This window comes from Bacillus sp. JNUCC-22, assembly GCF_018861275.1.
Taxonomy (GTDB): Bacteria; Bacillota; Bacilli; order Bacillales; family Bacillaceae; genus Bacillus; species Bacillus velezensis.
This window is the reverse complement of the sequence record NZ_CP076408.1, coordinates 2,548,298-3,471,043: the sequence shown is the minus strand read 5'-3', so window position 1 is coordinate 3,471,043 and position 922,746 is coordinate 2,548,298. Positions and strand designations below refer to the sequence as shown.

General features: G+C 47.1%; 906 protein-coding genes, 25 tRNA genes, 3 rRNA genes, 2 other RNA genes, 8 pseudogenes, 5 riboswitches and 9 other annotated features (2 of these 958 only partly in view). Of the genes and pseudogenes, 703 read left to right on the top strand and 241 right to left on the bottom strand.

Annotated elements, in window-relative coordinates:
• From spoIIID to JNUCC22_RS16955, 4 genes are all read left to right on the top strand, one after another.
• Positions 1-117 carry the end of a sporulation transcriptional regulator SpoIIID gene (gene spoIIID / locus JNUCC22_RS16970; RefSeq protein ID WP_003151236.1) on the top strand. 165 nt of this gene lie to the left of the window's left edge, so the window shows 117 of its 282 coding nt (coding positions 166-282); its start codon lies beyond the left edge, outside the window; its stop codon occupies positions 115-117.
• Between the two features lie 180 nt (positions 118-297).
• Positions 298-1,299: a cell shape-determining protein Mbl gene (gene mbl / locus JNUCC22_RS16965; protein ID WP_003151237.1), complete on the top strand. Its 1,002-nt coding sequence runs from the start codon at positions 298-300 to the stop codon at positions 1,297-1,299.
• A gap of 159 nt (positions 1,300-1,458) precedes the next feature.
• Complete coding sequence (locus tag JNUCC22_RS16960; RefSeq protein ID WP_007614310.1) at positions 1,459-2,256, top strand: flagellar hook-basal body complex protein FlhO; 798 nt, start codon at positions 1,459-1,461, stop codon at positions 2,254-2,256.
• A 24-nt stretch (positions 2,257-2,280) separates the two neighbouring features.
• Positions 2,281-3,102, top strand: coding sequence for a flagellar hook-basal body protein (locus JNUCC22_RS16955; protein WP_032869859.1), 822 nt, complete (start codon positions 2,281-2,283; stop codon positions 3,100-3,102).
• A 17-nt stretch (positions 3,103-3,119) separates the two neighbouring features.
• Here the strand turns inward: JNUCC22_RS16955 and JNUCC22_RS16950 are convergent, their stop codons facing one another.
• Positions 3,120-4,184 carry a tetratricopeptide repeat protein gene (locus JNUCC22_RS16950; RefSeq protein WP_007407559.1) on the bottom strand — a complete coding sequence of 355 codons (1,065 nt, stop codon included), beginning with the start codon at positions 4,182-4,184 and terminating at the stop codon, positions 3,120-3,122.
• A 194-nt stretch (positions 4,185-4,378) separates the two neighbouring features.
• On the opposite strand from JNUCC22_RS16950, the gene fabZ reads away from it, so the two are divergent.
• Both fabZ and mscL read left to right on the top strand, forming a co-directional pair.
• Positions 4,379-4,804: a 3-hydroxyacyl-ACP dehydratase FabZ gene (gene fabZ / locus JNUCC22_RS16945; protein ID WP_003151242.1), complete on the top strand. Its 426-nt coding sequence runs from the start codon at positions 4,379-4,381 to the stop codon at positions 4,802-4,804.
• A 56-nt stretch (positions 4,805-4,860) separates the two neighbouring features.
• The gene (mscL, locus tag JNUCC22_RS16940) at positions 4,861-5,256 is read left to right on the top strand and encodes a large conductance mechanosensitive channel protein MscL (RefSeq protein ID WP_003151243.1); all 396 of its coding nucleotides are present in this window, start codon (positions 4,861-4,863) and stop codon (positions 5,254-5,256) included.
• Positions 5,257-5,301: 45 nt separating this feature from the next.
• Here the strand turns inward: mscL and JNUCC22_RS16935 are convergent, their stop codons facing one another.
• Positions 5,302-5,712 carry a YwpF-like family protein gene (locus tag JNUCC22_RS16935; protein WP_007407558.1) on the bottom strand — a complete coding sequence of 137 codons (411 nt, stop codon included), beginning with the start codon at positions 5,710-5,712 and terminating at the stop codon, positions 5,302-5,304.
• A 170-nt stretch (positions 5,713-5,882) separates the two neighbouring features.
• On the opposite strand from JNUCC22_RS16935, the gene JNUCC22_RS16930 reads away from it, so the two are divergent.
• The 4 genes from JNUCC22_RS16930 to JNUCC22_RS16915 all read left to right on the top strand — a co-directional run bounded on the left by JNUCC22_RS16930 (position 5,883) and on the right by JNUCC22_RS16915 (position 8,522).
• The gene (locus JNUCC22_RS16930) at positions 5,883-6,236 is read left to right on the top strand and encodes a hypothetical protein (protein WP_003151247.1); all 354 of its coding nucleotides are present in this window, start codon (positions 5,883-5,885) and stop codon (positions 6,234-6,236) included.
• 97 nt (positions 6,237-6,333) lie between these two features.
• Positions 6,334-6,675, top strand: coding sequence for a single-stranded DNA-binding protein (ssb, locus tag JNUCC22_RS16925; protein ID WP_119001947.1), 342 nt, complete (start codon positions 6,334-6,336; stop codon positions 6,673-6,675).
• 210 nt (positions 6,676-6,885) lie between these two features.
• On the top strand, positions 6,886-7,668 hold the full coding sequence (locus tag JNUCC22_RS16920) for a transcriptional regulator GlcR (protein ID WP_020956457.1): 783 nt from the start codon (positions 6,886-6,888) through the stop codon (positions 7,666-7,668).
• Entirely contained in the window at positions 7,665-8,522 is an 858-nt protein-coding gene (locus JNUCC22_RS16915; protein WP_007407555.1) for a Cof-type HAD-IIB family hydrolase, read from the top strand. Before JNUCC22_RS16920 ends, JNUCC22_RS16915 begins: the two co-directional genes overlap by 4 nt.
• A gap of 112 nt (positions 8,523-8,634) precedes the next feature.
• Here JNUCC22_RS16915 and JNUCC22_RS16910 read toward each other — a convergent pair whose 3' ends face one another.
• Both JNUCC22_RS16910 and JNUCC22_RS16905 read right to left on the bottom strand, forming a co-directional pair.
• Positions 8,635-11,409: a DEAD/DEAH box helicase gene (locus JNUCC22_RS16910; RefSeq protein WP_106079911.1), complete on the bottom strand. Its 2,775-nt coding sequence runs from the start codon at positions 11,407-11,409 to the stop codon at positions 8,635-8,637.
• A complete protein-coding gene (locus JNUCC22_RS16905; protein ID WP_015240739.1) occupies positions 11,396-13,006 on the bottom strand; it encodes an SWIM zinc finger family protein in 1,611 nt (536 codons plus the stop codon). Before JNUCC22_RS16905 ends, JNUCC22_RS16910 begins: the two co-directional genes overlap by 14 nt.
• 203 nt (positions 13,007-13,209) lie before the next feature.
• On the opposite strand from JNUCC22_RS16905, the gene JNUCC22_RS16900 reads away from it, so the two are divergent.
• The 11 genes from JNUCC22_RS16900 to JNUCC22_RS16850 all read left to right on the top strand — a co-directional run bounded on the left by JNUCC22_RS16900 (position 13,210) and on the right by JNUCC22_RS16850 (position 21,849).
• Positions 13,210-13,353 (top strand): YwzD family small protein, encoded by a 144-nt coding sequence (locus JNUCC22_RS16900; RefSeq protein WP_003151259.1) that lies wholly within the window; start codon positions 13,210-13,212, stop codon positions 13,351-13,353.
• Between the two features lie 215 nt (positions 13,354-13,568).
• On the top strand, positions 13,569-14,315 hold the full coding sequence (locus tag JNUCC22_RS16895) for a protein-tyrosine kinase activator TkmA (RefSeq protein WP_007407552.1): 747 nt from the start codon (positions 13,569-13,571) through the stop codon (positions 14,313-14,315).
• A complete protein-coding gene (locus tag JNUCC22_RS16890; RefSeq protein ID WP_007614272.1) occupies positions 14,302-14,991 on the top strand; it encodes a CpsD/CapB family tyrosine-protein kinase in 690 nt (229 codons plus the stop codon). The genes JNUCC22_RS16895 and JNUCC22_RS16890 overlap by 14 nt, the downstream gene beginning before the upstream one ends.
• A gap of 45 nt (positions 14,992-15,036) precedes the next feature.
• Positions 15,037-15,801: a tyrosine-protein phosphatase gene (locus JNUCC22_RS16885; protein WP_015240737.1), complete on the top strand. Its 765-nt coding sequence runs from the start codon at positions 15,037-15,039 to the stop codon at positions 15,799-15,801.
• 199 nt (positions 15,802-16,000) lie between these two features.
• Positions 16,001-17,326: a UDP-glucose dehydrogenase family protein gene (locus JNUCC22_RS16880; RefSeq protein WP_012118631.1), complete on the top strand. Its 1,326-nt coding sequence runs from the start codon at positions 16,001-16,003 to the stop codon at positions 17,324-17,326.
• Positions 17,327-17,389: 63 nt separating this feature from the next.
• A complete protein-coding gene (locus JNUCC22_RS16875) occupies positions 17,390-18,178 on the top strand; it encodes a YwqG family protein (protein WP_069006832.1) in 789 nt (262 codons plus the stop codon).
• A 280-nt stretch (positions 18,179-18,458) separates the two neighbouring features.
• Positions 18,459-18,893 carry a coiled-coil domain-containing protein gene (locus JNUCC22_RS16870; RefSeq protein ID WP_072589651.1) on the top strand — a complete coding sequence of 145 codons (435 nt, stop codon included), beginning with the start codon at positions 18,459-18,461 and terminating at the stop codon, positions 18,891-18,893.
• Positions 18,893-19,153 carry a YwqI/YxiC family protein gene (locus JNUCC22_RS16865; protein ID WP_007407543.1) on the top strand — a complete coding sequence of 87 codons (261 nt, stop codon included), beginning with the start codon at positions 18,893-18,895 and terminating at the stop codon, positions 19,151-19,153. The genes JNUCC22_RS16870 and JNUCC22_RS16865 overlap by 1 nt, the downstream gene beginning before the upstream one ends.
• 19 nt (positions 19,154-19,172) lie before the next feature.
• Positions 19,173-20,909, top strand: a complete 1,737-nt coding sequence (locus JNUCC22_RS16860) for a ribonuclease YeeF family protein (RefSeq protein WP_216061941.1) — start codon at positions 19,173-19,175, stop codon at positions 20,907-20,909.
• 20 nt (positions 20,910-20,929) lie between these two features.
• On the top strand, positions 20,930-21,439 hold the full coding sequence (locus JNUCC22_RS16855; protein ID WP_043020921.1) for a hypothetical protein: 510 nt from the start codon (positions 20,930-20,932) through the stop codon (positions 21,437-21,439).
• 200 nt (positions 21,440-21,639) lie between these two features.
• Positions 21,640-21,849, top strand: coding sequence for a hypothetical protein (locus JNUCC22_RS16850; protein WP_216061940.1), 210 nt, complete (start codon positions 21,640-21,642; stop codon positions 21,847-21,849).
• Positions 21,850-22,117: 268 nt separating this feature from the next.
• Here JNUCC22_RS16850 and JNUCC22_RS16845 read toward each other — a convergent pair whose 3' ends face one another.
• Entirely contained in the window at positions 22,118-22,738 is a 621-nt protein-coding gene (locus tag JNUCC22_RS16845) for a flavin reductase family protein (protein ID WP_007407534.1), read from the bottom strand.
• A 156-nt stretch (positions 22,739-22,894) separates the two neighbouring features.
• Entirely contained in the window at positions 22,895-23,497 is a 603-nt protein-coding gene (locus JNUCC22_RS16840; protein WP_216061939.1) for a CotG/ExsB N-terminal domain-containing protein, read from the bottom strand.
• Between the two features lie 140 nt (positions 23,498-23,637).
• On the opposite strand from JNUCC22_RS16840, the gene JNUCC22_RS16835 reads away from it, so the two are divergent.
• The 3 genes from JNUCC22_RS16835 to JNUCC22_RS16825 all read left to right on the top strand — a co-directional run bounded on the left by JNUCC22_RS16835 (position 23,638) and on the right by JNUCC22_RS16825 (position 26,464).
• Entirely contained in the window at positions 23,638-24,732 is a 1,095-nt protein-coding gene (locus tag JNUCC22_RS16835; RefSeq protein WP_007407532.1) for a CotH kinase family protein, read from the top strand.
• Positions 24,733-24,854: 122 nt separating this feature from the next.
• The gene (locus JNUCC22_RS16830) at positions 24,855-25,748 is read left to right on the top strand and encodes a hypothetical protein (RefSeq protein ID WP_007407531.1); all 894 of its coding nucleotides are present in this window, start codon (positions 24,855-24,857) and stop codon (positions 25,746-25,748) included.
• 41 nt (positions 25,749-25,789) lie between these two features.
• Positions 25,790-26,464 carry a hypothetical protein gene (locus JNUCC22_RS16825; protein WP_007407530.1) on the top strand — a complete coding sequence of 225 codons (675 nt, stop codon included), beginning with the start codon at positions 25,790-25,792 and terminating at the stop codon, positions 26,462-26,464.
• Positions 26,465-26,513: 49 nt separating this feature from the next.
• On the opposite strand, the gene JNUCC22_RS16820 is transcribed toward JNUCC22_RS16825, so the two are convergent.
• The gene (locus tag JNUCC22_RS16820) at positions 26,514-27,845 is read right to left on the bottom strand and encodes an arsenic transporter (protein ID WP_012118610.1); all 1,332 of its coding nucleotides are present in this window, start codon (positions 27,843-27,845) and stop codon (positions 26,514-26,516) included.
• A 194-nt stretch (positions 27,846-28,039) separates the two neighbouring features.
• On the bottom strand, positions 28,040-28,948 hold the full coding sequence (gene alsR / locus JNUCC22_RS16815) for an acetoin biosynthesis transcriptional regulator AlsR (protein ID WP_003151316.1): 909 nt from the start codon (positions 28,946-28,948) through the stop codon (positions 28,040-28,042).
• A gap of 156 nt (positions 28,949-29,104) precedes the next feature.
• Between alsR and alsS the strand changes: the two genes are divergently transcribed.
• The 3 genes from alsS to JNUCC22_RS16800 all read left to right on the top strand — a co-directional run bounded on the left by alsS (position 29,105) and on the right by JNUCC22_RS16800 (position 32,272).
• Positions 29,105-30,817: an acetolactate synthase AlsS gene (gene alsS / locus JNUCC22_RS16810; RefSeq protein WP_032860108.1), complete on the top strand. Its 1,713-nt coding sequence runs from the start codon at positions 29,105-29,107 to the stop codon at positions 30,815-30,817.
• 60 nt (positions 30,818-30,877) lie between these two features.
• Positions 30,878-31,645: an acetolactate decarboxylase gene (gene budA, locus JNUCC22_RS16805; RefSeq protein ID WP_124935051.1), complete on the top strand. Its 768-nt coding sequence runs from the start codon at positions 30,878-30,880 to the stop codon at positions 31,643-31,645.
• Positions 31,646-31,747: 102 nt separating this feature from the next.
• A complete protein-coding gene (locus JNUCC22_RS16800) occupies positions 31,748-32,272 on the top strand; it encodes an NAD(P)H-dependent oxidoreductase (RefSeq protein WP_020956445.1) in 525 nt (174 codons plus the stop codon).
• A gap of 124 nt (positions 32,273-32,396) precedes the next feature.
• Here the strand turns inward: JNUCC22_RS16800 and JNUCC22_RS16795 are convergent, their stop codons facing one another.
• From JNUCC22_RS16795 to JNUCC22_RS16750, 10 genes are all read right to left on the bottom strand, one after another.
• On the bottom strand, positions 32,397-32,930 hold the full coding sequence (locus JNUCC22_RS16795; RefSeq protein WP_024085887.1) for an SH3 domain-containing protein: 534 nt from the start codon (positions 32,928-32,930) through the stop codon (positions 32,397-32,399).
• Positions 32,931-32,990: 60 nt separating this feature from the next.
• A complete protein-coding gene (gene rbsB, locus JNUCC22_RS16790) occupies positions 32,991-33,908 on the bottom strand; it encodes a ribose ABC transporter substrate-binding protein RbsB (protein ID WP_216061938.1) in 918 nt (305 codons plus the stop codon).
• Positions 33,909-33,921: 13 nt separating this feature from the next.
• Positions 33,922-34,893, bottom strand: a complete 972-nt coding sequence (rbsC, locus tag JNUCC22_RS16785; RefSeq protein WP_012118605.1) for a ribose ABC transporter permease RbsC — start codon at positions 34,891-34,893, stop codon at positions 33,922-33,924.
• Positions 34,883-36,376, bottom strand: a complete 1,494-nt coding sequence (locus tag JNUCC22_RS16780; RefSeq protein ID WP_216061937.1) for a sugar ABC transporter ATP-binding protein — start codon at positions 36,374-36,376, stop codon at positions 34,883-34,885. Before JNUCC22_RS16780 ends, rbsC begins: the two co-directional genes overlap by 11 nt.
• A 16-nt stretch (positions 36,377-36,392) precedes the next feature.
• Positions 36,393-36,788, bottom strand: a complete 396-nt coding sequence (gene rbsD / locus JNUCC22_RS16775) for a D-ribose pyranase (protein WP_216061936.1) — start codon at positions 36,786-36,788, stop codon at positions 36,393-36,395.
• The gene (rbsK, locus tag JNUCC22_RS16770) at positions 36,785-37,666 is read right to left on the bottom strand and encodes a ribokinase (RefSeq protein ID WP_007407520.1); all 882 of its coding nucleotides are present in this window, start codon (positions 37,664-37,666) and stop codon (positions 36,785-36,787) included. Before rbsK ends, rbsD begins: the two co-directional genes overlap by 4 nt.
• Positions 37,659-38,648 (bottom strand): LacI family DNA-binding transcriptional regulator, encoded by a 990-nt coding sequence (locus tag JNUCC22_RS16765; RefSeq protein WP_216061935.1) that lies wholly within the window; start codon positions 38,646-38,648, stop codon positions 37,659-37,661. The genes rbsK and JNUCC22_RS16765 overlap by 8 nt, the downstream gene beginning before the upstream one ends.
• Before the next feature lie 93 nt (positions 38,649-38,741).
• On the bottom strand, positions 38,742-39,875 hold the full coding sequence (locus JNUCC22_RS16760) for a Ger(x)C family spore germination protein (RefSeq protein WP_216061934.1): 1,134 nt from the start codon (positions 39,873-39,875) through the stop codon (positions 38,742-38,744).
• Positions 39,865-40,956 carry a GerAB/ArcD/ProY family transporter gene (locus tag JNUCC22_RS16755; protein ID WP_216061933.1) on the bottom strand — a complete coding sequence of 364 codons (1,092 nt, stop codon included), beginning with the start codon at positions 40,954-40,956 and terminating at the stop codon, positions 39,865-39,867. Before JNUCC22_RS16755 ends, JNUCC22_RS16760 begins: the two co-directional genes overlap by 11 nt.
• The gene (locus tag JNUCC22_RS16750; protein ID WP_150941472.1) at positions 40,946-42,415 is read right to left on the bottom strand and encodes a spore germination protein; all 1,470 of its coding nucleotides are present in this window, start codon (positions 42,413-42,415) and stop codon (positions 40,946-40,948) included. The genes JNUCC22_RS16755 and JNUCC22_RS16750 overlap by 11 nt, the downstream gene beginning before the upstream one ends.
• Positions 42,416-43,146: 731 nt before the next feature.
• Between JNUCC22_RS16750 and pgsB the strand changes: the two genes are divergently transcribed.
• The 5 genes from pgsB to JNUCC22_RS16725 all read left to right on the top strand — a co-directional run bounded on the left by pgsB (position 43,147) and on the right by JNUCC22_RS16725 (position 47,514).
• Positions 43,147-44,328 (top strand): poly-gamma-glutamate synthase PgsB, encoded by a 1,182-nt coding sequence (gene pgsB / locus JNUCC22_RS16745; protein WP_003151337.1) that lies wholly within the window; start codon positions 43,147-43,149, stop codon positions 44,326-44,328.
• Between the two features lie 14 nt (positions 44,329-44,342).
• A complete protein-coding gene (pgsC, locus tag JNUCC22_RS16740) occupies positions 44,343-44,792 on the top strand; it encodes a poly-gamma-glutamate biosynthesis protein PgsC (RefSeq protein ID WP_003151340.1) in 450 nt (149 codons plus the stop codon).
• Positions 44,793-44,810: 18 nt separating this feature from the next.
• Positions 44,811-45,959 (top strand): CapA family protein, encoded by a 1,149-nt coding sequence (locus JNUCC22_RS16735; RefSeq protein WP_007614174.1) that lies wholly within the window; start codon positions 44,811-44,813, stop codon positions 45,957-45,959.
• Positions 45,960-45,966: 7 nt separating this feature from the next.
• Positions 45,967-46,128: an extrachromosomal elements maintenance protein EdmS gene (locus JNUCC22_RS16730; protein WP_088461759.1), complete on the top strand. Its 162-nt coding sequence runs from the start codon at positions 45,967-45,969 to the stop codon at positions 46,126-46,128.
• A gap of 150 nt (positions 46,129-46,278) precedes the next feature.
• Positions 46,279-47,514 (top strand): C40 family peptidase, encoded by a 1,236-nt coding sequence (locus JNUCC22_RS16725; protein ID WP_059367682.1) that lies wholly within the window; start codon positions 46,279-46,281, stop codon positions 47,512-47,514.
• 38 nt (positions 47,515-47,552) lie between these two features.
• Here the strand turns inward: JNUCC22_RS16725 and JNUCC22_RS16720 are convergent, their stop codons facing one another.
• The 3 genes from JNUCC22_RS16720 to JNUCC22_RS16710 all read right to left on the bottom strand — a co-directional run bounded on the left by JNUCC22_RS16720 (position 47,553) and on the right by JNUCC22_RS16710 (position 50,382).
• The gene (locus tag JNUCC22_RS16720) at positions 47,553-48,278 is read right to left on the bottom strand and encodes a sunset domain-containing protein (protein ID WP_216061932.1); all 726 of its coding nucleotides are present in this window, start codon (positions 48,276-48,278) and stop codon (positions 47,553-47,555) included.
• Positions 48,279-48,383: 105 nt separating this feature from the next.
• Positions 48,384-49,241 (bottom strand): Cof-type HAD-IIB family hydrolase, encoded by an 858-nt coding sequence (locus JNUCC22_RS16715; protein WP_150941471.1) that lies wholly within the window; start codon positions 49,239-49,241, stop codon positions 48,384-48,386.
• Between the two features lie 154 nt (positions 49,242-49,395).
• Positions 49,396-50,382, bottom strand: coding sequence for an LCP family protein (locus tag JNUCC22_RS16710; RefSeq protein ID WP_007407510.1), 987 nt, complete (start codon positions 50,380-50,382; stop codon positions 49,396-49,398).
• 303 nt (positions 50,383-50,685) lie between these two features.
• On the opposite strand from JNUCC22_RS16710, the gene JNUCC22_RS16705 reads away from it, so the two are divergent.
• Positions 50,686-52,062, top strand: a complete 1,377-nt coding sequence (locus JNUCC22_RS16705) for a sugar porter family MFS transporter (protein WP_216061931.1) — start codon at positions 50,686-50,688, stop codon at positions 52,060-52,062.
• A gap of 92 nt (positions 52,063-52,154) precedes the next feature.
• Positions 52,155-53,567, top strand: coding sequence for a bifunctional glycosyltransferase family 2 protein/class I SAM-dependent methyltransferase (locus JNUCC22_RS16700; RefSeq protein ID WP_169509940.1), 1,413 nt, complete (start codon positions 52,155-52,157; stop codon positions 53,565-53,567).
• Positions 53,568-53,570: 3 nt separating this feature from the next.
• Here JNUCC22_RS16700 and JNUCC22_RS16695 read toward each other — a convergent pair whose 3' ends face one another.
• The 3 genes from JNUCC22_RS16695 to JNUCC22_RS16685 are packed head-to-tail and all read right to left on the bottom strand — an operon-like array spanning position 53,571 to position 57,261.
• A complete protein-coding gene (locus JNUCC22_RS16695; RefSeq protein ID WP_020956435.1) occupies positions 53,571-54,701 on the bottom strand; it encodes a Ger(x)C family spore germination protein in 1,131 nt (376 codons plus the stop codon).
• Positions 54,698-55,804: a GerAB/ArcD/ProY family transporter gene (locus JNUCC22_RS16690; RefSeq protein ID WP_025285369.1), complete on the bottom strand. Its 1,107-nt coding sequence runs from the start codon at positions 55,802-55,804 to the stop codon at positions 54,698-54,700. Before JNUCC22_RS16690 ends, JNUCC22_RS16695 begins: the two co-directional genes overlap by 4 nt.
• Positions 55,805-55,809: 5 nt before the next feature.
• Positions 55,810-57,261 carry a spore germination protein GerBA gene (locus tag JNUCC22_RS16685; RefSeq protein ID WP_216061930.1) on the bottom strand — a complete coding sequence of 484 codons (1,452 nt, stop codon included), beginning with the start codon at positions 57,259-57,261 and terminating at the stop codon, positions 55,810-55,812.
• 219 nt (positions 57,262-57,480) lie between these two features.
• On the opposite strand from JNUCC22_RS16685, the gene manA (JNUCC22_RS16680) reads away from it, so the two are divergent.
• Both manA (JNUCC22_RS16680) and JNUCC22_RS16675 read left to right on the top strand, forming a co-directional pair.
• Positions 57,481-58,431, top strand: coding sequence for a mannose-6-phosphate isomerase, class I (gene manA, locus JNUCC22_RS16680; protein WP_216061929.1), 951 nt, complete (start codon positions 57,481-57,483; stop codon positions 58,429-58,431).
• Between the two features lie 140 nt (positions 58,432-58,571).
• Positions 58,572-61,217 (top strand): N-acetylglucosaminidase, encoded by a 2,646-nt coding sequence (locus JNUCC22_RS16675; protein WP_216061928.1) that lies wholly within the window; start codon positions 58,572-58,574, stop codon positions 61,215-61,217.
• A 61-nt stretch (positions 61,218-61,278) separates the two neighbouring features.
• Here the strand turns inward: JNUCC22_RS16675 and JNUCC22_RS16670 are convergent, their stop codons facing one another.
• Both JNUCC22_RS16670 and JNUCC22_RS16665 read right to left on the bottom strand, forming a co-directional pair.
• Entirely contained in the window at positions 61,279-62,445 is a 1,167-nt protein-coding gene (locus JNUCC22_RS16670; RefSeq protein ID WP_216061927.1) for a CDP-glycerol glycerophosphotransferase family protein, read from the bottom strand.
• 32 nt (positions 62,446-62,477) lie between these two features.
• Positions 62,478-63,248 carry a WecB/TagA/CpsF family glycosyltransferase gene (locus tag JNUCC22_RS16665; RefSeq protein WP_029325800.1) on the bottom strand — a complete coding sequence of 257 codons (771 nt, stop codon included), beginning with the start codon at positions 63,246-63,248 and terminating at the stop codon, positions 62,478-62,480.
• Between the two features lie 355 nt (positions 63,249-63,603).
• On the opposite strand from JNUCC22_RS16665, the gene tagD reads away from it, so the two are divergent.
• From tagD to tagH, 5 genes are all read left to right on the top strand, one after another.
• Positions 63,604-63,993 (top strand): glycerol-3-phosphate cytidylyltransferase, encoded by a 390-nt coding sequence (gene tagD, locus JNUCC22_RS16660; protein WP_003151361.1) that lies wholly within the window; start codon positions 63,604-63,606, stop codon positions 63,991-63,993.
• Between the two features lie 137 nt (positions 63,994-64,130).
• Positions 64,131-65,669 (top strand): glycosyltransferase family 2 protein, encoded by a 1,539-nt coding sequence (locus JNUCC22_RS16655; protein ID WP_007407500.1) that lies wholly within the window; start codon positions 64,131-64,133, stop codon positions 65,667-65,669.
• A 49-nt stretch (positions 65,670-65,718) separates the two neighbouring features.
• Positions 65,719-67,893 (top strand): CDP-glycerol glycerophosphotransferase family protein, encoded by a 2,175-nt coding sequence (locus JNUCC22_RS16650; RefSeq protein ID WP_191974027.1) that lies wholly within the window; start codon positions 65,719-65,721, stop codon positions 67,891-67,893.
• Between the two features lie 185 nt (positions 67,894-68,078).
• Positions 68,079-68,906, top strand: coding sequence for an ABC transporter permease (locus JNUCC22_RS16645; protein ID WP_003151365.1), 828 nt, complete (start codon positions 68,079-68,081; stop codon positions 68,904-68,906).
• A gap of 20 nt (positions 68,907-68,926) precedes the next feature.
• On the top strand, positions 68,927-70,471 hold the full coding sequence (gene tagH / locus JNUCC22_RS16640; RefSeq protein ID WP_216061926.1) for a teichoic acids export ABC transporter ATP-binding subunit TagH: 1,545 nt from the start codon (positions 68,927-68,929) through the stop codon (positions 70,469-70,471).
• 39 nt (positions 70,472-70,510) lie between these two features.
• Here tagH and galU read toward each other — a convergent pair whose 3' ends face one another.
• Positions 70,511-71,395: a UTP--glucose-1-phosphate uridylyltransferase GalU gene (gene galU, locus JNUCC22_RS16635; protein WP_003151367.1), complete on the bottom strand. Its 885-nt coding sequence runs from the start codon at positions 71,393-71,395 to the stop codon at positions 70,511-70,513.
• Positions 71,396-71,623: 228 nt separating this feature from the next.
• Here galU and wecB point away from each other — a divergent pair, with 228 nt between their 5' ends.
• Positions 71,624-72,763, top strand: a complete 1,140-nt coding sequence (wecB, locus tag JNUCC22_RS16630; RefSeq protein ID WP_216061925.1) for a non-hydrolyzing UDP-N-acetylglucosamine 2-epimerase — start codon at positions 71,624-71,626, stop codon at positions 72,761-72,763.
• 31 nt (positions 72,764-72,794) lie between these two features.
• Here the strand turns inward: wecB and JNUCC22_RS16625 are convergent, their stop codons facing one another.
• Positions 72,795-73,712, bottom strand: coding sequence for a polyisoprenyl-teichoic acid--peptidoglycan teichoic acid transferase TagU (locus tag JNUCC22_RS16625; protein ID WP_003151369.1), 918 nt, complete (start codon positions 73,710-73,712; stop codon positions 72,795-72,797).
• Positions 73,713-73,891: 179 nt separating this feature from the next.
• Here JNUCC22_RS16625 and JNUCC22_RS16620 point away from each other — a divergent pair, with 179 nt between their 5' ends.
• The 12 genes from JNUCC22_RS16620 (at position 73,892) to JNUCC22_RS16565 (ending at position 88,212) form a co-directional block, all read left to right on the top strand.
• Entirely contained in the window at positions 73,892-74,209 is a 318-nt protein-coding gene (locus tag JNUCC22_RS16620; protein WP_007407496.1) for a hypothetical protein, read from the top strand.
• A gap of 32 nt (positions 74,210-74,241) precedes the next feature.
• Complete coding sequence (locus tag JNUCC22_RS16615; protein WP_216061924.1) at positions 74,242-76,362, top strand: SpoIID/LytB domain-containing protein; 2,121 nt, start codon at positions 74,242-74,244, stop codon at positions 76,360-76,362.
• Positions 76,363-76,383: 21 nt separating this feature from the next.
• Positions 76,384-77,874, top strand: coding sequence for an N-acetylmuramoyl-L-alanine amidase (locus JNUCC22_RS16610; RefSeq protein ID WP_216061923.1), 1,491 nt, complete (start codon positions 76,384-76,386; stop codon positions 77,872-77,874).
• Between the two features lie 217 nt (positions 77,875-78,091).
• A complete protein-coding gene (locus JNUCC22_RS16605) occupies positions 78,092-78,751 on the top strand; it encodes an exopolysaccharide biosynthesis polyprenyl glycosylphosphotransferase (protein WP_014471097.1) in 660 nt (219 codons plus the stop codon).
• Between the two features lie 36 nt (positions 78,752-78,787).
• Positions 78,788-80,236, top strand: a complete 1,449-nt coding sequence (locus JNUCC22_RS16600; protein WP_216061922.1) for a teichuronic acid biosynthesis protein TuaB — start codon at positions 78,788-78,790, stop codon at positions 80,234-80,236.
• Positions 80,233-81,429 (top strand): teichuronic acid biosynthesis protein TuaC, encoded by a 1,197-nt coding sequence (locus JNUCC22_RS16595; protein WP_216061921.1) that lies wholly within the window; start codon positions 80,233-80,235, stop codon positions 81,427-81,429. The genes JNUCC22_RS16600 and JNUCC22_RS16595 overlap by 4 nt, the downstream gene beginning before the upstream one ends.
• A gap of 4 nt (positions 81,430-81,433) precedes the next feature.
• Positions 81,434-82,774 (top strand): UDP-glucose 6-dehydrogenase TuaD, encoded by a 1,341-nt coding sequence (locus tag JNUCC22_RS16590; RefSeq protein WP_216061920.1) that lies wholly within the window; start codon positions 81,434-81,436, stop codon positions 82,772-82,774.
• Between the two features lie 66 nt (positions 82,775-82,840).
• The gene (locus JNUCC22_RS16585; RefSeq protein ID WP_032869544.1) at positions 82,841-84,328 is read left to right on the top strand and encodes a teichuronic acid biosynthesis protein TuaE; all 1,488 of its coding nucleotides are present in this window, start codon (positions 82,841-82,843) and stop codon (positions 84,326-84,328) included.
• A complete protein-coding gene (locus tag JNUCC22_RS16580; protein ID WP_025285357.1) occupies positions 84,325-85,005 on the top strand; it encodes a teichuronic acid biosynthesis protein TuaF in 681 nt (226 codons plus the stop codon). Before JNUCC22_RS16585 ends, JNUCC22_RS16580 begins: the two co-directional genes overlap by 4 nt.
• Positions 85,006-85,028: 23 nt before the next feature.
• Positions 85,029-85,787 (top strand): teichuronic acid biosynthesis protein TuaG, encoded by a 759-nt coding sequence (locus JNUCC22_RS16575; protein ID WP_012118576.1) that lies wholly within the window; start codon positions 85,029-85,031, stop codon positions 85,785-85,787.
• Between the two features lie 19 nt (positions 85,788-85,806).
• Positions 85,807-87,003 (top strand): teichuronic acid biosynthesis protein TuaH, encoded by a 1,197-nt coding sequence (locus tag JNUCC22_RS16570; RefSeq protein WP_072589628.1) that lies wholly within the window; start codon positions 85,807-85,809, stop codon positions 87,001-87,003.
• A 132-nt stretch (positions 87,004-87,135) separates the two neighbouring features.
• The gene (locus JNUCC22_RS16565; protein ID WP_003151382.1) at positions 87,136-88,212 is read left to right on the top strand and encodes a glycosyltransferase family 4 protein; all 1,077 of its coding nucleotides are present in this window, start codon (positions 87,136-87,138) and stop codon (positions 88,210-88,212) included.
• 98 nt (positions 88,213-88,310) lie between these two features.
• On the opposite strand, the gene JNUCC22_RS16560 is transcribed toward JNUCC22_RS16565, so the two are convergent.
• On the bottom strand, positions 88,311-89,531 hold the full coding sequence (locus tag JNUCC22_RS16560) for an LCP family protein (protein ID WP_061581227.1): 1,221 nt from the start codon (positions 89,529-89,531) through the stop codon (positions 88,311-88,313).
• Positions 89,532-89,535: 4 nt separating this feature from the next.
• The gene (locus JNUCC22_RS16555) at positions 89,536-90,183 is read right to left on the bottom strand and encodes a YigZ family protein (protein ID WP_007407485.1); all 648 of its coding nucleotides are present in this window, start codon (positions 90,181-90,183) and stop codon (positions 89,536-89,538) included.
• 222 nt (positions 90,184-90,405) lie between these two features.
• Between JNUCC22_RS16555 and degS the strand changes: the two genes are divergently transcribed.
• The 26 genes from degS to ftsX all read left to right on the top strand — a co-directional run bounded on the left by degS (position 90,406) and on the right by ftsX (position 112,675).
• Positions 90,406-91,569, top strand: a complete 1,164-nt coding sequence (gene degS / locus JNUCC22_RS16550; RefSeq protein ID WP_007407484.1) for a two-component sensor histidine kinase DegS — start codon at positions 90,406-90,408, stop codon at positions 91,567-91,569.
• Positions 91,570-91,645: 76 nt separating this feature from the next.
• Positions 91,646-92,335 (top strand): two-component system response regulator DegU, encoded by a 690-nt coding sequence (gene degU, locus JNUCC22_RS16545; protein WP_003219701.1) that lies wholly within the window; start codon positions 91,646-91,648, stop codon positions 92,333-92,335.
• 97 nt (positions 92,336-92,432) lie between these two features.
• Positions 92,433-93,281: a DegV family protein gene (locus tag JNUCC22_RS16540; RefSeq protein ID WP_003151387.1), complete on the top strand. Its 849-nt coding sequence runs from the start codon at positions 92,433-92,435 to the stop codon at positions 93,279-93,281.
• Between the two features lie 108 nt (positions 93,282-93,389).
• Positions 93,390-94,775 (top strand): ATP-dependent helicase ComFA, encoded by a 1,386-nt coding sequence (locus tag JNUCC22_RS16535; RefSeq protein WP_043020592.1) that lies wholly within the window; start codon positions 93,390-93,392, stop codon positions 94,773-94,775.
• A gap of 57 nt (positions 94,776-94,832) precedes the next feature.
• Positions 94,833-95,117: a late competence protein ComFB gene (locus JNUCC22_RS16530; protein ID WP_007407481.1), complete on the top strand. Its 285-nt coding sequence runs from the start codon at positions 94,833-94,835 to the stop codon at positions 95,115-95,117.
• Positions 95,118-95,122: 5 nt separating this feature from the next.
• A complete protein-coding gene (locus JNUCC22_RS16525; RefSeq protein WP_199022660.1) occupies positions 95,123-95,812 on the top strand; it encodes a phosphoribosyltransferase family protein in 690 nt (229 codons plus the stop codon).
• A gap of 73 nt (positions 95,813-95,885) precedes the next feature.
• Positions 95,886-96,305 carry a TIGR03826 family flagellar region protein gene (locus JNUCC22_RS16520; protein WP_012118571.1) on the top strand — a complete coding sequence of 140 codons (420 nt, stop codon included), beginning with the start codon at positions 95,886-95,888 and terminating at the stop codon, positions 96,303-96,305.
• A gap of 69 nt (positions 96,306-96,374) precedes the next feature.
• On the top strand, positions 96,375-96,641 hold the full coding sequence (gene flgM / locus JNUCC22_RS16515) for a flagellar biosynthesis anti-sigma factor FlgM (RefSeq protein WP_003151393.1): 267 nt from the start codon (positions 96,375-96,377) through the stop codon (positions 96,639-96,641).
• A 14-nt stretch (positions 96,642-96,655) separates the two neighbouring features.
• Complete coding sequence (locus tag JNUCC22_RS16510; RefSeq protein WP_167340892.1) at positions 96,656-97,138, top strand: flagellar protein FlgN; 483 nt, start codon at positions 96,656-96,658, stop codon at positions 97,136-97,138.
• A gap of 15 nt (positions 97,139-97,153) precedes the next feature.
• Positions 97,154-98,671, top strand: coding sequence for a flagellar hook-associated protein FlgK (gene flgK, locus JNUCC22_RS16505; protein ID WP_007407478.1), 1,518 nt, complete (start codon positions 97,154-97,156; stop codon positions 98,669-98,671).
• A gap of 11 nt (positions 98,672-98,682) precedes the next feature.
• Complete coding sequence (gene flgL / locus JNUCC22_RS16500) at positions 98,683-99,600, top strand: flagellar hook-associated protein FlgL (protein ID WP_007407477.1); 918 nt, start codon at positions 98,683-98,685, stop codon at positions 99,598-99,600.
• A 90-nt stretch (positions 99,601-99,690) separates the two neighbouring features.
• Positions 99,691-100,260 (top strand): DUF6470 family protein, encoded by a 570-nt coding sequence (locus JNUCC22_RS16495; RefSeq protein WP_072589626.1) that lies wholly within the window; start codon positions 99,691-99,693, stop codon positions 100,258-100,260.
• 29 nt (positions 100,261-100,289) lie between these two features.
• Positions 100,290-100,721 carry a flagellar assembly protein FliW gene (fliW, locus tag JNUCC22_RS16490; protein ID WP_007407475.1) on the top strand — a complete coding sequence of 144 codons (432 nt, stop codon included), beginning with the start codon at positions 100,290-100,292 and terminating at the stop codon, positions 100,719-100,721.
• Positions 100,715-100,939 (top strand): carbon storage regulator CsrA, encoded by a 225-nt coding sequence (csrA, locus tag JNUCC22_RS16485; protein ID WP_003151402.1) that lies wholly within the window; start codon positions 100,715-100,717, stop codon positions 100,937-100,939. Before fliW ends, csrA begins: the two co-directional genes overlap by 7 nt.
• Positions 100,940-101,082: 143 nt before the next feature.
• Positions 101,083-101,913, top strand: coding sequence for a flagellin Hag (hag, locus tag JNUCC22_RS16480; protein ID WP_007614094.1), 831 nt, complete (start codon positions 101,083-101,085; stop codon positions 101,911-101,913).
• Between the two features lie 250 nt (positions 101,914-102,163).
• Positions 102,164-103,711, top strand: a complete 1,548-nt coding sequence (locus JNUCC22_RS16475) for a flagellar hook-associated protein 2 (protein WP_025285350.1) — start codon at positions 102,164-102,166, stop codon at positions 103,709-103,711.
• A gap of 19 nt (positions 103,712-103,730) precedes the next feature.
• On the top strand, positions 103,731-104,132 hold the full coding sequence (fliS, locus tag JNUCC22_RS16470) for a flagellar export chaperone FliS (protein ID WP_003151407.1): 402 nt from the start codon (positions 103,731-103,733) through the stop codon (positions 104,130-104,132).
• Complete coding sequence (gene fliT / locus JNUCC22_RS16465; RefSeq protein WP_007614086.1) at positions 104,132-104,476, top strand: flagella biosynthesis regulatory protein FliT; 345 nt, start codon at positions 104,132-104,134, stop codon at positions 104,474-104,476. Before fliS ends, fliT begins: the two co-directional genes overlap by 1 nt.
• Before the next feature lie 9 nt (positions 104,477-104,485).
• On the top strand, positions 104,486-104,863 hold the full coding sequence (locus tag JNUCC22_RS16460; RefSeq protein WP_003151412.1) for a DUF8042 domain-containing protein: 378 nt from the start codon (positions 104,486-104,488) through the stop codon (positions 104,861-104,863).
• A 194-nt stretch (positions 104,864-105,057) separates the two neighbouring features.
• Complete coding sequence (gene raiA / locus JNUCC22_RS16455; RefSeq protein ID WP_003151413.1) at positions 105,058-105,624, top strand: ribosome hibernation-promoting factor, HPF/YfiA family; 567 nt, start codon at positions 105,058-105,060, stop codon at positions 105,622-105,624.
• Positions 105,625-105,790: 166 nt separating this feature from the next.
• The gene (secA, locus tag JNUCC22_RS16450) at positions 105,791-108,316 is read left to right on the top strand and encodes a preprotein translocase subunit SecA (RefSeq protein ID WP_216061919.1); all 2,526 of its coding nucleotides are present in this window, start codon (positions 105,791-105,793) and stop codon (positions 108,314-108,316) included.
• A gap of 74 nt (positions 108,317-108,390) precedes the next feature.
• Positions 108,391-109,492 (top strand): peptide chain release factor 2 gene (gene prfB, locus JNUCC22_RS16445; protein ID WP_096034905.1). Its coding sequence is split into 2 segments (ribosomal slippage): positions 108,391-108,462 and positions 108,464-109,492, totalling 1,101 coding nucleotides; the frame shifts between segments, so codons are not numbered across the junction.
• A gap of 169 nt (positions 109,493-109,661) precedes the next feature.
• Positions 109,662-110,510, top strand: a complete 849-nt coding sequence (locus JNUCC22_RS16440) for a YitT family protein (RefSeq protein ID WP_007614078.1) — start codon at positions 109,662-109,664, stop codon at positions 110,508-110,510.
• A gap of 35 nt (positions 110,511-110,545) precedes the next feature.
• Positions 110,546-110,887, top strand: coding sequence for a cytochrome c551 (gene cccB, locus JNUCC22_RS16435; RefSeq protein ID WP_007614074.1), 342 nt, complete (start codon positions 110,546-110,548; stop codon positions 110,885-110,887).
• A gap of 218 nt (positions 110,888-111,105) precedes the next feature.
• The gene (gene ftsE, locus JNUCC22_RS16430; protein WP_007407465.1) at positions 111,106-111,792 is read left to right on the top strand and encodes a cell division ATP-binding protein FtsE; all 687 of its coding nucleotides are present in this window, start codon (positions 111,106-111,108) and stop codon (positions 111,790-111,792) included.
• A complete protein-coding gene (gene ftsX, locus JNUCC22_RS16425) occupies positions 111,785-112,675 on the top strand; it encodes a permease-like cell division protein FtsX (RefSeq protein WP_007407464.1) in 891 nt (296 codons plus the stop codon). The genes ftsE and ftsX overlap by 8 nt, the downstream gene beginning before the upstream one ends.
• A 47-nt stretch (positions 112,676-112,722) precedes the next feature.
• On the opposite strand, the gene JNUCC22_RS16420 is transcribed toward ftsX, so the two are convergent.
• Entirely contained in the window at positions 112,723-114,129 is a 1,407-nt protein-coding gene (locus tag JNUCC22_RS16420; RefSeq protein WP_216061918.1) for a right-handed parallel beta-helix repeat-containing protein, read from the bottom strand.
• 167 nt (positions 114,130-114,296) lie between these two features.
• Here JNUCC22_RS16420 and JNUCC22_RS16415 point away from each other — a divergent pair, with 167 nt between their 5' ends.
• The 5 genes from JNUCC22_RS16415 to JNUCC22_RS16395 all read left to right on the top strand — a co-directional run bounded on the left by JNUCC22_RS16415 (position 114,297) and on the right by JNUCC22_RS16395 (position 119,237).
• Positions 114,297-115,697, top strand: a complete 1,401-nt coding sequence (locus JNUCC22_RS16415; RefSeq protein ID WP_072589624.1) for a carboxy-terminal processing protease CtpB — start codon at positions 114,297-114,299, stop codon at positions 115,695-115,697.
• A gap of 372 nt (positions 115,698-116,069) precedes the next feature.
• Positions 116,070-116,423, top strand: a complete 354-nt coding sequence (gene swrA / locus JNUCC22_RS16410; RefSeq protein WP_014305920.1) for a swarming motility protein SwrAA — start codon at positions 116,070-116,072, stop codon at positions 116,421-116,423.
• Between the two features lie 74 nt (positions 116,424-116,497).
• Positions 116,498-117,688: a cell division topological determinant MinJ gene (locus JNUCC22_RS16405; RefSeq protein WP_072589623.1), complete on the top strand. Its 1,191-nt coding sequence runs from the start codon at positions 116,498-116,500 to the stop codon at positions 117,686-117,688.
• A gap of 290 nt (positions 117,689-117,978) precedes the next feature.
• Positions 117,979-119,046 (top strand): DUF3810 domain-containing protein, encoded by a 1,068-nt coding sequence (locus JNUCC22_RS16400; protein ID WP_072589622.1) that lies wholly within the window; start codon positions 117,979-117,981, stop codon positions 119,044-119,046.
• Positions 119,047-119,096: 50 nt separating this feature from the next.
• Positions 119,097-119,237: a hypothetical protein gene (locus JNUCC22_RS16395; protein ID WP_190279046.1), complete on the top strand. Its 141-nt coding sequence runs from the start codon at positions 119,097-119,099 to the stop codon at positions 119,235-119,237.
• Between the two features lie 67 nt (positions 119,238-119,304).
• Here the strand turns inward: JNUCC22_RS16395 and JNUCC22_RS16390 are convergent, their stop codons facing one another.
• From JNUCC22_RS16390 to JNUCC22_RS16380, 3 genes are all read right to left on the bottom strand, one after another.
• The gene (locus JNUCC22_RS16390) at positions 119,305-120,642 is read right to left on the bottom strand and encodes an MFS transporter (RefSeq protein ID WP_072589621.1); all 1,338 of its coding nucleotides are present in this window, start codon (positions 120,640-120,642) and stop codon (positions 119,305-119,307) included.
• A complete protein-coding gene (locus JNUCC22_RS16385) occupies positions 120,615-121,238 on the bottom strand; it encodes a TetR/AcrR family transcriptional regulator (RefSeq protein ID WP_015240677.1) in 624 nt (207 codons plus the stop codon). The genes JNUCC22_RS16390 and JNUCC22_RS16385 overlap by 28 nt, the downstream gene beginning before the upstream one ends.
• 71 nt (positions 121,239-121,309) lie before the next feature.
• Positions 121,310-123,814 (bottom strand): PEP/pyruvate-binding domain-containing protein, encoded by a 2,505-nt coding sequence (locus JNUCC22_RS16380; RefSeq protein ID WP_216061917.1) that lies wholly within the window; start codon positions 123,812-123,814, stop codon positions 121,310-121,312.
• A 300-nt stretch (positions 123,815-124,114) separates the two neighbouring features.
• Here JNUCC22_RS16380 and JNUCC22_RS16375 point away from each other — a divergent pair, with 300 nt between their 5' ends.
• The 3 genes from JNUCC22_RS16375 to uvrA all read left to right on the top strand — a co-directional run bounded on the left by JNUCC22_RS16375 (position 124,115) and on the right by uvrA (position 129,393).
• A complete protein-coding gene (locus JNUCC22_RS16375; protein ID WP_003151438.1) occupies positions 124,115-124,351 on the top strand; it encodes a CsbA family protein in 237 nt (78 codons plus the stop codon).
• A gap of 175 nt (positions 124,352-124,526) precedes the next feature.
• Positions 124,527-126,512 carry an excinuclease ABC subunit UvrB gene (gene uvrB, locus JNUCC22_RS16370; RefSeq protein WP_216061916.1) on the top strand — a complete coding sequence of 662 codons (1,986 nt, stop codon included), beginning with the start codon at positions 124,527-124,529 and terminating at the stop codon, positions 126,510-126,512.
• A 7-nt stretch (positions 126,513-126,519) separates the two neighbouring features.
• Positions 126,520-129,393, top strand: coding sequence for an excinuclease ABC subunit UvrA (gene uvrA, locus JNUCC22_RS16365; RefSeq protein ID WP_020954334.1), 2,874 nt, complete (start codon positions 126,520-126,522; stop codon positions 129,391-129,393).
• 25 nt (positions 129,394-129,418) lie between these two features.
• Here the strand turns inward: uvrA and JNUCC22_RS16360 are convergent, their stop codons facing one another.
• A complete protein-coding gene (locus tag JNUCC22_RS16360; protein ID WP_012118557.1) occupies positions 129,419-129,679 on the bottom strand; it encodes a hypothetical protein in 261 nt (86 codons plus the stop codon).
• 197 nt (positions 129,680-129,876) lie between these two features.
• Between JNUCC22_RS16360 and JNUCC22_RS16355 the strand changes: the two genes are divergently transcribed.
• The 6 genes from JNUCC22_RS16355 (at position 129,877) to JNUCC22_RS16330 (ending at position 136,588) form a co-directional block, all read left to right on the top strand.
• Positions 129,877-130,203, top strand: a complete 327-nt coding sequence (locus JNUCC22_RS16355) for a hypothetical protein (protein WP_003151444.1) — start codon at positions 129,877-129,879, stop codon at positions 130,201-130,203.
• A gap of 24 nt (positions 130,204-130,227) precedes the next feature.
• Positions 130,228-131,325, top strand: a complete 1,098-nt coding sequence (locus JNUCC22_RS16350; protein ID WP_007614045.1) for a DUF4097 family beta strand repeat-containing protein — start codon at positions 130,228-130,230, stop codon at positions 131,323-131,325.
• Between the two features lie 4 nt (positions 131,326-131,329).
• A complete protein-coding gene (locus tag JNUCC22_RS16345) occupies positions 131,330-131,524 on the top strand; it encodes a PspC domain-containing protein (RefSeq protein ID WP_007407447.1) in 195 nt (64 codons plus the stop codon).
• Positions 131,525-131,884, top strand: coding sequence for a phage holin family protein (locus JNUCC22_RS16340; protein WP_007407446.1), 360 nt, complete (start codon positions 131,525-131,527; stop codon positions 131,882-131,884).
• 93 nt (positions 131,885-131,977) lie between these two features.
• Positions 131,978-135,847 carry a metallophosphoesterase gene (locus tag JNUCC22_RS16335; RefSeq protein WP_216061915.1) on the top strand — a complete coding sequence of 1,290 codons (3,870 nt, stop codon included), beginning with the start codon at positions 131,978-131,980 and terminating at the stop codon, positions 135,845-135,847.
• 165 nt (positions 135,848-136,012) lie between these two features.
• Positions 136,013-136,588, top strand: a complete 576-nt coding sequence (locus JNUCC22_RS16330) for a TetR/AcrR family transcriptional regulator (protein ID WP_216061914.1) — start codon at positions 136,013-136,015, stop codon at positions 136,586-136,588.
• A gap of 144 nt (positions 136,589-136,732) precedes the next feature.
• Here JNUCC22_RS16330 and JNUCC22_RS16325 read toward each other — a convergent pair whose 3' ends face one another.
• Genes JNUCC22_RS16325 through nagA form a run of 3 tightly spaced genes read right to left on the bottom strand, consistent with a single transcriptional unit; the run spans position 136,733 to position 139,390 of the window.
• Positions 136,733-137,464, bottom strand: coding sequence for a GntR family transcriptional regulator (locus tag JNUCC22_RS16325; protein WP_012118554.1), 732 nt, complete (start codon positions 137,462-137,464; stop codon positions 136,733-136,735).
• Positions 137,465-137,477: 13 nt separating this feature from the next.
• On the bottom strand, positions 137,478-138,203 hold the full coding sequence (gene nagB, locus JNUCC22_RS16320) for a glucosamine-6-phosphate deaminase (RefSeq protein WP_012118553.1): 726 nt from the start codon (positions 138,201-138,203) through the stop codon (positions 137,478-137,480).
• Entirely contained in the window at positions 138,200-139,390 is a 1,191-nt protein-coding gene (nagA, locus tag JNUCC22_RS16315) for an N-acetylglucosamine-6-phosphate deacetylase (protein WP_216061913.1), read from the bottom strand. The genes nagB and nagA overlap by 4 nt, the downstream gene beginning before the upstream one ends.
• Positions 139,391-139,559: 169 nt before the next feature.
• Here nagA and hprK point away from each other — a divergent pair, with 169 nt between their 5' ends.
• The 4 genes from hprK to JNUCC22_RS16295 are packed head-to-tail and all read left to right on the top strand — an operon-like array spanning position 139,560 to position 142,517.
• Positions 139,560-140,492 carry an HPr(Ser) kinase/phosphatase gene (gene hprK / locus JNUCC22_RS16310; protein ID WP_003151456.1) on the top strand — a complete coding sequence of 311 codons (933 nt, stop codon included), beginning with the start codon at positions 139,560-139,562 and terminating at the stop codon, positions 140,490-140,492.
• A 14-nt stretch (positions 140,493-140,506) separates the two neighbouring features.
• Positions 140,507-141,322 (top strand): prolipoprotein diacylglyceryl transferase, encoded by an 816-nt coding sequence (lgt, locus tag JNUCC22_RS16305; protein ID WP_138093035.1) that lies wholly within the window; start codon positions 140,507-140,509, stop codon positions 141,320-141,322.
• Between the two features lie 25 nt (positions 141,323-141,347).
• Positions 141,348-141,998, top strand: a complete 651-nt coding sequence (gene ppaX, locus JNUCC22_RS16300; RefSeq protein ID WP_012118550.1) for a pyrophosphatase PpaX — start codon at positions 141,348-141,350, stop codon at positions 141,996-141,998.
• A 3-nt stretch (positions 141,999-142,001) separates the two neighbouring features.
• A complete protein-coding gene (locus tag JNUCC22_RS16295; RefSeq protein ID WP_216061912.1) occupies positions 142,002-142,517 on the top strand; it encodes an acyltransferase in 516 nt (171 codons plus the stop codon).
• A gap of 20 nt (positions 142,518-142,537) precedes the next feature.
• Here JNUCC22_RS16295 and JNUCC22_RS16290 read toward each other — a convergent pair whose 3' ends face one another.
• Positions 142,538-143,263 carry a C39 family peptidase gene (locus tag JNUCC22_RS16290; RefSeq protein ID WP_012118548.1) on the bottom strand — a complete coding sequence of 242 codons (726 nt, stop codon included), beginning with the start codon at positions 143,261-143,263 and terminating at the stop codon, positions 142,538-142,540.
• A gap of 241 nt (positions 143,264-143,504) precedes the next feature.
• Here JNUCC22_RS16290 and JNUCC22_RS16285 point away from each other — a divergent pair, with 241 nt between their 5' ends.
• From JNUCC22_RS16285 to JNUCC22_RS16190, 20 genes are all read left to right on the top strand, one after another.
• Entirely contained in the window at positions 143,505-144,677 is a 1,173-nt protein-coding gene (locus JNUCC22_RS16285) for an ATP phosphoribosyltransferase regulatory subunit (RefSeq protein WP_043020611.1), read from the top strand.
• Entirely contained in the window at positions 144,670-145,311 is a 642-nt protein-coding gene (gene hisG, locus JNUCC22_RS16280; protein ID WP_029325809.1) for an ATP phosphoribosyltransferase, read from the top strand. The genes JNUCC22_RS16285 and hisG overlap by 8 nt, the downstream gene beginning before the upstream one ends.
• Positions 145,308-146,621 (top strand): histidinol dehydrogenase, encoded by a 1,314-nt coding sequence (gene hisD / locus JNUCC22_RS16275; RefSeq protein WP_216061911.1) that lies wholly within the window; start codon positions 145,308-145,310, stop codon positions 146,619-146,621. The genes hisG and hisD overlap by 4 nt, the downstream gene beginning before the upstream one ends.
• On the top strand, positions 146,587-147,171 hold the full coding sequence (hisB, locus tag JNUCC22_RS16270; RefSeq protein ID WP_216061910.1) for an imidazoleglycerol-phosphate dehydratase HisB: 585 nt from the start codon (positions 146,587-146,589) through the stop codon (positions 147,169-147,171). The genes hisD and hisB overlap by 35 nt, the downstream gene beginning before the upstream one ends.
• The gene (hisH, locus tag JNUCC22_RS16265) at positions 147,172-147,810 is read left to right on the top strand and encodes an imidazole glycerol phosphate synthase subunit HisH (protein ID WP_216061909.1); all 639 of its coding nucleotides are present in this window, start codon (positions 147,172-147,174) and stop codon (positions 147,808-147,810) included.
• Positions 147,807-148,544, top strand: a complete 738-nt coding sequence (gene hisA, locus JNUCC22_RS16260) for a 1-(5-phosphoribosyl)-5-[(5-phosphoribosylamino)methylideneamino]imidazole-4-carboxamide isomerase (protein WP_216061908.1) — start codon at positions 147,807-147,809, stop codon at positions 148,542-148,544. Before hisH ends, hisA begins: the two co-directional genes overlap by 4 nt.
• Positions 148,541-149,299, top strand: a complete 759-nt coding sequence (hisF, locus tag JNUCC22_RS16255; RefSeq protein WP_007614017.1) for an imidazole glycerol phosphate synthase subunit HisF — start codon at positions 148,541-148,543, stop codon at positions 149,297-149,299. The genes hisA and hisF overlap by 4 nt, the downstream gene beginning before the upstream one ends.
• The gene (gene hisIE, locus JNUCC22_RS16250) at positions 149,296-149,916 is read left to right on the top strand and encodes a bifunctional phosphoribosyl-AMP cyclohydrolase/phosphoribosyl-ATP diphosphatase HisIE (protein ID WP_021495256.1); all 621 of its coding nucleotides are present in this window, start codon (positions 149,296-149,298) and stop codon (positions 149,914-149,916) included. Before hisF ends, hisIE begins: the two co-directional genes overlap by 4 nt.
• A gap of 211 nt (positions 149,917-150,127) precedes the next feature.
• A complete protein-coding gene (locus JNUCC22_RS16245) occupies positions 150,128-151,897 on the top strand; it encodes an ABC transporter ATP-binding protein (RefSeq protein ID WP_174737094.1) in 1,770 nt (589 codons plus the stop codon).
• Between the two features lie 201 nt (positions 151,898-152,098).
• Positions 152,099-152,776: a response regulator transcription factor gene (locus tag JNUCC22_RS16240; RefSeq protein WP_216061907.1), complete on the top strand. Its 678-nt coding sequence runs from the start codon at positions 152,099-152,101 to the stop codon at positions 152,774-152,776.
• Positions 152,773-153,834, top strand: coding sequence for a sensor histidine kinase (locus JNUCC22_RS16235; RefSeq protein WP_046702214.1), 1,062 nt, complete (start codon positions 152,773-152,775; stop codon positions 153,832-153,834). Before JNUCC22_RS16240 ends, JNUCC22_RS16235 begins: the two co-directional genes overlap by 4 nt.
• Positions 153,835-153,949: 115 nt before the next feature.
• Positions 153,950-155,404 (top strand): tetratricopeptide repeat protein, encoded by a 1,455-nt coding sequence (locus JNUCC22_RS16230; protein WP_216061906.1) that lies wholly within the window; start codon positions 153,950-153,952, stop codon positions 155,402-155,404.
• Positions 155,405-155,800: 396 nt separating this feature from the next.
• Positions 155,801-157,213 carry a peptidoglycan DL-endopeptidase CwlO gene (locus JNUCC22_RS16225; protein ID WP_007407424.1) on the top strand — a complete coding sequence of 471 codons (1,413 nt, stop codon included), beginning with the start codon at positions 155,801-155,803 and terminating at the stop codon, positions 157,211-157,213.
• 206 nt (positions 157,214-157,419) lie between these two features.
• Positions 157,420-158,370, top strand: a complete 951-nt coding sequence (gene trxB, locus JNUCC22_RS16220; protein WP_216061905.1) for a thioredoxin-disulfide reductase — start codon at positions 157,420-157,422, stop codon at positions 158,368-158,370.
• A 273-nt stretch (positions 158,371-158,643) separates the two neighbouring features.
• The gene (locus tag JNUCC22_RS16215; RefSeq protein ID WP_029325815.1) at positions 158,644-159,111 is read left to right on the top strand and encodes an 8-oxo-dGTP diphosphatase; all 468 of its coding nucleotides are present in this window, start codon (positions 158,644-158,646) and stop codon (positions 159,109-159,111) included.
• A gap of 25 nt (positions 159,112-159,136) precedes the next feature.
• Complete coding sequence (gene rapZ, locus JNUCC22_RS16210) at positions 159,137-160,024, top strand: RNase adapter RapZ (RefSeq protein ID WP_007613998.1); 888 nt, start codon at positions 159,137-159,139, stop codon at positions 160,022-160,024.
• A complete protein-coding gene (locus JNUCC22_RS16205) occupies positions 160,021-160,974 on the top strand; it encodes a gluconeogenesis factor YvcK family protein (RefSeq protein ID WP_007407422.1) in 954 nt (317 codons plus the stop codon). The genes rapZ and JNUCC22_RS16205 overlap by 4 nt, the downstream gene beginning before the upstream one ends.
• 26 nt (positions 160,975-161,000) lie before the next feature.
• Positions 161,001-161,951, top strand: a complete 951-nt coding sequence (gene whiA / locus JNUCC22_RS16200; RefSeq protein ID WP_007407421.1) for a DNA-binding protein WhiA — start codon at positions 161,001-161,003, stop codon at positions 161,949-161,951.
• 23 nt (positions 161,952-161,974) lie between these two features.
• The gene (locus tag JNUCC22_RS16195) at positions 161,975-162,232 is read left to right on the top strand and encodes an HPr family phosphocarrier protein (RefSeq protein WP_012118534.1); all 258 of its coding nucleotides are present in this window, start codon (positions 161,975-161,977) and stop codon (positions 162,230-162,232) included.
• A 24-nt stretch (positions 162,233-162,256) separates the two neighbouring features.
• On the top strand, positions 162,257-163,003 hold the full coding sequence (locus tag JNUCC22_RS16190; protein ID WP_007613997.1) for an arylamine N-acetyltransferase family protein: 747 nt from the start codon (positions 162,257-162,259) through the stop codon (positions 163,001-163,003).
• Positions 163,004-163,063: 60 nt separating this feature from the next.
• Here JNUCC22_RS16190 and JNUCC22_RS16185 read toward each other — a convergent pair whose 3' ends face one another.
• Positions 163,064-163,453 carry a ribonuclease gene (locus tag JNUCC22_RS16185; RefSeq protein WP_223204413.1) on the bottom strand — a complete coding sequence of 130 codons (390 nt, stop codon included), beginning with the start codon at positions 163,451-163,453 and terminating at the stop codon, positions 163,064-163,066.
• A 197-nt stretch (positions 163,454-163,650) separates the two neighbouring features.
• Positions 163,651-164,616, bottom strand: a complete 966-nt coding sequence (locus JNUCC22_RS16180) for a 2-hydroxyacid dehydrogenase (RefSeq protein WP_216061904.1) — start codon at positions 164,614-164,616, stop codon at positions 163,651-163,653.
• A 388-nt stretch (positions 164,617-165,004) separates the two neighbouring features.
• On the opposite strand from JNUCC22_RS16180, the gene JNUCC22_RS16175 reads away from it, so the two are divergent.
• The gene (locus JNUCC22_RS16175; RefSeq protein WP_087920781.1) at positions 165,005-165,598 is read left to right on the top strand and encodes a beta-class carbonic anhydrase; all 594 of its coding nucleotides are present in this window, start codon (positions 165,005-165,007) and stop codon (positions 165,596-165,598) included.
• Positions 165,599-165,600: 2 nt separating this feature from the next.
• On the top strand, positions 165,601-167,190 hold the full coding sequence (locus tag JNUCC22_RS16170) for a SulP family inorganic anion transporter (RefSeq protein ID WP_007407416.1): 1,590 nt from the start codon (positions 165,601-165,603) through the stop codon (positions 167,188-167,190).
• Between the two features lie 44 nt (positions 167,191-167,234).
• On the opposite strand, the gene JNUCC22_RS16165 is transcribed toward JNUCC22_RS16170, so the two are convergent.
• Positions 167,235-167,555 (bottom strand): MazG nucleotide pyrophosphohydrolase domain-containing protein, encoded by a 321-nt coding sequence (locus JNUCC22_RS16165; RefSeq protein WP_020956393.1) that lies wholly within the window; start codon positions 167,553-167,555, stop codon positions 167,235-167,237.
• A gap of 115 nt (positions 167,556-167,670) precedes the next feature.
• Between JNUCC22_RS16165 and JNUCC22_RS16160 the strand changes: the two genes are divergently transcribed.
• Entirely contained in the window at positions 167,671-168,246 is a 576-nt protein-coding gene (locus JNUCC22_RS16160) for an LOG family protein (protein WP_015240657.1), read from the top strand.
• A gap of 243 nt (positions 168,247-168,489) precedes the next feature.
• On the opposite strand, the gene JNUCC22_RS16155 is transcribed toward JNUCC22_RS16160, so the two are convergent.
• Positions 168,490-169,866, bottom strand: a complete 1,377-nt coding sequence (locus tag JNUCC22_RS16155; protein ID WP_047936235.1) for an MFS transporter — start codon at positions 169,864-169,866, stop codon at positions 168,490-168,492.
• A 43-nt stretch (positions 169,867-169,909) separates the two neighbouring features.
• Positions 169,910-171,040 carry a 2-methylaconitate cis-trans isomerase PrpF family protein gene (locus JNUCC22_RS16150; RefSeq protein WP_216061903.1) on the bottom strand — a complete coding sequence of 377 codons (1,131 nt, stop codon included), beginning with the start codon at positions 171,038-171,040 and terminating at the stop codon, positions 169,910-169,912.
• A 173-nt stretch (positions 171,041-171,213) separates the two neighbouring features.
• Here JNUCC22_RS16150 and JNUCC22_RS16145 point away from each other — a divergent pair, with 173 nt between their 5' ends.
• Positions 171,214-172,074, top strand: coding sequence for a LysR family transcriptional regulator (locus tag JNUCC22_RS16145; protein ID WP_003151510.1), 861 nt, complete (start codon positions 171,214-171,216; stop codon positions 172,072-172,074).
• Between the two features lie 42 nt (positions 172,075-172,116).
• On the opposite strand, the gene clpP is transcribed toward JNUCC22_RS16145, so the two are convergent.
• A complete protein-coding gene (gene clpP / locus JNUCC22_RS16140; RefSeq protein WP_003151513.1) occupies positions 172,117-172,713 on the bottom strand; it encodes an ATP-dependent Clp endopeptidase proteolytic subunit ClpP in 597 nt (198 codons plus the stop codon).
• Between the two features lie 246 nt (positions 172,714-172,959).
• Complete coding sequence (locus JNUCC22_RS16135) at positions 172,960-173,934, bottom strand: LacI family DNA-binding transcriptional regulator (protein WP_029325818.1); 975 nt, start codon at positions 173,932-173,934, stop codon at positions 172,960-172,962.
• Between the two features lie 391 nt (positions 173,935-174,325).
• Here JNUCC22_RS16135 and JNUCC22_RS16130 point away from each other — a divergent pair, with 391 nt between their 5' ends.
• The 3 genes from JNUCC22_RS16130 (at position 174,326) to JNUCC22_RS16120 (ending at position 177,334) form a co-directional block, all read left to right on the top strand.
• On the top strand, positions 174,326-175,558 hold the full coding sequence (locus tag JNUCC22_RS16130) for an MFS transporter (RefSeq protein WP_025285330.1): 1,233 nt from the start codon (positions 174,326-174,328) through the stop codon (positions 175,556-175,558).
• A gap of 14 nt (positions 175,559-175,572) precedes the next feature.
• On the top strand, positions 175,573-177,042 hold the full coding sequence (locus JNUCC22_RS16125) for a glycoside hydrolase family 32 protein (RefSeq protein ID WP_216061902.1): 1,470 nt from the start codon (positions 175,573-175,575) through the stop codon (positions 177,040-177,042).
• A 216-nt stretch (positions 177,043-177,258) separates the two neighbouring features.
• A tRNA-Arg gene (locus JNUCC22_RS16120) sits at positions 177,259-177,334 on the top strand.
• Positions 177,335-177,393: 59 nt separating this feature from the next.
• On the opposite strand, the gene JNUCC22_RS16115 is transcribed toward JNUCC22_RS16120, so the two are convergent.
• Together JNUCC22_RS16115 and JNUCC22_RS16110 are read right to left on the bottom strand one after the other, a co-directional pair.
• A complete protein-coding gene (locus JNUCC22_RS16115; protein WP_216061901.1) occupies positions 177,394-177,705 on the bottom strand; it encodes a hypothetical protein in 312 nt (103 codons plus the stop codon).
• A gap of 16 nt (positions 177,706-177,721) precedes the next feature.
• Positions 177,722-179,149, bottom strand: coding sequence for a lipase (locus JNUCC22_RS16110; protein ID WP_216061900.1), 1,428 nt, complete (start codon positions 179,147-179,149; stop codon positions 177,722-177,724).
• Positions 179,150-179,200: 51 nt separating this feature from the next.
• On the opposite strand from JNUCC22_RS16110, the gene JNUCC22_RS16105 reads away from it, so the two are divergent.
• Positions 179,201-179,515, top strand: a complete 315-nt coding sequence (locus tag JNUCC22_RS16105; RefSeq protein ID WP_014305887.1) for a DUF1433 domain-containing protein — start codon at positions 179,201-179,203, stop codon at positions 179,513-179,515.
• A gap of 187 nt (positions 179,516-179,702) precedes the next feature.
• Here JNUCC22_RS16105 and JNUCC22_RS16100 read toward each other — a convergent pair.
• Positions 179,703-179,819, bottom strand: a pseudogene (locus JNUCC22_RS16100) (sporulation transcription factor Spo0A); the annotation flags it as partial.
• 60 nt (positions 179,820-179,879) lie between these two features.
• Here JNUCC22_RS16100 and JNUCC22_RS16095 point away from each other — a divergent pair.
• Entirely contained in the window at positions 179,880-180,224 is a 345-nt protein-coding gene (locus JNUCC22_RS16095; protein ID WP_039253733.1) for a DUF1433 domain-containing protein, read from the top strand.
• 95 nt (positions 180,225-180,319) lie between these two features.
• Here the strand turns inward: JNUCC22_RS16095 and JNUCC22_RS19565 are convergent, their stop codons facing one another.
• The gene (locus tag JNUCC22_RS19565; protein WP_015387666.1) at positions 180,320-180,445 is read right to left on the bottom strand and encodes a hypothetical protein; all 126 of its coding nucleotides are present in this window, start codon (positions 180,443-180,445) and stop codon (positions 180,320-180,322) included.
• A gap of 240 nt (positions 180,446-180,685) precedes the next feature.
• Between JNUCC22_RS19565 and JNUCC22_RS16085 the strand changes: the two genes are divergently transcribed.
• Positions 180,686-180,973: a DUF1433 domain-containing protein gene (locus JNUCC22_RS16085; protein ID WP_216061899.1), complete on the top strand. Its 288-nt coding sequence runs from the start codon at positions 180,686-180,688 to the stop codon at positions 180,971-180,973.
• 238 nt (positions 180,974-181,211) lie between these two features.
• Here the strand turns inward: JNUCC22_RS16085 and JNUCC22_RS16080 are convergent.
• A pseudogene (locus tag JNUCC22_RS16080) lies at positions 181,212-181,517 on the bottom strand (lipase); the annotation flags it as partial.
• A 107-nt stretch (positions 181,518-181,624) separates the two neighbouring features.
• Between JNUCC22_RS16080 and JNUCC22_RS16075 the strand changes: the two are divergent.
• The 4 genes and pseudogenes from JNUCC22_RS16075 (at position 181,625) to JNUCC22_RS16060 (ending at position 183,281) form a co-directional block, all read left to right on the top strand.
• Positions 181,625-181,939 carry a DUF1433 domain-containing protein gene (locus tag JNUCC22_RS16075; RefSeq protein WP_033575182.1) on the top strand — a complete coding sequence of 105 codons (315 nt, stop codon included), beginning with the start codon at positions 181,625-181,627 and terminating at the stop codon, positions 181,937-181,939.
• Positions 181,940-182,073: 134 nt separating this feature from the next.
• Complete coding sequence (locus JNUCC22_RS16070) at positions 182,074-182,358, top strand: DUF1433 domain-containing protein (protein ID WP_216061898.1); 285 nt, start codon at positions 182,074-182,076, stop codon at positions 182,356-182,358.
• 263 nt (positions 182,359-182,621) lie between these two features.
• Positions 182,622-182,771 (top strand): annotated as a pseudogene (locus JNUCC22_RS16065) (DUF3237 family protein); the annotation flags it as partial.
• Positions 182,772-182,792: 21 nt separating this feature from the next.
• Entirely contained in the window at positions 182,793-183,281 is a 489-nt protein-coding gene (locus JNUCC22_RS16060; RefSeq protein ID WP_014305882.1) for a phenolic acid decarboxylase, read from the top strand.
• A 41-nt stretch (positions 183,282-183,322) separates the two neighbouring features.
• Here the strand turns inward: JNUCC22_RS16060 and JNUCC22_RS16055 are convergent, their stop codons facing one another.
• Positions 183,323-183,841, bottom strand: coding sequence for a spermidine/spermine N(1)-acetyltransferase (locus tag JNUCC22_RS16055; protein ID WP_007407399.1), 519 nt, complete (start codon positions 183,839-183,841; stop codon positions 183,323-183,325).
• A gap of 134 nt (positions 183,842-183,975) precedes the next feature.
• On the opposite strand from JNUCC22_RS16055, the gene JNUCC22_RS16050 reads away from it, so the two are divergent.
• Complete coding sequence (locus JNUCC22_RS16050; RefSeq protein ID WP_072589600.1) at positions 183,976-184,605, top strand: YczE/YyaS/YitT family protein; 630 nt, start codon at positions 183,976-183,978, stop codon at positions 184,603-184,605.
• Between the two features lie 79 nt (positions 184,606-184,684).
• Positions 184,685-185,215, top strand: a complete 531-nt coding sequence (locus JNUCC22_RS16045) for a dihydrofolate reductase family protein (protein WP_015240641.1) — start codon at positions 184,685-184,687, stop codon at positions 185,213-185,215.
• Between the two features lie 31 nt (positions 185,216-185,246).
• Here JNUCC22_RS16045 and JNUCC22_RS16040 read toward each other — a convergent pair whose 3' ends face one another.
• The 3 genes from JNUCC22_RS16040 to slrR all read right to left on the bottom strand — a co-directional run bounded on the left by JNUCC22_RS16040 (position 185,247) and on the right by slrR (position 187,572).
• Positions 185,247-185,447 (bottom strand): hypothetical protein, encoded by a 201-nt coding sequence (locus tag JNUCC22_RS16040; protein WP_014418938.1) that lies wholly within the window; start codon positions 185,445-185,447, stop codon positions 185,247-185,249.
• A 140-nt stretch (positions 185,448-185,587) separates the two neighbouring features.
• A complete protein-coding gene (locus JNUCC22_RS16035; protein ID WP_216061897.1) occupies positions 185,588-187,036 on the bottom strand; it encodes a carboxylesterase/lipase family protein in 1,449 nt (482 codons plus the stop codon).
• A gap of 80 nt (positions 187,037-187,116) precedes the next feature.
• Positions 187,117-187,572: an HTH-type transcriptional regulator SlrR gene (slrR, locus tag JNUCC22_RS16030; protein WP_003151541.1), complete on the bottom strand. Its 456-nt coding sequence runs from the start codon at positions 187,570-187,572 to the stop codon at positions 187,117-187,119.
• 244 nt (positions 187,573-187,816) lie between these two features.
• Between slrR and JNUCC22_RS16025 the strand changes: the two genes are divergently transcribed.
• The 15 genes from JNUCC22_RS16025 to JNUCC22_RS15955 all read left to right on the top strand — a co-directional run bounded on the left by JNUCC22_RS16025 (position 187,817) and on the right by JNUCC22_RS15955 (position 203,531).
• The gene (locus tag JNUCC22_RS16025; RefSeq protein WP_012118514.1) at positions 187,817-188,524 is read left to right on the top strand and encodes a YveK family protein; all 708 of its coding nucleotides are present in this window, start codon (positions 187,817-187,819) and stop codon (positions 188,522-188,524) included.
• A gap of 5 nt (positions 188,525-188,529) precedes the next feature.
• Complete coding sequence (locus JNUCC22_RS16020) at positions 188,530-189,210, top strand: protein tyrosine kinase EpsB (RefSeq protein WP_007407393.1); 681 nt, start codon at positions 188,530-188,532, stop codon at positions 189,208-189,210.
• A 221-nt stretch (positions 189,211-189,431) separates the two neighbouring features.
• The gene (locus JNUCC22_RS16015) at positions 189,432-191,249 is read left to right on the top strand and encodes a polysaccharide biosynthesis protein (RefSeq protein WP_169509962.1); all 1,818 of its coding nucleotides are present in this window, start codon (positions 189,432-189,434) and stop codon (positions 191,247-191,249) included.
• Between the two features lie 15 nt (positions 191,250-191,264).
• Positions 191,265-192,404, top strand: coding sequence for a glycosyltransferase family 4 protein (locus JNUCC22_RS16010; protein WP_098081778.1), 1,140 nt, complete (start codon positions 191,265-191,267; stop codon positions 192,402-192,404).
• Positions 192,401-193,243 (top strand): glycosyltransferase EpsE, encoded by an 843-nt coding sequence (locus JNUCC22_RS16005; RefSeq protein ID WP_012118512.1) that lies wholly within the window; start codon positions 192,401-192,403, stop codon positions 193,241-193,243. The genes JNUCC22_RS16010 and JNUCC22_RS16005 overlap by 4 nt, the downstream gene beginning before the upstream one ends.
• The gene (locus JNUCC22_RS16000) at positions 193,236-194,372 is read left to right on the top strand and encodes a glycosyltransferase family 1 protein (RefSeq protein ID WP_150941444.1); all 1,137 of its coding nucleotides are present in this window, start codon (positions 193,236-193,238) and stop codon (positions 194,370-194,372) included. Before JNUCC22_RS16005 ends, JNUCC22_RS16000 begins: the two co-directional genes overlap by 8 nt.
• A gap of 3 nt (positions 194,373-194,375) precedes the next feature.
• Positions 194,376-195,479, top strand: a complete 1,104-nt coding sequence (locus JNUCC22_RS15995; protein ID WP_012118510.1) for a biofilm exopolysaccharide biosynthesis protein EpsG — start codon at positions 194,376-194,378, stop codon at positions 195,477-195,479.
• 18 nt (positions 195,480-195,497) lie between these two features.
• Positions 195,498-196,535, top strand: coding sequence for a glycosyltransferase family 2 protein (locus JNUCC22_RS15990; protein WP_031378303.1), 1,038 nt, complete (start codon positions 195,498-195,500; stop codon positions 196,533-196,535).
• Between the two features lie 4 nt (positions 196,536-196,539).
• Positions 196,540-197,616, top strand: coding sequence for a polysaccharide pyruvyl transferase family protein (locus JNUCC22_RS15985; protein WP_150941443.1), 1,077 nt, complete (start codon positions 196,540-196,542; stop codon positions 197,614-197,616).
• On the top strand, positions 197,613-198,647 hold the full coding sequence (locus JNUCC22_RS15980; protein ID WP_150941442.1) for a glycosyltransferase: 1,035 nt from the start codon (positions 197,613-197,615) through the stop codon (positions 198,645-198,647). Before JNUCC22_RS15985 ends, JNUCC22_RS15980 begins: the two co-directional genes overlap by 4 nt.
• Positions 198,644-200,161, top strand: coding sequence for an MATE family efflux transporter (locus JNUCC22_RS15975; RefSeq protein ID WP_007613919.1), 1,518 nt, complete (start codon positions 198,644-198,646; stop codon positions 200,159-200,161). Before JNUCC22_RS15980 ends, JNUCC22_RS15975 begins: the two co-directional genes overlap by 4 nt.
• Positions 200,158-200,766, top strand: coding sequence for a sugar transferase (locus JNUCC22_RS15970; protein ID WP_216061896.1), 609 nt, complete (start codon positions 200,158-200,160; stop codon positions 200,764-200,766). The genes JNUCC22_RS15975 and JNUCC22_RS15970 overlap by 4 nt, the downstream gene beginning before the upstream one ends.
• Entirely contained in the window at positions 200,763-201,410 is a 648-nt protein-coding gene (locus JNUCC22_RS15965) for an acetyltransferase (protein WP_216061895.1), read from the top strand. Before JNUCC22_RS15970 ends, JNUCC22_RS15965 begins: the two co-directional genes overlap by 4 nt.
• Before the next feature lie 4 nt (positions 201,411-201,414).
• A complete protein-coding gene (locus JNUCC22_RS15960; protein ID WP_017418873.1) occupies positions 201,415-202,587 on the top strand; it encodes a DegT/DnrJ/EryC1/StrS family aminotransferase in 1,173 nt (390 codons plus the stop codon).
• Positions 202,566-203,531: a polysaccharide pyruvyl transferase family protein gene (locus tag JNUCC22_RS15955; protein ID WP_216061894.1), complete on the top strand. Its 966-nt coding sequence runs from the start codon at positions 202,566-202,568 to the stop codon at positions 203,529-203,531. The genes JNUCC22_RS15960 and JNUCC22_RS15955 overlap by 22 nt, the downstream gene beginning before the upstream one ends.
• A 13-nt stretch (positions 203,532-203,544) precedes the next feature.
• Here JNUCC22_RS15955 and yvfG read toward each other — a convergent pair whose 3' ends face one another.
• Positions 203,545-203,763: a protein YvfG gene (gene yvfG, locus JNUCC22_RS15950; protein ID WP_003151570.1), complete on the bottom strand. Its 219-nt coding sequence runs from the start codon at positions 203,761-203,763 to the stop codon at positions 203,545-203,547.
• 77 nt (positions 203,764-203,840) lie between these two features.
• Between yvfG and rpoN the strand changes: the two genes are divergently transcribed.
• Positions 203,841-205,151, top strand: a complete 1,311-nt coding sequence (gene rpoN / locus JNUCC22_RS15945; RefSeq protein ID WP_252729706.1) for an RNA polymerase factor sigma-54 — start codon at positions 203,841-203,843, stop codon at positions 205,149-205,151.
• Positions 205,152-205,188: 37 nt separating this feature from the next.
• Here rpoN and lutP read toward each other — a convergent pair whose 3' ends face one another.
• Positions 205,189-206,865 carry an L-lactate permease LutP gene (gene lutP, locus JNUCC22_RS15940; RefSeq protein WP_216061892.1) on the bottom strand — a complete coding sequence of 559 codons (1,677 nt, stop codon included), beginning with the start codon at positions 206,863-206,865 and terminating at the stop codon, positions 205,189-205,191.
• Positions 206,866-207,070: 205 nt separating this feature from the next.
• Here lutP and JNUCC22_RS15935 point away from each other — a divergent pair, with 205 nt between their 5' ends.
• The 5 genes from JNUCC22_RS15935 to JNUCC22_RS15915 all read left to right on the top strand — a co-directional run bounded on the left by JNUCC22_RS15935 (position 207,071) and on the right by JNUCC22_RS15915 (position 212,090).
• On the top strand, positions 207,071-207,790 hold the full coding sequence (locus JNUCC22_RS15935; protein ID WP_007407377.1) for an L-lactate utilization/bacilysin biosynthesis transcriptional regulator LutR: 720 nt from the start codon (positions 207,071-207,073) through the stop codon (positions 207,788-207,790).
• A gap of 30 nt (positions 207,791-207,820) precedes the next feature.
• A complete protein-coding gene (locus JNUCC22_RS15930) occupies positions 207,821-209,011 on the top strand; it encodes an aminotransferase-like domain-containing protein (RefSeq protein WP_216061891.1) in 1,191 nt (396 codons plus the stop codon).
• Positions 209,012-209,193: 182 nt separating this feature from the next.
• Positions 209,194-209,910: a (Fe-S)-binding protein gene (locus JNUCC22_RS15925; RefSeq protein ID WP_216061890.1), complete on the top strand. Its 717-nt coding sequence runs from the start codon at positions 209,194-209,196 to the stop codon at positions 209,908-209,910.
• 27 nt (positions 209,911-209,937) lie between these two features.
• A complete protein-coding gene (locus JNUCC22_RS15920) occupies positions 209,938-211,368 on the top strand; it encodes a LutB/LldF family L-lactate oxidation iron-sulfur protein (RefSeq protein ID WP_216061889.1) in 1,431 nt (476 codons plus the stop codon).
• On the top strand, positions 211,368-212,090 hold the full coding sequence (locus tag JNUCC22_RS15915; protein WP_029325828.1) for a LutC/YkgG family protein: 723 nt from the start codon (positions 211,368-211,370) through the stop codon (positions 212,088-212,090). The genes JNUCC22_RS15920 and JNUCC22_RS15915 overlap by 1 nt, the downstream gene beginning before the upstream one ends.
• A gap of 36 nt (positions 212,091-212,126) precedes the next feature.
• Here the strand turns inward: JNUCC22_RS15915 and JNUCC22_RS15910 are convergent, their stop codons facing one another.
• The 3 genes from JNUCC22_RS15910 to JNUCC22_RS15900 form a co-directional block, all read right to left on the bottom strand.
• Positions 212,127-213,455, bottom strand: a complete 1,329-nt coding sequence (locus tag JNUCC22_RS15910) for a GntP family permease (RefSeq protein WP_216061888.1) — start codon at positions 213,453-213,455, stop codon at positions 212,127-212,129.
• Positions 213,456-213,481: 26 nt separating this feature from the next.
• A complete protein-coding gene (gene gntK, locus JNUCC22_RS15905; RefSeq protein ID WP_038459922.1) occupies positions 213,482-215,026 on the bottom strand; it encodes a gluconokinase in 1,545 nt (514 codons plus the stop codon).
• A 172-nt stretch (positions 215,027-215,198) separates the two neighbouring features.
• On the bottom strand, positions 215,199-216,056 hold the full coding sequence (locus tag JNUCC22_RS15900; RefSeq protein ID WP_216061887.1) for a MurR/RpiR family transcriptional regulator: 858 nt from the start codon (positions 216,054-216,056) through the stop codon (positions 215,199-215,201).
• 502 nt (positions 216,057-216,558) lie between these two features.
• On the opposite strand from JNUCC22_RS15900, the gene JNUCC22_RS15895 reads away from it, so the two are divergent.
• The 3 genes from JNUCC22_RS15895 (at position 216,559) to JNUCC22_RS15885 (ending at position 219,155) form a co-directional block, all read left to right on the top strand.
• Positions 216,559-217,446, top strand: coding sequence for a Cof-type HAD-IIB family hydrolase (locus JNUCC22_RS15895; RefSeq protein ID WP_032867017.1), 888 nt, complete (start codon positions 216,559-216,561; stop codon positions 217,444-217,446).
• Positions 217,443-218,111 carry a YczE/YyaS/YitT family protein gene (locus JNUCC22_RS15890; RefSeq protein WP_063094168.1) on the top strand — a complete coding sequence of 223 codons (669 nt, stop codon included), beginning with the start codon at positions 217,443-217,445 and terminating at the stop codon, positions 218,109-218,111. Before JNUCC22_RS15895 ends, JNUCC22_RS15890 begins: the two co-directional genes overlap by 4 nt.
• A gap of 69 nt (positions 218,112-218,180) precedes the next feature.
• Positions 218,181-219,155, top strand: a complete 975-nt coding sequence (locus JNUCC22_RS15885; protein ID WP_015240621.1) for a LacI family DNA-binding transcriptional regulator — start codon at positions 218,181-218,183, stop codon at positions 219,153-219,155.
• Positions 219,156-219,184: 29 nt separating this feature from the next.
• Here JNUCC22_RS15885 and JNUCC22_RS15880 read toward each other — a convergent pair whose 3' ends face one another.
• On the bottom strand, positions 219,185-220,492 hold the full coding sequence (locus tag JNUCC22_RS15880) for an amidohydrolase family protein (RefSeq protein ID WP_216061886.1): 1,308 nt from the start codon (positions 220,490-220,492) through the stop codon (positions 219,185-219,187).
• Positions 220,493-221,124: 632 nt separating this feature from the next.
• Positions 221,125-221,364: a binding site (T-box leader), on the top strand.
• Between the two features lie 61 nt (positions 221,365-221,425).
• Between JNUCC22_RS15880 and JNUCC22_RS15875 the strand changes: the two genes are divergently transcribed.
• Positions 221,426-222,766: an amino acid permease gene (locus JNUCC22_RS15875; protein WP_007613881.1), complete on the top strand. Its 1,341-nt coding sequence runs from the start codon at positions 221,426-221,428 to the stop codon at positions 222,764-222,766.
• Positions 222,767-222,828: 62 nt separating this feature from the next.
• On the opposite strand, the gene JNUCC22_RS15870 is transcribed toward JNUCC22_RS15875, so the two are convergent.
• Both JNUCC22_RS15870 and JNUCC22_RS15865 read right to left on the bottom strand, forming a co-directional pair.
• Positions 222,829-223,979, bottom strand: a protein-coding gene (locus JNUCC22_RS15870; RefSeq protein WP_216061885.1) for an IS3 family transposase whose coding sequence is annotated in 2 segments (ribosomal slippage) — positions 222,829-223,706 and positions 223,706-223,979 — 1,152 coding nt in all. Because the reading frame shifts where the segments join, the coding sequence is not laid out codon by codon here.
• A gap of 111 nt (positions 223,980-224,090) precedes the next feature.
• Positions 224,091-225,008, bottom strand: a complete 918-nt coding sequence (locus JNUCC22_RS15865) for a DMT family transporter (RefSeq protein ID WP_216061884.1) — start codon at positions 225,006-225,008, stop codon at positions 224,091-224,093.
• Between the two features lie 97 nt (positions 225,009-225,105).
• On the opposite strand from JNUCC22_RS15865, the gene JNUCC22_RS15860 reads away from it, so the two are divergent.
• Positions 225,106-225,984 (top strand): LysR family transcriptional regulator, encoded by an 879-nt coding sequence (locus JNUCC22_RS15860; RefSeq protein ID WP_040238863.1) that lies wholly within the window; start codon positions 225,106-225,108, stop codon positions 225,982-225,984.
• 33 nt (positions 225,985-226,017) lie between these two features.
• Here the strand turns inward: JNUCC22_RS15860 and JNUCC22_RS15855 are convergent, their stop codons facing one another.
• Entirely contained in the window at positions 226,018-226,425 is a 408-nt protein-coding gene (locus JNUCC22_RS15855; protein ID WP_003151600.1) for a hypothetical protein, read from the bottom strand.
• Positions 226,426-226,700: 275 nt separating this feature from the next.
• On the opposite strand from JNUCC22_RS15855, the gene JNUCC22_RS15850 reads away from it, so the two are divergent.
• The gene (locus tag JNUCC22_RS15850) at positions 226,701-227,708 is read left to right on the top strand and encodes an LLM class flavin-dependent oxidoreductase (RefSeq protein WP_007613877.1); all 1,008 of its coding nucleotides are present in this window, start codon (positions 226,701-226,703) and stop codon (positions 227,706-227,708) included.
• A gap of 35 nt (positions 227,709-227,743) precedes the next feature.
• On the opposite strand, the gene JNUCC22_RS15845 is transcribed toward JNUCC22_RS15850, so the two are convergent.
• The gene (locus JNUCC22_RS15845) at positions 227,744-228,832 is read right to left on the bottom strand and encodes an arabinose utilization transcriptional regulator AraR (RefSeq protein WP_020956364.1); all 1,089 of its coding nucleotides are present in this window, start codon (positions 228,830-228,832) and stop codon (positions 227,744-227,746) included.
• 256 nt (positions 228,833-229,088) lie between these two features.
• Here JNUCC22_RS15845 and JNUCC22_RS15840 point away from each other — a divergent pair, with 256 nt between their 5' ends.
• The 17 genes from JNUCC22_RS15840 (at position 229,089) to JNUCC22_RS15760 (ending at position 248,743) form a co-directional block, all read left to right on the top strand.
• Complete coding sequence (locus tag JNUCC22_RS15840; protein WP_003151605.1) at positions 229,089-230,483, top strand: arabinose-proton symporter AraE; 1,395 nt, start codon at positions 229,089-229,091, stop codon at positions 230,481-230,483.
• 264 nt (positions 230,484-230,747) lie between these two features.
• Positions 230,748-231,782 (top strand): gapA transcriptional regulator CggR, encoded by a 1,035-nt coding sequence (gene cggR, locus JNUCC22_RS15835; protein ID WP_003151607.1) that lies wholly within the window; start codon positions 230,748-230,750, stop codon positions 231,780-231,782.
• A 33-nt stretch (positions 231,783-231,815) separates the two neighbouring features.
• Positions 231,816-232,823 (top strand): type I glyceraldehyde-3-phosphate dehydrogenase, encoded by a 1,008-nt coding sequence (gene gap, locus JNUCC22_RS15830; RefSeq protein ID WP_003151611.1) that lies wholly within the window; start codon positions 231,816-231,818, stop codon positions 232,821-232,823.
• 321 nt (positions 232,824-233,144) lie between these two features.
• A complete protein-coding gene (locus JNUCC22_RS15825) occupies positions 233,145-234,329 on the top strand; it encodes a phosphoglycerate kinase (protein ID WP_016937889.1) in 1,185 nt (394 codons plus the stop codon).
• Between the two features lie 25 nt (positions 234,330-234,354).
• Positions 234,355-235,116, top strand: a complete 762-nt coding sequence (tpiA, locus tag JNUCC22_RS15820; protein WP_003151618.1) for a triose-phosphate isomerase — start codon at positions 234,355-234,357, stop codon at positions 235,114-235,116.
• A complete protein-coding gene (gene gpmI / locus JNUCC22_RS15815) occupies positions 235,109-236,644 on the top strand; it encodes a 2,3-bisphosphoglycerate-independent phosphoglycerate mutase (RefSeq protein WP_003151620.1) in 1,536 nt (511 codons plus the stop codon). Before tpiA ends, gpmI begins: the two co-directional genes overlap by 8 nt.
• 27 nt (positions 236,645-236,671) lie before the next feature.
• Positions 236,672-237,964 carry a phosphopyruvate hydratase gene (gene eno / locus JNUCC22_RS15810; RefSeq protein WP_007409956.1) on the top strand — a complete coding sequence of 431 codons (1,293 nt, stop codon included), beginning with the start codon at positions 236,672-236,674 and terminating at the stop codon, positions 237,962-237,964.
• 168 nt (positions 237,965-238,132) lie between these two features.
• Positions 238,133-239,413 carry a M28 family peptidase gene (locus JNUCC22_RS15805; protein WP_015240616.1) on the top strand — a complete coding sequence of 427 codons (1,281 nt, stop codon included), beginning with the start codon at positions 238,133-238,135 and terminating at the stop codon, positions 239,411-239,413.
• A 266-nt stretch (positions 239,414-239,679) separates the two neighbouring features.
• Positions 239,680-241,014 carry a nucleotide sugar dehydrogenase gene (locus JNUCC22_RS15800; protein WP_007613872.1) on the top strand — a complete coding sequence of 445 codons (1,335 nt, stop codon included), beginning with the start codon at positions 239,680-239,682 and terminating at the stop codon, positions 241,012-241,014.
• A gap of 48 nt (positions 241,015-241,062) precedes the next feature.
• Positions 241,063-242,193, top strand: a complete 1,131-nt coding sequence (locus JNUCC22_RS15795) for a DegT/DnrJ/EryC1/StrS family aminotransferase (RefSeq protein WP_012118481.1) — start codon at positions 241,063-241,065, stop codon at positions 242,191-242,193.
• Positions 242,190-243,119, top strand: coding sequence for an NAD-dependent epimerase/dehydratase family protein (locus tag JNUCC22_RS15790; protein ID WP_020956362.1), 930 nt, complete (start codon positions 242,190-242,192; stop codon positions 243,117-243,119). Before JNUCC22_RS15795 ends, JNUCC22_RS15790 begins: the two co-directional genes overlap by 4 nt.
• Positions 243,085-244,341: an aminotransferase class V-fold PLP-dependent enzyme gene (locus JNUCC22_RS15785; RefSeq protein WP_032867002.1), complete on the top strand. Its 1,257-nt coding sequence runs from the start codon at positions 243,085-243,087 to the stop codon at positions 244,339-244,341. Before JNUCC22_RS15790 ends, JNUCC22_RS15785 begins: the two co-directional genes overlap by 35 nt.
• A gap of 11 nt (positions 244,342-244,352) precedes the next feature.
• A complete protein-coding gene (locus JNUCC22_RS15780) occupies positions 244,353-245,234 on the top strand; it encodes a GNAT family N-acetyltransferase (protein WP_032869646.1) in 882 nt (293 codons plus the stop codon).
• Positions 245,207-245,965: a WbqC family protein gene (locus tag JNUCC22_RS15775; protein ID WP_039063663.1), complete on the top strand. Its 759-nt coding sequence runs from the start codon at positions 245,207-245,209 to the stop codon at positions 245,963-245,965. Before JNUCC22_RS15780 ends, JNUCC22_RS15775 begins: the two co-directional genes overlap by 28 nt.
• Entirely contained in the window at positions 245,928-246,605 is a 678-nt protein-coding gene (locus JNUCC22_RS15770) for a PIG-L deacetylase family protein (protein ID WP_124692722.1), read from the top strand. Before JNUCC22_RS15775 ends, JNUCC22_RS15770 begins: the two co-directional genes overlap by 38 nt.
• Before the next feature lie 7 nt (positions 246,606-246,612).
• The gene (locus JNUCC22_RS15765) at positions 246,613-247,533 is read left to right on the top strand and encodes a TIM barrel protein (protein ID WP_124692723.1); all 921 of its coding nucleotides are present in this window, start codon (positions 246,613-246,615) and stop codon (positions 247,531-247,533) included.
• Positions 247,508-248,743: an MFS transporter gene (locus tag JNUCC22_RS15760; protein ID WP_080130097.1), complete on the top strand. Its 1,236-nt coding sequence runs from the start codon at positions 247,508-247,510 to the stop codon at positions 248,741-248,743. The genes JNUCC22_RS15765 and JNUCC22_RS15760 overlap by 26 nt, the downstream gene beginning before the upstream one ends.
• A gap of 43 nt (positions 248,744-248,786) precedes the next feature.
• Here the strand turns inward: JNUCC22_RS15760 and JNUCC22_RS15755 are convergent, their stop codons facing one another.
• A complete protein-coding gene (locus JNUCC22_RS15755; protein ID WP_007613857.1) occupies positions 248,787-249,248 on the bottom strand; it encodes a GNAT family N-acetyltransferase in 462 nt (153 codons plus the stop codon).
• Between the two features lie 132 nt (positions 249,249-249,380).
• Here JNUCC22_RS15755 and JNUCC22_RS15750 point away from each other — a divergent pair, with 132 nt between their 5' ends.
• Positions 249,381-251,171, top strand: a complete 1,791-nt coding sequence (locus JNUCC22_RS15750) for a zinc ribbon domain-containing protein (protein ID WP_216061883.1) — start codon at positions 249,381-249,383, stop codon at positions 251,169-251,171.
• 40 nt (positions 251,172-251,211) lie between these two features.
• Here the strand turns inward: JNUCC22_RS15750 and JNUCC22_RS15745 are convergent, their stop codons facing one another.
• Positions 251,212-251,922: a zinc ribbon domain-containing protein gene (locus JNUCC22_RS15745; protein WP_216061882.1), complete on the bottom strand. Its 711-nt coding sequence runs from the start codon at positions 251,920-251,922 to the stop codon at positions 251,212-251,214.
• Between the two features lie 437 nt (positions 251,923-252,359).
• Between JNUCC22_RS15745 and JNUCC22_RS15740 the strand changes: the two genes are divergently transcribed.
• Complete coding sequence (locus JNUCC22_RS15740; RefSeq protein ID WP_216061881.1) at positions 252,360-252,992, top strand: NAAT family transporter; 633 nt, start codon at positions 252,360-252,362, stop codon at positions 252,990-252,992.
• Positions 252,993-253,012: 20 nt separating this feature from the next.
• Here JNUCC22_RS15740 and JNUCC22_RS15735 read toward each other — a convergent pair whose 3' ends face one another.
• The gene (locus tag JNUCC22_RS15735; protein WP_216061880.1) at positions 253,013-253,570 is read right to left on the bottom strand and encodes a GbsR/MarR family transcriptional regulator; all 558 of its coding nucleotides are present in this window, start codon (positions 253,568-253,570) and stop codon (positions 253,013-253,015) included.
• Positions 253,571-253,830: 260 nt separating this feature from the next.
• Here JNUCC22_RS15735 and opuCA point away from each other — a divergent pair, with 260 nt between their 5' ends.
• Genes opuCA through opuCD form a run of 4 tightly spaced genes read left to right on the top strand, consistent with a single transcriptional unit; the run spans position 253,831 to position 257,267 of the window.
• On the top strand, positions 253,831-254,970 hold the full coding sequence (gene opuCA / locus JNUCC22_RS15730; RefSeq protein WP_003151651.1) for an osmoprotectant ABC transporter ATP-binding protein OpuCA: 1,140 nt from the start codon (positions 253,831-253,833) through the stop codon (positions 254,968-254,970).
• Between the two features lie 20 nt (positions 254,971-254,990).
• Positions 254,991-255,644, top strand: a complete 654-nt coding sequence (locus JNUCC22_RS15725; protein WP_003151654.1) for an ABC transporter permease — start codon at positions 254,991-254,993, stop codon at positions 255,642-255,644.
• A gap of 37 nt (positions 255,645-255,681) precedes the next feature.
• A complete protein-coding gene (gene opuCC, locus JNUCC22_RS15720) occupies positions 255,682-256,575 on the top strand; it encodes an osmoprotectant ABC transporter substrate-binding lipoprotein OpuCC (RefSeq protein ID WP_216062335.1) in 894 nt (297 codons plus the stop codon).
• A gap of 17 nt (positions 256,576-256,592) precedes the next feature.
• The gene (opuCD, locus tag JNUCC22_RS15715) at positions 256,593-257,267 is read left to right on the top strand and encodes a glycine betaine/carnitine/choline/choline sulfate ABC transporter permease OpuCD (protein ID WP_216061879.1); all 675 of its coding nucleotides are present in this window, start codon (positions 256,593-256,595) and stop codon (positions 257,265-257,267) included.
• A 34-nt stretch (positions 257,268-257,301) separates the two neighbouring features.
• On the opposite strand, the gene JNUCC22_RS15710 is transcribed toward opuCD, so the two are convergent.
• Positions 257,302-257,835 carry a GbsR/MarR family transcriptional regulator gene (locus JNUCC22_RS15710; RefSeq protein WP_003151660.1) on the bottom strand — a complete coding sequence of 178 codons (534 nt, stop codon included), beginning with the start codon at positions 257,833-257,835 and terminating at the stop codon, positions 257,302-257,304.
• A 285-nt stretch (positions 257,836-258,120) separates the two neighbouring features.
• Here JNUCC22_RS15710 and JNUCC22_RS15705 point away from each other — a divergent pair, with 285 nt between their 5' ends.
• From JNUCC22_RS15705 to JNUCC22_RS15665, 9 genes are all read left to right on the top strand, one after another.
• Positions 258,121-259,266, top strand: coding sequence for a betaine/proline/choline family ABC transporter ATP-binding protein (locus JNUCC22_RS15705; RefSeq protein WP_038459874.1), 1,146 nt, complete (start codon positions 258,121-258,123; stop codon positions 259,264-259,266).
• Between the two features lie 16 nt (positions 259,267-259,282).
• A complete protein-coding gene (locus JNUCC22_RS15700) occupies positions 259,283-259,936 on the top strand; it encodes an ABC transporter permease (protein ID WP_014305838.1) in 654 nt (217 codons plus the stop codon).
• A gap of 47 nt (positions 259,937-259,983) precedes the next feature.
• The gene (locus JNUCC22_RS15695) at positions 259,984-260,868 is read left to right on the top strand and encodes an osmoprotectant ABC transporter substrate-binding protein (protein ID WP_234419708.1); all 885 of its coding nucleotides are present in this window, start codon (positions 259,984-259,986) and stop codon (positions 260,866-260,868) included.
• A gap of 18 nt (positions 260,869-260,886) precedes the next feature.
• Entirely contained in the window at positions 260,887-261,564 is a 678-nt protein-coding gene (locus tag JNUCC22_RS15690; RefSeq protein WP_040238875.1) for an ABC transporter permease, read from the top strand.
• Between the two features lie 112 nt (positions 261,565-261,676).
• Positions 261,677-262,390 carry a lantibiotic protection ABC transporter ATP-binding protein gene (locus JNUCC22_RS15685; protein ID WP_025285281.1) on the top strand — a complete coding sequence of 238 codons (714 nt, stop codon included), beginning with the start codon at positions 261,677-261,679 and terminating at the stop codon, positions 262,388-262,390.
• Complete coding sequence (locus tag JNUCC22_RS15680; protein ID WP_108654969.1) at positions 262,387-263,121, top strand: lantibiotic immunity ABC transporter MutE/EpiE family permease subunit; 735 nt, start codon at positions 262,387-262,389, stop codon at positions 263,119-263,121. Before JNUCC22_RS15685 ends, JNUCC22_RS15680 begins: the two co-directional genes overlap by 4 nt.
• Positions 263,118-263,888 (top strand): lantibiotic immunity ABC transporter MutG family permease subunit, encoded by a 771-nt coding sequence (locus JNUCC22_RS15675; protein ID WP_108654970.1) that lies wholly within the window; start codon positions 263,118-263,120, stop codon positions 263,886-263,888. The genes JNUCC22_RS15680 and JNUCC22_RS15675 overlap by 4 nt, the downstream gene beginning before the upstream one ends.
• Before the next feature lie 21 nt (positions 263,889-263,909).
• Positions 263,910-264,572 carry a response regulator transcription factor gene (locus JNUCC22_RS15670; RefSeq protein WP_007613820.1) on the top strand — a complete coding sequence of 221 codons (663 nt, stop codon included), beginning with the start codon at positions 263,910-263,912 and terminating at the stop codon, positions 264,570-264,572.
• Positions 264,563-265,966 carry a sensor histidine kinase gene (locus tag JNUCC22_RS15665; RefSeq protein ID WP_007409984.1) on the top strand — a complete coding sequence of 468 codons (1,404 nt, stop codon included), beginning with the start codon at positions 264,563-264,565 and terminating at the stop codon, positions 265,964-265,966. The genes JNUCC22_RS15670 and JNUCC22_RS15665 overlap by 10 nt, the downstream gene beginning before the upstream one ends.
• A gap of 84 nt (positions 265,967-266,050) precedes the next feature.
• On the opposite strand, the gene JNUCC22_RS15660 is transcribed toward JNUCC22_RS15665, so the two are convergent.
• The 3 genes from JNUCC22_RS15660 to JNUCC22_RS15650 all read right to left on the bottom strand — a co-directional run bounded on the left by JNUCC22_RS15660 (position 266,051) and on the right by JNUCC22_RS15650 (position 267,316).
• A complete protein-coding gene (locus tag JNUCC22_RS15660; protein ID WP_003151672.1) occupies positions 266,051-266,368 on the bottom strand; it encodes a catDE operon transcriptional regulator CatR in 318 nt (105 codons plus the stop codon).
• 81 nt (positions 266,369-266,449) lie between these two features.
• The gene (locus tag JNUCC22_RS15655; protein WP_003151674.1) at positions 266,450-266,881 is read right to left on the bottom strand and encodes a helix-turn-helix domain-containing protein; all 432 of its coding nucleotides are present in this window, start codon (positions 266,879-266,881) and stop codon (positions 266,450-266,452) included.
• A 24-nt stretch (positions 266,882-266,905) separates the two neighbouring features.
• Positions 266,906-267,316 carry a transcriptional repressor RghR gene (locus JNUCC22_RS15650; RefSeq protein ID WP_025285277.1) on the bottom strand — a complete coding sequence of 137 codons (411 nt, stop codon included), beginning with the start codon at positions 267,314-267,316 and terminating at the stop codon, positions 266,906-266,908.
• A 195-nt stretch (positions 267,317-267,511) separates the two neighbouring features.
• On the opposite strand from JNUCC22_RS15650, the gene JNUCC22_RS15645 reads away from it, so the two are divergent.
• The 8 genes from JNUCC22_RS15645 (at position 267,512) to JNUCC22_RS15610 (ending at position 273,692) form a co-directional block, all read left to right on the top strand.
• Complete coding sequence (locus JNUCC22_RS15645) at positions 267,512-267,697, top strand: helix-turn-helix domain-containing protein (protein WP_087920807.1); 186 nt, start codon at positions 267,512-267,514, stop codon at positions 267,695-267,697.
• 123 nt (positions 267,698-267,820) lie between these two features.
• Positions 267,821-268,051 (top strand): preprotein translocase subunit SecG, encoded by a 231-nt coding sequence (gene secG / locus JNUCC22_RS15640; RefSeq protein ID WP_003151681.1) that lies wholly within the window; start codon positions 267,821-267,823, stop codon positions 268,049-268,051.
• 118 nt (positions 268,052-268,169) lie between these two features.
• Entirely contained in the window at positions 268,170-268,910 is a 741-nt protein-coding gene (locus tag JNUCC22_RS15635; protein WP_014305833.1) for an alpha/beta hydrolase, read from the top strand.
• An 18-nt stretch (positions 268,911-268,928) separates the two neighbouring features.
• Positions 268,929-271,262 carry a ribonuclease R gene (gene rnr / locus JNUCC22_RS15630; RefSeq protein WP_043867430.1) on the top strand — a complete coding sequence of 778 codons (2,334 nt, stop codon included), beginning with the start codon at positions 268,929-268,931 and terminating at the stop codon, positions 271,260-271,262.
• A gap of 139 nt (positions 271,263-271,401) precedes the next feature.
• On the top strand, positions 271,402-271,872 hold the full coding sequence (gene smpB / locus JNUCC22_RS15625) for an SsrA-binding protein (RefSeq protein WP_003151688.1): 471 nt from the start codon (positions 271,402-271,404) through the stop codon (positions 271,870-271,872).
• A 167-nt stretch (positions 271,873-272,039) separates the two neighbouring features.
• Positions 272,040-272,402: a transfer-messenger RNA gene (gene ssrA / locus JNUCC22_RS15620) on the top strand.
• Positions 272,403-272,476: 74 nt separating this feature from the next.
• A complete protein-coding gene (locus tag JNUCC22_RS15615; RefSeq protein WP_216061878.1) occupies positions 272,477-272,782 on the top strand; it encodes a barstar family protein in 306 nt (101 codons plus the stop codon).
• A gap of 115 nt (positions 272,783-272,897) precedes the next feature.
• The gene (locus JNUCC22_RS15610; protein ID WP_216061877.1) at positions 272,898-273,692 is read left to right on the top strand and encodes an SDR family NAD(P)-dependent oxidoreductase; all 795 of its coding nucleotides are present in this window, start codon (positions 272,898-272,900) and stop codon (positions 273,690-273,692) included.
• A gap of 38 nt (positions 273,693-273,730) precedes the next feature.
• Here the strand turns inward: JNUCC22_RS15610 and JNUCC22_RS15605 are convergent, their stop codons facing one another.
• The gene (locus tag JNUCC22_RS15605; protein WP_216061876.1) at positions 273,731-274,621 is read right to left on the bottom strand and encodes a LysR family transcriptional regulator; all 891 of its coding nucleotides are present in this window, start codon (positions 274,619-274,621) and stop codon (positions 273,731-273,733) included.
• A gap of 151 nt (positions 274,622-274,772) precedes the next feature.
• Between JNUCC22_RS15605 and JNUCC22_RS15600 the strand changes: the two genes are divergently transcribed.
• From JNUCC22_RS15600 to JNUCC22_RS15560, 9 genes are read left to right on the top strand one after another with little or no spacing between them, the layout of a single operon-like run.
• Complete coding sequence (locus JNUCC22_RS15600; RefSeq protein ID WP_003151702.1) at positions 274,773-275,312, top strand: GNAT family N-acetyltransferase; 540 nt, start codon at positions 274,773-274,775, stop codon at positions 275,310-275,312.
• Positions 275,309-276,121, top strand: a complete 813-nt coding sequence (locus JNUCC22_RS15595) for an amino acid ABC transporter substrate-binding protein (RefSeq protein ID WP_216061875.1) — start codon at positions 275,309-275,311, stop codon at positions 276,119-276,121. Before JNUCC22_RS15600 ends, JNUCC22_RS15595 begins: the two co-directional genes overlap by 4 nt.
• A 25-nt stretch (positions 276,122-276,146) precedes the next feature.
• Complete coding sequence (locus JNUCC22_RS15590) at positions 276,147-276,959, top strand: amino acid ABC transporter substrate-binding protein (protein WP_216061874.1); 813 nt, start codon at positions 276,147-276,149, stop codon at positions 276,957-276,959.
• 22 nt (positions 276,960-276,981) lie between these two features.
• Positions 276,982-277,704, top strand: coding sequence for an amino acid ABC transporter permease (locus tag JNUCC22_RS15585; protein ID WP_032867946.1), 723 nt, complete (start codon positions 276,982-276,984; stop codon positions 277,702-277,704).
• 15 nt (positions 277,705-277,719) lie between these two features.
• Positions 277,720-278,427, top strand: a complete 708-nt coding sequence (locus JNUCC22_RS15580) for an amino acid ABC transporter permease (protein ID WP_052827850.1) — start codon at positions 277,720-277,722, stop codon at positions 278,425-278,427.
• The gene (locus JNUCC22_RS15575) at positions 278,424-279,203 is read left to right on the top strand and encodes an amino acid ABC transporter ATP-binding protein (RefSeq protein WP_032867948.1); all 780 of its coding nucleotides are present in this window, start codon (positions 278,424-278,426) and stop codon (positions 279,201-279,203) included. The genes JNUCC22_RS15580 and JNUCC22_RS15575 overlap by 4 nt, the downstream gene beginning before the upstream one ends.
• Entirely contained in the window at positions 279,200-280,207 is a 1,008-nt protein-coding gene (locus JNUCC22_RS15570) for an LLM class flavin-dependent oxidoreductase (protein WP_003151713.1), read from the top strand. Before JNUCC22_RS15575 ends, JNUCC22_RS15570 begins: the two co-directional genes overlap by 4 nt.
• An 11-nt stretch (positions 280,208-280,218) precedes the next feature.
• Entirely contained in the window at positions 280,219-280,506 is a 288-nt protein-coding gene (locus JNUCC22_RS15565; RefSeq protein ID WP_012118454.1) for a glutaredoxin family protein, read from the top strand.
• Positions 280,503-281,831 (top strand): LLM class flavin-dependent oxidoreductase, encoded by a 1,329-nt coding sequence (locus JNUCC22_RS15560; protein ID WP_216061873.1) that lies wholly within the window; start codon positions 280,503-280,505, stop codon positions 281,829-281,831. The genes JNUCC22_RS15565 and JNUCC22_RS15560 overlap by 4 nt, the downstream gene beginning before the upstream one ends.
• Positions 281,832-281,998: 167 nt before the next feature.
• Here JNUCC22_RS15560 and JNUCC22_RS15555 read toward each other — a convergent pair whose 3' ends face one another.
• The 3 genes from JNUCC22_RS15555 to JNUCC22_RS15545 are packed head-to-tail and all read right to left on the bottom strand — an operon-like array spanning position 281,999 to position 284,421.
• Positions 281,999-282,784, bottom strand: coding sequence for an amidohydrolase family protein (locus JNUCC22_RS15555; RefSeq protein ID WP_216061872.1), 786 nt, complete (start codon positions 282,782-282,784; stop codon positions 281,999-282,001).
• 3 nt (positions 282,785-282,787) lie between these two features.
• The gene (locus JNUCC22_RS15550; protein ID WP_012118452.1) at positions 282,788-283,204 is read right to left on the bottom strand and encodes a carboxymuconolactone decarboxylase family protein; all 417 of its coding nucleotides are present in this window, start codon (positions 283,202-283,204) and stop codon (positions 282,788-282,790) included.
• A complete protein-coding gene (locus JNUCC22_RS15545; protein ID WP_192452697.1) occupies positions 283,204-284,421 on the bottom strand; it encodes an MFS transporter in 1,218 nt (405 codons plus the stop codon). The genes JNUCC22_RS15550 and JNUCC22_RS15545 overlap by 1 nt, the downstream gene beginning before the upstream one ends.
• Positions 284,422-284,524: 103 nt before the next feature.
• Here JNUCC22_RS15545 and JNUCC22_RS15540 point away from each other — a divergent pair, with 103 nt between their 5' ends.
• Both JNUCC22_RS15540 and JNUCC22_RS15535 read left to right on the top strand, forming a co-directional pair.
• Complete coding sequence (locus tag JNUCC22_RS15540) at positions 284,525-285,376, top strand: helix-turn-helix transcriptional regulator (protein ID WP_007410007.1); 852 nt, start codon at positions 284,525-284,527, stop codon at positions 285,374-285,376.
• A gap of 354 nt (positions 285,377-285,730) precedes the next feature.
• Positions 285,731-286,366 (top strand): FMN-dependent NADH-azoreductase, encoded by a 636-nt coding sequence (locus JNUCC22_RS15535; RefSeq protein ID WP_007410009.1) that lies wholly within the window; start codon positions 285,731-285,733, stop codon positions 286,364-286,366.
• Positions 286,367-286,411: 45 nt separating this feature from the next.
• Here JNUCC22_RS15535 and JNUCC22_RS15530 read toward each other — a convergent pair whose 3' ends face one another.
• On the bottom strand, positions 286,412-287,452 hold the full coding sequence (locus tag JNUCC22_RS15530) for an oxidoreductase (RefSeq protein ID WP_216061871.1): 1,041 nt from the start codon (positions 287,450-287,452) through the stop codon (positions 286,412-286,414).
• A 139-nt stretch (positions 287,453-287,591) separates the two neighbouring features.
• Here JNUCC22_RS15530 and csoR point away from each other — a divergent pair, with 139 nt between their 5' ends.
• The 6 genes from csoR to JNUCC22_RS15500 all read left to right on the top strand — a co-directional run bounded on the left by csoR (position 287,592) and on the right by JNUCC22_RS15500 (position 294,149).
• Complete coding sequence (gene csoR, locus JNUCC22_RS15525; protein ID WP_003151723.1) at positions 287,592-287,897, top strand: copper-sensing transcriptional repressor CsoR; 306 nt, start codon at positions 287,592-287,594, stop codon at positions 287,895-287,897.
• Positions 287,898-287,972: 75 nt separating this feature from the next.
• Positions 287,973-288,179: a copper chaperone CopZ gene (copZ, locus tag JNUCC22_RS15520; protein ID WP_029325836.1), complete on the top strand. Its 207-nt coding sequence runs from the start codon at positions 287,973-287,975 to the stop codon at positions 288,177-288,179.
• A gap of 83 nt (positions 288,180-288,262) precedes the next feature.
• The gene (locus tag JNUCC22_RS15515) at positions 288,263-290,692 is read left to right on the top strand and encodes a heavy metal translocating P-type ATPase (protein ID WP_216061870.1); all 2,430 of its coding nucleotides are present in this window, start codon (positions 288,263-288,265) and stop codon (positions 290,690-290,692) included.
• A gap of 147 nt (positions 290,693-290,839) precedes the next feature.
• A complete protein-coding gene (locus JNUCC22_RS15510; protein ID WP_216061869.1) occupies positions 290,840-292,951 on the top strand; it encodes a heavy metal translocating P-type ATPase in 2,112 nt (703 codons plus the stop codon).
• Positions 292,952-293,068: 117 nt separating this feature from the next.
• Positions 293,069-293,740, top strand: coding sequence for a disulfide bond formation protein BdbD (locus JNUCC22_RS15505; protein WP_012118444.1), 672 nt, complete (start codon positions 293,069-293,071; stop codon positions 293,738-293,740).
• Entirely contained in the window at positions 293,730-294,149 is a 420-nt protein-coding gene (locus tag JNUCC22_RS15500) for a disulfide oxidoreductase (protein ID WP_012118443.1), read from the top strand. Before JNUCC22_RS15505 ends, JNUCC22_RS15500 begins: the two co-directional genes overlap by 11 nt.
• Positions 294,150-294,182: 33 nt before the next feature.
• Here the strand turns inward: JNUCC22_RS15500 and JNUCC22_RS15495 are convergent, their stop codons facing one another.
• The gene (locus JNUCC22_RS15495) at positions 294,183-294,983 is read right to left on the bottom strand and encodes a zinc-dependent metalloprotease (protein WP_007410016.1); all 801 of its coding nucleotides are present in this window, start codon (positions 294,981-294,983) and stop codon (positions 294,183-294,185) included.
• 222 nt (positions 294,984-295,205) lie between these two features.
• Between JNUCC22_RS15495 and JNUCC22_RS15490 the strand changes: the two genes are divergently transcribed.
• The 5 genes from JNUCC22_RS15490 (at position 295,206) to JNUCC22_RS15470 (ending at position 304,368) form a co-directional block, all read left to right on the top strand.
• Entirely contained in the window at positions 295,206-295,814 is a 609-nt protein-coding gene (locus tag JNUCC22_RS15490; RefSeq protein WP_007410017.1) for a trimeric intracellular cation channel family protein, read from the top strand.
• 171 nt (positions 295,815-295,985) lie between these two features.
• Positions 295,986-298,301, top strand: coding sequence for an RNA polymerase recycling motor HelD (gene helD, locus JNUCC22_RS15485; protein ID WP_072589560.1), 2,316 nt, complete (start codon positions 295,986-295,988; stop codon positions 298,299-298,301).
• 174 nt (positions 298,302-298,475) lie between these two features.
• Positions 298,476-300,284, top strand: coding sequence for an assimilatory sulfite reductase (NADPH) flavoprotein subunit (locus JNUCC22_RS15480; protein WP_216061868.1), 1,809 nt, complete (start codon positions 298,476-298,478; stop codon positions 300,282-300,284).
• 27 nt (positions 300,285-300,311) lie between these two features.
• Entirely contained in the window at positions 300,312-302,027 is a 1,716-nt protein-coding gene (cysI, locus tag JNUCC22_RS15475; protein ID WP_216061867.1) for an assimilatory sulfite reductase (NADPH) hemoprotein subunit, read from the top strand.
• 325 nt (positions 302,028-302,352) lie between these two features.
• Complete coding sequence (locus JNUCC22_RS15470) at positions 302,353-304,368, top strand: Na+/H+ antiporter (RefSeq protein WP_039253862.1); 2,016 nt, start codon at positions 302,353-302,355, stop codon at positions 304,366-304,368.
• 39 nt (positions 304,369-304,407) lie between these two features.
• On the opposite strand, the gene JNUCC22_RS15465 is transcribed toward JNUCC22_RS15470, so the two are convergent.
• Positions 304,408-304,893: a hypothetical protein gene (locus JNUCC22_RS15465; RefSeq protein WP_007613741.1), complete on the bottom strand. Its 486-nt coding sequence runs from the start codon at positions 304,891-304,893 to the stop codon at positions 304,408-304,410.
• Between the two features lie 221 nt (positions 304,894-305,114).
• Here JNUCC22_RS15465 and JNUCC22_RS15460 point away from each other — a divergent pair, with 221 nt between their 5' ends.
• Positions 305,115-305,945, top strand: coding sequence for an aldo/keto reductase (locus tag JNUCC22_RS15460; RefSeq protein ID WP_007410023.1), 831 nt, complete (start codon positions 305,115-305,117; stop codon positions 305,943-305,945).
• A 32-nt stretch (positions 305,946-305,977) separates the two neighbouring features.
• On the opposite strand, the gene JNUCC22_RS15455 is transcribed toward JNUCC22_RS15460, so the two are convergent.
• The 7 genes from JNUCC22_RS15455 to modA form a co-directional block, all read right to left on the bottom strand.
• Positions 305,978-307,123: an ABC transporter permease gene (locus JNUCC22_RS15455; RefSeq protein ID WP_216061866.1), complete on the bottom strand. Its 1,146-nt coding sequence runs from the start codon at positions 307,121-307,123 to the stop codon at positions 305,978-305,980.
• Position 307,124: 1 nt separating this feature from the next.
• Positions 307,125-308,219: an ABC transporter permease gene (locus tag JNUCC22_RS15450; protein WP_216061865.1), complete on the bottom strand. Its 1,095-nt coding sequence runs from the start codon at positions 308,217-308,219 to the stop codon at positions 307,125-307,127.
• 23 nt (positions 308,220-308,242) lie between these two features.
• The gene (locus tag JNUCC22_RS15445) at positions 308,243-309,178 is read right to left on the bottom strand and encodes an ABC transporter ATP-binding protein (protein WP_150941417.1); all 936 of its coding nucleotides are present in this window, start codon (positions 309,176-309,178) and stop codon (positions 308,243-308,245) included.
• 119 nt (positions 309,179-309,297) lie between these two features.
• Positions 309,298-310,401 (bottom strand): sensor histidine kinase, encoded by a 1,104-nt coding sequence (locus JNUCC22_RS15440; RefSeq protein ID WP_216061864.1) that lies wholly within the window; start codon positions 310,399-310,401, stop codon positions 309,298-309,300.
• 5 nt (positions 310,402-310,406) lie between these two features.
• Positions 310,407-311,054, bottom strand: a complete 648-nt coding sequence (locus JNUCC22_RS15435; RefSeq protein WP_007613734.1) for a response regulator transcription factor — start codon at positions 311,052-311,054, stop codon at positions 310,407-310,409.
• Between the two features lie 94 nt (positions 311,055-311,148).
• The gene (modB, locus tag JNUCC22_RS15430; RefSeq protein WP_014305804.1) at positions 311,149-311,832 is read right to left on the bottom strand and encodes a molybdate ABC transporter permease subunit; all 684 of its coding nucleotides are present in this window, start codon (positions 311,830-311,832) and stop codon (positions 311,149-311,151) included.
• The gene (gene modA, locus JNUCC22_RS15425; RefSeq protein ID WP_216061863.1) at positions 311,813-312,610 is read right to left on the bottom strand and encodes a molybdate ABC transporter substrate-binding protein; all 798 of its coding nucleotides are present in this window, start codon (positions 312,608-312,610) and stop codon (positions 311,813-311,815) included. Before modA ends, modB begins: the two co-directional genes overlap by 20 nt.
• Before the next feature lie 117 nt (positions 312,611-312,727).
• On the opposite strand from modA, the gene JNUCC22_RS15420 reads away from it, so the two are divergent.
• Positions 312,728-313,654, top strand: a complete 927-nt coding sequence (locus JNUCC22_RS15420; RefSeq protein WP_216061862.1) for a substrate-binding domain-containing protein — start codon at positions 312,728-312,730, stop codon at positions 313,652-313,654.
• Between the two features lie 30 nt (positions 313,655-313,684).
• On the opposite strand, the gene JNUCC22_RS15415 is transcribed toward JNUCC22_RS15420, so the two are convergent.
• Both JNUCC22_RS15415 and JNUCC22_RS15410 read right to left on the bottom strand, forming a co-directional pair.
• On the bottom strand, positions 313,685-315,541 hold the full coding sequence (locus tag JNUCC22_RS15415) for an LTA synthase family protein (protein ID WP_216061861.1): 1,857 nt from the start codon (positions 315,539-315,541) through the stop codon (positions 313,685-313,687).
• Between the two features lie 41 nt (positions 315,542-315,582).
• Entirely contained in the window at positions 315,583-316,065 is a 483-nt protein-coding gene (locus JNUCC22_RS15410; RefSeq protein WP_003151759.1) for a metal-dependent hydrolase, read from the bottom strand.
• A gap of 185 nt (positions 316,066-316,250) precedes the next feature.
• Here JNUCC22_RS15410 and sspJ point away from each other — a divergent pair, with 185 nt between their 5' ends.
• Both sspJ and JNUCC22_RS15400 read left to right on the top strand, forming a co-directional pair.
• A complete protein-coding gene (gene sspJ, locus JNUCC22_RS15405; RefSeq protein WP_007410034.1) occupies positions 316,251-316,391 on the top strand; it encodes a small acid-soluble spore protein SspJ in 141 nt (46 codons plus the stop codon).
• Between the two features lie 121 nt (positions 316,392-316,512).
• Positions 316,513-316,693, top strand: a riboswitch (Lysine riboswitch).
• A 110-nt stretch (positions 316,694-316,803) separates the two neighbouring features.
• On the top strand, positions 316,804-318,216 hold the full coding sequence (locus JNUCC22_RS15400; RefSeq protein ID WP_007410036.1) for an amino acid permease: 1,413 nt from the start codon (positions 316,804-316,806) through the stop codon (positions 318,214-318,216).
• Positions 318,217-318,390: 174 nt separating this feature from the next.
• Here JNUCC22_RS15400 and JNUCC22_RS15395 read toward each other — a convergent pair whose 3' ends face one another.
• On the bottom strand, positions 318,391-319,329 hold the full coding sequence (locus JNUCC22_RS15395; protein WP_216061860.1) for an iron-hydroxamate ABC transporter substrate-binding protein: 939 nt from the start codon (positions 319,327-319,329) through the stop codon (positions 318,391-318,393).
• Between the two features lie 247 nt (positions 319,330-319,576).
• Here JNUCC22_RS15395 and JNUCC22_RS15390 point away from each other — a divergent pair, with 247 nt between their 5' ends.
• Genes JNUCC22_RS15390 through JNUCC22_RS15380 form a run of 3 tightly spaced genes read left to right on the top strand, consistent with a single transcriptional unit; the run spans position 319,577 to position 322,446 of the window.
• A complete protein-coding gene (locus tag JNUCC22_RS15390) occupies positions 319,577-320,614 on the top strand; it encodes a FecCD family ABC transporter permease (protein WP_216062334.1) in 1,038 nt (345 codons plus the stop codon).
• Positions 320,614-321,624, top strand: a complete 1,011-nt coding sequence (locus JNUCC22_RS15385) for a FecCD family ABC transporter permease (protein ID WP_020956329.1) — start codon at positions 320,614-320,616, stop codon at positions 321,622-321,624. The genes JNUCC22_RS15390 and JNUCC22_RS15385 overlap by 1 nt, the downstream gene beginning before the upstream one ends.
• An 18-nt stretch (positions 321,625-321,642) precedes the next feature.
• On the top strand, positions 321,643-322,446 hold the full coding sequence (locus JNUCC22_RS15380) for an ABC transporter ATP-binding protein (protein WP_216061859.1): 804 nt from the start codon (positions 321,643-321,645) through the stop codon (positions 322,444-322,446).
• A 36-nt stretch (positions 322,447-322,482) separates the two neighbouring features.
• On the opposite strand, the gene JNUCC22_RS15375 is transcribed toward JNUCC22_RS15380, so the two are convergent.
• The 3 genes from JNUCC22_RS15375 to JNUCC22_RS15365 form a co-directional block, all read right to left on the bottom strand.
• Complete coding sequence (locus JNUCC22_RS15375; protein ID WP_216061858.1) at positions 322,483-322,905, bottom strand: YrvL family regulatory protein; 423 nt, start codon at positions 322,903-322,905, stop codon at positions 322,483-322,485.
• A 66-nt stretch (positions 322,906-322,971) separates the two neighbouring features.
• The gene (locus tag JNUCC22_RS15370; protein WP_216061857.1) at positions 322,972-324,132 is read right to left on the bottom strand and encodes an oxalate decarboxylase family bicupin; all 1,161 of its coding nucleotides are present in this window, start codon (positions 324,130-324,132) and stop codon (positions 322,972-322,974) included.
• Between the two features lie 117 nt (positions 324,133-324,249).
• Entirely contained in the window at positions 324,250-324,405 is a 156-nt protein-coding gene (locus JNUCC22_RS15365) for a YvrJ family protein (protein ID WP_012118419.1), read from the bottom strand.
• Positions 324,406-324,647: 242 nt separating this feature from the next.
• Between JNUCC22_RS15365 and JNUCC22_RS15360 the strand changes: the two genes are divergently transcribed.
• From JNUCC22_RS15360 to JNUCC22_RS15340, 5 genes are all read left to right on the top strand, one after another.
• Positions 324,648-325,184 carry a sigma-70 family RNA polymerase sigma factor gene (locus JNUCC22_RS15360; protein WP_087920805.1) on the top strand — a complete coding sequence of 179 codons (537 nt, stop codon included), beginning with the start codon at positions 324,648-324,650 and terminating at the stop codon, positions 325,182-325,184.
• Entirely contained in the window at positions 325,181-325,417 is a 237-nt protein-coding gene (rsoA, locus tag JNUCC22_RS15355) for a sigma-O factor regulator RsoA (protein WP_003151778.1), read from the top strand. The genes JNUCC22_RS15360 and rsoA overlap by 4 nt, the downstream gene beginning before the upstream one ends.
• A gap of 173 nt (positions 325,418-325,590) precedes the next feature.
• Positions 325,591-326,310: a response regulator transcription factor gene (locus JNUCC22_RS15350; protein ID WP_003151779.1), complete on the top strand. Its 720-nt coding sequence runs from the start codon at positions 325,591-325,593 to the stop codon at positions 326,308-326,310.
• Positions 326,307-328,049 carry a HAMP domain-containing sensor histidine kinase gene (locus tag JNUCC22_RS15345; RefSeq protein ID WP_015240563.1) on the top strand — a complete coding sequence of 581 codons (1,743 nt, stop codon included), beginning with the start codon at positions 326,307-326,309 and terminating at the stop codon, positions 328,047-328,049. The genes JNUCC22_RS15350 and JNUCC22_RS15345 overlap by 4 nt, the downstream gene beginning before the upstream one ends.
• A gap of 63 nt (positions 328,050-328,112) precedes the next feature.
• Positions 328,113-328,991 (top strand): SMP-30/gluconolactonase/LRE family protein, encoded by an 879-nt coding sequence (locus tag JNUCC22_RS15340; RefSeq protein ID WP_216061856.1) that lies wholly within the window; start codon positions 328,113-328,115, stop codon positions 328,989-328,991.
• Between the two features lie 51 nt (positions 328,992-329,042).
• Here JNUCC22_RS15340 and JNUCC22_RS15335 read toward each other — a convergent pair whose 3' ends face one another.
• Complete coding sequence (locus JNUCC22_RS15335; RefSeq protein ID WP_150941411.1) at positions 329,043-329,834, bottom strand: SDR family NAD(P)-dependent oxidoreductase; 792 nt, start codon at positions 329,832-329,834, stop codon at positions 329,043-329,045.
• A 187-nt stretch (positions 329,835-330,021) separates the two neighbouring features.
• Between JNUCC22_RS15335 and JNUCC22_RS15330 the strand changes: the two genes are divergently transcribed.
• From JNUCC22_RS15330 to JNUCC22_RS15280, 11 genes are all read left to right on the top strand, one after another.
• Positions 330,022-330,966 carry an ABC transporter substrate-binding protein gene (locus tag JNUCC22_RS15330; RefSeq protein ID WP_012118415.1) on the top strand — a complete coding sequence of 315 codons (945 nt, stop codon included), beginning with the start codon at positions 330,022-330,024 and terminating at the stop codon, positions 330,964-330,966.
• The gene (locus JNUCC22_RS15325; RefSeq protein WP_025285248.1) at positions 330,929-331,975 is read left to right on the top strand and encodes a FecCD family ABC transporter permease; all 1,047 of its coding nucleotides are present in this window, start codon (positions 330,929-330,931) and stop codon (positions 331,973-331,975) included. Before JNUCC22_RS15330 ends, JNUCC22_RS15325 begins: the two co-directional genes overlap by 38 nt.
• Complete coding sequence (locus JNUCC22_RS15320; RefSeq protein WP_199022144.1) at positions 331,972-333,198, top strand: ABC transporter ATP-binding protein; 1,227 nt, start codon at positions 331,972-331,974, stop codon at positions 333,196-333,198. The genes JNUCC22_RS15325 and JNUCC22_RS15320 overlap by 4 nt, the downstream gene beginning before the upstream one ends.
• Entirely contained in the window at positions 333,195-333,764 is a 570-nt protein-coding gene (locus tag JNUCC22_RS15315) for a cob(I)yrinic acid a,c-diamide adenosyltransferase (protein ID WP_007613687.1), read from the top strand. The genes JNUCC22_RS15320 and JNUCC22_RS15315 overlap by 4 nt, the downstream gene beginning before the upstream one ends.
• A 164-nt stretch (positions 333,765-333,928) precedes the next feature.
• The gene (locus JNUCC22_RS15310) at positions 333,929-335,197 is read left to right on the top strand and encodes an MFS transporter (RefSeq protein WP_012118411.1); all 1,269 of its coding nucleotides are present in this window, start codon (positions 333,929-333,931) and stop codon (positions 335,195-335,197) included.
• A 166-nt stretch (positions 335,198-335,363) separates the two neighbouring features.
• Positions 335,364-335,744, top strand: coding sequence for a hypothetical protein (locus tag JNUCC22_RS15305; RefSeq protein ID WP_015240557.1), 381 nt, complete (start codon positions 335,364-335,366; stop codon positions 335,742-335,744).
• Positions 335,745-335,757: 13 nt separating this feature from the next.
• Entirely contained in the window at positions 335,758-336,435 is a 678-nt protein-coding gene (gene liaH / locus JNUCC22_RS15300; protein ID WP_007410057.1) for a stress responsive protein LiaH, read from the top strand.
• Positions 336,436-336,540: 105 nt separating this feature from the next.
• The gene (locus tag JNUCC22_RS15295) at positions 336,541-337,410 is read left to right on the top strand and encodes a LiaG family protein (RefSeq protein WP_015240556.1); all 870 of its coding nucleotides are present in this window, start codon (positions 336,541-336,543) and stop codon (positions 337,408-337,410) included.
• Positions 337,411-337,436: 26 nt separating this feature from the next.
• Positions 337,437-338,162 carry a cell wall-active antibiotics response protein LiaF gene (gene liaF, locus JNUCC22_RS15290; protein WP_020956324.1) on the top strand — a complete coding sequence of 242 codons (726 nt, stop codon included), beginning with the start codon at positions 337,437-337,439 and terminating at the stop codon, positions 338,160-338,162.
• Positions 338,159-339,241: a two-component system sensor histidine kinase LiaS gene (gene liaS, locus JNUCC22_RS15285; protein WP_003151796.1), complete on the top strand. Its 1,083-nt coding sequence runs from the start codon at positions 338,159-338,161 to the stop codon at positions 339,239-339,241. Before liaF ends, liaS begins: the two co-directional genes overlap by 4 nt.
• Complete coding sequence (locus tag JNUCC22_RS15280) at positions 339,219-339,851, top strand: two-component system response regulator LiaR (RefSeq protein WP_007410060.1); 633 nt, start codon at positions 339,219-339,221, stop codon at positions 339,849-339,851. The genes liaS and JNUCC22_RS15280 overlap by 23 nt, the downstream gene beginning before the upstream one ends.
• A 42-nt stretch (positions 339,852-339,893) precedes the next feature.
• Here JNUCC22_RS15280 and JNUCC22_RS15275 read toward each other — a convergent pair whose 3' ends face one another.
• Genes JNUCC22_RS15275 through JNUCC22_RS15265 form a run of 3 tightly spaced genes read right to left on the bottom strand, consistent with a single transcriptional unit; the run spans position 339,894 to position 343,523 of the window.
• The gene (locus tag JNUCC22_RS15275) at positions 339,894-341,009 is read right to left on the bottom strand and encodes a Ger(x)C family spore germination protein (protein WP_007410061.1); all 1,116 of its coding nucleotides are present in this window, start codon (positions 341,007-341,009) and stop codon (positions 339,894-339,896) included.
• Complete coding sequence (locus tag JNUCC22_RS15270; RefSeq protein WP_007410062.1) at positions 341,006-342,106, bottom strand: spore germination protein; 1,101 nt, start codon at positions 342,104-342,106, stop codon at positions 341,006-341,008. Before JNUCC22_RS15270 ends, JNUCC22_RS15275 begins: the two co-directional genes overlap by 4 nt.
• Complete coding sequence (locus tag JNUCC22_RS15265) at positions 342,081-343,523, bottom strand: spore germination receptor protein GerAA (RefSeq protein WP_072589548.1); 1,443 nt, start codon at positions 343,521-343,523, stop codon at positions 342,081-342,083. The genes JNUCC22_RS15270 and JNUCC22_RS15265 overlap by 26 nt, the downstream gene beginning before the upstream one ends.
• A 116-nt stretch (positions 343,524-343,639) precedes the next feature.
• On the opposite strand from JNUCC22_RS15265, the gene JNUCC22_RS15260 reads away from it, so the two are divergent.
• A complete protein-coding gene (locus tag JNUCC22_RS15260; protein ID WP_003151806.1) occupies positions 343,640-343,825 on the top strand; it encodes a YvzF family protein in 186 nt (61 codons plus the stop codon).
• 67 nt (positions 343,826-343,892) lie between these two features.
• Positions 343,893-345,281: a class II fumarate hydratase gene (fumC, locus tag JNUCC22_RS15255; protein WP_046702219.1), complete on the top strand. Its 1,389-nt coding sequence runs from the start codon at positions 343,893-343,895 to the stop codon at positions 345,279-345,281.
• A 36-nt stretch (positions 345,282-345,317) separates the two neighbouring features.
• Here fumC and JNUCC22_RS15250 read toward each other — a convergent pair whose 3' ends face one another.
• Positions 345,318-346,193 carry a TetR/AcrR family transcriptional regulator gene (locus JNUCC22_RS15250; protein ID WP_007410065.1) on the bottom strand — a complete coding sequence of 292 codons (876 nt, stop codon included), beginning with the start codon at positions 346,191-346,193 and terminating at the stop codon, positions 345,318-345,320.
• 178 nt (positions 346,194-346,371) lie between these two features.
• Between JNUCC22_RS15250 and spxO the strand changes: the two genes are divergently transcribed.
• Positions 346,372-346,536, top strand: a complete 165-nt coding sequence (gene spxO, locus JNUCC22_RS15245; RefSeq protein ID WP_003151811.1) for an anti-adapter protein SpxO — start codon at positions 346,372-346,374, stop codon at positions 346,534-346,536.
• 28 nt (positions 346,537-346,564) lie between these two features.
• Here spxO and JNUCC22_RS15240 read toward each other — a convergent pair whose 3' ends face one another.
• Both JNUCC22_RS15240 and JNUCC22_RS15235 read right to left on the bottom strand, forming a co-directional pair.
• Positions 346,565-347,920, bottom strand: coding sequence for a two-component system sensor histidine kinase CssS (locus JNUCC22_RS15240; protein ID WP_047936124.1), 1,356 nt, complete (start codon positions 347,918-347,920; stop codon positions 346,565-346,567).
• Complete coding sequence (locus JNUCC22_RS15235; protein WP_007410069.1) at positions 347,917-348,594, bottom strand: two-component system response regulator CssR; 678 nt, start codon at positions 348,592-348,594, stop codon at positions 347,917-347,919. Before JNUCC22_RS15235 ends, JNUCC22_RS15240 begins: the two co-directional genes overlap by 4 nt.
• A gap of 276 nt (positions 348,595-348,870) precedes the next feature.
• Here JNUCC22_RS15235 and JNUCC22_RS15230 point away from each other — a divergent pair, with 276 nt between their 5' ends.
• The gene (locus JNUCC22_RS15230; RefSeq protein WP_007410070.1) at positions 348,871-350,232 is read left to right on the top strand and encodes a S1C family serine protease; all 1,362 of its coding nucleotides are present in this window, start codon (positions 348,871-348,873) and stop codon (positions 350,230-350,232) included.
• 46 nt (positions 350,233-350,278) lie between these two features.
• On the opposite strand, the gene JNUCC22_RS15225 is transcribed toward JNUCC22_RS15230, so the two are convergent.
• A complete protein-coding gene (locus JNUCC22_RS15225; protein ID WP_216061855.1) occupies positions 350,279-350,743 on the bottom strand; it encodes a Dps family protein in 465 nt (154 codons plus the stop codon).
• Between the two features lie 88 nt (positions 350,744-350,831).
• Complete coding sequence (locus JNUCC22_RS15220; protein WP_039063609.1) at positions 350,832-351,674, bottom strand: oxidoreductase; 843 nt, start codon at positions 351,672-351,674, stop codon at positions 350,832-350,834.
• Between the two features lie 132 nt (positions 351,675-351,806).
• Between JNUCC22_RS15220 and JNUCC22_RS15215 the strand changes: the two genes are divergently transcribed.
• The 4 genes and pseudogenes from JNUCC22_RS15215 to JNUCC22_RS15200 all read left to right on the top strand — a co-directional run bounded on the left by JNUCC22_RS15215 (position 351,807) and on the right by JNUCC22_RS15200 (position 355,394).
• A complete protein-coding gene (locus JNUCC22_RS15215; protein ID WP_039063608.1) occupies positions 351,807-353,588 on the top strand; it encodes a M3 family oligoendopeptidase in 1,782 nt (593 codons plus the stop codon).
• Between the two features lie 118 nt (positions 353,589-353,706).
• A complete protein-coding gene (locus JNUCC22_RS15210; protein WP_039063606.1) occupies positions 353,707-354,144 on the top strand; it encodes a YusW family protein in 438 nt (145 codons plus the stop codon).
• Positions 354,145-354,299: 155 nt separating this feature from the next.
• On the top strand, positions 354,300-355,124 hold the full coding sequence (locus JNUCC22_RS15205) for an ABC transporter ATP-binding protein (protein ID WP_012118397.1): 825 nt from the start codon (positions 354,300-354,302) through the stop codon (positions 355,122-355,124).
• Positions 355,125-355,126: 2 nt separating this feature from the next.
• Positions 355,127-355,394 (top strand): annotated as a pseudogene (locus JNUCC22_RS15200) (YusU family protein).
• 193 nt (positions 355,395-355,587) lie between these two features.
• Here the strand turns inward: JNUCC22_RS15200 and JNUCC22_RS15195 are convergent.
• Together JNUCC22_RS15195 and JNUCC22_RS15190 are read right to left on the bottom strand one after the other, a co-directional pair.
• Positions 355,588-356,625, bottom strand: coding sequence for a ketopantoate reductase family protein (locus tag JNUCC22_RS15195; RefSeq protein ID WP_216061854.1), 1,038 nt, complete (start codon positions 356,623-356,625; stop codon positions 355,588-355,590).
• Positions 356,626-356,638: 13 nt separating this feature from the next.
• Entirely contained in the window at positions 356,639-357,385 is a 747-nt protein-coding gene (locus JNUCC22_RS15190) for an acetoacetate decarboxylase (protein WP_064107673.1), read from the bottom strand.
• A gap of 123 nt (positions 357,386-357,508) precedes the next feature.
• On the opposite strand from JNUCC22_RS15190, the gene JNUCC22_RS15185 reads away from it, so the two are divergent.
• A complete protein-coding gene (locus JNUCC22_RS15185; protein WP_039063602.1) occupies positions 357,509-358,396 on the top strand; it encodes a LysR family transcriptional regulator in 888 nt (295 codons plus the stop codon).
• A gap of 114 nt (positions 358,397-358,510) precedes the next feature.
• Here the strand turns inward: JNUCC22_RS15185 and JNUCC22_RS15180 are convergent, their stop codons facing one another.
• From JNUCC22_RS15180 to JNUCC22_RS15165, 4 genes are all read right to left on the bottom strand, one after another.
• The gene (locus tag JNUCC22_RS15180) at positions 358,511-360,106 is read right to left on the bottom strand and encodes an MDR family MFS transporter (RefSeq protein WP_007410079.1); all 1,596 of its coding nucleotides are present in this window, start codon (positions 360,104-360,106) and stop codon (positions 358,511-358,513) included.
• A 20-nt stretch (positions 360,107-360,126) separates the two neighbouring features.
• The gene (locus tag JNUCC22_RS15175; protein ID WP_015418172.1) at positions 360,127-360,588 is read right to left on the bottom strand and encodes a MarR family winged helix-turn-helix transcriptional regulator; all 462 of its coding nucleotides are present in this window, start codon (positions 360,586-360,588) and stop codon (positions 360,127-360,129) included.
• 138 nt (positions 360,589-360,726) lie between these two features.
• Positions 360,727-361,059 carry a spore coat protein gene (locus tag JNUCC22_RS15170; protein ID WP_003151830.1) on the bottom strand — a complete coding sequence of 111 codons (333 nt, stop codon included), beginning with the start codon at positions 361,057-361,059 and terminating at the stop codon, positions 360,727-360,729.
• An 11-nt stretch (positions 361,060-361,070) separates the two neighbouring features.
• On the bottom strand, positions 361,071-361,328 hold the full coding sequence (locus JNUCC22_RS15165) for a hypothetical protein (RefSeq protein ID WP_015418171.1): 258 nt from the start codon (positions 361,326-361,328) through the stop codon (positions 361,071-361,073).
• A gap of 89 nt (positions 361,329-361,417) precedes the next feature.
• Between JNUCC22_RS15165 and JNUCC22_RS15160 the strand changes: the two genes are divergently transcribed.
• Complete coding sequence (locus tag JNUCC22_RS15160; protein WP_039063601.1) at positions 361,418-362,326, top strand: proline dehydrogenase family protein; 909 nt, start codon at positions 361,418-361,420, stop codon at positions 362,324-362,326.
• 29 nt (positions 362,327-362,355) lie between these two features.
• On the opposite strand, the gene JNUCC22_RS15155 is transcribed toward JNUCC22_RS15160, so the two are convergent.
• Entirely contained in the window at positions 362,356-362,496 is a 141-nt protein-coding gene (locus JNUCC22_RS15155; protein ID WP_003151836.1) for a YuzL family protein, read from the bottom strand.
• Positions 362,497-362,686: 190 nt separating this feature from the next.
• On the opposite strand from JNUCC22_RS15155, the gene JNUCC22_RS15150 reads away from it, so the two are divergent.
• The 19 genes from JNUCC22_RS15150 to sufB all read left to right on the top strand — a co-directional run bounded on the left by JNUCC22_RS15150 (position 362,687) and on the right by sufB (position 379,471).
• Positions 362,687-365,056, top strand: coding sequence for a 3-hydroxyacyl-CoA dehydrogenase/enoyl-CoA hydratase family protein (locus tag JNUCC22_RS15150; RefSeq protein WP_039063600.1), 2,370 nt, complete (start codon positions 362,687-362,689; stop codon positions 365,054-365,056).
• A gap of 10 nt (positions 365,057-365,066) precedes the next feature.
• Complete coding sequence (locus JNUCC22_RS15145) at positions 365,067-366,242, top strand: acetyl-CoA C-acetyltransferase (protein WP_003151841.1); 1,176 nt, start codon at positions 365,067-365,069, stop codon at positions 366,240-366,242.
• An 18-nt stretch (positions 366,243-366,260) separates the two neighbouring features.
• Positions 366,261-368,045, top strand: coding sequence for an acyl-CoA dehydrogenase family protein (locus tag JNUCC22_RS15140; protein ID WP_007613612.1), 1,785 nt, complete (start codon positions 366,261-366,263; stop codon positions 368,043-368,045).
• 113 nt (positions 368,046-368,158) lie between these two features.
• Complete coding sequence (locus tag JNUCC22_RS15135; RefSeq protein WP_003151843.1) at positions 368,159-368,515, top strand: arsenate reductase family protein; 357 nt, start codon at positions 368,159-368,161, stop codon at positions 368,513-368,515.
• Between the two features lie 59 nt (positions 368,516-368,574).
• On the top strand, positions 368,575-368,958 hold the full coding sequence (gene gcvH, locus JNUCC22_RS15130; protein ID WP_003151844.1) for a glycine cleavage system protein GcvH: 384 nt from the start codon (positions 368,575-368,577) through the stop codon (positions 368,956-368,958).
• A 54-nt stretch (positions 368,959-369,012) separates the two neighbouring features.
• Positions 369,013-369,249, top strand: a complete 237-nt coding sequence (locus tag JNUCC22_RS15125) for a YusG family protein (RefSeq protein WP_003151845.1) — start codon at positions 369,013-369,015, stop codon at positions 369,247-369,249.
• A gap of 69 nt (positions 369,250-369,318) precedes the next feature.
• Entirely contained in the window at positions 369,319-369,684 is a 366-nt protein-coding gene (locus JNUCC22_RS15120; RefSeq protein WP_032868013.1) for a toprim domain-containing protein, read from the top strand.
• A gap of 2 nt (positions 369,685-369,686) precedes the next feature.
• Positions 369,687-370,007, top strand: coding sequence for a thioredoxin family protein (locus tag JNUCC22_RS15115; RefSeq protein ID WP_003151847.1), 321 nt, complete (start codon positions 369,687-369,689; stop codon positions 370,005-370,007).
• A gap of 96 nt (positions 370,008-370,103) precedes the next feature.
• The gene (locus JNUCC22_RS15110) at positions 370,104-370,454 is read left to right on the top strand and encodes an SCP2 sterol-binding domain-containing protein (protein ID WP_007410085.1); all 351 of its coding nucleotides are present in this window, start codon (positions 370,104-370,106) and stop codon (positions 370,452-370,454) included.
• A 110-nt stretch (positions 370,455-370,564) separates the two neighbouring features.
• A riboswitch (SAM riboswitch) is annotated at positions 370,565-370,671 on the top strand.
• Positions 370,672-370,776: 105 nt separating this feature from the next.
• Positions 370,777-371,802, top strand: coding sequence for a methionine ABC transporter ATP-binding protein MetN (metN, locus tag JNUCC22_RS15105; protein WP_003151850.1), 1,026 nt, complete (start codon positions 370,777-370,779; stop codon positions 371,800-371,802).
• Positions 371,795-372,463 (top strand): methionine ABC transporter permease, encoded by a 669-nt coding sequence (locus tag JNUCC22_RS15100; RefSeq protein ID WP_007410086.1) that lies wholly within the window; start codon positions 371,795-371,797, stop codon positions 372,461-372,463. The genes metN and JNUCC22_RS15100 overlap by 8 nt, the downstream gene beginning before the upstream one ends.
• Positions 372,464-372,476: 13 nt before the next feature.
• Positions 372,477-373,292 (top strand): methionine ABC transporter substrate-binding lipoprotein MetQ, encoded by an 816-nt coding sequence (gene metQ / locus JNUCC22_RS15095; RefSeq protein WP_039063598.1) that lies wholly within the window; start codon positions 372,477-372,479, stop codon positions 373,290-373,292.
• 84 nt (positions 373,293-373,376) lie between these two features.
• Positions 373,377-373,763, top strand: a complete 387-nt coding sequence (locus JNUCC22_RS15090; protein WP_015387747.1) for a carboxymuconolactone decarboxylase family protein — start codon at positions 373,377-373,379, stop codon at positions 373,761-373,763.
• 192 nt (positions 373,764-373,955) lie between these two features.
• Positions 373,956-374,108, top strand: coding sequence for a YuzK family famiily protein (locus tag JNUCC22_RS15085; protein ID WP_003151857.1), 153 nt, complete (start codon positions 373,956-373,958; stop codon positions 374,106-374,108).
• A 176-nt stretch (positions 374,109-374,284) separates the two neighbouring features.
• Positions 374,285-375,070: a Fe-S cluster assembly ATPase SufC gene (gene sufC, locus JNUCC22_RS15080; RefSeq protein WP_003151872.1), complete on the top strand. Its 786-nt coding sequence runs from the start codon at positions 374,285-374,287 to the stop codon at positions 375,068-375,070.
• A gap of 17 nt (positions 375,071-375,087) precedes the next feature.
• Positions 375,088-376,401 (top strand): Fe-S cluster assembly protein SufD, encoded by a 1,314-nt coding sequence (gene sufD / locus JNUCC22_RS15075; protein WP_216061853.1) that lies wholly within the window; start codon positions 375,088-375,090, stop codon positions 376,399-376,401.
• On the top strand, positions 376,401-377,621 hold the full coding sequence (gene sufS, locus JNUCC22_RS15070) for a cysteine desulfurase SufS (protein ID WP_007410089.1): 1,221 nt from the start codon (positions 376,401-376,403) through the stop codon (positions 377,619-377,621). The genes sufD and sufS overlap by 1 nt, the downstream gene beginning before the upstream one ends.
• On the top strand, positions 377,611-378,054 hold the full coding sequence (gene sufU, locus JNUCC22_RS15065) for a Fe-S cluster assembly sulfur transfer protein SufU (RefSeq protein ID WP_003151877.1): 444 nt from the start codon (positions 377,611-377,613) through the stop codon (positions 378,052-378,054). Before sufS ends, sufU begins: the two co-directional genes overlap by 11 nt.
• A gap of 19 nt (positions 378,055-378,073) precedes the next feature.
• A complete protein-coding gene (gene sufB / locus JNUCC22_RS15060; protein WP_007410090.1) occupies positions 378,074-379,471 on the top strand; it encodes a Fe-S cluster assembly protein SufB in 1,398 nt (465 codons plus the stop codon).
• 34 nt (positions 379,472-379,505) lie between these two features.
• Here the strand turns inward: sufB and csn are convergent, their stop codons facing one another.
• Together csn and JNUCC22_RS15050 are read right to left on the bottom strand one after the other, a co-directional pair.
• On the bottom strand, positions 379,506-380,342 hold the full coding sequence (gene csn, locus JNUCC22_RS15055) for a chitosanase (protein ID WP_015240537.1): 837 nt from the start codon (positions 380,340-380,342) through the stop codon (positions 379,506-379,508).
• Between the two features lie 136 nt (positions 380,343-380,478).
• Entirely contained in the window at positions 380,479-380,940 is a 462-nt protein-coding gene (locus JNUCC22_RS15050; RefSeq protein ID WP_138092902.1) for a DUF2691 family protein, read from the bottom strand.
• A gap of 128 nt (positions 380,941-381,068) precedes the next feature.
• On the opposite strand from JNUCC22_RS15050, the gene JNUCC22_RS15045 reads away from it, so the two are divergent.
• The 4 genes from JNUCC22_RS15045 (at position 381,069) to JNUCC22_RS15030 (ending at position 384,328) form a co-directional block, all read left to right on the top strand.
• A complete protein-coding gene (locus tag JNUCC22_RS15045) occupies positions 381,069-381,569 on the top strand; it encodes a hypothetical protein (protein WP_015240535.1) in 501 nt (166 codons plus the stop codon).
• Positions 381,570-381,641: 72 nt separating this feature from the next.
• The gene (locus tag JNUCC22_RS15040; protein ID WP_015240534.1) at positions 381,642-382,376 is read left to right on the top strand and encodes a DUF6060 domain-containing protein; all 735 of its coding nucleotides are present in this window, start codon (positions 381,642-381,644) and stop codon (positions 382,374-382,376) included.
• Positions 382,377-382,772: 396 nt separating this feature from the next.
• A complete protein-coding gene (locus JNUCC22_RS15035) occupies positions 382,773-383,888 on the top strand; it encodes an NAD(P)/FAD-dependent oxidoreductase (protein ID WP_216061852.1) in 1,116 nt (371 codons plus the stop codon).
• A 65-nt stretch (positions 383,889-383,953) separates the two neighbouring features.
• On the top strand, positions 383,954-384,328 hold the full coding sequence (locus tag JNUCC22_RS15030; RefSeq protein ID WP_007410094.1) for a nucleotide excision repair endonuclease: 375 nt from the start codon (positions 383,954-383,956) through the stop codon (positions 384,326-384,328).
• Between the two features lie 38 nt (positions 384,329-384,366).
• On the opposite strand, the gene JNUCC22_RS15025 is transcribed toward JNUCC22_RS15030, so the two are convergent.
• Entirely contained in the window at positions 384,367-384,639 is a 273-nt protein-coding gene (locus JNUCC22_RS15025; RefSeq protein WP_015240532.1) for a DUF1648 domain-containing protein, read from the bottom strand.
• A gap of 124 nt (positions 384,640-384,763) precedes the next feature.
• Here JNUCC22_RS15025 and JNUCC22_RS15020 point away from each other — a divergent pair, with 124 nt between their 5' ends.
• Genes JNUCC22_RS15020 through JNUCC22_RS15010 form a run of 3 tightly spaced genes read left to right on the top strand, consistent with a single transcriptional unit; the run spans position 384,764 to position 386,484 of the window.
• Positions 384,764-385,078, top strand: a complete 315-nt coding sequence (locus JNUCC22_RS15020; protein WP_252729705.1) for a hypothetical protein — start codon at positions 384,764-384,766, stop codon at positions 385,076-385,078.
• Positions 384,993-385,901: a sporulation-delaying protein SdpB family protein gene (locus tag JNUCC22_RS15015; RefSeq protein ID WP_252729704.1), complete on the top strand. Its 909-nt coding sequence runs from the start codon at positions 384,993-384,995 to the stop codon at positions 385,899-385,901. The genes JNUCC22_RS15020 and JNUCC22_RS15015 overlap by 86 nt, the downstream gene beginning before the upstream one ends.
• Positions 385,894-386,484, top strand: a complete 591-nt coding sequence (locus JNUCC22_RS15010) for a sporulation delaying protein family toxin (protein WP_007410098.1) — start codon at positions 385,894-385,896, stop codon at positions 386,482-386,484. The genes JNUCC22_RS15015 and JNUCC22_RS15010 overlap by 8 nt, the downstream gene beginning before the upstream one ends.
• A gap of 33 nt (positions 386,485-386,517) precedes the next feature.
• On the opposite strand, the gene JNUCC22_RS15005 is transcribed toward JNUCC22_RS15010, so the two are convergent.
• The gene (locus tag JNUCC22_RS15005; RefSeq protein WP_007410099.1) at positions 386,518-387,444 is read right to left on the bottom strand and encodes a MerR family transcriptional regulator; all 927 of its coding nucleotides are present in this window, start codon (positions 387,442-387,444) and stop codon (positions 386,518-386,520) included.
• Between the two features lie 196 nt (positions 387,445-387,640).
• Between JNUCC22_RS15005 and JNUCC22_RS15000 the strand changes: the two genes are divergently transcribed.
• From JNUCC22_RS15000 to JNUCC22_RS14980, 5 genes are all read left to right on the top strand, one after another.
• The gene (locus JNUCC22_RS15000) at positions 387,641-388,627 is read left to right on the top strand and encodes an SIS domain-containing protein (protein ID WP_007410100.1); all 987 of its coding nucleotides are present in this window, start codon (positions 387,641-387,643) and stop codon (positions 388,625-388,627) included.
• 73 nt (positions 388,628-388,700) lie between these two features.
• The gene (locus JNUCC22_RS14995) at positions 388,701-389,966 is read left to right on the top strand and encodes an ABC transporter substrate-binding protein (RefSeq protein ID WP_032865287.1); all 1,266 of its coding nucleotides are present in this window, start codon (positions 388,701-388,703) and stop codon (positions 389,964-389,966) included.
• Between the two features lie 36 nt (positions 389,967-390,002).
• A complete protein-coding gene (locus JNUCC22_RS14990; protein ID WP_023357120.1) occupies positions 390,003-390,881 on the top strand; it encodes a carbohydrate ABC transporter permease in 879 nt (292 codons plus the stop codon).
• Between the two features lie 3 nt (positions 390,882-390,884).
• Complete coding sequence (locus tag JNUCC22_RS14985; protein ID WP_003151895.1) at positions 390,885-391,769, top strand: carbohydrate ABC transporter permease; 885 nt, start codon at positions 390,885-390,887, stop codon at positions 391,767-391,769.
• A 13-nt stretch (positions 391,770-391,782) separates the two neighbouring features.
• Entirely contained in the window at positions 391,783-392,637 is an 855-nt protein-coding gene (locus tag JNUCC22_RS14980) for a PfkB family carbohydrate kinase (protein ID WP_032867112.1), read from the top strand.
• 24 nt (positions 392,638-392,661) lie between these two features.
• On the opposite strand, the gene JNUCC22_RS14975 is transcribed toward JNUCC22_RS14980, so the two are convergent.
• Positions 392,662-393,390, bottom strand: coding sequence for a transcriptional regulator FrlR (locus JNUCC22_RS14975; RefSeq protein ID WP_039063591.1), 729 nt, complete (start codon positions 393,388-393,390; stop codon positions 392,662-392,664).
• A 156-nt stretch (positions 393,391-393,546) separates the two neighbouring features.
• Between JNUCC22_RS14975 and ugpC the strand changes: the two genes are divergently transcribed.
• Complete coding sequence (ugpC, locus tag JNUCC22_RS14970) at positions 393,547-394,653, top strand: ABC transporter ATP-binding protein (protein WP_039063589.1); 1,107 nt, start codon at positions 393,547-393,549, stop codon at positions 394,651-394,653.
• 49 nt (positions 394,654-394,702) lie between these two features.
• Here ugpC and JNUCC22_RS14965 read toward each other — a convergent pair whose 3' ends face one another.
• On the bottom strand, positions 394,703-395,572 hold the full coding sequence (locus JNUCC22_RS14965; RefSeq protein ID WP_032869753.1) for an endonuclease I family protein: 870 nt from the start codon (positions 395,570-395,572) through the stop codon (positions 394,703-394,705).
• 199 nt (positions 395,573-395,771) lie between these two features.
• On the opposite strand from JNUCC22_RS14965, the gene allC reads away from it, so the two are divergent.
• From allC to JNUCC22_RS19560, 5 genes are all read left to right on the top strand, one after another.
• A complete protein-coding gene (gene allC, locus JNUCC22_RS14960; RefSeq protein WP_061047100.1) occupies positions 395,772-397,013 on the top strand; it encodes an allantoate deiminase in 1,242 nt (413 codons plus the stop codon).
• A gap of 18 nt (positions 397,014-397,031) precedes the next feature.
• On the top strand, positions 397,032-398,285 hold the full coding sequence (locus JNUCC22_RS14955; protein WP_039063586.1) for a pyridoxal-phosphate-dependent aminotransferase family protein: 1,254 nt from the start codon (positions 397,032-397,034) through the stop codon (positions 398,283-398,285).
• A 121-nt stretch (positions 398,286-398,406) separates the two neighbouring features.
• Entirely contained in the window at positions 398,407-399,603 is a 1,197-nt protein-coding gene (locus JNUCC22_RS14950) for an MFS transporter (RefSeq protein ID WP_039063585.1), read from the top strand.
• 56 nt (positions 399,604-399,659) lie between these two features.
• Positions 399,660-400,793, top strand: a complete 1,134-nt coding sequence (locus JNUCC22_RS14945; protein WP_072589537.1) for a hypothetical protein — start codon at positions 399,660-399,662, stop codon at positions 400,791-400,793.
• Between the two features lie 125 nt (positions 400,794-400,918).
• Positions 400,919-401,098: a hypothetical protein gene (locus JNUCC22_RS19560; RefSeq protein ID WP_007410112.1), complete on the top strand. Its 180-nt coding sequence runs from the start codon at positions 400,919-400,921 to the stop codon at positions 401,096-401,098.
• Between the two features lie 39 nt (positions 401,099-401,137).
• Here JNUCC22_RS19560 and JNUCC22_RS14940 read toward each other — a convergent pair.
• Positions 401,138-402,288, bottom strand: a protein-coding gene (locus JNUCC22_RS14940; RefSeq protein ID WP_216061851.1) for an IS3 family transposase whose coding sequence is annotated in 2 segments (ribosomal slippage) — positions 401,138-402,015 and positions 402,015-402,288 — 1,152 coding nt in all. Because the reading frame shifts where the segments join, the coding sequence is not laid out codon by codon here.
• A 234-nt stretch (positions 402,289-402,522) separates the two neighbouring features.
• On the opposite strand from JNUCC22_RS14940, the gene JNUCC22_RS14935 reads away from it, so the two are divergent.
• Positions 402,523-403,650 carry a Rap family tetratricopeptide repeat protein gene (locus tag JNUCC22_RS14935; protein WP_174737200.1) on the top strand — a complete coding sequence of 376 codons (1,128 nt, stop codon included), beginning with the start codon at positions 402,523-402,525 and terminating at the stop codon, positions 403,648-403,650.
• A 307-nt stretch (positions 403,651-403,957) separates the two neighbouring features.
• Here JNUCC22_RS14935 and JNUCC22_RS14930 read toward each other — a convergent pair whose 3' ends face one another.
• Positions 403,958-405,553, bottom strand: a complete 1,596-nt coding sequence (locus JNUCC22_RS14930) for a PucR family transcriptional regulator (protein ID WP_072589536.1) — start codon at positions 405,551-405,553, stop codon at positions 403,958-403,960.
• Between the two features lie 180 nt (positions 405,554-405,733).
• Here JNUCC22_RS14930 and JNUCC22_RS14925 point away from each other — a divergent pair, with 180 nt between their 5' ends.
• From JNUCC22_RS14925 to yunB, 6 genes are all read left to right on the top strand, one after another.
• Entirely contained in the window at positions 405,734-407,098 is a 1,365-nt protein-coding gene (locus tag JNUCC22_RS14925) for an allantoinase (RefSeq protein WP_216061850.1), read from the top strand.
• Between the two features lie 72 nt (positions 407,099-407,170).
• On the top strand, positions 407,171-407,524 hold the full coding sequence (locus JNUCC22_RS14920; protein WP_007408736.1) for a YunG family protein: 354 nt from the start codon (positions 407,171-407,173) through the stop codon (positions 407,522-407,524).
• A 26-nt stretch (positions 407,525-407,550) separates the two neighbouring features.
• Entirely contained in the window at positions 407,551-408,402 is an 852-nt protein-coding gene (locus JNUCC22_RS14915) for a DUF72 domain-containing protein (RefSeq protein ID WP_216061849.1), read from the top strand.
• Positions 408,403-408,421: 19 nt separating this feature from the next.
• Complete coding sequence (locus tag JNUCC22_RS14910; protein WP_216061848.1) at positions 408,422-409,243, top strand: sulfite exporter TauE/SafE family protein; 822 nt, start codon at positions 408,422-408,424, stop codon at positions 409,241-409,243.
• A 17-nt stretch (positions 409,244-409,260) separates the two neighbouring features.
• Positions 409,261-410,655, top strand: coding sequence for a bifunctional metallophosphatase/5'-nucleotidase (locus JNUCC22_RS14905; protein ID WP_167340846.1), 1,395 nt, complete (start codon positions 409,261-409,263; stop codon positions 410,653-410,655).
• 126 nt (positions 410,656-410,781) lie between these two features.
• Complete coding sequence (gene yunB / locus JNUCC22_RS14900; RefSeq protein ID WP_020954305.1) at positions 410,782-411,540, top strand: sporulation protein YunB; 759 nt, start codon at positions 410,782-410,784, stop codon at positions 411,538-411,540.
• A 37-nt stretch (positions 411,541-411,577) separates the two neighbouring features.
• On the opposite strand, the gene lytH is transcribed toward yunB, so the two are convergent.
• Positions 411,578-412,555, bottom strand: coding sequence for an L-Ala--D-Glu endopeptidase (lytH, locus tag JNUCC22_RS14895; protein ID WP_032876720.1), 978 nt, complete (start codon positions 412,553-412,555; stop codon positions 411,578-411,580).
• A 202-nt stretch (positions 412,556-412,757) separates the two neighbouring features.
• On the opposite strand from lytH, the gene lipA reads away from it, so the two are divergent.
• The 4 genes from lipA (at position 412,758) to JNUCC22_RS14875 (ending at position 415,412) form a co-directional block, all read left to right on the top strand.
• Positions 412,758-413,654: a lipoyl synthase gene (lipA, locus tag JNUCC22_RS14890; protein WP_003151923.1), complete on the top strand. Its 897-nt coding sequence runs from the start codon at positions 412,758-412,760 to the stop codon at positions 413,652-413,654.
• Positions 413,655-413,872: 218 nt separating this feature from the next.
• On the top strand, positions 413,873-414,148 hold the full coding sequence (locus JNUCC22_RS14885) for a YutD family protein (RefSeq protein ID WP_003151928.1): 276 nt from the start codon (positions 413,873-413,875) through the stop codon (positions 414,146-414,148).
• A gap of 25 nt (positions 414,149-414,173) precedes the next feature.
• The gene (locus JNUCC22_RS14880) at positions 414,174-414,608 is read left to right on the top strand and encodes a DUF86 domain-containing protein (RefSeq protein ID WP_038459720.1); all 435 of its coding nucleotides are present in this window, start codon (positions 414,174-414,176) and stop codon (positions 414,606-414,608) included.
• A gap of 33 nt (positions 414,609-414,641) precedes the next feature.
• Positions 414,642-415,412 (top strand): TIGR01457 family HAD-type hydrolase, encoded by a 771-nt coding sequence (locus tag JNUCC22_RS14875; RefSeq protein WP_216061847.1) that lies wholly within the window; start codon positions 414,642-414,644, stop codon positions 415,410-415,412.
• A gap of 27 nt (positions 415,413-415,439) precedes the next feature.
• On the opposite strand, the gene JNUCC22_RS14870 is transcribed toward JNUCC22_RS14875, so the two are convergent.
• Positions 415,440-415,940 (bottom strand): phosphatidylglycerophosphatase A family protein, encoded by a 501-nt coding sequence (locus tag JNUCC22_RS14870; protein ID WP_216061846.1) that lies wholly within the window; start codon positions 415,938-415,940, stop codon positions 415,440-415,442.
• A 154-nt stretch (positions 415,941-416,094) separates the two neighbouring features.
• Here JNUCC22_RS14870 and yutH point away from each other — a divergent pair, with 154 nt between their 5' ends.
• From yutH to JNUCC22_RS14845, 5 genes are all read left to right on the top strand, one after another.
• On the top strand, positions 416,095-417,111 hold the full coding sequence (gene yutH, locus JNUCC22_RS14865; protein WP_007613555.1) for a spore coat-associated protein CotNH: 1,017 nt from the start codon (positions 416,095-416,097) through the stop codon (positions 417,109-417,111).
• Positions 417,112-417,312: 201 nt separating this feature from the next.
• A complete protein-coding gene (locus tag JNUCC22_RS14860; protein WP_007613551.1) occupies positions 417,313-418,614 on the top strand; it encodes a homoserine dehydrogenase in 1,302 nt (433 codons plus the stop codon).
• Positions 418,614-419,672: a threonine synthase gene (gene thrC, locus JNUCC22_RS14855; RefSeq protein WP_102422542.1), complete on the top strand. Its 1,059-nt coding sequence runs from the start codon at positions 418,614-418,616 to the stop codon at positions 419,670-419,672. Before JNUCC22_RS14860 ends, thrC begins: the two co-directional genes overlap by 1 nt.
• Positions 419,669-420,598: a homoserine kinase gene (thrB, locus tag JNUCC22_RS14850; protein ID WP_150941384.1), complete on the top strand. Its 930-nt coding sequence runs from the start codon at positions 419,669-419,671 to the stop codon at positions 420,596-420,598. The genes thrC and thrB overlap by 4 nt, the downstream gene beginning before the upstream one ends.
• 103 nt (positions 420,599-420,701) lie before the next feature.
• Positions 420,702-422,678 carry a S9 family peptidase gene (locus JNUCC22_RS14845; protein WP_150941383.1) on the top strand — a complete coding sequence of 659 codons (1,977 nt, stop codon included), beginning with the start codon at positions 420,702-420,704 and terminating at the stop codon, positions 422,676-422,678.
• A 40-nt stretch (positions 422,679-422,718) separates the two neighbouring features.
• On the opposite strand, the gene JNUCC22_RS14840 is transcribed toward JNUCC22_RS14845, so the two are convergent.
• Positions 422,719-423,054, bottom strand: a complete 336-nt coding sequence (locus JNUCC22_RS14840; RefSeq protein ID WP_169510385.1) for a NifU family protein — start codon at positions 423,052-423,054, stop codon at positions 422,719-422,721.
• A gap of 79 nt (positions 423,055-423,133) precedes the next feature.
• Between JNUCC22_RS14840 and JNUCC22_RS14835 the strand changes: the two genes are divergently transcribed.
• A complete protein-coding gene (locus JNUCC22_RS14835) occupies positions 423,134-423,460 on the top strand; it encodes a YuzD family protein (protein WP_150941382.1) in 327 nt (108 codons plus the stop codon).
• A 37-nt stretch (positions 423,461-423,497) separates the two neighbouring features.
• On the opposite strand, the gene JNUCC22_RS14830 is transcribed toward JNUCC22_RS14835, so the two are convergent.
• Positions 423,498-424,565, bottom strand: coding sequence for an NAD(P)/FAD-dependent oxidoreductase (locus JNUCC22_RS14830; protein ID WP_150941381.1), 1,068 nt, complete (start codon positions 424,563-424,565; stop codon positions 423,498-423,500).
• A 266-nt stretch (positions 424,566-424,831) separates the two neighbouring features.
• Between JNUCC22_RS14830 and JNUCC22_RS14825 the strand changes: the two genes are divergently transcribed.
• The 4 genes from JNUCC22_RS14825 (at position 424,832) to JNUCC22_RS14810 (ending at position 427,839) form a co-directional block, all read left to right on the top strand.
• A complete protein-coding gene (locus JNUCC22_RS14825) occupies positions 424,832-425,068 on the top strand; it encodes a YuzB family protein (protein ID WP_007408721.1) in 237 nt (78 codons plus the stop codon).
• Between the two features lie 134 nt (positions 425,069-425,202).
• Entirely contained in the window at positions 425,203-426,420 is a 1,218-nt protein-coding gene (locus JNUCC22_RS14820) for a NupC/NupG family nucleoside CNT transporter (protein ID WP_012118346.1), read from the top strand.
• 123 nt (positions 426,421-426,543) lie between these two features.
• The gene (dapF, locus tag JNUCC22_RS14815; protein WP_043020740.1) at positions 426,544-427,398 is read left to right on the top strand and encodes a diaminopimelate epimerase; all 855 of its coding nucleotides are present in this window, start codon (positions 426,544-426,546) and stop codon (positions 427,396-427,398) included.
• 78 nt (positions 427,399-427,476) lie between these two features.
• Positions 427,477-427,839 carry a HesB/IscA family protein gene (locus JNUCC22_RS14810; protein ID WP_003151967.1) on the top strand — a complete coding sequence of 121 codons (363 nt, stop codon included), beginning with the start codon at positions 427,477-427,479 and terminating at the stop codon, positions 427,837-427,839.
• A 141-nt stretch (positions 427,840-427,980) separates the two neighbouring features.
• Here JNUCC22_RS14810 and JNUCC22_RS14805 read toward each other — a convergent pair.
• Both JNUCC22_RS14805 and JNUCC22_RS19555 read right to left on the bottom strand, forming a co-directional pair.
• Positions 427,981-428,741: pseudogene (locus tag JNUCC22_RS14805) on the bottom strand (SDR family NAD(P)-dependent oxidoreductase).
• A gap of 191 nt (positions 428,742-428,932) precedes the next feature.
• Positions 428,933-429,151: a MerR family DNA-binding transcriptional regulator gene (locus tag JNUCC22_RS19555; RefSeq protein WP_225307334.1), complete on the bottom strand. Its 219-nt coding sequence runs from the start codon at positions 429,149-429,151 to the stop codon at positions 428,933-428,935.
• Positions 429,152-429,514: 363 nt separating this feature from the next.
• Here JNUCC22_RS19555 and JNUCC22_RS14795 point away from each other — a divergent pair, with 363 nt between their 5' ends.
• The 6 genes from JNUCC22_RS14795 to JNUCC22_RS14770 all read left to right on the top strand — a co-directional run bounded on the left by JNUCC22_RS14795 (position 429,515) and on the right by JNUCC22_RS14770 (position 433,687).
• Positions 429,515-430,087, top strand: a complete 573-nt coding sequence (locus tag JNUCC22_RS14795; protein WP_007613520.1) for a hypothetical protein — start codon at positions 429,515-429,517, stop codon at positions 430,085-430,087.
• 67 nt (positions 430,088-430,154) lie between these two features.
• Positions 430,155-430,490: an uberolysin/carnocyclin family circular bacteriocin gene (locus tag JNUCC22_RS14790; protein ID WP_003151973.1), complete on the top strand. Its 336-nt coding sequence runs from the start codon at positions 430,155-430,157 to the stop codon at positions 430,488-430,490.
• 82 nt (positions 430,491-430,572) lie between these two features.
• Complete coding sequence (locus JNUCC22_RS14785) at positions 430,573-432,228, top strand: hypothetical protein (protein ID WP_033574899.1); 1,656 nt, start codon at positions 430,573-430,575, stop codon at positions 432,226-432,228.
• Positions 432,221-432,925 (top strand): ABC transporter ATP-binding protein, encoded by a 705-nt coding sequence (locus JNUCC22_RS14780; RefSeq protein WP_015240505.1) that lies wholly within the window; start codon positions 432,221-432,223, stop codon positions 432,923-432,925. Before JNUCC22_RS14785 ends, JNUCC22_RS14780 begins: the two co-directional genes overlap by 8 nt.
• Complete coding sequence (locus tag JNUCC22_RS14775; protein WP_025285208.1) at positions 432,922-433,449, top strand: stage II sporulation protein M; 528 nt, start codon at positions 432,922-432,924, stop codon at positions 433,447-433,449. The genes JNUCC22_RS14780 and JNUCC22_RS14775 overlap by 4 nt, the downstream gene beginning before the upstream one ends.
• A gap of 16 nt (positions 433,450-433,465) precedes the next feature.
• Positions 433,466-433,687, top strand: a complete 222-nt coding sequence (locus JNUCC22_RS14770) for a DUF5970 family protein (protein ID WP_003151978.1) — start codon at positions 433,466-433,468, stop codon at positions 433,685-433,687.
• Between the two features lie 62 nt (positions 433,688-433,749).
• Here the strand turns inward: JNUCC22_RS14770 and guaC are convergent, their stop codons facing one another.
• Positions 433,750-434,730 carry a GMP reductase gene (guaC, locus tag JNUCC22_RS14765; protein WP_150941380.1) on the bottom strand — a complete coding sequence of 327 codons (981 nt, stop codon included), beginning with the start codon at positions 434,728-434,730 and terminating at the stop codon, positions 433,750-433,752.
• A 216-nt stretch (positions 434,731-434,946) separates the two neighbouring features.
• Between guaC and JNUCC22_RS14760 the strand changes: the two genes are divergently transcribed.
• Positions 434,947-435,090: a hypothetical protein gene (locus JNUCC22_RS14760; protein WP_003151982.1), complete on the top strand. Its 144-nt coding sequence runs from the start codon at positions 434,947-434,949 to the stop codon at positions 435,088-435,090.
• A gap of 40 nt (positions 435,091-435,130) precedes the next feature.
• Here JNUCC22_RS14760 and yumC read toward each other — a convergent pair whose 3' ends face one another.
• On the bottom strand, positions 435,131-436,126 hold the full coding sequence (gene yumC / locus JNUCC22_RS14755) for a ferredoxin--NADP reductase 2 (protein WP_003151984.1): 996 nt from the start codon (positions 436,124-436,126) through the stop codon (positions 435,131-435,133).
• 311 nt (positions 436,127-436,437) lie between these two features.
• Here yumC and JNUCC22_RS14750 point away from each other — a divergent pair, with 311 nt between their 5' ends.
• From JNUCC22_RS14750 to JNUCC22_RS14735, 4 genes are all read left to right on the top strand, one after another.
• On the top strand, positions 436,438-437,658 hold the full coding sequence (locus JNUCC22_RS14750) for an NAD(P)/FAD-dependent oxidoreductase (protein WP_105937368.1): 1,221 nt from the start codon (positions 436,438-436,440) through the stop codon (positions 437,656-437,658).
• A gap of 174 nt (positions 437,659-437,832) precedes the next feature.
• The gene (locus JNUCC22_RS14745; RefSeq protein ID WP_007408708.1) at positions 437,833-437,958 is read left to right on the top strand and encodes a YuiA family protein; all 126 of its coding nucleotides are present in this window, start codon (positions 437,833-437,835) and stop codon (positions 437,956-437,958) included.
• A 68-nt stretch (positions 437,959-438,026) separates the two neighbouring features.
• Positions 438,027-438,347, top strand: coding sequence for a YuiB family protein (locus JNUCC22_RS14740; protein WP_025285206.1), 321 nt, complete (start codon positions 438,027-438,029; stop codon positions 438,345-438,347).
• A gap of 100 nt (positions 438,348-438,447) precedes the next feature.
• Positions 438,448-439,089: a 3D domain-containing protein gene (locus JNUCC22_RS14735; RefSeq protein ID WP_289847806.1), complete on the top strand. Its 642-nt coding sequence runs from the start codon at positions 438,448-438,450 to the stop codon at positions 439,087-439,089.
• Between the two features lie 29 nt (positions 439,090-439,118).
• Here the strand turns inward: JNUCC22_RS14735 and JNUCC22_RS14730 are convergent, their stop codons facing one another.
• Positions 439,119-439,595 (bottom strand): divergent PAP2 family protein, encoded by a 477-nt coding sequence (locus tag JNUCC22_RS14730; protein WP_014418782.1) that lies wholly within the window; start codon positions 439,593-439,595, stop codon positions 439,119-439,121.
• A gap of 147 nt (positions 439,596-439,742) precedes the next feature.
• Here JNUCC22_RS14730 and JNUCC22_RS14725 point away from each other — a divergent pair, with 147 nt between their 5' ends.
• Entirely contained in the window at positions 439,743-441,233 is a 1,491-nt protein-coding gene (locus JNUCC22_RS14725) for a leucyl aminopeptidase (protein ID WP_216061845.1), read from the top strand.
• Between the two features lie 132 nt (positions 441,234-441,365).
• Positions 441,366-442,694 carry a Na+/H+ antiporter NhaC family protein gene (locus JNUCC22_RS14720; RefSeq protein WP_025285203.1) on the top strand — a complete coding sequence of 443 codons (1,329 nt, stop codon included), beginning with the start codon at positions 441,366-441,368 and terminating at the stop codon, positions 442,692-442,694.
• A 46-nt stretch (positions 442,695-442,740) separates the two neighbouring features.
• On the opposite strand, the gene JNUCC22_RS14715 is transcribed toward JNUCC22_RS14720, so the two are convergent.
• Positions 442,741-443,334 carry a biotin transporter BioY gene (locus JNUCC22_RS14715; RefSeq protein ID WP_007408702.1) on the bottom strand — a complete coding sequence of 198 codons (594 nt, stop codon included), beginning with the start codon at positions 443,332-443,334 and terminating at the stop codon, positions 442,741-442,743.
• Between the two features lie 99 nt (positions 443,335-443,433).
• Between JNUCC22_RS14715 and JNUCC22_RS14710 the strand changes: the two genes are divergently transcribed.
• From JNUCC22_RS14710 to JNUCC22_RS14675, 8 genes are all read left to right on the top strand, one after another.
• Complete coding sequence (locus JNUCC22_RS14710) at positions 443,434-444,030, top strand: sulfite oxidase-like oxidoreductase (RefSeq protein WP_020956283.1); 597 nt, start codon at positions 443,434-443,436, stop codon at positions 444,028-444,030.
• Between the two features lie 175 nt (positions 444,031-444,205).
• A complete protein-coding gene (locus tag JNUCC22_RS14705) occupies positions 444,206-445,075 on the top strand; it encodes an alpha/beta hydrolase (RefSeq protein ID WP_020956282.1) in 870 nt (289 codons plus the stop codon).
• 135 nt (positions 445,076-445,210) lie between these two features.
• Positions 445,211-445,996, top strand: coding sequence for a 2,3-dihydro-2,3-dihydroxybenzoate dehydrogenase (locus JNUCC22_RS14700; protein WP_072589525.1), 786 nt, complete (start codon positions 445,211-445,213; stop codon positions 445,994-445,996).
• Positions 445,997-446,019: 23 nt separating this feature from the next.
• Complete coding sequence (gene dhbC, locus JNUCC22_RS14695; RefSeq protein ID WP_007408698.1) at positions 446,020-447,216, top strand: isochorismate synthase DhbC; 1,197 nt, start codon at positions 446,020-446,022, stop codon at positions 447,214-447,216.
• A gap of 18 nt (positions 447,217-447,234) precedes the next feature.
• Positions 447,235-448,860, top strand: a complete 1,626-nt coding sequence (locus JNUCC22_RS14690) for a (2,3-dihydroxybenzoyl)adenylate synthase (protein ID WP_216061844.1) — start codon at positions 447,235-447,237, stop codon at positions 448,858-448,860.
• Positions 448,861-448,877: 17 nt separating this feature from the next.
• A complete protein-coding gene (locus tag JNUCC22_RS14685; protein ID WP_033574909.1) occupies positions 448,878-449,804 on the top strand; it encodes an isochorismatase in 927 nt (308 codons plus the stop codon).
• Positions 449,805-449,818: 14 nt separating this feature from the next.
• Positions 449,819-456,946: an amino acid adenylation domain-containing protein gene (locus JNUCC22_RS14680; RefSeq protein WP_150941373.1), complete on the top strand. Its 7,128-nt coding sequence runs from the start codon at positions 449,819-449,821 to the stop codon at positions 456,944-456,946.
• Positions 456,947-456,964: 18 nt separating this feature from the next.
• The gene (locus tag JNUCC22_RS14675) at positions 456,965-457,180 is read left to right on the top strand and encodes an MbtH family protein (protein ID WP_007408694.1); all 216 of its coding nucleotides are present in this window, start codon (positions 456,965-456,967) and stop codon (positions 457,178-457,180) included.
• Positions 457,181-457,224: 44 nt separating this feature from the next.
• On the opposite strand, the gene JNUCC22_RS14670 is transcribed toward JNUCC22_RS14675, so the two are convergent.
• From JNUCC22_RS14670 to JNUCC22_RS14660, 3 genes are all read right to left on the bottom strand, one after another.
• The gene (locus tag JNUCC22_RS14670; protein ID WP_150941372.1) at positions 457,225-457,902 is read right to left on the bottom strand and encodes a YukJ family protein; all 678 of its coding nucleotides are present in this window, start codon (positions 457,900-457,902) and stop codon (positions 457,225-457,227) included.
• 118 nt (positions 457,903-458,020) lie between these two features.
• On the bottom strand, positions 458,021-459,151 hold the full coding sequence (gene ald, locus JNUCC22_RS14665; protein ID WP_003152011.1) for an alanine dehydrogenase: 1,131 nt from the start codon (positions 459,149-459,151) through the stop codon (positions 458,021-458,023).
• 103 nt (positions 459,152-459,254) lie between these two features.
• The gene (locus tag JNUCC22_RS14660; RefSeq protein WP_007408691.1) at positions 459,255-460,484 is read right to left on the bottom strand and encodes a sporulation transcriptional activator AdeR; all 1,230 of its coding nucleotides are present in this window, start codon (positions 460,482-460,484) and stop codon (positions 459,255-459,257) included.
• Between the two features lie 315 nt (positions 460,485-460,799).
• Here JNUCC22_RS14660 and JNUCC22_RS14655 point away from each other — a divergent pair, with 315 nt between their 5' ends.
• From JNUCC22_RS14655 to JNUCC22_RS14580, 16 genes are all read left to right on the top strand, one after another.
• A complete protein-coding gene (locus JNUCC22_RS14655; RefSeq protein WP_003152013.1) occupies positions 460,800-461,093 on the top strand; it encodes a WXG100 family type VII secretion target in 294 nt (97 codons plus the stop codon).
• Positions 461,094-461,168: 75 nt separating this feature from the next.
• Entirely contained in the window at positions 461,169-461,408 is a 240-nt protein-coding gene (locus JNUCC22_RS14650) for an ESX secretion system protein YukD (protein ID WP_150941371.1), read from the top strand.
• Positions 461,409-461,422: 14 nt separating this feature from the next.
• Positions 461,423-462,709, top strand: a complete 1,287-nt coding sequence (essB, locus tag JNUCC22_RS14645) for a type VII secretion protein EssB (protein ID WP_039063744.1) — start codon at positions 461,423-461,425, stop codon at positions 462,707-462,709.
• A gap of 54 nt (positions 462,710-462,763) precedes the next feature.
• The gene (gene essC, locus JNUCC22_RS14640; protein ID WP_150941370.1) at positions 462,764-467,239 is read left to right on the top strand and encodes a type VII secretion protein EssC; all 4,476 of its coding nucleotides are present in this window, start codon (positions 462,764-462,766) and stop codon (positions 467,237-467,239) included.
• Positions 467,236-470,361 carry a type VII secretion protein EsaA gene (gene esaA, locus JNUCC22_RS14635; protein WP_216061843.1) on the top strand — a complete coding sequence of 1,042 codons (3,126 nt, stop codon included), beginning with the start codon at positions 467,236-467,238 and terminating at the stop codon, positions 470,359-470,361. The genes essC and esaA overlap by 4 nt, the downstream gene beginning before the upstream one ends.
• Before the next feature lie 7 nt (positions 470,362-470,368).
• Positions 470,369-470,842: a type VII secretion protein EssA gene (gene essA / locus JNUCC22_RS14630; RefSeq protein WP_007408686.1), complete on the top strand. Its 474-nt coding sequence runs from the start codon at positions 470,369-470,371 to the stop codon at positions 470,840-470,842.
• A gap of 60 nt (positions 470,843-470,902) precedes the next feature.
• Positions 470,903-471,634: a (S)-benzoin forming benzil reductase gene (locus JNUCC22_RS14625; RefSeq protein ID WP_007408685.1), complete on the top strand. Its 732-nt coding sequence runs from the start codon at positions 470,903-470,905 to the stop codon at positions 471,632-471,634.
• 163 nt (positions 471,635-471,797) lie between these two features.
• Positions 471,798-472,328 (top strand): HD domain-containing protein, encoded by a 531-nt coding sequence (locus JNUCC22_RS14620; RefSeq protein WP_007408684.1) that lies wholly within the window; start codon positions 471,798-471,800, stop codon positions 472,326-472,328.
• A gap of 137 nt (positions 472,329-472,465) precedes the next feature.
• Complete coding sequence (locus JNUCC22_RS14615; protein WP_003152023.1) at positions 472,466-472,702, top strand: DUF2642 domain-containing protein; 237 nt, start codon at positions 472,466-472,468, stop codon at positions 472,700-472,702.
• 136 nt (positions 472,703-472,838) lie between these two features.
• Positions 472,839-473,945, top strand: coding sequence for an AI-2E family transporter (locus JNUCC22_RS14610; protein ID WP_007408683.1), 1,107 nt, complete (start codon positions 472,839-472,841; stop codon positions 473,943-473,945).
• A 61-nt stretch (positions 473,946-474,006) separates the two neighbouring features.
• Positions 474,007-474,228, top strand: coding sequence for a spore germination protein (locus JNUCC22_RS14605; protein ID WP_020956273.1), 222 nt, complete (start codon positions 474,007-474,009; stop codon positions 474,226-474,228).
• Between the two features lie 72 nt (positions 474,229-474,300).
• Positions 474,301-474,549, top strand: coding sequence for a YueH family protein (locus JNUCC22_RS14600; RefSeq protein ID WP_003152028.1), 249 nt, complete (start codon positions 474,301-474,303; stop codon positions 474,547-474,549).
• 65 nt (positions 474,550-474,614) lie between these two features.
• Positions 474,615-475,013 carry a YueI family protein gene (locus JNUCC22_RS14595; RefSeq protein WP_003152031.1) on the top strand — a complete coding sequence of 133 codons (399 nt, stop codon included), beginning with the start codon at positions 474,615-474,617 and terminating at the stop codon, positions 475,011-475,013.
• Between the two features lie 96 nt (positions 475,014-475,109).
• On the top strand, positions 475,110-475,661 hold the full coding sequence (locus JNUCC22_RS14590) for a cysteine hydrolase family protein (protein WP_003152033.1): 552 nt from the start codon (positions 475,110-475,112) through the stop codon (positions 475,659-475,661).
• A 17-nt stretch (positions 475,662-475,678) separates the two neighbouring features.
• A complete protein-coding gene (locus JNUCC22_RS14585) occupies positions 475,679-477,145 on the top strand; it encodes a nicotinate phosphoribosyltransferase (RefSeq protein ID WP_020954301.1) in 1,467 nt (488 codons plus the stop codon).
• Between the two features lie 129 nt (positions 477,146-477,274).
• Positions 477,275-478,498 carry an EAL and HDOD domain-containing protein gene (locus tag JNUCC22_RS14580; RefSeq protein ID WP_007408678.1) on the top strand — a complete coding sequence of 408 codons (1,224 nt, stop codon included), beginning with the start codon at positions 477,275-477,277 and terminating at the stop codon, positions 478,496-478,498.
• Between the two features lie 6 nt (positions 478,499-478,504).
• Here the strand turns inward: JNUCC22_RS14580 and JNUCC22_RS14575 are convergent, their stop codons facing one another.
• Positions 478,505-478,846, bottom strand: a complete 342-nt coding sequence (locus JNUCC22_RS14575; RefSeq protein ID WP_216061842.1) for a YuzC family spore coat inner layer protein — start codon at positions 478,844-478,846, stop codon at positions 478,505-478,507.
• A gap of 465 nt (positions 478,847-479,311) precedes the next feature.
• Between JNUCC22_RS14575 and degQ the strand changes: the two genes are divergently transcribed.
• The 6 genes from degQ to JNUCC22_RS14545 all read left to right on the top strand — a co-directional run bounded on the left by degQ (position 479,312) and on the right by JNUCC22_RS14545 (position 484,106).
• Positions 479,312-479,452, top strand: a complete 141-nt coding sequence (degQ, locus tag JNUCC22_RS14570; RefSeq protein WP_003152043.1) for a degradation enzyme regulation protein DegQ — start codon at positions 479,312-479,314, stop codon at positions 479,450-479,452.
• Positions 479,453-479,659: 207 nt separating this feature from the next.
• Positions 479,660-480,520, top strand: coding sequence for a polyprenyl synthetase family protein (locus tag JNUCC22_RS14565; RefSeq protein WP_157774448.1), 861 nt, complete (start codon positions 479,660-479,662; stop codon positions 480,518-480,520).
• Positions 480,489-480,662, top strand: a complete 174-nt coding sequence (comX, locus tag JNUCC22_RS14560; protein ID WP_012118314.1) for a competence pheromone ComX — start codon at positions 480,489-480,491, stop codon at positions 480,660-480,662. Before JNUCC22_RS14565 ends, comX begins: the two co-directional genes overlap by 32 nt.
• 13 nt (positions 480,663-480,675) lie before the next feature.
• Positions 480,676-482,976 (top strand): histidine kinase, encoded by a 2,301-nt coding sequence (locus JNUCC22_RS14555; protein ID WP_032867184.1) that lies wholly within the window; start codon positions 480,676-480,678, stop codon positions 482,974-482,976.
• A gap of 80 nt (positions 482,977-483,056) precedes the next feature.
• A complete protein-coding gene (locus JNUCC22_RS14550; protein ID WP_216061841.1) occupies positions 483,057-483,701 on the top strand; it encodes a two-component system response regulator ComA in 645 nt (214 codons plus the stop codon).
• A 21-nt stretch (positions 483,702-483,722) separates the two neighbouring features.
• Entirely contained in the window at positions 483,723-484,106 is a 384-nt protein-coding gene (locus JNUCC22_RS14545; RefSeq protein ID WP_007408674.1) for a hotdog fold thioesterase, read from the top strand.
• A gap of 39 nt (positions 484,107-484,145) precedes the next feature.
• Here the strand turns inward: JNUCC22_RS14545 and mnhG are convergent, their stop codons facing one another.
• Genes mnhG through JNUCC22_RS14510 form a run of 7 tightly spaced genes read right to left on the bottom strand, consistent with a single transcriptional unit; the run spans position 484,146 to position 489,915 of the window.
• Entirely contained in the window at positions 484,146-484,520 is a 375-nt protein-coding gene (gene mnhG, locus JNUCC22_RS14540) for a monovalent cation/H(+) antiporter subunit G (protein WP_003152056.1), read from the bottom strand.
• Positions 484,504-484,788 carry a Na(+)/H(+) antiporter subunit F1 gene (locus JNUCC22_RS14535; protein ID WP_012118311.1) on the bottom strand — a complete coding sequence of 95 codons (285 nt, stop codon included), beginning with the start codon at positions 484,786-484,788 and terminating at the stop codon, positions 484,504-484,506. Before JNUCC22_RS14535 ends, mnhG begins: the two co-directional genes overlap by 17 nt.
• Positions 484,788-485,264, bottom strand: a complete 477-nt coding sequence (locus JNUCC22_RS14530; protein WP_007408672.1) for a Na+/H+ antiporter subunit E — start codon at positions 485,262-485,264, stop codon at positions 484,788-484,790. The genes JNUCC22_RS14535 and JNUCC22_RS14530 overlap by 1 nt, the downstream gene beginning before the upstream one ends.
• A gap of 5 nt (positions 485,265-485,269) precedes the next feature.
• Positions 485,270-486,751 (bottom strand): Na+/H+ antiporter subunit D, encoded by a 1,482-nt coding sequence (locus JNUCC22_RS14525; RefSeq protein WP_216061840.1) that lies wholly within the window; start codon positions 486,749-486,751, stop codon positions 485,270-485,272.
• Positions 486,744-487,085 (bottom strand): Na(+)/H(+) antiporter subunit C, encoded by a 342-nt coding sequence (locus tag JNUCC22_RS14520; protein ID WP_003152063.1) that lies wholly within the window; start codon positions 487,083-487,085, stop codon positions 486,744-486,746. The genes JNUCC22_RS14525 and JNUCC22_RS14520 overlap by 8 nt, the downstream gene beginning before the upstream one ends.
• Positions 487,085-487,516, bottom strand: coding sequence for a Na(+)/H(+) antiporter subunit B (locus JNUCC22_RS14515; protein ID WP_007408670.1), 432 nt, complete (start codon positions 487,514-487,516; stop codon positions 487,085-487,087). Before JNUCC22_RS14515 ends, JNUCC22_RS14520 begins: the two co-directional genes overlap by 1 nt.
• On the bottom strand, positions 487,513-489,915 hold the full coding sequence (locus JNUCC22_RS14510) for a Na+/H+ antiporter subunit A (RefSeq protein ID WP_061047115.1): 2,403 nt from the start codon (positions 489,913-489,915) through the stop codon (positions 487,513-487,515). The genes JNUCC22_RS14515 and JNUCC22_RS14510 overlap by 4 nt, the downstream gene beginning before the upstream one ends.
• Before the next feature lie 243 nt (positions 489,916-490,158).
• Between JNUCC22_RS14510 and JNUCC22_RS14505 the strand changes: the two genes are divergently transcribed.
• On the top strand, positions 490,159-490,377 hold the full coding sequence (locus JNUCC22_RS14505) for a hypothetical protein (protein ID WP_007613420.1): 219 nt from the start codon (positions 490,159-490,161) through the stop codon (positions 490,375-490,377).
• Positions 490,378-490,419: 42 nt separating this feature from the next.
• On the opposite strand, the gene nupQ is transcribed toward JNUCC22_RS14505, so the two are convergent.
• The 6 genes from nupQ to malK form a co-directional block, all read right to left on the bottom strand.
• On the bottom strand, positions 490,420-491,379 hold the full coding sequence (gene nupQ / locus JNUCC22_RS14500; protein WP_072589514.1) for a guanosine ABC transporter permease NupQ: 960 nt from the start codon (positions 491,377-491,379) through the stop codon (positions 490,420-490,422).
• A complete protein-coding gene (locus JNUCC22_RS14495; protein WP_216061839.1) occupies positions 491,380-492,426 on the bottom strand; it encodes an ABC transporter permease in 1,047 nt (348 codons plus the stop codon).
• Complete coding sequence (locus JNUCC22_RS14490; RefSeq protein WP_216061838.1) at positions 492,419-493,951, bottom strand: ABC transporter ATP-binding protein; 1,533 nt, start codon at positions 493,949-493,951, stop codon at positions 492,419-492,421. The genes JNUCC22_RS14495 and JNUCC22_RS14490 overlap by 8 nt, the downstream gene beginning before the upstream one ends.
• Positions 493,952-494,091: 140 nt before the next feature.
• Positions 494,092-495,165 carry a BMP family lipoprotein gene (locus tag JNUCC22_RS14485; RefSeq protein ID WP_216061837.1) on the bottom strand — a complete coding sequence of 358 codons (1,074 nt, stop codon included), beginning with the start codon at positions 495,163-495,165 and terminating at the stop codon, positions 494,092-494,094.
• Positions 495,166-495,566: 401 nt separating this feature from the next.
• Positions 495,567-496,274 (bottom strand): response regulator, encoded by a 708-nt coding sequence (locus tag JNUCC22_RS14480; RefSeq protein WP_029326021.1) that lies wholly within the window; start codon positions 496,272-496,274, stop codon positions 495,567-495,569.
• Positions 496,267-497,868 (bottom strand): malate sensor histidine kinase MalK, encoded by a 1,602-nt coding sequence (gene malK / locus JNUCC22_RS14475; protein WP_029326022.1) that lies wholly within the window; start codon positions 497,866-497,868, stop codon positions 496,267-496,269. Before malK ends, JNUCC22_RS14480 begins: the two co-directional genes overlap by 8 nt.
• A gap of 174 nt (positions 497,869-498,042) precedes the next feature.
• Here malK and JNUCC22_RS14470 point away from each other — a divergent pair, with 174 nt between their 5' ends.
• Positions 498,043-498,600 carry a YufK family protein gene (locus tag JNUCC22_RS14470; protein ID WP_007408662.1) on the top strand — a complete coding sequence of 186 codons (558 nt, stop codon included), beginning with the start codon at positions 498,043-498,045 and terminating at the stop codon, positions 498,598-498,600.
• A 14-nt stretch (positions 498,601-498,614) separates the two neighbouring features.
• Here JNUCC22_RS14470 and JNUCC22_RS14465 read toward each other — a convergent pair whose 3' ends face one another.
• The 3 genes from JNUCC22_RS14465 to JNUCC22_RS14455 form a co-directional block, all read right to left on the bottom strand.
• Positions 498,615-499,028 (bottom strand): thiol-disulfide oxidoreductase DCC family protein, encoded by a 414-nt coding sequence (locus tag JNUCC22_RS14465; RefSeq protein ID WP_007408661.1) that lies wholly within the window; start codon positions 499,026-499,028, stop codon positions 498,615-498,617.
• A 21-nt stretch (positions 499,029-499,049) separates the two neighbouring features.
• The gene (locus tag JNUCC22_RS14460; protein WP_012118304.1) at positions 499,050-500,924 is read right to left on the bottom strand and encodes a transglycosylase domain-containing protein; all 1,875 of its coding nucleotides are present in this window, start codon (positions 500,922-500,924) and stop codon (positions 499,050-499,052) included.
• A gap of 89 nt (positions 500,925-501,013) precedes the next feature.
• Positions 501,014-502,258: a multidrug efflux MFS transporter gene (locus tag JNUCC22_RS14455; protein ID WP_007408659.1), complete on the bottom strand. Its 1,245-nt coding sequence runs from the start codon at positions 502,256-502,258 to the stop codon at positions 501,014-501,016.
• A 151-nt stretch (positions 502,259-502,409) separates the two neighbouring features.
• On the opposite strand from JNUCC22_RS14455, the gene kapD reads away from it, so the two are divergent.
• Entirely contained in the window at positions 502,410-503,027 is a 618-nt protein-coding gene (gene kapD / locus JNUCC22_RS14450; RefSeq protein WP_003152084.1) for a 3'-5' exonuclease KapD, read from the top strand.
• A gap of 24 nt (positions 503,028-503,051) precedes the next feature.
• Here the strand turns inward: kapD and JNUCC22_RS14445 are convergent, their stop codons facing one another.
• The 3 genes from JNUCC22_RS14445 to JNUCC22_RS14435 all read right to left on the bottom strand — a co-directional run bounded on the left by JNUCC22_RS14445 (position 503,052) and on the right by JNUCC22_RS14435 (position 506,055).
• Positions 503,052-503,438 (bottom strand): kinase-associated lipoprotein KapB, encoded by a 387-nt coding sequence (locus JNUCC22_RS14445; protein ID WP_108654980.1) that lies wholly within the window; start codon positions 503,436-503,438, stop codon positions 503,052-503,054.
• Between the two features lie 47 nt (positions 503,439-503,485).
• Positions 503,486-504,769: a sensor histidine kinase gene (locus JNUCC22_RS14440; RefSeq protein WP_072589510.1), complete on the bottom strand. Its 1,284-nt coding sequence runs from the start codon at positions 504,767-504,769 to the stop codon at positions 503,486-503,488.
• 122 nt (positions 504,770-504,891) lie between these two features.
• Positions 504,892-506,055: a MalY/PatB family protein gene (locus JNUCC22_RS14435; RefSeq protein WP_007613397.1), complete on the bottom strand. Its 1,164-nt coding sequence runs from the start codon at positions 506,053-506,055 to the stop codon at positions 504,892-504,894.
• Positions 506,056-506,141: 86 nt separating this feature from the next.
• Here JNUCC22_RS14435 and JNUCC22_RS14430 point away from each other — a divergent pair, with 86 nt between their 5' ends.
• On the top strand, positions 506,142-506,402 hold the full coding sequence (locus JNUCC22_RS14430) for a DUF1871 family protein (RefSeq protein WP_003152094.1): 261 nt from the start codon (positions 506,142-506,144) through the stop codon (positions 506,400-506,402).
• A gap of 24 nt (positions 506,403-506,426) precedes the next feature.
• On the opposite strand, the gene JNUCC22_RS14425 is transcribed toward JNUCC22_RS14430, so the two are convergent.
• Complete coding sequence (locus JNUCC22_RS14425) at positions 506,427-507,248, bottom strand: alpha/beta fold hydrolase (RefSeq protein ID WP_007408654.1); 822 nt, start codon at positions 507,246-507,248, stop codon at positions 506,427-506,429.
• Between the two features lie 152 nt (positions 507,249-507,400).
• On the opposite strand from JNUCC22_RS14425, the gene JNUCC22_RS14420 reads away from it, so the two are divergent.
• From JNUCC22_RS14420 to yugI, 3 genes are all read left to right on the top strand, one after another.
• Positions 507,401-507,901, top strand: a complete 501-nt coding sequence (locus JNUCC22_RS14420; protein WP_108654981.1) for an Lrp/AsnC family transcriptional regulator — start codon at positions 507,401-507,403, stop codon at positions 507,899-507,901.
• Positions 507,902-509,071, top strand: a complete 1,170-nt coding sequence (locus JNUCC22_RS14415; RefSeq protein WP_108654982.1) for an aminotransferase — start codon at positions 507,902-507,904, stop codon at positions 509,069-509,071.
• Positions 509,072-509,268: 197 nt separating this feature from the next.
• Entirely contained in the window at positions 509,269-509,661 is a 393-nt protein-coding gene (gene yugI / locus JNUCC22_RS14410; protein WP_007408653.1) for a S1 domain-containing post-transcriptional regulator GSP13, read from the top strand.
• Positions 509,662-509,712: 51 nt separating this feature from the next.
• Here the strand turns inward: yugI and JNUCC22_RS14405 are convergent, their stop codons facing one another.
• Positions 509,713-509,949, bottom strand: coding sequence for a DUF378 domain-containing protein (locus tag JNUCC22_RS14405; protein WP_003152104.1), 237 nt, complete (start codon positions 509,947-509,949; stop codon positions 509,713-509,715).
• Between the two features lie 230 nt (positions 509,950-510,179).
• On the opposite strand from JNUCC22_RS14405, the gene JNUCC22_RS14400 reads away from it, so the two are divergent.
• Entirely contained in the window at positions 510,180-511,343 is a 1,164-nt protein-coding gene (locus JNUCC22_RS14400) for an iron-containing alcohol dehydrogenase (protein WP_108654983.1), read from the top strand.
• Positions 511,344-511,430: 87 nt separating this feature from the next.
• A complete protein-coding gene (locus JNUCC22_RS14395) occupies positions 511,431-512,603 on the top strand; it encodes an iron-containing alcohol dehydrogenase (protein WP_024085734.1) in 1,173 nt (390 codons plus the stop codon).
• A gap of 309 nt (positions 512,604-512,912) precedes the next feature.
• Here JNUCC22_RS14395 and ycaC read toward each other — a convergent pair whose 3' ends face one another.
• Positions 512,913-513,557: an isochorismate family cysteine hydrolase YcaC gene (gene ycaC / locus JNUCC22_RS14390; RefSeq protein ID WP_072589507.1), complete on the bottom strand. Its 645-nt coding sequence runs from the start codon at positions 513,555-513,557 to the stop codon at positions 512,913-512,915.
• A 124-nt stretch (positions 513,558-513,681) separates the two neighbouring features.
• Positions 513,682-514,248, bottom strand: a complete 567-nt coding sequence (locus tag JNUCC22_RS14385; RefSeq protein ID WP_072589506.1) for an NADPH-dependent FMN reductase — start codon at positions 514,246-514,248, stop codon at positions 513,682-513,684.
• A gap of 397 nt (positions 514,249-514,645) precedes the next feature.
• On the opposite strand from JNUCC22_RS14385, the gene JNUCC22_RS14380 reads away from it, so the two are divergent.
• Genes JNUCC22_RS14380 through JNUCC22_RS14370 form a run of 3 tightly spaced genes read left to right on the top strand, consistent with a single transcriptional unit; the run spans position 514,646 to position 516,845 of the window.
• Positions 514,646-515,998, top strand: a complete 1,353-nt coding sequence (locus JNUCC22_RS14380; protein ID WP_007408647.1) for a glucose-6-phosphate isomerase — start codon at positions 514,646-514,648, stop codon at positions 515,996-515,998.
• A 21-nt stretch (positions 515,999-516,019) separates the two neighbouring features.
• Entirely contained in the window at positions 516,020-516,418 is a 399-nt protein-coding gene (locus JNUCC22_RS14375; protein WP_007613377.1) for a hypothetical protein, read from the top strand.
• Between the two features lie 22 nt (positions 516,419-516,440).
• Complete coding sequence (locus JNUCC22_RS14370) at positions 516,441-516,845, top strand: YugN-like family protein (RefSeq protein WP_012118292.1); 405 nt, start codon at positions 516,441-516,443, stop codon at positions 516,843-516,845.
• Here JNUCC22_RS14370 and JNUCC22_RS14365 read toward each other — a convergent pair.
• Complete coding sequence (locus tag JNUCC22_RS14365; protein ID WP_060561868.1) at positions 516,842-517,828, bottom strand: potassium channel family protein; 987 nt, start codon at positions 517,826-517,828, stop codon at positions 516,842-516,844. The genes JNUCC22_RS14370 and JNUCC22_RS14365 overlap by 4 nt on opposite strands.
• Entirely contained in the window at positions 517,825-518,079 is a 255-nt protein-coding gene (locus JNUCC22_RS14360) for a protein mistic (RefSeq protein WP_060561867.1), read from the bottom strand. Before JNUCC22_RS14360 ends, JNUCC22_RS14365 begins: the two co-directional genes overlap by 4 nt.
• Positions 518,080-518,211: 132 nt before the next feature.
• Here JNUCC22_RS14360 and JNUCC22_RS14355 point away from each other — a divergent pair, with 132 nt between their 5' ends.
• The 7 genes from JNUCC22_RS14355 to JNUCC22_RS14325 all read left to right on the top strand — a co-directional run bounded on the left by JNUCC22_RS14355 (position 518,212) and on the right by JNUCC22_RS14325 (position 524,126).
• Positions 518,212-518,475 (top strand): YuzI family membrane protein, encoded by a 264-nt coding sequence (locus JNUCC22_RS14355; RefSeq protein ID WP_015418085.1) that lies wholly within the window; start codon positions 518,212-518,214, stop codon positions 518,473-518,475.
• A 46-nt stretch (positions 518,476-518,521) separates the two neighbouring features.
• The gene (locus tag JNUCC22_RS14350) at positions 518,522-519,199 is read left to right on the top strand and encodes a zinc metallopeptidase (protein ID WP_003152125.1); all 678 of its coding nucleotides are present in this window, start codon (positions 518,522-518,524) and stop codon (positions 519,197-519,199) included.
• A gap of 42 nt (positions 519,200-519,241) precedes the next feature.
• The gene (locus JNUCC22_RS14345) at positions 519,242-520,531 is read left to right on the top strand and encodes a hemolysin family protein (protein WP_007408640.1); all 1,290 of its coding nucleotides are present in this window, start codon (positions 519,242-519,244) and stop codon (positions 520,529-520,531) included.
• Positions 520,532-520,620: 89 nt separating this feature from the next.
• Positions 520,621-522,303, top strand: coding sequence for a glycoside hydrolase family 13 protein (locus JNUCC22_RS14340; protein WP_216061836.1), 1,683 nt, complete (start codon positions 520,621-520,623; stop codon positions 522,301-522,303).
• A 99-nt stretch (positions 522,304-522,402) separates the two neighbouring features.
• Positions 522,403-522,825 carry a secondary thiamine-phosphate synthase enzyme YjbQ gene (locus tag JNUCC22_RS14335; RefSeq protein WP_007613358.1) on the top strand — a complete coding sequence of 141 codons (423 nt, stop codon included), beginning with the start codon at positions 522,403-522,405 and terminating at the stop codon, positions 522,823-522,825.
• The gene (locus tag JNUCC22_RS14330) at positions 522,818-523,849 is read left to right on the top strand and encodes a nitronate monooxygenase (protein ID WP_007613355.1); all 1,032 of its coding nucleotides are present in this window, start codon (positions 522,818-522,820) and stop codon (positions 523,847-523,849) included. The genes JNUCC22_RS14335 and JNUCC22_RS14330 overlap by 8 nt, the downstream gene beginning before the upstream one ends.
• Positions 523,850-523,874: 25 nt before the next feature.
• The gene (locus JNUCC22_RS14325) at positions 523,875-524,126 is read left to right on the top strand and encodes a hypothetical protein (RefSeq protein ID WP_007408636.1); all 252 of its coding nucleotides are present in this window, start codon (positions 523,875-523,877) and stop codon (positions 524,124-524,126) included.
• Between the two features lie 17 nt (positions 524,127-524,143).
• Here JNUCC22_RS14325 and JNUCC22_RS14320 read toward each other — a convergent pair whose 3' ends face one another.
• The gene (locus tag JNUCC22_RS14320; RefSeq protein ID WP_216061835.1) at positions 524,144-524,881 is read right to left on the bottom strand and encodes a protein-glutamine gamma-glutamyltransferase; all 738 of its coding nucleotides are present in this window, start codon (positions 524,879-524,881) and stop codon (positions 524,144-524,146) included.
• Between the two features lie 143 nt (positions 524,882-525,024).
• On the opposite strand from JNUCC22_RS14320, the gene JNUCC22_RS14315 reads away from it, so the two are divergent.
• The 5 genes from JNUCC22_RS14315 (at position 525,025) to JNUCC22_RS14295 (ending at position 534,008) form a co-directional block, all read left to right on the top strand.
• On the top strand, positions 525,025-527,010 hold the full coding sequence (locus tag JNUCC22_RS14315; RefSeq protein ID WP_136396560.1) for a methyl-accepting chemotaxis protein: 1,986 nt from the start codon (positions 525,025-525,027) through the stop codon (positions 527,008-527,010).
• 184 nt (positions 527,011-527,194) lie between these two features.
• Positions 527,195-529,183, top strand: a complete 1,989-nt coding sequence (locus tag JNUCC22_RS14310; protein ID WP_108654986.1) for a methyl-accepting chemotaxis protein — start codon at positions 527,195-527,197, stop codon at positions 529,181-529,183.
• 127 nt (positions 529,184-529,310) lie between these two features.
• Positions 529,311-531,296 carry a methyl-accepting chemotaxis protein gene (locus tag JNUCC22_RS14305; protein ID WP_099567041.1) on the top strand — a complete coding sequence of 662 codons (1,986 nt, stop codon included), beginning with the start codon at positions 529,311-529,313 and terminating at the stop codon, positions 531,294-531,296.
• A 115-nt stretch (positions 531,297-531,411) separates the two neighbouring features.
• On the top strand, positions 531,412-533,418 hold the full coding sequence (locus tag JNUCC22_RS14300; RefSeq protein ID WP_216061834.1) for a methyl-accepting chemotaxis protein: 2,007 nt from the start codon (positions 531,412-531,414) through the stop codon (positions 533,416-533,418).
• Between the two features lie 65 nt (positions 533,419-533,483).
• Complete coding sequence (locus tag JNUCC22_RS14295; RefSeq protein WP_003152143.1) at positions 533,484-534,008, top strand: type 1 glutamine amidotransferase domain-containing protein; 525 nt, start codon at positions 533,484-533,486, stop codon at positions 534,006-534,008.
• Between the two features lie 31 nt (positions 534,009-534,039).
• Here JNUCC22_RS14295 and JNUCC22_RS14290 read toward each other — a convergent pair whose 3' ends face one another.
• Complete coding sequence (locus tag JNUCC22_RS14290; protein WP_040238957.1) at positions 534,040-535,026, bottom strand: Gfo/Idh/MocA family protein; 987 nt, start codon at positions 535,024-535,026, stop codon at positions 534,040-534,042.
• 179 nt (positions 535,027-535,205) lie between these two features.
• On the opposite strand from JNUCC22_RS14290, the gene JNUCC22_RS14285 reads away from it, so the two are divergent.
• From JNUCC22_RS14285 to JNUCC22_RS14270, 4 genes are all read left to right on the top strand, one after another.
• A complete protein-coding gene (locus JNUCC22_RS14285) occupies positions 535,206-536,366 on the top strand; it encodes an AI-2E family transporter (protein WP_072589496.1) in 1,161 nt (386 codons plus the stop codon).
• A gap of 91 nt (positions 536,367-536,457) precedes the next feature.
• Positions 536,458-537,288, top strand: coding sequence for an undecaprenyl-diphosphate phosphatase (locus tag JNUCC22_RS14280; RefSeq protein WP_046702390.1), 831 nt, complete (start codon positions 536,458-536,460; stop codon positions 537,286-537,288).
• Between the two features lie 128 nt (positions 537,289-537,416).
• Positions 537,417-537,489: transfer RNA gene (locus tag JNUCC22_RS14275), tRNA-Ala, on the top strand.
• Between the two features lie 112 nt (positions 537,490-537,601).
• Positions 537,602-537,922: a hypothetical protein gene (locus tag JNUCC22_RS14270; RefSeq protein ID WP_094031239.1), complete on the top strand. Its 321-nt coding sequence runs from the start codon at positions 537,602-537,604 to the stop codon at positions 537,920-537,922.
• A 186-nt stretch (positions 537,923-538,108) separates the two neighbouring features.
• Here the strand turns inward: JNUCC22_RS14270 and JNUCC22_RS14265 are convergent.
• Positions 538,109-538,624 (bottom strand): annotated as a pseudogene (locus JNUCC22_RS14265) (cupin domain-containing protein); the annotation flags it as partial.
• A gap of 218 nt (positions 538,625-538,842) precedes the next feature.
• Between JNUCC22_RS14265 and hmpA (JNUCC22_RS14260) the strand changes: the two are divergent.
• Entirely contained in the window at positions 538,843-540,018 is a 1,176-nt protein-coding gene (hmpA, locus tag JNUCC22_RS14260; RefSeq protein ID WP_032869841.1) for an NO-inducible flavohemoprotein, read from the top strand.
• Positions 540,019-540,159: 141 nt separating this feature from the next.
• The gene (locus JNUCC22_RS14255) at positions 540,160-541,005 is read left to right on the top strand and encodes a glucosaminidase domain-containing protein (protein WP_025285168.1); all 846 of its coding nucleotides are present in this window, start codon (positions 540,160-540,162) and stop codon (positions 541,003-541,005) included.
• 33 nt (positions 541,006-541,038) lie between these two features.
• Here the strand turns inward: JNUCC22_RS14255 and JNUCC22_RS14250 are convergent, their stop codons facing one another.
• The 3 genes from JNUCC22_RS14250 to JNUCC22_RS14240 all read right to left on the bottom strand — a co-directional run bounded on the left by JNUCC22_RS14250 (position 541,039) and on the right by JNUCC22_RS14240 (position 543,124).
• Positions 541,039-541,707, bottom strand: coding sequence for a potassium uptake protein KtrA (locus tag JNUCC22_RS14250; protein ID WP_014418723.1), 669 nt, complete (start codon positions 541,705-541,707; stop codon positions 541,039-541,041).
• A 163-nt stretch (positions 541,708-541,870) separates the two neighbouring features.
• Entirely contained in the window at positions 541,871-542,410 is a 540-nt protein-coding gene (bslA, locus tag JNUCC22_RS14245; RefSeq protein ID WP_015240450.1) for a biofilm surface layer hydrophobin BslA, read from the bottom strand.
• A gap of 159 nt (positions 542,411-542,569) precedes the next feature.
• On the bottom strand, positions 542,570-543,124 hold the full coding sequence (locus tag JNUCC22_RS14240; RefSeq protein ID WP_216061833.1) for a transcriptional regulator GbsR: 555 nt from the start codon (positions 543,122-543,124) through the stop codon (positions 542,570-542,572).
• 200 nt (positions 543,125-543,324) lie between these two features.
• Between JNUCC22_RS14240 and betB the strand changes: the two genes are divergently transcribed.
• From betB to JNUCC22_RS14225, 3 genes are all read left to right on the top strand, one after another.
• Positions 543,325-544,797: a betaine-aldehyde dehydrogenase gene (gene betB / locus JNUCC22_RS14235; protein ID WP_014418720.1), complete on the top strand. Its 1,473-nt coding sequence runs from the start codon at positions 543,325-543,327 to the stop codon at positions 544,795-544,797.
• A gap of 17 nt (positions 544,798-544,814) precedes the next feature.
• Positions 544,815-546,023 carry a choline dehydrogenase gene (gene gbsB / locus JNUCC22_RS14230; protein WP_007613327.1) on the top strand — a complete coding sequence of 403 codons (1,209 nt, stop codon included), beginning with the start codon at positions 544,815-544,817 and terminating at the stop codon, positions 546,021-546,023.
• 71 nt (positions 546,024-546,094) lie between these two features.
• The gene (locus JNUCC22_RS14225; protein WP_003152182.1) at positions 546,095-546,676 is read left to right on the top strand and encodes an MOSC domain-containing protein; all 582 of its coding nucleotides are present in this window, start codon (positions 546,095-546,097) and stop codon (positions 546,674-546,676) included.
• A 1-nt stretch (position 546,677) separates the two neighbouring features.
• On the opposite strand, the gene JNUCC22_RS14220 is transcribed toward JNUCC22_RS14225, so the two are convergent.
• Positions 546,678-547,166, bottom strand: a complete 489-nt coding sequence (locus JNUCC22_RS14220) for a DinB family protein (RefSeq protein WP_032876875.1) — start codon at positions 547,164-547,166, stop codon at positions 546,678-546,680.
• A 146-nt stretch (positions 547,167-547,312) separates the two neighbouring features.
• Here JNUCC22_RS14220 and JNUCC22_RS14215 point away from each other — a divergent pair, with 146 nt between their 5' ends.
• The gene (locus tag JNUCC22_RS14215) at positions 547,313-547,843 is read left to right on the top strand and encodes an NfeD family protein (RefSeq protein ID WP_216061832.1); all 531 of its coding nucleotides are present in this window, start codon (positions 547,313-547,315) and stop codon (positions 547,841-547,843) included.
• Positions 547,844-547,862: 19 nt separating this feature from the next.
• Entirely contained in the window at positions 547,863-549,392 is a 1,530-nt protein-coding gene (locus JNUCC22_RS14210) for a flotillin lipid rafts scaffold protein FloT (protein ID WP_216061831.1), read from the top strand.
• A gap of 30 nt (positions 549,393-549,422) precedes the next feature.
• Here JNUCC22_RS14210 and thiT read toward each other — a convergent pair whose 3' ends face one another.
• Positions 549,423-550,004, bottom strand: a complete 582-nt coding sequence (gene thiT / locus JNUCC22_RS14205) for an energy-coupled thiamine transporter ThiT (protein WP_007613316.1) — start codon at positions 550,002-550,004, stop codon at positions 549,423-549,425.
• A 100-nt stretch (positions 550,005-550,104) separates the two neighbouring features.
• Positions 550,105-550,205, bottom strand: a riboswitch (TPP riboswitch).
• Positions 550,206-550,571: 366 nt separating this feature from the next.
• Here thiT and JNUCC22_RS14200 point away from each other — a divergent pair.
• From JNUCC22_RS14200 to JNUCC22_RS14085, 24 genes are all read left to right on the top strand, one after another.
• Positions 550,572-552,121, top strand: a 16S ribosomal RNA gene (locus tag JNUCC22_RS14200).
• A gap of 233 nt (positions 552,122-552,354) precedes the next feature.
• A 23S ribosomal RNA gene (locus JNUCC22_RS14195) occupies positions 552,355-555,284 on the top strand.
• Positions 555,285-555,334: 50 nt separating this feature from the next.
• A 5S ribosomal RNA gene (gene rrf, locus JNUCC22_RS14190) occupies positions 555,335-555,450 on the top strand.
• The 16S, 23S and 5S rRNA genes sit together here with 21 tRNA genes alongside, the layout of an rRNA operon.
• A gap of 23 nt (positions 555,451-555,473) precedes the next feature.
• A tRNA-Val gene (locus JNUCC22_RS14185) sits at positions 555,474-555,549 on the top strand.
• 29 nt (positions 555,550-555,578) lie between these two features.
• Positions 555,579-555,654 (top strand) — tRNA-Thr (locus JNUCC22_RS14180).
• Between the two features lie 37 nt (positions 555,655-555,691).
• Positions 555,692-555,767, top strand: a tRNA-Lys gene (locus JNUCC22_RS14175).
• A gap of 10 nt (positions 555,768-555,777) precedes the next feature.
• Positions 555,778-555,861 (top strand) — tRNA-Leu (locus JNUCC22_RS14170).
• Between the two features lie 9 nt (positions 555,862-555,870).
• Positions 555,871-555,945 (top strand) — tRNA-Gly (locus JNUCC22_RS14165).
• Between the two features lie 19 nt (positions 555,946-555,964).
• Positions 555,965-556,050, top strand: a tRNA-Leu gene (locus JNUCC22_RS14160).
• Between the two features lie 9 nt (positions 556,051-556,059).
• Positions 556,060-556,136 (top strand) — tRNA-Arg (locus JNUCC22_RS14155).
• A gap of 16 nt (positions 556,137-556,152) precedes the next feature.
• Positions 556,153-556,229: transfer RNA gene (locus JNUCC22_RS14150), tRNA-Pro, on the top strand.
• Between the two features lie 4 nt (positions 556,230-556,233).
• Positions 556,234-556,306: transfer RNA gene (locus JNUCC22_RS14145), tRNA-Ala, on the top strand.
• Positions 556,307-556,326: 20 nt separating this feature from the next.
• Positions 556,327-556,403, top strand: a tRNA-Met gene (locus JNUCC22_RS14140).
• Between the two features lie 2 nt (positions 556,404-556,405).
• Positions 556,406-556,482: transfer RNA gene (locus JNUCC22_RS14135), tRNA-Ile, on the top strand.
• A 7-nt stretch (positions 556,483-556,489) separates the two neighbouring features.
• A tRNA-Ser gene (locus tag JNUCC22_RS14130) sits at positions 556,490-556,582 on the top strand.
• A 19-nt stretch (positions 556,583-556,601) separates the two neighbouring features.
• A tRNA-Met gene (locus JNUCC22_RS14125) sits at positions 556,602-556,678 on the top strand.
• A 7-nt stretch (positions 556,679-556,685) separates the two neighbouring features.
• Positions 556,686-556,762, top strand: a tRNA-Asp gene (locus JNUCC22_RS14120).
• A gap of 10 nt (positions 556,763-556,772) precedes the next feature.
• Positions 556,773-556,848 (top strand) — tRNA-Phe (locus JNUCC22_RS14115).
• Positions 556,849-556,868: 20 nt separating this feature from the next.
• Positions 556,869-556,944 (top strand) — tRNA-His (locus JNUCC22_RS14110).
• Between the two features lie 8 nt (positions 556,945-556,952).
• Positions 556,953-557,026 (top strand) — tRNA-Gly (locus JNUCC22_RS14105).
• A 15-nt stretch (positions 557,027-557,041) separates the two neighbouring features.
• Positions 557,042-557,118, top strand: a tRNA-Ile gene (locus JNUCC22_RS14100).
• Positions 557,119-557,128: 10 nt separating this feature from the next.
• Positions 557,129-557,203 (top strand) — tRNA-Asn (locus JNUCC22_RS14095).
• A 3-nt stretch (positions 557,204-557,206) separates the two neighbouring features.
• A tRNA-Ser gene (locus JNUCC22_RS14090) sits at positions 557,207-557,297 on the top strand.
• A 3-nt stretch (positions 557,298-557,300) separates the two neighbouring features.
• A tRNA-Glu gene (locus JNUCC22_RS14085) sits at positions 557,301-557,372 on the top strand.
• A gap of 35 nt (positions 557,373-557,407) precedes the next feature.
• Here JNUCC22_RS14085 and JNUCC22_RS14080 read toward each other — a convergent pair.
• Positions 557,408-557,878: a TspO/MBR family protein gene (locus JNUCC22_RS14080; RefSeq protein WP_082998879.1), complete on the bottom strand. Its 471-nt coding sequence runs from the start codon at positions 557,876-557,878 to the stop codon at positions 557,408-557,410.
• A 156-nt stretch (positions 557,879-558,034) separates the two neighbouring features.
• Positions 558,035-558,754: a TraR/DksA C4-type zinc finger protein gene (locus JNUCC22_RS14075; RefSeq protein WP_216061830.1), complete on the bottom strand. Its 720-nt coding sequence runs from the start codon at positions 558,752-558,754 to the stop codon at positions 558,035-558,037.
• 282 nt (positions 558,755-559,036) lie between these two features.
• On the opposite strand from JNUCC22_RS14075, the gene JNUCC22_RS14070 reads away from it, so the two are divergent.
• The 6 genes from JNUCC22_RS14070 (at position 559,037) to menC (ending at position 566,537) form a co-directional block, all read left to right on the top strand.
• Positions 559,037-560,452: an isochorismate synthase gene (locus JNUCC22_RS14070; RefSeq protein ID WP_216061829.1), complete on the top strand. Its 1,416-nt coding sequence runs from the start codon at positions 559,037-559,039 to the stop codon at positions 560,450-560,452.
• Positions 560,449-562,185 (top strand): 2-succinyl-5-enolpyruvyl-6-hydroxy-3-cyclohexene-1-carboxylic-acid synthase, encoded by a 1,737-nt coding sequence (gene menD, locus JNUCC22_RS14065; protein ID WP_216061828.1) that lies wholly within the window; start codon positions 560,449-560,451, stop codon positions 562,183-562,185. Before JNUCC22_RS14070 ends, menD begins: the two co-directional genes overlap by 4 nt.
• The gene (menH, locus tag JNUCC22_RS14060) at positions 562,173-562,997 is read left to right on the top strand and encodes a 2-succinyl-6-hydroxy-2,4-cyclohexadiene-1-carboxylate synthase (protein WP_151280763.1); all 825 of its coding nucleotides are present in this window, start codon (positions 562,173-562,175) and stop codon (positions 562,995-562,997) included. Before menD ends, menH begins: the two co-directional genes overlap by 13 nt.
• A 58-nt stretch (positions 562,998-563,055) precedes the next feature.
• Positions 563,056-563,874: a 1,4-dihydroxy-2-naphthoyl-CoA synthase gene (gene menB / locus JNUCC22_RS14055; RefSeq protein ID WP_007408846.1), complete on the top strand. Its 819-nt coding sequence runs from the start codon at positions 563,056-563,058 to the stop codon at positions 563,872-563,874.
• 87 nt (positions 563,875-563,961) lie between these two features.
• Positions 563,962-565,425 (top strand): o-succinylbenzoate--CoA ligase, encoded by a 1,464-nt coding sequence (locus tag JNUCC22_RS14050; RefSeq protein ID WP_216061827.1) that lies wholly within the window; start codon positions 563,962-563,964, stop codon positions 565,423-565,425.
• A complete protein-coding gene (menC, locus tag JNUCC22_RS14045) occupies positions 565,422-566,537 on the top strand; it encodes an o-succinylbenzoate synthase (RefSeq protein ID WP_072589489.1) in 1,116 nt (371 codons plus the stop codon). Before JNUCC22_RS14050 ends, menC begins: the two co-directional genes overlap by 4 nt.
• Positions 566,538-566,921: 384 nt before the next feature.
• Here menC and JNUCC22_RS14040 read toward each other — a convergent pair whose 3' ends face one another.
• Genes JNUCC22_RS14040 through JNUCC22_RS14030 form a run of 3 tightly spaced genes read right to left on the bottom strand, consistent with a single transcriptional unit; the run spans position 566,922 to position 569,532 of the window.
• Positions 566,922-567,080, bottom strand: coding sequence for a DUF1540 domain-containing protein (locus JNUCC22_RS14040; RefSeq protein ID WP_007408842.1), 159 nt, complete (start codon positions 567,078-567,080; stop codon positions 566,922-566,924).
• A gap of 57 nt (positions 567,081-567,137) precedes the next feature.
• On the bottom strand, positions 567,138-568,178 hold the full coding sequence (locus JNUCC22_RS14035) for a cytochrome d ubiquinol oxidase subunit II (protein ID WP_216061826.1): 1,041 nt from the start codon (positions 568,176-568,178) through the stop codon (positions 567,138-567,140).
• 22 nt (positions 568,179-568,200) lie between these two features.
• Positions 568,201-569,532: a cytochrome ubiquinol oxidase subunit I gene (locus tag JNUCC22_RS14030; RefSeq protein ID WP_216061825.1), complete on the bottom strand. Its 1,332-nt coding sequence runs from the start codon at positions 569,530-569,532 to the stop codon at positions 568,201-568,203.
• Positions 569,533-569,729: 197 nt separating this feature from the next.
• Between JNUCC22_RS14030 and JNUCC22_RS14025 the strand changes: the two genes are divergently transcribed.
• Positions 569,730-569,978 (top strand): type B 50S ribosomal protein L31, encoded by a 249-nt coding sequence (locus JNUCC22_RS14025; RefSeq protein WP_007613295.1) that lies wholly within the window; start codon positions 569,730-569,732, stop codon positions 569,976-569,978.
• Between the two features lie 117 nt (positions 569,979-570,095).
• On the top strand, positions 570,096-570,665 hold the full coding sequence (locus tag JNUCC22_RS14020; RefSeq protein ID WP_003152233.1) for a beta-class carbonic anhydrase: 570 nt from the start codon (positions 570,096-570,098) through the stop codon (positions 570,663-570,665).
• Here the strand turns inward: JNUCC22_RS14020 and yidD are convergent.
• Positions 570,662-570,889: a membrane protein insertion efficiency factor YidD gene (gene yidD / locus JNUCC22_RS14015; protein WP_007613292.1), complete on the bottom strand. Its 228-nt coding sequence runs from the start codon at positions 570,887-570,889 to the stop codon at positions 570,662-570,664. The two genes, JNUCC22_RS14020 and yidD, sit on opposite strands and share 4 nt — an antisense overlap.
• Positions 570,890-571,013: 124 nt before the next feature.
• Between yidD and JNUCC22_RS14010 the strand changes: the two genes are divergently transcribed.
• Positions 571,014-571,487, top strand: coding sequence for an S-ribosylhomocysteine lyase (locus tag JNUCC22_RS14010; RefSeq protein ID WP_003152237.1), 474 nt, complete (start codon positions 571,014-571,016; stop codon positions 571,485-571,487).
• 114 nt (positions 571,488-571,601) lie between these two features.
• Complete coding sequence (locus JNUCC22_RS14005) at positions 571,602-572,045, top strand: FixH family protein (protein WP_216061824.1); 444 nt, start codon at positions 571,602-571,604, stop codon at positions 572,043-572,045.
• Here JNUCC22_RS14005 and ytzI read toward each other — a convergent pair.
• Positions 572,042-572,191, bottom strand: a complete 150-nt coding sequence (gene ytzI / locus JNUCC22_RS14000; protein ID WP_007408836.1) for a YtzI protein — start codon at positions 572,189-572,191, stop codon at positions 572,042-572,044. The genes JNUCC22_RS14005 and ytzI overlap by 4 nt on opposite strands.
• 124 nt (positions 572,192-572,315) lie before the next feature.
• Here ytzI and JNUCC22_RS13995 point away from each other — a divergent pair, with 124 nt between their 5' ends.
• From JNUCC22_RS13995 to ytkD, 3 genes are all read left to right on the top strand, one after another.
• Positions 572,316-572,753: a Dps family protein gene (locus tag JNUCC22_RS13995; protein ID WP_007408835.1), complete on the top strand. Its 438-nt coding sequence runs from the start codon at positions 572,316-572,318 to the stop codon at positions 572,751-572,753.
• A 151-nt stretch (positions 572,754-572,904) separates the two neighbouring features.
• Positions 572,905-573,309, top strand: coding sequence for a phage holin family protein (locus JNUCC22_RS13990; RefSeq protein WP_007408834.1), 405 nt, complete (start codon positions 572,905-572,907; stop codon positions 573,307-573,309).
• Between the two features lie 132 nt (positions 573,310-573,441).
• Positions 573,442-573,921: an RNA deprotection pyrophosphohydrolase gene (ytkD, locus tag JNUCC22_RS13985; RefSeq protein WP_003152244.1), complete on the top strand. Its 480-nt coding sequence runs from the start codon at positions 573,442-573,444 to the stop codon at positions 573,919-573,921.
• A 35-nt stretch (positions 573,922-573,956) separates the two neighbouring features.
• Here the strand turns inward: ytkD and JNUCC22_RS13980 are convergent, their stop codons facing one another.
• From JNUCC22_RS13980 to JNUCC22_RS13970, 3 genes are read right to left on the bottom strand one after another with little or no spacing between them, the layout of a single operon-like run.
• The gene (locus JNUCC22_RS13980) at positions 573,957-574,769 is read right to left on the bottom strand and encodes an ABC transporter permease (protein ID WP_007613276.1); all 813 of its coding nucleotides are present in this window, start codon (positions 574,767-574,769) and stop codon (positions 573,957-573,959) included.
• Positions 574,744-575,526 carry an ABC transporter ATP-binding protein gene (locus tag JNUCC22_RS13975; RefSeq protein ID WP_007613274.1) on the bottom strand — a complete coding sequence of 261 codons (783 nt, stop codon included), beginning with the start codon at positions 575,524-575,526 and terminating at the stop codon, positions 574,744-574,746. Before JNUCC22_RS13975 ends, JNUCC22_RS13980 begins: the two co-directional genes overlap by 26 nt.
• A gap of 11 nt (positions 575,527-575,537) precedes the next feature.
• Complete coding sequence (locus JNUCC22_RS13970; RefSeq protein ID WP_216061823.1) at positions 575,538-576,542, bottom strand: ABC transporter substrate-binding protein; 1,005 nt, start codon at positions 576,540-576,542, stop codon at positions 575,538-575,540.
• Positions 576,543-576,681: 139 nt separating this feature from the next.
• Between JNUCC22_RS13970 and JNUCC22_RS13965 the strand changes: the two genes are divergently transcribed.
• Together JNUCC22_RS13965 and JNUCC22_RS13960 are read left to right on the top strand one after the other, a co-directional pair.
• Entirely contained in the window at positions 576,682-577,455 is a 774-nt protein-coding gene (locus tag JNUCC22_RS13965) for an alpha/beta hydrolase family protein (RefSeq protein ID WP_216061822.1), read from the top strand.
• Between the two features lie 57 nt (positions 577,456-577,512).
• On the top strand, positions 577,513-577,755 hold the full coding sequence (locus JNUCC22_RS13960) for a DUF2584 domain-containing protein (protein ID WP_003152249.1): 243 nt from the start codon (positions 577,513-577,515) through the stop codon (positions 577,753-577,755).
• Positions 577,756-577,797: 42 nt separating this feature from the next.
• Here the strand turns inward: JNUCC22_RS13960 and pckA are convergent, their stop codons facing one another.
• A complete protein-coding gene (gene pckA, locus JNUCC22_RS13955) occupies positions 577,798-579,381 on the bottom strand; it encodes a phosphoenolpyruvate carboxykinase (ATP) (protein ID WP_007613256.1) in 1,584 nt (527 codons plus the stop codon).
• Between the two features lie 197 nt (positions 579,382-579,578).
• Positions 579,579-579,718, top strand: a riboswitch (SAM riboswitch).
• Between the two features lie 169 nt (positions 579,719-579,887).
• Here pckA and metK point away from each other — a divergent pair.
• The 3 genes from metK to alaP all read left to right on the top strand — a co-directional run bounded on the left by metK (position 579,888) and on the right by alaP (position 584,738).
• Entirely contained in the window at positions 579,888-581,090 is a 1,203-nt protein-coding gene (metK, locus tag JNUCC22_RS13950) for a methionine adenosyltransferase (protein ID WP_003152253.1), read from the top strand.
• A gap of 143 nt (positions 581,091-581,233) precedes the next feature.
• On the top strand, positions 581,234-583,132 hold the full coding sequence (asnB, locus tag JNUCC22_RS13945; RefSeq protein ID WP_003152255.1) for an asparagine synthase (glutamine-hydrolyzing): 1,899 nt from the start codon (positions 581,234-581,236) through the stop codon (positions 583,130-583,132).
• Between the two features lie 202 nt (positions 583,133-583,334).
• Positions 583,335-584,738 (top strand): alanine permease AlaP, encoded by a 1,404-nt coding sequence (gene alaP, locus JNUCC22_RS13940; RefSeq protein WP_007408827.1) that lies wholly within the window; start codon positions 583,335-583,337, stop codon positions 584,736-584,738.
• A 175-nt stretch (positions 584,739-584,913) separates the two neighbouring features.
• Here alaP and JNUCC22_RS13935 read toward each other — a convergent pair whose 3' ends face one another.
• Complete coding sequence (locus JNUCC22_RS13935) at positions 584,914-585,429, bottom strand: gamma carbonic anhydrase (RefSeq protein WP_025285156.1); 516 nt, start codon at positions 585,427-585,429, stop codon at positions 584,914-584,916.
• Positions 585,430-585,475: 46 nt separating this feature from the next.
• On the opposite strand from JNUCC22_RS13935, the gene JNUCC22_RS13930 reads away from it, so the two are divergent.
• Positions 585,476-586,255 (top strand): alpha/beta hydrolase, encoded by a 780-nt coding sequence (locus JNUCC22_RS13930; protein WP_003152261.1) that lies wholly within the window; start codon positions 585,476-585,478, stop codon positions 586,253-586,255.
• Positions 586,256-586,275: 20 nt separating this feature from the next.
• The gene (locus tag JNUCC22_RS13925; RefSeq protein WP_031378716.1) at positions 586,276-587,355 is read left to right on the top strand and encodes a tetraprenyl-beta-curcumene synthase family protein; all 1,080 of its coding nucleotides are present in this window, start codon (positions 586,276-586,278) and stop codon (positions 587,353-587,355) included.
• A gap of 53 nt (positions 587,356-587,408) precedes the next feature.
• Here JNUCC22_RS13925 and JNUCC22_RS13920 read toward each other — a convergent pair whose 3' ends face one another.
• From JNUCC22_RS13920 to JNUCC22_RS13910, 3 genes are all read right to left on the bottom strand, one after another.
• Positions 587,409-587,603 carry a hypothetical protein gene (locus tag JNUCC22_RS13920; RefSeq protein ID WP_003152265.1) on the bottom strand — a complete coding sequence of 65 codons (195 nt, stop codon included), beginning with the start codon at positions 587,601-587,603 and terminating at the stop codon, positions 587,409-587,411.
• A gap of 122 nt (positions 587,604-587,725) precedes the next feature.
• The gene (locus JNUCC22_RS13915; protein ID WP_007408823.1) at positions 587,726-588,307 is read right to left on the bottom strand and encodes a tRNA 5-(aminomethyl)-2-thiouridylate-methyltransferase MnmM; all 582 of its coding nucleotides are present in this window, start codon (positions 588,305-588,307) and stop codon (positions 587,726-587,728) included.
• Complete coding sequence (locus JNUCC22_RS13910; protein ID WP_038459575.1) at positions 588,304-589,272, bottom strand: tRNA modification radical SAM protein MnmL/YtqA; 969 nt, start codon at positions 589,270-589,272, stop codon at positions 588,304-588,306. Before JNUCC22_RS13910 ends, JNUCC22_RS13915 begins: the two co-directional genes overlap by 4 nt.
• Positions 589,273-589,509: 237 nt before the next feature.
• Between JNUCC22_RS13910 and JNUCC22_RS13905 the strand changes: the two genes are divergently transcribed.
• The 15 genes from JNUCC22_RS13905 (at position 589,510) to JNUCC22_RS13840 (ending at position 603,161) form a co-directional block, all read left to right on the top strand.
• Positions 589,510-589,782 (top strand): YtzC family protein, encoded by a 273-nt coding sequence (locus JNUCC22_RS13905; protein WP_003152272.1) that lies wholly within the window; start codon positions 589,510-589,512, stop codon positions 589,780-589,782.
• A 192-nt stretch (positions 589,783-589,974) separates the two neighbouring features.
• Positions 589,975-590,091 carry a hypothetical protein gene (locus tag JNUCC22_RS19550; protein ID WP_003152273.1) on the top strand — a complete coding sequence of 39 codons (117 nt, stop codon included), beginning with the start codon at positions 589,975-589,977 and terminating at the stop codon, positions 590,089-590,091.
• 38 nt (positions 590,092-590,129) lie between these two features.
• Positions 590,130-590,522, top strand: a complete 393-nt coding sequence (gene ytrA / locus JNUCC22_RS13900) for a GntR family transcriptional regulator YtrA (RefSeq protein ID WP_003152275.1) — start codon at positions 590,130-590,132, stop codon at positions 590,520-590,522.
• Positions 590,515-591,393, top strand: coding sequence for an ABC transporter ATP-binding protein (locus tag JNUCC22_RS13895; RefSeq protein WP_020956239.1), 879 nt, complete (start codon positions 590,515-590,517; stop codon positions 591,391-591,393). Before ytrA ends, JNUCC22_RS13895 begins: the two co-directional genes overlap by 8 nt.
• Complete coding sequence (locus JNUCC22_RS13890) at positions 591,387-592,373, top strand: ABC transporter permease subunit (protein ID WP_020956238.1); 987 nt, start codon at positions 591,387-591,389, stop codon at positions 592,371-592,373. The genes JNUCC22_RS13895 and JNUCC22_RS13890 overlap by 7 nt, the downstream gene beginning before the upstream one ends.
• Before the next feature lie 15 nt (positions 592,374-592,388).
• Complete coding sequence (locus JNUCC22_RS13885; RefSeq protein ID WP_076851338.1) at positions 592,389-593,375, top strand: ABC transporter permease; 987 nt, start codon at positions 592,389-592,391, stop codon at positions 593,373-593,375.
• A gap of 36 nt (positions 593,376-593,411) precedes the next feature.
• Positions 593,412-594,392 (top strand): ABC transporter permease ytrC, encoded by a 981-nt coding sequence (locus JNUCC22_RS13880; RefSeq protein ID WP_039063489.1) that lies wholly within the window; start codon positions 593,412-593,414, stop codon positions 594,390-594,392.
• 15 nt (positions 594,393-594,407) lie between these two features.
• Positions 594,408-595,103 (top strand): ABC transporter ATP-binding protein, encoded by a 696-nt coding sequence (locus tag JNUCC22_RS13875; RefSeq protein WP_007408816.1) that lies wholly within the window; start codon positions 594,408-594,410, stop codon positions 595,101-595,103.
• The gene (locus JNUCC22_RS13870) at positions 595,093-596,403 is read left to right on the top strand and encodes an ABC transporter permease (protein WP_020956235.1); all 1,311 of its coding nucleotides are present in this window, start codon (positions 595,093-595,095) and stop codon (positions 596,401-596,403) included. Before JNUCC22_RS13875 ends, JNUCC22_RS13870 begins: the two co-directional genes overlap by 11 nt.
• A 63-nt stretch (positions 596,404-596,466) precedes the next feature.
• A complete protein-coding gene (locus JNUCC22_RS13865; protein ID WP_014305616.1) occupies positions 596,467-597,162 on the top strand; it encodes a response regulator transcription factor in 696 nt (231 codons plus the stop codon).
• Positions 597,155-598,159 (top strand): sensor histidine kinase, encoded by a 1,005-nt coding sequence (locus tag JNUCC22_RS13860; RefSeq protein WP_032868346.1) that lies wholly within the window; start codon positions 597,155-597,157, stop codon positions 598,157-598,159. The genes JNUCC22_RS13865 and JNUCC22_RS13860 overlap by 8 nt, the downstream gene beginning before the upstream one ends.
• A gap of 102 nt (positions 598,160-598,261) precedes the next feature.
• Positions 598,262-599,017 carry an ABC transporter ATP-binding protein gene (locus JNUCC22_RS13855; protein ID WP_007408812.1) on the top strand — a complete coding sequence of 252 codons (756 nt, stop codon included), beginning with the start codon at positions 598,262-598,264 and terminating at the stop codon, positions 599,015-599,017.
• On the top strand, positions 599,014-600,954 hold the full coding sequence (locus JNUCC22_RS13850; RefSeq protein ID WP_216061821.1) for an FtsX-like permease family protein: 1,941 nt from the start codon (positions 599,014-599,016) through the stop codon (positions 600,952-600,954). The genes JNUCC22_RS13855 and JNUCC22_RS13850 overlap by 4 nt, the downstream gene beginning before the upstream one ends.
• Before the next feature lie 107 nt (positions 600,955-601,061).
• Positions 601,062-601,781, top strand: a complete 720-nt coding sequence (locus tag JNUCC22_RS13845; RefSeq protein WP_007408810.1) for a YwaF family protein — start codon at positions 601,062-601,064, stop codon at positions 601,779-601,781.
• A gap of 195 nt (positions 601,782-601,976) precedes the next feature.
• On the top strand, positions 601,977-603,161 hold the full coding sequence (locus JNUCC22_RS13840) for an MDR family MFS transporter (RefSeq protein WP_216061820.1): 1,185 nt from the start codon (positions 601,977-601,979) through the stop codon (positions 603,159-603,161).
• Between the two features lie 41 nt (positions 603,162-603,202).
• On the opposite strand, the gene JNUCC22_RS13835 is transcribed toward JNUCC22_RS13840, so the two are convergent.
• Positions 603,203-603,988, bottom strand: a complete 786-nt coding sequence (locus JNUCC22_RS13835; protein ID WP_007408808.1) for a YtvA family blue-light photoreceptor — start codon at positions 603,986-603,988, stop codon at positions 603,203-603,205.
• A 387-nt stretch (positions 603,989-604,375) separates the two neighbouring features.
• Here JNUCC22_RS13835 and JNUCC22_RS13830 point away from each other — a divergent pair, with 387 nt between their 5' ends.
• The 4 genes from JNUCC22_RS13830 to JNUCC22_RS13815 all read left to right on the top strand — a co-directional run bounded on the left by JNUCC22_RS13830 (position 604,376) and on the right by JNUCC22_RS13815 (position 608,540).
• On the top strand, positions 604,376-604,711 hold the full coding sequence (locus JNUCC22_RS13830; RefSeq protein ID WP_015418038.1) for a DUF4257 domain-containing protein: 336 nt from the start codon (positions 604,376-604,378) through the stop codon (positions 604,709-604,711).
• A 102-nt stretch (positions 604,712-604,813) separates the two neighbouring features.
• Positions 604,814-605,027, top strand: a binding site (T-box leader).
• 109 nt (positions 605,028-605,136) lie between these two features.
• On the top strand, positions 605,137-607,551 hold the full coding sequence (gene leuS, locus JNUCC22_RS13825) for a leucine--tRNA ligase (protein WP_007613214.1): 2,415 nt from the start codon (positions 605,137-605,139) through the stop codon (positions 607,549-607,551).
• Between the two features lie 116 nt (positions 607,552-607,667).
• Entirely contained in the window at positions 607,668-607,979 is a 312-nt protein-coding gene (locus JNUCC22_RS13820; RefSeq protein ID WP_032873586.1) for a rhodanese-like domain-containing protein, read from the top strand.
• Between the two features lie 66 nt (positions 607,980-608,045).
• Positions 608,046-608,540 (top strand): GNAT family N-acetyltransferase, encoded by a 495-nt coding sequence (locus tag JNUCC22_RS13815; RefSeq protein ID WP_252729703.1) that lies wholly within the window; start codon positions 608,046-608,048, stop codon positions 608,538-608,540.
• 36 nt (positions 608,541-608,576) lie between these two features.
• Here the strand turns inward: JNUCC22_RS13815 and melA are convergent, their stop codons facing one another.
• The 5 genes from melA to JNUCC22_RS13790 are packed head-to-tail and all read right to left on the bottom strand — an operon-like array spanning position 608,577 to position 613,971.
• Positions 608,577-609,875 (bottom strand): alpha-galactosidase MelA, encoded by a 1,299-nt coding sequence (melA, locus tag JNUCC22_RS13810; protein ID WP_216061818.1) that lies wholly within the window; start codon positions 609,873-609,875, stop codon positions 608,577-608,579.
• A 22-nt stretch (positions 609,876-609,897) separates the two neighbouring features.
• Positions 609,898-610,719: a carbohydrate ABC transporter permease gene (locus tag JNUCC22_RS13805; RefSeq protein WP_149061769.1), complete on the bottom strand. Its 822-nt coding sequence runs from the start codon at positions 610,717-610,719 to the stop codon at positions 609,898-609,900.
• Positions 610,716-611,630: a carbohydrate ABC transporter permease gene (locus JNUCC22_RS13800; RefSeq protein ID WP_216061817.1), complete on the bottom strand. Its 915-nt coding sequence runs from the start codon at positions 611,628-611,630 to the stop codon at positions 610,716-610,718. Before JNUCC22_RS13800 ends, JNUCC22_RS13805 begins: the two co-directional genes overlap by 4 nt.
• A complete protein-coding gene (locus JNUCC22_RS13795; protein WP_216061816.1) occupies positions 611,627-612,904 on the bottom strand; it encodes an ABC transporter substrate-binding protein in 1,278 nt (425 codons plus the stop codon). Before JNUCC22_RS13795 ends, JNUCC22_RS13800 begins: the two co-directional genes overlap by 4 nt.
• A 41-nt stretch (positions 612,905-612,945) precedes the next feature.
• On the bottom strand, positions 612,946-613,971 hold the full coding sequence (locus tag JNUCC22_RS13790) for a LacI family DNA-binding transcriptional regulator (protein ID WP_169510282.1): 1,026 nt from the start codon (positions 613,969-613,971) through the stop codon (positions 612,946-612,948).
• A gap of 200 nt (positions 613,972-614,171) precedes the next feature.
• Between JNUCC22_RS13790 and JNUCC22_RS13785 the strand changes: the two genes are divergently transcribed.
• Complete coding sequence (locus JNUCC22_RS13785; protein ID WP_003152309.1) at positions 614,172-614,354, top strand: sporulation protein Cse60; 183 nt, start codon at positions 614,172-614,174, stop codon at positions 614,352-614,354.
• Positions 614,355-614,389: 35 nt separating this feature from the next.
• Here JNUCC22_RS13785 and JNUCC22_RS13780 read toward each other — a convergent pair whose 3' ends face one another.
• Positions 614,390-615,925, bottom strand: coding sequence for a glycine betaine transporter OpuD (locus JNUCC22_RS13780; RefSeq protein ID WP_216061815.1), 1,536 nt, complete (start codon positions 615,923-615,925; stop codon positions 614,390-614,392).
• A gap of 179 nt (positions 615,926-616,104) precedes the next feature.
• Positions 616,105-617,370 (bottom strand): BaiN/RdsA family NAD(P)/FAD-dependent oxidoreductase, encoded by a 1,266-nt coding sequence (locus JNUCC22_RS13775; RefSeq protein ID WP_007408798.1) that lies wholly within the window; start codon positions 617,368-617,370, stop codon positions 616,105-616,107.
• A 206-nt stretch (positions 617,371-617,576) separates the two neighbouring features.
• Between JNUCC22_RS13775 and JNUCC22_RS13770 the strand changes: the two genes are divergently transcribed.
• Positions 617,577-619,214, top strand: a complete 1,638-nt coding sequence (locus JNUCC22_RS13770; protein ID WP_003152313.1) for a putative polysaccharide biosynthesis protein — start codon at positions 617,577-617,579, stop codon at positions 619,212-619,214.
• A gap of 55 nt (positions 619,215-619,269) precedes the next feature.
• Positions 619,270-619,989 (top strand): pseudouridine synthase, encoded by a 720-nt coding sequence (locus JNUCC22_RS13765; RefSeq protein WP_007408795.1) that lies wholly within the window; start codon positions 619,270-619,272, stop codon positions 619,987-619,989.
• A 127-nt stretch (positions 619,990-620,116) separates the two neighbouring features.
• Here JNUCC22_RS13765 and JNUCC22_RS13760 read toward each other — a convergent pair whose 3' ends face one another.
• Positions 620,117-620,338, bottom strand: coding sequence for a DeoR family transcriptional regulator (locus JNUCC22_RS13760; RefSeq protein WP_003152337.1), 222 nt, complete (start codon positions 620,336-620,338; stop codon positions 620,117-620,119).
• Positions 620,339-620,618: 280 nt separating this feature from the next.
• On the opposite strand from JNUCC22_RS13760, the gene JNUCC22_RS13755 reads away from it, so the two are divergent.
• Together JNUCC22_RS13755 and JNUCC22_RS13750 are read left to right on the top strand one after the other, a co-directional pair.
• The gene (locus JNUCC22_RS13755) at positions 620,619-621,323 is read left to right on the top strand and encodes an ABC transporter ATP-binding protein (RefSeq protein ID WP_216061814.1); all 705 of its coding nucleotides are present in this window, start codon (positions 620,619-620,621) and stop codon (positions 621,321-621,323) included.
• Complete coding sequence (locus JNUCC22_RS13750) at positions 621,320-622,480, top strand: ABC transporter permease (RefSeq protein WP_216061813.1); 1,161 nt, start codon at positions 621,320-621,322, stop codon at positions 622,478-622,480. Before JNUCC22_RS13755 ends, JNUCC22_RS13750 begins: the two co-directional genes overlap by 4 nt.
• A 33-nt stretch (positions 622,481-622,513) precedes the next feature.
• Here JNUCC22_RS13750 and JNUCC22_RS13745 read toward each other — a convergent pair whose 3' ends face one another.
• Complete coding sequence (locus JNUCC22_RS13745; RefSeq protein ID WP_012118223.1) at positions 622,514-623,818, bottom strand: NCS2 family permease; 1,305 nt, start codon at positions 623,816-623,818, stop codon at positions 622,514-622,516.
• 95 nt (positions 623,819-623,913) lie between these two features.
• Here JNUCC22_RS13745 and pepV point away from each other — a divergent pair, with 95 nt between their 5' ends.
• Positions 623,914-625,305, top strand: coding sequence for a dipeptidase PepV (gene pepV / locus JNUCC22_RS13740; RefSeq protein WP_216061812.1), 1,392 nt, complete (start codon positions 623,914-623,916; stop codon positions 625,303-625,305).
• A gap of 37 nt (positions 625,306-625,342) precedes the next feature.
• On the opposite strand, the gene cysK is transcribed toward pepV, so the two are convergent.
• Positions 625,343-626,314, bottom strand: a complete 972-nt coding sequence (gene cysK, locus JNUCC22_RS13735; RefSeq protein WP_136803464.1) for a cysteine synthase A — start codon at positions 626,312-626,314, stop codon at positions 625,343-625,345.
• Positions 626,315-626,403: 89 nt separating this feature from the next.
• Between cysK and thpR the strand changes: the two genes are divergently transcribed.
• The 4 genes from thpR to JNUCC22_RS13715 all read left to right on the top strand — a co-directional run bounded on the left by thpR (position 626,404) and on the right by JNUCC22_RS13715 (position 629,964).
• A complete protein-coding gene (thpR, locus tag JNUCC22_RS13730) occupies positions 626,404-626,955 on the top strand; it encodes an RNA 2',3'-cyclic phosphodiesterase (RefSeq protein ID WP_108654996.1) in 552 nt (183 codons plus the stop codon).
• A gap of 26 nt (positions 626,956-626,981) precedes the next feature.
• Positions 626,982-627,914: a hypothetical protein gene (locus JNUCC22_RS13725; RefSeq protein WP_108654997.1), complete on the top strand. Its 933-nt coding sequence runs from the start codon at positions 626,982-626,984 to the stop codon at positions 627,912-627,914.
• Positions 627,915-627,966: 52 nt separating this feature from the next.
• Positions 627,967-628,896 (top strand): YegS/Rv2252/BmrU family lipid kinase, encoded by a 930-nt coding sequence (locus tag JNUCC22_RS13720; RefSeq protein ID WP_108654998.1) that lies wholly within the window; start codon positions 627,967-627,969, stop codon positions 628,894-628,896.
• A gap of 270 nt (positions 628,897-629,166) precedes the next feature.
• Positions 629,167-629,964 carry a phosphotransferase family protein gene (locus JNUCC22_RS13715; protein ID WP_003152355.1) on the top strand — a complete coding sequence of 266 codons (798 nt, stop codon included), beginning with the start codon at positions 629,167-629,169 and terminating at the stop codon, positions 629,962-629,964.
• Here JNUCC22_RS13715 and JNUCC22_RS13710 read toward each other — a convergent pair whose 3' ends face one another.
• Positions 629,965-630,243, bottom strand: coding sequence for a YtzH-like family protein (locus JNUCC22_RS13710; RefSeq protein ID WP_003152357.1), 279 nt, complete (start codon positions 630,241-630,243; stop codon positions 629,965-629,967).
• A gap of 185 nt (positions 630,244-630,428) precedes the next feature.
• Between JNUCC22_RS13710 and trmB the strand changes: the two genes are divergently transcribed.
• The 3 genes from trmB (at position 630,429) to JNUCC22_RS13695 (ending at position 633,762) form a co-directional block, all read left to right on the top strand.
• On the top strand, positions 630,429-631,082 hold the full coding sequence (trmB, locus tag JNUCC22_RS13705) for a tRNA (guanosine(46)-N7)-methyltransferase TrmB (RefSeq protein WP_003152359.1): 654 nt from the start codon (positions 630,429-630,431) through the stop codon (positions 631,080-631,082).
• Positions 631,083-631,140: 58 nt separating this feature from the next.
• Positions 631,141-631,986: a YtnP family quorum-quenching lactonase gene (locus JNUCC22_RS13700; protein WP_053103920.1), complete on the top strand. Its 846-nt coding sequence runs from the start codon at positions 631,141-631,143 to the stop codon at positions 631,984-631,986.
• Between the two features lie 78 nt (positions 631,987-632,064).
• Positions 632,065-633,762, top strand: coding sequence for an NAD-dependent malic enzyme (locus JNUCC22_RS13695; RefSeq protein ID WP_216061811.1), 1,698 nt, complete (start codon positions 632,065-632,067; stop codon positions 633,760-633,762).
• Positions 633,763-633,817: 55 nt separating this feature from the next.
• Here the strand turns inward: JNUCC22_RS13695 and JNUCC22_RS13690 are convergent, their stop codons facing one another.
• Positions 633,818-634,135 (bottom strand): PepSY domain-containing protein, encoded by a 318-nt coding sequence (locus JNUCC22_RS13690; RefSeq protein WP_003152366.1) that lies wholly within the window; start codon positions 634,133-634,135, stop codon positions 633,818-633,820.
• A 158-nt stretch (positions 634,136-634,293) separates the two neighbouring features.
• On the opposite strand from JNUCC22_RS13690, the gene JNUCC22_RS13685 reads away from it, so the two are divergent.
• On the top strand, positions 634,294-635,367 hold the full coding sequence (locus tag JNUCC22_RS13685; protein ID WP_007613172.1) for a M42 family metallopeptidase: 1,074 nt from the start codon (positions 634,294-634,296) through the stop codon (positions 635,365-635,367).
• A 33-nt stretch (positions 635,368-635,400) separates the two neighbouring features.
• Here the strand turns inward: JNUCC22_RS13685 and JNUCC22_RS13680 are convergent, their stop codons facing one another.
• Entirely contained in the window at positions 635,401-635,847 is a 447-nt protein-coding gene (locus JNUCC22_RS13680; protein WP_014418659.1) for a YtoQ family protein, read from the bottom strand.
• Positions 635,848-636,042: 195 nt separating this feature from the next.
• On the opposite strand from JNUCC22_RS13680, the gene JNUCC22_RS13675 reads away from it, so the two are divergent.
• The 12 genes from JNUCC22_RS13675 (at position 636,043) to motS (ending at position 647,653) form a co-directional block, all read left to right on the top strand.
• Entirely contained in the window at positions 636,043-636,366 is a 324-nt protein-coding gene (locus JNUCC22_RS13675; RefSeq protein ID WP_003152373.1) for a thioredoxin family protein, read from the top strand.
• A 15-nt stretch (positions 636,367-636,381) separates the two neighbouring features.
• A complete protein-coding gene (locus JNUCC22_RS13670; protein ID WP_012118213.1) occupies positions 636,382-637,191 on the top strand; it encodes a DUF1444 domain-containing protein in 810 nt (269 codons plus the stop codon).
• A gap of 14 nt (positions 637,192-637,205) precedes the next feature.
• Positions 637,206-637,811: a YtpR family tRNA-binding protein gene (gene ytpR, locus JNUCC22_RS13665; protein ID WP_003152375.1), complete on the top strand. Its 606-nt coding sequence runs from the start codon at positions 637,206-637,208 to the stop codon at positions 637,809-637,811.
• A 167-nt stretch (positions 637,812-637,978) separates the two neighbouring features.
• Positions 637,979-640,582: a DNA translocase FtsK gene (locus JNUCC22_RS13660; protein WP_216061810.1), complete on the top strand. Its 2,604-nt coding sequence runs from the start codon at positions 637,979-637,981 to the stop codon at positions 640,580-640,582.
• 240 nt (positions 640,583-640,822) lie between these two features.
• On the top strand, positions 640,823-642,121 hold the full coding sequence (murC, locus tag JNUCC22_RS13655; RefSeq protein WP_132105508.1) for a UDP-N-acetylmuramate--L-alanine ligase: 1,299 nt from the start codon (positions 640,823-640,825) through the stop codon (positions 642,119-642,121).
• A gap of 155 nt (positions 642,122-642,276) precedes the next feature.
• Positions 642,277-642,699, top strand: a complete 423-nt coding sequence (locus tag JNUCC22_RS13650) for a DUF948 domain-containing protein (protein ID WP_007408777.1) — start codon at positions 642,277-642,279, stop codon at positions 642,697-642,699.
• Positions 642,700-642,731: 32 nt separating this feature from the next.
• Complete coding sequence (locus JNUCC22_RS13645; protein WP_003152380.1) at positions 642,732-643,145, top strand: YtxH domain-containing protein; 414 nt, start codon at positions 642,732-642,734, stop codon at positions 643,143-643,145.
• Positions 643,146-643,170: 25 nt separating this feature from the next.
• A complete protein-coding gene (gene ytxJ / locus JNUCC22_RS13640; protein WP_033574218.1) occupies positions 643,171-643,497 on the top strand; it encodes a bacillithiol system redox-active protein YtxJ in 327 nt (108 codons plus the stop codon).
• A 236-nt stretch (positions 643,498-643,733) separates the two neighbouring features.
• A complete protein-coding gene (locus tag JNUCC22_RS13635; protein WP_216061809.1) occupies positions 643,734-644,810 on the top strand; it encodes a bifunctional 3-deoxy-7-phosphoheptulonate synthase/chorismate mutase in 1,077 nt (358 codons plus the stop codon).
• 278 nt (positions 644,811-645,088) lie between these two features.
• Complete coding sequence (gene ccpA / locus JNUCC22_RS13630; protein ID WP_003152385.1) at positions 645,089-646,093, top strand: catabolite control protein A; 1,005 nt, start codon at positions 645,089-645,091, stop codon at positions 646,091-646,093.
• Positions 646,094-646,161: 68 nt separating this feature from the next.
• Positions 646,162-646,977 (top strand): flagellar motor protein MotP, encoded by an 816-nt coding sequence (gene motP, locus JNUCC22_RS13625; RefSeq protein WP_216061808.1) that lies wholly within the window; start codon positions 646,162-646,164, stop codon positions 646,975-646,977.
• Entirely contained in the window at positions 646,967-647,653 is a 687-nt protein-coding gene (motS, locus tag JNUCC22_RS13620) for a flagellar motor protein MotS (protein WP_216061807.1), read from the top strand. The genes motP and motS overlap by 11 nt, the downstream gene beginning before the upstream one ends.
• A 9-nt stretch (positions 647,654-647,662) precedes the next feature.
• Here the strand turns inward: motS and JNUCC22_RS13615 are convergent, their stop codons facing one another.
• The 3 genes from JNUCC22_RS13615 to JNUCC22_RS13605 are packed head-to-tail and all read right to left on the bottom strand — an operon-like array spanning position 647,663 to position 650,127.
• On the bottom strand, positions 647,663-648,829 hold the full coding sequence (locus JNUCC22_RS13615) for an acetoin utilization protein AcuC (RefSeq protein WP_216062331.1): 1,167 nt from the start codon (positions 648,827-648,829) through the stop codon (positions 647,663-647,665).
• A complete protein-coding gene (locus tag JNUCC22_RS13610) occupies positions 648,826-649,470 on the bottom strand; it encodes an acetoin utilization AcuB family protein (RefSeq protein ID WP_216061806.1) in 645 nt (214 codons plus the stop codon). Before JNUCC22_RS13610 ends, JNUCC22_RS13615 begins: the two co-directional genes overlap by 4 nt.
• Positions 649,471-649,494: 24 nt before the next feature.
• Positions 649,495-650,127 (bottom strand): GNAT family N-acetyltransferase, encoded by a 633-nt coding sequence (locus tag JNUCC22_RS13605; RefSeq protein ID WP_216061805.1) that lies wholly within the window; start codon positions 650,125-650,127, stop codon positions 649,495-649,497.
• A gap of 158 nt (positions 650,128-650,285) precedes the next feature.
• On the opposite strand from JNUCC22_RS13605, the gene acsA reads away from it, so the two are divergent.
• The 3 genes from acsA (at position 650,286) to JNUCC22_RS19645 (ending at position 653,851) form a co-directional block, all read left to right on the top strand.
• Positions 650,286-652,004, top strand: a complete 1,719-nt coding sequence (acsA, locus tag JNUCC22_RS13600; RefSeq protein ID WP_216061804.1) for an acetate--CoA ligase — start codon at positions 650,286-650,288, stop codon at positions 652,002-652,004.
• Between the two features lie 53 nt (positions 652,005-652,057).
• Positions 652,058-652,290 (top strand) — a binding site (T-box leader).
• Positions 652,291-652,340: 50 nt separating this feature from the next.
• Positions 652,341-653,606, top strand: coding sequence for a tyrosine--tRNA ligase (tyrS, locus tag JNUCC22_RS13595; protein ID WP_007613147.1), 1,266 nt, complete (start codon positions 652,341-652,343; stop codon positions 653,604-653,606).
• 119 nt (positions 653,607-653,725) lie between these two features.
• Positions 653,726-653,851 (top strand): small protein SR7P, encoded by a 126-nt coding sequence (locus JNUCC22_RS19645; RefSeq protein ID WP_007408768.1) that lies wholly within the window; start codon positions 653,726-653,728, stop codon positions 653,849-653,851.
• Between the two features lie 40 nt (positions 653,852-653,891).
• On the opposite strand, the gene JNUCC22_RS13590 is transcribed toward JNUCC22_RS19645, so the two are convergent.
• From JNUCC22_RS13590 to JNUCC22_RS13580, 3 genes are all read right to left on the bottom strand, one after another.
• Complete coding sequence (locus JNUCC22_RS13590; RefSeq protein ID WP_216061803.1) at positions 653,892-654,215, bottom strand: AzlD domain-containing protein; 324 nt, start codon at positions 654,213-654,215, stop codon at positions 653,892-653,894.
• Positions 654,212-654,943 carry an AzlC family ABC transporter permease gene (locus JNUCC22_RS13585; protein ID WP_038464177.1) on the bottom strand — a complete coding sequence of 244 codons (732 nt, stop codon included), beginning with the start codon at positions 654,941-654,943 and terminating at the stop codon, positions 654,212-654,214. Before JNUCC22_RS13585 ends, JNUCC22_RS13590 begins: the two co-directional genes overlap by 4 nt.
• Before the next feature lie 72 nt (positions 654,944-655,015).
• Positions 655,016-655,822 (bottom strand): TrmB family transcriptional regulator, encoded by an 807-nt coding sequence (locus JNUCC22_RS13580; protein WP_007408765.1) that lies wholly within the window; start codon positions 655,820-655,822, stop codon positions 655,016-655,018.
• 222 nt (positions 655,823-656,044) lie between these two features.
• On the opposite strand from JNUCC22_RS13580, the gene JNUCC22_RS13575 reads away from it, so the two are divergent.
• The 3 genes from JNUCC22_RS13575 (at position 656,045) to JNUCC22_RS13565 (ending at position 658,312) form a co-directional block, all read left to right on the top strand.
• Positions 656,045-656,914: a cation diffusion facilitator family transporter gene (locus JNUCC22_RS13575; protein WP_007408764.1), complete on the top strand. Its 870-nt coding sequence runs from the start codon at positions 656,045-656,047 to the stop codon at positions 656,912-656,914.
• Between the two features lie 268 nt (positions 656,915-657,182).
• Positions 657,183-657,380, top strand: coding sequence for a hypothetical protein (locus JNUCC22_RS13570; RefSeq protein WP_216061802.1), 198 nt, complete (start codon positions 657,183-657,185; stop codon positions 657,378-657,380).
• Positions 657,381-657,559: 179 nt separating this feature from the next.
• On the top strand, positions 657,560-658,312 hold the full coding sequence (locus JNUCC22_RS13565; RefSeq protein WP_216061801.1) for an SGNH/GDSL hydrolase family protein: 753 nt from the start codon (positions 657,560-657,562) through the stop codon (positions 658,310-658,312).
• A gap of 15 nt (positions 658,313-658,327) precedes the next feature.
• On the opposite strand, the gene JNUCC22_RS19640 is transcribed toward JNUCC22_RS13565, so the two are convergent.
• The 4 genes from JNUCC22_RS19640 to JNUCC22_RS19710 all read right to left on the bottom strand — a co-directional run bounded on the left by JNUCC22_RS19640 (position 658,328) and on the right by JNUCC22_RS19710 (position 659,581).
• The gene (locus tag JNUCC22_RS19640; RefSeq protein WP_007613134.1) at positions 658,328-658,456 is read right to left on the bottom strand and encodes a hypothetical protein; all 129 of its coding nucleotides are present in this window, start codon (positions 658,454-658,456) and stop codon (positions 658,328-658,330) included.
• Positions 658,457-658,597: 141 nt separating this feature from the next.
• On the bottom strand, positions 658,598-659,107 hold the full coding sequence (locus JNUCC22_RS13560) for a type 1 glutamine amidotransferase domain-containing protein (RefSeq protein ID WP_007408760.1): 510 nt from the start codon (positions 659,105-659,107) through the stop codon (positions 658,598-658,600).
• A 169-nt stretch (positions 659,108-659,276) separates the two neighbouring features.
• Positions 659,277-659,504 (bottom strand): hypothetical protein, encoded by a 228-nt coding sequence (locus tag JNUCC22_RS13555; protein WP_007408759.1) that lies wholly within the window; start codon positions 659,502-659,504, stop codon positions 659,277-659,279.
• A 5-nt stretch (positions 659,505-659,509) separates the two neighbouring features.
• Complete coding sequence (locus JNUCC22_RS19710) at positions 659,510-659,581, bottom strand: SWIM zinc finger family protein (protein ID WP_141137932.1); 72 nt, start codon at positions 659,579-659,581, stop codon at positions 659,510-659,512.
• Between the two features lie 159 nt (positions 659,582-659,740).
• Here JNUCC22_RS19710 and hmpA (JNUCC22_RS13545) point away from each other — a divergent pair, with 159 nt between their 5' ends.
• The 6 genes and pseudogenes from hmpA (JNUCC22_RS13545) (at position 659,741) to JNUCC22_RS13525 (ending at position 666,200) form a co-directional block, all read left to right on the top strand.
• Positions 659,741-660,931: an NO-inducible flavohemoprotein gene (gene hmpA / locus JNUCC22_RS13545; RefSeq protein WP_007408758.1), complete on the top strand. Its 1,191-nt coding sequence runs from the start codon at positions 659,741-659,743 to the stop codon at positions 660,929-660,931.
• 1,176 nt (positions 660,932-662,107) lie between these two features.
• Positions 662,108-663,763: a collagen-like protein gene (locus tag JNUCC22_RS13540; RefSeq protein ID WP_252729702.1), complete on the top strand. Its 1,656-nt coding sequence runs from the start codon at positions 662,108-662,110 to the stop codon at positions 663,761-663,763.
• An 853-nt stretch (positions 663,764-664,616) separates the two neighbouring features.
• Positions 664,617-664,958, top strand: a complete 342-nt coding sequence (locus tag JNUCC22_RS13535) for a hypothetical protein (RefSeq protein ID WP_230245820.1) — start codon at positions 664,617-664,619, stop codon at positions 664,956-664,958.
• Between the two features lie 279 nt (positions 664,959-665,237).
• On the top strand, positions 665,238-665,342 hold the full coding sequence (locus JNUCC22_RS19705; RefSeq protein WP_324647714.1) for a hypothetical protein: 105 nt from the start codon (positions 665,238-665,240) through the stop codon (positions 665,340-665,342).
• An 18-nt stretch (positions 665,343-665,360) separates the two neighbouring features.
• Positions 665,361-665,917: pseudogene (locus JNUCC22_RS13530) on the top strand (SMI1/KNR4 family protein).
• 142 nt (positions 665,918-666,059) lie between these two features.
• A complete protein-coding gene (locus JNUCC22_RS13525; RefSeq protein ID WP_223254684.1) occupies positions 666,060-666,200 on the top strand; it encodes a hypothetical protein in 141 nt (46 codons plus the stop codon).
• A gap of 142 nt (positions 666,201-666,342) precedes the next feature.
• Here JNUCC22_RS13525 and rpsD read toward each other — a convergent pair whose 3' ends face one another.
• On the bottom strand, positions 666,343-666,945 hold the full coding sequence (gene rpsD, locus JNUCC22_RS13520; protein WP_003152406.1) for a 30S ribosomal protein S4: 603 nt from the start codon (positions 666,943-666,945) through the stop codon (positions 666,343-666,345).
• Between the two features lie 290 nt (positions 666,946-667,235).
• Between rpsD and JNUCC22_RS13515 the strand changes: the two genes are divergently transcribed.
• The gene (locus JNUCC22_RS13515) at positions 667,236-668,984 is read left to right on the top strand and encodes a sensor domain-containing diguanylate cyclase (RefSeq protein WP_216061800.1); all 1,749 of its coding nucleotides are present in this window, start codon (positions 667,236-667,238) and stop codon (positions 668,982-668,984) included.
• 34 nt (positions 668,985-669,018) lie between these two features.
• On the opposite strand, the gene JNUCC22_RS13510 is transcribed toward JNUCC22_RS13515, so the two are convergent.
• Entirely contained in the window at positions 669,019-669,501 is a 483-nt protein-coding gene (locus JNUCC22_RS13510; protein ID WP_007613120.1) for a GAF domain-containing protein, read from the bottom strand.
• 125 nt (positions 669,502-669,626) lie between these two features.
• On the opposite strand from JNUCC22_RS13510, the gene refZ reads away from it, so the two are divergent.
• Complete coding sequence (refZ, locus tag JNUCC22_RS13505; protein WP_007408038.1) at positions 669,627-670,250, top strand: forespore capture DNA-binding protein RefZ; 624 nt, start codon at positions 669,627-669,629, stop codon at positions 670,248-670,250.
• On the opposite strand, the gene hisJ is transcribed toward refZ, so the two are convergent.
• The gene (hisJ, locus tag JNUCC22_RS13500; protein WP_216061799.1) at positions 670,240-671,052 is read right to left on the bottom strand and encodes a histidinol-phosphatase HisJ; all 813 of its coding nucleotides are present in this window, start codon (positions 671,050-671,052) and stop codon (positions 670,240-670,242) included. The genes refZ and hisJ overlap by 11 nt on opposite strands.
• A gap of 195 nt (positions 671,053-671,247) precedes the next feature.
• On the opposite strand from hisJ, the gene ezrA reads away from it, so the two are divergent.
• On the top strand, positions 671,248-672,939 hold the full coding sequence (gene ezrA / locus JNUCC22_RS13495; protein WP_007613114.1) for a septation ring formation regulator EzrA: 1,692 nt from the start codon (positions 671,248-671,250) through the stop codon (positions 672,937-672,939).
• A gap of 113 nt (positions 672,940-673,052) precedes the next feature.
• Here ezrA and brnQ read toward each other — a convergent pair whose 3' ends face one another.
• Positions 673,053-674,393, bottom strand: a complete 1,341-nt coding sequence (gene brnQ / locus JNUCC22_RS13490; protein ID WP_216061798.1) for a branched-chain amino acid transport system II carrier protein — start codon at positions 674,391-674,393, stop codon at positions 673,053-673,055.
• Between the two features lie 193 nt (positions 674,394-674,586).
• Here brnQ and JNUCC22_RS13485 point away from each other — a divergent pair, with 193 nt between their 5' ends.
• The 5 genes from JNUCC22_RS13485 to JNUCC22_RS13465 all read left to right on the top strand — a co-directional run bounded on the left by JNUCC22_RS13485 (position 674,587) and on the right by JNUCC22_RS13465 (position 680,597).
• Positions 674,587-675,732 (top strand): cysteine desulfurase family protein, encoded by a 1,146-nt coding sequence (locus JNUCC22_RS13485; RefSeq protein ID WP_216061797.1) that lies wholly within the window; start codon positions 674,587-674,589, stop codon positions 675,730-675,732.
• A 3-nt stretch (positions 675,733-675,735) separates the two neighbouring features.
• The gene (gene thiI, locus JNUCC22_RS13480) at positions 675,736-676,941 is read left to right on the top strand and encodes a tRNA uracil 4-sulfurtransferase ThiI (RefSeq protein WP_015418002.1); all 1,206 of its coding nucleotides are present in this window, start codon (positions 675,736-675,738) and stop codon (positions 676,939-676,941) included.
• An 80-nt stretch (positions 676,942-677,021) separates the two neighbouring features.
• Positions 677,022-677,243: an alpha/beta-type small acid-soluble spore protein gene (locus JNUCC22_RS13475; protein ID WP_007408043.1), complete on the top strand. Its 222-nt coding sequence runs from the start codon at positions 677,022-677,024 to the stop codon at positions 677,241-677,243.
• A 148-nt stretch (positions 677,244-677,391) separates the two neighbouring features.
• Positions 677,392-678,978 (top strand): acyl-CoA synthetase MbcS, encoded by a 1,587-nt coding sequence (locus tag JNUCC22_RS13470; protein ID WP_047936026.1) that lies wholly within the window; start codon positions 677,392-677,394, stop codon positions 678,976-678,978.
• A gap of 23 nt (positions 678,979-679,001) precedes the next feature.
• Positions 679,002-680,597, top strand: coding sequence for an amidohydrolase (locus JNUCC22_RS13465; RefSeq protein ID WP_216061796.1), 1,596 nt, complete (start codon positions 679,002-679,004; stop codon positions 680,595-680,597).
• Between the two features lie 16 nt (positions 680,598-680,613).
• On the opposite strand, the gene JNUCC22_RS13460 is transcribed toward JNUCC22_RS13465, so the two are convergent.
• Entirely contained in the window at positions 680,614-681,420 is an 807-nt protein-coding gene (locus tag JNUCC22_RS13460) for an NAD kinase (protein ID WP_041482462.1), read from the bottom strand.
• A gap of 181 nt (positions 681,421-681,601) precedes the next feature.
• Here JNUCC22_RS13460 and sppA point away from each other — a divergent pair, with 181 nt between their 5' ends.
• From sppA to JNUCC22_RS13395, 14 genes are all read left to right on the top strand, one after another.
• Positions 681,602-682,609, top strand: a complete 1,008-nt coding sequence (gene sppA, locus JNUCC22_RS13455; RefSeq protein ID WP_003152419.1) for a signal peptide peptidase SppA — start codon at positions 681,602-681,604, stop codon at positions 682,607-682,609.
• 13 nt (positions 682,610-682,622) lie between these two features.
• Complete coding sequence (locus tag JNUCC22_RS13450) at positions 682,623-683,114, top strand: RDD family protein (RefSeq protein WP_007408048.1); 492 nt, start codon at positions 682,623-682,625, stop codon at positions 683,112-683,114.
• A 77-nt stretch (positions 683,115-683,191) separates the two neighbouring features.
• The gene (locus JNUCC22_RS13445) at positions 683,192-683,881 is read left to right on the top strand and encodes a DUF2953 domain-containing protein (protein WP_174737996.1); all 690 of its coding nucleotides are present in this window, start codon (positions 683,192-683,194) and stop codon (positions 683,879-683,881) included.
• A 12-nt stretch (positions 683,882-683,893) separates the two neighbouring features.
• Positions 683,894-684,334, top strand: coding sequence for a GerW family sporulation protein (ytfJ, locus tag JNUCC22_RS13440; protein ID WP_003152423.1), 441 nt, complete (start codon positions 683,894-683,896; stop codon positions 684,332-684,334).
• Positions 684,335-684,447: 113 nt separating this feature from the next.
• Positions 684,448-684,951: a thiol peroxidase gene (gene tpx, locus JNUCC22_RS13435; RefSeq protein ID WP_007613091.1), complete on the top strand. Its 504-nt coding sequence runs from the start codon at positions 684,448-684,450 to the stop codon at positions 684,949-684,951.
• Positions 684,952-685,012: 61 nt separating this feature from the next.
• Positions 685,013-685,999 carry a class I SAM-dependent methyltransferase gene (locus JNUCC22_RS13430; protein ID WP_007408051.1) on the top strand — a complete coding sequence of 329 codons (987 nt, stop codon included), beginning with the start codon at positions 685,013-685,015 and terminating at the stop codon, positions 685,997-685,999.
• A 310-nt stretch (positions 686,000-686,309) separates the two neighbouring features.
• Complete coding sequence (locus JNUCC22_RS13425; protein WP_007408053.1) at positions 686,310-687,497, top strand: acetate kinase; 1,188 nt, start codon at positions 686,310-686,312, stop codon at positions 687,495-687,497.
• 100 nt (positions 687,498-687,597) lie between these two features.
• On the top strand, positions 687,598-688,110 hold the full coding sequence (locus tag JNUCC22_RS13420) for a MogA/MoaB family molybdenum cofactor biosynthesis protein (protein ID WP_216061795.1): 513 nt from the start codon (positions 687,598-687,600) through the stop codon (positions 688,108-688,110).
• A 152-nt stretch (positions 688,111-688,262) separates the two neighbouring features.
• A complete protein-coding gene (locus JNUCC22_RS13415) occupies positions 688,263-689,474 on the top strand; it encodes an argininosuccinate synthase (protein WP_003152428.1) in 1,212 nt (403 codons plus the stop codon).
• A complete protein-coding gene (argH, locus tag JNUCC22_RS13410) occupies positions 689,471-690,847 on the top strand; it encodes an argininosuccinate lyase (protein ID WP_039254221.1) in 1,377 nt (458 codons plus the stop codon). Before JNUCC22_RS13415 ends, argH begins: the two co-directional genes overlap by 4 nt.
• 73 nt (positions 690,848-690,920) lie before the next feature.
• On the top strand, positions 690,921-691,049 hold the full coding sequence (locus JNUCC22_RS19635; protein WP_007408056.1) for a hypothetical protein: 129 nt from the start codon (positions 690,921-690,923) through the stop codon (positions 691,047-691,049).
• A gap of 137 nt (positions 691,050-691,186) precedes the next feature.
• The gene (locus JNUCC22_RS13405; RefSeq protein WP_216061794.1) at positions 691,187-691,954 is read left to right on the top strand and encodes an SDR family oxidoreductase; all 768 of its coding nucleotides are present in this window, start codon (positions 691,187-691,189) and stop codon (positions 691,952-691,954) included.
• A gap of 60 nt (positions 691,955-692,014) precedes the next feature.
• On the top strand, positions 692,015-692,701 hold the full coding sequence (locus JNUCC22_RS13400) for a metal-dependent hydrolase (RefSeq protein ID WP_007408057.1): 687 nt from the start codon (positions 692,015-692,017) through the stop codon (positions 692,699-692,701).
• 138 nt (positions 692,702-692,839) lie between these two features.
• Positions 692,840-694,156 carry a CBS domain-containing protein gene (locus JNUCC22_RS13395; protein ID WP_012118175.1) on the top strand — a complete coding sequence of 439 codons (1,317 nt, stop codon included), beginning with the start codon at positions 692,840-692,842 and terminating at the stop codon, positions 694,154-694,156.
• A 28-nt stretch (positions 694,157-694,184) separates the two neighbouring features.
• Here the strand turns inward: JNUCC22_RS13395 and JNUCC22_RS13390 are convergent, their stop codons facing one another.
• The gene (locus JNUCC22_RS13390) at positions 694,185-694,487 is read right to left on the bottom strand and encodes a YtpI family protein (protein ID WP_216061793.1); all 303 of its coding nucleotides are present in this window, start codon (positions 694,485-694,487) and stop codon (positions 694,185-694,187) included.
• A gap of 116 nt (positions 694,488-694,603) precedes the next feature.
• On the opposite strand from JNUCC22_RS13390, the gene JNUCC22_RS13385 reads away from it, so the two are divergent.
• Positions 694,604-695,545, top strand: coding sequence for a DHH family phosphoesterase (locus tag JNUCC22_RS13385; RefSeq protein WP_003152435.1), 942 nt, complete (start codon positions 694,604-694,606; stop codon positions 695,543-695,545).
• A 17-nt stretch (positions 695,546-695,562) separates the two neighbouring features.
• Here JNUCC22_RS13385 and JNUCC22_RS13380 read toward each other — a convergent pair whose 3' ends face one another.
• From JNUCC22_RS13380 to JNUCC22_RS13370, 3 genes are all read right to left on the bottom strand, one after another.
• On the bottom strand, positions 695,563-695,754 hold the full coding sequence (locus JNUCC22_RS13380) for a YtzJ family protein (protein ID WP_007408061.1): 192 nt from the start codon (positions 695,752-695,754) through the stop codon (positions 695,563-695,565).
• Between the two features lie 105 nt (positions 695,755-695,859).
• Entirely contained in the window at positions 695,860-696,363 is a 504-nt protein-coding gene (ytrI, locus tag JNUCC22_RS13375) for a sporulation membrane protein YtrI (protein WP_007408062.1), read from the bottom strand.
• A complete protein-coding gene (locus tag JNUCC22_RS13370) occupies positions 696,360-696,701 on the bottom strand; it encodes a sporulation membrane protein YtrH (protein WP_003152438.1) in 342 nt (113 codons plus the stop codon). The genes ytrI and JNUCC22_RS13370 overlap by 4 nt, the downstream gene beginning before the upstream one ends.
• 142 nt (positions 696,702-696,843) lie before the next feature.
• Here JNUCC22_RS13370 and dnaE point away from each other — a divergent pair, with 142 nt between their 5' ends.
• From dnaE to JNUCC22_RS13335, 7 genes are all read left to right on the top strand, one after another.
• Complete coding sequence (gene dnaE / locus JNUCC22_RS13365) at positions 696,844-700,182, top strand: DNA polymerase III subunit alpha (protein WP_038464148.1); 3,339 nt, start codon at positions 696,844-696,846, stop codon at positions 700,180-700,182.
• Between the two features lie 139 nt (positions 700,183-700,321).
• Positions 700,322-701,554 carry an NADP-dependent malic enzyme gene (locus tag JNUCC22_RS13360; protein WP_038464145.1) on the top strand — a complete coding sequence of 411 codons (1,233 nt, stop codon included), beginning with the start codon at positions 700,322-700,324 and terminating at the stop codon, positions 701,552-701,554.
• 328 nt (positions 701,555-701,882) lie between these two features.
• On the top strand, positions 701,883-702,755 hold the full coding sequence (gene accD / locus JNUCC22_RS13355; RefSeq protein ID WP_007613077.1) for an acetyl-CoA carboxylase, carboxyltransferase subunit beta: 873 nt from the start codon (positions 701,883-701,885) through the stop codon (positions 702,753-702,755).
• Positions 702,740-703,717 carry an acetyl-CoA carboxylase carboxyl transferase subunit alpha gene (gene accA, locus JNUCC22_RS13350; protein ID WP_007408067.1) on the top strand — a complete coding sequence of 326 codons (978 nt, stop codon included), beginning with the start codon at positions 702,740-702,742 and terminating at the stop codon, positions 703,715-703,717. The genes accD and accA overlap by 16 nt, the downstream gene beginning before the upstream one ends.
• 191 nt (positions 703,718-703,908) lie before the next feature.
• On the top strand, positions 703,909-704,868 hold the full coding sequence (gene pfkA, locus JNUCC22_RS13345; RefSeq protein WP_007408068.1) for a 6-phosphofructokinase: 960 nt from the start codon (positions 703,909-703,911) through the stop codon (positions 704,866-704,868).
• A gap of 39 nt (positions 704,869-704,907) precedes the next feature.
• Positions 704,908-706,665, top strand: a complete 1,758-nt coding sequence (gene pyk, locus JNUCC22_RS13340) for a pyruvate kinase (RefSeq protein ID WP_007613076.1) — start codon at positions 704,908-704,910, stop codon at positions 706,663-706,665.
• A gap of 110 nt (positions 706,666-706,775) precedes the next feature.
• On the top strand, positions 706,776-707,159 hold the full coding sequence (locus JNUCC22_RS13335) for an FxsA family protein (RefSeq protein ID WP_216061792.1): 384 nt from the start codon (positions 706,776-706,778) through the stop codon (positions 707,157-707,159).
• Between the two features lie 31 nt (positions 707,160-707,190).
• On the opposite strand, the gene ytvI is transcribed toward JNUCC22_RS13335, so the two are convergent.
• Complete coding sequence (ytvI, locus tag JNUCC22_RS13330; protein WP_216061791.1) at positions 707,191-708,306, bottom strand: sporulation integral membrane protein YtvI; 1,116 nt, start codon at positions 708,304-708,306, stop codon at positions 707,191-707,193.
• A gap of 97 nt (positions 708,307-708,403) precedes the next feature.
• Here ytvI and JNUCC22_RS13325 point away from each other — a divergent pair, with 97 nt between their 5' ends.
• The 13 genes and pseudogenes from JNUCC22_RS13325 (at position 708,404) to coaE (ending at position 722,922) form a co-directional block, all read left to right on the top strand.
• Positions 708,404-708,868, top strand: a complete 465-nt coding sequence (locus JNUCC22_RS13325; RefSeq protein WP_007408072.1) for a DUF441 domain-containing protein — start codon at positions 708,404-708,406, stop codon at positions 708,866-708,868.
• A gap of 421 nt (positions 708,869-709,289) precedes the next feature.
• Positions 709,290-709,700, top strand: coding sequence for a YjdF family protein (locus tag JNUCC22_RS13320; protein WP_216061790.1), 411 nt, complete (start codon positions 709,290-709,292; stop codon positions 709,698-709,700).
• A 193-nt stretch (positions 709,701-709,893) separates the two neighbouring features.
• Positions 709,894-710,021 (top strand): annotated as a pseudogene (locus tag JNUCC22_RS13315) (peptidoglycan-binding domain-containing protein); the annotation flags it as partial.
• A gap of 156 nt (positions 710,022-710,177) precedes the next feature.
• On the top strand, positions 710,178-710,615 hold the full coding sequence (locus tag JNUCC22_RS13310; RefSeq protein ID WP_130570714.1) for a terpene synthase: 438 nt from the start codon (positions 710,178-710,180) through the stop codon (positions 710,613-710,615).
• A 986-nt stretch (positions 710,616-711,601) separates the two neighbouring features.
• Positions 711,602-712,720: a citrate synthase gene (gene citZ, locus JNUCC22_RS13305; RefSeq protein ID WP_007613059.1), complete on the top strand. Its 1,119-nt coding sequence runs from the start codon at positions 711,602-711,604 to the stop codon at positions 712,718-712,720.
• A 160-nt stretch (positions 712,721-712,880) separates the two neighbouring features.
• Positions 712,881-714,152: an NADP-dependent isocitrate dehydrogenase gene (icd, locus tag JNUCC22_RS13300; protein ID WP_003152454.1), complete on the top strand. Its 1,272-nt coding sequence runs from the start codon at positions 712,881-712,883 to the stop codon at positions 714,150-714,152.
• A 45-nt stretch (positions 714,153-714,197) separates the two neighbouring features.
• Entirely contained in the window at positions 714,198-715,136 is a 939-nt protein-coding gene (mdh, locus tag JNUCC22_RS13295) for a malate dehydrogenase (protein WP_003152455.1), read from the top strand.
• Between the two features lie 215 nt (positions 715,137-715,351).
• On the top strand, positions 715,352-716,071 hold the full coding sequence (locus tag JNUCC22_RS13290; RefSeq protein ID WP_003152457.1) for a response regulator transcription factor: 720 nt from the start codon (positions 715,352-715,354) through the stop codon (positions 716,069-716,071).
• Positions 716,064-717,803 (top strand): two-component system histidine kinase PnpS, encoded by a 1,740-nt coding sequence (gene pnpS, locus JNUCC22_RS13285; protein ID WP_106080227.1) that lies wholly within the window; start codon positions 716,064-716,066, stop codon positions 717,801-717,803. Before JNUCC22_RS13290 ends, pnpS begins: the two co-directional genes overlap by 8 nt.
• Positions 717,804-718,049: 246 nt before the next feature.
• Entirely contained in the window at positions 718,050-720,689 is a 2,640-nt protein-coding gene (gene polA / locus JNUCC22_RS13280; RefSeq protein ID WP_216061789.1) for a DNA polymerase I, read from the top strand.
• Positions 720,690-720,713: 24 nt separating this feature from the next.
• Positions 720,714-721,544 (top strand): DNA-formamidopyrimidine glycosylase, encoded by an 831-nt coding sequence (gene mutM, locus JNUCC22_RS13275; protein ID WP_007408078.1) that lies wholly within the window; start codon positions 720,714-720,716, stop codon positions 721,542-721,544.
• A 136-nt stretch (positions 721,545-721,680) separates the two neighbouring features.
• A complete protein-coding gene (gene ytaF, locus JNUCC22_RS13270) occupies positions 721,681-722,313 on the top strand; it encodes a sporulation membrane protein YtaF (protein WP_007408079.1) in 633 nt (210 codons plus the stop codon).
• Positions 722,314-722,328: 15 nt separating this feature from the next.
• Positions 722,329-722,922, top strand: coding sequence for a dephospho-CoA kinase (gene coaE, locus JNUCC22_RS13265; protein ID WP_032866545.1), 594 nt, complete (start codon positions 722,329-722,331; stop codon positions 722,920-722,922).
• 38 nt (positions 722,923-722,960) lie between these two features.
• Here coaE and JNUCC22_RS13260 read toward each other — a convergent pair whose 3' ends face one another.
• The gene (locus tag JNUCC22_RS13260) at positions 722,961-723,803 is read right to left on the bottom strand and encodes an aldo/keto reductase (protein WP_216061788.1); all 843 of its coding nucleotides are present in this window, start codon (positions 723,801-723,803) and stop codon (positions 722,961-722,963) included.
• Positions 723,804-723,861: 58 nt separating this feature from the next.
• On the bottom strand, positions 723,862-725,061 hold the full coding sequence (locus JNUCC22_RS13255; RefSeq protein ID WP_216061787.1) for an MFS transporter: 1,200 nt from the start codon (positions 725,059-725,061) through the stop codon (positions 723,862-723,864).
• 183 nt (positions 725,062-725,244) lie between these two features.
• Here JNUCC22_RS13255 and JNUCC22_RS13250 point away from each other — a divergent pair, with 183 nt between their 5' ends.
• The 9 genes from JNUCC22_RS13250 to thrS all read left to right on the top strand — a co-directional run bounded on the left by JNUCC22_RS13250 (position 725,245) and on the right by thrS (position 734,578).
• On the top strand, positions 725,245-725,631 hold the full coding sequence (locus JNUCC22_RS13250) for a winged helix-turn-helix transcriptional regulator (protein WP_003152469.1): 387 nt from the start codon (positions 725,245-725,247) through the stop codon (positions 725,629-725,631).
• Positions 725,632-725,837: 206 nt separating this feature from the next.
• Entirely contained in the window at positions 725,838-726,860 is a 1,023-nt protein-coding gene (locus JNUCC22_RS13245; RefSeq protein WP_101670133.1) for a glyceraldehyde-3-phosphate dehydrogenase, read from the top strand.
• Between the two features lie 238 nt (positions 726,861-727,098).
• Positions 727,099-727,479: an adenosylmethionine decarboxylase gene (gene speD, locus JNUCC22_RS13240; protein WP_003152471.1), complete on the top strand. Its 381-nt coding sequence runs from the start codon at positions 727,099-727,101 to the stop codon at positions 727,477-727,479.
• Between the two features lie 248 nt (positions 727,480-727,727).
• Entirely contained in the window at positions 727,728-728,186 is a 459-nt protein-coding gene (gene nrdR, locus JNUCC22_RS13235; RefSeq protein ID WP_003152473.1) for a transcriptional regulator NrdR, read from the top strand.
• Between the two features lie 111 nt (positions 728,187-728,297).
• The gene (locus JNUCC22_RS13230; RefSeq protein WP_014418608.1) at positions 728,298-729,707 is read left to right on the top strand and encodes a replicative helicase loading/DNA remodeling protein DnaB; all 1,410 of its coding nucleotides are present in this window, start codon (positions 728,298-728,300) and stop codon (positions 729,705-729,707) included.
• 24 nt (positions 729,708-729,731) lie between these two features.
• Positions 729,732-730,667, top strand: coding sequence for a primosomal protein DnaI (gene dnaI / locus JNUCC22_RS13225; protein ID WP_012118157.1), 936 nt, complete (start codon positions 729,732-729,734; stop codon positions 730,665-730,667).
• Positions 730,668-730,699: 32 nt separating this feature from the next.
• A complete protein-coding gene (locus JNUCC22_RS13220; RefSeq protein ID WP_025285089.1) occupies positions 730,700-731,341 on the top strand; it encodes a TVP38/TMEM64 family protein in 642 nt (213 codons plus the stop codon).
• Between the two features lie 65 nt (positions 731,342-731,406).
• Positions 731,407-732,237, top strand: coding sequence for a putative sporulation protein YtxC (gene ytxC / locus JNUCC22_RS13215; RefSeq protein WP_033574195.1), 831 nt, complete (start codon positions 731,407-731,409; stop codon positions 732,235-732,237).
• Between the two features lie 409 nt (positions 732,238-732,646).
• Entirely contained in the window at positions 732,647-734,578 is a 1,932-nt protein-coding gene (thrS, locus tag JNUCC22_RS13210; RefSeq protein ID WP_099567285.1) for a threonine--tRNA ligase, read from the top strand.
• A 54-nt stretch (positions 734,579-734,632) separates the two neighbouring features.
• Here thrS and JNUCC22_RS13205 read toward each other — a convergent pair whose 3' ends face one another.
• A complete protein-coding gene (locus JNUCC22_RS13205; protein WP_015240354.1) occupies positions 734,633-735,427 on the bottom strand; it encodes an HAD family hydrolase in 795 nt (264 codons plus the stop codon).
• 186 nt (positions 735,428-735,613) lie between these two features.
• Between JNUCC22_RS13205 and JNUCC22_RS13200 the strand changes: the two genes are divergently transcribed.
• From JNUCC22_RS13200 to JNUCC22_RS13165, 8 genes are all read left to right on the top strand, one after another.
• A complete protein-coding gene (locus JNUCC22_RS13200; protein WP_007408090.1) occupies positions 735,614-737,395 on the top strand; it encodes a sensor histidine kinase in 1,782 nt (593 codons plus the stop codon).
• Positions 737,373-738,107, top strand: a complete 735-nt coding sequence (locus JNUCC22_RS13195; RefSeq protein WP_007408091.1) for a LytR/AlgR family response regulator transcription factor — start codon at positions 737,373-737,375, stop codon at positions 738,105-738,107. The genes JNUCC22_RS13200 and JNUCC22_RS13195 overlap by 23 nt, the downstream gene beginning before the upstream one ends.
• Before the next feature lie 129 nt (positions 738,108-738,236).
• The gene (gene lrgA / locus JNUCC22_RS13190; RefSeq protein ID WP_015417975.1) at positions 738,237-738,674 is read left to right on the top strand and encodes an antiholin-like murein hydrolase modulator LrgA; all 438 of its coding nucleotides are present in this window, start codon (positions 738,237-738,239) and stop codon (positions 738,672-738,674) included.
• A gap of 12 nt (positions 738,675-738,686) precedes the next feature.
• A complete protein-coding gene (gene lrgB / locus JNUCC22_RS13185) occupies positions 738,687-739,370 on the top strand; it encodes an antiholin-like protein LrgB (RefSeq protein WP_216061786.1) in 684 nt (227 codons plus the stop codon).
• Between the two features lie 182 nt (positions 739,371-739,552).
• Positions 739,553-739,683, top strand: a sequence feature (ribosomal protein L20 leader region).
• Between the two features lie 58 nt (positions 739,684-739,741).
• Positions 739,742-740,263 (top strand): translation initiation factor IF-3, encoded by a 522-nt coding sequence (gene infC, locus JNUCC22_RS13180; RefSeq protein WP_071543361.1) that lies wholly within the window; start codon positions 739,742-739,744, stop codon positions 740,261-740,263.
• A 12-nt stretch (positions 740,264-740,275) separates the two neighbouring features.
• Positions 740,276-740,476 carry a 50S ribosomal protein L35 gene (gene rpmI / locus JNUCC22_RS13175; protein WP_003152493.1) on the top strand — a complete coding sequence of 67 codons (201 nt, stop codon included), beginning with the start codon at positions 740,276-740,278 and terminating at the stop codon, positions 740,474-740,476.
• 31 nt (positions 740,477-740,507) lie between these two features.
• A complete protein-coding gene (gene rplT / locus JNUCC22_RS13170; RefSeq protein ID WP_003152495.1) occupies positions 740,508-740,867 on the top strand; it encodes a 50S ribosomal protein L20 in 360 nt (119 codons plus the stop codon).
• 57 nt (positions 740,868-740,924) lie between these two features.
• Positions 740,925-741,191, top strand: a complete 267-nt coding sequence (locus tag JNUCC22_RS13165; protein ID WP_015240352.1) for a DUF1294 domain-containing protein — start codon at positions 740,925-740,927, stop codon at positions 741,189-741,191.
• 13 nt (positions 741,192-741,204) lie between these two features.
• On the opposite strand, the gene JNUCC22_RS13160 is transcribed toward JNUCC22_RS13165, so the two are convergent.
• A complete protein-coding gene (locus tag JNUCC22_RS13160; protein ID WP_007408095.1) occupies positions 741,205-741,597 on the bottom strand; it encodes a hypothetical protein in 393 nt (130 codons plus the stop codon).
• 183 nt (positions 741,598-741,780) lie between these two features.
• On the opposite strand from JNUCC22_RS13160, the gene JNUCC22_RS13155 reads away from it, so the two are divergent.
• From JNUCC22_RS13155 to cstA, 12 genes are all read left to right on the top strand, one after another.
• Positions 741,781-742,866: a M42 family metallopeptidase gene (locus JNUCC22_RS13155; protein ID WP_007408096.1), complete on the top strand. Its 1,086-nt coding sequence runs from the start codon at positions 741,781-741,783 to the stop codon at positions 742,864-742,866.
• A 142-nt stretch (positions 742,867-743,008) separates the two neighbouring features.
• The gene (locus JNUCC22_RS13150) at positions 743,009-743,974 is read left to right on the top strand and encodes an arabinan endo-1,5-alpha-L-arabinosidase AbnA (protein WP_039063386.1); all 966 of its coding nucleotides are present in this window, start codon (positions 743,009-743,011) and stop codon (positions 743,972-743,974) included.
• Between the two features lie 182 nt (positions 743,975-744,156).
• Positions 744,157-745,650: an L-arabinose isomerase gene (gene araA, locus JNUCC22_RS13145; RefSeq protein ID WP_015240350.1), complete on the top strand. Its 1,494-nt coding sequence runs from the start codon at positions 744,157-744,159 to the stop codon at positions 745,648-745,650.
• Position 745,651: 1 nt separating this feature from the next.
• Positions 745,652-747,337, top strand: coding sequence for a ribulokinase (araB, locus tag JNUCC22_RS13140; protein WP_007408100.1), 1,686 nt, complete (start codon positions 745,652-745,654; stop codon positions 747,335-747,337).
• Positions 747,330-748,019, top strand: a complete 690-nt coding sequence (gene araD / locus JNUCC22_RS13135) for an L-ribulose-5-phosphate 4-epimerase (protein ID WP_020956179.1) — start codon at positions 747,330-747,332, stop codon at positions 748,017-748,019. The genes araB and araD overlap by 8 nt, the downstream gene beginning before the upstream one ends.
• Positions 748,006-748,803 carry a sugar-phosphatase AraL gene (locus tag JNUCC22_RS13130; protein ID WP_108724791.1) on the top strand — a complete coding sequence of 266 codons (798 nt, stop codon included), beginning with the start codon at positions 748,006-748,008 and terminating at the stop codon, positions 748,801-748,803. Before araD ends, JNUCC22_RS13130 begins: the two co-directional genes overlap by 14 nt.
• A complete protein-coding gene (locus tag JNUCC22_RS13125) occupies positions 748,800-749,984 on the top strand; it encodes a sn-glycerol-1-phosphate dehydrogenase (RefSeq protein ID WP_032866552.1) in 1,185 nt (394 codons plus the stop codon). The genes JNUCC22_RS13130 and JNUCC22_RS13125 overlap by 4 nt, the downstream gene beginning before the upstream one ends.
• A 31-nt stretch (positions 749,985-750,015) precedes the next feature.
• Entirely contained in the window at positions 750,016-751,311 is a 1,296-nt protein-coding gene (locus tag JNUCC22_RS13120; RefSeq protein WP_007408104.1) for an arabinooligosaccharides ABC transporter substrate-binding protein AraN, read from the top strand.
• 41 nt (positions 751,312-751,352) lie between these two features.
• The gene (locus JNUCC22_RS13115) at positions 751,353-752,294 is read left to right on the top strand and encodes an arabinooligosaccharides ABC transporter permease AraP (protein WP_007408105.1); all 942 of its coding nucleotides are present in this window, start codon (positions 751,353-751,355) and stop codon (positions 752,292-752,294) included.
• Between the two features lie 18 nt (positions 752,295-752,312).
• Complete coding sequence (locus JNUCC22_RS13110; protein ID WP_007612991.1) at positions 752,313-753,140, top strand: arabinooligosaccharides ABC transporter permease AraQ; 828 nt, start codon at positions 752,313-752,315, stop codon at positions 753,138-753,140.
• A gap of 18 nt (positions 753,141-753,158) precedes the next feature.
• Positions 753,159-754,658 carry an arabinosylfuranosidase ArfA gene (locus JNUCC22_RS13105; RefSeq protein ID WP_106080219.1) on the top strand — a complete coding sequence of 500 codons (1,500 nt, stop codon included), beginning with the start codon at positions 753,159-753,161 and terminating at the stop codon, positions 754,656-754,658.
• Between the two features lie 110 nt (positions 754,659-754,768).
• Complete coding sequence (gene cstA / locus JNUCC22_RS13100) at positions 754,769-756,565, top strand: carbon starvation protein CstA (protein WP_106080218.1); 1,797 nt, start codon at positions 754,769-754,771, stop codon at positions 756,563-756,565.
• A 69-nt stretch (positions 756,566-756,634) separates the two neighbouring features.
• On the opposite strand, the gene JNUCC22_RS13095 is transcribed toward cstA, so the two are convergent.
• From JNUCC22_RS13095 to sspI, 4 genes are all read right to left on the bottom strand, one after another.
• Positions 756,635-757,963 carry a (Fe-S)-binding protein gene (locus tag JNUCC22_RS13095; protein WP_025285083.1) on the bottom strand — a complete coding sequence of 443 codons (1,329 nt, stop codon included), beginning with the start codon at positions 757,961-757,963 and terminating at the stop codon, positions 756,635-756,637.
• Complete coding sequence (gene glcD, locus JNUCC22_RS13090) at positions 757,960-759,372, bottom strand: glycolate oxidase subunit GlcD (protein ID WP_007408109.1); 1,413 nt, start codon at positions 759,370-759,372, stop codon at positions 757,960-757,962. Before glcD ends, JNUCC22_RS13095 begins: the two co-directional genes overlap by 4 nt.
• A gap of 99 nt (positions 759,373-759,471) precedes the next feature.
• Entirely contained in the window at positions 759,472-760,557 is a 1,086-nt protein-coding gene (locus tag JNUCC22_RS13085; RefSeq protein ID WP_020956173.1) for a CdaR family transcriptional regulator, read from the bottom strand.
• A 61-nt stretch (positions 760,558-760,618) separates the two neighbouring features.
• Positions 760,619-760,834, bottom strand: a complete 216-nt coding sequence (gene sspI, locus JNUCC22_RS13080; RefSeq protein WP_003152527.1) for a small acid-soluble spore protein SspI — start codon at positions 760,832-760,834, stop codon at positions 760,619-760,621.
• 119 nt (positions 760,835-760,953) lie between these two features.
• Here sspI and JNUCC22_RS13075 point away from each other — a divergent pair, with 119 nt between their 5' ends.
• The 3 genes from JNUCC22_RS13075 to pheT all read left to right on the top strand — a co-directional run bounded on the left by JNUCC22_RS13075 (position 760,954) and on the right by pheT (position 765,524).
• Positions 760,954-761,700 carry a TrmH family RNA methyltransferase gene (locus tag JNUCC22_RS13075; RefSeq protein ID WP_007408111.1) on the top strand — a complete coding sequence of 249 codons (747 nt, stop codon included), beginning with the start codon at positions 760,954-760,956 and terminating at the stop codon, positions 761,698-761,700.
• Between the two features lie 361 nt (positions 761,701-762,061).
• Positions 762,062-763,096: a phenylalanine--tRNA ligase subunit alpha gene (gene pheS, locus JNUCC22_RS13070; protein WP_003152530.1), complete on the top strand. Its 1,035-nt coding sequence runs from the start codon at positions 762,062-762,064 to the stop codon at positions 763,094-763,096.
• Positions 763,097-763,109: 13 nt separating this feature from the next.
• Positions 763,110-765,524 carry a phenylalanine--tRNA ligase subunit beta gene (pheT, locus tag JNUCC22_RS13065; RefSeq protein WP_020956171.1) on the top strand — a complete coding sequence of 805 codons (2,415 nt, stop codon included), beginning with the start codon at positions 763,110-763,112 and terminating at the stop codon, positions 765,522-765,524.
• A 36-nt stretch (positions 765,525-765,560) separates the two neighbouring features.
• On the opposite strand, the gene rnhC is transcribed toward pheT, so the two are convergent.
• Positions 765,561-766,502 (bottom strand): ribonuclease HIII, encoded by a 942-nt coding sequence (gene rnhC / locus JNUCC22_RS13060; protein ID WP_216061785.1) that lies wholly within the window; start codon positions 766,500-766,502, stop codon positions 765,561-765,563.
• 133 nt (positions 766,503-766,635) lie between these two features.
• Between rnhC and zapA the strand changes: the two genes are divergently transcribed.
• From zapA to JNUCC22_RS13035, 5 genes are all read left to right on the top strand, one after another.
• On the top strand, positions 766,636-766,893 hold the full coding sequence (zapA, locus tag JNUCC22_RS13055; RefSeq protein WP_007408114.1) for a cell division protein ZapA: 258 nt from the start codon (positions 766,636-766,638) through the stop codon (positions 766,891-766,893).
• A 7-nt stretch (positions 766,894-766,900) separates the two neighbouring features.
• On the top strand, positions 766,901-767,434 hold the full coding sequence (locus JNUCC22_RS13050; protein ID WP_003152534.1) for a CvpA family protein: 534 nt from the start codon (positions 766,901-766,903) through the stop codon (positions 767,432-767,434).
• 105 nt (positions 767,435-767,539) lie between these two features.
• Positions 767,540-769,252, top strand: coding sequence for a DNA polymerase/3'-5' exonuclease PolX (gene polX / locus JNUCC22_RS13045; RefSeq protein WP_216061784.1), 1,713 nt, complete (start codon positions 767,540-767,542; stop codon positions 769,250-769,252).
• 20 nt (positions 769,253-769,272) lie between these two features.
• Positions 769,273-771,630, top strand: coding sequence for an endonuclease MutS2 (locus JNUCC22_RS13040; protein WP_042635404.1), 2,358 nt, complete (start codon positions 769,273-769,275; stop codon positions 771,628-771,630).
• Between the two features lie 16 nt (positions 771,631-771,646).
• Entirely contained in the window at positions 771,647-772,051 is a 405-nt protein-coding gene (locus JNUCC22_RS13035; protein ID WP_003152541.1) for a DUF350 domain-containing protein, read from the top strand.
• Between the two features lie 138 nt (positions 772,052-772,189).
• Here JNUCC22_RS13035 and JNUCC22_RS13030 read toward each other — a convergent pair whose 3' ends face one another.
• Complete coding sequence (locus JNUCC22_RS13030) at positions 772,190-772,867, bottom strand: DUF2711 family protein (protein WP_007408117.1); 678 nt, start codon at positions 772,865-772,867, stop codon at positions 772,190-772,192.
• A 105-nt stretch (positions 772,868-772,972) separates the two neighbouring features.
• On the opposite strand from JNUCC22_RS13030, the gene JNUCC22_RS13025 reads away from it, so the two are divergent.
• The 9 genes from JNUCC22_RS13025 to JNUCC22_RS12985 all read left to right on the top strand — a co-directional run bounded on the left by JNUCC22_RS13025 (position 772,973) and on the right by JNUCC22_RS12985 (position 783,604).
• A complete protein-coding gene (locus tag JNUCC22_RS13025; protein ID WP_047936002.1) occupies positions 772,973-774,661 on the top strand; it encodes an AMP-binding protein in 1,689 nt (562 codons plus the stop codon).
• Between the two features lie 88 nt (positions 774,662-774,749).
• Positions 774,750-775,334, top strand: a complete 585-nt coding sequence (locus tag JNUCC22_RS13020) for a fatty acid metabolism transcriptional regulator FadR (RefSeq protein ID WP_007408119.1) — start codon at positions 774,750-774,752, stop codon at positions 775,332-775,334.
• A 13-nt stretch (positions 775,335-775,347) separates the two neighbouring features.
• Positions 775,348-776,127, top strand: a complete 780-nt coding sequence (locus tag JNUCC22_RS13015; RefSeq protein ID WP_015417952.1) for an enoyl-CoA hydratase — start codon at positions 775,348-775,350, stop codon at positions 776,125-776,127.
• A 13-nt stretch (positions 776,128-776,140) separates the two neighbouring features.
• Positions 776,141-776,914 carry an electron transfer flavoprotein subunit beta/FixA family protein gene (locus JNUCC22_RS13010; protein ID WP_032866571.1) on the top strand — a complete coding sequence of 258 codons (774 nt, stop codon included), beginning with the start codon at positions 776,141-776,143 and terminating at the stop codon, positions 776,912-776,914.
• A 31-nt stretch (positions 776,915-776,945) separates the two neighbouring features.
• Complete coding sequence (locus JNUCC22_RS13005; protein ID WP_216061783.1) at positions 776,946-777,923, top strand: electron transfer flavoprotein subunit alpha/FixB family protein; 978 nt, start codon at positions 776,946-776,948, stop codon at positions 777,921-777,923.
• Positions 777,924-778,135: 212 nt separating this feature from the next.
• Positions 778,136-779,626, top strand: coding sequence for an alpha-N-arabinofuranosidase (locus JNUCC22_RS13000; RefSeq protein ID WP_216061782.1), 1,491 nt, complete (start codon positions 778,136-778,138; stop codon positions 779,624-779,626).
• Between the two features lie 152 nt (positions 779,627-779,778).
• Positions 779,779-780,093 carry a thioredoxin gene (trxA, locus tag JNUCC22_RS12995; RefSeq protein ID WP_003152560.1) on the top strand — a complete coding sequence of 105 codons (315 nt, stop codon included), beginning with the start codon at positions 779,779-779,781 and terminating at the stop codon, positions 780,091-780,093.
• Positions 780,094-780,235: 142 nt separating this feature from the next.
• Complete coding sequence (gene uvrC, locus JNUCC22_RS12990) at positions 780,236-782,008, top strand: excinuclease ABC subunit UvrC (protein ID WP_216061781.1); 1,773 nt, start codon at positions 780,236-780,238, stop codon at positions 782,006-782,008.
• A 61-nt stretch (positions 782,009-782,069) separates the two neighbouring features.
• Positions 782,070-782,249, top strand: a riboswitch (Lysine riboswitch).
• A 125-nt stretch (positions 782,250-782,374) separates the two neighbouring features.
• Complete coding sequence (locus JNUCC22_RS12985; protein ID WP_007408127.1) at positions 782,375-783,604, top strand: aspartate kinase; 1,230 nt, start codon at positions 782,375-782,377, stop codon at positions 783,602-783,604.
• Positions 783,605-783,650: 46 nt separating this feature from the next.
• Here JNUCC22_RS12985 and JNUCC22_RS12980 read toward each other — a convergent pair whose 3' ends face one another.
• Positions 783,651-784,097 (bottom strand): YslB family protein, encoded by a 447-nt coding sequence (locus tag JNUCC22_RS12980; RefSeq protein ID WP_007612940.1) that lies wholly within the window; start codon positions 784,095-784,097, stop codon positions 783,651-783,653.
• 296 nt (positions 784,098-784,393) lie between these two features.
• Here JNUCC22_RS12980 and sdhC point away from each other — a divergent pair, with 296 nt between their 5' ends.
• The 14 genes from sdhC (at position 784,394) to JNUCC22_RS12910 (ending at position 793,842) form a co-directional block, all read left to right on the top strand.
• Positions 784,394-785,002: a succinate dehydrogenase cytochrome B558 gene (gene sdhC, locus JNUCC22_RS12975; RefSeq protein ID WP_216061780.1), complete on the top strand. Its 609-nt coding sequence runs from the start codon at positions 784,394-784,396 to the stop codon at positions 785,000-785,002.
• A gap of 33 nt (positions 785,003-785,035) precedes the next feature.
• Complete coding sequence (gene sdhA / locus JNUCC22_RS12970; RefSeq protein WP_003152573.1) at positions 785,036-786,796, top strand: succinate dehydrogenase flavoprotein subunit; 1,761 nt, start codon at positions 785,036-785,038, stop codon at positions 786,794-786,796.
• Between the two features lie 2 nt (positions 786,797-786,798).
• The gene (gene sdhB / locus JNUCC22_RS12965) at positions 786,799-787,557 is read left to right on the top strand and encodes a succinate dehydrogenase iron-sulfur subunit (protein ID WP_003152575.1); all 759 of its coding nucleotides are present in this window, start codon (positions 786,799-786,801) and stop codon (positions 787,555-787,557) included.
• Between the two features lie 59 nt (positions 787,558-787,616).
• Positions 787,617-788,054, top strand: a complete 438-nt coding sequence (locus JNUCC22_RS12960) for an acyl-CoA thioesterase (RefSeq protein ID WP_007408130.1) — start codon at positions 787,617-787,619, stop codon at positions 788,052-788,054.
• 120 nt (positions 788,055-788,174) lie between these two features.
• Positions 788,175-788,399, top strand: a complete 225-nt coding sequence (gene gerE, locus JNUCC22_RS12955; protein ID WP_003152579.1) for a spore germination transcription factor GerE — start codon at positions 788,175-788,177, stop codon at positions 788,397-788,399.
• A gap of 186 nt (positions 788,400-788,585) precedes the next feature.
• Positions 788,586-789,026: a MarR family winged helix-turn-helix transcriptional regulator gene (locus JNUCC22_RS12950; protein ID WP_003152580.1), complete on the top strand. Its 441-nt coding sequence runs from the start codon at positions 788,586-788,588 to the stop codon at positions 789,024-789,026.
• Between the two features lie 7 nt (positions 789,027-789,033).
• Positions 789,034-789,852, top strand: coding sequence for a glutamate racemase (gene racE, locus JNUCC22_RS12945; RefSeq protein ID WP_108724798.1), 819 nt, complete (start codon positions 789,034-789,036; stop codon positions 789,850-789,852).
• A gap of 106 nt (positions 789,853-789,958) precedes the next feature.
• Positions 789,959-791,044, top strand: coding sequence for a GerMN domain-containing protein (locus tag JNUCC22_RS12940; RefSeq protein ID WP_012118124.1), 1,086 nt, complete (start codon positions 789,959-789,961; stop codon positions 791,042-791,044).
• Between the two features lie 109 nt (positions 791,045-791,153).
• Positions 791,154-791,891, top strand: a complete 738-nt coding sequence (gene rph, locus JNUCC22_RS12935) for a ribonuclease PH (RefSeq protein WP_007612934.1) — start codon at positions 791,154-791,156, stop codon at positions 791,889-791,891.
• 11 nt (positions 791,892-791,902) lie between these two features.
• Positions 791,903-792,499: an XTP/dITP diphosphatase gene (locus JNUCC22_RS12930; RefSeq protein ID WP_087920775.1), complete on the top strand. Its 597-nt coding sequence runs from the start codon at positions 791,903-791,905 to the stop codon at positions 792,497-792,499.
• A gap of 15 nt (positions 792,500-792,514) precedes the next feature.
• Positions 792,515-793,024, top strand: coding sequence for a YfcE family phosphodiesterase (locus JNUCC22_RS12925; protein WP_038459402.1), 510 nt, complete (start codon positions 792,515-792,517; stop codon positions 793,022-793,024).
• 113 nt (positions 793,025-793,137) lie between these two features.
• Positions 793,138-793,211 (top strand) — tRNA-Arg (locus tag JNUCC22_RS12920).
• Between the two features lie 121 nt (positions 793,212-793,332).
• Positions 793,333-793,406 (top strand) — tRNA-Arg (locus tag JNUCC22_RS12915).
• A 250-nt stretch (positions 793,407-793,656) separates the two neighbouring features.
• Positions 793,657-793,842: a hypothetical protein gene (locus JNUCC22_RS12910; protein ID WP_007408136.1), complete on the top strand. Its 186-nt coding sequence runs from the start codon at positions 793,657-793,659 to the stop codon at positions 793,840-793,842.
• Positions 793,843-793,881: 39 nt separating this feature from the next.
• Here JNUCC22_RS12910 and JNUCC22_RS12905 read toward each other — a convergent pair whose 3' ends face one another.
• Positions 793,882-794,232: a hypothetical protein gene (locus JNUCC22_RS12905; RefSeq protein ID WP_015417942.1), complete on the bottom strand. Its 351-nt coding sequence runs from the start codon at positions 794,230-794,232 to the stop codon at positions 793,882-793,884.
• A 422-nt stretch (positions 794,233-794,654) separates the two neighbouring features.
• Positions 794,655-794,906, top strand: a binding site (T-box leader).
• A gap of 119 nt (positions 794,907-795,025) precedes the next feature.
• On the opposite strand from JNUCC22_RS12905, the gene ilvB reads away from it, so the two are divergent.
• The 13 genes from ilvB to yihA all read left to right on the top strand — a co-directional run bounded on the left by ilvB (position 795,026) and on the right by yihA (position 812,123).
• Positions 795,026-796,750, top strand: a complete 1,725-nt coding sequence (gene ilvB / locus JNUCC22_RS12900) for an acetolactate synthase large subunit (RefSeq protein WP_007408140.1) — start codon at positions 795,026-795,028, stop codon at positions 796,748-796,750.
• The gene (gene ilvN / locus JNUCC22_RS12895) at positions 796,747-797,265 is read left to right on the top strand and encodes an acetolactate synthase small subunit (RefSeq protein WP_003152598.1); all 519 of its coding nucleotides are present in this window, start codon (positions 796,747-796,749) and stop codon (positions 797,263-797,265) included. Before ilvB ends, ilvN begins: the two co-directional genes overlap by 4 nt.
• A 22-nt stretch (positions 797,266-797,287) precedes the next feature.
• Positions 797,288-798,316: a ketol-acid reductoisomerase gene (gene ilvC, locus JNUCC22_RS12890; protein WP_007408142.1), complete on the top strand. Its 1,029-nt coding sequence runs from the start codon at positions 797,288-797,290 to the stop codon at positions 798,314-798,316.
• The gene (locus tag JNUCC22_RS12885; RefSeq protein ID WP_216061779.1) at positions 798,303-799,859 is read left to right on the top strand and encodes a 2-isopropylmalate synthase; all 1,557 of its coding nucleotides are present in this window, start codon (positions 798,303-798,305) and stop codon (positions 799,857-799,859) included. Before ilvC ends, JNUCC22_RS12885 begins: the two co-directional genes overlap by 14 nt.
• Positions 799,860-799,879: 20 nt before the next feature.
• Positions 799,880-800,977 carry a 3-isopropylmalate dehydrogenase gene (gene leuB / locus JNUCC22_RS12880; protein WP_042635397.1) on the top strand — a complete coding sequence of 366 codons (1,098 nt, stop codon included), beginning with the start codon at positions 799,880-799,882 and terminating at the stop codon, positions 800,975-800,977.
• Between the two features lie 49 nt (positions 800,978-801,026).
• Positions 801,027-802,445: a 3-isopropylmalate dehydratase large subunit gene (leuC, locus tag JNUCC22_RS12875; RefSeq protein ID WP_007408145.1), complete on the top strand. Its 1,419-nt coding sequence runs from the start codon at positions 801,027-801,029 to the stop codon at positions 802,443-802,445.
• A gap of 15 nt (positions 802,446-802,460) precedes the next feature.
• Positions 802,461-803,060, top strand: a complete 600-nt coding sequence (leuD, locus tag JNUCC22_RS12870) for a 3-isopropylmalate dehydratase small subunit (RefSeq protein WP_007408146.1) — start codon at positions 802,461-802,463, stop codon at positions 803,058-803,060.
• Between the two features lie 117 nt (positions 803,061-803,177).
• Positions 803,178-804,182 carry a DNA damage checkpoint antagonist DdcA gene (gene ddcA, locus JNUCC22_RS12865; protein ID WP_007408147.1) on the top strand — a complete coding sequence of 335 codons (1,005 nt, stop codon included), beginning with the start codon at positions 803,178-803,180 and terminating at the stop codon, positions 804,180-804,182.
• Between the two features lie 216 nt (positions 804,183-804,398).
• Positions 804,399-805,673, top strand: coding sequence for a trigger factor (gene tig, locus JNUCC22_RS12860; protein WP_042635396.1), 1,275 nt, complete (start codon positions 804,399-804,401; stop codon positions 805,671-805,673).
• Between the two features lie 271 nt (positions 805,674-805,944).
• Positions 805,945-807,207, top strand: a complete 1,263-nt coding sequence (gene clpX, locus JNUCC22_RS12855) for an ATP-dependent protease ATP-binding subunit ClpX (protein WP_007408149.1) — start codon at positions 805,945-805,947, stop codon at positions 807,205-807,207.
• 150 nt (positions 807,208-807,357) lie between these two features.
• Complete coding sequence (lonB, locus tag JNUCC22_RS12850; protein WP_012118116.1) at positions 807,358-809,016, top strand: ATP-dependent protease LonB; 1,659 nt, start codon at positions 807,358-807,360, stop codon at positions 809,014-809,016.
• Between the two features lie 198 nt (positions 809,017-809,214).
• A complete protein-coding gene (gene lon, locus JNUCC22_RS12845; protein WP_216061778.1) occupies positions 809,215-811,539 on the top strand; it encodes an endopeptidase La in 2,325 nt (774 codons plus the stop codon).
• Positions 811,536-812,123, top strand: a complete 588-nt coding sequence (gene yihA / locus JNUCC22_RS12840) for a ribosome biogenesis GTP-binding protein YihA/YsxC (protein WP_003152626.1) — start codon at positions 811,536-811,538, stop codon at positions 812,121-812,123. The genes lon and yihA overlap by 4 nt, the downstream gene beginning before the upstream one ends.
• Positions 812,124-812,155: 32 nt before the next feature.
• Here yihA and JNUCC22_RS12835 read toward each other — a convergent pair whose 3' ends face one another.
• Positions 812,156-812,647 carry a hypothetical protein gene (locus JNUCC22_RS12835; protein WP_020956158.1) on the bottom strand — a complete coding sequence of 164 codons (492 nt, stop codon included), beginning with the start codon at positions 812,645-812,647 and terminating at the stop codon, positions 812,156-812,158.
• A gap of 194 nt (positions 812,648-812,841) precedes the next feature.
• Between JNUCC22_RS12835 and hemA the strand changes: the two genes are divergently transcribed.
• From hemA to ysxE, 8 genes are all read left to right on the top strand, one after another.
• Complete coding sequence (hemA, locus tag JNUCC22_RS12830) at positions 812,842-814,209, top strand: glutamyl-tRNA reductase (protein ID WP_015240315.1); 1,368 nt, start codon at positions 812,842-812,844, stop codon at positions 814,207-814,209.
• A gap of 7 nt (positions 814,210-814,216) precedes the next feature.
• Complete coding sequence (locus tag JNUCC22_RS12825; protein WP_015417935.1) at positions 814,217-815,047, top strand: cytochrome c biogenesis protein; 831 nt, start codon at positions 814,217-814,219, stop codon at positions 815,045-815,047.
• A 34-nt stretch (positions 815,048-815,081) separates the two neighbouring features.
• Positions 815,082-816,023 (top strand): hydroxymethylbilane synthase, encoded by a 942-nt coding sequence (gene hemC / locus JNUCC22_RS12820; RefSeq protein WP_007408155.1) that lies wholly within the window; start codon positions 815,082-815,084, stop codon positions 816,021-816,023.
• Positions 816,013-816,792, top strand: a complete 780-nt coding sequence (locus JNUCC22_RS12815; protein WP_216061777.1) for a uroporphyrinogen-III synthase — start codon at positions 816,013-816,015, stop codon at positions 816,790-816,792. Before hemC ends, JNUCC22_RS12815 begins: the two co-directional genes overlap by 11 nt.
• 5 nt (positions 816,793-816,797) lie before the next feature.
• Positions 816,798-817,772 carry a porphobilinogen synthase gene (gene hemB / locus JNUCC22_RS12810; RefSeq protein ID WP_150941338.1) on the top strand — a complete coding sequence of 325 codons (975 nt, stop codon included), beginning with the start codon at positions 816,798-816,800 and terminating at the stop codon, positions 817,770-817,772.
• A gap of 28 nt (positions 817,773-817,800) precedes the next feature.
• Positions 817,801-819,090, top strand: a complete 1,290-nt coding sequence (gene hemL / locus JNUCC22_RS12805; protein WP_060562686.1) for a glutamate-1-semialdehyde 2,1-aminomutase — start codon at positions 817,801-817,803, stop codon at positions 819,088-819,090.
• Positions 819,091-819,222: 132 nt separating this feature from the next.
• The gene (locus tag JNUCC22_RS12800; protein WP_072589423.1) at positions 819,223-821,112 is read left to right on the top strand and encodes a LysM peptidoglycan-binding domain-containing protein; all 1,890 of its coding nucleotides are present in this window, start codon (positions 819,223-819,225) and stop codon (positions 821,110-821,112) included.
• A gap of 33 nt (positions 821,113-821,145) precedes the next feature.
• A complete protein-coding gene (ysxE, locus tag JNUCC22_RS12795; protein WP_072589828.1) occupies positions 821,146-822,168 on the top strand; it encodes a spore coat protein YsxE in 1,023 nt (340 codons plus the stop codon).
• Between the two features lie 14 nt (positions 822,169-822,182).
• Here ysxE and JNUCC22_RS12790 read toward each other — a convergent pair whose 3' ends face one another.
• Positions 822,183-822,374: a hypothetical protein gene (locus JNUCC22_RS12790; protein ID WP_003152639.1), complete on the bottom strand. Its 192-nt coding sequence runs from the start codon at positions 822,372-822,374 to the stop codon at positions 822,183-822,185.
• Between the two features lie 172 nt (positions 822,375-822,546).
• Positions 822,547-822,768: a binding site (T-box leader), on the top strand.
• A 58-nt stretch (positions 822,769-822,826) separates the two neighbouring features.
• Here JNUCC22_RS12790 and JNUCC22_RS12785 point away from each other — a divergent pair.
• The 20 genes from JNUCC22_RS12785 (at position 822,827) to pheA (ending at position 840,797) form a co-directional block, all read left to right on the top strand.
• Entirely contained in the window at positions 822,827-825,469 is a 2,643-nt protein-coding gene (locus tag JNUCC22_RS12785) for a valine--tRNA ligase (protein ID WP_072589422.1), read from the top strand.
• Between the two features lie 58 nt (positions 825,470-825,527).
• Entirely contained in the window at positions 825,528-826,820 is a 1,293-nt protein-coding gene (locus tag JNUCC22_RS12780) for a bifunctional folylpolyglutamate synthase/dihydrofolate synthase (RefSeq protein WP_072589421.1), read from the top strand.
• A gap of 139 nt (positions 826,821-826,959) precedes the next feature.
• Complete coding sequence (locus JNUCC22_RS12775) at positions 826,960-827,712, top strand: prepilin peptidase (RefSeq protein ID WP_012118107.1); 753 nt, start codon at positions 826,960-826,962, stop codon at positions 827,710-827,712.
• Between the two features lie 126 nt (positions 827,713-827,838).
• The gene (locus JNUCC22_RS12770; protein ID WP_072589420.1) at positions 827,839-828,840 is read left to right on the top strand and encodes an SPOR domain-containing protein; all 1,002 of its coding nucleotides are present in this window, start codon (positions 827,839-827,841) and stop codon (positions 828,838-828,840) included.
• 140 nt (positions 828,841-828,980) lie between these two features.
• Positions 828,981-829,550, top strand: coding sequence for a Maf family protein (locus JNUCC22_RS12765; RefSeq protein WP_007408164.1), 570 nt, complete (start codon positions 828,981-828,983; stop codon positions 829,548-829,550).
• Between the two features lie 31 nt (positions 829,551-829,581).
• Positions 829,582-830,277, top strand: a complete 696-nt coding sequence (gene radC / locus JNUCC22_RS12760; protein ID WP_007408165.1) for a RadC family protein — start codon at positions 829,582-829,584, stop codon at positions 830,275-830,277.
• A gap of 91 nt (positions 830,278-830,368) precedes the next feature.
• A complete protein-coding gene (gene mreB / locus JNUCC22_RS12755) occupies positions 830,369-831,382 on the top strand; it encodes a cell shape-determining protein MreB (protein WP_003152647.1) in 1,014 nt (337 codons plus the stop codon).
• Between the two features lie 30 nt (positions 831,383-831,412).
• A complete protein-coding gene (gene mreC / locus JNUCC22_RS12750; RefSeq protein WP_007408166.1) occupies positions 831,413-832,276 on the top strand; it encodes a rod shape-determining protein MreC in 864 nt (287 codons plus the stop codon).
• A complete protein-coding gene (mreD, locus tag JNUCC22_RS12745; protein WP_007408167.1) occupies positions 832,273-832,791 on the top strand; it encodes a rod shape-determining protein MreD in 519 nt (172 codons plus the stop codon). Before mreC ends, mreD begins: the two co-directional genes overlap by 4 nt.
• Before the next feature lie 53 nt (positions 832,792-832,844).
• Positions 832,845-833,525: a septum site-determining protein MinC gene (gene minC, locus JNUCC22_RS12740; RefSeq protein ID WP_003152653.1), complete on the top strand. Its 681-nt coding sequence runs from the start codon at positions 832,845-832,847 to the stop codon at positions 833,523-833,525.
• 2 nt (positions 833,526-833,527) lie between these two features.
• Complete coding sequence (gene minD / locus JNUCC22_RS12735; RefSeq protein ID WP_016938784.1) at positions 833,528-834,331, top strand: septum site-determining protein MinD; 804 nt, start codon at positions 833,528-833,530, stop codon at positions 834,329-834,331.
• 126 nt (positions 834,332-834,457) lie between these two features.
• A complete protein-coding gene (locus JNUCC22_RS12730; protein WP_072589419.1) occupies positions 834,458-835,261 on the top strand; it encodes a M23 family metallopeptidase in 804 nt (267 codons plus the stop codon).
• Positions 835,254-836,120 (top strand): M50 family metallopeptidase, encoded by an 867-nt coding sequence (locus tag JNUCC22_RS12725; RefSeq protein WP_007408169.1) that lies wholly within the window; start codon positions 835,254-835,256, stop codon positions 836,118-836,120. Before JNUCC22_RS12730 ends, JNUCC22_RS12725 begins: the two co-directional genes overlap by 8 nt.
• Before the next feature lie 58 nt (positions 836,121-836,178).
• Positions 836,179-836,252, top strand: a sequence feature (ribosomal protein L21 leader region).
• A 13-nt stretch (positions 836,253-836,265) separates the two neighbouring features.
• On the top strand, positions 836,266-836,574 hold the full coding sequence (gene rplU, locus JNUCC22_RS12720; protein WP_003152660.1) for a 50S ribosomal protein L21: 309 nt from the start codon (positions 836,266-836,268) through the stop codon (positions 836,572-836,574).
• Positions 836,575-836,576: 2 nt separating this feature from the next.
• Positions 836,577-836,918, top strand: coding sequence for a ribosomal-processing cysteine protease Prp (locus JNUCC22_RS12715; protein ID WP_012118103.1), 342 nt, complete (start codon positions 836,577-836,579; stop codon positions 836,916-836,918).
• A 12-nt stretch (positions 836,919-836,930) separates the two neighbouring features.
• The gene (gene rpmA, locus JNUCC22_RS12710; protein WP_003152662.1) at positions 836,931-837,215 is read left to right on the top strand and encodes a 50S ribosomal protein L27; all 285 of its coding nucleotides are present in this window, start codon (positions 836,931-836,933) and stop codon (positions 837,213-837,215) included.
• Between the two features lie 317 nt (positions 837,216-837,532).
• Positions 837,533-838,111, top strand: coding sequence for a sporulation initiation phosphotransferase B (locus JNUCC22_RS12705; RefSeq protein ID WP_003152664.1), 579 nt, complete (start codon positions 837,533-837,535; stop codon positions 838,109-838,111).
• Between the two features lie 31 nt (positions 838,112-838,142).
• The gene (gene obgE / locus JNUCC22_RS12700; protein ID WP_007408172.1) at positions 838,143-839,429 is read left to right on the top strand and encodes a GTPase ObgE; all 1,287 of its coding nucleotides are present in this window, start codon (positions 838,143-838,145) and stop codon (positions 839,427-839,429) included.
• 53 nt (positions 839,430-839,482) lie between these two features.
• Positions 839,483-839,926, top strand: a complete 444-nt coding sequence (thrR, locus tag JNUCC22_RS12695) for a transcriptional regulator ThrR (protein ID WP_007408173.1) — start codon at positions 839,483-839,485, stop codon at positions 839,924-839,926.
• 13 nt (positions 839,927-839,939) lie between these two features.
• On the top strand, positions 839,940-840,797 hold the full coding sequence (gene pheA / locus JNUCC22_RS12690; RefSeq protein WP_003152668.1) for a prephenate dehydratase: 858 nt from the start codon (positions 839,940-839,942) through the stop codon (positions 840,795-840,797).
• A gap of 25 nt (positions 840,798-840,822) precedes the next feature.
• On the opposite strand, the gene JNUCC22_RS12685 is transcribed toward pheA, so the two are convergent.
• Together JNUCC22_RS12685 and JNUCC22_RS12680 are read right to left on the bottom strand one after the other, a co-directional pair.
• Positions 840,823-841,365 (bottom strand): transcription repressor NadR, encoded by a 543-nt coding sequence (locus JNUCC22_RS12685; protein WP_012118101.1) that lies wholly within the window; start codon positions 841,363-841,365, stop codon positions 840,823-840,825.
• Positions 841,362-842,513 (bottom strand): IscS subfamily cysteine desulfurase, encoded by a 1,152-nt coding sequence (locus JNUCC22_RS12680; RefSeq protein ID WP_047935991.1) that lies wholly within the window; start codon positions 842,511-842,513, stop codon positions 841,362-841,364. The genes JNUCC22_RS12685 and JNUCC22_RS12680 overlap by 4 nt, the downstream gene beginning before the upstream one ends.
• A gap of 105 nt (positions 842,514-842,618) precedes the next feature.
• On the opposite strand from JNUCC22_RS12680, the gene nadB reads away from it, so the two are divergent.
• The 12 genes from nadB (at position 842,619) to yajC (ending at position 853,539) form a co-directional block, all read left to right on the top strand.
• On the top strand, positions 842,619-844,184 hold the full coding sequence (nadB, locus tag JNUCC22_RS12675; RefSeq protein WP_047935990.1) for an L-aspartate oxidase: 1,566 nt from the start codon (positions 842,619-842,621) through the stop codon (positions 844,182-844,184).
• Positions 844,166-845,014, top strand: a complete 849-nt coding sequence (gene nadC, locus JNUCC22_RS12670) for a carboxylating nicotinate-nucleotide diphosphorylase (RefSeq protein ID WP_020956145.1) — start codon at positions 844,166-844,168, stop codon at positions 845,012-845,014. Before nadB ends, nadC begins: the two co-directional genes overlap by 19 nt.
• Position 845,015: 1 nt before the next feature.
• Entirely contained in the window at positions 845,016-846,119 is a 1,104-nt protein-coding gene (gene nadA, locus JNUCC22_RS12665; RefSeq protein WP_129003639.1) for a quinolinate synthase NadA, read from the top strand.
• A 126-nt stretch (positions 846,120-846,245) separates the two neighbouring features.
• Positions 846,246-847,436, top strand: coding sequence for a SafA/ExsA family spore coat assembly protein (gene safA, locus JNUCC22_RS12660; protein ID WP_216061776.1), 1,191 nt, complete (start codon positions 846,246-846,248; stop codon positions 847,434-847,436).
• A 148-nt stretch (positions 847,437-847,584) separates the two neighbouring features.
• Entirely contained in the window at positions 847,585-848,178 is a 594-nt protein-coding gene (locus JNUCC22_RS12655) for a YhcN/YlaJ family sporulation lipoprotein (protein ID WP_020954253.1), read from the top strand.
• 385 nt (positions 848,179-848,563) lie between these two features.
• The gene (locus JNUCC22_RS12645; RefSeq protein ID WP_025285052.1) at positions 848,564-849,073 is read left to right on the top strand and encodes an intercompartmental signaling factor BofC; all 510 of its coding nucleotides are present in this window, start codon (positions 848,564-848,566) and stop codon (positions 849,071-849,073) included.
• Between the two features lie 134 nt (positions 849,074-849,207).
• The gene (gene ruvA, locus JNUCC22_RS12640) at positions 849,208-849,813 is read left to right on the top strand and encodes a Holliday junction branch migration protein RuvA (protein WP_003152683.1); all 606 of its coding nucleotides are present in this window, start codon (positions 849,208-849,210) and stop codon (positions 849,811-849,813) included.
• Between the two features lie 10 nt (positions 849,814-849,823).
• Positions 849,824-850,828, top strand: a complete 1,005-nt coding sequence (ruvB, locus tag JNUCC22_RS12635) for a Holliday junction branch migration DNA helicase RuvB (RefSeq protein ID WP_007408185.1) — start codon at positions 849,824-849,826, stop codon at positions 850,826-850,828.
• A complete protein-coding gene (locus JNUCC22_RS12630; protein ID WP_003152687.1) occupies positions 850,821-851,021 on the top strand; it encodes a DUF2905 domain-containing protein in 201 nt (66 codons plus the stop codon). The genes ruvB and JNUCC22_RS12630 overlap by 8 nt, the downstream gene beginning before the upstream one ends.
• A 25-nt stretch (positions 851,022-851,046) precedes the next feature.
• Entirely contained in the window at positions 851,047-852,075 is a 1,029-nt protein-coding gene (queA, locus tag JNUCC22_RS12625) for a tRNA preQ1(34) S-adenosylmethionine ribosyltransferase-isomerase QueA (protein WP_003152692.1), read from the top strand.
• 27 nt (positions 852,076-852,102) lie between these two features.
• Entirely contained in the window at positions 852,103-853,248 is a 1,146-nt protein-coding gene (gene tgt / locus JNUCC22_RS12620) for a tRNA guanosine(34) transglycosylase Tgt (protein WP_007408186.1), read from the top strand.
• 30 nt (positions 853,249-853,278) lie between these two features.
• On the top strand, positions 853,279-853,539 hold the full coding sequence (gene yajC / locus JNUCC22_RS12615; protein WP_003152695.1) for a preprotein translocase subunit YajC: 261 nt from the start codon (positions 853,279-853,281) through the stop codon (positions 853,537-853,539).
• A gap of 51 nt (positions 853,540-853,590) precedes the next feature.
• On the opposite strand, the gene JNUCC22_RS12610 is transcribed toward yajC, so the two are convergent.
• Positions 853,591-853,977, bottom strand: a complete 387-nt coding sequence (locus JNUCC22_RS12610) for a TIGR04086 family membrane protein (protein ID WP_015240296.1) — start codon at positions 853,975-853,977, stop codon at positions 853,591-853,593.
• Between the two features lie 166 nt (positions 853,978-854,143).
• Between JNUCC22_RS12610 and JNUCC22_RS12605 the strand changes: the two genes are divergently transcribed.
• The gene (locus JNUCC22_RS12605) at positions 854,144-854,800 is read left to right on the top strand and encodes a DUF421 domain-containing protein (protein WP_003152699.1); all 657 of its coding nucleotides are present in this window, start codon (positions 854,144-854,146) and stop codon (positions 854,798-854,800) included.
• Between the two features lie 7 nt (positions 854,801-854,807).
• On the opposite strand, the gene spoVB is transcribed toward JNUCC22_RS12605, so the two are convergent.
• Positions 854,808-856,364, bottom strand: coding sequence for a stage V sporulation protein B (gene spoVB / locus JNUCC22_RS12600; RefSeq protein WP_007612840.1), 1,557 nt, complete (start codon positions 856,362-856,364; stop codon positions 854,808-854,810).
• A gap of 115 nt (positions 856,365-856,479) precedes the next feature.
• Between spoVB and JNUCC22_RS12595 the strand changes: the two genes are divergently transcribed.
• The 8 genes from JNUCC22_RS12595 to dtd all read left to right on the top strand — a co-directional run bounded on the left by JNUCC22_RS12595 (position 856,480) and on the right by dtd (position 865,803).
• Positions 856,480-856,776 carry a post-transcriptional regulator gene (locus JNUCC22_RS12595; RefSeq protein WP_072589408.1) on the top strand — a complete coding sequence of 99 codons (297 nt, stop codon included), beginning with the start codon at positions 856,480-856,482 and terminating at the stop codon, positions 856,774-856,776.
• A 36-nt stretch (positions 856,777-856,812) separates the two neighbouring features.
• A complete protein-coding gene (gene secDF, locus JNUCC22_RS12590; protein WP_007612838.1) occupies positions 856,813-859,032 on the top strand; it encodes a protein translocase subunit SecDF in 2,220 nt (739 codons plus the stop codon).
• 131 nt (positions 859,033-859,163) lie between these two features.
• The gene (locus tag JNUCC22_RS12585) at positions 859,164-859,661 is read left to right on the top strand and encodes a cation:proton antiporter regulatory subunit (RefSeq protein ID WP_044801628.1); all 498 of its coding nucleotides are present in this window, start codon (positions 859,164-859,166) and stop codon (positions 859,659-859,661) included.
• Between the two features lie 63 nt (positions 859,662-859,724).
• On the top strand, positions 859,725-860,051 hold the full coding sequence (locus JNUCC22_RS12580; RefSeq protein WP_015417912.1) for a LapA family protein: 327 nt from the start codon (positions 859,725-859,727) through the stop codon (positions 860,049-860,051).
• 55 nt (positions 860,052-860,106) lie between these two features.
• The gene (gene recJ / locus JNUCC22_RS12575; RefSeq protein WP_216061775.1) at positions 860,107-862,467 is read left to right on the top strand and encodes a single-stranded-DNA-specific exonuclease RecJ; all 2,361 of its coding nucleotides are present in this window, start codon (positions 860,107-860,109) and stop codon (positions 862,465-862,467) included.
• A 5-nt stretch (positions 862,468-862,472) separates the two neighbouring features.
• A complete protein-coding gene (locus tag JNUCC22_RS12570) occupies positions 862,473-862,985 on the top strand; it encodes an adenine phosphoribosyltransferase (RefSeq protein ID WP_003152714.1) in 513 nt (170 codons plus the stop codon).
• Between the two features lie 157 nt (positions 862,986-863,142).
• Positions 863,143-865,347, top strand: a complete 2,205-nt coding sequence (gene relA / locus JNUCC22_RS12565) for a GTP diphosphokinase (RefSeq protein WP_003152716.1) — start codon at positions 863,143-863,145, stop codon at positions 865,345-865,347.
• 12 nt (positions 865,348-865,359) lie between these two features.
• Positions 865,360-865,803, top strand: coding sequence for a D-aminoacyl-tRNA deacylase (gene dtd, locus JNUCC22_RS12560; protein WP_007408194.1), 444 nt, complete (start codon positions 865,360-865,362; stop codon positions 865,801-865,803).
• Between the two features lie 27 nt (positions 865,804-865,830).
• Here the strand turns inward: dtd and JNUCC22_RS12555 are convergent, their stop codons facing one another.
• Positions 865,831-867,393, bottom strand: coding sequence for an N-acetylmuramoyl-L-alanine amidase family protein (locus tag JNUCC22_RS12555; protein ID WP_061046588.1), 1,563 nt, complete (start codon positions 867,391-867,393; stop codon positions 865,831-865,833).
• A gap of 130 nt (positions 867,394-867,523) precedes the next feature.
• Between JNUCC22_RS12555 and JNUCC22_RS12550 the strand changes: the two genes are divergently transcribed.
• The 5 genes from JNUCC22_RS12550 (at position 867,524) to JNUCC22_RS12530 (ending at position 872,208) form a co-directional block, all read left to right on the top strand.
• On the top strand, positions 867,524-867,694 hold the full coding sequence (locus JNUCC22_RS12550; protein WP_087920774.1) for a YrzK family protein: 171 nt from the start codon (positions 867,524-867,526) through the stop codon (positions 867,692-867,694).
• A gap of 60 nt (positions 867,695-867,754) precedes the next feature.
• Positions 867,755-867,987, top strand: a binding site (T-box leader).
• Positions 867,988-868,050: 63 nt separating this feature from the next.
• Positions 868,051-869,325, top strand: coding sequence for a histidine--tRNA ligase (gene hisS / locus JNUCC22_RS12545; RefSeq protein WP_007408198.1), 1,275 nt, complete (start codon positions 868,051-868,053; stop codon positions 869,323-869,325).
• Between the two features lie 14 nt (positions 869,326-869,339).
• The gene (gene aspS, locus JNUCC22_RS12540) at positions 869,340-871,118 is read left to right on the top strand and encodes an aspartate--tRNA ligase (protein ID WP_216061774.1); all 1,779 of its coding nucleotides are present in this window, start codon (positions 869,340-869,342) and stop codon (positions 871,116-871,118) included.
• A 62-nt stretch (positions 871,119-871,180) separates the two neighbouring features.
• A non-coding RNA gene (gene ssrS / locus JNUCC22_RS12535) (6S RNA) lies at positions 871,181-871,372 on the top strand.
• A gap of 71 nt (positions 871,373-871,443) precedes the next feature.
• A complete protein-coding gene (locus tag JNUCC22_RS12530) occupies positions 871,444-872,208 on the top strand; it encodes a tRNA threonylcarbamoyladenosine dehydratase (RefSeq protein WP_015240289.1) in 765 nt (254 codons plus the stop codon).
• Positions 872,209-872,323: 115 nt separating this feature from the next.
• Here the strand turns inward: JNUCC22_RS12530 and JNUCC22_RS12525 are convergent, their stop codons facing one another.
• The gene (locus tag JNUCC22_RS12525; RefSeq protein ID WP_029326053.1) at positions 872,324-873,592 is read right to left on the bottom strand and encodes a replication-associated recombination protein A; all 1,269 of its coding nucleotides are present in this window, start codon (positions 873,590-873,592) and stop codon (positions 872,324-872,326) included.
• A 194-nt stretch (positions 873,593-873,786) separates the two neighbouring features.
• Between JNUCC22_RS12525 and cymR the strand changes: the two genes are divergently transcribed.
• The 8 genes from cymR (at position 873,787) to JNUCC22_RS12485 (ending at position 880,552) form a co-directional block, all read left to right on the top strand.
• Positions 873,787-874,203 (top strand): cysteine metabolism transcriptional regulator CymR, encoded by a 417-nt coding sequence (gene cymR / locus JNUCC22_RS12520; RefSeq protein WP_003152730.1) that lies wholly within the window; start codon positions 873,787-873,789, stop codon positions 874,201-874,203.
• Between the two features lie 18 nt (positions 874,204-874,221).
• Positions 874,222-875,361 carry a cysteine desulfurase family protein gene (locus JNUCC22_RS12515; RefSeq protein ID WP_095284141.1) on the top strand — a complete coding sequence of 380 codons (1,140 nt, stop codon included), beginning with the start codon at positions 874,222-874,224 and terminating at the stop codon, positions 875,359-875,361.
• Between the two features lie 36 nt (positions 875,362-875,397).
• Positions 875,398-876,513, top strand: coding sequence for a tRNA 2-thiouridine(34) synthase MnmA (gene mnmA, locus JNUCC22_RS12510; protein WP_044801636.1), 1,116 nt, complete (start codon positions 875,398-875,400; stop codon positions 876,511-876,513).
• A 57-nt stretch (positions 876,514-876,570) separates the two neighbouring features.
• Complete coding sequence (locus tag JNUCC22_RS12505; protein ID WP_007408203.1) at positions 876,571-877,221, top strand: tetratricopeptide repeat protein; 651 nt, start codon at positions 876,571-876,573, stop codon at positions 877,219-877,221.
• Positions 877,222-877,239: 18 nt separating this feature from the next.
• Positions 877,240-879,618, top strand: a complete 2,379-nt coding sequence (locus tag JNUCC22_RS12500) for an SF1B family DNA helicase RecD2 (protein ID WP_007408204.1) — start codon at positions 877,240-877,242, stop codon at positions 879,616-879,618.
• A gap of 118 nt (positions 879,619-879,736) precedes the next feature.
• Positions 879,737-880,195, top strand: coding sequence for a PRC-barrel domain-containing protein (locus JNUCC22_RS12495; RefSeq protein WP_045208344.1), 459 nt, complete (start codon positions 879,737-879,739; stop codon positions 880,193-880,195).
• 12 nt (positions 880,196-880,207) lie between these two features.
• Positions 880,208-880,399, top strand: coding sequence for a hypothetical protein (locus tag JNUCC22_RS12490; protein WP_003152738.1), 192 nt, complete (start codon positions 880,208-880,210; stop codon positions 880,397-880,399).
• A 21-nt stretch (positions 880,400-880,420) separates the two neighbouring features.
• Positions 880,421-880,552, top strand: coding sequence for a YrzQ family protein (locus JNUCC22_RS12485; protein WP_003152741.1), 132 nt, complete (start codon positions 880,421-880,423; stop codon positions 880,550-880,552).
• A gap of 35 nt (positions 880,553-880,587) precedes the next feature.
• Here JNUCC22_RS12485 and JNUCC22_RS12480 read toward each other — a convergent pair whose 3' ends face one another.
• Genes JNUCC22_RS12480 through JNUCC22_RS12465 form a run of 4 tightly spaced genes read right to left on the bottom strand, consistent with a single transcriptional unit; the run spans position 880,588 to position 883,546 of the window.
• On the bottom strand, positions 880,588-881,244 hold the full coding sequence (locus JNUCC22_RS12480) for an amino acid ABC transporter permease (protein ID WP_216061773.1): 657 nt from the start codon (positions 881,242-881,244) through the stop codon (positions 880,588-880,590).
• An 18-nt stretch (positions 881,245-881,262) separates the two neighbouring features.
• Positions 881,263-881,913, bottom strand: coding sequence for an amino acid ABC transporter permease (locus JNUCC22_RS12475; protein ID WP_061860749.1), 651 nt, complete (start codon positions 881,911-881,913; stop codon positions 881,263-881,265).
• A gap of 56 nt (positions 881,914-881,969) precedes the next feature.
• Positions 881,970-882,797, bottom strand: a complete 828-nt coding sequence (locus JNUCC22_RS12470) for a transporter substrate-binding domain-containing protein (RefSeq protein ID WP_007408208.1) — start codon at positions 882,795-882,797, stop codon at positions 881,970-881,972.
• Between the two features lie 20 nt (positions 882,798-882,817).
• Positions 882,818-883,546, bottom strand: a complete 729-nt coding sequence (locus JNUCC22_RS12465) for an amino acid ABC transporter ATP-binding protein (protein WP_007408209.1) — start codon at positions 883,544-883,546, stop codon at positions 882,818-882,820.
• 218 nt (positions 883,547-883,764) lie between these two features.
• On the opposite strand from JNUCC22_RS12465, the gene JNUCC22_RS12460 reads away from it, so the two are divergent.
• The 13 genes from JNUCC22_RS12460 (at position 883,765) to JNUCC22_RS12400 (ending at position 897,051) form a co-directional block, all read left to right on the top strand.
• Complete coding sequence (locus JNUCC22_RS12460; protein WP_216061772.1) at positions 883,765-884,826, top strand: AI-2E family transporter; 1,062 nt, start codon at positions 883,765-883,767, stop codon at positions 884,824-884,826.
• Between the two features lie 43 nt (positions 884,827-884,869).
• Positions 884,870-885,077: a binding site (T-box leader), on the top strand.
• An 80-nt stretch (positions 885,078-885,157) separates the two neighbouring features.
• Positions 885,158-887,794 carry an alanine--tRNA ligase gene (alaS, locus tag JNUCC22_RS12455; protein ID WP_216061771.1) on the top strand — a complete coding sequence of 879 codons (2,637 nt, stop codon included), beginning with the start codon at positions 885,158-885,160 and terminating at the stop codon, positions 887,792-887,794.
• Positions 887,795-887,878: 84 nt separating this feature from the next.
• Positions 887,879-888,145, top strand: a complete 267-nt coding sequence (locus JNUCC22_RS12450; RefSeq protein ID WP_012118070.1) for an IreB family regulatory phosphoprotein — start codon at positions 887,879-887,881, stop codon at positions 888,143-888,145.
• 8 nt (positions 888,146-888,153) lie between these two features.
• Entirely contained in the window at positions 888,154-888,570 is a 417-nt protein-coding gene (gene ruvX / locus JNUCC22_RS12445; RefSeq protein WP_003152750.1) for a Holliday junction resolvase RuvX, read from the top strand.
• A gap of 13 nt (positions 888,571-888,583) precedes the next feature.
• Complete coding sequence (locus JNUCC22_RS12440; protein ID WP_003152751.1) at positions 888,584-888,865, top strand: DUF1292 domain-containing protein; 282 nt, start codon at positions 888,584-888,586, stop codon at positions 888,863-888,865.
• A 110-nt stretch (positions 888,866-888,975) separates the two neighbouring features.
• Complete coding sequence (mltG, locus tag JNUCC22_RS12435) at positions 888,976-890,067, top strand: endolytic transglycosylase MltG (protein WP_216061770.1); 1,092 nt, start codon at positions 888,976-888,978, stop codon at positions 890,065-890,067.
• A 151-nt stretch (positions 890,068-890,218) separates the two neighbouring features.
• Positions 890,219-890,872, top strand: a complete 654-nt coding sequence (locus JNUCC22_RS12430) for an O-methyltransferase (RefSeq protein ID WP_216061769.1) — start codon at positions 890,219-890,221, stop codon at positions 890,870-890,872.
• Between the two features lie 6 nt (positions 890,873-890,878).
• Entirely contained in the window at positions 890,879-891,808 is a 930-nt protein-coding gene (locus JNUCC22_RS12425; RefSeq protein WP_007408214.1) for a peptidase U32 family protein, read from the top strand.
• 17 nt (positions 891,809-891,825) lie between these two features.
• On the top strand, positions 891,826-893,094 hold the full coding sequence (locus JNUCC22_RS12420; protein WP_216061768.1) for a peptidase U32 family protein: 1,269 nt from the start codon (positions 891,826-891,828) through the stop codon (positions 893,092-893,094).
• Between the two features lie 6 nt (positions 893,095-893,100).
• The gene (udk, locus tag JNUCC22_RS12415; RefSeq protein ID WP_003152763.1) at positions 893,101-893,736 is read left to right on the top strand and encodes a uridine kinase; all 636 of its coding nucleotides are present in this window, start codon (positions 893,101-893,103) and stop codon (positions 893,734-893,736) included.
• A 253-nt stretch (positions 893,737-893,989) separates the two neighbouring features.
• Positions 893,990-894,463, top strand: coding sequence for a transcription elongation factor GreA (gene greA, locus JNUCC22_RS12410; protein WP_003152766.1), 474 nt, complete (start codon positions 893,990-893,992; stop codon positions 894,461-894,463).
• Between the two features lie 53 nt (positions 894,464-894,516).
• Positions 894,517-896,271 carry a peptidoglycan D,D-transpeptidase FtsI family protein gene (locus tag JNUCC22_RS12405; RefSeq protein WP_216061767.1) on the top strand — a complete coding sequence of 585 codons (1,755 nt, stop codon included), beginning with the start codon at positions 894,517-894,519 and terminating at the stop codon, positions 896,269-896,271.
• Between the two features lie 63 nt (positions 896,272-896,334).
• Positions 896,335-897,051, top strand: coding sequence for a YrrS family protein (locus tag JNUCC22_RS12400; RefSeq protein ID WP_025649670.1), 717 nt, complete (start codon positions 896,335-896,337; stop codon positions 897,049-897,051).
• A 39-nt stretch (positions 897,052-897,090) separates the two neighbouring features.
• On the opposite strand, the gene JNUCC22_RS12395 is transcribed toward JNUCC22_RS12400, so the two are convergent.
• A complete protein-coding gene (locus JNUCC22_RS12395) occupies positions 897,091-897,294 on the bottom strand; it encodes a YrzA family protein (protein ID WP_007612782.1) in 204 nt (67 codons plus the stop codon).
• Between the two features lie 183 nt (positions 897,295-897,477).
• Between JNUCC22_RS12395 and JNUCC22_RS12390 the strand changes: the two genes are divergently transcribed.
• The 5 genes from JNUCC22_RS12390 to JNUCC22_RS12370 all read left to right on the top strand — a co-directional run bounded on the left by JNUCC22_RS12390 (position 897,478) and on the right by JNUCC22_RS12370 (position 901,264).
• Positions 897,478-898,119, top strand: coding sequence for a class I SAM-dependent methyltransferase (locus tag JNUCC22_RS12390; RefSeq protein ID WP_007612780.1), 642 nt, complete (start codon positions 897,478-897,480; stop codon positions 898,117-898,119).
• A 20-nt stretch (positions 898,120-898,139) separates the two neighbouring features.
• Positions 898,140-898,835 (top strand): 5'-methylthioadenosine/S-adenosylhomocysteine nucleosidase, encoded by a 696-nt coding sequence (mtnN, locus tag JNUCC22_RS12385; protein ID WP_003152774.1) that lies wholly within the window; start codon positions 898,140-898,142, stop codon positions 898,833-898,835.
• A 47-nt stretch (positions 898,836-898,882) separates the two neighbouring features.
• Positions 898,883-899,806, top strand: coding sequence for an O-acetylserine dependent cystathionine beta-synthase (locus tag JNUCC22_RS12380; protein ID WP_032866645.1), 924 nt, complete (start codon positions 898,883-898,885; stop codon positions 899,804-899,806).
• A gap of 1 nt (position 899,807) precedes the next feature.
• Positions 899,808-900,950 carry a bifunctional cystathionine gamma-lyase/homocysteine desulfhydrase gene (locus JNUCC22_RS12375; RefSeq protein WP_216061766.1) on the top strand — a complete coding sequence of 381 codons (1,143 nt, stop codon included), beginning with the start codon at positions 899,808-899,810 and terminating at the stop codon, positions 900,948-900,950.
• 83 nt (positions 900,951-901,033) lie between these two features.
• Complete coding sequence (locus tag JNUCC22_RS12370) at positions 901,034-901,264, top strand: YrhC family protein (protein ID WP_007408222.1); 231 nt, start codon at positions 901,034-901,036, stop codon at positions 901,262-901,264.
• A 39-nt stretch (positions 901,265-901,303) separates the two neighbouring features.
• Here the strand turns inward: JNUCC22_RS12370 and JNUCC22_RS12365 are convergent, their stop codons facing one another.
• Positions 901,304-901,795, bottom strand: a complete 492-nt coding sequence (locus JNUCC22_RS12365; protein WP_053103962.1) for a helical membrane plugin domain-containing protein — start codon at positions 901,793-901,795, stop codon at positions 901,304-901,306.
• 17 nt (positions 901,796-901,812) lie between these two features.
• A complete protein-coding gene (gene fdhF / locus JNUCC22_RS12360) occupies positions 901,813-904,755 on the bottom strand; it encodes a formate dehydrogenase subunit alpha (RefSeq protein WP_152908600.1) in 2,943 nt (980 codons plus the stop codon).
• 305 nt (positions 904,756-905,060) lie between these two features.
• Here fdhF and JNUCC22_RS12355 point away from each other — a divergent pair, with 305 nt between their 5' ends.
• The 7 genes from JNUCC22_RS12355 (at position 905,061) to JNUCC22_RS12325 (ending at position 912,031) form a co-directional block, all read left to right on the top strand.
• Positions 905,061-905,429 carry a Na-translocating system protein MpsC family protein gene (locus JNUCC22_RS12355; protein ID WP_007408224.1) on the top strand — a complete coding sequence of 123 codons (369 nt, stop codon included), beginning with the start codon at positions 905,061-905,063 and terminating at the stop codon, positions 905,427-905,429.
• A gap of 266 nt (positions 905,430-905,695) precedes the next feature.
• A complete protein-coding gene (locus JNUCC22_RS12350) occupies positions 905,696-906,496 on the top strand; it encodes a formate/nitrite transporter family protein (protein WP_007408225.1) in 801 nt (266 codons plus the stop codon).
• A gap of 389 nt (positions 906,497-906,885) precedes the next feature.
• The gene (locus JNUCC22_RS12345; protein WP_003152787.1) at positions 906,886-907,026 is read left to right on the top strand and encodes a YrzI family small protein; all 141 of its coding nucleotides are present in this window, start codon (positions 906,886-906,888) and stop codon (positions 907,024-907,026) included.
• Positions 907,027-907,198: 172 nt separating this feature from the next.
• Positions 907,199-907,354, top strand: a complete 156-nt coding sequence (locus tag JNUCC22_RS12340; protein ID WP_007408227.1) for a hypothetical protein — start codon at positions 907,199-907,201, stop codon at positions 907,352-907,354.
• A 172-nt stretch (positions 907,355-907,526) separates the two neighbouring features.
• Complete coding sequence (locus JNUCC22_RS12335) at positions 907,527-908,066, top strand: class I SAM-dependent methyltransferase (protein ID WP_007408228.1); 540 nt, start codon at positions 907,527-907,529, stop codon at positions 908,064-908,066.
• Positions 908,067-908,275: 209 nt separating this feature from the next.
• On the top strand, positions 908,276-908,842 hold the full coding sequence (locus tag JNUCC22_RS12330; protein ID WP_003152789.1) for a TetR/AcrR family transcriptional regulator: 567 nt from the start codon (positions 908,276-908,278) through the stop codon (positions 908,840-908,842).
• 27 nt (positions 908,843-908,869) lie between these two features.
• On the top strand, positions 908,870-912,031 hold the full coding sequence (locus tag JNUCC22_RS12325) for a bifunctional cytochrome P450/NADPH--P450 reductase (protein WP_216061765.1): 3,162 nt from the start codon (positions 908,870-908,872) through the stop codon (positions 912,029-912,031).
• 149 nt (positions 912,032-912,180) lie between these two features.
• On the opposite strand, the gene JNUCC22_RS12320 is transcribed toward JNUCC22_RS12325, so the two are convergent.
• Complete coding sequence (locus JNUCC22_RS12320) at positions 912,181-913,389, bottom strand: MFS transporter (protein WP_216061764.1); 1,209 nt, start codon at positions 913,387-913,389, stop codon at positions 912,181-912,183.
• A 123-nt stretch (positions 913,390-913,512) separates the two neighbouring features.
• Here JNUCC22_RS12320 and JNUCC22_RS12315 point away from each other — a divergent pair, with 123 nt between their 5' ends.
• The 6 genes from JNUCC22_RS12315 (at position 913,513) to manA (JNUCC22_RS12290) (ending at position 921,166) form a co-directional block, all read left to right on the top strand.
• Positions 913,513-914,397 (top strand): LysR family transcriptional regulator, encoded by an 885-nt coding sequence (locus JNUCC22_RS12315; protein ID WP_015240269.1) that lies wholly within the window; start codon positions 913,513-913,515, stop codon positions 914,395-914,397.
• 67 nt (positions 914,398-914,464) lie between these two features.
• Positions 914,465-914,947 carry a Cys-tRNA(Pro) deacylase gene (ybaK, locus tag JNUCC22_RS12310; RefSeq protein WP_216061763.1) on the top strand — a complete coding sequence of 161 codons (483 nt, stop codon included), beginning with the start codon at positions 914,465-914,467 and terminating at the stop codon, positions 914,945-914,947.
• 46 nt (positions 914,948-914,993) lie between these two features.
• Positions 914,994-915,911 carry an MBL fold metallo-hydrolase gene (locus tag JNUCC22_RS12305; RefSeq protein WP_216061762.1) on the top strand — a complete coding sequence of 306 codons (918 nt, stop codon included), beginning with the start codon at positions 914,994-914,996 and terminating at the stop codon, positions 915,909-915,911.
• 229 nt (positions 915,912-916,140) lie between these two features.
• Positions 916,141-918,093 (top strand): mannose transport/utilization transcriptional regulator ManR, encoded by a 1,953-nt coding sequence (locus JNUCC22_RS12300; RefSeq protein WP_216061761.1) that lies wholly within the window; start codon positions 916,141-916,143, stop codon positions 918,091-918,093.
• 152 nt (positions 918,094-918,245) lie between these two features.
• Complete coding sequence (locus JNUCC22_RS12295; protein ID WP_216061760.1) at positions 918,246-920,204, top strand: fructose-specific PTS transporter subunit EIIC; 1,959 nt, start codon at positions 918,246-918,248, stop codon at positions 920,202-920,204.
• Between the two features lie 14 nt (positions 920,205-920,218).
• Complete coding sequence (manA, locus tag JNUCC22_RS12290) at positions 920,219-921,166, top strand: mannose-6-phosphate isomerase, class I (RefSeq protein WP_216061759.1); 948 nt, start codon at positions 920,219-920,221, stop codon at positions 921,164-921,166.
• Positions 921,167-921,261: 95 nt separating this feature from the next.
• On the opposite strand, the gene JNUCC22_RS12285 is transcribed toward manA (JNUCC22_RS12290), so the two are convergent.
• Positions 921,262-921,987 carry a MurR/RpiR family transcriptional regulator gene (locus JNUCC22_RS12285; protein WP_039063340.1) on the bottom strand — a complete coding sequence of 242 codons (726 nt, stop codon included), beginning with the start codon at positions 921,985-921,987 and terminating at the stop codon, positions 921,262-921,264.
• 236 nt (positions 921,988-922,223) lie between these two features.
• On the opposite strand from JNUCC22_RS12285, the gene JNUCC22_RS12280 reads away from it, so the two are divergent.
• On the top strand, positions 922,224-922,746 hold the 5' portion of the coding sequence (locus JNUCC22_RS12280; RefSeq protein ID WP_007408238.1) for a Cof-type HAD-IIB family hydrolase. It continues 290 nt past the right edge of the window; the window shows 523 of its 813 coding nt (coding positions 1-523); it begins with the start codon at positions 922,224-922,226; the stop codon falls past the right edge of the window.

The window sequence follows — 922,746 nt, the reverse complement described above, 5'->3', positions numbered from 1 at the left end:
GTAAAAGAAATACTCGATTATCATAAATCCATCAGACATTTAAGAGGGGGAGAGGCGACGAAATTAAAGTACAAGAAGGATGAAATTCTTGAAGGGGAGCCCGTTCAGCAGCCGTAGCGCCTGACGTCTGCCGGGCCCTTTTTTCTCCTCCCGGGCGGTTTCGCGAATATCCGCAAAATTTTGTCAAGAACTTATATCGTTCAGCAGCTTTTTTTTGATAAATTATGATAATATATATAATTAGGGCACAATGTGGATATTTTACTGTGAAACAGATATCAAGGAGGATATAAATAGATGTTTGCAAGGGATATTGGAATTGACCTCGGTACTGCAAATGTACTGATCCATGTAAAAGGAAAAGGAATTGTTCTGAATGAGCCTTCCGTTGTGGCACTTGATAAAAACAGCGGCAAAGTGCTGGCTGTCGGTGAAGAAGCCAGACGAATGGTTGGACGTACACCTGGGAATATTGTTGCGATCCGTCCGCTGAAAGACGGTGTAATCGCAGACTTCGAAGTAACAGAAGCCATGCTGAAACATTTCATTAATAAGCTGAATGTAAAAGGACTTTTCTCAAAACCGCGCATGCTGATCTGCTGCCCGACGAATATTACATCCGTTGAGCAAAAAGCGATTAAAGAAGCAGCTGAAAAAAGCGGCGGAAAGCATGTGTACCTTGAAGAAGAACCGAAAGTTGCCGCTATCGGCGCGGGTATGGAAATCTTCCAGCCGAGCGGTAACATGGTTGTTGACATCGGAGGCGGTACGACAGATATCGCAGTTATTTCTATGGGCGATATTGTCACCTCCTCTTCTATTAAGATGGCTGGGGACAAGTTTGACATGGAAATCTTAAATTATATCAAACGCGAGTATAAGCTGCTGATCGGTGAACGTACCGCTGAAGATATTAAGGTGAAGGTCGCAACGGTTTTCCCAGACGCACGTCATGAAGAAATCACCATCCGCGGCCGTGACATGGTTTCCGGTCTGCCGAGAACGATTACAGTAAACAGCAAAGAAGTAGAAGAAGCCCTTCGTGAATCAGTTGCCGTCATTGTGCAGGCCGCCAAGCAGGTTCTTGAAAGAACACCGCCTGAATTGTCCGCTGACATCATCGACCGCGGCGTTATCATTACCGGCGGGGGAGCGCTGTTAAACGGGCTTGACCAGCTTCTTGCCGAAGAGCTGAGGGTGCCTGTTCTTGTTGCTGAGAACCCGATGGATTGCGTTGCGGTCGGAACCGGCGTCATGCTGGATAACATGGACAAGCTTCCAAAACGCAAACTGAGCTGATGATAAAACCTCATTCTGAAAAAGAATGGGGTTTTTTTCTGTCAAACCCTTCACGAACGGGAATGTAAATCCGATAATAAGAAAAAATGCTGATTTTCATTATAGAACAAATGTTCCGGTGAGGCAACTGGAAATAATGCTATTTCAGAGGTGGAAGACTTGTTAAAAGGATTATATACCGCAACGTCCGCAATGATTACACAGCAGAGAAGAACGGAAATGCTGTCAAATAACATCGCAAACGCGAATACATCAGGGTACAAAGAGGATCAAGGTTCAATCCGCGCCTTTCCCGAGATGCTTCTGAGCCGAATAGAAGGCGATAAAAAAACGAAAATCGGTTCCGTCAACACAGGCGTATACATGCAGGAGCTGAAACCGTTGTTTACGCAGGGAAGCCTGAAAACGACCGATCAGCCGACGGATATCGCGCTTATGGAGAATCAGGTTCCCAAGAATGCCGAAACGAATGAAAACGCCGAGCTGTTTTATCCCGTCCAGACCGCGGGCGGCGTCCGCTATTCAAAAAGCAGCACTTTCTCATTAAATGAAAACAATCAGCTTACGATAAACGGAAACCTTGTGTTATCAACAAACGGACAGCCGATTACAGTCGACAATGAAAAATTCACCGTATCAGAAAACGGAACGGTCACGACAAACGGCCGGCCGGCGGGGCAGATTGATATCAGAATGGAAGAAGACGTGCGCAATCTGAAACGGGACGGCAATGACCTATACAGCACGGCCGACGGCTCTGAACTGCCGAGCGCGGCGGCGAATCCCCAAGTCTCGTATTCATTAAAGCAAGGCGTCTCGGAGCTTTCAAACGTGGACGTGACGAGCACGTATACAGAAATGACGGAAGCATACAGATCATTTGAAGCCAATCAGAAAGTCATTCAGGCTTACGATAAAAGCATGGATAAAGCCGCAAATGAAATCGGCAAAGTGTAACAAAATGGGGGACATTCAATTATGATGCTCAGATCAATGCTGACGGCTTCAACAGCCTTACATCAGCTTCAGCAGCAGATGGATACAGTCAGCAGCAACCTTTCAAACAGTGATACGACAGGCTATAAAGCGAGGGACTCCCGCTTTTCCGAGCTGATCAGACAGCAGTATGACCACATAGATGATAAAAAGGAAAATTCGCCGAACATGCGGAAAACGCCGCCCGGCCTGCGTCTCGGCGCCGGAACGGTGATGACTCCGCAGCTGGACTCAGGGCAGGGAAGCATCAAAAAAACCGACCGTGACCTTGATATCGCGTTCACATCACCTTATCAATATCTTCAGGCAGAAGCGGACGGACGGCGGGTGTATACAAGGGACGGCTCACTTTCCCTCAAGCCGGCCGGCGGAAATGACCGGCTGCTTCAGCTGATGACAGCGGGAGGCAATCCCATTCTCGATGAGAACGGTCAGCCCATACAAATTGACAGTTCGCTGACTCAGCTGAAAATCAGCAAAACCGGAACGCTGACTGCTTCGGACCAGGCGGGAACCCGTTCGCAGACGTTTAATCTCGGCATCGTCAATGTCAATAATCCTCAGGCGCTTCATGCGGAAGGGGATAATCTGTTTTCCGTAAACGGCGCGGGGGCTTCAGCGATTGAAGAGCTTACCGGCGCAAACCGGCAGGCAATCGGTATGGAGCAGGGCGCGCTTGAAAGTTCAAATGTCGATATGTCAAAAGAAATGACCGACTTAATCGTGTCTCAGCGTTCCTATCAGCTGAACAGCCGCACGATTACATTGGGAGACCAAATGCTGGGCTTAATCAACTCAGTGAGATAAAAGAAGGGGCGTTTTGATCAGCCGCGCATGATAAAAAATGCGGCTTTCTCAAAATCGCCCTTTTTTTTGTAGTAATCAGTAATATCCTGAAGCAGCACTTCCAAATCCACCCACGCTTCAATTTTCTGCAACTCCAGCACAAGCTTCTGCAATCGGTCGTACGGGTCCTCCTGAGCGGTGTACAGTATGTTGAGCGCGGTCAGCTTCAATTTCATAATCTTGTTCTGCACTTTTTCAGATATGTATAATCCTTTCTGCAGCACGGTTTGTCCTTCGGCGGCAGAGCCGGTTTTAAAAAGTGCTCTGACCGCTTCGTACACACAATGAAGGTAGGAAACGGGAGACTCTTTCTCGAAACGCTGATTGCCCAATACCTTTTTGTAAAAAGGGAGGGCCTCTTTATCTTTTTTCTGGGCGGTCTTTAAAAAACCAAAATTATAATAGGCGTGGCACAGCAGGTTATTGTCATTGATCCGGTCCGTTATCTTTATGGATTCATTGAAGAGCTGTTCTGCGTCGTCATAGCGTGCCTCGTCTATATAATTCACGGCGAGAAGCAGCCGGCAGCTGAGCGTTTTTTTGATGTAGCCGGCTTCATCTTGATAGATTTCCAGCGCTTTATTGACATATTGAATGGAGAGCGCAGGCGACTTCATCATGTAATATGCACCCGCTGTTTTATAATAAAATTCAGCGGCTTCGAAACGGTCCTGAATGGCCGGCAGGTACTGTTCAGCTTCTTTAAAGCGGCAGACAGCACGGTTCGGAGCGCCATTCACCATATGGAATAACCCTTTGAAAAAATAGAAATAATAAGTTAATTCATGATCCATCTCATCTTTGCGCCGCTTCAGCTCGCAGAACAGCTTATTCAGACCGTCTTTTTTCTCAAACAGCAGCTGAAACCGTGCGAAAAACAGCTGATATCTGAGTTTGAGCTTTGCATTCTTTTGTAATTTGGGGAGATGCTGATTGATTTGTTCGTGAAGGGAACGGGCTAGATCGAATTGGCGTTTTCCCATGGCGTCATACCACTCATTCAGCATCACCAGCGTACGTTTTTCAGTAAACTTAGCAATCATCTTCCAACCTCTTTGCATAGGGTAAAAGTCTTTATTTATCATAACACATTAATGGACGAGGCTCATTGCCAGCTGGTTACAGTTTACAGCGCGGTTGAAAAAGAAATTGATTCATAATATACTTCCAAATGTACAGATTGGTGCCACATATGCCTTCTATACATACTATTGTCGATGAAGGAGATGTCAAGAGAATGCTTGATACTCAGCAAATTAAAGAAATTATTCCCCATCGCTATCCGTTTCTTCTGGTAGACAGAATTACGGAAGTCGAAGAAGGAAAACGGGCGGCGGGATATAAAAATGTGACGGCGAATGAAGATTTTTTCAACGGCCATTTTCCTGAATACCCTGTTATGCCGGGCGTATTAATCGTAGAGGCTTTGGCGCAGGTCGGAGCGGTTGCGATGCTGATTAAAGAAGAAAACCGGGGCAGACTCGCATTTTTTGCGGGGATTGATAACTGCCGTTTCAAAAAGCAGGTAAAACCGGGTGACAAGCTGGAGCTTGAGGTTGATATTACCCGCGCGCGCGGTACGATCGGACGCGGCAAAGGCGTTGCCAAAGTTGACGGCGAGCTCGTGTGTGAAGCTGAATTAACTTTTGCGCTCGGAGAATAAAAGCAAACAAATGGGCTTATAAAAAAGCCCATTTTGTATAGAAAGGGGTGAATGTGATGTGGTCAGAATTTAAAAGCTTTGCGATGCGGGGCAATATCATGGATCTGGCTATCGGTGTCGTCATCGGCGGCGCTTTCGGCAAAATCGTGACGTCGCTCGTTGAAGACATCATCATGCCGCTTGTCGGACTGCTTCTTGGCGGTCTTGACTTTTCAGGGCTGGCCGTGACATTCGGCGATGCTCATATCAAGTACGGAAGCTTCATTCAAACGATTGTGAACTTCTTCATTATTTCATTTTCTATTTTTATCGTGATCCGCACAATAGGCAAGCTGAGACGTAAAAAAGAAGCAGAAGAAGAGGCTGAAGAAGCCGAGGAAACAGATCAGCAGACAGAACTGCTGACTGAAATCAGAGATCTGCTGAAACAGCGGGCTCCTCACAATGACTAGGGCACAAAAAAAGGCTGGATGATTAACGTCCGGCCTTTTTCATGATCATAATTTTTGTTTAAACGCTTCAATCAGCCGGCTGCCCGAGTAGCCTTCTTTCACGAGCGACTCCAGAATGCTTTCTGATCCGGGGTGGTTTCTTGACACCATTTGACCGTAAATTAAAACTTGTATACTTCTTTCCAGCTCGACGATATTTTTGATGCTTCCCGTCAGCTGGGCGGGGCGGTTGCTTTTTTTCGTAATCGTTACAAACACCTTCGCTTCTTTCTGGCTTTTCATCAGCATGTCAAAAAAAGAAAAGTGTTCGGCCGGGACCAGTGCTTCAATTAACCAGTGATTTTCTCCGTCCTCTTTGTTGATAATCAATCCGTCTAAAAGGGGAAACTGCTCAATCGGCTGATCGTCTTTATCTAAACGTTCCACATTCAGATCAACCAGTTTAAAGGTTTTCATCTCTTATTTTCACCCCTGTTGTCCATGTTTCGTTCATTTATTATAACACATATCATTTTTCCCGGGAAAATGCTGTAAGACATGCTTCATCATTTTTGTAGGCGGTCAACATTTAATCATTTCTATTTTTTCATTATAATGTAAAAGAATATGGTCATGGAGAGATGCTTATGAATCAATTGCGCCTGAAGGAAATCTATATAGAAGACGGTTCAAGGCGAAAAGACGATCATTCCTACTTGGTATGCAAAAAGGAAGATTGTGAGGTGCATCTTAACAGAAGGGGAAATGTCGTCTTTTTATATGAAACAAAAGACCGCATGGAACAGTATAAAATTCAGCTTTCACTGACTGATAAAAAGCTGAGTTTTTACTGGTTCGCATGGGACGGCGGAAAGTTTGTCCGCATGTTTGAGAAAGACTGGCTCAAAACGAAACTTTTCTCGCGGCTGCTCAAAAATACATATTACATAAGCGGCCAAAAACAAAAGTTTTTTTTATCAGAAAGAAAAACGAAAACATAAGAGCAACCTGAACGGATAACGGCTTTTTCCGCTTTTTGCTTTCACGAGCCCTTGTACTACAATGAAGCCAGCCTCGAAAAAGAGAGGAGGATACGGCTTGTTTAACCACGTTATGCTTGTCGGCCGGCTGACGAAAGACCCGGAGCTCCGTTTTACATCAGCGGGCATTCCCGTCGCGCATATTACGTTGGCGGTAAACCGCAATTTTAAAAACGCGTCGGGTGAAACCGGAACCGACTTCGTCAACTGCACCATCTGGAGAAAAAACGCTGAAAATACGGCATTGTACTGCCAAAAAGGGTCAATGGTCGGTGTAAGCGGCAGAATCCAGACGAGAAGCTATGAAAAGACAGACGGCGTAAAAGTTTATGTGACCGAGGTCATGGCTGATACCGTTCGGTTTATGGATCAAAAACGGAAAGAGCCGCTGGCTGAATAGCATGCTTTTTTCCTCGATTTCCCGCCTTTTTCAGCGGGCCCCGCAATACCTCCTTCCCACTCGCCAGTCGAAAGACTGGTTTTTTTGTGCGGGAGCTAAAAAATGGTTAAAAAGAAGTGATTTCGCTTATGAATACTTAAAAACATTGAATATATTGGGATAAAAACTTATAATTACTTACAGATAAGTGACGAAAAAGGGAATGAGGACGTGTATCAAGAAGAAAGACTGATTGCGATAATGGAATATTTGAAACAGCATCGGCGGATCACCGCTGAACAGATATGTTCGCTGCTTCATATTTCAAGAGATACCGCAAGAAGGGACCTTGTAAAGCTGAAAGAGCGCGGGGCCATTATCAGAACACGGGGCGGCGCGATTCTGCCGTCGGTGAATCAGGAAGTTCCGGGCTATTCGGGCCGGCTGAAAACCGTTTCTGAAGAGAAAAACAAAATCGGCAAGCTGGCCGCATCCCTGATCCATAAAGGAGACCGGATCATCCTGGACACATCGACAACCGTGCAGGCCTGCGCGGAGCATTTAAATGTCACCGGCTGCACTGTTATTACAAATTCGATCAATCAGGCCGATATCCTTTCCGCAAAAGAGGGAATTGATATTCACCTGCTCGGCGGAAAGCTCCAGAAGGAACACCGGTTTTTATACGGGGCTTCCGTTGTAGAAAAACTGGGGGATTATCACGCCGATAAGGTGCTGATCGGCGTTGTCGGCATCTCGGAAAACGGCCTGACGATTCCGCATGAAGAAGACGGCATGGTAAAGCGTAAAATGATCCGACAGGCGGAACAGGTGATTGCGCTGAGCGATCACTCCAAGCTTGGCCGTACGAGTTTTTATCAGTATGCAGCTCTGCATGAAATTGACCTGCTGATTACCGATCAGCTGCCTGATCAGGATTTTTGCGATCTGCTCGACCGGCACGGCGTAGAATTGCTTGTAACTGAATCTGAAGAAGAGGATGAGGACATGTGAAACTGATTGCCATAGATCTGGACGGCACACTGCTGAACAGCAGTCATCAAGTAAGCGATGAAAATGAGCGGGCTTTAAGGGAAGCCCGGCAAGCGGGAATTGAAATCGTGGTTTCCACGGGACGCGCGCATTTTGACGTGCACTCCATATTCGAACCGCTCGGCATAAAAACGTGGGTCATCAGCGCAAACGGAGCCGCCATTCATGCTCCTGACGGCAGCCTGTACCACTGTGATGCGATTGAAGAAACAAGAGCCCGCGGCATTTTGTCATGGCTTGAAGAGAATCAATATTACTATGAGGTGTTTACAAACAAAGCCATCTATACGCCTGAAACCGGCAGGCAGCTGCTCGAAATCGAAATGGACCGGGTGAAAAGCGCCAATCCGGAAACCGATCTTTCCGTTTTGGAACAGGCGGCTTCAGTGCAATACAGCCAGTCCGGCTTTGCTTACATTCATTCATACCGTGAGCTCTTTGAGAAAGAAGAGCATCTGGATTTTTATAATATTCTCGGATTTTCGTTTGATGAGCGGAAGCTGAAAGCGGGCTGGGACCGATTCAGCGGTCAGAAAGATCTCACCCTTGTCAGCTCTGCCGATCACAACTTCGAACTGGCGTCTCGAAACGCCTCTAAAGGGCAGGCGCTCAAACGGCTGGCGCAAAAGCTCGGCATTCCGATGGCTGAAACCGCCGCGGTCGGTGACAGCTTAAATGACTATTCAATGCTTCAGGCGGCCGGAAAAGGCATAGCGATGGGGAATGCGAGAGAAGATATTAAGGAGATCGCTGATGCCGTTACATTGACAAATGATCAAAACGGCGTTGCGCATATGATCAGGAATTTACTGTGAAAGGTATGGCGATACTGTTCATGACTGGCGTGACGCATTCATGGCAAATGCGGCGTAACAGTAAGGACGACATAAAAGACCGGCTCTTCTGAGAGAGCCGGCCTTTTTGCGTTTAATGTGATTGCGCCGATGCGCTGAGGGTGAATAATTCTTCAAGCTCAGCGGATGACAGCTCGGTAATCCAATTTTCACTTTGGATAATCTGATCGTTCAGCGTTTGTTTCGTTTCGAGCATGGCATCAATTTTTTCTTCAATCGTTCCCGTCGTAATGAGTTTGTGAACGTGGACGAACCGTTCCTGGCCGATTCGGTAGGCGCGGTCGGTCGCCTGGTTTTCCACCGCCGGATTCCACCATCTGTCATAGTGAATGACATGATTGGCAGCCGTCAGGTTCAGGCCGGTTCCGCCCGCTTTCAGTGACAAAATCAGCGTCGGGTATTCTTTCTTCTGGAACCGTTCGACGAGAGAATCGCGTTCCTGCTTGGATAGGCTTCCGTTTAAAAACTGAACCGGTTCTCCGAATGTTTTTTCCAGGAGGCGCTTCATCATATTGCCCATCTGAATGTATTGGGTGAAAATGAGGCAGCTTTCCCCCTGTCCGCGGATCACCGCCATTAAATCAAGCAGCTTTTCCAGTTTGACGGATCTCCCGTTTAACAGCTCTGTCTGTTCTTCCTTCAAATAGAGCGCAGGATGGTCGCATATTTGCTTCAAGCGGCCGAGCATGCTCAGAATCAGCGCTTTCCGCTGCATCCCGGTCAGAGAAGCCATATGTTCAAATGTATCTTTGACAAGCTGTTCATAAAGGGATGCCTGTTCGGCTGAGAGCGGGATAAACTCTTTTTGTTCCAGCTTGTCAGGAAGATTAAGCGCCACTTCTTCATCCCGTTTTGTCCGGCGCAGTAAAAACGGCCGGATTAACTGCTGAAGCTGGTTGATTCTTTTTTCGTCACGGTCTTTTTCAATCGGCAGCACATAGCGTTTATGAAAGCCGGTCAGACTGCCGAGATAGCCTTTGTTCATAAAATCAAAGATCGACCAAAGCTCTGTCAGGCGGTTTTCCATCGGTGTTCCGCTCAGCGCGATATGATGGACGCCTTTCAGCTTTCTGATCGCGCGGGACTGCTTCGTATGCGCGTTTTTAATATTTTGCGCTTCATCAAGGCAGATGGTGCTCCATGTCACGGAAGAAAGCTCTTCCTGATCGGCGTGCGACAGGCCGTAAGAAGTAAGAACGACGTCCGCGTCCTGATAGGCCGGGACAAATGCTTCCCCCTTCGGCCGGCGGGGACCGTAATGAAGCACGGCCTTCAGCTGCGGCGCGAAGGTCTGGAGCTCACGCTGCCAGTTGCCGAGCACCGATGTCGGCGCAATGATTAAGGCAGGCGCTTTTTGCCGGCCGCTTTCCTTCACATGGAGAAAATAAGCGATCATCTGAATCGTCTTTCCAAGTCCCATGTCATCTGCGAGACAGGCGCCGAAGCCGTTTTCCCGTAAAAACAGAAGCCAGTTCATGCCGTACATCTGATAAGGGCGGAGCTGGCCCTGAAACGCGGCGCTGACTTCATGTTCCGGCAGATCCCGGGCTTCCGTCAGTTTGCGGATCAGGCTTCTGAGCTGCTTTGATAATTCGATCTTGATCCCGGCAAATGCCGATGAGTCAATGATGTCTGTGTCCTCGGCTCCGTTTTCCCCGTGATCCATCAGTTCGCGCGCCAGCACGTCGGACATGTGGAGGCCCTCAGATTCCGCTTTTTCCATCAGTTTTTTCATCTGTTTAATAAATTGTGGATCAATTTTCACCCATTGGCCGCGGATGTTGACGAGACGTCTGTTGTTTGCGACAAGCTCATTGAATTCATCCTCTGTCAGCTCAATACCGTTTGTGGCGAATCTCCAGTTGAAATCAAGCAGAGCGTTCATGCCGACGAAGGACTCGCCCCGCGGCGAGGATGACACTTTCGCCTTGAGCATCATATTGCTGTCCCGGACAATCTGCCACCATGATGGGAGAAGAATCTCCACACCCATATCGACAATCGTCTCACTCGCTTCCGATAAGAAGATCCAAGCCTCTTCTTCAGATATCAGCGTCGTTCCTGAATCAAACGAAAGCCAGGGAACCGTTCTGCGGAAGCGGTCCTGTTCGCGCGCGATTTTTCCGCTGTATGCCTGCCACGCTTTTTTCAGTCCCTTCAGTCCGTCAAAAAAGGTGATGGAGCCGGTTTTTTTCTCACGTAAAAACATTTCGATTTTCCAGTCGTCACCGTCGAAATCAGGCTCGTTTAATCGGAGCCCGACGGTAAACGGCGTCAGATCGTCATGCCAGCCGATGCCCTCGAGAAAATCATCTTCATCCAAAAAGGAGCCTTTAAACGTATGAACGGCCGGCGAGCGGGTTTCGATCTGCCGCCATTTTTCCAGCAGGTCATCATTGTACTGAATGTAGTCCTGGACCGCGGCTGAGAACCAGTCTGCCGTAAAGCCTTCCAGCAAAAGCTCGCGGTCTTTGAAGCGCAGGACGCCATTTTGCCAAGCCTCATAATCCGGAAGAAAATCGCCGTCGGCAATAAATTCGTATATCGTCGAAGCCGCTTCGATTAACGGTTCCGTTTCCTTTGTCAGCTGCACGGTGCTGAATGAATTGAACGAGTTTTTTCCGAGCAGCTCGACGGTCATCCACGGGCTGAGCAGAACGGCCGGAGTGCCGATGAAGCTGACGTCTTCAAGAAACGTTCCGTAAAAGGTGGACTCATGCCATTGGAACAAATGAGTCTTCATCTGACTGAGAGTAAGCGGCTGCTCCTTCTCATCATGGCTTGACAGCGTAAATGTCCAATCTTCCATTTGTTCTACATGAATGAAAATTTCCTTAAGACTCGCCATCAATCAACTTTCCTTTCTGCAATTCTTCTTGAAGGGCGCGCAGCCTCTTGTAGCTTGCGCTCAGCCGGCTGATATACCGCTCCCATACCTGCTGTTTTTTTGCCTTTTTATAAAGCGTCCGCAGTTTTTTCAGATGGCGCGCAGCCTCTTTATAGGCGCTGCGGTTTTTTTGGTCGATAAAAAAGGCCGCCGCCCGGTGATAGGAGGGGATGAGCGCTTCCGGATCACTGGCGGCAATTTCCTTCAGGATGTCCTTTTCGATTTCCCAGACGGAAAAACCGACGAGGCTGTGAATCTCCACCCACTCCGCGTACCGTCGTTTTTCGTACAGGTACTGGCTGTATTCGGTAAAGGTATAGGGAAGGCAGCCGGAAGCAAACCGTTCAAACAGCTGATCATCCCGTGAGTGCCGCGCATAATCCGCTAATAGCGCAAACAGCTCTCCGATGATGTCGCGCATTTCTTTAAACGGCTTATCAAGCTTCGTATAGTTCACGGCAAGCGGTTCGATCCGGCCATACCATGCTTTCAGCCGTTTCCAGTCTTTTTTCGCGGTGAGTTCACCGAGCCATTGAAAGGTATACGGCAGCGCTTCAGGAGGGAAGCGGGACATATCTTCAAAGACAGATTCATCATCTTTTTGCAAAAAGGCCAGATGAAGCCGTCCGAACCGCACTTCCGGCGAAAAACGGCGCCCGCTTTCCTGTTCGAGAATCTCCTGTTCACGCGCGACCCATTTCGGCCGGTTCAAAAGCGCGCTCCACATTTCACCGAATACCCGGAGGCGTTCGTATTGAAAAAGCTCTTCTTTCACAAGCAGTCTGCGGAGCACCGGGGGCGTCCGGTCTAAAAAGGGATCGAGTGAAAAAGACAAAGCGTACGTTTTCAGTCTGTCAATGGAGGAATAAATCGTATCCATCAGCTGTTCCACGTATGGATTGATGCTGTAATAATCTTTTTCGGCATCCAATCTGCCTGACTCAATCAAAGTGAACATGTGAAGCCAGACGGCAAGCGCCGAATGAATCTGATATAAGCTTTTAAGCTCGGGTTTTTTCGGAGCGTGTTTTTTGAGCGCTGACAGATAGCCGTAATAAAGGCCCTGCATCGTCTGGCTTCCGGCCGGCGTCCGCGCCTCCCACAGCGAGAATTCCGAATCAAAAAAAGCGAGCCAGCTTGACAGCGACTCTTCATTCGGCAGCACTTTTTCCTGAAACTGCCGGCGGACAAGCTCCCTGCTTTCCTCAAGCTTTTCTCTTTCCAGCCAATGTTCGGTAAAGGTACCGACCCGCTCGAATTGGGCATATACATAAAGAAAAACGGCCAGCACGTGGCGGCAGATCGCCTCAGACGGGCATGCGCAGCCGCTTTTCACCATGAAAAATAAGTTCAGCGTGACCCTTACAGGCACAACATCCTGCACATATGCGGAAATCTCTGTCGGGGTTTGAACCTGTATACGATAGACGGAATCCTGCCGATATAAAATGAGTGCTTTCTTCATCAGCTGAACATTGTCTTCATTGTAAGGAAGAAGTTCTTTAAGCTGTTCAGCCGCTGCGAGCACATCTTCTTTAGCAATCATATCCTGAAGCATGATTATCGCTCCTAACGAGTCACAAAATAAAAAGATTCCAATTCCTCTATTATATCGCAACACATGGCCCGGAAAAAGTTTTTCCTAAAAAAGGACATAAAAACCCGAATGTGTCGAATGATGTATTAGAGATTGCAAAACAGCACCCGACAGCATATAATAATCTTGTTTTCAATTTAATGGAAGCCGAAAGGAAACGAATGATGAAGAAAACGAAGTTAGATCAAGAGGAGTTTCTGAAGATTTTAATGCATGCGCACGACATTGGTGAGCAGTCCTCTGAGATGACCACAAAAGAAATGCTTGAGAATTTGATTTCTTATATTAAAAATGGATATGCAACATAAAATCCCGCAGGCTCTTGGCCGCGGGATTTTTTAATCTTCCTGTGACACCAGTATTTAAAGCGCTTACAAAAATAAAACAGATTGAAGTGATTGTCTATTTTTGTCGAATTTTGTCATTTGAAAAGGTTAGAAATGACAGTTTAAAACTGTATAATCGTAATTGGAAAAGATCATTGGAGGGAATGGGAATACGCGGAAAGTGATATGGAGGTTATATGGGAGAATCTACAAGCATAAAGGAAATATTCGCAATACTGAGAAAGCGTCTGCTGTTTATACTTATTATTACCGCGGCGGCATCTGCCGCAGGCGGACTCATCAGTTTCTTCGCTCTTACGCCGGTCTATGAAAACTCAACTCAAATTTTGGTCAGCCAATCCAAAAACAATCAAAAAGAAGTCCAATTCAATGACGTTCAAACCAACCTCCAATTAATCAACACGTATAATGTCATCATCAAAAGCCCGGTCATCCTTGACGAAGTGATTAAACAGCTGCATCTGTCCATGACTTCGAAAGAGCTGGAATCGAAAATTACGGTATCCAGCGAGCAGGATTCACAAGTCGTGACGATTGCCGTGAGGGATACGGATGCTAAGCGGGCGGCCGTTATGGCAAATGCGGTTGCAGCCGTTTTTCAGGACAAGATCACTGCCATTATGAACGTGGATAATGTCAGCATCCTTTCAAAGGCCGAAGCGGCGGACAGCCAGTCACCGGCAGAGCCTAACCGTAAGCTGAACATCGCGATTGCGTTTGCCGCCGGACTTTTGGGCGGAATCGGTCTCGCCTTTTTGCTGGAACATCTGGATAATACGATCAAATCGGAAGAACAGCTGGAATCGCTGCTCGGCATCCCGATCCTGGGAACGGTTACTTCAATCAGTACTAAAGACAGCGTTGCCAAAAACTTGAGGATGGCGGAAACCAAACAAGCGGGGGGCGGACATGTTGACGCGTAAAAAAGACAAACCCGGAAAACGAAGCGTGATTGCGATGTCTGAGCCGAAATCCATCAACTCAGAACAATATCGCACGATCCGCACAAACATTGAATTTTCTTCCGTTGATACGGAGGTGAAGTCTCTTTTGATCACATCCGCCGGTCCGGAAGAAGGAAAATCGACAACCGCGGCCAACCTTGCCGTCGTATTTGCACAGCAGGGGAAAAAAGTGCTTTTAATTGATGCGGATCTGCGCAAACCGACGGTTCATTTCACTTTCAAATTGGACAACGGAACCGGATTAACGTCGCTGCTGTTAAAACAGATGCCGTTTCAGAAAGCCGTCCTGCCGGCTGATGAAGCAAACCTGGATATTTTAACGAGCGGGCCGATCCCGCCCAATCCGGCGGAGCTTTTATCGACGGGTGCTATGAAAGATCTTCTGTCAGAAGCCGCCGCAGTTTATGATAAGGTGATTTTGGATACACCTCCCGTTTTGGCCGTAGCAGATACGAAAATATTAGGCAGCTACACTGACGGGGCCATTATGGTGATCTCAAGCGGGAAAACGGACAAGGAAAAAGCGGCCAAGGCGAAAGAAGCGCTCGATTACTGCCCGTGCAAGCTCCTTGGGGCCGTGATGAACGGGAAGAAACAAACGAAACACTCGGACTACGCCTATTACGGACAATAATGTCATAATGGGCGCGGTCCATTCTTTTTAAGGAGGGATTGAAATATGATAGATATCCATTGTCACATCCTTCCTTCCATAGACGACGGCGCGGCGGATGATACAGAAAGCCTGAAGATGGCGAGAGAAGCGGTCAGACAGGGGATTGATACGATCATCGCGACGCCGCATCATGTGAAATACCGCTATGACACGGACCGGCATACGATCAACGAAGCGGTTAGCCTGTTAAACAAACGTTTGAACAAGGAAGGCATTCCGCTGACTGTTCTGCCCGGCCAGGAAATCAGAACAGACGGAGATCTGCTGACAGGTCTTCAAAGCGGCTCGCTTGTTCCGCTCCATAATACAAAGTATGTGCTGGCGGAATTTCCGGCGGATCATGTCCCGGCCTACGCTGAAAGGCTGTTTTATGAACTGCAGCTGAACGGATATGTCCCCGTCATCGCCCATCCGGAGCGGAACAGAGAAATTCGCGAAAACCCTTCCGTCCTATACAGTCTTGTGAAGAAAGGCGCGGCCGCCCAAGTGACGGCCGGCTGCATTGCCGGAGCATTCGGGCGGAAAGCGAAATCCTTTTCGCTGCAGCTGATGGAAGCGAATTTGATCCACTTTCTCGCATCTGACGCCCATAATCTCGGACCGAGAAATTTTTATTATCAGGAGGCGCTCGGCGTTCTGAAAAAAGAAGCAGGGGCTGAGCTGATTTACATGCTCGCGGAAAATGCGGCGCTTCTCGCTGAAAACAAAGCCGTTTATAAGGAACCTCCGCTGCCTGTGGCCCGCCGTAAGCGCTGGGGTCTTTTTTAATCGTCGTCTCCATCCCGTTTAAATGAAGCGTAAGCGGCTGTTTTGCAAGATGATTCTTTTATGCTTATGCTATTATCAGCGGCCGGCGCCGTTTTTTCCTATCATGACCTCAGGCTTCCGGCATTCAGCCGGTGCCGGGATCATATGATAATAACGGTAAGCTGCCCAGCAGCAATTTCTAAACGGTTGGGGGAACACGATGAAAATAACAGTGATCGGAACAGGCTACGTCGGTCTTGTGACAGGAGTGTCTCTTTCAGAAATCGGCCATGACGTAACATGCATAGATATTGATGAACGTAAGGTTGAGCAGATGAGAAAGGGATTGTCCCCTATCTTTGAACCGGGCCTTGAAGATATGATGAAACGAAATATCGGCCGGCATCGGCTGGCATTTGAAACGAGCTACGAAAAAGGGCTTGCGGAAGCGGACGTTATTTTTATAGCGGTCGGAACACCGCAAAAAGAAGACGGGCACGCAAACCTTACTTATATTGAAAATGTCGCCGAACGGATTGCCGAACATATTTGTAAAGATGCGATCGTCGTGACAAAAAGCACGGTTCCCGTGGGAACGAATGACAGGATCAGCGAAGTTATTCATTCACGGCTGAAAGCGGACGTGAACATTTCAATCGCCTCGAACCCGGAATTTCTCCGTGAAGGTTCGGCAATTCACGATACCTTTCACGGAGACCGCATCGTGATCGGGGCTGAAGACCGGCAGACGCGGGAAACGCTTGACCGGGTTTTCGCGCCGCTTGCGATTCCGGTATATCATACGGACATCAGAAGCGCTGAGATGATCAAATATGCGTCAAACGCATTTTTAGCGGCGAAAATCAGTTTTATTAATGAAATTTCTCATATATGTGAAAAAGTCGGTGCGGATGTGGAATCAGTCGCACACGGAATGGGATTGGATAAACGGATCGGCAATCAATTCTTAAGAGCCGGCATCGGTTACGGCGGTTCCTGTTTTCCGAAGGATACAAACGCCCTCGTGCAGATCGCGGGACATGTGGAGCATGATTTTGAATTGCTGAAGTCCGTCATTAAAGTCAACAATAACCAGCAGTCCATGCTGGTTGATAAAGTGCTGAACAGGCTCGGCGGTGTGACGGGGAAGACCATCGCGTTATTAGGGCTGTCTTTTAAGCCGAATACAGATGATATGCGGGATGCGCCGTCCATTGTCATTGCGGATCGTCTGGCGGCTCTTGACGCCCGGATGACAGCGTACGATCCGATCGCTTCATTCCGGGCTTCCGGGCTGCTTCCGGCTGAAGTTTCCTATCGGGAGTCCATAGAAGAAGCCGTCAGGGGAGCGGATGCCGTCCTGATTCTGACAGATTGGGAACAAATTAAACACTTCCCGCTTGAAGCGTACAAAGAGCTGATGGAAACCCCGGTTATTTTCGACGGGAGAAACTGCCACTCGCTTGAGGAAGCGGAACAGGCGGGCGTGGAATATATCTCAATCGGAAGAAGAGCCGTCGTGCCTCAGACTGATTCTGTCACTTGAAAGGCCGGCGGACCGCGCCGGCCTTTTATCATACAATCTTTAGAGACGAAGGAGATATTTATCGTGGAAAAAACATGGAAATTGCCGAAGCAAATGGAATCATCCCGCGGTCTGCTGGAAACGTCAGCACGGCCTTTTATCAAACTGCACGTCAAAAAAGCTGAAACGGGGCGGTATGACAGTAAAATTGCAGGAGACCCCTATTTTCCGAAACATGAACCATATCCTAAAGATGAAAGCGGCAGGCCGATGAAGCTTCTCGCTCAAATCAATTTTGCGGATATGCCCGGACTCCCTGATTTTCCGGACACCGGCATTCTTCAGTTTTACATATCGGTCAGTGATGACGTATACGGTCTGAATTTTGACGACGGGTGCGCGCAAACGGGTTTCTGCGTCAAATATTTTGAACATGTGACAGCAGAAGAAGCGGAGCTCATGGATGATTTTTCTTTCGTTCAGGTTGAAGAGGAGTACGATTTTCCGATTCAATCCGAAGCGCTGATCACCCCTGAGCTGTCTGCTGAATGGGTGCTCCCGTCTGATTTTCAATTCAGGCAGTATGCCGGGATGGATGCCTTTGACTATTTCGAGCAGTTTGACGATGAGGTGTATGACGAATATACGGCGAACGCATTCGGCCATAAAATCGGCGGCTATGCGTCCTTCACCCAGGAAGATCCGCGGTCTTATTCTCATCAAAACCATACGATTCTGCTTTTGCAAATTGATTCAGATGATGACATTGATTCGATGTGGGGAGATGTGGGAATCGCCAATTTCTTTATCAGACCGGAAGATTTGAAGAAAAAAGATTTCTCAAACGTTTTGTACAACTGGGACTGCAGTTAACGACAGTATGATGATCATGATACAAGGCAAAGGAGACGGTTAATCACTGTCTCCTTTTTTTTAGGGAATTTATCATGGATACATAGAGGAGATCGATGAATGGATATGCCGTTTATGTGAGTCTTTTGGCGTTAATGATGAGCATCTCGGCTGTTGAAAATAAGCCATTTAACCTATTTAAGCTGCTTTCTGTCTATTTTAAAATATAATATATGGAAATATAGTATGGAAAAGTCTGTGCTTTTTGTACGACTTTTTGCGTAAGACGAGGTGAAAACAGATGAGCCATTCAAGCACATTAAGCTATATTAACAGCACGATCAGCCATAAACTGGGCGAGGTTGAACACCAAATTGATAAATTAAAAGAAGCGAAAAGAGAGATAGAATCTCTGCAGGAAGAGGGCGTATCTGAAATCAGGGACATCCTCAGGCCGCACCTGGACCATCATTGGACCGGCACTTTTGCTGAAGAATTTGATGACCGGCGCGATCAGGCCCATACAGAAGCATACAGAATCGTCACAGACAAATACGACGGTTATATTTACCGAATCGGCTTAAAGATGACACAGCTTGAAATTGAAAAAGGAGGGCTCCTTGCCGCCAGAAGCATTGCGAGAGAGGCAGAGCACCTGCTGACGCTGGGAGAAGAAGCCCTTGACACGGTCGGAGAAAAAATACAATCAATCAAAAGAAGCTGGAGTTGGTTTTAATGGCAGAAATAAAACTCAAATACGGAACCGTCATGAAGCAGCTTGAATCCGTCAGCAGCGCTTTGGAGGCTGTTTCGATCGGGAACGCCGGTTCAAACGGAAAAAACAAGCTCGACTATACCTCCAAGTACCAATCCCGCGAGGCAAAGCTTGTATCGATGATCAGCGAATACAAGCAGGCCGTTCATAAGAATATCGCGGACGTTAAAGACAACGTAGATTCTTTGAAAGAACAGGACGAGGCGATCGCCGTAAAATAACGAAAGAAAGGACTTGCCGATGAGCAAAGTGTTTGAATCACAATCGTTAACGGACGAAGCAGATAAGAGAAAGAAACAATACGAAGCCCTTGAAGAGCAGCTGCGTGCGCTCAAACAAGCCTTTCAAGGCGTGGCCGATCTGGGTGATGCTTTGAAAGGGAAAGGCGCAGACAATATAAAAGATTTTTTTCAGGGACAAGCGGAAATCGCCGACAGCTGGCTGACGCTAGTCTCTGCTCAAATTGCGTTTTTAAATGGCATTTCAGGTGACATTAAAGATCAAGAACTCAGCGATACATATGTGGAGACTTCATTTTTGGAGCATGAGCTGCCCAACGCGGATTTGAAAGCTTCAGAGATTGTCTCCGCTCATAAAGCAGAAATCGATTCAATTTTGTCAGGCATCAGCGATATTATTCATCTCGACACATATACGCTGGATGATTACGCTGATAAAATGGGCGATGCCCAGAAAACCAGACGTGATACAATCACGGCAGTCGATACGCTTGATGAATCCCTGACTGCTGAATATCAAAACTTAGAATCTCTGGACAACGCAGTGCTCAGCAAATATTCTGTTCTCATGCAGGCCACCAGCAACGGGAAAAGCGCATCCCCTATGTACTATGACAAAAAAGCCTTCCACAGCAATGAAATCTACAAAAGCGTCACGGCGACAGAAAAACAGGGAACGGACTATATTGACGCAAAAGCCCAGCAGGCTGAAGCAAGACGGCTTCAGGAAAAGGCTGAAGAAGAAGCCAATAAACCATGGTACGAAAAAACATGGGACGGCATCTGCAACTTTACCGGCGAAGTCACCGGCTATTATGATTATAAAAGAGCAGCCGAAGGCGTTGATCCGGTGACCGGAGAAAAACTCTCCACCGCAGAACGCGTCACAGCAGGAGCGATGGCCGCCGCCGGATTCATACCGGTCGTCGGCTGGGCGGGCCGCGCTTTCAAAGGCGGAAAAGCCATTTACAAAACCGGAAAAACCGTCATTGCCGCAGAACATGCTTTAGATGCCTATAAAACCGGAAAATCCTTAGACATTCTCAAAATGACAGAAATGGGCGCATACGGCCTTGTCGCCTCAAACGGATTCTCCGAAGCCGTCACAGGCCGGGATATGTTCGGAAACAAAGTGTCCGAGGAGAAGCGGAAGCAAGGGGCACTGGAAGCTGCGCTGAGTTTGGTTGGAGCCGGTGCATTGGCGAAGCATGTAAACAAAGGCATACCGCTTGCAAAATCGCCACAAGCATCAAAAGTTGAAAAAGGAAAAAAGATTCTAGACCAAGTAAAAGAATTCAAAGTACCGACGAATGTAAAAATTCGTGTCCACAAGACTGTCACACCAGATGGCGCAACTTTCCCAATCATTCATGCTGATGTGAAAACGACTGCTGTGAAAGATCTTGGGATTGTGAAGATGGCTGGTGGTGGTGGCGGGAATAGTAAGAAACTTTTCGGTCAAAATGGAACTCAAATTGCAAGTAAGACAACATGGCAAAATGGGAAGACAGAAAGAATAGACATTGAAAACCCAAATCCAGGGCAAAGAGAAGGTCAAATTCACTATCACGAGCCAAATAATAAAAAATGGTATTTCGATGTAGAAACAAAAAAGTTTTATGACCAAAAAACAGGTGAAGATGCACCTAGCAAAATTCAAAAAGTACTTAAAGACAAGAGTGTTCAGAAAGCTATAAATAAGGGATTGAAATTTTTAGGTGAGGATCCTGTATTTTAGTATAGGAGTGAAGATTATATATGGAATATACAAATAAAAATATGAAAAGACTAAAAGAACGACTTGAAGATCGGAGTAATGCAAATAAAGTTGACCTATCTAAATTAAAGGATATTATTTCACCTAATATAGTTAAAGTAGACGATTGCTATATTCTAGATCTAGAGTATGAGTTAACTGATAATACAACGATAAATTGGAATAGAATTTTGAAAATGTACGGGGATAAAACGGGGTATGAAGCATCGTGTAATGAGCTCCGCATAAACGATTATTTAGACAACAGTGATTTGTCTGATGAAGAGATTTCACTTTATGCGTTTCAGGTAGTAGACGGTTGGGAACAACATTTAAAAGAAAAATTTCCTGAGCATAAATTTGTTGTGATTATAAGTATTGATGAAGGTTTTGCGACACTTAGATTTCATAAATATAGAGAAGAGGAAAGCGGTTGGCTAAAGGCCGACATTGAAGAGTACGGAAACGAAGCTATCCTTGTAAAAGAAATTAACTTTAGTAATAAAATTTAACTAAAAAAGCAGGTAGTTATACTATACCTGCTTTTTTAGTTTTTACCTTGTGAAAGCAAGAAACATTACAAATGATCAAGCTTTTACAGGATTAATGGTAAAACTAATTCAAAACTGTTGATTTATAGAGAAAAAAATTAAAGTTTGAGTTTTGTGAAAAGTGAAATAAAATGATTCAAAAATGTAAAGGAGAGAATGTAATGTCGCAAGAACAGAAGTTAATTATATTGAATGAAATGTTTAAAAAAGAAGGCGATGAAGAAGACGTTGAAGGGTTAACAATAATGATTGATGGGGTTATCAAGCAAGTTTTTAATACAATAAAAAATGAAAGAAATTATAAAAGTAATAATGAAGTTATGAGAGATATTATCTTTGAAGGAATTAATAGTATAGTTGGAAAATCTTGAAGGTTTTAATGCAAAATAGAAACGCCTTCAGATCTCTTTTATATTTCACCTGGATAGCTACGGAAACTCTGGTTAACCGATGAGAAAAAAAGTCGCTGTCCACTCTCTGCCTCCTAAAAATGTGTCACTCGTTTCATACGGGTGAGGGCCTTGTAAGTTTCGGCATTCTATAAGACATTAGGCTGAGTTACATGGTAAAAGACTCAAAAAAGACCCCTTACGAAAGGGGTCTTTTTGACTAGTTTCTTCTATTATAATGGTTCCTGCTTCAGGTCGGGCGTACAAGTGTATATGTCTTCCCGAGTCTGGCGTATTCGTTCCCCGCGAGCCTTGCCGCAGGCTTCAGCTCATCTGTCCGTATGTAGCCTTTATCGGCGTCATATACTTGGTCATTCAAATGAAAACAAACGACTCTGCCGATGATGAGGTCTGTCGTCGTTTCTCCGCTGTCATTTTGGAACGGAAGATGGCGTTCGAGTATACATTCAAACCTCACTTTTGCTTCTTTTATACCGGGAACGCTGATGCAAGCGCTGTCTGTCACAGAAAAGTCTGTCATGCCAAGTTCACTGACATCAGGATCAAGCCTTGCCGCCGTTTTGTTAATGTCTTCAATAATGGACTCATCACTGACGTGCACCACGAATTCCCGATGAGCGATTGCGTTTCTCGCGGTGTCTTTCTGCCGACCGTCCGCGCGGCTGACTGAGATGGCCAGAAGCGGCGGTTCTGCGGAGACAACGTTATAGAAACTGAAGGGCGCCGCGTTTACGGCGCCGTTGATGGATGACCGCGTAGTGACAAATGCGATCGGCCGGGGAACAACTGTGCCCGAAAGCAATTTGTAAGTGTCTTTTGCGTTCAGTTCGTCTGCTCGTAAGATATGCATGATTTCGGCCGCCTTTCTTTATCGTATGACCTGATTATACAGAAAGAAAATTCGGAAACACAACAAAAGAAAACCGGCTGCATATCTTATCACGTGGCATATATCTGATTGAGGAAAAAGGCTTCCGTTTAGCCGGCAGCCTATTTACGAATGGTGTTACTTGTAGTTTTTCTTTACAACCCAGATGTTCCCGTCTTTCCAGTACTCTGTTTTGCTGCAGTAATCGTCTTTTTTGCAAGGGTCTTTTTTCTGAGGACGATAAGGTTTTTTCTGCGTGCGTTTTTTCTTGCGGCGGCATGATTTCTTGTGGCTGCGAGATTTTTTGTGAGACCGGCATGATTTTTTATGGCTGCGAGATTTTTTGTGAGAACGGGATTTTTTATGACTGCGAGATTTTTTGTGAGAACGGGATTTTTTATGACTGCGAGATTTTTTGTGAGAACGGGATTTTTTATGACTGCGAGATTTTTTGTGAGAACGGGATTTTTTATGGCTGCGAGATTTTTTGTGAGAACGGGATTTTTTATGGCTGCGAGATTTTTTGTGAGAGCGGCACGATTTTTTATGGCTGCGAGATTTTTTGTGAGAGCGGCACGATTTTTTATGGCTGCGAGATTTTTTGTGAGAACGGGATTTTTTACGGCTGCGAGATTTTCTCTTCTTACTGCTTTTTGGTTCTTGGTACAAATAATCTTCCAATCCCTCGGTGCTTGCGGACTTTACTGCTTCTTCGATATCAGAATGGGAATAGTGGCCCATTTTGAAACCTCCTCATGATATATGTTTTAAGGATGCGATCCTTACTACCACATAGTACGCATGAATGAAAAAAGTGTATGTGTGATTCGCTGAGTTTTATATAAAAAGCACAGCCTAAATTAATACAGGGAGGTTTACTGATGAAAGACCAATCAACATTGCCTCTATACCAGCTGTTTATTCACCCGAAAGACTTAATGGAGCTGAAAAAAGACATTTGGGATGATGATCCGGTGCCCGCGGTGCTGAGAGTGAATCAAAAACGGCTTGACATTGATCTGGCGTACCGCGGCTCTCATATAAGAGATTTCAAGAAAAAATCGTATCATATCGCTTTTTATTCGCCGAAAACATTTCGCAGGGCGAAAGAGATACATTTAAACGCTGAATACAAAGATCCGTCGATGATGCGGAATAAGCTGTCTCTCGATTTCTTCGCGGAGCTTGGGACGCTGTCACCAAAGGCGAATTTCGTAACCCTGCAAATCAATGGCAGACATGAGGGGGTGTATCTTGAGCTGGAGTCAGTGGATGAATATTTTCTGGCGAAACGGAATTTGGCGGACGGCGCTGTTTTTTACGCGGTTGATGACGACGCCAATTTCTCCCTCGTCAGTGATCTGGAGCGGGATACGAAAACATCGCTCGAACTTGGTTATGAAAAGAAAACGGGAACGAAAGAAGACGATTTATACTTGCAGGATATGATCTATAAAATTAATACCGTGCCGAAGTCAGAGTTCAAGGGGGAGATCGTCAAACACTTGGACGTCGATAAGTATTTGCGGTGGCTTGCGGGCATCGTGTTTACCTCAAACTACGATGGATTTGTTCATAATTACGCTTTGTACCGGAATCATGAAACGGGACTTTTTGAAGTCATTCCGTGGGATTACGATGCGACGTGGGGAAGAGACATTCATGGTGATCGGATGGAGGCCGATTATGTCAGAATACAAGGGTTTAATACCTTGACTGCAAGGCTTCTGGATGAACCGTATTTCCGCAAAGCGTACAAACGGCTTTTGGAAGAGACGCTTCAGACCCGGTTTACCATTGAACATATGAAGCCGAAGGTCATGTCACTGTATGAGCAGATCAGGCCGCATGTCGCGAAGGATCCATATAAGAAAGAAGAGATTGATTGCTTTGACCGGGAGCCTGAAGTGATTTGCGAATACATTAAGGAGCGGTCAGCCTTCATCAGCAGTGAGTTAGAGCGGTGGAATATCTGATTTGGAAATGAAGAAAGATTTTTTACAAATAGGCTGGTGAATCAGTTCCCGAAAATAATCGTGATACGTATATATGCATTATGCTTTTTACATTATGAGAAAAATGACTAGGAGGACAATAGATGAAACGCAATACGAAGCGGCAGCGGTCTGATGACAACTTTTTGCATGCAATGGAAGGAAAAGTGATTACTGTCTACCGGGGAGGCCCGGAGTCCAAGACAGGGAGATTAGCAGACATTCAATCGGATTATATCGCTCTTCAGGTTGATAATAAAATCGTTTATTATCAATGGAAACACGTGAAAAGTGTGACGGAAAATACGAGTGAAACCGTATCGCCGGCCGAAGCGGCAGAATGTGAAAAAGCTGATGATTTTCAAGACCTGATCAGCCGGATGACCAATCGCACGGTGCAATTGAATCAGGGAGGTCCGGAATCGAAAAGAGGAAAGCTTCACGAAACAGGGGATGATTTTCTCGTGCTGGAAACGGAAGATGACGGAATTGTATATTTTAACGCCGACCATGTCAAAAGCATCAGCGCGGAACAAGAAGAGGACGGCCAAGAGGAGGAGCGCCCGGAATTTGAAATGGCTGATGATTTTCACGGCATATTTAAACGCCTGATCCACAAATGGGTATCCATCAACCGCGGAGGTCCTGAAGCCGTTGAAGGTATACTTGTGGATAATTCCGACGGCCACTACACTCTTGTGAAAGATAAAGAAGTGCTGCGGATCTATCCTTTTCATATCAAGAGCATCAGCGAAGGGGCAAAAGGAGCAGCTAAAAAAGAGGAGAATAAAGACGACGAGAATAAAGGTGAGAAAGAGAGCGCCGAAGAAGAAAAGCCGCATGAAGAAGAATCACGCGAAGAGCAGCGTACTTCCTCCAAAAAGTCGAAAAGATCATCAAGATCCGTTCGATCTTCAAAACGGGAGGAAGAGAACTCTTATAGCTACGCCACTGTATTAAGGACAATAGATTATCGGTGGAAACGCGGCCGTAAATGATTGGAAAGATTGTCCGTAAACGCGGGAGAGGGGGGAATGAAATGGCTGGATTAAGCAGATTTCTGGATAAACAAGTCGATATTGAGATATCGGGGAATACGACATTTTCAGGAACTCTTTTGGATATCGGTCAGGATATCATTGTGATTCATGACGGCCGGACGTTTCTTTATATTCCGCTGCTGCATCTTCAGAGGATGACATTGACGCTCCCGGACGAAGAGAATAAAGAACCGTACGCAAGAAAAAAAAGTCCGCATCCCGAAAAACAGGAACATTCCTTTTCTTACCGGAATACCCTCCAGCATATAAAAGGCAGATTCACAGAAATATTTGTTACGGGAGACCGTTCCATTCATGGGTATGTGACAAGTGTTTTAAATGATTATTTTGTTTTCTTCTCTCCGGTTTATAAGACTCTTTTCATCTCGATGCATCATTTGAAATGGCTGACACCCTATTCCGATGAGCAGACGCCGTATACATTAAACAGTTCAGAGCTGCCGGTTGTTCCCGCTAATGTGCCCCTTGTCCGGAATTTTGAGGAACAATTAAAAAGATATATCGGGAAGCTGATTATTCTGGATTTAGGAGATATACCGAATAAAGTGGGGCTGTTGCAGGATGTCTCAGATAATATTCTTGAATTGACCAATGCAGACGGCGATACTGTTTTTTGGAAATTGAATCATTTAAAAACCATGCACCTGCCATAAATGATAAAACTGCCTCTCTTATACAGCAGGCAGTTTTTTTTCATGGGAGCTAAAGGTAAATCCAACTGATCCAAACATATAAAACGGTAATGGTAAACACGACAGTGAGAGGGACAACGATAATGGTCGTTTTGATATATTCTGACCAAGAAACTTTTTCGCCGTGCTGTCTGATGATATGCATCCAGATCAGCGTGGCTAATGTCCCGATCGGCAGAAGCAATGATCCGATATCACTGCCGATAATATTAGCCAGATAAATGATTTTTACGGTTAATGGGTCGATGGACATTTCAGTTAAGGTCAAAGTGCTGATCATTAAGGCGGGATGGTTATTGAACAAATTAGAGAGGACGGATGTAGCAATGCCCATAATAGATGCAGCGTGGGCAATGCTTTGTGAGACATAAGGCTCAATAGACTGAACAAGCAGCGCCGTCAGTCCGATATTATGCAGTCCGTAGATGATAATGTACATCGTGAAGGCAAAAATAAAGATATGCCAAGGCGCTTTCCTTAATAAATCTGCCGGTCCGATTTTTAAATAAAACCATCTCCAGCCAAGCAGGATGACTGAACTGATGACAGCCACGAGCGAAACGGATATGCCGTTGTAAGAAGCTGCAAACAGACTGATCCGGACGAACAATACAAATGCCAAAACACAAAACATGATGTTCGTACGGCTGTTTTGGGTCGGGTCTGGCGGAGGCTGAAGCGGATGATATCGTTTGTGTTCCAGCGAGTCAAAATGAACCGGAATATCGGGGAGCTGTTTCGGCAAACGGCGGTAAAAAACGGCAAACAGCAGAAAGGCCATAAACACCAGTCCCAGCGTGCCGGGGATAAACATCATATTGGTGTACAAATAAAGGTCCATGCCTATCATTTTGAGAGAAATTAAATTGACGATATTACTGACGCCGATCGGGGTGCTTGCCGCCGTCGCAATTAATACGCCGCTTATTAAATACGGTGTTTTCTGATGTCTTTTAAGTCCGAGATATTGTAAGACCAATAGTAAAATAGGAGTGGTGATTAAGACGCTGCCGTCATTATTCAGAAAAAGCGTCATTGAAAAACAGAGCAGGTTGGTCAGCCAAAAAAGCCGGATGCCCGATCCCTTGGCGCGGTGAAGCAGTTTGGCCGCCGCCCAGTTAAAAAAACCGAAGCTTTCCAGCGCGATTGCCATAATCATTGTGGAGATAATGGTGATTGATGCTCCGGTGACTTTTGACCCTATATCCCCCAAATCATGAAAGGAAACGGTTCCGCATAACAAAACGAGAATGGCGCCCAGCGACGCCGGAACGGCTTCATTTAATCCCCCGGGTCTCCAAAATATAAAAATAATGGTCACAAAGAAAGAAATCAGGGTCAAAATGACGGTAATATGTGTAATGTGTTGTGCCTCCTTTTAGATGGGTCATTGCCGCCCCGTTATTTTTATCCCTCCTGATCAGTTGTACTGTATGTATACGGGTACAGGTCGTAAGGTGTACTGAGCGTTTCTACCAATTTAGTAAAAATCCATAAAAGCACAAAAAAAGAGGCTGCTTTCGGCGGCCCTCTTTTTTATGCATTTTCCTTATCCGCCTGCAATAAAGCCTGGCGCTTATTCATAATATCCAGAAAATGTTTCAGGATCGGATTTTGATTATCCTTGCGGTAGGCAATGACCCATTCGGCAGTGAGCTGCGCCTGATTAATGCCGCGGTAGGCGACTTCGAGATTAAACAGCTTTTTAGCAGAAGAAGGCACAAAGGTTACACCGATACCGGCACTAACCAATCCGATCACCATTTGATACTCCGTCGCTTCCTGAACGATTTTCGGTTTGAAGCCCGCCTGCTCGCAGTAGTTTACAAACTCCAGGTATAAAGTCGGCCATGTTTCTTTCGACAGTGTGATAATCGGTTCATTTTTTAAATCCTGAATGTCGATTGTCTGTTTAGCGGTAAGCGGGTGCTGCTTCGGCAAAGCCAGAATGCACGGGCTGCTCTGCACCTTTTCCATATGTAACGCGGAATGCTGTAAAGGCGGATGAAGGATGCCGATATCAATGTTCCCCTTCAGAAGTTCTTCCTGCTGTCTGAAAGAAGAAATTTCACGCAGATCAAGCTTGACGGAGGGGAATTTTTCGCGGAATTCCCGAATGATCGGCGGCAGAAATTCATATGTGGCCGAGCCGACAAAACCGACGACAAGGCGGCCGAGCTCTCCCCGCGCCGTTCTCTGCGCCATTTCAATCGCTTTGTCTATTTCTTCGATCGCGTTTCTGCTGTGTTTTAAAAAACTTTCTCCGGCAGCTGAAAGCTCTACAACCCGTTTCGTGCGCTTTAATAAGGTCACGCCGACTTCCTTCTCAAGCTGTTTGATCTGCTGGCTGAGAGGCGGCTGTGTCATATTTAACCGAAGCGCCGCTTTGCCGAAATGAAGTTCTTCGGCAACGGCAATAAAGTATTGAAGATGGCGAAGCTCCATCCTTATCCATTCCTTTCTCTTTGTTAATTATTCGTGAAACATATTAATCATACGGCGAATTGATATTGGAGGTCAATTTCCAAAGAGTGTATAGTGAATAATATCACAAATTACTTAAAATTTTATATTTAATATGCATAATAAGGAGTGAGGGTGTTGGCAAAAGCAACAAATGAACTAAAAACCTCTGAAAAAAATCGGGGGGCGGAGCTTGTTGTTGATTGCTTAGTGGAGCAAGGTGTCACACATGTTTTTGGCATTCCGGGTGCAAAAATTGATGCAGTATTTGATGCGTTAAAAGATAAAGGACCTGAACTGGTTTTATGCCGTCACGAACAGAACGCTGCATTTATGGCTGCGGCTGTCGGAAGACTGACTGGAAAACCAGGCGTTTGTCTCGTTACTTCAGGCCCGGGGGCATCCAACTTGGCGACCGGCTTGTTAACGGCTAATACAGAAGGTGATCCGGTAGTGGCGCTGGCGGGTAACGTAATTCGCGCAGACCGGTTAAAACGGACACACCAATCATTGGACAATGCGGCGCTATTTCAGCCGATTACAAAATACAGTGTAGAAGTACAGGAAACAGGGAATATACCAGAAGCGGTAACAAACGCCTTCAGGGCAGCGTCAGCAGGTCAGGCAGGCGCGGCTTTCGTGAGCTTTCCGCAGGATGTTGTGAATGAAATCACAAATGTGAAAAACGTACGCAGCGTGCCGGCGCCGAAACAAGGCCCTGCACCGGAAGAAGCGGTCAGCGCGGCTATCGCGAAAATCCAGACGGCAAAACTTCCCGTTCTGTTAGTCGGCATGAAAGGCGGAAGACCGGAGGCGGTAAAACAAATCCGCAAACTGCTTGCCAAAACAAAACTGCCTTTCGTAGAAACGTACCAAGGGGCCGGCACATTGTCCAGAGAGCTGGAAGACCAATATTTCGGCCGGATCGGACTGTTCCGCAACCAGCCGGGCGATCTTCTGCTTGAACAGGCGGATGTCGTATTAACGATCGGTTATGATCCGATTGAATACGATCCGAAGTTCTGGAACGTAAACGGTGACCGTGCTATTATCCATCTTGACGAAATCCAGGCCGATATCGATCATGCCTATCAGCCGGAATTAGAATTATTAGGCGATATCGCCGCTACGGTTAAACAAATTGAACACGACGCTGTGACATTTGATATGGGCAGCCGTGAACAAGAAGTGCTGAGCGAATTAAAACAGATGCTCACAGACAGCGAGAAGGCGCCAAGCGACCATAAATCCGACAGAGTGCATCCTCTGCAAATCGTCCAAGAACTGCGCAATGCAATTGATGACGACGTAACCGTCACTTGCGATATCGGTTCTCACGCGATCTGGATGTCCCGCTACTTCCGCGCTTATGAGCCTCTGAAACTGTTGATCAGCAACGGCATGCAGACATTGGGCGTAGCGCTTCCTTGGGCGATTGCCGCCACATTGGTGAATCCGGGTGAAAAAGTCGTATCCGTTTCAGGGGACGGAGGATTCCTGTTCTCTGCAATGGAATTGGAAACGGCAGTCCGCTTAAAAGCGCCGATCGTTCACCTTGTATGGAATGACAGCACATATGATATGGTCGCATTCCAGCAAATGAAAAAATATAACCGTACATCATGCGTAGATTTCGGAAACATTGACATCGTAAAATATGCAGAAAGCTTCGGCGCCACCGGCTTGCGCGTTGAGTCACCGGAACAGCTGGCAGACGTGCTGCAAAAAGGCTTGAACACAGAAGGCCCTGTCATCATTGACATTCCTGTCGATTACAGTGACAATGTCCATTTATCAAGCGACATGCTTCCGAAGCAATTCAAAGAAAAAATGAAAGCAAAAGCTCTCTAGCACTCTGCGCACCATGACCTGTTTTCTAAAACAGCCCAATTTAAAAGGAGTGAAGGGAATATGAAAAACGCAAGCGACATCCATATGATGAGCCGCGGAGAAAAAGGCTCACCTGAGGATCAGATCTATCAAGTCTCAACAATGACATCTCTGCTGGACGGAGTATATGACGGAGATTTTGATATGGCTGACATTCCGAAGTTCGGTGATTTCGGAATCGGCACGTTCAATAAACTGGACGGCGAATTAATCGGATTTGACGGAGAATTTTACCGTCTGCGCGGCGACGGAACGGCTACGCCTGTTAAAGGCGGAGACCTGTCACCATTCTGCTCATTCACATTTTTCACGCCTGATATGACGCATACGATCGACGGCGAAATGACCCGTGAAGAATTCGAGCAGGAAATCGCCAGCCTTCTGCCTAGTAAAAACTTATTTTATGCGATCCGTTTAGACGGCGTATTTAAAAAGGTGCAGACAAGAACGGTAGAACGCCAGGAGAAACCGTACGTTCCGATGATCGAAGCGGTGAAAACACAGCCTGTGTTCAACTTTGACGACATTCAGGGTACAATCGCCGGCTTCTGGACGCCGGGGTACGCAAACGGCATCGCTGTTTCCGGATATCACCTGCACTTCATTGATGAAGGACGCAATTCCGGCGGACACGTATTTGACTATGTCATTAAAGATTGTAAAGTGACCATTTCTCAAAAAATGAATATGAACCTCATGCTTCCGAATACGGCGGACTTTTTCAACGCAAATTTAGATAATCCGAATTTTGCGAAGGATATCGAAACAACCGAAGGAAGCCCGGAATAAATTAAAAAAGAAAGCCCCATTTTTCTCGGGGGCTTTCTTTTTATTTGGCTGAACCGGCAAAGATTAGGTAAAATACAGTCAAAAGGGAAAGGTGTGGTAGCTGTGAAAGTATTGGTATTAGCGGTTCATCCTGACATGAACAACTCAGCGGTCAATAAGGCGTGGACAGAAGAATTAAAAAATCATGATGAAATCACGGTCCGTGAGCTTTATAAAGAATATCCGGACGGGAAAATAGATGCGGAAAAGGAACGGCAGCTGTGTGAACAGTATGACCGGATCGTATTTCAATTCCCGCTGTATTGGTACAGTGCGCCTCCGCTTTTAAAAACATGGATGGATCATGTGCTGGCGTATGGCTGGGCTTACGGCTCCAAAGGAAAGGCGCTGCACGGCAAAGAATTGCTGCTGGCTGTTTCCGTAGGTGCCGGAGAGGATGCATATCAGGCAGGCGGGTCTAACCATTTTTCACTGAGCGAGCTCTTAAGGCCGTTTCAGGCAATGGCTAATTTTACGGGTATGACCTATTTGCCTGCTTTCGCGATGTACGGGGTTAGCAGCGCCGATGCTGCGGCTATCCGTGACAATGCCAAACGCCTGGCGGATTACATAAAGAAGCCATTTTAGAGTCGTATGCATTCATCTTCATCCGACAATATTTCCTGAGAAATATTTCGAACCTTAGACGTTTCTGACTGCTCAAGAAAGAAAAAACGGATTTCGCGCTGAATTTGCGAAATCCGTTTTGATATTATGTCAGTTTTTGCAGATCTTTTGTGCTGATATATCCCGTTGCGCCCCCGTAATCGACAAGCGCCCAGCCGAAGTCAATGCCGCCGCCGGCTGTCTTTTTCCATCCGAGGAAAGAAACGCTCGTGTTTTTAGCAAGGGAAGCTTTGACCGCTTGTTTGTCTGTATATACTTTTGTTTTTGCCGTTGTTTTTACGGTTGTTGCTTCTTTAACAATATAATGAGTAGATACAAATCCTGTTTTTCCGTTTTTATAATGTACTTTTGCCCAGTCAGCGTTCTGGAATGAAACGATCTTTAAGCTGTCGCCTAAATGAAGGGTATCAGCTCTCGGACTGGCTGCTGATGCTTTTGTTCTGACGTTCAATGCTTCCGCGGAAACGAGATAAGAGTCAAGCGGGTAGCTGTACAGATCGTCAATTTTGACCGCTTCTTGCGCGTGTGTCTCGGGAAGAGGCGTTATTCCGGCAGCTGAGGCCGCTGATATTCCCGCTGCAAGGGTCAGAATGGATGCCGCTTTGGCTGTTTTCTTCATCTGTATCTCTCCTTTTACTTCATCCTTTCACGTTTTACCGGAAGTCTAAACATCGGCCGATTATTTTTGTGTTTGAAGTTTCAATGGAGCGGAAATGGTTTTTTTGACTTTTTCTCCTTTGAGCACCTGCTCCGCCGCTTCGGCCGCCAGTTTTCCGATCAGCTCCGGCTGCTGGGCGACCGTGGCTGTCAGCTTTCCGTTTTTAATGGAAGAAATCGCATCTTTATTTCCGTCGAAACCGACGACCAAAATGTGTTTGCCTGAGCTGTTAATCGCTTCGAGCGCCCCAAGTGCCATTTCATCATTATGGGCGAACACGGCTTTGATATCCGGATGTCCCTGCAGAAGGTTTTCCATGACGGTCAATCCTTTTGTACGGTCAAAATCCGCCGCTTGCTTTGTTACGACATCCAGCTTTTTGTCGGCAATATGATGAAAGCCCGTTCCGCGTTCCCGTGTCGCGGATGCGCCCGGCACCCCTTGCAATTCAGCCACTTTGGCGCCTTTTCCGAGCTGATCGGCGAGGTAGTCAGCCGCCATTTCTCCTCCTTTGACATTGTCAGAGGCGACAAGCGTTTCGACTTTGCCGTTTTCGGCTGAACGATCAAGCGCAATGACGGGAATGCCGAGGGAATTTGCCGATTCGACGGCTGTTGAAATCGCTGATGAATCGGTCGGATTGATCAGCAGCGCATCGACTCCCTGCTGGATCAAATCTTCTACGTCATTTGACTGTTTAGATGAATCATTTTGAGCATCGACAATAATGACCTTCATGCCCCGTTTTTTGGCTTCCTTTACAACGCCTTCTTTTAATGAAACGAAGAACGGATTGTTCAATGTGGAGACGGAGAGCCCGATAGTGAATTCTTTTTTATGTTTTGTGTTTGACGGTTTTGCCCATTGTGGCGGTTCAAGTGAACAGGCGGACAGCAAAAACAGTGATAATGCCGCGATCGTGATGATGGCTTTCTTCATAATGGTCCTCCTACTATGCCGATTTTTTGCGGTCCAGCAGCACCGCGATTAAAATGACGATTCCTTTGACGACGAGCTGATAAAAAGATGATACGCCGAGAAGGTTCAAGCCGTTGTTCAGCGTACCGATAATCAAAACCCCGATCAGCGTACCGATGATGCGCCCTCGACCGCCGGACAGGCTCGTTCCGCCGAGAACGACCGCTGCGATGGCGTCCAGCTCGTATGATTCCCCGGCCGTCGGCTGTGCGGAATTTAAGCGTGATGTCAGAATCGCTCCCGCCAGCGCCGATAATAAACCTGTCAGAGAATAGATCATGATCTTGATGCGGGGCACTTTGATTCCCGATATCAGCGCCGCTTTCTCATTGCCGCCGATGGCGTATGTCCGGCGGCCGAACGGTGTTTTGTGCAGAAGAACCCACAGGGCCGCAAATGCAATCAGCATCGTAATGGCAGGTACGGGAATGCCGAGAAAATAACCGCGCCCGAACAATTGAAATGCGTAATTTGAACCGAGCCCCGTAATTGGATTTCCGTCCGTATAGACGAGGGTCAGTCCGCGAAAGACGGTCATTGTCGCCAAAGTGGCGATGAACGGCGCCATTTTTCCTTTTGTAATTAATAATCCGTTTATCATGCCGAGTACGGCGCCGATCACGCAGCCGATGATGACGGCTAAGATCGGGTCGATGCCTGAGACCATCATACCTGCGACCAATGCGCTCGATAAGGCGAGGATGGCTCCGACAGAGAGATCAATGCCTCCCGTTAAAATGACAAACGTCATTCCGAAAGCAATCAGAGCGTTAATCGCAACCTGCCGAAGAAGGTTGAGAATATTGAGGGGTTCAAGAAAACTCGGGTTTAAAACGGAAACGATCAGCACAAGAATCAGTAAGCCGAGAAACGGACCGAGTTTTTGCGTAAAGGTATGAATGGAAAATCGCTTTTGTTCAGTTGATGTCATTGGTTCAGTTTTCATACTGCTGCCCTCCCGTGGCAAGTGTCATGATGTGTTCTTGTGTTGCGCCGGCCGCATTGATTTCTCCGCTGATGCGCCCTTCGTGGACGACGATGATTCTGTCACTCATGCCGAGAATTTCCGGCAGCTCGGAAGACACCATGATGATGGCGACTCCGCGATCGGTCAGTTCATTCATTAATGAATAGATCTCCCTTTTCGCGCCTACGTCGACGCCTCTTGTCGGTTCATCAAGGATGAGAACTTTCGGGCCGATTCCGATCCATTTGGCGATGACGACCTTTTGCTGATTTCCTCCTGATAAATGCCGGGCGGCGGTTTCCGGAGATGCGGTCTTAATGGTCAGACGCTTGATGAGCAGCTCAACGAACTCCGCCTCGCGTTTTCGGTCAATGATGCCTTTCGGAGAGAAGCTGGTCAGGTTCGGCAATGAGATATTTTCACGAATGGACGTATCCAGCAGCAGCCCTTCATCTTTGCGGTTTTCCGTAATCAGGCCGAGTCCCTTGCGGATGGCATCGTACGGACGCCGAATGCCGGTTTTTCGGCCGGAAATCCAGATTTCTCCGGAATCGAGCCGGTCAATTCCGAACAGCGCCCTCATGATTTCTGTCCGTCCGGCACCCATTAAGCCGGAAACGCCGAGGATTTCTCCGGCGCTCACATGAAAACTGATTTGTGAAAAGCTTCCTTTTTTTGAGGCGTTTTTCACTTCGAGCACCTTATCGCCGAGTGACGGCGTGCGAGTCGGATACCGATCGGTCAGCTCCCGCCCGACCATTTTTTTGACCACTTCATCAAAATTAGTGTCTTTAATATGCGCCGTATCGACAGTGAGGCCGTCCCGCATAATGGTGATCCGGTCGCAAATCGAAAATATCTCTTCCATTCGGTGCGAAATATAGACGATGGATACGCCGTTCCGCTTTAACGCCGTCATCACGTCAAACAGTTTGCTGATTTCCCGTTCGGTCAGCGCCGCGGTCGGTTCGTCCATAATAATGACTTCGGCGTTTGTCATCAGCGCTTTGGCAATCTCAATCATCTGCTGCTGGCCGACGGAACATTGTCCGGCTTCCCGGTCAAGAGGAAGAGAGACTCCCAGTTTTTCAAGCTGTAATTTTGCTAGCGCTTTCATTTTCTTCGTTTCCAAAACGCCGAACGCCGTCGTCAGCTCTTTGCCGATAAAAAGGTTTTCAAGCACCGTCATGTCCGGCCATATATTCAGTTCCTGATGGATAAAGGCGATTCCGTGCTTTTCGGCTTCCTTTGGATTGGAGAAGCTCATATTTGTTCCGTTTATCGTAATGTTTCCCTTGTCGAGCCGGTAGAGCCCGGTGAGCAGATTCATTAACGTCGATTTGCCCGCTCCGTTTTCTCCCATTAAAGCGTGGATTTCTCCCGGCAGAAGCTCAAATGAGACGCCGGAGAGCACTTGGTTTTTGCCGAATGCTTTATGAATGTCTGTCATGCTGATGTGCATGCTGGATCCCTTCTTTCTAGAAAATCACACCCGCCTGCAGGATGCAGTTGGCGTATGGTGTCATTTCACCCGTTCGGATGACGGCTTTTGCTTTCTGTGTGAGCCGTTTGAATTCCTCGTGGGACATGTACTCGATCGCCTGCGCTGAGAAATGGCTTTCTATGAAACTTGCATTCTCAGGGTTTGCGTCTTTGATGTCAGAGGCGGCTATCACCTTTTCGACTGCCATCTCCCCGGCTACCAGGCTGGTCACGTCCCGAAAGGCGGGAACGCCCGCCGTTAAAGACAAATCAATTTTAGGGACACCGTCAGGGACGGGGAGACCCGCATCGCCGATTGCGATGAGGTCTGTATGCCCGAGATCGGCCAATACTTTGGCAATGTGGCTGTTTAACATTCCGTGTTTTTTCATGACAGCAGCTCCTCAACTTCTTTTCTGGCCGGCATCCCGCCTTGGGCGCCGAAGTGCTGCACGGACAGGGAGGCGGCGCGGTTGGCAAACAGGAGCGCTTGTTCAATGTCCCGTCCTTCCGCGAGTGCGACGGCAAGTGCCGCATTAAAGGTATCGCCGGCTCCCGTCGTGTCGACCGCTTCTGCAGGGAAGGCGGGAACAAGCCGTTCCGCGGTGCCGTCTGAGTAGCGTACGCCTTGTTTTCCTTCGGTAATGAACAGTTTGCCGGGATAGCCGGCGAGCGCTTCTTCTTTCGTCCGGTCAGGAAATAAAATGGATGCTTCATGTTCGTTCGGCGTAAGATATGCGGCATCCTCAATCGTCGATTGTTTCAGCGGCCGGGCCGGCGCGGGATTCAGGATAACTGGAATTTGCTGCGCGCGGCAGTAGCTGCACACTTCTTCAACGGTTTCTTCAGGAATCTCCTGCTGGATCAGCACGATATCAATGCCGGGAAGTTTTGCTAGCGCACTTTTGGCATAATCGGGGGAGATGTCATCGTTTGCGCCTTTTACGACGACGATGCTGTTGTCTCCTTCTGCGAGCACAATATGAGCTGTTCCGCTTTTTTTGTGTGTAACCGTTTCCATATAGTCCGTATTGACACCGTTTGCCTTCAGGTTTTCAATAATCGCTTTTCCGTAGCTGTCATTGCCTGCTTTTCCTACCATATATACGTTTGCGCCCAGGCGGGAAGCGGCTACGGCCTGATTTGCGCCTTTTCCTCCGGGCACGGTTTGAAAGTCTGTGCCCAGTACGGTTTCTCCGGCTTTCGGACGCCGTTCAGATGTAACGACTAAATCCATAGAACAGCTTCCGATAACACAAATTTCACTCATGGTGATCATCCTTTCTCGTCGTTTGTCTTCTTATGTAAGTCACGGGCAGTTGAATGGCCGTCTCTTTCGGCGGCTCTTTCTTTATCAATTGCAGCAGCAGGTTTGCCGCTTGTTTTCCCATCTCATATGCAGGCTGGCGGATGGTTGAAAGAGGCGGAAACAAAAGCCTGCTCTGCGGAATATCGTCGTATCCGATGATCTGAATCTCCTCCGGAACTTTTTTGCCGAGCCGCAGCGCCTCATGGAGAACAGCAGCCGCCGCAATGTCGTTGCTGGCAATGACTCCGTCGGTTTCCGGGTATGCTGCAAACAATTCTTCTGCTAAAATGGCGGCATCCTTGATGGAAAATGAAGCGGCGGAGATGACATTGAACTGCGCGCCCGCTTTTTGCAGCACGTTAAGTGCGCCGTTAAAACGTTCCTGAGCGGTCGGAAGGTGGGCTGGGCCTTTGACAAGCGTGATGCTTGTGCTTTTGCCGCGAAGCATTTCCTCAGCCGCCCGTTTTCCGCCTGCCCGCCCGTCACTGAATACGGATGGGGCGCCTTCTTTTGTCCGGTCCAGAAATACGACCGGGTAAAGGCTGCCGCTGTATTCGGGAAGGTCGGGGTAATGGGTGGCCGCCAAAATACCGGCAACTTGATTTTGTTTAAATGTTTGCAGGTAGTCGAGTTCTTTTTCCAATTCTTCATCGCTGTTGCCGATGATCAGCCGGTATCCTTCCCGCTGCAACTCGTCTTCAGCGCCGCGGGCAAGCTGAGGGAAAAAGGGATTCGTAATATCCGGAAGCAAAAGCCCGACCAGTCTGGATTCTCTTTTATAAAGAGAGCGGGCAACTTCATTCGGATAATAATTCAGCTTCTCCATGGCAAGCATGACCTTCGTTCGTGTATCTTCATGCACGTAGCCGTTGTCATTGAGGACACGCGAAACCGTGGCAACAGAGACGCCGGCAGCGCCTGCGACATCTTTAATCGTTGCCAACAAACACTCCTCCTTCAACTATGTAACCGTTTACATAAAAAGAGTAACACGAATCATTTCGGTTGGCAACAAAAAAAGAGACCGCGGTCTCTTTTAGTTCACGATGCCGATTTGTGAGATACTCACTTTGATATCAGGGATTATCTCGATGGAAGGATAGACCCCACGCCAATTGAGCCGCTTGCCCCGCTCATAATAATGGGTTTGATATTTCCGGCCGATGCCGAGGATATCCGAGTTGTGCTCCTGAATATGGCTGATCACCGATCTGGCCTGGCTGTTCAAATTTGCTGAGGCTTGTTTGTTTATTTGGTCGATTGCCGTATAAGAATTCAGCTTGTCCTTTGGATATTCCAAGACGCGTGCATTCAGCTTTAAACGGATTTTCACTTTTATATGCTGCGGATCTGTATCTATAAATACAATCTTTCGCGTGGCATCCGTGATGCCGAGAGAAAGATAATTTTCAATATCCATTTTGTATTTGTCCCACAGCTTCAGATTAATATTAGCCGATTTATTAAATTGCCCGCTTAAAAGGGTCAGGAGGGTCGAATCCTGACCGAGCACCTCAGTCACTTTCCGCTGGCCGCTGAACAGGGCAGAACCCTCTACCTTTATCGTCTGTCCGTTAATCGATAAATAAGGAAGGGCGAAATCCTTATCAGCCGTCAGCATGCTTGAACGGATGGATTGCAAATTTTCCATGCTGATATTTGATTCCGCATTAGCGCTTGTTAATAAATTCGTTAAATACTTGCTGACGATCAATTTCTGCCGGACGATCAGCTTCAGCACTTCAATCGCCTCGCCGTCTTTTACAACCGCCGGATGAGCGAGAAGCGGGCTTTTCGGATCTCTGTAAAAGACATCGAGATAAGGAAAAAGCGGTTTTTTCGCCATTTTCTCACCGATTAATAAGACTCTTTGCTTGGACGTGTCAATGCGCTGATCGACAAGCTTATCCAATTGAAACCGCGCTTCACGGATGGTGTGCCCGGAAGCGCTGAGCACCGTCGTAATGAATGAGCCGCCCGTTTCCTGTTCCGCCTGGGAGGACTGAACCTTCCGATAGGTGATGCCGATTTTATTTTTACCGTTATGATCAACATCAAGGCTTGCGGTCAGCACGAGAGAAATATCTTTCAGCAAATTTTGATCCCAGCAGCCCGCAAGTGTCAGGCTTGCGCACATGAGACTGATAAGAACCGCTTTTTTAATGCGCATGGCGGACACCCTTTTTACGTACAAGGACAATCAATACCATAAACAACGGAAACAAATACACAAACACAATATCGGAAATGCGGAAAAACTGATCCAGCTGCTGTATCGTTTTATCTGTGCTTGTGGCCCAAATAGACAGAAGGAAGACGAGCAGGGCCAGCGGATAAACAAACCGGCTGTGATCTTTTTGATTGAACAGCTTGGCGATGCCGGTGCTTGCCAAGTAAAACACGTTGGCCAGCGTTGAAAAGACGGTCACGAACCAAAACGTCAAAAAGAGCAGATCCGTCCGTTCGATAATTCTGAATGAAACGGTTTTTAACAGGTACAGAACAGGCTCCGGGATCATTTTTATTTCTTCGGGGCTGATTGTGACAAAGCAAGTAAGGGTGATATACAGGTAGTAAAGGATAATCAAGATGTTTGAAATCGTCAGTATTTTGTAGCGCTGGCTGACGGTGCAGTTGATAAGGGGCCCGATCACGAGCGCCGCCTGAAAGCCGGTAATGCTGACAAGCGTTTGCTGCACCCCGGTAAGCATGTCTTTTGCGGTTCCGTGAAAAATCGGCATAATGTATGTGATATCGGCTTTTCCCAGCGTGTATAAAATCGGCAGAGAGATCAGCAGCAAAAACGGCGTTAAGATAAAGCTGAACCTGGCGATCGCATTCAGCGGGGCTTGGGCGATATAGACGGAACCGAGGATCAGCATTAAGCTGACCACCCAATTCGGAGTCTGCGGGAGCACCCAGATATCCAATATCCGTGTAAATACAGAAAGAATGAGCGTGCAGAGAAACGCGAAATACAAAATATACAGCACCTGCACCCCTTTGCCGGCAAGTGTTCCGAACACCTCCTCCAGCATTTCGTACAGGTTCAGCTTCGGAAACCGGTGAAATAATATCATATACAGGCTGAATGTAAGCTGGACGAGCAATCCGGTAAGCAGAATGGAAATCCATCCGCTGCTTCCCGATTTCATCATCAGTAAATGGGGCAGCGCCAAAATGCCGATGCTGATCTGCGTCTGATTAATGAAAAACACGCCTTGAAGCCGGCTTATTTTTTTAGGCTTCATCTTTTCTCCACCCCCGAACATGTTTCATCTGCTTTGAGTCTTGCGGTCTCAAATAAAAAGGCCTTCTTTTAATAAACCAAGCCGGCAGCCGGATAAATGCATCCTTCAAGTCGCTGAAATGAAACGGCGTCAGAGATGATAAATAAGGAACGCCGAGTGATTCAAGCTTGCACAGGTTCATCAGAATAAGCCCGAAGCCGAGTGCGATGCCGATAAAACCGAACGAGGATGCCAGAAACATAAGCGGAAATCTGAGCGTTCGGATGGACGTGCTCATTTCATATGAAGGAAGCACAAAAGAAGATACGGCCGTAACGGCTACGACGATAATCATCATATTAGAAATGAGTCCCGCCTGAACGACTGCGTCACCGATCACGAGACCGCCGACAATGCCGATCGTCTGACTGATCGGTTTCGGCAGCCTGATACCGGCTTCGCGGATCAGTTCAATTGTAATCTCCATAATCATGGCTTCTATCAGCGGAGGGAAGGGAATATCAACAATCGAATTTTTCATGGTGATAATCAGATCGTTGGGAATGACTTCGAAATGAAACGCAATCAGCGCGATATAAAAAGCGGGCAGCGTAATCGCGATCATAAAGGCGAAAAATCTCAGCACTCTTAAAAAACTGGCGGAAATCCATCTCGTGCTGTAGTCATCCGGAGATTGAAAAAAAGAAAAGAATGTGATCGGCGCAATCAAAGCCGACGGGCTCCCGTCCATCATGATCAGCACACAGCCTTCCATCACGCATGCTTTTGCTTTATCCGGCCGTTCCGTATGAATGATCTGCGGAAAAATGGAAAACGAATTATCTTCTATTGATTCCTCGATAATCCCGGGCGCAAGCACGCTGTCTATACGCAGGTATGACAGGCGCCGCTTCACTTCCTCCACAATCTCCGGATTGGCGATATTCTCAACAAAGATAACCGCAACCTTTGATTTGGCTCTTTCTCCGATATCCATATAATGAACGGAGAGATGGCGGTCCTGTATGTGAAACCGCAGCTGATGAATGTTCGTTTCCAAACTTTCCACAAACCCGTCATGGGCGCCGCGGACGATACTTTCAGATTCGGGTTCCATAATGGAACGCAGCGGATTCTGCCCGACGGAAAACAGCTTCGCTTTCCTCGATGCATCGCTGAGAAAAACAACCTGGCCTGCCAAAATCCCGTCAATGAGTTTTCTGGTTTCATCCGTTTCCGCACTGCTGACGGCATTCATCGTTTCCTCAAGCGGGCCGTTCTGCATGGTGTCGCTTAACAGAAACTCATTCAGCTTCTGTTCTTCTATCATTTGTTCAATATAAAAGAAAGCGGTATGACGGTCCTGCAGTTTGATCCTTCGTATTTTAAAATCACCGCAAACACACATCAGCTCCTGCATTTCCCGTACAGCCGATTCAAAATCGCCGGGAATCCGTTTGTTTTGTTTATCCGCAGACATCAGACCGCCTCCTTTCCCGGTTATCTGTAGTTTTCAGCGGGTATTCCTTTTTTATGCATTTTATAAAATAGAGGAGCTCCTCGATGTTTTACCAAGAACTTCACATTTATGGATGAATATTTCTTGAACGAATATAAAGATTTATTAAAATTATTTCAAAAGAGGGATAAATGTCCTGTAAATGGTTTAAAAGGAGAAAGGCTTTCCGCATATAAAATGTGTATTTCTTGTAAACACTCCGGACCCGTCTTATTCTGTCATGTACCAGTCATTCCGCTAGTTATTTTGGAATGGGACTGAAAGCAGGATACGGGGGAAAAATGAATGACTTTAAGACCTTATCCTTAACAAAACAGGCAGTCTGCACACAGCGGACAGAGAGTCCCAAAACGTATGCGCAGTGCGAAAAACGCTGATACAAACGGGCTGGAAAAGATGGATTATCATTACATCTTTTTCTTCCGGAACGCGAATAGTTCCATTGGTCCAAATGAATTTCTGTGCGTAAATGTAAACGCATTCATTTTTCTTTTGAAAAATTGAAGTAAGGTTGAAGTCCTGCCTATTCCCAAAAAAAGCAATTCGATAATAGGAAGAATAGCGTCACTAATAGAGAAGTTTGGCTCAGTGAAAGCGGGAACATTATGTTACATAATGCCGATTGAGAATTCATAGTGAAGCTATATACTGATGAATGAATTTATCAATACAGAAGGAGATGTCAAAAATCAATGTGGTTACTCATTATAGCCTGTGCTGCCGTACTAATCATCGGAATCATTGAAAAAAGGCGGCATCAGAAGAATATCGATGCTCTGCCAGTACGCGTCAATATTAATGGTATCCGCGGAAAGTCAACCGTAACGAGGCTGACGACCGGAATACTGATGGAGGCGGGCTACAAAACAGTCGGAAAAACGACGGGAACAGATGCAAGGATGATTTATTGGGATACACCTGAGGAGAAACCGATCAAACGGAAACCGCAGGGCCCGAATATCGGCGAGCAAAAAGAAGTAATGAAGGAAACCGTAGAACGGGGCGCCAATGCCATTGTCAGTGAATGTATGGCGGTAAACCCGGATTATCAGATTATCTTTCAGGAAGAACTCCTTCAAGCCAACATCGGCGTCATCGTGAATGTGCTTGAAGACCATATGGACGTCATGGGGCCGACGCTTGATGAAATCGCTGAAGCATTTACCGCGACGATACCGTATAACGGTCACCTTGTCATTACAGACAGTGAATACACAGACTTCTTTAAAGAAAAAGCCGCAGAGCGAAATACCGAGGTCATTATTGCGGATAACTCTAAAATTACAGATGAATACCTTCGTAAATTTGAATATATGGTCTTTCCTGATAACGCTTCCCTTGCGCTCGGCGTTGCTCAGGCTCTTGGGATAGATGAAGAAACGGCGTTTAAAGGAATGCTGAATGCGCCGCCTGATCCTGGCGCTATGAGAATCCTGCCGCTGCTCAGCACGAAGGAGCCCGGTCATTTCGTAAACGGCTTTGCCGCAAATGATGCATCTTCTACTTTGAATATATGGAAACGTGTAAAGGAAATCGGCTACCCGACAGATGAACCGATCGTTATCATGAACTGCCGCGCCGACCGTGTGGACAGAACGATTCAGTTCGCAAACGACGTGCTTCCGTACATTAAAACGAAGGAACTCATACTCATCGGCGAGACGACAGAACCGATCGTCAGAGCTTATGAAGAAGGCAAGATTCCTGCCGATACACTGCACGATCTGGAATATAAATCAACAGACGAAATCATGGACGTGCTGAAAACAAGAATGCAAAACCGTGTCATATATGGCGTCGGCAATATCCACGGTTCAGCGGAACCATTAATTGAAAAAATTCAAGAGTATAAGGTGAAACAGCTCGTTAGCTAGGAGGAAAAGGATAAATGTTCGGATCAGATTTATACATCTCACTTATTTTAGGCGTGTTAATCAGTTTAATTTTCGCGGAAAAAACAGGTATCGTACCTGCCGGTTTAGTCGTGCCGGGTTATTTAGGGCTCGTTTTTAACCAGCCGGTATTTATTTTACTCGTATTGTTAGTAAGTCTTCTTACATACGTGATCGTCAAATACGGTTTATCCAGATTTATGATTTTGTACGGACGCAGAAAATTCGCAGCTATGCTGATAACGGGAATCTGCTTAAAAATCGCCCTTGATTTCCTTTACCCGATCGTACCGTTTGAGATATCAGAATTCCGAGGAATCGGTATCATCGTACCGGGTCTGATCGCCAATACCATTCAGAAACAGGGATTAACGATTACATTTGCCAGCACGCTGTTCTTAAGCGGCGCAACTTTTGCCATTATGTTTGCTTACTACTTAATCTAATGTAAGGTGTGTCAAACGATGAAAAAACAATTAAGCTTTCAAGAAAAACTGCTGAAGCTGACCAAACAGCAGAAAAAGAAGACCAATCTTCACGTTTTTATCGCGCTGCCGATCGTCTTTTGCCTGATGTTCGTCTGCATTCTGACAGGGAAGGCGGAAACGCCGAGTGTGAAAAGAAATGCCGATGACCTTGTATCAGCCTCATTCGTCGGAGATATTATGATGGGCCGGAATGTCGAGAAAGTGACAAAGCATAAAGGCACGGAGAGTGTCTTCCGTTACGCAAAGCCATTCTTCGAAGCATCCGACTATGTGTCGGGGAACTTTGAAAACCCGGTTACATATAAAAAGAACTACAAAGAAGCAGAAAAAAATATCCACCTTCAGTCAAACAAAGATGCCGTAAAAGTATTGAAGGACATGAATTTCACCGTTCTCACGGCAGCCAACAACCATGCGATGGATTACGGCCCTCAAGGAATGCGGGATACGGTTGAAGAGTTTTCAAAGCAAAATCTTGAACTTGTCGGCGCGGGCCTCACGCTGAAGGAAGCCGAGCAGAACATTTCTTATCAAGATGTAAACGGAATCAAAATCGCAACACTGGGTTTCACCGATGTTTCCGGAAAAGGCTTTGCAGCTAAACGAAATGCGCCGGGTGTGCTTCCGGCCGATCCAGAGCTGTTTATTCCGATGATTTCTAAAGCCAAAAAGAAAGCCGATCTTGTCATTGTTCAAACACACTGGGGACAGGAATACGATAATGATCCGAATGACAGACAGCGCCAATTGGCAAGAGCAATGTCAGATGCCGGAGCGGATATTATCGTCGGACACCATCCGCACGTGCTAGAACCGATCGAAATGTACCACGGCACCGTTATTTTCTACAGCCTGGGCAACTTCGTATTCGACCAGGGGTGGACAAGAACGAGAGACACGGCGCTTGTTCAATATCATCTGCAGAAAAACGGCACGGGACGCTTTGAAGTCACGCCGATGAATATTCATGAAGCAACACCTGCACCGGTTAAAAAAGGCAGCATCAATCATAAAACGATCGTACGTGAACTGACGAAAGAATCGAATTTCGATTGGAGCGTCAAGGATGGAAAATTAACGTTTGATGTGGACCACAGCGATATCTTAAAAAAGAAAGCGGAGTGAAAAACAAATGAAAATCATTAAAGCGGGATGGCCGTTTGCCGCGATCATTATGGTATTTATGTTTATGTCAGCGTTTAAATACAATGATCAGCTCACAGATCAGGAAAAACAAAAAATTGACACGGAAATGCAAAAGATTCAGCAAGAGGACACAGCGAGCGCAAAATAAGCGCATGATTCCGCTTGCCGGCATATTGTTTGTTCCGAATCCAGTAAAGAATGCCCATATCGGGCATTCTTTTTTTGTGTGCTCTCCTAAACATTTGTTAAAAGTTACCGATGTAAAAACTACTAAAAATGAGGAGAGTGAATAGAAAACATGCTCACAAGCTGGAGGAAGTACATCCTTGCCGGCCTTATGATTTGTCTTGTGGCACCCGCAGTAACGAGAACGGAAATTGCTGAAGCGGATTCTCAAGTTTCTGTCCTGATGGTTTCAGACGCGCAAAAACTTGTCGGAAATAAATATGTTTACGGAGGCGAAGAGCCTGAGGACGGTTTTGATCCGTCCGGATTGATCCATTATCTTTTCAGCAGGCAGAACATCCATCTGCCGAGAACGGTAAGTGATCAATGGAAAGTCGGAACCGCCGTCAAAGAAAATGACCTTTTACCGGGAGATCTTGTGTTTTTCAAAAAGTCGGATTCAACACAAAACGCGCCCGTCCATGACGGTCTTTATATCGGAAACGGAGAGATGATACACAGTTCTCCGTCAGAAGGCGTAACCGTCACACGGTTTCAAAAAAGCAGTTATTGGATGAATTTATATCTTGGCGCAAAGCGGATTACAAAAGATCCGGAACTGGCTGATGATCCGATCGTTCAGGAGGCAGCCCGTTACCTCGACATTCCGTATGTATTCGGCGGAAGCACGCCCGAGGAGGGATTCGACTGTTCGGGGCTGGTCCAATATGTTTTTGAAAACAAGCTTCACATTTACCTGCCGAGATCAGCGGAACAGCAGTGGCTGGTCGGTGAGAAAATCAAACTGAGCGGCATAAAGCCCGGGGACGTGATTTATTTCAGCGACACGTATAAAAAAGGAATTTCCCATGCGGGCATTTATGCGGGAGAGGGAAGGTTCATCCAAGCAAGCCGCTCCGAAAAAGTCACCATTTCTTACTTGTCGGAAGATTACTGGAAAAAACATTTTACAGGTGTGCGCCGATTCAGCAATTTAGCCATTTCTAAAGAAAATCCCGTTGTGTCCACAGCGGCCGATCATATCGGAATTTCTTATCTGAAAGGCGGCGTTTCACCGGAAACCGGCTTTGATACGGCGGGATTTGTTCAATACATCTATCAAAAAGCGAAAGGAATCAGCCTGCCGCGTTATGCGGACAAGCAGATGCAGGCGGGCGTTCCGGTCGATAAACAAGATCTGAAGCCCGGCGATCTGGTCTTCTTTAAAGCGGAAAGCCTGAATCCGGCCATTTATATCGGGAACGGACAAGTGATTCATGTCACCGTGTCCGCAGGCGTTACCATAACAAATATGAACACAAGCGCTTATTGGAAGGACAAGTATGCGGGCGGCATCCGGCTTCCGTAAAAAAAGACGTCAGAGAGTGTCTCTGACGTCTTTTTCTTTTACCGTTTCGGCGCTCTGTATCCGGCCGCTACCGCATCCTCTATGGAACAGAACATTTCCGCGGGATCTGTCGTCCGGTCGTAGTATGTACTTCCCGGCGTGTGATAAATGCCGTTCCGGCTGCCTTTAATGTCGCATCCCTGTGAGGTGCCGGCTGCTTTCGTTTCGGCATGTCCGCCGGAGGAAGGGGCGTTGTTTTGCGCCGTTTCCGCGTTTTCGGATGTTTTTGTTTCTGCTTTCTGCCGCTTTAAAGTTTTATTTTCTGACTGAAGCGTTTCAGCGGTCTTTTCGAGCTTCTTTTGTGAATTTTTTAATTTCTCATTGTCTTGTTTGAGTGATTTGTTTGTTTTTTTCAGCTCGCTTATCTCTTGGCTGAGTTTGCTGAGTTTTTCTTCATTGCCGGCTTCGGCTTCGGATTTCTCCTTTTCGGCCGCGGCACTGATGCTTTCATATTTTTTCTCAAGCGCCTGGTGTTCCTTCGTCAATTTTTGATAGGCGGTATCAAGGGTGCTGTATTTCTCCTCTGCCTTCTCGGCCGAGGCGTCCGGCTCTGCGAGGGAGGCGCCGGTCAGAAGCAGGATAAATCCGCCGATGAGAAGGGGCCAAAACAACTTTTTTGAAAAATGTTTTTCTTTTTTTGCCGCTTTGCATATGAGATGGAATATTCCGTATCCGACTGCGCAGAGAAAAGCTAAACATCCTATAATAGCGATTGCATTCGACATCATGAAACTCCTTTTTTCTTTATCTTACAATTTATTTTCATTTTTGGGAATTTCTTTTTTTGGAAACATGAAAAACCAGGCCGTGAAAGACCTGGCTTTTGCCTTTTATTGATCGTTGTCGAGAAGCCGGTTGATGAAATATGCGACGCCGTTTTCATCGTTGCTTTTTGTAATATACGTGCTTTTTTCCTTCAGTTCATCAATCGCATTGCCCATGGCGATGCGGTTTCCCGCCGCTTCAAACATGGAGAAATCATTCGGGCTGTCGCCAATGGCGTAAATATCCTGTTTTTCAATTCCGTACAGTGAGGCAAGCTCCGTCAGAGCACGTCCCTTTCCGGAACCGGCAGGGAGGATTTCGATAATGTGTTTCCCGGAAGATGTCTGGGATAATTTCGGATGATGTGTAATTTCTTCTTTGGCGTTTCTCAGTTTTTCCATATCAAAAGAGAAACAAAGAAGCTTGTAAACATGTTCGTCTCCGTTAAAAATCGCCTGTATATCCTGTACGGGTTTAATGCCGAATTGTTTGAACTGCGTCTTTGCGCCCTCCCATAATGTCTGGATATCTTCCTTGGGATTGGCGCTTTTCAGAATGTCCAGTTCTGCCTGCAGTTTGGACTCGCCGTCAAATGGGGACAGCAGATGATCATCTGTATAGACCTCAAAGTAAATGTCTTTGTCCGTTAAATAAGCGGCGATATTCTTCCCAGCCTGCTGATCCATTAAGAGCCGGCTGACGAGGCGGTATCCTTTGTCATGGACTGTCCCGCCGTTTGCCGCAATGATCGGAATATCCAAATCCTTTAAGAGCGCTTTTACATCAAACGTGGCTCTGCCCGTGCAGATGGCCACGAGAATGCCCGCTTCATCCGCTCTTTGTAAAGCCGCTCTGTTTTCCGGAGAAATCACACTGTCTGAGTTCAGTAATGTGCCGTCTAAGTCAATGGCTATCAATTTCATATGTATGGATGCCCTCCTTAAAAATAAAGCTGCTTCATGTAGTATGTTCAGCTTTGTGCGAAATCAGCAGAAAGCCGTCAGTTAAAAGGCTATACCTTCATGTCCTTTTTTTCAACAGAAAAACGGCGGGATTTGCTAATCCCGCCGTGACATCTTACGCGTTTAAATCATTTTTTAATTTCGTTTTCACTTCTTGAAGGTTTTCCTCATTCAGCTTGAAGTAATAAATATTTTTGCCGTACTGAGGAGTGTAAATATAGCTGTCTGAACCTGTCAGCTGCAAAGAATCCACCGATTTCAGCGATGTGATAAACGGGAACAGACCGATGGCGTCATTAAGAGATAAGTTCATTTTTAAGTTTTTCCCTAAGCTGTCGACGATATCGTCATAAGATGGGATCGAGCTTAACGATTTAGATTTTTTAATAATGGCGCTCAGCACTTCCATCTGTCTTTGTCCGCGCATCAGATCGGTGTCCGCTTTGCGTGTTCTTACATAAGCCAGTGCCTGCTCACCGTCAAGCGTCTGGACGCCCGGCTTCAGCACGACTTTTCCTTTTGTATCGACTTTAATACGATCGGCAATTTTCTGGCTTTTCACATTTACCGTAACGCCGTTCAACTCATTGACGACATCGCGGAATGCGTCGAAGTTGCTCTCAACCACATAATCTACCGGAATATCAAGCATGTTTTCTACTGTTTTATAAGTTAAATTATAACCGCCGTAAGCATGTGCGTGCGCGAATTTGTCATAGCCGTGTCCCGGGATGTTGACATAGGAATCCCGCGGAATGCTGAGCATCGTCGCTGTTTTCTTTTTCCGGTTGAAGGTGACGAGCACGTTGGCGTCACTTCTTGCGTCATCTACTGATTCGCCCTTATTGTCACGGGCGTCTATTCCTAAAAGCAATACGGTGAAAGAATCCTTCTTTGGGTCAAATTCTTTGATCCGTTTTACGGACTGGTCGCCGCGGTCAAGGCTGACGTGCGCTTCTTTGGTCGCATTATTCAATTTCACAAATGCGTAGGTGCCGACGGAACCGGCGATCACCAATAAGAAAGCGGCGAATACCAGTACAAATTTCACCCATTTTCTGAGGCGTCTTTTCTTTTTTCTGCGTTGAGATCGTTCTTCCATATCATTACCTCTCGTTTCTATTCTTTGTGAAGCGTACCATAATTGTTGACTTGGAGCAACTCTGCAAATGAGAAAATTCCAAATCTTTCTCTCTATTTCGACAACATCTACTGTTATTTTTGCATCAGGTTCACATTATATTGGACGGCAGGAAGCGGGAAATGTTTCGTCGCTTTGTAAAAAATAATTAGTAAAATAATGGATATTAACGGTGCGGAAGGTTTGAAACGGACGGAAACAGGTAAAAGAAGCAGTAGAACAATTCCGCGCGTTACAGCGTTGGATGAAGGGAGTCTACATAACATGAAAAGCATACACTCGAATAAATGGCTCTATTTTTTCGGCGCACTCGGCGGCGCGTTATACGGATATGATACCGGAGTCATTTCCGGAGCTATTTTATTTATGAAAAAAGAACTGGGACTGAACGCCTTTACAGAAGGCCTCGTCGTCAGTTCGTTATTGGCGGGGGCGATTCTCGGATCGGGGTTTGCCGGCAAACTGACCGACCGGTTCGGCAGGCGGAAGGCCATCATGGGAGCTTCGCTGCTGTTTTGTATAGGCGGTTTAGGAGTCGCTTTTGCCCCGAATACAGAGGTGATGGTTCTTTTCCGGATCATTCTCGGACTGGCTGTCGGAACATCTACAACGATCGTTCCGCTCTATTTATCGGAGCTGGCTCCGAAGCATAAACGAGGGGCGCTTTCTTCGCTGAATCAGCTGATGATTACGGTCGGAATCCTCGTTTCTTATATCGTGAACTATATATTTGCCGATGCAGGCGCTTGGCGCTGGATGCTTGGACTTGCGGTTGTGCCGTCAGTCATTCTGCTGATCGGAATCCTATTTATGCCGGAAAGCCCGCGCTGGCTGTTTACGATCGGCAAAGAAGAGAAAGCAAGAGAAATCCTTTCATCATTGCGGGGAACGAAGAATATTGATGATGAGATTGATCAGATGAAAGAAGCGGAAAAGGAAAACGAAGGCGGCTTGAAAGAATTGTTTGAGCCGTGGGTGAGACCCGCGCTGATTGCCGGCCTCGGACTTGCCTTTTTGCAGCAATTCATCGGGACAAATACAATTATTTATTACGCCCCGAAAACATTTACCAGTGTCGGGTTCGGCAATTCCGCGTCTATATTGGGAACGGTCGGAATCGGCGCCGTCAATGTCATCATGACGCTTGCGGCTATTAAAGTCATTGATAAGATCGGCCGGAAGCCGCTGCTGCTGGCCGGTAATGCGGGCATGGTCATCAGTCTGCTCGTATTGGCCGCGGTCAATCTTTTCTTTGAACATTCAGCAGCCGCATCATGGACAACGGTGATTTGTTTAGGCCTGTTTATCGTTGTATTTGCGGTCAGCTGGGGGCCTGCCGTGTGGGTCATGCTTCCTGAATTATTCCCGCTGCATGTCCGGGGTATCGGGACGGGTGTCTCCACTTTGATGCTGCATGCCGGAACATTGATTGTCTCATTAACCTATCCGATGTTAATGGAAGCAGTCGGCATCAGCTATTTATTTCTCATTTATGCCGCGATCGGGATACTGGCATTCCTGTTCGTCCGGTTTAAAGTGACCGAGACGAAGGGGAAAAGCCTTGAAGAAATTGAGCAGGATCTGAAAAGCCGTAACGGAGGCTCGGGATCAGAATCAAATCGGCGGACAGTTCATCCGTAATATTCAGTTTTAGGGGGCGGTTATTCACCGGCCCCTCAAAACGGATGCCGTGCGGGCGCCCGGTCACATAAATGACGGGGATATGTCATACGTTGTATAAAGTCACGATAAAGGCGGGGATGCCGGTGAAAACGAGTATTATTATCCTTACATATAATGAACTTGAGCTGACGAAAAAATGTCTGGCCAGCATTGAACGATACACCGACAAAGATAAGATTGAACTGATTATAGTTGACAACGGTTCCTCAGACGGAACGAGAGAATACATATCAAATCTGCCTGACGTCAAAGTCATCCTAAATGAAAAAAACCTCGGGTTCGCCAAGGGGTGCAACCAGGGAATCGAAGCGGCAGGGGGAGAAAATCTGCTGTTTCTGAACAACGATACGATGGTCACGAAAAATTGGCTCACCTCCATGCTGAGGGTGCTGTATCAATCTGAAAAAACCGGTATGGTCGGGCCTGTCAGCAACTATGTCAGCGGCGCGCAAATGATCCACGACGCATATCAATCGCTTGATGAGCTGGAGTCATTCGCGGAGGCATATTGCGCACGGGAAAAGCATCATACAAAGCGGGTGCTGCGCCTTGTCGGCTTCTGTCTTCTGGTGAAAAGAAGCGTCATTGAAGACATCGGCCCGTTCGATGAACAATTCGGATACGGTTCTTTTGAAGATGATGACTTATGTCTGCGGGCCCTGCAAAAAGGCTACAGCCTGCACATCGCCCTCGATGCTTTTGTGCATCACCACGGGCACGCGACGTTTACGGCTAATCAGGATATCAATATCAATCAGTTATATTCGGAGAACCGCCAGCGTTTTACGGAAAAATGGGGCACTGATTTTACGTACTTTACTCATCCGAGACCGGAAATTGCGGAGCTCGTTCCCCGGGAGGCGAAACGGATACTTGATGTCGGCTGCGGTGCGGGAGCTACGGGGCTGGAACTTCAAAACAGACAGCCTTGCGAACTGTACGGAATAGAGCTGCACCCGCTGGCGGCGCAAGCGGCAAAAGGGCATTATAAAGCGGTTCTGCAGGAAGATGTCGAAGAAGTGAACCTGCCTTATCCGGAGGGTTTTTTTGATTGCATCATTTTCGCCGACATCCTTGAGCACTTAAAAGACCCGTGGCGCGTCATTGAAACGTACTCATCCTATTTGTCGCCTGCCGGATCAATCGTTTGCAGCATTCCGAATATTTCCCACGCCGAAGCGCTGTTCCCGCTTCTGCTCGGTGACTGGACATACAGAGACGCCGGCATTCTCGACCGCACCCACTTGCGGTTTTTTACGCCGCAGACGGTGCGCACGCTCTTTCCGGAAGAGACATTTGCTGTGAAAAAGCAGTCCTATACGTATGTTCACGTGGATGAGCGGGTGCAGCTGTTTTTACAGGAAATCACACGAATGGCGCAATCGATGCAATTTCCGGTGACACAGCTGCCCGAACAAAGCCGGATTTATCAGATTCTCCTCCGTGTCGAAAAAACAGGCTGAAGGCTACCGTCCCATCGTTCCGAAGTTGGTAATCTGAATGGAAACATCATAGTCAAAAGCCGCTTCGGAGAAGGTCTCATCCCAATGATGCTTTACTTTCTTCCAATAGTCGGGATATTGAATGCGGACTCTGTCAGAAAAGAATACCGGGTCCGTTTCATATTGATTCTGCAGCTTATCGATGACTTCTTTCACATCGCTTTTCAGTTTTTTTTCGAAAATCTTTTCCAGCCCGTTTAAATAGTGCTGATCGAATGAATCTTCTCCGGCATATTGATCCTCTGACAAAAGTCCTTTTGTTTTTACCGCTACATGAAATGACAGCTTCCCGTTTTTCAGCCTGGGAGTGATGGCGGATGTTGATTTTTTGATCTCGAAGGTAATCGGGTGCCCCCCTTTATCCAAAGCGGGCAGCACGCCGCCCCGTATCGTCCCCATCAGCCAATTCAGGCTCTGTATTTCGTATGATGACAGAAAGCCCGCCAATCTGTTTTGTTTTGCGTTTTTGATAATGGCCGCTCCGTCATACACCGTTTTTCCTTTTTGATTGCTGACGGCCTGAATGAGAAAACTGAGTTTATTATGGCAGTAAATCGAAGCTCTCCCGATTCGGAGCGGTTTTAAAATCTTCCCGTTGTAGCCGCCGTTGTTCGTAAGGTCGATCAGCTTTTCCGCGGCCATGGGCTGCTGCTGATTCGGCGTCGGCTCCGTCAGAATATCGGACGCTTTTCCTCTTGCCGCGAAGAGATAGCTGCTCCGCCTTAATTCATCATCGCGGATAAAATGATTCATCATCTGCAGTATATTTTGGTCGGCCAGCAATTTGTCGCTGAATATCAGCACTTTTAAATGATCGCTGTAAACAGGCGGATCTTTTAAAGAGACTTCACTGACGGCTTCAAGAATGGTATCCCCCCGCGTCGTCACATTGACAAACACGGGCCGGCCGGAAGCCTGGCTGTTTTCGCTTTGGGGCAGCAGGTTTTGATAGGTTAATTTATATCGGCGGTCACTCGTCTCGTCTATCGCCAGCCCCCGGGCGAAAGACAGCTTTTCGACTTCCTTCGCGTCCCAGCATCCTGAAAGCGTCATCAGTATGAAAAGCGCCGCCGCCCATTTTATGAAAAGTGTCATGACGTCTGTTTCCTCCCGGCTATTTTTTTCATCCAGCTGACAAACCAGATGAGAAAAGGAATCATAATGACGGCAAAAAACGCATATCCGAGAATATTCGCGAATGCAAACACACTGTTGATATCATCGGGGTACATTGAAAGGCCGAATGTCACTGCCAATAAGCCTCCCAGCAGCCAGGCATTGTTTTTATTTTTCAGTTTGAAAATGGTGTTTAATCCGAGATGCGCCCCTTTAAAAGAACCGAGCATACAGGTGAACTGCTGGCATGTCCACGTAATTAAAAGAAAGATATCAAACCGCTCTATGAAAATGCCCCGGATTTCCAAGGCATGAATCAGGGAAATGGTCGGATACGTCACCGTTTTGGCTTCAGCGACCGACATACAGCCGATGACGACAAGCAGCGTAAAGCTGTAAAAAATGGTCGCGCCTGCGATGCCGAAGACAGCCGCCTTTTTCGCCTGCTTCGGGTTTTTCATAAACGGCACCAGATAAAGAATCACCTCAAGTCCCGAAAAATACAGAAGGGTCCGCGGAAACAGCTCAAAAAAGCTTTTGTAGCCTCCTTCCATGACCGGGCGGACGAAATCCAGCTTAAAAAGTCTCAAACTGAATATGAGCAGCGTAATCAGAATGACGATCGCAATCGGAAACAGATAGGCATAAAGCTTTGAAATGGGATAGACCCCGCCGGTCACATGGTAAATACCGACCGCCAGAAAGATGAATATGACGACACCCATCGGCGTATTTTTCAGTAAAAAGTAATTGATGACTTCACCGAGAAAACGGGCTTGAAAACAGACGGTGACGACAAAATAACAGCTGATGAATAAATTCAGAAGAGAACCGATAGCGCGGCCCATGATGCTTTGATTCAGCTCATAAATGGTTTCCCCGCTGTTTTTCTGCAAAAACGGCATAAAGAGCAGGACGATGCCGATAAACACGACACTCTGCACAAGAATAATGATCCATCCGCTCGGACTGTCCGCTGTTGCGGCGGAGCGCGGCAGTGTTAACACGCCCGCTCCGATCATTGTTCCGCTTACCATGAGAAGTGTCTGCATAAACGACAGCTTGTCTTCCGGTTTTTTCATGGGGATCACCTTTGCTTAATTTTATCTTTCGTCTCTTTTCTGGTCGGCCGTTTTTTCAAAAGAGGCGTCGGCAGTCTGACGATCGTATCCTTTAAGTCCTGGCCAGGCTGCGCCATGATCGGAATAAGATAGTCCTGACCGAAGCTTTTCAGCCGCATCAGATGGCCGATGACAAGCAGATAGCACATGATCAGTCCGTATAAACCTAATATCGCCGACAAAATCATCGAAAAAATACGGATGAGCCTCAGCGGAAAATTGAACGCATAGGAGGGCGCCGTAAAAGAAGCCAACGCCGTAACGGATACGACAATGACCATCATCGCGCTGACAATATTCGCCTGAACGGCGGCCTGTCCGATCACCACGCCCCCGATCAGGCCGATCGTCTGTCCGATCGGCTTCGGCAGCCTGAGTCCGGCTTCTCTGATCATCTCAATCGTAAAAATCATGATAAACGCTTCAACAAAAGGGGGGAACGGGACATTCAATCTGCTCCCGGCAATCGTAACCGCCATTCTCGTCGGCAAAAGCCCCGTGTGAAACGTAACGAGCGATATGTAAAGGCCGGGTAAATAAATCGTGATTAAAATGCATGTATACCGAAGCAGTCTGAGAAAGGTAACCGGAACCCACCGCTGATTATAATCGTCAGGTGAGTGGATAAATTCATCAACGGTAGCCGGCACCAAAAGGGTAAAAGGCGTTCCGTCTACAAGAATGGAAACCCTTCCTTCCAAAAGAGCGCCCATAACCCGGTCGGGCCGTTCGGTCGTCAAGACGGTCGGGAAAATAGAATACGTGTTATCTTCAATAAGCTGTTCGATCGCTCCTGATTCCGGAATGTCATCAATGGTGATCGAATTCAGTCTTTTCATCACTTCTTTTACAACATCATCAGGCGCGATATCCCGAATGTAGACAACGGCGATCCGCTTTTTTGTCCGTTCGCCGAGTGTGATCTCTTTGATCTGGAGGTTGGGATCACCGGACTGCTCGCGCAAAAGCGCCGTGTTCGTCCGAAGCTTTTCGACAAAACCTATCCTCGGCCCCCGTTCAAGCACTTCTGAAGACGGTTCTTCAATATCACGCATTTTAAATGTTTCCGTCTCAAACGAAAGAGCTTCCTCCCATCCCTCCGCCAGCAAAACCGATTTGCCGGAGAAAATGTCTGCCTCCGCGTCCTTAAGTGAAGAAAGCCGGGTATGACGATAGCCGAAAGAGATGGATGACGGCGGTATTTCAGCCGGTTCCTCTTGATGCCGGGCGGCCGCCTGCACGGGCGAAATAATATATTCCGCAAGCAATTGATTGTCGGTCAGTCCGTCTATATAGATAAGACAGGCGTCACATTTGCCGTTTCCGTACGTAAACGAATAAAACATCATGTCATCGCTTTGGCCGAACCGTTTTTTCAGCACTTCAAGGTTTTTGCCGAGCTCCGCATGTATCGTCACAATGTTCCCCCCTTTTTCCATCAGTTATTTTAATTTGCGACAAACAAGGCATTTTATTCTGGAATAGGAAATGACTGAGCATTCCGCCCCATCCGAATGGTATAATGAGCAGGTCAGCCATTTTATACATATTGTTTTTAACCGCGGCTCCCTCCGTGTTTTAAAAAAGACACAGGGGGAATGGGATATGAGCCGCTTTTTAAGGGGAGGGGAACGAACATGACGCAAGAGCCGATTTTTTTACAGCCTGTATGTAAAGAAAAACTATGGGGCGGCACGTTATTACGCGAACGATTCGGATATGACATACCTTCAGAAACAACCGGCGAATGCTGGGCGATATCAGCCCATCCGCACGGAATGAGCACGGTCAAAAGCGGTCCGTATCAAGGGAAAACCTTGATGGAACTGTGGGATCAGCATAGAGAATTATTCGGCGGAACGGAAGGGGACCGGTTTCCGCTGCTGACGAAAATACTGGACGTCAAACAACATCTGTCCGTTAAAGTCCATCCTGACGATTATGACGCTGAGGAGCATGGACAGGGTGAAACGGGGAAATCTGAGTGCTGGTACATTATTGACTGTAAAGAAAATGCGGAAATCATATACGGTCACACGGCCCGTTCGAAAGCGGAACTTGTCACCATGATTAACAGCGGTGACTGGGAAGGCCTGCTGCGCCGTGTGAAGATCAAACCCGGCGATTTTTATTATGTGCCGAGCGGAACCATCCATGCCATTTGCGCGGGGGCGCTCGTGCTTGAAACACAGCAGAATTCAGAGGCCGCCTACCGGATATATGATTACGGGCGTACAGATCAAACCGGCCAGGCACGTGAGCTGCATATCCGCGATGCCGTCAACGCCGCCACCGTTCCTCATGTGGACGGATTTTTAGATGAATCAACTGAAACGAGAAAAAGCGTCACCATCAAAACCTTTGTGCAGGGAGAATATTTTTCTGTATACAAATGGGATATCAGCGGGACGGCGGAAATGACCCAGGACGCTCCGTTTATGCTGTGCAGCGTCACAGAAGGAAGCGGCTCCATCCTCTGTGAAGGCAAGTCCGCCAAGCTTGAAAAAGGCGCGCATTTCATACTGCCGGATCAGATGCCTGACTTTACGATAAACGGAGATTGCACGATCATCGTTTCTCATATATAAAACCAAACTTAATCCCAGCTCTGGGATTAAGTTTTTTTTATTTGGAAAATTGGGTGATTTCTCTCTGTAAAAATGAAGAAGGCCGGCCGATAAATAAACTAGTTTGATAGAAACCAATTGAATCAGAAAGAGGAGAAGGAATGAAAAAGAGATTCGTTGCACCTATGTTATTGTCCGCCGTTTTCCTTGTCTTTTGTACCCTTACACAGCCCGCTGAGGCCGCATACAGCGACTACTCCGTTTACGAGCTGGAAACGAAGCAGCAATTTGCTTCTGAGAACGAGGCGCTTCAAGCGGCAGCGAAATTGAAAAAGGATACGGGGTGGCAGGCTGACGCAAAGAAAGCCGGAAATACGCCGCTCACTTATCAAATCTCAGCTTCAGGCTTACACGATGAAACGGATGCGAAAACCGTGCTGAAAGATTTTACGAAGCAGACGGGCGTGGCCGGCACTTACAGCGCAAGCGGAAGCAAACAGCCGTACGTGACCGTCACATCAGGCGTTCTATCAGACGAGCGGCAGACGAAAAATCTTCTTACCGAACTGACGAAAAAAACGAGCGTGACCGGCGCCGTCAAGCCGGCGGGGACAAAACAGCCGTACATGCAGGTCGTGACTGCTGAGATGGCGGCCGAAGCGGACGCAAAAGCGCTCTCGCAAGCGTTGACGAAGCAGACGGGTGTGAAAGCGTCATACCGTCAGATCAAACGGGAAACAGCCCGGTTTCAGATCCAATCAGGAACAATCTCCGGCGATCAAAAAGCCGCTCAAATCCAAACTGATTTTCAAAAGCAAACAGGATTGCAGTCGTCGCTGAAAGTCACGGCAAAGGCCAGTCCGAATATCACCATGACAGCCTCTGACATCTCAAATGCAAATGCTGCGGCAGGTTTAGCGAAACAGCTTCAGCAGAAAACGGGCGTCAAAGGGAATGTTCAAAAGTATGCCCAAAGCAAAACAGCAACCGTGTACAACGTGCAATCAGGATATTTTAACGGAGTAAGCGCCGTACAAAATGCTATCACCCAAATCAAGAAGAATACGGGTGTCAGCGGAAGCTATCAAAAAGCCGGCAAGAAAAATAATTATACGGTCGGGATGAGCGGACTGACGGCTAAGCAGCTGCAAAGTGTTCAAGCTTTCTTTAAAAAGAAAAAATGGCATTGCGACGCATCGCCTGTCAAAAAGACAGCATCAGTGTCCGTTTATCGGATCACGGCAGGGCAGCTTACCGCTGCACAGGCAGATCAAGCGGAGGCGTTTTTCCGCCAGCAGCATGTAAAGACGGCAAGAACAGCGGCGGGAAAAACAGCAGAAAACGAATATCAGCTGCTTTCTCAGCAGACGGCAGACCAGTCGAAGATAAAAAAAGGATTGAATCTGCTGGCGGGATATAAACTGACTGCCATTTCAAAAACGATATCCAAGCAGACCGACACAACGTACCAAGTCACAACCGAATCACTGCTTGATACGGCAAAGATCAATCGTTCGCTGGACTTTTTCAAAGGGAAAAAAGTATCTGCCTCCGCACAGAAAACAGGTGAAGCGGCGTATACACAATTCAGAATTGAAACGGCACCGCTGCTTAAAAAGGAAGACATTGACCGCGTGACTGCTTTTTTCAAGCAAAACAAAGCGGCCGGCACTGTGAAGGAGACGGGGAAAACCGGCTCTGCACAGTACGTCATCAAAACCGAAACATTCAGCAGTAAAACCGTTTTAAATAAAAGCATGAGCTTTTTCAGCGCCAAACAATTACAGGCCGGCTATACGAGTGAAAGCCATCCGGTTTATGAACTCCGCATTCGCAATCAATTCACGGGAGCGCAGTCAGCGGACGCCGCCTCCCAAAAGCTGAAAAAGCTGTACGGATGGACGATGGCTATTTTGAAAATAAAAAACGGACCGCAAATCATGAATACCAATTACAACATCTCGCTGGCAGATATGGTCAAAAAACAAATGACAGTCAGCCCGCAGACTGATGCCGCGGCTTATGCATCGCTTACGTACATCAATACGGCCTCCGGAACGGTCACAGCCGACGTCCTGAACGTCCGGTCAACCCCGGAAGTCAGCTCCGGCAATATTATCGGGCAGTTGAAAAAAGGCGATAAAGTCAGCATCACAGGCCAGACAAACGGCTGGGCCAAACTCAGCATGGGCTGGAGAAACGCCAGCAGTGACGAAGTCGGGCAGTATGTCAATCCGGCTCACTTCGCACAAGACAGCAAGTATTACTTTCAATTTCTGAAGCTCTCTCAGGCAGCCGGACTGAACGCATCGGAACTGAATCAAAAAGTGCTGGTCAATAAAGGAATACTGACAGGGAAAGGCCAGGCCTTTATTACAGCCGCCGGCAAATACAGCATCAATGAAGTGTATTTGATTTCGCATGCTTTGCTTGAAACGGGCAATGGCACGTCAGAGCTTGCGAACGGCATTATGTATAATGGTAAAAAGGTTTACAACATGTACGGCATCGGGGCTTATGACAGCAACCCGAATTACTACGGCGCACAATACGCTTATAATCAAGGCTGGTTTACTCCGGAAGCCGCGATTATCGGCGGAGCCCAATTTATCGGTGCGTCTTATATTCACAATCCCTCATACGAGCAGGATACGCTGTATAAAATGAGATGGTCTCCAGCCGCGGCCCATCAGTATGCGACAGACATCGGCTGGGCGTATAAGCAGGTAAACCGCATGTACAGCTTATACTCACTGCTGGATGACTATACGCTTTACTATGATGTTCCCGTGTATATGAAAGTATAAAAAAAGGGCTGAAGTGTATGCTTCAGCCCTTTCTTCATGCAAAAAACACCCGCCATCGGATTCAGGCAGGTGCTTCAGCACAATTTTTCATTTTTGTTTCCGCAAATTTCAATAACGCTTCACTCGAATTCCCATCTGAATACATATTCCATTTGTCCGAGAACCGCCGCATTTCTTCTGCACGAAATGGCTTTTTCGTCATTTCCTCCAGAAGAGCTTCGCTGTCATGACAAGCCTTTCCGGGAATGACGGAAGTATAATTGTCGATTAAACCGCGCTTTTGATCATATTCCTCCAGATCATATGTGAAAAAGAAAATCGGTTTATTTAAGAGCGCGAATTCAAAAGGCACGGAAGAGTAATCCGTAATTAAAATATCAGCCGCTTTCAAGAGATCATGAAGACGCATGTCAGACACGTTCTTGATCAGTTCGCTTTCAAACGAAGCCGAAATATGATGCAAAACGGCAGGATGAAGCTTTACAAGCAGCATATACTCTCCGTTTAACGCGTTTGTGAGCTGTTCTTCGGTGAATGGCAGCCGAAAGAATTGCATATCATAATCCCTGAATGTCGGTGCGTACAAGATGATTTTTTTCGGCCATTTGTGCTTCAGTTCGGGCTTGTGTTCTTCATAATAGACGTCAGTCAGGGGGACACCCGTTTTTAACAGCTGGCCGTCTCGTATGCCGAACGACTTTTTAAAAACGTCAGCCATCGCGTCTGAGCCGACGGTGACAAAGTCAAACGAACGGTACACTTTTTTAAAACGGCTGATGTCTGATGCCGGGCGGTTTTGATTCGTCACATCCTCAAGGCCGAACTTTTTCAAAGAGCCGTTCGCATGCCACAACTGAATGCATGTCGTTTGCGGCCGGCGGTTTAAGACGCTTGTCATGAGGAAATAGTTATCCGTTATCACCACTTTGCTCTTAAAAAGGATCAAAACAGCCTTCAAAAGATGCAGCGGATGTTTTTCGTTCAGATAAAAAGAGCCGATACCTTCCAGCTCTTTTTTCAGACTGACGGCATGTCTCGTATACAAAACCGTCATTTCATAAGAAAGCGATTCAGCGTGCGCTTTGTAAGAACGGATGAGAGCCTGCGCATTCTCTTCAAAAGATACCAGCAGGGTCAGATGGTTCTTGGGCTTTACAGGCTTGAACAAAACGCCGAGAACAGACAGATATATAGAATAAAAAGCGGCGAATAAAGATCGCAAGTTCATAGATTACCAATCTCTTTTGCTGTTTTATTTGTTTAAAGCTGTTTCGTTTGATCTTCTGCCTGCTTGGAATACAGGCTTTTATTTGATTTATTATTTCTCAAAACGGTAAAAGCATACTTCGGAATGTTCAGCATCCTTTTCCATCTCCACGGATTCGTCACCAGTCTGTACAGCCATTCCAGATTCGTTTTGATCATCCATTCAGGGGCGCGTTTTACCGTTCCGCTGAACACATCAAAGCTTCCGCCCAAACCGATCGATACAGCCTGAGGGAAAAGATGTTTGTATTCATAAATAAATTGTTCCTGATGGGGATATCCTAAGGCGACAAACACGAGATCGGGTTTCGCCCGGGAAATCTGTTTGGCGACGAAGCGTTTATCCGCTTCATAACCGTTGCTGGCTCCGACAACCTCAATATTCGGATACTCTTTGCTGATCCGGTTCAAAACGGCGTCAAGCACGTCTTGCTTAGCTCCGTATAAATATATTTTTTTAGACTGCCGGTTTGCGAGGCCGAGCAGCGCAAGAAACACATCGAATCCCGCAATTCTTGATTTCAGCGGGTGCTGCGTCAAACGTGACATTAACACGACGCCGATACCATCCGGCAGGACGAAATCCGCGGATGAAATGACTTGATGATAACCTTTGTCTTTCGCCGCAGCGTATCCGATCTCAGGATTGACCGTCGCAATGACGGCTCCTTGCTTTTGTGCGATATAATAAGTGTCTAAATATGAAATAAACTCCTGTAAATTTCCATTAACATAAGAAAGGTTGTGCACCATTTCAGTCTGCATCTGCCGTCCTCCTTTTTGTACGGGATTTTCTTTCACTTTTTCGTGACTTAGGCTAAGCTTTATTTTAACATAATACCTTCAGATAAACTTAACAATAGTTTTACAAAAATATAAATAAGATAACAATTTCTTTAATCATACGCGTAAAAACCCTGCTAAACTCCTATTGTAATAACATTTGTTAATAAGTGGATTTTAACTTCGTTTTACATTGGCTTAACCTTTTCAGGGCTATGTGATATAATGAGGTTCCATGAGTACGAAATTGGCACTTTAGTGATTAAGGATACAGCTGCGCAGCATTTCAGGGCAGTTGCTTGTTATACGTATGATGATAGAAAGGAGCTTTTGTTTCATGAAGAAGGTCATTACTTACGGTACGTTTGATTTACTGCATTGGGGTCATATTAAACTGCTTGAGCGCGCAAAGCAGCTTGGGGATTACCTTGTTGTTGCCATCTCAACAGACGAGTTCAACCTGCAAAAACAAAAAAAGGCCTACCACAGCTATGAACACAGAAAGCTGATTCTGGAAACGATCCGTTATGTCGACGAAGTCATTCCGGAAAACAGCTGGGATCAAAAAGTACGCGACGTAGCGGATCACAACATCGACGTGTTCGTAATGGGAGACGATTGGGAAGGCAAATTCGATTTCCTTAAAGATCAATGCGAAGTCATATACCTCCCTAGAACCGAAGGCATTTCCACCACACAGATTAAAAAAGAAATTGCCGGGGTGTAATTGAAACATTCGGATATACAGATGATAAAGAAGTACTCCCTCCGGATAGGGAGTACTTCTTGTAATATAAGGTTATTTTCGCTATATTTGTTATGCGCTTTTGAAAAAAAGCTAGACAATAAGAGGAGAATTTAAAGATGAATCTTAGTAACTTTTTTAAGTTGAATAAAAAAGAGTCCAAGCCGTCCGTAGAAGAACGCGAATATACCATTTTAAACAAAGAAGCATTGGCGGAAGAGAAGAAGGTAGCGGTAGTCGTTCCTGTTTATAATGCAGAAGAATATGTAAGGAAAACAGTTGATTCAGTGATCCTTCAAAACATCGGCTTTCAGCATATTTCTTTAATTCTGGTCGATGATTGCTCTACTGATGATTCCAGAAACATCCTGACTGAGTACGCCGAATTGTATGAAAATATTACAGTCGTCTTTTTGAAAGACAACACGGGAACCCCGGCTTATCCGAGAAACTTGGGAATTGAGCTGGCAAATGCGAAGTACATTACATTTTTGGATGCAGATGATTGGTTTGCGCCGAACGGAGTTAAAATCTTATTCGACATGCTTGAAAGAGATCAGGTAAATTATGCGGTCGGAAAAACGATCGAAATGCAGGTGAACGGTCAAAAAACGATCGGGAAACATGAGTCTTCGCTGAACAGAGCGAAGGTATCGCCTTTTTCAATCCGGCATATTTTCTATCATCTGGGCCCGCGGGCAAGAATGATGAACTTACAATTTCTAAAAGATAATGATATCAGATATCCGGAAATGAAATTTGCTGAAGATAAGCAATTTTTTATGGATGTTCTTTTGGCGTGCGGAGATATTTCAACGTCAACCGAACCGGTCTATTATCTGAACAGAATGGACAATAATGAGTCGCTGACAAAGCAGACTAATATAATGGAAAAAACCGACACGAACATAGCCGTAATGAAGTATATTCTGAACAAAAAATTAGATACTGAAAAAGAGAAGATGGCGATGAACCGCCTGATCGAATTCGATTCCATTACGCGTCTTTTCGATCGGATGCACTTCCTGAAAAGCGAAAACAAAGAAGCCTACTACAATAAATTCAATGAAATTCTGAATGTGTTAAAGAAGACGAAATACGATATTTCCGAGACATTTTTTCATCCGATTCATAAAACAGCCTACCGTCTGCTGACTCAAAAACGGTATGATGAGGTCGAAAAGCTGTTCCGCTGGTCCAAAAAAGAGCCCGATAAAAACATCGTGACGCAAGGCGGACTGGCTTATTTAGAAAGCCCGCTGACGGATGAAGAAAATAAACTGGTCGAACTTCGCATGCACGGAGAAACGGAAAGCGCGGTGTTCGCCGATCATAAATTCACCGTTACGTTCCGCTTGTTCGGACAGGACAGAAATAATGCCCAATATATTCAGTTTCAGCACAGAGATAATATGAAAGTATTCCACCAGTTTCCGGTTCAGTCACTGGGAGACGGGCGGTACGTCCTTGAAATCCCGTTACGTGACATTGAAAAAGTCGGACTTGGCGGTTATATTATGTATGTCATTTATAACGATTATGAACGTGTCATGTTAAACAGAGACGACGGTGAAAAGGTGACGGCAGAAGCGAACGGACTGCAATATCAATTCTACCGGACGGTGAAGGAGAACCTTTCGCTGAAAGTAACAAAATGATGATTGTGATTGGATATGTTTAATTGAAACAGAGGAGTAGACTTATTTTATGGGTATAGAAAATCCTGTCAGATACAAGTTAAAACATCTTAACATAAAGGAAGAGACATTCAGCATTACGATATCCTGTGAAAATGTCACTGCAGGGGAAGAGCCTTCTCTTCAGATTATAAATCGTAAGACAAAAGCGGAACTTTCCGTCCCTCTGAAACGGTTGGCCGGAGAAGGCGGGGAGTACCATGCTGTCATGAGCACGGATCTGCTTTCTGACCATACGGACGGCAAAGGATGTCTGGATTTCTATGTCTCCTTTATCAATGATGACAGTGATATCAGTAAAAAACGGTTAAAATCCAGCCTTGAACCTATTGAACTGTCTTCTTATAAAGATGAGGCTCATCATATGTTCTTTTTCCCTTACACGACGAAGAAAGGGAATTTCTCCTTAAAGCTGCTGCAGAAAAAGTTCGTCACGCGGATTGATGAAATGGAGCTCGAATCTGACGGCAGCTTACATCTGAAAGGTTTTGCATTCCGGCTGAACGCGGCAGAAACCTTAAAGATAAAAGAAAAAAACCTGATTCTGAAAATGAAAAAAGGAAAAGAAGAGGAGCCTCTCATTCTGAAGTATCCGCTTCACGACGTGCCGAGACACGACCTTGATGAATATGTTCAGGACACAACGATGCTTGACAAGATAGGCTTTGATACAAAAATTGATTTGAATGCCGTTTATAAAGAATTGAATCAGCAGCTAACCTTTCAATTCCATATTCAATTCATTTTTGAAGATGCCGGGACGGGTGAAGAGATTATCACCAACAGCAAACCGTTAAAGGTTCTGAAATCTGAACAAGTAAACCCTAACCAATTCACGATCCTGAAAACGGAGAAAGGGCCTGCCAGATTTCACGTTTTCACGAAAAAGAAAACGAAAAATCTCCACCTGAGAATGAACGATTACAGCTTCAGCACCCGCGTGGAGTATTTTGTGAAAGGAAAGCTGAAACGGGGCGCTTCCTTTGTACGCAAGAGAAAGAATAAGCTGAAAAAGTTCATTGAGAAAAGAATACAAAACACTTATAAAGCGGGATTCAGGGTTGCGGGGAAACTGCCTGTCAAACAGAAATTTGTCATGTTTGAAAGCTTTGCCGGAAAACAGTACAGCTGCAACCCGCGGGCGATTTATGAATACATGAGCAAAGAGATGCCGGAATACCGTCTCTGCTGGAGTGTAAACCCCGCTTACTCACAGACATTTAAAGATAAAGGAATTCCTTATATCGAACGCTTTACGTTCAAATGGCTGTTTGCCATGGCAAGAGCCGAGTACTGGGTTGTCAACAGCCGTATGCCGCTGTGGATTCCGAAACCTGAGCATACGACATATGTCCAGACATGGCATGGCACGCCTTTAAAGCGCCTTGCCGTAGATATGGATGAAGTGCATATGCCGGGAACAAACACTGAAAAATACAAGCGCAACTTTACGACAGAGGCTTCAAAGTGGGATTACCTGATTTCACCGAACGCATATTCAACCGAAATATTCGCCCGGGCGTTTCAGTTTAATAAAACCATGATTGAATCGGGATATCCGCGGAATGACTTCCTTCAAACGGATAACAGCCCTTCTGTCATCAAAGCGCTGAAAGAAAAAATGAATCTTCCGCAAGATAAAAAAGTGATTATCTACGCACCGACATGGCGGGATGACCAATTTTATAAGAAGGGAAAATACAAGTTTGACCTTGATTTAGACCTTCATCAATTGAGAGAAGCGATCGGCGATCGTTATGTCATTATTTTAAGAATGCATTATCTCGTGGCGGAAAACTTTGATCTCGGACCGTATGAAGGATTTGTGTATGATTTCTCCAGCTACGAAGATATCCGTGAGCTGTATATGGTCTCTGATTTACTCATAACGGACTATTCCTCTGTCTTTTTTGACTATGCAAATCTGAAAAGACCGATGCTGTTTTATGTGCCTGATATCGAAACGTACCGGGATAAACTGAGAGGGTTTTACTTTGACTTTGAAAAAGAAGCGCCCGGCCCGCTTGTCAAAGAAACAGGTGACGTTATCAAATGGGTCAATGAAACGGAATCAGATGATTATAGGCTTCCGGATTCATTCGGGCCTTTTTACGAGAAGTTCTGTTATTTAGAAACCGGGGAATCGTCTGAAAAAGCAGTAAAAGTGATTTTCGGGGACAAGTAAATAAGTGCAAAAAAGCATAATTTAACCACGTTAATTATGCTTTTTTGCTTAAGTGACGGCATGTTGCGCTCATGGGACTCAGGCTTGTTATGAAGTGAAAAATACATCGTAATCTGTTACAATTATGAGCGGTGCTTTTGTAAGTCAAAGCTATTACCTAAAACTTACGACTAAGGAAGATTAGAATGAATGCATTGGTAAAAATTCTGAAAGAGCAATTCAACTCATTTCCGCTGATTATGCGGCTTGCAGTGTACGAAACGAAATCAAAGTATCAAGTGAACTATTTGGGTATATTGTGGCAGTTTCTCAACCCTATGATTCAAATGCTGGCTTACTGGTTCGTATTTGGTCTCGGGATTCGCGGCGGACATGATATGGTGCTTGGAAATGGAGACAGCGTACCGTTCATCGTCTGGATGCTGGCCGGCTTAATTCCTTGGTTCTTTATCAGTCCGACGATACTGGATGCATCTAACAGCGTTTTTAAACGGATAAATTTAGTGTCGAAAATGAACTTTCCGATCAGTTCACTGCCTTCTGTAGTGATAGCATCGAATTTATTCAGTTACTTTGTGATGATGGCGATTTATATTATTGTGCTGCTGAGCAACGGACTGTTTCCGACGCTTCACTGGCTGCAATATATTTATTACTTGTTTTGCATGATCAGTTTTATGTTTGCTTTCGGCCTGTTTAATTCAACCATCAGCGTTTTAATCAGGGACTATCAGTTTTTGCTTCAGGCCGTCACAAGGCTGCTCTTTTTTCTTCTGCCGATTTTCTGGGACATTGCGGAGAAATTCGGAAACAGACCTGAAGTTTTGACCATCTTGAAGTTAAACCCTCTTTTCTATATTATCGAGGGCTTTAGAGACAGCTTTATGGAAGGGCAGTGGTTTTTCCACGATGTGAAATACACGCTGTATTTCTGGTTCGTCACACTGCTGTTATTAACAGTCGGTTCACTTCTTCATATGAAATTCAGAGATAAGTTTGTTGACTTTCTTTAATATAGTAAGGAGATTATACGATGAAACTAAAAGTTTCGTTCAGAAATGTTTCAAAACAGTATTTTCTATATAAAAAACAGTCTGACAAAATTAAAGGACTGTTTTTCCCAAACAGAAATCAAAAAGGTTTTTTCGCTGTCCGAAATGTTTCTTTTGACGTCTATGAAGGGGAAACGATCGGATTCGTAGGGATCAACGGCTCGGGAAAATCAACGATGTCCAATCTGCTTGCAAAGATCATTCCGCCGACAAGCGGGGAGATTGACATGAACGGGCAGCCGTCTTTAATCGCGATTTCTGCCGGATTAAACAATCAATTAAGCGGTAAAGACAACATTCGTTTAAAATGCTTAATGATGGGTCTCAACAATCGGCAGATAGACGAGCTTTATGAAAAAATCGTTGAATTCGCGGATATCGGCGACTTTATAGATCAGCCTGTTAAAAGCTATTCAAGCGGTATGAAATCCCGTCTCGGTTTTGCCATATCGGCGCATATGGACCCTGACATCCTTATTATTGATGAGGCGCTCTCAGTAGGGGACCAGACTTTCTATCAGAAATGTGTGGACCGCATTACGGAGTTTAAAGAACGCGGCAAAACGATCTTTTTCGTCAGTCATTCCATCGGACAGATTGAGAAAATGTGTGATCGGGTGGCTTGGATGCATTACGGCGAAATGCGCATGTTCGACGAAACGAAAGCCGTTGTGAAAGAATATAAAGCTTTTGTGGATTGGTTCAACAAGCTTTCAAAGAAAGAAAAGAAGAAATATCAAAACGAGCAGATTGAAGGCAGAACGCGGGCAGCCGAGGAACAGAAAATCAGTCAGGCGCAGCAAAAGAAAGCGAAGCCCAAATTCATTGCCAATACGATACAGATTACGCTGCTTGCATTGCTGGCTGTCGGCGCAGGCGCTTCGATGTTTTCAGACAAGCCTCTGCGTGCGATTACATCTTTCGGTGACGTCAAACAGAGCGATGCCGGCCTTTATGAGTCTGTGAATAAACCTGCTTTGGTAAAAGCTGAAAAGGCGGACCTTTATACTGAAAAAGATATAAAAGGAAAAGCCTCCGCAAGTGTAAATTTCGGCACGAAGGTGCAGGTAGAAGCCGAAAATAACCAGGCGGCCAAAGTGAAATTAAACGATAAAGAGTACTTTATGAAAAAGACTGATCTGTATAAAGTGAACGCTTTAAAAAAGACGGATGTTCAGCTTAATGATTTCAGCGGCAGTTTATCAAGCCAAACAGCAGAAGAGTTTCTCTCATATCTCAATAAAAGCCGGGACGATGTGGAGAGTAAATTGAAAAATCCAGCTGCCGGACAAACGGCTGACGGACGGAACGTATTAAAAACATCCGATGCAAAAACGGATGTAGTGATTGACAATGATACAGTCTCCGAAGTGGTTTTTCATTTATCGCGTCCTGCAGACATCTCAGCTTTAAGTGAAAAAGGCGGCAGCAAAATCAATCAGAATTTGCTCATGCTTAAAAACCAGGAATATACTTTTTCTGTGAACAATGCTGATAAAACACTGACGGTAACGTCTAAAAAGTAAAGATCACATAAAAAAAGCTGCCGGATTCGGCAGCTTTTTCTATTCGTCAGCTTCTTCTTTTTCAAGAAGATCCTTCATGAACGGAATTAATTTATGGCGGATGTCCTGATCCTGTAAGGCGAATTCAAGTGTCGTCTCGATAAATCCGAGTTTTTCACCGACATCGTAACGTTTTCCTTCGAAATCATAAGCGAAGACACGCTGAATGTCATTGAGCTTTTGGATGGCGTCCGTTAATTGAATTTCTCCCCCTGCACCGACTTCCTGCTGTTCCAGGTACATGAAAATTTCAGGAGTGAAAACGTATCTTCCTAAAATAGCCAAGTTGGAAGGAGCTGTGCCCGGTTCAGGCTTCTCTACAAAATTTTTGACCTGGTAACGGCGGCCTTCATTTGTTAACGGATCGATAATTCCGTAGCGGTGTGTGTCGCTTTCAGGAACTTGCTGAACACCGATGATTGAAGACAATGTTTTTTCGTATTCATCCATCAGCTGACGAAGTCCCGGTTTTTCAGCCTGGACAATATCATCGCCGAGAAGAACGGCGAAAGGTTCATCGCCGATGAAGTTGCGTGCGCACCAAACGGCATGACCGAGTCCTTTTGGCTCTTTTTGGCGAATATAGTGGATATCCGCAATATTTGACGATTTTTTCACTTTTTGAAGCAGTTCGATTTTTCCTTTTTCTTCTAAATTGCGTTCCAGTTCAGGGGCATTGTCGAAATGGTCTTCTATTGCTCTTTTTCCTTTTCCGGTTACGATAATAATATCTTCGATGCCGGATTCGACAGCTTCTTCGATAATATACTGAATTGTCGGCTTATCAACGATTGGAAGCATTTCTTTAGGCATTGCTTTTGTGGCCGGCAAAAAACGAGTGCCTAAACCTGCTGCCGGAATAATGGCTTTGCGTACTTTCTTCACTGAATAACACCATCCTTGTTTCTGCAAAATCTTTTTTTCAGAACTATAACCTAGTCTTTTTCCACTTTACCACAATTGATTAAAATTCACACCTTTTAATCCGCTTTCAAAGAGTCTTGTAACGGTTTTTGCTTTGTTTGCCATTAAGCTTTACAATATCTAAGAAACGGCATAAATATGTTAACATGAAGGGATATCCGACATATAAAACGAGGTGCAGACAAACCGTTGAAAAAACTAAAAGTAATGACCGTATTTGGTACAAGACCTGAAGCAATTAAAATGGCTCCGCTCGTATTAGAGCTTGAAAAATATCAGGAAATTGATTCGCTGGTGACAGTAACCGCACAGCACAGACAGATGCTGGATCAAGTGCTTGAAGCATTCAGCATTACGCCTGATTTTGATTTGAATATTATGAAAGAGCGTCAAACGCTTTCAGAAATTACATCTCATGCTTTGCTGAAACTGGACAAGCTGTTCCAAGAAGTAAAACCAGATATCGTTTTGGTCCACGGAGATACGACGACAACGTTCGCCGGAAGTCTTGCCGCCTTTTATCATCAAATCGCTGTCGGCCATGTGGAAGCCGGTCTGCGTACGCAAAATAAATACTCTCCTTTCCCCGAGGAAATCAACCGGCAGATGACGGGCGTGATCGCTGATGTGAATTTTGCGCCGACAAGCCAGGCTGAACAGAATCTGCTTGCTGAAAATAAAAAGCCGGATTCTATATTTGTCACGGGAAATACAGCGATAGACGCACTTCAAACGACAGTGCGGGAAGATTATTTTCATCCGATTTTTGACAAGCTGGACGGAAGCAGGATGATTCTTTTGACAGCGCACAGACGTGAAAATTTAGGCAGGCCGATGGAACAGATGTTTAAGGCCGTCAGAAGAATCGTTGAAGAGTTTGAGGACGTACAAGTCGTTTATCCCGTTCATTTGAATCCCGCAGTTCGTGAGGCCGCAGAAGCCCATTTCGCTGATTCGGACAGGGTGCATTTAATAGAACCTCTGGAGGTCGTGGATTTCCATAACTTCGCTGCGAAAGCAAATTTCATTCTGACCGACTCGGGCGGAGTGCAGGAGGAAGCGCCTTCTCTCGGAAAGCCGGTCTTGGTGCTTCGGGACACAACCGAGCGCCCCGAAGGAGTGAAAGCCGGGACATTAAAGCTGGCGGGTACAGATGAAGAAACGGTGTATCAGCTGACAAAACAGCTCTTAACCGATCAGGCTGAATATGAACGGATGTCAAAGGCGTCAAACCCTTATGGTGACGGATCGGCTTCAAAACGGATTGCGGAAGAACTGCTTTATCGGTACGGCTATAGAAAAACCCGTCCGCAGCCTTTTACAGAATAAAAAAACTCTGCATCATATGCAGAGTTTTTTATTATTTCAGGCTTTCTTTTAATTCTTTTTTGACTGAAGCGAGGCTTGCTTCATCTAATTTGTAATAATAGATATTGTTGATTCTCGTTCCCGTTCCCTTCAGTTCATGCTGAGTGACTTTGCTGCGGGCGTTTTTATAGTCAGTCATAACCGTCCACATATCATCGAATGACATGTTTGTTTTCATATTGTTTTCAATGACCTTAAACATATCTCCGAATTTTGTGACAGACGAGATGTTTGCCCCTTTAGAAATAATCCCTTCAATCACTTGGCGCTGGCGCTGCTGCCTGCCGAAATCCCCCCGGGGATCTTCTTTTCTCATACGCGTGTAGGCAAGTGCTTCTTCGCCGTTCAGGCTGATGTTCCCCGTTCCGAAAGAGTGCCCGTCGTAGTTGAAGGCAAACGTGCTGTTCACCGTAATCCCGCCGAGTGTATCCACGGTATCTTTGAAGCTCTCCATGTTTACTTTCACAAAATAATCTACCGGCACGTCAAGCAGGTCCTCGACGGTATCCGCGGCCATCTGCGTTCCGCCGAAAGCATAGGAGTGGTTGATTTTATCCATCGTACCTTTGCCGGAGATTTTCGTATACGTATCACGCGGAATGCTGACCATTTCTGTTGTATTCGTTTTAGGATTGACGGTCATATAAATCATCGTATCCGCGCGCCCCTTGTCATTTTTCCGCTCATCGACGCCCATGATTAAAACAGAAATCGGATCCTTCTTTCCGAGATCTATATCCGTGTCACGTTTGTCCGATTTTTTCAAGTCTTCCTGAATGCTTGCCACCGTTGAAGCCGCTTTGTGCCACAAGTAGTAGACGTAGCCTCCTGATGATAAAACTAACAGCCCGATGATTGTTACGATTGTCAGAAGAACTTTTTTCTTCTTTCTTTTTCGTTCAGCTCTCATTTGTCATCACCTTTTCAATTAACTTTCCTGATGCAATTTACTAATCTTTATAAACCCAGTCATATTTTTACTTATAACCATGTAATAGACGAAATTCTTAAAAAAAGGTTACAAAAAGACCTTAAAATTACCTTAAAAAAAATTAGTATAAGACGATACATAAAGATGAGGTGAAAAAAATGAAAAAAACTATTGCAGCTTCGTTCTTAATACTGCTTTTTTCTGTTGTATTGGCAGCGTGCGGAACGGCGGATCAATCAAAGAAGGGAAGCGGTTCTTCGGAGAACCAGGCTCAAAAAGAAACGGCATATTATGTCGGTATGGCGGATACGCACACAATTGAAGTAAAAGTGGATGATCAGCCAGTCAGCTTTGAGTTTTCTGATGACTTCTCTGATGTTCTGAATAAATTCAGCGAAAATGACAAAGTCAGCATCACTTATTTCACAAATGATAAAGGCCAAAAAGAGATCAAGGAAATCGAGAAAGCAAAATAATACACCATGATCAGCAAAAGGCGGGATAAAAATTGAAGAAAACAATATGGGCTGTCTGTTTTTCTGTGATATTCAGCCTGGCTTTATTACCGGAAAGCACTTTTGCGTCCAGTTCTGATATCTCAGTAAAACTGACGAATTATATTGGTAATAAATCGACTCTGAATATCGAACCTTCAGGAACTTATAAACTGACGGGAAGCGATGTCTCCTCCGTTGTCAGATTAGGAGGCGCATCCAAATATGATACGGCTAACACTGCGACATCTAAGTATTGGAAAAACCCGTCCAACGTAGTCGTCGTGAATACGGACGCTTATTTTGCGGACACGCTTTCCGTCATTCCTTTAGCGAATAAACTGAAAGCGCCTGTTCTGCTGACTGAAGCGAAAAAACTGAGCAGCAGCACAGAAGCGCAAATCAAGAAATTCAGTCCGGATAATATTCTAATCATCGGCGGGACGAACAGTATTTCGTCAGCCGCGGAAAAGACATTGAAGAAATACGGCCGCACGAAACGGATCAGCGGAAAAAACAGATATGATCTGTCCAAAAATATTGCGGCCGAAATGGGCAGCTATGACCAAGCGGTCGTAGTAACGGGGGATGTATATACGGATGCGCTGGCAATCGCGCCTTATGCCGCGCAGAACGGCTATCCGATTCTCCTGACGAAAAAAGACTCCCTCCCGAGCTACAATCTGCCTAAAAAAGTAATCATCATGGGAGGCACTTCAAGCGTCAGCAAAGATGTGGAGAATCAAATTAAAAAGAAGGCCTCGGTCACCAAAAGAATTACCGGATCAAACAGATATCAAATATCAGCAAACGCAGTCACTTCGCTTGGCATGGATGCAAGCAAAACGGTGGCTGCCAACGGGACAAAATTAGCGGACATCGTTGTGGGATCGAATATTGCCGCCGCAAACCATATGCCGCTTGTATACATCAAAAAAAGCGAAACACCGGCCGACGAAGCCAGCCTTTTTAAAACGAAAGGCACCTATTCTTATACATTAATAGGCAGCGCGAATTCAATTGCCGATTCAGTTAAGGCTGCTTACGCAAAAGAGTTTTATCTCGTAAACGGAAAGACGTACCGTATTGAAACGTCCGGCGGCAAATTAGGCGTTGCAGGCATTAACAGCGGAAAAACGTCTTTCAAGGCGGTTCCAGAAAAATATTCAACAGCAAACACAATCAGCATTGACGGGAAGCCATATCTGGGGAATATGAGTTTCACTGCGGAATCCGGCAAATATATAAGACCTGTTAATGAAAACATTCCTTTTGAGGATTATTTGAAAGGTGTCCTGCCGAATGAAATGCCGGGAAGCTGGCCGACAGAAGCGCTGAAAGCCCAGGCTGTTGCCGCCCGCACCTACTCTATCGGCAAGATGGGACAAACAGTCGCGGATACAACGGCCTTTCAGGTTTACGGGGGATACAGCTGGTATCCAAACGCCACCGCAGCCGTTAACGGAACAAAAGGGAAAGTGCTCACTTATTCCGGCAGATTGATAGATGCCACTTACTCATCAAGCAATGGCGGTTACATGGAAGCCGGCGATGAAGTGTGGGGATCGAAAGTGCCGTATTTAGTAGCCAAAAAGGACACAAAAGATCCGGAAATCAGCTGGTCTTTAACATTGCAGAAGCAGCAGCTGCCAGCGGGTCTGGATATGAAAAACCCCGCATCCTGGTGGTCTAAAACAAACGAAGCAAATGCTGCGCAGCTCAACGGAATAAAAAATTGGCTGATGAAAAATAAAGAAACCAATGCAAGTTCCATAAAAATTGCAAGTATCTCTGATCTCTCGCTCACCGGAAAAACAAAAGGCCAGCGCGCGGAAGACGCCGCGGTGAAAGTCACGTACCACGTGAATGACAAGTCGAAGGGCTATGTCATGAACAAGACTGCATCTGTTGAGGTGAAAGCGTCTGAACTCAGAACGATGATCGGAGCTTCATCTTTTAAAAGCACATACGCCAGTGCGTCCGGTAATTCTTCGCAAATCACGATATCAGGAAAGGGATACGGTCACGGCGTAGGAATGAGTCAATACGGAGCAAAAGAAAGAGCGGAGGCCGGAGAGCCGTATACTTCTATTCTTGCGTTCTATTATCCTAATACAGCACTTACAAACTACTAAACTTCTGTGGAGGAGATCGGATTGAAATTCATCATAAAATGTCTCCCCGTCTTTATTCTCGGGGTCATTCTATTTGTCCCTTCCGCTTTGGCTGACAACACGGTTAAAAGGATCGGCGGAAGCACCCGGTATGATACGGCTGTACTGGCGGCAAAACAATCATGGGGTGAAGCGAAAACGGTCATTATCACCGGCGGAACTTCATATGCCGATGCAATTGCCGCTGCGCCGCTTGCATATCAAAAAAATGCGCCGCTGCTGTTTACAAATAAAGATCAGCTGTCTGCCGGCACAAAAAAGGGATTAATTGATTTAAAAACGAAAAATGTGATTATCGTAGGCGGCACACCTGCCGTTTCGAAAAATACTGAAAATCAAATTGCTAAATTAGGCATCAGTGTCAAACGATTATCAGGGAGCACGAGATATGCCACAGCCGCAAAAGTGGCGGGTGAAATGACAAGATCTTCTACAGCCCTTGTGGTCAACGGGTTTGTTGATGCAGATGGAATGGCTGCGATTTCTTATGCGTCCGCTAAAAAATATCCGATTTTATTCACTAATGATTCGACATTAAATGGTTCTACGTCCAATGCGATCAAAAGCTTAGGGATTAAAAACACGATTGTCATCGGCGGGACAAGCAGCATCAGCAGCTCACTTTATAATAAGCTGCCGAACCCTTCAAGAATCAGCGGCAAAAACCGCTATAACCTGTCTGTGAATCTTGCAAAAAAGACAGGCCTAAGCACAGGCTATACGTTTGTTACCAATGGTTTTAAAGAGGCGGATACCATCGTCGGAGGCGTGCTGAGCGCCAAACAGGGAAGAGTTCACCTGCTGACGAATGGAGACAGTCTGTCAAAAGACGTCCGGACGTATATCGGAAGTAAAAACATCACCAGCTTCACCGTCATAGGAAGTGCTTCATCTTTAAGCAACAATGCCGCGTCGCAGCTTAAAAATCCGGTTGTCGGCAAAACGGTCTTTATTGATCCGGGGCATGGCTATCAGGATTCAGGTGCAACCGGAAACGGCTTGCTTGAGAAAAATGTAAACCTTGATATCGCTACGCGTCTTAACAATCAATTATACGGGGCGGGCGCGCTTACTGTAATGTCGAGGAAGGGCGACACCTTTGACTCGCTTGAGGAGAGAGTGAACAAAGGGGCGAAGGCGAACGCCGATATTTTCATCAGCGTCCATGCGAACGCAAATGATAACAGCAGTGCAAACGGTACGGAGACGTATTATGATAAAACGTACCAATCCGCAAACAGTCTGAGGCTTGCCCAAAATATTCAGCCGAGAATGGTTTCTGCTCTCGGCACGCGTGACCGCAGTGTGAAAACTGCCGGATTTTACGTCATTAAGTATTCTAAAATGCCGAGTGTCTTGTTAGAAACCGGTTTTGTCACAAGCCCGATTGATGCCAACATTTTAAAACAATCAACGAAAAAGGACAGACTCGCGGCGGGGATCACCCAAGGCGTTTCCTCCTATTTCAGATAATATTTTTCATGGAAACAGACCGGTTCATACCGGTCTGTTTTTTTATTTTTCATTATGCTTTGTCTCAAATATGGATATGAATAGATTTACAATAAAAAAACAATAATCGAAACATTCTAATAAACATTAACGCTTCCTTTACTTCCAATTAACATCCATCTGCTAAACTCACGGCATAGGTCATCAAACATCCCAACAAATCGTGAGGTGTGTGTCAGTGGGAGCAGAGAAAAGCATGAATGTAAATAATAACTATGCAGTGCGGCAGGGGACTTCCGCTGCCGTTACGGAAAGAACGGCCCGTTATTTGGCTTTTAAGCGATTCATGGACATTGTGTTTGCGCTTGCGGGGCTCTTGGCGGCACTCCCGGTGATGGGCCTGTTCTCCATACTGATTCGTTTGGAGTCGCCCGGCCCGGCTTTTTATAAGCAGGAGCGGGTAGGCAAAGACGGGAAGCCGTTTTATTTGTATAAGCTCCGCTCTATGAAAATAGATGCTGAAAAATCGGGGGCGGTCTGGGCGCTGAAAAAGGATCCCCGCGTGACAAAGGTCGGCGCTTTTATCAGAAGGACCCGTATTGATGAGCTGCCGCAGCTGTTAAATGTGCTTCGGGGAGAAATGAGCCTGATCGGCCCGCGTCCCGAGCGGCCCGTGTTTACGGAACAGTTTCAGGCTGAGATTCCGGGGTTTACGGAGCGGCTGGCCGTTAAGCCGGGATTAAGCGGCTGGGCGCAGGTCAACGGGGGATATGACATGACACCGAGGGAAAAACTGATGTTTGACTTATATTATATCCGCAACCTGACCTTTTCGTTGGAACTGAAGATTATGCTCAAAACGTGCAAAGTGATCTGGACCGGTGACGGGGCGCGATAAAAATTCTGGTCAGCAGACAAAAAAGTAGGGAAAACGATGCCTAGTATTACAAATCAAATCTTGAGCGGCGCCAAATGGACAAGTATTTCGACAGCGTGTATTACGGTCATTCAAATCGTCCAATTCGCCCTGCTCGGGCGGGTCATGTCACTGGCTGAATTCGGCCTTGTCGGCATGATCACAACGGTAGTGGTGTTTGCCCAAATTGCGCTTGATATGGGTTTTGGCGCCGCGCTCATTCAAAAAGATCATGTGACTGATAAACAGATGTCTTCCTTGTACTGGCTGAATATCATAACGGGGCTTGCGCTGTTTGCGCTGCTGTTTTTCAGCAGTCCGCTCATCGCCGATTTTTATCGGCGGGAGGAGCTTGTCTATTTAATCCGCGTGCTGGCCGTCATGTTTTTAATCGCGCCGATCGGTCAGCAATACCAGTATATGCTGCAAAAAGCGCTGGCATTTAACACGTTAAGCAAGATTGAAATCTTTTCAAATGTGCTGTCCTTCGTGTATTTGGCTGCCGCGGTTTTTTATACGGACCCGATTCTCGCCTATGTGATTTCCCAGGTGCTCCTGCAATCGTCAAAAGGCATTCTGTACTGGATGGCCTGCAGAAAAACATGGAGACCGGCGTTGGTTTTTGATCTGAAAGGAATGAAAGGCTTCTTTTCTTTCGGGGCCTTTCAGCTGTCTTCCCGGCTTGTGAACCGGCTCGGAGCGAATATTGATATGATTCTGATCGGCAGTTTTATCGGCGCTGAGGCGCTCGGCATTTACAATCTGGCCTACCAGATTGTCACGCTTCCGGTATTAAAAATTAATCCGATCATTACGAGAGTCGCGTTTCCCGTCTTTGCGAAAAACAAGCATGAAAACAGCGTTATCAGAGAAGGATTTCTCAATATGACCAAAATACTCGCGCTGATATCCTTTCCGCTTTTGCTCGGTTTGGTTTCAGTGTCGGATGCATTCGTGGCTTCGGTATTCGGAGAAAAATGGCTGGCGGCTGTCCCGGTTTTAAACGTTCTCGCCATCGTCGGGATATTAAGGGTTCTGATGAATCCGAACGGATCTGTGCTGCTCGCAAAAGGGCGGGCCGATCTGGCGTTTTATTGGGACGCCGGGGTGATGCTGCTGTATGGTGCATCTTTGTACGCCGCCGTGCTGTCCGGAAATCTCTTGACGGTAGCCTGGACGTACGCTTTCATCAGCATCCTGAATTTCCTGATCGGGCGATGGCTGTTGGCATATGTCATTAAGCTGCGGCTGTCGGCTTACTTCAAAGCCGTGGCCAAACCGTTTCTGCTTACGGCGGCAATGGGTGTCATCGCTTTTACAGCCAGCTTCGGAACGGAGCAGATCAGCCTTGATGTCAAGCTGCGGCTGGCGATCTCCGTAGCCTGCGGCGCGTTGTGTTATTTATTCCTGTTAGGAAAAGCTTATCCGCAGATGAAAAGTAAATTAAGAAAAGGACGTTTGCTATGAAGGTATTGTGGATGACAAGTGTCTATCCGAGCAGTGAGAAGCCGGGGGAAGGCGTTTTTCATGAAACACAGGCGCAAGAACTGAGAAAGCTTGGCGCGGAGATGACCGTCATTTGTCCGCGGCCGAAACTCGCCGCGCCATTCCGGGTGCTGAAAAAGACGTATCGGCAAAAGGATATCAGGCCGGCACATGAATGGCGGAAAGGCGTGTCCGTCCACCGGCCGTTTTATCAGGCGGTTCCCGGGCAGCTGAAATGGGCGCAGCCGCATAAAAGAATGGCGTCATCGATTCTTTCCGCGATTAAAAATCATGGCCTGAAGCCCGATCTGATTCACGCGCATTTCGCCATGCCGTCAGGCGGAGCGGCCGCCATTGTGTCAAAGGCTTTAGGCATCCCGTATGTGCTGACCTTGCATGGCAGTGATGTCAATGTCTATCCGCATTACAGCAAAAGCGCTCATCGCGCATTTACATTTGCGGTGCGGGAAGCTGCCGATATTTACGCTGTGAGCGGCAGTCTGCGGGAACAAATGAAAAAGCTCATCGAAGCGGAGTGCAGCGTGCTTCCGATCGGCATCACGCTTGACGCCTTCGGAAAAAGGAACGAGACGAAAGAAGCCGTCAGAAAACCGCTCGGCCTTCCTCCGGATAAAAAACTGATCGTGTTCATCGGCAGGCTTGTCAAAGAGAAAGGCGTTTTCGACTTATCAAAAGCCGTTCAGTCATTGGATGAAAATTATGAAGCTGTCTTTGTCGGTGACGGTCCCGCCGCATCTTCATTGCGTGAAGCCGCTCATATCGTCACGGGGCAAGTGCCGAACGACAAGGTACAGGACTATCTGCTGGCCTCGGATGTAATGGCGCTGCCGTCCTACAGCGAAGGCATGCCGACTGTGGTCATTGAGGCGCTCGCTCTGAAGGTGCCGGTGATCTGCACCGATGTCGGAGGATTGGCTTCTTTATTCGGGAAACACCGGGGGTTGCTGATCAAGCCGGGTTCACCTGAGACGCTGGCAGAATCGATTCTGCAATATGACGGAGGAGAGGCTTGGACGCCGCAAACAGCCGAGGAACTTTATCAAACCGTCCGCACGTATTTTGACGCAAGCCAAAACGCGAAAGCGCTGAAAGAGAAATACCGATCCGTAATGAACCGGGCCGGGCAAGAGGAGAACCTTTCGAAAGAGGGATGAAGCTGTGAAAAAAATCGCTGTATTAGGAACAGGGTATGTAGGTCTTGTATCTGGAACTTGTTTTGCGGAAATCGGCCATCATGTGACTTGCTGTGACATCAATGAAGCGAAAATCAGAAGCTTGCAAAACGGAGTCATCCCGATATATGAACCGGGGCTTGAGGAATTAGCCGAAAAAAATGTCAGTGCCGGGCGCTTATCCTTTACGGCCGGCATTGAGCCGGCTGTGAAAGCCGCTGATATCATCTATATCGCCGTCGGTACGCCGATGTCAAAGACGGGTGAAGCCGATCTGACCTACATTAAGGCAGCGGCGCAAACAATCGGAGAACAGCTGAACGGATACAAAATCATTGTCACCAAAAGCACTGTTCCGGTCGGGACGGGAAAGCTCGTTTACCAAATCGTCAGCAAAGCGTCAAAGGGAAAATATCCGTTTGATGTCGCGTCAAATCCTGAATTCCTCCGCGAAGGTTCGGCGGTGCGGGATACGATGCAGATGGAGCGGGCGGTCATCGGCGCCACAAGCGAACATGCCGCTTCGGTCATTGAAGAGCTTCATAAGCCGTTCCGTACGAAGATCGTAAAGACCAATCTTGAAAGCGCGGAAATGATTAAGTATGCCGCAAATGCTTTTTTAGCCGCCAAAATATCTTTTATTAACGATATCGCCAATATTTGCGAACGTGTCGGGGCGGACATTTCCCATGTGTCAGAAGGCGTCGGTCTTGACAGCCGGATCGGGAATAAATTTCTCCAGGCGGGCATCGGATTCGGCGGATCCTGCTTTCCGAAGGATACAACGGCTTTATTGCATATCGCAAACGCCGCCGGCTATCCGTTTCAAATGATGGAAGCCGTCATTGAAACCAATCAGAAGCAGCGGGTCCGTATTACGGAAAAATTGAACCGCACAATCGGTCCCTTAAAAGGGAAAACCGCGGCCGTACTGGGGCTGGCCTTTAAACCGCACACAAATGACGTCCGCTCCGCCCCGGCTCTTGATATCATCACAAGTCTTAAAGAGCAGGGCGCTCACGTGAAAGCGTATGATCCGATCGCGATTCCCGAAGCGTCAGCGATATTAGGAGACGGCGGCATTGAATATCACACAGAGCTGTACAGTGCCATCAAAAACGCGGACGCATGCCTGATTACAACAGATTGGCCGGAAGTCAAGGAGATGGATCTTCAGAGAGTGAAGCAGCTGCTCAAACAGCCGGTCATCATTGACGGCAGAAATATGTTTCCGTTGGAGTATATGAGGGTTTCAGGATTCACTTATCATTCCGTCGGACGTCCGGCGGTTCATGCCGATCGGCAAATAAAAGAACTGGCAAGATAGAAAAAGATTGTCTTCAGGCTCTCGGCAGCCCGGCTCGGCTGCCGGTTTTGGAAAGGGGTTTGCCATGTGAGTATCAAACGTTCAGCGGCACATGTTCTTGTGCTGCTTGCCGCTCTCATTACAGGAGGATTCATCATGCTGGAGGCGGTCAGGGCGGATGCCGGCTTCGGAAAAATCACCGTGCTGCTGTTTGCCGCCATGATCGGCTTTGCCGGACTTGCTTTGCTATCCGCCTTTACAACAAACGGTCAGATGTTTATGGGACTCATTTATATACTGATCGCGTGTACATTTTTAAACCAGGCCTTCTTTGCGGTCCATCTCGGATTTTTCAGCTTATTTATATACCGGCTGTTATTAATCGGAGCGGGCGCCCTTCACGTCGCCGGCATCCTGACAAACCGCCATCATATTGACAGATGGAATCGGGTGAATGTAAAAGGGGTTCTGATGTTTTTCGCCTTATGGTTTACATACGGTCTCCTATCGTTATTGTGGGCAAAATCCGTGACGTACGGGATTAAATATTTAGCTTTAATGGGAATGGGCATGTTTTTGATTTATCTTATTGTCATGTTCATTCAGCGCTTTGATCAGCTGATGGTTTTTTACGGCATATGGCTTGTGATGACCATTTTTGTGATGGCGATCGGCTTTTACAACCATTTTACACACCACCATCTGCCGAGCTCCACGCTTTATAACGGCCCGCAGTACAAACAGCATTATCCGACGTCCGTTTTCTTTAATCAAAATGATTTCGCGACGTTTTTGTGCATCAGTTTCTTTCTGTATGCGGCGGCGGTGAAAAATATGAAAAACGGCTATGTGAAGGCCGTCAGCCTGCTCTTTGCAATCTGCGCTTTGTATTTAATCATTTTGACCGGTTCGCGCGCGAGTCTGCTGGGCATATGCGCGGGGGCGGCTGTATACGTCTTCATCCTGCTGCCTTCCCTGTTGAAAAAACTCGCGCTGTACGCAGCGGGAGCGGGTGCGGCGCTGTTTGCGGTTTTATTTGCGGGCCGTATCACCAATGCCGTCTTGAATCTGTTTTCAGCTCCGCAGGCGATGCCGGGACAGCAACCGCTTCCTTCCAACCTTGCGAGGGCGAATCTTTTAAAAAACGCCTTTCACTATGTGATTGATTCCTGGGGGTTCGGAGTGGGTGCCGGAAACGTCTCTTACTATTTAAAAGCAGAGCCCGTTTATGATACGGGCGGCGTAGTTGAGGTGCACAACTGGCTCGTCGAGATTATGGCGAACTTCGGCGTGCTTACGATGCTCGGTTACCTGACAGTCTATTTGTTCCTTTTTTGGACACTTTATAAATGTCATGAAAGAAAATCGGAAAATCAGTCAAGACTGATCACAGAAGGACTTATCACGGCGATGGCCGGTTTTTTGGTAAGCAGCATCAGCCCAAGCTCCGTATCAAATTTATTTTTCCACTGGGTATTTCTCTCGCTCGTGATCGCGGCGGTCAATATATTGAGGCGTTTACAAAAGGAGCCTGCCGTCACGGCGTACTATGAAAAACAGGGAGATGCGAGATGAAGGATATGTTGACAAGAATAACCCGGCGTATCAAAAAGAATATCATTTGGATCATTGCGCTGCCCGTTGTGTTAGGGGCAGCGGGATATGTATTGCCGTCAAAAATCAGCGGGGGCAGCAGTTTTACATCAGAAGCCGCGATCGCCGCGGGAAATTATGATCATCCGCTTTATAACAATACAAAAGAAATCCCGCTCCTTTTGACGAGCGATGCCTTTTTAAAGCAGGCTTTGCCTGATAAAACAGACGAAGAAAGAGCGGCCGTGAAAAGTAAACTGACTGTCGAAACACAATCAGATTCATTGATCACGGTCAGCTACAGCGGCCAAAACAAACAGGAGACCGAATCGGTGTTTCAAGCCGTCATAAAAACTTTTCTGAGGAATGATCAGGACCTGTTTGAAAAACGGGCAAAAGTAGTGCGGCAGAGTATTGCTGCGCTTGAAGGAGAAACCGTCAGCGCGGACGCCAAAGTGGATAAGGAACGATTTTTATACGAATTGAAAAATACGCAGCTGAACCTGAAAGCGGCCGGCATCATCAATTCAGAGCCGATGAATGAAACGGCGGGACAAGGCATGCCGCCGAAAAAGAAAGCGGTTCTGGGCGTTTTAATCGGCATTGCAGTTGCATTTATGTTCATTGTCATTCCTGAGTTTTTTAGAGAGTCCTTGTAAAAATCTGCGATGGAGATGTGACCATGACAAACTGGAAACCTTTCGTATCTGTCATTACACCGTCTTATAATGCAAGTGAATATATCGAAGACACGATTCAGTCCGTTTTACATCAAAGCCACCCGCATTGGGAAATGATTATCGCGGATGATTGTTCAACGGACGGAACGAGAGATATTTTACGGCAATATGAACAAAAGGATGAGCGGATCCGCGTCGTTTATTTAGAGAAAAACGGGGGAGCCGCGGCTGCCAGAAATACAGCCCTTAAACATGCCAAGGGCCGTTATGTCGCATTTCTGGACAGCGATGACAGATGGAAAAAGGAAAAGCTTCAAAAACAGCTTGCGTTTATGGCAGAGCGGTCCTGCGCTTTTTCATTTACGGGCTACAGCGTCATGGAGCAGGACGGAACGCCGACGGACAAAACGATTCAAGCCCCTGAAAGCCTGTCATATGATGAAGCTTTAAAAAACACGATTATCGGATGTTTAACGGTCATGATTGACAGAGAGCAGACGGGGCAGATTCAAATGCCTGATATCAGAACGCGGCAGGATTTAGCGACATGGCTTTCCCTGCTGAAAAGGGGATTTACGGCTTACGGCCTGAATGAGTGCCTTTCAGAATACAGGCTTGTGCAGAATTCGATTTCAAGCAACAAGTGGAAAGCCGCAAAAAAAACGTGGTTTGTTTATAGAGAAATTGAGCGCCTGCATTTTATCAAGGCTTCGTGGTGTTTTATGCAATATGCAAAAAACGCAGTCTTGAAAAGGCTGTAGGCGTCAGAGGAGCTGGGTGATGAAGGTGGAACCGATTATTCACGTAATCGTCGGAGCGGCGGAATGGGGGCATGACCGGCTGAGATACAGACGGCACCGGCTGGCTGAATTTCTCGCCCGGCAAAAAGAAACGAAAAGCGTCATTTGGGTATGCCCGTCTCCGCGAGCCAATGATGGTCAGATGGCCGGGATCGCCGAGGGAATCCGGCAGTTCACTGTAAAGGATCTCATGCGGCAAAAAGCTTTCCGCTTCGGCAGGTATACAGACATGTGCTACAGGCATAAGCTTTCACCATTGGTGAACATGCTGAAGGAAGAAGGAGAAGGGGCCCGCTGCTGCTTATGGTACACCTTCCCCGGTTTTCCGCTGCTGGCAGATCTGTTTCCTTGGGATGAAGTGATTTACGATTGCAGTGATCTGTGGGCCGCTCCGATCAGCGGCCGATCCGGGGTGCTGTCAAATGTTAGAAGAAACATCATTAAACAGGCGGAAATGAGAATCATTCAGCGTGCCGATTCCATTACGTGTACATCTGACTGTCTGCACCAGGAGGTCGGAAAAAAGCTGGAGAACCCGCACCAGAAAGTGTTCACCATTGAAAACGGAGTGGAATATGACCTGTTTTCACGGGAAAATAAACAGCCGGATGAAGACATTTTACGGGGACGGAACGGAACGGTTCTCGGTTTTATCGGCGGAATCAAACCGAAGCTCGATTTTGCGCTTATGGCGGAAACGGCAGATGTGAGGCCTGACTGGACGATTTTATTGGTAGGCCCGAACACGGCTCAGGACGATCCGGATTTCAAGTCGCTTCTGGAGCGTCCGAATGTCATCTGGACGGGGCCTGCCGCGCCGAATGAAGTGCCGTCCTATATGCAGCTTGTCGACATCGGCATCATGCCGTATAAAAATTCACCTTATAATGACGCGGTATTTCCGCTTAAGCTTTTTGAATTTTTAGCCGCCGGGAAACCGGTTGTCGGCTGCAACCTTTCTTCTACGTCAAAAATCAAAAGGCCTTTCGTCTATGAATACGTTGAAGGCAGTGACCCCGCAGATTTCATTGCGGCCTGCGACGCGCTTCTGGCAGCGGAACGCAGCGGATCATACGAGGCTTTGCGCCGTGAATTGGCCCGGAGACGGGATTGGAATGTTTTATTCGGCCGAATGCTTGAATGCACGGGTATATTGAAAAATGCGCAATCCCATTAAAAGGGAAAGCGCATTTTTTCATTTGCGTGTTTCTTTTTGATGATGCTTGTTATAATAACTAGTAAGAATTATAATGGAAGGAACGGTTCAATATCAGAAAAGACTTCATATAATTCCAAAGGAGACTTCTTTATGCTTGACGAACGCATGTTTCGCATTGTTGTTGCGTTTTTTGTCTCTCTGCTAACGGTTTTAATCCTAACTCCTATCGTAAAAAAAATTGCGATCAAAATAGGTGCAGTTGACCAGCCCAGCAACCGAAAAGTACATGATAAAATAATGCCCCGTATGGGCGGCCTGGCCATCTTTATCGGCGTAGCGGCGGGTGTGCTCGCGGCCGGCATATATAATGAAACAAAAATGACCGCCATTACAGTGGGTGCGTTTATTATTGTTATTTTAGGAATCCTCGATGATAAATACCAATTAAGCGCAAAGGTAAAGTTTTTCGTCCAGCTGGCCGTGGCCATTATGATTGTGAGCACGGGACTAAAAATGGACTTTTTCTCCGTACCGTTTTTAACGGAACGTTTAGAATTGGGATGGGTCGCTTACCCGCTGACTGTGTTATGGATCGTCGGTATTACGAACGCGATGAACCTGATTGACGGTTTGGACGGACTCGCTGCCGGCCTGTCGGTCATCGGACTCTCCACTATCGCCGTTATGGCGTTGTCCGGAGGGAAAATCCTTATTCTGTCACTTTCACTTGTCGTGATAGGAAGCACACTCGGATTTTTATTTTATAATTTTCACCCGGCAAAGATATTTATGGGAGATACCGGATCGCTATTTCTCGGATACGTCATCTCAGTACTCTCATTATTAGGTCTTTATAAAAGTGTTACTTTATTCAGTATCATCATTCCGATCATCATTTTGGGCGTGCCGATTTTTGATACGACATTCGCCGTCATCAGGCGGATTTTAAACAAACAGCCGATCTCAGCGCCTGATAAGTCACATATACACCACCGGCTGATGGCCTTCGGGCTGTCACACCGCACGGCTGTCATTATCATTTATTTAATCGGCTTTATTTTCAGCGTCAGTGCCATCCTGCTGAAAAGCGCGACCATATGGCTTTCGCTGTTTATTATTTTTGTATTGATTGTATTTATGCAAATCATAGCAGAGGTCACAGGGTTAGTAAATGAACAATTTAAACCATTTACCAAGTTTTACAAGAGATTGGTAAAGAAAAATTAAAAAGAGCAGATCATGCGAATGGTCTGCTTTTTTGTGGATTCTGCTATTCTCTTATTATATAAAAAAACCCGATCCTGCTCAAAGGATCGGGTTTACTCTTAATAGCCTGTTGTGCCGCCGGACTGTGTGCTGTCCGTACCGTTTGCACCGGCAGTACCGTTGGTTGAATCAGTGGTACCGCTTGTTCCTGCGCTGCCGGAAGTCGAATCAGCCGTACCGCCTGTTCCTGTGCTGTCAGAAGTCGAATCAGTCGTACTGTCCGTTCCGGTGCTGTTAGAAGCAGGATCGGACGCCGTGCTGCTTCCGGACGGGTAATCCAGGTGTTTCTGCAATTCCTGCCGTACTTTTTCGAGATTGGTCGGATCGGGCTGGAAATAATACGTTCCGCCCGTAGACGCGGTTCCGCCGCCGCCTAAATATAAATCTGATCCTGTTATGGTCAGTGTATCAATCTTTTTGCTGGTAAAGCCGTTGTAAATCTGCTGAAGGGCGAGTCCTTCAGTGATTCGAATATTCGTTTGGACATTATTGCTTGCTGTTTCAGCGATTTTATCGATTTTAGCAATATTTCCAGCCTTAGACATTTGGTCGATCAGTGCATTTAGGATTTGCTTTTGGCGGTCATTACGGCCGAAGTCTCCGCGTTTATCCTGCTTTCTCATGCGTGCGTAAGCCAGAGCCTGCTCACCGTTCAAATGCATGTTTCCTTTCTTGAAGTAGATCCGTTTCTTTTTACTGACGTCACTCATCTCGTCGAAGTCAAAAGGTACTTTTACATTGACTCCGCCGACTTCATCAATAACATCCTTAAAGCCGTTAAAATCGACAGTGACATACTTATCAATCGGTATGCCTAATAAGTCTTCGACGGTTGAGACGGTTTCATCCGCCCCGCCTTTAGCAAAAGCCGCATTGATTTTTGATTTTTTACCGGTTGTATCGCCGGCAAGCGTCACCCGCGTATCACGCGGAATACTCAGCATTTTCATTGTTTTATTTCTCGGATCAAGGGTAACGACAATAAGAGAGTCTGATCGTCCGCCTTTTCCGCTTGTGGCATAATTTTCGATCCCCATAAACAAAATGGAGAACGGTTTTTTCTTCATATCGATGACTTTATCCCGAAGTTTTGATTTGTCTCCGCGGGAAAGGGCATCATATGCATTATCTGCCGCATTGATCGTTTTGTATACTTTGTATCCGCCAAACCCGGCAGCGACTAACAAAACGAGGGTAAGCAGCAGCAAAATCCGTTTGAATATGATCTTTCGTTTGCTTTTCTTTTTCTTTCGAACACGCACTCTTACACGTTCAGCCATTACATTAGTCTCCTTTAGGGCTGACGTCTGTTTCTAAATACGTCAGTTCTCCCTCTGTATTCTTACTCTTGCCGTTCGTCAGCTCTGTCATCCATTTGATAAACGCTTCTTTGTCTTTTTCTTCAACGTACGTTTCAAATTCGACATGATCCGCATAATGGATATCTTTCAGTAAAAAAACTGATTCTCTCAGTTCGTTCTCTATCTTGCCGAGCCACGTATAATCCGCTGATGTATGCATAATCCGCATCAGCTTCCGCTCCGTAACTCCTATATGATTTAAGCCTTCAGACACTGACTTCCCATATGCACGAATCAATCCGCCTGCACCGAGCTTTATTCCGCCGAAATACCGGGTAACCACCGCGCAGGTATCTTTCAGACCGCGTTTTTTCAGCACTTCCAGCATGGGGACGCCGGCTGTGCCGCTTGGTTCTCCGTCATCATTCGCCTTTTGTATATGGTCGGTTTCGCCGATCAGATAAGCTGAGCAGTTATGAGTCGCATTCCAGTGCTGTTTTTTTATCTTTTGTATAAATTCCTGCGCTTCCTCTTCAGAAGCAGCACGGCTCAGGTGACAGATAAAACGCGATTTTTCAATCACAATCTCATGTTCACCCGTTTCTTTAACTGTTAAATAGCTGTGCAGCATGATTGCTGGACCCTCCTGACAAGCATTAAAAGACTTGTTTCTACAAATTCGAACAGACTTTAGAATTTTTGCGCATATTTTGGTATCATGAAAGAGTAAGATACTATATAAAAATGTTTTTTTCTAGAATATACGCATTCTTTCATTATAATTCGACATAAATTGCAGTTCAATTACATTTATAATAAAAATACATAACAACACCGTTACGGAGGGAGACAGATGAATAAATCGAAGATGGACTCCAAAGTTTTGGATTCTATACTTATGAAAATGCTGAAAACCGTGGACGGGAGCAAGGACGAGGTTTTTCAAATCGGAGAGCAGTCGCGCCAGCAATATGAGCAGCTGGTTGAAGAACTCAAACAGATCAAACAGCAGGTCTACGAAGTCATTGAGCTGGGCGACAAACTTGAAGTTCATACGCGGCACGCACGAAACCGCTTGTCTGAAGTAAGCAGAAATTTCCATAAGTTCAGCGAAGAAGAAATTCGCAACGCCTATGAAAAGGCGCACAAACTTCAAGTGGAACTGACGATGATCCAACAGCGTGAAAAGCAGCTGCGGGAGCGCAGAGATGATTTAGAACGTCGGCTTTTGGGGCTTCAGGAAATCATTGAACGGTCAGAATCTTTGGTCAGCCAAATAACCGTCGTTCTGAATTACCTGAATCAAGACCTTCGCCAAGTAGGGCTTCTTCTTGCCGATGCGCAGGCTAAACAAGATTTCGGTTTAAGAATCATTGAAGCCCAAGAGGAAGAAAGAAAAAGAGTTTCCAGAGAAATTCATGACGGTCCCGCGCAAATGCTGGCAAATGTCATGATGAGATCGGAATTAATTGAACGGATCTTCCGCGACCGCGGCACGGAGGACGGATTTCAGGAAATCAGAAATCTGCGGCAGAATGTGCGGAATGCCCTTTACGAAGTCAGAAGGATTATATATGATTTAAGACCGATGGCATTGGACGATCTCGGGCTGATTCCGACACTGAGAAAATATCTTTATACAACTGAAGAATACAACGGAAAGGTGAAAATACATTTTCAGTGTATCGGAGACACAGAGAACCAAAGGCTTGCCCCGCAATTTGAAGTGGCGCTTTTCCGTCTCGCTCAGGAAGCCGTCACAAATGCACTCAAGCATTCAGAATCAGAGGAAATTACAGTAAAAGTGGAAGTAACCGCTGATTTTGTCGTTCTCATCATTAAGGACAACGGAAAAGGCTTTGATATTAAGGATGCTAAACAAAAGAAAAACAAATCATTCGGCTTGCTGGGAATGAAAGAAAGAGTAGATCTGCTTGAAGGAACGATAACGATAGACTCTAAAATAGGTCTTGGGACATTTATCATGATTAAGGTTCCGTTATCTCTCGGCCTATAATTTGTTAAATAGAGCCAAAAGACATATTGACCGAACAGCGGCGTATATAGAACAATAGGATAAGGAGGCGTAGCGTGTGACTAAAGTAAATATTGTTATTATCGACGACCATCAACTATTCCGTGAGGGTGTAAAAAGAATATTGGATTTTGAACCTACCTTTGAAGTGGTAGCAGAAGGTGACGATGGAGATGAGGCGGCTCGAATCGTCGAGCATTATCATCCCGATGTTGTCATAATGGACATCAATATGCCGAATGTAAATGGAGTAGAGGCTACTAAACAGCTTGTTGAGCTGTACCCTGAATCTAAGGTGATTATCCTCTCCATCCATGATGATGAAAACTATGTGACTCATGCTTTAAAAACAGGTGCAAGAGGCTATCTCCTGAAAGAGATGGACGCAGATACTTTAATCGAAGCAGTGAAAGTGGTAGCCGAGGGCGGTTCTTACCTTCACCCGAAAGTAACCCACAATCTTGTCAACGAATTCCGCCGTCTTGCGACAAGTGGAGTTTCTGCTCATCCTCAGCATGAGGTTTACCCGGAAATCCGGAGACCATTACATATATTAACGAGACGGGAATGTGAAGTGCTGCAAATGCTTGCAGACGGAAAAAGCAACCGCGGAATCGGTGAATCATTGTTTATCAGTGAGAAAACAGTGAAAAATCACGTGAGTAATATTTTGCAGAAAATGAACGTTAATGACCGGACACAAGCCGTTGTCGTGGCCATTAAAAACGGCTGGGTAGAGATGCGTTAGTCATGTGTGAGAAGACTTGCCTGTTATGGCAAGTCTTTTTTTACAGCTGCATATCTATTAAAATACTTATTAAGTACTTAATAAGGCAGGTAAAGTGATGAAGATTGCAGTTGTAACAGACAGTACAGCATATATTCCGAAAGAGATGAGAGAAGAACATCATATTCATATGATTCCTCTCCAAGTGGTTTTCGGTGAAAAAACATTCCGCGAAGAAACAGAACTCGACTGGAGAAGTTTTTATAAAGAAGTAAAAAATCATGATGAGCTGCCGACTACGTCTCAGCCTTCTTTCGGTGAATTAATCGCATTGTACGAAGAACTGGGCAAAACATATGATGCAGTCATAAGCATACATTTGTCCAGCGGAATCAGCGGAACATATAACAGCGCCGCCTCGGCAAACACTATGGTTGATCATATTAAAGTTTATCCCTTTGATTCAGAGATCAGCTGTTTGGCACAAGGTTTTTATGCATTAAAGGCAGCACAGCTCATTAAAGACGGTGTTGACTCACCGGAAGAGATTATAAAAGAGCTGGAAGAAATGAAAAAAACAGTCCGTGCGTATTTTATGGTGGACGATTTATCACACCTTCAGCGGGGCGGGCGTCTAAGCAGTGCTCAGGCTTTTATCGGCGGTCTGTTAAAGGTAAAGCCTATTCTTCATTTTGACAATAAGGTAATTGTTCCTTTTGAGAAGATTCGGACACGCAAAAAAGCGATTTCGAGAATTTTTGAGCTGTTTGGGGAGGATGCAAGTAAAGGAATCCCGATGCGGGCCGCTGTCATCCATGCAAACAGGGAAGAAGAAGCGGCGGATATTATACAGGAGTTAAGCGGTAAATATCCTCATGTCGAATTCTATAACAGCTATTTCGGTGCCGTGATCGGAACCCATTTGGGCGAAGGCGCCATCGGAATCGGCTGGTGCTTTAAAAACTAAGTGAAAATCTCCGTTTTCAAGGGCGGAGATTTTTTTATTTTTTAATTTTCGCAATTCGACAAGTGGGTTCCCGACAAGGCATACTTTGAGCAGAAAGGAGGCAGGGAGATGTCCGAAGGTGCTTCAGAATTTTCAGAGGTGCGGGATTTCTTTTACGGCCGGCATTTATTGAGATCTGAGATACCGTTTTCAGATCAGCGCATCAAGCGTTTTACAGAAAAAGAATATATAACGGACGAGCCGTCAATCATCCGCCGGAAAAACCGTTACGTCTGCCAACGATGCGGTCAGTCTGATCAAGCCAGCTTTGCGGCATTTTGGGCGCCCTCTGCCAAAAGGCAGATTACCTATTGCCGTGCCTGTGTCATGATGGGAAGGGCTGATGAACTGACATCATTATATTCTTGGAATCAAGCCCATGAAAACAGCTGGGAGCCTGTAAAGCTTTCTTGGGAAGGAACACTGACAGACGGACAGAAGCGGGCGGCCGCCGCGCTTACAGATGCGATAAAAGAGAGACAAGAGCTGTTAGTATGGGCGGTTTGCGGATCGGGGAAAACAGAGATGCTGTTTCCGGGTATCGAGTTTGCGCTGAATCACGGTTTGCGCGTCTGTGTCGCGACTCCGCGTACAGATGTCGTACTTGAACTGCTGCCGAGACTGAAAAAAGCATTTGAGAAAGTCGAAGTTTCTGCTTTGTACGGCGGCAGCGAGGACAAAGGCCGTCTGACTCCGTTAATGATTTCAACCGCTCACCAGCTGATGCGCTACCGAGACATTTTTGATGTCATGATAATAGATGAAGTAGATGCGTTTCCTTTTTCAGCCGATGAGACATTAAGATTCGCTGTTGATAAAGCGAGGAAGAAAAACAGCGCCCTTGTTTATGTAACGGCAACTCCTTCAGACACATTAAAAAAGAAGGCTGAAGCCGGTTTACTGAAAAGCGTCCGCATACCGGCCAGATATCATCGGAAACCCCTCCCGGAGCCGCGTTTTTTGTGGTGCGGCAATTGGAAGAAGAAGCTTCAGAAAGGAAAACTGCCGCGCTCTGTAACCGATTGGGTCCGCCAAAAACTTCAATCACAGCTGCCGGTTTTCTTATTCGTTCCGTCTGTACATGTATTGAAAAAGACAACGGATTATTTTCAGAAATTAAATGTAAGGGCAGAAGGCGTTCATGCGGAAGACACATTCAGAAAGGATAAAGTGAAACGGTTCAGAGACGGCCGGCTTGACCTGCTGGTAACGACTACGATTTTAGAAAGAGGGGTTACCGTGCCCAAAGTTCAGACATGTGTCCTCGGCGCAGAAGCACCTATCTTTACTGAGAGCGCGCTCGTACAGATCGCGGGCAGAACGGGAAGGCATTATAAACATTTCAGCGGTGATGTCGTCATGTTTCATTTCGGAATTACAAACGGAATGAAAAAAGCAAAAAAACATATAGAACATATGAACAAATTGGCACAAAAAAGTAAATTGTTGGACTAGTTAATTTCAGAAAACGTGATACAGTATACTCATACTTTCCTATGAGGAGCTGTCAGCATGCTTGTCAATTCAAAAGAAATCGTATTAAAGGAACTTCTCGACCGCCATATGTCTCAGCTTCATATGAAATGCACATGCCGGGTATGCAAAAATGATGTACTGGCACTTTCATTAAACCGGGCTGAGCCGGCATATGTTACAGATAAAAAGAAAGTTGCTTATGCAAAAGCAGAGATAGTTGATAAACAGAAAAATACGGCGCTGCTTGTCATTCTGGCTGAATCAGCGGCGATTGTTTCGGTTAATCCAAGCGAGTTCTGTGAAACTCGGGAAGGAGCGTAATATCTCTGAATTGTTTATTGTGTGACTCACCAATTTCAAGTTCATTGACTTGGAGATCTCTGTTTTCTCTGGCGCCCGAGCAAGAGGTATGCAGCATATGCAGCAGCCAATTCGAAAAAATTGAAGGCCCCGTATGCAGTATATGCGGGAGGCCTCAGGAGTCAAATGAAAAATGCGCTGATTGTGCGGCCCGGGAATCAAAAACGGAAAAGCGCTTTTTGCTGCGGCGAAACCGTTCGGTATATTTGTATAATGATGCGATGAAGGACTCATTGGCCCGTTTTAAATTCAGGGGTGATGCGAAAATCATTCAAGCATTTGAACGTGACTTTGCTGCCGGCTTTAAAGCGGCATATCCATCAAATACACATACTCTCATCCCTATTCCGCTGAGCGGCGAACGGCTGGCGGAACGCGGATTCAATCAATCCGAGCTGCTGGCCTCTCTGCTCGGAATGCCCGTCATTTCCCCCCTCATCCGACTGAACAACGAAAAACAATCCAAAAAGAGCAAAACAGACAGGCTGTCTGCAGAAAAAAAGTTTTCAGCAGCCGAAAACTCCGCCGAAGGTATGAACGTCATTTTAATAGATGATATTTATACGACGGGCGCCACACTTCACCAAGCCGCCGAAGTCCTGCTGACAGCGGGCAAAGCGTCATCGGTCTCCTCTTTTACTTTAATCAGGAGCTAAATCATTCTTTTTTTCTGCCGATATAATTGATAGAAATATAAGGCAGATTAAAGAAGGAATAGGAGTTAATACGATGGGTGAATTGGCGAATTGTCCAAAATGCAATGCTTTATTTTTTAAAACGAACCTGCAGACCGTGTGCCAGGCATGTATTAAAGAAGAAGAAAAAGCATTTGAAACCGTCTATAAATTTTTGAGAAAGCAGATCAACAGACAGTCGACGATGCAGCAGATCACTGAGGAAACAGGTGTGGATGAAGAGCTGATCCTCAAGTTTATCAAACAAAAAAGGATTCAGATCAGCCAGCTTCCGAATTTGGCATATCCTTGCGAAAGGTGCGGAAATCCAATCAGGACGGGGAAATTTTGCAAGTCCTGTCAGACAGATATTGAGTCGCAATTAGACCATATGAACCAAAAAACAGCCGCTGAATTCGAAGAGAAAAACAGTACAAAAGACACATACTATGCCTATAATACCAAAAACACCTGATTCCCTAAACTAACTGATAACGCAGTCGATAAAAGAATTAGACTGCGAACAGAAAGCGAGAGGAATCCTATGAAAATCAATCAGTACGGAACACAATCCGTTAATCCATACCAAAAAAATTACGAAAAGCAAGCCGTACAAAAAGAGGCTGCAAAGCCGAAGGACAAAGTGGAAATTTCTTCTCATGCAAAAGAGCTTCAAAATGCGTCAGATGCGGTCACTAAAACACGACAGGAAAAAATCGCTCAGCTTAAAGCGGATATAGAGAGCGGAACATATAAAATAGATTCAAACAGCATCGCTGAAAACATAGTAAATTTCTATAAAAAGCAATAAAAAGGAGAAAGCCAATGTCAGCAAAGCCAATTATTGATCAACTGAAGCGACTTTGCGCACTGCATGAACATCTGCTCACGCTGTCTGAGGAGAAAACGGAAGCGCTGAAAGCAGGTAAAACAAAAGAGCTCTCCAACATATTGACCAAAGAGCAAAAGTATATTCAGGCAATCGGGCAGACTGAGGAAGAACGAATCAGGTTAACTTCTCAGTTTCTCAGCCGCGGTGAGGACAATACAATTGCTGCATGCATCTCCAGAACTTCAGGCAGTGAAAAACAGGAGCTTGAAGGGTTATTTCACTCTTTGTCTGCGCTTCTTGGCCGTCTGAAAGAAGTGAATGAGATGAACAAACAGCTCACGATTCAGGCTTTACAATTCATCTCCGGAGCATTCGATATGATCATGCCGGGTGAAAAAGAGAATATGAATTATAAAGAGCCGCAAGCGGCGCGCAAGCCTGTCAGCCGTTTGACATTATTCGATTCAAAAGCTTAGAACGGAGGATTTTTAATGCCATCGACTTTTATGGGGCTCGAAACAGCAAGGCGTGCATTGAGTGCGCAGCAGACTGCATTGAGCACAGTTTCAAATAACGTTGCAAATGCAAATACAGAAGGATATACGAGGCAGCGCGTCACATTACAATCGACGAGCCCTTATCCCGCAGTATCAAAAAACAGTGATCTGACGGCCGGCCAAATCGGAACAGGGGTTAAGGCCGGTTCAGTTGAGCGCGTCAGAGACAGTTTTTTAGACTATCAGTACAGAACTGAAAATACAAAATTAGGGTACTATACAGCCCGTTCCAATTCACTGTCGCAAATGGAAGGCGTCATGAAAGAGCTTGACGATAATGGATTAAACGGATCGCTCAGTTCGTTTTGGAATGCCCTTCAGGATCTGGCGACGAATCCGGAAAATACGGGAGCGCGCTCAGTTTTGCAAGAGCAGGGGAAATCTCTTGCCGAAAGTTTTAACTATATATCTACCTCTTTGACTAACATTCAGGGTGATATTAAAAAGAACCTGGATAACACAGCGGATCAGGTCAATTCCATTCTCAATCAGCTGAATGACCTTAACAATCAAATAGCGGCAGTTGAGCCGAGCGGTATGCTCCCTAATGATTTGTATGACCAAAGAGACAGATTGATTGATCAATTATCTTCTATGGCAAATATTAAAGTTTCATATAATAAGTCGGGCGGACATGCCTTGGCGACTGCTGAGGGTACGGTTAACGTCGAATTGCTGAACGGAAACAACAATTCTCTCGGTACGCTGCTCGACGGTAACACAAAAACAGTTTCAGAAATGAAAATCAATTACGACAAGGACAGCGGCCTCGTGTCGAGTGTGTCAGTCGGCAGCAGTACGGTCAATGCGGATGCATTTACCGGAAAAGGCTCACTTTTAGGTCTTATTGAATCATACGGCTATATGTCAAACGGAGAAGAAAAAGGTCTTTATCCTGAAATGCTGACGGCTCTTGACAATATGGCGCTGTCCTTTGCTGACGCGTTTAATGCAGTTCATGAAAAAGGGAAGACCTATACAGGCGAACAGGGTGCAGCATTTTTTGATTTCAGCGGTGGTGAAGCGGTGCCGGCAAAAGGTGCGGCAGCGAAAATAAAAGTCAGTGACAAAATCCTTGCGTCTACTGATAATATCGCAGCGTCGTTAAACGGAGAAAAAAGTGACGGCACAAACGCGACAAATCTTGCAGCCGTACAGAACAGCAAGCTGACTATTAACGGTGAAACCACTACAATTAATGACTTTTATGAATCCCTTATCGGAAAGCTGGGCGTTAATTCACAAAAAGCGGCCAATCTTATGAACAACTCTGAAAGCAACACTCTTTCAGCCGATGAACGGAGACAATCAGTCAGTGCAGTGTCTTTAGATGAAGAAATGACAAATATGATTCAGTTTCAGCACGCTTATAATGCGGCTGCGCGGATTATAACGATGCAGGATGAAATATTCGATAAAATTATTAACGGTATGGGCACCGGAGGAAGATAGGAGATAAGTAAATGAGAGTAACTCAAGGGATGATCGCAAAAAATTCTCTTCGATTTATCGGCTCAAGTTATGACAAGCTCGATCGGCTTCAGCAGCAAGTGTCTACGGGGAAAAAAATCACGAAAGCTTCTGATGATCCGGTCGTTGCAATGAAGGGAATGCAGTACCGTACTCAGCTTGCGCAGGTAAACCAGTATCAGCGGAATGTTTCGCAAGGCTTTACATGGCTGGAAAACTCGGAATCAAGCGTAAACTCGGAAACGGATATTATGGGGAAAATCCGGGACTTGATGGTTCAGGCGAAAAGTGATTCGAACGGTGAAACAGAATTGAAAGCAATCGGTACAGAAATCGGCCAGCTGAAAAAGCAGCTCGTTTCTGTCGCGAATACTCAGGTAAACGGACGTTATCTGTTTAACGGAACAAATTCAGACGTCCCGCCGATCACTGAAAATGCCGACGGCACATATACGTACAACTATGAGAATTATACAGGTGCTTCGGATGTTAACATCAACATCTCGAACGGAGCAGTGTTGAAAGTGAATTCTGATCCAAACTCAGCTTTCGGAGGCGTCGCACAAAATGGAGATAATGTTTTTGAATTTCTTAACTCCTTAGAAGCCTCTTTAAGCAAAGGCACGCTGTCCGAAGCAGATTCAGATCAAATTCTGTCAGATATTGACGGTTTTACTGATAAAATGAATGCTGAAAAATCCAATATCGGCGCACGCACAAACCGGTTGGAACTCATTCAGACAAGATTGGAATCACAAGCGGCAACCGCTGAAAAAGTATTGTCCGATAATGAAGATGTAGAAATGGAAGATGTAATTGTTGATTATTTATCTCAACAGACGGTTCATAGAGCAGCGCTGTCAGTGAATGCGAATATCATTCAGCCGTCACTGATTGACTTTCTGAAATAATATAACTGACCGTCTTCAGTATATAAAAAAGCGACTCACACCAGGGAGATCGCTTTTTTTACTAAAATATTATAAATAGGAGGGGTCTCTGTGCAGATGCCGAGATTGATTATTGACAGTGTGCCTGCTAAAATCGGTATAACCTTTCAAAAGGAAGAAATCGAGATGGAACAGCTGCCCGCTGACCTGGAAATCGAGCAGCCGCCGGCAGAGCTGAACATTGAAAGCACGCCGGCCAAACTGACGATTGACCAGACGAGGGCGTGGGAGAACTTGAATCTCAAATCATTTGAAAAGCTGAACGCTGAAGCCGCCCAGAAAGGTGCGGAAGCCTGCAGCGAGTTTATCGCAAAAACAGTCAGGGAAGGGAAGGAAATGGCGGCTATCGAAAAGAAAACGGGCAATGTGATGGCCCGGCAGGCAGCAGATGTCAGACCGCCCGATCCATTCGGCGAATTCAGCGACTTTCTGCCTGCGCAGTTTCTCGTCGACATTGACTGCATTCCTTCAAAGCTTACGATTGATATTGAAGCCCGCAAACCTTCAATTGAAGCAGCCGTCAATAAACCTGTATGGAATTATACGCCGGGGAAAGTTCAGATTGATATGATGCAAGACCCTAAGGTGACGATTTCGGTTGACGATGGCAACGCAGAATAAAAGATGAAAGTGGTAAAGGATTGTGAAGCATGATAATTAAAACAAAATATCACGGAGAAATCAGAATAGACGAAGGGCAGATTATCTCATTTGAAAACGGCCTGCCGGGATTTAATGACGAGACTCAATTTGTTGTTCTTCCTTTGTCGGAAGATTCACCGTTTTTGGCGCTGCAGTCTGTCAAACAGGAGCACATCGCCTTTATTGTCGCCAGTCCGTTTATTTTCTTTAAAGGGTACGAATTTGACATTGACCATGCGACGCTTGAACTTTTGCATATTGAAGATATAGAGGACGTCGAAGTGATGGCGATTTTAACGCTGGAAGAGCCTTTTGAAAACACGACCGCCAATTTAAAAGCGCCGATTATCGTCAATAAAAAGGAAATGAAGGCGAAACAAATCATTTTACATGATGCTTCCTATGAAACAAAACATCTGATAGGAGGAGGATCATGCTAGTTCTCTCAAGAAAAGTGAATGAGTCCATTCAGATCGGGCCGGATATTGAAATAAAGGTGATCGCCATCGAAGGAGAACAAGTGAAGCTGGGAATTGAAGCGCCTCAGCACGTAGATATTCACAGGAAAGAAATCTACTTGTCGATCCTGGAAGAGAACAACAGAGCTGTATCTTTTAATACTGATTTATTACTTAACTTATCCTCACAAAAAAAGTGAGGATTTTTTTATTTTCAATATAAACAATAGAAACGGCCATCCGATATATATAGTGTAGCCAATGAGAGGAAAAATTTTCTTCAGAATGACGCTGCGCAAATGCACAAGGACGTGCGAAAAACAATTCAGGGAGGAAATACAAAATGAGAATCAACCACAATATCGCGGCTCTTAACACTAGCCGTCAGCTGAATGCAGGTTCAAACTCTGCTGCAAAAAACATGGAAAAATTATCTTCAGGTCTTCGCATCAACCGCGCTGGTGATGACGCTGCGGGTCTTGCGATCTCTGAAAAAATGCGTTCCCAAATCCGCGGTTTAGACATGGCTTCTAAAAACGCTCAAGACGGAATCTCTCTTATCCAAACGGCTGAGGGTGCATTAAACGAAACTCACAGCATTCTTCAGCGTATGAGCGAGCTTGCTACACAAGCGGCTAACGACACGAACACTACTTCTGACCGTGCTGAGTTACAAAAAGAAATGGATCAGCTTTCTTCTGAAGTAACTAGAATTTCTACAGACACAGAATTCAACACAAAGAAATTACTTGATGGTACAGCAACTGACCTGACTTTCCAAATCGGTGCCAATGAAGGTCAAACTATGAAACTTTCAATTAATAAAATGGATTCTGAAAGTCTTGCTGTTGGGACTGCTACTGCAGGAATTGATATCTCTACTTCCGCAGATGCAGCATCTACTGCTCTTACAACAATCAAAACAGCTATCGACACAGTTTCAAGCGAGCGCGCTAAACTTGGTGCGGTTCAAAACCGTTTAGAGCACACAATCAACAACCTTGGTACTTCTTCTGAGAACCTGACTTCTGCTGAATCACGTATCCGTGACGTAGACATGGCTTCTGAGATGATGGAGTACACGAAAAACAACATCCTTACTCAGGCTTCTCAAGCTATGCTTGCGCAAGCTAACCAACAGCCTCAGCAAGTTCTTCAATTGCTGAAAGGTTAATGACGGAAAGATCCTGGTTCTCCAGGGTCTTTTTTTTATTTCTTCAGCTATCTCCCCCTTCAGCAAGCCAAAGAACCCTATTGACAAAATGAAACATTATATTTTGCAGTTAAATTATTGAAAACCTTTTAATATGACCGATATAAGAATAAGATCATACATTTATGGAGCTGTGATATGATAAACAGTCGGAAACTCACTGTTGTCATAGAGCCGTCTACGACTAAACGCCGAAAAGGAGAGGGTACATATGGTCACAAGAATCACAGGCCTTAATTCCGGTCTTGATGTAGATTCTCTGGTGAAAAAAATGATGGATGCCGAAAAGCAGCCGCTTAATAAATTAAACCAGCAAAAGCAGACGCTTGAATGGAAGCGCGATGCTTATCGGGAAGTGAATACCCAGATTGCCGACATGTATTCTACGACATTTAATAATATGCTGATGTCCACAAACTGGAATAAAAAAACAGTAACAAGTTCGGATTCCAGTGTCAGCGCGGTGGCCGTCAGTGCTGAGCAGAATATTTCAACGAGTATGTCTGTACAGCAGCTGGCCACTTCGACGACATATAAATCATCAGGGGCCATCAATTTCACTTCAGGTCAGAGCCAAACATTGAAATTCAATGTCACAAATCCGGGTGAAACGAAGCCGACTGAGGTAAACGTCACGATCGCCGCAACCGATACGATTGACGATGTCATTTCCAAACTGAACAGCTCGGGTCTCGGAGTGACGGCTTTAAAAGAGAAAATTTCCAACGGCACGGATTATGTGGACACGATTGCGTTCACTTCCAATAAAACGGGGGAAGGATTTACCCTTGCCGCAGGTGATGACGCAACCAAAAGCTTTCTGAAAGATCAGCTCGGTTTTGCCGTTGATGATGCAACAAATGAACTGACGGCCAATGCCGAAGGGAAAAACGCGAAGTTTACGTTCAACGGGCTTGAAATGACAAAAACGTCAAATAACTTTACGATCAACGGCATCAAATACACGCTGAACAGCGTGACGGACAGCAATAAAACGGTTACGATTAACAGCACGACTGATACGGACGGCATTTTTGACAACATTAAAGATTTCGTTGATAAATACAATACGTTAATTAAAAGTGCAAACGAGAAGGTAACAGAATCAAAATACCGCGATTATAAGCCGCTAACCGATGAACAAAGAGAAGCGATGACCGATAAGCAGATTGAGCAGTGGGAGGCAAAGGCCAAAAGCGGGTTATTACGGAGCGACAGCACGCTGCAGAACGGTTTGGCTGAAATGCGGCTTGATCTGTACTCAACGGTTACGATTGACGGAAAAAAATATCAGCTTGCCGATTTCGGTATAGAGACGTCTAGTTATGAGGATCAAGGAAAGTTTGGAAAGCTTGTCATTAAAGACGAAGCGAAACTGAAACAGAAAATTACCGAGAACCCCTCTCTCGTGGCTAAGCTGTTTAATGCAGACAGTACAAGTACGATTACAGACAGCTCAACCGGTAAGACTATCAAAAACCCGGAGGAGCAGGGGATTGCCCGGAGATTAAAAGACACATTAAACAAAATGCAGACTCAAATTTCAAAACAGGCGGGTACAGAAAGCTCGGTATCATCCAGCTTTGCCATCGGAAAAAGTTTGAATGAAATAGAAACAAATATTTCCAATATGAAAACGAAGCTGGATGACATCGAATCGAGATATTATAAAAAGTTCAGCGCACTGGATACGGCATTGGAGAAATTGAACAGCCAATCTTCATATCTCACGTCAATGTTAGGATCTTCAACATCATAACCTTGGAGGGTTTATAAAAATGGCAATAAATAATCCTTTTGCTGCTTATCAGCAGACATCCGTCTTTACAGCCGCTCCGGAAGAGCTGACCCTTATGCTTTATAACGGCTGCCTGCGATTCATTAAGCTGGCCAGGCAGGCGATGAAGCAAAACAACCTTGAAGCCAAAAATGAAAATATCGTAAAGGCGCAAAACATCATTCAAGAGCTCAGCATCACGTTAAACCGGGAGATTGAGATTTCTGAACAGATGTCATCCATTTATGATTACATCCGCCGCCGGCTGATCGACGCGAACGTGCAGAATAACGGAGAATTTTTAGATGAAGCGGAAAAACTCGTTACTGAATTTCGCGACACGTGGAAGCAGGCCATGCAGAGTGAACGGAAAAACAGCCACGGCGCGGGCGGCCTTGCCTGATGAACAGCAATGTCTTTTCTTTGTATAACGAAACGAAGAACATGTACGCCGCACTGAAGGACGCCCCGGAAAGCGACGGTCTTATCAGCAGCGTTACGGCATTTACGGAGAAAAGGGAGGAGATGCTTGCGGGCATAAAGCCGCCTTTTTCCGAAGAAGAAAAAACGCTGCTTCAGCAGGTGGCCGCGATGGACCGTCTGATTACCGGCGAAGTGAAACGGATTCAGGATGGTATCCGAAATGAAATAAAAACGCTTAAGAAAAAACGAATCTACCATAATACGTATTTCAATCCGTATCATCAAACGACAAGTGACGGCCGTTTTTACGACAAACGCAAATAGGTGAGTGTTTTGAGAAGTTTGAACGATTACCATTTGGTGTCAGCCTACTACCAGCTTCTTTTTACGATTGATGAGGGGCTTTGCTACCTGTTGGACACGCAGGATGATTTTTTTAAGACGGAGGGCGAGCGGATTTACAACGATTTGATTCAGGCTTTTTTTCATCTCGATTCCTCTCATGCGCTTCTGCTGTCTATCATTGAGTGCCGATGCGTGGAGACGGCGATCCGCTCATTTGACGAGATCTTTCAGGATTTCAGCATGTTAAATGATTATGATTTCCCGTCCGCCCCTTTTCAGGAGTTTTTAAAAACCATCTTTCTGCCGCATTATAAGCTGTGGATGGAGCAGACGCACGACTGCATCAAACCGTATGTTCTTCACTAGACCTGCTGCAAGCGGCAGGTCTTTTGCCTGCGTCCTCCGCATATACTTATAATCCTGGCGGAAGCTGCCGGATAAAACCGACACCATTTGTCATCGTTCACCGAATTTACACATTATTTTAACGTTTCAGCAGGGATCAGAAGGGGTAAAAGAGAAATAGTTACATATCCTTAGATAAAGGGAGGCGTTCTTTGATGAACTACAATATCAGAGGAGAAAACATTGAGGTTACACCTGCGTTAAAGGATCATGTGGAGAGAAAAATCGGCAAGCTGGAGCGATATTTCGAGCAGAGCGTCAATGCCGATGTGAACGTCAACTTAAAATTCTATAATGATAAGGAATCCAAAGTTGAAGTCACCATTCCGATGACTGATCTGGCGCTTCGTTCTGAAGTGCATAACGAGGATATGTACAATGCAATTGATCTCGCAACAAACAAGCTGGAACGTCAAATCCGAAAGCACAAAACAAAAGTCAACCGAAAATTCCGCGAGCAGGGTCTTCCGAAACATTATTTCGAGAACGGCAGCGCTGCTGATACGGGCGTAGCGGTTCAGGACGAAATTGAAGATGACAGCCCGGAAATTGTCCGTCAAAAGCGTTTTAATTTAAAACCGATGGATAATGAAGAAGCGATTCTCCAAATGAATATGCTCGGACATAATTTCTTCGTATTCACCAACGCGGAGACGAATCTCACAAACGTCGTTTACCGCAGAAATGACGGCAAATACGGATTAATTGAACCGACTGAATAAACCCATCCAGCCTTCCGTGAACGCGCGGAAGGTTTTTCTCTATCTTTACCTGCAAATTCTTTGGAAATAGCAAAAGGTATGTTATGATAATGAGAGGTATACATGGACAGAAAATTATCATTTATTCCATGCAAAATCTGCATGTGAACATAGAGGAGCGTTATAGATGCTTGGGATTTTAAATAAAATGTTTGATCCGACCAAACGTGCGCTGAACAAATACGAAAAAATAGCAAATGACATTGATGCCGTAAGAGGAGATTATGAAAATCTCTCTGACGAGGCGCTTAAACATAAAACGGCAGAATTTAAAGAGCGGCTTGAAAAAGGAGAAACGACGGATGACCTTCTTGTCGAAGCGTTTGCCGTCGTTCGTGAAGCTTCCCGCCGCGTAACCGGCATGTTCCCGTTTAAAGTGCAGCTGATGGGGGGCATCGCCCTTCATGAGGGGAACATTTCCGAAATGAAAACAGGGGAAGGGAAAACGCTGACGTCCACGCTTCCCGTGTATTTAAATGCGTTGACGGGAAAAGGCGTTCACGTCGTAACGGTCAACGAATATCTGGCGAGCCGTGATGCCCAGCAAATGGGAGAGATTTTTGCGTTTCTCGGGCTTACAGTCGGCCTGAACCTGAATTCGATGTCAAAAGACGAAAAGCGCGAAGCTTACGCAGCCGATATCACGTATTCAACGAACAATGAACTCGGCTTTGATTATTTGCGTGACAACATGGTGCTCTATAAAGAACAAATGGTGCAGCGCCCGCTTCATTTTGCCGTTATTGATGAAGTCGATTCAATTTTAGTCGATGAAGCGAGAACGCCATTGATTATTTCCGGACAAGCTCAGAAGTCCACAAAACTGTACGTGCAGGCAAATGCGTTTGTCCGCACACTCAAGAAAGATCAGGATTATACGTATGACGTCAAAACGAAGGGCGTTCAGCTGACGGAAGAAGGAATGACGAAGGCTGAAAAAACGTTCGGCATCGACAACCTGTTTGATGTCAAAAACGTGGCCTTGAACCACCATATCAACCAGGCTTTAAAAGCCCATGCGGCGATGCAGAAAGACGTGGATTATGTTGTTGAGGACGGCCAGGTCGTCATCGTTGATTCCTTCACCGGCCGTCTGATGAAAGGACGCCGCTACAGCGAAGGTCTTCACCAGGCAATTGAGGCGAAAGAAGGCCTGGAGATTCAAAATGAAAGCATGACATTGGCGACGATTACGTTCCAAAACTATTTCCGTATGTACGAAAAGCTGGCCGGTATGACCGGTACCGCAAAAACGGAAGAGGAAGAATTCCGCAATATTTATAACATGCAGGTTGTATCCATCCCGACCAACCAGCCGGTCATCCGTGACGACCGTCCGGACTTGATCTACCGCTCAATGGAAGGGAAATTCAAGGCGGTGGCGGAGGATGTCGCCCAGCGCTACATGACCGGACAGCCGGTTCTTGTCGGTACGGTTGCCGTTGAAACGTCTGAATTGATTTCTAAACTTCTGAAAAACAAAGGGATTCCGCATCAGGTGCTGAATGCCAAAAACCATGAGCGTGAAGCTCAGATTATTGAAGAAGCGGGACGAAAAGGCGCTGTCACGATTGCGACCAACATGGCGGGACGCGGAACCGACATTAAACTCGGCGAAGGCGTAAAAGAGCTTGGCGGCCTTGCAGTCGTCGGTACGGAACGCCACGAATCCCGCCGGATTGACAATCAGCTCCGCGGACGTTCAGGACGTCAGGGAGACCCGGGCATCACACAATTTTATCTTTCAATGGAAGATGAATTGATGCGCCGTTTCGGAGCTGAACGGACGATGGCGATGCTTGACCGGTTCGGTATGGATGACTCCACGCCGATTCAGAGCAAAATGGTGTCACGCGCCGTGGAATCATCTCAAAAACGTGTCGAAGGAAACAACTTTGATTCACGTAAACAGCTTCTTCAATATGACGACGTGCTCCGTCAGCAGCGCGAAGTCATTTACAAGCAGCGTTTTGAAGTCATTGACTCTGAAAACCTGCGTGACATTGTGGAAGGCATGATCAAGTCTTCTCTGGAGCGTGCGATTGCGGCTTATACGCCGAAAGAGGAGCTTCCGGAAGAATGGAATCTTGACGGCCTCGTGGAGCTGGTGAATACAACGTATCTTGATGAAGGCGCGCTTGAAAAGAGCGATATCTTCGGAAAAGAACCGGACGAAATGCATGAGATGATCATGGACCGCATCATGACAAAATATAATGAAAAAGAAGAGAATTTCGGCACAGAGCAGATGCGTGAATTTGAAAAAGTCATCGTATTGCGTGCCGTTGATTCAAAATGGATGGATCATATTGATGCGATGGATCAGCTGCGTCAAGGGATTCACCTCCGCGCTTATGCGCAGACAAATCCGCTGCGTGAATATCAAATGGAAGGCTTCGCAATGTTTGAGCACATGATTGAGTCCATTGAGGACGAAGTTGCGAAATTCGTCATGAAGGCCGAGATTGAAAGCAATCTGGAACGCGAAGAAGTTGTTCAGGGCCAAACGACGGCTCATCAGCCGCAGGACGGCGATGAGGCCAAACAAGCGAAAAAAGCGCCGGTGCGAAAAGTTGTGGATATCGGACGCAACGCGCCTTGCCATTGCGGCAGTGGAAAAAAATATAAAAATTGCTGCGGCCGGACAGAATAGTCTCGACTGTATGAAGCGAACATGACCGGGTCTGCGTCTTATGGCGCCCCGGATCTTTTAATGAGGTGAATGGAATGGAATTATCAGAAATCAGGGCAGAGCTCGAAAATATGGCTTCTCGTTTAGCGGACTTCAGGGGGTCTCTTTGACCTCGAATCAAAGGAAGCCCGCATTGCAGAATTAGATGAAAAGATGGCGGAACCGGAATTCTGGAATGACCAGCAGAAGGCCCAAACCGTCATCAATGAAGCGAACGGTCTGAAAGAATACGTGAACTCCTATCATCAGCTGAGCGAGTCTCACGAAGAGCTGCAAATGACACATGATCTTTTAAAAGAAGAACCTGACCAGGACCTTCAGCAAGAGCTTGAAAAAGAGCTGAAGTCATTAACGAAGGAATTGAATGAATTTGAGCTTCAGCTGCTGCTCAGTGAACCATATGACAAAAATAACGCGATTTTAGAACTTCATCCGGGGGCCGGCGGTACGGAATCCCAGGACTGGGGTTCCATGCTGCTCAGAATGTATACCCGCTGGGCGGAAAGACGCGGTTTCAAAGTTGAAACGCTTGATTATCTCCCGGGAGATGAAGCAGGAATTAAGTCAGTCACACTGCTTATTAAAGGCCACAATGCATACGGCTATTTAAAAGCGGAAAAAGGCGTACACCGCCTCGTGCGGATTTCTCCATTTGATTCATCAGGCCGCCGTCACACGTCATTCGTGTCATGTGAAGTCATGCCTGAATTCAATGAAGAAATCGACATTGATATTCGTACCGAAGATATTAAAGTTGATACGTACCGGGCGAGCGGTGCCGGCGGACAGCACGTCAATACGACTGATTCAGCCGTTCGGATCACCCACCTCCCGACAAATGTAGTCGTCACGTGCCAGACGGAACGTTCACAAATCAAAAACCGCGACCGGGCGATGAAAATGCTCAAAGCGAAGCTGTATCAGCGCAGAATTGAAGAACAGCAGGCGGAGCTTGACGAAATCCGCGGCGAACAGAAAGAAATCGGCTGGGGCAGCCAAATCCGCTCGTACGTCTTCCATCCGTACTCCATGGTGAAAGATCACCGCACCAATACGGAAATGGGGAACGTGCAGGCGGTTATGGACGGAGATATCGATATCTTCATTGACGCCTATTTACGTTCTAAACTGTCGTAATCCGGGAACACACCTGCCTTTGGCAAGGTGTGTTTTTTTATCCGTTCTCTTTTTCCATTTTTCACAACAGCGCTTTAGCAAATTAATACGGTATTTGGCTGTTATTTACTTCTAAGCCGGGAAGACTTAAAATGCTATCGAGAGAAAATCGGAGAACGGAGGATTTTGCATGGATGTGAATCACAATAAGCCGCTCCGTCTGATCAAAGATTATATATATATCATGATCGGCGCGGCGATTACGGGGGTCGTGTTTAACGTATTTTTGCTGCCGAACCGTATAGCAGCGGGGGGAGTAAGCGGGATCAGCACCATTTTAGAAACGTTTGGTTTTGAACCGGCTTACGTGCAGTGGATTATTAACATCCCTTTGTTTATCGCCGGAGTGATCATTCTCGGCGGGAAGTTCGGAATGAAGACACTGGTCGGTTCCATCGTTCTGCCGCTCGCCGTCTATTTAACAAGAGATCTGCCTGCCGCGACGACCCATGAACTGCTGGCGGCGATTTTCGGAGGCGTCGGGATCGGAACGGGAATCGGCATCGTGTATCTCGGCAAAGGCTCCACGGGGGGAACGGCTCTGGCGGGCCAGATCATTCACAAATACACGGGGCTTTCGCTGGGAACGTGCCTCGCCATCATGGACGGATTAATTGTGCTGAGCGCGATGCTCGTTTTCGGAGTGGAGCAGGGACTGTATGCGATGCTCGGGGTATTTATTTCAAGCAAAACGATTGATGTCGTGCAGGTCGGGTTCAACCGCTCCAAAATGGCTTTAATCATTACGCAGCATGAAGAAGCCGTCAGATCGGCTGTGTTTAAAGAAATCGACAGGGGTGTGACGAAGATTTCCGCAGTCGGCGGGTATACGGAACATGACCGGCCGATCTTAATGTGTGTCGTCGGCCAGACCGAATTCACAAAACTGAAACAAATCGTCAAACAAATTGATGAGTCAGCCTTTGTCATTGTCGCAGACGCAAGCGAGGTGCTCGGCGAGGGTTTCAAACGCGCGTAAACGGGGTTATAATAGCGAAGGGGTGCATCTTACATATGAAATCAAAATGGGCGCTGCTGGCGCTGGTTCTGACCATGTCCGTCCTGCTGGCGGCATGCGGCGGATCCAATGAATCGAAAAAAGAAAGCTCTGACAGCTCAGGCGGATCAAAAGCTTCTGCGTCAGCAGGAGAAGAGCTTTATCAGCAAAGCTGTATCGGCTGTCACGGAAAAGACTTAGAAGGCGGCGGAGGCCCGAATTTACAGGAAGTCGGCGGGAAGTATGATGAAGCTAAAATTGAAAGCATCATTAAAAACGGACGCGGCAATATGCCGAGCCATCTTGTAAATGATAAGGAAGCCGCTGAGATCGCAAAATGGCTGTCACAGAAAAAATAACAGAAAAACCTTGCCTGTTATAGGGGCAAGGTTTTTTCACGGTCTGGGAATGAAAAGAAACTGTAATAGTAATATGTCTAAATTTGACGTATAATGAAGTGTACTGAGGAAAAGGAACTTTCAGATTTTTCATCTGTTTCCTGGTAAACCGGCCATAAACCGCAGTATTTTTACGAACTCTATGGCTGCAAGACATAATTAAAAGATTAGGTGATTTCATGATAGAGATGAAAGAAGTATATAAATCCTATCCGAACGGTGTAAAAGCGATTAACGGGCTGTCAGTCATGATTCATCCCGGAGAATTTGTATATGTCGTGGGACCGAGCGGAGCCGGTAAATCTACTTTTATTAAAATGATTTACAGAGAAGAAAAGCCGACAAAAGGACAAATATTGATTAATCATAAAGATCTCGCGTCTGTAAAAGAAAAAGAGATTCCTTTCGTGCGGCGTAAAATAGGTGTTGTTTTCCAAGACTTCAAACTTCTTCCGAAACTGACGGTATTTGAAAACGTCGCGTTCGCGCTTGAGGTGATCGGAGAGCAGCAGTCAGTCATTAAAAAACGCGTGCTCGAAGTGCTCGATCTTGTGCAGCTGAAGCATAAAGCGCGGCAGTTTCCCGACCAGCTTTCCGGAGGAGAACAGCAGCGTGTTTCCATCGCAAGATCTATCGTCAACAATCCTGACGTCGTGATAGCTGACGAACCGACGGGCAACCTTGATCCGGTAACATCATGGGAAGTGATGAAGACACTGGAAGAGATTAATAACCGCGGAACGACCGTCGTGATGGCGACACACAATAAAGAAATAGTAAACACCATGAAGAAACGGGTCATCGCGATCGAAGACGGAATTATTGTGCGTGATGAGTCAAGAGGGGAGTATGGTTCTTATGATTAAAATTCTCGGGCGCCATTTGCGTGAGAGTTTTAAATCTCTCGGAAGAAACACATGGATGACATTTGCATCCATCAGTGCCGTTACCGTTACATTGATTTTGGTCGGCGTGTTTTTAGTCATTATGCTGAATTTAAACAACATGGCTAAAAATGCTGAAAAAGAAGTGGAAATTAAAGTATTAATCGATCTGACGTCCAATAAGAAAACGCAGGATACGCTGCAGAATGAGATTAAAGACATCTCGGGAATCCAAAGCGTAGAGTTTTCATCTAAAGATAAAGAGCTTGATCAATTGGTCAAAAGCTTCGGCGACAGCGGAAAGGCCATGAAAATGCAAGATCAGGAAAACCCGCTGAACAACGCGTTTATCGTCAAAACGACAGATCCGCATGATACGCCGAAAGTCGCGAAAAAAATTGAGAAGCTTGATCATGTGTATAAAGTGACATACGGCAAAGAAGAAGTCAGCCGTCTGTTTAAGATCGTCGGGGTGTCACGCAACATCGGGATTGCGTTAATCATCGGCCTTCTGTTCACGGCGATGTTCTTAATTTCAAATACGATTAAAATCACGATTTTCGCCAGAAGAAAAGAGATTGAAATCATGAAGCTTGTCGGCGCGACAAACTGGTTTATCCGCTGGCCGTTCTTCCTGGAAGGGCTGCTGCTGGGGGTATTCGGTTCTATCATACCGATCGCTCTCGTGCTGAGTACTTACCAGTCGATGGTCGCTTGGGTGGCCCCGAAAGTTCAGGGATCATTTGTTTCACTTCTGCCGTACAGTCCGTTTGTGTTCCAAGTATCACTTGTGCTCATTCTGATCGGCGCGGTTATCGGAGTATGGGGAAGTCTGACTTCCATCCGGAAATTCCTTCGTGTATAAAATACAAAAGCCAGTCTGATATAGACTGGCTTTTTTTAATGGTTTCGTTACTGAATGACGGGCAGGGCCGGTGATCCGGGCTTTAATGTAAAGTCATAAGACGATTCGTCACGGTACATCGGGTCCGCATAAATGGAATCCGAATCGTTTGCAGTTCCTTTTTGGTACGCTGTGAATGAATCATATTCTCTGTTCTTCCAATTCCAAATGCCGTCTTTTCCGGCTTCTTTGTGGTAGACGTTATGATTAACGGTATTGCCTTCGTTTTTCGTATAATCATTTGCGATAAAAATCCGTGAACCGCTTGCCGTCATGATGTTTTTTTCGATCGTGTTCCCTTTTGTGCCGTACTGCAGCAGCAGCTGGCCGCCGTCAAGGTCCTTCGTGTCATTTCGATACATAATGTTATGAGCGATCACCGAATTGATGGTGCCGCCGCGTTTCGTGTCATAGCCTCCGATTGAAATACCGGTGTAAGCATTGCCGTACACCTTGTTATCCGTAATCCGGATATCTCGTGCGTATTTCCCTTTATGCTCAGAGGTGGCTTCAATCCCAAGGTCATTGTTGTAAACGGTGTTTTTCTTAATGTCCACATGTTCTGCGCCGTCAACGTAAATACCGCCCGCTGAGTATTCATCTCCGTAAGCGGGGTTTCCGTAAGAAGAGTTATGGCTCACCGTATTGTTTTCAATGACGCCGTTTCGCGCATAGTCGTTTTGCTTGGACGTTCCTTCGTATCCGATCACGTCAATCCCGATATTGTTATTGTCCCGGATGGTATTGCCGGCAATCTTAAATCCGTCAACATTCCCGTTCAGCACGACCGCTTCGCTTGCGCCGAGCGTCAGTTTTTCAACCGTATTATTTGTGATGCTGACATCCTTCATGGCACCTGTGCCGTAAAACGCGATGCCGTGTGCATTTCCCTCATCAGCCGTGGTTTTAATGTTTCGGATATGGTTGCCGTCAATGTTGATATGACTGCTTGATCCGGTGACGCAGATCCCCATGGCCGTCGCATCTTCTGATGATACGGAGAGATTCTCAAGCGTAACGCCGTGAATGGTAATGTACTGTTTATTGCGGATTTGAATTAACGGAGTTTCAGAATCGCTTTTTGGCGCAGATTTGCCGCTGATGGCGACATGCTCATTCTGATAGTTCCGAAATGTAATCGGCTTTTCGGCCGTGCCGCTGTGCTTTACTTCAAACGTTTCATCGTACGTCCCTTCCCGAATCAATACGGTTGTCCCGGCCTCTGCCTTTTCAGCCGCATGTTTTAATGTGCGGAACGGCTTTTCTTTCGTTCCTTCATTTTGGTCGCTGCCTGCGGGAGAAACATACAAGGCGTCCGTCTGCGTTTTTTCATTGGCCTCTGTTTTTTGCCAGACAAAGGCGGTAATGCCTGCGGCCAGAACCGCCGCGGATAAAATCGATAATTTTATTTTCATATCACATTCTCCTGTATATTTAATGAATTGCATACAAAATATTATACGTTACCCATATATATGTAACAATCTCGCGTTTTCATTTTTTTGTTGCCGTTACATGAATTCTTTGCAATTTACACATACTATCTCCAGGTTTTCGTAAAAGGACTAAGAGGAGGTAAACGATGAAGCAGAAAATGATCGCAGTGATAGCGGCCGTCAGCATCATGTGCGGCGGAGCTCATATTGCCGGGGCGGCACAGCCGAATTCAACAGACGCAGAAAGAAGCCGGGCAATGGAAAAAATCGAAAAAGCATATGAGCTGATCTCGAACGAATACGTGGAAAATGTAGATAAAGAAAAGCTTCTTGAAGGAGCGATTCAGGGGATGCTGTCTACATTAAACGACCCTTATTCCGTTTATATGGACAAACAGACCGCTAAGCAGTTTTCCGATTCTCTTGATTCTTCTTTCGAAGGGATCGGCGCTGAAGTCGGTATGGAGGACAATAAAATCATTATCGTATCACCGTTTAAGCAATCTCCGGCGGAAAAAGCGGGACTCAAGCCGAATGATGAAATCATCAGCATAAACGGTGAGTCAATGAACGGGAAAGGTTTAAACGAAGCCGTGCTGAAAATCAGAGGAAAAAAAGGATCGAAGGTTTCTATTAAAATACAGCGTCCGGGTACTGATAAACAGCTGTCATTCCGGATTAAAAGAGCGGAAATCCCGCTTGAAACCGTATTTGCTTCCCGCAAAGAATCAGGCGGTCATCATGTCGGCTACATCGGAATATCGACATTTTCCGAGCATACCGCCCAGGACTTCGCCGCGGCGCTGAAAAAGCTTGAAAAACAAGGGATTGACGGTCTCGTCCTTGATGTAAGAGGGAATCCCGGCGGCTATCTTCAAAGCGTCGAACAAATTTTAAAGCATTTCATCACAAAAGACATGCCGTATATCCAAATTGCGGAGCGTAACGGCGATAAAAAACAATATTTCTCAACCTTAAAACATAAGAAGCCGTATCCCGTCAATGTCATCACGGATAAAGGAAGCGCCTCCGCTTCAGAAATTCTTGCGGGTGCGTTAAAAGAAGCGGGACATTATGACGTTGTCGGTGACACTTCTTTCGGTAAAGGAACGGTTCAGCAGGCCGTGCCTATGGGAGACGGGAGCAACATTAAATTGACGCTTTATAAATGGCTGACACCGAAAGGCAATTGGATTCACAAAAAAGGTATTGCTCCGACAATCGCTGTGAGCCAGCCGGATTATTTTGCGGAGGGACCGCTTCAGCTGAAACAGCCGCTTCAGCCTGATATGAACAGCGCGGATGTCAAGCACGCCCAAATCCTGCTGAAAGGCCTAGGCTTCGACCCGGGCAGAGCAGACGGCTATTTCAGCAAAACAATGAAAAAAGCCGTTCTGGCGTTTCAAGACCGGTACAAGCTTGATAAAACAGCGGTCATTGATAAAAAGACAGCGGAAAAAATGAATCAGCTGATGAATGAACAGAAATCTGACGAAAAAAATGATTTACAGCTGCAAATGGCGTTAAAATCATTATTTGTAAAATAAATGAAAAGGAGGCGTTTTTTACGTCTCCTGTTTCTTTTGTCATACCCTAAAAATGAACTAAAAGACATATAATTATGTCGGTTTTGACAAGATATTAAAAAAATTTTCACATTTAAACATTTATAAAGGACAAACATTACCCGATATTTATAGAGAAGAGAGACTTTATGCCGAGTTAATATGTATTCAAAATGAAACTTTTGAAAGTTGCCTCAGTCAGTTTTAGTTCTTACAATAAAAGAAGGTTCTAATAGAGAACAGTTTTAGTTTGGCAGCTGCATTTCAGTATCGAAAGCAGAAGTGTTTGCGGCGCTTCAGCACGGCAGCTGTAATCACCCGTGCTTATCTGGATAAAAAAATGGGGGTTCACAATTGAAGAGGGCAAGTATTGTGCGTGAAAAGAAATATTATGAATTAGTGGAACAACTAAAAGACAGAACAAAAGACGTCACATTTTCATCAACAAAAGCACTAAGTCTTCTTATGCTGTTCAGCAGATACCTGGTCAATTACACAAATGTTGAATGCGTTCACGAAATTAATGAAGAGTGTGCGAAGCATTATTTCACTTACTTAATGAAAAACCATAAACGTTTAGGAATCAATCTGACGGATATTAAGCGGTCCATGCTCCTGATCAGCGGCGTGATCGAGGTGGAGGTTGACCACTATCTGAAAGATTTCTCTCTCTCAAATGTAACATTGTGGATGACGGAAGAGAGATAGACGTTTGAGATATTCAAGCCAATGATTATTTGGTAGAATAGAATTAAAATGTTTGGCTTGAGGCGGTGAAAGCAGTGTCTGTTCAATGGGGAATTGAACTTCTGAAAAGTATCGGTCTGTTTTTTTTGCACCCGATGTTCTGGTTTTTTATCATCATAAGTCTCGCATGCGGATATTTGCGGATCAAACGTGAACGCCATACGTTTCATACAAAAATCGCGGATATGTATGACGAGCTTATCTTTACATACATAAAAGGACTTATACCGGGTATTCTTCTCTCCATATTATTTTTTGGACTGGGAATTTCGATTCCATTCGGTCTTCTCGGCATAATCGCGGCTGTGACGGCTTTGGCTTCGCTGACGTTCCGTATGAATTGGCTGTCCTCAGCTTATATTGTCAGCGCCGGCATGTTCATTGCGTTTATCCTTCAGTATACCCACACAGTGCCGTTTGCGGATCGGTTTCCGCAGGCATTCGGCGTGAATTGGGCATCGGCGGCCGTGTTTATGGGCCTTTTGATTATCACGGAGGGAGCGGCTGCCTGCCGTTCAGCGCATCTGAAAACATCTCCGGCGCTTGTCGTCAGCAGCAGAGGCCTGCCCATCGGCCGACAATTGGCGAATCGCGCATGGCTGCTTCCGCTTTTCTTATTGGTGCCGGGCAGCGGGCTTGAGTCACACCTTTCTTGGTGGCCTGTCTTTACCGTGCCGGGCGGCTCTTTCCATTTGATCTGGATTCCTTATATCGCCGGCTTCGGACAGCGTGTGCAGGGGTCACTTCCGGAAGTCAGCATAATGATAACGGCGAAACGTGTCATGATTCTCGGGGTTATCGTGACCGCATTCGGGGCAGCGGCCCTTTGGTGGACTCCGCTTGCCGGAGCTGCCGCTTGTATTGCGGTGCTCGGACGCCTGTTTTTATCATTAAGACAGCGGCTGAACGATAACGCGGCTCCGTTTTATTTCTCTAAGCGGGATCAGGGCTTAATGGTGCTCGGCATCATTCCGAATACACCCGCGGACGATCTTGAGCTGAAGATCGGTGAGATTATTACGAAAGTAAACGGCATCCCCGTGAAGCATGTATCGGATTTTTATGAAGCACTTCAAAAAAACCGCGCATTTGTAAAAATGGAGATCATCGGCCTGAACGGTGAGATCCGGTTTGATCAGCGCGCGTCCTATGAAGGCGAACATCATGAATTAGGTATTTTATTCGTGCAGGATGAACACGAGCACGAAGAAATGACAGCATTATAATGTGATTTTTCATAATTATTCGGAATAGTTTCAAGAACTCCTAAACTAGATTTCAAAATCAGTTAGAAAGTAAAACAGCTAAGAAAATTATATTTTCTTAGCTGTTTTATTTTGAAATAATAAAAAAATAAATGAAGGAGAGGTATGGCTTATTGGAAAGGTTATTGCTAACTCCAAAACCTTTAGAAGATGAATCTTTAGCAGGATATATATTAAGAATAACTGATTATAATGGTTATGTTGGATAGGGGGAGTACATTATAAAAAAGCTTTTACTTAAGAGATTACCGTTGATCTCACTTGGAGTTATAGCTTATATACTGACAAAATACGCGCAGAACCATCAGGATTGGGCGGAGAAATACAGTAGGTCTGTATATCCGTTATTGTCAAAAACAGTAGGACTTGTACCTTCTTGGGTCACATTTTCTGTTAGTGAATGGCTCGTCGTGTTGGTTGTGTTACTATTTCTATTTTATATCGTTTATTATGTGCGCAAGGTCATCATGAGTAAAGGTGCACGTAGGATGGTAGTTTATCGTGGTGCTCTAGGAATCGTTACGATCTGTAGCGTGATATATTTTTGTTATACTATTTTGGGTGGAATAAACTATCACAGATATTCTTTTTTGTCTCATACCGAATATAAAGAAGAGAACTACAGCAAGGAAGAACTGGTTAAATTGAGTAAGTCACTTGCCGTTGAAATGGAATTGGCAAGGGAAAAGTTAGCGGATACTGATCTTTTGGCTCATGTACCAGAGGTTTTTGATTATTATGCACAACACGCAGTGTTCTCGATGCAAATGTTATCAAAGAAATATCCTGTTTTGGAGCATTCATATTCAACACCAAAACCAGTGGTGATGTCAAAACTAATGTCGCATGCAGGGATACATGGTATTTTTGTCCCTTTTACTTATGAATCCAATATCAATGTTAATGTGCCCGTTTTCTTGGTGCCTGCTACTATGGCACATGAATTGGCACATCAGAGTGGTTTCATGCATGAGGATGAGGCTAATTTTATAGCTTATCTGGCATGTAAGCAGCAGGATGATCCAATGATACTATACAGTGGTTTATTTCTGGCATTTGATTATTCTATATCTGAGCTAAAGAAAGTGGATCCAGATCAGGCGTCTGATATAATGTCCAGTCTGTCCAAGGCGGTGCAGCATGATATAGAACAAAATGAGCAGTACCGGGATAAGTATGAGGGTGTTATTTCAAGTATTTCAAGAAATGTAAATGATGTATATCTGAAGGCAAATAATCAGACAGACGGTTTGAATAGCTATAGTGATATGGTGAATTTGTTGCTGGCAGAGCAGCGAGAGATAGAGAAGTACAATTAAATGTATCTTGAATACTTATAGGTTTATATAGTAATGATAGTGGGCTCAAGTTGAACATAGGAGTGAGTGAAATAAATAAAATAAAAGACGGCGGCCGGGCTTTTTTTTACGGCCGGATTACGATGTCAGCGCCGAACTTGATCGGAACTCTCAGTCATTTACATTGCAACGGCATTGCGGTGACACTTTGAGAGAGAAAAATAAGAAGGAAAACTAGAAAAGGTTCCGGAAAGCGGGTGCTCACGGAACCTTTTTTGTTTACGCCGAATGGCTTTTTTTCGTATCAACGGTTTCGCCGGATTTAATTCCAAGCGATACGAACAAGCCGATCACAGAAACTCCGATCAATATGATAAACAGAATATGAAACCCGGAGATTAAACCGATCAGTGCTGAAGAAATAATGCTTCCGAAATAACGGAAGGTGGAGAAAATCCCAGATGCGATGCCGGACATGCCCGGTTCTACCGTCGCAAGAGAAGATACCTGCATGCTCGTCAGCCCCGCACCTGACGCGATGCCTCCGACAATAAGCGATGCCATAAGAAACGGAACGGAATGGGAATAAACCAAAAGCAAAAATAAGAGATTGGCTACGGCCATCAGCCCGAAGGACAGAAAAATCATTCTTCGCGCGCCCCATTTCTGATGCAGCTGAGCTCCGCCCCAGTTGCTGGCGGACATGAAAACAGAAAAGACTGACAGCGCCATGCCGCTGTGTGACGTGTTCATGCTGAAGTGGCCGGTCATAAAGAGCGGCATAATCAATAACACGGCGTACATCATTAAATTGCTTAACAGAACCGACAGATTGGCGCTCGTAAAGGTCGTGTTTTTAAACAGGTCAAAATCAATAATCGGATGTTTCGTGCGCAGCTCCCGCCTGAAAAATAGCGGAACAAATACGAGAATGAGCAGTGCGTACACCCAATAGCCCAAAGAGCTTTCATTTTTCGTCAGAAGAATAATAGATACAATGCTTCCGGCAAGCAAAACGGACCCGATGATATCAAGCGGAGCGTCAGACGTTTCTTCTTTATATTTAGGAAACATCACTAATGCCGTCACAAGTGCGATTGCAAGAAACGGAATGTTGACCCAAAAGATCGAATGCCAGCTGAAGCTCTCAATTAAAAGAGAGCCGATAAACGGACCGAGAGCCGCGCCCAGCCCGGCACCGAGGCCGAAAAAGCCGAATACTTTCGGAAGCCGTTTTTCAGACACGACATGGCGGATGATGGCGATGCTGTTTGGCGTAAGCAAAGCGCCGCCGGCAGCCTGAAGCGCCCGGAAGAAAATCAATAAGAAAAGACTTGGCGAGAGGGCGCACCCCAATGATGCGATGAGAAAAAGGCCGACGCCCCATAAATACATTTTTTTGTTTCCGTACATATCACCGAGTTTGCCGGCAATGGGCTGTGTCACGGCCATCACGATTAAATACACGGTCACTACCCATGTGATGCTGGCAATTGATTCGCTGAATGAGCGGGAAATGGATGAAAGGGCGACTGCGATCATCGTAGAATTGATAGGAACGAGTATGGCTCCCAGCAAAAGCGAAACAATCAGCGCCCATTCTTTCTTTGAACCCATCCTTCATCCTCCTTGGAGCCGGAAAATGACCGGCCGGTAATGCCTTTCATGAAAATCTCAGTGCTGTGTTTCAGCATCGTTTCCTCAGAGAGAGTAATGACTCTTTTCCCCAGCTGCAGCCGGTGTATAAAATAACCGAAAATCATCGTCATAAAGACGTCTGCATTAGCTTCTTCACTGCCGGGGCTTATCATATTTTTCTTTGTCAGCTCCTTAAAGTAAACGATTAAATGCTTTTTCACGGATTGCGGATATACGACAATATCCTGCAGGACGTCTTCGAATAGTTCCGGTTCGCGCAGGCAGATGCGGAATACTTCTTTTTTTTGTTCCAATTGCTGAAGAAGGGTCGCGGCGAAATGAAGAAGATCCTCATACAAATCGCCTTCCGCCTTGGTGATCATGCTTTCCGGAACCGGCGTCTGCTGTTCAATCATGGCTTTCATTAATCCTTGTTTGTTTTTAAAATTACGGAAAATCGTTGCTTCGCTTACTTTTGCTTTTTCTGCGATTTCTTTTGTTGTCGCTGCGCGGTATCCTTTTTGGATGATCAGATTCATCGCGGCGTCAATAATTCTCTTGTTCGTCGTTCTCAACATGTTTCACCTCGCGTAAATACTGGCAGGACAAGTATACACCCGCCCTGCCCGTCAATAAAGAGGGAAACCTAGCATGAAGCGCGTTTGACAATCGTAATCTTGCCGTTTGTCCCGTCCACCGTGACGATATCTCCGTCGTTGAGCCTGTCAGTCGCGGCACGTGTGCCGAGAACGGCCGGGAGCCCGTATTCCCTCGCGATGATCGCCGCATGTGACAGGATGCCGCCCGTGTCCGTAATGACGGCCTTTGCATCCTGGAACAGACTGGTCCACAGCGGTGTCGTCATTTTGCAGACAAGCACGTCTCCTGTTGAAAAACGGGAAAATTCACTTGCGTCACGAATGACTTTCACCGGGCCGCTTGCGATTCCGCTTGACGCCGCAAGTCCGTAAATTTGATGTTCAGTGTTTTTTTCATCTTCTGTGATGGAGCCGGTAATCTGTTCAGCCGTTTTCAGCTGTTCCGAAGTCGGAGTTCCGAGATAAGCGGGGGCTTCAAGCAATTGATATTGCTGGAAGAGCTGTTTTCGTTCAGCGGCTTTTTCCTGCATCGGAACCGGCGACACGAGCGCTTTCTCGACTTCATCGCTGTATAAGTACCACATATCCTCCCGATCATCGATTACGCCTTGTTTTTGAAGCAGCTCGCCGATTTTCAGAAGGCAAAGGCGCGCTTTGGCGTCCAGCATCGCATCAATATAAAAATGGTGATCATCTTTGATGACGGATGAAGACAATGTCCACTGATAATAGCGGTCAAACGTCTCCCGGAAGTCGTCATCTTCAATTCTATCCATAAAGTCGGCGTAGAGCTGTTTTCGTTTTTCTATCGTTTTATGAAACTCACTGTCAAAATCGTATCCGTTCCGGACATAGTTCTGAATGTTGGCCAAAGCGAAATAAGGGTTTTCCGCCCAAGTTTCTTCAATGAGATCATGACTTTTCACAGATCTCCAGCCGTATTCCTGTAAAAATTCACCGACTTGTTCGAGAAAGCGTTTTCCCTCATTTGATTGCAGAAGCGTCTGATGCAGCTCATCGGCATGAGAAACCGTAAAGACGCGCTGCAGCTCAGGGCTGTCTTTTACTTGTCCGGAAAGCAGCCAGAGCTGTCTGTCGGTCTCCAATGACTTATTCATGACGCCAGCCAGCATTTCGTACAGAAGGGAGGTGTTTTCTTTCTCAACCTGTCCGTACATAGATTCCAGCATCATGTTTAACGCAACCTGCGGAAAGATAATATTGAAATGTTCTGCGTATCCTTTTAAATAGAAGTCTTGCAGGTTTCGGAACGCATCAAGGGCAGTCTCCGGCGTATGATGGTCTGTATGCGCCAGTTCGTCCAGCTTTTGATAAAAAGGCAGAAAGGTTTCCTGAATAATATCGTACATACGGTCAGCCAAAACGGGGAAAAGCGCTTCTAACTGTTCTGCGGGCAGCTTGTCGTCCGTCTTATGCTGTCTGGAAAAAACACGGCCTTGATGAAGTTTGACACGCTCGATTTCGATGCCCATTACAGGGAATGCCTTCGTGCTCTCTTTGAGGCCGTATTCCAAAGCCGGCACAATGAGTGAGGCGAATAACGGGCTGACGGGGCCTTCTATATTGGCCTCCATATTGAGCCAAAACTCTTTCTGATCCCGGGGCGTCATGATAAATTCCCGTTCTTCGTCTGCCGCTTTCTGATCCTGCACGATCGTTGTAATCGGCCTGGCCTGAAGCAGATACAGCTTATTTTCGGCAAATCCGAATTCGAGATCCACGGGATAACCGTACAGTTCTTCCGTCTTTATCGTCAGCATGGCAAGCTCTTTGATGCTCTCGTCATCAAGGCAGAAGCGGCTTCTCATGTCAGCGGATGTCTCTTTTTCCGTCACGCCTTCGTCTTTAGAAACGATATACATTTCTTTTAAGCCGATTTCTTTTTCAATCTGAAATGTATCTTTATTGACGATAAATGTGTCGGGCGTCACGCTGCCGGAGACGATTGCTTCTCCGAGACCGTAGCTCGCGCTGATCATCAGCTCTCCGTCATCATGTGTGACCGGGTTGCGGCTGAAAATGACCCCTGAAACCTCGGAATTGATAAGCCCTTGCACGACAACGCCCATTAACGGTTCTGCGGTGTCATTGTTCATTTTCTCTTTATAACCGCTGACCCGCGCCGAGAAGAAGGAAGCCCAGCATTCTTTCACTTTTCCGAGAAACTCTTCTTCTGTTTTGATATTTAAATAGGTTTCGTACTGGCCCGCGAAAGAAGCCCCTTCAAGATCTTCGGACGCGGAGGAGGAGCGTACGGCGACCGAGGGGTATGATTCTCTCAATTCATAAAACGACGCGGTCAGTTCCTCCCGAAGCTCTTTTGAAAACGTGCCGTTCATAATGGCGCGCTCCATCTGTTCCTGATCTGCTTGAAGCCCGTTGTCTTCCATAAAACGTGTCAGGGCATTCGTCTGAATGATGAAACCGCCGGGAACGGGCAGCCCGTTTTTCGTCAGTTTAATCAGGTTCATTCCTTTTGCTCCTGCAGAGCGGCTCGATTCTTCCGCTTTTTGAAATCGCACTGAATACATGCGGTATGACCCCCTTTTTTTCTTCATCCAAGAAAATGATAGTAAACACTATCATTACATTGTATAGAGAGAGGAAGAAACTGTCAAAGATACAAAGACCTAAACCTTCTCATCCTTTCGGCTGAAGAAAGGTAATTCGATTCATCTGGTTAATGGTTCAATGGATTTATATTCACATTTTTTTTGACAGATGATTGAAGACTGCTGAAAAAGGGTATTGTGATAGCAGGGGAACGATTGTCCGATTCTTCATTTTTTACTATAATCAGATGAGATGAAGAATTCCCGAGGAGGGTTTTTGTGATTACAAAAGCCGTTTTTGCATTATGTTTCCCTTTTATGCTGGTCGTCCTTTTTACGCGCGTCACGTTTAACCACTATGTGGCGATCGCTCTCACAGCAGCACTGCTTTTCGCATCCTATTTAAAGGGTTACACCGAAACGTATTTTATCGTTGGATTGGATGTCGTATCGCTGGTGGCCGGAGGGCTGTACATGGCCAAAAAAGAAGCAGACAAAAAGAAAGACAATGCCTGACATGGTGAATATGAAATAGAATGCCTGCTTTTACGCCATAAAAGCAGGTTTTTTATACAAAAATTGACTTGGTAAAAACAAACCATCGAACTTTAGTTCGTATTTTTAGTGATTTTGCCCGTCATTGTGTTACTATATCAATAGGAAGATTTCGTAAAGAAACGGAGGCTTTTTTGTGAAAGATCGTTTTGAGTTAGTCTCGAAATATCAGCCCCAGGGAGATCAGCCGCAAGCGATTGAGAAGCTTGTCAAAGGCATACAGGAAGGCAGAAAACACCAGACTCTCCTGGGTGCGACAGGGACGGGCAAAACCTTTACCGTGTCCAATCTGATTAAAGAAGTGAATAAACCGACACTGGTCATTGCCCATAACAAAACCCTTGCCGGACAGCTGTACAGCGAGTTTAAGGAGTTTTTCCCGAACAACGCTGTCGAATATTTTGTCAGCTATTACGATTACTATCAGCCGGAGGCATACGTGCCTCAAACGGATACTTTTATAGAGAAAGACGCAAGCATTAATGATGAAATTGATAAACTGAGACACTCCGCGACATCCTCTCTGTTTGAACGGAGAGATGTCATTATTATCGCGAGTGTGTCATGCATATACGGTCTCGGTTCGCCTGAAGAATACCGGGAGATGGTTGTGTCGCTCAGACCGGAAATGGAAATTGAGCGGAACGAGCTGCTGAGAAAGCTTGTGGATATCCAGTATGCCCGCAATGATATCGACTTTCAGCGCGGGACGTTCCGCGTGCGCGGAGACGTTGTGGAAATCTTCCCGGCTTCCCGTGACGAACATTGTATCAGAGTGGAATTTTTCGGAGATGAAATTGAGCGGATCAGAGAGGTCGACGCTTTGACAGGAGAAATTCTCGGCGACCGTGACCATGTCGCGATTTTCCCGGCTTCCCACTTCGTCACCCGGGCGGAAAAGATGGAAAAAGCGATTCTGAATATTGAACAGGAGCTTGAGGAGCGCTTGAAAGTGATGCACGAAAACGGCAAGCTCCTTGAAGCGCAGCGGCTTGAGCAGCGGACGAGATACGATCTTGAAGTGATGCGGGAAATGGGTTTTTGCTCAGGGATCGAGAACTATTCAAGACATTTGACACTCCGTCCGCCGGGCTCTACGCCATATACGCTGCTTGATTATTTTCCGGACGATTTTATGATTGTCGTTGATGAATCACATGTGACGATTCCGCAGGTGCGCGGCATGTTCAACGGTGACCAGGCGAGAAAACAGGTGCTTGTCGATCACGGGTTCCGCCTGCCGTCAGCGCTTGACAACCGTCCGCTCCGTTTCGAGGAATTTGAGAAACACATGCACAATATCGTGTACGTGTCGGCGACTCCGGGACCGTATGAAATTGAGCATACGCCGGAAATGATCGAGCAGATCATCAGACCGACGGGACTCCTCGATCCCCTCATTGACGTCCGGCCGATCGAAGGACAGATTGATGATCTGATCGGTGAGATTCAGGCGAGGATAGAACGGAATGAACGCGTTCTCGTGACGACTTTAACGAAAAAAATGTCAGAGGATCTGACCGATTATCTCAAGGAAATCGGTATCAAGGTCAATTATCTGCATTCCGAGATTAAGACGCTTGAACGGATTGAAATCATCCGTGATCTCCGCCTCGGAAAACATGATGTGTTAATCGGCATCAACCTGCTGAGGGAAGGGCTTGATATTCCGGAAGTGTCACTTGTCGCCATTCTCGATGCGGATAAAGAAGGCTTCCTCCGTTCTGAACGTTCGCTGATTCAGACGATCGGACGGGCGGCACGAAACGCGGAAGGCCGCGTCATCATGTATGCCGATAAAATCACGAATTCGATGGAAATCGCGATTAATGAAACGAAGCGCCGCCGGGAACAGCAGGAGCGCTTTAACGAAATTCACGGCATTACGCCGCAAACGATCAATAAGGAAATCCGCGATGTGATCCGCGCGACGCAGGCCGCTGAGGATAAAGAAGAATATAAAACAAAAGCCGCGCCTAAACTGGCGAAGATGACGAAGAAAGAACGCCAGAAAGTCGTTGAGCAAATGGAGCACGAAATGAAAGAAGCGGCCAGAGCGCTTGATTTCGAGCGGGCGGCAGAGCTTCGTGATTTACTGTTAGAGCTTAAAGCGGAAGGATGATGAACGCATGGCAATTGACCGGATCGAGGTGAAAGGCGCAAGGGCGCACAATTTAAAAAACATTGATGTAACGATTCCGCGGGATCAGCTCGTCGTCGTGACGGGGCTGTCCGGATCGGGAAAATCATCCCTTGCCTTTGACACCATTTACGCGGAAGGACAGAGGCGGTATGTTGAATCGCTTTCTGCCTATGCGCGCCAATTTTTAGGGCAGATGGATAAGCCGGACGTTGATGCGATCGAAGGGCTTTCTCCGGCGATCAGCATTGACCAGAAAACGACAAGCCGCAATCCGCGGTCAACCGTCGGAACGGTAACGGAGATTTATGATTATCTCCGGCTGCTGTACGCGAGAGTCGGGAAACCGCACTGCCCGGAGCACGGCATTGAAATTACGTCGCAAACGATTGAACAGATGGTTGACCGGATTCTTGAATATCCGGAGCGGACGAAGCTTCAAGTGCTTGCGCCGATCATCTCAGGCAGAAAAGGCGCCCATGTCAAAGTGCTTGACCAAATCAGAAAGCAAGGTTACGTAAGGGTGCGGATTGACGGAGAAATGGCCGAGCTTTCCGACGATATTGAACTTGAAAAAAACAAAAAGCATTCCATTGAAGTAGTCATTGACCGGATCGTTGTCAAGGAAGGGGTTGCCGCCCGGCTTTCCGACTCGCTGGAAACCGCGCTCCGCTTAGGGGAAGGCCGTGTCATGATAGATGTCATCGGTCAGGAGGAGCTGATGTTCAGCGAGCATCACGCCTGTCCGCTGTGCGGTTTTTCTATCGGAGAGCTTGAACCCCGGCTGTTTTCGTTTAACAGCCCGTTCGGCGCCTGTCCGACTTGCGACGGTCTCGGTTTGAAGCTGGAAGTGGACCCTGAGCTCGTCATCCCCAATCCCGAGCTGTCATTAAAGGAACACGCCATCGCGCCGTGGACGCCGATCAGTTCACAATATTATCCGCAGCTGCTTCAGGCGGTCTGCCGCCATTACGGCATTGATATGGAGACTCCGGTCAAAGACCTGCCGAAGCATCAGCTTGATAAAGTGCTGTACGGCAGCGGCAATGAACGGATTTACTTTAAATACGAGAATGATTTCGGACAAGTGCGCGAAAATGAAATTGAATTTGAAGGTGTGCTGCGTAATATTGAGAGACGGTATAAAGAGACAAGCTCCGATTATATCCGTGAACAGATGGAGCAGTACATGTCACAGAAATCGTGCCCGACGTGCAAAGGCTACCGGCTGAAGAAAGAAGCGCTTGCCGTTTTGGTCAACGGGCGCCATATCGGAACCATTACGGAGCTTTCTGTCGGCGACGCGCTTGAATTTTTCAAAAACCTGACGCTGTCTGAGAAAGATATGCAGATTGCCGATTTAATTTTAAGAGAGATTGTAGAGCGGCTCAGCTTCTTAGATAAAGTGGGTCTTGATTATCTGACGCTGAGCCGGGCGGCGGGCACGCTGTCAGGCGGAGAAGCCCAGCGCATCAGGCTTGCGACGCAGATCGGCTCCCGTTTGTCAGGCGTCCTGTACATTCTTGATGAGCCGTCCATCGGCCTTCACCAGCGTGACAATGACCGTCTGATCAGCGCGCTGAAAAACATGAGGGATCTCGGCAACACACTGATTGTCGTGGAGCATGATGAGGATACGATGATGGCTGCCGATTATTTGATAGATATCGGTCCGGGCGCCGGCATTCACGGCGGCCGCGTCATATCGGCGGGGACGCCAGAAGAAGTGATGAATGATGCGGACTCTCTGACCGGACGCTATTTGTCAGGGGCTCAATTCATCCCGATGCCTCCGGAGAGAAGAAAGCCTGACGGCCGGTTCATTGAAATCAAAGGCGCTTCAGAAAACAACCTGAAAAAAGCGAACGCCAAATTCCCGCTCGGCACTTTTACGGCGGTGACAGGTGTGTCCGGTTCCGGAAAAAGCACGCTTGTGAATGAAATTCTGCATAAGGCGCTTGCGCAAAAGCTTCATAAAGCCAAAGCGAAACCGGGAAGCCATAAAGAAATCAAAGGCCTCGACCACCTTGATAAGGTGATCGACATCGACCAGGCGCCGATCGGCCGGACACCGAGATCAAACCCGGCAACTTATACGGGCGTGTTTGATGATATCCGCGATGTATTCGCGCAGACAAATGAAGCAAAGGTGCGCGGCTATAAAAAAGGCCGGTTCAGTTTTAATGTAAAAGGCGGGCGCTGTGAGGCCTGCCGCGGCGACGGCATCATCAAAATTGAGATGCATTTCCTTCCTGACGTGTACGTCCCGTGTGAAGTGTGCCACGGCAAACGTTACAACCGGGAGACGCTGGAGGTCACATACAAAGGAAAAAGCATTTCTGACGTTCTGGATATGACGGTGGAAGATGCTCTGTCTTTCTTTGAAAATATCCCGAAAATCAAACGCAAGCTTCAAACGCTTGCCGATGTCGGACTCGGGTATGTGACGCTCGGCCAGCCGGCGACGACGCTGTCAGGCGGAGAAGCGCAGCGCGTTAAGCTCGCTTCCGAACTGCATAAGCGATCCACCGGCCGGACGCTGTATATTCTGGACGAACCGACGACAGGCCTCCACGTTGATGATATCGCAAGGCTTTTGGTTGTGCTTCAAAGACTCGTCGATAACGGTGATACCGTTTTGGTCATTGAACACAATCTCGACATCATTAAAACGGCGGACTACATCGTAGACCTGGGACCTGAAGGCGGAGCGGGCGGCGGCACGATCGTAGCCTCCGGGACGCCTGAAGAAGTTGTCGAAGTGAAAGAATCATATACGGGCCGCTATCTGAAACCGGTAATGGAACGTGATAAAAAACGGATGAAAACATTGCTGGCTGAAAAAGAAACGGCAGCCACATAATAGATCAATAAAAACAGCCCAAAACTCACCGGTTTTGGGCTGTTGTGTTACAGGCTTTTTTCTGTTGGGGAAGCTGTTTGCTTAAATGCATTAAGTCCTGCAGAATATGGGTGCTGCTGCTGTCCAGCAGCACTTTTATATATTGGATATCATGGGAAATGGGAAGAGGGGCTGCTTTGATCTGTTCCAATTCAGCCAGCATTTCGCTGTTCATTCTTTTCTGTTCGCGAATTAAATTTCGCAGACTCTCTTCCGTTACTTGGGCGTTTTCGGGATCTTTCTCCATTTGTATGTCCTCCTTGCATACGGTCAGGCTTTGTTACATATTGTAATCGGTTCGGGGAAAAGATTCTATAGTGAAATCTCTGAAATCAAAAATTACGTATAACGAAGCATGTCCTTAGCATGAAAATGAAACCCGCCCATTCGTCATACGTATGTATAAGGAAGGGTTTTTACATCAAGGCACAGGGAGTGTTTTTATTGAACCGAAATCAAGCGATTATCGCATCAATCTGTTATTTCAGCGTGTTTCTCGCGCCGCTCATTCTTCCGATTGTGGCTTACTTTGTCGTCGATGAAAAAGAGACGAAGCGGCATGCCATGCGAGCTCTGATTTCCCATATCATTCCGTTTGCGGGATTGCTGATTGTGACCGCGGGTGTTGTCGGCGGATTGATTACGGCTCAGGGGGAGAGTATGGTGCCCGTTTTTGTTATGATAACAGGAGCAGCTGTTTATTTTCTGATCCTCATCGGAATGGTCATTTGGAATATCGTGCAGGGAATTAAGGTGTTACGCCAGGTGTAAGAAAAGTCGGGGGAGGCGTTTTGTATGAAACAGGAGAAAGAACGGATTTTAAAGCTTGTGGAAGACGGCATGCTGACGGCGCAGGAAGCACTGACGCTCATTGAAAAACTGGATCATGAATATAAAGAAAAAGAAGAGCAGATCACCGCATTATCTGCGGAGGTCCAGGAACCTGCGGAAGATTTCGAAAGCGGGGCAAAAGGAAGCCAAAAGCCGTCGCTCGGGGCGAAGCTGTTCGACTGGATTGATTCTGCCGTCAAAAAAGTGAAGGAAGCGGATCTTGATCTGAATTTCGGCCACGCACACGAAGTGCAGCATATTTTTCAATTTAAAGACAGTGAATTCTCGGCCATTGATATGCAGATTGCAAACGGCAGCGTCAATATCGTGCCGTGGGCGGATGAAGATATCAGAGCGGAGTGCCAGGCGAAAGTGTACCGGGCGGACAGTCAGGAGGCGGCGCGCACCGCATTTCTTCAGCACATTGAGTGTGAAGTGAAGGGCAATAAGTTTTTTGTCCGCACGGAAAAGAAAACGATGAAAACCAATGTCACGCTTTATGTTCCCCAGAAAGAGTACGATAAGATAAGAGTGAAGCTGTTTAACGGACCGATCAGAGGGGAACATTTACATGTAAAAGAATTCTCGGCGAAAACCACAAACGGCGTTCTGTCATTCTCTCATTTGACGGCTGATAAAGCGTCGGCGGAAACGGCTAACGGACAAATCAAGCTGGCCGGACATCAATGCGGCGCGATTGAAGCGGAAACGATCAACGGCTTGATTGATTTGCGCGGATCGAGTGAATCCATTGACGTTCAAAGCTTTAACGGCAATATCATGCTTACCGTGACAGCGCCGCACTGCCGCTCCATCTACACGAAAACGACGACGGGAAACGTGGATATCGCTCTGCCTGATGATTCGGCGGTGAAAGCGGAGCTGAAAAGCAATCTCGGCTCTCTCAGCCATGAGCTGATTGATGCGGAAATTTTAAAGGAAAAGAATGATACCATTCAAAAAGAACTGATGCTGGCATCAAATCAAGGCCATGATCAGCATCTCTCGATTTTCTCAGAATCGTTAACAGGAGCCATTAAGCTCAAGCATACTCAGAGGTGATTGGATGAAAAGACTTTACCGTTCAGAAAAAAACCGTAAAATCGCCGGCGTCGTCGGCGGTTTGGCGGAGTACGTCAATATGGATGCGTCGCTTTTGCGCATTATCACCGTTGTATTAGCGCTTGTCACGAGCGGAATCGTGCCGATTGTATATATTATCTGGTGTTTTGTTGTACCTTTAGAAGGAGATTTGAAATAAATGATCAAATGGGCAGTCAGCATTTTAGTAAATGCTTTATTATTAATCGTTATCGCGGGATATTTTGATTCCGTCCATATCAGCAGTATCGGAGCGGCTGTCATCGCCAGTGTGATTCTTTCTGTGCTAAATGTGCTGATCAAACCGATCATCGTCATATTGACATTGCCTGTCACGGTTGTGACCCTCGGCCTCTTTCTGTTTGTCATCAACGCCATAACGTTAATGATGACCGCAGCCTTGATGGGAGACAGCTTTCAGATTGATGGGTTCGGCACCGCCATTTGGGCATCCGTCGTGCTGTCCGTTTTCCACTTGCTGATCCAAAAAGGCATATTGGAGCCGCTTAGAAAAAGGTAAAAAACGAGCTGTCCCGAGAGGGCAGCTTTTTTATGTGTGATTTACATAAGCGGCAGCCTCCTGACGCAACATAATGTATAGGGAGGTAATGAGATGAAACTTGTGATGACGCTCTTTTTTCTGATTGGTTTGCTTTGTGTGAGTCCTTCTGCGGATGCGGCGCGCAAAGAATCGGCAATCCCCGTGAATCAGCAGGAATTCGGACAGCCGCCTCATTACATACCGCTTCTGGAGAATCCTCCCCAAATCGAAGTAAAGGCGGAAATGAAAAGAAACCTGTTCATACAGGCTCATGTACGGAATGCTGACTATCAAGCGTTTTCGGCGTTTCTTTTTTATAAACAAAGCAATGAGCTGGGGTTTAAAATGGTGCCGATGGAGCCCGCGCCAGGCGCAATCCGGCTGTTTACGGCCCAGATTTCAAAACGGGATATCTGGAATGGAGAATTGGAATATTACCTCGTTTTCACCAACGGCAGACAGCGGGCGGAATCGGAGAAAAAGCGGCTGAAGCTGGACGGCTATCAAGCCGATTTGAATCATATTCCCGAGCTGATGATTACGGAGCTTGCGGTTGATACGAAAAATGAAGACGGCGCTGATGCCTATGAATTTATCGAGGTGTATAACACGACGGACAGACCCATTCATTTTAAAGACTACCACATCCGCTACCGCTATCCGAAGGAAGGGCCGGAATCAGATATGATATGGAGGCCGAAAGAAGATACCGTCATTCCGTCAGGCGGGACTTACGTGTTTTGGCTGAGACGCGCCGCATCAGAACTGACGATAGATGATTTCAATCGCTATTACAGGACACGCCTGAAGGAGGGAGAACATCTCGCCGTCATCGAAGGGACGGACGGAATGTCCAACGGCCGCCCGCGTACGGTGGTGCTGTCGGCAAATACCGGAAAGGGTATCGCCTCAGCGCATTACCGGAAACACGCTTTCCGCCGGCTGACTTCTTTGCTGTACAAATATCCGCTGAACGGAACGGGAGAATTGCTGAAGATCTCCACGAGCGAGCATAAGCCGTCACCGGGCTCTGTTTTTCAGGCGCAGATCCCGCAGCAGAAAAGGGTGATAAAACCCGACAAGGAAAAACCGGTCATCGAAGACCTTACAGACAGAAAGCCCGTCCGGCCCGCTGAAAGCATTGAATTAAAGGCTGACATAAAAGACAAAAACCTTGTCAAAACAGCCGCGTTTTATTACCGGACCAATGAGAAAAAACCATTCAAACGAATTCTGGCCGAAAAAGACCGCAACGACAGCTTATACCATCACATTCTTTATTCCCCGGAGCTGCTCGGCCAGGATCAGCTTGAGTATTATATCGCAGCCAGTGATGGAGAAAATGAAGCAAAAACGCCCGTCAAAATGATTGACATTGAACAGACGAGCAAATCACACGGACTCAGAATGAATGTTGAACCCGAAGATACGATATCCGGCACCTATCTGCTCAAAGCGACTTCCGACGTCAGCGCCGATAAGATCAAGCTGTGGATTGACGGCAAGCGGCAGGAGACCCGGCCGGCGCTGGAAAAAGAGGTCTATTTCGCCTTCGATACCCGGAAAACGAATCTTTATTTTCAAAACACCGTCATAATGGAAAATGAGGTGCTGCACATTTTTGACGATCCGTCTCACCGTTACAGAACGCACTCGGTTCTCCTTCCGGAACGTCTGTTGCAAAAAGGGGGCAAAACACAGAAAGTATCCATCCGTTCGGGCTCAAAGGTTTCTCCGTATGATACGGGAGAGAATCGGGATGATTTTGTCGTGAAACATGCCCGTCTGGTGCTTTCGGACGGAACGGTGATCAAAGACGGGAAGACGGATCCGGCTGAGCAGCTGTTTATCGGTGACGGCAGGCGGGCGAATCAGCAGAAGACCTTCTCATTCAGCCTGCCGGATCATTTGTTTACGTCACGGCTGCTGCCGTGGAACACGGCGAAGCTTTCTGAAGGCTATCACCATATTTTTGTTAGCGACGGTGAGGAGCAGCTGAGCCAATCTGTGCGGGTGGACAATACGGGGCCGAAGATTGTCCCGGGTATCAAAGAAGGCGCGGCGCTGAAAGGTAATGTTGAGCTGAATGCGGACATCCGTGACAAATGGAGCAAAGTGGAAGAGGTCAAAGCGTTTTTGGACGGAGAAAGCATTACGCTCCCGCATCACACGTCATCAGCCGATCTCAAGCCCGGAAAACATACCCTTACCATCATTGCGGCAGACCTTGCCGGAAATGAAACAACGTCCGTCCGCACCTTCCATATCAAACGGGAGGAGCCGAACCAGCCGGAGCTTGCGGATCAAAAAATCGGCGCCCGCAAAGCAAAGCTGTCCGTCCGGGTAAAAGACCCGACGAAGGATGACATGAATGTATCATTTTATCGCGGCTTCCGTTATACCGCGCGGAATCCGGGCAGCGTGAAAGTGTATAAACACGCCTCATTAACGGAACCGCCGAGGGGCATAAAAGAAAATGAAATGCCGTTTACCCTGCCGGAAATGAACCGCATCTCGGCAAATGACGGAAAAACCGTATCGGCGGAAAGTATGGAGCGTTTTCCTTATCACCGATTCGAAGTCTCTGTTGACCCGTCTATCGACGAAACGGATCTGGCTGAGGCGGTCTGGAAAGGAAGCTCTCTGCCCGGCCGAAAGGTAACCATGTATATTTGGAATTACCGGACAAGCCGCTGGCAGGAGGCGGACAGCGTCCTTGCCAAAGATAAAAAGCCGTTTACACTAAAAGCCGCCGTTTCCGCAGCGGATGTGGTGAAGAACTCAAAAATGAATGTCATCGTGCAGGATCAAATACCGGCGAAAGGCAATTACACGTTTGTCTGGATGTCGGATACACAGTATTACGCACAAGGACACCCGCACATTTTTGACAAAATGACGGAGTGGATCAAAGAAAATAAGGAAAAGCACAATATTAAATATGTCTTTCATACCGGTGATATCGTCGATGATTCAATGGTGATGAAACAGTGGAAAAACGCCGATCACTCCATGCGGACGCTTGACAAGGCGGGGATTCCGTACGGAGTGCTTGCAGGCAATCACGACGTCGGCCATAAAGACGGCACATACCGAACATTCGGGGATTTCTTCGGGAGCCGCCGGTTTGAACAGAACATGCATTACGGCGGATCATACAAAAATAACCGCGGGCATTATGATCTGCTGTCGGCAAGCGGGAACGATTTTATTATGATTTATATGGGCTGGGGCATTGCGGAACAAGAGATTGACTGGATCAATCAAGTGCTAAAGAGGTATCCGGACCGAACCGCCATCTTATGCTTTCATGAGTACTTGCTTGTGAGCGGAAATCGAAGCCCGATCGGGGAAACGATCTATCGAAAAGTCGTCAAGCCGAATCGCAATGTGGCGATGGTATTAAGCGGCCATTACCATAACGCCATGAAAAAAACCGATGCGCTTGACGATGACGGGGACGGAAAACCGGACCGCCTCGTCCACCAAATTCTGACCGACTACCAGGACGGTCCGGAAGGGGGGCAGGGCTTTATGCGCATGATGCAATTCGATCAGGCCGCCAATCAGGTTCACATGTTCTCCTACTCGCCGTACACGGATGACATCAATTACTATGACACCGATCTGTTCGCTGATAAAGACGAATTCTCAGCAGAAATGGATTTACAGCCGAAGAGGAAAAGGGTAGCGACCGATTATTTTGAATGCAACGTCTATACGAACGAACTGCTCGGTCATAAAAAACACGTAAAAAGCGGAAAAACCGCAAATTGGGTCTGGGACGGCCTGCATCCTGATTCCGTTTATTACTGGTACACCGTCGTGAAGGACCCGTACAACGGCAAAACAATATCACCGCTGTGGATGTTCAAAACGGGAAATACGCCGTATCGCCCGGCTCCGGATCAGTTTGATTTCAGGCATGCCTCAAACCCATAACGAAAACATACAGCCTGCTGATCGTCAGAAGAAAATCTGACGGTCAGCAGGATTTTTTCTGTGCGTAAATGGCGGCGCCCTGCTGTGATAAGTGCTTTTGACTTTTTTATGTCCCTTTTCTATACTAAAATCGATTGGTTTTCGTAATATGCAGGAGGAAACATAATGAACAGTAAAACCGGGACAAAAGAAAGAATTATTCAAACCTCTGCATATCTTTTTCAGATTCAGGGATACCATGCGACTGGTTTGAATCAAATTATAAAAGAGAGCGGAGCACCCAGGGGGTCTGTGTATCATCACTTTCCAAACGGAAAAGCAGAACTCGCCATTGCGGCGATCAAACATACGGGAAGATGCGTTGAAAAGCAAATACAGAATAGTATGTCTCAATTCGCGGACCCTATAGAAGCGATTCAGCACTTTATTCATGTAACGGCTGAACAGTTTAATGACCCTCAGAATATTGAGGGCGTGCCGGTTGGATTGCTGGCAGGTGAGACCGCTCTGATCAATGAAACGTTAAGATGCACATGTGTTGAGGTGTTTAAGAAGTGGACGGATGTGTTTGCGGCAAAATTTCTTGAGCATGGGTTTGAACGAGAGGAAGCGGAGAAGCTCGGAGTGACAATCAACTCGATGATTGAAGGCGCAATCATGTTTTCGCTGGCTCATAAAAACAAAGAACCGCTGCTGCTGGTTTCAAAGCAGGTTCCGTATATTGTCCAAAACAGAGGGTAGCATTTTATTACTCTTTTCTTTATAAAAATAGATACCAGAACCACAGCCTCTTCGTTTTGACAGAGTCATAGAGAACATTCACCGGCTTGATTTGAAAATGGCAGATCAAAAAAACATCTCCAACCCGTAACGGTTGGAGATGTTTCATTTCACCCTGTCCATATAGTGCACGAATGTGTAGCGGTCGCCTCTGTAGGCGGATTTGACGTGCTCAAAGGCAGTGCCGTCCTGCAGATAAGTGGTCCGCTTGATATAGAGGACGGGGGCGCCGGGCTGGATACCGAGCAGCTCAGCTTCTTCCTCGGAAGCGGCTCCCGGTTCAAGCTCTTGTTTTGCCCGTGAGATCGGCATCTGATTGTACGCTTCAATATGCTCATACATGGATGATTGAAAATGGGAGGCGTCCAGTTTTCCCGCCTTGTCAAACGGGATGTACGAGGCCTCAATCGCCATCGGGATATCATTTGCCAGCCGGACGCGGATGATTTTATGAAGCGTTGCCGGATAGCCGCATCCCAGGATAGAAGATAATTCTTCCGTCGCCTGAATCAGCTGGTATTCGGCAAGTCTGCTCCCCGGCTTCATGCCCCGGCTTCTCATATCTTCCGTAAAGCTTGTCAGCCCTTGAAGCGGCTGTTCCATCTTCAGTTTGCTGACGAACGTTCCCCGGCCTTTCTGCCTGTATAAAAATCCTTCATTCACCAGATTGGAAAGCGCTTGGCGGACCGTCATTCGGCTGATGCCGAATTGTTCGGCGTATTCCCGCTCCGACGGAAGCAGCGCATCCGCTTTCAGCTCGCCGTTTTTGATTTGTGTTTTTAATTGTTCCATAATCTGAAAGTAAATCGGAATCGGAGATTGTTTATCAATCTGCATAGGTCAAATCCTTTCAATCGCCGCCCGCAGCCTTTTCATCAATCAAGACCGTCACATCCGGATGCGCGTGCAGGGCGGAGGCGGGGAATGCTTCGCTGATGCGCCCGTCCAGAAGCTGCTTCACCGCTTGGGCCTTGCTTTTTCCGGATGCCATGATCAAAATCCGTTTGCCGGACAAAATCGTCCCGATCCCCATTGTCAGGGCTTTTACAGGGACTTGATCAATTGACGGAAAGTACCGCGCATTCGCCTGTCTTGTCTCTTCATTCAGCTCAACGACATGGGTTCGGGATTCAAATGGCGTCCCGGGTTCATTAAAGCCGATATGGCCGTTGTGTCCGATGCCTAAAAGCTGTATATCCGCTCCGCCGAGTGTTTGAATCAATCGGTCATATCGTCCGCATTCGGCATCAAGATCGTCTGCCCGTCCGTCAGGGAGAAAGTGGCGGTCCTTTCGGCTGTCGATATGTGCAAAAAAATGTGTATTCATATAATAATGATAGCTGTTTTTGTCCTCGGGAGAAAGCCCGGCGTATTCATCAAGGTTGATCGTCGTGACATTCCGGAATGACAAGCCTTCTGAGCGGTGCATCCGCACAAGTTCTTTGTATACGCCTTCAGGAGTGCCTCCCGTCGCAAGGCCGAGAACGGCATCCGGCTTTTGTTTCACTGTTTCAGCGATAATCGATGCGGCTTTTTCACTTAATTCTTCATAATGTCTGCATGTGATAACGTTCATGTCCAATCAGCCTCCCTTGAGATATATGCGGTGTTTCCGCGGCAAATCGTTGCCAGCACGCCGCACTGTCCGTCCGTCAGAACAACGTCGGCGTCTTTTCCTTCGGCGATGCTTCCTTTACGGTCGAATATGCCGAGGCGGCGGGCCGCATTTGCCGATGTCATATTTGCTATATCCAGCCATGAGCAGTTTGTAAACCTGCGCATGAGCGCCGCGCCTTCATTCATTTTTAAAATGGAACCGGCCAGCGTCCCGTCAGAGAGAAGCGCCGTGTCCCCGCGAACGGTGACTTTTTGTCCGCCGAATTCGTATTCTCCGTCCTTAAGCCCTTTTGCCCGCATGGAGTCTGTAATCATGATCAGGTTTTTGCTTCCTTTCGCCAAATAGGCAAGCTTAACGGCCAAAGGATGGGAATGAATGCCGTCGGTGATCAGCTCCGCCGTGATGCGGCCGCAGGCGAGAGCCGTACCGATGCCCCCCGGCTCACGGTGATGAAAGGAGCTCATGGCATTGAAGAGGTGCGTCATATGCACTGCCCCGGCATCCGCCGCTTTTTGTAAAAGCTCGGCTCCTGCGTCTGTGTGTCCCATTGACGGGATGATGTTTTGGTCTTTTAAATAACGGATCAGGCTGAAATCAGGATCTTCTTCCGGCGCAAGCGTCACGATTTTGATCAGCCCTCCCGAGAGCCGCTCCCATTTCTGAAAGAGCCCGGCATCAGCAGGAGTAATCCATTGTTTTGGCTGTGCTCCCGCCTTTTTCGGAGAGACAAACGGTCCTTCTAAATGAATGCCGATCAACTCAGCGCCTTTTTGGACCTTCGGTGAGGAAGACGCCCATTTTTTGGCGTTGACGAGCGCTTTTTCAATGTTTTCGTGCTGCTGTGTGATCGTTGTCGCTAGAAAAGAGGTTGTTCCTTCTTCGGGCAGCCGGGCGGACATTGTATCAAGAGCTGCAACATCAGCATCCATCGTATCCGCGCCGTATCCGCCGTGAATATGGATATCAATCATTCCGGGAAGCGCATACGAGCCCGCGGGCGCCTTCCATTCCTTCTCATACATTTCTTGCGGTCTTGTTTTCCCCGCGTAAGAAATGATGCCGTCCTTTATACCGAGAAAACCGTTTCGGATGATTTCTTCTTCTGTTACGATGTCCGCACCGCTGATTAACAAGCTTTCAGCCACTTTAAAACACGCCTTTCTGGTTAGTTGTTAGTTTTATTTTACTCTTTTTCAGACTAGTTATCTAGACCAGTTATGCCGGAATTGTATAAATCTGTTTTGGTTCAGACGGTAAAGTGATAAAATATAACTGTTCAAAGCTCGGAACATCCCAGAACAGGAGGAACATATCTTGGCAAAGGTTCGGACCAAAGACGTAATGGAGCAGTTCCATTTAGAATTGATCAGCGGAGAAGAAGGGATTAACCGCCCGATTACGATGAGTGATTTATCACGGCCCGGTATTGAAATCGCCGGTTATTTTACATATTACCCGAGAGAACGGGTGCAGCTTTTAGGAAAAACGGAGCTGTCATTTTTCGATCAGCTTCCCGAGGAAGATAAGAAACAGCGGATGAAATCGCTGTGCACCGATGTGACGCCGGCTATCATACTTTCCAGAGATATGCCGATCCCGCCGGAGCTTGTAGAAGCTTCCGAGCAAAACGGCGTGCCTGTGCTCAGATCCCCTCTGAAAACAACCAGGCTGTCAAGCAGGCTGACGAATTTTCTTGAGAGCCGTCTCGCGCCGACAACCGCCATTCACGGCGTGCTTGTGGATATATACGGCGTCGGTGTGCTCATAACGGGAAAAAGCGGCGTCGGTAAAAGTGAAACGGCGCTGGAGCTTGTCAAACGAGGCCATCGTCTTGTCGCGGATGACTGCGTTGAAATCCGGCAGGAGGATCAGGATACCCTTGTCGGGAACGCGCCTGATCTGATTGAGCATCTGCTTGAAATCAGGGGTCTCGGCATTATAAATGTCATGACGCTGTTCGGAGCGGGCGCCGTCAGAAGCAATAAAAGAATTACAATCGTCATGGACCTTGAGCTTTGGGAGCAAGGGAAGCAATACGACCGTCTCGGACTTGAAGAAGAAAAAATGAAAATCATTGATACGGAAATTACAAAACTGACCATTCCCGTTCGCCCGGGGCGGAATCTCGCCGTTATTATCGAAGTTGCGGCGATGAACTTCAGATTGAAGCGGATGGGCTTAAATGCTGCCGAGCAATTCACGAATAAGCTGGCGGATGTCATTGAGGACGGCGAACAAGACGAATAGGAGTTGGCAATGATATGAATGAAGCAGGAACACCAATCAATCCGATTGCCTTTCAGCTCGGGCCGTTATCCGTGCACTGGTACGGCATCATTATCGGCGCGGGCGCGTTATTAGGGCTTTGGATGGCCATGAGGGAGAGTGAAAAGCGGGGGCTGAAAAAGGACATTTTTATTGATCTTGTTCTTTTCGCCATCCCGATCGCAATCATTTGCGCAAGGGCATATTATGTGCTTTTCGAGTGGAGCTATTACTCGGAACACCCCGGGGAAATCATTAAAATTTGGAAAGGCGGCATTGCGATTCACGGCGGATTAATCGGCGCGATCGCGACGGGAATCGTCTTTTCAAAAGTAAGAGGCATCTCATTCTGGAAGCTGGCGGATATTGCCGCGCCGAGTATTCTGCTCGGCCAGGCTATCGGGCGCTGGGGAAACTTTATCAACCAGGAGGCTCACGGTGAAGCGGTCAGCCGGTCATTTTTGGAAAGTCTGCATCTTCCGGATTTCATCATTAATCAGATGTACATAGACGGACAATATTATCACCCGACGTTTTTGTATGAATCGCTGTGGAGTTTTGCGGGCGTCGTGATTCTGCTTCTGCTCCGCCGCGTGAACCTGCGCAGGGGCAATCTATTTTTGACGTATGTGATCTGGTATTCGATCGGCAGATACTTTATTGAGGGAATGCGGACGGACAGCCTGATGCTTACGAGCCAGCTTCGGATCGCGCAGGTCATTTCCATTGTGCTGATTGTTCTCGCGATTATTTTAATGGTTTTCAGACGCGTTAAAGGGTATGCCGATAAGCGGTATGCAGATACGGACTGACGTCTGAAATCGGAAAGGACATAAGATGACTGATAAACGTGTAACCGCCATTTTATTTGATCTCGACGGCACGCTGATTGACACGAATGAACTGATTATCGCTTCTTACCTTCATACGCTTGATCATTATTGCCCGGGGCAGTTCAAAAGGGAAGATGTGCTTCCGTTTATCGGCCCGCCCCTGTATGAAACGTTTTCAGGCATTAATGCTGAAAAGTGCGATGAGATGATCAGCATGTACAGAGCATTCAACCATGAAAAGCACGATGAGCTCGTCACGGAGTACGAAACGGTTTATGAAACGCTGGATGAATTGAAAAAAGCGGGCTATCAGCTCGGGATTGTCACCACAAAGCTGAGGGATACAGTCAATATGGGATTGAAGCTGACAGGCATCGGGGCGTTTTTCGATACTGTCGTCACGCTTGATGATGTAAAGCATCCGAAGCCTGACCCCGAGCCTGTGCGGCTTGCGCTCAGCCGGCTTGGGTGCGATCCGTCGGAAGCCATAATGGTCGGTGACAATTATCACGATGTCATGGCGGGAAAAAACGCCGGCACGAAAACAGCCGGCGTCGCGTGGACGATTAAAGGCGCACAGACGCTTTCCGCCTATGAACCAGATTATATGCTCGAGAAAATGAGTGATTTATTGCACATCACCGGAGTGAAGTAATCCGTGAGAAAAACAGACCGCCATCCGATTTCAGGTGCAAATTCATTGTGGCATGTTTATCAGACGGTTCCCTTTCTGAAGGTGATGAAAAATTTCATCATCATTCAGATCGCAAGGTATACGCCGTTTTTAACCGTGAAAAACTGGCTGTACCGAACCTTTTTGAAAATGAATGTCGGAAAACAGACGTCATTCGCGCTGATGGTGATGCCGGATATCATGTTTCCCGAAAAAATCACTGTCGGAAAAAACAGTATCATCGGCTACAATACGACGATTTTGGCTCATGAATATTTAATACATGAGTACCGGACCGGTTTTGTCACAATCGGTGACGAGGTGATGATCGGGGCAAACACAACCATTCTGCCCGGCGTCACCATCGGGAGCGGAGCCGTTGTATCAGCCGGCACGCTGGTGCACAAAGATGTCCCGGCCGGGGCGTTTGTCGGAGGAAATCCGATGCAGGTGATCTATACGGCCGAAGAAATGAAAGAACGAATGGGAAAACCCCGCTGATTAACGTCAGCGGGGTTTTTTTATGACTTGATCACAATGGCCTGGCTGCCCATCTGCTTCCAGGCTTTTTCAAAGTCAGACCGATCTGTTTTTCTGTTTTTATAGCCGTAAGGATCATTGACGTATACATAATCGTGATCATAACCGGTGACGGCTACGCTATGCATGCTGAACGTAACGTCGATCTTTCCGTTCGGCGTATTCCAAGTCTGCATATTATCAACCGGCTTAAAGGATGTGGTGGTAATCACCCAGACCGGCCGCCCTTTTTCAAGCTGGCGGTACACTGAAGAAATGTCTTTTCCCGTCAGATCGTATACTTTGTTTCCCGCATATTCTTTGGCGAGTTTATCAATCGGCTCATGATAAACGCCTAAACCCGGGCCGTTTTCCATATCTCCGGCAAATCCTTCATTCGGATCTCCCTTCAGCCCGCTGCTGTATGTGAGCGGAACTTTATTGATTTTATCCGCCAATGTATTTTTTGATACATGATATCCGGCATTGTTCAAAATCATGGCAAGGCTTGTCACCTCACAGCCATTGTAAAGTCTGGGAGAATCCATCTGTCTGTACAGAACGACATTCAGCGGTGACGCGCTCCCTTTTAACGGTGTTTTCTCATCAGGCTCGTCGGACTGCTGATTGAAAAAATTCAAATGAATATCGTTTGTATAGATGTTATATCCCAGATAGACAAGGACGGCTGTCAGAATCAGCACACATAATGTTCCAAGCGTCTTCATTATCAATTCTTCTCCCTTGTTTCTGTTGAAGCTATTCTATGTATTATAGCACTTCTGCTCAATATGATTCGATCGTTCCGATATGTTTACAGGTTTGTTCATTCTTTAGCCATGTTTATGGAAAAGAATAGGCGGACATTGTGCGTTGCAATTCATTCTTTTATCTGCTAACATATTATCATATTAGCGAACTAAAGGATTCGGAATTTTCCTTCAGACAAAGCGGAGGTGTAAAAGGCAAATGTTTATGTTTGAGAAACCGCATGGCATGAGAGATACGCTGCCCGGTTTATACGAAGCCAAGAAAAAAGTCCGTTCCACACTGACGGATTTAATTGATAAATGGGGTTATCAGTTTATGGAGACGCCGACCCTTGAATTTTATGAAACAGTAGGCGTCCAGTCAGCCATTGAAGAACAGCAGCTGTTTAAGCTTCTCGATCAGGACGGAAAAACGCTTGTGCTTCGGCCTGATATGACCGGACCGATTGCCAGGGTGGCGGCGTCTAAGCTGCACAAACACAATCATCCGCTCAGAGCGGGGTACGCGGCAAGCGTCTATCGCGCTCAGGAGCGGGAAGGCGGACGTCCGGCCGAATTCGAACAGGTCGGCGCGGAGCTGATCGGCGACGGATCAACAAGCGCGGACGCCGAGGTGATTGCGCTGGCGGCCGGCGCTTTGAAAAGCGCGGGATTGCACCGGTTTAAAATCGCGATCGGCCATGCCGGACTCGCTGATGAGCTGTTTGTCGAGGTTCTGGGCAATGCTGAGCGGGCGGATGTTCTGCGGCGCTTTCTCTTTGAGAAGAATTACGTGGGATACAGGGAACATGTCAAATCGCTTCCGCTTTCGTCAATAGACAAAAGCCGGCTGCTGGCACTTCTGGAATTGCGAGGCGGGAAAGAGATCTGCGCCAAAGCGGAGGAGATCATCGGCATCTCCGGACAAAGCTTGATTCAGGAGCTGGAAGACCTGTGGGACATTCTTGAGGATTACGGATGTGCCGAGCATATTCGCCTTGATCTGAATATGGTAAGCCATATGAGTTATTACACGGGAATTTTATTCGAAGTGTATGCGGCAAATGTCGGTTTTGTCATCGGAAGCGGCGGACGCTATAACAATCTTCTCGGCCATTTCGGCAGTCCCGCTCCCGCCACGGGTTTCGGGCTCCGTATCGACAGGCTGATTGAAGCGCTCGGCATCCAGGAAGAAACTAGTGAAGCGGACGCTGTGATTTTCAGCAAGGAGCAGCGGGCGCAGGCCATTTTATTCGCGGAGGAAGAAAGGGCGAGAGGCAGAAAAGTCGTCCTGCAGGATCTCGCGGGCATTGAAAATATCGATCATATGACAAAATCATTCGCAAACGTCACATACTTTATCGGTGCCAGAAAGGAAGAGCAGAATGGGTAAGGTACTCACAATGGCAATGCCAAAAGGACGGATATTCGAAGAAGCGGCCGGGTTGCTGCGGCAGGCCGGGTATAGGCTGCCTGAGGAGTTTGAAGAATCGAGAAAGCTGATCATTGACGTTCCTGAAGAAAATCTCCGCTTTATTCTGGCAAAGCCGATGGATGTGACGACTTATGTCGAGCATGGCGTCGCTGATGCCGGTATTGCCGGAAAGGATGTCATGCTTGAGGAAGAGCGTGACGTGTATGAGGTGCTTGATCTGAAAATCAGCAAATGCCATCTCGCCGTTGCGGGGCTTCCCGGAGCGGATTGGAACGGAGTCGCCCCGAGGATTGCGACGAAATATCCGAATGTTGCGTCAAGTTATTTCAGAGAGCAGGGCGAGCAGGTGGAAATCATTAAGCTGAACGGTTCGATTGAATTGGCGCCTTTAATCGGCCTTGCTGACAGAATCGTAGATATCGTATCAACCGGGCGGACATTAAAGGAAAACGGTCTCGTTGAATCAGAACATATTTGTGACATCACATCGCGTTTTATCGTCAATCCGGTCAGCTACCGCATGAAGGATGATGTAATCGACGAAATGGCGGCCAGGCTGGCCAAGGTTGTGGAAGGAGAAACGGCACAATGAAAATAACCGCAGTAAATAGAAGTGAGCGGTTCTCACTGAAGCGTTCCATCGACAGCGGAACCGAAGAGCAGCGGAAAACTGTCAGGGGGATTATTGAAGACGTCAGACAAAACGGAGACAAAGCCGTTTTGGCCTATACAAAAACATTTGACGGCATTAGCCTGAACCAAATGGCCGTGAGCGCAGAGGAAATCACCGAGGCATACCGTCTGCTTGATGATCAGCTGCTGGAAGTGATCAGACAGGCGATTGCCAATATTAAAGAATATCACGAACGCCAGCTGCAATCCTCGTGGTTTTACCATCGCAAAGACGGCTCGATGCTCGGGCAGAAAATAACGGCGCTCGATTCCGCGGGCGTATATGTGCCGGGCGGGACAGCCGCTTATCCGTCTTCCGTTTTAATGAATGTCATCCCCGCTCTCGCTGCGGGAGTGGAACGGATCGTTCTCGTCAGTCCTCCGGGAAAGGATGGCCGCCTTTCACCGGGCGTTCTGGCGGCGGCGTCTGAGCTCGGCATAAAGGAAATTTACAAAGCGGGAGGCGCGCAGGCGATTGCCGCGCTCGCTTACGGAACCGAAACGATACAGCCTGTTGATAAGATCACGGGCCCCGGCAATATATTTGTAGCACTCGCAAAGCGTGAAGTCTTCGGTGTTGTGGACATTGACATGATTGCCGGGCCCAGTGAAATCGTGGTTCTGGCAGACGATACGGCGGTGCCCAAAGAAGTCGCCGCTGACCTGCTTTCACAGGCCGAACACGATACGCTCAGTTCAAGCGTGCTTGTCACCGATTCACGGAAGCTTGCCGAAGCCGTATCAGATGAGGTGAATAAACAGCTTCAGACGTTGCCGCGTAAAGAAATCGCCGAAGCGTCGATCAGGGATCACGGCCGCATTTATATCGCGGAATCGATGGAAGATGCGGTGGACACGGTAAACGCGCTGGCGCCCGAGCATTTAGAAATCATGACGCATTCGCCGGAGGCTTTGCTTGGAAGCATCAGACACGCGGGGGCGATTTTCTTAGGACGATACAGCGCTGAACCGGTCGGCGATTATTTTGCCGGACCGAATCACGTTTTGCCGACAAACGGAACGGCGCGGTTTTCAAGCCCGTTGAATGTAACAGATTTTCAAAAGAAATCGAGCATCATCTCATACAGCCGGAAGGCATTTGAAACACACGCGGACAGCATTTCCGCCTTCGCGAGACTGGAAGGGCTTGAAGCGCACGCAAGATCGATTGAAGCGAGAAACGGAGGAATGACCGATGAGAAAAGCGGAACGCGCCAGAACAACAAATGAGACGGATATTAAGCTGGCTTTCGAAATAGACGGAGAAGGAAAAGCCGGCATCAGCACGGATGTGCCGTTTATGACTCATATGCTTGATTTGTTCACAAAGCACGGGCAATTCAATTTAACTGTTGACGCAAAAGGCGATACGGAGATAGATGATCACCATACGACTGAAGATATCGGCATCTGTTTAGGGCAGGCTTTTTTGGAGGCGCTCGGTGATAAAAAAGGGATCAAACGATACGGATCAGCGCTAGTGCCGATGGACGAAGCGCTCGCCCAAGTTGCCGTAGATCTGAGCAACCGGCCGCACCTTGAGATGCGCGCTGCATTTCCGCAAGCGAAAGTCGGAACGTTTGATACCGAGCTGGTACATGAATTCCTATGGAAACTGGCGCTGGAAGCGAGAATGAATCTGCACGTCATCGTTCATTACGGCACGAATACTCATCATATGATAGAAGCCGTGTTTAAGGCGCTTGGCAGAGCGCTTGATGAAGCGTCATCCATTGATCCGCGCGTCAAGGGTGTGCCGTCTACGAAAGGAATGCTGTAAATGATCGGTGTAATTGATTACGGTATGGGCAATTTATTCAGCGTATCGAAGGCGCTGGAACGTGTCGGCGTCCCGTATGTCGTATCAGACCGGCCGGAAGAGCTTGAAAAAGCGGATGCTTTTATTCTTCCCGGTGTCGGATCATTCAGTGACGCCATGGACAATTTACGCAGCACGAAGCTTGATCAATTCATACACCGTATGGTTGAAGAGGGTAAGCTGCTCCTCGGCATCTGCCTCGGCATGCAGCTCATTTTCGAAGAAAGCACCGAAAACGGCTCTGCAAAAGGACTTGGTTTATTAGCCGGAAAAGCTGTGAGACTCAAAGACAGAGATGCCGAAGGAAACAAGCTGAAGGTGCCGCATATGGGCTGGAACCGGCTGACGTTTCACCAAACGTCTCCTCTGCTTTCGGAAGCGGCGGAAGGCTTCGTTTACTTTGTCCATTCCTATTATATAGACGGGATGGAAGACGGTGATCTTCTGGCAAGCGCTGAGTACGGCGTTCGTGTTCCGGCGGTCGTCGGGAAACGCAATGTCTTCGGTGCACAGTTTCACCCGGAAAAAAGCGGTACGGCCGGAATGGCGATCTTAACGCAATTTACAAAAATGGCAGCGGAACAGAAGGTGAAGAAATGAACGCTTTTACATTATATCCGGCAATCGATATGAGAAACGGCAAATGCGTCCGCCTCATCCAAGGCGATTACGGCAAGGAAACGATATACGGTGACTCTCCTTTAGGCATGGCGGCGCAATTTGCACAAGAAGGTGCCGAGTGGATTCATCTCGTGGACCTTGACGGCGCGAAAGCAGGCAGGAAAGTAAACGACAGGCATGTTCTTGACATTGCGCGGCAGCTTGATATCAAAGTCGAGATCGGCGGCGGGATCCGTTCTGAAGCAGATGTGTACGGTTATTTATCACAAGGCGTTGATCGCGTCATTCTCGGCAGCTCGGCCGTATCCGATCCGGCATTTGTGAAGAGCATGCTGAAACAATACGGCGGCAAAATCGCGATCGGCCTTGATGCAAGGAACGGATATGTCTCGACGGAAGGCTGGCTGGAAACATCCTCGGTAAGGGCGGACGATCTGGGCCGTGAATTGGCGGCCGAAGGAGCGGAAACCTTCATTTTCACGGATATTGCAACTGACGGCATGCTGTCAGGACCGAACATCGAAAGCACCGTTCAGCTCGCAAAAGCAACGGGAAAAAACGTCATCGCTTCAGGCGGAGTCAGCTCAGTCGCCGACCTCAAAGCACTGGCCCGCTTCAAAGACGCCGGCGTATCGGGAGCGATTATCGGAAAAGCGCTGTATACAAAACAATTTACATTGGCTGAGGCGCTCGGCGGGGTGAAGGACGCATGATCACGAAACGAATCATTCCGTGTCTCGATGTGAAAGAAGGACGCGTCGTCAAAGGCATTCAATTTCTCGGGCTGAAAGATGCGGGCGATCCTGTCGAGCTGGCCGAAGCTTACGACAGGGAGGGCGCTGACGAACTTGTTTTTCTCGACATCTCCGCCTCTCACGAAGGCCGCAAGACGATGACGGACGTCGTAGAACAGGTTGCGGCAAAACTGGCGATTCCGTTTACGGTCGGGGGCGGAATTAATCAATTAAGCGATATGAAACGAATGCTTCGCGCCGGCGCTGATAAAGTATCCGTTAATACAGCGGCCGTCCTCCGCCCCGAGCTGATTACGGAAGGAGCGGATTTTTTCGGCTCGCAATGCATCGTAGCGGCGATTGACGCAAAGTATGACGAAGATTCGGATTGCTATAAAGTGTACACACACGGCGGCAGAAAGAAAACCGAGTGGGAAGTCACGGCCTGGGCAAAAGAAGCCGTCAGCCGGGGAGCGGGTGAAATCCTGCTGACAAGCATGGACGCAGACGGTGAGAAAACAGGCTTTAATCATACGCTCACACAGATTGTCACACGTGCCGTCCCGGTGCCCGTCATTGCGTCAGGGGGAGCCGGCAGCGCGCACCATATGCTTGAAGCCTTCACGATCGGTGAAGCGGACGCCGCGCTTGCAGCTTCCATTTTCCATTACAAAGAGACATCTATAAAAGAAGTGAAAGATTATATGAAGAAACACGGGGTGAATGTGAGATGAAACGGGCAGATGAACTGCGGTTTGACGAGGCCGGACTGATTCCCGCCATCGTACAGGATGCGGCAAGCAAAGAAGTGCTGACACTGGCTTATATGAATCGTGAATCCTACGAAAAAACGATAGAAACGAAAGAAACCTGGTTTTACAGCCGTTCAAGGCAGGAGCTGTGGCATAAAGGAGCGACGTCGGGGAATACCCAAAAGGTGAAAGCCATCCGCTATGATTGCGATCAAGATGCTCTTGTCGTGCTTGCGGAGCCTTCAGGACCCGCATGCCATAAGGGAAGCTACAGCTGCTTTTCTCCGGAAAAAGCGGATGCGCAGGATCGTTTCGGCATCTTAAATGAACTGGAAAGCGTAATCGCCAAACGGCAGGCGGAGATGCCTGACGGAGCCTACACAACGTATCTGTTTCGGGAAGGCGTCGATAAAATCCTCAAAAAAGTCGGCGAAGAAGCCGCAGAGGTTATTATCGCCGCGAAAAACCGGGACCATGAAGAATTAAAATGGGAAGCGGCGGATTTGCTGTATCATTTGCTCGTTCTTCTGCGTGAGCAGTCGCTTCCTTTGGACGACGTGCTTGACGTCCTTGCGAAACGCCATTCAGCATCTGAGTAAAACAAACCTCACGGAGAGATCCGTGAGGTTTTTAATCTGTCAAACTTAAACATTCAATTAAATATTCCTTATTTCCGCAACCGGAGGCAGATGAATTTGATAATATTGACTAATAGAGTTTATTTTGGTTTTTATCAAAAATATACTTTTTGTTCATATTCCGTTCATGCACATCCGTTATAGTATAAACAGTGATATAGGAGGAAAACTTATGCCGAATAAACAACCAAAACCTAAAGGGAAATTCAGCTCATTCTTTTCATTAGTCAAAAAAACAAAACCATCATACGGTATGCTGGCCTTCGCGCTGTCTCTCAGTATTGTGACAACGCTCGTCAGCCTGCTGATTCCGCTGTTGACAAAGCAGCTCGTTGACGGCTTTTCCATGTCGTCGCTGTCAGGCGTGCAAATCGGAATCATCGCAGCCGTGTTTATCGTACAGGCCGCATTAAGCGCCTACGCCACCTACGCCCTGAACTACAGCGGCCAGAAAATCATCTCGGGCCTGCGTGATTTGTTGTGGCAGAAATTAATTAAACTGCCCGTCTCTTATTTTGACAAAAACGCCACGGGAGAAACGATCAGCCGTGTCACCAATGACACAATGGTGGTAAAAGAGCTGATCACAAACAATATCAGCGGATTTATTACCGGAATCATTTCCGTTATCGGGTCACTGACGATCTTATTTTTCATGAACTGGAAGCTCACATTGCTCGTGCTAATCGTCGTGCCGCTGGCTGCGGTGATTTTAGTGCCGATCGGCCGGAAAATGTTTAAAATTTCTCGGGAAACACAGGATGAAACGGCGAGATTCACCGGATTATTAAACCACATCCTCCCGGAAATCAGGCTTGTAAAAGCGTCAAACGCTGAAGAAGCGGAATACGGGCGCGGAAAAGCAGGCATTATGGCGCTCTTTAAACTCGGGCTGCGTGAAGCGAAGGTGCAGTCGCTCGTAGGCCCGCTTATTACACTTGTATTAATGGCGGCGTTGGTCGCTGTCATCGGGTACGGCGGGATGCAGGTGTCATCCGGTGAATTGACAGCCGGCGCGCTCGTTGCCTTTATTCTGTATTTGTTTCAGATCATTATGCCGATGGGCCAGATCACTTCATTTTTCACACAGCTTCAAAAATCCGTCGGCGCAACGGAACGGATGATTCATATTCTTGCAGAAAAAGAAGAAGATATCCAAACCGGAAAAGCCATTGAAAACGCGGATCAGCCGATTAAACTTGAACAAGTCTCATTCGGCTACAAAACAGATCAAACCATCTTAAAAGACATTACGGCTACGATTGAGGCCGGCAAAGTCACCGCGATCGTCGGACCGAGCGGCGGCGGAAAAACAACGTTATTTAAGCTGCTTGAACGATTCTACAATCCGACTGCGGGCAGCATCCTGCTCGGAAACGAACCGATTGATACGTATTCCCTTGAGTCATGGCGGGAGCACATCGGCTATGTGTCGCAAGAAAGCCCGTTAATGTCAGGCACCATCCGCGACAATATCTGCTACGGATTAAAACGCGAGGTGACCGATGAGGAACTGAGGCAAGCGGCTGACATGGCCTACGCTCTGCAATTTATTGAAGACTTACCGAAGAAATTTGAAACAGAGGTCGGTGAGCGGGGGATTATGCTGTCAGGCGGACAGCGCCAGCGCATCGCCATTGCCAGAGCGCTCCTTCGCAACCCGAGCATTCTGATGCTTGATGAAGCGACATCAAGTCTGGACAGCCAATCTGAAAAATGGGTGCAGCAGGCGCTGGAAGTTCTAATGAAAGGCCGCACCACCATCGTGATTGCCCACCGTTTATCCACGGTTGTGGATGCAGATCAGCTTCTCTTTGTCGAACAGGGTGAAATCACCGGACGGGGCACACACCATGAATTAATGGCATCCCATTCGCTGTACCGCGATTTTGCGGAGCAGCAGCTGAAGCTGAATGCCGACTTAGAAAACAAAGCTGTGTAAAGCAAGACTTTATGAATCAAAAGCAGCTGAAAAAGCTGCTTTTTATTTTGCAGCCGGAGTCCTGTTCTTACGGGTGTACGGTCGGTAACGATGAAGAGCCAAGCCATAAGCGTGTATGCCGGTACAGGAGACAATGAAAAAATTCGGTTTATAGACATCATGTCGATTCATGAAAAGAAAAAAGCAGAAGGAGGGATTTTCATGGCTGTCATATTGGTTGCGGATGATGACCGCCATATCCGTGAGCTTGTCCGCCTTATGATGGAGCAGAGCGGTTTTGACGTCGCAGAAGCGGAAGACGGGGAAGCGGCGGTGCGGCTGATCGAATCAGCACCTATAGATCTCATCATACTGGATGTGATGATGCCGAAAATGGACGGGTTTGAAGTCAGTGAAGCCGTCCGCAGCTTTACGGACATTCCGATTTTGATGCTGACGGCAAAAGGCGAAACGCTGGACAAAGTTCAAGGTTTTACTTCCGGAGCGGATGATTATCTCGTCAAACCGTTTGAGCCGCTTGAGCTGGAAGCAAGGGTCAAAGCATTGCTGAAACGGTACCGGATCACCGCTGAAAAACTGCTGACCATCGGAACGGTCACATTAGATAAGCAATCCCGCACTGTAACGCGCGGCGGCGGAGCGGGATTGACATTGCCCCGGCGGGAATTTGAGCTTTTATTTAAGCTCGCCGGTTATCCGAATAAGACGTTTTCAAGAGAACAATTAATAGAAGATATTTGGGGCTTTGATTATGAAGGTGACGAGCGTACCGTTGATGTGCATATTAAAAGGCTGAGAGAACGGTTTCCGGAAAAAGACTATCCGTTTGCCATCCATACGGTGCGGGGGCTCGGGTATCAGTTTGTGGTGACAGGATGAAACGGATCTTCAGAACGGCTGGAAAAATCATCATCCTTCTCACCGTCACCGCATTCTTATGGCTGGCGGCTCACCTGATCGTTCAGGGTTTCGGTCTCATATGGCCGATTTTGCTTGTTCCGTACGCCGAGCAGATTCTGACGCTTTGGCTTGTTTTCGGCCTGCTGTTTGTAACGATGTTTATTTTTTCAAAGTCAGCACGTGAAAGACATCATGCGATCTGGGATTCGCTGACCGCCACGATCAAGCAAATGTCGAGCGGCAACTTCTCAGCGGCCGCTTCCCGGAAAATGGAGAAGATTGAGCGGAACCACCCTGTGACGAAATTGGCTGATGAACTGTCGACACTCGCCGCGGAACTGAGTGAAATGGAAAAATTGAAACAAGAATTTATTTCGAACGTTTCCCATGAAATCCAAACCCCGCTCACTTCATTAAAGGGCTACGCGCATCTCCTGAAAAAACCGGATTTATCATATGAGGAGCGGGGGCGCTACTTACACATCATCGAGACAGAAACAGAACGATTATCAAAAATCAGTGAAAATCTGCTGAAGCTCACTGCGCTCGAACGCCAAACCGAACCGATACAAAAAAAACCGTTCCGCATTGACAAACAGCTGCGGCGCACCATATTGACCTGTGAGCCTGAGTGGTCAGCCAAACAGATTGAGTTTCTCATTGATTTACAGGAGTCGTATGTGTACGGAGATGAAGCGCTGCTCAGCCAAGTATGGATGAATCTGATTCACAATGCCGTAAAATTTACCGGTGAAGGCGGCCGCATTTCCGTTAAAATTGCAGATCTGCCGGGAGCGGCGGCTGTCGAAATCGCCGACGACGGAATCGGAATGGAGCCTGAACAGGCGGAGCGTGTATTTGAACGGTTTTATAAAGCGGATAAGGCGAGAAACGAAGGAGGAAGCGGGCTCGGCCTGTCCATCGCCCAAAAAATCGCAGAGCTGCACGGCGGTTCGATAGAGGTGGAGAGCAAGCGCGGCGAAGGAACCCTTTTCCGTGTCATTCTTCCAGCCGAGCCTCGTGAAAAAAACAGCTAAAATCTGGTCGAACCAGCCAGTAAAAAACGAAGCCGATCCTGTCTTTTGAACTATTGAGGTGAAACCGTTTTATGGTATACTACTGACGGTAATACGTATAAAACGGAGGATATTTGTGGGAAAACACACTTCTGAACAGAAAAAGCACGCGCAAATTGTCCAGCTGCTTCAGGATGGACAATATTTTTTTCATAAAGGCTTAAAAGCATATAAAGAGCGGAATTTAAAGCGGGCCAGCAAACTGATTCAGCGGGCCGTCCACCTCGAGCCGAATGATTCCGAAATGCTGTCCCGGCTGGCCGTCATTTATTCTGAAATGGGCCACTACCAGCAGTCAAATGAGCTGTTCGACTTTATTTTGGTGAACCTGAAAGAAGAAATGCCCGAGTGTCATTATTTTAAAGCGAATAATTTCGCGCATTTGGGGCTCTTTCAGGAAGCATACAAAGAAGCAGCGGCTTATTCAGATGCCGAACCGGACGGGGAATTCAGCGAAGAGATTGAAAATCTGATGGAGCTTTTGGATTTCGGTGAAGCTGGTGAAGACGAATCGCTCTATGACCAGGATGAGCTGCTGATCAGGCAGGACCGGGCAAAAACGCTTCTTGAGAGCGGCCAGCTTCATGAAGCGGTTGTCATGCTTGAAGAGATTACGGCCGATTACCCCGAGCTTTGGTCTGCATACAACAACCTGGCGCTCGCCTACTTTTACTCAGGCAATGTCACAAAAGCGAAACAAACGGTATTCGAAGTGCTTGAGAAAAATGAAGGTAATCTCCATGCCATGTGCAACCTCCTTGTATTCTGCTATTACGAGAGGGAAGATGAAAAAGTCGGAGAATTGAGCGGAAAACTCGCCAACGTGTATCCGATTTTATTCGAACAGCGCTATAAGCTGGGGGCGACGCTAGCGCTTGTCGGCCGACATGATCTCGGTTATAAATGGCTCCGTTCTCTTTACAAAAGCGGGTTCGAAGGCGACGACACGTTTTATTACTGGCTTGCCGCCTCAGCCTACGGGACAGGCCGCACAGAATTTGCGGAAACCATTTGGAAAAAGGCCGAAGCCGAATTTCCCGAATCAGACCGGCCCGCGCCTTGGGCGGAGCGGCAGGAACCGCTGCCTGCTTCACTTGAACAGCGGCTTGCCGCCTATTATATCAGCAGCGCTGAAGGAGAGCGGGACCAGCTTGAAAAAGTTCTGACGGCAAAACGCGCCGTTTCACCGTTTGAACAAGATTTCGTCAGACTGCTGCTTTCCGGTGAAAAAGGTGCTTCAGGCGTCTCCGGTGATGCGGTGTTCACGTATCGGACGGTCAAGCTTCTGGAGAAAGCGGAAGCCGACAGTTTAAAAACTGACGTCATGAGCTGCTGGGTTTTTCACGTCATTCAGCACATCCGCGCCGCCGCTGCCGTACAGAATGAGCGGGCATGGGCCGCAGCCATCGCATATGTATGGAAAGAAGCAAACGGCGAAAAAACGACGAAAAAAGAAACGGCCGCCGTTTACGGTATAACGCCGGCAACCCTTTCGAAATACATCAGACAAATAGACGATATATTAGAATAAAACCGATTCTTTCTATATAAAGAGTCGGTTCTTTTTTTATCAGAAAGGGGCAAAACAGAACTTTACCGCCGAAAAAAGAGGTATTCATACGTATTTTTTTGCTTTTCGAATCGAAATCAGGCCGTAATCACCGTTTATTTTGCAAAATATGAGATTTGCAATCACATTGAAATATAACTGTAATAAAAATTGTCGAAACATGATGGTATAATGAGTCTCGTACATAAGAGATTAGTTTATTTTACATGTGCTGTATAATCTATACCAATTTAAAAGATTTAAAGATTCATACATAAAAATCATCAGCCTCACGGATTTGTGAGGGAGCGTAACTTTGATGTTCATAATAGAATTCCAAATGAGAACAGGTTTAAAGTAAAAGGGAGGAAAGAAAAAGTGAAAAAGAGTTTATTAACACTTGGTTTGGCTTCCGTCATCGGGACAAGCAGTTTTTTGATCCCGTTTACAAAAACTGCATCGGCGGAAACATTAGACAGCAAAAAAGCAAAAATCGAAAGCAAGCAATCTGAGGTGGCTTCAAGCCTTGAAGCAAAAGAAAGAGAATTGTCTAAGCTTCAGGACAAGCAGGCTAAGATTGAAAAAGAACTGAAAGACATTAACGCTAAAGCGTTGGATACAAGCAATAAAATCGAAGATAAAAAAGCTGAAAACGAAAAAACGAAAAAGCAGATCGCTGATTTGAAAAAAGAAATCAAAGAAACAGAAGCGCGTATTGAAAAACGCAATGAAATCCTGAAAAAACGCGTTCGTTCTTTACAGGAAAACGGCGGTTCTCAGGGATACATAGATGTTCTTTTAGGGGCGACAAGCTTCGGAGACTTCATTTCCCGTGCGACTGCGGTATCTTCTATCGTTGATGCGGATAAAGAGCTGATCAAACAGCAGGAGCAGGATAAAGCGAAACTCGAAGACGCAGAAGCTGAACTTAACGTGAAGCTGAAAAAAGTTCAAGATGATCTTGCGAAACTCGAGTCTATGCAAAAAGACCTGAACAAACAGCTTGATCAGAAAGACAAGCTTTTCGACGAAGCGAAAAACGGTCAGAAAAAAGCGGCTTCCGCTATCTCTGATCTGAAAAAAGAAGCATCAAAGCTTGCAAACGAAAAAGCTGACACTGAAAAAGAACAGAAGCGGATTAAAGCTGAGCAGGCTGCAGCGGCTGCCCTGATCAAAAAACAGGAAGAAGCACAAAAAGCTTCTGAAGACCAAAACCAAAAAGATGACAGCCAGCCGGCACCGGCGGTAAAAACTGTGAAAAAAGCGGCAGTTTCAACATCATCTGATTCATCTGACAGCTCAAGTAAACCGAAGAGCACTTCAGGCGGATCATCTCATAACAGCGGCGGTTCAGATGATTCTGACGGCGGATCTGTTATTTCAAATTCAGGCGGTATTGAAGGCGCCATCAGCGTAGGATCAAGCCTTGTGGGTCAATCCCCTTACAAATTCGGCGGCGGACGCACTCAATCTGACATTAACAACCGTATTTTTGACTGCTCTTCATTCGTACGCTGGGCTTATGCTAACGCAGGCGTTAACCTCGGACCTGCAAGCGGCACAAACACAGATACATTAATCGGAAGAGGTAAAGCAGTAAGCGCGTCTGACATGAAACGCGGAGACTTAGTATTCTTCAATACGTATAAAACAAACGGCCACGTCGGCATCTACTTAGGTAACGGAACGTTCCTGAACGATAATACATCACACGGTGTATCCATTGATTCTATGAGCAACCCTTACTGGAAGAAAGCATTCAACGGCAATGTAAGACGTGTCGTGCAATAATGAATAAGACAAGGGCCTTCTATCCCGGAAGGCTCTTTCTTTATTTGTATACCCGATCAGGAGCTGCCTAATCACGGTTTTTCAGAAAAATGAGCAAAAAAATAGCGAATTGCCCTCAGATTTAATAGGATATGGGTAAGGAATACGATTGATGGGGATTCTTAGTCATATAGGGTGCGCCCCATTTCGAAAAGGAGTGAATCATGGTGTCAGAAGAAAAAATTTATGATGTGATCATTATCGGCGCGGGTCCGGCGGGGATGACCGCTGCTGTTTACACATCACGAGCGAACTTATCCACATTAATGATCGAAAGAGGAATTCCGGGCGGCCAGATGGCCAACACGGAGGATGTTGAAAACTATCCGGGTTTTGAAAGCATTCTCGGCCCTGAACTTTCTAATAAAATGTTTGAACATGCGAAAAAATTCGGTGCGGAATATGCGTACGGCGATATTAAAGAAATCGTTGACGGCAAAGAATATAAAACGGTCAAAGCCGGTTCAAAAGAATATAAAGCGCGCGCCATCGTCATTTCTGCCGGAGCGGAATACAAAAAGATCGGCGTTCCCGGCGAAAAAGAACTGGGCGGCCGCGGCGTATCGTACTGCGCGGTTTGTGACGGCGCGTTCTTTAAAAATAAAGAGCTTGTCGTTGTCGGCGGCGGAGACTCCGCCGTTGAAGAAGGCGTCTATCTGACACGCTTCGCTTCAAAAGTCACCATCGTTCACAGACGTGACAAATTGCGTGCGCAAAGCATTCTTCAGGCGCGTGCCTTTGACAATGAGAAAATTGACTTCAAATGGAACAAAACCGTAAAAGAAATCCATGAGGAAAACGGAAAAGTCGGCAGACTTACTCTTGTGGATACCGTGACGGGAGAAGAGGAAGAATTCAAAGCTGACGGCGTCTTTATTTATATCGGTATGCTTCCGCTTTCTAAACCGTTCGAAAACTTGGGCATCACAAATGAAGAAGGCTACATTGAAACAAACGCCCAAATGGAAACAAAAATTCCAGGCATTTTCGCCGCGGGAGACATCCGTGAAAAAACGCTCCGCCAGATCGTAACGGCGACAGGCGACGGAAGTATCGCGGCTCAAAGCGTTCAGCATTATGTGGAAGAGCTTGAGGAAACGCTCAAAACCGTTAAATAATCACTGTAATGTTCAGTTTTTGAATCGTTACTGTGTTTTAATTACGCTGTAACACGGGTGAAATACTGATGTTTTAAGATGAATGTAGTAATTGACCCCCTTTTTAATGAATACACTTTGGCACGGATTTCAGTATCCGTGCCCTTTTTTTGCGATTTTCTGTTTTCTGTCAAATAAAAGAAAAGGATGTCGGTGTCTCTGCATTGTGAGAGACATGCCGAAACGGTATAATGAAGAGACGATGATTTGTTGAGAAGGTTAGGTGACGTACTTGTGCAAAGAGTGACAAATTGTGTGCTGCAGACAGATGATCAGGTTCTCCTTCTCCAAAAGCCGAGACGGGGCTGGTGGGTCGCGCCCGGCGGGAAGATGGAAAGCGGCGAATCCGTCAGAGATTCCGTCATCAGAGAGTACAGAGAAGAGACGGGCATTTATATACTAAATCCGCAGTTAAAAGGCGTATTTACCTTTATTATTAAGGAACAGGAACAAATCGTGTCAGAGTGGATGATGTTTACTTTCGTCGCCGACTCCTACACGGGGCGGAATGTCGCTGAATCAGAGGAAGGCGTTCTGAAGTGGCATGACGTAAAAGATATCCACAGCCTTCCGATGGCCCCCGGAGACGGGCATATCCTTGATTTTATGATCAAGGGCCAAGGGCTTTTGCACGGCACCTTTACGTATACGCCGGACTTCGAGCTGCTCAGCTATCGTTTAGATCCGCAGTTTATTAAATAAAAGAAAGACCGCAGGGGGGAGAAAGATGAGTATGAATGAAAACCATGATATTCAGCTCGTCATCATTACGGGAATGTCTGGAGCGGGGAAAACCGTCGCCATTCAAAGCTTTGAGGATCTCGGCTATTTTTGCGTCGACAATCTGCCGCCTTCCTTGCTGCCGAAATTTTTGGAGCTGATGAAAGAATCAAGTTCAAAAATGAGCAAGGTCGCGCTTGTCATGGATCTGCGGGGACGTGAATTTTTTGACAGGCTGATTGAGGCGCTGGATGAAATGGCGGAAAATCCGTGGATTACACCGCGCATTCTCTTTTTAGACGCTAAGGATTCCATCCTTGTGACGAGATACAAAGAAACGAGGCGTTCTCACCCGCTGGCCGCTACCGGGCTTCCTCTCGAAGGAATCGCGCTGGAACGCCAGCTGCTTGAAGAATTGAAAGGGCGCTCTCAGCTGATCTATGACACATCGGATATGAAACCGCGTGATCTGCGTGAAAAAATCGTGGCGCATTTCGCCACGAACCAAGGTGAAACATTTACAGTGAACGTAATGTCATTCGGGTTCAAATACGGGCTTCCGATAGATGCCGACCTCGTGTTTGATGTAAGGTTTCTGCCGAATCCGTTCTACATTGAAAGCATGAGGCCGCTTACGGGGAAAGATGAGGAAGTGTCATCCTATGTGATGAAGTGGAACGAAACACAAAAGTTTATTGAAAAGCTTGTTGATCTGCTCGGCTTTATGCTTCCGTCTTATAAGCGGGAAGGTAAAAGCCAGCTTGTCATCGCGATCGGCTGTACGGGCGGTCAGCACCGCTCCGTCACGCTCGCTGAGTATTTGGCTGACTATTTTAAAAAAGATTACTATACTCATGTCACTCACCGGGACATTGAAAAGAGAAGCCGGAAATGAATAAGAAGCCGAAAATCGCAATCTTCGGCGGCGGAACGGGTCTGTCCGTGCTGCTTCGGGGGTTAAAGCATAAGCCCGTTGATATTACGGCGATTGTGACAGTTGCTGATGACGGCGGAAGTTCAGGCCGTCTGCGGGATGAACTTCAAATTCCGCCGCCGGGTGACATTCGTAACGTACTGGCCGCTTTGTCAGATGTTGAGCCGCTCGTTGAAAATCTGTTTCAGCACCGTTTCAACAAAGGAAGCGACTTAACCGGACATTCGCTCGGCAATTTGATTTTGGCAGCGATGACAAATATAACCGGTGATTTCTTTCACGCTGTCACCGAAATGAGCAAGGTGCTGAATGTCCGCGGCAGAGTGCTGCCGGCTGCCAACACCAGTGTCGTTCTTCACGCTGAAATGGAGGACGGGCAGGTCGTCTCCGGAGAATCGACAATCCCTTCTTACGGCCAGCGGATTAAACGGGTGTTTCTTACGCCTGAAAAAATTGATCCGCTCCCGGAAACGATTGACGTCATCCGTCAGGCCGATTTAATCATTATCGGTCCGGGAAGCCTGTACACAAGCATTCTTCCGAATCTGCTCGTACCGAAAATCGGAGAGGAAGTCGTCAAGGCTGCGGCCAAAAAAGTATATATATGCAACGTCATGACACAGCCCGGCGAGACGCTTCAATACAGTGCGGCCGACCATGTCAAGGCGCTGAACGATCATATGGAGCAGCCGTTTATCGACACGATCTTAATCAACAATGAGGAGATCCCTGACGAAATCAAAAGCAAATATGCGAAAGAGCTGGCCCGGCCCGTCGACTTCAATGTTGAAAAGCTGAAATCCATGGGGCTTGAGGTCATCAGGGATCAGATTATCACGTATAAAAATGGCGTAATCCGTCACGATACACATAAAGTGGCTTCTCTTCTTGTCGATTTATTAAGGGACTAGAGGCCTTTTGAAATGAGGTGGCTAATATGTCATTTGCATCGGAAACAAAAAAAGAACTGACGAATCTGGAAGTGAAGGACTGCTGCGCCAAGGCGGAGCTGTCCGCGCTGATTCGGATGAACGGTTCCCTGTCATTTTCAAACCGCCATCTCGTGCTTGACGTTCAAACCGAAAATGCGGCGATTGCCCGCCGCATTTATACATTGCTGAAGAAACAATATGATGTATCGGTCGAACTGTTAGTCAGAAAAAAAATGCGGCTGAAAAAAAACAATGTTTATATTGTGCGATTTTCTGAAAATGCAAAGCTGATTTTAGAGGAATTGAAAATCCTCGGAGAGAACTTTGTATTTGAACGGAATATTTCTGAGGAACTGGTGGCGAAACGCTGCTGCAAACGTTCTTATATGAGAGGGGCGTTTTTGGCGGGGGGATCTGTGAATAATCCCGAAACCTCGTCGTACCACTTGGAAATCTTCTCGCTTTATAAGGAACATAACGATTCATTATGCGCGCTGCTGAATGAATTTCATCTGAACAGCAAAACGCTTGAACGGAAAAAAGGCTATATTACGTATTTAAAAGAGGCGGAAAAAATTACTGAATTTCTGAATGTCATCGGCGCTCACAATTCACTGCTGCGTTTTGAAGATGTGCGGATTGTCAGAGATATGAGAAACTCAGTGAACCGCCTCGTCAATTGTGAAACAGCAAACTTAAACAAAACCATCGGGGCGTCGCTCAGACAGGTGGAAAATATTAAATACATTGATGAACGGATCGGTCTTGAAGCGCTGCCGGAAAAGCTTCGCGAAATTGCGCAGCTGCGGATTGATTATCAGGAGGTCACGCTGAAAGAACTGGGGGAAATGGTTGCAAGCGGGAAAATCAGCAAATCCGGCATCAATCACAGGCTGAGAAAGCTCGATGAAATCGCAGAACAGCTGCGTACAGGACAAAGCATCACTTTGAAATAACCGTACAGAAAAGGGGAGATCTTATGGTTCAGGAGAAAGTGGAAGTGCGTTTAAAGACGGGATTGCAGGCGCGCCCCGCTGCATTGTTTGTACAGGAGGCAAATCGTTTTGCATCAGATGTGTTTCTTGAGAAAAACGGCAAGAAAGTGAATGCCAAAAGCATTATGGGATTAATGAGTCTGGCGGTCAGCACGGGGACGGAAGTCACTCTGATCGCTGAAGGCGACGATGAAAAGGAAGCGCTGGAAAAGTTGTCCGCTTATGTGCAGGAAGAAGTGTAAACACTTTGTAAGGGGGACGGAACGATGAATGAGTTTCTGAAAGATTGTTATCAAACGATAGGCTGGGAAAAGGATTCCCTCGATTTCAGCAACCTGCCGGAGTTTTTAAAGGCGCTCGCGTATCGGTTTCCGTTTGAAAATCGCGCGGTTTTGTCCAAAAAAGAATATGACGTCACGAAAGAAGGACTGTGGCGGCACATGGTGAAGGAACCTCATGGCGGCCTTTGTTATGACTTGAATGGACTGCTTTATTTCATCCTGAAAGATGCCGGATTTGATGTCAAATTGATCCGCGGAACGGTCTGGAAAAACGGCTGGGCGCTGCCCGGCACACATGCGGCCGTACTTCTTTCCGCCGGGGAAAATGAGTACATCGCTGATGCAGGCTTCGGCCTCAATCTCGCCATGCAGCCTGTGCCGATGTCGGGAGACGAGACGGTATCAGCGGCCGGAGCGTTCCGCGTGAAGATAGAAGAGACGGAATTCGGAACATACCTGCTTGAAATGAACAAAGGGGACGGCTGGCAGACAGGTTACGCATTTTCGCTTGAAGAAATCGATGAAAAGGACCTCAAGTCTATGAAACAAACAATCTTTGAACATGAACGCTCTCCTTTCAACAAACGCCTGCTTGCTTCTAAGCGGACACCGGAAGGGCACATGGTTCTGTCTGAACGCAATATAACAATAAAAAAACACGATGGCACGGCGGAAAACAGCAGAATAGACCGGTCAGAGTTTGAAGAAAAATTTACTGCTCATTTTATATGAAGCTCGCAGGTTCTCTGCAAAAAAAACGGCCTCCGCAGGGAAGCCGTTTTTTGTATGTGTTTATCTCATTTTTGTAAAGGTTTTATAATGATCTGTCGTCTTATAAATCAGCCAGTCGCTTGAGTAAAGAATCCGGTCTGAATTTCTGAAGCCTGATGTATAGTTAATATCCGCTTCACGCCACGTCCGTCCGCTTTTGGCAGGGAGTTTGCCTTCCCTGTTTGAGAAGATATCTCCGCCGATGCTTTTCCCCGGAGCGACGTCTGCAAGATTCCCCTTTGATGCAACCCAGCCGAGGGCCTGCGCTTCTGACTTTGTAATGTAATTATCAGGAAGCTTATGATAGGTCTGAAGATAATCCGCAACCCCGTCAAACGTGTTGATAACCTGTGCTTCAGTGTGCGCCTTGTGAGAAGATGTATCCGTCTTGGCAGCCGTGGAAAACAGCATCCCCGCCGCGGAGAACAGCACCAGCAAACAAACGGAAATCCACGATAATCGTTTTTTCAAAGCAATACCTCCCATTTTTATCATGTGAAGCTGATTCCTTTTCATTGTATCAGCATCGAGAGAAAGGAATAGAAAGAATTTAAAAATAGTACTTTTGACCTAGCGAAAAATAAGCTGAACGGCCGGGGTTTTTCATCTCATTGAAATTCCTTCGTGAGGTTTTTCGGCGTTTTTCCGTATACGGTGTCAATCATGTTTTGTGCGGCTTGCTTGAACATATTCAAGCGGATTTTTGCCGTTGCTGACCCGATATGCGGAAGCAATGTGACGTTTTCCAGCTGCAGGAGCGGATTGTCTTCGGTGATCGGCTCTTTTTCAAACACATCTAAACCGGCGCCTTTTATCCAGCCCTCCTGCAAAGCGCGGATGAGCGCTTTCTCATCAACCGTCTTTCCCCGGGAAATATTGACGAAATATGCCGTATCTTTCATCAATTTAAATTCCCGCTCTCCCATCATATGATACGTTTCGTCAGTAAGCGGCGTAATTAAAAGCACAAAGTCTGATGTTTTCAGCAGTGTATCTAAGTCGGCATATGTAACCCCGAGTTCCTTCTCAGCATCCGGTTTTCTGCTGCGGTTATAATACAGCACGTCCATATCGAAGCCGAATTTTGCCCGTTTGGCAGCTTGTTCACCGATTCTGCCCATGCCGATAATTCCCAATGTCTGATGGTGGACATCCATACCGAAAAGAGATTCTTCCTCAACGGTTCCCCATTTGCCGGCGCGGACGAATCGATCCAATTCGGCAACCCGTCTGGCGGCAGACAGGATTAATGAAAAAGCCAGATCAGCGACAGTGTCATCTAAGGTGTATGGCGTATGCGTGCCGACAACCCCGCGTCTTTTCATTTCTTCAATATTAAAATTATCATAGCCGACTGAATTATTGCTGACGACTTTCAGCTTCGGCGCGTGATCCAGTAAATCACTGTCAATCGCCGTTCCGGATGTCAGCAGTCCTTCAGCATCTTTCATTTTTTCGTACAGTTCCTCTTTTGGAATGGTATCTTCTTTCCAGATGTCATAGCGGCAATGCTCGCCTATCATTTGTTCGACTTCCGGCGGTATCGGTTTCGCGATGAATACATAGGGTTTCAACGGGCTTCTCCTCCTTTGTCTTTCTTCTCTATTTTATTATATAAGAGAAGCGGTAACGTGAGAAATATTCAAACGCATTACGATAAATTTCTGGTTCTTTTGAACTTAAAATGAAAGAAAAAGAAATGTACATGCTTGATTTCTCCAAACAATAACAGAATCCGCCTATATTTCTGAAGGCAAAATGAGCGGAACCGCTGTTTTCAAAAGCTTTATAGGTTGGTGTAAAGATAAATTTTATTATTTTTGAAAGATATAAATGAACATAATCTGAATTTACAGTCAAATTATCGTGTCTTTTGTTGAAAGCGCTTTTGAGGCCTTTTTCTGTGCTATAATTCCTTACTGTAAGCTGGGTAAGAAGGCTTGCAATACAATCGGATGGGAGATGAATAGAAAAATGGTTTCTTTATCAAGCATTTTGGAGCACAACCAGCAGTTTGTCCAAGAAAGGAAATATGAACCTTACCAAACGACAAAATTCCCGAAAAAAAAGCTTGTCATCGTATCCTGTATGGATACAAGGCTGACGGAGCTTCTGCCGCAGGCGATGGGACTCAGAAACGGCGATGCCAAAATCATAAAAAACGCGGGAGCCATTGTTTCTCACCCATTTGGAAGTGTCATGCGGAGCATTTTGGTTGCCGTTTATGAACTGCAGGCAGAGGAAGTCTGCATCATAGGTCACCGCGAGTGCGGAATGTCGGGATTAAATGCGGCTTCCATATTAAATAAAGCGAAAGAGCGCGGCGTTGAGGACAAATGTCTCAGCCTTCTGCAGCATGCGGGAGTCGATTTGGAAACATGGCTGACCGGTTTTCACAGCGTCGAAGAAAGCGTGGCCCACAGCGTGAATATGGTCAGGCATCATCCGCTCTTGCCTGAAGAGGTGCCGGTGCACGGGCTGGTGATCGACCCGGGAACGGGGACGCTGGATGTTGTCGTTGACGGTTATGAAACAGTCAAAGGAGGATGCAGCTGACGATGCAATTTACCGGCAGATATCAGGGATACAATTTGCAGAAATTTCAGAAAGACCTAATCGCGGGAATTGTGGTCGGAATTGTAGCGATTCCACTGGGAATGGCCTTTGCCATCGCTTCGGGGGTCGGTCCGGAATACGGGCTTTACACCGTTATTGTGGCCGGAATTCTGATTTCGCTGTTGGGCGGCTCTAAATATCAGATCGGCGGGCCTACGGGGGCGTTTGTTCCCATTTTATTTGCCATTGTGATGCAGTATGGTTTTGAGAATTTACTTGTAGCCGGTTTTATGGCAGGCGTCATGCTCGTCCTGTTTGGCGTATTTAAGCTCGGAAAGATTATGAAATTCGTGCCGAAGCCGGTGATCGTCGGATTTACGGCCGGAATCGCGGTGCTGATTTTCTCGGAGCAGATTGCCCATTTTCTCGGTCTGCGCGATATTCAAAAGCATGAAAGCTTTATCCTCAACATTGCAGAAATCGGAAAGAAGCTCGGAACCTTTAATTTGTACAGCATCCTCATCGCGGGAATTGCTTTGGCCATTTTGCTGTTATCAGCCAGGCTGATGCCGAAGATTCCGGGCGCGCTTGTGGCGCTGCTTGTCTCTACAGCCGCGGCGGTCGTGTTTTTTCCTGACAAAATGGCGACAATCGGTTCTGCTTACGGGGAAATCCCGCGGCAGCTTCCGGCTTTCCAGCTTCCGGATTTCTCAATCGATAACATGATAATGATGTTTCCGTCGGCTCTGATCATTGCGCTTCTCGGCGGACTTGAGTCCATATTATCGGCGATGGTCGCGGACAATATGAAAGGATCACGGCATGACAGCAATAGGGAGCTTGTCGGGCAGGGCATCGCCAATATGGCAGCGCCGCTTTTCGGCGGCATACCGGCAACGGGAGCGATTGCGCGGACCGCAACAAATATTAAAAACGGCGCAGTTTCTCCGATTTCCGGTGTTGTCCACGGAGTCACCGTCCTCCTCGTCCTGCTCGTCTTCGCCCCGCTTGCCGTTCATGTACCGCTTGCAAGCATGGCGCCGGTATTGATGGTGGTGGCTTGGAACATGAGTGAGCGGAGGGAAGTCGCCAATATGATGCGGCTGAAAAACACTGATTCATTCGTACTGGCGGCAACCTTTTTGCTGACGGTTCTGTTTGATTTAATCATCGGCGTTTCTGCCGGTCTCGTGCTCGCTTTTGTTTTCTTTATCAGAAAAATGAGCGAATCAACACGTATCAAAACACCGCATGCCGCTGTCAAATCGGTTAAAAATGATTCGTCCGTCAGCACATATTCCATTGAAGGGCCGCTGTTTTTCGGTTCAATTGATTCACTGGAAACATCGCTGCTGGAGAGGCTTCAGGAAAAGCCGAAGACGCTTATTCTGCTGATGAATAATGTACATTACATGGATACCTCCGCAGAAGCGGTGCTGGGGAATGTGATGAACCGGATCAAACGGCATAACGGGAGATTGATGATCGTCGGATTGCAATCACAGCCGAGAGAGCTCATCCGGAAGACGGGGCTGTTTCATAAAATCGGGAAACAGCATTTCTTTGAGCATCAGGACGAGATAACGGGATAAATTCAGATACGGCCTGTCCATGAAAAAGCGGACAGGCCGTGTTTTTATTCGGTTTCAAAGCGCTTGATCAGTTTTTCCTGATGGGCTTTCATCGCATCTTCTAACGTGATTCCGTACTTATCAGCAAGGATGGCCAGATTTCCGAGGACGTCACCCATTTCTTCAATCAGCTCCTGCCTGCGTTCAGCCTGGGTCGCGTCTTTTTCATCCGGCCGGTCTCTGCCGATTTCATATGCTCTTACCGCCCGGGCGAGCTCACCCGCCTCTTCCATTAAAAAACCGATTCTGATAAATGGCCCGTACGCCGTCCATCCTCGTTTTTCATAAAAATCTTTCATCCATTGTTCTGCTTCAGCCATCTGCATGTGAAACACTCCTTATGTCCTGTATGATTCTTATTGATATTATCATATAGAGATGGGACAATATATAGTGTATTTTGATTTATTGATGTACATATATAGATACGGAGATGAAAAAATGAAAACCATTTGTGTATTTGCGGGGTCAAACCCGGGGGTAAATGAAGAGTACAAACGCAAAGCGGCCGAACTGGGTGAATATATGGCGGAGCAGGGAATCGGCCTTGTTTACGGCGGTTCACGGGTCGGTCTGATGGGAACCGTCGCCGACGCGTTAATGGCAGGCGGCGGAAAAGCTGTCGGCGTCATGCCGAGCGGGCTGTTCAGCGGAGAGGTTGTTCATCAGAATCTGACGGAGCTGATTGAAGTCAGCGGCATGCATGAGCGGAAAGCGAAAATGAGTGAACTTGCCGATGGGTACATTGCCATGCCCGGCGGCTTCGGAACATATGAAGAGTTATTTGAAGTGCTATGCTGGGCGCAAATCGGCATTCATCAAAAACCGATCGGACTGTACAATGTGAACGGGTATTTTGAGCCGATGATGAAGATGGTCAAGTACAGCATTCAGGAAGGATTTTCGAATGAGTCTCATTTGAAGCTGATACACAGTTCCTCCCGGCCGGATGAGCTGATTGAGCAGATGAATCGGTATACATACCCGATTTTAGATAAGAAATGGCGGGAATTGTAAGTCAGAGGTCTGAAATATGTTTCGGCGGTTGCATCTAATCTATTCTGACGGAAAATTCTCCGCCTATAGAATACCTTTTCTTTCTGGAAATCGTTTTCTCTTTCTCATGCGTATCACACCTTTCTTCAGGATAAGACATATGTATGAGAATAAGATGAGAAAGAGAATGCTGTTGGGGTTGAAAGAAGAACATCCATTTCCTCAGAGGAGATGGATGTTTTGCGGTTTGCAGACTGTATGCGTTTACAACTTTTGTTGCACGAATGTTTCCTCCGATATGAAATCATCCTGCTGCATCTTTTGTTTTTTTGAACTGATTCCAAATATACCGACTGTCAGTGCACAAAGAAACCAGCAGCCTGTAAAAAACAAGAAAACACTTAAAAATCCGTAGCCTGAATACAGGAAACTGACGACAAAGGGACCGGCTACATTCGCAAGACGTCCTACGCCGTAAGTGAGACCATTTCCAGATGCCCTGGCTTCAACCGGATATAATTCCGGCGTATAGGCATATGCGATTGAACTGAAAGTACGCTCAAACATATGCATGAGAAATCCGCATATGACAATGACCATCGGCAAAGGATTGATGCCGTAAAAGAATCCAAGCGCCATAATAATTAACGATAAAACAGAAATGGCCCACTTTCGATCCACACGGTCAGAGATTTGCGACGCAATGAGAGCGCCCAGCGGGGCACCGATCGTTCCCAGAGTGACGTATACGATAGACTCATCCATTGATACGCCTTCTTTTACCAAAAGGGTGGGAACCCACGTGCCAAAGCCTTGAATTGCAATCGTGGAAGCTGCCCACATCGTCATTAAAACAAAAGTTCTTCCTGCCAAAGGCTTTTGAAATAACGTCCGATATGGAACGGATTTTACAGCGGTTTGTCTGCTTCGCAGAGCCGGAGCTGGTTCAGGCAGTTCACCCTTTTCTTTTTCTGCTTTTGCCTCCAGTTCAAGCAGAATGCGGTGTGCTTGTTCGCTTTTTCCTTTCGTGTCCAGCCATTTCGGTGATTCTTCCAGTTTTCTGGCGATCAGCGGAAAAAAAATACCGACCGCGCCGAATAGAAAGATAAACCGCCAGCCGTAAGAGGCGGACGGCACGACCAATTTAGCCACCCAGCCGGCTGCAGGAATTCCGCATATGCCGATTGTAATACAGATTGCCTGGTATCTACCCTTAGTTGCGGATGGGAAAAATTCGCTGATATACGTACTTGCCACAATCGTTGTGGCGCCGATACCTAAACTCGTAAGAAATCTAAAAACACCGAGTATTTCTGGGTTCCAAGCCAGAGAAGAGAGGAGAGAGAAGAAAGAGAAAAAAGTGACAACCAGAATTAAACCTTTTTTCCTTCCGAAACGGTCTGAAAACCATCCTCCGGCAGAGGCGCCGATAAACATTCCGAAATAGGAGACAGACGTAATAAAAGCGATGGTATGAGTAGAAATGTTCCATTCCTTTAAAAGTGAAGGCGCCGCATATGAAAACGTATTTAAATCGATAAAATCAAAAAAGTAAGCGAATGAAAGGATAACGAGCACTGCTTGATGGGCCCTTGAAAAAGGCAGTCTGTTTAATCGATTAGACGCATTTACATTGATCATCTCGTATTCCTCCGTTTATCTTTGACTTGTCTGAAGACTGGTATTAACCAATGTGATTCAGCGTATTCAGGTTGTAACTTTGCTTTGTAAACACATAGCCTTCAGAGATTTTTCTTGCTGTGCGTACTACTTTAATCGTTGTTCCATCCGGATCAGCATCTGCCTCGGTTTCTAAAATGCCGCTTGGATGTCCCAATCGAATCGTTCTCCCGTAGAATGAAAATTCAGATAATATTGTATCCTGCAATAGCATGCCGGCAGTCGTACAAACCGCCCCTGTAATGGCTAAAGCTTGATGCGGTTTTTGCATGGACATCATACGAATGACAAGATCCATCTCTTCTGCGTGTCTCTTTATCCCTTTTGTATCGATATAATCCGCTGGAGATGAGATTAATGTCAGTTTTGGTACGGCCGGTGATTTTGCAGCAGCCTCATGTCTCGGAGCGAATCTGCATTTCTCGGCTGCAATCGATCGGATCATTTCGAGCTTTTCCAATATCTCCGGGGTATATTCATCCGGAAGTTCTAAGCCGGTAAGCCCCGTGTCCTCTGCTTTTACAAAGACAAGCGGATTGGCGTAATCAATAATCGAGACCGAGATATTTCCATACGGTGTATCGAGAACATCAATAGGCTGACCAGTGGGAAACAGCTTACCGGTCACCGCTCCTTCAGCCTGGTGAAATGAAAGATAAATAGGAGAAGCTGTACCTGGTACCCCGGGGATAGCGCAGTCCCCCTGGTAATGAAATGTTCCATTTCTGACTTCAACTTCTGCTACGATCACTTTTTGAGTGTTTGTATTTAACATTCTGACTTTTGTAACCGGCTCTTCAGCTTGAACGAGCCCTTTCTCAATAGCATAAGGGCCTACGGCAGAAGAGATATTTCCGCAATTGCCTTTGAAGTCGGTAAAATGGTCAGTCAAACTGACCTGAGCAAACGTATACTCAACATCTGCATCCTTTCTGGCGGATTTCTTAATAATGGCTGCCTTGCTTGTGAGAGAATGGCCGCCGCCGAGACCGTCAATTTGTCTCTCGTCAGGGCTCCCCATAATGTCTAAAAGAAAATCGCTCCATAGGTTTGTATCGTCTGGCATGTCTTTTTGATGAATAAAAACGCCTTTGCTGGTGCCGCCTCTCATGACGGTTACAGGAACTTTTTCCATGCTGTCTCATCCTTACATCATTTTGAGTGGATAAAAAGGTACCGGTCCCTTTGGAAAATATCGTATGATAAATAAGGATTATAAGTAAAACATATAATTTTTATAAAGTTGAATAAAAAAATTTTATAATAGGAGAGAATTTTATAGCAGAAAAATATTTTGGGGGATTTCATATGGATGAAAAGGATTGGATTGTGCTCATTACATTATTCGAAGAAAAAAATATGACGAAGGCGGCAGAGCGATTATATATGACACAGCCGGCGTTAAGTTATCGGCTCAAAAACCTGGAAGCACAATTCGGAGTGCGCCTTTTTTATAAAAGAAAAAAAGGGATGGAGTTCACTTCAGAAGGTGAACATCTGGTTGATTATTCGAAAGAAATGCTGCAGGAATTCAGAAGAGTGAAGGATGATATGCTCAATATGAGCCATGAAGTCAGCGGGGTTCTCAGATTAGGAGTCTCAAGCAATTTTGCTCAGTATAAGCTCCCGGCGATTCTAAAACGGTTTTCTGATCAGTATCCGTCTGTTCAATTCCACGTCAATACGGGATGGAGTGCGAAGGTGATGGATCTGCTTCATCATTCGGGGGTACACCTTGGGATTATGAGGGGAAATTATGATTGGCAAGGGGAAAAACAACTGTTAAATGAAGAGCGGCTGTACCTTATTTCAAAAACTGAAATCAACAGTGAGGACCTTCCCAAATTGCCGATGATTTATTATCAAACTGATGCTTCTTTGAAAAGTTTGATTCAAAAATGGTGGAATAACCAATTTACTGAACCGCCTTTCATTGCGATGGAGGTAGACAGGCAGGAAACCTGTAAAGAGATGGTGAAAAACGGTCTCGGTTATTCTGTTGTGCCGGAAATCTGTCTTCAGCCTTCTGATGAATTATACACATTGGCGCTATCTTATAAAAATAACGAGCCTGTGATACGCGATACTTGGCTTATGTATGATTCTTCAGCGTTAGAATTATCTGTCGTCAAAGCATTCATTACTTTTTTGAATGGGAATAAAGCATAAAAAACCTGCAAGAGACATCATCTCTTGCAGGTTTTTTGGGCATTACTTCTGGTCTTCTGTATTGCGTGTCAGCACTTTATCGATTAAGCCGTATTCTAAGGCTTCATCAGCTGATTTGAAGTTGTCGCGGTCTGTATCGCGCTCAATGACTTCAAGCGGCTGGCCGGTACGTTCAGCAAGCACTTTGTTTAATTTGTCGCGAAGCAAGAGAATGCGTTTTGCCGCGATTTCAATTTCTGTCGCCTGTCCTTGCGCTCCGCCAAGCGGCTGGTGAATCATAACTTCACTGTTAGGAAGCGCGTAACGTTTGCCTTTTTCTCCGGCTGCAAGTAAAAATGCTCCCATAGAAGCGGCCATACCGATGCAGATCGTGGATACTTTCGGTTTAATGAACTGCATTGTATCATAGATTGCCATGCCGGCAGTGATTGATCCGCCAGGGCTGTTAATGTAAATGGAAATATCTTTTTCAGGGTCTTCCGCTTCAAGGAATAAAAGCTGTGACACGATGGAGTTCGCAACGTTGTCATCAATCGCAGATCCAAGCATGATAATACGGTCCTTCAAAAGACGGGAGTAAATGTCATAAGCTCTTTCTCCGCGGTTCGTTTGTTCAATGACTGTAGGTATTAAATTCATAATGCTCCTCCTTCACCTTTTAGGTAAGTATGTATTTACATGATACATTTTTGGTCAATAAAGGTCAAACAAAACGCTGACCAAAATGCCAACCTTTTCTTCTAACACCATTTTTCCCATAAAACAAAAAGTTCAAACAGCAAAGTGGAAATGAGGATGATCAGCGCCGGCGCTTGAGAAAATGATATGGCCGGAGCGCTCAAAATAGACCGCAATCGCGTCGGTACGTACGGCTGAAGAGTCTGACTACGTTGTCCGCCCTTCCAAAAGCCGTACCGGCAAATACGTTTCCAGCGGCAAATCATCAAATTCGCCTTCAATTTCTTTTGCTAAAATCTCGATGGCTGTTTTGGAAATCAATTCAATCGGCTGCTGGATGGTTGCCAAGTCCGGCAGAACCGATTGAACGGTTTCAGTGCCGTCATAACCGATCACTTTTAATTGATTCGGGATGTCTATTCCCCGTTTTTTGGCCTCGGTCATCACTGCAGCCGCCATGATATCATCGCTTGCAAAAATTCCGTCGGTGTCAGGCTGTTCATCGAATAATGTTGAAATAATGTCATGGTAATGCTGATAAAAGGGTACTTCATATGTAATAGGCTTCCGTCCGTGTTCATGCATGACGTCTTCGTATGCTTTTCTTCTGAGGTTTGCCGGTGTCTCGAGTTCAAGCGGGCCGTTGATATGGACGATGTGCCGGCACCCTTTTTCAATCAGCAGTTCTGCCGCCTTTTTTCCGCCGTCATAGTTGTCTGAGCCGACGACGGGAATCGTGTCCGATAAGTAATGATCAATGGCGACAATCGGCAGATTTTGCTTGTGATAATTGAGAATTCCCCGGTTGTAAGTCACGGCGATCACGCCGTCCACTTGGTTTCTTATCAGCATCTCCAAATATTTTTCTTCCTTATCCTTTCGATGTAAACTGTTGCAAAGCAGCAGTTTGTAGCCCATGGACGTACAAATGCTTTCAATATGAAAGGCGAGTTCGCCGAAAAACGGATTGCTGGAGTTTGGGATGATAAGTCCTATTAAATTGGTTCGTTTTCGGAATAAAGAGCGGGCCAGATCGTTTGGAAAGTAATTGATTTCTTCCATCGCCTTGTACACTTTTTCTTTTGTTTTTTCGCTGATATAGCCGCGGTTATTTAATACCCGCGAAACGGTTGTAGATGAAACTCCCGCTATTTTCGCAACATCATGAATGTTAGGCTTCATTCCCGTGCCCTCCTGCTTACTGAAATGGCTTACAATTTCCGTCACGCACTTATTTTAGAGAATCAGGCTGACATGTGCAAGGACATTCCATGTTTCTGTTTTCATATAAAAAGGGTGCGTTTTTGTTTGATTGAAATAATCAGAAAATTACATGTCAACCGATTGACATATGAAACCGGTTGACATACAATTCTTTTTGAAAGCGCTTTATTTGCGAAGTGAAGGGAAGTGACGGGTATGGAGAGAAGGCTGGCGGCAATAAAGTGAAAGAATCAAGCAGCGATGGAAAGTAAGCGCTTACTCAGAGGTCGCATGTATGTGATGAAAATGAAGAAGGAAGTATGCGGCTCTAAAACGGCTATTAAAAGGTCCTCTTAAAGGAGCGGTGCAAATGAAAAGCTCAAAAAGTCTGTATTGGAAACTGAGTGCTTATTTCTTTTTTTTCTTTTTTACTTGGTCTTCCAGCTATTCTTTATTTGCGATTTGGTTAGGGCAGGAAATCAATTTAAACGGATCAGCGACAGGCATTATCTTTTCTGTAAACGCCGTATTTGCCCTGTGCATGCAGCCTCTTTACGGTTTTATCTCTGACAAATTGGGGCTGAAGAAAAAGATATTGTTTATGATCAGCTGTCTTCTCATATTCACGGGTCCGTTTTATATCTTCGTCTATGGGCCGCTTTTACAATACAACGTCTTTCTTGGTGCCGTTGTCGGAGGCTTATATTTGGGAGCCGCTTTTTTGGCAGGGATAGGCGCGATTGAAACGTACATTGAAAAGGTCAGCCGTAAGTATGATTTTGAGTATGGAAAATCAAGAATGTGGGGCTCGCTGGGCTGGGCGGCGGCTGCATTTTTTGCAGGGCAGCTTTTCAATATCAATCCCAATATCAACTTCTGGATCGCGTCTGTTTCAGCCGTCATATTAACGGCCATTATCATGTCCGTGAAAATTGAAATGACCGATCATGAGAAAAACAGAGCGGATTCGGTCCGGTTAAAAGATGTGGGGCGGCTCTTTTTACTAAGAGATTTCTGGTTTTTTATGATGTACATTATCGGGGTGACTTGCATTTACGGCGTATATGATCAGCAGTTCCCGATCTACTATGCGTCTTTGTTTCCTTCAGTGTCGATGGGTAACCAAGTATTCGGCTATCTTAATTCATTCCAGGTGTTTTTGGAGGCCGGCATGATGTTTCTTGCGCCTTTTATCGTCAATAAGTTCGGGGCGAAAAACAGTTTGATTTTAGCGGGGTTTTTAATGGCTTTCCGCATCGTCGGGTCCGGAATTGCAGTTGAGCCTGTAGGCATTTCATCAATGAAACTCATCCACGCACTGGAATTGCCGATTATGCTGATCGCCGTTTTTAAATATTTGGCTGCCAATTTTGATACGCGTCTGTCGTCCGTCCTTTATCTCGTCGGTTTTCAATTCGCATCTCAGGCAGGCGCGTCGATTCTGTCGCCGCTTGCGGGAGGATTATATGACAGTGCGGGGTTCCGTCAAACCTATCTCATCATGGGAATCGTCGTCTTCGGTTTTACCGTCATCTCCATATTTACTTTATTGGGCCCGAAACAAAACAGCAGGCGTGTCCAGCGTCTGCAAAAAATCGGATAGAGAGGATGTTACAAATGGATAGAATTCAGCAGGCGGAAGAAGCTTTGAAGGAAGCCGAGGATAAAGTGAAACAAAGATATCGATTGGGGTACCATATTATGCCCCGGGCGAATTGGATCAATGATCCGAACGGGCTTATTCAGTTTAAAGGAGAATACCACGTCTTTTTTCAGCATCATCCGTATGATGAGCATTGGGGGCCGATGCATTGGGGACATGTAAAAAGTAAAGATCTCATTCATTGGGAGCACCTGCCGGTTGCCTTAGCTCCGGGCGATGCATTCGACCAAAGCGGCTGTTTTTCGGGAAGCGCGGTCGATGATCATGGCAGATTAGCCCTCATCTATACAGGACATAATATAATTGATCAAGAGAAAGACCTATTCTATCAAACTCAAAATATCGCTGTCAGCCAAGATGGAATCGTGTTTGAAAAGCTTCAGGAAAACCCTGTTATTGCGGAACCGCCGGAAGACAGCGCCCGTCATTTCCGCGATCCGAAAGTATGGAAGCATCGCGATGTTTGGTATATGGTCATCGGCAACTCTTCAAAAGAAAACGTCGGACGGGTCGTTTTATACCGTTCACCTGATTTGCGTGATTGGGAATACGGCGGGGTTCTCGCCCAAAGTGACGGTAATCTCGGCTATATGTGGGAATGTCCTGATTTCTTTGAATTAGGCGGCAAGCATGTCCTGTTGATTTCGCCCCAGGGGATCGAGGCGGACGGTGATTCATATCAAAATTTACATCAAACCGGTTATTTAATCGGTGACTATCATGATGAAACAAACAAATTTACACACGGCGCTTTTAAAGAACTGGATCACGGCCATGACTTTTACGCCGTGCAAACATTATTAGATGATAAAGGACGCAGAATTGCTATCGGCTGGATGGATATGTGGGAATCTGAGATGCCGACAAAAGCGGACGGATGGTGCGGTGCACTGACTTTGCCGCGAGAACTGACTTTGCGTGATGATCATAAACTTTTGATGAATCCCGTGGAAGAAACCAAGCAGCTGCGGAAAATGGAATACCGGGAATGTGCCGGACGATCGCTTTCAGGGAGTTACTTGGCAAAGACATCCGAAGACCTGCTTGAAGCCCGAGTCGTGTTTGATGTAAACGATTCTGATGCCGAAACGGCAGGTTTTAAGATTCGCGGCCTTGACGAAGAAGAACTTGTGCTGACATACAATCTAACGGATAAAAAGCTGACACTTGATTGCACCAAGATGGGGAAAGCGAAAGACGGTGTAAGAAGGGTGCAGACGGATGCAAACGGCAAGCTGGCGCTGCGTATCTTTATTGACAGATCCTCGATTGAAGTATTCGCCAATCATGGAGAAACAACGATGACAAGCCGTATCTATCCGAATGAAGGCAGATTGGGGATTGAGCTGTTTTCTGAGAAAGGCGCCGTAAAAGTTGAGGAATTCACCTATTGGACGTTAAAAGATATTTGGAAAAAAAGCTGAAACGGGTGATTACCGCTTTTTCTGCAGTGATTGAAAATGAACCGAGCCGGGAGGCAGTACGCCTGAAATGGGCTTTTTGTGAAAATCAATGCCGTTAAACGATGCAGGATTATGCTGCATGAGGGCGCTGCATAATCCTGTTGTGCATTATCAAAAAAGAGTTGCTTTCTGCGCGTTTCTTTATTATAATATAAAGGTATCTGATTGAAAAAATGTGCGCTCGTAGCTCAGTTGGATAGAGCGGTGGTTTCCGGTACCACGTCTGTCGGGGGTTCGAATCCCTCCGAGCGCGTCTCAGTTAAGACGATAGAAAAAACCTCGCAGATGATAAATCTGCGGGGTTTTTTTATTTTATCTTGTTTTGAAACTGTTAACGAATGTGTCTCTGTTATGTTCGGTTCCGGCAATCAGCCGCGCACTTTCACTGATCCGCTGTGCGAGAGCTTTTTGCGCCTTACCTTCAAAGCTGTTCAATAGTGCTGAATACACTTCATATAATTCATCTTTCAACGTATCCATTTCGAATGTCGGTTTCAGCGTTCGGCGCACTGTCTCCAGTTTTGTCCCCGCTGCCTGTGTCATGGCGGTTTTCAGCATCTGCCGCTGCAGCCTTTTCTTCATCGGGTCGTCCTTGTGTTCTAAAAGTTCGTCTAATGTCGGCATTATGTATCCACCTCTATCATCTTAACCAGTTTGCGAGCATCTGGTCTTTTTCCTGAAATTCGTCTGCTATTTTATGTAAGAATCCGCCGATTTCTTCAAGGTCCGTAATCGCCGCCTGCAAGGAATCAATAAACGCCTGCTCAGCCTGAGTGTCATAAAAAATCGGGCCTTTATCGTAGGATTGCGCAATATCTTCAATGGTATTGGTCACGTCCTGTGCTTGAAGCTGATCAAACAAGCCGTGTCCGACTTGGCCGTAAAATTCTGTTTTCAGCTCGGCGACTTTTTCATCGTGCTCCTGATAGGCGTTTTGCGCTTCTTTTTTCATCGTCCGCAAATCCTCAGTCATAGCCTGCACCTTTTCAGCCAGCTTCTTTGCGTTTTTCGGCGTTACTTTTATTGTATCTGCGCTTCCGATCGCACCGGCCGGCAGAAGAGCGCCGAGGTTTTTATCGAAGACTAACTCATCTCCGTTCGGATTTGCAATAGTGCCGTTTCTGTCGAACACGAAATTTGCTTCGTTTAAGCCGTGTGTATCCGGATTTCTCAGAATGACGGTAGTAAAGAAATAAGCGAGATTTTTGCCGATCTGCTCGTTCAAGTTCCCATCAAGCCGCTGCTTCCGGCTGAACTGTGAGAGCGAGGGGTTTTTCGTATAAATCGTTGTCCCGTTGTGGCGGTCATATTCGTTCCAATAACCCGCCCCGACCATGTCGTCCGGATTGATAATTGACCGGATGTATGGATCGTATATGCCGCTGTTGATGTCTTTCTGTGTTTCTTCATCGTGCAGTTTTACGACGGAAGGGCTGTTAAACGCGACGGCGTACACATCATTATTCACCGCGCTGTATTCGGCCTCAGCGCCGCCGAGTGAATGGCCGGTTGTTGAAATAATCGTTGACGTTCCGGCATACTTTTTCTTTACGCTGCGTACCAGCTGATCGGCTTGATCGATTTGCGATGTTTTCGTTATCAGCTTATACTTTCCGGTTGTGAGCATGGCGTCTTGAGAGGGCGTTCCATTATATTTTCCGAGTGTTTTCGAGGTATCCTCCGCGCCTTTTTTTACAATATAATACACTTCTTTTTGCGGATCATTTCCGAAAACAATATTCCCGCCGTCCGCTTTTACGCCGTCATTGATCGGGTCTTTTCCGATATCGGTTCCCGCAAAAGCGACGACCACGTTTTCGGGGTTTTTTGATTTTATCCATTTTCCGTTTTTGGACTTGATGCCTTTTGAGAATACAAAGGCATCAAGACCCGTATCAGAATCCTGCTTCACTTTCTCAACGTACCAATATGACGTCTTACTTATTTTATAAGGAGTTTTATATTTCATATGCAGGGCTAACATTTTATAATTGTAAGCTGCTTGACTCAAACGGTAATATTCTTTATCTGTGACATCAGAGACGGTTATTTCTTTTCCTTTTGGCATATATACATCACCTTTCTTATATTGTAAAATAGTTCCGAAAGGATGATACGCATGAGAAAATACATTATTATCCTAATTGTTATAATTATAGCAGTGGGAGGTTTTTTCGTGAAGCATCAATATGATAAACATAAAAACGAAGAAAAACTTGTGATTGAGGCGCAAGATCATATGAGGAATTACTTAAAAAAAGACTATAAAAATGTACAGGAAGTTCACTTTTCAAAAGACTACAATATCGATCCGACAGGCGGAGTTGAAGTTTCAGGCTACATAAATAATAATAAAGAAAAAGAATTTTCCGGTATATATGATCCAACGAACAAGGAGATAGGTATTTCAGTGGTCAATGCCGAAGAAAGGTAAAATACCCACCTCAGGATGAGTGGGTATTTATTTTGTTTAATTATCTTACAAAATTCGTGATATGTTTCTCATACAGTTCAAACCTATTCCTGAGATCAATCGCCTCTACCGTCTCATTTGTCGAGGTATCCCCGATATTAACGGTAAACGCGTACAAATATCATGACAACTCAACGACAGGAAAACGTCAGATCAGCATTTTACTCGCTTTAAGTTCCAATCTTAACTTGTCAGCAACAATCGCGATGAATTCTGAATTGGTTAGCTTTGCTTTTGACATGCTGAAAGTATATTCATATCAAGTTTTCGCTCATTTCGTTTACTTAAGAACGACAGTTATTTATAGGAAGGGATTGATTTCCAAATGAAAAAGAAACAGTACATAATTATCCTTATTTTAATAATTATAGCAGTTGGGGGACTTTTTATGAAGCATCAGTATGATCAAAAGGAAAAAGAGATTGCGTTATTCGAAGAAGCCCAGAATCATATGGAAAAGTTTTTAACAACGAACTATAAAAATGTGGATAATATCCATTTTTCCGAGGATTACCATATTAATCCAATGGGTGGTATTAGTATTAAGGGTTATACGAATGGAAAAAAAGAGTTTGAAGGTCTATATGATCCAGGCAATAAAGAAATATTGTCGTATACGGTTGATGCCGAACCCAAAGAAGAATGTAAAGATAAGCTTTGTACAAGATAAATTAGCCAGCTCAATCGAGCTGGGCTAATTTTGTTTTATTGCTCTTACTCTATCTCCTCGACATAAAACAAATCTTCCATAGGTACATTTAATCCTCAGTTAATAATGAATAGTGTTGTGATATCATATCTTGTATTTGTTTTAAATCTGCTTATCGCAGCCTCAGTAGAACCAACTAAATCAGCCAATTCCTTCTGAATTTGAATTCCTTTCTCCTTCATCACTTCATTTAACCTAGATCTAACTATAAGCTTTTGTAGAAATTCGCACACTTTTAGGATAGTCTAACTAACGCTTATATAAAAGTATTCTCGATCACTGATACTTGATACATTGATATTTTTTAGACATGTACAACACTCTGAGGTTGATGTAAATTTAATCTAAGAAAGGATGAGTCTGTGAAGAAATACATGGTTGTCCTGATATTTGTAATAACTATAGCGTCAGGAAGTATCTACATGAAGTACCACCATGATAAAAAAGAAGCAGAGCAAGAACTTTTTAACCAAGCGAAAAATAAAATGGAAAGCTATATAAAAGCTAATTACAAAAATATAAAGCAAATTACATACATTAACGATTATAAAATAAATCCTATGGGTGGTATTTCCGTGAAGGGGTACTTGAATGGTAATAAGGAAAAAGAATTTTTTGGACTTTATGACAAAACGAATGATGAAATAGAAGTTTCGTCAGTCGATGCAGAAGAGAAACCCGAATGTCAGGAAAAAGAATGTGAATACTAAAAAAGACGCTGGATTTGCTGGCGAAAATACAGTTTAGTGATTTTTGAATAATGTAATTCCAAACGAATTTGCCGGTTTATATGATCCTCCAGATGACAAAATAGGGAGCTCCTCTGTGGATACGGAAGAAAAATCTTAAGACGCCTAACTGGCGTCATTTTAAATTATTGGCTGGCCCCAAAAACTCTAACGGATAAATCCCTTTCCTTAAAGAGTAGCCATTCTTGTTTTTGTCCTTGTAATACACTTCTGTTTTCGGATTATTTCCGAAAACAATATTCCCGCAGTCAAAGATCGGGTCTTTTGCGATATCGGTTCCCGCAAAGGTGACGACCACGTTTTCGGGATTTTTTGATTTTATCCATTTTCCGTTTTTCTTTTCAGCTTGTGACAGAACAACCGCATCAAGTCCGGTATCGTTGTCCGATTTTATTTGATCGACGTACCAGTAAGTAGGTTTTGAAATGGAAGAATTAATACGTATATAATCGTTCTTCTCCAATTTCCTTTTAAGATAGTCATAGTTATAAGCACCTTGACTCATCCTGTAATATGTTTCATCTGTCAGGTTTGAAGTCCTGATTTTCTTGCTCAAGATATATAGCGCCTTTCTTGTCATGTAAAATAGGGTAGGGAAAGGAATGATTTTTTTTGAAAAAATACTTTATTATTGTACTGGTGTTAATTATAACTGTTGTAGGGTTGATTATGAAGCATCAATATGATGTGAAAAAGGAAGAAAAGGCTCTTTTTGAAAAAGCCAAAAGTAAAATGACCGAATACTTGCGTAGCGAGTACAAGGGTATAGAGAAAATTTCTTATGATGATTATTTTATTGATCCAACCGGCGGAATTACAGTTGAGGGGTATCTAAACGGTGATAAAACTAAAGAATTTGACGGCTTATATGATCCTGTAGGTGACAAAATAGGGAGCTCCTCTTTGGATGCGGAAGAAAAATCTTAAGACGCCTAAATACACCTGTCACCGACCATTTTTTCCAGTCCGCGAGCTTCATCATCACTCATGGAACGGATGATTCTGTGAAAAAATACATTATTATCTTCATGGTTATCTTGATAGCAGCCGGAGGTTTTATAATGAAGAGTATGAATGATAAAAATGTTCAGGCTGAAGAGATAAAGATTGCTCAAGAACGAATGGAGAAATTTATCAAAGCGAATTATGAAGGCATACATAACGTTACATTTAAAGATAAATACGAAATAGATCCAATGGGCGGGATAGAGGTATTTGGCTATTACAACGGTGATACATCGAATAAATTCGATGGTATTTACGATAAGGCAAATGACAAGATCATGGGGCACTCAACAGGCGCTGTAAGAAAGAAAGAATGCAGAGATAAAGATTGCGATTACTAAGAAGACGCTCGTCTGGCGTTTTTTGATATATGAGCATACAGCAAATGAAAAAGACAAGGGTTTCGGCATGTGCCGCCCTTGTCTTTTTTTATTGAACACTGAAAAACATAACCGGAAACAGCTCATTATTTGACAGTCCATTTTAACAGCGTTACAATTAAACATGTAAATAGTTACATGTTTAAATAAACATAATACCTCGGGAGGTGATACGTCTTGAATGAACCTTCTTTAAAAAAGTCATTTATGAGTCAGTGAACCGCATCATTAATCCCGAGCACGTGTATTTCCGCACTGTGCCTGTGTTTGAAACAAGCAGCGAGGCATGTCAGCATCTGCAGGATCGGCTGTTTATCGGGGCTGCGGTCCGATTGCCGGATGACATTCGGTTAGATGTTTATGAAGTTCAATAATAATATGGAGAGTGAGTCAACATGGAAAACTTTATCGGAAGCCATATGATTTACACGTATGAAAACGGCTGGGAGTATGAAATCTATATTAAAAATGATCATACGATCGACTATCGGATTCATAGCGGAATGGTAGGCGGCCGCTGGGTGCGCGACCAGGAAGTGAATATCGTCAAGCTGACAGAAGGCGTATACAAAGTGTCATGGACTGAACCGACAGGCACAGATGTTTCCTTAAACTTTATGCCGAATGAAAAACGGATGCACGGAATTATTTTCTTCCCGAAATGGGTGCATGAGCATCCGGAAATCACGGTGTGCTACCAAAATGATTACATTGACGTGATGAAAGAGTCACGTGAGAAATATGAAACGTACCCGAAATATGTCGTTCCCGAGTTTGCGGATATTACGTATCTCAACAATGCGGGAATCAATAACGAAACATTGATTTCAGAAGCGCCGTACGAAGGAATGACCGATGATATCCGTGCGGGAAAATTAAAATAAGAGAAAAAACCCGGCAGCTTGGCCGGGTTTTTTGTATCCTTTTACGACAGGGTTTTGGTCATGATAAAGTCGACTTGTTTATCATCCCCCATATAAAAAGAGTGTTCTCCTGTTTGGACAAACCCCATTTTTTGATAAAAGGCGATTGCATTTTCGTTTTTTTCCCATACGCCCAGCCAGATTTTCTTTTTATTGTGTGCTGTTGCGATTTTCACAGCTTCATTCAGCAGATATTTGCCGAGTCCGTGTTTCTGATGGTTTTTTCTTATATAAATTCGCTCAATCTCAAGAGAATCTTCACCCATTTTTTCTGATTGTGCTTCGTTCATGTTGACTTTTACATACCCCGCAAGGTCATCATGATAATAAACAAAATAGAATTGAGAAGACAGATTGGATAATTCCTTTTTCAGCTGTTCAGAGCGGAATGCATTTTCCAAATAAGCTTTCATATTTTCTGGTGAATTTTGATCCTTAAATGTATCATTGAATGTTTCAATGCTTATCTCCCGGAGCTCTGTTATATCGTTAAGGCTGCACTTTTTTAATTGAATACTCATGGTCATACAGCTCCTTTCTTCATTTATCATATCAGCTGATTTTTTTATTGTATTTGCAATGAAAATACCGTATAGTAAACATACCGTATTTTTGTTGTATTTGCAACATAAAATAAGAAAATGAGGACGATAAAGTGAAATATGTTTTTTATGTTTTAGGAATCATGATCTTGACCTTTGGTATTTCTGTCACGATTCATTCAGATCTTGGAACGTCGCCTTTTGATGCGCTTATTGTGGGATTATCCGTCCATGCAGGGCTTACCGTGGGAAGCTGGGAAATCATCATCGCTTTCCTGTTAATTTGCTGTAATTCAATGTTAAAAAGGCAAAGGCCGGAATTTTCAGGGATGATTACGGCGTTTATAACGGGAATCGGGATTGATATGTGGCTTTTTTTTCTGCATCGAGTCATAACGCCTGAACTATGGTACGGAAAGGCGGGCTGTTTTGCAATCGGTTTAGTTGTGATAGGGATAGGAACCGCAACCTATCTGCACACAAATTTCGCACCGATCCCGGTTGATCGGTTAACGTTAATTGTCCGCGAATTAACCGGGAGAAGCATCTTTTTTTCAAGAACGGTCATTTACTTCATATTTTTCATACTGGCCGTGATGCTAAAAGGTCCGGTAGGCATCGGAACGTTATTAACCGTTTGTTTAGGAGGGGTCATTCTCCATTTCTTTATGCCGATTACCGGAAGATGGATAGACGGCATATTAACAGCATCTCCAAAGCAGGAAGAAACGAAAACCCGGTAACGGGGGTTTTTACCCGATTCTATCATTTTTCATTTCATCCGCATGTTCAAGGTATAATAAAAAAGGGGGAGGGATTTTTATGAGCGGTCAAAGAAAGCTCGTTTTTTACGGAGCTGTCAGCGCAGATGGCTACCTTGCGCGGGAAAATCACTCTTTAGATTGGTTAATCGGAACTGAAGGTGAAGACGGCACCGATTATGAAGCTTTCTATGAATCTGTCGATACGATCATCATGGGCAGAAAAACATACGAGGACATATTGGTTTTATTGCCTGAGGAATTTCCGTACAAAGGTAAAGAATGCTATGTGTTTTCGCGGACATTGACCGGGGGCACTGAACATGTGCGGTTTATTCATGAAGAGCCTGCCGATTTTATAAAAGCATTGAAACGCCGAGAAGGCAAGCGGATTTGGATTGTCGGCGGGAGTGATCTGCTGCACCCGGTTTTGGAGGAAAAACTTGTCGATGAGTTTATCATTCAGATCGCCCCCGTTCTGCTCGGCCGCGGAATTTCTTTGTTCAAACCCGGAGACCGGGAGACAGGGCTGAAGCTGACTGATGTCAGGCGCTATAAGCAATTTGCGGAGTTGCATTATGAAGTGAGATAAAATGAAGTGTATGAAAGAAACCCAGTAAAGGTTACCGTGTTTCTTTTTCATGTTTGTTTTTATGTTTTGAAATGGTGTGGGCCGGCCCGCATGAAAATCCTGCAACCATGATAACAACCCCTATCCACCTCACGGCATAGAAATCAGTGTCGCGCAGGAAGATAAATGAAACTAAGGTCATAAGCGCCCCGATTATAACGGCAGCTGTGCCGATAATACTTGATTTCTCCATATAAAAACTCCTTTATGAATGTTTGGTTAACTTATTGGGTTAGAATATAACATATCAGGGTAATGCGGAAATGGATTTTCTGCGATGTCTGAAGTAAGATGAAAACGAAACGCCAAGGGAGCCGGCTCCCCTGGCGTTTTTTATGCTTGAAACAAGATGCGGCGTTTTGCTGAATCGGGATCACTTTCGACAGCGGTATCCGTGTTGAAAAGCAAAGTTTCGCGTGAATCGGTATCATATTCAGGCCAATTGAAGTGAGAGGTGTTCGGGTTTCCGGTTTTTGCAAAAGCGAGCCATGCGGATTGGATTTGTTTGGAAAGCTGTTCTGCGTCATCACCGAGCGGTTCTTGCAGCGTCTTTCTCAAAGAATCAAAGTTTCCGAACACAAACGGCAATTCCAGAGCGTGAACGGCTTTATGAAACGGCGGTGTTTCGCCATGCCAATCAAAGCGGTACATCCAGACCGGTGCGTGCTGCGACTGTCCTTGTGCGAAAGCGACAGCCGGCCGCCAGAAAATCAGATCCGTCATCATATCGATTTGTCCCTTTAATGAATGCGGATATAAATCTGCTGCTTGCTCGGTGCAGTTCTCTCCGAGGTAATAATGCAAATAATCTTGCTGCTTTTTCTCGGAATGAATGTCTGTATCAGGGGTGAAAAACAAATATGCTTCATCACGATTGGTTCCGATGATCATAGGTATGCCTTCTGCGGCCCCGTCTGCTATGGCTTTCACCGGTTCCGCAGGCAATGTGGCCGGATCGATGGCGGGCTGAAACAAAAGCTGAAAAATGTTTTGATCTAGTGAGCGCCGCACTTTATCCGCAGTCTTAAGCAGGTCATTAACGGAAAGCTCCTGCAATTGATCAGTGCCGGCTTCATGAATAAATGCCGCCGCAATGTCTTTTGCCATGTCCGCCGGGATCGTATGAGAGGCGCCGCTTTCTAAAATGGCTTTATGAAACAGGCCTTTTGCGTCAGGCATTGCCATAAGGGCGGCGATGCTCATGCCGCCTGCCGATTCACCAAATATCGTGACGTTATCCGGGTCTCCTCCGAATTCGGAGATATTGTCCTTCACCCAGCGCAGCGCGGCAATCTGATCGAGCAGCCCGATATTGGCGGAATACGTGTCATGAATAGAAGATAAATGTAAAAAGCCGAATGGTCCGAGCCTGTAATTGAGTGTCACTACAATGACATCTCCGTCAGCGGCAAGGGCAGATCCGTCGTAAAGCGGTTCGCTTCCGGCACCTAAATAAAATGCTCCGCCGTGTATCCATACCATGACAGGCTTTTTTTCGCCCTCTGAATCGGGGGCGAAAACATTGAGGTAAAGGCAATCTTCAGATTGAGGCGGTACATCTCCGGAAAACGATATAGACAGCATATCATCCGGCTGCGGACAAACCGGTCCGAACGAATCGGCATGTTTTACGCCGTCCCAAGGTGCGGGCGGCTCCGGCGCTTTAAATCTGAGCTCTCCGACGGGCGGCTTCGCGTACGGTATGCCCTTCCATGTGCGGGCACCGCGGCCGGCAGTTCCTTTCAGTGCGCCGGAGCGGGTTTGAACGGTAAGTTTTGTCATGATTTCATCCCCTTTTTTCTTTTCATTATAAACAGAGATGAAGACATGAAGCGAATAAAAGCCTTTTCATCAGCATATCATCAGTAACGCTTCCGTTCTAAAAATGATCTGACTTCCTGAACGGACAAGCCGAGTTCTTTGGCTTCCTGCATCAGCGCTTTCCATTCCTCAATGTTGGATTCAGTCAGTTTTCTGTTGCGGTAGGGTGCGGGCTCCGGGCGTTTTTCAGTCAGTTTGTTCGTAAAGGTGAACAGTTCTTCTTTCGGCATGCCTGACTGCACGGCCTGCACAAGGTGGATGCGCCACTCATCTTCCGTGCCTCCCATGTGATGCAGCATCGTTTCGGCATCAAAAAGCTCCGTCAGATCGACCTGCAGGGTGGCAGATACCTTTTTCAGAAATTGGATGGATGGATTTGAGTGAACCCCCCGTTCTATCTTGCTTAAATAAGATTTAGAGACACCTGCTTCAACTGCTAGCTGATTAATAGAGTAGCCTTTTCTTCTGCGGTATAAACGAATTATTCTTCCAATCATTGTGCTGAATTCTCCCCTGTATACTGGCGTTTTTTTGTTCATTATAAGAAATTTTTTGTTCTTTATAAAATTTAAAATTATAAGGTAAGTGCAGTAAATAAGAGGAAAATCATGATAATGTTCTTTAAAAAGAACTAAATGGCTTAATTTGAAATTTTCAAATTTCGACCTTTTCTTTTATAATCCAATCATTAACAGAAGGGGGCGTTTAAGCCTGATGCAATAAGGATGAGGCTGTAATTACATGAATGAGAATATGAGTTTTAAAGAATTATTTGACATTATTAAACACAGATTTTTACTGATTTTTATCATGACAGCAGTTGTAACGCTGGTGACGGGATACATCCAATTCCGGGTGATTTCGCCCGTTTATCAGGCATCAACCCAAGTGCTCATTCATGAAACAAGCGGTGAAAAAAATTCGAATCTCAGCGACGTTCAGCTGAATCTTCATTACAACAATACGTTTCAAACGATAATGAAAAGCCCGGTAGTGCTTGAGAAAGTGAAGCAGACGCTGCATCTTTCTGAGACGGCATCCGCTTTAAAAGCAAAGATCACGACAAGCAGCGAAACCGATTCAGAGATCATAACCATAGCGGTGCAGGACGAAAATCCGAAACAGGCCGCCGCTATAGCGAACACGCTGATGAAGACATTTAAAAAAGAAGTCCGTGACAGGATGAATATAAAAGGCGTCATTGTTTTGTCTGAGGCAAAAGCATCGGAAAGCCCGATGGTCAAGCCTTCGCGCATCAGGAATATCATGATGGCGTTCGGTGCGGCTCTCATGGCGGGTGTGACGCTTGCGTTTTTTCTCCACTTTCTTGATGAAACCGTTAAAAGCGAGCGGCAGCTCAGCGAAAAAACAGACTTGCCTGTTTTAGGGGTTGTGTATGACATCAAAAATCAGCAGACACGGTCTGATGAAAAACATTTCGGGGAGTGAGGCGTTTGGGATTCAGAAAAAAGAAATCAAGAAGGGGACTGGCTCAAATATCCGTTTTACATCACAAATCATTGGTGGCTGAACAATACCGCACCATTCGGACAAATATTGAGTTCTCCTCTGTTCAGACCCATTTGCGCTCTATTCTCGTCACTTCTTCCGTTCCGGGAGAAGGAAAATCATTCAGCGCCGCCAACCTTGCCGCGGTATTTGCGCAGCAGGAAAAAAAGGTGCTGCTCGTCGATGCGGATTTACGAAAACCGACGATACACGAGACCTATCAGCTTGAAAATGTACAAGGCCTTACGAATGTGTTAGTCGGAAACGCTTCCCTCGGCGAAACGGTGCAAAAAACGCTGATTGATAACCTTTACGTCTTAACGAGCGGGCCGACGCCGCCGAATCCGGCTGAGCTTTTATCTTCAAAGGCGATGGGAGAGCTGATTCAGGAGATGTACAGCCGGTACAGTCTGGTTATTTTCGATTCACCTCCGCTTTTGGCTGTGGCGGACGGACAGATTTTAGCGAACCAGACAGATGGAAGCGTTCTCGTCGTCTTGAGCGGAAAAACGAAAATGGATACCGTCCAAAAGGCGAGAGACGCTCTCCAGCAGTCAAAGGCAAAGCTTTTGGGGGCGCTGCTGAATAAAAAGAAAATCAAAAAAACGGAGCACTACTCGTATTGAGCGGTGCAGGTGATGTCTCCTTACCTTTATCAACGGAGGCACTCGGCTCTGCTGTGGGCGGCGTTTTTCGCCGCCTTAGATGCTGGTCGTCGGTGGCGGGGTGTGAGGACGGGTTAAATGCCCAATTTTATCTTAAGATGATGCATTGTTATCGGCTTAGCTGTTATGTCTGTTTTTACGAAAACCGTATCAGCTAAACCGATAAATGAGGAGGGGAAAGATTGACTTACCGGAGAAGACTTTCAATGATTTTTGCATTGGATACGTATCTCGTTTTACTTTCCGTTGTTATAGGATATCAATTTTTTGAGGATTCTTATCACTTTTATGACTCCGGAGCGTTGCTGCTGACTGCCGTGAGCATGCTGATCAGCCATCATGTATGCGCTTTTATGTTTCACCAGTATAAGCAGGTATGGACGTACACGGGAATAGGCGAGCTGCTTGCCTTAATGAAGGGGATCACGCTGTCAGCAGCTGTGACAGCCGCCGTCCAATACGGGGTGTTCCACACGATTTTGTTCCGGCTGTTGGCCGTCAGCTGGATGGTTCAGTTATTGTTCATCGGAGGAAGCCGGATGATTTCACGGGTGCTGAAAGAAACGATCGGCAGGAAGCAAAATGACTCTTCCAGGGCGCTGATCGTCGGCGCAGGTGCGGGGGGGACGCTGCTCGTCCGTCAGCTTACCCAGAAAAACGATCTCGGAATCATGCCTGTGGCTTTTATTGATGATGATCAGACGAAGCATAAGCTCGAAATCATGGGCCTGCCCGTCATCGGCGGAAAAGAAAGCATTATGCCGGCGGTGCAGAGGCTGAGAATCCACCATATTATCATTGCCATTCCGTCTCTTTGCACCCATGAGCTTCAGACGTTATACAAAGAATGTGTGCAGACGGGCGCCCATATTAAAATCATGCCGCAATTTGATGAGATCCTGCTCGGAACGCAGGCTGCCGGACACATCAGAGATGTAAAAGCCGAAGATCTGCTCGGCAGAAAGCCGGTCACCCTTGATACGAGCAAAATTTCTGACAGCATCAAGGGAAAAACGATTCTGGTCACGGGCGCCGGCGGCTCAATCGGTTCTGAGATCTGCCGCCAGATCAGCGCGTTTCTTCCGCGGGAAATCGTCCTTCTCGGCCACGGGGAGAACAGCATTCATTCCGTACATACCGAGCTGTCCGCACGCTTCGGCAAAGAGGTGCTCTTTCACGCGGAGATCGCCGATATTCAGGACAGAGATAAAATCTTTACTTTGATGAAAAAATACGAGCCGCACGTCGTCTATCATGCGGCTGCCCATAAACATGTGCCGTTAATGGAACATAATCCGGAAGAAGCCGTTAAAAACAACATTATCGGCACGAAAAATGTCGCCGAAGCCGCCGACATGTGCGGAACGGAAACATTCGTGCTGATTTCTTCTGACAAAGCGGTCAATCCGGCCAATGTCATGGGCGCGACGAAACGGTTTGCGGAAATGGTCATCATGAACCTCGGAAAGGTCAGCCGCACCAAATTCGCCGCCGTCCGTTTCGGAAATGTGCTCGGAAGCCGCGGCAGCGTCATTCCGATTTTCAAAAAGCAGATTGAAAAAGGCGGACCCGTCACCGTCACGCACCCGGCGATGACAAGATATTTTATGACGATTCCCGAAGCGTCAAGACTCGTCATTCAGGCGGGGGCGCTTGCAAAAGGGCGGCAGATTTTCGTTCTGGATATGGGAGAACCCGTCAAAATCGTCGATCTGGCCAAAAACCTGATTCATTTATCAGGCTATACGACAGAACAGATTCCTATCGAATTCTCCGGCATCCGCCCGGGAGAAAAGATGTATGAAGAATTGCTGAATCATAATGAAGTACATACGGAGCAGATTTTTCCGAAAATCCATATCGGGAAAGCGGTGGACGGGAATTGGGCCGTGCTCATCCGTTTTATGGAGGAATTCAGCCGTCTGCCTGAAGAAGAGCTGAGAAAAAGGCTGTTTGAGGCGATCGAATCAGTACATGAAGAAGCGGCCGCAGGCGTGTGATGGGAGGACAGAAAGATGACGAAAAAAGTATTATTCTGCGCCACTGTCGATTATCATTTTAAAGCCTTTCATCTTCCGTATTTTCAATGGTTTCAGGATATGGGCTGGGAAGTGCACGTCGCGGCAGGCGGCAATATGAATCTTCCGTTCGTTGATGAAAAGTTTTCCATTCCGATCCGGCGCTCGCCGTTTCATCCCGAAAATCTTTCTGTTTACAGGCGGCTGAAACGGCTCATTCAGGACAACGGCTACGACATGATTCACTGTCATACGCCGGTCGGCGGCGTGCTCGCACGCCTTGCTGCGAGACAAGCGCGCCAAAAAGGGACAAAGGTGCTGTACACCGCGCACGGCTTTCACTTCTGCGACGGAGCGCCTCTGAAAAACTGGCTTCTTTATTACCCGATCGAAAAATTTCTTTCTTCTTATACGGATTGTCTGATTACGATTAATGAAGAGGATTACGAACGGGCCAAGCAAATGAAAAAAACAGCTTGCGGCGCGAAAAAAATACACGGCATCGGCGTGAATACAGACAGGTTTCGCCCTGTGAGCCGGGAAGAGAGTGAACGTCTGAGAGAAAAACACGGCTTCGGCGCCGGGGAATTTATTCTCGTATACCCCGCTGAATTAAACGGCAATAAAAACCAGGGACTTCTCATTGAGACTGCGGCACTGCTGAAGAACCGCATCCCGGAGCTGAAACTCGTATTTGCCGGAGAAGGCGCGATGGAAGAGCCGTACAGAAAAAAGGCTGAATCACTCGGTGTATCCGACATGGTGCGGTTTTACGGTTTTTGCCGCGATATTCATGAACTGATTCAGCTTGCCGATCTGTCTGTCGCCTCAAGCATCCGCGAAGGGCTCGGCATGAATCTGCTTGAAGGAATGGCTGCCGAAAAGCCGGCCGTTGCCGCGGACAACAGGGGGCACCGTGAGATCATCGAAGACGGTGTGAACGGTTTTCTCGTGCCGGCCGGGGACAGCGCGGCGTTTGCCGATCGGATTGAAAAGCTGTACCGCTCACCGTGTCTGCGAAAAGCAATGGGGCAAAAAGGGCGCAGCACGGCGGAATGTTTTTCAGAAACACGTACGGTAAAGGAAATGGCGCACATTTACGCCGGTTATATGGATAAAAAGGAGAAAAGCGTATGAATGCAGGAGCACAACCGAAAATTTCCGTCATCATGGGAATTTATAATTGCGAAGAGACTTTAGCGGAGAGTATTGAATCCATCCTGAGCCAATCTTATAAGAATTGGGAACTGATTATGTGTGATGACGCGTCAACTGACGGAACGTATCAGATTGCGCGCCGTTACGCGGATCATTACGGCGACCGGATTACGCTGATTCAAAATAAGACAAATCAACGGCTTGCCGCTTCGCTTAACCGCTGTCTGACATACGCAACGGGGGATTATATCGCCAGGCAGGACGGTGATGACATCTCCAACCCGAGGAGACTGGAAAAACAGGCCGCTTTCTTAAACAAGCACGCCCACTATCAAGTCGTAGGCACGGGCATGCTCGTATTTGACGAATTCGGCGTAAGGGGCGCCCGGCTTTTGCCGCCCGTGCCGAAACCGGGAATTATGGCGAAAGGCACACCATTCTGCCACGGCACCATTATGATGCGGGCTGAAGCGTACAAAGCGCTTGGCGGCTACCGGTCAGTCAGGCGGACGCGGCGGATGGAGGATATCGATTTGTGGCTGCGCTTTTTTGAAGCGGGTTTCCGGGGGTACAATCTCCAAGAAACGCTGTATAAAGTCAGAGAGGACAGTGATGCGTTTAAAAGAAGATCGTTTACGTATTCCATTGATAACGCGGTCCTCGTTTTTCAGGCATGCAGACGGCTGAAGCTGCCGCTTTCCCATTACGCGTATATCGCAAAACCGCTCATCCGCGCCATTACGCCGCCCGCGGTCATGAACCGTTATCATAAAAACAGGGACATCCGCCAAAAAGAAGGGCTTGCCGAACATGACTGACAAACCGATGCGGGTGCTGCACATCTTCAGCGGGATGAACAGGGGCGGCGCAGAAACGATGATGATGAATTTGTACCGGAAGATGGACAGAACGAAGGTGCAGTTTGATTTTTTAACCCATAGGAACGATCCGTGCGCTTATGATGAGGAAATTCTCGCTCTCGGCGGACGGCTTTTTTATGTGCCGAGCATCGGCAGCACAAACCCGATTACATTTGTGAAACAGGTCAAGCGGGTGATTCAGGAAAAAGGCCCGTTTGCCGCCGTGCACGCCCATACCGATTTTCAGTCGGGATTCATCGCGCTTGCCGCTCGTTTAGCCGGCGTCCCGGTGCGGATCTGCCATTCGCACAGTACGTCGTGGCGGGGGCGGGCGTCGCGGCTTGCCGGGATGCAGCTGTTTGTTTTCAGACGGCTGATCACGGCAAACGCCACGGCACTGTGCGCCTGCGGAGAAGACGCGGGCCGTTTCTTATTCGGGAAAGAAAAAGACGTGCATCTTTTGCCGAACGGCATTGATCTCGACTTATTTGCCGGCGGGTGCGCGGACACAGAAGCTGAAAAAAGGAAGCGGGGCATTGCAGGCGGCCGTTTGGTGATCGGCCATATCGGCCGCTTTACAGAAGAAAAAAACCACGAATTTCTGCTCCGGCTGGCCGCTGATATGAAAGAGCGGGGCATCGGTTTACAGCTGATTCTCGCCGGAGACGGTCCGCTTCGCACCGATATGGAAAATCTGGCGGCGAAGCTGGGGCTTGATGATGATGTGCGTTTTATCGGCATAGAAGACCGCGTTCATGCCCTGCTGAAAACGCTGGATGTATTTGTCATGCCGTCTCTTTATGAAGGGCTGCCCGTCACGCTCGTTGAAGCGCAGGCCTCCGGGGTGCCGTGCGTAATATCAGACCGCATAACGGAAGAAGCCGATGCCGGGCTCGGGCTGGTCAAAAGGCTCAGCCTCAAAGAACCGCCCGGACAATGGGCATCCGCGGTATTACGGGCAGCAGAGGCGGCAAAGCCTGACGGGGAGCGCATTAAAGAAACCCTCAGACGGCAGGGATATGACGCGGGAGAAAATGCGGGGGCTGTTATGAAGCTTTACAATATGAATTGGAAAAAGGAACAGTAACGAATGATTGTATATGTAGTCAATATGGGAATTGTTTATATTTGGTCATGGTTCGCGAAAATGTGCGGCGGGCGTGATCAATCGCTTTCGACCGGATACCGGCCGAATCAGCTCGTCATGATCGTTCCGCTGCTTTCGCTCGTATTGGTCTCCGGTTTGCGCTACAGAGTCGGGACGGATTTTCAGACGTACGCGCTGATGTACAAGCTGGCGGGAAATTACGGAAGTATTTGGGAGATCTTCGGGTTCGGAGCGAAAAAAGCAGCCGTTGATCCGGGGTTTACGGCTCTCATCTGGCTCATGAATTTTATCACGAAAGATCCGCAAATCATGTATTTCACCGTGGCGGTCGTGACGTGCAGCTTTATTTTAAAGGGGCTCGTTGAGTTCGGCCGTCCGTTTGAGCTGAGTGTGTTTTTGTTTTTGGGCACGTATCACTATTACGCTTCCTTTAACGGGATCAGGCAGTATATGGTGGCGGCCGTTTTGTTTTGGGCAGTCCGCTACGTGATCAGCGGAAGCTGGAAGCGTTATATGTCAATCGTGCTGCTGTGTTCGCTTTTTCATTCCTCAGCGCTGATTATGATTCCGGTTTATTTTCTCGTCAGAAAAAGAGCCTGGTCGCCCGCGATTTTCGGACTGTCGGCATTGTTTCTTCTTATGACGTTTCTGTATCAGAAGTTCATTTCGCTGTTTGTCGTCGTGCTGGAAAACAGCTCGTACGGCCATTATGAGAAATGGCTGATGACCAATACGAACGGGATGAACGTCGTAAAAATCGCGGTGCTGCTTCTGCCGCTGTTTTTGGCTTTCTGCTATCGGGAGCGGCTGCGGAAGCTCTGGCCTGACAGTGATGTCATCGTGAATTTCTGTCTGCTCGGCCTGCTCTTCGGTCTTTTGGCGACAAAGGATGTTATTTTCGCCCGGTTTAATATATATTTCGGCCTGTACCAAATGATCTTGATCCCTTATTTTGTGAGGATTTTTGATGAAAAATCAAATGCGCTGATTTATATCGCCATTATTGTCTGTTATTTTCTTTACAGTTACTTGCTTATGCCGGTCGATTCGTCTGTGCTTCCGTACAGAACGATTTTTTCCCGGTAATGGACATTGGAGGTTTATATGGAAACACCCGCGGTCAGTTTATTAATTGCTGTGTATAATACGGAAACTTATTTAGAAAGATGCTTAGATTCATTGCTCAATCAGTCGCTCGCCAATATCGAAATCGTGGCCGTTAATGACGGGTCAACGGATCAAAGCCCGGCGATTCTTGAAACCTATCAGAAGCGGGATGAGAGAATCCGGGTCATTCATCAGCAAAACCGTGGGCTCGGCGCGGTCCGCAACAGGGGGATCGAGGCGGCGCGCGGCGAATTTATCGCTTTTATTGATGCGGACGACTGGGTTGAACCTGATTATTGCCTGCGCATGTATGAAAAAGCGAAGGCTGATCAGGCTGATCTCGTGATTTGCGAATATGCGGCCGAGTTTGCGGATACGGGGAAAACCGCCGTTTCAACGATCGCTTCAGCGTACGCGGGCCGCCCGAAACAACTGTACCTAAAAGATTTATTTGAAGGAAGAGTCAGCGGTTTTTCATGGAACAAGCTGTACAAAAGAACCATGATCGAGCATCATCAGCTGCGCTTTCCGCTTCGTGATGAGCTGGAGCACGTGGAGGATCAGTACTTCAGCCTCCGGGCGCATGTTTTCGCAGGTGCGGTCTCGTACGTGGATCAGCCGCTCTATCATTATCGGATTCACTTGACTTCCATTGTGCAAAGCTATCAGAAAAAGCTGTTTGACTCAGGTCTCGTTCTCTATCGGCTGAACGAGGCTTTTTTGCGTGAAAACGGCTGCTTACAGGAATACCGGCAGGAGCTGGATTTTTTCATCGTTCAGCACGGAACGGTCTGCCTGCTGAATGAATGGAAGCGGAATAACGGCGGCCGGTTTTCTGAGAAGTGGAAGAATATCAGCCGGATATGCGCTGATCCCGTGTTTCGCCTGAGCCTTTCCAAAACCGGAACGGCGCCGTTTGACGCCAAACGCTCATGCCTTCTGCTTTTGGCGAAGCTGAAGCTGATTCCGTTCGTGTCGCTGGCATCAGCCGCGTATCAGCGGGCAATCGAGTACAAAATGAAAATCAGAGGGTGAAGACATGTCGATACAATCTTTAAAAATCAATCTCGCGGAATGGCTGTTGCTTAAGGTCAAATACCCGTCCCAATTTCATTTCGGAACGGCAGCGGATGGGGCGGGGCTTACAGCGGCAAGAAAAAAGATCATTCTGACGCTGCTCCCGTCCCACGATAATCTCGGCGATCACGCCATCGCCTACGCAAGCAAAACGTTTCTTGAACGGGAGTATCCCGATTTTGACATTGTCGAAGTGGATATGAAGGATATCTACAGATCGGCAAAAGCGCTGATCAAAAAGCGCCACCCCGATGATATGGTATTCATCATCGGCGGCGGGAACATGGGGGATTTGTACAGGTATGAGGAATGGACGCGCCGCTTTATCATCAAAACATTCCGGGAATATCGGATCGTTCAGCTTCCGGCGACGGCTCACTTTTCTGAATCAAAAAAGGGACGGAAGGAGCTGAAGCGCGCCCGAAAAGTGTACAATGCGCATCCCGACCTTTTGTTAATGGCGAGAGATGAGACGACGTATCAATGGATGAAGCGTCATTTTCCCGGAAAAACAGTGCTCAAACAGCCTGACATGGTCTTATATTTGGATAAAAGCGAGCGGCACATCCCGCGGGAAGGGATCTACCTCTGTTTACGGGAGGATAAGGAGAGTGCGCTGACGGCTGAGGACAGAACGATGGTAAAAGAAGCTTTGGCAAAAGAGTACGGCGAGCTGCATTCCTTTACTACGACGGTCGGCCGGAGGGTCAGCCGCCATACACGTGAAAAAGAGCTGGAGGCGCTTTGGAATACGCTGAAAGGCGCGGAAGCCGTCGTCACTGACAGGCTTCACGGGATGATTTTTTGTGCGCTGACGAAAACGCCTTGTGTCGTCATTCGTTCGTTTGATCATAAAGTGATGGAAGGCTATCAATGGCTGAAAAACATACCGAACATGACATTGCTTGCACGTCCAGACCCTGAAGCTGTAACGGCCGCCGTAAACCGGCTGCTCAGCGGCAAGCATGAGGAAGGCGGTTCTTTGCGAAGTGTTTATTTTGCCGGGCTGCGCTCGAAAATCAGCGGTGATGCCCAATGACCGCGCCGCTTGTGAGCGTGATCGTGCCGATGTATAAGACAGAGCCTTTTATTAAAGAATGCGCGGTTTCTTTAACAAAACAGACGCTGAGAGACATCGAAATCATTTTCGTCAATGACGGTTCACCGGATCAGTCAGGCCGGATTGCTGAACAATTCGCCGCAGAAGATGCGAGAATCCGGGTGATTCATAAAGAAAACGGCGGCCTCAGCTCGGCCCGCAATGCCGGAATAAAAGCCGCCCGCGGCCGTTATATCGGTTTTGCGGACGGCGATGACTATGTGACGGAAACGATGTTCGAAAGGCTTTATGAAGAAGCGGAGAAGAACCGGCTGGATATCGCCGGCTGTGGTTATTATAAGGAAACGCCGTCTAAGAAACGAACGTATATGCCGCCGTCCATTCCGCCGGGCCGCGTCTTCACAGCGGATGAAATGACAGCATTGCTGACCCGTGCGCACGAACATCGGTTTATTTGGTATGTGTGGCGCTATATATACCGGCGGGAATCATTGCAAGGACTGTTGTTCCATGAAGATATCCGGTTTGCCGAGGACTCTCCGTTTAACTTGTCAGCGTTCCGCCAAGCCGCGCGTGTCAAAGTGATAGACGAAGGGCTGTATATCTACCGGGAAAATCCGCAAAGTCTTACAGAAACACCGTTTAAGCCCCACTTAGATCAAGAACTGCAAAAGCAATATAAAGCGAAAATGGCTTTTTATGAGGCGAACGGGCTGACGGACGCCTGCCGGAGCGATATCGATACATATTTGTGCAAGCATCAGATTCCGATGCTGATCGCCAACGCATGCGCCGCCCCGCAGCCGTCACATCAGATTACGGCGCACATCGGCAGAATCTTAACGTATGACATGGTAAAAACGGCGGTGCGCAGCACGCCATGCCGGCATAAACGGCTGCTGGCGGGGGAGCGCGTGGTGCTCGGCCTGTGCAAAATGCGCCTTCCTCTTCTTCTGCATGCGTTTTTCGAACGGAAATCGAAAGAGAAAGGCAGTGCGGAAGGAGCATGAAATTTGCCATTAATTTCGGCGCCAATGTGACGGCGTTTTTACTATCGGTGTTTTTATCAGTGTGGATGACGCCCTTTATTGTGAAAACATTAGGTGTGGAGGCTTTTGGGTTTGTCCATCTGACACAGAATATCATTAACTATTTCTCTATTATTACCGTTGCGCTGAGCTCTGTCGTTGTGAGGTTTTTCTCCGTCGCCGCCCACAGGGGGAACAGGGACGAGGCCAATGCGTATGTAAGCAATTATTTAGCCGCGTCTGTCGTGATATCTCTATTACTCGCTGTGCCGCTCGCCGGGACGGCTTTTTTTATTGACAAGATTATGAATGTGCCGGCCGGGCTGCTAACGGATGTGAGGCTCTCTATCGTAATCGGCAGCGTGCTGTTTATGCTGACGTTTTTTATGGCGGGGTTCGCGACGGGGCCGTTTTTTGCCAACAAGCTTTATATCACAAGTTCCATTCAGGCCGTGCAAATGCTGGTCAGGGTGCTGTGTGTGCTCGCTCTGTTTACGTGCCTGCCGCCGAAAATATGGCAGATCCAGCTTTCGGCATTAGCGGGAGCTGTCTGTGCGGCCGTGCTGACTTTTTTCTTCTTTAAGAAATTGATTCCGTGGTTTTCTTTCAGCCGTAAAACCTTGTCATTACAAACGAGCAAAGTGCTGTTTTCGGCCGGTGCCTGGAGCTCTGTCAACCAGATCGGCGTGCTGCTGTTTCTGCAGATTGACCTCATGACGGCCAACCTTGTGCTGGGGCCGTCTGAAGCGGGTGTCTATGCGGCGATTATTCAATTCCCGCTCCTGCTCAGAAGTCTTGCCGGGACGCTTGCTTCACTGTTTGCGCCGGTTTTGACTTCCTACTATTCAAAAGGCGATATGGAAGGTCTCCTGTCTTACGCCAATAAGGCTGTGCGGATGAACGGGCTTCTGCTCGCGCTTCCCGCCGCATTATTAGGAGGGCTTGCCGAACCGTTTCTGGCGATTTGGCTGGGCCCGTCGTTTGTGCAGACGGCGCCGCTTTTATACATTCACGCCGCGTATTTGGCGGTCAGTCTCTCTGTCATGCCGCTTTTTTACGTATGGACGGCTTTTAATAAACAAAAAACGCCCGCCGTCGTTACTTTATGTTTAGGCGGACTGAATGTCATATTGGCCGTGGTTCTCAGCGGACCGGCACATCTCGGGCTGTACGGCATCACCATTGCCGGTGCAGTCTCTCTCATTTTGAAAAATGCCGTCTTCACGCCGCTGTATGTTTCGCATATTACCGGCTTTCAGAAAACCGCGTTTTACAAAGGCATGTTCGGACCGTTGGCGGCGGCCGTATTTGCCTGGGCCGTCTGCCGGGGTATCCGGCTGTTTTCACCGCTTGACAGCTGGGCCGGTCTGATCGCCGCGGGGCTTGCCGTATGCATAAGCTATGCCGCATTCGCTTTTTTCTTCATTTGTACGAAAGAAGAAAGGCGGCTTGCTTTACAGAAATGCCGAAAAGTGAAAGGAGCTGTTCAGATTTGAAGGCGAAACGTGTATTTGATATAGCGGCCGCGATGCTGTTATTGTGCGGCGCGAGTGTCATTCTTCTCTTCGCCATGGCAGCCGTCAGATGCGCCATCGGGTCTCCGGTATTGTTCAAACAGACGAGACCGGGGCATAATGGGCGTCCGCTTACGTTGTATAAACTCAGAACGATGACGGATGCGCGTGATGAAAACGGTGGGCTGCTTCCGGATCATCTGCGCCTGACCAAAACGGGAAGGCTGATCAGAAAACTGAGCATCGATGAGCTTCCCCAGCTTTTTAATGTGCTCAAAGGCGATATCAGTCTGGTCGGCCCCCGCCCTTTGCTGATGGATTATCTGCCGCTTTACACGGCGGAGCAGGCGCGGCGGCACGAGGTGAAACCGGGGATTACGGGCTGGGCGCAGATCAATGGGAGAAACGCGATTTCATGGGAGGAGAAATTCAAGCTCGACGTGTGGTACGTCGACAACCGCACCTTTCTGCTCGACTTAAAGATTCTGCTTTTAACAGTGAAAAAAGTTCTCGTGTCAGAAGGCATACACGAAGCCGGCCATGTGACGGCAAAGCGCTTCACAGGCAGCGGAGATATGTCATCGTGAAAAAGGTCGTGCTGATCGGAAACGGCGGACACGGAAAAGTCGTGAAGGAAATCGTGCAGGCCCGTTCCGATATGGAGCTTGCGGGCATATTGGACGACGGATTCAGCGGTTTTGCCGTTCGGAACGGTTTGTATACGGGCCGGACGGAAGACGTGCACATGCTTCGGAAACTCGTCCCCGAGGCCGTATTCACGATATGCATCGGCCGCAACGGCGTCAGAAAGCAGCTTGCTGAAACGCTTGGGATTGAAGATGACGATTATGCAGCACTCATTCACCCCGGGGCGATCGTCAGTGAAGCGGCTTCCGTCGGACACGGAACGGTTGTGATGGCGGGCGCCGTCATTCAGGCGGGCGCTGACATCGGCGCCCATTGCATCATCAATACGGGGGCGGTTGCCGATCATGACAATGCAATCGGAGATTACGTCCATCTTTCACCGCGCGCGGCGCTTGCCGGCGGAGTGAAAGTCGGGGAAGGAACGCACATCGGAATCGGCGCGTCCGTCATACCGCAGATGGACATCGGCCCTTGGTCCGTTATCGGCGCGGGGGCTGCAGTCATCAGCAGAATTCCCGGCCATGTGACGGCGGTCGGCGTTCCGGCCCGCGTCATCCCCCCTATCCATAATGAAAAAGGATGATTTCATGCAAACAAACAAACGGATTTATTTGTCTCCGCCTCATATGAGCGGAAAAGAACAGGAATACATCGCAGAAGCCTTCCGTTCCAATTGGATTGCCCCGCTCGGTCCGCTCGTCAATTCATTTGAAGCGCGGCTCGCGGAATATGCGGGAGTGAAAAGCGCGGCGGCCGTAAGCTCGGGGACGGCCGCCATCCATCTTGCCCTGCGGCTTGCGGGTGTGAAAAAAGGAGACGCTGTATTTTGTCCTTCCTTTACGTTTGTCGCCACGGCGAATCCGATTGTGTATGAGCAGGCTGAGCCCGTTTTTATTGATTCGGAATGGGAGACGTGGAATATGTCGCCCGATGCGCTGGAGCGGGCGCTGCGGGATGCAAAGCGGCGCGGCAGACTCCCGAAAGCGGTGATCGCCGTCAATCTTTACGGCCAAAGCGCGAAAATGGATGAATTAATGAGCCTTTGTGACGCATACGGCGTCTGTCTGATTGAAGACGCTGCCGAGTCCTTAGGATCAACATATAAAGGCAGGCAGAGCGGCACGTTCGGCCGTTTCGGCATTTATTCCTTTAACGGCAACAAAATCATTACAACATCGGGAGGCGGCATGCTCGTGTCTGACGATGAAGCCGCGATTGAAAAAGCGAGGTTTCTTGCGTCCCAGGCGAGAGATGCCGCCGTTCATTACCAGCACAGCGAGCTCGGGTATAACTACAGGCTCAGCAACATTCTCGCGGGCGTGGGGATATCGCAGCTGGAAGTGCTCGAAGATCGCGTTCGGGCGAGGAGAGAAATCTTTCACAGGTATCGGGAAGCGCTGGAAACGTATCCGGGCATCCGCATGATGCCGGAGCTTGAAGGAACGGTTTCAAACCGCTGGCTGACGGCTCTGACGCTTGATAACGGCGTGACGCCGGAAGAAGCCGTCGCCTGTCTTGCGGAACAGAACATTGAGGCCCGGCCGCTGTGGAAACCGCTGCATACGCAGCCGCTTTTCTCATCTTCCGTCTTTTATCCTCACAGCGAACATGAGCGTGTCTCTGAGAACCTTTTCAGCCGGGGCATCTGTCTGCCGTCCGGGTCTGACTTGTCTTCTGAGGAGCAGCAGCGTGTCATTGACGCACTTGCGCAACTGTTTGAAACGAAAGGGGAGAAAACATGGACAGCCGCCATGTTATGAGCCGATTAAAAGAAACGCTGACGGGTCTGCTCAGCGTTATACCGCCGCAATCTGACATCATATATGCCGACTATCCCCTCTACGGAAATGTAGGGGATTTATTGATAATGAAAGGGACGGAGGCGTTTTTTAAAGCGCACGGCATCCGCGTGAAACAGCGCTGGAATCCCGACAATTTTCCATTCGGGCGCCGGGCGGACAAAAAGACGATCATCGTCTGTCAGGGTGGCGGAAATTTCGGGGATCTCTATCCGTACTATCAGACGTTCAGGGAAAAAATCGTCAAATCCTTTCCGGAAAACAGGATCGTCATCCTGCCGCAATCCATCTATTATCAGGATGAGACACGGCTTGAGAAGACATCGGCGCTTTTTGCGGAGCACAAGGATCTCCACCTGTTTACGAGAGATCATGTGTCATACGAAACTGCAAAACGCTTTTTTTCGGCGAATCATATCGGGCTTATGCCTGACATGGCCCATCAGCTGTATCCGATGGCGGCGTCAGCGGCTCCGTCACGCGGCAGGCTTCATTTTATCCGCACGGATGGGGAAATCAATCCGAAGCTGCAAAACAATTCTTCCGTTAAAAGCTGCGACTGGCGGGATGTGCTGTCAGCAAGCGACCGCAGGGGAATCGCTTTTTTCCAAACGCTGAATGTTTTGAATAAAAAAGCGGGAAACCCGCTGCCGATTGCGCGGTTTTGGAAACGCTATTCCGATTTCTTAACGAAAAAAGCGGTCCTGTTTTTCAACAGGTACGAATCGGTGGAAACATCAAGGCTTCACGGCCACATTCTGTCCTCGCTTCTCGGGAAACCGAATACCGTCATTGATAATTCATACGGGAAAAACGCCAACTATTATTACACCTGGATGCACGAAGCGCCGGATGTCCGTCTGAGCGGGGAAACCGCCGGCACGAAGGAAAACCTTCCGCTTTGAATGAGCGGAAGGTTTATTTTGTTTCTCCGCGTTTTACTTTGTTGTACGCCTCATCCAAATGCTGAATTCTTTTGAGCACAACCGAGTTTTTCGTCAGCTGATCCTGAACAAGGGTTGAGACGACGGAGCGGTAATAGCTGTTCATCGCATGAATTCGGTCTTCATTCGGATTCATTTCAATGTGCTGTGTAAAGTTTTCAATAAAATAAGGAACAGAAAAAAGTTCTGACATCTATAAAGCAACTCCTTTTAATAAGTATATACGGTATGAAACCAATCATGTACAATGAAAAAAGGGGAGTGAGCATGATGGATATCAAACTTCAGCAAACACAAATGTTAAAGCCTCAATTAACGCAAGAGCTTAAACAGGCTATCACATTACTCGGATACAATTCCGCGGAACTGGCCGGATATATTGATGAGCTCTCACTGGAAAACCCTCTGATTGAACGAAAGGAAACAGACACGCCGCCACTATCTTACCATAAAACAAGTAAAAACAGGATGAAAGAACGGGACGGAAGCCAGCAGATCAGACTTACCCGCAAAACGCTGCAGGATTCGCTCAAACAGCAAGCCTTAGATATGAAGCTGTCCGATGATGAGAAAAAGATTTTCAATTATCTGATACATTCATTGGACTCAAACGGATATTTAAAAGAGGACATACCAGCTGCCGCCGACCATGTATCCGCTTCACAAGAGGAGACGGAAGCGGTTCTGAAAAAGCTTCAATCCCTTGAGCCCGCGGGAATCGGCGCCCGGTCTTTGCAGGAATGCATCCTTCTTCAGCTCCGCCGTCTTCCCGAGCGGAACGAACAGGCGGAATGGATTGCCGACGCCTATTTTGAGCTATTTGCAAGAAAGAACTGGAAAGCGCTTACACTAAAAACGGGCATTCCGCTTAAAGACATTCAGGACATCGCTGACATGATCAGCGCGCTTGATCCGAGGCCGGGGCTCCGTTATGCGCATGAGGAGCCGGGTTTTTACGTGGAACCGGATATTTTCATCACAGCGAAAAACGGCATCATTCAAGCGCGGCTCAACAGCCGTTCGTTTCCTGACATCCAGCTTCATACCCATTATCAGCCGCTGCTGTCAGCTGCCGGGTGCCGAGACACGAAAAATTATCTGTCGGCAAAATATCAGGAATGGCGCTGGCTGAACCGAGCTTTGTCGCAAAGAAAACAAACGATCACGAGAATTATCGGCGTGCTGACTGAACGGCAGGAATCCTTTTTTCTCACAGGAAAAAGCGGAATGCAGCCGCTGACCTTAAGAGAGGTGGCGGAAACGCTGGAGCTCCACGAATCAACGATCAGCCGGGCCATCAAAGGGAAGTACGTTCAGACGCCGTACGGACTGTATGAAATGAAAACATTTTTCTCGGCGAAAGCTGAATCGTCGGGGGACGGCGGCGCCTCCAATTATGCCGTAAAAGCGCATCTGGAGGCATTGGTCGGTAAAGAAGATAAAAAGAAACCTTATTCAGACCAAAAGCTTGCCGATCTGCTGCATGAACAATATGACATCCGAATCTCAAGGCGCACCGTCGCCAAATACCGTGACCAATTAAATATTCCGCCGTCATCGGCGAGAAAACGGTACAGCTGAAACCTCCCCGAGCCAAACCCCGGGGAGGTTCTCCGTGTTACGGGATCATCCATGAAAACAGATGATGCTGTAAAAATGTAATGAGGCAGACGAGCAGAAGCAAAAACAGACTGTGCTTAATCGTAAAGCGGAAAAGGTCGGCTTCCTTGCCCGCCAGACCGACAGCGGCACAGGCAACCGCAATGGATTGCGGAGAAATCATTTTTCCGGTGACACCGCCTGATGAATTGGCGGCGACGGAGAGAACCGGGTCCATCCCGACAGAGAGCGCCGTCACCTTTTGCAATCCGCCGAACAATAGGTTGGCCGACGTATCAGAGCCGGTAATAAATACGCCGAGCCAGCCGAGCACCGGCGAAAAAAAGGTAAACATCGCGCCCGTCATGGCAAGCGCAAGACCGAGTGTCGTGCTCATGCCGGAAGCATTCGTCACATAAGCAAAGCCGACAACAGAAACAATGGTCACGACCGGAAGCGTTAATTCTTTCACCGTTTCTATAAACGCTTCGCCCCAAGTCTTCCACGACATGCCGAGGGCGAACTTGGAGATGACGGCGGCAATCAGAATCGCCGTCCCTGCTGAACCGAAAAGCTCAAGTTTGTACACGGCTTCAATCGGCGTGCCGTCCGCCTGAAGAATCTGCTGATTTACAAATGGGACGGGAGGCGTGAAGGTCAATGCACGCCCGGCTGCATTCAGCCAGGAAAGCCACATTGACGTTCCTTCGTAATGACCGGTTAATGCAGCCTTCACGCCGGGAATCCCCCAGACGGATATCATGGCCGTCAGAAGAAGGAAAGGAGACCACGCTTTAAACACCGCGGCGCCCCCGTACTTGATCGGCGCCCGGTCAGCGGCCGCTGCTGATTCCCGTTCTGCCGCGAAACGAAAGGCCGTTTTCGGTTTCCAAAATTTTAAAAACACAGCGAGCGCGGCCATGGAAACAAGCGCCGACAGCACATCCGGAAGCTCGGGCCCTAAAAAATTCGAGCTTGCGTACTGCACGGCCGCAAAGGAGACGCCGGAAACAAGAATGGCCGGCCATACTTCAAAAGCCTTTTTAAACCCGCTCATCAAAATGATTAAGTAAAGCGGAATAAACACGGATAAAAACGGAAGCTGCCGGCCGACCATTTGAGAAATTTCCATTGCCGGTATCCCGGTCGGACCTTCGACGGCGGTAATCGGAATGCCGATCGCACCGAAGGCAACGGGCGCCGTATTGGCAATCAGGCAAATTCCCGCCGCATACAGCGGCTGAAAACCAAGTCCGACGAGCAAAGCGGCCGAGATCGCGACGGGAGCGCCGAAACCTGCGGCGCCTTCTAAAAATGCCCCGAATGAAAAGGCGATGAGCAGCGCCTGCAAACGCCGGTCATCTGTAATTGAGAGCACCGAACTCCGGATAATCTCGAACTGTCCCGTTTTCACGGTGATTTTATACAGAAAGACCGATGTGACGATAATCCAGCCGATCGGAAGCAGCCCGTACACCGCTCCCTGAGAAGCGGACATCACCGCTTTTTCCACCGGCATGCCGTAAACAAATACAGCGATTAAAAGTGAAACGGCTAACGTTAAAAGCCCCGCTATGTACCCCTTCATCCGTTTCACCGCAAGCGCCCAAAAAAAGAAGATAATCGGCACGAGCGCGCAAGCTGCCGATAAAAGCAAATTTCCCCCTAAAGGAGCGTACCCCTGTGTCCATTGCATCCCTAAAAAACCCCTCCTTATGTCATGTAAGCGATTACTTTTTATGATAAGGTCATCTGATGACCGGGTTAATTAGCATTATATTTTGAAAGTTTTGAAAGTACAATACTTTTCTTGAACAAATTGTCTGAACCTGTCGGCGGTGCGAAAAAAGAAGTATAATAGACGATAAACATCAAGATTCACAAGTGATGGGGTGATCGCGTTGAAATATAAACAAATTAAAACGAAAAAAATCTACGAGGAAGTCGCTGACGCATTGCTGGAGAAGATAAAAGCGGGCGAGCTTAAGCCGGGTGAAAAGCTTGATTCCGTTCAGGCGCTTTCTGAGAGTTTTCAGGTCAGCCGCTCGGCGGTCAGAGAAGCGCTGTCGGCTTTGAAAGCGATGGGGCTCGTCGACATGAAGCAGGGAGAAGGCACATACATAAGAGAATTTGAGCCGTCTCATGTTTCCCAGCCGCTTTCTTCCGCCCTCTTGATGAAAAAAGAGGACGTCAAACAGCTGCTCGAAGTCAGAAAGCTGCTTGAACTCGGCGTCGCCGCCATGGCCGCTGAAAAACGCACCGAAGACGATTTACAAAAAATCCGCCAAGCTCTCCTGGAGATGAAAGACATTGACGGAGACGAAGAATTGGGCGAAAAAGCGGATTTCTCCTTTCACATGGCGCTGGCGGAAGCATCACAAAACGGGCTGCTCAAGCATCTCATGAATCATGTCTCCGCGCTCCTTTTGGAAACAATGAGAGAAACGAGAAAAATTTGGCTGTTTTCTAAACGAACGAGCGTGCAGCGATTGTATGAAGAGCATGAACGCATTTACAGTGCCGTCGCCGCCAAAGACGCGGATGAAGCGGAAGCCGCGATGACGGCGCACCTGACGAATGTGGAAGACGTGCTGGGGGCTTATTTTGAAGAAAATGTATAGAAGCTGACTTGTGAAAGGGGATAACATCACATGCAGGCCGAATCTTTTTTTTCTGACCATGTAAAGAAAGCTCTGACAAACGATCCTCCCGGGGAATGGATGCCGGCAGTTCCGAAAGCGTGCATCCCCCTGCATTCCGGCTATCCCGATCCCGCACTCGTTCCTGATAAGGAGCTGAAAGAAGCCGCCGCCCGCCTTCTGGATGAGGAGCGCGATCTGCCGCTGCATTATATGGGAAGCCCGAGGACGGCCGTTTTAAAAAAGCAGATTCAAGAACGGGTAGCCATCCGCGGCATTCACTGTCGGGACGATGAACAGCTCGTGACGTCAGGCGCCTGTCAGGCGATAGATCTGGCTGCACGGGTTTTCCTCGATGAACAAACCGCCGCTGCCGTTGAAGCTCCGGTCTACATGGAAGCGCTCGAGATTTTTAAAAATTACACACCGCATATCATGAGCATTCCGACAGATCAAGAGGGCCTGCAAACAGAAACATTAGCGTTCATGCTTGAGGAAAGAAAACGAAAAGGGCTTCTGCTTCCCCGTCTTCTCTACACGATACCCGCTTTTCAGAATCCTGCGGGAACCGTAATGTCAGCGAAGCGGAGAACCCGCCTGCTTCAGCTTGCCGAAACGTATGATTTTCTCATCTTGGAGGATGATGCATACGGCGAGCTCGGATTCACCGATATTCCGCCGCCCTTGAAAGCCATGGATCAAAACGGCCGGGTGCTGTACGCCGGTTCATTATCAAAAGTCATCGCCCCGGGTATGAGGATCGGCTGGATTGCAGGGAGCGCTGCATTCATCACGGCATTGTCATGGTTAAAAAAAGACTTAGGCCACCCGTTTTCCCAAGCGGTGACCGCCGTCTATCTGGAACAAACGAATGTTGAAAAACGGCTCGCCGTCTTGCGGGAAGCATACCGGAGCAAACGTGACGTTTTGCTCGCCGCATCAGCGCGATATCTTCCGGAATCCGCATCCTGGCACGTGCCTGAAGGCGGTTACTTTGTATGGGTGAAAGCGCCGGGAGCGGATACATCCGCAATGCTGGCGAGGGCTCTTTCTCACGGCGTTTCCTATGTCCCCGGTAAATATTTTTTTCTGCATCAGGAAGACGGTGCCGAATATCTTCGCCTGTCGTTCAGTTATGCCGGTAAAGCCGCGATAAAAGAGGGTGTGCAAAAACTGGGACGTCTGCTGGAAAACGGGATGTAGAGCAGCTTGAGGAGCTTTCGGGCTTCTCTTTTTTTGTCCCCTTCAGCGCATCGGACGAAAGGATTTTTTCAGAAAAACCTTCCAATCCATATTCAGAATAGTGTAGGATATTCATAGAGCTTTCCCAAAAACAGGTCATCAGATGACCGGATCACATATTGAGGATGAAAGAGGGGTTCATCATGAAAGTCTCATTATTTGTCACGTGCCTTGTGGATATGTTCCAGACCAATGTCGGAAAGGCGACGGTTGAGGTGCTGGAACGGCTCGGGTGTGAGGTGGATTTTCCCGAGGGGCAGATTTGCTGCGGGCAGCCCGCATACAATAGCGGGTATGTGACGGATGCGAAAAAAGCAATGAAGCGGATGATTGCCGCGTTTGAAGAAGCGGAGTACGTTGTCAGTCCGTCAGGTTCCTGTACGACGATGTTCCGTGAATATCCGCATCTGTTTCAGGACGATCCGAAGTGGGCGGCAAAAGCGCAGCAGCTTGCGGACAAAACATATGAGTTAACGGAATTTATCGTCAACGTTCTCGGGGTGGAGGATGTCGGGGCGGTGCTGCATAAAAAAGCGACAGTCCATACATCATGCCACATGACGAGGCTGCTCGGCGTGTCGGAGGAGCCGATGAAGCTTTTGCGCCATGTCAAGGGGCTCGAGCTGACCACGCTTCCCGGAAAGCACCAATGCTGCGGATTCGGAGGAACGTTTTCTGTGAAAATGGCGCAAATCTCTGAACAAATGGTGGATGAGAAGGTCGCCTGTGTGGAAGACACGGAGGCCGAAGTGCTGATCGGGGCGGATTGCGGCTGTCTGATGAATATCGGCGGGCGTCTTGACCGTAAGGATAAAAACGTCAGAGTCATGCACATCGCCGAAGTGCTGAACAGCAGATAACACGAGAAACAACAAGGGGGGAAAATCATGGCGATGAAAATCGGTACCGCCGCTTTTAAAGAGCGGGTATCAGAAGGAATAGATAATGAGTTTATGAGAGGAGCCGTCTCCGGAGCGCAGGAACGGCTCAGGACAAGAAGGCTTCAGGCGGCCGAAGAATTGGGAAACTGGGAGGATTGGCGTTCCCATGCGGAAGAAATCAGACAGCATGTGCTGGACAATCTTGATTTCTATTTGGAACAGCTCGCCGAAAATGTCGCCAACAGAGGCGGACACGTCTTTTTCGCCGAAACGGCGGAAGAAGCGTCCTCCTATATCCGCGATGTCATCCGGCAGAAAAACGCCAAAAAAATCGTAAAATCCAAATCCATGGTGACAGAAGAAATCAATATGAACGAAGTGCTTGAGGAAGAGGGCTGTGAAGTCATAGAAACGGATCTCGGCGAATACATTCTCCAGATTGACGATCACGATCCGCCGTCACATATCGTTGCTCCCGCTCTTCACAAAAACAAAGAGCAGATCCGTGACGTGTTTAAAGAGAGACTCGAATACAAGCAGACGGAAAAACCGGAAGAGCTCGTCATGCACGCGCGCAGCGTTCTCAGGAAAAAATTTCTCGAAGCGGATGTCGGCATTACAGGCTGCAACTTTGCAATTGCGGATACCGGATCGGTCAGTCTCGTGACGAACGAAGGAAACGGCCGCCTTGTGTCCGCGCTGCCGAAGACGCAGATCACCGTGATGGGAATGGAGCGGATCGTTCCGTCATTTTCTGAGTTTGAAGTGCTTGTCAGCATGCTGACGAGAAGCGCCGTCGGCCAGCGGCTTACAAGTTACATTACGGCGCTGACGGGACCTCGTCAGCAAGGAGAAGCTGACGGGCCTGAGGAATTCCACCTCGTGGTTGTGGACAACGGGCGTTCCCGCATACTCGGCACGGAATTCCAATCGGTGCTGCAATGTATCCGCTGCGCCGCCTGCATCAACGTCTGTCCCGTGTACCGGCATGTCGGCGGACACTCGTACGGGTCCATCTATTCGGGTCCGATCGGCGCCGTCTTATCGCCTCTTCTCGGCGGATATGACGAATACAAGGAGCTCCCGTACGCATCTTCCTTATGCGCGGCCTGTACGGAAGCGTGTCCCGTTAAAATTCCGCTGCACGAGCTGCTGCTCAAGCATCGGCAGAACATCGTGGAAAAAGAGGGCAAAGCGCCGATCAGCGAAAAGCTGGCGATGAAAGCCTTCGGGCTCGGCTCGTCATCCCCGTCCCTTTATAAAATGGGATCGAAATGGGCGCCTGCCGCCATGACGCCGTTTACGGAAGATGACAAAATATCAAAAGGGCCGGGGCCGTTAAAAGAATGGACGGCAATACGGGATTTCCCGGCGCCGCATAAATCGAGATTCAGAGATTGGTTTAAAGACCGGGAAAAACAAAAGGGGGAAGAATGATGATGAAAGGGACGGTTACACATCAGGAATCCTTTTTAAACCGGATCGCCGAAAGTCTGGGCAGAGAGCGCAGGAAATCAGACGTGTCCCTGCCTGAATGGAAGTATCAGCCACAATATCAAACGCATGCGGACTGTACGGAAGACGATCTTGTCACGATGCTGAAAGACCACTGCGTCAACATTCATACCGAACTGATCGAAACGGATGGAGCCGGGCTTTACGACGCTTTGCGCACGCAGGTGAACCGCTTTGAAGGAGGGCCTGTCATCATTCCGAAGGACAGCCGGTTTGAAACTTACGGCTTGCAGACCCTTATGACAGAAGAGTGGCCGGATGAAGGGATTCCCGTTTGGGAATGGGACGCGGAACAAGGAGCGAAAAATATTGAAAAAGCGGAACAAGCGAATGTGGGCATCACATTCAGCGAGATCACCCTTGCGGAATCAGCCACCGTCGTTTTGTATGCGTCAGAGCATGCAGGCCGTTCTGTCAGCCTGCTTCCGACCACCTATATCGCAATCATCCCGAAATCTTCCATTGTGCCGAGAATGACACAGGCCAGCGATATACTGAAACAGCAGATCAGAGACGGCGTCACCGTTCCTTCCTGCATCAACTATATTACTGGACCGAGCAACTCGGCCGATATCGAAATGGATTTGGTTGTCGGCGTCCACGGACCCGTTAAAGCCGCTTATATCCTTGTGAATGACCGATAAAAAAAACAAACCCCGGTTTGCGGCCGGGGTTTGTTTTTATATAAACGCGTTAATGATCATGATAAAACAGATCGCACTGACAGAAATAATCGTTTCCATCGCCGTCCATGTCAGGAATGTTTCTTTTACTGTCATTCCGAAATACTCTTTAATGAGCCAGAAACCGGAGTCATTGACATGTGACAGAATCAAAGAGCCCGCTCCCGTTGCCAAAACGAGAAGCTCACTGCTGACGCCCGGCATGACAGATGCAATCGGAGCAACAATGCCGGCCGCCGTCATCATGGCGACAGTCGCTGAACCTGTGGCGACACGGATGACCGCCGCGATCGTCCAGCTTAAAAGAACGGGAGAGAAGCTTGAGTGCTTCGCCATGTCAGCGATATACGTGCCGACGCCTGAATCAATCAGGACGTTGTTAAAAGCGCCGCCGGCTCCGATCACAAGCAGAATGGAAGCAATCGGTCCCAGACAGTCATTGCTGAATTTTAAAATGCTTTCTCTGTCAAAGCCCTGATAAAAACCAAGGCTGAAAAAGGAGTAAACCGTGGCGATCAAAAGCGCTGTGACAGGGTCGCCGAGAAATTTAAAAGTTTCATAGAGCGTGCTTTTTTCCGGAAGCGCAATTTCGGCAAGCGTTGCCATAAGCATCAGGATCACCGGTACCAATATCGTAAACAATGTATTTGCGAATCCCGGAAGCTTGCGTTTTTCATTCCGTTCAATAAATTGTTTTTTCAACAGTTCGGGAACGGGTTTGTGAATGCGCTTACCAATCCATTTTCCGTAAAGCGGCCCCGCGATGATGGCAGTCGGAATGCCGACGATTAAAGAAAACAAAATCGTTTTTCCGACATTGGCGTGATAAATGCCGACAGCCGCCATCGCCGCCGGGTGGGGCGGAACCAATCCGTGCACGACGGAAAGTCCCGCAAGGAGCGGAATCCCGATCGTCACTAATGAAACCCCGGTTTCAATTGCAATCGTAAACAAAAGCGGCACGAGCAGGACGAAGCCGACCTGGAAAAAGACCGGGATGCCGACGATAAAAGCGACGGCCATCATCGCCCAATGCACTTTCTTTTTGCCGAAGCGGCCGATCAGGGTGTGGGCGATACGCTCCGCACCGCCTGATTCAGCCATCATTTTTCCGAGCATCGTACCGAGGGCCAGCACGATCGCAAGCAGCGACAGCGTATTGCCGAGCCCGGTTTTCATCGAAGTGATAATGTCCGGCAGATTCATGCCCGTTGCGAAACCGACAAGGATGGATGTAATCAGCAGACTGATAAACGGATTTAATTTAGCGACCGTAATCAATAAGAGTAAAACGATAATAGCGGCAATGACAATAAACAGTAACATGACCTTTTCACCCTTTCAAAGAAGAATTAACGGCTTTGTTTGAGCTGAAATTCACTGATGACGTCAAATTCATCTTTGAGCTTGTCATACAGCCGCTCGTATAAGTAAAACAGCTCAATATATGTTTCGCTGTTTTTGACGTTCGGTTCATGGCGATGAGAAATTCTGATCCAGTCCTGAACATCCTCGATCCGTTCCATTTCGCCAAGGCTGTGCAAAGCGAGAACGGCCGCTCCGAGCGCCGAGGCTTCGTAACTTTCCGGAACGAGGACTTCCCGTCCCATCGTATCGGACAAAATCTGCCTCCACAGCGGCGATCTCGCAAATCCTCCCGAAGCCCGCACGTCTTTTGCGGGGCCCGCCAAATCTCTCAGTGCGACACCGATTGAAAAGACGCTCATGATGACGCCTTCCAGCACCGCTCTGATAAAATGCTCCCGTTTATGGCGGAGGCTGATGCCGAAAAACGTTCCGCGGGCATTCGGATTCCAAAACGGCGCGCGCTCCCCAGATAAAAACGGCAGAAACAGCAATCCCTCAGAGCCTGCGGGCACTTTATCAGCGATATCAATCATTAAATCATACGGATCAATGCCGAGCCGCTTCGCCGTTTCGACTTCCGGAGAAGCGAATTCGTCTCGAAGCCAGCGCAGCATAATGCCTCCGTTATTCGTCGGACCTCCGATGACCCAATGCTTGTCAGTCAGCGCGTAACAGAATGTCCGCGCTTTTTCATCCGTAATCGGCGTATCCGTCACCGAACGCACGGCTCCGCTTGTTCCGATCGTAACGGCCACTTCGCCTTTGCCGATCGCGCCGACTCCAAGGTTGGCGAGCACGCCGTCATTTGCGCCGATAATAAACGGTGTATCCGCATGAATGCCCATCCGTGCAGCGATTTCCGGCGCAAGGCCGCGCAGCTGATGAGTGGTCGGCACGATGTCCGACAGCTGATCTTCCCGGATTCCGGCAATCCGGAGCGCTTCTTCATCCCAGGAAAGCGTATCTAAACGGAACAGCCCCGTTGCCGAAGCGATCGAATAATCGACGACATAAGTTCCGAAAAACTCGTGCAGAATATATTCTTTAATACTGATGAATTTGGCGGTTTTCGCGAATGTCTCCTTGTCCTGTTCTTTCATCCACACAATTTTGGAAAGCGGAGACATCGGGTGAATCGGCGTACCCGTTCTTTTATAAATATCAAAACCGTTCATCTCTTTTAAAATCCGTTTTGATTGCTCGGCGCTGCGGTTGTCCGCCCAAATGATGCTTTTGGTCAGCAGGCCGCCGTTTTGATCGACAGCTATCAATGAGTGCATGGCGGTGCTGATGCCGATTGCAAGCAGGTTGTCAGGACTCAGTCCGGCCTTTGTGACGGCGCCCCTGATGCTTCCGATAACCGCTTCCAAAATGTGCTCAGGATCCTGCTCGGCCCATGCCGGCTTTGGCTGTATTAAATCATAGTGAACCGAATGCTTGGCTAACACTTTGCCTCTTGGTCCGAACAGAACGGCTTTCGTACTGGTCGTGCCGATATCCAGACCGATAACAGCTTGGGTTTCCTTCATAATATATCCCGCCTAATCTGATTGAATAATAAGATAGATTGATAATGTATGCCCTTACAAAGTCAATTATAGGAATAATTTTTTTATAAATCAACGATGAAGAAGAAAAATTTTTTCATAAAATTGTCTCAATTCCCGCTGTATCGGCATTCTCTCTTTTGAAAAATAAATATTACAAACGTTTGTGCGCGATCATTTTTCTGATTTGCTGCAAGTTGGCGAGCGTTTTCTCCTGCCGCAGCCGGGCCGTGGCGAAATACAGTGTATCAATGACCGAAAGCTGGGCAAGCCTTGCGGACATTGCTTCCGTTCTGAAAGCCGTCTCCCTTGTTGACGTATACAGCACCACGTCGGAAATCTGGGTGAGCGGCGACTTTTGGTAGCTTGTAATGCCGATCGTGCCGGCGCCGAGCGATTTGGCCGTTTTCACCGCGTCGAGCACGTCCTTGTTGCTTCCAGAATGAGAAATGCCGATGACTGCGCTATCGGGACCGAGAAGACCCGCTGACATCGCCTGAAAGTGAGAATCCGTGTGCGCGATGCAATTTATACCCGTACGCATAAATTTGTGATACGCGTCTGTGGCGATCAGCCCGGAACCGCCGTTTCCGTAAAATTCAATTCTGTCTGCGCGGTGGATCATTTCTACCGCTTTTTCAACGTCGGCCGGATCTAATAAATGAAAGGTATCGGTCAGACCGGAAATGTTTGTGCGGAAAACTTTCCGGATGATGACTTCGATATCGTCGTCGGGGCTCATTTCTTCATGAATGTGCTGCACCGGCTCCTGAACGATCTCCTGAGCCAGCGTGATTTTTAAATCCTGATAGCCGGAAAAACCGAGCCGTTTGCACAGCCTGAAAATCGTCGCTTCAGAGCTTTTCGTTTTTTCCGCCAGCTGAATGATGGAAAGGTGAACCACGTCTTTCGGTTCCTTCACGATATGGTCTGCAATCGCTCTCAATTTTGGCGACAAACCTTTGCTGGCCGCCTGAATCTTCCCGATGCTGCTTGAATTCACAGGGGTCATGCTATAACCTCCCTACTCGAATGTAAACGCATACTTTTATGATAAAGCAAGTTCTGTCATAAGGGAATCAGGTTTTGTTTTCTTTACCGCAAATGAAAGAAAAGAGAAAAGTATATCGGGGACACCGCCTCAATGAAACTTCATACATCCGATTTTCACAAAAAGTGATCGTTCACTGAAAAGTGCCGGTGCCCAAGTCGCCGGCCATAAGTCAAACACATGATGGAAAGCTGTCCTGCTACAGTCCGGTTTCTAGTGAGTTGCCAGCGCTTGAAATTCCAGATGAATTTCTTCAAATTAGTGTTCCGCCATTAGCAGTCAGTTCTTTATTAACTGGATTAATCAAAAGAGAAGGATCATTAAGCAGGAGAACACTTGAGAAGCACAGGTCTAATCAGCTTCTGGAGAAAAACTTCAAATTAATATAATAATCTAATTGCTCTGAAACGCGTACCATACATTATACTTTCAATGATTTTTAAACTCTGAGGAGGAAATTCACATGAAAGTAATTGCAATTGACTTAGATGGCACGCTGTTATCAGAGAACTTAACTATCCAAGAACAAGATGTAAGAGCTTTAAAGCTTGGACAAAAACAAGGTCATCTTGTAACAATCGCTACAGGGAGAGCTTTATTTGATGCAAAACACATCATCAATAAATATGGTTTGGATTTTCCGATTATTGCTTCAAACGGCGCTCAAATTGATGTGGGAAATCAGGTAATATTCGAACATTTTATGGATTCAGATGTAATCCAACCTATCATAACATGGTTAAATAAAGAGGAAATCTATTACCAGCTTTACTTATCTGACAAAATTGCCGTATCAAATCAAGGAATTCAGCAGCTTGAAAAAGAACTTTACAATACAGTAATGGAAGAACCTCATTTTAATCAAGAAGTATTTTGGAATTCTATTAAAGCTCAAATCCATCAATACGGGTTAGAGGAAATACCGGGTACAATTGACCCTATCGATTATCGGTATGTCATAAAATGTATGATCGTTTCGCCAAACCAAAGAAAATTAAAAAAAGCTAAAGAATATTTTGGACAACTGAAGGAGTGTGCCGTAACGAGTTCAGGAGCATTCAATCTTGAAATCACAAGTGCAGGAGTAGATAAAGGAGCGTCATTAAATAAACTTTGTGAACATTATGGAACGGATGCGCGGAATGCAATCGCAATAGGTGATAATTTAAATGATCTGCCTATGTTTCATGCAGCAGGAATAGGGATAGCCATGGGAAATGCAGATAAGAAGCTTATTCAATTGGCTGCTTTTAAAACGTTATCGAATGATGAGTGTGGTGTATCTTATGCTTTTGATCATTACATTCTGACGAAAGAAGAAGACCCTAAACCGCGGAGTATACAGCCATGAGCCATTTTGTGAAAAGGTGTTTAATCTATATTGTCGGATTGTTTATTTTATCCGTGGGGGTTGTATGTATGATTAAATCTAATACCGGGATTGCCCCCTGGGATGCTCTGAACGTGGCTTTATCAGAACTCATTGGCCTTACAATCGGGTCATGGGTTTTCATTGTCGGAGGAATCCTTATCTTTATAAACAGCCTCATAAAAATGCGGTTTCCTAATCTAGCCGGTTTTATTCCGATTGTTATTATTGGAAGTTTTGTTGACCTTTTAAACTTAAAGGTTCTTTCGTTCTTAAAAACAGATTCTGTAATTCTTCAATGGAGTTTATTTTTGATAGGGTTGTGTATATTGGCTATGGGAATCGCTATTTATTTAAGAGCATCTTTTCCTTCGATACCGAATGATGAATTAATGTTGGCTATTACTGAACGCACAGGTTGGGGTATTAATATTACAAAGACGATAGGGGAAGCTTTAGCTTTTGTGCTTGCAATCATTCTTCAGGGGCCGATTGGGATAGGAACCATCATTGTGTTGCTATGTCTGGGGATATTAGTAGGTTTATTTGACAAACTATTACACAAGATGGGGAAGCCCCGTTCTATTTATAGTGTGGGACATGAAGGCGCACATATTCATGCAGGCCATGATAAAACTATTCATTAAATGCTTTTTTTCCCCTTGTGTTATTCAGTGTGAAATCCTGATAACGCTGTCTAAGAAGGAGTAACAGTAATGACAAACATTACAGAGATAGCAAAGAAAGCGAACGTTTCTCGGACAACAGTTTCCAGAGTTCTCAATAATCATCCTTATGTAAAACCTGAGAAGCGGGACGCTGTGTTAAAAGCTATGAAGGAATTAAATTATGTACCAAATTTCAACGCGATTAACCTATCCAGGGGGAAGACAAATGTATTCGGAGTCATTGTTCCTAAAATCAACCATCCGTTTTTCAGTAAACTGATTGCCGGAATAGGCGAAGAGTGTAATAAACATAATTACAGTTTACTTGTGCACCAATCAAATAACGATCCTGAACAAGAAATGGAGTTTTTTAACAGATTGAAATACAAACTGATTGACGGTCTTATTTTGGGATCCTGTGTAAGCCCCCATCACGTACTCGACGAGATATCTGGGTTTGGCAATATTGTTTCCTGTGAAGCTTCTGCAAGCAAACAGGTTGCACATATATTTATTAATCATGAGTCAGGAATCAAAATGGCAATTGATCATCTGCGAAATCAAGGACATCAATCCATTGGTCTATGTATAGGAAATCCTAAGAGCGGTGTTGGCATAAGCAGAAAAAAATCATTTTTTCACTTTCGAAATGAATACGGATTGAAATGGAGTGATAATTGGTACTTTGAGGAACAGTACACTATTGAGAATGGTATAGAAATAGCAAAATTATTACTAAATAAGTCACCTCGTCCTGCGGCAATGGTTGTAGGAAGTGATTATGTTGCGGCAGGGATCATTTATGAAGCGAAAAGACAGGGAATACGAATACCTGAAGAACTGGCGGTTATAGGATTTGATAATCAGCCGATATCTAAGGTAATAGAACTTTCAACGATACATCAACCTATTAAAGAGTTGGGACAAACAGCAGCAAATTTATTATATAACTTAATGAATAACAAAGATGTCCCTAATATAAATAAGTTGAACCTAAAACTTATTAAAAGAAAGTCAACTTAAAAAGACCACTTTATGGTGGTCTTTTTTGCTTAGCGTAGAATCAGCTCTGGGGCAGGCGCTTTGAAATGAGCTCTTTTTTTCGTTTCATCTATAAAACTGAAGGGCTTCATGGAAAGGTTTTCAAGTTCATTTAGGAAGTGACAAGCTTTTAATGGTACAAATGATGTCATATTCCATACAACTTTCTCATTAAAACCTATAGCACGAATATTATGCATAAGCCGATCAATTGTGTAAGACCCTGCTGCTACATACCCTTTCCCTTGATACCACAGATTATTCCCTTCAATTTTCTCCAGTGATTGGCCGCACATGGAATCTGTGTCAATGCGATCTGTCATTGCTATAATACCCTTAGAGCCAACAAGTTCTACAACCCGCCGTGCAACTTCTAAGTCTACATGTTCACTATCAAAATTCATACAAATGGTTAATAAACCTTCTTTCGCGGCTCTCATTAAAGTACCGGGAACTTCTCCGACAAGTGTGTTGATATTATCTATGTTCCATTTATCTAACCGAGCATCTTTTAACCCCTCTAATCTATGTACTCTTTCTTGGGGTGTTCTCCAGGTGTGTTTAAAATTGTTTGGCATATCATTAAACAAATGATCTGTTAAAACGGCATCTGATCCAGTGTAATTGCTGCGTTTTTGCGCTGTATCTATAACTTTCATTATAAGTTCAGAGGTTTCCTCCGGGTATGCTTTTTGGAAGTGACCCAGCGCCGGTTTAACTCCAGCCTCCACAAGTGTATCCACAATCCATTCTAAACTCGGATGTTCTTCTGTCATATATTTCTTTAGATAGGAGTTTTCAGTCATAGCATCTGGGGACAGTACAGTATAAATAAGACCGTATTTTCCGCAAGAAGCGATCTTTTCCCATTCTTCTTTTAAGGGTGCCCAATTCCCTTTTTCCGGTGTGCCTGCAAAGCTGGCCAATAATGGTCCTTCTAGTGAAATACCTAAAATATTACGGTAACGTCCCTTTCTCTTTTGTGTATGGAACTCTTTCATAAAGGCTGCAAATTGATCTAATTGATTATGAGGAAGAAAAATAGAGGGTACACAGAAAATCCCTTCTATTTCAGCTAGTGTATTGATCTTTTCAATATCTAATTGATCTAAATTGCTAAAATCATAGTGACCGATTCCATGACAATGAAATTCTACTGGAAGAGATGGAACTAAATAAGAACCTGATCTCTTAAAAATTCCTTCTCCTCCAATGTCGAAGTTCAGCCATTCGTTATCACTATAAGTTATATCAGCGATTTTCATTACTCCATTTGTTTCAAGGTAAGCTGGGCTATTAAATGATGTGCTAGACTGCATAGGAAACGCCTCCTGGAAATGTTTATTTAGTATTCAGTGAAGACACATCATCATCTTAAAGTATGAAACCCGTACCATATCAACCTTTTATTATCAATTTTTGTAAAAATATAGGTTTTTTATTCAACTTTCTACACCTGATGTTGCTCGTTATTGTTATTTGTATCCTGAAAATCTCCTTTAAACACTCAAAAACACTAGCTGTAACGCCACAAATGCTTCTATACTGTTTCGTGTTACGCCAACTAGTGTTCTCCACGAGTTTAATTTGTGGAATTGGTTTCATGTCAATAGCTTTAATAAATGGAATATGACTTCCGGGTATAGAACCTTGTGGAGTCATTGGAGTTGAACGATTAGAAATGAAATGTGTACAGTTACTAAGCTGGGATACCAGCATCAGAGTAAAACCTTTCGTCGGAATTTTTGTTTGAACAATATATATAAAGTGCTGATTACGCTATATTAGGGGCCGGCTCACCCCGCATATGAATATAAACATGGTCAGTCAAAATGTCTTAAATAGGTGATAAGAAAACCAGCGGCAAAAATTAGTATTGACTTTGAAAATAGAAGACTGTATATTATGTTACTATATTCAGAAAATAAAAACTCAAGAGATTCATTTAACATAAAACACTGTGAACGGGAGCAGTAAAAGAATCCAGTCAGAAAAAGAGAGCCGCGGGTTGGTGCAACGCGGACTGATTGTTCTTTGAACTCGCCCGGAAGTGGCAGGGCGGAACGGAATTGTCGGAATATTCCCTATGTCCTAACGGCTGACCTTCGTTAAAAGGTTTTTAAGCTGGATTCCGGATATTCGGGATCAACAAGAGTGGTACCGCGGCTGCCTGAGGCACGCCGTCTCTTTTCCCAAAGAGGCGGCGTGCTTTTTTATGTGATGAACACTTTTTGCGAGAGGGCGTGTGATAGATGGAAAAGGACAAGCAAACGTTAAAACGGACGATGTCGTCCAGACACATTATGATGATGGCGCTTGGAGGCGCAATCGGGGCCGGGCTCTTTAAAGGCAGCAGCACGGCGATTGATGAGGCGGGGCCATCCGTGTTATTGGCCTACCTCCTCGGCGGAATCATTCTGCTGTTTATTATGCAGGGGCTGGCCGAAATGGCAGTCAGAAACAAACATGCAAGGACGTTCCGTGATTTGGTTCAGCAGTCTCTCGGGTCGTACGCTGCATACTTTTTAGACTGGATCTATTGGAAAATGTGGGTGCTCAATATTGCAGCTGAGGCGGTTGTAGCCGCCATTTTCATTCAATATTGGCTGCCGGAATGTCCGATATGGATATTGGCTTTGATCATTTCCATTGTGGTGACGGTCGTAAACATGCTTTCTGTGAAACTGTTTGCCGAGACGGAGTACTGGCTCGCGCTCATTAAAATTACAGTGATTGTCATCTTTATTTTATGCGGGATTCTGCTATTATTTTTCTCATTCGGCAATCACACGGCGCCGGGGCTGTCTCATTTAACGGATCACGGAGGGTTTTTCCCGCATGGAGCGGGGGGCGTCATTACGGCGATGCTCGTCGTGATCTACTCATACGGCGGAACGGAAATCATCGGCGTCACGCTGGCGGAGACAAAAAATCCCGAAAAGGTGATCCCGAAAGCTGTCCGAAGCACGTTAACGCGGATTGTCGCTTTTTACTTGCTGCCGTTTTTCATCATCGTCAGCCTGATTCCTTGGAATCAAGTCAACAGCGTTCCCGAAAGCCCGTTTGTCATAGTATTTAAGATGATCGGGATTCCGGGTGCCGACCATATTATGAATGCCGTCATTCTTCTTGCGATTATCTCGTCTATGAACTCGGGACTGTACGGATCATCCCGCGTCTTGTTTACGCAGGCTTCTGACGGCCGGGTGCCGAAAATCTTTTCAAAACTATCGAAGAAAAAGGTTCCCGTTTATGCGATTCTGACTTGTACGTCATTTTTATATGTAGGCGTTCTGATTTCTTTATTCGCAGGAAGCCAGACGTTTAATTATTTGATGGGTTCCCTCGGCTATACCGTGCTGTTCATCTGGCTGATTATCGGATTCGCCCATTTGAAATCAAGAAAACATTCAACAGAACAGCCGGCTTATTACGTCAAATGGTTCCCGTACACGACATGGTTCGCGGTGCTTGCGCTTTTGGCCATCTTGGTCGGCGTAATTGCGACGACATCCATCGTCATTACATGCATCACTGCGGCCATCTATCTCCTCATTACGGCTGCGTATCTCGTAAAAGGGAGACGTCAATAAATAAAAAAACTCTTGCCCCGCGGGACTGCCCCCCGTTTTTGAGACAGGGGTCAAAACACCTTTTAAACAGCCAATTGCCGATAGTTTATCGGTGATTGGTTGTTTAGTTTGGTTTGAATACGAATATTGTTATAATAATGAATGTATTCTATGACAGTGCGTTCTACGATGGCAGTCGTAGTTCGATCAATGCTGTTAAGATAGAACGTTTCAGACTTTAGCGAGGAATGAAACGATTCGATGGAGGCATTATCAGCGGGCGTCCCTTTGCGGGACATGCTCATGGTAATGCCTTTTGTTTTAACAGCTTTTTGATACTCGTAAGATGTATACACAGAACCCTGGTCACTATGTAACACGCAGTTCTCAGGCAGCATTGGTAGCTGATCAAGTGTGTCTAAGACAAAGGCTGTGTCCTGCTTATCCCCAATAGTAAAAGCAATCACTTCTCCATTGTATAAATCTAATATACTGGAAAGGTACAATTGTTTCTGTCCATAAGGCAAATATGTGATGTCCGTTACTAGTTTTTCAAGAGGACGATCAGACTGAAAGTTCCGATCCAATATATTATCGACCACGGCATATGGCTGCCCATCCTTCTTGCGCTTTTTCACCTTAACCCGACACTGCCATTGATTTTTCTGCATAATACGTTGAACCGTTTTATGGTTAATACACATTCTCTTTTTTAGTATGGCTGTGATTTTTCGATATCCATATCGATACTTGTGCTCTCGGCACAACGTGCCGATTTGTTTTTCCAAATGGCGCTTGGGATGATCCTTCATCAGATTCTTCTTCCAACGATAATAAGACGCTCGAGAGATACCTAAATGAATACAGATATCCTGTACGGTCATTGTGCTGTGCAATATTTCTACAAGTTCGACTGACGTTTCGCTATCAACTTCCTTTCCAATTCGTTGTACTTTTTTAAAACTTCATTCTGTTGTCTCAGGTAACGAATCTCTGCCTGCAGTTTCTCTAAATCGGAAGAATACTCCGGACCTTTTCCGTAAGTGTATTGCTTTCCAACAGGCTGTTCGAATCGATGTGTATCACCAGCCTTATACCATCTAACCCATGTCTGAACCTGTGTCTTATTCTTAATATTCAACTCCTGCATGATCTCTTTCATAGGTACGCCTGCCAATCTCATTTTTACAGCCTTCTGTTTCGCTTCAACCGGATAACTCACTCTTGTCCCCATAGAAAAAACACCTCCAAGTCTAATTTCGGATAACAATCATCCGTATTCAAACTTGAAGGTGTTTTTATTTGTCTCATCTTATGGGGTCAGTCCCCCGCGGCAAGAGTTTTTTTAATGAACGGCCTTTTTTTCTGCGGCCAGAGCAGGTGTTTTCAGTTTCTTCGGTGTTATATTCACAAAACAAATGCTTGTGACGATCAGAAGCAGTCCGGCTAAAAGGCTGACGGTCAGCGGCTCATGCAGGAATATCGAGCTGACGGTAATGGATATGAGCGGGATCAGGAAGGTGTAAGAGGCGACCTTGCTTGCTTCCCCTGAACCGACAAGCGTAAAAAAGGCGAGCCAGCCGAGCGCGATAACAAAAACTGAAATGAACAGAAGGCTGAGAATGAACGGAGCTTTCCATTGAATCGCTGAAAAGCTTTCTGAAAAATGGCCGGAGCTGACAAGCAGCACGCCGCCGATCAGAAGCTGAAGAGCGACCATCCAGATAGAATCCGCGCGTCCGCCCGTTCTTTTCACATATACCGTGCCGAGCGCCCAGCTGACCGCAGAGCCTAAGGCCAAAAGAATGCCGGCGATGGAAATATGGCCTCCGAAACCGGCTGCGCTGATGACGGCGACACCGGCAAAGCCCAGAATAAGACCGGCTATTTTTAAAGGATACATCGATTCCCCGAGCCACAGCCAAGAAAAAACGCCCATTAACACCGGCTGGAAAAACACGATGGCTGAAAATAAGCCGGCAGGCAGGTAATTCAAGCCGACCGTTTGCAGGCCGTAAAATAAAGTAATATTTAAAATGGCAGAAATAAGATAGATCGGCCACGTTTCTTTAAAACGCAGCTTTTTAAAACGGGGCAGCGCAACCATTAATAATAGAATTCCGCCGATCAGCGTGCGGATTCCGGCAAACAGAAGAGGCGGCGAATAGGCAAGCGCGGCCTTTGTCAGCGGCCAGTTAATTCCCCATACCGTGACTAGAAACGCCAGCATAAGAGCCGTCTGTATTTTCGAAAGCTGTTTCACGTCGTTCACTCCTTGTAGAACAATTCCATCATATGATACGGTAATCAGTAAGATAAATAAAATGAATCTTTTTTATAAGGAGCATAAGTAAAACGTTATGACGATTACACAACTGCGGGTTTTTGTTCAAATCGCTGAAACGGGAAGCTTTACAAAAGCGGGGCAGGCGCTGAATATGACGCAGCCCGCTGTCAGCCATGCCATCTCTGCGCTTGAGTCAGAGCTCGGCATCAAGCTGATCATCCGCGAGCGCCGCAACGGCGTAAGGCTCACGGACACGGGCGGAAAAATTCTCGTCCATATCAGAGAGGTGCTCAAAGGCATAGAAAAAGCCGAGCAGCTGGCGGCCGCGGAAAGAGGGCTTGAACAGGGAACGATTCACATCGGCACATTTCCGGCCGCTTCCGCTTATTTCATTCCAAAGCTGATCAGCGTGTTTAAAAAACGGTATCCGAAGCTTGAGTTGGTGCTTCATGAAGGAACGGTTAACGAAGTAAAGGAATGGCTCCGCTCCCGGGTAATAGATGTGGGTATCACTCTTTTTCCTACGGAAGACATGGAATATCTGCCGCTGAAAAAAGATAAAATGGCCGTCGTGCTTAGAAATGATCATCCGCTTTGCAGCTGTGAGTCAATCACTCTGAAAGATCTTGACCGCCAGCCGATGATCATCTGTGACGGAGGATACGAATCACCGTTTATTGATATGTTTAAGGAGGCAGGATCTGTGCTGACTGCCGCATTCACTGTTTACAACGTCAATACGTCCATCAGCATGATCAAAGAGGGGCTGGGAATTGCGATATTATCACAAATGTCTATGTCGGGAATATCGCTGCCGGAAAATGTCGTGACAAGAGAACTCAATCAGGCGGTGTACCGAGATGTTCTGCTTGCCGTTCCTTCTATAAAGGAGGCTTCATTGGCCGCAAAACTTTTTATTCAAATCGCGCAGGAACTCACAAAGAACGAATAAAAAAAGACCCTAATCATCATAGGGCCCTGAATCTTATCGGTTAATTTTAAAAGAGTTTGTCGTATTGACGAGTTTTGAACCGCTGAACGTGGCTTTGACACGATAATAACCTGTCTTGCATCCTTTTAAAGAGAATGACTTAGTCACCCTTACTGAGAAAGAAAAGGTTGTTTTTTTACAAGTCGTCCATTTCTTTCCGGACTTTCGCTGTAAGTATAGGTTTCCTTTAAAAGTTCGATCTGACGGATACGCTGTACTGAGAGTAAAATCGACACTTTTCGCTTTTTTCGTGTAGTAGGAGGCATCGGTAAATCCGCTTACATTTAAATGCTGCTGAGTGCCGGAGTAAAAGTCTGCGGCATATGCCTTATCGGTGTTTCCTGTAAAGAAGATTGCTGCCAGTAAAGCTGTTGTGAGTGCCATTAAGATTTTTTTACGCATATAGACTATGACTTCCTTCCTATTCAATATCATACATATCTTAACATTATTGGGTCTGTTCTTTCAACGATAGGTTTTCACTTTTATAGGATGAAAAGCTCATCATATCTGAATGTAATAGATTCATTCATAAAGAGTTCACTAGTGACGACCGCTGACTGATTGTTCGAAGATCATCGAATCAAATTGTTTAACTCACGGGAAAAGCTGTGGTAAGGTGTGTGGTAGAGACCTTGTTTAAGATCTGCTTACACTAAACCGCAAAGGAGAAAACGATGGCTGAACATACATTGAAAGATACTGCGTTTTCCGTATTGAATTTATCGCCGGTCGTACAGGGGGGAACGGTTGCTGAATCGTTCCGCAACAGCATGGATTTAGCGCGCCGCGCCGAGGAGTGGGGCTATAACCGCTATTGGCTTGCGGAGCATCATAATATAGAAGGAGTTGCCAGCTCGGCAACGGCGGTGCTGATCGGCCACATCGCCGGCGGCACGAAAAAAATCCGCGTCGGTTCTGGGGGTATTATGCTGCCGAATCATTCTTCACTTGTGATTGCGGAGCAATTCGGAACCCTTGAAACGTTGTATCCGGGGCGGATTGACCTGGGGCTCGGACGCGCGCCGGGGACCGACCAATTAACGGCGAGAGCCTTACGAAGAAACATAAACAGCGGGGAAGATTTTCCGGAGCAGCTTGAAGAATTGAGAAATTACTTCAAACCGTCCGGCAATGTGCGCAATCAAGTCCGCGCCATTCCGGGCGAAGGGCTGGACGTGCCGATCTGGCTTTTGGGCTCAAGCGGATTCAGCGCGCGTCTTGCGGGAGAGCTCGGGCTTCCGTTCGCCTTTGCGGCTCACTTTTCACCGAAAAACACCGTGCCCGCTCTTGAGCTGTACCGCAGCTCCTTCCGTCCGTCAGACGTACTGGATCAACCGTACGCGATGGTCGGCGTCACCGTCATTGCCGCCGATACGGATGAAAAGGCGGAGCATCTGGCGACATCGCATTATCAAAGATTTTTAGACCTCGTCCGCGGCACGCCGAACCAGCTGAAGCCTCCTGTTGAAGACATGGATCAAATCTGGTCGCCGTATGAAAAAGCGATGGTCAATGAACAGCTCAGTTCAACGATCGTCGGCGGACCGGAGCGTGTGAAGGAAAAGCTGGAAAGCTTCATCCGGACAACACAGGCGGATGAAATCATGGTGAATTCAGAAAGCTTTGAGCATGCCGACAGAATGAGATCATTTGAGATCATTGCCGAATTAAAAAACAGCTGAGCAAAAAAAGCAATGTGCCGCGCACATTGCTTTTTTTATTCGCCGATCCGCCTGACTGAATTCCGGATGACGAGTTCCGGTTCATACACGACGTCATCCTTCTTCGGTTTTTTATGCTCTAAGCAGTCGATGACGTATTTTGCCGCCGCTTTCCCCATAATGGATTTCGGATGCTTGACAGAGGTGAGCTTCACCTCGGAAATCTGGGCGAAATGTGAATCGTCATAGCCCATGACCGATACGTCATCAGGCACCTTTAACCCGAATTCCCTGAGAAGATTAATCGTCTTCAGCGCAATTTCGTCATTGTAGCAAAGAATGGCCGTCGGGTGTGATCCGCTGTTTTGCTCAAGGGTATGTTTAATTTTTTGGAGAAGCACGGTTTCTTTTTCTTCAGTCGTGTAAGTGACGATCATGTCCGGAGACGGGAAAATCCCGCGCTCCCGATGCGCCTGCAGATAGCCGTTCATCCGTTTGACGCCCTGCGTGTCATCCGCTTTAAAGATTCCCATAATGTGCGTGTGGCCGAGGGACATGACGTATTCGCAAGCCATCATGCCGCCTTTGACATCATTGACGGAAAAGCTTGGTGCGGCCAGCTCCGCATAAGAGGCGTTAATCATGGCAAACGGAATGCCGTTTTTCTCCAGATTGAGATAGTAGCCGATGTTGGGCGTCTGCAGCGCGCTTTTCGTAGGCTCGACAATCAGCCCGTCTATATTTTTGGACAGCAGGTTTTCAAGACCGCGCCGTTCACTTTCTGTATTGTTGTTGGTGCTCGTCAGCAGCATGGAATAGCCCTGTTCGCTTAAATAAGATTCGATTCCCCTGATGATGCTCGGGAAAATATAGTCTGATATGTACGTTGTAATGACGCCGATCGTTTTGTTTGAATGCATGGCTGATTTCGCCGTGCGTGAAGCGACAAAGGTGCCTCCGCCCTGAACGCTGTACAGCAGCCCCTGCGAGACCAAATCTCCGATCGCCTTTCTGATGGTATGGCGGCTGACGCCGAACTGCTGCATCAGCTCATTTTCCGTAGGCAGCTTTTCGTCCGGCTGTATTTTTCCTTGATTCAGCCATGAACAAATTTCTTCTTTTACTTGAGCATATTTCGGTAGCATATCAATTCCTCCAAAATGTATACGGACAAATTCCAGTATAACATAGTAAGCCCTTTCATCAAGCTGTAAAAATAATTGACAGATTATGAAAAACTGCTTATTCTTTATTTGTACGTACTAATTTCCCTTATTTTTAGATAAAATTCTTTATAAGTACGTACAAATGTGGCGGTTCTGAAGAAAACAAAGCAACATCAAGCGCCGCACTCAGATTTGTAAGCGTTTTTATTCTATTATTCGCGGGAGGGTAAAATTCATGAAGAATCACCCGGCACCAATTGGCTCAAATGTACCTGTCACTCGGCAGCATTCCAAGTGGTTTGTCATTCTCATCTCATGCGCGGCCGGACTGGGAGGGCTTTTGTACGGTTATGACACGGCGGTGATTTCCGGCGCTATCGGTTTCCTGAAAGATTTGTACCGCTTAAGTCCTTTTATGGAAGGGCTCGTGATTTCAAGCATTATGATCGGCGGTGTTTTCGGCGTCGGGATTTCCGGATTTTTGAGTGACCGTTTCGGGCGGAGAAAGATTTTGATGGCAGCGGCGCTGTTGTTTGCGGTGTCAGCGGTTGTCTCTGCGCTTTCTCAAAGTGTGTCTTCCTTAGTGATCGCCAGAGTCATCGGCGGTCTGGGAATCGGCATGGGCTCCTCGCTTTCTGTCACGTATATTACCGAAGCCGCTCCGCCGGCCATACGCGGCAGTCTGTCTTCACTGTATCAGCTGTTTACGATATTAGGGATATCCGGCACTTATTTTATTAACCTCGCCGTCCAGCAGTCCGGCTCGTATGAATGGGGAGTGCACACCGGCTGGCGGTGGATGCTCGCTTACGGCATGATTCCGTCCGTCATCTTTTTTATCGTGCTGCTTATCGTGCCGGAAAGTCCGCGCTGGCTTGCGAAAGCAGGGCGCCGGAATGAAGCCCTCGCCGTGCTGACGCGCATTAACGGCGAGCAGACCGCGAAAGAAGAAATCAAACAAATCGAAACGTCTTTACAATTAGAAAAAATGGGTTCATTGTCTCAGCTGTTTAAGCCGGGGCTGAGAAAAGCGCTTGTGATCGGGATTCTGCTGGCTTTATTCAATCAGGTCATCGGCATGAACGCAATTACGTATTACGGGCCGGAAATTTTCAAAATGATGGGCTTCGGACAGAATGCGGGGTTTATCACGACATGCATCGTCGGTGTCGTCGAAGTGATTTTCACCATTATCGCGGTTCTTTTAGTCGATAAGGTGGGCCGGAAAAAGCTGATGGGGGTCGGATCTGCCTTTATGGCGCTGTTCATGATCTTAATCGGGGCATCCTTTTATTTTCAGCTGGCGAGCGGTCCGGCTTTAGTCGTCATCATATTGGGATTCGTCGCCGCTTTCTGCGTATCAGTCGGGCCGATTACGTGGATCATGATTTCGGAGATCTTTCCGAATCACCTCCGCGCACGCGCCGCCGGTATTGCGACGATATTCTTATGGGGGGCCAACTGGGCGATCGGCCAGTTCGTGCCGATGATGATCAGCGGGTTAGGGCTCGCGTACACCTTCTGGATATTCGCCGTCATTAATATTCTCTGTTTCTTGTTTGTCGTGACGATCTGCCCTGAGACGAAAAATAAATCATTAGAAGAAATAGAAAAACTCTGGATAAAATGAAAGCGTTTTACGACAAAAGTCCGCTCCGGCGGGCTTTTGTCTGTCACCTTCATTCCGTTTCTGTATATAATGACTGTATCAAGGAGATACTGGAAAATCCTGCGAAGAATGTCGAGGAATTGACCTTTAACAGTTGAATTAACAATGTCATCCTGTTAAAATAATTAAAGAAAGCAGACATAATTTTTTTTGGCTATGATGGGACGTTTTTTGTCATAGCGGGACATTTTCTGTCCAGTATGAATAGGAAGGAACGTTTGAGTCATGAACCAGTTAATACAAGCTCAAAAAAAATTATTGCCTGATCTTTTGCTTGTGATGCAGAAAAGATTTGAAATCTTGCAGTATATCAGGCTTACCGAACCGATCGGCCGCAGAAGTCTTGCTGCCAGTCTCGGATTGACCGAGCGCGTTCTCAGAAGCGAGGTTCAGTTTTTGAAAGAACAGAATCTCATCGATATTAAAACAAACGGCATGACAATGACGGAAGAGGGCTATTCACTGCTTTCGATTCTGGAAGATACGATGAAGGATGTTTTAGGATTGACGCTTCTGGAAAAGACATTAAAAGAGCGGCTTAATCTGAAAGACGCCATTATCGTTTCCGGAGACAGCGACCAATCTCCTTGGGTCAAAAAAGAATTAGGGAGAGCGGCCGTTGCATGTATGAAAAAGAGATTTTCAGGCAAAAATATCGTCGCTGTAACCGGCGGTACGACAATTGAAGCCGTCGCCGATATGATGACGCCGGATTCAAAAAACCGCGAACTCCTGTTTGTGCCCGCAAGAGGCGGTTTAGGCGAAGATGTGAAAAACCAGGCGAACACCATATGCGCGCATATGGCGGAAAAGGCTTCAGGTACTTACCGGCTTTTGTTCGTTCCCGGGCAGCTGTCACAAGGCGCCTACTCATCTATTATTGAAGAGCCTTCCGTAAAAGAGGTGCTTCACACGATTAAATCAGCGAGTATGCTCGTTCACGGAATCGGCGAAGCTAGAACAATGGCGGAGCGAAGAAACACGCCTTTGGAAGATTTGAAGAAAATAGATGACAATCATGCGGTGACAGAGGCATTCGGCTACTACTTTAATGCGGACGGAGAAGTCGTTCACAAGGTGCATTCAGTCGGAATGCAGCTTGATGACCTCGATGCCATTCCCGACATTATCGCGGTAGCGGGCGGATCATCAAAAGCAGAAGCAATCGAAGCTTATTTTAAAAAGCAGCGAAACACGGTTCTCGTCACGGACGAAGGAGCCGCAAAGAAGTTATTAAGGGATAACAGTCCCTCAATATAAATATCTCTCACTTATTTAAAGGAGGAAATAATCATGGCAGTAAAAGTCGGTATTAACGGTTTTGGTCGTATTGGACGTAACGTATTCCGCGCAGCATTAAACAATCCTGAAGTTGAGGTAGTAGCGGTTAACGATTTAACAGACGCTAACATGCTTGCTCATCTTTTACAATATGATTCCGTACACGGAAAATTAGATGCAGAAGTTAAAGTTGACGGCAGCAACCTTGTTGTTAACGGCAAAACAATCGAAGTTTCTGCTGAGCGCGATCCTGCGAAACTCAGCTGGGGCAAACAAGGCGTTGAAATCGTAGTTGAATCTACTGGTTTCTTCACAAAACGCGCAGACGCTGCGAAACATTTAGAAGCAGGCGCGAAAAAAGTTATCATCTCTGCACCTGCTAACGAAGAAGATATCACAATCGTTATGGGTGTTAACGAAGATAAATACGATGCGGCTAACCACCATGTTATCTCTAACGCATCTTGCACAACAAACTGCCTTGCGCCGTTTGCAAAAGTACTTAACGACAAATTCGGCATCAAACGCGGTATGATGACAACTGTTCACTCTTACACAAACGATCAGCAAATTCTTGATCTTCCGCACAAAGACTACCGTCGTGCGCGTGCAGCAGCTGAAAACATCATTCCTACATCAACTGGTGCTGCTAAAGCAGTTTCCCTTGTTCTTCCTGAACTGAAAGGCAAACTGAACGGCGGAGCTATGCGTGTGCCGACTCCAAACGTTTCTCTTGTTGACCTAGTTGCTGAACTGAACAAAGACGTAACGGCTGAAGATGTAAACGCAGCTCTTAAAGAAGCGGCTGAAGGCGATCTTAAAGGAATCCTTGGCTACAGCGAAGAGCCATTAGTATCCGGAGACTACAACGGCAATGCTAACTCTTCTACAATCGATGCTCTTTCTACAATGGTTATGGAAGGCAGCATGGTAAAAGTAATCTCTTGGTACGATAACGAAAGCGGCTACTCTAACCGCGTTGTTGACCTTGCAGCTTACATCGCAAAACAAGGTCTTTAATTCATAGCTCCCGGAAAGGGCCGGACTTGGTTCTTTCGGACAGAAACGCTATAATGAAAGCGGACAAGGGAAGGGGACGGACTCCCTTTCCCTTTTTCCATGAGAACCGGCTTTCAGAAAGCGCCGGATTGCTGCAGAACGTCCGCGTTTTGAAGTTTCCGCGGCACTTTCGTTTTCTGAGCCGCCTGCCCTGGCTCAGAAGACGATCTGCCCCGTGCCCGGAAGCTGCAATCTGCCCCGCGGCGGAAGCATCATGAGGCGGTTTCACGTTTCACGTTTTTCGTGCTATGCAAACCATTTTGAAGGAGGATCTCCTAAGGCATGAATAAAAAAACAGTAAAAGACATCGACGTAAAAGGCAAAGTCGTATTCTGCCGCGTTGACTTTAACGTTCCAATGAAAGACGGGGAAGTAACAGACGATACTCGTATCCGCGCTGCGCTTCCAACAATCAAACACCTTGCAGACCAAGGCGCGAAAGTCCTTCTTGCGAGCCACTTAGGCCGCCCGAAAGGCGAAGTGGTTGAGGAGCTTCGTTTAACTCCTGTCGCTGCACGCTTAGGCGAACTGCTCGGCAAAGAAGTGAAAAAAGCGGATGAAGCTTACGGCGATGCTGTAAAAGCACAAATTTCTGATATGAAGGACGGAGACGTTCTTGTATTGGAAAACGTACGTTTCTACCCTGGTGAAGAGAAAAACGATCCTGAGCTTGCTAAAGCATTTGCTGAGCTTGCGGATGTATATGTCAATGACGCATTCGGTGCTGCCCACCGTGCTCACGCATCTACAGCTGGAATTGCCGAGCATCTGCCGGCGGTTGCAGGATTCCTGATGGAAAAAGAGCTTGACGTTCTCGGCAAAGCCGTGACAAATCCTGAGCGCCCGTTTACGGCAATCATCGGCGGCGCGAAAGTAAAAGACAAAATCGGCGTAATCGAAAGTCTGCTTGATAAAGTGGACAACCTGATCATCGGCGGAGGTCTTGCTTACACATTCGTAAAAGCGCTTGGCTATGAAGTCGGTAAATCTTTGCTTGAAGAAGATAAAATCGAACTTGCAAAATCATTCATGGACCGCGCGAAAGAAAAAGGCGTTAAATTCTATATGCCGGAAGACGTTCTCGTTGCTGATGATTTCTCTAACGATGCAAACGTTCAAATCGTGCCGATCTCTGAGATTCCAAGTGATTTAGAAGCCATCGACATTGGTACGAAAACACGCGAAACGTATGCTGACGTTATCAAAAACAGCAAACTTGTCGTGTGGAACGGACCGATGGGCGTATTCGAAATCGACTTGTTCGCTCAAGGCACAAAAGCGGTTGCAGAAGCATTGGCAGAGGCTAATGATACATACTCTGTCATCGGCGGAGGAGACTCTGCGGCAGCCGTTGAAAAATTCGGCCTTGCTGACAAAATGAGCCATATCTCAACAGGCGGCGGCGCATCCCTTGAATTCATGGAAGGCAAAGAGCTTCCAGGTGTAGCTGCGCTGAACGATAAATAAAAACTGCTATAAGGAAGTGGAACAGATGAGAAAACCAATTATAGCCGGTAACTGGAAAATGAACAAAACACTCGGCGAGGCTGTCAGCTTCGTTGAAGAAGTGAAATCTTCCATTCCAGCAGCAGACAAAGCGGAAGCCGTTGTTTGCGCACCAGCTCTTTTCTTAGAAAAGCTGACTTCTGCTGTTAAAGGAACTGACCTGAAAGTCGGCGCCCAAAACATGCATTTTGAAGAAAACGGTGCGTTCACAGGTGAAATCAGCCCGGTCGCTCTGAAAGACCTTGGCGTGGATTACTGCGTCATCGGCCACTCTGAGCGCCGTGAAATGTTCGCTGAAACTGATGAAACAGTTAACAAAAAAGCGCATGCCGCTTTCAAGCACGGCATTGTGCCGATCATTTGCGTAGGTGAAACGCTTGAAGAGCGCGAAGCCGGAAAAACAAATGATCTTGTTGCCGATCAAGTGAAAAAAGGTCTTGCGGGTCTTTCTGAAGAGCAAGTTGCCGCTTCCGTTATTGCGTACGAGCCAATCTGGGCAATCGGAACAGGCAAATCTTCTACAGCGAAAGATGCTAACGACGTCTGCGCGCATATCCGTAAAGTCGTTGCTGAAAGCTTCAGCCAGGAAACTGCTGACAAGCTCCGCATTCAATACGGCGGCAGCGTAAAACCTGCAAATATTAAAGAATATATGGCAGAGTCCGATATTGACGGTGCTTTGGTCGGCGGCGCAAGCCTTGAACCGCAGTCATTCGTTCAATTATTGGAGGAAGGTCAATATGAGTAAAAAACCAGCTGCACTCATCATTCTTGATGGGTTCGGATTACGCAATGAAACAGTCGGAAACGCAGTCGCACAAGCGAAAAAACCGAATTTCGACCGTTATTGGAACCAATACCCTCATCAGACGCTGACGGCATCAGGCGAAGCAGTCGGACTGCCTGAAGGACAGATGGGGAACTCTGAAGTCGGTCATTTGAATATCGGCGCAGGACGTATTGTGTACCAAAGCTTAACACGCGTGAACGTTGCCATCCGCGAAGGCGAATTCGAACGCAATCAAACGTTCCTTGACGCCATCAAAAACGCGAAAGACAACGACAAAGCGCTGCACCTGTTCGGCCTTCTTTCTGACGGAGGCGTACACAGTCATATCAATCATTTATTCGCGCTGCTGAAGCTTGCGAAAAGTGAAGGACTGACGAAGGTGTATATTCACGGTTTCCTCGACGGCCGCGATGTAGGTCCGCAAACAGCGAAAACTTACATTCAGCAGCTGAATGAGCAAATCGAAGAAATCGGTGTCGGCGAAATCGCCAGCATTTCCGGACGCTACTACTCCATGGACCGCGACAAACGCTGGGACCGTGTGGAAAAAGCGTACCGCGCAATGGCTTACGGCGAAGGCCCGTCTTACCGCAGCGCGATGGATGTAGTCGACGATTCTTATGCGAACGGCATTCATGATGAATTCGTCATTCCGTCCGTCATCACAAAAGAAAACGGTGAACCCGTTGCGAAAATTCATGACGGCGATTCTGTGATTTTCTATAATTTCAGACCAGACCGCGCCATCCAGATTTCAAACACGTTTACCAACAAAGATTTCCGCGATTTCGACCGCGGTGAAAATCATCCGAAAAACCTGTATTTCGTCTGCCTGACTCACTTCAGTGAATCTGTTGACGGATATGTGGCTTTTAAACCGGTAAACCTTGACAATACGGTCGGTGAAGTATTAGCACAGCACGGGTTAAAACAGCTTCGCATTGCAGAAACTGAAAAGTATCCGCACGTTACGTTCTTTATGAGCGGCGGCCGCGAAGAAGAATTCCCGGGCGAAGAGCGCATCCTCATTAACTCGCCGAAGGTCGCGACATATGACCTGAAGCCTGAAATGAGCGCGTATGAAGTGAAGGATGCTCTTGTAAAAGAAATCGCGGCTGACAAGCACGACGCGATCATCCTGAACTTTGCAAACCCTGACATGGTCGGCCACTCCGGAATGGTCGAACCGACGATTAAAGCAATTGAAGCAGTGGACGAATGCTTAGGCGAAGTGGTTGACGCCATCATCGCTAAAGGCGGACATGCCATCATTACCGCTGATCACGGTAATGCGGACATTCTGATTACAGAAACAGGCGAACCGCACACTGCCCATACGACAAACCCAGTCCCTGTCATTGTGACGAAAGAAGGCGTGACGCTGCGCGAAGGCGGAATCCTAGGCGACCTCGCACCAACGTTATTAGACCTTCTCGGTGTTGAAAAACCGAAAGAAATGACCGGAACATCTTTAATTCAAAAATAAGCGTAAATCAAAAGGAGAGACAAACTCATGCCATACATTGTTGATGTTTATGCACGCGAAGTCCTTGACTCACGCGGCAACCCAACAGTTGAAGTTGAAGTATATACAGAAACAGGAGCTTTCGGCCGCGCATTAGTGCCAAGCGGAGCTTCTACAGGTGAATACGAAGCGGTTGAGCTTCGTGACGGCGACAAAGACCGTTACCTTGGAAAAGGCGTGTTAACTGCTGTTAACAACGTAAACGAAATCATTTCTCCAGAGCTTCTCGGCTTTGACGTAACTGAACAAAACGCAATCGATCAGCTTTTAATCGAGCTTGACGGAACTGAAAACAAAGGCAAACTTGGTGCGAACGCAATCCTTGGCGTATCTATGGCTTGTGCGCGCGCAGCTGCTGATTTCTTACAGATTCCTCTTTACCAATACCTTGGAGGATTCAACTCAAAAACGCTTCCTGTACCGATGATGAACATCGTAAACGGCGGAGAGCATGCTGACAACAACGTAGACATTCAAGAATTCATGATTATGCCTGTAGGCGCGCCTAACTTCCGTGAAGCGCTTCGCATGGGCGCTCAAATCTTCCACAGCCTGAAATCAGTTCTTTCTGCTAAAGGAATGAACACAGCTGTAGGTGACGAAGGCGGATTCGCTCCGAACCTTGGTTCTAACGAAGAAGCGCTTCAAACAATCGTTGAAGCAATCGAAAAAGCCGGCTTCAAACCTGGCGAAGAAGTGAAGCTTGCTATGGATGCTGCATCTTCTGAGTTCTACAACAAAGAAGACGGCAAATACCATCTGTCTGGCGAAGGCGTTGTGAAAACATCTGCTGAAATGGTTGACTGGTACGAAGAAATGGTTTCTAAATACCCAATCATCTCTATCGAAGACGGACTTGACGAGAACGACTGGGAAGGCCACAAACTTCTTACAGAGCGTCTTGGCAAAAAAGTTCAGCTTGTCGGTGACGACCTTTTCGTTACAAACACGAAAAAGCTTGCTGAAGGTATCAAAAACGGCGTAGGCAACTCTATCCTGATCAAAGTAAACCAAATCGGTACATTGACTGAAACATTCGATGCGATCGAAATGGCGAAACGCGCAGGCTACACTGCCGTTATCTCTCACCGTTCAGGTGAAACTGAAGACAGCACAATCGCTGACATCGCTGTGGCAACTAATGCAGGACAAATCAAAACAGGTGCTCCGTCCCGTACGGACCGTGTTGCGAAATACAACCAGCTTCTTCGCATCGAAGATCAGTTGGCTGAAACTGCTCAATACCACGGTATCAACTCTTTCTATAACTTGAATAAGTAATGGAATGGACGCCGGGAGATATTCTCCCGGCGTTTTTTTATGCTCCCGGGCTTTTCCCTCCTTTTTCATCATCTTCATTTGGTCAATAATATTCATTTTTCCCCTTTTTAAAGGAATCAGTGTTCTTCAATCGAAAGGGAAGAGGTGTTAATAAGAGGAGGGATTATGATGAAATTTTCATTTATGTCAGCCGCGGTGGCAGCAAGCGTCATATGGGGCGCGTCTGCCGGGCCGCTGTCCGAAACTCATGCTTATTCAGCCGTGACCGCGCCGGTTTTTGATGCTGATGAGGCATTGGACACGATGCATGATCTGAGTGAAACCATCGGACCGCGGGAAACCGGAACTGCGAAAGAAAAGGAAGCGGCTGAATACATATCGAATCGCCTGCGGGCTCAGGGCGCCAGTGTCAAAGTACAGTCATTTCCATTGAAAAAGTACTTTTCAGGTTCAGTCACAGCGGGAGATCATGAATTCCCGCTCCGCTCCGCTGATCAATCCGCTGTTGAAAAAGAGCTGAGAATTGAGGGAGGGATTTTTGACGGCGGCTGCGGATCACGCGATGACGTAACAGGAGCCAAAGGAAAGATTGCAGTGATACGCGAAGGAAAGATCCCCGTTTCTCAAAAGATCAAACATGCCGAACAAGCGGGAGCCAAAGCAGTCATTATTTATAATCAGACAACAAAACCGCTCGCCGTCCGTCCGCATACCGATAAAGGAATCACGATACCGGCGGCGGGTATGAAAAAAGAAGACGGTGAAGCACTGCTGCAGGAAAAGCAGGCAGTCATTCAATTTAAAAACTATAAAAACCGCACCTCACAAAATATTATAGGAACGCGCAAAGCGGCACAGGCCAACTCTTCTGATGCTGATATTATTTATGTCACAGCGCATTATGACAGCGTAAAAGGCGCGCCCGGAGCGGATGATAACGCCTCAGGCACATCTGCCGTTCTGGAAATCAGCAAGCAATTCACACACATACCGAAAGACAAAGAGATCCGCTTTATCCTGTTCGGTGCAGAAGAATTATGGTCTGCGGGTTCATCTTATTACGTCAGTACACTCACGAACAATGAAAGAAAGCACAGCCAGGCCAATTTTAATGCCGATATGATTGCGACTGACTGGGAAGAAGCGAGTCAAATGTGTGTCACGACTCCTGACGGCAGGGAAAACCCGAGTGTCCGGTATGCTGAAAAAGCCGCTGAAAAATCCCGCTTGGTCAAGCCCAACCTGATTCAGCTCGGTTACTCAGACCATGTCTCTTTTTATGAAGCAGGGATTCCGTCGGCTAACTGGATTTGGCTCAGCCCCGATACACAGGAGCCGGGGCCTTGGTATCACACCGAGAATGATAATATGAAACACATCAGCAAAGAACGATTAGAGAAAGCGGGATCACTCGTTTCCGCGGCTGTAACTGAGGCAGTGAAAGAATAAAAAAACAGGCTTCGGCCTGTTTTTTTATATTATTTTCTGTATATTCTCTCAATTAAGGGAGATTTTCTCACTCGTTACCAGATATATACCATTTGACAGGATTTTATTTTACAAATAAAAGAAAAATAAATAGATAATACCTAATTTATAAAAGGATGTAAAACTCATTTATCAAATTTTAACTTTTGTTATAATTGCGATATCGATCGATATTTGTTTTAAATTGTAAAAAACAATACTCTTTTCTATCTATTAGGGGGCGAAAAATGAATACTGTCACAAAAGAAGCCAGCAACCTTGGTCAAAAACGGCTGTTACATCTGATTGAAACGAAGCAGGCGATTGTAGGCGTGTTAGGCATGGGATATGTGGGATTCCCTCTTGCGCTGGAATGTGTCGATAAAGGATACAATGTTATCGGATTCGACAAAAACAGTGAAAAGGTTTCCTTGTTAGCCGCCGGAAGCAGCCATATTCAAGATATAGAGGACGACAGACTGAACTCGGCTTTACAAACAAAACGCTTTCAAATCAGCGCCGACATGTCGCTCATCCAAAAATGCGACATCATTGTGATATGTGTGCCGACACCCCTGAACAAAAAAGACAAGATCCCCGATTTAACCTACATCGACAGTGCAGTTGACAGCATGATCGCTTATGGAAGGCAGCATCAGCTTTTAATTTTAGAAAGCACCACCTATCCCGGAACAACGAAAAAAAAGATTGCCGACAGAATGGCATCAAGCCGCGGCATGAAAATAGGAACAGACTTTTTTACGGCTTATTCTCCGGAAAGAATTGATCCGGGCAACAGGCAATATGAAGTTTCAGATATTCCTAAAGTAGTCGGCGGAACCACACAGACTTGCACAGAACTTGCCTCAGCGTTTTACAGCACCATTGTTACAAGCATTCACCCGGTCACCTCACCCGAAGTAGCTGAAACAGCTAAACTCCTAGAGAATACTTATCGTTATGTCAATATAGCTCTTATCAATGAAATGGCGCTTAATTGCCGTGAACTTGATATTGATATATGGGAAGTCATCTGCGCGGCGGACACGAAGCCGTTCGGCTTTCAAAAATTTATCCCGGGCCCCGGAGTCGGAGGCCATTGTATCCCGATTGACCCTTTTTACTTCAAATGGATCGCGAATGAAAAAGGGCTGCAGACAAAATTAATTGATCTGGCGGACGAAATCAATTCCAACATGCCGATTTCTGTCTCTGACTATGCTTTGAAACTGTCGGGCAAAGACAAATGCAGCATCTTAATAATAGGGGCCGCTTATAAAAAAAATACAAATGACCCGCGTGAATCCTCAGTGTTTACGATAATGGAAGAATTGATGGACAAGGGATGCGCGATTGATTACCATGATCCGTTTATCAGCGAGATCCGCTTGAATGACGGAAGCCGCAAACAATCTGTCCCTTTCACAAAAGAACAAATCAATCAGTACGACGTCATCATCATCCATACAGATCACGATGTCATCGACTACAGTATTTTGAAGGATGCCTCACCGATTATCTTTGACACAAGAAATGTATGCAAGGAAAAATCAGCCGACAATTGCAGAGTTGTCACTTTATAGGAGGGAACGGTCATTAGTAATCGATTTATCTCTTTTCACAGACCTGATATGACAAACGAAGAAATCGCAAGCGTAACCGAAACGATTCAATCGGGCTGGATTTCGAAAGGCCCGAAGGTAATCGATTTTGAAAAAAAGCTGGGAGAATGTATAGGAGCCGAACACGTCATCAGCTGTAATTCAGGCACCGCTGCATTACATATGGCTTTATTGGCGCTCGGTGTGGGAGAAGGCGATGAAGTCATCGTGCCGAGCTTCACGTTCTGTTCCAGTGTCAATGTCATCCTGCACGCCGGAGCCGTTCCGGTGTTTGCGGATATATGCGAGAAAAGTCTATGTGCCGATCCTGAAGATGTCAGGAAGAAAATAACGCCGCGCACAAAAGCGGTAATTGCGGTTCATTTTGCCGGCTATCCGGCTGATCTGGAAAACTTGCAATCCATTTGTAAAGAAAACGGATTGTATCTGATTGAAGACGCCGCTCATGCGCTCGGTACAAAATATAACGGAAGCATGATCGGCACTCACGGCGATGCCGTGTGCTTCAGCTTTTATGCCACCAAAAATATTACAACGGGGGAAGGCGGAGCCCTCGTTATGAAAGACGAACAGGCCGCAGAAAGAGCGAGGCTGTACGGATGGCACGGCATCACAAAAAATGCCTGGAACCGGTACGGTGAAAAAGGCAGCTGGAGATACGACGTTTTACTGCCGGGCTTTAAATATAATATGACGGATATTCAGGCCGCGCTCGGTCTGGTTCAATTGAAGCGCGCAAACGACATTCAAGAAAAACGGGAACAGATCGCTCAATTTTATGTACGTGAACTGTCAGGTCAATCTGACAAAGCGGCGCTTCCGCTTTCTGACATTCCAAGCGGCATAACGCACTCATGGCATTTATTTATTTTGCGGATTCGAGAAAACGGCGGTATGGACAGAGATCTGTTTATTGAGAAAATGAAAGAAAAACAAATCGGGCTGAGCGTGCACTTTATTCCCGTGCATTTGCATCCTTACTATAAAAAACATTTTCCTGCCGAGCTTCCGGTAACTGAACGTGTTTTCCGGGAGATCGTATCACTGCCTCTTTACAGCCAGTTATCAGATGAGGATTGCAGCTATATTGTCAAGTCTATAAAAGAAGTTTTGACTATCAGCCAGGAGGTAGGATCATGAAACATATTGCGATTATCGGAGGGGCCGGTTTTATCGGAAGCGAACTGGCGGCATTATTACAGGCTAAAGGTTATCACACCATCATTGCAGACCAAAAGAAACCGGCTTTTGACACTGAATACCGCCAAACGGATATCCTTGACCGGACGTCCCTCCGCGAATCACTGCGGGGAGCGGATGCGGTTGTCCATTTGGCGGCAATGGTCGGAGTGGACAGCTGCCGAAGCAATGAAGAAGACGTCATACGGGTCAATTTTGAAGGAACGAAAAACGTCACTGAGGTATGCGGTGAATTGGGAATCAGCACACTTCTTTTCTCATCGAGTTCAGAAGTGTTCGGAGATTCACCGGATTTTCCTTATACCGAGACAAGCAGAAAGCTTCCGAAATCGGCTTACGGAAAAGCCAAACTGCAATCAGAGGAATATTTGAGAGAACAGGCTTCCGACGAACTTCATATTCGGGTCGTCCGGTACTTTAATGTATACGGGCCGAAACAGCGCGAGGATTTTGTCATCAACAAGTTTTTCAGCCTGGCCGAGAATGGCTCTGAGCTGCCTCTTTACGGGGACGGCGGACAAATACGCTGCTTCAGCTACATCAGTGATATCATCACCGGAACTTATCTCGCTCTCATTCATGAAGGAGCCGTCTTTGAAGACTTCAATATCGGGAACGACCAGCCGATCACGATAAAAGAACTGGCTGAAAAAGTCAATGTGCTCTCAGGCAGAGAGAAGGATAACTATCTGTTTAAAAAGCTGGGCGAAGACGGCGTGAGGGGAAAAGACATCGAGATTTTTAAACGGGCGCCGTCAATCGAGAAGGCGAAACGTTTGCTCGGTTACGCTCCGAAAGTAAGTCTGAATGAAGGCCTGGAGATCATAAAAGATGAAAGACAAAAGCACAAACTTTCACTTTCCTAAAAACCCGGAAGTGGTCAAATATCCCGTTTATCCCGGACAGTTTTCCGTCAGCGGCCGTCTGCGCGCAGTGAAACACTTGCTTACTGCCGGACAAAGCGGACTGACTGAAAAACTGGAAAAACGTTACGGGAAAGGGGTTGTGCTGACCTCCAGCGGCAGTGCGGCACTGGTGCTCGCATTAACTTATTCGGGGGCCGGGCCGGGGAAAGAAGTGATTTTCTCATCCTTCAGCTGCCCGAATGTCATTGATGCCGTACTGCAATCCGGTGCGACGCCTGTGTTTGCGCAGCTGGATGAGCATCTATTCTTATCTTTTGAGGATGTCAAAAAAAAAGTGACGAGGCGTACGTGTGCGGTTATCCTCACACATGTATACGGCCGGAGAGAAAATACCGCCATCATTGACTGGGCGAAGGAAAACGGAATTGCTGTCATTGATGATGCCGCTCAAGCCATGTTTACAAAACAAGCCGATACATTTGCCGGCGGTTTGGGCGATTTCGGCATTTTAAGCTTCGGCCCCTCAAAGCCGCTTGCGAGTATCGGAGGCGGCGCGTTAATCGCGCCGAAAGAATGGCTTCGGCAAAAAGCAAATCTCCCGATGGAACAGCGCAGCCAAGTGGCAGCTGACTATCGAATCTATATCAGAAATCAAAGAATCCAAGCTGTAATGAAACGGAAACGGCATCATCCTATTTCATATATGTTTAGAAAAGCGGGCGCCATGCCTTCCATGAAAGCCACAAAGCTCGAAGCTCTGCCGGATAAACCGGCTGTTGTACCCGTGCTTCGTATGCATCCGGCAAGGGAAGCCATTATTGATGATCAGCTTTCACGTATAGATCAGCTTGTAACAGCTTCGCTCCGAAACTTAGAGACGGCGGGAGAAATCTTTGCAAAGGCGGAAGAAACAAACGGCATAAGAATGATCCAGCCCCAAGAAGGAGAACATCTGAATTATTTAACAATTGTATTTCCCCGGGATGAAGAGCGGTACGGGTGTTCCGTTTATTTAGCTGAAAGAGGCATCCAAACATGCTGGAACTATCTTCCCCTCGGACGTATTCCGATTTATGAAACATACGCGGGGGAAGGCGGGGAAGACCCGCTTTGGAAGAGAGTTCTTTCCCTGCCGTTTAAACCTCCTCTTCAAAAGGAGCAAGTCAGATATATAGCCGAATCCGTTTTATCATATTGTGAGCAACAGAATAAGACTGAATAGTGGTGATAACTATGCAAAAAACAGCAGTATGCACGACCCGCCAGGCATGGGATCGGGCCGCTGACATGTATCAGGCGGGATTGTTTCAAAGCTATGATTGGGGAATCCTCATGGAAGAGCTTCCCGGCACGTCATTTCACCCTGTCAGACTGACAACGGACGGAGGACAAGTCATCTATCTTCCGCTTTTTGAACAGAAGGGCGTATTATCCGGCAATATGATCGGATACGGCGGCGTTATTTCAGATCGCCCCATCTCATTTGAATGGCTTCAAAGTGAAATCCAGGCCATATTCGGCCGGAACATATCCCGGATGCTGCTGCCGTACGGTCAGACTTCTTTTACAGAAGAAATCAGGGAAGGATGGACGGAAAAGGCAACGCGGATTCTTTCGCTTCCGGACACGTTTGACGAGCTTTGGACGGGCATTTCCGGAAAAGCCCGGACGGCAGTCAGATACGCTGAAAAAGAGAATATTGTCACCCGGCTGATCGGGCGAAAAGAACTTGGCGCGTTTTATGACCTCTACAAAGAGCATACGGCGGCAATCGGCGCGGCTTATGTGCTGAGCCAGGGCTTTTTCCAAAAGCTGCTTGACACGTTTGCGGACCGAATGTTTTGGGTCGGAGCATATCAGGATGAGACGCTGATCAGCAGCAGTATTTTTCTCTATGACCGCTCTCATTTCTATTATTGGCAGAATGTAAACAGCCTGGCGGGAAAAAAAGCGCAGGCCTCTTACTTATTGATGCGTGACGCCCTGCAATTCGCCATTGGCCGCAAGCTTCAATGGGCTGATTTTGGCTTTTCACACAGTAAAGAAATAGCGAGACCGAAACGATATTGGGGAGCTGAAGAAAAACAATGCCGACTTTTTACGAAACCGGAATGAAAACAATAAGCGGCCATCAATCCAGTTATCTGCCGTGGTACGGTTTTTTTGAAAAAATGTATAAGTCGGATATGTTTGCCATTCATGACACAGCCCAATTTGAGAAAAAAGGATTTCTCAACCGCAACAGAATCAAAACGCCGCAAGGCCCCAGATGGCTGACAGTGCCTTTGCAGATGAAACAATATAAAGACATAGAGCTTCGGCATATGAAAATCGACCAGACACAGGATTGGCGGAAAAAACATTGGATGGCGATTAAGATGAACTATGCGAAAGCTCCCTATTTTGAGCGATACCAGCATTTTTTTCAAGATGTCTATCAGCGGGAGTGGGAATATCTCCATGATTTGAATATGCACATCATTGAATTTTTCCGAAAAGAGCTCCGAATTGAAACGCCGCTCTGTTATGTCTCTGAGCTTGAATGCCGGAAGGAGAAAAAAAGCGATTTTGTTTTAGCGCTTTGTCAGGAGCTGGGGGCGGACCGTTATTATTCAGGCAGTCAGGGTTCCGACTATTTAATAGAAAGCGATTTTGAAAGAAACGGAATTGTCATTGAGTATCAGCAGATCCGACATTTTGGCTATCCTCAATTATTCGGGGAGCATATCCCTCACCTCTCCATGCTTGATATGCTGATGAACTGCGGAGCGGATACAGCTGAAATGTTAGTTAAAGGAGGGCAATATGATGAAAGTAATGGTATTTGCAGCGCATCCCGACGATGAAATTATCGGCGTCGGCGGCACGCTCGCCAAACATGTCCGCCAAGGTGACAGCGTGTCGGCAGTCATTATGGCGGAAGGCAAATCATCAAGAAAAACGGATTACGAAAAGCCTGAAGATTCCGTTATGGAGCATTCTAATCAAGAAACGGAGCAGGCGCTCAGCACTTTGGGCATCCTTGATTTTGTCAGGCTGAACCTTCCTGATAACAGAATGGATTCAATGGATTTGCTGGATGTCGTGAAGGAAGCGGAGAAACAAATCAATCGTTTTCAGCCTGACATTGTGTATACCCAGTACGGCGGTGACATTAATATTGACCACTCTGTCGTATTCAGAGCGGTCATGACGGCAACCCGTCCGCTTCCCGGTCATACGGTAAAACGGGTTTTTGCCTATGAAACATTGTCTTCGACGGAATGGAATTACTGTCAGAAGGATCAGTTTCATGCCAATTTCTTCGTTAATATTGAAGACGAGCTTGAAACGAAATTGAAATCGATGGCGTGTTACGGTTCCGAGCTCAGAGACTTCCCTCATCCCCGCTCTTTGCAGGCGATCGAACATAATGCCCGTGTGTGGGGAGCAAAAGCGGGTTTTTCGGCTGCGGAAGCGTTTATGCTTGTGAGAGGAACATGGTGACTGTCCTATGATTGCTCAAATTCCGTTTTTCGGACTTGATCCGAAGCAAATCGATGAGAAATGGGTGGAAGCGGGATACGGTCTGGAAGCGAATATTTTTGACGGCCATTCCTTTGAGGAAGCGGATTATCTCAAAACATTCAATCAGACGCTGGAATATGCGAAACAGCTTGATCCTTCATTATTGACGCTGCATTTCCCGACAGACCATGCCGATTATGTGCATGAAGATCACATCAAAAAACAGCTTTATCACTTTGCGGAGCTCGCTGTGAAATACGGCGCCAAAGGCATAACCGTTCATGCGAATCAATTTATGACGGTTGAGGAATTTCAAGTCTATGACCTGGAAGGAAACCGTAAAAAAATCGTTGAGTTTTTCGCGGAGTTTGATGAGCGGCTGAAAGGGACGGACATTTGGATCGGTGTGGAAAACCTTCCGATCATCGGGAATCTGGGAGAGGATTTTGATCCGATTTTCATTTATCCTGAGGATTTTACAGAGCTGGTGCAGCTGGATCTGAAGCATGTCGGTATTACGTGGGATCTGTGCCATTGGGCGATTACCTATCAGACTCACTTATCTTCCGCGCTTATGTTCAGAAATGATCAGCTGAAATATCCCGATTTCTTTCAGTTTCTGTCGATAAAAGAGAGCATTAAGCATTATCACTTCAGCTCATTTCGCCAGCTTGCGTTCCCGCATGGGGGTGTCCGCTGTTTTGAGGGCCGCCATCCGAGTGAAGGGACGATCGCTGAGGAGCTGCTGAGACGGGCTGCCGATACTTTGCAGGTGCTTTATCGGAATCAAGATACCGGCATTGTATTTGAGGTGATGGAAGAGGATTATACGGAAAGACGGGAATCATGGAGAACGCTGGAATGGTTCGGCGGTGTTTCTGATGACGAGGATCAAAAAAGGGCCTGATATGACATATCGAACACCGAACTATGCAAAGCTTTGGTGTGCACAGGTGTTTTCTTCAGCAGCGGACGGGGTCTGGCTCATTGCTCTGCCGCTGTTAGTGTTAGAATTGACCGGCAGCAAAATTCTTGTCGGCGTTATTTCTTTTATCGAACTCGTGCCCTTGACATTTGGCGTGCTGGCGGGGCCGCTGATTGATTTATTCCGAAAAAAGTCGATCTTGTATTTGTGCAATACGGGCCGGGCCGCCATTATGATCCTCTTGGCGGTGCTCAGCGCGAACGATTTATTAACCGTGTGGATAGCCGGGGTGTGCGCCTTTTGTCTATCTCTGCAATCGATGCTGTTTGCGCCGGCGAAAGTCGCGATCATTCCGCTGCTCGTCCGCAAACAGCATCTTGATCAGGCGACATCTCTGATCAATACGAGTGACTTGATCGGACTCATCGTCGGAAAATTGATCAGCGGGATCATGATTGCGGCTATTCCGTTCGGGCTGCTGTTTGCCATAAACGGCACTGCTTTTTTGATCTCTGCGGCATTTATCGCGTTCATTCGTATTTCAGAACAGCCCGATGAAAAAAGCAACGGAACTGAAGATGTAAAAGCCGGTTACAGAATGCTGAAAGGAAATGCGGCATGGCTGACATCGGTCGGATACTTTTTCGTCGTAAATCTCGTCATTGCCGGCCTTATTTCAGTAATGGGGCCGATTCTTGCTGTGGAGCGTTTTCAGCAGAACTATTCTGTATGGTTTGCCGTCATGTATTCAATGTTTCAGGCGGGGATGCTTTTGGGCAATCTGGCCGTATTTTTCAAATGGAATACAAAACGCTTGAACCGGCTGTACCCGCGGACGTTAACGGCAGCGGGACTGCTCATTATGCTCCTGTTTTTTCCCCTTCATGGGTTTGAGTGCATCATTTTCCTGGTGCTTGGCATCATCATCTCGTATATTGATGTGCAAACGGTGCTGTATTTCCAAAAGACGGTTCCGGCTGCATATTTCGGAAGGGTCTTTGCACTGATTTTTTCCATTGTCAAAATGGGTGAACCGCTGTCGGCCGCTGTCTACACAGGGCTTCTGCTGTTGATGAATGCGGATTATATTTTTGCGGCGGTCGGACTGACCCTTACGATCGTTTTTGCTATTTTTTCAGTCAGACAAGGGAGTCAAAGAAATACAGAGAAACAAGCGGATCAATCCGTCTGAATGGTAAACGAAGGGGCGCCGATGTCAGCCGGCGCCCTTTTTATCATAAATCCAAATAAAGCCTTATCATATCCCGGCATTGAATGCCGTTTTCAAAAATGTCTTCATCATAATGCCTGATAAAAAAATCATGGTCGACAGCCTGAATGCGGAATCCGCATTTTTGATAGAGTGACAGCTGATGAATACTGGAATTTCCGGTGCCGATTTCAATCGTGTCAGCTCCCGATTGTCTCGCTTTTTCAATGGCATCTTGCACCAGCTGTTTTCCGAATCCCCTGTTCTGCAGCGATTCTTTTACCGCGATGTTTACGATTTCTATCGTTTTAGGCCTTGTTTGCAATAAAACGTAAACCCCTGCAAGCTCGTCTGACGTCCAAGCCGTATAGCATTCTCCTCTTACAAGATAATCATCGACAATCTCCCTCGACGGATCGGCCAGCAGCAATAGTTCATACAGCGCTTCATCCGGCTCCGCGGCTTTTCGGATACTCAGTTTTTGCATGTCTGTTTCTCCTCCTCTGTTATGATCGACAGCTATTTTTTCAAAATAACTCCAAAATCATTCTACTTTATTATAAAATATGAAACATAGGAAAAGTTATACAAGTTTTGCAGATTGAATAGGAGGAAAGTCATGTTTTTTTGTAAGTATTGCGGCCAGCAGAACAACGAAGAGGCGCATTTCTGTAAAGAATGCGGAAAACCGATCGGGAAAGGAAGCCGGCTGGAGCGGCAGGCGGCTGTAAGAACGGCTGAACCTGCTTCACAAATGAGAAAGCCGATCCCTAAAAAAACGCTCTTCATATGGGGCGGCATTGCCGCAGCGCTGATTTTATTGATTGCCGCATATAAAACCGGAGCCTGGCTGACATCTGAAAAAAGGCTCACAGATCAATTCGAACAGGCGGTTCATGACGGGGACACGAAAAAGCTCGCAGCCCTGCTCACTCCTTCAGACAAAAAACTGAAGCTGAATGAGACCAATGTCAAACCGCTCCTTGCATACGCAAAGAAACACGATGAACTGCTGGCATCGCTTCGCGGCAATTCATCAGAAAAAGATGCGGTATACGTCAAAAAAGAGGGAAAAACCCTTCTTTTGTTTGACCATTACGAACTGAAAGTCGATCCGGTTTATTTCCGCGTCACCAGCAATTATAAAGGCGCCGATCTTTATATCAACAGCGAGAAAACAGGTACGGTCAAAAAAGCCGATGAAACCCAAATCTTCGGCCCGTATGCACCCGGTGTCTACACGGCGGAAGCCAAGCTTAAAAATGAGACGGTTGACGTTGTCAAAAAGCAAGAGGCAGAGGCGGCCGGCAGCCGGAATGTTGAGTTTGACCTGCCGTTAGATGCCGAGGATGTGACATTCACTCCGGCAGAGAGCTTCAAAAGCGCGAAAGGCGATCTGCTGATAAACGGCAAGTCCGTCCATAAAGATCCGTTTACATCCGTTACATACGGTCCGCTCTTAACTGACGGTTCCATGACAGCCGCCGTGGAGGCTGATTTTCCTTGGGGGAAAATGAAAACTGCCGATGTTCCGATCAACAGTACTGATGTGGACTTAACGCTTATCCCGGATCAAGATACACAACAAACAATCATGGACACGATTGTCAAAACAACGAAGCAGTATACAAAAGCGATGGCAGACGGAAATACCGATCAGATGACCGAGGCTGGTTCCGCCTGGAAAGAGCAGACGAAAGAAGTGGTATCCGGCATGAAGAGTTCCGGCACCTTTTTGAAGGATCAGTATAAAGAGACAAGCTTTGATCTGGATTCATTTGCGATTTCTCAAGAGAACGGCCGCTGGCAAGTAACTGTTACGGGTAAAGAGCTTCATGAGTCTGCTTATTTCGACGGGAATACGAAGCCTGATATGGAAGAGGCTGAGCCGAGCTTTCATTATGTACTCTCATATGATACAAAACATAAAAAATGGGTTTTCGAAAAAGCTGACCCTGCCTCAGATTCTTCTGGGACAAATGTAAAAAAAATAAAAAACGGCCAGCCGAAAACCTATACATCAGCATGGGCATCTTCCAAAGGAAACACAGCTTCAGGCAGCGTGACAAACGAGCAAGTCACAACGTTTATGACTGATTACCTGACAAATCAATCAAGCGCCGTCAGCCTTAACAATTTTGCCATCATGGCGGGCAATTTAGAAGAGGGGAGCCCTTTGTATGCAGATCAGCAGAAACTGGTCAAAAAACTGCACAGCGAGGGAACGACCGAAGTATTTAATGAAGTGAATGTCAAAAGCTTTTCACAGAAAGGCTCTCATCTGACGATTCATACGTACGAGGAGTTTTATATTACGAAAGCCGGCGGCAGCCCGAAGCTCAGAACATACAATTGGACGTATGGCGGCGTTGTTAAAGACGGAAGAATTTATTTAACATCCATTCAATAAAAAAACCCCCGCGCCAATCAGGCGGCGGGGGTTTCCGTTTTTAAAAGAAGAAATAATTCATGAGTTCTTTTATATAATGCTTGATCGTGAATTGAAACGTTACACAAATGATCAAATAGATGACGATAACAGAATAAATGATATCCGCCTTAGTAGTGAGCTGATGCTGATAGCTCGCCAGCATGAGCGGAGGCACGGCAAACGCCGCTCCTAAAAGACCGACAGCCAGAATGGTAAAGCAAACGGTTGTATGAAGCAGCATAAAAATGAGGGCAAGAAGCAAAATAGCTATAAACGGAATCAAAAAGGCCCCGAATCTGGACAGCGAATCTTTAAATGACACCTGCGCGCCGCCGGCCTTTAAAGCGATAAAAATCAAGAGATACAGGCAAAAAACGCATAATGCAAAGGTAAGCGCCGGTTTGATCACAACCGCGGTAAAACTGACGTCACGAAAGCCGTCTGATAAGAGAATATAAAACATAATCGGCGTCACCAGGCAGAAAAGCACCATGTTGATGATGCTGCTGACAAGCTGTTCGCCGCCTGTCGTTTTACATGTTTGATACGGTCTCTTTAACACATCAAGCACGAATAAGGCAAATTGCTTTGAAGCCTGCTTAGCCGCGGCGCCGGCCTGAGCGGCCTGGCCTTGCGTTTGGCCTGCGCCTCCCTGCCCGGGCTGGGGCGCCCCGCACTTTTCACAAAACTTTCCGCCATCAGTTTGATGGCCGCATTGAGAACAATACATTCTAAAACTCCTTTTACAAGTAATGTAGGTATTTTGTTCAATATTTACATTATAAAAGAAAATAGGGCGGATGTAACGGAGTTTTCTAAAGATATACAAATCACTTTCTCTATGAATTGATAATAGAGAAAAAGTACCCATTATGGTAGAATTTTAATGAAGCTGATGGATATCATGTCTCTCGGCGCATTGATTCAGAGTAAAAAAGGAAATTAACGCATGCTGAAAAAATTGAAAATGCTTTATCGGCTGTTGAAATTCGGAAAAGGCTTATGGAGATAACAAACAGAAAAAACCGTCCTTACAAGGACGGTTTTTTCTGTTTCCGGATCGTCCGGCTGAGGTTATAAAAAGCAGACCCCGGGGTAAAAACCATGCATAAGAAACAGCGGAGAACAAAACATAACTCAATAACGGCAAGTCATAAGGAGGTACGCATGTTTTCATTCATCATTCATGTCTTCATTTCACTGTTTGCAGTCTCCAATCCCATCGGAAACGTGCCGATTTTTCTTTCACTGACGGAAGGGTACTCGGAGAAAGAACGGACAGCGATCGCGCGCAAGGCTTCCGTGCTGTCGTTTATCATCTTGGCGGCTTTTTTAATCTTCGGCCATCTGATCTTTAAACTGTTTGAGATTAACATTCATGCCTTACGTATCGCGGGCGGCATTTTTATTTTCGGCATCGCTTATAATCTTCTGAACGCGAAGAAATCTCATGTACAGTCCCTTCATCATGAAGAGAAAGGGGAAAGCAAGGAGAAAGCCGATATATCCGTGACGCCTTTGTCGATTCCGATTATCGCCGGACCCGGTACGATCGCGACGGTGATGAGTCTGTCGGCCGGCCATGGCGGCATCTTCCATTACATCAGCGTGCTGATCGGCATTGCGGCCGTCATCGCGATGACGTTCATCTTCTTTCACTATTCATCTTTCATCAGCAATAAGCTCGGGAAAACCGAAATGAACGTCATTACCCGACTGATGGGGCTGATTTTGGCGGTGGTGGCGATCGGCATGATCGGCGCCGGTCTGAAAGGCATGTTCCCGATATTGGTTTCCTGACTTAAAAAAGCAGCGCCCGGTTATCTTCGGGTTCTGCTTTTTTCTATTTTCGGCACATGCTGAAACACTTCTTCACTCTCAAAAAATTCTATCAAACGGCTCAGCCAGTCATAATAATGGAGCCAATCCGTCAGTTCATCCAAAAGCTGACGGGCTTTTTCTTTAATATCGGGACTGAGATTTTCCGATTCCAGAAGCTCAGTCAGCTCGCGGTTCAGCTTTTTATAGAGCATTTTGTTTTTGCTGACCGCCTTTGTCCAATTTGCCGTAAACAGGGAGATGAACGTCTGGTAATAATCACGCTCCACGTCGTAAAGGTCTTTGCGAACGCCCTTTTCAAACACTTTTTCAGCCAGATTGGCGTCAGTCATTTCGCGGACCACCTGGCTCATCCTCGTTTTGCTCATCCCGGTTGCCTCTGACAGCTCATTTAACGTCATCGGCTTGCGGTTCATATAAATAATACCGAGCACACGTCCCAGTGTGGCCGGCATTCCGAATGTATGCATATTCTCGGCGATTCTCTCAATGAGATGCTCTTCAGCATGCCCGATGATATCAAGAGCGTTTTTTTCCACGGCTGATCATCCCTTCACTGGCTTTTCATGCTGACAATATATCATATTTTTTACAGTTGATGAAAAAGATGATGCGGCAGGATATGCGAGCTATCTGGAGCGATTGTAAGAACATCCGCATTGTCAGCGGGATAACATGAAAAAACACGTATATTGTATATAATTTCAACACATTGTAAACTTTTTATTTTACAAATTTCATCTTATAATAAAGATTATACTTTTCAGAAAAATAACGGAACCCTTCGGAGGTGCACGGATTGCTGAGATTAGAAAATGTATCGAAAGTCTATAAAGGCGGAAAAAAAGCTGTCAACAGCATTGATTTAAATATCGAAAAAGGCGAGTTTATTTGTTTTATCGGACCGAGCGGCTGCGGCAAAACGACGACGATGAAAATGATTAACAGACTGATTGAGCCGTCATCCGGAAAGATCTTTATCGATGGCGAAAATATCATGGAGCAGGACCCGGTGGAGCTGAGACGGAAAATTGGCTACGTCATTCAGCAGATCGGACTTTTCCCTCATATGACCATTCAGCAGAACATTTCCCTCGTGCCGAAGCTGCTGAAATGGCCGGAACAAAAGCGGAAGGAACGGGCGCGGGAGCTTTTGAAGCTCGTCGATATGGGCCCGGAATATTTAGACCGCTATCCTCACGAGCTGAGCGGGGGACAGCAGCAGAGAATCGGCGTGCTGCGCGCCCTTGCAGCGGAACCGCCTCTTATTCTTATGGATGAACCGTTCGGAGCGCTTGATCCGATTACGCGGGATTCCCTTCAAGAAGAATTCAAAAAACTGCAAAGAACATTGAATAAAACGATTGTGTTTGTAACCCACGATATGGATGAAGCTATTAAGCTGGCTGACCGGATCGTCATTTTAAAAGCGGGAGAGATCGTTCAGGCCGGTACTCCTGATGACATTCTCCGGAATCCGGCTAATGAGTTTGTCGAAGAATTTATCGGCAAAGAACGGTTATTGCAATCAAGACCGGATATTGAACGCGTCGAGCAGATGATGAACAAAAAGCCTGTCACCGTTACGGCGGACAAAACGCTTTCGCAGGCGATACAGGTGATGCGGGAACACCGTGTCGATTCCCTGCTTGTCGTTGATGACCTGAATGTGCTGCAAGGATATGTTGATGTCGAAATCATTGATCAGAACCGGAAAAAAGCGAGCCTCGTCGGCGACGTGCTCCGCTCTGATCTGTATACGGTCGAGCAGGGGACACTGCTGCGCGATACCGTACGCAAAATTTTAAAGCGCGGAATGAAATATGTACCCGTCGTTGATGAACAAAGGCATTTAGTCGGGATTGTCACGCGAGCGAGCCTTGTCGACATCGTTTACGATTCAATCTGGGGCGAGGAAGACCAGCTGGTGACAGGCTGACAAGGGGAGGAACGCTTACAATGAATGAAATGATCAAGTTTTTGCAGACGAACGGCGGAGAACTGTTATATAAAACGTGGGAGCATTTATACATTTCGATCATCGCCGTCATATTAGGCATTGTCGTCGCCGTTCCGCTCGGAGTGGCGCTGACGAGAATGAAAAAGGGCGCAGGCGCCGTCATCGGCGCCGTCAACATTGTGCAGACCTTGCCGAGTCTCGCGATACTGGCGTTTTTTATCCCGCTGTTAGGCGTGGGAAAGGTGCCCGCGATCGTCGCGCTGTTTTTCTATTCGGTGCTGCCGATTCTCCGGAACACGTATACCGGCATTCAAGGCGTAAACAAAAATCTGCTGGAATCGGGAAAAGGCATCGGGATGACGGTCTGGGAGCAGATCAGGCTTGTGGAACTGCCGCTTGCGGTTCCGGTGATCATGGCGGGCATCCGTACATCCACCATTTATCTGATCGGATGGGCGACGCTTGCTTCCTTTATCGGGGGCGGCGGGCTCGGAGACTATATTTTTATCGGCCTGAATCTCTATCAGCCTGAATATATTATCGGCGGCGCCGTGCCGGTCACCATTTTAGCCATTATCATTGATTATCTGCTAGCGGCGACGGAACGGAAGGTGACGCCGAAAGGGCTGAAAGGACTGAAGGAAGTATCATAAGGAGTTGGCTGTTTTGAAAAAAAACCAAAAGAGATGGATGTGCGCACTGGCGCTGTCAGCTGCTCTGCTTCTAGGCGGCTGTTCCCTTCCCGGCCTGAGCGGGGCTTCCGATGATACGATCAAAATCGGGGCGCAAAGCATGACGGAATCAGAAATTATCGCCAATATGATCGCACAGATGATTGAACACAGTACAGACTTGAATACGGCATTAATTAAAAACCTCGGATCGAACTATGTCCAGCAGCAGGCGATGCTCGGCGGTGAAATCGATATCGCCGCGACGCGCTACTCGGGAACGGATTTAACGAGCACCCTCGGCATGGAAGCGGAAAAAGACCCGAAAAAAGCATTATCCATCGTCCAGAAGGAATTTGAGAAACGCTTCCATTACAAATGGTTTGATTCTTACGGATTTGAGAACACATACGCTTTTACCGTCACGAAAGAACTTGCGGAAAAAGACCATTTAGACAAAGTGTCCGATATTAAGAAGCATGCGGATCAATTTAAGCTCGGTGTAGACAATGCGTGGCTGAAAAGAAAAGGCGACGGCTATAAAGGCTTTACCGACACGTACGGCTTTGAATTCGGCACAACCTATCCGATGCAGATCGGACTTGTATACGATGCCGTGAAAAACGGGAAAATGGATGCCGTCCTCGCCTATTCAACGGACGGACGGATTAAAGCGTACGATCTGAAAATTTTAAAAGACGACAAGCAGTTTTTCCCGCCGTATGACTGTTCGCCGGTCATTCCCGACAGCGTGCTGAAGCAGCATCCTGAACTGAAGGGCATTGTGAATAAACTGATCGGCAAAATCGATACGGAAACGATGCAGGAATTGAATTACGAGGTGGACGGCAAGCTGAAAGAACCGTCCGTCGTCGCTAAAGAATTTTTGGAGAAACATCATTATTTTGAATAAGAAATGAGGTGGGGCAAATGGAAGTGCTGCAGCAGCTCGGCACTTATTATTCTCAAAACGGCGCCTATGCGCTTCAGGAGTTTTACCGCCATTTTCTCATGTCGGTATACGGCGTTTTATTTGCGGCGATCGTCGGGGTTCCGCTCGGCATCTTCATTGCAAGGTACAGAACATTAAGCGGCTGGGTATTCGCGGTGACAAACGTGATTCAGACCGTGCCGGCGCTTGCGATGCTTGCGGTGCTGATGCTCGTCATGGGGCTCGGCGCCAATACGGTGATTTTGTCGCTGTTTTTATATTCGCTTCTTCCGATCATCCGGAATACGTACACGGGAATCGCCAGCATTGAACACGCTTATCTTGAATCGGGAAAAGCGATGGGCATGACCAAATTTCAGGTGCTCCGCATGGTGGAGCTGCCGCTTGCGCTTTCCGTCATCATGGCGGGGCTGCGGACGGCGCTTGTCATCGCGATCGGCATTACGGCAATCGGTACGTTTGTCGGCGCGGGCGGACTCGGTGACATTATTGTCAGGGGCTCAAACGCCACGAACGGAACCGCGATTATTTTGGCCGGCGCCATTCCGACAGCGCTGATGGCCGTTATCGCAGATCTTGTGATGGCGTGGCTGGAGCGGGCGCTGAGTCCGGTGAGAAAGAAAAAACGAACCAAAGCGCCGAATGCGGCATGAAAAAAACGCCTTGCGGGTCAGGGCGTTTTTTTTCTTATGGCTTCGGAACATGCTTGAAAATTTCTTCGCTTTCAAAAAACTCGATCAGGCGGCTGATCCAGTTGTAGTAATCAAGCCAATCCTTTAATTCTTTTAGCAGTTCGTTGATTTTTTCCTCAGCTTCTTCCGGCACGCCGTTTTCAAGGACGGCTGTCAGTTCGCGGTTCAGCTTTTTATGCATCATTTTATTTTTACTGACGACCTTGCTCCATGTGGCCGTAAACAGCGTAATAAAGGTTTGGTAATAATCCTGCTCGACGTCGTATAAATCTTTGCGGACGCCTTTTTCAAACACTTTTTCCGCCAGATTGACGTCAAGCATTTCACGGACCGCCTGACTCATTCTCGTCTTGCTCATGCCGGTCGCTTCTGATAATTCAGTTAAGGTCATCGGCTTGCGGTTCATATAAATAATGCCTAAAATGCGCCCCACCGTCGCGGGCATTCCGAATGTATGCATATTTTCAGCGATTCGTTCTATCAAATGATCTTCAGCTTGTTCGATTACGTGTAACGGATCTTTCTCCAACAGTTTCAATCCTTTCAGTCAGCAATTCCGATGTCAATATACCACATTTTTAAACCGGCGGAAATGCTCTTCCGAGAGAATTTGGCAGTAATCCGGAGCAATAAGAAGAACTTTGCCGGTCAATACGGGTTAATCAGTGCTTACACAACCTTTATATATAATATGGACAAATTGTAAACTTTTTAATTTACAAAGTTTAATTTATAATGGGAAACGTTCAATTGTCTGAAAAGTTAAATTTGAATTTAACGAATTGAATAAACTTAATCATGGAGGTGTGAGTGTTTGCTGACATTAGAAAATGTCTCGAAAATGTATAAAGGCGGGAAAAAAGCCGTCAACAGCATCAACCTGAATATCGCCAAAGGTGAATTTATTTGTTTTATCGGACCGAGCGGCTGCGGCAAAACGACGACGATGAAAATGATCAACCGCTTAATTGAACCCACAGAAGGCAGAATCCTGATAGAGGGCCGAAACATTATGGAACAAGACCCGGTGGAACTCAGAAGAAGCATCGGCTATGTCATCCAGCAGATCGGGCTGTTTCCGCATATGACCATTCAGCAGAACATTACCCTCGTTCCGAAGCTTTTAAAGCATCCTGCCGAAAAACGGAAGGAACGGGCGCGGGAGCTTTTAAAGCTCGTTGATATGGGGCCTGAATATTTAGACCGTTACCCTCATGAACTGAGCGGAGGACAGCAGCAGCGAATAGGTGTATTACGGGCACTTGCCGCAGAGCCGCCGCTCATCTTAATGGATGAACCGTTCGGGGCGCTTGACCCGATTACGAGAGATTCCCTTCAGGAAGAATTTAAAAAACTGCAAAAAACCTTACATAAAACCATCGTATTTGTTACCCATGATATGGACGAAGCCATCAAGCTTGCGGACAGAATCGTCATTCTGAAAGCGGGAGAAATCGTCCAGGCCGGAACGCCTGATGAGATTCTCAGATTTCCGGCGAATGAATTTGTTGAGGAGTTTATCGGCAAGGAACGGCTGATCCAATCATCCAGCCCTGATATTGAACGGGTGGAGCAGATCATGAATCCCGATCCCGTGACGGTAACACCTGAGAAAACACTATCAGCCGCCATTCAGCTGATGCGTGCCGAGCGGGTGGATTCGCTGCTCGTCATTGATGAAAAGAACGTTCTCCAAGGTTATGTCGATGTGGAGATGATTGACCGCAAACGAAGACAGGCGGTAACCGTCGCGGAAGTGCTTGAACGGGATCTGTACACGGTCAGAAGCGGCACTCTGCTTCGCGACGCCGTCCATAAAATTTTAAAAAGAGGCATGAAATTTGTGCCGGTCATTGATGAAGCCGGCCGTTTAACGGGAATCGTGACAAGGGCAAGCCTCGTTGACATCGTCTATGACTCCATCTGGGGAGAAGAGAATCAGCTCGCGGTGATGTCATGAGGAGGCTTCAATTGATATGAATCAGACCGTGCAATTTTTACAGGCAAATGGAGGAGAGATGCTTTATAAAACATGGGAGCATCTGTACATCTCATTAATCGCCGTCATGGCGGGCATTCTCGCCGCCGTTCCGCTCGGCGTCCTGCTGACGAGGATGAAAAGAGGAGCCGGCGCCGTCATCGGCATCGTCAACATCATTCAAACCTTGCCGAGTCTTGCCATTCTTGCGTTTTTTATTCCGCTTTTAGGCGTAGGAAAGGTCCCGGCCGTTGCGGCGCTGTTTTTCTATTCCATGCTGCCGATTCTCAGAAACACGTATACGGGGATTCTCGGCGTCAATCGGCATCTTCTGGAATCGGGAAAAGGAATCGGCATGACGGCATGGGAGCAGATCAGGCTTGTAGAGCTCCCGCTTGCCGCTCCGGTCATCATGGCGGGCATCAGGACGTCTTCGATTTATTTAATCGGCTGGGCGACGCTCGCCTCCTTTATCGGCGGAGGCGGGCTGGGAGATTACATTTTTATCGGCTTGAACCTTTATCAGCCGGAGTATATTATCGCAGGCGCTGTTCCGGTCACAATGCTGGCGGCCGCTGTCGATTATATGCTGGGGATGACAGAACGGAAAGTCACGCCTGACGGGCTGAAGAGCATAAAGGATGCTTCATAAGGAGGAGGTCTCTCATGGGGAATAGATGCAAAAAACGGCTGCTCGCAATGGCCTGTATCGGCATGCTGCTCCTTGGCGGATGCTCGCTCCCGGGGTTGAGCGCCGCATCGGAGGATACCATTAAAATCGGCGCGCAAAGCATGACCGAGTCAGAAATTATCGCGAGCATGCTCGGGCAGATGATCGAACATCACAGCGGGTTGAAAACATCCGTTATTAAAAATCTCGGTTCCAACGCCGTACAGCAGCAATCCTTGATCAACGGTGATATTGATATCGCCGCTACGCGCTATACAGGTGACGCGCTGACCGGGACGCTTCGCATGGAGCCGGAAAAAGACCCGGACAAAGCGCTGCGGCTCGTTCAGCGTGAATTTCAAAACAGATATGACATGAAATGGTTTGATTCTTACGGCTTTGATAATACATACGTCTTTACCGTTTCCGGACAGCTTGCCCGCAAGTACCATTTAGAATCGGTATCCGATGTCAAAAAAGAAGCGTCTCATCTGAAATTCGGCGTAGATAACTACTGGATGAAGCTGAGAGGCAACGGATATAAGGATTTTATGAACACATACGGAATGTCATTTGAAGGCACGTACCCGATGCAGATCGGCCTCGTTTACGACGCGCTGAAAAGCAGGAAAATGGATATCGCGCTCGCTTATTCCACCGACGGAAGAATCATCGCTTACGGACTGAAAACGCTGAAGGATGATAAGCGGTTCTTTCCTCCGTATGACTGTTCACCCGTCGTTCCGGATCAAGTATTAAAAGAGCATCCCGAACTGGAGGGCGTGATCAATAAAATGATCGGCGCGATTGATACAAAGATGATGCAGAAAATGAATTACGAAGTTGACGGCCGATTAAAAGAGCCGTCCGTCGTGGCCAAGGAATATTTAGAAAAACATCATTACTTTGAATAACGGAAAGGAGATGTGCGGATGGACACGATGAAGGAGCTGTTTACGTATTATGCTCAAAACGGCAGTTATGTTCTGTATGAGTGCTGGCGGCACTTTCTCATGTCGGCGTACGGCGTCGTTTTCGCCGCCATTCTCGCCATTCCGGCCGGAATTGTGACAGCAAGGCACGGGCGTCTCGCCGGCTGGGTGTTTGCTGTGGCGAACGTGATTCAAACCGTTCCGGCGCTTGCGATGCTCGCCGTCCTGATGCTCGTCATGGGACTCGGCGCCAATACGGTCATCACGGCTTTGTTTTTGTATTCACTGCTGCCGATTCTCAGAAATACGCACACGGGCATTATCAATATCGAGCACGCTTATCTCGAGTCGGGAAAAGCGATGGGCATGACGAAATACCAAATCCTTCGTATGGTGGAGCTGCCGCTTGCGCTTTCCGTCATTATGGCGGGTCTCCGAACGGCGCTCGTCATTGCCATCGGCATCACGGCGATCGGCACCTTCGTCGGGGCGGGCGGCCTCGGCGATATGATCGTCAGAGGGTCGAACGCGACAAACGGAACCGCCATTATTTTGGCGGGCGCCATCCCGACCGCGCTGATGGCGGTAGCCGCAGACCTGCTGATGGCGTGGCTGGAACGAGCCCTCAGCCCGGTGAAAAAACAAAAAAGAAAGCTGATCGTACGCTCAGCCTCATGAAAAAAAGCATTCTTCCGCGTGAAGGATGCTTTTTTTTTGATTTCTTGATTAAATTTTGATAACTGCGCTGTAAAGTCTTACTTATCAAATAACAAAGCAGAGGGGTAATCATATGAGCAACATCTTAGAAACGAGACAGCTGCAAAAATCATTCGGCAGACAACAGGCAGTGGCTGATGTGTCTCTATCGGTTAAGCGAAACAGTATTTACGGCCTGCTCGGTCCGAACGGCGCGGGAAAATCAACGACACTTAAAATATTGACCGGCATGCTGCAGCAAACATCCGGCGAAGTTCTGTTCGACGGACATACATGGAAGCGCGAAGATTTGAAAAGCATCGGTTCCCTGATTGAAGCGCCGCCGCTTTACAGCAACCTGACAGCTGCTGAAAATCTGAAAGTCCGCTGCGTGATGCTCGGACTGCCTGATTCAAGGATTGCGGAAGTGTTGGAAATCACGGGATTAACGGGAACCGGAAAAAAGCGTGCCGGACAATTTTCCATGGGGATGAAACAGCGTCTCGGCATTGCGTTAGCATTATTAAACCGTCCGTCGCTTTTAATTCTTGATGAGCCGACAAACGGATTGGACCCGATGGGAATTCAGGATTTGCGGGAATTTATCCGCTCCCTGCCCGGACAGGGAATAACGGTTATTTTATCAAGCCACCTGTTATCAGAAGTCGAGCAGATCGCAGACCATATCGGAATCATCAGTGACGGCGTTTTAGGATATCAGGGAGAAATCAGCCGGGAAGACGATCTGGAGCGGCTGTTTCTGGAGGTTGTCAAATCGACACGGGAGAAAGCGGGGACTGGGAAATGATTCAGTACATGCAGGCGGAACACCTTACATCTAAAAGAACATTTATCAGAAAGCTGATCATTCTGATTCCGCTTCTAAACACGGCTTTTTCTTTTCTGCTGAATACGGCTTATTTTATGACGGGCACGTTCAATTGGTGGGCGGTTATTTTCATGCCGCTCATGATTGCTCTAATGTGCGGTTTATCTGTTAAAAAAGAGAAAAAATCAGCGAATGACCGTGCGGTGTACTCACTGCCGGCTGACTTGAAGAGCATATGGTTCTCAAAAATAAGCTTGATCGCGCTGTATTCACTCCTGTCGCAAATCGTCTTTTTAGTCATCATGTTTTTGCTTGGCCTTGTGTTTCCGGCAATTGCTGCGGTTCAGCTGAAAGGTATTGAAGCAAGTTCCCTTTTGTGGCTGTCTACGCTTTGGGAAATTCCGTTCTGCTTATGGATTGCCAGACAGTTCGGGTTTACGGCAGTCATTCTCGTGAATATGATCGCCGCCTTTGTTTTAGGCATTGTGCCGGCGTCAGGCTCATTGTGGTGGCTGAGTCCATGGAGCTGGTCAGTCCGGCTGATGTCACCGATTCTCGGGATCCATCCGAACGGAATTCCGCTTCCCGCAAACAGCGGCTTATTAAACGGAAACGTGATCATTCCGGCTATTATTCTTTCTATTCTTTCTTTTATCGCAATAAGTTTTGTTTCCGCCGTGTCTTTTTCAAAAGGGGGAAACCGGTCATGACCGTGCTTTTACGATATATGTGGGCCGATGTATTAAAAATGAAGCGTACGCCGCTCATATGGATGCATGCTGCGGCGCCGGTTTTATGCGCGGGATTTTTCCTGTTGTATATGTATGGAAGGGTTCAGGAGCCTTATATGCTGTACAGTGTGTTTTTCAGCGCGATTGCCGTTTTATACCCTTTCATCATCAGTATTGTCTGCGGCATGTCTGCCTCGATTGAGGAACAGGCGGGCCATTTTCAGATGATGCTGGCGGTTCCGCATTCTAAAATCATCAGTTTTGCGGGCAAGCTGCTTCTGCTGCTTCTATTGAATGTGTTATCGGCAGGTCTCGCCGTCTGTCTTTATTTGGCGGGGATGAAATTTGTTCTTCACATCAATGATCTCCCGTATCTTCTCTTTTTAAAAGGAGGGGCGTGGCTGATTGCCGGCAGTATACCGCTTTATATGATGTCTTTTTTTGTCGGCATAAAGTACGGCATGGGACCGTCCGGGCTTTTAGGGGGAGCGGGTTTATTAATGGCGGCGCTCATGAATACGGGACTTGGCGATACCATCTGGCGTTTTTTCCCGTGGGCATGGAGCGTGCGGCTTTCGGGCCTTGCAGGACTGCTGCATTTTGACAAAGTCAAAAAAGAGTTCCTCCCTTATGTAAGATACGATATGAGATTCGGAGAAATAATGTTATATTTTTCTATAGTGATATTATGTCTGGCCGGCCTCTATTGGTGCAGAAAATGGGAAGGGCGGCGTTCATATGAATAAAGGCAAGGAGCGATTCGGCCGGTGGCAAACATTTTAGCAATTGATGATGAAAAAGATATTCTCGTTCTGATCAGAAACATTTTACAGCGTGATCAGCATACAGTAACGATTCTGGAAAAAGCGGAGGATCAGTCATTGGATTTTTTTCAAGGCTATGATTTGATTCTTCTTGATGTCATGATGCCCGGAACGGACGGGATTGAACTCTGCCGGCGGATTCGGCCGCTGGTGGACAGCCCGATCCTGTTTTTAACGGCAAAGTCTGACGAAGAATCCATTGTGAAAGGCCTCATGACAGGCGCTGATGATTACATCACAAAGCCGTTCGGCGTACAGGAATTGATGGCAAGGGTAAACGCGCATGTCAGAAGGGAACGGCGGGAAAAGCATCAGACGAAACGGCTGATATCAGGCTTCATGTTTGATTTTGACAATAAAGAAGTATGGATTGATGACCGGAAACTGCCTCTTACGAAAAACGAATATAAAATCGTTGAATGTCTGGCACAGCATAAAAACAGAACATTCTCACGGGAGCAGATTTACGAGGAAGTGTACGGCTTGGACGGCGATGCGCTCTATTCAACCATTACGGAGTTTATCAGAACCATCCGGAAAAAATGTAAAGAACACGGGGCTGATCCGATCAAAACGGTGTGGGGTGTCGGATACAAATGGGAATAGCAAAAGGAAAATCCAGCATCCGCAAAGAGCTTGTCAAATTTACGATCACACTGTGTCTGAGCACGATGGGGGTGGCGGCATTATGTGTCGCCTTAAATGCCATTGCTATGAATGCCGGAGCGATCCTGCCCGCAAACTACAGCGAGCATGAGGCGGAACAGATCAAACCCCGCCTGAAATCAGCGGAAAAGATAACAGAAGACATGATCCCCGCAGGTATGACATACGCCGTTTTTGATAAAAAAACAAAGCGGATGACAAAAGGAACGATGACGGAACAAGATGCGGCCAACGCGAGAAAAAAGATTCAGCATCAGCCGTATTTTAATTATGCTCAAAAAGGATTCATGGTGATAAATCGGAAAGATGAATACGGCGTTCTCCAATATTCACTCAGGTCGGAATTTCAGTCGCCGCTGTTAAGGCGCTATCTGCCGAATTATGAATGGACGGGTCTTACGATTCTGATCACTTTGCTTCTTTTGACCGTTTTTATCGTGACGACGCGTTTCGCCAATCAGCTGAGACGGCATTTCAGCACACTCAGCTCCATTACGGCAAGCATTCAAAAACAGAATTTAAATATCAATCCAAAAAGGTCGCGTATAAAAGAATTTGACGATGTCATTGACTCTCTGCTGAAAATGAAAGACGCGCTTCAGGCATCTTTGGCAGCGCAGTGGGAGGCGGAGCGGATAAAGAAAGAACAAATCGGCGCGCTTGCGCATGATATTAAAATTCCGGCAACGATTATTAAAGGAAATGCCGAGCTGCTTCAGTTAACAAAGCCTGATGAGGAGCAGGCGGAATATGCGCAGTATATTCTGGATGCCGGAAACAAAATCGAGCATTATGTCGGACAGCTGATTCAGCTTTCTAAAGCGGAGGAGGCAGTTGCCGTTCATGTGGAATATACCGATCTCAAAGAGTGGATTCAAAACATATATCGTGACGCGGCGGCGCTTGCGGGGCCGAAGCAGATTGATCTCGTCCTCAGCGAACGGGGAATTGACAGAAAAGAAGCGCCGATCGATCATGAGCTGCTCCACAGGGCGGTCATGAATATCGCGGCAAATGCCGTCGACTATACGCCGGAAGGAGGGGAAATCCGTGTGGACGTCCTGTGCACCGATTCCGCCCTCCATCTTGCCGTATCCGACAGCGGAAGCGGGTTCTCGCCGGAAGCGCTGAAAAGAGCGACACAGCTTTTTTACACGGAGGATAAAAGCAGACATTCGGCGGGGCATCACGGCATGGGGCTTACATTCGCCCATCATGTCGTACATCTTCACCACGGCGAATTAATACTTGAAAATCAGGAGTCTGGAGGAGCCCGGGCGGAGATTCGAATTCCGCTGGAAGGCGTCAGACAAAAACAAGCCCTGCACGCCTGAGGGCTTGTTTTTCTGTTTAAGAAAAGCAAAAATAAAAACGGCTGTCCGTTTGAGAGATCAGCCGCTTATGCGGAAAAGAGTTTATTAGGAAGGATCAATCCATGTTGAAGACCACTTGGAAATTTCCTCTAAAATAGGGGCTAATGCGCAGCCTTTTTCCGTTAATGAATACTCAATGCGGACAGGCGTTTCGGGGATAACATCCCGTTTGATGACACCTTCTGTTTCAAGTTCTTTCAGACGTTCTGACAAGACTCTTCCGCTTAAATTCGGAAGCGCCGCTTCAATTTCGCTAAATCGCTGCTGTCCGTTCAATAACTGAAAGACGATTAGAGCCACCCAGCGTTTACTTAGGATGTCGACCGCTTTTTCGAATCTGGGGCACATTTCTGATTGGTTCATGCTTTTTCACCTCGTCTTCTGCTATTATACCGCAAAATCGGAGGGAACGTACGTCTGGCGCTTGTTAAGTTGAGGAGAGGATCAAAAAGAGGATGAGGAATCCGGGGAGCGCTTTTTCGCTTCAGCCGCGATAAAATCAAAGTATTTGCTGACGCTTTCAATATCTTCTTTTGTGAAGTGCTGCCACTTTTTGCTGTCAAACAGCGGCAGATGCTCCGCGCCTCTGTCAACGGCGGTCTGATAGATGGCGCAGATGGATTGATAGCTTTCGGAGGTTTCGCGGATTTCTTCCTGAAATGCCTTGATGTGTCCGGCCCGCGCCATTAACTCCTCGTACGGAATTTTTAATGTGTCCGCCAATTTTCGGATGGTCGCGGGTTTAGGAATGCCGCGGTGCCCGTTTTCAATTCTGGAAATGGTCGCCGAGCTGACGCCGGAATAGACGGCAAGCTGATTGACGGTAAGCTTCCGGGCGCGGCGCAGCTCTCTTAATTGCTTTCCGAATGTGTTCAATAAGATCGCCTCACATGTGCAAAGTCATGAGTCTTCATTTGTTCTTTTTTTGGCTTCAGCCGATAAGAACGCAAAGTATTTATCAAGCAGAACCAAGTCTTCTTTCGACAGGTGCCGCCAGTTCTCCCGCTCCAATAGGGATAAATCATGCAGCTCATACGTTTCGGCTTTTTCCAGCAAGGTGCAGCCCGTGTCGTATGAGGCTCTCGTTTCCTGAACGGTCTCTATGTATCCCGCCGTCTGCATCAGTTCCTCATACGGGATTTTTAACGCATCTGCGAGCTTTTTAATGGTTGCAGGTTTCGGCACCCCGCGTTTGCCGTTTTCAATCCGCGAGATTCCCGCGGCGCTGACGCCTGAATACGTTGCCAGCTGGTTCACTGTCAGATGCCTTTTTTCCCGCAATGTCCGCAATTGTTTCCCGAAGCTTTCCACAGTCTCTCCCCCTCCCGCGGTCTATTTATATTCTAGTATGTTTATTGACTAAAGGGAATAGCCAGGCTGGAAAAGTATTGACAAAAGTTAACAAAAGCCGTATCTTATGTATAAGAAAGAAAGTATTTGACAGAACGGAAGGTGAAGAAAGTGGTCGAAAAGATACAGATCAGAAGAGATTATGTGCTGCAGTATATGGTCAATAATGACTACTCGTTAAACCAGCTCGCCCTGGAGATCGGAATATCTCCCGCCACACTGAGCCGTGTACTGAATGGAGAGCGGAGGCCGGGCCAGCTGGTCATCGGAAAAATGCTCTATTACTTTGACATGAAATTTGAAGATCTTTTTTACTACGACTTTGTTGACAAAAGTCAATGATGATGGAAGATTCAAACGCATTTCCGTTTTTCTGACATGATGTGCACCGATACGGCGTGACATGCCTTTGTTTTTCATGTAAAATAGAAGCAATGTAGGCCAGTCAGTCTGGAGGTGTATGGGATGCACACATTATTGATTACCTTATTGGTCATCGTCAGTATTGCACTTATTATTGTCGTATTGCTTCAAACCAGCAAAAGCGCCGGTTTATCGGGTGCAATTTCAGGCGGGGCGGAGCAGCTTTTCGGAAAACAGAAAGCAAGGGGCCTTGATCTGATTCTTCACCGCACAACCGTTGTGCTGGCAGTCTTGTTTTTCGTGTTGACGATTTCGCTAGCGTACATCGTATAAGGCAATGTTTGTATAAGGTCTGATTTAATATCAGGCCTTTTTCTTGTTGAGAGACGGCGTTTGTTTCTCGCAAAACTGTGGAAAACTAAATTGAATGTGCAAAAAAGGGGTTATGAGCATGAAAATTGTGACACCAAAACCATTTACATTTAAAGGCGGAGACAAAGCGGTGCTTCTGCTGCACGGATTTACGGGAAATACGGCAGACGTCAGAATGCTCGGCCGCTACTTGAATGAGCGCGGCTACACTTGTCACGCGCCTCAATATAAAGGGCACGGCGTTCCGCCGGAAGAGCTGGTACATACGGGACCTGAAGATTGGTGGAAAGACGTCATGGACGGTTATGAGTATTTACGGTCTGAAGGCTATGAAAACATTGCGGCGTGCGGACTGTCGCTTGGCGGGGTTTTTTCATTGAAATTGGGTTACACTGTACCCATAAAGGGAATTGTTCCTATGTGTGCGCCGATGCACATTAAAAGTGAAGAGGTTATGTACGAAGGAGTTCTCTCCTACGCGCGCAATTATAAAAAATTCGAAGGAAAACAGCCGGAGCAGATTGAAAAGGAAATGAAGGAGTTTGAAAAAACGCCGATGAATACGCTCAAATCGCTCCAGGAGCTGATTGCCGATGTGCGCAAAAACGTCGACATGATCTATTCCCCGACATTTGTGGTTCAGGCACGGCATGACCATATGATTAATACAGAAAGTGCGAACATCATTTTCAACGAGGTGGAAACGGACGACAAACAGCTGAAATGGTATGAAGAATCAGGACATGTCATTACACTCGATAAAGAACGGGACCTCGTTCATCAGGATGTGTACGAATTTTTAGAGAAACTCGATTGGTAACAAACAGGAGGTCGAATAATGGAAAAAGAAGCGTTTATGGACCGTCTTCTCGCGTTTATGAAGGAAGAGGCGTACAAGCCCCTTACCATTCAGGAACTCGAGGAGATGCTGAACATCACGGAAGCCGATGAATTTAAAGAGCTGGTAAAAGCGCTGGTGGCGCTCGAGGAGACGGGACAGATCGTCCGTACCAGAAGCAACCGCTACGGGCTTCCGGAAAAAATGAATTTAGTAAAAGGAAAAATTTCCGCGCATGCGAAGGGATTCGCGTTTCTATTGCCGGAGGATACCTCTTTAAGCGACGTGTTTATTCCGCCGAATGAGCTGAATACGGCCATGAACGGCGATATCGTCATGGTGCGGCTCAATTCCCAGTCAAGCGGATCGAGACAGGAAGGCACGGTCATCCGCATCTTGGAAAGAAGCATCGACCGCGTCGTGGGCACATACACAGAAACGAAAAGCTTCGGTTTTGTCATCCCGGATGATAAGAAAATCACGAGTGATATTTTTATTCCGAAACATGCCAATAACGGCGCTGCGGAAGGCCATAAAGTCGTCGTCAAACTGACAAGCTACCCTGAAGGCAGAATGAACGCCGAAGGAGAAATCGTTGAAATACTCGGCCATAAAAATGATCCGGGCATCGATATTTTATCAATTATCCATAAGCACGGCCTGCCGGGAGATTTTCCGGCTGAAGCGATGGAGCAGGCAACAAGCACGCCCGATACCATCGATGAAAAAGACATCAAAGACCGCCGTGATCTCCGCGATCAGGTCATTGTCACCATTGACGGCGCGGATGCGAAGGATCTGGATGACGCCGTCACCGTGACAAAGCTTGATAACGGCAGCTACAAGCTCGGCGTCCATATTGCGGACGTCAGCCATTACGTCACGGAGAATTCCCCGATTGACAAAGAAGCGCTGGAAAGAGGGACAAGCGTGTACTTGGTTGACCGGGTCATTCCGATGATTCCGCACAGACTGTCTAACGGAATCTGTTCTTTAAATCCGAAGGTCGACCGCCTGACGCTTTCCTGCGAAATGACAATCAACCAGCAGGGACAGGTGACAGAACACGAGATCTTCCAAAGCGTCATTAAAACGACGGAAAGAATGACCTATTCAGATGTCAACCGGATTCTCACAGAAGACGACGCCGAGCTGAAAGAAAGATACGAGCCGCTCGTCCCGATGTTTAAAGACATGGAACGTCTGGCGGAAATTCTCCGGGCGAAACGGATGGACCGCGGCGCCGTGGATTTTGATTTCAAAGAAGCGAAGGTGCTCGTCGATGAGGAAGGCGCCGTTAAAGACGTCGTCATCAGAGAGCGTTCAGTAGCGGAAAAGCTGATCGAAGAATTCATGCTTGTCGCAAACGAAACGGTGGCCGAGCACTTCCATTGGATGAACGTGCCGTTTATTTACCGGATTCACGAAGAGCCGAACGCCGAAAAACTGCAAAAGTTTCTGGAGTTCGTCACGACATTCGGTTATATCGTCAAAGGGAAAGCCGGAGACATTCATCCGCGCGCGCTGCAAAGCATTCTTGATGAAGTGCGGGACCGTCCGGAAGAAACGGTGATTTCAACCGTCATGCTCCGTTCCATGAAGCAGGCGAAATACGACCCGCAAAGCCTGGGCCATTTCGGGCTGGCGACTGAATTTTATACGCACTTCACATCGCCGATCCGCCGCTATCCTGACTTAATCGTTCACAGGCTGATCAGAACGTATTTGATCAACGGACAATCGGACGAAGCGACTCAAGAAAAGTGGGCCGAACGCCTTCCGGAAATCGCTGATCATACGTCAACGATGGAACGTCGCGCCGTTGATGCAGAGCGGGAAACGGACGATCTGAAAAAAGCGGAATATATGCTTGATAAAATAGGCGAGGAATTTGACGGCATGATCAGTTCCGTCACGAATTTCGGAATGTTTGTCGAGCTGCCGAATACGATTGAAGGGCTTGTGCACGTCAGCTTTATGACGGATGATTATTACCGTTTTGACGAGCAGCATTTCGCCATGATCGGTGAACGCACGGGCAACGTTTACCGGATCGGAGACGAAATCACGGTCAAAGTCGTCGACGTCAATAAAGATGAGAGAAACATCGACTTTGAAATTGTCGGCATGAAAGGCACCCGCCGTCCGAGAGAAACGACAGGCGACCGCAGAAAACGAGGCAGACCGGCGCGGAAACGCGTGTTAAACAGCAATACCCCGGCTTCACCGCCGAAATCGGAGGAAAAAGGGGAATGGTTTACAAAACCGAAGAAGAAAAAGAAAAAACGCGGTTTCCAAAACGCGCCGAAACAAAAACGCAAAAAGAAGAAGTAAATGCGAAAAGCAAATAGGGCATAATGCTCTGTTTGCTTTCTTTCGCAAGCCGCATTTTCATTGTCGCGGAACGCTCCATTTGCTAAAATAAAGCGTATCGCACACATGAACGGTTTTTGCGGAGAGAGGAGGATAAGGCATGCCAAAAGGATCAGGCAAAGTATTATCGCAAAACAAAAAAGCAAACCATGATTACTTTATAGAAGAAACCTATGAAACAGGCATCGTGCTGCAGGGAACAGAGATTAAGTCCATCCGCGCCGGCCGCGTAAACATGAAGGATTCCTTTGCGAAAATCGAGCGCGGCGAAGTGTTCCTCCACAACATGCACATCAGCCCGTACGAGCAGGGAAACCGCTATAACCACGACCCGCTCCGGACGAGAAAGCTTTTGATGCACCGGAAAGAAATCAATAAGCTGATCGGCCTGACGAAAGAGAAAGGCTATTCCCTCGTGCCGCTGAAGCTGTATTTGAAAAACGGCTTTGCCAAAGTGTTAATCGGCCTCGGAAAAGGGAAGAAAACATACGATAAACGCGAAGATTTAAAACGAAAAGACGCCAAAAGAGAAATCGAAAGAGCGTTCAGAGACAGACAAAAAGGCTTCTGATGCCTGAGCCTTGATGTGATGACTGCCCTATGCTATACTGTTCACACATCAGATTCACAGGCTGTTTATTGAAGATATTCCCAATTGAATTTGTCTGTGATCATGATATAATAACAGTACAGCCAGTTGAGCAAGAGCTTGATAGATCTCCCGTATACCCTTAACAAGGGGACGTTACGGATTCGACAGGGATGGATCGAGCTTGAGCTGCGAGCTGAGAGGCGATCTCGTTAACACGCACCTAAATATAACTGGCAAAACTAAAAGTTTTAACCAAAACTTAGCACTAGCTGCCTAATAAACGCAGCGAGCTCTTCCTGACATTGCCTATGTGTCCGTGAAGAGCACATCCAAGTAGGCTACGCTTGCGTTCCCGTCTGAGAACGTAAGAAGAGACTGACAGACTAGCTCTCGGAAGGCCCGCCCGCAGGCACGAAGACGAGTGAAACACGAAATATGCAGGCTACGCTCGTAGACGCTTAAGTAATCGATGTTTCTGGACGTGGGTTCGACTCCCACCGTCTCCATACATAACAGAGGAACCGCAGTGCCGTCACATGACGCACTGCGGTTTTTTCATGCCGAAATCAAGGAGTGAAAATGAATGGAAATCGTCATCATAGACGGAAAAGATGTTACAAGCACAGAAGCTTTACACCGAATCTTAAAAGATCAATTAGATTTCCCGGACTTTTATGGTGAAAATCTGAATGCCTTATGGGATTGTCTGACAGGCTGGATAGAATATCCGCTGACTTTGGTGTGGAAGAATTTTGAGATCAGTCAGAAGGAATTGGGTTCGGATGCTGATGATGTATTAAGGATATTAAAAAAGGCTCAGGCAGAGTTAGATGGTGAATTTTTCATTCAAATTGATCAGCCGTCACCCGGGACAACGGACAGGCACTAAAAAGTGCGTACTTCCCCTCATCCATTTTTCTATCCGATAATAGGGATGGAAGGTTTCAGGCTTTCGATTTCTGTCCATATATAATGAAGAGACTTGCGATAGGGAGGAATGGATGATGGATTTGCAGTTGAAAGGGAAGACGGCGCTTGTGACGGGATCTACGTCAGGCATCGGGAAAGCGATTGCGGCTTCGCTGATTGCAGAAGGTGCGGCCGTGATCATTAACGGCCGCCGTGAAGAAAAGGTATACGAAACGATCCGGGAACTAGAGAAACAGACGCCGGATGCCCGTCTCTATCCGGCCGCATTTGATTTAGGCACGGCGGAAGGATGCGGCGCGATTTTTCAGCAGTATCCGGATGTGGATATTCTCGTCAACAATTTAGGAATCTTTGAACCTGCGGAATACTTTGATATTCCTGACGAAGAGTGGCTCCGGTTTTTCGAGGTGAATATCATGAGCGGCGTGAGGCTGACACGCCGGTATGCAAAGCGGATGATTGAACGGAAGGAAGGGCGGGTGATTTTTATCGCGAGTGAAGCGGCCGTCATGCCTTCTCAGGAAATGGCCCATTACAGCGCTACGAAAACGACGCAGCTGTCGCTGTCACGCAGTCTGGCCGAGCTCACGGAAGGGACGAATGTGACGGTGAATACGGTCATGCCCGGCTCCACGAAAACAGAGGGCGTCGAAATAATGCTCGAGTCGCTTTACCCCGGTGAAAACCTGAGTGCGGCGGAGGCGGAGAAACGATTTATGAAGGAGAATCGTTCGACGTCCATCATTCAGCGGTTGATCCGTCCGGAAGAAATCGCTCACTTTGTCGCCTTTTTAAGCAGCCCGCTGTCGTCTGCCATTAACGGATCTGCATTGCGGATCGACGGCGGCTTGGTGCGGAGCATTATATAAGATGAATGTAAAAAAACCCCCGTAAAGCGGGGGTTTTTTTAATGCGGATCACGCTGAAACCGGCTGATGATCCTGCTGATTAAATCTTTTGTGGCACAGTCAAAATGCTCTTCTTTTTGGTTTGTCAACAGCCCGACCGGCGGTGAAATTGTTAAGTTATGGATCGGAATGACCTTCGTGCCCTCGATCGGCTCTGAGTGCGCCGTCGCCGTAAAGATTGAGACGCCGATATTTTCCCTGACATAGTATTGGTGAGCCATGCTGCTGGTCAGCTCCATTTTTCGATAGCGGCTGCCGATGGCCCGCTGCAGGTGCTGTTCAATTTGAATCCGGATCGGGCAATTGGCGGGCGTAAAAATCAGGCATTCATTTTCTAAATCCTCGAGATTGACGCTTGCTTTGGCGGCAAGGGGATGTCTGTCGGACACGATGACATTGAGCGAGTCATGGAAAAACGGATCGAAATAATTTTCCAGAATCAGCTCCGGCTCGCCGCATACGGCAAAATCAATGGCGCCCTCCAGCAGTTTGCGGCTGCATGTATTGGCATCATCCACGCTGACATTGACCGACATGTCAGGATAATCATCTAAAAACCCCCGCAGTACGGCAGGGAAGATCAGGCTTGCCGTCGGTTCGGATATGCCGATGTGAATAAGGCCGGCCTGCCCCTGTCTGATGTCGGCCAGAGTATGGTCAAGCACCTCGTATTGCGCGAGAAGCTGCCCGGCCCGCTCATGAAACAGCCGCCCCGCCCTTGTCAGCTTCAGCTTCTTTCCCCGTTCAAACAGCTGCGCGCCTACATCCTGTTCCAGCTGTTTAATCCGCATTGAAATCGTCGGCTGTGAGTAGTTCAGAATTTCGGCGGCTTTATAAAAGCTGCCTGACTGTACGATCGTATGGAACGTTTTAATGGTGCGTAATTCCAACGAAATCCCCTCCCGGCTGTTCATTAATTTTCTTGAACCTTTCCTTTACTTTTTTTGATTAGTCAAATAAATCAGTTTGCTTTATAGTATAAACAATCAAAGCTTAGTAAACAAATTGGAATTATATATTTTTGCGGGGAGAGTGACCTGAATGAGTGAAGACATATTTCGATTGGCTGAGAAAAAGGATGCGCCGGAGTTTTTAGAGCTGCTGTACAGCGCGTTTCAGCCGATCCGCAATTTGGAGATTGACTGGCCGTCGGCGCGGGCCGACATCGATATGGTAACAGAAAATATTGAAAATCATTCAGCCGTCGTGCTCGAACGGGACGGACGGCTTCTTTCAACCATTACGATCCGTTTTCCGTGGGAGAGTGACACGCCTCCGTCAAAATATCCGTTCGTCTGGTGGTTTGCGACGCTTCCTGAGCTGAAGGGGCAGGGCATCGGCAGCAAACTTTTGACTTATGTGGAGGAACACGTGCTGCGGGATACGCTGAAGGCCCCGGCCATCACGCTCGGCACTTCGGCGCGCAAGCATCCCTGGCTTGTAGATATGTACAGACGGAGGGGGTATGAAGTGTATTTTGAGCAGGAGAAAGACGGAGACATCGGAGTCATGATGAGAAAGGTGCTCATACCGGAGCGGTTTGACGCGTCGCTGTTAGGCACACCGAGCTGGGCGCAATGATAAAAAAACGGATCAGAGCCGGCTGTCTGCTTCTGCTGCTCGGCGTGCTGGCCGGGTGCGGGCAAGGAGAAAGCACAAAAGCGGGGAGCGGTGTGCAGACCGTCATTGTCGGCACGGGAACTGATTTTCCGAACATTGCTTTTATGGATGAAAAAGGCGAGCTGACCGGCTATGACATTGAAGTGATGAAAGCCATTGATGAACAGCTGCCGCAATACAAATTTGTCTTTAAGACGATGGATTTTTCGAATCTGCTTACAAGTCTAGGAAACCGGAAAATTGACGTGATCGCGCACAATATGGCGAAAAATAAGGAACGGGAGAAACGCTTTTTGTATCACAAAATCCCGTATAACTACTCGCCGATGTACATCACGGTGAAGGCGGATAATGACGCGATACACACGCTCCGGGATTTAAAAGGGAAAACCGTCATCGTCGGCGCGACGTCAAACGCGGCGGATTATATGACGGCATACAACAAAGCCCACGGCAGCCCGATACATTTGAAATACGCCGGGCAGGGCGGCAATGACACAGCGAACCAAATGGAGACAGGACGCGCTGACGCCACCGTATCCACGCCGTTTGCCGTCGATTTTCAAAATAAGACGCACGCGTTCAAACAAAAGACGGTCGGTGATGTGCTGCTGGATACCGAGGTGTATTTTATGTTCAATAAAAACAGCCAAACCCTGGCGGACGATACAGATCGGGCGATTCAAAAGCTGGAGAAGGACGGCACATTGAAAAGGCTGAGTGAAAAATGGCTCGGCGCGGATTATTCAAAATCAAGTTTCACGAAATAACTGAAGCAGAAAACGGGGCGATCACATGAAAATAAGACTGGCGGTCATGTCATTAACAATTGCCGCAACGGCGGCGTTATCAGCCTGCGGCGCGGGCGGAGAGGCGGCAGCAGGCAATCAGAAAAACGTGAAGAACATTACGGTCGGCACCGGCACTCAATTTCCGAATATTTGCTTTATTGATGATAAAGGCAAATTGACGGGCTACGACGTTGAGCTGGTGAAAGAGCTTGACAGGCGCCTGCCGGACTATCGATTCACCTTTAAAACGATGGATTTCTCCAACCTGCTTGTCAGCCTCGGCCAGCATAAAGTCGATATCGTAGCCCATCAAATGGAGAAAAGCGCCGAACGGGAGAAAAAATTTCTGTTCAATCAAGTCGCGTATAACAACTTCCCGCTGAAAATCACGGTGCTTCAAGAAAACGGGAACATTCACGGCATTAATGACTTGAAAGGAAAGCGGGTCATTACAAGTCCGACGTCAAACGGCGCGCTTGTGCTGAAAAAATGGAATAAAAAACAAGGCAGTCCGTTTGAAATCGCTTATGCCGGCCAAGGCTCCAACGATGCAGCCAATCAGCTGAAATCCGGCCGCGCCGATGCGACGATTTCTACGCCGTTTGCCGTCGATTTCCAAAACAAAACGAGCGCGATCAAAGAAAAAACGGTCGGCGGGGTGCTGTCAAATGCCAAAGTGTTCTTTATGTTTAACAAAAATGAACAAACGCTGAGCGATGACATTGATAAAGCCCTGCAGGAAATCATTGATGACGGCACGCTTAAAAAGCTGAGTGAAAAGTGGCTCGGCGCGGATTATTCAAAGGAGCAATATTAAGTGAAAAAGAGAGGGATCGGCAATGGAAAAAGCGTTTGATATCAGTATGATCGCGTCTTTTGTGCCGACATTGCTCGGGTATTTGCCCGTCACGCTGTATATATTGGCGGTGTCTTTGCTGTTCGGCTTTTTATTGGGGCTGCTTTTGGCGCTGCCCCGGATCTATCGCATTCCCGTGCTGAATCAGATCGCGAAGCTGTATATCTCTTTTTTCAGAGGAACGCCCATCATGGTGCAGCTGTTCATTGTGTTTTACGGTATTCCGGCGCTCACGGCGCTCGCCGGAATTGATACCTCCAAAATGGACCCTTTGTATGCGGCCATCGCCACGTACGCGCTGAGCAGCGCGGCAAGAGCGGCCGAAATCATCAGGGGAGGTGTGAACAGCGTCGACCGCGGGCAGGCGGAGGCGGCTTTCAGCATCGGGCTGAACGGGGGGCAGACATTCCGGCGCATCATTCTGCCGCAGGCGCTTGTGCAGGCCTTTCCCAACATCGGAAATATGGTGATCGGTTTCTTAAAAGATACATCACTCGCTTTTTCGATCGGGGTGATGGATATGTCGGGCAGAGGACAGACCTTGATTACATCGAGCAATCATTCTTTAGAAGTGTATATCTCGCTTTCTGTTCTGTATTATGCGGCCGCCCTTTTATTTGAATGTGTCTTCAGATGGGCCGAAAAACGAATCAAGAAAGATGAGACGCGCCTTGTGACGGTTTTTGACATGAGCGCGCACGGCTAAAAAGGAGGGAGAACAGTGGAGCTGGACATTCCATTTATCGGCACTGCGATCAAACAAATGATGAAAACCGTTCCGCTTACATTGGCAATGACGGTCATTCCGATTATTGCCGGATTTTTCATAGCTCTCGGCAATATCACGGTGCGTATATTCCGCATCAAATGGCTGCTGGCCTGCTCATCGTTTTACGTGTCTTTTTTCCGCAGCACCCCGGCGATTCTCCATATTATGCTGATTTATTTAGGGGTTCCGCTGATTGCCGATCAATTCAGCCGCGCGTTTCATCTCGGCTGGTCGGCCAATCAGATTCCGGTCGCCGTGTTTGTCATCATGGCACTGTCATTAACGGCAGGCGCTTATATGACGGAAATTCTCCGTTCCGGGATCATGGCCGTCGATACGGGGCAGGCGGAGGCGGCATATTCAATCGGCCTGACGCGGGGCCAGATGATTCGGCGCGTAATTCTGCCGCAGGCGTTCATGATATCTCTCCCGAACTTCACCAACATAGGCATCGGCTTTTTGCATACCACTTCCATCGCGGCAATTGTTGCGGTGCCTGAAATTACAGGAACGGCGACGATTGCGGCATCCGATAACTATGCGTTTCTGGAAGCATTTATCGGGGCTGCCGTGATTTATTGGGGATTAACGCTGATTCTCGAAGCTGTAAACAGTCTGGCAGAAAAAAGGGCAGCCAGATATCAAGGAGGCGCATTATGATCGAAATCCGAAACATTCAGAAACATTTTGGCAGTCATCACGTGCTAAAGGGGATCAATTTAAGTGTCCGGAAAGGAGAAGTCGTGACCATCATCGGCCCGAGCGGTTCCGGGAAAACCACTTTTCTGCGCTGCCTTAATTTACTTGAGCGGCCGGATGAGGGCGCCATTTCGCTGCACGGTGAAGTCATTAACTGCAAAAAGCCTGCCAAAAAAGACATTCTCAGACTGAGGAAACAGACGGCGATGGTTTTTCAGCAATATCATTTGTTTTCGCATAAAACGGCGATTCAAAATGTTATGGAAGGCCTGACGGTCGCAAGGAAAATGAAAAAAACAGATGCGTACGCCATTGCCGAGCGGGAACTGGCCAAGGTGGGGCTTCAGGATAAATTGCACGCCTATCCGAATCAACTGTCGGGAGGACAAAAGCAGCGGGTCGGGATTGCCCGGGCGCTTGCCATTCATCCTGATGTCATGCTGTTTGACGAACCGACCGCAGCCCTCGATCCGGAGCTTGTCGGCGAGGTGCTCGAGGTGATGCTTAACATTGTGCGGACCGGCGCCACCATGATCATTGTCACACATGAGATGGAATTCGCCAGAAGAGTGTCCGACCGAATTGTGTTTATGGATGAAGGAGCAATCGTGGAACAAGGAACGCCTGAGGAAGTCTTTTACAAGACGAAAAAAGAAAGAACGAAGAAGTTCCTCCGCCGCGTGCTGCCTGATTACGGTTATGACATAAAAGAGCGCATAAAGGAGCCTGTCGTATGATTCGTTTAAGCATTTTAGACCAAAGTGTCACCGCGGAAAACCAAACCGCAGAAGAAGCCTTGCGGCAAACGGTGAAATTGGCTCAGGAGGCCGAACAATACGGTTATGACCGTTTCTGGGCGGCGGAGCATCATAACAATGAAGAGATAGCGGGATCAGCGCCGGAAATTGTTCTGGGGTATCTTGCCGCAAGCACGAAAAAAATCCGTCTCGCGTCCGGCGGGGTGATGCTGCAGCATTACAGTCCTTATAAAGTGGCGGAGCAGTTCCGGGTTCTGTCCGCCCTTGCTCCCGGCCGTGTGGCGCTCGGTGTCGGCAAAGCGCCCGGCGGATTTCAGCTGTCAACCGATGCGCTGCAGCGGGAGCTTATCCAGCCCGCCCGTTTGTTTGAAGAAAAGCTTGAGGAGCTGACTCATTTCATCCGAAATGATTTTCCGGACTCACACCGCTACGCGTCATTGCGGCCGACGCCGCATACTGAGTATGCGCCTGACATCTTTTTGCTCGGCGGCAGCGCGGAAAGCGCGATATCCGCGGCCAAACTCGGCATTTCCTTCGTTTTCGCCTATTTCATAAACGGTGAAGAGGCTGCGTTAGAAAAAGCGCGCCACGCCTTTGACGAGCATCTGCCGAAAGGGTCGAAGGCGGAATTTCACCTTGCGCCGATGGTCTTTACCGCGCATACAAAAGCAGAAGCGGAAAAACACGTGGTATCGCGTGAGTCGGTCAAAATCATTCTCGAGGACGGCAAAAAGGTGAATGTCGGTTCCCGGGAACAAGCGGAAGCGTTTCTTGAACAAGTCACGCAGCCGTATAAGCTGATTACACAAAAGACGGGTGTGATTGCCGGGACAAAAGAAGAGACAGCCGCCGAGCTGAGACGATTATCGGTTCAATACAGCATTACCGATTTTGTGATTTTGTCGCCTATCAAAAACGCTGAGGAAAAACGATTGTCTTACCGGCTGTTAAGCGAAGCGGTGCAGCCGGCCCCACAATTATAGGAGGGATGAACATGAGTTATGAAGTAAACGTTGTGGTCTGGAGCAAACAGGGCTGCTCCTATTGCGATGAAGTGAAAGGATATTTGCGGGAAAATGCCGTTGCATACGAAACAATTGATGTGACAGAACGGGACGAATTGCGTGACGTGCTGCAGACGAAGTACGGCATCCGTCATGTTCCCGTCGTTGAAATCGGCAGCGGTGACAGCCGTGTGTATCAGGCCGTTACTCAAGTCGGCATTGAACATGTAGAACGGGCGCTTGCTGATTACGAGGGGAAAAAGGGGGAGAGAAAATGAGCCGGACGGATCTTATTCAATTCGGAGCCATGATTCACGGTGTCGGCGGCACAACGGACGGCTGGCGTCATCCCGACGCCGATCCGACAGCAAGCACGAATGCGGCGTTTTACAGGCAAAAAGCGCAGACTGCTGAAAGAGGGCTGTTCAGCTTTGCTTTTATTGCGGACGGCTTGTTCATTTCTGAAAAGTCCATCCCGCATTTCTTAAATCGGTTTGAGCCGATCACTATCTTATCGGCGCTTGCCGCCTCTACAACCCATCTTGGTTTAATCGGCACATTTTCCACATCGTTCACTGAGCCGTTCACCATCGCAAGACAGCTGATGTCTCTTGACCATATCAGCGGCGGCCGGGCGGGCTGGAATCTCGTCACCTCTCCGCAGGCGGGAGCCGCGCGCAATCACAGCAAAGAAAGCCTTCCCGACCACAGCCGGCGCTACGCCATCGCCCAGGAACATGTGGACGTGGTGCGCGGTCTGTGGAATTCCTGGGAAGAAGATGCCTTCGTCCGCAACAAAGAAACCGGGCAGTTTTTTGACCCTGACAAACTGCATCGCCTGTATCACAAAGGCGAGTATTTTCAAGTGGAGGGCCCGCTGAATATCGGCCGGTCCAAACAGGGAGAGCCGGTCGTTTTCCAAGCGGGGTCTTCAGAAACCGGCCGGTCGTTTGCCGCGAGGAATGCAGATGCAGTCTTTACGCACTCCAATTCACTTGAGGAAACGAAAGCTTTTTATGATGATGTGAAGAAGCGGGCGGCGGATTACGGCCGGGACGCTTCCAAGCTGCGGATTTTTCCGGGAATCAGTCCGATTATAGCCGGCTCACAGGAAGAAGCGGAAGCGAAATACCAAGAATTCGCCGAGCTGATTCCGATAGAGAACGCTGTTAAGTATGTGGCCAGATTTTTTGACGATTATGATCTGAGCCAGTTTCCATTGGATGAGCCGTTTCCTGATTTGGGCGACGTCGGGAAAAACGCGTTTCAAAGCACGACAGATCGTATCAAAAGAGAGGCGAAAGCCCGGAATCTTACGCTGCGTCAAGTGGCGCGCGAAGCCGCGTTTCCGCGAACCAACTTTATCGGGACACCGGAACGTGTGGCGTCATTAATTGAAACATGGTTTCAGCGGGAAGCGGCGGACGGGTTTATCATTCATTCTGACATCCCGGGCATGCTTGAAGCCTTTGTGGATCAAGTCATACCGATCCTCCAGGAAAAGGGGCTGTACCGAAAAAGCTATCCGGCGGATACACTGCGGGGGAATCTCGGATTGGATATTCCGGTCTGCAAACCAAATCCGATTTTGAGCAGAAACTAAATGTTTCTGCCCGTCAATAAAGGGATCCCGCCAGCATTTTGGATAAGAAAAGAGCCGAAATTTACCCCGTTTAGAGTAAATCGGCTCTTTACTATTTAAAAGACGTAAGGAATGTTGAATGCAATCCTTCAAACTTATATTCCCTAAGAAATTGTTATAAAAATAAGTTAAATCTTTAAGAGATTAGCAATGTTCCCGCCTAGTACTCGTTGTATGACTTCTTCACTTGAAGCATGGCGTTCAACTGCCAACTTATTTAAGAATGGATCACCATATGGAAAATCAGAACTAAATAAAGTTTTCTCTGGGAGTTCTTTTATAGCCAAAGATAATGCATAGGTTGTATAAAATGCAGAAATATCTAGGTAGGCGTTCTTTGTTTCTTTTGTTAATGCAATAACTTGCTGCCAATGAATCCCTCCCAAATGGCCATAGATTACAGGGACAGTGGGATATTTACGAGTTAAAGCGAACAATTCCTGAATATCATTTAAATTGAGTGGATGGAATGTATGCACCCAAATCGGAAAGGAATTATAATCACTAGCTGCCTGGAATATAGGCTCAAGCATTTTAATTTGGCCTGAACCAAGGGTGAATTCTCCAAGTCCCTTCATTTTATAATCTTTTACAATCTTCTCAACCCAATCATGCAGTTCTCCGGAGGAACTTAAAAGGGGAACTGATCCAAATCCAATAAAACGGTCAGGATATTTTGCGATAGCATCCCTCAATTCTTCTAAAGCTTTTGATCGTGCTTCTAGGGGATTTATTTCGTTATTTAAAATTTGATTCAGTACATCCATTTCCTGAATAAATTCATCGTAGCTTTCACTTTTTTCTGGATGAACAAGCGTAGAGAATAAAATAGTTTTATCTATCCCGCTTGAATCCATCATTTCAATGTGTTTTTCTACAGGTAGAACTACGTGGGCATGACTATCAATAATCATTTTTTACTCTCCTTCCAATAAATTGGATGACAGCTGATTTCGTCTTTTAGAAAATACTTCAGTAGCTATTGTTAAAATGGTATTTAATGCGACAGGAAAGCCTGCATAAATTAACATTTGCATCATAGCTTCCACAATTTCTTCTTCGGTCCATCCGACATTTAAAGCTCCGTTAATATAAAATTTTAATTGTTCCGTATTTCCTAAAGCAGTCAGACCAGCAACTGCTGCAAGAAGGCGGGATTTTAAATCTAATCCCGGTCTGGAAAAAATTTGACCGTAATTAAATTCCACAGCCAAAGTTCCCAAGTCAGGTGCTGCTGAATCTTTAAAACTGTTCACGATATTTTGATAGTTGTGCGGATCTATTTTTGATAGAACTTCCAATCCCTTTTTGTAGTTTTCTGTATTTTCAGACATTAGATATGACTTCCTTTCTCGAATTCTCTATTTTTCACTGTTCTTTTTTTAGGTAAGCTAAATAAGGAACTAAAAGCAATACCTATCATGAGTATCCCAACTGTACATACTCCATACCAATGCCATTTGCTCCAAGCAAGTACACCTAGATATGATCCTAAAGATCCGCCTAAGAATGTAGATACCATGTATAAACCATTTAATCTGCTTCTCTTTTCAGAAGATAGTTGAAAGATAGCAGCTTGACAAGCAACTTGATTTGCTTGCGTGCCAACTGTTACTAATAGTGCGCCAAGGAGTAATCCCGGTAACCAATATCCTAAGAATATTAAGGTCAGAAAAGCGATTAAAGAAATAAACATACATAAGGTATTAGCAAATTTTGATCCTTTTTTATCGATCACCCGGCCAATCATGGGAGTTGCAAAGGCTCCAGCTATTCCCACTAAACCTATTAAACCTGCCGCGGTGCTCCCATAAGAATAAGGAGAAGTATTTAATAAAAAAATAAGAGTTGTCCAGAAGGCACTAAAGGAACCAAACATCATTCCTTGACTCAGGCAAGCTTTTTGCAACACTTTTTCTTTTTTAAATAACGGGCCTAAAGATGCAAGTAATGTTTTATACTGCATTGCATGATTTCCTTTGCTTTTTGGAAGATACATTGCCATTAAAATGATCATTATCATTGTGCCAGCAAAAGAAGCCCAATACATTGATCTCCATCCAAAATGGGAATCTGCAAAACCACTGATAAATCGAGCGCCTAAAATCCCACACACTAAGCCAATGGCAACATTCCCTAACACTTTTCCTCTGTTCTCTTCTGAAGCTAAATTAGCAGCAAGAGGAACAATAATTTGAGGGACTATGGTAACAAATCCAAGAATTAAGTTTGCTGCAATCAGCCACGTTACATTCATTGATAAAGCAGTTGCGGCTAAAATTATACATACAATAGATAATAAACTTAGGATCAATTTTCTCCGTTCAAAAATGTCACCTAATGGTACCAATAAAAGATTTCCCAATGCATATCCCACTTGAGTTAAAGTTGCTACAATTCCTATATAGTTTTCAGAAACGTGAAAAGTATTTGCCATACTGACTAAGAGCGTTTGATTTAAATAGACATTAGCTACTGTAAAACCACATGCTGCAGCCATGAGGAGAACTAATCCTTTCGGGAAAGGCTCAGCCCTATTTTTGAAAACCATAAAACTCACCTCCTTCATTTATTAGAATAGATGAAGGTTTATAATGGGAATAGGAGTGTGTTTATCCTATTATTAAAACTACTACTTATAAGGGGAGATGTTCATGTTAAGTGACAAAGAAAGAAGGAAAGAACTAGGGGATTTCTTAAAAACACGACGGGCGCGATTATCTCCTCAAGACTTTGGTTTACCTATTGGTCCGCGCAGAAAAACAGAAGGACTGCGCCGAGAAGAAGCAGCTCAGCTGGCAGGAATAGGAGTAACCTGGTATACATGGTTAGAGCAAGGGCGTGATATACAGGTATCTTCAGACGTATTGGAGGCTATTTCGCGTGTATTCAGGTTAAATGAAGAGGAAAAAGAGCATCTATTTTTATTAGCAAATCGGCCATTGCTATCTAAGGTGGGAAGACCTCTCGTTGAAAGTGTAAATAGCGTCCTGAAAAATGTATTGAGTCAATTAGAATACTGCCCTACATATGTAACCGACGAAAAATTGAACATAGTAAGCTGGAATAAAGCTGCTGCCGTGGTTTTTGGTGACTTTAATAAAATGAATGATCGAGATCGTAATGCAGTCTGGCGTTGCTTTACGTCTAAAGAATACCGAGACCTCTTTCTTAATTGGGAAGATCATGCGCAACGCTTGATTGCTCAATTTCGTTTAGCCTATACACGTTTTGTCGGTGATGAGTGGTTTAAAGATATCATTAAAGAACTTACCAATAAGAGCCCTGAGTTTCGTAATTGGTGGTCCAAGCATGAAGTTCTAGGTACTCCTTGCGGCAAAAAAACACTGCTGCATCCTTTAGTTGGAGAAATGATTATGGATCATATTACTCTTCAAGTGTACGATGCCCCTGAACTAAAATTAACCATTTACCAACCTCGCCAAGAAGGTGAAACAGAACAGAAAATGAAGCATTTGTTAAACTGGCAAGCAGACCTGCAATAAAAGAGTGTGATAAATTCGAACGTATGAAGCGGAATTCGTTTGTCTCTAATATAAGAGCAGGAACATTTTGCATGGATAAATTCCACACAACTGTCTGAAATGAAACAGCCGATTTAGGCTTAACATGGTCAAAATCGGTCTTTTCTTTGTCGAAATTTGCTTAACGCGGGTTTTTTTCGATTTGCTGGAGGTACTTCTTGCAGCCTTTTCAAAAAAATATACTGATTTCGAGATATTATTGTTGCGAAAAGATTTTTTTGTAACTATAATTATTACAGAACTGATCAGTATAAAAAAACATTCATATTTCATAATAAATGTGTGTGTAATCTGAAAACGAAAGGGCTGTTTACAATGGCAAAAGTACTTTATATCACTGCTCATCCTCATGATGAAAAGACATCTTACAGCATGGCGACAGGAAAAGCGTTTATCGATTCTTATAAAGAATCAAACCCGAATGATGAGGTTGTACATATCGACCTTTACAAAGAGAACATCCCTCATATCGACGCGGATGTATTCAGCGGCTGGGGAAAACTTCAATCCGGCACAGGTTTTGAAGAGCTTTCTGAAAACGAAAAAGCGAAAGTCGGCCGTCTGAACGAGCTGAGCGATCAATTCGCGTCAGCTGACAAATACGTATTCGTCACACCGCTTTGGAACTTCTCATTCCCGCCTGTTATGAAAGCGTACCTTGATTCTGTGGCTGTAGCCGGAAAATCATTCAAATATACAGAGCAAGGCCCGATCGGTCTGTTGACAGACAAAAAAGCGCTCCACATTCAGGCGCGCGGAGGCTATTACTCTGAAGGGCCGGCGGCTGACATGGAAATGGGCCACCGTTACATCGGCATCATGATGAACTTCTTCGGCGTTCCTTCTTTCGACGGATTAATCGTTGAAGGTCATAATGCTGAACCGAATAAAGCACAGCAAATTAAAGAAGATGCGATTACCCGCGCGAAAGAAGCCGGAAAATCATTCTGATCTTAAAAAAAACCTCCCCGCCGTACGGCTGGGAGGTTTTTCATATTAAAGGGCAATCGTCCGTTTTTGTTCGCTGCTTCTCATCGCCGCTTCAATGACACGGATGACATCGATGCCTTCTTTTGCCGTAACGGGAAGCGGTTTTCCGTTTAAGATGCTGTCTGCCAGCAGTTTGTAGTACGTAAGGTAAGAGCCGTTCTCAGAGGGGATTGTTTCTGTATGCCTTTTTTCATCCGCTGCGGTTGTCAGCTCTCCGAAGTTGTCAGGATCATCGGCGCCCCAGCTCTCGTCAACCGGCTTTTTGCCCGCTGAAAGCGCGTCTTCCTGTCCGTCCATTCCGTATTTGATAAAGCTTGCATTCCGTCCGTGAATCTGATAGCGCGGGCCGCTTGCCGCATTCATAGAGCCGGATTGAAGAATGACCTGAAGCTTGCCGTAATGGAGCGCGGCTAGAAAACAATCAACGGTTTCACTATTGTCCCGCTGCTTCATCACATGTGCGGTGACGGATTCCGGCATTCCGAAAAGCAGAAGCGTCTGGTCAATAATATGTGAACCGAGATCATACAGCGTTCCCGTGGCGGGTCCGTTTTTTTCGCGCCATCTTTCTTGTACAACCGGGTTGTACAGATCGTAGTTGACTTGATATGTATGAATGTCTTGAAGCGCCCCGTCCCGAATCAGCTTTTGTATTGTTAAAAAGTCATTGTCCCACCGCCGGTTGTGGTACACGCTCAGTAAGACGCCTTTATCTTCAGCCGTTCTTCTCAGTTCCTCCGCTTCTGCTGAAGTCGCCGTCATCGGTTTTTCCACGACGGTGTGTTTTCCCGCCAGGAGACATTTCATCGCTGATTCATAATGCATTCCGCTCGGTGTCGTGACGATGACGAGGTCAATGTCAGGATCACCGGTAATGTCTTCAATCGCGCGCACGGCTTCAGCCCCCGGTAGATCACGTTTGACCTCCTCCGTTCTGGAGGTCATGACTTTTTTGATCTGATAATCATCAAGGACGTCCAAAAGCGGCGCATGAAAAACTTTACCCGACAAACCATATCCCAATATGCCAACCTTTATCGTTTTCAATGGATTTCCCCCTCATGATATGTGATAACATTATATACCCCGCGGGAGTACTGGTAAAACTTGTGTGTTGAAAATTTTTTACACCGGTTTTTCAAGTCTGTATAATGAAGATAACGAAGAAAAAAAACCGAGGTGGAAAATGGACAAACATACCGAGCATCAATCGTTAAATCATAAAAGCGCCAAAGAAAAAGACCAGATTCTGAACCGGCTGAAACGGATTGAAGGCCAAGTCAGGGGCATTCAGAATATGGTGGATAACGAACGATACTGCGTGGATATTCTCGTGCAGATTTCAGCCGTACAGGCGGCCATGCAGAAAGTCGCGTTTCATCTGCTGGAAGATCACGCCCATCACTGCGTAGCCGGCGCCATTGAGAGCGGAAACGGGGAGCAGGCGATTGCCGAGCTGCTTGATGTTGTGAAAAAAATCGCAAAATCGTAAAATAAAATGTTTTGAAATACCCTACAGGGGTATGGTAACATGAAGAAGAAAAAACAAGACGTGGAGGGAATCATCATGGAACAAAAAACACTGCAAGTCGAGGGCATGTCCTGTCAGCACTGCGTCAAAGCAGTAGAGACCGGAGTGGGAGAACTGAACGGAGTGGCGGCGGTTCAGGTGAAATTGGAAGCCGGACAGGTGGATGTGACGTTTGATGAGAACAAAGTCTCCGTATCAGATATAAAAGACGCGATTGAAGATCAAGGTTATGACGTCGTATAGGATTTATCGCGCTGCGGAAACGGGCGCGGTTTTCTTTTATCAAATTTATACCCCCCTGGGGTTTATGGAGAGAGATGAGGACATTGAGTGAACCGAAAGAAATGACCATTCAAGTGGGGGGCATGACATGCGCCGCCTGCGCTTCAAGAATTGAAAAAGGGCTGAAACGGATGGACGGCGTCAATGACGCTTCCGTCAATCTTGCGCTTGAGACCTCAAATATTTCCTATCAGCCTGACAAAATCGAAGCTGGCGCCATAAAGGATAAAATTGAAAAACTCGGCTACCATGTTGTGACGGAAAAAGCCGAGTTTCAGATTGAAGGCATGACGTGCGCCGCTTGCGCCAATCGGATTGAAAAGCGCCTGAACAAAACAGAGGGCGTTGTGGGCGCGCCGGTGAATTTCGCCCTTGAAACGGTCTCCGTTGAATACAACCCCAAAGAGGTGACACCGAAAGAACTGAAAGAGACCGTGGCAAAACTCGGCTACCGATTAGAAGAAAAGGAAGCGGACGGCCAAGACGGCGGATTATCCCAAAAGGAGAAAGAGCAGCGAAAACAGCTGATCAGGCTGATATTTTCTGCCGTTCTCTCATTTCCGCTTCTATGGTCGATGGTCAGCCATTTTTCTTTTACTTCTTTTATCTGGATGCCGGATATCCTGATGAATCCGTGGCTGCAATTCGCGCTTGCCACCCCGGTGCAGCTCGTCATCGGCTGGCCTTTTTATATGGGAGCGTATAAGGCGCTGAGAAACAAAAGCGCCAATATGGATGTTCTCGTTGCGCTCGGAACGACGGCCGCTTACGCATACAGCCTGTACATGACGATTGCGTCTCTCGGACGAGACGTACATGTAGAGGGGCTTTATTATGAAACGAGCGCCATTTTGCTGACTTTGATTTTGCTTGGAAAGCTTTTAGAGATGAAAGCGAAAGGCCGCTCATCAGAAGCGATTAAAAAGTTAATGAAGCTTCAGGCGAAGACGGCGGCGGTTGAGCGGGAAGGGAAGGTACAGGTGATTCCGATTGACGAGGTCCGGACGGGGGATATCGTATATGTGAAACCGGGAGAACGTGTTCCTGTCGATGGCGAAGTGATTGAAGGCCATTCCGCAATTGATGAATCGATGATTACGGGGGAGAGCATGCCTGTCGATAAGTCTCCCGGAAGCACCGTCACCGGGGCGACGATCAATGCAAACGGCTTTCTCAAAATCAGAGCGGTGAATGTCGGGAAAGATACCGCGCTTGCACACATTATTAAAATCGTGGAAGAAGCCCAAGGATCAAAAGCCCCCATTCAGCGGCTCGCAGATCACATTTCAGGCATTTTCGTCCCGATTGTGCTGGGGCTGGCCGTGCTGACTTTTCTCATTTGGTATGTATGGGCGGCGCCGGGACAGTTTTCTGAAGCGATCGGCAAATTCATCGCCGTGCTTGTCATTGCCTGTCCGTGCGCACTCGGGCTCGCCACTCCGACGAGCATTATGGCGGGCTCCGGCCGCGCAGCTGAATTCGGCATTCTTTTTAAAGGCGGAGAGCATTTAGAAAAAACACAGCGTCTGACGACCATCGTACTGGATAAAACAGGAACGGTGACAAACGGCAGACCGGTTCTGACAGATGCCGTACCGGCAGCGGGAATGAACGAAGAGGAACTCCTGCGGCTGGCGGCGGCCGCCGAAACGGGATCAGAGCACCCGCTTGGAGAAGCCATCGTGTCAGGAGCCGAAAAACGGGGGATTGCCATCCCGAAAATCACCCGGTTCCAAGCCCGGATCGGTTCCGGAATATACGCCGAGGCTGACGGCAGAACGATTCTAGCCGGATCAAGACGGCTGATGGAATCGGAACACATCGAACATGAGGCGCTGCTTCCTCACATGGCCCGCTTGGAGGCGGAAGGAAAAACGGTGATGCTTATTGCGGCAGACGGCAAAGCGGCGGGGCTTATCGCAGTCGCCGATACAATCAAAGACACATCTCCGGCCGCGGTGAAACGCCTGAATGATATGGGGCTTGACGTCATCATGATGACCGGTGACAACAAAAAGACCGCGGAAGCCATTGCAAAAGCCGCGGGCATCGGCAGCGTGATCGCCGAAGTGCTTCCCGAACAAAAGGCGGCGGAAATTTCCCGGCTGCAAAAAGAAGGCCGGCGCGTGGCGATGGTCGGTGACGGCATCAATGATGCTCCGGCGCTGGCTGTGGCCGATATCGGAATGGCCATCGGCACCGGCACAGATATCGCAATGGAAGCAGCCGATATTACGCTGATCCGCGGTGACCTGAACGGCATTGCCGACGCCATCGGCATGAGCAGGCTGACCATGAGAAACATCAAGCAGAATTTAGGCTGGGCATTGGGATACAACAGCATCGGCATTCCGATTGCGGCGGCCGGCTTTCTGGCCCCGTGGGTGGCAGGCGCTGCCATGGCGTTCAGCTCAGTATCGGTCGTCCTTAATGCTTTGCGTTTACAGAAGGTAAAAAAAGACAAAATGGGCTGAGGCCTGTTTTGTCTTTTTTATTGACACTTTATTCAAAGCCTGCATATAATAGAAAACACATATATGAGTATATGTTCATATATATAAATTCGTTTAGCTGTATTGATGTTATGGGAATCCTATTACGGAAAGTAGGGTGAGTCGAAAATGAAAGCAGCCAAAGGTGAATTTGTATTAGACGGACTTGATTGCAGCAACTGTGCAAAAAAAATAGAAAACGGCGTAAAAGCCATTGACGGCATAGACGGCTGTGCTGTCAATTTTGCGGCAAGCACCATCACGGTCTCAGCCGGCGGCAAAAACGAGCAATGGATGAAAGATGAGGTTGCGAAAAAAGTAAAGTCCATTGATCCTCATGTGACCGTTCGTTCGAAGCACGAAGACAAACCCGGCGAGGATGAATACCGCAAAAAGCTGCAGCTGATGTTAGTGAGGCTGGCGGCGGGCGCCGTTTTGGCCGTCATCGCTTACTTCGCGCGCACGGGCGCCGTCCTTGAGTTTCTGCTCTTTTTTGCTTCGTATTTGATTATCGGCGGCGATATCGTAGCCAGAGCGGGAAAAAACATTGTCCGCGGCCAGGTATTTGATGAGCATTTTCTGATGGCGCTTGCTACGATCGGCGCATTTATGATTCATCAGTATCCGGAAGGCGTCGCGGTCATGCTGTTCTACCAAATCGGTGAACTGTTTCAGGGAGCGGCCGTCAGCCGATCCAGAAAATCGATCAGCGCGTTATTGGACATCCGTCCTGAGTACGCCAATGTGAAAACGGAAAACGGCATGACTGCCGTTCCGCCGCAGGACGTCAAAGTCGGACAGGTCATCGTCGTGAATCCCGGAGAACGGATTCCGCTGGACGGAAAGGTGCTGAGCGGTTCTTCGATGGTTGATACATCCGCTTTAACGGGCGAATCCGTGCCAAGAAAAGCGGAGCCGGGGCAAGATGTGATGGCCGGATTTATGAATCAGAACGGCGTGCTTCATATTGAAACCTCTAAAGGATATGAAGACTCTGCCGTGTCAAAAATATTGGATCTGGTCGAAAATGCGGCCGGACGCAAAGCGAAAACGGAAAACTTTATTACGAAGTTTGCCAAGTATTATACACCGGCCGTTGTCATTGTTGCGGTGCTTCTCGCCTTTTTACCGCCGCTTCTCGTGCCTTCAGCCGCGCTATCCGACTGGGTGTACCGCGCGCTGCTTTTCCTTGTGATTTCTTGTCCGTGCGCACTCGTCGTCTCCATTCCGCTCGGGTTTTTCGGCGGTATCGGAGCTGCGTCTAAAGCAGGGGTGCTCGTGAAAGGAAGCAACTATTTAGAAGCGCTCAATCAGGTGGCATACGCCGTGTTTGATAAAACGGGAACCTTAACGAAAGGCAATTTCGCCGTTACTGATATCAAGCCGGCGGCGGGATTTACAAAAGACAGCCTGCTTCATGCGGGCGCGCTTGCGGAAGTCCATTCCAATCATCCGATTGCTTCTTCCATCCGTGAAGCTTACAATCAACCGCTCGCGGCAGACGAGATTGAAGAATATGAAGAAATACCCGGACACGGCATTCGGGTGAAAACCGGCGAATCAACGATTTTGGCCGGAAATCAAAAACTGATGGCAAAAGAACAAATCGCTTCCGGCACAGCTGAAAATAACGGAACCGTCGTCTATGTCGCCGTTGATCAGCAGTATGCGGGGGCGATCGTGATCGCCGATGAAATCAAAGAGGACGCCAAACAGGCCATTGCCAATTTAAAAGCGCTCGGCGTGAAGCGGACAGTGATGCTGACGGGTGATTCAAAGCAGACCGGAGAAGCTGTCGGCCGAGAGCTCGGTATTGATGATGTGTACACAGAGCTTTTGCCGGGTGACAAGGTAGACCGCGTCGAAGAACTTGAAGCGGCGCTTGCACCGAATGAAAAACTGATGTTTGTCGGCGATGGGATTAATGATACGCCTGTGCTTGCCAGAGCTGACATCGGGGCTGCCATGGGGGCTCTCGGCTCTGATGCCGCCGTCGAAGCGGCCGATGTCGTCCTGATGACAGACCAGCCGTCAAAAGCAGCCGAAGCCATCCGGATTGCACGCCGCACACGCCGGATCGTCTGGCAGAACATCGGATTTGCTTTAGGCGTAAAAATCATTTTTCTCCTGCTTGGCGCATTCGGATTCGCCACCATGTGGGAAGCGGTCTTTTCAGATGTAGGCGTCACGCTGATCGCCGTTGCCAACGCGATGCGCGTCATGAGAGTGAAAGCGGAATAATTGTCAAAGATAATTCGTTTTTCAGGGTTTTCTTAAACAAGGTTGTCTTGGTAAAATAGAGAAGCGGGCCATCCGGCATCCGCTTCTTTTTTATTTTAAAAACAATGAGGTGTCTGAGTGAAAAAGAAACAATCGTCTGCGAAATTTGCGGTGATACTGACGTTAATCGTTGTCGTTTTATTTGCGGCCATCGTAATTATTAACAACCAAACGGAAAAAGCGGGCGAAACAGTCGCCGAACAGCCTTCCATTAAAGGACAGCCCGTGCTCGGCAAAGACAGCGCGCCTGTTACGGTAGTTGAATTCGGAGATTACAAATGTCCGTCATGCAAAGTATTTAACAGCGATATCTTTCCGAAAATCAAAAAAGATTTTATCGATAAAGGCGACGTGAAATTTTCATTTGTGAACGTCATGTACCACGGAAGCGGCTCGCGTCTGGCGGCTCTTGCTTCAGAAGAAGTGTGGAAAGAAGACCCGGCATCATTCTGGGCATTCCATGAAAAGCTGTTTGAACAGCAGCCGTCAAGCGAACAGGAATGGGTCACGCCTGCATTGCTTGAAAAAACGGTCAAAAGCACCGCGAAAAAGGTTGATCCTGACAAGCTGAAGGAAAACCTTGATAAAGAGACATTTGCAAAAGAGCTGAAAGCTGACACTGACCTGAATGATAAATTAAACATTACGGCGACACCGACGATTTACGTAAATGACAAAGTGATTAATGACTTCTCTAAATATGATGAGATTTCAAAAACGATTAAGAAAGAGCTGAAAAATGAAAAATAGAATCGTATTTTTATATGCTTCTTGGGTGATAGCTCTTGCTGCCATGCTCGGCAGCCTATATTTCAGCGAGATCAGAAAATTCATACCGTGCGAGCTGTGCTGGTATCAAAGAATTCTCATGTACCCGCTTGTCCTGATTTTAGGAATCGCCACCTTCCAGGGTGACACGCGCGTGAAAAAATACGTGCTGCCGATGGCCGTCATCGGCGCGTTTATATCGATCATGCATTACCTTGAGCAGAAGGTGCCCGGTTTCAGCGGCATCAAGCCGTGTGTCTACGGCGTGCCTTGCTCATCTGAATATATTAACTGGTTCGGTTTCATTACCATACCTTTCCTGGCATTGACGGCATTTATTCTCATTATTATCTGCATGTGTTTTGTCAAAACGGAACGCGCGGCAAAATAAAGAGCCTGCTCCTTGGGAGCGGCTCTTTTTCTATTATTTGTACCAAGCTTTGTTTGTTGCAATCTGTCTGTTATGGGAGCTGTCCCAAATATCCACGGAATAGGCATAATCATAATTCATGACGCAGCGAATGCCGCTGCCTTGGGCGTCATGCTGAAGTCCGAAGTTATGGGAAAACTCGTGCTGTGCAGCTTTCGCCGTGTTGGCCGTTCCTTGATCAAGGTTCACGCTGAAAGCCGGGCCGCTCGGTTTGCCGTTATATACATACGCGATACCGCCGGCGTCAAAACTTGATTTTGCGGTAAAACCGACGACAAAATGATAATTTTGATTTCTGAAGCTGCCTTGGAGATTCGATAAAATCTGAGAACTGTTTGAGCCGGAGGAATTCCAAGCCTGCACGGCCTGTACGACGAAATCAATGTTGTGATCACGGTTAAAAGCAACATCCGCCTGCTCCACGATCTGGACGATTCGCGTTTGCCAGTCGCTGTATTTGGCGCGGTATTCAGCGTCCGCCACCGCCAGCACTCTGACCTTCTGGCTGCCCGTGCTGGCTTTAGTTGAGGCTTTATCCTGACTGACATTGGCATTGAATCGTTTCGTGCCGACCTGCTTGCCGTTTTCATCCAGAATTTTTGTGTCAACCGTCTGTTCGACTTGGACCGGGCCCTTCAGATCTTTAAAATGATCGGCTTTCGGAAGCGGGTCCGTATACACCGTTTTCGCCGGCTCCGCATGAGTGTGCGAATGCGTATGGCTTTCGGCTGACGGCAGGCCGGGAATTAATCCGGCGGCCAATAAAACAGGAAAAACAAGTGAACTGATTTTCATCTCATAACCCCCTTTTTCTTAGAGAAAGTATTCAATGAAACTTCCAATAAACCTCCCAAAATAGTATAAAATAGGTAAATGTTCTTGCTCCCAGCCGTTGCGAGTGAGGTTGTCCCGGATTAGGAATCAGAATCTTTCAAAAATAAGGTTGATTTTAAGAGAAAGCGATTATAAAATCTAATGGTCGTCAGAAAATTTAACAAATAAAAAGGAGCATATGGAATGGCCTGGGAGCTGCTTAGTGTAATCGGCATCATTGCGTTTGCGGTCAGCGGAGCGATTGTTGCGATGGAAGAGGAGTATGATATTTTAGGCGTGTATATCTTGGGGATTGTAACGGCGTTCGGCGGAGGAGCGATCCGAAATCTGCTGATCGGTGTTCCGGTCTCCGCCTTGTGGGAGCAAGGCGCGTTTTTTCAAATCGCTCTCGCATCAGTTACGATTGTCTTTTTGTTTCCGAAGCTGCTGTTAAGGCATTGGAGTAAATGGGGCAACCTATCCGATGCCATCGGGCTTTCGGCGTTTGCCATCCAAGGCGCTTTATATGCCGTGAAAATGGGCCATCCGCTCAGTGCGGTGATTGCGGCAGCGGTCCTCACCGGCAGCGGGGGCGGCATCATACGGGATTTGCTCGCGGGCAGGAAGCCGCTTGTGCTCAAGGCGGAAATTTACGCGGTCTGGGCCGCGCTCGGAGGGTTAATCGTGGGCCTCGGCTGGGCCGGGGATGCCGCCGGTTTGTATGTGCTGTTTCTTGTGCTTGTGGCATGCCGCATCTGCAGTTATGTGTTCAGGTGGCGCTTGCCGAATCGTTCCTATCATATAGATCAGTAAAAAACCGATTTCATAAAGAAATCGGTTTTTTTTTCATAACGGCTTCTGATAAAAAAAGACGCCCGATATGATAAGAAAAAGGGTATTTGACCATAATGCTGAATAATATGTTGCATATATGTTTGTAAGATGAAAGCCGGATTTGTCAGCTTGATGTCGGAGGTGCCGCTGATGGCAAAACGTGATAAAGAGTGGAAAGAAGAGCAGGAAAGACTCAATTTTGTCATGAAGGAACTGGAACAGAAACAAACTCATCTTGAAGCCTCATCGGGCGGATTGAAGCAGGATATTGTCGGGCTGAGAAAAACGTTTTGGGATGATGTCACCGTGAATATGGATGATGCCCATGAAGCGGCTGAGACATTTTCAAGCATTAAACAGCAGGCAGAAATGCTTTCAGAACGTGAACGGACGCATCGGCTTCAATACCGGCAGCTTCAAAAAATCCAAAAGCTGAAAACCTCTCCTTACTTCGGCCGTGTCGATTTTACGGAAAAAGGGGAGTCCTCTTCCGAGCGGATTTATATCGGGCTGACTTCTTTGATGGATGAAAACAACGAGCAATTTCTCATTTATGATTGGCGCGCGCCCATCTCATCTCTTTACTATCAATATTCCCCGGGAAAAGCCCGCTATGAAGTTCCGGAAGAAACAATAGAGGGAGACATCACACTGAAGCGGCAGTTTATCATTAAAAACGGGACGCTTAAAGCGATGTTTAACACGGATATGACGATTGGTGACGAAATGCTGCAAGAGGTGCTGAGCGGCCATTCCGGACAGCATATGAAAAACATCGTGTCAACCATCCAAAAAGAACAGAACGAAATCATTCGGGATGAAAAAAGCAAATATCTCATCGTTCAGGGAGCCGCCGGAAGCGGGAAAACATCCGCGGCGCTTCAGCGGGCCGCTTACTTGCTGTACCGCGGGCGCGGGGTGCTTGATGCCCGTCAGATTGTATTGTTTTCCCCGAACATTTTGTTCAACAGTTATGTTTCCGCCGTATTGCCGGAATTGGGAGAAGAGAATATGGAGCAGGCCACCTTTCAGGAATATATCATCCGCCGGCTCGGACGAAAATTTGATTGTGAAAGCCCGTACGAGCAGCTTGAATATTGCCTGACTGAACAAAATCAGGACGCACTTTCCGTAAGGCTCGCAGCCATTGCTTACAAAGCGTCATCAGCTTTCCAGGCCATGATTGACCGCTATGCCGGCTCGCTTTCCGGCTCGGGCCTGATGTGTAAACAGATCAGCTTCCGGGGAGAGACCCTGATTTCAAAAGAACGGATTGAAGCCTATTTTTATTCGCTTGATCAGCAGCTGCCGATTCCGAACAGAGCGGAGCTGACGGCGGAATGGCTTCTCGCGGAAATCAGCGCTCTCGAAAAAAAGGAGCGTAAGAAGGAATGGGTCTTGCAGGAGAGCGAGCTGCTTGATAAGGAAGACTATGCTGAGGTTTATCAAACACTCAAGAAGCAGGCGGCAGATGATGAACCTGTATTTGACGACCATCAGCGCGAACAGCGGCTGCTTGGCGCCATTATTGTCGGCAAAGCCTTTAAACCGATTAAGCAGGCCGTCAGACGGCTCGGCTTTCTCGATATAAAACGGATGTATCTCCGGCTGTTTTCAGACTGGGGAGCTTATGAAAAGCCCGATTATTGGGAGGGCATCGGCGCTTTGACCAGAAACGCATTTGCAGAACGGTCACTTCCGTATGAAGATGCCGCTCCGTATCTGTATTTGCAGGATCTGTTAGAAGGAAAAAGAAAAAACACACAAATGAAGCACGTCTTCATTGATGAAGCGCAAGATTATTCCCCATTTCAGTTCACGTATATTCAAAGCATCTTCCCAGGGGCAAAGATGACGGTGCTCGGTGATGTCAGCCAGTCGATTTATGCCCACACCATTACGAGCCCTTCTTCCCTCGCCGGCTGCTTTCGCAATGGTGCAGAAAAGTATGTCAGCCTGAAACGGACTTACAGATCGACGCGGCAGATTGTTGAATTTACGAAAGCGCTGCTGGCTGACGGCGATGACATTGAGCCTTTTAACCGGAACGGGGAAAAACCGCGTGTTTTGCGGACGAATACAGAAAAAGCGCGGCAGGAACAATTGGCGGATACAATCCGGGAGCTCAGACAAAAAGGCTGGGAGACGGTTGCCGTCATCTGCAAAACGGCCGCGGAAGCCAAAAAAGTATTTCAGGCGGTCAGCGCCGGGAGCGGTGTCCGTTTGATCAATAAAGAAAACCAGCCTTTTCAAAAAGGGGTATGTGTCATTCCCGTGTATTTGGCAAAAGGCATTGAGTTTGACGCCGTCATTGCCGCTGACGCCTCCGCTGTCCAGTACAAAAGCGAACATGACCGTAAGCTGTTATATACGGCCTGTACGCGAGCGATGCATCATCTGACCGTGCTGTCTCCGGGAGAACCCTCTCCTTTTATAAAAGAAGTGCCCGCCGGCTTATTCGTGTAAGCCCTTTGCCAAGTGCAAAGGGCTTTTTATCATTAGTAATCTTAATCATTGTCATCATGATTATATATTTTACTTACATACAAACTTTCGGTAAAGTTTCAATTAGAATATTATTTTGACAATTCCTATAGAAATAACGTACGTTACGTTTAATTCCTTGTGAGGTGGATATCGTTGCAACTTCAGGTCATGAACAGTCCGTTTAATCAGGAGCAGGCAGAGCTCCTTAACCGCCTTCTGCCGACCTTGACAGAATCACAGAAAATCTGGCTGAGCGGTTATTTGGCTGCGGCCCGGTCCGAATCCGGTGAAACAGCCGCACCCGCTGCTCCGGCTCCAGCAGAAAGCCCGGCAGTCTCAAGAGAAGTCACCGTATTATACGGATCGCAAACGGGAAATGCGGAAGGTCTTGCGAAACAGACGGTAAAGACGCTTGAGGAACGGGGATTCCAGGTCACCGTCGCGTCGATGAACGATTTTAAGCCGAATAATCTGAAAAAAGTAAACAATTTATTGATCGTGGTGAGCACGCACGGAGAAGGCGATCCGCCGGATAACGCGCTGGCCTTTCATGAATTTCTTCACGGCAGACGCGCGCCGAAGCTTGAAGCGCTCCGTTACTCCGTTTTGGCGCTCGGGGACAGCTCGTATGAATTTTTCTGCCAGACCGGCAAAGAGTTTGACGAGCGTCTTCAAGAGCTCGGCGGTACCCAGCTTGCGCCGCGGGTTGATTGCGATCTTGATTATGATGAGCCGTTTTCGGAATGGCTTGACGCGGTCATCGGCGGTTTGAACGAAGGAGCGGGAAATCAAACAGCCGAAGCGCCTGCCGAGACGCCCGCTCTCGGTGAATCCGTTTATTCCAGAACGAACCCGTTTCGGGCGGAGGTTCTTGAGAACATCAATCTGAACGGACGCGGTTCGAATAAAGAAACACGCCATCTCGAGCTTTCGCTTGAAGGATCGGGCCTCGCGTATCAGCCCGGAGACAGCCTCGGCATCTATCCGGAAAATGATCCGGCGCTCGTGGATGAGCTGATCAATGAGCTGAAATGGGACCCAAAACAGGAAGTGGCGGTGAATAAACAAGGAGAGCGTCTCCCTTTGAAAGATGCGCTTACTTCTCATTTTGAAATAACCGTCTTAACAAAACCGTTCCTGCAAAAGGCCGCACAGTTTACGGCTGACCAAAAGCTGAGTGAACTTCTGGCCGAAGGAAACGAAGAGCAGGTGAAAGCGTACATCAACGGCCGTGACCTGCTTGATCTCGTCCGGGATTTCGGGCCGTGGGAAGCTTCCGCGGAAGACTTTCTTTCCATCTTGCGTAAAATGCCGGCCCGGCTCTATTCGATCGCAAGCAGTTTAGAAGCGAATCCGGAAGAGGTGCATCTGACAATCGGAGCGGTCAGATATGACGCGCACGGCAGAGAACGAAAAGGCGTCTGCAGCATTCTGTGTGCGGAAAGACTCCAGCCGGGAGATACGCTTCCGATTTACATTCAGCACAACCAAAACTTCAAGCTGCCGGACAATCCGGATACACCGGTCATTATGGTCGGGCCGGGGACAGGCATCGCGCCGTTCCGTTCCTTTATGCAGGAGCGTGAAGAAACCGGAGCTGAAGGGAAAACATGGCTGTTTTTCGGGGATCAGCACTTTGTCACTGATTTTCTGTACCAGACGGAATGGCAAAAATGGCTGCAAAACGGTGTTCTCACAAAAATGGACGTCGCTTTTTCCCGGGATTCGGAGGAAAAGGTATATGTGCAGCACCGCATGAAAGAACAAAGCAAAGAGCTGTATGAATGGCTGCAGCAGGGAGCCGCCGTATACATCTGCGGTGATGAACAGCATATGGCGCATGACGTGCACCAGGCGCTTCTCGATATCATTCAGGAAGAAGGCGGCATGAGCCGTGAAAAAGCGGAAAGCTTCCTGGCAGACATGCAGCAGAAAAAACGCTATCAGCGTGACGTATATTGATTTTGGTTTGAAAGGAGCTTATTCAGCATGGTGAACAACATTTTAAAAGCGCCGGAAGGCCCTCCAAGTGATGTTGAGGAAATTAAAGAAAAAAGTGATTATTTGCGCGGCACATTGAAAGAAGTCATGCTCGACCGGATTTCAGCCGGCATCCCGGACGATGACAACCGGCTGATGAAGCATCACGGAAGCTACTTGCAGGATGACCGCGATCTCCGTAATGAACGTCAAAAACAAAAGCTTGAACCGGCTTATCAGTTCATGCTGCGCGTTCGGATGCCAGGCGGCGTGTCAACTCCGGAACAATGGCTTGTCATGGATGAACTGGCGCAAAAATACGGAAACAATACATTGAAGCTGACAACGCGTGAAACGTTCCAAATGCACGGAATTTTAAAATGGAACATGAAAAAAACGATTCAGAAAATCAATGCGGCGCTGCTTGATACCATTGCGGCCTGCGGAGATGTCAACCGAAACGTCATGTGCGCTTCAAATCCGCACCAGTCTGAAATTCATGCGGAAGTATACGAATGGTCGAAGAAATTGAGCGATGACCTTCTTCCGCGCACGAGAGCCTATCATGAAATCTGGCTTGATGAGGAACGTGTGGCGGGCACTCCTGACACGGAAACGGAACCGATGTACGGGCCGCTGTACCTGCCGCGGAAATTCAAAATCGGAATCGCCGTGCCTCCGTCCAATGATATCGATGTCTTTTCTCAAGATCTCGGCTTCATTGCCATCGTGGAGGAAGGCCGTCTTATCGGATTCAACGTTGCAATCGGCGGCGGTATGGGAATGACGCACGGCGATACGGCCACTTATCCGCAGCTTTCAAAAGTCATCGGCTTCTGCAAACCGGAGCAGCTGTATGATGTAGCGGAAAAAACCATTACGATTCAGCGCGATTACGGAAACCGTTCCGTCAGAAAGAACGCCAGATTCAAGTACACTGTTGACCGTCTCGGGCTGGAAAACGTAAAAGCCGAGCTGGAAAACCGCCTCGGCTGGCAGCTGGATGAAGCGAAACCTTATCATTTTGACCATAACGGCGACCGTTACGGATGGGTGAAGGGCGTAAAAGGGAAATGGCACTTTACGATGTTTATCGAAGGCGGCCGCGTCACGGACTATGAGAATTATAAGCTGATGACGGGATTGCGTGAAATCGCCAAAGTCCATACGGGAGATTTCCGTCTCACCTCTAATCAAAACCTGATTATCGGCAATGTCTCGAGCCAGAAAAAGAATCAAATCAGCGCATTAATCGAGCAATACGGTCTGACAGACGGCCGGCAGCATTCCGCCCTGCGCCGCAGTTCAATGGCTTGCGTCGCGCTTCCGACATGCGGGCTCGCCATGGCCGAAGCCGAGCGGTATCTGCCGAAATTGATTGATAAGATTGAAGACATTGTTGACGAAAACGGGCTGCGGGATGAAGAAATCACCATCCGTATGACCGGGTGCCCGAATGGCTGCGCCCGCCATGCGCTTGGCGAAATCGGATTTATCGGAAAAGCGCCCGGAAAATATAATATGTATTTAGGAGCGGCGTTTGACGGCAGCCGTTTGAGCAAAATGTACCGGGAAAATATCGGTGAAGAGGAAATTCTGAGTGAGCTACGCACCATTCTCCCGCGCTACGCGAAAGAGCGTGAGGAAGGCGAACACTTCGGCGATTTCGTCATCCGCGCGGGCATCATTAAAGCGACGACAGACGGCACGAATTTTCACGAATAAGATGAGCACTTAAAACCAAGGATAGAGACCTTTACTAAGCAGCATAAATGCTGCACCGCGTCATGAAACAGATGACGCAGCTTGCGAAAAAGCCTGTTTTCAGAGAAAACAGGCTTTTTCTTTTTCTAGAAAAAATGTAGCTGAAGGCAAAAAAAGTTCGCCGTGAGCACGTTATGAGAAATTTTAAATAAAAACGGGTAAAATAAAAGAAGAATGGTTGCGTGCGGAAAATATATTGAATCTGCCCGATCATCGGCTCCGGCCTTTGGCAAAGGCAGAGAACAGGCAATAATGATATGATGCAGCAGATGAAGGAGGTCATGCTTTGGACATATTTTTAGTCGTACTCGTACTTTTAACCATCATCGCGATCTCAAATATCGTAAATCGGTTTGTCCCCTTTATCCCGGTGCCTCTGATTCAGGTGGCGCTCGGTATCATTGCGGCGTCATTTCCGCAGGGGCTTCATTTTGAACTGAATACTGAATTGTTTTTTGTTTTGTTTATCGCTCCGCTGCTTTTTAACGATGGAAAACGGACGCCGCGTGCGGAACTTTGGAATTTAAGAGCGCCGATTTTGCTGCTTGCGCTCGGGCTCGTGTTTGCCACGGTGATTGTCGGCGGTTACACGATTCATTGGATGATTCCGAGCATCCCGCTGGCTGCCGCGTTCGGGCTGGCGGCGATACTGTCACCGACTGACGTTGTCGCGGTCAGCGCGCTGTCAGGGCGAGTGAAGATGCCAAAAGGCATTCTGCGTCTCCTTGAAGGAGAAGGACTGATGAATGACGCATCCGGCCTGGTCGCTTTTAAATTTGCGATTGCGGCTGCCGTGACGGGCGCATTTTCGCTGGCGCAGGCCGCCTTCAGTTTCGTTCTGATTTCAGCCGGCGGTTTACTCAGCGGTGTCGTCATTTCTTTTTTGATTATCCGTTTCCGGCTGTTTTTGCGCCGCCTCGGCATGCAGGATGTCACGATGCATATGCTGATTCAAATTCTGACGCCGTTCGTCATCTATCTCGCGGCTGAAGAAATCGGCGTTTCCGGCATTTTAGCTGTTGTGGCCGGCGGCATCACGCATGCGGTGGAGCAGGACCGTCTTGAATCAACGATGGTCAAATTGCAAATCGTCTCTTCAAGTACGTGGAATATTATTTTGTTCATTCTGAACGGTCTTGTTTTCGTTATTTTAGGTGCGCAAATACCGGATGTGGTTTCCGTCATCTTTAATGATACCGCGTTTAACAATATGATGGTCATCGGGTACATTATCGTCATTACGCTGACGTTAATGATTCTCAGGTTTTTGTGGGTGCTGTTTTTTTGGAACGGCAAGTGGTTTTTTAACAAGGATCAGAGCATTTATAAACCCGGCCTGCGCTCGACCCTGCTGATTTCGGTTTCAGGCGTCAGGGGAGCGGTCACGCTTGCGGGTTCCTTTTCCATTCCTTACGTGCTCTCTGACGGCTCACCGTTTCCTGAACGGAATTTGATTCTCTTTTTAGCCGCGGGTGTTATTATGTGCACATTGGTGCTGGCGACAATCGTACTGCCGATTTTGACAGATAAGCCGGAAGACAATGTGAAAGAGAAGAAAGTCAAATTGCTGACAGCGAGACGGAAGCTGATAAAAGCTGCCTTAACCGCCATTAAAGAAAATATGAATGAGACAAACAAAACGGCTTCTTTTGCGGTCATTGCCGAATACAATGAGAAAATGAAAAATCTCAGATTTCAGCAGTTCACCGTCAAAAACCGCACGAAAAAAGATGAGCGGAAAGTCCGCGCCCAAGGGATACAGGCTGAACAGGAAGAATTGCTGCGGCTGATTGAGCGGGGCGACATACCGGAAGAAACGGCTGACAGCCTTCAGGAACGGTTTGATGAACTGGAAGTGCTGTATACGAATCCGTTTAAAGTCGGCTTATCTAAGAAAAAGCTGAAACGCCTGATGTACTGGATCTTTTTCGGTGAACAAAAAAAGCCGGAAATGACGATTTTAAATGAAGAAGGCCTCATCCGCGCCACAAGGGTTAAAACGGCAAAAGCGGCCATTGAAAGCCTGAAAAAACACATGACCGAAGAAAATAAAGATGTGACGCTTGCCGTCATTTCCTTTTACAATCACTTGATTTTCAGGCTGGGGCACTCGTATCACGAACAGAGTCCGAGCCGCCGTTTTGAAAATCAAAAACTCGAAATCAAACTGCGGGCCGTGCAGGCCATCCGCAACGAAATCCAAACATTGTTCGAAGAGCGGGAAATTTCCCGCGATATGTCACATGAGCTTCGCCAATACATCAATGATGTGGAAGCGGCCATGCTTGACGGAGATGAATAAATCAAAAAAGTCCGGCATCTGTCGCCGGACTTTTTTTGATTACGGACGATGGAATTCGACGTGATCGCCGTCGCGGTCAAACCAGCCTCTGAAGGCCCAGTTGATCCAGCCGCCATCACCTTTATTGGTGAAGCTTCCGTCTTCAAACACCCAAATGCCGTACGTGATGCCGTCATAAACGGCGGAACCGTAAAACTGAACGCCGTTAAAATGATCTTCATATTCCTGGCTTAAATTAAACACCATGACGTTATATTTTTGTCCGGAAGCGTAGAATGAAGATTCCATTAAGTTTTTGACGAAGCCGTCACGGTTTTGCGCCGACTTAATCGCGTCAGCAATCGAATTGCCGATGCCGAGCAGGTCAACGTCAATGTTTAATCCGACATCTTTTGCTGAGACATCTGATGATTGCTGTGCCATGTTTTGAGGGACCGGGGTTTCTTTTGCGGATACAAAGGACAGAGGAGTCAGAGACAAAGCGGCGCCAAGGGCAACGGACATCGGGATACGCATACGTTTCATATGATTTCCTCCTTCAAGTGTGTGGTGGCTACAGTAGCGATTTACCCGGACAGTTACCCGGTTAACCGGAATTTTTGAAAAATAGGAAAATAATAACGGAAGTGGTGCTTGGGCACTAAAGATGGTTTTTGTGATGACGATGAGCGTATAATTGGTTTCTTACGGTGGAAATGTGAGATAATAATAACCGTTTACATAATGACTAGAAAGGATGGTTCAACGTGGCAAAAAGCTTAAAAGATACTGTAAAGCTTCATAATGGCGTTGAAATGCCGTGGTTCGGCCTTGGCGTCTTCAAGGTGGAAAACGGAAGCGTAGCGGCGGACTCCGTCGAAGCGGCAATCAGAAACGGCTACCGCAGCATTGATACGGCGGCTATTTACAAAAATGAAGAGGGTGTCGGCGAAGGCATCAGAGCTGCGGGCGTTGCCAGAGAAGAGCTGTTCATCACGTCAAAAGTGTGGAATGAAGATCAAGGATACGAAACGACACTTGACGCGTTTGAGAAAAGCCTTGAGCGCCTCGGCCTCGATTACCTCGACCTTTACCTGATTCACTGGCCGGGCAAGGATAAATATAAAGACACATGGCGCGCTCTTGAAAAGCTGTACAAAGACGGCAAAATCCGCGCCATCGGCGTCAGCAACTTCCAAGTGCATCATTTAGAAGAACTGCTGAAAGATGCTGAAATCAAGCCGATGGTCAACCAGATTGAATTCCACCCGCGCCTGACTCAAAAAGAAGTAAGAGATTTCTGCAAAGCGCAGGGCATTCAAGTGGAAGCTTGGTCTCCATTGATGCAGGGACAGCTTCTCGATAACGAAGTGCTGTCACAAATTGCGGAAAAACATAACAAATCGGTTGCTCAAGTGATTTTGCGCTGGGATCTTCAGAACGAAGTCGTTACCATTCCGAAATCGATTAAAGAGCACCGCATCATAGAAAATGCCGATATTTTTGATTTCGAACTGTCACAGGAAGAAATGGAAAAGATCAGCGCATTGAACAAAGACGAGCGTGTCGGCCCGAATCCGGACGAGCTTCTGTTCTAAGAAAAAACAGCCCTTTACGGGGCTGTTTTTCTTTACATAAATGTCTGTGTCTGACGTTTTACGCTGAACCTGTATGCGGCTATTAATAACAGGGCGGCGGCGAAGGCTCCTAAAATGATGATGTTCAGCATCAGGCTTTGGAACGTGCGGCCTTGCTGCAATTGATCCACCGTATCGAGCACCCAGCGCTGAGGCAGAAATTCGGCGATTGTCTGCACCGTTTTCGGCATAATATTGCCCGGAAAGAAGCAGCCGGCCAGCAAGCATGTCGGCACGACGATCAAATTCAAAAGCGCCGATGCCGAAGCGCTGCTGTTGGAAAAACCGACGGCAATAAAGGCGACCCCGATCGCGCTTAATGCAAACAGCATCATCAGGACGAACAGCTGCCACAGCGGGAATGACGGATGAATATGAAAAGCGGCGCCCATAAAGAGAACGGCGAATAGAATTTGGACGGCCATGATAATGATATTCACCGCCGCGTTCGCCAATACATACTGCTTTGATGTGATCGGCGTTGACAGAAGCCTGTAGTATGTCCTGTTTTCTCTCTCTTTAATCATTAGTTCCGTCAGGTTGCCGGCGGAATAGAGCATAATGATAATGAGATACCCGATGACTGAGTAAGTCATTTCTTTATGGTTCGATGTATCTTGTAAAACAGCGGACTCCGTTTGAATGGGAGAATGCTTGAAATCGGCGTACATCTCCTGAAAGGCCTTTGCGTCTCCGCCGGAGGATTTGCCGATTGAGGCGACGCTGTTCATATAATTGTACAAATAAGAGCTGACATATCCGGTGACCTGGGCGCCTTTCAGCGAGGTCATGCCGATGTGAGACGGTTTCCCGTCTTTTACGCTTTGGGAGAAGCCTTTTTCAAACGTGATGAGCGCCTCCATTTTTCCTGAAGCGATCTTGGATGTGGCGGACGCAGCCGTTTCCTCTGAAATCCTCACATGATCCAGTCCTTTTAAAAACGCGGCCGTATCCTGCGCCACTTCTCCGCCGTCTTGATCGAGAATGCCGATATTGAGCGTTTCGGCTCCGCCGTTGGCATTGGTCATGAAGGAGAGGAAGACGCCGATCAGCGGAGCCCCGATATAAAGAATGAGCTGTTTTTTGCTTTTTGTAATCCCTTTGAGAGTGTGCGCAAACAGCCACCAGAAGTTTTTCATATTACAGTCCCTCCCGTCTTTGAAACGTAAATGCGGCGATCAGCAAAAAGAGTGCCGCCAATGCTGTATTTAAACCGAGTGCAGGCCATGCCGCTGATACATCATTTGCGTAAATGATGCTGTTAATCGCCTTATTGATCCAGGATAAGGGCGACAGGGCGGAAATTCCTCCGCCTTCATATTTGTAATAGGCGCCGCCGATAATGGACATCACCTGAACGATGATGACGGTGATTAATCTGGCGCTTTCGGGTTTTCTGGTCAAATAGCTCAGGCTGAGTCCGAAGCTGACGGCCAAAAGAATTTCAGAAACGAGAATCAAAAGCACAAGTCCCATGTGGCTGCCCCAATTCGCTTTTAAGACAAATTTGCTGAAGGCGACAACGGCAAGAATCGTCAGAACATTCACAGCCAAAATGCCGAGCATCTTTCCGAGAAAGATATCGCTTTTCCGGAGCGGGGCGGCGATCAGGCGATCTGCGGTGTGCCGTATTCTTTCCCCGCGGAATAAGCTGCTTGCAAAAATCGAGGCGTACAGCCCGATCATCGTCGTCATGGATATCGCGTAAAAATCTTTCGCTTTCGGTTCTTTCGCTTTGTGTAAAGACGTCTGCTTCATATAATCGCTTTTGATTTGTCCGGCGGAAGGCGCCTTATGCGCCTTGTAAGCGGCGGCGCCTGCTTTGTATTGATTGGTAAAAGCGGTCAGCATGCCTTGGACGATCGTGCCGTTTATGCCGCTCCGGTCATTTGTATAGACTTGAAAACCGGTGTTTTTTACAGTGACGAAAGCATCCGCCTGATTTTCTCGAACCTCGTTTTTGCCTTTTGCCTCCGTGTCCGCTTTTTGAAAATAGACATGCTCTTTTTTTGCGGCTTTCATAAACTCAGTAAAATCATGAGAAAGAGGGCCGTTTGACTGGTCCGTATATACGACCTCGATGTTCCCGACCGTCACCTCTGAATCAAAGGCGTTTGATAATGCCGCAGTAAAAATCAGCATGAAGACGATCGGAAAAGCAAGCATGAAAATAAAAGTCCGTCTGTCGCGGAAACTGATTTTGATTTCTTTCCCGGCGATGTGCAGAATATTCATTTGCAATCCTCCTTTCAGTGAGGTCAGTCGCGCAGGCTTCTGCCTGTCAGCGTGAGAAATACCGTTTCTAAGTCAGGGGCCTGTTCCTGCAAGGAGCGGATTTCAATTCCTTTGTCCATGAAGTACCGGATCAGGCGGTTTAAATTGTTGACCCCTGTGTCAGAGCTGATTTTCACGCTGTTTTCTTCCAGTGTGGCAGCTCTGACGCCGGGCAGCTCCTGAATATCGCCGAGGCTGATGCAGTTTCCGGATGACAGCTCAATCACGACGTCCTTCGTGTCGGTAATGATGGAGGTCAGCTGTTCTTTTGTGCCTTCTGCGATGACTTTTCCGTGGTCAATGATGGCGATGCGCGTGCATATTTCTTCCACTTCCTCCATGTAGTGGCTCGTGTAGATGATCGTGCAGCCCATTTCATTCAGCTTTTTCACTGATTGCAGAATATAATTTCTTGATTGCGGGTCAATGCCGACCGTCGGTTCATCCATGATGATCAGTTTCGGCCGGTGGGCAAGAGCGCACGCAATATTAAGCCTGCGCTTCATTCCGCCGGAAAAATGCTTCGGCAAATATTTGTGTTTATCGCTCAAGCCGACGAATGTCAGGGCCTCCTCGACCCGTTCTTTCAGAGCCGCCCCTCTCAGGCCGTACAGCCCGGCGAAGAACTTCACATTTTCATAGGCGTTTAATTCTTCGTAAATCGCGAGGTCCTGAGGGACGATGCCGATATTCATTTTCGTTGCTTTGCTATATTTGAAAATATCTTTTCCGAGAAACAGAATGTCTCCGCCTGAAGGTTTTAAAAGGCCTGAGATCATATTGATCGTCGTGCTTTTTCCGGCTCCGTTTGCGCCGAGAAACCCGAAAATCTCACCTTCTTTTACGGCAAGCGACATCTGGTCAACGGCGGCATAATCACCGAATTTCTTACTCAGCTGTTTGAGCTCCAAAATGTTCATGTTTCCACCTCTATGTCTTATGATGCTCTTATTATAAAAAAAAGAATGAACGGCCGTTAGTGCAGCTGTTCATTCCTTTGACATGAGAATCTTCATATTTTTCACATGAAAACATTCACTTATTCAACCGGAAGCAATGTCGTGACGGAAAAACCGGCCGTGCCGTCAAAAATAACGGTTCCGTGCAAGACGGCCGCCCGTTCTTCCATACCGAGCATGCCGAGGCCTTTTTTAAAGCGGACGGCGCCGTTTCCGTTATCTTTCACTTCCGCTTTCACGGCTTTATTCAGCACATGGATATCAATGAAAATCTGCGTGGCATCGGCGTATTTCATTGCATTGGTCAAGGCTTCGGTTACGTTTTCCTGAATGACTCTCCAATGCATTTGCGTCAGCCTGTCCAAATCGCCTTGATGCGTAAACGGAACCGGCATCCCGTTTTTGGCCGAAAATTCATCAATAAACGTTCTTAATCTGTGAATGCCCATTTGTTCAGCGGGCGGTTTCATATTTTTCAGCGTTATGCGGATATCCTCAATGCCCTCTTTGGAAATGGTAATGGCGTTTTGGAGCAGTTCAGCCGCTTTGTCCGGATGGGAGCCGAGCATCCGCTTCGCCGCTTCCATCTGAATGAGCGCGCCTGTCATGGAATGGCCGATTTTGTCATGGATGGCTTGGGACAATCTGTTTCTTTCTTCGAGTTTGCCGGTATACTCCGATTGTTTGATATATTCCGTGCTGCTGTGCAGCTGTTTCGTCAGTTTTTCAATGCTTGAGCGCATATTGTCTGACTGCTCTTCATATTTTTTCAGCCGGTCGCTGGACCGGGCGGCCAAAACGAATATCGCCAAGCAGAACAAGGTCATGACGATATAAGTCGGAAGGTCACCGTACGGGATAAATAAAAACGGCACAAACACGAGCAGGCAGAACACATAGCGGTGAACCGGATATTCGGCAAGAACGGCAAAAATGGCGGGCGGCAAAAGAAACAGAAACGCCGGATGGCCTAAGGCGGAAAGCCAGGCGGTCAATGCCAGCGCCATGAGGGTGATCCCGCGCCTCCAAGCGGGCAGCCTGATCATGCAGACCGCAATGCCCAAAGATAGATAAAGCAGCAGAAACAAGACGGCGTACGGTGTGTAAAGGCGGTCTGCCGATACGAACAAAAAAGCCGTATAAAAAATGGCGATCAGTCTGCTCATCAGCATCCAAAAATCCATACCGTTCAACGCCCGTTATCCACTTTCCCGGTGATATAATAAATCGCGATCTGCGTTCTGTGCTCAAGCCCCGTTTTCCCTAAAATAGATGAAATATAATTGGCCGTCGTCCCTTCAGAAATGAAAAGCTGTTTTGAAATTTCCCTGTTCGAGAATCCTTTCGCAATAAGCGACATGATGCTGAGCTCTCTTTCAGTAAACTGGCTTTCATCAATCTGATGCGCGGCTTCAGCCGGCCGGGAAAGGCTGTCTTTTATTTTATCCAGTACGGTGTCCTGAAGAATGCTGTGTCCGTTGAAAACGCTTTTGATCGCATCGCGTATCCGTTCCGGTTCGGTGTTTTTTAATAAATATCCTTTCGCGCCGTTTTTAATCGCTTCTAAAATATACTCATCGTCGTCAAATGTCGTCAGGATCATCGGCTTCGTATCCGTTTCCTCCGCGATCCGTTTTGCGGCTTCGACGCCGTTCATCACCGGCATGCGGACGTCCAGCAAGGCGATATCGACGGGATTGTGTTTACAATACTCGGCCGCCTCCAGGCCGTTTTCCAACGTTGCCGATACAGTAAATTCCTCATATGTATGCAAAATGATTTTCATTCCTTCTCTGATGAAAGAATTATCATCCGCGATAATGACATTAATCTTCATGGCCGCACCCTTTGTGTGTTTTTTGTTTCATTATATACCATCCGATTTTAAATCAAAAAGCCTTCCGGCGAAAGGTGCGCGGAAGGCGGATCGGTCAAGCGGGTTTTTTCAATTGGATGAAAAACAGCATCAGGAAAGAAATGATTACAATACAGATCACCCACACCCAGGCGAGTGTTTCATTGCCGGAGTCCATCGCGACGTAAATCGCTGTCGGCAGCGTTTGGGTGACACCGGGAATATTTCCCGCAAACATTAAAGTCGCCCCGAATTCACCTAGCGCACGTGCAATACTGAGAATGCTTCCGGTCAAGAGGGAGGGAAAGGCAAGCGGGACGGAAATACGGGTGAACACCTGCCATCTGCCGGCTCCGTCTACTTTCGCCGCTCCCTCGATGTCAGCATCAACCGCGGCGAAGCCCGTTTTAGCGGACTGATACATAAGCGGGAAGGCGACAATGGCCGAAGCGATCACCGCGGCCGACCACGTGAAAATGACGGGCTGGTGAAAAATCCGCTCAATCGCCCGGCCGATAAAGCTGTGTTTCCCGAAAATAATAATGAGAATGAAGCCGACAACGGTAGGCGGAAGAACGAGCGGGAGCATAAACAGGGTCTCCACAGCCGTTTTTCCGGGAAATCGCGCTTTCGCCATCCAGGCGCCGGCAAGCGTCCCGAGAATGATGACGGCGATGCCTGATGCCAAAGCCACCTCAAAAGACAATACGACTGGGGTGAAAAATTCCGAAGCCGTAATGTTACTTGGCAGTAAATCCATATTTCTTAAACACTTTCATTGCTTCATCTGACTGCAGATACTGATAAAACGCTTCTGCTTCTTTACGGTGCTTTGTATCCTTGACGATGCCGAGCGGATAAACGATCGGATCGTGCGTTTTCGCCGGCGCTTCATCGGTGATTTTCACCTTTTTCGAAATCAGCGCGTCTGTTTTATAGACAAGCCCGGCATCGACATTTCCGGTTTCAACATAAGAAAGCACCTGGCGAACGTCTTTTGCATAGACGACTTTATCTTTTACCTTGTCCCACAGGGATAATGCCGTCAATGACTGTTTGGCGTATTGTCCGGCCGGAACGGATTCAGGCGTGCCGAGCGCAATTTTTTCCGCGCTGTCTTTTTTTAGGTCATTCAGATGTGTCAGGTGTGCGCTGTTTTTCTCAGGTACGATCATGACGAGATCATTTTTCAAAAGATCCGTGCTGTCCTTTTTATCGATATCTCCGTCATGAACGAGCTTATCGAATTTATCTTCGGCTGCCGAGAAGAATAAATCAGCTCCCGCGCCTTGTGAAATTTGTTTTTGCAATGTGCCTGATGATCCGAAGTTGTCTTGAATGGTTACGTTTGAATGTGATTTTTCGTAGTTGGTCTGGATTTCTTCAAGTGCATCCTGAGCGCTTGCTGCCGCAGAAACGGTCAGCGTGACTTTTTCGTTTTGTCCGCCTTTGGACGATTGTCCGGATGAGCAGCCCGCAGTTGCGAGGAAAACGGCCATAGCCGCAGTTGTGAGTAGTGTCGCTTTCTTTTTCAACATTGTGCACCCCTTATAGCTAAATATAATTAGATCAAACTAATTATAACGCAATTGTACGTGATGGTGCGGTTTTTTTTCAATATCTGAACAGTTATAATAAAAACGGAGCGTGATAATATGACAGAAGCCACTTCCTATACAATAGAAGAAGTTGCGGGCCTTTTGAAGGTCTCCAAACTGACAGTATATGATTTGATAAAAAAAGGACTCATTCCGGCGTACAGGGTCGGAAGACAGATGAGGGTCGATGAAGAGGACTTAAAACAATATAAAGCCAACATGAGAATGTCAAAAAAGCCATCCGCAGCAGAACCGCCTGACCCGTCCCGCGGGCGGGAGCCGGAAAAAAGGCAGTCCGTTATCATCAGCGGGCAGGATGTGTCGATGGACCTCCTCAGCAAACAGCTGGAACAAACAATACAGGCGGCTCCGCTCCGCAAGTACAGCGGCAGTTTGAACAGCCTGATCGAGATGTACCGCGGAGCTTGTGACATCGTCAGTCTGCATTTGTACGATGGGGAGACGGGGCAGTATAACATCCCGTATGTGAAGCGCATTCTTTCAGGGGAGCCGTTTGCGCTTTTTCATGTCGTGCTTCGTCAGGCCGGATTATATGTGAAAAAGGGCAATCCGCTGAACATTCAGGGCTTTCAGGATTTGAGCCGAAAGGATGTCCGTATCGTCAATCGCGAAAAAGGATCAGGCGCGAGGGTCCTGCTGGATGAACAGCTCAGATCATTCGGCTTTACGCCGTCTGATGTCGCCGGCTACCATGACATTGTCACGGATCATCTGTCAGCGGCTTCACAAGTATCAAGCGGAAAGGCGGATATCGGAGTCGGGTCGCAGCATGCGGCGCATATGGCAGGCACGGACTTTATCCCGGTGATCAGTGAGCAGTACGATGTGGTCGTCTTAAAACAAAACCGGGAGCTTGTTCAAAGCGTGCAGGACATCCTCAATTCTGAGGAATTCAAGTCTCAGCTTTCTCAATTATCCGGATATGATACGAAAATGACCGGACGGCTCATATATGAAACATGAAAAATCCCTCCATATAACGGAGGGATTTTTTTATTGCTTATAAAACCGCAGCAGGTCGCCGTTTAATATTTTATCGGAAAGCATCAGCTCTTGTTCCGCTTTTTCTTTCTCATCGCTGCACGCGCTCATGTCAGAAAGCGGTTCACCCGTTTTACGGCTGTAACACGTATTTTTCGTATAAATATGATCATCCGTGATAAAGCTGCCGTTTCTCAGCACCGCAAACGGGGTCCGCTCTCCGGAAAACAGATCATTGCCGAACTGAATGCTGCCTTTCGTTTCAATGCCGAGCAGGTGAAGCAGCGTCGGTCTTACATCAACCTGTCCCGCGGCCGAAGCAATCGTTTCCGGCGCACGGTCGGTCACCCCGGGAATATGAATGATAAACGGCACGCGCTGAAGCTGAACCGTATCAAACGGAGTGATTTCCTCTTTCCCTAAGAATTCGGCAAGTCCTTGATTATGGGCTTCGGATATACCGTAATGATCTCCCATCAGGACGATCATCGCGTTGTCATACAGTCCTTCTTTTTTCAGCTTCTTGAAAAAGTGTTTCAGGGCCTCATCTTCATAGCGGACCGTCGTCACATAGCGGTTTAATAACTCGCTGCTTGTGTCCGGTTCCTCAATGAGCTGATCCTGTTTATCAATTTCAAAAGGAAAATGGTTGGTCAAAGTCAGCAGGCTCGCGTAAAACGGCTGCGGAAGCTTCTTTAATTTTTCCGCTGACTGTTCTAGAAATTCCTTATCCTTCAGGCCCCAGCCTGTTGAATTTTCCTGTGTCACCTTAAATTCATCCGCGTCGAAAAAACGGTCGATTCCGAATGCCCTGTACATCTCATCCCGGTTCCAAAAGGCCTTATGATTGGCATGCAGAACGGCTGAATAGTATTGACGGTCTTTTAACATATGGTACATCGTATTGAACCGGTGGCCGCTTTTTGTAAAAAAAACGGCGCCGCTTGAAGACGGATACAGCGAATTCGCAGTAATGAATTCTGAATCTGAGGTTTTTCCCTGTTCAGTCTGCTGATAAAAATGAGTGAAGTCATAACTTTTTTTCCGCAGTTTATTTAAAAACGGGGTAATCTCCCGTCCGTTGACCCGCTCATCCATTACAAAACGCTGTGTTGATTCGAGCGTAACAAAAATCACATTGCGCCCCTTTGCAAGCCCGAACTTTGAATCGGACGGCCTGCTGTAGTCGGCTTGAGTGTAATTTGCGACCGCCGCAAGGCTGTCTTCATCGGCAAACGCTTTAGCCCCTGCATTCAGCGTCTGCGAAATGGTGTCATACAAATGAAAGTGGAACAGGCCGATTCCTTTTACGAGCGCTTCACGATCAAAAGGGTGCTTGAACAGCTTCGGCTGATCGGCCTCAGACAGTGCAAGGTTGCACAGCATGAGGCCGGCTGATGCCCACGCATACGCTTTAACGGTACGGGCGCCCGCTTTCCCTTTATCGGCTTTATGCCTTTTACCAAGGTAAAACAAAACCGCAATATCCAAAAATAAAGCGATATAAAGCGGGTGAAACAGCTCTTGGACGCTGCTTCCCATATCACCCATATTGCTCGCCTGAAACAAAACCGGTATGGTGATAAAATCAATATAAAACCCGTAAAACACCGTATTCGCGATTAAAATTCCCGTCAGCATCACATTTGCCGAAAGCAGAAAGATCCGCTGTTTTTTTTCTGTCAGCAAGAGGGCGATGCCGAACAGCGGCACAATGAAGCTCAGCGGATTAATGAGAAGCAGACATTCCTCAAGAACCGAGTTGTTCTGCAGATCAAAACCGAGCTTATAAACGGCATAGGTTTTCATCCACATGAACAGGATGGACAGGCATAAAAACCGATGATTGCTGAAAAAGGTTTTCTTCATATGTATGACTCCTCACCCTAAAAGCGAAAGATGCTTTTTGTTTAAGAGATGCGGCCGTGAACCAGTTCGTATAAATAATAGCAGGATACAATCGTTAAGCCGGCCAGCACAAGCTGCTCCGAAAAACTCCCCGTTCTCATATAAAGGGGAAGACGGAAGCGGATGGCGGACGGAAACAGCAGTTTAATGCCGTTGACGGTCCATGCGTCAAGCACAAGATGGCTCGCCATTCCGATCATCAGTCCGGCGGAAATGCTCGGATTCGGAATATAGGTTGCCGTAATGAAAAACATAATAAGCATAAACAGCAGGCTGTGTGTAAACGTTCTGTGGCCGAACACCGTGCTTACGATTTTGGACAGAACGGGCAGCGTTCTGCCGATTTTGCTTTTCGTATGGCATATGTCGGGAATCAGCGCCCCGAGGGCACCCGCTGAGGTCATAAGGACCGGATCATACCCGTAATAATACGCAATTGCGGAACAAGAAGCGATGCCTCCCATGATGTGTGTTTTTCCTGTCATTTTTCGCTTCTCCTTTTTATTTTTGCCAAAATCCCCTGAATTACAAATATATCAAGAGAATGCATGTTTGATCAACAAACTTTACCTGTTCCGCCAAAAGGAAGGAGACGGGGATTCCGCATATTCTGCCGCGGAAAAAGACACATTATAGGTGTACCTATATATTTGATAAAGAGGTGATACAGATGGCTTTCTTTAACAAAGAAAAAGGAAAAAACAGCGATAAAAACAAAAACGTCATTCAAGGCGCGCTTGAAGACGCCGGTGCAGCTCTGAAAGACGATCCGCTTCAAGAAGCTGTTCAAAAGAAAAAAAACAACCGCTGACCATATAAGACGGGTAGGGCGAACGCTCTATCCGTTTTCATCTAATTTTTCCCTTTGACAGATCTTTTTATCTCTGATAACCTCTGAGTAGAATTGAATGATAAAAATCCTCACTCTTTCTCGGTGAGGTAGAGGTTGCGCTTGATGATGAGTCGCACATGCCAGGCTGATAGGGGCCGCAAAACATGTGTTAAAGGCATCAGCGCCGAAGTGTAAAGAAAGCCGATCCTTCTTTATGCTGGGACTGTATCTGAATAAGTGCAGGACTGCCGCGTGCTTTTTCGCGGAGGGCTATCCGGAGATCAAGGGTGTGTGTGTTTCTTTAAGCATGGACTTTTGTTCAGGCTTTTTTTGCGTGTAAATATGATCTCGGGGTCTGGTCCGTACGAATGAACAACCAGGAGGTACAGGAATGGAACAGACGAAAAAATGGGGTTTTTGGTTATTAACGGCGTTTGTCGTAGGAAATATGGTAGGCTCGGGCATCTTTTCGCTTCCGAGTACGCTCGCAAAAATCGCGAGCCCGTTCGGCGCTACATCGGCATGGCTTTTAACGGGAGCCGGTGTGTTAATGATCGCGCTGGTCTTCGGCCACTTATCCATCCGCAAGCCTGAGCTGACGGCGGGGCCGCAAAGCTATGCGCGTGCGCTGTTCAGCGATCGGAAAAAAGGGAATGCAGCGGGCTTCACGATGGTCTGGGGCTACTGGGTGGCGAGCTGGATCAGCAACGTGGCGATCATCACGAGCCTTGCCGGATATTTAACATCATTTTTCCCGATTTTAACGGATAAGCGTGAAATGTTTTCGATCGGCGGTCAGGCGGTTACGCTCGGCCAGCTGCTGACGTTTGCCGTATGTACGGTTTTATTATGGGGCACTCACACGATTCTCGTCACCAGCATTAACGGTGCGAGTAAATTAAATTTTGTCACGACGTTTTCAAAAGTATTAGGATTTATCTTCTTTATCATTGCAGGTTTATTTGTGTTTCAAACGTCGTTTTTCGATCATTTTTATTTTCCGGTTCAAACAGGTCCTCACACAGTTGAGGGAATCGGCGGACAGATCCACAATGCGGCGATTTCAACATTATGGGCGTTCGTCGGAATTGAATCGGCAGTCATTTTATCCGGGCGCGCCCGTTCGCAGCGTGACGTGAAACGCGCCACCATTACCGGATTATTGATCGCGCTTGGCATCTATATCATCGTGACATTGATTACGATGGGCGTGCTTCCGCATGGTAAGCTTGTCGGCTCGGAAAAACCGTTTGTTGACGTATTGTACGCGATCGTCGGCAATGCGGGAAGCGTCATCATGGCGATTCTGGCGATTTTGTGTCTGTTCGGAACGATGCTCGGCTGGATTCTTCTCGGCTCTGAAGTTCCGTATCAAGCGGCGAAATCAGGAGACTTTCCCGCTGCTTTTGCAAAAACGAATAAACAGGGCAGCCCGGTTGTGTCGTTAATCGTAACGAACGTGATGTCACAGATCTTTATCTTTTCAGTTATTTCCAGGACGATCAGTGACGCGTTTACGTTTTTAACGACGGCGGCGACGCTCGCTTATCTGATTCCGTATCTCGTGTCAGCGTTTTACAGCCTGAAGCTCATTTTTACGGGTGAAACGTATGACGAGATAAAGGGTTCAAGAGTAAGAGACGGTATCATCGCCATCCTTGCCTGCATTTATTCTTTTTATGTCATTATTACCGGAACGGCCGATTTAACGACCTTTATTCTCGGTATCGGGCTGTTCTTCGTCGGTTTGCTGTTATATCCTTTCGTCTCAAAGAAATTTGCAAACAACAGACAATCGGTATGACAAAAAGACATCTCACGTCTGTGAGATGTCTTTTTTGTTTGCGGCAGCAGGTTACGTTTTGACGGCGTGTATATAATGAATGGTCTCGAATGCGGTTAAATGGTCAGTGCGTCCGCTGAAAAAACGGTCAAGTGTAAAGCGTAATAAAAAGCCGCTGTGACAGCGGCTTCGGGGTTACTTTGTTAAGCTTTTTGTGATGTAGTCGAGCTGGCCTTCAAGTGAGATCGGGTCTGAGAAATAGAAGCCGATCGGATCAATGCGGTAGACATGGTTTTGTTTGACGGCATCGAGGTTCTTCCAGATTGAGCTGTCAAGCACGCCTTTGTCGTCACCGCCGGCCTGCCATGGCCCCATAAAGATGTAGTCTCCCGCGAAGTCAGGCAGTTTCTCGAGTGAAATGCTGGCGTAGCCCGGTCCTTGATTAATGGCTTTTTCCTGCGTCAGTTTTGTGGCCTTCAGCCCGAGTTTGTCATAAATGATGCTTCCGCCGCGGCCGAAGTCTTTACCGAATACATAGATGTCTTTTCCGTTTGTCTGCATGATGGAGATGGTTTTTGAGCCGACCGCTTTTTGAACCTTTGTTTTAGCGGCAGCGGTTTTCTTATCCCATTCAGCCAGCCATTTGTCTGCTTTATCTTCAGTGCCTGTCATTTTCGCAAACTCTTTGAATTGATCAATGTTGCTGAGCTTGTCATATTTAATGGCGATGGTCGGCGCGATTTTTTCCAGTTTTTCAATATCGGCGCCTTGTGTCGTCCAGACCACGATTAAATCCGGCTTTAAGTCAATGATTTTTTCAACGGACGTGCCGTCGCCGATGTTTGTGACACCTTTTGTTTTTCCTTTGTAATAAGGGTTTTTAAATACGTTTTGCGGCGCGCCGACAACATTGATGCCGAGCTGTTTAAAGTCGCCGTAGTAGCCGTCAGCCATGACGACGACCCGTTTCGGGTGCTTCGGAATTTTAATATTGCCGTTTTCGGCTTTATACGTGATGGTTTCTTCTTTTTCAGAAGAACCTTTCGTGTCTGAAGAATTGCCGCATGCTACCAAAGCGGCGATGAGCAGCATGGCAATCAGCGCTGCGCCGATTTTCTTGTATGTATGGAACATCTGACATTCCTTCTTTCATAAAAATTAGTGATAAAGAGAATCATTATCAGTGTGATTATATCACTGCTTTCATAGAGAAGCACGCTCTTTTTTAAGAAAAACTTTCTTTTTTTATATGAAATTAGGTCTATTAAAAGAGAAGATAAAAGTGCTATACTGAAACAAGTCATTGATAATCATTATCATTACCATTCTTGTTTTGAGAAAGGAAGAACGAGTGTTGGGTCTATTGAAAAAGAAACAGACAATGACGGCTCAAGGGGCATCAGGGAGTGAAATCCAGTGGACGGCGCGTTCATTCAGAGCGGCTGTGCTGCTGTGTGCCGGGATTGCGGTTTTATTGATCGGCGCGGCCCTGTCTGTTTCCATCGGAGCTGCCGATATTCATCTGCGGACGGTGTGGGATGCTCTCTTTCACTTTCAGCCGCAAAATACATCTCATCAAATCATACGCGATCTGAGGCTGCCGAGAACTGCCGCCGCCGCGCTCGTCGGGGCTTTTTTAGCTGTGTCCGGGGCGATTATGCAGGGGCTGACGCGGAACCCGCTTGCTGAGCCTTCCATTATGGGCGTGACGTCGGGGTCAGGATTTGCGATCGCATTGGCGTTTGCTTTTTTTCCCGGCCTGTCTGCGGCGGGACTTGTTTTGTGGTCCTTCGCGGGAGCGGGAATCGGAGCGCTTATTGTGTTTGGCATCGGCCTGTTTTCAAAAGGCGGTCTGACACCGGTGAAGCTCGCGCTGGCCGGTACGGCAGTCGGCTATTTCTTAACGGGGCTTTCAAGCGCGATTGCGATCCGTTTTGATGTCGCCCAGGATGTGAAGTTCTGGTACGCCGGAGGAGTCGCTTCCGTGAAATGGGAAGGTGTGCAGCTGCTGTTGGCGGTCGGGGTTATCGGACTTTTGCTGGCATTTCTGATTGCGCGCTCAGTGACGGTGCTGAGCTTGGGTGAGGAGCTGGCCAAAGGGCTCGGGCAGTACACATCGCTTGTGAAAGTAATCGGAATGTTTGTCGTTGTCCTCTTGACGGGGGTTTCAGTCTCAGTCGCCGGAGCCATTTCTTTTATCGGCTTGGTGATTCCGCATATCACCCGATTTTTAGTCGGGGTAGATTACAGGTGGATCATTCCCTGTTCGGCGGTATTCGGCGCCGTTCTGTTAGTCTTCAGTGATATTGCCGCAAGACTCGTCAATGCGCCGTTTGAAACACCGGTCGGCGCTTTAACCGCCCTTATCGGCGTTCCCTTTTTCTTTTATTTGGCGCGCAGGGAAAGGAGAGGGCTGTAATGAATGTAAAATCGAAAAAACCGCTGGCGGTCATGGCCGTTACGTTTTTGCTCATATGCATCGTCTTTTTTATCAGCTTAAACATGGGTGTGATCCGGATTGCGCCTCTTGATACGCTACGTGTCTTTTTCGGACAGGGGGATGCCCGGGATCAGCTCGTTTTATTTGAATTCAGACTGCCGCGCATGGTGCTGTCATTGCTGGTCGGCGCCGGAATCGCGGTTTCAGGCGCGATTTTTCAAAGCGTGTCTCAAAATGACTTGGCGGAGCCGGGCATTCTCGGTATTAACGCCGGGGCGTCTTTGGCGGTCGTTTTGTTTATCTTCTTTTTCCAAGGATCAGCTGTTGATTTAAGCATGGCCGGTACATGGCTGCTTCCGGTGAGCGCTTTGGCGGGGGCTTTTCTGGCTGCGCTGCTCATCTATGTGCTGGCTTGGAAAAAAGGCGTTTCACCTGTCCGGCTCGTTTTGGTCGGGATCGGCGTCAATGCGGGGTTTAATGCGCTGCTCTTGATTTTTCAGCTGAAAATGGACCCGCGGGATTTCATGCAGGCGCTTGTATGGATTTCCGGTTCGATTTGGAACGCCAATTGGAAAATGGTGCTGTCTATTTTGCCGTGGCTGCTGGTTCTTTTACCGTTCAGCCTCTATAAAGCCAGGTATTTAAATGTGCTTCAGCTCGGTGATCAGCTGGCGGCGGGGCTTGGCACCCGGGTTGAAAAGGAGCGGCGCGTTCTGCTGATGTGCGCCGTTGCCCTGACCGCGTCATGTGTTGCGGCAGCCGGCGGAATCGCTTTTCTCGGACTCATTGCGCCGCATTTGGCCAGAAGGCTTACCGGACCGCGCCACCAGACGCTTATCCCGGTTTCGGCTTTAATCGGAGCATTTTTATTTCTGCTTGCCGATACGCTGGCGAGAAATGTGCTTGCACCGTCCGAAGTTCCCGTCGGCCTGGTGATTTCCGTGCTCGGAGCGCCGTATTTTGTATATTTGCTGATGAAAACGAAATAGAGGAAGGAGACTGCCGCGATGAACTCATTATCGGCGGAACAGCTTACTGTCGGTTATGGTGACCGTTTGATAGCGAAAGAATTGGATATCGCCATCCCGAAAGGAAAAATTACAACGCTGATCGGTCCGAACGGCTGCGGAAAATCGACGGTTCTCAAAACGATGTCAAGAATCATGAAACCGAAATCCGGCGCCGTCTATTTAAATGGACAGGCGATCATGCAAAAATCCACGAAAGACATCGCCAAGGAAATGGCAATTCTTCCGCAGACGCCTGAAGCGCCGAGCGGGCTGACGGTGTACGAACTTGTTTCTTACGGCAGGTTTCCGCATCAGTCCGGAATGGGCCGTTTGAGTGATAAAGACCGTGACATGATCAAATGGGCGCTGGAAGAGACGGGGATGGCCGAATTTTACGACCGGCCGATCGAAGCGCTTTCCGGGGGGCAGCGGCAGCGTGTGTGGATCGCCATGGCGCTCGCTCAAGAAACGGAGCTGCTGCTTCTTGATGAACCGACCACTTATTTAGATCTCGCCCATCAGCTTGAAATTTTGCAGCTGCTGGACAAATTAAACAAGGAGCAGGGCCGCACCATTTTAATGGTCATTCATGATCTGAACCATGCCGCCCGTTTTTCCCATTACATGATCGCCCTGAAAAAAGGGTGCGTCATCAAGGAAGGAACGGCGGAGGAAGTCATGACTCCCGGCATATTGAAAGACGTTTTCCAAATTGACGCACAGATTGTAAAAGATCCGCGCACGAACAAACCGGTCTGCTTAACCTACGATTTAATCCGGCATGAAAACGCAACGGTATGATGAAAAAAAACGCAGAGCCATTCCGGCCTGCGTTTTTTATTGCGCCCGGGGCTGCTTTTCTCCGGAGACGCATTTATCCAAAACGAAAAAAACCCCCGCCACAATCAGCTCCTCCGTCGTTGACAGCCAAATCTTTTCAATCAGTTTATCCGTCGTATACGCGGTCATCCAGAGGAACAGCAGCTGAACGGTGCTGGCTAAAAGGAGAAAAGGCAGCCTGCCCGTCCCAAAAAAGGTAAAGCTATGTATCATCAGCCGCTCAAGCGGTTCAAAACATAAACCGAGAAAAATAAAAAGCACGGAAAAAAGCAGGACGTACGCCATCGATCCGTAGCTCGTCCCGGCTAATGAAAATACGGCCATCATCACGATAAAATACCCGAATAATACGGCAGCGGCTGCCAGGGCATACCGGAGCACCTGAAGAAAAAACATTTTCGTCCCGTTTTGATTGATCATCTGTTCAGCTCCTTTTCACACAGAGGAGACTTGCAGAGACGGAACTCTGCAAGCCGGTGTGTATCTTCAGCATTTCTTTTTGACGACAGGGTGTTTCTCTTTCGAAAGAATATCCGTAAAGTCTTTGCCCAGATCCAGATGCTGCTGGACGAATTTCTCAGGAAGCATGGCAAGCCATTGGTTCAGGGACACATCGGCATAGTGGTCATCCTTGAAGATTTCCAGGAAGACGAGCGGCTCATCTCCCAAATTCTCCACATAGTGGCCCATTGCGAACGGAACGTAACCGACATCCCCGGCCTGATAGTTAAATGTTCTTGCATGGCCGTCCGATGCAAAAACCGTCATCCGCCCTTTACCGGAAATATAATACTGCCATTCATGCGTGTTCGGATGCCAGTGCAGCTCTCTCATTGCGCCCGGTTCGACCACGACAAGCGCTGAAGCGATCGTTTTGGACACTTTGAAGTTTGTGGAATCCGCGATATATACTTTGCCGCCATCCGTCTCAGCAGTCGGGCCTTCATCCAGCAGGCGGTAAGTGAACGGATAAGGCACTTCACCGTTCGGGCCTTCCACAATGTCATCTTTCAGCTTCCCGGGAACCGGCTCTTCAAAGATATATTTTTCTTTCCCGGGCAGGCCGGCGAGGTCTTTTTCTGAAACCCCGAAGTTGTTGGCAATGACATCAAGCGGTGTGTGGGCAAGCCAGTCAGTCACTTGGAATGTGCTGTTTTCTGAGAAAGAACCGTCATCAAAAACCAAGAGGAATTCACAGCCTCCTTTCAGCGCCTGAATGGAGTGCGGCAGGCCTGACGGGAAGTACCACAGATCTCCTTCCTTCACGTCATCGATAAAACTGCGTCCCTGTTCATCAACAATCGTGACCCGCGCTTTGCCCGTCAGCATATATGCCCATTCCGCTTCTTTATGCCAGTGCAGCTCACGGATGGCGCCCGGTTTTAAACGCATGTTGACAGATGCCAGATTCTCAGAAATCGGCAGCTCGCGAACGGTCACCTCACGCGCGTATCCGCCCTTTTCCAGCCGGTTGTGCACATCTGAGAAAGAGAATTTCATATTATCCACTGTGCCGTGATCCGTTTCCGGCGGCGTCAGCATATCCGGATTTTGGCGGTCTCTTTCAAGGTTGCGCGGAATCGTGACGGTCGCCCCTTTGTCTCCTCTGATCGGCTGCGGGATATTGCAGTTGTTTTCTTTTGACATGTAAATCGTCTCCTCTCAAGCTTTGTTTTTTCAGAAAGAGAATGTGAAAGGCCTTTCGTTTTCCCTTCTGCTTTGTTAAGTGATGCGTTCCGATGAAAAGTCAACTTCGTGTGAAAATTAATTTTTCATTTTCTGATCTTTCAGTTCCGTCATCAGTTCGATCAGGGCGTCAAACTTCTTCTCAAACCGTGTGAGAAGATACATGGCAATCAGAGCCGGAAAGCCGAGATTGCCGATCTGTCTGACCGCTTCTTCTATAAAAACCTGATCCATTATCAGCCACCTCCTGACTTGACCTGCAGTCATGTATATAAGTGAAAGAAAGAGCGGCTCCTGTAAACCTGATATCCCGGTTGAGGATCTTTTTTTTGTTCCGGCAAATCCGGGACATAAGGAGTGCGGAATCTTAGTCGGAAAGGAGTAGTTTACTTTTTTTTGCTTTCTTTCATTTAATTTAAATAGGGGGCGGTTTTATGGACTATCAAGTTCTTTTACGGTCAAAATGCAAGGAAATTATGAAACATCCGATCGTTAAACATTTTTTAAGTGACCCAAAGCATTACGAGAAATTTAAAAATGTGCTGGAACATTCAGACGAGAAGGATGCAAAATCACTGGACGACCATTTTAAACAGTTTTATAAGGAAATCCGGATCATCAAATATATGAACTCTATGATCCGGATTTTCTCCATCGATTTTGACAAGCGCATCCGTAAAAATCAGAAGCGCTATCCGCTGACGGTGGATCAGCCGGAGGGAGGTGAAGCGCTTCCCTATGAAATGGGAAAAGATGCGTATGAAGAGTTTCTGCGGAAGCAGGGGGATTTGAGCCAGCATGTCCAAAACCGTGATTTATACGAAGCGCTTCAGACGTTAACCGATAAACAAAAAAGCGTGTTGACGAATATTTATCTTCACGGAGCGACGATGAAGGAGATTGCCGAGTCGCTGGGTGAATCACGGCAGAACATTTCCAATATTCATAAAAAAGGGCTCGACAATCTCAGAAAGCAGCTGGACAAGCAAAAAAAGGGGGAAAATAAGCAGTGAACGGGCCATTTGACTTCAACAAAGAGAACACAGATACCGACGAAATGGAGCTTTTGATTTCGCGTTTTTCGCCAATGATAAAAAAAAAACTGAGCAATACATCATACCAGGAAAGAGAAGATCTTGAACAAGAATTGAAGATTAAAATCGTTGAAAAAGCGGACATGCTGTTATGCCAGGAAGTGCCGGGTTTTTGGGAATTTATTCTTCATCTTATAAATGAAAGCTCCTGACAAAAGCGGCGGAATGATGGATATTCCGCTCTGACAACGTGAGAAAAACGAGAAGAGATGTCCGGTCTCGTTTTTCTTTTCTGTTTCCCCGCAAGACCTCCGCACTAAAAAGGTACCAAATCTTATCCATATAATGATATGATGAAAAAAACAAAGAGAAAGGAACGTCCAAGGTGGAAAATGCGTCAATTTTAATTGTAGACGATGAGAAGGCGATCGTTGATATGGTCAAACGCGTTCTCGTCAAAGAAGGCTATCACAACATTAAGACAGCCGGAAGCGCTGAGGAAGCGATCGAGTTTGTTAAACATGAAACCGCGGATCTGCTCGTGCTGGATGTGATGATGGAAGGCATGTCCGGTTTTGAAGCATGCACCGAAATCCGGAACTATACCGACGCTCCGATCTTTTTTCTGACCGCCCGTTCTTCTGATGCGGATAAGCTGTCAGGATTTGCATTGGGAGCTGACGATTATATAACAAAGCCGTTTAATCCGCTCGAATTGGCGGCGCGGATCAGAGCGACGTTAAAGAGAACCTATAAGCGCGAAGAGAAAACGGCGGTAAAGACGTATTCATACAGTCATTTTTCCTATTCACCGCAAAACGCCGAGCTGATCGTCGGGGGAGAGCCCGTCAGCTGCTCCGCACAGCTTCTGCAATTGCTTCAATATTTCTGTGAACACCCTGATGTGGTGCTCTCAAAAGATCAGATCTATGAAAAAGTATGGGGATATCCGTCTTACGGCGACAACAACACCGTCATGGTGCATATCCGCAAGCTCAGAGAAAAAATTGAAAAAGACCCCAGCAATCCGTCTTATATTGTAACGGTGCGCGGCCTCGGTTATCGGTTTATTCCCGATCAAGGAGAAAAAGGAACCCGCTCATGAGAATGCGCGGAAAATTTCTGCTCCACTTTTTCGGACAGCTGCTGCTTGTCATCCTGCTGATGTCCGTTTTGGCCGTCGCTTCTTTCTTCTATTTGGATTGGCGTTTCAGCGAAGCGGAAGCCAATGCGGGACTGACCAAAGCGACCGCGGACTCGTTTGAAGCGTGGCTTGATAAAAACGAAGACGGCACATGGGATGTCGATGAGTTTTTAAAGATGTCGGTCCGAAAGCAGAAGGGCTGGCTGCAGATCATTAATGATAATGAAAAAACGGACTACGCGTACAGAGTGCCGAAAGACGTCCCGAGCCATTACAGCAGAAAAGATCTCTTATCCATTTACCAGTACCGGAATTTTGACAACTACAAGCTGAATTACTGGACGGTCACGATAAATGATGAGACCTATTTGATTCTGTTCGGCTGGAAATCCGCCAGTGAGCAGCTTCTCACTTACATCGAATCACAGGAGCCATCCCTCGCTTCCCTTTCTCAATATAAAAAGAGCACGGTTGATTATATTAAACGGGAAAAAGGGGCGGTCTACCTTCTCGAAGACAGCGGCAGACTGCTCGGGGATATCAACAGCACGAAAAAAGAACGGAACACCGTCAATGAGCTTGAATTGCTGAAATACAGTTCCAAGCCGTGGAATTACAAACGGGAAATTTCTTTTAAAAGACTCGATAAAACGAAATGGATGGTCGCGTCGGTGCCGAACCCCGTGTACATCCCCGATCACGAGTTTAACAAATCATTTTTGAGAAATGTGATGAAAACCCTCTTCCTCTTGATCGGAATCCTGGTATTTATGATCTGCATCTTGACCATCTGGTACTCTTTCCGTTTCGGCTGGCCGCTGTTTCATACCATCAAATGGCTCGTCAATTTATCAAAGGGCCGGCTTGAAGAGCCGAAGAACCGCAAAGGACAGCCGGTCAGCAAAAACAAAAAAGGCAAAACAAAACAGCCGTTCCGCTTTTTCGCCGAGATTTTCGAATCGATGGATCAGCTGACTGACACGCTGAAGCGGGATAAGAAAAACAGAGAAAAAATCCAGGCGACAAGGGAAGAATGGATCGCCGGGCTGAGCCATGACTTAAAAACCCCGCTGAGCACGATTTACGGCTACAGCATGATGCTTGAATCGAAGCAATACGACTGGACCCCGGAAGAAGTCAAAGAAATGGGGCAGATCGTCCGGGAAAAATCAGAATATATGTCCAAGCTGATTGAGGACTTAAACTTAACATACCGTCTCAAAAACGCGGCCCTCCCGATCGAACGGCGGCTGATCAACGTCGTGCCGTTTATCAGAAACGTCACGAACGATTTCACGAAAAACACGTTCTCGGAAGGCTATGACATCGCCTTTGAAACCAAAAAGGAAGACATTCTTTTCGCCATTGATGAAGCGTGGTTCCGACGTATTCTGGAGAATCTGCTGGCAAACGCGGTTAAGCATAATAAGAAAGGGACCGCCATTCGGGTCGTGCTTGAGGAATCAGCCGAACAGCTCATTCTGAAGGTGAAAGATAACGGAAGAGGAATGGACGACGAAACGATTCACCAGCTGTTTAACCGTTATTATCGGGGAACGAATACGAAGGGACCGTCAGAAGGAACGGGACTCGGGCTCGCCATTGCCAAGGAGCTGGTTCACCTTCATAACGGAACCATCCATGTCAACAGCAGAATCAGCGCCGGAACGGTGATTACGATTCTTTTTAAAAAAGATTGAGTTTGGACGCCGCTTTGTCGGGAATAACAATAGAAGACTGACAAGCAAAAGAGGTGTTCACACATGGAAGCAGCATTACGAGCAGATACGAGAGCAGTTATCGGAGAAGGCCCTTTATGGGACAAGGACAAGCAATACCTGTACTGGGTGGATATACTGGGCAGCCAGCTGCATATCTTCACTCCGGCTGACGGAATCAACCGTTCCGTTAAATTCAAATCATTTGTCACGGCTCTGGCCTTGTATTCAAAGGAAGAGCTGGTGATGACGATGAAAGACGGTTTTTACCTGTACAATCTTCGGGAAGACACATTGACGAAGATGAAGCAGCCGAAAGATATGCGGGAAGATATCCGTTTCAATGACGCAAAATGCGACCCGTCCGGCAGATTATGGGCGGGAACGACGAGCATGGAAGGCAAAGAAGAGGAGGCTTCGCTGTACCGTCTGAATACGGACGGCAGCCTTGCCAAAATAAAAGACCAGGTCTCCACCTCGAACGGTTTGGATTGGGATCGGGACCGAAACTTGATGTACTATATCGACACTCCGACGCAGGAAATCGTCTGTTATGCATACGATCCTGAAACCGGAGCCGTATCAGATCCGAAAACGGTCTACCGCTTTCCGGAGTCGCAAGGATCTCCCGACGGAATGACCATTGACCGTGACGGAATGCTGTGGGTGGCTCTGTTCGGAGGCGGCCGTGCCGTCCGGATTGACCCGTTTTTGCATAAGGAAATTGCATCTATCGAAGTTCCGGCGAAATACGTCACCTGCTGCGCGTTCGGAGGCAGAGAATTGAACACGTTATACATTACGACCGCGACGGAAAAATTAACGGAAGCCGAAAGACTTGAACAGCCGCATGCGGGCGGCCTGTTTTCAGCAGAGCTTGAGACGGGCGGCTGGGAGCCGGTTCCGTTTGCAGGCATGATGTAAAAAAAAGCCCTGGCATATGGGGAAGTCCCCATTGTGCCGGGCTTTTTTGTGTTAAATGGAGCGGATGATGCCGCCTTCAACCCGCTGTGCGGTGCCATTAATGGCAGAAGCCGCTGATGAAGCGAGAAATACAATCGTATTGGCGACTTCTTCCGGGGTTGCATAGCGCTGAATCAATGATGTCGGTTCATTCACTTTAAAATAATCCCGGACGAAGCTGTCTGTGTCTTCTCCGGCAGCCTTTGCGGCTCCTTCCATGTAAGAAGCGACGCCTTCGGTCCATGTCGGTCCCGGCAGCACGGAGTTGACCGTGACATTTGTGCCTTTCGTCATTTCCGCCATTCCCCGGGACAAGCTGATTAACGCCGTTTTCGTCATTGAATACGGAATCATTTGCGCAAGCGGTTTGACACCGGCTTCACTGGAGATGTTCAGAATCCGTCCGCTGTTTCTCTCGAGCATTTGCGGCAGAAAACGCCGGCACAGGCGCACGGCGCTCATAACATTCACTTCAAAATACCGAGTCCATTCGTCATCAGACACCTCAGCGAAGTCTTTTACTTCAAAAAAACCGAGATTATTGACGAGAATATCGACTTCCCCGATTCCGCCGGCGCGCTTTATCAAGTCATCCGCCTCATCCTGACGCGATAAATCCGCAGCGATGCCGTGAACCGTTCCGTAAGCGGAAAGCTCCTCAACCGTCTGTTCCACAGTTTCTTTTTTTCTTCCGTTTATAATCACCTCGGCGCCTTCGGCTAAAAAGCTTTTTGCCGCAGCTTTTCCGATGCCTGAGGTTGATCCTGTAATCAACACGAGCTTTCGTTCAAGCTGTAATTCCATAATAATCCTCCTTTTTACACCATTGTGTAACAGTATACATGATGAATTTTAGCGTGTACGAACAATTTGCTTTCATGCAAAAAGGCCGGATATACAAGCCTTAAAGACTTATAGTATAATTACTGCGAAAAAAGGATACGAATGTCAAAGAGACAATCGTTTACCATAATCAGGGGGAGTTAAAAGAATGAAGAAGATCACTGCCGTCTGGGCGGCGCTCTTGGTCACCGCCTTTGTGATCGCCGGCTGTTCCGGCGCACAGGAAGAAGGAAGCGCGGCCAAACAAAAAGCCGTCTCAACCGAAGCATTCCCGGTAACCATTAAGGATGCCGCGAACGAAAAAGTAACCATAAAGCAGGCACCGGAAAAAATCGTTTCCCTCATGCCGAGCAATACGGAAATTACATACGCGCTCGGACTGGGAGATAAGGTCGCAGGCGTCACGACAAATGATACATATCCGAAAGAAGCGGTAAAAAAACCGAAAGTCGGAGACATGAATGTGAACGCTGAAAAAGTCATCGCGCTGAAGCCGGATCTCGTGCTTGCCCACGCGTCCTCTATGTCCGCTTCCGCCGATGCGATGAAGCAACTGAAAGATGCGGGCATCACCGTCTTAACGGTCAATGATGCGCAATCGTTCCAAGATGTGTACAAATCAATCAGCATGATCGGAAAAGCAGCCGGCAAAGAAAAGCAGGCGGATAAGCTGATCAAATCGATGAAATCCGACCTTTCCGGCATAGAAAAGAAAGCGGCGGCCATTTCTGAAAAAGACGAAAAGAAAGTATTCGTCGAAGTGTCTCCTGACGGCTACACGACGGGGAAAGGCACGTTTATGAACGAAATGCTTGAAGATATACACGCGAAAAACGCCGCCGGCAGCCAGACCGGCTGGGTTCAGCTGACGGATGAAGCGATTGTCAAAATGAATCCGGACGTCATCATTACGACAGACGGCGTAAAGGCCGCTGAAGTTGAAAAACGCGCCGGCTGGGGTGCCGTCAATGCAGTCAAACACCACAATGTCTATTCTGTTGATCCCGACCTTGTCACACGCTCAGGCCCGCGCCTTGTCAAAGGGGTCGAGAAGCTTGCAGAAAGCGTTTATCCTGAAACGTTTAAAAAGTAACCGCCCGCTGGCCTACACGGTCAGCCTGCTGTTTTTAGCCGTTTGTACGGCACTCGGCATTTCAATCGGCAGTCTGCATATTCCTTTATCCGACGTTTTTTGGATCGGGATCGGCCGGACATCCTCGGCTGACCCTATGAATGTAAATATTATGATGAATATCCGCCTGCCGAGAGTCGTTCTGGCTGCCCTTGTCGGAGCCGCGTTATCCATTGCGGGAGCGGCGTTTCAGGGACTTCTGAAAAATCCGCTCGCCGACCCTTATACACTCGGGGTATCTTCGGGAGCCTCGGCGGGAGCCGTTATCACCTTGTTTTTCGGCATTCAGATTCCCGTCATCGGCCGGTTCACACTACCGGTTGTCAGCATTGCCGCAGCGATTGCGGTCATGGCGGCGGTTCTGTTTTTCAGCCGCCTCGTTCATGCGTCGATGTCGGTTTCGACGCTCATTTTGACAGGCATCATCATGAATTCTTTTCTCGGGGCTCTCATATCGCTTGTGATCGCTTTAACGGGCAATGATCTGCTCCCGATTGTCCGCTGGCTGTTAGGAAGCGTGTCAATGAGGGGCTGGGGCTATGTCGCGCTGTTTCTGCCTTTTTTTCTGGCCGGGACGGCGCTTCTGCTTATCAATGGCAGAGAATTAAACATTATGACTTATGGAGAAGAAAAGGCAAGGCTGTTAGGCGTCAGTACGGGAAAAAGAAAATGGCTGATGATCGCCGCCGGATCTCTGCTGACGGGAGGAGCGGTTGCCGTCTCGGGGACGATCGGATTTGTCGGCCTTGTCATTCCCCACGTGACACGGCTTTTGTGGGGGACGGATCATCGCCATTTACTGCCGCTGTCAGCATTGACGGGCGCCGGGTTTCTCATTTTGGCGGATTTGTTTTCCCGCACCGTCATTGAGCCTGTCGAATTGCCGATCGGCATTATGACGGCTTTGGCGGGAGCGCCTGTGTTTGCCTTGATTCTGCTTCGCCAGCATCATGGAGGGAAACGCTTATGATCAGGGTGAGCAGCCTGTCCGGCGGGTACGGAGGCCGGATGATTGTGGAAGATGTCAGCTTTACCGCCGGAAAAGGTGAATTTGTCGGCATACTCGGTCCGAACGGCTCGGGAAAAACAACGCTGTTGAAATTGCTGACGGGAATGCTCTCTCCGTCAAAAGGCGAGGCGCTCGTAGCAGGCAGGCCCGTCGGCGGATACAAGCCGCGGGAACTTGCGAAAATCATGGCCGTTTTGCCGCAGCATACGGAGCAGGCTTTTACATTTACCGTTAAGGAAACAGTGTCCTTCGGCAGATACCCGTATCAAAAAGGACTCTTCAGACAGATGGATCAACATGACGAAGACATTGTCCGGGAAGCGATGGAAATGACGGGCATCGACCGATATGCGCAGCAATCCGTCCGCAATCTGAGCGGCGGGGAGCGGCAGCGCGTCTTTCTGGCGCAGGCGCTGGCTCAGCAGCCTGAGGTGCTGTGTCTGGATGAGCCGACGACCTTTCTTGATCTCAAATATCAAAAAGACCTGCTTGATACGGTGAAGCGGCTGACGAGAGAAAGAGGCCTGACGGTCATCAGTATTTTTCACGACCTAAACGCCGCAGGCCAATATTGTGATCAGCTCCTGATGATGAAAGACGGACGCGCTTTTCCGAAGCAGACGCCGGATCAGGCTTTGAAAAAAGAGACGATTGAAGACATTTACGGCATCACCGTCAGCGCTGTTGCCCAGCTATCGTCGCCGAAACCGCTGATCGCTTTCATGCCGGAAGCGCGGGAGGAAAGAGAGCCTGTCAACGTTCCGTTCGCCTCTCTGATAAACAAAAGCGGAAATACCGTAACGCTTCATACAGAACGGCCGTTCAGAATGTTGTCAACCGCATCTGACGGCCCGGGATTTTCGTGGAGCCGCCGGCTTTCCGGCTCAGCTGCCGCTGGTTTGATCTGCCGTACGTTTGATTCGGTCACAATTGCCGTGACTGCGCAGCATACCGTTTGGGTGCTGATCAGCGGACGTTTATCGGAACAGGGATTTGTACGGCTGTTAACGGCAGCGGCTGAAGCGAGAATGCAGGCTCTTTCCGGCAGACAGGCAAAAGGCGACATTGTCATTTGTGTCTTGCAGACAGGAGAGGCGATAGACGTCCCTCACGCGGAAAGAGCCGTCAGAAGAGGAACCGCGGCATGTGTAAAAGCGGCGGAAGAAGGAGGAATACAACGATGAAGCTGTATACGAAAACCGGCGATAAAGGACAGACAAGCCTGATCGGCGGCAGAACGGATAAAGACAGTCTGCGGGTTGAAAGCTACGGGACGATCGATGAGCTGAACAGCTTTATCGGGCTTGCGCTTGCGGAGCTTGATGATTGTGAGAATTGCGGTGATGTGAAAGCCGAACTCCGAAACATTCAGCATGAGCTGTTTGACTGCGGCGGCGACTTGGCGACGGTCACTGAACATAGAAGCTATACATTAAGAGAGACATCTATTTCCGCATTGGAAGACTGCATAGACCGTTATACGGCTGAAGCGCCCCCGCTTGAGAAATTTATTCTTCCGGGCGGGCATAAGGCGGCTGCTCAGCTTCACATCGCGCGGACCGTCACGAGACGGGCTGAGCGTCTCGTCGTCAAACTCGGCAAAACAGAAGAGATAAATGATACGGTGATGCGTTACTTGAACCGCCTGTCTGATTATTTTTTCGCGGCGGCAAGAGCGGTCAACGCAAGACAAGGCGTTCAGGATATAGAGTATGAAAGAAGCGCCGCGGTATTCCGTGATGATGAATAACGTTTTGTTCAGCCGGCAGCTGCAAGCCGGCTGTTTTTTTATAGAGATATCCATCAATTGAACCTTTATTGACAAGAGGAAAATGTATCTTATGCATTATTGACTGAAAAATTAAAAAATGAGATATTATAAGAAACATTGTAAAATAATGGGGGATTTGATAGATGGATACATATAATAAGAGCGAGAGCATCTGGAATAAAAATTTCACCCTTCTGTTTATCTCAAGGCTGGTTAAATTGTCAGGCGACGGTTTTGCCTTTAATTCCATTCTGTGGTTTTTGATTTTTGACGGGGAAGGCGCGATCGGCACGTCCCTGCTCATTGCGGTCACGTTCCTTCCGGAGGCGATGCTGGCGCCGATTACCGGGCCTTTTATGAAGCAGCATACGCTGAAATTCTGGATGTATTTCTCCGACCTGACGCGCGCGGCGGTCGTGTTGATCATTCCGGTCTGTTACTTTAACGGTTTTTCTCCTTTATGGTTTGTCATGCTTCTCATGATTGTGCATTCAGCCACGGGAGCCGCTTATAATCCTGCATCTATCTCATTAATCCCCAATATTGTCGGAGAAAGCAGCCTGCAGAAAGCGAATGCGGTCATCCAGTCATCAGGCCAGATCGTCAGGCTTGCCGCCATTACGCTGAGCGGGGTGTTCTTAACATTTATCAGTCCCGCTTATTCTTTGTTTATCGCTCTTATATTCTATCTTCTATCAGGTTTTCTCGTACTCTTTATGTCATACCAAGTCCAGCATGCCAAACAGGATCCAGTCGCCGTCAGACAGCGCGGGACGTATTTCGGAAGGCTCAAACGGGGTTTCGTTCTTGTCAGGAAACACCAGATTTTATACCCGCTCGCCATCTATTGTATCTTCATGAATTTTGCGGCCGCTCCGTGGGAGGCGCTCTCTGCCGTTTATGTCGCCGAAGATTTAAACATGCCGCCGATCATCTACTCGCTTTTGAAAGCGACAGGCACGGGCGGAGCCTTTTTAATGGGTTTTATTTTGGCTAAGGTGAAGGTGAACAAATACGGTCTCCTGTTTGTGTCAGCGGGAATCATAGAAGGAGCGGCATTTTTCATCACCGGCCTCAACACTTTTCTGCCGCTCGTCTTCCTCGCCGCGTTTGCGTTCGGATCTGCCGTCAGCGCTATTAATGTGCCGGAATATACGATTATTCAGACGTCTGTGGACCATGATGACCAGCCGCAAGTCTATGCCGTCATCCATATGATCTCAAACATATCCATTCCGCTCGGCGCGGTTCTTTGCGGATACGCGGCTAACGCCTTCGGTCCTGGAAAAGTCATTGCCGCAGGCGGTCTCGTTGAAGTCCTGTCCGGTCTCGGAATATTGTTCTTTACGAAGCTGGCCAAAGCCGAACGCTCAGATCTCATCAGGGAAAAAGAAGCGAGCATCAGAATATAGATTTTTCATAAAACGCCCTGCGCCGTCTGGTGCAGCGGCGTTTTTTTATGCGAAGGTCCGGGGGCTTATACGACTCCGGTCTGATATGAAAATCAATCTCTGACTCGTTTTGCCGGCCGCGGGATTTGTTTATAGTAAAGACAAGGAAAACGAAAGGAGGATCTGCATGAATATAAATGGTAAAACGGCAGGCGGCTTTCTGCTGATTGTGTTCGGACTTTCTGTCTTTTTCGGAGGAGGCCATTTCGCATTTATCATCCCGCTGGCGATCGGAGGCCTGATGCTTTACTGGGGAATCAAACGTTTTTCAAAAGGCCGGGCGGTATCGGGTATCATCGCGGGCGTCATCGGAGCTATGATTCTCGTCGGTTCTCTTCCATTTATCGTTGCGATCGGACTGGCCGGCGCCATGGTGTATTACGGGTGGAAGATGATGAAGCAGGGCGGCTCAGATACCGCTTCCCGCCAGTATGAACCGGAAGCGGCATCACCGGGCTATCAATCCGGATTTGACTCTGAATGGGAAGAATTTCTGAAGAAAAAATAAGGAGGAAGACAAAATGGTCTTAAAAAGAATAAGAAATATGTTCGTCGCATCTGTTAACGAAGGGCTTGATAAATTAGAAAATCCGAAAGTCATGCTGAATCAATATGTGCGTGATATGGAAAGTGACATCGCTAAGGCGAAACAAACGATTGTCAAACAGCATACGATCGTCCATCAGTTTAAGAAAAAACAGGAAGACGCCTCCGAAACGGCGGCAAAACGGAAAAATCAGGCTCAGCTTGCTTTTGACGCCGGGGAAGAGGAGCTGGCGAAAAAGGCGCTGACTGAAATGAAATACCTTGAGGGAAAAGCGGCCGAACATGAAAAAGCGTATGAGCAGGCGAAAACACAGCTGGCAGAGCTGAAAGAGCAGCTGGAAACTTTAGAAACGCGCCTCCGCGACGTAAAGGATAAAAAACAGGCGCTCATCGCCCGCGCGAACGCGGCAAATGCGAAGGAACATATGAACGCTTCTTTCGACAAAATTGACAGCGAAAGCGCCTACAGAGAGTTCCTTCGAATGGAAAGCCGCATTGAAGAAATGGAAGTCCGCGTCAAATACGGCACTTCAGCTGAGGCGAACACAGAATACAGCCGCTCCCAATATTCAGACGAGGTGGAAGCTGAGATTGAAAAAATGCGCTCGCTTTCTCTGGAAAAAACAGAGCGTCAAAAAGCGGCTCATGAATAATGTGCACAAGGGAAGATCGGCGCGTTTACGCCTCTTCCCTATACGCACGTATCAATTCTCCGGCTTTTCCTTTATAATAAAATGAATGAAAAAGGATGGAACGTAATGAAGCGTAAGATTGCCAAAGGACTGATGGCGGCGTCCGTTCTGATCTGCTGTCTGTTTTTGGTGAAAGAAGTGTTTGCCGGGCGTTTTTTTCCGCTGTACGAAACAGAAGCGGAATCGGCAAGCATACCGCCGCGTGCCGTCAACAGCCTGTCGGTTTCATCGGAACAGACGGATGTAAAAATCATCGCGGAAGCGCGGAATGATATCGCGGCAAACATGACGGGACCGGCGGGGAAAATGTTTGTCCAAAGCAGGGGAAAGACCCTCAATCTTAAAGCGAAGGAGAAAGGGTTCCAATTTCTGAATCTCTTTCAGCGCCCTCTGCTGATTGTCCGCATTCCGTATGATTATCATCGGGACATCACCGTCCATACATCAAGCGGCAGCATTGCCGTCGACGGAAACAAGGGGCTGTCTCTTGCGCACCTCGGCGTCCGTTCTGTAAGCGGGAACATGTCGCTGAAGCACGTGAAGACGGATGTGTTTGAAGCGAAGGGGCTGTCGGGCAATCTCACAGCAGCAGGCCTTGCGGCAAAAACGGGGGCTGTCCGTTTATCCTCGGGACATGTCGGGCTTCAACATGTGGCGGGCGCCCTTGACGTGCGGGTCGCTTCTGGCAGTGTCGATGCCTCGCTTGAGACGGCGGATGCTCCCGTATCCGTCAGGCTTGCGAGCGGCAGCGCAGCGATCAGCCTGCCGAAAGACGGAAGTTTTACGGTGAACGCCGAGACGGCAAGCGGAAGGATTCGGCCGTCTTATTCCTTTGAGAAAACGAGTAAGGAAGGCGGGGCATTTACCGGCATGAAAGGCAGCGGCGCCAGGCCGATTGATATAAAAGTGACGAGCGGCAATATTGCACTGCAATAGTCAAGGAAAGGAGGGGCAAGCAGCTGATGGCAAAAAAACAGATTCTCGGACTTATCATCGCCTTATTAGGCGTCAGCATGTTTTTGCGTATTATCGGCATCGGCGACTTCTTGTTTTGGCCGCTCTTTTTTCTGATCACAGGTTATATTTTTAATAAATATTCCCGCGGCTGGCTCGGCTCCGTCCTGTATATCTTCGCCGCTTTTTTATTTTTGAGGAACCTGTTCAGCGCCACCTTTAACCTGTTCGGCTATGCCTTCGCCGCCTTTCTCATATACGCGGGCTACAGGCTCCTGAAAGGAAAGCGCGTGTATGAACATAAAGAGAAGAAAATCAATCTTGAAAAAGAAGAAAAGCCTTCCGCCCAGACGGAAAGCAGACAGCCGGACCTCCGCAGCTTTTTTATCGGCGAGCTCCGGATGATGAAGGACCCGTTTGAGCTGAATGATTTAAATGTTTCCGGATTCATCGGCGATGTGAAAATTGATTTGTCAAAAGCGATGATTCCCGAAGGAGAAAGCACGATGACCATCAGCGGTGTCATCGGCAATGTCGATGTGTACGTCCCGCCGGATATCGAAGTGTCCGTCAGTTCATCGGCTTTTATCGGCGATATGAACCTGCTTGGCTCTAAGAAAAGCGGCATGAGCCCGAATCTGTATAAAGTATCGTCTGAGTACGGCGACTCGCCGCGGCGGATTAAAATTTCAATTTCGTTATTCATCGGCGATGTGGATGTGAAGTATTTATGAGGAAAAAATTACTCGCCAATATTCAGTGGCGCGCCATGCGGATGACCGCGGGACTCAGTCTGCTCCTTTGCGCGGTGTTTATTACGCTGATGCTGCTGTATTACGGGCTTGACCCGATGCTGCTGTTTTCTTCCGGCTGGTTCGGTATTCCGTTTGTGGTCATCCTGCTTTTGGCGTCTCTTTCGGCCGGATTGATTTCCGGTTATGTATACGGCGGCCGCCTTAAAACAAGAATGGATACACTGATTGAAGCGGTTTTGAAATTTGAAAACGGCAATTTTGCTTATCGGGTGCCGCCGCTCGGCGATGATGAAATCGGTCTGGCGGCAGATCAGCTCAACGAAATGGCCAAGCGGGTCGAGCTCCAGGTCACATCGCTGCAAAAGCTCTCCAACGAACGTGCGGAATGGCAGGATCAAATGAAAAAATCGGTCATCACTGAAGAACGCCAGCGGCTGGCGCGCGATCTGCACGATGCCGTCAGCCAGCAGCTCTTTGCCATTTCTATGATGACATCCGCCGTCTTAGAGCAGGTGAAAGATGCGGATGACAAAATCGTCAAACGGATTCGCATGGTTGAACATATGGCGGGGGAAGCGCAAAACGAGATGAGAGCGCTGCTATTGCATTTGCGGCCCGTCACTTTAGAAGGAAAAGGCTTAAAAGAAGGGCTGATTGAGCTGTTAAAAGAGTTCAAAGCGAAGCAGCCGCTGGATATTGAGTGGGACATCAGCGATACGGGTGTGTCAAAAGGCGTTGAAGACCATCTGTTCCGCATCGTGCAGGAGGCGCTTTCCAACGTTTTCAGACATTCAAAGGCGACCAAGGTCACCGTCAGGCTCGGCGCGAAACATCAAAAACTTCAGCTTAAAGTCATTGATAACGGGGCGGGTTTTACGATGGATCAAGTGAAAGCATCCTCATACGGCCTGCATTCCATCAAGGAAAGAGCGAGTGAAATCGGCGGCATAGCGGAAATTATCTCCGTAAAGGGAAAAGGCACGCAGATCGACGTGAAAGTCCCGATTTATCAGAAAACAAAAGGAGAGAACGACAGTGATTCGAGTGTTACTGATTGATGATCATGAAATGGTCAGGATGGGTCTGGCCGCATTTTTAGAAGCACAGCCGGACATTGAAGTCGCCGGTGAAGCATCAGACGGGCAGCAGGGCGTCGATCTGGCCGCAAAGCTTTTGCCGGATGTGATTTTAATGGACCTCGTCATGGACGGCATGGACGGTATCGAAGCGACAAAACAGATCTGCGCGACACTCAATGACCCGAAAATCATCGTGCTGACGAGCTTTATTGATGACGACAAAGTGTATCCGGTGATCGAAGCGGGAGCGCTCAGCTATTTGCTGAAAACGTCCAAGGCGGCAGAAATAGCCGAAGCCATCAGAGCGGCTGCCAAGGGCGAACCGAAGCTTGAATCGAAGGTGGCGGGAAAAGTGCTGTCAAGGCTGCGCCATTCAGAGAATCAGCTTCCGCATGAAACGCTGACAAAAAGAGAACTGGAAATCCTCTGTCTCGTCGCGGAAGGCAAGACGAATAAAGAGATTGGTGAAGAGCTGTTCATTACGATTAAAACGGTGAAAACCCACATTACGAATATATTGTCAAAGCTTGATGTCAGTGACCGCACGCAGGCAGCCGTATATGCCCACCGCAATCATCTCGTGACATAAGAAAAGGAGAGCGGTGCCAGCACACTCTCCCGAGGAACGGGGTCATTGGGACATTCCCTTTGTTCCGAAATCCCTGATGGCGACTTTGACTTTGTATTCAATATCCGATTCACTGAAGTGATGATCCCAGTCAGAGGATATCTTTTTCCATTTATCGGGATAATGAATCCGGACTTGATCGCCTAACCCGGTAATATCCACTTTCAACTCATGCTGCATGTAATCAATGAATGCCATGACATCTGAATGAATGCTGCGTTTTACCGCGTTTTTGATTTCATTTATATAGGACTCCTTGAAGGAATCTTCTTTCGGGTTCCAATCCTCAGATAGACGGCCTTCAACAAACCGGGTAACGATAAACTTGAATTTTCCGTTTTTATATTGTGTTTTTACATCATATTTGCTGGAAAATACCTCGAAAGACAAATAATAATTGTCATGCTTTGCAAACGTAACGCCTCCCTTTACCGTGCCTGTGAACAGGTTCATATTCTGGACTTGTAAAGGAGTTAGATTCGCATACCAGAATTTATTTTTAATAATGGTAGCGCCCCAGATTTCCAGTCTGCTGCCCACTTTGCGAACTTGAGGAAGGGCAAAGGTCTCGCCCTTGGCGATTCTCTCGGATATTTCCCCCAAGGTCACGGGCTCCATCATCCGGATGGTGACCGCATTATTCTCCGTTAAGTCATAGATCGTATTTGACGCAGGCTCTCCCTGGTCACTGATTTTGAAAATATCTTTCGTTTTATCCGGCACCGTCATCACATTGCAGCTTCTTCTCGTACCGTTGTCCCTGATAAATTGGTTCATCAATGCGTCAAGCGGGATGTCGTCCTTTAACAGCGCCTCGGAAAACAGCATGATACGCAAGTGCTGGGAGAAAGCGGGGTGATTTTTTAATGATGCCGTTCGTAAGGCTTGATGGACGGTTTCTCCGGAAGTGGAAGTCACCTTTGTCGTGTCGCTCCCTGACGACGACTGCTGGGAACTTGCTTTTTGCGGAACCAGAATCTGCTGCGTCACTTCCACGTTTTCTTCCTCGGGTTTATCGAGCCCGACGCCGATAACGAGACTCAAATCTTCTATATTGCGGCTGTCCCAGCATCCGGCCAAAAGCAATGTGCAAAGAATGATTACGATATATTTCTTCATTGCGCTTTTTTCACCTTCCTTTTCACAGCGACGACTGCAAACATCAGTAAAGGCAGCAAAAAGAAAACCAAGAAGATATAGCCTAGAATATCACTGAACAGCATCAGCTTGTTAGCGTCTTTGGGCATCAATGATCCGAAGAATGTCGCAATGCCTACGAAAATGATGCCCTTTTTGTGCTTCAGCCCGAAAATTTTATTAAGACCCGATGTCGCGAAATATCCGTACGATACATAGGTGGCGAAAAATTGGATAATCCAGACGGCAAGCAAAAAAGACTCGAATCTTTCGATAAAAAGCCCTTTGATTTCAAATGATTGAAAAAGCGCAATCGTAGGCCAGATCATTGTTTTGACATCCTGGGTGGTTAAGGCGCCGACGACGAGCACGTAGGTAATGATGTATAAAATAATCGGGATGCCAAAGCCCATGGCCGACATACGGAACGTGTGCTTTTTATTTTTGATGTGCTCAGGGAGAAACAGCATAATCTCAATTCCTAAGAATGAAACAGAAACGACGGTCAAGGAAGCCATAACGGGAGAAAACCCCTGTCCGAGCACCGGCCGCAGGTTGTCCAGATCAAATATTTTAAAGCTGAAAGAAAACACCACCAGCAAAATAATGATCGTAATCGTTAAATAGAAAGGAAAGAGCCTGCCGAGATCGCTCATGCCGCCGATAATTAAATAAACGGAACAGGCGATAAAGATAAACAGCGTAACCGGCACAGGCGTTCTCTCCAATAAAAAGAACTTGACCATTTCCGCCATCGCCCGGGCTTCGAAGCTGGCGACTCCTATAAAATAGAGACAGATCATAAGATTGACGATATTTCCCGCCCATTTGCCGAGGCCTTCGTTCATATAATCAAACAATGATCCGTACTGATGCTTTTTCATAATGAGCGTATTGAGATAAATCAAAAAGATAAAGATGACGCCTTCCAGACATAATGCAATCCAGCCGTCCGGCGAATTCGCCCTTGATGACAGCGACCGCGGCATGGTAAGGAGTCCCGCCCCGAGCATCGTGTTGGAAATCAATGCCGTCCCTTGATAGCTTGTAAGCTTATTGAGAGTTGTTTTCTGGCTCATTTACGTTTTTCGCCTCTTTTGGTTGATTTTTAATAGGGAGACGGAGAATAGAGTCGTTTGCGTTTTTTAAGCTGAAAAATCCATTCGGCGAGAAATACGGAGAACCGAAGCTTCGCTGTCTCGATAAATGAGTGTAGATCGCCAGCATAAATAAAATCATGCCGTACAGCCCGAAAGCTGCGGCGGTAAACATCGAAATGAAACGGAGCACACGGAATGACAGACCCATCCCGTACTGCGGCACCGTAAATGAAGCAAGCGCGACAATGCTGACCACGATGACCATGATGGAGCTGACAATATTCGCTTCAACGGCCGCCTGGCCGATGACGACTCCGCCCACCAATCCGATCGTCTGGCCGAGCGGGCTGGGAAGCCTCAAGCCCGCTTCTCTCAGCAGCTCTATCGTAATTTCCATTACCATCGCTTCAATGATAGGCGGGAAGGGAACGTTTTCTCTGTTCGCCGCGATGGTGACTGCAAGCGATGTCGGCAGCAGCCCTTGCTGAAACGAAACGAGGGCGATATAAATGGACGAAAAAAACAGCGTAATAAAAATAGACGTAAACCGCAGCACCCGGATGAGCGAGGCGGAAATCCACCGTTCATAATAATCATCGGGAGACTGCATTAAAATTCCTAAAGAAGCCGGAACCACCAGCGCAAACGGCGAGTTGTCGACAAGGATGGCGACGCGGCCGTTGAACAAGGCGGAAGAGACTTTATCAGGCCGTTCCGTATTTTGTATTTGCGGAAAGGGCGAATACTTATTATCCTCAATAAGCTCCTCAAGCGTTCCGGAATCCTGGATGTCGTCCATCTTCACTTCGCTGAGGCGCTTTACAACATCGCTGACGACAGACGGGTCCGCCTTATCATCTATGTACATGACCGTGGCGTATTTTAACTTATTTTCTCCGATTGGAACCTTTTTCGTTTTCAGCTTCGGATGGTTCGTGCGCTGCCTGATCATGGCGACGTTTGTATCAGAATCTTCTATGAAGGCGATTTTCGGACCTCTTACGACCTTTTCGGATGTGGGTTCATTCACGCTTCTTTTTTCTCTTTTTCCCGTGGACAAAATGTATACGCTGTCAAGTCCGTTAATAAACACGGCGCATTTTCCCCGCAGAATGGAGATGACGGCTTCCTTCGACGTAAAGACGGGACGGGCGTCGATCTTATCAAGACGTTTCGTCACCGTATCCAGCGTCAGAGTGTCTTCCTCCCGAAGCAGCGTTTCAATCGCCTCTTTTATTTTGTCTTCGTCGTTCATTTCACTCAGATACATATAATAAAAAACAAGCCCGTTCGGAAGCATCTTTTTATTTTGAACCAGGTCATCATTCTGCTCTACGTGGGGAAGCACCAGTGCCAGATTAACGTGTATGTATTCCTTGAATTCCGATTGCGCCATCGACAGTCACCCGCCTTCCAATCCTTAATTGAGGTTATCTTTTCCTGTTAAAAAAATGATATACTATGATAAAGTATTTAATGGTACAAGTTTTTTTATGAAAGCGGAGGAGAGATGTGGCACAAGTCAGACTGGCAGGAAATGCCGAAGAAATTGAACAGCTCATCAAATCATTTGAAGCGCATTACGAAGTGGCTTACACGTCGAAAGAATACCGTAAAACAAATCCGAAGTATAAATACTCTAAGGATTCGCGCGTCTATCTTGAGCTGAAATTAAAAACGGCCAAGGCCGAAAAATAAAAAGGGTTTCATCTGTTACTGGCGAATAATACTCAGGGTGAAGCAACTGTTATGGAGGGATACATAAATGGACTACAGAATTGAAAAAGACACCATGGGAGAAGTTAAAGTTCCGGCAGATAAATTTTGGGGCGCTCAGACACAGCGCAGCAAAGAGAACTTCAAAATCGGTTCAGAAAAAATGCCTCAGCGTGTTGTGAAGGCGTTTGCAATATTGAAAAGAAGCACAGCGATCGCCAACGAACGCCTCAGCAACTTAGAGTCTGAAAAAGCACAGGCGATTGCCGCTGTATGTGACGATGTTTTAAACGGCAAATACGACGATAACTTTCCGCTCGTTGTCTGGCAGACGGGAAGCGGCACGCAAAGCAACATGAACATGAATGAAGTGGTGGCCAACCGCGCGACTGCTTTATTGAAAGAAAAAAATTCCGAGCTGAAGATTCATCCGAATGATGACGTCAACCGCAGCCAAAGCTCAAACGATACATTCCCGACGGCGATGCACGTTGCGGCGGTTCTTGCCGTATATGAGCAGCTCGTTCCGGCGCTTGATCAGCTGCGCGCGACGCTTGATGAAAAAGCGAAAGCTTATCAGGATATTGTGAAAATCGGACGCACGCATTTGCAGGACGCCACTCCGCTGACGCTCGGACAGGAAATCAGCGGCTGGGTATACATGCTTGACCGTTCGAAAGAAATGATTCTTGAGTCAACGGAAAAAATCCGCGCGCTTGCCATCGGAGGCACGGCAGTCGGCACGGGAATCAACGCCCACCCGCAGTTCGGTGAATTCGTCGCGGAAGAAATCACAAAAGTAACGGGGCAGACATTCAAAAGTTCGCCTAATAAATTCCACGCGCTCACAAGCCATGATGAAATCACTCACGTTCACGGCGCGTTAAAAGCATTGGCTGCCGACCTGATGAAGATTGCCAACGATGTCAGATGGCTGGCAAGCGGCCCGCGTTGCGGAATCGGCGAAATCGTCATTCCTGAAAATGAGCCGGGAAGCTCTATCATGCCTGGCAAAGTCAACCCGACGCAAAGTGAGGCGCTGACAATGATCGCCGCGCAAGTGATGGGAAATGACGCGACAATCGGATTTGCGGCCAGCCAAGGAAACTTCGAGCTGAATGTCTTCAAACCGGTTATTATCTATAACTTCCTGCAGACCGTGCAGCTGCTCAGTGACGGAATGAATTCCTTCCATGACAAATGCGCTGTCGGCATTGAGCCGAACCAAGAGACGATTCAGGAAAATCTCTCTAACTCATTAATGCTTGTTACGGCGCTTAACCCGCACATCGGTTATGAAAACGCCGCGAAAATCGCCAAGCTTGCCCACAAAGAAGGCCTGACGCTGAAAGAAGCGGCATTACAGCTGAACCTTCTGACAGAAGAACAATTTAATGAAATGGTGCGTCCGGAAGATATGGTGCACCCGAAAGCATAAAAAGAAAGAACGGCTGCAGTCATTGCGGCCGTTCTTCTAAATAAACTGCTGTTTCAGTAAAAATCTGAGCTGTTCTGCATCTTCAGCCAGCAGGTCGGATTCCTTCAAATTCAAAATCATTCCTTTGATGATTGCCGGTTTCGGCGACTTTTTCTTCATTTCCGCTTCCAGAATATCCAAGCTCTCGGTGAATTCAGATGCTTGCGTCTTATCCATCGTGCCGATGCGCGTGCGGAGGGTCTGCAAGATCGATTGGCTTAAAGGATCGGGCTGCCCGTTATGAAGGGGCCCAAACAGTGAGCTTGCCTCATCAAGAGAAATAAACGCTTCATCATGTCTGTCCGCCATTCCGTTTACGATGTCATCAATTCTGTGAATCACGGTATTTGCCAAAAGCGAAGGCTGTACGGACCGGCCGGTCAGAATGAGATATTCAAGATACATCTGACTGATTCCTTCTATTAAAAAACAAAGCTCGGCTGTGTATGGTTCAGCTTTTTCTCCGTAAATCGCAAGAAGACTGTCGATATGAAACTGCAGGATCGACCGGCGGATTCTCTTTCCGCACTGCGCCGCTTCTTCGGTATAAGGAAGTGAACCGTCTTTCATCTGCACGGTAATAAAATCCTGATGGGCGAGAATCGATTCGTAAAACACCGCAAGCTGTTTTTGGTAAGCGGCTCTCGGACTGTCGCCCTCCGTTTGGATCGTCGTGATTCGGGTAAACGTTTTATCATAGTAGTAATTCAGCATGGATAGAAGCAGTGCTTCTTTGGAAGGAAAGTATAGATAAAAAGCGCCTTTTGAGATTTTGCATTCATCGGCGATTTCCTGAACCGATGTAGATTTGTACCCTTTTCGGGCAAACAGTTTAATTGCTGCTTCAATGATCAGCTTTTCTTTTTCCTTCAATGGTTCCACCCTTTCGGAGCCAGGAGGCTGGCTTGTGCTGCTCTTGTATGACTATATGGTCATATTGATATTCCGTAAATTTAACCTGATTGTAACTTGTTTTTTTGTTTTGTTTTATTTATATTATAAAGTGAGCTGACCGAATGGTCAAAGTTCTGGCGAAAGGGTGAATCTGAAAATGAAAGAATTAGATGAAATGATCAGCCGCTTGCGAAACAGAGGAATTAAAGTCGAAAAGGTGAAATATCCGAAAAAGACAATTTGTGAAAAGAAATGGGTTCATCAATGCCAAAAACCGCTGAAAGCAAACTACAGAGATTTTAACGGCTATTCCTTCACATAAAAAAAAGACTGCAATGAAACACTACAGTCTACTTTGGTATGATAATTTGGTAGATTACACCCGATTGGTCATTTTCAATTGAAATTGATGCTTTATGCAGGGTTAAAATCCGTTTTACGATGCTGAGTCCTATGCCGAACTCGCCTTTCTTCCCTTTATTAAAAGGCTCGTACAAGCTGGATAGCATCTCATCCTCGATCGGAGGCCCGTCATTTTTAACCGTCATGACAATCTGCTGCTGATTTTGGCTGATCCGAATGTGAATCGCCGTTTCTGCATAGCGGATTTGATTTTCGAGAATGTTTTCAAGAAGTTTGCTCCATTGTTCCGGATCACCGGGCATCATTAATGCATCTTCTGTATCAACGGTCCACGATAATTCCTTCCGGGCCCATTTGAGCCGTTCAATGACTTCTTCCGTGACCTTCACAATGTCAAATGTCTCATGGTGCACCCGCTGCTTCATTAAATAATCAAGCTTCGTTAAATATAATAAATCCTTAATTTTCTTCTCAAGTTTTTCTGCTTCGCCTTCAATGACATCAATTGTGGTTTCCAGATCCCCCTTAGGAAAAATCCCGTCCTTTATTGATTGAGTATAGCCCCTTATCACCATGACAGGCGTTTTTAAATCATGAGAGATATTTTGCAGGAGCGTTCTTTCCGTTTCGTCTTTTTGCACCAGCTTGCTCCGCATGTCTTCAATGGTATGGCCTAATTTTCCGATTTCGTCTTTTCTGTCGACGATGACCGGATCATCCCAATCCTGTTTTGAAATCCGTTTGACATGCTTCTCTAAGGAAACGAGCGGGCGCGAGAGATATTTGGCAAGCCAAATCGCCGGAATCCAGCTTAACAAAATCACGCCGGCAATGATAAAGAGCAGCTGCTTGAACAGGGTGAATGCCAGATCATCACGATAAGAATCAAGGGCGTAAGACAGCATCATCGCATCCTGGCCGTTAATGGTGAGGCCTTTTTTAATGACGAAAAACACTTTTTCACCGCTGATGTCCGCGCTGTATCGTTTCGTGACGCTGTGCTGGCGGCCCGCGAGCTTGTACACCTTATGGATAAAGGAAGAAGAAAAGTAGTTCAAGTCTTTGTCACTGGCCGATTCCTCCCGTTCCGGCAGAAGAACGTGCTGAACGGATCGGAAAGTCGTCGGCGCGGTCGCATCCTCGCTGTAATATCCCCGCTCGATCGATCCGGGCAGCCGGTACTCCGTCAGTACATGCTGTTCATTTTCAATGGTCGTATACGTTTCATCCGTGAAAAAATTACGCAGCGTATTTGAGAACAGCACGAGAAGCAGAATCGAAATGGCTAAGAGGATGCCTGAGATGACCACCCATATTTGAAAAGCAAGCGGCTTATTTTTCATGACGTCATCATCCTGTAGCCGAATCCGTAAATGGTTTCAACCTTTAACCCGGGCATTTTTTTCCGCAGCCTCCGCACAAGATCATCGACCACCCGGTCAGTGCCGAAATAATCATGGCCCCATATTTTCAGCAGGATATCTTCTCTGGAAAAGGGGTGTCCTTTATGGTGAAGAAATAAAAGCAGCAGATCAAATTCCTTAGACGTCAAATTGACCAGGCTGCCGGTTTCATCATAAACCTCTCGGGCATCTTCGATCACATTGTAGGAAGAAACGGTGATGCCGGTTTTCTTTGCGGCGGGCTGTTCTTTATACACGAGCTCGAGCAGCTTCTGGACCCGTATAATAAGTTCTCTCGGCAAAAAAGGCTTGGCGATATAATCATTGCTTCCAAGCTCTAACCCGAGGACTCTGTCAATATCGGCATCCCGCGCGGAAATGAAAATAACCGGCACATCGGGATCTTTTTCTTTTATTTCTTTTATCAATGTATAGCCGTCCGTATCCGGAAGCATGATGTCAAGAATCCACAAGTGGGGAGACGGCTGCATCTGCTTTCTGGCATCTTCGCCTTTTGTGAAAGATGTAATGTTCCAGCCTTCATTCTCTAAATATTTTGTGAGCAGTTCATTCAGGTTATCCTCATCTTCAACTAGATAAATGGTGTATGACAAGGCATTTCACATCCTTTCAACGTCATTATACTAGTTTTAACACACTCAAGCCGCATTTTCATAATTTCACATATTCTTTTCATTTTTATCCCACAATGTTTGTTTATGATGTGTATAAGGGAAGAAAGGAAGAAAAAAAGCGGGGAAGATAACATGTTCAAACACATTTTGTTTTGGAGCTTTGCTTTTCTCCTTATTATTGGGACAATAGAACTTGTACATGCGATGAATATGTAATCGATAGAATGAAAACATGCTGAAGGAGTGTGCGTGAATATGAATGATCATCGAGATGACGGCAGAAGCCGCGATCAGTCAGATCTTTCACATACGGAACAAAACAGAAATGAACAGCAGCAGATCAGCCATCAGGAGCCCGAGCTGCTCGAAGGGCCCGTCTCGAAAGAAGCGGAAAACGAGACGGCGGCCGGTACGGAATTTGAAAAAACGGCTGCCGTGAAAAAAGAAAAAAAACGGAGAGCCGCTTGGCTGAGCCCGATTTTAGGCGGCATTATCGGCGGAGGCCTCGTGCTTGGCATTGTGCCAAACCTGCCGGGTGAGCAGCATAAGACAGAAGCCGTTTCTGATACGAAACAAGTTCAGTCTTCGAATTTTACGTCAACGCCTTTGAAAAATACCTCAAGCGTAGCGGATATGGTAGAAGATTTGGAGCCCGCGATTGTGGGAGTGTCCAACTACCAAGCTTCGCAAAGCAGCCAGTTCGGACTTGACGGCGGTTCAAGCTCTGAAACGGAAAGCGGCACGGGGTCAGGCGTCATCTTCAAAAAAGACGGCGAAAAAGCGTACATCATTACAAACAACCATGTCGTAGAAGGTGCGAACAAACTGTCGGTCACTCTTTACAATGGGAAAACCGAAACGGCAAAGCTTGTCGGAAAGGATGCCATCAGTGACTTGGCTGTATTGGAAATCAGCTCGTCCAATGTCAAAAAAGCGGCCAGCTTCGGGGATTCCTCCAAGCTCCGCATTGCCGATAAAGTGATTGCCATCGGCAACCCGCTCGGCCAGCAGTTTTCCGGCACCGTCACACAAGGTGTCATCAGCGGGCTGAACAGAACGGTAGACGCCGATACATCCCAAGGCACAGTGGAAATGAACGTGATTCAGACGGATGCGGCGATTAACCCCGGAAACAGCGGCGGCCCGTTAATCAACTCAAGCGGCCAAGTTATCGGGATCAACAGCATGAAAGTCAGTGAAAACGGCGTGGAGTCACTCGGCTTTGCCATTCCGAGCAATGATGTAGAACCGATAGTCGACCAGCTGCTTGCAAAAGGAAAAGTCGAGCGCCCATTTTTAGGTGTGCAGATGATTGACATGGCGCAAGTGCCGGAAACTTATCAGGAAAACACGCTCGGACTGTTCGGCGACCAGCTGTCTAAGGGTGTTTACGTAAAAGAAGTGCAATCCGGCTCACCGGCTGCGAAAGCGGGCATCAAATCAAATGACGTCATTGTACAATTGAACGGCAAAGATGTCGGCAGCAGCGCCGATATCAGACAGATCTTATATAACCAGCTGAAAATCGGCGATAAAACGACTGTTCAAGTTCTCAGAAACGGAAGCAAAAAGACGCTGAACGTCACATTAACAAAACAAACCGAAAGCGCAAGCTGAACGCATAAAAAAAGCTGAACCTGCAACTGAGGTTCAGCTTTTTTCGTTATTCTCCCAAGTAGGCTGACAGCATCCACACATGCTTGTCCGCTTGTTCAACTAATCCGACAAACAGGTCGGCAGTTGACGGGTCATTTTGTTCCTCGGCGATGCCGATGACAAATTTTGATTCGCGGCTGATTTGTTTATAGTCTTGAACCAGTGATTCCACCATTTCAGCAGCCGTTTTTTCCTGGCCTTCATCCGTAATGGAAGCTTGTTCAAGGTAAGTGTGCAAAGTCGCCGCAGGCTGTCCGCCGATGGCCAGAAGACGCTCTGCGATGGCATCCGCCGTTTCCGCCGCTTCGTTATACAGTTCTTCAAATTTTTCATGAAGCGTAAAGAAATGAGGGCCTTTTACGTACCAATGGAAGCGGTGCAGTTTAGAGTAAAGGATAAACCAGTTTGATAATTGTGTGTTCATTGATTTCTCAACAAGAGTTTCAGTTTTTTTCGCGTTTTGTGTATTCATATTCATCGTCCTCCCTGTGATCTGTTAATTTAATTGTACCACATATCAATTAAAAATCAATACTAAATTATAATTATTATAATTTAGTTTAAGTGAACAGCTTTTTCTTTATAATCGATTCCCAGGCGGACCACGGAAAGAGTGAGCGGAAAGCCAATGTCAGCTTAACGCCCCTGCCGATCGGATACCGCAGTTTCTTCAGCCGTTTCCTTTGTGCCAATTGATAAATCAGCTCCGCTACGTCATCAGGATCGCCGCTTTTGGATGCGTTGGCTTTGAAGTAAGCTTCGATTTGCTGATAATAGCGATAATAAGGCGAATCTTTGCCGGGTGCCGTAAGATGATTGGAGAGAGACGTCTCCCAAATAGACGTTTTATAGGAGCCCGGTTCTATTAAAGCGGCATCAATCCCTAAAGGCAGCAGTTCGAGGCGCAGACACTCTGTAAACCCTTCAACCGCGAACTTGGAAGAGACATACGGAGATAGAGCCGGGAAACCGGTCAGTCCGCTGATACTGCTGATATTGAAGATTTTCGCCCCGCCATGTTTTCGCATATAAGGCAGCACGGTTTTTGTGACGTGAATCAGACCGACTACATTCGTTTCATACTGCTGTCTGTAATGTTCCATCAGCACATCTTCAATAAATCCCCCGTACGCAGTGCCGGCGTTATTGACGAGCAGGTCAACCGGTCCGAAACCGCTGATGGTGTTCCCGAAGTCAGACACCGACTGCTCATTTGTCACATCTAAAGAAACGACCGTAACATGTTCGGATGCACCCGCTTGAGCGGCGGCCTCTTTCAGTATTTCAGCTTTCTCCGGCTGTCTGGCTGTTGCGATGACGTGATAAGACCGGGCGAGCTTCAGCGCTGTCAGCAGCCCGAATCCGCTCGTCGCGCCGGTTACAATGGCAATTTTTCTGTTCATCTTATAATCCTCCCCGTTTGTTCTTATCTCATAGTGTATAACATCTCGCGGAAAGAAGGAGAAATCGTTCGGAAATATGTCAGAATTGTTTTATAATGGAGTCAGCTTCGGATAGAAAGGGGTAAAGAAAAGATGGCATTAGAGGGATTGAAGGAAACATGGGATTTAAACTCCATTTTTGAGGGCGGGAGCCGGTCGGAAGAGTTTCAGCAATACATACAAGAGCTCAAAAATCATCTAAGCGCTTTTCAACATGCGGTTGAAGCGTTTACAGCTCCGACGCATGCGGATGAAAGCCGGGAGCTGATCAATCTGATTGATAGGTTTGAACGGTCAGCGATCATGATCAGGCAGGCGGGAGCGTTCGTCGGCTGTCTTCAGGCTCAGAACACTCATGATCAGAAAGCGAATGAATGGAGGGCGCGGATCAATCAGCTGAGCAGTGATTTTAAATCCGCTCTGGTCACCCTTGACGATACACTTGCCCGGATTGACGAGCCGGTCTGGGAGGAGCTGCTGCAAAAACCGGAACTTCAGGATCTCACATATGTTTTAAATGAAAGAAGAGACCGGGTCAAAGAGAAGCTCAGCGCTTCAGAAGAAAGGCTGATTGAAGGCCTGGCCGTTGACGGCTATCACGCATGGGGCGACCTGTATAATGCGGCTGTCGGCAGAATGAAGATTCCGTTTGAGGATAAAGAGCTGTCGGTCGGCCAAGCGGAAAATATGATGGCGCACCCGGACCGCCGCATCAGACATCAAGTGTTCAAAGAGCTTAATGAAGCGTGGAAAGGAGAAGAGGAGCTTTTCGGCAGCACGCTGAACCATCTGGCCGGCTTCCGCACGGAAATCTATAAAGCGCGGGGCTGGAAAAGCGCTTTGGAAGAGCCGCTTGCGATCAACCGGATGAAAAAAGAAACGCTGGATGTCATGTGGCAGGTCATTACCGATCATAAAAAGCCTTTTGCCGAATACCTGAATCGAAAGGCGTCTCTTTTAGGGCTTGAGCGGCTGAACTGGTATGATGTGGACGCGCCGATCGGCGAGGCTCCGAAAGAATATACATATGATGAAGCGGCCAATCTGATCGTCAGCCAATTTTCGACGTTTGGCAAAAAGCTGTCCGCATTTACGGAAAAAGCGTTCCGTGATCGGTGGATAGAAGCGGAAGACCGCAGCGGCAAACGGGTCGGCGGTTTCTGCACCAGCTTTCCCGACAGCGGAGAATCCCGGATTTTTATGACGTTTTCCGGAAGCGCTTCGAATGTATCGACGCTGGCGCATGAGCTCGGTCACGCGTTCCATCAGGAGGCCATGCTTCAAGTGCGGCAGCTGAACAGAGCCTACGCCATGAATGTGGCTGAAACAGCCTCGACCTTTGCGGAAATGATCGTCGCCGACGCCGCTTTGAAACAAGCGGCGACAAAGGATGAAAAGGTGTTCTTGCTTGAAGATAAAATTCAAAGAAGCGTAGCCATGTTTATGAATATTCATGCGAGATTTTTATTTGAAACGCGTTTTTATGAAGAGCGGAAGCAGGGCGTCGTTCCGGCTGAGAAACTGAATGAACTGATGGAAGCGGCGCAGAAAGAAGCGTTTTGCGATTCATTAGGGGAATACCACCCTCATTTCTGGGCGTCAAAACTGCATTTTCATATTACGGGAGTGCCGTTTTACAACTTTCCGTATACGTTCGGTTATTTATTTTCGCTTGGAATATATGCAAGAGCTCTTCGGGAAAAAGCGGATTTTGAAGAAAAATATATCGCGCTTTTGTGTGACACGGCTTCGATGACTGTTGAGGATTTGGCGATGAAGCACCTTGGAGCGGATCTGACGGAACGGTCGTTTTGGGAAGACGCGGTCCGCCTTGCCGTACAGGATGTGCAGGAATTTTTAGAGCTGACTGAATGATAATCTTGAGATGAACCGGCCGGAGTGTTACCGCTCCGGTTCTTTTTTGTTTAATGAATGACAGCCGCCTCCCTTGGAAATACCTAAAAACGATCGGAATGGAATGGGAGTGAATCGCATGAAATGGATCAGAACGGCGGGCGTTTTATGTCTTACGCTGATGCTGATTGCCGGCTGCCGATTGAATGAAGAAAAACGGGAAGCGGAACAAGACAGCACACCCGTATCATCCGCGAAGCCGGTTCCTTACAGCAGCTTTTCCCTTCGCGTCAGCTACGGAGCCGGAGAGCATAACCGCTATGAAGGTTTGTATGAAAGTAAAGGCGGTCTTGAAAAGGCTGACATCCGGGACAAGCTCTCAGGGGTTCACAGAGAGGGCGAGGAAGCGCTTGATGAAATGAAGATGATCCTTGGAGAACTTGCCGTAAACAGCCGGATGCAGGAAAGCGAGGTCGTCCGGCAGGTGCTCTCGGCTTTTAATTTGGACAGCCGCTATGACCATTTTTATCTGAAACTGAAAAAGAACGACGGAGAAATGACGGAAATAAAAAAATAACCGCCGCCCGCTGCTTTTTTGCCCAAAACTAATTGATAATGATATTCAGAGTCATTAATTTCTGTTACAATATAATCATGATCTCACGTTGAATGTTTAGGCAATTTGTTTATATACATAGTGTTGGGAAACTCAAAAAAGGAGCGGTTAGCGGTATGAGTGCAATTTCTACAGAGACGCTGAGCTTAGGGTACGGAGAAACTGTTATCATTGACGAATTGGATGTCGCGATTCCAAAAGGCGAAATCACTGTATTGATCGGAAGCAACGGCTGCGGAAAATCGACGCTTTTACGTTCATTGGCCCGGCTGATGAAACCGAGGGGCGGTTCTGTGCTTTTAGAAGGAAAAGCCATCGCTAAGCTTCCGACGAAGGAAGTGGCAAGAGAGCTCGCTATATTGCCGCAGAGTCCGTCAGCTCCCGAAGGCCTGACGGTGCATCAGCTTGTGAAGCAGGGAAGATACCCTTATCAAAGCTGGCTGAAGCAATGGTCCAAAGAGGACGAAGACGCAGTGGCAAAAGCGCTTAAAGCGACGAAGCTTGAGGAAATGGCCGACCGTCCGGTGGATTCCTTGTCAGGCGGACAGCGCCAGCGCGCATGGATTGCGATGACACTCGCTCAGGATACGGATATCATTCTGCTTGACGAGCCGACAACTTATCTCGACATGACGCATCAAATTGAAATTCTTGATTTGCTGTTTGAATTAAATGAAAAAGAAAAACGCACAATCGTCATGGTGCTGCACGACCTCAATCTGGCATGCCGTTATGCCCATTATCTGGTCGCCATTAAGGATAAACAGATTTACGCAGAGGGCCGTCCCGAAGAAGTCATCACTTGCGAGCTTGTACAGCAGGTCTTTGCGATGAACTGCCAGGTAACGCAAGACCCGCTGTTCGGCACGCCGCTTTGCATTCCGCACGGACGCGGCAGATGTATCGTGCAGGAAGCGGCCCTCACCGCCCGATTGTCATAATCATGAAAAAGGGAAGGGAACGGTATGGAAGAGAAACTGCAGCAGCAGCTGGACGGCCTGCTTGAGAAATACACGGAACTATTGCTTGGCGAAACAAACCCGGATGTAAAGGAAGAAGTCAGGCAGTGGATTTTGTATACACATATCGCAAAAAGCATGCCTCCGCTCGTGAAACATTGGAATCAATCCTACCCGGACGCCAAAGAGGGCATCAAAGCTGCGATACAGCATATTAAACAGCTCAATGAAGCACACAGAAAAAAACAATAAAAAAGCTTTCGGCATCAAAGAGAGGTGCCGGAAGCTTTTTTTGCTGAAAAGGAATCAATAAGAGCTTCGTTCAATTCATAGGCGAAGAACTTTAATATAACTAATGCACCCGTTTGTTTACGTATATTTCTTCCGCTTGCTGAACCAAGAAAAAAGGACCGCCGCAGCAATCCCTTTCTCTCTTTCCTATATATCACATTTCCTTTCGGATACGTAATAACTCTTCAAATGCTTTTATATTTGTATCAAAATTGGGAACTGTTAGAGATTCTTCGGCACATTTGACTTGTGCTACAACCAAATCATGAAAAGGTGTTGAAATGCCAGTACCTTCTGCCATTTTGGGAATAACTCCATTAATATAATCAATTTCAGTTTTGCGTTTTTTCTCAAGATCCTGAAGCATACTTGCTCTTAGCAGCCTAGATGGTTCCATGGCTGACCTAAATGTTTTGATACGTTCAGGAATATCATTTTCGCTTCTTAATTCCAAAGATTCTAAATCAAGGCCGCCCATTTTCGCAAATTTGACACCATTGGCGTGTCCAACCTTAATCGTCTCATCTGCGATATGGACTGCGCTGACAATGCCGATTTCATGGTCAAGAATGTCTCCGTATTCTCCGTTTAATGCAGCCGATAAACCACTGAATGCATTATTGATAAGTAATTTTGACCACTTCGTTCCAACTAAATTATCGGAAATATGTGTTCCGCCGATAAGGTCTAAAACCGATTTAATACGCTGGATTCTTTCTGTTGTTTCACCATGTAATTCTCCAATTTGAAAAGCGTACTCTTTAAATTGAGTATACTCAGTTGTAAGTCTGGATACGCCCGGTTCAATAAACGTAGCACCAAATTCAACAGAACCTGCAATAACACGTTCATCACCAACGATCGAAGCAACTTTCTGTTCAGGTATACCGTTTTGCAAGGAACATACTACACTGTCATCCTTTAAAGGCAGTAACTCTTTAAGGATGGAGTCATTATATAATTGTTTCGTCAGGAGTAATATGAAATCATACTTGCCTGATTTGTTTTCAGGGGTGATGGCTTTCACCTTTGCTTGAAATTCCGTTGTACCAACTACTTTAGCACCTATTTGATTTAGAGTATCTACATGTTCTTTGTATGAATCAATCAATTCGACATCCATTCCGCCAGCAGACAGATATGCCCCAACTATGGTTCCTAAAGAACCTGCTCCTAAAATTGCAATTCTCATTGTAAACGTCTCCTTATTTTTCCTCTAAGTAGTTATAAACCGGCTGTGCTGCATTTAAGGTTAAATCTGTAAGGATATGAGATGCTGAAACGACTTCTAATACAGGCAAATCTGCAAGCGGTGCCAGAGCATGTTCAAATAATTGAAGCCGCGCCGGTCCAGTCCAGGCACCTTTAACTTCTATATTCGTTATTTGCGTACGCACCAAATCACAAACCCTTAAATCACCATTGTAATCAGTGGCAATCTTAACCATAAAATTAGGTCGGCAAATTTCCCTTTTCGCTTTTTCCTTATCCATTTCGAAATGTTTATATCCCATAGTCGCAGTTGCCACACGAAGACTGCCATAATCTAATGTGCCAACAAGAGTATCAGAGTCTATATACAGCTTAGGGGCGCCCAATTTTTTTGGATATGCAGTAAGTTCCCGTCCGCTTGCAATAGCCGGGAAATTGTCTACATACATAGAATGTACATAATCTCCTTCTTCACCATTAAAGCTGACAGGGATGACTTGTCCTGCCTCTGTATAGGCACCAAGTCCGGAAACATCGGGCATCCGCATCACTTCGAATTTCACTAAAGGTTCAGTAATTTCAAGAGGTTCCGGCACTGCCGCACGTAAAGCTTTTTCATCCGTTCGGTAAATAATATTTAAATATTCACGGTTAACAAATTTATAATTTGGGATAGGATAAGCAGGAGCCGTTAGTGGCGTATTTAAATTTTTTGCTATATCTTTCACATCAATTTTCATTGCATGACACCCTTTCCTTTTCTTTAATTATGCTATTATCTTACATCCGCATTTACATTTAATCTAATACATAATAATGTATATATATATATTTATTGAAATAAATAAGGGGGATGCAGACAGATGGAATTGCTGCAGCTAAAATACTTTCAGACAGTTGCCTATACTGAGCATATTTCTAAAGCAGCAGAACAATTAAAGATTGCCCAGCCTTCTTTAAGTCTTACTATAAAAAGACTTGAGAATGAACTGGGGACAGCTTTGTTTGAGAGAAAAGGCAGAAATATTAAGCTGAGTTCATCAGGGAAAATTCTTTTAAAACATGTAAACAGGATTTTTACTGAGATTGAAAATGCACAAACGGAAATTCAATTGGAGGAACATCAAATTTCTGACACCATCAGAATATCTATTTCTAATCCGAGATTCCTTGCAGGACTGATGAGTGAATATATCAACCGCTCCCCTCAATCAAAAATTCTCCAAGCCATCGGAGTTAAAAGAGGGATCCTAACAAGTTTAAAAAAAGGGGACATTGATTTAGGAATAACAGGTCATCCGATTCAAGATGAAGAGATAGAGAGTTGTGTGCTGGTAAATGAAGATATTGTTCTGGCTTTGCCCTCAAACCACCGATTTACGGGTAAAACCGAAATTTCTTTACGTCTTGTCGCTGATGAACCATTTATTACCCTTGCTAATAATGAAGAGTATAGCGGTTTTACAGCCTCGCTTTGTGAAAAAGCCGGTTTCACCCCAAATATTGCATTTGAGGCGGATTCTCATTTACTGGCCGAGATTATAAAGCTGGATCAGGGGGTGGCGTTGCTTCCTATTTCAGTTTGCAGAACATTGGGGCTGAATTTTATAAAAGTGACTGATCACTCTGCTTCATATCCAGTCGGCTTATCTTGGATGAGACATAAGCTATTATCTTCTTCGGTAAGAAATTTTCGTGACTTTATTATGTCGTACTATAAAGATAACTATGAAATGTTTAAAGTTTATTAAAGAATTCCATCACTATTTTTTTGAATTTTCACCCCCCATTTCCAATGAGGCGGAAGACTGGTCATTCCCAGAAGATATAAAAAAATCCCGCGGCATCCGCGGGATTTTTCTTTGTTAAACGGCTTTCGCCTTTTCTTCTTGTTTGCCTGTCTTTTTATTTGTCAGCTTAATTGATTTAACAAACAGCGTGAGGATCAATCCGGCAGCGATAAAGGCCAGGCCTGTGAAAAACACGCTGTGAAGCGAATCCATCAGTGACGTTTTCAAAACCGGCACGATATGGGAAGAAAATGCGGCCGGAATCTGCTTAATCGATTCCTGGCTGAACAGGGATTGAAGCAGCCCTTCAGGATTCTTGTCAATCATACCTTTAAACTGGGCGGCAAAGGCACTTGCCTGTTTCGGGAGTGAGTCTAAGTAAGGCACCAGTCTGTCGGTTAAAAGGCTTCCTGATCTGGCATTCATGACAGCGCCGAGCACCGTAATACCGAACGTTCCCCCGATCATCCGGAAAAATTGGCTTGAAGAGGTCACAACACCCAGCTCTTCTTTTGAAAACGTTTCTTGCAGAGCGAGCGTGAGAAGCGGCATGACGAGCCCCATTCCCAGACCGATCACGGCCATATAGCATGTAGCCGCGAGCTTGCTTGTATCCAGCTGCAAGGTCGTTAATAAGAAGAAGCCGACGGCCATGATCAGCATGCCGATCATGATTTGCGGTTTAATACCGATCTTATAAACCAGCTGGCCTCCGATAATACTTGTGATAATCATAGATACCATCATCGGCGTCATAATCGTGCCGGACGCGGTGGCGCTGACTCCGATAATTCCCTGCATAAAGAAAGGAACGAACGTAACGGCGCCGAACATGCCGATACTCATGAAAAAGCCGATCAGATTCAGTACGGTAAACGTTCTGTTTTTAAACAGGTACATCGGCAGAATCGGTTCTTTTGCTTTGATTTCAGCGAAAATGAATCCGACAATCCCGGCAAGTGCAAGCGCAAAGAGACCGAGAATCTGCCAAGAGCCCCATGCGTAATCCTTTCCTCCGAAGCTGAGCGCGAGGAGGAGGCTGACGATTCCGACGATCATTGTGAAAATGCCGGCGATGTCAAAGTTAATCGGCCCGGTCTGTTTTCTGCCTTGAAGTCCTCTTGCGATAAAGATCACGGCTAAAATTCCGACAGGCAGGTTGATATAGAAAACCCATTTCCAATTTAATGAGTCAACAATCCAGCCCCCGATTTGCGGGCCGATCACGGAAGCAAGCCCGTAAATCGCTCCGAAAAGCCCTTGGAACTTGGCACGCTGTTTCCCTGTGAACAAATCCCCGATGACGATCATAGCCATCGGCATCATGACACCGCCGCCGATTCCCTGAAGTCCGCGGAAAATAATCAGTTCCGTCATGTTGCTGGCCATTCCGCACAGTGCGGAAGCTCCCATAAAAATCAATAAACCTGATACATAGACGACGCGGCGCCCCAATAAATCTGCAAGTTTCCCCGCAATCGGAACGATCGTCGTCGAAGTTAAAAGATATGCCGTGGTCAGCCACGTCATCATGCTTAATCCCCCGAGGTCACCCACGATTTTAGGAATCGCCGTTCCTACGATGGTGCCGTCAAGGGCTGAGAAAAACATGGCGATGATTAAGCCGGTTATTAATAATGTGCGTTTTGGATCTTTCTTTTCAATGCTCATGTTTCGGCAGCTCCTCTTTTCTATTCGTTTTCTTTTTGCTCAGCCGCGTATTTCTCGGCGGCTTCCGCTACTTTGCGGATGATGTTCACGGACTGAATCAGTTCATCGTCAGTCAGAACGGATAGGTTTCGCGCCAGTATCGCTTTCCGTCCTTCCACAACATCTTCGAATTTTGTTTCGCCTTTTTTGGTGAGGCTGATGTCGATGACGCGTCTGTCCTGCTGGTTATGTTTGCGGACGATAAGTCCTTTTTGTTCGAGGCGGTCGGCCATCAGCGTCACTGCGCTCGGCTTTACCTCCATGCGTTCTGCAATTTCGGAAACTTTGCAGCTCCCGTGTTTTTTCAGGCTGGCTAAAACAAATAATTGGGCAGGCGTCACCTCGTGTTTTGCCATGCTTTCCACCATTTCAGGCTGTATGTTTTGCAGCAGCGTCTGAAGAGATTTCTGGATGTCAGACACATATTGATCCGCGTTTTTCATAACTCCTCCTCATCTTGTTCCTTGAGAAAATAATTAACATTAGTTAAATATAAATAAGGATTAATGACAAGTCAATCTTTTTGTGCAAAAATAAAAAAAGGATTGATGCTTGTCGAAAACATCAAATCCTTCTTCGTTTTACTGCTGGTAGGGAGACTGCTGCTGAATGGTCTGCCGGAACTTCTGATACGATTGCTGAAGCTTTTGGGTATCGGCTGCTTCAATGGAATACCAGCCATTTTGAAACATCACATCGTATAATCTTCTTTGCGCTTTTTGTGACTCATCGAAAATCGCCTGAATATCTTGATAAAGAGACTCGTGGCTGAACTCGTGCAGGGCTGTGCAATATGAAGCCGTGATGTATTTTTCCGTCGTCAGCAGCTCATTCACCAAGTCTCTGTCATTCATTTGCGCCGTATTGGGCACGGGCGTTTGCGGATTCGTGATTTTTTGGTTTTGCTGTTCCATGTATTGTCCTCCTATTGCATATAGCCTGTTGTTGTCTGTCCGCCTTGATCGGGGTTCAAGCGGCCTAATATGTGCTGATAATGCTTCTGATGCATCCGGCCGATCTGATCAAGCTCTTGTTTTAACGTCTGATTCTGGCAGTGTTCCGCCATAAAATGCGCTTTTTTCATGGCAAGCAGATTCCAGTTCAGCATGTCCTCAAGATACAAATGGTCTTTCGTTGAGATGACGGCAGGCGGCAAGTTTCCGTGCTGCTCTTGGTTGTTCATATAAACGCCTCCTTCAATTCTGTTCTTTTTAGCTTTCTCTGCGATCGGGATTTCATACACGAATAAAAGAAAAAGGAGGGAGTTCATCCTTGCTGCAGAGCATATGTTTATTTTTGTCGAAAAATAAAATGCTTACAAAATTCGCCCAGGCTTACGGAATCCGCTTCGGCGCGGGAAGGTTCGTTGCAGGGGAAACACTCACGGAAGCTGTGAAAACGGTAAAGCGGCTGAACCAAAAAGGGCTGTCGGCTTCGATTGATTATCTAGGTGAATATGCGGGTTCAGAGAAGGATGCGAGAAGGACGGCGGAAGAATGTAAAAAAGCAATCAGGGCGATTGCCGAGAATCAACTGGATTGTGAGCTGTCGCTGAAATTAACATCCATCGGTCTGGATATTTCCGAGAAGCTCGCGGAACAGCATGTCAGAGACATATTGACGGAGGCAAAAGAACGCTGCGTGCCTGTAACGATTGATATGGAGGACTATTCAAGATGCGGCCGTACACTTGAGCTGTATAAGCGGTGCAAGCCGGATTTCCCGATGCTCGGCACCGTCATTCAGGCTTATTTGTACCGCGCAGCTGAAGACATCAGCGGTCTGATGCCATACAAGCCGAGGCTAAGGCTTGTAAAAGGCGCTTATAAAGAATCGGCGGCCGTTGCATTCCCTGATAAAAAAGCAACCGATCTTCATTTTCAGCAGCTGATTAAGCTGCAGCTTTTGAGCGGCCATGAAACGGCGGTGGCGACACATGATGATGACATCATTTCTTATACGAAAACACTCATCAGCGAACATCAGATTCCCCGGGAGCAGTTTGAATTCCAAATGCTGTACGGCATCAGAACGGAGCGCCAGAAGGAGCTTGCCGAAGAAGGATACAGGATGAGGGTGTATGTCCCGTACGGAACCGATTGGTACGGGTACCTGATGAGAAGAATTGCCGAGCGCCCGGCAAATGCGGCATTTGTGCTGAAAGGGATCTTCAAAAAATAACGGCTGCTCCAAAAAGCAGCCGCAGCATGTTATTCCATGTTGTCTTTTTTATATTGCTGATTTTGGCTCGTCCGTTTGCCGCCGCCGTATTTTTGTTTCGGTCCCGCATTTCCTTTCATGCTGGCCGCGCTCACTGCGGCAGAAGACGGATCTTTTCTCCCTCGCACCATTCCCTTCACCTCCGGGTTTAAGTTTCCCGCCCGCGCCATGGAACATGCGGAAGCAGAAAAATTTAAAAAAATTCCATATTTGCTATTGAAGTCATCCTGAAAATCTTTTAAGATGAAAGAAGAAAAGGGTTTCATTTTTTTTGCCGAAAAAATGAATGACTATTCATTCAAAGTTCAAGGGGGATGACTCATGCACAAGTTTATAAAGAAAGCAGCCGTTCTCGGATCAGGCGTCATGGGGTCCGGAATTGCCGCGCACTTGGCTAACATCGGAATTCCCGTCCTGCTGCTTGATATTGTGCCAAACGAGCTGACAAAGGATGAGATGAAAAAAGGGCTGACATTAGAAAGCCCGGATGTCCGCAGCAGACTGAGCCGATCGGCCATGCAAAAGCTGCTGAAGCAAAAACCGGCGCCGCTGACTTCGGCTGCCAATCTCGACTATATAACGGCGGGGAATTTGGAGGATGACGCAGCTCAATTGAAGGATGCTGATTGGATTATTGAAGTCGTCGTCGAAAATCTTGACGTAAAAAAACAGATTTTCTCACTCGTTGATGAATACCGGAAACCGGGAAGCATCGTGTCGAGCAATACGTCCGGTATCTCCGTCACAAAAATGGCGGAAGGCCGATCTGCCGATTTTAAGGCTCATTTCTTAGGAACCCATTTCTTTAATCCGGCCCGCTACTTGAAGCTTCTGGAAATCATTCCGATTCAGGAAACAGATCCTGACGTGCTGGAGTTTATGACTTCATTTGCAGAAAACACGCTTGGGAAAGGGGTCGTCATCGCAAAAGACACGCCAAACTTTATCGCCAACCGCATCGGTACGTACGGCCTGCTGGTCACGGTAAGAGAAATGCTTTCTTCCGGCTGCCGCATCGGCGAGGTGGACACGGTGACCGGACCTTTGATCGGCAGACCGAAAAGCGCGACCTTCAGAACCCTTGACGTTGTGGGGCTTGATACTTTCGCTCATGTGGCAAAAAACGTATATGATAAAGCCGACGGCGCTGAAAAAGACATGTTTAAGCTTCCTGAATTTATGAATGACATGCTGAAAAACAATTGGCTGGGCAGCAAATCAAGCCAAGGTTTTTACAAAAAAGAAGGTAAAACAATATATGAACTCGATCCGCTGACCATGACATACGGTGAGCGCTCGAAAATGAAGACACCTGCGTTAGAAGCCGCCAAACAGGCAAAGGGTGCCAAAGGCAAAATGAAAGCGCTTATATACTCTGATGACCGCGCCGGACGCCTGCTTTGGAATATCACATCGCAAACACTTTTATACTCAGCCCGGCTTTTAGGTGAGATCGCTGATGATATCAAAGCAATTGACGACGCCATGAAATGGGGCTTCGGATGGGAGCTCGGACCGTTTGAGATGTGGGATGCCATTGGTGTCAGAAAATCAGCGGAGCGGCTCGAAGAAGAAGGCGCAGCACTCCCCGGCTGGGTGAAAGAAATGCTTGATCAGGGTCATGAAACATTTTATATGAAGGAAAACGGAACACAATTTTATTATTCAGACGGCCAATACAGGGCTGTGAAAGAAAATCCGAAACGGATCAGCCTGCAGACGTTAAAAGAAACAAAAGGCGTTATCACTAAAAACAGCGGTGCAAGTCTGATTGATCTCGGCGATGATGTCGCGCTGCTGGAATTTCATACGAAAAGCAACGCGATCGGCTTAGACATTATTCAGATGATTGACAATGCGCTTGAGGAAACGGAGCGGAATTATAAAGGTCTTGTCATCGGTAACCAAGGCAGACATTTCTGCGCGGGGGCAAACCTTGCGATGATTTTGATGGAAGCTCAGGATGATAACTTCATGGAAGTCGATTTTGTCATCCGCCGTTTTCAGCAGACGATGCTGAACATCAAATACAGCGCTAAACCCGTTGTCGCGGCGCCATTCGGGATGACACTCGGCGGCGGCACGGAAGTCTGTCTCCCGGCGGCACGCGTTCAGGCGGCGAGCGAATCGTATATGGGTCTTGTTGAAACCGGCGTCGGCCTTATTCCGGGCGGCGGAGGAAACAAAGAGCTGTACATGAATTATTTGGACGGCGGAAGTGAACTGATGGACGCGGCGATTAAAACCTTCGAAACAATCGCGCTTGCCAAAGTGTCCGGTTCGGCACACGAAGCCCGTGATATGAAGATTTTGTCCGCGGCAGACCGTATCAGCATGAATCAGGATCACCTGCTGCACGATGCGAAACAGCTGGCTGCTTCCTTATATGACAGCGGATACCGCCCGCCTGCCCGCAAAAAAGTGAAAGTCACCGGAGAAACCGGATGTGCGGCATTACTGCTCGGAGCAGACCAAATGAGACGGTCGGGTTATTTATCCGATCACGATATGAAGATTGCGAAGAAGCTGGCCCATGTCATTGCCGGCGGAAGAGTCCCGTTCGGCACGGAGGTTTCAGAAGAATATTTACTCGAGATTGAAAGAGAAGCCTTTTTAAGCCTCGCTGGCGAGGCGAAATCTCAAGCGAGAATGCAGCATATGCTCGTCAAAGGCAAACCTTTACGGAACTAGGAGGGTGTTTATGAGAGAAGCAGTCATTGTGGCCGGTGCGAGAACTCCGGTCGGTAAAGCGAAAAAAGGATCGCTTGCAGCCGTTCGTCCTGATGATTTAGGCGCGCTTTGTGTAAAAGAAACGCTGAAACGGGCAGGCGGATATGAAGGAAATATCGATGACTTAATTATCGGATGTGCAACACCTGAAGCCGAACAAGGATTAAATATGGCGCGGAATATCGGTGCGCTGGCGGGGCTTCCTCATACGGTGCCGGCCATTACGGTGAACCGCTACTGCTCTTCCGGGCTCCAATCCATCGCTTACGGTGCTGAAAAAATCATGATCGGCGCGGGTGACACCGTCATTGCGGGCGGTGCGGAATCCATGTCGCAAGTTCCGATGATGGGGCATGTGACCCGCCCGAATATCGCTTTGGCGGAGCATGCGCCTGAGTATTACATGAGCATGGGGCACACAGCGGAGCAGGTAGCCGAAACGTACGGCGTATCCAGAGAAGACCAGGATGCATTTGCCGTCCGCAGCCATCAGAATGCCGCAAAAGCCCTTAAAGAAGGGAAATTCAATGACGAAATCGTGCCGGTTGAAGTATCGCTGACAGAAGTCGGTGATGACCATAAGCCGCGGAAAAAACAATTTACCTTTTCTCAAGATGAAGGCGTTCGTCCCGGCACATCGGCTGACGTCTTGGCGAAGCTCCGTCCGGCTTTTTCTAAAACGGGAACCGTGACGGCCGGGAACTCTTCACAAACAAGTGACGGCGCGGCGGCTGTCATGCTGATGGATCGCGAAAAAGCTTCGTCGCTCGGATTGGCGCCGCTTGTCAAATTCCGTTCCTTTGCCGTAGGCGGCGTTCCGCCTGAGGTAATGGGGATCGGTCCGATTGAAGCCATCCCGCGGGCGCTCAAGCTTGCCGGACTCGAATTACAGGATATCGGGCTTTTTGAATTGAATGAGGCCTTTGCTTCACAGGCCATTCAAGTCATCAGATCGCTTGGGATAGATGAAGAAAAGGTGAACGTCAACGGAGGCGCCATCGCGCTCGGACATCCGCTCGGATGCACGGGAACGAAGCTGACCCTGTCACTCATTCATGAAATGAAACGGAGAAACGAGCAATTCGGCGTGGTGACGATGTGCATCGGAGGCGGCATGGGAGCTGCCGGCGTATTTGAACTCATTTAAAAAAAGGGGGAAACGAACATGAAACAGGAAACGGTCAACGTCAAAAAAGGCGGCAGCTTTCTGATTGAAGAGACGGGATATGATCAAATATTCACTCCGGAGGACTTTACAGACGAACACAAAATGATCGGCAAAACGACAGAAGACTATGTCGTAAACGATGTGCTTCCTTATATCGATGAAATTGAAAATCATCAGTTCGAGCATTCGGTCAGACTGCTGAAAAAAGCCGGGGATTTGGGCCTCCTCGGAGCAGACGTGCCTGAAGAGTACGGCGGAATCGGCCTGGATAAAATCAGTTCAGCCTTCATTACGGAAAAGTTTTCACGTGCCGGCAGCTTTTCGCTGTCTTACGGCGCCCACGTCGGGATCGGCTCATTGCCGATCGTGTTCTTCGGAACGGAAGAACAGAAAAAAACCTATTTGCCGGACTTGGCTTCAGGACAAAGAATCGCGGCATACGCCTTAACTGAGCCCGGTTCAGGTTCAGATGCCCTCGGAGCGAAAACCACGGCTGTTTTGAATGAAGCGGGCACACACTATATTCTTAACGGAGAAAAGCAATGGATTACAAACTCCGCCTTTGCAGATGTCTTTGTCGTCTACGCTAAAGTGGACGGAGATAAGTTTTCTGCATTTATCGTAGAAAAGAACTATCCGGGCGTGTCAACGGGCCCGGAAGAGAAAAAAATGGGGATTAAGGGTTCATCGACAAGAACGCTGATTTTAGATCAGGCGGAAGTCCCGAAAGAAAACCTTCTCGGCGAAATCGGAAAAGGACATGTCATCGCCTTTAATATTCTGAATATCGGGCGCTACAAGCTTGCCGTCGGCACAATCGGCGCTTCAAAACGGGTGATTGAGCTGTCTGCCGCTTATGCGAACCAGCGCCGGCAATTTAAAACGCCGATCTCAAGCTTCACGCTCACTCAGGAAAAGCTTGCGACGATGTCAGCTCGGCTTTACGCGATGGAGAGCTCTGTATACAGAACAGTGGGCTTATTCGAAGATAATATGAGCAGACTGACGGAAGAGGAGCAAAAAGACGGACGCGAAGTCGCGAAGTCAATCGCCGAGTACGCGATTGAATGCTCGCTCAACAAAATGTGCGGTTCTGAAACGCTTGATTATATTGCCGACGAAGGCGTTCAAATTCACGGCGGTTACGGATTTATGCAGGAATATGAAGTGGAGCGCGCTTATCGCGACTCAAGAATCAACAGAATTTTTGAAGGCACAAATGAAATCAACCGCCTGATCGTCACGAGCACGTTCCTGAAAAAAGCCGTAAAAGGTCAGCTGCCGCTCTTTGAAAAAGCAAAAGCGCTCCAAGAAGAACTCATGATGCTGATGCCTGAAGAGCCGGGCTCAGAACCTCTTGAACAGGAAAAATACATTGTCAGACAGGCGAAAAAGATCGCCCTCTTGACAGCGGGTCTCGCGGCGCAGAAATACGGCAAAGAGATCGAAGGCGAGCAGGAAATCATGGTGAACATTGCCGATATTGTCAGCGCGCTGTACGCTTTGGAATCAGCCGTCCTCAGAACGGAAAAAGCAATTGCGGCGGACGGTGCCGAAAAAGCCGCGCAGAAGCTGTTATATACGGAAATCTTTGCCCAGGAAGCCCTTCAGAACATTGAAGCGCACGCCAAAGAATCACTGATCGCCATGGAGGAAGGAGATTCCCTCCGGATGATGCTTTCCGTGCTGCGCAAACTGACGCGCCTGACGCCGAAAAACCTCATTCAGAAAAAACGTGAAGCGGCAGCCGCCGTCTTCCGTGAAGAAAAATATACGGTCTGATCACATGCTGAAAGCGCTCCTTCATCAGGGGCGCTTTTTCATGAAGCAACGTTATAGGTTTTTACAAGTGATTGTGTTAAAATAACGACGATCATTTACAAGGGGTGAAGAAGATGTCGTTAAATTTTTACTGGTACCCTAAATGCGGAACGTGCCGTAATGCGAAAAAATGGCTGGAAGACCGCGGTAAGGAAATAAACGAAATACATATCGCGGAGGAAACTCCGTCGAAAGAAGAAATTAAAGACCTCTATGAAAAGAGCGGTCTTGAGCTCAAAAAGTTTTTCAACACGAGCGGAATGAAATACCGCGAGCTGAACTTAAAGGAAAAACTGTACCATATGTCAGAGGATGAACAGCTCGAACTCCTGGCATCAGACGGTATGCTCCTGAAACGCCCGATTACGACAGACGGCGAAAAAGTCACTGTCGGCTTTAAAGAAGACCAATTCGAAAAATATTGGATGTAATGCCAGGTTCAAAGAATTATGGTATCTTCTTATTATAAGAAAAAAATGGAGGGATTTAGATGAGCACACCGAAAGATATGCGTTATTCCAAAGAGCACGAATGGGTCAAAGTTGAGGACGGAAAAGCCCGCATCGGGATTACACATTTCGCGCAAGCCGAACTTGGCGACATCGTCTTTGTCGAGCTTCCGGAAGTCGGCGCCGAAATTAAAGCGGACGAGCCATTCGGCAGCGTGGAATCCGTCAAAACCGTTTCCGAACTGTACGCACCGATTAACGGAACGGTGACGGAAGTGAACGAAGACCTTGATGACAGTCCTGAATTCGTAAACGAGTCTCCGTATGAAAAAGCGTGGATGATCGTCGTGGAACCGGCTGATGCTGAAGAAATCGAAAACCTCATGACTTCCGAGCAATATGACGAAATGACACAGGAAGACTGATCGGATAGCAAAGGGGCCATTTGGACATTCTATCTGTAACGGGAGGTGTCTAAAATGGCTTTTGATAAACAAAAGGTCGATGTGACGGAGAACGTTACGGGCCGCTTTCAAAACGGCCGGTTTTCCTTATTTCATGAAAATGAAGCCATCGGCGAGATGACAGGCATGGACCAGTACGAGCTCAAACAGGGCTTTTCATTTGAAAATCAAAAATTTTATAAAACAGCCGATGTCATAAACGGCAGCGATCCGAAATATGTCGATTGCGATTATGAGAATGGCTGGTGTTAACAGTTGGCGGTGAATTTCACTGCCTTCTTTTTCAATCTGACGCTAAAACAATCGGCAGGTGACGCGCTTATGTACAACGGAGATGAAAAGGTCATTATCGTAGAAGGAAAATCTGATAAAATCAAAGTCAGGGAAGTGCTCATCGAACCCGCGGAGATCGTCTGTACAAACGGGACAATCGGCCAAACCGAACTGGAAGATTTGGCGGACCGCCTGTTTGACAGAGACGTCTATATTTTAACGGACGCAGATGACTCCGGAGAAAAATTAAGAAAACAGCTGAAACGGGAGCTTCCCGACGCGCGCCATATTTATATAGACAGAACATACAGGCAAGTCGAGTCGTGCCCGGGCCATCATCTCGCATCTGTGCTGATCAGAGCCGGCTTTGATGCTGACACTGTATTTTTGAAGAAGAACGACCTGAGGTGGTAATCATGAAAGAACTCCAAGAAAATGAACTCGAATCGATTCAGGATGACGTTTATCTCCTGTATTTGTACACCCCGTTTTGCGGCACATGCCAGCTGGCGTCCAAAATGCTTACTGTCGTCGAAGAAATGCTGCCCGGCGCCGCCTTCTATAAAAACAACGTGAATTATTCCCCCGCATTCGCCAAAGCCTATCAGATTGAAAGCGTTCCGTGCTTTTTGCTGTTTAAAGGCGGAGAGCTTGTTGAGAAAGGATACGCCTTCCGCTCCGTTTCCTATTTATATGAGCTGATTAAACAAAAAACATCGCAAACGTTCCCGATGTGACAATATTTACAGGAAAATGTCGTGCGGTTTATAAAGGGTTCTGTCCGTTAAAAAGAGAAAGTGTATGTATGGCCATTAAAACGGGAGGTTATACGAGTGGAGAAAATAGAAGTTTCAGAGAATGACGGACAGCATCTGTTTTTGAAACCGCTATTAAACGCCTCAACGCTGCTGATTACATTCCAAGGAGAAACAGAAGCCTTAACGGTCTCAATTAACGGACAGGGAGAAATGAGAAAAACGTCGGTTTCAAAGGAAAAATCTAATTTGACCTTTTACGGAAACCAGACGGAAATCATTCATCTCCTGCATGGTGATGTCTCTTTGCAAAAGCTTATCCAAAGCGGAAAACTCAAAGTGAAAGGATCATTCAGAGCTCTGCTGAAGCTGGAGGCCATCCTCTGGCTGACAAACGGATTTTTTCAGGCGATCAGTAAACGGCCGTAACTGCCAATCTACTATGTGACAATAGCTTCCAATATTTATTTTATTGACTTTTTATCATTCGCCGTGCTATTCTACAGTAAGAATTTCCGGACGAAAATACGATATGTTTTCTCTTATCAAGAGAGGTGGAGGGAAGTGCCCTATGAAGCCCGGCAACCATCAACAATGTTGAAATGGTGCCAATTCACTCGAAGCGGTCTGCTTTGAAAGATGAGAGAAAGGCCTTTTTCAATAAGCCTTTCTGCTCATTTTTGCAGAAAGGCTTTTCTTTTGTGGAGAAACCCGGAAGATTTCTTAGAATAGTGTAAGGCGGGTGATTGCTTTGATCCATCTTCAAAATGTTTCAAAAATTTACAAAGCGAAGCATGGGGATGTCAATGCTGTCCAAGATGTCACTCTTGATATCAAAAAGGGCGAAATATTTGGAATTATAGGATATAGCGGAGCTGGTAAAAGTTCCTTAATCCGTCTCCTGAACGGCCTTGAAAAGCCGACGTCGGGAACCGTGGAAGTCGCGGGGACGGAATTAAATAAAGTAAGCAGCCGCGGGCTGAGAAAAGCGCGCCAGGAAATCAGCATGATCTTCCAGCATTTTAACCTTCTGTGGTCGCGCACCGTCCGGGAGAACATTATGTTTCCGCTGGAAATCGCCGGCGTGAAAAAAAGCGAACGGGTCCGCCGCGCTGATGAATTGATTAAACTGGTCGGATTAGAGGGGAAAGAAAAATCTTATCCGTCGCAGCTGAGCGGCGGTCAAAAGCAGCGTGTCGGCATCGCCCGGGCGCTCGCCAATAATCCGAAAGTCCTTCTGTGCGATGAAGCGACATCAGCGCTCGATCCGCAGACGACCGATTCAATTTTGGATCTTTTATCCGATATAAATGACAGACTCGGCCTGACGATCGTGCTCATTACCCATGAAATGCACGTCATCCGAAAAATCTGCAACAGAGTCGCAGTCATGGAAAACGGGAAAGTCGTTGAAGAAGGCGAAGTACTCCAAGTTTTCAGAAACCCGCGCGAACCGATGACCAAGCGTTTCGTTCAGCAGGTGACAGAACCGGAAGAGACGAAAGAAACCATCCAGCATTTTCTGCAGGAAACAGCGACAGGAAAAACGATTCAGCTTTCATTTGTCGGGCAGGCCGCCGAGCAGCCCCTCATTACGGAAATGATCCGAAACTTTGATGTGGACGTCAATATTCTGCAGGGGAAAATTTCACAGACGAAGGACGGAGCCTACGGTTCTTTATTCATTCATATTGACGGTCAGGAAAAAGAAGTAGAAAACGTGATCCGGTTCATCAAAGACAAACAGGTAGAAGCAGAGGTGATCACAAATGTTTGAAAAATGGTTCCCGAACGTTGATATAACCGAGCTGTGGACGGCCACATACGAGACCCTTTATATGACGGTCATCGCTTTAGTTTTTTCATTTATCATCGGAGCGGTTCTCGGTCTTCTGCTCTTTTTAACGGGCAAGGGAAGCTTATGGGAAAATAAAATCATTAACACCGTGATTGCGGCGGTCGTTAATATTTTCAGGTCTATTCCGTTTCTTATTTTAATTATTCTGCTTCTCGGCTTTACTAAGATTTTGGTCGGATCGATTTTAGGACCGAACGCCGCATTGCCGGCGCTGATTATCGGCTCCGCGCCGTTTTACGCCCGTCTTGCGGAAATTGCGCTCCGGGAAGTCGATAAAGGAGTCATCGAAGCTGCCAGATCAATGGGAGCAAAGACATCGACGATTATCTTCAAAGTGCTGATTCCTGAATCAATGCCTGCGTTAATTTCAGGCATCACCGTTACGGCCATCGCCCTGATCGGATCTACCGCCATTGCCGGCGCCATCGGTTCAGGCGGACTCGGAAACCTTGCATATGTAGAAGGCTACCAGTCCAATAATACGGATGTAACGTTTGTAGCGACAGTATTTATACTCATCATCGTCTTTATCATTCAGATTATCGGTGATGTGATTACAAATATAATAGACAAAAGATAAGGGAGGATTTACATTGAAAAAGATTATATTAAGTGCGCTGCTGCTTGTGTTCGCGGGAGTTTTGACCGCCTGCGGATCAAACGGCTCAAATAAAAAGGAAATCGTCGTCGCCGCGACAAAAACACCGCATGCTGAAATCTTAAAAGAAGCGGAACCGCTCTTGAAGGAAAAAGGCTACACATTAAAAGTAAAAGTGCTGAACGATTACAAAATGTACAACAAAGCGTTAGCTGATAATGAAGTGGATGCGAACTACTTCCAGCACGTTCCTTACCTTGAACAGGAAATGAAAGAAAATAAAGATTACAAACTCGTGAATGCCGGAGCCGTTCACCTTGAGCCATTCGGAATTTACACGAAAAAATACAAATCACTGAAAGACCTGCCTAAAGGCGCGACCATCATCATGACTAACAATGTCGCTGAACAAGGCCGTATGCTAGCGATGCTTGAAAAAGCCGGACTGATCACACTTGATCCGAAGGTGAAAACGATTGAAGCGACTACGAAAAACATTACGAAAAACCCGAAAAACCTGACATTCAAAAAAATCGCCCCTGAATTAACGGCGAAAGCATATAATGAAGAAGAAGGCGATGCAGTCTTCATTAACGTCAACTATGCGATTCAAAACAAACTGAATCCGTTAAAAGACGCGATTGAAGTGGAATCAACGAAAAACAACCCGTACGCAAACATCATCGCCGTACGCAAAGGTGACGAAAAATCAGAGAAAATCAAAGCGCTTATGGAAGTGCTTCACTCTAAGAAAATCAAAGACTTCATTGAGAAAAAATACGACGGAGCCGTGCTTCCCGTATCTGAATAAAGCGAAAACCCCGGATGAGTCATCCGGGGTTTTTTTCGGGTATTAATCGGAGAACTGTCCATAATAAAAGGGAAGGTTAACTTATTGGAGGGAATGGCAGTGGCTCAATACCAGGATAACGGCAAAAGCGTGCATGACGCGTTAAAACAATACAAAGAAGGTTTAGGCATATTTGAACAAAAAATGCCGATGATGGGGCGGAAGTTTAATGAATTTACTGAACAGTGTTTCTCAGCGGATTCATTAACTGAAAAAGAGAAACAATTAATCGCTCTGGGTATCAGCATCAGCGCTCAAGATGAATTTTGCATGATTTATCATACGAAGGGCTGCCTTGACCAAGGGGCCACAGAAGAAAACATCCTTGAGGTCATCAGCGTCGCGGCGGCATTCGGGGGCGGCGCGGCTCTCAGTCAGGGAGTGACCCTCGTGCAGCAGTGCATTCAGGAATTCGGACATACGACGCATTAGAATGAGCAATCGTGTGAATACCGTTTTTCAGATAAAGTGAGCGCCGGTTTCCGGCACATTCGAAAGGATTCAGGGGCACACTCTCTTTGGCCGGAGCAGGGGATCATTGTTACAATAGAAACAAATATATGAAGGGATTGATTCATTATCTGCACCAGCCACGAGAGACTGGACCTTGACTATACGCCTGAAATGGAAAAAGCGATGCAGAAGTCACACGGCATCGGCTACGAGGAATACGGACGGCGTCTTTCAAAAAGGATGGAAGTCGAACGGCAGAGGGAGCTTGAATATCAAAAAAGCAAGTTCCTCGCAGCGCAGCTTAATGAGAAAATCGGTCAGTAAAAAAGGGTGGATTTCCGCCCTTTTTCTGTTTCAAACAGCTTTAATTACGCCTTGATCTTTGATAAACTTTAGGAATGTTCCGGGTAATATAAAAAGTTGTATTTACTTTTCATTTGTTATAAAATTAGAATGAGAATAAATTGAGAATAATGATTATATATTTTGGAGGTATAGATATGGCTGCTTCAACATTAACGATCAAGGATCTTCACGTTGAAATCGAAGGAAAAGAGATCTTAAAAGGTGTAAACCTTGAAATAAAAGGCGGCGAATTCCACGCTGTCATGGGGCCGAACGGTACCGGTAAATCCACGCTCTCAGCAGCGATTATGGGACACCCGAAATACGAAGTTACAAAAGGCAGCATCACGCTTGACGGCAAGGATGTACTGGAAATGGAAGTGGACGAGCGCGCTCAGGCGGGTCTTTTCCTGGCGATGCAGTACCCAAGCGAAATCAGCGGTGTGACAAATGCCGATTTCCTTCGCTCTGCGATTAACGCACGCCGTGAAGAAGGCGATGAAATTTCTCTTATGAAATTCATCCGCAAAATGGACGAAAACATGGAGTTCCTTGAAATGGACCCTGAAATGGCGCAGCGTTACCTGAACGAAGGTTTCTCAGGCGGGGAGAAAAAACGCAACGAAATTCTTCAGCTTATGATGATCGAGCCGAAAATCGCCATTCTTGACGAGATCGATTCAGGTCTTGATATCGATGCGCTTAAAGTCGTTTCTAAAGGAATCAACAAAATGCGCAGCGAAAACTTCGGGTGCTTAATGATCACTCACTACCAGCGCCTTCTGAACTACATCACGCCTGATGTCGTTCACGTTATGATGCAGGGACGCGTAGTGAAATCCGGCGGCGCGGAGCTTGCACAGCGCCTTGAAGCGGAAGGTTATGACTGGATTAAACAAGAACTGGGCATTGAAGACGAAACTGTAGGCCAAGAAGCGTAAGCGTTAGGGGGATAATCATGACATTGGAAACGAAACTATCCGTAGATCAGGAATATGTCAAAGGCTTTTCCGAAAAGCATCAAGAACCTGCCTGGCTGAAAAACCTGCGCTTACAGGCTCTTGAAAAAGCTGACGATCTGCCGCTGCCTAAGCCTGATAAAACAAAAATCACAAATTGGAACTTTACAAAGTTCAACAAGCATACAGTAGAAAATGCGCCGCTTGCTTCTTTAGAAGATTTAGCTGATGAAGTAAAAGCGCTGATCGATATCGAAAACGAAGACAAAACGTTATACGTGCAGCGTGACCAAACGCCCGCTTTCCTTTCTCTTTCCAAAGAACTGAAAGACAAAGGCGTCATCTTTACGGACATCTTAACGGCTGCCCGTGAGCACAGCGATCTCGTTGAGAAGTATTTCATGAAAGACGGCGTTAAGGTCGACGAACATAAACTGACTGCGCTTCATGCAGCATTAATGAACGGCGGGGCATTCCTTTATGTTCCTAAAAACGTTCAGGTGGAGACGCCTGTTCAGGCCGTTTACGTTCATGAAAGCAATGACACGGCATTGTTCAACCACGTTCTGATCGTCGCTGAAGACCACAGCTCCGTCACTTACGTTGAGAACTACATCAGCACGGTGAATCCGAAAGAAGCTGTATTCAACATTATCAGTGAAGTGGTCACAGGTGATAATGCCAGCGTGACGTACGGCGCCGTTGACAACCTGTCAGCAGGCGTCACAACATACGTCAACCGCCGCGGAGCCGCGCGCGGACGCGACAGCAGAATCGAGTGGGCGCTCGGACTGATGAACGACGGCGACACGATTTCTGAAAACACGACAAACCTCTACGGAGACGGCACATACGGCGATACGAAAACCGTAGTTGTCGGAAGAGGAGAACAGACGGAAAACTTTACGACGCAGATCATCCACTTCGGTAAGGCTTCTGAAGGCTATATCCTGAAGCACGGAGTCATGAAAGATGCCGCATCTTCCATCTTTAACGGAATCGGCAAAATCGAGCACGGCGCGTCTAAAGCAAACGCTGAACAGGAATCCCGCGTTCTGATGCTGAGTGAAAAAGCACGCGGAGATGCAAACCCGATTCTTTTAATTGATGAAGACGATGTAACTGCAGGACATGCGGCATCTGTCGGCCGTGTGGACCCGATCCAGCTTTACTACTTAATGAGCCGCGGAATTCCGAAAGAAGAAGCGGAGCGCTTAGTCATTTACGGATTCCTTGCTCCGGTGGTAAAAGAGCTTCCGATTGAAGGAGTTAAGAAACAGCTCGTCTCCGTCATCGAAAGGAAAGTAAAATAATGAATATCACCGATATTCGTGAACAGTTCCCGATCCTTCATCAGCAAGTGAACGGACATGACCTCGTGTACCTTGACAGCGCGGCGACTTCCCAGAAGCCGCGTGCTGTCATTGAAGCAGTGGATCAGTATTACAGCAAATACAATTCCAATGTCCACAGAGGCGTTCATACTCTTGGCACGAGAGCGACAGACGGCTATGAAGGTGCGCGTGAAAAAGTCCGTAAGTTTATCAATGCGAAATCAATGGCTGAGGTCATTTTCACAAAAGGCACGACAACTTCACTGAATATGGTGGCGCTGAGCTATGCCCGCGCCAGCTTAAAACCCGGTGATGAAGTGGTCATCACCCAAATGGAGCATCATGCGAATATCATTCCGTGGCAGCAGGCAGTAAAAGCAACCGGCGCGACTTTAAAATATATCCCGATGCAGGAAGACGGCACGCTTTCGTTAGACGACGTCCGGCAGACTGTCACAAGCCATACGAAGATCGTGGCAGTCGCTCATGTGTCAAACGTGCTCGGCACGATCAACCCGATTAAAGAGATCGCCAAAATCGCTCATGACAATGGCGCGGTCATCGTGGTGGACGGGGCGCAAAGCACACCGCACATGAAAATCGACGTTCAGGACTTGGATTGCGACTTCTTCGCGCTTTCTTCCCATAAAATGTGCGGCCCGACGGGAATCGGCGTGCTGTACGGCAAGAAAGAACTGCTTGAGAATATGGAGCCGGCCGAATTTGGCGGCGAAATGATCGACTTTGTAGGGCTTTATGAATCAACTTGGAAAGAGCTTCCGTGGAAATTTGAAGCAGGCACGCCGATTATCGCAGGCGCGATCGGATTGGGAGCCGCGATTGATTTTCTTGAAGAGATCGGACTCGACGAGATTTCCCGGCATGAGCATAAGCTTGCAGCCTATGCGCTTGACCGTTTCGAGCAGCTAGACGGCGTGACGGTATACGGTCCGAAAGAGCGGGCGGGACTTGTGACATTTAATCTTGATGAGGTTCACCCTCATGATGTCGCGACTGTCCTCGATGCTGAGGGCATTGCGGTCAGAGCCGGACATCATTGCGCCCAGCCGCTCATGAAATGGCTGGATGTATCTGCCACTGCGAGAGCGAGTTTTTATCTGTATAATACAGAGGAAGAGATCGATAAGCTCGCGGAAGCCCTCCAAAAGACAAAGGAGTACTTTACAAATGTCTTTTAATGCAAATTTAGATACATTATACAGACAAGTGATCATGGATCATTACAAAAATCCGCGCAACAAAGGGGTTTTGGATGACAGCATCGTCGTCGATATGAACAACCCGACTTGCGGCGACCGGATCAGACTGACAATGAAGCTTGACGGCGATACCGTTCAGGAAGCGAAGTTTGAAGGGGAAGGCTGTTCTATCTCCATGGCTTCAGCTTCCATGATGACGCAGGCGATTAAAGGAAAAGATATTGATACCGCCCTTTCCATGTCTAAGATTTTCTCAGACATGATGCAAGGGAAAGAGTATGACGACTCGATAGATCTCGGGGATATTGAAGCTCTTCAAGGCGTTTCGAAATTCCCGGCCCGGATTAAATGTGCCACCCTTTCATGGAAAGCACTTGAAAAAGGAGTCGCTGGCGAAAAAGGCGGCAATTAAAAGATTGGAGTGAAAATGGATGGCTAAAAAAATGCCTGAAATTGGTGAATACAAGTACGGTTTTCACGATAAGGACGTTTCCATTTTCCGTTCAGAGCGCGGATTGACAAAAGAAATCGTAGAAGAAATTTCACGCATGAAAGAAGAGCCTCAATGGATGCTTGATTTCCGCCTGAAATCTCTTGAGCATTTCTACAACATGCCGATGCCGCAGTGGGGCGGGGATTTAAACTCTTTAAACTTTGACGAAATTACGTATTACGTAAAGCCGTCTGAGCGTTCAGAGCGTTCTTGGGATGAAGTGCCTGAGGAAATTAAACAGACATTCGACAAACTCGGTATTCCTGAAGCTGAGCAAAAATACCTTGCCGGTGTTTCTGCACAGTACGAATCCGAAGTTGTTTACCACAATATGAAAGAAGATCTTGAAGAGCAAGGCATCGTCTTCAAAGACACAGACAGCGCGCTGAAAGAAAATGAAGACATTTTCCGCGAGCACTGGGCGAAAGTCATTCCGCCGACTGATAACAAGTTTGCGGCGCTGAACTCAGCTGTTTGGTCCGGCGGATCTTTCATCTACGTGCCTAAAGGCGTGAAGGTTGAAACACCGCTTCAAGCTTACTTCCGCATCAACTCTGAAAACATGGGTCAGTTCGAACGTACGCTGATCATCGTTGACGAAGAAGCAAGCGTTCATTACGTAGAGGGCTGTACGGCTCCTGTGTACACAACAAACTCGCTTCACAGCGCGGTTGTTGAAATCATCGTCAAAAAAGGCGGCTACTGCCGTTATACAACAATTCAAAACTGGGCGAACAACGTTTACAACTTAGTAACGAAACGTACGGTTTGTGAAGAAAACGCGACGATGGAATGGGTTGACGGAAACATCGGTTCTAAATTGACGATGAAATATCCGGCTGTCATTCTGAAAGGTGAAGGCGCGCGCGGCATGACGCTTTCTATCGCTCTTGCGGGTAAAGGACAGCATCAGGACGCAGGCGCGAAAATGATTCACCTTGCACCGAATACGTCATCCACAATCGTATCAAAATCGATTTCGAAACAGGGCGGAAAAGTAACATACCGCGGTATCGTCCACTTCGGACGGAAAGCGGACGGCGCCCGTTCAAACATCGAGTGTGATACGCTCATTATGGATAACAAATCAACTTCTGATACAATCCCTTACAATGAAATCCTGAACGACAACATTTCATTGGAGCACGAAGCGAAAGTATCAAAAGTTTCTGAGGAACAGCTTTTCTACTTGATGAGCCGCGGTATTTCTGAAGAAGAAGCAACAGAAATGATCGTTATGGGTTTCATCGAGCCGTTCACAAAAGAACTTCCGATGGAATACGCAGTTGAAATGAACCGTTTGATTAAGTTCGAAATGGAAGGCTCCATCGGTTAATAGTAAAACCCCGCCATATGGCGGGGTTTTTTGTTTATTGAATAGTGAAATTACCGTATTCGCTTGACCGGACATGAATCGGCCCGTTTAAATTGTAGTTCTTCTCTTTGACAATATCGCGGAAAACGTCGACACGGGCAACCGATTCTCTCCATTCATCCTGGGTGTCCTCATCTGACGGATTCATCAGATCGTCATAGCGCACATCCAAGAATTTATTGAGCCATTTCTTCTCGTCAGTTCCGTCTTTCGGTGACCCGCCCATTTTTTTGTTCGTGCGTTTAATCAGGGCATAAAAGGAGTCTGGATCATCGCCGTCGCCATGCTGAATCACCGTATCGTACATCACTGCTTTTGCCAAGGCCGTTTTCAGTCCGGCATTTTCTGAACGTTCCATCGCCGGCTGATAATACAAGCTGTCATTTACCTTATCCTGGGCAGCGCGGAAGGCTTTATCATTGCCAAGTGAGCGCCAGGCAGAAGCGAATCCTTTCAAATTGCTGATGTCATCGCTTTCGTCCTTCGCAAGACGCCGCAATTCAGGCAAATACTTTTTCAATTTGTTATTCGGCACCGCTTTCGTGTATACTTCGACTACTTCCAGCGCATCTCCGGTAGCCGTCGTAAAGCCGGCCCGCCCGCAAGTGTAACCTCTTCCGTCATCCAACGCTTCAACATATCCGTATTGGATTTCCGTCTTTCCGTTTTCAAAGATGCTGGTCAGCTGTTCCGCCCGGCGCTTCTGATCCTTATTCAGCCCGGCCGCTAAAACCGTACCGCTCATCATCAGGGTAAAAAACATGGTGAAAATAAGTGACGAAACCGCCGTCTTCTTCCAAAAATCTGCTTTTTTCTTCAAGCTGATTTTCATTTCCATACCCCTTTCATATGTAAGTTACGCACTCAGTATACATGAGGGGGTTGTTTTTTTGTTGAAAACACACGAATTTGTCAATATTTTGAATCCTAAGCCCTATCAGGCGCTTCATAAAAAGAACGCACCTTCATCAGACAGACAATCCCGTTCTCGCATCATTCTCATCTGTAACATAGTCAACGCGGAGAAATCCGCATTGTACAGCCTGCTGATTAAGGGCTTCGAGCATATCCGGATCTTTGCAATATAACGTTACATACGAGCAATCTGCAATGAGAAGCACAAGCTCACAGGAACTCTCCAAATACTCCTCGTACGTATTGATTTCCGTTACCATCCCGCCCGGGAAAGCTTTCAATTCAGCAAAAATCATATAATAAGGGTTTCCTTCCAGACGCTGACGGAGTTCTTGACCCTGAATGATGCGCTGATTTTGCGGAAACAGGTCTGTATCGGTGTCTTCTTTGAATTCAGTATACGCCTCTCCATCACCGATAAACCACGTATAGGAAGAGATGGGGAACGGTTGTAATATATCTGCCGCAAACCGTCCGAATTGATTTGGGATGTCAAATGTAATGCCGCGTTTCATAATAAAATGAGGATATCGAATAACTAATGACTGACTATTTCGAAATTAAATCCATAGGAACTTTATTTTATTACTGTAAAATTGCTATAATAATAGCTAATATATTTCTAAATTGGAGGACTATTGTTATGAAGGGGAAAAAGATCATTATTTGTTTATTGGTCATCTGTATTATTTTCATAATCAGTTTGTTTTTTATTAAGAATAATGAAACTCCTGATTCAGCGAAAAAATTTAATACTGAACATGAAGCTTTACAGTATGCTAAACAAGAATCACCTTATATCACTGATTTTATATATGAAACAAAGGAAATTGACAATGAAAAAGTTGTGATATACAAATTTGAAGAAAATAAACAAATGGGTGTAGGAACAGGAACATTGGCATGGAAAGATAAAAAAGTTATATGGGTAAAGAATGGAAATGGTGTAGCGCTTAAAAATCAGAATAATAAGACAGATATTTCATTTGATGTAAAGTCGTATTCAGGTAAAAAATATAAGTTATATGCTGGATTTAACAAAACGAAAAATCTGAAAATTGAAACTCAGACAGATAACAATGTAACCCCTCATGTGGATAAGAAATCTGGAATATATTATTTGTTAATTCCTAGTATAAATTAATCTTACCAATTTTACAAAAAATATACTATCATGGTAATATTTTAATATGTTATAAAAATAAGGAGGGTCTATATGAAAAAGAAAGTTACGCTTTTGATTGCAGTTTTCGTGGTGTTTTTGATGATTTTTGGAAATCCATCGAAAGGATTCGCTGTCGAGCAATATACTATTAATCTATCTGATTCAAATGTAGAAAAATTTTATGATGAGGAACAAGGTGCAGTAATCGCACCATTCAAAGCGTCAGAACATGGGCTTGTACCTGTTTCAAAAGACGAATATGAAAAAACGACTGAAATAAAAGAAAACGAAAATTTAGAGAATGAGTTTGTTGTTTCTGAGGAAAGTAATGACGAATTAGAATTTAAGCCCTATGCTGATGTTGATCTTAGATATTGGAGATATAAAGAAAAATCAGCCACTAAATATTATGGAGACCCTATTAAAGTTTCAGCAACAATTAAGTGTACTACATCATCGTGCAGAGTAGATAAACAGACGCAAGCTACTGTATCTAAGTCTTACAGTGTTAATGCTTCATCAGAAATACAAGCTATAAACTATGGAGCTAGTTTTAATTTTACGTCAGCAAAATCTTATTCTACTACATATTCCTTTACGCTCAAAAAAGGCCAATCTGGATATATAGCCTTTAAACCATACAAAAGAAAGTCTACAGGTACCCTAACGCAGTATTCTACAATGCATGGTAAAATCAGCAGTAAATCAGCCTATGGAAGATCAGCGATTAAAATGAAAACTGGAGAAGCTGATGGATACTATACTTTTGTTTTTACTAAAAAATAGTATGATAGATCAGTTTATATAGTGGAAGGATAATAGTGAAATGCCTTTATCCTCTCAATTTTTATTTTTTAAAAGGACGGGGCTTGATACTTAGCCGCGTTCTTTGATGTTCTCTTTTGTTCTTGATCTGTATATACGTTGACTATGACTTTTGAATTGATACTGGCTGCTGTTTGAAAGCTTGCGATTGTCGTTTTAGGGTCTGTGTTTTCTTCACATCCATGATGATTTACGTTTAAGACACCACCTTTTCTCTATTGATAGTGATGGGATCTTTGATAGGTGAGCGAAGAGATTGGTCGACCTTCTGCTTTTTCATATGGGAGCAAAAGGTCGAAGCAAAGCGCTCTATTTGTTAAAATAAATAAGACAAAACAGATAGAAAAGGTGTTACACATGAAGTCTTATATAATTATTGGGGGCGGCATTCTCGGTGCGTCCGCGGCTTATCATCTCGCAAAGGCCGGGGCGGATGTAACGGTCATTGACCGGAAGCACCTGGGGCAGGCGACTGACGCCGCGGCGGGGATCGTCTGCCCGTGGCTGTCACAGCGCCGCAATCAGGCATGGTATGCGATCGCAAAAGGCGGAGCCCGCTATTATAACCAATTGATACAGCAGCTTGAAGCTGACGGAGAAACGGACACCGGTTATCAAAAGGTCGGTGCCGTCAGCCTCCATACGGATGAAAAAAAGCTCAGCCAAATGGAGGAAAGAGCTTATAAAAGAAGAGAGGACGCCCCTGAAATCGGTGACATTACAAGACTGACTCCGGAAGAAACGAAGGCGCTGTTCCCCGCGCTGTCGGAGGAATATGGGGCGGTTCATGTCAGCGGCGCGGCCCGGGTGAACGGGAGGGCGCTTCGTAAGGCGCTGTTAAACGCGGCCGTTAAGCACGGCGCGGCGGTTTACAATGAAGAAGCGTCAATATTGACAGAGGACGGTGCCGTCATCGGTGTGAAAACCGCAGAACGCACGCTTACTGCCGATCAGGTTCTCGTAACGGCCGGCGCTTGGGCGGGAGAGCTGCTTGAGCCGCTCGGCATCCGTTTTTCAGTATCATACCAAAAGGCGCAGATCGTTCATTTAGAGCTTCAGGGAGAGGAGACGGGCGGCTGGCCCGTCGTCATGCCCCCAAACGATCAATACATTCTCGCCTTTGACAGCGGCAGAATCATAGCGGGCGCGACTCATGAAAACGATACCGGCATGGATTTGCGGGTGACGGCCGGCGGTCTCCGCGAGATTTTTGACAAAGCATTAACCGTGGCGCCGGGGCTTTCAGACAGTACTATGATAGAGACAAGAGTCGGTTTCAGGCCGTTTACTCCCGGTTTTCTTCCCGTCATCGGCAAAGTGCCGAATATCAGCGGACTCCTCGTTGCCAACGGGCTGGGCGCCTCAGGGCTGACGAGCGGGCCGTATCTGGGGGCTGAACTGGCGAAACTCGCGCTCGGGCAGCAGACGGAAATTGATTTGAGCCTTTATGATCCGGCCGGGGCGCTTGAATAAAAAATAGCTTTTGGCGCATTCTTATGATAGGATGGAGCTTTAATGAATAAGAGGACGTGACCCATTTGATAAAAATAAACCTTCCTGCTCCTGATGTAACCATTACGGAACGGCAGCAGTCACCGTCGGAGAATGAACCGGCGATTAAAGCGATTTACGGTTTCATTGATTTTCACCAAATTCCGAGAGACAAAGGCGGCATCTTTATGTTTTATAACATTCATGATGAGCTGCTGTTTGTCGGGAAAGCCCGTAAATTAAGACAAAGAATCAAAAAGCATTTTGAAGACAATGTGTCGCCTGTTAAACATCACAGGGACGAAGTGTATAAAATTGAAGTATGTGTCGTAAATGATCCGATGGAAAGGGAGATTTACGAAACGTACGCGATCAATACCCTTCAGTCGAAATACAACATTGAGAAAGTATTTTATAAATAAGAAAAACCGGAGCTTAAGGGCTCCGGTTTTCTTTATGTTTACAGTGCCAGCCACATCACTGCAATATGCACGATCAGCAGACAGTAAACGATGAGGAATAGCTGGACGACCTTTTTTCTGAATAACATGCAGATCATCATGAGCACGGGAAAAATCAGGACGCCGGCCGTTTTATTGATTGATGTATTCGGACGGTTCGACACGTCATAGTGAATGGCCATATCAGCAGGAAGAAACGGATAAAACACAATCGACAGAATAAAGGCGAGAACCACAGCTCCCCACAGCACTTTATCATTCATCAAAAACATATGAACACTCCCTTTTTTACATATAATAGTATATTAGTCCGAAAAATCTAATTTATCAATATTTTACCTGTTGATTGGTGTATAATCATGTCAATGAAATTTCCATACGCTAGGAGGGTTTCAATTGACTGACAAGAAGCAAACCAGCATGTTTTCATTCTTTCTTTTTATCATGGCCGCCTGGATCATCGTTTTGTTTTTTACCGTCATCGCGGCACTGCCAAGCTCCGCCATCCAATTAACCAAGCATCAATCCAAAACCGTTTCCATGATTTATCCGCAAAGCTGGGGATTTTTCAGTAAAGATCCGAGAGAAGACAGCTTGAACATCTATCTTCTTGATGCCGATATGGATGATGAAGAATCCGCCTTGGACAAATGTGTACGGGCTTGCCAGAAGCTTAATCGCGCTCGGCACGCTGCTGACATTGCTGTTTAATCCGGCGTCTGTCTTCTTCAAAACGCAAAATCAAATGCTCAGTTTTTCCGACACGTTCAGCCTGTTTCTGCTGTTTCCCGATTTCCGTTACATTGAGATCGTCAAAGCCGTTTGTATCTGTATGTTAATCCTTGTCGTCATTGGCTGGCGGCCGCGAATCACCGGTTTTTTTCACTGGTGGATTTCGTACAGCTTCCAAAACTCCGCCGTTACCCTTGACGGAGGAGATCAGGTGGCTGCCGTTTTTACACTGCTGCTGCTCCCGCTGACATTAACCGATCCGCGGAAATGGCACTGGTCTCCGTACGAGGCGTCTTTTGAGAAAAGACCGCTTGAGCCTTATTACCGCTCCTTATGCTGGGCGACACTGACAATCATCAGAATACAGGTCGCGATGCTGTACTTTAACTCTGTCATTGCCAAACTGATGGAAGAAGAGTGGCAGAACGGAACCGCCGTTTATTACTATTTGAACGATCCGATGCTGGGTCTGCCGGATGCGCTTCACGGTCTGTTTGACTTTATCCTGCAGTCCAAGCTTGTCGTCATCCCGACTTGGGGCACGCTCATTGTGCAAACCATTATGTTCTGCGCTTTGTTCGCTCCGAAAACATATTGGCGTCTGATATTGTTTATCTCCATTTTTATGCACGAAATCTTTGCCGTTATGCTGGGGCTTACCTCGTTTTCCATTACGGTGGCTGGTATTTTGGTCCTGTTTTTGGTGCCGGCAGAGAAAACAGTAGCTTTGAACCATTACAATCCCCTTTTTATCAGATACAATTTTTTAAATAAAAGGAAAAGGAGGAAATTATTTGGTTAAAAGCAAGAAGTCCGCAGCTGCCATGATGCTGGTGTTTGTTTTAATGGTCGCATTAGTCGGCCCGCATGCCGCGGCGAAAACTGAGCCGTCGGTCTCTTATTCGGGTGAAGACATTTTTTCCGGCATCTTTTTCGGACAAGGTGAGGTCGCAAAACTCCTTCCTGAAGTATGGGATACCAAGGCTGTCAAAAAGATTGATCAGGATGAATTAAAGCAAGTTTCCGATCAGGTGATCGCTGATATTAAAAAGTCATCGCCGGATTATTTTAAAGAGTTGAAAGCGGCGGTCTACAGCGGCGATTATGAGAAAGTGAACAGCGTCATTGATCAAGGTTCGCAGATTATGGCGAAAGTGCTGAAAGAAGAGTTTGACAAAAAGAGCATGGACAAAGGAAAATCAACGGCCATCGGCCAATGCGCAACGGCTGTATGGGTATTTTTAAACGCGGCGGCCGCCATTGAGACGATCGCTCTTGCGGTAGCGGCCATCATTTTGACAGTAGCAAGCGTTGACGAAGATTCCGACTTAGGAAAAGAGCAGCTCATCGCTAATGTCGTTGACCGCATTAACGCGCAGCACTGAGGCTGAAGAAAGAAAACGCTAAGGAGACGAACCTTAGCGTTTTTTTGATTGAAGCATCTGTTTTAAATATGCTTCTGAATCAAAGCCGAGTTCCTCGTCGGCTTCTTTTTTCAGTTCAAGCTGAAGTCGCACGTACGTGTCATATTTCGGGCTGAGCTTTTGAAGAAGATTGCTGAAAGGCGATCCCTCCTTCAGCGCGGGCAGATCAGAAGCTGATTCTCCGACCTTGATCAGGCTTTCCCTGTATTCTTCATCTGTCTGCACTCTTTTCACAAGCTGAATGATGATGTTTTTATGAGTGTCCCAAGTGGCGGGGTCTCTCTCCAAAATCCGCTCGATAAATTGATCATGCTGTACTTTGTGCTGCTGGAGCTGAGCCGGATCCTCCTTGCCGACCAGCTGCATCATCGGGTGTGCAGCCGGAACTTCTTCCATATCATCCAATACTTTAATAAGCTCCGCCCATATCGTTTTTTTCTCATCTGTATCAATAGAAAAGTCGAGGAACGGTTCAAACAGCGCGGCGATAAATTCTCCGAAATCTCCCGGGAACAGTTTTTTCAGCTGAAGTCCCATATACTTCGGTTCATCTATTTTGACCTCGCCGATATCATGCAGAATTGAATCGACATTTTCCGCATCTTCCACGCGCTTGATCAGCATTTCAGTCAGTTTCCGTTCCTGCTCAAGCTCTTCAATCTGCCGGCTGAGCTTTTGATGCTGCTGGCGCAGTATATCATGCAGACTGCTGCCCTCTAAGAGGAACGCTTTAATATCGCTTACAGACAGTGCCAGCATTCGGAGGGCGGCAATCATTTTCAGCGTATTCACGTTCTGAGCGGAATACTCACGGTATCCGTTATCAGGGTTTTTGCTGACGGTGATTAAACCTTCCTGCTCATAATATTTGATGGCTTTTTTCGTGAGACCCGTCTGTCTGGCGGCTTCTTTTATATTCATTCTGAATCACTCCCTGTTTTTCATTCTAAACGTGTCTCTAAGGGTCAGGTCAAGAGAGGGCGGGAAATAAGACGGGTTTATTTTATATTTTAGAAATTTCAGAAAATATGATTGACAACGCACCTTTGTTGCGATTAATATAACGTTATATAATGTTATATAACGTTATATAATAAAACACTGAGGAGTGAAGGATTTGAGTCAAACTGCCGCACAAGTGAATCACAAAGTTCAGGCTTTCTTGGATGATCTGAAAGGAAAAACGATTGACCACGTCTTTTTCGTCGCTTGCGGGGGTTCTTCAGCCATTATGTATCCGAGCAAGTACGTGTTTGACAGAGAGGCGAAAGCCATCAGCTCTGATCTCTACAGTTCAAATGAATTTATTCAGCGCAATCCCGTTCAGCTCGGAGAGAACTCTCTCGTGATTTTATGTTCTCAGTCAGGCAATACGCCGGAAACGGTGAAAGCCGCCGGTTTCGCCAGAAAAAAAGGCGCGCTTACGATTGCGATGACCTTTGAGCCTGATTCGCCGCTAGCGAAAGAAGCCGAATATGTCGCGGTGTATGACTGGGGTGAGAATGCACAGGCGATAAATACGAATTACGGGGTTCTGTATCAAATCGTGTTCGGCGCTTTACACGTGCTGGAAAACCATCCCGCGTTTGAGTCGGCGATCGACGGACTCAATAAGCTCCAGACCGTATATGACAAAGCGCTTAAACAAGAAGCGGATCACGCAAAGGCATTCGCGAAAGCCCACGAAAAAGAAGATATCATTTACACGATGGCAAGCGGTGCGAACTACGGCGTCGCTTACTCCTACAGCATCTGCATTCTCATGGAAATGCAATGGATTCATTCCCACGCCATTCATGCCGGAGAATATTTTCACGGACCGTTCGAAATCATTGATGAATCCGTTCCATTTATTATCCTGCTCGGCTTAGACGAAACAAGACCCCTTGAAGAGCGGGCGCTTTCCTTCTCAAAAAGATACGGCAAAAAACTGACTGTGCTTGATGCGGCAGCATATGATTTTTCCGGAATTGACGATTCTGTAAAAGGCTATCTGGCTCCTCTCGTATTAAACCGGGTGCTCAGAAGCTATGCGGATGCGCTGGCGGAAGCAAGGAACCATCCGTTAAGCCAGCGGCGTTACATGTGGAAAGTCGAATATTAAGAACGCGCATTATATTTCACCGGACTATAATGATATATAACGTTATAGTCCGGTGACAAAGGAGGAAAAGCATCTGAAAAAGCTCATCTGCCTGTTCGTTCTGTTAGCCGTATGTCTGTCAGCCGCCGCCTGTTCAAGCCAAAGCAGTTCCTCTGACGGAAAAGTGACTCTGAAGTTTTTTCACAGGTGGCCGAAGGAGCCGGAAAAAAGCTATTTTGAAGAAGCGGTCAAAGAATTTGAAGCCGCTCATCCGGATATTCATATCCAAACGGAAGCGGTCTTAAACGATTCTTATAAAGACAAGGTGAAAGTCATGCTCGGAACAACGAGCCCCCCTGATATTTTCTTTTCATGGAGCGACCGGTTTGCTTATAAATTCATCAAAGGAGATAAAGCCCTCGATCTGTCGTCTTACTATCAGCAGGATAAAGATTGGTCCTCACAGCTTGTGCAGTCACAAATCAAACCTTTTACGCATGACGGAAAACAGTACGGTGTTCCGTGGCAAATGGACGCTAAATCATTCTTTTATAATAAGGACATTTTTAATTCATTACATTTGAAGCCCCCGGCGACATGGGATGAACTGATCACAGTCTCTGAGAAATTGAAAGAGAACGGATATATTCCGATCAGTTTCGGCACAAAAGCGCCTTGGACCATTTCTCATTATATCGGGACGCTGAACCAGCGTATGGTGGATGAAAAAACGCGGGCGAAGGATTACAGCCCGGAAACCGGGGAGTTTACGGACGAAGGCTATGTCAAAGCGCTTGAAAAGCTTCAGGAACTTCTGCCGTACTTTACAAAGCACGTGAACTCCGTTGATCACGAATACGTGCGCCAGCAGTTTACGAGCGGCAAAGCGGCGATGATTTATGCGGAAACGGCAGAAATTAAGCTCGTCGAACCGGTCAATCTGGGCTTGTTTCCTTTCCCGAAAATCAGCGGCGAAAAGGGATCTCCCCGTGCACTGACCGGATCTCCGGAAGGATTTATGATTTCCTCAAAAACGAAGCACCCGAAAGAAGCCATGGAATTTCTTCAGTTTTTAACCTCGAAAAAAATGGGAGAGAAGCTGATAAAAGACGTCGGTAAATACAGCGCGGTTCAGGGAACGGCGACAGAAAACAATTCCACCCCGATCCAGCGTGAAGCCGTGCAGGATATCGTCCGCGCCGAAACAATGGTGCCGTGGTTTGATATGGATGTTGACGTTGAAATCGCCGATGTGTATGCGGCAGGCGTTCAGCAGATGCTCGGCGGCACAATGACACCGCGCGAGGTGATGAATTCCGTGCAGAAAGCGGCGCGTCAAGTCAAAGCGTCATCTGAATAGAACAGATTTCTTTGGAGAAAGGAGATGAGGATTTCCTTGGTCAGCCGAAAACGTTTCATTCCGTATCTGTTTCTCGCGCCCGCGCTGATTTTTCTGCTGTTCGTTTACATTCCGATTATTGAGAATGTGTTTTTCAGTCTGTTTGAATGGAGCTCATTTCAACCCGAAAAGACGTTTATCGGTTTGAAAAATTATATTGACCTGTTTCACGATCCCGTATTTTTTACAGCGCTCCGCAACAATGTGCTGTATGCGGTCATATCGCTGATTTGCCAGGTTGGCGGCGGCTTAATTCTGGCGGCCGTGCTGGAAGACAGATTGGTAAGAAAATGGTCGCCGTTTTTCCGCACGGTCTTTTTTCTTCCGGTCGTCATTTCCATGACCGTCATTGCGCTGTTGTTTGATTTTATTTATAACCCGGAAATCGGGCTTTTGAATCAGCTGCTGGAAGCCGTCGGACTTGATGAACTGACCCGGGCGTGGCTGGGCGATGAAAACACCGCTATGCTGTCTGTCATTTTTGTGTCTCAATGGCAGTCTGTCGGTTACATCGCCATGCTGTACATTGTCTCGATTCAGAGCATTCCTGCTGAATTATATGAATCGGCGCAGCTGGACGGAGCCGGAAAAATCCAGCAGTTTTTTCACATTACGGTGCCGCAGACGAAAGAAATGTCGTTTGTTGCTGTGGTGATGACGCTGACCGGCGCATTTACCGTATTTAATGAACCGTATATTCTGACCGGCGGAGGTCCGGGCAATGCTTCAGAAGTGCTGAGCACATTTTTGTATAAGAGCGCTTTTACAAAGGATATGATGGGCTACGCTTCTGCGATCGCGACGGTGGTGCTTTTGCTGACGCTTGCTCTGTCGCTTATTCAGATGAAATTCTTTAAGACCGGAAAGGAGGAGTAGCCGATGCTTCCTGAAAAGACGGACTTGCGTCATGCCCGTCAGGCCGTCAGAACAGGCGGAAAACCGAGAAAATGGTATGTCGGGGAAACGTCTGTGTGGCTGTTTCTCTTTATCTACCTCATTGCCGTTGCTTATCCGCTGTTATGGATGGCGGTCAGCGCCTTTAAAAGCTCGGATGAGATTTTTGAGCACAGCTGGTCGCTGCCCTCTGTCTGGCATCCCGAAAACTTCGTATCCGCATGGAACCAAGGGATTTCCGCTTATTTTATGAACAGTGTCATTGTGACCGTGCTGACTTGTCTCATCACCGTATTTGTGAGCGCCTGGGCGGCATACGGGCTGGCCCGTTTTCAATTTAAAGGAAAAGGGTTTGTGCTGATCATTTGTCTTGGCGGCTTGATGCTGACGCCGCAGGTCAGTCTTGTGCCGCTGTACTCCATTATCCAGTCATTGGGACTGTACAATACGTATTGGGCATTGATTCTTCCGTACGCCGCCTACCGTATTCCGTTTACCGTGATTCTGATCCGTTCCTATTTTTTGTCGATTTCCAAAGAGCTTGAGGAAGCTGCCTATCTGGATGGATGTACAAGTTTCGGAATATTTTTCAGAATATTCTTACCTATGAGCGTGCCGATTCTGGTGACATCAGGCATTTTGACGGCTTACCATACATGGAATGAGTTTATGTTTGCGATTATTTTTATCGATGATGAAAATTTACGGACGATTCCGGCCGGGCTGATGCAGTTCAGAGATGCGCTGCAGACGGATTGGGGCGTGCTGCTGGCCGGGCTGACGATTTCTGCTGCTCCGATCATCGCGCTGTTTCTATTGATGCAGAGATATTTTATCCGCGGCATTGCTGCGGGAAGCGTGAAAGGATAAGGAGGATGAAAAGATGAAACTGATAGCGGCCGGAGATAATGTAGTAGATTATTATCAGGATCAGGAGACGTTTTACCCGGGCGGAAATGCGTTAAACGTAGCCGTGCTTGCCCGGCGCTTAGGCCACGAAACTTCTTATATCGGGATTCTCGGCAGTGATGAAGCGGCGGATCACGTATTGAATGTGCTGAAACTGGAAAAGGTGAATGCCGATCTGATCCGCCGGGCATACGGAGAAAACGGGATGGCGGTCGTCACGCTTGATGAAAGAGGGGACAGGATATTTGCCGGATCAAATAAAGGCGGCGTGCAATCGCGTCTGACGCTCGCTTTTCAGGAGAATGACATCTCATTTATCGCCGGACATGATCTGCTGCATACGAGCGTATACAGCAGGATAGAACGTGACCTCCCGATGCTGAGCGGCCATGTGCCGATTTCCTTTGACTTCTCTGTAAAACGTGACGAAGCCTATTTAGAAGCGGTCTGTCCGTACGTGACGTATGCGTTTTTTTCCGGGAGTGATTTGAGTGAAAGTGAATGTATGCGGCTTGCCGAAAAAGCCCGCGGTTTCGGAGCGAAAATCGTCTGTCTGACAAGGGGGGAATATGGCGCGGTGTTATCGGATGGGGAACGCGTCTATCATCAGCCGGTGGTAAGAGCTGATATAATAGATACATTGGGCGCGGGTGATTCTTTTATCGCCGGGTTTCTTACCGATTTCTTCGAGCATCAGGATATTCGGCGAGCGCTTACTGCGGCCGCCGGGACGGCTGCCAAAACATGCGGAGGGTTCGGAGCGTTCGGTTACGGGCATCCCTACAGGCCGGGCGGCGGGAAAAGCAGTGAAAAAACGAGAATACGATAAGCATTGTCTCGTTTTTTATACTTGTTACGCATAGGGACTGTTAATGGTAAACGTGACGCGGTCGGTATGCATTAAAAACAGCGAGCTGTATATCGGCTTGTCTTTTGACATAAATGCGGTTTTGTCAATTTCAAAAAGCGCATCCCCGATATCACAAGCCAGATAGCGGCTTTCTTCCTGCTTGGCGTATACGACATTTAACAGCTTCGTATTATGGGTGGGCACCACCTGATAGTGCTGTTTCAAAATGTCATGCATCGACACGCCGCCTTTAATATGCTTGCCGATGTCGGGAAATAAACTGAGCGGATAGTGGGCGAGTTCGAATGAGAGCGGCTGGTCGTCGTGAAATAAAATGCGTTTTAATTCAAGAACGGGACTTTCGGAAGCGACGCGAAGTTTTTGGGCGATGGATTTAGGCGCTTCAATGGTTTCATGGGAAAGGATCTGGTGTTTCGGTTTTTTCCCCGTTGATTCCATAAATTCTGAGTAGCCGTTGACCGCGATGAGCTCCCGCTTCAGTTTAGGGCTTTTAACGAACGTTCCCTTTCCCTGCTGCCGGACGAGCCAGCCTTCTTCCACAAGATCAAGGATGGCCTTCCTGACCGTTATGCGGCTGACGTTGTACGTTTCGCACAGCTCATTTTCAGTCGGCAGTTTTACGGACGGCGAATAAACGCCCTTCTTGATATCGTCCGCGATAATTTGTTTCAGCTGAATATATAAAGGTTTCGAGCTCCCGTTATTTAACAATGGGACGGACCTCCTTTGTCAAGTAGTAGTACTATTATATGTATTATGACGTTATAATACAAATTTGCTTTTCATTTATGAATCTATCAGAAACCCCCGAACATTTTTAACATAACAGAAAGATGTGGCGGTTTCCAGTATTGGAGGAGGTTTCGAATGGCATCATTAACATTTGACCATGTCAAAAAAACATACGGCGCCCAATCGGCGGCAGTGAAGGATTTTCACTTAGATGTAAAAGATGAGGAGCTGCTGGTGCTAGTCGGTCCCTCCGGCTGCGGCAAATCTACGACACTCAGAATGATTGCCGGACTGGAGAGCATTTCTGAAGGGAAGCTTTATATCGATGGAGACGCGGTGAACGATCTGCCCCCGAAGGATCGCGATATCGCGATGGTTTTTCAGAATTACGCGCTGTATCCCCACATGACGGTGTTTGATAATATGGCGTTCGGTTTGAAGCTCAGAAAGCTGCCGAAAAAAGAAATCGCAGAGCGAGTCCGGACGGCCGCTGATATTTTGGAAATCGGGCATCTGCTCAAGCGGAAACCGAAGGCTCTTTCAGGCGGACAGCGGCAGCGGGTTGCGCTCGGCCGGTCGATCGTGCGGGAGCCGAAAGTGTTTCTGATGGACGAGCCGCTTTCCAACTTAGATGCGAAATTGCGAGTGACGATGCGCGCCGAAATCAGCAAGCTCCATCAGCGTTTGAAAGCGACCATCGTTTATGTGACGCATGATCAGACGGAAGCGATGACAATGGGCGACCGGATTGTCGTGATGAATGAAGGAGATATTCAGCAGGCCGCAAGCCCCCATGAGATTTATCATTATCCGGCGAATCTGTTTGTGGCGGGTTTTATCGGTTCTCCGAGTATGAATTTTATAAAAGGCGTCATTGAAGAAAGTCACGGGCAATGGTATTTTGCCGGTTCGTCCGTTCGTCTGCCCATTCCGAAAGAAAAAGCGGCTGTTCTTGTGCAGAAAGGATACAGCGGTAAGGAGATGATTGCGGGGCTGCGTCCGGAGCATTTGACGCTTGCCGGACAATCAGAGCACCCGCCTGAAGCGGTGTGCCGCGCTGTGGCGGAAGTATGTGAAAACTTAGGCGCGGAGATGTACGTTCATGCGGTGAGCGGAGATGACCGCATGACGATCCGTCTTGACGGCGCATCACAGGTGAAACCCGGCGATGCCATTCTGCTTGCGGTCAATATGAACCGGGCCGTCTTTTTTGATGCCGACACTGAAAACGCCGTATATTGAAAAAGGGAGCCTGATGATCGGGGCTCCCTTATCACTTCTTATGATACGATTACCAGATTTCGTCCGCCCATTCCGGATGGTCGATAAACGGATTGCGGTTATGCTGATAGTCTTCGTAAATGATTTCGTTCCGCCGTTTTTCCTTACTGTCGACGGGGTCTTGTTGATTCCATTTGAGCAAAACGGACAGTTTTCCCATGTAAGGAGCTGAGCCGTTTCCGGTTTTATCATTCAGCTCAAGGTCGGGATACCCGTCGTCTCCTTCATAACGCACCGCCATGTAAAACAGCATGCGGGCGACGTCTCCTTTAACCTCATCGCGCGGCTCCCAGGAATCGCCGTCGTAATAATTGCCCGGCGCTTTCGGGTATTCTGAGCCGCCGTTATCAAAATCCATATTTCCTCTGGCACTGTTCACCTGAACGTCTGCAGGGCGCAGATGATGAATGTCCGTCCCGGGGCCGGCAGCTGTTCCGAAGTTTCCGTGTGACTTTGCCCACACGTGTTCGCGGTTCCAGTCCCCGGCGCTGCCGCCGTTTTTACTTTTGGCCCGTGATTCCTGGGTGTAGAGCAAGATGACATTGTTCGGGTTTGCCGGATCTTCGTCAGTTTCCTTCAATGCATTCCATACTTGGCTGTAAGACAGCTTTGTATGTCCGCTGATGATGCGGTGCAGGGCGCTCTTTAAGGCCGTTCCGCTTTTTCCGGAAGCTTCTTTGTAATATGTGTCCGTATCCGCAGACGGAGTGATGACAGCTGAGGCAGTTTGCGGAAAAAGAGTTGTGCCGCCGGCAGTTGAAACCGCCATCCGGCTGTACAGATTCGTGTCAGCCGGCGCGCCCGCAGAGGCTGACGGCGCGGCCCATCCAAAAATGAAAAACAGGCAGACAATCGGCAGAAACCAAAGTTTTTTTGTCATGACTTGCCCTCCTTTACCTCTATTATCCAAAAAATAGATCTAATATTCTATCTTTTTTGAAAAATGGTTCCTTCGGCTTATTGGTCAAAGTATCCGGAAAATCATTGATTTTTTAGAGGATATGATAATGAACTCATTATGCGCTCCTTCTATAATGAAGATCATCTTGTCAGTTTTTCAGTTTAAAAGGAGGGCGTGTATGGAACATCAGCAGCTTTCGTCGGCGAATATCGGGATTTCCGATGACATACAATGGCTGTCTCAATTCGGCGCTTCCGCTTCCGGCGGAGTGACGAGGCTTTTATATACGAAAGAATGGATGGACGCCCAGCTTGCCGTCAAAAAGAAAATGGAGGCGTTCGGGCTGGAAACGGCATTTGACGATGTCGGTAACGTGTTCGGCCGGCTGAGCGGCACAGAATCACCTGATGAGGTGATTCTGACCGGGTCGCATATTGACACCGTTATTGACGGCGGCAAATATGACGGTGCGTTCGGCGTGCTGGCGGGCATGCTGGCGATCCGGCATTTGCATGAGACGTGCGGGCGTCCGAAAAAAACGCTGGAGGCTGTGTCGCTCTGTGAAGAGGAAGGGAGCCGTTTTCCCATCACCTATTGGGGCTCAGGCAATATCACCGGTGCTTTCTCGCTTTCAGATGCGGAAACGCCGAAAGACGCGTCCGGCATTTCTCTGAAAGAAGCCATGCGGCAGAACGGCTTCGGTGCAGGCCGTTATCCAGCACCGCTGCGCACAGATATCAAAGCCTTTCTGGAAATTCATATTGAACAGGGGCAAACGCTTGAACGATCGGGAAGGGATATCGGGATTGTCACCGGGATTGCCGGACAGAGACGCTATACCGTTACGCTTGACGGTGAATGCAACCATGCCGGCACCACTTCGATGAAATGGCGGAAAGATCCGCTCGCGGCGGGAAGCAGCATCATCCATGAACTCATGCTCTCAGCGGAAAGACAGCCGGAAGAGCTCCGCCTGACGTGCGGGAAAATGACGGTTGAACCGAATATGGCGAATGTCATTCCGGGCCGTATCCAGTTTTCCGTTGATATTCGCCACCCGGAGGAAGACGTGCTGGCAGCCTTCCATCAGAAACTGGTGTCGATTGTTGAAAACATCAGCCGCAGCAAAGGAGTCAGGCCCGTTATTGATGAATATATGAGGATAGAGCCGGTTCAAATGAATCAGACACTGACGCGAACCGCAGCGGAGGCTGCAAAAGAACAAGGGGCGGACCCGGAGAAAATCGTAAGCGGAGCGGGACATGACGCCCAGATGCTCGGCAGAACCTTTCCGGCCTGCATGCTGTTTGTACCGAGCCGTGGCGGGATCAGCCACTCGCCGCTTGAATTCACACCCGCACATCAGCTTGAAACCGGCGTCCTTACGCTGGCGAATGTATTACATAAACTTGCCTATTAACGTAAAGGGGGAATCGGCGTGCCGACCAGAAAAGAATTGTGCATTCCGCAAAGAACCATTATGACACCGGGACCGACAGAAGCTGAACCGAGAGTGCTGAGGGCGATGGGCGCTCCGATCATCGGCCAGTTTGACCCGGCATTTACCGGCATCATGAACGAAACGATGCAAATGCTCCGTGAATTGTTTCAAACGGAAAACCGCTGGGCCTATCCGATTGACGGTACATCAAGAGCGGGGATTGAGGCTGTTCTCGCAAGTGTGATAGAACCGGGCGACAGCGTGCTCGTTCCGATATACGGACGCTTCGGATACCTGCTGACTGAAATCGCCGAGCGGTACGGAGCGGACGTTCATACGATCGAGTGTGAATGGGGAACGGTCTTCCGGCCTGAAGAGATTATCAGCGAGATGAAAAAGATTTCCCCGAAAATCGTCGCTATGGTGCACGGAGAAACATCAACGGGGCGGATTCACCCGCTGAAAGAAATCGGGGAAGCGTGCCGCGCCCAAGATGCACTCTTTATCGTGGATGCCGTGGCCACGATTGGAGGCTGCGCCGTAAAAACGGATGAATGGAAGATTGACGCAGTCATCGGGGGAACGCAAAAATGCCTGTCGGTCCCCTCCGGAATGGCGCCGATTACTTATAATGACCGGACGGCAGCTGTCATTGCCGCGCGTAAAAAGGTAGAACGGGGCATTGCGACGGCAGCTGACGGCAAAAGGCTGTCCGGTCATCGGCCGGTTACGAGCAACTATTTTGATCTGAGCCAGCTCGAAGATTATTGGAGTGAAAGAAGGCTGAATCACCATACAGAAGCGACAGCAATGCTTTATGCGCTGCGGGAGGGTGTGCGCCTTGTCCTGGAAGAAGGACTTGAAGAACGGTTCCGCAGGCATCGGCGTCATGAAAAAGCGCTTACGGCGGGACTTGCAGCGATGGGCCTTGATTTATTCGGCGATCCGGAGGCGAAGCTGCCTGTCGTCACATGTGTGAAGATTCCGCCGGAAGCAGACGGCGAATCGATCAGAAGGATGCTTTTGTCTCAATTCGGAATTGAAATCGCCAGCTCATTCGGTCCGCTGCAGGGGAAAATTTGGAGAATCGGAACGATGGGCTACAGCTGCAGAAAGGAAAATGTGCTGTTTGTGCTGGCCGGACTTGAAGCGGTTCTGATCAGACACGGAGTTGCCGTTAAAGCCGGGGAAGCGCTGCAGGCGGCCCTTAACATATATGATCTGCCGGCTGAAACCGGTGTGCTGTCATGAGACATGAAAACGAGATTGAAATCATCTGGACTTTTTTCCCTTTTCCCCGTTATACTGAATGGTATAAAAAATGACAAATATGGAACGATCATCTGTTTGTCTGGGGAGAAGGTAAGAAATCATGGCGTACATGGGCCGATTGTCAATTTTAATGCTGAATATGTTTATTGCGATGCTTGGAATCGGATTGATTATTCCGATTATGCCCGCATATATTACCGAATTCGGAGCGACGGGGAGCACGATGGGTCTGCTTGTTGCGGCGGCGGGGCTTACACAGCTTTTATTTGCGCCTATTGCCGGGGAAATAACCGACAAATACGGACGGCGGAAACTGATTATTTTCGGCATCGCCGCCTTTGCCGTGTCACAATTGATCTTCGCTTTTGCCGGAAGCCTGTGGCAATTGTTCGCATCCCGCCTTTTGGGCGGAATGGGCGCGGCGTTTTTAATGCCGTCAATGTTCGCTTACATAGCGGATATTACGACCGAAGAAGAACGCGGGAAAGGAATGGGGCTGTTCAGCGCGGCGATGACGCTCGGTGTCGTCATCGGGCCCGGTGTCGGAGGCTATTTGGTTCATTACGGCATGTCTGTGCCGTTCATCGTGTCTGCAAGTCTCGCCTGCTTTTCAACGGTGCTTTCATTTTTCTTTCTGCCTGAAACGCTGGGACGTGAAAAGCAGCTGGAAGCCCGGGCAAAAACGGAAAAACGTGAGCATCTGTTTAAGCAAATGTCACGCGCGCTCAAATCGCCGTTCGCGTTTATGCTGATTCTGGTTTTTGTGCTGAACTTCGGAATTATGAACTTTGAATCTGTTTTCGGCCTTTACGTTGACCATAAACACGGATTTAAAGCGTCTGATATTGCCTTTATTATTACGGCTGCGGGTCTCATCGGCGTGTTTGTGCAGGCGGTCGGCGTCAGTTATCTCGTCCGCAGGTTCGGGGAAAAACGCGTGATTAACGTGACGTTGATCGGGGCTGCTGCAGGACTTGTGTGGTGCCGGTTTGCGGGTTCATATTGGGCCGTTTTTGCCGCGGCAATCTTTTTCCTGACGCTGACATCGCTGCTCCGGCCGGCGGTTAACACGATGCTGTCGAAGCTCGCCGGTGACCAGCAGGGGTTTGCCGGCGGGATGAACACCTCATTCATCAGCTTAGCGAATATCGCCGGACCGTCAGCCGCCGGTTTTCTCTTTGATGTAAATATGGAATTTCCGTATATGCTGGGAGCGGCCATTCTCACCATCAGTTTTCTGGCCGCGCTTGGCTGGGGCAAAAAGACACAGACCCGGCCGTTCACGCAGCAAGGATAGAATCAAAAGCCTCCGGGTATCCGGAGGCTTTTTGCTATCTCATAGGGAGGAAAAAAATGAGTAGACTTAAAACCCTGTTTATTTTCATTTGTATACTGATCGTCACAACCTCTTGCGGTCTCATCCAAACTGGGAATGAAAAAGAGGAAAGAAGCAGCAATAAAAAGACTGTATTAAAGGATATTGACAATGCAAAATTTATTGTTGGTTTTTCTAACACTTTAGATAGGGGAAGTGAGATTGGGGTTTACAGTGAAGATGGTATTAAAATGGATAGCTTGGAATTGAAAGATGGTATAAATTTCACGATGTCTTCATATAACAAAAACGATACGTTCTTCTCATCAAATAGAAGCAATAATCACTTGATGATAGACAATAAAACCGGAAAAATAAACAAAATAAATGAAAAGAGTTTGTCAAAAACAACTGAGGATGAAGGTGCTTTCTTTATAAATAGTTCTGACGGTTATATCATCCATGACATTAACGTTGGATATACAGACAAAGGGCTGGAAAGTGAACTGGTATATTGGAAGGGAAACAGCCGAAAAAACAAGAAACAAATAAAGCTTGACGGAGAACTTGGATCAGCAATCGTCGCTAAAAATAAAATTTATGTCATTTCAAGTGATGAAGAAAGTATGTCCATCCTTTCAATTAACCCAGAGACAAATAAGCAAGAGAACAAGGCATCCATCCCGAATAAAGGGATATACTTCATGGATGAAAAGGATGCATTCCAAGCTCTAGATGAAAATACATTTGTACTGGCAGTTAATGATAACGTGAATGAGAAAGAGAATTCTAAGCTCATATTAATAGACAGAGAGACTCTTAAGGTAAAAAAAGAAGTCGAGATGGAGAAAGGGTTTCATCCTGCAAAATTGAAAATATTAAAAGATAGCATCTTAGCTGTTTCTTTTGAGGGGAAGCTGCAGGTGTTTGATAAAAAAATGGTTAAGAAAAAATCTTTTGATTTTTATGCTGGGGATGATAACAAATTAATGAATGATGTTCAATTCAATGACAGAGAGATGTATGTTTTACTCAAAAACTTTGATATCCAGCGCGATAAGAAGCTTGGAGACATCACGTCTTATGATTTGAAATCAGGCAAAAAGCTAAAAACAATCCCGCTAAAAGTAAACAAAGAGTGGGAAATTGCACGTTTTGAAATTTTAAAATAAGTTGAGATGATTAGATCAGCTCCAGTTACATTCTGCATATATTATACTCATCATTACCGGGAGATTCCAGCATGGTTCAGGTTACCCTGTAAAGGGCAATAAGATAAGCGAAGGGATGGATTGACATGAATAGTATCAGGTACATATTGTATTTTGTGATTTCTTTCGTTTTACAGCTTCTCTGGTTCTTCTTAGTAAAAGAAAATTCTAATGTAACTATACTAGACATGTTGATAATGTCTCTGTTATTCACATTATTTATGTTCATCTTAGATAAATTTCTCAAAAAAAAGCAGGCTGCATAGGGACTGACCCCCGTTTTTGAGACAGGGATCAAAACACCTTTAAGCAGCCAGCTGTCGGTATGTGACCGGCGGCTGGTTGTTTAGTTTCGTTTGAATACGAATGTTGTTATAATAGTGTATATAGGTTTCGACAGTTTGTTCTACGATGGTCGTCGTAGTGCTTTCCAACCTGTCGAGGTAGAACGTTTCAGACTTTAGTGAGGAATGAAACGATTCGATGGAGGCATTATCAGCGGGCGTCCCTTTGCGGGACATGCTCATGGTAATGCCTTTTGTTTTAACAGCTTTCTGATACTCATAAGATGTATAAACAGAACCTTGGTCACTATGTAACACACAGTTCTCTGGCAGTGCGGGCAGCTGATCAAGTGTGTGTAAGACAAAGTCTGTGTCCTGTCTATCGCCAATCGTAAAAGCAATCACTTCTCCATTGTATAAATCCAATATACTGGAAAGATACAATTGTTTCTGCCCATAAGGCAAATATGTGATATCCGTTACTAGCTTTTCCAGAGGGCGATCAGACTGAAAGTTCCGATCCAATATATTATCGACCACGGCATATGGCTGCCCATTCTTCTTACGCTTTTTCACCTTAACCCGGCATTGCCACTGATTCTTCTGCATAATGCGCTGAACCGTTTTATGATTCATACGCATTCCCTTTTTTAATATGGCTGTGATTTTCCGATAGCCATATCGATACTTGTGTTCTCGGCACAACGTGCCGATTTGTTTTTCTAAATGGTATTTAGGGTTATCTTTCAGCAGATTCTTCTTCCAACGATAATAAGATGCTCGTGAGATACCTAAATGAATACAGATATCCTTTATGGTCATTGTGCTGCGCAATGCTTCTACAAGCTCGACTGGCGTTTCGCTATTAGCTTCCTTTCCAATTCGTTGTACTTTTTTAACACTTCATTCTGTTGTCTCAGATAACGATTTTCTGCCTGCAGTTTCTCTAATTCGGAAGAATACTCTGGACCTTTTCCATAAGAATATTGCTTTCCGACAGGTTGTTCGAATCGATGTGTGTCCCCAGCTTTATACCACCTGACCCATGTCTGCACCTGCGTCTTATTCTTTATATTCAATTCCTGCATGATCTCCTTCACAGGCACGCACGCCAATCTCATTTCTACAGCCTTCTGTTTGACTTCAACCGGATAACTCACTCTTGCCCTCATAGAAAAACACCTCCAAGTCTAATTTCGGATAACAACGATCCGTTTTCAAACTTGAAGGTGTTTTTTGTTTGTCTCATATTATGGGGTCAGTCCCCATAGGGACTGCTTTTTTTGTTGTAGACTTAAAACTCAAACCAAGATTTATGATCAAGACGAATGAAATTTTGCGGTTTTATTGCGGACATACATAATTTTGGAAATGTTAGAATATTATATAAAAGGAGGAGTGGCCTTGTGAGTTCTGTTTTACCATCATCGGAGGTTGGCGTTAAGATTAATGAATGGTACAAAATGATACGTCAGTTCAGTGTTCCGGATGCGGAGATTTTGAAAGCGGAAGTGGAACAAGAAATCAATGAGATGGAAGAAGACGAGTATCTACTGATTTACTACACCCTCATGAAATTCCGCCATCAGCTCATGCTGGATTATTTAGAACCGGTGACTACCCGTGTGAGACCGACAATTGACGAGCTGTTGGAAAAAATCGAAGCATCAAATAAAGGAATTTCCGGCCTGCTGTGCTATTATTCTTTATTTTTCCGCGGCATGTATGAATTTGATCAAAAGCAGTATGTAAAGGCGATCGGCTTTTATAGAGAGGCTGAAAAACAACTCGTTCATGTGCATGATGAAATTGAGAGAGCGGAGTTTCATTTTAAATTGGCTGAAGCATATTACGGTATGAAACAAAGCCACGTCTCCATGCATCACGTAAAGCAAGCGCTCGATATTTACGATCAGTATGAGTTGTATAAGGTCCGGAAAATTCAATGTCTATTTGTCATATCAGGGAATTATTGTGATTTTAAACGTTATGAGAAGAGTCAGCCGCACCTTGAAAAGGCTCTTAAATTATCGAAAGAGTTAGATAATAGTAGGTTGATTAGTTCTGCTCTTTATAATTTGGGTGCAAATTACGCTGATAGGGGAGAACATTCACAGGCTGAAAACTTCTTGAAACAAGCTGTTGAAATTACAGAAAAAGCAAAGCTGAGTAACTTACCTCATTCCTTGTTTTCTTATGCGAAGGTTCTTTTTAAACAAGGGAAAATGGCTGAAGGAATGCAAGCGAGTAAGAAAGGATTATCGGCAGCAGTATCCCAAGGGGATAAGCTTTTTGAGTCACTACAAGGCTATCTCAAAGCTCTTTATGTAGACGCTGTGAATCAGCAAGGGATAAACGATACGATCGAATACCTGGAGAAAAATAAGAATTATTCATATGTTGAAGACATCGCCTGTGAAACTGCTTCGATTTATGCAGATTCAAAGGAATTTGAAACGTCTTATTTTTATCATAAAAAAATGGTAGATACGCAAACACAAATTCAAAGGGGAGAATGCCTGTATGAATTTTAAAAAAAGCATCTTCATTATTTTGGGTCTGTCGTTATCTTTAGTATGCGGATTGGGTGTGAACACAGTGGAAAAAACACATGATACCTTTCAAACTGCTTCGGATCGTTTTCAGACTTGAACAGCAAAAGCCTTTTCTTCGGGAAAGGCTTTTTTAGTTTAGATTAGAGTCTGCTGAAAATCATAACTAACGGCTGATGATGTCAATGGAAGCAGATGTTGATGGCAGCATTTTTTGAGAATTAAGCTGAATCAATCCCCCTTAAATAGGATGCGGGAGAACACCCGCATCCCTGTCTCTAACGATTCCTTAACCGATCAGCCGCTGCATTCTCAGCGCGAGCCGCAGGCGCATCGTCGTCTCCGGATCTTTTAAGCTTTTGCCGAGCAGTTCCTCGCATTTTTCTAAACGATAGATCACCGTATTTCGATGGACGTACAGGCGCTTAGCCGTTTCTGAAATCTGGCAGTGGGTCTCCAGATAAACAGACAGCGTATGAAGCAGGCTCTGGTCCTCCTTTTGCCGGTCGGCCAGGCTTTGGAGGGTGGCTTCGTAAAACTTCTTCACATCTTCCGCCGGAAGCAGGCGGAGCAGCTCCGGCACGTCTTTGGCATGATAGATTTGAATAAACTCCGCGCTTCTGGACAAATGCCCGGATGAAATGGCGTCTGAAGCTTCAGTAAAAGCGTCAGGGACGTCGATCAGCTTTTGGCATATGTTTGAGATGCCGAAGGAGACAGTCCGTTTAAATTGCGTCCGGACCTGCTTTTGAAACTGCTCCAAAAAGCTGATGACAGACGCGTGCATTTCATTCCAGCTGTCTGTCGCTTCAATTAGAAGAATACCGACATTTCCTTTAATAAAGAGATGAGGGGGAAACGGGAAGGATGACAGCTCCCCTTCAAGCAGATCAAATACATGATCGGAAACGAGCTGATTTTCGGTAAAGCTGATCGTTTTCTCATTTCGGTCAAGCTTTCCGCAAATGCACATGTATTTCTGATCCCAGCGGAGCCGGAATTCTTTGGCGCGGCTTTTGATTTCTTCATGGCCGGTAAACGAGCGGTCGATGAAATTGCTGAAAAATTCATTGCGCGCCCGTCTGCTGAATTGTTTGACGGCATTTTCTTTCAGCAGTTCAAAGGAAATGACGTTAGCCGCCTGTTCAATAGTCAAAATCATGCCTTTATCAGCGGTCTGCACCAGCTCCGGTATCACCAGATAACCGCAGTTTTTTTCAACATTCAGAATCGGCAGGACAGAATACGCCTTTCTGTCGGACAGCATGGAAAAGCAGGTGAAATAAGGCCCGGAAAGGGAATAACAGATGTTTTTCAATACAGACGTGTCAATGGGTATGCGGTGGGACGATGATAAGAGTTTTGTATGCTGATCCAAAAGCAGCACGGGAAGCCGGAGAATGTCTGAGAGCTTCTTAAGCAGGGATTGCAGCCCTTTGCCGCTCATGATGTGGTTTGTGAATTTTTTATGGGCGTAAATGGCCTGCTGGAGCTCATTTGAACGCATATCAAGAATATGGCTCAGTGTGGCGTTGACGATATCTCCGAGCCTGATGTCTTCCGGCAGCTCAATAATCGGAAATTCATACCGGTCGGCAAGCTCCGCGGCATCTTTCGGAATGACATTAAGATAACGCTTCGTTTTGATCCCCAGTCCCGCGCAGCCCCGTTTTGCCATGAGGCGGATCAAATCTTTCAACAGCTGCGGGCGGTCCTTCAAGTGGTAAGCCGTCGTGACGAGCAATTCGTTTTTATGTAAAAAATCAGCGATGTCCGGCGCATCCATCATGTTGACGTGCTGCACCTCCCTCCAGCCGCCGGATTTGCCTGCGATTAATGCGGCCCGCTCATAAGCGGGAATCTTCATCACGTCATAAATGTTCATCAGTCAGTCTCCTTTCAGGTTCTAAAGACAACCATTGGTTAATATGAATAAAAATCATCAAAAATTATAGCGGTTTTACTGATGTATTACGATCATAGTAGCAGTAAACTGGCAATCATAGACGCATGTTGTGATAAAAACTGACAGAAAAATCGTCATCCTTACAGGGAGGAAGATAAAATGGCCTATGACGTAATTGTAAAGGGTGCGAAAGCTGTGCGAAAAGGCGGAACAGAGCGGGCTGATATCGCCGTCAAGGACGGGAAAATTGCCTTGATCGGACCCGGCATTGACGAAAACGCGGAACAAGTGGTGCAGGCGGACGGCATGTATGTGTTTCCGGGCGCGGTCGATTGTCACGTCCATTTCAATGAACCCGGCCGAGAAGAATGGGAAGGCATTGAAACCGGCTCAAACATGCTGGCTGCCGGCGGCTGTACGGCTTATTTTGATATGCCGCTTAACTGCATTCCTTCGACGGTAACTGCTGAAAACCTGCTGGCAAAGGCGGAAATCGCCGAACGGAAGTCAGCGGTTGATTTTGCGCTTTGGGGCGGTTTGATGCCCGGGTATACCGAACATATCCGGCCGATGGCAGAAGCGGGGGCAATCGGGTTTAAAGCGTTTCTGTCTAAATCGGGAACGGATGAATTTCAATCAGCCGATGAACGGACTCTTTTAAAGGGAATGAAGGAAATCGCGGCGTGCGGCAAGGTTTTGGCCCTGCACGCAGAAAGCGACGCCCTCACCCGATTCCTTGAAGCCGAGTACGCGCTCCAAGGGAAAATTGATGTCCGCGCTTACGCTTCCTCCCGTCCGGAAGAGGCCGAATGCGAGGCTGTGCAGCGGGCGATTGAATATGCAAGAGCGACGGGATGCGCGCTTCATTTTGTACATATCAGCACGAAACGGGCCGTGCTCTCCATTCAGCAGGCGAAAAAAGACGGATTGGATGTCACCGTTGAAACGTGTCCGCACTACTTATTATTCAGCTTTGAAGACTTCCTCAAAAAAGGGGCGGCCGCCAAATGCGCTCCGCCGCTCCGCTCAGAGGCTGATAAAGAGGAATTGATCGGGGTTTTGGCAGAGGGCCTGATTGATATGGTGTCTTCGGATCATTCTCCCTGTCATCCGTCTTTGAAACGCGAGGATAATATGTTCCTGTCGTGGGGCGGGATCAGCGGAGGCCAATTTACGCTTCTCGGCATGATTCAATTAGCGATCGATCATGGGATTCCGTTTGAACATGTGGCCCGATGGACGGCCGAAGCACCTGCCAAGCGCTTCGGGTTAACGAATAAAGGCCTGCTTGAAGTTGGATTTGACGCTGATTTTGCCATCGTCCGGCCGGAACCTTTTACTGTCACAAAAGAAACGATGTTTTCCAAACATAAGCAAAGCCTGTATGAAGGCTACACCTTTCCATACCAAATTGCTGCGACCTACAGCAAGGGACGCTGTGTGTATCAGGATGGCGGCCGTAAGCAGAGCGGGGCTTTCGGAACATTCCTGAAGCCTTCTGAAATAAAAGAGCCGATTCTCTGATGAGAATCGGCTTTTTTTGTCGTTTGGAAAGCGGGTCTCGTGGTATCTTTTTATAAAAAGGAGTAAAACACATTGTATGATCAAATCTTGAACATATTAACGGCATCCTGGTCGCGCAAGACCAGTACAAAATGGACGGAAGATTGCCCGGCCAAAGGCCAGTGCGGCGTAACGGCTTTAGTCATCCAAGATGTTTACGGCGGTGACATTCTCAAAACAAAAACCGGCACAAGCTGGCATTTTTATAACCGGATAGACGGGGAGATATATGATTTCACGAGCGGTCAGTTTTCAGAGCCGATCGTCTATCAGCACATTCTTTCATCCAGGGATGAGGCATTTTCGGACACCAATGAACATCAATACCGGTTCCTGAAAAGTGCATTCAGAAAAAACATGGAAACAGAAAGAGAAAAACACCTGTGATAAACTAGAGTGAGAGGTGAAGGATTGTGATTTATATCGGACTGACGGGGTGGGGGGATCATGACAGCATCTATCCGCCTAAAACAGCGGGCCCGCAAAAACTGCAGGCGTATTCCTCCCATTTTCCCATCGTTGAGCTGGACGCGAGCTTTTACGCGATACAGCCCGCCCGCAATAATCAAAGATGGGTCAAAGAGACGCCGGAATCTTTTCAATTTGTCATTAAGGCATATCAAGGAATGACGGGCCATCAGCGCGGCGATATTCCCTTTGAATCGAAGGAAGAAATGTTTGAGGCGTTTAAGCTGTCATTATCGCCGTATATAGAGCATGGAAAGCTTGCCATGGTGCTGTTCCAATTCCCGCCGTGGTTTGACTGCAAGAAAGAAAACGTCGCATATTTAAGATGGTGCAGGCAGCAGATGGGCGATATTCCGTGCGCGCTTGAATTCCGCAACCGGTCTTGGTTTTCCCCGCCATTTTATGAACAGACGCTTTCCTTTATGAAGGAGGAAGGCTGGATTCACAGCATATGTGACGAGCCGCAAATCGGCGAGGGCAGCATTCCGACCGTCCTGAAAGCAACGGATGAAGAAAAAACGCTTGTCCGTTTTCACGGGCGGAACAAGCAGGGCTGGATCAAACCAGACGGCGGACAAAACTGGCGTGAGGTCAGATATTTATACCGCTATAACAAACAGGAGCTCAAAGATTGGAAAAACAATCTTCAGGAGCTGAAAAAACAGTCGCGCAATCTGTATGTGCTCTTCAACAATAACTCAGGCGGAGACGCCGCCGATAACGGCCTTGAGATGCTTGAAATGTTAGATATCTCATATACCGGGCTTGCTCCGAAGCAGCTCGACCTATTCAGCTAGAAAAGAGGTTTCAAGACACATGTCTTATCTTATTTTGATCATATTAGGATTTATCGCGGGAACGGTCGGCAGCCTGATCGGGCTTGGGGGAGGAATTATCATCGTGCCGGCAATGCTCTATTTAAGCACGATGACTCCGTTTTTCCATGACGTAACACCGCAGACTGCCATCGGCACGTCCCTTTTGGTGATTATTTTTACGGGCCTGTCATCAACTCTGGCCTATATGAAATATAAAACCGTTGACTACAAAAGCGGACTGATCTTTTTTATCGGTTCCGGCCCGGGAAGCATCATCGGCGCGTATTTGTCTAAACTTTTTAATGCGCATACGTTTTCCGTCTGGTTCGGACTTTTTATGATTTTGATTTCCATTACATTAATGCTGAAGGCGAAAGCAAAACCGGTCAATAAAGCGCATAAAGGCATGATCCGGACATATGAGGATGAATCGGGTGAGCTTTATACATATTCGTACCGTATACTCACCGGTATCGTGATTGCCTTTTTCGTCGGTTTATTGGGCGGTCTTTTCGGCATTGGCGGCGGCTCTCTTATGGTTCCGGCCATGATGCTGTTATTTTTGTTCCCGCCGAAAGTGGCTGTGGCGACGTCAATGCTCATTATTTTCTTATCCTCCGTGACGGGTTCCGTGTCACATATCGCAGAGGGCCATGTCAATTGGCTGTATGCGCTGTGCCTCGTTCCGGGCGCGTGGTTCGGCGGCAAAATGGGCGCGTGGGTCAATAAGCGGGTGCAGACGAAAACGATCGTGCTTTTCATGCGGGTCGTCTTGATTTTGATCGGCTGTGAATTGATTTATCAAGGGATATTCAGCTAAAAGGTAGGAGAGATGGTATGTTAGAGAAGCTCCGTTTATATCATACGAATGATTTGCACAGCCATTTCGAAAATTGGCCGAAAATCGTACATTATATTGAGCAGAAGAGAAATGAACATGAAAAAGACGGGGAGGAAACACTCGTATTCGACATCGGCGATCATATGGACCGATTCCAAATGATAACGGAAGCGACCTTCGGCAAAGCGAATGTCGACTTGTTAAACCGGCTTGAGATCGATGCGGCTGCCGTCGGGAATAATGAAGGAATTACGCTGCCTCACGATGAGCTGGCGGATTTATATACCCATGCCGCGTTTCCCGTCATTGTGTCCAACCTGTTTGACGCGGATGGACAGCGGCCGGAATGGGCCGAGCCCTACGTGATCAAAACGCTGAAAAACGGAATGACCGCCGGCATACTCGGCGTCACGGTGCCGTATTATCCCGTCTATCAAAAACTCGGCTGGACGGTGACGGATGCGGAAAAAAGCATTCAAGAATCACTTGACGATATCAAGGGCAAAGCGGACATCATCATTCTGCTTTCTCATTTAGGCCTGATCGATGACCGGGCCGCAGCGGAAAAATTTCCCGATATCGATGTCATTCTTGAATCACATACGCACCACCTTCTTGAGGACGGACAAGACATAAACGGTGTATTGCTGGCATGTGCGGAGAAATACGGGAACTATGTCGGCTGTGTCGAGCTGACATTAGAAAGTGAATCACGAACCATTGTCAGCAAACAGGCATCTGTACAGAAAATGGCTGATTGGCAAGGGGAATCTGAGGATACGGCGGCTTTTCTGAAAGAGAAAGAACGGGAAGCGGAAAACCTGCTCTCCGAACAAGTCGCCAACCTGAATGAAGAAGCCGGCGTGAAGTGGTTTGAGGAATCGCCGCTCCCGCTTCTATTAGCCGAAGCGCTGAAAAGCTGGTGCGGCTGTGAAGTCAGCATGGTGAATTCAGGCGTTATTTTGGGGCCTTTACAGAAGGGGCCTGTCACAAAGCTTGATCTGCACCGTATCTGCCCTCATCCGATCAATCCGGTGGCCGTTCGTCTTTCAGGCAGAGAACTTCAGGAAACAATCAGCCAGGCCGCCTCGGAACAAATGGAGCAGCTGCGGATAAAAGGCCTCGGCTTCCGCGGGGAAGTGATGGGCAGGATGGTATATGCCGGAGCGGAGGCAGAGGCCGGCATCCTTGAAGACGGTGTGACGCATCTCCTCAATGTGAAAGTGAACGGAGAAGAGATTGATCCGGAGCGGATATACTCGGTTGCCGTTCTCGATATGTTTACACTCGGAAAGCTGTTCCCTTACATCCGCGATTCAAAAGAAAAGCAATACTTTATGCCGGAGTTTTTAAGGGATCTGCTCGCCTGGAAGCTCGCGCAGCAGCCGTAATGTCATGTAGCTGCCCGCCGTTCCATTTCACCCGAATGAGTGAAAGCGGGACTTTTTAAGAGTGAAAATAAAATACTATGTCCCCTCTTACAAGCATACATTGTGATATGTAAGGGGGGATTTTTCTTGCCTAGATACCGGAGCGCTCTTCGCAAGAGAGGGCCTTTGCCTTTTCGATATGTGCTTCTTCTGTCGTTTGCTTTTTTTATCATATCGACGGTCATCAGCCTTTGGATGATCAACTCCTCAATCAAACCGGTGCTGATGAACATAGGAGAAATGGAAACCAAACGGGTGGCGACAGAGGTCATTACGGAATCCATTGAAGAATACATGTCTCACAGCGACAATGTGAAAGATATGGTCGATATGAAAACGGATGAAAACGGAAAAGTCACAACGATGGATTTTAATACACAAATGGTCAACAGTATGAAGGCGAAAGTGACAAAGCAGCTTCAGGCTCATCTGAAGGAAGCTGAGTCGAACAATAAGCAGCATGAAACAGAAAAAGGCGCGAAAACGGCCGATGAAATTATGATTGATATTCCCTTAGGGCAGGTCACAGGAAACAGCATTCTCGGAAATCTGGGGCCGAAAATCCCCGTGCGCTTTAACCTGATCGGTGATGCGTTAACTGATGTGAAAACAAAAATAAAGCCGTACGGCATTAACAATGCCCTGATCGATATCAGTATTTTTGTGGAAATAAAAGTGAAGGTCATTATTCCGTTTGCCAGTAAGACTTCAGTCGTGACAAATAATATTCCGGTCTCCATTAAAGCGATTCAAGGAGAGGTGCCGCAGTTTTATAACGGAAGCGGCGGGTCAGGTGTGACGCCTTCCGTCCAGCTGCCGAGTGAAAAACAGAAGAAAGATAAATAAAAACACACAGCCGCAATCTTTCCCGGCGGCTGTGTGTTTACTTTTTCCTGCGGATTTCTTTACGTTCCCATGCCCTTAAATGGGGATACGGATCAAAAGACCATTCCGATCTGCCGTTATCTTTATACATCCCGTAGTGAAGATGCGGCGGGAATTTTCCCGCGGTCCCCGGCGGTCCGTACCCGGAACTGCCGACAGAGCCGATCACTTCTCCGGGTTTGACGATCTGGCCTTTATGCACACCTTTTGCAAAGCCGTTCAGGTGAGCGAAGTAGTGATACGTGTTATTGATATCCCTGATGCCGATTCTCCAGCCGCCGAAACGGTTCCAGCCCTTCATTTCAACAATACCGTAGCAGGTCGATCTGACGGGGAGCCCGTAATGAGCGAACAGATCCGTTCCTTCGTGAATCCGGCGCCCGCCGAAACCCCGTGCGGCGCCCCATGTGCTGCGGTAGCTGTAATCCGTCTTCACGGGAAGCGGAAAAGCGTGCTCCCCGAGATCAAGGCGGCCGAACGTTTTAAACAGTGTCATGAATTCGGTGATAATGCCGACCGTCTGATCACGGCGGTAATAATTCCAGAGACCGATGCGGATATGGTCAAGATCGGTTCCGAATCCCGCTAAATACTGAGCAAATGTATAAAGGATATCCTCATCATTGCTTACCTCGGCTTTTCCGTCGCCGTCGCCGTCCAGGCCGATCCCGTCAAATACTTTAATGCTTAGAGGCGCATCGTCCTTAGGATTTGGATTTTCAGGGCCGCTCCACAAATGATCCGGAATATAAATGCTGATGATTCCCGCTTTTTCCGGCAGATCCTTTCGGTTCGAGCGGACATTTTCTTCATATTGATCAACCGCCGCAAGCACATACCAAGGAATCTGCGTGACTGCTTCGGCTTTGCGGTACAACTGCATCCGTTCGCCGTAAACAGGAGCCGATTGTTCTTTCCCGCTTGCAGCCGGACAGAAAACTGATAAAAGGAGAAGAGCAGATAACAGAACTTTCACAACATGATCTCCTTTCAGGATTGAATACAAATAGTTTGCGGCAACAATCCGAGAAAATGTAAGTAATTCTCTTCCCTTGTCGAGAAATTTTTCCTATGTTAAAGTGACTATTGAATAGAAATCCGCAAGTTTTATATCCATCGTGAAATAGAAATTTTTCGCACACGAACATGAATAAAGGGATAATGGAGATGATGGGGAAATGGCAAAGAAAGACGAGCATCTGAGAAAGCCGGAATGGCTCAAAATAAAGCTGAACACGAATGAAAACTATACGGGTCTGAAAAAATTAATGCGTGAAAATAATCTGCATACCGTATGTGAAGAAGCAAAATGCCCGAACATCCATGAATGCTGGGCTGTCAGACGTACGGCGACGTTCATGATTCTCGGTTCCGTCTGTACGAGAGCATGCCGCTTCTGCGCTGTAAAAACGGGACTGCCGACTGAGCTGGATCTGCAGGAACCGGAACGCGTAGCTGATTCCGTCGCGCTGATGAATTTAAAACACGCCGTCATCACGGCCGTAGCGCGTGATGATCAGAAAGACGGCGGAGCAGGCGTCTTTGCGGAAACGGTCCGGGCGATCCGCAGAAAAAGCCCGTTCACGACAATTGAAGTGCTGCCATCCGATATGGGCGGAAATTACGACAACCTGAAAACATTAATGGATACCCGTCCTGATATTCTGAACCACAACATTGAAACCGTCCGCCGCCTGACACCGAGAGTCCGGGCCCGCGCAACATATGACCGTTCTTTGGAATTCTTGCGCCGTGCGAAAGAAATGCAGCCTGACATCCCGACTAAATCAAGCATTATGATCGGTCTCGGCGAAACGAAGGAAGAAATTATTGAAGTGATGGACGACCTGCTTGCGAACAATGTCGACATCATGGCGATCGGCCAATACCTGCAGCCGTCGAAAAAACATTTAAAAGTCCAAAAATATTATCATCCGGACGAATTTGCCGAACTGAAAGAAATCGCGATGCAAAAAGGCTTCAGCCACTGTGAAGCAGGCCCGCTTGTCCGTTCTTCCTACCATGCGGATGAACAAGTGAACGAAGCGTCTAAAAAACGTCAGGCCCAAGCATAGAATAAGCCGAAAAAACCCAAAACGCCGCAGGTTTTGGGTTTTTTGTGATGGAGCCGTTTTTGCAGGGGAAAAAGTCATTCTTGAATAAGGATCGTCTGAACCGCTACACTGGATATAAAGAGGAAAAATTCTCCGTCCGTCCGAACCGTCTCATTTTGCAATTGATGGACAGAAGTCAATGAATTATGATAGTAAAGAGTGATAAAAGAGGTGAAGACATGATTCTTATTCAAAATGCCGAGTTTGAACTCGTACACGATTTTAAAAACGGCTTTAATGAAGAAGCGTTCAAAGCCCGCTATTCGGACATATTAAATAAATATGATTACATTGTGGGAGACTGGGGATACAGTCAGCTGCGGCTCAAAGGCTTCTTTGATGACCAGAATCAAAAAGCAACCTTTGAAACGAAAATCAGCACATTGGACGAATACATTTACGAATACTGCAATTTCGGCTGCGCGTATTTTGTTTTAAAACGAATCAGAAAATAATTGATGCAGAAGGGAATGCTGTCACGTGTATTTTGTTGACAGAAATAATATCGAACAAACACTCCGTTTTTTTGAGACCCAGCTGGCGCTGTTTGACAGCACGCCTGCATGGCAGAGCGAAATCGAAAAAAGGGCGCTTGAGCGGATCAGCCATCTTATGATCGAATGCATTCTCGATGTCGGAAATGATATGATTGACGGCTTTATCATGCGCGATCCGGGCAGTTATGACGACATCATGGATATTCTGACGGATGAAAAGGTGGTAGCTGAGGATGAAGGGAATAAGCTGAAGCAGCTGATCTCTTCCAGAAAGCAGCTTGTCCAGGAATATCAGCACGCCGACCATCAGGAGCTGTTTACGCTGATCACGTCAAACAGAGATGTGCTGAAAGCCTTTCCGGCCCGTGTAAGAACCTACCTGGAAACAGAATTAGGGCCTGTTTCCGCATTTAAATAACAACGAGTGAGAAAATCCACAGGAGTGTTGAGTATGAAGGATTATAAAGGATATTTGATAGATTTGGACGGCACAATGTACAATGGGACGGAAAAAATCGAAGAAGCGTGTGAATTCGTGAGAACGCTTAAAGCGCGCGGCATTCCGTATTTATTCGTGACGAACAATTCTTCCCGGACGCCGAAGCAGGTGGCGGACAAGCTGATGAGCTTTGACATTCCGGCATCTGAAGAGCAGGTCTTCACGACGAGCATGGCGACTGCGCAGCATATCGCCCAGCAGAAAAAAGACGCGTCGGTGTATGTGATCGGCGAAGAAGGCATCCGTCAGGCCATTGAAGAAAACGGGCTGAGCTTCGGAGAAGAAAACGCGGACTTTGTCGTTGTGGGAATCGACCGCGGCATTACATATGAAAAGTTGGCAACAGGATGCCTTGCGATCAGAAAGGGCGCCCGGTTCATTTCAACAAACGGCGACGTCGCCATTCCGACTGAAAGAGGGCTTTTACCAGGGAACGGTTCGCTCACATCCGTTTTGACGGTGTCAACGGGCGTTGAGCCTGTCTTTATCGGCAAGCCTGAATCCATTATTATGGAACAGGCGATGCGTGTGCTCGGAACGGATATTTCCGAAACACTCATGGTCGGCGATAACTATGCAACGGATATTATGGCCGGCATCAATGCCGGAATGGATACGCTGCTGGTTCACACCGGCGTGACAAAGCGTGAACATATGGCCGGTTATGACCAAAAACCGACATATGCGATTGATTCTTTAACCGAATGGATTGAACATCTATAAAAAAAGGGACGGCCATGACGGCCGTCCTTATTCTGTATTTCTGGCGCTGTGAGCAAGCCGGCTTGAAGCCGCTGCTGCGATTGCGCCGACGATATCATCAAGAAACGTATGGCATTCGCCCGTAGATTTATCATTTAACCGCCCGAGAATGCCGGGTTTTTCTTTGTCAATGTAGCCGTAATTCGTAAAGCCGATCGAGCCGTATATATTCACGATAGAGAAGGCGAGCACCTCGTCAACCCCATACAGGCTTTCATCAATCGCCAGAATGGTCTGAAGCGGTTCAGACAGCTTTTTTTGTTCGGCGAGCACATCTAATTCTATTCCCGTTAAAATGGCGTTTTGCACCTCGCGTTTTGCGATGACACGGTCCACATTGAGCCTGCATACCTCCATCGTCAAATCAGGATGATATTTTTTTTGAAGGAAATACACCAGCTCGGCAATATCGTCCGTCTCAACCCCCCGTTCTTTTAAACGCGCTCTGGCGACAGCTTCCGCCTGATTCAGTTGTTCCTTTTCTGACATTTGCTTCACCCAATCTTTTTTTACTAGTTTATACAACATCCTTCCGATGTGTACGATGTTTCTTCACTTGATTCAAAGGATTACAATATGTATTCATAATTCCGCCGGCGTATGACTACGATGTGAATAGCTCTAATTTTTCAGGCAGGTGATTATGATGAAAAGCATCATTAAAGAAAAGTACGGCATCCACGTCAGACAGCTTTCCGTTTATCAGAAATACCAATGTTTCCAGACGCCTAATTCCTTCTTTCTTATAATTCCCGTTTCCGGGTTTTCGCAATCAGAGCTGACGGAGCTTTACTACATGAGTCAGTATTTACAAGAACAAAGTGACCCATACGTTTCAGTGTTTATCTTTACGAAGGAAGGAGAACTGACCTTTGAGGACGAAGGCAAAACGTATGCGCTCTTAAAAGCGCCGATTCCCGTCTCAAACCGGTCGTTTTCTGTCGGAGGGGAGCTTGCCGAATTTCACAGAAAAGGGCGGGGTTTTCCGTACGAAGTGAAAGAAGCGGGGAGGATCGGCCAATGGAAGGACTTATGGGGAAAACGGGTGGATCAGCTGGAATCATTCTGGATGCAGAAAATTCATATGTCTCCGCTTGAACCGTTCGAAAAGAAAATGATCGAAGCATTTCCTTATTATTCGGGCTTAGCGGAAAACGCCATTCAATATTTAGTGGATACGGAGCTGGATGACAATCCCGGCGCAGAAGACTCGGGGACAATCTGCCATCAGCGGATGGAACGGGATACTTGGTCGGAGGAATCATTGATCCGCATTCCGGGCGATTGGGTATTCGACCATGCCGCCCGTGATATTGCGGAATATATGCGCAGCACATATTTGTATCATCGTGACGACCTGCTCAAAGATGGGTTTTTGTTTCTGCAGGAATATGAGCAAGTTACGCCGTTATCCTCCTTTTCCAAGCGCCTGTTTTACAGCCGCCTGCTGTTTCCGCTCCATTTCTTCGAGACGGTGGAGAGCTATTACATTTCTCATGATTCTGAAAAACAGTTTTACGAAGAGCAGCTTGACTACATTCTTGCCGACTGCACCCGCTATGAACAGTTTTTACAGACATGTCACAACATGATGAATGTCAGGTCGGCGCAGGTTTTTGTCCCGCCTGTGGCGTGGCTCGGAAAAGGAATCAGTTCGTAAGAAAATATGACGTAAAAATATTTAGAAAATAGGGAATCTTGTCATATCAGTGTGTTAAGCGTTTTCATATCCGTAGAAACAATATTCAGCCGCTTGTCAAAACAAATGCGGGCTTATATAATATTTGTAACTTAAATGTCTGTGAAGGGTTAACAATTGTCCTTTTCTAGTGGACGAAAGGAAGAAAGGTGGAGTTTCTCTTTGGAAGCGATTCGTATTGGACTGTTAGGACTGGGAACCGTGGGAAGCGGAGTCGTCAAAATTATACAAGATCACCAGGATAAGCTTATGCACCAGGTCGGCTGTCCGGTGACGATCAAAAAAGTGCTAGTTAAAGATATTGATAAAAAACGAGACGCAGACCTGCCGAAAGAAGTGCTGACGACAGAAGTCTATGATGTAATCGATGACCCTGAGGTCGACGTGATTATTGAAGTCATCGGCGGTGTCGAACAGACGAAGCAATATCTTCTTGACGCCTTGAAAGCGAAAAAACATGTTGTGACCGCAAATAAAGATCTGATCGCCGTATATGGCTCAGAGCTTTTAGCCGCCGCAAAGGAAAATGGCTGTGACTTGTATTATGAAGCGAGTGTCGCCGGCGGAATCCCGATTTTACGCACGCTCGAAGAAGGCCTTTCCTCTGACCGGATCACAAAAATGATGGGAATCGTCAACGGAACGACGAACTTCATCTTAACGAAAATGATTAAAGAAAAAAGCCCGTATGAAGAAGTGCTGAAGGAAGCGCAGGATCTCGGATTCGCGGAAGCGGACCCGACCGCCGATGTAGAAGGGCTCGATGCCGCGCGCAAGATGGCGATTTTAGCCCGTCTCGGCTTCTCTATGGACGTTGATCTGGACGATGTCAAAGTAAAAGGAATTTCCCGGATTACGGATGAAGATATCAGCTTCAGCAAACGGCTCGGCTATACGATGAAGCTGATCGGCATCGCCCAGCGTGATGACAATAAAATCGAAGTCAGCGTTCAGCCGACACTGCTTCCGGATCATCATCCGCTCTCTGCGGTGCATAACGAGTTTAATGCCGTTTACGTGTACGGAGAAGCCGTCGGCGAAACGATGTTTTACGGCCCCGGAGCCGGAAGCATGCCGACTGCGACATCGGTCGTTTCCGATCTGGTCGCGGTCATGAAAAACATGCGTCTCGGCGTAAACGGAAACAGCTTTGTCGCCCCGCAGTTTGAAAGAAATCTGAAGCAGCCGTCTGATATCTATGCCCAGCAGTTTTTAAGAATTCATGTCAAAGACCAGGTCGGCTCTTTTTCAAAAATCACATCGGCCTTCTCAGAGCGCGGCGTCAGCTTTGAAAAAATTCTGCAGCTGCCGATCAAAGGCCACGACGACCTCGCGGAAATCGTCATCGTCACGCATCATACATCGGAAGAAGATTTCAGCGACATTCTGCAAAACTTAAATGACCTCGAAGTCGTACAAGAAGTAAAAAGCACATATCGCGTAGAAGGGAACGGTTGGAGCTAATGTGGAAAGGACTCATCCATCAATATAAAGAATTTCTGCCGGTGACGGATCGGACGCCGGCCCTGACATTGCATGAAGGCAACACGCCGCTGATTCACCTGCCGAAGCTTTCCGAAAAGCTCGGAATTGAACTGCATGTGAAAACAGAGGGCGTTAATCCGACGGGATCCTTTAAAGACCGCGGCATGGTCATGGCGGTCGCCAAAGCGAAAGAAGAAGGCAATGATACCATCATGTGCGCCTCTACAGGCAACACATCCGCGGCGGCTGCGGCATACGCGGCGAGAGCCGGCATGAAATGCATCGTCATCATCCCGGACGGAAAAATCGCCTTCGGAAAACTTGCGCAGGCCGTCATGTACGGTGCGGAAATCATTGCGATTGACGGAAACTTTGACGACGCGCTGGCCATCGTCCGGTCGATTTGTGAAAAATCACCGATTGCATTAGTGAATTCAGTAAACCCTTACCGGATTGAAGGGCAAAAAACAGCGGCCTTTGAAGTATGCGAACAGCTCGGCGAAGCGCCGGACATTCTGGCGATCCCGGTAGGAAACGCCGGGAATATCACGGCCTACTGGAAAGGGTTCAAAGAATATCATGAGAAAAACGGCACCGGACTTCCGAAAATGCGCGGTTTTGAGGCGGAAGGTTCTGCGGCTATCGTCCGCGGGGAAGTTATTAAAAATCCAGAAACCGTTGCGACGGCAATCCGAATCGGGAATCCCGCCAGCTGGGACAAAGCCGTGCTCGCTGCGGAGGAATCAGCCGGAAAAATTGATGAAGTCACAGATGAAGAAATTCTTCACGCTTATCAGCTGATTGCCCGTGAAGAAGGCGTGTTTGCCGAACCGGGCTCCTGTGCATCCATCGCCGGCGTTTTGAAACAGGTAAAATCCGGTGAAATTCCAAAAGGCAGCAAGGTTGTCGCAGTTTTGACCGGAAACGGCCTGAAAGATCCGAACACGGCTGTAGACGTATCTGACATAAAACCGATTACGCTGCCGACAGATGAGGACAGTATTCTGGAATACTTAAATGGAGCGGCGCGTGTATGAATGAGGCGGAGATGCTGTTTTCCATTACGGTTCCGGGAAGCACCGCCAACTTAGGGCCCGGGTTTGATTCCGTCGGGATGGCGCTCAGCAGATATTTGAAGCTTTCGGTTTTCCGAAACGATGAATGGCAGTTCTCGGCGGAAACCGAAACTGTCGCGGGCATCCCTCAAGGAACGGACAACCTCATCTACCAAGTCGCCAAACGGACGGCTGACCGCTATCAAAAAGAGCTGCCGCCCGCCCATGTCAAAGTATGGAGTGACATCCCCCTTGCGCGGGGTCTCGGAAGCAGCGCGGCCGCTATCGTCGCCGCCATTGAGCTTGCGGATGAGTTATGCGGCCTGCAGCTGTCGGAAAGCGACAAACTGCACTTAGCGAGTCTTGAAGAGGGGCACCCTGATAATGCCGCTGCTTCCCTTGCAGGAGGGCTTGTGATCGGTTTTCACGAAGAAGATGAAACACATATCGTGCGTGTTGCCGAAGCGGATATCGACGTTGTGGCAGTCATTCCGTTTTACGAAGTTCTGACCAGGGACGCAAGAGACGTGCTCCCGAAAGAGCTGCCGTACCGACGCGCCGTTAAAGCAAGCGCCGTCAGCAACCTTCTCGTTGCTGCGATCATGTCAAATGACTGGGCGCTCGCCGGGAAAATGATGAGAAAAGACATCCTCCATCAGCCGTACCGCGCCATGCTTGTTCCTGAGCTTTTAAAGGTGGAACATGCGGCCGAAATGAAAGGCGCCTACGGGACGGCGCTGAGCGGAGCGGGACCGACGATTCTTGTCCTGATTGAAAAAGGAAAGGGAGAAGAGCTGAGAAAACAGCTTTCTGAGCATTTCCCTCACTGTGAGATTGCGGCGCTTACCGTCCCGTCAGAAGGAAGCGTAATTGAACGGAATCCTTTAGAGCAGGTGAAAAGTGTATAATGATAAAAAAGCGTTCTTCCCATCAGAGAAGGACGCTTTCTTTTTCTGGAGAAGGATTTTTATTTAGGGAAGCGAAATAAAAAAGAAAAGGAGGAGAAACGATTTGAAAAAACTCATAACCGAGGAGGACATTGCGACACTCGTATCCGTGACAGACCCGCAATATGCCCCTGACGGCAGAAGAGCCGCTTACGTCCGGACAACAGTCAATCATAAGCGTGATGCCTATTCCTCAGCCATTATGGTATATGACACAGAATCCGGCATCTCAAACCCGTGGACTTTCGGGGACAACAGAAATACAAGTCCGCGGTGGTCGCCTGACGGACGGCGCCTCGCCTTTGTTTCTGACAGGGAGAACGGCATCCCTCAGCTGTACATCATCGACGCTGCCGGCGGAGAGGCGGAGCAGGCGGCCGATATTCCTTGGGGCGTATCAGATCCGATATGGGCGCCCGACGGCAGATCCGTGCTTGTGTCCGTCAGTCTGACATCAGCGGAGCGCGCCGATGAGAAAGAAAAAAAGAAGCATGACGAGTATGAGCCGGTTGACATTCAGTCATTAACATATAAACGTGACGGGAAAGGCCTGCTGAACGGAAGCTGGGCCCAGCTTGTGCTGATTCATCTTGAAACGGGGGAGGTTCAGCAGCTGACGGATCATGAAGCGGATCATTATGACGCGGCCTTTTCACCGGATGGCAGGCAGCTTGCGTTTACCGCCAATTTATGCGAGCCGGGTGACGCCGGAAAGCCGAGCGATGTCTATCTGATGAATCTGGCGGATGGAAGCCTGAAGCAGATTACGCCGCACCGCGGTTCTTTCGGTTCCTGCGTGTTTTCACCGGACGGTTCTTATATTGCGATGCTGGGCCATGAAAATGAATTTCGCAATGCGACTTTAGAAAAAGCGTGGCTGTACGACGTGAAAACTGAGCGGCTGTCCTGCCTGACCGACATGCTGGATGTTCATTTGAGCGATGCGCTGATTGCGGATTCAATCATAGGAGGAGTGACGCCCCGGCCGGTATGGACAAACGACGGGCAGGGTTTTTACGTTCTCGGGAGCGAGCAGGGAAGCACCGGTATTTATTATATCTCGATTGACGGCCTCGTATATCCGATCCGATTAGAAGAAGAGTATGTGAACGGTTTTGCTTTTCACCCTGATCAGAAAAGCTGTATCGCTGTCATTGCCAAACCCGCACAGCCTTCCGAGCTTTACAGCATTTCACTTGAAGATGGGGAAGAGAAGCAATTGACATTCGACAATGATCGGTTTATTGAGGAGCGTATCATATCCGTGCCGGAAAAGCTGCAATATGAAACAAAGGACGGGCTGACGGTAAATGGCTGGTTTTTAAAGCCCGCCGTTTTTGAAGAAGATCAAACTTATCCCCTCATTCTATACATACACGGCGGGCCTCACATGATGTACGGCCATACGTATTTTCACGAATTCCAAGTGCTGGCCGCACAAGGATATGCTGTCGTGTATGTCAACCCAAGAGGAAGCCATGGCTACGGGCAGGATTTTGTCAATCGTGTCAGGGGTGATTACGGAGGCGGAGATTACCGTGATGTCATGCAGGCGGTGGATGAAGCCGTTCAGGCGTATCCGTTTATTGACAGCGGCCGTCTCGGTGTGACGGGCGGAAGCTACGGAGGGTTTATGACGAATTGGATTGTCGGGCAGACAGACCGTTTTAAAGCAGCCGTCACGCAGCGCTCCATTTCAAATTGGTTCAGCTTCCACGGTGTCAGCGATATCGGTTTCTTTTTTACCGACTGGCAGCTCGGGCATGATTTGTTTGAGGAAGCGGATAAGCTTTGGGATCGTTCTCCTGTAAAATATGCGTCCCGCGTTTCGACACCGCTTTTGATTCTGCACGGTGAGCGAGATGACCGCTGTCCGATAGAGCAGGCCGAGCAGCTCTTTACCGCGTTGAAGAAACTGAACAAAACGACGTCGTTCATCCGGTTTCCGAAAGCCACGCATGAGCTGTCGAGAAGCGGCCATCCGGAACAGCGGATGAAACGCATCCGTTATATTTGTTCATGGTTCGATGACTATTTGTAAAAAATAAAAAACCAGGCTGTCATGCAGCCTGGTTTTATGATTAAAATACTTGTTCTACTTCAACGACACCCGGTACTTCTTCAAGAAGGGCGCGTTCGATTCCGGCTTTCAGCGTAATCGTTGAACTTGGGCAGCTGCCGCATGCGCCAAGGAGGCGAAGCTTTACAATGCCTTCGTCTACGTCAACAAGCTCACAGTCACCGCCGTCACGAAGCAGAAACGGACGTAATTTATCCAATACTTCCTGTACTTGCTCTTTCATTTCAACCTCAGTCATGAGATTCGCTCCTTTCATATACATAAAACCATTATATTCACAGTAACGGTAAAAATCTAATGTTTGGTTTGCAAAGCTGCTTTCCCCATTATAGCATATTTAAACTTGAACATAAAAACCGTTTTTTATACAAAAGCTGCCCCGTCCTTTGTATACTGGTGTAAAGGGGATGATATACATGACAAAGCCGGTTACGCTCAGTGTTTACGGCGCTGAAACGCTTTGCGCAAGCTGCGTGAATATGCCGAGCGCCAAAGATACGTTTGAATGGCTGGAGGCGGCGCTGCAACGGAAATATCCGGAACAGCCTTTTCATATGCGGTATATTGATATTGACGCACCGCCTCAGCAAAAGGAGACAGAAGAACTTGCGGAGCGCATCAGAAACGATGAATTTTTCTATCCGCTCGTGCTGGTGGAGGATGTCATTGTGGGGGAAGGGAATCCGCATTTAAAAGATATATATGAAGAAATGGAAAAGCACGGCTATGTTGCGGGCTCTTAAAAATGGCCGCTGATCGCAATCAGCGGCTTTTTTCTTATCAGCCGTTATGATGCTTGTACATCCATAAAAGGCCTGATTTTAATAAACGGGGCACACGCCCGATGAGCGGACGGTCGTTGACAAGACCGAAGCCCGCTTTTTTTCCGAGTGAACCGAGAACGCCTTTCAGCTTAAATTGCGGCATTGTTTCCGGCAGCTCTTCATTGTTCCAGCGTTTCAGGAGGATCTGCACAATTTGTTCCGCCTGTGCTTCAGCCAGCTGGGCGCTCGGCGCATGCGGCAGGCTCGCGCAATCACCGACGACGTAAACATGCTCATCGCCCGGAAGGTTGTGATGCGGTGTTAAAATGATGCGCCCCTGCGGATCTTTTTCAGCGTCCAGTTCTCTGACGGCTTTATTCGGCTGAATTCCCGCCGTCCACACGATGGCATCGGCCGCTATTCCTTCATCATGATTATAAACGATCCCGTCTTCCACTTTTGTAATATTCGCATTATTGATAATGGCGACGCCGTGTTCTTCAAACCATTTCTGAACATACTTGCTGAGTCTTTTCGGAAAGCTTGATAAAATCAGGTCGCCCCGGTCAAATAACATAATCTTCAGATCGTCACGGCTCTCTCTTAATTCACTGGCAAGCTCCACGCCGCTTAATCCCGCTCCGACGATAGCGACAGATGCATTGGCGCCGAGGTTGTTCAGCTTTTGATAGGCTTCGCGTGACTGATCAATGGACTGAATGCTGTAAGTATGTTCCGGCGCGCCGGGCACGTTATGATACTTATCCTCGCAGCCCAGTCCGATCACCGCGTCATCGTAAGAAATCGGTTCGCGGTCATGAAACAGAACCTGTTTGTTTTTCGTGTCGACGGAAGCCACCTCACCGTATTGAACATCCAGATTCGGATGCTCAGGAAAAGACACCCTGATATGATGATCAGAAATCGTGCCGGCGGCGAGCGCATAATATTCTGTTTTTAAGCAGTGATACGGGTTTCTGTCAATCAGCGTGATGGATATATCTGACGGAAGCTGGTTCGGCAGTAAGCGGTGCAGCACCCGCATGTTTCCGTAACCCCCGCCGATCAAGACCAATTTTTTCATAATGATTCCCCTTTTGCCCGAAAAATATGGTAGTCAATGTTGTTACAAAATAACGAACTATGTAAAATAACATCTAGAATTATATCGAATTTGATCTAAAACCACAATAATAGTTTTAAAATAACCTACAAATTGACCAGAAAACACGTAATAGTAAAACCTTTAACCTGAATTAATATGTTACGATAACATTGAGCGTGAAACCGGATCTTTGACGAATAGAGGAAATTCCGTTAGGATAAGGTACATATGTGAGGTGAAACCGCATGAATCCGATGATTGAATTCTGTGTCAGCAATTTAGCGCGCGGTTCCCAGGAAGCACTTGAGATCTTAGAGAAGGATCCGAACTTGGACGTGCTTGAATACGGCTGTTTAAGCTATTGCGGGAAATGCATGGAGTCCCTGTTCGCCCTGGTCAACGGCGAAGTGGTCACGGGAGGCACGCCTGCTGAACTGGTTGACAACATATATACATTCATAGAAGAAAATCCGATGTTTTAATCAGAGGCTCCGAACGGGGTCTCTTTTTTATTGCGCCCCGGGTTTTGGCAAAATAAAAAATTTGTAGACAGCAAAAATAAATATTGTTATCTTAATAAAGACTTTTTTTAAATAAAATTTTAGAGGTGGATTCATTGAATATCGTTTGGGGGCTGCTCGGGGCAGTTGCTATATTAGCCATTGCTTTTTTGTTATCAGAGAAGAAAAGCAAAATTAACCTGCGAACCGTCATTGTCGGTTTATGTTTACAAATGGCCTTCGGATTCATCGTATTAAAGTGGGACGCCGGACGGGCCGTATTTTTATGGTTCTCAAGCCGTGTGCAGCTTCTCATTGATTATGCGAACGAAGGCATCAGCTTTATTTTTGGCCCGCTGTTAAAAGTGGGCAGCAGCCCGGCTTTTGCGCTGAGCGTTCTGCCGGTCATTATCTTTTTCTCAGCGCTGATTGCCGTTTTGTATCACTTGAAAATCATGCAGCTCATCTTTCGCGTCATCGGAGGCGGACTGTCAAAACTTCTTGGGACAAGCAGAACGGAATCGCTTGCGGCGGCTGCGAACATCTTTGTCGGACAGTCTGAATCACCGCTTGCCATTAAACCGCTGATTGCGGGATTGACCCGTTCCGAGCTGTTTACGATTATGACGAGCGGCCTTTCGGCTGTAGCGGGTTCGACGCTTTTCGGTTACGCCCTGTTAGGCATTCCGATCGAATACTTGCTGGCGGCCAGCTTTATGGCGGCTCCCGCCGGTCTCGTGTTCGGAAAAATTTTAATACCTGAAACGGAAAAAACGCAGACGATAAAAGGCGATTTTAATATGGACGAAGAAGGCGAAGGCGCCGCTAATGTGATTGATGCAGCGGCAAAAGGCGCGTCCACTGGCCTTCAGATTGCTCTAAATGTCGGCGCCATGCTGCTTGCGTTTGTCGCGCTCATCGCCGTAGTGAACGGAATTCTCGGCGGAATCGGCGGCTGGTTCGGTTTCAAACATATTACATTAGAATCCATTCTCGGTTACGTGTTTTCACCGATCGCATTTGTAATCGGCGTTCCTTGGCATGAAGCGCTCGGAGCGGGAAGCTATATCGGACAGAAACTTGTGCTGAATGAGTTTGTCGCTTATTCAAACTTCGGTCCGCATATTGCGGACTTTTCTAAAAAAACGTCTACGATTATCAGCTTTGCGCTGTGCGGATTTGCCAACTTCTCTTCGATTGCGATTATGCTCGGCACACTGGGCGGTTTGGCCCCAAGCCGCCGTTCGGACATTGCGCGCCTCGGATTAAGAGCGGTTATTGCGGGAACACTCGCAAACCTTCTCAGCGCGGCGATTGCCGGCATGTTTATTTAGTAAACGATAAAAGCTCCCTGCATATGCAGGGAGCTTTTATGTATGAAAAACGGGGGATATTTGTATTGTGTCCGAGCAGAAGAGCTTTTATACTAAGTAAAAGAAAAAAAGTTGGAGGCCGATATGAATTCATTCCGTTTTACCAAGATGCACGGTCTTGGAAACAGTTATATATATGTAAATCAATTTGAAGAACAGCTGCCGGAAGAACGGCTGGCTGAGATTGCCGTTAAAGTGTCCAGCATTCACACGGGCATCGGCTCTGACGGAATGATCCTCATCTGTCCGTCAGAAAAAGCGCCCGTCAAAATGCGGATTTTTAATAATGACGGCTCAGAAGGGAAAAATTGCGGCAACGGCCTTCGCTGTGTGGCAAAGTACGCATACGAACATAAGCTGACAGAAGAAACGTCCTTTTTCATTGAGACGCTTTCAGGTCTAGTGAAAGCAGACATTACAGAGGACAACGGGATTGTGCGTGAAGTCGCCGTCGATATGGGCGAACCGCGCCTCACCAAAAAAGAGCTGCCGATGCTCGGCAATGAAGATGAACGGACGATCGATGAAACCCTTGTTTTTGGAGAAACGGAGCTTTCCGGAACAGCCGTATCAATGGGAAACCCCCATATTGTTTTTCCGGTTGCGGATATCAATCAAGCGCCTCTTACAACGCTCGGTCCCGTCATTGAAAAAGACCCGAGATTTCCGGAAGGCGTCAATGTCGAATTTGTGGAAACCGTCAGCGCCGATGAACTTCATTTCCGCGTATGGGAACGCGGCTCCGGCATTACACAGGCTTGCGGAACAGGCGCCTGTGCGGCGGCTGTCGCATCCGTATTGAACGGTGTTTCCGAACGAAACCGGGATATCACCGTTCATTTAGCGGGAGGCGACCTTGTGATTAATTGGCAGGACAACGGGCACGTACTGATGACGGGACCCGCCGAAACCGTATGCAGCGGCGTCTATTATTTGTAAACAGCTCGTTTGAGAAATACTCTCCTCAAGGTTTATAATAGATATCAGCATCCGTTTTTAAAAAAAGGAGGTCTACCTATGAGTGTTCCAGTAACCATCACTGAAGCAGCGGCTTTGCATATAAAAGATATGATGAAAGAGCATGAAGAAGAAAACGCGTTTCTCCGTGTGGGCGTAAAAGGCGGCGGCTGCAGCGGCCTGTCTTACGGAATGGGATTTGAGCACGAAAAAGGCGAAAAAGACAGCATGTTTGAACAGCACGGAATCACCGTTTTGGTCGACAGCGAAAGCCTTGATATTATGACCGGCACGATCATTGACTTCAAACAGTCCATGATGGGCGGCGGTTTCACCATTGACAACCCGAATGCCATCGCTTCCTGCGGCTGCGGTTCATCTTTCCGCACGGCCAAAAACGCCGGTACGCCGGAAGAGTGCTAAGGGTCAACCCGCCATTATTAGGATGAAAAAATATGACGTCTTTCTTTCGGTGGCGTTTGCACCATTGTTAAGAAAGGCGTTTATCTGTTTAATAAAAGGAAAACCCGCTCAACAGAAGCGGGTTTTCCTTTTTCAAAGAGGTTATTCGATTGTATGTTTCATCGCATGGTACATATTTGCCGTATGTTCATCGGCTTTATCCCGTGACATGCGCAGCCGTTCTTCTGAAGAACCATATCCGATTTCTTGTTTGCCCTCTTTCAGTCCTTTAAAAATCCCATCAGCGAATTCATCCAGCGGTTCTCCTTGAGTATGCAGCCCTGCTCCGCCTAAATCTGTATTCACCGCCGGAGGCGCAACTTCAATCACTTCTACAGATGAATCGGAAAGCTGATGTCTCAGACTCATTGTAAATGAATGAAGCGCCGCTTTCGTTGCTGAATAGATCGGTGCAATGGCAAGCGGTGTAAAAGCCAATCCCGAAGAGACGTTAATGACAGCCGCATCTTCTTTTCCGGCAAAAAACGGAGCGAACAGCATAGACAGGTGGAAGGGAGCTTCAATGTTCGTTGTGATTTCTTTATTGAAATAGTCCAATTGTCCTTCGCATCCGCTTTCAGCACATGAAACCGTTGTTGAATCCCCGCGTTGTTTACTAACACATTCACTTCCGGATAATTTTCTTTCACCCAATCAAACAGTGATATACGTTCTGATGGAATGCTCAAATCACTGACATATGTAATAAGATCCGGGAATGTTTCCTTTGCTTTTTGAAGAGCGTGCTCACGCCGTCCGGTCACGATGACTTTATTTCCCGCTTTTAAAAACCGTTCTGCGAAAGCCAATCCTATTCCGGCATTTCCGCCTGTAATCAGTATTGTATTTCCCGTCAGTTTCATATTATCTCCTCTTTTCCGATTGTTTTTACTTCAACAAACTTACGTCTCTTGAACAGAGCTTTTGATATAACGTGCAATTTTCATTTCAATTCCTTTTAAAGCCTTTGTCGTTGACGACATTTCATCCAGTACTGACCGCTTGTGTCTCCTCATCATGTCAAGCCGAAGTTTAATAGGACTCTCTCCTTCAATTACCCAATCAATATATTGCTTAAAGCCTTTGATGGGCATGTGGGTATTTTTAAACAAATCGCGATTTCAAGGAGCGGCATTTGATCTTCTGAAAATAACCGTCGGCTGGCTTCATCACGTTCAATCAGCGGCAGCAGTCCCTTTTTTTCATAATAACGTAACGTTGATTCTGTCATATTACACTTTGCTGCTGCTTCACGAATTGAACAATATGTCATCGAAAGACCTCCAACAGTATTCTTTCCTTGTCACTGGGTGATGATACGACTTAAACCATGTTTAAAGTCAATAAAAAATGTGATGAATTCAGACATATGTCACAAAAGGAAATGGGCAGATTTTCAATAGGTTTAGGAGTGACGGCCTTCACAAAAATCCTCAAATCAACGGTTCAAATCATACTATTTGCAAATTCGAAAAAAAATAAAGGGTACATAGCACCAAAAACTCTGAAAGATGTGCTCTTTGTCAACACGTCCTAAAGTCATATTTTTCGAAAGGATATTGATTTTTTGATAGGATTAAACTAAATTGTAAAAGTATAGAATAGTTAATTTATTTTGTAAGAAAAGGATGATAATATGATAGGTCAATTGAGCAATAAAAAAATATTTTTAAGTTCTTTTTTCATCATTTTGATCTGTTCATTACTCTTCCAATTCAGTATTTCAGATAAAGTTCTGCAGTCGTATTATTCTTCCGTCGGAGAAAGTACCTATGATATCGGGGAGAAAAGTGTTCGTACGATTGTCATGTTTCTGCAAGGGTTTATGATCTTCACAACTTTTGTGGAAATTCTGATAGGCGGATTTCTGTTATTCGTTGCCGCTTTTATTCTCGGTACAAAAAAACCGAAAAAAATATATTTGCTTCTATATACACTGACTTCTTTAATCTCGGCATTTAAAATGTTAATTCTTTCAGTTGTTAATTACTTAACGGCTGATTCCTCGCTTATATATTCTGCCGGCGGCACCAGCTTGAGTCTGCAGCTGCTGGACCCATTTCTGCTCATATCAATCGCGGCTCTTTATGCTGCCGCAGGAAAACTGACCGATCTCAGTAAAGGCAAGAGAATCATTTTGACTGGATGTTTTGTTTTACTAAAACTCTTTACTATTTTCTTAAACTATTTTATGGCGGATAAAATTTAGCTCGGGAGAGAGTCAATTAAGCTGAATTTTATTATAAATTAAAAAAACAGAGTAGGGAGATGTTATGATGAACTTAGTAAAATCTAATAAAAAGTCTTTCATTTTGTTTGGCGCGGCTCTTGCTGCAGCAACATTGGTTTATGCACTATTATTAACGGGAACTGAATTAAACGTGGCGGCGGCTCATGCATTCTCAGCCAATGCTGAATTAGCTTCGACTCTCGGCATCTCTACAGCAGCAGCTAAAAAAGCAATTGATATTATTGATGCGGCATCAACAATTGCTTCTATCATTTCTCTTATCGGTATCGTTACAGGCGCAGGCGCGATTTCTTATGCAATCGTTGCAACAGCAAAAACAATGATTAAGAAATACGGCAAAAAATACGCAGCTGCTTGGTAAAATCGATCAATAAATAATTGCTCTTTTTGTACAAGCTGCAAAAAGAGCCTCTCTCCCAAATACATATGTAAGGATTGAAAGTATGATAGTCAAACAAATTGCGGCTCTTATCAAATATAATACCCTGTCATCGTTTCGAAAAAGAAAGGAAGATTGGGGCATTCCTCAACTCAACAGCAAACTGCTGTCTGCCATTATTATTTCTCTGTTATGTTTATATCTCGTTTTCCTGGGATGCGGTGTTGTATTCGGGACAAAACTGATTCAGCTGCCCCTCAGCGCATGGGGGCAATTTGTTTTAATCGCCGTTTCACTTGAGCAGCTTTTTTGGGCTGCCGGCTTCTTTAAAGAACACCACAATGCCTTTCTGCTGGATACGCGCAAGGTCATTCATCAATTAAAAAAGGTTCGTTTTTTACAGCTGTTTTCTGTTTTTGCCGGCCAGGCGATCAAAAAAACCATTTTCGTATGGTATCTTTTTGTTTTTCCGGTCTTTTTGTTTTTATCAAGCGCAGGCATGACCGGGTCTGCGGCGGTCATCGTATTTTTCTTGGGCTTCGTTTATTTTCTTCTCAATTTATTTTTATCTATGCTGTTTTCTTATGTTGTTTATCTTCTTACAAATATGTGGAGCAAATTGTTTTACTTGAAAATCATGAAAGGCATTTTATTCAGCGTCAGCCTGCTGGTTCCGCTTGCAGTCGGGTATGCCGTTTATCTTCTCGTGTTTGGGGAGTATACCGCAAAGGATATTTCAAGCTTTACGGAGTCACCGGCTTTCCGGAACATCCTCATGAATACGCCGTATGTATGGTTAGCATTCCGCTCACATTCCGTGCTCGTTTTCGCTGCGGTGTTTGCGGCCGCCGTCCTTTTAACGGCGGGGATTTTTAAACTATGGTCGGCCACGCTGAAGAAAATGGACCTTATTCCTTATATGTTTTTGACAAATGCAGATTTTGCGCCAAAGCTGAAATTATATAGAAATAACAAAATATTTCATGCCGTTTTTCAAAAGGATCTGCTGTTTTTATCGAGAATTGACGGATTTTTTATCAGGAACTTCGGCAGTATGCTGTATTTGTTCATGCTGTTTTTAGGTTTTTGTATTCCGCTTCTATCGCATCATTTTATCGGGTATTCGGCAGCCGCCATCGTGTCTGCGGCGGTTATCATTGCGAACTTTTCGTATCAGCTCGTCGGAGATGCGCTCAAAACAGTGTTGTCAGTTGACGGGGAAATAAAAAATCAGCATCTGTTTCACCGGAATATCAAACATGCGTGGCAGCTGGTGTTTCCGAAAGTATGTATTTATAATCTCGCCGCTCTTATCTATTCGTTCATCATCACCATTTTGATTACGGTGTTTTTTCCGTCTTCCGCTGCGCTGACGATTTACTTGTTTATTGTGTTTTTATGTTCGGGTTTTTTATACAGTCTTGTCCAGATTTCAAGCACCGCCCTGTATCCTAAGAAAAACTGGGAGCATATGTACGAAATTGGAGAAGCGGGGAAAGCAAAGACGTATAACAACTTATACGGATCTTTCATTTTCATTGTGTCGCTTCAAATCGCTGCGATCACGTCGTATTTTATCTATAAAAAGCCGGAACTTGAAATGATGCTTATTCATTCTGCATCAGGTATTTTTGTCCTGTTCACACTATTAAACTATGGAGTCATGTTTCTGTTTCTTCGCAGAATCAATATGGCGGAAAGGTTTGCGAACAATGATTAAATTAGTGAATATACAAAAAAACTATAGTGAAAAACAGGTGTTGAAAGATATTTCGTTTGAGGTGAAAAAAGGCTCAATTTATGCTTTGCTGGGGACTAATGGAGTCGGGAAAACAACGACTTTGAAAATCATTTCGGGCCTGCTTAAACCGACTTCAGGCAGCGTCATGATTGACGGTAAGGAACTGGATTCAGAAGAGGGGGGGCAAATATCGGCTGATATCGGTTTTGTGCCCGACCATGCCTTTTTATATGATTACTTAACGGGAGTCGAATACTTGCGTTTTACAGCGGAGATGTTTGAAGTACCGTCTCAGCGGACAAATGAGTATATAAAGAATATGTTAGAGACGCTGAAGCTTGCTCAAGACGGAAATCAGCTGATTAAAACATATTCACATGGAATGAAACAAAAATTATCAATTGCGGCCGCGCTCATTCATCAGCCAAAGATATTAATTCTTGACGAACCGCTGACGGGCATTGATTTAATCAGCGGTAAAACGATACGGACGTTATTAAAGGAGTACGTCAAGCAGGGACATACGGTCCTGTTATCGACTCACTTGCTGGAGCTGGCGCATTCGCTGTGTGATACGATCGGTATTATACATGAAGGCGTTTTTGCTGCGGAGTATCAGTCATCCGAGCATTCATTAGAAGAGATTGAAGAATTGGCTGAGAGTATCTATACATGATGAACCGCATGTTGCCGGCAATCAGGACGTCCGTCATTCCGTTAACCGCGTCATTGCTGTTTTTTTCAGGCGGTGTGATCGCTGCGTTTTTTTCCGATCACTTTGTTTCAACCGCGTCTTACAACGGCTCGTCAGGCGCGGTTGAACTGCTGAAAAACAATGCAATCGCTTGTCTGTTTTTAGCCGCGGGTTTTTTTACCTTTGGGTTGACCTCAATCTTTTATTTATTCACCAACGGGTTTATTTTAAGCGGCTCTATTATAGAAAATCTGCATAGCGGGGTTCCTTTTTATCAGATTTTTTTACTGCTAATTCCTCATGGTATATTTGAAGTTCCCGCGTTATTATTAAGTGGCGCCATTGGTTTTAAGGGCGTTGAATTGGTTATCAGGCTGTGTTTTTCTAAGGAAAAAAAGATAATGGCTTCAATGTTCAGGCATATTGGAATATTGGTGCTCATAATTATTTGTCTGCTGATCGCCGCTGCCATTATTGAAGCTTACATCACACCAATTTTTAAGTAAAAGGGGCAGAAATCATATGAGAAGTAAATTATCATTAATCGGTGTGCCAATTGTTATGATTATCGGTTATATCATTTCTTTATCCTTTGAGTGGCTGTTTCCTGTTCTTACTTTTGGGGTGGCAGGACTATATCTGTTTATATTTGCTCCGGTGCAAAATAAATTCATTCGTTACATCTTTTTGTTTATTTTTGTGATTAATCTGTTGGCCAGTGCGGCTCTTTATTTCGGTATTTAATTAAAAAAAATGACATTCATATTGAATGTCATTTTTTTATTTTTTTGCGGCTCTGCTGCGTGTTAAAATCTGTCGCCGTTGAAAATAGAGTTTTTTACGATCACGTAGTCGACATTGCGGATGGCTTCGAGTGTATTGCCGCCGGCGTAAGAGATGGAAGATTGCAGATCCTGCTCCATTTCAACCAGCGTGTCCTGTAATGACCCTTTATGTTCGACATGCATTTTTTTGCCTTCGACGTTTTTCTTTTCGCCTTTTTGAAATTCAGAAGCGGAGCCGAAATATTCTTTGTACAGCTTGCCGTCGATTTCGATCGTTTGTCCCGGTGATTCTTCGTGGCCGGCGAATAATGATCCGATCATGACCATGGATGCGCCGAATCGGATGGATTTCGCGATATCGCCGTGCGTGCGGACGCCGCCGTCAGCAATGATCGGTTTGCTCGCCGCTTTTGCGCACCAGCGAAGCGCGGCTAATTGCCATCCGCCGGTTCCGAAGCCGGTTTTAATTTTGGTGATGCAGACTTTCCCGGGGCCGATTCCCACTTTTGTCGCGTCAGCGCCCGCGCGTTCCAGCTCCCTTACGGCTTCAGGCGTCCCGACATTCCCTGCGATGACAAAGCTTTCCGGGACATGTTCTTTAATAAATTGAATCATGCTGATCACGGCATTGGAATGGCCGTGCGCGATATCAATGGTAATATAATCCGGCACAAGCTCCTGTGCTTTCAGCTCCCGGATGAATTCATAATCATTTTCCTTCACGCCGACACTGATGGAAGAAATCAGTCCGCGCGCTTTCATATCCTGGACAAAAGCCAGGCGTTTTTCCGGTTCGAAGCGGTGCATGATATAAAAATACCCGTTTTCCGCGAGCCAGGCCGCGATGTTTTCATCTATTATCGTCTGCATGTTGGCCGGCACGACCGGAAGTTTAAACGTGTGTCCGCCCAATGTAACTGATGTATCACATTCAGATCGGCTGTCCACAATGCATTTTGCAGGAATCAGCTGAATATCTTCGTAATCAAATACATTTTCCATATATAACACCCCTAAAAGCGAATAATAGAATTAAATAAAATTAAAATGTTCGTCTTTTTATAATGTACTTTGTTTTGTCAGGAATGTCAAATGATTTCATGCTGCCTCATATGCGGTCAGCTTGTCATCCATTTGCAGTTTGGTTATCATAGTAGTATTGGGTGTTGTAAGACATTTGTTACGATAGATAGATTTGCAAAGAAGGGAGGGGCCGGTGTGGAACAAAAACAGCCCGGGCACAGCCCGAAAGCCCAAAAAATTCAGGACCGGATTATTTTAGGCACGATTTGGGTCGTGTCGGCGCTTGTCATTGCGCTCGTTGTCGGAACCGTCATGAATTATATTTGGATGTTTAAATAAAAAAGAGTCTGTGCCGGTATGACACAGACTCTTTTTTATATTATTTTTCAAACATGCTTGTAGAATGCAGAGGCTGGACGCGCGCTTTCGGGTCCATGTAAGCCTTCGCGTTGTTCACGGCTGTCGGAGCTTCGCCGAAACCGCTGGCGATCAGCTTGACTTTGCCTTCATATGTGCAGATATCTCCGGCGGCAAAGAAGCCTTCAATATTCGTTTCCATCGTGCTTTTGACGACGATGGAATTTTTCTCGATGTCAAGGCCCCAGTTTTTAATCGGGCCGAGAGAAGAAACAAAGCCGTAGTTTACGATCAGGTCATCAATTTCGATGATTTCTTTACGGTCGCCTTTCACTTCTTCGAGAACGAGCTGTTCGATCCGGTCTTCACCGACAAGTTCAGCGGGAACAAACGGTGTCAGCACGTTGACTTTAGAATTATGCAGGTTTTCGACACTGTGCTCATGCGCGCGGAATTTATCACGGCGGTGGATGATGCTGACTTCTTTCGCGATCGGCTCAAGCATGAGCGCCCAGTCAACTGCGGAATCGCCACCGCCCAGAACGGCAACGCGTCTGCCTGCGAATTGATTGAGGTCGTCAATGAAGTAATGCAGGTTTTTGCCCTCATATTGTTCCGCTGATTCCAGCTCAAGCTTTCTCGGCTTAAATGCGCCGTTTCCCGCGGTGATAATAACCGTTTTTGAATAATGCGTTTCTGAATTCGTGACAAGCTTAAACACACCGTCCGCCTGTTTTTCAACAGATTCAACGGCCTGCTCTAAGCAGATGGTCTGATCGAACTTTGCCATTTGCTCTTTTAAATTGTTCACAAGTTCTTGGGCGCGGATTTTCGGGAATCCGGCTACATCATAAATATATTTTTCAGGGTACAGCGCGCTGAGCTGGCCGCCAAGCTGAGGCAGGCTCTCGATGATTTTGACGCTCGCCTGTCTCATTCCCCCGTAAAAAGCGGTAAACAGGCCGACCGGGCCGCCGCCGATGACCGTAATATCATAAACCTTTGAATCCTCTTGCATACCAAATTGCCTCCTAATTGAAAATTGTTATTAATTATAACATACAATTTAAAAGGATGACGAGTGCCGAAAACCGCCCGGCCGCTTCATTCTTGAAAAAAATTGCGGCTGCCGCTAATATGGGGACAAATTCCAATCTGTTTTTTCCTGAATGTTTTCTGATTCTTCCGGATAGTATGGTGATATGCAGACATGTGCGGTTTTCTAAAAAATTTTATATTTCATTTCATAAAATCCCGCCAATAAGCTGAAGCTAATACAAATGTTGATTTGATTATGCGTCTAACAGCAAAAAAAAGAAGGTGGATGTGATGGCATTGAATAAACCCAAAATCGTGGTTTTAGGTGCAGGTTATGGTGGATTAATGACAGTAACAAGGCTTCCGAAGCATATCGGGGCAAATGACGCTGACATTACTTTGGTCAATAAACACAATTATCATTATGAAACGACATGGATGCATGAAGCGAGCGCAGGAACGCTGCATCATGACCGCTGCAGATATCAAATAAAAGATGTAATCAATGAATCACGGGTCAACTTTGTGCAGGATACCGTAAAAGCGATAGATGTGCAAAATAAAAAGGTGACGCTTTCACAAGGGGACATCCCTTATGATTATCTCGTCATCGGGCTTGGCGCCGTCCCTGAAACATTCGGGATTAAAGGCTTAAAAGAATTCGCTTTTCCGATCGCGAATATTAATACGTCGCGCCAGCTGAAAGACCATATTGAGCTCCAATTTGCGACATACAATACGGAGGCTGAAAAACGCCCTGACCGCTTAACCATCGTTGTCGGCGGAGCGGGCTTTACGGGAATTGAATTTCTCGGTGAACTTGCGAACCGCAAGCCGGAGTTATGCAGATATTATGATATAGATGAAAGTCTCGTCCGAATCGTCTGTGTCGAGGCCGCCCCGACGGTTTTGCCGGGATTTGATCCGGAGCTTGTCGATTACGCCGTTCAATACCTTGAGAGCAAAGGCGTTGAATTTAAAATCGGCACCGCGGTTCAAGAATGCCGCGCAGACGGTGTCACAGTCGGCAAGAAAGATGAAGAGCCGGAAGAAATCAAATCCCAGACCGTTGTCTGGGCGGCGGGCGTGCGCGGACATCCGATCGTGGAGGAAGCGGGTTTTGAAAATATGCGCGGCCGTGTCAAGGTCAACCCTGATCTTCGGGCGCCGGGACATGATGACGTTTTTATTCTCGGCGACAGCTCGCTCTTTATCAATGAAGAGACGGAACGGCCGTACCCGCCGACTGCTCAGATCGCGATGCAGCAAGGAGAAACGGTCGCCAAAAATCTGGGCGGTTTGATTAAAGGAGGCCAGCTTGAAGAGTTCAAGCCTGACATTAAAGGAACCGTCGCCTCCCTCGGTGAGCATAACGCTGTCGGAGTCGTATACGGCAGGAAGCTCAAAGGTATGCCGGCGTCCTTTATGAAAAAGGTCATTGACAACCGCTCGCTCTTTATGATCGGCGGGCTGGGCCTGACGCTGAAAAAAGGGAAGTTTAAATTCTTCTGAAAACCCGCAGCCGCGGGTTTTCTCTTCTTTTAAAAAAGAGCGCTATAAAAAGCATGTAAAAGAAAAAAAAAGAATGTTTCCGCTTACATGAGTTGTTTTGTTACATATTCTGACTTGGTGCTTGACAAGTAAATATGATATATTATCAGAAAATTAAGAAAAAGGGTGATCCGCATGAAAACGACAGCAAAAAGCACGGCGGCGTGTCCGTTCTGCTCAGGTAAAGGGTATTTTCAATTGCTTCTTGGCGGCTCCGAAACATGTCCCTCCTGCCAGGGAAGCGGCAAAGAGAGACGATGATTTTTCCAGACGTTGACTTTTTTACCGCCCCCGAGGTACACTGAAAGTGCTGTAGGGGGTGGATGTTTGTGATTAGTTTGCCGGTTGTCCTGATCTCAATCGTACTATTTTTTGTACTGTTTTTCGGCATAGGCTTTCTGTTGAACATGCTGCTTAGAATGTCGTGGATTATGGCTGTTGTCTATCCGATTGTATGCCTTTTCATTATCAGCAATAAAAAGATGATCAGTTACGTGCAGGCGCCGGGGGAGTCCTTTCAAAGCCTGTTTCAGCGTATCATGTCATTAGCGGTTGCGGATGTCGTGATTTTGGCGGGCGGACTGGCGGGAGCCATCACGTCAGGCATTGCCATAAAGGCGCTCAGAAAAAGAGGATATCAAATGTTTTAAGCCGCTTTCTTATTTGAGAAAGCTTTTTTTGTGTCGCGGCGCTTTTTGTATAGCACCTCACCGAGTTGGGAACAATGACTCGGAGGAGAGTGATTTCAGATTGACGATAATCAGACGCGTATTCATGATCGTGCTCTTTTTGGGCGCATGCCATGCGACATACTTTTCCATAACCGGTGTTGAAGCAAAGGATCTGACAAATTGGATGACCGAGCATCGCGGTGCCGTTTTGAAAAACATGGGCACTCCGTTTCAATCCTTACAGAATCAGCCGGAAAAGAAGGCATCAGGCAGGATAAAACCGCTGGAAGAAGCTTTTGACTGGGAACGCTATCCCTCACATAAGGTGACGGCCACCGGTTATACCGCCGGAGCGGAATCTACCGGAAAATCTCCGGGTCATCCGCAGTACGGAATTACATATTCAGGCGTGAAGGTCAAACGCGATTTATATTCAACTGTTGCGGCCGATCCGTCTGTTTTCCCGATCGGGACGATTCTGTTTATACCGAATTACGGTTACGGGGTTGTCGCCGATACCGGTTCAAAAATTAAAGGCAGCCGCCTTGACCTCTACTTTGACACCGTCAAGGACGTCTATAACAATTGGGGCAAAAAAACACTTGATGTCTACATGATTAAAAAAGGGAACGGCACAGTGACCGAGGACGAACTTGTAAAGCTGAACGAAACCAAGTCGATGCAAGTGTTCAGAAATCAATACAAAACGGTAAAAGAATAAAAACGCTTCAGCATCCGCTGAAGCGTTTTTTACATAAAGAGATAATCTAAAATCAATGTCAGCACAATACCGGTGACGCCGCCGAAGAACACTTCAATCGGCTGATGCCCGAGCAGTTCTTTCAGTTTCTTCTGTTTTTCCTTCTCTTCCGCTTTCTGAAAGTCCTTCGCTTCGCTGACAAACCGATTAAAGTCGATGACCAGTTTATTAATGACCGTCGCCTGTTCACCCGCATGCCGCCTGACACCTGTAGCGTCGAACATCGTAATGACGGCGAAAATCGCGGCGACTGCAAACAGGGGCGAGTCCAGCCCCTGTTGCAAAGCGACTCCGGTTGACAGCGCAGTGACGGCGGCGGAATGGGAGCTCGGCATGCCGCCGGTGCTCGTCACAAGAGACCAGTCAAGTTTTTTGGATACGATAAATTGAATAGGCACTTTTACAACTTGGGCAAAAATAATGGCGGCAAAACTCGCCAGTAAAGGAAAATTCATAAGTACATCCATATGCGACATCCTTTCTGTATCTGCTGATTCCGATCGTATCGAAAAACTGCAGAAAACGCCCTTAGTTTGGTAAAATAAAATCAATGAAAAATGTTTTTTCATTATACCACTTTACATAACAAATACCCACATAAGGAGTGTGTACTCATGTTTTATGCATCTGATCAACTGCGGCATCCCGAAACACTGGTCATCGGTCTTTTTCAAAAAAGCACGCTGAACGGATTTACGAAGGAATTGGATGATAAATTGGGCGGTCATCTGACCCAGCTGTTAAAGGATGGTGATGTGTCCGCCAAACGCAATCGTGTATCAAAAGTATACCCTCCGGCTGCGACCGGTATGAAACGTATTTATTTTATCGGTCTGGGAAGAGAAGCGGATTATTCGTTTGAAGATACGAAAGAATGCTTTGCACGAGTATTTCAGCAGATTCATCAAGATAAAAAACAGGAAGTATCCGTTTTGCTCGATACATTCGTCTCCGGGGAAGTGCCTGCCGCCGATGCCGCTCATGCGCTTTCAGAAAGCTGTCTGCTTGCGGTTTACGAAGTGCAGGATTATAAACATAAATCAAATGAGCCGGATCAGGAACTGAAATCAGTCTGCGCCGTGACCGAAGAAGACCTGAGGGAAGTGCAGGCCGGCCTGAACGTCGGCGCGGCATACGGCCAAGGGACGAATTCAGCCCGCACGCTTGTGAATATGCCGGGTAATATGCTGACGGCCACCGATTTGGCGTCATATGCCGCTGAGCTTGCGGCAAAATACGATTTTGAGTGTGAAATTTTAGAAAAAGATGAAATGGAAGAGCTCGGCATGGGCGGGCTGCTTGCTGTTAACAAGGGCTCATCCGAACCGCCGAAAATGATCGTTCTGAAGTATCAGGGCAAAGATCAGTGGGAAGACGTCATCGGCCTGGTCGGTAAAGGAATTACCTTTGATACGGGCGGATATTCAATTAAGCCGAAAACCGGCATCGTCGGCATGAAAAGCGATATGGGAGGAGCCGCTTCGGTATTGGGCGCGATGGAAATTATCGGCGAACTGCGGCCTGAACAAAATGTGCTCGCCGTCATACCGTCTACGGACAACATGATTTCGTCCGATGCCATGAAGCCGGATGATGTCATCGTTTCGCTCAGCGGAAAAACCATTGAGATCCTGAACACCGATGCGGAAGGGCGTCTCGTACTTGCCGACGGCATCACATACGCCAAGCAGCACGGAGCCTCTGTCCTTGTAGACGTCGCAACGTTAACGGGCGGTGTCATTGTCGCGTTAGGAAACGAAATGACGGGCGCCATGACCAATCACGCCGCGTTTTATGAACAGGTTGCGGAATCGGCGAAAGAATCCGGCGAGCCGATCTGGCAGCTTCCGATTACAGAAAAGGATAAAAAACGGGTGAGAAACAGTCAGATGGCTGATTTGAACAATTCTCCGGGAAGAGAAGGCCACGCGATTATGGCGGGGGCATTCATTGGTGAATTCGCGGAAAACACGCCGTGGGTTCATCTCGATATTGCGGGAACCGCAACGGCGAATAAAGCGACATGCTTCGGCCCTGCCGGCGCAACAGGCGTCATGGCAAGGACGTTGGCTGTTTTGACTGAGCGCTTTACGCCCGAAAGATAACAGCATCCCGCTGCCTTGATGCAGCGGGTTTTTTGATTTCCAAAATCTTTAGTTGACTAAAGCGCAGAATATATGGTAACTTTAATTATCTACTACATTAGCAAACTAAAGGATTTTTGGAGGGACTCATCAATGAATGCTGTTGTTGTCGCAGTATTGCTTATGCTCGTCTTAAGCCTGCTGCGTGTCAATATTATTATAGCTTTAATGATCGGCGCGCTTGCCGGCGGGCTGACCGGCGGCTTAGGCCTAGGAGAGACGGTGAAGGCTTTTACGGACGGTCTCGGCGGAAATGCCACCGTCGCGGTCAGCTACGCGCTGCTCGGAGCATTTGCCGCGGCGCTGACAAAGACGGGGCTTCCCGATGCAATGGTGGAAGCGTCTGTCAAACTAATCGGAAAAAAGGAAGATTCGCGGAAAAAAGCACTGTCAAAAGTGTTAATCGTACTGATTATTTTAATCATATCCTGTTTCTCGCAAAACGTGGTGCCCGTTCACATTGCGTTTATTCCTGTATTGATTCCGCCGCTTTTAAAAATATTTAACGAACTTGAAATAGACCGCAGACTGATCGCGTGTGTGATGACATTCGGACTGACTGCGCCTTATATCGTTCTGCCTGTCGGATTCGGACAGATTTTCCAGGGGATGCTGAGAGATAATATGGCGTCAGCCGGTTTAAAGGTGCCGCTCAGTGATATCCCGTATGCTTTAATCATTCCGACGGCCGGGATGGTAGTCGGTTTAATTTTAGCCGTCATCGTCTTCCGGAAACCGAAGAAATATGAGACGAAGGAGATTGCCGGACTATCGTCTTCTCCTTATACGAAAAAAAGCATTGCCATCGCCTTGATCTCCATTGCCGTGTCGCTTGCCGTTCAGCTCTATCTGTCACAAGTGCTCGGAGTGGAAGGTATGATCATGGGTGCGCTTGCCGGCTTGTTTACGCTGTTTATCAGCGGAGTCATGAAGCGCAATGAAGCGGATAAGCTGATCACGGACGGCATGATTCTGATGGCTTTTATCGGGTTTGTCATGCTTGTTGCGGCCGGTTTTTCAAATGTATTGAATAAAACGGGTGATGTGGCTTCCTTGGTCAAAGCATCAACAGGCTTTATCGGCCACAGCCAATCATTAGGCGCGCTCCTGATGCTGGTGGTCGGTTTATTAATCACGATGGGAATCGGATCATCATTTGCAACCGTACCCGTCATTACGACCATATTTGTCCCGCTGTGCGCTCAGCTCGGATTCAGTCCGATGGCGACGATTGCCGTAATCGGAGCGGCCGCCGCGGTCGGTGATGCGGGTTCTCCTGCAAGTGACAGTACGCTCGGGCCGACGTCAGGCCTCAGCGCCGACGGACAGCACCACCACATTTGGGATACGTGCGTACCGACATTTATTTTCTATAACATTCCGCTTGTGATATTCGGCTGGATTGCCGCACTTGTCCTGTAAAAAAAGGCTCCCGGAAAGGGGAGCCTTTTTGTATGCTGAGAACATCTTACGCCGGGTTTCTGCTGAACCCCGTCGCTTTATGAATAGACCTGTAAACGGCAGGCGCGATTGATGCCAATAACAGTGCTAAAACGATATCTTTTATAAAAAACCATATCATGTAAAACCAGGCCATTCCGTAGCTGATCGGAGCATGAAGCCATAATTTCAGCGCAATATACGTATAGGTCGTGCCAATGATATAAATGACGGCGGTACCGATCAAAGAGGCCCATGCATAATGCAGGCGGCCGGGTTTTTTTGTTTTTTCCAGCAGCCATCCGGCTGCAAATGCCGCCGGGATATAAGCGAGAATAAATCCGCCGCTCTTTCCGATAAACGGCGCAAAGCCTGCTGAGAATTGAGCGAAAACAGGCGCCCCCGCGAGTCCGGCCAATGCGTATACCGTCATTGCAATGGCTGCCCGTCTGGCGCCGAGAAGCATCGCGGCTAACAGACAAAAGAAAGGCTGCAGCGATAACGGAATTCCCGCAACTTGCAAAAAAGGAGCCATTGATGTAATGTTGGCGCCGACGGCCATCAGTGCGGCAAACATGCCGATAAGCGCCATATCGCCCGCGCGAAGGTTGCGTTGTTTCATTTGTTTTTCCCCCTTACACTTGTACCAGATTAGCGTAATCGAAGGGTGATTGATTGTCAACAAAGATTTAACACAGGTTTACTAAATGGAGGGAGCCATATGTTTTTCGGGAAAACGAAACAAACAAAACAGTCGGAACGGATTCCGCCAAATCAAAATGTCACAACGAAGTTTCCCGTGCTTCACGCCGGAAATGTTCCTTATTATGAAGATATGTCAAAATGGAATCTGCAAGTGTACGGACTTGTTGACCGTCCTATGCTGTTAAGCTTTGAAGATATCAAAGCCTTTCCTGAAGCCGAAGTGAAAAATGATATTCATTGCGTTACGGGCTGGTCCCGTCTTGATAATATCTGGCAGGGAATACGCGCCAAAGACATCGCTGAGAAAGCGGGCGTGCACAAAGAAGCGGGATTCGTCATTCTGCACGCTGAAGAGGGCTGGACGGCCAACCTGCCGCTTTCTGATTTTGCGCGGGAAACATCCCTGCTGGCATATGCGCATAACGGCGAGCCGTTAACGCCAGAGCACGGCTATCCGCTCAGAGGCGTTTTCCCCCATCTTTATTTTTGGAAAAGCGCAAAATGGCTGCGCGGCATTCAGTTCACAAAGGAAAACCACCCCGGCTTTTGGGAGAAAAACGGCTACCATATGAGGGGAGATCCATGGAAGAATGAGCGCTTTACATGGGATTAAGCCCCTATCACTATATAGTTCTTAGGTACCTTATTGAAATAAGGTGCTTTTTTTATATCAAAAATCCATTGACTTTGTTTGGCAAAAAACCTATTATTTGAGGTGTCTTTTGATATTGAAAATCATTATCAATAAGCATAGATAAAGCAATTGCCGCAAAGGGGATGAACACATAATGGACGGAAAACAAATAAAGCGGGGTTTCGCGCCGGCCGGCCGATACGCGGTTCCGGGCACAGAAGTAAGAGAAATGCGCTCAAAAGGAGGCCGTATGTATCGTATCTTTGTCTCTTTTCCTCAGGAAGAACCGCCTGCATCCGGCTTCCCCGTCATATACCTGCTCGATGCGAATTCCGTATTCGGCACAATGGCCGAAGCTTTGCGGGTGCAAAGCCGACGGCCTGAAAAAACAGGCGTTGTTCCGGCGGTGATTGTCGGAATCGGCTACCCGACAGATCAGCCGTTTTCCGCCGAACGTCACAGTGATTTTACGATGCCGCTTTCTGAATCAGAACTGCCGGTGCATCCGCGCGGCGCGGCATGGCCCGAACAGGGAGGGGCGGAAGCGTTTCTGAGTTTTATAGAAGAAGAAGTAAAGCCCGCGATGGAGCGGGATTATCCGATCGACAGAGGCAGGCAGACGATTTTCGGCCATTCGCTGGGCGGTCTTTTTGTGCTGCAAGTGCTTTTGATGAGGCCGGACATGTTCCAGACCTATGTTGCCGGGAGTCCGTCAATTCACTGGAACAAGCGTTTTATTCAGGAAAAAGCGGAACGTTTGTCAGACCGGCTCTCTGCGGAAAATCTTCAAGTCAGCGTATTGCTGGCTGCGGGAGAAATTGAAAAAACACATAAAAGCAGAATCCCGCAGCACGCAGAGGCGCTGTACTCTTTATTATCCGGATTTGAAGATGATGGAGTCCGTGCTGAATACAGCGAGTTTGAAGGAGAGGGCCATATTTCTGTCCTGCCCGTTTTAATCAGCAGGGCCCTGCGTTTCTGCCTGAATCCGGGAGGACCGCATACCCCGTATTCTCCCGCATGAGAAAAAACAGGCCCTTCGAACTAAATGCGGCTGATTCTAATTTTCTAATTGACTGCGTGTTTTGATTTGGATATGATTGTCTTGAATCATAGTTGATAATGATAATCATTATCAATATAGAAGGGGAATGATAATATGGACGCATTGGGAATGAAAGGGAAAACGGCCGTTGTCACCGGCGCCGCTCAAGGCATCGGAGAAGCAACAGCGCTTGCCCTTGCTGAACAAGGCGTAAATGTGGCAGCTATAGATACAAATGAAGACCTGCTTCTCGGGCTTACTGACAGACTTCGGCAAAACGGCGTGCAGGCGCAGGGGTTTGCCGCAGATGTATCTGACAGTGCGGCTGTCAATGATATCATCGCCGCCGTTGAACGCGACATGGGGCCTATTGAAATATTGGCGAACGTTGCGGGCGTGCTGCGGCCGGGTCCGGTGCAATCCCTCAGTGATGAAGATTGGGATCAAACATTTTCAGTTAATTCGACCGGCGTATTTCATGTGTCGCGGGCTGTAAGCCGGTACATGATTGAGCGGAAAAAGGGCGCCATCGTTACGGTCGGTTCGAATGCAGCCGGCGTTCCGCGTGCTTCCATGGCGGCTTATGCGGCGTCAAAAGCGGCTGCCGTTATGTTTACGAAATGCCTCGGACTGGAGCTTGCGGCCCATCATATCCGCTGCAACATCGTATCTCCGGGTTCAACGGAAACCGACATGCAGCGGGCGCTGTGGCAGGACGAGAACGGAGCCCGGGACGTCATCAGAGGTTCGCTTGATACATATAAAACGGGAATTCCGCTTCAAAAGCTGGCGAAGCCTTCTGATATTGCAAATGCCGTTTTGTTTCTGGCTTCTGAACAGGCAAACCATATTACGATGCATGATTTATGCGTTGATGGCGGCGCTACTTTAGGCGTTTGATGTAACGAGAAGGAGGGACAAACATGACAAATCAACATTTATTGGCGGAAGTGTCTGCAAAAGAGGTGCTGGACGCTTACAAGCCCGGGGCGTTCTTTTTAGCTTCCCCGAAAAGTACGATGCTTGCGGAAGGAATGTTTGCGGAAGTGCCTGATACAGACGCGGAAAATCAGCTGGATTCACTGCCTGAACGCGTGAGACAGACGCTTCTTGAGGCAAAGCAAGCCGGCATCAAACATCCGATTGCGGCCGGCGCCATTCCTTTTGACGGCAGAAAAGCTTCCCGGCTTTTTGTACCGAAGAATGTCCATACGGCAGGCCCGCTTTCGTTTGCGGAATCTTCCGCAGAAAAGCCGCAATCCAATACATATGACATCCGTCCCGTTCCGGAGCCTGAGGGCTTTATGAGCGGTGTGGAACAAGGCGTATTCAGCATTACGGACGGTCCGCTCAGCAAAATCGTGCTGTCAAGGACGCTTCATCTGACCGCTGAAAAGGATATCGACATTCCACAGGCCGTCAAGCATTTGGCGCAGCACAACCCGCGCGGCTATACATTCGCTGCGGATGTGACGGGAACGTCAGAAACAAGAAAAACGCTTTTCGGCGCAAGTCCTGAACTGCTGCTGTCCAAAAACGGGACATCGATTCTGTCCAATCCGCTGGCAGGCTCCAGACCTCGCAGCACAGATCCCGCCGAGGATCAGAGAAGAGCGGAAGAACTGCTGCAATCAGCAAAAGATCTGCATGAACATGCCGTAGTCGTGGCCGCCGTGGCTGCCGCCCTTAAACCGTTCTGCCGTGTGCTTGATGTACCGGAAAAACCGTCACTCATTAAAACTGAGGCGATGTGGCACCTGTCCACCGAGGTAAAGGGAGAGCTGCGTGATCCGTCAACGACATCACTTGAGCTGGCCATCGCCCTGCATCCGACGCCCGCGGTATGCGGAACGCCGACGGATGCGGCGAGAGAAGCGATTCAGGATATTGAGCCGTTTGACCGCAATTTCTACACGGGAATGGCGGGCTGGTGTGATGCTGAGGGTGACGGAGAATGGATTATCGCACTCCGCTGCGCCGAAGCGGAAACAAGGTCTCTCCGGCTCTTTGCGGGTGCCGGGATTGTGGCCGGATCAAAGCCGCAGGATGAACTGGACGAGACCTCAGCCAAATTCCGCACCATGCTCCGGGCGATGGGGCTTTACCAAGATGAGTTGTAAAAAAGGAGGGAACGGATCGTGCTGACTGGATTTACGCCATGGCCGGAAGAATGGGCTGACAAATACCGAAAAGACGGCTGCTGGAAGGGTGAGACGTTCGGAGGAATGCTGAAAGAGCGCGCGGCTTTATACGGAAATCAAACTGCCGTGACGTGTAAAGATGTACATTGGACCTACAAAGAATTAGATGAAAGGGCAGATCGTTTAGCGGCGGGGCTGCATAAGCTCGGAATTCAAAAGGAAGACCGCGTTGTCGTTCAGCTGCCGAATATCGCTGAGTTTTTTGAAGTGATTTTCGCGCTGTTCCGGCTGGGAGCGCTGCCCGTTTTCGCGCTGCCTTCTCATAGAAGCAGTGAGATTACGTATTTCTGCGAGTTTGCAGAGGCGAAAGCATACATCATTCCTGATATACATTCAGGTTTTGATTACAGGGCGCTTGCCAGACAGGTGAAAGGCAAACTTCCGGATTTGGCGCATGTCATTGTTGCCGGCGAAGCTGAAGAGTTTCAGGAACTGAGCAGCCTGCATAGAGAGCCTGTTCAGCTGGAAGAGGTAAGCCCGGCGGAAGTCGCCTTTTTACAGCTTTCAGGAGGCAGTACGGGGCTGTCCAAGCTGATTCCGCGAACACACGACGATTACATATACAGTTTGCGCATCAGTGCGGAAATATGCGGCTTGGATCATCACAGCGTTTATTTGGCCGCTCTGCCGACAGCGCATAATTATCCGCTCAGCTCGCCGGGTGTGCTGGGAACTTTATATGCCGGAGGCCGGGTCGTTCTGTCACCGACGCCGAGTCCGGATGACTGCTTCCCGTTAATTGAAAAAGAACGTGTCACGATTACAGCGCTCGTCCCGCCGCTTGCGATGGTGTGGATGGACGCATCCGGTTCGCGAAGTGATGATTTATCAAGCCTTCAAGTGCTGCAGGTGGGAGGCGCCAAATTCAGCGCTGAGGCGGCCCGCCGCGTGAAGAGCGCTTTCGGATGCACCCTTCAGCAGGTTTTCGGAATGGCGGAAGGATTGGTGAATTATACGAGACTGGATGATCCTGAAGAGATCATTGTCAATACGCAAGGCAGACCGATGTCACCTTTTGATGAGGTAAGGGTTTTAGACGATGACGGGCGGGATGTCGCCCCCGGTGAAGCGGGACATTTGTTTACACGCGGCCCTTACACGATTCGCGGATATTATAAAGCGCCTGAACATAATGAAAGATCATTCACAGCCGACGGATTTTATCAGACCGGCGATATCGTCAAACTGACGGTGGACGGCTATATCATCGTCGAAGGACGTGCGAAAGATCAAATCAACCGGGGCGGTGAAAAAATAGCCGCTGAGGAGGTGGAAAATCACCTTCTTGCGCATCCTGCCGTTCATGATGCCGCCATGGTTTCAATGCCGGATGATTTTCTCGGGGAGCGTTCCTGTGTGTTCGTCATCCCGAAAGGAGAAGCGCCGAAACCGGGAGAGCTGAAAGCATTTTTGCGTGAGCGCGGACTGGCGGCATATAAAATCCCCGACCGGATTGAATTTATCGCTTCTTTTCCGAAAACCGGCGTCGGCAAGGTCAGTAAAAAGGATCTTCGCGAAACGATCGCCCAAAAAGTAAAGCCGGCTGAAATCAAACAATCTTAAAAAAGGAAGTGTTTACATTGGCTATACCGTCTATTCCCGCATATGCGCTGCCGACAGCGTCAGATATGCCTGAAAATAAAGTATCGTGGACGCTGAATCCGAAACGCGCGGTGCTTCTGATCCATGACATGCAGAATTATTTCGTCGATGCTTTTGCGAAAGGTGAAGCTCCGATCACGGAGGCGGCTGAGAATATCAAAAAAATAAAAGAGCAATGCAAAGCACTCGGCATTCCGGTGGTGTATACCGCGCAGCCGGGCAGCCAAGACCCGGCGGACCGTGCGCTGCTGACGGATTTTTGGGGGCCGGGGCTAAAAAGCGGGCCTTATGAAGAAAAGGTCATTCCGGAGCTTGCACCGGATGATCAGGACATTGTCCTCACAAAGTGGAGATACAGCGCGTTTAAACGGACGAATCTCCTTGAGATCATGCGTGAAAGCGGCAGAGACCAGCTCATGATTACGGGAATTTATGCACACATCGGCTGTCTCGTCACAGCCTGTGAAGCATTTATGGATGATATCCAAAGCTTCTTTATCGGAGACGCCGTTGCTGATTTTTCTTCAGAAAAACATAAGATGGCCATCGAATATGCGTCTCAGCGCTGCGCTTACACGGCTTTGACAAACGAAGTGCTGGAGCTGCTGGGCGGCGCGCCGGTTTCTGAAGGAGAAGAGAAGACTTCCGCCGTATTGACAAAAGACCGGGTGCGTGAACAAATTGCGGCGATTCTTCAAGAATCACCGTCTGATATTCCGGATCATGAAGACCTGCTGGACAGAGGTCTTGACTCCGTCAGAATCATGAGCCTTGTCGAACAATGGCGCCGTGACGGAGCTGAAGTGACGTTTGTGGAACTGGCGGAGAACCCGACGCTGGAAGAGTGGTGGAGACTTCTTTCTTCCCGATCTCAAAAAGTCTTGCCGAACGCAGATTATTTATAAAGGGAGAGAATAGAATGCATGATACACAACAGCTGCCTCTGACAGGCGCACAGGCCGGTATCTGGTTTGCGCAGCAGCTTGATCCTGATAATCCGATTTACAATACAGGCGAGTACGTTGAGATAAACGGCGCGATCGATGTGAACATATTTAAAACCGCTCTCGAACGCGTGCTGACGGAAGCCGCGTCATTACACGCCCGCTTCGAGGAGGGGGCAGACGGGCCGAAGCAGATCATCAATCCTCCATTTGAAGCTGCGATCGATGTCATAGATGTGAGTTCAGAAGCTGATCCGAAGCAGGCCGCACTCAGACTCATGCAGACAGATTTGGCTGAGCCCGTTGATATGGCGGCCGGGCCTTTGTTCCGCGACATTTTATTTCAGGCGGGACCGGAACGCTTTTTCTGGTATCAGCGCATTCACCACATTGCGATAGACGGCTACGGTTTTTCTCTGCTGGCACAGCGTACGGCGCAAGTGTACACCGCAATACGGGAAGGACGTCCGGATAACGGGCGCTCCTTCGGTTCTTTGGAGGAGCTGGTAAAAGAAGAACAAGAGTACCGCGCGTCTGATCAATTCCTGAAAGATCGGGAATTTTGGATGGAGAAATTTGCGGATGAACCTGATGTCGTCAGTTTGGCAGAAAGAGCGCCGCGAACGTCAACACGTTTTCGGAGAAGCACGGCTTATCTTTCTGAAACGGCTTTACAGCATGTAAAAGCGATTCCGAACTGGCATGAAGCCGTCACGGCCGCAGCGGCGGTATATGTCCATCGGATGACAAACGCAGGGGATATCGTGCTCGGTTTACCGATGATGGGGCGGATCGGCTCAATTTCACTGAATATTCCGAGTATGGTCATGAATCTTCTGCCTTTACGGCTTTCTCTCCGCCCGGATATGAATTTTCATGAGGCCGTCAGCCAAGTGGCAAAAGAAATCCGAAACATCCGGCGCCATCAGAAATACCGCCATGAAGACATGCGCCGCGACCTTAAATTGCTCGGAGAAAATCGCAGGCTGTTCGGCCCGCAAGTCAATGTGATGCCGTTTGACTACGCGCTTGATTTCGCCGGAGCGCGGGGGACCGTTCATAACTTATCAGCAGGGCCCGTTGATGATTTGTCAATTAACGTTTACGACAGAGCGGACGGAAGCGGAATGCGTGTGGACTTTGATGCGAATCCGGAAGTGTACAGCGCCGAAGATATTGAAAACCATCAAAAACGATTCCTGCTTCTGTTGGAATCCGCTGTGAAAGACCAGACACAAAAAATCGGCACACTCAACCTTCTGCTTGAAAGTGAACGTCTCCGCGTACTGGAAAGCTGGAATGACACGCGCAAGGCCGAGAAGCAGAAAAGTCTGCCGGAGCTGTTTTACGAACAGGCCGTAAAAACACCGGAACGGCCGGCAATCATCACCGAAAACGAAGAGCTCAGCTATGCCGAATTGAACAAGCGCGCGAACCAGCTTGCCGGCATGCTAAAAGAAAAGGGGCTCGGACCGGAACAATTTGCCGCTTTGCTGCTTCCGCGGTCACAGGAGTTGGCCGTGAGCATGCTGGCCGTTTTGAAAACGGGAGCCGCATACCTGCCGCTTGATCCTGATTTTCCTTCTGAGCGGATCACATACATGCTCAAAGATGCACAGCCTGCATGCCTGATTACAACGATGGAATTATCCGGCCGTATGCCGGAAGACAGTGATGCAAAAAGGATCATTCTCGATGACCCGGATACGGTAAAAACCGTTACCGCTCAAAATGCTGACTGTCCCGCTCAGGCGGAATGTTCGCCTTTGCACCCCGCTTATATCATCTATACATCGGGTTCAACGGGCAAACCGAAAGGCGTAGTCGTGACATTAAAAAGCGTAAGCAATTTCCTCTTATCAATGCGGGAAATGTTCCCGCTCGGCGAACAAGACCGCCTGCTTGCCGTTACGACTGCGGCGTTTGATATTTCCGGACTTGAGCTCTTCCTTCCGCTCATCAGCGGGGCGGGGTGCGTCATCGCACGTAAAGAGACGATTCAGGAACCGCGGGCGCTTGCGCACATGATTCACTCATACGGTATTTCAATCATGCAGGCAACGCCGACATTGTGGCATTCATTAGTCACCAATGAACCGGATTCTCTCCGGGCGCTGCAGGTGCTTGTCGGAGGTGAGGCGCTTCCGAACGCGCTTATGCATGCTCTGCTTGAATCAGGCTGTACGGTGACGAATCTGTACGGGCCGACTGAAACAACAATCTGGTCGGCCGCACAGCCGCTTGCAAAAGACCATACAGGGGCGCCTCCGATCGGAAAGCCGATTTGGAACACGCGGGTATATGTGCTGGACGCCGCATTGCAGCCCGTCCCGCCGGGAGTCGCGGGCGAGCTTTATATCGCGGGCGAGGGGCTTGCCAGAGGTTATTATAACCGTCCTGATTTAACAGCTGAAAGATTCATTGCCGATCCGTACGGCCCCGCGGGCGCGAGGATGTACCGGACGGGAGATCTCGTGCGCTGGCGTGAGGACGGCTCGCTTGATTATATCAGCAGAGCCGATCACCAAATTAAAATCCGCGGGTTCCGGATAGAATTAGGAGAAATTGAGTCAGTGCTGTCGAAATATCCGGGTATTTCGCAGGCCGCCGTCATTGTCCGTGAAGACCAGCCGGGAGATAAGCGGCTGGCGGCTTATGCTGTCTCGGATCAGCCCCTTGATATCGGCGGACTTCGTGCATATATGGCCGAAAGCCTGCCGGATTATATGGTGCCAGGCGCGTTTGTACAGCTGAAAGAATTGCCGCTGACGCCGAATAAGAAGCTCGATCGCAGCGCTCTGCCTGCACCTGATTTTTCCGCTGTCCTCTCTGACAGAGGGCCGCGGACGCCGCAGGAAGAAATATTATGCGATCTGTTTGCCGAGGTTCTCGGTCTCGCGCGGGTCGGAATTGATGACGGGTTCTTTGAATTGGGCGGACATTCGCTCTTAGCCGGACGCCTGATGAGCCGGGTCCGGGAGACGATGGGCGCAGAGCTTGGCATCGGCCGTCTGTTTGATACGCCGACCGTTGCCGGGCTCGCCGCACAGCTTGACACCGCAAAGAGTGCGCGGCCTAAGCTCAAGCCGTTTGACCGGCCGGAGCACATCCCGCTGTCATTTGCGCAGCTGCGTCTTTGGTTTCTCTACTGTCTTGAAGGGCCAAGCCCGACTTACAACATTCCGGTGATTGTCCGCATGTCAGGCAAGCTTGACCAATCAGCGCTGAAACACGCCTTTTACGATGTTGTCAGCCGTCATGAAAGCCTGCGCACCGTTTTTCCGGAAAATAAGGGATCATCTCATCAGCTCATTTTATCTGCTGAAGAAGCCCGCCCTGTGTTTACAGTGACACGTGCAGACAAAAACGAGCTCCAAGACATGCTTGCCGCTGCGGCACGATATCGGTTTGATCTCGCTAAAGAGCCGGCCGTCCGGGCTGAGCTGTTTGATCTTGGTGACGGCGAGTATACGCTGATGATTCTCCTGCATCACATCGCAGGTGACGGCTGGTCCTTGAATCCGCTCATGCGTGACTTATCCATAGCCTATATCGCCCGGCAAACAGGTGAAAAAGCAGAATGGGCGCCGCTGGCGGTTCAATATGCGGATTATGCGCTTTGGCAGCAGCAGCTTTTAGGCAGCGCGTCTGATTCTGAGAGCTTAATTGCGCGCCAGCTGGATTTCTGGAAGAAAACGCTTGAAAATGTACCGGATCAGCTGGAGCTGCCGTCTGATTTTCCGCGTCCCGCTGAATCAAGCTATAGGGGCGGCGTCATTCCGGTCAACATCGGCCAAGAGCTTCATGCCCGTCTTCTCTCACTTGCCAGAAATCAGCGCGTAAGCCTGTTTATGGTGCTTCAATCAGGGCTTTCCGCGTTACTGACCCGGCTCGGTGCAGGGACCGATATTCCGATCGGCAGTCCGATAGCCGGCCGCAGTGATGACGCATTGGGAGACCTTGTGGGTATGTTCATTAATACACTCGTGCTGAGAACCGATACCTCTGGCGATCCGAGCTTTTGTGAGCTCCTTGAAAGGGTCAGAGAAATGAATCTCGCAGCATATGAACATCAGGATGTGCCGTTTGAACGTCTCGTGGAAGAATTGAATCCGGTTCGTTCCCGATCAAGACATCCGCTGTTCCAAGTGATGCTCGCATTCCAAAATACGCCTGACCCTGTACTCAGTCTTCCTGATATGGAAACAAGCCTGCAAATCAGCAGTGTCGGATCGTCCAAATTTGATTTGACGCTGGAATTGGCTGAACAGCGCCATGACGACGGCACGCCTGCCGGTATTGAAGGCCTGCTGGAGTTCAGTACGGACTTATTCAGAAAAGAAACGGCTGAAGCACTTGCCGGACGCCTGCTTCTTCTGCTCGAAGATGCCGCGTCACATCCGGAAAAACCGATCGGAAGCTTAACCATTCTTTCTGATGAAGAGCGCCGGAAGCTTTTGCCGGTTAATCGGGCAAAACAGCATATTCAGCCTCGGCAGACACTGCCTGAACTGTTTGAAATACAGGCCGCCGCAAAATCGGATGAAACGGCGGCAGTATTTGAAGAGAGCGGTCTGACTTATAAAGAGCTGAATGAAAAAGCCAATCAGCTCGCGCACATGATGATTGCCCGCGGCGTCGGCCCGGAGCAGTTTGTCGCACTGGCGCTGCCGCGTTCTTTAGATATGATTGTCGGGCTGTTAGCCATCCTGAAGACGGGGGCAGCGTATTTGCCGCTTGATCCTGATTATCCCGCGGACCGCATTGCTTTTATGTTACATGATGCCAAGCCTGTATTTATGCTCATCAACCGTGAAGGCGCAAGTAAGCTCTCTATCGAAAGCGGCATGCCGGCCTTCATCTTGGATGATCCGCGGAACAAGGAAACACTTCGGCAATATGCCGTCACGAACCCTGAGAATGCCGACCGGATTCGTCCGCTGTCACCGCTTCACCCAGCCTATGTCATTTACACGTCGGGATCAACAGGTGTGCCGAAAGGTGTCATCATTCCGCACAGCAATGTTATCCGGCTGTTTGAGTCGACGCGGCATTGGTATCACTTTCATTCTGATGATGTATGGACGATGTTTCACTCCTACGCTTTCGATTTCTCTGTCTGGGAAATGTGGGGGCCGCTGCTTCACGGCGGACGTCTCGTCGTCGTGCCGCATGACATCAGCAGATCGCCGGAAGCGTTTTTACATCTCCTCGTGAAAGAGCGGGTGACCGTGCTTAACCAAACGCCGTCAGCGTTTTACCAGCTGATGCATGCGGAAAAAGAACACAAAGAGCTGGGGCGTCAGCTCGCACTCAGATATATCATCTTCGGCGGCGAGGCGCTTGAGCTGAGCCGGCTTGAGGATTGGTACAGCCGCCACGCAGACAATCAGCCGGTGCTCGTGAATATGTACGGCATTACGGAAACGACGGTGCACGTCAGTTACCTTGAATTAGACAAAAACATTGCCGAACTGAGAGCAAACAGCCTCATCGGCTGCGGTATTCCTGATCTGAACGTATATGTGCTTGATGACCGACTGGAGCCTGTGCCCCCGGGCATCACTGGCGAAATGTATGTGGCCGGAGGAGGCGTGGCACGCGGCTACTTAGGGCGGCAAAGCCTGACCGCCGAACGCTTTGTGGCTGATCCGTACGGCCCGCCGGGAACGAGAATGTACCGGACGGGGGATTTAGCCCGTGTGCGGACAGACGGTTCTCTTGATTATATGGGCAGGGCGGACCACCAGATTAAAATCCGCGGCTTCCGGATTGAATTGGGAGAAATCGAAGCGGTTCTCGTCAAATATCCGGATGTCGAGGATGCCGCCGTAGTCGTCCGTGAAGACCGGCCGGGAGATAAACGGCTGGCCGCCTACCTTGTCCGATCTGCCGGCAGCACCTTGGACACGGGGGACATGCGCCGGTTTGCCGAAGAAAGCCTTCCGGATTACATGGTTCCGTCAGCTTTTGTCCAAATGAATGAACTGCCGCTGACACCGAATGGAAAGCTTGACCGAAAAGCGCTCCCTGCGCCTGACTTCCAAACGGAGGTCACCGGCCGGGGACCGAGAACGCCGCAGGAAGAAATGCTGTGTGAGCTGTTCGCAGAGGTGCTTCATCTGCCGCGTGTCGGTATTGATGACAGATTTTTTGATTTAGGCGGCCATTCTTTGCTTGCGGTTCATTTAATGAGCCGTATTCGGGAAGCGATGGGAGCCGAGCTCAGTATCGGAACACTATTTGAAGCTCCTACGGTGGCAAGCCTTGCTGAAAGACTTGAGTCAGGAACGGGCGCAAGCGCGCTTGATGTTCTTCTTCCGCTCAGAACGGCAGGAGAAGAAACACCGTTGTTCTGTGTCCATCCGGCCGGCGGTCTCAGCTGGTGTTATGCCGGGCTGATGTCTTCTTTAGAGGCTGATTATCCGATATACGGCTTACAGGCGAGAGGCATCGGAAAAAAAGAACCGCTTCCGCAAAGCTTAGATGACATGGCGGCGGATTATATTGAAAAAATCCGCACCGTGCAGCCGAAAGGGCCGTACCGTCTGCTCGGCTGGTCTCTTGGAGGGAATGTCATTCAGGCCATGGCGACACAATTACAGAGCCGGGGTGAAGAGGTTTCGCTATTAGTGATGCTTGACGCGTATCCGAATCATTTTCTGCCGATAAAAAATGCGCCTGATGACGAGGAAGCCGTCATCGCGCTGCTTGCCTTGGGAGGGTACGACCCGGACAGCCTCGGGGATCAGCCGCTTGATTTTGACACCGCGCTGACCATTCTCCGCCGTGAGGGAAGCGCATTAGCCAGCCTGGACGAGTCAGTGATGATGAATCTGAAAGACACGTACATTAATTCTGTCGGGCTGTTAGGAACATACAAGCCGAAGCCGTTCCACGGAGATGTGCTGTTCTTCAGATCCACGATTATTCCGGAGTGGTTTGACCCGATTGAGCCGGATACTTGGAAACCGTATATTACGGGGAAAATCGAGCGGTATGACTTAGACTGCCGCCATAAAGATATGTGCCAGCCGGGCCCGCTTGCCGACATTGGCGCGATTCTGGCAGAGAAATTAAACGGACGGCGTACAGTCCGGTAAAGAAAGGAAAGAGATGATATGACAAATCCATTTGAACGGGAAGACGGCTCATACCACGTGCTCGTCAATGCTGAAGGCCAGTACTCACTGTGGCCGGCCTATCTGGATGTGCCGGACGGCTGGGAAACCCGCCTCACGAATGAAACCCGCCCCGTTTGTCTCGAATATATTGAAACAAACTGGCGTGATATGAGGCCGGAAAGCCTGAAACAGGCGGAAGCCGCTAAAATGTAATAAGAAAAGCCTGCCGTTATTTCGGCAGGCTTTTTATGCGGACATCAGCCGTTAAGCTGTGTATGATCACAAAATGTATAAGGGTGGCCTTCTTCATTCGTGCACCATGACTGAGACAGAAAAGCCAAAAAGACCGCGGCCCACTGGTCTGCAAACTGGATTAAAATACCGCCGTCGTGCCACGTTCCGTTATCCTTCTTCCAGCGTGTATCAATTGGGTTTCCCTGATTCATATGAATATTATGCATGCCGTTTGTCGGCTTGAACCCGAAAATCTTATCAGCGCCCGGCTCCGGCCCGAATTTAGAGCCGTAAATATAGACGGTGGCTTTTTCTGATTTGGCTTTTTGCATGTACGTCTCAATAAAGTCATTTAAGTCATTATCCGGACCGGTGACTTCATGCGGGAGGGGCACCATGTTCCGGGGATCAAACAATCCGCCGCGGACATAATCCAGCGCCAGCTCACGGCTGGTTTCATCAATTGGGGTATATCCATACGGAATGTTGGGCAGCAGGGTGATCGCGCTTGCATCAAAATGATCTCGTGCCTCATACAGAACCTCTGATTCTTTTGAACTTGACATGACATTGATCGCACAGCGATAGCGCGTATCAGGCTCGCCTAGCACCTCGACTTGAAAATGCGGAGAATCATCATCTGTTTCCCTTTTCATATCTGACACAGTGCCTTTTAATACACCATAGTGCTGAACAGCCATATGAATCCTCCTTTTTCTTTCGGGATATGAATTGATATTCGAGACAGGGGGCCGTTTTTCCTTTTATGAGAAAGAAAAAAAGGACAGCCCGCTGATCAGGCTGTCCTCTTCATATCTATTAAGCTTTTGCAGCCGAACCTTGCATTGCTTTTTCAGCAGGCACGTAGTCATAGCCTAAGTCTTTGGCTACCGCTTCATACGTGACATGTCCGTTAGCCGTATTTAAGCCCGCTTTAAGCGCAGGGCTGTCTGCAATGGCTTGTGCCGCGCCTTTATTGGCGATTTGAAGCGCGTAAGGAACGGTTACATTCGTTAATGCGAGCGTAGACGTACGCGGTACGGCGCCCGGCATATTGGCGACAGCGTAGTGAACGACGCCGTGTTTTTCGTAAGTCGGATTATCGTGGGTTGTAATATGATCAACGGTTTCCACAATGCCGCCCTGATCGATGGCAACATCAACAATGACGGAACCCGGTTTCATTTGTTTAACCATCTCTTCCGTAACGAGAGTCGGCGCTTTGGCTCCCGGGATGAGCACGGCGCAGATCAGAAGATCCGCTTCCGCGACGGAATCTGCAATATTTACAGGGTTTGACATCAAGGTTTTAATCTGATGCCCGAAAATATCATCAAGCTGACGCAGGCGGTCTGCGTTCAAATCGATCATTGTCACATCGGCACCGAGTCCGACAGCCATTTTCGCGGCATTTGTTCCGACGCCGCCCCCTCCGATGATCGTGACTTTTCCGCGGGATACACCCGGTACGCCGGCTAATAAAATTCCTTTTCCGCCCTTTGGTTTTTCAAGAAACTGAGCCCCGATTTGCGCGGCCATTCTGCCGGCCACTTCGGACATCGGCGTAAGCAGCGGAAGGGAACGTCCGTCCGTTACCGTTTCGTACGCGATAGCTGTCACGCCTTTTTCTGTAAGCGCTTTAGCTAATTCCGGCTCTGCAGCTAAATGAAGGTAAGTGAATAAGACCAGACCTTGACGGAAATACGCATACTCTTCAGCCAGCGGTTCTTTTACCTTCATGACCATTTCCGCATCCCATACTTGCTTTCTGTCCTCCAGAATTTCCGCCCCTGCTGATACATAATCTTCATTTGTAAAGCCGCTTCCGAGTCCCGCTCCGGATTCCACAAGAACCCGATGGCCGTTTCCGATAAGCTGTGAAACGCCTCCAGGTGTTAATGCCACTCGATTTTCATTGTTTTTGATTTCCTTTGGAACCCCGATAATCATGTCTGTTTCCCCCAATGTTTGTGTGATGCTTCAAGTGTAGCGCGATTTTTGCGAAAATTCTTTGTTTGAAACAGAAAATAAAAAAACACGGATTTGTGAAATTTCACGAACCCATGCTGCGAAGTTTGATATCAAGGTAAATCGTAAACTTTTCATTCACATTTTTTAAGTCGATTTCTGCGATCTGGCTGATTCTTTTCAGCCTGTAATTCAATGTATTGACATGGATGTTAAGCGCTTTAGCGGCGGTGTTGACGTTGCTGTCGGCATCAATAAAATGTTCGAGCGTTTTTACCATATCGGCTTGGTGCTCCCTGTCATACTGCTCAAGCTTTGAGAGGGAATAGTTCATATAGCCGCTGTGCTTGCGTTTTTCATCCAACACATCCAGGTACTGATAAATGCCGAGTTCCGAAAAGCTGAAAAGGTGTTTGGTTTCTCTCACAAACCGCTCTTTCGCTTTTAATACGGAAAGCGCTTCCTGATAGGAGCGGTAAACATAAGAAATCGATTCGTAAATACCGCCGACCGCAATCGACGCATCCTCAATTTTATATCGTTCCTTCAGCTGTTTTTGAATATGAAGGGCGAAGTGCTTTACATCTTTAAAAGGCTGATCGGTTTTCGGCGCGGCTAATAAGATTAATTCATTTGAATCAACAGTCGCCAGCATGACATGAATCTGCTGTGTCGTTTCCTGCAAATATTGCAGCTGCTGTTCCGTCTTTTCAGTCAGCTCATCATGTAAACGGATGATCATGACGCTGAACACGGACGGCAGCGCCATCCCGAGCTTATGAAACCCTTCGGCCATTTCGGCTTCCTGATAAATATGGCCGGTCAGCATTTTCCAAAAAAACTCCTGGCCCCGCTCTTCGATTTTCGTTTTGCGGATCTGCAGGTGCAAAAGCTTGTTCCGCACCGCTTTGGCTGCCAGCTGAAGTGTCTTCAGATCTTCGTCATTGAGCTTTTTTTTGATCTCAAGCGCCCAAATAAATCCGAGAACCTGACTGTTTTTCCAGATGGAAATCGCCACGCGGTTGCTCAGGCCCACCTCGTCAATTTCTTTCACTTTGATCGGCTGGTCCGTTTTTAAAAGGGCCGGAATGGTTCCGTCTTTCCAGAGTTTGTTGATGACTTTTTCCGGCACCCTCCGCCCGATAATCGTCGACGTCCGGGCCGGATCTGTACAATCGCTGTGCGTGCTGTATGCAAGCAGTTTATGATTAACGTCTTCTATTGTAATGGGGCATTGAAGAACTTCACTGATATGGTCGGCAACATCTTCAAGCCTGTCGAAACTGTACTTAAATGGATCCTTTGGATTGGTCATCTGTATCCCTACTTTTTCATAGCTTCATATCTTGATCTTACCATCTTGCTTTTCAGACTGAAAGGCATCTTTGCAGGGAAATGGACTAGGACAATAAGATCATTCGATGAAAACGAAAATAATAAGAAAATCATACTATTACATTTACAAAATGTGTAAATATAACGAAAAATCCAATATATCATAAGACTCATTTTGTAAAATTAAAACAGATTTGTTTGACTGTGCCGAATGGTTGTTTTTATAATAATGACGTTCAAAAAATAAGTGAATTAGCCCATATTTAGGCTGATGACACAGGAGGGTATAAGGAATATGTCTGGATTAATTCGTGTCACACCCGAAGAGCTAAGAGCGATGGCTAAGCAATATGGCGTTGAAAGTCAGGAAGTCATGAATCAGGTTGACCGCCTGAACCGCATGATTTCTGATTTGAAAGGCATGTGGGAAGGTGCTTCAAGTGAAGCATTTGCAGATCAATATGAGCAGCTGAAACCTTCATTTATTAAAATGTCTGAATTGCTTCAAGATGTGAATCATCAGCTCGATCAAACGGCAAATACGCTTGAGTCTACTGACCAAGATATCGCTAACCAAATTCGCGGATAATAAGATGAATGAAGAAACGGAGCGCCTGATTCAATCAAGAAGACGGCGCTCTTTCTATGTAAGGGTGATATGAATATGTATATCGATATTACAATAGATTTAACACATTATAACGGCAGCGTCTTCGATCTCAGATTGTCAGATTACCATTCTGTGAAAAAAGCCATTGATATTGCCCGGCAGGCTCAGCATGTATCCGTTCCGCCGCGTGAAGGCTATTGGATCAGAGTGGTCAATAAAGAAGCGGTTTTTTCCGGAGAACAAAAGCTATCTGACTGCGGCATTACGAACGGAGACCGCCTTGAAATTTTATGAAAGGACATGGTGGAATGACAGGTCATAACAGATCTTATTTAGAAACAGAATTAGACGCCGTCCGGGAAGAAACCGAATCAGGCTTCACGTTCACCTTCCAGCGGGAAAAAATCAAGCTTCTTGACGGGCTGGAAGCAAACGTGATTAAAGATGCTGATCCTTTTTTTCAAAAAGAGGTCTCAGTTTCAGAAGACGAAGTAACCATCACAATCAAACCTCCTTCTTCTTATCAGGCTTTCCGCTATATAAAAGGAAAAGATAAAAAAAGCAGGTGGCAATTTGCCTACCGTCTCGTCCAAGCCGTGAAACAGCATAAGCTGAAACGTCTCAATCTGATTGCCGCCCCTGAAAATATCGTGTTTGATAAAGCGCTGACGCCTTACTTTCTTCATTACGGCGTAAAGGAGAGCCTTCCGCCTTATGAGGAAGATAGAGAAAGGGTGTTAAAAGAGCTCAAAGCCTGTGCGGCGCTTGCAGCTGACGGGGCGTACACCTTCGATGAATATTTGAAGTACAAGGAGACGCTTCACTTCTCTCCTGAGGTGAAAAGCGTGCTAGAGGCGGAGACGATTGAAGAACTGGAAGAAACCATTCAAACCGCAATTGATTCCCTCGAAGAAAGGGACAAGACATACATAAAACTGCCGAAAAAGAAATGGAAAATCCAAAGATACGCCGGTCTGGCGCTTGCCGTCCTCCTTGTGCCGACACTTCTTTACTCCTTATACGTTCTGTTTTTCGCCCAGCCAAAGCAAGAGGCAATTACGGAAAGCAACCGCTATTTTTTAAATCAGCAGTACAGCAAAGTCATTGACACACTCGCCAAATACGATGCGGAAAGCCTCCCGGAATCTGTCCAGTACGAGCTTGCTTCCTCTTATGTGGCAGTTGAAAATCTGAGGGAAGAGCAGCGGAAAAACATCGGGAATCTGGTCACGCTGCAATCAGACCCGAAGCATTTCCTTTATTGGATTGATATCGGCAGAGGGGAAAATGAAGAAGCCATCAAAATCGGCCGCAATCTTGAGTACAACCCGTACATCTGGCTCGGACTTACAAAATATAAACAGCAATTATTAGCGGATGACAGTATGAAAGACGACGAAAAGCAGAAAGAACTGGACGCCGTGGAAAGCGAGCTTGCGAAGGCGAAAAAAGAGGCGGAGGAGCAGCATAAAGAAGCGGAGGAAAACGGTGACACCGCCGAAGCTTCCGCCGGACAGGATGAAAGCAAACAAGACAAAGCGAAAGATAACAAAGAGAACGACAAGAAAGATGAGAAAAAAGATGAGAAAAAATAACAGCACACATCAAATGGCCGCAGGTAACGATCAGGCTGTCAGGAGGTTCGCCATATGAGTCTGTTATGGGTCTTTTACCGAGAGCACGTACAAAAGATTCAGCTGTCTGAACTCCCGCCGTCTCAGCCGATTACGATCGGTCCGGATATGAAAGATACAATCACGGTCGGCACACTTCCGTTACGGCAAAACGCCGCAACCCTTTATCGAAAAGAAACAGATCGTTATGATGTTTTCCTGGGAAATAACTGTGCCGGCGAATTGACAATAGGAAATGAAATGCCCTGCCGGATTGAAGAAGAGACGATGCGGCTTCTGCTCACCCCTGACAAAGAAGAATCCTCCGTTTATTTTATCGGCGGGAAGGATGAGATCGTTTTCTCATCAGAAACAGAGGAAGCGGATATATACAAAGAGCCGTCCTCCGCTCAAACAGGGGCTTTTTATCTGCGAAAGTCGGGAGGATGCTGGTCTGTCGTCCCTGATGGCCAGGACGTTTATGTGAACGGAATACTTGCAGAAGCTCCCGAAAGGCTCCGGACGGGAGATGAGCTGCTGTGGAATTTTCTGCGTGTGAGGCTGACGGAGGACGACCTTTTAGAAATCGTTCATCACGAAAAGCTTCAAACCGGTTTAACCAAAACGGTAAAACCAAGCACCGAATTGAAAAAGAAATACCCGCAATATCGAAGAACGCCGCGCATGGTCTACGATCTTCCAGAAGACCGCGTTTCATTCAGCTTTCCCTCGCAGGAAAGCGAACAGAATAACCGGGGGCTGTGGCTCGTCATTCTGCCTCCTTTGGTCATGCTGATTGTAATGGGGGTTGTCGCCATTATACAGCCGAGGGGCATATTCATCCTTGTCTCTTTGGCGATGTTTATGATGACTCTCATTACGTCCACCGTGCAGTATTTCCGTGAAAAAAACCAGCGGAAAAAACGGGAGGAAAAACGGGAGCGTGTGTACAAGCAGTATTTAGAAAGCAAGCGGAAAGAGCTTCAGACGCTGTCGGAAAAACAGCAGCAAGTGCTGACGCATCATTTTCCCCCGTTTGAAAAAATGAAATATTTAACTTCTGAAATCAGCGGCCGCATTTGGGAGAAATCGCTGGAAAGCAGGGATTTTCTGATGCTTCGGCTCGGAACGGGCACGGTCCCGGCAAGCTACGAGATTTCAATGAGCGGCGGAGACCTTGCGAACCGTGATGTGGATGACTTGATGGAGCAGTCGCAGCACATGCAGCGTGTGTATAAAGATATCCGCCATGCGCCCGTGACCGTTGATTTACAAGAAGGGCCGATGGGGCTTGTCGGGAAACCTCAGATCGTCAAAAATGAAATTCATCAGCTGATCGGCCAGCTCGCGTTCTTCAACAGCTACCATGACCTGCGATTTGTCTTTATCTTTCATGAGGACGAATATAAGGAATGGGAATGGATGAAGTGGCTGCCGCAATTTCAGCTGCCTCATATGTATGCGAAAGGATTTATTTACAATGAACAGACCCGCGATCAATTGTTATCGTCCATTTACGAGCTGCTGCGGGAGCGGGATTTGGAAGAAGATAAAGAAAAAAAGATCTTCCAGCCGCATTTTGTCTTTGTCATCACAAATCAGCAGCTGATCGCAGAGCACGTCATTTTAGAATACATCGAAGGCCGGCATGAGCATCTCGGCATCTCGGCAATCATCGCCGCTGAAACGAAGGAAAGCCTGGCGGAAAACATTCACACCCTCGTCCGCTACATTAATGAAGATGAGGGAGACATTCTCATTCAGCAGAAAAAAGCGGTGCAGATCCCGTTTAAGCTGGACAGGCACGAACGGACAAACAACGAGCGGTTTTCCCGGACGCTTCGGACATTGCACCATCAGGTCGGAATGACGAATTCCATTCCTGAAACGGTCTCATTTCTGGAGCTGTTTCATGCGAAGGAAGTAAAAGAAATCGGCATCAGGCAGAAGTGGGAGACAAGTGAGTCTGCAAAATCGCTGGCTGTTCCGATCGGCTATAAAGGAAAAGACGACATCGTCTATTTAAACCTGCATGAAAAAGCGCACGGGCCGCACGGATTGCTGGCGGGAACGACCGGCTCCGGGAAAAGTGAATTTCTGCAAACGTACATCCTGTCATTGGCCGTTCATTTCCACCCGCATGAAGCGGCGTTTTTGCTGATTGACTATAAGGGCGGAGGAATGGCGCAGCCGTTCCGCAAGATGCCGCACCTTCTCGGGACCATCACGAATATTGAAGGAAGCAGAAACTTCAGTATCAGGGCGCTTGCATCCATTAAAAGCGAACTGAAAAAACGGCAGCGGCTGTTCGATCAATATCGCGTCAATCACATCAATGACTATACAAAGCTGTATAAACAGGGAGAAACGGATATTCCGATGCCGCACCTGTTTTTGATTTCAGATGAATTCGCCGAGCTGAAAAGCGAAGAGCCTGACTTTATCAGGGAGCTTGTCAGCGCGGCCCGCATCGGACGGAGCCTTGGTGTGCATTTAATTCTCGCCACGCAAAAGCCGGGCGGCATCATTGACGACCAAATATGGAGCAACTCACGCTTTAAGGTCGCGCTGAAAGTGCAGGATGCAAGTGACAGTAAAGAAATCCTGAAAAACAGTGATGCGGCGAATATTACGGTCACCGGACGCGGCTACTTGCAAGTCGGAAATAACGAAGTGTATGAGCAGTTCCAGTCTGCCTGGAGCGGCGCCCCTTACATGGAAGATGTATACGGCACCGAGGATGACATTGCCATCGTTACCGACACCGGCTTAATTCCGCTGTCTGAGGTGGACGCGGATGATGCGGCGAAAAAAGACGCCCCGGCAGAAATAGAAGCCGTAGTCGAAGAAATCGAGCGGATTCAAAATGAAATGGGCATTGAAAAGCTGCCGAGCCCGTGGCTTCCGCCGCTTGCCGAACGTATCCCGCGCACGCTTTACCCTGCGCAGGAAAAAGACCGGTTCTTCATCGCCTGCGTTGATGAGCCTGATCAGCAAAGACAGGCGCCTCTCGCTTATACGATGATGGATGACGGCAACATTGGCATTTTCGGCTCATCCGGCTACGGCAAGTCAGTGGCTGCCATCACCTTCCTGATGAACTTCGCGGAAGGATACACGCCGGAAGAGCTTCATATGTACATCTTTGATTTCGGAAACGGCACGCTTCTGCCATTGGCAAAGCTTCCGCACACCGCAGACTATTTCTTAATGGATCAAATGAGAAAGATCGAAAAATTCATGATCCGCATCAAGGAAGAAATCGAGCGGCGGAAACGGCTGTTCAGAGAAAAAGAAGTCAGCCATATCAAAATGTACAATTCGCTCAGTGAAGAAGAGCTGCCGTTTATATTTATCACAATTGACAATTTCGACATCGTCAAAGATGAAATGCATGAATTAGAAACGGAATTTATCCAGATTTCACGCGACGGGCAAAGCTTAGGCATTTACTTCCTGCTGACTGCAACGAGGGTAAACGCCGTCCGCCAGTCGCTGTTAAACAACATAAAAACGAAAGTCGTCCATTATTTAATGGATCAGTCAGAAGGATACTCCATTTACGGGCGTCCGCCGTTCAGTCTCGAACCGATCCCGGGCCGCGTGATGATCCAAAAAGAAGAACTGTATTTCGCGCAAATGTTTCTTCCGGCTGAAGCGGAAAATGACCTCGTGATGTTCCAGGCGCTGAAAGCCGATGTCAAAGCATTAGCTGAGCGCCACGCCGGAACAGCCGGCCCAGACCCGATTCCGATGCTTCCGGATAGGCTGACGGCCGGCGAATTTTCACTCCGTCTCGGCCCGGATCAAGAACCGTTCCGCATTCCTGTCGGGCTTCATGAGGAAAAGGTCAGCCCTGTGTACTTTGATCTGGGCAAAAATAAGCATTGCCTTATCTTAGGCCAGACACAGCGTGGAAAAACAAATATCCTGAAAGTCATGCTGAATCACCTGCTGCGTGAAGGTACGGAACGGGTCGGGCTGTTTGACTCGATTGACCGCGGACTGTCGCAGTATGCGCAGGAAACAAAGGTCAGCTATCTGGACACAAAAGAAGACGTCCGGCAGTGGATCGAAACGGCAGAAGCTATTTTCACGGAGCGCGAAGCTCAGTATGCGCAGGCCGTCAAAAATGGCGATGTGCACAAACTCAGTTTCTCTCCGGTCGTGTTAATGGCCGACGGCATTACAAGATTCCAGCAGACGATCGACACCGCCATTCAGGACAAACTGGCGATGTTTATGAAATCTTACGCGCATGTGGGCTTCAGTTTTATCCCGGCGGGCAATCACAGCGAATTCTCAAAAGGCTATGATTCCTTAACGACGGAAATGAAACAGATCCGCCACGCGATGCTGCTTGTGAAAAAATCCGAACAAAATGTCATTCCGCTGCCTTACCAAAGGCAGGAACCGGACATTCAGCCGGGCTTCGGCTATTTGGTTGAAAACGGGAAGGAGCAAAAAATCCAAATACCTTTATGTTCAGCGGAAAGGGAGGCCGTCAGATGACTGAACAACGAAAAAGCCTGATCAAATTAATAGCCGCGGTCGTCATCATTCTGCTGCTGCCGGTGCTGTTTTTCCGGTTTATCGGCGATGACCCGGGAAAACAAAAAATTAACGCCACCCGCCAAATCGCAGTCGTGAATGAAGACATGGGCTTACAAACAGATGAAAATGAGGAAGAGGAATCCGTCCATTTCGGTAAAGAAGTAGCGGCCGCTCTCGGCGGCCGTCCGGATTATTCATGGACGGTTGTCAACAGGAGCGCGGCTGAAAACGGTCTGGCGGCTAAGAAGTATGACGCCGTCGTTTACATTCCATCCGATTTTTCAAAAGATATCTTAAGCTATGACAAGGAGCGTCCGCAAAAAGCCACGCTGACATTCAATATTCAAAGCAACCTGAACGCCGTCAACAAAGAAAAGGTGCAGCGTGAGCTAGAAGACGCCCAAAAATCAATGAATAAAAAAATGTCGGCATTATATTGGAATTTCGTCTCACAAAAAGTGAACAATGTCCGAGGCGATTTTGACAAGATCGTCAATAAAGAATCAGAGTTTCAAAACGTCATGTACAACTTTTACAAGCCGAGCTCCAATGACTTGGCAGGTGAAATCAAGCGGCAAAAAGACCTGATTGACGAACTGAAAAAATCAATGAATGAAGCGCAGGGCGATGCAAAAGAAAAATTGACCTCGGCAGATGAAGCCAAAACCACGCTCAAAGACTTTGCCGATACGGTCGAGCGCTATAAACAATATCAAGAAAATCAGAAAAAACTGCTGATGGCCGCGCAGGAACAAAATCAAAAGCAAATCACAACCGGGCTGAATGCCATTAAAGCACAGCAGGCCGCCAACCAGTTCAGCACGATGATGAGCGGGCTGTCTTCAGGCATAAACCGGGCGCAGACACAGCTTGACCAGACGGGATCGGCTCTTTTTGCCGCCCAACAGGTGAGAGAAGCGCAGGTTCCTGATCAGGAACACGGGATGGCGAATATTCAATCCAATTTACTGGACAATTATTTGACGCAATATAAAGCTCAAGCAAGATTTGAAACATTGAACAGCATCCAAACCCTTATGAAAAGGGATCGGCCGGCATTAACCGTTCCGGAAAAGGACCCGGGTGATGACGGCTCGGATGAACCGAAAGAAGAAGAAAAACCGGAAGAAGAAAAACCCGGCGATCTGAAAATTGACCTTGACGATCAGCGTGACGAGTTAAAACGCATCTCCGCTGAAATCAATCACATTTCTGACGGATTAAAAGAACCGGAAAAAGAAAATCCGGCCCCTGAAAAACCGGGCCAAGGCGATGACGGTGAAAACTCCGGCGATACCGATCCGAATAACGGAACGAATCCCGGAGAAGACGGAAAAACGGAAGACGGCACAAAAGAAGAGCTGCCTGCTTCCGATAACACAGGCGATCAGGAGCCAAAAACCGTCCAGACCGCGACAGCCGCTAAAAACGTCACTCCGCCTGCTGATGAGCCGGCGGACGATCCAAACGATTCTGAAGAGGACGGCGGCACGGACATATCTGAGGCGAAAGAAAGGCTGAACCAAGCCGCAGAGCGGATTCAGCAAATTGAAAAAGAGCTGGAAGAGAAACAGCAGACTCATAATGAAGAACTGAAAAAACGTCTTGATGCTCTTGATGAAGAAATCCAAGGCCTTAAAAAGCAGATTGCCAAAGTTGAAAAACGGGCGGAGAAATTACAGGAAGATCTTGAAAAAACAGTAGAAAAGAGAGAACAAGACTTCAATACCGTTTACAGAATGATTGTAAGAACAGAACAGAACATTCTGAACTACCCGTCATTGGATAGCGGCCGCAAATCTGCTCTTGAACAGATATTTGCCGCTGACATCAATACAAAAGAAATATCCGATTTAATGAGTTACTATAATGATTTATCCCTGTATGAGGCGACACTTTATCACTCTCTTGACGCGGGCTCGCTGCCTGATGTGAAAAACAGGGTGCTGAAAGCCCAGCAAGGCGAAGTTCAAACCGTTCTCGCCATCAAACCGGTGGAAACGGCAAGCTGGGAAAACCTGAAAAACAACAAGATGCAGACAGATGAAGACATCAGCAATTTCATTAAAGGCATGACCGAATTCTCGGATAACTACAGTACCTATATCAGAGATGAACAAGCCGGAGTGCTCGATGAGCTCGCCAGCATTTCAGACAGCGCGGCGAAAGCATCCGATCAGCTGGCTGAAGGCGCCGTGCAGGAAGCGGCCGCGTTCAGCGGAGACGGATTAACCGGAACGATGGCGCTCGGCGCTCAGGATACCGTCGGCCGCGAAGTCCTGCAAATGTCTGACACGATGGGCCATCTGTCAGAACGCCAGTCCGGCATCATCAGCTATACCGACAATATGCAGCAAAGCGTAAATGACGTCCAGCATAAAGCGGACACCCTGAACAGCAACTGGGGCAAAAACGTCGATTCCACGAAATTGATCAGAAATGACGTGTACGGCATTTTAGGGAACGCGCTCGTTGACGGACAGGAAAACGGCTACGTTTACGATTATCTCGCCAACCCGCTTAAAATCAGCGGAGAGGTGCCGGAAGACCGGGTTCAGAATGTTCCGCCGGTCGTCATTTTGGTGATCGTCCTGATCAGCAGTCTTCTGATCGGCTATTTCAGCTCGTATTATCAGCAGGCGCCGCTTCTTGTCAAAGGCGCGCTCTTTGGGATTTTAAACATTATGGTCGGATTGATGATCAGTCTGTTCGGTCTGAATATCTACTCGCTTCCGGACGATCAGACGATTAAATGGTCAGTCTTTACGATTCTCTTGCTTGCGGCGAGTTCAGCTTTTATCCGGGCAGCCTTTGTCTTCGGTTCGATTACCGGATGGATCGCATCATCAGCGCTCATTCTCTTTTATATGGCGCCTTTGATCGACCTGATTATGCCGAACTTCACCTTTGACAGTCCGGTTTCGAAAGTCTATATCGATATTCAATACGGAACGGGCCATCTGTTTGCGATGGGGGTAACGGTTCTTGCGATTATTACGCTGATTGCGGCGGCGCTTCCGCTCGTCATTCGGCTGTTTGCGGAAAAAACGGAGGAAAGTGATCAGTCTTATGAGGCGTAACACGTTCATGGAAAAAGGATTGCTGCTGTTTGCTCTCTCCTTTTTCCTTTTCCTTCCCCAAGCCGCAGCCGCGAATGAGGAAAATACTGATGTCAAGCCGAATGAATATGAAAAGAAAGACATTGAAATTCGTACGGATTACCTGCACGACGATGCCTACTCCGAGGAAAAAACGGCGCTTCCGAAAGAACAGAAGGATATTACCTTTGATCAGCCGGCCGAAAACCCGGATGACAAACTGATATCAAAGTTGTTTACATCGTCAGACACGGAGCCGAATACGATCAAAGCGCAATCGAAAAAACTGGGTATCACATTTGCCGAGCCTGCGGTGCGGCGTACCTCGGCAGATATGGAAACGGAAGAGAAAAAGACTTCTTATCTGCTTCCTGTCATTTATGCCGTCTTGATCCTCCTCGGGATTGCGGCGATGATCTATCTGATCCCGAAAGTCACGGCGCAGGAAAAGGCAAAGCGGTAAACGAATCGCTTGTGTTTGCGGGAAGACAGCCCGTAAAATAAGAAAAAAAGGAGGAGTTTCATGCAGTTTTTTCTTATAACAGGCGCGTCAAAGGGCTTGGGCCGGGCGCTTACGGAACAGGCGCTTCAAGAAGGAGCCGAAGTCGCCGCGCTTTCAAGAACGATAAGCGGGGAAAAGCGCGAGGGGCTGACAGAATACAGTGTTGATTTAACCGATCTGGCAGATACCGGGCGGCAGATGAAGGCGATTCTTGATCAAGCAGAGGAGAAGGGGTACTCTGCGGTCACACTGATCAACAATGCCGGCATGGTGGAACCGATCAAGCGGGCGAAAGAGGCTTCCGCCGAAGAATTAAACCGCCATTACACCCTTAATCTGACGGCGCCCGTTTTGCTCAGCCAAATGTTTACAAAGCGTTTCGAAGCGTTCAGCGGCAGCAAAACAATTGTCAACATCACATCGGGCGCGGCGAAAAATCCTTATAAAGGCTGGAGCGCGTATTGCAGCTCAAAAGCGGGGCTTGATATGTTTACGAGAACATTTGGGTTTGAACAGGAAGATGAAGAGCTGCCGGTCCGCATGATCTCATTCTCGCCGGGAGTGATGGATACAGACATGCAGGCCGTCATCCGTTCTTCGTCAAAAGAAGATTTCCATGACATCGAGCGGTTCCGCAATCTGAAAGAAACGAAAAACCTCAGAAGCCCAGAATACATCGCCGGCGTCATTCACTCACTGATCGCGGGCGAGCCGGAAAACGGACGGATATACGATATTAAAGAATTTTTGTAGAGCAGCTTTTACGCTGCTCTTTTTTGTTTGTACAATCACTTCGGGGTCCGGCGCCATATGATGAATGAAACAACGTATAAGGGGTATAAGAAATGTATCAGATGAATTGAGTTTCTTCTCGATTTATGTTAGGATTCTAAAAATATATTAAGGAGGGGTTTCCATGAGAAATGTAACGTTAATGGATGTCTTCACCCATCCAATCGCACAAAAGTATTTACAGCGTTCCGGTGTCGCCCATGCGATCGCCTGCGCGTTTCATGCATACCGTCTTGCCGTAAAAGCAGGTGTCAGCCCGGACCTTGCGGCGAAAGCGGCTTTACTGCATGACGTCGGCCATTATGAATGGTACACAGACGGCAAATGGGATTATGAAAAGTACAGAAGAAACGATATCCATGCCATTAAAGGCGCGGAACGGGCGCATAAGCTGCTCATCCGGCTCGGTGAAGAACCGAAAGCGGCGAAGGACATTGCGCTGGCGATTCTGCTTCACACCGATTCCTATCTGCCTGAAGGCGAACTGGACAAGAATACGCTCCAGCAAATCGTGAAACAAGCGGATGAACTCGATGAAGAACCCGGCGGACATCACCATTACCGCCAAATGGATCACACGGCCGCGCTCAAACAAATCCAAAAGCTTGATCAGTTAATTGACCAAGCCCAATATCCCTTAAGAAGCTCAGTCTAGGCCACTCATGCGGCCTTTTCCGCTTACATAACTCCGCATGCTCACTAACACCTTTTCCGCTCCGATAGACGTACTGTGTCAAAGCCTTTGTCCGCTGCATATGCTGAAGGAAAACATAGTAAAGGGGATCAGCGAAAATGGCCCATCAAGGAAGCCCGCAAATCGTCTCGTTAGTGGACCCTTACGTTTATCAGACCATCCATAAACTTATCGGCTCAAGGTTTATCATTCAAACCGTCAGACGCATTGTCAGAGGACGGCTGATTGATGCCACTCCGGATCACATCGCCATTGAAGAAACGCATGACCGTGTATTTTATATCAGAAACCGCCATGTGGTTTCCGTCATGCCTGATTATACCGAACGCGTGTAACAGCACGAATAAGGCGCAAACCGGAGGCGGCCCTATAGAACCCCGGTGCGTCTTCTTTTTTGAGATACATAGATGCACGGCGGCTTTTTTTGGTACAATCACAGTACAAGTTCACATGACAATAGGAGGAAACCGCTTGTTGAAATCAAAGGTCCATTTTTGGACGCTGCAAATTTTGCTCGTTTTGCTCATTATTTACGTATCAACGAAAGTCTCGTTTATTTTTCAGCCGTTTTTCGGTTTTATCACCACTCTGTTTTTTCCGATTTTGATCTCGGGCATTTTGTTTTTCATTTTTAATCCGATCGTACGCCTGCTTGAGAAAAAAATCCCCCGGACATTGGCGATCCTGCTCATTTATCTCGTTTTCATCGGCCTGATTGCCTTTATGTTCACCGCCATCGGACCGATTGTGGCTTCCCAGGTCACGGGGCTGATTAACAATTTCCCTGATTACATTCATCAGATTCAAGTCTTGACGGCGCAATTATCCCATTCCAAATGGTTTACGTGGATGATGACGCAGGATTATGTGTCGATAGAAAAAGTCCAGCAGTCTCTGACGGGATTTTTACAAAGCCTTCCGCAAAATATTACGGCAAGCCTGTCGGCCGTGTTCGGCGTCGTTACGAATATCACGCTTGTCGTGATCACCGTTCCGTTCATTTTGTTTTATATGCTGAAGGACGGCCGGCGGTTTCCGCTCTTGGCGGTTAAAATCCTGCCTACTTCCTACCGGGCGGAAGGTCGCAAAATATTTAATGACTTATATGTCACATTGGCCGCCTATTTCCAAGGCCAGCTGCTGATTTGTCTCTTTGTCGGAACGGCATGCTTTATCGGATATTGGATCATCGGCCTGCAGTATGCGTTAATTCTCGGGATGGTGATCGCCGTCACCAATATCATTCCGTACCTGGGACCGTTTCTCGGGGCGGCGCCCGCGGTGATTATCGCGTTTATGGATTCGCCGGCTAAGGCGCTGTTTGCCGTTATTGTTGTCGTTGTCGTCCAGCAGCTTGACGGGAATCTGCTTTCTCCGCTTGTCATCGGGAAACGGCTCAATACCCACCCGCTCACCATTATTCTTCTGCTTATCGGAGCGGGCAGTTTCGGCGGCATTCTCGCAATGATTCTGGCCGTGCCGGTTTACGCGGTTTTAAAAGCTTTCGTCTTAAATATCGTCCGGCTTATCAAACTTCGTCAGCGGTCAAAGCTCGAAGACAGCCGCAAGCCGAAATAAAAACGGGCACAACTCCCGATGCAGCGCATAAAATGCTGTAAAGAAAAGCGGAGGTGTGGGTATGCCTGCAATTGTGGGACCGATTTATATTATGAGTTTAGCCGGAGACGCTGCGGCGAGCTTCGGTGACGTGTTTGCCATTTCTCCCAAAGCCGTTGACCACTCAGGCGCGGGGGCAGGGGCGTTTCATTCCGGAGATTTTGTCAAAGTCACTAATAAATTCAGCACAACGCGCTTTGAAGACATCGATGTGTTTGACGAACCTGATTGGTTTAACGCGTGACAGCCTCCTTTTAGGAGGCTGTCGCTTTTTTGTAGTATAATAGAATCAGTCTTTATAAAAGGGGAATTTTTTATGAAAATCAGAAAAGCGAATATTACCGTGCAGTCCGGAATGATCGGTGATGTATATCTGCATGAAAATAAAAAAGAACAGCATACCCTTGTAGCCGTTCCGGAACTTGAGTGGAGCACGATCATTTCCTATGAGGAAGAGAAAAAGGCGCTGGCGCAGCGGCTTTTACAATCATTCAGCAAGCTGATTGAAGAAGAACCCGCCGGAGAGCTCGCCGGCAAGATCTCCCATTGGGTGGCTGAAATGTAACGAAGCGGTTTACCGCGTCCCGTCCGGGGAGATAATTGTAAAACAAGCTGAGGAGGGACAGGCCGATGAGCGACAAAACGGTTGATCTTTATTTACAGCAGGGGATGTACGGCCCTCTGCAGACGAAACCGGATGAACGCCATTTATTTTTAGGCTCGCTGCGTGAAAGAGTCATCATTGCCCTGACGAAGGGGCAGGTGCTGCAAAAGCAGCCGTATGAAGAAGTGAAACAGGCGCTGAAAAGCCGAAAAGACGCGGTGCTCTATATAAACGGAAGGCTCCCGTATCATGCTTATTCACCATATATGAAGCTTGCCGCACTTGCCGGTGTCCGAAGCTCCGTCATATCGGATCTTCAATTCGAAACGCCGCTCGGCCTGGTTTTTGCCGCCGATTATGCCGTGAACCTTGACGGCATTTACGTACAGGATGACATTTTTCAGCGCTCACTCCTGAAATCTTAAAAGGGCAAAACACCGTTTGTCATTTTACAATGCCAATTCACTTACAAGTGGAGATAGGATATAATGGTTTTCATATGAATGGCGGGGAGGCCGGCTATGAAAAAAGCATTTATATGCATTGATTATACGAATGATTTTGCAGCAGAGAACGGGGCATTAACCTGCGGAGAACCCGCGAGACAGATTGAAGATACGATTGTCAGTTTGACGCAAGCATTTATAGAAAACGGTGATTACGTTGTCTTTGCGGTTGATTCGCATGATGCAGACGATGACTTTCATCCCGAGACACGCCTGTTTCCTCCGCATAATATCAACGGCACGGAGGGCAAAGAGCTGTACGGAAGGCTATCGCCTCTTTATGAGAAACATAAACACGCAAAAAACGTAAATTATATGGAAAAAACGAGATATTCTGCTTTTGCGGGAACGGATTTAGAGCTGAAACTGCGGGAACGGCAGATCACTGAGCTGCATCTTGCGGGCCTGTGCACGGACATCTGCGTTCTTCACACGGCGGTTGACGCCTACAACAAGGGCTTTCAGATTGTCATTCATCAAAACGCTGTGGCCAGCTTTAATCCGGAAGGGCATGAATGGGCCCTGTCCCATTTTAAGAACAGCATCGGAGCGCAAGTGGCAGAGTAAGGAAGGGGAAAACAATTTTGGTGGAGCATGGTTTTAAAGACGACAGTTTGTCTTTACATACAGATCTTTATCAAATTAATATGGCCGAAACGTACTGGAGAGACGGCATTCATGAGAAAAAAGCGATTTTTGAGCTTTTTTTCAGAAAGCTTCCCTTTGAAAACGGCTATGCGGTATTTGCGGGCTTAGAAAAAGCAATCGAATACTTGGAGAACTTCAAATTTACCGACAGCGATCTGAATTATTTAAAAACGGAATTGCACTATGCTGATGATTTCATTGAGTATTTACGGGATCTTTCTTTTACCGGATCTCTTTACAGCATGAAAGAAGGCGAGCTCGTTTTTAACAACGAACCGATTATGCGGGTCGAAGCGCCCCTGATCGAAGCCCAGCTGATTGAGACGGCTCTGCTTAACATTGTGAATTACCAAACATTAATCGCCACCAAAGCGGCCCGCATTAAAGGCGTTGTCGGTGACGAAGACGCCCTCGAATTCGGAACGCGGCGCGCCCATGAAATGGATGCGGCCATGTGGGGAGCGAGAGCGGCTTTGATCGGCGGCTTCAGCGCGACGAGTAATGTAAGAGCCGGAAAGCGTTTTAATATACCGGTATCCGGCACGCACGCTCATGCGCTCGTACAAGCGTACCGCGATGAATATACGGCATTTAAGAAATATGCGGAGACCCACAAAGACTGCGTGTTTCTCGTAGATACGTACGATACGATCCGTTCAGGCATGCCGAATGCGATTAAAGTCGCAAAGGAATTCGGCGACCGGATCAACTTCATCGGCATCCGCCTGGACAGCGGGGACTTGGCGTACCTGTCAAAAAAAGCGCGTGAAATGCTTGATGAAGCGGGTTTCACAGACGCAAAGGTCATTGCTTCAAGCGATCTTGACGAGCACACAATATTAAATCTGAAATCCCAAGGAGCGAAAATCGATACGTGGGGCATCGGCACGAAGCTGATTACCGCATACGATCAGCCGGCTCTCGGCGCGGTTTACAAGCTTGTCGCCATTGAAGAGGACGGCAAACTGACTGACACCATTAAAATTTCGTCAAACCCTGAAAAAGTGACAACGCCGGGAAGAAAGAGAGTATACCGGATTATCAACAAGCTGAATCACCACTCGGAAGGTGATTATATCGCGCTTTATGACGAGCGGGTAAATGATCAGAAACGCTTAAAAATGTTCCATCCCGTCCACACGTTCGTCAGCAAATTCGTCACTGATTTCTATGCGAAAGACTTGCATGAGCCGATCTTTGAAAACGGCGTTTTATGCTATGATAATCCCGAAATTACCGACATCCAGCAATACGTGCAGGATAACCTCAAACTTCTGTGGGAGGAATACAAACGGATCAGCAAGCCGGAAGAATATCCGGTCGATTTAAGCGAAGACTGCTGGAGCAACAAGATGCAGCGGATTCATGAAATCAAAAGCGAGCTGAAACGGGAACTTGAATAGAAGACAAAGCGGCCTTTCCTTTCTCTGGAAAGGCCTTTTTGTTGTGATAATATTTTTCACATTTAGACAAATTTCGTCAAGTTATTTGATATACTTATGTTCGAAGGCCGCATCTAAGGGGGTAAATGAATGAAGGTGTTTGTTGCGAGACAGCCTATCTTCAACAGAAACGAACAGGTTGTTGCTTATGAACTTCTTTACCGGGAGAGCGAAGAGAACCGTTATTCGGCCGCTGATGGAGATAAAGCTACGACGGATCTCATTATTAACAGCTTTATCAACATCGGAATCGAAAAGCTGACTGAGGGGAAACGCTGCTTTGTGAATTTTACAGAAAGCCTGATGTTTTCAGATCTCCCTACCTCCTTTGATCCTGACCAGCTTATTATCGAAATTCTTGAGGACATACCGATCACTCCGGCACTCATCTCAAGATGCAGACAGCTGAAGAAATTAGGATATACATTAGCACTTGATGATTTTTACGCCATCAATCCGGAAAATGAAGAGTTAGTGGAACAGCTGATGAAATATATTGATATTTTAAAAATCGACTTTTTGCAATCCTCGCGTCTGGAGCGCAAAAAAATCATTCAGACGTACAGCTGTAAAAGTCTGATTTATTTAGCGGAGAAAGTGGAGACGAGAAAAGATTATAAACAGGCGGCCATAGACGGCTTTCACCTGTTTCAAGGATATTTTTTCAGTGAACCGCGTGTCATCAGCGGAAATGATCTGACGTTTCATTTTCATTCTTACTACCAGCTTTTAAGCGAATTAAACAATGACCAGCCCAATATACAGCGCGTGACGGAATACATAGAGCGGGACGTCAGCTTATCGTATCAGATTCTGCGTTTTTTAAACGGATCGCAAACAAGGCTGAAAAAAAAGATAGACAGCATCCAGCAGGCCATCATGATGCTTGGGCTGAATGAGATTAAGCGCTTGATTTACATTCTTTCATTCAGAGATTTAACGGCGAAAAGCCACTCAAGCCAAAAAGAAATCATTAAGATTTCCTTAATCAGGGCCAAACTGTGCGAACTGCTGGCGAAAAGAACCGGAAGGCCCCAGCCCTCTTCTTACATGCTGATCGGCATGTTTTCGCTCATCGATACGCTTCTCCACAGGGAGCTGGAGGATATCATCAAAGAACTGCCTTTAATCGATGAAGTCGGACAGGCGCTGCTCGGTTATGAAAACGATTATTATAAGATGCTCGCGTTCGTCAAAGCCATTGAATGCAACAACTGGGACTGTGACGAGTGGGGAAAAGAACTGAACAAAGAAGAAGCGTATGAATGTTACTTACAGGCGATCGAATGGTGCCGGCAGCTGATCGTGGATTGAGCCGCTTTAAGCCGACCACCTGAGGGCGATGGTAAACCGGCTTTGCTCTCTGATCAGACTGACACGGATGCCGTCGGGATTATACGTCACGTCAAAGTCATTTTTGATGCCGGTCTGCTTAATGAGCCGCTTGACCGCTGCGGTGTCAGATGATTGCGCTGCGGTGAGGATACGGCGCGCAAGCTCTTTTGACGCCGACAGCCGCGCAAGGAGCAGGCGCGCTTCCTCCAGCATGCCCGCAGCCTCTTTTGCGGACGCTGTCAAAATATCTGCGTGAACCGGGGCACTGGGCGCAGGATGCCGGTATGGCGCGGCGAAAACAGGACAGCATGGATACACATAATGCATACGGCGGCCTCCTTCCTGAGAAAACATTGGTTATACATGAGTATAGGCGGCGTGATAACGAGTTATGACATGCAAAAAGACCACAATGCGGGGGTTGCGGTCTTTTCGGTGTTTGTCGGTGGTTATGCGACGCTGTTCGCCCATTCTGTTTTGAAATTGCGACGGCAGGGACTATAGTCCTTGCCGGTTTGTCGGAAAACCGTTAAAAAAACAGCAGAACCGCCAGATTGGTCTGCTTCATCCTAAACGTCTGCCTTTCTGGTAGTTATATAGTCCTGTTCGCTAAATGCTCCATTCGGGACTATAGGATTACCACGGTTTGCGGTGTCACGCAGATACTTTTACACATACTTTTCGGTGAAAAATCCCGCAAAAACGTTTACACTATTAGTAACAGATCAAATACCTAGGACTCGTTCACCATACACAATTCATTGATCTTTCAAAAAAAGGAGTGTGGAAACGGTGGAAAACAAATTAGAAGAAGTAAAGCAATTATTATTCCGACTTGAAAATGATATCAGAGAAACAACCGACTCATTACGAAACATTAACAAAAGCATTGATCAGCTCGATAAATTCTCATATGCTATGAAAATTTCTTAAAAAGACTTGGAAACAAGTCTTTTTTTTGTGCATTTGTTATACAATTAATGGATAAAGTATTATATGATTGTTAAAAAACAATAAACATGCTGTATTTGAACAAAAGGGTTTAGTAAAATAAAGTGAGGGATTCATATAGCTAAGAAATTAACTCTAGAAGCAGAAGATGTAAAGGACACAATAAACCATATTCTCAAAAAAAATGATGTGAATAAAGAAGTAAGTAAACATGTTTTGAATTTTGCTGATACAAAAAACAACTTTCCATTTGCTGAGTTAGCTTTAGATCATTATTTGGCTTTTGGAGGGAATGATTTTGAAGAAATACTAGATTTAGGAGCAGGGATTGAACTGCTTATCTTAGCGGCTGATATTTTTGATGACATACAAGATAAGGATCGTCCAAATGCAGAATGGATGAAAATGGATCAGGCTGTATCTTTAAATATTGCAACCTTAATTTATACAATAGCTCTCCAAGTGATATCATCTCGAGATCCGGAAGGGTTATTACTCAAGACAGCTCTAAAATATACAGTTCAAGCTATGGAAGGACAACACATTGATTTGGTTGATAATACTTTAACTGAAAATCAATGCATTGAAATGATTAAGAAAAAGTCAGGGGCTTTGACAGCTTTAGCAAGTATGCTGGGTGCTGTACTTGCAACTAAACGTTATCAATCAGATGTGGAGCAGTATGCTTTCTATATAGGGGTTGCAGCTCAATTAAAAAATGATTTATTTGAGATAATGTATGTGAATAATACGGAAACCTTTTTCAAAAAGACAAATTTGGCAATTCAGTTCTTAGAGAAAAAATTCAACACAGTATCCACAGAATTGTTAAACAACAACTTTCAACAATCAGAGTTAAAACGGCTTCTCTTAGAATCTGGTGTTATCCATTATATGTCAGTTATGATTAATGTATATAATTTGAAAGTGAAAAATGGACTCGAAAATTTAAATTTGACTTTAGAGAACAAAAACTATTTAATTAAAAAAATTTGCGAGAATGAGAAGGTGGATAAAAATGCAGGAAATAGTAAATTATTTAGTTCGTAATCCCGAAATTGTTCAAAAATTGAGAAGAGAAGAAGTCAGTATCATAGGTTTAGATAAAGAAGAGGTGAAAGGGGTATTGCTTGGATTTGATCAATTAATCTCAATGAGTTCAAAAGACGAGATATATTGGAAACCGTCATGAAACAGGGGTAAATATGAAGTTATCTAAAAATACGTATTCCATTTTATTAATTTTACTCAGCTTGTCTTATATTTTCTATTTAACTTATATAAATGTAAATAATTTATTTGTAGGAGCCACCGCAAATGTTAATAATAAGAATCAAATAGAGATTACCAAAGTATCAGATTACACAATGGCTTATTATGCTGGTGTTAAAAAAGGTGACATTGTAATTAAAATTAATCAGAATAAGAGCGTTGAACCAAAAGATTTAAAACAAAATACATTGAAAAACGTAAGGTCTATGACAGTTGAAAGATCTGGTGAAATAGTTGATCTGAAAAATTTAAGTTTATTAAGTGAAGACAACTTATTTGTTTATTTAATACCTGTTATTTTTTTCTTTGTATGCCTTAGTTGTATTATCCTTATTTTAAAAATTAATAAGGAGCAAGATTCAGTTTCAGCTTTTATATTGATCATCTTTTTACTCACTACTGGTATAGCATATGTAAGTGCGGGAGGTTCATCAAAAGGAGATATAATAAGCCGATACGTCAATGTCATAACTTTAATATCCGTACCGGTAAATTATCTCTTGTTTATTTATCAATATATCAAAGAATTTGGATACAAGATTTTTAACGGGAAAGTTTTTGTTGCTTTATATACAGTCCCTGTTATTAATATAATACTAGAGTTTTTTAGGCATTGCTTTGAAAGAGGAGTAGTGGGGAAAGTTAATTTAGTATCAATATCTCTCCTTTATTTAATAGCTTTATTTTTCATTACTGTAGGTTTAATAAAGTACAAAAAAACAGAGCAAGCAAATATTCTTAAGACTTTTCTTTTAATTAATATTTTTGCTTTCTCACCATTTGTATTTTTGTATGTGGCACCCTACATCATTTTTAATGACTATTATGTTTCTTCTTTTTTAGTTGCGCCTTTTCTTTTATTAATTCCTTTTTCTTTAGTTTATCAATTTATGACTAATAAAATCTATGAAATTGATTTTATTATTGGGCGGTTGAAATATTATAGTCTTTTAGCTGTCACTCCTACTTTACTTATTATTACAATTTATGATCTTGTACAAGATCCAAACTCAGAGTTTTATACGTTTAAACTAACTTTGCTGACATATATTATTATGTTGGCTGTGTTTTATTCAAAAGAGATCTTAGATTTTCGTTTCCGTTTAAAGCGTTTTTCTGAAAAACATAATTATCAGGACAGCATATTCAAGTTTACTCAAATAATTAAAGGAGCTTCATCCTTAAAGCAAGTATTCACTGAACTTGAATCTACTCTACTTGAAGTTTTGATGGTTAGTAAAGTATGTGTTTTAGAGGTAGAAGGAGACTTAAATGTAAGGTATTTTTTTAATGATAATGAGAAAAAATTATGGGAGCCGTATTCTCATCAATTAGCTGAAACGACAAGCGAAATTGGCAAGATAGTTCAGGTGGATAAAGGGTTTTTAATGAAAATAGGGGAACGGGGCACTAAATCATACATTGTACTGTGTTTATCATTTATGAATACTCCGAAACTAACTTGGGATGAGATTTCTTGGTTAAAAACCTTATCATTCTACACCAGTATTACGATGGAGAATGTGCTTAAAATCGAAGAACTTATGAATCATCTCGAAGATTTAAAGAAACAAGAGACAAACCCGGTCTGGCTCAAAAAGCTGATGTTTACGATCGAGGAAAAGCAGCGTTCGGATTTGGCCCGTGATCTGCATGATTCAGTGCTGCAGGACTTGATTTCTTTGAAGCGCCAGTGTGAGCTGTTTCTGGCCGATTTTAAGAAAGAAGAGCCTTGCCAGTTAGAGGTGCAGGACAAGCTTCATCAGATGAATGAGCAGATGTCGGATGTCATTTTGATGACCCGGGAGACGTGCCATGAGCTGCGTCCTCAGCTGCTGTATGATTTGGGTCTGGTCAAGGCGGTATCCAAGCTTGCCGCGCAGCAGCAGGAGCGTGCGCCGTTTCATATCCGTCTGAATACGGGCCGGTTTACGGCGGCGCTGGATTTGGATACGCAGCTGAATTTGTACCGCATTATTCAGGAATTTCTTTCGAACGCCATGAAGCATTCACAGGCGAATGAGGTGCTGATTATGCTGATCAGCATTCAAAATAAAGTGATTCTGCATTATGAAGACGACGGTGTCGGCTGCAATCAGGAAAAAGGCGGCGGCCAGTCGATGAGCATGGGTCTTTCGGGTATTAAGGAGCGCGTCCGTGCGCTTGACGGACGGATGAAAATCGACACAAGTGAAGGAAACGGTTTTAAAGTAGATATTGAAATGGAATTGTAACCAATTTATCACCAAATCGACTTGGCAGAAGCCAAGTCTTTTTAATAAAATGGAAATGAGTGAGTAAAAGGGAGGAAACCATGAAAAAGATACTAGTGATTGATAATCATCCAGCTGTCATGGAGGGCACCAAGACGATTCTGGAAACGGACACGAATCTTTCTGTCGATTGCCTCAGTCCTGATGCCAGTGAACAATTCGTTCTCCGGCATGATTTTTCAGCTTACGATCTCATATTAATGGATTTAAATCTGGGTGATGACATCAGCGGCATAGAGCTTTCTAAGAAAATCTTAAAAGAGAATCCTCTCTGTAAAATCATTGTCTACACAGGCTATGAGGTTGAAGATTATTTTGAAGAATCCATCCGCGCGGGCCTGCATGGCGCCATCAGCAAAACCGAATCTAAAGAGAAAATCATGCAATACATATATCACGTGCTCAACGGACAGATTTTAGTTGATTTCTCCTATTTCAAACAGCTGATGACCCAGCAAAAAACAAAAACGTCTTCTTCCCCTCAAAGTGAGCAGGATCGGTTAACCCCGAGAGAGCGCCATATTCTCCAAGAGGTCGAAAAAGGTTTGACCAATCAGGAAATCGCAGATGCACTTCACTTAAGCAAGCGGTCAATTGAATACAGCCTGACATCCATTTTTAACAAGCTGAATGTCGGCTCCCGAACTGAAGCGGTGCTGATCGCCAAGTCAGATAACGTACTATAAATCTTGAAGGGAGAATGACCTATGAATCTGAACAATACATTGCTCGGCGCACTCGGTATTGAAATCACTGAAAACACACCGGAGAGATGCGTGGCGGTGATGCCGGTGGATAAGAGGACGGTGCAGCCTTTCGGATATCTGCATGGGGGCGCGTCAGCAGCGCTGGCGGAGACTGTTGCAAGTGTCGGGGCCCAGCATTTTATCGACCGGTCGAACCAGGCGTGTGTCGGGCTTGAGATTAATGCCAATCATTTAAAATCCGTGAAAGAGGGCGGGACGGTCACGGCGATTGCGAAACCCGTTCACACAGGCAGGGCAACCATTGTGTACGGGATTAACATTTTCGATGAACGGGAAAGGCTGATCTGTGTTTCCCGCTGCACGCTGGCTGTTATAACAAAATAAACAAACAGCCGGAACCCTGAATCGTCCGGCTGTTTGTTTTTACAAATATGAATCTTCTTTACGTTTGATCACAAAGTTTCTGATCCCTTTGTAATCATCCTGAACGCTTCTTTTATCAAGCGCCGCTCCCGAATTGTACGCGGCCCTGCATATGAGGTGCGCTCCGACCGGCGCCGTCAGCAGGATAAAAATGATGCCGAGCAGTATTTTTACAGAAATTTCTCCGGTCAGCATCCACAAGTAGCCTAACACCCCGAGCAATACCAAATTAACGCCGAGTGTCGAGCCTTTTGAAGAGGCGTGGGCGCGCGTATACACATCAGGAAGCCTGAGTGTGCCGAAAGACGCGACCAGGCAGATCAGCGATCCCATCAGAATACAAACGGCGACGGCCCATTTAACGATTTCGATCATTTTCGATAATCTCTCCTTTCTCCAAAAACTTAGCAAAGGCAATCGTGCCGATAAACGATAAAATGCCGAGCAGCAGAATGATGTCCAAAAAGGCCGATGTGTTTAAGAGAATGGATACAAGCGCGGTCATGGCAATCAGATTAATGCCGATCCCATCAAGCGCGACGACCCGGTCCGGTATCGTAGGCCCTTTTATGACGCGAATGACGTACAGAAGAGTCGAAACCGCCATAATGCCGAGTGATAATTGCAGAATAAACGTAAACATCAGCGGCTCACCTCCTGAATGGCTTTCTCAAAAGAGACGCGGATGTCATGGATCGCTTTCTCCGCATCTTCAATGTCCATGGCGTGTATATAGAGAATCGACCGGTCATCGGAGATATCCATCACGAGCGTACCCGGTGTTAAAGTGATTAACAGCGAGAGCAGCGTGATCTCCCAATCCTCCGTCAATTCCGTCTTAAACGCGAAAATGCCCGGGCGGATGTTCAGTTTCGGCGATATAACGGTTTTCAGCACGCTGACATTGGCCAAATATAATTCCTTTATAAAGATCAGCGCCAGTTTGATGACTGACCATATTTTCCAAATGTAAAACGGCCGCGAGAAGAAGCGCCGGAAAAAAAACAGCGCCGCCAAGCCCGCGATAAATCCGGTCATAAAACCCGCCGCGCTGAGGCTGTTTGTGAGAAACATCCAGCAAACAGCGAGAAGAACATTTAATAATAGTTGAAAAGCCATGCCATCTACTCCTTCAAAACAGCTTCAATGTATTTTTCCGGATTCAGCAGATTCTCAGCCGTCTGATTGACATACGGTGAAACCCATTCGGTTCCGAGCCCGAACAAAAGCGACAAAAGGAGAAAAGCGGCTGCCGGATAAAGAAGTCCTTTTGCGGACCGTCCGCCTGCGCCGGGGACTTCTTTTTCTTCTCCCCAAAAAGCCGTCGTAAAAACCTTCAGCACCGAATAGAGCACAAGCAGGCTGGATAAGAGAATCAATACGGAAAACAAAGTTTCCCCCTTATCGAACCCGCCTTCCGCGATCTTCAGCTTGCCCACAAATCCGCTGAACGGCGGGATGCCGGCCAGAGATATGGCTGAAATAAAGAACATCCATCCCAAAACGGGATAACGGGTGATCAGTCCGCCCATTTTATGCAGGCTGGCAGTGCCCGTCAATGCGATAAGCGTGCCGGCGAGCATGAACAGCGCTCCTTTAATCAGCATATCGTGAATCAAGTAATAAACCGCTCCTTGAATGGAGGCCGGCGTGTTCATGGCAATGCCGAACAAAATCACGCCGACGGCTGTAATAATATTGTAGATGACGATTTTCATGACATCCGAAAAGGCGATAGATCCGATTACGCCGAATAACACCGTCAGCATCGCAAGCCACATCATCAATTGGTGGGTAAAGCCCGTATCGTGAATAAAGATCAGGGTGAATACTCTTAAAATGGCGTACAGGCCGACTTTCGTCAAAAGAGACCCGAATAAGGCCGAAATCGCAGCCGGCGGGGCGTAATAAGAGCCCGGCATCCAGAAATACAGCGGGAATATCCCGCCCTTTAAACCGAAAACGACGAGAAGAAGGACGCCGATGACGGTGATCAGCCCGGTCTGGCCCGATTCACTTATTTTTACGCTTAGATCAGCCATATTCAGCGTGCCCGTCACCGCATATAAGTAACCGACGCCGATGACAAAAAACGCGGATGACACAATGTTAAACACGATATACTTCAATGATTCTCTTAATTGAATTTTCGTTCCGCCAAGCACGATCAGCATGTAGGACGCGATAAGCAGAAGCTCAAAAAAGACGTACATGTTGAACAGGTCACCCGTCAAAAACGCTCCGCTTACGCCGGCTAGAAGAAACTGCACCCCTGAATAATAGAAAGCGCGCTCCCTTTTTTCTCCGATGGAGCGGAAGGAGTACAGGGTGACGAGCAGCCCGATTATGGCGGTTGTCAAAACAAGCAGTGCGGCAAGCTGATCCGCGGCGAGCACAATGCCGTACGGCGCTTTCCAGCCGCCGAGTGACAGCGTCTGAATCCCGTGTGTAAAAACCGTCTGAACGAGAGCGGCGCTGATGACGATGGAGACACAGGAAGCGGCAGTGCTGAATATCCGCATCAGCATCACGTGCCTGTTCATAAAAATCAGCAGCACTGCGGCAAGCAGCGGCACCAGAATAGGCAATATCACAAAGTTATTCATGTTGATCATTTCCCCTCATTCGATCCATATCGTCCGTTTTCAGTTCCTGATAGGCGCGAAACGCCATCACAAGCAGGAAGGACGTGACGCCGAACGAAATAACGATCGCCGTCAGTATGAGTGCCTGCGGCAGCGGATCGACAAACGACGTGCTTTTTCCGCCCAGTATGGGAGGGGCGCCTTTTTTCAGTCCGCCCATGGTCAGAAGCAGCAAATGGACGCCGTGGCTTAAAAGCGCGGTGCCGATAATCACGCGCAGCAGACTTTTAGAAAGCAGCAGGTAGGTTGCCGCCATAAACAAAATACCGGCAATGACAGACATTAAGATTTCCATTATTCTTCCTCTCCAATCGTTTGAATAATGGTCATCGTCACGCCGACAACAACGAGATACACACCTAAATCAAACAAAGTGGCCGTCGCAAGCTCCGTATTCCCAAGCACAGGGAGATGAAAATGGCCGAATGTATGGGTGAGAAAGGGTGCTCCGAATAAGAACGAACCTGCACCCGTTGCAATCGCGATAAGCAGACCCGCGCCCGCCACATAAATAAAATTGACGGGCAAAATCGATTTGACGGTTTTTAAATCAAAGGCCAAAAGCAACAGCACGATGGCCGAAGACGTAATCAGTCCGCCGACAAATCCTCCGCCGGGAGCGTTATGCCCCGATAAAAATAAATAGAAAGAGAAAAGCAGAATGATAAAAGATACAAGCTTCGTTGCCGTCTGAAGGATGATGTCGTTTGTGTTTTGCTGTCTCAACGCTCTTCTCCCTCCTCTTTTACTTTCGTTCTGATCATGCCGTAAATACCGAGTGCGGCAATCGACAGCACCGTGATTTCAAACATCGTATCAAATCCCCTGAAATCAACGAGGATGACGTTGACGATATTGTTTCCTCCCCCGAGCTTATGGCTGTAAGCGGTGAAAAAGGAGGAGATGCTGTCTTTTGTTTTTTCGCTGGAAGACGCGATTCCGAGCATTGTCACGATGACGCCGACACCGAGAGAAATGATAAAATTCGTCATCCGGAATGTTCTTGTCTTCTTTTTCCGCCGCATTTTCGGCAGATGATAAAAACAAAGAAGAAACAAGGCGACGGATATCGTCTCAATGACGAGCTGCGTGAGCGCCAGATCGGGCGCTCTGAAAATCACGAAAAACAGCGCGAGTGTGTACCCGACAACACCGAGTGAGATAATGGCCGTCAGCCGCGATTTGGCGAACACAGTCGCAATCGTTGCGCTCACCATAACGAGGGACAGCACGATTTCATACAGGCCGATTTCAGCCATGCCTTTCGCTGTCATGGAAAAGCCGCCTTTTGTGACGAACGCCGTTCCGATGAGAATGATAAACGCCGCAAAGATATACAGCAGATAATCCCGCAAAAATCCGGTCATATAAGATGACGTCAGCTGGTAAGATCTTTTTTCCATACTGCCCGTCACCGCATCGTAAAGCTTGTTCAGCGTCAGTTTTTTCGGAAACAGACCGTACAAACGCTCCCATTTAGACAGCGTTACGTAACCGATCGTGCCGACAATGATGATGCCGAGGGTCATCATTACCTCAGCCGTCACCCCGTGCCACTGGGAAATATGGACATGGAATGTATCTCCGCCGGTTAACAGAGCCGGATAAATGGAGTTCATCGCCGGTTCAATCAGGCTGTAAGACAAAACGTTCGGTGCAAAAAACAGACTGACGGCGCAAGCGGCAAGAATCACCGGCGAAATCAGCATGCCGAGCGGTGCTTCATGCGGCGTCTTTTCAAGCTGATCAGGTTTGCGCGCGCCGCTGAACGTTCTGAAAAACAGCTTCATGCTGTAGATGAAAGTGAAGACGCTCCCGATCCATGCGAGAACGGGGAACAGCACGCCCCACGTATCCAGGCTGAAAATATCTGCATGAGCAATCCGCAGCATACTTGTAAAGAACATTTCTTTACTTAAAAAGCCGTTAAACGGAGGGAGGCCCGCCATGGAAAACGTTCCGATCAGTGAAACGGTGAACGTTACCGGCATAAGCGCCATCAGTCCGCCGAGCCTGCGGATGTCCCGTGTTCCCGTTTCATGGTCGATAATGCCGACCGCCATAAATAAACTTCCTTTAAAAGTAGCATGGTTAATTAAGTGAAACACAGCCGCGGTGACAGCCGCCGTAAAATACTCTGAATGCTGGTAATGAAGCGCGGCGGCTCCTGCGCCGAGCATCGATACAATCATACCGAGCTGGCTGACTGTGGAAAATGCCAGAATCGCTTTTAAATCGGTTTGTTTCATCGCATTAAAGGAAGCCCATACCATCGTGATCAGACCGACTGAGGCAACCGTCCAAAACCAGACGGGTGAAAATGCAAAAACCGGACTGAATCTGGCAATCAGATAAATGCCCGCTTTCACCATTGTAGCCGAGTGCAGATAGGCGCTGACAGGAGTCGGCGCCTCCATGGCATCAGGCAGCCAGATATAAAACGGAAACTGCGCTGATTTCGTAAAGGCCCCCAATAACAGGAGAACCATCGCCGGAATAAAGAACGGATGACCTGCGATAATATGCACCTGGTTGACCATTTCCCTGATACTGAAAGAATCCGTCATCAGATACAGCAGGATAAAGCCGCCGAGCATGCACAGCCCGCCGCCGACGGTAATCAATAGTGACTTTTCCGCACCGTAGCGTGATTTCTTCCGCTTATGCCAATACCCGATTAATAAGAAGGATGACAGGCTTGTCAGCTCCCAGAACATATAAAGCACGATGACGTTATCGACGAGCACAACGCCGAGCATCGCGCCCATAAACATCAGCAGGTACACATAAAAGGGGCCGAGCTTTTCTTTGTCCTTCGATAAGTAAAAAATACTGTAAAGCGTCACCAAAGAGCCGATGCCCGTAATCAATAAAGCGAATAACAGCCCGAGTCCGTCAAGATAAACAGTATAGTTAATACCGAGGGACGGAATCCATTCGGCCGCATATCGGACGGTTTCCCCAGCCATTGTTACAGGGAGCTTGCTGATAAAGTAAACAAACAGCACAACGGGCACTATCAGCACAAACCAGCCTGTATGGACTTGTTTTACCCGTTTATAAAGAAAGGGAACGATAAATGCAAATAAAAAAGGCGCCAAAATCGCGAAATGTAACAGCTGCAACAGAAGACCTCCTTTGCTTGTTTTTTCATCAAGCAACTGCTTTATGTAAGAGTGAATCAATCAATTCACGGTCATAGGACCCAGTACAAATTATATCGCACTTTTTTTTACCCTGCTACGGCATAATGTATTCCTTTCTGTGTTTTTGTGGTCTTTTGAACCCAAAATAAATTTATCAAATATCCTGATCTTTGTATATACATTTATCTTTCAGATCAAGCTTTTAAAGAAGGAGCTGATCAGATGAAGAGAAAGGCGGCGGCCTGTATTGGAATATTTTGTTCTATTATCGCAGGAACATTCATAGCAGACGATTTCTGCAAAACGCGGCAGCAGACGGAGACAGATAATTGGGAGCGTTTTTTTCTCGGTGCGGAATACGCGGAAGACAAGCTGAGTGCGGCTGAATCAATGCAAACACCGTTTCAGCCGCGTGAGTATATCAGAATCGTATATAGATGAAAAGAGTTCCGGCACAGGGTGCGGAACTCTTTTTTGTGGCAATCAGCGTTTTCCTTTAATGTAAGGGATGCCGTTGGCCTTAGGCGCATCCGCGCGGCCGATGAAGCCGGCAAGCGCGAGAATGGTCAGAATGTAAGGAGCCATCAGCATGTATACATTCGGAATGTCTTTGAACAGGGGCAAAAGCGAGCCGATAATGCTCAAACTCTGTGCAAACCCGAAGAACAGCGCAGCCCCGAGCGCGCCGATCGGATGCCATTTGCCGAAAACCAGCGCGGCGAGAGCGATAAAGCCTTGCCCGGAGATGGTGGAGTGCGTGAAATCAAGTGCGATCGTGGAAGCATACACACCGCCGCCGAGCCCGCCGAACAGTCCGCTGATCATGACGCCGATATAGCGCATGCCGAACACGTTGATTCCCATCGTATCGGCCGCCATCGGATGTTCCCCGACAGAACGGATGCGGAGGCCGAACGGCGTTTTGAATAAAATAAACCAGGAAACAAAGGCCAGTACGATGGCTAAAATCGACGTATAATATACGTCGGAAAAGAAAATCTTTCCTAAAACCGGAATATCGCTTAATCCGGGAATGTTCGTTTTGTAAAAGGGCTCCGGGATTTTATCAGTCTGCGCCTTTCCGTAGATTAGCTTGACGATAAACAGTGTCGTTCCTAACGCGAGCATATTGATCGCCACACCGGTTACCGTCTGATCGGCGCGGAAAGAAACCGCGGCGGCCGCGTGGATCAGTGAGAACAGTCCGCCGGCAATCATAGCCGCAGCCAAGGCGAGCCACGGAGCGGCGGCGCCAAGCTCGCGTCCGAAAAATAAGTTGAACATGACGCTTGTAAAGGCGCCGATAATCATCAGTCCTTCAAGACCGATGTTGACAACTCCAGATCTTTCAGAAAACACACCGCCGAGAGCAGTTAAAATAAGCGGAGCCGCATATACGAGTGTTGCCGGGACAATAATGGATAAAATCTGCAGGAAGTCCACTTACTTCGCCCCCTTTTTCTTCAATTTATCAAGGATGAGACGGATGGCGTAGCTTGATGCCACAAACAAAATAATAATGGCGATGACGATGTCAACAACTTCAGAAGGCACCCCGGATTCAATCGGCATATTTAATGCCCCGACTTTAAGGCCGCCGAGAAGACATGCCGCCAGAACCACGCCGATTGCCGTGCTGCCGCCGAGAAGCGCAACCGCAATGCCGTCGAAGCCGACGCCGGTAAAGGCGCCCTTAACCGCCGCGTATTGAAAGGTTCCGAGTCCTTCCATCGCGCCGGCAAGCCCTGCGAAGGCGCCGGAAATCATCATGGCGTACATCATATTTTTTCTGACGCTCATTCCGGCGTATTGCGCGGCGTGCTGGTTAAAGCCGACAGCCCGGAATTCAAATCCGCTTTTTGTTTTATGAATGATAAACCACATGAGGACTGCCGCAAACAGAGCGATCAGAATGCCCCAGTGAAGGCGGGAGTAATCTGTCAGCTGCTCTAAAAACGGCGAGCGGAGCGACGCGCTTTCATGAATTTTGTCTGTTTTGTCCCGGTGGTCCGTCATGACATCGGAAATGAGATAATTGGTTAAATGAAGAGCGATATAATTCATCATGATCGTGACAATCACTTCGTGGACAAAAAAACGGGCTTTTAAAAATCCGGGAATCAGGCCCCAAATGCCGCCCGCAGCCGCAGCCGCCAATAACGAAAGCGGAAGGTGGATGTAAGCGGGGGCGTCAAAGGAAGCGCCGACCCACACCGCGGCGGTCCAGCCGACAAGGAGCTGTCCTTCAACCCCGATATTAAACAGGCCGGTCCGAAATGCGAATGCCACGGCCAATCCGGACAAAATATATGGCGTAATCTGCCGGATCGATTCCCCGATGTAATACACTTCACCGAAAATGCCGCCCCAAAGAGCCGAATACCCGCTTACGACATTGTAGCCGCTGGCGAGCATGATGACCGCACCTGCAGCTAACCCAAGGATGATCGCAATCAGCGGCACAGCCAGATGAGAAAGTCGATTAATCATGTGTTTTCCCCGCCTCCATTTGCTTACTACCCGCCATTAAAAGCCCGAGCTCCTGCTCGTTTGTTTCAAGCGGATTGACGTTTGCGATGATGCTGCCTTCAAAGATGACGGCGATGCGATCGCTGAGATTCATTATTTCATCAAGTTCAAAAGATAACAGAAGCACCGCTTTACCGGCATCACGCTGCTCAATGAGCTTTTTATGGACGAATTCAATCGCGCCGACATCGAGTCCCCGCGTCGGCTGGGCCGCAATTAAAAGATCCGGATTTCTGTCCACTTCCCGGCCGATAATGGCCTTTTGCTGATTCCCCCCGGAGAGAGCGCGCGCAGGCGTATATTCATCAGGTGTTCTGACATCGTATTCTTCAATCAGGCTTCGCGCTTTGTCATAAATCGTGTGTTTATTTAATATGCCGAAAGAAGAGTAGGGCTTTTGATAATAACTTTGCAGCACGATATTTTCTCCGATCGGAAAATCAAGGACGAGCCCGTGTTTATGCCGGTCCTGCGGAATATGCCCGATGCCGGCTTCAGTGACTTTCCTGGGCGGCATGTTTTGCAGCTGTTTGCCGTTTAACGTGATCGTGCCGGCATTTGTTTTTCTGAGACCTGTAATGGCTTCAATTAATTCAGACTGGCCGTTTCCGTCAACGCCCGCAATGCCGACGATTTCACCGGCTCTGACTGAGAGGGAGAGCTGTTTGACCGCCTCAACGCCGCGCGCGTCCTTCACCGTTACATCAGAAAGCGAAAGCACTTCTTGTTTCGGATCGGCCGGCTTTTTATCCGTCTTGAATGACACTTCGCGTCCGACCATAAGGCTTGCCAGTTCATCTTGATCCGTATGTGCGACATCGAGTGTTGTAATGCCTTTTCCTTTCCGGATAATGGTGACACGGTCGCAGACTTCCATAATTTCTTTTAATTTGTGGGTGATGAGGATAATCGATTTTCCTTCATTGACAAGATTTTTCATAATCTGAATCAGTTCTTGAATTTCGTGCGGAGTCAGCACCGCGGTCGGCTCGTCAAAAATGAGAATGTCGGCGCCCCGGTAGAGGGTCTTTAATATTTCCGCCCGCTGCTGCATACCGACGGAAATATCGGCAACTTTGGCTTCAGGATCAATGTGCAGGCCGTAACGGTCGGAAATATCGCGCACGTCCCGGTCGGCGCGCTGTCTGTCAATTCGGCCGAATGTTTTCGGCTCTTTTCCGAGAATGATATTTTCTGAGACGGTAAAGGTATCCACAAGCATAAAATGCTGGTGCACCATCCCGATGCCGAGATCGTTGGCTTTGTTCGGGCTGTTGATGTGAACAAGTTCGCCCCGCACCCGGATCTCGCCTTTTTCCGGCTGATACAGGCCGAATAAAACGTTCATGAGTGTCGATTTTCCGGCGCCGTTTTCACCGAGAAGGGCGTGTATTTCGCCTTTTTTCACTTGAAGCGTGACGTCATCATTGGCGACGATTCCGGGAAACTCCTTGCGTATATTAAGCATTTCAATGATATAATCCACCGATTTGACGCTCCTTTTCAGAGATACTTTGATGAGAAAGAGCTTGGCAAAAGAAAAGCTGCAAGAGATGCAGCTTTTCCTTCACCGCTCTTTTCATAAAAGAGAGGGGATAAGACGGAAGTCTCCTTATCCCCTGATTCTTACTCAGCCTTGAAGGATTTCAATTCTTTTTCAGTTGAAGGGATCTCGAGTCCGTCCGCGATTTTCTTCTTCCAATCGTCTGTTGCTTTGATGACATCGTCAGAAAGGTTCTCCTTGTGATCCGAGATGCCGACTGCATCTTGCGCCAAACCGTATGTTAATGTTTTGCCGCCCGGGAATTTCCCGTCACTCGCTTTTTTCGTTAAGTCCTCTACGGCTGTATCCACTTTTTTGACCATTGATGTGAGAGTGACATTGTCTTTTGTGCCTTTGACTTGACCTTCCTCGTACTGGTCTTTATCAACACCGATAACCCATACGTTCCGCTTCGGATCTTCTTTTTTCAGATTTTTCGCTTCTGTGAAGACGCCCGTTCCCGTTGCGCCGGCCGCGTGATAAATGACGTCAACGCCTGATTTGTACATGCTTTCAGCCGTCGCCTTGCCGACATCAGCTTTGTCAAATCCGCCCGCATATTTCACTTCGACGGTCGCTTTCGGATTTGCGGCTTGTACACCCGCGCGGAAGCCGATTTCGAATTTTTTGATCAATTCAGACTCCATTCCGCCCACGAATCCGACTTTTCCCGTTTTGCTCGATAGCGCAGCGGCCGCTCCCACGAGGAATGAACCTTCCTGCTCTTTAAATGTAAGGCTCGCCACGTTGTCTTTTTTGACAACGGCGTCAATGATCGCAAAATTTGTGTCTTTGCGCTGATCGGCGATTTCGCTGATGGAATCCTGCATCAGATACCCGACGCCGTAAATCAGGTCAAAGTGCTCCCGCGCTAATTTATTTAAGTTCGTTGTATAATCTGCATCTGATTTTGATTGAAGGTAGTCAAAACCGCTTTTGCCTTTTGTAAGCCCGTTGTCTTTTCCGAATGCCTGGATGCCTTCCCAGGCGGACTGGTTAAATGATTTGTCATCGACACCGCCGATATCCGTTACCATGCCGACGGTAAAGTTTTTGCTGCCGGAGCCGTTTGCTTTGTCACTTGAACCGCATGCGCTTAATATGGTTCCGGCCGCCGCGATGAGCGCCATCGCCATTCCGATTTTGCGTTTTTTCAAAGATATAACCCCCCTGTAAAATATGGCTGTGCCGTTCAATTCAGACTTGAGTCCCCGTACCGGATGCAGAATCGAAAAAACTTTCTGATAATAACGATGAGACGTCTCTCTTTTTCCCGGCTTGAGCGGCTGTCTCTTCCGGGTTCGGGACTTATGACTTACCTGAAAAGATCTGCTAACCAATCATAATTTATCATTTTACCCGCCATAAATAAATAGAAATTTGCTTATTTTTTAAAAAATATCAATTTTATGAATCGGCTTCCTCATCTGGATAAAACAGAGGAGGATCAGCCAGGTCATTATCCTTATATAGCATACAAAAAAGGAATCTCAAGCCTTTTGTCACGGGATATGACAGTAAAAAAGCACCGTTCACAGCGGAACGGCGCTTTTTGACATTATAAATATTGTTTGATGCTGCTGACATTGCCTGTGTTGATATGGTATTGAAAGACGGGCCTTCCGATTGTGCCGTACGCCATCTCTACATTCAGCACTTGAATGTCTTCCAGAAATTTAAGGTACTTCCGAATGGAGACTTGTGAGATTTCAGTATGCTTGGCGAGATCTTCCGTAGTAAAAGAACTGTCGCCGAAAGACTCAATGCTCGCCCAGATGAGTTTAAGCGTGCTTTTTGTCAATCCCTTCGGAAGGTGAACCTTTTCCGCCGCTTCTTTCTTTTGAAAAAGCTCGGCATCCAATTCTTTCTGTGTCATGCTTCTGTGTGATTGATAAACTTTCTGCTTGCGTCTGTAGTCGGAAAGAGCGGTTTGAAAGCGGTCGAATTCAAATGGTTTGATTAAATAATCGACGGCGCCGTACCGAAGCGTTTTTTTGATGACGTCCAGCTCGCTTGCGGCCGAAATGACGATGACATCAACCGATTCATTCTGCTTGCGGATTTCCGTTAAAAGCTCAAGCCCGTTTTTTCCTGGCATGTAAATGTCAAGAAGGATGAGATCGATATGATGCTCGCTCAGCACGTGCAGCGCGCTTTGAAAGGATGATGCGATCCCTTTCAGCTGAAATCCTTCAATCTGGCTGAGATAGCGCTTATTTAATTCACCCACCATGGGGTCGTCTTCAACTATAAGTACATTAATCATCATTTTCCTCCTTCGGTTCATACGGAATGCGAAGACTGAAAGTCGTTCCTTCATTCTTTTCACTTGTCACAATCATATGGCCTTTTAAATTTTCTGTTGCCTGCTGGGTGAAATAGAGGCCGAACCCCCGGTTTGTCCCTTTCGTGGAATAACCTTGTTCAAAAATACGGGCTTGGTCTGCTGCAGACATTCCGGCTCCCGTGTCCGTAATCTCTATATCAAGCTGGCGATCCTGAAACCGCATCGAGCACGTAATGTTTTTTTTCGGCATCTGCGCCACCGCATCGAGCGCGTTGTTTAACAGGTTTCCGATAATCGTAATGAGCTCATGGATGACGGCCGGATCTGCCGCATTCGGGATCAGGCTGCCGAGCTGAATGTCCAGATCAGCGCCCTGTTCGCGTATGTAGCTTTGTTTTCCTAGAAGAAACCCTGCGAGAACCGGACTTTTGACATCACTTATAATCTCGCTTGTTTCCGTCTTCTGCTGAATGGCAATGTCTTTAATGTAAGTGCCGAGATCATCGTATTCTTTTAATTGGACAAGCCCTAAAATGACATGAAGCTTATTCATGAATTCATGAGACTGGGCTCTTAATGCGTTTGCATACATTTTAACACCGGACAGCTGTTCTGCTAAATGTTTGACCTCCGTTTTGTCCCTGAACGTGGCGATCGCTCCGACGGTTTGTCCTTTCAGATGAATCGGAACCTCATTAAAGACCAGCTCAAGCCCGTTAATGCGGATATCCCTGTCCTGAAGCGGTTTTTTCGTTTCAATCACTTGTTTCAGCCGGCTTTTCGGGAGAATATCGTTCACATCTTGATCGACCGGATTAGTCGGAATACCCATTTTAATAAAAAGCCGTTTCGCCTCTGCATTGGCGAGCTTTATTTTTCCCCGCGCGTCAACCGCCAGAATGCCTTCCTTCGTTGATTCGAGCATGGCGCTCCGCTCTTCCAGGAGGGTGGCGATTTCATAAGGCTCAAGACCGTACATAATGTTTTTGACGGTGCGGGCGACAATGACGGCTCCGATGACGCCGACAAAAATACTTACGCAGATGATGAAATAAAGCGGTCTCAAACTGTGGCTGACGACATCCTGTATTTTGTTAAGCGAAATTCCTACCGAAACGACGCCCACTTGTTTTTTATCTTTTCCATAGATCGGTACGAAGGCTCTCATGGATTTTCCGAGAGTTCCCGCTGATGTGCTCGTTTTGATATGCCCGTGCATCGCCGGCTGTTCATCTCCGCCGGTGAATTTCTTCCCGATTTTATTTGCGTCGGGGTGGGTGAGGCGGATGCTGTTCATATCCATCACCACGACAAATTCGGTCCCTGTCGTATGCTGGACGTCTAATGTATAATCCCGGAGCTCTTTCAGCCCTTTTCTTGTTTGCAATGCCTGCGCGACACTCGGTGTTTCCGCGACCAGCTTTGCGGTGCGCAGCGCGGTCGTCCGTTCTTCTTCTTTCACGCGGTCTGCTGTTTGGACGCTGATCGTGAAAAAGGTGATACAAAGTGCGATAAGGACGACAATACAGACGAATATCGTTAATCGGGTTTGCAATTTTAATGTTTTTTTCATAACAGCCTTCCTTACGTTTATCATTCCCGCGTTCTACTTTACTCCGAAAAAGCCGGTTTGTGAAGATCAGGCCCTTATTTCGTAAAAGTGAGGAAAAATGGTATTTTTTATCTTGTCAATGTGTTTTAAGTCCTCCATAATAAGTGAGGTAGATTACAGAAAGGGACTTTTTATATGAAAAATACTTATTGGACGGGTTATTTTCCGCTCGTTGCGATTCTGCTTTTTAGTTCGTCATTATCCATTTCTACCTCGCTTTATGTCATGAAGATACTTCAGACGCTCGGCATGTATCAGGGGATGCTGGATTATTTCTCTGAGAAAGGGATCAGACTGGCGCTTTTTGCAGCGTTCGCCCTTGTGTATTTTATGCTTTTTTCGGCTTTGAAGCTGATTGCAAACACAGTGACAGAGCTGTCTCTTTTGTTTTTCACAAATGACCCTGAAGGGGACAATCTGAAAAAAATCAGATTAGGCTCTTTAATTTATGTAGGCGGAGGAATTCTTTCCTTTGCGCTCGTGCAGAATGGTTTTTGGATTGCGGCGTTATTTGCCGTTGTTACGCTCGTTTATTTGATTTTCATGGTGTACAGAATCTATTCGACACTCTCGATCGTTTCGCTGATCGGTTTTATATTGCTTGAGATTCTGTTTTGGTTTACTTTTGTTATCGGTATTTTGTACATCTTTATCAAGCTTTATAATAGCATAATGGCTAGCTTACCTGTGTAAGCTAGCCATTTTTGTTAAGACAGAAATCTGTTTTTGATCTCAGGGGAGGGGAGCATGCATGCTTCCCTTTTTCCGAACCATTTGTAGCGGCGCCGGGCGATGAAAGAATAGGCTCTGTCCCTGAGGGGGCGGGGCACTGCGAAAAAAACCGCTGACAGCCGCCAGGCTCCGCGGAGATGACGGGAAACCTTTAACACGGCTGCGGATTTTTTGTATATCCGCCCGTTTTCGATAAAAATCATGCTGTCAAATTGTTCTGTCGGAAGTCCTTCTGATGCCAAAAGCTCCCGGGCGGTATCTGATTGCAATGATGCAAATGAGATTTTGCCGGCCGGATCGCGTTTAATGATGAATTGAACGGCGCCGTTGCATAAGTTGCAGACGCCGTCAAACAAAAGCACGCGATCCGGAAGCTGAGCTGGTTTCAAAGCGGATCCCCTCCGTTATCTTTAATAAGCTGCCTGCAGCGTGTTTTTCCAGATCGAAAGCTGAGGGCTTGCGTCATGAAGATATTCGACGCTTGACGGTGTATCCTTGCCGACCCATACCCCCATCGTATAAGCGTCCGTCAGACCGACAAACCACATATCGTGATAGTCATTTGACGTTCCTGATTTTCCGCCGACGTACGGAGCTTTAAAGTTCGCTTTTTTTCCTGTACCGCTTTTGACGACGGCTTTCATCATTTCTTTGATCTGCATGTTGGTCCGCACGCTGAATACCTGCGTCGGCTCATCTTTCCATTTTAATATCGTTTTTCCTTTTAAATCAGTCACTTTCGTAATCGCGTGACTCGGCGTATAAACGCCGTTGTTGCCGAACGTGGTGTACGCATTGGTCATTTCAAGCGGCGTCATGCCGTTTGTAAAACCGCCCAGCGCCGCAGGCAGACGGTAGTCCGCGCTGACCAGCTTCGCGAAATGAAACGGTTCAAGGTAGCTGAACGCCTTATTGACGCCGACGCGGTCCATGATTCTGATGGCCGGTGTGTTGTACGAGTATTTAAACGCCGTTTCCAGCGTGACCGTACCGTACGTGCGGTTATTGTAGTTTTGCGGACAGTAATCCGCACTGCAGAATTTGCTTGCGTCAATCTTGCTGTGTGGCGTTGCGCCGGTCTTTTCAATGTAAGGTCCGTAATCAAGCAGCGGCTTAATGGATGAACCGGGCTGCCTGTATGCCTGATAGGCACGGTTGAAATCATATTTATGGTAATCTTTCCCGCCTGAAAGCGCGATAATCTGATGTGTCTGATGATTAATCACGGCCGCTCCGCCTTGGACGCCTGCATACGGCAGATTTTGATTCACTTGGGCGACGACCTGGTTTTGCATATACGGATTCAGCGCCGTATAAATTTTCACGCCGTCTTTTAACAAAGTGCTGACTCTGTCTGAAAGCTCACTCTGTATTTTTTGTTTCGCCTTTCCGGAAGCTTTTTCAAGACGTTTGTCATAGCCTTCGGATGATGAAACAAGCTGTGTGAATTCATCATTTACATAGGAAACATAGTCAGGATATTTATTTGTTTTTTCGTTTATATCAAGCTTGATCTTTTCCTTTTCGGCTTTTTTCAGCTGTTTCCCGGATATAACGCCTGCTTTTTTTAATCCGTTAAGCAATCTGACTTGTCGTTTTTTCGTATAATCAAAATGCTTGAGAGGATCATATAATGTAGGGTTATTAGGGATGGCGCAGATAAAGGCCATTTCTCCCAAAGTGAGAGATTTCAGCGGCTTGCTGAAATAAAATTGTGCCGCCGAACCGACACCGTATACGCCGTTATTAAAATAAATCGTATTTAAGTAGCCTTCTAAAATCTCATCTTTGCTGTATTTTTTCTCAAGCTGATAGGAATAGGCAAGCTCCGTCAGTTTTCGGCTGAAGGTGCGTTCGTGGCTTAAATACACATTCCTTGCCAGCTGCTGGGTGATGGTGCTGGCGCCCTGATCAATTTTATGATCTTTGAAATTGGAGGCGGCCGCCCTGACCATCCCCATAAAGTCAAACCCTTTATGCTCATAAAAATGACGGTCTTCAGAGGTTAAAAACAGTTGTTTTACCTCATTCGGTATTTTATTAAAGGGCACGATCACGCGGTTCTCATGATCGCTGACAATCTCAGAAACAAGGCTTCCGTCCCTGTCATACATGTAACTGTTTTGAACCAGGTTGATCGCTTTTAAATCAATATGTTTATCGAGCACCTGATCAAAAGGCTTGATTTGTTTTACCTCTTTGCCGGAAGCAATAACTGTAAATGCACACAACGGGATAATGCCGAGCAGCAAAATCCATCCGATTATTTTACGTACCATGGTCACTCTCTTTTCTCCTGATTTCTAGCCATATCGTATCATTCTTTTAAGAATACGAGAAGGTTAAATTTAGAAGAAATCGTGATCGCTGCCGGTCAGCCCGCATTTGACGCTGTATCCTTTTGCAGATGTCCCGCCATCCATAAGAGCCCCGCGCCTATTAAAAAGAGAAAGGCGGTGACGTAGAAAGCAGCCGAAATGGAAAAACCGCTCGAGACCGCACCTCCGAGCAGAGGGCCGAGCACATTTCCGAGAAAACGAAAGCTGACGTTATAGCCGAGCACCTCTCCCTGGATGCTGCCCGGCGCCCTGACGCGGATTGCGGCCGTAATGCAGGGGAGCGTGCCGCCCATGACCATGCCGAACAGAAATCTGAAGACTAACAGAATGGAGAGGGAGGAGGCGAGCGCCTGCGGAATGAAAAACACCGCTGAGGCAATCAAAAGCACGATTAAAATCCGGCTGTGGCCGAAGCGGTCGCCGAAGTCCCCCCATTTCCGGGCAAGCAGTAAGCTTCCGAGTCCGGTCGCTGAAAACGCCATTCCGGAGAAAAAGGCTAAATTAACAGGTCCGTGCAGCTCATTGACATATAAAGCGAGCAGCGGCTGGATGCTGAAATTGCCGGTCTGCACGATCATAGTAAGCACCATCATCGCCCAAAGCGCGGGCTGGTGAAAAATATAAGAGAGCACCTGTTTTCTGGAATAGGTTTTCCGCTTGTTTTGTTTCTCGCCGAGCGGCTGCTCATTGACCTGAAATAAAACGAGAAGCACAGATGCGAAAATGACAAAAGACGTAATAAAAAATGTGTACGTAAACCCGAAGCTGTCAGCGAGCAGCCCGCCCAGCATCGGTCCGAATAAAGTGCCTGACACCTGACCCATCTGCAGCGTGCCGAGCGTCTTCCCGGCAGTCTCTTTCGGCGTCTGCGCCGAAATCATGGCAAGCGATGTCGGAACAAAGCCTGTTACTAGACCCATAAGCAGCCGCAGGACAAACAGCTGATAAACGGATGTCACAAACCCCATCAATAAAATGCTGACGGCAATGCCGGTTCCTGTAATCAAGAGAATTTTTTTGTAGCCGCGCTTATCGCCGAATCTTCCCCAAAACGGGGAAATCACAAACGCCATTAAAAACGTGACGCCGAACACATACCCGCTCCATCTCTGCACATACCCGCCCGAATGGGGGCTGATCGTTTCGATATATAACGAAAGAAACGGAACAATCATGGTCATGCTGGCGGAAATAAAGAAATTTGTAATCCAAATGACGACGAAGTTCTTCTTACGGACAGAAATAACATCACCTTCTTTACTTTTCGTGTATCTAATCATTAGTATATAGGAATGAATCCGGTATTTGTATTTTCGATGCGGATATAGGAAAATTCATTATTTTTAGAAAATCAAGAAAGTTTCAGAGGGGAAACTGATATACTATCATAAAATATCATTTTTGATCGGAGGAAAGGCAGGTGTAAAAAAAGTGGATCAGCGCAGTCTGCTCATTATTGATTTTGAATTTACAATGCCTGACGGAAAATACAGCCCGCAAAATTTCTTTCCCGAGATTATTGAAGCGGGGATTGTCAAGACGGTGAATGATGAAGTGACTGAAACGTTTTCGAGTTATATCAAACCGAAAAAATTTCCGAAGCTGACGAAACGATGCAAAACCTTTCTGAATATCACCCAAAAAGACGTGGACGGCGGAATCACGTTTAATGAATTCATCCGCAAATTAAATGAGCTTGATCCTGATAAAAACTGTACGATCGTCACCTGGGGCAATATGGATATGAAAGTGTTAAAGCAAAATTGCATGTTTAACCACATCCCTTTTCCGTTCAAAGGAGAACTTCGGGATCTGTCCCTTGAATACAAAAACTTCTTCGGCGACAGAACATTGACCGGCCTTTGGAAAGCGGCAGAAGAGTATGGCGATAAAGGGACGGGCACGCATCATAAAGCGCTGGATGATGCGCGGACGACATACAAATTATTCAAGCTTGTCGAGCGGGATAAACAATATCTTGAAAAACCGAAACCTCCGACGATCGGTGATCGCGTCGATCTGACTGAACTGTTTCGCCGGGCCACATAAAAAAACCCAATCATGCCGACTGGGTCAAGTTCTTTTAAAATAGTCACGCTCTAACGCGGCCAAGTTGTCGAGCGAACGTTCCGCCCATTCTGAGCCGTCCGCTGTAAGCTGATCTTTCAGCCGGGCAGACGCCGCTTGTAAGGAAGCCGTATAATCAGGCATCTCGCCATCAAACGGTTTGACCATCTGATGCGGTATGTTTGTCTGTTCCCCGAATGCAAGCGCTCTTCTTTCATGAAAAAACGGAACATCCGCCTGCTTCGGATGATGAAGATCTCCTTGAGCGGGATGCGTCAGAACGGCTTTAATTTTCACTAAATAGTGATTGGGCCTGACGTCTGTCACTTCCCCTATGTATGCTCCTGTTTTATAAAACCCTTTTACGATTGTGCCGATTTCAAACGTATTCATAGCGTTCACCTCTCTCTAGTTATTCTATAAAAGATCAACGCGGTTGGCTAGTGAACAGCTGCCGGAAGCCTGACTGAGGCTGTTGTGCCCGAGTGCTCGCCGCTGGTGAAACAGACGGAGCCTTCATGATGCTGAATAATCGAGAATGTCACGGTAAGCCCGAGCCCGGTGCCGTTCGTTTTCAGCGTATAATATGGCTTGCCGAGTTTCTGCAGTTCTTCATCGGACATGCCGATTCCGTTATCCGTAATCTGAATGAGAATTATCTCTTCCTGTTTTTGGACGGAGACCTCGATTCGGCCGTTTTCAGAGGGCACAGCTTCAATACTGTTTTTAATCAGATTAATGAAGGCTTGTTTTAGTTTTTTTACATCGCCGAACACATATAAATCAGGCTCGCTTTGAACAGTCACGGTCACCGATTTAAAATTGGCATAAGACTCCATTAAGGAACCTGTTTCCTTTACGAGCAGAGAAATATCAAACTTTTCTTTTTCATAGTCATCCTGCTTCGCCATATCGAGATAATTCGTAATGATCGTCTGAGCCCGGTCGAGTTCGGACAGCACAAGTTTCTGATATCCGGAGTGGGATTTGTCCTGAAGCTGCTCGCCGCTGAACAGCAGCTGCACAAAACCTCTGACGACCGTAAGCGGATTGCGGACTTCATGGGCGACGCTTGCCGCAAGCTCGCTGACGACGGCCATTTTTTCTGAGTGAATCAGCCTTGCCCGCATGGACGCATTCTCATCAATGATCTCAATCAAATAAATGCACAGCAAAAGGGCGCTGACTTGAAAAAAAACAGATACTGCCGCCTCATAATAAACGGAAGATAGATTTTGAAAATTGAAAATATTGGTCGCGGAATAGATGAAGACAGATGCGGTTAATAAGGCGGTTTCAGTGCAGCCGATGAGAAGAGCGAAAAGCAGTTTCTTCCGCTTTGAAAAAAAAGGCCATTTCGTTTGGAGCTGGATAGGGATGATGATTAAAAAAGGAATTAAGGATAAGAAAAAAAGAGCGGAAGGTTCAAACCATATGAGCTGAAAAAAAACGGATGCCGCCCCTGCGGCAAGTCCTGCGGCGGTACCGGAATAAAGCAGGCAGACGATAATGGGAATCAGCTGCAAACCGTAACGGACGGAATGAAGCTCCTGGATGGGAAAAGCCGTACATAATAAGGAAGATGACGCTGCAAATACGGCGACCAGCAGGCGGTTCGCTCTCGGCACAAGCAAATCGGGCTTGCTGAGCCAGAAGACTTGATAAAGAAAAATAGGGAATAAAATAAAAGAGAAGTGAAGCAGGTAATCCTTTACAATCTCCATTTATGCGAAATCCTTTCCTATGTAAATATGAATCTATTATAACATCTTTACCGGAAAAAAAAGTATATATTTCTCTAAAGCGAACGCCCTTATCTCATCTGATAAAGGCGTTCTTTCCGCTGCTAAGCGAGCGCTGCTTTCATTCTCTCAAGCCCTTCTTTTACGGCGGCGGCTGAACAGCCGACATTAAGTCTCATAAATCCTTCGCCGCCCGGTCCGTATTTTGTTCCCGGCTCTAATATGATTTTCCCTTTTTTGAGCATTCTTTCTTTGAGCTCGGCATCCGAAAATCCGTATTCGCTGAAATCCATCCAGATCAAATAGGAAGCGTCAGGCTTCATCATGCGGACTTTCGGCAATTCTTTTCTTAAAAAGTCCTCAGCCAATTTCATATTCCCTTCAATGTAAGGAATCAGCGCGTCAAGCCAAGGGCCTCCCTTTGTATAGGCCGCTTCGATTGCTGCAACCGCAAATGTGTTGAGGCTGGAAATTCCGTTCTGATGCAATGCGGCGGAGAATTTCGCCCGCTTATACCGATCGGGAATGATAATGGCGGATGCCTGAATGCCGGCAATATTAAACGTCTTGCTCGGCGCGACACAAGTAACGGAAATCCGCGCAAACTCCTCAGACAGAGAAGCGAAAGGCGTATGCGGCTTTCCGTACAGCATCAAGTCGGAATGTATCTCGTCAGAAACGACGGTGACGTTATGGGCGGCGCACAGCGATCCGAGCTTCATAAGCTCATCCCGGCTCCACGCTCTGCCGGACGGATTGTGGGGATTACAAAGAATCATCAGCTTGACCTCAGAATCGCTCAGCTTTTTCTCAAGATCCTCAAAATCCATGCAGTAGACGCCGTTTTCTTCCCGTAATGGGTTATGTAAAACCTGCCGTTTGTTTTCCTTGATCATCTGATAAAAAGGCGTATACACAGGTGATTGAATCAACACCGGATCGCCCGGTTCGGTAAAGGCTTGTACGGCCATGCTGATTGCCGTGACAACACCGGGACTGAACGCGATGCTTGCGGGATCGGGCCGGTAGCCGTGCCGCGTCTCAAGCCATGAAGCGACGGCTTCTCTTGTGTTTTCGTCAGGAGACGTATAACCGAATATGCCGTGGTCAAGGCGGGCTTTTAAGGCGTCAGTGACCGCTTCGGGAGCGCGGAAATCCATATCGGCAACCCACATCGGAAGCGCATCCGATACGCCGAATAACGCTTCCGCCTTGTCCCATTTCACCGATTGTGTGCCAAGACGGTTTTCTCGAAGATCAAAGTTCATGTATGTCACTCCTGTAGTATCATTATTTTGCACAGCGTATCTATGATAAAATAGAATTGCAAACTTTATTATAAGCGGTGATGAAAATGGAAGAAAGCCAAGCGGTCATGGAAATGATGAAAATCATTGCCAAGTGGGACCCGTTTAAATATGGAGAAGATTTTTATGAGACAGAAGCCGTCGACATCGTTCAGGCCGTCTACAGTGAAGACCGTGCCGACAAGCTGGCAGCAGCCATTCAGGATATCTTTGAAGCTTCATTTGAGCAAAAGCTTCCGATCGAAGGATGCCAAAAGGCCGCTGAGCAGCTTCTGTTCATAAAAGAAAGCAGCTCCTGCACCCCTTAAAAACCGGCGGTTCCGCCGGTTTTTTTATTGAATAAATTCAAAAATCCGCTCCGAAACAAACTCCGGGCGCTCTTCGGGTACGAGGTGCCCCGTATCCTTGAGTGAATACAGAATGGAATCCGGCAGGTCGTCATGAAGCCGTTTTCCGACTGAGACCGGAACGACACGGTCTTCTTCTCCCCAGATTAAAAGAGCGGGGTTTTGCACTTTCTTCAAATCCTCGGGCTCTAAATCGCCCTCCCTATGTCTGATAAACCTTGTCATCGCTTTGAAAATCTGGCGGTCTGTAAATGGTTTTTCGTAACCGTCAATCATTTCCTGATCGATAAGCGTCCGGTCGTGAACGACATTTAACAGGTTGTTCAGCACGCCGTCTTTTGAAAGCCAATACTTAAGATACAGGTCAAAACAAGGGAGATGCGTCCCGAATATAATCGACGGGTGCGAGCGCTTTAAATACCCCGAGCTGCACAGCAGGACGATTTTAGAAAAAAGCTCGGGTCTGAGAAGAGACGCGGATAAGGAAATCTGGCCGCCCATTGAATGGCCGATGAGTGCGGCCCGGCTGATACCGAGCTTTTCCAGAAGTCCGATCAGAAGCTTGGCGAGGTTTGCGTAAGTATATACGAAAGTCCGTGACTTTTCCGATTGCCCGAAAGGAGGCAGGTCAACGGCGATAATATCATAATGGTTTCTGAGCAGCGGGATCAGTTTTCTGAAGCTGAATGCCGAAGATAAAAAACCGTGTACGCAGACGAGTGTCTGTCTGCCGGGATTTTCATAATGCTCGTAATACAGCTCAACTCCGTCTATCGCAGCCCGTTTAATCGGTGAAACAGCTTCCATGAGAGCCTTCGCCGTCCTTTCTTTGTTGTAATGTAGAGGCTTTTTTGATTGTCAGATTTTAGCTCTGGTTTCTTTCGGGTTTTTCTTAGCATTTGTCGAAAATCGTGATATAATGTCATGAAGATTTTTGATAATGCAAAGGTGTGAAACGTATGAAGCTGACCGAAAAAGAAACAGAAATATTAGAAATTTTAGACGAAAACAGCCGCGTTGAGGCGGAAACGATTGCGAAAATGGCAAACATTCCCGCTGAAGAAGTTAAAAGCATCATTGAAAAGCTTGAAAAGGAAAAAGTCATCATTGATTATGCGGCGATGATCGACTGGCGCAAAGTCGACGGTTTGGAAGGCGTCACGGCGATGATTGACGTAAAAGTCACTCCGAAACGAAATGTCGGCTTTGATGAAGTCGCTGAGCGGATATACAGATTCCAGGAAGTTGAATCAGTGTACCTGATGTCAGGGGTGTATGACTTATCTGTCGTTATTCGCGGCAACACGATGTCAGACGTGGCAAGCTTCGTGTCTGAAAAATTGTCCACCCTTGAGTCTGTCGTTTCCACGACAACGCACTTCATCCTGAAAAAATATAAGCATGACGGCAAAGTCTTTGAAAGCGGAGACGATGACAAAAGAATCGTGGTGTCTCCGTAAATGGAAACGAAGACTTCTTATTTATCTGACTACGTGCAGCAGATTAAACCGTCAGGCATCCGCAAGTTCTTTGATCTGGCCGCTACGATGGAAGGCGTCATTTCACTAGGAGTAGGAGAGCCTGACTTTGTGACGGCCTGGAACGTGAGGGAAGCGAGTATTCTTTCTTTAGAACAGGGTTATACGGCTTATACGGCAAATGCGGGTCTTTATGAACTGAGAGAAGAAATCAGCCGCTACTTAGATCAGCGGTTCGGCCTGAGTTATTCGCCTGACAGTGAACTGATCGTTACTGTAGGGGCAAGCCAGGCGCTTGATCTCGCTGTCCGCGCCATTATGAATCCTGGAGAGGAAATGTTAATTCCCGAACCGTGTTTTGTCGCATATGAATCACTCGTGACCCTGACGGGGGCGGAGCCGGTGCCGATTCAGACTGTCGCTGCAAAAGGTTTCAAAGCATCCCCAGCCGATTTTGAAGCGGCCCTGACGGACAAGACAAAAGCGCTGCTTCTATGCTCGCCGTCAAATCCGACAGGTTCCGTCTATTCGAAAGAAGAGCTTGAATCTATCGCTGCTTTCGCTGAAAAACACGACTTGATCGTGCTTGCCGATGAAATTTATGCCGAGCTGACGTATGATGAGCCATTCACGAGCATGGGGGCCATCCGCGGCATGAAGGAACGCACGGTTCTCATTTCCGGCTTCTCCAAAGCATTTGCCATGACGGGATGGAGACTCGGATTTACGGCGGCGCCTCCCGTAATCAGGGATGCGATGCTCAAAATTCATCAGCACGCGATGATGTGCGCGCCTTCCATGGCGCAATACGCGGCGCTTGAAGGGCTGAAAAACGGCCAGGAAGACGTCGAAAGAATGAAGAAAAGCTATCGGAGACGCCGAAACCTGATTGTGGAGACATTGAACGAAATCGGACTCGGCTGCCACCACCCCGGCGGAGCATTTTACGCCTTTCCTTCCATTCAGTCGACCGGCATGAGTTCAGAAGAATTCGCGGAACAGCTGCTCATTGAAGAAAAAGTAGCCGTCGTTCCGGGGAATGTATTCGGCCCGAGCGGCGAAGGCTACATCAGATGTTCCTATGCGACATCCATTGAGCAGATTCAGGAAGCGCTCGTCAGAATCAAACGGTTTGTTGAAAAAAGGGCATAAAAAAAGATACGAACCCGGTTCGCATCCAAATAAAAGGGGGGGAATACTAGAAAGCCTTCGTAATCATAGTATACCCCCATTTTTCTGTGCTTAAACATGATCATGTAAAAAAGTTCTCTTTGCGAAAAACAAACTTGTATGATATAATTTTAAATTGCGTATAATCTGTATTTAATTTAACTTAGGAGTTGTTATGAATGGCAGCAAAATTTGAAGTGGGCAGTGTTTACACTGGTAAAGTAACAGGATTACAAGCGTATGGTGCGTTTGTTGCATTAGATGAAGAAACTCAAGGACTTGTTCACATTTCTGAAGTCACTCACGGTTTCGTAAAAGACATTAACGAGCACCTTTCAATCGGTGACGAAGTACAAGTAAAAGTACTTGCGGTTGACGAAGAAAAAGGCAAAATCAGCCTTTCTATCCGTGCGACTCAAGCGGCGCCTGAAAGAAAAGAAAGCAAACCAAGAAAACCGAAAGCGGCTCAAGCTTCTGAAGAAACATCTGCTCCGCAAGGTTTCAACACATTGAAAGATAAGCTTGAAGAGTGGATTGAACAGTCCAACCGCAAAGACCTTATCAAAAAATAATCATCAAAAAAAGCACCGGATATGTATGTTCGGTGCTTTTTTTATGTTTGTTTATCTGACTTCCGGATTTGCCGCTTCCTCGCGGGATGTTTCTTCGTTCGGCTTAAACAGCAGGCCGAGATTGATCAGACCGGCGATGCCGACAAGACCGTAAATAATCCGCGACAGAGCTGATCCTTGGCCGCCGAAGATGGCTGCTACTAAATCAAATTGGAAAAATCCGATCAGTCCCCAGTTAATAGCGCCGATAATCGTTAATACGAGACAGATACGCTGAATAACACTCATGTAAACAACCTCCTCTATGAATTCGTGAAACAGTTATAGATTGTGACAAAGCAAAGAATCTATGCATACTACATTCTCCGCTGTGTAAATTACACACTGTCTCAAGCTGTACAAGTGCCTTTCCCGCGAAGCCGCTGCCTGTAAACCGTGTGATGTGCCGTCAAAAAAGCGGATTGCTTTACATTGAATGTCATCTTTCTGCATAATATAAATCCAAAGGAGGAGATGTCATGCAAAACTTTACATATTGGAATCCGACCAAATTGATTTTCGGAAAGGGAGAGGTCGAAAAACTTCCTGAAGAAATCAAGCCGTACGGAAAGAACGTACTGCTCGTATACGGGGGCGGCAGCATTAAGCGCAGCGGTCTTTATGATCAAGTAACCGAACTGCTGAAAAAAGCAGGAGTTACCGTACATGAATTGGCAGGCGTAGAGCCGAATCCGCGTGTCTCAACGGTGAACAAGGGTGTTGCGCTCTGTAAAGAAAACAGCATCGATTTCTTATTGGCCGTCGGCGGCGGAAGTGTCATTGACTGCACGAAAGCCATCGCGGCGGGCGCTAAATATGACGGCGACGCGTGGGATATCGTCACGAAAAAACACCAGCCGAAAGAAGCGCTGCCGTTCGGAACAGTGCTGACCCTTGCGGCAACCGGTTCAGAGATGAACTCCGGATCAGTCATCACAAACTGGGAGACACAAGAGAAATACGGATGGGGGAGCCCGCTCGTTTACCCTAAATTCTCTATTCTCGATCCGGTAAACACATTTACCGTTCCGAAAGACCACACCATTTACGGCATGGTCGATATGATGAGCCATGTGTTTGAACAATATTTCCACCACACGTCAAACACGCCGTATCAGGACCGGATGTGTGAATCGCTTTTGCGCACGGTGATTGAAACAGCGCCGAAGCTGATCAATGATCTGGAGAACTACGAGCTTCGTGAGACGATTTTATATACAGGCACGATCGCATTAAACGGAATGCTGTCAATGGGCGCAAGAGGGGATTGGGCCACACACAACATCGAGCATGCGGTATCAGCGGTATACGATATACCGCACGCCGGAGGTTTAGCGATTCTGTTCCCGAACTGGATGAGACATGTGCTCAAAGAAAATCCGGCCCGCTTTAAACAGCTTGCCGTCCGTGTTTTCGATATTGACGAGACAGGCAAATCAGATGAAGAGATCGCACTTGAAGGAATCAGCAGGCTGTCTGAATTCTGGACGAGCCTCGGCGCTCCGAACAGACTCGCTGATTACGATATTTCTGATGAGAAGCTGGATACGATTGCAGATAAAGCGATGGCAAACGGAGCATTCGGACAGTTCAAGTCACTGCAGAAAGAAGATGTGCTTGCGATACTGAAAGCATCATTGTAATAACATAAAGGGGGGCGGCCGGATTGGCAGCTCCTTTTTTTCTGTGTTATAGTAATTCCCTTACGATTTTTTTGGAGGTCATGATAAATGGAGAACTTTACGTACTGCAATCCGACGAAACTGATTTTCGGAAAAGGTCAAATCGACCAATTGAAAAAAGAGCTGAAGCAATACGGGAAAAACGTGCTGCTTGTTTACGGAGGCGGCAGCATTAAGCGAAACGGCCTGTATGACCAAGTAACAGGCATTTTAAAAGAAGAAGGCGCATCCGTTCATGAACTTGCGGGCGTTGAACCGAACCCGCGTCTGGAAACGGTAAATAAAGGAATTGAGCTGTGCAGACAGCATGAGATTGATTTCCTTCTCGCAGTCGGCGGCGGAAGTGTCATCGACTGTACAAAAGCGATTGCGGCCGGTGCGAAATATGATGGCGACGCATGGGACATTTACAGCAAAAAAGTAACGGCGCAGGACGCGCTCCCGTTCGGCACGGTGCTGACGCTTGCGGCGACAGGCTCTGAAATGAACCCTGATTCCGTTATCACAAATTGGGAAACAAACGAAAAATTCGTATGGGGCAGCAATGTCACTCATCCGCGTTTCTCCATTTTAGATCCTGAGAATACTTTCAGCGTTCCGGAAAACCAAACCGTATACGGCATGGTGGATATGATGAGCCACGTATTTGAACAATACTTCCACAATGTTGAAAACACGCCGCTTCAGGACAGAATGTGTTTTGCGGTCCTTCAGACGGTAATTGAAACAGCGCCGAAACTTTTGGAAGACCTTGAGAACTATAAGCACCGCGAAACGATTTTATACGCGGGTACGATCGCATTAAACGGCACGCTGCAAATGGGCTATTTCGGCGATTGGGCTTCCCATACGATGGAGCACGCCGTATCAGCGGTTTATGACATCCCTCACGCGGGGGGACTTGCGATTCTGTTCCCGAACTGGATGAGATACACGCTGGATACAAATGTAGACCGTTTTAAAAACCTCATGCTCAATATGTTTGACATTGATACTGAAGGCAAAACGGATAAAGAAATTGCGCTTGAAGGGATCGATAAATTGTCCGCGTTCTGGACAAGCCTCGGCGCACCGTCCCGCCTTGCGGATTATGACATCGGCGAAGACAAGCTTGAGCTGATCGCAGACATCGCCGCAAAAGAAATGGAATACGGCGGATTCGGCAATTTCCAAAAACTGAACAAAGATGACGTACTTGCCATCTTAAAGGCGTCACTTTAAGATACATTCCCGGCCGGGGTGAAGATGAAATAGATTTTCAAGCAGCAGATGCAACCGTTTTGGGAGTCCCTCTTTCCAGATTTTCTATTAGTGCATCAAGAGCAAGTGAAACACCCCTTGCCATGAGACAACTATGGAAATCTCACATGCTGCGGTTTTGACTCCCTGTTTCTGTACATTTAGCAGAAAAGGATCAATTAACTTTGCGATTGCCGATCATCTATTTACACAAAATCTAAATCATGAAGATGAAGAGCCTTGCTATACTTCGAATTTAAAAAAGGGGCGCTGATTCAATCAGCGCTCCTTTTATGCATTTTGTGTACTAAGGTCCCGCTGCGCCCCCATATAGCTTCCCATTAAGTTTTGATAACCGGGAAGATGACTGGAGATTAATGCGCCAAAACCTTCAACGTCGTTGCGCCAATCACGTTGTAACTCGCATGCTACGCTGAACCAGTTCATAAGCTGCGCGCCGCCATGAGCCATACGCGTTAATGATGCATCTGCTACTTGCTTATTAAACGTCCCCGAAGCATCTGTCACAACAAACACTTCGTAGCCTGCTTTAATGGCAGAAAGCGCAGGAAAAGCAACGCAGACGTCTGTTACCACCCCCGCGATAATCAGCTGTTTTTTGCCAGTCGCCTCAATGGCTTTAACAAAGTCTTCATTGTCCCATGCATTAATTTGTCCGGGACGGGCTATTTTTGGCGCAGCGGGAAAGAGATCAACGAGTTCTTGCATGAGCGGTCCGTTGGGCCCATTTTCAAAACTCGTTGTTAAAATAACCGGTAAATCAAAGAATTTAGCCGTATCACCGAGAGCCAGTACATTGTTTTTAAATTCATCAACGCCATAGTCACGCACGAGACCGGAAATAAGGCCGGTTTGATGGTCAACTAAAAGCACGGCAGCATCATCTTTTGAAAGACGGGAATAAAGATCAGACATTTTATAATCCTCCTTGAATTAAGGCAAGTAAGTTTGTGAATTGAAAACGGTAAATCTATTCATATGCTGTATAGAAAGAAAGTTATTTCTGAGGTGACTTTTCGTGAGGGGGATGATCCTTCAATTAATCTGGAACGGGAACCGGAGCATGATCAATCCAATGGATAAACTGTTGTAAATAGCGTTGAAGATAACGTTTTGTTTGTTCATCCGTAAGTATGTTTTGAGCGGAATCAATTTTCTCATGGACTTGCGAAATCAGCATTTTTTGAAAGGGCAAAACATTGACTTGCATAGCTTCGAGTACTTCCCTCATTTGCGTTTGACCAAAGGCAGTACCGAACCCTCCGGGGGTTGCTCCGATTAAGCCAACCGGTTTTCTGTTTAAAACAGAAGAGGTCCGCGGTCTCGATGCCCAGTCCAATGCATTTTTTAATACCCCCGGAATTCCGGAATTGTACTCTGGACTTACAATGATGACGCCGTCAACGTCTTGTATATCAGCTCTAAAGGATGTTACGGAGTCTGGTGCTCCGGCAATTTCTAAATCTTCGTTAAAAAAAGGAAGACTGTCTATTTCAACCCAACGAAATTGAGCCGCATTATCGAAGTCAATCAATGATTGAGCAATTGCTCGATTATACGAGTTTTTTCGTAAACTTCCACAAATAAGACCAATGGTTTTAGTCATAAAATCACCTCCCGGTTTAAAATCACTTTCATCTTAACACGATACTCCAAATATAGACACTATTTTTAAAAATGGACATTTATGCCTTAATATTCCTTCGTGGCAGCCTCTCAAGAGGAGTACTATATAAAAAGAACCGGCCCATCGGGATTGGCGATGGATGTCATCCTGCTCCAAAGTAAAGGTGATACGTTCCTGGATCACCAACATTCGATTCGTTATCCCTCTCATGATTATTACAAATATAACCATATCGAATCCGGGATATTGTATAAAAAATGAATGCATTTTTAGCGCAAATCCCATATTCATCATGCCTTCTTCATGACTTGATTTAGCGGGTGAGTTCATATAAAGTGAAAGAGAAAACAATTCACCGTGATGGAGGGACAAGCAAATGACGCATGTACGCTTTGATTACTCAAGAGCGTTACCTTTTTTCAATGAACATGAACTTACATACGCACGTGATTTCGTAAAAACGGCACACCATAATATCCATGAAAAAACAGGCGCCGGAAGCGACTTTTTAGGATGGGTGGACCTCCCTGAAAACTACGATAAAGAAGAATTCGCGCGCATTAAAAAAAGCGCTGAAAAAATCAAATCAGATTCAGACGTGCTTCTCGTCGTGGGTATCGGCGGTTCATACTTAGGCGCCCGCGCGGCGATTGAAGCGCTCAATCATTCTTTCTATAACGTTCTGCCGAAAGACAAGCGCAAAAACCCTCAAGTTATCTTTATCGGCAACAATATCAGCTCAACTTATATGAAAGATGTTATGGATCTTTTGGAAGACGCTGATTTCTCTATCAATGTCATTTCTAAATCAGGCACGACGACGGAACCTGCAATCGCTTTCCGGATTTTCCGCAAACTTCTTGAAGAAAAATACGGAAAAGAAGAAGCGAAAGCGCGGATTTACGCGACGACAGATAAAGAGCGCGGCGCTTTAAAAACGCTTTCTAATGAAGAAGGCTTCGAATCATTCGTTATTCCTGATGATGTCGGCGGACGTTTCTCCGTTCTGACTGCGGTAGGTCTTCTGCCGATTGCGGTAAGCGGGGCTGATATCGATGAAATGATGAAAGGCGCTCTTGATGCAAGCAAAGACTTTTCCAGCTCGGAATTAGAAGAGAACGCGGCTTACCAATACGCCGTCGTCCGCAACGTTCTGTATAATAAAGGCAGAACCATTGAAATGCTTATCAACTATGAGCCTGCGCTGCAATACTTTGCGGAATGGTGGAAGCAGCTCTTCGGCGAAAGTGAAGGAAAAGATGAAAAAGGCATCTATCCTTCTTCCGCTAACTTCTCAACAGACCTTCACTCTCTCGGTCAATACGTGCAGGAAGGCAGACGCGATCTGTTTGAAACTGTATTAAACGTTGAAAAACCGAAACATGAGCTGACAATTGAAGAAGCGGAAAATGATCTCGACGGCTTAAATTACTTAGCCGGCAAAACGGTCGATTTCGTCAACAAAAAAGCGTTCGAAGGCACGATGCTTGCCCATACAGACGGAAAAGTGCCGAACTTAATTGTCAATATTCCAGAGCTTAATGCATATACATTTGGATATCTCGTCTATTTCTTTGAAAAAGCGGTGGCGATGAGCGGTTATCTGCTCGGAGTCAACCCGTTTGATCAGCCGGGTGTTGAAGCCTATAAGGTGAATATGTTCGCGCTTCTCGGCAAACCGGGCTTTGAAGAGAAAAAAGCAGAGCTTGAAAAACGCCTTGAAAAATAAAAAGAAGGGCTGGCCCTCAGCATGACGGGTCAGCCTTTTTTAAACCGTGAAAGGTGTGATGATGAATTGATGCGGCTCTTATGTAAGCATGCCGTCATTTCCGTCTGTTCCGCCGCTATTGTCTATTCGGCACTAAAACTGTCTCCTGAATCCCTCTTACAAACCATCCTGTTTTTCGCTTTCCCTCTCGGCTTGTTTACGGACATGGTCCGGCTGAAACTGAAGATTGGCCGGATGCATACGCTGATCACGAAGTGCTGTCTCTATGCCGCCGTTTTCTATATTTCAACGGAAGCCGTTCTCTCCGCAATTGTGACGTATGTTCTGATTGAATGCGCCGTTACCTCTTTCCGGCGTCTGTCTGCCGCTCCCGATTCTTCCCGGACGCCGTATGAAGATGCCGCAGAGCGGGGACGCTAAAGACAAAAAGGAGCATATGCACATGATCAGCATACCATCTTCACTTGAGGGGCAATCGTTTTTACTCCGCGAACTGGAACAGGTGCTGAAACCGATCGGTTATACCATCGGAGGCGGCTGGGAGTATGACCGCGGGTTCTTTGATTACAAAATTTCCGATCAGGACGGCTATTTATTTCTCCGCATCCCTGTTGAAGCAAATAAGGGACACCTGGATGAACGGGGGGCCGCCGTTACAATCGGCACACCCTTTTTGCTGAGGCACGTCTATCAGGAGGAAACGGATGATCACGCAGGCGGCGGTGTTTTTGAGTCATTATTCAACCAATTCTCCGAGCCGAAACGGCGGGATGCGGCAATTGACCGCTCATATACAGATATCGGCATCTCGCTTGTGAAAGAGCTGGAAGACGTCCTGCTGCATTAAAGAGCCAAAAACAGATCAGTGTCGAGCACCTGGTATGACAGGGGAGGGGTCAGCATCGGCCCCTCTTCTTTTTGTATGCCGATGATCGTGGTATTCCGTTTGAGATAATAGAGCGCACAGTCATGATAAGATGAGCCCTTTAATTCCTCGGGGACGGGAATGATGCGCACCTTTTTCTCCAGCGTCAGATCTGACAGCGTTTGCGGTTTGGCAAGCTGCAGCTTGACCCGGTAATGCTCAAACATCACCCGGCTCGACAGGCGTGATGTGCACAGAATCTTATTGGCTCCTGCGCGCTCGGCGTTTTTGACATACCGTTCCGTTAAAATTTCCACGATACAATAAACGGACGGATGCAGCCCTTTGATGGCGAGAAGCGTTAATACCGACAGCATATCAGCTTCGGATTCATTTTTCTGCTGGTCTGCTGTCAAAATGACGGTATCGGCTTCCGTAATATTCGCCTTATTGAGCGTACTGTCATCAGCGGCATGTCCGCGGATGAAATGGACGTTTTCAATAAGCGGCCCTTCCCTTAATGAATCATCAATCAGGACGACAGTTTTTGACGGCGCGATGTGCTGCAGTTCTTTCAGCAGCATATGCGACTTTTCATTCCATCCGATAAGAATGACGTGCCCCTTGCCTTTAAAGGCGACCTTCCCTTCGACATAGCGGTGCTGTTTGCTGAACACGGCTGAAGAAAGCGTGGCGAAATAGGCGGTCACAAAACTCGCTCCGCTTAATACAAGCACCATGCCGGCAATCTGCCCGAGCGGCGTCTGGGGAACGTAATCGCCGTAGCCGACTGTGGCCACCGTAATAACCGCCCACCAAATCCCTTCAAACACAGACGTGAATTGCTTCGGCTCAAGCATGTAAATGAGTTGGCCGAACAATAAAATCAAGGCGATAATGATCAGTCCGATCCGAACATATAACGGCCATCTCAGCCAGGAAATAAATAAACGGTTTGATTTCATTCGTCCGGCTCTTCTTTCGACAGAGAGATGGATAAAATCTGCTTAATAATGGTGTTTAGTTTTTCGTTCAGCTGTTGCTGGCCGTATGAGTCACGCGCATGTCTGATTAAATCGGCCGTCTCATCTTCAAACTGAATGAGAGGTTCGTCGTTTTCCGCTTCATTATAGAGCTGGATGAAGGCGTCAAGCCCTTCGTTCATTCTGTCTATCGCATTGCTCAGCTGTTCTTTCTCGCCATTTGTCACTTTCATGTCGATCACACCTGTATCTTTTTTTATACAGTATGTCCCAGTTCGTTTGATGTCTTTCAAAAATCGCCGAAAACATATTCACCCTTATTTTTTCATATGATAAAGAAAGCGGACCGAAAAAGGGTGAGTCAAATGACAGTCATTCAAAAACTGCTGGCGGCGCTGGCCGGAGCGCAGCTGCTCGCTTCGGCGGCCGTATTGCTTATTTTCGATTTGAATGGATACAATCATATGTCCGGCGGATTTTCATGGCTTGTTTTTGCAAAAGAGACCGCAGGCACGTTTCCGTTTTACATCGGATTGGCCGGGTGTATCCTCATCATGCTCGGAGGTTTGATTCCTGTCAGAAAAAAGAAGCGGATTTCTGTACAGGAAAGCGGACAATCATTAAAATAATATATAAGCAAATCGTACGATATAAGAGAAAAAGGAAGAGGATAATATGCTGTTTATCTTTTTAACAATTGCTGCATTGGGATTGTCGTTTTGGGCACAATTTAAAGTGAAAAGCAATTTTCAGAAATACTCAGACGTAGAAGCTTCCAGTCAGCGGACGGGGGCGGAAACGGCAAGACGGATTCTTGATATTAACGGTTTATATGATGTGCCGGTAGAACCGGTAAGAGGCACTTTAACAGACCATTACGACCCGACGGAGCGGGTGGTGCGTTTATCTGAGCCGGTATATTACGGCCGCTCCATTTCCGCCATTTCCGTCGCTTCCCATGAAGTCGGACATGCTTTGCAGCATCAGGAATCATACGGCGCGCTTGTGCTGAGGCACAAAATTTTTCCGGTCGTCAATTTTGCCTCCGGGGTTGCCCCTCTGCTTTTCTTGGGCGGGATGCTCCTGGGCAGCTTGAACTTAATCGGACTCGGCATTATTTTGTTTTCGGCCGCTGTTTTTTTCCAGCTTGTCACACTGCCTGTCGAGTTTAATGCCAGCGCGAGGGCGAAGCGGATTATCGTGTCGGAAGGATTCATTCGCAACAGTGAAGAACACGGCGTGAATAAAGTGCTGAACGCCGCCGCGCTGACGTATGTGGCTGCGGCGCTCGTTTCATTATTCGAGCTGCTTCGTTTTGTGATGATTTTCTTAAATGGTCGTGATGAGAATTAACACGAAGGAGGTGGCCCCTTACCGTTTGCGGTAGGGGTTTTTTTGCTTATATTAAAACTGATTCTCATTATGCTGTTAATCGGATTAACGGCCATCTTTGTCGCTGCGGAATTTGCGATTGTCAAAATCCGCGGTTCAAAAATCGCGGAGCTGGTTGAAACCGGAGACAGCCGGGCGCTCGCGGCGCACAGGGTGATTTCAAATCTCGATGAATATTTATCAGCGTGCCAGCTCGGTATTACGATTACGGCGCTCGGACTCGGCTGGCTCGGTGAACCGACGATTCAGCGGCTTCTTCATCCTGTTTTCAGCCTGATCGGAATGCCGTCATCCATTACGCACGTCGTCACGTTTATTGCGGCGTTTATCGCCGTCACGTATCTGCACGTTGTTATCGGAGAGCTTGCGCCGAAAACGATATCCATTCAAAAAGCTGAAGCCGTCAGTCTGTGGACGGCGAAACCGCTCATTCTGTTTTATAAAGTGATGTATCCGTTTATTAAGCTGTTAAACGGTTCAGCCGGATTTTTGGTCAAGCTGTTCGGTTTTCATTCGGTGAAAGAACATGAGGTCGTGGTCAGTGAAGAGGAATTGCGGCTGATTTTGTCCGAAAGCTATAAAAAAGGTCAAATCAATCAATCTGAATTCCGTTACGTCAATAAAATATTTGAATTCGATAACCGGGTCGCCAGAGAAATCATGGTGCCGCGCACCGAAATCGCCGCCATCTCGCTTGAACAGTCAGTTGATGAAGCCATACATTTGATCATCAACGAACGGTATACGCGATATCCGGTTATTAAGGAAGACAAAGATCACATTCTCGGCATTATTAACAATAAGGATTTATTTAAGGCGTATTTTCTCGGCCGCTCCATTGAATTAAAAGAAATTATGCGTCCGGTCATCAGAGTCATTGAAAGCATCCCCGTTCAGGAGCTTTTGATCCGCATGCAGAAGGAGCGGATTCATATGGCGATTCTCGTTGACGAATACGGCGGCACGGCGGGACTTGTGACCGTCGAAGACATATTGGAGGAAATCGTCGGGGAAATCCGTGATGAATATGACCAGGATGAAATGCCCCACATCGTCAAAAAAGGCGAACACCATTATGTGATGGACGGCAAGGCGCTCATAGAAGAGGTGAATGATCTCCTTGATATCGCCATCGAAAATGAAGACATTGACACGATTGCCGGCTGGCTCTTAACACAAAAAATGGAGCTGAAAAATGGTGATGTGTTTCATGCCGAAGGGTGTGAATTTAAGGTGCTGGAAGCGGAAGACCATCATATCCGCTTCGTTGAAATTAAAAAAACTGATTTCTGAGCCTCCTGCTTTTGCAATGAGGCTTTTTTTATGGAAAAAATGCTTCTTCGTCCCGCTCCTTCATATGATGTAAAGAAAGGAGTGTCGGTATGAAAACGGATTGGTGGAAAACGGCGGCCGTCTATCAAATTTATCCCCGAAGCTTTATGGATTCGAACGGGGACGGAATCGGCGACATGAACGGCATCAGAGCAAAGCTTCATTACATAAAAGAGTTGGGGGCGGATGTGATCTGGCTTTGTCCCGTTTTTGACTCGCCGGGCGCGGACAACGGCTACGATATTCGGAATTATAAACAAATTGCCGGCGAATTCGGGACGATGGAGGATTTTGACCGGCTCCTTGCGGATGTCCATGCGCTCGGCATGAAGCTGATTATAGACCTCGTCATCAACCATACAAGCGATGAGCACCCTTGGTTTATCGAATCACGCTCAGGGAAAGATTCCGAAAAACGGGACTGGTACATCTGGAGAGACGGAAAAAACGGCAAAGAGCCGAACAATTGGGAAAGCATTTTCGGCGGATCGGCGTGGGAATATGACCAAGAGACCGGCCAGTATTACCTGCACCTGTTTGACAAAAAACAGCCTGATTTAAATTGGGAAAACGAAGCGATGAGGCAGTCCGTTTATGAGATGGTCCGCTGGTGGCTTGATAAAGGCATAGACGGCTTCCGGGTGGATGCCATTTCTCACATTAAGAAAAAAGAAGGGCTCCCTGACATGCCGAATCCGGACGGTCTCCCATACGTCCCGTCTTTCCCGTATCATATGAATGGGGAAGGCATAATGGATCTCTTAAAAGAGCTGAAACGGGAAACATTTTCGCGCTATCCGATCATGACGGTCGGCGAGGCGAACGGAGTGGCGGCTTGGGAGGCGGCTGATTGGGCCGGTGAAGAAAACGGCATCTTTCAAATGATTTTTCAATTTGAACATCTCGGCCTCTGGGATACGGAAGATGATCAAAGCATCTCCATTCCGGCGCTTAAGCGCGTCTTGTCCGGCCGGCAGAACAGTCTTGAAGGAAAGGGCTGGAACGCGTTGTTTATGGAGAACCACGATCAGCCCCGTTCCGTCTCGGTATGGGGTGACGAACGGTTTTTGACAGAAAGCGCCAAGGCACTCGCCGCGATGTATATGCTGATGAAAGGCACGCCGTTTATTTACCAGGGGCAGGAGCTCGGAATGACCAATGTTTCGTTCCCATCCATTGAAGATTATGATGATGCCGCAATGAAATATTTGTATGAAAAAGAGACGTCCCGCGGCGTTCCGCATGAAAAAGTGATGAAGATCATCTGGAAGAAGGGCCGGGATAATTCACGGACACCGATGCAATGGAGTGGTGAGGCGAACGGCGGGTTTTCTGATGCTTCTCCGTGGCTCGGAGTGAATCCGAACCACACATGGCTGAATGCTGCATCACAAATGCAGGATGAAACATCCGTATACCATTTCTACAAACGGCTGCTCGCCCTCAGAAAAGAATACGGCGTATTGATCAGCGGCACATACGAATTGCTGCTTCCGAATGACCGGCAGATTTATGCCTATCTAAGAAAAAACGGAACAAAAACCGCCCTGATCATCACAAATCTGTCCCGAACCCCCGCTTTATACAGACATCCCGGTTATCCGCTTGACTCCGATTCTCTCGTGCTTGCAAACGCAGAAACAGAAGCGCACCGCCATGTGACATCCTTTCTTTTAAAGCCTTATGAGGCACGCGTATATATATATGGTGAAAAACTTCAGTCCCGAGGCTGAAGTTTTTTGTGATCTGCGTTTATCATCGCGATCCGACAGGAAAAGACAAATACAGAAACGAATATGGGAAAGGAAGAGAAAAAGAAAGGAGGCATTTATATGCTGAAAAAATTGCAGATTCAAACAAACAGACGGGATGAAATGATCGACATCACACATGAAGCTGAAGCGTTTCTCCGCGAAACAGGCGTGAAAAACGGTTTGGCGCTCATATACTGTCCCCATACAACCGCCGGCATTACCATAAATGAAAATGCCGATCCGGATGTGAAGAGGGATATGCTCAGAAGGTTTGATGAAATGTATCCGTGGGAGCACGAACTGGACCGGCATATGGAGGGAAATACGGCGGCACATATGAAAGCGAGTACAACCGGCGCCTCCCAGCATGTCATCATAGAAGACGGGCGCCTGATACTCGGAACATGGCAGGGCGTTTATTTTTGCGAATTTGACGGTCCGCGAAACAGAACATGTTATATCAAAATACAGGCTGAACCGGAGGAAAACACAAATGAGTGAGTGGATGAGTGCATTATCATTAACAAAGCCCGTCATTCAGGCGCCGATGGCCGGCGGGCTGGTCACGCCGCGTCTGGCTTCGGCGGTATCAAATGAAGGGGCGCTCGGAAGCCTTGCTTCAGGATACGTCAGCCCGCAAGCGCTTGAAAAACAGCTTATCGAGATGAAAGAGCTGACGGACCGCTCCTTTCAAGTAAATCTTTTCGTCCCGGAGGAAAGACAGATGCCTGAGGCGGAACTGGTTGAAAAATGGAAAGCCCGCATCCCGAAGGCAAAAGACGCCAAGCCGTTCTCTGATCTGAAAGAAGAATGGAATGATTTTGAGGAAAAAGCGGAGCTTCTGATCCGTTACGGAGTCAAAGCGTGTTCATTCACCTTCGGCCTGCCGCCGGAAGAAACGGCGGAAAAGCTGAAGAAAAGCGGTTGTTTCCTTTTCGGCACGGCGACAACGCCGGAGGAAGCGAAGGCTTTTGAAGAACGGGGGATGGACGCCGTTATCCTTCAGGGAATAGAAGCCGGCGGACATCGCGGGTCGTTTCTGCCGGTTAAAGGAGAACCGGCTCTCGGCCTTATGGCGCTGATTCCGCAGGCTAAAGACGCGCTGAATATCCCGGTGATTGCGGCAGGCGGCATTTTTGACCGCCGCGGGGTGCAGGCGGCCCGATGTTTGGGTGCGGACGGCGTTCAAGTAGGAACACCGTTTCTCCTTTGTGAAGAAAGCAGCGCCCCACCGGCATATCAAAAAGCCATTACCGAATCAAAAGGAGCCGACACGCGGCTGACCACCCTGTTTTCGGGAAAACAGGCGCGGGGAATCGTGAATCAGTTCATGAAAACATATGAAGCTGACGAGGGAAAAACGCTGCCTTATCCGCTGCATAATACGCTGACAAAGCCGATGCGCGGGCACGCGGCTCAATCAGGAGACGCGGAGTATATGTCTTTATGGGCCGGCCAGTCCGCCGCGAAACTTGAAGGGCCGACAGACGTGAAAACCGTTTTGGACAGATTGTGCGAATCATAATCCAGAAATCGTGAGGTGATGGATGATGAAGATTCTTCAAATGTCCTATAAAAAAAGAGGGACTATTGAGTTTGTCTTTGAAGATTTTCCGCATTCTAAAGTCACCATGGCGCCGATTAAAGGGTATTACTTTGTCCGCGCCATTAAATGGAGCCGACGGGACAGAGCCGTCACCCGACATGATTTAGAGAAGTTTGAATGGGCTGCAAACCAAGCGCTCGGCACGACGGCTTTTTACCGGAAAAGAAAAGCATTTCGCATCCCATCGTCACAATGACAGACGATGGGATTGTTTTAATGCATGATCTGATAAAGCGCGGGTGCATCAAGCCTTGTTGCCTGGTTAAGCAGATAAGCCGGCTGCACGGCATTTTTTTTTCTTAAAGAATTCAATCTCTGGATGATTTGTTCAGCGGTCAGAATCCCGAGACCGTGGGCGAAATATTGATCATTCCCCATCACAATGACATTCTCTCCCCGCCACTGAGCCTTTGCAGGATTAAAATCAGGGTTTTTAAAATATAAACAATCTCCCCGTAAAAAGTGGCTGCCGGTTTCCGTGTAGATCGGCAGATGCTCATAGTGCCAGTCATACAAAGTGATATCCCGGAAACGCCGGTTAAACCGTTCTTCACCGATTGTCTTTAAGACGGCCAGATAATAAATCACAACAATGGCGGTAGCGCATTCAAATGCGTAAAACGCCCCATTTTCAATAATGTCCCGAATTGCTTTTGAAGCGGGGATTCTGTACTTCAGCTCTAAGGCTCCTTCCGGCGTCACTCTCCAATAAGCCGTATTTCCGTATGTTTTGGCAAAAGTTGCAAATTTCACACCTGATCCGTGCAGTTCTCTTGCGGCTTCCACAATATGGCGGCGCAGCCGCACCTCGAACATCAGTTCAGCAATCGACCCGTAATCGAATTGTACGGGAGAATTGAGCAGTTCATTTATATACGGAACAAGGTTTTCTTCCGTCTGCCAGTTCGCGATGTCCTGAGGCCGAAGCACTTGGCCGGATATGATAATCATCTGCGCGCCCCCCTTCTCTTTTTTTATAAGATATGCAGGAAGCTTGGGCAATGAAAATCAAGTCATAAAAAAGGAGGAAATGTTAACAAAATGTGAAGACTGAGCCGATATATAAGGTATCACACTTGAGGGAGCAGCTTAATATGAAAAAATTCATCAATTGGTGCACAAAGGCATCGATTTCACGTAAATTAATCATTTCATTTATCGTGATCTTAATCATACCGATTCTCGTGTTAGAATTCAGTTCATACCATACGGCGAGCAATTCGCTGGATGATCAGATTTCAGGCAACGCGAAAAATAACATCGAATCTTTTAACACAACCATTACAAATGATATCGGCGCAAAAGCAAAGGCGATTGAATTTTTCAGTGAAACGTTAAAAGGGTCATCCTTCTCAAAGAAAAACATGTCTGCTCTAGAAGAAAAGTTCGGGCAATACACGTCTATTCATAAGGACGTAGCCCGCATTTACGGAGGAACGGAAGACGGCGGCTACGCACAGGCGCCGAAGGAGAATACTCCGGCCGATTACGATCCGAGAACACGCACTTGGTATAAAGACGCTGTGAAGGCCGGCGGCACGCTCGTTGTCACCGACCCTTACACCGCGGCAAGCGACGGCAGCATGGTCGTCACCGTGGCAAAGCAGATGCAGGACGGAACAGGCGTAGTGGCCATGGATATTACGATTGACCAGCTGCTGAAGCAGATGCAGGGAATCAAAATCGGGCAAAAAGGATTCGTGTTTATCACGTCTAAAAATAAAACCTATGTCGCGCATAAAGACCACAAACCGGGCGATAAAGTTTCAACCCCGTGGCTGAATGAGGTATACAGCAAAGACAGCGGCATTATTTCATACAAGCTCGATGATCAAAATAAAAAAATGGCGTTTACGACAAATAAACTGACCGGATGGAAAATAGAAGGGAGCATGGAGCTCAACGAAATTAAAGACGCCTCACAACCGGTGCTGACGATGGGGATGATTGTCCTTGCAGCATCCATTATCATCGGGGGAATTTTAATTCTGTTGATTGTCAGATCCATTACGTCACCGCTGAAACGGCTTGTCCGCTCTTCTAAACAAATCAGCGGCGGAGACTTGACTGAAACCATTGATATCCGCTCGAAAGATGAATTGGGCGAACTCGGCGCGAGCTTTAATGAAATGGGAGAATCTCTGCGCGGACTGATCAGCGCGATCCAAAACTCTGTCGACAACGTGGCCGCGTCATCGGAAGAGCTGACCGCTTCAGCTTCGCAGACAAGCAAAGCGACGGAACATATTACAATGGCCATTGAGCAGTTTTCAAACGGAAACGAAGAGCAAAGCGAAAAAGTCGATTCAAGCTCAGCCAAGCTGAATCATATAAATGACGGACTCACCGCCGTTTCCCGCACATCATCATCCATTACGGAAGCATCTAAACAATCGAAGGAAGCTGCCGGCACCGGGGAAGAATATGTGCAGCAAACCGTCGGGCAGATGAATCTCATCAATCAATCGGTCCAGCAGGCGGAAGCGGTTGTAAAAGGCCTTGAGGCCAAATCAAAAGACATCACTCATATTTTAAGAGTCATCAACGGTATTGCCGATCAGACAAACCTGCTTGCTTTAAATGCAGCCATTGAAGCGGCAAGAGCCGGTGAATACGGGCGGGGCTTCTCAGTAGTAGCCGAAGAAGTGCGCAAGCTTGCCGTCCAATCCGCCGGTTCTGCCAAAGAGATTGAAAAACTCATTCAGGAAATCACGGCTGAGATTAATACATCACTTCACATGTTCACATCCGTTAATGAAGAAGTTCAATCAGGACTTGCCGTGACGGACCGCACGAAAGAAAGCTTCCAGAATATCTTCGGCATGACAAACGATATCGCCGAGAAGCTTCAATCGATGAACGGCACGGTTGAACAGCTGTCAGACAGCTCCCAGCACGTTTCAGCCGCAGTGACCGATATTGCGGACGTATCTAGGGAAAGCGCAGCAAGCATTCAGGATATTGCCGCATCCGCAGAAGAACAGCTTGCATCAATGGAAGAAATCAGCACATCCGCCGATACTTTGGCGCAAATGGCCGAAGAACTGCGGGAATTAACGAAACAATTTAAAATCAACTAGTAAAAAAGGACGCTTTCCGGATGGAAGGCGTCCTTTTTTATAGTGACAGCCGGATAATTAAATAAAAAGTCTTGCATACAAAGGGAGTACATAGAACTATTTTTCATTTATGACTTAATTTTCAATGTAATAAAAAGGGAGTCGGCCGATATAAACAGTAAATGATTGAAAGAGGTTTACAAAATTGAAAAAAACAGCAAAAAAAATCGCCAGAAAATCAATAGCCAAAAAACTGATCATTTCATTTTTACTGATCTTAATCATTCCGGTAGCAGTATTGGCTGCCGGCGCCTACCGTTCGGCGGCTTCATCCGTTGAAAAGCAAATGATGGAAAGCGCCGAAGGAAATGTGCAAATCTTAAACAATATGATTGATGACCGGATCGGAATGTTTACAAAAAGCTCAGCATATTTCAGCGAATGGGCGACAAGCGCTAAATTTAAAGAAAAAAACCTAACGGAAATGCAAGAAAGGTTCAAACAGTTTATTGAAAGCAATGATAAAGCATCCGCCGTATTTTCAAGCAGCAAGGAAGGAACGTTTACCCGTTATCCGCATGCCGATATGCCGGCCGATTTCAATCCGCTTGAAAGAAGCTGGTATCAGGAAGCTATGGAGAATAAAGGCCAAACCATCATCACAGACCCTTATGAGTCCATCTCAAACAAAAAGATGGTCGTCACCATGGCCCGCGCGGCGCAAGACGGATCAGGCGTCGTCGCCATTGATATAAAAATCGACGATCTCATCACGATGACAAAAGAAGTGAACATCGGAAAAGAAGGATACGCCTTTATCCTCAGCAAAAATAAAAAAGCCGTTGCCTACAGTGATGAAAAAGCCGGCGCGGCGGTATCGGGAAAATGGGTTGATACATTATTCAGCGGGCAAAAAGGCGACTTTGAATATACGCTGAACGGGAAAGCGAAAAAAATGGCGTACGTGACCAATGAAGCGACGGGCTGGAAGATCAGCGGAACCATGTCCGTGGAAGAAATCAAGGATGCGGCAAGACCGGTTCTGACTCTGGCCGTTATCATATTGGCGATAGCCATTGCCGCAGGGATGATTTTCATTTATTTTGTCATCCGCTCAATTACTAAACCGTTAAAACGTCTCGTAGCATCAGCGGAAAAAATAAGCAGCGGAGATCTGACGGAAACCATTGATGTCAGCTCTAAAGATGAGCTGGGCGTGCTCGGTAAAAGTTTTAATCATATGACAGATTCACTCCGTTCGCTTATTCAGGGAATTCAGGACTCTGTTGAACATGTCGCTTCTTCCTCAGAGGAGCTGACGGCTTCGGCTGAGCAGACGAGCAAAGCAACGGAACATATCACCCTTGCGATTGAACAGTTTTCTAATGGAACGGAAGACCAAAGTGAGAGTATTGATAAAGCGACAGCCCAAGTGAATGAGATGAAAGACGGGCTCAGTGATCTGGCGGAAGCGGCAGCCGTGGTGACGGAAACGTCAATTGAATCGGCGGAGATATCCGGCGCCGGTGAGCGGCTTGTCAAGAAAACAGCCGGCCAGATGGGCGCCATTGACCAATCCGTAAGTAAAGCGGAGCAAGTCGTACAAGGGCTTGAACTCAAATCGCAGGACATCACCAGCATTTTGCGCGTCATTAACGGCATTGCCGATCAAACGAATCTCCTTGCTTTAAATGCAGCCATTGAAGCGGCAAGAGCGGGAGAATACGGACGCGGTTTTTCAGTCGTTGCCGAAGAAGTGAGAAAGCTTGCCGTCCAATCCGCCGATTCAGCGAAAGAAATCGAATCCTTAATTCATGAAATCGTCAAAGAAATTCATACTTCGCTCGGAATGCTGGAATCCGTCAATCACGAGGTGAAAAGCGGACTTCAGTTAACGGACGAAACGGAAAAAAGCTTCCGGGACATTTCCGTTAAAACAAATCAGATTGCCGGTGAACTGCAAAATATGAATGCAACCGTGGAACAGCTTTCTGCCGGGTCTCAGGAAGTATCAAACGCTTCAGAGGATATCGCGGCCGTCTCCAGACAAAGCGCGGCCGGCATTCAGGACATCGCGGCTTCAGCTGAAGAGCAGCTTGCGTCCATGGAGGAAATCAGTTCCTCCGCCGTCACGCTGGAAAAAATGGCGGAAGAATTACGCGAACTGACAAAGCGTTTTAAGATAAACTCTTAATTAAGTCTAAAAGACTAATTTTACGATAGGTAAAAAGTATGTTTCGTTATATTTCTTCTTTTTGGATGTGTATATTTACCCATAATTGCCGATATGAAGGGTAAACACGCAAGAGGAGATATAGCAGATGAAAAAAATTGTGCAAATCATCAAGCAGAGATCGCTTACAAGAAAACTGCTCATTTCTTTTTTGGCCATTCTCATTCTTCCTATTTCAACGCTGGCTTTTATCGCCTATCAATCGGCGGTAAGCACGCTTGACAGACAGATGATGGGAAGCGCACTAGATAATGTGCAGCAGATTAACGATATGATCAACACAAGCATCAGCCAAAAGGAAGACGGAACGGCATATTTCAGCGATTGGCTCACAAAGGATCGGTACAAGCCGAAAAACCAATCGCAAATTACCGATAAATTCACAGAGTACATGAAGATCAATAAAGACGTGGAATCCATTTATACGAGTGACACGGAAGGACATTTCACACGGTATCCGGATCTGCAGATGCCTAAAGGATATAATCCGCTTGAAAGAGACTGGTATAAAAAGGCCGTGGAAAATAAGGGGAAGGTTGTTGTAACAGATCCTTACCGCACGGCTTCCACCAATACGATGGTCGTGACGGTCGTTCAGCAGACGAAAGACGGCTCAGGAGTCGTCGCCATCAATATGAAAATCGATGAGCTTCTGAAAACGACAAAGAAAGTGAACATCGGGAAATCCGGCTACGCTTTTATCCTGACGAAAGACAAAAAAGTGGTCGCCCACCCGAACCGCACGTCAGGCACAGTATTAAACGGGGAGTGGGCTGAACAGCTGTTCACCAGCAAAAAAGGTGATTTTCAATACAAATACGACGGCCAGGAAAAGAAAATGGCTTATGATACAAACGGGCTGACAGGCTGGAAGATTACCGGAACGATGTATCTGGACGAAATTCATGAAGCGGCCCTGCCGATCCTTCATCTGTCCCTGCTCGTTCTCGTATTAGCGATTGTGATCGGAACCATCGTCATGGTGCTGATTATCCGTTCAATCACAAAACCGCTCAAGCAGCTTGTGACATCATCGAAACAGATCAGTGAAGGCGACTTAACAGAAACGATCGAGATTCACTCAAAAGATGAATTAGGCGAGCTTGGCAAAAGCTTTAACAATATGGCCGCTTCGCTCAGGTCTCTCATCCATGCCATCCAGGATTCCGTGAATAACGTCGCATCTTCCTCAGAGGAGCTGACGGCTTCAGCGGAGCAGACAAGCAAGGCAACCGAACATATCACACTGGCGATCGAACAATTTTCTAACGGAAATGAAAGCCAAAGTGAAAATATTGAAAGCGCGGCGGAACATATTTACCAAATGAACAGCGGGCTTAAAGATATGGCGAAAGCATCTGCCGTCATTACCGAATCCTCCGCCACATCAGCGGAAGTCGCCAATTCAGGCGGAAAGCTCGTCCACCAGACGGTCGGCCAAATGAACGTCATTGACCGGTCAGTGAAAGAAGCTGAACAAGTGGTGCGCGGACTTGAAACAAAATCAAAAGACATTACAAACATTCTCCGTGTCATTAACGGAATCGCTGACCAGACAAACCTTCTTGCGCTGAACGCGGCAATTGAAGCCGCGCGTGCGGGTGAATACGGCCGGGGCTTCTCAGTCGTCGCCGAAGAGGTCAGAAAACTTGCGGTCCAGTCTGCCGATTCAGCGAAAGAAATCGAAAGCTTAATCATAGAAATCGTCAACGAAATCAATACATCTCTCGGCATGTTCCAATCCGTCAACAAAGAGGTGGAGAGCGGACTGGATATTACGAATCAAACCGAAACGAGCTTCAAACGGATTTCTGAAATGACGAACCAGATCGCCGGAGAAATTCAAAATATGAATGCGACGGTAGAACAGCTGACAGCAGGCTCTCAGCAGATTTCAGGAGCTTCTGAGCAAATCGCGTCCATCGCAAAAGAAAGCTCCGCCAGCATTCAGGATATTGCGGCCTCCGCCGAAGAACAGCTGGCTTCAATGGAAGAAATCAGTTCGTCTTCGGAAACGTTATCCCAAATGGCGGAAGAATTACGTGATATGACGAAACGATTTAAAATAGATTAATAGGTCATAGAACACCCAAATGTGCTGTTTGGGTGTTTTTTTTAGTTTTTTTAATAAATCTTTTGTCCTATCTGACGATATTAGATTTAGCTTTTCAAAGAAGGAGACTGAAAAAATGAAACAACTGATACATTGGATCAAACAGCCATCCATCAGCAAACCGCTGATCGCGGCATTTTTAGCCGTATTGGTGCTTCCGATCGGCATACTCGCCTACTTCAGCTACCAAACGGCGGGGAGTACATTAGAAAGCGAACTGACCCACAGCGCCCAGGGAAATGTCAGTGAACTGAACAGCGTGCTGGAAAACATGCTTGAGGGTAAGCTAAAAGCGATTGACTACTACAGCGAATCAATCACAAAGGAAAAACTGAACACAAAAAATAAATCGGTACTGCTTGATAACATGAAGCAGTATGTCACCGTAAATGACGATGTCGCGTCAATTTACGCCGCGTCTCGCGACAAAGCGTTCGTGAAATATCCGTCCGTTGATATGCCGTCCGATTATAATCCGCTCACGCGCGAGTGGTATACCAAAGCGGTTGAAAAAAGCGGACAGCCGGTGTTTACCGAGCCTTATAAAGACGCTGCAACCGGACAGACGGTCGTTACGATTGCCCAGCAGACAAAAGACGGATCAGGTGTTGTGGCGCTTGATATTAATCTGGGCGACCTGCTGAATGCCTCCCAACGCGTACAGATCGGGCATAAAGGATTTGCTTTCATTACAACGGGAGATAAAAAATACATCGCCCATCCGACTATAAAAGCGGGGACGGAAGGCTCCGGAGAGTGGACGAAAGAAGTATTTTCCAAATCAAGCGGATCGTTTGAATACATGTTTGAAGGACAGCAGAAGAAAATGGCCTTCACGACAAACAAACTGACGGGCTGGAAAATCGCCGGCACATTTTTTGTCAGTGAGATCCATGACGCAGCCTCGCCTGTCATGAAAATGGCGCTGATCATCCTGGCGGTTTCTCTTATCGTCGGCGGGGTTTTAATCTTTTTTATCATTCGCTCGATTGCAAAACCGCTCAAAAAACTTGTTTCGACATCAGCTAAAATCAGTGACGGCGATTTAACGGAAGTCATTGACATCAAGTCGAAAAATGAATTCGGGCAGCTCAGCCAAAGCTTCAATGAGATGTCGGCCTCACTCCGGTCTGTCATCGGCGTCATCCAATCATCCGTCGAACATGTCGCTTCTTCATCCGAAGAGCTGACGGCATCCGCCGGACAGACAAGCAAGGCGACAGAGCATATTACACTGGCGATTGAACAATTCTCAAACGGAAACGAATCACAAAGCGAGAAATTGGAAGAAAGTGCTGATCACCTTTCCCAAATGAATGCGGGCATTGCCGAGACGGCGAATGTATCGGCGGAAATCACTGAATCCGCCATCCAAACCTCTGAAACGGCCGGAAGTGGAGAAGAATTAGTGGCGAAAACGGTCGGCCAGATGAAAACAATTGATCGTTCCGTACAGCAGGCGGAAGCGGTTGTAAAAGGGCTGGAAACGAAGTCGCACGACATTAAGAGCATTCTCAACGTCATTAACGGCATTGCCGATCAAACAAATCTGCTTGCCTTAAACGCTGCCATTGAAGCGGCCAGAGCAGGCGAATACGGGCGGGGCTTCTCCGTCGTTGCGGAAGAAGTGAGAAAGCTTGCCGTACAATCAGCCGGCTCCGCGAAGGAAATCGAAACGCTGATTCAGGAAATCGTCAAAGAAATCGCCACATCGCTTTCCGTATTCCAAGCGGTGAATCAAGATGTGAAGGAAGGCCTCGATATTACGGATCAGACGGCCGAAAGCTTCAAAAAAATCTCAGAAATGACGACTCAGATTTCAGGCGCCTTGCAGCATATGAACGGAACGCTTGAGAAGCTTGCAGCCGGGTCGCAAAATGTGACAAACGCGGTGGAGGACATTACCTCAGTCGCCAAAGAAGGGTCCGCCGGCATTCAAGACATCGCCGCCTCAGCTGAAGAGCAGCTGGCCTCCATGGAAGAAATCAGTTCATCCGCCGAAACGCTTGCGCATATGGCTGAAGAACTGCAGCAGGTCACACGGAAATTTACGATTCAGTCTGAAGACGAAGAACAGCTGTAGCGAACTGTTTCTTTTCCTCATTTAAAAAAAGCGATACACTAGTATAAAAGAAGGGAGTGGCAGTGATGAGATTAGAAGGCAAAAAAGTCATAGCGCTTGTCAGTGACGATTTTGAAGACTTAGAGCTTTGGTATCCCGTCTACCGGCTGAGAGAGGAAGGCGCGATCGTTCATTTAATAGGAGAAGAAGCGGGCCGTTCATACAAAGGAAAATACGGCGTGCCCGCGACGGCGGATTACGATTTTAAGAGCCTGATTATTCAGGAGTATGATGCCGTGCTCGTGCCCGGCGGCTGGGCACCTGACAAACTGCGAAGATATCCCGAAGTTTTGGACATCATTCGTACGATGAACGAGCAGAAAAAGCCGATCGGCCAGATCTGCCATGCGGGCTGGGTGCTCATATCTGCCGGAATTCTCGCAGGAAAAAAAGTAACGAGCACGCCCGGCATCAAAGACGACATGACAAATGCAGGGGCACAGTGGCTGGATGAAGCTGTCGTAACTGACGGACACATTGTATCAAGCCGCCGCCCGCCCGACCTTCCGCAGTATGCAAAAGCGTTTGCTGACCTGTTAGCGTCCAAATAAAAAACATCCGCCCAAATCCGGGCGGATGTTTTTAGTTTTGATCGGCGGGAAAGACAATTCCGATTTGTTTTCTCGCTTCTTCCATAATGCTTGCCGTAATGAAAGAACGTTCAAATGTATTTTCGGAAGACTCCCGCTGTCCGTTTCGAAGAAGATTGATGAATTCAGCCGTTTCGTAGTACATCGACGGTTTCAGATCAGGGACTGAAATGTCTTCCGTCCGGCCGTCACGATAGCGGATTTCCGCCCGTTCCGGTCCGTGAATGCTGTCCAGAACGATCGTGCCGTCTTCACCCTGAATTTCCGCCGGGGCAAACGAATTTGAGATTTTCGAATGCATCAGCACCGCTTCAAATCCGTCGTATGACAGAATGACCGTGCCTTCGCCGTCAACGCCGGATGAGAGTTTATGACCGGTCGCAATGACGTTTTTCGGTTTGCCGAACAGGACGACGGCCGGATAAATGCAGTACACGCCGATGTCCATTAACGAACCGTTCGATAATTCAGGCTTAAACGCGTTTAGCACCGTACCGTTTTTATATGCATCATATCGTGATGAATATTGGCAGTAGCTTGCCGTGAATCTCCTGACGGGTCCGATTTTATGTAAGTGGTTTTGAAGCATGCTGAAGTTCGGCAGGAACGTTGTTTTCATGGCTTCCATCAAGAGAACGCCGTTCGTTTTGGCTGCGTGAATCATTTCATCCGTTTCCCTTGCGTTAGACGCAAACGGTTTTTCGCACAGTACATGCTTGCCGTGTTCCATAAAAAGGACCGCCTGCTCTTTGTGAAATGCATTCGGACTGGCGAGATACACCGCGTCATAGGCTTTGCTTTCCGCCATTTCTTTCAGGCTGGTAAAATAATGAGCAGCGCCGTGTTTGCCGGCGAATTCCGCCGCGCGTTCCTCAGTTCTGGAATAAACCGCCGTTAATTGAAAATCATCAATAGCAGAAGCCGCCTCCAGAAATCGTTCTGTAATCCAATTCGTTCCGACTGTTGCAAATCGAATCATTGCTATCGCTCCTTCTATGTATTGGCTTACATTATAGCTTTTTTTCTGAGAAACATAAATGGAAAAAAGGCTGCCAGCTAAAGGGATAGGAAAAATCCCCATAGAGACCGGTTATTATTTTTCATTACAGGAACGATAGTGTACAATTTAAGTAAAATACATATGATGGAGGAACAATAGTGGAAACATTGCAAACATGGGGCGGCAGATTTAAACAGTTTTTCTTAGACAATAAATTTGTCTTGTTTTTGCTTGTATTGCTGCTCATCGGTCTCAATATCCTTGTCTTTATGAAGACATCATTTATTTTCACACCTATTATCGTCCTGCTCAAAACGATTGCGCTCCCCGTCATTTTGACAGGAATTGTTTATTATCTGCTTAATCCGATCGTAGATATATTGGAAAAAATAAGAGTGAAAAGAGTCTATTCCATCCTGCTCCTTTACCTCGTTATTATAGGGCTGATTACGATTACGGTCGTTTCAATTATTCCGTTTTTAAAGGAACAGATCATGAGCCTGATCGACAATCTGCCGAAATATGTGGATATCGTTGAAGATCAGACGAAAAGCCTGATCGGAAGCGATTTTGTAAATCAGGCGCAAAAGACGATGAATATCAACATTTCCGATCTTGCTAATAAAGTATCGGCGCAGGCGGCGACAATTGCAAACAGCACATTTACCGGAGTCGGGAATTTTATCGGCGCGCTGACGGAAGTGATTATTTCAATTGTGACCGTGCCGTTTATTCTGTTCTATTTGCTGAAAGACGGCAAAAAACTGCCGATTTATATCTTAAAGTTTGTGCCCACCCGTCTGAAAGAACAAACGTATACGATGCTTAGTGAAATGAACCACAGATTAAGTTCCTATATCAGAGGACAGGTCATCGTCAGCTTCTGCATCGGGTTTTTATTATTTATCGGCTATCTGATTATCGGACTTGATTATGCGTCACTGCTTGCGGTCATTGCCGCTTGTACGAGCGTTGTTCCGTATTTAGGGCCGACCATTGCCATCACGCCGGCGATTATTATCGCGTTGGTCACTTCGCCCCTTATGCTGCTGAAGCTTGCGATTGTATGGACCGTTGTCCAGCTCGTGGAAGGGAAATTAATTTCGCCGCAGATCATGGGGAAAAATCTTCACATTCACCCGATTACCATCATCTTTGTTCTGTTAACCGCCGGAAAGCTGTTCGGGGTTGTCGGCATTATTTTAGCCATCCCGGGGTATGCGGTCATCAAAGTGGTCACGACCCATCTGTTTGATTGGTTCAAAATGCGTTCGCATTTATATGAAGAAGAAAAAAATGATGCTGGATCGAAGTCATAAAATCGGAACGGATATGATATTTATTATAAGACAGGCTTTCCTTCAGAGGAGAGCTTCTCTTTTGTAAATGATGAATGAAGGGAAGAATGGGATGACACTATGGGAGATGTTCACAGCAACCGTTTTGGGAATCGTGGAAGGGCTGACGGAGTATGCGCCGGTTTCTTCCACGGGACATATGATCATAGCGGATGACATCTGGCTGAAATCCGGAAGCCTGATGAATCCGGAAGCCGCCAATTCCTTCAAAGTGGTGATTCAGCTCGGTTCGATTCTGGCGGTGGCCATTGTGTTTAAGGATCGGATATTACATTTACTCGGCCTCAAAAAAAACGTCACGCGCGATCAGCAGAAGGGATACAGGCTGACCATCGCGCAAATCGCCGTCGGTCTTGTTCCGGCGGCGGTGCTCGGCTTTTTATTTGAGGATTTCATTGACCGCTATTTATTCTCCGTCAGAACGGTCGCTTACGGATTAATTGCCGGAGCCGTGCTTATGCTTATAGCGGACTGGATCAATAAAAGGAAAGAAACGATCGATACGGTAGACAGAATCACCTACAAACAGGCTTTCTGTGTCGGATTATTCCAGTGTCTCGCCTTATGGCCCGGATTTTCCCGCTCAGGCTCAACGATTGCCGGAGGTGTCATTGTCGGCTTGAATCACCGGGCAGCCGCAGACTTCACCTTTATTATGGCTATTCCGATTATGGCGGGCGCAAGCCTTCTGAAGCTGGTGAAATACTGGAGCAGTCTTTCTTATGACATGATTCCGTTTTTTCTAGTCGGCTTTATCTGCGCCTTTGTCGTCGCCCTCTTAGTCGTCAAGTTTTTTCTTCGGCTTATTAACCGGATTAAGCTTGTCCCGTTCGCCATTTACCGTGTCATCCTCGGCATCATTTTAATCATGCTCGTGCGATAAACGAAGAGGCCCCCCGGAGGGTCTTCTTTTTATGTTCGAAAAACGTCTCAGGAAAATATGAGCAAACTGAATTTTCTGCTTGAAATTCATAGAAGACTCGTCTATAATAAAACATGACGTTACAGCACGGGGCCATAGCTCAGCTGGGAGAGCGCTACGCTGGCAGCGTAGAGGTCAGGGGTTCGAGCCCCCTTGGCTCCATACCTTTAAACCCTTATTCTATAAATAAGGGTTTTTTTGTTTTTTCATCTTCTGCGGCAGCCTCTATGTTCTGCTTCATTTCTAACAATTCAAAATAAAGGAAAGAGAGAAAATGAAAAAGAAAATCTATCTTCTACTAACTCTTTCAGCGGCACTGGCACTTCTTTTAACAGCGCTCCCGGCTCTTTCTCCCATCGTCTTCACGTCTGCTTCAGAAAAAGGAGCCATCAGGCATGACATTTATAAAAAAGGATATCCGTATCAAAGCTACTTTGCGATTCTTCGAAAAGAAGAAGGCGGCGGAGAGGCCGGGAACCTTTATTATGTAAATTGGTTCAATTGGAAAGATGAAACCGGACAGACGCCGCACGTATGTTATTCAAAAAAATCGTCCGAAGGCGAGTACAAAGTAAGCTGCGGAACCGGATCGTAATGATCAAGAGCCCCTCTCCAATGAGGGGCTCTTTCTGTCGATGCCGCTCTGGCTCTCCGTTTAATATCCCCAATATAACGGCGTATCATAATGCCGATACGGATCATTCGGATAATGCGTATTTGGCTGATAAGGCGTATTCATATCATGAATCCCCGTGTTTTCAGTCTGTCCGCAGTATTTATCGGGGCCTATCACAGTTGATTGCCGGATCGGGGAAACGGCTTTTTCCCACTCATGCTCATTCAGACAGTACGTATGCGCCATGATCTCAGGCGGCGTCAGACGGAGAATATCCGAGCCGTATATCACTTCAGGCGAAGGGGCGTCAAATATGGCCAAAAGGTGGGTTTTGTCTGAAGTGGCGACTTCATAATGCCACCACCCCTGCGGAACATTCGCCACTTGTCCTGAAGAGATCGGATAATTCCGTATTTTCTGGGTGAACGGATTCAGCATCGACACCACCGCGGAACCCGAAATACAGTACACCAATTCAGCGGCGTTTTGATGGGTATGCGGTTCAATCACATTTGTTTTGCTCAGAAAGATATCTAATAATGAAATATTTTCAAGCGTGTTTAACTGTTTAATCCCCAATACATTGATAAAGTTCCGAGCATCTTTCGTAAAAAAACGGCTCTCATTCACATCATAAGTGAACTGTGTATTCGGAGACGTGTAATCGATATCGGAAACCATGCACTCCCCCGCTTTCATCTTTAAACGTATATTCCCAAATATATGTGTCCCTGTTTCACCGGGTGATAAAAAAAGGAGGTGAAATCCATAAATTCCAAATCCAACACAATATTGTGACGACTTTTTTAAAGATTCATTTTCAATATATCTTTTATTCAAAATATCTCTTACTATAAAGATATATTGAAAATACATCTTTAGAAGGGTTGAGGATTAACATGCTGGATGAGAGAACAATAGACATCATCAAAAGCACAGTACCCGTATTGAAAACACATGGAGAAAACATCACCGGACGCTTTTATAACCTGATGTTTCAAGATCATCCCGAACTGTTAAATATGTTTAACCAAACGAACCAAAAGAAACAGACTCAGCGCGCAGCATTGGCAAATGCAGTCATTGCGGCTGCGGCGAATATTGATCAATTAGAACAAATCATTCCGGCGGTCAGACAGATCGGCCATAAACACACAAGCATCGGTGTAAAACCGGAACATTATCCGATTGTCGGAAAGTATCTGCTTCTGGCAATTAAGGATGTGCTGCAGGATGCCGCAACTCCTGAGATTATGCAGGCATGGGAAAAAGCTTACGGTGTTATTGCGGAGGCTTTCATCGGCATTGAAAAAGACATGTACAATGAAGCCGGATGGCAGGGGTATAAAGAATTTTCGGTTATACAGAAAACGAAAGAAAGCAAAGATATCACATCATTTTATATCAAACCGAGTGACGGCTCTTCGCTTCCTGGATTTGAAGCGGGACAATATATCAGCATTAAGGTGCGGATTGCGGATTCTCCTTATACGCACATTCGCCAGTACAGCCTGTCTGATGCTTCTCAAAAAGGGGCATATCGGATTTCTGTGAAAAAGGACGGAGCGGTTTCTTCTCATCTCCACAATGAAGTTCAAGAGGGAGATAAACTTGAAGTCAGCGCACCCGCCGGGGATTTCAAGCTGTCTTCTGCCGAAAAACCGGTTGTTCTTATCAGTGCCGGTTCCGGAATCACGCCGATGATGAGCATGCTGAAAACAGCCGCCGAAAAACAGCCGGAGCGTGCCGTTACTTTTATTCATGCCGCGAAAAACGGAGAGTACGCCGCGTTCCGCAAAGAGGCTGAACAAGCTGCGGAGAATCATCCGAATATTAACGTCATTTATGTATACAGTGAACCGGCAGAACAAGACCGCTCAGGAGACAAGCCTTTTTACAGCGGCAGGATTGATCAAACCTTCCTGGAGCAGCTTCATCTGAATCAAGATGCTGAATGTTACTTGTGCGGATCAGCGCAGTTTATGACGCAAATGAAAGATATGATTCTTGCCCTCGGGTTTGACTCTGATTCCGTTCAATATGAATTGTTCGGCCCTCAGCTGAGCATGGCATAACCAAAAAGACTCCTCAAAGAGGAGTCTTTTTTATTTGCGCAATATGTTCTTTCTCCGTCTTTTTCCCTATTTTATTGAAATTTTCATCAATGACCAGTAAAATTATAAATCTAGTGATTCCGGAATTAAAGGAAGGTTGATATGAAAAAGAAAGCAAAGACCAAAAGGGGGCTTGGGTGCCTTTTTGCTGTATCTCTTATATTCGGATTATTTCTGGTATCAATGGTGTTTTCGAAATTCATAGTGACGGAAGAAAAACCGCCTGAAGAGGTGGACGAGCAGCAGGTCTTTATTGACAGCCTTTCCGGGCATGCTCAAATTTTATATGAGAAATATCATGTCCTTCCGAGCATCACCCTCGCACAGGCCATTCTCGAATCGGACTGGGGGAACAGTGAGCTTGCGGGGAAAGCGCGCAACCTGTTCGGTGTAAAAGGTGATTATAAAGGAAAACACGTCACGATGAAAACGGATGAATTTGAAAAAGGAAAACGAAAAACGATTCGGGCAAAATTCCGTAAATACAGCACGTTTTTTGAATCAATGGATGACCATGCCAAATTATTTGTCAACGGAACGTCTTGGAATAAAAAGAAGTATAAGCCCGTCATTGAAGCGGACAATTATAAAACAGCGGCGGCTGCCCTTCAAAAATCCGGCTACGCCACAGACCCCGGCTATGCTGAAAAAATTAAAGATGTCATAGAAACCTATAATCTGAATGAATATGACAAAATCAATGCCTCTCTTAAAGCAGTTGATATGAAAGGCGCCATCAAAGACCACGCCATTGAAGACGTGTGGTCCAAGCCGTCAAAAGAGCAGCATTCTATTAAACTGGCATCGGCGCAAAAGTTTACCGGCCAGCATATTAAAGTCGTATCTGAAAAACAAAACGGAGAATCCGTCTGGTACCAAATTCAAGTGAAAGATGAGCTGATCGGCTGGGTTGACCAAACCGCCGTCCAGTTAAGTGAAGAAACATAAGCATCAAAAAAAGCCGGCAGCCCGCCGGCTTTTTTACATTCCTTCAGTTTCAAACCTTTTAATATCACGTTTATGCCCCATCAGCACAAGGCAGTCACATTCATGAATGACAGTCTCCGGAGAAGGGGACAGCTGAATGTCTCCATTATGTTTCACGGCGAGAATGGTGCAGCCGAATCTGGCCCGGACGCCGAGATCAAGAATGGATTTTAAATGCAGCTTTTTCGTGGCTGAAAGCTCCACAATGCTGTATTCATCTGACAAATCAATGTAATTTAAGACATTTTCATCCGAAAGGCTTTGCGCAATCCGCACGCCCATATCCTTTTCGGGATGGATAATACGATCAGCACCGATCTTTTCAAGCACTTTGTGATGATAATAGTTTTGCGCTTTCACCCAAATATTAGGGATGTTCAGCTCCTTCAATAACAGCGTCGTCAGCGTGCTTGCCTGAATGTTGGCGCCGATTGCTACGATGACATATTCAAAATTTCTGATGCCGAGCGACTGAAGCTCGCTTTCTTCCGTTGAATTTGCCCGCACAGCATGCGTGGCATAAGAGGAGTATGCGTTGACCCGCTCTTCGCTGATATCGACCGCAAGCACCTCATGCCCCATTTTAAAAAGCTCTTTACAGATGCTTCCGCCGAAACGGCCGAGTCCGATGACGGCAAATTGTTTATTTTTGATTTTTCCCAATCCTCATAACTCCTTAAGAAACTGTTTTCGTCACTCCAAATACAACAAACAAGAATGTACTCCTGTTTCAAGGGTTTGTCAATGCGAGGGCCGGAAGAAAGAAAACAGCACAAAAAAAGACCGGCTGACAAGCGATGGGCTTGTGCCGGTCCGTTTTTCGCAATTATTTGCAGTTGCAAGGCTGTGTCGGCGGTGTGCTGCGTTTTTGAACAACAATTGTGTCCTCAGCATAGAATTTAGAGCCGATGCTTAATGATTTATTTTCTGCACGGAACTTATATGTACCTGCAGCAGGCAATGTTTTATTATTAAGAGAAAGCTTGAATTCCGCTGCGCCGAGCAAATCAATGTTTAACGGAAGTCTGACTGTTTTGCCGTTATTCAGAATCTGTCTTTCACGCAAAGCGTGTCCGTTGACTGTATCTTTTGTTGTAGCCGCAAATCCGCTAGGAAGGGTAAATTCCATAACGCCTAAGCTCAGGATCGTGTTCGGACGGTACGTCAATTCGATATCAGAAAATGACCATTCCTGCTGGCTGGCACCTGTATATTTTGCAAATAAGGTAGCAGTCGCTTTCGTGGACATTTCCGGCTCGTGAACGGTTGAGCCTGACTCAGCGGCGAATGACGCTGTCGGCAGAGAAAGAAGCAAAACCAGGCCGAATAAACTTGCCATGACAGTTGAGAAAAATTTCTGTTTCATTTTCATAAATCCCCCTAAAAAAAATTTGCTGATTGTTCTTAAAAAAGAACGACCATACCTATAAAAATTTACCATCAATTTTAATGGAAGTAAATGGGGTTATGTTCCTATATTTTCTCAAAAATAATCAAATCACGACAAAAAACGCCTGATTTTGATTCAGGCGTTTCTTTCGTCCGTTTCTATCGGAATAAATTTAAAAATTTCCCCGCTCTGAACCGAGTCAGCGAGACGCTTCAGCCAATGATAATAAGCTTTCGAGCTTTCAAGCTGATCATATAACTGCCGCGCTTCTTCCTGTAATTCCGCGTTGCCTTTCTCGGCCAGCAAAACGGACTGCAAATCCGCCTGGGCCTGTTCAATGGCGGACAAATTCACCTGAACTTCACGATCCCATTTCGGCGGGAAGAAATTCGTGAAAAACGTAAAGAAATCTTTTTCCGCTACAAACGTATGCTTCCGTGTGCCGCGGTGAAAGGTTTTTTTGACTACATTTAAATCCTGCAGCTTTTTGACGCCTGTGCTCATACTCGGTTTGCTCATCTGCAGTTCCTCACGCATTTCGTCAAGCGTCATTTCATCCCTCATATACATTGTTCCGTATAAAATCCCGACACTCCGTGTGATTCCGTAAAGATCCATCGTCTCTGCAATGGAATCAATGACAAGATCCCTAGCTTGTTCTATAGCTGCGAATTCTGGATTCTCATCCATACTGTCCCTCTTTTCCTCTTGAAGTTTAAATTTGTTAAGTCATTTCTTTATGTTCTTAATCTTAACGAATCATGACAAAATGTCAAAATCTAAACGGACTGATCGGGTTTTGACAGGCAAAAAAACATATGTTAAATTAATATTGTTAAAAACATTAAATTTTTATTTAACAAACTTACTTTTCGGTAAGGAGGACTTTTATGAGCAAAACGCTTTATATCGGCGGCGAATGGATCAGTGCAGAAAAAAAACAGACCCGCCGTATCATTAATCCATTTAATCAAGAAGAAATTGCAACGGTATGCGAAGGAGACCGGGACGATGCGGTGAAAGCCATCGCCGCAGCCAGAAAAGCATTTGATGAAGGGGAGTGGCCGGTGCTTTCTGGGCTCGAGCGCGGACAATTTGTTCTGAAAATTGCGGAATTAATCAGACGCGATCTGAACGAATTAGCTGAGCTGGAATCGCTCGATACAGGAAAAACGATTGAAGAAAGTAAAGCCGATATGGATGATATCGCAAATGTATTTCAATATTATGCCGGTTTGGCGGATAAAGACGGAGGCGAGGTCATTTCATCTCCGATTCCTGATTCCGTAAGTAAAATCGTCAGAGAGCCCATTGGCGTATGCGGACAAATTACGCCGTGGAACTATCCGCTCCTTCAGGCGAGCTGGAAAATCGCTCCCGCTCTTGCGGCCGGAAACACGATCGTTTTAAAGCCGAGCGAGATTACTCCGCTGACAACCATTAAAGTCTTTCAATTAATAGAAGAAGCCGGTATTCCGAAAGGGGTCGCCAATCTCGTGCTGGGGCCGGGCGCTTCTGTCGGCGATGAGCTGGCGAGAAACCTCGACGTCGATTTGGTCTCTTTTACGGGCGGAATTGAAACAGGCAAAAAAATCATGCAGGCGGCAAGCGGCAATGTGAAAAAGATTGCCCTGGAGCTTGGCGGCAAAAATCCGAATATCGTATTTCAAGATGCAGATCTCGAAACAGCTGCAGATCAAGCGCTGAACGCCGTGTTTTTCCATGCCGGCCAAGTTTGTTCGGCAGGGTCCCGTCTTTTGGTGGACGAAGCCATTCATGATGAATTTTTAGCCGAGCTGATCAAGCGCACGAAACGCATCAAATTAGGAAACGGTTTTCATGAAGATACGGAAAGCGGTCCGCTGATTTCCGCCGAGCATCGGGCCAAAGTCGAAAAATACGTAGAAATCGGTATCGAAGAAGGGGCAAAACTGGAAACAGGCGGCAAACGTCCTGATGATCCCGCCCTTCAAAACGGTTTCTTCTATGAACCTACTATTTTCTCAAACTGCAAGTCTGATATGCGGATAGTCCAAGAGGAGATCTTCGGCCCCGTTTTAACAGTTGAGTCATTTTCTTCTGAAGAAGAAGTGATCAGACTTGCCAACGATACTATTTATGGGCTGGCCGGAGCGGTATGGTCAAAGGATATTGAAAAATGCGAACGCGTAGCCGCCAAACTGCGGATGGGAACGGTATGGATCAATGATTTCCACCCGTATTTCGCGCAAGCGCCATGGGGCGGGTACAAACAATCGGGCTTCGGCCGCGAACTCGGCAAAATCGGTCTGGAAGAATACACGGAAATCAAACATATTTACCGCAACACGAAACCTGCGGCTGTGAACTGGTTTCAAGCATAACGAGGAGGAGATACAATATGACATTAAATATGAAAGTAGAAAGCATGCATAAATTCCATACATTCGAAATCCCGACAGTCATTAAACACGGAATCGGTGCGATTCAGCACGCAGGAAGTGAAGTCAGAGCGCTTGGTGTCACAAAAGCGCTGCTCGTAACAGACCCGGGAATTTATAACGCGGGAGTGGCAAACCCGGTCATTGAATCTTTACAGGAAGCGGGCATCGAAGTCGTCCTGTTTAACAAAGTGGAGCCAAACCCGCCTGTACGTCTTGTAAACGAAGGATCAGAACTGTATAAAAAAGAAAGCTGCAACGGCCTTGTGGCTGTCGGCGGCGGAAGCTCCATGGATACAGCGAAAGCGATCGGGGTAGAAGCGACACACGAAGGAAGCGTGCTTGATTATGAAGCCGCGGAAGGCAAAAAGCCGCTGGAAAACCGTATTCCTCCGCTGACAACGATCCCGACGACTGCGGGAACAGGTTCAGAGGTCACACAATGGGCGGTCATTACAGATGAAGAAAGAGAATTTAAATTCAATACGGGCGGACCGCTTATCGCCGCGCATTTAACGGTCATTGACCCTGAGCTGCACACGTCCATGCCTCCGCATGTGACGGCTATGACAGGTATTGATGCCCTTGCGCACGCCATCGAGTGCTATACGATGAAATTCGCGCAGCCGATCACTGATGCTGTCGCTTTAATGGCCATTGAATATGCGGCGCATTATATTAAGCGCGCGTTTGCGGACGGAGAGGATTTGGAAGCAAGATACGGCATGGCGCAGGCGGCGATGCTTGCCGGCCTTTCATACGGCAGTGAATCAGCAGGCGCGGCGCATGCGATGAGCCAGACGCTCGGCGGTATCATCCCTGTCGCTCACGGACAATGCGTCGCAGCTATGATGGGGCCGGTAATGGAATACAACTGGAAAGGCTATCCGGAAAAATTCGCCCGCATCGCCAAAGCATTCGGAATTGATACAAGCAACATGACAACCGAAGAAGCGGCAAAAGCGTCCGTCAACTGGATGTATGATCTTGTAAAAGATTTAGAGGTACCGAGTTTAGAAGAACAAGGTGTGTCTCCGGACATGATTGAACGTTTATCAAAAGAAGCTATGAAAGATCCGCAAACTTTTGGAAATCCAAGAGATTTGAATGAGAAAGCATACAACTGGATTTACAAACGCTGCTTCGACTTAACGCCGAAAACGGTATAATAAATGAACCCCGCTCCTTTACAGAGCGGGGTTTTTTAAGGATAATGTCAAGAAAAAGGCGGTGGTGGCTGATGTGGAAACGTATAACAGCAAAGACGGAAGGCGTATATATAGCGGATACCGAACAATTTGTTACCAAAAAGATGGACAAGCTTCGTGCGGAATACGGCGGGTTTCCCGGTGACCTGCATTTCGGACTGACAAAAAAGGCCGGCGCGCGTGAGCCGATGTATGAAAGAGGAACAGAAATTTTTAACCGGAGACAAATTTCAATCGTGTCCATGGAGGAATGTGATGACATTGCGGAGAAGATGGGGATTTCTCATATCTTTCCCGAATGGCTCGGCGCTAATATCGCAATCAGCGGTTTTTCTGCACTGACGCCGCTTAAAGAAGGAAGCAGAATGATATTTCCAAGCGGTGCGTCTCTGTTGTGCGAGGGAGAAAATGATCCGTGCATTCAGCCGGGAGAAGTCATTCAATCCTTTTATCCGGATCAGCCAAAACTCGCCGCGGCGTTTGTGAGGCACGCGATGGGCAGAAGAGGAATTGTCTGTATTGTTGAACGCCCGGGTGATATATGCACGGGAGATGCGGTCACCATCCATTCTTATGAACCGAAACGCGCCAAGAAAAAAATCGAGAAGGTCTGACTCAGACCTTCTCGATTTTTTGTTTGATTTCTTTTATTTGATTAATGTGACGCTTTTCATGATGGCCGATAAAATCAATCCACTGGCGGATCGTCAGTTCTTGAAAAACAGGATGGGGAAGCACACGTTCTAAGTCTTCCTCGTTTAATGATGAAATGACGGCGGTCAGCTGCTGTCTTGCCGTATCTAATTCCTGTTTTGCTTCAATGACTGATATTCGGTTTTGCTCAGGTTCGAGGTGTGACGGAGCCGGCCGTTTATTTGTTCTGTCCTCTATAAACTCCATCGGTTGTTCTTCTATTTCTTTTAACGGTGCGTCTTTTGCCTGCTTTGATAAAAGGGTCTGCGCTGTTTCGTCAATTTTCTTTAAATGGTCAAGGACTTCCCGCACGCTCCACTCATCAGCCGCGGGCTTTCGGTTGAATTCCTCATCAGAGAGTCCTTTCAGTTCTTCCCAGGTCTGCTGTCTGGCTTCATTAAAAATGCTCATCCTATCTCCTCCTTTAGAGTAAACATATCATATCCGGATTGGATAATCATGTAATCAGCCTTACTTGTCAGAAAATTGAAACCATTTACCTTTGCATCCGTATATAAAGTAACACTCCGACACCTCGGCCGAAAGGAGGATAGAAGATGGCCATATTTCATCTGCCGCTTGAAACGGTCTATCTTTACACATTGATTATTTCGGGAAGTCTCACGCTTTTGATTCTGTTTTTTCAAGATGTGTTTCACGGCCTCTCGGAAGCCATTCCTGTTTCATTTTTAAACCCTGCATTGATTCTGTCTTTTTTAACAATCTTTTCAGCCTCAGGTTATATCGGCGAAATCGCCGCTCCGCTATCAAGTCCTGTCATTGCGTTGCTTTCATTTGTTCTTTCGGTTCTTTTGGTCAGCCTGCTTCACTTCTTCGTCCTTGTCCCGCTTTCATCAGCGGAAGAATCGCTCGCATATCGGGAGACAGATTTAAAGGGCAGAGTCGGCAGGGTCATTACTTCCGTCCCGAAAGACGGCTATGGGGAAGTGATCATAGAGGGAATAGGGGGCGCCATTTCTAAATCAGCCGTCAGCTTTGATCAAGAACAGATCAAGTACGGAACGTCCGTATTAGTGATTGACGTGAAAGACGGAGTGCTTTTTGTGACGCCGCATGAACCAATCTGATATCTAAGGGGGAACTGTTATGACTATGCCGATTATCATCGTTATCGGAATCGTATTCTTTTTACTCATCGCACTTATTGCTGTATTTATTACGAAGTACCGGACGGCGGGGCCGGACGAAGCCCTTATCGTGACCGGAAGTTATTTGGGGAATAAGAATGTTCACATTGATGAAGGCGGAAATCGTCTGAAAATCGTCCGGGGCGGGGGAACGTTCGTGCTCCCGGTATTCCAGCAGGCAGAACCTCTCAGTTTACTGTCAAGCAAACTTGATGTCTCTACACCTGAAGTCTATACAGAACAAGGCGTGCCGGTAATGGCCGACGGAACCGCCATTATTAAAATCGGAGGCTCCATCGGTGAAATCGCAACAGCAGCTGAACAATTTTTGGGGAAATCTAAGGAAGACCGTGAGCAGGAGGCGCGGGAGGTGCTGGAAGGCCATCTGCGCTCCATCCTCGGCTCCATGACCGTTGAAGAGATTTATAAAAACAGGGAAAAGTTTTCTCAGGAAGTCCAGCGGGTCGCGTCTCAGGATCTTGCTAAAATGGGGCTCGTGATCGTTTCTTTTACGATTAAAGACGTCCGAGATAAAAACGGCTATCTTGAATCATTAGGTAAGCCGAGAATCGCCCAAGTCAAGCGGGATGCGGACATTGCCACGGCAGAAGCGGATAAAGAGACGAGGATTAAACGCGCGGCCGCTGATAAAGACGCAAAAAAATCAGAGCTGGAGCGGGCGACGGAAATAGCTGAAGCGGAAAAAATCAATCAGCTGAAAATGGCGGAATACAGAAGAGAGCAGGATACAGCAAAAGCCAATGCCGACCAGGCATATGATCTTGAAACAGCAAAAGCCCGCCAGCAGGTGACAGAGCAGGAAATGCAAATTAAAATTATTGAGCGGCAAAAGCAGATTGAATTGGAGGAAAAAGAAATTCTGCGCCGTGAGCGCCAATATGACTCTGAAGTGAAGAAAAAAGCCGATGCTGACCGTTACTCGGTGGAACAAGCGGCCGCGGCCGCAAAAGCAAAGCAGCTCGCAGAAGCGGATGCCGAGCAGTACAGTATCGAAGCGATGGCCAAGGCGGAAGCGGAACGCGTGAGAATTGACGGTCTTGCTAAAGCGGAGGCTGAAAAGGCGAGAGGAGAAACCGAAGCGGAAGTCATCCGCCTGAAAGGACTCGCAGAAGCGGAAGCTAAAGAAAAAATCGCCGAAGCATTCGAAAAATACGGGCAGGCTGCAATCCTTGATATGATTGTGAAAATGCTGCCTGAATATGCGAAGCAAGTCTCAGCGCCTCTTTCCAATATTGATAAAATTACCGTCGTAGATACGGGAGGAAGCGGTGAAAACGGCGGGGCCAATAAAGTCACAGGCTACGCAACCAATTTAATGGCCGGTCTTCAGGAAAGCTTAAAAGCATCTTCCGGAATCAATGTAAAAGAGCTTATTGAGAATTTTTCAGACAAAGGAAACATAAAACAAAGTATAAATGAACTTACAAAAGAACTGAGTGATTCAAACGAACGGCACAGCCCGGAATAAAAAAACAGCAGGCGTAAACCGCCTGCTGTTTCAGTTCGTCTGCTTAGCTTCAAGAAGCCGCGGCGCAGTCATGAATAATAAGATAAGGACAATGGCCGAAAGGATAAAAGAAGGAATCATATAAGTCGCGTTATAGACGGACGAATAAACCCATACCGGCGTGCCTTTCGGAGCATAGCTTCCGAAAAAGACAGCTCCGGAGACCACATGTGCCGCATAGCGCAGCACACTGCCGATGAAAACACCGCCTATAACATACATCGTTAAAGCGCCTCTTTTTTTATTCAATGCCGATTCCCGTACACCGGAAGCAAACAAGCCGCTGAAACCGAGGACTGCAAATGCCGCGATGTAATCAAGAAATAGCTGCACCGGGTGCTGCAAAAACAAATTACCAATGGCGATCTGGACAATCCCTGTTAAAAAGCCTGTCGTAAGCCCGGCCTTCACTCCCCAGCGGAATGAAATCAAAAAAATCGGAATCATCATAATAGAGACCGAACCGCCTTGGGGCATCCGGAGAAACATGCCTGAGACAATGTCCAGAATGACGGCCGCCCCGGTCATAATCGCTATTTCAATTAATCGCACAAGCTGTGTTGAATGATTCATAGTTTTCCCCCTGGTCAGACAACCGTATCAAGGATAAACAAAAAAGCAGCGCAGGGAAGGATGGGAAAAGGTCCGCGCGCTGCTTACATAAACTGCAAATCATTTGGCTTTGCCACATCCCTACGCCAGCGTTAACTAACAGGTTCAAAGGGTCAGAACAAAACGTTCACTCTCAGCTTTAATGCTCCCCTTGTGGTCATCAAGTATTTAGTTCAATCTTACTATACAAGAAAATATGCCACACCACAAGACAGCTTGCCTTTCTATAGAAGAGAAACTGAAATAAGTATGAAAGAAAATAATCAATGATTTTTTTGAAAAAACTATTGTCATATTTTCAAAAGGGTGTTATATTATTAAACGTCGCTGATGAACAGCAGACAACAACGAAAAGCTTCGGAAACAACTTGAAAAAAGTTGTTGACATAAAAGAAGCTGAGTGGTAAGATAATAAAGCTGCTTCAACAAGCGGTAATGATCTTTGAAAACTAAACAAGACAAAACGTACCTGTTAATTCAAAGTTTTAAATAAATCGCACAGCGATGTGCGTAGTCAGTCAAACTACTTTATCGGAGAGTTTGATCCTGGCTCAGGACGAACGCTGGCGGCGTGCCTAATACATGCAAGTCGAGCGGACAGATGGGAGCTTGCTCCCTGATGTTAGCGGCGGACGGGTGAGTAACACGTGGGTAACCTGCCTGTAAGACTGGGATAACTCCGGGAAACCGGGGCTAATACCGGATGGTTGTTTGAACCGCATGGTTCAGACATAAAAGGTGGCTTCGGCTACCACTTACAGATGGACCCGCGGCGCATTAGCTAGTTGGTGAGGTAACGGCTCACCAAGGCGACGATGCGTAGCCGACCTGAGAGGGTGATCGGCCACACTGGGACTGAGACACGGCCCAGACTCCTACGGGAGGCAGCAGTAGGGAATCTTCCGCAATGGACGAAAGTCTGACGGAGCAACGCCGCGTGAGTGATGAAGGTTTTCGGATCGTAAAGCTCTGTTGTTAGGGAAGAACAAGTGCCGTTCAAATAGGGCGGCACCTTGACGGTACCTAACCAGAAAGCCACGGCTAACTACGTGCCAGCAGCCGCGGTAATACGTAGGTGGCAAGCGTTGTCCGGAATTATTGGGCGTAAAGGGCTCGCAGGCGGTTTCTTAAGTCTGATGTGAAAGCCCCCGGCTCAACCGGGGAGGGTCATTGGAAACTGGGGAACTTGAGTGCAGAAGAGGAGAGTGGAATTCCACGTGTAGCGGTGAAATGCGTAGAGATGTGGAGGAACACCAGTGGCGAAGGCGACTCTCTGGTCTGTAACTGACGCTGAGGAGCGAAAGCGTGGGGAGCGAACAGGATTAGATACCCTGGTAGTCCACGCCGTAAACGATGAGTGCTAAGTGTTAGGGGGTTTCCGCCCCTTAGTGCTGCAGCTAACGCATTAAGCACTCCGCCTGGGGAGTACGGTCGCAAGACTGAAACTCAAAGGAATTGACGGGGGCCCGCACAAGCGGTGGAGCATGTGGTTTAATTCGAAGCAACGCGAAGAACCTTACCAGGTCTTGACATCCTCTGACAATCCTAGAGATAGGACGTCCCCTTCGGGGGCAGAGTGACAGGTGGTGCATGGTTGTCGTCAGCTCGTGTCGTGAGATGTTGGGTTAAGTCCCGCAACGAGCGCAACCCTTGATCTTAGTTGCCAGCATTCAGTTGGGCACTCTAAGGTGACTGCCGGTGACAAACCGGAGGAAGGTGGGGATGACGTCAAATCATCATGCCCCTTATGACCTGGGCTACACACGTGCTACAATGGACAGAACAAAGGGCAGCGAAACCGCGAGGTTAAGCCAATCCCACAAATCTGTTCTCAGTTCGGATCGCAGTCTGCAACTCGACTGCGTGAAGCTGGAATCGCTAGTAATCGCGGATCAGCATGCCGCGGTGAATACGTTCCCGGGCCTTGTACACACCGCCCGTCACACCACGAGAGTTTGTAACACCCGAAGTCGGTGAGGTAACCTTTTAGGAGCCAGCCGCCGAAGGTGGGACAGATGATTGGGGTGAAGTCGTAACAAGGTAGCCGTATCGGAAGGTGCGGCTGGATCACCTCCTTTCTAAGGATTTTAACGGAATATAAGACCTTGGGTCTTATAAACAGAACGTTCCCTGTCTTGTTTAGTTTTGAAGGATCATTCCTTCAAAACATAGGAACACCTGCTAAATGCGCCACTTCCTGTGGCAACGTATGTGTTAGCATGTCCTATGCGTTGTTCTTTGAAAACTAGATAACAGAAGTAATTCACATTCAATTAGTAATGCAAGATATCACGTAGTGATTCTTTTTAACGGTTAAGTTAGAAAGGGCGCACGGTGGATGCCTTGGCACTAGGAGCCGATGAAGGACGGGACGAACACCGATATGCTTCGGGGAGCTGTAAGCAAGCTTTGATCCGGAGATTTCCGAATGGGGAAACCCACCACTCGTAATGGAGTGGTATCCATATCTGAATACATAGGATATGAGAAGGCAGACCCGGGGAACTGAAACATCTAAGTACCCGGAGGAAGAGAAAGCAAATGCGATTCCCTGAGTAGCGGCGAGCGAAACGGGACCAGCCCAAACCAAGAGGCTTGCCTCTTGGGGTTGTAGGACACTCTGTACGGAGTTACAAAGGAACGAGGTAGATGAAGAGGTCTGGAAAGGCCCGCCATAGAAGGTAACAGCCCTGTAGTCAAAACTTCGTTCTCTCCTGAGTGGATCCTGAGTACGGCGGAACACGTGAAATTCCGTCGGAATCCGGGAGGACCATCTCCCAAGGCTAAATACTCCCTAGTGACCGATAGTGAACCAGTACCGTGAGGGAAAGGTGAAAAGCACCCCGGAAGGGGAGTGAAAGAGATCCTGAAACCGTGTGCCTACAAGTAGTCAGAGCCCGTTAACGGGTGATGGCGTGCCTTTTGTAGAATGAACCGGCGAGTTACGATCCCGTGCAAGGTTAAGCAGAAGATGCGGAGCCGCAGCGAAAGCGAGTCTGAATAGGGCGAATTGAGTACGTGGTCGTAGACCCGAAACCAGGTGATCTACCCATGTCCAGGGTGAAGTTCAGGTAACACTGAATGGAGGCCCGAACCCACGCACGTTGAAAAGTGCGGGGATGAGGTGTGGGTAGGGGTGAAATGCCAATCGAACCTGGAGATAGCTGGTTCTCTCCGAAATAGCTTTAGGGCTAGCCTCAAGGTAAGAGTCTCGGAGGTAGAGCACTGATTGGACTAGGGGCCCCTACCGGGTTACCGAATTCAGTCAAACTCCGAATGCCGATGACTTATCCTTGGGAGTCAGACTGCGAGTGATAAGATCCGTAGTCGAAAGGGAAACAGCCCAGACCGCCAGCTAAGGTCCCAAAGTATACGTTAAGTGGAAAAGGATGTGGAGTTGCTTAGACAACCAGGATGTTGGCTTAGAAGCAGCCACCATTTAAAGAGTGCGTAATAGCTCACTGGTCGAGTGACTCTGCGCCGAAAATGTACCGGGGCTAAACGTATCACCGAAGCTGCGGACTGTTCTTCGAACAGTGGTAGGAGAGCGTTCTAAGGGCTGTGAAGCAAGACCGGAAGGACTTGTGGAGCGCTTAGAAGTGAGAATGCCGGTATGAGTAGCGAAAGAGGGGTGAGAATCCCCTCCACCGAATGCCTAAGGTTTCCTGAGGAAGGCTCGTCCGCTCAGGGTTAGTCGGGACCTAAGCCGAGGCCGAAAGGCGTAGGCGATGGATAACAGGTTGATATTCCTGTACCACCTCCTCACCATTTGAGCAATGGGGGGACGCAGGAGGATAGGGTAAGCGCGGTATTGGATATCCGCGTCCAAGCAGTTAGGCTGGGAAATAGGCAAATCCGTTTCCCGTGAAGGCTGAGCTGTGATGGCGAGCGAATTATAGTAGCGAAGTTCCTGATTCCACACTGCCAAGAAAAGCCTCTAGCGAGGTGAGAGGTGCCCGTACCGCAAACCGACACAGGTAGGCGAGGAGAGAATCCTAAGGTGATCGAGAGAACTCTCGTTAAGGAACTCGGCAAAATGACCCCGTAACTTCGGGAGAAGGGGTGCTCTGTTAGGGTGCAAGCCCGAGAGAGCCGCAGTGAATAGGCCCAGGCGACTGTTTAGCAAAAACACAGGTCTCTGCGAAGCCGTAAGGCGAAGTATAGGGGCTGACGCCTGCCCGGTGCTGGAAGGTTAAGAGGAGCGCTTAGCGTAAGCGAAGGTGCGAATTGAAGCCCCAGTAAACGGCGGCCGTAACTATAACGGTCCTAAGGTAGCGAAATTCCTTGTCGGGTAAGTTCCGACCCGCACGAAAGGCGCAACGATCTGGGCACTGTCTCAACGAGAGACTCGGTGAAATTATAGTACCTGTGAAGATGCAGGTTACCCGCGACAGGACGGAAAGACCCCGTGGAGCTTTACTGCAGCCTGATATTGAATGTTGGTACAGCTTGTACAGGATAGGTAGGAGCCTTGGAAACCGGAGCGCCAGCTTCGGTGGAGGCATCGGTGGGATACTACCCTGGCTGTATTGACCTTCTAACCCGCCGCCCTTATCGGGCGGAGAGACAGTGTCAGGTGGGCAGTTTGACTGGGGCGGTCGCCTCCTAAAAGGTAACGGAGGCGCCCAAAGGTTCCCTCAGAATGGTTGGAAATCATTCGCAGAGTGTAAAGGCACAAGGGAGCTTGACTGCGAGACCTACAAGTCGAGCAGGGACGAAAGTCGGGCTTAGTGATCCGGTGGTTCCGCATGGAAGGGCCATCGCTCAACGGATAAAAGCTACCCCGGGGATAACAGGCTTATCTCCCCCAAGAGTCCACATCGACGGGGAGGTTTGGCACCTCGATGTCGGCTCATCGCATCCTGGGGCTGTAGTCGGTCCCAAGGGTTGGGCTGTTCGCCCATTAAAGCGGTACGCGAGCTGGGTTCAGAACGTCGTGAGACAGTTCGGTCCCTATCCGTCGCGGGCGCAGGAAATTTGAGAGGAGCTGTCCTTAGTACGAGAGGACCGGGATGGACGCACCGCTGGTGTACCAGTTGTTCTGCCAAGGGCATCGCTGGGTAGCTATGTGCGGACGGGATAAGTGCTGAAAGCATCTAAGCATGAAGCCCCCCTCAAGATGAGATTTCCCATTCCGCAAGGAAGTAAGATCCCTGAAAGATGATCAGGTTGATAGGTCTGAGGTGGAAGTGTGGCGACACATGGAGCTGACAGATACTAATCGATCGAGGACTTAACCAATTTGAATGTATGCTTACTGTTATCTAGTTTTGAGAGAACACTCTCAATGGTTTGGTGGCGATAGCGAAGAGGTCACACCCGTTCCCATGCCGAACACGGAAGTTAAGCTCTTCAGCGCCGATGGTAGTCGGGGGTTTCCCCCTGTGAGAGTAGGACGTCGCCAAGCCATTACACGTAAGTGTAATATATGGAGGATTAGCTCAGCTGGGAGAGCATCTGCCTTACAAGCAGAGGGTCGGCGGTTCGAGCCCGTCATCCTCCACCATTCCTATCATACATAAGTTGGCGTATTAAGCCGGTGTAGCTCAATTGGTAGAGCAACTGACTTGTAATCAGTAGGTTGGGGGTTCAAGTCCTCTTGCCGGCACCACCTTTATATGTTATACTATATAAGTCTCTTGTAATAAGAGCCATTAGCTCAGTTGGTAGAGCATCTGACTTTTAATCAGAGGGTCGAAGGTTCGAGTCCTTCATGGCTCACCATGTTTTTCTTGCGGATGTGGCGGAATTGGCAGACGCGCTAGAATCAGGCTCTAGTGTCTTTACAGACGTGGGGGTTCAAGTCCCTTCATCCGCATTGCCAAACGCGGAAGTAGTTCAGTGGTAGAACATCACCTTGCCAAGGTGGGGGTCGCGGGTTCGAATCCCGTCTTCCGCTCCAACTATACTATACCATCCATGCCGGGGTGGTGGAATTGGCAGACACACAGGACTTAAAATCCTGCGGTAGGTGACTACCGTGCCGGTTCAAGTCCGGCCCTCGGCACTTATTGTTGCGCCCGTAGCTCAATTGGATAGAGCGTTTGACTACGGATCAAAAGGTTAGGGGTTCGACTCCTCTCGGGCGCGCCATACATACTTTTGAAAACGGGAAGTAGCTCAGCTTGGTAGAGCACATGGTTTGGGACCATGGGGTCGCAGGTTCGAATCCTGTCTTCCCGACCATTTTGGGGCCTTAGCTCAGCTGGGAGAGCGCCTGCTTTGCACGCAGGAGGTCAGCGGTTCGATCCCGCTAGGCTCCACTTGATTTTAATTGTTTTTTGGCGGTGTAGCTCAGCTGGCTAGAGCGTACGGTTCATACCCGTGAGGTCGGGGGTTCGATCCCCTCCGCCGCTACCATTGGACCTTTAGCTCAGTTGGTTAGAGCAGACGGCTCATAACCGTCCGGTCGTAGGTTCGAGTCCTACAAGGTCCACCACTTAAACGGAGGAATACCCAAGTCTGGCTGAAGGGATCGGTCTTGAAAACCGACAGGGGTGTCAAAGCCCGCGGGGGTTCGAATCCCTCTTCCTCCGCCATATCTAATTTAATTATCATCGCGGGGTGGAGCAGTTCGGTAGCTCGTCGGGCTCATAACCCGAAGGTCGCAGGTTCAAATCCTGCCCCCGCAACCAAAAAAATGGTCCGGTAGTTCAGTTGGTTAGAATGCCTGCCTGTCACGCAGGAGGTCGCGGGTTCGAGTCCCGTCCGGACCGCCATTTATAAAAAGGCTCGGTAGCTCAGTTGGTAGAGCAACGGACTGAAAATCCGTGTGTCGGCGGTTCGATTCCGTCCCGAGCCACCATTTAATTTAATATTGTTTTGGCGGTTGTGGCGAAGTGGTTAACGCACCAGATTGTGGCTCTGGCACTCGTGGGTTCGATTCCCATCAATCGCCCCAAACAACATGCGGGTGTAGTTTAGTGGTAAAACCTCAGCCTTCCAAGCTGATGTCGTGGGTTCGATTCCCATCACCCGCTCCATTTTTATATTGTCATGGGCCTGTAGCTCAGCTGGTTAGAGCGCACGCCTGATAAGCGTGAGGTCGGTGGTTCGAGTCCACTCAGGCCCACCATGATGATTTTTCCACAGTAGCTCAGTGGTAGAGCTATCGGCTGTTAACCGATCGGTCGCAGGTTCGAATCCTGCCTGTGGAGCCATACGGAGAAGTACTCAAGTGGCTGAAGAGGCGCCCCTGCTAAGGGTGTAGGTCGTGTAAGCGGCGCGAGGGTTCAAATCCCTCCTTCTCCGCCATAAGGCCCGTTGGTCAAGCGGTTAAGACACCGCCCTTTCACGGCGGTAACACGGGTTCGAATCCCGTACGGGTCATTAAAAAAACCTTGCATAGTATGCAAGGTTTTTTATTATGCGTTCATAGCGTAAATGGTAAAAGACAGGTATGTGGCAAAAGCGCTCCATAATAAATAAGGGACCAGAAGCCAGGCTGAAGCTTTACTGTATTTACCGGCAATGAGCAACAGAATGAGTGTTGTCACCGCCACAAGCAGGCAATCAATAGATGCAGCAAGCAAATTTTTCTGTGTGAATTGAAAATAGCTGAACCCTTGATTCACGATATAATTGATGAGAAGCATCACCCAAAAAGCTTTGGATTCTTTACATGAAAACTTTGCGTATATCAAGGCTGCTGAGAGCGAAATAAGCGCAAACAAAACCGCCCATATGATGCCGATCACTGATCTGCTCGGCGTCCAGTCAGGTTTTTGCAGCGCGTCGTACCATTCCCGGTCGATGGGAAAGAGAAACCCCGCTAAAGAAAAGAAGACATATGTAATGATAAATACAATAATCGCACCGATATACTTCTTTTTCATTTGTTCCCTCCGCCATTCAATGTCAATACATTAGTCCCCTTTTTTGGAAAGATTAAACCTTTTAAAAGGTTCATGCACCATTAAGTGTATGAGTTTTCAGTGTGAAAATGCAGCAAACCATTTATTTGTATCCAAAAACCCCGGCAGGCCGGGGTTTTAATCAGCATGAAGATCGCCAAAGGTCGTCATTATTCCTTCTTCGTCCAGTTCCTGTTCATATTTTTCGTGTGCTTTGCTTGGATACACGGAAATGTTTTTGCCGGTAATATCTGTCGCGATAAAGTTTTCATAATCCTCAGCATAGCCGATGTTTTCTTCTGAGTTCATTGTCATATCTCCATAGCTGAGCGGAGGATCCTCTAAATCCTGAGGCGTTTCTGAGTTTCCGTATTCCTCAACATCCTGATAAGCATCTTCACTATCGTAAGCCGGCCGGATTGATTCATCATCATCAAATTCAAACTGTCCGAACGGTGTTTCCTCTTCAATCGGCCTGTCTTTGGAAACGGCATCCTGCGAGGAATATTCCGCCAATGTCGTAGCCGTCGGCAGAGCTTCGAGTCTGTCATAAGGAATGTCCTTGCCGCTGACTTCACATGTGCCGTATGTGCCGTTTTCAATTTGTTTCAGAGAGTAATCAATATCGCGAAGGTGCTCCCGTTCATGGTCGAGCAGAGCCAGGTCTTTTTCCCGCTCGTATAATTCGGTCGCCTGATCGCCGGGATGATTGTCATAGGAAGACAATTCGCCGGATGACTGATACGGGAATTCATCAGTTAACTGAAATTGGTCATTTTCTTTAAAGCGGCTTAAAATATCATGTCTGGCTTCTTCTAATTCTTTTTTTAAGTGTGTGATCTGTTCGTTTGTAAGCACATCAATCCCTCGTTTCTATGTGATGCTTACTGTTAGTATGAACGCTTTTGCGCAGAAAAATGGTGGATAAAAATAGTCATTTTCCCATGAGGAAGTAAAAGGATACAGTGATTGCCGAGAGTGGGGAAAGAAAATTCAAGTTTGTTTCTTTATTCATTTGCGCAAAAAGGTTTATAATAAGAAATGCAGGCATTTTGTCGTGCTCAAATCTGTGTGTTTGACACAAAGTCATCACAGGTGTATTGTATTAAAAGCATTTAACGGATTATGGAGGAATGTCTCATGGTGACAACGGTGCAGCATACGTTCCGAGAGGAAGCAGATCATGCATTACATAAAGCCAAACAAGTCAACCATGCTGTCTTATTGAGCTATTCAAGACGTATTGCGTCTTTAGACCCTCTATCATTTTTCAAAGACGGAGCAAAAAAATATAAAGGCAAACGATTTTTTTGGTCAGAACCCGGTAGTGAATTAACAATAGTCGGTCTTGGCACAGAAGCGCTGTTCCAATCGAATGAAAAAAATGGAAAGCGTTATCACGACGTTTTTGAACAATGGGAGCGCTTTAAAAAGACGGCTTTTCATATTCATGAAGAAGAAGAGGCGGCGCATACCGCGGTCGGCCCTGTCTTATTCGGCGGTTTTTCATTTAATCCCGCTGAAGAGAGAGGAGACGAATGGAACGGGTTCAAAGAAGGACTGTTCTTTATCCCCTCACTCATGCTGACAAAGACGGCAGATAGTGATTATTTAACCGTCAATCAATGGGCGGCAGACGGTAATCAGGCAGAAGATACGCTGAAACGTCTGAAATCTTTTTCAGAAGCTTTTGCAGTTTCTTCAATTCAGTATGAAGAATATCCTGTTTTAACAAAAGCGGAAGAACTTGATGTGGAAAACTGGCTTGAAGCCATTAAAACAGCAACAAATGATATGAAGGCAAATCAATATGATAAAGTCGTGCTGGCAAGGGAAGTCGTTTTGTCATATGATGGGCCTATTCCGGCGGAGAGCGTTGTCCGCAAGCTTTTGACGGACCAAACGACAAGCTATGTTTTTGCGATTGAGCAGGGAGATAAATGCTTTGTCGGCGCTTCACCGGAACGGCTGATCAAAAAATCCGGCAAAGACGTTATGTCCACCTGTCTGGCAGGTTCAATTAAGCGCGGAGAAAATCAACAAGAAGATGACCGTCTCGGCAAAGAGCTGCTGCATGACGAAAAAAATCTCGCGGAACATGATTTTGTGGTTCAGATGATACACGATTCTTTCTTGTCGAGCTGCAGCGATGTGAAAAAGCCTGCAGGTCCGCAATTATATAAAACAAAAAGTGTTCAGCATCTATATACACCGATCACAGGCCATCTTAAAACGTCCGCTTCGCTGTTTGATTTAATTGAAAAGCTGCATCCCACACCGGCATTGGGCGGAGCTCCCCAGCAGAAAGCTGTTGAAGTTATCGCTGACATTGAACCGATGACACGCGGATGGTATGCGGCTCCGATCGGCTGGATGGACGGCAGGGAAAACGGAGAATTTGTCGTGGCTATCCGATCAGGGCTGATTGAAGGCAAAAATGCGCGGCTTTTCGCAGGCTGCGGCATTGTTGAAGATTCAGATCCGCAATCAGAATATGAAGAAACACAAATTAAACTAAAGCCGATGATCTCTGCTTTAGGAGGTGAAAGGCTTTGACAAACCCGATTACACATTATATCGGAAGCTTTATTGATGAATTCGCTTTATCGGGTGTCACCGACGCAGTTGTTTGCCCGGGGTCGAGGTCAACTCCCTTGGCGGTTTTGGCGGCGGCCCACCCGGATATTCAAGTCCATATACAGATTGATGAACGATCCGCAGGTTTTTTCGCACTCGGTCTTGCAAAAGCCCGCCAGCGTCCGGTCATGCTGATTTGTACATCAGGAACGGCAGCGGCTAACTTCTATCCGGCCGTGATTGAAGCTCATTATTCAAGAGTGCCGCTTATTGTCCTGACTGCAGATCGGCCCCATGAATTGAGGGAAGTGGGGGCGCCTCAGGCGATTAACCAGCATTTTCTGTTCGGTAACTTTGTTAAGTTTTTCACAGACTCGGCTCTGCCTGAAGAAAATCCTCAAATGCTGAGCTATATCAGAACATTGGCCGGCAGAGCCGTGAGTGAAGCCGGGAAGCGCCCGATGGGGCCAGTCCATATCAATGTGCCGCTCAGAGAGCCTTTGATGCCGGATTTATCAGCCGGACCTTTTGAAAGAATGAGAAAGGGGCGGCACGTCTCAGTCACAACAGGGATTCAGTCAGCTGATCAAGGTTCTCTCTGTCATATTACAGAGCGTCTTGCGGGGACCGAAAGAGGTATGATCGTTTGCGGCGAAATTCACGGTGAAGCAGAAAAGCAGCAAATCATCGCGCTTGCCGAGATGCTTCAGTTTCCGATTTTAGCTGACCCGCTTTCAAACCTCCGAAACGGGGAGCATGATAAGACGCTGATTATTGATGCTTATGACTCGTTTTTAAAAGATGAAGAAATAAAAGAGGCGCTTCGCCCGGACGCTGTGATCCGCTTCGGCCCGATGCCGGTTTCCAAACCGCTCTTTTTATGGCTCAGAGATGATCCTGCCATTGAGCAGTTTATCGTCGATGAAGACGGAGGATGGAGAGATCCCACCCAGGCCGGCGCGCATATGATTCATTGCCATCCGTCTGTGTTTTTGGAAGCGGTCCGTTCAGCTGAAACCGGAAAGCGGCCGTCCGGATGGTTTGAGAAATGGCAGTTTGTCAATGACCGGTTCCGGAGTCATTTACAGGACGCAAGCATGGATGATTTATCATTTGAAGGAAATGTATATCGTCAGCTTCAGCACCTTGTCCCTGAAGGCAGTTCGATTTTTGTCGGAAACAGCATGCCGATTCGCGACGTGGATACGTTCTTTGAAAAACAAGATCGCTCCTTCCGTGTCTATGCCAACCGCGGCGCTAACGGAATTGACGGAGTTGTCTCCTCGGCTATGGGACTGTGTGAGGGTACAAAAGCTCCTGTCACGCTTGTCATTGGAGATTTATCGTTTTACCATGATTTAAACGGGCTGTTAGCGGCTAAAAAACTTGGAATTCCGCTTACGGTTATTTTAATAAACAATGATGGCGGCGGGATTTTCTCGTTTTTGCCGCAGGCATCTGATAAGACTCATTTTGAAGAACTGTTCGGTACGCCGACGGGTCTTGATTTCCGGCATGCCGCCGCACTGTACGGCGGGACGTATACTTGCCCTGAGACATGGGAGGCATTTAAGGATGCGTATCAGCCGCAGGCGGACAAGCCCGGACTTCATATAATCGAGCTGAAAACAGATCGGACATCAAGAGTTCAATTCCATCGCGATCTGCTGCAGGCCGCAGTGCGGGAAGTGAAAAAAGAATGGAAACTGTAACAGTTAAAACGGCCGATGGCGTATGCTATCGTGCTGCTGATAGCGGACACGAATCATCTGAAGCTATTGTTTGTCTGCATGGATTTACGGGCAGAAAAGAATCATGGATGTTTTTACGCGGCATGTTTCCCGGCGAACGAATGGTGATGATTGACTGCCTGGGTCACGGGGAGACAGACGCGCCTGTGCAAGCGGCAAGGTACAGTGCGAGCCGGCAGGTTGCGGACCTTGCCGCCGTTTTTGATCAATTAAAACTTCACAAAGTGAAACTTATTGGTTATTCTATGGGGGGAAGACTTGCGTATTCCTTTGCACAGGCATTTCCGCATCGGGTGTCAGCGCTTGTTTTGGAAAGTACAACCCCGGGCCTCAGCACGCTTCAGGAACGCAAAAAGCGGATTCAGTCAGACCGGAAGCTTGCTGATTTTATATTGCGGGAAGGTATAACATCGTTTGTCGATTATTGGGAGGGCATTCCGTTGTTTGCCACGCAGCTTTCTCTGCCGGACAGCGTAAAGGCGTCCATCCGTGCCGGCAGGCTGAAAAATAATCCGTCCGGACTTGCAGGCAGCCTGCTCGGAATGGGGACGGGCTCACAGCCTTCCTGGTGGGAGGCATTACACCGCATCAAAGCGCCCGTCCTGCTCATATGCGGTGAATGGGATGAAAAGTTTTGCGCTATTAATCAAAAGGTGCATAACCTGCTCCCATCAAGTAAAATAGAGGTTGTCAAACAGGCGGGGCACACGGTACATGTGGAACAGCCGCGAATTTTTGGTAAGATAGTAAGTGAGTTTTTATACGGCTTGTAAAGCATAAAGAAAATAGCTTTTCGGCCGGACTCAGGCAAAAATGAAGGAGGTCATATCAATGGCTGCAGAATGGAAAAGTGAACGTCAGTACGATGAAATCCTGTACGAGACGTATAACGGTATTGCAAAAATAACAATTAACCGCCCGGAGGTACATAACGCATTTACTCCTAAGACGGTATCAGAAATGATTGACGCGTTTGCTCGTGCGCGTGATGATTCCAATATTGGTGTCATCGTTCTTGCGGGAGCGGGAGATAAAGCATTCTGTTCAGGCGGAGACCAAAAAGTCCGCGGTCACGGCGGATATGTCGGAGACGATCAGATCCCGCGTCTGAATGTGCTTGATCTTCAGCGTTTGATCCGCGTTATTCCTAAACCGGTCGTAGCGATGGTATCAGGCTATGCCATCGGCGGAGGCCATGTGCTTCATATCGTCTGTGATTTAACGATTGCGGCCGATAACGCGATTTTCGGCCAAACCGGACCGAAAGTGGGAAGCTTTGATGCCGGTTACGGCTCAGGTTACCTGGCGCGTATCGTCGGACATAAGAAAGCCCGTGAAATCTGGTACCTGTGCCGTCAATACAACGCGCAGGAAGCGCTCGACATGGGGCTTGTCAATACGGTTGTCCCATTAGAGAAACTTGAAGAGGAAACAATTAAATGGTGTGAAGAAATGCTTGAGAAAAGCCCTACAGCCCTTCGTTTCCTTAAAGCGGCATTTAACGCAGATACAGACGGCCTCGCCGGAATTCAGCAATTTGCAGGAGATGCAACGCTTCTTTATTACACGACTGACGAAGCGAAAGAAGGCCGCGATTCCTTTAAAGAGAAACGCAGTCCCGATTTCGGTCAGTTCCCTCGTTTTCCGTGATCAGATGACACTACGAAACAGCTTGAGCCGCTCTGGTCCAAGCTGTTTTCTTTTCAAAAAAAGTACTTTTACCTCGGAGATGATAACATGCTGACAGAACAGCCGAATTGGCTCATTCAAAGGGCTCAGCTGACACCAGAGAGAATCGCTCTCATATTTGAAAACAAACAGATGACATTCAGAGAATTATATCATGCTTCTAGGCAAATGGCCGCGCGGCTGTCCAAATACTGCTCGCTTAAAAAAGGAGACCGCGCTGCGATTTTGCTTTCTAACAGACCGGAAATGGTTTATGCCGTTCACGCCTGCTTCTTATTAGGGGCGGAAGCTGTGCTGTTGAATACGAAGCTCTCAAAACAGGAACGGATGTTTCAGCTCGAAGATTCACAGGCTAAGCTTTTATTGACGGAGGACGGTTTTTGCCGCGAAGAATATGAATCTGCGGTCGCCACCGCGGATGTGGACGAGCTGCAGGCCAAAGCCGCTGAAGACATGGAACCTGAAGCTTATGTAACGCTTGATGATACGGCGACTCTTATGTATACATCAGGAACAACGGGAAGGCCGAAGGGGGTGCAGCAGACTTTCGGTAATCATTATTCCAGCGCTGTATCGTCTGCGCTGAATCTGGGGGTCACGGAGCGGGACCGCTGGCTTATTGCGCTGCCGCTGTTTCATATCAGCGGTCTGTCTGCGTTGTTTAAGTCGGTCATTTACGGCATGCCTGTCGTGCTTCATCAAAAATTTTCTGTCACCGATGTGCTTGACAGCATCAGCTCCCATCAGGTCACGATCATTTCAGCGGTGCAGACCATGCTTTCGGGCCTGCTTGCGGAAACTGAACAATGTCCTGAATCACTGCGCTGCATTCTGCTTGGCGGGGGTCCGGCACCGCTGCCGCTCCTTGAAGAATGCCGCAGGAAACAATTTCCGGTATTCCAATCTTACGGCTTGACTGAAACCTGCTCACAGATTGTCACGCTTTCTCCGGAATTCAGCATGGACAAGCTCGGCTCGGCCGGTAAACCGCTGTTTTCATGCGAAATTAGAATTGAAAAAGACGGAAACCCTTGTGCGCCCTTTGAACACGGTGAAATTACGGTGAAAGGCCCGAATGTAATGAAAGGGTATTACCATCGTGACGACGCAAACCAGGCCGCTTTTCATAATGGATGGTTTAAAACGGGCGATCTTGGCTATTTGGATGATGAAGGGTTTTTATACGTGCTGGACAGGCGGTCGGACCTCATTATTTCAGGCGGAGAGAACATCTACCCGGCAGAAGTGGAAGCGGCGCTGCTTGCCCATCCGGCTGTAGCGGAGGCCGGTGTTTCGGGAGCCGAAGATCCGAAGTGGGGGAAAGTGCCGCATGCTTTTCTCGTGCTGACTTCTTCTGTCAGTTCTGAGGAGCTGACCGCCTTTTGCCGTGAGCGGCTTGCAAAATATAAAATACCGGCTGCTTTTTTCGAGGTTGACGGGCTCCCGCGGAATGCGTCCAATAAACTGATGAGGCATCGGCTGAATGAGCTTCGTAAAGGAGAATTGTCATGATTAAGATTGAAAAAATCACCCTTTATCATGTAAGTATGAGGCTGAAAAAACCGTTTAAAACAAGTATTGAAACGTTGCAGGACCGTAAATTTTTGATCGTGGAAGCGATCGATGAAACCGGGAGAACCGGCTGGGGGGAGGTATCGGCGTTTTCTTCTCCGTGGTATACAGAAGAAACGATTCAGACATGCGCGCATATGCTGAGAGATTTTTTCATCCCGAATATCGTAGGCCGCGAGTTTTTCCATCCGTCAGAAGTGCCTGACAGTCTCGCACGGTTCAAAGGAAACCGCATGGCAAAAGCGGGGCTTGAATCAGCCGTGTGGGATCTATATGCCAAGAAAAAGGGGATATCTCTCGCAGAAGCCTTAGGGGGAAAAAGAGATAAAGTGCCCGCCGGCGTGGCGGTGGGTCTGGCTTCGGCTGATGAGATGCTTCGGGAAATTGAGCAATACGTAAAAGAAGGTTATCAACGTATAAAAATAAAAATTCAGCCCGGCCATGACGTTGATCTGGTCAGAGCCATCCGCAGCCGTTTTCCGAACGTACCGCTGATGGCGGATGCCAACTCGGCATATGAACTGAAAGACATCAGCAGGCTGAAAGAGTTGGATGAATTCCAGCTCATGATGATAGAACAGCCGCTTCAGGCAGATGATATTGTCGATCACCGCCACCTGCAGAAACACTTGAGAACCGCGGTATGCCTCGATGAAAGCATATGCTCATATGATGACGCGAGGCGGGCGATTGAGCTTGGGAGCTGTAAAATCATTAACATAAAACCGGCGCGTGTAGGAGGCCTGACAGAGGCTTTAAAAATACATGATTTATGCAGAGAGCATCACATGCCGGTTTGGTGCGGCGGAATGTTTGAAACCGGCATTTCGAGAGCGCAGACAGTCGCGCTCGCTTCGCTGCCGCAATTTACGATACCGGGTGACATTTCCTCATCAGACCGATACTGGGAGGAGGATATTGTCACTCCCGACATCCGTATCGAAGAGGGGTTCATCTCTGTTCCGGACGGTCCCGGACTGGGTGTCGAAGTCAATCAGGAAATAATGAGAAAATACGTCACCCAAATGGACGTTTTTACGACAAACAACTGATAAAAAGACATTTCAGCGAGTTGAGCTGCCTGTATGCTGCTGTTATATTGAAACTGTTCATCATCACCCCTTCCCCCGTTTGAACCGGCTGTATCAGCCGGTTTTTTTAATAGGCGAATACGATGATTTTTTTATTCTTCAAACAGTGTCGGCTTTACATCGCAGGTGTTGCTTTCTGGCTAGGGCCAAGATGTACATCTTGATAAAAAATTATGTGTTTGTCATGAATGCGATATTGTACCGTCTGCCGCCGCATATATTTGCCGACGAACCGCCTTTCTGCCATGCTTCTCATCCGCGCGGTTTTCTCCGGCTCAGGGGCTGATTTCAAAAAGGCTTGCGGCGCGGAAATGAAAAAGAGCTGTATAAAACAGCTCTTTACTTTTATAAATCATGCGGTTTAAAGGTTTTGCAATCCGTTTCTTCACTTTTTTCAGCGGTTTCGCCTGTATGGCTGACCACATATATAGCGTCGGCCGTGCATTTGTTTCCTCTGCCCCAATATGAACAGTTATTGACTTCACACAGAATTTTTTGATCCATGCTGGCTCCCCTCCAAGATAAAAGGTACACCATTAGTATGAGCCGCCCTGATTTCTGTTATTCCTCCTGGCGGATATAACGTCTGTCTTTCATAAAGAGCTTCCAGAAGAAATAAAACCCGGGAAACAAAATGATGAAAGCGACGATATACGTCATAAACAGCGCCCTGAAGGTTGCCGGCTCCGTAAATCCTGACATGACCGTAATATCCGGATAAATCATATAAGGAAGATGCGCCCGTCCGTATGCATAGCTTGCCAGAAAGTATTGAAGCGCAATGGCGATCATGGCGATTCTTGGTTTGCCGAGGTTGCGGCCGAAGCGTTTATTCGGCAAAAACAGAGCCACGCCGGCAATGATGAATGTAATGACAGACAGAATGAGCCATGTCTTGTCTTTCATCATCCCCGTATACAGCCAGCCGGCTTCAGAGCGTAATGTCAGCATAATGAAGAAGGCAAAAAGAAGCGACAGCGGCCCTGTTATTAAAGAGCTCCGTCTGTAGATGCGGTACGCATGCTCCTCTTCCGCAACATTTGAAAAATCGGCCAGAAGCAGTGAAGATAAAAATAAAGTGCTTAAAATGGCAAAGCCGATAAACGCATACGCATTAAGGCTTGTAAAGACATTTGCCAAATTCAGGTGATACACGCCGCCCGTCTTATCAATAAATCCTCCGTGTGTGACCGGAAGGACCAAAATCAGCACAGCGGGAATAATGAAGCCCGAAATTCCGGAGATATATCTCATGATTTTTCTTTCCTTCGCCGTATTGGAGAAGACGAGAAAGCCGCTGCGGATGGCTAAAAGCAGCAAAATAATACTCCCCGGGATCAATAAAACGGTTCCCAGCACGAAGGTTGCCCCTGGAAAGAAGCTGAATAGGGCGACAACGATTGCGACGATAAAGACGTTGGTCACTTCCCATGTCGGGGACAAATAACGGTTGGCGATGTTTGTCGCCTTTGTTTGTTCTTTATTTAAATAAATCATAGACCAAAAGCCGGCTCCGAAGTCCATCGTTGCCATGACCGCGTAGATAAACACGAAGCCCCATACGATTGATATCGCAATGAGAGCATCCATGGTAATGTCCATTTCAATTCAGCCCTTTCTATTGTTAGGATTCCGCTGCTTTTACATCCTCCTCAACGGGATGTTTGCGGAAATAATAAAGCAGCACATAAATGACTGCGGCTGCCAAAATGGCGTAAACGACCGTAAACAGGATGAACAGCAAACCGATTGAACCGGTTGTCGTGACGACATCAGACGTTTTCAAGAGATGGTAAATCACCCATGGCTGCCGCCCCGTACAAGCGAATATCCACCCGAATTCAATTCCGATCAGACTGAGCGGTCCTGCGGTTAAAAATAAAATCAAAAGCCAAGTCGGAAAGCTGTCTTTCTTTAAAATTTTTCTCCACACGATGCCGATGATTGAGTACAAAATGAGCAGCATTCCGATGCCGACCATTCCGTTAAACAGTGTATGGATGAATAAAGGCGGCCACTCGTCTTTCGGAAACGCGTTCAATCCTTTGACGACGGTATCAAAGCTGTTTGCAGCCAAAAAGCTTAAAGCCCATGGCACTTCTATCGCCCATTTTACTTTTTCTTCTTTTGCATCAGTAAAACCTCCGATCGCAAGCGGAGCGTGTGATCTAGTTTCAAAAAGCCCTTCTGCGCCCGCGAGCTTCTCAGGCTGGTATTGGTAAAGAAGCTGGGCTGACTCGTGACCGTTTAAAGAGGCAATAATGGAGAATATCCCGCCGATCGTTAAGGCGAGCAGCAGCGCTTTTCGGTGAAAGCGGTATACCTGCTCCTGTTTTCTCGTTCTCAGCATTTTATAAGCCGCAACTGACGCAACGATAAACGCACCGGTCATGAAAGCCGTCAGTACGACATGGCCCGCGGTGGTGAAAAAGCTTGGATTAAAAAACGCTGCCCAAGGTTCGACGTCAGTGATTTTGCCGTTTAAAATTTTAAAGCCGGCCGGCGTTCCTTCAAATGCGTGAACATTTGTGATTAAGACGGCGGATGCCGCGGCGCCGATCAAAACGAAAATAACGGCAATGATGCGCATCGCCGGAGTCAGCCGGTCAGCGGCGTAGACATAAATGGACATAAACAGCGCTTCGATAAAGAAAGCATAAATTTCAATCTGAAATGGGAGGGACATCACCCTGCCGATGACTTCCATGAATCCGGGCCACAAAAGGGCAAGCTGTGTACCCGCGATCGTTCCGGTCGGTATCGCCACGCCGAGCAGAACAGCCTGCGCCTTCGTCCACCTTTTCGCCATAATGGCATAATGCGGATCTTTTGTTTTTTGATAAATCAATTCAGCCATTAAAATCATCAGAGGCAAGCCGACACCAAGCGTCGCAAAAATAATATGAAAGCCCATGGTTGTCCCGAACAGGCTTCTGGCTAACACTAAATCATCCACGATCATAAACCGCCTTTCTAAATTACCGTTTTATGTAATGTGGTTATATTATTTGCTGAAGCGATTAGATTATTCTTCCGATTCCATATATGTGCAGGGTTTAGAAATCAAGGGATCAGGGCATATATGATTGACAAGCGGTTATTTAAGGTTTAAAATAAAACGTAATTATTGCGATTTGAGAAAGGGAGATCAGCATGAAAAAAGATATTCATCCGGATAACCATCAGGTGATTTTTCAAGATGTGAACAGCGGCTATCGCTTTTTAAGCCATTCTACGAAAAAATCAGAGGAAACGGCAGAGTGGGAAGACGGAAAAACATACCCGCTGATTAAAGTAGAGGTCAGCTCAGATACGCATCCGTTTTATACAGGCCGCCAAAAATTCAACGAAAAAGGCGGGAGAGTCGAACAGTTCAACAAAAAATACAATATGGGGAAATAAGACAAGCCCAATGGGGTTTGTCTTATTTATTGAGCACTTTGTCATCCGTGCGGGGAGTGACGAAATGACCCGTCTTATGTTATATTGTGAATAAAAAAGCAGAAAGGAAACACCAAGATGAGTCTTCTAAACGATATCATGCAATTTAATGAGCAGTTCACTAAAAACAAAGATTATGAAAAATACCAAACATCTAAATTCCCGGATAAAAAGATGGCGATTTTGTCCTGTATGGACACACGTCTTGTGGAATTGCTTCCGCATGCGATGAACATGCGAAACGGCGATGTGAAAATTATTAAAAGTGCCGGCGCGCTTGTCGCCCACCCGTTCGGAAGTATCATGCGCAGCCTTTTAGTGGCCGTATACGAATTAAACGCCGATGAAGTCTGCGTTATCGGCCACCATGATTGCGGCATGAGCAAAATCAACAGCGAGGATATGCTCGATAAAATTATCGACCGCGGTATTCCGAAAGAGCGGATTGACATGCTGAAGCACTCAGGAGTTGATCTTGATCAATGGCTGAAAAGCTTTGATTCAGTAGAAGCGAGTGTTACAGACAGCGTAAACGTCATTAAACACCATCCGCTATTCCCTGACAATGTGCCGGTGCACGGTCTGGTGATTGATCCTGAAACCGGTAAACTTGATCTGGTGATCGACGGCTACCAGCATATGGACTAATGTTTTTCTTTTTTGTCCGGTACGGGATCAACACCGCCCGGATGAAAAGGGTGGCACTTTAAAATCCGCTTCAGTGTCAGCCATCCGCCTTTTAATGCGCCGTGAGTCTTGACGGCTTCGATTCCGTACTGCGAACACGTCGGGTAAAAGCGGCATGACGGCGGCGTCAGCGGAGAGATGAACTTCTGGTATCCGCGGATTAAAGCAATCATTATGGTTTTCATCAAAATACCACCTTTCTGATGCTAGTATAGAAAAAAAATTTCAGATTGAAAAGCTTCCGCCACAATTCTTATCGGAAAACTGTGTTATAATGGATGCATATTCTGAAAAAAAGGGAGTGCCATTATGCCTTCAGTAGAAAGTTTTGAGCTTGACCATAATGCGGTTGTGGCTCCGTATGTAAGACATTGCGGAGTGCATAAAGTCGGAACAGACGGCGTCGTGAATAAGTTTGACATTCGCTTCTGCCAGCCGAACAAACAGGCGATGAAGCCGGATACGATTCATACGCTTGAGCACTTGCTTGCGTTTACGATTCGCACACATTCTGAGAAATACGATCACTTCGACATCATAGATATCTCACCGATGGGCTGCCAGACAGGCTATTATCTAGTTGTCAGCGGCGAGCCGACAGCGGAAGAAATTGTAGACCTGCTTGACGCTACGCTGAAAGAAGCCATCGATATTACGGAGATTCCGGCGGCCAACGAAAAACAGTGCGGCCAGGCGAAACTTCATGATTTAGAAGGCGCGAAACGTCTGATGCGTTTCTGGCTGTCACAAGATAAAGAAGATTTGCTGAAAGTGTTCGGATAAAAAACAGGCCTTTTTGCTGACATGCAAAAAGGCTTTTTTACATATTTCTAAAAAATGTCACACCTTATGTGTAAGCGTTTGCTAGAATAGAAGCAAACATAAAGGAGTGATGGGATGAAACGGGCTGTATTGGCAGGTATGTGCGGTATGGTATTTCTATTATCTTCCTGCGGGGGCAATTCGGACAAAACCTCCGCGGATGAAGAGCCTAAAGCGCTTGAGGTCAAGCTTACAGGACCGGAAACGGCAGCACCGCATGAAAAAGCGGAATACAAGGCGGAGGTTTTTTACGGCGGCAAGCGTGTCACGGATGCGGATGAAGTCATGTTTGAAGTATGGAAAGAAGGAAAAAAAGGCAGCAGCAAAACAAGCAAGGCCAAGGAGGAAAAAGGGGCCTATCACCTGCGGACTGAATTTGATGAAGAGGGTGTGTATACCGTTCAATCCCACGTAACGGCAAAACAGCAGCATAATATGCCGACTGTAAAAGTGCGTGTCGGGGATGCTAAGGCTGCCGATGATTCCTCCGGCCATAAGGAACAGACGCATCATCATTAAGGATTTTTTTTATCCGTCAAGCCTTTTGATGCGTCCTCCGGCGGGTCAATCGTATGTTTTACATTATAAGCTCTTACAGTCGACCAGATGGATAAAAGCAGCACGGCGAGCACGATAAGAAAGCCGAAGCTCAGAAGAAGCAACATGAAATCCCTCCTTTTTAACAAATCATAACATATTTTCCAGTCATAAAATCAAGGGCTAAAAATTTATGTTTTAACACACGATATATAGGGTATATCAATAGTAAACCAAAGGAGGAAGATAGGCATGTCAGAAAAACTATTGGATGCAGTCAATAAGCAAGTTGCAAACTGGACGGTCATGTATGTGAAATTACATAACTATCATTGGTACGTCAAAGGGAAGGACTTTTTCACATTGCATGAAAAGTTCGAGGAGCTGTATAACGAAACGGCTACATATATTGATGATCTGGCAGAACGTCTGCTGGCATTAAACGGCAAGCCGATCGGCACAATGACGGAATCATTGAAGACAGCGTCTGTAAAAGAAGCGGAAGGCAATGAGAGCGCAGAACAAATGGTACAGAACATTTATGATGATTTCACTGTCATTGCGGAAGAGCTGAAAAGCGGCATGGACCTCGCAGATGAGGTCGGAGACGAAACGACCGGTGATATGCTGCTTGCTATTCACCAGAATATCGAAAAACATAACTGGATGCTGAAAGCGTATTTGGGATAATCAACAAGGGAAGACCGGGGCTATAAAGCACTCGGTCTTTTATTTGGCTGCCGAAGAGAGGTGTTGTCCATTTTTCTGAAAAATCCAGTCCGTTCCATTCACTTTTCATAGAATAATGTAAGGCCGTTTCTGTGAAAGGATGTTGGATCAAGTGGGCAAAGACTTTGGCATCTTTTCGTTTTTTGCAGTGATCGTGTCGGCAGCGGGTTTTTTCTTTGGCGGTTTTCAGTATTCGTTTCTGATTTTGCTATCGGTCATGGCGATTGAGTTTATCAGTACAAGCTTAAAAGAATCTCTTTTGCAGCAGCTGAGCGCAAGAAAGCTTTTTGCGCGGCTGGTCAAAAAAATCGTGACCCTGGCATTAGTCTCAGTTTGCCATTTTTTTGACCAGCTGCTTCATACCGAAGGCGCCATCCGTAATTTGGCTATCATGTTTTATATCTTATACGAATCGGTTCAGATTGTGATTACGGCAAGCTCGCTGGGCATACCGGTTCCGCAGGTGCTCGTCGATCTATTGGATACCCTGAAAAATAAATTCAAGCGCAAACCGTAACATTTGCTTCAAAGGAGGCTATACTAGCGGGTATGATGGTTTTCCTCTGAATTTTTGATAAAGGGCTTCCGAACAAACGCAACTGTGGTATGATGTATGGAAGATATGAAGGAACGGATTAGAGGGATAAACATGTACGAGTTTAAAGACTATTATCAGAACACTGTTCAGCTCTCCTTTGAACACCAGCCTTTTTCAGACAGCCCGAAGCACGTATGGGTCATATGCCGATACGGAGATAAGTGGCTTTTGACTGAGCACGAAGACCGGGGGTTTGAATTTCCAGGCGGAAAAGTGGAGCCGATGGAATGTGCGGAGGAAGCGGCCCTACGCGAGGTGAAAGAAGAAACCGGTGCCGCGGTAAGACATCTGAAGTACGTCGGACAGTATAAAGTTCTCGGCAGGGAAAAGGTAATCGTGAAGAATATTTATTTTGCCGATATTGAAAAGCTTGAAAAACAGGCTGACTATTTTGAAACAAAGGGGCCGGTGCTGTTCAGCGAACTGCCGGAGAATCTCCCCCGAAATAAAAAATTCAGTTTCATTATGAAAGATTCGGTGCTTCCGATCAGTCTGAAAAAGCTGAAAGAGGACGGCGTATTTCAATCATAAAAAACGGAGACCCGGCGTTTACGCACGGGTCTTTTTTATATTTTTCCTTTCGTCCATTTTCTTTCTAACAGTTCGACTCCCTGATACATCAATGTCGCAAAAATCGCGATGATCAGAAGGCTTAAGAACACAAGGGTGAAATTGAAGACCTGGAATCCGTAAATGATCATGTAGCCCAGACCTTTTTCGGAAACGAGAAACTCGCCGACGATGACACCGACCCAGGATAAACCGACGTTCACTTTAAGCGCGGAAATAATCGCGGGGGAGCATGCCGGCAGAATGACTTCTTTAAACATGATGCTTCTTTTCGCTCCGAAGGTTTTCATCACCTTAATATAGTTTTCATCCACTTCCTGAAAAGCCGTAAAGACGACGATTGTCGTGATAATGACACTGATGACTGCTCCCATGGCGACAATGCTTGTGAAATTCGGTCCGAGTGCCACGATGAGAATCGGTCCGAGTGCGACCTTAGGCATCGCGTTTAAAATGACGAGGTACGGGTCTAAAACCCGGGCGAGCCTGTTTGACCACCATAACAGAGCGGCGAGGCATGTGCCGAGGAGCGTGCCGAGCAAAAAGCCGAGAACGGTTTCTCCTAAGGTTACGCCGATGTGCGCCGCAAGGGATGCGTCCGCAATCTTTTCAACTAAAAGCCTGCAAACGGCAGAGGGTGAGCTGAAGATTAACGGATCGATCCAGCCTGCCCTGCTCGATATTTCCCAACCGGCAAAAAATACGATGAAAATGGCGGCCTGATACGCACGGATCCGGAGCTTTTCTTTTTGGTGTCTTTTCTTAAACTGCTGATGAAGCTGTTCAATCGAGCCGCTGCTGTTTTTCAAGGGAATTCAGCTCCTTCCATATGGTTTGAAACAGCGGCTGAAAGGCCGGATCCTGACGCGCGTCAAATGGATCTAAAGCCGCGAGCTCCTTAGGCACGGTGAATATTTGGTGGATGGTGCCCGGCTGATTCGAAAATAAATAGATCGTATCGCTCATGGCGATGGCTTCACCGATATCGTGGGTGACGAGCACGGCGGTTTTTTGAAAATCCTTTAATGTTCTGAAGACAAGGTTTTCCAAAGAAAGCTTCGTTTGAAAGTCCAGCGCGGAAAACGGTTCATCAAGGAGCAGCAGTCCCGGGTCTGGCGCAAGAGTTCTGGCAAGTGCCGCCCGCTGCCGCATTCCGCCTGACAGCTCTTTCGGGTATTTCTTTTCAACGCCGATTAATCCGAGCTTAGGCAGAAGGCTGAGAACTTCAGCTCTTTTTTCTTCTGTTAATGTTTTTGAAATGTGTAAACCGAGCAGCACGTTTTCCTCAATTGATTTCCAAGGAAATAAATAATCCTGCTGAAGCATATAGCCGATTTGGTGTTCTTTATGGTTCGGCACGCTCCCTTCAATCAGCACCCTGCCTTGCGCAGGGGTGATAAGACCGGCCAGAATGGACAGGAGTGTTGTTTTTCCGCATCCGCTCGGTCCGAGAAAGGAGATGAAATCCCCTTTTTCAATCTGAAAATGTATATCTTTTACGGCGGTTGTTCTTTCTTTCAGCGAGAAATAAGTATGTGTTACATGATCGACATGTAAAAAAGACATTCATGTTCCTCCTATTGTTCTGAGGTGACTTTTTTGGCGATTTTTGTGTTGACGAGTTTGCTGTACGGAATATGTTTCGGGAGCTCTCCTGCTTCATCCATAATAGATTGAAGCTGTTCCCATTCATCCTTTTGCAGAACTGGGTCTGCAGAGAATGACTTTTGTTTTTTATAGCGCTCTATTGATGTTTCGATAATGGCCGGATCGGTATCGGCAAATTCCTTCTGAATCGTTTTTGCGATGTCTTTGGCCGGTTGGCTTTCCACCCATTGCTGGGCGCGATAGATGGCGCGGGTGAATTTTTCCGCCGTCTTTTCATTGGTTTTCAAATAACTTTCTTTTGCCATAAAGGTTGTGTATGGCACTTGGCCGGAAGCTTCTCCGAAGGATGCGACGATATGGCCGATGCCTTCTTTTTCAAATTGGGATGCCGTCGGTTCAAAAAGCTGCACATAATCACCCGTTCCGGATGCGAATGCGTTGGAAATATTGGCGAAATCAATGTTTTGAACGAGGTTAATGTCTTCTTTCGGCTCTATGTGATTCTTTTTCAGGACGTACTCACCGGCCATTTGGGGCATGCCGCCTTTTCGCTGGCCGAGAAATGTTTTTCCTTTTAAATCGCTCCATTTGAATGATTTCTCATCCTTCCGCGACACGAGAAATGTGCCGTCCGTCTGTGTCAGCTGCGCGAAGTTGATGACCGGATCTTTTGCTCCCTGCGCCTCCACGTAAATGGATGTTTCAGAACCGACCAGCGCGATATCAGACCCGTTTGACAAAAGCGATGTCATCGTTTTGTCTCCGCCCCATGTTGTTTGAAGTGACACTTGGAGCCCTTCTTTTTTAAAGAAACCTTTTGCTTCAGCGACATACATAGGCGTATAGAAGATGGAGTGTGTGACTTCCGCCACCTTTACCTTCGTCAGACTTTCTTCCTGTCTGCAGGCCGGAAGAATGAGCAGGAAAAAGGCGCATATGACAAAAACGCAGCCCGTTTTGAGCCATTTGTTCACGGTGTAACCTCCTTGTTTTAAGCGTTAAAATAACCTTTTCTGCTTTACATATCGTATGATGGGTATAAAAAATGTGTGAGTGCCCATATTCACGTTGGGAAAGAATAAAAAAACTGATGATATAAGGAGGCGCATTGTTTTGCTGGCAGAAAAGAAAAGGTTCCCGTCTCCGAGTCCGCATGTCCGCCTCTTTGAGGTATGCTATGAGTCAGAAGGACTGAAGGTAAAGGGGCTCCTTGCCGAGCCTGCGGAGCCGGGCACATATGACGGTTTTTTATATTTGCGCGGCGGCATAAAAAATGTCGGCATGGTACGCCCCGGAAGAATCGTTCAATTCGCTTCCCAAGGTTTTGTCGTGTTTGCGCCTTATTACAGAGGCAACCAGGGCGGCGAGGGAAATGAAGATTTTGCGGGAGAGGACAGAGAGGACGCGTTTTCCGCTTTTCGCCTGCTTCGGGAGCATCCGAACGTCAGGGAAGGGCGGGTGCATATTTTCGGTTTTTCCCGGGGCGGAATCATGGGGCTTTTGACCGCAATTGAAATGGGGCACCAAGCGGCTTCGCTCGTATCATGGGGCGGTGTGAGCGATATGGTGCTTACTTATGAAGAGCGGAAGGATATGCGGCGGATGATGAAGCGGGTGATCGGAGGCACGCCGAAAAAGGTGCCGGATGAATACAGATGGCGTTCGCCGTTTGAAAAAGCAGACCGCATTCAGGCCCCTGTGCTGCTCATCCATGGAGAGAATGATAAGAATGTTTCGATCGAACACGCCCGGCTGATCGAGGACAAGCTGAAAGAGGCGGGGAAACCGGTGGAAACTTGGTATTACAGCGGTTTTACGCATTATTTTCCGCCGCAGGAAAACAGACGCATTGTCCGGCGGCTGGCAGAATGGATGAAGACGCGGTAAGATGCCGGATTTATGATATGATAATAAAGAATAAGAGAATGAAAGGGGATTTTCATTTTGGGAATGCCTGTTGAATTTAATACCATGATTGTGACAAAAGGCAATGAAAAACGGATAGAGGAAAATATCTTTTTATTGGAGAAAGAGGGCTACCGCGTCTATCCTCTTGATATTCCGATGGACGTGCGCAAAACGAAAACCGGCGAGAAATCCGGCACCGGCGAGGTCCAAAAGCTCGAATGGGCGAACGGCCGGACAAGCATTACATACAGACTCACGTCGCTTCATTCGACAAACTGAAAAAACAAAAGCCGAGGGCATAAACACCCTTGGCTTTTTTGATTACACGAGAGGTCCGCCGGCTTTGGCAATCGAGTCTGCATGGGAAAACTTTTTAAAGTTTTCTTTAAACTCATTGGCTAAAAACAGCGCTTTTTCGTTGTATGCTTGTTTATCGCTCCACGTGTTTTCAGGCTGAAGAACTTCATCCGGCACGCCCGGAACATGAACGGGACTGCGCAGGCCGAAAATGCTGTCTGCCGTCATGTCAGTCTGGTTCAGCCTGCCTTCAATAGCGGCCTTGACCATCGCTCTTGTATACGAAAGTTTCATCCGTTCTCCGACTCCGTACCCTCCGCCGGTCCAGCCTGTGTTGACCAGGAAGACTTGAACGCCGTGTTCGTCGATTTTATGCCCGAGCATTTCGGCATATACATGTGCCGGAAGCGGAAGGAACGGTGAACCGAAACACGTCGAGAAAGTCGTTTGCGGAGATGTCACGCCGCGCTCGGTTCCCGCGAGTTTACTGGTGTACCCGCTTAAGAAATGATACATCGCCTGTTCCTTCGTCAGTTTGCTGATCGGAGGAAGCACGCCGAATGCGTCCGCCGTTAAAAAGACGATCGCCTGCGGATGGCCGGCAATGCTTGGCTGCACGATATTGCCGATCATCTCAATCGGATATGCGGCTCTTGTGTTTTCCGTGTAGAAGGAATTGTCGTAATCCGCTTCACCCGTTTTTTCATCAAGCACGACATTCTCAAGAACAGACCCGAAGCGGATCGCACGAAAAATCTGCGGTTCTTTTTCCTCGCTCAGATTGATACATTTAGCGTAACATCCGCCTTCAATGTTGAAAACGCCGGAATCTGACCAGCCGTGCTCGTCATCGCCGATCAGTTTGCGGTCCGCATCGGCTGAAAGCGTCGTTTTCCCTGTGCCGGAAAGGCCGAAAAACAGGGCGACATCGCCTTTTTCACCGACGTTGGCTGAGCAATGCATCGGCAGTATATCCTGCTGCGGAAGCAGGAAGTTCATAATGGAGAATATTGATTTTTTCATTTCTCCGGCGTATTCGGTGCCGCCGATTAAAATGACGCGCTTTTCGAAAGAGACAATGATAAATGTTTCCGAATGCGTGCCGTCCGTCTCCGGATCTGCTTTAAAATGCGGAGCCGAGAGAATGGTGAAAGGCTGCGCTTGCGGATCTCTTTCATCCGTCTCCGGTCTGATAAACAGCTGGCGCGCGAATAAATTGTGCCACGCAAATTCATTTACGACCGTAATCGGCAGTCTGTATTTTTCATCCGCTCCCGCGAATCCTTCAAAAACAAACAGTTCATCCCGCTGTTTTAAGTAGCTGACGACTTTGGCGTACAGCTTTTCAAACGCCTCTTCAGAAATGGGCTGATTCACCGCGCCCCAATCAATTTGATTTTCTGTGCTTTGTTCACGGACGATAAATTTATCTTTAGGTGACCGGCCTGTATATGCGCCGGTGGTGGCGCGTACGGCGCCCGTTGATGTCAGCGTTCCTTCATTTCGGCTGATCACTTTTTCGGTAAGTTTTGGAGCCGATAAATTATGATGCACATTCGGACTTGCAAGTAATGCTTGAAGATCTGCGGTTAAATCAACTAATTTCATAAAAACCTTCCTTTGCCGGTTTATTTGTATTTCGCTGAATGTGGAATTAGTATAACATATATCTGAAAATAATCTATACTATTTGAGGTTTTTTGTTTGTGTTTTTCCATTGCTTCCCGAAATAAAGGCGCGTAATCGCTTTAATTCATATTGACACTTTCCGCCCTTTTACGATAAGATATTTCATTGAGCGGATACTCTTATCCCGAGCTGGCGGAGGGACAGGCCCGATGAAGCCCAGCAACCGGTTTCTCTGTAAAAAAGCAGGTGAAAACACTGTGGGAAACCAAGGTGCTAACCTGATGCAAGGTTTAATATTTTCCTTGAGCGATAAGAGTGAAAGGCACACAGACCAAACCCTTTCCTCGAGTGGAAAAGGTTTTTTTATTTCATAAAATATGCCAATTAACATTCTCTGATATAGTATGACATTGTATTAAGAGGGAGCGAGTTCCGTATCATATGAGAAGGTCTTGCAAAAGATCTTTTTTCAGGAGGAAAAGTGAATGAGTAAAAACCGTCGACTATTTACATCTGAATCTGTTACTGAGGGTCATCCGGACAAAATCTGTGACCAAATTTCTGACAGTATCTTAGATGAGATTTTAAAAAATGACCCGAACGCGCGCGTGGCCTGCGAAACATCTGTAACGACAGGACTTGTGCTGGTAAGCGGAGAGATTACTACATCAACATACGTTGACATTCCGAAAACAGTCCGTGAAACGATTAAAGAAATCGGCTACACACGCGCCAAATATGGATTTGATGCGGAGACTTGCGCTGTTTTAACATCAATTGATGAACAGTCTGCGGATATCGCAATGGGTGTCGATCAGGCTCTTGAAGCGCGTGAAGGCACAATGAGCGATGCTGAAATCGAAGCAATCGGAGCGGGAGACCAAGGCCTGATGTTCGGTTATGCGTGTAACGAAACGAAAGAGCTTATGCCGCTTCCGATCTCTTTGGCGCATAAATTAGCCCGCCGTTTGAGCGAAGTCCGCAAAGAAGACATTCTTCCGTACCTTCGCCCTGACGGCAAAACGCAAGTTACCGTTGAATATGATGAAAACAACAAGCCGGTCCGCATCGACGCGATCGTCATTTCGACTCAGCACCACCCGGAAATTACGCTTGAGCAGATTCAGCGCAATCTGAAAGAGCATGTCATTAACCCAGTCGTGCCTGAGGAACTGATCGATGAAGAGACAAAATACTTCATCAACCCTACGGGACGTTTCGTAATCGGCGGACCTCAAGGTGATGCGGGTCTGACCGGCCGTAAAATCATCGTTGACACATACGGCGGATATGCACGCCACGGCGGCGGTGCATTCTCCGGTAAGGATGCGACGAAGGTAGACCGTTCTGCGGCATACGCTGCGAGATACGTAGCGAAAAACATCGTGGCAGCAGGTCTTGCTGATTCTTGTGAAGTGCAGCTTGCATACGCAATCGGCGTGGCACAGCCTGTTTCTATTTCCATCAATACATTTGATACAGGAAAAGCTTCTGAAGAAAAACTGATCGAAGTCGTACGGAATAACTTCGACCTGAGACCTGCCGGCATTATTAAAATGCTTGATCTGCGCCGCCCGATCTATAAGCAGACAGCTGCTTACGGCCACTTCGGACGTCATGATGTGGATCTTCCTTGGGAGCGTACTGACAAGGCGGATGCGCTTCGCAAAGAAGCACTAGGAGAATAATTTTATAGCCGCTTACTTAAGCGGCTTTCCCTTTTTGTAGATGCTGCCATGCTTATTTTTTACATAGCGTGAAACCAATGGCGTAACAAAGCGTCTATAAAAAGGGGGTCCAATTAGAAAATTACACTTATGGAGGCTATACTATGTGTGGATTTGTCGGTGTTTTTAATAAGCATCCATTAACTCAAACCGCAGATCAAGAAGAGCTAATCAAACAAATGAACCAAATGATCGTTCACCGCGGTCCTGACAGCGATGGGTATTATCATGACGAGCACGTCGGATTCGGCTTCAGACGGCTCAGTATTATTGACGTAGAAAACGGCGGACAGCCTTTATCATATGAAGACGAAAAATATTGGATCATTTTTAACGGCGAAATCTATAACTACATTGAATTGAGAGAAGAGCTTGAAGCGAAAGGCTACACTTTCAATACAGATTCCGATACCGAAGTGCTCCTTGCGACATACCGTCATTATAAAGAAGAAGCCGCTTCAAAGCTTCGCGGAATGTTTGCGTTTTTAATCTGGAACAAAGCTGACCGCGTCATGTACGGCGCGAGAGACCCGTTCGGCATTAAACCGCTGTATTACACAACCATCGGGGACAAAGTATATTTTGCATCTGAAAGAAAAAGTTTAATGGCCGCTCAAAACGGCATTGATCTTGATACAGCTTCTTTACAGCAATATATGTCTTTCCAATTCGTTCCTGAACCGAGCACGCTTGACGCTGAAGTGAAAAAAGTCGAGCCGGGCAGCCAGTTTACGATCCGTCCGGAAGGCGACATCGCGTTTAAAACATATTTCAAAGCGAACTTTAAGCCTGTTCAGTCTGATGAAGATAAATTGGTGAAAGAAGTCAGAGACGCAATCTTTGACTCTGTCAAAGTTCACATGAGAAGTGACGTGCCTGTCGGTTCGTTTCTATCCGGCGGTATCGACTCTTCTTTTATCGTCTCAGTTGCGAAAGAATTTCACCCGAGCCTTAAAACATTTTCCGTCGGTTTTGAGCAGCAGGGCTTCAGTGAGGTTGACGTAGCGAAGGAAACGGCTGCCGCGCTCGGGATTGAAAACATCAGCAAAGTCATTTCTCCCGAGGAGTATATGAACGAGCTTCCGAAAATCGTCTGGCACTTTGATGACCCGCTTGCAGATCCGGCGGCGATTCCTTTGTACTTTGTCGCGAAAGAAGCGAAAAAACATGTAACGGTCGCGTTATCCGGGGAAGGCGCGGACGAGCTGTTCGGCGGGTACAATATTTACCGCGAACCGCTTTCGCTTAAACCGTTTGAACGCATTCCGTCCGGTCTGAAAAAAATGCTTCTTCATGTGGCGTCCGTCATGCCTGAAGGAATGAGAGGGAAAAGCCTCTTAGTCCGCGGCTGCACACCGCTTGAGGAGCGCTATATCGGTAATGCGAAGATTTTTGAAGAGCCCGTGAAAAAACAGCTGCTCAAACATTACAATCCAGAGCTTTCATACCGTGATGTCACGAAGCCGTACTTTACGGAAAGCCGTTCATACAGCGACATTAATAAAATGCAGTATGTTGACATCCATACGTGGATGCGCGGCGACATCCTGTTAAAGGCTGACAAAATGACGATGGCCAACTCATTGGAACTGCGCGTGCCATTCCTTGATAAAGTCGTGTTTGACGTAGCTTCAAAAATTCCGGATGAATTGAAAACGAAAAACGGCACGACGAAATACCTTCTGCGCAAAGCTGCTGAAGGGGTAGTGCCTGATCATGTGCTTAACCGCAAAAAACTCGGCTTCCCTGTGCCGATCCGCCACTGGCTGAAAAATGAAATGAACGAATGGGTTCGCAACATCATTCGCGAAAGTGAAACAGACGCTTATATTGAAAAGGATTATGTCCTTCAGCTTCTGGAAGATCATTGTGCCGACAGAGCGGACAACAGCCGCAAAATCTGGACCGTGCTGATCTTCATGATCTGGCACAGCATCAATGTCGAAAAAAGACTGGTGCCGGAAGAGCTGAATCATCAGCCGAAAGAAGTCATTTTCGTTTAATCCAAAAGGCTTTCGAGTTATCGAAAGCCTTTTTTCTATTGTTTTTTGTAAACCGTCTATTCCGCTCTGTTTTCGACAAAGTATTACGCAATATTCAGAAAAAGGTTATAATAGGACTAATCGGGTAGATTCCGGAAAGAGTTTTCTGGCTATTTCGTCTCGGTTTGTTGTTTCTTTGTCAAAATCAGGGGGAGGGAGAGTTATGCAAAACAAAGAAAAAACGCTTCACCGCGGCTTGGAAGAGCGGCATATCTCGCTTATGTCGTTGGGCGCCGCGATAGGAGTCGGGCTGTTTCTCGGGTCGGCTTCTGCCATAAAGCTTGCCGGGCCGGGGATTTTAGCCGCTTACGCCTGCAGCGGACTGATTATGTTTTTTATTATGCGGGCATTAGGGGAAATGGCGATTCAAAAGCCTGTAGCCGGCTCATTCAGCCGGTATGCCAGAGATTACCTCGGTCCGCTTGCCGGGTTTTTAACAGGCTGGAATTATTGGTTTTTATGGGTTGTTACCTGCATGGCCGAAATCACCGCGGTCGGCATTTATATGGGCTACTGGTTCCCTGACGTGCCGTCATGGATCTGGGCGCTTTGTGCACTCGTCATTATGACGGCTGTCAACTTTCTGGCGGTCAAAGCGTACGGTGAGCTTGAATTCTGGTTTGCGCTCATTAAAGTCTTGGCGATTCTGTCAATGATCGCGATCGGTCTGGTGATGATCGTATTCGGTCTCGGAAACGGAGGCGTTGCGCTCGGAATCAGCAATTTATGGAGCCACGGCGGCTTTTTCCCGAATGGGATTAAAGGGGTGCTGCTGTCGCTTCAAATGGTCATGTTTGCCTATCTCGGGATTGAGCTGATCGGTGTCACAGCCGGTGAGGTCAAAAATCCTGAAAAATCACTGGCGCGGGCCATAGATACTGTTTTTTGGCGCATTCTCATTTTTTACGTCGGAGCTTTGTTTGTCATTATGTCAATTTATCCGTGGCAGGAAATCGGTTCAGGCGGAAGCCCGTTTGTTTTGACATTTGAAAAAATCGGAATACCTGCTGCAGCCGGAATCATTAATTTTGTCGTATTGACGGCGGCCCTTTCTTCCTGCAACAGCGGGATCTTCAGCACGGGGCGCATGCTGTTCAATCTCGCGGAGCAAAATGAAGCCCCGAAAGCATACGGTACGGTCACAAAAGGCGGTGTGCCGGGAAAAGCGGTATTGGTTTCAGCGGGCGCGTTATGCATCGGCGTTTTGCTGAACTACGTGGTGCCGGCGAAAGTGTTTACGTGGGTGACGAGCATTGCGACGTTCGGGGCGATTTGGACATGGTCGATTATTTTGCTTTCCCAAATGAAATATCGTAAAAGCTTACAGCCGGAACAACGGAAAAAACTGAAATATAAAATGCCTTTATATCCCTTTTCCTCATATATCTCATTGGCATTTCTCGCTTTTGTCGTTGTGCTGATGGCTTTTAATGCAGAGACCCGGGTGGCCGTCATCATCGGGCCTGTCTGGTTCGGCATATTATTAGCCGCCTATTACGGGAAAGGTTTCCATAAAAGAAAAGACATAGGTCTGGAAAACGGACAGACATTCGCCGAAAAAGCGTAAAAAAGAGCCCGGGACATGGGCTCTTTTTTTCATAGGATCGGGCCGGCGGGGGAAGAATAAAACAAATTCCTGAACATTTTGCTTCTGTTTCCTGACAATCGGGAGAATGCAAATGGTTTTTACTTAAATAATATTTTGAAAAATGGTACAGTAGTAAAACAAAGCTGATCTATTTTTATTTCTCTTGCAGTGTTTTATAGTATCGGCCTTTTTCAACATATTCCGTTCTGATTCTTTCCATGTCCCGTATGTCTTCTTCTGTCAGCCGGCGGATAACCTTTGCGGGCCGGCCGAACGCAAGACAGCCGGGAGGAATGGTTTTGCCCGGAGGAACGAGACTTCCGGCGCCGATAAACGCGCCTTCTCCGATTTCCGCCCCGTCAAGAATGACGGAGCCCATACCGATTAAAGCATTCTTTTTGATGATTGCGCTGTGCAGTGTAACCTGATGGCCGATCGTGACGTCATCTTCAATAAGAAGCGGGCGGTTCGGACTTTGATGCAGACAGCTCAAGTCTTGTATGCTGACTCTTTTTCCGATCCTTGTCGGCGCAACATCCCCCCGGATGACGGCTGAGAACCAAATGCTTGATTGTTCTCCGATCACGACGTCGCCCGTAATGACGGCGTTATCCGCAATGAACGCTTCAGGATGTATGTCAGGCGTAAATTGTTTATAAGGGTAGATTATCATGTCTCATCCTTCTTTCTCTAAATTTATGTAAGAGGTGAACTGCATGTGGACTTGGAAAGCAGACAGGCCCGTCGGTACCATTGTCATTATCCACGGGGCAAGCGAATACCACGGACGTTATAAATGGCTCGTTGAAATGTGGAGATCTTCCGGATATAACGTGGTGATGGGCGATTTGCCCGGTCAGGGAACGTCGACCCGCGCCAGAGGGCATATTCGCTCTTTCCAAGAATACATTGATGAAGTAGATATATGGATTGATAAAGCGAGAACGCTTGAAGCGCCCGTTTTCCTTTTGGGCCACAGCATGGGCGGACTGATTGCGATAGAATGGTTTAAGCAGCAGAGAAATCCCCGCATTACGGCACTCATTTTATCATCACCTTGTCTGGGTCTGCAAATAAAAGTCAATAAAGTCCTTGATTTTGCGTCTAAAGGACTGAACGTCCTCGCTCCGTCCCTCAGAGTGGATTCCGGTTTATCACCTGATATGGCAACGAGGAATGCGGATATGATTGAAGCGGATCAAAACGATTCTTTATATGTCACGAAGGTATCCGTAAGATGGTACAGAGAGCTTTTAAAAACCATTGATGCCGCTATGGTGCCGACTGATGCGTTTTTAAAGGTGCCGCTTTTGCTTATGCAGGGCGGTGATGACAAAATCGTCGATAAAATGAAGGTCCGCAAATGGTTTTCCGGTGTGGCTTCCCATAATAAATCGTACCGGGAATGGGAAGGGCTCTATCATGAAATTTTTAATGAACCGGAAAGAGAAACTGTGTTTAAGGCGGCAAAAGCCTTTACAGATCAGTATATTTGAATTCGCTGGGGGTGCATATGTTGACAGTACCGGAACATCCTTTTAACCTTATGGCAAAAGTGTATCGGGAAATTTTTCCGCTCGTTCATCAGGAATTGAACATGTGGCGGGAAAAATCAGATTCCATTAAAAATACCGAACTGCGGCAGCAGGCGGCCGCAAGTATCCGCGATAAGTCGTTTCATTGTGAAGGCGGCGGCATTTTAGCCCTGCTTTCGGGAGAACAGAAACAAAAATGCGTGCAATTTATCATCGCGTATCAGACAATCAGTGATTATCTGGACAATCTGTGCGACCGCAGCACCTCGCTTGATCCCGAGGACTTCCGCATGCTTCATCTCTCCATGCGTGACGCGCTGACGGTCGGTGCCGAGGTGCGGCCGTACTATCAGTACAGAGACGAGCGGGATGACGGCGGTTATCTTCATGAGCTGGTCAGAACATGCCAGCGGGTGCTCGGGTCAATAGAACATTACGGTATCATTAAACCTTATTTGCTTGAGCTGTGTGATTATTATTGCGACCTTCAGGTTCATAAGCATGTCGTTGAGCATGAACGCGTTCCGAGGCTTAAAGCCTGGTTTGAGCAGTACCGGTCACAGCTTCCGGAAATGGAGTGGTTTGAGTTCTCGGCCTGCGCCGGATCGACGTTAGGTATTTTCTGTCTCGTTGCTTACTCATTCCAGCCTGATTTTAACGAACATACCGCTGAGAAAATCCGCAGCAGTTATTTTCCGTACATACAAGGGCTGCATATACTGCTTGATTATTTAATTGACCAGGAAGAGGATCTGCTTGAAGGCGATCTGAATTTCTGTACGTATTATCAGTCTCATGAAGAAATGATGCAGAGACTGCAGCATTTTATTGAAAAAGCGGATGAACATTTGCAAGGCATTCCGCATGAAAATTTTCACCGGCTGATCAACAGAGGGCTGCTCGGCGTCTATTTATCCGATGACAAAGTCGCCGGCCAAAAAGAAATGGGCCGCCTCGCGCGAAAGCTGATCAGGGCTAGCGGAAAAACGTCATTTTTCTTTTATATCAACGGAAGAGCCTACCGCAAATTTCAGAAGATGGCTTGGACGAAAAGTTCGTAATGGGTGAAAGTGCTTACGCTTAATATTTCTGATGAAAAAGAGACATGCGCATTTTACGCTGTCTCTTTTTTTAACGGTTTCTTTTTTGCCGCAAGGTGCATTGCGAATTTGCCGATCAGCCCGATGACAAAAAATGCAGCAAACCACCAGTAATAGGTTTTTGCGAACTCAAATCCTAAATGTCTTGATAAAATGATGACGAACATCACATAGGGAACACTTGAAAATATGATGCGAAGAATATTCAAACTGCCGCTCCTCCCAGATGTTACACTTAAAAGATGAACTTTTTTCCATTACTTCATAGTAATTGATTTTTCAGAAAAAGTAAACACAAAAAGAATCGGCCCGCTTATGACAGGCCGATTCTTTATTTGCCGGCAGATTTCTTTTCAATCGCTATAATAAACGGCGGGTCGTTTCGCTGGTTGAGAAAGCCGTAGCTCAGCACGCGCGCTTTTTCCTGATCAAGATTGCTGCAGTACTCCAGTAATGCACTTTTTTCCGTCTTGCCTTCAGGATGCCCGTGGTACACAACGAGAACGATCATCCCGTTCTCCTTCAGCAGTTCAAGGAGCTGTTCGATCGCGGAAATGGTTGAGTGGCCGTTTGTCGTAATGCTTTTATCGCCGCCGGGCAGATAGCCGAGATTAAACACGGCGCAAGCCACACGACCGTGCGCATCCTCAGGCAGCGATGCCTTTATTTGATCATGGCTCTTATGGTGAAGCGTGACGCGCGGACTGAAGTCGGCACCGAGCCGCTCCTTCGTTTTAGCGAGTGCGTCCGCTTGAATATCAAAGGCATGGACATGTCCTGTCTCACCGACAAGGCCGGCCAGGAAATATGTATCATGTCCGTTGCCCATCGTCGCGTCAACCGTGATATCACCTTCCTGTGCGGCGGACTTCAGCAATTCTTTACTGAAAGGGAGGATGTGCATCAAGGTCATAGGGCGGTCTCCTCCCCGATCTTTCTGAAGAGCTTTCCTTGATAGCTTCCCCGTGTTTCCAGCTCTTTTTGAATGGCGCCCAGTACTTCCCACTTATTGACGCTCCACATCGGTCCGACCATTAATTCGATCGGCCCGTCTCCCGTAATGCGGTGAACGATCATTTCCGAGGGAATGATTTCGAGCTGATCACATACAAGACTTACATATTCTTCTTGAGAAAGGAACTCCAGCTTTCCTTTTTCATATTGCTTCACCATCGGTGTGCCTTTTAATAAGTGAAGCAGGTGAATTTTAATGCCTTGCACATCCAAATCAGCGACGGCTTTGGCCGTCTCCATCATCATGTCCCTGTTTTCAAGCGGAAGCCCGTTAATGATATGGGAACAAACGCGGATGCCGTGTTTTCTCAGTTTATTGACACCTTCAACATAGCAGTCAAAATCATGGGCGCGGTTGATCAGAAGGGCGGTCCGCTCATGCACGGTCTGCAGCCCGAGTTCAACCCACAAATATGTCCGCTCATTCAGTTCGGCCAAATATTCCACGACATCGTCCGGCAGGCAGTCCGGACGGGTCGCGATCGACATGCCGACAACGCCGTCAAGCTTGAGGACGGATTCAAATTTTTCACGCAGCTCCTCTACCGGGGCATGCGTATTCGTGAACGCTTGGAAATATGCGATATATTTGCCGTCTTTCCACTTTTCGTGCATGCGGTTTTTGATATCGTGAAATTGCGTGAGTAAGTCATCGGCCCGATTGCCGGCAAAATCGCCGGAGCCCGCCGCGCTGCAGAATGTGCAGCCTCCGTGTGCAACCGTGCCGTCCCGATTCGGGCAGTCAAAACCGCCGTCAAGCGCGACTTTAAACACTTTATGCCCGAAATGCTCCCGCAGATGATAATTTAATGTATGGTACCGTTTTTCCGTATTTGAATAAGGAAAAGGGTTATTCTCGTTCAATGTTCAAAAAGCCTCCCTCACATCAGATGCATCCTAAAATTGTAGCATGAATGATGGGGGTTCACAATCTGAAAACAGGATGCGGCTTTCTTTTGTTTATTATGACTGCGGGCAGGATTCTCATTCCTTTAGCTTAAACTCGGAAAATTTGGTTCTCTTTCCTGCAACCTTCGGGTGTTATTATTTTTGGTCCGCTCAAACTAAGTTTGATTTCCCATTCACTGAGGAGGGGTTTCGTTGGCAACAAGACAATCAGTAGATGAACATCTCCAAAGAAGCGAACAGGCGTATGAATTTGCGAATGAGCAATTTATGACCGCTTCGAAACAAGAGCATTATAATGATAATGAGTACAGTGAAGCGCAAATGATGCTTGAAAACGCGGTGAATGAATTAAACAAGCTGTCATTATCTGCGAATGATCAGCAAAGAGAGCAGCTTTATCGAATGAGATTGCAGCTGCAGACCTTGCAAAACAATATGATTTTGCAGCGTAATTTTGATTACTGACCGCGCCGTTTTAAATGGTTCAGCAAACCTGCCGGAATCCCGGCGGGTTTTTTGTATTTCTTTTAAAAAAAGAATTGACAATAGGCCTGAGTGTGTTTATTGTATTATGTGTACTACTTGATGTAATACACATAAAACACTCAAAAAATGAAATCGACATATAAATGTTAAGCATAGGGAAGGGGAACTTTCATGAAAAACAAAAGATCCGTAAAACAAGATGTGCCTCTTATTATCGCCGCCTCGGTTTTGGCCAGCAGTCTGTTTGTCGTTCTTGTCGTCATCGGTTTTCAATGGCAGAACATTTAAAGAAAGAGAGCAGCTCGTAAAAGAAAGAAGGGAAGTAAATGATTCAAATCGATCCGAGAAGCTCAACTCCGATTTATGAGCAGATCATACAGCAACTGAAAGAGCTTTGTTTAAAAGGGATCATGAAGCCGGGGGATAAACTTCCTTCTGTCAGGGAATTGGCAACGATCATTATCGCCAATCCGAACACAGTCAGCAAAGCGTACAAGGAGCTCGAACGCGATGGTGTCATTGAAACGCTGAGGGGAAGAGGAACGTATATATCGGAGAATGCAAAAACGACATTGGTTGAAGGGAAGATGACGATGATAAAAGAGCAATTGAAACAGCTCATCATCGATGCCCATTACGCGGGAGTTGAGCTGGAGAAGCTGCAGGAATGGATAAAGGAAATCAGCGCTGATGTGAAAGGAGGCAAGGATCATGATTGAATTGCGGAATCTCTCAAAAACGATAGACGGTAAAGAAGTGCTCAAGGATATTTCGCTCACCATCGGAAAAGGGGAAATTTTCGGGCTGCTCGGGCGAAATGGATCAGGGAAAACAACACTGCTCCGGCTCATTCAGCAGATTCTGCTGCCGGATCAAGGGACGGTTTTATTTAATCAGGTGGAAATAAAGCGGCATCCGAAAGTAAAACAGAACATCATTTATATGCCTGTTGAAAATCCTTTTTATGACAAGTATACATATAAACAGCTTGTTGCGATTGTAAGCAGAATCTATCCGAATTTTGATGTGACTTACGCCAATGAGCTGATGAACAGGTACGGCATTCCGGAAACGAAGAAATACCGTGAATTATCGACAGGCCTGAAAAAACAGCTAGCGCTCGTCCTTGCCTTTGCTTCACGCCCGGCTCTTATCCTTTTGGATGAACCGACGGACGGAATTGACGCCGTAACGCGTCATGACGTGCTGCAGCTTATGGTGGATGAAGTGGCTGAACGGGAAACGAGTATTCTGATTACTTCACACCGTTTAGAAGATATTGAGCGAATGTGCAACCGGATCGGATTTTTGGAAGGAAATCAGCTGACGAATGTGATGGACTTGGATGATATGAAGGAAGAGTACATGAAAATCCAAATGGCATTTGAAGAGGACGTCGCCTTGAAGATCAGAGAACAAAACATACCGATTCTCGACCATGCCGGTGTGTTTTATACGGTGCTGATTCAAAAGAACGATGAGAAGAAAAAGAACTTTCTGCAAGAGCTGCGGCCGAAAGTATGGAATGAACTTCCTGTGAACTTAGAAGAGGTCTTCATCGCGAAGTTTGGAGGGAACCGGAGATGGTAGACAGGGGATTGCTGTACAGGGAATGGGTGCAGAATCGAACTGTTCTTGTGATGGTCGGCATTTTTTTAGCGGCGGTCAATCCATTTGAAGTGTTAAATACCTATCTGGTTTATCAAGGCTGTCTGGACACCCACGGAGCATATTGTAAGTTTTATGTGAATTCTTTGGATAGCGGAATGCTGAACTTGAACTGGGCGCCCGCTGTCATCTTAGCGGTTTGCTTATTCGGACTGGAACGTACGAAAGGAACGATTGATGCGCTTTTCAGTCTGCCTTATTCCCGCGCTCAGGTGTTTCACACTAAATTTTGGCTCGGGGCGGCGGTCATTACCGGCGCTCAGGTGATCGGCTACGGGCTGGCTGAGCTGCTCATTCTTCTGTTAAAGCCTGAGCGCGTATATTTCTTCCACCATTACAGCGTCGGAGAGATTATTGTGAGTATTTTGGCTTTTGCATTGGTCGCGAGTGCAGGCTGCTTAACGGGCAATACGTTCGCCCAGCTGTTAACGGCGTTTACTGTGTCGATAGCGCCTTACCTGATTATTACGCTGCCGCTGTCCAATGTAGAAGTCATCTTCGGAGTCAGCATGTATGAGCTGATGCCGTCAGTCGAGGCTTATCTCAAAGTAAACAATCTTTTTCAATACTTGATTCCGATCATGTACATAGATACAGATTGGGTATCTGCCAGCAAGTATATATTAATCATCCCGGCAGTGATGAGCATTGTATTTTATGCCATCGGGTACTTTTGCTATGTCAGACAGCCGGCGGAACGGAACGGCCGTTTTTTTCTCTGGAGACAGCTTGACCGGCCCATTCAGATTGTGGTGATTATAATCGCCGTTCTCGGTTTTGGCCTGGCGGGGTACTCGACGGGACAGACGATGACAGGGTATGTGGCCGGGATGCTGGTCGGAGGAGCGATCGGATTTTTGGTCAGTTATTTTGCCATATATAAAAAAACGAAGCATGTGTAAGAGAGGAGGACCGGAATGATACCGCGGGGATTGTTGTACACAGAATGGAAGAAAAATCAGTGGTTGTTTTTATGCAGCGGCATTCTTTTAATGGCGGCAAACCCTTTTTTGGTTTATAACAACTACTCAACATATCAAGAATGTTTGAATAACCCAGCTCTTCAAGATTGTGAATTCGTTGTCAATTATACGAATGGATCGCTTCTTTCCTTCAGCTGGATTGTGAGTGTCATCATTGCCGTCTTCTTATTAGGCTTGGAACGGACAAAGGGAACGATGGATGCCTTGTTAAGCATGCCTTACAGCAGAGGCCAAATCTTTCAGACGAAATTCTGGCTTGGCGCAGCAGTCATTGTTGTTCCCCAGGCGATAGGCTATGGAGCGGCGTCTTTGCTGATATCTTTGCTGAAACCGAGCCATACGTACGATTTTGATCATTTCTCAATCGGAATGATTGTCATCAGTTTTATGGCTTACGCCTTGTTAATGGCATCCGGAGCAATAACGGGATATGTATTCGCCCAGCTGTTAACGGCGTTTACCGTAACGAGTCTGCCTTTTTTACTCATCGGTCTGCCGGCCGCGAATTTAGAGGTCGTTTTCGATTTTAGTGTGGGAGATCAATTTTCTTTTATCAGCAGTTATATCGAATCACGTCTTTTTATATTTGTAACCCCTATTGGATATGTGTTTAACGAATGGATCAGAGAAAGGGATTTGGTTTTAATCATTCCGATGGTGATGAGCCTTGTCTTTTATCTGATCGGTTACGTCAGCTTTCTGAAACATCCGAATGAACGGAACGGCAGATTCTTTCTTTGGAGAAAATTGGACCGGCCGGTGCAAATCTTGGTGATTGCCTTTGCCGTTATGGGTTTCGGCGTTTTCGGATATGGGGTCACAGACACGATGTTCGGCTATTTAGCCGGCATTATCTTCGGCGCGATTATCGGGTTTTTCATCAGTTATTTTACGGTTTACAGGAAGTCAAAGCATATGTAGATCTGTTTGAAAATGAGCAGTTTGGAGGAAGGCAAGGTGCCGATTAGCGGTTTGCTTTATAAAGAATGGAAGCAGCGGCAGACGCTGCTGCTCCTTACAGCGGGGTTCTTAGCTATTTTAGGCCCTTTGGCAATTATAAATGAGTATTTTCACTATAAGGATTGTTTGAGTGCGCTTCATCAATATTCAGGTTCAGTTTGTACGTTCAGCATTGATTACAGCAATCGGAATTTGATTGGGCTTCATTTCATTCCTCCGGTTATGATGGGGCTTTTTCTGATAAGAGGAGGCCGGGCTGAAAGGATGTTTACACTGAGTCTTCCGTATTCAAGAAGCCGGATATTTCATACGAAGTTTTTCTTGGGAGCAGCCGTGTTAGCCGGCTCGCAATTTGTTTCTTACGGAGTATCTGACATATTGTTTCTAGCGCTTAAACCTGACGCTGTCCATCATTTTCAATCATTCAGCGCAGGGATGCTGGTCATCAGCTTGATGATTTATGCATTAGTGACAGCTGCCGGCACGATAACGGGCAATTTAGCGGCGCAGCTGATCACAGCGTTCACGGTTTCCGTCTTTCCGATCGTGGTTATGACGATTTACCTGTTAAACGCTGAGTTCCTTTTTGGCAGGCAGGCTGTGCCGGATATTGATTTCCCTTGGAGCGGATTTCTGATCTATTTCATGCCTGCCGCTTACTTCCATACATCATGGATGTATTACATGAAACACGCATTGTTAATCTCCGCATTAATGGGATTTTGTTTCTATCTATTCGGCTATGTGAATTTCCTGAAAATGCCGAGTGAACGAAGCGGACATTTTATCCTAAGCAAACACATTGAACGCACCATTCAAGTGCTCGTCATGGTGCTCAGTATGCTGGGAAGTGCGGGGGTATGCGGATATGCTTATAACGGTTCGTATACCGGTTACATATTCGGCATGCTTATCGGCGCGGTTATCGGGTTTTTCATCAGTTATTACTTCATCTATAAAAAAACGAAACAGATATAAGGGGGAGTGGTGTACGTGATAGAAGTACAGCATATTGATCATTCATTTAAAATCGGCAGGAAAGGCAGAGAGAGTGAGGTTCCGGTATTGAAGGATGTCTCTTTGACCGTTGAAAAAGGGGAAATTGCCTGTATCGTCGGTCGGAGCGGTTCCGGAAAATCAACGCTTCTGAATTTAATATCCGGATACATAGCGCCGACGAAGGGCCGTATCGTCATTAACGGCACTGATGTGACGGGCTTCAGTGAAAAAGAGTGGGCGCAGTTCCGCCTCGGGCATTTCGGCTTTATTTTTCAAAGTTTTCAGCTCATTCCGAGTCTGACAACCTATGAAAATGTTGAAATGCCGCTTGCCTTAAAAGGCGTCAAACCGTCTGAACGCAAGCAGAAAGTCGCGGACATGCTGAAACGGGTCGGACTTGAGAATCATGCGAATCATTATCCGAATGAGCTGTCAGGCGGCCAGCAGCAGCGTGTCAGTATCGCAAGAGCCCTGATTTTAAATCCGTCAATTATTTTAGCTGATGAGCCGACGGGAAGCCTTGATTCAGAAACGGAACTTGAGGTGCTTGCATTAATTCAGCAGCTGAACCGGGAGCGCGGGATTACATTTGTCATCATTACGCATGACGATGAAGTCGCTTCGATCGCGCATTCAAAATTCCAGCTGCATGACGGTGTATTAAAAGGGGGCGTTACTGTTGAGATTTAAGGATCAGATTCACTTTATCAGAAGAAATATGAAGAAAAACCGGCTGCGTGTTTTCATGACGGTGCTGGCGACGACAATGGCGTGCGCGTTTTTAGTGGTGCTGGCTTCCGTCGGATTCGGCATCCAAAAAACGATTACAGACATTACGATGAGCCAGCAGATTGTTACGGAAATCAATGTGCTCGGCCAAGAGAACGGAAAAGCCGTGAAGAAATCAGACTTGGAAAAGTATAAAAATGTCAAGTCTGTCGTTGAAAGAACACAAGTGTATGAACCGAACAAAGCGTCATTGGGAAACCGAACAAATGAAGATTCAGCCATTGTGCTGACAAACATGAACGATGAAGTCAAAGCCAATATGGAGCTTGATCAGGGAAGAGTCGCCCGTACAGAGAATGAAATCGTGGTCGGCTATGATTTTGCGAAGAACCTATTGACGAAAAAAGAGGCTGACGCTTACGACAAAGAGTTAAATGATCACCAAGGCGACATGTCGGAGGTGAAAAAACCAAAAGGCTATACGAAAGACCTGCTTAATAAAACGATACAGCTGAGCATCTCCAAAACAAACAAAGACGGAGACGTTGAGAAAACGAAAACGTACGACTTTAAAGTAGTCGGAATTACAAAAAAACCGTCCCAAGATTGGATGGAGGATACAAATATTTTTGTGAGTGATCAATTCAAGAAAGACTTCTCAACATTCTTGGATCTGAAGAATGGAAATGCGGAAAAAAGCATCAATGTGTATGCGGACAAATTCGATCATGTCGATCAGCTTACCCATGACCTCACGAATGACGGCTTTTATGTCAGATCTGTCACTACCGAGCTGAAGGGCGTCAACACCTTTTTCCTTGTCTTTAAAATCGGCCTGATCTTTGTCGGCTTTATCGCCGTCGTGATTTCTGCCATCGGTATTTTCAATACGATGACGATGGCGGTGACGGAACGAACGCAGGAAATCGGGATTATGAAAGCAATTGGCGCAAGCCCGTCCATCATCCGCAGAATGTTCCTGATGGAAAGCGCCTATATCGGGATATTAGGTTCTGTCATCGGGATTATCATTTCTTACGGAGTGAGTTTTGCCGTCAATCTGGCTGTGCCGGTTATTTTGAAAGCGGTAGGGGGAAACACCGGAGCCGAAGATCTTCATTATACCTTCTCCTATATCCCGCTCAGCCTCGTTGTGATCGCAGTTGTCATTTGTGCGGGGGTCGCGGTGATTTCCGGTATGAATCCGGCCCGCAAAGCGACAAAAACCAACGTTCTGACTGCATTAAGAAGAGAACTGTAAAGGAAAAAAGCCGGCTGGACATCAGCCGGTTTTTCCTCTATCTATCAGAAAAGGGCGGATACCATGTTTCACATTTTGTTAATAGAAGATGATAACACTTTGTTTCATGAGATGAAAGAGAGATTAACGGGCTGGTCATTTGCGGTGCACGGAATAAAAGATTTCAGCCGGGTCATCCGGGAGTTTACCGAAATCAAGCCTGATTTGGTGATCATTGATGTACAGCTGCCGAAATTTGACGGCTTTCATTGGTGCAGAATGATACGTTCCCAATCAAACGTGCCGATACTCTTTTTGTCCTCGCGCGATCATCCCGCGGATATGGTCATGTCGATGCAGCTCGGGGCAGATGATTTTATTCAGAAGCCTTTTCACTTTGATGTGTTAATCGCGAAAATACAGGCGGTGTTCCGCCGTGTGCATCAATACGGCACAGAACCGGCGCTGATGAAAAGATGGTGCGGGGCGGTCATTGACACAGAAACCAACACGGTCAGCCGTAAAAACGGTTCGGTCGAGCTGACCAAAAACGAAATGCTGATCTTAAAACTGCTGGCTGAGCAGAAAAATAAAATCGTCAGCCGGGAAGAACTCATCAGAAGCCTATGGAATGATGAGCGTTTCGTCAGTGATAATACGCTGACGGTGAATGTCAACCGGCTGCGGAAAAAACTCGATCAATTAGGCATCGGGAAAATGATTGAAACCAAGGTGGGGCAGGGATACATCGCAAAGGAAGAAGACGGTCTTTATGATTAAATCATTTCTGCTCGAAAGAAAGAGCTGGATCGCGATGTTTCTTTTGCAGCAGGCTGTGCTTCTTTTTGCGGCATATATTGATCCGTCTATTCCGTTTTTTTCGGTGCTGTATTTCGTTTACCTGTCTCTTCTTGTGTTTCTTGTATTTCTCTTGTTCCGCTATCGTAAAGAGACCGCCTATTATAAAAGCTTAAGAGAGTGGGACGCCAATTTAGACATGTCTTATCTTAAAGCGCCTGACAGTCCGTTTGAGTCTATCGTTGAAGAAAGCATTGAAGGGCAGACAGAGCAGTTAAGAAAAAGCTCACTTCACCTTCAGGCGGCGTCAGAGCATGAAAAGGACGATCTGATGTCATGGATTCACGAGGTCAAAACACCGCTGACAGCGATGCATCTCATGATCGAGCGCCTTGATGAACAGCCGCTGAAAGCCCCTTTGCTGTATGAATGGCTGCGGATTCACCATCTCCTGGACCAGCAGCTTCATCAGAAACGATTGTCCTTTATTGAAAATGATTTATCATTCCAGCGAATTCAGCTCAGACCGCTCGTTTTCAAAGAAATTAAAAATCTGCAATCATGGTGTATACAAAAAGGGATCGGGTTTGACATTCAGCTTGATTCACCAGACGTTCACAGTGACGGAAAATGGCTTTCCTTCATCATCAGGCAGCTGTTAAGCAATGCCGTCAAATACAGTGAGGCGGATGACATTACCGTAAAAAGCTATGAACAAAACGGCCGGGTGCATGTGGATATCGAAGACCGCGGCATCGGCATCGAGCCCAAAGATCTTCCGCGCATTTTTGAAAAGGGATTTACCTCGACGCGAATGAGGCGTGATCACGCGTCAACGGGGATGGGCCTGTATTTGGCTCGAAAAGCCGCGGCTCCGCTTCTTATCCAGATCAGCGTGCGCTCTGAGCCGGAAAGCGGCACGGTTTTTACCTTGGTGTTTCCGAAACAGAACGATGCCGTCAGCATGTTCAGCGTGTGACAAAAGTGTCACATGCTTTTCTCTTTTGTTCGCTTAATCAAACGAAAAAAACGGCTTCTGTTTTTAAAATAAAGATAACCAATGTAAAAGGAGAATCAGAACGTGATGATTTTAGAAGCAGGCAATATCCAAAAAAGCTACGGAAACAAGCTGAATAAACAAGAGGTGCTGAAAGGAATTGATCTTCAGATTCACAAAGGGGAATTCGTCAGCATTATGGGCCCGTCGGGATCAGGGAAAACGACCCTTTTGAATGTGCTTTCCTCCATTGATAAAGTGAGCGCGGGCACCATTAAACTGAATGAGACGGAGATTACATCCATGAAAGAAAAGCAGCTTGCCGAATTCAGAAAACGGCATCTCGGCTTTATTTTTCAGGATTATAATTTATTGGACACCCTGACCGTGAAAGAAAACATACTCCTGCCGTTATCCATTACGAAAATGTCTAAGAAAGAGGCGGACCTGCGATTTGCCGAGACGGCAGAGGAGCTTGGGATCTATGATTTGCGACATAAGTATCCGAGTGAAATTTCCGGCGGGCAAAAACAGCGGACGTCTGCCGCAAGAGCTGTTATTCACGAGCCGGGCATTATTTTTGCTGATGAGCCGACCGGAGCGCTCGATTCAAAGGCTGCCATGGATTTACTGAATAAACTCAGCCGTCTGAATCAAAAACGCCGCGCCACCATTGTGATGGTGACGCATGATCCGGTTGCCGCCAGCTATTCCGGACGTGTGGTTTTCATTAAAGACGGCCGTGTGTATACACAGCTGAATAAAGGCGGCCAGGACAGACCGGACTTTTTTCAGGATATTATGAAAACGCAAAGTGTATTGGGCGGGGTTCAGGCATGAGTATTCATCATTTGATCTTCCAGAACCTGAAAAAGAATTTGAAAAACTATTACCTTTACGTTTTTGCGCTGGTGTTCAGCGCCGCCCTTTATTTCGCGTTTGTCACGATGCAATACGATCCGGCGCTTGATGAAATGAAAAGCTCCATAAAAGGAGCGGCGGCAATCCGGGCCGCCTCTGTACTGCTTGTGGCGATCGTGTCGGTATTTCTTTTATACGCCAACACCATTTTTATTAAACGGCGCGGCCGGGAAATCGGCTTATTCCGATTAATCGGCATGACGAAAATGCACATTTTCCGCATACTCAGCACAGAAAATTTCATTTTGTATTTCGGATCGATTTGGATCGGTATTTTTGCCGGCTTTTCTCTCTCGAAATTATGTATGATGATGCTGTTTCATACAGTCGGTGTGAAAGCCTCTGTCTCACTGTTTTTTTCAAGCAAGGCGCTCGTTCAGACGTTAATTGTGTTCGGGGCGATTTACGTGCTGATTATGATGATGAATTACTTATTTATTAAACGGCAAAGCATTTTGTCTTTATTTAAAACCGCGTCATCGTCAGAAAGCGGCATAAGACGGCTTTCTTGGGTGCAGATGTCGATCGGCGTTGTCGGTATTGCGGCCATTATCGCCGGCTATGCCGTGTCCGCGGATTTATTCGGAGGCAGTTTTACGAGCATGAATGAACTGTTTTCGGCCATGGTGTTTATTCTCGGCTCGGTCATTATCGGAACCTATCTGTTTTATAAAGGTTCGGTCAGCTTTCTGGCAAATCTCATCCGGAAATCAAAAGGCGGGTATCTGAATGTCAGTGAAGTGCTGTCTTTGTCATCCATCATGTTCCGGATGAAGTCAAACGCCGTCCTGCTGACGATTATTACGACTCTTTCGGCGCTGGCAATCGGTTTGCTGTCTTTAAGCTATATCTCGTACTATTCCGCGGAAAAATCGGCTGAGCAAAATACCGCCGCGGACTTTGCGTTTGATAACCAAAAGGAGACTGACTCATTTACCGCTTTATTGAAGAAAAACGGAATTGAAAACAAAGTGAAAACAATCAAGACCATTCAAGCCGGTGTCAATATGAAGAACATCATAAACGGCGACATGAAAAGCTTTCAACAAGACCCGTCCAGCTTGGCGCTGCCGATTATAAGCGAGAAAGACGCAGAAGGGACGGAGCTTTCTGACGGAGAAGCCGTGTTTACCGGATATAATGATATGATGAAAAGATTTCTCGACCTGAAAACGTCAGGATCCATTGATATAAACGGCAAAACGGATAAAATACCGCTGGCGTATAAGGGCTTGAAGAACGACTTCCTCCTGTCATATACATTTACAAGCGGAGGGCTGCCGACCGTTATCGTCACGCAGCAGGTATTTGACCGGATCGAGAAAGATATCGACCCGTCCATTCAGGGAAAATCAAATCGGTTTTTCGGCATTACACTCAAACGTGAAGAGGACATCCAAAAAGCTGATGGTCTGTTTCAGGCGCAGCACTATTCTGACGGCGCGCTTTCACAATTTGAAACGGCTGACACCCAAAAGAAAAATATGGGGCTGATCATGTTTATTGTCGGCTTTTTGGGGTTAACCTTTCTGATCACCTCAGGCTGTATCCTTTATTTTAAACAAATGGGCGAGTGTGAGGATGAGAAGGCTGATTACACGATATTGCGGAAGCTCGGCTTCACAACGGGGGATCTGCTGAAAGGCATCCGCCGGAAGCAGGCGTATCATTTCGGGATTCCGCTCGTTCTCGGGCTGTTCCACAGCTATTTTGCCGTTCAGTCAGGATGGTTTTTATTCGGAACGGAAGTGTGGACGCCGATGATCATCGTCATGGCGCTGTATACGCTGCTGTACTCCATCTTCGGCATGCTGTCGGTGCTATACTATAAAAAGGTCATTCAATCCGCATTGTAAAACAAGTTGAGGAGCCTCCGCATAAGCGGAGGCTTTTTTTGTATGAATAGAAGAAAGCGATTTTTAAAAGAATAGACATACGTCATTTTCTCGCGCGGGGGAGCCTTATGCAGAAGTATTTTCAATTGAAATCTGAAACAGGAGCCTTTCATCTTTTTTCCAAGGAACACATTTTCACGCTGTTGATCATCGGATTGCTGGGGGCGGGCGTGATCGTATTCCGGAAAAAGCTCAACTACGGCCGGCCGAATCGCGTTTTCCGCTATGTGCTGTTCATTCTCCTTGCCGTGTCGCAGATCAGCTATCATATATGGCTGCTTTGTCATCATGCCTGGTCGCTGAAAACAGCTCTGCCGCTGCAGCTGAGCGACCTTTCCGTCTATTTGGCGATGCTGATGGTCATGACAAAAAGCAAAAAACTGTTCGCCTTCCTCTATTTTGCCGGTTTGGGCAGCGCCGTACAGGCGATGGCAACACCTGATTTAGGGGCGTATTCTTTCCCTCATTTTCGGTACATCGTGTTTTTCGTCTCCCACGGCTGTGTTTTTCTTACCTGCCTATTCATGGCCGCTTCAGAAAGGTACAGGCCGTCCGCGCGCGGACTGTGGGTATCGGTGCTGATCGTAAATCTGTACGGGGCGTGTGTCTTTTTTATTGATCGTGTGCTGAATGCAAATTACCTATATTTAATGAAAAAACCGAAGACCGCTTCGCTTCTGAACGTATTCGGACCTTGGCCGTGGTATCTTCTATCAATGGAAGCGGCGGTGATATTGAGCTTTTTCATTCTGTATATTCCGTTTTGGCTGCTGAGGAAAAGAGCGTGAGGCCGGCCTGTTTTTGCGAATCCAATCATTTGTAATTTTTTCAACATTCCGGCATTATTTTTTTCAGATTCTGATGTTGAAAAAAGACGTCCGCGGCGATAGAATGAATGTGCTATGATAACGTGTTCGATACGGAGCCGCGGCTTGCGGTTTCCGTTTTTTCATGGGGTTTTTTATAGAGAGAGGGGGATCGGTATGCCGCGCGCTTTGAAGATATTAATCATCGGAATGTTTATCAATGTGACGGGCGCATCTTTTTTGTGGCCGCTGAATACGATCTATATTCATAATCATTTAGGGAAATCGCTGACTGTTGCGGGGATTGTTCTGATGCTGAATTCCGGTGCCAGTGTGGCGGGGAATTTATGCGGCGGATTTTTGTTTGATAAAATCGGCGGATTCAAATCCATTATGCTCGGCATTATGATCACATTGGCAAGTCTTCTCGGACTCGTTCTGTTTCATCAATGGCCTGTTTATATTTGGCTGCTCATCATTGTCGGCTTCGGTTCCGGTATCGTGTTTCCGGCCAGTTATGCCATGGCGGGAGCGGTATGGAAAGAAGGCGGGCGGAGAGCTTTTAATGCGATCTATGTAGCTCAGAACGCAGGTGTCGCCGTGGGCTCGGCACTCGGCGGGATGGTTGCGGCGTACTCGTTTACGTACGTGTTTTTAGCCAATGCTTTGCTGTATGTGCTGTTTTTCCTTATCGTATTTTTCGGGTTTCGAAATATCAAAACCGGAAATGCGAGCCAGGTTTCTGTTCTGGACTACGAGCCTGTCAGCAGCAGAACGAAATTTACGGCGCTTCTCATATTGAGCGGCGGGTATGTTCTCGGGTGGATCGCCTATTCGCAGTGGTCCACAACCGTTGCGTCACATACTCAAAGCATCGGTATGCCGCTTTCATTATACAGTGTGCTCTGGACCGTAAACGGAATATTAATTGTCGCCGGACAGCCTCTCATGGGAGCTGTTCTGAAAAAATGGTCCGGTGCGTTAAAAACGCAGATGGTCATCGGCTTTTGTATTTTTATCGTCTCGTTCGGCGTGCTTCTCAGCGCCAAGCAATTTCCGATGTACCTCACCGCAATGGTGATTTTAACCGTCGGAGAAATGCTTGTCTGGCCTGCCGTGCCTACCATTGCCAATCAGCTTGCGCCTAAGGGGAAAGAAGGATTTTACCAAGGATTCGTCAACAGTGCGGCGACGGGCGGCAGAATGATCGGGCCGCTCCTTGGCGGCGTGCTGGTTGATCAGTACGGAATGAGCGTGCTGCTGTTGATCCTGATGGTGCTTCTTGTTGTCAGCATCGCAGCGACGGTGCTGTACGACAAACGCCTGAAAACCGTTAATAAACAAAACGTCCAAGTGCGATGACGACATAAAAAAATCCCGCTGTTTCGGCGGGATTTTTTTGTTTATACGACCGGAAGCACGTTGACGGCGTCCTTAACGTTTAAATATGTCTTTAATGAAGAAAAGCTGGCATCAAGCTGATTCATTCTCATGGCGAGGGTAGGCTTGATACCGGTGATAATCAATTCTGTGCCGATTAATTTAAGCAGGTGGTGCAATTTGAAAATCCGGTCTGCGGTCTGTTCGTTTACCTCGGCCAGACCTGATAAGTCTATAATTAAGTAATCATCTTTAGATGCGGTTAATATGTCTGTCAAAGTTGTCACAATTGAATCAAATCGTTCTTCCGTTAAGTTTCCCACTAACGGCAAAGCGGAGATGCCGTTTCGGATCGGAACAATCGGTGTTGACAGCGTCGTGATTTCTGTGAGGGAATCCTCAAGGAGCTTTTCGTATTCTTTCTGCTCTGTAATGTCTTTTTGAAAACCGACAAAATAGAGCTTGTCTTCAACATAAAGAGGATCAATGTTGAGTTCATTCCAAAACGGGGTGCCGTCTTTTTTGACGTTTTTCAGCCGCACCGTGATCTTTTCTTTCTGGGTTAAGCTCTTTCTGATTTTCGCGACTTGTTGACGGTCGGTTTCTTTGCTTTGCAGAAATCTGCAGTTCTTACCTAATATCTCTTCGGAAGAGTAGCCTGTCATATCCATAAATCCCTGATTTGTATATATGATGGGATTGTCCTCAAGAGAGGGGTCTGTAATCACCACGCCGATGCGTGCGTGATCAAGCGCCTTTTTGATAAGCTCCAGCTGCTCCAGTTTTCCGAATACATTTGAGTCAGCCATGTAAAACCCCCTTTTGGCCGTAAAGCTGCGCGCTTTTTCAGCCGTGTTTCTCCCCTTTTTAAATGAATCTACAGTAACCGTAGCATAACATATGTTCTGATTCAAGCAGCCGAAGTTTGCAATTTGTCATTCGGGCTTGTCCTCATATACACTGAATATATAAAGGGAAGGCACATCATCGCTAAGTAAGTGACTAGGTCATTGTCACTGGGTGAAAAATGAATCTAATGCATCAAGCTTACCGATCATGTGTTCACATATAATGGAAGAAACAAGCTTTTTACTTTCCTGCTCAATCGCCGGTATGTAGATATCGAATATCATCGTATTCGTAAGGGGGCTGGATGGCCTGAAGTCGCTTTACTAAATAAGGGCTTTAGGAAGGTGATGAAGATGCTGCATCAGGTAATAATTGCTTGTGTAATTGGAGGCATCATGGGGGTTCTCGGTCATGTGAAAAAGAGAGGCAGGCTGGAGAAACCCAGAATGACAAAGCGGTTTATCTATCTCGGTTTTTTGGAAGATGGTTTTATCGGAATGGCTGCTTCCATCTTACTTGTCTTATCCGCTGACCCCGATTCAGGAATTCAACTCGTCATCTTATCCATAATCGCAGGCTACGGCGGAGAAGCTGTTCTCAGGAGCTTTGATTTTGTCAGAGAACAAAACAGTGATTCGGCCGAAGCAAAACCACACCAGCAAAAAAATCCTCCATCAAAATAATATCCCCGCTCATGACCCGTTCCGGGTACATTCCCATTGTATACAAACCTGCTTGCACTTATGAACAGAATTCTATAAAATACAGGTAAGATTACGGTAGCGATAAGAACAGTGAAGAGGAGCAGTAAGAAGCAGATTTTGCAATCAGAGAGTTGACGGCCGGTGCAAGTCAATCAAGTCTGTTTCCGAACTCGCCTCAGAGTTGCAGCGGCAAAACCGCTGACGCATAACTGCGTTAAAAGTATCAAGTGAGTGCGGCTTAAAACCGCGCTAACGAGGGTGGTACCGCGGGAAATAAAAATCTCTCGTCCCTTTTTGGGATGAGGGAGTTTTTTTTAGTTTTAGAATAATCTGAATATAATCTTCCTCATCCCGTCAATACTTGGACTACATACGCCGTATTCAATCAGAAGGAGGTTTTTACGTTGAGTTTTCAGCACGAAAAAATAGAAAAGAAATGGCAGAATTACTGGTTGGATCATAAAACGTTCGCCGTCAGTGAAGAGAATGACAAGCCGAAGTTTTACGCGCTTGACATGTTTCCGTATCCTTCAGGAGCCGGCCTTCATGTCGGACATCCGGAAGGCTATACGGCAACCGATATCCTTTCGCGCATGAGACGCATGCAAGGATACAACGTGCTTCATCCGATGGGATGGGACGCATTCGGGCTTCCTGCTGAGCAATACGCGCTTGACACGGGGAATGATCCGGCTGAGTTCACAAAACAAAATATAGATAATTTCCGCCGCCAGATCCAATCACTCGGATTTTCTTACGATTGGGATCGTGAAATCAATACGACTGATCCGGACTATTACAAGTGGACGCAGTGGATCTTCACCAAGCTGTACGAAAAAGGGCTCGCTTACGTAGACGAAGTGCCGGTCAACTGGTGCCCGGCGCTCGGAACGGTGCTTGCGAACGAAGAGGTCATTGACGGCAAAAGCGAGCGGGGCGGCCATCCGGTTGAACGCCGCCCGATGAGACAATGGATGCTGAAAATCACCGCTTATGCGGACAGGCTTCTTGAAGATTTAGAAGAACTTGACTGGCCGGAAAGCATTAAAGACATGCAGCGCAACTGGATCGGACGCTCAGAAGGCGCAAACGTGCATTTCGCGATCGACGGCACTGATGACACGTTTACCGTGTTTACGACAAGACCGGACACGCTGTTCGGCGCGGCTTATGCCGTACTGGCTCCTGAGCATGAGCTTGTGGAGGCCATCACGACGCCTGAACAAAAAGAAGCGGTAGACGCTTATGTTAAAGAAGTTCAGGCGAAAAGTGACCTGGAACGGACGGATCTTGCGAAAACAAAAACGGGCGTCTTCACGGGCGCATATGCCGTAAACCCTGCAAACGGAGAAAAGCTACCGATCTGGATAGCGGATTATGTCCTCGCCTCTTATGGAACGGGCGCTGTAATGGCCGTGCCGGCGCATGACGAACGTGATTTTGAATTCGCCAAAGTGTTCAGCCTGCCTGTCAAAGAAGTCGTAAAAGGCGGAAACACGGAAGAAGAAGCGTACACGGGAGACGGAGAGCATGTCAATTCCGGCTTTCTGAACGGACTGAATAAAGCGGAAGCGATTGAAAAAATGATCGCCTGGCTTGAAGAAACGAAAAACGGTGAGAAAAAAGTGACATACCGTCTGCGTGATTGGCTGTTCAGCCGCCAGCGCTATTGGGGCGAGCCGATTCCGGTTATTCATTGGGAAGACGGCACGTCAACAGCCGTTCCGGCGGAAGAGCTGCCGCTGATTCTGCCGAAAACAGATGAAATCAAACCGAGCGGAACAGGTGAATCACCGCTTGCCAACATTAAAGAGTGGGTGGAAGTCACTGATCCTGAAACGGGCAAAAAAGGCAGAAGAGAAACGAACACGATGCCGCAATGGGCGGGAAGCTGCTGGTATTTCCTCCGCTTTATCGACCCGAAAAATCCGGATCAGCTCGCTTCACCTGAGAAACTGGATAAATGGCTGCCTGTTGATATTTACATCGGAGGAGCGGAGCATGCCGTGCTTCACCTTCTGTACGCGCGTTTCTGGCATAAATTCCTCTACGACATCGGTGTCGTGCCGACGAAAGAACCGTTCCAAAAGCTGTATAACCAAGGAATGATTCTCGGGGAAAATAATGAAAAAATGAGTAAATCCCGCGGAAACGTCGTCAATCCGGATGAAATTGTGGCGTCTCACGGAGCAGATACGCTCCGCCTGTACGAAATGTTTATGGGACCGCTTGATGCATCTATCGCCTGGTCTGAATCAGGTCTTGACGGAGCGCGCCGCTTCCTTGACCGCGTATGGCGTTTGTTTATCGAGGAAAACGGCGAGCTGACGGGCAAAGTGACAGAAGGCGCAGGCGAAACTCTTGAGCGCGTCTATCATGAAACGGTCATGAAAGTGACAGAAAACTTCGAAGCCCTTCGTTTTAACACGGGCATTTCTCAGCTGATGGTCTTCATTAATGAAGCTTACAAAGCGAATGAACTGCCGAAAGACTATATCGAAGGTTTTGTGAAGCTGCTTTCTCCTATTGCGCCGCATTTGGCTGAAGAACTGTGGGAAAAACTCGGCCACGAAGGTTCGATTGCATACGAGGCTTGGCCTGCTTATGACGAATCAAAACTGGTGGATGATGAAGTTGAAATCGTCGTCCAGCTGAACGGAAAAGTAAAAGCGAAATTAATGGTTCCGGCTGATGCTGATAAAGCAGCGTTAGAACAGCTCGCACAAGCTGACGAAAAAGTAAAAGAGCAGCTTGAAGGAAAAACGATCCGAAAAATCATTGCCGTACCGGGCAAGCTTGTCAATATCGTGGCAAACTGACCGGACGAAGCCCCTCTCCTACAGAGAGGGGCTTTTTTATCAGGCCTCTATCATAGAAATTGCACCGCGGGCTTTGGTATACTTAACACCATAAAGATGAATGGGAGTGTCACACATTGAAAATAAATGAAATCAGCACAGCCGCACTGGAAGAAAAATTAAAAACGGGAGAAGAGCTGTATCTGGTTGATGTCAGAGAAGACGAAGAAGTTGCCGAAGGAATGATTCCGCAGGCCGTTCACATCCGCATGGGAGACATCCCTGAGAAGATGGATGCGTTAGACAAGGACAAGGAATATGTATTTATCTGCCGCTCCGGAAAAAGAAGCATGAACGTTTGTATGTATTTACATGAGCAGGGCTTCCGTACGGTTAATGTTGAAGGCGGCATGCTGGAGTGGGAAGGCGAAACAAAGCCGAAGAAATAACGCTTTGAAGTGAAAGAAGAAAAGGGACGTGCGTCTTTTTCTTCTTTTTTTATAAAAAAACGGGAGATGAATCAGGTGAAACCGATGATCCGCGCGATGAAAACAAACGATATCAAACAGGTCCGGCAAGTCGCAGAACGCAGCTGGCATCATACGTATGAAGGGATTATTCCCGGACACATTCAGGATCAGTTTCTCGAATCGGCCTATCAGGATGAGATAATGGAACGCCGGCTCTTGCATTCTCTGTTCTTTGTGGCAGAAGAAGAGGGACGAGTGCTCGGTTTTGCAAATGCCACCCCGGTTCAAAAAGACGGAAATGCGGAGCTGACCGCCATCTATATTGACCCGGATTGCCAGGGAAACGGGATAGGCACGGCACTCCTTAAAGAATGCATCAGGCAGTCCGGCGGGGTAAAAAAGCTTTATGTCCATGCAGAAAAAGAGAACCGCATCGCCTTGTCCTTTTATCAAGCGAAAGGGTTTCAATGGGTATGTGAATTTGAAGAAGATTTTAAAGGACACAATTTACAGACGGTCAAACTGGTGCTGAACATATAAAAGCGTCCGGCCCGCCCAGGACCGGATCGCGAATGATCAGTGATAAGCCGGAAGCCGGTCTTTGTGCGCTTCGAATAAGTCATCACACAAAGATATGATGTCATTCATGGAAAGCTCGGCGCTCGTATGCGGGTCAAGCATGGCCGCCTGATATACAGCTTCCTTTTTTAATGTAACAGCCGCTTCGATGGTTAAAAGCTGTGTGTTAATGTTTGTTCTGTTGAGCGCCGCGAGCTGCTCCGGAAGTTCGCCGGAATAGCACGGCATAATGTGGTTTTTGACGGCTGTGCAAGGCACTTCAACGACCGCTTTCGCCGGCAGATTCGGTATCAGCCCGGTATTCAGCACATTGCCGCCGAATGTGAACGGTTTGCCCGTCTCCATCGCTTCAATAATTCTCGAACCGTATTCTTTTGAGCGTTCGTGCGTCAGGTTTTGGTTGTTGATGATGCCGTCTCTCATCGTTTCCCAGTTTTTGATTTGTTCCGCGCATCTCCTCGGATATTCATCAAGCGGGATTTGGAGTTCATCTATCAGCTCCGGATACCGGCTTTTTATAAAATACGGGTGATATTCGGCATTATGCTCAGATGATTCCGTCACGTAGCAGCCGAATTTATCCATCAGCTCAAACCGCACCATGTCCTTATGTTTCGTCTTTTGTTTTTCGCGTGCCCGTCTCTTAATTTCAGGATATAAATCAATTCCGTCTTTTTTAATCTCCAAAAGCCAAGCCATATGGTTGATGCCGGCAATGCGTTCTTCCGTACCTTCGTGATCCATGCCGAGTGAGTCAAACAGATCTTTGGTACATACCTGGACGCTGTGGCACAGGCCGACCGTTTTGACATTTGTATGTCTGAGCATCGCTCCGGTCAGAGAGGCCATCGGATTTGTATAGTTTAACAGCCACGCATCCGGGCAGACCTCTTCCATGTCTTTTGCGATGTCAAATAAAACGGGGATGGTGCGAAGGGAACGGAAAATGCCGCCTATTCCGACGGTATCGGCAATCGTCTGGCGGAGACCGTACCGCTTCGGGATGTCAAAGTCAATGACCGTCGCGGGTTTATAGCCTCCGACCTGAATGGCGTTTATCACATAGCCGGCGTGTTTCAGCGCCTGTTTTCGGTCATCGTAGGAGATGATGGATATACTCGTATTGTAGCGGTCTCTCATGTTTTCCAGCATGAGCTGGGATTCTTTCAGCCGTACAGCGTCAATATCATAAAGCGCAAATTCAAACCCGTTTAATGCTTCAGTCAGTAAGCAGTCCCCCAGTACATTTTTTGCGAAAATCGTGCTCCCCGCTCCGATAAACGTAATTTTCTTCAACAGAAATTCCTCCCTTTTCTTCTCAGCCTTTGACCGCCCCGGAGGACAGCCCTGAGATAAAATATTTTTGAAGCGCCAAAAACAAAACGACCATCGGCAGCATCGCCATAATTGCGGCTGCGGCGACTAAGTGAAGATTGTTCGCGTTTTCGCCGAAGAATCCCGCCATGGCCACGGTCAATGTCTGCACCTTTTGATCTTGTAAAAAGAAAATCGCAAATTGGTAATCGTTCCAGATAAACACGCAGGAAATAATGCAGACCGTTGCGGTAATCGGTTTCAACAAAGGAAACACGATTGTATAAAAAGTCCTGATCAATCCCGCGCCGTCCATCCTGGCGGCTTCCTCAAGCTCTTTCGGAATGGAAGAGCGGATAAACCCTGAATATAAGAAAACGGTCAGCGGCATATATGCAGCCGTATTTATGAGAATGGCTGCGGCATGCGTATTGATCAGCCCCGCATCAGCGACCATCTTGTATAAAGGAACCATGGAAGTCAAAGGCGGGATGATCATGATTGAAATCAAAAGGCCGAAGACGATTTTGTTCAGCTTTGTATTTCTTCTTGCAAGCGGGTATGCGGCAAGCGAACCCATGAAAATTAATAAAGCGGCGGAAACGGCTGTAATGATGATCGTGTTCAGAAAGGATTGCCCGAGAGAGGCACGTTCCCATGCTTCACGAAAATTCTGAAGTGAAAAGGCGGATGGCAGCGACCATTTTGAACTGTAGTCTCCTTTTGCTTTTAATGACGTGGTCAGCAAAATATAAAAGGGGACAATATGAACGCACGAGATAACGGCTGCCAACAGCGTAAAAATCCGCATTCGGGCTGTTTTCATGACATTTCCGTCTCCTTTCGCTTGAAATACACGAGAGCCGAAAAGCTGATGACAAGAATAATGACGGACATAAACACGCCTTGGGCGGCGGCATATCCCGCATCCTGCCGTTTAAAATATAAATCATACATAAACGTCGACATCGATTGAGAGGAATTGCCCGGCCCGCCTGCGGTCAGCGCGAAAATGACATCAAACAGCTTCAGCCCGCCGATGATATTGATGACCATGTTGATGGTGACAGCCGGCATCAATAAAGGCAGGGTGATGGTGAAAAACGGCTGAAGACCTCCCGCGCCATCCATTTTTGCGGCTTCGTAATAATCTTTCGGAATGCTTTGCAGCCCCGCCAAATATACAATCATCGCAATGCCTGCGTATTGATACGTGTTAATCATGACGATAATCCACGGGTTTGCCGCAGGGCTTGCCAAGGCGTTGACAGGACCGATTCCCAGTGCGGCAAGCACATCATTCAGCGCACCCCCGTCATATGAGAAAATAAAATACCAAATGTATCCCATTATCAGCGGACTGATAATGACGGGCAGGTAGACGATCGTTCTTGTGAGCGCCTTCATTTTTAAGCTCTTATTCAAAAGAAGCGCATATAAAAGTCCGAGCATATTCTGAAAAAAAGTGCTTCCGATGCCGTAAAGCAAAGTGTTTTTCACAACAAGCCACGTGTCCGGATCTGTAAAAAGCCTTTTATATTGAGTGACTCCCACCCATTGATACGTCTGTGAGAAGCCGTTCCAGTTTGTAAATGTGATAAAAGCACCTTTGACAAACGGAAAAATCATGAAAATAAAAACCGTGGCAAGAGCGGGGACGTACATCCACCACAGTGACGCGGATTTTACCGGCTTTTGATGTTGAAATCCTTGGGTTTCTCTTGCAAGATCACTCATTCTTTTTCAACTCCCCGTGAATCAGATTGAAGCCGGAGCCGCTTATATTCCCTGCCGAGTTTCGCTGAAATTTCAGCGGGGGTTAAGATATCGGCCATCAGTTCCTGCCCGGCTGTTCCCATCACATCCCACATTCCGTTCGGCAAATAAAGGCGGTCAAAATAAGGCTGCACCTTAATATGCTGATAGCGCTTATAGTCATTTGCGTAGAAAATGTCCGTTTGCACATTCACTAATCCGGCCGGAAGCGAGGTCGCTTCGGCAATTGATTTTGCATGCTCGGGGCGGGCCATAAATGCGATAAACTGTTTCGCTTCTTCAAGCCGCGGGGAATCCTTGAATGCCGCCAGCGTGTAACGTTCGCCTCCGATCCAAACCGGCGCGTCTTTCTTGTGGACGGCCGGGGTCGGTATGATGCCGACTTTTACCTTCGGATTGATTTGAGCGACGTCTTGGCCGAGGGTGCCGCCCTGCAGCGTAAAGGCGATTTTGTTTTGCGCCATCAGTTCAATGAGCTGGGACCGTTTTGCCGTCACGGCATCTATATTGAGCAGGTTTTCCTTTTGCATCTCTTTCAGTTTGTCAGATAAATAGGTGAAGTGTGTCCAGCGGAAGGTTCCGTTTAACAGCTGTTTTTTGTAACGGTGTGCGGGATCTGTGATGAGAAGCGGTGCGGCGAATTGATCGTAATATTGGGCAAAGGAGCTTTTCTCATAGCCGGCAAACCAGAAGGGGGTGACTGTTCCGCCGCTTTTTTCTTTAATCTGTCTCAATGCCTTCATAAAATCATCCATTGTTTCCGGCGGTTTGATTCCGTATTTTTTCAACAGCGTGCGGTTGTAGGCCAGTCCGTCCTTTGCCTGATTCAGAGGGAAGGCGTATATTCTGCCTTTTGCGTCTTTGAGCATGCTGTTTAAATTCGGATCGAGCCGCTTCGTCCAAGACATGCCGCTGAGGTCGGCGGTATATTCTCCGTAGCGGATTTTGGCCCAGCCGTGTGTGTCGAAAAGATCGGGCATGTCACCGGCTGCCATTCTGACCCTCATCATATTTTCGTAGTCATTGCCTGGGAAATGAACGTTTACTTGAATGTCCGGATGTTCTTTTTGGAATGAATCAGCCAACTTTCTGAATACGGCGCGTTCGCTGTCTGAGGATATGGTGGAATAGACTGTCAATGTTTTCTGCTTTTCTCCGGCGCCGCTCTGTTCTGCCGAGCAGCCGGGAAGGATCATGCAAGTAAAAGAAAGAAACAAAGCCAGTAAGCGTTTCATCTTTTCCTCCTTTAAATATGATATAAACGCTGCGGGACACGTCACCTCCTTTCTTGTGAGCCGCAGCTTTGTCTGACAATCAATGAAGTGGGGAGCGTCACGGCCAGCGGGACGGTTCTGCCGTTTAAACGGTCGAGAAGCAATTTGACACCCGTCCGGCCCATCTCTTCCGTGTATACTTTTACCGTTGATAACGGCGTGCTGGCGTATTCTGCCTCATCAATTCCGTTGAAGCTGACAACCGCCGTATCGCGCGGGACTTGAAGGCCGGCTTCCTGCAAGGCTTTTAAAGCGCCGACAGCCATCGAATCACTTGCGATAAAAAAGGCATCGGGGAGACTTCCGCCTTTGATGGCTTCATTCATCAGCCGGAACCCTTCGTGCATGCTGTATTCGCCGATCAGTACATGCTCCGGCTCGGCGCCGGCCATTTGTAAGAAAGCGGTCAGACGCTTATCCTCAATCGTTTTATTGCTGTTTACACCGTCTATGACGGTATGTTCCCGCTCCCGGCCGCCGATATAACCGAGCCGCTCATAACCGAGCGACAGAAGATGTTCTATCGCCTTTTGCGCTGCGGCATAAAAATCCACGCTGACGGAATCGTAGCGGGCGGGATCGGGAGTGCCGTTAACAAATACCGCGTGCCTGAAAGCGGCGCTGATATTCGTAAGCGCCTCGTCTTGCAGGCTGCCGATGACGATGACACCGTCCAGTTCGTGAAACATATGCTCTTGAAAAGAACCGAGATGGATAGAAGATGTGATAAAAACTTTTTGTCGAAAGCATTCTTCCTCAATGCCTTTTCGGATCGCCGAAAAATAAGGATCCTGCCGTTCTTCTTCCGGTGACAGGCAGCTGACAACGCCGATCAGGGGCGCTGAATCGCTGCGGCTGCGGTTCTTCCGTCTTTTTGCCGACGGCTGATAGCCCAGCTCATCGGCGATCCTCAGAACTTTTTCTCTTGTTTCATCAGTCACAGCCAAAGAGTCATCCTTATTCAAAATTCTCGATACTGTCGCGCTGGATACAGATGCCTGTAAGGCAATATCTTTGAGACGGACCATTTCGCATCTCCTTTTTACTAAATATTTACTAAACAGAAATGACCTGGTTATTGTTAAAATGATATTATCATACGAGAGTAAGCGTTTTCAACAACTATTTTTGGATACTTTTAGTAAAAATCAGTAAAAAAGAAAATCTGTTTTTCTCTATCATATTTCAATTGAACCGGAATAAATTGATAGAGAAAGGAGAGGGTGATGTGCTGAAGATAGCTGTTTTTGATGAGGAGCATGAAAAGGATCTGCAGACTGAAGTCAATACATTTTTAAAGGGGATTTCTGATGAACAGCTCGTTGATATTAAATATACGGTAGCGGCGGCCTGTGATCCTGAAGGTGAGCAGCTTTATTGTTTTTCCGCTCTCATTTTATACCGAAAATAAAGAAGCCCGGACGAAATGCCGGGCTTCGTTGTTCATTATGCTTTTTTGACGCGGGGACTTCTCGGTTTTTGGTATTTCTCCGCTTGTTTGATTCCTTTTCTCTCGCTCGCTAATGACTTGTACAGAGACACGATCATCAGAAGGATCACGACTGAAAACGGAACCGCGGCGAGAATGGCCGTGTTTTGCAGTGCGGCCAGACCGCCGGAATATAATAATACCGCTGCCACGGCGGACTGGATGATGCCCCAGATGATTTTCACCCGGTTTGACGGGTCTAAAGAGCCGTAAGACGTTTGCATTCCAAGCACAAATGTCGCTGAATCCGCTGATGTAATAAAGAATACAGCGATCAGAACAAGCGTTAATACGGATGTCACCATTGTCATCGGATAGTGGCTGAGTGCGCCGAACAGCATCGTATCCGTTGACATTCCCGCGACATTGAATACGCCTTTCTGCTGAAGATCCATCGCGGATACACCGAAGATCGCAAACCATAAGAAAGCCAATATACAAGGTGTCACCAGTACTCCGATTAAAAATTCCCGGATCGTCCGGCCCCTTGATACACGGGCGATAAAAATGCCGACAAACGGCGACCAGGATATCCACCAGGCCCAATAGAAAATGGTCCAGCTGTTAATCCATTCGCGCTTTTGGGGATCATTCGGAGACAAGCGAAAGCTCATCTGCACGATATTTTGTATGTATTGGCCGATAGAATCGGTAAATGAGTTCATAATCAGCACCGTCGGGCCTGCAATGAGCATAAAGATCATTAAAATAGCCGCGAGCGCCATGTTGGTATTGCTTAAGTATTTAATCCCTTTGCCGATTCCGCTCCACGCAGAAATCAAAAATAACACGGTTACGACAGCGATCAGGATCAGCTGAATGGAAAATGTTTTCGGAATGCCGAATAAATAATGCAGACCGCCGTTGATCTGAGTCGCTCCGAGCCCTAAGCTTGTCGCCACACCGACAACGGTCGCAAACACGGCGATACAGTCAATCGCTTTGCCGATCGGCCCGTTTACTTTATCGCCCAAAAGCGGTGTCAGTGTGCTGCTGATCAAACCGGGCGCGTCTTTTCTGAATTGAAAATATGCGATACATAAAGCGACGACCGCATAGATGGCCCAAGCGTGCAGCCCCCAGTGGAAAAATGTGTACCGGAGCGCATCACGAAATGCTTGGGGCGTTTCTGTTTCACCTGAGGGAGAGCTGATGGCGTAATGGCTGATCGGTTCCGCAGCCCCGTAAAATACCAAACCGATTCCCATGCCCGCGCTGAAAAGCATGGCAAACCATGATAATAAGCCGAATTCCGGTTTTTCCCCGGGTTTTCCGAGTTTTATTGTGCCGATCGGACTCACAATGAGAAAGAGACAGAAACCGACAAATATAGAAACGACCAGCAGATAATACCAGCCGAAAGAATCCGTAATAAATTTTTGTGCCGTATCAGTGACTTGCTGCAGGCTGTCAGGAGAAATGGCCCCCCATAAAACCGCAGCGGCTGTGATGACAATCACAATCCAAAAAACACTGGAGATGTTCTTCTTCAAACGTTCTCACCCTCTGACTATTTTTTTCAATACGCCATTTTGTTTTAGTATGGTCGTACGATTGCAGATCAATCCTTTCTTCCTATTCCCTCAATCAGGTGAAACAAAACGCAGAAAACTCTATCATGTTTTTGGTCAATTATCAACGGGGACGCTCAGGTAAGTGCGCTTTAAACCATTTAGAGCGAGCGTGAGAAACGTCCTGCATTCAAACCGGCGAGACGCCCCGTGACAAAGGCTGAAGTGATATTGTAGCCCCCGGTATAGCCGTGAATATCGAGTATTTCTCCGCAAAAATATAAGCCTTCCATTTTTTTTGACGCCATTTGTTTCGGCTCAATCTCTTTTACGGAAACACCTCCGCCTGTGACAAATGCTTTGTCCAAAGAAAGCGTTCCGTCAGCGGCAACCGTAAATTGTTTGCAGTCTTTGACAAAAGCCCTGAATTGATCCTTCGGCAGTTCCGTAAAGCTTGTCTGCGGATCAAGACCGTTCCGTTCCAGAAGAAAAAGCAGGTACCGTTCCTGCATCCACGGCTTCAGCGCGTTTTTGAGCGCTTTTTTCGGTGCGTCTTTCAGTTCCTTGTGCATCTTTTGAAATAACTCTTCCTCGTTGATGCCGGGAAACAGATCGATGCGGAGTTTGACCTCTGGCTGCTTTTTCAGTTCTTTGACGACAAACTGGCTGCAGCGGAGAATGGCGGGGCCTGACAAGCCGAAATGGGTAAACAGCATGTCCATCACGTGTGTGACGATTGGTTTGCCTTTTTTATTCAGGACGCTGACGGCCGCGTTTCTAAGGGACAGCCCCTGAAGTGTTTTTTGTTTAATAAACGGTTCTGACGACGTAACCGGCACTTCCGTCGGAAAGAGTTCGGTCACGGTATGACCGGCCGCTTCCGCCCATGCATAGCCGTCTCCGGTGCTGCCGGTATGCGGGACTGATTTTCCGCCGACCGCGATAATGACGGCGTCTGCGTTAATGTGTTCGTCATTGTTTGTCGTAATGCCCGCTGTCCTGCCGTTCTCGTACCGCACCTCTTTGATTTTTTCATTTGTGCGGATGGTGACATTCAGTTGTTTTAATCGGTTCAAAAGCGCATCGACAACGCTTTGCGCTTTGTCCGTCACCGGGAACATGCGCCCGTGGTCTTCTTCTTTCAGCTGAATGCCGAGTTTTTCAAAAAAGGCGATGATATCTTCATTATTAAATTCGGAAAACGCGCTGTATAAAAAGCGGCCGTTGCCGGGGATGTGTTTGATGATTTCTTCAACGGGGAGGCGATTGGTCACGTTGCAGCGCCCGCCGCCGGAAATCGCCAGCTTCCGTCCCAGCTTGTTTCCTTTATCGATTAATAATACGTCCGCCCCTTCTTCGCCTGCGGCAATCGCAGCCATTAAACCGGACGGGCCGCCGCCGATCACAATCACGTCATAGTGTTTCATATTTCATCAACAACTTTCTTTTTCACGTATAATAGGCGGAAATGTCCGCTTTCTGCTATTATAGCGAAAGAAAGGGAATCCTTAAACGTATTTTGTTTTTAAAGAGTTTTCCCAAAAAGTTTCCCGCTGTAATTATTACCGTCTAATTGCCCAGTTGTGTTAAAATAGAAAAGTTGAATCTTCGTAGAAAATGGTGATGAGGAAACATGTCAAGCAAATTGTTAAGGGGCACGTTCGTGCTGACGCTCGGCACCTATATATCGCGGATTTTAGGGATGATTTATCTGATCCCGTTCGGAGCGATGGTCGGAGCGACGGGCGGAGCTTTGTTTCAATACGGATATAATCAATATACACTGTTTTTAAACATTGCCACGATGGGATTTCCCGCCGCGGTTTCAAAATTTGTCTCGAAATATAATTCCAAGGGAGACTATGAGACGAGCAGGCGGATGCTGAGAGCGGGAATGTCGGTTATGCTCGTAACCGGGATGATCGCTTTTTCAATTCTTTATATTTCAGCGCCGTTTTTTGCGGAAACATCTCTCGGCGGCACGAGTAACAACGGACTTACGATTGACCACGTCGTTTATGTCATCCGGATGGTCAGTCTGGCACTTTTGGTCGTGCCGATTATGAGTCTTGTGCGCGGTTTTTTCCAAGGTCATCAGATGATGGGGCCGACAGCCGTTTCACAGGTTGTGGAGCAGCTTGCCCGGATCATCTTTTTATTGGGCGCCACGTATTTGATTTTAAGAGTGATTAACGGCGGCCTTGTCATCGCAGTCGGATACGCGACTTTCGCGGCGCTGATCGGATCATTCGGAGGGCTTGTCGTCCTTTATATTTACTGGAATAAGCGGAAGGGCGATCTCCTGGCGATGAAGCCGAATCTCGTCCCGTCTGCGAACTTAAGTTATAAAAAAATGTTCATTGAGCTTTTCAGTTATGCCGCTCCTTACGTATTTGTCGGACTGGCGATTCCTTTGTATTCGTATATCGATACGAATACGTTTAATAAAGCGATGATTGCGGCGGGTCATAAAGATATCAGTCAGGACATGCTAGCGATTGTCACCCTTTATGTGCCGAAGCTTGTGATGATCCCGGTTTCTCTGGCGACCGCTTTCGGTCTGACGCTGATTCCGACGATTACTGAATCGTTTACGAGCAGGAATTATAAGCTTTTGAACCAGCAGATTAACCAGACGATGCAAATCATTCTGTTTTTGGTTATTCCCGCTGTTGTCGGGATGTCCGTGTTATCGGGTCCGGCCTATACGTTCTTCTACGGCTCTGAAAGCCTTCGCCCGGATATCGGACAGGATATATTGTTCTGGTACGCGCCTGTCGCGATTCTGTTTTCTCTGTTTACCGTAAACGCGGCGATCCTGCAAGGGATTAATAAGCAGAAATTTGCTGTCGTGAGCCTTTTCATCGGCGTCATTATAAAAGTGGTGCTGAACGTGCCGCTGATCAAGCTGTTTCAGGGAGACGGGGCCATCTTGGCAACGGCGCTCGGTTATATCGCTTCTCTTCTGTACGGTTTTATTATGATTAAGCGCCATGCGGGCTATTCGTATACGGTACTTATAAAACGGGTTATTTTAATCGCAGTCCTGTCCGTCGTGATGGGAGTCGCGGTCAAGCTGACTCAATGGCTGCTCAGTTTCTTTGTAACATACCAAAGCGGCCAGGTGCATGCGGCGATTGTCGTCTTTGTCTGCGCCGCTGTCGGCGGTGCGGTGTACATGTTTGCCGCGTACCGAATCGGATTTTTACAGAAAATGTTTGGAAACCGTCTGCCCCGCGTTTTGAGGAGAGGCAGGCATTCCGCCCATTAAGAATAATGAATAGTCCGCTTATCGCGGGCTTTTCTTTTTAAAGGAGAGGATCAGGATGAGACTTGATAAGCTGCTTGCCAACAGCGGATTCGGCTCAAGAAAAGATGTGAAAAAAATCGTCAAGGCTGGGGCTGTCATGATTGACGGAGAGCCGGCGAAAGATGTGAAAACCCATGTCGATCCGGAAAAACAGGACATCACGGTATACGGAGAGCCGGCAGACTATCGTGAATTTATTTATGTCATGATGAATAAGCCGCAAGGAGTGCTGTCCGCTACAGAAGACAGCCGCCAGCAAACGGTGGTTGATCTGCTGACGCCTGAAGAACAGCGATTTGAACCGTTTCCGGCGGGACGTCTTGATAAGGATACGGAAGGCTTTTTGCTTCTGACCAATGACGGGCAGCTCGCTCATCGCCTGCTTTCTCCGAAAAAGCATGTGCCCAAAACATATGAGGTCCGGTTAACTTCACCTCTGTCACCGGAAGACATCGTTCATCTGGAAAGAGGCGTCGTCATTGAAGGAGGCTATAAGACGAAGCCGGCAGCCGTTGAAATCATTACAGAAAGCCCGGATGAAACGGTGATTCACTTGACCATTACAGAAGGCAAATATCATCAGGTGAAGCTGATGGCAAAGGCTGTCGGAAATGAAGTGGCTTATTTGAAGCGGCTTTCGATGGGGGCTGTTTCTCTTGACCCGGATCTTAAACCGGGAGAATTCCGCGAGCTGACTGAAGAGGAGCTTGAAACGCTGAGAGGCGCTGAAGTGTAATCGATATCAGAAAAGCCCAAAACAGATTTGTTTTGGGCTTTTTATATAGAGGAACAAAAAACAAGGCAAAGACGCTGCTTTGCCTTGCAGCATGTCAGGCCGAAAAGGGCCTTATGTAATTGTTCGCTTAAGATGTAATTTTCACTTTTTTTCGTGTTGTCTCCCACTTGCCTCGGCTAGGACTATGAACAAGATCATTGTATGCTAACACATTTAAGTCTCGCTGAATGGTTCTAGGTGTAATGCCGAATTCATCAACCAGTTCCTGTGTTGTCACAAGGCCTTTTTCCTGGATGAACATGTAAACTGATTTAATCCGAGTCAGCATACGATTTGTTGAAGGTTTCAAAAAACCACTCCCTATCATAAGATCGGATGGACTTGATATACCACAACTTTCGACTCTAAAACTTCGTACGAATAAGCAACAAAGGATGACATTCTGTTTTTTCTCTTTTAACTGCCTCCATTATACACGATATGGACAACATGAATCTAGGAATAAGCGCAGATAATTTTTTCCAAATGGGTGCCGCCTTGGTGCATTACTATGCCCGGTCCGCTTTTATTATTATGGAAACTGAAACTTTTTTTATACATGTCCGTATGAAAACGGGGGAGTGAGAAGTTTGGGAGAATTATTGAATGCAAACATTGTCTGCGCCGGTTATGCTGACAGGCCGAAGGTGATTTCTGATGTATCTCTGTCAGTCAACGCTGGTGAAATTGCCGGTTTAATCGGAGCGAACGGCGCGGGGAAAAGTACAGTGATAAAGGCGGTTCTCGGGCTGTCCCGGGATATAGAAGGCGGTATTAAGTGGAATGATTCATCTTATGCTTACATACCGGAGCGTCCGAGTTTTTACGATGAACTGACGCTTTGGGAGCACCTCGAGCTGACCGGGTCATTGCGGTGTATAGAAGGGGAAGAATGCCGTGAGCGGGCAGGGCGGCTGCTTGAAGAGTTTTCGCTGACGTCTGTAAAACATGATTTGCCTTCCGGTTTTTCAAAAGGGATGCAGCAAAAATTGATGCTCATACAGGCATTTTTGGCGAAGCCGGATATTTACATCATTGATGAGCCTTTTATCGGACTTGATCCGATCTCAACGAAGCTGTTTACCGACATGCTGATTGCTGAGAAAGAAAGGGGCGCGGGGATTTTGATGTGCACTCATGTTCTGGATACGGCGGAAAAAATCTGCGACCGGTTTTATTTGCTGGATCAGGGCGCTCTGCTTCTTCAAGGCACGTTAGAGGAGCTTCAGGAAAAAACGGGGAGCCGTTCACTGCTGGATTGCTTTTATTCAGCGGTTCGGAGCAGTCAGCGATGACCGGGCGGGCTTTGTTTTTTCAAAGGCTGTTTCATTATTGGCGGTATCAATGGAAGGTGTTTCAGACGGTCATTGATTGGACGGTCGCGCTGTATATCGTTCTTCCCGCTGCCGCATTTGCCGTTTATCAATATGCTGATTGGCTGAACGGCAGGGGGCTTCTTAATGGAGCGGCAGGAGTATTAGGATGGGGCTGGCTGTATGTATTCAGTGCCCTGATGTTGTGCACGGGTTTTATTCATACCTTTTTGCTGGAAGCGGATCACGTATTTTTGGTGCATGCAAAACATCTGATGCAAAAGCTGAAACGGTACGCGCTTTTGTATTCGATGCTCCTTTCCCTTATCAAATGGGGTGCGCTTGCCGTATTGTTATTTCCCTTATGGCGCCAGTACGGTGACTGTACCTTACCGGCATATTCAGGTATGTTTTGCTGTCTGTTCGGCTTCCATACCGCGATATTAGCCGTACATCGGCACAGAAAAAACAGCAGGCGGACATTCGGGAATCAGGCGGCGGGCTGGCTGAAAGTGATGGTTCTGATGGCGGGTGCGTTTTTTATGATCGTCTTTGCCGCCGAATGGTATTGGCTTTGGCCGGCGGGATGTATATTGTTCATCTGTTCCGCCCTTTTGACTTGGAAAGGGACGGAGACATTATCAGCCTTTGAGGAAGAAGTGCTTGAGGAGAACAGGCGCAAGCTTTCTTTCGCGGCCTTTGTTTTGATGCTCAGCCATGATGTGCAGCTCCCGAATGGTAAAAATAAAGGGCGGAGCAAGCCGTTTTTATATCCCGGCTCCAAGCACATCTTTACAAAACGGTCGGCGTATACGGCGTGGAAAGAATTGTTCTTTAAAGTGCTGATCCGAAACGGCGGGTATCTCCGGCAGCTTTACCTTTTAACCGCGGCTTTTACGGCTCTTATTCTCGTTCTTCCGCTCTTAGTGAAGCCGGCAGTCCTCATTTTGTTTGCGATCGTCAGCCGCTATGCCGCGTCACTTTTATTTGACCGGATCACGGATAAACCGGTTTTAAGCGGTATCAAGAGAGACAGTGATGACTATTTCAGGGCGCGAAACAGCGCATTAACCGTCATCCAAGTCATCTGTTCCGCCTGGTGTCTCATTGCCGCGATTCTTTCCGTTCTTTATATGTGAAAATCCCTTTCCGAAAAAGGAAAGGGATTTTTCTTAATGTCCGTTCAAAATAAAAAGCTGAATAAAAAACAGCACGGCGAAGATGATGACTAAAGGATGGATTTCGCGCCATTTTTTCTTAGCTGCTTTAACAAGCGGATATGAAATGAAGCCGAGTGCGATTCCGGTTGAAATACTGGACGTTAAAGGCATCGCCAAAATGACGAGAAAGGCCGGGAACGCTTCATCAAGCTCATTCCAGCGGATATTCGATACCGCACCCATCATCAGGCTGCCGACAATAATCAGAGCCGGTGACGTAATCGCGGACACTTCCGATAAGACGCTGACAAGCGGGCTGAAAAACATGGAAACGGCAAACATAACCGCAATCGTCAGCGCCGTCAGACCCGTTCTTCCGCCGGCCGCCACACCTGCTGAAGATTCAACGAACGCGGTCGTCGGGCTGGTGCCGAAGATGCTTCCCACCGTCGTAGCGGTCGAATCAGCCAAAAGCGCTCTTCTGGCATTCGGCAGCTGATTGTTTTTGATCAGTCCCGCTTGTTCGGCGACACCGATCATGGTGCCGGTCGTGTCAAAAATCGTAACGAGAAGAAAAGAAAACACAACGGCGTACAGACCGTGATGCACGACATCCCCGAGGGCTCCGAACGGATTTGTGATCAAAAGCCCCTCCGGCAGGTGCGGGAAGGACATGAATCCTTTCGCGAAATGAATCTGCCCCGTCAAAAAGGCAATGACGGCGGTCAGCGCCATGCCGATGAACAGAGCCCCGTTAACATTCAGCACCATCAGTACAATACTGATGATAAGCCCGATAAGCGTTAAAATGACGGCGGGCGAATGAAGATCGCCGAGTGCGACCAGATTAGATTTATCAGCCGTGATGATTCCGGATTGGCGTAAGCCGATAAAAGCGATAAATAAGCCGATGCCGGTCGTAATTCCGTATTTTAAATTGTCCGGAATCGCTTCTATAAGTTGTTTTCTTAAAGGCGTTAACGATAAAATAATAAAGATGACTCCCGCGATAAAAACGGCGCTGAAAGCCGTCTGATACGTAATGCCGCTGCCTGTGCCGACAACGTGAAAGGCAAGATACGCGTTTAAGCCCATGCCGGGGGCAATGGCGATCGGAAAATTCGCAGCGAGAGCCATCCATAAAGTTCCGACAATGGAAGCGATAATCGTCGCGGTGAACACCTGGTCAAACGGAATTCCCGCATTGGAAAGGATCACCGGATTGACGACAATGATATACACCATTGTGAAAAAGGTGGTCAATCCCGCGGTAATTTCTCTTTTTATTGTCGTTTGATGCTTGTCGAGATGAAACATAAGTACCTCCAATGACGAACATTTTTTCAAAACATCATCTATATTATTCGTTTTATCGACATTTTGCAAGTCTTTATCAAGAAAGGGGATTTGTGATGAACTGGGAAGTTGAAGTCATCAGAAACAAAGAAGATCTGATCCGTGACACGCAGAAGTTTTTGCAGATCAACAGCGTAATGGACGAATCAACAGCCGGTCCCGGCCGGCCGTTTGGAGAAGGCGTCAATGCCAGCCTGACGTCACTGCTGGAATTCGGTGAAAAAGAAGGCTTCACCGTAAAGAATCTTGATGGCTATGCGGGCCATATTGAATGGGGAACGGGTGACGAAATCGTCGGCGTTTTGTGCCACGTCGATGTCGTTCCGCCCGGAGACGGCTGGACGAGCGATCCGTTTTCAGCCGATATCAGGGACGGCCGGATATATGCCAGAGGCGCCATAGATGATAAAGGACCGACAATGGCGGCGTTTTATGCGCTGAAAATCGTCAAAGACATGCAGCTCCCTTTATCCAAACGCGTGAGAATCATCATCGGAACGGATGAAGAAAGTGATTGGAGATGCGTGGATCACTACTTCAAACACGAAAAAATGCCTGACATCGGCTTTGCTCCTGACGCAGATTTTCCGATCATTAACGCGGAAAAAGGAATTATAGATGCATCACTGCGCATTGTAAAAAGCGCTTCTGACAAAGACGCAAAAAACATGCTTCTGTCATTCCGTTCAGGACTGCGCTTGAACATGGTGCCGGATGCGGCTGAAGCGGTTATTGAAGGGGACGGTCTTGATGCCGTGCACGCATATTTCAGCAAATGGCTTGAGCAGTCAAAAACACAAGGTGAAGCAGTTTCGGAAAATGGAAAACTGACGCTTCGCGTATACGGAAAATCATGCCACGCGATGGAACCGGATAATGGTGTCAATGCCGGCTTAAAGCTTGCTGAATGCCTTAACGGAACGGAGCTGGATGGAGCCGGAAAGCACTTTGTCAAAACCGTCAGTGACTATTTTTTAAATGATACACGAGGTAAAAAGCTGAAAATTGATTGCAGGGATGACATCAGCGGAGAGCTTACATTGAATGTCGGCACCTTTACATACAGAAAGGGTGAGGAAGGAGAACTCGGCATCAACATCCGTTATCCCGTCACTTCAGACAGCAAAGTCATCCGTGATGCTTTTACGTCTGCTGAAGAATTCCGGCTTGAAGAATTTAAAGACAGCAAACCGCACCACGTTTCTGCCGATCATCCGCTCGTAAAGACGCTTCAAAAGGTTTACGAAGGACAGACGGGAAAGAAAGCGGATCTGATTTCAATCGGCGGAGGAACGTATGCGAGATCCCTTTCGGCGGGCGTCGCGTTCGGGCCGCTGTTCCCCGGCCGGCCTGACAGCGCGCATCAAAAGGATGAGTACATCGAAATCGATGACCTTCTCAGGTCAACGGCTTTATATGCCGAAGCTATTTATGAGCTTGCCAAGTGATAATAAAAAGGGACGCCGAAAGCGGCATCCCTTTTTATTATTCAAATGACCATAAATCTGTTGATAAATAACGTTCTCCCGTATCGGCAGTCATACAGATGACGATCTGTTCGGGAGGGAGGCGTTTTGCGGTTTCAATGGCGGCGAAGCAGGCGGCGCCTGAAGACGGGCCGACGAGTATGCCTTCTTCCCGGGCCAGACGGCGTGTTGTCGTATACGCATCTTCATCAGATATTTTCATGATTTCATCGTAAACGTCCTGATTCAGTATGCCGGGAATAAATCCGGGGCTTGTCCCGACAAGCTTATGAGCGCCGGGTTTTCCGCCAGACAGGACGGGAGATCCCGCGGGCTCGGCGACATGAACAATCATATCCGGGAAAAGCTCCCTCAGCGTTTCTCCGGTTCCGGTAATGGTTCCGCCCGTTCCCGCCGTTGCCACAAAAGCACCGAGCGGTCTGTTGAGCTGCTGAACGGCCTGATAGATTTCAATGGCGGTCGTTTTTCGGTGGGCATCTGGATTTGCGCCGTTATCGAATTGCATCGGGATAAAACTTCCCGGAATCTGTTCGGCGAGTTCTTTCGCTTTTTTGATGCTGCCGGGCATTCTTTCCGCCCCCGGTGTTAACACAACCTCCGCGCCGTACGCTTTCAGGAGGTTGATGCGTTCTTTCGTCATCGTGTCAGGCATGACGAGGATTGCCTTGTAGCCGCGCGCCGCCGCGTTCATCGCCAGGCCGATGCCTGTGTTGCCGCTTGTCGGTTCGATGATGACAGAGCCGGGTTTTAAATGCCCGCTGTTTTCCGCTTCAATGATCATATTGTAAGCCGCTCTGTCTTTGACACTGCCGCTCGGGTTAAACGATTCTAATTTTAAATAGACCTGTGCTGCATGTTCTGGCTGAAGGCGATTGAGCTTTACGATCGGTGTGCCGCCGATCAGCTCCGCCGTGCTGTTTACGATTTTCAAGGCCGGTTCATTCCTTTCTGTATAAAACGTTCGGTACATAATATCCTATCATAATGAGCGGACAGGGTTCTCCTCTCCGCTTATCCGTTTTATAATAACACCATAACCAAAGAGGGGGAGATCCTCGTATGAGAGCTTCATTGCCGCATTATTTTATCGGCATTCCGATTCCGGCTGACATTGCTGAACCGATTTGGGAAGCAGCCAAAAAGGAGCCGGCGTTATCATTCAAAAAATGGGTGCACCCGCATGACTATCATATTACACTTATTTTTCTCGGAGCCGCGGATGAAGAACGGCTTGCGACATTATCGCCTCTGCTCGCAGATGCTGCGTCGGCAGCGCAGCCGTTTACCGTACAGTTTCAGCATCTGGATATTTTCGGCGACCGCAGACAGCCGAGAGTGCTTCACCTTGAGCCCGAACGGAATGAACTGCTCTTTGATTTGCGGGAAAAAACAAAACAGGTTGTTTTGAAAGCCGGTTTTCAAGTGGAAAAACGCCCGTATCATCCTCATATGACGATGGCGCGGAAGTGGGCGGGAGACCGGCCGTTTCCTGACGATGTGCCGTTTGAAAGCGGCAGGGTGCAAAGTGCCGTCAGCCGGTTTTCCCTGTTTCAGACCCATCTTGACCGGTCGCCTAAATATGAAGAAATCGCACAGTTTCAATTGACATAAACAAATATTCGGAGTGGAGAAATCACATGGCACAGATCATCAAAATTCACGACTGCATATCCAGATATGAACTTGATCCATATTATTATATGAACCAGTTTATCCGGCTGAAGAAAGAACGCTGGGAGACGCTTCTTGAAGCGTTTGACCGGAAGACGGAAGAACTAGAAACGAAAACGGCTGCCGGCGGGGAAACCGATCAAGCGCCGGCCAGGAAAAAATTTTCCTTAAAAAAGAGAAAAGAAGAAAATACGGCCGATATAAATGAAAAGAGGCACCAATGGTTTGATGAGCCGGAGGGAGAAGAGGCGCTGTTCGGGAATCTTCCGTCTCAAAAGTCTGAGCTCGCGCCTTTTTTCAAAGATCAGCTGTATGACTTTCAATTAAAATGGGCGAGCTCCACGCTTTCTCAAAAGTCTGAGCTTTCGCAGGCGGTTAAAAGGGACGGGATGTTAAAAATGCTGGCTCAAAAGCTGCCCGATTCCTATTTTGTGATGTATCATCCGGTTCTGCAAATTCAGCAGGCGTCCGTCGAACTGAGCATGATCATCATCTCGCCGCTGGAGATTTTCTGCGCTGCTTTTATGGAAGCGGAAGAGGACAGCGTATATATCGGATCAAAACACCGTTTTTGGGAAGAAAGAGGCTCCGGCAGCACGCGCCAAGTATTGAATCCGTCTCTCAGCCTGCACCGGACGGGCTCGGTCGTTTCGCAAATCGTAAAAGAAAAGCAGGCCGACATTCCCGTGCGGAAGCTTTTGCTCAGCAGAACGTCTTATATTGATTATCCGGAGCCGCCGTACGGGCTGGAAATAGCTGATAAACGGACTGCCGCAGAGTGGCTGGAAAAGCAGCAGAAAAATACGGCGCCGATCAAGCACCACCAGCTGAAGGCGGCGAAGGCTCTTTTGTCTTACGGCTTGAGCGATTCAAGCCGGAGACAGGAATGGCTTGATTAAAACGGATGTTTGCCGGCTGTCTCTTCATCTATGAAGCAGGTGAAAACAAACGATGAGTCAATGGTTTTTTATTATTAATCCGGTCTCAGGAGGCGGGCGGGGCCGGCGTGTCTGGAAATCAGTTCAAAAAGAGCTGACCAGGCGCGGGGCCAGCCACCGCTCTTTTTTGACCGGGCATCCCGGACATGCGGAGGTGCTGGCGAGGCAGATTTCAATGATGCAGGATCATAAGCTTAAGCGGCTGTTCGTCATCGGCGGTGACGGGACGATGCATGAAGTCATTAACGGACTGAAAGGAACGGATCAGATTGAGCTGACCTTTGTGCCTGCCGGTTCGTACAATGACTTTTCCAAAGGGCTCGGTATTAAGAAGTCGGCGCTCCTCCAAGAAATCAAAAGTCTGCACCGCCCGCTCACACGGAAATTTTTTGCGGGAAGCATCAACTTTTTTCATGACAAAGCGCAATCACTTTATTTTATTAACCACCTGTCTGTCGGCTTCGATGCCTCAGTTTTGAAGGCAGCCGCGAATTTTCCGTTATCGCGCGTTCTTCGGTTTTTGCGTCTCGGCTTTGTGATTTACCCGCTCGCGCATTTACATACGGCCTCGGGGTTTCAGCCGTTCAGGTTTGTTTGCACGGCAGACGGCCAGAGGCGTGAATTCCGCAATGTCTGGTTTGTCATTGCGGCTAATCACCCTTATTACGGAGGCGGCATGAAAGCGGCGCCTTCAGCAAATCCCCGTCAAAACCATTTTGATATTGTCATCGCAGAAAACCTGTCCTTTTTCTCGCTGTATCGTTTTTTATGGGCGATGAGCTTCGGCCGGCATATCAAAATGGACGGAGTGACGATGATAAAGGGGAAGGAATTCGTTTTTGAAACAGATGGGAAAATTCCGTTTCACGCTGACGGCGAGCTGATCGGAACGACGCCGTTTCGGCTTATGCCGGGCGGTACGCCGTTGAAAATAAAAACATAATAAACAAATGAAACCCGTCAAATGTTTCACGGCAAAGAGCGGTTCGCGGCATAAATCTTCAGAATTCACAGGTGTTCTTGCTAGTTTTGCTTGACGAAGTTTGTGCTGTAGCGCTAAAATTTATAGGACGGCTATTGATTAGCATATGAGACTCTCAATAGCTGTCTTTTTTATTCTCATGAAATTGTTTATGACAGGCCGCTCCGCCAATAGAGAAAGGCTGGAGGCCTATTCTAAAATATTTTAAGAAATGATGGGTTGAACATTGATATGAACTGGTTGGGACAATTACTAGGTAGCGATTGGGAGATCTTCCCCGCCGGAGGAGCTACAGGAGATGCATATTATGCGAAACATAACGGCCAACAGCTTTTTTTAAAACGTAATAGCTCGCCCTTTTTAGCCGTGTTATCCGCCGAAGGCATTGTTCCGAAGCTGGTTTGGACGAAACGGATGGAAAACGGAGACGTCATTACGGCTCAGCATTGGATGGCGGGCAGGGAGCTGAAGGCAAAGGATATGAGCGGACGCCCGGTGGCTGAGCTGCTCCGCAAAATCCACACATCAAAAGCTTTGCTCGACATGCTGAAAAGATTGGGAAAAGAACCGCTTGATCCGGGCGCCCTTTTGTCGCAGCTGAAGCAGGCCGTCTTTGCCGTGCGGCAATTTTCGCCGCTTATTCAGGAAGGCCTTGCTTATTTGGAAGCTCATGTGGATCAGGTGCAATTCGGTGAAAAAGTCGTTTGCCATTGTGATGTGAATCATAATAACTGGCTTCTGTCTGAAGACAACCAGCTGTATTTAATAGATTGGGACGGCGCCATGATAGCCGATCCGGCCATGGATCTCGGCCCTTTATTGTATCATTACGTCGAAGAGCCAGCGTGGGACAGCTGGCTTGGGATGTACGGCATGAAGCTCACGGAAGGGCTTCGGCTGCGGATGGCGTGGTACATGTTATCGGAGACCATCACCTTCATCGCCTGGCACAAATCAAAAGGAAACGACAAAGCGTATCATGATGCCATGGAAGAGCTTCATGCCCTGATGAAGCGGATTGTCAAGTAGTCAGGAGTACGAATCCATCTGCTCCACCCATTGGGACAAATGGTTTTGGTGCTCCTGAATATGCGTGTCGATGGAATCGGCCGTGATGCCGGACTGGCTGTAGCGGTAGACATCCTCGAGCACGTTTTTTATATTTGAATCAAGCCCGGTGTTGGCCATCAGTGATTTGATGACGCGCTCGAGCTGTTCATACTCGGCAACCGTGCCGCAGCAATCCAATTGATGGTCGGCCAATATGTCCTTTAATAACCGGACCTGATGTTCGCTTGTTAAGCCCATGATTCATATACACATCCTTTCTGTGTCATACATTGTGCAAAGCGGTGCGGTTTTATGCATCACATGAGTGTTCCGGACGGGGGAGCCTCTTTTTTTATGCGGCCGGCGCCTTTAAAAGGCGCTTGCGGCTCTTTATGTTTCATGGTATGTTGTTACTCGAAATTATAGATAGAGGTGTCAATCATATGAGAATGCGCCATAAACCTTGGGCGAATGATTTTCTGGCAGAAAACGCTGACATCGCCATCAGTGATCCGGCCCAGTATAAAGGGCGATGGAACACGGTCTTTGGCAATGACAACCCGATCCATATTGAAGTCGGTACGGGAAAAGGGCAGTTCATTTCAGGAATGGCCAAGCAGAATCCGGATATCAACTATATCGGAATTGAGCTGTTTAAAAGCGTCATCGTCACTGCCGTCCAAAAAGTAAAGGACAGCGGGGCTCACAATGTCCGTTTGTTAAATATAGACGCGGAAACACTGAATGACGTATTTGAACGGGGAGAAATCAAGCGCGTATATTTAAACTTTTCTGACCCGTGGCCGAAAAACCGTCACGAAAAGCGCCGTTTAACATTTAAAACGTTCTTGAAAAAATACGAAGAAGTGATGGGCGAAACAGGTGAGATTCATTTTAAAACCGATAACCGCGGTTTATTCGAATACTCTCTGAAAAGCTTTTCCGAATACGGCCTGCTTCTGACGGAAGTCAGCCTTGATCTGCACAACAGCGATCCGAAGGGCAATATTATGACAGAATACGAAGAAAAATTCTCCGCGCTCGGCCAGCCGATTTACCGGGCCGAAGTTGAATGGAGAACAAAAGACAGACTCTGATGCGGGAGTCTGTTTTTTTATGCCGCCATTTGCTACCATTACATCAGGAGGGATCAAGATGGAGACATTGAATATTGGGAATATTTCATTAACATGGCTGGACGGCGGTGTAACGCATATGGACGGAGGAGCGATGTTCGGCGTTGTTCCGAAACCTTTATGGTCGAGAAAATACCCCGTAAATGACAAAAACCAGATTGAATTAAGAACAGACCCGATTCTGATCAGAAAAAACGGCCTGAATATATTGGTTGACGCGGGTATCGGCCGAGGGAAATTCTCAGATAAACAAAAAAGGAATTACGGCGTAACACAGGAATCCAATCTGAAACAATCTCTTCGTGACCTCGGGCTTTCCTGTGAGGACATTCATATCGCCGCGATGACCCATCTTCATTTTGACCATGCATGCGGCCTGACGGAGTACAGCGGAGAGGAGCTTGTCTCTGTTTTCCCGAATGCCCGCATTATCACTTCTGCAACAGAGTGGCGCGAAATGAGAAACCCTAATATCAGATCGAAAAATACATATTGGAGAGAAAATTGGGAGGCGATACAAGATCAGGTTGAAACCTTTGAGAACGAGTATCAGCTGACAGAAGGCATTACGATGCACCACACCGGCGGCCACAGCGACGGCCACAGCGTCATCGTCTTAGAAGACGGTGGGGAGACGGCTGTGCATTTTGCCGACCTGATGCCGACGAATGCGCATAAAAATCCGTTATGGGTGCTGGCCTATGATGATTATCCGATGACCTCTATTCCAGAAAAGCAGAAATGGCAGACGTTCGCGGCAGAAAAAGACGCCTGGCTGATTTTCTATCACGACGCGATTTACAGAGCGGTAAAATGGGGAGAAGACGGCGAAGTGGCTGCATCTGTCAAGCGGGAGAGAAAATAAGCGGATCGATGATTTACCTGTATGAATTTCGGGAATAAAAGCAAACCTAAGACAAATTGCTTTGAAAGGAAGAGACAGGTGAATCAATTTCAAGTGATGAAAGATGGAGAAATCAAAACAACTCTGCGCGGATTAGAAGTGCTTTCTACGCCTTTTTTAAATAAAGGGGTGGCCTTTACACAGGAGGAAAGAAAGGAACTCGGGCTCGAGGGATTTCTGCCGCCGAAAGTATTGACAATCGAAGAGCAGGCGAGGCGTGCCTACGAACAATTCAGTTCGCAGCCTGATGAGCTGAGCAAAAATGTATACTTGACCGCTCTCCATGATCGGAATGAAACGTTATTTTACAGGCTGTTAAATGATCATTTAGGCGAAATGCTGCCGATCGTATATACGCCGACCGTCGGCACCGCGATCCAGCGTTACAGCCACGAGTACAGAAAACCCCGCGGTCTGTATTTGTCAATAGATGACCCTGAAGGAATGCGCGCCGCATTTCAGCAGTTCGGAAAAAATGAAAACATTGACTTAATCGTTGCCACAGATGCGGAGGGTATTCTGGGAATCGGTGACTGGGGCGTCGGCGGCATCGCCATTTCTGTCGGAAAACTCGCGGTGTATACGGCGGCGGCCGGAATTGATCCGTCACGAGTGCTTGCGGTCGTATTAGATGCCGGGACAAATCAAGAAAGCCTCTTAAATGACCCGCTGTATGTCGGAAACCAGCATTCAAGAGTGCGCGGCGAGAAATATGACCGCTTTATTGATGAGTATGTCTCGCTTGCCCGGGAAACATTCCCGAATGCGCTGCTTCATTGGGAGGATTTCGGTACGGCTAACGCCCGCGGCATATTAAAACGGTATAAAGATAAAGTCTGTACGTTTAACGATGACATTCAAGGAACGGGCGCGGTGTCGCTTGCAGCTGTTTTAGCGTGTGCGAAAGCGTCAAAAGTGCCTTTAAAAGAGCATAAAGTCGTCGTCTTCGGCGCGGGAACGGCCGGTATCGGAATTGCTGAGCAGCTGCGCGAAGCTATGGTGCATGACGGATTAAGCGAAGAAGAATCATACAGCCGCTTTTGGTGTATCGACAGAAACGGATTGTTAACGGATGATATGAAGGACCTGCGTGATTTTCAGGTTCCGTACGCCCGCTCTGCTGATGAAGTGAAAGAGTACGGCCGCAGCGGTGAAGGCGGATCAATTGATCTGGCGGAGACGGTGCGTCAGGCCAAGCCGACGATTCTGATCGGCACATCCACCGTATCAGGCGCATTTACGGAAGAAATCGTCAAAGAAATGGCCTCGCATGTCAAACGGCCCGCTATTTTGCCGATGTCAAATCCGACCACATTATCAGAAGCAAAACCTGAAGATTTAATTAAATGGACGGAAGGCCGCGCGCTTGTCACGACGGGAAGTCCATTCCCGCCTGTCGCGTATAACGGCGTTACCTACCATATCGGACAGGCGAACAACGCGCTCGTATTCCCGGGACTCGGACTCGGCACGATTGTGACAAAAGCAAGGCTCATTACGGACAATATGTTCGTTGCCTGCGCGAATGCCATCGCCGGTATGGTGGACGTCGGCAAGCCGGGGGCGCCGATGCTTCCGAAAGTGGAGGATCTCAGGACGGTATCGGCAACTGTGGCGGTAGCTGTAGCGAAAGCTGCGATTCAGGACGGTGTAGCGGAAACGGAACCCGAGGATCTGATCCAAGCGGTGCAGGACGCGATGTGGCACCCTGTATATAAACGAATTCGGCCGATGTAACCGAATAAAGCCCAAAACGCTGATGGTTTTGGGCTTTATTTTTTGCTTGTCCGAATTATGAGGCGACAGAATCAATGACATCGACAATCTGGCCTGTTTTTGCATTGACCATAACTTCATATTGCTCCAGTTCGCCGAATGCCGAACGTGTCACGCCGGTTTTGTATACCTGGATGGTTTCTCCGTTTACCTGGTAGGGCTCAGGCTCTGTGTAAATCCATGATCCGTCTATCGGCCCGCGCTGTTTAAAAGCCGCTTTCACGATACGGAGCGCTTTTTCTGAAGAGATATAAGGTTTCATCGCATACTTTTTCACTGCGATGGCAGCGCATAATCCGACTCCTGCACCTAAGAGAAAATGACGTAATTTCAATATGAAGCACCTCCAATTATGTCGTAGTTTTTATTATACAGAAGATGCCAGACGGTGTTAAGTAAAGCGGCGGTTTTCCAGCCCATTCAATCTGAGCGCTTGGAAAACGGTTGTTTTTCTAATAAAATAAAAGCATTACATAGAAATGAGGGGAAAATATGAATGAGGAAACGAAAACGCTTTTCCGGACGCTGACGCAGCTTCCCGGCGCACCGGGAAATGAACATCAGGTCCGCTCCTTTATGAAACGGGAGCTTGCTAAATATGCGGATGACATCGTGCAGGACAGACTCGGAAGTGTTTTCGGAGTAAGGCGCGGCGCTGAAGATGCGCCGACCGTTATGGTAGCCGGCCATATGGACGAAGTCGGGTTTATGGTAACGCAGATTACGGATAACGGCATGCTGAGATTTCAGACGCTCGGCGGCTGGTGGAGTCAGGTGCTGCTTGCCCAGCGCGTCGAGGTGCAGACGGATAACGGACCGATTATCGGCGTCATCTCAAGCATCCCGCCCCACATTTTAACAGATGCCCAGCGCGCAAAGCCGATGGAGATCAAAAATATGATGATTGATATCGGTGCCGATGACAGAGAGGACGCGGTCAGAATGGGAATCAGACCGGGACAGCAGGTCGTGCCGGTCTGCCCGTTCACCCCGATGGCCAACGAGAAGAAAATATTGTCCAAAGCGTGGGATAACCGCTACGGCTGCGGGTTAAGCATTGAATTATTAAAAGAGCTGCAAGGAAAAGACCTGCCGAACAATCTGTACGCCGGGGCCACCGTTCAGGAGGAAGTCGGCCTGAGAGGGGCGCAGACAGCGGCCAATATGATTCAGCCTGATCTCTTCTTCGCGCTTGATGCCAGCCCGGCAAATGATATGACCGGCGATAAGGAGCTGTTCGGCCGTCTCGGCGAGGGGGTGCTGCTCCGCATTCTCGACAGAACGACAGTCATGCACCGCGGGATGAGAGAGTTCGTCCTTGATATGGCGGAAACGCACAATATCCCTTATCAATATTTCGCTTCAGGCGGGGGAACGGATGCCGGGCGGGTCCACATATCAAACAGCGGGGTTCCGTCTGCCGTCATCGGCATTTGTTCAAGATACATTCATACAAATGCCGCTATCATCCATGTCGATGATTATGCCGCGGCGAAAGAAATGCTCATTAAGCTGGTCATGGCGAGTGACAAACAGACGGTCGAAACGATCAGAGAAAATGTGTAAAAAAATAAGCAGGCCCGCATAAAGGCGGCCTGCTTATTCTGTTTCAAATAAATAAGAGAGTGCTTTCATCGCTTGATTGACGGTTTCGACCGTGATATTGGCTTTTCCGGAAAGCTCTTTCAGCGGATGATGAAGTTCTTTCGGACGGATGAGAATGAGCGGCTTTCCTTTTGCGATGGCATAAGAAGCATCCATCGCGGTATTCCACTGTTTATATTTCTCGCCAAACAGGGCGATCACAAAATCGGCTTTTTCCATCAGCACCTCTGTACGGAAATTGTTGATATCAGAAGCTCTGGCGTCTTTTAAAACAGAATCGGGCTGCACGCCCATAATCTCTTCTCCGATATTGTCTGAGCGTTCATGGTTTTCCATCGGGCCGACAAACGTAATCGGCAGGTCCAGCGCCGTTGCTTTTTGCTTGATCTCGTCCCGCCAATCACTGTGGATTTCACCCGCTAAATACACGACAAACTGCATCTTTTGCCCCTCCTTATGTACATATTCAGATTTTCGTACGGCTACACAAAATGGTAAACGAAACTTGCTTGATAATGCAAATGAAATATGATAATGATATTGCATATAGTTGGTCTTGCTGTAAACAGTCTGGTATGATCCAATTGGACAAACATCAGCATATAAAAAACTCATAATCCAGATGGAGGAATGACAATGAAAAAGATTGAAAGCACGGAAGAATTGCAAAAAGCGGTACAAGACGATTGGGCGGTATTTATGTTTTCAGCGGATTGGTGCCCGGACTGCCGCTTTGTGGAGCCGTTTCTCCCTGAGCTGGAAGCGGACTTTCCTGAATTCACTTATTACTACGTAGACCGCGATCAATTTATTGATACATGCGCGGAATGGGAAATTTACGGCATTCCGAGCTTTGTTGTGTTTAACGGAGGAAAAGAAGTGAACCGCTTCGTCAGCAAAGACCGTAAAACAAAAGAAGAAATTGAGCAATTTTTAACCGATTCCCTTGCTAAAGCATAAAGGAGGCCACGGGCTTTGAAAATGACGTCAAGGAAGCTGGCGGATTTATTAAAACAGCGCCTGCAGCACGAGAACCGATCCTTCTTTTTTGACAGAGAAAAAGACACCCTCCGTGTTGAGGATCAAACGACCAAAAAAGGCATCACATTGGAGCTCCCGCCGATCATTGCGAAGTGGGAGACGAAAAAAGAAGAAGCGATCGACGAAATCGTCTACTATGTGTCAGAAGCAATGGAGGCGATGGAAGGCAGCGGACAGGAGATGTCCGGAAAGGAAGCCGGAATCTATCCGGTCATCCGCTCCACATCATTTCCCGATCAAACGAGCGACGGCATTCCGCTCGTGTATGATGACCATACGGCCGAAACAAGAATCTACTACGCGCTTGACCTCGGTAAGACGTACCGCTTAATTGACAGCCGGATGCTCGAGAAAGAAAACTGGACAAAAGAACGCATCAGGGAGACGGCGTCATTCAATCTCCGCTCTCTTCCTTCGGTCGTGAAACAGGATACGGTTGCGGACAATTATTTTTATTTTTTCAGGGCGAATGACGGCTATGACGCCAGCCGGATTCTCAATGATTCGATTCTTCATGAATACAAGCAGGCCGCTGAAGGCGAATTGGCGATTTCCGTCCCGCACCAGGATGTATTAATACTTGCTGACATTCGAAATGAATCGGGTTATGATATTTTAGGGCAAATGTCCATGAGCTTCTTTGCAAGCGGCACGGTGCCGATTACGGCCCTTTCATTTCTGTATAATGAAGGCAGACTGGAACCTGTGTTTATCATGGCGAAAAGCCGGCCGAAAAAGGATTAGAAAGGATTTTTCTTATGAACGCTTTTTACAATAAAGAAGGTGTGGGAGATACGCTTCTGATCTCTCTTAAAGATGCGGCACGCGAAGAAATCGGCTATGAAAGAGAAGGCGATGTCGTCAGAATCTTTAACAAAGAAACAAAAGAAACGACGGGCTTTAACATTTTTAACGTGTCTTCTTACTTACAGATTGAGGACAACGGCCCCGTCGCTTTGTCTGAGACATTCGTTCAGGATGTGAATGAAATACTGAACAGAAACGGCGTTTCAGAAACGCTGACGGTTGACCTTTCTCCGAAATTTGTTGTCGGTCACGTTGAATCGAAAGAAAAACATCCGAATGCGGATAAACTGAATATCTGCCAAGTGAATGTGGGAGAGGAAACCCTTCAAATCGTTTGCGGCGCGCCGAACGTGGACAAAGGGCAAAAAGTCGTCGTCGCTAAAGTCGGCGCGGTAATGCCGAGCGGACTTGTGATTAAAGACGCTGAATTAAGAGGCGTTCCGTCAAGCGGCATGATCTGCTCCGCGAAAGAACTCGCTTTGCCGGATGCGCCGGCGGAAAAAGGGATTCTTGTTCTTGAAGACAGCCGCGAGGCCGGCGAAGCATTTCAATTCTAACTCCCATAAATAAGCGCACAGAATCGAATGATGTGAGAGAAAGCCGTTAAGCAGGCCTGCTTAACGGCTTTCTTCAGTTGGGAGCTTAATCTTTTCTGAGCCGCCCGGCAATGGTATACTAAATATCGTCCCAGACTACTAAAAAGGGAGTTAGAGAGTGATTAAACATGAGTTGGCTGAATAAATTTTTTGACTTATTTTTAGGTGAAAAAGAAGAAGAGCATGAACGTGAACCGAACACGCATGCCCAAATCCCGAAACAGCAGATACCGGATCAGCCAGAAGGCAAATTCACGCGCATGGAAGATCCTAAAATATATTACGAATATCCGAAAGGGAATTTCCGCTTCCCCGTCGTTCCGGACGGCTATAAGCGAACGGAGCAAAACCAAAGACAGCGGGAAAGGCACGAACGCCGCCAGCCGTCCCGGGATTATGCCGCCGGGAAGGAGCAAACCGAGCGGAAACAGCATACACATAAAGAGCCTGATACGGTGAAAAAGCCCTTTAAACCGTCATCCATTCCTTCACCGGTTTACGGCTTTCAATCTCAGCACAGCATAAAAAAAGCGCCTATATCCGAAAAGGGGCGTGAAGAGAACGTAACACTGCTGTCAGAGGAGCAATTTGTTCCGACAAAAGCCCGTCAGGAAACGGAAAAAGAGCCCGTCTTCACAACATCCGGCATAACAAAACAGACGAATGACCGGCCAGACCCGTTTGTGAAACAAGAAACGGAAGAAATCCAGGCCGTTAAAAAAGAGGAGCTTCACACCGAGGCTGAGAATGCAAAAGAGCAAGTGTTTGCGGCACCAGAACCGCAGCAGGCTGAAGAGCGGGAGCACACGGAAAGCGCGGAGTCTGCCGGCTTTACAGAAGAACAAGAGCAGGAACAAACCCGCCCGCAGCCTATTGAAGAGCCTGAGTATGAAGCATCCCGAACGGCTGAAAACACAGAGGAACAAGCTGCGCCGCAGGAGGAATATCAGGAGCCTGAGCCGGAAAAAGCACCGCCTTTTGAAACCGCAGAAGAACCGGTGTATACATACACAGAACCCGGATACGATGAGGAAGTTCAGCCGCAGTCTGGAGACAAGCCCGAATCAGCTGAAACCGACGCGAAACAGGAAGCAGACTCTCAGCCTGAGTACAATGAAGTCACGCGGCATTCAGACCCCGAGCCTGAACCTGCAAGCATCGAGACGGCCAATGCCCCTTCCCGGCCTGCCGAAGAAAAAACGGAGCATCCCGGACAGCCTCAGACTGTGAGAAAAGCGGAGCGGCCGAAAGAGCGCAATGTTCCGTTTAACGTCATGATGCTTAAAAGCGATAAACACAAGCAGACGAAGACGCCGGAGGGCGGAGCGAGCTATGTCTTTCCGAATTTGTCGCTTCTGGACGTACCGCCGGCGCAAAGACATGACGACCAATCGTGGATTGAAGAACAGCGCGAGCTTTTAAACGTTACACTGAAAAACTTTAATGTGCGCGCCCAAGTCGTTCATGTCACACAAGGCCCGTCCGTCACACGTTTTGAAGTGCATCCTGAGCCCGGAGTGAAAGTGAACAAAATTACAAACTTAGCAGATGATATTAAATTGAGCCTGTCTGCCAAGGATATTCGGATTGAGGCGCCGATCCCCGGTAAAAACACGATCGGCATTGAAGTTCCGAACCGCGTAAGCAAAGTCGTCGATTTAAGGCAGATGATCAGAAGCGCCGCTTTCAGGACGAATCCGTCTCCGCTTACAGCCGCGCTCGGTGTCGATATTTCCGGAAACCCGGTCGTCATTGATTTGAAAAAGATGCCGCACGGGTTGATAGCGGGTGCGACAGGATCGGGAAAAAGCGTCTGCATCAATACCATTTTGGTCAGTCTGCTTTATAAGGCGGATCCGAGTGATGTCAAAATGCTTCTGATTGATCCGAAAATGGTCGAGCTTGCGCCATATAACCAAATTCCGCATTTGGTCAGCCCCGTCATCACGGACGCCAAAGCCGCGACCGCCGCGTTAAAATGGGTTGTGGAAGAGATGGAACGGCGATATGAACTGTTTGCCCATTCGGGTGTGAGAGATATCGGCCGCTTTAATGAATTAACCGCCGATCATAAGACAGGCGAAAAGCTTCCGTACCTCGTAGTGGTCATTGATGAGCTTGCCGATTTAATGATGGTCGCGCCGAACGATGTGGAAGAAAGCATTGCCAGAATCGCGCAGAAAGCGAGAGCCTGCGGCATTCATCTGCTTGTCGCGACACAGCGTCCGTCTGTCGATGTCATTACCGGAATGATCAAGGCAAACATACCGACGAGGATTGCATTCTCCGTCTCAAGCCAGGTAGATTCCAGAACGATCATCGACATGGCGGGAGCGGAAAAGCTGCTCGGAAAAGGCGACATGCTGTACTGGGAAAACGGTACCGGAAAACCGGTGCGCCTGCAAGGCAACTTTGTATCCGACAGAGAAATTGACCGCGTCGTCTCTCATGTCAGAAAGCAGCTGCCGCCTTCTTATTTGTTTGAACAGGAAGAACTGATCAGGCAGGGAACCGCCCTCAAGGAAGAAGACGAACTGTTTCCTGAGGCGTGCCAATTCGTCGTGGAGCAAAACAGCGCCAGCACCTCAAGCCTTCAAAGAAGGTTCAGAATCGGTTATAACCGCGCCGCGAGGCTGATTGACATGATGGAAGCCGAAGGCATGATCTCAGAAGCGAAGGGCAGCAAACCCCGTGAAGTGCTGATTACGGCCGCTGACATTGCTCAAGAATAAGAATATCGTTCATTTTTCTCACAAACATGGTATGATAGTGGATGGACCATCAAAACTGCATCACTGTCACGCGCTGAAATATCATGCGGCAGGTTTAATCAAAAAGAAAGTTACAGATACTGACGATAACGTAAAAATAAATGGAAGCGCCGCTGTGCGGGCTTTTTGCCCGCGGCGGTCGCAAAATGAAATGAGCGTCATATACTGGGGAACAGATAGACGTTTGTTGGAGGTACGATTATGACTGTTTATCATTTTGTTGGAATAAAAGGGACAGGTATGAGCCCGCTTGCTCAAATCCTGCATGATACAGGGTATCAGGTGCAGGGATCGGATATCGAGAAGCAGATTTTCACTCAGGCTGCCCTTGAAAAAAGAAATATCCCGATCTATCCGTTCAGCGCCGATAACATCAAACCCGGCTTAACGGTAATCGCCGGAAACGCATTCCCTGATTCTCATCCGGAAATCGCAAAGGCGCTCGCTGAAGGGATTCCTGTCATCAGATATCATAAATTTTTAGCTGAATATATGAAAAAATACACAAGTGTCGCGGTAACGGGCGCACACGGCAAGACGTCCACAACGGGCCTCTTGGCACACGTGATGCAGCAGGCGAAGCCGACTTCGTTTCTTATCGGGGACGGAACGGGCAGAGGAAATGAAAGCAGCGAATACTTTGTATTTGAAGCCTGCGAGTACCGCCGTCATTTCTTAAGCTATCAGCCTGATTATGCGATTATGACGAATATTGATTTTGACCACCCTGATTATTTCGCCAACATTGACGATGTGTTTGATGCTTTCCAAAACATGGCGCTTCAAGTCAACAAAGGCATCATTGCCTGCGGTGATGACGAGTACCTGCCGAAAATTCACGCCAATGTGCCTGTCGTTTATTACGGCACGGGAGAAGAAAATGATTTTCAAGCGAGAAACATCGTAAAAAATACGGAAGGCACGACATTTGACGTCTTTGTCCGCAATACGTTTTACGATACGTTCTACATCCCGGCATACGGGCATCACAATGTCCTCAATTCCTTAGCGGTTATTGCAATCTGCCACTATGAAGAGATAGACGTGAACATGATTAAGCTCGGGCTTGAATCATTCGGCGGCGTCAAACGCAGATTCAATGAAAAAGTGATCGGCAGCCAGGTATTGATCGACGACTACGCCCACCATCCGACTGAAATCAAAGTCACGATTGAGGCGGCGCGCCAAAAATATCCCGAACGTGAAATTATCGCGGTATTTCAGCCGCATACGTTTACACGGACGCAATCATTCCTTGATGAATTCGCAGAAAGTTTAAGCGCGGCCGATCGCGTGTATCTGTGCGACATTTTCGGCTCTGCCCGCGAGAACGTCGGCAAGCTCACGATCACGGATCTTCAGGAAAAAATCGATAACTCAGAACTCATTGAAGAAAATGACACATCCGTGTTAAAAGCGCATGAAGGCGCAGTGCTGATCTTCATGGGCGCCGGAGACATTCAAAAATATATGAGAGCCTATGAAAACGTCATAGCGTAACGAAAAAGCAGTGGGGCTCTCACTGCTTTTTTGCGCGTGCTGCAAAGGGATTTACCGAGAAACGGAGAAATAGTATACATACAGATCTTTCATATATGTTTATCATTTTAAGAATTGGGTATATACCACTATATCCTGCATTAAGGAGGTATTAGATGATCATCATTCTTTACTTAAGCGTCGCACTCATTGCCGTTGCATTTCTCATCCTCGTCATCTATCTGTCCAAAACATTAAAGTCCGTGCAGATGACTTTAACAAACGTTGCCTCGACTTTAGACGGCCTTGAAGGGCAGATGAAAGGCATTACCGCAGAGACAACCGAGCTGTTACATAAGACAAACCGTCTCGCGGAAGACATTCAGGAAAAATCAGAGAAATTAAATACGGTTGTCCATGCTGTCCAGGAAGTGGGAACTTCCGTCCAGCAGTTTAATACATCCATAAAGCAGGCAGCAGGTTCCGTTACGGCCTCTGTAAGAGAGAATCAGGATAAGATCAGTCAGGTTGTCACCTGGAGCCAGGCCGCTATGGAAATATGGGACAAGTGGAAGCAAAAGAAAAAAACATCGCTTTAATCATAAGAAAAATCCACTAAGGAGGAATCATAATGAGCAAAGATGGAATCAATAGTAAGGATTTTTTAATCGGAACGCTGATCGGGGGAATTATCGGCGCGACAACGGCGTTGTTTCTGGCGCCTAAATCAGGTAAGGAGCTGCGCGACGATCTCGGCAGTCAGGCTTCTGCGTTAAAGGATAAGACGGACAGAATGACGGCCGACGCGAAAGAAAAAGGCTCTCAATATGTCAGCATCGCCAAAGACAAAACATCTAATATCACCCAGCTGGTAGCTGATCAGTCAGGCCAGATTATGAATAAAGTGAAGGATTTAAAAGACCGTTCTAAGAGCACACTAACCGAGAAAGCCGAAGAGACGAGAAGCGAAATGCAGGACACGGCCCAAAGCATCAAGGCCGAAGCGGAAGACGCCGGGGAAAAAGCCGGTCAGGCAAATCGCTGATCTTCAATAAGGAGAGATAACCGACATGACAAAACAGCTGATATCGTCTGAAGAAGAGTTCAAAAATGCCGTTGAGAAAGAAAACAAGCTCGTGTTTTTGAAACACAGCACAACCTGCCCGATCAGCCAAGCCGCGTTTCAGGAGTTTGACGCCTTTGCATCGGCGCATTCGGAAGTGCCTTCTTATTACCTGCAGGTGCAGGACAGCCGGCCGCTTTCAAACTATATCGCCGAGACATACGGCGTGAAACATGAAAGCCCGCAAGTATTCGTCATTGCAAACGGCGAAGTGAAATGGCACGCGTCTCATTCACAAATCACAAAAAACGCAATAGAGCAGCACCTTTCATAATTGCTGGCCGCCGGTTGATACCGGCGGTTTTTTTTTTGAAAAAAACTATTGATCATTTCAGCCGGATCATGTAGGATATCAATATATACCGCTTCAACGCATAAAAGCTTAAAAGCGTTTTGGTGATAAAGCCGAATGTGAAAAAATTTATTATTTCATATTCCTATTTTCGCATAACTGTAGTAAGATGCATGTTAACCATTAAAATAAAACATAGCATAGAAGGGATGAAAAAGATGAGCAACAAGGAATTAGAGAGCCTAAGACAGCAGGCAGACGCACTAAACTTAGAAATCCTTAAATTAATCAATGAACGCGGAGCCGTTGTAAAAGAAATCGGTAAAGCAAAGGAAGCACAGGGTGTCAACCGATTTGACCCTGTCAGAGAGCGTACAATGCTTAACCGCATAATTGAAAGCAATGACGGCCCATTTGAAAACTCAACGATCCAGCATATTTTCAAAGAAATTTTCAAAGCCGGACTTGAACTTCAAGAAGAGGATCACAGCAAAGCGTTGCTCGTCTCCCGGAAGAAAAAAGCAGAAGATACGATCGTTGACATTAAAGGCGAAAAAATCGGTGACGGCGATCAGAGATTCATCGTCGGACCTTGTGCCGTAGAAAGCTATGAGCAGGTTGCCAAAGTAGCGGCCGCAGCGAAAAAACAAGGCATTAAAATCCTGCGCGGGGGCGCGTTTAAACCCCGCACAAGTCCGTATGATTTCCAAGGTCTCGGCGTTGAAGGCCTGCAAATTCTTAAACGCGTCGCTGATGAATATGACCTCGCGGTGATCAGTGAAATCGTAACGCCCGCCCACATTGAGCAAGCGATTGATTACATTGACGTCATTCAGATCGGCGCGCGGAACATGCAAAACTTTGAATTGCTGAAAGCCGCCGGTTCCGTTAAAAAGCCGGTATTGTTAAAACGCGGTCTTGCCGCAACAATTTCAGAGTTCATCAATGCAGCTGAATACATCATGTCACAAGGAAACGACCAAATCATTCTTTGTGAGCGCGGTATCAGAACGTACGAAACGGCAACGAGAAACACACTCGACATTTCTGCCGTGCCGATTTTGAAACAGGAAACTCACTTGCCGGTGTTTGTTGACGTCACACATTCAACAGGCCGCCGCGATCTCCTGCTTCCGACAGCAAAAGCGGCGCTTGCGATCGGCGCTGACGGCGTGATGGCCGAAGTTCACCCTGATCCTTCCGTTGCCCTTTCAGACTCTGCGCAGCAGATGGATATACCTGAATTCGAGAAATGGCTGAACGAATTAAAGCCAATGCTGAAAGTAAAAGCATAATACAACGTCCCGCTCTTTAAAGGCCGCCACGCGCGGCTTTTTTTCGTATCTTCATTTTATTTAATTATAAAATGAAAGTGAACGTTTTCATCACTGGGAAAAACGTGTATAATTTCATGAGAGATATTTAAATTTGATGAATAATGAAAAATAATGTACACTACTGACTTACGCTTACAATCATAAACGACAGAATGCGAAATCGTACGACATTTCTTTACATAAAGTGTTTATGCTATAGATAAGGATAAGTGTATCCAGTAAAAGGAGTGGTTTCAGTGAGCAACATTACGATATACGATGTGGCCAGAGAAGCAAATGTCAGTATGGCGACTGTTTCCCGCGTCGTGAACGGCAACCCGAATGTAAAACCGACGACCAGAAAAAAAGTATTGGAAGCCATTGACCGGCTCGGCTACCGCCCGAACGCGGTGGCAAGAGGGCTTGCAAGCAAAAAAACGACAACGGTCGGCGTCATCATCCCTGATATCTCAAGCATTTTCTACTCTGAACTTGCGCGTGGAATTGAAGATATCGCGACGATGTACAAATATAATATTATTTTAAGCAACTCGGACCAAAATCTTGAGAAAGAACTGCATCTGTTAAATACGATGCTTGGCAAACAAGTGGACGGTATCGTATTTATGGGCGGCAACATTACGGACGAGCATGTCGAAGAATTTAAGCGCTCTCCTGTGCCGATCGTCTTGGCGGCGTCAGTGGAAGAACAGGGCGAGACGCCTTCTGTCGCCATTGATTATGAACAGGCGATTTATGATGCCGTTAAGCTTTTCATTGATAAAGGGCATCGCGATATTGCATTCGTCTCCGGACCGATGCAAGAGCCGATCAACCGTTCGAAAAAACTGCAAGGGTACAAACGGGCGCTTGAAGAAGCGGCGATTCCGTTTAACGAGCAATTCGTAGCGGAAGGCGATTACACCTATGATTCCGGTATGGAGGCGCTTCAAAGCTTGATGGGCCTTGACCGGAAACCGACGGCGATTCTTTCTGCGACGGATGAAATGGCCCTCGGCATTATCCATGCGGCCCAAGATCAAGGTCTTTCGATACCTGATGATCTTGATATTATCGGTTTTGACAATACGAGATTGAGCCTGATGGTCCGCCCTCAGCTTTCAACAGTCGTGCAGCCTACGTACGATATCGGCGCTGTGGCGATGAGACTTTTGACAAAACTGATGAACAAAGAGCCGGTTGAAGAGCATATCGTCGAATTGCCTCACCGCATCGAATTAAGACAATCAACCAAGTCATAAAAAAACGGAAAAGCAAGCTTCACTCTGAGGGGTGGAATCTTGCTTTTTTACTTGAGTAAGGAGAAGATATGAAACGTTTTGATTATCTGACGCCCGTTGGCTTTATGTTAGGCTGTATTATTGTCGCAATCGGTATTCTGTCAGGGACGGGACTGGAGGGAATCAGTTCATTTTTAGATCTGACTTCTTTTTTAATCGTCACAGGCGGCCTTGCTGCGGCGATCTTTATCAGCTTTCCGCCGAGGGATTTAAAGAAAACCCCTTCTGTTCTGAAACAGGTATTCTCCCGTCAGGATGACAATGTGAAAGAGCTTGTCAGAGTATTTGTCAGCCTTTCGGAGCAGGCGCGCAGGCAGGGGCTTCTGTCTCTGGATGACCAGGCGCGTGAGATCAAGGATCCGTTTTTAAAAAAAGGGCTTTTGCTTGCGATTGACGGCTGGGACGAGGAAACGATCCGGCTGGTGATGGATTCTGAAATCGCCGCGATGGAAGAAAGACACAGAAAAGGAAGACGCGTTTTTGAAAAAGCCGGTGATTTCGCACCCGCCTGGGGAATGATCGGGACGCTCGTCGGACTCGTTCTCATGCTCAAAAACTTAAATGACCCGCATACCCTCGGACCGAACATGGCCGTTGCGCTATTGACGACACTGTACGGAGCGCTGCTTGCCAACTTGGTGTTTATCCCAATCGCGGCAAAGCTTGAAGAAAAAACAGAAAGTGAAATTTTCATCAAACAGGTCATGATCGAAGGGGTTGTCGGCATCCAATCGGGCAAAAATCCCCGCAACCTCGAAAGTCAGCTCGTCGTCTTCAGCTCAAGAGAAGACTGGCGTAAAGGACAGCCTGCGAACAAGAAAAAGGGCGCTGTCCATGAAGCTTAGAAAAGAGCGTTTTGAAAGAAAAAAACCGGAACATTCCGGCGGTTCACCGAGATGGATGGTGACGTTCGCTGACTTGATCACGCTCATTCTCGTGTTCTTTATATTGCTTTTTTCGATGTCGCAAATAGACACGGAAAAATTTCAATCTGCCGTTTCATCGATTCATACAAACGGCAGCGGGAGTGAACCGGCGTCATCAGACAAAGCAAACGAAAATAAAGAACAGGATTTGCTGTTACAAAACGTGAAGACATACATAAAAGCGCATCATTTGAGTTCGAAATTGACGGCGAAGCGCGATGAGCGCGGAGTGGTTCTTGTGCTGCAGGAGGCCGTTCTGTTTCAGACAGGAAAAGCGGATGTGCTGAAAAACGCCGAGCCGGTTCTGCATCAGATCGCGGTGCTTTTAAAAACAATTCCGAATGACATACAGGTAGAAGGCCATACGGACAGCCGCCGGATTTCCACCTATCAATTTCCGTCAAATTGGGAGCTGTCGTCTGCAAGAGCAGCGAGTGTGATCCGGTATTTTACCGCGAATGAAGACTTTTCCGCCAAACGGTTTATCTCTGCCGGGTATGCGGATACGAAACCTGTGAAGGACAACAAAAGTCCCGGACATATGAAAGAAAACCGCCGTGTAGAAATTGTGATCAAAAAAACGACCTCCTCATAAGGTCGTTTTTTATTTTGTTTTATACCGCTGCTCAGATCGGATGGCAAAAAGTGCTTTTTCCACGGTTTGGGCATTTTTTTCTGAAATTTCTTCTTTGCGGGGAATCGGAGGATATAGTTGTTCAGGATCACTCCAAAAAGCGGGCAACGTGCAGGGAGAGTGCTTCTGCCATTTATCAATCCATTTCTGCGGTATGCGCTCCCCGGGATCAATCCCTTTCATCTCAAGCCAAATGCGGCTCCATGCTCTCGGGACGACTCTCCAAATATCGTATCCGCCGCCGCCGACCGCGATCCATCTGCCGCTGCAATATTGATGGGCTAATGAATGAGCGAGCCGCGGGATCTCCTGATAAATGGAGATTGTATTGGACAGGTGTGTCAATGGGTCGTAATAATGGGCGTCGGCACCGTTTTGGGTAAGAATCACATCCGGCTTAAAAAAAGCCGCGATTTCTGAGGCGGCCGTATTGTAAGCGTGCAGAAAGGAATCGTCCTCTGTGAAAGCATCCAGCGGAATGTTAAAAGAATAGCCGTAGCCTTGCCCGCTTCCTTTTTCCAGTACCTGTCCCGTCCCGGGAAATAAATAACGCCCGGTCTCGTGAAAAGAAACAGTGCAGACATCAGACCTGTCATAAAACGTAAATTGAACGCCGTCGCCGTGATGGGCGTCTGTATCAATGTATAGCACTTTTGCCCCGTAGTTCTTCTGGATGTATTGGATGGCCACGGCGCTGTCATTATAGATACAAAAGCCTGAGGCCCTGCCGCGGAAGCCGTGGTGAAGGCCGCCTCCTAAATTGCAGGCGTGTCTAGCTTGTCCCGTCATGACATAATCAGCCGCCGTTAAGGTGCCGCCCACCAGAAGTGACGCGGCTTCATGCATGCCGGCAAAAACGGGGGTGTCTTCCGTTCCGAGACCGTAGCTTTCTCCTTCTGCGGCAGGGAGCCGGCCCGCACCCGCTAGTTCCACCGCCTGTATATAATCCTCCGTATGAACGAGAGCCAGCTCTTCTTTAGCGGCCGTGCGCGGTGTGACGATTTCTCCTTCGTCAAACGCATCCGCCGCCTGAAGCAGATCGTATGTTAAAAGCACGCGACGCTGATTGAACGGATGTTCCTGATGAAATTGATACGTCTGATAAGAAGGCGAGTAAACAAAAACGCTGTCTCTCATGGCTGATCCCTCAAATGTTTCGGCCATAAGACATTGTATCCGGCTTCATGAACGGCACGGATAAAAGGGAGCGGATTCATCGTCTTCACCCGGAAGACGAGAATGTTCGACCCGGCGGAATCATGGGGATAGACGAGCACGCTCAGGATTTGCAGCTGAAGATCACGGCACATGCAGCTGAGATCAGCAAGGCTTTTTGTCATATCCGTCACCAGGATTTCCACCTGTGATCCCGGCTGGCCTGCGCCTGTCAGGCTGACGAAAGTCCGGAGCACGTCGGTTTTCGTTAAAATGCCCGTCAGCTTATGGTTTACCGTAATCGGCAGACAGCCGATGCCGTGCTCATAAAAGGAAGCGGATATTTCTTCCACAAAGTCAAGCGGATGAGCGCAGATGACATTCCGCTTCATAATGGTCTCCACTTTGTTTGTCAGAAATGCGCCGCGTTCCTTTTGTTCAAAGCTGCCGGGGCCGGCCTGTTTAATGTCTCTGTCTGTGACAATACCGATGACGTGCAGCTCGTCGTCGATGACAGGGAGATGGCGGATATGATATACCTTCATTTTACGGACGGCTGTTTCAATGGAGTCGTGTTTTGAGACGGTGATGACGTCCCGTTTCATGATTTGTTCTGCAATCATCTTTTTATCCCCTTTGTATGTCAGTCAATACATAAATCGCTGATAAAAACGAAGCCTGTCGAACTGTTCAATTGACTCCTGACTGACGTGCCTGCCGATGCGGGCCATCAGACAATTGGCCGGGTGAGAGCTGATTTCCGGTTCATCCGTTGCGAACCAGACAAGACCCCCGGCATTCATCATCTTTTCCATGATTTTTCTGTATTCCCACACATCTTTTTTCATTCCTTTTAAATCCCAATGCCAGTAATATTCCGTCGTCATGATGATGTACCGTTCCATCTGTTCATCCATCATGCTGACTGTCAGCAACGTTTTTCCGACAGAACAGCCCCTGTAGCCGGGAGCGACCTCGATCGCCCCGAGTTCAAGGAGGTCTTCCATATTTCCGTCAGACCACCGTTCAAGCGGATCAGGATATAAATACGTCACATAGCCGATAATCGTCTGTCCGTCCCTGGCGATAATGATCCGACCTTCAGGAAGCCCGGCGATCTCGATTAACGCTTTGTGCTGTTCATGAGGAAGGCGAAAGGCTGTCAGGCCTTCATGAAACTCATACTGTGCTAGGTCCTCTGGAGGTACGGGCCCTTCTACTAAAAGAGGGCCGACTGCTGTCTGAATTAATGAAGAATGGTACGTTTTATGATGTTTCACTGATTCACCGCCTGTCGGTTCTTAATAAAAACACATCTCTCTTAAGCATAACAAAATATAAAGCGTTTTCAATAGTGTTGTAATTTATATTTTAAAAATTGAGAAAACTGTGAACATCTACTATAATTAGTCTATAGATAAGCAAAGGGGGATGTTGCATGAATTTGAAAGCGTTGCCGGCGGAAAAGGGGAATTATCATCTGCGAAATTATGAGGAAACGTACCGCAGCTTCGATTGGAAAGAGGTCGAAGCGGAGTTTTCCTGGCATCAGACGGGGAAGCTGAATGCGGCGTACGAAGCGATTGACCGTCATGCCGAATCATTTCGAAAAAACAAAGTAGCGCTATATTACAAGGACGCAAACCGGGATGAAAAATACACATTTAAAGAAATGATGGAGGAATCGAACCGGGCGGGAAATGTACTGAGACGGTATGGAAACGTGGAAAAAGGGGACCGCGTTTTTATTTTCATGCCGCGTTCGCCGGAGCTTTACTTTATCATGCTCGGCGCAATTAAAATCGGTGCGATCGCCGGTCCTTTATTTGAAGCATTTATGGAAGGCGCCGTCAAAGACCGCCTCTTGAACAGCCAGGCAAAGGTTGTCGTGACGACACCTGAACTGGCCGAACGGATTCCGGCGGACAGCCTGCCCGACCTCGAGCATATTTTCATTGTCGGCGGCAGCAAAGAAACGGGAGATAAAATCATTCATTATGATAAAGCGGCTGAGGGAGAAAGCACGAGACTTGATATTGAATGGATGGACAGAAGAGACGGCTACCTGCTTCACTACACATCAGGATCTACCGGAACGCCTAAAGGTGTGCTCCACGTTCATGAAGCCATGATTCAGCAATACCAGACCGGCAAGTGGGTGCTTGATCTTAAAGAAGACGATATTTACTGGTGCACTGCGGACCCGGGCTGGGTGACCGGGACGGTGTACGGGATATTTGCGCCGTGGCTGAACGGAGCGGCGAATGTGATCGTCGGCGGCAGATTCAGTCCGGAAAACTGGTACGGCACGATTGAGAAGCTCGGTGTCAGCGTCTGGTACAGCGCTCCGACGGCTTTCAGAATGCTTATGGGCGCCGGAGATGAAATGGCATCCAGATTTGACCTTACTTCACTTCGTCACGTCCTGAGTGTCGGAGAACCTTTGAACCCCGAGGTCATCAAGTGGGGACATAAAGTATTCGGCAAGCGCATCCACGACACGTGGTGGATGACAGAAACGGGCGGACAGCTCATTTGCAATTATCCTTGCATGGAGATCAAGCCGGGTTCAATGGGGAAACCGATTCCGGGAGTGGAAGCGGCGATCGTTGACAATCAGGGAAATGAGCTTCCGCCGTACCGAATGGGAAATCTCGCCATTAAAAAGGGCTGGCCGTCGATGATGGATTCCATTTGGAACAACAAAGAGAAATATGATTCTTATTTCATGCCGGGCGGCTGGTATGTTTCCGGAGATTCTGCTTATATGGATGAAGATGGTTATTTCTGGTTCCAAGGCAGAGTCGATGATGTCATCATGACATCCGGCGAGCGCGTCGGCCCGTTTGAAGTCGAAAGCAAACTTGTTGAACATCCGGCGATTGCCGAAGCCGGCGTCATCGGAAAGCCGGACCCTGTCCGGGGAGAAATTATTAAAGCGTTTATCGCGCTCAGAGAAGGGCATGAGCCATCCGATCAGCTGAAGGAGGACATTCGCCTCTTTGTAAAACAGGGGCTTGCCGCGCATGCCGCACCGCGGGAAATTGAATTCAAAGATAAACTTCCGAAAACACGGAGCGGAAAAATCATGAGACGTGTGCTGAAGGCGTGGGAGCTGAACCTGCCGGCAGGCGACCTGTCCACAATGGAAGATTAAACACGGCGTTGACATCGTATCTTATTTATGTTAAAAATGAGTAAGCTTCATACGAAAAGGTTTTGATTGAGACAAGTAGGGTATCTGATTGTTCAAGAGAGCTGATGGCCGGTGAAAATCAGCACATAAGATATGCCGAATACACTCATGAACTGCTTTTGCGAACAAAGCCATTCCAAGGCTTTCAGTAGTGAAAGAACGGACACGGTCCGTTATCAAAAAGAGTGATAAAAGCTTTTTTATGCTTTTATTAGTAGGGTGGTACCGCGATTATATCGTCCCTTCGTTTAAAACGAAGGGGCGTTTTTTATTTTCATAAACAAAGGAGCAGACAAAATGACTAACTTATTAGAGGATTTATCATTCCGCGGCTTAATCCAGCAAATGACGGATGAAGAAGGACTGAATAAACAGCTGAACGAAGAAAAAATCCGTTTATACTCAGGGTTTGACCCGACGGCTGACAGCCTGCACATCGGACACCTTCTGCCGATATTGACACTGCGCCGTTTCCAGCTTGCAGGCCACCATCCGATTGCGCTTGTAGGCGGCGCGACGGGACTGATCGGCGATCCGAGCGGCAAAAAAGCGGAACGTACGTTAAATACTCAGGATATCGTTGTCGAATGGTCGCAAAAAATTAAAAATCAGCTTTCCCGATTTTTAGATTTCGAGGCCGGAGAAAACCCCGCTGTCATAGCGAACAACTTTGACTGGATCGGAAAGCTGAGCATTATTGAATTTCTTCGTGACGTCGGAAAGAACTTCGGAATTAACTACATGCTTGCGAAAGATACCGTAAGCTCAAGAATTGAAACCGGGATTTCTTACACGGAATTCAGCTACATGATCCTGCAATCCTACGATTTTCTGAATCTGTACAGAGAAAAGAACTGCAAACTCCAAATTGGAGGCAGTGACCAGTGGGGCAACATCACGGCCGGTCTTGAACTGATCAGAAAATCAGAAGAAGAAGGGGCGAAAGCTTTCGGTCTTACCATTCCGCTCGTCACAAAAGCTGACGGCACGAAGTTCGGCAAAACGGAAGGCGGAGCCATTTGGCTTGATAAAGAAAAAACATCGCCGTACGAATTCTACCAGTTCTGGATCAATACAGATGACCGCGACGTCGTCAAATACTTAAAATACTTCACTTTCTTATCAAAAGAGGAAATTGAAGCTTATGCTGAAAAAACGGAGACGGCTCCTGAGAAAAGAGAAGCGCAGAAACGTCTCGCTGAAGAGGTGACTGTTCTTGTACACGGCCGCGAAGCGCTTGAGCAGGCCGTTCATATCTCCCAGGCGCTGTTCAGCGGCAATATTAAAGAGCTTTCCGCTCAAGACGTCAAGGTAGGATTTAAAGATGTACCTTCGTTTGAAAAAGACCGCTCTGAAGAACTGTCTTTAGTAGACGTGCTTGTGGAATCTAAATTGTCGCCTTCAAAACGGCAGGCCCGCGAAGACATTCAAAACGGAGCTGTTTACATTAACGGCGAGCGCCAGACGGACATCGGGCATCTTCTGACTGCGGAAGACCGCATTGAAGATCAATTTACCGTACTGCGCCGCGGAAAGAAAAAATACTTCCTGATCACGTACTGAAAATAAAAAGCAGTCCGGCCGCTCAATGCGGCAGGCTGCTTTTTTATGTTTTGTGAATACTGCACGGGGAAATGAGTACAGTACATAGTATAAGCAAAACAGGGAAGGGGTGCTGCGCCGTGAATTTCATGTTTACCATCGCAAAAGAAAGATTGCAGCGGGATCATTGGGAACAGCAGCAAAGCATAAACGCCGAAGCCAAAGCCGAGGAATCAGAGACGGAAGAAGAAAATCCGACATCATAAAGGGAAAGCCTCCATTCTGCGGAATGGAGGCTTTTGATTGTCACCATATCAGCCTGACGGCGGCCATCAGCAAGACTCCTGTGATGACCGTGATGGATAAGCTTTTTGTCCGCATCGCGCAAAGCAATGTCGGGATAAGAACGATCATTGCTTTCCAATCAAAGGTCAAAGCGCTGTTTGTTTTCACAATCATGCTTTCCGTTACCAGAGCCGTCAAAATGCAAAGCGGAATAAAGGAGAGCCATTTTAAAGCCAATTCAGGCATCTGAATGTTCCGGACAAATATAAACGGAACAATGCGCGGCACAAGTGTAACAATCATGCAGCCGAGTATAATCCAGATCATTTGTGTGCTGATGCTCATTTGTCAGTCACCACCCCGATCGTTGCCACAATCACGGTTGAGGCGATGACCGCGATGTGTGACGGGACGAAATACGATAACAAGACCATGAAAATGATCATATAGAGAATTAAGGAGAGGCTGTGCTTCAGCTTTTCCGAAGCGGACGACTGCAATTGCAGCACAAGCAGCGCCGCAAACATAGCGGGCAAAGCAAAGTCCAGGCCGAGCGCGTAAGGATCAGATATCCATTGTCCGAGAAGCCCGCCCATCACGCAGGAAATAACCCAGCACATGTAAGCGGTTATATTGAGGCCGTTCATCCACTTATCGTATAACCTGCCGTTCTGAGCCGCTTTGTTCACTGCTACGCCGAAAGATTCGTCAGTAAGCAAAGCCCCGAAGCCGATATTTTTCGCCAAAGAGTATTTCGTGAAATACGGCGCGATGGTCAGGCTCAGCAGAAGGTGCCGCAGATTGACGATAAACGTCGTTAAAATAATGGCGGAAATCGGACTCCCGGAAACAAGGAGCGAGCAAATAATAAATTGGGCGGCGCCGGCATAGACACACAAAGATAACAAACAAATTTCAAGAATGCTTAGATGAGAGGCAACGCCAACGATGCCGAAAGCAAAACCGATGCTCATATAGCCCAGCAGCGTAGGCACACAATCCCGCACCCCCTGTAAAAACGTATCGTTCATTTCCCGGGAAACGGCGGTTTTTTGCACTTCTGTGTTAATCATTTTTTATACTCCTTTCATAGAGATTATAATGATAACGACTAATGAAAAAATCAAAGAAAATACGGTTCACATTTATATGAACCGATTTCCGGTGACGACATGAAATAACGAATGGTTTTGTTTCATCAGGCCTTCAACTTTCTCAGCCCCTACTTCTTTCACAAGCTCCGCGAACATCAGATCGTGTCTCATATATTCCATGGCCACGAGAACGAGAGCGGGATCTTCTGATTTAATGGCCCAGGCATTCGTCTGCGGAGAAAAATTGGCGATTAAGACTTCTTTATTATCGCGGGCAGCTATCGTTAATCTTCCGCCCATCCGTTTCTCCGCCACTTCAGGAGACATATTATGATTTGTCGTATTTCCGAGCTTCACTTCCGGAGGGCCGAACACAATCGAAAAGACGGGCAATTGTTCGGCGGCGCGTTTGTTAGCGGCTTCTTGAATAAAGGGAATCTGCTGTTCCCAGACAGACAGCCACAACTCTTCCTCGGCTTTTTCAATCATATCCTTCATCTCATTGATGACATGATCATTTGTGCTGATGCGGCGGATGACATTCATCTCCTGCTCGCTTTCCAGCGCCAATAACTTTTCCTCAAGGTAGCCGAATGAGCTCTCGAAATCGTGCCGGAGCCGGTCGATTAATTCTTTTCCGGCCAGCGGGGCATATGTAACAGGATCAGACGGCACAATATGGACAGCGCCTTTATCAACTAATTTCCCCAATACCTCATAGATCATTGAGCGGGGAACGCCTGACCTTTTGCTGATTTCATATCCGGTAACAGGCGAGTGTTTCAACAAGCCGATATATGCTTTACATTCATATTGAGAAAATCCAAATTTCTGTAATTCTTTCAGAACATCCTCCATAAGCATCCTCCGTAGTGGTTATTCATGAAACTACTATAATGTAAGCGGTTATATCTTGTCAATGGGACTTGAGTGCTGAAAGAAAGGTGCGCCCGTTTTGTCGCTTTCCAACTTAGTTTATGGTGAGTTACATGTATGGCTTTTGTGAAAAACGTTGCCGTAGACCCACACGAATGCTGTTTGATACGATAAATTCAAGAAGTAAAAAAGAGGAGGATCACGGTGGAAAACACCTCTAAAATCGCTTTTTTATCGGTTATAAGCAATTCCCTGGTCGTCATGCTCAAAATAGTGGTGGGGATAATAACCGGATCTGTCGCGATACTTTCTGAAGCCATCCATTCTTTTTTAGATTTGATCGCCGCCTTCATTGCCTTTATCTCCGTCAGGATTTCAAAAAAGCCGGCTGATACAGGGCATCCGTACGGTCATGGAAAAGTCGAGAATCTGTCGGGGACTATCGAGACGATTCTGATTTTTGCGGCAGGGATTTGGATGATATATGAATGCGTTCAAAAACTGGTCAACCCCGCGCCGGTTCATCTGCCTGTATTGGGAATTGTTGTGATGCTTGCGGGGGCTCTCATTAATTTGATCGTTTCGAAGTTCGTAAAAAGAGAAGCCGAAAAGGTTAATTCCGTGGCAATGAAATCAAATGCCCTGCATTTACTGACTGACGTGTACACATCATTAGGCGTAGCGGCAAGCCTTTTGGTCGTTACCTTAACGGAGTGGTACATACTTGATCCCATTATAGGTATGGTGCTGGCGGTGTATATCATATATGAAGCGTTTAAGTTAATGAAAGAAGCATTCCCGCCGCTGATTGATACCCGTTTGTCGGAAGAGGAAGAAAAAACAATTTTAAAGATTATTGAAACATTTCAACAGGAATTTATTGAAATTCACGATTTTCGTACAAGGCGCTCCGGCCCGCAGGAGTATATTGATTTTCACCTGGTCGTAGCCTCTCACGTGACGATTAAAGACGTGCATGACCTGTGTGACCGCATTGAAAGAGATATTACGAATGAATTCAAACAAGCACAGGTAATGATTCACCCCGAGCCGGAGAGCGAGAGGAAGAAATAAATCGATCTTAAGTTTGCTTTTGTTCCCGGCAAAATGTCTGCAAAAGGCCCGTTCCCACGGGTCTTTTTGTTGTATAAATGACTATTTCTCGCTCATATGAGAGATAAGCTTATACACGTGAGGGGTTCATTTCATACGTTATGTTGTAAAGAAAAAGGGAGGTGAACAGAATGAACGCTATTTCTGTTAAAGAAATTGAACATGGAGTTGCCGTTGCGGAAAGAGAAGGTTTAGGGGAGTATTTATACCAAGAACCGGTTTCTAAAAAATGTTCGCGCCGTTCCCGCAGCAGAAAACGGACACACCGTTCTCGCAGCAGAAGACGGACGCATCACCGGACACACCGCTCCCGCAGCAGAAGACGGACGCATCGCCGGACACACCGTCGGACAGATCGCCGGACACACCGTCGGACACATCGCACGAGACGGTCCCATCAAAAACGTACCCGCAAACGCTGTTTTAAATGCTGACAGCAGACTCTATTACAAGTAACGGAGATCTGCTATAATGGCAAGAGAACTGCATAAAAGATCCAGTATCATCATCTGCGGACACTGAACTGACAACATGGCGCTGTTTGTTCGTGTCCGTTTTTTATGTCAACAAAGATGCCGGAGGATAAAAAGGAAGGGATGACGCCGAATGAAGCTGAATGAGGATTTTTATAACTCTGCAGGAAAGACAGTCTCTTTGCCAAACATAAGCAGCAAGCTTTTGCATATCACGGACAGCGGGCATATCAGCGTTGACTTCATCAGCATAAGCAGGCTGCGGAAGGCTTCAAAAATCGCGATCTTAGGTGACAGCGTCGCCCGGGGGCTGCGTGCGGAATACGGCTTTGGTGACATTCTGAAAGACCGGACAAACGCTGAAATAACCAATCTGTCTGTCAGCGGCGTTAATATGAGCAACAACGGAAGCGATAACATTTATCAGCAGGCGCTTAAAACAAAGGGACATGATGTCATCATTGTCCAGGGAACAGATGATGATTGGTGCAACCACATTCCCATCGACACAGATGAAAAGGATATCACCACATTTTACGGAGGCTTCTGCCAAGTGATCCAGCAGCTGCGGAGCGGAAATAAAGGCGCGAGCATCATTGTGGTGACCCCAACGAGACAAGCAAAAATATCAAAAGGAAAAATCGTCCGCCGTGATACTGATAAAAATAAACTGGGCCTGAAGCTGGCTGACTATGTGAAAGCCCAAAAAGAAGCCTGCACACTCCTCTCTGTACCGTATGCCGACCTGTTTGATACAGATCTCATCGACCCGTATAATCCCGCTTTCCGCAGCATGTGCATGTCAGAAGGTCTTCATCCGAACGAGAAAGGGCATCAAATCATATTTCAGGAAATCTGCCGGAATTATTATTACTATTATGGTTAACACAGCGCTAACAGATTATTTTCGGCTTTGCTTTTCTAAAAGCTCAATTATTCTTTGAGATGCGTGTTTTTGCGCTCTCAAAAGCGAGACGATATTACCGGTAAAACCGATTAAAATGAAAAGCAGCAAAATGATCATCCACATAGCGAACCTCCTGTCGGGTTTTAAAACATTCTCTTTTTATTTTACTTATTATGGATGGGCCGGAGAATAGGTCTAAACGAACGGTGTTTCTTTAAGAGTCCGTAAAAAAGCACAGACTGAACGGGTCTGTGCTTTTTTCTCTTATTTCAGCAGGTTCAATGATTCACGATTAAAAGCTTCCAAATCGTCAGGTGTTCTGCTCGTTACGATGTTATGGCTCACGACGACTTCTTCATCTTTATAATGTGCGCCGGCATTGATTAAGTCTTTGCGGATGCTGCGGAATCCCGTGATATCTTTTCCTTTAAGAAGGTCGGTATCAATCAGCAGCTGCGGGCCGTGGCAGATCGCGAAAACGGGTTTCTGATTTTCCACGAATGCTTTAGTGAATTCACCCGGGCGGTCATCTCCGCGCAGAAGATCCGGTGAAAAGCCTCCGGGAATCAATAACGCATCGAATTCCTTGGCGTCTGCGTCTGAGATCGCTTGATCGATCTTTACTTTCTCACCGTGCTTGCCCGTCACTTCTTTCCCTGCTTCCAAATCTATTGTCACCACACTGTGGCCCGCTTCTTTAAATGCTTCCGCCGGGCTTGTATATTCAATATCCTCAAATTGATCTGTCATCAGAACTGCGATTTTTTTGCTCATACATCATGCCTCCTGTGAATTTGTATATGACAAGAATATCAGGCAGATTCCCGCCTCACAACGTATTTGCTTATGAAAAAAGACCCCTCTGAAAAAGAGGAGCCAAAAGGTACGGAGGTCTGCTTAAACTTACGTGTTTAACCTGAGATAAGGCAAGAAATCGAACCAATTACTTTTTGCGTCTTTTTTTCTGCTTTTTACACCCGCATTTCCCCGGATCGCCCGGATCAATGACTTCGTGAATTGTTTCTTCCTTATAAACGTGGCGGGGAACATAACGGATATGCTCTCTGTTAATGTGTTTGATGGGATGGACGTAAACCACTTCTTTGTCAGTATACTTGTCAGTCACAATATACTTAGGGTCACAGTAATACACTTTCGATTTTTTACCCATTCATCTCACCTCCCGTACTTTATTAAATGCTGACAAGGAGGATTTTGCATCGGACAAGTACACCATGGCAAGTCCACAATTTTTCAGCTGCAATTTCGTTTTTCTGATTTTTCCTGAATCCGCCTCAAATTGGAACGGCTAACCCTTTTTGAGCGGGGAAATCTATAAAAAAGAATTCAAAAACGATTCTTTTCTCAGGTCAATCGAGATGCATACATCTTTAGGGGGATTTCAGAATGCTCGATGAAAAAACGATTGAAATCATTAAAAGCACAGTGCCGGTCTTAGAAGAGCATGGTGAAGAAATCACAGGCCGATTTTATGACCTGCTGTTTCAGCATCACCCTGAGCTGCTGAATATCTTTAATCAGACGAATCAAAAGAAAAAAACACAGCGTACGGCCTTGTCGAATGCTGTGATTGCAGCCGCAGCCAATATTGACCGGCTGGAAAACATCGTTCCCGTCGTCAAACAAATCAGCCATAAACACCGGAGTATCGGTGTTAAACCCGAGCATTACCCAATCGTTGGAAAGTACTTGTTAATCGCGATAAAGGATGTGCTAAAAGACGGGGCTGCTCCTGAGGTCATTCAGGCATGGGAAAAAGCATACGGCGTCATTGCAGACGCTTTTATCGGAATTGAGAAGGACATGTATGAACAAGCGGAAACGCAAAAAGGCGGCTGGAAAGACTATAAGGCGTTTAAAATTGATAAAAAGGTAAAAGAAAGCAAGGAGATAACGTCGTTTTATTTAAAACCGGAAGACGGACAAGTTCTCCCCGAGTTCAAAGCGGGACAGTATATCAGTGTAAAAGTATACATTCCGGACACGGGTTATACGCATATCCGCCAGTACAGTTTGTCGGATGTATCCGGTAAGGATTATTACAGGATTTCCGTGAAAAAAGACGGAATTGTTTCTTCATATCTGCATGACCAATTACACGAAAAGGATTCAATTGAGATCAGCGCTCCGGCCGGGGATTTCGTATTAGACCCTGATTCCAAAAAGAATCTGGTTCTCATCAGTGCCGGTGTCGGAATTACCCCGATGATCAGCATGTTAAAGACGGTTGCCAAAACCCAGCCGCAGCGAAACGTTCTCTTTATCCATGCGGCAAGGAGCGGAGAGTATCATGCGTTGCGGCATGAAGCTGAAGAAGCCGCGGAACACTCATCCGTTGACACCCTCTTTATTTACAGCGAGCCGTCCGAACAAGACCGTTCAGAAAACATTCGTTTTCGGGAAGGCCGGATTGACAAACAGCTGTTAGAAGAAGTGATGACAGATAAAGATGCTGATTTTTACCTGTGCGGATCACCGTCATTCATTAAAGAAATGAAAAAGCTGATTTCTGAATTCAATACACCGCCGGAATCCATTCACTATGAATTATTTGAACCGCAGCTGAGTATGGTGTGATTGAAGAAGGAAGGCCGATGATTTTAATGTATGAAGCATCCGGACTGGGTGCTTTTTTTATTCTCTTGCAAGGAAGGGTTGCTGAGGAATCACTCTGTAGAGGAAAACCACTTTTTGTCTCAACTCGCTTAATTATCGAATGAAATAAGTGCCGCATGTTAAAAACACATGGCCCGCGAGTTTATTGCTCACTTATCCTGCTGCTCGGATTTTTGGTGTGTGAGAAAAAAACGGTACGGCTGCATAATCCGGAAGAGACGCTGACCTTTTACTTGTAAAAGAAGTTTAAAGACAGGATGAACGCTTATTTGCTAGTGTACGAGCGGCAAAAGCAAAAAGAGGAATCGGTATTTTAAAATTAAAAATAACAACTGATAGAAATGAAAGTTTCAGGATACAATGGGATTTATATATTCGGGTTTTGTGATAGCAGTATAGGGAGGGGAATAATAGAGTGAGTAACTTTTTTGAGGAATCGGTACAGGGAGGGGTTGTATCTATGCTTACTGATATTAAACAAAAGGTTTGGGGATGCTCTTTTATCTGAGAATCGATTTGAGATGAAGCGGGGATGCCGAGGGGATCAGAGGGCGAACGTCAGGCAGAATTACGCCAAGTGGACCGCCGAGAAAAATGGCTCTGGAAATGTGAATCTATTGTTGATTTTCTTGATTGAGCTAATGAAGAAATAGTTGACGAGAAACACCGGACTGTCTTTGTAGTAGACGGGGTGAAATATCGTGAAATCGCTCTGCATTCTGGCGTTTCCCGCGAAACGGTCAGACGCATCAAAGAGAAGATTTTTTGCCAAATATGTAATTTTTATTGTTGAAACAGATAAAATCAGCAGTGTAGACTGGAAGGCAAAATATTTCTGCGTCCCCATCGATTCAAATAGGGATTACAATAATGTGAAGAGTTATTTATAAACAGAAATTGATAAATAATATAAGATCAGCTGACAAACTTAATGAGGATCAAACTAGTGCTCACTTATTTATAAATTAAACATATTATAATGATATATTAATCATTAAGGGAGATGAGCAGCTGATGGGTTATGATCAGCATAGAAGATGCCCTAAATGTAAACAAAAACTACCGAAACCAAACTGCTGTAACTGCTGTCCCATCTGTTATACAAAAGTTATTGTAGGACAACGAGGATTACGAGGGTTGCGAGGGATTCCAGGGGTTACAGGACCAGCCGGACCAGCCGGACCAGCCGGACCAGCCGGACCAGCCGGAGCGACCGGGGCCACAGGAGCTATCGGTCCAGCCGGAGCCACAGGAGCAACCGGGGTAACTGGAGCGGCGGGAGTCACAGGAGCGACCGGGGTAACTGGAGCGGCGGGAGCCACCGGAGCGACCGGGGTAACTGGAGCGGCGGGAGTCACTGGAGTGACCGGGGCCACAGGAGATATCGGTCCAACCGGACCAGCCGGAGCCACGGGAGCAGCCGGAGCCACGGGAGCGACCGGGGTAACTGGAGCGGCGGGAGCCACAGGAGTGACCGGAGCCACAGGAGATATCGGTCCAACCGGACCAGCCGGAGCCACCGGAGCCACGGGAGCAGCCGGACCAGCCGGAGCCACAGGAGCGACGGGAGTCACTGGAGCGACGGGAGTCACTGGAGCGACCGGGGCCACCGGAGATATCGGTCCAGCCGGAGTCACAGGAGCCACAGGAGCGACCGGGGTAACTGGAGCGGCGGGAGTCACAGGAGTGACCGGAGCCACAGGAGATATCGGTCCAACCGGACCAGCCGGAGCCACCGGAGCCACAGGAGCGACCGGGGTAACTGGAGCGGCGGGAGTCACTGGAGTGACCGGAGCCACAGGAGATATCGGTCCAACCGGAGCGACCGGAGCCACGGGAGCGACCGGGGTAACTGGAGCGGCGGGAGTCACTGGAGTGACCGGAGCCACAGGAGCGACCGGGGTAACTGGAGCGGCGGGAGTCACAGGAGTGACCGGAGCCACAGGAGATATCGGTCCAACCGGACCAGCCGGAGCCACCGGAGCCACGGGAGTCACTGGAGCGACCGGGGCCACCGGAGATATCGGTCCAGCCGGAGTCACAGGAGCCACAGGAGCGACCGGGGTAACTGGAGCGACGGGAGTCACAGGAGTGACCGGAGCCACAGGAGATATCGGTCCAACCGGACCAGCCGGAGCAACCGGAGCGACCGGGGTAACTGGAGCGGCGGGAGTCACAGGAGTGACCGGAGCCACAGGAGATATCGGTCCAACCGGACCAGCCGGAGCAACCGGAGCGACCGGGGTAACTGGAGCGACGGGAGTCACTGGAGTGACCGGAGCCACAGGAGATATCGGACCAGCCGGACCAGCCGGAGCCACTGGAGCGACCGGGGTAACTGGAGCGGCGGGAGTCACAGGAGTGACCGGAGCCACAGGATCTGGGCTATCAGAATATGCTTATGTGTACAATCTAAGTGCAGAAACGGTAGCTATAGAGGCTCCGGTAATTTTTGACTCAACTGGAATCACTACTGCTGGCATTACACATGCCCCTGGAACAGCTCAAATTATAGTAACCACTCCAGGAGATTACGAGGTCACTTTTTCAGTCTCGGGTGTAGAGCCTAACCAATTCACTTTATTTGTAAATGGAGGGCCGGTGACGAACACAGTTTACGGTTCAGGAGCTGGTACTCAACAGAACAATGGTCAGGCCATAATTACTCTAGCAGCAGGTGACATTCTTACTCTTGTAAATCATACTTCTGCAGCAGCAGTTACTCTTCAAACTTTAGCAGGGGGAACGCAAACAAACGTAAACGCTTCTATTGTTCTCAAAAAATTAAATTAGATAAGTGGTTTAAATCTCCATATTAAACAAGAAATGCGAATGACTTAAAAAAGCTTATAGAGCTTAATATACAGCTTTAGAAGGATGAAGAAATTTAAAATATAAGCAAACTCATCTAATTTTTTTATATAAGGTATTATGGTAATAGGTAATAAACAGGCAGGCGCTTTCCCGCAGGGGAGGGTGCTTTAAATTTAAGGACAAAAGCCTCCAACTGTTAAGCGAGTCAACACAGTAGGAGGCTTTTCTCTTATGGGTGGTACAGCAGCAGTATTCTCTTACAAATCAAATATTCCCAGAAAGTTATGGCAGTATTCGTCTCTCGAGTAATGAAAAAAGTTTTATGTTCTCTGTAAACTGCGTCCGGTAAATCTCGGGATAAACGATTGGCGGTTAACGACTGAGTACGGGGGCAGTTTAGAAAGAATATGATTGGAGGGATTACATAAAATAATTAGTCAAGCCTTAGAGGAATTAGGAAAGAATGTGAGGTGTGCGGCTGAAAGGGTGCCAAATCTCAACCCTGTTATTATCCATAAAAAAGACATGGCAGCGCAACTACAGGAATTCAGTTCGGATTTAGGCTTGTCAGCAGATCTCCATCATTGCCTAGATAAAAAGGTAAAGAACTTATTAACGGCGTATATGGCTCACAAACGGCATATGCAATCCATGACTCCTGACGGCATTTAGGGTTAAAACAAAAGCAAAGCGCGAATCTCTACTAAACAGTTACTTTAGGACTTCTCAAAAAGGAACTCCTATTAAAGGGAGCAGGGTTAATTTTCAAATTGTTTAAATAAAAGTAAAAATATAGCATGATAGACCAGAAAACAAATGAAGGAGGATTTGTATGAGGTTGTTAAAAAACTCAATCTGTTTACTTGTCGCAACTCTATTGATTGCTATTGGATTTTCGCCGCAAACGAAAGCAACACAAGAGGACTCGTTTGGATTAGCAAAACCAGTAACCTTTGAAGAAAAAGAAACTTTAACAGTAGATAAGAATGAAGTGGCTAAGAGCAATAATGATGGCCAGGCTTCCATCATTAAGGAGGCACGACAACTTGCCAAACAGGATAGCCACAATGAAATAACCTATAAGAACCCCTTAGCCAAAGAAGAAAACAACATTGTTAATGTGCCAGACGTTGAGAAAAAAGAAGAAAAGCGCACACTAAAGCAGCCAGCTTAGTTACGATGTCCTACACAACAATATATGACCCCAACAAAAAATCCACACAACCACAATTAAAATAGCAAGCATAGTTGGCGAAAAGCCGATAGTTATCGAAGCAAGAAACGATTTATATGAAAGTAACACTTATAGCGGAAAATATGGAAGGGTTTTTCTCCATAACAGAGAATTTTTAGGAAAAGACATTAAAGTAGGTAAATCATATTCAAAGTCGTATTATCCTAAAAAGACAAAGTTGATCCAAAGTGGAATTGGAGTTGATTCGATATTCACCATGTGATTCCGCTAAAGTATGGGGGAAAAAATAACTTTAATAATTTGTATCCTCTCCCTCGTGATATGCACCAAAATCTATTAAATCCTTGGTGGGATAAATATTAATAAGTAAGAGGTGGCTCAATGGCAGTTTTTGTTGAAAAAACGCTCCAAGGTCTAAAAGAATTAATTGATGAAAAAGGCCGCTTGAAAATTTTAGGGAATGAAGGAGCTCTTTTAGAAACAGAATGTACTTTCTTTAAAGGTGCAACAGATCTGGAGATTGAGAGTTTTGAGAAGAAAATAAAAGTCTCACTTCCTGAAGATTATAAAACCTTTTTAAAATTGCATAACGGAGCCAGAATATTTGATTTGTTGATTTACGGTGAGAATGCAGGTGGGGGTTTGCATATTCTTAATTTAGAAGAGATTGAAAAGTATATGCAAAATGGTTTTTTAGAGCCTCAGTTTATTCCCGTCGCACATCTGTTAGACGGATGTTATTTGTTAATTCACAAAACCAAAATGCCACAGATCCAAACTATTTATGGTTCCGCAGATTTATTGAGTATGAACCAATGCAACTTAATTTTGAGATATTTTTAGATAGGTATATTTTGTCTCAAGGATCAAGTTTTTGGGAATGGAATATCTATACTGCTGAGAATTATTATAGAACTCACCAGAGTGATGAGCTTTAATCATTCGTATACGACCGATTTCAGCCCAGCAGGATAAACAGCAGGAACAATAATGCCTTATAAAAGAAGCATTGAATTTTCTGAACATGCTATTTTAGCCGAGGAGAAAATGAGGCACCTGGAGGGATTATAATTGAAAAAAATGATTCTTTGTGCAGCCCTAAGCTTCGTTACGTTAAGTGGTTTAGCTGCAGTTAAGATTAATCAAGAATCATCAGATGTTAAGATAACAGAGCGCCCGGTGGGTACTCTAAAATTAGCAGAGCGGCCAGTAGGTACATAAAAAAAAGCCCCGGACAGGGCTTTTTTAATAAAGAGAGGGAGCATCTGTCCATTATTCTGACAGCCCAAAAGAAAAACCCCGGAAACATTGTCATCACAACATGTCCGGGGTTTAATCCAATGCTCTTTAAAGAGCGTTTTACTTAACGGGAGTAGAACTCAACGATAAGCGCTTCGTTAATTTCCGGAGCAAGCTCAGAGCGCTCTGGAAGACGAGTGAATGTACCTTCAAGCTTTTCAGCGTCGAAAGTAAGGTACTCAGGAACGAAGTTGTTTACTTCTACAGATTCTTTGATGATAGAAAGGTTTCTTGATTTTTCGCGAACACCGATTGTTTGACCAGGTTTTACTTGGTAAGACGGAATGTCAACGCGGCTTCCGTCAACAAGGATGTGACCGTGGTTAACTAATTGGCGAGCTTGACGGCGAGTGCGCGCAAGACCGAGCTTGTACACAACGTTATCAAGACGTGCATCTAAAAGAATCATGAAGTTTTCGCCGTGTTTACCAGTCATTTTTGCAGCTTTGTCAAACAATGTGCGGAATTGACGTTCGTTTACACCGTACATGTGACGAAGTTTTTGCTTTTCTTGCAATTGCAAACCGTATTCTGATAGTTTTTTACGCTGTCCCGGACCGTGGGGACCTGGTGCGTAAGGGCGTTTTTCTAATTCTTTACCTGTACCGCTAAGAGAGATTCCTAAACGGCGAGACAGTTTCCAAGATGGACCTGTATAGCGAGCCATAATGTGACTCCTCCTTTGGTTTTATTTTGTGGAAAATAAAAACCGTCTGTTCGATCCGACCGTGCACATTTTGTTTTCATGTATCCTCGCTCCAGCAGCAGAGAGTTACACGATACACCTTACAGCTAAGGAACAAAATGCAAACACAGAAGCTGAACAAAAAGGCTGCAATATTTCACACAAAGAACATTATATGATTTTTCCCTGCCGCCGTCAACCATTTCTCCATGAAGAGTGCCGGTTTATGATATAATGTACAAAAATGAGTAGTACATGTTTAGGTGATAAAAATGAAAAAACAAACAATTGATGAAGTGACGGCCTTTCATCAGAAAATGCTTTCTTTTTTCTTAACGAAATCTGAATCCGTCTCATTATCCGACTCGCTGTTATGGCTGGCCTCAGCTCTAGAATCCTGCTTTACATCTCTTTCATTGACCCTTTCACCGGCAGAATCAACACGTTTCACCATAAAAACAGAAGATGAACCGCATTATGCTCCGCTGAAAGAGAGTGACGGCCGTTTTATGATCAGGAATCAGACGTCCGGCAGATCCTTTTATCTGTGCTCGGAAGGCGGGCTGCCGATCCCGGAATCATTGCCTGAGATCGTTACTCAGTTCATTAATCAATCTGTGAGACAAAGCGGGCTGTTTGACAAAACGAAGCATCAGCGGAAAATTCACAGAATGACAGAAATGTTCCATTCGCTTTTGGACCAAAATGAGGTTTTGGAAAAACTGCAGGCAAGTTTGAGTACGGCTTTCCGGTCTTTCCGTTTTTCACTGTTTATCACTCAGGATCAGGATACGGACAGACAGCTTCCCGCAAAAGAATTACATATGGACGGAAAAGATGCCGATCCGTCTGCCCAGAAGGTTTATTTATCGGGGAGGCTGCTCAGAAAAGGCAGGTCATCTGCTTATCTGCCGATCAAAGGCCAGCAGGGGACTTACGGGGTTTTGAAGACGGAGGGGCTGCAGGATGCCGTTCTTTCGTGCAGTACTCTCAGTGAAATGCTGCTGCTTGCGGGCGCAGCGGGAAAAGCATTTGAAAATGCGCAGCTCTATGAGCAATCGAAAAAAAGCATTGCGAATCTGGAGCTCATTAATGAAACATCGCGCCAGCTGAATCAGCGCCTCAGACTCACTGATACGATGCGGGAGCTCGCCGCCATTATGACCCAATCGTTTCATGCGGAAGAAGTGGCTTTTTTTCATATTGATCATTTTGAGACGCAAAATCTGCTTCCGGGACATACCGCTTTTTTTAAGACAGAACGTGCGAACCCCTATATCAGCATTGTGAAAGAAAAGCTCTTCGAGGGAGAAAAGGGCGTGTTTATCGGCAGCGGAAAGACTGTATTCGGCGAAAACGGTTTCGGCTCGCTGATGGCGGTGCCGATGATCGAAAATGACACCGTCTTCGGGTTCGCGATTTTATTGAAAAAGGATTTGTATGCTTTTACGTTTGAAATGTATAAGCTTTTTCAAGCGCTCATTCACCATGCGACATTGGCGGTCACGAACTCCATGCTGCGCGACAGGCTTGAGCATCTTGTTCAGACAGACCAGCTGACGAAGCTGTATTCAAGAACCTATTTGGATGAGAAAATTCAATACAGCATGAAAATTCATAAACGGGGTGTATTCATCCTCGTTGATATCGATAATTTCAAAAATATTAATGATACATACGGTCATCAAACGGGAGATTCGATCCTGATTCAGGTGGCCTCCGTTATGAAGAACCATATTCGTGAGCATGATGTCGCTGCGAGGTGGGGGGGCGAGGAGCTGGCTGTCTATCTGCCGAATATCAACGTGTCATCCGGAGAACGCATCGCTAAAAGGCTGGTTCGCGCCATCCGGGAAAACACCGAGCCGCGCGTGACGATTTCCTGCGGCGTTTCCTGCTGGTCAAAGACCGGCCCGATGCCGTTGAAATTGCTCGTTCAGCAAGCGGATGAGGCGCTTTATATCGCCAAACGGAACGGCAAAAACCGGCTGATCATCCATCAAAACAGCACGACGACATAAAAAAGGAGCCGGCCTGCCGGCCGGGCTCCTTTTTTTATCCTAATCGTTTTTCAAGCGTTTCAACAAACTTTGCTAAATAGGTTTCGTCCGTTTCATCAAAACGGTTTTTCACGGGGCTGTCAATGTCCAGCACACCGATCACTTCACCGTTTACGCGGATCGGGAGGACGATTTCCGACTGGGAAGCCGCGTCACAGGCGATATGTCCCGGGAACGCATTCACATCGGCAATCCGCTGCACCGAGCCATTAGAGTAGGCAGTGCCGCATACGCCTCTGCCGAACGGAATGCGCACACAGGCAGGAAGTCCTTGAAACGGTCCGAGTACGAGCTCGCCCTCTTTAGCGAAGTAAAACCCCGCCCAGTTGACTTCATGTAATGAATGGTATAAAAGCGCTGACGCATTCGCGTAATTTGCGATCGCATCCGTTTCATCTTCTGTCATGGCTTCGAGCTGTTTAAGCAGAAGCTGATAACTTTTTTCTTTATCTCCGGATTGTTTTTCGACATGAAACATGGAAAACCCTCACTTTTTCTATAATATCAAACAAAGTTCCGGCCGTTCTGCCGGCATTTGTCGAGAAGTTCTTACAGGAACGGCGCCTTTCTGCTTGAATTGTTACACATAAAGGGGTGAGCCGTATGAAAGTAAGCACCAAAGACAAAATTATTAACGCCGCTGTCCAGCTGTTTAACCAAAAAGGTTATTCCGGCACGTCCGTCCGTGAAATCGCAAAGTCAGCTGATGTAAATGTTGCGCACATCTCCTACTATTTTAAAGGGAAAGGCGGATTAATGGAACATTTAGTTTCCGAGTTTTACGAAGGCTATACTGAAGCGCTGGAAAAAGCCGCCGTCAGTATGAACGGTGAAGACGCGCAGGAACGCATCCTGCGGGTGATTTTCGATATTTTATCCTATCAGCACGATAACCGTCAATTAACGCGGTTTGTATACCGGGAAGTGACGATTGATTCCGTGCTTATCAGGGAAATTATGTCTACTTACTTAATGAAAGAAAAATATATTTTCCAGCTGGTGATTGAAGAAGGGCAGTCACGCCACAGACGGCTGACGCTGCCCGTGCCGCATTTTATTCTGCAATTGAAATCCCTCTTGATGATGCCGTATCTTCAGCCTCAATACATTACGGAGGTGCTCTATATGCAGCCTCATGAACCGTACTTTTATAAAAGGTATTTTGAAGAGGTGAAGATCTGGATCGAAAGCGTGTTCCGACGGCCTGATGCGGCGCTTATGAAGTAATGATGCTTTTGTACGTTTCGTAGGAACTGCCGACATCTTCCGCTTGATGGGCGTCCGACCCGAATATGAGCGGGATTTTTTTTTGCTTCGCCGTCTCAGCCATCCAATCCTCCATGTATACTTCCCCGGCAAATTTCTTTCTGAGCCCGGATGTATTCACATCCAGCTCCATTCCGTGTTCTTTCACGGCGTCAAGACAGCGGGCCGCAAGCTCTCTTATTTGAGGTGACATGCTGTAAGGGAAAAGGCGCGCGAATTTTTTGACGAGCGTGATATGGCCGACCCGTTTTGGCTTAAAGGGGCCGAGCGGTGTTACAATGGAAGAATACACAGTTTCATAGTATTGTTCATATACGGCTTCAATGCTTCCGAATTGTGCGACAAGCTGCTGAAAGGCGTGCTCGTCAAAATCGAGGCATATATAAGACGGACCGGTCTTCAAAAAATGAACGGATAAAATGCCGTCATCCAGTGAGGGGCCGTACGTGTTCAGAAACGCCGCGGTTTCCTCTTCATACCCTGTGATAAAATCGGTTTCAAGTCCAGTCAGAATGCTGATTTGTCCATCGTATTCCTTTTTCAGCTGTGACAGCCGCTCCAAATAAACCTCCATCTGTCTGAGATCCATCGCGCTGTCCTGAAGCGGTACGGGATCTTGAAATGACGGAGGAAGGGGGGCGTGCTCTGTAAATGTGATCGAGTCAAAGCCTCTTTCCAGGGCCTTTTCGACATATTGTTTCAGCGCATCCTTCGAGCCGTGAGGGCAAAAAGGGGTGTGGATATGAGCGTCTCGTTTTTCCATTTGTGTCACTCCATTAAAAAATTGCAGAATCCTGCCGAAATTATGCAAAAAGTTTTTGATTTCTGGTCAAAAAATGTTGGTTACATGGTATCATAATAACAATGAAAACGACAGATTTTCTCAATACATATATTGAAATCTTTCTGAATACATAAAACACCCTGACAGATTAAGAGAACAACAAGGGGGCTCATTATGGAGTTAGTCATCGGATTATTGGTTATACTGCTCGCGCTCTTTGCGGCGGGCTACTTTTTCAGGAAAAAAATTTATACGGAAATTGACCGGCTGGAGTCATGGAAGATTGAAATTTTAAACCGTTCGATAGTGGAAGAAATGTCCAAGATCAAACATCTGAAAATGACCGGAGAGACGGAAGAGTTCTTTGAAAGATGGCGCGAAGAGTGGGATGAAATTGTCACAGCCCATCTGCCGAAAGTAGAAGAGCTCCTTTATGATGCCGAAGAGAACGCCGACAAATACCGGTTTAAAAAAGCGAATCAGGTGCTTGTCCACATCGACGACCTTCTCACTGCAGCCGAATCAAATATAGAAGGCATACTGCGTGAGATCAGCGACCTTGTGACGAGCGAGGAAAAAAGCCGCGGAGAGATTGAACAGGTGCGTGAGCGGTATTCAAAAGCGCGGAAAAACCTTCTGGCGTACAGCCATCTCTACGGAGAGCTTTATAACAGCCTGGAGACGGATCTCGACGAAATCTGGAGCGGCATAAAAGAGTTCGAAGAAGAGACGGAAAGCGGCAATTACATCAAAGCGAGAAAAGTGCTGCTTGAACAGGACCGCAGACTGGATCAGCTTCAGACATACATAGATGACGTTCCGAAACTGCTTGCGGACTGTAAACAGACCGTGCCGAACCAAATTGCCAAGCTGAAAGACGGCTACCGGGAAATGACGGAAAAAGGCTACAAATTGGAGCATATTCAAATCGAAAAAGAGCTGGATACACTCACAAATCAATTGAAACGGGCCGAAAACGCGCTTTTGGAAGAATTGGATGTCGACGAAGCGTCCGCCATTCTTCAGCTGATTGATGAAACCATTCAATCGATGTATGACCAGCTGGAAGGCGAAGTGGAAGCCGGACAGTCCGTATTAAGCAAAATGCCTGAGCTGATCATCGCGTATGAGAAGCTTGAGGAAGAAAAAGACCGCACAAAAACCGAAACGGAGCTCGTCAAGGAAAGCTATCAGCTGACGGCGGGTGAAATCGGCAGACAGCATGCCTTCGAAAAACAGCTGGAAACGATCGGCCGGCTCCTTGAGCAGGCGAGAGAAAAGCTTGATGGTGAGCATGTCGCTTACTCTCTATTGATTGAAGAAGTCGAGGCCATCGAAAAGCAGATGGAAGAGGCTCAGAAAGAACATGCCGAATACCGTGAAAATCTGCAGGCGCTCAGAAAAGAAGAACTGCAGGCGCGGGAAACGCTGATGCATCTTCGGAAAACCATTTCTGACACGGCCCGAATGCTGCAAAAAAGCAACGTGCCGGGAATTCCTGAACAAGTCAAGGACAAGCTCGAAACGGCAAATCATCATATAGAAGAAACCGTCAGCCAATTGGAAGTGCTGCCGCTGAACATGGAGGAAGCCGCCAAACATCTGGCTGAAGCCGAAAAGGCGGTTGAGGAAGTCAGCGAAGAGGCGGAAGATCTTGTGATTCAGGTGAAGCTGATTGAGCGGATCATCCAGTACGGCAACCGCTTCCGAAGCCAGAATCATATTTTATCCGAACAGCTGAAAGAAGCGGAACGGCTGTTTTACGCTTACAGCTATAATGAAGCTTATGAGATGGCGGCAGATGCTGTTGAAAAAGCAGCTCCCGGCGCCGTGAAAAAAATTAAAGCTGATCAATCTGCTTCATAGACGCACAAGCAAAAACTGCACCCTGATGGAAATCAGAGGTGCAGTTTTTTAGTTTCTCACGGAATATAAAAAGCGCCTGCGGCTGATCTACATCAAACCGCAGGCGCTGAATGTTACGATTTTGCTTTATTTAATTCGATGGGCGGGCTGGTAAAAAACGTGATAATGCAGCCGATGATCGCTCCGGCAATGCCCGGAAGCACCCAGCCGATTCCCATGCTGTAAAGCGGAAGATTTGCGTTTAAGAATGAATCTAATGATCCGAGCGGAATGCCTGCTGCCTTCAAACCGTCCAAGATACTGAACAGCCCCGTTCCGATCAGGCAGGCGATATAGACTTCCCGTCTTTCCTTAAAGATTTTATCAATAAAGGAAAGGACGATAATGACAATTGCCAGCGGGTAAATGGCTGATAAAATAGGAACTGAAAATGCAATAATCTCAGCAAGTCCGAAGTTTGAAATCGCCAGACTGAACAGCGTGACAATCGTAACCACCATTTTGTATGATAAAGCGGGAATCAATTTTGAAAAATATTCGCCGCAAGATGTGACAAGCCCGATGCTTGTCGTTAAACACGCAACGGTGATGGCAGAGCCGAGAACGATGTTTCCCAGTGAACCGAACAGGTAATCTGATGAAGCTGATAAAATCTTTGCGCCTTCGCCGATCGGACCTACAGCGTCCGTGCTTGTCGCTCCCAAATAGGCCAAAGATAAATAAATGAATGTCAAACCTGCCGCTGCAATCAGACCCGCTTTAATACAAGCGGCGGCGAGCGCTTTACGCTGGGTGACGCCCCTGCTTTTAACAGCGTTGACGACAACGACGCCGAAGACGATTGAGGCGAGCGCGTCCATTGTTTTATAGCCTTCCAAAAATCCTTTGAACACCGGCGTTCCGGAATATGCCTGATGTACGGCGCCCAGCCCGCCCATCGGAGTGGCAATGGCTTTTACAACGATGATTAAAATAATACCGAATTTAATAGGAGTCAAAATCTTTCCGACTCTGTCCACGATTTTGGAAGGATTAAGAGCTAAATAATACGTAATAGAAAAAAAGATCAACGTGAAAACAAATAAAGATAATCTTTCCGGAATGCCGCTTAAAAACGGAACTGCACCGATTTCATATGAAACGGTTCCGGTTCTCGGAATCGCGAAAAGCGGCCCGATTGATAAATAAAGCACAACGGTGAAAATAGTCCCGAATACCGGATGAGCTTTATCGGCAAGCCCTTTTGCGTCTTTGCCCGTTAATGCGATGGCGATAATACCCAAAAGCGGCAGACCTACGCCGGTCAGTAAGAAACCGCCCATCGCTTTCCAGACATTATGCCCCGCCGCTTGCCCGAGCTCCGGCGGATATATCATATTTCCTGCCCCGAAAAAAAGTGCGAAAAGCATGAAACCGATAATAACGGTATCTTTGACAGGTAGTGAGTGTTTCATAAAAATCCTCCTAAATACTATGTTGAAATATTCCGTCAATTAATTGTCAGATAATATAACAAAACGAACATTACTTATTATATGGCAATGTACAGAGAAGTCAATACTCGATTTATTGCGAATTTATATTTACTTTTGTTATGGTAGCATAAATATCATACGATGTACCGTTTTCATTAAAGGAGTAAAAAAAATGATATATTTAGACAACAGCTCAACGACCGAGCCGTATGAAGAGGTTTTGGAAGTGTATAAACAGACGAGCAGCCGTTATTTCGGCAACCCTTCGTCTCTGCACCAGTTAGGAACTGAGACGGAACAGCTCCTTGAAGCGGCCGCTCAGCAAATAAAAAAAACCTTGCGTTTAAAAAATTATGATATTGTATTTACATCAGGCGCGACTGAAGCGAATAACGCGGCGTTAAAGGGAGCAGCCTGGGCAAACATGAGTAAAGGAAGACATATCATTGCTTCGGCGATTGAGCATCCTTCTGTGACGGAGACGCTTGATCAGCTGACAGAGCTGTTCGGCTTTGAAGTCACATATCTTCCGGCCGATCAAAACGGCTTCGTTTCTTTGAAAGACGTCAAATTGGCTGTCAGGCCGGATACGATAATCGTCAGCGTCATGCATGTCAATAACGAAGTCGGCTCCATTCAGCCTGTAAAGGAAATCGGCGGGTTTTTGAAGCAGCACCGGAATATTCTGTTTCATGTTGATCATGTGCAGGGCATTCATAAAGTTCCTCTGTCTATAGAAGAAGCGGGCATTGACCTTTGCACCGTTTCAGGGCATAAGTTTCACGGCTTAAAAGGGACCGGAGCGCTTATCGTCAAAAAAGGAACGCGGCTCATTCCGCTTATCACGGGCGGCTCGCAGCAAAAAGGCGTCCGCGCCGGAACGGAACACACGGCAGGCGCCGTTTCCCTTGCGAAAGCGATCAATCTTTCCGCGCGTGACATGAACGAGCGGCTTTCTTCCGTGGAGGCTGCCAAGAATGCGCTCATGGAAAGGCTGAGCGGGACGGACGGGGTCGTCATCAACACCCCCGCCGAAAACAGCGCGCCGCATATCATTAATTTTTCCGTTCCGGGCGTGAAGGCGGAAGTGCTGCTGCACATGCTTGAGGAAAAAGGAATATATGTCTCCACAACCGCGGCATGTTCGGCAAGAGAGCACAAACCGAGCCGTGTTCTTCTTCAAATGAATAAAGGCGAACAGATTGCATCAAGCAGCATAAGAGTCAGCCTGAATTTCAGCCATACAGCTGACATCACGGAGCCGTTTATGGCCGCGCTGGCGCCGGCTGTTCAAAAACTAAAAAAAATGATGAGGTAGCATATGAATTACGATCATATTTTAATCCGTTTTGGTGAAATATCCACAAAAGGAAAAAACAGACGCAGTTTTATTGAAAGATTAAAACAGAATATCCGCCTGGTATTAAAGGATTATAAAAAAGTAAAATACTTTTCAAACCGGGACCGGATGTCAATTACACTTAATGGAGAAAACCCGGAGGAAATTTGTTCCTTATTAAAGAATATATTCGGCATTCAAAGCTTTAGTCTCGCAATTAAATGCGAAAGCAAGCTGGAAGACATTAAAAAAACGGCTTTAGCCGCGATAGAAGGCGAATATAAACCGGGGAATACGTTTAAGGTCGAGACCAAACGGGCCTACAAACAGTTTGAATTAGATACGAATGCGATGAACGCTGAAATCGGCGGCCATATTTTGAAAAACACGGATGGATTAACCGTCGATGTGAAACATCCCGATATTCCGCTTCGGATTGAAATCAGGGAGGAAGCGACATTCCTGACCATTCGTAACGAAAAAGGCGCCGGAGGCCTTCCTGTCGGTTCCGCGGGTAAAGCGATGCTGATGCTTTCCGGCGGTTTTGACAGTCCGGTCGCCGGTTTTTACGCGATGAAACGGGGATTATCAGTTGAAGCGGTACATTTCTTCAGTCCGCCGTATACGAGTGAACGGGCAAAGCAGAAAGTCATGGATCTCGCGGGATGCCTTGCGAAGTTCGGCGGCAGTATGACACTTCATATCGTGCCGTTTACAAAGACGCAGGAACTCATCCAAAAACAAATCCCGGAGAACTATACGATGACGGCGACGCGGCGTCTTATGCTGCAAATCGCGGACAGAATCAGAGAAGAACGGAAAGCGCTCGCGATCATTACGGGAGAAAGCCTCGGGCAGGTAGCGAGCCAGACGCTTGAAAGCATGTATGCGATCAATGCGGTGACGGCAACGCCGGTTTTGCGCCCTTTAATCGGAATGGACAAAACAGAAATCATCGAGAAATCAAAAGAAATCGGCACTTATGAAACAAGCATTCAGCCGTTTGAGGACTGCTGCACCATCTTTACGCCGCCAAGTCCGAAGACACGTCCGAAAAAAGAAAAAATCGAGCACTTCGAAAGCTTCGTTGATTTTGAACCGCTGATTGCAGAGGCCGCTGCCGGCATCGAAACCATCACTGTTTACTCGGAGCAGGAAGCTCACGATAAGTTTGCCGGCCTGTTTTAAAACTGTATACAATTACCAAAGTTTTTTTGAATGAAGACATGTGTTTTATCACATTCTATACTCACAAGGAGGTGATACACATGTCACAACAATCAAACAGCGGAAACAGCAACCAGCTTTTAGTGCCAGGCGCTGCTCAAGCTATCGACCAAATGAAGTATGAAATCGCTTCTGAATTCGGTGTAAACCTTGGACCGGAAACAACTTCTCGCGCCAACGGTTCTGTCGGTGGAGAAATCACAAAACGTCTTGTCTCTTTTGCTCAGCAAAGCATGGGCGGAAGCAGCCAGCAGCAGTTTTAATCACAACTTCACATAATGGCTAAGAGAGCGGGGAATTCCCCGCTCTTTTTTCATGGGAATAGATAGAAGGCGGGAAGCAATTTATGCATATTTTTATTGTAATGGCCTATGTTTATGTATAATGGGGAAAGAAAGTGAGGAGTTGTTCGTGTTAAAACGAGAAGATTTAATCGCCCCAAAGAACTATAACCTTGTAAATGAAATCGAAAAGTTCAGCCGTTCCAAAGAGAAGAACGCGCTTATTTGGGAAGATCAAACAGGCGGCAAGAAAGTCTGGACGTATGAAAAATTGATGGAAGAAACGAATAAAATCGGAGCCCGTCTGAAAGGTCTCGGATTTGAAAAAGGCGATAAGCTGATTGTCATGGTTCCGAGAGTGCTTGAAGCGTATGCCGTTTATTTAGCGATCTTAAAAGCGGGGATGGTCGTCATTCCTTGCTCGGAAATGCTGCGCGCCAAAGACCTTGAATACCGGATCAAACACGCCGAAGTGAAAGGCGCTATCGTTTATCCTTCATTTATAAACGCGTTTGACGAGGTGAATACCGAACAGCTGGTGACATTGTCAATCGGTGAAAATGATGCCGGCTGGAAAAACCTCCTAACGATTGAAGCGGATGGAGACAGTTTTCAAACAGCTGATACAACAAGAGAAGACATGGCGTTTTTGTCCTATACTTCAGGCACGACCGGCCAGCCTAAAGGCGTTGTACATACACACGGCTGGGCCTTTGCCCATTTAAAAACATCAGCCGGTGCATGGCTGGATATTTCTGAAGACGATACAGTGTGGGCCACCGCGGCGCCCGGCTGGCAGAAATGGGTGTGGAGCCCGCTGCTCGCAATTCTGGGAAGCGGCGCGACAGGAGTCATTTATCACGGCAGATTCAACGCCAAGACGTATTTAGAGCTGCTGGAGCGCCATCAAGTAAATGTCTTCTGCTGTACCCCGACGGAATACCGCCTGATGGCAAAAGTGGAGGAGTTAGACAAATATGACCTTTCTGGCCTTCACAGCGCAGTTTCTGCGGGTGAGCCATTAAACCGGGAAGTCATTGACGTATTCCGAAAGCATTTCGGCATTAAAGTGAGAGACGGATACGGCCAAACGGAGAGCACCCTGTTAGTCGGCGTCCTGAAGGATATGGATATTAAGCCGGGAAGCATGGGCAAACCGACCCCTGGAAATCAAGTGGAGATTATAAACGATAAAGGCGAAATATGCGAAACTGGCGAAACGGGCGATATCGCCGTGCATTTGAGCACACCGGCCTTATTCAAGGAATATTATAAAGATCCCGAAAGAACGAAAAAGCAGATTCGCGGAGATTACTTTCTTACAGGAGACCGCGCGAAAAAAGATGAGGACGGCTACTTTTGGTTTGAGAGCCGCAATGATGACATCATCGTCAGCTCCGGATATACAATCGGGCCTTTTGAAGTAGAGGACGCGCTCGTGAAGCATCCGGAAGTGAAAGAATGTGCCGTCGTGGCGAGCCCGGATGAAATCAGAGGTTCAATCGTAAAAGCCTATGTCGTTTTACAAGACGATGAAAAGCGCAGTGATGAACTTGTCAAAGAACTGCAAAACCACGTAAAAACGATTACGGCGCCTTACAAATATCCGAGAGAAATTGAGTTTGTCGAAAGCCTGCCGAAAACGGCGTCCGCAAAAATCAGACGTGTGGAGCTGAGACAGCGTGAAGAACGGCTGAAGGCTGATAAAAAAGCATAATACAGGATAAAGGGTGAGCGGGGATGAAAGCGATTTGGCACGGCGGCACCATCTATACAATGCTGGACAAGAATCATGTCACTGAAGCCATTTATACCGAAGAAGGCGTCGTCAGGCAGACGGGCAGCTTCCGGGAGCTCCAAGGAACATACGGTTCGCCTGATACGGAGGAAATCGATTTACATGGGGCTGTCATGTTCCCGGGGTTTACGGACAGTCATATGCATTTAATCGGACACGGGGAAAAACAGCTTCGCCTCGATTTGTCGCAGCTGACGTCAAAAGAAGCGATACTGCGGGCCGCAAAAGAAGCAGAGCGTGAATTGGAAGATGGCGAATGGCTGATCGGCGAAGGCTGGGATGAAAATCTGTTTGAACAGCCGGATTACGTCACCAAGCATGACCTTGACCCGCTCTTTCCCGACCGCCCCGTCCTGCTGAAGCGGGTATGCCGGCACGCCGCGGCGGTTAATTCGGCCGCATTGCGCGCGGCGGGAATTACAAACGAAACACCTGATCCAAACGGCGGGATTATCGTCCGGGACGGCACCGGTCCGACAGGCCTCCTGCTGGATAAAGCCCAAGAGCTTGTGACACAGGCCCTGCCGCCCGTCTCACTTCACTATGTCAAACGCGCGCTTCAAACGGCGATTACGGACTGCTGGTCAAAAGGCCTGACCGGCGGGCATTCAGAAGACCTGGCATACTACGGAGACGCGTCCGTTCCCGTTGCCGCGTACGAGTCATTAACCGGCAGCGGCCTTTATCCTTTTCGCGCCCATCTGCTCGTACATCACGAAGCCGTCGACAGCTGGAGCGCTCTGGATAAATCGACCGGACCTTATCTGGAATACGGAGCGATGAAAATTTTTGCTGACGGCGCGCTCGGAGGCAGAACCGCTCTATTGAAAAAGCCTTATCATGATGATCCGTCAGTTTCCGGCGTTCAGGTGCATGATGACGAAATCCTTGCCGCTCTTGTTTATAAAGCGAGAGAGAAAGGGTTGGAGATCGCCGTGCACGCGATTGGCGACCTTGCATTTGAAAAGGTGCTGGATGTTATCGAAAGATACCCGGCAAAGCCCGGACAGCTAGATAGGCTCATTCATGCGCAAGTATTAGATGACGGATTGATTGAAAGAGCCGCCCGGCTGCCGATCGGACTTGATCTTCAGCCGCATTTTGTGGCCAGTGATTTTCCGTGGGTGATTGACAGGCTCGGAGAAGAGCGGATGAAAACGGCTTTCGCCTGGAAAACACTGCTGTCAAAAGGGCTGCTGTGCGCCGGAGGTTCAGATGCCCCGATTGAGCCGGTCGATCCGCTTCTGGGCATTCAATCGGCTGTGCTCCGTACGAGCAAGCAGCACCCGGAAGGTCCGGCCTATTATGAAAAAGAGTGTCTGACCGTGTACGAAGCCATTCAGCTTTACACGGAGGGAAGCGCGGCCATCATCCGTAAAGAACATAGCCGCGGACGGATCGCCCCCGGCTATGATGCCGACTTTACCGTACTCAGCGGTGATCCGTTCAGGACGGACCCGAAAAAGCTTCATGAATTGGAAGCTGTCAAAACCGTCGTCGGCGGCCGTATCGTATATGAAAAAGAGGACAGGCAGTGATGCCCGTCCTCTTTTTTTATGATAAAAATGATCGTTTTACTTTTTCCCAGAAAGAGTTGTCTTTCAGTTTCACCGTTTTGATTTTTTTATCGGATAGTCTAATCTCAACCTTTTTGACATTCCGCGTGCTGAGCGCTTCATTATCAAGCCCGATAATCGGATGCTCATTGCCGTCTTGCACCACCTGCAGTGTCAGCTTCCGGTCTGAGCTTAAAATAAACGGAGATCCGAGTGTACGGTATGTGTTGTTGTTCAACGACGCCAGTTCGGATACCTGCATGCAGGAAATCAAAGGATCAACAACGGCGCCTGAAACAGATTTATTGTAGGCAGTGCTGCCCGTCGGGGTGGAAATGATCATCCCGTCTCCTCTGAACGTCTCAAAATGAAGATCATCAATTAACACATCCATCACAAACGTTTTAATAATGCTTGAACGGATGGAAACCTCGTTTAAACAGTGAAAATGATTGCTGCCGTCCACCGTTACGTGAATGAGCGGGTATTTTCTGACCTCAAGCTGTTCCGCGGTCATGCTGGCCGCCATTTTTTCAGGTTCATCGCTGTGAAAATCACAGTACAAATGGGCTTTCCCTTTTTTAGCGATGCCGACATACAGGCAGTCATCACGGAATCCGGTTTTTCTGACGGCTTGCAGAAATGAGCCGTCGCTGCCGACGCTGGCGATAATTCCGGCATCCTCCGGTTGAGCCGCAACTGTAAAACCGTGCGATTCAGCAAGCTGCTTCAAAGAGCTGACTTGTTCTTTTGTTTCGTTGTTTTGTTTGTGAAAAAAATAAACATTGCGGCGAAGATCGGTCATATCCCCATTCCCCTTTGCTGTCATATTTACGTTTTTCTCCCAGCAGGTATTGTGTTAAAATACCTGTGGCAATAGTGTAACATGTTTCCTGTTTATCCGTTAAGGGAAAGCGCTTCATGAAAAAAATGAATCTTTTTTTACGGGGGAACGTACGAATATTGACAGAAAAGGAGGAGAACAAATGAATGCAAAAAGATGGATTGCGCTCGTCATCGCGCTCGGCATTTTCGGCGTATCAGTCATTGCAAGTGTGACCGTCGGGGTGCTGAAGAATATCGGGGATACAGGGTCTGACTTTGCATCACTGACAGATGACACAGAGGAAGTGACGCTGGATAAGGGCAGCCCCGGCAGTAAAATCGCCGTGCTTGAAGTGGACGGCACGATTGAGGATAACGGCGGGTCCGCTGGCCTGCTCAGCTCAGGCGGGTATGATCACAGATCATTTTTAAAACAGGTTGAGCGTGCGAAAGAAGACAAAAGCGTCAAAGGAATTGTGCTGAAAATCAATTCCCCCGGCGGAGGCGTGTACGAAAGCGCGGAAATACATAAAAAACTGGAAGAACTAAAGAAAGAAACGAAGAAACCGATTTATGTATCCATGGGCTCCATGGCGGCATCGGGAGGCTACTATATTTCAACGGCCGCCGATAAAATCTATGCTTCACCGGAAACGCTCACGGGTTCACTGGGCGTCATCATGGAAAGCGTCAATTATTCCAAGCTCGCCGATGAACTCGGCATCAAGTTTGAAACCATTAAAAGCGGCGCGCATAAAGACATCATGTCCCCGACCCGCGACATGACGAAGGAAGAAAGAAAGATCATGCAGACAATGGTCAACGATTCTTATGAAGGATTTGTCAATGTCATTTCAAAAGGCCGGCACATGTCAAAAGCGGATGTGAAAAAAATTGCCGACGGCCGTGTTTACGACGGCAGACAAGCGAAAAAAATCGGCCTCGTTGATGAGCTCGGTTTTTACGATGATACGATCAGCGCGATGAAAAAGGACCATAAAAATATGAAAAACGCTTCAGTCATCACATACGAGGAAGGATTCGGATTAGGCTCGCTCTTTTCCATGAGCGCAGCGAAAATGTTTAAAAGCGAAATTGATTTTCTGAATATGAAAGAACTCATTTCGCAATCCGGTTCGCCGCGGATGATGTATCTCTATGCAAAGTAGGGGGGAAGAAAGAATGGACGCGACTTACGAAGGCTTTCACGGCAAAGAAGAGGAAGCCGAACAACAGAGGGCGCCCGAGCAGGCATATGCGGGCTTTTGGATCAGGTTTTGGGCGTTTCTTCTTGATTGGCTGGTGGTCTGGGGACTTAACCATCTCATCGTTTCACCGATTTTCACGCTGATGAAGCTCCCGGCAACAAGCGGAATGTTTACAATCTCAGCTTATTCCGTCACAACCCTGATCGTCTACCTCGCCTATTTTGTGTTCATGACGAAATGGTTTCATCAGACACTCGGCAAGATGGTCTTCGGGTTAAAGGTCACTTCTTTGACGCCCGGAAAGCCGCTGACTTGGAGCACCGTCATTTTCAGAGAAGCGGTGGGGCGTTATATCGATAAAATCTGGATTCTCTATATCGTCATTGCGTTTACGCCCAAAAAGCAGGGCATTCATGATCTGATCGCCGACACAACGGTGATTCACGAAGCGCTGTACCGCAAATAAAAGCAGTAAACCCGGAATAAACGTCCGGGTTTATTTTTTTTGGTTTTGGCGATAATGCTGCTAAGGAAGTGAAGCTTATGGGATATGCCGCAGCAGCTGTTATTCTCATTCTCATTTTAGCCTGGCTGCTCATGAGGATGAAAATCCACCTGACTTTCGAATATCTTCACGATAAAGATAACGACAAACTGACGTTTAAAATCTCGGCCTTATACGGGCTGATCCGTATTAAAAAAACGCTGCCCGTCATTAAAGTAAACAGCGAAGACGCGTCAATTGATGTCAAACAGGACACAAAATCAGAAATGAAAGGTCAGAAAAAAGAGAAGAAAAAAATCACATATGAAGATGTCAAACAGAGCATTCACAGAATAGAAATGATTCTGCACCAAGTCTTTCAGATGCGCCAAATCGTCGCTTCATTTCTTGCGGGAGTCCGTGTTACGAAGTTCGAATGGGTGACGGTTATCGGAATAAAGGACGCCGCCGTTACTGGAATCGCCGCCGGCGGATTGTGGGCCGTAAAGGGAGGACTTACGGCGATGCTGTATGATCATCTGCGTTTCATACATAAACCGGTGTGCGAAGTCATTCCGTCTTTTCAAGTGCCTGCATCCAAGACGCATTTGCAGTGTATATTCTTTTTTCGTTTTGGACATCTTATAGGTGCAGCTTTCAAATTGCTCAAATACGGGCGGAACGGACTTTCTATCATACGAAAGAAACAGCCGGTTCCGGTTGCTTCAAAGAATGATTCATCAGTTTAAGGAGGAGCGCATATGGCAGACCATCCCATTCAAGGTTTAATGAAAACCGCTATGGAAAATTTAAAAGAAATGATTGACGTGAATACAATCATCGGCGATCCTGTTGAAACGCCTGACGGCAGCGTAATCTTAACGGTTTCAAAGGTCGGCTTCGGATTTGCGGCGGGCGGAAGCGAGTTTGGAGGAAAGCCGGCTGAAAAAAGAACCGATGATGATGAAAGAAAAGAGCAGAAGCTCCCGTTCGGCGGCGGAAGCGGCGGCGGAGTATCCATTACGCCGATTGCGTTTCTGATTGTCGGAACAAACGGCGTGCGCATGCTTCATTTAGACGAAAACACCCACCTGATTGATAAACTGTTAGACTCCGCGCCTCAAACGATTGAACGCATCCAGCATATGTTTAAAAAGAATGAAAAAGGCCGGAACCAAAAAAGAACGGATATCGATTTATAACAGAAAAGTTAACTGCCGCCCGCAGTTAGCTTTTTTTACGATGCGGCATAACCTTTGCAGTTTGCATAAAACTCGACTATGATAGAGCTATACATATAAAGGGAGGAATCAGAATGGCTGAAATTACATTTAAAGGCGGAGCCGTGACGCTGATCGGACAAGAAGTGAAACCGGGGGACCAAGCTCCTGACTTCACGGTTCTGACAAACGGATTAGAAGAGAAGACATTAGCAGATATGAAAGGGAAAGTAACGATCATATCCGTTATTCCTTCCATTGACACAGGCGTATGTGACGCGCAGACACGCCGCTTCAACGAAGAAGCCGCAAAACTCGGTGATGTGAACGTTTATACAATCAGCGCCGACCTTCCGTTTGCACAAGCGCGCTGGTGCGGAGCGAACGGAATTGATAAAGTGGAAACATTATCGGATCATAAAGAGATGTCATTTGGTGAAGCATTCGGTGTTCACATCAAAGAACTTCGTCTTTTGGCACGTTCCGTATTTGTCCTTGATCAGGACGGAAAAGTCGTTTACGCGGAATACGTAAGCGAAGCGACAAACCACCCGAATTATGAAAAGCCTATCGAAGCTGCAAAAGCGTTAATCAAGTAAAGAGAGAAAAAGAGCTCCGGGTGCTGCCGCGGAGCTCTTTTCATGGCAAGGAGGAAACAGCATGCAACACGACCATGTCGGTCAGATTTATGAACTTTTAGATGAAGCCGCCCAAGTGATAGCAGAAGGCCTTCAGATTTCTTATATTGAGGGGCTTGCGGAAGCGGGAGAAATGTATTTTCTTGAAAAGGCCGACCAGCTTCCGCTTCAGGAAAAGCAAACCGGCGAGCTTAACAGCCTGCTCGCGAAAGCAGACTTCAGAAAGTGGGAGCATGAATGGATCCGCAAGGCGTTCCAGCTCGCCATTTTAAAAGGGCTGAAAGATAAGTCCCATCCGAACAGACAGATGACGCCTGATACGATCGGCATTTTCATCAGTTACCTCGTGAATAAATTTACGGGCGGCCGAAAAGGCCTGACATTGCTGGACCCCGCCTGCGGCACCGGAAATCTTCTGCTGACCGCGGCAAACCAGCTTTCTGACAAAGCGGCAAAAAGCTTCGGCATTGAAATCGACGATGTCCTTCTGAAGATCGCTTATGCTCAGGCGAATCTGCAGGAAAAAGAAATGGAGCTGTTCTGCCAGGACAGTCTTCAGCCGTTATTTATCGAACCGGCCGATGCGGTCATCTGCGATTTGCCGGTCGGCTACTATCCGAATGACGAAGGCGCTGAAGCGTTTGAGCTGAAAGCGGATGAAGGCCACTCTTTCGCTCACCACTTATTTATTGAGCAGAGCGTCAAACATACAAAACCGGGCGGATACTTATTTTTTATGATTCCGAACCATCTGTTTGACAGCGCGCAAAGCGATAAACTGAAGCGGTTTTTTGCGGAAAAAGTGTATATCAACGCCCTTCTTCAGCTGCCGGCTACTATGTTTAAAGACGAAGCGCAGGCAAAGAGCATTTTAATCTTGCAGAAAAAAGGCGAAGACGCAAAGCCACCGAAACAAGCGCTTTTGGCGAATCTTCCTTCTTTTGCGAACCAGCAGGCGATGCGGGAGATGACGGCAAAATTGGATCAATGGATTCAAAAAGAAAAATAATGGCGAAAAAGCAGTGTGAGATGCAAAATCCCGCGCTGCTTTTGCTTTTTAAAATGAATGGGAATCAGGACGATAACACAAATTAAGGAAAGAAAATAACATTCCGTAAGACCGTGCCGTCCATTTGGCACAAATGAAATTTATCAGAAAATATCGACTTCATATTGTAAGCGGTACCAATGTGGATGTTGACTTGAAATGCTGAGTTGACAATGTTTAAATGGAAAAGTCAGATATTTTTTGGACTGCAGTTATGGTCTGGGAAAAAAGAACGAACAAACGAAGAAGAATTTTGATAGGAGCGTCATTTATGTCTAAAATTATTGCAATTAACGCAGGAAGCTCATCTTTAAAATTTCAGTTATTCGAAATGCCTTCAGAAAAGGTGCTAACAAAAGGTTTAGTAGAACGGATCGGTATCGCCGACAGCGTTTTCACAATCTCTGTTAACGGCGAAAAAAATACAGAAGTGACAGATATTCCGGATCATGCGGTTGCGGTGAAGATGCTGCTTCACAAGCTGACTGAATTCGGTATTATAAAGGATCTAAATGAAATTGACGGAATCGGCCACCGTGTGGTTCACGGCGGAGAAAAATTCAGCGATTCTGTTTTGCTTACGGATGAAACAATCCGTGAGATTGAAGAGATTTCAGAACTAGCGCCGCTTCACAACCCGGCTAACATCGTCGGCATTAAAGCCTTTAAAGAAGTGCTTCCGAATGTGCCTGCGGTTGCAGTGTTTGATACGGCGTTCCACCAAACGATGCCTGAACAATCCTACCTGTACAGCCTACCGTACGAATACTACGAGAAATACGGCATTCGCAAATACGGTTTCCACGGCACATCTCATAAATACGTGACACAGCGCGCAGCTGAGCTTCTCGGCCGCCCGCTTGAAGATTTGCGTCTGATTTCCTGTCACCTCGGTAACGGCGCAAGTATCGCGGCGGTAGAAGGCGGAAAATCCATTGATACGTCAATGGGCTTCACACCGCTTGCGGGTGTCGCGATGGGAACACGTTCAGGAAACATCGACCCTGCATTGATTCCGTACATTATGGAAAAAACGGATCAGACGGCAGATGAAGTATTAAATACGTTAAATAAAAAGAGCGGACTGCTTGGCGTATCCGGTTTCTCCAGCGACCTTCGCGATATCGTAGAAGCTTCAAAAGAAGGAAACGAAAGAGCGGAAACGGCTCTTGAAGTGTTTGCAAGCAGAATCCATAAATACATCGGTTCTTACGCTGCGAGAATGAGCGGCGTTGACGCGATTATTTTCACTGCGGGTATCGGTGAAAACAGCGTTGAAGTCAGAGAACGCGTGCTTCGCGGCTTAGAATTCATGGGTGTATATTGGGATCCTGCGCTGAACAACGTGCGCGGCGAGGAAGCGTTTATCAGCTACCCTCACTCTCCTGTCAAAGTCATGATCATTCCGACTGACGAAGAGGTCATGATCGCACGCGACGTTGTCCGCCTTGCACAGTAATGATCAAAAAAAGCACATCCTTTTAGGGTGTGCTTTTTTATTGAATGCCCCAGAATCAAACGTTACGATATGTTTATTACATAAACGATGAGGTGAAGCAATGAGTGTGCATGAACATAAACAAGAAGCCCCGTCAGCCGTGCGCTGCAAGGTGATTACAGTCAGCGACACGAGAACGAAAGAAACCGACAAGAGTGGGCGCGTCATGATGGACTTCCTCAGGGAAGCGGGATTTGAAACGGTCGCTTATGACATTGTTAAAGATGAAAAAGATGAATTGCAGAAAGCCGTTTTATCCGGCTGTATGGATGAATATACAGATGCGGTGCTGTTAAACGGAGGGACGGGCATTGCCGTAAGGGATGTCACAATTGAAGCGGTCACGCCGCTGTTTTCAAAAGAACTTCCGGGATTCGGCGAGCTGTTCCGCATGCTGAGCTATACGGAGGACATCGGTTCCGCCGCCATTTTGTCCAGAGCGGCAGCGGGTGTGATCCAAAATACCGCAGTCTTCTGCACGCCCGGCTCCTCAGGCGCCGTAAAGCTTGCAATGAGTAAACTGATTATTCCTGAACTGCCTCATGTGCTCCGGGAAATCCGAAAAGATTTATAAATGTATAAAAAGGCTCTGCTCCGCTCAAAAAATTGGGTGGGGTTTTTTTTATAAAAGGCTTGAAAAAACAGAATTTACTTGTTACAGTGTATACATACAAGATGCATTTTTATTAATTAAAACTAATTTTTATACAAAAGGGAGCTTTTAACATGGCAGAACAAAAAAAGGTTGTATTGGCATACTCAGGAGGTCTTGATACTTCTGTAGCGATAAAATGGCTGCAAGAACAGGGATACGATGTTGTTGCCTGCTGCTTAGACGTAGGGGAAGGAAAGGATTTGGCATTCGTTCAGCAAAAAGCGCTGGAAGTAGGCGCCGTAAATTCCTATGTGATTGATGCGAAAGAAGAATTCGCCCGGGAGTACGCGCTCATTTCTATGCAGGCCCATACAATGTATGAAGGCAAGTATCCGCTCGTATCTGCACTATCCCGTCCGTTGATCGCGAAAAAACTCGTTGAAGTCGCGGAAAAGGAAAACGCGGTGGCCGTAGCGCACGGCTGCACGGGAAAAGGCAACGATCAGGTGCGTTTCGAAGTATCCATTAAATCATTAAATCCTGATCTGGAGGTCATTGCTCCGGTCCGTGAGTGGCAATGGTCGCGTGAAGAAGAAATTGAATATGCCGCAAGCCGCGGCATACCGATTCCGATCAATCTTGACAGCCCGTATTCCATCGACCAGAACCTATGGGGACGCGCCAATGAATGCGGTATATTAGAAGACCCGTGGGCGGCGCCGCCTGAAGGGGCATATGACCTGACAGCATCTCTTGAAAACACGCCGGACGTTCCGGAAATCATCGAAATCGCATTTGAAGCCGGTGTTCCGGTTTCAATCGACGGCGTAACCTACCCGCTCGCTGATTTAATTCTCAAGCTGAACGAGACTGCCGGAAAACACGGCATCGGCCGGATTGACCATGTGGAAAACCGCCTGGTCGGCATTAAGTCCCGTGAAGTTTATGAGTGCCCGGGCGCCATGACTTTGATTACGGCTCACAAAGAACTTGAGGATCTGACTTTAGTGAAAGAAGTGGCCCATTTCAAACCGGCAATTGAACAAAAACTGTCTGAAATCATCTATAACGGTTTATGGTTCTCGCCGTTAAAAGACGCGCTGCTTGCATTCTTGAAAGAAACCCAAAAACACGTCACCGGCGTCGTGCGCGTCAAGCTGTTTAAAGGCCATGCCATTGTAGAAGGACGTAAGTCGGAATATTCACTCTACGATGAAAAACTTGCGACATATACAAAAGACGATGCTTTTGACCATCACGCGGCAATCGGTTTCATTGAGCTTTGGGGGCTGCCGACAAAAGTAAACAGCATTGTGAAAAAGAAGGAGCAGATTGAAGCATGAAGAAGCTTTGGGGAGGCCGTTTTCAAAAAACACCGGAAAAGTGGGTCGATGAGTTCGGCGCATCCATCACATTCGACCAAAACTTAGTCAAAGAGGATATTACAGGGTCTCTCGCTCATGCGGCAATGCTGAAAAAATGCGGCATTCTGACGGAAGAAGAAGAAGGCGCCATCCGACAGGGGCTGCAGACCCTCCTGCAAAAAGCAGATGAAGGAACGCTTGAATTCTCTGTTGATTATGAAGATATCCATTTGAATATTGAAAAAATGCTGATCGAAGAAATTGGACCGCTGGGCGGCAAGCTCCATACCGGCAGAAGCCGGAATGACCAGGTGGCGACCGACATGCATTTGTATTTGAAAGATCATGTCTCACATATCATCGTGCTGATTGAACAGTTCCAAAAAGCGCTGATCGAAAAAGCGGAGGCCAATGTCGAGACCATTCTGCCGGGGTACACCCATTTGCAGCGGGCTCAGCCGATTTCTTTCGCCCACCATCTGCTTGCTTATTTTTGGATGCTTGAACGGGATAAAGAGCGTTTTCGCGATGCTATGAAGCGGATTAACATATCGCCGCTCGGATGCGGGGCGCTTGCCGGAACCACGTTTCCGATAGACCGTAACTATTCGGCGGAGCTGCTCGGTTTTGACTCCATTTATGAGAACAGTCTTGACGGAGTCAGTGACAGAGATTTTATTCTCGAGTTTTTAAGCGGCAGCAGCATGCTGATGATGCACCTTTCGCGTTTATCAGAAGAAATCATTCTATGGTGCTCGCAGGAATTCAGGTTCATTGAACTGGATGATACGTATGCGACGGGAAGCAGCATGATGCCGCAGAAGAAAAACCCCGACATGGCGGAGCTGATCCGCGGTAAAACCGGACGCGTATACGGTGATATGATGGGGCTTTTCACGATTATGAAAGGGCTCCCGCTCGCTTACAACAAAGACCTGCAGGAAGATAAAGAAGGCATGTTTGACACGGTGAAAACCGTTGAAGGAAGCCTTCAGATTTTCACGGGCATGATTGAAACGATGAAAGTAAACAAAGACATCATGAAACAAGCGACAAAACAAGATTTTTCAAACGCGACGGAACTTGCCGATTATTTAGCTAAAAAAGGCATGCCGTTCAGAGAAGCGCATGAAGTGGTCGGCAAGCTTGTGTACAGCTGCATTGAAAAAGGAATCTATTTAAGTGATATGGCATTTGAAGAATTCCTTCAAGCCAGCAGTCTCTTTGAAGAAGACATCTATACCGTGCTCGATCCGCATCATGCGGTTGAAAAAAGAATGAGCGCCGGCGGAACGGGTTTTCAGCAGGTAGAACAGGCGCTCGTAAAAGCAAAAGCCTGCGCCGGCATTTAATTTGCTGAAATTTCCTTCATATTTTCCCGTCATATCAGACACCCTACATCTATAAAGATGGGAGGTAGAAGGAATGCGCAAAGAACAAGACCGTTACATCTATGATGAAAAAGAAAGTGAAGAAACGGCCAGGCTCATCTCAGAGGCATACGAAAGCGGTTATGTCGGCATGGAGGAAGCCTCTGCTCCTTCAGAAAATTAAGCTGTCTGTAAAGACGGCTTTTTTTTCGTGCGGACGAAGTGCAAAAAAGTGATATTGCCGTTTGTTTATAGTAAAGTAGAGGGAGAAACGTCTTGATTTTATTGAAGCGGCAACGTTGCCTGGGGAGGGTATTCAATGTGCGACATGCTCTAATCACTGCCGGTACAAAGGGATTGGGCCGAAAAGTGACTGAAATGCTTCTGGAAAAAGGCTTTTCTGTCACAGTGAATTACAGACAAGACGAAGAAGCGGTCGCCTGTCTGAAGGCGGATTATCCCGGGTGCCATGACAGATTGCAATTCGTTAAGGGCGATGTAACCCGGAAAGAAGATCTCATGCGGATCGCCGATGCAGCCCTTCAGCGGTTTGGAAGGATTGACATACTGATTAACAATGCCGGGCCGTACATATTTGAGCGCAAAAAGCTTGCCGATTACTCCGATGACGATTGGTATGACATGCTTGAAGGGAATTTAAGCGCCGTTTTCCATCTGTTTAAAGCGGTTATCCCGGTCATGAGACAGCAGCGGTTCGGCCGGATTATTACATACGGTTTTCAAGGAGCGGACCATGCCCCCGGCTGGCTTCACCGTTCCGCTTTCGGAGCGGCTAAAGTCGGATTGGCTTCGTTAACGAAAACCATTGCGATTGAAGAAGCTGAATCAGGCATTACGGCCAATATGGTCTGCCCGGGTGATATTGTAGGAGATATGAAAGAAGCGTCTATAGAGGAAGCAAGACGGAAAATCGGCAAAGAAAAGACGCCGATCGGCAGGTCCGGAACCGGAGAGGACATTGCGAGAATCATCGCCTTTTTATGTGAAGATGATTCCGATCTTGTAACCGGAACGGTCATTGAAGCAACAGGCGGGCTGAATGTGATTAACAGGCATCAATCCCTGTAAGTTTTTTCGTTTGTCAAAAAGGGAACTTGATAAATATTAATTTTTTATGAGGTGAAAACGATGAAAGTGACTTATCACGGACATTCTGTCATTCAAGTGGAAACGAAAACCCATAACATTATTTTTGATCCGTTTCTGACCGGAAACAGTCTGACAAATTTGAAACCGGAAGAAGTGAAAGCGGATGTCATCCTGCTTACTCACGGACACAATGACCATGTCGGAGATACAGAGCAGATCGCTAAACAAAACGATGCGCTCGTTATTGCGCCGAACGAGCTGGCCGTTTATCTCGGCTTTAAAGGTTTAAAGGTCCACCCGATGCATATCGGAGGGGCGCGCCAATTTGATTTCGGCAAAGTGAAACTGACACAGGCATTCCACGGATCGGCGGTCACTGATGAAGAAAACAAAACCATTACGTACACGGGGATGCCGGCTGGGATTTTATTGACGATTGACGGCAAAACGATTTTCCACGCCGGGGACACGGCGCTGTTCTCTGATATGAAACTGATCGGGGAACTGAATCACATTGACCTGGCGTTTCTGCCGATCGGTGATAACTTCACCATGGGCCCTGAAGATGCGAAACTCGCGGCTGAGTGGCTGAGAGCGAAACAGGTCGTTCCCGTCCATTACAATACATTCCCCGTCATTGAACAGGACCCTGACGCTTTCGCCGAAAGTCTGCCCGGAGGCGTCGGCAAAGTCATGGCGGTCGGCGAGACCATTGAGCTTGCCTGACATATGTGTCAAAGACCTTCTGAATCAAGCATTCAGAAGGTCTTTTTGTGATGCCGCCTTTTTTCGGGCGTCTCATTGCGAATGAATCCCCCGTACCCTTATAATAAAAGCAGAAGACTGTCCTTAGAGGTGAAACGCTTGGCAACAAAGCATGAACAAATCCTATCATACATAGATTCGCTTCCTGTCGGTGAAAAAATTTCGGTCAGAAGAATTGCGAAAGAAATGAAAGTCAGTGAAGGAACGGCTTACAGAGCCATTAAGGAAGCCGAAAACAAAGGATTCGTTTCCACTATTGAACGTGTGGGGACCATCCGGATTGAACAGAAGAAAAAAGAAAATATTGAAAAGCTGACATACGCCGAGGTCGTCAATGTGATAGACGGCCAGGTGCTCGGCGGAAAAGCCGGTCTGCATAAAACGTTGAATAAGTTTGTGATCGGCGCGATGGAGCTTGACGCGATGATGCGTTATACGGCGGCGGGGAACTTGTTAATCGTCGGGAACCGAATCAACGCCCACCGCCAGGCGCTTGAAGCGGGCGCGGCTGTTTTGGTAACGGGAGGGTTTAATACCGACGACAGCATTATCGAGCTGGCCGATATGCTTGAGCTTCCGATTCTCTCCACGAGCTACGATACCTTTACGGTAGCCGCGATGATCAACCGGGCGATCTATGATCAGCTCATAAAAAAAGAGATTGTGCTCGTGGAAGACATTTTGACGCCCGCAGATCGGACAGTGACGCTGTCCCCTAAGGATAAGCTGGAGAAATGGTACGAAAAAAACTATGAAACCGGACACGGCCGCTTCCCGGTGATCGATCAGCAGATGAAAATCCACGGAATCCTCACATCGAAAGATATCGCGGGGCATGACCGGTCAGTTCCGATTGAAAAAGTAATGACCAAAAACCCTGTCACGGTGATCGGGAAAACATCTGTCGCCTCAGCGGCTCAAATGATGGTTTGGGAAGGAATTGAAGTGCTTCCGGTGACAGACGGGCATCACAAACTGATCGGAATGATCAGCCGCCAGGATGTCTTAAAAGCGCTTCAAATGGTTCAAAAGCAGCCTCAGGTCGGGGAAAAGCTGGATGATATTGTTTCAAGGGGATTTAAAGAAGACGAAGATGACAAAACGCCGGCCGTTTATCAATATGAAGTCACGCCGCAAATGACCAATCAGCTCGGCACGATTTCTTACGGGGTGTTTACGACGATTTTAACCCAGGCCGCCAGCCGATTTTTACGTTCCCGCAAACGCGGCGAGCTGGTCATTGAAAGCATTACGATTTTCTTCCTGAAGCCCGTACAGATGGAGTCGGTCATTGAAGTGAAACCGCGCATTTTAGAGGCGGGCCGGAAATTCGGGAAAATGGAAGTGGAAGTGTCAAGCCAGAGCGGCATCGTTTCAAAAGCAATGCTCATGGTGCAGCTGATGGAGAGAAGTTAAGGGACGCACCCGGGTCCCTTGGCATTCATTATGCGTGGTCCCTCTCCGCTTCCTTTGCGTGGATGGGCTCATAATGCTTATAGGCTTTATACCCGGCCCATGTGCTGCCTGCTCCGATTAAAATGAAGACGCCGCCGATGACCAGGGTCAGGACGGAGTGAAACAGAATCATTTGGTTTACTCCGTACAAAAACACCAGCGCGCCTAATGCCATACTTGATTTAGCCGAAAAACATTCTTTTTCCAGCGCCCGTTTCGTCTGGATTCCTTTTACTTTGTAATACACGTAAAAGCAGGCAGAAAGCCCGATGAGAAAAACAAAAACCAGCATAAATGAAATCCTCCATTATATGAGTTTGCAAAACCGTTTATACCGTTGCTGAAAGATTTTCCTTTTCCATGGATAAAGAGTATGATTAAATGAATAAAAACGAAAAGGAGAAAGCGATGAAATCCGAACTGATCAGAACCATATCATTATATGACACCATTATCTTACATAGACATGTGAGGCCTGACCCGGACGCCTACGGTTCACAGTGCGGCCTTACGGAAATCCTGCGGGAAACGTATCCCGAAAAAAATATTTTTGCCGTCGGACAGCCTGAGCCGTCCTTGTCTTTTTTATATTCCCTCGATGAGGTGGATGACGAAACCTATAAAGATGCTCTTGTCATCGTGTGCGACACCGCAAACCAAGGCAGGGTCGACGATCAGCGCTACCATTCCGGCGCAAAGCTCATGAAAATAGACCACCATCCAAATGAAGATCCGTATGGCGATCTGTTATGGGTCGATACGAATGCAAGCTCCGTAAGCGAAATGATCTATGAGCTGTACCTGGAAGGAAAGCAGCACGGCTGGAAACTGAATACGAAAGCAGCTGAGCTGATCTACGCGGGTATCGTCGGTGATACGGGGCGTTTCTTATTCCCGAACACCACAAAAAAGACATTAAAATACGCGGGAGAGCTCATTGAGTTCCCATTTTCATCGTCAGAGCTGTTCAATCAATTGTATGAAACAAAATTAAATGTGGTGAAGCTTAACGGCTTTATTTATCAAAATGTGTCACTGTCTGAAAACGGCGTCGCTTCCGTGTTCATTAAAAAAGACATTTTGGAGACATATGGAACCACCGCTTCTGAAGCGTCGCAGCTTGTCGGAACACTCGGAAATATTTCGGGTATCCGCGCTTGGGTGTTTTTCGTAGAAGAAGACGATCAAATCAGAGTCCGGTTCCGTTCAAAAGGTCCGGTCATCAACGGAATTGCCCGGAAATACAATGGCGGCGGACATCCGCTTGCGGCCGGCGCATCCATCTTCAGCTGGGATGAAACCGATCAGATTCTTGCTGATCTGGAAGAGGTATGTAACGAACACAAGTAGAGGGGAGACCCTCTTTCTTAGTGTTCATCTGTCACGGGGATGAACCAGCAGCCGAAATCAGTCAGGTCTTCGTAGACGCGGAGATTACAGATTTGGAGTTCTTTTTTTATGAGGGAAGCGAGTGTGTCTGTTTCTGCATATGCGGAATAGCCTTGTCTGATTCGGGCTGCGTGATCTTTTGCCAAGCGTCGTTCACTAAAAACCTCCATTTTCCCTTCCTCCCTTCAGAATCATTGAAAATGTCTCATCTACAGTTTATAAAAAAGCGGAGAAAAAAGCGACAGATCTATGGAAAATTTTTAAAAATGACATAATTACGTCGCAAAAGAAATATGAATTTCGACAGACAATCTCGTATAAATCGTCAGTTCCTTTACTTCAGCTTTAAATTCCTTCTCATTTATGGTGTATATTTTGTTTTCGATCGTCCGTTTTAAAAGCTCCTTTGTTTTATACACGCTTTCAATATCTTTTGTGATGACTTCAGAAATATTATCTTTCACTTGTTCCTCAAATTTCATCTTGTCAGGCTGGGCGATTCTGTATTTTTCCCCATTGATCAGCTTCACATCAACACTTTGGATGAGAAGTCTTTGCTTATTATCCTCATTTAATTTATGAAGATCCTTCTGATAGATGGAGATTTGGTTTTTTAAATCCCGCGCGTGCTCACGCTGCTTTTCAATTAACGTCACTTGTTCTTCCTGAAACGTTCCGTATGTAAACAGAAAGAACAGCCAGCTGACGATAGCTCCGCACATCATTCCCGCGAAAAAACGTTGCCATCCCGGTTTTTTATAATACTCGGGAATTCTCATGATGACATATTCTCCTGGGTCAGCCATGAAATGATCAGCCAGCCGGTCTGCGCGCCGCCCATTGCTGAAATAATTAAAAGAAGCTGTTTGAAGATGTCGCGCGTGTTGCCTTCGAACAGCCCCCGCTCGAAACTGTATACCGCGTCAAATGTTCCCCCGATCGCCGCGACAAGTGCCCAGATCTTCAGCCTGTTCGCCAATTTTGTGATCGCCGTCAGCGGAGGCTCGCCTGATAAATAAGCTCCGAGGCCGCCGATCAGCGCGCCGCCGAGCAACACACCGAGGGCGATAAAATAACTGCTGATGAAATTCGCCATAAATCCGGCTTCCTGATCCATATATACACCACCTCACTTTTCTATCATATTGAGCGAAACGGACAAGTATGATGATGAGTCAAAAAAGAACATTTGTTTCTTAAGAAAACCCGTCTTATAATGTAGAAAGGCAAAATGAACGTATGGGAAAGGAGTGGCGGCATTGTCTTTTGTTCACCTGCAAGTACATAGCGGCTACAGTCTGTTAAACAGCGCCGCTTCTGTAAAAGAGCTTGTTACACAAGCGAAGGAACTCGGATATTCATCATTGGCGCTGACGGACGAAAATGTGATGTACGGCGCCATTGAGTTTTATAAAGCATGCAAATCAAACGGAATGAAGCCGATTATCGGTCTGACGGCTTCTATATACACGGACGATACGGAGCTTGAAGCACATCCGCTCATTCTTTTAGCAGAGACAAACACCGGATATCAGAACCTGGTGAAAATCTCAAGTGCGCTGCAATCCATGGCAAAGGGCGGCATGAAGCGAAAATGGATGAAGAGCTATCATGAGGGGCTGATCGCCATTACGCCCGGTGAAAACGGCTACATTGAAAGCCTGCTTCAAGCCGGGAAGTTTGAAGAAGCGGTCCGGGCTGCCGAAGGATTCCGGGAGCTGTTCGGAGACGGCCGTTTTTATTTAGGGTATCAGCCGTTTAAAGGACATGAGACGTTATCAGAAGAGATTCTCCGCCTGTCAGCCGAGACGGAAATCGCTGTCTGCGCTGCGGGGGATGTCCGTTATATCAAGAAAGAAGATCAAGATGCGTACCGCTGTCTGTGCGCTATTAAAGCCGGAGAGAAGTGGGAGGATCAGAGCGGGAATCTGCCGGACTTATACTTGAGGGCGCCTGAAGAAATGGCAGAGCTTTACACGCGGCATCCGGAAGCGATTGAAGCAGCCGCGCGTATCGCCCGGCAATGCCGGGTCGATGTCAGCCTCGGACAGACACAGCTTCCGTCTTTTCCGGCGCCGGACGGCAAATCAGCCGATGACTATTTGGCGGAGATCTGTCATGAGGGGCTGCGCCTCCGTTTCGGCACTCCTGATGAGCGCGCTGTCCGCCGGCTTGAATATGAGCTGGACGTCATCAGGCGCATGAAATTCAGTGATTATTTTCTCATCGTATGGGACTTTATGAAGTACGCGCATGAAAAGGGCATTGTGACAGGTCCGGGAAGAGGGTCCGCGGCAGGCTCGCTTGTCGCTTACTCCCTTTTCATTACCGACGTGGATCCGCTTAAACATTCTCTGCTGTTTGAGAGATTTCTTAATCCCGAGCGGATCAGCATGCCGGATATTGATATCGATTTCCCTGATACGAGAAGGGATGAGGTCATTCAGTATGTACAAAATAAGTACGGGGCCATGCACGTCGCCCAGATTATCACCTTCGGGACATTGGCCGCAAAGGCGGCGTTAAGGGATACCGGGAGAGTGTTCGGAATCAGCCCGAAAGAAGCCGACCAGCTTGCCCGCCTGATTCCGTCAAAACCGGGAATGACGCTTGATGAAGCGAGGCGGCAGTCCGCTCAGCTGAACAGGAGGCTGTCCGAATCCGCCGTTCTTCATAAAGTGTTTCAGATCGCAAGGAAAATTGAAGGTCTTCCGCGGCACACGTCAACACACGCGGCGGGGGTCGTTCTCAGTAAAGAGCCGCTTTCTGAAGTTGTCCCTCTTCAAGAAGGGCATGACGGCGTGTATTTAACGCAGTATGCGATGGATCACTTGGAAGATCTCGGTCTTTTAAAAATGGACTTTTTAGGTTTGCGCAACTTGACGCTTATTGAATCCATTAAAACGATGATTGAAAAAGAGACGAATACGAAAATTGATTTTTCCGAGATTTCTTATCAGGATGAAAAAACGTTCTCGCTATTGTCAAACGGTGATACGACGGGTATTTTCCAGCTGGAATCATCAGGAATGAGAAACGTGCTGAAGCGCCTGAAGCCGTCAAGACTGGAAGACATTGTCGCGGTTAACGCGCTTTACAGGCCGGGACCGATGGAAAATATTCCGTTATTTATCGACCGGAAGCACGGCCGCGCGCGTGTGGAAGTGCCGCACGAGGACGTAAGAAATATTCTCAGTGACACTTACGGCGTCATCGTCTATCAAGAGCAGATAATGATGATCGCCTCGCGCATGGCAGGGTTTTCATTAGGTGAAGCGGATCTGCTCAGACGGGCTGTCAGCAAAAAGCAAAAGGACATTCTGGACAGAGAGCGAAGCCATTTTGTTGAAGGGTGCTTAAAAAAGGAGTATTCTGTAGTCACTGCAAACGAGGTCTACGATCTGATTGTAAAATTCGCTAACTACGGATTCAACAGAAGCCATGCTGTCGCATACAGCATGATCGGCTATCAGCTAGCCTATTTAAAAGCGCATTATCCGTTATATTTTATGTGCGGGCTGTTGACGAGCGTCATCGGCAATGAGGACAAAATATCGCAATATCTGCATGAAGCGAAGGGGAGCGGGATTCAAGTCCTTCCGCCGTCAATAAACAAAAGCGGTTTTCCGTTTGCGCCGGAAAACGGAGCCGTCAGATACAGTTTGCGGGCCGTTAAAAACGTAGGCGTCTCGGCAGTGAAAGATATTTATAAAGCAAGAACACATAAACCGTTCGAGGATCTTTTCGATTTCTGCTTTCGCGTACCCGCAAAAAGCGTGAATCGGAAAACCATCGAAGCCCTTATATTTTCTGGGGCCATGGACGAATTCAATCAAAATCGCGCCGCCTTGCTGGCCTCCGTTGATGTGGCTTTAGAGCACGCTGAACTTTTTCGTGCAGACGATGACCAAATGGGATTGTTTTTGGAAGAATCGTTCTCCATTAAGCCAAAATATGTAGAGGCTGAGGAATTTCCGCTCGTGGACAAGCTTCGGTTCGAAAAAGAAGCTCTCGGTGTTTATTTCTCAAGCCATCCTTTGTCTGCTTTCAGGGATCTCCTGAACAAACGGGGGGCGCAAGCGATCACAGCAGCGCGGCAGATGCCGAAGGGGCAGCTGTCAATCGGCGCTTTGCTCGCGGGCATCAAAACGATTCGGACAAAGACAGGTCAGCATATGGCGTTTCTCACATTAAGCGATGAAACGGGAGAAATGGAAGCCGTCGTGTTTCCTGACCAATATAGAAGGCTGTCTCCGCTGTTAAAGGAAGGCGCGCTTTTATTCGCCGCCGGAAAAATGGAAGAGCGTCAGGAGAAGACACAATTCATCATGTCATCCGCCTCTCTTCTTGAGCAGACGGAGGCAGACAGAGCGCCGTCTGTTTACATCAAAATCGAAGGCAGCCGGCACAATCAGGAGTTTTTGGAAAAGATGAAGCGTATTTTACTGGAGCATAAAGGGGAAACCGGCGTTTATCTTTATTATGAAAAAGACAAGCAGACGATCAGGCTGCCGGATACTTTTCATATTCAGGCGGACCATCAGGCGTTATACCGTTTAAAAGAGCTGCTGGGCCGCGAAAACGTCGTGTTAAAATAGTGGTAACAATAATCGTTTTGTTATACAATTGAAACAATTGTGCTATCTTATTTAAAGATTCTGAAATTTTTCACCTCCAGCGATTGTACCAGTCTATGCGGCAGAATATGTAACAAAGTACTTAAAAGGAGTGTTTAGAATGTCATTAAGAGAAGAAGCGTTACATTTACACAAAGTAAATCAAGGAAAGCTGGAATCAAAAGCAAAGGTAGAAGTCAGAAATGCAGATGACTTAAGCCTTGCCTACTCTCCCGGAGTAGCTGAGCCTTGTAAAGAGATTTATGACGATAAAAACAAAGTATATGATTATACAATGAAGGGGAACATGGTAGCAGTCGTAACAGACGGATCAGCCGTTCTCGGTCTCGGTAATATCGGGCCTGAAGCTTCACTTCCGGTCATGGAAGGGAAAGCGGTGCTGTTCAAAAGTTTCGCGGGCGTGGATGCATTCCCGATCGCGCTTGACACAAACGATGTGGACAAAATCATTGACACTGTAAAGCTGCTTGCACCGACATTCGGCGGTGTCAACCTTGAAGATATTGCGGCGCCGAACTGCTTCATTATCGAAGAGCGCCTGAAAAAAGAAACAAACATCCCGGTTTTCCACGATGATCAGCACGGCACTGCCATCGTAACCGTTGCCGGACTTGTAAACGCGCTGAAATTATCAGGAAAATCCATGTCATCCATTAAAGTTGTGGCAAACGGAGCGGGAGCGGCAGGCATCGCGATCATCAAGCTTCTTTACCATTTCGGCGTACGCAACATCGTAATGTGCGACTCTAAAGGGGCGATTTACGAAGGGCGTCCGGCCGGCATGAACGCAGTGAAAAACGAAGTGGCGAAGTTTACAAACCAAGACCGCAACGACGGTTCGCTTCAGGATGTCATTAAAGATGCAGACGTCTTTATCGGCGTATCAGTCGAAGGCGCGCTGACGAAAGAAATGGTGGAAAGCATGGCGAAAGATCCGATTATCTTCGCAATGGCCAACCCGAATCCGGAAATCATGCCTGAAGACGCGCGCGCAGCCGGCGCAAGCGTAATCGGAACAGGCCGTTCTGATTTCCCGAACCAGGTCAACAATGTTCTGGCATTCCCTGGAATTTTCCGCGGGGCGCTTGACGTTCGCGCGACTCACATCAACGAAGAAATGAAAATTGCTGCGGTTGAAGCGATTGCTTCCCTTGTTTCAGAGGAAGACTTAAGCGCTGATTATGTCATCCCGGCTCCATTTGACAAACGTGTGGCTCCTGCCGTTGCGAAAGCTGTTGCGAAAGCAGCGATGGAAACGGGCGTCGCCAGAATTACGGTCGATCCTGAGGAAGTGGCTGAAAAAACAAGACAGCTCACGGTTATCGGCGAATAATAACACAAAAATGAAATGGCAGCGCGTTGGAAAAAAACAACGCGCTGCTGTTCAATATACGGACTGCTGGCATTTTTTTAAGGGCAGGTCTTAAAAAAATTTCAGCAGAATCCTTATTTCTTTTGAAAACGCTGACAGATAAGGCTGAACAACGCTTTTCACGGTATGAAATCCGTCCGTTTCCGTCTGTTTTGCAGCAAAAAATGTCGAATGGAGGATGACACCGTTTGACAAAAAAAGTACAATAGTTTCGGTAAAGTTATTATTAAGTCTATCTAATCGGAAGACATGCAGTGAAGAGAACCCTTCACAAAAGGGAGGTAATCATTTGTTAAAGGATATATTCACAAAAAAGAAAAAATATGCTTCCGTGCCGTCTGAGCAGGCAAAACATGATGTTCCGGAAGGCATTATGACAAAGTGCTCCAAATGTAAAAAAATCATGCTCACAAAAGAGTTAGATAAAAACCTGCGCGTCTGCATGAACTGCGGGCACCATTTCCCGATGAATGCAAAGCAGCGCATTGAAAGCCTCCTGGATGAAGATTCATTCGAAGAATTCAACCAGGGAATGATATCTGAAAACCCGCTCGGTTTCCCGGAATACTTAGAAAAAATCGAAAAAGACCGTGAGAAAACATCGCTGAATGAAGCGGTGGTTACCGGAAAAGGAACCATCAGCGGATTCCCGGCCGTGATCGCGATCATGGATTCAACATTCCGAATGGGCAGCATGGGTTCGGTTGTCGGCGAAAAAATCACGCTTGCAATTGAAAAAGCAAAAGAGGAAAAAGTCCCGTTTATCATCTTTACCGCTTCCGGCGGCGCACGTATGCAGGAGGGGGTCTTAAGTCTTATGCAAATGGCAAAGACAAGCTCTGCATTAAAACTGTTCAGTGAGGAGCAGGGACTGATTATTTCTGTCATGACCCATCCGACGACAGGCGGCGTATCGGCCAGTTTCGCGTCTCTCGGTGATTATAATTTCGCTGAACCGGGCGCCTTGATCGGATTTGCCGGAAGACGTATTATTGAACAGACGATCGGGGAAAAACTGCCGGAAGATTTCCAGACGGCGGAATTTTTATTAAAGCACGGCCAGCTTGATGCGGTGATTCACCGAAACGACATGAAAGACAAACTCGCATTTCTGCTGGACATGCACCAAACAGGAGGTGAGCATGAGTGGCTGCAAGATTAGAATTTGAAAAACCGGTGATTGAACTGCAGACGAAAATCGCCGAACTGAAAAAATTCACCCAAGATTCGGAGATGGATTTAAGCGCTGAAATCGCAAGGCTTGAAGACCGGCTCAGCAAGCTTCAGGATGAGATTTATAAAAACCTGAAGCCGTGGGACAGAGTGCAGATCGCACGCCTTCCCGACCGGCCGACGACGCTAGATTACATTCAATACCTGTTTACCGACTTTTTTGAGTGCCACGGAGACAGAACATACGGAGATGATGCTGCGATTGTCGGCGGAGTCGCCAAATATCACGGCATGCCGGTCACCGTCATCGGACATCAGCGCGGAAAAGACACGAAAGAAAACCTTGTCCGCAATTTCGGGATGCCTCACCCTGAGGGCTACCGCAAAGCGCTTCGTCTCATGAAGCAGGCGGATAAGTTCAACCGCCCGATTATCTGCTTCATCGACACGAAGGGAGCGTACCCGGGTAAAGCGGCGGAGGAGCGGGGACAAAGTGAAGCCATCGCCAAGAACCTGTTCGAGATGGCCGGCCTGACAGTGCCTGTCGTTTGTATCGTCATCGGGGAAGGCGGCAGCGGAGGCGCGCTTGCGTTAGGTGTGGGCAACCGCATGCTGATGCTTGAGAACTCGACGTATTCCGTTATTTCTCCTGAAGGAGCCGCATCCATTTTGTGGAAAGACTCCAGCCTTGCGAAAAAAGCGGCCGAAACCATGAAGATTACTGCGCCCGATTTATTAGAATTAGGAATTATTGATGATATGATTAAAGAAGTGAAGGGCGGAGCTCACCATGATATTAAGCAGCAGGCGGGCTACATTGACGGTATTCTTAAAGAAACGTTAAAATCTCTTCTTCAATTGAACGCCGAAGAATTGATCTCACAGCGCTATGAAAAATATAAAGCAATCGGGAAAGTTTCGGTTGAGGATCAATATATCGGGGTAAACTGAATAGACGTGAAGCCTATGGCTCACGTTTATTTTTTGTGATTTTTGTGATATTCCTTAAATTTTATTTAAAAACAATTTATTTAATTGTATAATAGGTAAGGTTTCATGGGAGCTCAGGCGTCCCTTTTCATTGTTTTAGGGCAATGATCATGATATGTTTAACATATATATGTTGCTGAGGTGAATAGGAAATGAAGCGTATAGGAGTTTTAACGAGCGGCGGGGATTCCCCGGGTATGAACGCTGCGGTGCGCGCGGTTGTGCGGAAAGCTATCTACCACGACGTCGAAGTGTACGGAATTTATAACGGTTATTCAGGATTAATCAGCGGTAAAATAGAGAAACTGGAGCTTGGTTCGGTCGGTGACATCATCCACCGCGGCGGAACAAAGCTGTACACGGCCAGATGTCCTGAATTCAAAACAGTTGAAGGCCGTGAAAAAGGAATCGAAAATTTAAAGAAACTCGGCATTGAAGGTCTTGTCGTCATCGGCGGAGACGGTTCATACATGGGTGCGAAAAAATTAACGGAACACGGGTTTCCGTGTGTGGGTGTACCGGGTACGATAGATAATGACATCCCGGGAACTGATTTTACGATCGGATTTGATACGGCGTTAAACACCGTAATTGATGCGATTGATAAAATCCGTGACACCGCTACGTCTCATGAGCGTACATACGTTATTGAAGTGATGGGGCGCCATGCGGGCGACATTGCTTTATGGGCAGGTCTTGCAGGCGGAGCGGAATCAATTTTAATTCCTGAAGCGGACTACGATATGCAGGAAATTATCGGCCGTTTGAAGAGAGGGCACGACCGCGGCAAAAAACACAGTATCATCATCGTTGCAGAAGGGGTAGGCAGCGGGGTTGAATTCGGAAAACGCATCGAAGAAGAAACGAACCTTGAAACACGGGTATCCGTTTTAGGGCACATCCAGCGCGGCGGATCTCCAAGCGCTTCTGACCGGGTTCTTGCAAGCCGCCTCGGCGCTTACGCGGTTGAGCTTCTGCTTAAAGGAAAAGGCGGACGCTGCGTAGGTATACAAAACAACAAGCTTGTAGACCATGATATTATAGAAATTTTAGAATCAAAACATACTGTTGAACCAAACATGTATCAGCTTTCAAAAGAACTGTCTATTTAAGGCGGAAGAAGCTGAAGATTTCAGAAGGAAGTGAACGAGTTGAAAAAAACAAAAATCGTTTGTACAATCGGTCCGGCCAGTGAAAGTGTAGAAATGCTGACAAAATTGATGGAAGCGGGTATGAACGTTGCTCGTCTGAATTTTTCACACGGTGATTTCGAAGAGCACGGCGCAAGAATCAAAAACATCAGAGAAGCAAGCAAAAAGCTCGGCAAAAACGTGGGGATTCTCCTCGATACAAAAGGTCCGGAAATCCGCACGCACGATATGGAAAACGGCGCGCTTGAGCTTCAGGCGGGAAATGAAATTATCGTTTCTACGAAACAGGTGCTGGGAACGCTTGAAAAATTCTCAGTTTCTTATGAAGGCCTGGCAGACGACGTGTCAGCAGGGTCTATCATCCTGTTGGATGACGGTTTAATCGGATTGGAAGTGCTAGAATCAAATCCGGAAAAACACGAAATCAAAACAAAAATCTTAAACAGCGGCACGCTGAAAAATAAAAAAGGCGTAAACGTTCCCGGCGTCAGCGTCAACCTTCCGGGAATTACTGAAAAAGACGCCAAAGACATCGTATTCGGTATCGAGCAAGGCGTTGATTTCATCGCTGCGTCATTTGTACGCCGTTCTACGGATGTCCTGGAAATCCGCGAACTGCTTGAAGAGCATAACGCGTCTGACATTCAAATCATTCCTAAGATCGAGAACCAAGAAGGCGTGGACAACTTGGATGCGATCCTGGAAGTATCTGACGGCTTAATGGTAGCGCGCGGAGACCTCGGCGTAGAGATTCCGGCCGAAGAAGTGCCGCTCGTGCAAAAAGAAATGATCAAAAAATGCAACGCGCTAGGCAAACCGGTTATTACTGCGACACAAATGCTTGACAGCATGCAGCGCAACCCTCGTCCGACACGTGCTGAAGCAAGTGACGTTGCCAACGCCATTTTCGACGGCACAGACGCTATCATGCTTTCCGGTGAGACGGCTGCGGGACAATATCCTGTCGAGGCGGTTCAAACAATGTTTAACATCGCCACACGCACGGAAGAATCTCTGAACTACAAAGAAATTCTGTCTAAACGCAGAGATCAGGTCGGCATGACGATTACCGATGCGATCGGCCAATCAGTTGCGCACACGGCGATCAATCTGAGTGCGGCAGCTATCGTTACCCCTACAGAAAGCGGCCATACGGCGCGTATGATCGCGAAATACCGTCCGCAGGCTCCGATTGTAGCGGTTACGGTCAATGAGTCTGTATCACGCAAACTCGGCCTTGTATTCGGTGTATTCCCGGCAAGCGGCCAAAACGCGACTTCAACCGATGAAATGCTTGAAGACGCGGTTCAAAAATCACTTGACAGCGGCATCGTGAAACGCGGTGATCTGATTGTCATTACAGCAGGTTCTGTCGGTGAATCAGGCACGACGAATCTGATGAAAGTCCACACTGTCGGCAGCATTATCGCAAAAGGACAAGGCATCGGACGCAAATCTGCATTCGGGCCGGTCGTTGTTGCAAAAAATGCGAAAGAAGCTGAACAAAAAATGACAGACGGTGCAGTATTGGTTGCTTCAAGCACTGACCGCGACATGATCGCTTCACTTGAAAAAGCATCAGCGCTCATCACTGAAGAAGGCGGTCTGACAAGCCATGCAGCCGTTGTCGGTTTAAGCTTGGGCATTCCGGTTATCGTCGGTCTGGAGAACGCAACTTCAGTTTTAACAGAAGGACAGGTTATCACAGTTGACGCTGCCCGCGGCGCTGTGTATGAAGGCCGCGCAAGCGTTCTTTAAACAGCTTTAAAAAAGAGAGGGGGGTTCTCCCTTCTCTTTTGTCTTTAGGCTGATTTTCCTATTCCCATGCGGGCGGTGACGGGCTTTTAGAAGGGCAGGAGGGCAGAAAAATGAGAGTGTTATTCTTACTGTTTATCGTGTGTCCGGCAATTGAAATCGGCTTGTTTCTGCTGGCGGGAAAATGGCTCGGTATTTTTCCGACCTTCCTTCTCATCATTTTGACAGGCGTGTTAGGCGCCTTGGTGGCAAAAAGACAGGGAACCGATGTGTATCATCGGGTGATGCGCGACCTGCAGTACGGCAAAATGCCGGGGGAAGCGCTTCTTGACGGAATATGCGTCTTTTTCGGAGGCCTGCTTTTGATGCTTCCGGGTTTTCTGTCCGATATTGCAGGGGCCTGTCTTCTGATTCCGTTCACTCGGAACCGCATGAAGCCGCTTTTGTTCAAATGGCTGAGAGGAATGTCAAAAAACAAGCGGATCATTATCAAATAAAAACGGCAGCCTTCTTACAGGGCTGCTGTTTTTATTTGGATTGAACAGTAATATAGGCCCATATTTCTTTTAAAGCGCCCGTTGTGATAAAGGCCTGAATGAAAACGAGCAGCGCGGGCCCCGCAGCCAGTCCTAAAATTCCGAACAGTTTAAAGCCGGCAAACAGGGCGATTAAGGTCGCAAGCGGATCAAGTCCGATTGACTTGCTTAAAATTTTCGGCTCCGTCAGCTGGCGCTGAATGAGAACGACAATATATAAAACACCGAGACCGATCGCTTGAGGAAGCTGACCGGCAATGGCCAAATACATAATCCAGGGAACAAAGACCGACCCGGCGCCGAGATACGGGAGAAGGTCCACCAGGCCGATAAAAAAGGCGATGGTTGCCGCATGCTCAATCCCTAGAAGAAAAAGTCCGATAAAGACAATAATCATCGTGAAAAGTATGAGCACGGCCTGCGCCTTAATGAAACCTGCCATCGCTTTTTTCAGTTCTCCCGATACGGCCTTGGCGTTTGCCGAAACCCGTTCCGGAAGAATGGAATAAAGCAGCGCCTTCAGCTTATGCCAGTCCTTTGTCATAAAAAAAGTCGCCAGCATTGCGAAAATGAAGACGGCAGCTGTATTGGGAAGGAAGGCAATCCATTTCGGCACCAGCTCCAAAAGATGTGAAAGCATCAGCCCCGCATTTTTAGCGGCTGTATCACCGAGGGTCTGAATATGCGTCACGATGGATGCCTGCTGATTGGTTTCCAGTCCGTTAAATAGGACGGTCAGCTCGTGGTACAATGGCTGAATGCGGGAAGTGAACAGCTCTTCACAATACGTCATAAAGGCGCTGATATGGGGAGGGAGCGTTTTGGCCAGATAGGCGGTTCCCGAAATGATTTCCGCAACGAGAAATGTCGCCGCGCCAAGAAGAATAAGCAAAAAGAAGACCAGGACAAAGACAGTATTGACTGACCGGGGCAGCCCCGTCAGTTTGTCCAGCCAGTCAACTACGGGAATGATCGCTGATGACAGAATAAGGGCGATCAGAAACGGATAAGTTAACGGAAATGAGGCGTAACCGGCCGCTAAAGCGCCGCCGGCCGCAGCGAGTACAAACAGCGCGCGGAAAAAAACAGTTGCATAGTGCGGGTTCACATCGATCCTCCTCTCGGTCGGCACGTCCTATTACATTAGTTTATTCGTCAAAAAAAAGGATATGAATACAGATATGATGAAAGAAGGTGCTTTCAGGATGTTTACACAGGCGAATTTATTTTTACTATTATTGCTGGCCATCGCATTGATAGCCAAAAATCAGTCATTGCTTTTTGCCGTCGGCTTTCTCATTGTGATAAAAGCTGTCGGTCTTGATCAGAAACTATTTCCGGTTATTCAGTCAAAAGGCATCAACTGGGGAGTCACCGTCATTACAATCGCCGTTTTAGTGCCGATTGCCACAGGTGATATCGGTTTTAAACAGCTCGGAGAAGCAATGAAATCATATTATGCGTGGATCGCTCTCGGTGCCGGGATCGCGGTTGCCTTAATCGCCAAAAACGGTCTCACCTTATTGGAAAACGACCCTCATATTACAACGGCGCTGGTCATCGGCACGATACTTGCCGTCGCGCTTTTCGGAGGCGTCGCCGTAGGCCCGTTAATCGGCGCCGGAATCGCCTACTTGGCCATGCAAATCGTTAAAATATTCACTTCGTAAAGTAAAAAAGCGGCGTAAAGCTGCTTTTTTTGTGGAGAAAATTAGAGTTTGCACACTTGCGCATTTTGTAGTTCAGACAAATGCCATTTGCATTATTCCGATGAATGAAGTGGCTTACCATGTAACAAAGAACTTCGGGATTGACGGCGCACATGGAGCGAAAACAGCGATTGCAGTAATTCCAATTGATGAATGGATTAAAAGCTGATGGAATTTATGCGCTGATACCAAAGCAAAACTTGAAGTGTTGTCAAAATAAGCGGAGACCCTTTCCTTCAAATTGAAAGTTTGTTAAATTTATAATGAGAATGAAAAAACACAATTCGGTTGGTAGTCCGGATGCATGATTTAAAATGTCAGTAACCTTCCCCTCCTCGGGATGTCCATCATTCTTCAGTAAATTTAGGAGGAGGGAATCGTTATGAAATTAACGGTTTACTACGATGGTCAGTTTTGGGTAGGAGTCATTGAAGTTGTGGATGATGGTAAATTAAGAGCAATTCGTCATTTGTTTGGACAAGAGCCAAAGGATTCAGAAATAATGCATTTTGTTAATAATCAACTTTTACAGACTCTCTCCCACACTGAACAAGAAGGGGTTTGTGTTAAAGCAAAATCTAAGAAATTAAACCCAAAAAGATTGCAACGACAAGCTTCTAAAGAGATGAAAAATATCGGGATATCAACTAAGGCACAAAAAGCGATAAAACAGGAACTTGAAGCAAGAAAAGAAAAGAAAAAACAACTGAATAGAAAACAAAGAGAAAAAATAAAGGAACAAAAATATTTAATCAGAAAACAAAAAGCAAAAGAAAAGCATAGGGGAAAATAGTTGGAGAGCCCGATGAAGCAGCCCTTCGATTGAAAAGTTGAGCGGCATCAGTTTTTTCTTCGGACTGATTTAGAAAAAAGAAGTAGAAATCGAGCCCTTCTCGAGATGAGGAGGGTTTTTCTGCATTTATTTAAATTCACTTACATCAGTAAATGAGTCAGTTTCAATTGATGAACGGCTTGATGATGATATTTACGGCCCGAAAACAGCGCAAATGCAGTCAAACGATTCCAGTCCATGTACGGCGTGAATGCTGACGGCATTCATGGGTCAAAGACAAAGATGAAAATCAGCGTTAAAGAAATAGGAAAAATTAGATAAAGAACGAAAAAAATTTCTAAATATAGTTGGATTGATATATTATTGAACCCTGCATATGTGATAACAATAGCAGCTTTAAATAGGTGTAACAGGAGGTAGATTACTAAAGAATCTAAGGTTAGTATTTGGGTTTTAATATTTGATTAGGGGGAAATAATGCTATCACTTAATAGAGCTTTAAAATTACGTGATTTAGAAGTTTTTCGTGTGCTGAAAGATGGTAACATTTTATCTTACGTAATAATTGAAGATACTCGAAAGCCATTTACAGAAGAAGACAAAAAATTAGAACCATTGTGTTATATGGACGAAGAAGATATTAATGCGATTTTAAACGTTTTTAAGATTTCAATTGTTAATGATGAAAAATTAAATGAAGATAATTCAATTTTTATAAGATCTTACTTTTCTGAATTTGTTAATCATACAAATTTAACGAATTTTATTATTAAAGAATATGTTCAAAAGGGTTTATATGATTATGATGATGAAGATGACATCATTTTTTTTAATAGAATTTTACGTAGTATAGGATCAGATTATGTTATCAAAGAATTTGACGATATAAATTGGATTTATTTATCTCAAGATTGATTTCTTATTTAGATTTTGAAGAAGTACAGAAGATAATTTCTGTACTTCTTTTTAAGGCGAAAAATAGACTTCTAGTTTCTCTTTATAGCATAAATTCACTTGACGAAAATCGTAAGTTTAGCACCCGCAAAAGCAATTTGTTTCTCTGTCTCTGCTTTCGCTATTACGTTCGGTGTAATTGCTTTTGTAGGAAACACGACTCATCTTCATCATAATGCAGCCAAAACTGATAATGAGGTAATACAACTAGCTGCACGACTGCAAACATGACTTAAAAGATGTGGCCTTTTTAGGGCTGCATCTTTTTTTGTCATGTATTTTCGTTTTTTCTCTTTTTAGGCGGGGCTGCGGCTGCTGCATTACAAGCATGGTAACAGGTATGTTACAAGGGTGATATTCGTTTGAAGTCCGCAGAAAAATACAAAAGGATCGTTATATACACAAAAGCGAAATACGAAGTAACAACAAAGATATATATAAGAAAATTTGAGCCAACTAAAACCAAGACATGGATTTCTGAAGCTGATCCGAACATTGATTCAGTCGAGTAAACAAAATAACCCTCTTCTCCGGTAAAGAAGGAGGGGGAATTTGCGGTGAAGTTGTCGCGCCTGTCCTTTTAAAGTCTCCTCCAAAACTCCCCCAATTGAAAACATGAGAATACATGGTTTTACACAGCGCCTGAAAGCAAGCGATTAAATTTATCAACGCAAAACCTTGATATATAGGGCTTTTAAAACATTTTTAGTTAAAAGTCTACAAATTAATCAGATTATTGTTTATAATAAGAATAGGCTTAAACTTAAATAAGCTTATAAGAATTTGTTATGTTCCTCTATAAGCATATCGGTTATGTAACCGCAACCAGTGAAATGTAAGCATTTTCTTGAAGGGGAAAGGGAGTGTTTGCATGACTCATTTTAAGTAAGCCGTATGTTTTATATACTCTTTAAAGGGGAATTTTGATTGAAAAGGAGAGGTTGAATATGACAGCAACACGCGGTCTTGAAGGGGTTGTAGCAACAACATCATCTGTAAGCTCTATTATCGACGATACCCTTACATATGTAGGGTACGATATTGACGACTTGACAGAGAATGCAAGTTTTGAAGAAATCATTTATTTGCTGTGGCATCTGCGCCTGCCGAATAAAACGGAACTTGCTGAACTGAAAAAACAGCTTGCGAAAGAAGCTGCCGTTCCACAAGAAATCATTGAGCACTTCAAATCCTATCCCCTCAATAACGTACATCCAATGGCTGCGCTCCGGACGGCGATTTCATTACTCGGTCTGACTGACAGTGAAGCCGATGTCATGAATCCGGAAGCGAACTACAGAAAAGCCATCCGTCTGCAGGCGAAAGTGCCGGGCATTGTCGCCGCTTTCTCAAGAATCCGCAAAGGACTTGATCCTGTTGAACCGAAGGAAGAGTACGGAATCGCGGAGAACTTCCTTTACACCTTAAACGGTGAAGAGCCTTCTCCGATCGAAGTGGAAGCGTTTAACAAAGCGCTCATTCTTCATGCGGATCATGAGCTGAACGCATCAACATTTACGGCGAGAGTATGTGTCGCCACCTTATCTGATATTTACTCAGGCATCACTGCCGCCATCGGCGCTTTAAAAGGACCGCTTCACGGCGGAGCCAATGAAGCCGTCATGAAAATGCTGACAGAAATCGGCGAAGTGGAAAACGCCGAGCCTTATATCCGCAGCAAAATGGAGAAAAAAGAAAAAGTAATGGGCTTCGGACACCGTGTGTATAAGCATGGAGACCCGCGCGCCAAACACTTAAAAGAAATGAGCAAACGCCTGACGAATCTGACGGGTGAAAGCAAATGGTACGACATGTCAATCCGTGTCGAAGAAATCGTGACGTCGGAGAAAAAACTTCCGCCTAACGTTGATTTCTATTCTGCATCTGTATACCACAGTCTCGGCATTGATCACGATCTGTTCACGCCGATCTTTGCGGTCAGCAGAATGTCAGGATGGATCGCCCATATTCTTGAACAGTACGATAACAACCGCCTCATCCGCCCGCGCGCTGACTACACGGGTCCGGATAAGCAGACTTTTGTTCCGATTGATGAAAGAGCCTGATCAAACGGGAGGCTGGTGATTTTCATGTCGTTAGCCTCTTGTTAATCAAGCCCGGATTGGTTTACAATTTTGATAGAATCTTGAGAAAAGTCATTTTATTTTCTATACAAGAAAAATAAAATGTTTTCTAAATATGAATTACATACTGGGAGGTAATATTGTGTCACAAGGTGAAAAAATTACAGTCTCTAATGGAGTATTAAACGTACCAAATAATCCGATTATCCCGTTTATTGAAGGCGACGGCACAGGCCCTGATATTTGGAACGCCGCTTCTAAAGTATTGGAAGCCGCTGTTGAAAAAGCATATAAAGGCGAGAAAAAAATCACATGGAAAGAAGTTTATGCCGGTGAAAAGGCTTATAATAAAACAGGTGAGTGGCTTCCTGCCGAAACGCTGGAAGACATCAGAGAGTACTTCATCGCCATCAAAGGTCCTCTGACGACACCGGTCGGCGGCGGTATCCGTTCTCTGAACGTGGCGCTGAGACAGGAGCTTGATTTGTTTACGTGCCTGCGCCCTGTCAGATATTTCACGGGAGTGCCTTCCCCGGTCAAACGTCCTGAAGATACGGATATGGTCATTTTCCGCGAGAATACGGAAGATATTTACGCCGGAATTGAGTATGCGAAAGGTTCTGAAGAAGTTGAAAAGCTGATCAGCTTCCTGCAAAATGAAATGGGCGTTAACAAAATCCGTTTCCCTGAAACGTCAGGAATCGGCATCAAACCTGTTTCTGAAGAAGGCACAAGCCGCTTAGTCAGAGCTGCCATTGAGTATGCGATCGAAAACGGCCGTAAGTCTGTCACGCTTGTCCACAAAGGAAACATCATGAAGTTCACTGAAGGGGCATTTAAAAACTGGGGCTACGAGCTTGCCGAAAGAGAATACGGAGATAAAGTATTCACTTGGGCTGAATATGACCGCATTGTCGAAAAAGACGGAAAAGAAGCGGCTGATAAAGCGCAGAGCGAAGCGGAAGCGGCAGGAAAAATCATCGTCAAAGACAGCATCGCTGATATTTTCCTTCAGCAGATCTTAACCCGTCCGAGCGAATTCGACGTCGTGGCGACAATGAACTTAAACGGAGACTATATCTCTGATGCGCTTGCCGCTCAGGTAGGCGGAATCGGAATCGCGCCGGGAGCGAACATCAACTATGAAACAGGGCATGCGATTTTCGAAGCGACTCACGGAACGGCTCCTAAGTATGCCGGCCTTGACAAAGTCAACCCGTCATCCGTCATCCTTTCAGGAGTGCTTCTTCTTGAACACCTGAACTGGAATGAGGCTGCCGACTTGATCATTAAATCTATGGAAAAAACGATTGCTTCAAAAGTAGTAACGTACGATTTTGCTAGATTAATGGACGGTGCAACTGAAGTGAAATGTTCAGAGTTTGGTGAAGAGCTAATCAAAAACATGGACTGAACCTAAAGCAGACTTCTAATGAAGCCAAAAAAGGAGAAGAGAATCATGGGAAAAACACGCAGTAAAGTTTCTGTTATCGGAGCAGGATTTACGGGAGCGACAACAGCCTTTCTTACAGCTCAAAAAGAGCTTGCGGACGTTGTGCTCGTTGATATTCCGCAATTAGAAAACCCGACAAAAGGAAAAGCGCTAGACATGCTCGAAGCAAGTCCGGTCCAAGGATTTGACGCGAAAATCACAGGCACGTCCAACTACGAGGACACAGCCGGTTCTGATATCGTCGTCATCACAGCCGGAATTGCGAGAAAACCGGGCATGAGCCGTGATGATCTCGTATCTACAAACGAAAAAATCATGAGAAGCGTCACACGTGAGATCGTGAAATATTCTCCTGACTGCATTATCGTTGTATTGACAAACCCTGTTGATGCGATGACATATGCGGTGTACAAAGAATCAGGCTTCCCGAAAGAACGCGTCATCGGACAATCCGGAGTGCTTGACACTGCGCGATTCAGAACATTCGTCGCTGAAGAATTAAACCTGTCTGTAAAAGATGTGACCGGTTTTGTTCTTGGCGGACACGGTGACGACATGGTTCCTCTCGTCCGTTATTCCTATGCGGGCGGCATTCCGCTTGAAACGCTTATCCCGAAAGACCGTCTTGATGCGATTGTAGAACGCACAAGAAAAGGCGGCGGGGAAATCGTCAACCTTCTCGGAAACGGAAGCGCCTACTACGCGCCTGCTGCGTCACTGACTGAAATGGTAGAAGCCATTTTGAAAGATCAGCGCCGCGTGCTTCCGACCATCGCTTACTTAGAAGGCGAATACGGTCATGAAGGCATTTACTTAGGCGTACCGACGATTATCGGAGGAAACGGCCTAGAGCAAATCATCGAGCTTGAACTGACAGACTATGAAAAAGCGCAGCTGAGTAAATCAGTTGAATCTGTCAAAAACGTGATGAAAGTATTGTCATAAGAAAAAAGGGAAGGCTTCCGAATCAGAAGCCTTCCTCTTTTTACAATTAATGAAAGCGTTTTCTTTTTCCCTGAGCGATCCTTTCTCTGAAAATGATCAAAAAGGCGAATTGTCTGAACGGGCAGTATTGGATAAAATGAAATCATAAAGTGATATGCAGCACATAAAATAGAGAAAATTGGATGTCGGGGAAAATAGACAGCGGAGGGCGCAGCATGAACAAAAAAATTTTAGTTGTAGATGATGAACAATCTATCGTTACTCTTTTACAGTATAATCTGGAACGGTCCGGCTATGATGTCATTACCGCATCAGACGGTGAAGAGGCTCTGGAGCTGGCAGAGAATGAAAATCCGGATTTAATCGTACTGGATGTCATGCTGCCGAAAGTGGACGGAATCGACGTCTGTAAGCAGCTCAGACAGCAGAAAATGATGGTCCCGATCTTGATGCTGACAGCAAAAGATGAGGAGTTTGATAAAGTGCTGGGACTGGAGCTCGGAGCGGATGATTACATGACAAAGCCGTTCAGTCCGCGGGAAGTCACTGCGCGGGTGAAAGCCATTTTAAGAAGGGCTGACATTTCTTCGCTGTCACAAGGCAGAGAAGAGGAAAAGGACGGGCAGATCCTCATCGGCGAGCTGAAAATTCTTCCGGAGCATTACGAAGCGTACTTCAAGTCAGAACAGCTGGAATTGACGCCTAAAGAATTTGAACTGCTTCTGTATTTGGGAAAACACAAGGGAAGAGTGCTGACGAGAGATCTTCTGCTGAGCGCGGTCTGGAACTATGATTTTGCCGGGGACACCCGGATTGTTGACGTTCATATCAGTCATCTGCGCGACAAAATCGAATCAAATACCAAAAAACCCATCTATATTAAAACAATCAGAGGTTTGGGGTATAAACTGGAGGAGCCAAAAATGAATGAATAAAGTCCGTGTGCGTCTGTTCGCTTTACTCGTTGTATGTATCATATTGGTTTTCAGTGTTCTCGGCCTTTTTTTACAGCAGCTTATTTCTTCATCCGCTGAAGAAAGAACGGCGGATCAGCTGAAAAAGGAATCGGTATACATAGCGGGCCTTCTTGACGCCGGCAGAATCGGCAATAAAAGCAATGAAACGGTAATCCGTGACGCCGGCCGCACCCTCGGTATAAACGTCGCCGTGCTCAACGAGAAGGGTGACGCCGTATACCATTCCGGCAGTCGTGCTGATGATTCAGCCGTAAAGGAGTTCATTTCTCACAATAAAAGTGAGGAAGCCGTACAGTCGAAAAGCAAAGTCATCCGCGGCACTGCCGTAAAAAATGACGCCGGGAAAATTGCGGGGTATGTACTCGTTTCCTCTGAGATCAACGGCGGTTCAAGCGTTACCGGAGAAATGTGGGGCATGCTGGCAGCAAGTCTTTGTACCGCTTTTATCATTATCGTTTTCTTTTATACAAACATGACGTCCCGTTACAAAAAATCAATCGACGCCGCGACAAAGGTGGCGACGGAGCTGTCCAAAGGGAATTACGACGCCCGCTCCTACAGCGGCTACGCAAGGCGGTCGGACCGTCTCGGGCGTGCGATGAACAGCCTGGCGGTCGATTTAATGGAAATGACGAGAACGCAGGATATGCAGCGCGATCGTCTGTTAACCGTTATTGAAAATATCGGATCCGGTTTGATTCTAATAGACGGGAGAGGTTTTATCAATCTCGTGAACCGGTCATACACGAAGCAGTTTCATACAAAGCCTGAACGTCTGCTTCGGCGCCTTTACCATGATGCGTTTGAACATGAGGAGATCATCCGGCTTGTCGAAGACATTTTTATGACGGAGACGAAAAAATGCCAGCTGCTCAGACTTCCCATCAACATTGAGCGGCGCTACTTTGAAGTTGACGGCGTTCCGATCATGGGTCCTGACGATGAATGGAAGGGCATCGTCCTCGTCTTTCACGATATGACGGAAATTAAAAAATTGGAGCAGATGAGAAAGGACTTCGTCGCCAATGTCTCCCATGAACTGAAAACACCGATCACCTCGATTAAAGGATTTACGGAAACACTGTTAGACGGAGCGATGAAAGACGAAAAGGCGCTTTCAGACTTTCTGTCTATCATTCTGAAAGAAAGTGAGCGGCTCCAATCTCTTGTGCAGGATTTATTGGATTTATCCAAGATGGAGCAGCAAAACTTTACGATGCGCGTAGAGTCCTTTGACGCTGCAAAAATTCTGCATGAAATTGAAGCGCTTTTGCGGCATAAGGCCGAGGAAAAAGGCATCAGCTTTCAGCTCGATCTCCCGGAAGAGCCGATTTTTGTGACGGGTGACGCGCACAGGCTGAAGCAGGTATTTTTGAATCTGGCGAACAATGCCCTGACCTACACGCCTGAAAAAGGGACGGTGGGGATTTCGGTACATGTGAAAGAAACCGTTGTCGATATCAAAGTGTCCGATACTGGAATCGGCATTCAGAAGGAAGAGATCCCGCGGATATTTGAGAGATTCTACCGCGTGGATAAAGACAGAAGCCGCAACTCGGGAGGAACCGGGCTCGGCCTCGCCATCGTGAAGCACTTAATAGAAGCCCATGAAGGTAAAATCGAGGTCACAAGCGAACCCGGGCAGGGGACCGTATTTACCGTGACGCTGAAGCGGCAGCCGGAAGCGTGATCAGCTTTACAAAGGATTAACAATTTCTTCATGACCTGTTAAACCTATCTTGTTAGGATATAACAGAACCCCTTCATCCAAGGAGCCAATTTTGACGGCGGGAACGTGTTTTCTTGTTCCCGTCCTTTTTTGCGTTTTCGCAGGGTTCGCTCATTTTCCTTTCAAATTGAACTTTGTTAAAATAAGAGAAGCTGTGAGATTAAAAAATAGAGGAATGACGAGCTTTTGCTCTTAGGAGGATATTGAATGACGGAACGAAAAAAATTAGTGCTTGTCGACGGAAACAGTCTGGCGTACCGGGCGTTTTTTGCATTGCCGCTTTTAAGCAATGAAAAAGGCATTCATACAAATGCCGTATACGGGTTTGCGATGATTTTAATGAAAATGCTGGAAGATGAAAAGCCGACCCACATGCTGGTGGCTTTTGATGCGGGAAAAACCACTTTCCGCCACAGCACGTTTAAAGAATATAAAGGCGGAAGACAAAAAACGCCGCCGGAGCTTTCAGAACAGATGCCGTTCATCCGCGAGCTCCTTGATGCCTACAAAATCAGCCGCTACGAGCTTCCTGAATATGAAGCGGACGATATTATCGGCACGCTTGCCGTATCTGCTGAAAAAGACGGCTTCGAAGTAAAGGTAGTGTCGGGGGACAAGGACTTAACCCAGCTTGCAACCGGGAAAACGACCGTTGCCATTACGAGAAAAGGCATTACCGACGTGGAAGATTACACGCCGGAGCACGTGCAAGAAAAGTACGGTCTGACCCCTTTGCAAATCATTGATATGAAGGGATTAATGGGGGATTCATCCGATAATATACCGGGCGTCCCCGGCGTCGGAGAAAAAACCGCGATTAAGCTCTTAAAGCAGTTCCATTCGGTTGAGAAACTGCTTGATTCCATTGATGAAGTCAGCGGAAAAAAATTAAAAGAAAAGCTTGAAGAATATAAGGAACAAGCCCTGATGAGCAAAGAGCTGGCGACGATTATGACAAATGCGCCGATTGAAGTCAAGCCCGAAGATTTAGATTACAAAGGGTTTGACCGTGAACAAGTTGTTGCCATTTTTAAAGACCTCGGTTTTAATACGCTTCTTGAGCGGCTCGGTGAAGAAAGCGGCGAAACGGCGGAAGAAAATTTTGAAGACATCAATGTCGAAACGGCAGAAGAAATCACCGAAGATATGCTCGTTTCGCCGTCCGCTTTGGTCGTCGAACAAATCGGTGATAACTATCACGAAGAACCGATCCTCGGCTTTTCCATCGTGAATGAAACAGGTCTTTATTATATTCCGAAAGAAATCGCCATTCAGTCTGAAACTTTTAAATCTTGGGCTGAAGATGAATCGATGAAAAAGTGGGTGTTCGACAGCAAACGTTCCGTCGTCGCTTTGCGCTGGCAGGGAATTGAGCTGAAGGGAACGGAATTTGACGCGCTTCTTGCTGCCTACATTATAAACCCGGGCAATTCGTACGACGATGTCGCGAGCGTAGCGAAAGAATACGGGCTGAATATCGTTTCAAAAGATGAAGCGGTATACGGAAAAGGCGCAAAGCGCGCCGTTCCGGCTGAAAAAGAGCTTGCCGATCATCTCGCGCGGAAAGCGTCTGCTGTTAACAGCCTCCGTGACAAACTGCTCGACGCTTTGGAAGAAAATAATCAGCTTGAATTATATGAAGATCTCGAACTCCCGCTTGCGCTTATTCTCGGAGAAATGGAATCAATGGGCGTCAAAGTGGATGTTGAAAGACTGAAGCGAATGGGCGAAGAGCTTAAGGCGAAGCTGAAAGAATATGAAGAAAAAATCCATGACATCGCCGGTGAGCCGTTTAACATCAATTCACCAAAACAGCTCGGCGTCATTCTGTTTGAGAAGCTCGGCCTGCCGCCAGTAAAGAAAACAAAAACAGGCTATTCCACTTCAGCTGATGTGCTTGAGAAGCTCGCAGACAAACATGATATCGTCGCGCACATTCTGCAATACAGACAAATCGGCAAGCTTCAATCGACTTATATAGAAGGGCTGCTGAAGGTCACGCGCAAGGATTCTCATAAGGTGCATACACGATTCAATCAGGCGTTGACTCAAACCGGACGCCTCAGCTCAACGGATCCGAACCTGCAAAATATTCCGATCCGGCTGGAGGAAGGGCGGAAAATCCGTCAGGCTTTCGTACCGTCCGAACCGGACTGGCTTATTTTCGCCGCCGATTATTCACAAATTGAATTAAGGGTGCTTGCGCATATTTCAAAAGATGAAAATCTGATCGAAGCGTTTACGAATGACATGGATATTCACACAAAAACCGCCATGGACGTGTTTCATGTCAGTGAAGATGAAGTGACACAAGCGATGCGCCGCCAGGCAAAGGCCGTCAATTTCGGCATTGTTTACGGCATCAGTGATTACGGGCTGTCACAAAACCTCGGCATCACCCGGAAAGAAGCGGGCGCTTTTATAGACCGCTATTTGGAGAGCTTCCCGGGCGTCAAGGCGTATATGGAAGAGTCGGTGCAGGAAGCGAAGCAAAAAGGATATGTCACGACACTTATGCAGCGCCGCCGCTATATTCCTGAGCTGACCAGCCGCAACTTCAACCTGCGGAGCTTTGCGGAACGGACGGCCATGAATACGCCGATTCAGGGAAGCGCCGCCGATATTATTAAAAAAGCCATGATTGACATGGCAGCTGAGCTGAAAGAAAAAAACCTGAAGGCGCGACTGCTGCTTCAGGTGCACGATGAATTGATTTTTGAAGCGCCTAAGGAAGAAATTGAAATATTAGAGAAGCTGGTTCCTGAAGTGATGGAGCATGCTTTGGCATTAGACGTGCCGCTGAAGGCGGATTATGCTTCAGGGCCGTCTTGGTACGATGCAAAATAAACAGAGAAAAAGGAAGTGATGATTGTGCCGGAATTACCAGAAGTTGAAACGGTCCGGCGCACTCTGACCGGTCTTGTGAAGGGGAAAACGATTGAATCGGCGGATATCAGATGGCCGAATATCATCAAAAAACCCGCCGAGCCGGAGGAATTCGCGCGGCAGATTGCAGGAGAAACGATCCGATCCATCGGAAGAAGGGGAAAGTTTTTGCTTTTCCATCTGGATCATTATGTCATGGTGTCCCACCTGCGGATGGAGGGGAAATACGGTCTTCATCAGGCCGATGAGCCTGACGATAAACATGTGCACGTCGTGTTTCACATGACGGACGGAACACAGCTCCGCTACCGGGATGTCCGGAAATTCGGCACGATGCATTTGTTTGCGCCGGGAGAGGAATTGAATGCATTACCGCTTTCACAGCTCGGGCCCGAACCCGATGATGAAGCATTTACCGCTGCTTATTTAAAAGAGCGGCTTGTAAAAACGAACCGCGCGGTGAAAACAGCCCTGCTCGACCAAAAAGCGGTCGTCGGCCTCGGCAATATTTATGTCGATGAAGCTTTATTCCGGGCGCGTATTCATCCTGAGACAAAAGCGAACAGTCTGTCAGACGGGCAGATAAAAACGCTTCATACAGAAATTAAAGACACCCTTCAGGAAGCGATTGACGCGGGCGGGAGCACCGTCCGGTCTTATATCAATTCTCAAGGGGAGATCGGAATGTTTCAGCTCAAACATTACGTATACGGCAAAAAGGATGAACCGTGCAAAACGTGCGGCACGATGATTTCTAAAATCGTGGTCGGCGGAAGGGGTACGCATTTTTGCGCCCGCTGCCAAAAAAAATCATAAACTGAAGCGGTTCAAGCAGGCGGCAGCAGAATGACTTTTTTCTAACACAGTTGATGACCTTTCTCCATATATATATTGTGATTCACCCAATAGGCATATGTCACAATTGCCGATCAAGAGAAAGGGAGAAACGGATATGGAGATTGTTTCTTTGCTGCTTTTGGCTTTTGCTGTCAGCTTGGACAGTTTTTCAGTCGGGTTTACGTATGGTTTGAGAAAAATGAAAATCCCGTTCAAAGCGATTGCCGTGATCGCTTGCTGTTCAGCCTCTGTGATGTTTATATCCATGCTGATCGGCCATTTTCTGACAAAGATTTTTCCCGTATCCGTCACGGAAAAACTGGGCGGACTGATCTTAATCGGAATCGGGGCATGGGTCATCTGGCAATTTTTCAAACCGGCTAAAGAGCCGGATTACTTATTGCATGAAAAAACGTTACTTAATCTTGAAGTGAAATCGCTCGGCATCGTCATTCATATTTTGAAAAAACCGACCAGCGCCGATATTGATCAATCCGGAACCATTAACGGAGTCGAGGCGCTTCTGCTCGGTATCGCCTTATCCATTGACGCGTTTGGCGCCGGGCTGGGAGCGGCCATTCTCGGCTTTTCTCCGGTTATGATGAGCGTGACTGTCGGGCTGATGAGCTCGCTGTTTGTTTCACTCGGCATAAACTCGGGGCATTTGCTTTCAAGATGGAATTGGATAGATAAAATGACATTTTTGCCGGGAGTCCTGCTGATTATCATCGGGATTTGGAAAATGTAAGAAGGAGTGGGCTTTTTGAGCTTGGTCATCGGTTTAACGGGAGGCATCGCAAGCGGCAAAAGCACGGTAGCGCGTATGCTGATCGACAAAAAAATAACAGTCATTGATGCGGATGTCATCGCAAAACAGGCGGTGGAAAAAGGAATGCCGGCTTACGGACAAATTGTGGAAGCATTCGGAAAAGACATCCTGCTGGAAAACGGCGATATTGACAGAAAAAAACTCGGTTCTATCGTTTTCACTGACGAACAGAAGCGTCTGAAGCTGAATCAGATCGTTCATCCGGCGGTGCGTGCGGAAATGCTGAAACAGCGGGATGAAGCCGTTGCGCGAAAAGAGCAGTTCGTCGTTTTGGATATACCGCTTTTGTATGAAAGCGGGCTTGATTATCTTGTCGGCAAGGTGCTCGTCGTCACCGTACCGGCAGACATTCAGCTTAAACGGCTGATAGAGCGGAATTCCCTTACAGAAGAAGAAGCGATGAGCCGGATAACGTCGCAAATGCCTTTAGCGGATAAAACAAAAAAAGCTGACGCCGTCATTGATAACAGCGGCAGTCTTGAATATACAAAGCATCAGCTTGAGGAAGTATTGAGCGGCTGGGCATAAACAAACACCGTTCGGAAAGCCGAACGGTGTTTTTCTGGTTAAAAATCAAAATTGTCAGGGTCCGGACCGACACGGAGATTTTCGTTCAGATCATCAATCCGCTTCATATCGTCAGCTGACAGTTCGAAATCAAAGACATTTGCGTTTTCTTCAATGCGGTGTTTTTTAGTTGATTTCGGAATGGTGATGACACCGTTCTGCAAATCCCAGCGCAAAATCACTTGAGCGGCTGATTTGCCGTACTTCTCAGCGATTTCCTGTAAGACGGTGTGATCAAGCAGCTGACCTTGCATCAATGGCGACCACGCTTCAAGCTGAATGCCTTGTTCGGCGCAGAAAGCAAGCAGTTCTTTCTGTGTCAGACGAGGATGATACTCCACCTGGTTGATCATCGGCTTGATTTCCGTCTCTTTCATGAGATGTTTCAGATGGTGAATTTGGAAATTGCTGACCCCGATCGCCTTAATGCGTCCATCCCGGTAGAGGGTTTCGAGCGCCCGCCACGCATCGATGTACTTTCCTTCGACAGGCCAATGGATCAAATATAAATCCAAATAATCTAAACCGAGTTTTTCTAAGCTTGTGTCAAACGCTTTTAACGTTTCTTCATATCCTAAATCGGCATTCCATACTTTTGACGTGACAAAAATGTCTTCACGTTTTAATCCCGCTTCCTGCAGCCCTTGGCGGATGCCTTCGCCGACACCTTCTTCATTTCCGTAAATCGCGGCGGTATCAACGCTGCGATAGCCGTGCACCAATGCCGTTTTCACCGCGTTGACGAGTTCCGCGCCTTCCTCTACTTTGAAAACTCCGATGCCGAACCAAGGCATCTCTACTCCGTTATGCAATGTTGCTTTTGCTTGTAAATGTATTGTCATGTATATATTCCTCCTATTAGTTGTCTGTTGAAACAATCAAAATGCGCTGAAGAAAAACTCACCTCCTTTCAAGGGCAGTGCGATCCCGCTTTTCAAGCTTCCTGCTCCATCCGGTTAATACGACCGCGCTGAGCACCATCAGCGCCCCGATCCAAGCGGTATGAATGATTCCGATTGAGTCTGTAATGAGTCCGCCGGCAAACGAGCCGATCGCGATTCCGGCATTGAATGCCGCGATATTTAAGGCTGATGCTGTATCAACGGCGCTTGGCGCAAAACGTTCACTCAGCATCACGACATATACCTGAAGCCCCGGCACATTCATAAACGCCAACAGCCCCATGAAAATAATGGTGATCAGCCCGGCTGTTTTAAACGGCGCGGTAAAAGTCAGAACAAACAGCACAGCAGCCTGGACAATGAACATATAAAACAAGGCTTTCAGCGGATTCCGGTTAGATAAACGGCCGCCAATCATGTTTCCGATGGCAATTGCAATCCCGTATACGAGCAGGATGGCCGCGACGGTTTCTTTCTGAAAACCGGTTACCTCCTGAAGAAGCGGAGATAAATACGTAAACACGACAAACGTTCCGCCGTAGCCTAACGCGGTAATAATAAATAAAAGCAATAACCGGCCGTTTGTGACGAGTTTGACCTGCTCGGAAAATGCGGTTTTCGTCCCTTTGCGCAAATGCGACGGAACGAGAAGCGCGTTTGTGAGGAATGCGATGATTCCTACCGCCACAATGACGGCAAATGCGATTCTCCATCCGAATTGCTGGCCGAGATAGGTGCCGAACGGAACACCGGTCACCGTAGCCACCGTCAGTCCCGTAAACATAATGGAAATCGCGCTTGCTCTTTTATGCTCCGGCACGATATTGGCGGCGATTGTTGCCCCGATTGACATGAAAATGCCGTGGGAAAACGCCGAAATAACCCGTGCCGCCAGTAAGATGCCGATTGAGGAAGCGCTCGCAGCGAGTGTATTTCCGGCGATGAAAATTAACATCACCCAGAGCAGCAGCGTTTTCCGTGACATGCCGGATGTGAGAGATGTTAAAACCGGCGCGCCGAATGTCACGCCCAGAGCATACATGGAAACGGTAAGCCCCGCCGTTGTCACAGGTATATGCAGATCTTGAGATATAAGCGGCAGCAGCCCGACGCTGATAAATTCGGTTGTGCCGATCGCAAAAGCGCTGACGGCTAATGCCAGCAGCGCTGGTAAATAGCTTTGGCGATGTGAAGACATCTGTTTTCCTCCTTGAACGATAATGTATGGTTGAAATGATGCCGGGTAAACGATATAAGTATAAGAGTACATTCCTTTTCAGCCGGCAAATGTCATTATGATCGATAGAAGTGTCATTGAAAAGAACGTACTTTTAAGTGCCATAGGCACTTTTTAGTTCCTATAGATGAGGAGGAATTACCGTTGCTGAAGAAAAAATACAATATATCCGTAGAGGCGGCGCTTGAAGTGATCGGAGGAAAATGGAAGTGTGTGATCCTCTGCCACCTCATGCGCGGGAAAAAACGGACAAGCGAATTGAAGCGGCTTATGCCGGACATCACCCAGAAGATGCTGACACAGCAATTGCGGGAGCTGGAAGCTGATGGCGTCATCAACCGGATCGTATACAATCAGGTGCCGCCGAAAGTGGAATACGAGCTGAGTGAATACGGGCACAGTCTGGAAAGAATTTTAAACGCGCTGTGCGACTGGGGCGCGATGCATATTGCTAAACGGTACGGCGAGGTGTCTTCCGTTTTAGAGGACAGCATTTTAAATGACAAATTCAAAGAACCGGGACAAATATAAGAAAAAAGCAGGCAGCCTGAGACGCTGATCCTGCTTTTTTATGGAAGAAAGATCATTTTATATGCAAAAAAACCGATTGAACAACATATTGATCGGTATAAGGGTGGATTTTTATCAAGTTGTACTGGCGGATTTCTTTTAATGTGTTATACTATATATAAATAAAGGTAAATTAGAGTGGCATATTAAAAAGGGGTGACCTGAGCATGAAGGTAAATGTAGCAATCAACGGGTTTGGAAGAATCGGAAGAATGGTGTTCAGAAAAGCAATGGAAGATGATCAAATTCAAATAACAGCCATTAATGCAAGCTATCCCCCGGAAACGCTTGCTCATTTGATAAAGTATGACACAATTCACGGCAAATACGATCAAGAAGTTGAGACCTCCGACGACAGTCTGATCGTCAACGGAAAACATATTATGCTGTTCAATCGCCGGGACCCGAGAGAGCTTCCGTGGAAAGAATGCGGAATAGACATCGTCGTAGAGGCAACGGGGAAATTTAATTCAAAAGAAAAAGCAATGAGCCATATTGAAGCAGGGGCGAAAAAAGTTATTTTAACGGCTCCGGGCAAAAATGAAGACGTTACCATTGTCATGGGAGTAAATGAAGAGCAGTTCAATCCCGATGAACATGTCATTATTTCAAATGCATCCTGCACGACAAACTGTCTTGCGCCGGTCGTCAAAGTGCTTGATCAGGAATTCGGGATTGAAAGCGGCCTGATGACGACTGTTCACGCTTACACGAATGATCAAAAAAATATCGACAATCCGCATAAAGATCTGCGGAGGGCGAGAGCGTGCGGAGAATCCATCATTCCGACTTCTACAGGCGCCGCCAAAGCGCTGTCGCTCGTGCTGCCTCATTTGAAAGGAAAACTTCACGGTCTTGCTTTGCGTGTTCCCGTTCCGAATGTGTCATTAGTGGACCTTGTCTGCGATCTGAAAACAGATGTGTCGGCCGAGCAAGTAAACGCCGCTTTCCAAAGAGCCGCAAAAACGTCGATGTACGGAATTCTTGATTATTCGGATGAGCCGCTCGTTTCTTCGGATTATAATACGAATTCACACTCTGCGATCATCGACGGACTGACAACGATGGTGATGGAAGACCGAAAAGTAAAGGTGCTCGCCTGGTATGACAATGAATGGGGATATTCCTGCCGGGTCGTTGATCTTATCCGTCACGTCGCCGCGCGAATGAAACACCCGTCAGCTGTGTAGACTAAAGATCATGGACATTTGTTAGAAAAAAACCCTTAACGGCATATTCGCAAAAAACACACCTTGCAAAATAAACTTAAACACAGTATACTATCTTTCGTGAACTTCTTGCTCGTGACTGCTTCGGAATTACTTAAAGGGTTAGGACCTCTCCGGACTAACTTTCCCCCGAGGTAAATGGCCGGGTCAGTTCTCGGAAATTCACTTTTTTAATTCTTGTTAAGGGGGGTCCATGATTATGGAAACAATGGGGCGTCACGTCATCTCCGAGCTGTGGGGATGCGATTTTGATAAGCTCAATGACATGGATTTTATTGAAAAAACGTTTGTAAATGCTGCTTTGAAATCAGGAGCTGAAGTGCGCGAGGTCGCATTTCACAAATTTGCACCGCAAGGCGTAAGCGGAGTCGTTATCATCTCTGAGTCACATTTAACGATTCACAGTTTTCCTGAACACGGATATGCAAGCATTGATGTTTATACTTGTGGAGACCTGGATCCTAATGTGGCTGCGGATTACATTGCGGACGCATTACATGCAGATACAAGAGAAAACATTGAAATACCGAGAGGAATGGGGCCTGTACAGATTAAACAGGCACAAGCGAAAGTACTGTAATTTTCAAAACGCAAACACAAGGGAGCTAAGCTGAAAAAGCCATTACGCGCTTTGAAGCTGATGCTCCTTTTCTAATGTAAAAAAACAGCATTGCTTTTTCTTTAAGCATTTTTTTTGTAAAATAGAAAAGATAAGGCCGGTCTATCGGCTCTCCCAACAAATAGGCTCATCCTAGAAACGTTGGCGGGCATTTACCGGAAGCTTGCGAACCGCATTACAGCAACGAAACAGATGGGAGCTGATCCAATTTGAAATGTCCTTCATGCCAGCACAACGGTTCCCGCGTACTTGATTCACGGCCTGCGGACGAAGGGAAATCAATCCGCAGAAGGCGGGAATGCGAAGCCTGCCATTACCGCTTCACTACATTTGAGAAGTTTGAAGAGATGCCTCTGATCGTCGTGAAAAAAGAAGGCGTCCGGGAAGAATTCAGCCGTGAAAAAATGCTGCGCGGGTTAATTAAAGCTTGTGAAAAAAGGCCCGTTCCTTTAAAAACATTGGAAGACATGTGCTTTGACATTGAAAAAGAGCTGAGAAACCAAGGTGTATCTGAAGTCAAAAGCGAACTTGTCGGAGAAATGGTAATGGACCGTCTGGCGAAAATCGATGAGGTGTCTTATGTCCGTTTTGCCTCCGTCTACCGGCAGTTTAAGGATATAAACGTGTTTATCGATGAATTGAAAGATTTAATAAAGAAAGAACGCTGAGAGAGCTAAGAGATTGTGTCTGGCTCTTTTCTCATGAGCAAAATTGGCATTTGATAGATCGCAGAAACGGTGTAAAATGAGAGTAGAAACATATCGGAAGGTTTGAGAATCATGGCTGACTATTGGAATGACGTATTGCCTGTAGATCCTTATACGGTCAAAAGCCGTTCGCTTCTTCAGGATGTCGACAGACAGGTTTTGACACATCTGTACCAGCCGCTGATCGGTTCTTTTGCATTCTCCCTTTATATGACCTTATGGGGGGAGCTTGAGCAGAACCGCTTGTGGGGAGCGGAATCCACGCACAGGCAGCTGATGGGCATGATGCAGTCAAATTTAAAAAAGATTCATCATGAACAGGGAAAGCTTGAAGGAATCGGGCTGCTGAAAGTGTATATCCGGGAGTCCGAGCAAAAAGAGCGGATGTTTATTTATGAGCTGCTGCCCCCGCTCAGACCGAATGATTTTTTTGAAGACGGCATGCTGAATGTCTTTCTTTATAACAGAGTCGGTAAAACGAAATACCAGCAGCTGAGACAATTTTACACGCACCCTTCCGTCGGCGCGGACGCAAGGGAAATTACCCGTCCGTTTAATCACGCCTTTGCCTCTTTTCAGCCGAGTGAATGGAAAATGACGCCTGATATGGAAGAGGCGATGAAGCTCCCCGAGGACTATGAGACGGCGTCTGTCGGACAAGCGCCTTCCTATACGGTGACGGAGGAAGTATTTGATTTTGAGCTTTTCATGGCGGGACTGTCAGAAACGATGATACCGCGTAAATCAATCACGCAGGACGTGCGGGAGAGCATTAAAAAGCTTTCATATTTATACGGAATAGATCCTATCTCCATGCAGCACGTCGTCATGACCGCAATTAATGAACAGGATACGATAACGGCCGAAGCGCTGAGGAAAGCGGCCAGCGACTGGTACCAAATTGAAAGAAGCGGTAAGCTTCCGGAACTGATTGATAAAACACAGCCTGTCACCTTGAGAGAAAACCGGACGGAAAAGGACGATTCATTGAACGGCGAACTCATCGCACAGCTTGAGACCATATCACCGAGAAAGCTTCTTCAGGACATTGCGGACGGGACCGAGCCGTCAAAAGCCGACTTGCAGATTATCGCCGATATTATGTTCGAACAAAAGCTTGAGCCCGGCGTCACCAATGTGCTGATTTATTATGTCATGCTGAAAACGGATATGAAGCTGTCCAAAAACTATATCCAAAAAATCGCCGCCCACTGGGCCAGAAAGAAAGTCAAAACGGTACGGGAAGCAATGAAACTCGCAATAGAAGAGCACAGGCAATATCTTGATTGGGCGGACGGCAAAACAAACGGCGCGGCGCGCGGTAAAAAAACCGTCCGGGAAGAAAAGCGCCCTGATTGGATGAAAGAAGAAGAAACCGGGAAGAAACAAGAACAGCCGGCTCTTTCCGCGCAGGATCTTGAAGAACAGAAGAAAAAAATGATGGAAGAAATGAAAAAACTGAAAAAATACTCTGCCTATTGAGACAGAGAAGCGGGGTGATATTGAATGGAACCGATCAGCCGATCCTTAGAAGGCGTGACGAAAAGACCTGACTTTCAAAAACGCCTGGAACGAATGCAGCAGCAAGTCATGGCCGACGAAGACGTCCAGGCTTTTTTGAAGGAACAGAAAGATGTAATCAATCAAAGCATGATTGACAGAGGGTTAAATAAACTGTACGAATTCGTTCAGCAAAGCAAACAGTGCGCCTTCTGCTCGAAAGACAGCCGGACGAACAGCCTGCTTGAAGGCTATCATCCGAAGCTTGTGATCAACGGGCGTTCCATCGATATTGAATATTACGAATGTCCGGAAAAGAGAAAGCTCGACCGTCAGAAAAGGCAAAAGTCCCTGATGAAGAGCATGTATATCCAGCAGGATCTTCTCGGCGCGACGTTTCAGCAGATCGACATTACCGATCCGAGCAGAGTCGGCATTTTCCAGCATGTGACGGATTTTCTGAAGAGCTATAATGAAACGGGAAAAGGCAAAGGGCTGTATCTGTACGGAAAATTCGGAATCGGAAAGACATTTATTTTAGCCGCCATTGCTAACGAACTGGCGGAAAAAGAGTATTCATCAATGATCGTATATGTTCCCGAATTTGTCAGAGAGCTGAAAAACTCGCTCCAGGATCAGTCGTTGGAGGCGAAACTGAATATGGTGAAAACGACGCCCGTATTGATGCTTGATGACATCGGAGCGGAGTCAATGACAAGCTGGGTCAGAGATGAGGTCATCGGCACCGTGCTTCAGCACAGAATGAGCCAGCAGCTTCCCACTTTCTTCTCGTCTAATTTCTCACCTGACGAGCTGAAGCATCATTTTACGTATTCACAGCGGGGAGAAAAGGAAGAAGTAAAAGCGGCAAGACTGATGGAGCGGATTTTATATTTGGCTTCGCCCGTCCGTCTTGACGGGGAAAACCGCCGCCGTTCATGATGCCGGCGTCCAATGGGAAGGATTTGAAGGGAATGAGGAATAAGAAGGCTGTCACTTGGGCTGCGGCTGCGGCGGGAGCGGGCCTTTTGCTGTGGGCAAACCGCAAATATCTGAATCTGTCGCCTAAGGAGATCCGGCTGTGGGTATTATCGTTCGGTGTTTTTGCGCCGCTTGTGTTTATCGGAATTTCCATCGTCAGGCCTTTTGTGCTGTTTCCCGTATCAATCGTTTCCGTCGCCGGAGGATTGGCGTTCGGCCCGTTTTTCGGCACCATGTATACGCTGGCGGGCTCAATGGGCGCTGCCGCCGCGTCTTTTTTTGCGGCGGGGCTGTTTGCCTTTAATGAGAAAAGCCGTCATGGAAAAATGGAAGCCATTCAAAAACAGATGAAAACCAATGGCTTCTTTTATATTTTTATCCTGCGTATTCTGCCTGTTAACTTTGATGTGATCAGCTATGCCGCGGGCCTATCGAAAGTCAGGCCGATGACGTATTTTTTGGCGACCGCAGCGGGCATCATTCCGGGGACGATCGTCCTGAATGTGCTCGGCGCGAGCTTTATGTCCGGAAATGTGCTGACCGTACTCGGCGTGATCTGTCTTTACATCGTATTTTTATCGCTTCCCGTTATATTTAAAAAGAAGGTGCGCCATTTGTTCGGCGGTGAAAGCTAACCTTTACGTCTATTTTAAAAACATCCCCCATATACTTGTAACAGATGCCGTAAGGGGGGACAAATATGCTTGAAGTGATCTTTGAAGATGACCACGATACCGCCGCTTTTTTACATCTCATTCAGCAATCGGACGACCGGAGACATTTTATTGTCCGTGAAGGTATAAAAAAAGTCGGAATCGCAAGGTCTGAAACGGCTTTTTGCGTTCAGCGATTTATTGAGCCGATACTTGTCAGGTTTTTTTTGGAATGCAAAGAAGACGAGCACATGCTTTCGCTTATTGAGGATGCATACTGCTTCACCGATCAGGATGAACAGCAGCAAATCCTTCAGCTTGCACACAGCATTATGGAAGGAGAGCTTGATGATCATCCGTTCGAGCCGAAGAAAGAGCCGCGCACACAGTTTATTTCAGATGCGCTCCGGACGATTTCACTTGATGCGGGTGTTTTTTCCGTGCGTTCGTTTCAGACGTTCCGGCTCAGCAGGTATTATGAGCGGCTCAGAGAATACGCGGAGGCTGCGATAGATGAATATCGGATGGAACAGGAATATCAAAACTTTATCCAGTCTCTGAGAGATTATGTGACATCCAATCCGCCGCGGATGAAGAAAGTCCGCATCGTACATGACCGGGCTTTTACGCTGTGGGAGCTGCGCTATTTGTCAGAACGGGAACAGAAAAAATACATAGACAGACGGTTTGTGCGGGAGCACCCGATGTATATAGATTCCCATCTCCTTGCGCCGCTGATCTCCATTGCGCCTGAGACGGTAGAACTGTATACGGACAAACCGGAGCATATGATGTCCAGAACGATTCAAAACGTGTTTCAGGAGAGGGTGCGCCTTTTTCCGCTGGGCGCATTTGCAGCCGAGAAGACGGAAGGATAGCCGCACGGACGGCCTTGTGTAAGCGGCAGGGCTGTCTGTGCGAAATCAGACGGAAAACCGAGTTGCATTTTTCTCACAGACATTTTATAATACATAAAAGATTAATGATTGCTACACGTATTGATAAGGACATGAAGCATTGATACCGGCTTTATAAGAGAGGAGAGCCCAGGCTGAAAGCTTTCCAGCTATGGATCATTGTCTTTACCGCCTTTGAACTTCAGCTGTGAACGCCGGAAGAAGCGCCAGTAATAGCTGACGGGAACTCCCGTTACAGAGTTTAGAGCCGCAGGTGCCGAAACAATCGGCCGCGCGGAAAAAAGGGTGGAACCACGATTCCGTTTATTTAACCTCGTCCCTTTCATAGGGGGCGGGGTTTTTGATTTGCATAAAAAAAGGAGTGACGAAGATGTCAGATATGATCAACATCACATTTCCGGACGGAGCGGTAAAGGAATTTCCGAAAGGAACAACAACAGAAGATATCGCGGCATCCATCAGTCCGGGATTAAAGAAAAAGTCTTTAGCCGGAAAACTGAACGGACAGGAAATTGATTTAAGAACGCCGATTCAAGAGGATGGTGCCGTAGAAATCATTACAGAAGGCACAGAAGAAGGTTTGAACATCATGCGGCACAGCACGGCGCATTTATTGGCCCAGGCGATTAAACGCATTTATAAAGATGTGAAATTCGGTGTCGGTCCCGTCATTGAAAACGGGTTCTATTATGACGTTGAAATGGAGCAGGCGCTGACGCCGGATGACCTTCCGAAGATTGAAAAAGAAATGAAACGAATCGTCGGTGAAAATCTGCCGATTATCCGAAAAGAAGTGAGCCGTGATGAAGCAAAAGCCATGTTTGCGGAAATCGGCGATAATCTGAAGCTTGAACTGCTGGATGCCATCCCAGAAGACGAAACGGTCTCCATTTATGAGCAGGGCGAATTTTTTGACCTGTGCCGCGGCGTGCACGTGCCGTCTACAGGCAAAATTAAAGAATTTAAGCTGCTGAGCCTTGCGGGCGCATACTGGCGCGGCGACAGCAAAAACCAAATGCTTCAGCGCATTTACGGCACGGCCTTCTTTAAAAAGGATGACTTGAAAGAGCATTTGCGGATGCTTGAAGAAGCGAAAGAGCGTGACCACCGAAAACTGGGCAAAGAATTAAAATTGTTCGCCAACTCTCAAAAAGTCGGACAAGGCCTGCCGCTCTGGCTGCCGAAAGGCGCAACCATCCGCCGCGTGATCGAGCGCTACATTGTGGATAAAGAGCTGAGCCTCGGTTATGAGCACGTCTATACGCCTGTTCTCGGAAGCAAAGACCTGTACGAAACATCAGGGCACTGGGATCATTATCAGGATACGATGTTCCCGCCGATGGAAATGGACAATGAAACACTCGTGCTCCGTCCGATGAACTGTCCTCACCATATGATGATTTACAAACAGGACATTCACAGCTACCGCGAGCTTCCGATCCGCATCGCAGAGCTGGGAACGATGCATCGTTATGAAATGTCCGGGGCGCTTTCAGGTCTTCAGCGCGTACGCGGCATGACGTTAAATGACGCGCACATTTTCGTCCGCCCTGACCAGATTAAAGAAGAATTCATCCGCACGGTCCGTTTGATTCAAGACGTATACGAAGACTTCGGCCTGAGTGATTACACATTCCGCCTGTCTTACCGCGATCCTGAAGACACGGAAAAATATTTTGATGATGATGAGATGTGGAACAAAGCGCAATCCATGCTGAAGGCGGCAATGGACGAAATCGGCCATGACTACTATGAAGCGGAAGGCGAAGCGGCGTTTTACGGCCCTAAGCTTGACGTGCAGGTGAAAACGGCGATCGGCAAAGAAGAGACATTGTCAACTGTACAGCTTGACTTCCTTCTTCCGGAACGCTTTGATCTCACTTACGTCGGAGAAGACGGCAAACAGCACCGTCCTGTCGTTATTCACCGCGGCGTCGTGTCAACGATGGAGCGTTTCGTTGCTTTCTTAATCGAAGAGCACAAAGGCGCCCTTCCGACATGGCTTGCGCCGGTGCAATTCCAAGTCATTCCTGTATCACCGTCCGTGCATCTTGATTATGCGAAAAAAGTGCAGGAGCGCCTGCAGCGTGAAGGCCTGCGTGTCGAGCTTGACAGCCGGGATGAGAAAATCGGCTATAAAATCCGTGAAGCGCAAATGCAAAAAATCCCGTACATGCTTGTGGTCGGTGACCAAGAAGCGGAAAACGGCGCGGTAAACGTCCGGAAATACGGCGAGCAGAAATCAGAAACCGTCTCATTGGACGATTTTGTGAAAAAGGCTGTAGCCGAAGCGAAAAAATAACCGGAAATACAAAAAACCCCGTTCATTCAGAATGGGGTTTTTTTGCGTATAAAATTATCTTTCTTTTTGTTTCTCTATAATCGCAAACAGCTCGTGAAGATCGCTGATCACGTAATCAGGCGCAATGTCCGTATCATTTTTCTTTTGCGTCCGGTTTACCCAGACTGTCGTAATGCCTGCCCGTTTCGCTCCCAATATATCAGTATTGAGGTTATCTCCGACCATAATGGCGTCTTCTTTTTTCAGGTTCAGGAGGCCGAGGCAATGTTCGAATATGGAGGCGTCGGGTTTCCCTTTTCCGAAAGCGCCTGAGATGACGATTTCATTAAAATAAGGCGCAAGCTCAGGAACGCCGGCGAGTTTTTCTTTCTGCAGGCTGGGATCGCCGTTTGTCAGAAGAAGCAATTCATAAACACCTTTCAGCTTATCAAGCACCGCAAACGTTTCATCATACACGTACGGACGCTGTCTGCGTTCCGCCGCGAAAAACTCCGCCAAATATTCGCCGTAAGCCGCATCGTCTATACCGACGCTTTTTAAGCCGTTCGTCCAGGCGTTTCGTCTGTATTCCGGCGCAATCCGATTCAGCTGTTTAAATCCTTCGCTGACCGGCTCGGAAAAATTCGCCCACAATCCTTCAAACGGATTAATGCCGATCATGACCGTATAAGGATAGGTTTCGTATGACATATACAATTCCCGTGCCGCTTTCCGAACCGCATCTTCAAATGTATGCGGGTCAAGGCCATATTTTTTTTCCGCTTGTAAACATGTTTCCCTGAATGTTGTTCTGACGCTTTTTTCATCCCATAACAGTGTATCGTCCAAATCAAAAAATACGGCTTTCATGATCTTCTCCTCTTTGTTATATTCTGAAACTCTCTGCCGCAAGGCTCCCGTTTATTCTACAATAGATATATAGACTGTGAAAGATTTGTTTTCAGATGATTTGAAAAAAACAGGCAGGTTTGTGTCAGATTCTGTCTCAGGCTCTAAAACGTGATAAAATAAAATTTGAAAGAACAGGTGAAAAGTATGCTGCATTTGATCATCATGATGCTGGAAAGAGTCGGAATTATCGTCATATTGGGATTTGTTCTGGCTCATACCAGATTGTTCAGACAGGCGCTCCAGCAGCCTGAGAGCTATAAAGGCAAAGCGGTGCTGATTTCAATTTTCTCGCTGTTCAGTATCATCAGCAACTATACGGGAATAGAAATTCAGCGGAATACAATCATGAATAATGACTGGGTGTTTCAAATTAATCCGTCCGGTTCAATTGCCAATACAAGAATTATGGGCGTTGAAATCGGCGGACTCTTAGGCGGCCCGTATGTGGGGATCGGCGTCGGCATACTGGCCGGCCTGCATCGTTTATCACTCGGCGGCGCGACCGCAGTCAGCTGTGCCGTCTCATCCGTTTTAGCGGGCATTTTGTCCGGATGGATCGGACGGTATTTCAGAAAACGCTATGCGATGCCGACACCGCGGGTGGCCGCGCTTGTCGGACTCGGAATGGAATCGCTGCAAATGCTGCTCATCCTCTTGATGGCCAAGCCGTTTTCTGATGCTTGGACGCTTGTGAGCATCATCGGCATCCCGATGATATTGGTAAACGGGTCAGGGACTTTTATTTTTCTTTCGATCATTCAGTCGATTATCCGGAAGGAAGAACGGGCGAGAGCCCTTGAAACCCACAGGGTGCTGATGATTGCCGACCAGACGCTTCCGTTTTTCCGCCAGGGGCTGAATGAAAGCTCATGCAAAAGCGTCGCCGCCATCATTCACAGGCAAACAGGAACGGACGCGGTATCGCTTACGGATAACGAAAAGATTTTGGCGCACGTCGGCGCGGGTGCCGACCATCATATTCCGTCTGAAAGCCTGATCACCGGATTGTCAAAACGCGTCATTAAAACGGGTCATATTATGAAAGCGACATCAAAGGAAGAAATTGAATGCACGCACGATCCCTGTCCGCTTCATGCGGCGATCGTATTGCCGCTGACGTCAAACGGCAAAACGATCGGGACGTTGAAAATGTACTTTAAAAGCCCGTCAGGTTTAAGCCGGGTTGAAGAAGAGCTTGCAGAAGGACTCGCCATGCTGTTTTCCACCCAGCTTGAACTCGGCGAGGCGGAACTGCAGAGCAAATTGCTGAAAGACGCAGAAATAAAGGCGCTTCAGGCACAGGTCAATCCGCATTTTCTGTTTAATGCGATCAATACGATTTCTGCTCTTTGCCGTACGGATGTGGAAAAAACCCGAAAGCTTCTGCTGCAGCTCAGCGTCTATTTCCGTTCCAATCTGCAGGGGGCAAGGCAGCTGCTCATCCCGCTTTCTAAAGAACTGAACCATCTGCAGGCGTATTTATCATTGGAGCAGGCCCGTTTTCCCGGGAAATATAAAATCAGTCTTGAAATCGAACGCGGTTTGGAGGACATCGAAATTCCTCCTTTTGTGCTGCAGATTCTCGTCGAAAATGCGCTCCGCCATGCATTTTCAAGAAAGCAGGACAGCTGTGCCGTCAATGTCAGCGTGGTATCCGCCGGTCAGTCGGTTTTAATGCGGGTTGGAGATAACGGGAGGGGAATTGATCCGGAATTGCTGTCCGTGCTCGGAAACCGTCCGCTCCCGTCTAAAGAAGGGACGGGAACCGCGCTTTACAATTTAAATCAGCGGCTGATCGGGCTGTTCGGTCCCAAAGCAGCCCTGCGATTGGAAAGTGAGGCCGGCAAAGGTACGGACGTATCATTTGAGCTGCCTTTGAAACTGATGACTAAAGGAGAAGAACATGCTGAAGGTGTTAATCGTTGATGATGAAATGCTGGCAAGAGATGAATTAGCTTATTTGCTGAAACGGACGAATGAAGTAAGTGACATAAACGAAGCTGAAAATATTGAATCCGCTTTTGACAGTATGATGGATCAAAAACCGGATCTGCTGTTTTTGGACGTTGATTTGTCAGGAGAAAACGGATTTGACATTGCCAAACGGCTGAAAAACATGAAAAATCCGCCGGCCGTCGTTTTTGCGACGGCGTATGACCAATTTGCTTTAAAAGCCTTTGAAGTCGACGCGCTCGATTATTTAACGAAGCCTTTTGATGAAGAAAGAGTGCGCCAGACGATCAGAAAGTTTAAAAGAGTGAAGCGGGACAGGGCAGGAGCCGTCTCAGAGCAGCCGTCCGCAGCCGGAGCGCATAAACTGGCTGTATCAGCCGGTGAATCTATTGTCATTTTAGATACGAAGGACATTATTTTCGCCGGCATGGAGGACGGACACGTTTCCGTCAAAACGTTTGCCGCGTCTTATTCCGTTCATGAAACTTTGGCGGTCATTGAGAAAAAACTGCCTGATACGGGTTTCTTGAGAGTGCACCGCGCGTTCATCGTGAATACGGAGCATATTACGGAAATTCATCCGTGGTTTAATTCGACGTACAATCTTATCTTAAAAGACGGCTCTAAAATTCCCGTCAGCCGTACATACGCCAAGGACTTAAAAAAGCTGCTTCATATTATATGAGGCGGCTTTTGCATTTCAGCAGCCGTTTTTTGCATTTCAGAATGAATATTCAGCCGTTTGTTATGAAAGCGCTTCAAAAGGCGATTCCTCTTTTATAATGGACCTAACAAAGAGAAAGAGGTGAAGAAAATGAGTGCGAAAAAAGTGTACGGATTTCTGACACAAGCATTTATTTTTGCCGTAATTATGCTCATATCTAATGGGATTGCAGCGATTGTCCCCATTCCTATACCCGCTTCCGTAGTAGGTTTGGTGTTATTATTTGTCCTCTTATGCCTGAAAGTGATTAAGCTTGAACAAGTAGAAACGCTGGGAACATCATTAACGTCACTGATCGGATTTTTATTTGTCCCGTCGGGCATCTCCGTGATGAATTCACTTGGCGTCATGCAGCAGTACGGCGTGCAGATCGCACTCGTCATCTTACTCGCTACCATCATTCTGTTAGGGGCGACGGGCCTTTTTTCTCAGCTGATCTTGTCTGTCAGCCAAAAACGTCAGAAGGCAGCCCCTGAAAAACAAACGGTGCGCCGTTCCAATCATGAAAAAGAACTTGTGCAGCATTAGGAGGGAAATCGGATGAGTCCATATTTCGGTATTGTCGTTTCACTTGCGGCCTTTGGCGTCGGCACGTATTTATTTAAAAAAACGAGAGGCTTGTTCCTCTTCACCCCGCTGTTTGTCGCGATGGTGCTTGGAATCCTTTTTCTGAAGCTCGGCGGTTTTTCATATGAAGATTATAAAAGCGGGGGAGACATTATTAAATTCTTCCTGGAGCCCGCGACGATCGCTTTCGCCATCCCTTTATACAAACAGCGTGACAAACTGAAAAAATACTGGTGGCAGATCATGTCTTCTATCATTGTCGGCTCTATCTGCTCAGTCACGATTGTCTATTTGATCGCAAAAGGCATTCATCTTGACGCGGCCGTTATGAAAAGCATGCTTCCGCAGGCGGCGACAACGGCAATTGCCCTTCCGCTGTCAAAAGGAATCGGCGGCATCACCGACATCACCGCTTTCGCCGTTATTTTCAACGCCGTTATCGTCTATGCTCTGGGCGCTCTATTCTTAAAACTGTTTAAAGTAAAGCACCCGATCTCTAAAGGACTGGCTCTCGGCACATCCGGACACGCACTCGGTGTTGCGGTCGGTATTGAGATGGGAGAAGTAGAAGCGGCAATGGCAAGTATCGCGGTTGTCGTCGTAGGAGTGGTGACGGTGCTGGTCATTCCGGTATTCGTTCAGCTCATCGGAGGATAAACCCGGGTCATAGACCCGGGTTTTTTTATTGTGTTGGCACGTCCGCGTGCGGCAAAGAACGAAATTTCACATTTTTCCTTGCGCTCGCCCCGGCATCGTGTTAAAATGAAAAAGTTGATCCGGAGAAGTCATCCTTGACTAATGATCCGGTATTGTGTAGAATAGTTATTGAATTGAATATAAATCACAAGCAGAGGCACCCGCTTCTCACCTGATTGACACATTCATGTAGTTGGCAGGTTGACCGTACATTTTTATTTATGCAGATGTTCGTAGTGTGGGTGTGTTGTCATGCCCGCACTTTTTGTTTGCCTGCAGAATGCAGTCAACAAGCGTTGTGAATCAATTCGAAGAAACTATGGAGGTGGCTCATTATTAGCAAAGATCAATTGGTTAATGAGGGTATCCGTGCACGTGAAGTTCGTCTGATCGGACAAAATGGCGATCAGCTCGGCATCAAGTCCCGTCAGGAAGCACTTGAAATCGCCGGCCGCGCAAATCTTGACCTTGTGTTAGTTGCAGCAAATGCAAAACCGCCTGTCTGCCGCATCATGGACTACGGTAAGTTCAGATTCGAGCAGCAGAAAAAGGACAAAGAAGCACGCAAAAATCAAAAAATCATTAACTTAAAAGAAGTTAGATTAAGTCCGACGATCGATGAGCATGACTTTAACACGAAATTGCGCAATGCGATTAAATTCCTTGAAAAAGGCGATAAAGTGAAAGCTTCTATCCGCTTTAAAGGGCGCGCAATCACTCATAAAGAAATCGGCCAGCGCGTATTGGACCGTTTCTCTGAAGCATGTGCGGAAGTTGCGACAGTCGAAACAAAACCAAAAATGGACGGCCGCAGCATGTTCTTAATGCTCGCGCCGAAAAACGAAAAGCAATAAGGAGGAAATCCCATGCCAAAAATGAAAACTCACCGCGGATCTGCTAAACGTTTTAAAAAGACAGGTTCTGGGAAGTTAAAACGTTCTCATGCATACACAAGTCACTTATTCGCCAACAAATCCCAAAAGCAAAAGCGTAAGCTTCGCAAGGGTGCTATTGTGAGCGCAGGAGACTTCAAACGCATCAAACAACAGCTTGCCAACATCAAGTAATCGGACAAGGAACAATTAGGAGGGAAATCTAATGCCAAGAGTAAAAGGCGGAACTGTTACACGTAAGCGTCGTAAAAAGGTTCTTAAATTAGCAAAAGGTTATTTCGGTTCAAAACATACATTATACAAAGTAGCAAACCAGCAGGTCATGAAATCAGGAAACTATGCATTCCGTGACCGCCGTCAGAAAAAACGTGATTTCCGTAAGCTTTGGATCACTCGTATCAACGCTGCTGCACGTATGAACGGTCTTTCTTACAGCCGTTTAATGCACGGTCTTAAGCTTTCAGGCATCGAAGTAAACCGCAAAATGCTTGCTGATCTTGCTGTAAACGATCTTACTGCTTTCAATCAGCTTGCTGATGCTGCTAAAGCTCAGTTAGACAAGTAAGTTAAAAAAGCCGCTCTCTTTCCGGGAGCGGTTTTTTTACGTAAAGGGTGACAATCAATGGCTCTCTTCATTTACGCCGTATTGATAAACGGATACGGCTTTTGGATCATGGGCGCTGATAAAAGAAGAGCAAAGGCGCACAGGTGGAGAATATCAGAGAAACGAATATGGCTCACAGCCGCCATGTTCGGCTCACTCGGCGTATGGATCGGCATGCGCACCTTCAGGCATAAGACGAAACACAAATCCTTTTTATACGGGGTGCCGCTGCTTTTTCTCACTGAAGCCGCCCTTGTGCTGATGTATTTGGTGTATAAAGAATAAAAAGCAGGAGAGCTTATCGCTCGCCTGCTTTTTTCGCTTTTTTGATGGGCTGGTCCCAATCAATCTTGCAATTCGGGTACCGCTCCAATACCTTTTTTTCGACTTCTTCAAAATCACCTGCAGAAAAGCGGTTCAGCTTTTCCGGATTTTCGGTCCATACAAATATCGTATGAATAAACAGCGGATGATCTTTGGAAGGGATATGCTTTTCTCCTTCAAAGAGCACTCCTTTATAAGTAAGCTGGAGATTTTTTCGCGTGTTTTTCTGTTCGTCAATAAAATAAAAATTCTCTTTTGATTGCGCCAGTCTGAGCCTTCTTTTCGGGTTTGCGTAGAATTTGACGCCCATGTAAATAAAATAAATAAGAAGTGCAAGCAAGACAATCCTCAATACTGTAATGGCCATATGTGTGAAGGCACCTCCTCACCTTTGTCATGATCTGATGTAATACGAAAAACAAAACAAAAGGTTTCATTTTTTTAAAAGAAATAGATAAAAACATTTACCCGTTTTTCAGGCGAATTAATCGTATGCTTCAGCATTGGTTTTGTATAATAAGAAGGGTAGTGAAAAAAAGGAGGTTTATTGATGACAAAATTAGATGAAACGCTCACCATGCTGAAAGCGTTAACGGATGCAAAAGGGATACCGGGAAATGAGAGAGAAGTAAGACAAGTGATGAAATCATACATAGAACCATTTGCTGATGATGTCACAACAGACCGGCTGGGAAGCTTAATCGCCAAAAAAACCGGCAAAGAAAACGGTCCGAAAATCATGATCTCAGGGCATTTAGACGAAGTCGGTTTTATGGTGACGCAAATCACTGATAAAGGCTTTCTCCGCTTTCAAACCGTCGGCGGCTGGTGGTCTCAGGTCATGCTGGCCCAGCGCGTCACCGTCGTGACAAAAAAAGGGGACATCACGGGGATCATCGGTTCGAAACCGCCTCACATTCTGCCTCCTGACGCCAGAAAAAAAGCCGCCGATATTAAAGAGATGTTCATCGATATCGGGGCGTCCAGCCGTGAAGAAGCAATGGAATGGGGCGTTCTTCCGGGTGACCAGATTGTGCCGTATTTTGAATTTACAGTGATGAACAATGAAAAACATTTATTGGCGAAGGCATGGGACAACCGTATCGGCTGCGCGATTGCCATCGATGTATTAAAAAATCTGAAAAACAGCGATCATCCGAATGAAGTATACGGGGTCGGAACGGTTCAGGAAGAAGTCGGGCTTCGCGGGGCGAAAACAGCGGCACATACGATTCAGCCTGATATCGCGTTCGGTGTGGATGTCGGAATTGCCGGAGATACACCGGGAATTTCTGAAAAAGAGGCACAAAGCAAAATCGGCGAAGGGCCGCAAATTATTCTGTATGACGCGTCAATGGTATCTCACAAAGGGCTGCGCGACCTTGTCGTGAACACGGCGGAAGAAGCGGGAATTCCGTATCAATTCGATTCCATTGCCGGAGGGGGCACGGATTCAGGTTCCATTCATTTAACCGCAAACGGAGTGCCGGCGCTGTCCATTACGATCGCGACGCGCTACATTCACACTCATGCCGCTATTTTGCATCGGGATGATTATGAGAATACGGTAAAATTGATCACAGAAGTGATTAAAAAATTAGACCGGGAAACGGTTGACCGTATTACTTATCAATAAAGATACGGAAGAATCTGCTTTTTTAAGCAGATTCTTTTTTTTGTCTGTACAAATATGAGCCCTACGTCTACAATAAGAGAAGACATAGAAAAATCTGACAACACGTTTTTGAAAGCGCTTTAAAAAAGGGGAGGGTTTACAAATGAAAAACAGATTCAGACGCATGATCCGCTTTTCATGCGCAGCCGTTACAGCCGGTCTGCTGCTGATGTCTTCATCTCCGGCATCTGCCGCGTTTTGGGGGGCATCAAATGAATTGCTTCACGATCCGACAATGGCGAAGGAAGGAAACACGTGGTACGCTTTCGGAACCGGTTTGGAAGGGGAGAGGGGGCTTCGCGTCTTAAAGGCAGGCAGCGGCGGCGTATGGACCGTTCAGAAATCAATCTTTACTTCCCCGCTGTCATGGTGGGGCAATTATGTGCCGAATTACGGGCTGAATCAATGGGCCCCCGATGTTCAATATTTTAACGGAAAGTATTGGCTGTATTATGCCGTTTCTTCATTCGGCAAAAATACCTCCGCGATCGGTCTTGCATCATCTATAAGCCTCAGTTCGGGAAACTGGAAGGACGAAGGGCTCGTCATCCGTTCAACAAGCGCCGATAACTACAATGCAATTGATCCGGAGCTGACAATTGATAAAGACGGAAACCCTTGGCTTGCCTTCGGTTCTTTTTGGAGCGGCATTAAGCTGACAAAGCTTGATAAAAATACAATGAAACCGACGGGATCACTTTATTCCATCGCTGCCAGACCGAATAACGGCGGAGCTTTGGAAGCGCCGGCCATCACCTACCAGAACGGCTACTATTACTTAATGGTGTCGTTTGATAAATGCTGTTCAGGCGTGAATAGTACGTACAAAATCGCTTATGGAAGATCCAAAAGCATCACCGGCCCATATCTCGATAAAAGCGGGAAAAGCATGTCAGAAGGCGGAGGAACGATTCTTGACTCCGGCAATGACCGCTGGAAAGGCCCGGGCGGCCAAGACATTGTGAACGGAAATATTTTAGTGCGTCATGCGTATGATGCCGAAAACAGCGGAATTCCGAAGATGCTCATCAATGATATCGATTGGAGTTCAGGCTGGCCTTCCTATTAATTGATCAGCCGGGCATGTGTGTCCGGCTTTTTTACTTGCAATAAAAGATTGACAGTTTGATTCCTCCTTAACTATAATAAAATTGTTCGTACAAATAAAAGGATGAAAGTTTTTTTATTTATATTCGTACGTATATTTTTAAAAATGCAAGCGCTTTATTTTGATAGGAAGGGGAAATGAATGTGCTTCAGAACAAAGAATATGAATTTTGGTTTGTAACGGGAAGCCAGCACTTATACGGAGAGGAAACGCTGCAGCTTGTCGATAAACACGCAAAGGGAATATGTGACGGCCTCAGCGGGGTGTCATCAAGATACAAGATCAGGCATAAACCGGTTGTCACGTCATCTGAAACGATCAGAGAGGTTTTGCGGGAAGCGCAGTATCAAGAAAACTGTGCCGGGGTCGTGACGTGGATGCATACATTTTCCCCTGCGAAAATGTGGATTGAAGGTCTTTCCGCTTTTCAAAAGCCGATGCTTCATCTGCATACCCAATATCACCGCGACATCCCGTGGGAAACGATTGATATGGACTTTATGAACAGCAACCAATCCGCTCACGGAGACCGGGAATACGGGTATATCCAGTCAAGAATGGGGCAGACGAGAAAAGTCATCGCAGGCTATTGGGATGATGAGGAAGTCAAACATGACATTTCGCAATGGATGAACACTGCTGCTGCCTGGAATGAAAGCAGGAATATTAAAGTAGCCCGGTTTGGCGACAATATGCGGAATGTGGCGGTTACTGACGGAGACAAAGTCGGCGCCCACATTCAATTCGGCTGGCAGGTTGACGGGTACGGAATCGGCGATCTTACCGAGGTGATGAACAACGTCACCGACGCAGAAATTGAGGCGCTTTATGAGGAATACGACAAATTGTATGTCATCAGCGGCGAAACAAAACGGGATGAAGCAAAAGTTGCTTCCATTAAAGAACAGGCGAAAATTGAACTCGGATTAACGGCCTTTCTCGAACGGGGCGGATATACAGCGTTTTCGACCTCCTTTGAAGTTTTGCACGGAATGAAGCAGCTTCCGGGTCTTGCCGTTCAGCGTCTCATGGAGAAAGGTTACGGATTTGCCGGCGAAGGCGATTGGAAAACGGCTGCCCTTGTGCGAATGATGAAAATAATGGCGGACGGAGAACAAACCTCCTTCATGGAAGATTATACGTACCATTTTGAACCGGGGCGTGCGATGATTCTCGGATCACATATGCTTGAAGTATGTCCGACGATCGCCCTTGATCAGCCGAAAATCGAAGTCCATCCTCTCTCAATCGGAGGGAAGGAAGATCCGGCCCGGTTGGTCTTTAACGGAATCGGCGGTTCAGCCATCATCGCCAGCATCATTGATATCGGCGGGCGATTCCGTCTCATTCTGAATGAAGCGGAAGGCAGGGAAATTGATCATGATATGCCGAATCTCCCTGTGGCGCGGGTGCTGTGGAAGCCGGAGCCATCGCTGAAAACAGCTGCAGAAGCATGGATTTTGGCGGGAGGCGCCCACCATACTTGTATGTCCTTCCGGCTTACGGCTGAACAGATGCTTGACTGGGCTGAGATGGCAGGCATTGAAAGCATCTTTATTTCCCGCAATACCGAAATACATGAGCTGAAAAAAGAGCTGAAATGGAATGACGTATTATACCGGCTGGGAGGGAATTGATATGGCGTATACGATTGGTGTTGATTTCGGCACATTGTCCGGCCGGGCGGTGCTTGTCAATGTCCGCACGGGCGAAGAAATCGCGTCTGCGGTAAAAGAATATACTCATGCCGTCATCGACCGCACGCTGCCGAAGACGGGTGAAAAACTCCCTCGGGACTGGGCGCTTCAGCATCCTGCCGATTATATCGAAGTTCTGGAAACGGCGATTCCGAACCTGCTTCAAGAGGCGGGCGCTGATCCAAAAGACGTGATCGGCATAGGAATTGATTTTACCGCCTGCACGATTTTGCCGATAGACGGTGCGGGGCAGCCGCTTTGTATGCTGCCGGAATTTGAACGGGAGCCCCACAGTTATGTGAAGCTTTGGAAGCATCATGCGGCTCAAAAACATGCAGACCGTTTGAACACGATTGCCGAAGACACAAAAGAAACATTCCTTAAAAGATACGGCGGTAAAATTTCTTCTGAATGGATGATCCCGAAAATCATGCAAATCGCGGAAGAAGCGCCGCATATATACAAGGCGGCAGATCGGATTGTGGAAGCGGCAGACTGGATCGTCTATCAATTGTGCGGTTCATTGAAGCGAAGCAACTGCACGGCCGGCTACAAAGCAATCTGGAATGAGGAGACGGGGTATCCGCCGGATCATTTTTTTGAAAAGCTCAACCCGTTAATGAAAACGATTACAAAAGATAAATTAAGCGGCACCATTTATTCAGTCGGGGAAAAGGCAGGAGGTTTGACCGAAAAAATGGCGGAGCTGACCGGGCTTCTGCCGGGGACGGCCGTTGCCGTCGCCAATGTCGACGCCCACGTGTCAGTGCCCGCGGTCGGTATTACAGAGCCGGGGAAAATGCTGATGATTATGGGAACGTCTACCTGCCATGTGCTGCTCGGCGAGGAAGAACATATCGTCCCCGGTATGTGCGGGGTCGTCAATAACGGCATCTTGCCCGGATATGCGGGATATGAAGCGGGACAGTCCTGTGTCGGCGACCACTTTGAATGGTTCGTCAAAACGTGCGTTCCGAGAGACTATGAGAAGGAAGCTGAGGATAAACACATAGACATTCACGAGCTGCTCAGCAAAAAAGCAGCTGAACTTGTTCCGGGGGAAAGCGGCCTTCTCGCGCTTGACTGGTGGAACGGAAACCGGTCAACCTTGGTGGACGCCGATTTGACGGGCATGATGCTCGGCATGACGCTGCACACGAAGCCGGAAGAAATCTACAGGGCATTGATTGAAGCGACGGCGTTCGGAACGAGGATGATTATCGAAACGTTTCGGGAAAACGGCGTTCCGGTCGAGGAGCTTTACGCAGCCGGAGGAATCGCCGAAAAAAATCCGTTTGTCATGCAGATTTATGCAGACGTCACAAATATGGACATTCAATTATCCGGGTCTCCGCAGGCGCCGGCACTGGGCTCCGCGATTTTCGGAGCGCTCGCCGCGGGACGGGAAAACGGGGGATACTCCAATATTGCTGAAGCATGTGCGCATATGGGGAAATTAAAAGACGGCTCTTATGTCCCGGATCGAAAAAGAGCTGAGATTTATGACAGCTTATATGCGGAATATAAAGAGCTCGTTCACTACTTCGGCAAAGAAAACAATGTCATGAAACGCCTGAAAGCCATTAAAAACCGTGATTTTGCGAAAGGGGGAAGCCGCCATGCTTGAAGCGTTAAAAGAAGAAGTGCTCGCTGCCAATCTGAAGCTTGAGGAACATAACCTTGTCACGTTTACATGGGGGAATGTCAGCGGCATTGACAGAGAGAGCGGGAGAATCGTCATTAAACCGAGCGGTGTCGATTACAGTGAGCTGACCGCTGACAAACTGGTCGTCCTGAATGAGGACGGAGACATTCTCGAAGGCTCGCTGAAACCGTCTTCTGACACGCCGACCCATCTTTATCTGTATAAAGCGTTTCCGTCTATCGGCGGAATCGTTCATACGCACTCCCGCTGGGCGACGAGCTGGGCACAGTCCGGAAGAGACATACCCGCTCTCGGAACGACTCACGCGGATTACTTTGAAAGCGCTATACCCTGCACGAGGGAAATGTATGAAGAAGAAATTGTGAAAGATTACGAATATCATACAGGCAAAGTCATAGCCGAAACTTTTCAAAACGAACCGTATGAACAAAACCCGGGTGTCCTCGTCCACAGCCACGGCCCGTTCTGCTGGGGAACGGACGCGCTGAATGCCCTGCATAACGCCGTTGTGCTCGAAACGGTAGCGGAAATGGCCTACCATTCTCTTATGCTGAACAAACAGCTCAGTCCGATCGACAGAGTGCTGCATGATAAGCATTTTTACAGAAAACACGGGGCGAATGCTTATTATGGCCAAACTTGACGCAGCCGGGTTTCTGATTGATTTAGACGGAACCGTATTCAGGGGGCGGGAGCTGATTGACGGCGCAAAAGAAGCCGTTCATACCCTTCAGTCACTGGGCAAAGCCGTTGTCTTTTTAAGCAACCGCGGCAATCTATCAAGAGCAATGTGCCGAAAGAAACTGCTGGGTGCCGGTATCCGCACGGATGAACGGAGCATCGTGCTGTCCTCCAGTGTGACGGCATCATTTTTAAAGAAGCATTATCCTTTGTCAAAGGCGTGGGTGTTAGGAGAAAAAGGGCTGACTGATGAACTCGCTTTAGCGGGTGTCGCCCTGGCGCAAAACCCGCAGGCGGCAGACTGGCTTGTCATCTCCCTGCATGAAACCGTCACCTATGAGGATCTGAATCTCGCTTTTAAGGCGGCTTCCTCCGGCGCGCGCATCATCGCCACGAACCGGGACCGCTCCTTTCCGAATGAAGGCGGCCATGCCATGGATGTCGCGGGAATGATCGGGGCCATTGAAGCATCCGCCGGAGCAAAAACGGAGCTTGTCATCGGCAAACCGTCTTGGCTGATGGCTGAGGCGGCATGTGAAGCGCTCGGACTTCCCTCTGAGGAATGCGCCATTATCGGAGACAGCCTCGAATCAGATATCGCAATGGGCAGCCTGTACGGGATGAAAAGCGTATTGGTTCTGACGGGGTCGGCCAAACTTGGGGAGCCCCGTCTATATGAACCTGACATCGTCCTTGATTCTATTAAAGACCTGACAGAATTAGCGAAGGAGGGAACCCTTTTATGAAACGTTCTCCTGAGGACATTCAATCCGAGTTTGACAAGGAAGGGGCCAGCCGCTCACCGATTCAAATAGAAGATATCGTGATCGGGGCGAATGCAAAAGAAGAGCTTCTCAGATTTCTGCAAAAAAAATGCTGGAATCATCCGGTCATCGTCTGTGACCGGAACACGTACGAGGCGGCGGGGCGTCTGCTTGCGGACGAATTGAGGGCAGGCGGGATCAAAGCGTCAAAAGTCATTATTCCGGAGCATGAAGCCGGGGCCGCCGCGGCTGATGAGAGGACATTGGTCTATACGCTGATCAATCTCGCGGAAGAGACGGATGTCATCATTGCGGCCGGTGCAGGAACGATTCACGACATTACGCGGTTTGCCGCCTGCCAGCGCGGATTGCCGTTTATCTCATTCCCCACCGCTCCGTCAGTCGACGGTTTTACGTCGGCGGGAGCGCCGCTCATATTAAACGGAATCAAAACGACGATTCAAACGAAAGCGCCGATCGCCTTATTTGCGGATACGAATGTATTAAAAGAAGCGCCCCGTTCAATGACAGCCGCGGGCTTCGGAGACATGCTCGGAAAAATAACATCGCTGGCAGATTGGGAGATTTCCCGCAGGCTTGCGGGTGAGCCGTACTCAGAAGCCGGGGCGAAGCTTGTGAAAGACGCGCTTTGGCAGTGCATTGATCACCGCGCTGCCATTGCCATGGGAACGGAGGCCGGCATTCAGATGCTGATGGAAGCGCTGATCGTTTCGGGTCTTGTCATGCTTGCGCTTGACCACTCCCGCCCCGCCTCAGGAGGAGAACATCACATCTCGCATTGGATTGAGATGGAAATGCTGAAGGCAAAACAGCCTCCGATTCTCCATGGTGCGAAGGTCGGCTGTGCGTGCGCGGTGCTGAGTGATATTTACAAAGAACTGGCTTGTCACGAAAAGCTTGCTGAACTGCCGCCGCACTTTCGCGAGGCGATTCAATCTGCATATGAAGGGCTTCCCGACGGCAAGACAATTGCCGGGTGGCTCGCATCTGCGGGAGGTCCCGCCTGTTTCGATGAGATCGGTGTAAAACAGGACCTTGTCAGCGATGCGCTTAAGCATGCGCACACACTGAGAGACCGTTATACCGGTTTAACCATCATAAATGAAAATGCAGCGCTCTTTGCACATCATTTGCATCAATAGCCGCACAGCCTAAAGTGGAAGGGGTAATGACATGAAAAAAACGACCGCTGTATGTTTGGTGCTGATGATGCTCTTCTTGTTTACCGCCGGCTGTTCACAAAAACGGACTGCCGGCCGGCCGGGAGAAACAGAGCTGACGTTTTGGACGTTTAACGGTCTGCACGAACAGTTTTATCAGGAAATGGTCAAAGAATGGAATCAGAAATATCCGGATCGCAAAATCAAGCTGAATACCGTTGTTTATCCTTATGGACAAATGCATGATAATTTATCGGTTTCGCTGATCGCGGGTGAGGGGCTTCCCGATATAGCCGACGTGGAATTAAGCCGGTTCTCGAACTTTCTGAAGGGGAAGGATATCCCGCTTGCCGATCTGACGCCGCTGATTGAACAAGACCGCGATAAGTTTGTGGAAGCGCGTCTGGCCTTATACAGCAAAAACGGAAAATTGTACGGCCTTGATACACATGTGGGGACGACCGTCATGTTTTACAACATGGATATCATGAAAAAAGCGGGCGTTGATCCCGCCTCCATTAAAACATGGGAAGATTACCGGCGGGCAGGGAAAAAAGTGCGTGAAGCCGCTGGGAAACCGATGGGAACGGTTGAAACAAACGACTCCGCCACATTTCTATCCATGATTTCGCAGCAAGGGTCAGGCTACTACAGCAAAAACGGAAAATTGATTCTGAACAGCAAGACGAATACAGACACACTGAATTATGTAAAGGACATGGTAAATGATAAAACCCTTCTGCCGGCTCCCGGCGGCGGCCATCACAGCGAAGAATACTACGGTTTTATGAATCAGGGCGGGGCAGCCTCAGTGCTGATGCCCATTTGGTACATGGGACGGTTTATCGATTATATGCCTGATTTAAAAGGAAAAATGGCGATTTACCCTATGCCGGCCTGGAAAGAAGGCGGTGACAGATCAGCGGGTTTAGGCGGAACAGCCACCGTCGTGCCGAAGCAGGCTGAACATCTGAAGCTCGCGAAAGAATTTCTCGGTTTTGCGAAAGGTTCGAAGGAAGGGAATATAAAGCTTTGGACGGTGCTCGGCTTTGACCCGCTCCGCTGGGACGTGTGGGATTCAAAAGAATTGAAGGAGAAAAACAAGTACACGGATTTCTTCCGGAACGGTACGTCAATTTTTTCCTCGCTCCTTGAAATAAAAGATGAGATCAATCCGATTTATCTGTATGAAGACTTCTCTAAAGCGGCTGATCTCGTTGTCAGACAAGTGCTGTTCGATGCGCTGAAGACGCAGGAAAAAACACCTAAGGAAGCCTTGGACGAGGCGGCAGAGCAATTAGAGAAATAGGAGAAGCCGTCCTATTTAACAGTGAAAGCGGGGGAGCTTTTATGAGACCTGTAAAGACAGAGACAGCGCAAACCGTTTCTGCAGTCCGGAAGAAGCCGCGCCGGCGCAATGTGCTGTATTCAAAAAAAGCGGCGCCTTATCTTTTTACGGCGCCATTTATCATTTCGTTTCTCGTTTTCTTTTTGTATCCGATTATCAGCGTGTTTATCATGAGCTTTCAACGGATACTGCCGGGAGAAATTACATTTGTCGGGTTTTCCAATTATACCGCTCTTCTTAATCCAACCTTTTATACGGCATTATTTAACACATTGGAATATACCTTCTGGACGCTGATCGTGCTGATTCCGGTGCCGCTTCTTTTGGCGGTGATTCTGAATTCGAAGCTCGTCAGGTTCAGAAATGTGTTTAAATCGGCTCTGTTTGTACCGGCTTTAACATCGACGATCGTAGCGGGGATTATTTTCCGTCTGATGTTCGGAGAAATGAATACGTCGCTTGCAAACGAGCTGATGATGAAGCTTGGCGCATCACCCCAAAACTGGCTCAACAACAAAGGTACCGGCATGTTTTTAATGGTGCTGCTTGCGTCATGGAGGTGGATGGGGATTAACATTCTTTACTTTCTGGCGGGATTGCAAAACGTGCCGAAAGAATTGTATGAAGCGGCTGAAATTGACGGGGCGAGCACGTGGAAAAAGTTCCGGCATATTACCCTTCCATTTTTAAAGCCGGTGTCCGTTTATGTGTTAACGATCAGTATTATCGGCGGTTTCAGAATGTTTGAGGAAAGCTATGTGCTTTGGCAGAATAATTCCCCGGGCAATATCGGCCTCACGCTTGTCGGTTATTTATATCAGCAGGGGCTTGCATACAACGAAATGGGGTACGGGGCCGCAATCGGAATTGTCCTTTTGCTTGTCATCTTACTAGTCAGTCTTGTTTCACTGAAACTGTCCGGTTCGTTTAAAGGGGAGGGATAAGCGGTGCGTAACAATCACATGTTTTCCGTGTACAGAGTCGCGTTTACCTTGTTTTTTATCATGCTGAGCCTGTTGTATATCTTTCCGATGATCTGTCTATTGCTCGGTTCTTTAAAGCCGTCATCTGAGCTGATGCGTATCGGGCTGAATCTGCGCCTTGATCCGGATGTGATGAGCCTTGATAACTACACCTATTTGTTCAACGGGGGGAGCATTTATTTCAAATGGTTTTTTAACAGCCTGCTGCTCGGCGTTCTCACCACGGTTCTCACGCTGTTTTTTTCCTCTTTGATCGGCTACGGACTCGGTGTCTACGAATTTAAAGGCAGAAATATTATTTTCGTTCTTGTGCTGATCATTATGATGGTGCCTCTTGAAGTGATGATGCTCCCGTTGTTCAAATTGACGGTGGGTCTTCATTTGATCGATTCTTATACGGGAGTGATTCTGCCGTTTATTGTGTCACCTGTCGCCGTGTTCTTTTTCCGGCAATATGCGCTCGGACTTCCGAAGGATCTGCTTGATTCAGCGAGAATGGACGGCTGCACCGAATTCGGCATTTTTTTCAGAATTATGGCGCCGCTCATGAAACCGGCATTCGGGGCAATGATCATTCTTCAATCTTTAAACAGCTGGAATAACTTTTTATGGCCGCTGATCGTGCTTCGGTCGAAAGAAATGTTTACGCTTCCAATCGGACTTTCAGGGCTGCTGAGTCCGTACGGCAACAACTATGACATGCTGATTTCCGGGTCCGTTTTTGCGATACTGCCGGTGATCATCATATTCTTGTTTTTCCAAAAATACTTCATTTCCGGACTCACAGTAGGCGGAGTGAAGGGATAGAGAGAGGGAGGAAATATAATGAAAAAAGCGGGGATTACAGCAGATAAAGAATATATCATCGGTGAAGTGGACAAACGGATGTACGGATCATTTATAGAACATATGGGCCGGGCGGTGTATGAAGGCATTTATGAGCCCGGACACCCGAAAGCCGACAAGGACGGCTTCAGAACAGACGTGCAGGAGTTAATCAAGGAATTGCAAGTGCCGTTCATCCGCTATCCGGGAGGGAATTTTCTCTCGGGCTACAATTGGGAAGACGGCGTCGGGCCGGTGAAGGACCGCCCGCGGAGGCTAGATTTGGCATGGCAGGCGACAGAAACGAACGAAGTAGGGACGAATGAATTTTTAACGTGGGCGAAAAAAGTGAACGCCGAAGTGAATATGGCGGTCAATCTCGGGACGAGAGGGATCGATGCCGCCCGGAACCTCGTCGAATACTGCAACCATCCTGAAGGGTCATACTGGAGCGACTTACGAAAATCGCACGGATATGAAAAACCTTACGGCATCAAAACATGGTGCTTAGGAAATGAGATGGACGGCCCTTGGCAGATCGGTCATAAAACGGCGCATGAATACGGACGGCTCGCCGCTGAAACGGCAAAGGTGATGAAATGGACGGACCCGACGATCGAATTGGTGGCTTGCGGAAGCTCAAACAGCGGCATGCCGTCCTTCATTGAGTGGGAGGCCGAGGTGCTTGAGCATACGTATGAGCATGTGGATTACATCTCACTGCATACGTATTACGGCAACCATGAAAATGATCTTGAGAACTATTTGGCGAAGTCGATGGATTTAGACCATTTTATTAAATCCGTCACAGCCGTATGTGATTATATGAAAGCGAAAAAACGCAGCAAAAAAACGATTCACCTTTCTTTAGATGAATGGAATGTGTGGTATCACTCAAATGAAGCGGATAAAAAAGTGGAGCCATGGATTACGGCCCGGCCGATTCTCGAAGACATCTACAATTTTGAAGATGCGCTGTTGATCGGTTCACTGCTGATTACGATGCTGCAGCATGCGGACAGACTAAAGATCGCCTGTCTCGCCCAGCTTGTCAACGTAATTGCGCCTATTATGACTGAAAAGGGCGGAGAAGCATGGAGACAGCCGATCTTTTACCCTTACATGCACGCCTCTGTCTACGGGAGAGGGACTTCAATGAAGCTGCTGATCACCTCCCCGAAATACGACTCAGCGGATTTTACGGATGTGCCGTATGTTGATGCCGCGGCCGTTTACCATGAAGAGGATGAAGCACTGACCATTTTTGCCGTCAACAAAAGCAAGGAACTGATGGAAACGGAGATCAAACTGAGAGGGTTTGAAGATTACCGCATCATTGAGCATATCGTGCTGGAGCATCAGGATATGAAAGCGACCAATCAAAAAAACAGAAATGAAGTCACGCCTCACTCCAACGGGACGTCTTCCGCAAACGCCGAAGGAATAACGGCTCATTTTAAGCCGCTGTCCTGGAATGTCATCCGTTTATCAGGAAAATAGCGTTCCGAAAAGCCGGGCTGCGCCGCCGGCTTTTTTTTACGCAAAAATCATCTACTGTTATCTGATAATTGTGATAATATTTAGAAAAAGAGAAAAGGGGCTGGGATTAAATGAATGCGATTACAATCGTCATAGCGTCTATATGTATTCTGGCGATCGCCTATCGGCTTTACGGTACCTTTATGATGGTCAAAGTATTAAAAATCAATGATCAGACACCGACTCCGGCCCATGTGCTTGAGGATGGGAAAGATTATGTGCCGACGAATAAGTGGGTGTCATTCGGCCACCACTTCGCGGCAATCGCCGCTGCCGGCCCGCTTGTCGGACCGATTCTGGCAGCTCAGTTCGGCTATCTGCCCGGGCTTTTATGGCTGTTAATCGGGGCGGTGATCGGAGGAGCCGTGCACGATATTGTCGTATTGTTTGCATCAATGCGGAAAAACGGGAAAACGCTTTCTGAAGTCGCCAAAGAAGAGCTTGGCCCGGTGGCGGGCTTTTGCACGGGTCTTTCCATGCTGTTTATCATTACGATCACGATGGCGGGGCTGTCCATGGTTGTGCTGCACGCGCTTGAGAAAAACCCGTGGGGAACGTTTGCGGTGGGGATTACGATTCCGATCGCGATGGGGGTCGGCGTCTACTATAAAAAAACGGGCAATCTCAAACTCGCATCAACTGTCGGGTTTCTTTTGTTAATGGCCGGTGTTGTCATCGGGCCGCGGCTGCAGACAACGGCTCTCGGGGACATGCTGACACTGGATGCGAAAACGCTTGCAGTGGCGCTTCCTGTTTATGCGTTTTTCGCCGCGGCGCTTCCGGTTTGGCTTTTGCTGGCTCCGCGTGACTATTTAAGCAGTTTTATGAAAATCGGGGTTTTTGCCGCTTTGATCGCAGGCGTCTTTTTCGTCAATCCCGCCATTAAATTTCCGGCCGTAACGGAGTTTATTCACGGCGGAGGGCCGGTGATCGCGGGTCCTGTCTGGCCGTTTATTTCAATAACGATTGCCTGCGGCGCCATTTCGGGCTTTCATGCATTTGTCGGTTCCGGCACAACGCCGAAAATGCTGGATAAATGGAGTGATATAAAGCCGGTTGCTTTCGGAGCGATGCTTGTGGAATGTCTCGTCGGAATTATGGCGCTCATTGCAGCTGCCGCTCTTGAGCCCGCCGACTATTTTGCTATTAACAGCACGCCTGAAATATTCCGCACCCTCGGGATGAATGTCGTCCATCTGCCTGAATTGAGTAAAGAAATCGGGCTCAGTCTGGAAGGAAGAACGGGCGGCGCTGTTACGCTTGCCGTCGGAATGACGTATATCTTTACGGAGATTCCGTTTTTCAGTCATTTGGCTTCATACTTTTTTCAATTCGTCATTATGTTTGAAGCGGTGTTTATTTTAACGGCGATTGATGCGGGAACCCGTGTCGCCCGGTACTTGATTCAAGAGTTTTTCGGAGAGGTCTATAAGCCGCTGAAAAAAACAGACTGGCTGCCGGGCTCGATTTTCTCAAGCGCGCTCGCCTGCCTGCTGTGGGGCTATCTTCTGTATTCGGGCGACATCAGCTCCATTTGGGCGCTGTTCGGCGTATCCAATCAGCTTATGGCGTCTGTCGGCTTAATTATCGGTGCGACCGTCGTATTAAAAATAGCCGATAAGCGGCGCTATATGCTGACATGCCTGATTCCTCTCGCTTATTTGTACGTGACCGTCAACTATGCGGGTTATTGGATGGTGCGGTATGTGTATTTGAACCCCGAAGCGGCGGGATACAACGTGCTGAATGGCGTTTTATCCATTATCATGCTCATTCTCGGGCTTGTGATTATCATTGCGGCTGTGAAAAAATGGGCGAATGTATGGCGTGATCCGAGTGCCAGACTGGAAGCTTCAATACCCGGATAAATCCGCGGCCGTCCGAACATTGCAGCATCATAAAAAAGCAGAGAGCCGATCGGTCTCTCTGCTTTCATCTTATGACAAATCCGCCGCTTCCAAAAGGTAATCCGCCAAATGAACCGCGCGGACACGGCCTGTTAATCCTTCGCGTAAAATGCCGAGCTGCATTTGCAGAAGGCATCCGGGATTGGCTGTCACGATGACGGCCGCCTCCGTTTTTCCGGCGGCTTTCATCTTACTGTCTAATATTTTCATAGACATCTCTGACTCTGTTATATTATAAATTCCCGCCGACCCGCAGCAGCTGTCGGCCTTTTCCATTTCTCTGTACTCAGCCCCTTTAATGCTTTTCAAAAGCGTGCGCGGTTCCTCTGACGTATGCATCACATTGCGGAGATGGCAGGAGTCCTGATATGTGACGATATGAGGAGACTGCGCCCGCAGGTTTTTTTGATGGAACTTCAGATCAACCAGTACGGATGAAAAGTCTTTGAGCTTCCGGACGAATTGTTCGGCACGTTCCGCCCATCCAGGTTCATCTTTCAGTAAATGCGGATATTCCTGAAGAAAGGCGCCGCATCCGCCGGCGTTTGTAATGATATAATCAGCGTCAAGCGCCTCAAAAGCCGCGATATTCCGCTTGGCCAGTTCTTTTCCCATCTCTTTTTCTCCGCTGTGCCCGTGAAGCGCGCCGCAGCACGCCTGGCCGTCCGGGACCGCGATTTCACACCCGGCCGCCTGTAAAAGCGCCGTTGTCGCATGATTTGTCGCTAAAAACATCGTATCCATTAAGCAGCCCGAGAAAAAAGCGGCCCGTTTTTGGACGGGACCCGCGGCAGGAAGAAAACGCGGCCTTTCCTTCATGTCTTTCCGTTTCGGGGCGGGCGGGAGCACTTGTTCCATTGTGCGCAGATGTTCAGGCAAAACGCGCAGCATACCGGTTTTTCTGACGGCGGTCTGCAGTCCCGATCTTTGGTATATTCCGAGAAGATTCACGGCTGTCTGCATGCGGTTTTGGTGAGGGAAAAGCCCGGTGAAGGCGGCTTTCCGCAAGAGGCGCACGCCCGGCTTATGTTTTTTATTTTGATGAATGATATCCCTCGCTTCTTCAAGCAGCTGTCCGTAATTGACCCCTGCCGGACAAACGGGCTCGCATGCCCGGCATCCGAGACACAGCGAAAGTGAGCGCTCGACATCTTCATCCGGCTCGATCAGTCCGTCTGTGACGGCTTTCATCAGGGCGATCCGGCCGCGCGGCGAATGGGATTCTTGAAATCCCGATTCGATATAGGTCGGACAGGAAGGAAGGCAGAAGCCGCAGCGCATACAGTTCAGCAATTCACCTTCATCCATGCGGGTTTTGAATTCTGTTTGAATTTGTTGCTGCTCTTTAGCCGTTGTCATTTCATCACCACCACGCGTTTCCTTGATGAATTGGCGAATATTTTTCCCGGATTCAGCAGATTTTGGGGATCAAGCGCTTGTTTGATCGCTTTCATGGCGGTGATGCCTTCTGTTTTCAGTTTCATTTCTAAATACGGCGCTTTTACGATGCCGACCCCGTGTTCACCCGTTATCGTCCCGCCCAGCTCAATCGCTTTTTCAAAAATGGCGGCAAAAGCTTTTTCGACACGTTCCATTTCCTCTGTATTTCGGATATCGGTGGTGCACGTCGGATGGAGGTTGCCGTCTCCGGCATGGCCGAATGTGCAGATGGACAGGCCGTATGTTTCTGCAATCTCGTTAATGGCTTTGACCATGCTGGCAATTTGTGATCTCGGCACGGTCGCATCTTCCAGAATCGTTGTCGGTTTCAGCCGGGCAAGGGCTGATAATGCGGACCGTCTGGCCTCTGTAAGCGCGAATGCCTCTTCCTCGGTTTCAGCCGTTTGGACGGATACGGCGGCTCCGTTTTTACAAATCGCTTCGATTTTTTCCATATCTCGTCTGACCGTGTCGATGTCACCGTCCTGTTCGATCAGCAGCACCGCTTTTGCGTCGGTTGGAAGCCCGATCTTGGCGTAATCTTCAATGACCTGCAGTGTCGGCTGATCCAGAAATTCGAGTGTCGCCGGAATGATTTTTTCAGCGATGATGGCAGAAACCGATTCCGCAGCCGCTTCAATATGTTCATAGAGTGCAAGCAGCGTTTTTTTCGTTTCCGGCTTCGGAACCAGCTTTAAAGTCGCTTCCGTCACAACGCCGAGCGTCCCTTCTGATCCGACGAAAAGCCGGGTCAGATCATAACCGGCGACATCCTTTGTCAGCTTTCCTCCTGTGCGGATGATATCGCCTGAAGCCAAGACGGCTTCAAGGCCGAGGACATAATCCCGGGTGACGCCGTACTTCAAACCGCGCAGCCCGCCGGAATTTTCATTAATATTCCCGCCGATTGTCGATATTTTCATGCTGCTCGGATCAGGCGGATAAAATAAACCTTTTTGTTCAACCGCACGGATCATATCTTGCGTAATCACGCCCGGCTGGACGGTTGCCGTCAAATTTTCTTCATCGATTTCTAGAATGCGGTTCATATGTTTGAATAAAAGCACAAGCCCGCCTTCAGACGGACATGTGCCGCCGCACAAGTTTGTGCCTGAACCCCTCGGCACGATCGGAATGTCATGCCTGCTGCAAATCGTTAATATACGGGACACGTCATTCGCACTGCGGGGGGCGATTACCGCATCCGGCATGGCTTGCAGCTGAGGAGCCGCATCATAAGAATACACAAGACGGCCCGCCGCCGAATCATCATAATTCTCCTTCCCGACCGTCCGGATGAACGCTTCTTTTGCCTCTCGTGAAATCATGTTCTCCCAACCTCCCTGATAAGAAAAGCTTTTTCATTTAATTGTAAAGAAAAACGATTCCGTACACTATGGAGAAACATATGAAAAATGTTGATATGATTACGTGCTTTTTGTATGTTGATCTAAAAAGCGCAGCGCCAAATAAAAAGCCGCTATGTCTTCAGGGCGGTCCAGCTTCATATTTGTCAGTGATTCCAGTTTGGAAAGACGGTAGCGCAATGTGTTGATATGAATATGCATGTCGTCGGCGGTGCGCTTTAACGATAATTGCCGGTCGAAAAAGGCGCGCAGCGTATCCAGAAGTTCTTCCCGGCCGAGTACATGCTCGAGAACCCGCCGTGAAAATTCCGACCTCGTGCGGGGTGTGATATCGGCAAGACACATATCCAGTTTTAAATCTTCTTCAAAGACGGCCTGCTTGTCACCGATTCCGGCTGAAAGTGCTTTATCTGCCTGTTCGTATGATTCCGTGAGGCGCTCTCCCGGAACGATCCGTCCGATGCCGGCGGTGACAGGCAGCCCAAAAACGGCGCCGATCTTTTTAATGAGCTGTGTTTTGGAAGCCGAATTTGCTTCATGATTAATGAGAATTCGTTCATTTCCCCAGCGGACAAACAGGTCTTCAGGGCATTCGTACTGCCAGAGCCGCCCGAGCTCCTCCGCTTTATATTGCTCATAACGGCCTTGAATGAGTATGATCCGGCGGTATGCGTGAAGGTCTGCGCCGATGAGCTTTGCTTTTTCTAAAAAGCCCGGAGACCATTCTTTCAGCTGCAGCCAATCAACCATAAAGGATTCAAGCATTCTCGCTCGCCACTGCGCTTCTTCCATATGGCGCGTTTCTTTAATAAACAGCTCCGTCATTTTTCTGAGCAATTCTCCGAAAGGCAGGATATCGTCAGGGTCTCCTGTCAGGCCGAATACTCCGATCACTTCATGGCCTGAAAAAACGGGGAGGTTCAGTCCTGCTTTTACGCCCTCGAGCCGTTTTTCATCTTCTTTCGTAATGATGACATTCCGTTTTTCGCGCGCGCAGATCAGTGCGCCTTCATGAAACCATCCGGCGCGCGCCTCGTTGGTGCCCGCGATGATCATCCCTTTTGTATCGGCAATAATCACTTCGCGGCTGTACATATGTTTGACTTCGGCAATCAATTTCTTTGCCAGTTCCGGCTGTAACTGCATGGCGATCCCCCTCGCCATTATTATACAAAAAAAACCGGGTGTCCCATCACCCGGTTCATGCTTATTGCGCAGGTTTTAATCCGCCTTCAAGTGTTTTGAGCATTTCATTTTTTTCTGAGTCCGACGCATGCTGCCAAAGAACTTCGAATAAGACGCCGAGGCCCGGAAGCATTTTTTCTTCACCGCTTTGGATGGCGTCAACGATCGTATGCTCCAGCTGATCCTGGTTATTGCCGGTTACATTGGCAATAACGGCGTTGCGTAAATTAAGATCCATTACAACCGCTCCTTTTTCTGAATGTGATACGCATATTCTTACCGCGCACGCGGTTTATTATGTGCTGTTCTTAAGATATAATAACAACATGCATGAAAAAAGGAGAGCACAGACATAAAGTGAAACGAATCGACTCTGCAAAAAACCAAAAAGTGAAGGACTGGAAAAAACTTCACACAAAAAAAGAGAGACTTAAAACGAATACATTTCTGATAGAAGGAGAGCATCTGGCAGAAGAAGCGCTCAAATCAAAGGGAACGGTAAAAGAAATTCTCGTAAACGATGAGAGCGCCATCCCGGCCGATCTGGACATGAGCATTCCGTGCTACGTGCTGAGCGAAGACGCGTTTTCAGCCGTGACGGAAACAGAAACGCCGCAGCGGATCGCCGCGGTCTGCCATATGCCGGATAAGCAGCCTGATCAGCTGAAGCGGCTGCTTCTGATTGATGCCGTGCAGGACCCGGGGAATTTAGGAACAATGATCAGAACGGCAGATGCGGCGGGAATCGACGCCGTTGTCCTTGGTGAGGGAACAGCAGACCCGTACAATGGAAAAACGCTGCGTTCAGCACAAGGTTCTCATTTTCATATTCCCATTTTGAAACGTCCGCTTGATGAGTTTACCGCTGAGCTGAAATCACAAGGCGTCGCGATCTACGGCACGGCGCTTGAAAACGGTGCGGCTTATCAAAGTGTGAAGCCTGAAGAATCGTTCGCGTTAATCGTCGGGAACGAGGGGGCGGGAGTGGACGCCGGCCTTCTGCAAAAAACCGATCTCAACCTGTACGTTCCGCTGTACGGACAGGCGGAATCGCTGAATGTGGCGGTAGCGGCCGCCATCCTCGTTTATCATCTCAGAGGATAGGTTGCGAAAAGCCTTGGATTTCACTATAATAGATAGCAATAATGTAAAAACCGTGACAGAGGACGTCAATTTTTGCACACACTGCCTTCCAGGGAGAAAATGCCGCTGACTGAGAGCATTTTTATCGCAGCACAAAAATTGATTTTCACCTCTCGAGTTGTCACCGGGACCGCGCCAAACGCGCGTAAAGGTGAACCGGAACGATCGTTTCCGTTATGTCAATGAAGCTGTCGGCAGATGAAGTCTGCCTTAAAAAGGGTGGTACCGCGGCCACAACTCGTCCCTTCTCTCAAGGGGCGGGTTTTTTTGTTTTCTGAAAAAGGCATAGAACGGTTTGGTTTACATAAAAGGAGGATGCATGATGGAAGAGAAGCTTAAACAGCTCGAACTGGAAGCTGCAGAAAAAGTAGAAGCGGCGGGTTCATTAAAAGAAGTTAACGACATTCGGGTGCAATATCTCGGAAAAAAAGGGCCGATTACAGAAGTTCTCCGCGGCATGGGCAAACTGTCCGCCGAAGAGCGCCCGAAAATGGGAGCGCTCGCCAATGAAGTGAGAGAGCGCATTGCAGCAGCCATTACGGCGAAAAATGAACAGCTTGAACAAGAAGAGATGAATAAAAAACTCAGCAGCCAGACGATTGACGTCACATTGCCGGGCAGTCAGGTAAACATCGGCGGACGCCATCCGCTGACGGTCGTTATTGAAGAAATTGAAGATTTATTTATCGGCATGGGATATACCGTCGAAGAAGGCCCTGAAGTGGAAACGGATTATTACAACTTTGAGGCGCTGAACCTGCCGAAGGAACATCCGGCCCGTGACATGCAGGACAGCTTTTACATTACAGAAGAAATGCTGATGAGAACGCAGACGTCACCGGTGCAGACGCGCACGATGGAAAAGCATAAAGGAAAAGGCCCCGTCAAAATCATTTGTCCCGGTAAAGTGTATCGCCGCGACAACGATGACGCGACACATTCCCATCAGTTCATGCAGATCGAGGGTCTCGTCGTCGACCGCAAAATCAGCATGAGCGACCTGAAAGGCACGCTTGAATTGGTCGCCAAAAAAATGTTCGGCCAAGATCGTGAAATCAGGCTCCGTCCGAGCTTTTTCCCATTCACAGAGCCTTCTGTCGAGGTGGATGTGACCTGCTTTAAGTGCGGCGGACAAGGCTGCTCCGTCTGCAAAAAAACAGGCTGGATCGAAATTCTCGGCGCCGGCATGGTTCACCCGAACGTGCTGAAGATGGCTGGATTCAATCCTGAGGAATACCAGGGTTTCGCTTTCGGAATGGGTGTTGAACGTATCGCGATGCTGAAGTACGGCATTGAAGATATCCGCCATTTCTATACCAATGATGTCAGATTCATTTCGCAGTTTAAACAGGCGTAAGAGGAGGATACACATGTTTGTTTCTTATAAATGGTTAGAAGATTACGTTGACTTGCAGGGAATCGATCCGGCCGTGCTTGCAGAAAAAATTACGAGAGCCGGTATTGAAGTTGAGGGTATCGAGTATAAAGGGGAGGGCGTAAAAGGCGTTGTCATAGGACACGTGCTTGAGCGCGAACAGCACCCGAATGCCGACAAACTCAACAAATGCCTTGTTGATATCGGTGCGGAGGAACCCGTGCAGATTATCTGCGGCGCCCCGAATGTTGAGAAAGGACAGAAGGTTGCCGTTGCAACGGTCGGAGCCGTGCTTCCCGGCAATTTCAAAATTAAAAAAGCCAAGCTGCGCGGCGAAGCGTCTCACGGCATGATCTGTTCCCTTCAGGAGCTCGGCATTGAAAGCAAGCTCGTGGCGAAAGAATATGCGGAAGGCATTTTCGTTTTTCCGAATGATGCTGAAACGGGAGCTGACGCAATGGTGGCCCTTCAGCTTGATGATGCGATTTTAGAATTGGGTTTAACGCCGAACCGCGCCGACGCGATGAACATGCTAGGCGTGGCTTATGAAGTTGCGGCTATCCTCGGCGCAGAGGTAAAGCTTCCGGAGGCTTCATATGAAAAAGCGGCAGAAAAAGCGGCGGATGCTGTTTCCGTTAAGGTTGAAGATACGCAGGCCAATCCGCATTATGCCGCAAAAATCATTAAAAACGTCAAAATCGGCCCGTCACCGCTATGGATGCAGACGAAGCTGATGAATGCAGGCATCCGCCCGCATAATAACGTCGTGGACATTACAAACTTCGTCCTCCTTGAGTACGGACAGCCGCTTCACGCTTTCGATTACGACCGGTTCGGTTCAAAAGAGGTCGTCGTGAGAAAAGCGGCGGAAAACGAAACCATCGTAACGCTGGATGAACAAGAGCGCAAGCTGTCAAGCAGCCATTTGGTCATTACAAACGGAAAAAAAGCGCAAGCCGTTGCGGGAGTCATGGGCGGAGCTGAGTCTGAAGTCCGTGAAGACACCACTGCGATTTTACTGGAAGCCGCTTATTTCGACGGACAGACCGTCCGCAAAGCGTCGAGAGACCTCGGATTGAGAAGCGAAGCGAGCGCCAGATATGAAAAAGGCATTGATCCGGCCCGCGTTTTGCTGGCGGCTGAACGGGCCTGCAGTCTCATTCAGGCATATGCCGGCGGAGAAGTGCTCTCAGGCACGGTTGAAGAAAACCATTTGAAAATCGAAGCAAACAATATTCACGTGTCTGTTGAAAAAGTGAACGCCGTGCTCGGCATGACAATCGCTAAAGAAGAAATCATCAGCATTTACAAGCGCCTCGGGTTTGCAGTCGGTGAAGCTGAAGACGTTCTCGTCGTAACGGTGCCGTCGCGCCGCGGAGATATTAGAATAGAAGAAGACCTGATTGAAGAAGCGGCGAGATTGTACGGGTATGACAATATTCCGTCCACGCTTCCGGAAACGGCCGGCACGACAGGCGGCTTGACACCGTATCAGGCAAAACGCCGGAAAGTGAGACGTTTTCTTGAAGGAGCGGGTCTTTCACAAGCGACCACTTATTCATTAACGAATGATAAAAAAGCGGCCGCTTTTGCAATCGAAAAATCATTCAACACGATGCTTGCTCTGCCGATGAGCGAAGAAAGAAGCATTCTCAGACACAGCCTCGTGCCGAATCTTCTTGAAGCCGTTTCATACAATCTGGCCAGACAGACTGATTCCGTTGCTTTATATGAAACGGGTTCTGTATTTCTGACGAAAGAAGAAAACACAAAACCGGTTGAAAAAGAACGGGTTGCCGGAGCTGTAACCGGATTGTGGCGCAAAAATTTATGGCAGGGTGAGAAAAAGCCGGTTGATTTCTTCGTCGCCAAAGGAATCGTTGAAGGCCTGCTGCATCAATTGAATGTGTCAGACCGGGTTGAATTTGTCCAGTCAGAACGCAAAAACATGCATCCCGGCCGGACGGCAAACATTCTATTGAACGGTTCGCTTGCCGGATTTATCGGCCAGGTGCATCCGGCAATGGAAAAAGAGCTGGATATCAAAGAAACGTATGTGTTCGAGCTTGATCTGCACGCGCTTCTGACCGAGGAAACAGAACCTGTCGTGTATACGCCGATTCCGAAGTACCCGTCCGTCACGCGCGACATTGCGCTTGTGGCAGATAAAACCGTTACAAGCGGACAGCTTGAAGCCGTGATCAAAGAAGCCGGCGGCGCGCTGCTGAAAGAAGTCACCGTATTTGATGTGTACGAAGGTGAGCATATGGAAGAAGGCAAAAAATCCGTCGCCTTCTCGCTCCAATATGTTAACCCTGAACAAACATTGACAGAAGAAGAAGTGACAAAAGTTCATGAAAACGTGCTGAAAGCGCTGGAAGAAACGTATCAGGCCGTATTAAGAGGATAAAGAAAAAGCTTGCAGATCACTCTGCAAGCTTTTTTATTATGACCGCTTCCGTTCAACAAGGCGTTTCGCTTTTTGCGTATTGGCAAAATGAAGTTTGGTGAACGTTCTGAGCGCACCTTCTCCCTTATTGATGATCAGCTTGGCGGCAGCTTCATCGACGTGGGGCCCCGCGCCTTTCGGAATCGTCATCCCAGCCTCACGGGAAAGCTTATCCATTTCAATTAAGAAAGAATATCGCCCAATGATAGAGGCTGCGGCGACGGAAAGATGTATGCTTTCCGCTTTCGTGCTGAAAAACGTTTTTTCTTTTACGATATCCCGTCCGGAAAGATGCTTAAAATAAATGCCGGGCTCTGCGAATTGGTCAATCAGAATCGCTTCCGGTTTAACGCCGTTCATTTTTCTCAGCAGATTGGAAATCGCCTGATTATGAAGGAGCGCCTTCATTTTTCCTTGGCTCATGCCTTTTTCCTGCATCTGATTGTATTTTTCGTTTTTTAACACAAGCAGGCTGTAAGGAATGGTTTTAATTAACAGTTTGGCAATTTCAATAATCTGCGGATCTTTTAAATCCTTCGAATCCTTCACACCGAGTTCTTTCATTAAAGAAAGCTTTGATTTGTCGGCGTAGGCGCAGGCAACCGTTATCGGCCCGAAGTAATCGCCTGTTCCGACTTCATCAGAGCCGATCACTGACATGGAGGCAATGCCCGCCGGGGGAGCGTAAAGCGGGTCGGCCGCTTTTTTGACGGTTTTCTTTGCTTTCGGCGCCTCAGCCGTTCCCCAGCGGGCCGCTTCTGTGCCGGCGTTTTTTCCTTGAAAGAGAACCTTGCCCGAGCGGTAGGCTGTAATGGTACAGCCCGGAGGCTTGGCCTGGAAGACGGCGCCCTGCGGAACGGCGGGAGTAAGGGAGCCGGCATAGGATTGTTTCATTTGTTCCATAGCGGAAGCGGATACTTTTATAACAGAATGGGACACGATATAATCTCCTTTTTTGGCACTTTTCACTGTATATACCAGTGTATCATAACAGCCCGAGGCTCGTCTTTCCATTCAAACGATAATCGTGGTATGATAGGAACTAGGATTCTCGCGGAATGGAGGAGAAACGTTGTCTGACGGCAAAAAAACCAAAACGACAGTAAACATTTACGGCCAGCACTTCACCATTATCGGGGAAGAAAGCAAAGCGCATATGCGCCATGTGGCCGGAGTGGTTGATGATAAAATGAGAGAAATCAACGAGAAAAATCCATATCTTGATATAAATAAGCTCGCTGTATTGACTGCGGTCAATGTCGTGCATGATTATATGAAACTGCAAGAAAAATATGAAATACTGGAGCGGCAGCTTAAAGAAAAGGAATGAACACCATATGATAGATATCATCATCTTAGTTTTGCTCTTAATGGGCACATTGCTTGGATTAAAAAGAGGATTTATCCTCCAATTTATATATTTAACGAGTTTCATCCTCTCGATTGCGTTTGCGGCGCTTTTTTACAAAAATCTGGCCCCGCATCTGAGCTTTATACCCGCGCCTGATTTTTCCGGCGGGCAGGCGGCTCTGTCTTTTATTAAAGGAAACGTAGAGACGGCTTATTACAACGCGATCGCGTTTGTCATTTTGTTTATCATCGCAAAGATTCTGCTCCGGATTATCGGAGCGGCGCTTAATATCATCGCCGGCATTCCGGTCATTAAACAGATCAACAAACTGCTGGGCGGGGTGCTTGGGTTTCTGGAAGTCTATTTATTTGCGTTTATCCTGTTATACGTTGCATCCGTACTGCCGGTAAGCGCGCTTCAGGATATGCTCGCACAATCGACGCTTGCAAATATCATCACACATCATACGCCGTATCTGTCAGGGCTCCTGCAAGAACTGTGGGCCCAGTACGGGGCATAAAAAACTTCTCTTGACCGGAGAAGTTTTTTTCAAGCTCTGCGTCAGTTGTGCCGGAGGAGAAAAATTTGTATGATGAAAAGCAGGAAACGACTGGGGGTTAACAGTATGCATAAAAAAGATATCATCAGGCTGCTTGAAACGATTGCGGTCTATATGGAACTGAAAGGGGACAACCCGTTTAAAATATCAGCCTTCCGAAAAGCGGCAGCGGCGCTTGAGCAGGATGACCGCAGCCTGTCGGAAATCGACGACATGATGTCTTTATCCGGAATCGGAAAAGGCACCTACGGCGTCATTCGTGAATATATGCAGGAAGGTGTGTCCGGCACGCTTCTCCAATTGCAGAAAGAAGTTCCGGAAGGCTTGGTTCCTCTTTTGAAGCTTCCGGGCCTCGGCGGCAAAAAAATCGCCAAGCTGTATCAGGAACTGGGCGTTCATGACGCGGAATCGCTGAAAGAAGCATGCGAGCAGCAAAAAGTACAGGGGCTCGCCGGTTTCGGCAAAAAAACGGAGGAGAAAATCCTCCAGGCTCTCGGAGAAGCCGGAAAACAGCCGGAACGGTTTCCGATCGGCTATGCGCTCAGCATTGCTTCAGTAATTGAAGAACATTTGGCCCGGCTGACGGATATTCAGAAATATTCCCGGGCCGGCAGTCTCAGAAGAGCGCGGGAAACCGTAAAAGATCTCGATTACATTATCGCTACAGATCATCCGGAGGCTGTCAGAGAACAGCTTCTTTCCCTCCCGAACGTAAAAGACGTGATAGCGAGCGGGGATACAAAAGTATCACTCATCCTGACCTTTGAATATGAGACGAGTGTGGATTTCCGGCTTGTGACAGAGGAACAGTTTGCCACCACACTGCATCATTTTACCGGTTCTAAAGATCACAACATTAAAATGCGCCAGCTGGCGAAAGAGCGCGGTGAACGGATCAGTGAATACGGAGTAGAAACCATAGAAACGGGAGACGTCAAAACATTCCCGAGCGAAGAAGCGTTTTACGCCCACTTCGGTCTGCCGTTTATTCCTCCTGAGCTCAGAGAAAGCGGGCAGGAGGTCGACACGTACCGGGAAGAAACGGATCTTGTGGAGCATAAAGCGATAAAAGGCGATCTCCACATGCACTCAGCCTGGAGTGACGGCGCTTTTTCCATCAGAGAAATGGCAGAAGCGTGTATGGCAAAAGGCTATCAGTACATGGCGATCACCGACCATTCCCAATATTTAAAGGTAGCCAACGGGTTAACGGCCGAACGGCTCAAAAAACAGGCGGAAGAAATTGACGCGTTAAATGCTGAATTTGAAAATTTTCATATTTTTAAAGGCGTAGAAATGGACATTCTCCCCGACGGTTCGCTTGATTATGATGACAGTGTTCTGTCTGAAATGGATCTTGTCATCGCATCTATTCATTCAAGCTTCAGCCAGCCGGAGCATGTCATTATGAAACGGCTTGAACAGGCGCTGACGAATAAGCACGTGGACATTATCGCCCACCCGACGGGACGCCTGATCGGCAGACGGGCCGGCTATGAAGTCGACATCGACATGCTGATTGAACTCGCCGCCAAAACAAATACAGCGCTTGAACTGAATGCAAACCCCGCGCGCCTTGATTTACGGACTGAGCATCTGATCAAAGCAAATGAAAAAGGTGTGACTTTGGTCATTAATACCGATGCCCATAATATCGAGATGCTCGATGATATGAAAACGGGCGTGACCGCTGCGCGCAAAGGGTGGACGGAGACAAAACATGTGTTAAACGCCCGGCCGCTACACGAGGTCAAAGCATTTCTGACGCGCAATGATTAAGTAAGGAGGATCACAAAACCGTGCAGCAAAAAGTGTTATCATCACTTGAATTTCATAAAGTAAAAGAACAGATTACCGCACATGCCGCCTCATCGCTCGGCCGGGAGAAGCTTCTGCAGCTGAAACCTTTGACGGATCTCTCAGACATCCAAAAACAGCTGGATGAAGTCGAAGAAGCATCCGCGGTCATGCGCTTGAGAGGCCATGCTCCGTTCGGCGGCCTGACCGACATAAGATCCGCTTTACGGCGGGCGGAAATCGGCAGTGTGCTGACGCCGGCGGAATTCACCGAATTGTCCGGGCTGCTGTATGCAGTTAAACAAATGAAGCATTTTATCAGCCAAATGACAGAAGACGGCGTCGGCATTCCGCTGATACAGGCCCATGCAGAAGAACTGATTACATTGGGCGATTTGGAAAGGGAGATTAACTCCTGCATTGATGACCATGGTGAAGTGCTTGATCATGCGTCTCCCGCTTTAAGGGGAATCCGCACGCAGCTCAGGACGCTTGAATCAAGAGTCAGAGACCGGCTTGAATCGATGCTGCGTTCATCTTCCGCTTCTAAAATGCTGTCTGACACCATCGTTACGATTCGGAATGACCGCTTTGTCATCCCGGTCAAACAGGAATACAGATCAAGCTACGGCGGAATTGTCCACGATACATCTTCATCCGGTGCGACACTGTTTATTGAACCGCAGGCGATCGTAGATATGAACAACTCGCTTCAGCAGGCGAAAGTAAAAGAAAAACAGGAAATCGAACGGATTCTCCGGATGCTGACGGAGCATACGGCTGAACACACACAAGAAATCGCTCAAGATGTGGAAGTGCTGCAGACACTGGATTTCATTTTCGCCAAAGCGAGATACGCAAAAGCAATGAAGGCGACAAAACCACTCATGAACGGAGACGGTTTTATCCGGCTGAAAAAAGCGCGCCATCCGCTGCTGCCCCAAGATCAAGTCGTGGCCAACGATATTGAACTGGGCGGAGATTACTCAACGATCGTCATCACGGGACCGAATACGGGCGGTAAAACCGTTACGTTAAAAACACTCGGGCTGCTGACGATAATGGCACAGGCAGGATTGCACATACCGGCTGATGAGGGATCGGAAGCAGCAGTATTTGACAATGTGTTTGCCGATATCGGCGATGAACAGTCGATCGAACAAAGTCTGAGTACGTTCTCATCCCACATGGTCAATATCGTCAATATTTTAAAAGACGTGTCTGAAAACAGTCTTGTGCTGTTTGATGAACTCGGTGCCGGAACAGATCCGCAGGAAGGAGCGGCGCTTGCCATGAGCATCCTTGACGAAGTTCACCGGACAAACGCCAGAGTGCTTGCGACAACCCATTATCCGGAACTGAAAGCATACGGATATAACAGACAAGGCGTCATGAATGCCAGCGTTGAATTTGACATTGAAACGCTTTCGCCTACCTATAAGCTTCTGATCGGAGTGCCGGGCCGAAGCAACGCATTTGAAATCTCAAGACGCCTTGGGCTTCCGGAGCATATCATCGGCCAGGCGAAGTCAGAAATGACCGCCGAACATAACGAAGTCGATCTGATGATCGCATCGCTTGAAAAAAGCAAAAAAAGAGCGGATGAAGAGCTTTCTGAAACCGAATCAATCAGAAAAGAAGCAGAAAAACTGCACAAAGAACTTCAGCAGCAAATCATTGAGCTAAACGCCCAAAAAGATAAAATGATGGAAGAAGCCGAGCAGAAAGCTGCGGAAAAACTGGAAGCCGCCGCAAATGAAGCCGAACAGATCATCCGCGAGCTCAGGTCTATCAAGCAAGAACACAGATCCTTTAAGGAACACGAGCTGATTGACGCCAAAAAACGTCTCGGAGACGCGATGCCGGCTTTTGAAAAATCAAAGCAGCCGGAAAGAAAGACAGAGAAAAAACGCGAGCTGAAGCCGGGCGACGAAGTAAAGGTGCTCACATTCGGACAAAAAGGGGCGCTGCTTGAGAAAACCGGCGAGAAAGAATGGAACGTCCAAATCGGCATCCTCAAAATGAAGGTGAAGGAAAAAGATCTGGAGTTTCTCAAATCGGCTCCTGAACCGAAAAAAGAAAAAGCAATCACCGCCGTAAAAGGGAAGGATTATCACGTATCCCTTGAACTTGACCTCAGGGGAGAGCGTTACGAAAACGCCCTCAGCCGCGTCGAAAAATATTTAGATGACGCGGTGCTTGCCGGCTATCCGAGAGTGTCCATCATTCACGGAAAAGGCACGGGCGCCCTCCGAAAAGGGGTGCAGGATCTTCTGAAAAACCACCGCAGCGTGAAAAGCTCGCGGTTCGGGGAAGCGGGAGAAGGAGGATCAGGCGTAACGATTGTCGAACTAAAATAAAAAGGGAGTAAACGTCATGAATGCTTTTTGGGAAAATGAGCTTGTTGAAATCGCGGCTTATTACAGTGTAGCGGTCTTGTGTCTCGTCATTTTTCTGACCGTGTTTGAATTGGTGACATCCTATAAAAACTGGGTGGAAATCCAAAAAGGCAATCTTGCGGTGGCAATGGCGACCGGAGGGAAAATTCTCGGTATCGCAAATGTCTTTCAGCACAGCATCGCCCAGCATAATTCGCTTTTGCAAATGATCGGCTGGGGCGTATACGGATTTATTATGCTTTTAATCAGCTATTTTATCTTTGAATTTCTGACGCCCCGGTTTAAAATTGATAAAGAAATTGAAAAAGATAACAGAGCTGTCGGCTTTATTTCATTTGTCATCTCAGTCGGCCTGTCATTCGTGGTGGCCGCCGGGATTTAAGGGGACGGGGAAAAATGGAGAAGCTTGCGAAAGTGCTGCTGTCGGCAGCGGGAATTTTTCTGTTCATCGGACTTATTTATCTGGTCATGACATCTTAATACTGAAAAAAGGCTGCCGAACTAAAATCGGCGGCCTTTTTTATTGAGAATACCAGTTTATGCAGGCCGTATCAGAGCAAATGACGGCTTCCCAACTCATGGCGCGGATGACAGACGGCATGTCTTGATCTTCCATGAGAAAGAGTGTCGTAAAAGAATCATATATGCTCATAAAAGCGGCGCGCCGTTTTTCGTCGGCAATGATCATGTCAGCCCGCAGCAATCCGCATACATCCGAAGCCGCCGTTTGATTGAGTGAAAATATGCCTTTCTCTTCGACCGGCTCATAATAAGTGCAGCGCTTTATGCCTTTTGAACGGAACACATCCAAAAGTCCCGGTATCAAAAATGGCGAAGTGACATCATCGCTCGGCAAGTACAGATCGGGATGATGAAGCCGATTTAACAGCTCGGCGGATTCAGGATGTGCATATTCATCCCGAAGTGCCATGACAGCGCTCATAAGCGCAAGCGCCGTCTCTTTTTCAGAGCGCAATCCGCAAACGGTCATGACGGATTTCCAGGAAACGGGTCTGCCCATCGCGATGATCTCCTCATCACTCGGATATATATGTTCATAAGGCCGTTTGCGCTTTTGCTCTTCCCACCCATCAGGCATCCGGACAAAGGGATGAAGCAAAAAGGCGGCCGACGTAAACGGCTTCGGCAGCTGGCGCAGGATAGGAACTCCTTCTTCAAAATGCAGCGTTTCCAGCAAGCTCAACACCTCCTGAAACTCGAAATTTCACATGAAACGCTTTCCCATTCCAATCACCCTTCTGCTATAATAATAGCGTATAGGAAAACAGAAGGGAGAGGTATTATGCAGTCTGAAAAGCCATGGCTTTCTCAATATCCCGAAGAGATTCCGCATGAGCTTGAATTTACCGATCAAACCCTGCCATCCAATCTGACAAACTCCGCAGCTCAATTCCCGAACCATACCGCCATTTATTTTCTCGGAAAAAAACTCACATTTCAAGACGTTCTCACAGATTCGTTAAAGCTAGCCGCTTTTTTACGCAAAACAGGCCTGAAAAAAGGTGACAGAGCCGCCATTATGCTGCCCAATTGTCCGCAGTCGGTCATCGCTTTTTACGGCGTATTGTTTGCCGGGGGCATTGTCGTTCAGACCAATCCTCTCTACACGGAACACGAGCTTGAGTATCAGCTGAAAGACAGTGCGCCGCGCGTGATCATCACCCTTGATATGCTGTTTCCGAAGGTGATAAAAATGAAAACGTTATCAATCGTCGAACGCATTATTACAACAAGTATAAAAGACTTTTTGCCGTTTCCGAAAAATATGCTGTATACGCTCACGCAAAAACAACAGGTGCATATTGATTATGACGGCTGCGAACAAATTCACAAATTAGCGGATATTTTAAAAAACGAAAGCGCGGAGGAGGCAGAGCCATTTGATATTGACCCTGCGCATGACATCGCCGTGCTTCAATACACGGGCGGAACAACCGGCTATCCGAAAGGCGTCATGCTCACACACCGGAACATTCAGGCCAATACAGAAATGTGCGCCGCCTGGATGTACAAAATGAAAAAGGGAGCCGAAAAGGTGCTCGGCATCGTGCCTTTTTTTCATGTGTACGGATTGACCGCCGTGCTCAATTTTTCCATTATGCAGGGATGTGAAATGATCCTTCTTCCTAAATTTAATCCTTTGGATACCCTGAAAACAATCGACAGGCTGAAGCCGACGGTTTTTCCCGGGGCACCGACGATTTACATCGGGCTGTTGCATCACCCGGAGCTGAATAAGTATGATTTGTCCTCCATTGAAAGCTGTCCGAGCGGTTCAGCGGCGCTGCCGGTTGAGGTCAAACAGAAATTTGAAAAAGTGACCGGAGGAAAGCTTGTGGAAGGCTACGGATTATCCGAAGCATCACCGGTTACCCATTCAAACTTCATTTGGGGAAAAAATAAACCCGGCAGCATCGGCTGTCCCTGGCCCAATACCGACGCCGGAATCTATTCAGAAGAAAAAGGCGGGCTTGCGGGGCCGTATGAACACGGCGAGCTGATCGTAAAAGGCCCTCAGGTCATGAAAGGATACTGGAATAAGCAGGAGGAGACGGCGCGTGTCATCAGAGACGGCTGGCTGTTTACCGGAGATATGGGATATATGGATGAGGAAGGATTTTTCTACATCGCCGACAGGAAAAAAGACATCATCATTGCCGGCGGATACAACATTTACCCCCGGGAGGTGGAGGAGGCGCTTTATGAGCATGAAGCCGTTCAGGAAATCGTCGTAGCGGGCGTCCCTGATTCCTACAGAGGGGAAACGGTGAAAGCATTTATCGTTTTGAAAAAAGGCGCCGAGGCCGATGCCGATGAGCTTGATGCGTTTGCAAGAGAGCGGCTTGCGCCGTACAAAGTCCCGAAGCTTTACGAATTCAGAAAAGAGCTTCCGAAAACGGCCGTCGGAAAAATATTAAGAAGGCGTTTAGTCGAAGAGGAAGATGCTTCCCGTGAAAACAAGGTGCCTTAAAAGAAAAACTTGACAAAATCCGGATTCCTTTTTATCATGAAGTTATGAATGAATAGTCATTCATTTATCGAAGGAAGGAACGATGACATTGAACCAAAAACGGCCAAAGTATATGCAGATTATTGATGCAGCAGTAGAAGTCATAGCGGAAAACGGCTATCACCAATCACAGGTGTCCAAAATCGCCAAGCAGGCCGGCGTTGCGGACGGCACCATCTATTTATATTTCAAAAACAAAGAGGATATACTCATTTCTCTTTTTAAAGAAAAGATGGGCCAGTTCATTGAACGCATGGAAGAAGAAGTGAAAGAAAAAACGACGGCAAAAGAAAAACTCGCCCTCGTTATTAAGCAGCATTTCACACTGCTCGGCAACGACCGCCACCTCGCGATTGTGACCCAGCTTGAGCTCAGACAGTCAAATATCAAGCTGCGCCTGAAAATCAATGATATTTTAAAAGGTTATTTAAACATGCTGGACACCATTTTGACCGAAGGAATCAAGTCGGGGGAATGGAAAGACAATCTCGACGTCCGCCTCGCCCGGCAGATGATATTCGGGACGATAGATGAAACAGTGACAACATGGGTGATGAACGATCAGAAATATGATCTTCCGGATTTGTCAGACAAGGTATTGGAGCTGTTGGTGTCAGGGATTCATCAAAACTAAAGGGGGTTGACGGATGAACAGCCTTTCGATGGCGGTAGAACAATCTGTTGCGGTGATTACCATTAATCATCAGCCGGCCAACGCGCTGTCCGGTGCGGTTTTAGATGAGTTGTCCGGTCTGTTCGACCGATGTGAAACAGATGACAGCGTCAGAAGCATCATCATTCGCGGTGAGGGGAAATTTTTCTCGGCGGGCGCCGATATAAAGGAATTTACGTCGCTTGAAAATCTTGAGCAATCTTCTGCCATGGCGGATAAAGGCCAGCAGCTGATGGAAAGAATTGAAGGGTTTCCGAAGCCCGTGATCGCAGCGATTCACGGCGCTGCGCTCGGAGGCGGTCTTGAGCTAGCCATGGCCTGCCATATCAGAATCGCTACATTGGATGCAAAGCTAGGCCTGCCCGAGCTGAATCTCGGCATTATTCCGGGCTTTGCCGGGACGCAGCGGCTTCCCCGGTACGTCGGTACGGCGAAAGCGCTTGAAATGATCGGCACTTCAGAACCTGTGACCGGAGAAGAAGCGCTCAGCCTCGGCCTTGTCACGATAGGCGCCGAACATGAGGAAGAGCTGCTGAAAAAGGCGAAAACGCTCGCGGGCAAGTTTGCGGAAAAAAGCCCGCAGTCGATGGCTTATCTGCTTGAGCTCCTTTATTCAAACAAGATCTATTCTTATGACGGCGGCTTAAAGCTTGAAGCAAAGCGCTTTGGGGAAGCATTTGCATCAGATGACGCAAAAGAAGGCATTCAGGCATTTCTCGAAAAAAGAAAGCCTCAATTCGGTGGGCGAAGATAAAGGGGATAAAAATATGAATCTATTTGTACTGATGAAACGGACGTTTGACACAGAAGAGAAAATCGTCATTGAAGCAGGAAAGATTCAGGAGGACGGGGCCGAATTTATCATTAATCCGTATGATGAATACGCCATTGAAGAAGCCATTCAGCTGAAGGAAGAGCACGGCGGAAGCGTTACCGCCGTAACCGTCGGCGGAGAAGATGCGGAGAAAGAACTGAGAACCGCCCTTGCGATGGGCTGTGACCAGGCGGTGTTAATCAATATTGAAGATGATCTGAGCGATCCTGACCAATACTCCATTTCAACTATCTTATATCATTATTTCAAGGACCGGGAATATGATCTGATTCTCGGCGGAAATGTCGCGATTGACGGCGGTTCAGGCCAAGTGGCTCCAAGGCTTGCCGAACTGCTGAACATTCCTTGCGTCACAACGATCACAAAACTGACAATCAGCGGCGATGAAGCTGTGGCAGAGAAAGACAATGAAGGGGATACCGAAATCATTAAAACCTCACTTCCTTTAGTCATCACGGCACAGCAAGGCTTAAACGAGCCGCGCTATCCGTCGCTTCCGGGCATTATGAAGGCGAAGAAAAAACCGCTGGAAGAACTTGAGCTCGATGATCTCGACATTGATGAAGATGATGCCGCACCGAAGCTCAAAACGATCGAACGTTTTCTGCCGCCGCAAAAAGAAGCGGGCAGACTGATCGAAGGAGAAGCCGCTGAGCAGGCGAAAGAGCTTGTGTCACTGCTGAGAAAAGAAGCCAAAGTCGTATAAACCGATATTAAAGAAACTGGGGGATGTCAGAATGGGAAAAAAAGTGATCGTACTCGGAGAAATTCGTGACGGCGCCTTACGGAACGTCACCTTTGAAGCCATAGCAGCAGGCAAAACCATTTCCGGCGGAGGAGATGTCATCGGCGTGCTGATGGGAAAAGGCGCGGCTGATGCAGCACCGGAACTCATTCAGTACGGCGCCGACAAAGTATTTACGGCCGATGCGCCGGGGCTTTCTCAGTATACGGCGGACGGATATGCCGCGGTTCTCGGGGATCTGATCGAAAATGAAAAGCCTGATGCGGTCATTTTCGGCCACACTTCTATGGGAAAAGATTTGTCACCTAAGCTTGCGGCCCGGTTTGAAACGGGGCTGATCTCAGACAGCACGGATGTAAGCGTTACCGGAGACAACATCGTTTTTACAAGACCGATCTATTCCGGCAAAGCCTTTGAACAGGTGATTTCAACCGATCCGTTCATTTTGGCGACAATCCGTCCGAACAACATTCAGGCATTAGAAAAAGACGCGAGCCGCACGGGTGATATTGAAGAGCTTGCGGCGCCTCCGGCAGATTTGCGGACGGTCATTGAAGAAGTAGTCAAAAAAACGGCGGACGGCGTGGATTTATCAGAAGCGAAAATTATCGTAGCAGGCGGCCGCGGTGTAAAAAGCAAAGATGGATTTGAACCGTTAAAAGAACTTGCCGAGGTGCTCGGAGCAGCGGTGGGCGCTTCACGCGGCGCGTGTGACGCGGACTATTGCGATTATTCTCTTCAAATCGGCCAGACGGGAAAAGTCGTCACGCCGGATTTGTATATCGCCTGTGGAATTTCCGGAGCGATTCAGCACTTGGCGGGCATGTCAAACAGTAAGGTCATTGTTGCCATTAACAAAGACCCGGAAGCGGAAATATTCAAAATAGCGGACTACGGAATTGTCGGCGATTTGTTCGAAGTGGTTCCGCTTCTGACCCAGGAATTTAAAAATGCCAATATTCATTCATAATCAAAACCCTCTGGCTTATTTGTCAGAGGGTTTTGATTTGTGTTAATTGGTTCGGACAAATTATAGATTAATAAAACAATAGATTGACATGTACGAACCAATGTAATAAGCTTTTGTAAAGCGCTTACAAACTTATCCATTCAGCATACATCCCAGATACATAGATCGGCTGTAGTGCTTTCATTCTTATTAAGGGAAAGGAATGATCAAGTTTGTCTCACAATACGGCAGTCATTCAAACTGATATCACACGGGGAACCATTAATAAAAACATATACGGACATTTCGCGGAACACCTGGGAAGAGGCATATATGAGGGCATCTGGGTCGGAAAAGATTCCGATATTCCGAATACCGGCGGGGTCAGGACGGATGTCGCCGCCGCCCTCAAACAGCTTCAGATTCCCGTCCTCAGATGGCCGGGCGGCTGTTTTGCAGATGAATACCATTGGGCAAACGGCGTAGGGAAACGCAAAACCATGCTGAATACCCATTGGGGCGGGACGATTGATTCCAATGAATTCGGCACGCACGAGTTTATGATGCTTTGTGAACTGCTCGGCTGCGAACCGTACATCGCCGGAAACGTCGGCAGCGGAACGATTAAAGAAATGGCTGATTGGATTGAATACATGACGTTTGAAGCGGGCACGCCGATGTCCGACTGGAGAAAAGAAAACGGGCGGGAAAAACCGTGGAAGCTGACATATTTCGGAATAGGGAATGAGAACTGGGGCTGCGGCGGAAACATGCATCCTGAGTATTATGCCGACCTTTACAGAAACTTTCAAACCTATGTCCGCAATTACAGCGGTAATGAAATCTATAAAATTGCCGGCGGCGCGAATGTCGACGATTACCGCTGGACTGAAACTTTAATGAAAAAAGCCGCTGATCTCATGGACGGGTTGAGCCTGCATTATTACACAATACCGGGCGACTTCTGGAAGGGGAAAGGATCAGCGACGGAGTTTACGGAAGATGAATGGTTCATCACGATGAAAAAAGCGGCGCATATGGATGAATTGATCACAAGGCACAGCGCCATCATGGATCAGTACGATCCCGAAAAAAGAGTCGGGCTGATCATTGATGAATGGGGCACGTGGCTTGATCCTGAGCCAGGCACGAATCCGGGCTTTCTGTATCAGCAGAATACGATCCGCGACGCCCTTGTGGCCGCGACGCATTTTCACATTTTTCATCAGCATGCAGACCGCGTACAGATGGCCAATATCGCGCAAACCGTCAACGTGCTTCAGGCAATGATCCTGACAGAAGGGAAAGATATGCTGCTGACGCCGACGTATCATGTGTTTGATATGTTTAAGGTGCATCAGGACGCTTCTCTTTTGGCGACAGAAACAAAAGCAGCCAGGTACGAATGGAATGACGGCCGGCTCCCGCAAGTCAGCATTTCAGCGTCCAAACAGCAAAACGGAGACATACATATCAGCCTTTGCAATATCGATCATCTGCACAAAGCTGATGTGAAGATTGAACTGCGGGGCATGAAAAAGACAGGGAAGCCTTCGGGAACGATTCTTCACGCGGAAAAAATGAATGCCCACAATACATTCAGCAGTCCGGAAAACGTCAAACCGAAGCCGTTTTCCGGGTTTGCTCAAAAGGGCGGAAAACTTGAGGCGGAGCTTCCTCCGATGGCGGTTGTACTAATCACGCTGCCTGCGAATCCATCTTAAGTTTTGAACGCCTGCCGCCCGGTTATAATACACTGTATAAATAAGATTATTTCCTGCGGGTTCGGGAGAAAATAATATAAGCATTAAATTAGCATGAACGAATGGGAGATGCTATACTAAAAATCATCATTTGACAATTGGAGGAATAACAAATGGCTATCGTAAAAGCAACTGATCAATCGTTCTCAGCTGAAACAAGTGAAGGTGTCGTATTGGCTGATTTCTGGGCTCCTTGGTGCGGACCTTGTAAAATGATCGCGCCCGTTCTTGAAGAGCTTGATCAAGAAATGGGAGACAAACTGAAAATCGTCAAAATCGACGTGGATGAAAACCAAGAAACTGCCGGTAAATACGGCGTCATGAGCATCCCGACACTTCTCGTGCTAAAAGACGGAGAAGTCGTTGAAACATCTGTCGGTTTCAAACCGAAAGAAGCTCTTGAAGAGCTTGTAAACAAACATCTGTAAGCCGAAAGCTTCCGTTACGGCAGGGCGATTCCTTTAAAAGGGAATCGCCTTTTTTGATCTTCCAAAAGCTGAGAATGGAGAAAAACAAATGTTCGTGATACACTGAATGGACACGAGAAATGAATGTAAGGAAGGGTAACGTATGAATAAACAACTGAAAGAAAAACTGGCCCTCCTTCCCGATCAGCCGGGCTGTTATTTAATGAAAGACCGCCAAAAAACAGTCATCTACGTGGGGAAAGCGAAAGTCTTGAAAAACAGGGTGCGGTCTTATTTCACCGGTTCTCACGACGCAAAAACCCAACGGCTTGTGACGGAGATTGAGGACTTTGAATATATCGTGACTTCCTCCAATCTTGAAGCGCTTATTTTGGAAATGAATCTGATTAAAAAATACGATCCGAAATACAATGTCATGCTGAAAGATGATAAAACCTATCCCTTTATTAAAATCACCCATGAACGCCATCCGCGGCTGATTGTCACCCGGAATGTCAAAAAAGACAAAGGACGCTATTTCGGCCCGTATCCGAATGTGCAGGCGGCGCGGGAAACGAAAAAACTGCTGGACCGCCTTTACCCGCTCAGGAAATGCTCAAAGCTTCCGGACCGCGTCTGTCTCTATTATCATCTCGGACAATGCCTTGCCCCATGTGTAAAGGATATATCTGAGGAGACAAACCGCGAGATTGTTGAAGACATTACCCGTTTTTTAAAGGGAGGGCATAACGAAATCAAAAAAGAGCTCGAAGCGAAAATGGCAGAAGCGGCGGAAAAGCTTGAATTTGAACGGGCTAAAGAATTCCGCGACCAGCTTGCTCACATCGAATCGACGATGGAGAAGCAAAAAATGACCATGAATGACCTTCTGGACCGCGATGTGTTTGCATATGCCTACGATAAAGGCTGGATGTGCGTCCAAGTCTTTTTCATACGCCAAGGAAAACTGATTGAACGCGACGTCAGCATGTTTCCGATGTATCAGGAAGCGGATGAAGAATTTCTGACCTTCATCGGCCAGTTCTACTCTAAAAACAATCACTTTCTGCCTAAGGAAATTCTGGTGCCTGACAGTGTTGACAGGGACATGATCACCGAGCTGTTGGAAACCGCTGTGCATCAGCCGAAAAAAGGCCCGAAAAAAGAGCTGCTTTTGCTTGCGCACAAAAATGCGAAAATCGCTCTGCGGGAAAAATTCTCGTTAATCGAGCGGGATGAGGAACGGTCAATCGGTGCAGCCGAACGGCTCGGCGAAGCGCTGAATATTTATACGCCGCATCGGATTGAAGCGTTTGACAACTCCAATATTCAAGGCACAAACCCCGTATCGGCCATGATTGTCTTTATTGACGGAAAACCGAATAAAAAGGAATACCGCAAATATAAAATTAAAACCGTAACAGGGCCGGATGATTACGGCTCAATGAGGGAAGTCGTCAGAAGAAGGTACACGAGGGTGCTCCGCGAAAATCTTCCGCTGCCGGATTTAATCATCATTGACGGCGGAAAAGGGCAGATTAACGCGGCGCGCGACGTGCTGGAGAATGAGCTCGGCCTTGATGTCCCGGTAGCGGGATTGGCGAAAGATGATAAACACCGAACATCCAACCTTTTGATCGGCGACCCGCTTGAACCGGTGTTTCTGGAGCGGAACAGCCAAGAGTTTTACCTGCTTCAGCGTATTCAGGACGAAGTTCACCGTTTTGCGATCAGCTTTCACAGACAGATCCGGGGAAAAAGCGTCTTTCAATCCGTTCTGGATGATATCCCCGGAATCGGTGAAAAACGCAAAAAAATGCTCTTAAAACATTTCGGATCTGTCAAAAAGATGAAGGAAGCAAGCCTTAACGATATCAAAAAAGCGGGTGTGCCGGCCGCGGCGGCCCAGCTGCTGTTTGAAAAATTAAAAAAATAGTATTGTGCTTTTCTGAAAAATCTGCTAGAATGTGAACTAATTTCATAAGATCGTGTTATATGGTGAAGATAGAGGTGCGAACTTCATTAGTAAGCCTTTGGAGAATGATGGATTCTGCGAAAAAGGCTGAAAGGGGAGCGTCGCCGAAGTGTATCACATCCCATCGGTGTGATTTGCTGGCCTTGCATTAAATAAATGTAAGGCTGTCAAGAATTCATTTTCTTGGAGGGCTATCTCGTTGTTCATAATCAATCGTAATGATATGAAAAAGCAATGAGAGCTATTCCTCTCATTGCTTTTTTTATTGTGGACAAAACGCTCTTTTCTCCTCACCCGCACGAACCAAAATGTAAAGGGTGGTCTAGTATGGGTCTTATCGTACAAAAATTCGGAGGCACTTCCGTCGGCTCTGCCGAAAAAATTCAAAATGCCGCAAATCGCGCCATTGCTGAAAAGCAAAAAGGCCATGACGTCGTAGTCGTCGTTTCGGCAATGGGAAAATCAACCGACGCGCTCGTTAACCTCGCGGCTGAAATCACATCTGAACCAAGCAGACGCGAGATGGATATGCTTTTGTCTACGGGAGAGCAGGTCACGATTTCGCTTTTGGCCATGGCGCTTCAGGAAAAAGGATATGACGCCGTCTCTTATACGGGCTGGCAGGCGGGTGTCCGCACGGAAGCCGTTCACGGCAATGCGAGAATTACGGATATTGATATCACGGCGATTCGTTCGCAGCTTGCAGAAGGCAGGATTACAGTCGTTGCCGGTTTTCAGGGCGTAACGGAAGACGGAGGCATCACGACGCTCGGACGGGGCGGTTCCGATACGACGGCGGTCGCTCTTGCCGCAGCGCTGGAAGCGGATAAATGCGACATTTATACAGATGTTCCGGGCGTATTTACGACAGATCCGCGGTATGTCCGGTCAGCGAGAAAGCTGGCGGGAATTTCTTATGATGAAATGCTGGAGCTTGCAAATCTGGGAGCGGGTGTTCTTCACCCGCGGGCGGTTGAGTTCGCGAAAAACTACCAAGTGCCTTTAGAAGTGCGGTCAAGTACGGAACATGAAGCGGGAACATTAATTGAGGAGGAATCATCAATGGAGCAGAATTTAATCGTCAGAGGAATTGCATTTGAAGACCAGATCACGAGGGTGTCCGTTACGGGCCTGACAAGCGGACTGACTACTCTTTCAACAATCTTCACCGCGCTGGCAAAACGAAACATCAACGTTGACATTATTATTCAGACACAGTCGGACGATGGGGAAGCGGATATTTCTTTCTCAGTGAAAACGGAAGATGCCGCGCAAACGGTCGCCGTGCTTGAAGAATATAAAAACGCGCTTGACTATGAAAAAATTGAAACCGAAAGAAAACTGGCGAAAGTCTCCATTGTCGGGTCGGGCATGGTTTCAAATCCCGGCGTCGCCGCGGACATGTTTGCCGTACTGGCGGAAAAAAATGTACAAGTCAAAATGGTGAGCACATCTGAAATAAAAGTATCAGCGGTTGTCAGCGAAAATGATATGGTGAAAGCGGTCGAAGCGCTTCATGATGCGTTTGAGCTTTCTAAACAGCCGTCTGCCGTATAAACGGGCAGGCAAAAAGGCGGGACTTGGAGTCACCGCCTTTTTTCAATTATACAGGGTCCTTCATATCCCATTTTACGGTCAGGACGACTTTATCCGCTCTCTTTTTTACCTGTTCATAAGATTCTGCAATCTGATCGTTCATCAATTGAATCTGTTCGGCTATAAAACCGGCTTCAAGCTGAAAACAAGGCTCTTTCTGATGTTTGAGCCTGCTGGATACGAGCGGTCCTTCCAGTTCGAATTCCAGTTCTTGTTTTTTTGATCCTGCGTTTGTCAAAGTTCCCCAGCCGGCTTTTTCAAAAAAGGCGGGGATTTCTTCCCACGATTGAAGAGGAAATTTGCGGGCGAGGCGTTTTCCCGCCCAATACATCATGGATGAATGCTCCGGGCCGAGGATATCCGGAAGCACGATTTCCCGGATTAATTCGTAGCCGTATGCGCTGACGTCGAGTTCAGTTAAAGGTTCTAAAGCTGCTTCATAATTATTCTTCATATTATGTATTCCCCTCTCTCCTTCGTTTATTATAGCTTAAACATGGGGGAGGATTACAGGATGATCCTATAAAACACGCGAAAAAATGTGAGAAAGATATCGCAGGAAAATAAAATTTTCCCTCCAGATAATCAATTCCGAAAATTATAATTTATGTACACGTTTTCTTGACGCCCTTTTGAGGGAGGAGTAAAATGAAATTGTCAATAAATTTTAATAAAGTGCTTACAATTGAAACGAAGTGGGGGCAGAGATTTTAGTACATTTCGCACTTAAATCAAACAGGGGGTAAAGTAATGTCTGGGAACAGAGAGTTTTATTTTCGAAGATTGCATTCCTTGCTCGGTGTTATTCCGGTCGGCATCTTTTTGATCCAGCATTTAGTCGTCAACCAATTTGCCGCAAGGGGAGCGGATGCGTTTAATAAGGCGGCCGGCTTTATGGACAGTCTGCCGTTCAGGTATGCGTTAGAAATTTTTATTATTTTCTTACCTTTAATTTATCATGCGGTTTACGGTGTGTACATAGCATTTACTGCGAAAAACAACGCTGGCCACTACAGTTATTTCAGAAACTGGATGTTTGTGCTTCAGCGTGTCACTGGTATTCTCACCCTTATTTTCGTCAGCTGGCATATATGGCAGACGCGGATTGCCGCGCAGATGGGCGCTGAAGTTAACTTCGATATGATGGCGAATATTCTGAGCTCGCCGTTTATGCTCGGTTTTTACATTGTAGGCGTTTTATCGGTCATTTTCCACTTTTCAAACGGCTTATGGTCTTTTGCGGTCACATGGGGGATCACGGTCACGCCGCGTTCTCAAAGAATTTCGACTTACGTGACGCTGATTATATTTTTAGCGCTTTCATACGTAGGTTTAAAAGCGATTTTTGCGTTTGTGTAAGAGAACTAGATTACTAGAGGGAGAGGGGCTATCATGAGTCAATCAAGCATTATCGTAGTCGGCGGGGGTCTTGCCGGCCTCATGGCGACAATTAAAGCAGCGGAATCAGGCACGGCCGTTAAATTGTTTTCCATCGTTCCGGTCAAACGCTCTCACTCGGTCTGCGCGCAGGGCGGGATAAACGGAGCTGTCAACACAAAAGGGGAAGGAGACTCTCCGTTTGAGCATTTTGATGACACGGTATACGGAGGCGACTTTTTGGCAAACCAGCCTCCTGTAAAAGCGATGTGTGAAGCGGCGCCGTCCATTATCCACTTATTGGACCGCATGGGGGTTATGTTTAACAGAACGCCGGAAGGGCTCTTGGACTTCCGCCGTTTCGGGGGTACACAGCATCACAGAACCGCATACGCGGGAGCGACGACGGGTCAGCAGCTTCTTTACGCACTGGACGAGCAGGTGCGCAGATATGAAGTGGCGGGTCTCGTCACAAAATATGAAGGCTGGGAATTCCTCGGCGCCGTTCTTGACGATGAGCGCACGTGCCGCGGTATCGTAGCCCAAAATCTGACCAATATGCAAATCGAGTCATTCCGTTCTGACGCCGTTATTATGGCGACGGGAGGACCCGGAATCGTATTCGGAAAATCAACAAACAGCATGATCAACACGGGATCTGCCGCATCAATCGTTTATCAGCAGGGCGCTTATTATGCAAACGGCGAATTTATCCAAATTCACCCGACAGCAATCCCGGGGGACGATAAACTGCGTCTGATGAGTGAATCGGCGCGCGGCGAGGGCGGAAGAGTCTGGACGTACAAAGACGGAAAACCTTGGTACTTCCTTGAGGAAAAATATCCGGCTTACGGAAACCTCGTGCCGCGGGATATTGCGACACGTGAAATCTTTGACGTGTGCGTGAATCAGAAACTCGGCATCAACGGTGAAAACATGGTGTATCTCGATCTGTCGCACAAAGATCCGAAAGAGCTTGACGTTAAGCTTGGCGGCATTATCGAAATCTATGAAAAATTCATGGGCGATGACCCGCGCAAGCTTCCGATGAAAATTTTCCCTGCCGTTCACTATTCAATGGGCGGACTGTGGGTTGATTATGATCAGATGACAAGCATCCGCGGACTGTTCGCAGCGGGTGAATGTGATTATTCAATGCACGGAGGAAACCGTTTAGGGGCGAACTCTCTGCTTTCCGCCATCTACGGAGGAATGGTGGCCGGACCGAATGCGGTGAAATATGTTTCCGGACTTGAAACATCAGCGGAAGACCTGTCTTCTTCATTATTTGATTCCTATGTGAAAAAAGAAGAAGAAAAATGGGCCGATATTATGAAAATGGACGGCGACGAAAATGCCTACGTGCTTCACCGTGAGCTCGGAGAATGGATGACGGCCAACGTCACGGTGGTCCGCCACAACGACAAGCTTTTGAAAACGGATGACAAAATCCAAGAGCTGATGGAACGCTTTAAGAAAATCAATATCAACGATACGACAAAATGGAGCAACCAAGGGGCGATGTTCACCCGCCAGTTCTCCAATATGCTTCAGCTTGCCAGAGTCATCACGCTCGGCGCATATAACCGAAATGAAAGCCGGGGAGCGCACTATAAACCGGATTTCCCTGAAAGAAATGACGATGAGTGGCTCAAAACGACAATGGCTAAACATGCCGGTCCGTTTGAAGCTCCGGAATTTGAATATCAGGATGTCGATGTATCACTGATTGCGCCCCGTAAACGCGACTACTCGAAGAAGAAGGTGGCGAAATAATCATGAGTGAGAAAAAGATACGGTTTATCATTACACGTCAGGATACGCCCGAAAGCGCGCCATACGATGAAGAATTCGAAATCAATTACCGCCCGAACCTGAACGTGATTTCCGCCCTGATGGAAATCCGCAGAAATCCCGTGAATGCAAAAGGAGAGAAAACTACTCCGGTCGCATGGGACATGAACTGTCTTGAAGAAGTATGCGGCGCCTGCTCCATGGTCATCAACGGGAGACCGCGCCAGTCATGTACGGCGCTGATTGATAAGCTGGAACAGCCGATCCGTCTGAAACCGATGAAAACATTCCCGGTTGTCCGTGACCTTCAGGTTGACCGCAGCAGAATGTTTGATTCACTGAAAAAAGTGAAAGCATGGGTGCCGATTGACGGAACTTACGATTTGGGGCCGGGGCCGAGAATGCCGGAAAAACGCCGCCAGTGGGCATATGAATTGTCTAAATGCATGACATGCGGCGTCTGCCTCGAAGCCTGCCCGAACGTCAACAGCAAGTCGAAATTCATGGGGCCTGCCCCGATGTCGCAAGTTCGTCTGTTTAACGCCCATCCGACGGGCGCGATGAACAAAGCAGAACGTTTAGAAGCGTTAATGACAGACGGCGGCCTCGGAGATTGCGGGAATTCACAAAACTGTGTTCAATCCTGCCCGAAAGGCATTCCGCTTACGACTTCAATCGCCGCTTTGAACAGAGATACCAATTTACAAGCATTCCGCAATTTCTTCGGAAGCGACAGAGTATAAGAAAGAGAAAAAGAGCCTCTTCCGCACGGGAGAGGTTTTTTTATAAGGAGCTGAAGGTGATGAAACAACCGCAATATATTGATGTCCCGTTTGAAGAATGGAGACAGTCGTTTTCTTTCTTTACTGAAGTATCGGTTCGTTTTTCAGAAACGGATATGTTCGGCCATATGAATAATGTAACCCCTTTCATCTATTTTGAAGAAGCGCGGATCGCTTATTTCAAACAGCGAGGCATAACGGCGCAAAACTCGGAAACGATGACGGTCGTCGCAAGCCAGCAGTGCGACTATATGCGTCAGGTGATGCCGTATGAAAATCTGCGGATTTATGTGAAAGCAAGCGCTGCCGGAAATGCGTCCGTCACCCTTCATTACCTTGGAGAAAATGAGTCGGGCCTGCCGTGCTTTACAGGTTCCGTCGTTATGGTTCAAGTGTCGAAGAAAAGCGGCAAAGCGGTCAGCTGGACGGAGCGGGAGAAAGGCATTCTGCTCGCCTGAACGGATAACTATTTCTCTAAGAGACGTCACCTCCGAAGCGCCCTTTACATATGATATCTTGACTATATAAACCCATTCGTTTCAGATTCGCTCTCACCTTAGCAAGGAGGGTTACAATACTTGAAGGAGAAAGATTTTCAATCAAAGCCGCTGCTGACCAAAAGAGAAAGAGAAGTATTCGAATTGCTCGTTCAAGACAAGACAACAAAGGAAATTGCAAGCGAGCTATTTATCAGTGAAAAAACTGTACGGAATCACATTTCAAATGCCATGCAGAAGTTAGGTGTGAAAGGGCGTTCGCAAGCTGTTGTCGAGCTTCTTAGAATGGGTGAGCTAGAGCTCTGATTCTTGCCGGTTTTCCTTCTTTTCGAGAAGGAGCCGGTTATTTGCGTTGGCGCCCGGGCTGATGGGCATGCGGTGAAAATCCCGGTTTTTCCTTTTTCTCCGTCAGTCTTGCATTTTCTTAAAAAAAGAAGGAAAATAGACACGGAGCGCATAGCCCAGAAAGATCCTTGAGTGAGGGATGGACAAATGACATCAAAATCTGTAGAGCATGTTGCGGATATCGAAAAATCACTCCGCCATATCGCTGCGATCATTAAACAAAAAGGAAGAGAAATCCTTAACCAATATGCAATTACACCGCCGCAATTCGTGGGGCTTCAATGGCTTTATGAATTGGGGGATATGACAATAGGCGAATTATCAGGCAAAATGTATTTGGCTTGCAGCACGACGACGGATCTGATAGACCGCATGGAAAAAAATAAGCTTGTCGAGCGGGTGAAAGACCCGGCCGACAGACGGGTCGTCAGAATTCATCTTCTCGCTGAAGGAGAGCGCATTATCCAAGAAGTGATTTTGAAAAGACAGGCTTATTTGCGGGATATGTTTGCGACATTTTCCGAAGAAGAAACAGCCGCTTTCGAAAAATCATTATTGAAACTGCAGCATGAAATGAAAAGAAAATGAGGCGATTTTGTTGGAACAGCCGATAGGAGTCATTGATTCCGGGGTTGGCGGGTTAACCGTTGCTAAGGAAATCATGAGACAGCTACCGAAGGAAAATATCATCTATGTGGGAGATACAAAACGCTGCCCGTACGGCCCGCGTCCTGAAGAAGAAGTTCTTCAATACACGTGGGAAATGACCGATTACCTGCTGGAAAACCACCATATCAAAATGCTCGTAATCGCCTGCAATACGGCCACGGCCATTGCCTTGGAGGATATTCAGCGCAAAACGGATATTCCGGTTGTCGGCGTCATTCAGCCGGGTGCAAGAACGGCGATAAAGGTCACGAAAAACCAGCATATCGGCGTCATCGGCACGGTCAATACCATTAAAAGCAGAGCGTATGAGCAGGCGCTGCTCGGATTAAACGCAGAACTTCAAGTTAAGAACACGGCTTGTCCGCTGCTCGTGCCGTTTGTGGAAAGCGGACGGTTTCTTCAGGAATCAGCGGAGGAAGCGGTTGAAGCATCGCTTGAGCCTTTAAAAGGTACATCAATTGACACCTTGATTTTAGGATGTACGCATTATCCGATTTTAAAAGATCCGATTCAGAACTATATGGGAGAGCATGTGAAAATCATTTCCTCCGGAGACGAGACGGCGAGAGAAGTGAGCACCATCTTGTCTTATAAAGGTTTGTTAAACCAATCGAAACATGCACCGGAGCATCAATTTCTTACAACGGGAGAGCGGAACGGTTTCGCAAAAATTGCCGAAGACTGGTTCGGCCACGAAATCGGCCATGTCGAGTGCATCTCCCTTCAAGAGCCGGTCAGAAAATAAATCAAAAAAACCCGCTGTTTACGGCGGGTTTTTTTGCGCTTCCCGGTCTATTTCCCGGACAGGGCTCGTATACATCATAGTACAAACAGCCTTAGGAGGGAAAAGTATGCTGAAAAAAGGACCTGCAGTCATTGCTGCAACATGTCTTACTTCGGCTTTTGTGTTATCTGGATGCGGTTTGTTTCAATCCGATAAAACAGCCGGGGAAATTGACCCGCCTCAAGACATTTCATATGTAAAGGATGAAGCGGGAATTCAGGCAAAACCAAAGCAGTCAGAGAAAAACGGCACTTCTAAAGCCGACCAGCCGGCCAATACAGTCATGCGAGAGCTGTATCTGATTGATAAAAACGGCTATGTCGCAGCACAGACACTGCCTCTTCCGAACAGTGAGGGAACCGCAAAGCAGGCCCTTGAGTATTTGGTTCAGGGAGGGCCTGTGTCAGAAATCCTGCCGAACGGCTTCAGAGCGGTGCTCCCTGCGGATACGACGGTAAATGTCGATATTAAAAAAGACGGCACTGCCGTCGCTGATTTTTCGAAGGAATTTAAAAACTATAAAAAAGAAGACGAACAAAAAATCCTGCAATCGATTACATGGACGCTTACCCAATTCAGCTCAATAGATAAAGTCAAAATCAGAATCAACGGGCACGAACTGAAAGAAATGCCTGTGGGCGGCACTCCGATTACGGGCGACTTAAGCAGAAAAGACGGGATTAATATTGAAACGGCCGGAGTGAATGATCTGACAGACACCCATCCGCTGACTGTCTATTATCTGGCGGAAACAGAGACAAGCGAATACTACGTGCCTGTCACAAAGCGGATTGACAATTCGGAAACAGATGACATCACCGCTGCCGTTGAACAGCTCGCCGACGGACCGGGCAAAGCAAGCGGGCTTTTGACGGACTTTAATAACGATGTTAAGCTTCTCAGCAAGCCGAAAGTGAAAGACGGCCAGGTTACACTGGACTTTAACAGCTCCATTTACGGAAGCGCCGACGAAAAAACAAAAATGGTATCATCGGGCGTATTGGACAGCATCGTTCTCACGTTAACCGAACAGCCGTCGATTAAAAGTGTTTCTATAAAAGTAAACGGAAAATCAGAACTGGTGAATGAAAAAGGAGAATCCCTTTCAAAACCTGTTTCGAGGCCGTCACAAGTGAATACGGGTAGTTTTTAATTTGCGATTTTTGATATACTAGTAAAAAAGAGGTTAGCGTTCCGGCTGCCTCTTTCTTTATTCACAATCCGGAACAAAAGGTTTATGTACATATAATCGGAGGTAAAATATGAGACACGACGGAAGACAGCACGATGAGCTGCGCCCTATCACATTTGATTTGGATTTTATCACTCACCCGGAAGGCTCTGTTTTAATTACAGCGGGAAATACGAAGGTCATCTGTAATGCATCTGTGGAAGACCGGGTGCCGCCATTTTTACGCGGCGGAGGAAAAGGCTGGATCACAGCGGAATACAGCATGCTTCCCCGCGCGACGAATCAAAGAACGATAAGAGAATCTTCAAAAGGAAAGGTCTCCGGCAGAACGATGGAAATTCAGCGGCTGATCGGGCGCGCGCTCCGGGCCGTCGTTGATTTGGAGAAGCTTGGCGAACGCACGATCTGGATCGACTGTGACGTCATTCAAGCTGACGGCGGAACAAGAACGGCTTCCATTACCGGCGCCTTCTTGGCAATGGCCATTGCGATCGGCAAACTCGTAAAAAGCGGCGTTATCAAAACCTCTCCTGTGACAGATTATCTCGCGGCCATTTCTGTCGGGATGGATAAAGAAGAAGGCCTTCTTTTGGATCTGAATTATGAAGAGGATTCGGCGGCTGAAGTCGACATGAATATTATCATGACGGGAAGCGGACGTTTTGTAGAGCTTCAAGGGACGGGCGAAGAAGCCACATTCTCCCGTGAAGATTTAAACGGACTGTTAAGTCTTGCCGAAAAAGGAATCCAGACGCTTATTCAAAAGCAAAAAGAAGTGCTGGGAGAAACATTGCCTGAACTGAAATAAGAAAGAGAGGCCTGATCACCGTGAAAGAAGCCATTATTGCGACACACAATCAGGGAAAAGTGAAAGAATTCAAGGAAATACTCGAACCGAAAGGCTACAGCGTCTCTTCTTTGGCGGAAATCGGATTTACGGAAGAAATTGAAGAAACCGGACATACCTTTGAAGAAAACGCCATCTTAAAAGCGGAAGCCGTGGCAAAAGCCGTCAACAAAATGGTCATTGCAGACGACTCCGGTTTATCGGTGGACAACCTTGGAGGCAGACCGGGCGTTTATTCAGCCCGTTATGCCGGAGAAGCAAAAGATGATAAGGCGAATATGGACAAGGTGCTGTCAGAATTAAAAGGCATCGAAAAAGAGCAGCGCACGGCCCGTTTCCGCTGCGCCCTTGCCGTCAGCATGCCGGGGCAGGAAACAAAAACGGTCGAAGGTCATGTTGAAGGGTATATTGCGGAAGGACCCGAAGGAGATAACGGGTTCGGCTATGATCCCATTTTTATTGTGAAAGATAAAGATAAAACCATGGCCCAGCTGACAAGCGCTGAGAAAAACAAAATCAGCCACAGGGCTGAGGCGCTCAAGAAACTGTCAAAGCTGCTTGATTCATAAGGGGGAGCGTATGCAATGAAAGTGCTGATAATAAGTGACAGTCACGGCCTTGAAGACGAGCTGGAGACGATTGCAAAGCGGCACGAAGACGAAGCGGATCTGATGATTCATTGCGGTGATTCAGAGCTTGACGCCGCACATCCGGCGCTTACGCCATATCACACGGTAAAAGGCAATTGCGACTTTGGCGGCGGGTTTCAGGATGAGCTCCTTCTGGACGCCGGTTCAAAGAAAATTCTGGCCGTTCACGGGCATCTTCACGGCATTAAACAGTCACTTTTAACTGTTTTTTACCGGGCGGAAGAGCTTGGGGCGGATATCGTCTGCTTCGGCCATTCACATATTGCCGGGAGTGAAGTGCTTCGGGGCAAGCTTTTGATTAATCCGGGCAGCATCCGTCTTCCGAGAGTCCGCAATGTGAAAAGCTATGCCATTCTTACCCTTACAGAAAGAGAAGGCGCCGTGACATTTTACGACGAAACGGGTCGGGAATTGAAGGACTTGGGGAATACAATCAGTTTTTAACAAGTGATGGGGGAGATTTCATTCTTCCCCATCAAAAGTTTTTAAAAAAATATTGACTTATGATTTGAACCTGTATATAATAAATCTTGTCGCTGATACATAAAGCAAAAGCTGTCCCAGTAGCTCAGCTGGATAGAGCAACGGCCTTCTAAGCCGTCGGTCGGGAGTTCGAATCTCTCCTGGGACGTACAAAAAAGAGCTGGTGACATCAGAGTGAAAACTGATGCCGCTGGCCTTTTTTATCGGATGACTATATTGTCAATTCGCTGATATCATGATAAAATGATCAGCAGATATTTGTTTTTCATGTCCCAGTAGCTCAGCCGGATAGAGCAACGGCCTTCTAAGCCGTCGGTCGGGAGTTCGAATCTCTCCTGGGACGTATAAAAAACCTCAAGCCCTGACAATGGGTTTGAGGTTTTTTTGTATTTTATTTTTTATTTCACGAAACAAAAGTTCCGTATTTGATGAAAATTGTAAAGTAATTTTAATATAAATGAAACTTAATGTAATATTTACCGTAATAAATATATGTATAAAGATACTTAAGGCGTCCTTGAGTGATAAATTATCTAATTTCTATCATACATTTTGTCAATAATCGATAGAAAGGCAGCGGGAGGAATTAGCTTTTGAAGTACGCATTTGCATATAAAAATCACAATATAGAAACGATCTTTTGCGGAAAAGACGAACTGTTTGAGGAACTGAAACAATTTTTAATCACTCAATGCGGTTTAATCATTGTTGAGGTTTCAAGGGCTGATTACTATACGGAGCAGGAAATGAATCAATGGAATGACCGTTATACTCTGTGAATAAGAAAAGAAACCGGCCGTGGGAGGCCGGTTTTTGTATCATCTGAATCCGCTCGGAGCGCTGAAGCCCCCGGCATGGCCGCTGAAACCGCCCCCGAGCGCGCCGGGATGCGCCCCGGCGCCGAGGCTTCCGCCGACGTCACTGAAGGATTGGCCGTAGTACCCGGTTGTATAAGGGTACGGAACGAATTGCTGCCCGGCGAATGACAGCGTGCTTTGCGGGGTCTGCTGTCCGTATCCGGATGACGGGAATCCCTGCTGAAAAGAAGGGCCGCCTTGATATGGTGCTGTATGCATCGGGGCCGGAGGATAGTAAGACTGCGGCGGTAAGACCGGTAAAGGCGGAAATCCAGGAGGCAGGCCCTGCATGCCTGATAACATCTTATTCATGACATCACTCATTTCTTACGAGATAAGAACAGTGTATGCGTATGTCTGTAGAAAGAGCCTGTTCAATCGAACGGAATATCTGACAAGCATGCCGGAAGGACAGAGAAAAATTGTGTAATAAAATGTGACATATTCGTATATGAACGGAAAAATTTCATGTAATCTTGAGAGATTAATAAAAAAATGATAAAAACTTTTAACATTTACAGATCCCTTTGTACCAGTAATGAAAGCGTATACAAAATAGATTGATTAATCTAAATTGTCTAATAATTATAAAAATGCTGTTGACACTGTCTGCAAACGGGCGTAATATGAGTTCAAACAAAAATAAATAAATGATTCACGCTAAAAAGAAAAATCATAAAACACTGAAAAAACAAACAAGTGAAGGTTCTTTTTTAATAAAAGAGCTGCCATAATAAAAAGCGCAGAAGAGGATAAGTAGCTTTGCTGAAGTTTTTCACAGAGAGCCGGTAACGCTGAGAGCCGGTAAAACAAATCAAAGTGAACTCCCCTCAGAGTGCCGGTCTGAAATGTAAAGAGTAGGACTCGGCCGAGTGAACACAATGTTTACTCGTTATCAAAACGGATAATCATTATCCATGAGACGGTCTGCATATGACCGTAAACAAGGGTGGTACCGCGGAAAGCAAAGCCTTTTCGCCCCTTTTGGCTATCGCATGAAATGCTTGGCTGAATGTGGGTGGGAAGGCTTTTTTATTTGCGTCAGCCGGCGCTGCGTTTTATGAATTGGATTTTAGAAGGGAACATTGAAAAGGAGGAACTGAAAATGGGTACAAATGTACAGGCGGATTCTTTGTCTGCCGAATGTACAAAAACAATGAACGGGGCTCTGATGCTGATTGAATCATTAAAGAAAGAAAATGTCGAGATGATCTTCGGCTATCCGGGGGGAGCCGTCCTTCCGATTTACGATAAACTGTATCAATCAGGATTGGTTCACATCCTGCCCCGCCACGAGCAAGGCGCGATTCATGCGGCAGAAGGGTATGCGAGAGTCTCCGGAAAGCCGGGGGTTGTGATTGCTACTTCCGGACCCGGAGCGACAAATTTAGTGACCGGTCTTGCGGATGCGATGATAGATTCATTGCCGCTCGTAGTGTTTACCGGTCAGGTGGCCACTTCGGTCATCGGCAGCGACGCTTTCCAGGAAGCCGACATTTTAGGAATTACGATGCCGATTACGAAACACAGCTACCAAGTCCGCCGTCCGGAAGATCTCCCCCGTGTGATTAAAGAGGCGTTCCATATCGCCACGACGGGAAGACCGGGCCCGGTATTAATTGATATACCGAAGGATGTCGCAGCATTTGAAGGAGAGTTCAGATATGATCACGAGATCAGCCTTCCGGGTTATCAGCCTGTAAAAGAGCCTAACTATCTGCAGATCCGAAAGCTCGTGGAAGCTGTCAGCAGTGCGAAAAAGCCGGTTATTTTAGCCGGAGCGGGTGTTTTGCACGGTAAAGCTTCAGAAGATTTAAAAAATTATGTCGAACAGCAGCAAATTCCGGTAGCGCACACGCTTCTCGGTCTGGGCGGTTTCCCGGCAGACCATCCTCTTTTTCTGGGAATGGCGGGGATGCACGGCACATACACAGCGAATATGGCGCTTTACCACTGTGACTTGTTGATCAGCATCGGAGCGCGGTTCGATGATCGCGTGACCGGAAATCTGAAGCATTTTGCAAAGTCGGCCAAAGTGGCGCATATCGATATTGATCCTGCTGAAATCGGAAAAATTATCGAAACGCAGATTCCGGTGGTCGGCGACAGTAAAATCGTCCTTCAGGAATTATTGAAGCAAAACGGAAAACAGGGACAGACAGAGGAATGGAAACAGCAGCTTTCAGAATGGAAAGAAGAATATCCGCTTTGGTATACAGACAACAGAGAAGAGGGCTTGAAACCCCAAAAGCTGATTGAGTATATTCACCAATTCACAAACGGTGAGGCGATTGTGGCGACGGATGTCGGCCAGCACCAGATGTGGGCGGCTCAGTTTTATCCTTTCCGAAAGGCTGATAAGTGGGTGACCTCGGGGGGACTCGGCACAATGGGCTTCGGCCTTCCGGCGGCTATCGGAGCGCAGCTGGCCGATCGTAACGCCACGGTCGTTGCCATCCTCGGAGACGGCGGTTTTCAGATGACCCTTCAGGAATTAGATGTCATCCGACAGCTGAATCTTCCCGTCAAAGTGGTTATCTTGAACAACGAATGTCTGGGCATGGTCAGACAGTGGCAGGAAATCTTCTATGAAGAGCGCTATTCTGAATCCAAATTCTCGGCGCAGCCTGACTTTGTCAAATTGTCAGAAGCCTACGGCATTAAAGGCGTCCGGATTTCATCGGAGGAAGAGGCGGAAGAAGAGCTTAAAAAGGTGCTTTCATCAAAAGAACCGGCCGTTATTGACGTCCGGGTCGCCAAAAGCGAGAAAGTATTCCCGATGATTGCGCCGGGTAAAGGACTTCATGAAATGGTGGGGGTGAAACCTTGAAACGCATTATCACATTAACGGTGGTCAACCGCTCGGGAGTATTAAACCGGATCACCGGCCTGTTTACAAAAAGACACTATAATATCGAAAGCATCACTGTAGGCCACACGGAAACAAGCGGTGTTTCAAGGATTACATTTGTCGTCCATGTGGAAGGCGAAAATGACGTAGAGCAGCTGACAAAGCAGCTTAACAAACAAATTGACGTCCTGAAAGTGACGGATATTACAAACCAATCGATTGTACAGCGTGAGCTGGCATTAATCAAAGTTGTTTCCGCACCGTCGGCCAGAACGGAAATCAATGGAATCATTGAGCCGTTCAGAGCTTCCGTCGTTGATGTCTCAAGAGACAGCATCGTCGTTCAGGTTACCGGCGAATCTAATAAAATCGAAGCGCTCATAGAGCTGCTCAAACCTTACGGCATTAAAGAAATCGCGAGAACAGGCACAACGGCTTTTGCGAGGGGAACTCAGCAGAAGGCGTCATCCAATAAAACAATTTCAATTGTATAACACAAAAAAGGGAGAGATTAAAATGGTAAAAGTATATTATAACGGTGATATCAAAGAGAACGTATTGGCAGGTAAAAAAGTAGCGATTATCGGTTACGGTTCACAAGGTCACGCACATGCGCTGAACTTAAAAGAAAGCGGAATTGATGTCATTGTCGGCGTCAGACAAGGAAAATCATTTACACAGGCCCAAGAAGACGGTCATCAAGTCTTTTCGGTAAGAGAAGCGGCTGCCCAGGCTGATATCATTATGGTTCTTCTTCCGGATGAACAGCAGCAAAAAGTATATGAAGCTGAAATCAAAGATGAATTGACGGCGGGCAAGTCATTGGTATTCGCACACGGATTTAACGTCCATTTCCATCAGATCGTGCCTCCTGCTGATGTGGATGTATTCCTTGTCGCCCCTAAAGGGCCTGGACACCTTGTCAGAAGAACATATGAACAAGGCGCGGGCGTACCGGCATTGTTTGCCATCTACCAGGATGTATCAGGCGAAGCGAAAGATACGGCTCTTGCTTATGCAAAAGGAATCGGCGGAGCGCGTGCGGGCGTTCTTGAAACAACATTTAAGGAAGAAACGGAAACGGATTTGTTCGGTGAGCAGGCTGTTCTGTGCGGAGGTTTAACGGCGCTTGTCAAAGCGGGTTTTGAAACGCTGACAGAAGCCGGCTACCAGCCTGAACTCGCATACTTCGAGTGTCTGCACGAACTGAAGTTGATCGTAGACTTGATGTATGAAGAAGGATTGGCGGGCATGAGATACTCTATCTCCGATACGGCTCAATGGGGAGATTTTGTCTCAGGGCCGCGCGTAGTCGATGCAAAGGTAAAAGAATCGATGAAACAAGTATTAACAGATATTCAAAACGGTACATTCGCGAAAGAATGGATCGTGGAAAACCAAGTGAACCGTCCTCGCTTCAATGCGATCAATGCAAGTGAAAACGAGCATCAGATTGAAAAGGTCGGCAGACAGCTTCGTGAAATGATGCCGTTTGTCAAACAAGGCAAAAAGAAGGAAGCGGTGGTCTCCGTTGCGCAAAATTAATGTTTTCGACACGACCCTTCGTGACGGTGAACAATCCCCCGGGGTCAACCTCAATTCCCGGGAGAAACTGGCGATAGCCAAGCAGCTTGAAAGACTCGGGGTGGATATTATTGAAGCGGGATTTCCCGCTTCATCCCGAGGTGATTTTTTAGCCGTGCAGGAAATCGCAAGAACGATTAAAAATTGTTCGGTAACAGGGCTTGCCCGATCTGTCAAAGGTGACATCGACGCAGCCTGGGAAGCGCTGAAAGACGGGGCCAGCCCGCGGATTCACATCTTTATCGCCACCTCTGACATTCATCTGAAGCATAAGCTGAAAATGACGCGGGAAGAGGTTAAGGAAAAAGCGGTTGAAATGGTGAAGTATGCAAAAGAACGCTTTCCGATCGTTCAATGGTCAGCAGAAGACGCATGCCGCACCGAACTTCCGTTTCTGGCTGAAATCGTTGAAGAAGTGATTGATGCCGGCGCGAGCGTCATCAACCTGCCGGACACTGTAGGTTACCTGACGCCGGATGAATACGGAAACATCTTTAAATATATGAAGGAACACGTTCCGAATATCAGCCGGGTAAAGCTTTCAGCCCATTGCCACGATGATCTCGGAATGGCGGTTGCCAACTCGCTTTCGGCAATTGAGAACGGCGCTGATCAAATTGAATGCGCCATTAACGGCATAGGGGAAAGAGCCGGGAATGCCGCGCTAGAGGAAATCGCCGTTGCGCTTCATGTCAGAAATGACGCGCATCAAGCCGATTCATCTCTTAATCTTCATGAATTGAAGCGGACGAGTGATCTTGTCAGCAAACTGACGGGCATGGCCGTTCCCCGCAATAAAGCAATCGTCGGAGATAACGCTTTCGCACATGAGTCCGGCATTCACCAAGACGGTTTCCTGAAAGAAAAATCAACATATGAAATCATTTCACCGGAACTTGTCGGCGTGACTGCTGATGCGCTCGTACTCGGAAAGCATTCCGGACGCCATGCGTTCAAAGACCGCCTGAATTCGCTTGGATTCCAGTTTGATAGTGAGGAAATCAATAAATTTTTTACGATGTTTAAAGAACTGACCGAAAAGAAAAAAGAAATCACCGATGATGACTTGATTTCTCTTATTTTAGAAGAAAAAGTGACAGACAAAAAAATCGGCTATGAATTTTTGTCTCTGCAAGTGCATTACGGGACGTCTCAGGTGCCGACTGCAACAGTCTCTTTAAAAAATCAGGAAAACGAACAGCTGATTCAAGAGGCGGCAACGGGGGCGGGCAGCGTAGAAGCCGTTTATAATACGCTCGGGCGCTGCATCGATAAAAATATTGAACTGACAGACTACCGCATCCAATCCAACCGGAAAGGCGAAGACGCGCTGGCTCAAGTTTTTGTCAGAGTGACCGTGAACGGAAAAGAAACATCAGGGCGGGGAATCGCGCAGGATGTTCTGGAAGCTTCTGCTAAAGCTTATCTGAACGCCGTGAACCGGCAGCTGGTGCTGGATAGCAATTTAGACGGATTAAAGAGACAGACTGCGGTCGGCTCGTAATAGAAAGGAGAACGTTTGATTTGAAAAAACGCATTGCTTTGCTGCCCGGTGACGGAATCGGACCGGAAGTGGCGGAATCAGCGGCAGATGTATTGAGAAGCGTTGCCGAACAATTCGGACATGAATTTGAATTTGAAAACGGGCTGATCGGGGGAGCGGCTATTGACGCCCATCAAAACCCCCTTCCTGAGGAGACGGTGGCTCTTTGTGAAAGATCCGGCGCCATCCTGCTCGGGGCAGTCGGCGGGCCGAAATGGGACCAAAATCCTCCGGAGCTCAGACCGGAAAAAGGCCTGCTCGGCATCAGAAAAAAACTCGGCCTGTTTGCCAATCTGCGTCCCGTGACCGTATTTGAAAGCTTGTCTGAGGCGTCTCCGCTGAAAAAAGAGTATATCAGCGGCGTCGACTTTGTAATCGTCAGGGAACTGACGGGCGGCCTCTACTTTGGAGAACCGAGCAGACAGTATGTCAATGAAGCGGGAGAAAAGGAAGCGGTCGATACCCTTTTTTATAAGAAAGAAGAAATCGCACGCGTTGTCAGAGAAGCTTTTAAGATGGCTGCCGGCAGAAAAGGAAAAGTGACGTCCGTTGATAAGGCGAATGTGCTTTCTTCAAGCAGGCTGTGGCGTGAAACAGCGGATGAAATCGCAAAAGAATTTCCTGATGTGACGCTTGAACATATGCTTGTCGATAATGCCGCGATGCAGCTCATCTACGCTCCGAGCCAATTTGACGTCATCGTAACTGAGAATATGTTCGGCGATATTTTAAGCGATGAAGCCTCCATGCTGACAGGCTCGCTCGGCATGCTGCCGTCAGCCAGTTTATCAAGTTCAGGTCTTCACTTGTTTGAACCCGTGCATGGATCTGCGCCTGACATCGCCGGTAAAGGGATGGCCAATCCGTTTGCGGCGATTTTATCAGCGGCGATGCTTTTGAGAACATCTTTCGGGCTTGAAAACGAAGCGCAGGCGGTGGAAAAAGCGGTCGCAAAGGTGCTTGCAGATGGCAGCCGTACACGTGATATCGCCCGGGACGGCCAATATGCCGGAACGCATGACATTACTGAAAAAGTAAAAGCCGCATTAGCCGGCTCGAATACAAAATCTATAGTGTGACGCTTTAAAGAAAGCGGTCTTAGTTCATAGGTAGAGGGAGGAAACAAAGATGATGCCTCGAACAATCATCGAAAAGATTTGGGATCGGCATGTTGTAAAAAGCGGTGAAGGAAAACCCGACCTTCTCTATATTGATCTGCACCTAATTCATGAGGTGACGTCTCCTCAGGCGTTTGAAGGGTTAAGGCAGAAGGGAAGAAAGGTCAGACGGCCGCAGAACACATTCGCGACGATGGACCACAATATTCCGACCGTCAACCGTTTTGACATTAAAGATGAAGTCGCAAAGCGCCAAGTAACCGCGCTTGAACGGAATTGCGAGGAGTTCGGCGTCCGTCTTGCGGATCTACACAGCGCAGACCAGGGAATCGTTCACGTAGTCGGGCCTGAGCTTGGTCTGACACTACCGGGGAAAACGATCGTTTGCGGAGACAGCCATACATCGACTCACGGCGCGTTCGGAGCGCTTGCCTTCGGTATCGGCACAAGTGAGGTGGAACATGTTCTTTCCACTCAGACATTGTGGCAGCAGCGGCCGAAAACGCTTGAAATCCGCGTTGACGGAACGCTCCAAAAAGGAGTGACCGCGAAGGATGTCATCTTGTCGGTCATCGGAAAATACGGGGTGAAATTCGGTACCGGATATGTCATTGAATACACCGGGGAAGTATTCAGAAACATGTCTATGGACGAACGCATGACCGTCTGCAATATGTCAATAGAAGCGGGAGCACGGGCGGGACTGATCGCTCCTGATGACACGACGATTGAATATTGTAAAAACCGTAAATACGCGCCAAAAGGCGAGGAATTTGAAAAAGCCGCCGCAGAATGGAAAGCGTTAAAAACCGATCCGGGCGCCGTATACGATCATTCCATCGTGTTAGACGGCAGCGAGATTTCTCCAATGGTAACATGGGGCGTCAATCCCGGCATGGTTCTTCCGGTCGATGCCCAAATACCGGCGCCGGAAACGATTGATTCTGAAGACGGAAAAAAAGAAGCCATCCGCGCGTACGAATACATGGGAATCTCACCGAATCAAAAAATTGAAGATATTAAAGTCGAGCATGTGTTTATCGGCTCCTGTACAAATTCGCGGATGACCGATCTTCGCCAGGCTGCGGATATGATCAAAGGCCGAAAAGTCGCTGACAGCGTCAGAGCCATTGTGGTGCCGGGTTCTCAAAGCGTGAAACAGCAGGCCGAGGAAGAAGGGCTGCACCGCGTGTTTCTCGAGGCCGGATTTGAATGGAGAGAATCAGGCTGCAGCATGTGCCTCAGTATGAACAATGATGTCGTGCCTGAAGGGGAACGATGCGCTTCCACTTCCAACCGCAACTTCGAAGGCAGACAGGGAAAAGGCGCGAGAACACACCTTGTCAGTCCGGCGATGGCGGCAATGGCAGCCATTCACGGGCATTTCGTCGATGTAAGAAAGTTTTATCAAGAAAAAACAGTTGTGTAAGGAGTGCGCGAAAAGATGGAACCTTTAAAAACGCATACGGGAAAAGCGGCCGTCTTAAACCGGATCAACGTCGATACGGACCAGATTATTCCGAAACAGTTTTTGAAAAGAATTGAAAGAACCGGATACGGCAGATTCGCGTTTTTTGATTGGAGATACCTTGAGAACGGTGAGCCTGATCCTGAATTTGAATTAAACCGCAAAGTCTATGAAGGCGCGTCCATATTAATTGCCGGAGAGAATTTCGGCTGCGGATCATCCCGTGAGCACGCTCCTTGGGCGCTGGATGATTACGGCTTCAAAATCATCATTGCTCCGTCATTTGCCGATATTTTTCATCAAAACTGTTTTAAAAACGGTATGCTTCCCATCCGTATGCCGTATGATCAGTGGAAAAAACTCGCCGGTCAATATGAAAATCAGTCTCTTAACATGACGGTTGATTTGGAAAACCAGCTCATTCACGACAGTGAAGGAAAAGAGATTTCATTTGAAGTCGATCCTCACTGGAAGGAAATGCTGATAAACGGCTATGATGAAATTTCATTAACGCTTCTGCTGGAGGACGACATTCAGCAGTTTGAATCGAAAAGAAGTTCATGGCTTCAAGCCTGAAAAAAGCCGCCCGGCATCTGTCCGGCGGCTTTTTTTACCGTGCGCACCATCCTTTCTTGTGTTTCATGACGCGTGTTGATACACTTGAACAAAATAGCGCCTGAAAGGAAATAAAGTATGACGCATGACAAGAAAAAAGCTGATATCATTCCTTTCCCCCGTCTGAAAGAACGCTTGGTTGATAAAGGGATGGCCGCCATGAAGGACAAACAGTATCAAGAGGCCCTCGAACTGTTTTCAGAGGCGGTAAGCCACGGCGATACCGAGTCCGACGTACATTTAGGCATGGCGATTTGTTTTCTGGAACTCGGGGAATTGGAAGAAGCAAAACAAGTTTGCGAGAAAATGCTGAATGAAGGGTACGGCCATTATTTCACCGTACTGCAGGTGTACATGACCATTTTAATTCAGCTGAAACAATATGAAGAAGTCAAAAGCACAATTGAAGCTGTGCTGGAAGAAAACCAGCTGCCCGCAGAAAGTGCGGAGCAATTCTACCGGCTGCTCGAATTCAGCCGCAAAATGACCGATCCCGACCAGCAGGATGAAGCGTGGGAGGAGGAATACGAGGACATTCTTGATGCGGAAAAAGTGCTGAACAGCCCCGCTGAACAAATGAATCTGATTCATTCTCTCAAAGACCGCAATATTGCAAAATACACGGGTCTCTTAAAAACGATTCTTCAAGATCCGGGCGCTCATCCTCTTATCAAGACGATGATTTTGACGCTGATGGCGGACCATGACTACAGCAAGCCGGTCCATATTACAAAATTCGGCGATTCAATGACCGCGGTTCCGAGTGAAACGGTTCAGCCTGATGCGGCTCCGGTTTTGCATCGCGTTCTCCGGGTGCTTGATGAAACGCTCGGCAATGAAAACCCTACATTATACGCTGCCGTCGAGGAGCTGTGGAGAAGGCATCTGTACGTTCTGCACCCTTTTATGCCGAAGTTTTTGAACGCAGATTTATGGGCGGCGGCGCTTCATAAGGTCGGTTACGAGATGCACGGCATTGACATTGAGCCGGAGGAACTTCACATGATGTACGAGTTTGACAGCCGCGAACTTGAAGAAGCCTGCACGATGATTAAGGATATTGAAGAAATTTCTTATTTGTAAATCACACCATATAGTTGAAAGCGGTAGGCGTTATGTTATAATATAGTGGTTGTATTTATGTATAGCGGTTTAACTGAAATGAGAATTACGGTTGGACAGGCTGCCAGTTCATTACATAATGATTCTGATTCAAAGCGGTTTTTTCTTTGACAAAGCCGCGGATTGCTTTAGAATGGAAGACCGACACAACCTGAATAGATTTTTGGAGGGAAACACATGTCTGTAAAATGGGAAAAACAAGAAGGCAACGAAGGCGTATTAACGGTTGAAGTTGATGCCGATACGTTCAAAACAGCTCTTGATGATGCATTTAAAAAAGTAGTAAAACAGGTTTCTATTCCTGGATTCCGCAAAGGGAAAGTTCCCCGCGCTTTATTCGAACAGCGTTTCGGCGTTGAAGCTCTTTACCAGGATGCTTTAGATATTTTACTTCCTGTAGAATACCCTAAAGCGGTTGAAGAAGCCGGCATTGAGCCTGTAGACCGCCCTGAAATCGATGTTGAAAAAATCGAAAAAGGCGAAAGCTTGATTTTCACTGCAAAAGTGACTGTAAAACCGGAAGTGAAACTTGGCGACTACAAAGGCTTAGGAATCGAAAAAGATGACACTGCCGTTACTGACGAAGATGTACAAAACGAACTTAAAGCTCTTCAAGAGCGTCAGGCTGAGCTTGTCGTGAAAGAAGAAGGCGCTGTTGAAAACGGCGACACAGTCGTTCTTGACTTCGAAGGTTTCGTTGACGGCGAAGCGTTTGAAGGCGGAAAAGCTGAGAACTACTCACTTGAAGTAGGATCAGGTTCATTCATCCCGGGCTTCGAAGAGCAGTTAACAGGCCTTGAAGCAGGCGCTGAAAAGGATGTTGAAGTAACATTCCCTGAAGAGTACCACGCTGAAGAGCTTGCCGGAAAACCAGCTGTTTTCAAAGTGAAAATTCATGAAATCAAAGCGAAAGAGCTTCCTGAGCTTAACGACGAATTCGCAAAAGATATTGACGAAGAAGTTGAAACGCTTGCTGAATTAACTGAGAAAACAAAAAAACGCCTTGAAGAAGCAAAAGAAAACGAAGCTGACGCTAAATTGCGTGAAGAGCTTGTTCTGAAAGCATCTGAAAACGCTGAAGCTGATGTTCCTCAAGCGATGATCGACACTGAGCTTGACCGCATGCTGAAAGAATTCGAACAGCGTCTGCAAATGCAAGGCATGAACCTTGAGCTTTACACTCAATTCTCAGGCCAAGACGAAAACGCGTTAAAAGAGCAAATGAAAGAAGATGCCGCAAAACGCGTAAAATCAAACCTGACTCTTGAAGCGATCGCTCAAGCTGAAAACCTTGAAGTAACGGACGAAGAAGTTGAAGCTGAGCTGACTAAAATGGCTGAAGCTTACAACATGCCGGTTGAAAACATCAAGCAGGCAATCGGTTCAACTGACGCGATGAAAGAAGATTTAAAAGTTCGAAAAGCAATTGATTTTCTTGTAGAAAACCGTTAATATGGTTCATAATAATAGACATAATAAAACAGGGCGCGATTAATTCGTGCCTTGTTTTGTACAATTATGATATAACTCTTTTTCTTGGGGCAAGATAGTCATTGCCGGGCTGTTTTTCGTCATACATATAGAATGTGCAAGTGCGAAACACATTGTTACCGTCTTACTGGAAAGTATGGTAAAATGCAATACATACTCGATCGTAGCAAGAACCGTTTTCTTTTGCCCTTCAGGTAAAAGAAAAAGTGAGACAAGATTAAGGGGTGAAAGAATGTTTAAATTCAACGAGGAAAAAGGACAATTGAAATGCTCGTTCTGCGGAAAAACGCAAGATCAGGTTCGTAAGCTGGTTGCAGGACCGGGTGTATATATATGCGACGAATGTATTGAGCTCTGTACAGAAATCGTAGAGGAAGAGCTTGGTACAGAAGAAGAAGTCGAATTTAAAGACGTTCCGAAGCCGCAGGAAATCCGTGAGATTCTGAATGAATATGTCATCGGACAGGATCAGGCGAAGAAATCACTTGCGGTTGCGGTATACAACCATTACAAACGCATCAACTCCAACAGTAAAGTGGATGATGTCGAGCTTTCTAAAAGTAATATTTCTTTAATCGGACCGACTGGAAGCGGGAAAACACTTCTTGCCCAGACGCTTGCGCGTATTCTGAACGTGCCGTTTGCGATCGCGGACGCTACATCTCTGACTGAAGCCGGATATGTCGGTGAGGACGTAGAAAACATCCTCCTCAAGCTGATTCAGGCAGCAGACTATGATGTGGAAAAAGCAGAAAAAGGCATTATTTATATCGATGAAATCGATAAAGTAGCGCGAAAATCTGAAAACCCGTCCATTACACGCGACGTATCAGGCGAAGGCGTTCAGCAGGCGCTGCTGAAAATTCTTGAAGGAACGGTTGCAAGCGTGCCGCCTCAAGGAGGACGCAAACATCCTCATCAGGAATTCATCCAGATCGATACGACGAACATCCTGTTCATTTGCGGCGGTGCATTTGACGGCATCGAACAAATCATCAAACGCCGTCTCGGACAAAAAGTCATCGGCTTCGGCTCAGATAATAAAGCGGCAGACCTTGAAAAAGAAGAACTGCTTTCTAAAGTTCTTCCGGAAGACTTGCTCCGTTTCGGTCTGATTCCTGAATTCATCGGCCGTCTTCCTGTCATTGCAAGCCTTGAGCAGCTTGACGAAACGGCACTGGTTGAAATTCTGACTAAACCGAAAAACGCACTCGTCAAACAATACAAGAAAATGTTAGAACTTGATGATGTCGAGCTTGAATTTGAAGACGAGGCATTATCTGAAATTGCGAAAAAAGCGATCGAGCGTAAAACAGGCGCACGCGGCCTGCGTTCTATCATTGAAGGCATCATGCTTGACGTCATGTTTGATCTGCCGTCCCGCGATGATATTGAAAAATGTGTCATTACCGGAGCGACAGTCGCAGACGGTGAAGCACCGCGTCTTGTATTAAAAGACGGCACAGTTGTCGGCCAAGATAAAACATCAGCATAACATGACAAAACCTCCTGACCCGAATTGATCAGGAGGTTTTTTTTCTTGTCCTGACCCTTCTGAAAATGTTTATTCCGGGCTTTGCTGGGAGATACTAGCGGACAGAGGAATGAATTGGATACATAAATCGTTTTTTCAGGAGGGACCAGTATGAGTTGGACAGGGATCGCATTATTTGTACAGCTGTTTTTCGGAATAGTCATCGGATTATATTTTTGGAATCTGCTCAAAAACCAGCGTACACAAAAAGTGACGATAGATAAAGAATCAAAAAAAGAAATGGAACAGCTGCGCAAAATGCGCGCCATCAGTTTATCAGAACCTTTATCAGAAAAGGTGCGGCCGAAAAGCTTTCAGGACATTGTCGGCCAGGAAGACGGAATTAAAGCGTTAAAAGCAGCGCTTTGCGGACCGAACCCGCAGCACGTCATTATTTACGGTCCTCCGGGAGTCGGTAAAACGGCTGCGGCGCGGCTGGTATTGGAAGAAGCGAAAAAACATAAACAGTCACCGTTTCAAAAGCAGGCTGTTTTTGTTGAACTTGATGCGACGACCGCGCGGTTTGATGAACGGGGGATTGCCGATCCGCTTATCGGTTCAGTGCATGATCCCATTTATCAGGGAGCGGGTGCGATGGGCCAAGCAGGCATTCCGCAGCCGAAACAGGGGGCTGTGACCCATGCTCACGGCGGGGTATTGTTTATTGATGAAATCGGCGAGCTTCACCCGATTCAGATGAATAAAATGCTGAAGGTGCTTGAAGATCGAAAAGTATTTTTAGACAGTGCGTATTACAGTGAAGAAAATACGCAAATACCGAATCACATTCATGATATTTTTCAAAATGGGCTTCCGGCAGATTTCCGTTTGATCGGAGCGACAACGAGAATGCCGAATGAAATTCCGCCGGCCATCCGTTCGCGCTGTCTTGAAGTATTTTTCCGCGAGCTGGAAAAGGATGAACTTAAAATCGTTGCGAAAAAAGCAGCCGACAAAATTCAGAAAGAGATTTCTGACGAAGCTCTCAGTGTGCTGACCACATATACGAGAAACGGACGTGAAGCCGTCAATATGATCCAGATCGCCGCCGGCATGGCGGTGACTGAGGACAGAAAAGAAATTACGACAGAAGATATAGAATGGGTTGTTCATTCCAGTCAGCTTACACCTAAAAATGAGCAGAAAATCGCCGATGAACCGCAAGTCGGCATCGTGAACGGACTTGCCGTCTACGGGCCGAACAGCGGCGCATTGCTGGAAATCGAAGTGAATGTCACACCTGCGCAGGACAAAGGAAGCCTGAATATCACGGGAATTGCAGAGGAAGAAAGCATCGGCAGCCAATCGAAGTCGATCCGCCGCAAAAGCATGGCGAAGGGATCTGTGGAAAATGTTCTGACGGTTCTGCGCACAATGGGCATCAAACCTTCAGACTATGACATTCACGTGAATTTTCCGGGCGGAGGCCCGATTGACGGACCTTCAGCAGGTATCGCGATGGCCGCGGGGATTTTTTCCGCGATTCACCGCATCCCGATCGACCATACGGTGGCGATGACGGGAGAAATCAGCCTGACGGGGCTTGTCAAACCGATCGGCGGCGTCATTCCGAAAATTAAAGCCGCAAAACAGGCCGGAGCAAAAACGGTCATTATCCCATATGAAAATCAGCAGTCCATTCTGAAACGAATAGACGGAATCACCATTAAAGCGGTAAAAACGTTCCAGGAAGTGCTGGACGTCATATTGGTTGACCCTCCTTCAGAACAAAAACCGTTTGATATCCAAATGAATAAAGAATCCGTATAAACCCCATTTTTATAATGGGGTTTTTTTATGGAGGACATCTTTTCCTTTTTCAGAACAGAAAGAAAGGGTATACTACGAAGAGACTGTTTTATATACAGGGCAGGCGGATAAGCCGATTTTGCCCGATCCCGGAATTGTACAACGATGAAAAAGTTGTATTATAATGGTTCATACTAAAGTCACGGAGGTGTCAGTCACATGGCAGAAGATACAAAACGCAGCATCCCGCTCCTCCCTTTAAGAGGCTTATTGGTATACCCGACAATGGTTTTACATTTAGATGTAGGCCGTGACAAGTCGGTTCAGGCTCTTGAACAGGCAATGATGCATGATCATATGATTTTTTTAGCCACTCAGCAGGATATTTCGATAGACGAACCGGGTGAAGAGGATATTTTCGCCGTCGGCACTTATACAAAAATTAAACAGATGCTGAAGCTGCCCAACGGTACGATCAGAGTGCTTGTAGAAGGAATTCAGCGGGCGCAGATCCTTGAATACACCGAACTCGAAGATTATACTTCGGTCGATATACAGCTGATGCATGAGGATGATTCAAAAGACGTGGAAGACGAAGCGCTTATGCGGACGCTGCTGGACCATTTTGACCAGTACATAAAAATTTCTAAAAAAATCTCCGCAGAAACGTATGCGGCTGTGACTGATATTGAAGAGCCCGGCAGAATGGCGGATATCGTCGCTTCTCATCTCCCGCTGAAATTAAAGGACAAGCAGGACATTTTAGAAACGGCGGATATTAAAGAACGTCTGAATAAGGTCATCCGTTCCATTCATAATGAAAAAGAAGTGCTGGAGATTGAGAAAAAAATCGGTCAGCGCGTCAAACGTTCGATGGAACGCACTCAAAAGGAATACTACTTGCGTGAACAGATGAAAGCCATTCAGAAGGAGCTTGGCGACAAAGAAGGAAAAAACGGCGAAGTTCAGTCGCTCACGGAAAAGATAGAAGAAGCAGGCATGCCTGAGCGTGTCAAAGAAACGGCGCTTAAGGAATTAAGCCGTTACGAAAAAGTGCCGTCAAGCTCAGCGGAAAGCTCTGTTATCCGCAACTATATTGACTGGCTCATCGCCCTTCCGTGGTCGGATGAAACAGAAGATAAACTTGATATTAAAAAAGCCGGGGAAATCTTAGATAAAGAGCACCACGGCTTAGAGAAAGTGAAAGAGCGGATTTTGGAGTATTTGGCCGTGAAACAGCTGACGAAAACGCTGAAAGGGCCGATTCTTTGTCTGGCCGGACCTCCGGGAGTCGGTAAAACATCTCTTGCAAAATCAATCAGTACGAGCATGGGGCGCCGTTTTGTGAGAATTTCACTGGGCGGAGTGCGCGATGAGTCTGAAATCCGCGGGCACCGGCGTACATACGTCGGAGCGATGCCGGGCCGTATTATACAGGGGATGAAAAAAGCCGGTAAACAAAATCCGGTCTTTCTCCTGGATGAGATCGACAAAATGTCGTCTGATTTCAGAGGCGATCCGTCTTCGGCGATGCTTGAGGTGCTGGATCCGGAACAAAACAGCACATTCAGCGACCACTATATTGAAGAGACGTTCGATTTATCGAAAGTGCTGTTTATCGCGACTGCGAATAACCTTGCTTCCATACCGGGACCTCTCAGAGACAGAATGGAGATTATCAGCCTGTCAGGCTATACTGAAAACGAAAAGCTGGAGATCGTGAAGGACCACCTGCTTCCGAAACAAATCAAAGAGCACGGGCTCACAAAGAGCAACCTGCAGATTCGGGACCAGGCGATTACGGACATCATCCGCTACTACACGAGGGAAGCCGGCGTGAGAACGCTTGAACGCCAGATTGCCGCCATTTGCCGAAAGGCTGCAAAAGCCATTGTGTCTGAGGAGAGAAAACGCATTACCGTTACAGAGAAAAATCTGGCCGACTATCTCGGAAAACGGATATTCAGATACGGACAGGCGGAAACCGAAGATCAAATCGGGGTTGTCACGGGGCTTGCGTATACGACGGTCGGCGGAGATACGCTGTCAATCGAAGTGTCATTGTCACCGGGAAAAGGAAAGCTGATTCTGACCGGGAAGCTTGGAGATGTCATGCGGGAATCAGCGCAGGCCGCTTTCAGTTATGTCCGCTCGAAAGCGGAACAGTTCGGAATCGATCCGAAATTCCATGAGAAGTATGACATTCATATCCATGTCCCTGAAGGAGCGGTGCCGAAAGACGGCCCTTCTGCCGGAATTACGATGGCCACAGCGCTCGTTTCAGCATTAACGGACCGTGCGGTAAAACGCGAAGTCGGTATGACGGGAGAAATCACGCTGCGGGGCCGCGTGCTTCCGATCGGCGGACTGAAAGAAAAGGCGCTCGGCGCGCACAGAGCGGGCCTGACCACTATTATTGCGCCTAAAGATAACGAAAAAGATATAGAGGATATTCCAGAAAGCGTCAGAGAAGGACTGAAGTTTATATTCGTTTCTCACCTGGATGACGTTTTGGAACATGCCTTAGTAGGAGAGAAGAAATGAAAGTCACAAAGTCAGAAATCGTGATCAGCGCGGTCAAACCCGAACAGTACCCTGATGGGGGGCTTCCGGAAATCGCGCTGGCGGGAAGATCAAATGTAGGAAAGTCATCTTTTATCAATTCATTAATCAATCGGAAAAACTTGGCCAGAACGTCATCAAAACCGGGGAAAACACAGACCTTAAACTTTTACATCATCAATGATGAATTGCATTTTGTCGACGTTCCCGGGTACGGATTTGCGAAAGTTTCCAAAAGCGAGCGGGAAGCATGGGGGAGAATGATTGAAACCTATATGACGACCCGCGAAGAGCTGAAAGCCTGCGTGCAGATTGTCGACCTCAGGCACGCGCCGTCTGCTGAAGACGTGAACATGTATGAATTCCTGAAGTATTACGGCATTCCCGTCATCGTTATCGCGACAAAAGCGGATAAGATTCCAAAAGGAAAATGGGACAAGCACTTAAAGGTTGTCAAACAGACGCTTGATATGGATCCTGAAGACGAGCTGATTTTATTTTCCTCTGAAACGAAAAAAGGCAAAGATGAAGCATGGGGAGCCATTAAAAAAATGATCAGCCGGTAATGAAAAACCCAAAACGCAGTGCGTTTTGGGTTTTATCGTATAGTTTTGTTCCGCTTGATAAACAATAATAAAAGGCTGATTCCGATGAAAACATACGGCCAGTATGTTTTGAAGTGTTCCGTCGGAATATGGACGGACTCCAGCCACGCCGTAATTTGTTTAAAGAAGTATAAAAAGAGGGAAAAACCAATCATGGCAACCGCTTCGTATACATATTCTTTTCTGGCTGCCGCAAATAAGGAGAATCCGAAGACGAAGAGAATCATTTCAAAATCTCCCGGCCACCATGAGAGCTCAGGTTTGGCGAAAAAGTGTAAACCTATGCCGAAAAGAAGCATGCCGATCAGGACGTGAGGCCCGGCCGCTTCCTTTTTGCCCTGATACAAGAGCGCAGCGCCCAAAAGCATAAGGAGCACCGGCCATTCCCCCTGATTCGCAAACAGGTGAACCTGTCCGCTCTGAAGCCATGCGAATAATGAAGCGGCAAGCAGAAGTCCCGGTAATAAAATTGATGTTTTTTTCATCCTGTCACCTACCCGCAGTAAAGGATTTTTAGTATGATGATTACAGTGGAAACGAGCTTTTTATACTATAGCATAACATTTTTGAAATCTGTTCACATTTTCCCGAAGAAACTATGTTATAATCATTATAAATAATAAATTCTATGTTAGAATGATTATAAATAAATTGCGATGTACGGGGGTGCATGAAAGCGATGCATATTCTTGTTGTGGGAGTAGATTATAAATCCGCCCCTATTGAAATACGCGAAAAAATAAGTTTTCAGCCGGATGAGCTTGCAGAAGCGATGCTCCGTTTAAAAGGAGAAAAAAGTGTTCTTGAAAACATTATCGTGTCAACCTGCAACCGCACCGAAATATATGCGGTGGTCGACCAGCTTCATACCGGCCGTTATTATATAAAGACATTTTTATCCGAATGGTTCTCGCTGCCGAAAGAAGAGCTGTCTCCGTTTCTGAAATTTTATGAGAGCGACGCGGCGATCGAGCATTTATTCCGTGTGGCGTGCGGTTTGGATTCCATGGTCATCGGAGAAACGCAAATACTCGGCCAGGTCCGCTCAAGCTTTAAAACGGCGCAGGCAGAAAAGACGATCGGCACCATTTTCAATGAGCTGTTTAAACAGGCGGTGACCGTCGGCAAACGCACGCATGCTGAAACCGATATCGGCGCCAATGCCGTTTCCGTCAGTTACGCCGCCGTTGAACTCGCGAAAAAAATCTTCGGCTCATTGTCAAATAAGCACATTTTGATTCTCGGTGCGGGAAAAATGGGCGAGCTTGCCGCAGAAAACCTGCACGGTCAGGGCATCGGCAAAGTAACGGTCATCAACAGAACGTTTTTGAAGGCAAAAGCGCTCGCTGACCGTTTCTCCGGAGAAGCGCGCAGCTTAAACCAGCTTGAACATGCACTTGCTGAAGCTGATATTTTAATCAGTTCGACAGGCGCAAGTGATTTCGTCGTGTCTAAAGAAATGATGGAGAGAGCGGGCAGACAGCGGAAAGGCCGCCCGTTATTTATGGTGGATATCGCTGTGCCGAGGGACCTCGATCCGGCGCTGAACGATCTTGAAGGTGTTTTTCTGTACGATATTGATGACCTTGAAGGAATCGTTGAAGCCAACTTACAAGAACGCCGTGAAACCGCTGAAAAAGTCGAGCTGTTTATTGAAGCGGCAATTGTTGAGTTTAAGCAGTGGCTTAATACGCTCGGCGTCGTGCCGGTCATTTCGGCGCTGCGTGAAAAGGCGCTGTCCATCCAGTCCGATACGATGCAGAGCATTGAGCGCAAGCTGCCTCATCTGACGGTAAGAGAGAAAAAACTTCTCAGCAAACATACGAAAAGCATCATTAACCAAATGCTGCGCGACCCGATTCTGAAAGCGAAAGAGCTTGCGGCTGAAGCGGATTCAGATGAAAAGCTGAAGCTGTTTATGCAGATTTTCGATATTGAGGAAGAGGCCGGCCGCCAGCTGGACAAAAGCCTGGATAACCGCCAGACGGTTCATTCGTTTCAAAAGGCAGAAGCAAAAACGGGCTTACGTCCGCTTGTAAGTGAGTGAGGGCTGTATGATTGATACAGCAATGGCAAGACTTAATGAAGCGACAATTGTTATTTATGCAGTAAGCGTCCTTTTTTACTTTATAGATTTTCTTCAACACAACCGGAAGGCTGGGAAAATGGCCTTCTGGTTGCTTTCTATTGTCTGGACTCTGCAAACCGTCTATCTTTCTTATTTCATGTGGCAGACGGGCAGATTTCCGGTCTTGAATATTACGGAGGCCCTTTACTTTTATGCGTGGGTGCTTGTCACGCTCTCACTTGTGGTCACGCAGATTCTGCGCGTTGATTTTATCGTGTTTTTCACGAATGTCATCGGTTTCTCGATGATTGCGATCCATACGTTTTCACCGACGGATCAGCATTCAGCCGCTTTTTCCGGCCAGCTGGTCTCAGAGCTTTTGGTCATTCATATTACAATGGCGATTCTGTCTTACGGCGCTTTTTCCCTTTCTTTTGTCTTTTCGCTTCTTTATCAGTTTCAATATTCTTTATTAAAGAAGAAAAAGTGGGGAAAATGGCTGTTGAGAATTGAAGATTTGTCAAAACTTGATTATATGGCTTACGTTTTAAATGTCATCGGGGTTCCGATGCTGCTGTTGAGCCTGATATTAGGCGTGATCTGGGCGTATGTGTCGCTGGAAACGCTGTACTGGTTTGATTCAAAAGTGCTCGGCTCGTTTATTGTGCTGCTTTTATACAGCTACTATTTATATATCAGATTGATTAAGGAACTGCAGGGAAAAGTGGCGGCGTTATGGAATTCAGCATGTTTTCTCGTGCTGATGATTAATTACTTCCTGCTCGGAAGCCTGTCGCAATTCCATTGGTTCAGTTAACGCACGCGCCCAAACAGATTCGGGAGGAAAGAAAATGAGAACGATTAAGGTAGGTTCCAGACGGAGCAAACTGGCTATGACCCAGACAAAATGGGTGATTAACAAACTGAAGGAATTGAACCCTTCCTATAACTTTGAAATCCGGGAGATTGTCACAAAAGGCGACCGCATCCTTGATGTTACACTGTCAAAAGTGGGCGGCAAAGGTTTGTTTGTCAAAGAGATTGAACAGGCGCTGCTGCATCAGGAGATTGATATGGCGGTTCACAGCATGAAAGACATGCCCGCCGTTTTGCCTGAGGGCCTTGTCATAGGCTGCATACCGAAACGTGAGGACCCGCGTGATGCGCTCATTTCAAAGGGGCATCAAAAGCTGGACGACATAAAAGAAGGGGGCATCATCGGCACCAGCAGTTTAAGAAGAAGCGCCCAGATTCTTGCTGAACGCCCTGACCTTACAATTAAGTGGATCAGAGGCAATATTGATACGAGACTTCAAAAGCTTGAAACGGAAGATTACGATGCTATTATTTTAGCGGCTGCGGGACTTTCGAGAATGGGCTGGAAAGATGATGTCGTATCTGAATTTCTCGAACCGGACCGCTGTCTGCCTGCGGTCGGCCAAGGCGCTCTTGCCATTGAATGCAGAGAGTCGGATGAGGAGCTTTTGAAGCTGTTTGCGCAATTTACCGATGAGTATACGCAGCGCACGGTGGCAGCCGAACGGGCTTTCTTACACGCGATGGAAGGCGGCTGCCAAGTGCCGATAGCCGGGTATGCGTCCGTCAATGACCGGGATGAGGTTGAATTGGTCGGTCTTGTCGCGTCTCCGGACGGAAAGACGATTTATAAAGAAACAGCGGCGGGACATGATCCGGAAGAAATCGGAAAACGCTGTGCGGCGATGATGTCTGAAAAAGGAGCCAAAGCATTAATCGACAGCGTGAAACAGGAGCTCGATCAGGATGGCAAATGACCTTCCTTTACAAGGAAAGACCGTGCTTGTCACCCGGAACAAAAGACAGGCCGCACCGTTCCGAAAAAAAGTGGAGGCGCTCGGCGGAACGGCTGTTTCCGCTTCGCTGATCGCTTTTCAGGAAGCGCTCCCGGATGAATGTGCGGACAGTCTGCGGGAAGACCTTTCTGAGCCGGGATGGCTTGTGTTTACAAGCGTAAACGGTGTCCGGTTCTTTTTTTCCTATCTTGATCGTCACGGTCTTGCGCTTTCGGGACGGAAAAAAATCGCAGCCGTCGGTGAAAAGACTGCGCGCGCCCTGAAAGAGCGGGGAGCCCGGACGGATGCGATGCCTGACGAGTATGTGGCGGAATGTCTGGCTGATACTTTAAAACGGCACGCATCAGCTGCCGAACCCATTTCAGTGATAAAGGGCAATTTATCACGCGATGTCATAAAAGCGGAGCTTGAGCCGCTTGGCTATCAAATAAGGGAATGGGTGTTATACAATACCATTCAGGATGAAAAAGGCATGGACGAGCTGAGACGGGCTGCATCCCGCTCTCATTTTGATTTTATTACGTTTACCAGCTCATCGGCGGTGCATACGTTTATGCACGCGGTCGGAGACGGAGAAAAAGTGTGGGAAAACAGCGGTGCGAGCTATATCAGCATCGGCCCTTTGACAGAGAAAGCGCTCTTGGAATACGGGATCTCATCCCATGTGCCTGACACTTATACGATTGAAGGCATGCTGGACGTCATGTGCAGCATGTCGGGAAAGGATTGATAATGATGAATCAAACATTTAACAGACACCGCCGTTTGCGCGCGAACGCTGCGATGAGAGATTTAGTAAAAGAAACACGTCTTCACCCCTCAGATTTTATTTACCCGTTATTTGTCGTTGAAGGACTCGAAGGAAAAAAAGAAGTTCCTTCCATGCCGGGGGTTTATCATGTATCACTCGATTTGTTAAAGGATGAAATGGCTGAGCTGATATCGCTCGGCATTAAGTCGGTCATCGTTTTCGGCGTGCCGGAAGAAAAAGACGCCTGCGGAACCCAGGCTTTTCACGATCACGGCATTGTGCAGAAAGGGATTGCTGAAATTAAAAAGCATTATCCTGAAATGATCGTAATCGCTGATACGTGTCTCTGTGAATACACGGATCACGGCCATTGCGGCGTCGTGAAAGACGGAGAAATCCTCAATGATGAGTCGCTTGAACTGCTGGCTCAGACAGCCGTCAGCCAGGCCAAAGCCGGCGCTGACATCATCGCTCCTTCAAATATGATGGACGGTTTTGTCACAGTGATCAGGGAAGCGCTCGACAAAGAAGGATTCACGAATATTCCGATCATGTCTTATGCCGTGAAATATTCAAGTGAATTTTACGGTCCGTTCCGCGACGCGGCTGACAGCACGCCGCAGTTCGGAGACCGAAAAACATATCAGATGGATCCGGCCAACCGCTTGGAAGCGCTCCGTGAGGCTGAATCAGACGCGGCAGAAGGCGCTGACTTTTTAATCGTCAAACCGTCTATGTCATACTTAGATATTATGCGTGATGTGAAAAACCGCCATCACCTGCCGCTGGTCGCATATAATGTGAGCGGGGAGTATTCCATGGTGAAAGCGGCAGCCCAAAACGGCTGGATTAAAGAAAAAGAAATGGTGCTGGAAATTTTAACGGGCATGAAACGTGCAGGAGCCGATCTGATTATGACGTATCATGCAAAAGACGCAGCAAAATGGCTTGCTGAGTAACGATTTCATTTGACGGGAGCTGAGGCAGATGAGAAGCTATGAAAAATCAAAAGCCGCTTTTAAAGAAGCGCAGAAACTGATGCCGGGCGGAGTGAACAGCCCGGTGCGCGCGTTTAAATCAGTCGATATGGATCCGATTTTTATGCAGCGCGGAAAAGGATCGAAAATATTTGATATTGACGGCAATGAATATATCGACTACGTCCTGAGCTGGGGGCCGCTCATTTTGGGCCACACGAACGACCGGGTCGTTGAAAGCCTGAAAAAAGTAGCCGAGAACGGGACAAGTTTCGGAGCATCTACTGAAGTGGAAAACGAACTGGCCAAATTGGTCATTGACCGTGTGCCGTCTGTTGAAATCGTGCGGATGGTCAGCTCCGGCACAGAGGCGACAATGAGCGCCCTGCGTCTGGCAAGAGGATATACCGGCCGCAACAAAATTTTGAAATTCGAAGGCTGTTACCACGGCCATGGTGATTCACTGCTGATCAAAGCGGGATCCGGAGTGGCGACACTCGGCCTTCCGGACAGCCCGGGCGTGCCGGAAGGAATAGCAATGAATACGATCACCGTTCCATACAACGATTTGGAAAGCGTTGCACTCGCATTCCGGGAATACGGTGAAGATATTGCCGGGGTCATTGTTGAACCGGTAGCAGGCAATATGGGCGTTGTTCCGCCGCAGGAAGGCTTTTTACAAGGGCTGCGCGACATGACGGAACAGTATGGCGCGCTGCTCATTTTTGATGAGGTCATGACCGGTTTTCGCGTGGATTATAACTGTGCGCAAGGGTATTTCGGCGTGACGCCTGACTTAACGTGTCTCGGCAAAGTCATCGGCGGCGGTCTTCCTGTCGGTGCGTATGGCGGAAAAGCTGATATTATGGAACGAATCGCGCCGAGCGGTCCGATCTACCAGGCGGGAACATTGTCAGGAAATCCGCTTGCCATGACAGCGGGACTTGAGACGTTACAGCAGCTCACACCTGAATCTTACCAAGAATTTGTGAAAAAAGGCGATATGCTTGAAGAAGGCATTTCAAAAGCAGCTGAAGCACATGGCATTCCGCACACGTTTAACCGGGCGGGTTCAATGATCGGCTTCTTTTTCACAAATGAGCCTGTCATTAACTATGAAGCAGCCAAATCTTCTGATTTAAAGCTGTTCGCCAAATATTATAAAGGGATGGCTGATGCAGGCGTATTTCTGCCGCCGTCTCAATTTGAAGGATTGTTTCTCTCCACTGCGCATACAATGGAGGATATTGAAAAAACCATTCAAGCCGCTGAGAAAGTGTTCCAGGCGATCAGCCGCTGATACCGAAAAGCCGATGCAAGCAAGACTTGTATCGGCTTTTTTCAATGCCTCCATTATCATATTTTCCCGGATTGCGGCATACACCTTTAGTGACATCTAATTGTATGGATTAGATGAAAGGAGGATATGAACTTGCCGCATAATCACCGATTGCAATTTTCTGTTGAAGAATCAATCTGTTTCCAAAAAGGACAGGAAGTTTCTGAATTACTTTCGATTTCATTAGACCCTGACATCAGGGTGCAGGAAGTAAATGATTATGTCTCAATTAAAGGATCACTAGAACTTACTGGCGAGTACAACATAGATCACAGCAGTCATTTTGAAGAGCTTAATAGGGAGCTGAGGCATGTAGAGGAAGTGAGGGCGAGGGAGGATGGCACGGCCGAGCTCATTCATTGTTTCCCGGTGGACATTACGATTCCGAAAAATAAAGTGAGCCACCTCAATGATGTTTTCGTATTTATCGATGCCTTTGATTATCAGCTGACGGATTCAAGGATCTTAACCATTCAGGCTGATTTGGCAATTGAAGGGCTGCTTGAGGAATCCGAGCCAAAAGAGCCGGAGATCCCTTTGTACGTGGCGCCTGAATTTGCCAGAGAAGAAATGATCAATCTTGCCGGACATCATTCGGAGGACGAAAACGAACCAGAATTAATGATACGCCATGAGCCTGAAATACCTTTGACTGTATCAGAAGAAGCAGCACAAGAAACCAAGAAGAACGAGGAAGAAATCCCGCCTTTACTCAGGCTGGAGGAAGAAGAGCAGGAAGCAGCCCCGATTTTGAGGGAGCGGGAAGAAGAGCAGGAAACTGCCCCAATTCTGAGGGAACGGGAAGAAGAAGAGCAGGAAACTGCCCCGATTCTGAGAGAGCAGGAAGAAGAAGAGCAGGAAGCAGCCCCGATTCTGAGAGAGCAGGAAGAAGAAGAGCAGGAAGCAGCCCCGATTCTGAGGGAGCACAAAGAAGAAGAGGAAGAAACTGCCCCGATTCTGAGGGAGCAGGAAGAAGAAGAGCAGGAGACTGCCCCGATTATGAGGGAGCGGGAAGAAGAAGAGGAGCAGGGAGCTGCCCCGATTATGAGGGAGCGGGAAGAAGAAGAGGAGCAGGAAGCAGCCCCGATTTTGAGGGAGCGGGAAGAAGAAGAGCAGGAGACCGCCCCGATTCTGAGGGAGCAGGAAAAGGTGCCGAAGCCTGTTTCCTTTACTGAGCCCCCTCCTCCCATTTCCTTCCAACACGAAGAAGAGCCGGAAGAAGCTGAGGAGCCTGCAATCATGTCGGCTGTGAGGAATGAACCTGTATTTGAGGAGGGTTCAGCAGAAGTCCAGGAAGAGCCAAAAGATGATAACGAGCCGGTTTTCCCTGCGTTCACTCTGACTCCGCATGCAGAAAAACCAAAAATTGCGGAACAGCCCTTCCTTCAAAAAGAAGAGCAGCCAGAGGCCGAGCCGCTTCTCCGTCAGAGCGATCATGAGGCGGCAGAAGACGAAGATGAGCCTGCGGTTTTTCAAGAAGAGCAGGCGCCCGTTTATCGCGAGTTCGTTCCGGAACGGCAGGAAGAGGAGTTTTACAGCGCTCCTAAGCTGCTTGAAGAAGAGGCTCAGGATGAAGAAGGGTTTGAAATTGAGGTAAGGAAGATGGCGCCGCCGGAGGAGGAAACCGGGAAGCCTCTCGATTTGTCTTTTCAGTTTTCCAAACTGCCGCCTGAGGAGCCGGCGCAAGCTGAACAGCCTGAGCCGCTTAAGCCTGAAAGAAAGAATGAAGAAGCGGCACCGGGAACCGAGCAGAAGGAAAATGACAACTCTCATTACTTGACAAAATTATTTACAAGGGAAGAAGAAAAGTTTTCAAGAATGAAAATTTGTATCGTACAGCAGCAAGATACTATCGACCGGGTGTGTGAACGATATGACATAACATCCCAGCAGCTCATCAGAACGAATGCTTTATCGTTTGATGACGAGCTTGAAGAAGGTCAGCTTCTGTATATACCTGAATATAATAACAGCCATGCGTAAGCACAAAGAGGCCGTAAAAATGTGGTGAATGGAATGGAAGCAGTCCAATCAGTGCTTCAGGAATACGGGCTGGCGGCTGAGTATATTGAGCCTGTCAGCCCGCATGTTTGGAAGGTCTACTCAAACTACGGCATTTTTGCTTTGAAACAGCTCAAGCCGGCCCGCAGCAGTGAATTTACGGATCTTATGATTGAGATTGAGGAGAAAGGCTACCGATCATTTGTGCCGATCTGCCGCACGTATGCCGGCGATTTTTTTGCCGGAAGACAGACGGAGAATTCTTATTATTTAATGCCTTGGCTTCAGTACGATCAGGAAGAGGAATGGGATCAAAAACATGTTTACCTTTTTAAAGAGGTCGCGAAGCTCCATTCTGCGACTGTGCGGGACATCCAAATCCGGACTGAAGATATCAGCGGCTTTTATGAAGCAACGAAAAGAGATTGGGAAAATGATAAGCTTGTCTATGAACAATTCGCCGACCGGGCGGAAAAAGAGTGGTATCTTTCACCTTTTGAACTGCAGGCTGTTACGTATCTTACAGAAACGGTTTCCGCCGTCAATTTCGCTCTGGAACGTCTGGAAGAGTGGTTTGACGCGGCAAAGGATCATGACAAGACGAGAGCGGTGATCAACCACGGCAGCTTATCGAGCCGCCACTTTCTGTATAATGATGCGGGATCGGGCTTTTTCACGAATTTCGAGAAAGCTGCGCTGGGCCCTCCGCAAAACGACCTGCTCGGCTTTTACTCCAGAATGTTCAGAAGCTATCCGAAAGCATGCCCGGAATGTCTGGACTGGTTTTATACGTATCACAAATCATTCCCGCTCCGTGAAGCGGAAATCAGCCTGTTTCTCAGCTATATGGCTTATCCGTCCGCCATGTACAAAGTGCTGAAACGGTATCAGACCGGCCAAAGGGGCTCTGAAAAAGAAGAGTGCACGCAATTATTAAGAGCGTTTTGGCAGATGAAAAATGTTGAGCCTTTTCTCATGAAGGTTCATCAGATTGAGCGGGAGAAAAAAATAAAAGCGGAAAACGAGTCCTCTTCATAACGGGACTCGTTTTTTTATATCCATTCCAAATGCAGGGCGCACGCTAAAAACAGCAGGATGGCAAGCAGCAGGACATCAAAAGTCGTCGGAAAGAAAATCGTCCTGATCCCCTGAAAGATCGTAATCGGGATAATGACTTGCACGGATACAAGGCGGACCTGTCTGGCCCACTGGGGGAGCGAATAAGAATTGAATTTTTTTCTCACGGGCAATTCCTCCTCACATTCGCCTTTCTATGTATCGTATGTAAGGGAAAGGGCGGGGTGCATGCCCATTTATGTATGACGGCAGCGGTTTTTGGAAAAGATGATTGACGAATCAAAAACACTTTTACTATAATAAAGAACATAATAAATAAGATCATGAGCTGATATAAATACACCTGCTTTGAACGGGAAGAGTACAAGAAAGACGCATGAAGAGAGAGAAGCTACTGTGCTGAAAGGCTTCTTATGCCGTCTCATTGGAAGGTCGCCCGGGAGCATAATTTCTTGAACATACAGTAGAGAAATTCGGGCCGCACCCGTTATCCGTTTAAGTGCATGAACAAATCTGTTCATGAAAAAAGGTGGTACCGCGAAAGAGCTTTTCGTCCTTTATCAGGATGAAGGCTCTTTTTTAGTTGCTCAGCCATTTCTAAACATGCTGGAGGGTTATCATGGATACAAACGAACAAACAATGCCGACAAAATATGATCCGTCTGCGATTGAAAAAGGCCGCTATAATTTTTGGCTGAAAGGAAAATATTTTGAAGCGGGCGGCGATCAAACGAAACAGCCGTATTCTGTCGTTATTCCGCCGCCGAACGTGACGGGCAGGCTGCACCTCGGACATGCGTGGGATACGACGCTGCAAGATATCGTTACGCGTATGAAACGCATGCAGGGCTATGACGTGCTCTGGCTTCCGGGTATGGACCACGCCGGCATCGCCACTCAGGCAAAAGTCGAAGCGAAGCTCCGCGAACAGGGCACAAGCCGTTATGACCTCGGCCGTGAAAAGTTTTTAGAAGAAACGTGGAAGTGGAAGGAAGAGTATGCTGATTTCATCCGCAGCCAATGGGCCAAGATGGGACTCGGACTCGATTATTCGCGCGAACGTTTCACTCTTGATGAAGGGCTGAACAAAGCAGTGCGGGAAGTATTCGTCAAGCTGTACAAAAAAGGCTTGATTTACAGAGGCGAATATATCATCAACTGGGACCCTGCCACAAAAACGGCTTTATCCGATATTGAAGTAATTTACAAAGACGTACAGGGCGCGTTTTATCATTTGCGCTATCCGTTAGCAGACGGTTCAGGCTCAATTGAAATCGCGACCACCCGTCCGGAAACGATGCTTGGCGACACGGCTGTCGCGGTTCATCCTGAAGATGAGCGCTACAAGCACTTAATCGGCAAAACGGTGATTCTGCCGATTACAAACCGCGAAATTCCGATCGTCGGCGATGATTATGTTGATATGGAATTCGGATCAGGCGCCGTTAAAATCACGCCTGCCCATGACCCGAATGATTTTGAACTCGGAAACCGCCACAATTTAGAGCGGATTCTCGTCATGAATGAAGACGGAACAATGAATGAAAAAGCGCTGCAATATAACGGCATGGACCGGTTTGAATGCCGCAAAAAACTCGTCAATGATCTTCAGGAATCCGGTGTTCTCTTTAAAATCGAAGACCATATGCATTCTGTCGGACATAGTGAGAGAAGCGGCGCCGTTGTTGAGCCGTACCTGTCCACACAATGGTTTGTCAAAATGCAGCCGCTGGCCGATGCTGCGGTTGACCTTCAGTCAAAAGAAGAGAAAGTTCACTTCGTTCCTGACCGGTTCGAGAAAACGTACCTGCACTGGATGGAAAATATCCGTGATTGGTGTATTTCCCGTCAGTTGTGGTGGGGCCATCGCATCCCGGCTTGGTATCATAAAGAAACAAAAGAAGTGTACGTCGGCCTTGAGGCGCCTAAGGACAGTGAAAATTGGGAACAGGATTCAGACGTGCTTGATACATGGTTCAGCTCCGCGCTTTGGCCGTTTTCTACAATGGGCTGGCCTGATGAAAACGCTGAAGACTTTAAGCGGTATTACTCAACCGATGTTCTTGTAACGGGATATGACATCATTTTCTTCTGGGTATCCCGGATGATTTTCCAAGGTCTTGAGTTTACCGGCGAGCGTCCGTTCAAAGACGTGCTGATTCACGGCTTAATCCGTGACGAGCAGGGCAGAAAAATGAGTAAATCCCTTGGGAACGGCGTGGACCCGATGGATGTCATCGACAAGTACGGAGCGGATTCCCTGCGCTATTTCCTGGCAACCGGAAGTTCACCGGGACAGGATCTCCGTTTCAGCTATGAAAAAGTGGAATCCACATGGAATTTCGCAAATAAAATTTGGAACGCCTCCCGTTTTGCATTAATGAACATGGACGGCATGACGTATGACGAGCTTGATCTGTCCGGTGAAAAATCAGTTGCTGATAAGTGGATCCTCACAAGACTGAATGAAACGATAGAAGACGTAACCCAGCTTGCGGATCGTTATGAATTCGGCGAAGTCGGACGCCACCTGTACAACTTTATCTGGGACGATGTGTGCGACTGGTATATCGAAATGGCAAAGCTTCCGCTGTACGGGGAAGATGAAGCGGCGAAGAAAACAACCCGTTCTGTTCTGGCATATGTGCTTGACCAGACGATGCGTCTTCTTCACCCGTTTATGCCATTCTTAACGGAAGAAATCTGGCAGCACCTTCCTCATGAAGGCGAGTCAATCACGATCAGCTCTTGGCCGGTTCCGGTGCCGGAACATACGGATAAAGAGGCAGCGGCGGATATGAAACTGCTCGTTGAATTAATCCGTTCTGTCCGCAATATCCGGAGCGAAGTCAACACGCCGATGAGCAAGCAGGTTGAGCTTTACATTAAAACAGCTACCGAAGACATTGCCGGCCGCCTTGAGAAGAACCGTTCTTACGTTGAACGCTTTACGAATCCGAGCACGCTGAAAATCGGGACGGATATCACTGCGGCAGACAAAGCGATGACAGCGGTCGTCACCGGAGCGGAAGTCATTCTGCCGCTTGAAGGGCTGATTAACATTGATGAGGAGATCGCCCGTCTGCAAAAAGAATTCGACAAGCTGACAAAAGAAGTCGAACGCGTTCAGAAAAAACTCGGCAACGAAGGATTCATTAAAAAAGCTCCTGAGCATGTCATTGAAGAAGAACGCGGAAAAGAGAAAGACTACGCGGCAAAACGCGAAGCTGTCCGGCAGCGGATTGCAGAGCTGAAAGGCTGATAAAACAGCGGGGCGGTTTCCTAAGAAACCGCCTTGTTGTATAAAAGAGGGGATTTCATTGTTTAATACGTACAAAGAAGCGATCAGCTGGATTCACGGCAGACTCAAGTTCGGCGTTAAGCCGGGCCTTCTCCGTATGGAAAAGCTGATGGAAAAACTGGAACACCCGGAAAAGAACATTCGCGCCATTCATGTGGCGGGCACAAACGGCAAAGGATCGACCGTCGCTTTTATCCGTTCCGTGCTTCAAGAAGCCGGTTATACGGTCGGCACGTTCACATCGCCTTACATTATTACGTTTAATGAGCGTATCAGCGTCAACGGCACGCCGATTTCTGATGAGGAATGGAGAACGCTCGTTAATGACATAAAACCGATAGTCGATGAGCTTGATAAGACCGATGCCGGAACGGTGACAGAATTTGAAATCATTACAGCGTGTGCATTTTTATATTTTGCGAAGCGGGCTGATATCGATTTTGTCATTTTTGAAGCGGGGCTCGGCGGCACATTTGATTCAACCAATATTGTGAATCCGCTTCTGTCGGTTATCACAAGTATCGGACATGACCATATGGCGATTTTAGGCAATACCATCGAGGAGATCGCCGGGCAGAAAGCCGGTATCATTAAAAATTCCATTCCGGTCATTACGGGCGTCAATCAGCCGGAAGCACTCGGCGTTATTGAAGCGGAAGCCGAAAAAAAGCAGGCTCCGTATCAGTCACTATATAAAACGTGCAGACTGTTTAATGAAGCGGCGCTTCCGTCCGGTGAAAGCTTTTCGCTGGAAACGGAAACGAAATGCTATGAAAACATTCAAACGTCGCTGATCGGCATTCACCAAAGGCAGAATGCGGCATTGGCGATATTGGCCGCTGAATGGATGAATCGTCTGGGAGCCGCAGCCATTTCTGAAGAAGCAATGCGAAACGGCCTGAAAAAAGCATCGTGGCCGGGCCGGTTTGAACGTCTTCAAAGCCGCCCTTTAGTGTTTGCGGACGGCGCACATAACGAAGAAGGCGTTGACACACTGACAGAAACGATCAGGCAGCGCTTTGCCGATAAAAACGTCCATGTCGTATTCAGCGCATTAAAAGACAAACCGTATCAGGAAATGATTAAAAAGCTTGAAAACGAAGCGGACTCTATTCACTTTGTATCATTTGACTTTCCGCGTGCTTCAAGCGCCGAAGCCCTTTATAACGCAAGCAGTCTAGCGGATAAGAGCTTCGATGAGAACCCGGACAGTGTGAAAGAATGGATAGATCAAAAAGACGGGGCGGATGATGTCATCATCATTACCGGTTCCTTATATTTTATTTCAGAAATGAGAAAGCGGCTTATCTGACAGCCCCTCGGATGCCCGGCAGACCCTTTTCAGGTTTTGCCGGGTGTTTTTATGCTGAAAATATATTTTCAGCCATTTCAGTCATGGTGTTTTTCTTTGCTATAATCTGAGCCAGATTGATAGTAAAGGTGTGGTCTGAGTGCTTTTGATTCTGTTTTTTCTCGGTTTGATTTTCGGTTCTTTTTTTTATACAGCAGCGTGCCGTATCCCGCTTCGAATCTCGGTTATTTCGCCGCGTTCAGCCTGTTCGTTTTGCCGCTTGCCGCTCTCCTGGGGGGAGCTTGTGCCCGTCGTTTCCTATATTCTGCAAAGAGGCAGATGCAGAAACTGCCGTGCAAAGCTGTCGGTTATGTATCCGGCGGCGGAATGCTGGACGGCGTGTTTATTCACGGCTGCAGGCATTCATTTCGGTTTCTCAAAAGAACTGTTAGTCGCGCTGTTATTTCTGTCTCTGCTCATGATTGTTACTATGACGGATCTGCAATATATGCTGATTCCTGACAAAGTTCTGCTGTTTTTTCTTCCGCTTTTCATCGCCGGGCGTATGTTTTCTCCGCTGGATTCATGGTATGCAGGGTTTGCCGGAGCCGTTTGCGGATTTTTTCTGCTTGTTTTTATCATGTTTGTCAGTAAAGGAGGCATCGGCGCAGGTGATGTGAAACTGTTTGGGGTGATCGGCCTGACGCTCGGCGTAAAGCTCGTGCTCATTGCATTCTTTCTTTCCGTTATGATCGGAGCCGTATACGGTATGTGCGCCGCAGCCCGGGGCAGGCTTGGTAAAAAGCAGCCATTTCCGTTTGCGCCGGCCATCTCAGCCGGGAGCGCTTTGAGTTATTTATACGGTGAAGAGCTGTTTTCGTTTTACATCAAGCTCGCTTCAGGAGGGGCTTGAAAAATTTGGCGAACGCTTTTTGGACAAGACGACAAAAGTCTTGTTCTTTTTTTTTTCGCCTATGCTAAAGTGTGAACCATGATCAGTTCAAGGTACGGCCAAGACGAATGCAAGGGGGAAGAGACGTTGAAAAAAAGGAAGAGCAAAAAGCACAGCAAAGCAAAAAACAATGCCCTTAAAGTAACCATTAACGGACAAGAAGAAACGATGTATGGACAAGAAGATGTGAAAGAAGGCGGGGAGAAAACCGTCACATTTTCAAATTGGGAGGAAACAAAAAAGGCGGAGCAGGAGACCGCTGCATCCCATGAAGATCCGAAAGAAGAAGATTTCAATTGGGATCATGAGAAGAATTCTGAGGTATTTGAAGATGACCCGAAAGTCGTTCCGCCATACCAGAAGAAAAAAAACGGCCCTCACTTTCCGAAAAAAAAGCAGCCGTCTTCTCCAGTTAAAAAAGCGGTCACGACAATTGCCGTTGCGGCTGTTTTAGGCACCGGGCTCGGCCTTGTCGCCTTAAATATGTCGGGAAGTAAAGAAGCCTCCGCTCCGGCATCAGCTGACAAAGGTTCACAAGGGCAGACGGCGAAAGCGGGAGATGTTTCTAAAGACAAATCTGAAACAGCCGGCACAGGAGATGCGGAATCTTCAGAGGGAAACTATAAAACATATGCGGTGCAGGCCGGAAAATTTTCATCAGAAAAAGGAGCGCAAACGCTTGTTGACCAGCTGACTGAAAAAGGATACTCGGCCGTCTCTCTGGCTAAAGAAGATGGATACACATACGTGATCGCCGGGCTTGCAGCGGAAAAAAGCCTATCACAGCAATTGGGTCAGACACTGATAGACCTTGATTTTGAGGCTTGGGGCGGAAAAGAGCTCAGCTTTGCGGTCGATTCAGGGCTGGAAGACTCTTTTAAACAAGCATCTGAGCTCTCAGCTAAAGCGATTACCGGCAAAGATCTTTCAAAAACGGAAGTGGCTGAAGCGGCAAAAGCGGCAGACGGTGCAGACGCCGCTGACAAAAAGCAGAAAGAGGCCGTGCTTCAAGCGCTGAAAGAACTGGAAACGTCGGGTTCAGAATCCGGCTGGAAAGCCCAAAAAGAGCTTTTAAGTGTTGTAAAATAGTATCTCATTTCCCGTCATCCGGCGGGATTTTTTATTTTGTCATCAAAAAGTTATTTTTCTGAAATTGTGGTTGCCCGTTTGATTTGGTAGGATAGACAAGTATCTTTTTTTCTTAAGCAAACCCTGAAAGGATGACAATCATGACAAAACGCTTAATACTCGCATCACAATCTCCGCGAAGAAAAGAACTCCTTACTCTTCTTCAGATTCCTTACAGCATTATTGCAAGCCGCACAGAAGAAAAATTAAATCGAAACCTTTCGCCGGAAGAAAACGTCCAATGTTTGGCCGAGCAAAAAGCCGGTGCTGTATTGGCCGAAAATCCCGATGCAGTCGTTATCGGGGCTGACACGATGGTGTGCATAGACGGCGAATGCCTCGGCAAACCGCATGACAGAGAAGAAGCGGCACACATGCTGCGGAGGCTTTCCGGCCGAAGCCATCAAGTCATTACGGCGGTCAGCATTCAGACGCATGACCGGAAAGAAACGTTCTGTGACACGACGGAAGTGACGTTTTGGCCGCTCAGTGAAGACGACATACAGCTCTACATTGAAACAAAAGAACCGATGGATAAAGCAGGTGCATACGGCATCCAAGGAAAAGGCGCGCTTTTAGTGAAAAAAATAGACGGTGATTTTTATTCTGTCGTCGGGCTTCCTGTCGCTAAAACAATGAGAGCCTTGAAAGAATTTAATATAAAAGCTTGATGTTCAAACCGGGAAGGGGAACAAGGAGGGGTTGATCATCCGTGATCTGCCGTTAAAATTAAGAGATTTCCCCGAAAAAGAAAAACCGAGAGAGCGGCTTCTGCACTTCGGAGCCGAACATCTCTCTAACAATGAATTGCTCGCCATCCTGCTGCGGACGGGAACGAAACATGAGTCCGTCATGAACCTCGCTCACCGGCTGCTGCGGACGTTTGACGGGCTGCGACTGTTAAAAGGCGCCTCTGCCCAGGAGCTTTCCAGCATTCCGGGAATCGGCACGGTGAAAGCCGTTCAGATTCTTGCCGCAATTGAGCTGGGGAGCCGCATTCATAAGACATCCGCCGGGGAGCATTGCGTCATCCGCTCTCCGGAAGACGGGGCGAAGTATGTGATGGAGGATATGCGCTTTTTATCCCAGGAGCATTTTGTCTGTTTATATTTAAATACCAAAAATCAAGTCATTCATAAACGCACCGTTTTTATCGGAAGTCTGAATTCATCTATTGTCCACCCGCGGGAGGTGTTTAAAGAAGCTTTCAAACGATCCGCCGCGTCCTTCATTTGTGTTCACAATCATCCTTCAGGAGATCCTACACCGAGCAGGGAAGATATAGAGGTAACCAGGCGGCTTTTTGAGTGCGGAAATTTAATCGGCATCGAGCTGCTGGATCATTTGGTCATTGGTGACAAAAAATTTGTGAGTTTAAAGGAAAAAGGATATTTGTAACACTTTTTTTTTCGTTGATTTAAGATATAATAGATTTTATGAGTTTTTCCCTTTAGGGTATTTTTGCTTTAAGAAAGGAAGATACATACATATGTTCGGAATTGGTACAAGAGACCTTGGTATAGATTTGGGAACCGCGAATACGCTTGTGTTTGTTAAAGGAAAAGGAATCGTAGTGAGAGAGCCGTCTGTCGTTGCTCTGCAAACGGATACGAAGTCCATCGTTGCGGTCGGTAACGATGCGAAAAACATGATCGGAAGAACTCCGGGCAACGTGGTCGCGCTCCGTCCGATGAAAGACGGCGTTATCGCTGACTATGAAACAACTGCGACAATGATGAAATACTACATTAATCAGGCTGTGAAAAATAAAGGATTGTTTGCGAGAAAGCCTTACGTTATGGTGTGTGTGCCGTCAGGTATTACGGCCGTTGAAGAACGGGCGGTCATCGACGCGACAAGACAAGCGGGCGCACGTGACGCTTATCCGATTGAAGAACCGTTTGCAGCAGCAATCGGCGCGAATCTTCCGGTATGGGAGCCGACGGGCAGTATGGTCGTTGATATCGGCGGCGGAACAACTGAAGTGGCGATCATTTCTTTAGGCGGCATTGTCACGTCTCAGTCAATCCGTGTAGCCGGTGACGAAATGGACGATTCAATCATCAGCTATATCAGAAAAACATATAATCTGATGATCGGTGACCGTACGGCGGAAGCTATTAAAATGGAGATCGGTTCAGCAGAAACCGGTGAAGAAAATGCGTCAATGGAAATCCGCGGCCGCGATCTTCTGACAGGTCTGCCGAAAACGATCGAAATCACGGGAACGGAAATTGCAAATGCACTGCGTGATACAGTTCTCTCAATCGTTGACGCGGTGAAGAGCACGCTTGAAAAAACACCGCCTGAGCTGGCCGCTGATATTATGGACAGAGGTATTGTATTAACAGGGGGAGGCGCCCTGCTCCGCAATCTCGACAAAGTCATCAGCGACGAAACGAAAATGCCTGTTCTTATCGCTGAAGATCCGCTGGATTGTGTTGCGATCGGCACTGGAAAAGCACTGGAGCACATCCATCTTTTCAAAGGAAAAACAAGATAATCAGGAGTTAAATAGAAGAGGTGTATCACGATGCCGAACAAACGGTTAATGCTATTACTTCTGTGTATTATCATATTGGTGGCTATGATTGGATTCTCGCTGAAGAACGGCCGTAATACCACCTGGCCTGAAAAGCTGATCGGTGATACGACGGGAGTATTTCAAAACATTTTTCACACGCCTGCCGAATATTTTGCAGGGTTCTTCGGGGACATAAAAGACCTGAAAAACACGTACAAGGAAAACGAACGCTTAAGACAAAAGCTGGACGGACAGACACAATATGAAGCGAAGCTCCAAGAACTCAAAGATGAAAACAAGAAGCTGCGTGATGAACTCGGGCATGTCAAATCAATTTCCGACTATGATCCGATTTTAGCGACCGTTATCGCCAGAAACCCTGATCAATGGTACAAGCAGATCATGATCAATAAGGGAACGAAGCAGAAAGTGGCCAAAGACATGGCTGTCACAAACGAAAAGGGTGCGCTGGTCGGGAAGATCAAAAGCAGCGGACTCAACAGTTTCACATCCGCCGTTCAGCTGCTGAGCGATGTTGACCGCAATAACAGAGTGGCCACCAAAATCTCCGGCAAAAAGGGAAGCAAAGGCTACGGTTTAATTGAAGGGTATGATAAAAAGAAACAGACTCTGAAAATGACCATCCTTGAGCCGGATGAAAAACGTGAAGTGAAAAAAGGCGACCTCGTGGAGACATCCGGAACGGGCGGCGTATTTCCTCAAGGGCTGACGGTCGGGGAAGTGACCGATGTAGAATCAGATGCTTACGGCCTGACGAAAATCGCTTACGTGAAACCGGCTGCCGACCTGTACGATCTTGACCATGTCATCGTCGTGAACCGAAGCGTAGCAACAGGGGAGGAAGGATCGTGAAACGTTTCCTTCTCCCTTTGATTATGATTTTGGTCTTTTGTGCGGAAAGCATCTATACGGATCTGGTGCGTTTTCCTTTCGTTTCCGTCGAGCAGCAGGTCGTTCCGCATTTTCTTTTGCTTGCGCTGATTTTTATGTCCGCTTATATCAACCAAAAGCATGCGGTGATCTACGGACTGATTTTCGGATTTCTTTATGACATCAATTATACGGGTGTTTTAGGCGTTTATATGTTTGGTTTTGCCGGTTTATGCTATCTGGCGGCCAAAGCGTTTAAAGTGCTTCAGACAAACGCCCTGATGGTCATTTTGGTCGCGGTGCTGAGCGTATGTGTGCTTGAATTTTACGTCTACGGCATTCAGACGTTAATCCGCAGCGGCACAATGACGTTTAACGATTTTGTCATTCAGAGGTTCTTGCCGACCGCTTTGCTGAATATTGCGGGAGCCGTTATATTAGTCCTGCCCTTCAGGCTGTTTTATATAAGTCTGAAGAAAGAATTAAGAGATGAGTAAAAAGGATTTTATCTTTTTTTGACGAAAAGAGTATGTTGTTGAGGTGAACATTGATGAAGACCAAAAAGCAGCAATATGTAACAATAAAAGGAACAAAAAACGGCTTAACATTGCATCTGGATGATGCGTGTTCTTTTGATGAGCTTCTCGATGGTCTTCAAAACATGCTGTCGATTGAACAATATACTGATGGCAAAGGCCAAAAAATCAGTGTTCATATTAAACTCGGGCATCGGTATCTGTATCAGGAACAGGCAGAGCAGCTGACTGATCTGATCGCGTCAAAGAAAGATTTAGTCGTGCATTCAATTGACAGTGAAGTCATCGCCAAAGAAGAAGCGCAGCGGATGAAAGAGGAGCAGGAAATTGTTTCTGTTTCCAAAATCGTCCGTTCGGGCCAGGTGCTTCACGTGACGGGAGATTTGCTTTTAATCGGAGATGTGAATCCCGGCGGTACGATCAGAGCCGGAGGAAATATATTTGTTCTCGGTTCATTAAAAGGGATTGCCCACGCGGGTTATAACGGAAATAACCGGGCTGTGATCGCCGCATCAGAAATGATGCCGACACAATTGAGGATCAATCACGTGTTAAATCGCTCCCCAGACCACATTCAAAAAGGGAACGACATGGAATGTGCTTATTTAGATACTGACGGAAATATGGTCATTGAACGCCTTCAGCAATTGGCTCATTTAAGACCTGATCTAACAAGGCTTGAGGGAGGAATGTGAAATTGGGTGAGGCTATCGTAATAACTTCGGGAAAAGGCGGAGTAGGTAAAACAACAACATCTGCAAACCTCGGTACCGCCTTAGCCATTTTAGGGAAGCGCGTCTGTTTGGTAGACACAGATATCGGACTGCGCAACCTTGATGTCGTAATGGGTCTTGAAAACAGAATTATTTACGACTTAGTAGATGTAATTGAAGGCAGATGCAAGACGCATCAGGCGCTTGTCAAAGACAAACGTTTTGATGATCTGCTGCATTTAATGCCGGCTGCCCAGACAAGCGACAAGACGGCTGTTGTCCCTGAGCAGATCAAATCGCTTGTGCAGGAGCTTAAGCAGGAATTTGATTATGTCATTATTGATTGTCCGGCCGGAATTGAACAAGGCTATAAAAATGCCGTCTCCGGAGCTGATAAGGCGATTGTTGTGACGACGCCGGAAATATCAGCGGTGCGGGACGCTGACCGCATTATCGGACTTTTGGAGCAGGAAGATATCGAACCGCCGCGCCTTATCGTGAACCGCATCAGAAATCACCTGATGAAAAACGGTGACACGATGGATGTGGATGAAGTTGTTCATCATCTGTCTATTGATCTCCTCGGAATCGTTGCTGACGATGATGAAGTGATCAGGGCTTCAAATATCGGCGAACCGATTGCCATGAATTCCAAAAACCGCGCCAGCATTGCGTACCGCAATATCGCCCGGCGCATTTTAGGAGAATCCGTTCCTTTGCAGGTGCTTGAAGAGCAGCAAAAAGGGATGATGGCGAAAATCAAGTCATTTTTCGGCGTGCGTTCATAATATATACCAGAATACAAAGATCTGATGAAGCCCAGCTTATCAGGTCTTTTTGTTTTTCAAGAGCGCATATTTGCAATGGACAAGACATAGGATGTACAAACCCAACGATTGCAAAGGATGATGGCGATGAGTCACAGAGCTGATGAAATTAGAAAAAGACTGGCTAAAAGAAGAAAACAGCGGCCTGAATCAAAACGGACTTTCGTTCAAAACGCCCAAACGCAGAATTTTCCCGCGTGGCAGACGGTCAAGGAGCAGGAAAAGCACAAGCTTCTTCCGGACTACGAATATCAAACGGAACACCCGCCCGAATTTAACGGACGGCATCCATTGATCAGCGCTCATTCTATTATTTTAAAATGCCTGCTGGCCGCCTGTCTCGTACTGATCTCCGCTATTGCCTATAAAACTGACAAACAGCCGCTGAGTCAGATCAAACCGGTGATCGCACAAACCTTTCAAAAAGAATTTCAGTTTGCTGCCGTAAGCAATTGGTTCGTATCTTCCTTCGGAAACCCGCTCGCTTTTCTTACGCCGGGAACGAAAAAGAAGGACGGTCAGGTGGCGGTCAGTCAGGATATGGCCGTTCCTGCCGCGGGGAAAATCCAGCAGGACTTTCAAAATAACGGAGAAGGCGTCGTCGTCGAAACCGCCAGCGAAGCCATTGACAGCGTAAAAGAAGGCTACATTATGGAAGTGAGCAAAGATAAAAAAACAGGGCTGACGGTGAAGGTGCAGCACGCCGACAATACCAGCAGCATTTACGGCCGGCTAAAAGATGTTAACGTTTCATTGTACGACTTTGTCGATAAAGGGAAAAAGATCGGTTCGATCAAGCTCAACGATAAAAGTAAAGGCCAGTACTATTTCGCGATCCAGGATGGCGATAAATTCATAGATCCGATCCAGGTGATCACATTTGATGAATAAATGGCTCATCCTCCTTTTTAAAATTCATGTCCATCCTTTTCTTTGGATTATCATGGGGCTTGGTCTTATGACGGGGCACATCAAAGCGCTGCTGTGTCTTTTGCTGGTCGTATCCGTTCATGAGCTGGGGCATGCTGCTCTGGCTGTGTTTTTTTCGTGGCGCATTAAACGAATCTTTCTGCTCCCTTTCGGCGGGACGGTTGAGGTGGAGGAACACGGAAACCGGCCGCTTAAAGAGGAATTCGCGGTCATCCTGGCGGGCCCGCTTCAGCATGTGTGGCTTCAGGCGGCAGCCTGGCTCTTTTTCATGTCAGGCTTTGCAAGTGAGCAGACATTTGAGATGTTTACCTTTTATAATCTCTCCATTCTTTTCATCAATCTTTTGCCGATCTGGCCGCTTGACGGCGGAAAGTTCGTGTTTTTATACTTCTCTAAACAAATGGCTTTTCAAAAAGCGCATCTCCTCAGCCTGCAGACATCGGCCGTTTCCGCGCTTTTGCTCTGCTGCTGGATTGTGCTGGCCGTCCCCCTTCAGGTCAGCGCATGGGTGCTGTTCGTCTTTCTCGCCGCTTCTTTATGGGATGAATACCGGAAGCGGCATTATATTCAGCTGAGGTTTCTTTTGGAGAGATACTACGGCAAAAACCGCGATGTCGCCATGCTGCATCCTTTGACGGTCGCGGCCGATGCCAAAGTAAAGCATGTCATGGCCGAATTCAAACGGGGATGCAAGCACCCCATTATCGTTGAAAAAGCCGGCGAAAAGCTCAGCCAGCTCGATGAAAATGAAGTGCTTCATGCGTATTTTGCCGATAAACGGACAGATTCCTCTATGGAAGACCTGCTGCTGCCTTACTAGAAATAGATTGACATATCCTTTTGGTTCTGATATATTTTTTAATGTTATGGATGTAGCACCAATGCTACAACCGCTCGGGACAGGTGATAAGAGCTTTAAAGCCCCCTGTTGCTGGCGAGTCTTAGTCTAATAGGAGGTGCAGAGAATGTACGCAATCATTAAAACAGGCGGAAAACAAATCAAAGTTGAAGAAGGTCAAACTGTTTACATCGAAAAACTTGCTGCTGAAGCAGGTGAAACAGTGACGTTTGAAGACGTATTGTTTGTTGGCGGAGACAGCGTGAAAGTCGGCAACCCAACAGTTGCAGGCGCGACAGTTACAGCTAAAGTTGAAAAACAAGGCCGTGCGAAAAAAATCACTGTTTTCCGTTACAAGCCAAAGAAAAATGTTCATAAAAAACAAGGTCATCGTCAGCCTTATACTAAATTGACAATCGAAAAAATCAACGCGTAAGCATGATTGAGGCAACAATTCGAAGATCCCGGAATGACGGGGGCATTTTGTCCTTTGAAATGACGGGACATGCCGATTTTGCTGAACATGGACGAGATCTCGTATGCGCCGGGGTCACGGCTGTCGTTTTCGGAGCGGTCAATGCGGTTATCGCGCTGGCTCCTCTCGAACCGATTCTTGATATAGGCGAGGACGGGGGTTATTTCTACTTTGAATTCCCTGAAGCCGCTGATCAGGAAGCTTTGCAAAAAGCGCAGCTGCTGATTGAAGGCATGATTGTTTCTCTTGAAACGATCGAGCGGGATTACAGTGAACACTTACGGTTGACTGCAAACCAAATATAGGAGGTGAGTTACATGCTTAGATTAGATCTTCAGTTTTTCGCTTCTAAAAAAGGTGTAGGTTCTACAAAGAACGGACGTGACTCTGAATCTAAACGTTTAGGCGCTAAACGTGCAGACGGTCAATTCGTAACAGGCGGATCTATCCTTTACCGTCAACGCGGAACGAAAATCTACCCAGGTGAAAACGTGGGCCGCGGAGGAGATGACACTCTTTTTGCTAAAATCGACGGAACTGTTAAATTCGAACGTTTCGGCCGTGACCGCAAAAAAGTGAGCGTATATCCTGTAGCTCAATAATGACACAAAAAACTCCGGTCGTTGACTGGAGTTTTTTTTGCAGTAAGCGGAGTAACATCAAGAATGAAAAGCAGAGGATGCGTGAGTGAACCCCGCCTTGAATGAGGACATCAGCTTCCCATACCCACTGGATATGTTCCCCAAGCAGTGATACCAAAAATGTTTCTGCCTGGCATCCGCATTGTATGCGATCCGAAAAAGGAACATGATGAACCAGGAAAAACAAGTGTTTTTTTAACAAAGCCTTCTCTGTTATAATTCATAGTACACACTTATCAAGACTCCTAAAAAGAAATTAAACGATTGGGAGTGCGAAAATGAAGGATGTATCGAAGAAACAAGAAGAACCTGTAAGCGATGCGGCTCTGATCAATGAGCTGATCCAATTAATGGGCCATTTCCGTCATGATTGGATGAATAAGCTGCAGCTGATAAAAGGAAACTTAAGTTTGCAGAAGTATGACAGGGTCGTTGAAATTATTGACGAAATGGTCATAGATGCAAAGCACGAATCAAAGCTCTCAAACCTGAAAACCCCGCACTTGGCGTTTGACTTTCTTACATTTAATTGGAAGTCCCGTTATATGAGACTCGAATACGAAGTGCTCGGAGAAATTAAAGATTTATCGGCATATGATCAAAAGCTGTCGAACCTGATGAGAAAACTGTTTCATCTGTTCGGTCTGGCAGTAAGCAATGAAAGTGAAAATCATCTGACCGTATCGCTGCAGACAGATCACCCTGACAGACAGCTTATTGTATATCTCGATTTTCATGGAACGATTGCAAATGCAGATGTGTTTGATGAATTTCGCAAATCCCGGTATGAGGACTTTGATGTCATGCAATTTGAGCTGACCGGCCATGAATGTGTGGCCGAAATTGGAATGAACTAGCGGTTTTTTACGGTTTAGAACGGAGGATATTATGTTTGTAGATCAGGTGAAAGTATATGTAAAAGGCGGCGACGGCGGTAACGGAATGGTTGCGTTCCGCCGTGAAAAATATGTCCCGAAAGGCGGGCCTGCCGGCGGTGACGGAGGTAATGGAGGCGACGTCGTTTTTGAGGTTGATGAAGGACTGCGCACGCTCATGGACTTCCGGTACCAGCGGCATTTCAAAGCGATACGCGGCGAGCACGGCATGTCTAAAAACCAGCACGGCAGAAATGCGGACGATATGGTTGTTAAAGTTCCGCCCGGCACAGTCGTAACGGATGACGATACAAAACAGGTCATTGCCGATCTGACTGAGCACGGGCAGCGCGCCGTCATCGCAAAAGGCGGACGCGGCGGACGCGGAAATACCCGCTTTGCGACACCGGCCAACCCGGCACCGCAGCTGTCAGAGCACGGAGAGCCCGGAAAAGAGCGCTATATCGTGCTTGAACTGAAAGTGCTTGCAGACGTAGGTCTCGTCGGCTTTCCGAGCGTCGGAAAATCTACGCTTCTGTCTGTCGTTTCATCGGCAAAGCCGAAAATCGCCGATTATCATTTTACAACGCTTGTTCCGAATCTGGGCATGGTGGAAACGGATGACGGAAGAAGCTTCGTCATGGCGGATCTGCCCGGTTTGATTGAAGGAGCGCACGAAGGAGTCGGCTTAGGCCACCAATTTCTCCGCCATATCGAACGGACGCGTGTCATCGTTCACGTCATTGACATGTCAGCGATGGAAGGCCGCGATCCGTATGAGGATTATGTGACCATTAATCAGGAGCTCAGTGAATATAATCTGCGGCTGACGGAGCGTCCGCAAATTATCGTTGCGAATAAAATGGACATGCCCGAAGCGGCTGAAAATCTTAAAGCGTTTAAAGAAAAGCTTCAGGATGATCACCCTGTCTTCCCGATCAGTGCGGTGACGAGAGAAGGGCTCCGCGATCTTCTGTTTGAAGTCGCCAACCAGCTGGAAACAACGCCTGAATTCCCGCTGTATGATGAAGAAGAACTGGCGGAAAACCGCGTAATGTACACGATGGAAGACGAAGAAATTCCATTTAACATTACCCGTGATCCGGACGGCGCGTTTGTGCTTTCAGGTGACAGCCTGGAACGCCTCTTTAAAATGACTGACTTCTCCCGTGACGAATCCGTCAAGCGTTTTGCAAGACAGATGCGCGGTATGGGCGTTGATGAAGCGCTCAGAGAACGCGGTGCTAAAGACGGCGATATCATCCGGCTTCTGGAATTTGAATTTGAATTTATTGATTAAAAAAACGGAGAGCTTGCGTTGCAGGCTCTCTGATGTAAAAGGGAGGGGTGCAGGTGAAAGAAGAGACATTTTATTTAGTGCGTGAAGACGTTCTGCCTGATGCGATGCGGAAAACCCTTGAAGTCAAAAAGCTGCTCGACAGAAAAAAGGCTGAATCGGTTGCAGATGCCGTGCAGAAAGTTGATTTAAGCAGAAGCGCTTTTTACAAATACCGAGATGCGGTTTTCCCTTTTTACACGATGGTTAAAGAACAAATAATCACACTTTTCTTTCATTTGGAGGATCGGTCAGGCGCGTTATCCCAGCTTTTGCAGGCGGTGGCTGACTCAGGAAGCAACGTACTTTCCATTCACCAGACGATTCCGCTTCAGGGCAGGGCGAATGTCACGCTCTCAATCAGTACGTCCGCAATGGAAGAAAACATTCATACGTTAATGAATAAACTGAGAAAATTTGATTTTATAGAAAAAGTTGAGATCTTAGGGTCAGGCGCGTAAGGAGAGAAGAGACATGAAAGTCGGTTATTTAGGGCCAGAAGCCACATTTACACATCTAGCAGTCAGTTCCTGCTTTCAAAACAGCGTGACACAAGCACCTTATCAAACAATACCGGCATGCATGGATGCGGCGGTTGCGGGAGAAGTTGATCTTGCATTTGTTCCTTTGGAAAACGCGCTGGAGGGCTCGGTTAACTTAACGATTGACTATTTGATTCATGAGCAGCCTCTTGCGATCGTGGGGGAAATGACGCTGCCGATTCACCAGCATCTGCTCGTTCACCCTTCAAGAGAAAATGAGTGGAAAAAGCTTGAGAAAATTTATTCTCATTCCCATGCGATTGCGCAATGCCACAAATTTCTTCACCGGCATTTTTCGTCCGTTCCTTATGAGTATGCGAAGTCAACAGGTGCGGCTGCCAAGTATGTCAGTGAGCATTCGGACCTTCCGATCGGCGTGATTGCAAATGAAATGGCCGCCGCTACATACGGATTGAGCATCGTGAAGCGGGATATTCAGGATTATCAGGACAACCACACGAGATTTGTCATTCTTTCGCCTGAAAAAGACGTCTCATTCGAAGTGAATGCGAAACTGTCTTCACGGCCGAAAACGACGATGATGGTAACGCTTCCCCAAGATGACCAATCAGGTGCGCTGCACAGGGTGCTGTCCGCTTTTTCATGGAGAAACCTGAATTTATCAAAGATCGAATCGCGGCCGACAAAAACGGGTCTCGGCAACTATTTCTTTATTATTGATATTGAACAGGCGATGGATCAGGTTCTCATTCCCGGTGCCGTTCAAGAGATGGAAGCCCTCGGCTGCCGGGTCAAGCTTCTGGGAACATATCAATCCTATTCGATATAAAAAAAGCCCTTCAGGGGGCTTTTTTTTAATCTTTTATTAAAATACCCGCGTCGTCCAGCGCTTGGCAGGCTTGGTCAATCCGCTCTTTTGTCGGGGCGCTTAACGTATGGAGGTGCACGCCTCCGGTCAGCTGTGAAAGGTAAGCGGCATTTGTCGAGTTAATGTGATCCATGAATTGTTTGACTTCTTTCCGTGTACTGACTCTTATGGCGGCGGTTAAATCGCCGTATACGGGGTGTTCAATTATGACGTCCTTTATGGTGACGCCTTCATCGACAATAAGTGCAAGCTCTTCTTCCGTCCGCTCCGGGCCGTGCAGACAGGCGACAATCCGTTCGGCATTTTTTTCGCCGCCGGCATTCATGCTGATGTATAAGTAGCCTTGGCTCGTCGCGATAATCGGCTCGTTTTTTGCTTTCAAAAGCGATATGTCCTGCACGATCACCTGTCTTGAGACATTTGCTTTTTTGGCCAATTCGCCTCCTGTTAATGGCGAGCCGGCTTCTTTCAGCCAATGAAGCAGCATGTCGCGTCTTTTCTCCCCAGTAAGCTTCGTTCCTTCTGTCAAATTGCTGATTCTCCTTTCTTTTGCTCCCATAGCGCCGTAAATGTATGTATCAGCATATCGAGCTGTTCACATGTTGTTTCGTTTCCGAATGAGATCCGGAAAAACTGCCGCGCTTCCCGTTCGGTTTTTCTCAGCGCCTTCATAGCTGAAGAAGGGCCGTGGCTGCCGGCGGAACATGCGCTCCCGGTTGAGATGCAAATATCGTTACGATTACATTCTAACATAATATATTGTCCTTCAAAGGAGTGAAAAAAACACCCGACAATGTGGGGCAGGCATTCACCGCCGGTTTCTTCCTCTGAAAATGAAATGGGGAGGCCTTGACGCCGAATTTGGTCATACAAATAATTCCTCAGCCTGTCAGCATGCTCACGGTGTTCCTCCATATGTTTCACTGCATACTCCGCAGCAGCGGTAAAAGCGCCGATGGCCGGCACATTCACCGTACCGGGCCTGAACCCGTTTTCATGCACGGTATGCGGATAAACCGGGTTCCAGCTGACACCGGGCCGAATGTAAACAGCCCCGGTGCCTTTCGGGCCGTATACTTTATGACCGGAGATGGAAAGGGCGTCGATTCCCGCCTGATCCGCATCAATCGGCAGTTTGCCGAAACTTTGAACACAATCGCAATGCAGCAAAATGTTTCTCTGGTGAAGAAAAGCGGCCAGACGATTCACAGGCTGGATGAGGCCGGTTTCTGAATTGGCGTGCTGTATGGAAACGAGCCCCGTGTCAGGACGGACATGAGCCGCCAGTATGTCCTCGGTTATAAGGCCGTTTTCGTCGGGATATATGATGGTGACATCAATTCCACGGTCAGCTAAAAACGCCGCGGCATTATGGATCGAATGGTGTTCCATTGCGGTCGTAATAAAATGTTTTTTGTGATCGGGCAGGCCGTGCAGCAATGATTGGACGGCCAGGATGTTCGCTTCCGTTCCGCCGCTTGTAAAGTAAATGCCGTCTGCCGCTCCGCCGATCAATTTGCCTGCAGAATGTCTGCAATATTCCAGCACGTCCGCCGCTCTTCCTCCGGCGTCATGAAGGCTGCTTGCATTGCCGTATACCTCTGTGCTGAGATGCTGAAAGACTTTCGCGGCTTCTTTGCTTAAAGGCGCTCCCGCCGCGTAATCAAGATAAATCATACAGCCCGTCTCCTATCCGTTTATGTTAAAAAAAGCTTGAGTTTATTTTATCGTTGTGTAAATATAGGTGTCAAGACAGGTGTAAACATAACAGGAGGGTGATGTATGTCTGAAAAAACAATTATCGTCATTGGTTCGGGGACGGCGGCCCTTGCCTGTGCTTCCTCATTTCCTCCGTCATACCAAGTGACCGTCATCACAAAGAGAAACGTAACGAACAGCAATTCGCATTATGCTCAAGGCGGGATTGCTGTTTCATATGCAAAAGATGACTCTATAGAATCCCATGTGAACGATACACTGTATGCGGGATGCGGACACAATGACGTGACAGCCGTGCGGCATTTGCTGAAAAGCGGACAAAGCATGATAAACAGGCTGATAGAAGGCCATTTCCCTTTTGATACGAAGTCGGACGGAACGTTTTGTCTCGGCAGGGAAGGCGCTCATTCCAAAAGGAGAATTCTGCACGCCGGGGGAGATGCGACCGGACGGATGTTGGTTGAGTTTCTGGTTCAGCAGCTGAGGGACGGCATACGGATCATTGAACACGAGACGGTTGTTGATCTGCTGATTGAACACGGACGATGCGCAGGCGTTGCCGCAAAGGATGCTTCAGGCGCTGTTTCTTACAGAAGAGCGGATTGTGTAGTGCTTGCATCAGGCGGCTGCGGCAGTCTGTACCAATATCACACAAATGATTCCGCCATAACGGGAGACGGCATCACTCTTGCCTTCCGCGCGGGAGCTGAGATCACGGATATGGAGTTCACCCAGTTCCACCCGACCCTCCTTGTGAAAAACGAGACTGTGTACGGCCTGATTTCTGAAGCAGTGAGGGGAGAAGGCGGATATTTAGCGGATCGCTTCGGGCGCAGGATCATGGCTGGCAGACACGCGCTTGAAGATTTGGCGCCCCGGGATGTGGTTTCACGGGCGATTTATGAAGAAATGATGAAAGAAAATCCTGTTTTTATAAATTGCAGCCGAATAGCCGATTTTAAGAAACGTTTTCCGACCATAACAGAAATTTGTCAAACAGCCGGTGTTGATCTTGAAAGCGGGATTCCCGTAGCACCCGGAATGCATTTTTTAATGGGCGGAGTAAAAGCCGATACATGGGGGAAAACGTCCGTGCCTGATTTGTACGCCATAGGCGAGACCGCCTGCACTGGATTGCACGGGGCGAACCGCCTTGCGAGCAACTCACTGCTGGAAGCGCTGGCAAGCGGGAAACGATGTGCTGAACATATCACTCAAACACCGTTAAACGGAAGATATAAAAAAACCCCGAAGAAATCTGACGTCATCTTAGAAGTGCCGGACACAACGCTTCATGTGCTCCAAGCCAAAATGACAACCGGAGCGGGCATTGTCAGGGAAAAAGAAAACCTGCAGGCGCTGGCATCCTGGCTTAACAACGTATCTGTGCGTCATATAAATGTGAAGGATATCACAATGGAACAAGCCGAGCTATCCTGCTTATGGAAGACTGCGCAACTTGTTGTGACCTCAGCCCTTATTCGGGAAGAAAGCAGGGGCGCTCATTTTCGCGCTGATTTTCCCGGGACGGAGAAAGAGTGGCACGGAAAACAAATCATTCATTCAACATCTGGAACAGCTATCAGAAAAAACGAAAGGATTGGGGAACTATGGACATTCTGCAGCTAAAACAAATGCTGACTCATTTTTTTCAGGAAGATATCGGAACGGGTGATGCGACGTCACAAGCGATTTTTTCTGATCAGCAATGTAAAGCGCGAATCATCGCAAAAACAGACGGCGTGTTTGCCGGAGAAGCCGTTATCCGTGAAGGATGGAAGCTTTTACACGATGATATCCGCATCCGCTCCCTGAAAAAAGACGGAGAACGGATGAAAAAAGGAGACGTGCTCGCTGAAATAGAAGGCCAGGCGGCGGCTCTTCTTACGGGGGAGCGGGTCATTCTGAATCTCATACAAAGAATGTCAGGCATTGCGACAATGACGGATGAGGCCAAAAGGCGTCTTGATGATCCGTCCATTAAGCTTTGTGATACGAGAAAAACAACACCCGGGCTCAGAATGCTGGAAAAATACGCCGTTCGGGTCGGAGGCGGCTTTAATCATCGCTTCGGCTTATATGACGGCATCATGATAAAAGATAATCATATTGCCGCCTGCGGATCGATAAGGGCGGCAATGGAGCGGGCAAGAAAAACGGCGGGGCAGATGCTTGCGGTGGAAGTCGAAATCGAATCCGAACAGCAGCTGCTCGAGGCAATAGAAGCGGGTGCAGACGTTATTATGTTTGACAACTGTCCGCCTGAGTCCGTCCGGCGTTTTGCAGGTATGACACCGGGCCATATCAAAACGGAAGCATCCGGAGGCATAACGCTCGACACGTTGCCCGCTTATAAAGGAACGGGGGTCCAATATATTTCACTCGGATTTCTGACTCATTCAGTAAAAAGCGCCGACATCAGCATGGATGTTGAGGCTGCGGAACAGGGGGATTTTTAAGATGTCTATTTTTGACGTGCTAACTGCATCAGCCGAAATGATGCCGAGCCATTATAAAGACATGAGCACAGGAGAAATGGAAAAGCGGGTCGCCGCCATTAAACGGGCTTTCGGAAAGCGCCTGTTCATTCCGGGGCATCACTATCAAAAAGACGAAGTAATACAATTCGCCGATACGGCAGGTGACTCTCTGCAGCTTGCTCAAGTGGCAGAAAAAAATAAAGAGGCGGAATATATTGTGTTTTGCGGCGTGCATTTTATGGCGGAAACCGCTGATATGCTGACTGATGATAACCAAACCGTCATTTTGCCCGACATGCGCGCCGGATGCTCGATGGCTGATATGGCAGATATTCAGCAGACGGACAAAGCATGGCAAGAGCTTCAAGAACTGTACGGTAACACCATCATTCCGTTAACATATGTTAACTCGACGGCGGAAATTAAAGCATTCGTCGGACGGCACGGAGGAGCGACCGTCACCTCTTCGAATGCCCGGAGTGTGCTGAAATGGGCTTTTAAACAAAAAGAGAGAATTTTATTTTTGCCGGATCAGCATTTAGGCAGAAATACGGCCTATGACCTTGGCATTCCGCTGACAGAAATGGCTGTATGGGACCCGGTGCAGAACCGATTGCTTACTGACCATCCGGAAAACATTAAGGTTATCCTTTGGAAAGGGCATTGCTCCGTACACGAAAAGTTTACAGAGGAAAATATTTCTCAGCTGCGGCAGCGGGATTCCGGCATCCGCATTATCGTTCATCCGGAATGTTCGCGGGAAGTGGTCTCGCTCAGTGACGACAGCGGGTCTACCAAATACATTATTGATACGATCGAACAGGCTGAACCGGGAAGCAAATGGGCGATCGGCACGGAAATGAATCTTGTTCAGCGCCTCATTCACTCGCATCCGGATAAACAGATTGAATCATTGAATCCCGATATGTGTCCGTGTCTGACTATGAACAGAATCGACCTGCCGCATTTATTGTGGTCGCTTGAGCAGCTTGAAAAAGGCGAGCCGAAGGGTGTCATTAAAGTTCCGGAAGCGGTTCGGACAGAAGCGCTTCGTGCTTTGAACAGAATGCTGAGTCATACGTAATCATAAAAATTTCCCCTCCTTCCCAAATTTTTTATCATCATGCCCAGTCCATCGGCATATAGTGTGAAGAAACGTATTGTAATGACAAATGTACCGTTCACGTTTTGTGCATAGGAGGGGAAAACGTTGAAAATTCATATCGTTCAAAAAGGCGATTCGCTCTGGAAAATAGCTGAAAAATACGGAGTTGATCTTGAAGAGTTAAAAAAACTGAATCATCAGCTTAGCAATCCAGACTTAATTATGCCTGGAATGAAGATAAAGGTGCCTTCAGAAGCCGTTCCGGTCAGAAAAGAACCTAAGGCCGGCTTCGGAACGTCTGCGCATAAGCATGAGCATCCATATGCCAAAGAAAAACCGAAAGCAGTTGTGGACATTGAAGACACCATACCGGAAGAACCAAAGCCGTCAATTCCGTATGTGCCGCCAATCCCTGAAAAGCATGAAAATGTGCTGCCGGAAGCTGATATGAACCAATATTACCCGTCCAATCAGCTGTTTCAGCCGTGGTCGCCTCCTAAGCCGGAGGAACCGGTGACACATTTTGTCGAGCCGAAAGAAAAAGAGCATGACAATAACATTCCACAACAGGAGGAAATGATCAACATGGAAAACGCGAATTACCCGAATATGCCAAAGGCGCCTGAAGCCGGAAAGATGGAAGAAGAAAACGCCGCTTATCATCTGCCGAACATGCCAAACATTCCGAATGTCCCGTATCCGAATATGCCGGCCGTTGAACCGTCTTTTATGCATTACCCGATGCCGTGCATGCCTTGTCCTTGTCCGGTTCCGGTGACACCGATGCTGCCGGGTTCGGGACTATGCCATCCGTGCTTCCCGGTAGGCGGAGGTTTCGGCGGTTTTGGAGGAGGTTTTGGAGGCTTTCCGGTAATGCCGATGCCGTTACCGTACGGATTCCATCATCCGGGATTTGGGCCGCAAGCGGGTTACGGTGAATATGAAAACCAGGCCCATGAAAATGCAGAGCATTATGATGGTTCTGCATCTGGTTTCGGCGGTGCTCCGTACGGTCAAATGCCGTATTACGGCGGATATTCGTCACATTACGCAAACGCGCCTCATCATGATGGAAAATATAAGGATGATGATTGCGGCTGCCATGATTCACATCATCACCACCACCATCACCACGGTTCACATCACCATCACGCAAATATGCCTGTGCAGCCGTATCCGAATATGGGTGCAAACGCCGGATATTTTATGCCTTACGGCGGAGCAAATCCTAGTGCCGCGCCGAATCAGCCGAGTCCAAATCAAGTATTCGGACGGCCGGAGGAAGAAGAAGATTAATGTTTCGGGACGATGTATGTCGTTCCTTTTTTTATGTCCAACTGAGGAATGGACATAACTGACAAGCTTAAACCCGCCGCCCGCCGCACATCCTAAACATGAGCGGAAAACGCTCAAAACAGCGATGAATCCACGGGGGGTTTTTCCATTGGGTAAAAAACTGATGACGATCGCGGGCGTTTTAGCCGTGACGGCAAGCTTAACGGCATGCGGAGCAAATAATGCCATGAATGACGGACGCTACAACCAGTCAACACGTCCGGTCGGATATTATTCGAATGATAATGGTAACGGCAGAGGCCAGTACGGAATGGACCATCAAGGACCCGTTTCTGAAATGATGGAAAACCGAAACGGCCGTCATAATACGACAAACGTGTCCGACCAGTACGCGCCTAATGACGGGGTTCCGTTAACGACGGACGGCACATATAACGGCCGAAATGTCAATACGCCGCCGGCAGCAATGTCTTATAATGGGTATGACAACGCCGAAAACATCAGGTTGGCGGCAAAAGTTGCAAACCGCGTGAAAAAAGTAAACGGCGTACAGGATAGTCAGGTCATCGTGACTGACACGAGAGTCGTCATTGCCGTCAGAACAAATCATCCTTTTACGAAAAATGATGATAAACATGTCAAACATGCGGCCAAAAAATTCGCGGACGGCCGTACAATTCAAGTGTTTACCGACAACGCTACTTTTACAAAGCTGCAAGACATGAACAGAAACAGCCGTTAAACGGGACTGCCGGATGATTTCATCCGGCAGTATTTTTATGGATAAAGCTTCATCATTTCTTTACATATTCTTAAAACGCTCTTTATATTGCGGTGTTAACATAAAAGTAATAAAACGTAACGGAGGGGCCGGGATGAAAAAAACGGAGCATGACAAAAGCCGCGGAGCAAAAACTGTGTATCTGACCGTAAGGGGATACCGGCTCAAACTGACGCCCGGACAAATGAAACTGATTTCAGCCGGACGGGCATAATCATCGCAGCAGCCCTCATTTAGAGAGCTGCTTTTTTTCGGCTGAAACAGACAAATGAAAGAAAACGGTTAAGCACCGGCATCTTTGGTCAAACTAGCATCAAGAGTTTGATTGAATAAAGAGGTGTTATTGGTGAAACGAATTTGCGGTGCTCGTCTATTGTTTATGCTTGTCTTATCGGCTGCAGTCCTGATTTGCGGAGGAAAAGGCGCATACGGGGCGGAGGTTGAGCATTACGGGCCGCTTCGGGTGCACGTCCAGCTGGAAAAGGTCTATCTAGACGGTGATGTCGGCATCGAACATACGGATGAAACCGTTTTGGCGATGGAGGATTTTTGGGCCGCATATGCCGGCTGGACGCTCGTTGAGCAGAAAAAAGGCTTCGTCCTTTTCCGTAAGCATGTTGATGACATTTCTCCGCTCAGTAAGGTTAACGGTTATATCGGCGTCACGGACGGGGGCGTCATCTCCACTTTTCACGGCCGTCCCGGATCGCTGGCCGAGCCGATTCAATCTTTCTTCCAGATTGATATAGAAAGACTGGAAAGCCGATTGCAAAAGCACTTGGAACACGGCATACCGTACAGGACAAAAGCGGAGTTTGAGAGCGTGATCGATCATATTAAGACTTACAGCGGCTGACTATGACGCAAGACATGTGACACATGTCTTTTTTTTCTGAATGGAAGGTGTCAAAGCGAACATACGTTAACTTTTCTATAAGACTTTGGCTGTTTTTGTGTTACAATGATAAGCAGTCAAAGAGGTGAATAGGTGTGATTGAATTCGTGAAGGGGACGATTGATTATGTATCTCCCCAATACATCGTGATTGAAAACGGCGGAATCGGCTATCAGGTCTTCACTCCGAATCCGTTTATTTATAAGGTAAGCAATCAAGAGACCATTTTTACGTATCATCATATAAAAGAAGATGCCTTTTCTTTGTACGGTTTTTCAACCCGGGAAGAAAAAGCGCTTTTCACAAAGCTGCTGAACGTCACCGGCATCGGGCCGAAAGGGGCGCTCGCCATCCTCGGATCCGGTGATCCCGGAGCCGTCATCGAAGCGATCGAACAGGAAGATGAAGCCTTTTTGGTGAAATTTCCGGGTGTGGGCAAAAAAACGGCGCGGCAGATTATTCTTGATTTGAAAGGCAAACTGGCCGACGTCGTGCCTGAAATGATTGACAACCTGTTCAATCATGAAGCGCGCATTGAAAAACAAGAGGCTGAAACGGCGCTTGACGAGGCGCTTGAAGCGCTCCGGGTTCTCGGCTACGCCGAAAAAGAAATTAAAAAAGTGCTTCCTCACTTAAAAGAGGAAACGGCGCTTTCAACAGATCAATATGTGAAAAAAGCATTGCAAAAATTATTAAAGTAAGGTGATGTTCATGGATGAACGGCTCGTTTCAAGTGAAGCAGACAGCCATGAATCAATAATCGAGCAAAGCCTCAGGCCGCAGAATCTCGCCCAGTATATCGGCCAAAAGAAGGTGAAAGAAAATCTGCGCGTGTTTATCGATGCGGCGAAAATGAGGCAGGAAACGCTGGACCACGTTCTTTTATACGGGCCTCCGGGTCTCGGGAAAACAACGCTTGCGTCTATCGTGGCCAATGAGATGGGTGTGGAGATGCGGACGACGTCAGGTCCCGCCATCGAAAGACCGGGGGATTTGGCAGCCATTTTGACGGCGCTCGAACCAGGGGATGTGCTGTTTATAGACGAAATTCACAGGCTGAACCGCTCAATTGAGGAAGTGCTGTACCCGGCGATGGAGGATTTCTGCCTTGATATTGTCATTGGAAAAGGCCCGTCCGCCCGCTCCGTCCGTCTCGACCTTCCCCCTTTTACGCTTGTAGGAGCGACGACAAGGGTCGGATTATTGACCGCACCGCTCAGAGACCGGTTCGGGGTGCTGTCGCGCCTTGAATACTATACGCAGGAAGAGCTGACAGATATCGTGTCAAGAACGGCTGACGTTTTTGAAGTGGATATCGAAAAAGCCCCGGCTCTGGAAATCGCCAGACGGTCAAGGGGAACGCCGCGGGTTGCAAACCGTCTGCTCAGAAGGGTGAGAGATTTTGCCCAGGTGCTCGGCGACAGCCGCATCACGGAAGAAATCGCTCACGACGCGCTCGAACGTCTTCAAGTCGATGCGCTCGGCCTTGACCATATCGACCATAAGCTGCTGATGGGCATGATCGAAAAATTCAGCGGCGGTCCCGTCGGCCTTGATACGATTTCCGCGACAATCGGCGAAGAACCGCATACAATAGAGGATGTGTACGAACCGTATCTGCTGCAGATCGGATTTCTTCAGAGGACGCCGAGGGGACGGGTCGTGACGCCGGCTGTGTATGAACATTTTCGATTGGAGGCGCCCGCCCGTGACTGACTTTCCGAAGGTTCTCATGGTTCTCGGTGCCGTTTTGCTTATTGCCGGCGCAGTCTGGCACTTTGTCGGAAGGCTGCCCGGAGATATTTTCGTTAAGAAGGGAAATGTTACATTTTTCTTCCCCGTTGTCACTTGTATTGTGATCAGTGTGATACTATCCATTCTGCTTAATTTTTTCGGCAGAATGAAATAACAATAGACAGAATTAAGGTGAAATGATGAAAGTCGATTTATTTGATTTTGAACTGCCTGAACGCCTCATTGCCCAAGTGCCGCTTAAAGAGCGTGACGCATCGCGGCTGATGGTGCTCGACAAACAGACGGGCGGGCTGACGGACAGTTCATTTAAAGAGATTGTAAGCTTTTTTAATGAAGGGGATTGCCTCGTCTTGAACAATACCCGTGTGCTGCCTGCAAGATTATTCGGCACAAAAGAAGATACGGGAGCGAAAGTGGAGCTTCTGTTATTAAAACAGGAAGAAAATGATACATGGGAAACGCTCGTAAAGCCGGCGAAACGCGTAAAAAAAGGAACGGTCCTGACATTTGGCGACGGCCGGCTGACAGCGGTCTGCACGGAGGAGCTTGATCACGGAGGCAGAAAAATAGAATTCCGGTATGACGGGATTTTTTACGAAGTGCTTGAATCACTCGGTGAAATGCCGCTGCCTCCTTATATTAAAGAGCAGCTTGATGATAAAGAACGGTATCAGACCGTCTTTTCAAAAGAAATCGGATCTGCCGCAGCTCCGACGGCCGGACTTCATTTTACGGAAGAGATTCTGGACGAGCTGAAGCAAAAAGGTGTGCGGATTGAATTTATCACACTTCATGTGGGACTCGGCACATTCCGCCCGGTCAGTGCGGATGATGTGGAAGAGCATAACATGCACGCGGAATTTTATGAAATGACGGAAGAAACCGCCGCCTCTTTAAACGAGGTCAGAAAGGCGGGAGGGCGCATTGTGTCGGTCGGGACGACATCAACGCGCACCCTGGAAACCATTGCCGGCGAGCATGACGGCGTATTTACAGCTTCAAGCGGCTGGACGTCCATCTTCATTTATCCGGGATATGAATTTAAGGCGATTGACGGCATGATCACCAATTTTCATCTGCCGAAATCTTCCCTTATCATGCTCGTTTCTGCGCTTGCCGGCAGAGAGCATGTTCTTTCCGCCTACCGTCATGCGGTAGAAGAGGAATATCGTTTCTTCAGCTTTGGCGACGCCATGCTGATTATCTAATTTGAATGACAGGAGGCCTCATACAAAGTGGCTGAACAACCGATACGTTATGAATTTATAAAGGAATGCAAACAAACGGGAGCGCGCCTGGGCAGAGTCCATACGCCCCACGGCTCCTTTGAGACGCCTGTATTTATGCCGGTCGGCACGCTTGCTACGGTAAAGACGATGTCTCCGGACGAGCTGAAATCTATGGATGCGGGCATTATTTTAAGCAATACGTACCATTTATGGCTCCGCCCGGGACACGACATTGTAAAAGAAGCGGGCGGGCTTCATAAGTTTATGAACTGGGACCGCGCGATTTTAACGGATTCCGGCGGTTTTCAGGTCTTTTCATTGAGCAAGTTTCGTAATATAGAAGAAGAAGGCGTTCATTTCCGCAATCACTTAAACGGAGACAAGCTGTTTTTATCTCCGGAAAAAGCGATGGAAATTCAAAACGCCCTCGGCTCTGATATCATGATGGCGTTTGATGAGTGTCCGCCGTATCCGGCAGAGTATGATTACATGAAACGCTCTGTGGAACGGACCAGCCGCTGGGCGGAACGCTGCCTGGAGGCGCACGGGCGCTCAGATGAGCAGGGGCTGTTCGGAATCGTACAGGGCGGAGAATACGAAGATCTGCGGACACAAAGTGCAAAAGACTTGGTTTCGCTTGATTTTCCGGGTTATGCCATAGGCGGATTATCTGTCGGCGAGCCGAAGCACGTCATGAACCGAGTGCTTGAGTTTACAACTCCGCTTTTACCGAAGGACAAGCCGAGATATTTAATGGGTGTGGGTTCACCGGATGCCTTAATTGACGGCGCCATCCGCGGCGTGGATATGTTTGACTGCGTACTGCCGACCCGGATTGCCCGAAACGGCACGGTGTTTACGAATGAAGGGCGTCTGAATATGAAAAACGCCAAATATGAGCGTGATTTCCGTCCGATTGATGAAGAGTGCAGCTGCCATACATGCAAAAATTACTCCCGCGCTTACATCAGACATTTGATCCGCTGTAATGAAACGTTTGGAATTCGATTAACAACTTACCATAACCTTCATTTTCTGTTACACTTAATGGAGCAGGTCAGACAAGCCATCCGGGAGGATCGTCTTGGTGATTTCCGAGAAGAGTTCTTTGAGCGTTACGGCTATAATAAGCCAAATGCGAAAAGCTTCTAAATAAAACCATTCTTGAAGGGAGGGAAACAGATGGGTACTTTAGGTACAATCGTTCCTATTATTTTAATGTTTGCAGTGCTTTATTTCCTGCTCATCCGTCCGCAGCAAAAGCAGCAGAAGGCCGTACGCCAGATGCAGGAAGAGCTGAAAAAAGGGGATTCAGTGGTGACAATCGGAGGATTGCACGGCACTGTTGATTCAATTGATGAAAGCAAGGTCGTCATTAAAACAGGTGATAACACCCGTTTAACATTTGACCGCCGCGCAATCAGAGAAGCTTCCGCTGAATAACAGCGAAGCTCATACATACAAAAAAAGAGCGGAGAATCCGCTCTTTTTTTATTACGCTGATCTGCTTCCTTTCAAATTCACTCCGAAAATGCCGCCCAGCATACTGACTCCCAAAAAGCCGAGATGAAACAAAAGCTGACCGGATGTAAACGTTTTTCCGAACCCTAAATATTGAAACAGCAAGATGATTAATGAAAAACAGATGGCGGTTAACGCTCCGATCATCCAGCCTTTTTCCTTCGCTTTGCCGCCCGATATAAAACCTCCTGCAAATAAAGAAAGAAAAGAAAGCGCGGTGATCATCCAGCTGAAAGATGATTCTTCCATTGAGGTAACTGTCAGTAAAAGCGAAATCGCCAAACTCGTAAGAAGCATCACCGCAAAGATAGCCACTAAGCCGTACAAGACGCCTCTTCCCACTTGTTTCGTTTCTTCCATTTTTATCTCCTCTCCGCCCTGCGGCCTGATATATGACAAGCCGGAGCCCGTCTTTTTCTAAATGTATTCTCTGAATGTTCGAATTAGACGTAAATGCATGATGTTCAGCCCGTTTCTTACATAATTCAGAGCCGATGGCAAATGCTATGACCGTTGGAGGTGCGATATGGAAGATATTTTCATTATTACGTTTCGTACGATTGTGCTTTATTTTATCATTCTTGTGATTTTCAGACTGATGGGAAAACGGGAAATCGGAGAACTGAGCATTTTAGACCTTGTCGTCTCCATTATGATTGCCGAGATTGCCGTATTGGCAATTGAAAATGTAAAAGATAAGCTTTTGCATACGATTGTGCCGATTGTCGTTTTAATGATTATTCAAGTAAGCCTTGCTTTTATTTCGCTCAAAAGCCAAAAAATACGGCAGCTGCTTGACGGAAAACCCACCATTATTATAAAACAGGGAAAAATTGATGAACGGGCGATGAGATCGCAGCGCTACAATTTTGACGATCTTCTTATGCAGCTGAGGGAGAATAACATCGATAGAATCTCTGACGTGTCATATGCCATTTTGGAGTCTTCAGGCAAACTGTCGATCGTCAAAAAGAAAAACAATAAGGATAAGCAGATGGAAACATCGCTTATCGTTGACGGGGTCATTCAGAACGAGCATCTGGACAGAATCGGGAAAGATAAACACTGGCTCGAAAAAAATTTAGCAAAAAGAGGATATCGCGATCTTTCGGTTATATCATTCTGCACGTTTACGGACGGCGCTTTTTTTATTGATCTTAAAGATGAAAAAGGGGAGCCATGAATCGGTTTCACCGCGTCACGAACTTGCCGATGACCGGAATCCGGATCAGCTCTTCCCTTTTAATCAGCCTGAATAACAGAAGAAGCGCAATGTACAAAATCGCGGTCATTGCAATCCAGCCTGTGAGATTAACAGCCTCTGACCCTGAAAAATGAACGGCGTGTTTGATGATGCGGCTGACATAGCCGCAAATGAATATGACGGCAAAACAGAGCGCGTATTCTTTTATTTTAATGCTGATCGGAAGCACCTTGCTTACGGTGGCCGCATGCAGCAGGGTGACAAGGACCATCCCCGTTACAATCGCAAGTGCGGCGCCCATGATGCCCAAGGAAGGCCTGGTCGCCAAAACAAAAATTAGACCAGTTTTGACAGCGGCGCCGATAAAACTGTTCATCATGGCGGCCCCGGCTAAATTGAGAGCCTGCAGCACCGCCTGAAGGGGCCCCTGAAAATAGTAAAGCAGAAAAAACGGCGCCATCACTTTAACAAATACCGCCGCATTAGTTGATCCGTACATGACGGACATCAGTTCATCAGCGAAAGAGAATAAAATAACCACCGAAATGCCTCCGCTTAAAAGACACAGCCGCATCGCCTGTTCCAGACGGTATTCGACAACTTGCAGCTTTTTTTGCTCCATTCCTTCACTGATCGCAGGAACAAGCGCCGTTGACAGAGAATAGGTTATAAAGCTGGGCAGCGTCAAGACCGTCATGGCAAATCCGGTCAGCTCCCCGTACTGGCTGGTGGCGGCAGCGGTGGCCACTCCTGCAATCGCAAGGCTCTGCGCGACGACAATAGGTTCAAAAAACCAAGATAAATTTCCGATGAAGCGGCTTCCGGTTGTCGGGAGCGACACGCTCATCAGCTGGCGGAAGGTTTCTTTTCCATTTGCGATCGACTTGAAAAATTGTTTTCTGATTCTGATTGTTTTATTTGCTTTAAAACAAATGAATAAATAAATAAGAGAGGCAAGCTCCCCGATGACAGACGAAATCATAGCTCCGGCTGCGGCATATTCAATCCCGTACGGCAGAAACACCGTCGTGCAGACCGCGACAAGTGAAATCCGCACGATCTGCTCAAGCACTTGGGAAAACGCCAGCGGGTTCATATTCTGCCTGCCCTGAAAGTAACCGCGCAGCACGCTGGAGATCGCGATAATCGGCACGACGGGCGTAATCGCCAGAAGCGGGTAAACCGTGCGCTGATCCGTCAGCATCGTTTCGGACATAATCGGCGCAAAGCATAAAAACAGCGGCGTGAAGATGAGACTTAATATCCCGGTGACGGTAAGCGACATCACTAAAATGTGTTTCATTTTCTGCCGGTCCCCCCGCGCGCTTGCTTCAGCGACAAGTTTGCTGATGGCAACGGGGAGGCCGAATTGAGTCAAAGTGGTGGCCAAGAAAAATGTCGGGGCAGCCATCATGTATAAACCGACCCCTTCTTCACCGATAAACCGGGCGATAACCACCCGGTTGACAAAGCCGAGCATTCTCGTAACCATCCCGGCTGCGATGAGAATAAGAGTGCCCCTTAAAAAAGTCTGTTTTGCCATTTTATAAACCCCTGCCTTCTCAAACTACCTGGAATCATATACAATAAAGATATGCGCCGATGTCGTCCGAGCATGACAAGTCTTCGAGAAAAATGGAAAAAGGAGCGAGCGCCCAGTGGAGAAACATCCCGCCGAAATGTACAAAGATCATTTGCGGCCTTTCTTGTACAGTAAACTTGAAGAGTTCAAAATCCTCGGATACGATGATGTTGAGCACGAGAGTTTATGGTCATACTTAACACATAAAAAGTGGAAACAGAAAAAGGAACTGCCGCTGTATGAATTGGCCGGCAATATTTTATCAGTTAAAATTGGCGATTTTATGAACTATGCAACCGTCGAAGCTTTTAAGTCGTCTAATTGGCTGGAAAGCGATGAGGGTCAGGAAGCTTTAGATGAACTGCTGAGATAATGATTTGACGGCATAGGTTTAAGGAGGAAATACATAATGAAAAAAGGACGCTTGATTGCGTTTTTCCTGATCGTATTATTAATCGGCACAGGGCTGGGGTATTTTACAAAACCGGCTGCCAATAATATTACGTTAGGATTGGATTTGCGCGGCGGGTTTGAAGTTCTGTACGATGTGCAGCCCGTCAAAAAAGGCGATAAAATCACAAAAGACGTGCTCGTCAGCACGGTGCAGGCGCTGAACCGCCGGGCTAACGTTCTCGGCGTAAGCGAGCCGAACATTCAGATTGAAGGAAATAACCGCATCCGCGTACAGCTGGCGGGCGTCACGAATCAGAACAGGGCGCGCGAAATTCTGTCAACGGAAGCGCAGCTCTCCTTCAGGGATACGAATGATAAAGAGCTTTTAAACGGCTCTGATCTCGTGGAAAACGGCGCGAAGCAAACCTTTGATCCGACGACGAACGAACCGATTGTCAGCGTTAAGCTGAAGGATGCGGATAAGTTCGGAGAAGTGACGAAAAAAGTCAAGAAAATGGCTCCTAATAATCAGCTTGTGATCTGGCTTGATTACCAAAAAGGTGATTCATTTAAAAAAGAAGTCGGCAAAAAACATCCGAAATATGTATCCGCTCCGAATGTGAGCCAGGAATTAAACACGAAGGATGTCACGATTGAAGGTCAATTCACCGTTCAAAAAGCGAAGGACTTGGCCAATATTTTAAACGCGGGCGCGCTGCCTGTGAAGCTGACCGAAAAATACTCTACTTCAGTAGGGGCGCAATTCGGACAGCAGGCTTTGCATGATACGGTAGAGGCCGGCATCATCGGTATTGCAATTGTTTTCTTATTTATGCTGCTTTATTACAGACTGCCTGGACTCATAGCGGTAATTACGCTTTCTGTATACGTGTATATTACGCTTCAAGTGTTTGACTGGATGCAGGCGGTGCTGACGCTTCCGGGTATTGCGGCGCTCATTTTGGGTGTCGGGATGGCGGTTGACGCCAACATCATCACCTATGAACGGATAAAAGAAGAACTGAAACTCGGCAAATCCGTCCGCTCAGCTTTCCGTTCAGGGAACAGACGGTCATTCGCGACGATTTTCGATGCGAACATCACAACGATCATCGCAGCGGTCGTGCTCTTTATTTTCGGGACAAGCTCTGTAAAAGGGTTTGCGACGATGCTGATTCTGTCAATTCTGACAAGCTTTATTACAGCTGTCTTCCTTTCAAGATTCCTGCTCTCCCTTCTCGTGGAAAGCAGATGGCTTGACCGGAAAAAAGGCTGGTTCGGCGTCAAGAAAAAACATATTATGGACATTCAAAAAACGGATGAAAATACTGAACCGCATACGGCATTCCAAAAATGGGATTTCACGAGCAAGCGAAAATATTTCTTTATTTTCTCAAGCGCTGTAACCGTTGCGGGAATTATCATCTTACTGGTCTTTAAGCTCAACCTGGGAATCGATTTTGCAAGCGGTGCGCGGATTGACGTGCAGAGCAATCATGCATTGACGGCGCAGCAGGTTGAAAAAGACTTTGACTCTCTCGGCATGGAACCGGAAAACATCGTGCTTTCTGGTAAAGAGAACCATGTTGCCGCGGCCCGGTTTGTCGGAGAGCCATCTAAAGAAAAAATCGCTGAAATCAAAACGTACTTTAAGGACAAATACGGATCTGAACCGAACGTCAGCACGGTATCGCCGACAGTCGGAAAAGAACTGGCCCGTAATGCCTTATATGCCGTCGCCATTGCATCAATCGGCATTATTATTTACGTGTCAATCCGTTTCGAGTACAGAATGGCTGTCGCCGCGATTGTATCACTGCTGTATGACGCTTTCTTTATCGTCGCGTTTTTCAGCATTACCAGGCTGGAGGTCGATGTCACCTTTATCGCCGCTATTCTCACCATAATCGGTTACTCGATAAATGATACGATCGTTACATTTGACCGGATACGTGAGCAGATGAAAAAACGTAAGCCGAAGTCATTTGCCGATCTGGAACATATCGTGAATCTGAGCTTGCAGCAAACTTTTACACGTTCGATCAATACGGTCTTGACCGTTGTGATTGTTGTCGTCGTGCTGCTCATTTTGGGCTCATCGTCAATTACAAACTTCTCCGTCGCTTTATTGGTCGGTTTATTGACGGGCGTTTATTCCTCTCTTTACATCGCCGCGCAGCTGTGGCTTGTATGGAAAGGCAAAGAATTTAAAGGGAAAAAATCAATCGAAGAGTAAAATGGGAACAGGCTGTCTTGCAGAAGGCAGCCTGTTTTTTCAGGCCGCATTGAACTTAAAACCTGCATTTGCTATAATGACATACGCTTACATAATCAATCATCATTGTAAAAACATGTAGGAGGGTTCTTATGAACGTTCGTGAGTCGGAGCTTCCGGGCATCGGCCAGAAAGTAGAAGTCATTACGAAAAATCACGATAAAATCAGTATTATTCTTCATGATGACGGCAGAAAAGAGCTCTATTACTTCGATGAGAATGATCATGACGAATGCTTGGCATCCGTTGAATTTAACGACGAAGAGGCGAGGCAGATTTCCGCTATTTTAGGCGGGATGACGTATAAGCCGAAAGCGCTGGAATCTGTGGAAGTTGCGCTTGATGACCTCGTCATTGAGTGGTTTAAAGCCGAATCTCATGCACCGGCTGTCAGCCGTACAATCGGAGATTTGGAGATCAAGAAACATTACAACGTCCAGATTATTGCGATCGTAAAGAAAAACCGGCAAAAACAGCTGAGCCCCGGCATTGATACCGTAATTGAAGCAGGGGACACCCTCGTTATATCGGGAGAAAGAAGCGGACTGAAAAAGCTGGTCCGCGAGCAATTAACGGCCCGGATTTCCTGAGACCGGGGTTTACTCCCGGGGAAATGGGGGAAAAGATAAGAATGAACAATTGGGGGCAGACGCATGAATAAACAATGGACTATTATATTCGCTTTACTATTTACTTTGATTGTCGCCATCTTTGCTGTCATTAACGTGCGGGCGGTTGAGGTTGATTATCTGTTCGGAACCGCTGAATGGCCGCTGATTTTAGTCATTTTAGGCTCTGTGTTAATGGGAGCGCTGATCGTGTTTTCGGCCGGTATCTTTCAAGTGATGAAACTGAAGCGCGAAATTAAAATGCTGCGGAAAGAAAACAGATCCGAGGCTGAATTGACGACTGAATCGGACGGCCAAAAAACAGCCGCGCCGCCGGAAGAAATGCTTGAAGAGAAAAAAGGATCAGAATAACATTTGAAACCCCTCAGTCCGCTCTAGTATAATAGGGTGGTTGAGGGGTGAATTTATGTTAGCGTCAAAAATGCGCTGGGAAATCCAGCAGCCGGATCAGGAAAAAGTCAAATCACTCACAGAACAATTGGACATAACACCTCTTGTGGCATCACTGCTTGTAAAAAGAGGTTTTGATACTGCCGAAAGCGCAAGGCTGTTTTTACATACAAAGGATGCAGACTTTTATGACCCGTATGAATTAAAGGGAATGCGGGAAGCAGTTGATCGGATAAAACTGGCGGTTTCTCAAGGGGAACCGATTATGATTTACGGAGATTACGATGCAGACGGCGTTACAAGCACATCGGTGATGCTGACGGCACTCAGACAGCTGTCGGCGGACGTTGACTTTTATATTCCCGACCGTTTCACAGAAGGCTACGGCCCGAATGAACAAGCTTTCCGCTCCATAAAAGAGCGGGGATTTTCGCTGATCATTACAGTGGATACGGGAATCGCCGCCGTCCATGAAGCTGAAGTTGCAAAAGAGCTGGGCTTAGACGTCATTATTACCGACCACCATGAGCCGGGACCCGAGCTTCCTGACGTATTTGCGATCATCCACCCGAAGCAGCCGGGCTGCGGCTATCCGTTTAAAGAATTGGCCGGCGTCGGTGTGGCGTTTAAGCTTGCCCATGCGCTTACGGGTTCTTTGCCGGAAGCTATGCTGGACTTGGCGGCAATCGGTACGGTTGCAGATCTGGTGCCTCTTCATGATGAAAACAGATTAATTGCGTCACTCGGAATCGAAAGGCTTAGGACGACAAATCGGCCGGGCCTCAAAGCCCTGATTAAGCTTTCCGGCGGAGATATCGGACAAGCTGATGAGGAAACGATCGGATTTCAGGTCGCGCCGAGGCTCAATGCCGTCGGAAGAATAGAACAGGCCGATCCCGCCGTCCACCTGCTGATGACCGAAGATCAGTTTGAAGCGGAGGAACTGGCTTCGGATATTGACCGGCTGAATAAAGAGCGGCAGAAAATGGTGAAAACCATGACCGAAGAGGCTGTTGAAATGGTTCAGCAGCAAGGCGGAAACCCGTCTGCCATTGTAGTGGCAAAAGCCGGCTGGAATCCGGGAGTCGTCGGTATTGTCGCATCGAAGCTGGCTGAACGTTTTTACCGGCCCGCTGTTGTGCTTGGGATAGATGAGGAGCAGGGAATCGCTAAAGGGTCGGCGCGAAGCATCAGAGGCTTCAACCTGTTTACGAGCCTTTCACAGTGCAGAGACATTCTTCCTCATTTCGGCGGGCATCCGATGGCGGCAGGAATGACGTTGAAGGCTGAAGATGTGGCGGAATTAAGGGACAGGCTTAATCAAATGGCTGAAGAAACCCTTACGGAAGAGGATTTTATTCCCGTTCAGGAGGTTGATCTTGTCTGCGGCGTTGAAGACATAACCGTTGAAAGCATTACAGAATTAAATATGCTGTCGCCGTTCGGCATGCTTAACCCTAAACCGCATGTGATGGTGAAAAATGCCGTGCTTGATGATGTGCGCCTGATCGGAGCGAATAAAAACCACGTGAAAATGACGGTGAAAAGTGATTCTGCCGTCCTTGACTGCGTCGGCTTTAACAAAGGAGAGCTTGAAGCCGGAGTTGTCCCCGGATCAACGATTTCCATTGTCGGCGAGATGTCCATTAATGAATGGAACAACAGAAAGAAGCCCCAGCTGATGATTAAAGATGTTGCGGTGCCGGAATGGCAGCTTTTTGATATCAGGGGCAAGCGGACGTGGGAAGACACGGTCACCGCGCTGCCGAAGGAAAAACGGGTGCTCATCAGCTTTAACGAAAAAACCGCTCAGAAGCTCCGTGAAAAAGAGCTGTCGGGCGAGCTTGCCGGGATCACTTCGGAATCCGAGGCGGAAGCTCTCCAGCTTGACGGAAAATATGCCGTTTTTCTGGATGTGCCGCCGTCAGCGGATCGCCTGCAGCATTTGCTTGACGGAAAGAAGCCGGAACGGATTTATTTTGTTTTTATCAATCATGAAGAACATTTCCTGTCCTCATTTCCATCGCGGAATGATTTCAAGTGGTTTTACGCATTTCTCTTGAAAAGGGGCGCTTTTGACTTTGGCAAGCATGGTTCAGAGCTTGCGAGACACAGAGGATGGTCAATTGACACAATCAATTTCATGACAAAGGTGTTTTTTGATCTCGGTTTTGTTAAAATAGAAGATGGTGTGCTGTCTGTCGTGAGCGGCGCGAAAAAACGCGACTTGGCAGATTCGCAAACCTATCAGGTAAAACAGCAGCTGATGGAATTAGACCAGAAGCTCAATTATTCCGCAGCCCATGAGCTGAAGGAATGGCTGAATAAGCTGATGAACCAAGGTTCAGAAGCTTATGAAAGTACGAGGAGGACATAGAACAGATGGATCTTAAAAAATATGTAACAATTGTGCCCGATTACCCGAAAGAAGGCGTACAATTTAAAGATATTACGACATTGATGGACAAAGGCGACGTATACCGTTACGCCACTGACCAAATTGTTGAATATGCAAAAGAAAAAGAAATTGATTTAGTTGTCGGGCCTGAAGCGCGCGGCTTTATTATCGGCTGTCCGGTTGCATACGCTCTCGGAGTCGGCTTTGCGCCGGTTCGGAAAGAAGGAAAACTTCCGCGTGAGGTCATTAAAGTCGATTACGGTTTGGAGTACGGAAAAGACGTACTGACAATTCATAAAGATGCGATTCTGCCGGGACAGCGCGTGCTGATTACTGATGACTTGCTTGCAACAGGCGGCACGATCGAAGCAACGATTAAGCTAGTCGAAGAACTGGGCGGCGTTGTAGCCGGTATTGCGTTCTTAATCGAGCTTTCTTACCTTGACGGCAGAGACAAGCTTGACGATTACGATATTTTAACATTAATGAAATATTAACCGCATATGGAAAAAAGCACTCGTGTCAGGGTGCTTTTTTCCTATTATTTCATCATCCTGACAGATTCTTTAGGTGTTTTGAACTTCTGCCCTTTACATCTCTCGTTTTTTTCTTGATAATAAACTAATACAGTTTACATTTAAAAAAGGTGATTCCATGGCGAACGAACAAGTATTGACTGCCGAGCAAGTAATAGATAAAGCGCGCACTTATCTGCCGGAGGAGCAGATTGCGTTTGTTGAGAAAGCTTACCTGTATGCGCAAAACGCGCATCGCGAACAGTACCGCAAATCAGGTGAGCCGTACATCATTCATCCGATTCAGGTGGCGGGGATCCTCGTCGATCTGGAAATGGACCCTTCCACAATTGCGGGCGGATTTCTGCATGATGTGGTAGAGGACACGGATGTCACCCTCGACGACCTGAAGGAAGCATTTTCTGAAGAAGTGGCGATGCTTGTCGACGGCGTGACGAAGCTCGGTAAAATTAAGTATAAATCTCAAGAGGAGCAGCAGGCGGAAAACCATCGAAAAATGTTTGTCGCTATGGCTCAGGATATCAGAGTCATATTGATCAAGCTGGCGGATCGCCTTCACAATATGCGGACGTTAAAGCATCTTCCGCAGGAAAAGCAGCGGAGAATTTCAAATGAGACGCTGGAGATTTTCGCTCCGCTGGCCCATCGGCTCGGGATTTCTAAAATCAAATGGGAGCTGGAAGACACCGCTCTCCGTTATTTGAATCCTCAGCAATATTACAGAATCGTCAATCTCATGAAGAAAAAGCGCGCGGAACGCGAACTTTATGTCGAAGAGGTTGTCAATGAAGTGAAAAAACGCGTCGAAGAAGTGAATATCAAAGCGGACTTTTCAGGACGTCCGAAGCACATCTACAGCATTTACCGCAAGATGGCGCTGCAAAATAAACAGTTCAATGAAATATATGATCTGCTCGCCGTCCGTATTCTTGTCGGAAGCATTAAAGACTGCTACGCCGTACTCGGCATTATTCATACGTGCTGGAAGCCGATGCCTGGCAGATTCAAAGATTATATTGCGATGCCTAAGCCGAATATGTATCAGTCTCTGCATACGACCGTAATCGGGCCTAAAGGCGATCCGCTGGAAGTGCAGATCAGAACGTTTGAGATGCATGAGATCGCTGAATACGGGGTGGCCGCACACTGGGCTTATAAAGAAGGCAAGGCTGCAAACGAAGAAGCGACATTTGAGAAAAAACTGTCCTGGTTCCGTGAAATTCTGGAATTCCAAAACGAGTCTACCGATGCGGAAGAATTTATGGAATCGCTGAAAATCGATCTGTTTTCTGACATGGTATACGTATTTACGCCAAAAGGCGATGTCATTGAACTGCCGTCAGGCTCTGTGCCAATTGATTTTTCCTACAGGATCCACTCAGAGATCGGCAATAAAACAATCGGGGCGAAAGTGAACGGAAAAATGGTGACGCTTGACCATAAGCTCCGGACGGGCGACATCGTCGAGATTCTGACGTCCAAGCATTCTTACGGTCCGAGTCAAGACTGGGTCAAACTGGCGCAGACGTCCCAGGCGAAACACAAAATACGCCAATTCTTTAAGAAACAGCGCCGTGAAGAAAATGTCGAAAAAGGCCGTGAGCTTGTCGAGAAAGAAATTAAAAATCTTGATTTTGAAGTGAAAGATGTTTTAACGCTCGAAAATCTTCAAAAAGTTGCCGACAAGTTCAATTTCTCAAATGAAGAGGATATGTACGCGGCGGTCGGATATAACGGCATTACCGCTCTTCAGGTGGCCAACAGGCTCACCGAAAAAGAACGGAAGCTGCGTGACCAGGAAGAGCAGGAAAAAATCGTTCAGGAAGTCACTTCCGAGCCGAAACATTATCCTCAAGGGAGAAAACGGGAAGCGGGTGTGCGCGTAAAAGGCATTGACAACCTTCTCGTCCGCTTGTCGAAATGCTGCAACCCGGTGCCGGGCGACCATATCGTCGGTTTTATTACAAAAGGGCGCGGTGTATCCGTTCACCGGGATGACTGTCCGAACGTCAAAACGAATGAAGCGCAGGAACGTCTGATTCCCGTTGAATGGGAGCATGAATCACAGGTTCAAAGACGCAAAGAATATAACGTTGAGATTGAGATTTTGGGGTATGACCGTCTCGGGCTTTTAAATGAGGTGCTCCAAGCCGTAAATGAAACGAAAACCAACATCTCCTCTGTCTCCGGCAAATCCGACCGCAATAAAGTCGCTACGATTCATATGGCGATTTTTATTCAAAACATTAACCATCTGCACAAAGTGGTCGAGCGGATTAAGCAGATCAGAGACATCTATTCAGTCCGGCGGGTAATGAACTAAAAGGAGCTTGCTATGAAATTAGTTGTTCAGCGTGTAACAGAAGCGAGTGTGACGGTTGACGGCGCTGTCGCCGGCCGGATCGGACCCGGTATTATGGCGCTTGTCGGCATCACTCATGAAGATACAGAAGAAGATGCCGCTTACTTGGCGGATAAAATCGTGAATCTTCGGATATTTGATGATGAAAGCGGCAAGATGAATTTATCGCTTTTGGATACGGGCGGGGAGATTTTATCCGTTTCCCAGTTTACGCTTTACGGCGAAACAAAGAAAGGGAGACGCCCGAATTTTATGAATGCGGCTAAACCGGATCAGGCTGTGCTCCTTTATGAAAAGTGGAACGAACTCCTTCGGGAAAAAGGAGTCAAAGTGGAAACCGGAATATTCGGAGCCATGATGGATGTTCAGCTGACGAATTCCGGGCCGATTACATTGATTATGGATTCTAAACAATAAAAAAGCTGCCGTTCGGCAGCTTTTTTTTTATGATTGAAAATAATGTTCCAATCCGCTTTCAATTCCGTCTGTCACTTTTTCCTGATAAGAGCCGCTATGTATGATTGTTTCTTCTTGCGGTTGACTGAGATAGCCGAGCTCATACAGCATGGCAGGCCGTTTATTTTCCCTCAGGACGTAATAATCGCCAAACAGAACGCCGCGATCAGGAATAGGGGAACGCTTCACTACTTCAGAATGGACGTCTGAGGCAAGCTGGCGGTCCTTAGACGGACTGTAATAATAAGCCGTGCTTCCCCGCGTTGACGTATCGGCATAGCTGTCATAGTGAATGCTGATAAAGGCATCCGCATTCCGGTAATGAGAGGTTGAAACCCTGGCCTGCAGGCTGATAAATGTATCATCCTGTCTGGTGATATACACGTTTGCACCGGCCGCTCTCAATTTTCCGGCTAACAGCTTAGCTGTTTTAATCGTTACGTTTTTTTCAAACTTTCCGGAGTAGCCGATCGTTCCGCTGTCTTTTCCTCCGTGTCCGGGATCAACGACGATCGTTTTGTTTTTAAGTGAGCCGCTGCCGCCTGACGTGTTGGGAGAAGGTGCTTCGCCTGTTTCCTCACCGCTTTTTGACGTTTGTACGACCCAGTCTGCCACATATGCGGTTTGTCCGTTTTCAAGCCGGACTTCATACCATTTGCCGCTTGAGCCGACAATCGGGTAGGCTGCGCCTTTATCTGCTCTTTTTACGATAGAAGCGGAAGTCGAGGCCGAGCTCCTTAAGTTGGTGCCGCCGTAAACAATATACGCTTTTTTCGAGGAGCCTGAGCCCGCAGAACCGTCTCCCGAGCCGGATGCGCTGCCCGATGAGTCAGAATCCTTTATGATGTAGTGGCTTGCTGCCCAGCCTTTTTGACCGTTTGCTTCAATTTTCAGCCAGCCGTGGTCTTCACTTAAGATGGAAACCTTTGTTCCGCGTGATAATTTAGTCATAATCGCTGAATCATGTGACGCTGCACTTCTGACATTCAATGAAGAAACGCCGACCGTCCCGCTTTTTGACCCGCTTCGGGCCGAAGTTGCTTTCGTATCCGATCCGCCGTTGTCCGCGGTGACGTATTCGGAAGAAACCCACCCGGTTGTGCCTTGATAAGAAATGTTCACCCATCCGCTGTTCTTGTCCAGCACGGATGCATGCGCGCCTTGCGGAAGTTTGCCGATGACTTCATACGATGTCCCCGGGCCTTTTCTGATGCGGAGGTCAGGATCGGTGGAAGTGACCGTTCCGCTTTTTGCGGATGAATGGTCTGCTCCCCCGGCTGTTTTTGATATCAGCCAGGAAACGACCCATCCGGTTTTACCGGGGCTCAGCTGAAGCTGTACCCAGTCTCCCTCTTCTTTAACGATCGGGTATCTTTCCCCTTTTTTTACTTCAGCCTTTATTCCGTAGCTCAGGCCGGGACCGCCTCTGACATTGATCTTGTCTGTCGCGATGACCGCTTCTCCCTCTGCGGCGATTGCGGTGTGAAATGACGGAAGAAGCGCTGTGATGATGACGCCGCATAAAATAAGAGCAAGAGTTCTCTTCTTCATGGCTGTCCTCCTTTCTGAACTAACTAAAATACATTCTTGTATAATATCGTATTTTCCTTGCTGAATGTTAAATAAAAATAAAATGGTTTGTTTATACTAGTCATAAATACAGCGAAAAGGTGTGCAAATCATGAAATATCAACCAAAAATGGGACGCGCGCTGCACGATGCGGAAGGAAATCTGCACTTCAGTGATCAGAGCGATAGAGAAAAGACGGGTTTTCTTGAAGAGACGGCGACGGAGTTCGGTCTCTTATCGAAAGAAGCGGTCGCAAGGAAAAACAGACGGAATAAAACTTGACAGGGGAGTGCAATCCCATTATTATAATAGAAATTGATGTACATAAGTCATGATAACGATTTTGAACCGATAATGGAGAAGAGTAGGTCAGAATGCATGGAAAAGAGAGGAACCGTCCCGGGCTGAAAGCGGATCCGCACTGCATCTTTCTCGAAACAACACTCCGGAGGTTCCCTGCTGAACGCTTTTGCAAGTCATTAGGCAGCGGACGTGAACCTGCGTTAAAGGTCAGAGCGGGGATGCTTCGGCATTCCAACTAGGGTGGCACCACGGGTATAACTCTCGTCCCTACTATACATGTATAGTAGGAGCGGGAGTTTTTTTATTTGAAGAAAGACATTAAGGAGGCCTGTAACATGGCATATCACATTCCAAGAGGCACACAGGACATACTGCCGGGTGAATCAGACAGATGGCAGTTCGTCGAACAAATTATGAGGGAGACGTGCCGCACTTATCAATATAAAGAAATCCGCACGCCGATCTTCGAACATACGGAATTGTTCGCAAGAGGCGTCGGTGAGTCTACAGATATCGTGCAGAAAGAAATGTACACGTTTGAAGACCGTAAAGGGAGAAGCCTGACGCTTCGGCCGGAAGGAACGGCCGCCGCAGTCCGCGCGTTCAATGAAAATAAATTATTTGCGAACCCGGTGCAGCCGACGAAGCTTTATTATGTCGGACCGATGTTCCGTTACGAACGTCCGCAGACGGGGCGTTTCCGCCAATTCTATCAATTCGGAATTGAAGCGATCGGCTCCAAAGATCCGGCCGTGGATGCAGAAGTCATTGCGCTTGCGATGAGTATTTACCGTAAAGCCGGTTTGAAACATGTCAAGCTTGTGCTGAACAGCCTTGGTGACCAGGAGAGCCGCAAATCCTACCGGGAAGCGCTCGTCAAACATTTTGAACCGCGCATCGCAGAGTTTTGCTCAGACTGCCAGTCGCGTCTGCACACAAACCCGCTCAGAATTCTTGACTGCAAGAAAGACAGAGAGCATGAACTGATGAAAACGGCTCCGTCCATTCTTGATTACTTAAATGAAGAATCAGCCGCTTATTTTGAGAAAGTAAAACAATACTTAAACGATCTCGGCATCCCGTTCGAAATAGATCCGAACCTTGTCAGAGGGCTTGATTATTATAACCATACCGCTTTTGAAATTATGAGCAATGCCGAAGGATTCGGAGCGATTACAACCCTTGCCGGCGGGGGCCGCTATGACGGGCTTGTTGAACAGATCGGCGGACCTGAAGCGCCGGGTATCGGATTTGCGATGAGCATCGAACGTCTGCTGGCAGCCATTGACGCTGAGAAAACAGAGCTTCCCGTCAATCAGGGGATTGACTGCTACATCGTGACGCTCGGAGAAAAAGCGAAGGATTATTCCGTTTCCCTCGTGTACAAACTGAGAGAAGCGGGCATCTCAAGTGAAATCGATTATGAAAATAAAAAGATGAAGGGCCAATTTAAAACAGCTGACCGTCTCGGCGCACGTTTTATTGCGATTTTAGGGGAAGATGAGCTTGCCCAAAATAAAATCAATGTAAAAGATGCGGAAACAGGAGAGCAGCGTGAAGTGGTGTTAGACGAGCTGATACAAGTGTTAAAGGCAGATCAAAAGCAGTGAAGGAGAGGAACGCTATGTTTGGAAGAACATATTATTGTGGCGAGATAACTGAAAAAGCGATTGGCGAAACCGTCAAACTGAAAGGGTGGGTGCAGAAGCGGCGCGATCTCGGCGGCTTGATTTTCATTGATTTGCGCGACCGCTCGGGTATTGTGCAAGTCGTGTTCAACCCTGACGTATCGAAGGAAGCCCTTGCCGCAGCGGAAGCAATCAGAAACGAATATGTGCTTGATATCGAAGGCACGGTTTCTGCCCGTGAAGAAGGCACGGTGAATCCCAACCTGAAAACCGGTAAAATTGAAATCAAAGCTGAAGCGGTGACGGTGCTCAGTACGGCGAAAACGCCTCCGTTTCCGATCAGTGACCAGGCGGCTGACGTTTCTGAAGACGTCCGGTTAAAACACCGCTATTTGGATTTGCGCCGCCCGGCGATGTTTCAAACATTGCAAATGCGCCACCAAGTCACAAAATCCATCCGCCATTTCTTGGATGAAAACGGATTTCTTGATATTGAAACACCGATTTTAACAAAAAGCTCTCCCGAAGGCGCCCGTGATTACTTAGTGCCGAGCCGGGTGCATGAAGGAGAATTTTACGCCCTTCCGCAATCGCCGCAGATTTTTAAACAGCTTCTGATGGTGTCGGGCTTTGAACGGTATTATCAAGTGGCCCGCTGCTTCCGCGATGAAGACTTGCGTGCCGACCGCCAGCCGGAATTTACGCAGATTGATATCGAAATGTCCTTTATGAGTCAAGAGGACATCATGGCTCTGGCGGAAGAGATGATGGCGAAAGTCATGCTTGAAACAAAAGGTGTTGAAGTACCGCTGCCGCTTCCGCGAATGACATATGAAGAAGCGATGAACAGCTACGGTTCCGACAAGCCTGACACCCGCTTCGGCATGCTGCTGACGGACGTGTCAGACATAGTGAAAGATACTGAATTTAAGGTGTTCTCATCAGCCGTGGCAAACGGCGGCGTTGTAAAAGCGATCAATGTCAAAGGCGCTGCCGGCGACTATTCCAGAAAAGATATCGATGCGCTCGGCGTTTTTGCCGGAAATTACGGCGCGAAAGGTCTCGCTTGGGTGAAAGTTGAAGCTGACGGCGTAAAAGGCCCGATTGCGAAATTCTTTGATGAAGAGAAGCAGGCAAAACTGGCTGAAGCGCTTGATGCTTCTGAAGGCGATCTGCTCCTGTTCGGCGCTGATAAGTTTGAGGTTGTGGCTCAATCCCTCGGCGCGCTTCGCTTAAAGCTCGGCAAAGAACGCGGCCTGATTGACGAAAGCCTCTTCAACTTCCTGTGGGTTGTGGACTGGCCGTTACTGGAGCATGACGAGGAGGAAGGCCGTTTCTATGCGGCTCACCATCCGTTTACAATGCCTGTCCGTGAAGATCTTGACCTGATTGTAACGGCGCCTGAAGATATGAAAGCGCAGGCTTACGACCTTGTCTTAAACGGCTATGAACTCGGCGGAGGCTCAATCCGTATTTTTGAAAAAGACGTTCAGAAAAAAATGTTCGGGCTTCTCGGCTTTACAAAAGAAGAAGCGGAGGAGGAGTTCGGATACCTTCTTGAAGCCTTTGAATACGGCGCCCCTCCGCACGGCGGAATCGCGCTCGGCTTAGACCGGTTGGTTATGCTTCTTGCAGGCCGCACAAACTTAAGAGATACGATCGCTTTCCCGAAAACGGCAAGCGCAAGCTGCCTTCTTACGGAAGCGCCCGGCGAAGTGAGCGACGCCCAGCTTGAAGAACTTCACCTTTCTGTCAAAAGAAAAGTGAAACAGTAAAGATCAGCAGTTTGTTTCTTGAAAATCAAAATCTGCTGTGATATGATTTTGACAAGTTAAATAAAGTCCTGATGTGTTAGTTGTACACCTAGTTTTGACCGAACATTTTTTTGATTTGGGAGCCCGCATTTTTAAATGGCGTACATGCCTCTTTTCATTCGTTAAGAGGACTTACAAGATTTAAAAAAGGGCACCCACCTGCTGAGAGCGGGTTCAAAACGAAGGAAAGCTGCAACGGCACAATTGGGACTTTATTTTTTGTGCGCTAAAACCAGCGGCTTTTTGACAAGCCGAGTTTATAAAACCAGAATGTGGAGTGAGGTTCTTGTTACATCAGTTTTCCAGAAATGAGCTAGCGATTGGAAAAGAAGGGCTGGACACGTTAAAAAACAGCACGGTGGCCGTTCTCGGCGTCGGCGGAGTCGGTTCATTCGCAGCCGAAGCATTGGCGAGGTCCGGAGTGGGGCGGATCGTGCTTGTCGATAAAGATGATGTTGACATTACAAACGTAAACCGCCAGCTGCATGCGCTCTTGTCGACGGTGGGACAGCCGAAAACAGACTTGATGAAAGCGCGGATCGCGGATATTAATCCGGATTGCGATGTCGTCGCCTTAAAAATGTTTTATACGGAAGAGACGTATGAGCAGTTCTTTGAGCATCCGCTCGATTACGTCATTGACGCGTCGGATACGATTCATTATAAAATTCATCTGATGAAAGAATGTCTGAAACGGAATGTTCCGCTGATTTCAAGCATGGGAGCGGCGAATAAAACAGACCCGACACGCTTTCAGATTGCTGATATTTCAAAAACCCATACCGATCCGATTGCCAAAGTCGTCCGCACAAGGCTTCGCAAAGAGGGCATTAAAAAAGGCGTACAGGTCATTTTTTCTGATGAAAGCCCGATCGTCATCCGTGAAGACGTCAGAAAAGAAGTCGGGAATGATGAAGCGAAAATCCGCAAAGCGCAAATGCCGCCGTCTTCCAACGCCTGGGTTCCGTCAGTGGCCGGTCTGATTATGGGCGGACATGTTGTTATGGAGCTCTTAAAGGACATCGACATTAAACGGGTTAAAGATAAATAAAAAGAAAAACAGCCTTCTTCAGGAAAGGCTGTTTTTTTATTTGAATCCGCCGTTTACACGAAAGATTTTGGCCGGTATCAAAAAAGACAAGAACACATAGGGTGTCCTTGTCCGGTTATTTTTTCTGCTTCATCAGTTTTTCATACACTTGCTTTATGGCGGCTTCAAATTTCCCCGTTTGTTTCGGTTTATAGTATTGCTTGTTTTTTAACGGATCAGGTAAATATTGCTGTTCGACCCATCCGTTCTCGAAATCATGAGGATATTGATATCCGATCCCGCGTCCGAGCTCTTGGGCCCCTTTATAGTGGGCGTCTTTTAAATGTTTCGGCACATCGCCGATTTTACCCGTCCTGATGTCTTTGAGCGCCTCATCAACGGCTGAGATGGCGGAGTTTGATTTTGGCGAGAGGCATAATTCGATTACCGCATTGGCCAGCGGAATTCTCGCTTCCGGAAAGCCGATCCGTTCTGCGGTCTGAATCGCGCTCAGCACCCGGGGGCCTGCCTGCGGGCTTGCGAGGCCGATATCTTCATAGGCGATCACGAGAAGCCTTCTTGATATGCTTTCAAGATCGCCGGCTTCGATCAGACGGGCCAGATAATGAAGGGCGGCGTTTGCGTCCGAGCCTCGGATCGATTTTTGGAAGGCGGATAAGACGTCATAATGCGCATCGCCGTTTTTATCATGAGTATAGCTTTTTTTCTGCAGACATTCTTCCGCTGTTTCCCGTGTAATCCGGACCGTGCCGTCGCTTGATTCCTTTGTGGAGAGCACGGCAAGCTCCAGTGCGTTCAAAGCGGAGCGGACGTCTCCCCCGCACCCTTGTGCGAAATGATCCATCGCGTCGTCGTCCACCGAAACGCTGTAAGAACCGAGTCCCCGGTGTTCATCTGTGAGCGCTCTTTTCAATGCCTGCTTGATCAGATCGGGTGTTAACGGTTCAAGCTCAAATATCTGGGTCCGGCTTCTGATGGCCGGGTTAATGGCATGATAAGGGTTGGCGGTTGTCGCGCCGATTAAAATAATCATGCCGTTTTCTAAATAGGGCAGCAGAAAATCCTGCTTTCCCTTATCAAGCCTGTGCACTTCGTCAAGGATTAAAATGACCTGGCCTGACATTTTCGCTTCCTGTACGACAATCTCCATGTCTTTTTTATTATGAATGACGGCATTCAATTTCCTGAATGCGATGCTTGTCGATCCTGCGATCGCTGTGGCGATGGACGTTTTTCCGATGCCCGGCGGTCCGTACAGGATCATGGATGATAAGTGCTTTGCACGCACCATTCTGCCGATGATTTTATCTTCTTTGACCAAATGTTCCTGGCCGATAATGTCTTCGATATTGGCAGGCCGCATCCGATACGCCAGTGGTTTCATGTACATCTCTCCTTACATATACAGGGTAACGGAAAACGGACGATTAGAAAAGCGAATTGCGGCGGGCCCCGTGTTTCAATGAAAATTAGGATAAGTTATGTTATAATAACAGTTGGTCTATAAGATACTAAACAGATTATTCATATCCATTTACTTGTATAAATTAACAATTAGAATTGACTGGGGTGTTCATATTGAAAATATCGACAAAGGGAAGATACGGGCTCACCATTATGATTGAATTGGCGAAAAAGCACGGAGACGGTCCGACGTCGCTCAAAAGCATCGCCCAAACAAACAGCCTTTCTGAGCATTACTTGGAACAGCTTGTATCACCGCTCAGAAACGCCGGACTCGTAAAAAGCATCAGAGGCGCTTACGGGGGTTACGTGCTCGGGGGCCAGCCTGAAGAGATAACGGCCGGAGATATTATCAGAGTGCTGGAAGGGCCGATCAGCCCGGTAGAAGTGCTTGAGGATGAAGAGCCTGCCAAGCGGGAGTTATGGATCCGCATCCGCGACGCTGTAAAAGACGTGCTGGACAGCACGACGTTAGAAGACCTTGCGAGCTACACGGACGGCGAGCAGGAAGCTTATATGTTCTATATTTAAACCAGAGGTGTACAGACAATGGAACGGATTTATTTAGATCATGCCGCGACTTCCCCGATGGATGAGCGTGTGCTCGAAGAGATGAAGCCCCATTTCTTCGGCAGTTTCGGCAACCCGTCAAGCATTCATTCATTCGGAAGAGAATCCCGGAAATGGGTCGATGAAGCGAGAGCGGACATCGCGCGCGAAATCAGTGCGAAAGAACAGGAAATTATTTTCACAAGCGGGGGCACGGAGGCTGATAATTTAGCGATTTTCGGAACGGCTGCCGCCCGGAAGAATGAAGGAAAGCATATCATTACGACCGCTGTTGAGCACCATGCTGTGTTGCACGCCTGCGAAAAGCTGGAAGAAGACGGCTTTGAGGTGACATACCTCATCCCCGGCCCTTCAGGACGGATCAGTGCAAATCAGGTGAAAGAAGCGCTCCGTGATGATACAATCCTTGTTACCGTCATGTATGGCAATAACGAAGTCGGTACCATTCAGCCGATTGACGAAATCGGAGAGCTGTTAAGCGGGCATCAGGCCTATTTTCACACAGATGCCGTCCAGGCATTCGGTTATATGCCGATTGACGTGAAAAAAAGCAGAATTGACATGCTGTCTGTTTCCGGTCACAAGCTTAACGGGCCTAAAGGGACAGGCTTTTTATATGTAAATCAAGAGGTGAAGCTGTCACCGATTCTTCTCGGGGGAGAGCAGGAACGAAAGCGCCGCGCGGGGACGGAAAATGTACCGGGCATCGCCGGCTTAAAAGAAGCGGTCGTCCTTTCAAACCGTGAGAGGGAAGAGAAAACAGCGAAGTATAAGGAGTTTAAGAACATTATCATGAGCACGCTGGAAAAATCCGGCGTCACAGCGGAGGTGAACGGAGATGCCGAGAAATGCCTGCCTCATATTTTAAACCTTTACTTTCCCGGTGTGCCGGTGGAAGCGCTGCTGGTCAATCTTGACATGGAAGGCGTTGCCGTCTCCAGCGGATCTGCTTGTACGGCAGGATCCGTTCTTCCGTCCCATGTGCTTACGGCCATGTTCGGAAGTGAGAGCGGCAGGCTGACTTCGTCAATCCGCCTCAGCTTCGGCCTCGGCAATACGGCGGAACAAATCGAAACAGCCGCCGAAAAGCTTGCCGCCGTCGTTAAACGGCTTGCTTAAAACGGCGGACTTACGTTTTTAATGGAGTGAATGCAAATGGAAAAACGGCCGGAGGATACAAGAGTCGTAGTCGGCATGTCCGGCGGCGTGGACTCTTCCGTGGCGGCCCTTCTGCTGAAGGAGCAGGGCTACGATGTAATCGGAATCTTTATGAAAAACTGGGATGATACGGACGAAAACGGTTTTTGCACGGCGACGGAAGATTATGAAGACGTCATCCGGGTCTGCAACCAGATCGGAATTCCGTATTATGCCGTCAATTTTGAGAAGCAATATTGGGAAAAGGTATTTCAATATTTCCTTGATGAATATAAAGCCGGAAGAACCCCCAATCCGGATGTCATGTGCAATAAAGAAATTAAGTTTAAGGCTTTCTTGGATCATGCTCTGTCACTCGGCGCGGATTATCTTGCGACGGGCCATTACGCCCGCGTGGACAGAAGCGCAGGTACAGTGCGCATGCTCCGCGGTCTGGATGAAAACAAGGACCAGACTTATTTTCTGAATCAGCTCAATCAGGAACAGCTCAGCAAAGTCATGTTCCCGATCGGTGATCTGCAAAAAAGCCGCGTGCGGGAAATCGCCAAAGAAGCGGACCTTGCGACAGCTGCGAAAAAAGACAGCACGGGAATCTGCTTTATCGGCGAACGCAACTTCAAAACGTTTCTCAGCCAATATCTCCCCGCTCAGCCGGGCGATATGATGACAATGGACGGAGAAGTAAAAGGGCGTCATGACGGTCTGATGTATTATACAATCGGACAGCGCCACGGTCTTGGAATCGGCGGAAGCGGCGAGCCGTGGTTCGCCGTCGGTAAAGATCTTGAAAAAAACATTCTGTATGTTGATCAAGGATTCCATAATCCGCTTCTGTATTCCGATAAGATCACGGCGACAAATGTCAGCTGGACGCGTCCCGGTCTGATGGACGGCGGCGAAATGACATGCACGGCGAAATTCCGCTACCGTCAGGAAGATCACAAAGTAACGGTGAAAATGACGGGTGATGATGAAGCGGAAGTCATTTTTGACGGGCAGGTACGCGCCGTTACGCCGGGACAAGCCGTCGTTTTTTATGACGGAGAAGAGTGCCTCGGCGGCGGAACGATAGACGACGTTTATAAAGACGGAACAAAACTGTGGTACGTATAACACATGTAAAAAACCTCAACTCGCATGTTGGGGTTTTTTAGCGAAAGGAAGTTAAAAATGGATTATAATAAAATCGGGATTGACGCCATGCAGGAGGGCGATTTTGAAAAAGCGGCAGAGGCTTTTACGAAAGCGATTGAGGAAAACGGGCAAGATCCGGTGCCGTATATCAACTTCGCAAATTTGCTTTCTTCTGTGAACGAACTCGAACGGGCGCTTGCATTCTATAACAGAGCGCTCGAATTGGACAATTCGGCGGCAGCCGCTTATTACGGTGCGGGAAACGTATATGTGATGAAAGAATCGTTTTCCGAAGCGAAGGATATGTTTGAAAAAGCGCTTCGCTCCGGAATGGAAAACGGAGATTTGTTTTATATGCTGGGGACCGTTCTCGTTAAATTAGAGCGGCCGAAGCTTGCGCTGCCGTATTTGCAGCGTGCCGTTGAATTAAACGAAAATGACACGGAAGCACGCTTCCAGTTCGGAATGTGCCTCGCAAATGAAGAAATGCTGGATGAAGCTCTGGCGCAGTTTGAGACGGTGATCGAGCAGGACCCAAGCCACGCGGACGCATTTTATAATGCCGGAGTCGCTTACGCGTACAAAGAAAATCGTGAAAAGGCGCTTGAGATGCTGGAAGGCGCAATCGGCATACAGCCTGATCATATGCTTGCGCTTCATGCGAAACAGCTTATCACCCAGTCATAACAAAAGGAGGGAAGGCTCGTGGATCAGCTGAACATCGAAGAACAGCCGTATGTAAAAGGCGTCATTCATACGGTCATTTATCATAATGACACCAACCTGTATACAGTGCTGAAAGTCAAAGTTGCAGAAACGTCTGAGGCGATCGAAGACAAGGTCGTATCCGTAACGGGCTACTTCCCTCTGCTGCAAGAAGATGAGACCTACACATTTTATGGAAAAACCGCCACGCATCCTAAATTCGGCCTGCAATTTCAGGCTGAACACTTTAAAAAAGAAATTCCGACCACAAAAGAAGGGATCATTCACTACTTATCAAGTGATCTGTTTGAAGGAATCGGAAAAAAAACGGCGGAAGAAATCGTCAAAAAGCTCGGAGACGGCGCGCTCAATAAAATTCTGACGGATGCGTCGGTGCTTTACGATGTGCCGAAAATGTCGAAAAAGAAAGCGGATAAGCTTGCCGGAGAGCTGCAGCGGCATCAGGGGCTTGAGCAGATTATGATCTCTCTGAACCAATACGGTTTCGGGCCCCAGCTATCAATGAAAATATATCAGGCCTACGAAACGGAAACCCTGGAGAAAATTCAGGAAAATCCTTATCAGCTTGTAAAAGACGTTGAAGGCATCGGCTTTGTGAAAGCTGACGAGCTGGGCGGAAAAATGGGTCTGTCAGGAAACCACCCGGAGCGGATCAAAGCGGCAATCTTATATACGATTGAATCGACCTGTCTTTCAGAAGGCCATACGTACATAGAGACAAAGCAGCTGATTATCAATACGCAAACGCTTCTGAATCAGTCAGCTGAAGGCGGCCGCGTCACGGAGATGGATGCGGCTGACGGCATCATCGCCCTCGGGGAGAGTAAGGATATCGTCATTGAAGGAGAGCGCTGCTATTTTCCGTCCTTGTTTTACGCCGAACAAAATGTCGCAAAACGCGTGCTCGACATTGCGGCTCAGACGGAGTATGCCGATCAATTTCCTGAATCGGAATTTCTGCTTGCGCTCGGTGAACTGGAAGAACGGATGAATGTTCAATACGCACCAAGCCAAAAGGATGCCATTCAAAAAGCGCTGTCTTCACCGATGCTTTTACTGACTGGAGGACCTGGGACGGGGAAAACGACCGTTATTAAAGGAATCGTGGAATTATACAGTGAACTGCACGGAGTATCGCTTGACCCCGGTGATTATAAAAAAGACGAGGCGTTCCCGGTGCTGCTTGCCGCGCCGACGGGAAGAGCCGCAAAACGGATGAGCGAATCTACGGGTCTGCCGGCTGTTACGATTCACAGGCTGCTTGGCTGGAATGGCGCTGAAGGCTTTACCTACAATGAAGATCAGCCGATTGAAGGGAAACTGATCATTATAGACGAAGCGAGCATGCTCGATATCTGGCTCGCCAGCCATTTGTTTAAGGCGCTTCCTAAGCACATTCAGCTCATTGTCGTCGGTGATGAAGACCAGCTTCCTTCTGTAGGACCGGGGCAGGTGCTCAGAGACCTTTTGGCTTCTGAGGTGCTGCCGACCGTGCGCCTGACAGATATTTACCGTCAGGCTGAAGGATCATCCATTGTGGAACTTGCGCATGATATGAAAAAAGGACTGCTTCCAAAGGGGCTGACCGCGCCGACAAAGGACCGCTCATTTATCCGCTGCAATTCTTCACAGATTAAAGAAGTCGTGGATCAGGTCGTCTCGAACGCGTTAAAAAAGGGGTATACCTCCAGGGATATTCAAGTGCTTGCCCCGATGTACAGGGGAAAAGCGGGAATTAACGAGCTGAATATGCTTCTTCAAGACATCATGAATCCGCCGAAAGAAAAAAGGCGGGAGCTGAAATTCGGTGATGTCGTCTACAGGACGGGCGATAAAATATTACAGCTTGTCAACCAGCCGGAAAACAATGTGTTTAACGGCGATATCGGCGAAATTGTGTCCATTTTTTATGCCAAAGAAAATACGGAAAAAGAAGACATGGTCGTCGTCTCGTTTGACGGCAACGAAATCACCTTTACGAAAAAGGATTTCAGCCAGTTTACCCACGCTTACTGCTGTTCCATTCATAAGTCGCAGGGAAGCGAATTCCCGATTGTCGTCCTGCCTGTCGTCAAAGGCTACTATCGAATGCTCAGGAGAAATCTGCTTTATACCGCCATAACAAGGGCGAAAAAATTTCTGATTCTTTGCGGAGAAGAAGAAGCGCTTGAATGGGGCGTCAAAAACAATGATGCCACCGTCAGACAGACGTCGCTTAAAAACAGGCTCACAGAGCAGACTGAAGAGATGGATGCAGAACTGGCCGCCCTGCAAAAAGAGCTGCCGTTCAGTGTATATGATGCGAACATCGGAATGGAAGGCATCACGCCGTTTGACTTTATGGAAGAAAAAGCGTAAATAAAACCCGGATCATAAACATGCTCCGGGTTTTCGCCTGTGGAAGTCATTTCAAAGTATGCTGCCCGGCTTCTTGGCAAAACCTATACGTGTTCAACAAAAGGTGGTTGATCACACTTTGAGAACATGCCATGCAGCTGAAGGACGAACAGTATATGACGAAAACACCGGGCGCAGTCTCGGGATGATATCGGATGTATGTTTCTCTCTGGACGGCCGGTTTCTCGGTTTCGTGCTGGAGCAGAAACGCCTGTTTCACAACCGCCATCTTTTTTTAGAGGCAAGTGATATAAAAGAGATGGAACAAGAAGCCGTAGCTGCCGGTCATGCTCATTTGCAGCCTTTGCCGAAGAGCTGTTTCACCTTTGAACAGATTAAAATGCAGCCGGTGAAATCGCCCGATGGTGAAATGTTCGGTTTGCTGGAAGATGTATACTTTTGTTTGGACAAGGGCATAATCGTAGCATATGAACTCTCGGACGGCTTCTTTTCAGATCTGGCTGGCAGACGCCAAGTGCGCCGCGCCGCCGATACGCTTATTGAAGCGGGGAAAGAAGGCATCGTCCTGAACGGATAAGAGGTGTAGTCTGTGCTTGTATGTCCGAACTGCAAAAGTAAAGATATCGGCAAAATCGGCGTAAACCAATACTATTGCTGGGGCTGCTTCATTGAGCTGACGGTGGCCAAAGGCAAAATTGCGACACATCAAGTAGAGGAAGACGGCACATTAAGCAGTCTTGATGATTTGTTTTCTGAAGACGAACGCAGTATCAATTTTTAAAGTTGAAAGGAGATACGCGCGATGGGCAGAACAATGACCTCTCTGTTGGCTTTAGGAGCTGGAGCCGTTATGTATCGTATGGCTTCTCAGTCCGATATGCTGAATAAAAAAGGTATGAAACGGATGAGAAGACGAGTCATGAAAATGTTTTAAGCAGAAAAAAGGATACTTCTTCGGAAGTATCCTTTTTACGTTTGTCTCGCTTCCAGCCGTCTGGCCGCGAGAGACAGGCTGTAATTGACCGCGAAATACATCAGGGCCGCCAGCAGAAAGATCGGGAAAAAATACCCTCCGTCAGCGCTTTGTCCGTTTAAGATCTGCGCGTTATGAATCAGTTCGGGCAGAGCGATGACGACCGCAAGTGACGTATCCTTTAATAAGGAGATAAACTGGCTCACGATCGGAGGAACCATACGCCTGAGCGCCTGCGGCATGACGACGAGAAAAAGAGTCTGCGTGTACGTCAGTCCTGAAGAACGCGCCGCTTCAATCTGTCTTTTGTCAACGGATTGCAAACCGCTTCTGATGATTTCTGACAGCATGGCCGATTCAAAAATCGTCAGCGCCGTGATGGCGGCCGCGGTAATTTCCAGCTTGATCCCGATTTCCGGAAGGGCAAAAAACGTAAAGAAAATGATTAATAACAGCGGCAGGTTGCGGATGGTTTCCACAATGGCCGCTATAATGCCCGAGACGATAGGAATTTTCGCATAGCGCAAAGTGCCGGCGGCAAGCCCGAAAATAAAACTCAGGACAATGGAGATCAGCGCAACATAAAGTGTGACCAAAAAGCCGTCCCATAAAAACAGCAGATGGTCAGGTGTATAGGCGCCGCTAAAATCCATGTTTTTCACTCTCCTTCTCTAATAACTCTTTCCGAGACGTCTTTCCAAATAGTGAACCCCGATGCTGAGCGGGATCGTTACTATCAAATAAAAAAGCGCGACGAAAATATAGACATCAAACACGACAAGAGTGCTTGAGGAAACGAGATCCGCCTGATACATCAAATCGAGTCCCGCCACCACTCCGAGTATTGATGAGTTTTTGACAAGGTTGAGAAATTGGTTTCCGAGCGGGGGAATCACGATCTTTACGGCCTGAGGAAGAATGATATATCTCATCGCCTGACTGTAGGTGAAGCCTGACGATCTGGCCGCTTCCATCTGCCCTTTGGAGACAGTCTGAATTCCGGCTCTGATGGCTTCTGCGATAAAGGCGGACGTGTATATCGTAAGCGCAATCGTTCCCGCCTGAAAGCCGTCCAGTCTCAGCCCGACGTTCGGAAGTCCGAAATAAAAAACGAATGTGATGAGGAGAAGCGGGATGTTCCGGATAAATTCCACATACGCAGTGCCGATCCATTGAAGGGGTTTGAAAGCCGTGATTCTCATGACTGCGATCAGAACGCCCAGCGCAAAGCTGCCTGCCAGCGCGATGAAGCTCGCAAGCAATGTGTGCAGGAAACCGTCCATATACATATCGAAGTTTTCCGTTAAAATTGAAAAGTTCATCTATGTCACTCCTTATAAAACGGGGATGAGCATGCCTGCTCATCCCGCGGTCCTTTCTATTTTGCCGGTTCTTCTTTAATCCATTTTTTATAGATTTTTTCATACCTGCCGTCGGCTTTCATTTTTTTCAAAGAGGCGTTGATTTCCTTGATGAGTCCGGATTGGCCTTTTTTGACGGCGATTCCGTAAGGTTCATCGGTGAAGGTTTCGCCTGTCAGCTGATATTGTTTATTTTCATCTGCCATGCCGTATAAAATCGCATTATCGGTTGTGAGCGCATCTCCCTGTCCCGCTTTAAGCGCAGTGAACGCTTCGGCGTAATTTTCAAATTCCAGCACTGAGGCGTCAGGCGCTTTTTCTCTGATGTTTTGTGAGGAAGTAGAGCCTTTTACCGCCAATACTTTTGAGCCTTTTCCCAGGTCTTCGGTGCTTTTGATGCTGCTTCCTTTTTTGACGAGCAGGGATTGCCCGGCTTCAAAATAAACATCTGAGAAATCAACTTCTTTTTTCCGCTCATCCGTTATCGTCATCGTGGCGGTGATGGCATCGATATCGCCGTTTTGCAGCATCGGAATTCTCGTTTTTGACGTCACTTCTTTAAATTCCGCTTTCTTCTCATCCCCCAGAATATCTTTTGCGAGCTGTTTTGAGATATCAATATCGAAGCCTTCAATATCACCGGAGCTTGGGTTTTTCAGCCCGAATAACCTCGTGTCGGTTTTGACGCCGAAGATGATTTTGTCTCTGTCTTTAATAGAGGCTAACGTGTCTTTTCCCGTTCCTTTTGAATCTCCGGACGTTTCTTTCCCTCCGCAGGCGGCCAGCATAAAGACGGCCAGCAGTGATATCAACCCGAATGACAACCATTTTGTTACACGTGACATAAGCACTCCTCCGTTTCTTTTCAGTGATTTAAAATACGGCTTAAGAATAAACGCGCCCTCTCTTCACGTGGGCTTTCGTAAAATTCAGCCGGTGCAGCTTCTTCTAAGATGGCTCCGCCGTCGATAAACACGATGCGGTCCGCCACTTCTTTTGCGAATCCCATTTCATGTGTGACGACTGCCATGGTCATGCCTTCCTTTGCGAGTGTTTTCATGACATCCAGCACTTCCCCGATCATTTCCGGATCAAGCGCAGATGTGGGTTCATCAAACAGCATAATTTCGGGCTTCATCGCAAGCCCCCTGGCGATGGCGACACGCTGCTGCTGGCCGCCGGAAAGCTGTGAAGGATAAGCGTCCGCTTTTTCCGGTATACCGACTTTTTTCAAATAGTATAAGGCCGTTTCTTTTGCTTCTTCTTTTGATTGCTTAAGTACTTTGATCGGTGCGAGCATGATGTTTTGCAGAACGGTTTTGTGCGGGTACAGATGAAAATGCTGGAACACCATGCCGATATTGCGGCGGACCTTATTTATATCCGTTTTCTTGTCATGGATGGAGACGCCGTTTACCGTTAAGGCGCCTCCATCAACTGTTTCCAGCTGATTAATGCAGCGGAGAAGCGTGCTTTTTCCCGATCCTGAAGGTCCGATGATAACGACGACTTCCCCTTTTTTAATGTGCAGATTAATGTTTTTCAGCACGTGGAAATGTCCGTAGTGCTTATTTACATCCTGAAATGAAATCATGGCCAACCTCCTTAAAAAACATGAGTCATATTGACTGGACAGTTTTAAAACCCCTTAACACATTACGATAGTTATGCAGATTTTTATGAATATTATTTAGATTATTTTGTAATTTCTGATAATTGTTTCCGTCAAGAGGTCTGCGTCATAAGGCGGAGTTTATGAAACGGGAATAATTCCGGCTTTCTGTCAAAAGATAAAGCAAGAGGTGAAACGTCATGCTTCAAAAACCGCTGCAGCTCTTAATGTGGACGGCTGTATGTCTGCTCGTTTTGTTAACAGTGTATGTCTTTTGCATGCTCGATATGTTATGGTCTCCCATTTGGCTTGTTATAAAATCTCTCTTTATTCCTATATTCATCGCAGTATTTATTGCTTATCTTTTACTTCCGATTACTGAATGGCTTCATAAAAAAGGGATGCCTAGAACTTTAAGCCTGCTTCTGATTTATTGCCTGTTTTTCGGCGGAATCGGCTGGGGGGTTTATAAAGGGGTTCCTGTTTTAATTGAACAGCTGCAGGATCTGTCTGAGAGCATTCCCGGTCTTGCCAAAAACTATAACAGCATGCTGAAGCATCTGCATAATCACACGGATCATTGGCCTGACGGCATGCACCATCGAATGGACAAAATGATTCAGCAGACAGAAACGTTTCTTGCCGGCACGATTGAAAGCACGATCAGAAGCATCCGTTTCGTGCTTGATTATATCCTGATCGCGGCGACGATTCCTTTTCTCGTGTTCTATATGGTGAAGGATATAGACGTCATGAAAAAGACGGTCTGGTATTTGACGCCGAAATCCTGGAGAAAAAGGGGGAGTGAATTTCTGCGGGATGTGGACGACTCTCTCGGTGATTACATCCGCGGTCAGCTTCTCGTTTGTTTTTTGCTCGGGTTAATAGCCGGCGTTTCATTTTGGCTGTTCGGGCTTCCTTACCCGCTGATTTTGGGCCTTGCCATCGGGATTACGAATGTCATCCCGTATTTCGGTCCGTTTATCGGCGCTGTACCGGCGCTGCTCCTTGCGCTGGCGATTTCTGCTAAAGCTGTGATCATCGTAATCGTCACGATTTTTATTCTGCAATTTATAGAAGGAAACATTTTGAGCCCGCTTATTGTCGGGCGCAGTCTCAGAATGCACCCCGTCGTGATCATGCTGGCGCTCCTTGCCGGCGGAGAGCTCGCGGGCATTCCCGGCATGATTCTCGCTGTTCCGGCGGCAGCCGTTTTAAAAGTGACGGCCATACACTTTTTGCGGATCAGGACGGAACATTGACATTCGGGTTCTGCTTGTCTATAATTTCGAGTAGAATACATACGAATCTCGAGTGACGGATATGAGTACGCCGAAGCCCTGTTTAAGAGAGAAGCTCCGATACGCTGAAAGGAGCTTCAGCAGAAGATCGGCCGAAGCTAATCCTGAGTGCAGTTAAAGGCTGCCGCAGTCCTGCGTTACGGGATGAAAGGTGACAGGCCTTTTTCGGCCTGTAATCAGGGTGGTACCGCGAGACAGCTCTCGTCCCTGTGTGAACGCATGGTTTGCATAGGGAGAGAGCTTTTTTGCTGTCGCAAAAGAGAATTTCGGGTAGTGATAAGGAGGAATATAGATGAAACACTTAACTTCTGCTGAAGTGCGTCAAATGTTTTTAGATTTCTTTAAAGAAAAAGGCCATGCCGTTGAACCGAGCGCCTCATTGGTTCCGCATGAAGATCCGTCTTTATTATGGATCAACAGCGGCGTTGCGACGCTGAAAAAATACTTTGACGGCCGCGTTGTGCCGGAGAATCCGAGAATTGTAAACGCGCAAAAATCAATCCGTACAAATGATATTGAAAATGTGGGGAAAACGGCGCGCCACCACACGTTCTTTGAGATGCTCGGAAACTTTTCCATCGGTGATTATTTTAAAGAAGAAGCGATCACGTGGGCATGGGAGTTTTTAACGAGCGAAAAATGGATCGGCTTTGATCCGGAGCTGCTGTCTGTAACGGTTCACCCTGAGGATGAAGAAGCTTATACGCTATGGGCGGAAAAAATCGGCGTTCCGGAAGAAAGAATCATCCGTCTGGAAGGGAACTTCTGGGATATCGGCGAAGGCCCGAGCGGACCGAATACGGAAATTTTCTATGACCGCGGCGAGAAATACGGCAATGACCCGTCAGATTCTGAATTGTATCCGGGCGGCGAAAATGATCGTTATCTTGAAGTATGGAACCTGGTATTCTCAGAGTTCAACCACAACCCGGACGGCACGTACACACCGCTTCCGAAGAAAAACATTGATACGGGCATGGGGCTTGAACGGATGGTCTCCGTGATTCAGGATGTCCCGACAAACTTTGACACTGATTTGTTTATGCCGATTATTGAAGCAACAGAGCGCATTTCCGGAGATGTCTACGGAAAGGATGCAGTGAAGGATACGGCCTTTAAAGTGATCGCCGATCATATCAGAACGGTCGCATTTGCGGTAAGCGACGGGGCGCTGCCTTCGAACGAAGGGCGCGGGTATGTACTGAGACGCCTCTTGCGCCGGGCAGTGCGATACGCGAAAACCATCGGTATCAGCCGTCCGTTTATGTACGAACTGGTACCGACTGTTGCAGGAATTATGGACGCTTTCTATCCGGAGGTGAAAGAAAAGCAAGAGTTTATCGCCAAAGTCATCAAAACGGAGGAAGAGCGCTTCTACGAAACATTAAACGAAGGTCTGGCCATTTTATCCGACGTGATAAAGAAAGAGAAGGAAAAAGGCAGCGGCATCATCTCCGGAAAAGACGTATTCAAACTGTACGATACGTACGGATTCCCGGTTGAATTGACGGAGGAATACGCGGAAGATGAGCAAATGACGGTTGACCATAAAGGCTTTGAAGCCGAAATGGAAAAACAGCGTGAACGGGCGAGAAATGCGCGCCAAGATGTAGGAAGCATGCAGGTTCAGGGCGGCGCATTGCGCGACATTACCGCAGAAAGCACATTTGTCGGCTACAGTGCCGTAAAAGCTGAAGCGAAGGTGATCGAGCTTCTTCATGACGGGCAATTAATCAGTGAGGCGCATGAAGGGGATACCGTCCAAATCCTTCTTGACAAAACGCCTTTCTATGCTGAAAGCGGCGGACAGATCGGTGACAGAGGAGTGCTGAGAAGCGAGCAGGCTGTCGTAACCATTAAAGACGTGAAAAAAGCTCCGAACGGTCAGCATGTACACGAAGGCACGGTGGCTAGCGGCACGATTCAAAAAGGCGCAAGCGTGACGGCTGAAGTTGAAGATCAAATGAGAAGCGGCGTGGTGAAAAACCATACGGCTACCCACCTTCTGCACCAGGCGCTGAAAGACGTTCTCGGCACACATGTCAACCAAGCGGGTTCACTCGTTACCGAAAACCGTCTGCGTTTTGACTTCTCTCATTTCGGTCAAGTGACGAAAGAAGAACTTGAACGCATTGAAGGAATCGTCAACGAAAAAATCTGGGAGAGCATTCCGGTAGCGATTGATTTGAAACCGATCAATGAAGCGAAAGAAATGGGCGCGATGGCCCTGTTCGGCGAGAAATACGGCGATATCGTCCGCGTCGTACAAGTCGGAGATTACAGCCTTGAGCTTTGCGGCGGATGCCATGTCACGAATACGGCTGAAATCGGCCTGTTTAAAATCGTATCCGAATCAGGGATCGGCGCAGGGACGCGAAGAATTGAAGCCGTAACAGGAAAAGGCGCTTATCAGGAAATGAACAGCCAGCTCAGCCTTCTGCAGCACGCTGCGGACGAGCTGAAATCAAACGTAAAAGACGTACCGAAGCGAATTCAGTCTCTTCAAGCGGAGCTGAAGGAAGCGCAAAGAGAAAATGAATCATTGCTCAGCAAACTTGGCAATGTGGAAGCCGGAGCCATTCTGTCTAAAGTAAAAGACATCGGCGGCGTAAAAGTGCTGGCTGAAAAAGTAAATGCGAAAGACATGAACCACCTTCGCACTATGGTGGATGATCTGAAAGCGAAGCTCGGTTCTGCGGTCATCATTCTCGGCGCCGTGCAAAACGAGAAAGTCAACCTTTCAGCAGGCGTGACGAAAGACCTGATCGAAAAAGGCCTTCATGCCGGCAAAATGGTCAAACAAGCGGCTGAAGTCTGCGGAGGCGGAGGCGGAGGCCGTCCGGACATGGCGCAGGCCGGCGGAAAGCAGCCTGAAAAATTGGAAGAGGCGCTCGCATCTGCGGAAGATTGGATAAAATCCGTTTTATAATCCTTTCAACTAGTGTAGAATGATGATAAGATGAGGACCTCAGGCTGAACTTTGCCTGCGAATTTGGGAAAGAGGTGCAAAACGGTGAGCTCGTTTGATAAAACGATGAAATTTAATTTCTCCGATGATTCTGCTGAAACAAACGTCGAAGAAGTGCTGAATACGGTATATGATGCGCTTCAGGAAAAGGGGTACAATCCTATCAACCAGATTGTCGGATACTTGCTGTCTGGAGATCCTGCATACATTCCTAGGCATCGCGACGCCCGGAACTTAATTCGCAAACTGGAACGTGACGAATTAATTGAGGAATTGGTAAAATCCTATCTAGAACAGCATAAAGAGGCGTAAATACATTCATGAGAATATTGGGACTTGATCTTGGAACGAAAACACTCGGCGTAGCTTTAAGCGATGAAATGGGCTGGACCGCTCAGGGCATTGAGACGATAAAAATAAACGAGGCTGAAGGAGATTACGGTCTGGACCGTTTATCCGAGCTGATGAAAGACTATAATGTAGAGAAGATCGTGCTCGGTTTTCCGAAAAACATGAACGGGACGATCGGTCCGAGAGGCGAAGCCAGCCAAACATTTGCGAAACTGCTTGAAACAGCGTACAATGTCCCTGTTGTGCTATGGGACGAGCGTCTGACGACGATGGCGGCTGAAAAAATGCTGATCGCGGCTGACGTCAGCAGGCAAAAACGAAAAAAAGTCATTGATAAAATGGCGGCTGTCATGATCCTTCAAGGATATCTGGACAGTTTAAACTAAGAGGTGAAAAGAAATGGAACACGGCGAAAAACACATTACAATTGTCGATGATCAAGGCAACGAACAGCTTTGCGAAGTGCTGTTTACATTTGAAAACGACACATTTAACAAATCTTACGTACTTTATTATCCGATTGATGCTCAAGACGATGATGAAATCGAAATTCACGCTTCAAGTTTCGAACCGAACGAAAACGGTGAAGACGGCGAACTGATGCCGATTGAAACCGATGAAGAGTGGGAAATGATCGAAGAAACGCTGAACACGTTTTTAGCGGAAGAAGACGAAGAATAAAATGAACGGAAAAAGCCGAAGCGCATATGCGCTTCGGCTTTTTTTTGTAATAAATTGCCGAATGCACATGAATCATGTAGTATAAGAGCTGTTGGGAGGAAAATACTTGTATGAATATCAATCAGACTAAAAATTCATTTCCGCGTAAAAACAAAAAAACGACGATAATACTGTCCTCCGTGATCGCTCTGCTTATCATCATTTGCGGTGCTTTTTTCTATGGAAAATCTCTGCTGTCTCCGGTTGACAAAGGCAGCAAAACGGCAGTCAATATTAATATTCCGAGCGGTTCTTCCGTTTCGGCAATCGCTGAAATTCTTGAGGATCAGCATGTCATCAAAAGCAAAAAAGCATTTCAGCTGTATGTGAAGTATAAAGGCGCTTCCGGATTTCAGGCGGGATTTTACCACCTGAATAAAGGAATGGATGCGGATGCGATTATCAAAAAACTGACCGCGGGATCAACGGGATATGCTTTTCAGATCTCCGTTCCTGAAGGAAAACAGCTTACGCAGATTGCGGATGCGATCGCAAAAGAAACATCATATTCAAAAGAAGAGATCATGGCGAAACTGGATGACAAAACATTCATCGGCAAACTGAAGAAACAGTTTCCTGATACGATAACGGACGCACTTTCAAACAAGAAGCTCAAGCATCCGCTCGAAGGCTATCTGTATCCGGCCACATATCCGTTTAATGATCCGGGTGCATCGCTTGACACGATTTTGACGGCAATGGTTCAGGAAACAAACACCCGTATCGAAACGTATAAATCTGAACTGGAAAAAAAGAAACTTTCCGTCCATAACGCGCTGACAATGGCATCGCTAATTGAAGAAGAAGCCACCGCCAAAGCCGACCGTCACAAAATCGCCAGCGTTTTTTACAACAGGCTCGAAGAAAAAATGCCGCTGCAGACTGACCCGACGGTATTATATGCGGCCGGTAAGCATAAAAGCCGGGTCTACTACAAAGACCTGAAAATTGATTCTCCGTTTAATACGTATAAACATAAGGGGCTGCCGCCGGGACCGATTGCAAATGCCGGTGATTCATCATGGGAAGCGGCTCTCCGCCCTGACAAAACGGATTATCTCTATTTCCTTGCAAAATCAAACGGCGAGGTCGTTTTCACCAAAACATTAAAAGACCATAATAAAGCGAAGGAAAAGTATATTTCCAAAAAAGACAGCGAATAAAAGGAGGGCAAAAGCTCTCCTTTTATTCCATTCTGAAAGGTTTTATGATAAAATATATCGGGTTGTTTACTTATGGATAAAGAAGTGTCTTAAGAGAGTGTCCCCGCGGATTCGTCAGGGGCACTCCTTTTTAGAACGGAGGCTGTTTGCCGTGAATGATCGGTATGAACAAATAAACGAGTATATAAACGCGATGCTGAAGCCTCGGCCTGATAAAGTGAAAAAGCTTGAAGCCTATGCAAAAGAGCACCATGTTCCGATTATGGAAGAAGCGGGCATTGAAGTGCTGCTTCAAATGCTGTCGATTCAACAGGCGAAAAACATTTTGGAAATCGGCGCGGCAATCGGATATTCCGCCATACGGATGGCGCTTGAGCTTCCGGATGCGAATATTTACACGATTGAACGGGACGACAAACGCTATGAAGAAGCTGTGAACAATATAAAAGACTTTGAAATGGAAAACCGGATTCACGTAATGCACGGGGATGCGCTGGATCTTTCTGAGTCTGTCCGTGTCACGGCTCCTTATGATGCCATTTTTATCGACGCGGCCAAAGGCCAGTACACGAACTTTTTTGAGCTCTATGAACCGATGCTTGCGCCGGATGGAGTCATTTTTACGGACAATGTTCTGTTTAAAGGGCTGGTGGCACAAAATCACTCGGACATTGAGCCGAAAAGAAGACGGAAGCTTGTTAAAAAAATTGATCAATATAACCAATGGCTGATGGACCGGCCTGACTATCAAACGGTCATACTGCCGGTCGGAGACGGCATCGCCATCAGTAAAAAGAAGAGGTGAAGGATCATGAAAAAACCTGAACTTTTGGTGACTCCGACTTCTGTACAGGATATTCTTCCGCTCATTCAAGCGGGCGCAACGGCCCTGTTGGTCGGAGAACAGAGATACGGCCTGAGACTGGCCGGTGAATTTTCAAGAGAAGATATAAAAGAAGCCGTAAAGACAGCTCATCAGGAAGGCGCGAAAGTGTACGCCGCCGTCAATGCTATTTTTCACAACGAAAAAGTGGACGAGCTGAACGGCTATCTTGCCTTTTTGCAGGAGGCCGGCGTTGATGCGGCTGTTTTCGGTGATCCGGCCGTTTTAATGGCGGCGCGTGAAGCGGCTCCCGAGCTTAAACTGCACTGGAGCACGGAAACAACGGGAACCAACTACTATTCCTGCAATTACTGGGGACGCAAAGGCGCACGGCGGGCAGTGCTGGCTAAGGAATTAAATATGGACAGCATCATTGACATAAAAGAAAACGCCGAAGTGGAAATTGAAATTCAAATCCACGGCATGACGTGCATGTTCCAATCGAAGCGTTCTTTAGTGGGCCATTACTTCGAATACCAAGGTAAAGTCATGGACATCGAACAGAAGAAAAAAGAAGCGGGGATGTTTCTGCATGACAAGGAACGGGGCAATAAATACCCGATTTTTGAAGATGAAAACGGCACGCACATCATGAGCCCGAACGATGTGTGCATGATTGATGAATTAGAGGACCTGATGGACGCCGGCATCGATTCTTTCAAAATCGACGGAGTTTTGAAGTCTCCTGAATACTTAACTGAAGTGACCCGCATGTACAGAGAAGCAATCGATTTGTGCTTCGAAAGCCGAGAGACATACGAAGAGAAAAAAGAGAGCTGGATAGAGCGGATTGAAAGCATTCAGCCTGTGAACAGAAGCATCGACACAGGATTCTTCTTTAAAGAAACGGTCTATTAAAAAGGAGGGTGCAACGGATGACAGCCGTAAATCAAACCATTTCCAAAGTCGTAAACGGAAAACGCGTCATTACGAAAAAACCTGAACTCCTTGCTCCGGCAGGAAACCTTGAAAAATTAAAAATTGCCGTTCATTACGGAGCGGACGCGGTTTTTATCGGAGGACAGGAATACGGACTCCGCTCAAATGCGGATAACTTCTCAATAGAAGAAATTGCAGAGGGCGTAGAATTTGCCAAAAAATACGGGGCAAAAATATATGTGACAACAAACATTTTCGCCCATAATGAAAATATGGACGGTCTGGAAGAATACTTAAAAGCGTTGGGAGAGGCAAAAGTTGCCGGAATTATCGTCGCTGATCCGCTGATTATTGAAACATGCCGGAGAGTGGCCCCGGACGTAGAAATTCACCTCAGCACACAGCAGTCCCTTTCCAACTGGAAAGCGGTGCAGTTCTGGAAAGAAGAAGGGCTTGACCGCGTGGTGCTTGCCCGTGAAACGAGCGGACTGGAAATTAAAGAAATGAAGGAAAAAGTGGATATTGAAATTGAAACCTTTATCCACGGCGCCATGTGTATTGCTTATTCAGGCCGATGCGTGCTGAGCAATCACATGACAGCCCGGGATTCCAACCGCGGCGGCTGCTGTCAGTCCTGCCGCTGGGATTATGACCTGTATCAGACAGACGGTGCAAACGCGGTCGCGCTCTATGGCGAAGAAGACGCTCCGTTTGCGATGAGCCCGAAAGATTTAAAATTGATTGAATCCATTCCGCAAATGATCGAGATGGGCATCGACAGCCTGAAAATTGAAGGCCGGATGAAATCAATTCATTACGTTGCGACGGTTGTCAGCGTGTATCGCAAAGTCATCGACGCATACTGCGCTGATCCTGAAAACTTTGTCATTCAAAAAGAATGGCTGGATGAGCTGGACAAATGTGCAAACCGGGATACCGCGCCTGCTTTCTTTGAAGGCACGCCCGGGTATGAAGAGCAGATGTTCGGTGAACACGGAAAGAAAACAACATTTGATTTTGCCGGTCTCGTGCTCGCGTATAACGAGGACACTCAAATGGTGACGCTCCAGCAGCGCAATTTCTTTAAACAAGGTGACGAAGTGGAATTTTTCGGTCCTGAAATCGACAATTTCACATTCACAATCGGCACTATTTGGGACGAAGACGGAAACGAGCTTGATGCTGCCCGCCATCCCCTGCAAATCGTTACATTTAAAGTAGACAAAAAGATTTATCCGAGCAACATGATGAGAAAGGGGAAGTAATCACCAATGGGTAAGAGTCCTGTAGTTATAGGCATCGCAGGAGGTTCCGGATCAGGAAAAACAAGCGTCACCCGTTCCATCTATGAACAGTTTAAAGGACACTCGATTTTAATGATCCAGCAAGACCTTTATTATAAAGACCAAAGCCATCTTCCGTTTGAAGAAAGGCTGAACACAAACTATGATCACCCGCTCGCATTTGATAATGACTATTTAATCGAGCATATTCAAGAGCTTTTGAATTACCGGCCGATAGAAAAGCCGATTTATGATTATAAACTGCATACGCGTTCTGAGGAAACCATTCCGGTTGAGCCGAAGGATGTCATTATTCTGGAAGGCATTCTCGTTCTCGAAGATAAAAGACTTCGCGACCTCATGGATATGAAACTTTATGTCGACACGGACGCGGATCTCCGTATCATCAGACGGATTATGAGAGATATTAACGAAAGAGGCCGTTCAATCGATTCTGTCATTGAGCAGTATGTGTCCGTCGTCAGACCGATGCACAATCAGTTTGTTGAACCGACGAAACGCTACGCGGACATCATTATTCCGGAAGGCGGACAAAACCACGTCGCGATTGATCTGATGGTCACGAAGATTCAAACGATCCTTGAACAAAATGCAATTTTGTAATACCATAGCATAGACATAAATAACTCAGACCATATTATGTATAGGCTGGAAGGGAATGAGACAGTTCCCTTCTTTCCCTGTTTATAAACCGAAACATTTGCAGAAAACACACATTCAGTTTAAGATAAACAGTACCTATATGGGAGAGAAGAACGAGGACTGCCCTGTGTTCTCATTCTTGATTTTTTCGTTTATGCTCTCATACATAATCACACGTTATTGTTGAGGGACAACCACCAAGGAGTGAAGGAACATGGCACAAGAAAAAGTTTTTCCGATGACTCACGAAGGAAAACAAAAACTAGAACAAGAATTAGAGCAATTGAAAACGGTTAAACGTAAAGAAGTAGTAGAACGCATTAAAATCGCAAGAAGCTTCGGAGATCTGTCAGAGAACTCTGAGTATGATTCTGCAAAAGAAGAACAGGCATTTGTGGAAGGGCGCATCACGACGCTTGAAAACATGATCCGCAATGCGAAAATCATCGAGGACGACGGCGGTTCAAATGTAGTCGGTTTGGGAAAAACCGTATCATTCATCGAATTGCCGGACGGTGAAGAAGAATCTTACACGATTGTCGGAAGCGCTGAAGCTGATCCGTTTGAAGGGAAAATTTCAAACGACTCGCCAATCGCCAAAAGCCTGCTCGGCAGAAAAGTGGACGAAGAAGTGACAGTTCAGACGCCGGGCGGAGAAATGCTCGTGAAAATTGTGAAAATTTCATAAGATCCGTTTAACAATGAAACACCTCGTCCAAAATGTGGATGAGGTGTTTTTTTATGATCGTATCAAAAAGGCTGAAAGCGGCCGTGATTTGTTTTCTGCTCGTGTTTTTCTTTCTGCTTGCGAGGCTGGCTGAAATTCAGCTATTTTTTACAGAATCTTTTTCAAAATCCAATATTAATCTGATTCAGGAAAGCGTCAAGCAGCGGACGGAAGAAGTCCTTATTTCAGACGGACGCGGCTCTTTTCTTGATCGGAACGGCAAAGAACTGACCGGAAAAAAGCAGCCTGCCGTCATACTGTTTCCCTTTCTCGTGACGCAGGATTGGCCGGTTGACCGGGTATCAGACATTCTCGGAATGAAACAGGGGGAGCTCAGGCAGCTGCTCACGGAAGCGAAAAAACCGGTGGTCCTGAACAGCAGAAAAATAAAACATTTGACGAAACAATCCGTGTCAAATATCAATTCTTTGAAATATCCCGGCATTTACGGCGTATATATGAAAGACAGCAAAGAAACAAACATAGCCGCTCATCTGTTGGGCGCGACAAACCAGGACCCTGAGCTTTTGAAAAAGAAATACCCCGGCAGGAAGGAACTGCCGATCACGGCAAAGATCGGGACAAGCGGGATGGAGCGGACGTTTGATGAGTTTTTACTGGCGGATCAGGACACAAAACTTTTGTATCATGTCGACGGAAGGGGAAACCCTTTATTCGGAATGGACGTCAAGTATACGGCTGAAGCAAACGCGTTTTATCCGCTGCAAGTCAAAACCTCCATCGACCGCAATATTCAAAAAGCAATGGAAGATGTATTGAAAGACCGCGGGTTAAAAAAGGGGGGAGCCGTCCTTTTAGACATTGAAAAAAGCAGTGTGCTCGGAATGGTATCAAAGCCTGACGCCGACATGTCAAAGCAGCAGACACTGCAAAATTACATGCTGACGCCGATTTATCCGGGATCAGTATTTAAAACGGTGATCGCCGCAGCCGCAATAGAACAAAACGAAGTGAAGCCGGGCACATTCTTTAACTGCAATCTCAACCTGTACGGAGAGCCGGGGGATGACAAAGGCACGCTCAGTTTTGGAGAAAGCTTTGCTCAAAGCTGCAATTATACGTTTACAAGTCTTGCGGAAAAATTGATCAAAAAAGATGATTCCGTTATTGAAAACATGGCGGAAAAACTCGGTCTCACACAGCGGGCGGGCTGGGAAGGCAAGCTGTACCGGGAAGACGGATTCAGGCAGCTGTATAATGAAAAAAGCGGGGTCATTTGGGGAGATGACAAAGACAAAACCGTAAAAAAAGCCGTCGCACAGACGGCGATCGGGCAAAAAAACGTGAAAGTCACGCCTCTTGAAGTCGCCAATATGATGGCGGCGATCGCGCGCGGCGGTGAAAAAAAACAAGTCAAAATCGCGGACAAAATTGAATACAAAAACAAAACGACGATGGCGTCATTCAAAGATCAGCCGTTAAAAGGGGAAAACATCGACAAATATACGGCGCAGCAGCTTCAAAAAATTCTCAGAGAAGTCGTCACCTCACCGAAAGGAACCGGCCGAAGGTTTCAGGACCTGCCGTATGAGATAGCAGGCAAATCGGGAACGGCCCAGACGGGAATGTTCACAAAAGAAAAACAGACGCTTTACCACAAATGGTTTGCGGGATACTTTCCCGCGGACAAGCCGAAATACGCTCTCGTGGTGCTGCACATGGACACGCCGGGGGATAAGGCTCTGACAAATACAGTGTTTTATGATATTGTTAAAAAGGTACATGAAAATGAAATAAATCAGACATAGAACAACCGCTCAGCCCATGTTAAAATATATGCTGAGCAAGAGGGATAAAGGAGTGCAGAATGATTGAGCAATAAACAATCTCGTTTTGAAAACCGTGATAAGCGCAGAAAAGCAAATATGGTGCTTAACATTTTAATTGCTATCGTATCTATTCTTATTGTCGTCGTTGCCGTCAGCCTCTTCATCAACAGTCCGTCGAGCGACGTGAGCGAAAAAGCGGACACGAGCCAGAAGCAGGAAACACCTGCATCAGGCAAGACGAAGCAGACATCGGATGAAGACATAAAAGACAGCAAAAAAGATACGGCATCAGACGATGACAAAAAAGATAAACAAGATAAGGACACATCTGATTCATCTTCAGACTCTGACAGCAAAAAAGACGATGATTCATCGAAAAGTGATGACAGCAGCAAAAAAGACTCTGATTCAAGCGATCCTTTTAAAGGCGCAAAAATAACAGAGGGCGGTTCATCAAGCGATGTCGAGAAAACAATTGTTAACCCAAAATGGAAAGCGGTCGGCACAAAGCAGACGGGAGAACATGCGGCGACGTATGACTCAAGCTCTGAAGACTGGGCCGAAATGCTTGACGCCATCTCTTACGCAACCGGCGTGTCAAAAGACCATATGACAGTGCTGTGGCTCGGAAACAATGGAAGTCCGCAAGATGCGAAGGGTAAAGTTTTAGACAAAACGAACGGCAAAAAGTATCAGGTCACCATCACTTGGAAAGACAAAAAAGGCTGGAAGCCGACAAAAGTAGAAACCTTAAAATAACCGCAAAAAAGCAGCTGATTATTCAGCTGCTTTTTTCTGTCATACGTCAGCTGAAAAATGCACCGACGCGCTGTAAAGGATTCTGCCGTCAACGGCCGTCACCTGATGGGATACGGAACGGACGCGAAGCATAATCGCCTGGTTGTTTTCAATCTGAACGTTTATTTTCTTTTCAAGCTCCTGCAAAGATGTCGCTTCGAAAAATTCTACTTTATCTTTGATTAAATCCAATTGAAAATTCATCAGTACAGATCCTCCTGATTTTTCTTCTGAGTCAATGAAAGTATAAGCCTTTCTGCCGTAATTGCGCAATAATCCCAAAGTATTTTAGTACCCTTCCATTCTTTTTTGTGATAGGATAGGAACTGTTCCACGATTAATCCATACTATACTCATAGGAATTATAAAATATGGAGAGTGAAAAATATGGGCCGTGAATTTATTCCTTTATTTGAAGATTGGGCTGCGACTTATGACGCCACAGTGCACGGGGCTGACAAACAATATGCTGCTGTTTTTAAAGGATATGACAATATTCTTGACAGCATTGTCGCACTTTCAGGTTCAAACGTTTTAGAGTTCGGACCGGGAACGGGGAATTTAACGGCGAAATTAGCCGCCGCGCACAAAAAGGTGTTTGGTGTAGAACCGTCTCCGTCAATGAGAAAACTGGCGGCTGACAAGCTTTCTGACAAAGCCGTGTTCAGTGACGGAGATTTTCTGGAGTTTCCCGCTCCGCCTTTTCAAATAGATACCATCGTCAGCTCGTACGCCTTTCATCATTTAACCGATGAAGAAAAGCGAACGGCTGTAAAGCAGTATGGCGCAATCCTTCAGAAGCATGATAAAATAGTGTTTGCCGATACTGTCTTTAAAGATCATGAAGCTTATAATGAAGCCATTCAAAAAGCAAGCCGAAAGGGCTATCATCAATTAGCGGACGATTTAAAGACGGAACATTATCCGACACTCGCGACAATGAAAAACATCTTTTCAGAAGAGGGATTTGCCGCGCGGTTTACGCAGCAAAATGACTTTGTCTGGATAATGGAGGCGATTAAACGGTAAATCGAAGGGATTGTGTATAAATGAAACTGGCAGTCATCGGAGCAATGGAAGAGGAAGTTACGATTTTAAGAAGCAAACTGAAAGACGCAAAACAAGAGATGATCGCTCACTGTGAGTTTACAACTGGCAGCTATGAAGGCGTCGAAGTCATCTTGCTGAAATCAGGTATCGGGAAAGTCAACGCGGCGATCAGCACGACGCTTCTGCTTGACCGTTTCAAACCTGATTATGTGATTAACACAGGCTCAGCGGGCGGTTTTCATCATACATTGAATGTAGGCGACGTCGTCATCTCAACAGATGTCCGCCATCATGACGTGGATGTGACGGCGTTTGACTATGAATACGGACAGGTGCCGGGTCTTCCGGCAGCATACAAAGCTGATGAAAAGCTGATCAGTATTACTGAGGAAGCGGTTTCTGAACTGAACGGCATTCAAGTCGCCAAAGGCACAATCGCAACGGGAGATTCTTTTATGAATGATCCGAAGCGGGTTGAAGACGTACGCGCCAAATTTGCGGATTTGTACGCGGTTGAGATGGAAGCTGCGGCTGTCGCACAGGTGTGCCACCAGTTCAAAACGCCTTTTGTTGTCATCAGAGCTTTATCTGATATTGCCGGAAAAGAATCTGACGTTTCATTTGATAAATTTTTAGAACAGGCTGCCGTTCATTCAACTGAGCTTGTCCTGAATGTCATCAAACGAATTCACTAAGCGGGGGATTCTCGTTCTCCTCCGCTTTTCCAGGAGGAGGACATATATTGAACGTGATAACAGATATTACAGAACTAATCGGAAATACACCGCTGCTCCGTCTCAAGCATTTTGATATACCGGAGGGAACAGCGGTTTATGCTAAGCTTGAGATGATGAATCCGGGCGGAAGCATTAAAGACAGGCTGGGCGGGATGCTCATTGAAGATGCGCTTCGCACGGGAAAGGTGAAACCGGGCGGCGTTATCATTGAGGCGACTGCCGGAAACACCGGGATCGGACTCGCTCTGTGCGCCAGAAAGCATCAGCTTCGCGCCATTTTTTGCGTCCCGGAGCATTTCAGCAGAGAAAAGCAGCAAATTATGAAAGCTCTCGGAGCGGACATCGTGCATACGCCGAGAGAAGAAGGCATGCAGGGAGCCATCCGAAAAGCGCTTGAACTGGAGAGAGAGATTAATAATTCTTATGCCGTTCTGCAATTTAAAAACCGAGTAAATCCATTGACTTACTACAAAACGATCGGACCTGAAATATGGAACGCGCTCGGCGGGGATATCCACGCTTTTGTCGCAGGAGCGGGTTCCGGCGGCACCTTTGCCGGTACGGCAGCTTATTTAAAGGAGAAAAATCCTGCCGTCAAAACGGTGATCGTTGAACCGGAAGGCTCGATCCTGAACGGAGGAGAGCCGCATGCCCATAAAACGGAAGGCATCGGCATGGAGTTTATCCCGGATTATATGGACGAGAACCATTTTGACGCCATTTACACGGTGGAAGACGATACGGCGTTTTCGCTTGTCAGAGAAGCGGCTGAGAAAGAAGGCCTCTTAATCGGAAGCTCTTCAGGGGCGGCTCTTTATGCAGCGCTTGAAGAAGCGAAAAAAGCGCCCGCCGGATCAAATATCGTCACTATTTTCCCTGACGGCAGCGATCGATATATAAGCAAAAACATTTTTCAAGGAGGCCAGTAAGATGAAGAAAAAAACGCTGATGGTGCACGGAGGAATTACGGGAGATGAAAAAACAGGAGCGGTTTCCGTACCGATTTATCAAGTAAGCACGTACCAACAGCCGAAAGCGGGCGAGCACACGGGTTATGAATATTCAAGAACGGCCAATCCGACGCGGACGGCGCTTGAAAGCTTAATTGCGGAGCTTGAAGGCGGCGCGGCAGGATATGCGTTCGGCTCAGGCATGGCTGCGATTACTGCCGTCATGATGCTGTTTGACAGCGGCGATCATGTTATTATGACGGATGATGTATACGGCGGCACTTACCGGGTGATGACAGGCGTGCTGAACCGCTTCGGCATTGAAGCGGACTTTGTCGATACGAGCAGTGAAGAAAAAGTCAAAAAGGCCATTCGCCCGAATACGAAAGCCATTTATATCGAAACACCGACAAACCCGCTATTGAAAGTGACTGACCTCAAACTGATGTCTGACATCGCAAAAGAAGCGGGCGTATTGCTTATCGTCGATAATACGTTTTACACGCCGTATTTCCAGCAGCCGCTCAGCTTCGGCGCTGACATCGTGCTGCACAGCGCGACAAAATATCTCGGCGGCCACAGCGATGTCGTCGGCGGCTTAGTCGTCACGGCTGATAAAGAACTGGGCGAAAAGCTTCATTATGTGCAAAACTCAACAGGCGGCGTTTTAGGACCGCAGGATTCATGGCTTTTGATGAGAGGCATTAAAACACTGGGACTCAGAATGGATGCCATCAATCACAGCGCCGGAAAAATCGCCGGGCTGCTTGAAGCGCATGATGCCGTTCAGACGCTTTACTATCCGGGATCAGCGAAACATCCGGGCCATGAGCTGACAAAAGCGCAAAGCTCCGGTTTCGGCGGAATGATTTCCTTTGATGTCGGCAGCAGCGAACGCGTCGACGCGTTTTTAGAAAAATTGAACCTGTTTACGATCGCGGAAAGTTTAGGAGCGGTTGAAAGCTTAATCTCCGTGCCGTCCAGAATGACGCACGCTTCGATCCCGCGCGACCGCCGGCTTGCGCTTGGCATTACCGACGGGCTCGTGCGGATCTCAGTCGGTATTGAGGATACTGAGGATTTAACGGCGGATGTGAAACAGGCGCTTGATTCACTTTTATAAAGAATGGATAGATTTACATTCTCTGTCGGCTGTCAGCTTGTATTATAATGTTGGTAGACTATAAAACTGGCAGGTGACCTTATATGGAGAAGAAAAGACTGAAATCATTAATAGAAGATTTTAAGCATTACGCATTTATTCTGCTTGCAGTCAGCACCTTCATTTATATCGGCGCGGTTCTTCCCGGACAAGGGCTGACTGCGGGCCAGAAAATGCTGATGTTTGTAACGGATTGTGTATTTTTAGCGGGCGCTTATTTCTGCGTTGACCGTTCACTTATTTATAAAAAGAGGCTGGAAGAGGCCGAAGAATAAAAAAAAGCCATTGTCTTTTGACAATGGCTTTTTCGTTTCTTATTCAGACGGGGTTTCGCGTAATTCTTTTCCCATTCCTTTTAAAAACTGCAGCCCGAAGCCGAGCGCGCGGTTAATATCAGGATCACCGAGGGCTTTCATCAGTTCAAACATACTGACTTTCCTGTCCTCTTTTAAAAATCTTTGCGCCTGATCCGTCCCGGCCATGGCGCTTTCTAAAAGTCTGCCCATAAATTCGGGATCAGCTTTTGACAGCGCGCCTCCCGCGGCCATCATCGTATTCAGGAGATTGGTGACAGGTTCCCGGGAAATCTGTCCGAGTGCGATTTTGGCAATCTCCTCTTTTGCCTGGAGCATATAGCCGGCGGCATCAAAAATGCCCAAGCTATTCAGCTCTGCCATGATGGACATCGTTTTCGCGACGGCTTCTTCATTTTCTGCGAGAAGCGTCTTCAGCTCTTCCAGTTTTTCAGCTTTCAGCTGTTCCTCTGTTTTCGTTTCTTTTTGAATTTCAGTAATTGGGCTTGCCATAATGTTTCCTCCTTTCCTTAATCAGTTAAGTGCACATAGCCCGGACGGTTCCATTTTCGCTGAGCTTCCACACCGTTTTGCGGATGACGTTTTTTGTTCCGCGGATTCGTTTTCGGAAGCGGCGGAGTATCACAGGAACCAAGCACTTCCATGCGGACTTTTGTCTGCTTATAGGCAGGTGTATGTGTCCGTGAATCATACGCAGGCCCGGTCAGGAAATTAATCGCAGAATCTTTATCTGTAGAGTTCATCGGCAGATAAAGCTCATTTGCGCGGACGCGGTCTGTCACAAGCGCGTTCAATTTAACCGCCCCAAAAGGAGAGACGAGCCGGATCATTGTCCCATCGCAAATTCCGCGTTCAGCCGCGAGCTCCGGCGATACTTCAACAAATACATCCGGAACTTTAGACTGAATGCCTTTTGACTTGTTTGTCATGTTTCCTTCGTGGAAATGTTCAAGCATCCGTCCGTTGTTAATATGCAGGTCATATTCTTCAGGGAATACAGCAGGCTCCACCCAATCGCTCAGCGCAAAACGGGCTTTTTTGTCCGGGAAGTTAAAGCCGTCTTCATAAAGAAGCGGAGTGCTTTCTCCCGTAAAGCTTCCCCATAGGAAGCTGTTCCAGCCGCTAAGAACGTCGTAGCTTGCTTTTCCGAACAGCGGAGAAAGGCTCGCCATTTCTGAGAAAATGTCGCTAGGATGCGTGTAATTCCAATCAGCGCCTAAACGATTGGCGACTTCCTGAATAATCCACCAGTCGGGTTTTGCATCGCCGAGTGTCGGAAGCGCCTGATACAATCTTTGCACACGCCGCTCTGTGTTTGTAAATGTTCCGTCTTTTTCAAGAGATGGAACCGCAGGCAGGATGACATCCGCGTATTGCGCCGTTCTTGAAAGGAAAATATCCTGCACAACAAAGAAATCTAGGCTGGATAAAATATCATGAACATGGTTGGCGTTTGAATCAACGAGCGCCATATCTTCACCGACGAGATACATGGCTTTCATGTTTCCTTCTTCAATCGCATGGAGCATTTCGATATTATCAAGACCCGGCTTGCCGTCAATTTCAACACCGTAAGCTTTTTCGAATTTAGCGCGTGCCGCATCATCGGTAATATGCTGATACCCCGGAAGCCAGCCTGGAAGAGTTCCCATATCGCAAGCGCCTTGAACGTTGTTATGTCCCCGCAGCGGATAGGCTCCGGCGCCCGGACGGCGGTAGTTTCCTGTGGCAAGCAGCAGGTTGGAAATCGCCGCTGATGTATCAGAGCCGCCTGTATTTTGAGTAACGCCCATGCCCCAAAGAACACAAGTACCGTCTGCATCACGAATCATTTCGGCAATGCGGATGATCGTATCCTGAGAAAGTCCGGTGATGCGCTCCGCATATTCCAATGTGTATTTTTCCAGCGTTTCTTTATAATCATCAAAGTAGTTGACATTTTCATCAATAAACGCTTGATCGTGCCAGCCTTGGTCAATCATATATTTCGTTACTGCCATGAGCCAGACCTGGTCAGTTCCTTGTTTCGGGCTGATAAAGAGGTCGGACCGTTCAGCCATTTCATTTCTGCGCAGATCGGCAACAATCAGTTTTTGGCCGTGCAGCTTATGGGCGCGTTTCACGCGTGTGGCCAGAACCGGATGTCCTTCCGCCGGATTGGCGCCGACGATGAGCACGAGGCCCGCTTTTGCGATATCTTTAATTGTGCCGGCGTCTCCGCCCATACCGACGGTGCGGAATAAGCCGTCCGTTGCCGGTGACTGGCAGTAGCGTGAGCAGTTATCCACGTTGTTGGTTTCAAATACTTGGCGTGCCAATTTTTGGATGACATAGTTGTCTTCATTCGTAATTTTAGAAGAAGAAATAAAACCGACAGAACCATTTCCGTGTTCGGCCTTGATCGAACCGAGTCTTGAAGCGACAAGATCAAGAGCTTCTTCCCATGACGATTCAACAAATGCGCCGTTTTTCCGGATAAGCGGTTTTGTAATCCGTTCTTCCGAATTCACGAAGTCCCAGCCGAATTTCCCTTTCACACATGTGGAAATCGCGTTAACCGGAGCATCGGAAACAGGCTGAATTTTAAGGATGTCACGTCCTTTTGTCCATACTTCAAAAGAGCATCCGACGCCGCAGAACGTGCAGACTGTTTTTGTTTTTTTCGTCCGTTTATCGCGCATAGCCGCTTCCACTTCAGACACGGCGAAGATGCTTGTATAGTCGGGTTCAACATTTTTCACTAAATCAATCATCGGTTCCATGACATCTTCTTTTATTCCTGTCATAAATCCGGCTTGGCCGATCATTGATTTTTCCATCAGTGCGTTACAAGGACAGACAGTGACACACTGGCCGCAGCTGACGCAGGAAGATTCATTAATGGCGACGCCTTCATCCCAAATGACCCGCGGGCGGTCGCGCTCCCAATCAATTGAAAGGGTCTCATTCACCTGAAGGTTTTGACACACTTCCACACATTGGCCGCAGGCGATGCATTGGTTCGGATCATAGCGGTAAAACGGGTGAGACATATCAACCGCGCACTTTGAATCATCTTTCGGCGTATACGGATATTTCTGATGCTCAATCCCCATCATTTCCGCTGTATTATGGAGTGTGCAATTGCCGTTGTTGTTATCGCATACCGTACAGTAAAGCAGGTGATTCTCGAGCAGGCGGTCCATGGCCTCTGTCTGAGCCTCTTTTACCCTTCCCGACGTAAGCGAGATGGACATCCCGTTTTCTGCAGCCGTGGAACAAGAGCGCTGCAATTTCCCGTTTACTTCAACAATACAGGTGTCACATGTTTGAATCGGATCCACTTCCGGTACATGGCAAATTTGCGGAATCTCAATTCCGTTTTGGTTTAAAATATCTAAAATCTTAGACCCCTCTGGTGCTTCATACTCCGTGCCGTCAATTTTGACACGGATAGACTGAACGTCTGTCACTTCCAATTCCCCTCCATCTTTTAAACTCGAAAAAAGCCATGCACATAGATACCGGCCTCCTGTCCGGAGAACGGTATAAATACGCATGGCGGAATAGTTCACTAGCAAGTCTTACTAACAGACCAATCCTATTTGTATAAAACGATAGACTCATAACACGTTTCCTATTACAAATCCATCTTCACTGCTTTTATTATAAGGTGATATTTATTATAATACAATACGAAAGGAAAACTTTAACCAAGTGAAATGTCACAAAGGGGAACCGGGAATGTCTTTCATAGGCTAAAATCGGAGGGGACAATATGTCTAAAAAAATTCATGAATTTAACGATATTATCCGGAAATTGCGCAAAGAATTATTTGGAAAGGGGCCTGAACGAATTCACACCGTTTTTGTGGATAACATGGCGGTATCTACACTTTACGGCAATCTAAGCGCAAGTGAGCAGTTTATCGCACGCACGCCTGAAGGAAGAGAAATGGTTCATGCGGCGCGAACCAGCTTAATTCAGGAGCTGTATTCAAAACAAACGCCTGACGGAATGGAAGAGCTCATCGGAGCAAAGCTTGTGCATCTGTTTTCAGATATTAAAATAGAGGAAAATATTGCTGTATCGGTGTTTGTCTTTGACCGCTCAATTGAAGAGCATAAAGAAGAAATCAAAAGCTGACAATATTCAATTGACACGAAATTGTCACATTTGATATGATATGAACTGCCAGCAGTGGCCTAAGGACGATTTTTTATGGAATGTGTGCATGATCTGTACATATTCTATACCGCATATTTTCATTCTGCTTGATATTGTTGTATGGGTATGCATACAAGTTAGGCAGCATTCAAACCCCGTTTTTTCAGACGGGTTAGTTGAATGCTGCCTTTTTTGTTAGGCGTCTTTGGAAACTGCGGGCTGAAATGATAAATGGAGGGGTTATTATGGCTTTTCGTAAACCGGACGAAATAGCGGAGCTTGCGGTCGAATCAGGGGTAAAAAAGGTGCATTCACCGCTTTCAGCACTGATTGTATTAGGATTTTTGGGAGGAGCGTTTATCGCACTCGGTTATTTGCTTGATATCCGTGTCATCGGCGACCTTCCGAAAGAATGGGGAAGCCTGTCGAGTTTAATCGGGGCGTCCGTGTTTCCCATCGGATTGGTGCTCGTCGTTCTTGCCGGCGCGGAGCTGATTACGGGAAATATGATGTCGGTATCCATGGCGCTGTTTTCCAGAAGAATATCCGCCGGTGCATTGGTGAAAAATTGGGTGATCGTGACGTTGATGAATCTTGTCGGCGCACTGTTTGTCGCTTACTTTTTCGGACATGTTGTCGGATTAACCGAAACAGGACCTTACTTGGAAAAAACAATTGCGGTCGCACAAGGCAAATTGGATATGCCGTTTGGAAAAGTCATTGTTTCGGCGATCGGCTGTAACTGGCTTGTCTGTTTGGCCGTCTGGCTTTCTTTCGGCGCAGAAGACGGAGCCGGAAAAATCGCGGGTATATGGTTTCCGATTATGGCGTTTGTCGCAATTGGTTTTCAGCACGTTGTAGCCAATATGTTTATCATCCCGGCTGCGATATTTGCAGGCTCTTTTTCGTGGGGTGATCTGATTGGCAATCTCATTCCGGCCTTTATCGGGAATGTCATCGGCGGGGCAGTGTTTGTCGGTCTTATTTATTTTATTGCATATTCAAAAAAAGATCAGAAAAAGCAAGGGATGAAAAGAGTTTCCTGAGGTAAGAAAGATGCCGGAAAACACGGACAATTGAAGCGGAATGCCAGCACATTTTCCGTCCAAATCTTGAAAAAAATGTTTACAAAATGGAAGCTGATGGATATACTTACAAAGTAAGAAAAAAGCAAAGGGAGGTTGAATCACATGACGACGTTAAACGGCAATCAAAATCTACAATTGAACCGATTCAGCCTGTGGAAGAGTTCGTGTCCTTCCTTAACCTCTGCCCGTCAAGCACGTTAATTTCGGAGTATCAGGACATTCGCAGCTCCCCGCAGGGAAAGAAGCACCGTCTTCTTTTGTCTGCGGATTTAGTCTGCCCGCAGCGCATATGAACTTTGCTGCGGGTTATTTTCGCTTGTGCGGATATTGAAAGGGGGTGAGCGATAATGACCATTAATCTTTTCTTTTTAACACTGACCATTTCAAAGCGTTTTAAAAGTGCGGAAGAGTATGAACGAGAACAGCAGGTCGAAGAGTTTTATAATGAAGCGAAAGAACGCCAGCTGAAACACTTTTATATGAACTAACGGACACGAAGGGCCAAAACGGAGGAGAAGGAGGAGATCATCATGTTCAGAATTGAACTGCTGAATCATTACACAATGGAGAAGGACCAGGTTTAGCGAGGATGTTGCTGTCACGTCGCAGACGGCCTGCATACCATGGTAAAGAAAGAAAAATTGGTAAGCGGGTGATAGCATGCAAGGCGGTCAGAACAGAATTCCATCCATCGGGCACGGGTATGCGTCAATGCCCCATTCATTTAAACACGGCTACGGCAACCCGTATCGCCGGCAGAGAATGGCGGCGCTTTCCCGGCAGACAAGATATATAGCACCGTATTATTGGTACTAGAGCAGGCGGAAAACCTACGTTTTCCGTCTTTTTTTTATGAAAACAAATATAAATTTCAAATAAATCGAAACGTTCATGAAGAGAAGTGCGTCTAGTTAGTACCTCATACTAATACGAGGTAATATTATTTCTGAATAATAAATCACAGGAATGGAAAAGCGGGTGTTATACAATGTTGCAACATACATCTTCAGCATTAAAACGAATGCGCGCGAAATACTTTGCTGCATCAGAACCGGCGGAGTCAGTCATTCAGCAAATTTTGATGGACATACAGGAATACGACCGCATTTTGGAAATCGGGACCGGAAACGGCTCAATGTTTAAACAAATCATCGGACAGCTTGAAAAGGGCAGTCTTAAAAGCATAGAAACATCGAAACGTAAAATACGGAAAACACAGCGCGCAAACCGTTCGGTTATAAAAGCCGGGCTCGGAAACATTCAGCAGGGGAGGCCGGAAAGCATACCGTTCCGCGACCGCAGTTTTCATAAAGTCTTCTCATTACATACTGCTGAAACAGTCAGCGATTACCGGACAGCATGTAAAGAAGTGTACCGCGTTCTTCAAATTGACGGGTGTTTCTATATGGTTTTGAAACCTTCGCGGATGAGTGAAAAGGATGTGATTGAGGTGCTCTATGATCAGCATTTCAGAGACATTTCAGTTGTCAGCAGAGATTCATTCCATTTTATTACTGCCATTAAATAGAATATTTCTTGGGAAATAAAAAGAGCTGCTTAAGTCACTGCAGCTCTTTTTGTGAAATTGGGCATATTTCCTTATTTTTGGTTATTTCACATATATTTTATATTAAAAAAAGTTTTTTTCTTATACAATAGTAATCAGATGACCGTACATTTTAAATATTTTGAACAAACGGAATGAATATTCATTCCGCATTTAGAAAGGGGGATGAAATGACAGCTTCAAACAAGGTTGAACTCATTATGAAAGCGTCGCTTACTTTGTTTACAGATAGAGGATTTGACGCCACGACGATTCCGATGATTGCCGCTCAGGCCGATGTTGGAACCGGCACAATTTACCGTTACTTTGACAGTAAAGAGACACTTGTGAACGTACTGTATCAGGAAAGTGCGCAGCGTTTTATGAAAAAAGTCAAAACGGACTTTCAGGGGATATCTGTAAGAGAAGGGTTTCATCACCTGTTTTATTGTCTGATTGATTTTACGAAGGAAAGTGAGTATGCATTGTTTTTTCTTGAAACGAATAAGGACGCCTACTTTCTGAATGAAACGAGCCGTAAGCTTCTTGATGAAATAACACAGATGCTTGACGTCTTTTTTCAGCGCGGCAAGTCTGAAGGTGTGCTCCGCAATCTGCCGTCCAATGTGCTGATGGCGCTGCTGCTCGGGGCATATCTCAAACTCTATCAGCTTATCCGGACGGGAAGCGTCGAAATAACAAAACCGTTTTTGAAAGAATTGGAACAATGTTCTTGGGATGCCATCAGAACTCATTAATTATTCGCCGAAGGAAGGAAGATCGATATGAAACAGCTAAGCGCTATACCGCAGCCGAAAACATACGGGCCTCTGAAAAATCTCCCTCACTTGGAAAAAGAAAAACTGTCACAATCGCTATGGAAAATTGCCGAAGAATACGGCCCGATCTTTCGTTTTGAATTTCCGAGCTCTGTCGGGGTCTTCGTCTCAGGCCGCGAGCTCGCGGCAGAAGTCTGTGATGAAAAGCGATTTGACAAAAATCTCAGCAAAGCTTTGCTGAAGGTCCGTGAGTTTGGCGGTGACGGACTATTTACGAGCTGGACTCACGAAAAGAATTGGCAGAAAGCGCATCGGATTTTATTGCCGAGCTTCAGCCAGAAGGCGATGAAAGGCTATCATTCAATGATGCTGGATATTGCCATGCAGCTCGTGCAGAAGTGGAGCAGATTAAATCCGAATGAAGAAATTGACGTTGCCGAAGATATGACGCGCCTGACGCTGGATACAATCGGCCTGTGCGGATTTCATTACCGCTTTAACAGCTTTTACCGCGACACACAGCATCCTTTTATCACAAGTATGCTTCGTGCGCTGCAGGAGGCAATGCGCCAATCACAAAGACACAGCCTGCAGGACAAGCTGATGATCAAAACGAGACATCAGTTCCAGCAGGATATTGAAGAGATGAATTCGCTTGTAGACCGGATCATCGCTGAGCGGAGGGAAAATCCGGATGAGAATCTGTCTGACCTTTTAGCATTGATGCTTGAAGCGAAAGACCCTGTAACAGGGGAAAGGCTGGATGATGAAAATATCCGTTATCAAATCATTACCTTTTTGATCGCTGGGCATGAAACCACTAGCGGGCTGCTTTCTTTTGCGATATACTGCCTGCTGAAAAATAAAGATAAATTGAAAAAAGCCGTTCAGGAAGCCGAGCGGGTGCTGACGGGAGAGACCCCTGAATATAAGCAGATTCAGCAGCTGACATATATCCGCATGGTGTTAAATGAGACTTTGCGGCTGTATCCGACTGCCCCGGCATTTTCTCTGTACGCGAAGGAAGATACGGTTCTCGGCGGGAAATATCCGATTGCGAAGGGACAGCCGGTGACGATTCTGACTCCTCAGCTGCACCGGGATAAAAGCGCGTGGGGAGAAGATGCCGAGTTATTCCGTCCGGAAAGGTTCAGTGATCCCGCGGCAATTCCGGCTGATGCGTATAAGCCGTTCGGAAACGGACAGCGCGCATGCATCGGGATGCAGTTTGCCCTGCAGGAAGCGACAATGGTGCTCGGCCTTGTCCTGAAACATTTTGAACTGATTGATCATACTGATTATGAGCTTACGATTAAAGAAGCTCTAACCATTAAGCCCGGTGATTTTAAAATCCGTGTGAAAAACAAGGACGTGTCCAATCATCAGCCCGTACAAAACCATAAAGCTGAAGGAAGCGGTCACAAAGAAGAAACGAAAGAAATCCCGTCCCACGGAACGCCGCTTCTCATTCTTTACGGATCAAATTTAGGAACTGCGGAAGGAATCGCGGAAGAGCTGGCTGATATCGGAAGAAGCAAAGGATTTTCAACTGAAACCGGCCCGCTCGATGATTATGCCGGGAAACTGCCTGTAAAAGGCGCGGTCGTTATTGTTACGGCTTCTTATAACGGGGCGCCGCCTGATAATGCGGCGGGTTTTGTGAAATGGATGGAAACCCTTGAAGATCAGGAATTAAAGGGTGTTTCTTACGCCGTCTTCGGCTGCGGAGACCGCAACTGGGCCGCCACTTACCAGAGGATCCCCCGCCTGATAGACAAAGTGCTTGAAGAAAAAGGGGCAAAACGGCTGACCTCTATCGGGGAGGGCGACAATGCCGATGATTTTGAGTACAGTCAGGAAGCCTGGGAAGACTCATTCTGGAAGGACATCATGAAGGCTTTTCATATAGAGGCCGCTCCAAAACAGACAAACAAATCACAGTTATCAATCGAATACGTAAGTGAAGCAGCCGAGACGCCGATTGCCAAAACGTACAAAGCATTTGAGGCGGAGGTCATCACGAACAAAGAGCTTCATACCGAAAGCAGCAAGCGCTCAGTCCGGCATATTGAGCTGCGTCTCCCCGAAACAGAAACGTATCAGGAAGGAGATCATCTCGGGGTGCTTCCGCAAAACAGCGGGGAACTGATCAGCCGTGTCATTCGCCGATTCGGTCTTGATCCGAACCAGCACTTTAAGATCAAGGGCCGGCAGCTGCCTCATCTGCCGATGGACCGGCCGGTTAATGCGCCGGAGCTTTTGGCGTCCTATGTAGAGCTGCAGGAGCCGGCAACGAGAGCCCAGCTTCGCGAACTTGCTGCACATACCGTGTGCCCGCCGCACCAAAAAGAATTGGAGCATCTTTATTCTGATGATACGGCATATAAAGAAAACGTGCTGAAAAAACGAATGACCATGCTGGACCTGCTGGAAGATTATCCTGCATGTGAACTGCCGTTTGAGCGCTTTTTAGAACTTCTGCCGTCCTTAAAGGCGCGCTATTATTCAATCTCAAGCTCACCGAAGGCAACCAGCGGGGAGCTCAGTATCACGGTCGGCGTTGTGACGGCTCCGGCATGGAGCGGCCGTGGGGAATACCGGGGCGTGGCTTCGAACTATTTAGCCGGATTACAAAAAGGCGATTCTGCCGTCTGTTTCATCCGCTCGCCGCAGTCGGGTTTCGCATTGCCTGAAAATCCGAAAACGCCTCTCATTATGGTCGGAGCAGGCACAGGAATTGCGCCGTTCAGGGGATTTATCCAGGCGCGGGCTGCCGAAAAAATGTCCGGTAACAGCCTGGGTGAAGCTCATTTATACTTCGGCTGCCGGCATCCTGAAGAAGACGATCTGTACAAAGATGAATTCGACCATGCGGAGAAAAACGGCCTTGTCACCGTGCATCGGGCGTATTCCAGGTTAGATCAGGACTGTAAAGTATATGTACAGGATGTTCTGCTTCGCGAGGCTGCACAAATTATTGCCCTTCTTGACCAAGGCGGCCATCTCTATATATGCGGTGACGGAAGCAAAATGGCTCCGGCTGTCGAAAATGTACTGCTTCAGGCGTATGAAAAGGTGCATAACACCGATTCAAAAGTTTCCTTGGAGTGGCTTGAACAGCTGCAGGCGGAAGGAAGATATGCGAAAGATGTTTGGGCAGGTATGTAACAGAAGAGTGAGACAACTGAAGAATGTTTTTTAATTGAAGAAAGCCGGCACGATATTTGAAATCTACTGAATCAAAAGGAATAGTTATAGGGAGTATCGTGCCGGCCTTATCTTTAGTATCGGACAAAAGGCACAAATCTTTAATGTTTTTATTGATTTACATGCAGGCGGCTATGTCCCTTTTTTCTGAATTCCGCCAGAAATAAAACCGGATAAGACAGCAATAGCAAAACCGAAATAAATGAAATGATACCGATCCAATGAAAATGCGTCCAAAAGAAACCGCCGCAAGACCCGGCCACGCTTGAACCGATATAGTATGCAAGCAGATATAATGAAGAGGCTTGCGCACGATGATCACCGGCTGCGCGGCCGACCCAGGCGCTTGCGATCGAATGCGCGCCGAAAAAGCCGAAGGTAAAGACGGCAATCCCCGCGATTTTGAGCGCAAGCTGGGGCAAAAGTGTCACCGCTGCGCCGGCAAGCATAACAAAAATCGCAATCTTAATCATTTTCGCGCTTCCGAAAAGATCTGCTTTTTTCCCCATATAGACAGAGCTGAACGTCCCCGCGAGATAGACAATAAAAATAAAACCGATCACAGTCTGCGACAAATGATAAGGAGCCGCCATTAAATGAAAGCCGATATAATTATATAATGTCACAAAACTCCCCATTAATATAAATCCCAGAGATATTAACAAAAGCAGCCGTTTGCGGTGCAGGACCGCTCCGTATTCCTTACATGCCGCTTTTACGCCCGCATGCCGCTCAGACGAATGGCGCGGAGCCGGAAGAAAACGCCAAAACAAATAGCTTAATACAATAGAAAGAATGCCGATGATGGCAAGCGCGGGCCGCCAGCCGAATACATCGGTCAGAAGCCCCGTTAACAGCCTGCCGCTCATTCCCCCGATGCTTGTGCCGCTGATATACAGGCCCATCATTTTCCCGAGGCCCTGCGGATCAAACTCCTCGCCTACATATGTCATAGCGACAGCCGGAACGCCTGCCAGGAAAATACCGAGCAGACCCCTCATCACCAAAAGCGCCGGAAAAGCCGGACTGAACGCTGTTAATAAACCTAAAACAGAAGTAGCTGTTAACGAAAGCACCATTAATTTTTTTCTGCCGAATCTGTCAGACAACGAAGCGGCGGCCAATAATGAAAATGCCAAAACGGCTGTTGAAATGGATAAAGTTAAGCTGGCAGCCGCAGCGGAAATATGAAACTCTTCCGAAAACAAAGGCATAAGCGGCTGTGTCGTGTAAAGCGTGGCGAATGTCACAAAGCCGCTGATAAACAGAGCCAAGCTGGCCTTTCTGTAAGCCTTTGTATGAGGCTGAATAAACGTCATGAATGTCCCTCTTTTCTCACTGTTGGTTATATATGTATCGTACGCTTTTCATTTCAATGTGTCTAATTTATAATAGCTATAGAATTAATGCGTGTAGGTTATGAGAAAGGGGAGAAGGAGAAAATGGAGCTTCATCAAATTGACAACTTCATTGCGGCGGCAGCTCATCAGCATTTCACAAATGCGGCAAAAGAAAGAATGATTTCTCAGCCGGCATTAAGCCGATCGATTATCAGGCTTGAAGAAGAATTAGGCGCGCCGTTATTTTACAGAGAGACAAAAGCCGTCCGGCTGACAAGGCACGGAGAGCAGTTCTTAATAAAAGCAAAACAAGCGAGAAGAGCTTTAAATGAAGGCGTTGAACAAGTGAAAAAGAACATGAGCCTGGAGCACGGCGAAATATCTGTATCATTTCTTCATACGCTCGGGCTGCGCTTAATGCCTCAGCTGATTGCCGAATTTAAAAAGCTATACCCAAACGTGACCTTCCGGCTTTATCAAGGCGCAAATGAAACGCTTCGCAAAATGGTGGAAACGGGAGATGCGGATATCTGTCTCAGCTCCCCGCCGCTTCCCAGCGAGCTTTTACAATGGACAGTGCTGGAGAAAGAGCCTCTTTATGCGGTGCTTCCTGAGAACCACCCGCTTGCAGGAAATAAAAGCATTCAAATGAAAGAGATGCAGGACGAGGATTTTGTGGGTTTTAAACCGGGATACGGGCTGAGGTATATGTTTGATCTGATGTGCCGGGATTTGAATATACACCCGCATCTCGCATTTGAAGGAGAGGAAGTGTCAACCATATTAGGGCTGACCGCCGCGGGTCTGGGGGCTGCAGTGCTGCCGAAAACCGCGGAGCATTCATACTTTCCGGTCGTTTTTCTTCCGGTTGCAGATTACCAATGCGAACGCACCATAGCGTTAGCCCAGCTGAAAAACCATGCTCTCTCTCCCGCTGCTGAGCGTTTTAAACAGTTTGCACTTGAGTATTACAAAGCACGCAACTGAGCGGTCATTTTATTAAAATCAAAGTTGAAAATAAAGCAGAAAGAAATACAGAAAACGGAGGAAAACCATGGCGAAAAAAACAGTGAAAACAAATGCTGTCCGTATCATTGAGCAGCAAAACATTCCCTATGAGCTATTAGGTTACAAAACAGAAGGGGGACAGCCCGCAGACGGTCTTTCCGTTTCACAAAAAATCGGATACGCTGCCGAATATGTTTATAAAACCTTAGTGGCATCTGCAGGAACTGATCATTATTACGTCTTTGTCGTTCCCGTTGCAAAAGAACTGAATCTGAAAAAGGCTGCGAAGGCGGCAGGTGAGAAGAAAATAGAAATGATTGCCATGAAGGACCTTTTGGGAGTGACCGGCTATATACGCGGCGGCTGCTCTCCGATCGGAATGAAAAAAAGGTTTCCGACTTTTATTGATAGATCCGCTGAAACACTGGAGTTTATGATTGTCAGTGCGGGGAAAATCGGAATGCAGCTGAAAGCAGCGCCTCGAGATTTAGCCAAAGCAAGCGGGGCGGTATTTACAGACATTGTATAAATGTCCGGTGAATCTAATGGAATACACGTTTCAAGGGAGAATGATAATGAAAAAAAGATATGAAAACTTGAATGGCGTGAAGAATGAACATGGATTCAGGGACATGTGGAAATGGATGAAAGAACGAAGAGAAAAAAGTAAAGACTTAAGCGAGAATATTCCGAAAGCGGTCACAAGGGATGTCCGTGATGTTGCCGTCAATCGGACGGAAACCGCCATAACATGGATCGGCCATTCTTCATTTCTGATCCAAATACAGGGGCTTAACATAATGACCGACCCTGTATGGGCGCGGAGGATGGGTTTTCAAAAACGGCTGACAGAGCCGGGATATGAATTGAGCGAACTGCCTGACATTGATGCCGTGCTCATCTCACATGGGCATTATGACCATCTTGATTTTCCGAGTATAAAAAAACTGAGAGGAAACCCGGATTTTTACGTGCCTGCGGGATTGAAAAAGCTGTTCATCAAAAAAGGCCGCAAAAAGGTTCATGAAATGAATTGGTGGGATCGTTTTGAGATGCGGGGGGTGAACATATCATTTGTTCCGGCCCAGCACTGGACACGGAGAACGCTTTGGGATACCGATACCTCTCATTGGGGAGGCTGGGTCATAGAAAGCAAAAACGGCGAGTCCATCTATTTTGCAGGAGATACAGGCTATTTTGAAGGCTTTAAAGAAATCGGAGAGAGGTTTCGTATTAAGGCGGCTCTGATGCCGATCGGAGCATACGAACCCGAATGGTTTATGAAAGTGTCACATATCAATCCGGAAGACGCCGTGAAAGCGTTTTTGGAGCTGAAGGCTGACAGCTTCATTCCCATGCATTACGGGGCATTCCGGCTTGCTGATGATACAGGCCCGGAAGCATTAAGCAGACTGCACGGCGAGTGGGATCGGCTTGCATTACCTCCTGAAAACCTGAAAGCATTAGCGCTTGGCGAAACATTTTGGCTGTAACAGCAGGTTTTCGCTGCCGACACCAATCGTTTAAAAACGGTTGGTGTTTTGACGTCAATCAAAGGTGAATTGTCTCTGTATAAAACATGATTTTTCCGGAACCTGCGGTAAAAAACAAAACTTTTTACTCTTTTGTTTCACTATACAATGAAAACGGTTTCGTATGCGCAGTATATTTAACCTATCACAATTGCTCCAGCAGAAACGGACAGGAAGGATAGAAAAACAGATGAAATACATGAATTCAAGGCAGAAAAAGATTTTGTATCTGTTGTTATCTGAACCTGATGACTACTTAGTTGTGCAAGATTTCGCAGACAGGGTCCGCTGTTCTGAAAAAACGATCAGGAATGATTTGAAAACGATTGAAGATTTCCTGAATGAACATGCTCAAGCTCAGCTGATCCGCAAACCGGGATTAGGCGTCTATTTACATATATCTGAACAGGAAAGGTCACGGTTAAGCCGGCACATTTATAATGAGCACTTTACATGCAGGCACAAGACCGATGAAGAAAGAATACTTCACATCGCTTATGATTTATTAATGAATTCAAAGCCCGTTTCCGCAAAAGAAATTGCCGCACAGCATTTTGTAAACAGAGCTTCGATTAAAAAGGATGTAAGTGCGGTTGAAGAGTGGCTGAAGCGATTTGATCTCATACTGGTTTCTAAACAGCGGCTCGGCTTAAAGATTGAAGGGGACGAAAAAAACAAAAGAAAAGCATTGGCGCGAATTTCAGATTTGATTGATAATGCGGAATTTACAAGCCAATTTATAAAAAGTAAGTTTTTAAGTTATGAAGCGGACTTTGTGAGAAAAGAAATCAAGTTATTACAAAAAAACCATTCTATCTATTTTACGGATGAAACATTTGAAAGTTTGCTGCTGCATACATTGCTGACTATCCGCCGTATCAAAATGAAACAGCCGGTCGCCATTTCTGCAAGACAGCTGGACGCGGTAAAAAAGAAGAAAGAATATGAATGGACACTGGCTTGTTTAAAACGGCTTGAGCCGGTATTTGCCATCCGGTTTCCTGAGGAAGAAGCCGTCTATTTAACTTTACATATAATAGGCGGGAAAGTCCGCTATCCATCGCAGCAAGAAAAGAAGCTTGATCTTGAAGATTCTGAGCTTTCCAAAGTCGTCAGGCATTTGATCAATCGTGTTTCAGAACTGAAAATGCTGGATTTTCATAAAGACCAGGAACTGATCAACGGATTGAACATTCATCTCGATCCGGTGTTGAAGCGGCTGAGCTATGATCTCTCTGTTTCAAACCCCATGCTTCACGACATCAAAAAAATGTACCCTTATTTGTTTCATCTTATCATTGACGTTTTAGAAGACATCAATCAAACATTTGATCTTTATATTCCTGAAGAAGAGGCGGCATATTTGACGCTGCATTTTCAGGCAGCGATCGAACGGCTGCGCCGAAGCAGTCATAACCCTAAAAGGACGATCATCGTCTGCCATATGGGCATTGGCATGTCGCAATTGCTGCGGACTAAAATTGAACGCAAATTTCATCACATTACGGTAAAAGACTGTATCGCAAAAGCGGAGCTGACAGAGTATATCAAAAAGCATAAAGATATAGATTTCGTCATTTCTACGATAGGGCTTGGAAATGTAACGATCCCTCATATTGTCGTATCACCGCTTTTGGAGTCTGCTGATGAAAAGAAGCTCAGCGCATTTATGCAACAGCTTGATACATCACATCGCCGGGAGCAAAAAACGTTTAAAATGCTGAACGATACGACTCCGTTTCTCGTTTTTTTACAGCAAGAGACAGAGCACCGTTATCAGGTCATTGAAAAGCTGGCGCAGGCTTTGTATGAAAAAGGCTATGTAGAAAAAGAGTATGGCATTCATGCAATAATGAGAGAAAAAATGTCGGCGACAAATATCGGGGCGGGTATTGCTATCCCTCACGCGAACTCTAAATATATCAAACAATCAGCCATTGCAATCGCCACCTTAAAAGAGCCGATTGAGTGGGGGACGGAAAAGGTGTCGCTCGTTTTTATGCTTGCCGTCAAACACGAAGATCAAAACAAGGTAAAGCAATTATTCAGTGAGTTTTCCTATCTTAGCGAGCAGCCGGCATTTATTCAAAAACTGACGGAAGAAAAAAATGTGATGACGTTTTTATCGTATTTAAACTATTAAAAGCAGGGAATGGCTCCCTGCTTTTTTTCTGTTTATAGGGAAAAATGCCGTTATTTCCGGAACTTATGGTAAAAAAACGCGCTTATCACAGGCTGATTTCAGTATAAAGTTGAGACAAGATCTTGAAATTCAGACTGCAAAGGAGGATTTATATGAAACTGTTAGCGATTACTTCATGTCCGAACGGCATTGCCCATACGTATATGGCTGCTGAAAATTTACAAAAAGCAGCCGGCAGATTAGGCGTTGAGATCAAAGTGGAAACCCAGGGCGGAATCGGGGTGGAAAATAGGCTGACCGAAGAGGAAATCCGGGAAGCAGACGCAATCATTATCGCGGCGGACCGTTCGGTGAACAAAGACCGATTCGCGGGAAAAAAGCTGTTGGCCGTCGGGGTTCAGGAAGGCATCCGCAAACCGGAAGAATTAATTCAAAAAGCGCTTAGCGGTGAAGTGCCGGTCTATCAATCTGCTTCAAAAGCTGAATCCGCAAGTCAGCAGGGCAAAAAACAAAACCCGATTTACCGTCATTTAATGAACGGCGTTTCTTTTATGGTTCCTTTCATTGTCGTCGGCGGATTATTGATAGCGGTTGCATTGACGCTTGGAGGAGAAAAAACACCAAAGGGCTTAGTCATTCCGGACGAGTCTTTTTGGAAAACGATTGAACAGATCGGCAGTGCTTCTTTTTCATTCATGATCCCGATTTTAGCCGGGTACATCGCGTTCAGTATCGCTGATAAGCCGGGTCTTGTCCCCGGAATGATCGGCGGATATATTGCGGCATCCGGCAGCTTTTACGACAGTGCAAGCGGCGCAGGATTCCTCGGAGGAATCATTGCGGGATTTTTGGCGGGATATGCGGCGCTTGGAATCAAAAAATGTAAAGTTCCTAAAGCAATACAGCCGATTATGCCGATCATTATTATTCCGGTGTTTGCCTCACTGATCGTCGGTTTGGCGTTTGTATTTCTGATCGGCGCCCCCGTCGCTCATATTTTCGCATCATTAACAGTTTGGCTTGCGGGAATGAAAGGTTCGAGCTCAATTCTTCTGGCATTGATTTTAGGAGCGATGATCTCCTTTGATATGGGAGGACCCGTAAACAAGGTGGCCTTTCTTTTCGGATCGGCAATGATCGGAGAAGGAAATTATGAAATTATGGGCCCGATTGCCGTTTCCATTTGTATACCGCCGATAGGGCTTGGGATTGCAACGTTTTTAGGTAAAAGAAAATTCGCCGCCGCAGAAAGAGAAATGGGAAAAGCATCATTTACGATGGGCCTTTTCGGTATCACGGAAGGGGCCATTCCATTTGCGGCCCAAGACCCCCTTCGTGTGATCCCGAGTATTATGGCGGGTTCTATGACCGGCTCGGTGATAGCGATGGTCGGCCATGTGGGGGACAGAGTGGCACACGGCGGCCCCATCGTTGCTGTACTTGGAGCAGTAGATCATGTACTGATGTTTTTTATCGCTGTAACAGCAGGCTCTCTTGTCACCGCTCTGTTGGTTAATGTACTGAAGAAAGATATGGCGAAATCCCCCGCGCCCGGCGAGGTGCTGCAGTCTGCCGCACCAAATGAAGCTGCAGCGGCAAAAGAAACAAAGGAACCATCTCAGGCTGACAGCCGAAAAGCCGGGATGACCGAAATCAAAAAACTGACTGACATTATCAGTACGGACTTGATTGAACCGCATTTATCCGGCGAAACGAGGGATGACATTGTCGACGAAATGATCGAGAAAATGTCCCGTAAAGGTATGCTGCTGTCTGACAGCGGATTTAAGCAGGCCATTTTGAGCCGGGAACAGCAGGGAACCACGGCGATAGGTATGAATATCGCCATTCCGCACGGAAAGTCTGAAGCCGTCAAAACGCCGGGTGTCGCATTCGGAATAAGACGCTCGGGTGTTGACTGGAACAGCCTTGATGGTTCTGATGCAAAACTGATTTTTATGATTGCCGTACCGAAGGAAAGCGGCGGAAATCAGCATCTGAAAATATTGCAGATGTTATCCCGAAAACTGATGGATGACAGCTATCGGGAAAGGCTGCTCTCCGTTCAGACAAAAGAAGAGGCGTATGAGCTTCTGGAAGAAATCGAATAAAGCGGGGGATGATCATGTCTACTGAACCGATATTTTTCAATCCGGTTTTCAAAGAAAGAATTTGGGGAGGCGCCGCCCTGCGTGATTTTCACTATAATATTCCGTCCGAGCGGACAGGGGAGTGCTGGGCCTTCGCCGCTCATCAAAATGGACAGAGCACAGTTCGAAACGGCATGTATAAAGGATGTACGCTCGGTGAATTGTGGGAGCATCACAGAGATTTATTCGGAAACCTTGAAGGAGACCGTTTTCCTCTTCTTACAAAAATTTTGGACGCGGACCAAGACCTGTCCGTTCAGGTGCATCCGAATGATGACTTTGCCAAAATGCATGAAAACGGGGAACTTGGAAAAACCGAATGCTGGTATATCATTGATTGTGCAAAAGATGCGGAGATCATTTTCGGCCACAACGCAACAACAAAAGAAGAACTGATATCCATGATTGAGCGCGGAGAATGGGGCGGGCTCCTGAACAGAGTTAAGGTAAAGCCGGGAGATTTCTTCTTTGTCCCAAGCGGCACCGTTCACGCGATTGGAAAGGGCACACTTATTTTAGAGACGCAGCAAAATTCAGATACGACTTACAGATTGTATGATTACGGAAGAAAAGATGCGGACGGCAGGCTGCGCGAGCTCCATTTGGAAAAAAGTATAGAAGTGATAGACGTTCCATCTGTCCGTGAACGGCCGACCGTTCAATATAAACAAACAGATGATCTGCTGGCAGCTGTTTTAATAGAATGTCCTTATTTTTCAGTCGAAAAGTGGGTTGTAAAAGGTGAAGCAAATCTATTCCAGCATCATCCCTTCCTTCTTGTCAGCGTGATCGAAGGAGACGGAATAATGAGTGCAGGCGGACATGAATATCCCTTTAGAAAAGGAGATCATATTCTCCTGCCTTCCGGTTTGGGAGAATATAAACTGGCAGGCCATGCAAATTGTATTGTGTCTCATCTGTGATCCTCAAAACCCTTCTCTAGCATCAGAGAAGGGTTTTTTATTATTTTTACAAAAAGGACGGAATTTCCAGTGTATCAGTGTTTTCGTTCCTGAATTTATTCTCTCAATTTGTATATCTCCCGAGCCATTGATTCAAGTATGTACATAGCGGGGATTTGGGTGGTGACATTCGCATTTTCAACCCATTCTTCCGTCACGTAATATGAAATATTCACATCGGACATTTTGGCAATGGTTGAATGTTTATGATTTGTAATACTGATGACCTGGCTGCCTTCTTGTTTCAGCTGATTCAGATGAGTCACCGTAGAATCTCCTTCACCTGAAACCGATAATGCGATTGTTATGCTGTTATGGCGGAAATGGGAATGGGCCGGAAAGTAAGGATCTTTAATATACATTGAAAGTTTCCCTAAGCACGAAAAATATCTGGCTCCGTATTCGGCGAGAATTCCTGAACTTCCCACTCCGATAAAAATAACGCTTTCTGCATCGGCCGCAAGGGCTGCTGCTTCCTTCAGCTTTTCTTCCATCCCTCCGCTTACTGTTCTTTCAAAAAACTCGGCAACGGAATGATGGGGACTCTTTAAAATCGTTTTTTTATTTGCCTCCGTATACATTTTCAGCTTCACCTTAAACTCCGAAAACCCTTCACAGTTTATTTTTTTGCAGAAACGTAAAATAGAAGCCGTAGATACATGGGTTTCATTTGCCAATTCACGGATTCGCATATAGACGACTTTCTCGCTGTTTTGGGAGATGTAGTTGTATAAAGAAGTTTCAAGCTCGTTAAATGAAGCAATCATTTCGTGTGTGAACATGCAGGGGGATTCTCCTTTTTATGAGAATGGTGAATGTACATCTAATCGTAACATATCATTTTTAAAAGAAACATAGTGTTATATTTATGTGACAAATCACTTTTTGTGTCATTCAAAACAAGACGTCAGCCAATGATTTACGGCGCAAAACAACTGCGGATATAATTCGTTCATACGCTTTATGCATGATCTCTTCAAGGGTCTCTGACAAAAGCGGCCGAAAAAAGGAGGACAATATGAGTATCAAACTGATAGCGGTTGATATGGACGGAACGTTTTTGAATGATGAAATGGCATATAATAAAGAGCGTTTTATGAATCAGTATCGTGAATTAAAATCGCGGGGGATTAAATTTGCCGTAGCAAGCGGAAACCAATATGCGCAGCTTACATCCTTCTTTCCGGAAATCAAAAGTGAAATCGCTTTCGTTGCTGAGAATGGCGCTTTCGTCGTGAATGCCGGAGAAGAATTATTCGCGGGTAGCATGTCTGAAAACACTATAAAAGCAGTGATCCTTGCTTTAGAGCAGTATGAGGTGAAAAACGTCATTGTCTGCGGAAAAAAAAGCGCGTATATTCATGAAAAGGCCGGTGAAGATGAATATCTGCATGCCAGTAAGTATTATTATGTGTTAAAAAGGGTGCCGCATTTTGAAAACATCGATGATGACATTTTAAAATTTTCCATCAGCTTTCCCGCCGAACATTGTTCCGCACTTCTGAGCCATTTGAAAAACGCCATCGGGTCTTTCGTCACGC

Coding starts and splice junctions, on each gene's coding strand:
- mbl (WP_003151237.1), top strand. CDS start 298: ATGTTTGCAAGGGATATTGGAATTGACCTCGGTACTGCAAATGTACTG.
- JNUCC22_RS16955 (WP_032869859.1), top strand. CDS start 2,281: ATGCTCAGATCAATGCTGACGGCTTCAACAGCCTTACATCAGCTTCAG.
- JNUCC22_RS16950 (WP_007407559.1), bottom strand. CDS start 4,184: ATGATTGCTAAGTTTACTGAAAAACGTACGCTGGTGATGCTGAATGAG.
- fabZ (WP_003151242.1), top strand. CDS start 4,379: ATGCTTGATACTCAGCAAATTAAAGAAATTATTCCCCATCGCTATCCG.
- mscL (WP_003151243.1), top strand. CDS start 4,861: ATGTGGTCAGAATTTAAAAGCTTTGCGATGCGGGGCAATATCATGGAT.
- JNUCC22_RS16935 (WP_007407558.1), bottom strand. CDS start 5,712: ATGAAAACCTTTAAACTGGTTGATCTGAATGTGGAACGTTTAGATAAA.
- JNUCC22_RS16930 (WP_003151247.1), top strand. CDS start 5,883: ATGAATCAATTGCGCCTGAAGGAAATCTATATAGAAGACGGTTCAAGG.
- JNUCC22_RS16910 (WP_106079911.1), bottom strand. CDS start 11,409: ATGGCGAGTCTTAAGGAAATTTTCATTCATGTAGAACAAATGGAAGAT.
- JNUCC22_RS16905 (WP_015240739.1), bottom strand. CDS start 13,006: ATGCTTCAGGATATGATTGCTAAAGAAGATGTGCTCGCAGCGGCTGAA.
- JNUCC22_RS16900 (WP_003151259.1), top strand. CDS start 13,210: ATGAAGAAAACGAAGTTAGATCAAGAGGAGTTTCTGAAGATTTTAATG.
- JNUCC22_RS16895 (WP_007407552.1), top strand. CDS start 13,569: ATGGGAGAATCTACAAGCATAAAGGAAATATTCGCAATACTGAGAAAG.
- JNUCC22_RS16890 (WP_007614272.1), top strand. CDS start 14,302: ATGTTGACGCGTAAAAAAGACAAACCCGGAAAACGAAGCGTGATTGCG.
- JNUCC22_RS16885 (WP_015240737.1), top strand. CDS start 15,037: ATGATAGATATCCATTGTCACATCCTTCCTTCCATAGACGACGGCGCG.
- JNUCC22_RS16880 (WP_012118631.1), top strand. CDS start 16,001: ATGAAAATAACAGTGATCGGAACAGGCTACGTCGGTCTTGTGACAGGA.
- JNUCC22_RS16870 (WP_072589651.1), top strand. CDS start 18,459: ATGAGCCATTCAAGCACATTAAGCTATATTAACAGCACGATCAGCCAT.
- JNUCC22_RS16865 (WP_007407543.1), top strand. CDS start 18,893: ATGGCAGAAATAAAACTCAAATACGGAACCGTCATGAAGCAGCTTGAA.
- JNUCC22_RS16860 (WP_216061941.1), top strand. CDS start 19,173: ATGAGCAAAGTGTTTGAATCACAATCGTTAACGGACGAAGCAGATAAG.
- JNUCC22_RS16855 (WP_043020921.1), top strand. CDS start 20,930: ATGGAATATACAAATAAAAATATGAAAAGACTAAAAGAACGACTTGAA.
- JNUCC22_RS16850 (WP_216061940.1), top strand. CDS start 21,640: ATGTCGCAAGAACAGAAGTTAATTATATTGAATGAAATGTTTAAAAAA.
- JNUCC22_RS16845 (WP_007407534.1), bottom strand. CDS start 22,738: ATGCATATCTTACGAGCAGACGAACTGAACGCAAAAGACACTTACAAA.
- JNUCC22_RS16840 (WP_216061939.1), bottom strand. CDS start 23,497: ATGGGCCACTATTCCCATTCTGATATCGAAGAAGCAGTAAAGTCCGCA.
- JNUCC22_RS16835 (WP_007407532.1), top strand. CDS start 23,638: ATGAAAGACCAATCAACATTGCCTCTATACCAGCTGTTTATTCACCCG.
- JNUCC22_RS16830 (WP_007407531.1), top strand. CDS start 24,855: ATGAAACGCAATACGAAGCGGCAGCGGTCTGATGACAACTTTTTGCAT.
- JNUCC22_RS16825 (WP_007407530.1), top strand. CDS start 25,790: ATGGCTGGATTAAGCAGATTTCTGGATAAACAAGTCGATATTGAGATA.
- alsR (WP_003151316.1), bottom strand. CDS start 28,948: ATGGAGCTTCGCCATCTTCAATACTTTATTGCCGTTGCCGAAGAACTT.
- budA (WP_124935051.1), top strand. CDS start 30,878: ATGAAAAACGCAAGCGACATCCATATGATGAGCCGCGGAGAAAAAGGC.
- JNUCC22_RS16795 (WP_024085887.1), bottom strand. CDS start 32,930: ATGAAGAAAACAGCCAAAGCGGCATCCATTCTGACCCTTGCAGCGGGA.
- rbsB (WP_216061938.1), bottom strand. CDS start 33,908: ATGAAGAAAGCCATCATCACGATCGCGGCATTATCACTGTTTTTGCTG.
- rbsC (WP_012118605.1), bottom strand. CDS start 34,893: ATGAAAACTGAACCAATGACATCAACTGAACAAAAGCGATTTTCCATT.
- JNUCC22_RS16780 (WP_216061937.1), bottom strand. CDS start 36,376: ATGCACATCAGCATGACAGACATTCATAAAGCATTCGGCAAAAACCAA.
- rbsD (WP_216061936.1), bottom strand. CDS start 36,788: ATGAAAAAACACGGAATGTTAAACAGCCACATTGCCAAAGTATTGGCC.
- rbsK (WP_007407520.1), bottom strand. CDS start 37,666: ATGAGTGAAATTTGTGTTATCGGAAGCTGTTCTATGGATTTAGTCGTT.
- JNUCC22_RS16760 (WP_216061934.1), bottom strand. CDS start 39,875: ATGCGCATTAAAAAAGCGGTTCTTATCAGTCTCATGTGCGCAAGCCTG.
- JNUCC22_RS16755 (WP_216061933.1), bottom strand. CDS start 40,956: ATGAAGCCTAAAAAAATAAGCCGGCTTCAAGGCGTGTTTTTCATTAAT.
- JNUCC22_RS16750 (WP_150941472.1), bottom strand. CDS start 42,415: ATGTCTGCGGATAAACAAAACAAACGGATTCCCGGCGATTTTGAATCG.
- pgsB (WP_003151337.1), top strand. CDS start 43,147: ATGTGGTTACTCATTATAGCCTGTGCTGCCGTACTAATCATCGGAATC.
- pgsC (WP_003151340.1), top strand. CDS start 44,343: ATGTTCGGATCAGATTTATACATCTCACTTATTTTAGGCGTGTTAATC.
- JNUCC22_RS16735 (WP_007614174.1), top strand. CDS start 44,811: ATGAAAAAACAATTAAGCTTTCAAGAAAAACTGCTGAAGCTGACCAAA.
- JNUCC22_RS16730 (WP_088461759.1), top strand. CDS start 45,967: ATGAAAATCATTAAAGCGGGATGGCCGTTTGCCGCGATCATTATGGTA.
- JNUCC22_RS16725 (WP_059367682.1), top strand. CDS start 46,279: ATGCTCACAAGCTGGAGGAAGTACATCCTTGCCGGCCTTATGATTTGT.
- JNUCC22_RS16720 (WP_216061932.1), bottom strand. CDS start 48,278: ATGTCGAATGCAATCGCTATTATAGGATGTTTAGCTTTTCTCTGCGCA.
- JNUCC22_RS16715 (WP_150941471.1), bottom strand. CDS start 49,241: ATGAAATTGATAGCCATTGACTTAGACGGCACATTACTGAACTCAGAC.
- JNUCC22_RS16710 (WP_007407510.1), bottom strand. CDS start 50,382: ATGGAAGAACGATCTCAACGCAGAAAAAAGAAAAGACGCCTCAGAAAA.
- JNUCC22_RS16705 (WP_216061931.1), top strand. CDS start 50,686: ATGAAAAGCATACACTCGAATAAATGGCTCTATTTTTTCGGCGCACTC.
- JNUCC22_RS16695 (WP_020956435.1), bottom strand. CDS start 54,701: ATGACACTTTTCATAAAATGGGCGGCGGCGCTTTTCATACTGATGACG.
- JNUCC22_RS16690 (WP_025285369.1), bottom strand. CDS start 55,804: ATGAAAAAACCGGAAGACAAGCTGTCGTTTATGCAGACACTTCTCATG.
- manA (WP_216061929.1), top strand. CDS start 57,481: ATGACGCAAGAGCCGATTTTTTTACAGCCTGTATGTAAAGAAAAACTA.
- JNUCC22_RS16675 (WP_216061928.1), top strand. CDS start 58,572: ATGAAAAAGAGATTCGTTGCACCTATGTTATTGTCCGCCGTTTTCCTT.
- JNUCC22_RS16670 (WP_216061927.1), bottom strand. CDS start 62,445: ATGAACTTGCGATCTTTATTCGCCGCTTTTTATTCTATATATCTGTCT.
- JNUCC22_RS16665 (WP_029325800.1), bottom strand. CDS start 63,248: ATGCAGACTGAAATGGTGCACAACCTTTCTTATGTTAATGGAAATTTA.
- tagD (WP_003151361.1), top strand. CDS start 63,604: ATGAAGAAGGTCATTACTTACGGTACGTTTGATTTACTGCATTGGGGT.
- JNUCC22_RS16655 (WP_007407500.1), top strand. CDS start 64,131: ATGAATCTTAGTAACTTTTTTAAGTTGAATAAAAAAGAGTCCAAGCCG.
- JNUCC22_RS16650 (WP_191974027.1), top strand. CDS start 65,719: ATGGGTATAGAAAATCCTGTCAGATACAAGTTAAAACATCTTAACATA.
- JNUCC22_RS16645 (WP_003151365.1), top strand. CDS start 68,079: ATGAATGCATTGGTAAAAATTCTGAAAGAGCAATTCAACTCATTTCCG.
- tagH (WP_216061926.1), top strand. CDS start 68,927: ATGAAACTAAAAGTTTCGTTCAGAAATGTTTCAAAACAGTATTTTCTA.
- JNUCC22_RS16625 (WP_003151369.1), bottom strand. CDS start 73,712: ATGAGAGCTGAACGAAAAAGAAAGAAGAAAAAAGTTCTTCTGACAATC.
- JNUCC22_RS16620 (WP_007407496.1), top strand. CDS start 73,892: ATGAAAAAAACTATTGCAGCTTCGTTCTTAATACTGCTTTTTTCTGTT.
- JNUCC22_RS16600 (WP_216061922.1), top strand. CDS start 78,788: ATGCCTAGTATTACAAATCAAATCTTGAGCGGCGCCAAATGGACAAGT.
- JNUCC22_RS16595 (WP_216061921.1), top strand. CDS start 80,233: ATGAAGGTATTGTGGATGACAAGTGTCTATCCGAGCAGTGAGAAGCCG.
- JNUCC22_RS16580 (WP_025285357.1), top strand. CDS start 84,325: ATGAAGGATATGTTGACAAGAATAACCCGGCGTATCAAAAAGAATATC.
- JNUCC22_RS16575 (WP_012118576.1), top strand. CDS start 85,029: ATGACAAACTGGAAACCTTTCGTATCTGTCATTACACCGTCTTATAAT.
- JNUCC22_RS16570 (WP_072589628.1), top strand. CDS start 85,807: ATGAAGGTGGAACCGATTATTCACGTAATCGTCGGAGCGGCGGAATGG.
- JNUCC22_RS16565 (WP_003151382.1), top strand. CDS start 87,136: ATGCTTGACGAACGCATGTTTCGCATTGTTGTTGCGTTTTTTGTCTCT.
- JNUCC22_RS16560 (WP_061581227.1), bottom strand. CDS start 89,531: ATGGCTGAACGTGTAAGAGTGCGTGTTCGAAAGAAAAAGAAAAGCAAA.
- JNUCC22_RS16555 (WP_007407485.1), bottom strand. CDS start 90,183: ATGCTGCACAGCTATTTAACAGTTAAAGAAACGGGTGAACATGAGATT.
- degS (WP_007407484.1), top strand. CDS start 90,406: ATGAATAAATCGAAGATGGACTCCAAAGTTTTGGATTCTATACTTATG.
- JNUCC22_RS16540 (WP_003151387.1), top strand. CDS start 92,433: ATGAAGATTGCAGTTGTAACAGACAGTACAGCATATATTCCGAAAGAG.
- JNUCC22_RS16535 (WP_043020592.1), top strand. CDS start 93,390: ATGTCCGAAGGTGCTTCAGAATTTTCAGAGGTGCGGGATTTCTTTTAC.
- JNUCC22_RS16530 (WP_007407481.1), top strand. CDS start 94,833: ATGCTTGTCAATTCAAAAGAAATCGTATTAAAGGAACTTCTCGACCGC.
- JNUCC22_RS16520 (WP_012118571.1), top strand. CDS start 95,886: ATGGGTGAATTGGCGAATTGTCCAAAATGCAATGCTTTATTTTTTAAA.
- flgM (WP_003151393.1), top strand. CDS start 96,375: ATGAAAATCAATCAGTACGGAACACAATCCGTTAATCCATACCAAAAA.
- JNUCC22_RS16510 (WP_167340892.1), top strand. CDS start 96,656: ATGTCAGCAAAGCCAATTATTGATCAACTGAAGCGACTTTGCGCACTG.
- flgK (WP_007407478.1), top strand. CDS start 97,154: ATGCCATCGACTTTTATGGGGCTCGAAACAGCAAGGCGTGCATTGAGT.
- flgL (WP_007407477.1), top strand. CDS start 98,683: ATGAGAGTAACTCAAGGGATGATCGCAAAAAATTCTCTTCGATTTATC.
- fliW (WP_007407475.1), top strand. CDS start 100,290: ATGATAATTAAAACAAAATATCACGGAGAAATCAGAATAGACGAAGGG.
- csrA (WP_003151402.1), top strand. CDS start 100,715: ATGCTAGTTCTCTCAAGAAAAGTGAATGAGTCCATTCAGATCGGGCCG.
- hag (WP_007614094.1), top strand. CDS start 101,083: ATGAGAATCAACCACAATATCGCGGCTCTTAACACTAGCCGTCAGCTG.
- JNUCC22_RS16475 (WP_025285350.1), top strand. CDS start 102,164: ATGGTCACAAGAATCACAGGCCTTAATTCCGGTCTTGATGTAGATTCT.
- fliS (WP_003151407.1), top strand. CDS start 103,731: ATGGCAATAAATAATCCTTTTGCTGCTTATCAGCAGACATCCGTCTTT.
- fliT (WP_007614086.1), top strand. CDS start 104,132: ATGAACAGCAATGTCTTTTCTTTGTATAACGAAACGAAGAACATGTAC.
- raiA (WP_003151413.1), top strand. CDS start 105,058: ATGAACTACAATATCAGAGGAGAAAACATTGAGGTTACACCTGCGTTA.
- secA (WP_216061919.1), top strand. CDS start 105,791: ATGCTTGGGATTTTAAATAAAATGTTTGATCCGACCAAACGTGCGCTG.
- JNUCC22_RS16440 (WP_007614078.1), top strand. CDS start 109,662: ATGGATGTGAATCACAATAAGCCGCTCCGTCTGATCAAAGATTATATA.
- cccB (WP_007614074.1), top strand. CDS start 110,546: ATGAAATCAAAATGGGCGCTGCTGGCGCTGGTTCTGACCATGTCCGTC.
- ftsE (WP_007407465.1), top strand. CDS start 111,106: ATGATAGAGATGAAAGAAGTATATAAATCCTATCCGAACGGTGTAAAA.
- ftsX (WP_007407464.1), top strand. CDS start 111,785: ATGATTAAAATTCTCGGGCGCCATTTGCGTGAGAGTTTTAAATCTCTC.
- JNUCC22_RS16420 (WP_216061918.1), bottom strand. CDS start 114,129: ATGAAAATAAAATTATCGATTTTATCCGCGGCGGTTCTGGCCGCAGGC.
- JNUCC22_RS16415 (WP_072589624.1), top strand. CDS start 114,297: ATGAAGCAGAAAATGATCGCAGTGATAGCGGCCGTCAGCATCATGTGC.
- JNUCC22_RS16390 (WP_072589621.1), bottom strand. CDS start 120,642: ATGGGTTCAAAGAAAGAATGGGCGCTGATTGTTTCGCTTTTGCTGGGA.
- JNUCC22_RS16380 (WP_216061917.1), bottom strand. CDS start 123,814: ATGTATTCAGTGCGATTTCAAAAAGCGGAAGAATCGAGCCGCTCTGCA.
- uvrA (WP_020954334.1), top strand. CDS start 126,520: ATGGCAATTGACCGGATCGAGGTGAAAGGCGCAAGGGCGCACAATTTA.
- JNUCC22_RS16360 (WP_012118557.1), bottom strand. CDS start 129,679: ATGGAGAAAGATCCCGAAAACGCCCAAGTAACGGAAGAGAGTCTGCGA.
- JNUCC22_RS16350 (WP_007614045.1), top strand. CDS start 130,228: ATGAAACAGGAGAAAGAACGGATTTTAAAGCTTGTGGAAGACGGCATG.
- JNUCC22_RS16345 (WP_007407447.1), top strand. CDS start 131,330: ATGAAAAGACTTTACCGTTCAGAAAAAAACCGTAAAATCGCCGGCGTC.
- JNUCC22_RS16340 (WP_007407446.1), top strand. CDS start 131,525: ATGATCAAATGGGCAGTCAGCATTTTAGTAAATGCTTTATTATTAATC.
- JNUCC22_RS16335 (WP_216061915.1), top strand. CDS start 131,978: ATGAAACTTGTGATGACGCTCTTTTTTCTGATTGGTTTGCTTTGTGTG.
- JNUCC22_RS16330 (WP_216061914.1), top strand. CDS start 136,013: ATGAACAGTAAAACCGGGACAAAAGAAAGAATTATTCAAACCTCTGCA.
- JNUCC22_RS16325 (WP_012118554.1), bottom strand. CDS start 137,464: ATGCAGATTGATAAACAATCTCCGATTCCGATTTACTTTCAGATTATG.
- nagB (WP_012118553.1), bottom strand. CDS start 138,203: ATGAACGTTATCACATGCAGACATTATGAAGAATTAAGTGAAAAAGCC.
- lgt (WP_138093035.1), top strand. CDS start 140,507: ATGAATGAAGCAGGAACACCAATCAATCCGATTGCCTTTCAGCTCGGG.
- ppaX (WP_012118550.1), top strand. CDS start 141,348: ATGACTGATAAACGTGTAACCGCCATTTTATTTGATCTCGACGGCACG.
- JNUCC22_RS16290 (WP_012118548.1), bottom strand. CDS start 143,263: ATGAAGACGCTTGGAACATTATGTGTGCTGATTCTGACAGCCGTCCTT.
- JNUCC22_RS16285 (WP_043020611.1), top strand. CDS start 143,505: ATGTTTATGTTTGAGAAACCGCATGGCATGAGAGATACGCTGCCCGGT.
- hisG (WP_029325809.1), top strand. CDS start 144,670: ATGGGTAAGGTACTCACAATGGCAATGCCAAAAGGACGGATATTCGAA.
- hisD (WP_216061911.1), top strand. CDS start 145,308: ATGAAAATAACCGCAGTAAATAGAAGTGAGCGGTTCTCACTGAAGCGT.
- hisB (WP_216061910.1), top strand. CDS start 146,587: ATGAGAAAAGCGGAACGCGCCAGAACAACAAATGAGACGGATATTAAG.
- hisH (WP_216061909.1), top strand. CDS start 147,172: ATGATCGGTGTAATTGATTACGGTATGGGCAATTTATTCAGCGTATCG.
- hisA (WP_216061908.1), top strand. CDS start 147,807: ATGAACGCTTTTACATTATATCCGGCAATCGATATGAGAAACGGCAAA.
- hisF (WP_007614017.1), top strand. CDS start 148,541: ATGATCACGAAACGAATCATTCCGTGTCTCGATGTGAAAGAAGGACGC.
- hisIE (WP_021495256.1), top strand. CDS start 149,296: ATGAAACGGGCAGATGAACTGCGGTTTGACGAGGCCGGACTGATTCCC.
- JNUCC22_RS16245 (WP_174737094.1), top strand. CDS start 150,128: ATGCCGAATAAACAACCAAAACCTAAAGGGAAATTCAGCTCATTCTTT.
- JNUCC22_RS16240 (WP_216061907.1), top strand. CDS start 152,099: ATGGCTGTCATATTGGTTGCGGATGATGACCGCCATATCCGTGAGCTT.
- JNUCC22_RS16235 (WP_046702214.1), top strand. CDS start 152,773: ATGAAACGGATCTTCAGAACGGCTGGAAAAATCATCATCCTTCTCACC.
- rapZ (WP_007613998.1), top strand. CDS start 159,137: ATGAGTATGAATGAAAACCATGATATTCAGCTCGTCATCATTACGGGA.
- JNUCC22_RS16205 (WP_007407422.1), top strand. CDS start 160,021: ATGAATAAGAAGCCGAAAATCGCAATCTTCGGCGGCGGAACGGGTCTG.
- whiA (WP_007407421.1), top strand. CDS start 161,001: ATGTCATTTGCATCGGAAACAAAAAAAGAACTGACGAATCTGGAAGTG.
- JNUCC22_RS16195 (WP_012118534.1), top strand. CDS start 161,975: ATGGTTCAGGAGAAAGTGGAAGTGCGTTTAAAGACGGGATTGCAGGCG.
- JNUCC22_RS16190 (WP_007613997.1), top strand. CDS start 162,257: ATGAATGAGTTTCTGAAAGATTGTTATCAAACGATAGGCTGGGAAAAG.
- JNUCC22_RS16185 (WP_223204413.1), bottom strand. CDS start 163,453: ATGCTGTTTTCCACGGCTGCCAAGACGGATACATCTTCTCACAAGGCG.
- JNUCC22_RS16175 (WP_087920781.1), top strand. CDS start 165,005: ATGAATAGAAAAATGGTTTCTTTATCAAGCATTTTGGAGCACAACCAG.
- JNUCC22_RS16170 (WP_007407416.1), top strand. CDS start 165,601: ATGCAATTTACCGGCAGATATCAGGGATACAATTTGCAGAAATTTCAG.
- JNUCC22_RS16165 (WP_020956393.1), bottom strand. CDS start 167,555: ATGCAGATGGCTGAAGCAGAACAATGGATGAAAGATTTTTATGAAAAA.
- JNUCC22_RS16160 (WP_015240657.1), top strand. CDS start 167,671: ATGAAAACCATTTGTGTATTTGCGGGGTCAAACCCGGGGGTAAATGAA.
- JNUCC22_RS16155 (WP_047936235.1), bottom strand. CDS start 169,866: ATGATCAATGTAAATGCGTCTAATCGATTAAACAGACTGCCTTTTTCA.
- JNUCC22_RS16150 (WP_216061903.1), bottom strand. CDS start 171,040: ATGGAAAAAGTTCCTGTAACCGTCATGAGAGGCGGCACCAGCAAAGGC.
- JNUCC22_RS16145 (WP_003151510.1), top strand. CDS start 171,214: ATGGATGAAAAGGATTGGATTGTGCTCATTACATTATTCGAAGAAAAA.
- clpP (WP_003151513.1), bottom strand. CDS start 172,713: ATGAATTTAATACCTACAGTCATTGAACAAACGAACCGCGGAGAAAGA.
- JNUCC22_RS16135 (WP_029325818.1), bottom strand. CDS start 173,934: ATGAAGCCTAACATTCATGATGTTGCGAAAATAGCGGGAGTTTCATCT.
- JNUCC22_RS16130 (WP_025285330.1), top strand. CDS start 174,326: ATGAAAAGCTCAAAAAGTCTGTATTGGAAACTGAGTGCTTATTTCTTT.
- JNUCC22_RS16125 (WP_216061902.1), top strand. CDS start 175,573: ATGGATAGAATTCAGCAGGCGGAAGAAGCTTTGAAGGAAGCCGAGGAT.
- JNUCC22_RS16115 (WP_216061901.1), bottom strand. CDS start 177,705: ATGCCGACATTAGACGAACTTTTAGAACACAAGGACGACCCGATGAAG.
- JNUCC22_RS16110 (WP_216061900.1), bottom strand. CDS start 179,149: ATGCCAAAAGGAAAAGAAATAACCGTCTCTGATGTCACAGATAAAGAA.
- JNUCC22_RS16105 (WP_014305887.1), top strand. CDS start 179,201: ATGAGAAAATACATTATTATCCTAATTGTTATAATTATAGCAGTGGGA.
- JNUCC22_RS16095 (WP_039253733.1), top strand. CDS start 179,880: ATGAAAAAGAAACAGTACATAATTATCCTTATTTTAATAATTATAGCA.
- JNUCC22_RS19565 (WP_015387666.1), bottom strand. CDS start 180,445: ATGAAGGAGAAAGGAATTCAAATTCAGAAGGAATTGGCTGATTTAGTT.
- JNUCC22_RS16085 (WP_216061899.1), top strand. CDS start 180,686: ATGAAGTACCACCATGATAAAAAAGAAGCAGAGCAAGAACTTTTTAAC.
- JNUCC22_RS16070 (WP_216061898.1), top strand. CDS start 182,074: ATGAAGAGTATGAATGATAAAAATGTTCAGGCTGAAGAGATAAAGATT.
- JNUCC22_RS16060 (WP_014305882.1), top strand. CDS start 182,793: ATGGAAAACTTTATCGGAAGCCATATGATTTACACGTATGAAAACGGC.
- JNUCC22_RS16055 (WP_007407399.1), bottom strand. CDS start 183,841: ATGAGTATTCAATTAAAAAAGTGCAGCCTTAACGATATAACAGAGCTC.
- JNUCC22_RS16045 (WP_015240641.1), top strand. CDS start 184,685: ATGAGCGGTCAAAGAAAGCTCGTTTTTTACGGAGCTGTCAGCGCAGAT.
- JNUCC22_RS16040 (WP_014418938.1), bottom strand. CDS start 185,447: ATGGAGAAATCAAGTATTATCGGCACAGCTGCCGTTATAATCGGGGCG.
- JNUCC22_RS16035 (WP_216061897.1), bottom strand. CDS start 187,036: ATGACAAAACTTACCGTTCAAACCCGCTCCGGCGCACTGAAAGGAACT.
- slrR (WP_003151541.1), bottom strand. CDS start 187,572: ATGATTGGAAGAATAATTCGTTTATACCGCAGAAGAAAAGGCTACTCT.
- JNUCC22_RS16025 (WP_012118514.1), top strand. CDS start 187,817: ATGAATGAGAATATGAGTTTTAAAGAATTATTTGACATTATTAAACAC.
- JNUCC22_RS16010 (WP_098081778.1), top strand. CDS start 191,265: ATGACGAAAAAAGTATTATTCTGCGCCACTGTCGATTATCATTTTAAA.
- JNUCC22_RS16005 (WP_012118512.1), top strand. CDS start 192,401: ATGAATGCAGGAGCACAACCGAAAATTTCCGTCATCATGGGAATTTAT.
- JNUCC22_RS16000 (WP_150941444.1), top strand. CDS start 193,236: ATGACTGACAAACCGATGCGGGTGCTGCACATCTTCAGCGGGATGAAC.
- JNUCC22_RS15995 (WP_012118510.1), top strand. CDS start 194,376: ATGATTGTATATGTAGTCAATATGGGAATTGTTTATATTTGGTCATGG.
- JNUCC22_RS15990 (WP_031378303.1), top strand. CDS start 195,498: ATGGAAACACCCGCGGTCAGTTTATTAATTGCTGTGTATAATACGGAA.
- JNUCC22_RS15985 (WP_150941443.1), top strand. CDS start 196,540: ATGTCGATACAATCTTTAAAAATCAATCTCGCGGAATGGCTGTTGCTT.
- JNUCC22_RS15980 (WP_150941442.1), top strand. CDS start 197,613: ATGACCGCGCCGCTTGTGAGCGTGATCGTGCCGATGTATAAGACAGAG.
- JNUCC22_RS15975 (WP_007613919.1), top strand. CDS start 198,644: ATGAAATTTGCCATTAATTTCGGCGCCAATGTGACGGCGTTTTTACTA.
- JNUCC22_RS15960 (WP_017418873.1), top strand. CDS start 201,415: ATGCAAACAAACAAACGGATTTATTTGTCTCCGCCTCATATGAGCGGA.
- JNUCC22_RS15955 (WP_216061894.1), top strand. CDS start 202,566: ATGGACAGCCGCCATGTTATGAGCCGATTAAAAGAAACGCTGACGGGT.
- yvfG (WP_003151570.1), bottom strand. CDS start 203,763: ATGTCAGAACTTTTTTCTGTTCCTTATTTTATTGAAAACTTTACACAG.
- rpoN (WP_252729706.1), top strand. CDS start 203,841: ATGGATATCAAACTTCAGCAAACACAAATGTTAAAGCCTCAATTAACG.
- lutP (WP_216061892.1), bottom strand. CDS start 206,865: ATGCAATGGACACAGGGGTACGCTCCTTTAGGGGGAAATTTGCTTTTA.
- JNUCC22_RS15930 (WP_216061891.1), top strand. CDS start 207,821: ATGCAGGCCGAATCTTTTTTTTCTGACCATGTAAAGAAAGCTCTGACA.
- JNUCC22_RS15925 (WP_216061890.1), top strand. CDS start 209,194: ATGAAAGTCTCATTATTTGTCACGTGCCTTGTGGATATGTTCCAGACC.
- JNUCC22_RS15920 (WP_216061889.1), top strand. CDS start 209,938: ATGGCGATGAAAATCGGTACCGCCGCTTTTAAAGAGCGGGTATCAGAA.
- JNUCC22_RS15915 (WP_029325828.1), top strand. CDS start 211,368: ATGATGAAAGGGACGGTTACACATCAGGAATCCTTTTTAAACCGGATC.
- JNUCC22_RS15910 (WP_216061888.1), bottom strand. CDS start 213,455: ATGTTACTGTTTATTGTCATTGCCGCTATTATCGTTTTACTCTTATTG.
- gntK (WP_038459922.1), bottom strand. CDS start 215,026: ATGAAGGAAACCCAAGCTGTTATCGGTCTGGATATCGGCACGACCAGT.
- JNUCC22_RS15900 (WP_216061887.1), bottom strand. CDS start 216,056: ATGACCCCTGTGAATTCAAGCAGCATCGGGAAGATTCAGGCGGCCAGC.
- JNUCC22_RS15895 (WP_032867017.1), top strand. CDS start 216,559: ATGAAAGTAATTGCAATTGACTTAGATGGCACGCTGTTATCAGAGAAC.
- JNUCC22_RS15890 (WP_063094168.1), top strand. CDS start 217,443: ATGAGCCATTTTGTGAAAAGGTGTTTAATCTATATTGTCGGATTGTTT.
- JNUCC22_RS15885 (WP_015240621.1), top strand. CDS start 218,181: ATGACAAACATTACAGAGATAGCAAAGAAAGCGAACGTTTCTCGGACA.
- JNUCC22_RS15880 (WP_216061886.1), bottom strand. CDS start 220,492: ATGCAGTCTAGCACATCATTTAATAGCCCAGCTTACCTTGAAACAAAT.
- JNUCC22_RS15875 (WP_007613881.1), top strand. CDS start 221,426: ATGGAAAAGGACAAGCAAACGTTAAAACGGACGATGTCGTCCAGACAC.
- JNUCC22_RS15860 (WP_040238863.1), top strand. CDS start 225,106: ATGACGATTACACAACTGCGGGTTTTTGTTCAAATCGCTGAAACGGGA.
- JNUCC22_RS15855 (WP_003151600.1), bottom strand. CDS start 226,425: ATGCGTAAAAAAATCTTAATGGCACTCACAACAGCTTTACTGGCAGCA.
- JNUCC22_RS15850 (WP_007613877.1), top strand. CDS start 226,701: ATGGCTGAACATACATTGAAAGATACTGCGTTTTCCGTATTGAATTTA.
- JNUCC22_RS15845 (WP_020956364.1), bottom strand. CDS start 228,832: ATGCTACCGAAATATGCTCAAGTAAAAGAAGAAATTTGTTCATGGCTG.
- JNUCC22_RS15840 (WP_003151605.1), top strand. CDS start 229,089: ATGAAGAATCACCCGGCACCAATTGGCTCAAATGTACCTGTCACTCGG.
- cggR (WP_003151607.1), top strand. CDS start 230,748: ATGAACCAGTTAATACAAGCTCAAAAAAAATTATTGCCTGATCTTTTG.
- gap (WP_003151611.1), top strand. CDS start 231,816: ATGGCAGTAAAAGTCGGTATTAACGGTTTTGGTCGTATTGGACGTAAC.
- JNUCC22_RS15825 (WP_016937889.1), top strand. CDS start 233,145: ATGAATAAAAAAACAGTAAAAGACATCGACGTAAAAGGCAAAGTCGTA.
- tpiA (WP_003151618.1), top strand. CDS start 234,355: ATGAGAAAACCAATTATAGCCGGTAACTGGAAAATGAACAAAACACTC.
- gpmI (WP_003151620.1), top strand. CDS start 235,109: ATGAGTAAAAAACCAGCTGCACTCATCATTCTTGATGGGTTCGGATTA.
- eno (WP_007409956.1), top strand. CDS start 236,672: ATGCCATACATTGTTGATGTTTATGCACGCGAAGTCCTTGACTCACGC.
- JNUCC22_RS15805 (WP_015240616.1), top strand. CDS start 238,133: ATGAAATTTTCATTTATGTCAGCCGCGGTGGCAGCAAGCGTCATATGG.
- JNUCC22_RS15800 (WP_007613872.1), top strand. CDS start 239,680: ATGAATACTGTCACAAAAGAAGCCAGCAACCTTGGTCAAAAACGGCTG.
- JNUCC22_RS15795 (WP_012118481.1), top strand. CDS start 241,063: ATGACAAACGAAGAAATCGCAAGCGTAACCGAAACGATTCAATCGGGC.
- JNUCC22_RS15790 (WP_020956362.1), top strand. CDS start 242,190: ATGAAACATATTGCGATTATCGGAGGGGCCGGTTTTATCGGAAGCGAA.
- JNUCC22_RS15785 (WP_032867002.1), top strand. CDS start 243,085: ATGAAAGACAAAAGCACAAACTTTCACTTTCCTAAAAACCCGGAAGTG.
- JNUCC22_RS15780 (WP_032869646.1), top strand. CDS start 244,353: ATGCAAAAAACAGCAGTATGCACGACCCGCCAGGCATGGGATCGGGCC.
- JNUCC22_RS15775 (WP_039063663.1), top strand. CDS start 245,207: ATGCCGACTTTTTACGAAACCGGAATGAAAACAATAAGCGGCCATCAA.
- JNUCC22_RS15770 (WP_124692722.1), top strand. CDS start 245,928: ATGAAAGTAATGGTATTTGCAGCGCATCCCGACGATGAAATTATCGGC.
- JNUCC22_RS15765 (WP_124692723.1), top strand. CDS start 246,613: ATGATTGCTCAAATTCCGTTTTTCGGACTTGATCCGAAGCAAATCGAT.
- JNUCC22_RS15760 (WP_080130097.1), top strand. CDS start 247,508: ATGACGAGGATCAAAAAAGGGCCTGATATGACATATCGAACACCGAAC.
- JNUCC22_RS15755 (WP_007613857.1), bottom strand. CDS start 249,248: ATGCAAAAACTGAGTATCCGAAAAGCCGCGGAGCCGGATGAAGCGCTG.
- JNUCC22_RS15750 (WP_216061883.1), top strand. CDS start 249,381: ATGTTTTTTTGTAAGTATTGCGGCCAGCAGAACAACGAAGAGGCGCAT.
- JNUCC22_RS15745 (WP_216061882.1), bottom strand. CDS start 251,922: ATGTATTGTTCTCAATGCGGCCATCAAACTGATGGCGGAAAGTTTTGT.
- JNUCC22_RS15740 (WP_216061881.1), top strand. CDS start 252,360: ATGTTTTCATTCATCATTCATGTCTTCATTTCACTGTTTGCAGTCTCC.
- JNUCC22_RS15725 (WP_003151654.1), top strand. CDS start 254,991: ATGAATGAAATGATCAAGTTTTTGCAGACGAACGGCGGAGAACTGTTA.
- opuCC (WP_216062335.1), top strand. CDS start 255,682: ATGTGCGCACTGGCGCTGTCAGCTGCTCTGCTTCTAGGCGGCTGTTCC.
- opuCD (WP_216061879.1), top strand. CDS start 256,593: ATGGAAGTGCTGCAGCAGCTCGGCACTTATTATTCTCAAAACGGCGCC.
- JNUCC22_RS15700 (WP_014305838.1), top strand. CDS start 259,283: ATGAATCAGACCGTGCAATTTTTACAGGCAAATGGAGGAGAGATGCTT.
- JNUCC22_RS15695 (WP_234419708.1), top strand. CDS start 259,984: ATGGCCTGTATCGGCATGCTGCTCCTTGGCGGATGCTCGCTCCCGGGG.
- JNUCC22_RS15690 (WP_040238875.1), top strand. CDS start 260,887: ATGGACACGATGAAGGAGCTGTTTACGTATTATGCTCAAAACGGCAGT.
- JNUCC22_RS15685 (WP_025285281.1), top strand. CDS start 261,677: ATGAGCAACATCTTAGAAACGAGACAGCTGCAAAAATCATTCGGCAGA.
- JNUCC22_RS15680 (WP_108654969.1), top strand. CDS start 262,387: ATGATTCAGTACATGCAGGCGGAACACCTTACATCTAAAAGAACATTT.
- JNUCC22_RS15675 (WP_108654970.1), top strand. CDS start 263,118: ATGACCGTGCTTTTACGATATATGTGGGCCGATGTATTAAAAATGAAG.
- JNUCC22_RS15665 (WP_007409984.1), top strand. CDS start 264,563: ATGGGAATAGCAAAAGGAAAATCCAGCATCCGCAAAGAGCTTGTCAAA.
- JNUCC22_RS15660 (WP_003151672.1), bottom strand. CDS start 266,368: ATGAACCAATCAGAAATGTGCCCCAGATTCGAAAAAGCGGTCGACATC.
- JNUCC22_RS15645 (WP_087920807.1), top strand. CDS start 267,512: ATGGTCAATAATGACTACTCGTTAAACCAGCTCGCCCTGGAGATCGGA.
- secG (WP_003151681.1), top strand. CDS start 267,821: ATGCACACATTATTGATTACCTTATTGGTCATCGTCAGTATTGCACTT.
- JNUCC22_RS15635 (WP_014305833.1), top strand. CDS start 268,170: ATGAAAATTGTGACACCAAAACCATTTACATTTAAAGGCGGAGACAAA.
- rnr (WP_043867430.1), top strand. CDS start 268,929: ATGGAAAAAGAAGCGTTTATGGACCGTCTTCTCGCGTTTATGAAGGAA.
- smpB (WP_003151688.1), top strand. CDS start 271,402: ATGCCAAAAGGATCAGGCAAAGTATTATCGCAAAACAAAAAAGCAAAC.
- JNUCC22_RS15615 (WP_216061878.1), top strand. CDS start 272,477: ATGGAAATCGTCATCATAGACGGAAAAGATGTTACAAGCACAGAAGCT.
- JNUCC22_RS15610 (WP_216061877.1), top strand. CDS start 272,898: ATGGATTTGCAGTTGAAAGGGAAGACGGCGCTTGTGACGGGATCTACG.
- JNUCC22_RS15600 (WP_003151702.1), top strand. CDS start 274,773: ATGAGTGAAGACATATTTCGATTGGCTGAGAAAAAGGATGCGCCGGAG.
- JNUCC22_RS15595 (WP_216061875.1), top strand. CDS start 275,309: ATGATAAAAAAACGGATCAGAGCCGGCTGTCTGCTTCTGCTGCTCGGC.
- JNUCC22_RS15590 (WP_216061874.1), top strand. CDS start 276,147: ATGAAAATAAGACTGGCGGTCATGTCATTAACAATTGCCGCAACGGCG.
- JNUCC22_RS15585 (WP_032867946.1), top strand. CDS start 276,982: ATGGAAAAAGCGTTTGATATCAGTATGATCGCGTCTTTTGTGCCGACA.
- JNUCC22_RS15575 (WP_032867948.1), top strand. CDS start 278,424: ATGATCGAAATCCGAAACATTCAGAAACATTTTGGCAGTCATCACGTG.
- JNUCC22_RS15570 (WP_003151713.1), top strand. CDS start 279,200: ATGATTCGTTTAAGCATTTTAGACCAAAGTGTCACCGCGGAAAACCAA.
- JNUCC22_RS15565 (WP_012118454.1), top strand. CDS start 280,219: ATGAGTTATGAAGTAAACGTTGTGGTCTGGAGCAAACAGGGCTGCTCC.
- JNUCC22_RS15560 (WP_216061873.1), top strand. CDS start 280,503: ATGAGCCGGACGGATCTTATTCAATTCGGAGCCATGATTCACGGTGTC.
- JNUCC22_RS15555 (WP_216061872.1), bottom strand. CDS start 282,784: ATGATTATTGATAGTCATGCCCACGTAGTTCTACCTGTAGAAAAACAC.
- JNUCC22_RS15550 (WP_012118452.1), bottom strand. CDS start 283,204: ATGTCTGAAAATACAGAAAACTACAAAAAGGGATTGGAAGTTCTATCA.
- JNUCC22_RS15545 (WP_192452697.1), bottom strand. CDS start 284,421: ATGGTTTTCAAAAATAGGGCTGAGCCTTTCCCGAAAGGATTAGTTCTC.
- JNUCC22_RS15540 (WP_007410007.1), top strand. CDS start 284,525: ATGTTAAGTGACAAAGAAAGAAGGAAAGAACTAGGGGATTTCTTAAAA.
- JNUCC22_RS15535 (WP_007410009.1), top strand. CDS start 285,731: ATGGCAAAAGTACTTTATATCACTGCTCATCCTCATGATGAAAAGACA.
- csoR (WP_003151723.1), top strand. CDS start 287,592: ATGGACAAACATACCGAGCATCAATCGTTAAATCATAAAAGCGCCAAA.
- copZ (WP_029325836.1), top strand. CDS start 287,973: ATGGAACAAAAAACACTGCAAGTCGAGGGCATGTCCTGTCAGCACTGC.
- JNUCC22_RS15510 (WP_216061869.1), top strand. CDS start 290,840: ATGAAAGCAGCCAAAGGTGAATTTGTATTAGACGGACTTGATTGCAGC.
- JNUCC22_RS15500 (WP_012118443.1), top strand. CDS start 293,730: ATGAAAAATAGAATCGTATTTTTATATGCTTCTTGGGTGATAGCTCTT.
- JNUCC22_RS15495 (WP_007410016.1), bottom strand. CDS start 294,983: ATGAAAATCAGTTCACTTGTTTTTCCTGTTTTATTGGCCGCCGGATTA.
- JNUCC22_RS15490 (WP_007410017.1), top strand. CDS start 295,206: ATGGCCTGGGAGCTGCTTAGTGTAATCGGCATCATTGCGTTTGCGGTC.
- helD (WP_072589560.1), top strand. CDS start 295,986: ATGGCAAAACGTGATAAAGAGTGGAAAGAAGAGCAGGAAAGACTCAAT.
- cysI (WP_216061867.1), top strand. CDS start 300,312: ATGGTGAACAACATTTTAAAAGCGCCGGAAGGCCCTCCAAGTGATGTT.
- JNUCC22_RS15465 (WP_007613741.1), bottom strand. CDS start 304,893: ATGAAACGTATGCGTATCCCGATGTCCGTTGCCCTTGGCGCCGCTTTG.
- JNUCC22_RS15455 (WP_216061866.1), bottom strand. CDS start 307,123: ATGAAAAACTTCTGGTGGCTGTTTGCGCACACTCTCAAAGGGATTACA.
- JNUCC22_RS15450 (WP_216061865.1), bottom strand. CDS start 308,219: ATGAATATTCTGCACATCGCCGGGAAAGAAATCAAAATCAGTTTCCGC.
- JNUCC22_RS15445 (WP_150941417.1), bottom strand. CDS start 309,178: ATGAACATTTTGGAGCTCAAACAGCTGAGTAAGAAATTCGGTGATTAT.
- JNUCC22_RS15440 (WP_216061864.1), bottom strand. CDS start 310,401: ATGGATTTTTGGATGCTGATGAGCAGACTGATCGCCATTTTTTATACG.
- JNUCC22_RS15435 (WP_007613734.1), bottom strand. CDS start 311,054: ATGAAGATTAATGTCATTATCGCGGATGATAATTCTTTCATCAGAGAA.
- modB (WP_014305804.1), bottom strand. CDS start 311,832: ATGGATTTACTGCCAAGTAACATTACGGCTTCGGAATTTTTCACCCCA.
- modA (WP_216061863.1), bottom strand. CDS start 312,610: ATGTTGAAAAAGAAAGCGACACTACTCACAACTGCGGCTATGGCCGTT.
- JNUCC22_RS15420 (WP_216061862.1), top strand. CDS start 312,728: ATGACAGAAGCCACTTCCTATACAATAGAAGAAGTTGCGGGCCTTTTG.
- JNUCC22_RS15415 (WP_216061861.1), bottom strand. CDS start 315,541: ATGAAGAAAACCTTTTTCAGCAATCATCGGTTTTTATGCCTGTCCATC.
- JNUCC22_RS15410 (WP_003151759.1), bottom strand. CDS start 316,065: ATGACAGGAAAAACACACATCATGGGAGGCATCGCTTCTTGTTCCGCA.
- sspJ (WP_007410034.1), top strand. CDS start 316,251: ATGGCTTTCTTTAACAAAGAAAAAGGAAAAAACAGCGATAAAAACAAA.
- JNUCC22_RS15400 (WP_007410036.1), top strand. CDS start 316,804: ATGGAACAGACGAAAAAATGGGGTTTTTGGTTATTAACGGCGTTTGTC.
- JNUCC22_RS15395 (WP_216061860.1), bottom strand. CDS start 319,329: ATGTTCCATACATACAAGAAAATCGGCGCAGCGCTGATTGCCATGCTG.
- JNUCC22_RS15390 (WP_216062334.1), top strand. CDS start 319,577: ATGACGGCTCAAGGGGCATCAGGGAGTGAAATCCAGTGGACGGCGCGT.
- JNUCC22_RS15385 (WP_020956329.1), top strand. CDS start 320,614: ATGAATGTAAAATCGAAAAAACCGCTGGCGGTCATGGCCGTTACGTTT.
- JNUCC22_RS15380 (WP_216061859.1), top strand. CDS start 321,643: ATGAACTCATTATCGGCGGAACAGCTTACTGTCGGTTATGGTGACCGT.
- JNUCC22_RS15375 (WP_216061858.1), bottom strand. CDS start 322,905: ATGATCAATCAAAACGGGACGAAAATGTTTTTTCTTCAGGTGCTCCGG.
- JNUCC22_RS15370 (WP_216061857.1), bottom strand. CDS start 324,132: ATGTCAAAAGAAAACAACTGCAATATCCCGCAGCCGATCAGAGGAGAC.
- JNUCC22_RS15365 (WP_012118419.1), bottom strand. CDS start 324,405: ATGGATCAGGTTTTTATAGAAGAAGCGGTCAGACAGATCGGCAATCTC.
- JNUCC22_RS15360 (WP_087920805.1), top strand. CDS start 324,648: ATGAAACATCCGATCGTTAAACATTTTTTAAGTGACCCAAAGCATTAC.
- JNUCC22_RS15345 (WP_015240563.1), top strand. CDS start 326,307: ATGAGAATGCGCGGAAAATTTCTGCTCCACTTTTTCGGACAGCTGCTG.
- JNUCC22_RS15340 (WP_216061856.1), top strand. CDS start 328,113: ATGGAAGCAGCATTACGAGCAGATACGAGAGCAGTTATCGGAGAAGGC.
- JNUCC22_RS15335 (WP_150941411.1), bottom strand. CDS start 329,834: ATGGAATTACAGCTTGAACGAAAGCTCGTGTTGATTACAGGATCAACC.
- JNUCC22_RS15330 (WP_012118415.1), top strand. CDS start 330,022: ATGAAGAAGATCACTGCCGTCTGGGCGGCGCTCTTGGTCACCGCCTTT.
- JNUCC22_RS15320 (WP_199022144.1), top strand. CDS start 331,972: ATGATCAGGGTGAGCAGCCTGTCCGGCGGGTACGGAGGCCGGATGATT.
- JNUCC22_RS15315 (WP_007613687.1), top strand. CDS start 333,195: ATGAAGCTGTATACGAAAACCGGCGATAAAGGACAGACAAGCCTGATC.
- JNUCC22_RS15310 (WP_012118411.1), top strand. CDS start 333,929: ATGGATACATATAATAAGAGCGAGAGCATCTGGAATAAAAATTTCACC.
- JNUCC22_RS15305 (WP_015240557.1), top strand. CDS start 335,364: ATGAATATAAATGGTAAAACGGCAGGCGGCTTTCTGCTGATTGTGTTC.
- liaH (WP_007410057.1), top strand. CDS start 335,758: ATGGTCTTAAAAAGAATAAGAAATATGTTCGTCGCATCTGTTAACGAA.
- JNUCC22_RS15295 (WP_015240556.1), top strand. CDS start 336,541: ATGAAGCGTAAGATTGCCAAAGGACTGATGGCGGCGTCCGTTCTGATC.
- liaF (WP_020956324.1), top strand. CDS start 337,437: ATGGCAAAAAAACAGATTCTCGGACTTATCATCGCCTTATTAGGCGTC.
- liaS (WP_003151796.1), top strand. CDS start 338,159: ATGAGGAAAAAATTACTCGCCAATATTCAGTGGCGCGCCATGCGGATG.
- JNUCC22_RS15275 (WP_007410061.1), bottom strand. CDS start 341,009: ATGAAGAAATATATCGTAATCATTCTTTGCACATTGCTTTTGGCCGGA.
- JNUCC22_RS15270 (WP_007410062.1), bottom strand. CDS start 342,106: ATGAGCCAGAAAACAACTCTCAATAAGCTTACAAGCTATCAAGGGACG.
- JNUCC22_RS15265 (WP_072589548.1), bottom strand. CDS start 343,523: ATGGCGCAATCGGAATTCAAGGAATACATACACGTTAATCTGGCACTG.
- fumC (WP_046702219.1), top strand. CDS start 343,893: ATGGACTACAGAATTGAAAAAGACACCATGGGAGAAGTTAAAGTTCCG.
- spxO (WP_003151811.1), top strand. CDS start 346,372: ATGAAAGAATTAGATGAAATGATCAGCCGCTTGCGAAACAGAGGAATT.
- JNUCC22_RS15240 (WP_047936124.1), bottom strand. CDS start 347,920: ATGAAAAATAAGCCGCTTGCTTTTCAAATATGGGTGGTCATCTCAGGC.
- JNUCC22_RS15230 (WP_007410070.1), top strand. CDS start 348,871: ATGAATGATCATCGAGATGACGGCAGAAGCCGCGATCAGTCAGATCTT.
- JNUCC22_RS15225 (WP_216061855.1), bottom strand. CDS start 350,743: ATGAATACACAAAACGCGAAAAAAACTGAAACTCTTGTTGAGAAATCA.
- JNUCC22_RS15220 (WP_039063609.1), bottom strand. CDS start 351,674: ATGAACAGAAAAATTGCCATTGTAACCGGCGCGACGAGCGGATTCGGG.
- JNUCC22_RS15215 (WP_039063608.1), top strand. CDS start 351,807: ATGGCATTAGAGGGATTGAAGGAAACATGGGATTTAAACTCCATTTTT.
- JNUCC22_RS15210 (WP_039063606.1), top strand. CDS start 353,707: ATGAAATGGATCAGAACGGCGGGCGTTTTATGTCTTACGCTGATGCTG.
- JNUCC22_RS15205 (WP_012118397.1), top strand. CDS start 354,300: ATGAGTGCAATTTCTACAGAGACGCTGAGCTTAGGGTACGGAGAAACT.
- JNUCC22_RS15195 (WP_216061854.1), bottom strand. CDS start 356,625: ATGAGAATTGCAATTTTAGGAGCAGGTTCTTTAGGAACCATAGTTGGG.
- JNUCC22_RS15190 (WP_064107673.1), bottom strand. CDS start 357,385: ATGAAAATTGATGTGAAAGATATAGCAAAAAATTTAAATACGCCACTA.
- JNUCC22_RS15185 (WP_039063602.1), top strand. CDS start 357,509: ATGGAATTGCTGCAGCTAAAATACTTTCAGACAGTTGCCTATACTGAG.
- JNUCC22_RS15180 (WP_007410079.1), bottom strand. CDS start 360,106: ATGAGCATTGAAAAGAAAGATCCAAAACGCACATTATTAATAACCGGC.
- JNUCC22_RS15175 (WP_015418172.1), bottom strand. CDS start 360,588: ATGAAAAACGCGGATCAATATGTGTCTGACATCCAGAAATCTCTTCAG.
- JNUCC22_RS15170 (WP_003151830.1), bottom strand. CDS start 361,059: ATGGAACAGCAAAACCAAAAAATCACGAATCCGCAAACGCCCGTGCCC.
- JNUCC22_RS15165 (WP_015418171.1), bottom strand. CDS start 361,328: ATGAACAACCAAGAGCAGCACGGAAACTTGCCGCCTGCCGTCATCTCA.
- JNUCC22_RS15155 (WP_003151836.1), bottom strand. CDS start 362,496: ATGGTGCGAGGGAGAAAAGATCCGTCTTCTGCCGCAGTGAGCGCGGCC.
- JNUCC22_RS15150 (WP_039063600.1), top strand. CDS start 362,687: ATGCACAAGTTTATAAAGAAAGCAGCCGTTCTCGGATCAGGCGTCATG.
- JNUCC22_RS15145 (WP_003151841.1), top strand. CDS start 365,067: ATGAGAGAAGCAGTCATTGTGGCCGGTGCGAGAACTCCGGTCGGTAAA.
- JNUCC22_RS15140 (WP_007613612.1), top strand. CDS start 366,261: ATGAAACAGGAAACGGTCAACGTCAAAAAAGGCGGCAGCTTTCTGATT.
- JNUCC22_RS15135 (WP_003151843.1), top strand. CDS start 368,159: ATGTCGTTAAATTTTTACTGGTACCCTAAATGCGGAACGTGCCGTAAT.
- gcvH (WP_003151844.1), top strand. CDS start 368,575: ATGAGCACACCGAAAGATATGCGTTATTCCAAAGAGCACGAATGGGTC.
- JNUCC22_RS15125 (WP_003151845.1), top strand. CDS start 369,013: ATGGCTTTTGATAAACAAAAGGTCGATGTGACGGAGAACGTTACGGGC.
- JNUCC22_RS15120 (WP_032868013.1), top strand. CDS start 369,319: ATGTACAACGGAGATGAAAAGGTCATTATCGTAGAAGGAAAATCTGAT.
- JNUCC22_RS15115 (WP_003151847.1), top strand. CDS start 369,687: ATGAAAGAACTCCAAGAAAATGAACTCGAATCGATTCAGGATGACGTT.
- JNUCC22_RS15100 (WP_007410086.1), top strand. CDS start 371,795: ATGTTTGAAAAATGGTTCCCGAACGTTGATATAACCGAGCTGTGGACG.
- JNUCC22_RS15085 (WP_003151857.1), top strand. CDS start 373,956: ATGGAAAAAGCGATGCAGAAGTCACACGGCATCGGCTACGAGGAATAC.
- sufC (WP_003151872.1), top strand. CDS start 374,285: ATGGCTGCTTCAACATTAACGATCAAGGATCTTCACGTTGAAATCGAA.
- sufD (WP_216061853.1), top strand. CDS start 375,088: ATGACATTGGAAACGAAACTATCCGTAGATCAGGAATATGTCAAAGGC.
- sufS (WP_007410089.1), top strand. CDS start 376,401: ATGAATATCACCGATATTCGTGAACAGTTCCCGATCCTTCATCAGCAA.
- sufU (WP_003151877.1), top strand. CDS start 377,611: ATGTCTTTTAATGCAAATTTAGATACATTATACAGACAAGTGATCATG.
- sufB (WP_007410090.1), top strand. CDS start 378,074: ATGGCTAAAAAAATGCCTGAAATTGGTGAATACAAGTACGGTTTTCAC.
- csn (WP_015240537.1), bottom strand. CDS start 380,342: ATGAAAATCAGCTTGAAGAAAAAAGCAGATTTTTGGAAGAAGACGGCG.
- JNUCC22_RS15050 (WP_138092902.1), bottom strand. CDS start 380,940: ATGAAACGCGGCATTACATTTGACATCCCAAATCAATTCGGACGGTTT.
- JNUCC22_RS15045 (WP_015240535.1), top strand. CDS start 381,069: ATGAAGGGGAAAAAGATCATTATTTGTTTATTGGTCATCTGTATTATT.
- JNUCC22_RS15040 (WP_015240534.1), top strand. CDS start 381,642: ATGAAAAAGAAAGTTACGCTTTTGATTGCAGTTTTCGTGGTGTTTTTG.
- JNUCC22_RS15035 (WP_216061852.1), top strand. CDS start 382,773: ATGAAGTCTTATATAATTATTGGGGGCGGCATTCTCGGTGCGTCCGCG.
- JNUCC22_RS15025 (WP_015240532.1), bottom strand. CDS start 384,639: ATGTTTTTGATGAATGATAAAGTGCTGTGGGGAGCTGTGGTTCTCGCC.
- JNUCC22_RS15015 (WP_252729704.1), top strand. CDS start 384,993: ATGATGAAGAATCCGCCTTGGACAAATGTGTACGGGCTTGCCAGAAGC.
- JNUCC22_RS15005 (WP_007410099.1), bottom strand. CDS start 387,444: ATGAATATAAAAGAAGCCGCCAGACAGACGGGTCTCACGAAAAAAGCC.
- JNUCC22_RS14985 (WP_003151895.1), top strand. CDS start 390,885: ATGCTTCCTGAAAAGACGGACTTGCGTCATGCCCGTCAGGCCGTCAGA.
- JNUCC22_RS14980 (WP_032867112.1), top strand. CDS start 391,783: ATGAAACTGATAGCGGCCGGAGATAATGTAGTAGATTATTATCAGGAT.
- ugpC (WP_039063589.1), top strand. CDS start 393,547: ATGGCATCATTAACATTTGACCATGTCAAAAAAACATACGGCGCCCAA.
- JNUCC22_RS14965 (WP_032869753.1), bottom strand. CDS start 395,572: ATGACAAAAAAACTTTGGTTTCTGCCGATTGTCTGCCTGTTTTTCATT.
- allC (WP_061047100.1), top strand. CDS start 395,772: ATGGAACATCAGCAGCTTTCGTCGGCGAATATCGGGATTTCCGATGAC.
- JNUCC22_RS14950 (WP_039063585.1), top strand. CDS start 398,407: ATGGCGTACATGGGCCGATTGTCAATTTTAATGCTGAATATGTTTATT.
- JNUCC22_RS14945 (WP_072589537.1), top strand. CDS start 399,660: ATGAGTAGACTTAAAACCCTGTTTATTTTCATTTGTATACTGATCGTC.
- JNUCC22_RS19560 (WP_007410112.1), top strand. CDS start 400,919: ATGAATAGTATCAGGTACATATTGTATTTTGTGATTTCTTTCGTTTTA.
- JNUCC22_RS14930 (WP_072589536.1), bottom strand. CDS start 405,553: ATGAACATTTATGACGTGATGAAGATTCCCGCTTATGAGCGGGCCGCA.
- JNUCC22_RS14925 (WP_216061850.1), top strand. CDS start 405,734: ATGGCCTATGACGTAATTGTAAAGGGTGCGAAAGCTGTGCGAAAAGGC.
- JNUCC22_RS14910 (WP_216061848.1), top strand. CDS start 408,422: ATGTCTTATCTTATTTTGATCATATTAGGATTTATCGCGGGAACGGTC.
- JNUCC22_RS14905 (WP_167340846.1), top strand. CDS start 409,261: ATGTTAGAGAAGCTCCGTTTATATCATACGAATGATTTGCACAGCCAT.
- lipA (WP_003151923.1), top strand. CDS start 412,758: ATGGCAAAGAAAGACGAGCATCTGAGAAAGCCGGAATGGCTCAAAATA.
- JNUCC22_RS14885 (WP_003151928.1), top strand. CDS start 413,873: ATGATTCTTATTCAAAATGCCGAGTTTGAACTCGTACACGATTTTAAA.
- JNUCC22_RS14875 (WP_216061847.1), top strand. CDS start 414,642: ATGAAGGATTATAAAGGATATTTGATAGATTTGGACGGCACAATGTAC.
- JNUCC22_RS14870 (WP_216061846.1), bottom strand. CDS start 415,940: ATGTCAGAAAAGGAACAACTGAATCAGGCGGAAGCTGTCGCCAGAGCG.
- yutH (WP_007613555.1), top strand. CDS start 416,095: ATGATGAAAAGCATCATTAAAGAAAAGTACGGCATCCACGTCAGACAG.
- thrC (WP_102422542.1), top strand. CDS start 418,614: ATGTGGAAAGGACTCATCCATCAATATAAAGAATTTCTGCCGGTGACG.
- thrB (WP_150941384.1), top strand. CDS start 419,669: ATGAATGAGGCGGAGATGCTGTTTTCCATTACGGTTCCGGGAAGCACC.
- JNUCC22_RS14835 (WP_150941382.1), top strand. CDS start 423,134: ATGACAAAGCCGGTTACGCTCAGTGTTTACGGCGCTGAAACGCTTTGC.
- JNUCC22_RS14830 (WP_150941381.1), bottom strand. CDS start 424,565: ATGAAAAAATTGGTCTTGATCGGCGGGGGTTACGGAAACATGCGGGTG.
- JNUCC22_RS14825 (WP_007408721.1), top strand. CDS start 424,832: ATGAATCCGATGATTGAATTCTGTGTCAGCAATTTAGCGCGCGGTTCC.
- dapF (WP_043020740.1), top strand. CDS start 426,544: ATGAATTCATTCCGTTTTACCAAGATGCACGGTCTTGGAAACAGTTAT.
- JNUCC22_RS14810 (WP_003151967.1), top strand. CDS start 427,477: ATGAGTGTTCCAGTAACCATCACTGAAGCAGCGGCTTTGCATATAAAA.
- JNUCC22_RS19555 (WP_225307334.1), bottom strand. CDS start 429,151: ATGACATATTGTTCAATTCGTGAAGCAGCAGCAAAGTGTAATATGACA.
- JNUCC22_RS14795 (WP_007613520.1), top strand. CDS start 429,515: ATGATAGGTCAATTGAGCAATAAAAAAATATTTTTAAGTTCTTTTTTC.
- JNUCC22_RS14790 (WP_003151973.1), top strand. CDS start 430,155: ATGAACTTAGTAAAATCTAATAAAAAGTCTTTCATTTTGTTTGGCGCG.
- JNUCC22_RS14785 (WP_033574899.1), top strand. CDS start 430,573: ATGATAGTCAAACAAATTGCGGCTCTTATCAAATATAATACCCTGTCA.
- JNUCC22_RS14780 (WP_015240505.1), top strand. CDS start 432,221: ATGATTAAATTAGTGAATATACAAAAAAACTATAGTGAAAAACAGGTG.
- JNUCC22_RS14775 (WP_025285208.1), top strand. CDS start 432,922: ATGATGAACCGCATGTTGCCGGCAATCAGGACGTCCGTCATTCCGTTA.
- JNUCC22_RS14770 (WP_003151978.1), top strand. CDS start 433,466: ATGAGAAGTAAATTATCATTAATCGGTGTGCCAATTGTTATGATTATC.
- guaC (WP_150941380.1), bottom strand. CDS start 434,730: ATGGAAAATGTATTTGATTACGAAGATATTCAGCTGATTCCTGCAAAA.
- yumC (WP_003151984.1), bottom strand. CDS start 436,126: ATGCAAGAGGATTCAAAGGTTTATGATATTACGGTCATCGGCGGCGGC.
- JNUCC22_RS14750 (WP_105937368.1), top strand. CDS start 436,438: ATGGCATTGAATAAACCCAAAATCGTGGTTTTAGGTGCAGGTTATGGT.
- JNUCC22_RS14745 (WP_007408708.1), top strand. CDS start 437,833: ATGAAAACGACAGCAAAAAGCACGGCGGCGTGTCCGTTCTGCTCAGGT.
- JNUCC22_RS14730 (WP_014418782.1), bottom strand. CDS start 439,595: ATGGATGTACTTATGAATTTTCCTTTACTGGCGAGTTTTGCCGCCATT.
- JNUCC22_RS14725 (WP_216061845.1), top strand. CDS start 439,743: ATGTTTTATGCATCTGATCAACTGCGGCATCCCGAAACACTGGTCATC.
- JNUCC22_RS14720 (WP_025285203.1), top strand. CDS start 441,366: ATGAATGCTGTTGTTGTCGCAGTATTGCTTATGCTCGTCTTAAGCCTG.
- JNUCC22_RS14715 (WP_007408702.1), bottom strand. CDS start 443,334: ATGAAACAACGCAACCTTCGCGCGGGCGATATGGCGCTTATCGGCATG.
- JNUCC22_RS14710 (WP_020956283.1), top strand. CDS start 443,434: ATGTTTTTCGGGAAAACGAAACAAACAAAACAGTCGGAACGGATTCCG.
- JNUCC22_RS14705 (WP_020956282.1), top strand. CDS start 444,206: ATGGACGGAAAACAAATAAAGCGGGGTTTCGCGCCGGCCGGCCGATAC.
- JNUCC22_RS14700 (WP_072589525.1), top strand. CDS start 445,211: ATGGACGCATTGGGAATGAAAGGGAAAACGGCCGTTGTCACCGGCGCC.
- dhbC (WP_007408698.1), top strand. CDS start 446,020: ATGACAAATCAACATTTATTGGCGGAAGTGTCTGCAAAAGAGGTGCTG.
- JNUCC22_RS14680 (WP_150941373.1), top strand. CDS start 449,819: ATGCATGATACACAACAGCTGCCTCTGACAGGCGCACAGGCCGGTATC.
- JNUCC22_RS14675 (WP_007408694.1), top strand. CDS start 456,965: ATGACAAATCCATTTGAACGGGAAGACGGCTCATACCACGTGCTCGTC.
- JNUCC22_RS14670 (WP_150941372.1), bottom strand. CDS start 457,902: ATGGCTGTTCAGCACTATGGTGTATTAAAAGGCACTGTGTCAGATATG.
- ald (WP_003152011.1), bottom strand. CDS start 459,151: ATGATTATCGGGGTTCCAAAGGAAATCAAAAACAATGAAAATCGAGTG.
- JNUCC22_RS14660 (WP_007408691.1), bottom strand. CDS start 460,484: ATGACCAATCCAAAGGATCCATTTAAGTACAGTTTCGACAGGCTTGAA.
- JNUCC22_RS14655 (WP_003152013.1), top strand. CDS start 460,800: ATGTCTGGATTAATTCGTGTCACACCCGAAGAGCTAAGAGCGATGGCT.
- JNUCC22_RS14650 (WP_150941371.1), top strand. CDS start 461,169: ATGTATATCGATATTACAATAGATTTAACACATTATAACGGCAGCGTC.
- essB (WP_039063744.1), top strand. CDS start 461,423: ATGACAGGTCATAACAGATCTTATTTAGAAACAGAATTAGACGCCGTC.
- essC (WP_150941370.1), top strand. CDS start 462,764: ATGAGTCTGTTATGGGTCTTTTACCGAGAGCACGTACAAAAGATTCAG.
- esaA (WP_216061843.1), top strand. CDS start 467,236: ATGACTGAACAACGAAAAAGCCTGATCAAATTAATAGCCGCGGTCGTC.
- essA (WP_007408686.1), top strand. CDS start 470,369: ATGGAAAAAGGATTGCTGCTGTTTGCTCTCTCCTTTTTCCTTTTCCTT.
- JNUCC22_RS14625 (WP_007408685.1), top strand. CDS start 470,903: ATGCAGTTTTTTCTTATAACAGGCGCGTCAAAGGGCTTGGGCCGGGCG.
- JNUCC22_RS14620 (WP_007408684.1), top strand. CDS start 471,798: ATGAGAAATGTAACGTTAATGGATGTCTTCACCCATCCAATCGCACAA.
- JNUCC22_RS14615 (WP_003152023.1), top strand. CDS start 472,466: ATGGCCCATCAAGGAAGCCCGCAAATCGTCTCGTTAGTGGACCCTTAC.
- JNUCC22_RS14605 (WP_020956273.1), top strand. CDS start 474,007: ATGCCTGCAATTGTGGGACCGATTTATATTATGAGTTTAGCCGGAGAC.
- JNUCC22_RS14600 (WP_003152028.1), top strand. CDS start 474,301: ATGAAAATCAGAAAAGCGAATATTACCGTGCAGTCCGGAATGATCGGT.
- JNUCC22_RS14595 (WP_003152031.1), top strand. CDS start 474,615: ATGAGCGACAAAACGGTTGATCTTTATTTACAGCAGGGGATGTACGGC.
- JNUCC22_RS14590 (WP_003152033.1), top strand. CDS start 475,110: ATGAAAAAAGCATTTATATGCATTGATTATACGAATGATTTTGCAGCA.
- JNUCC22_RS14580 (WP_007408678.1), top strand. CDS start 477,275: ATGAAGGTGTTTGTTGCGAGACAGCCTATCTTCAACAGAAACGAACAG.
- JNUCC22_RS14575 (WP_216061842.1), bottom strand. CDS start 478,846: ATGCATTATGTGTATCCATGCTGTCCTGTTTTCGCCGCGCCATACCGG.
- comX (WP_012118314.1), top strand. CDS start 480,489: ATGCAGGAAATAGTAAATTATTTAGTTCGTAATCCCGAAATTGTTCAA.
- JNUCC22_RS14555 (WP_032867184.1), top strand. CDS start 480,676: ATGAAGTTATCTAAAAATACGTATTCCATTTTATTAATTTTACTCAGC.
- JNUCC22_RS14550 (WP_216061841.1), top strand. CDS start 483,057: ATGAAAAAGATACTAGTGATTGATAATCATCCAGCTGTCATGGAGGGC.
- JNUCC22_RS14545 (WP_007408674.1), top strand. CDS start 483,723: ATGAATCTGAACAATACATTGCTCGGCGCACTCGGTATTGAAATCACT.
- mnhG (WP_003152056.1), bottom strand. CDS start 484,520: ATGATCGAAATCGTTAAATGGGCCGTCGCCGTTTGTATTCTGATGGGA.
- JNUCC22_RS14535 (WP_012118311.1), bottom strand. CDS start 484,788: ATGTTTACGTTTATTCTGCAATTATCACTCGGCATTATGGCGGTTTCG.
- JNUCC22_RS14530 (WP_007408672.1), bottom strand. CDS start 485,264: ATGGCTTTTCAACTATTATTAAATGTTCTTCTCGCTGTTTGCTGGATG.
- JNUCC22_RS14525 (WP_216061840.1), bottom strand. CDS start 486,751: ATGAATAACTTTGTGATATTGCCTATTCTGGTGCCGCTGCTTGCCGCA.
- JNUCC22_RS14520 (WP_003152063.1), bottom strand. CDS start 487,085: ATGGAAATCTTAATGTCTGTCATTGCCGGTATTTTGTTTATGGCGGCA.
- JNUCC22_RS14505 (WP_007613420.1), top strand. CDS start 490,159: ATGAAGAGAAAGGCGGCGGCCTGTATTGGAATATTTTGTTCTATTATC.
- JNUCC22_RS14495 (WP_216061839.1), bottom strand. CDS start 492,426: ATGATTAATCGACTTTCTCATCTGGCTGTGCCGCTGATTGCGATCATC.
- JNUCC22_RS14480 (WP_029326021.1), bottom strand. CDS start 496,274: ATGATTAATGTACTTATAGTTGAAGACGACCCCATGGTGGGTGAATTA.
- malK (WP_029326022.1), bottom strand. CDS start 497,868: ATGAAAAAAACATTAAAATTGCAAACCCGATTAACGATATTCGTCTGT.
- JNUCC22_RS14470 (WP_007408662.1), top strand. CDS start 498,043: ATGAAAAATACTTATTGGACGGGTTATTTTCCGCTCGTTGCGATTCTG.
- JNUCC22_RS14455 (WP_007408659.1), bottom strand. CDS start 502,258: ATGATTAGATACACGAAAAGTAAAGAAGGTGATGTTATTTCTGTCCGT.
- JNUCC22_RS14445 (WP_108654980.1), bottom strand. CDS start 503,438: ATGAATACGTTTGAAATCGGCACAATCGTAAAAGGGTTTTATAAAACA.
- JNUCC22_RS14440 (WP_072589510.1), bottom strand. CDS start 504,769: ATGGAGATTGTAAAGGATTACCTGCTTCACTTCTCTTTTATTTTATTC.
- JNUCC22_RS14435 (WP_007613397.1), bottom strand. CDS start 506,055: ATGAACTTTGATCTTCGAGAAAACCGTCTTGGCACACAATCGGTGAAA.
- JNUCC22_RS14430 (WP_003152094.1), top strand. CDS start 506,142: ATGGAAGAAAGCCAAGCGGTCATGGAAATGATGAAAATCATTGCCAAG.
- JNUCC22_RS14425 (WP_007408654.1), bottom strand. CDS start 507,248: ATGGAAGCTGTTTCACCGATTAAACGGGCTGCGATAGACGGAGTTGAG.
- JNUCC22_RS14420 (WP_108654981.1), top strand. CDS start 507,401: ATGAAGCTGACCGAAAAAGAAACAGAAATATTAGAAATTTTAGACGAA.
- JNUCC22_RS14415 (WP_108654982.1), top strand. CDS start 507,902: ATGGAAACGAAGACTTCTTATTTATCTGACTACGTGCAGCAGATTAAA.
- yugI (WP_007408653.1), top strand. CDS start 509,269: ATGGCAGCAAAATTTGAAGTGGGCAGTGTTTACACTGGTAAAGTAACA.
- JNUCC22_RS14405 (WP_003152104.1), bottom strand. CDS start 509,949: ATGAGTGTTATTCAGCGTATCTGTCTCGTATTAACGATTATCGGCGCT.
- JNUCC22_RS14400 (WP_108654983.1), top strand. CDS start 510,180: ATGCAAAACTTTACATATTGGAATCCGACCAAATTGATTTTCGGAAAG.
- JNUCC22_RS14395 (WP_024085734.1), top strand. CDS start 511,431: ATGGAGAACTTTACGTACTGCAATCCGACGAAACTGATTTTCGGAAAA.
- ycaC (WP_072589507.1), bottom strand. CDS start 513,557: ATGTCTGATCTTTATTCCCGTCTTTCAAAAGATGATGCTGCCGTGCTT.
- JNUCC22_RS14385 (WP_072589506.1), bottom strand. CDS start 514,248: ATGACTAAAACCATTGGTCTTATTTGTGGAAGTTTACGAAAAAACTCG.
- JNUCC22_RS14380 (WP_007408647.1), top strand. CDS start 514,646: ATGACGCATGTACGCTTTGATTACTCAAGAGCGTTACCTTTTTTCAAT.
- JNUCC22_RS14375 (WP_007613377.1), top strand. CDS start 516,020: ATGACGGGTCAGCCTTTTTTAAACCGTGAAAGGTGTGATGATGAATTG.
- JNUCC22_RS14370 (WP_012118292.1), top strand. CDS start 516,441: ATGATCAGCATACCATCTTCACTTGAGGGGCAATCGTTTTTACTCCGC.
- JNUCC22_RS14365 (WP_060561868.1), bottom strand. CDS start 517,828: ATGAAATCAAACCGTTTATTTATTTCCTGGCTGAGATGGCCGTTATAT.
- JNUCC22_RS14360 (WP_060561867.1), bottom strand. CDS start 518,079: ATGAAAGTGACAAATGGCGAGAAAGAACAGCTGAGCAATGCGATAGAC.
- JNUCC22_RS14355 (WP_015418085.1), top strand. CDS start 518,212: ATGACAGTCATTCAAAAACTGCTGGCGGCGCTGGCCGGAGCGCAGCTG.
- JNUCC22_RS14350 (WP_003152125.1), top strand. CDS start 518,522: ATGCTGTTTATCTTTTTAACAATTGCTGCATTGGGATTGTCGTTTTGG.
- JNUCC22_RS14340 (WP_216061836.1), top strand. CDS start 520,621: ATGAAAACGGATTGGTGGAAAACGGCGGCCGTCTATCAAATTTATCCC.
- JNUCC22_RS14335 (WP_007613358.1), top strand. CDS start 522,403: ATGCTGAAAAAATTGCAGATTCAAACAAACAGACGGGATGAAATGATC.
- JNUCC22_RS14330 (WP_007613355.1), top strand. CDS start 522,818: ATGAGTGAGTGGATGAGTGCATTATCATTAACAAAGCCCGTCATTCAG.
- JNUCC22_RS14325 (WP_007408636.1), top strand. CDS start 523,875: ATGAAGATTCTTCAAATGTCCTATAAAAAAAGAGGGACTATTGAGTTT.
- JNUCC22_RS14320 (WP_216061835.1), bottom strand. CDS start 524,881: ATGATTATCATATCCGGCCAAGTGCTTCGGCCTCAGGACATCGCGAAC.
- JNUCC22_RS14315 (WP_136396560.1), top strand. CDS start 525,025: ATGAAAAAATTCATCAATTGGTGCACAAAGGCATCGATTTCACGTAAA.
- JNUCC22_RS14305 (WP_099567041.1), top strand. CDS start 529,311: ATGAAAAAAATTGTGCAAATCATCAAGCAGAGATCGCTTACAAGAAAA.
- JNUCC22_RS14300 (WP_216061834.1), top strand. CDS start 531,412: ATGAAACAACTGATACATTGGATCAAACAGCCATCCATCAGCAAACCG.
- JNUCC22_RS14295 (WP_003152143.1), top strand. CDS start 533,484: ATGAGATTAGAAGGCAAAAAAGTCATAGCGCTTGTCAGTGACGATTTT.
- JNUCC22_RS14290 (WP_040238957.1), bottom strand. CDS start 535,026: ATGATTCGATTTGCAACAGTCGGAACGAATTGGATTACAGAACGATTT.
- JNUCC22_RS14280 (WP_046702390.1), top strand. CDS start 536,458: ATGACACTATGGGAGATGTTCACAGCAACCGTTTTGGGAATCGTGGAA.
- JNUCC22_RS14270 (WP_094031239.1), top strand. CDS start 537,602: ATGAAAAAGAAAATCTATCTTCTACTAACTCTTTCAGCGGCACTGGCA.
- hmpA (WP_032869841.1), top strand. CDS start 538,843: ATGCTGGATGAGAGAACAATAGACATCATCAAAAGCACAGTACCCGTA.
- JNUCC22_RS14255 (WP_025285168.1), top strand. CDS start 540,160: ATGAAAAAGAAAGCAAAGACCAAAAGGGGGCTTGGGTGCCTTTTTGCT.
- bslA (WP_015240450.1), bottom strand. CDS start 542,410: ATGAAACAGAAATTTTTCTCAACTGTCATGGCAAGTTTATTCGGCCTG.
- JNUCC22_RS14240 (WP_216061833.1), bottom strand. CDS start 543,124: ATGGATGAGAATCCAGAATTCGCAGCTATAGAACAAGCTAGGGATCTT.
- betB (WP_014418720.1), top strand. CDS start 543,325: ATGAGCAAAACGCTTTATATCGGCGGCGAATGGATCAGTGCAGAAAAA.
- gbsB (WP_007613327.1), top strand. CDS start 544,815: ATGACATTAAATATGAAAGTAGAAAGCATGCATAAATTCCATACATTC.
- JNUCC22_RS14225 (WP_003152182.1), top strand. CDS start 546,095: ATGTGGAAACGTATAACAGCAAAGACGGAAGGCGTATATATAGCGGAT.
- JNUCC22_RS14220 (WP_032876875.1), bottom strand. CDS start 547,166: ATGAGCATTTTTAATGAAGCCAGACAGCAGACCTGGGAAGAACTGAAA.
- JNUCC22_RS14215 (WP_216061832.1), top strand. CDS start 547,313: ATGGCCATATTTCATCTGCCGCTTGAAACGGTCTATCTTTACACATTG.
- JNUCC22_RS14210 (WP_216061831.1), top strand. CDS start 547,863: ATGACTATGCCGATTATCATCGTTATCGGAATCGTATTCTTTTTACTC.
- thiT (WP_007613316.1), bottom strand. CDS start 550,004: ATGAATCATTCAACACAGCTTGTGCGATTAATTGAAATAGCGATTATG.
- JNUCC22_RS14080 (WP_082998879.1), bottom strand. CDS start 557,878: ATGAAAAAGAAGTATATCGGTGCGATTATTGTATTTATCATTACATAT.
- JNUCC22_RS14070 (WP_216061829.1), top strand. CDS start 559,037: ATGGTGACAACGGTGCAGCATACGTTCCGAGAGGAAGCAGATCATGCA.
- menH (WP_151280763.1), top strand. CDS start 562,173: ATGGAAACTGTAACAGTTAAAACGGCCGATGGCGTATGCTATCGTGCT.
- menB (WP_007408846.1), top strand. CDS start 563,056: ATGGCTGCAGAATGGAAAAGTGAACGTCAGTACGATGAAATCCTGTAC.
- JNUCC22_RS14050 (WP_216061827.1), top strand. CDS start 563,962: ATGCTGACAGAACAGCCGAATTGGCTCATTCAAAGGGCTCAGCTGACA.
- menC (WP_072589489.1), top strand. CDS start 565,422: ATGATTAAGATTGAAAAAATCACCCTTTATCATGTAAGTATGAGGCTG.
- JNUCC22_RS14040 (WP_007408842.1), bottom strand. CDS start 567,080: ATGGATCAAAAAATTCTGTGTGAAGTCAATAACTGTTCATATTGGGGC.
- JNUCC22_RS14035 (WP_216061826.1), bottom strand. CDS start 568,178: ATGGACATTACCATGGATGCTCTCATTGCGATATCAATCGTATGGGGC.
- JNUCC22_RS14025 (WP_007613295.1), top strand. CDS start 569,730: ATGAAAAAAGATATTCATCCGGATAACCATCAGGTGATTTTTCAAGAT.
- JNUCC22_RS14020 (WP_003152233.1), top strand. CDS start 570,096: ATGAGTCTTCTAAACGATATCATGCAATTTAATGAGCAGTTCACTAAA.
- yidD (WP_007613292.1), bottom strand. CDS start 570,889: ATGAAAACCATAATGATTGCTTTAATCCGCGGATACCAGAAGTTCATC.
- JNUCC22_RS14010 (WP_003152237.1), top strand. CDS start 571,014: ATGCCTTCAGTAGAAAGTTTTGAGCTTGACCATAATGCGGTTGTGGCT.
- JNUCC22_RS14005 (WP_216061824.1), top strand. CDS start 571,602: ATGAAACGGGCTGTATTGGCAGGTATGTGCGGTATGGTATTTCTATTA.
- ytzI (WP_007408836.1), bottom strand. CDS start 572,191: ATGTTGCTTCTTCTGAGCTTCGGCTTTCTTATCGTGCTCGCCGTGCTG.
- JNUCC22_RS13995 (WP_007408835.1), top strand. CDS start 572,316: ATGTCAGAAAAACTATTGGATGCAGTCAATAAGCAAGTTGCAAACTGG.
- ytkD (WP_003152244.1), top strand. CDS start 573,442: ATGTACGAGTTTAAAGACTATTATCAGAACACTGTTCAGCTCTCCTTT.
- JNUCC22_RS13975 (WP_007613274.1), bottom strand. CDS start 575,526: ATGTCTTTTTTACATGTCGATCATGTAACACATACTTATTTCTCGCTG.
- pckA (WP_007613256.1), bottom strand. CDS start 579,381: ATGAAATTAGTTGATTTAACCGCAGATCTTCAAGCATTACTTGCAAGT.
- metK (WP_003152253.1), top strand. CDS start 579,888: ATGAGTAAAAACCGTCGACTATTTACATCTGAATCTGTTACTGAGGGT.
- asnB (WP_003152255.1), top strand. CDS start 581,234: ATGTGTGGATTTGTCGGTGTTTTTAATAAGCATCCATTAACTCAAACC.
- alaP (WP_007408827.1), top strand. CDS start 583,335: ATGCAAAACAAAGAAAAAACGCTTCACCGCGGCTTGGAAGAGCGGCAT.
- JNUCC22_RS13930 (WP_003152261.1), top strand. CDS start 585,476: ATGTGGACTTGGAAAGCAGACAGGCCCGTCGGTACCATTGTCATTATC.
- JNUCC22_RS13915 (WP_007408823.1), bottom strand. CDS start 588,307: ATGACCTTGATGCACATCCTCCCTTTCAGTAAAGAATTGCTGAAGTCC.
- JNUCC22_RS19550 (WP_003152273.1), top strand. CDS start 589,975: ATGAAAAACAAAAGATCCGTAAAACAAGATGTGCCTCTTATTATCGCC.
- ytrA (WP_003152275.1), top strand. CDS start 590,130: ATGATTCAAATCGATCCGAGAAGCTCAACTCCGATTTATGAGCAGATC.
- JNUCC22_RS13895 (WP_020956239.1), top strand. CDS start 590,515: ATGATTGAATTGCGGAATCTCTCAAAAACGATAGACGGTAAAGAAGTG.
- JNUCC22_RS13890 (WP_020956238.1), top strand. CDS start 591,387: ATGGTAGACAGGGGATTGCTGTACAGGGAATGGGTGCAGAATCGAACT.
- JNUCC22_RS13885 (WP_076851338.1), top strand. CDS start 592,389: ATGATACCGCGGGGATTGTTGTACACAGAATGGAAGAAAAATCAGTGG.
- JNUCC22_RS13865 (WP_014305616.1), top strand. CDS start 596,467: ATGTTTCACATTTTGTTAATAGAAGATGATAACACTTTGTTTCATGAG.
- JNUCC22_RS13860 (WP_032868346.1), top strand. CDS start 597,155: ATGATTAAATCATTTCTGCTCGAAAGAAAGAGCTGGATCGCGATGTTT.
- JNUCC22_RS13850 (WP_216061821.1), top strand. CDS start 599,014: ATGAGTATTCATCATTTGATCTTCCAGAACCTGAAAAAGAATTTGAAA.
- JNUCC22_RS13845 (WP_007408810.1), top strand. CDS start 601,062: ATGCAGAAGTATTTTCAATTGAAATCTGAAACAGGAGCCTTTCATCTT.
- JNUCC22_RS13840 (WP_216061820.1), top strand. CDS start 601,977: ATGCCGCGCGCTTTGAAGATATTAATCATCGGAATGTTTATCAATGTG.
- JNUCC22_RS13835 (WP_007408808.1), bottom strand. CDS start 603,988: ATGGCTGACTCAAATGTATTCGGAAAACTGGAGCAGCTGGAGCTTATC.
- JNUCC22_RS13830 (WP_015418038.1), top strand. CDS start 604,376: ATGAAGATGCTGCATCAGGTAATAATTGCTTGTGTAATTGGAGGCATC.
- JNUCC22_RS13815 (WP_252729703.1), top strand. CDS start 608,046: ATGAATCAGGTGAAACCGATGATCCGCGCGATGAAAACAAACGATATC.
- JNUCC22_RS13805 (WP_149061769.1), bottom strand. CDS start 610,719: ATGAAAACAGCCCGAATGCGGATTTTTACGCTGTTGGCAGCCGTTATC.
- JNUCC22_RS13800 (WP_216061817.1), bottom strand. CDS start 611,630: ATGAGTGATCTTGCAAGAGAAACCCAAGGATTTCAACATCAAAAGCCG.
- JNUCC22_RS13795 (WP_216061816.1), bottom strand. CDS start 612,904: ATGAAACGCTTACTGGCTTTGTTTCTTTCTTTTACTTGCATGATCCTT.
- JNUCC22_RS13790 (WP_169510282.1), bottom strand. CDS start 613,971: ATGGTCCGTCTCAAAGATATTGCCTTACAGGCATCTGTATCCAGCGCG.
- JNUCC22_RS13775 (WP_007408798.1), bottom strand. CDS start 617,370: ATGAAACACTATGACGTGATTGTGATCGGCGGCGGCCCGTCCGGTTTA.
- JNUCC22_RS13770 (WP_003152313.1), top strand. CDS start 617,577: ATGTCAAGCAAATTGTTAAGGGGCACGTTCGTGCTGACGCTCGGCACC.
- JNUCC22_RS13765 (WP_007408795.1), top strand. CDS start 619,270: ATGAGACTTGATAAGCTGCTTGCCAACAGCGGATTCGGCTCAAGAAAA.
- JNUCC22_RS13750 (WP_216061813.1), top strand. CDS start 621,320: ATGACCGGGCGGGCTTTGTTTTTTCAAAGGCTGTTTCATTATTGGCGG.
- JNUCC22_RS13745 (WP_012118223.1), bottom strand. CDS start 623,818: ATGTTTCATCTCGACAAGCATCAAACGACAATAAAAAGAGAAATTACC.
- pepV (WP_216061812.1), top strand. CDS start 623,914: ATGAACTGGGAAGTTGAAGTCATCAGAAACAAAGAAGATCTGATCCGT.
- cysK (WP_136803464.1), bottom strand. CDS start 626,314: ATGTACCGAACGTTTTATACAGAAAGGAATGAACCGGCCTTGAAAATC.
- thpR (WP_108654996.1), top strand. CDS start 626,404: ATGAGAGCTTCATTGCCGCATTATTTTATCGGCATTCCGATTCCGGCT.
- JNUCC22_RS13725 (WP_108654997.1), top strand. CDS start 626,982: ATGGCACAGATCATCAAAATTCACGACTGCATATCCAGATATGAACTT.
- JNUCC22_RS13720 (WP_108654998.1), top strand. CDS start 627,967: ATGAGTCAATGGTTTTTTATTATTAATCCGGTCTCAGGAGGCGGGCGG.
- JNUCC22_RS13715 (WP_003152355.1), top strand. CDS start 629,167: ATGAACTGGTTGGGACAATTACTAGGTAGCGATTGGGAGATCTTCCCC.
- JNUCC22_RS13710 (WP_003152357.1), bottom strand. CDS start 630,243: ATGGGCTTAACAAGCGAACATCAGGTCCGGTTATTAAAGGACATATTG.
- trmB (WP_003152359.1), top strand. CDS start 630,429: ATGAGAATGCGCCATAAACCTTGGGCGAATGATTTTCTGGCAGAAAAC.
- JNUCC22_RS13700 (WP_053103920.1), top strand. CDS start 631,141: ATGGAGACATTGAATATTGGGAATATTTCATTAACATGGCTGGACGGC.
- JNUCC22_RS13685 (WP_007613172.1), top strand. CDS start 634,294: ATGAATGAGGAAACGAAAACGCTTTTCCGGACGCTGACGCAGCTTCCC.
- JNUCC22_RS13680 (WP_014418659.1), bottom strand. CDS start 635,847: ATGCAGTTTGTCGTGTATTTAGCGGGTGAAATCCACAGTGATTGGCGG.
- JNUCC22_RS13675 (WP_003152373.1), top strand. CDS start 636,043: ATGAAAAAGATTGAAAGCACGGAAGAATTGCAAAAAGCGGTACAAGAC.
- ytpR (WP_003152375.1), top strand. CDS start 637,206: ATGAACGCTTTTTACAATAAAGAAGGTGTGGGAGATACGCTTCTGATC.
- JNUCC22_RS13660 (WP_216061810.1), top strand. CDS start 637,979: ATGAGTTGGCTGAATAAATTTTTTGACTTATTTTTAGGTGAAAAAGAA.
- murC (WP_132105508.1), top strand. CDS start 640,823: ATGACTGTTTATCATTTTGTTGGAATAAAAGGGACAGGTATGAGCCCG.
- JNUCC22_RS13650 (WP_007408777.1), top strand. CDS start 642,277: ATGATCATCATTCTTTACTTAAGCGTCGCACTCATTGCCGTTGCATTT.
- JNUCC22_RS13645 (WP_003152380.1), top strand. CDS start 642,732: ATGAGCAAAGATGGAATCAATAGTAAGGATTTTTTAATCGGAACGCTG.
- ytxJ (WP_033574218.1), top strand. CDS start 643,171: ATGACAAAACAGCTGATATCGTCTGAAGAAGAGTTCAAAAATGCCGTT.
- JNUCC22_RS13635 (WP_216061809.1), top strand. CDS start 643,734: ATGAGCAACAAGGAATTAGAGAGCCTAAGACAGCAGGCAGACGCACTA.
- motP (WP_216061808.1), top strand. CDS start 646,162: ATGAAACGTTTTGATTATCTGACGCCCGTTGGCTTTATGTTAGGCTGT.
- motS (WP_216061807.1), top strand. CDS start 646,967: ATGAAGCTTAGAAAAGAGCGTTTTGAAAGAAAAAAACCGGAACATTCC.
- JNUCC22_RS13615 (WP_216062331.1), bottom strand. CDS start 648,829: ATGAGAGACAGCGTTTTTGTTTACTCGCCTTCTTATCAGACGTATCAA.
- JNUCC22_RS13610 (WP_216061806.1), bottom strand. CDS start 649,470: ATGATTGCAGAACAAATCATGAAACGGGACGTCATCACCGTCTCAAAA.
- acsA (WP_216061804.1), top strand. CDS start 650,286: ATGAATTTGAAAGCGTTGCCGGCGGAAAAGGGGAATTATCATCTGCGA.
- tyrS (WP_007613147.1), top strand. CDS start 652,341: ATGACTAACTTATTAGAGGATTTATCATTCCGCGGCTTAATCCAGCAA.
- JNUCC22_RS13590 (WP_216061803.1), bottom strand. CDS start 654,215: ATGAGCATCAGCACACAAATGATCTGGATTATACTCGGCTGCATGATT.
- JNUCC22_RS13585 (WP_038464177.1), bottom strand. CDS start 654,943: ATGATTAACACAGAAGTGCAAAAAACCGCCGTTTCCCGGGAAATGAAC.
- JNUCC22_RS13580 (WP_007408765.1), bottom strand. CDS start 655,822: ATGGAGGATGTTCTGAAAGAATTACAGAAATTTGGATTTTCTCAATAT.
- JNUCC22_RS13570 (WP_216061802.1), top strand. CDS start 657,183: ATGTTCGCGCCGTTCCCGCAGCAGAAAACGGACACACCGTTCTCGCAG.
- JNUCC22_RS13565 (WP_216061801.1), top strand. CDS start 657,560: ATGAAGCTGAATGAGGATTTTTATAACTCTGCAGGAAAGACAGTCTCT.
- JNUCC22_RS19640 (WP_007613134.1), bottom strand. CDS start 658,456: ATGTGGATGATCATTTTGCTGCTTTTCATTTTAATCGGTTTTACCGGT.
- JNUCC22_RS13560 (WP_007408760.1), bottom strand. CDS start 659,107: ATGAGCAAAAAAATCGCAGTTCTGATGACAGATCAATTTGAGGATATT.
- JNUCC22_RS13555 (WP_007408759.1), bottom strand. CDS start 659,504: ATGGGTAAAAAATCGAAAGTGTATTACTGTGACCCTAAGTATATTGTG.
- hmpA (WP_007408758.1), top strand. CDS start 659,741: ATGCTCGATGAAAAAACGATTGAAATCATTAAAAGCACAGTGCCGGTC.
- JNUCC22_RS13535 (WP_230245820.1), top strand. CDS start 664,617: ATGAGGTTGTTAAAAAACTCAATCTGTTTACTTGTCGCAACTCTATTG.
- JNUCC22_RS13525 (WP_223254684.1), top strand. CDS start 666,060: ATGATTCTTTGTGCAGCCCTAAGCTTCGTTACGTTAAGTGGTTTAGCT.
- rpsD (WP_003152406.1), bottom strand. CDS start 666,945: ATGGCTCGCTATACAGGTCCATCTTGGAAACTGTCTCGCCGTTTAGGA.
- JNUCC22_RS13515 (WP_216061800.1), top strand. CDS start 667,236: ATGAAAAAACAAACAATTGATGAAGTGACGGCCTTTCATCAGAAAATG.
- JNUCC22_RS13510 (WP_007613120.1), bottom strand. CDS start 669,501: ATGTTTCATGTCGAAAAACAATCCGGAGATAAAGAAAAAAGTTATCAG.
- refZ (WP_007408038.1), top strand. CDS start 669,627: ATGAAAGTAAGCACCAAAGACAAAATTATTAACGCCGCTGTCCAGCTG.
- hisJ (WP_216061799.1), bottom strand. CDS start 671,052: ATGGAAAAACGAGACGCTCATATCCACACCCCTTTTTGCCCTCACGGC.
- ezrA (WP_007613114.1), top strand. CDS start 671,248: ATGGAGTTAGTCATCGGATTATTGGTTATACTGCTCGCGCTCTTTGCG.
- brnQ (WP_216061798.1), bottom strand. CDS start 674,393: ATGAAACACTCACTACCTGTCAAAGATACCGTTATTATCGGTTTCATG.
- JNUCC22_RS13485 (WP_216061797.1), top strand. CDS start 674,587: ATGATATATTTAGACAACAGCTCAACGACCGAGCCGTATGAAGAGGTT.
- thiI (WP_015418002.1), top strand. CDS start 675,736: ATGAATTACGATCATATTTTAATCCGTTTTGGTGAAATATCCACAAAA.
- JNUCC22_RS13475 (WP_007408043.1), top strand. CDS start 677,022: ATGTCACAACAATCAAACAGCGGAAACAGCAACCAGCTTTTAGTGCCA.
- JNUCC22_RS13465 (WP_216061796.1), top strand. CDS start 679,002: ATGAAAGCGATTTGGCACGGCGGCACCATCTATACAATGCTGGACAAG.
- JNUCC22_RS13460 (WP_041482462.1), bottom strand. CDS start 681,420: ATGACCGATCTTCGCCGCAATGTTTATTTTTTTCACAAACAAAACAAC.
- sppA (WP_003152419.1), top strand. CDS start 681,602: ATGAATGCAAAAAGATGGATTGCGCTCGTCATCGCGCTCGGCATTTTC.
- JNUCC22_RS13450 (WP_007408048.1), top strand. CDS start 682,623: ATGGACGCGACTTACGAAGGCTTTCACGGCAAAGAAGAGGAAGCCGAA.
- JNUCC22_RS13445 (WP_174737996.1), top strand. CDS start 683,192: ATGGGATATGCCGCAGCAGCTGTTATTCTCATTCTCATTTTAGCCTGG.
- ytfJ (WP_003152423.1), top strand. CDS start 683,894: ATGGCAGACCATCCCATTCAAGGTTTAATGAAAACCGCTATGGAAAAT.
- tpx (WP_007613091.1), top strand. CDS start 684,448: ATGGCTGAAATTACATTTAAAGGCGGAGCCGTGACGCTGATCGGACAA.
- JNUCC22_RS13430 (WP_007408051.1), top strand. CDS start 685,013: ATGCAACACGACCATGTCGGTCAGATTTATGAACTTTTAGATGAAGCC.
- JNUCC22_RS13425 (WP_007408053.1), top strand. CDS start 686,310: ATGTCTAAAATTATTGCAATTAACGCAGGAAGCTCATCTTTAAAATTT.
- JNUCC22_RS13420 (WP_216061795.1), top strand. CDS start 687,598: ATGAGTGTGCATGAACATAAACAAGAAGCCCCGTCAGCCGTGCGCTGC.
- JNUCC22_RS13415 (WP_003152428.1), top strand. CDS start 688,263: ATGGCAGAACAAAAAAAGGTTGTATTGGCATACTCAGGAGGTCTTGAT.
- argH (WP_039254221.1), top strand. CDS start 689,471: ATGAAGAAGCTTTGGGGAGGCCGTTTTCAAAAAACACCGGAAAAGTGG.
- JNUCC22_RS19635 (WP_007408056.1), top strand. CDS start 690,921: ATGCGCAAAGAACAAGACCGTTACATCTATGATGAAAAAGAAAGTGAA.
- JNUCC22_RS13400 (WP_007408057.1), top strand. CDS start 692,015: ATGAAAGTGACTTATCACGGACATTCTGTCATTCAAGTGGAAACGAAA.
- JNUCC22_RS13390 (WP_216061793.1), bottom strand. CDS start 694,487: ATGCTGGTTTTTGTTTTTCTCATCGGGCTTTCTGCCTGCTTTTACGTG.
- JNUCC22_RS13385 (WP_003152435.1), top strand. CDS start 694,604: ATGAAATCCGAACTGATCAGAACCATATCATTATATGACACCATTATC.
- JNUCC22_RS13380 (WP_007408061.1), bottom strand. CDS start 695,754: ATGGAGGTTTTTAGTGAACGACGCTTGGCAAAAGATCACGCAGCCCGA.
- ytrI (WP_007408062.1), bottom strand. CDS start 696,363: ATGAGAATTCCCGAGTATTATAAAAAACCGGGATGGCAACGTTTTTTC.
- JNUCC22_RS13370 (WP_003152438.1), bottom strand. CDS start 696,701: ATGGATCAGGAAGCCGGATTTATGGCGAATTTCATCAGCAGTTATTTT.
- JNUCC22_RS13360 (WP_038464145.1), top strand. CDS start 700,322: ATGTCATTAAGAGAAGAAGCGTTACATTTACACAAAGTAAATCAAGGA.
- pfkA (WP_007408068.1), top strand. CDS start 703,909: ATGAAGCGTATAGGAGTTTTAACGAGCGGCGGGGATTCCCCGGGTATG.
- JNUCC22_RS13335 (WP_216061792.1), top strand. CDS start 706,776: ATGAGAGTGTTATTCTTACTGTTTATCGTGTGTCCGGCAATTGAAATC.
- JNUCC22_RS13325 (WP_007408072.1), top strand. CDS start 708,404: ATGTTTACACAGGCGAATTTATTTTTACTATTATTGCTGGCCATCGCA.
- JNUCC22_RS13320 (WP_216061790.1), top strand. CDS start 709,290: ATGAAATTAACGGTTTACTACGATGGTCAGTTTTGGGTAGGAGTCATT.
- JNUCC22_RS13310 (WP_130570714.1), top strand. CDS start 710,178: ATGCTATCACTTAATAGAGCTTTAAAATTACGTGATTTAGAAGTTTTT.
- citZ (WP_007613059.1), top strand. CDS start 711,602: ATGACAGCAACACGCGGTCTTGAAGGGGTTGTAGCAACAACATCATCT.
- mdh (WP_003152455.1), top strand. CDS start 714,198: ATGGGAAAAACACGCAGTAAAGTTTCTGTTATCGGAGCAGGATTTACG.
- JNUCC22_RS13290 (WP_003152457.1), top strand. CDS start 715,352: ATGAACAAAAAAATTTTAGTTGTAGATGATGAACAATCTATCGTTACT.
- pnpS (WP_106080227.1), top strand. CDS start 716,064: ATGAATAAAGTCCGTGTGCGTCTGTTCGCTTTACTCGTTGTATGTATC.
- polA (WP_216061789.1), top strand. CDS start 718,050: ATGACGGAACGAAAAAAATTAGTGCTTGTCGACGGAAACAGTCTGGCG.
- ytaF (WP_007408079.1), top strand. CDS start 721,681: ATGGAGATTGTTTCTTTGCTGCTTTTGGCTTTTGCTGTCAGCTTGGAC.
- JNUCC22_RS13260 (WP_216061788.1), bottom strand. CDS start 723,803: ATGACAATACATTTACAAGCAAAAGCAACATTGCATAACGGAGTAGAG.
- JNUCC22_RS13255 (WP_216061787.1), bottom strand. CDS start 725,061: ATGTCTTCACATCGCCAAAGCTATTTACCAGCGCTGCTGGCATTAGCC.
- JNUCC22_RS13245 (WP_101670133.1), top strand. CDS start 725,838: ATGAAGGTAAATGTAGCAATCAACGGGTTTGGAAGAATCGGAAGAATG.
- speD (WP_003152471.1), top strand. CDS start 727,099: ATGGAAACAATGGGGCGTCACGTCATCTCCGAGCTGTGGGGATGCGAT.
- JNUCC22_RS13230 (WP_014418608.1), top strand. CDS start 728,298: ATGGCTGACTATTGGAATGACGTATTGCCTGTAGATCCTTATACGGTC.
- dnaI (WP_012118157.1), top strand. CDS start 729,732: ATGGAACCGATCAGCCGATCCTTAGAAGGCGTGACGAAAAGACCTGAC.
- JNUCC22_RS13220 (WP_025285089.1), top strand. CDS start 730,700: ATGAGGAATAAGAAGGCTGTCACTTGGGCTGCGGCTGCGGCGGGAGCG.
- ytxC (WP_033574195.1), top strand. CDS start 731,407: ATGCTTGAAGTGATCTTTGAAGATGACCACGATACCGCCGCTTTTTTA.
- thrS (WP_099567285.1), top strand. CDS start 732,647: ATGTCAGATATGATCAACATCACATTTCCGGACGGAGCGGTAAAGGAA.
- JNUCC22_RS13205 (WP_015240354.1), bottom strand. CDS start 735,427: ATGAAAGCCGTATTTTTTGATTTGGACGATACACTGTTATGGGATGAA.
- JNUCC22_RS13200 (WP_007408090.1), top strand. CDS start 735,614: ATGCTGCATTTGATCATCATGATGCTGGAAAGAGTCGGAATTATCGTC.
- JNUCC22_RS13195 (WP_007408091.1), top strand. CDS start 737,373: ATGCTGAAGGTGTTAATCGTTGATGATGAAATGCTGGCAAGAGATGAA.
- lrgA (WP_015417975.1), top strand. CDS start 738,237: ATGAGTGCGAAAAAAGTGTACGGATTTCTGACACAAGCATTTATTTTT.
- lrgB (WP_216061786.1), top strand. CDS start 738,687: ATGAGTCCATATTTCGGTATTGTCGTTTCACTTGCGGCCTTTGGCGTC.
- rpmI (WP_003152493.1), top strand. CDS start 740,276: ATGCCAAAAATGAAAACTCACCGCGGATCTGCTAAACGTTTTAAAAAG.
- rplT (WP_003152495.1), top strand. CDS start 740,508: ATGCCAAGAGTAAAAGGCGGAACTGTTACACGTAAGCGTCGTAAAAAG.
- JNUCC22_RS13165 (WP_015240352.1), top strand. CDS start 740,925: ATGGCTCTCTTCATTTACGCCGTATTGATAAACGGATACGGCTTTTGG.
- JNUCC22_RS13160 (WP_007408095.1), bottom strand. CDS start 741,597: ATGGCCATTACAGTATTGAGGATTGTCTTGCTTGCACTTCTTATTTAT.
- JNUCC22_RS13155 (WP_007408096.1), top strand. CDS start 741,781: ATGACAAAATTAGATGAAACGCTCACCATGCTGAAAGCGTTAACGGAT.
- JNUCC22_RS13150 (WP_039063386.1), top strand. CDS start 743,009: ATGAAAAACAGATTCAGACGCATGATCCGCTTTTCATGCGCAGCCGTT.
- araB (WP_007408100.1), top strand. CDS start 745,652: ATGGCGTATACGATTGGTGTTGATTTCGGCACATTGTCCGGCCGGGCG.
- araD (WP_020956179.1), top strand. CDS start 747,330: ATGCTTGAAGCGTTAAAAGAAGAAGTGCTCGCTGCCAATCTGAAGCTT.
- JNUCC22_RS13130 (WP_108724791.1), top strand. CDS start 748,006: ATGGCCAAACTTGACGCAGCCGGGTTTCTGATTGATTTAGACGGAACC.
- JNUCC22_RS13125 (WP_032866552.1), top strand. CDS start 748,800: ATGAAACGTTCTCCTGAGGACATTCAATCCGAGTTTGACAAGGAAGGG.
- JNUCC22_RS13120 (WP_007408104.1), top strand. CDS start 750,016: ATGAAAAAAACGACCGCTGTATGTTTGGTGCTGATGATGCTCTTCTTG.
- JNUCC22_RS13115 (WP_007408105.1), top strand. CDS start 751,353: ATGAGACCTGTAAAGACAGAGACAGCGCAAACCGTTTCTGCAGTCCGG.
- JNUCC22_RS13110 (WP_007612991.1), top strand. CDS start 752,313: ATGTTTTCCGTGTACAGAGTCGCGTTTACCTTGTTTTTTATCATGCTG.
- JNUCC22_RS13105 (WP_106080219.1), top strand. CDS start 753,159: ATGAAAAAAGCGGGGATTACAGCAGATAAAGAATATATCATCGGTGAA.
- cstA (WP_106080218.1), top strand. CDS start 754,769: ATGAATGCGATTACAATCGTCATAGCGTCTATATGTATTCTGGCGATC.
- JNUCC22_RS13095 (WP_025285083.1), bottom strand. CDS start 757,963: ATGACAACGGCTAAAGAGCAGCAACAAATTCAAACAGAATTCAAAACC.
- glcD (WP_007408109.1), bottom strand. CDS start 759,372: ATGATTTCACGAGAGGCAAAAGAAGCGTTCATCCGGACGGTCGGGAAG.
- JNUCC22_RS13085 (WP_020956173.1), bottom strand. CDS start 760,557: ATGCAGTTACAGCCGGAACTGGCAAAGAAATTGATTGCCGAAGTCAAA.
- sspI (WP_003152527.1), bottom strand. CDS start 760,834: ATGGATCTTAATTTACGCAACGCCGTTATTGCCAATGTAACCGGCAAT.
- pheS (WP_003152530.1), top strand. CDS start 762,062: ATGGAAGAGAAGCTTAAACAGCTCGAACTGGAAGCTGCAGAAAAAGTA.
- pheT (WP_020956171.1), top strand. CDS start 763,110: ATGTTTGTTTCTTATAAATGGTTAGAAGATTACGTTGACTTGCAGGGA.
- JNUCC22_RS13050 (WP_003152534.1), top strand. CDS start 766,901: ATGATAGATATCATCATCTTAGTTTTGCTCTTAATGGGCACATTGCTT.
- polX (WP_216061784.1), top strand. CDS start 767,540: ATGCATAAAAAAGATATCATCAGGCTGCTTGAAACGATTGCGGTCTAT.
- JNUCC22_RS13035 (WP_003152541.1), top strand. CDS start 771,647: ATGAATGCTTTTTGGGAAAATGAGCTTGTTGAAATCGCGGCTTATTAC.
- JNUCC22_RS13025 (WP_047936002.1), top strand. CDS start 772,973: ATGCAGTCTGAAAAGCCATGGCTTTCTCAATATCCCGAAGAGATTCCG.
- JNUCC22_RS13015 (WP_015417952.1), top strand. CDS start 775,348: ATGAACAGCCTTTCGATGGCGGTAGAACAATCTGTTGCGGTGATTACC.
- JNUCC22_RS13010 (WP_032866571.1), top strand. CDS start 776,141: ATGAATCTATTTGTACTGATGAAACGGACGTTTGACACAGAAGAGAAA.
- JNUCC22_RS13005 (WP_216061783.1), top strand. CDS start 776,946: ATGGGAAAAAAAGTGATCGTACTCGGAGAAATTCGTGACGGCGCCTTA.
- trxA (WP_003152560.1), top strand. CDS start 779,779: ATGGCTATCGTAAAAGCAACTGATCAATCGTTCTCAGCTGAAACAAGT.
- uvrC (WP_216061781.1), top strand. CDS start 780,236: ATGAATAAACAACTGAAAGAAAAACTGGCCCTCCTTCCCGATCAGCCG.
- JNUCC22_RS12985 (WP_007408127.1), top strand. CDS start 782,375: ATGGGTCTTATCGTACAAAAATTCGGAGGCACTTCCGTCGGCTCTGCC.
- JNUCC22_RS12980 (WP_007612940.1), bottom strand. CDS start 784,097: ATGAAGAATAATTATGAAGCAGCTTTAGAACCTTTAACTGAACTCGAC.
- sdhC (WP_216061780.1), top strand. CDS start 784,394: ATGTCTGGGAACAGAGAGTTTTATTTTCGAAGATTGCATTCCTTGCTC.
- sdhA (WP_003152573.1), top strand. CDS start 785,036: ATGAGTCAATCAAGCATTATCGTAGTCGGCGGGGGTCTTGCCGGCCTC.
- sdhB (WP_003152575.1), top strand. CDS start 786,799: ATGAGTGAGAAAAAGATACGGTTTATCATTACACGTCAGGATACGCCC.
- JNUCC22_RS12960 (WP_007408130.1), top strand. CDS start 787,617: ATGAAACAACCGCAATATATTGATGTCCCGTTTGAAGAATGGAGACAG.
- JNUCC22_RS12950 (WP_003152580.1), top strand. CDS start 788,586: ATGACATCAAAATCTGTAGAGCATGTTGCGGATATCGAAAAATCACTC.
- JNUCC22_RS12940 (WP_012118124.1), top strand. CDS start 789,959: ATGCTGAAAAAAGGACCTGCAGTCATTGCTGCAACATGTCTTACTTCG.
- rph (WP_007612934.1), top strand. CDS start 791,154: ATGAGACACGACGGAAGACAGCACGATGAGCTGCGCCCTATCACATTT.
- JNUCC22_RS12925 (WP_038459402.1), top strand. CDS start 792,515: ATGAAAGTGCTGATAATAAGTGACAGTCACGGCCTTGAAGACGAGCTG.
- JNUCC22_RS12905 (WP_015417942.1), bottom strand. CDS start 794,232: ATGAATAAGATGTTATCAGGCATGCAGGGCCTGCCTCCTGGATTTCCG.
- ilvB (WP_007408140.1), top strand. CDS start 795,026: ATGGGTACAAATGTACAGGCGGATTCTTTGTCTGCCGAATGTACAAAA.
- ilvC (WP_007408142.1), top strand. CDS start 797,288: ATGGTAAAAGTATATTATAACGGTGATATCAAAGAGAACGTATTGGCA.
- leuC (WP_007408145.1), top strand. CDS start 801,027: ATGATGCCTCGAACAATCATCGAAAAGATTTGGGATCGGCATGTTGTA.
- leuD (WP_007408146.1), top strand. CDS start 802,461: ATGGAACCTTTAAAAACGCATACGGGAAAAGCGGCCGTCTTAAACCGG.
- ddcA (WP_007408147.1), top strand. CDS start 803,178: ATGACGCATGACAAGAAAAAAGCTGATATCATTCCTTTCCCCCGTCTG.
- tig (WP_042635396.1), top strand. CDS start 804,399: ATGTCTGTAAAATGGGAAAAACAAGAAGGCAACGAAGGCGTATTAACG.
- clpX (WP_007408149.1), top strand. CDS start 805,945: ATGTTTAAATTCAACGAGGAAAAAGGACAATTGAAATGCTCGTTCTGC.
- lonB (WP_012118116.1), top strand. CDS start 807,358: ATGAGTTGGACAGGGATCGCATTATTTGTACAGCTGTTTTTCGGAATA.
- lon (WP_216061778.1), top strand. CDS start 809,215: ATGGCAGAAGATACAAAACGCAGCATCCCGCTCCTCCCTTTAAGAGGC.
- yihA (WP_003152626.1), top strand. CDS start 811,536: ATGAAAGTCACAAAGTCAGAAATCGTGATCAGCGCGGTCAAACCCGAA.
- JNUCC22_RS12835 (WP_020956158.1), bottom strand. CDS start 812,647: ATGAAAAAAACATCAATTTTATTACCGGGACTTCTGCTTGCCGCTTCA.
- hemA (WP_015240315.1), top strand. CDS start 812,842: ATGCATATTCTTGTTGTGGGAGTAGATTATAAATCCGCCCCTATTGAA.
- JNUCC22_RS12825 (WP_015417935.1), top strand. CDS start 814,217: ATGATTGATACAGCAATGGCAAGACTTAATGAAGCGACAATTGTTATT.
- hemC (WP_007408155.1), top strand. CDS start 815,082: ATGAGAACGATTAAGGTAGGTTCCAGACGGAGCAAACTGGCTATGACC.
- JNUCC22_RS12815 (WP_216061777.1), top strand. CDS start 816,013: ATGGCAAATGACCTTCCTTTACAAGGAAAGACCGTGCTTGTCACCCGG.
- hemB (WP_150941338.1), top strand. CDS start 816,798: ATGAATCAAACATTTAACAGACACCGCCGTTTGCGCGCGAACGCTGCG.
- hemL (WP_060562686.1), top strand. CDS start 817,801: ATGAGAAGCTATGAAAAATCAAAAGCCGCTTTTAAAGAAGCGCAGAAA.
- ysxE (WP_072589828.1), top strand. CDS start 821,146: ATGGAAGCAGTCCAATCAGTGCTTCAGGAATACGGGCTGGCGGCTGAG.
- JNUCC22_RS12785 (WP_072589422.1), top strand. CDS start 822,827: ATGGATACAAACGAACAAACAATGCCGACAAAATATGATCCGTCTGCG.
- JNUCC22_RS12765 (WP_007408164.1), top strand. CDS start 828,981: ATGACAAAACGCTTAATACTCGCATCACAATCTCCGCGAAGAAAAGAA.
- mreB (WP_003152647.1), top strand. CDS start 830,369: ATGTTCGGAATTGGTACAAGAGACCTTGGTATAGATTTGGGAACCGCG.
- mreC (WP_007408166.1), top strand. CDS start 831,413: ATGCCGAACAAACGGTTAATGCTATTACTTCTGTGTATTATCATATTG.
- minC (WP_003152653.1), top strand. CDS start 832,845: ATGAAGACCAAAAAGCAGCAATATGTAACAATAAAAGGAACAAAAAAC.
- JNUCC22_RS12730 (WP_072589419.1), top strand. CDS start 834,458: ATGAGTCACAGAGCTGATGAAATTAGAAAAAGACTGGCTAAAAGAAGA.
- JNUCC22_RS12725 (WP_007408169.1), top strand. CDS start 835,254: ATGAATAAATGGCTCATCCTCCTTTTTAAAATTCATGTCCATCCTTTT.
- rplU (WP_003152660.1), top strand. CDS start 836,266: ATGTACGCAATCATTAAAACAGGCGGAAAACAAATCAAAGTTGAAGAA.
- JNUCC22_RS12715 (WP_012118103.1), top strand. CDS start 836,577: ATGATTGAGGCAACAATTCGAAGATCCCGGAATGACGGGGGCATTTTG.
- rpmA (WP_003152662.1), top strand. CDS start 836,931: ATGCTTAGATTAGATCTTCAGTTTTTCGCTTCTAAAAAAGGTGTAGGT.
- JNUCC22_RS12705 (WP_003152664.1), top strand. CDS start 837,533: ATGAAGGATGTATCGAAGAAACAAGAAGAACCTGTAAGCGATGCGGCT.
- obgE (WP_007408172.1), top strand. CDS start 838,143: ATGTTTGTAGATCAGGTGAAAGTATATGTAAAAGGCGGCGACGGCGGT.
- pheA (WP_003152668.1), top strand. CDS start 839,940: ATGAAAGTCGGTTATTTAGGGCCAGAAGCCACATTTACACATCTAGCA.
- JNUCC22_RS12680 (WP_047935991.1), bottom strand. CDS start 842,513: ATGATTTATCTTGATTACGCGGCGGGAGCGCCTTTAAGCAAAGAAGCC.
- nadB (WP_047935990.1), top strand. CDS start 842,619: ATGTCTGAAAAAACAATTATCGTCATTGGTTCGGGGACGGCGGCCCTT.
- nadC (WP_020956145.1), top strand. CDS start 844,166: ATGGACATTCTGCAGCTAAAACAAATGCTGACTCATTTTTTTCAGGAA.
- nadA (WP_129003639.1), top strand. CDS start 845,016: ATGTCTATTTTTGACGTGCTAACTGCATCAGCCGAAATGATGCCGAGC.
- ruvB (WP_007408185.1), top strand. CDS start 849,824: ATGGATGAACGGCTCGTTTCAAGTGAAGCAGACAGCCATGAATCAATA.
- queA (WP_003152692.1), top strand. CDS start 851,047: ATGAAAGTCGATTTATTTGATTTTGAACTGCCTGAACGCCTCATTGCC.
- yajC (WP_003152695.1), top strand. CDS start 853,279: ATGGGTACTTTAGGTACAATCGTTCCTATTATTTTAATGTTTGCAGTG.
- JNUCC22_RS12610 (WP_015240296.1), bottom strand. CDS start 853,977: ATGGAAGAAACGAAACAAGTGGGAAGAGGCGTCTTGTACGGCTTAGTG.
- JNUCC22_RS12605 (WP_003152699.1), top strand. CDS start 854,144: ATGGAAGATATTTTCATTATTACGTTTCGTACGATTGTGCTTTATTTT.
- spoVB (WP_007612840.1), bottom strand. CDS start 856,364: ATGGCAAAACAGACTTTTTTAAGGGGCACTCTTATTCTCATCGCAGCC.
- secDF (WP_007612838.1), top strand. CDS start 856,813: ATGAAAAAAGGACGCTTGATTGCGTTTTTCCTGATCGTATTATTAATC.
- JNUCC22_RS12585 (WP_044801628.1), top strand. CDS start 859,164: ATGAACGTTCGTGAGTCGGAGCTTCCGGGCATCGGCCAGAAAGTAGAA.
- JNUCC22_RS12580 (WP_015417912.1), top strand. CDS start 859,725: ATGAATAAACAATGGACTATTATATTCGCTTTACTATTTACTTTGATT.
- recJ (WP_216061775.1), top strand. CDS start 860,107: ATGTTAGCGTCAAAAATGCGCTGGGAAATCCAGCAGCCGGATCAGGAA.
- JNUCC22_RS12570 (WP_003152714.1), top strand. CDS start 862,473: ATGGATCTTAAAAAATATGTAACAATTGTGCCCGATTACCCGAAAGAA.
- relA (WP_003152716.1), top strand. CDS start 863,143: ATGGCGAACGAACAAGTATTGACTGCCGAGCAAGTAATAGATAAAGCG.
- dtd (WP_007408194.1), top strand. CDS start 865,360: ATGAAATTAGTTGTTCAGCGTGTAACAGAAGCGAGTGTGACGGTTGAC.
- JNUCC22_RS12555 (WP_061046588.1), bottom strand. CDS start 867,393: ATGAAGAAGAGAACTCTTGCTCTTATTTTATGCGGCGTCATCATCACA.
- JNUCC22_RS12550 (WP_087920774.1), top strand. CDS start 867,524: ATGAAATATCAACCAAAAATGGGACGCGCGCTGCACGATGCGGAAGGA.
- hisS (WP_007408198.1), top strand. CDS start 868,051: ATGGCATATCACATTCCAAGAGGCACACAGGACATACTGCCGGGTGAA.
- aspS (WP_216061774.1), top strand. CDS start 869,340: ATGTTTGGAAGAACATATTATTGTGGCGAGATAACTGAAAAAGCGATT.
- JNUCC22_RS12525 (WP_029326053.1), bottom strand. CDS start 873,592: ATGAAACCACTGGCGTATCGGATGCGGCCTGCCAATATCGAAGACATT.
- JNUCC22_RS12515 (WP_095284141.1), top strand. CDS start 874,222: ATGGAACGGATTTATTTAGATCATGCCGCGACTTCCCCGATGGATGAG.
- mnmA (WP_044801636.1), top strand. CDS start 875,398: ATGGAAAAACGGCCGGAGGATACAAGAGTCGTAGTCGGCATGTCCGGC.
- JNUCC22_RS12505 (WP_007408203.1), top strand. CDS start 876,571: ATGGATTATAATAAAATCGGGATTGACGCCATGCAGGAGGGCGATTTT.
- JNUCC22_RS12485 (WP_003152741.1), top strand. CDS start 880,421: ATGGGCAGAACAATGACCTCTCTGTTGGCTTTAGGAGCTGGAGCCGTT.
- JNUCC22_RS12480 (WP_216061773.1), bottom strand. CDS start 881,244: ATGGATTTTAGCGGCGCCTATACACCTGACCATCTGCTGTTTTTATGG.
- JNUCC22_RS12475 (WP_061860749.1), bottom strand. CDS start 881,913: ATGAACTTTTCAATTTTAACGGAAAACTTCGATATGTATATGGACGGT.
- JNUCC22_RS12470 (WP_007408208.1), bottom strand. CDS start 882,797: ATGTCACGTGTAACAAAATGGTTGTCATTCGGGTTGATATCACTGCTG.
- JNUCC22_RS12465 (WP_007408209.1), bottom strand. CDS start 883,546: ATGATTTCATTTCAGGATGTAAATAAGCACTACGGACATTTCCACGTG.
- JNUCC22_RS12460 (WP_216061772.1), top strand. CDS start 883,765: ATGCTTCAAAAACCGCTGCAGCTCTTAATGTGGACGGCTGTATGTCTG.
- alaS (WP_216061771.1), top strand. CDS start 885,158: ATGAAACACTTAACTTCTGCTGAAGTGCGTCAAATGTTTTTAGATTTC.
- ruvX (WP_003152750.1), top strand. CDS start 888,154: ATGAGAATATTGGGACTTGATCTTGGAACGAAAACACTCGGCGTAGCT.
- JNUCC22_RS12440 (WP_003152751.1), top strand. CDS start 888,584: ATGGAACACGGCGAAAAACACATTACAATTGTCGATGATCAAGGCAAC.
- mltG (WP_216061770.1), top strand. CDS start 888,976: ATGAATATCAATCAGACTAAAAATTCATTTCCGCGTAAAAACAAAAAA.
- JNUCC22_RS12425 (WP_007408214.1), top strand. CDS start 890,879: ATGAAAAAACCTGAACTTTTGGTGACTCCGACTTCTGTACAGGATATT.
- JNUCC22_RS12420 (WP_216061768.1), top strand. CDS start 891,826: ATGACAGCCGTAAATCAAACCATTTCCAAAGTCGTAAACGGAAAACGC.
- udk (WP_003152763.1), top strand. CDS start 893,101: ATGGGTAAGAGTCCTGTAGTTATAGGCATCGCAGGAGGTTCCGGATCA.
- greA (WP_003152766.1), top strand. CDS start 893,990: ATGGCACAAGAAAAAGTTTTTCCGATGACTCACGAAGGAAAACAAAAA.
- JNUCC22_RS12405 (WP_216061767.1), top strand. CDS start 894,517: ATGATCGTATCAAAAAGGCTGAAAGCGGCCGTGATTTGTTTTCTGCTC.
- JNUCC22_RS12395 (WP_007612782.1), bottom strand. CDS start 897,294: ATGAATTTTCAATTGGATTTAATCAAAGATAAAGTAGAATTTTTCGAA.
- JNUCC22_RS12390 (WP_007612780.1), top strand. CDS start 897,478: ATGGGCCGTGAATTTATTCCTTTATTTGAAGATTGGGCTGCGACTTAT.
- mtnN (WP_003152774.1), top strand. CDS start 898,140: ATGAAACTGGCAGTCATCGGAGCAATGGAAGAGGAAGTTACGATTTTA.
- JNUCC22_RS12375 (WP_216061766.1), top strand. CDS start 899,808: ATGAAGAAAAAAACGCTGATGGTGCACGGAGGAATTACGGGAGATGAA.
- JNUCC22_RS12370 (WP_007408222.1), top strand. CDS start 901,034: ATGGAGAAGAAAAGACTGAAATCATTAATAGAAGATTTTAAGCATTAC.
- JNUCC22_RS12365 (WP_053103962.1), bottom strand. CDS start 901,795: ATGGCAAGCCCAATTACTGAAATTCAAAAAGAAACGAAAACAGAGGAA.
- JNUCC22_RS12355 (WP_007408224.1), top strand. CDS start 905,061: ATGTCTAAAAAAATTCATGAATTTAACGATATTATCCGGAAATTGCGC.
- JNUCC22_RS12350 (WP_007408225.1), top strand. CDS start 905,696: ATGGCTTTTCGTAAACCGGACGAAATAGCGGAGCTTGCGGTCGAATCA.
- JNUCC22_RS12345 (WP_003152787.1), top strand. CDS start 906,886: ATGACCATTAATCTTTTCTTTTTAACACTGACCATTTCAAAGCGTTTT.
- JNUCC22_RS12340 (WP_007408227.1), top strand. CDS start 907,199: ATGCAAGGCGGTCAGAACAGAATTCCATCCATCGGGCACGGGTATGCG.
- JNUCC22_RS12335 (WP_007408228.1), top strand. CDS start 907,527: ATGTTGCAACATACATCTTCAGCATTAAAACGAATGCGCGCGAAATAC.
- JNUCC22_RS12330 (WP_003152789.1), top strand. CDS start 908,276: ATGACAGCTTCAAACAAGGTTGAACTCATTATGAAAGCGTCGCTTACT.
- JNUCC22_RS12325 (WP_216061765.1), top strand. CDS start 908,870: ATGAAACAGCTAAGCGCTATACCGCAGCCGAAAACATACGGGCCTCTG.
- JNUCC22_RS12320 (WP_216061764.1), bottom strand. CDS start 913,389: ATGACGTTTATTCAGCCTCATACAAAGGCTTACAGAAAGGCCAGCTTG.
- JNUCC22_RS12315 (WP_015240269.1), top strand. CDS start 913,513: ATGGAGCTTCATCAAATTGACAACTTCATTGCGGCGGCAGCTCATCAG.
- ybaK (WP_216061763.1), top strand. CDS start 914,465: ATGGCGAAAAAAACAGTGAAAACAAATGCTGTCCGTATCATTGAGCAG.
- JNUCC22_RS12305 (WP_216061762.1), top strand. CDS start 914,994: ATGAAAAAAAGATATGAAAACTTGAATGGCGTGAAGAATGAACATGGA.
- JNUCC22_RS12300 (WP_216061761.1), top strand. CDS start 916,141: ATGAAATACATGAATTCAAGGCAGAAAAAGATTTTGTATCTGTTGTTA.
- JNUCC22_RS12295 (WP_216061760.1), top strand. CDS start 918,246: ATGAAACTGTTAGCGATTACTTCATGTCCGAACGGCATTGCCCATACG.
- manA (WP_216061759.1), top strand. CDS start 920,219: ATGTCTACTGAACCGATATTTTTCAATCCGGTTTTCAAAGAAAGAATT.
- JNUCC22_RS12285 (WP_039063340.1), bottom strand. CDS start 921,987: ATGTTCACACACGAAATGATTGCTTCATTTAACGAGCTTGAAACTTCT.